The sequence below is a fragment of the Bradyrhizobium sp. USDA 4503 genome (assembly GCF_054055815.1).
The window spans coordinates 1,141,248-2,041,790 of sequence record NZ_JBSRXS010000001.1 but is presented as its reverse complement, the minus strand read 5'-3'; the positions used below and the strand labels follow the sequence as shown (position 1 = coordinate 2,041,790).

The following is a 900,543-nucleotide window of genomic DNA, read 5'->3' as shown; positions in this document are numbered from 1 at the left end:
GTCATCGGTGGTGGATAACTTGTCGCAGGTCGACGTCATAAATCCTTAAAAACAAAAAGGGGCACTACGGTGAAAACCAAATTTCTTTCGACGGTCGGAGTCTGTCTGGTTGCTGCCGCTGCGGTGATGTGCAGCGCCGCCGCTCAGGACGACAACAAGGGCAATAACGGCCACGATCATCATCCGCACGACATCCACACCCAAACGCCGATCAAGCATCTCGTCGTCATCTTCAACGAGAACCGCTCGTTCGATCACTACTTCGCAACCTACCCGGTTGCGACCAACCCGACCGGCTCGATTCCGTTCACGGCGAAGCCGCATACGCCGAAGGTCAACAATCTCGCCAGCGCCAATCTGTTGACCAATAACCCGAACACCAATCCGGCCAACGGCACCGGCGCAACCAATCCGTTCCGCCTCGACCGCACCCAGGCCAACACCAAGTCGCAGAACCACGCCTACACGCCCGAGCAGCAGGCAGTCGACAACGGCAAGGAAGACCTGTTTCCGAAATTCACCGGTCGCGGCACCGCCGGCGGCGTCGGCGCGTTCGGTACCAACGGGCAGGTGATGGGCTATTTCGACGGCAACACCGTCACCGCGTTCTGGAATTATGCCCAGAACTTCGCGATGAGCGACAACAGCTGGACCGACACCTTTGGTCCGTCGACGCCCGGCGCGCTCGAGGTGATCTCCGGCCAGACCAACGGCGCGCAGAACATCGTCGGCTCGTCATCTTCGATCGCCGACGGCCAGGGCGGCCTGACGCTGATCGGTGATACCGACCCTGCCTACGATGCCTGCTCTAGCACGACCAGCCAGGTCCTGATGACCAGCAAGAACATCGGCGACCTGCTCAATGCCGAGCAGATTAGCTGGGGCAGCTTCATGGGCGGCTTCGACCTGACGCTCAAGAACAGCAACGGCACCACCAACTGCGGCCGCAGCACGTTCTCGAGCAACGTCAACGGCACCGTCGTGGACTACATCCCGCACCACGCCTGGTTCCAGTACTACAAGTCGACCGCCAACCCGAGCCATGCGCGGCCGAGCTCGGTGAATGCGGTCGGACACACCTATGTGCCCGGCAGCAAGACGCTCGATCCGGCCAATCACGCCTACGATCTCGAGGACTTCTATGCTTCGGTGAAGGCCGGCAACTTCCCGGCCGTCTCCTACATCAAGATGCCGGCCTATCAGGACGGTCATCCCGGCAACTCCGATCCGCTCGATGAGCAGGCCGGCAATGTCGAGTTGATCAACTTCCTGCAGAAGCAGAAGGAGTGGGGCGAGACCGCCGTCATCATCACCTATGACGACTCCGACGGCTGGTACGACCACCAGTACCTTGCACCGATCAGCGCCTCGTATGATCCCACCGCCGACCAGGTCAACGGTCCCGGCCAGTGCGGTCGCGGTATCGGCAGGCAGACGCCGCCGAACGGCCTCAACGGCCAGCCGGTAAACGGCCGCTGCGGTCCCGGTACGCGTGTCCCGTTCCTGGTGATCTCGCCCTTCGCCAAGCGGAATTACGTCAGCCACACCCGCATCTCGCAGGCCTCCGTCGTTCGCTTCATCGAGGACAACTGGCTGCACGGCCAGCGTCTCGGCGGCGGCTCGTTCGACGACAACGTCGAATCGATCGCCGACATGTTCGACTTCGAGCGCGGCCACGGCCAGGACCACGAGTACCGGCAGGACACGCTGTTTCTCGATCCGACCGCCGGCACCGTCATCGTCAGCGCGCCGGACGATCACCATCACCACTAACGCCCTTCGGTTCTGATCCAATCAGAACCGAAGCTCTGCCCTGACGCGTTCTGCTCGCGCGAACTGGTCTCCAGTTCGCGCGAAAACGCTTAACGACACTGGATCTGATATGAATGGCCGCACCTTGTGGCTTCTCGGCGCCGGCCTGCTGTGCATGGCCGGCGCCGTTGCGGCCGTCGAGACGCAGGGACTTCCGGGGACCAATCCGAACCCGGTGCAGCTCAGGCGTCCGCCTGTTGCTCCGCTGTCCGCCATGGCGCAGCTCGGCCAGAAGATTTTTTTCGACGCGTCGCTGTCCTCGTCGGGCGCATTGTCATGCGCGTCCTGTCACAGTCCGGACCACGCCTACGGGCCACCCAATGATGGGCCGGTGATGCTCGGCGGGCCCGCGCAATCCCGGCAAGGGACACGCGCCGTGCCGGGCCTGACCTATCTCGAGCGGCAGCCGAATTTCAGCATCGGGCCGGAAAAGGACGAAGACGACAATGTCGTCGACTTCGCGCAACTGGCCGCGCTCGGCCAGCAGGCTCCGCGCGCCAAGAAGGTCGCGACCGGGACGGCCGCGTCGGCGGTCAACATCGTGCCGCAGGGCGGACTGTTCTGGGACGGCCGCGCCGATACGCTGCAGGACCAGGCGATCTTCCCGCTGCTTGATCCCAACGAGATGGACGGCGGCAGCATCGAAATCGTGGCGCAGAAGCTGCGCCAGGCGAGCTACGCGCCGCGCTTCGCCGAGCTGTTCGGCGCCGGTGTCTTCGACAATACGCGGCTGCTGGTCGCGGAGGCGATGTTTGCCGTCGCGCGCTATCAGGTTGAGGAGCCGAGCTTCCATCCCTACACCAGCAAGTTCGACTACTGGCTGGAGGGCAGGGCGCGATTGAACGAGAGCGAATTGCGCGGCCTGCAATTGTTCAACGATCCGGACAAGGCCAATTGCGGCGGCTGCCATACGTCGCAGCCGACCCGGGACGGTCTGCCGCCGCTGTTCACCGATCACCAATATGAGGCGCTCGGTGCGCCGCGCAACGCCGCGCTCGCCGGCAACCGCGATCCCGACCATTTCGATCTCGGGGTCTGCGGTCCGTACCGCACCGACATTGCCGAGCAGACGCAATATTGCGGGATGTTTCTGACGCCGACCTTGCGCAACGCGGCAACGCGTCGCGTGTTCTTCCACAACGGCGTCTTCACCAGCCTCGAGCAGGTGCTCGACTTCTATAACTTCCGCGATACCAATCCGGAGAAGGTCTTTCCGCGCGGCGCCGACGGCACGGTGCGCAAGTACGATGACCTGCCGGAAAAATATCACGGCAATGTCGACGTCAGCGATCCGCCGTTCGAGCGCCATCTCGGCGACACGCCGGCGATGACGGCGCAGGACGAGGCCGACATTATCGCCTTCCTGAAGACGCTAACCGACGGCTACCAGCCGGAGCGGTGAGACGTCGCGACGTTCCATCGCGGAACCGAACCGCGAGTTGGCAGGGCTTCGTCATGCGCGCATAATGGGCCCATGAATGTCGTCGAAGGCAACGGTGCCAGAATCCCGGCAATCGGGCTCGGCACATGGGAGCTGCGCGGGCGGACCTGCGCACGCATCGTCGAGCAGGCGTTGCGGCTCGGCTATCGCCACATCGACACCGCCCAGATCTATGACAATGAGCGCGAAGTCGGCGAGGGGCTGCGTGCCTCCGGCATCAAGCGCGACGACGTGTTCGTCACCACCAAGGTCTGGACCACGCATTTCATGGCCAAGGATCTCGAGCGGTCGGCGAAGGAGAGCCTGGCGCGGCTGCGCCTGACCGAGGTCGATCTGTTGCTGCTGCACTGGCCCAATGCACAGGTGCCGCTTGCCGAGACGCTCGGCGCGCTGGCGCGGGTCAGGCAGGCGGGCCTGGCGCGGCATATCGGCGTCTCCAACTTCAAAGTGGCGCTGATCAAGGAGGCGGTGGCGGCATGTCCCGAACCGCTCGCCTGCGACCAGGTCGAGTACCATCCTTATCTCGACCAGGCCGATGTGATCGAGGCCTGTCGACGCCGCGGCATGGCGTTCGTTGCCTACAGCCCGATCGCAAAAGGGCGGGTCAAGGGCGACCGCGCGCTCGCGCGGATCGGCGACCGCTATCGCAAGAGCGCTGCCCAGGTCTGCCTGCGCTGGCTGGTGCAGCAGAATGTCTCCGCGATCCCGCGCACCTCGAAGCTCGAACGCCTTCAGGAGAACATCGACATCTTCGATTTCGAGCTGTCCGTTGACGACATGCGCGAGATCTCGGCGATCGGGAGCGCTGACGCACGGTGACGGGCCCCGCGACGCATGGGCTCTTTGCCTGAGCATCAAGTCTTGGAAAGCATCAAGTTTTGGAAAAATGGCTGGGTCCTGATCCGGATCATGCTAATGCGCCGCTGGCCGATTGCAGCTTTGGACCGAATGGGGATTGAGGCAGGCGGGTTCCGGCCGGTATTGTGGCCGGGCGGGAAGAGACGTCACTGATGTGATCGAGTGGGATGAAGTTTCGGCCAAACGCGGATCTGATGGCGTCGGTGTTCGTGCACCTGATGCTGCTCGCGCTGATTTTCCTTTATTCGGAGGTCCATCAATTCGATCCCGTCGCCGCTGACACGGTGCCGGTCGAGATCGTGACGCCGCAGGAAGTCGCCAAGTCCGAGGTCGAGACCAAGCCCGAACCGGCACCGAGCCCGTCGCCGACGCCCGAGTTGCAGTTGCCGTCGCTCGACAAGACGGTGGATTCAGCCCAGCCCGAACCATCGGCGCAGGCGCCTGCGCCGCAGCAGAACGCACCACAGCAGCCGCCGCAGAAGCAGGCGACGCCGACGCCCAAGCCCAGCCCGGCGCCGCAGCGTGCCGCGGCCGAGCCGCCGCCCGCGCCGGCACAGCAAACGCCACCGATGCCCCAGCCAACGGCGCAGCAACAGGCGGCAGCGTCGCCGCCTGCCTATGCGCAGCCCGAGCCCGATCTTTCGGTCAAATACAACGTCATGCTCGGCCTGCCGCCCGATATCTCCGTGAAGCCGCCAGCCAGCGCGCCGTCCGGCCCCGGACCCGGCAAGGATAATTTCGACGCGGCCGCCACCGAGCAGGCCGATGTCGGCTCGAGCGTGGTCGCCGAATTCCGCCGTCATCTGAAGACCTGCCTGAAGCTCCCGCCGACGCTGAAGACGGGCGATGACGTGAAGATCAAGCTCAGGGTGTTCATGAAGCCTGACGGCAGGCTCGCCGCGTCACCCTTGCTGATCGAAGCCACCGCCTCGGAAAAGGGGCCGCTGTTGCTGAAGAGCGCGACCGATGCGCTGCAGGCCTGCCAGCCCTATGCGATGCTGCCGCGGGATCGCTACGGCGAATGGAAGGTGCTCGACCTCGATTTCAGCCCGCGCGATTTCGCGTCGTAGACCAGGGACGAGCGGCGCACTCGGCCTCGCCCCGCGTGCGGGGAGAGGCCGGATTGCATCGCCAGATGCAATCCGGGTGAGGGGGAGTCTCCGCGAACGCGTCTCTCTCCGTCGATGCGGAAACAGCCCCTCACCCCAACCCTCTCCCCGTAAGAACGGGGAGAGGGAGCGCAGCACGGCCTCGACCGTCGCGTCAGCTTCCCATCGCCTGCCAGGCATTCGAGGCGAACTGCCGGCGCCAGATCACGATCACGACCGCGGCTGTCGTGACGAACAGCACCCAGGGGCTGACGAACCAGCCGAGATAGCCGAGCGCGAAGAAAAACGCGCGCTGGCCGCGGTTGAAGTGCCGGCCTGCGGTCTCGAACAGCCGCGTGGTGCGGATCACATGGGCCTCGGCCTCCGGCGTGTCGCGCTGGTCGGCCGGCGGCATCGCGCCGAACAGGATCGCCACATAGTTGAACAGGCGATAGGCCCAGGCGAATTTGAAGAAGGTGTAGATGAAGATCAGGATCAGCCCGATGCACTTGACCTCCCACAAAGCGGGCGAGGGCGTGAGGTTGACCGGCAGGGCGCCGAGCACGGCGAGCGCGTCATTGGTGGCGCGCAATAGCGCCAGCCCGCCGCCGATCGCGATCAGACTGGTGGAGGCAAAGAACGCGGTGCCGTTCTGCAAGCTGGCCATGATCTGCATGTCGACCATCCGTGCGTCGCGGTTGAGCAGATTCCGCACCCAGATCTCGCGATAGACATGCATCCGCGCCGATAGGCTGTCGCGCCCATACGCGGTGTGCTCCAGCGTGATGGCGTAGACCAGCCATTCCAGCGCAAAGAAGCCGACGGCCAGGATGTCGGTCCAATAGCCGGTCATGTTGCCTTCCTTCGTGAGCGCGCGGCTGACTGTCCGCGCCGGGCCGCATCCGCGTCATGTACAGGTTGAACGCGTGCAATGCACTATGGCAAACTACCGAGGCAACAGGATTCCCGGACATGCTCAAGCTCGTCATCGGCAACAAGAACTATTCGTCATGGTCGATGCGGCCCTGGCTGGCGTTGCGCGCCAACAACATCCCGTTCGAAGAGGTCTTCATTCCGCTCTACACGGACCAGGCCGACAAGGACCGCATCCTATCTTTCAGCAAGGCCGGCAAGGTGCCGACGCTGATCGATGGCGACGTCACGGTGTGGGATTCGCTGGCGATCATCGAATATCTCGCCGAGAGATTTCCCGAGGCGAAGCTCTGGCCTGCGGATCGTGCCGCGCGCGCGCATGCCCGCGCGATCTCGGCGGAGATGCATTCCGGCTTCATGCCGCTGCGCAACGAATGCGGCATGAACCTGCACCGGCCGATCCGCGCTGTCGCGCTGTCGGATGATGCGCGCGCCAACGTGGCGCGGATCCAGCAGATCTGGGCCGAGTGCCATGCGCGCTACGGCAAGCAGGGTCCGTTCCTGTTCGGCGCATTCTCTGCCGCCGATGCGATGTACGCGCCCGTGGTGCATCGCTTCCGCACCTACGCGATCCCGGTGAAGGCCGAAGCGCAGCACTATGTCGATGCCATGATGCAGCTTCCGGCGTTCCAGGAATGGACCAGCGACGGCGTTGCCGAGACGCTGCGGATCGCCCGATTCGAGGATGTCTGACGGTTGCTGCGCTTCCGAATTGTGACAGCGCTCGCAAAGATCGCGGCTTGACGCCGCGGGGCCGAAGGCGTCGAATCCGGAAAGGCTGGTTTTGCAAGTCGTGAAAGGACTTAGACCATGGGCATTCTCGATTCCCTGGAGAATTCGCCGGAGCTGAAAGGCATGCTTGGCCAGCTTGGCGCGGCGGTGATCCCCGTCGTGCTCGGCGAGGTCCTGGGCAATGGCGGGCAGGGCGGCTTGTCCGCGATCGTCGCCAAGCTCGAGCAGGCCGGGCTTGGCGAGCAGGTCAGATCCTGGATCGGTACCGGTCAGAACCTGCCGATCACAGCTGAGCAGCTCCAGCAGGTGCTCGGCAGCGACACGGTCAAGCAGCTCGCCGCCAGGTTCAACATTCCGGTGGACCAGCTGTCCAAGGTGCTCGCCCAGCAACTTCCGGCTGCGGTCGACGGCGCGAGCCCGGGCGGCAAGCTGCCGCACACCGCTTGAGCCGGTGGAATCAGGGTTCCAACCGGGCTCGGCGGGCAATTTCCGGCTGGCACGTAAATTGCTGCCTATCGCTCTGAAAAACCTGCAAAAATCGCACCTTCGCTATGCCCCAATCTTGCTGGATTTGGGGAGGTGCGATGTGCTAGCTTGCCGCAGGGTTCTCAAAATGCCGGCCTGAGCTATCGGGACTGTCAGCTCAGCCAGCAATCTCTAAGAAAATGGAGAGGGCGTTGAAGCATAAGTACTCGATTGGCGAGACCGTCTATTTCACGGCCAGCAACGTGGCGCGCCCCGCCGCGAGCGGCACCTATCAAGTGATCCGTCTGCTGCCGACCGACGGTGACGATTGCCAGTATCGCATCAAGAGCTCGACCGAAGCTTTCGAACGGGTGGCCAAGGAGAGTCAGCTCGCGCTGTCCTGAAGGAGTTGTGCGCAAGCCGGCGGCTGGAGCGGGTTCCGCGCCGCCGCCGTCAAAAGGCCCTGTTCGCAGATCCATTGTGCTGAAGGTTGGACGTCGGGGTGGCGGCGTTCGCCGCCGCCGATTGTGCTTACGCTGCGTTGAGGGACATCGCGCATGAACTGGGCTTCCTCGCTGGATCAGATCTGGCGCTCACCGACCTTCCCGATGTGGCTGACGCTGGCCGCTGCGGGGTTCTTTGGGATCGTCGTTCTGGTCACGCTGCTGCGTGCGGAAAAATCCGTCGCCAACGGCGCGCTGACCGTGATCACGCTGCTGTCGATCGCGGTTGCGGTCGCCGCGACGATCCGTGGCTTCGGCTCGGGCGGGCAGGCGGTGCCGGGCGAGACACGGACGGCGCAACTGGCCAGCCAGACGGTGCCGGCGCTGGCCTGCGTCGACGACCTCGCCGGAGACGCCGTTCTCAACGCCTGCGAGAAGGTGCTGTTCGGTTCATCGGATACGGCCGCGGCGGCGGTCAGCTACGCGGCGGCGCAGGTCTCGCGCCTGACCGCGCTGGGCGACCTCGCGACCGCCGAGCGCAATTCGACCACCGAGTTGCAGGCGCTGCGCCGCGCCATCGAGCATGACCGCTACGGCCTGGTCGCCTATGCGCTGATGGCGCGCGACCACTGCACGCCGACCGCGTGCCCCGCGTTCCGCTCGCTCGGCGACAACCATCAGATCATCACCAACATGAACGAGCGGACCTACGAGAACCTGATCACGCGCTACGCAGGGTCGTGGAACGCGCCGGCCGGCGCCCAGGCATCGGCTGCCTCCGGCCTGGTCGCGGCGCTGCCGCAGTCGTTGCCCACCGGCAAGCCGACCAATGCGGAGTTTCCGAGCTCAGCGAACACGCCGCCGGTCAGCATCATGACGCCCGAGCCGGCAAAGCCGGCCGCCGCCGCACCAGCGCCGGCCGCGCGCGCCGCCGCGCCGCCCGCCGCAGCCCCGAAGCGTCCGCCGGCGGCGAAGCGCCCGGTCCAGATCGCGCCGGCCCCGGCCGCGCCGGCGTCGCCTCCTGCCGCCGCCAGCGCACCGGCGGCTGCGAACGAGCAATGAGCGTGATGACAGCGGCTTGAGCCGCCGTCGTTGCGCTGTTCCGGCTTCGTTTGGCTCGAAAAGCGCTCTAGTCCCGATATCCACCGCCGCGGAGAGCGCTCCCTTTTCAAAGCGCTCGCCGGCCGCTACATCCGGCGCATGCCGCTTCATCTCATCAAGCTCGCCGTCGGTTGCGACTCCGTCAAGGAACTCAAGGGCTGGGTTGCCGAACGGATGGCGACCGCGAAGAAAAAGGGCCTGCCGCTCCGTCACGTCCACATCACGCGGATGACGCCGAAGCGCGAGGAGGAGATCCTTGCCGGGGGCTCGCTCTATTGGGTGATCCGCGGCGAGATCGCCGCGCGCGAGAAGATCATCGCCATCGAGCCGTTCCGCGACAAGGACGGCATCGGACGCTGCCGGCTGGTGATGCAGCCCAAGGTGATCGCGGTCTCGCCGCGGCCGATGCGGCCGTTCCAGGGCTGGCGCTACCTGACCGCAGACTCCGCGCCGGCCGATCTCACCAAGTCGAGCGCCGCCAGCGTGGCATCGATGCCCGAGCCGATGCGCCGCGAGTTGCGCGACCTCGGCTTGCTGTAAGCAATCGGGTTGCTCTGAGCAATCGAATGGCAGTGATCCGGGATCACTGGGTCACGAGATGCAGCCGAGCCCATTCTGAGGCCGGGACCTCGACATAACGGCCACCCGCCCTGTCGGCGGTGACGTCGAACAGTTCATGGCCGATCCCCATCTCGCTGAGATATCTCCGGAACTGATCGGTGAAGATTGTGGTAAGGCTTTCGCGGTGCTCGGCAGAGACGTTGGGTGCGAGCCGGTCGTAGATCTGCATCCTTGCGGTCAGGATGACGCGGTTGCCGGGCGGCAGGTTACGATGCACGCCGCCCGCAAGCATCAATACACATGCAAGCTCGCAGGGCACACCGGAGAGCTTTTCCTTCGCATCCAGCGGGCCGCCAGGCCGCTTCAGTGCAAAGCATTCCTCCTCGGGTTTTCCGTTGCATGCCTCGACCTCGGTTGCCGCCACCGCCGCATCGATGCCGCGACCGCGCAGGATGCGACCGAGGCTGGCAGCGACGGTGAGGTCGGAGCCCGGTTTGACATTGATCACCACCGGCAGCTTGCGTCCGTTCTGCCGGTCGAGGATCGCCAGCAGGCGCTTGTAGGTGTCCCATTGCACCGCGCCTTCGGCCGCGATCCAGTCCGAGCAGCCGGGGCCGCAGGCATCAGGCGCACCATGCGCGACGTAGAAGATCATGGCGCCGGGCGCCGAATTGACGCCGCCGACCGGCGGCCGGGTCTGTGCCTGCGCCCCAGCCGCGGCCAGCAGCGCGATGCCAAGAACAATGCCTTGCCTGAAGTAATGGTTCATTCCGATCGCCCTTGAAAGGCGCGATCATCCATGCGTCGCGAGCGTGGCGCAAGCACCCGGCCGCACAGATGAGGCCGAGCCCTCATTACAGGCTCGCATCCTCTCTGCGCATGAACCGTTTCACACTTTTCCGGTCCGGTCTCAGACCGCGATATTGTCGATCAGGCGCGTGCTGCCGAGCTTTGCCGCCACCAGCATCCGCATCGGGCCGTCCTTCAGCGAGCCGATCGGCGCCAGGGAGGCGGCGTGGCGCACTTCGAGATAATCGAGCACGAAGCCGGCCCTGGTGATCGCCGCGGCGCCGTCAGCCATTGCGGTCGCGGTATCCTCGCCGGCGCGCAGGCGGCCGGCCGTTTGCTTCATCACCCGGTGAAGCTCAGGGGCGGCGCGCCGTTCCTCCGGCGAGAGGTAGACGTTGCGTGACGACATCGCGAGACCGTCGCGCTCGCGCACCGTTTTGGATCCGATCACCTTGACCCCGAGGTCGAGGTCCGCGGCCATCTGAGTGACGACCCGGAGCTGCTGAAAGTCCTTCTCGCCAAAGATCGCGACGTCGGGCCGGACCTGGGTGAACAGCTTGCCGACCACGGTGGCGACGCCGCCGAAGAAATGCGGCCGGAAGCGATCCTCGAGCCCGGCGGTGGCCGGCCCCTCCGGCACGATCCTGGTGGCGAAGCCGTCCGGGTACATCGCCTTCACCTCGGGATGCCAGATCAGGTCGACGCCCTCGGCGGCGAGCTTGGCGACGTCGGCTTTCCAGGTGCGCGGATAGGAGCCGAAATCTTCGGTCGGCGCGAACTGGGTCGGGTTGACGAAGATCGAGACGACGACCCGCTTGGCGCGGCGCTTGGCGAGCCGCACCAGCGACACATGGCCGTCATGGAGCGCTCCCATGGTTGGGACCAGCGCGACGGTTGCCTTCTTGGCGCGCAGCGTGTCGACGGCGCGACGAAGGGCGGGGACGGTACGGACGACGGTGGGATTTCTCGGCATCTGGTCTCGGCTCGTGGGGCAATCCGGGTGGGAACGAATCTGGGCGGGACGGGTTGGCGTTCGGCAGGTCACGCAGCTTACCAAGTCCGAACCACGATCGGCAAACCGGCCGATAAGCCTTACACGATCTCGAACGTGCGCGGATCAAAGCCGCCGATCGACGCAGCAGTCTTGCTTGATCGATTCATCAGCACGGCAATCGATTTCCTGTCGCTGCATTTCACTTGACCGCAGCGGCGCTCGCTTTGAAGATCATTGCGGGGATTTGAATCATGTTGGTGCAGGCTCGTCAGGGTCAATCCGGCTCCGCACATGTCATCGTGCTGGGCAACGAGAAGGGTGGATCGGGAAAGTCGACCACCGCCCTGCATATCGCCGTCGCGCTGCTGAAGGCCGGGCAACGCGTCGCCAGCATCGATCTCGACTGCCGCCAGCAGAGCTTCACCCGCTACATCAGCAATCGCCAGGCCTGGGCGCGACGCACCGGGCTCGACCTCGAGCTCCCGGCACACCACTGCATCAAGTACGGCGAGACGATGCAGATCGAGGAGAACGAGAACGCGGAATTCCAGCAGTTCATGGCCGCTGTGAGCGCGGTGGAACGCGCCTGTGATTTCATCGTCATCGATACCCCGGGCGCGGACAGCTACCTGATGCGGCTCGCGCATTCGATGGCCGACACTTTGGTAACCCCGATCAACGACAGCTTCCTCGATTTCGACGTGCTCGGCACCGTCGATCCCGCGACTTACGCGGTGACCGGCGAGAGCCATTATGCGGAGATGGTGCGCGACACCAGACGCAAGCGCCGCCAGCTCGATGGCGCCTCGACCGACTGGATCGTGGTGCGCAACCGGCTGTCGATGCTCGGCTCGCGCAACAAGCAGCTGGTGGCCGACGGCTTGAAACAGCTCTCGCTGCGGCTCGGGTTCCGTGCGGTCGACGGCTTTGCCGAGCGGGTGGTCTATCGCGAATTCTTCCCGCGCGGGCTGACGGCGCTCGACGACATCGACGAGGCGACGCTCGGCACCCGCCCGAGCCTCGGTCACGTCACCGCCCGCGAGGAGGTGATGAGCCTGCTGCGCCAGCTCAAGCTGCCGCTCGACGAGCGCGGCCGCCGCAGGGCCGCCAACCGGGCCGAATGGTTCAGCCAGGTCGACAAGCCGCTGGAAGTCGACGACATCATCGGCAGCTAGACCGCCGGGCACTCCTTCTGGCAGGTTCCAGGGCGTCGGGCGTCCAGGAAGTGACTATCGTCACTTCCTGGCCCGTCCAGAAGCACGGTAGTCTTGCGGGGTTTTCGGCCACTCCGTCGCCAATATGCCGGAACAAAGCTGGCCAGATCCGGTTTTCCCAAGCCAGCCGCGTTTCCGCTCCCCGTCGGTTGGTCTTGAGGTATTATCGTGCCGCAGAGCCATGGCGCCAGAAGCGAATGCACAAAGGTTGTGTGCACCGCACAATGAACGTGCTGCGAAGTCCCAACTTTTAGACTTCCTGTCACAGCGCTGTGACATATATTCTCAAAAGGAGGCCGAAGAGTCTCCGGCCAAGAATAGCCCTGAAAAGGCGGGCACCTCGAGGACGTCATGAAGCGTGGAATTCTCGTTCTGCTTTCTCTCTCCGTGGTGATCACGGCGGCCTATTTCACCGCGAGCAAGTGGGCGATCCGTCATGAAACTCTCATGTTCAAGGACCCGACGCGCGATGAGCGGCCGGTCGCGGTCGACGTTGCCGTGCGCTTCGACAAGGAGATGCAGGCCGACGCTGGCATGATCACGCTGCCGGTTGCGATCCTCAATCATGGCAATACCGTCAAATTCACCGAATATTCCTTCCTCGCGAACGTGTTCGCGGCGCGCGGCTATCTGACCATCAGCATTCAGAACGACCTGCCGTCGGACGGGCCGATGGTGACCAAGGTCGGTGAGCTCTATGTCGGCCGCCTGCCGCAGTACCAGCGCGGCATCACCAACATCAAGTTCGCGATCGAGGAGATGAAGAAGCGCAAGCCGAACGCGGACTACAGCAAGCTGACGATGGTCGGCCATTCCAATGGCGGCGATATCGCGATGTATTTCGCCAAGCAATATCCGGACGAGATCAAGAAGGTGGTGACGCTGGACAATCTGCGCGTGCCGTTCATGACCGACGGCAAGTTCAAGATCCTGTCGTTCCGTTCGCATGACTCGCAGTTCAAGCCGGATCCGGGCGTCGTTCCCGATGCCGACGAATGCGAGAAGGCCGGCATCACCGTGGTGAACACCAACTTCCAGCACAACGACATGCGTGACACCGGGCCCGAGAAGGCCAAGGACTCGATCCAGGCCATGCTCGATAAATTCCTCGCCGATACCGACAGCGCTGTCGCGCCGGTCGACACCAGGAATGCGCCGCCGAAGATTCTGGAGCCCGGTCCCGTCTCGCTTTACGTGCCGGTCGAGAAACCTCAGACCTTGACCGATAAGCTCAAGAAGTCGCTCTCGCTGACCAAGACCGAGACGAAGAAGGATCCGTCGGTCACGAATTGACCGGGCGGCTCGCGGTCCAGGCTGGCCTCTCACGTTGACCAATCCACTGCCGCGGCCCACATAGTGTTTGCTGTACGAGGCAAGCGCTGATGGCCGGCAAGACGATCAAACCGACATCCGGAAGCGATGTACGCCCGGCCCATGCGCCTGGCGTGCCGGCATCCAGCGCGAACGACATCGCGGCATTCGTCGCCAAGGCGCGGGCGATGTCGCCGCATCGCGCCGGCGCCCACGGCAGGCTGGTGTTCGCGCTCGACGCCACGATGAGCCGGCAGCCGACATGGGACATGGCGTGCACGCTGCAGGCGGACATGTTCCGCGAGGCCGGCGCGCTCGGCAGTCTCGATATCCGCCTCGTCTATTATCGCGGCTTCAATGAATGCCGTGCGTCGGGCTGGATCTCCGACAGCGCGCAGCTCGCGCGGCTGATGAGCAAGATCGATTGCCAGGGCGGCAACACCCAGATCGGCAAGGTGCTGTCCGAGACGCGTCGCGAAGCGGTCGAGGCAGGGGTGCGCGCCTTGGTGTTCGTCGGCGACGCGATGGAGGAGAGCGCCGACGATCTCTGCGCCAAAGCCGGTGAGCTCGGCCTGCTCAAGGTGCCGGTCTTCATGTTCCAGGAGGGCAGGGATGCGACCGCCGAGCAAACGTTTCGCGAGATCGCGCGACTGACCGGCGGCGCCTGGTGCAGGTTCGATCCCGGCGCGGCCGCCCAGCTCCGCGAATTGCTGCGTGCCGCCGCAGCCTATGCCGCCGGCGGCCGCGAGGCGCTGCTGCAACTGGCGAAGACGACGAGCGGCGCGGCGAAGCTGATCGGCCAGATGAAATAGCGCCGCATCGCGTCAGGCTCCGCCTGATGCCGGTGAGACGAAGCTTCGCATGCTTTTTGCCGCCGGGCCGCCTATATTCCCGACATGCCAACGCTGATCGCCGGCGTCATCGCCGTTGTCGTCCTTTATTCCGCGCTGCAGATGTTCCGTGCGGCCAATCCCGCCGTGCTTGCGCGCGCGATCAAGATCGGCGGCGGGGTGCTCGCGCTGGCGGTCGCGGCCTTTACCGGCGTGCGGGGCGAACTGGCGGTGGCAATTCCGCTCGGCATTTTCGGCGCCGGACTGCTCGGCTGGTCGCCGTTCGGAAGCACCGGATTTCCCAATCTCGGCGGTATGTTCGGCGGTTCGCGCAGCCAGGGACAAAGCTCGCGGGTGCGCTCGCAATATCTCGATATGACCCTCGATCACCGCAGCGGCGTGCTCAGGGGCCAGATCGTGGCCGGACCGCAGGCCGGCCGCATGCTCGATGAGTTCGACCTGTCGCAGCTATTGGCGATGGTCCCGAGCTTCGACGCCGAGAGCGTCGCGCTACTTGAAAGCTATCTGGACCGCCGCTTTCCCGCCTGGCGTCAGGACGCACAGGGCGACCGGGCACGGGGGCAGGGCCGTGCGGCGTCGGGCGGCAAAATGACGAACGAGGAGGCCTATCAGATCCTTGGCCTGCAGCCGGGAGCGTCGCGCGACGACATCAGCCGGGCTCACCGAACCCTGATGAAGAAACTCCATCCCGACCAGGGGGGCTCGACGTACCTCGCGGCCCGTGTGAACGAGGCCAAGGACACTCTGCTTCGCACGCATCTCTAACTCCGGCTACGCTACCAACGCCACAGCCGAGAGCTGCCTTCCGTTTCTGATTGATGCCCCGTCTGGCCCGCCGCTGTCCGGCGTGGCCGATCGCTCTTTCGGGAAAACTTAACCGTAAAATCTTGACGAGAAGTTTCATGGTTGCGCCGCTCGCGGACGGCCGGCTGTTTTCGCGGCGGCAAAAGCAAAACGGCCGGCGCTTGCGGCGCCGGCCGTTCGAAATCAGCAGATGCTGACGATCAGTTGCGAACGGTGATGCAGGAGATCTCAGCGCGCTTCAGCGTCTTGCAAGCCGCCTCGGCCTGATCGCGCTCGAGGCCGGCAAAACGGGCGCGATAGAGCTTGCGATTATCCTTGGCGACCACCTCGGTAAACGGGTCCGCCTTGCTGAGCAGGCCGCGGGCCGAGCTGCGCGCCAGGTCGATGCGCTTGTTGGCTTCGCCCTCGGACTCCAGCGCGCCAACCTGGATGATCCAGCCGGTATGCGCGGCGCTCGGCTTTGCTGAGCTGGTCGGCGGAGCGGCCTGCACGCTGCGGGTTGCGGGCTCGATCGACGCAACGGCCTGTGGCGCCGGGGTAGCGGGTGCATGGACGGCCGAGGCCGGTAGCACGCCGAGGATGCCATTGCCGGTGCCGAAATTGGCCGGCTGCCGCGGCATTTCCGGCCTCGAGGTCTCGGCGGCCCGCGCCATCATCGCATTGGAGGTCTCGGGGACCTCGCCGCGCGAGGGGATCGTGTTGGTGATCGGAGGCGCGGACTGCGCCGGGCCGGCCGCGGCGAGCTTGATCTGGCCGGCTTTGACCTGCACCGTCTTCACCTTGACCGGCTTCATCGGTTCAGCCGAGCCGGGGATCGCGGCGATCGGCTGGGTCTGGATCACGCCTGAGGTCAGCGGCGCCGGCTCGGGCTTGGCCTGCGGCTCCGGCTTGGCCGGAAGCGGCGGCAGCGCGGCGGCGGCCGCCGCCATCAGCGAGGGCTTGCTGGCCGGGCGCGGCGCCTGGATCGCGGCAGCTGCAGCGGCGGGCTCCGATGCCGCGACCGGCGAAGTGTCCGGCGCGCGCGCACTATCCGCGTCGGCGACCTCGACATTGGCGTCGGCCGGATTGCGTTCGGTGATCGCTGCGGCAGTGCGGGTGGTCGCGGCCTTCCCGACGTTCTCGGCGAGCAGGTTGCGCATGATGGCGTCACGCGAGCCGCCGCTGCGGCCGCCAAGCACCACGCCGACCAGGAAGCGATTGCCGCGGCGCATCGAGGTCACGAGGTTGAAGCCGGACGCGCGGGTGTAGCCGGTCTTGATACCGTCAACGCCCTCGACGTTGCCGAGCAGATGGTTGTGGTTGCGGATCGATTGGCCGCGGAAGTTAAACACCGAGGTCGAGAAGTAGCGGTAGTAGCGCGGGAAGCGGTCCTGGATCGCGCGGCCGAGAGTCGATTGATCGCGCGCCGTCGTCACCTGCTCATCGTTGGGCAGGCCGGAGGCGTTGCGATAAACGGTCCGGCTCATGCCGAGCGCACGGGCCTTGCGGGTCATCATCCGGGCGAAATCGTCTTCGCTGCCGCCGATCGCCTCGGCGATCACGACCGCGGCGTCATTGGCCGAGCGGGTGACCAGGCCCTTGATGGCGTCTTCGACCTTGATGGTCGAGCCGGGCCGCAGGCCGAGCTTGGTCGGGTCCTGTTCGGAGGCGTGCTCGGACACCGGCATTTCGGTGTCGAGCTTCATCTTCCCGGAATCGAGGCGCTCGAACAGCAGATAGAGCGTCATGATCTTGGTCAGCGAGGCCGGGTGGCGCAGGCCGTCGGGACTGGTGGCGGTGAGCACCGAACCGGTGTTGCCGTCGACGATGATCGACGCGAATTGCGGGCTGTAGCTCGCGCGCGCTTCCTGGCTGTGGTGGTGACGGGCGTAGTGGCGCCGGTGACGGCGCGCCTCGGCGCTATCACTCGTGATCAGGATCGCCGTCGTGACGGTAACGAGCCCAAGAACGCCAACTCGCAGCGCCCGCGAGGAGGCCAAGGTTGTTCGAAGCATCTACTTCCCCGTCCCAATTTCTATCTAGATCACTGGCTCGTGAGGCGAAATTGTGCCCGGCGGCCATCGATCCTTGCCTGCGCAACAAACCACTTCGGGCAGAACCATCGGCCGAGGTGGCGGCTCAGGTCGCTCTTCTAGCTAAGGTGTTGTTCACAAACAGCTTTCGAGGCTGTCTGTCGGAAGGCGAACAAAGTCCGGGAATCAGGTTAGGCGGACCGAGTTTCCAAAAGATTAAGCAACCGTTGCGTAGTCCCCCGGGGTTTATCGCGAATGCCGGAGATTCGGGGTTGTGGGATTGTGCGATGCACAATATTCGTTGACTCTATTGTGCGATGCGATATGGCTATCGGCGTCAGGGGGCCGGGAGCTTCCCGGCAATGGGAATTTGCGCCTTCAAGTCTGGGAAAAGGAATTCCATCCATGGTCAAGATCGAAGACATTCAGAACTACGGCAAAGAGCATTTCGAGTCGGTCACCGCGTCGGCGAACAACCTGCAGAGCGGCGTTCAGGCCATCGCCACCGCCTATGGCGACTATGCCAAGAAGTCCTTTGAGGACACCAAGTCGTTCGTCGAGAAGCTGTCGGGCGTGAAGTCGCTGGACAAGGCGCTCGAGGCGCAGACCGAGTACCTGCGCTCGTCCTACGAGACCTTCGTTGCGGAATCGCAGAAGATCGCCGGCCTGTACAGCGACTGCGCCAAGCAGACCTTCAAGCCCTATGAGGGTCTGGTCTCCAAGTTCGCGCCCGCTGCTCAGTAAGCGCAGCGGACCAAGACAAGCGAAAAGCCCGGCTGTTTGGCCGGGCTTTTTTGCTGTGCCTGAAGCGGGGACTATTTGGCCAGCCGCAGCTTGCTGAGGGCGGTTCCGATCGTGTTGAACGTCGTCAGGATCTGGGTCGAGCTGGTCAGCATGAAGAATTTGTCGGGCGTGCTGGCGCAATTCTTCAGGACGGTCGAGGTCGGATCGGCGGGCGAGTGCGTGTTCACTTGGATCGTGTAGATCGTGTACAGCGGCTGGCCGCTGGAGTCCTTCGCGGCCTGCAGATTCTGGCACAGCAGGGCCTGCCTGGCGTCGATCGGGTTGCCGGAGGCCTGCGTGCGGCCGTCGCCGTATTCGGGCCAGCGGTCCTCGGTGTTCAGACCGTCGGACAAGAGAATGATGACCCGGTTGTAGGTGGTGTTGGAGTCCTCCGCCGGCGTGTTCAACGGGCCGCCCACCAGTAGCGACTGCCATGCCCACGCCAGGCCGACCGCCTGGTTGGTGCCGCCGGTCGGCTGCATCGCGTTGACCGCATTTTTGAGCGCGGTCCAGTTGTAGCTCAACGGAATGATCGGCTCGAGCTGCGGCGAGGAGTTGCTGCTGCAGTAGGAGTAGCCGTTCTCAAAGAGCTCGTTGGCCGGGAAAAGCGTGGTGACGTCGGATGACGCCGGCAGCACGCCGGTCGCATCATTCGGCTGGGTGCGGTCGGCGATGCAGCCCGTCCAGTTGCCGATCGGGTTGGTGGACGCTTGCCGCCAGTCGTTTTTCACGGTGGGGATCTGGTTGGTCGAGGTCCATTGATTGTTGGTCCATCCGACGACGGCGCTGACCCGGGGCTGGCCCTGATTGTCGGCCGTGTCGTTGGGGCCGGGCTGCGTCCAGTCGTGGGTATACAGCTTGCCGGTGCATTGATAGACGCCGCCGGAGGTGCCGCAACTGCAGCCGGAGACATCGTTACCCGACGAATTCTTCGGACAGCTGCACGACGTCGAGCCGCTGCAGAACACGCCGGTGCCGACCTGCGTGCTCACCCAGCAGCCATTGTAGCGCGTGTAGGAGTTCGCATCGACGCTGGGGCAGATGTAGCCTGAATAGGTCCCGCTCGAGGGGATGTAGTTCGCGCTGCCCGTATTTGTCGGGCTCTTCTGGCAGGTGAAGCCGCCGTTGTTGTTGGTCCACGGGCATCGCGCACCGGGTCCGACCGCGTGCCAGTTCATCGGCAGGCTTGCCTGCATGGTGCCGTTGGCGGGCTGCGTGGTCGGGGGATTGAGCCAGTCGGTCCAGTCGATCCAGCTCTGACCGACATTGCTGGTGCCGACATTGACGACCTTCTCGAACGGAATGACGGAGATATAGACGTCACCATTGTTCTTGCTCAGCGCGCTGAGCTGGTCGATCAGCCCGCCGGTTCCGGCCACCGCGTTGCGCAGCGCGGTGATCTTGTTGTCGTCCGACATCGATCCCGTGTTGTCGAGGGCGAGGGCGACGCGCATCTTGACGTTGCCCCAGGTGGTGGTCGTCGAGCTCTTGAAACCCAGCGTCGGAAAACCGGCCAGCTGCATGAAATCGGATTTGATGTGGCCGGATCCGCCCAGCAGGATGGTGGCCGCCGCGCTCGAGGTCGGGGTGGTGTAGTTCGCCGTGACGGAAATGCCCTGGCCGTCCTTATTGGTGTAAAGCGCGGTGAAATAGGTCTGCGCCTTGCTCGGGATATCCGCAGCCGTGATGTTGCCCATGGTCAGATCCTTGGACAGCATCAGCGCGGTCGAATCGAGCGCCGCCTGCATCGCGGAGCGGGCGTTGTTGGCGCGGGTATAGTCGATCGCGGCTCCCACGAAAGCGAGGAGCGGCAGCATTGCGAAGGTGAAGATCACCGCGACATTGCCGTTATTTGCCCTGGAAAACCGGCGAGCTACCGCGCAGACGCGATCGGAAATGGCTGAACCAAGCATGGCACTCTCGTCGAAATGAATTGCGGTGGCATCTCGACCGGCGCCGCTAAACAGATGGTGAATCGGGCGCCGGAAACCCGGCAGGGCGGCGCGGGGGAGGCTCAAAAGCCGGGCAAAAGCGCTCGCTATCCTCAATGACGTCTAAATTGGCGGCCCGACTCCTTTGTCAAATCGGGCAGAAATGATTAACCTTCCGAGGGTTGCCGCGCCCGGAATCGGACCGGTGGGCCGCGCCGGGTCTGCGCTTGCGGCTGGGCCTCGCGAGGCCCATATTCGGGAAGTCGATCCGGCCGCCGGATCGGACCGGGAGCGGCAATCTGGAAAGCATTGCTGGGGGTTCCGCGATCAGTCTTGCGGCAATCGCGACCACCATCCAATTGCCATCCGGTTTCCCGCCATCCGGTTTCCCTTGGGGAATTCGAACGCCTGAGCCATGTTGCGATCCACGTTGACAGTCCCGATTTCCGAGCCGGTTTCGTCGATGCCGGCGGTGGCCGCCGCGCCGGCGCCGAAAATGAACAATGATGACAACCGCAATGGGACGGGCAACGGCCCGTCGACCTCGGTCATCACCAAGGTCAAGCCGAAGACCAAGCGTCCGAACCTGTACCGAGTCCTGATCCTGAACGACGACTACACGCCGATGGAGTTCGTCGTTCACGTGCTGGAACGATTCTTCAACAAGGACGCCGAGGCGGCGACCAAGATCATGCTGCACGTTCATCATCACGGGATCGGCGAGTGCGGCGTTTTTACCTACGAGATCGCCGAGACCAAGGTGACGCAAGTCATGGACTTCGCGCGCAAGCACCAGCATCCACTGCAGTGCGTGATGGAAAAGAAATAGGTCGCTGGAACGACTGACCCGCCGCGAGGCGCGGAACGGGTCTTGCATCGCGGATTTTGATGGTGGTGAACGGCGTTCCCGTACGATCACGGGCGTCGCCGCGCGACGCCCCGATGCCCCGAATTTAGAAGAAAACCATCATCGCGGGACCGGTCTTTCGCCACGATCCGTCGTAACTATATCAAAGGCGATCACGAAGGTTGTTATTGCCTGACCCGGTAATGGCGATCATGATGGCAGGGGGCCATAGAGGACGCGAATGCCAACTTTTTCCCAAAGCCTTGAACAGTCGCTGCACCGTGCATTGGCGATCGCAAACGAGCGTCACCATCAATACGCGACGCTCGAACATCTGCTGCTGTCGCTGATCGATGACTCGGATGCGGCGGCTGTGATGCGGGCCTGCAGCGTCGATCTCGACAAGCTCAGGACCAGCCTCGTTAATTATCTCGAGACCGAATTCGAAAACCTGGTGACTGACGGCGCCGATGACGCGAAGCCGACCGCCGGGTTCCAGCGCGTGATCCAGCGCGCGGTGATTCACGTCCAGTCGTCCGGTCGCGAGGAAGTGACCGGCGCCAACGTCCTGATCGCGATCTTCGCCGAGCGCGAGAGCCACGCCGCGTACTTCCTGCAGGAGCAGGATATGACGCGCTACGACGCCGTCAACTACATCAGCCACGGCATCGCCAAGCGGCCCGGCGTGTCCGAGGCGCGGCCGGTGCGCGGCGTCGACGAGGAAACCGAGACCAAGGGCAACGAGGACGCCAAGAAGAAGGGCGAGGCGCTCGAGACCTATTGCGTCAACCTCAACAAGAAGGCGCGCGACGGCAAGATCGATCCGGTGATCGGCCGCAATGCCGAGATCAATCGTGCGATCCAGGTGCTGTGCCGCCGCCAGAAGAACAACCCGCTGTTCGTCGGCGAAGCCGGCGTCGGCAAGACCGCGATTGCCGAAGGCCTCGCCAAGCGCATCGTCGACAGCGATGTGCCGGAAGTGCTGGCGGCCGCGACCGTGTTCTCGCTCGACATGGGCACGCTGCTTGCGGGCACCCGCTATCGCGGTGATTTCGAGGAGCGGCTCAAGCAGGTCCTGAAGGAGCTGGAGGCGCATCCGAACGCCATCCTGTTCATCGACGAGATCCACACCGTGATCGGCGCCGGCGCCACCTCCGGCGGCGCGATGGATGCGTCCAATCTGCTGAAGCCCGCGCTGGCTTCGGGCACGATCCGCTGCATGGGCTCGACCACCTACAAGGAATACCGTCAGCACTTCGAGAAGGACCGCGCGCTGGTGCGGCGCTTCCAGAAGATCGACGTCAACGAGCCGACGGTGGAAGACGCAATCGCGATCCTCAAGGGCCTGAAGCCCTATTTCGAGGATTACCATCGGCTGAAATACACCAACGAGGCGATCGAGGCGGCGGTGCAGCTGTCGTCGCGCTACATCCACGACCGCAAGCTGCCCGACAAGGCGATCGATGTGATCGACGAGTCCGGCGCGGCGCAGATGCTGGTCGCCGAGAGCAAGCGCAAGAAGACGATCGGCATTAAGGAGATCGAGACCACGATCGCGACCATGGCGCGGATCCCGCCGAAGAGCGTGTCGAAGGACGATGCCGAGGTGCTGAAGCATCTCGAGCAGACCCTGAAGCGCACGGTGTTCGGCCAGGACAAGGCGATCGAGTCGCTGGCGGCGTCGATCAAGCTGGCGCGAGCCGGCCTGCGCGAGCCGGAGAAGCCGATCGGCAGCTACTTGTTCTCGGGTCCGACCGGCGTCGGCAAGACCGAGGTGGCCAAGCAACTGGCGGCGTCGCTCGGTGTCGAGCTGCTGCGCTTCGACATGTCCGAATACATGGAGCGGCACACCGTGTCGCGCCTGATCGGCGCACCTCCCGGCTATGTCGGTTTCGACCAGGGCGGCCTGCTCACCGATGGCGTGGACCAGCATCCGCATTGCGTCGTGCTGCTCGACGAAATCGAGAAGGCGCATCCGGATCTCTACAACGTGCTGCTGCAGATCATGGATCATGGCCGGCTCACCGACCACAACGGCAAGCAGGTCAACTTCCGCAACGTGATCCTGATCATGACCACGAATGCCGGCGCGGCCGATCTTGCGCGGCAGGCCTTCGGCTTCACCCGCTCGAAGCGGGAAGGCGACGATCACGACGCGATCAATCGCCAGTTTGCGCCGGAGTTCCGCAACCGGCTGGATGCGATCGTCTCGTTCTCGCACCTCAATGCCGAGGTGATCGGCATGGTGGTCGAGAAGTTCGTGCTGCAGCTCGAGGCGCAACTCGCCGACCGCGACGTCACGATCGAGCTGTCCGAGCCTGCAAAGGCCTGGCTGATCGAGCACGGCTATGACGAGCAGATGGGCGCACGTCCGATGGCGCGCATCATCCAGGAACACATCAAGAAGCCGCTCGCGGATGAGGTGCTGTTCGGTCAGCTCAAGGGCGGCGGACACGTCCGCGTCATCCTGGTCAAGGACGAGGCGACTGCCAAGGACAAGATCGGCTTCGAATATGTCGAGGGCCCGGTCACGCCGAAGCCCGAGAACCTGCCGCCGCGCAAGCGCAAGCCGCCGAAGGGCGGTCCCAACGGCGGCGGAGGCGGCACCAAGGGGCCGGCCTCAAAGGGACCGATGGTCAAGGTCTGAGGCGCGAGCGAACAACCAAACGAAAAGGCCGGCTGAACAGTCGGCCTTTTTGTTTCTGGCGGTGGGAGGCGCGTCTCCGCGCCGTCACTCGCCCTTCAGCCGCTGGCCCTCCTGGACCCGCACCCGGTCGGCGCCGCGGCTGCCGGCCGAGGACAGCCGGAGCGTGCTGAGCGCAGCTCCCACGACGGCAAAGCCGACGCCGACCATCAGCGAGATCCGGGTGCCGTCAGCCGGATAGCGCGCCAGCAGCAGCGCCACCAGAGCGGCGCCGATGGTCTGTCCGAGCAGGCGCGCGGTCCCTAACATGCCGCTGGCGCCGCCCGAGCGCTCGCGCGGGGCGGCGGCGATCATGGTGCGGTTATTCGGGGTCTGGAACAGGCCGAAGCCGGCGCCGGCCAGCGCCATGCGCCAGATCACGTCGATTGGCGTCGCATTGGCCGGCATCAAGGCCAGCGTGCCCAATCCCGTCGCGAACAGCAGCAGGCCGATGCCGCCAAGCAGGCCGGCCGGATAGCGTTCCACCAGCCAGCCCGCGAGCGGGGCGGCGAACGCGACCGCGATTGGCCACGGCGTGATCAACAGGCCGATCTGAACCGCCGAATATCCGAAATGGTTTTCCAGATAGAACGGCATCGCGACAAAGGCCAGCATCTGGCCGCAGAACGAGGCGATCGAGGTGCCGATCGAGAGTGCGAAGATCGGAATCCGCAGCAGGTCGACGGGCAGCAGTGGCGAGGGCAGATGCTGCTGCCGCCGGTACAGCAAATGCGAGGCGACCGCGGCGACCGCGAACTCCAATGCGCAGAGATACAGCGACCCGCCATGGCCGGCGCTATCGATCGCGCTGATGCCGAATCCGAACGCGATGGCGCTCAGCGCGGCGCTCTGCCAGTCGAAGGCGTGAACCGCCGGCTTGGTGTGCGGCAGGAAGCGCCAACCCAGCGCCAGCGTGACAATGCCGAGCGGGACATTGATGGCGAACAGATACGGCCAGGTCCCCACCGCCAGGATGAACGAGGCGATGGTCGGACCGACCGCGGCAGAGATCGCGACCACCAGCGCGTTGACGCCGATGCCGCGGCCGAGCAGCGAATGCGGATAGATGAAGCGGACCAGCGCGGTGTTGACGCTGAGGATTCCGGCAGCGCCAAACCCCTGCAGGATGCGGGCGACCGTCAGCAGCGGCAGCGTGTGCGACAGCGCGCAGAACAGCGAGGCCAGCGTAAACAGCAACAGCCCCGCCAGATAGACGCGGCGATAGCCGATGATTTCGCCGAGCGAGGCCAGCGGTAGCAGCGAGATCGTGATCGCCAATTGATAGCCGTTGACGATCCAGATCGAAAACGCCGGGCTGGCGTTCAGATCCCGGGCAATGGTCGGCAGCGCAACGTTGGCGATCGAGCCGTCGACGACGGCCATCACGAGGCCGAGCGCGATCGTGAGAATGGCCCAATTGCGCTGCGGCTGCGGCAGCCCGTCGGGATACTCAATGATCGTGGACGACATGTCGTGGAGTGGCTCTCGGTTCCGGCGTTGCGGGGGTTACCGCATGCTGGATTAGCCCGGCCTTTGCAACCCCGAATGCCGGATGCCGGCCGCGACTGGAACGAGGGCTCCGAGCCGAGATGGCTCAGCCCTGGCCGAGCAATTCATTGATGCGCCGCTGAAGCTGCCGCTTCTTGATCTCGCTGCGGCGGACCCGCTCGTCGAGATCGCTGACCGGCGTGTCGGAGGTCATGATCCGGAAGGCGAGGCCGACCTTGTTAGCCTGGCGCCAGATCAGGCGGGCCAGGAACGAGCGGCCCTTGCGTGCGACGCTGAGATTCATCTCTTCGGGCAAGTGCGCAGCATCGCTAAATTCAACGCAGGCACCGCCTTCGCTGATATTGCGGACGACGCAATCCATCGTCGAGCCGCGTTCATTGATCTCCGCAACCGCACCATAGAACACCTTCTCGCGTACGCTCCGGCGCCGGTCCTGCATGGGAAATCCTCCAAATGAACGGCACGACTGTACCGGTCCGCCCCAGCGAAAAGAAGGGCGCCGGGGAACCCGTTGCAGTTAGTGTAAATATTTGCATCCGTGAGGGCGTGGATTCCCGGCTATTTTGCGCCGCAAGAGACCTATGGCTTCCCTCGAAAAAGCTTTAGTTCGGCAGCCGGCTTTGCCGCCAGTCGCGCGGGGACAGGCCGTAATGGTCACGGAACACGCGGCCGAAATGCGAGAGATCGTTAAAGCCCCAGGCGAATGCGATCTCGCCGATGTGGCGATGCGCGTGCGCCGGCGAGGCGAGGTCGCGCTTGCAGCGCTCCAGCCGCTGCGCCAGCACGAAGCGCTGGAACGAGGTGTCCTCGTCGGCCAGCAGGCTGTTGACGTAGCGCGGCGAGATGCCGAGCGCGGCGGCGGTCTCGGTGAGGTTGAGCTCGGGGTTCGGCAGATGCGCGAGCACATGCGCCTTCAGCCGGTAGAGCAGCGCGGAGCGGTGGGTCGAGGCGGACAGCGCGGCGCCGCCGAGCCGCTCGCTCATCGCCATCGCGAGCAGGTCGGCGGCCTGGTCGGCGAGGCGGATCGCGTTGTCAGGATCGAGCTTGTCGGCAATCTCGGAGAGCCCCGCGATGAACTGCCAGGCGAGCCGCTGCACGGGACGATCCGATGTGAACGTGGTCGCAGTTAAGCCCTGGGTGCCGGCGAAACGCCGGTGCAGGATGGCGCGCGGCACCTGGAAGATGGTCTGCGTGAAGTCGGCGTTGAAGCGCAGCTCATAGGGCCGGGTGGTGTCGTAGAATGCGAACTCGCCGGGCTGGATCACGGTCTCGCGGCCGTCCTGCACTACGCCGCCCGCGCCACTCCGGCCGAGGGCGAACAGAACAAAATCCTCGCTGGCGCGAGCGATCCGCGACGGGGTACGCAGCACCCGTTGCCGGCTCGACGAGACGACCGAGCATTTCACCGCGCCCAGCTGCGCGCTGGTGATGGCGCCGTGGAAGGCGGTGCCGAGGTCGGACTTGCAGTCGAGCTGCACGAACACGTCGCAGACGATGTCCTGCCAGAGCGCAAGGCGCCGATGGGTGGGCGCGTCTTCCGTGGTGAACAGGGCCGGCATGATTTCCTCCCTTCACGAGTGCAAACGCTGGCCACGCAAACAAAGCAAGCTTCATACCGGGGACGGCCGGGGAATCTCCTCCGCAGTCGAATTTTCCTTCCGTCCTGGTCGAACGGCGTGCCCGGTCCCGGGGCAGCATGATGTCAGAGGCCGCCATGGCCGATCAAGCACGAACCGGCCGCAAGCGTCGGCCGCGAGGAGGACATCATGGGCATCGAACATCCGAAATACCGCGTTGCGGTGGTGCAGGCCGCACCTGCCTGGCTCGACCTCGACGCCTCCATCGCCAAGTCCATCGCGCTGATCGTGGAGGCCGCCGCCAAAGGGGCGAAGCTGATCGCGTTTCCCGAGGCCTTCATCCCCGGCTATCCCTGGTACATCTGGCTGGACTCGCCGGCCTGGGCGATCGGACGCGGCTTCGTGCAGCGCTATTTCGACAACTCGCTGAGCTACGACAGCCCGCAGGCCGAGAAGCTGCGGCTCGCGGTCAAGAAGGCCGGCATGACCGCGGTGCTAGGCCTGTCCGAGCGCGACGGCGGCAGCCTCTACCTCGCGCAATGGCTGATCGGACCCGACGGCGAGACCATCGCGAAGCGGCGCAAGCTGCGGCCGACCCATGCCGAGCGCACCGTCTATGGCGAAGGCGACGGCAGCGATCTTGCGGTGCATGACCGTCCCGGCATCGGCCGGCTCGGCGCGCTGTGCTGCTGGGAGCATCTGCAGCCGCTGTCGAAATACGCGATGTACGCCCAGAACGAGCAGGTCCATGTCGCGGCCTGGCCGAGCTTCTCGCTGTATGATCCGTTCGCGCCGGCGCTCGGCTGGGAGGTCAACAACGCGGCCTCGCGGGTCTATGCGGTCGAAGGCTCGTGCTTCGTGCTGGCGCCCTGCGCCACGGTCTCGCAGGCGATGGTCGACGAGATGTGCGACCGCGACGACAAGCACGCGCTGCTGCATGTCGGCGGCGGACATGCCGCGATCTACGGGCCGGACGGCAGCTCGATCGCCGAGAAGCTGCCGCCCGAGCAGGAGGGCCTGCTGCTCGCCGATATCGATCTCGGCGCGATCGGGATCGCCAAGAATGCCGCCGATCCGGCCGGACACTATTCGCGCCCCGATGTCACGCGTCTGCTGCTGAACAAGAAGCCCTCGAAGCGCGTCGAGCATTTCGCGCTGCCGCTCGACAGCCTTGAGGAGATCGACGCGGCCGCGAGCTGAAAGCACGACATCCAACCGGAGGCGACTGCCATGGAATCCGCCATTCCATCTCATTTGCAGACAGTCCGATCGCGTCATCGGCGTGTGCCCGACGATTACGCGCCGCCTTATCCGTCCTTCGTTGCGCGCCACAAGCCCGCGGTCACGCGCGTGATCATGGCCTATTTCGGCGTACAATATCGCGGTGAGCGGAGCGCGGCGGCGACCGACGCGCTGGCATCGATCGCAAAACGCTTTGCCGGCGAGAACGGCCCGACGCATTGGGACCGCGCGCAATATGTCGACCAGGCCGGCTACACCAACGTCGTCTCGGTCGCCTATTGGGACGACGCCGGGCGTTTCGACGCCTGGTTCGACGGCGCGCGCGAGGCCTGGACCGGCAGCGGCGCCGGCGATGGCGTCGGTCGCTTCATCGAGGTGCTGCGGCCGCATGTTGCGCGCTACGAGACGCTGTTCTCGTCGCTGGGCCGTCCGGAGGGCGTCGCGGTGCTTGCCGACGGCATGAGCGGAGAGGTGCAGGAGCACGCCTATTGGGGCGGCATGCGCGACCGTATCCCGCTGTCGCAGACCGACGCGATGACGCCGGGCGGCGAGCCGCGCGTGATCCGCGACGGCGCACGCATCCGTGTGGTCGCGCATGACAATCTCTGCCTGATCCGTTCCGGACAGGATTGGAGCGATACCGAGGCAGCGGAACGCAAGATGTATCTCGACGATGTCGAGCCGGTGCTGCGCGAGGGCATGGATTTCCTGCGCGACGACGGTGTGCCGATCGGCTGCTATGCCAACCGCTACATGCGCGTTGTCGATGCGGAGGGCAGGCCGACCGAAAAGTCTTACGGCCAGAGCTGGTGGAAGAGCCTTGCGGCACTCGAGCGCTGGGCGGAATCGCACCCGACCCATGTCAGGATTTTTGGCGCGGCGATGAAGTATCTCTCGACCTTGGGGCCGAACGCCAAGCTCAGGCTGTATCACGAGGTCACGGTGGCAGGCGCCGACGAGCAGTTCTTCGAATATCTCGGCTGCCATGAACGGACCGGCATGCTCACCGCCGTACAGGTCGCGGCGGCGCCATCCGCCTGAGAGCTCACCTCAACATTGCTCCGTCATGGCCGGGCTTGTCCGCGCCATGCCAGCACGCTGCGGCTTCTCCGTGACTGACTAGTGTCTCTGGAATACCGGATCGCCCGGTCGAGCCGAGCGACGACGCCTTGAGTTGGCTAAGTGCTCGTGTCTAGCGCCGAGCCTTACGCCACGCGCTCGCGCAGCCCCTTGGCGACTTCCTTCTGCGCGTCGAACTCGCGGCGCAGGCGGGCCAGCTCCTCGGCGCTGAGCGCATCGGCGTTGCTGTAGTCGCGCTTCCAGGCATGGTCCGCGCTCCAGCGCAGTGGTGACTGCACGGTAGTCTGCGGACCGGGCGCCTGCTCAAGCACGCGCAGCGCCAGCTCCAGCGTGAACGCCTGCGAGGCGACGTCCTGCGGCTTGCCGGCGGAATTGCCGAGCGGGAAATCGGAGAACAGGAAGCGCGGCACCGCGGCGTGCTCGACGATATCCTTGGCGCAGCCCATCACGACGGTGGAGATGCCGTTGGCCTCGAGGTGCCGCGCCACCAGGCTGACGGTCTGGTGGCAGACCGGGCAGTTCGGCACCAGCACCGCGGCGTCGACCTTGTCGTCACGGCAGCGCTTGAGGATTTCGGGCGCGTCGGTCTCGATGGTGACGCGGTGGCTGCGGTTGGTCGGGGCGCCGAAGAAGCGCGGCGCGACGTCGCCGATCATGCCGGCCGCGGCGAGGCGCTTCAGCTGTGCCAGCGGGAACCAGGTGCCGTTGTCGGTCGCCGTGGTGTGGGTGCGGTCATAGGCTATATGCGAGATCCGCAGATCGTGCTGCTTTGACGTGTCGCCATCATAGACCGCATAGAACTTGGCCCCGCCATTGTATTTCGCGCCGGGACCCTGGTCGCCCCGTGCCGGATCGAACGGCGCCGCGGTCGTGATGATGGCGACCCGGGACTGGTTCAGCGGCTTCTTCAGGGGCTGGAACGGGGCGGAGGTGTAATGCGCCCAGCGGTAGGGGGTGGTGTAGCCGATAGCCGCGTAATAATCGCGGGTTCGCTTCATATAGCCGATCGGGGCGTCGTCATCGGGGGCAAAGCCGAGTTGATCGTCGGATGCTGCGGCCATTTTGCGCTCCCTTTTGCGCGCCATCATTTCAGTCCATAGCTAGACCACGAGCTTGCGGTGTCAAGCCGCGCCCGCACGGGAACAGAATTGCCATGCGAACCGGTCGTTGCGCCGCATTGGTCATGCTTGTGCTGCTGGTGCCGCCGGCCCGCGTCGGCGCGGAGGACGCTCCGGCCGCGGCCCCGGCGCCGCCGCCTGGCACCGAGCAGCCGGCAGCGCCGCCCCCGGACAAGCCCGCTGAGCAGCCCGCGGCCGCGCCGGCGGAGCCGCCTGCGCCACCGCCGGGAGAGCAGGCCGCACCATCGGCCGACAAACCTGCCGCGTCCCCGGCGGATACGCCCGCAGCGCCGGCCGAGAAGCCCGCGGCGGCGACCGACAAGCCCGCGGACGATGTGCGCGAGAGCGACACCCGCGAGGCGATGTGCCTGATGATCGAGTCGGCGGCGCGGGCCAACGATCTGCCGCTCGAATTCTTCGCGCGCGTGATCTGGCAGGAGAGCCGCTTCCAGGCCGATGCGGTTGGTCCGATGACCCGCAACGGCCAGCGCGCGCAGGGCATCGCGCAATTCATGCCGGGCACGGCAAACGAGCGCGGGTTGCTCGATCCGTTCAATCCGGTGCAGGCGCTGCCGAAGTCGGCCGAATTCCTCAGCGAGCTGCGCAACCAGTTCGGCAATCTCGGCCTCGCGGCCGCGGCCTACAATGCCGGCCCGCGCCGGATCCAGGATTGGCTCGCCGGCTCCGGCTACATGCCGCAGGAGACGCGCAATTACGTCTCCGCGATCACCGGCTCCAGCGTTGATGACTGGGCCGCCGCCGGTCGCAACGGCAAGATGCCGCAGCGCGCGCCGACCAAGAGCTGCCGCGAGCTGATGGCGTTGCTCAAGCGCGCGCCGAATCCGTTCGTCGCTGGGCTCGAGCAGCACATCACGCTGTCGGCCGCCAAGGTCTGGGGCGTGCAGCTTGCCGCCGGCTTCAGCCGCGACAAGGCGCTCGCGATGTATGCCCGCGCCATCAAGCGCCTTGCCAACGTGATCGGCGATCAGGATCCGAGTTTGCTGAGCTCACGGCTTCGCACCCGCGGCAGCGCGACCTTCTACCAGGTGCGCATCGGCGCCGACACGCGCCCCGAGGCCGACGGCCTGTGCAACCGCATCCGCAAGGCGGGCGGGGCTTGCTTCGTGCTGAAGAACAGGGCGTGATTGCGTGGATCGGTAGCCCGGATGAAGCGAAGCGCAATCCGGGACAGCTCTCGCCGGTTGCAAGAGCGGCCCCGGATTTCGCTGGCGCTTCATCCGGGCTACCAAGGCGCATACCCGCCCTGTGCCGTCTCTTGCTTGACCCTGCGTTGTCAGCGCCCTAAGCCGCCGCGATTGCAAACCATCCGGTTCCCCGTGGCGCTTCCTCCGCTCGATTCTCCGCAATGGCACACCTCATTCCGCGCCTTCCTATGGGGCGCGCGGTCGATCGGCGCGACCGTGCTGACCCTGGTGCTGTTTGCGACCTATCTCGGCATCGGCGCGCTGGCGCATGATTCCGGCTTCTCGCTGGGCTGGACCCTGGCGAGCACGGCGTTCGTCTGGGCTGGCCCTGCGCAGATCATCGTGATCACGACACTCGGCTCCGGCGCCACCGTGCTGCAATCGGCGATCGCGGTCACCGTCAGCGCGATCCGCCTGTTTCCGATGGTGGTGTCGGTGTTGCCGATGATGCGGACCGAACAGACCAAGCGCCGGCATCTGATCCTGGTGGCGCATCTCACCGCCGTGACGCTGTGGGTCGAATGCTTCCGCTTCCTGCCGCAGGTGCCGCGCAACCGGCGGATCGCCTTCATCCACGGGCTCGGCTGCGGCCTGGTCACGGTCTGCCTGATCGCCAACACGATCGGCTACATGCTCGCGGCCAACCTCACGCCGCTGTTCGCCGCCGGCATGCTGATGCTGACGCCGCTCGCCTTCCTGTTCTCCACGGCGCGCAACTGCCGCGAGCTCGCCGATGTCATCGCGCTGGTGCTCGGCCTATTGCTGTTCCCGCTGGCGGCGATGCTGAACAGCGGCGTCGACATCCTGGTCAGCGGCGTCGTCGCCGGCACCATCGCCTATGCCGTGCACCGCGCGAGGGCAGGCATCGTCGGGGCGCGCGCATGAGCGGTTTCATCGGCGAATGGCACGCGCTGGCGATCCTGTTCGTCGCGGGCGTCATCCCCAACCAGATCTGGCGCATGCTCGGCCTGTGGTTCGGCGGCGGCATCGACGAGAACTCCGAACTCTTGGTCTGGGTGAGGCGGTCGCCACCGCGATCCTCGCCGGTATCATCGCGCAGATCGTGGTGCAACCGCCGGGCGCGCTCGCCAGCGTGCCGGACTGGCTGCGCTACGGCGCCGTCGCCGCCGGCTTTGTCGTGTTCATGCTGGCGAGGAAATCGATCTTCGCCGGCGTGATCGCAGGCGAAGTCGTCATGATCGCTGGCAAATACTGGCTCGGCTGATTGCGGCGTCCGCATTATCCGCTACTCTCGCTCCCCAAGAACAAGACAACGGGGAAACGGCATGCAGCGGCGCGCATCATCGCTAATCATTGTTGCTCTGACGGCGTTGCTGGCGGCGACGCTGCCGGCGCGTGCCGCGGATTATCCAACGCGGCCGATCAAGCTCGTGGTGCCCTATGCCGCGGGCGGGCCGACCGACGTGCTCGGCCGCATCGTCGGCGAATATCTCGGGCGCGATCTCAAGCAGGTGGTCGTGGTCGAGAACAAGGCCGGTGCGCAGGGCGCGATCGGCGCCGAGGCGGTGGCGCGCTCCGATCCCGACGGCTACACGCTGTTCGTGACGGCCGCCTCGATCTTCGTGCTCAATCCGATGCTCTACAAGAAGCTGCCCTACGATCCGGCCAGGGATTTTCACCTGCTGTCCGTCATCACGGACGCGCCGATGATCATAGAGGTGCACCCGTCGGTGCCGGCGAGGACGATCGCGGAGTTCGTCGCTTACGCGAAGAAGAATCCCGGAAAACTCAATTTCGGATCGGCGGGCACCGGCGGCACGGTTCATCTCGCCGGCGAGATGTTCAAGCAGATGGCCGGCGTCGAGATGACCCACGTGCCGTACAAGGGCGCAGGACCCGCGCTGACCGATCTGCTGTCCGGCAACATCCAGCTGATGTTCGACACGCTCGGCACCGCGCTGCCGCCGGTCAAATCGGGCATGCTGCGGCCGCTCGGCGTCAGCTCGACCGAGCGCATCCCCGATTTGCCCGATCTGCCGACGATCGCCGAGAGCGGCTATCCCGATTATGCGGTCAGCGTCTGGTATGGTATCGCAGCGCCGTCGAAAGTGCCTGACGACGTCGCCGACAAGATCAAGGCGAGCCTCGACCGGGCCTTGAACGACGAAGCGTTCCGCGCTTCGCTGCTCAAGATCGGTTTCCCGCCGCTGCATGCGAAGAGCCAGGCCGAGATCGACAAGTTCGTGAATACCGATCGCGCGCGATGGGCGGGCGTGGTCAAGGCGCTGAACATATCGCTGGATTGACACATGGTACGTGAAATGGAACTGCGCCAGGGCGAGGTCGCCGTCGACATGCCGACGGCGCGCGATGCCGCGCTTGTCTTCATCGGCCGCATCCGCACGCCCTGGACCTCGCGGCTGGCGACGCCGCGACAGGGGCGGCATGACGGCCCGGTGTGCCGGCTCGAGATTTTCGAGCCCTGGGTCGCCGCGATCAAGGGCGTCGATTTCTATTCAAATCTCGAGGTGCTGTACTGGCTGCACCAGTCGCGCCGCGACATCGTGCTGCAAAGCCCGAAGAACAACGGCAACACCCGCGGCACCTTCTCGCTGCGCTCGCCGGTGCGCCCCAATCCGATCGGCACCTCGATCGTCAAGCTGGTCGGCGTCGAGGGCAACGTCATCTTGGTGCGCGGCCTCGACTGCCTCGACGAGACGCCGCTGATCGACGTCAAGCCCGATCGCTGCGAGTTCACCCCGCTGGCTCCGCCGCAGGCCGGGGACTTTGAGACGGAGTAGAATCTCTCAACCGGTCATTCCGGGGCGATGCGAAGCATCGAACCCGGAATCTCGAGATTCCGGGTTCGCGCTCCGCGCGCCCCGGAATGACAGCGGGGATTACTTCAACGCTGCGATCAGCTTCGCCGCGCTGGCCTCCAGCACCTCTTGCCGTCTTCCTTGTGGCTCGCGGGCGGCAGCAGTGCGACGCCGTCCTTGCGTGGCATGACGTGCATGTGCAGATGGAAGACGACCTGGCCACCGGCCGGCTCGTTGAATTGCTGCACCGTGATGCCGTCGGCTTCGAACGCCTTCATCGCGGCGGCGGCGATCTTGTGCGAGGCGCGCGCGACATGGGCGTAGTCGTCGGGCTTGATGTCGAGGATGTTGCGGGCAGGGGCCTTCGGGATCACGAGCGTGTGCCCCGGCGAGCGCGGCATGATGTCGAGGAACGCGAACACGTGCTCGTCCTCATAGACCTTGTAGCAGGGCAGCTCGCCGCGCAGGATCTTCGCGAAGATGTTGTTGTTGTCGTAGGCGGCGGGCATGGCGGCGGCTCCTCGATGATGCTGATTTATTGCCTAGGTGGCGGCGGAGACGTCAAGCGTCGTCGTCGACCGTCTTGCGGAACGGGCCGGCCTCGGTGAGCTCGCGGCCGACCTCGGCGACATAGTCGCGCTCGCGCTTGAGGTAATCGGCGATCGCACGGCGCAGCCCGGGATCGGCGATGAAATGCGCCGAATAGGTGGTCTGCGGCAGGTAGCCGCGCGCCAGCTTGTGCTCGCCCTGCGCGCCGGCCTCGACCACCTTGAGCCCGCGCTGAACCGCGAAATCGATCGCCTGGTAGTAGCAGACCTCGAAATGCAGAAACGGGTGGTGCTCGATCGCGCCCCAGTTGCGGCCGAACAGCGTGTCCGAGCCGATGAAGTTGATCGCGCCTGCGATCCAGCGGCCGTTGCGCTTGGCCATCACCAGCAGCACGTCCCGGCTCATGGTCTCGCCGATCAGCGAGAAGAATTCTCGGGTCAGATACGGCCGGCCCCATTTGCGCGAGCCGGTCTCCATGTAAAATTCGAAGAACGCATCCCAGGCGTCCTCGGTGATGTCCGAGCCGGTCAGCCAGTGGATGGTGATCCCGGCGGCGACCGCCTCGCGGCGCTCGCGCTTGATGCCCTTGCGGTGGCGGGAGTTCAGCGAGCCGAGAAAGTCGTCGAAGGTCTTGTAGCCCTGATTGTGCCAGTGGAACTGCTGGTCGGTCCGCTGCAGGAAACCGTGGGCGCCGAGGAACCTGGCCTCGTCCTCGCGGGCGAACGTCACATGCACGGAGGACGCCTCGGTGGCGTTGCAGAGCGCCCGCAGGCCCCGCGCCAGCGCCGAGCCGATCACCTCGCGGTCGACGCCGTCGCGGATCAACAGCCGCGGCCCGGTCGCGGGCGTGAAGGGGACCGACACCTGAAGCTTCGGGTAATAGCTGCCGCCGGCGCGGTGGTAAGCCTCGGCCCAGCCGCGATCGAACACGTATTCGCCCTGCGAGTGCGATTTCAGATAGCAGGGCACGACGCCGACGATCCGGCCATCGAGCTTTGCGATCAGATGCCGCGGACCCCAGCCGGTCCGCGCGCAGGCCGACTTGGAGGCTTCGGCGGCAGCAAAAAAGGCATGGGAAACGAATGGGTTATAGCCCGAACTTGCGGCGGTCTGGCAATCCTTTGCGGAACCGGGCGAGGCAAGCGTGTCGAGGTGATGGATGCTGTCCGCATCCGCCTTGGGATTGGCGCAGGCGTCCCATTCGGCGGCCGGAATGCCGCCGATGTCGGCTACAGCTTCTAGGGTGATTTCAGAAGACGCCATCGAGAATGAAGACCGGTGCCTCGTTTGAGCGTGATCTTTCCGGAACAGCTGGCTCCACTTCCGGATCATGCCCCGCATTGCGCCATCGCCGATGACGACCAACCCTCGCCAACATCGTGCGTCGCAGCGACGAGTTCAAGACTGCAAGGGCATGTCTCGGACATGTCAGGTTCCCGGCACGAACCCCTCGAAAATCATCTGGTCGGCGTAGCGCGCCGCGCGCTCGCGCTGTTCCACCGTCCGCACGGTCCAGGCCAGCAGCGCACAGCCGAACACGTTGCGGGCGATCCACGGCTCCGGTGCCGGCAGCTGGTTGACCCAATAGGCGACGAAATGCGGCTCGGTCATAAAGCCGTGCCGCAGGTATAGCATGCTGTCGCGCTGTGCCGGCGTCAGCTTGTCCCAATGGCCGTCGTCATAGGTGCGCTGGGCGGTGATGCCGCGCGGCAGGTTCGGCATGATCTCGCGCAGCGCCAGCACCTGGTCGGGATCGAAGGACATGCCGACCACCGGGCCGGAATACGACGCCAGCACCTCGGCCATCCGCCGCACCAGCTTGCGGTCGCCGTCGAAATGGCTCTTCACCTCGACCACCAGCGGCACGCGGCCGGCGACCAGCGCGCAGAGATCGCCGAGCGTCATCATCTGCTCGGCGGTGTCCTTGAACTTGACGGCCTTCAGCTCGGCCGCGGTCCTGGTTGCCAGCAGGCCCGCCCCCTCGGTGAGGCGGCCGAGCGCATCGTCGTGATGCACCATGGCCTCGCCGTCGGCGGTGAGCTGGATATCGCACTCGATGGCGAAGTTGCCGGCGACCGCGGGCGGTGGCCGCGGCCGGCATGTTCTCGATGATGCCGCGTGCGGCATCGTGCAGGCCGCGATGGGCGACCGGCCGTTTCGTCAGCCAATCAGGAGCGCGCATCGATCAGGCGACTTCGAACACGCCTTCGACTTCGACCGCAGCGTCCGCGGGCAGCGAGGCGACGCCGACGGTGGTGCGGGCATGGCGGCCCTTGTCGCCGAATGCTTCGACCATCAGGTCGGAGGCGCCGTTCAGCACCTTCGGCCCGTCAAAGAAGTCGGGCGCCGAATTGATGAATCCGCCGAGCCGCACCACGCGCACGACCTTGTCGAGGTCGCCGAGCGCGGCCTTGATCTGGGCCAGCAGATTGATCGCGCAGCCGCGCGCGGCAGCGGCGCCCTGTTCGAGCGTGACGCCGGCGCCGAGCTTGCCCTTGGCGATCAGCTTGCCCTCGGCGTTGAAGCAGACCTGGCCGGACACGAACAGCAGGTTTCCGCTGCGGACGAAGGGGACATAGTTTGCGACCGGGGAGGTCGGCTCGGGAAGTGTGATGCCCTGTGACGCCAGTTTTTGTTCGACGGTACCCGCCATTTTTGGTCCCCCAATTGGATTGCACGAAGCCTGAAACGCGGTCAGGGCCAAGTTTGTTTCGATTGTTTCGCGCATCGTGCCGCCGGTTGCAAGCGACGGTAAGGTGAGGACAACGCGGCCATGACGTGCCGAATCGCACGGAAAGCTGCCGAAAATGACGGCAATTTCGCTGCATACATTGCCATTTTGTCAGACTTGCCCCAGTTGCGGCGCAATACCACCGTCACTATTGTGGCGAATCCCTGCCTCCTTGAGGAAACCACATGACCCTGCCGTTCCGGACTCCGTCGCGTGCCCTGGTGTTTGCGATCGCCGTTGCCGCAGGATCCGGCCTGGTTCAGGGGCCCGCGGTCGCTGCGGCAAGCGGGCCGTTTCTCGCGCATCAGGCGCTCTACGACCTCAGCCTGGTGAAATCGCGCGGCTCCAACTCGGTCAGCGATGCGCGCGGGCGCATCCTCTACAATTTCTCCGGCAACTCCTGCGAAGGCTACACCTCCGAATTCCGCCAGGTGTCCGAGCTCGACAGCGGCGAGGGCAAGGTGACGCTGTCCGATCTTCGCTCCACGTCCTGGGAGGACGCGTCGGGCAAAAGCTACCGCTTCAAGATCGACACGCGGATGAACGACAGCGAATCGTCGCCGGTCGACGGCATCGCCGAGCGGGTCGGCGATCATATCACCGTGAAGCTGACCCAGCCGGTCAAGAAGACGTTCAATATCGACGGCAAGATCGTGTTCCCGACCGAGCAGATCCAGCACATCATCGCTGCCGCCCGCGACGGCAAGTCGGTGCTCGAGCAGACCGTCTATGACGGCTCCGACAACGGCGAGAAGATCTACAACACGCTGACCGTGATCGGCCGGCCGATCACAGGCGACCGCGCGCCGTCATCGCCCGATCCGTCGACGGCGAGCAATGCGATGAAGGCCATGACGCGCTGGCCGGTGACGGTGAGCTATTACGACAGCGACGCGCGCGCGAAGGACGGCGAGCAGACGCCGGTCTACGCGATGTCGTTCGAGCTGTACGAGAACGGCGTCTCCCGTGCGCTGGTGCTGGACTACAACGATTTCGTGATCTCGGGCGCGCTGGACAAGTTCGACGTCAGGGATTCCAAGCCCTGCAAGTGAGGGCTGGCTATCGCCACCCACTCAGCGTCGTCCCGGGCAAGCGAAGCGGGACCCATCACCACAGGGGTGAGTTGTTGAAGGGGGCTGTGGCCCCAGCGTCGCACAACAATCACCTCCGGTGGATGGGTCCCGGCTTTCGTCGGGACGACGGCGGAGCAAGCCCGAGCACTCCACGACACCGCACTGGCCTGAACCGTCCGACACGAGTACGCTTCCCTAAACGCGCGTGTCAGGGAGGCACCTCATGAGCGAGCTCGACCATCTTCGCCCCAGCGGCCTGCATCACAATCCGGCTTACTCCCACGTCGTCGTCGCCTCCGGCGCGCGCACGATCTACATTTCGGGACAGGTCTCCGTCGACGAGGAGGGCCGCGTGGTCGGCGCCGGCGATCTCGCCGCGCAGACGACGCAGGTGATGCAGAACCTCGGCATGGCGCTGAAGGCCGCCGGAGCCAGCTATTCCAATATCGTGAAGATCACGACCTTCGTCGTCGGCTACAAGCCGGAACTCCGTCCCATCATCGGTAAGGCACGCTCGGCGTTCTTCGAGGGCATGGAGCCGCCGGCCTCTACGCTGGTCGGTGTCACCGCGCTCGCGGCGCCGGAATGGCTGATTGAGATCGAGGCGGTTGCGGTCGCGGATTGAAGGGCTGCGCAGTCGTCGTGCGCGGGCTCGACCCGCGCATCCATCGCTTTTCAAAGAGTCCTCGTTGATGGATGGCCGGGTCAAGCCCGGCCATGACGACCGATTACTCTTCCGCGCTCTTCTGCGGCCCCTCATAGGCAATGCCCCTGATCACGGCGGCATTGCCGAACTTCTTGCGCAGATTGTCCATCGCGCGCTCGGCGTGCGCCGAGCGGCGGTCGAGCATGTCGGAATCGTTGGCCTGCGCGCCCGGGCGCAGCGCGCTGACGCCGGTGCCCATCAGGCGGAAGGCGGTGCCGTCGATTTCCTTCGCGAGCATCTCGCGCGACACCGCAAAGATCTTGGCGGCAAGCTGGGTCGGGGTCTGGATCGATTGCGAACGGGTGCGCTGGCGGAAGTCCGCGGTCTTCAGCTTCAGCGTGATGGTGCAGCCTGAGAGTTCGCTGGTCTTCAGCCGCGCCGAGACCTTCTCGGACAGTTTCCAGAGCAGTTTCTCCAGCGTTGCGAAGTCGCGGATGTCGGTCTCGAAGGTGGTCTCGCTCGAGATCGTCTTGGCGCCGCGATCGGCCACCACGCTACGGTCGTCGATGCCGCGCGCGAGCCGCCACAGCCGGCGGCCTTCGCTCGCGAACTGCTTCATCAATTCGTTCTCGTCGGCGCGCTGCAGGTCGGCGATGATGCGAAAGCCGCGCTGCACCAGCTTCTCCTGGGTCGCAGGGCCGACGCCGTAGATGAAGCCGACCGGTTTGCTGGCGAGCATCTCGCGCGCCTCGTCCTGGTCGAGCGCGGCAAAGCCCCTCGGCTTGTCGAGGTCGGAGGCGATCTTGGCGAGGAACTTGTTGCAGGACAACCCGACCGACACCGTGATGCCGATGTCGCGCTCGACATCGCGGGCGAATTTGGCGAGCACCTTGGCCGGGATCATGCCGTGGACGCGCTGCGTGCCGGCGAGATCGAGGAAGGCTTCGTCGATCGACAGCGGCTCGACCAGCGGCGTCAGCGCCTGCATCGCCTGCCGCACCTCGCGCCCGACCCGGACATACTTCGCCATGTCCGGCGGAATCACGGTCGCATCCGGGCAGAGTTCCAGCGCCTTGAACATCGGCATCGCCGAGCGGACGCCATAGGTGCGAGCGATGTAACAGGCGGCCGACACGACGCCGCGCTTGCCGCCGCCGATGATGACCGGGCGGTCGGCGATCTCGGGATTGTCGCGCTTCTCGACGGTGGCATAGAACGCGTCGCAGTCGATGTGCGCCAGCGCCAGTGCGGGCAGGGCGCGATGACGCACCAGCCGCGGCGAGCCGCAATGGCTGCATCGCTTCACCTTGATATCGAGGTCGCCGAGGCAGTCTCGGCAGAAACTGAGGGGGCCGTCGGAAGCTGCCGCTGCCGTCGTCACGGCACGTCGCGCTCCCATTTCGGGTCGCCCAGCGCCTGATGGGCGGCGGCGATATTGGTCGGGTGCAGTTCCGAGGCCCTGGCAAACGCCTTCACGGTGGCGTCGTCGCGCATCACGAAATCGAGCACGCTCGCAAGAAATTGAGGGTTGGACGCGGCGTTCCGCAGCGTCTCTGGACCGATTCCGGTTTCAGCCAGGAACAGGCCCAGCCGTTCGGCATCGCCGGCAATGAAGCCGAGCGCCTGAATCGCAACGATTTCAGCAACTTCCCGGGGGTTGTGAACAGGCTTTTTCAACGCGCCGGTTTGCCTTTCCGTTAACTTATGGTCTCTATTGAGAGGCCCATCATGCCCGAGTCTTCCTCATGTGTTCAAGCAACGGAAACCACGCTGCGGAAGTTGGACTTCGGGTTAACGGGTTAGAGCGATTCTGGCGCTAGTTTGAATTCACATTTTCGACGCGCCCCGAGCGCGGTGCGTGAGGTACCGCAGCCGGGCCCGTCTCCTGGGTTTGGGAGGGACGGGATGGCCAAAACCGTCCTGATCGTGGAGGACAACGAGCTCAACATGAAGCTCTTTCGCGATCTGTTGGAAGCGCACGGCTATCAGACTTCGGGCACCAGCAATGGCTTCGAAGCGCTCGACCTCGTCCGCAAGCTGCGCCCCGACCTCATCCTGATGGACATCCAGCTACCCCAGGTTTCCGGCCTGGAGGTCACGCGCTGGATCAAGGACGATCCCGATCTGCGCGCGATTCCGGTGGTCGCGGTCACCGCCTTCGCCATGAAGGGCGACGAAGAACGTATCCGCGAGGGCGGCTGCGAAGCCTATTTGTCCAAGCCGATCTCGGTCGGCAAATTTATTGAGACTGTCCGACGCTTTATCGGATAGGGGAGTTGTGGTGCAATGTCCGCGCGTATCCTCGTGGTCGATGACGTTCCGGCGAACGTCAAGTTGTTGGAAGCCCGTCTGTCAGCCGAATATTTCGATGTGTTGACTGCCTCCAACGGGACCGAGGCACTGGAAATTTGCGCACGCGCCGAATGCGACATCATCCTGCTCGATGTCATGATGCCCGACATGGACGGCTTCGAGGTCTGCCGCCGGCTGAAGTCGAATCCGGCGACCCATTTCATTCCGGTCGTCATCGTCACCGCGCTCGACAGCCCGGCCGATCGCGTGCGCGGCCTTGAAGCCGGCGCCGATGACTTCCTGACCAAGCCGGTGTCCGACGTCGTGCTGATCGCGCGCGTGCGCTCGCTGACGCGGCTGAAGATGATGACCGATGAGCTGCGCATGCGCGCCATCACCTCGCTCGAGATCGGCATGCAGGCGCCCGAGCGCAGCGCGATCGCCGACAAGGGCACCGGCGGCCGCATTCTCCTCGTCGACGACCGGCCGTCGTCCTACGAGAAGCTGGCGCCGATCCTCTCGGCCGAACACACCGTCGACGTCGAGATCAATCCGTCGGAAGCCTTGTTCCACGCCGCCGAGGGCAATTACGACTTGCTGATCGTGTCGCTCAGCCTCGACAACTACGACGGTCTGCGGCTGTGCAGCCAGGCCCGCTCGCTGGAGCGCACGCGCCAGGTCCCGATCCTCGCCATCTCAGATGCCGACAACAACACACGGCTGATGCGCGGGCTCGAGATCGGCGTCAACGACTACCTGCTGCGTCCGGTCGACAAGAACGAACTGTTGGCGCGGGCACGCACCCAGATCCGCCGCCGCCGCTACACCGATCATCTGCGCGACAATGTGCAGAACTCGATCGAGATGGCGATCACGGATGCGCTGACCGGTCTCAACAACCGGCGCTACATGGAAAGCCACCTCGCGACGCTGGCGGAGCAGGCCTCGATCCGCGGCAAGCCGCTGGCGCTGATGATCATCGACATCGACTACTTCAAGGCGATCAACGACACCTACGGCCACGATGCCGGCGATGATGTGCTGCGCGAATTCGCCGTCCGTATCCGCAAGTCGATCCGCGGCATCGATCTTGCCTGCCGCTATGGCGGCGAGGAGTTCGTGATCGTGATGCCCGAGACCGACTTGCATGTCGCCGGGATGGTCGCCGAGCGGCTGCGCCGCTCGATCGCGGGCGAGCCCTTCACCGTCGACAAGGGCGGCAAGCGGATCACCGTCACGATCTCGATCGGTCTCACCACGCTGGAGCGCAAGGGCGAGCAGGTCACCGATGTGCTCAAGCGCGCCGACACTGCGCTCTATCGCGCCAAGCATGACGGCCGCAACCGCGTGGTGTCTGCGGCAGCGTAGCGCGATCTCGTAGCCCGGATGCAGCGAAGCGCAATCCGGGGTATCGCGCCGCTTGCACCAGCTTCCCGGATTTCGCTGCGCTCCATCCGGGCTACGAAGTGCCCTTAGCGGCCGCGTCTCACCGCGTCATAGGCCATCCGCTTGAACTCGAACGAGAACGGATGGACGAACGCCATCTGGCGCTGCGCCATCATGACGCCGGCGATGCCCGTTTTGGGCGAAATCCACCACTGCGTGCCTGCGACACCGCCCCAATAGAGTTCGCCGGCGGCGTCGGGATGATCGATCGAGGAGGGGTTGAGGATCAGTCCGCCGGTAAGACCATAGGTCTTGCCGGGCTGCTCGCCCATCATCGCGAAGCGGATCCATTGGCCCGGCGTGAGCTGGTTGGTCATCGCCTCTGCGATCGTCTCCGGCTTCAGCAGCGTCGGCCCGCCGGGCAAGAGGCTGCGGATCAGCGCGACCATGTCATGCAGCGTCGAGACGAGGCCACCGCCGCCATTGAAGCGCGGCACCGGGCGCAGATAGGCGCCAGGATAGGGCGCGTTGTCGGTGCGCGTCAGCCCGGGCTTCATCGGGTCCATCAGATCGGCGCCGGCGTAATAGGCGACGAGCCGGTTGTGATCCTTCTCCGGAACATGGAAGCCGGTGTCGACCATGCCGAGCGGATCGAGGATGCGCGCCTTGATGAATTTGTCGAACGGCTGGCCGCTCACCACCTCGACCAGCCGTGCGACCACGTCGATGGCAACGGAATATTCCCATGACGAGCCGGGATGGAACACCAGCGGCAGATCGGACAGACCGTCGACCATGTCGGCGAGCGTCGTCATCGGATTGAGGATCTTGCGCTCGTTGTAAGCCTTGAAGGTCGGTGTGCCTGGATCGAACAGGCCGTAGCTGAGGCCGGCCGAGTGGCTCAGCAGATGGCGAATGGTGATCGACCGCTGCGCCGGCTCGGTATCGTCGATCGACGTCGCGCCCGACCGCAGCACCTTGCGGTTTCTGAGTTGCGGGATGAAGGTCTCGATCGGATCGTCGAGCCGGAAGCGGCCTTCCTCGACCAGCAGCAGCGCCGCGCAGGAGGTGATCAGCTTGGTGTTGGAGAAGACGCGGAAGATGTGATCGGTGCGCAACGGAATCTGCGCTTCCTTCTCGGCCCATCCGACGCAGCCCGTGTCAGCGATGTCGCGCCCGACCAGAACCGTCCAGGAGATGCCGGACAGGAGATCGTTGTCGATGTAGCGCTGCATGGCCGCGCGCGCCGGCGCGAAATCATAGCCGGTGGCCGTCACCTTCAGATCTTCCATGGTCGTTTCCCCTGTTGTGCCGCAAGTCTTCTAAGTAGCAGGTCTTCGCGCGGCGCTGCCAATCTCGCCGGACGGAATATCCAGCCGGGAATGCCGTGGCCTGCGGTCGGTGTTAACAACCAAACCTGACTTCCGCACGCAACCGGATTTATCCGGCGCGTTTCTTGCCGGCGGGGGCGGGGCTGCCGACCTTGACGCCTGCATTTGCCAGCAACACGCGCGCGGCTTCCTTGGCCGCGCGCGCCATCGCCGGATCGTCGCGCACCAGATCCTGCGCGATCGAGCCATCGACCAGCAGCGTGAGCTGGGTCGCAAGTCCCTCGGCATCGGCGACGCCGAGCCGCCGCAGCAGATCGCGAAACCAGAGCCGGCGGCTTTCCTTGAAGGCGATTGCGATGTTCCTGAAGGTGCGATCCTCGTCCTCCGGCCCGAGCTCGGCCACCGCGTTCACGAACGGGCAGCCGCGAAAATCCTTCGCCGAGAAGCGCCGCTCCAGCGAATCGAAGGTTGCGAGAATCTGCTCGGCCGGCGGCTTGTCGGAGGGACGCGGCTGCACGAAGCGGCGTTGCAGATAGGCTTCGATCAGCGCGTCCTTCGACGGGAAGTGGTTGTAGAGCGTGCGCTTGCTGATGCCGATCTCGGCCGCGATGGTGTCGACGCCGATGGCGCGAATGCCTTGCAGGTAGAACAGTCTGTCAGCGGTCTCGAGGATCCGCTCCTTCATGGTCTGTTTGAGAGGCGGGGAAGCCATGCGCCAGCCGTGATCCTCTTCGCTTGACAGTCGGCCCCCTGTATAGCCTAAGTGCACAGGTCTGTGTAACCAAAACATGCATGAATCGCAGGCCATGGCACGCGTGCCGTGCCGTTATGGGAGAATAAGAACAATGCCCCTGTTGCAGGTCCTGCGTCCCACCCTTCCCATCCTGATCGGCGCCTCCATCATGCTCACGCTGAGCATGGGGCTGCGGCAGAGCCTCGGCATCTTCATGCAGCCGCTGACGCACGACATCGGCATCTCGATATCCCACTTCACGCTGGCGCTCGCGGTGCAGAACCTCGCCTGGGGTTTTCTGCAGCCGGTCGCCGGCGCGATGACGGTGCGTTACGGCTTTCGCCCGATCATGGTGGTCGGCGCGCTGGCCTACATCGCGGGCCTCGTGCTGATGACGACGGCGCATGGGCTCGTTGCCATCATGATCGGCGCCGGTGTCCTGATCGGCCTTTCGCTCGCCTGCACCGCGAATGCGATCGCAATGTCGGTCTCGGCGCGCGCGGTGCCGGAGACGGTACGCTCGACAGTGCTCGGCATGGTCTCCGCCGCGGGCTCGCTCGGCGCGCTGCTGTCGGCGCCGATCGGCCAGATGCTCAATGAGGGTTTCGGTTGGCGCGTCGGACTTGCCGGCTTTGTCATTCTCTCGATCTTCATGATCCCGGCGGCGTTGTACGCCGGGCGCGTCGACAAGATTCCGCTGCCGAAGCCCGCTGGCGACGACATCGGCAACGCCACCGCGGCGACGGCGGCGAAGACCGCGTTCGGCAACGCAGCCTTCGTGGTGATGACCTGCGCCTACATGGTCTGCGGCATGCAGCTCGTCTTCCTCACCACGCATCTGCCGTCGTATCTCGCGATCTGCGGGCTCGATCCGATGCTGAGCGCGCAGACGCTCGGCATGATCGGCGGCTTCAACGTGCTGGGCTCGCTGTTCTTCGGCTGGGCCGGCCAGCGCTGGAACAAGCTGGCGCTGCTCGGCGCGATCTACATCCTGCGCTCGCTGGCGCTCGCCTGGTACTTCATGCTGCCGGCAACGCCCGGCTCGACGCTGCTGTTCGGCGCGATCATGGGCTTCCTCTGGATGGGTGTCGGTCCGCTGGTCGCGGGCGCGGTGGCCGAGATGTTCGGCTTGCGCTGGCAGGCGATGATCCAGGGCCTCGCCTTCATGAGCCACCAGGTCGGCAGCTTCCTCGGCGCTTACGGAGGAGGGCTGATCTACGACTCGCTCGGCTCCTACACCATGGCCTGGCGCATCGGCGTCGCGCTGGGCCTTGCCGGCGGCATCATCCAGCTCGCCTTCGCGCTGATCCGGCCGGCGCAGCCGCCGCTGCTGAAGGCCGCTTAGCAGAATCCCTGCGAAGCCGGCGGCTGCTCCTTGCGAGGGCAGTCGCCAGATGCTGCCTAGTTTTTGACCGGCTACTTGCCGCAAGAGCGTGCAATGGAGCGCGATGCTGTTCCGGCCGCGGATCGAAGCAATAGCGTTTTCAAAGTGCTACGCGGCGCGCAGTGGTGGCACGAATCTTGTTTCAATTTGGCTAGAAATCGTGCCGGAAACCCTCGCTGAGGGTTCCGGCCTGGGGACTTTGGGAAGGGCTGGCCGCGATGGGGCTAGTCGCCGTCATTCTCCAGCCATCCGCGCACCACGGCCTTTGCCGCGCCGCCGAGCAGGAGGCCCTTGTGCCCTGCGTCGGGCCTGATGCCGCTGCGACTTCGCTGCATCCCGCCACCCGCACCGCGGCACTTCGAGACATCCCGATAGCCGGACGCGCGCTGTCCTTCGGCGCTCACGCTGCGAACGCGCCGCCCATTCCGAACGCCAGCATTTCTCTTGTGATGGGAGGTCGATGATGGAGTCTGCGACACACACGCGCCAGAAGCTCGTGAGAATCGTGGTTGCCTTGTTGGGCGTGGCGTTCCTTTGCCTGCTGTTCAACGATCTCGCGCTGGCCGAGGATGCGGCGGCGCCGCCTGCCTGTGGCGGCAAGATTCTCGAGAAGTGCACGCCGAATTCCGGCGACACCGCCTGGATGCTCACGTCAGTCGCGCTCGTCCTGATGATGACGATCCCGGGGCTCGGCCTGTTCTATGGCGGCATGGTGCGCAAGAAGAATGTCGGCGATACCGTGATGACCAGCTTCGCGGTCACCTGCCTGGTCACGATCCTGTTTGCCGTCCTTACCTACAGTCTGGCGTTTCGTGCCGGCACGCCGTTCATCGGCGGCCTCGATCGCCTGTTCCTCAAGGACATCCTGAGCGACATCGGCAAGGGAGGCATCGGCAATCCCAATCCGCTCGCTGCGACGATCCCCGAGTCCGTTTACATCTGCTTCCAGATGACGTTCGCCATCATCACGCCGGCGCTGATTGCCGGCGCGTTTGCCGAGCGGATGAAGTTCTCCGCGATGCTCTGGTTCATCGGGCTGTGGGCGATCTTCGTCTATGCGCCGATCGCGCACTGGGTCTGGGGCCCTGATGGCATATTCTCGGCCGGCAACGACGCTGCGTATGTCAAGGTTCTCGATTTCGCCGGCGGCACCGTTGTGCACATCAACGCCGGCGTCGCGGGCCTGATGTGCGCCATCATGCTCGGCAAGCGCGTCGAGACGGGGCCGGCGCACAATATGGTGCTGACCTTCATTGGCGCCTCGCTGTTGTGGGTCGGCTGGTTCGGGTTCAACGCCGGCTCCGCTGTCACGGCCGGCATGCAGGCGGGCATGGCCATGCTGGTGACTCAGATCGCCACGGCGGTGGCGGGCTTCACCTGGATGCTGGTGGAATGGGCGCTGAAGGGCAAGCCGACCGTCGTCGGAATCTGCTCGGGTGCCGTGGCGGGCCTCGTCGCGATCACGCCGGCCTCCGGTTTCGTCGGGCCGGTCGGCGCTTTCGCGATCGGCATCGCCGCCGGCGTCTGCTGCTACTGGGGATGCACCGGCTTGAAGCGCATGTTCAGCTACGATGATGCGCTGGACTGCTTCGGTGTCCATGCCCTTGGCGGCATCGTCGGAGCGCTGCTGACCGGGGTGTTCGCGGTCGAGCAGTATGGTGGAACGGCAGGTGTTCTGGAAGGAAATCCCGGGCAGTTCCTCAATCAATGCATCGGCGTCGCGACGGTTTTCGTGTATGATGCCGTGGTGAGCCTGATCATCCTGTTCGTGATCAATCTCTTCGTCGGCCTTCGAGTGACGCGGGACATCGAGCGCGAAGGGTTGGATCTGGCACTGCACGGCGAGGTCGTGCAGTAGACTTTGGCGGCATTCCGCGCAGCCGGTGATCTTCGCCGGCTGGCGCGGATCTAAGCTGTTCGAGGTGATCCGATGAACTGGTTCTATTGGAACACAGCGTGGTCGCTGTTCTTCAGCCTCGTTTGGTTCATGACGATCACACACAATCCGGATGCAGAGATCGCAGACGCGCATCTGCGTGACGAGGCGTTCAAGGGTTAGCTCCGGTAGTAACGCCACATCCTGAGGAACGTCCGGTGGATCTCGTCGGGCGTCCGGTCGAATGGCTCCAGATTGACGCGGACTACGCCACGATGGTCCATGCGCCACGGCAGGCGCATCAACAGCCGGTAGGCCGGCCGCTTGCGCCAATCGGCCACCAGCGCGCTGCCGAGCGGTCCGTTAAGCGCGATCTGCAACTCGTGAACCGTCATCGCGCGCTCAGCGATCTCGACGAGGTCGATGCGCGTGATGGCGCGCCAGCGGATCAGCCCGAAGGCCTGGATGAAGATGCCGTACTGGTTGGCCCCGATCGTCGGACGACCAGCCTCCAGCAGGGGGATGTTGTAATAGGTGAAGCCGCCCGCTGCCGCTGCCGGCGCCAGCCAATAGATCGCGCCCGTGATCCAGGTCGCGGTCAGGAAGATCGCGGCGAGGGCTGCCGTGACATAGACCGGAAAGTAGATGTCCTCGCGGCCGTAAGCGACCGAGTAGCCGCCGACGTTTCCCTCGTCCAAGGTTGCGATCATCTGAGCCCTGCGCCCGGGACTGCTCCGGGAATCATGAGGGATGACGCAAGCCTAGAAAGCAAAAACGGGGCCGCGAGGGCCCCGTTTGAAACGTCGGAAGCAGCCGATCTTACTTGATCTTGGCTTCCTTGAACTCGACGTGCTTGCGCGCGACCGGGTCGTACTTCTTCTTGACCAGCTTGTCGGTCATGGTGCGCGAATTCTTCTTGGCAACGTAATAGAAGCCGGTGTCGGCCGTCGACACGAGCTTGACCTTGATGGTGACCGCCTTGGCCATGTGCAAAACCTCGAAAATCGGGGGAATTCGGGAGCCGGCCAAATCGGCCCGCGTTTGGCCGGGAAACTAGCCAGAAACAGCCCAAAGTCAAGGATTTCTGAGCCAAGATCACCCCGATTCCGGGCCTAATTACCCCTCGAAGAACTGATTTTTCGGCCGCGGCAGGCCCAAATTCTCGCGCAAGGTCCGCCCCTCATACTCTGTGCGGAAAATCCCGCGCTTTTGCAGTTCCGGCACCACCTTATCGACGAACTCGAACAGGCCCTGCGGCAGATAGGGGAACATGATGTTGAAGCCGTCGCTGCCCCGGCCGGTCAGCCATTCCTCCATCTGGTCGGCGATGGTCTGCGGCGTGCCGACGAAGGCGAGCCCGCCATAGCCGCCGACGCGCTGCGCGAGCTGGCGCACGGTGAGCTTGTCGCGCGCCGCGACATCGACGAGGCGCTGCCGGCCGCTTTTGCTTGCATTGGTTTCGGGGATCGGCGGCAACTGTCCGTCGGGATCGAAGCCGGACGCATCGGTGCCGAGGATCACCGACAGCGAGGCGATCGCGCTGTCGTAGTGCACGCGGCTGTCGAGCAGCGCGCGCTTCTCTTTGGCTTCCTCGACGCTGTCGCCGACCACGACGAAGGCACCGGGCAGGATCTTCAGATGCTCGGGATCGCGGCCGATCTTCTCCATGCGGCCCTTGATGTCGGCGTAGAGCTTCTGTCCGTCGGCCAGACTGCCGCCGCCGGTGAACACGGCTTCCGCCGTCTCGGCCGCAAGCTGCCTGCCGTCATCGGAAGCGCCGGCCTGCACGATGACAGGCCAGCCCTGCACGGGGCGGGCGATGTTCAGCGGACCGCGGACCGAGAGATATTTGCCCTTATGATTGAGCACATGCATCTTGTCGGGATCGACGAACAGTCCGGACTCGACGTCGCGCACGAACGCGTCATCGGCGAAGGAATCCCACAGGCCGGTGACGACATCGTAGAACTCGCGGGCGCGCTTGTAGCGCTCGGCGTGCTCCATATGGTCGTCGAGCCCGAAATTCAGCGCCGCGTCCGGATTGGACGTGGTGACGATATTCCAGCCGGCGCGGCCGCCGGAGATGTGGTCGAGCGAGGCGAAGCGCCGCGCGACGTGATAGGGCTCGTCGAAGGTGGTCGAACCGGTCGCGATCAGGCCGATATTCTCCGTCACGGCGGCGAGCGCCGATAGCAGCGTGAACGGCTCGAACGAGGTCACGGTGTGGCTGCGCTTCAGCGCGCTGATCGGCATGTTCAGCACGGCAAGATGGTCGGCCATGAAGAAGGCGTCGAATTTGCCGGCCTCGAGCTTGCGGATCAGCGTCTTGATGTGGTCGAAGTTGAAATTGGCGTCGGGCCAGGCCCCGGGATAGCGCCAGGCACCGGTGTGAATGCTGATCGGCCGCATGAACGCGCCGAGCTTGAGTTGACGCTTCGCCATTGCCCCGTTCCGTCCTTGATGTCGTTAGCGGAACAGATAGGGAGGCGTTTCGCGGCGCGCCATCGGGAAGATTATTTTGTTTTTGGCCGCTCTCTCGACAGTGTCATTCCGGGGCATCGCGCAGCGATGAACCCGGAATCTCGCGCCGCAATCTCGGGATTCCGGGTTCGATGCTGCGCATCGCCTCGGAATGACGAGGATCATACTACGCCCCCAGCACGTCCTTCTGCATCTTGCCGCCGTAGAAATGGAAGAACGGCACCGGCGCGTCGTGGCGGAGCGGCCCGGTGGCGAGACGGCGGTCGAGCTCGGCGAGCACGTTCTTGGTCATGGCATGCGCGTCGGCGAGCGGCTCGGAGCCGATCTCGACCCAGACCAGCTCGACCAGCTCGGCATCGGCATGCACCACGCCCTCGACACGATGCGCGATGGTCGACGCGTCGGCAGTGAAGAAGCGCGTGTCGAAGCGGCGGACGCGGCCAGGCGGGGTGATCGCGCGCGCGATCAGGAACAGGCCGGACGGATCGGGCAAGAGACCAGCGTCGGCGAACGGTGCCCAGGGCCCGTCGAGCTTGTGCGGCTTCTCGACCTTGCGGCCGAGGCAGAGCCCGGTCTCCTCGCAGGCCTCGCGGATCGCGGCGTTGGCAAGCGCACGCGCGCGGCCGGGCGTGATCTTCGGGCTGCCCTTCAACAGATTGGCTTCGAGCTCCGGCGTGATCGGCGCTGCGACCGGCACACGGTTGTCGGCCTTGTCGACGCGGCCGCCGGGGAAAACGAATTTGCCGGGCATGAACACGACCTTGTCGTGACGCTTGCCGACCAGCACCTTCGGCTTGGCGCCGGAGCGATCGATCAGGATCAGCGTCGCCGCATCCTTCGGCCGGAAATACGCATGATGGTCGGCTTCTTTTTCGCCCTGGTGGACGACAGCGGCGGGCGCGGCAGCTTCAGTCATTTCATCCCTTTCATTTCTTCTTGCGGCCCGGTTTAGCTAGACCGGCGGGATGTCGCTAGGGGGATTCTCGTCAAAGCCATGCATGCGCAGGGCCCATTGCAAGCCGATCACGGCTCCCTTCACCGGCTGCAACAGCGCCAGCGATGCGAACAGCGTGAACGGCAGATAGATCGCAAGTTGCAGCCACACCGGCGGCGAATAATTGGTCTCGATCCACAGCGCCATCGGTACCACGATATGGCCGACGATAACGATGACGAGATAGGCAGGCAGATCGTCCGCGCGATGCGGCGTGAAGTCGAGGTCGCAGACCGGGCAATGGCCGTCGCATTTGAGAAACTTGCGGAACAGTCTGCCTTTTCCGCAGCGCGGACAGCGGCAGCGGAACCCGCGCTTCATCGCGCTCCACACGTCGCGCTTCTCGGGCTCGGCCGCCTCGCGAGTCCAGACCACTGTCGGTGGTGTCACTTCCATGACTTGCCTCGCTTCGATTTGCCGGACTTCTGCTGCGCCGGCTTGCGATCCTTCTTGCGCGATTTCCGCTCCTTGTGCGCCTTCTTGCCTGATCGTTTTGGTCCCTTGTCGAATCCGGCGGCACGGCGCTCGGCCCTTACGCTGTCGCGTTTTCTGCCGCGCGGAATTGCCTGACCATCGGATAATAACTCAAATCGCAGCGCGCCGGCTATCGGCGCGGCTTCCACCAGACGCACATCGACGACGTCGCCGAGCCGATACATGGTGCCGCTGCGCGTGCCGATGAGCGCGTGGCGAGTTTCGTCGTAGTTGAAATATTCGCTGCCGATGGTGCGGATCGGGATCAGACCGTCGGCGCCGGTGTCGTCGAGCTTCACGAACAGGCCGGATCGCGTCACGCCGGAAATGCGGCCCTGGAACGAGGCGCCGACCTTATCGGCAAGGAAATGCGCGATCAGGCGGTCGGTGGTCTCACGCTCCGCCTTCATCGCGCGGCGCTCGGTGACGGAAATCTGCGCGGCGATCTCGGCGAGCGTCTCCACGGTTTCATCGGTCGGCAACGCGCCTTCGCCAAGCCCGAGCGCGCGGATCAGCGCGCGATGCACGATCAGATCGGCATAGCGGCGGATCGGCGAGGTGAAGTGCGCGTAGCGGCGCAGGTTCAAGCCGAAATGGCCGTAGTTCTCGGCGGAGTATTCCGCCTGCGCCTGCGAACGCAGCACCACCTCGTTGACCAGCGGCTCGTAGTCCTCGCCGGCAACCTGCGCCAGCACGCGGTTGAATTGCGTGGGACGCAGCGCGCCATGCTTGGTGAAGGGCAAGTCGAGCGTCTTCAGGAATTCCTGCAGGTTGTGCACCTTCTCCTGGCTCGGCTCGTCGTGCACGCGGTAGATCAGCGGCAGCGCCTTCTTCTCCAGCATTTCGGCCGCGGCGACGTTGGCGAGGATCATGAACTCCTCGATCAGCCGGTGCGCGTCGAGCCGCTGCGGCACGATCACGCGATCGACGGTGCCGTCGGCTTTCAGCAGGATCTTGCGCTCGGGCAGATCGAGATCGAGCGGGTCGCGCTCGTTGCGTGCAAGCTTGACCAGCTCGTAGGCCGACCACAGCGGCTTCAGGATCGGATCGAGGATAGGGCCCGTCGTGTCATCGGGCCTGCCGTCGATCGCGGCCTGCGCCTGCGCATAATGTAGCTTCGCAGCCGAGCGCATCAGCACGCGGTGGAAGGTATGCGAGCGCTTGCGGCCGTCGGCGCCGATCACCATGCGCACCGCGAGCGCGCCGCGCGGCTCGCCCGGCACCAGCGAGCAGAGATCGTTGGAGATCCGCTCGGGCAGCATCGGCACGACGCGATCAGGGAAATACACCGAGTTGCCGCGCTGCAGCGCGTCGCGGTCGAGCGCCGAGCCGGGCCGCACATAGAAGGCGACGTCGGCGATCGCAACATGGACGATGAAGCCGCCCTTGTTGTTCGGATCGGGATCGACTTCCGCATGCACCGCGTCGTCGTGATCCTTGGCATCCGGCGGATCGATGGTGACGAGCGGCACGTCACGCCAGTCCTCGCGGCCCTGCAAGGTTGCGGGCTTGGCGTCTTCAGCTTCGCGCAGCGCAGAAGTGGAGAACACCTGCGGGATATCGTGGGTGTTGATCGCGATCAGGCTGATCGCCTTCTCACTGGCGATCGAACCGAGCCGCTCCTTGACGCGGGCGGAGGCGAGGCCGTAGCCGCGGGTGCGGATCAGGTCGACGCTGATGAGATCGCCGTCTTCGGCGCCGCCGCTGTCGGCCTTGGCGATGTTGAGCTCGCGGCCGGCCTGCTTCTTGTCGACCGGGATCAGGCGCCCGCCGCCATCGGGATTGCGACGGAAGATGCCGAGGATCCGGGTGCGCCCGTGATCGATCACCTTGATGACGCGGCCGCGATAGGGTGTGCCGTCTTGCTCGTCCGTGACTTCGACGCGCAGCAGCGCGCGGTCGCCGACGCCGGCGGTGGTCCCGGGCTTCGGCCGCCGCGGCGTCTCGATACGGATTTTCGGGGCGGTGCCGTTCTCGTCCGAGTCCCACTCGGCGGGCGTGGCGATCAGCTCGCCGTCGCTGTCGCGGCCGGTGATGTCGGCGAGCAGGGTCGGTGGCAGCGCCGCCGGCTCGTGGATCTTGCGGCCGCGCTTGGCAATCGTGCCGTCGTCGGCGAGCTCACGGAGGATCCGCTTCAGCTCGACGCGGTCGGCGTTCTTCAGGCCGAACTCGCGCGCGATCTCGCGGGTGCCGACCTTGCCTGGATTGGCGCGGATGAAGGCGACGATGGCGTCCCGGCCCGGAAAGCCATGGTCGGGTTTTCGTTTCACTTATCCTCGTGCCTTGCCGGCGCTTTTCTTCGCGGGCGCTTTCGCTGGTGCCGATGATTTTGCAGGCGACGTCTTGGCACCGGAGGCGACCGGCGCGCGCGCCTTGCTGGTCGCATCCGTTTTCGGCTTCGCCGCGGCTTTCTTCGACGCAGCCTTCTTGGCGGGCTCGGCCTCGCCGTCGCCGTCAGTCTCGGTCGCCTCGGACTTGGCTTTCTTCGCCTTGGCGGGCTTTTCCGCCTTGGCCTTCTTGGCCTTTTTGCCGCCGCCCTTGGCCGCGCGCTCGTCGATCAGCGCGATCGCTTCGGCGAGCGTGATCTGGTCGGGGGTGCGGTCGCTCGGGATCGTCGCGTTGACGCCGCCCGCCGCGACATAGGCGCCGTAGCGGCCGTTCTTCAGCGCGACCGCGCCGAGCGTCGGATGATCGCCGAGCGGCTTGCCGGGATCGGCACCGAAGCGGCGGCCGCTCGGGCCCTTCGCGATCTTCTCCGCGATCAGCGTGACGGCACGGTTCAACCCGATGTCGAAGACCTCGTCGCCGGCCTCGAGGCTGGCATAGGTCTTCTCGTGCTTGACGAACGGCCCGAACCGGCCGAGGCCGGCGGTGATCGGCTGTCCGGTTTCCGGATGCTTCCCGATCTCGCGCGGCAGCGACAGCAGTTTCAGTGCCAGTTCGAGATCGACATCGGCCGGTGAGGTGCCCTTTGGAATGCCCGCGCGCTTCGGCTTCTCGCCTTCGGCGTAATCCTTCTGCTCGCCGAGCTGGATGTAGGGGCCGAAGCGGCCGGCCTTCACCGTGACATCGAAGCCGGTGTCGGGATCGGTGCCGAGCACGCGGTCGGCGCTCTCGGCGCTGTCGGCCGCGAGCGGACGGGTGTAGCGGCATTCCGGATAATTCGAGCAGCCGACGAAGGCGCCGAACTTGCCGGCCTTGAGGTTGAGCCGGCCGGTGCCGCAGGTCGGGCATTGCCTGACGTCGCCGCCATCCGCGCGCGGCGGATAGATATGCGGGCCGAGCATCTCGTCGAGCGCGTCGAGCACCTCGGCGACGCGCAGGTCCTTGATGTCGTTGACCGCGCCGATGAAGCCGCGCCAGAAGTCCTGCAACACCTGCTGCCAGGCGATCTCATTGTTGGAGATGCGGTCGAGCTGCTCCTCGAGATCGGCGGTGAAGTCGTATTCGACGTAGCGCGAGAAGAAGTTCTCCAGGAACGCGACCACGACGCGGCCCTTGTCCTCGCCGTGCAGCCGCTTCTTCTCGAGCTTGACATAGCCGCGGTCCTTCAGGACCTGCAGGATCGAGGCGTAGGTCGAGGGGCGGCCGATGCCGAGCTCTTCCATCCGCTTCACCAGCGAGGCTTCCGAAAAGCGCGGCGGCGGCTCGGTGAAATGCTGGGTGACGGCGAGGCTCTGGCGCTTCACGGCCTCGCCCTCGCTCATCGCGGGCAGGCGGCGCGAATCCTCGTCCTCCTCGTCGTCGCGGCTTTCCTGATAGAGCGCGAGGAAACCATCGAACTTGATGACCTGGCCGGAGGCGCGCAATTCCAGCACGCGGGAGCCGGCCTTGGCCTCGATGTCGACGGTGGTGCGCTCGAGCTCGGCCGACTCCATCTGGCTCGCAATGGTGCGCTTCCAGATCAATTCATAAAGCCGCGCCTGATCGGCATCGAGCCGTCGGCCGATGGTGGCCGGGCGACGCGACAGATCGGTCGGGCGGATCGCTTCGTGCGCTTCCTGCGCGTTCTTGGCCTTGGCCTGGTACTGGCGCGGGGCGTCCGGCACGTAGGCGTTGCCATAGTCCTCGCCGATTACCTTGCGCGCCTGCGTGATCGCTTCGGGTGCGATCTGCACGCCGTCGGTTCGCATATAGGTGATGAGGCCGGTGGTCTCGCCGCCGATGTCGATGCCCTCATAGAGCCGCTGCGCGATGCGCATGGTGTGCGCCGGCGCGAAGCCGAGCTTGCGGCTCGCTTCCTGCTGCAGGGTCGAGGTGGTGAAGGGCGCCTGCGGATTGCGCCGCGCCGGCTTGGCCTCGACGGTCGCGACCTTGAACAGCGCGGCTTCGATCGCCTTCTTGAAATCCTCGGCTTCCGCGCCGGAGCCGATGTCGAGCCGTGCGATCTTCTTGCCGTCGGCGCCGACCAGCCGCGCCTCGAAGGCATCGCCGCGCGGCGTCAGCAACGTCGCGACCAGCGACCAGTACTCCTTCGGAACGAACTTCTCGATCTCGAGCTCGCGGTCGCAGACCAGCCGCAGCGCGACCGACTGCACGCGGCCGGCGGAGCGGGCGCCGGGCAGCTTGCGCCACAGCACGGGGGAGAGGGTGAAGCCGACCAGATAGTCCAGCGCACGGCGCGCCATATAGGCGTCGACCAGCGCGCCATCGATCTGGCGCGGCGCCTTCATCGCCTCGGAGACGGCCTGCTTGGTGATGGCGTTGAACACCACGCGCTCGACCTTCTGGTCCTTTAGCGCGCGCTTCTCCTTCATCACCTCCAGCACGTGCCAGGAGATCGCCTCGCCCTCGCGATCGGGGTCGGTTGCGAGGATCAGACGGTCGGCACCTTTGAGCGCCTTGGCGATGTCGTTGAGCCGGCTCGCGGCCTTGGCATCGACCTCCCAGATCATCTGGAAATTGGCGTCGGGATCGACGGAACCATTCTTGGCCGGGAGGTCGCGAACATGGCCGAACGACGCCAGGACCTCGTAGGAGGACCCCAGATATTTGTTGATCGTCTTGGCCTTGGCCGGCGACTCCACAATGACGATATTCATGTCATTCCAATAGCTTACGGGAAAACTTGAAGGTGGGTTCCGCTAGACTCGCGGCCCGCCGTGTCGGGGCGAACATGGGTGCTGGGGCGGTCCCTGTCAAATCGCCAGATATTGAAGGGAGGCGCCAAGCTGTGGAGTTTCTATCCCAAGGGTTGCGAAATGCGTCCTAGAGTTGCGGCCGGAAAGGGCTTATCTCTTTATATACAGCGTAGGAATCGGATTAGGCCTTTTGAGCAGCACAGGGGGCGGCCGGAAGCGCAAGGCGTCCGGCGGGCGGCGACCGGCGGGCGACGAGACGGCTGGGGAAGGCGGCCCCGACGATGCCCTGGTCCTGATCGCAGGCGCCGCGACCTAACTCGCCAAACTCGCCCGGCGCCACAAACCGAAGTCCTCGACCGCCTGTTCGCGATGGCCCGTCTGGAGGCCGACGAGCAGCTGCGCTCGCGCAGCCGGAGGAAGCTGTCGTGAGGGGCGTTACGGGAAGCAGGGTCGGCCGTCGTCCTGGCGAAAGCCGGACCCATAACCACCGCATTTGATCATGAACGGGATCGCGGCCCCAGCGTCGCGCAATAACTCTCATTTTGGGTAATGGGTCGTTTCGCCAGGACGACGGTGGGGATGGACCGCAATTCAAGATGTCAAACAGCGCGGTGCGGCGAAACAGAAGTCGTGATTTGCGACCCTTCCTGGAGAAAGGAAGAACGCTAGCTCGCGCCACATCCACCGCCGTCGTCCCGGCGAAGGCCGGGACCCATACGCCGCGGCGGGTGTTGAGAACGGGACTCGTCGTCCCAGCATCGTTCAACAATCCGCATTTGTGGTTATGGTCCCTGCTTTCGTGTTCGGTCCCGTGTGATTGGCGAGGGCCTGGATTGGCGCCAGGTAGCCGAGGCATTTGAGGCGGGTCCGATTGTAGTCGTGGACGAACTTGGCGATGAAGGCGTCGCGGTCGGCGTGGTTGACAAAGGTCCGGCGCGCGCTGCCCCGTTTGTGTTCGCGGCCGATGGCTTCAGCGATGCGCCGGTTGAAGCGTTCGACGAGGCCGTTGGTTTGCGGGTGGTAGGGCTTGGTCAGGCGATGCTCGATTGCGCGCTGCTTGCAGAGCCGATCAAAGGGGTGGTCGCCGGAAGGCTTCCCGACCGGTTTGTTCTTCTTGTCGACGGCGAAGCGGTCGGTGAACTCGGCTCCGTTGTCGGTCAGGATGGTGTGAACACCGTGCGGAAAGTCGGCCAGGAAGCGTTCGAGGAAGCCGGTCGCGGTCGTTCCGTCTCGCCTGGAATGGATCTCGACGAAGACGTATCGGGTGGCGCGATCGATCGCGACAAAGGCATAACTGGTGCGGCGTTGCAGCGCGGGCAGATACTTCACGTCGATATGAATGAAGCCGATGCTGGCGCTTTCGAAGACGCCGGCCCTGGGCTTGTCAGGCTTGGCAAGCCGGCTGATGCCGTTGCGCTGCAGGCAGCGGTGGATCGCGCTGCGGGACAGCTTGGCATTGATGCACCGCTGCATCACCTCGACGATATCGTCCAGCGGCAGCTGCAGCGATGTCCGCAGCTCACACACTGCCCGTTCCTCAAGGGCGGACAGGCTGGTCGTGAGGTGCTTCGGCCGATGCGAGCGATCCTCGACCGTGCTGCGACCGCGCCAGCGATAGATTGTGGTCTCGCTGACCCCCAGTTCGGCCGCCAATTGGGCGACCGACTTCCTGCTGCGCTGGATGTAGGCACGCGTCTTCGGTGTCGTCGTGGCGTTCGCATGCAGGCTCAGTTCCATGACGCGAAGCGCTCCATGATAAAAGCCACGCCTCGTTCTACACCGATTCCATCCAACCAATCAGCAGGGACCAAACACGAACGCAGGGACGACACCCAATATGGGTCGTCGTATGTGAGTCATACATCCGCATCCTCGCGACGCGAGGCGTATTCGGATAAAGCGAAATATTTTCGCGGGCGAGGATTGACAAGTTTTTGGTGAGTTGCCCGTCGTGTCGTACCAGCAACACCCGTCCTACGCACTCACGAGGCGCCGCGCGCGCTTCGCTGCAGGCCGCGGCTTCAGCGTCGTATCCGCGGCACCCAGCACGCGTCCATCCTGCGAATAGAGCGCGAGCTTCTTCACCGGCTTGCCCTTGTCGCGGTCGACCAGGATGGTCGCGATCTCGTCCGGATGCTCGTCGAATTCCTCGGTCCATTGCCGCAACGCGACCAGGATCGGAAAGATGCCGTGGCCCTTCGGCGTCAGGACATATTCCTGATAGGCGCTGCCGTCGGAGGCGGGGACCGTCTTCAGGATGCCGCGTTCGACCAGCGTGCGCAGCCGTGTGGCAAGGATGTTTTTGGCAAGCCCGAGGCTCGCCTGGAATTCGCCGAAGCGGCGCCGGCCGAGGCTGGCGTCGCGGATGATCAGGAGCGACCACCAGTCGCCGAACACGTCGAGCGCGCGTGCGACAGGACAGCTGTCGCCTGCAAGGCTGGTTCGTTTCACCGGCTGTCTCCAGGAGTTTGGGCCATCACGACCTTGTGTGGTTGCAATATTAAACCGTATGCCTTAGCTAGGCAAAGAAGTTTAATAATGCAACCAACTGGAGGCGGAAATGAGACTGGCGAACAAGACGGCGTTGATCACCGGCGGCAACAGCGGCATCGGGCTCGCGACAGCGAAGCTGTTCGTGGCGGAGGGCGCCAAGGTCGTCATCACCGGGCGCAACAAGGAGACGCTTGCGGCGGCATCCAGGGAGCTCGGGCCGAACGCGCTCGCAGTGGTGGCTGATGCCACCGACGTCGCGGCGCTGGAAGCCGCGGTGAAGCAGGGCGCCGAGAAGTTCGGCAAGTATGACGTTCTGTTCGCCAATGCCGGCATTCCCGGCCAGACGCCGGTGGGCGGCACCACGCTGGCCGCATTCGAGAATGTGATCCGGACCAATCTCACCGGCGTGTTCTTCACGGTGCAGGCGGTCGCGCCGTACCTCAACGACGGCGCATCGATCATTCTCAACGGCTCGGTGATCTCCGTGCTCGGCAATCCCGGCTACTCGGCCTATGCCGCGAGCAAGGCCGGCGTGCGCGCGATGGCGCGGGTGATGGCGTCAGAATTCTCGCCGCGCAACATCCGCGTCAACGTGGTGGCGCCGGGCGCGGTGCGCACGCCGATCTGGGGCGCGGCGATCGCGACGCCCGAGGCCGAGAAGATCTTCGAGCAGCGGATCGGCAAGACCACGCCGCTCGGGCGGATCGGCGAGCCCGATCACATTTCAAAGACCGTGCTGTTCCTGGCGTCCGACGACGCCGCGCATGTGCAGGGGCAGGAGCTGTTCATCGATGGCGGTGCAACGGCATCACCGGCGGGCGCGCCGATCTATCGCGGATAGAGCCTTTCCGTTCCGATTAAATCGGAACGCGGCTCTGGTTTTATTCTGACGCGTTTTCTTCACGCGAACCGGTATCCACTTCGCTCGAAAACGCTCTGGTTTGTTTCTCATTGTATCGAACGGCCGGTGTGAAGCGTTTCATACCGGCCGGTTTGGCTTGCGACTATCATCGCGCAATAGTTTGTTGTCTGAGCATGATCTTTCCGGAAAACCGCTTCGCACTTTTCCGGATCATGCTTGAACCTTTGACGTACTCGCCGGACTCTTGAATGGGCGGGGAATTTTTCACCACGGAATCATTTGGAGTGCCGCCATGCCGAAAGCAGCCCGCATTTCGACGTCGATCCCGGTTTCGCCCGCATCCGAAAGTTCAGATACGACGCAGTTGGTGACGGTCGCGCTGTTCTCCGGCATCGGCCTGTTGATTTCGCTGGTCGCCGTCATCCTCGGCATACAGGGCGTCTGGTTCTGAGTTCGTCCACCTGAACGGCCTGCCGCCGCCAGGCGACGGCAGGCACTTTGAATCACATCAGGCTGCGTTCAGGCTGCCGGCGGCCTGCAGCGCGCCCGCAACCGCCTTTTCGCGATGCTCGGGGCCGACCTGGATGCCGTCGGCGGGGATGAACTCAACATTCCTGACGCCGATGAAGCCGAACACGCCGCGCAGGTAGGTCTCGAGGTGCTCGAGCGCGGCCATCGGCGTGTCGGCGCCGTAATAGCCGCCGCGCGAGATCGCGATGATGACGCGCTTGTTGCCGGCCAGTCCCTCGACGCCGCCGGCGCCATACTTGAACGTCTTGCCCGCGACCAGGATGCGGTCGATCCAGGCCTTGAGCTGGCTCGGAATCGTGAAATTGTACATGGGCGCGCCGATCACGACGATGTCGGCGGCGAGGAACTCGTCCAGCACCGCCTGGCCGGTCGCGATGTCGTCGCGTACCGACGGGTCCGGCGCCGCGCCCTGGCTGGCGGCGAGGTGCAGGCCGGAGAGGTGGGCGAGCGGCGTCTGGCTGAGGTCGCGGTAGCTGACGACGAGGCCCGGATTGGCCTGGCGCAGCCGCTCGACGGCAGCGGCCGAGACCTGGCGGCTGACGGAGTGGGGGCCGAGGACCGAGGAATCGATGTGCAGAAGTTTCATGGCTGGGGTCACCTTTGGTATAGGTTTGTAACTGGCGCTATATGAGTGACCGCCCTAAATCTCCGCAAGAACGCACATTTTTGAAACCCGAGCACACCAATGGAACCCGAGCACATCGATGTAACCGCCGAAACCGGCCTGCCGCGTGGTCCCGGGACGCATCAGGACTGCCGCGGCGTGGCCTCGGTGCTGTCGCGGGTCGGCGACAAATGGAGCGTGCTGGTCATCATGCTGCTGCGCGATGGACCGCGCCGCTTCAACGAGCTGAAGAGGATGATCAACGGCATCTCGCAGCGCATGCTGACCTTGACGCTGCGCGGCCTGGAGCGCGATGGCCTGGTGACGCGCACGGTGTTTCCGACCATTCCGCCGCGGGTCGACTACGAGCTGACCGATCTCGGGCGCGGACTGGCGGTGCCTGTGATGGCGCTCGGCGAATGGGCGTTCGCGCATCTGCCAGAAATCGAGGGCGCGCGGAACGATTTCGACGCGCGGAATGGCGAAGGCTGAGTTCGGAGCCTTCGCGTTCGGACAAGCAGACCCGTCATCCTGAGAGCCTGCGTAGCAGGCGTCTCGAATGATGCACGGCCACCAGTCGGGCCGTCGATCCTTCGAGACGCGCTGCGCGCTCCTCAGAGCCTGACTGAAAAATGGGTGAGTGATCTCAGTGGGGTGTGATTCCATCGGATTTGCAAAGATTCGAGGGAGAGCACGATGCCCTGGACCAAGATCACTCGGGAGCAATATCGGCGGGACGATCTGCGTTATGCAAGCGATATGACCGATGCGGAGTGGGCGGTGATCAGACGCCTGTTGCCGCGAGCGAACCGGCGCGGCCGGCCGCGTAAGACGGAGCTGCGTCGTGTGATCGAAGCGATCCTCTATATCGTTTCGACCGGCTGCCAGTGGCGGGCGTTGCCGCAGGAGTTCCCGCCCTATTCGACGGTGCAGGGCTATTTTTATAGATGGCGGGATACAGGCCGGTGGCAGAGGATTGTCAGCGTGCTTGTCCGCCGGGCGCGAAAAAAGCTTGGACGGACACCGAAGCCGACGGCAGCCGTGATCGACAGTCAAAGTGCGCCAACCACCCAAGCTGGTGGACCGCGCGGCTACGATGCAGGCAAGCGCATCTACGGCCGCAAGCGGCACATTGTGACGGATACCAATGGCCTCCTCCTTGGGGTTCATGTTCATCCCGCCAACGTTCAGGACTGCCATGGCGCCGTACCGCTGCTGAAGAACGTGCGGATGAACTTCCCCCGGCTGCGCCACGTCTTTGCCGACCGGATCTACCGCGGAAATCAACTCCTCGACGCGCTCTCAGACTGCGGTCCATGGACTGTCGAGATCGTCGAGCGGCCTCAAGGCGTCAAAGGCTTCCAGCTTCTGCCGAGGCGGTGGGTGGTTGAACGCACATTCGCTTGGTTCGGCAGATGCCGCCGCCTCGCCAAGGACTTCGAGGCGACGGTGGCAACCGAAGCTGCCTGGCTGCTGATTGCACACATCAGGCTCCTGACCCGCAGACTCGCGGCTGCAGCTAAGGTTGGGTGATTTATGAGTCAGACTCTCAGGATGACGGACAGGCGTTTGCGCGAGCGAGATATTCAGCTCGTCAAATCATCGACACCAGCCCACCGCCGTGGCGTTCGAGCCTGCCGGCGAGCTCGAGCTCGAGCAGCACGGCGCGGACAACGGCCGGCGACACGTCGGCCATCCGGATCAGATCGTCGATGCTGATCGGGCTCGGCCCGAGCAGGTCGATGATGCGCGCGCGATCGCCGCTATCAGTGGCAAAGTCCAGCGGCTCGTCGTCCTCGCGCGCGCCAAGCATCACCGGCCGCTCCATGATCGGCGTCACCGCGCTGATGACGTCGGCGGCTTCGGTGACCAAGGTGGCGCCTTGCTTGATCAGGTCGTTGGCGCCGGCGGCGCGCGGATCGATCGGCGAGCCCGGCACCGCGAACACCTCGCGGCCCTGTTCGGCCGCCATCCGCGCAGTGATCAGCGAGCCCGAGCGATGCGCGGCCTCGACGATCACGACGCCGAGCGAGGCGCCCGAGATCAAACGATTGCGACGGGGAAAGTCGCGCGCCCGCGGCACGTGGCCGAGCGGCATCTCCGAGATCGCCGCGCCATGCTCGAGCAGGGCGGCCAGCAGATCCTCGTGCTCTGGCGGGTAGATTCTGTCGTGGCCGCCGGCGAGCACGGCGACCGTGCCGCTGGCAACGGTGGCGCGGTGCGCTGCCTGATCGATGCCGCGGGCGAGGCCCGAGATCACGACAAAGCCGGCATCGCCAAGATCGCGCGCCAGGGTGCCTGCAAATTTCAACCCGGCGCCGGAGGCATTGCGGGAGCCGACGATCGCGATCATCGGCCGCGTCAGGGTATCGCGCGCGCCGCGCACGGCAAGCAGCGGCGGCGCGTCGTCGATAGTGGCAAGCCGCGCCGGATAGTGCGCTTCCTCCGGCGCGACGAGATCGATGCCGAATTTGCGGCAGGCCGCGAGCTCGGCGGCGGCGTCGGCCTCGCTGCAGATCCGCCCGGGGCCGGAGGCGCCGCCGCGGCGCGCGAGGTCAGGCAGGCGCTCCAGCGCGTGCGCCGCATCGCCAAAATGGCGGAGCAGCGATGCAAAGGTGCGCGGGCCGACATTGTCGGAGCGGATCAGCCGCAGGCGGTTGAGCCGTTCGGTGTCGGTGAGTTTTGGAGGGCTGGGCGAGCGGTCATGCATACGGGGCCCAGCTTCGCCCAACCTGAGATTGTGATCAACTGCGACATTGGCGCAGCCGCGCGCGACGCGCTAAAAGCGCTTGGCAAGAAGCCGCCAAAAACCGTCAAGAAACAGGACGTCCGCCGATGATTTCGCTTGCCGATCTCCAACGCCGCATAGCCTCCGGCGAATTGTCCACCGATGTCGCCATCACGCAGACGCGGGACGCCATCGCGGCGCAGGACAAGACTATCGGCGCCTTCGTCCGCCTCGACGAGACGGCGCGTGGGCAACAGGCCGGGCCGCTGCGTGGAATTGCAGTCGGCATCAAGGACATCATCGATACCGCTGACCTCCCGACCGAGATGGGCGCCGCGATCTATCGCGGGCATCGGCCGCGCGCCGACGCTCCGGTCGTGATGGCGCTGAAGCAGGCCGGCGCCACCATCATCGGCAAGACCACGACGACGGCATTCGCGGCGAACGATCCGACCGCAACGCTCAATCCGCACAATCACGCGCACACGCCGGGCGGCTCGTCGTCGGGCTCGGCCGCCGCGGTCGCCGCCGGGATGATCCCGCTGGCGCTCGGCACGCAGACCGGCGGCTCGGTGATCCGGCCGGCCTCGTTCTGCGGCGTCGCCGCGATCAAGCCGAGCTACCGGCTGCTGCCGACCGTCGGCGTGAAATGCTTCTCCTGGACGCTCGATACCGTCGGGCTGTTCGGCGCCGGCGTGCGCGACGTCGCGCTGGGGCTCGCTGCGATGACGAAGCGGCCCGAGCTGGTGGTGCCGTCGAAGGTTTCCGCGCCGCGCATCGGCGTCGTCACGCAGGCCTTCGCCGGCGCGCCTGAACCTTCCGGCGCGGAGGCGTTGCAGAAGGCCGCGCGTGCGGCGGAGCAGGCCGGTGCGACCGCGCGCGAACTCGCGATGCCCGAGGTCGTCGCGGAGGCGTGGCGGATCCATCCGGTGGTGCAGGAGTTCGAGGCGCATCAGTCGTTCGCCTGGGAATACGGCCAGAACTACGATGTGATGCCGCCGCTGCTGCGCGGCCGGCTCGACGAGAGCAAGGGCGGCACGCCGGCGGAATACGACGCGGCGATGGACGTCACGCTGCGCGCACGGCAGGCGCTGGCTGCTGTTCTCACCGAGGTCGACGTGCTCGTGACGCTGTCGGCACCGGGCGCGGCACCCGAGGGTTTGGCGTCGACCGGCGATCCCCGTTACAACCGGCTCTGGACCTTGTTGGGCGTGCCCTGCGTCAACGTGCCGACGCTGACCGCCGAGGGCGGATTGCCGGTCGGCGTGACCGTGATCGCGGGTTTTGGCAATGATGCCAAAGCGCTGGCGGCCGCGAGCTTTGTCGAGGACGCGCTGAAGCGGTAGGCTTGGTCATTCCGGGGCGATGCGCCGCATCGAACCCGGAATCTCGCCCCACAACTTCTGGATTCCCCGGTGCGCAATTGCGCACCTGAGGTTCAGCGCTGCGCGATGCCCCGGAATGACATACGTCACTTCCGCTCGCCGATCTTGCCCTCGGTACCGGCCTGCAGGCGCTGGATGTTCTCGCGGTGCATGTAGAACAGCAGCAGCGTCAGCACGGCGAACAGCGAGGCGAGCGCGTTATGGCCGAACCACCACAGGAACAGCGGCGTCACGAACGCGGCGATCAGCGCCGACAGCGACGAGTAGCGCGTGGTGTAGGCGGTGCCGAGCCAGATCACGGCGAAGATCAGCGCCGCCGGCCAGAACAGGCCGAGCAGCACGCCGAGATAGGTCGCGACACCCTTGCCGCCGCGAAACTTGAGCCAGACCGGGAAGAGGTGGCCGAGGAAAGCCCCCAGCGCCGCCAGCATCGCCGCGTTCGGGCCGTCGATGGTGCCGGCGATGATGACGGCGACGGTGCCCTTCAACATGTCGCCGAGCAGCGTCGCCGCGGCGAGGCCCTTGCGGCCGGTGCGCAGCACATTGGTGGCGCCGATATTGCCCGAGCCGACCGTGCGCAGATCCTGCGTGCCGGCCATCCTGGTCAGCACCATGCCGAACGGGATCGAGCCCAGCAGGTAGCCGATCAGGAAGGCGAGCGGCAGCAGCCCATCAGCAGACATCGCAGTGGTTCCCTGGAGCGGTCCGGCCCGAACGGGGCAGTGCCGTCAATGAAATATTAACCATAAATCCGCACCATGGCCTTGGTAATGAGGGAGCTTATCATGGCTTCTGTTCGCAGGCGGCTGGAGCAGTTTTTCTTTGTCGTTTACGTCGCGGCCATCGTCGTTGGCACAACGATGGAAGCGATGTCGCAACTCGCGTCGCGCTAAGTTCCACCCCAGTTTCAGACGTGCTCGTAAACGGTCCGTCCGCCGACGATCGTCCGCGTCACGCGGCCCGAGAAGCGGGCGTCGTCGAACGGCGTGTTCTTGCACAGTGATTTGAGATCGTCGCGGTCGAGGACCCAGGGCGTGTCGGCGTCGATCACGATGACGTCGGCCGGCGCGCCCGCGCGCAGCGTGCCGCCGGCCAGGCCGAGCAGCTCCGCCGGCCGTGTCGACATCGCCCGGATCAGCGTCTTGAAGTCCATCTCGCCATTGTGGATCAGCCGCAGCGCCGCCGGCAGCATGGTCTGCAGGCCGACTGCGCCGCTCGCCGCTTCCGCGAACGGCAGCCGCTTGACCTCGACGTCCTGCGGATTGTGGTCGCTCATCACGACGTCGATCAGCCCGGAGGCCAGCGCCGCGACCAGCGCCTTGCGGTCCTCCTCGGTGCGCAGCGGCGGGGCCAGCTTGAGGAAGGTGCGGTAGGGGCCGATGTCGTTCTCGTTCAGCGTCACGTGATTGATCGAGACCGAGGCCGAGACATTGTGGCCGGCGTCGCGGGCGCGCTTGAGGATCTCCAGCGACTCGATCGAGGTCAGCGAGGCTGCGTGGTAGCGCCCGCCGGTCAAGCCTGCGAGCCGCATGTCGCGTTCGAGCATGATCGACTCGGCCGCGGTGGGAATGCCGGCGAGGCCGAGCCTTGTGGCGAATTCGCCCTCGTTCATCACGCCTTCGCCCACCAGATTCGGATCCTCGGTGTGATGCACGATCAGCGCGTCGAAATCGCGGGCATAGGTCAGCGCGCGCCGCATCACCTGGGCGTTGGTGACGCTGCGGTCGCCGTCGGTGAAGGCGACGGCGCCGGCGGCCTTGAGCAGGCCGATCTCGGTCATCTCCTGGCCCTGCATGCCCTTGGTCAGCGCCGCCATCGGATGGATGTTGACGATCGCGGTGTCGCGGGCCCGGCGCAGCACGAAGTCGACGGTCGCCGAATTGTCGATCACCGGCGAGGTGTCGGGCTGGCAGATGATGGTGGTGATGCCGCCGGCCGCGGCGGCCTGGCTGGCGGAGGCGAAAGTCTCGCGATGGCTGGCGCCGGGCTCGCCGACAAAGGCGCGCATGTCGATCAGGCCGGGGGCCACGATCTTGCCGGCGCAATTGACGATGTCGGTGCCTTCGGGGACGCCGGCGGCGCCGATGCCGCGCTTGGCGTCACGGATCACGCCGTCGGCAATCAGGACATCGCCCGGACCGTCGAAATCGCGCGACGGATCGATGACGCGGGCGTTGGCGAGCAGGATGGGGCGGCGGTCGGTCAGCATCGGTCTCACGCGTTCGGCAGGTTGCGGGCGAGCGCTTCCAGCACCGCCATGCGCACTGCCACACCCATTTCAACTTGTTCACGGATCAGCGACTGCGCGCCGTCGGCGACGAAGGTGTCGATCTCGACACCGCGGTTCATCGGGCCGGGATGCATCACCAGCGCATCCGGCTTGGCATAGCCGAGCTTCTTCTGGTCGAGGCCGAAATAGTGGAAATACTCGCCCGACGACGGCACGAAGGAGCCGTTCATGCGCTCACGCTGCAGCCGCAGCATCATCACGATGTCGGCGCCGTTCAGCCCCTCGCGCATGTCGCGCGCGACCTCGACGCCCATCCGCTCGATGCCGGGCGGCAGCAGCGTGGAGGGGGCCACCACGCGGACGCGTGCGCCCATCGTGTTGAGCAGGAAGATGTTGGAGCGCGCCACCCGCGAATGCAGCACGTCGCCGCAGATCGCGATCGTCAGCCCCTCGAGCCGGCCCTTGTTGCGGCGGATCGTCAGGGCGTCGAGCAGCGCCTGGGTCGGGTGCTCGTGGCTGCCGTCGCCGGCGTTGATCACGGAACCATCAACCTTGCGCGCCAGAAGCTCGACCGCGCCGGAGGCGTGGTGGCGCACCACCAGGATGTCCGGGTGCATCGCGTTCAGTGTCACCGCGGTGTCCATCAGGGTCTCGCCCTTGCGGGTCGACATCGATGACACCGACATGTTCATGACGTCGGCGCCCAGGCGTTTTCCGGCGATCTCGAACGAGGACTGGGTCCGGGTCGAGGCCTCGAAGAACAGATTGACCTGGGTACGGCCGCGCAGGCTGGCGCGCTTCTTGTCGACCTGGCGGTTGAGCTCGACATACTCCTCGGAGAGGTCGAGCAGGCCCGTGATGTCGTCAGCGGAAAGGCCCTCGATGCCCAGCAGATGCCGGTGACCGAGGACAAAAGTCGATTTCAATGATGGGGTCATTAAAGCGAGAGCTATAGGCGCGGATGGCCGGTGGGGCAAGCGCGAAGAGGGCTCGCGGGAGTTTTCCCCGAGTAAGATGTCGCCGCCTTCCCGGCGGTGCTGCCGGGGCTCGCCGCGGGACATCCGCGCCTTGCTTTTGCGGGGGTTTCCGGAACAAGACGTGGATGGCGGGGCACAGGCGGAGCGGCAGCGACGCCGTCCTCCTGACGGGCTATACCCGGCCGTGACGCCGGAGCGAGACCTCGTGAAAATTGTCGTGATCGCATGGATGGCCATCGCATTGATCCCGGGGGCGATCTCGCCTGCCTTCGCTCAGAACTTGCCCGGCGACTTCGCGTTCCTTCGCGACATCGATCCGACCATCATCCAGGACATCCGCTACGCCGGCGCGAACAATTTCATGGGGCGGCCGATCGCGGGCTATGGCGCGGCGGAATGCGTGGTGAAGCGGGAGGTCGGGCTCAGGCTCAAGGCCGTGCAGCAGGAACTGGCCCGGCAAAGACTGTCGCTGAAGATGTTCGATTGCTACCGGCCGGCCCGCGCTGTCGCCGACATGGTGGCGTGGTCGAAGAACGGCACCGAGACCGCCGCCGAGCGGCGCTACAACCCGGCCTTTTCGAAGGCGGACCTGTTCCGCCTCGGCTACATCGCCACCCATTCGGGCCATTCGACAGGGGCCGCGGTCGATCTCACGCTGGTCGATCTTGGCGCCGACAATTCGCGCAAGTTCGATCCGGCCAGGGACTATGCCGACTGCACCGCGCCAGCCGCCACGCGCGCTCCGGAGGGCAGCGTCGACATGGGCACCGGTTACGATTGTTCCGACCTGAAGGCCCACACCGCGACGGGCTCGATCACGCCTGCGCAGAGGCGCTGGCGCGCCATGCTGGTCGCGGCGATGGCCCGGCAAGGGTTCGCGAACTATGCCAAGGAATGGTGGCACTTTTCGCTGCCGCGGGCAGGCGGCCCGGCCTACGACTTCCCGATCGTCCGGGCGCGGTAGCGCGTTTTCGAGAAGTGGACGCCGGTTCGCGTGAAGAAAACGCCTCAGAACAAGAGACTGGAGCTTCGATTCTGTTTCAATCAGAGCCGAAACTCTAGGGCAGGATTTTCCTCAAATCCGAAGCATTTTCGCAAGACGACGCTTGCCATCGCAAAAGTAGCTGAGCGACCTTTCAACACTCCTTAATTGTGGCCGTATGAAGTGCCGGCAACACGGGAGCATGCAGCATGCGTTTCGCAGCCATTGCAATTGTTGTCGTCGGCGTCGCCGGCGTCTTGATCTATGATCGACACGACAAGAGCGCGAATTATCAGCGCGTCGATGCCCGCATCAGCGGCGTCAGCGAGCAATGCTATCTGGAAAAGGTCGAGCGCGGGGTCATCACCAAGACGACATCGACCTCCGATCTGACCCGCTGCGAGATTGCCGAACTGCTGCGCAAGGAGCATCCCAAGTGGCAGGGCTATGACGTGAAGCACAAGATCGAGGTGAAGGTCGTCTATGTCTCGCCGGTCGACGGAGCCACCCACCAGTCGAGCCTGCAGATGTCCTACTTCCCCAACGGCAAGCCGCTGCGCGCCGGGGACGTGTTTCCCGTCCTTGCCTCCAAGACCAAGGCGGACAAGACGCGTTCGATCTGACCGCCGCGGTTCGACAGGACGGAAGCACAACCATGCGCCTTGGCCTCTACGCTATGATCGCTGTCGCCGTCGCGAGCTTCTATGTCTATAGCGAGCTCGACAAGCGGTTGAACTTCCGGCCGATCGATGCGCGCGTCAGCAGCGTCAAGGAACAATGCTACATGGAGAAGACCGAGGGGTCGCGAAGCTCGACCTCCGATCTGTTGCCGTGCGAGCTTACCGAGCTGCTGGCACGCCATCATCCGAAGTGGCACGGCGCCGACATCAAGCACAAGATCGAGATCCGGTTTGCCTACATCTCGCCGGTGGACGGCGCCGCGCATGAGTCCAACCTGCAGTTGGCGGCCTATCCCGATAACCGGCAATTGAGCAGCGGCGACATTTTTCCTGTCCAGGCTTCCAGGAAGGAGGCGAACCGGACCCGCGTCAATGACTGGGTCGACCGCTGGCTCGGCCGCCATGCGCCCAAGCATGGCAGCATCTGAACGCGATGAGCTTGGGCGCAGGCTGGTCCTACGCGCCGATAAACCCGCGGCGCAGCAATCCGCCCAGCACACCGCGAAGACTGGCGACGGCGGCGATGTTGCCGTGCGACGCGCTGAACAGCCACACCACCAGACGCTGATACTGTTCGGCGCTCGGCTCAAGCCGCGCCAGCACGGTTTGGCGGGATCGCGAGACCATGGAAATGTCGGTCCACCCCAGCTCCTCCAGGTGAATTCTGTAGCGCCAGCCGGCAAGCTCAAGCGCCTCGCCCGACCGACCCGAGAGCCGCACCGAGTCCGGTGATATCGCGAGCAGGCGGCACGACAGGATTTTTCCTTCGCCGAAGAGCCAGACCAGTTCGTCCGTCTCGAACATGTGACCGGAGCGAGGCAGCTCGAAGCAGACCAGGAACGCGATGAAGGCGATCAGCATCGCGATCGCCGCCCACAGCATGTTGAAGAAATCGAGCGAGGAAATCTCGCTGGCGCCGTACGGGGAGACGTACGCCCACACGATGCTTGCGGCGGAGCTTGCCGCGATCAATCCGAAAATGGCGGCGAGTTTCCAGTGGATGCGCGGCGCCGATCGATCACCTCCCTTGTCGGTGATCTTGAAGGGACGTCCGAACGGCTTGACGATGGCGCTGAGCAGCGTTGCGGTCACCGCAAAGCAGGTGACGGCGTGGGTGGCCTCCATGAACAAGGGCAGCGTCCGCGCGCGCGATATCCAGCTCATGTAGATAATCTGTCCGAGCAGCGCCGGCATGCCATAGCGCAGGAAGGAATGATAATCGGCTTCGAACGCGGGCAGCCCGCCGAACCAATAGATCGTCGGTGCGATCAATAGCAGCACCATGAAGGGTTTGGAGAGCCAGTTCAGCACGCCGTGCACATAGTGCCAGCGCTCGGTGAAGCTGAAGCCGCGGCCGAACAGCGGTCCGTTGCGCAGCAGGGCAACCTGTATGGTGCCAAGGCACCAGCGAGCGCGCTGAGTGACATATTCCGGGATGCCTTCGGCCGAAAGTCCGAAACTGAGCGGCTCGTTCAGCCAGACCGTGCGATAGCCGCGCGCCAGCATGGTGTAAGTGAGGTTGATATCCTCCGAGATCGCCTGTTCGGGAAAGCCGCCGATCTCGTCGAGCCGGTCGCGGCGAACGACGAAGGAGGTGCCGACGCAGAACGCGCAGCCCCACGCATCCTTGGCGGGTTGAAAGACGTCGAAGAAGAAGCGTTGATCGTCGACCCAGCTCTTCTCAGCCAGGAGATTATGCTGGATCGGATCGGCGTTGTAGTAAAACTGCGGGGTCTGCACGATCGCAACCTCCGGATCGGACAGCAGCAGGCCGACCGTGCGTTTCAAGAAGTCACGCCGCGGCGCGAAATCCGCATCGAGCACCAGAATGACCGGCGCGGCGGTCGCACGGCCAGCCGCGGCCAACCCGTTGTTGAGGTTGCCGGCCTTGGCACCCCTGTTGTCAGGCCGCGTCAGATGGCGTGCGCCGACCCGCTCGCAATAGTCCCGCAGCCAGTCGCGTCGCGTGTCATCGAGAACCCACACCGTCACATTGGCATAGTCGAGCGCCAGCGCGCCCAGGATCGAGCGCTGGAGGATTTCGAGCGGCTCGTCATAGGTGCAGATGAAGACGTCGACGGCGGGATCGCGATTGTCCGCGGCCAAAAGCTGCTGGGCGGCGTCGGCCTGCGCGGTGCGGTCGGTGCTGCGGAACAGGATGACGATCGAGATCAGCGTGTAGAGGATCGCGAGCAACTCGAACGCAATGAAGAGCCGCGGCCAAAGACTTTGCGCCGATAACTCGAACGGCGGCAGCGTATCGCTCCATCGCCACAGCGCATACGTGACGAGAAGGGCCGCCGTGGTCGTCCCGAACAGCGTACGGTGGCTGGCATGCGACGGCTCCAACAGCCGAGCCATGACCAGAAGCCCGAGCAAAATGCCGACGTCGATGGTCAGGACTGACACGATATCCGCGGCGGATGGGAACATTAGCGTATCCTTTTGCCGGTGAACGGATTCCAGCCGGTTTCGGCCAGCGCGGCCCACGCCGTCGCGCCGAGATGCGGGCGGCGGTAGTAGAAAAAGTCGGGATCGCCGCCGCTGGTCGGATCGATCGATAATCCCGTCGTCAGCCGCGCCGGCCGTGACGCATTGAGCAGGCCGGACGACGTCTGGTCCGCCTTCAGGTCTGCCAGCAGTCGATCGCTCTCGTGTAGGTCGCCGCTGATCCGGTAGGCCAAGGCCGCCTGCGCGGTGCCCTCCACCCAGAGGCCGTCGCGATCGCCGTTGAAATCGAAACCGCCGTCGACCCCGAGCCGCGCTTTTGCGAAGCCGAGCGCGCTCTTCCATGCTGCGGGCGATTCAGGCATCGCCATCCACGGCCAAAGCTGCGCGTCGAGCGCGAGCAGGCCCTCGTCCGCGAGGCTGCCGTCAGGCTTCGTCCCAAGCAGGAAGTGATCGCCGCGAAAGGCGCGATCGAGCAGCCGCCGCGCCTGTCCTGCCGCGCTGTCGTATTTCCGTTCGCCAGTCAGGCGGAACAGCCAGCGAGCGGCGGCGTGGACGTCGGCGTTGTGCTCGGTCGACATCCAGGTGAGCCTGACCTGCTTCGGATCGTAGCCGTGAAAGCCGCCGTAAAAGCCATTTTCGGAAGCGGTTGCGCCGATCATCCAATCGACCAGGCGCTCCGCGTCGGCGAGATATCGAGGATCGTGGGTTGCCTGATGCAGCGTCAGCAGTGCCAAGGCAGCCCAGGCGACGTTTCCGGTCGAGGTGCCGTCCTGCGCCGGATCCTCCGCCCAGACCCTGGCATGTCCGTCCCACCAGCCCGGTAGATCGGGAATAGGCTGGTTCACCGCGCCGGCACGATAGGCATTGCGCACACGGCCGTCATCGAAGCTCCGGTCGTTGCCTGCGGCGCGGCTGAGCGCGTTGCTGATTGGCCTTGCATCCGACACGTTGCCGCAGGCAACAAGCGCAATGACGGCGAGCGCATTGTCGTAGACGAACGCCGTCGTGGCGAGACCCGCGGGAAGGGCCGCTTCATCCTCGCCGGGCTCATAGCTGCGGACGAAGACCGCGTCGGCCGCGCTGCTGTGCGGCGCGACCGCCTTTTTCAGCCCGGCGCAGAACGTGCTTGCGGTTTGCGCCGTGTGGCCTGCCGCCGGCGCGCCCACGATCGCCGCGCACAGCATCATCGCGATGGCCGATTTCATTGCGATACGAGGGCACGAGTTCCGGGTGGTGGTTCGTTGTCGTCGGCCTTCGGCTGCGGCGGCTCCGAGGCATGGAAAGCGTCATACAGACGAGCGATACCGGCGCGCCGGGCATCCGCATCCGGCGGCGTCTTCTGCGCGGTATCGGCGGTGCCTGCGTCGCCGCCGATCCACGACGCAACGTAGTGGCCGAGCCGGTGCCAAGTGACCGACATCGAGGGGACCACACCATTCTCGCGCGTCACCGTCACCCATTGGCCGACCGGACAGGCGGACGCGTCGGCGGTCCCCGTTTGCTGCACCGGTCCGCCGTCGCCTGCCTGGTCCGGCGTGATGATGGCGTAGAGTTCGCGCCGCTCGGTTTGCGGGAACGGAACGGCAAAGCGCTCATCGGCTTTGTCGCTGGTCTTCGGTACGACCGCAGTGACGACGCCGGACCGCAACGAACTCCCGTCGATGCGAACGCGGGTGCCGGGCATCATGCTCTGGCCCTGCCGGTAGGAAAAGATGGCGACGACAAAGCGCTTGTCGCAGTCGATGACGGAGCTGATAGTATCACCGGCGCTGACATGCCGCCCCATCGCGGCGCCGACGCTCGAGACCTTGCCCTGGCCGCGCGCGACGACATCGGCATCCGCCAGCGTCGCCAGCCTGCGCGTTTCGGCGTCGATCAGGTGCTCGAGATCGGCAAGCACTGCGGCTTGCTGCTTTTGCTCGATTTTCATCCGCGTGGCGTCGAGATCGATGTCCCTGCGCTTCTGGGCCAGATTGTTGAGAGCAACCAGTTCCTCGCCGACATAGATACCCCTGCTCAGGGCGTTGAGCTGTGCCATCTTCTGATTCAGCTTGGCGGCCTCTGCGTCCGCACCATGTATGGTCGCGGCATATTGCTGAGTTGTCGGCCGGAGCATGTCGTTACTCGCGGCATTGCGTGTCACCATATTGGTCTGGCGGTCGACCAGGGCCTTCTTTTCACCGCTCGCGGCGTTGGATTGAGCAACACGGGCGCGAAGCTCCTCGATCCGCGACTGTAACTGACCCTTGAGCTGGCTGGTCTGATCAGCAATCTCGCCATCGAGGGACGAAACATAGTTGAAGTCCGATTCGTGCTTTGCGCGCGTCGCATCGAGCTTCTGCCGTGCGTCGGACGCCTTTTCCTGCAACGCGATCAGCGTCCCGCGATCGATCCTTGGATTGCTGATCCGCGCCAGCGTTTCGCCATCGCGGACGTCCCGGCCCGGAAGCACCGTCAACAGGCCGACTTCGCCGCTGATCGGCGCGGTCAAAAGCGTAACGGGGGCGTTGACCACGGCACGATCGGATTGATCTGCAACGATCGGCGGCGTCACCGCGGTGAGCATCAGGACAGAGAGCAATCCGGCGACGCCGATGGCGAATATTCTCAGTATTCCGGGATGTTTCCGCACAGTACCGCGCGTTTCAGATCTATCAATCATCAGTTCTCTCTCGGTTGGGAGGGCCTAAAAGAGCGCGTCTTGGTGATTGGTTGCCTGTTTTTCCCTGCGCATGGCTAGGACTGCAACAACGCAGAGCGCATTTGGTTGCTGCAGAAACCGAGCGGAAAACCTGCAGCAGGAGCGGCGGACGCACGGAGGAACGGGTGAACGGCAGCCCGGATCGCCGGTTCCGGCCGTACGGCGGCGGCTGATGATAGCGGACAGCCCAAGGGGCGTCCGTTGATGGGCCCTGCTGCGATATCGCCCCGCGATCGGAGCGGACATCGGCTGCGCGGACCCCGATAACCCCCGATTCACCAGCACGCGGCCGAATGCGCATTTTTCGCTGCCCGGCACCGGCTCACGGGCTTATGATCCTCCGATTCCATTGCGCCGCGGCTGGCCCGTGATCCCGGCCGGAAGAGGCCGGTTGTCCAGGCCGCATGCGTGCAGACCAGTTGCCGAGGAGACCATGACGCAGGCTCCGTTTGCCACCCACGACGTCTTCAACCAATCGCCGCCGTTCGAAAATGTCGACCTGTCCACGGTGGATGCGCCGCTCGCCGCGGCGGTCGCTGCCAATGGCGGGGCGGCGGCAACGGCTGAGCTGTCCGATTTCGGCAAGCATTGGGGATCCGCTGCCATGGCGGAGCGCGGCCGCATCGCCAACGAGAACACGCCGAAGCTGCGGCTGTTCGATGCCAAGGGCAATCGCCGCGACGAGGTCGAGTTTCACCCGGCTTATCACGAGCTGATGGCGCACTCCGCGCATGCCGGCGTGCACAACTCGACCTGGAGCGCCGACGGCAAGCCGGCCGGCGGAGCGGCCGAGGTGGTGCGTGCGGCAAAGTTCTACATCGCTTCCCAGGTCGAGACCGGCCATCTCTGCCCGATCACGATGACGCGCGCCTCGGTCGCGGCGCTGGCCTCGCAGCCGGATATTCTGGCCAAGACGATGCCGGTGATAGGAACGCGCGCCTACGATCCCACCTTTGCGCCGTGGTGGAGCAAGCGCGGCATGACCCTCGGCATGGGCATGACGGAAAAGCAGGGCGGCACGGATGTGCGCGCCAACATGACGCGCGCCGAGCGCGACGGCGGGGCCTGGCGCATCACCGGGCACAAATGGTTCATGTCGGCGCCGATGTGCGACGCCTTCCTGGTGCTGGCGCAGACCATGAATGGGCTGAGCTGCTTCTTCATGCCGCGCTTTGCGTCCGACGGCACGGTCAACGCGATCCACTTCCAGCGCCTGAAGGACAAGCTCGGCAACCGCTCCAATGCCTCGTCGGAGGTCGAATTCCACGGCGCTTATGCCGAGCTGATCGGCGAGGAGGGCAAGGGCATCCGCACCATCATCCAGATGGTGCAGCTGACGCGGCAGGATTGCGCGATCGCATCCGCCGGGCTGATGCGATCGGGGCTGGCGCATGCGCTCCATCACGCGCGGCACCGCAGCGTGTTCCAGAAGCATCTCGCCGACCAGCCGCTGATGCAGGCGGTGCTGTCGGACATGGCGCTGCATGTCGAGGCGTCGATCGCGCTGGTGATGCGGCTCTGCCGTGCCTTCGATCGCGCGCCGGCCGATGCGGGCGAGGCCGCCTATATGCGGCTGCTGACGCCGGCGATCAAATACTGGACCTGCAAGAGCGCGCCCGGCTTCCTCTATGAGGCGATGGAGTGCCTCGGCGGCAATGGCTATGTCGAGGAAGGCATTTTGGCGCGCCATTACCGGGAGTCGCCGGTCAACGCGATCTGGGAGGGTTCCGGCAACGTGATGTGCCTCGACGTGCTGCGCGCGCTCGGCCGCGAGGCTGACGCCGCACTCGCGGTGCTGCGCGCGCTTGCCGAGGAGACCAAGGGCCTGCCGGGCGCCGCCGAGGCCGTTGCCTCGATCGGGCAGTCGTTCCGCCGGCCGGACAGCGAGCGCGTCGCGCGACTTGCGGTCGAGCAGCTGGCGCTCCTGGCGGCAACCGCGGCGCTCAACCAGGTCTCGCCGAAAAACGCCGAGCTGTTTGCGACGACACGGCTTGCCGAACGCCACGCCGGCATGTACGGCGCGGTGGACTTATCCGATGCCAATCAGCGCGCGCTGCTGGCGCGGGCGCTGCCATGACCACATTGACCACCGTCATGCCCGGCCTTGTGCCGGGCATCCACGTCTTTGCTTCGACAGGGCAAAGAAAGACGTGGATGGCCGGGACAAGCCCGGCCATGACGAATTGATAGAGCCGAGGTTCGCTGATGGATTCTCTCACGCCGCAAGACGCGACTGCCGCGATCGAACCGCCGCCGCTCCCCCCGCGGGTCTGGAAATTCTGGGGCACCGCGCTGTGGGGCCTGTTGATCTTCGCCGCGATGTTCGTCGGCCAGGTCACGGTCATCGTCTGGCGCATCGTCGCGCAGGGCGGCGAGGTGTCGACGGCCGGCATCACTCATGTGGTCGCCGACGGCCTGACGATCTCGCTCTCGGTCCTCGCCGGCCTGCCGATGGTGCTGCTGGTGCTGTGGTTCGCGATCCGCCGGACCCGGATCCCGTTCGCCGATTACCTCGGGCTGCGCGGGACGTCGTGGAAGAACGTGATCATCGGCATCGTCGCGCTCGTCGTGCTGGTCGGAGCCTGGGACATGGTGTCCCGCGCCGCCGGCCGCGAGGTGTCGCCGGGCTTCATGGGCGACGTGCTGAAATCGGCGCAGGAGCACAGTGCACTGTGGCTCCTGGTGATCGCCTTCGCCGTGGCCGCGCCGCTCTGGGAAGAACTGTTCGCACGCGGCTGGCTCTACCGCGGCTGGTCGGAATCCGCGCTCGGACCCTATGGCGCGATCCTGCTGTCGTCGATCGTCTGGACGGTGATGCACCTGCAGTACGACTGGTTCTTCCTCTGCCAGGTGCTGACGATCGGCCTCCTGTTCGGCTATTTGCGCTTCCGCACCGGATCGACCTGGCTGACCATCCTGCTGCACGGGCTGAACAATTTCGCGGCGACGATCCAGACCTGGTGGCTGGCGGGCTGAGAGTTCCCTATGCTAGGTTGAAGCTAGGCCCACCTTCGCTGCAACGTTGTTGCAGAAGAATCCCATATGTCGAACCTCGAGAATGCCAACGCGCCGGTCCCGGCACCGCCGCAGCGGACCTGGGATTTCGTGGAGACGGCATTCGTCATCCTGATCGCTTACGGCGTTTTTACGCTGGTTGGAGGTTGGGCCATGACGATCATCATCGCGGCGCAAGACGGCGTAGCCAGAATGTCGCCGGCTCAATTGCGGGATTTCGCCGCCCAGGGGCGATGGTACGGCGCTGGCCTTACCATCGCGAGCCCCTTGACGATCGGCGTGCTCTGGATCGCGATCCGGAAGGCTCGCCGCGGGTTCGAGGAATATCTCGCGCTCAACTGGCCGAGCCCGGCCGAAGCCATGCGCGCATTTGCAATCTTTGCCGGCATTCTGCTCGGTGAATCGGTCATCAATTCGAGTGTTGGTGGCGAGGGGGCCGCGGTGGATGACCCGGTCTTCGTGGTCAAGGGCGCGAACGGCTTGATGATCCTGCTCATCGGTACCTGCATTGCAGGACCCATCATGGAAGAGTTCCTCATTCGTGGCTTCTTGTATCGCGGCTGGTCGGAGTCGTTTCTGGGTCCGATCGGAGCGATCGTTCTGACCGCCGCCGTCTGGGCTATGACCCACACACAGTATGACGTTTATGGGAAGTTGGAGATATTCGGGATGGGATTGGCGCTGGGCTATTGCCGTTGGCGCAGCAACTCAACCTGGCTGACGGTCATGATCCATTCCGCCCTCAACACATTCATCTTTTTCGTGACAGGCCCGTATGTCTAGGGCCCAACGGCTGCGATCACGATTGGCATCGTGATGTCCGGGATCGTCTGCGGCGTGATCATCATCCGGAACCAGCGCCGGTGCGTCGCCAGCCATCGGAAGGTTGGAGGATGCCAGCATCCCGTCCGAGTGCTATGATCTGGATCAATGAATGAGCGCGGGCCGGACTGAAACCAGGCAGCGGCGGCTGCCGTCGTGCGAGCTCTTCTCATGGCTATCTTGATCCGAGCAATCCTGGCCAGCGTCGTTGCGCTGGCGTCTCTCGGCGCCATCACGCAGCAGGTGCGCGACCAGGGCGTTACCGACACCGAAATCCGGATCGGCAATGTCATGCCGTATAGCGGCGCGCTGGAGATTTTCGGCCAGATCGGCAAGGCGGAAGCCGCCTATTTCGAGATGATCAACGAACGCGGCGGCATCAATGGCCGCAAGATCCGCTTCATGTCCTATGACGATCTGTCGGATCCCGCCAACGCCATGGATCTCACGCGCATTCTGGTCGAAACCGACAATGTGCTCTTGATGTTCGGTTCGTTCGGCACGCCGGGGAATCTCGCGGTGCGGAAGTATCTCAACGAACGGAAGATCCCCCAGCTTTTCGTTGCTTCCGGCGATCACGAGCTCAGCGAGCCGTCGCTCTATCCGTGGACCATGGGCTGGCAGCCTTCGTATCGCGAGGAAGGGCGCATCTACGCCAACTACATCCAGGCGTTCTATCCCGGCAAGAAAATCGTGGCGCTTTGGGAGAATGACCAGTTCGGGCGCGAATTGTTCAAGGGACTGGTGCAAGGGCTGGGCGACGTCGCCCACAACATCAGGGTCGACATCGCCTATGATGTCGACGATCAGCACCTGGACGGCCACGTCTCGATCCTGAAGCAATCGGGTGCCGAGGTCTTTGTGTTTGCCGGAGTGCCGGAAAATGCCGCCAAGGTGATCCGCGCGGCGGCTGACCACGGCTGGCGGCCGGTGTTCGTCGTGAACCAGATGGCGTCATCGATCGAGACGGTGCTCAAGCGGGCCGGCACGGAGAATGCGACCGGCGTCATCACCGCCGCGTTCCTGAAGGATGCGAGCGATCCGGCCTGGAGAGCGGAGCAGGGCGCCTGGTACAGCTTCCTGGACAAGTACACCAAAGCCGGCGGCAAGGATGACGCGGCCGCAGTCTACGGCTATGCCGCCGCCGAAACGATGGTCGAGGTGCTCAGGCAATGCGGCAACGACCTGTCGCGCGAGAACGTCATGAAGCAGGCTGCGGCGCTCAGGGATTATCAGGCGTCCGCCTTGCTCCCCGGCATCAAGATCAACACCGCTCAGTTCCGACCGGTCGAGCAATTGCGGTTGCTTCAGTTCGATGGCCGTAGCTGGCAGCCGATCGGGGATGTGCTCGATACGGCGTTCGCCGGTTCGACCGGGAAATAGCGGCGATCAACATAAGCCTACGAGCCGCGCGCAATTGTTGCGGGCCTTCGCTCTTGCTGAAGCGCAAGGGCGAGTTGTGGTGCTACGTCGCTGGGACCGGCGGGCCGGTCTATTGCGGGAGGGCGCGCGCCGCTCGGCGCCGACGGGGCCTCGAAAGAGACGCAACTTCGAAAGTAATGACTTGTTGCGCGAATGGCACAGGAGGCCGCGGCCAAATCAGGTACATTGATACTGTATTGAAAGACTTTTCATCACCCGGAGCATTGCGTTGGCGTCAGACGCAGTCAGTCTGGCTGATACAACAAGCGTAGCGGACGGGGCGGCTGCTACAGCGCCGTTTCGCGTAAAGATCGTGACGCGCGACGAAATCGCCGGTTGTCCCGCTTGGGAGGCCAGTTTCGCCGACCTGCGCAAGGATCACCGCTACTACGAGATACTGGAGGATACGCTCCGTGAGCGTGTCGAGTACCGGTACTTCGCGATCATCGACCGGGCAGGCTGTCTCCATGCCGTCCAGCCGTTTTTTCTTCTCGACCAGGACGTTCTCGAAGGACTTGGAGCGCAATGGCAGCCGCTGCTGGCGCGCATCCGAGGCTTCGTTCCCGGGTTTCTCAAAATGCGAACCCTGATGGTCGGATGCTTCGCCGGTGAAGGGCATCTTGCCGGATCAAGCACGGTGCCGTCCGGCAAGATCGCCGAGATTCTTTGCGGCGAAATCGTCACGCTCGCCCGATCGTGCGGGGCGCAACTCATCGTCCTGAAGGAATTTCCTGCGCGCTACCGGCCGGTGCTGGATTGCTTTGTCGGGCGCGGCTTCGCCCGTGCGCCGAGCATGCCGATGACGGCGCTCAATATCGAGCACGACGACTTCGATGCCTACATGCAAAATGCGCTGCCGCGATCGGCACGCTGGCAGCTCCGCAAGAAATTCAAGGCAACCGACGGTGAAACCATAGCTCTTACCGTCACCGACGACGCAAGGGATGCCGTCGACGAGATCTATCCGCTCTACCTGCAGGTCTTCGATCGCTCGAAATTCCGTTTCGAGAAACTGACAGCCGACTATCTCCGCCGGCTCGGCAGCGACATGAAGGACAAGGTCCGCTTCTTCATCTGGCGCCGTGGCGGGAAGGTGATCGCCTTCAGCCTTTGCATGGTCGAAGGCGACAGTCTGTTCTGGGAGTATGTCGGGCTCGACTATGCTGTCGCACTCGACCTTCATCTTTATTACTACACCATTCGCGACATGATAAATTGGGCGATCGCCAACGGTTACAGGTGGCTTCGAAGCACGGGTCTCAGCTACGAACCGAAATTCCGGATGCGGCATGACCTCGATCCGCTCGACCTCTATGTGCGGCTTCGCTCTCCGCTTCCGAACGCGATCTTCAGGCTCCTGTTGCCCTGGATCGTACCGGCCCGCTATGACAAGACCTTGCGCAAATTCGCGAACTATCGCGAAGTCTGGTAGCGACCGATTGCGCGGCGATATTCAAGGCCGATCGGGTACGCCTTCTAAAGCCCCACCGCGGCAATCACGATCGGCATCGTGATCGCGGCCAGAATTGTCTGCAGCGTGATGATCTGGGCGAGCAGCGGCGCGTCGCCGCCCATCTGGCGCGCCAGCACATAGGCTGACGGCGAGGTCGGCACCGCGGCGCAGGCCGCGACGATGGCGAGATTGGAGCCGGTGACGCCGAACCACATCGCGAGCGCGACCGTCAGCACCGGCATCAGCACGAGTTTCAGCACCAATGCCGCGCTGGCGGCAAGGCTGGGCCGGAAGATGCCTTCCAGATGCAGCCCGGCCCCGGTGACGAGCAAGCCGATCGCCAGCGACGAGCCGCCGAGCGCGTCGGCGACGTCATACCAGATCTGTGGCAGCGGGATGTGCGCGACATTGATGACGAGCCCGATGACGCAGGCCCAGATCAGCGGGTTCTGCACGACAGTCATCACGATGGCGCCGGTCGAACGCTTCTCGGACGAGGCATATTTCGCCAGCACGGCGACGCTGAACACATTGACCAGCGGGATGATCGCGACCATCGCGACCGAAGCCAGGGCAAGGCCTGTGCTGCCATAGAGATTGCGCGACACCGACAGCGCGACATAGGTCTGCCAGCGCGTCGCGCCCTGGAAGATCGAGGTGAAGGCGGGGCCGTCGACGCCGGCGCGGGCCAGCGGGCCGCGCAGCGCGAGGCAGAACAGCGACATCACCAGCGCCGCGAGCAGCAGCGCGCCGCCGACGCCGGCGACCGGCACCGTGGTCAGGTCGGCCTTCACCAGGGTCTGCACCAAGAGCACCGGGAACAGCACGTAATAGGTCAGCCGCTCCAGCCCGTGCCATTGCGTATCGAGCGGCATCAGCGTGCGCTTGAGGACGAAGCCGAGCACGATCAAGAGGAACACCGGCAGCAGCGCCGCGATCACCACGGCCATGGTCAGCGCTCCCCGCGCAGCTTCGCCAGCCGGTCCAGCGCACCCTGCAGGATGAAGATCGCGGCGTGCTCGTCGATCACCTCGGCGCGGCGGGCGCGGCTGACGTCCATCCCGATCAGCTCGCGCTCGACCGCCGCAGTCGACAGCCGCTCGTCCCACAGCCCGATCGCAAGGGGGGTGAGGCCGGCGAAGTTGCGGGCGAATGCCCGGGTCGACTGCGCGCGCGGCCCCTCGCTGCCGTCCATGTTGATCGGCAGCCCGAGCACGAAGCCTACGGCGTTGCGCTCGGCCGCGATCGTGAGCAGCCGTGCCGCGTCGAGCTTGAACTGCTTGCGCTGGATGGTCTCGACGCCGGTCGCCAGCCGCCGGTCCGGATCGGAGACGGCAACGCCGATGGTCTTGGTCCCGAGGTCGAGGCCGACAAGCGCGCCGCGGTCGGGCCAATGCGGTGCGGCTTCGATCAGGGGAAGGATGGGGGCGGGCATAGCGCTAGCGCTTAGCACGCGCCCGCGCGCCGAGGCAAAGCCCGGCACTGCCGTGGCGTCCATGCGAAAAAGCCGGTCAGGCGGCGATCACCCGATCGTCGCCGGGAAGGCACGCGGCCAGTCCCTGTAGCGCGCTGTACTGATGCGCGGTGCGGCGCTGGATGAACAGCGTCTCGACACGCGCGTGCTGTGGCTCGAGCTTGTGGATATGGATGTCGCGCTGGACGTGGTCGCGCGCGACGACGGCGCGCGGCAACAGCGTCACGCCCATATCGGCGGCGACGCAGCCGACCATGCCGTCGAGCGTGCCCAACTCGAAGCGCGCGGCCCGACGGCCAGCCGAATTCCGTGAACACCTGTTCCAGGCGTTGCCGGTAGGTGCAGCCGGTGCGGAACACCAGCGCGGTCGGGCCCGACTCCGGCGTGCCGGCGCGCAGGGCGGCAAGCGATTTCCAGCGCTGCGCGGTGACGAGCACCAGTTCCTCGGTGAAGGCTGACGTCGCGATGAGTTCGGCATGCTCGATCGGGCCGGCGACGAATGCGCCGTCGAGCGAGCCGTCGAGCACGGCGGCGACGAGATCGGCGGTCGGCGCGGTGCGCAAGGTCAGGCGCACCGCCGGATAACGGCGATGAAACTCGGCGAGTAGCGTCGGCAGCCGCACCGCGGCGGTGGTTTCCATCGAGCCGATCGACAGCGGACCCTTCGGCTCGCCATCGTCGCGCGCGGCGAGCACGGCTTCGCGCGACAGCGCCGCCATGCGCTGCGCATAGGGCAACAGGCGGCGGCCGGCGCCGGTCAGCGACATGCCGCGGCTGTGGCGCTCGAACAGCGCGGTGCCGATCTCGGCCTCCAGCGCCTTGATGCGCTGGGTGACGTTCGACTGCACCGTGTTCAGCTCGTCGGCGGCCCGGGTGATGCCGCCGAGCCGCGCGACCGTGGAAAAGGTGAGCAGGTCGGTCAATTCCATCTGGGATCACCGTTCTGATTTAGAGATGGTAGCGTTCTCTAGTATTCATTTTCACAGAATGTTAGCCCGACCTAGTCTGATTGTCCACAAACCCCGGAGGAACGCCATGTCGATCGACACGCCGCTGACTGCGCTTTTGGGAATCCGACAACCGATCTTGCTCGCACCGATGGATGTGGTCGCGGGCGCGAGGCTCGTGACTGCGGTCAGCGCCGCCGGCGGCCTTGGCATTCTCGGCGGGGGCTATGGCGACCGGCCTTGGCTCGAGCAGGAGACGGCGAAGCTCCGGAAATCGACGACCCCGTTCGGCATCGGCTTCATCACCTGGAGCATGGCGAAGCAGCCGGAGGTGTTGGACGTCGCGCTTGCAGCACAACCGCGCGCGATCATGCTGTCGTTCGGTGATCCGAAGCCGTTCGGACCGCGGATCAAGCAAGCCGGTGCGCGCCTCATTTGCCAGGTGCAGGACGAAGAGATGGCGCAGGACGCACTGGATGCCGGCGCCGACGTCCTCGTCGCGCAGGGGACCGAGGCCGGCGGTCATGGCGCGTCGCGAACCACTCTTGATGTCGTGCCGGCGATCGTTGATCTCGCCGCGGGGCGTGTCCCGGTGGTTGCCGCCGGCGGCATCGCGGACGGCCGCGGTCTTGCCGCCATGCTGATGCTCGGCGCCTCCGGTGTGCTGCTCGGCACACGATTCTACGCGAGCCAGGAAGCCGAGATCGCTGACGAAGCGAAGCGGCGGGTCTGTGCCGCCAAGAGCGGTGAGACGGTGCGTGGCATCGTCTTCGATCTGTCACGCAACAATGTCTGGCCGGCTCCGTTCAACGGGCGCTGTCTCGTCAACGATCATGTCCAGCGCTGGACGGGACGTGAGGTCGAATTGCTCCAGAATGTGAAGAAGGTTGCCGCCGACTATGCGGAGGCCAAGGCGCGCGGCGATTTCGACGTCGCCGCCGTCATCGCGGGCGAAGCGGTTGGGCTGATCCACGACGTTCCGCCGGCGGCCGAGATTGTCGACAGGATCACGTTGGAGGCCGAACAGATTCTGCGTGGACGTCGCAACTCCGTGCTCAACCCTGCGCAGGCGCCGGCTCCTGCCTGAAAAGGCGTGAATCGGAACGCGCATCGCATAAGAGACTTGAATCCGTAGCGATCGGTGATAGTTCCGCTCGCTGGCTTTCGTATCGAACCGACCCTCTCCCTTTTTGCGGAGAGGGTTCAAAACCAACAACAACCAGTTCAAGAGCAAGAAGAATGTGGCCTGATCGACGTCTAACTGATCTCTTCAAAACCGAATTCCCGATCGTACTGGCGCCGATGGCGGGCGTGATGGATGCGGAGCTTGTCATCGCAGCCGCAGAGGGTGGCGCACTCGGCTCATTGCCATGCGCGATGCTATCGGCCGAGAAGACACGCGAGCAGGTCAATATCATCCGTCAGCGCATTTCGGCGCCCGTCAACATGAACTTCTTCTGCCACACGCCGGTCGAGACCGATCGCGCGCATGAAGCGACATGGCGGCAGCTGCTCGCGCCTTACTATCACGAGCTCGGCCTCGATCCGGATGCGCCGATCAACGCGGCGAACCGCGCGCCGTTCGACGCGGCGTTTTGCGCCGTGGTCGAGGAGCTGAAGCCCGAGGTGGTCAGCTTCCATTTCGGCCTGCCGGAGCCGAAGCTGTTGCAGCGGGTGAAGGCGGCCGGTGCGATCGTGATGTCGTCGGCGACCACGGTGAAGGAGGCGATCTGGCTGGAAGAGAACGGCGCCGATGTCGTCATCGCGCAGGGCGCCGACGCCGGCGGCCATCGCGCCATGTTCCTGACCGAGAATATTTCCGAGCAGCCCGGGACGTTCTCGCTGTTGCCGCAGGTGGTCGATGCGGTGAAGGTGCCGGTGGTCGCGGCCGGCGGTATCGCTGACGGGCGCGGGATCGCGGCGGCATTCGCGCTCGGCGCCGCGGCCGTTCAGATCGGCTCGGCCTATCTGCGCTGCCCGGAATCCAAGGTAACCCCGCAGGGCCGTGTCGCGCTGGCGCAAGCGAGCGACGAATCGACCGTCATCACCAATGTGATGACCGGACGCCCGGCGCGCGGCGTCGCCAACCGCGTGATGCGCGAGGTCGGGCCGATCTCGCCGGACGCGCCGGCGTTCCCGCACGCAGCAACCGCCCTCGGACCGCTGAAGGCGGCTGCCGAAAAACAAGGCAAGGTCGATTTCACCAATCTGTGGGCCGGGCAGGCGGTGCGGATGGGCAAGGAAATGCCGGCGGCCGAATTGACACGCGCGCTCGCCGGCGCCGCGCTGGCGCGGATGGCGGCTCTGTCTCAGGCCTGACGCGCGGCCTCGTTCAGACCAGGCAGGCCACGTAGAGGATCGCGACCCCCAGCGCCGTGCCGATCGACCAGAGGGCGGGGTCCCAGCCCTCCGGGCGGGGGCTGCCGTTGAGCATTGACATGACGCGCTCCGAACTTTTCTGTTTGGTGGAGTAGGCGCCGTGAATGTTTCGGGACGACGTCGCGGTGGCCGCGAACTGGTTTCGTCGTGCGTTTCGCAGCCGGAATGCGTGGCAGGGTGTCTTGCCCGGTCGCCGGATGGGCGCAAAGCCCCGTTGGGCGGGCAAATTCGCGCGGTTGCGGCGCAAAACCGGCCTCTGCTATACGGCAGGCTGACCTTTCAGCCCCGAGGCCCTATATAATGTCCGTAGACGCCACGACCGTCCGCCGCATCGCGCATCTGGCGCGGATCGCGGTCAGCGACGCCGAAGTTCCCCATCTCCAGGGCGAGCTGAACGCGATGCTGGCCTTTGTGGAGCAGCTGTCGGAAGTGAATATCGACGGCGTCGAGCCGATGACCTCGGTGACGCCGATGGAGATGAAGAAGCGCGCCGACGTGGTCAATGACGGCGAGATCGCCGACGTCATTGTCCGCAACGCGCCCGACACCGTGAACGACTTCTTCCTGGTGCCGAAGGTGGTCGAGTAACGCAAGCATCGCGTTTTCGAGCGAAGTGGATACCGGTTCGCGTGAAGAAAACGCGTCAAACAAAAGCGACAAAGTTCAATGTGTCTGCTGTGCGACGATGAGAAGGCCTACAAGGCCTATATGGACTTCCTCGATGCCATGGAGCGCAAGGGGAAGGTCGCCGATCCCAACGCGGCGATGGACGCCGTGCTCGACCATCTCGAGGCGCTTGACGCCGCCCGCGCCAAGGAAAATGCCAAAGCCCGGCATGACGACCCCGCCAACGACAAGACCCTGTCTCCGTTCTTCTGCAGCCCGATCAATAAATGACTGATTTGACATCGCTGACGATCGCCGAGGCCCGTGAGGGCCTGGCGAGCAAGTCTTTCACCGCCGTTGAGCTGACCGACGCGCATCTCGCCGCGATCGAAGCCGCGCGCGTGCTCAACGCCTATGTGCTCGAGACGCCCGACCGCGCCCGCGAGATGGCCAAGGCCGCCGACGCGAAAATTGCAAAAGGCGAGGGCGGACCGCTCGCCGGCATCCCGCTCGGCATCAAGGACCTGTTCGCGACCCGCGACATCAGGACCACTGCGTGCTCGAATATCCTCGGCAATTTCATTCCGCCCTACGAGTCGACGGTGACCTCGCAGTTGTGGCGCGACGGTGCAGTGCTGCTCGGCAAACTCAACAATGACGAATTCGCGATGGGCTCGTCGAACGAGACCTCGTGCTTCGGCCCGGTCACCAACCCGTGGCGGCGCGAGGGCTCCAACACCACGCTGGTGCCGGGCGGCTCGTCCGGCGGCTCGGCTTCGGCGGTGGCGGCTGCTCTCTGCATGGGCGCGACCGCGACCGACACCGGCGGCTCGATCCGCCAGCCCGCCGCGTTCACCCGCAACCGTCGGCATCAAGCCGACCTATGGCCGCTGCTCGCGCTGGGGCATCGTCGCGTTTGCATCCTCGCTCGACCAGGCCGGCCCGATCGCGCGCTCGACGCGCGATGCCGCGATCCTGATGCGCTCGATGGCGGGGCACGATCCCAAGGACACCACGTCGGTCGACATCGCCGTGCCGGACTACGAGGCCGCGATCGGCAAGTCCGTGAAGGGCATGAAGATCGGCATCCCCAGGGAATATCGGCTCGACGGCATGCCGGCCGAGATCGAAAAGCTCTGGAGCGAGGGCGCGCAGTGGCTGAAGGCCGCCGGCGCCGAACTCGTCGAGGTGTCGCTGCCGCACACCAAATATGCGCTGCCGGCCTATTACATCGTGGCGCCGGCGGAGGCCTCGTCGAACCTCGCGCGCTACGACGGCGTGCGCTACGGGCTGCGCGAACCGGGCAGGAACATCATCGAGATGTACGAGAACACCCGCGCCGATGGTTTTGGCGACGAGGTGCGCCGCCGCGTGCTGATCGGCACCTATGTGCTGTCGGCCGGTTACTACGATGCCTATTATCTGCGTGCGCAAAAGGTGCGGACGCTGATCAAGAAGGATTTCGAGGACTGCTTCGCCAAGGGTGTCAACGCGATCCTGACGCCGGCGACGCCGTCGGCAGCGTTCGGCATCGGCGAGAAGGGCGGCGCCGATCCGGTCGAAATGTATCTCAACGACATCTTCACGGTGACCGTGAACATGGCGGGCCTGCCGGGCATCGCCGTGCCCGCCGGCAAGGACACGCAAGGTCTGCCGCTCGGCCTGCAGTTGATCGGCCGTCCGTTCGACGAAGAGACGCTGTTCTCGCTCGGCGAGGTGATCGAGCAGGCGGCCGGCCGGTTCACGGCGCCTAGATGGTGGTGAGCGATGGCGGATTTCCGCGCCAGTCTCGCTGACACCGCGCCCGATGCGGCGCTGTCGCCGCCGCTCGCCGCGTTGTGGTGGGCAAAGAAGGGCGATTGGGACCAGGCGCACCGCATCGTGCAGGATGAGGGCGACGCCAATTCGGCCTGGGTGCATGCCCATCTGCATCGCGTCGAAGGCGATCTCGGCAATGCCGGCTACTGGTATCGCCAGGCCGGCCAGCCGGCCGCAAAGGACACGCTCGAGGCCGAGTGGGAGCGGATCGTTGCCGCGCTGCTGGCGCAGCGCGGCAAAAGGACGCCGGTGCGGAGGCACCGCGAGCATTAACCCTGTTTCGGCCGCCATGCCGCCGCCCAGATTGGCCGTGATAGGCTAGTGGAACCGGGCGGGGGCCAGCGGCAAAAGAGAGTATTCGTGCGTGGGTCGGGCATAGGGGGATGGCTGTCAGCAATGCTGGTGGCCGTGGTGGCGGTGGGCCTTGCCGGCTGCGCCTCCGTCTACAATCTGCCCGGCAATGTGCCGCTCGGCGCCGCGCTCGCCGACAACAGCAGCGCTCGCGACATTCCGGCCTACGAAGATGATCTGCTGCTCGCGCTGTCGTTCTCCGGCGGCGGCACCCGCGCGGCGGCGTTTTCCTTCGGCGTGCTGGAGGAGCTTGACCACACGCGTTCGAGTGCGGCGGGCACCAAGACGCTGCTCGACCGCGTCGACTTCGTCTCCGGCGTCTCCGGCGGATCGGTCACCGCCGCCTATTTCGGATTGAAGCGCCGCGCGGCGCTCGACGATTTTCGCCAGCGCTTCCTGCTGCGCAACGCCGAGGAGGGACTGAAGACCCGGATCTCGCTCGGCAATATCGGGCGCGCGCTCGGCGGCGGCGTCAACGACAGCCAGTTCACCGACTGGCTCGATCAGAATTTGTTCGACGGCGCGCGGTTCGACGCACTGGCCGACGATCGCCGGCCGCGGGTCTGGATCAACGCGTCTGATATCTACAACCGCACGCCGTTCGTGTTCGGCAAGACGTCGTTCGATGCCTTGTGCAGCGACATCAGATCGTATCGTGTCGCCGAAGCGGTGGCGGCATCCGCCGCGGTGCCGCTGGCATTCGCCCCGATCGTGCTGCAAACCTATCCCGGTGGATGCGCCGCGCCGCTGCCGGCCTGGCTCGAGCGGGTGCGCAACGATCCGAACGCACAGCCGTTGCTGCGCGCCTACGCCGAGGCCCAGGCACATTACCGCGACGGCTCGATGCGCTACGTCAAGCTGCTCGATGGCGGCCTCGTCGACAATTACGGCCTGTCGGGGCTGAGCATCGGCTTGCTCGCCGCGCAGCGTCCGTACGAGCCGCTGAACGAACGGCAGGCGGCCAAGCTGAAGCGCATCCTGTTCCTGGTGGTCGACGCCGGCCGCGGCATCTCCGGCGACTTCGTGCAGACGCTCGAAGGGCCGAACGGCGTCGAACTGGTGTCCGCAGCCGCCGACACCGCGATCGATGCCAGCGTGCGCTCCAGCTACGCGGCCTTCACGGCGCTCGCCGAGGACTGGTCCGGCAAGCTAAAGCGCTGGCGCTGCGGGCTGTCGGCGGCGGAGCGCAGCCGGCTCGGCGTCGGCGCCGGCTGGAAATGCGGCGACGTCGCGATCTATGTCGAGCGGCTCGGCTTCGACCGGCTCGGACCGGACCGCGCCAGCATCCTGAACGCCATCCCGACGCGGTTGTCGCTGCCGCCGGAGCAGGTCGACCAACTGATCGCGGGCGGCGCCGACGCGCTGCGCTCGAGCAAGGCCTACCAGCAGTTCCGGCGCGGGCTCTGATCCCGCCGCAGGCGACGGCGGCGGGCCGCAAGAGGACAGGAAGGCGGCTTGACTGGCGCGATTGGTTGCGCGAAGCCCAATCCATCCCAGATATCCTTTATCCGGAAACCGAGATCCATGACCGCAGCTGCCGCCCCGCACAAACTGATCAAGAGCGCCACCGGCGATTGGGAGGTCGTGATCGGCATGGAGATCCATGCCCAGGTCACCTCGAACGCGAAGCTGTTCTCCGGCGCATCGACCGCGTTCGGCGGCGATCCCAATTCCCATGTCTCGCTGGTCGATGCCGCGATGCCGGGCATGTTGCCCGTGATCAACGAGGAGTGCGTCCGCCAGGCGGTGCGCACCGGTCTCGGGCTGAATGCGAAGATCAACCTGCGCTCGGTGTTCGACCGCAAGAACTATTTCTATCCGGACTCGCCGCAGGGCTACCAGATCAGCCAGTACAAGTCGCCGATCGTGGGCGAGGGCGAGGTGTCGCTCGAGCTCGACGGCGGCCGCAGCGTCACGATCGGGATCGAGCGGCTGCATCTGGAGCAGGACGCCGGCAAGTTGCTGCACGATCAGTCGCCGACGATGTCTTATGTCGACCTCAACCGTTGCGGCGTCGCGCTGATGGAGATCGTCTCCAAGCCCGACATCCGCGACGCCGAGCAGGCCAAGGCCTACGTCACCAAGCTGCGCTCGATCCTGCGCTACCTCGGCACCTGCGACGGCGACATGGAGAAGGGCAATCTGCGCGCCGACGTCAACGTCTCGGTGCGCCGTTACGGCGAGACCGCGTTCGGCACCCGCTGCGAAATCAAGAACATGAACTCGGTCAACTTCATCGGCCAGGCGATCGAGTACGAGGCGCGGCGTCAGATCGAGATCATCGAGGACGGCGGCTCGATCGACCAGGAAACCCGGCTGTTCGACCCGAACAAGGGCGAGACCCGCTCGATGCGCTCCAAGGAAGAGGCGCACGACTACCGGTACTTCCCCGATCCCGATCTGTTGCCGCTCGAGTTCAGCCAGGCCTTCGTCGACGATCTCAAGGCGCAGCTGCCGGAACTGCCGGACGAGAAGAAGTCCCGTTTTATTACGGGCTTCGGCCTGTCGCCCTATGATGCGAGCGTGCTGGTCGCCGAGCGCGAGAGCGCGGAGTTCTACGAGACGGTGCTGTCGGGTCTTGCCGACAAGGCGCGCGACGGCAAGCTCGCCGCCAACTGGGTGATCAACGAATTGTTCGGTCGTCTCAACAAGGAAGGCGTCGAGATCGCAGCCTCGCCGGTGTCGGCGGAGCAGCTCGCCGCGATCGTCGACCTGATCGGCGAGGGAACGATTTCCGGCAAGATCGCCAAGGACTTGTTCGAGATCGTCTGGCAGGAAGGCGGCGATCCGCGCGCGCTTGTCGAGGCGCGCGGCATGAAGCAGGTCACCGACCTCGGCGCGATCGAGAAGGTGGTCGACGACATCATCGCGGCCAATCCCGACAAGGTCGAGCAGGCGAAGGCGAAGCCGCAATTGGTCGGCTGGTTCGTCGGTCAGGTGATGAAGTCGTCGGGCGGCAAGGCGAACCCGCAGGCGGTCAACGACCTCTTGAAGTCGAAGCTCGGCATCTGAACAACAGGACAATGATGTTGTCCTTGGAGCATGATCCAGCCGGATCATGCTCCCTTGCATGCTCCTTTGCCGTCACCTTCGGTGTCGTCGCGCGCGCGTGAACGTGGCGTGATCCTGCCTCACACCCTCCGTTCGTGGCGCGCCGGCGCCACCGGCGCCGAATCGCAGAAGCCGCGATTCGTTCGCAAATCCGGTTCGGATGACCTCAAACGAGGCAAAAGCCGTCTTTCCCACGAAAATTTTTTCGTTGCCAAAAATTACGACTCGGCGTCGGCGACGTGCCGCTTTTCGTCTTCGCTCGCGACTCAGCGCAACGACGATCTCGCGTCGATCGCTTCAATGCGAATTCAAGAAAAGCCTACAACAGAAGGCATTTCCTGCAACGTTGACAAATGCCGATGTCGGCGGCTGTTGCACTTCTTGCATCGTCGCGTGAATGAAGTGTCGATTTGAACGGCGGCGCGCGCGGTGCGCGTTGCCACCGCTGCGTCAACACTTCCTTAAGCGGGACACTGTTTTTTTCGGTCTGTTGGTGTATTCGGGAAGTAGTGCATATCGATTCCCGAGTGCACGCAGCGAAGTAGAGCCATCTCACATACTGGAGGGCAACATGGCTAAGAAGGCAAAGAAGGCGAAGAAGGCGAAGAAGGCGAAGAGCGCAGTGAAGAAGACTGCGAAGAAGACCCGCAAGGTCGCCAAGAAGAAGTAAGCCTCTCGCCTCGAGAGGATTGCCGGCGGCTTGACGCCGGCACGTCGCGAGAGCCAGCGGACGGACTGCTGAGAGGCACATCCCACCCCCAAGGCTCTGGCTGACGAAAGAGGGTGTCGGCGAGACATCAGGTCAAACGGCTGGATCGAATTTCGGAGAGGGCAACCTTCCCAGAACCGGTCCGGCAGAAGAAACAGAGATTTCTTCGTTCGGTGCGGAGCCCGCTTGGTTCCGCAATTTCACCGGCGAGAATGCCGAGCTGAAATCTGGTCCTGACGTGTTCGCCGACCCCCTCGTTCCGGCGGCCCGCGCAGTCCGCGCCCGGCAGCCACTTTCCCCATCCATCCCCGTTCCGGATCGACGCTGGGCCTGACGGCCTCGCGTTGCTTTTGTCTGTGCACCCGACCGCACGCCGCTCCGCGGCTCGTCCATGGTCGCGCCGCCCCTCCGTCAATTTCGAAACTGATTGCCTGGTGGGACCCGCCGGCGCCGCGGCCAATGTCCGCCATGGTTATCGTTGTCCCAAACACCAGGGTAAACCGGCGTTCACGAATGCAAGGAAGTGCCTGCGGCACAGGCACTTCTGCGATTCCTCGATGCGCCCTCGGCGAAGCCGATTTACATCCCGTTCATCGCGATACTTAAACCGCTCTTCAAATTTGATGGGCCATGATCATCCCAACAAGCCGGCAAACGGCACGCGGTGATCCCGAGGATCAGCGCGGGGCATGATCAAGAGATCAGCCCGGGCATGATCAAAGATCAGCCAGGGAATGACAGGGTAGTTTCAACAGTGGACGGGGGCCGCGCTCGGGGGAGGGCGGCCAACAACAAAAAGGGGAATGAGAATGTTTCAGGGGGTCATCGATCAGGAAAGCGCTGTCCCGGTTGCCGCAACGGCGATCCAGGACGTGCTGTTCGAACGTGGCATGTATTGGGCGAGCGGCCGCTCCGGCGTGGTCAACCTCGTCGCGGCGCACAAATGGTTCAACCTGGCGGCGCTCAAGGGACGTACTGACGCGATCGCGCACCGCCGCGAAGTCGCCGAGCAGATGTCCGATGTCGAGATCGCGGCCGCCCAGCGTGAAGCCCGCGCCTGGATGACGACGCACTAAGCCAACCGATGTCGATGGGAGCCTCGGCTCCCTCGCTCCACCTAGAACCAGTATCGCGCCGCGTAGACCACCGTCATCAGCGCTCCGGCCATGATGACGAACTGCCGGACGATGTGGGCGGGAAGGATCCGGATCAGGAAGCCTCCGGCATAGCCGCCGATCATGGCGCCGAGCAGCATCGCCAAGGTCTCTGGCCACCGCACCGCTCCCTGCAAGATAAAGATCAATGTGGCAGCGAGCGACACGCAGGTCGCGAGCAGGTTCTTCAACGCCTTGATCGCCCTGATGTCGCCGGGCTCGGTGATCGACAGCACCGCGGTCAGGATGACGCCGAGACCGGCGCCGAAGAAGCCTCCATAGATGCACGACAATCCCAGGACAGCACCGCTCGCGCTGGTCGAGGGCAAGGCCGCGGCCTTGTGGCGCTCGACGGTCCATCCCTGGATCTGCGGCGCGAAGCCGAACAACAGCGTTGCAAATGCGATCAAGGCCGGCACCGGCCGCAGGAACAGCCGCTCGGGAAGCAGCGACAGCACGCCGGCGCCGACCGCGCCGCCCACCGTGGCGATCACGACGAAGCTGATCGTGCGCCGCGTCGGCGGCGGCAGCTTGCCGCGATCGGCGAGCGCCGCGATCAAATGCCCCGGCGAGATCGCCACCGCATTCGACGCGTTGGCGATGACGGCCGGCAGGCCCGCAGCGAGCATCGCCGGAAAGGTGATGAGTGTGGCGCCGCCCGCCAGTGCATTGATGATCCCTCCGGCGACCCCGGCCGCCAGCAGCAGAAGACTTGTCTGGGTATCCATCCTTCACCCTCTTGAGGGTGAGCAGGCTAGCGGGCGGCGCGCCAATCGGTCTGGAACGTCTGTGACGTCACTTCAGCCGCGCCAGTAGACGCCCGGCGTCGTGCCAAAGGTGCGGCGGAAAAGCCGGGTGAGGTGGCTCTGGTCAGAAAAGCCCGCATCGGCCGCGATTGCTGCGATTGGGGCGCCGGCGCGCAGCAATTGCCGGGCAAGATTGAGCCGGGCCAGCAGACGGAAGGTATGCGGCGGGATGCCGAGCTCGCGGCTGACCATGCGGCTGAAGCCTTCGCGGCTTCGCCCGAAGCCGGCGGCAATCGCTCCGATCGGCGCGACGCTCTCGGTCAGCGTGATGCCGAGCTTCGTCTTGTCGGTGCACCCGGCGGGGTGGGACGGCGCGCACGACAGGATGTCGTCGGCGATCTCGCTGACGTGCCCAGGCGAGATCTCGTCGACGTTCCGCCAACGCTGCCCGAAACGGATGATCCGCACCGATGAGCAGACGCGGCCGGCAGGAACGTAGGCGTTCAGGCAGACCGTTTCCTCGTCCGACATCGTCATCGGCGCATGCAGCATTCCGGCCGGAATCAGCGCGGCATGGCCGGCGCGCACGGTGACGGTCGCGCCGCCGATGCGAAAGGCGCGCGACCCTGACAGCACCAGCACGATCTGGTTCTCGTCATGGAAGTGCGGCTTGAGGCCAAGCGAGCCGGCGCCGCGCCACGATGCCAGCTCAACGATGTCTTCCCTGTCGGCTCGCCGATAAGTCCAGGCATTGGTCATGGCGAGGCGAGCGATCACGGAGGTCTCGAAACGATGGGGCGGTGATCTCCGAGCGTAGCACGGGGGTCACCGACCGTCATGAGGGCCTCACGCCTGCTCAACCGAGGCGATCGGCGAGGCCGTTCGCATGGTCGCCATTGCAATGAGGGCGGCGACGAGGTTGGCGGCCGCGCTGATCGCCACCGGAATGAAGTAGCTGTGGCTGATGTCGTAGGCGAAGCCGGCGGCGCTCGGGCCCAGCAGCGTGCCAACCGCGACGCTGGTGTAGAGGATGCCGATGCCGCCGACATTGCGGCCGCCGAAATGGTCGGTGACGACAGCGGGCAGGATCGCGACCCAGCCGCCATAGAACAGGCCGAACAGCAGCGCGAAGGCCGTGAGCGACCAGAAGGTGCCGGCGATCGCCCAGATTGCCAGCGAGACGGCCATGCCGAGATACATCGCGACCAGGAATGCATCGCGGCCGACCCGGTCGGCGATGCCGCCGAGGAGGAACCGGCCGGCCGTGCTTCCGACCCCGATCATCCCGAGCAGCAGCACGGCAAGCGTCGGCGCCACCCGATGATCGACTGCAAAGGGCACGAGGTGAACGAAGGGCACGAATACGCCGAACGCGCTGATCAGGCAGGCGGCATAGAGCCCGGCGAAGCGCGCGGTCCTCACCGCGCCGCGGATCGAGACGCCCTGGCGGAGCGGCGCGCCCGAAACCGTCTCAAGCGGATCGCCGTCCGGTCCGGTGCCGTACCGGCGCGGATCGTCCGCGATCAGCAGCGATGCACCGATCCCGGCGACGGCGGCGACAACGCCCAGCACGACATAGGCATCGCGCCAGCCGAGGCTCGTGATCAGCCAGGTCGCGAGCGGCGGCATCACCAGTGTGCCGACGCCGATCCCGCTGACGGCGAGGCCCGACGCAAAACCGCGCCGCCTGACGAACCAGCGTTGCACCGCGCCCAAGGTCGGGACGTAAGCGCAACCGACGCCGGCGCCGATCCCGATGCTGTAGGCGGCATAGACTTGGAGGATGGTCTGGGCCTGTCCCGCCAGCACCATGCCGAGACCGACCAGCGCCATTCCGAGGCCAGCGAGCCCGCGTGCGCCCCAGCGATCGGCAAGCGGACCGGAGATCATCCCCAGGCCGAAATACAGGAAGCCAGCGAAGGAGAACACCAGCGACACCGAGCCGCGCGAGGCGCCGAACTCCCGCTGCAGGGACTCGACGAAGGACGAGAATGTGTAGGCGCTGCCGAAGCCGATCAGCGTCACGACGAAGGCTGCTGCGACGACGTACCAGCCGTAGAACGGCTTGGCGCGTTGATAACCGGCGTGCATGACGGCATTCCTCATGATCGTTCTCCCTGTGCCGCATGACCACCGGCCTTGCTCGGCGGGTAGAGCAGCATCTGTGTGCAGCGAAACAGCGCGATGGTCTTGCCCGTCGCCTCGGTGCGGATCTCGGCGTCCCACACCTGGGTGGTGCGCCCGGCGTGAACGAGGCGCGCCTCGCAGCTCATGCCGCCTTCGCGCGCGGCGCCGATGAAGTTGGTCTTCAACTCTCCGGTGGCGAAGCCGATGGCGCCGTCCGGCAACGACGCGAGGCAGCCGAACCCGCATGCGGTATCGGCCAATGCGACGATGCTTGCGCCGTGCAGCAGCCCGTGCGGCGAGAAGTGTTTTGCGGCAATCTCGAAGCGGCCGCGGATGTGGCCGCGTCCGGCTTCGAGCCACTGAAAGTCCAGCAGGCCGGGCAGGCTGCCGGCTTGCGACGCGTTGATGCGCTCGACGAGCGGGCCGGTCTGGCCGCCGGCAGCGATCTCGCGGAGGCCGAGCTTGCTTGCGACCTCAGTCATGGCTTGGCTCCATCAAGAAAACGGAGCCGTCGGGAGCGGCAAAGAAGGTTAGAAAATCTAAGTTCCATGATTTCGACTTTCTCTGCATTGACGCGGCTTTCAGCATCGGATTAAGCTGATAAGGCGCCCGGGACGCCGAGTTGGCAAACCAGATTTGCTGGGCAATTCAGATTAGAAAATCTAAATCATGGAAAGCCGGCTTCCACCCCTGAACGCGCTCAAGGCGTTTGAATCCGCTGCTCGCCATCTCTCGGTGAAGCTCGCGGCCGAGGAGCTATGCGTGACGCCGGGCGCGGTCAGTCAGATGCTCAAGACGCTCGAAGCCGATCTCGGCGTGAAGCTGTTCGAGCGGGTTCCGCGCGGCATCTATCTCACCGACGCCGGCCGCGACTATCTGCCGTCGATCCGCAACGCGTTTCGCCAGATCGCGGATGCCTCGCGCCGCGTCGCGGCATCGGTCGATGTCGGTACGCTCACGGTGAGCGTCACGCCGTTCTTTGCGTCGGCCTGGCTGGTGCCCCGCATGGCCTCGTTCCAGGATGCGCATCCCGAGATCGATCTGCAGATCGTCACCAGCAACACAGTGGTCGATTTCTCGCGCAGCGGCGTGGACGTCGCGGTGCGCCACGGCCTTGGCCGCTATCCGGGGCTGCGCAGCGACCGCGTCGTCACCGTGGAGATGGTGGCGGTGGCATCGCCGTCGCTGGTTGAGCGACTTGGCCGGCCGGCATCTCCGGGCGAACTCGCGGGCTGGCCGCAGGTGCATGACGCCGATCGCAAGGGCTGGAGCCTGTGGTTTCAGGCCAACGGCATCGCGGAGGTTCGCACGCCGCGCGGACCCTCGTTCGATGACAGCGGCCTTCTGCTGAAGGCCGTGCTGACAGGGCAAGGCGCGGGCCTGCTGCCGGCCGCGATGGTGGCAAATGAGATCGCGAGCGGTGAACTGGTCCAGCTGCTCGAGACTGCGCATCTGGAGGAGTTCGCCTACTATCTCGTCTGTCCCGACAACCGGCAGTCGCTTCCGAAGATCGCGGCGTTCAGGGAATGGATCCTGGGACCGGAGGCTCAGTCGGCGGCGGAGCACTAAACGCGACGAGATTATGCCAGGTCGAGCAACGGACTCTGCTTCACCTCGCCCCGTGTGCGGGGAGAGGCCGGATCGCATGGAGCGAAGCGCAATGTGATCCGGGTGAGGGGGAATCTCCGCGAGTCTAACTCGAAGTTATTTTGCGGATGCAGCCCTCACCCCAACCCTCTTCCCGTAAGAACGGGCAGAGGGAGCACAGCGGCAGTGGACGGCTTACCGATAGAACGCGTTGGGCGGCAGGCCAAAATGCTTGCGGAACATCGCGCTGAAGGCGCTCTGGCTGGCATAGCCGGCATCGAGCGCGACATCGATCACGCGGGCGCCGCGCGCGAGGCGTTCGAGCGCGAACAGCAGGCGGGCCTGCTGACGCCATTCGCCGAACGTCATGCCGGTTTCCCTGGCGAACAGACGATGGATGGTCTTCGACGTCAGCTTCAGCCGGCGCGCCCATTGCTCCGCCGTGGAGCCATCGTCCGGGTGGGCCACCAGCGCGGCGCAGATCCGCGCGAGCCTTTCGTCGCGCGGCATCGGCAAGTGCAGCGGCAGCACATCGACTTCGCGCAGCTGGTCGAGCAGCACGCGCATCAGGCGCTCATCGGAGGTCGCGGGCGCATAGTCCAGCGGGACGCGCATCGCGGCGACGAACAATTCGCGCAGCAGCGGCGAGACCGCGAACACGCAGCTGGCCCCCGGCAGATCGGGAGCCGCGTCGGCGTCCACGAACACGGTGCGGATCTTGACCGCGCCGCACATCCGGACCTCGTGCGCGAGATCGGCCACCAACCACACCGCCCGGTTGGGCGGCACCACCCAGGTGCCTTCAGCGCAGCGCACGACCATCACGCCTTCGATCGCATAGAGCAGCTGGCCGCGCGGATGCGCGTGCAGGCCGGTCGACGCGCCGCTCGGATAGTCGATCTCCATCGCCGCCATCGGCCGCGCCGTGGCGTGATAGTCGAGGTGCCGTGTGGTCAGCTCGTCCAACACGTCTTCATCTCGCATGTCCCAATCTCACTAGGTGAGGTCATTCTAGCGTGAGACGGACGTTAGCGCGACAGGTAGTTGCTGGAGCGTCCTTCACCAACGCGCTGCCGGGTCATGTTCAAGCAGAAAGTCGCACTTCTCTATCCCTTCGTTGCCATCGTGCTGTGGGCGGGCAACGTCATCGTCTCTCGCCTCTCGGCGCACACGATCGGTCCGCAGGCGATCACCTTCTATCGCCTGCTGGTCGCGATGCTCTTGATGTCTCCGTTTGTGGCGCGCGGCGCCTGGCGCAATCGGCATGCGTTCTGGCCGCATCTTGGTCCGCTCGCGATCCTCGGCTTTCTTGCGATGTGCCTGTTCCAGAGCCTGTCGTATCTGGCGGCCGAGACCACCACCGCGACCAACATGGCGGTTTTCACCGCGCTGACGCCGCTGTTGACGGTCGCCCTCAGTGCCGCGCTGCTCGGCGAACCGCCGACGCTTGGCATGATCTGGGGCGCACCGCTGTCATTTGCGGGCCTCGTCTACCTCGTCAGCGGCGGCGACTTGTCGTCGCTGTTGCAGAACGGCGTGCATGCGGGCGACGCGCTGATGCTGCTGGCCGCGATCGCCTATGCGCTGTACGGCGTGCTGCTGAAACGCTGGAATCTGCCGATCACTGGATGGCAATCCACCTACATGCAGGCGCTGTGCGCGCTGGCCGTGATGTTTCCCGCGTTCCTCGCGACGCCGGCGCCGCTGCGTCAGGTCAACGCCGAGACTTTGCCGCTGATCGTGTATGCCGGTGCGCTCGCGTCGGTGGTGCTGCCGTTCCTCTGGATCCGCGGCGTCGCGCAGCTCGGCCCGAACCGCTGCGCGATCTTCATGAATCTCTTGCCGGTGCTGACCGCTGTGGCCGCGATCGTGATGCTCGGCGAGCCGGTCAGGCCATTCCACGTCATCGGCGGCGGCCTCGCGCTGCTCGGTGTCGCCTGCGCGCAGGCCTTGCCGCGGCCGCTAAAGACCGCGATCGGTGCGCGATAACGAAGTGACGGATCGCCGATCTCGCTGTTTTGATCGCATGTGAGAAGCCAGGGCAGAATACAGCGCTACGCTCGGCGATCACCTATTCGGTGAAACGGAGTGATCGTGATGCGTGTTGCCTTGCGTGTTTGCTTGCCTGTTGCCTTAGCCCTGACGTTGCCCCTTGTGGTCCTGTGGAGTGCGGATGCTGACGCCGCAAAGGCGCATCATCGTCGCGGGCGACAGCACCTCATCATCCGTCCAAGTGAACAGGTCGTGTCTCCGGACCGGTACGTATATCCGGGCTTTGGCCCGATCCCGCCCGGCGAGAACCGAAACCTCGATCCATCCACCCGCGGCAGCGGCTGACGTCGTCGCCGCCGCACTGATGCTTCATCGCATCGATCGCTCTGCCCGCGTGCAAGGAGCTGGTCAAAGACCGAGCTATGCTGCGTCGGTCACCAGCTTGTGCTGAGATCTCTCGGCGACGCGCTTTTCGAGCGTGGCAATCGTTCCCTTGAGATTGGCGTGCCGCTCATTGAGCGACCTTGCCAAAATCGGATACCTCGCGTCCGATCGGTCATAAATTCCCACGCGCGCTTCTTCGGTCGCGATGTCGGCTTCGATCTGCCGGCAGGCCAGGACGAGATCGGACAGCATCTTGCTGACCGTCGACTCGCGTCCGCCACGTCCGCCAGCTGTCTCAAAACGATGATGCATGTTCATTTGCGTGCTCCGAATGTCTGAGTTCGGCACACCGAGAACAGCTGGCGCCGAACTATTCACGGATACATCGCAAGTTCCCTGCCAGTTGGGGGTCCGTAAGAATACTGTCGGGGCGGTGCGGCGCGGCGTGTGCCGCCGGCTGGCGACAGTCTGATGGCTCGGACTATTCTCGCCGCCACGCCGGAACGCAAGCACCTAGCGTGACGCGCTTGTAGTCTCGCGCGGCGTCCTGATCTCCTGCCTGTTCGGCAAACCTGACCGCTGCTTCCATGTCTTGAGCGGCGGACGCGCTGTCGCAGAATTGGCTGCGAATTTCAGCCCGGTATCGATATGCCCTGTAGTTCATCGGGTTGTACTGAAGCGCAAGGTTGTAGCTGTTTTGCTCCTCAGTGGCGCCTCGGCGTGCTTCATCCGACTGACTGCCGAAATTGGTTTGGCGATTGAGCGCCTGGAGTGTCCCGAGCTCCGTGTAACGCAGAGACATCGCACCGAGACTGGCAGGAAGTGCGTCACCCGACGAAGAAGGTTGCCTCGCCGAGGTACGTTCAATTTCGATCTTCTTGTACTTGATTGCGTTGCCGTAGTCCCGCAAGCCTTGGAAGGTGCTCGATATTTCGCCGCGTGATCGACGCAAGATAAGCGGTCGAGAGGCGTCGATCGCTTAGCAGGTTGAGACACGCCCGTATCTTTGCCTGCGCAGGCAAGACGTCGCGGCATTCCTTGTCAACCACACGCCACTCGTCCCGCGAATGCAGCGTCGGCGGCGTCTGCGCAGCAGGCAGAAGGAGAACCAGCGCGAAACAGATCGCTGACCTGAGACCGCGACTTGGGCCATCCATCTATTTCTTCGCCTTCAGCTCGAGCTCGACCGGCCGACGGATTCTTCGCGCGGGCGCCTTGATCATTTGATGCCAAATAATCAAGCCGAGGGAAAGCTGACGCGGTTCATGGATGGGCCTAAAAGTGGGGCCGTTCGTGACTGGGAAAGACCGAACGGCCCCAGCCGGCCCGTAGTGCCAAAATGGAAGAAATAGGCCGGCGCTCCAGTTACGGAGTCGCCGGACAAATGGTTTCACCAGAGCCAATTGACGTCGCTACCGTACGTCCCCAATGCGGCTGCTTGCTATGAACGGGCGGGGTCGGCTTGACGGCAGGTCGTCAGGACAAACGCTGCCTTGCTACATTGCCACTCGCTGCCAAGCGCAGCGCTCGAGACCGGCCGCGGGGCAGCAGCGATCGCCAGCACAACAACCATGCAAGCCAGCGAAGTTGCGACCACGAGCCTGCCTGCCTTGGATGAGAAGCGCTGCCGTAACCAGGGACCCAAGTCGGCGGATCGGCGAAGCTGGGCGTTACGCAGAACCTGGTCGGTATCCTGGAAGTGGATGCCACTGTCTTGCTGCATGGCTTTACCCCGGAAATGTTCAGGTGAAATAAACAATGCGGGGATGGTGGGCGCGGTTTGTTGCGTGCTCGCTTCGCGGAGCCGGGAATGATGTTTCATTCACGCGGAGGTGACAACCGGTCCAGGCCAGGGGCCGATGCCGGCATTCCTCCAGGACGACCCTCTTAGGACCGCCGCTCAAGAGCGAGTAAAGGGCTGCTTTTTCTGCGGCTTATGGACAATACCGGGCGAACAAGAGAACTGGAAAATACTTTCGAAGTCACAGTCAGCGGTCGCACGCCAATACCGTTTTGGATGTGGGCGATTGCCTCGGCGGTCCCCCATTTCGGATGGAGCAACGGCGAAGGCGCCATCAAAGGTGCGGCGCTCGCCGTGTTGTTCGCTGGCCTGCTCGATAGGCCGCTTCCGGATCGTCTGCCCGGCTGGGCAACCGACTGGATCTGATCGAATCCCCAAAAAGTACGCCGCCGGTCTCAAAAATACACGCCCGGCGGCGTTTCCTTCCTGAACTGGGACACTGAAATCCCCAGCACGGTCCAGAGTGCAGGCACTATGCCATCGCGGTTCGCGCCGGGGCAGCTAAGTACCCATGTCGCGTCGCTGGATTGCTTGACCTAGATCAAACCCCACGACCGAAAAACAGCCTCGCATGCGCTCCTCCTGTAATTTCAATGGAGGGTAGCATGGCAGTAGTCGTGCAGTACGTGGTCAAGCCGAATCCAGGCGGTGACCTCGCAGGAATACTCGAATTGGCAAAGGAGAGTGCCGCGCTTTGGCGCAAGCATGGTGGCAAACCAAGGTTCTGGTCTGTCGCCGTCGGTGAAGCCGGCAATTTCGTTTTCTCAGTAAATTTTGAGACGTTTTCGGCTTATGGCGCGGCGGTTGACAAGCTGAACGCCGATCCAGCTTTCCAGACCTGGCAAGCGAAGAGATTGAAAGCGGGCTTGACCACTCTTGTGCGCGCGAACATGGCAATCGAGATTGAACTTTAAGGGAGCGCCGTGCAGCACGCCAAAAGTACGCCGCCGGGCTCGAAATGGCATTGTCCCGGCGGCGTTTCTTTATCCAGCCTTGGTCATATTTGCAGTAACGGTCGAACTGATCGCCGTCTCAAGTTTCGGAAAATCGGCGCGATTCTGAGAGATGAATTTGACCATGCTGTCGCACGAGGTTGTCACCCATGTCTTAGGTACGACCTGTTACCCATGTCTCCGGGCTGGACAAATAGTTGGCTGGCGGAGACGGAGGGATTCGAACCCTCGATAGGCCTTTACAAGCCTATAACGGTTTAGCAAACCGCCGCCTTCAGCCACTCGGCCACGTCTCCAATGGCGCCGATATGCCCGAGAGGGCGCTGAGCCGCAAGCGGCAGATTCAGATTGCGCCAAGGTGATTTGAGGGCAGCTCGGCCGCCGGCCGTCCCCAAGCCTTTATAAACCGCGCCGATCGGCTCGTATCGGAGCGCGCGGTTGCTTAAAATGCAAGATATAACAATAGATTAGCTGGATCTTTGGTCGAGGCTGGAAGCTGCGGTCGCCCAGCCTGTTGAAAACCCGTTGCGCCGGCTCATTCCACGCTGGCGCCGCGTCGCAAATCGGCCTCGATCTGCAATTTGGTGCCGCCGCCGAACCGGGCGCGATAGACCTGCAGGTTTTCCATGATCCGCTGGACGTAGTTCCGCGTCTCCGAGAACGGAATCAGCTCGACCCAGTCGACCGCGTCGACCTTGGGATCGCGCGGATCGCCATAGCGCTCGATCCACTTCCGCACGCTGCCGCGGCCGGCATTGTAGGCGGCGAAGGTCAGGATGTAGGAGCCGCGATAGTCCTCGAGCAGGCCGCCGAGCTCGGCGGCGCCGAGCATCGCGTTGTAGACCGGATCGGTCTTCATCCGGTTGAGGTCGAAGCCGATGCCGGCGCGCTTGCAGACGTAACGTCCGGCGTCCGGCGTCACCTGCATCAGGCCGTAGGCCTGGGCCGGCGACACCACCGCAGGATTGAACGCGCTCTCCTGGCGCGCGATCGCGTAGACGACGCTTTGCTCGACCTCCGGCCCGACCTGGCGGAACGAGGGGATGCCGTTGACCGGATAGGCGTAATGGTCGAACGGCAGTCCGCGGTTGAGCGCGGCCTTGCCCATCAGCAGCATGCCGCGGGCATCGCCGTGGCGCGCGGTGAGCTCGCCGAGGCCGGCAAGGGCTTCCGGATCGCCATTGTCGCCCATGTCGCCGAAGATCGGGATCGCGAGCTCGCGCGCGTCGATTTCGTAGAGCAGCGCCACCGCGCGCACGATCTCCAGCCGCTCGGCGCCGCGGCCGCGCGGCGCGCTGTTCAGCTCGATCTGCGGCAGGCCGAGCTTGGCACGCGCGAGCTGGCCGTAATAGCTGGTGGACTGCTCGGCCGCGCGTCCGTAGGCGGCGCGCGCCTCCTGGCCGCGGCCGGCGGCCTCGGCGGCGCGGCCCTGCCAATAGCCGGCACGCGCCAGCGCGGTCGGATTGGCGCTGCCGACGCCGATCCGCGCGAAATGCTGGGCGGCGAGGGCGGGATCGTTGAGGAAGCGCAGCGCGATCCAGCCCGAGGTGAATTCCTGCTCGGTCTTGTAGATGTCGCGGGCCGGCAGCGCCGCGTCGCGCGCGATCAGATAGGCGGTACGAAACTCGTTGGTGTCGATCATCTTGCGCGCCAGCAGCCGGCGCTCGATCCACCATTCGTCGACATTGTAGAGGCGGGAAGCTTCCTTCGGTGCGCTCAGCATCAGCCGCGCGGCCTCGGAGAATTTCTCCTCGCGGCGGAGCAACTGGATCCTGGCGAACAAGTAGCCGGTGTCGCCGGAGAGTTCGCTCGGCACGGCTTCCAGCAGCGCGCGCAGGTTCGAACCCTTGCGGGTGGCGGCGATGCGTGCTTTCGCGAGCGCCACGTAGCCGGAGCCAAGGCGCTTGGCTTCGCGCATGCCGGCGGCCTCGTTGTCGGTGCCGTACAGCATGGTGTCCATGCGTGCCTTGTGGTCGCCGGCAGTCAGGAAGGAGCCGAACAGCTCAAGCGCGGTGTTTTCGGTGTCCTCGCTCATCCCGTCGTTGCGCCAGGCCTCGCGGACCAGGCGCTCGGCATTGCCGCGGTCGCCGCGTCCGATCATCACCTTGGCGAGCGCGAGCCGGCCCTTGGCCGAGACCGGCGATTCATTCTGGAACCAGGCCCAGACCGCGGAGTCGTCGCGGTGGTCGTCCCACAGCGAAGCCTCGATGCGGCGACGCAGGAAGGTCTGCGACGGCCAGCTCGGATTGGCATCGAGGAAGGCGCGGTAGCGCTCGACCGAGGCGCCGTTGTCCTCGCTGCGCAGGATCAGCCATTCGGCAAGCTTGCGCGCGACCGGATCTGAGATCGAGGCCTCGGCCTCGGTGGCGTCCGCCGGCTTGCGCTTGCGCAGCAGCTCGACGACGCTTGCAAGCGCTTCCTTGTCCGACTGCGACGTCGAGGATGTCGCGGCCACGGCCGCAGGCAGCACCGGCTTGCGCGCGATCGGCGCGGCATGCTGGCGGGTTGCCGGAACCAGTGCGGGCGCGGGCACCGACCTGTTCGATACAGTTCCCGTTGCAACCGGAGCGGCGGGCTTGTCCGCGGTGGTCTTGGATGTGTTGGTCTTGGACGTGGTGCCCTTGGATTCCGTGGGCTTCGGAGCCGTTGCCTTGTGAGCTTCGGTCTTGGCGGGAGCGGCCTTGGCTCCGTCTGTCTTGACCGCGCCGGACTTGGACGACGTTGTCTTGTGAGCCTCGGTCTTGTGAGTGTCAGTCTTTTCAGCGTTGGTCTTGGCAGCGTCAGTCTTGGCGGCGCCGGGTTTGATTGCCGCTGGCTTTGAAGCCGCCGCCTTCGGAGCCGTGGACTTCGGCGTGGTCTTGGAGGCGGCGCCCTTGGAAGCCGCGTCTTGGGCAGCCGGCTTCGCGGTTGGAGCATCCTCGGCGGCCCAGGCATCGGCCGTGATGGCGGCAAGGCCGACAACGAGCGCCAGGCTCGTCGCCAGCGCCGTCGACCGCAATGTGCCTGCACGAACGGAACGGATCACAGAAGTCCTCTGCGGCCCCGAATCATCTGGTCGTTTGGGCCATGGGTTCTTATTTGATTGAAAACGTACACAAAATACTAAGAAGCCTGCCGGTGCGGCTGTTTGCGCCAGCACAACGGCAAAATCGCGGCTGGAAACGATTTCGCGCGCCGCAGATTACCGCTGGGAATAGGTACGGTACGGCCCTTTCGCCTGTCCGCCAGACCCGATATGAATTGCCTTTCATGGCGTTTCGCAACAACCGGGTGCCGGTCGCACGGACGTGAAGCGCGCCAACAACAAAGGTCCGTCGACCTAGCCTTTAGCCTGAAGCGTTTGGAGGAAGTCCATGGCAGCCAAGACAAAATTCCGGGGATCATTCACTGCCTTGGTGACGCCGTTCAAAAACGGCTCGGTGGACGAAGCCGCCTTCCGCGGCCTTGTGAACTGGCAGATCGCCGAGGGCACCCACGGCCTGGTGCCGGTCGGCACCACCGGCGAGAGCCCGACGCTGAGCCACGACGAGCACAAGCGGGTGGTCGAGTGGTGCATCGAGGAGGCCAAGGGCCGGGTGCCCGTGATCGCCGGCGCCGGCTCGAATTCGACCAAGGAGGCGATCGAGCTCGCCGAGCACGCCGAGAAGGCCGGCGCCACCGCGGTGCTGGTCGTGACGCCGTACTACAACAAGCCGACGCAGGAAGGCATGTATCAGCACTTCAAGGCGATCAACGATGCGATCGGCATTCCGATTATCATCTACAACATCCCGCCGCGCTCGGTGATCGACATGTCGGTCGACACCATGAAGCGGCTGTTCGAGCTGAAGAACATCGCCGGCGTCAAGGACGCCACCGCGAGCATGGTGCGGGTCTCGCAACAGCGCGCGGCGATGGGCGAGGATTTCAACCAGCTCTCCGGCGAGGACGCCACCATCATCGGCTACATGGCCCATGGCGGCCATGGCTGCATCTCGGTGACCTCGAACGTCGCGCCGCGGCTGTGCTCGGAGTTCCAGGCCGCCTGGCAGAAGGGCGACGTCACCACGGCACTGAAGATCCATGACAAGCTGATGCCGTTGCACACCAACCTGTTCATCGAGAGCAATCCGGCGCCGGTGAAGTACGCGATGTCGCTGCTCGGCAAGCTCGACGAGAAGCTGCGCCTGCCGATGGTGCCGGTCACCGAAGCGACCCGCCAGGCGGTCCGCAGCGCCATGGTCCATGCCGGCCTGATCAATTGAGCCGGACCGCGACCGCTGTGAACAGTGCCGTGCGCAACGTCGAGAAGGGGATGGGCATGCTGAAGGAATTCCGCGAATTCGCCATGAAGGGCAATGTCGTCGACCTCGCCGTCGCCGTCATCATCGGTGCAGCCTTCGGCGCGATCGTCACCTCGCTGGTCGGCGACATCATCATGCCGATCATCGGCGCGATCACGGGCGGACTCGACTTCTCCAACTATTTCACCGGGCTTTCCAAGGCCGTGAACGCGACCAACCTCGCCGACGCCAAGAAGCAGGGCGCGGTGCTGGCCTGGGGCAGCTTCCTGACGCTGACGCTCAATTTCCTGATCGTCGCTTTCGTGCTGTTCATGGTCGTCCGCTTCATGAATCAGTTCAAACGCAAGGATGAGGCCAAGCCCGCCGAACCGCCGAAGCCGTCCGACGAAGTCGTGCTACTGACGGAAATCCGCGACCTCCTCAAGAAGAGCTAAAGTGGCCGAGAAGAACGAACGCCCGATCAAGGTTGTTGCCGAAAACCGAAAGGCCCGCTTCAACTACGCAATCGAGGACACGATCGAGGCCGGCATTTCGCTGACCGGCACCGAAGTGAAATCAATCCGCAGCGGCAAGAGCACGATCGCGGAATCCTATGCGGATTCCAAGAACGGCGAGATCTGGCTGATCAACGCCAATATTCCTGAATATCTGCAGGCCAACCGCTTCAACCACGAGCCGAAGCGGCCGCGGAAGCTGCTGCTGCATCGCAAGCAGATCAACAAGCTGCTCGGCGCGGTCGACCGCGAGGGCATGACGCTCATTCCGCTGAAGCTGTATTTCAACGAGCGCGGCCGTGCCAAACTGCTGCTTGCGGTCGCCAAGGGCAAGAAGCTGCACGACAAGCGCGAGACCGAGAAGAAGCGCGACTGGAGCCGCGAGAAAGGCCGCCTGATGCGGGCGCGGGGATAGCGTTCAAGTCGTCATTGCGAGGAGCGAAGCGACGAAGCAATCCATCTGTCCAGTGCGCGTCTCTATGGATTGCTTCGCTTCGCTCGCAATGACGACCGAGGGAGATTTGGGTCATGAGCCAATCGAGCCTTACTGACGTCGACTGGAGCAAGATTCCGGCACCGAGCGACGACGGCGGCGCGACGCACCTCGTCGGCATGACGATCCCGCCGGTCAGGCTGCGTGCCACCGACGACACCGCAGTGGCGCTGTCGGCGCTCAAGGGCCGCACCGTGGCGTTCGCCTATCCGCGAACCGGCGAGCCCGGCAAGATCGGGCTGGTCGACGATTGGGATATGATCCCCGGCGCCCGCGGCTGCACCCCGCAGACCTGCGCATTCCGTGATCTGTTCGCCGAGCTGAAGGCGGCCGGTGCCGCCCAGGTGTTCGGGCTGTCGACGCAAAGCAACGCTTACCAGACCGAGATGGCGTCGCGCCTGCATCTGCCGTTCCCGGTGCTGTCCGACGAAGCGCTGGAACTGACGCACACGTTGAAGTTGCCGACGATGTCGGTGGCGGGCCTGACGCTGATCAAGCGGCTCGCGCTGGTGATCGACGACGCGCGCATCACGCATGTGTTCTATCCGGTGTTCCCGCCCGACCGGAACGCCGGAGATGTGCTGGAATGGCTGAAGGCCAATCCGCGGTCGGACTAGCTAGACTAGAGCAATATGAAGTCACGGGGTCGTTGCAGGGGGCGCTGCCGAAATATCGAGAACAACCCCATGCAAAGTAGCCGGCGGCGGCCGGCGTTCACCCAGGCAACTTGACACGTCGGGCAATTCAGGGGTATTTTCTATTATTCCGAAGTCGCGCGAGCGTCCTGCAGCATTTTGCATGCTTTGGATAGCGGTTCGCAAAGCGGATACCGGAAGGGGCGCTAGCCGAGTTCCTTGCGCACGGTCGCGAACACCTTTCGGAACATATCGGTCGTCAACACGCCGGTGTTCGTGTTGTAGCGCGAGCAGTGGTAGCTGTCGTAGAGCTTGAATTTGCCCGCGCTATGCACGGCACCGTGCACAAAGGGCGCGGCCGCCAAGCGAACATCCAGTGCCTTGAGAGTCGATTCGTGGGCGATTCGTCCGAGCATCACGATCGCGCGCAGCTTCGGCATCGTGGCGATAGTGGCGCGGAGGAATTGCCGGCAGGTGTTGATCTCGGCCGGCAGCGGCTTGTTCTGCGGCGGCACGCAGCGCACCGCATTGCTGATCCGGGCGTCGACCAGCTTCAGGCCGTCGTCCGGCCGCGCCTGATAGACGCCGCTTGCAAAACCATATTCGAGCAAGGTCGCGTAGAGCAGATCACCGGCGTAGTCGCCGGTGAAGGGACGGCCGGTGCGGTTGGCGCCCTGCATGCCCGGCGCGAGGCCCACGATCAACAACCGCGCATTCGGATCGCCGAACGATTCCACCGGCGAGTTGAACCAGTCCGGATGCAGTGCGCGCGCCTGCGCGCGGAAGTCGGCCAGCCTGACACAAAGCTGACAGTTGCTGTCGGGGCGCGTAGCAGCAGCGACGAGATTACTCGTCGAAATCGTCATCGGCTCCCCGTGGGGCCATGGTGGTCGCGCGCTGCAGGAATTGCGGGGAGTGGTGACGCGGTTCGCGCGGGGCCGGACGTTCCGACGGATCGCGGCCGAGCTTGGATTGCAGCTCGACGAGGTCGGTGAAGACGTCGGCCTGCCGGCGCAGCTCGTCGGCGATCATCGGCGGCTGGCTGGCGATGGTGGAGATGACCGTGACGCGAACGCCGCGGCGCTGCACGGCCTCCACCAGCGATCGGAAGTCGCCGTCGCCGGAAAACAGAATCATCTGGTCGATGTGCTCGGCGAGTTCCATGGCATCGACGGCGAGCTCGATGTCCATGTTGCCCTTCACCTTGCGGCGGCCGCTGGCGTCGATGAATTCCTTGGTCGCCTTGGTGACCACGGTGTAGCCGTTGTAATCGAGCCAATCGATCAACGGGCGGATCGACGAATACTCCTGATCCTCGATGATCGCCGTGTAGTAGAACGCACGGAGCAGGGTGCCGCGACTCTGGAATTCCTTGAGGAGGCGCTTGTAGTCGATGTCGAAGCCCAGCGTCTTCGCGGTGGCGTAAAGATTCGCTCCGTCGATGAAGAGCGCGATCTTGTTGGAAACAGGTGACGACATCAAAGTGTTCTCGCGTGGTTGTTAGTGTTCTTAGCGCAGCGGCAAACGACCGCGCGCAATTTCCGGCGTTGCTGCCTAAAGTTCTGTGAATCTTTCCCCACGACAGTCACCACCGCAATTATGGTGAGGCGAGGGCAAAAAGCCTAGACCTTTGACATTGCAATGAAGAGATTTACTCGCCTGGGACAGCAACCTAGCCATGTCGTCAGACGCTCCGGCCCTTCTGGCCCCCGTCAGACCGGGTTATCAGAGCCTGTTCGGAAGGCAAATCACAAATTTTACCTTGCGAAACGGGGGCTAGCCCTATAACTAACCCTCATAACCTACATGTTCGGTCCCTTTTACCACGGAGCGCCTCGAGATGGCTCGCGTCACCGTCGAAGATTGCATTGACAAGGTCGACAATCGTTTCGACCTCGTCCTGTTGGCCGCGCATCGCGCCCGGATGATCTCCTCGGGGTCGCAACTCACGGTTGATCGCGACAACGACAAGAATCCGGTCGTCTCGCTGCGCGAGATTGCCGATTCGACGATCTCGCCGGAAGACCTGAAAGAGGAACTCGTGCACTCCCTGCAGAAGTTCGTCGAGGTCGACGAGCCCGAGCCCGACACCGTGCCGCTGATCGGTTCCGCCGGTGCCAGCGTCGACGCCGACGACACCGAGGTGGCGGTCGAGCGGATGACCGAGGAAGAGCTGCTGAAGGGCCTCGAGGGACTGGCGCCCCCGGAGGAGCAGCCCGAGGAAGACGAGTAAGCTCGCCGTCGTTTCGAACAGATTTGCCGAAGGCCCGGACATTGCTCCGGGCCTTTGCTTTTGTTGACAATTTTGCTGTTACGGTGCGTCCTATGCGGACGCGGGAAATTGAATGGTTCCGGGGCCCGCGCGGGGTGCTGCTTCATTGGAAAGCGCACTAGATTGAGGAAAGGTGGGACGTTCCGGTCCCGCGCGAGAGGCAGCGAGTTCATGGCGTATCGACGCCGCAGTTCCATCCAGATGCAGGCTGCAACCGAAACGGTCGCGGTGGCGCCGACGTCGTCCACGGCGGAGAGGCCGGCCAAGCCGCGGACGCGAATGATGCGACAATATGACCTTGTCGAGCGCGTCCGCTCCTACAACCCCGACACCAACGAAGACCTGCTCAACCGCGCCTATGTCTACGCCATGAAGGCGCACGGCACGCAGACCCGTGCTTCCGGCGATCCCTATTTCTCGCATCCGCTCGAGGTCGCCGCGATCCTCACCAACCTCAAGCTCGACGACGCCACGATCGTGGCGGCGCTGCTGCACGACACGATCGAGGATACCGAGGCGACGCGGGCCGAGATCGACAATGTGTTCGGCCACGAGATCGGCGCGCTGGTCGAAGGCCTGACCAAGCTGAAGCGGCTGGAACTGGTGTCGCGCGAGGCCAAGCAGGCCGAGAATTTGCGCAAGCTGCTGCTTGCGATCGCCGACGACGTCCGCGTGCTGCTGATCAAGCTCGCCGACCGGCTGCACAACATGCGCACGCTGGAATTCGTGCCGCCGGCCTCGCGCCGGCGCATCGCCGAGGAGACGCTGGATATCTATGCGCCGCTGGCCGGTCGCATGGGTATGCACGAGATGCGCGAGGAACTCGAGGACCTTTCGTTCTTCGTGCTCGATCCAGAGGCCTATGCGGTGGTCAAGCAGCGGCTCGACTCGCTGGCCGAGCGCAACCGCAATTTGATCGGCGAGATCGAAACCCAGCTCTCCAAGAACCTGCAGAAGAACGGCATCACCGCGCGGGTATTCGGCCGCCGCAAGCAGCCGTTTTCGATCTGGACCAAGATGGAGCGCAAGTCGGTCGGCTTCGAGCAGCTGTCCGATATCTACGGCTTCCGCATCATCCTCGACGATGTCGGCGCCTGCTACCGCGCGCTCGGCATCGTCCACACCACCTGGCCGGTGGTGCCGGGCCGCTTCAAGGACTACATCTCGACCCCGAAGCAGAACGACTACCGCTCGATCCACACCACGGTGATCGGGCCGGGCAAGCAGCGCGTCGAGCTGCAGATCCGCACCGAGGACATGAACCAGATCGCCGAGTTCGGTATCGCCGCGCATGCCTTCTACAAGGAAGGCGCGGGCTCGCCGCACGAGCGGCTGAAGCACGAGTCCAACGCCTTCGCCTGGCTGCGCCACACCATCGGCATTCTCTCGGAAAGCGCCAATCCGGAAGAATTCCTCGAGCACACCAAGCTCGAGCTGTTCCACGACCAGGTGTTCTGCTTCACGCCGAAGGGCAAGCTGATCGCGCTGCCGCGCAACGCCAACGTGATCGATTTCGCCTATGCCGTTCACACCGGTGTCGGCAACAGCGCGGTCGGCTGCAAGATCAACGGCAAGTTCGCGCCGCTGTCCTCCGAGCTGCAGAACGGCGACGAGGTCGAGGTGCTGACCTCGAAGGCACAGTCGGCGCCGCCGTCGGCCTGGGAGGCGCTCGCCCGCACCGGCAAGGCGCGGGCTGCGATCCGCCGTGCCACCCGCGACGCGGTGCGCGACCAGTATGCCGGCCTCGGCCGCCGCATCGTCGACCGCCTGTTTGCCCGTGCCAAGATCGAATACGCCGACGACAAGCTGAAGGGCGCGTTGCCGCGGCTCGCGCGCGGCTCGATCGAGGACGTGATGGCCTCGGTCGGGCGCGGCGAGATCAAGGCCTCCGACGTCGCGCGCGCGATGTATCCCGATTACAAGGAAGAGCGGCTGGTGCGCTACGGTGCCAAGAAGGGTCTCGCCGCCAAGCTGAAGACGCAGAACCCGCCGCATCCGGCGCGCGCCACCTCGGTGATCCCGGTGCGCGGCATCAATTCCGACCTGCCGGTGAAGTTCGCGCCGAACGGCGGTGCGGTGCCGGGCGACCGGATCGTCGGCATCGTCACGCCGGGCGAGGGGATCACGATCTATCCGATCCAGTCGCCGGCGCTGAAAGATTTCGAGGAGGAGCCGGAGCGCTGGCTCGACGTGCGCTGGGATATCGACGAGACCATGCCGCAGCGCTTCCCGGCCCGTATCCTGGTCCACAATGTCAACGAGCCCGGCAGCCTCGCCCAGATCGCGACCGTGATCGCCGAGCACGACGGCAATATCGACAACATCCACATGTCGCGCCAATCGCCCGATTTCACGGAGCTGACCATCGATCTTGAGGTCTATGACCTCAAGCATCTCAGCGCTATCATCGCCCAGTTGCGCGCCAAGGCCGTCGTCGCTCGGGTCGAGCGCGTCAATGGGTAACGTCTCGTCGTTGCCGGGCTTGACCCGGCAATCCATCTTTCCAAAAGGATGGATGCGCGGGTCAAGCCCGCGCATGACGGGCTAGATTGCAGGTCAAAGAGATGTCCAAAACTCCGCCGCTGCGTCTCGGTATCAATGTTGATCACGTCGCCACCCTGCGCAACGCCCGGGGCGGAGCGCGGCCCGATCCGGTGCGGCTGGCGCTTGCCGCGATCGCGGCCGGCGCCGACGGCATCACCGCGCATTTGCGCGAGGATCGCCGCCACATCCGCGATGAGGACATGGCGCGGCTCAAGGCCGAGATCTCCAAGCCGCTGAATTTCGAGATGGCGGCGACCGACGACATGCTGCGGATCTCGCTCGCCACCAAGCCGCACGCGGTTTGCCTGGTGCCGGAACGGCGCCAGGAGCTCACCACCGAAGGCGGCCTCGACGTGGTCGGCCAGCACAACGCACTGGCGCCGTTCATCGCGCGGCTGGGTGACGCCGGCATCCGCGTCTCGCTGTTCATTGCCGCCGATCCCAGGCAGATCGAGATGGCCGCGAAGCTGAAGGCGCCCGTGATCGAGATCCACACCGGCGGCTGGTGCGACGCTGTGGTCGACGGCCACCAGGACAAGGCGGAGGCCGAATGGAAGCGCATCGTCGCCGGTGCCAGGCTGGCGCAGGCGGCCGGGCTCGAGGTCCATGCCGGCCACGGGCTCGACTATGACACCGCGGAGACGATTTCCGCGCTGCCCGAAATCCGGGAGTTGAACATCGGTTATTTCATGATGGGCGAGGCACTGTTCGTCGGCATCGCCGGGACGGTGCGTGAGATGCGTGCGGCGATGGACCGCGGCCGCGCCAGGGCGCAGGGTGGCGTCAGCGCATGATCATCGGCATCGGCTCCGACCTGATCGACATCACCCGGGTGGCCAAGGTGATCGAGCGCCATGGCGAGCGATTCCTCGATCGCATCTTCACCGACGCCGAGCGCGCCAAGGCGATGCGCCGTGCCAACAACGAGAAGATGGTGGTCGCAACCTACGCCAAGCGCTTTGCCGCCAAGGAAGCTTGCTCCAAGGCGCTCGGCACCGGTATCCGGCGCGGGGTGTGGTGGAAGGACATGGGCGTCGTGAACCTGCCGGGCGGGCGGCCGTCGATGCGGCTGACCGGCGGGGCGCTGGCCCGGCTGCAGGAACTGACGCCCGAGGGCATGCAGGCGCAGATCGACCTTTCGATCACCGACGATTGGCCGTTGGCCCAGGCCTTCGTCATAATTTCGGCGGTTGCCCCCGCCAGATGATCCCGCGGTGCCGGATTCTGCCGGAAAACTTCAGCAAACTAAAAAATCATTGATATTTCAATGAATTGCGAAGTTTTGAGGCGGCGATTGATTGCGCCCCTGCGAACAACCGTCTAAAACGCCGCAGGGTTATATCGAGCGAGACGCTGATTCCGGGTTTAGGCCGGAATTTGCCCTCAAGATCAGAATCAAGGCCATTTTCCTCACGCGAAGGCCGAACGCTTCGCGCGAAGAGAACGTTCTGCCACCGCGTGGACATCAGTCCACGGGAATTGGGAAAGCAATGAGCGTGACCACCGGGACCAAATCTGAAAGCGGCTTGGGCGAGACCATCCGCGTCGTCATCCATGCTCTTCTGATCGCGCTCGTCATCCGCACCTTCCTGTTCCAGCCGTTCAACATCCCCTCCGGGTCGATGAAGGCGACGCTCCTGGTCGGCGACTACCTGTTCGTCTCGAAATATTCCTATGGCTACAGCCACTATTCGATCCCGTTCTCGCCGAACATTTTCTCGGGCCGCATCTTCGGTTCGGAGCCGAACCGCGGTGACATCGTGGTGTTTCGGCTGCCGCGGGATGACTCCACCGACTACATCAAGCGCGTCATCGGGCTGCCCGGCGACCGCATCGAGGTGAAGAGCGGGCTGCTCTACATCAACGATGAGCCGATCAAGCGGGAGCGGCTGAGCGATTTCGTCGGCGAGGATCCCTGCGGCTCGGCGGATGCGACCGCCCGCGTCAAGCGCTGGAAGGAGACGCTGCCGAACGGCGTCAGCTATGAGACGCTGGACTGCACCGACAACAGCTACATGGACAACACCATCGTCTACACCGTTCCGCCCGGGCATTTCTTCATGATGGGCGACAACCGCGACAACTCCACCGACAGCCGCTTCCTGTCGCAGGTCGGCTACGTGCCGTTCGAGAACATCATCGGGCGAGCCCAGATGATCTTCTTCTCGATCGCCGAGGGCGAGCAGGCCTGGATGATCTGGCGCTGGCCGCTTGCCGTGCGGTGGAATCGCCTATTCTCTATCGTGCGATGAACGACGATACCGCATCCATCAACGATCCAGCGCCGACCGGCGAGCCGAGCCAGACGCCTGCCGCCGACGGCACAGCCGCGCCGAAGAAGCGGCGCAGCAAGGCGGCCAAGGCCGCTGAGGAGAAGGCCGCGATCGCCGGCACCGAGGCGCGGATCGGGTACACGTTCCAGGATCCCGCGCTGCTGACCACCGCGTTCACCCACGTCTCCGCGCTGAAGCCCGCCACCCGCAACCGCGCCGACAGCTACCAGCGGCTGGAGTTCCTCGGCGACCACGTGCTCGGGCTGATCGTGTCGGACATGCTGTTCCGGTCGTTCCCCAAGGCCGACGAGGGCGAATTGTCGAAGCGGCTCGCCGACCTCGTGCGCAAGGAGAGTTGCGCCGACGTCGCCAAGGCGCTCGGGCTGCTCGAGGACATCAAGCTCGGCATGGTGAAGGCGGTCGAGGGCGCCCGGCTGCGCAAGTCCGTGCTCGGCGATATCTGCGAAGCGGTGATCGGGGCGATCTTTCTCGACGGCGGCTACGAGGCCGCGCGCCAGTTCGTCGAGCGCAACTGGACCGAACGGATGCACAAGCTGCGCCGGCCGCTGCGCGATCCCAAGACCGTGTTGCAGGAATGGGCACAGGGCAAGGGGCTGCCGACGCCGGTCTATCGCGAGGTCGAACGCACCGGCCCGCATCACGATCCACAATTCCGCGTTGCGGTCGACCTGCCGGGCCTGGCCTCCGCCGAGGGCCTCGGTGGCAACAAGCGCGCGGCCGAGAAGGCGGCGGCATCCGCGATGATCGAGCGCGAAGGCGTCGGCACCAATGACTGACGAGGCCAAAGGGCAAGGGGACGCGACGCGCTGTGGCTTCGTCGCGCTGATCGGTGCGCCCAATGTCGGCAAGTCGACGCTGGTCAACGCGCTGGTGGGCTCCAAGGTCACGATCGTCTCGCGCAAGGTGCAGACCACGCGCGCGCTGATCCGCGGCATCGTGATCGAAGGCAACGCGCAGATCATCCTGGTCGACACGCCCGGCATCTTCGCGCCGCGGCGCCGGCTTGACCGCGCCATGGTGTCGACCGCCTGGAGCGGCGCGCACGACGCCGATCTCGTCTGCGTGCTGCTCGATGCGAAGTCGGGCCTCGACGAAGAGGCCAACGCGATCCTGACCAAGCTCGAAACCGTCGCGCATCCGAAGATCCTGGTGCTGAACAAGGTCGATCTCGTGCAGCGCGAGAAGCTGCTGGCGCTGGCGCAGGCCGCCAACGAGCGGATGCGCTTCGAGCACACCTTCATGATTTCGGCGCTATCCGGCGACGGCGTTGCCGATTTGCGCCAGACGCTCGCCAAGCTGGTACCGGCGGGGCCGTTCCTCTATCCCGAGGACCAGATGTCGGATGCGCCGATGCGGCATCTGGCGGCCGAGATCACGCGCGAGAAGATCTACAGCCATCTGCATCAGGAACTGCCGTACCAGTCGACGGTCGAGACCGACAGCTGGACCGACCGCAAGGACAAGTCGATCCGCATCGAGCAGACGATTTTTGTCGAGCGCGAGAGCCAGCGCAAGATCGTGCTCGGCAAGGGCGGCGCCACCATCAAGTCGATCGGCGCGCAGGCGCGTGCCGAGATCGCCGAGATCATGGGCGTCCCCGTGCATCTGTTCCTGTTCGTCAAGGTGCGCGAGAACTGGGGTGACGATCCCGACCGCTACAAGGAAATGGGACTGGAATTCCCCAAGGAATAAGAGTCGACGCTTGCATGAACGTGCCCAGAAATGTGCTGTGGTTTGAGGTTCTGCTCTATCTGTCGCTGACGCTGGATGCGCTGTCGGTGGCGTTTCAGGACCGCACGCCGACTGTCCTGAAGACCGAGCAGGTGATCATGGGTGAGACCCTGACGGCCGGCTGCATGATCCTGCTCCTGATGTATTTCGTCCGGCTTGCCGCGCAGCACCGCAAGAACTGGCCGCGCTGGGCGCTGCTCGCGGTGCTCGTCTTGTCGTTGATGTCCCTGGTGCAGGTCATCGGCGCAAGGGGCATGGAGATCGACAGCGCCATCGAGGTGGTGTCATGCATCCTGACCACGGCCGGGCTGTATTATTCCTTCACCGGCGACGCGCGGGGCTGGTTCAACGCGTAGCGAATGACGCGTGCGGAAAGCTGCGTTCATCCGCGGAATCCTGCTAGACTCCGCTCATGGAATGGACCGACGAAGGCATCGTGCTGGGCGTGCGGCGGCATGGCGAATCCTCCGCCATCGTCGAGCTGTTGACGCGCGAGCACGGCCGCCATCTCGGCCTGGTGCGCGGCGGCGCCAGCTCGCGGATGCGGCCGCTGCTGCAGCCCGGCAACAGCGTCACCGCGGTGTGGCGGGCGCGGCTCGACGAGCATCTCGGCATGTATGCGCTGGAGGGCACGCGGCTGCGCGCGGCGAAGCTGCTCGGCTCGTCGCATGCGGTCTATGGTGTCACGCATCTGGCGGCGCTGGCCCGGCTGCTGCCCGAGCGCGATCCGCATGAGGACATCTACGAGATGCTGGAGGGGACGCTCGACGATTTCGAGGACGCAGGCGTTGCCGCCGTGCACCTGATCCGGTTCGAGCTCGCGATGCTGACCGAGCTCGGCTTCGGGCTCGACCTGGAAAACTGCGCAGCCACCGGGGAGACCACCGACCTGATCTACGTGTCGCCGAAATCCGGCGGCGCGGTGTCGCGCGCCGCCGGCGAGCCATGGCGCGACCGGCTGTTGCCGCTGCCGGCGTTCCTGCGCGAAGGCGAGGGCGGCGCCAACAGCTGGTCGGACCAGGACCTGCTCGACGGCTTCCAGATCACCGGCCTGTTCCTGCTCCGCCACGTGCTGGAGCCCCGCGGCCAGGGCCATTCCGACGCCCGCGACGGATTTATCAACGCCGTGACGCGGCGGCGGGGCCGGAGCGCGGTTCCGTAAGGCCGATTCGGGCCTTAAATTCCCGCTGATTCGCGGCTTGCCCGATTCAGCGCCAAGGTTTAACGCCTCCCCATGGGAAAACGACAGATACCGCCGGAAGAGCCGGCCGAAATTCACGAGGTGCCGCTGCGTGATGCGCTCGAGGAGCGCTATCTCGCCTATGCGCTCTCGACCATCATGCATCGCGCGCTGCCGGACGCCCGCGACGGGTTGAAGCCGGTGCATCGGCGCATCCTCTACGGCATGGACCTGCTCGGGCTCGACCCGCGCGCCGCGTTCAAGAAGTCGGCCAAGATCGTCGGCGACGTGATGGGCTCGTTCCATCCTCACGGCGACCAGGCGATCTACGACGCCATGGTGCGCCTGGCGCAGGATTTCTCCTCGCGCTACCCGCTGGTCGACGGCCAGGGCAATTTCGGCAATATCGACGGCGACAACCCGGCCGCCTACCGCTACACCGAAGCGCGCATGACCGAGGTCGCGCGCCTCTTGCTCGAAGGCATCGACGAGGACGGCGTCGAGTTTCGTCTCAACTATGACGGCCAGTCGAAAGAGCCGGTGGTGCTGCCGGGCGGCTTCCCGAACCTGCTCGCCAACGGCGCGCAGGGCATCGCGGTCGGCATGGCGACCTCGATTCCGCCGCACAACGCCGCCGAGCTCTGCGACGCCGCGCTGCATCTGATCGAGAAGCCCGACGCCAAGTCGAAGGCGCTGCTGAAATGGGTCAAGGGCCCGGACTTCCCGACCGGCGGCATCGTGGTCGATTCCAAGGAAGCGATCGTCGAGGCCTACACCACGGGGCGCGGCTCGTTCCGCACCCGTTCGCGCTGGACCCAGGAGGAAGGCGCCCGCGGCACCTGGGTGGTCGTCGTCACCGAGATCCCGTGGCTGGTGCAGAAGTCGCGGATCGTCGAGAAGATCGCCGAGCTCATCAACGAGAAGAAGCTGCCGCTGGTCGCCGACGTCCGCGACGAGTCGGCCGAGGACGTCCGGCTCGTGATCGAGCCGAAATCGCGCACCGTCGATCCGGCGCTGATGATGGAGTCGCTGTTCCGGCTGACCGAGCTGGAAAGCAAGATCTCGCTGAACCTCAACGTGCTGATCAAGGGCCGCATCCCCAAGGTGGTCGGCCTTGCCGAGTGCCTGCGTGAATGGCTCGACCACCTGCGCGACGTGCTGGTCCGCCGGACCAAATTCCGCAAGACCCAGATCGAGCACCGCCTGGAAGTGCTGGGCGGCCACCTCGTCGCCTATCTGAACCTCGACAAGGTGATCAAGATCATCCGGACCGAGGACGAGCCGAAGCCGGTCTTGATGAAGACCTTCAAGCTCACGGAGATCCAGGCCGATGCCATCCTCAACATGCGCCTGCGCAATCTGCGCCGCCTGGAGGAGATGGAGATCCGCACCGAGGACAAAGACCTTCGTAAGGAGCTGAAGGGCATCGAGGGCCTGCTCGGTTCCGAGACGGAGCAATGGGCCAAGGTCAGCGATCAGGTGCGCAAGGTCCGCGATATCTTCGGGCCGAAGACGCCGCTCGGCAAGCGCCGCACCACCTTCGCCGATGCGCCCGAGCATGACCTCGCCGCGATCGAGGAAGCGCTGGTCGAGCGCGAGCCGTGCACCGTCGTGATCTCAGAGAAGGGCTGGGTACGGACGCTGAAGGGCCATGTCGAGGATCTCTCTGGCCTTGCCTTCAAGACCGACGACAAGCTCGAGCACTCGTTCTTCGCCGAGACCACCTCGAAGCTGTTGCTGTTTGCGACCAACGGCAAGTTCTATTCGCTCGACGTGGCAAAGCTGCCGGGCGGCCGCGGCCATGGCGAGCCGATCCGCATGTTCATCGACCTCGAGCAGGACGCCGCGATCATCTCGCTGTTCGTCAACAAGGGCGAGCGCAAGTTCCTGATCGCGAGCAGCGAGGGGCAGGGTTTTGTCGTCAAGGAAGAGGACTGCGTCGGCAACACCCGCAAGGGCAAGCAGGTGCTCAACGTTGAAATGCCGAACGAAGCCCGCGCGATCACGACTGTGAGCGGCGACACCGTTGCGGTGATCGGCACCAACCACAAGATGGTGCTGTTCGGCCTCGACCAGGTGCCGGAGATGGCGCGCGGCCGCGGCGTGCGCCTGCAGAAATACACCAGCGCGTCGCTGTCTGACGTTGCGGTGTTCGACGCCAAGGCCGGCTTGAGCTGGAAGGATTCCGCCGGCCGCGAGCACAGCATGACCATGAAGGAACTGGCCGACTGGCGCGGCAACCGCGCCGACGCCGGCCGGCTCGCCCACGGCCTGCCGAAGTCGAACAAGTTCAATCGCGGCGTGGAGTAACGGTGTTGTAGCCCGGATGAAGCGAAGCGAAATCCGGGAGCTCGCGCCGGATCACCAGTGATCCCGGATTGCGCTGCGCTCCATCCGGGCTACGGGGGCTCAGTGCGCGGTGTGATAGTATCCACATTTCACCGCGCTATAACCGTCGCCGACGACATCGGGCGACGGTTGCCATGGCGCACAATCACGACCACGACCACAGTGGTCATTCTCACGGACATGCCGGGCATTCCCATGCCGGGCACAGCCACGCGCCCGACAGTTTCGGCACGGCCTTTGCGGTCGGCGCGTCGCTGAACACCGCTTTCGTCGTCGCGGAGCTGATCTTCGGCTATTCCGCCAACTCGTTGGCGCTGGTCTCCGACGCGGTTCACAATCTCTCCGACGTCATCGCGCTGCTGTTGGCCTGGGGCGGGGCATGGCTCGCCGGCAGGCGACCGACCGATACTCACACCTATGGCTACCGTCGCGCCTCGATCCTGGCGGCGCTGTTCAATGCCGGGCTGCTCCTGATCGCGGTCGGCGGCATCGCGGTCGAGGCGATCAACCGCTTGCGCGAGCCGGCCGAGGTCGCAAGCTGGACCGTGGTCTGGGTCGCGGCGCTCGGCATCCTGATCAATGGCGGCACCGCGCTGCTGTTCATGCGCGGCCGCGACAGCGACCTCAATGTCCGCGGCGCCTATCTGCACATGGCGGCGGATGCCGGCGTCTCGCTCGGCGTCGTGATCGCCGCGCTCTTGATCATGGCGACCGGCTGGCAGTGGCTGGATCCCGCGATCAGCCTGGTGATCGCCGCAGTGGTGCTGCTGAGCGGCTGGGAGCTCGCCCGCGACAGCGTCAACCTCGCGCTCGACGCGGTGCCGAGGGGGATCGATCTCAAGCAGGTGCGGGATTATCTCATCGCGCTCGAAGGCGTCACCGAGGTGCACGACCTGCACATCTGGGCGATGAGCACCAGCGAGACCGCGCTGACCGCGCATCTGGTGCGGCCCGGCGGACACGACGATGTCTTCCTGCATCACGTCTGCGCCGAGCTCTCGGAGCGGTTCAGCATCCACCACGCGACGCTGCAGGTCGAGATCAGCAGCGAGACCTGCCGGCTGGCGCCGGCGGAAATGGTCTAGCCTAGGCAGCCGCGATCCACTCGCATTCAATTGATCGATCGACCCATGTCCACGTCTTCCACGGGCGTCGACGACACGGCACATTGCGACCGCACGCGTTCAAATCACCGGCGCGATCAAACGGGGGGGGCGACATGAAGAAGGCAATCGGTCTTGCGATGCTGCTCTGGACTGTGGGCGCGTTGCCGCATGCGGACGCCGAGCCGGCGAAACCAGGCGTCGAGAAGCTCTACATCCTCAACTGCGGTGAAGGCGTTGCAGGTGACATTTCACGCTGGTCGCCCGGCGTCAACGAAGGCAAGTCGATGGACTTCGTCGACAATTGCTACCTGATCAAGCATGCCCAGGGCTGGTTCCTGTGGGACACCGGGATTCCCGACGCGGTGGCGGCGATGCCGAACGGCCTTGCGCCGACCGATCCCAAGGCGGTCACCTGGCGGCGGCCGAAGACGCTCGCCGCGCAGCTCGACCAGCTCGGCGTCAAGCCGTCGGACATCAAGGCGATCGCCGTGTCGCACACCCATCCCGATCACATCGGCAATGTCGAGCTGTTCCCGGCCGCGATGCTGTATGTGCAGAAGGCGGAATATGAATGGCCCGGCGCCAACAACGCGCCGCGCTTCAAGCCCGAGCATCCCGTGACCAAGCTCGAAGGCGACCGCGACGTGTTCGGCGACGGCAGCGTCACCATCCTGTCGACGCCGGGCCACACGCCCGGCCACCAGTCGCTGCTGGTGAAGCTGCCGAAGACAGGTGCGATCGTGCTGACCGGCGATGCCGTTCACTTCAGGGATAATTGGGACAATCGGCGCGCGCCGAGCATGAACGCCAGCAAGGAGCAGACGCTGGCCTCGATGCAGAAGATCGCCGATACGCTGACGAAAGAGAAGGCGCAGCTCTGGATCAACCACGACAAGGCGCAGCGCGACGGGCTGAAGCTGTCGCCGGAATTCTACGACTGAGCCGCCGTGGCGGTGTTCGCTTTCGACCAGTTTCGAAAGATCTGCGCGGTCTTCTCGTCCATCGGAAAGAAGCTTTCGATGCGCAGCTCCTGCAGCGTGACGTCCTGCGGCGTCCCCAGCGTCGCGATCGTGGTGAACAATTGCAGGCTGACGTCGCCCTTGCGGAACAGCATCGGCAGCACCGGTCCGGATGCGGGACTTGCCGGCGCGGCCAACGCGGCCTCGACACCGTCATAGGCCAGCAGCCGCTTGAGCAATTCCGCCGTCGCGGTGGTGCCGTCGGCGGCGGCATCGGCCTCGACGCTGCGGACGAAGTAGCCGGCCACCTCGGTCCAGTTGGTGAGATAGGGGCGCAACACACCGGGCGCGACCAGCGCATCGGCGAGGTTGACCGCCGTGCCTGGCGCCAGCGGCCCGACCAGGAATTCCACCAGTTGGCTTGCGCCTGCATTGGCGAGCAGCAGATTCCAGTGCCGGTCGACCACGACCGCCGGGAAGGGCTCCTGCTGTGCCAGGATGAAATCGAGCGCGTAGCGGATCTGGGCGAGCTCCGGCGCGGCGAGGTCGGTTTGCCGCCAGACCGGCGCGAAGCCGGCCGCCACCAAGAGCGCGTTCTGCTGGCGCAACGGCACGTCGAGCGCCGCGGCAAGCCGGATCACCATGTCGCGGCTCGGAGCGGCGCGCCCGAGCTCGAGAAAGCTGAGATGGCGCTGGGAGATATCGGCGCGCCCGGCGAGCTCGAGTTGCGAGTGCCCCTTGCGCTGCCGCCACCAGCGCAGGCTGGCCGAAAAATCGCGCTGCTGCGACATGAATACCTGTGAAGTAGTTGCCGGAATGATCTCGCTGGGCAAGATGCCACAAGCGAACCGAAAACGCATGGGGATCGGGATGGGCGAGTGGATCGGCGTTGCGATTGCACTGGTCTCGAGCTGCCTCGGCGGCACCGCCGCGGCGATCACCCGTTACCTGGCGGGCAATGCCGACCCGATCACGCTGGCGATCCTGCGCTGGGTGATCGGCTTTCTCTGTGTGCTGCCCGCCGCGGTCCTGCTCGGGGCGAAGTGGCCGCGGCGTGACGACTTGCCGGCGGTCGCGGCGCTCGGCGTCGCCTTCTTCGGCGTGTTCTTCGTGCTTTATAATCTCGCGATGTCCTACACGACGGCGGCGCGCGCCAGCCTGGCGCTGGCGACCTTGCCGCTCTCGACGATGGTGGTCGGCGCCTTGCTCGGCTTCGAGCCGCTGACGATGCGCAAATCGATCGGGGTCTCGATCGCGGTGCTCGGCGTGGCGGCGGCGCTGGCATCCGGGCTGGCGGCGGCGCCAGTGGGCGCATGGCGCGGCGAACTGATCATGGCCGCCGCAGTGCTCTGCATGGCCTTCTACAACGTGCTGTCGCGGCCGTTCATCCGCCGCTCCAGCGCGCTCGGCTTCCTTGCCGTCGGCATGGGCGCCGGCGCGGCCGCGCTGGTGGCGGTGGGATCGTTCACCGGCAGCCTGGCGACGCTGCGCGAGTTCGGCACGTCGCAATGGATCGCGGGGCTCTATCTCGGCATAGCCGGCGGCGCGCTGGCTTTCATCCTGTGGGTGCTGGCGCTCGAGCGGGCCTCGCCGACCCGCGTCGCCAACACCATGACGGTCAATCCGATCGCCGCCGCGCTGCTTGCGAAGCAATTGGTCGGCGAGCCGATCACGGCCAATCTGGTCGTCGGCCTGATCGCGGTCTTCGCCGGGATCTGGATCGCGACGTCGGAAACCAAATCGGTCTGATCAGCCGCGCGGGGCGGCAGGCGCGGCCGCCGGCGGGGCAGGCGAGTGCGTCGGCTTCAGCGTGCCGGCGTAGAACGACAGGACGAACACCAGGATAAGGCCGACAAGATAGACCCCATAGGATTGCGGCGGGGTGATCGCCCATTGCATGAGGCGTCGGATCGGGTTTGGCGGGCCAGCGTCGTTGTCCATGCGCTGTTGTGCGCGAAGGCCCGGACAAAAGGAAGCGGAATCGGCGCCATTCGGCGGCCGTGTTCCGCGCGAAATGGTGAGGCGGGCGGCCTTGCAATGCCGCATTGGCGTTCGCATCTGTCACGCGACGACCGACCCTTCCTCCCGCACCAATTGCCCGGCATAATCCAGCTTATGGAACTGACGCCCCGTTTGCGCCTCATGAATTGGCTGGTCCGCCAGGGTCTGACGGGCCTGCCGGAAAACGACCTGCTGCGCGGTTTCTGCGAGCGCTGCCGGGCCGCGGGCATGCCGCTGTCGCGGGCGATCGTCTTCATCGATACGCTGCATCCGATCTTCGAGGGACGCGGTTTCCGCTGGAACGACGGCGAGAGCAACGAGGCCGACATCTTCGAATACGGCTCGACCAGCACCGGCGAGGCCAGCCAGACCTGGCGGCGGTCGGCCTTCTATCACATGCTCGAAAACGGCCATGACGAGATAGTGATCGATCTCGCCGACACCTCGCACGATTTCTCGATGATCGGCGAGCTGGCGGAGAAGGGCCACAAGCATTTCGCCGCCTTCGTGCATCGCTTCGGCGAGGCCGGCACGATCGGCGAGATGGACTGCTTCTACTCCTACTACACCACCCGCCGCTCGGACGGGTTCGACGAGAACCACATGGCGGCGCTGCGCGACCTGGTGCCGGTGCTCGGGCTCGCGATCAAATCGGCCGCGCAGGTCGAGATCGCCCGCACGCTGGGGCGGGTCTATCTCGGCCGGGACACCGCGGAGCAGGTGCTGCGCGGACGCATGCAGCGCGGCATCACCGAGAAGATCAAGGCCGTGCTGTGGTACTCCGACGTGCGCGGCTCCACCGCGATCAGCGAGCGGATCGGCCCGGACGAGATCATTCCGTTCCTCAACGACTATGCGCAGGCATCGATCGACGCGATCCATGACGCCGGCGGCGAGGTGCTGAAGCTGATCGGCGACGGCGTGCTGGCGATGTTCACCGGAGAGAACGTGGCAGGCGCCAAGCGAGCGGCGCTGCGGGCCGAGCACAGATTCCGGCATAACATGCGCGTGCTGAACGATCGCCGCGAGAACGAGGGCCGGCCGACCACCACGGCCTATGTCGGGCTCCATGTCGGCCAGGTGTTCTACGGCAATATCGGCAGCGAGGACCGGCTGGATTTCACGGTGGTCGGGCCCGCCGTCAACGAGGTGAGCCGGATCGCATCGATGTGCGCCTCGGTCGACCGCGAACTATTGACCTCGACCGATTTCCGCACCGGGCTCGACGCCGCCGGCCGCAACTATCTGGTCTCCACCGGCCGTTTCGTGCTGCGCGGCATCGGCCATGCACAGGATCTATACACGCTGGATCCGGCGATTGCCGCCGACGAGGTCGTCGGCGGCAAATACGAGCGGTACCTGGCGAGCTAGCGTCTCTCCACCGTCGTTGCGAGAAGCTCGCGACAAAATTGCAGAGCAATTTTGCGCTGAAGCGACGAAGCAATCCATCGTCCCGCATATGCGGAAAAATGGATTGCTTCGTGGAGCCTGTCATCGGGCGCGCATTCGCGCGACCCGTTGGCTCGCAATGACGGCTGAGAAGACCCGGGATCAGCACCGCGCGGGTTCGCCGACCATGTCGGGCTGCCGCGTCAGCGCCACCGCGGGCGACATCAGGATCACCAGCGCCTGGGCGGCGAAGATCGCGGCCGCGAGATAGAGGCAGGCTTCGGCGCCGTAGAGGCCGCCGACGACCGCGCCGAGCGCGGAGCCGAGCGGGCGCGCGCCGTAACTCATGATGTTGATCGCCGAGACGCGCCCGAGCAGCGAGGGCGGCGTCACCGACTGCCGCAGCGTGGTGGTCGAGATCACCCACAGGATCGGGCCGACGCCGAGCAGGAAGAAAGCTGAGGCCGGCGAGCAGCGGCGTCGCAAACCAAGTCGTCAGCGCCATCACGGCCGCGGCGACGAAGCCGGTAACCGGGCCGAGCCCGATCACGGTGCCGAACGCCAGCCGCTTCATCACGCGGGTCGCGAACAGCGCACCGACCACCATGCCGACGCCGTACATCGCAAGCGTGGTGCCGACGCCGGTGGCGCTGAGCCCGAGATGGCGCACCGCATAGGGCACGAACACGGCGAGCAGCAGGAACGACGCAGTGTTGAAGATGAACTGGGTGATGAACACCGGCCGCAGCAAGGCGTGGTGCATCACGAAGGCCGCGCCTTCCTTTATGTCCTGCAACGGATGGCGCCGCGGGGCAGGCTGGCGCGCCGGCTCGTAGATGCCGGCGAGCAGCACGACCGCGATCGCCGACAATGCCGCGGCGAAGCCGAATGCGGGCGCGGCCCCGACCCAGCCGACCAGCACGCCGCCGAGCGCGGGGCCGCTGGCGAACGCGACGGTACGCGCGAGCTCGATGCGGGCGTTCGCCGCCGGCAATTGCTGTGACGTCACCAGCGAAGGGACCAGCGCCGGCGCAGCGACGCTGTAGGCGACCGTGCCGCAGACCGCGATGAAGCCGAGCAAAGCGAGCAGCGGCAGCGTCATCAGGCCGAGCCACAAGAGCAGCAGGATCGCGGCAAGCGCGGCCGCGCGCAGCGCTTCGGAGCCCGCCATCACCCAGCGCCGCGACACGCGGTCGGCGAGCAGGCCGGCGGGAATCGCAAACAGGATGAAGGGCAGCGTCAGTGCGGTCTGCAACAGGCCGGTCTGGCCTTCGCCGACGCCGAGCAGCAGCACAGCGACGATGGGCGCAGCCGCAAGCGCAATCTGTTCGGCGGATTGCGCGGCGAGATTGGACCAGGCCAGGCGGTTGAAGGTGGCCGGCAGGCGAGGCGTATCGGCGGACATGACGGAATCCTTGATCATTCGACTGCCCGGTAGTGTGTGGTTGGAAGAGGCCCGATCCCACCCGTTTCCCGATAACGCCAAAAGCAGAAGCCCGCCGAAGGGGATCGGCGGGCTCTTCCAGAGTCAGACTTGGCTGAAAGCAGTCACTGCGGTTTGGGAGCAGGCGCCAGTTGGCCCGTAATGGTGCCGACCAGCGCGGTTGGCGCGCTTTCGATGCCCACCGTCGGTGTTTCGGCGACCTCGGCCTTGCGCTGCGCCAGCGCGCTGGTCAGGCTGGTGAGTGCGTCGGAGCCGGCGGGGAAGCCGGCCTCCGAGAGGATCTTGTCGATCATCGGCTTGAATGCGGAGACCGACAGCAGCTGCGCGGCGAGCCCGTCGCCGAGCCCGAGGCCGCCATTGCCGTTGGCGTGGCCATTGGCGCCGCCGCGACCGAGCATGCTGCCGGTGTCGAAGATCCGGATGTCGGAAATCTTCTCGATCGGCTTCACCGCCTCGGCGAGCGCGCTCGGGATCACGTTGATCCGCGCGAGGTTGAGATCGTAGGCGATCATGTCGGCGCTCAGTCTGTTGCGCGCCTCCGCCTTCATCGTCGCGACCTCGGCTTCGGCCTGGCCGAGCGCCTTGACGCCGGCAGCGCGGGTGGTGGCAGCCGCCGCATCGGCCTTGGCGAGCACGTTGGTGGCTTCCGCCTTGTTGGCGGCGGCCTGGCGTTCCGCCTCGGCCATTACCGTGATCGGCATCGCGTCGGTCTCGGCCGCCTTGCGCGCCGCGATCACGTTGATGATCTTGTCGCGCTCGGCGATCTCGGTGGCGCGGGCGGTGGTGACCTTTTCCTCGGCGGCGATCGCGACGGCACGCGCGGTCTCGGCGATGGTCTGGGCTTCCGACTGCTCCTTGCTCTTGGCCGCGACCGCGATCGCGCTTTCCTGCGCGACGATCTGAAGGTCGCGCTCCATCTCGGTGTTGCGGCGCTTGACCGCGAGATCGGCCTCGATCTTGCGCGTGTCGCGGGCCTGGTTGGCCTCGGTCTGCTTGTTGGCGACCGCGAGCTCCTGCTGGATGCGGTATTCGGCCTCGTTCTGCAGCGCGGTCTGTTCGACCTGCGCCGTCTGCGCGCGCATCGCGGCGGTCTTGTTGGCGATGTCGCGCTGCTGGGCGAGCTCGGCCTCGCGCTTGGTGCTTTCGATCGTCAGCGTGGTCTGCCGCGCCACCAGATCCTGCTGGGCGATGTTGACCTCGGTGGTGCGGACGATCTGGTTGCGCTCCTGCTCACGCTCCTTGGTGATCTTGGTCAGCGTGGTGAGACCATGCGCATCGAAGAAATTGCTCGGGTTGAAGTGCTTGATGTCGCTCTGGTCGAGCTTCGTCAGCGACACCGATTCAAGCTCGAGACCGTTGTTCTGGATGTCGGCGCCGACCGCGTCCTGCACCGCCTTGACGAAGGTGGCGCGCTGCTCCTGCAATTCCTCGAGGTTCATGGTCGCGGCGACCGAGCGCAGGCCGTCGACGAACTTGGCCTCGACCAGCTCGCGCAGCTCGGCCGCGTCATTGGTGCGGTTGCCGAGGGTCTGCGCCGCGAGCGCGATCGACGACGCGTCGGGTTTGACGCGCAGATAGAACTCGGCGCCGATGTCGACGCGCATGCGGTCCTTGGTGATCAGCGAGTCCGGGCCGCCGCGCGCGACCTCGAGCCGTAGCGTTTTCAGGTTCACCGCGGCGGTGGAGTGGAAGATCGGCAGCACGAGCGAGCCGCCGTCGAGCACCACCTTCTGGCCGCCGAGGCCGGTGCGGACATAGGCCTCGTCGCGCGTCGAGCGTTTGTAGAGCTTTGCGAACAGGAGACCGATAACGAGGATGACGATGACGCCAATAACGACGGGTACAGCAAGTTCCCACATGTGTTATGCCCTGTTGGAAGATCGTTGTTGTTCGACGAGGTCGGCTGGAGCGGCAATCGCGATGAAGCCCTTGGCATCGCGATCGACCAGCAGCACGCTGGCGCCGACCGGCAATGCCTCGGACTCCGCGCTGGCACGCGCCGACACGGTGTGCCAGTTGCCGAAGACATCCTTGAGACGGACCCGGCCGGGCAGGCCCTGATCGAGCGGGCCGACCGACACGGTTGCGACCTTGCCGACAAAGTCGCTGTCGTTGACCGCATAGCTCTCGTCGCGCGGAATGATGCGGGCGAGGCCGCGGCTGGTATTTCTGATCACGGGGATGCTGCCTGCGGCAGCAACCACCGCGGCAAGCGAGACCGGGATGGCGGTGCCTGCGGCATGCGCCAGTCCCTGAAGCAGGAAGCCTCCGATCGAGAAGATGCCGAGGATCAGGATGATCAGCATCAGGAGGGGAAGCCGTCCGGCGTTGATCCAGAGAGACAGGCCACTGAGAGCATTGTGGCTCTCGGCCTCGACCGCGAAATCCTTGCCGATCAATTCGCTGATCGAAAGTCCGACCATGGTGCTGAGCAGTTCGATACCGCCAAGTGCTACCATGATCGCAGCCGCGACCGCGAAGGGCCGCACGTCGGGGGCGAGCAGAATGTCGCCAACTGCACTCATTTTTCTGACTTGATCCTTTCAAGCCGCGCCGCGATTTCCTTTTCGCGATGCAGGCGATCGAGTTCGTCAAGCTCCTTGTCGCCGAGCACGCTGGAGGCGGGAACACCGGTGACCCGGGCGATCGCTGCCATGGCGCGCTCAGCACTCAATGTATTGGTCGTCGATGGGCCCCGGCTGGTTTCGTCCTGGGCCTCGCGGATCAGGCTTTGTTCGAGATCGGCCAAGCGCGTCTCCGCCTCGCGGCGCGCGCCGAGCATGGCCTGCAGCGCCTTGGTCTGCTCGTCGATTTCGAGCTCGATGAAATCCATCGCGCGTTCCAGCGCGATCACCTGCGGCTCCAGATCAATTTGCCGTGCAACGCCGGCGCGCGCGAGATCCTCGCGATTTTCCGCAAGTGCGAGACGAATCTTTTCGTTCAGATTGGTCGTTTCGGTATCCAGTTCTTCGCGCCGCTTCTTCAGGCGGAATTCTTCGGCGCGCGACTTGCCGAGCGCGTAGCGCGCCTCGTCGGCGCCGGCGTCGATCTCGCGGATCGCCTGTTTGACCAGCGCGACCTTGTTGTTGTTCTCGACATTGTCGATGGTCTGGCTCGCGATGGCGGCAAGAAGCCGGCCCATGCGCGCAAGGATGCCTTCGTGAAGCATGGTCTTCTCCTCCGGTTGTGCTGATTTCGATTTGACGGCGATGTGGATTTCGTAGCCGCGTCCATCCGAGATCAAATGCGCCGGGAAGGGGCTTTCCCAGCCCGAGACATATCCCGGCACATCGAACGGCACCAAGACGCGTCCGCTGACAGTGCTAATGGTCAGTGAAGTTGGGCCCTTGATCGCAAACAACTTGTCGTCGAGCGGTATCCGGCGGACGGCGGCGCCTGCGATGTAATTGGCACGGTCGCGCAGGCCGAGCGTCACCAGCCGTGCGGGGAGGCCGGTCTCCTTGCGGATCTTCTCGTAGGCCTGGGCGTGCAGCGAGACGAGGTTGGCGCCGACGGGGGCGACCTCGGCGAGGATCGCCATCATCCGGTCATAGGCCGCAAAGGTCGCCTCGATCGCCTCGATGCCTGAAGGGTCAGGGGCGAGGGCGTAACGCAGGGTTGCGGTGGGCGTCTCGACGGGCAGCTTAATCATGCATCTAACGTAAAGCACTTCCTCAGTGCTTTACAAGGAGGGCGGTTGGTATCATTTTCGTGAGCCTAGATGCAGTTGCAAATGAGTTGCAATAACGGGAGAGATCGGCCATCCTTATCGGATGGATGCTCGGACCCCTGAACTGTCTTCCGTTTCGGTTCCCAATGCCGTGCCAAGTGGCTGGCGGGGCGATGCCGGACATGTGCGCAGCCTGCCTGAGGTGAACGCGACCATCGCGGTGCCGTCAGGCGGCCTGTGGTGGCGGCGGCTGCTGGCCTTCGCCGGGCCGGGCTATCTGGTTTCGGTCGGCTATATGGACCCCGGCAACTGGGCCACCGACCTCGCGGGCGGATCGAAGTTTGGCTACACGTTGCTGTCGGTCATCCTGCTCTCCAACCTGATGGCGATCCTGCTGCAGGCGCTTGCCGCGCGGCTTGGCATCGCCACCGACCGCGACCTGGCGCAGGCCTGCCGCGCGACCTACTCGCGCCCGGTGAATTTGCTGCTGTGGCTCGCCTGCGAGGCCGCGATCATCGCCTGCGACCTCGCCGAGGTGATCGGCACCGCGATCGCGCTCAAGCTGCTGTTCGGCATTCCCCTGATCGGCGGCGCGCTGCTGGCGGCGCTGGATGCGTTCCTGCTGCTGCTCCTGATGAATCGCGGCTTCCGTTTCCTCGAGGCCTTCGTCATCGCGCTCTTGATCGTCATCGCGGTCTGCTTCGTCGTCCAGATCGCGGCCGCCGCGCCGCCGGTGGCCGCCGTGCTCGGCGGCTTCATCCCGTCGCGCGAGATCGTCACCAATCCGGAGATGCTGTACATCGCGATCGGCATCATCGGCGCCACCGTGATGCCGCATAATCTCTATCTGCACTCCTCGATCGTGCAGACCCGCGCCTACCCGCGCACCGAGGAGGGACGGCGCGACGCGATCAAATGGGCGACCACCGATTCCACTATCGCGCTGATGCTGGCGCTGTTCGTCAATGCCGCGATCCTGGTGCTGGCGGCCGCGACCTTCCACAAGAGCGGCCATTCCGATGTCGCCGAGATCGACCAGGCGTTCGAACTGCTGTCGCCGCTGCTCGGCCTCGGCATCGCCTCGACGCTGTTTGCCGTGGCGCTGCTCGCCTCCGGCCTCAACTCGACGGTGACGGCGACGCTGGCCGGCCAGATCGTGATGCAGGGCTTCCTCGACCTCAAGCTGCCCGACTGGCTGCAGCGGCTGGTGACCCGCGGCATCGCGATCGTCCCTGTCATCGTGGTCGCCGCGCTCTATGGCGAGAGCGGCACGGCGCAGCTGCTGGTGTTCAGCCAGGTCGTGCTGTCGATGCAGCTGCCGTTCGCGGTGATCCCGCTGGTGCGGTTCGTGTCCGACAAACGCAAGATGGGCGCGTTCGCGATCTCACGCCCCGTCGCGGTGGCGGCGTGGATCGTCGCCGGGTTGATCGTGGTCCTGAACGTGAAGCTGCTGATCGATACGTTCTTCGGCAGCTAGTCTTCGGCAGCTAGTCCTGCGGCTCGGCGAGCACCTCGCCTGATGCGTCGACGCGCAGCCAGCCCGACGGCGCGAGCCGCTGTTGCGGCAGGAAACGGCCCTTGTAGTCCATCTTCTTGGAGCCCTCGATCCAGTACCCGAGATAGACGTAAGAAAGGCCCTGCCGGCGGGCTCGGGCGATATGGTCGAGGATCATGAAGGTGCCGAGCGAGCGCGCCTCCAGCCCGGGCTCGAAGAACGAATAGACCATCGACAGCCCGTCGCTGAGCACGTCGGTCAGCGCCACCGCCATCAGCTCGTCGCCGCGACCGGTGATGGCGCTGTCGGCATTGCGCTTGCGGTACTCGATGATCCGGGTCTCGACATGGCTGTCCTCGACCATCATCGCGTAGTCGAGCACGGTCATGTCGGCCATCCCGCCGTTGCGGTGGCGGCGGTCGAGATAGGCCCGGAACACCGAATATTGCTCCGAGGTCGGCACCGCGGTGCGCTGCTCGCCGATGATGTCGGCGTTGCGGGCCAGCACCTTGCGGAAGTTGCGGGAGGGGCGGAATTCGTTGGCGATCACACGGACCGAGACGCAGGCCCGGCACTGGTCGCAGGCCGGGCGGTAGGCGATCGACTGGCTGCGGCGGAAGCCGCCATGGGTCAGCAAGTCGTTGAGATCGCCCGCTTTGTCGCCGACTAGGTGCGTGAAAACCTTCCGCTCATGTCGGCCCGGCAAATACGGGCAAGGCGAGGGCGCCGTCAAATAGAACTGGGGAGTATCACGCGAATGCTGGGTCACGTCAGATCGTCGGGCTCCACAAACAATACAGGCAGCCGAGTGAGCATCGCCCCCCTGAGGCTAACGGTCAATTGGTTTAGGCGGGCCTAATAGGAGGCCCGCGCGGCCGGGGCGACCGGGGTCCGGACCGAGCTGTTGATAATGACGGTTCCGAGGATGATGTCGTGCAGCAGCCGGCGGCGGCCGTTGAACAGCCCGATCAGGAGCACAAGCGGCGACAGGAACGAGATCGTCACCCAGAACAGCACCGCATGGGTGGCGCCGAGCACGAAATAGCCGCGCGCGCCGTACCAGGTCCGCAGTTCCAGATCCATCATGCGCATGCCGATGGTGGCCGAGTGCGGCCCGCCGATCGAGGCGCCGTAATAGACGATCGCCCAGACGATCGAGGCCGGCGAGACCAGCCAGAACAACGCCCAGCCGAGACCGAGCGTGACGAGGCCGAACACCGCGATGAAAATCACCGCCAGGATCACCGGCACCGACAGCACGAACAGGTCGATCAGGAACGCAAAGACACGTCGCGTCAGCACGCCGCGGAACAGGTCCGGCTGCATCATTGGGTCGAACGCATGCGGAGGAACGCCGCCGTCGTTGCGCCAGGCCTCGTTGCGCCAGGTGCCGCCGTCATTGCCGTAGGACATGACCAACCTCCGATGAAAGTCCCGCGCAGGACATGGGAACAGGAGGCGCGTTCGCCAAGCCTGCGCGAACATTAACTAGCCGAAATAATCCGGCGATTCGGGGGCTGGATTGAGCGGTTCTACCTTCACGCCGTCATTGCGAGCGGAGCGAAGCGATCCACTTGTCGCAATAATGGGCGGCGGCCTTCAGCTCTCCGCCTTGATCTTTTCGGCGGCCTTCGGCGCGAAATAGGTGAGGATGCCGTCGGCGCCGGCGCGCTTGAAGCCGACCAGGCTCTCCATCATCGCGCGCTCGCCGTCGATCCAGCCATTGGCGGCGGCGCCCGCGATCATCGCGTACTCGCCGGACACCTGGTACACGAAGGTCGGCATCGCGAAATGGTCCTTCACGCGGCGGACGATGTCGAGATAGGGCATGCCCGGCTTCACCATCACCATGTCGGCGCCCTCGGCGATGTCGAGCTCGACCTCGCGCAGCGCCTCGTCGGAATTGGCGCTGTCCATCTGATAGGTGCGCTTGTCGCCGGTCAGCGTCTTGGCCGAGCCGATCGCGTCGCGGAACGGGCCGTAGAAGGCCGAGGCGTATTTCGCCGCATAGGACATGATCTGCACGTCGCCGAAACTGTTGTCGTCGAGCGCCTCGCGGATCGCACCGATCCGGCCGTCCATCATGTCCGACGGCGCGATCACGTCGCAGCCGGCCTCGGCCTGGGTCAGCGCCTGCTTCACCAGCACCGCGACGGTCTCGTCGTTGAGGATCTTGCCGTCCTCGATCAGCCCGTCATGGCCGTGGCTGGTGAAGGGATCGAGCGCGACGTCGCACAGCACGCCGATGTCGGGAAACTCCTGCTTGATCGCGCGCACCGCCTGGCAGACCAGATTGTCGGGGTTGAGCGCCTCCGAGCCCTGCTCGTCGCGCAGCGACGGCTCGGTGAACGGGAACAGCGCGATGCAGGGGATGTTGAGCTTTGCCGCGCGCTCGGCGTCGCGGACGATCTGGTCGACGGTGAGCCGGTCGACGCCGGGCATCGAGGCCACCGGCGTGCGGGTGTTGTTGCCATCGACCACGAACATCGGCCAGATCAGGTCATTGGTGGTCAGCACGTTCTCCCGCACCAGGCGGCGGGCCCATTCCGACTTGCGATTGCGTCGCATCCGGATCGAGAGGTCGAGCGAGGGGGAGGCGAGGGCATCGCTCTGCCGCCGCGGCGCATCGCGCAGTTCGATCGGGCGCCCGAATTTGATCGCCATGTCTTCTTCTCCTCGACGGACGGCATTCTGGACCTGATAAGGTCTGGACCTGATATAAGTCCGGTTCTAGCACCTGTCAGGGCCGCCGTCATTGCGCCGCTATTGCATCCGTGGCGCCCTTGATTTGCCGCAACGGCAATTGATTTTGCGTCCCCGGCGGGCCAAGACTGCGCCCATGAACCCCATTTTGCAGCCGCTCTGCGGCGATTCGGATGTCTGACACCTCTGCACGCGATCAGGCGCGGGACAATGCCATCTCGGTGAGCGCGATCTCGTCCGACCGGATCGAGCCGGACGACAATGCGTGGACGCGGCGCCTCGTCATCTTCCTGCGCATCATGGCTGTCGTCTCGGTCGCCAAGGGCCTCTATCACTGGGCCCAGGTGACCGGCTTCGTCGGCGGCGAGGAGGAGGCCTTCGAGAACCAGTCGATGGCCTGGCAGACCGCCACGATCTATTTCGCCGTCATCGAGCTCGTCGCCGCCGTCGGGCTCTGGCTCGCGACGCCCTGGGGCGCCGTGGTGTGGCTGACCACCGTGGTGTCGATGGCGGTCATCGAGCTGATGTTTCCCGGCATCTATGGCGGCAGTCTCACCGTGGTCGGGCTCGAGGCCATGATGCTCGCCGCCTATCTCGCGCTGGCCTGGATGTCGGCGCGCGAACGCCCGCCATAGGTCGACGTGGAGCGATGGCCTGATGCACTGTTGCCCCGTGGCGACAGCGCCGCGAATTGCCGGCCGCGGCCGGCAATAATTGGCAGCCGTGCGCGCAACGAGAAGACAGCATTGCTGGTTCTGATAGGTGGGTGCCGACAGATCGCATCCGTTTGAGACACTCCCTTGCGGGACCGTCTCTACGGGACCTGCCGTCGGGGCCCATTTCACCGGACCTCGGCGCGTGTGCCGGCCGGCTTTGCGCGGGCCGACGGCGGAACCGGTCTGGCCCCCACAACAGATCGGCACCGCTTGCGCGCATCGCGTGCACGTCCCGCCGCTGCACTCCGGTAAAATTTTCAAAGAATTTTCGGGTAACCAATCGGTCACCGTAAAGGGTTCCCTCATACCCGTTACGCCACCGTTTCGAATTCAGACGATGCTGTTTCCGAATGTGACAGGGCAGGCAGACGAAGCGTGAACAAGGGTCCGCCACCGTCAATGAAAAGTTGCGAAAAGCCTTTGATCCATGGGCTTAATCCACGATTCACTGTCTTAAATTCATGATCTCTTTATTCTCTTATTTAAGCGGATATTCAAACGGCCCCCTTACGTTGGACCTATCAGGCGGGACACAAGTTTCGTCGAATAAAGTCGATAAAAACGACAAACAGGGGAAGTGTCATGATGAAAGCCGTTGCGACAACGGCGGCGGATGCCGCTGATCGCGCTACCGGTCAAGCTCCGGTGCAGCCGCTCTATCTCGAAGCCCTGACTTTGGTGGAGCGGCTGCATCGCCGGCTCCTCGACGTCATCAAGGACGAATTCGATCGTCGTGGCCGCGCCGACATCAACTCGGTGCAGGCGCTGCTCCTGTACAACATCGGCGACAAGGAGTTGACCGCCGGCGAGCTGCGCACCCGCGGCTACTATCTCGGCTCCAACGTCTCCTACAATCTGAAGAAGCTCGTCGAGCTCGGCTTCCTCGATCATCAGCGCTCGCGCGTCGATCGCCGCTCGGTTCGTATCCGTCTGACCCCGCAGGGCCAGGAAGTCCGCAAGATCGTCGATGCGCTCTATCAGAAGCACGTCAAGACGGTGGAGCAGGTCGGCGGCATCTCGAACGAGGAGTTCGCGAGCCTCAACAAGTCGCTGCATCGCCTCGAGCGTTTCTGGACCGACCAGATCCTGTATCGCCTCTGAGCCTTCCTGTTTTCGCCTGATGGCCAAGCCGGCCGCGCGAGAAGACCGGCAGCCTTCCTTCAGTCCAGCCTTGCTCCAGTCCAGCCTTGCTCCAGTCCAGCCTTGCTCCAGTCAACGCATCGGTCATGCCCGGCCGATGCGTTTTTCATGCTGCACGTGTGTCATGCTGCACATGCGAAAATAAATGGGCCCCGGCGAGGAACCAAGGCGTTCCCTGCGGCTTATCCGTTAGCCAACGGAGAGGCAGGGATATGTTGCTCGAACGCGGGATTGAGGTGCTGAATGTCGAGGTCGTCGGTGACGCCTACGCGATCGCCTCGAACTATCTGCGCAAATCCGGCGCCATCCCCGACAATTTCGCCACCAATGAGCGCCTGCTCGGCATCATCGTGAAGCTGTTCCAGCGTGGTGAGATGAATCGCCTCCGCCTCGCCAACAAGGCGATCGCGAAGTTCGAGGCCGAGACGCTGGTGGTCGCCTGAGCGTCAACCCGGAGACTTCAATGGAAGCCGCTATCGATCGGATCATGCAGACGTATGATCTGCTGCTCAACCGCACGCCCGCTGCGAGCGAGGAAGCGCGGGCGAAGGTGACAGAGTACGTGCAGACGCTGTTCGACGCCGGCGAGCGCGATCCGCATCGGTTGACGGTGTGCGGGCTGACCTATCTGCGCCAACTCGACGGTAGTACCGACCACGTGAAGGCCGGCTATACCGGGCTGTAGCGGCGCGCCTGGCTTCGCGGTCTGATTCCGCGTCGTCGGCAAGGCTTCCTCGGCGGCGATTTGCTTTGCTCGCAACGACGCGATGACGGTGCAGGTTCCTCGCGCACGATCGTCGTCCTGAAAGCAGGACCTATAACCACCGCATTTGGCGATGAGCGGGATCGCGGCCCCAGCGTCGCGCAACAATAGTGATTTGGGGTAATGGGTCCTGGCTTTCGCCAGGACGACACTGAGTTTGTCGCAACTCAAAACTGAAATGGAGCAACCGAAACCGCCAACTTTCCGTCGCTCGATTTCTGCACGGTGAATTCGACTTCCTTGGAAGCCTTGATGTCGCCCACGGAAACCGAGATGCCGCCGCTGCATTGCAATGTTCGCTTGTCCTCACTTGCCGAGGTCGTGACGACCTTTTCACCGAGGAGGTATTGTGGATTTGCGTTTTCCGCAGTGGGCTTCGCCGTCGATTCCCTGGCGGCGAAATTGACAAGCGGATTGCGGTGATCGTTGGAGATGGTCTGGAGCACGGCCTTCCGGGTTTCGATTGAATCGCACTCGAGTTGATCGCCGCAACCACCCAGAACAACCAGAACCGGAAACCCTAAAAACCAAAGCAGTCGTGACGGCATGCCGATTGACTTGTGTGGGATGGATGGTTTCCGACAACCGACCCAACGGAGCATGGTTCCTGCGCTCGCGCTCGGCGCGGCCGCTCCGGCTGCGGCGATCTTGCTAACCGGCCGGCCACTATCGAAGGGAACGCTAATCTTGCCGCTCCGTTGGTCCTCGATTGCTTGCGAGGACCCGATCATGCGCGCAACCGTCCTGTTCGCTGTCCTGGCGTTCGTCCTGGCGTTCGGCGTTGCAGGACTGGCAAGTGTGAGCCCAGCCAGCGCCCGGGATTATCGCTGGTGCGTGCAGGGGCGCGGCGTCGGCTATCCCGGCGATTGCATGTACCAAACCCGCGCCCAGTGTCTCGCGTCAGCTTCCGGAAGGAACGTGACCTGCGGGATCAATCCTCGTGCCGCATATGGGCAGCAGCGGCGGGGATATCGCGACCGCTATTGATTGTCGCGCCTATGGGCGCGCGCGAGGCGGTTGGGGAAGGGCGCACCCTAAGGGTGATGCGGTTAGCCGGGGCCGCTTTTTGAGCCTGCCGTTTTGAAACCTCTCCTGCCCTATGGAATCTCTCCTGCCCTATGGATAGGTGTGGCCTTTCTGAGCAACGCGCACAGCCAGTGGCGTGCGGGGAAGATCCCCAAACTCGGACGAGTCGTAGTCTCGGCCTTCAGGTGTCACGATATGGATGTCGTAACACTGCGACCGTGAAAGCTCTTTTGCCTTGCGTAGAGCTGCTTCGGCCGTGCCACGACGGTGCACGATCTCTCCAAACTTGCACCTAGCTTTTACGGTGAAGCTCATCTTTCTTCTTTTTCTTGTTTCGTTTGACGACCTCGGCCTGAGCCCGGAACGCTTGGGCGAGGCTCTTCATTTGCTCGGCCGCGAATTCGTCAGCCGTCCGCACCGCCGCCTGCTCGGCGGTCTTGGCCTGTTTCTTCAGGTCCTTGGCCATGCCCATGCCCTGTAACGTCCATGCCGTTTCGCCAGTTCCATCCGTCTGATCTCATTGACGCGAAGCTGGCAGGAACTTTTTAGGCTTCCCGGGCTTTTTGATTTTGCTTTTGGGGCAGCCAAACGTCAGCGTTGGAGAGAGGAGCCATGAAGCGACGACGCCGGGTTAGGCAGATTTTCCCTCTTGAAAAACGCCTCGCCCAAGAAGCCGAACGGCTACGTCAACGGGCCAAGAACCTTCCTCCCTGTCGAGAGCGAGAGACCCTGTTGAGGCAGGCGCGGCATGACGAAACCACCGCCAATTTGGCGGCGTGGCTACTGTCTCAAGGTCCGCGGGCACCCATCTAGGAGGACGCTCAATGCATACAAACCACCACCATATCGACGGTGTGGAGATTGCCTTTGTCAGCGCTGCGACCGTGTCGCTTGTGGCTCTCATCGCCTCCATGGCCTGGCTTTTGCTAGGGTGAAATTCCGAACCAGGGCTCCGATCCGAGACCTTCGATCGGGATCGTTAGGCGGAACCCATGGAATGAAAGATCTTCTCCAGCGTGACCAATGAGCCAAAGACTGCGCCGGTCACAGCGAGGAAGACAGCGAAATAGTAGATCAGATACATAAGGCAACGTCTCCCGGATGCGTACCAAGCCTCCGGATAACGGACGCGTCCTTTGATGGTTCGAAGGCACGCGGGTGGCTTTGCGGCCTTCGCGCGAGGCGAGCGGCGGGCATCACGAGCGGATTTGCTCTCCCGCCGCCATGAATCGCTCACGCCGCGCGTGACGACCGATCGGAATCGTCGAGCAACCGGCCTAGTATCCGGCGTTCTTCCTCGATCCTCCGTCGATAGCGTTCGCGCTCTTGTTCCGAGGTCGCGCTATCCAGCAGGAATTGATAGTGACCGATGACTTTTTCGCTGCCTCTTATGAGCAGTTGTTGCAGCCCATTCATGGCGCGATCTCCTCGCAAGCTGCGCGATCGAACGAGGAGGGAAGGGATGGAATGTCGGCCGCGAGGCCTTGCATTGCCGTGGTTTCTTCGGACAGCCGTCTTTCGATGAATTCGCGCTCGAGGTCGGAGAGCTGGGTCTGCAGCAATCGCCGATACCGATGAATATTGTTGCGATGAGCGCGCAACTGTTCAAGCCGGTGGTCGAACAGTTCTGAGCTCCGGCGCCTTGCCTGTCCAAATCTTGGCCGCCAGCGTCCCTCGAGGCGGTCGATGACCTGCTTCGGTAGCCTGATGTCTGTCATCTCGCGCTCCTATGCAGCCAGGCAGCGGTCGACGGAGCGCAGGCGGGCAGGCCGGCCGCCTGGCGGATGGTGCGGATCGCTGTCGAGCGCGCGAAGCGCTTCGAGGATGTCGCTGACAGGAACGGGCGCTTTGAGCCCCTTGGGTGCGCGCAAAGCGGGATTGGACGCTACAGCGCTGGCGTCCGAGGCCCAGGATGCCAGGAGAGCGCGTTTCTCGGCCAGGCTCAGGCGAGAATCCCGCACCACATCGTGCGGGACCTCATATTGGTGGTGATCGCCAATCGGCAGATGAAAGCCAATAACGTTATGAGCAGGCGCGGTCGTCGGCCGCATGGATACCTCCGTTCGAAAGACGAGTTGCTGAGAAGAGTGAGAAGACGAAGCCGCGACCTGTTCGTCGGACGCGGCTTCGCCGGTTCAATCAGGCGGCGACGTTTTCGAGCTGTCGGGGCGCCGTGTTCGATGCCGCGTTGATCGCGATGCGTCGCGGCTTCATCGCCTCCGGCACTTCGCGCGCCAGCTCGATCCTGAGAAGCCCGTTGTCGAACGCCGCGCTCTTGACCTCGACGTAGTCGGCCAGGCTGAACTGACGCTTGAATCTGCGCGTCGAGATGCCCTGATAGATGTATTCGCGCTCGGCCTTCTCGACCTTGACGCCTTCGACAGTCAGAACGTTCTGCTCTGCCGTGACGGAAATCTCATCCGGCGCAAAACCGGCGATCGCGAGCACGATCTGATAGCTGTCTTCGGACAGCCGTTCGATGTTGTAGGGCGGGTAGTGATCTTCGCCGGCCCGGTGGGCTGCCTCGGCAAGATCAAAGAGCCGGTCGAATCCGATGGTCGACCGGAACAGGGGAGAGAAGTCGTATGTGCGCATAGCCAAATCCTCCATAGAGCAAGATGGATATGAACGGCACCGGACACGACCGGTGCCCGTCTCGCCTGGCCCCGAGGGGCGACCAGGCCCCAGCCTCCGCGTTGGGGGCTGGCGCGAAAGAAAATAAAAACCGGAGATATCGTGTCAAGAACCCGGCCGAAAAATTTTTGCGGTTGATTCTCCGCGTCAGAACCGCGGCTGAAGCGGCGGCGGATCAGTGCCGCTCGAGGGAGGCCTGTTGCAGACAAGACATGCCGGTGGAAAATTAGGTCGCCGATTTACATAGGCTAATGCCGGAACCGCGGGGGCGTTGATCGATTGGACTGCCTGGCTCCAACAGCTCGGCCCCGGATCAGGCAACCGGCCCCAGCACCGGCCTCCAGGCCCCCAAAGGTGCTGGGGCCGTTTCGTTGCGCGACCCTGGTCCGTTCCGGCGAGCTTGGATAGGGCCGCCATCACTTGCGTGAATAGCGCCCCGTCTGCTCTGAGCGAGCAGACGGGGCGTCGATGCTACTTATTCTCCGGCTTCCAAGTCGTGCTGGCGCGATCGTATTTGAAACCAGGTGCGGCCTTCAGGCTGTCCTTGGTCTCGTCGAGCGTAAGCCACCACTTGTCGTCTTTCTTTTGAGACTTGACGGCCGTGAACGGCACGATCACGTCCTTTTCGCCGGCGCCGAGGAAGCCGCCGACACCGACGACGAGACCGGTCACCTTGCCGGACTTGTCGACAAGCACGTCGTCGATCGTCCCGATCTTGGATTCCTTCGGGTCGTAGACATTCTGCTTGTAGTAATTGGTGATGGTCGAACTGTCCGCCGGAGCGGCGGGCATGGTGGTTGCGGCATGCGCGGCGGTAGCGAACGCTGCGGCCATGATGCAGCCGATAGCTAAGTACTTCATAAGTGAAACTCCTCGCCTTCAGTGAAGATGGCCGAACAGGTAGATACCGCCGCCGATGACGATGATCGCCGGCACGGCCCAAAGAATGATGACTGGCATGCGATCGCCTCCTAGTCCGAGGTACAGACCTTGACGCTCTTCATGCCGGTCTCGGCCTCGGAGCGCGTCTTGTAGACAGTGCCTGACGGGCTGACGACGGTGGTCGTCGTGTCGACGGGCTTCTTGTCGACGATCGTGCACTTCTTCGTCTTCACATCCTGGACGACGTAGAATTCATCCGCTGCGAATGCCGGCGAGACGAAAGCGGCAAGCAAAGATGCCGCGACAATGGTCTTAAACTTCATGTTCTCTCCTCCAATAGCCGTACCAATCGGCGGAGGTGGAACGGGAGAAAATGGCGAAGGTTCCTAGAACCGAACTTGCGTTGGCGAGCCGTGCCGAATCAAAGCAAGCGAAAAATGACCGGAGATGGTGCGGCGATTTGCAGCACTGGCTAGCTGCGCCCTCCGGCTTGCCGAAGGCTGTGGCGAATGGTCGCTAGGGACACGCAGACGCGAGATCGGCGAGCGATTCCTGACCCGAAGGGACCGCGCTGTCCGAGTGGCGATGCGATCACGTGACCGGATGCAGCCGGCGATCCGCAGGCTGCTTTCCGAAAATTCAGGAGGGAGCCCCATGATCTCGTCCCACATGCGCCTGTTCGGCGCGGTCGTCGCGCTGTTGCTCGGGGCGAGCGGTCCGGCGCCCGCGCAGCAGCTCGAGCTCAAGCTGATGGCGCCGGCGGCGCCGGGCGGCGGCTGGGATCAGACCGCGCGCTCGATGCAGCAGGCGCTGGTCGCGGCCGGCATCGCGCGCAGCGTCCAGGTCACCAACGTTCCTGGCGCCGGCGGCAGCGTCGGCATCGCGCAGTTCGTCAACGGCGCCAAGGGCGACAGCAACCAGATGATGGTGAACGGCTTCGTCATGGTGGGCGCACTCGCCATGAACAAGTCGCCGGTGACGCTGGATCAGGTGACGCCGATTGCGCGCCTCACCGAGGAGACCCAGGTCATCGTGGTGCCGGCGAACTCGCCGATCAAGACGGCGCAGGATCTTGCCGCCGCGGTGAAGGCCGATATCGCCAAGGTGACCTTTGCCGGCGGCTCGGCCGGCGGTGTCGACCATGTGATGGCGGCGCTGTTCGCGGGCACGGTCGGCGCCGACGCCAAGAAGATCAACTACATTCCGTTCTCGGGCGGCGGCGAGTCGCTTGCAGCCATTCTCGGCGGCAAGGTCACGGCCGGCATTTCCGGCCTCAGCGAATATGAAGGCCAGATCAAGGCCGGCAAGTTGCGCGCGCTCGGCGTGACGTCGGCGCAGCGACTGCCGGGCGTCGACATCCCGACCTTCAAGGAGCAGGGCATCGATCTCGTGCTGGCCAATTGGCGCTCGGTGGTCGCACCGCCCGGCATCACGCCGGAGCAGCGCAAGGTGCTGAGCGATGCGGTCGAGAAGATGGTGAAGTCCGATTCCTGGAAGGAGATCCTGAAGCAGAAGGGCTGGGATGACGCCTATCTCGGCGGCGACGCCTTCGCGGATTTCCTGAAGAAGGAGATCACGCGCGTGACCGAGGTGCTGAAGTCCGTCGGCCTCGTGAAGTCATGACGCCGGACGCGGCGTCTGAAAACCTCCGGCCGGCGCCGGCGCGCCGCGTCGATCGCGCCGGCGTGGTCATCGCGGCCGCGCTTGCCGGGCTTGCTGCGGTGCTGGTGTGGGACGCCAGCAAGCTGCCGTCGACCACGATGTACGGCATGGGGCCGGAGGCGATGCCGGTCGTCATCGCGATCGGCCTTGTCATCCTCGCGGTCGGCAATCTGATCGACGCGCTGCGCGGCAAGCTGCCGCCGCGCGAGAGCATGGATCCGAAACCGGTGTGGCTGATCATCGGCGGCCTGGCGCTCCTGATCGCCATCATCGGCCTTGGCGGCGGCTTCATCCTCGCCACCTCGGCGCTGTTCGTCACCACGTCGGCGGCGTTCGGCCGCCGCGCCGTCCTGGCCGACACCGCCATCGCGCTCGTGATCACGACGCTGATTTATCTCGCGTTCGACAAGCTGTTGACGCTGAGCCTTCCCGCCGGCCCGCTGGAGCGACTGCTGTGATGGACACTTTCGCCGCGCTGGCGCACGGCATGGCGGTCGCCATGCAGCCGATGAACCTGCTCTACGCCCTGATCGGCGTGTTCCTGGGCACCGCGGTCGGCGTGTTGCCGGGCATCGGACCGGCGCTGACGGTCGCGCTGCTGCTGCCGGTGACCTACAAGCTCGATCCCGGCGGCTCGCTGATCATGTTCGCCGGCATCTATTATGGCGGCATGTATGGCGGATCGACCACCGCGATCCTGATCAATACGCCGGGCGAGAGCGCGTCGATGGCGACCGCGCTCGAGGGCAACAAGATGGCCAAGGCCGGCCGCGGCGGCCCGGCGCTGGCGACCTCGGCGATCGGCTCGTTCGTGGCCGGCACCATCGCCACCATCGGCCTCGCATTCCTCGCGCCATGGCTGGTCGATTTCGCCGTGCGCTTCGGGCCGGAGGATTACTTCGCGCTGATGTGCGTCGCCTTCGTCACGGTGTCGGCGACCTTCGGCGACTCGCCGGTCCGCGGCCTCACCAGCCTGTTCATCGGCCTCACGCTCGGGCTGGTCGGCATCGACAAGCTGACCGGTCAGGCGCGGCTTGCCTTCGGCATCCCCGAACTGCTCGACGGCGTCGAGGTGACGACGCTCGCGGTCGGCCTGTTCGCGGTCGGCGAGGCGCTCTATGTCGCCTCGCGCCGGCATCACGCCGAGGAGAAGCTCGAGCCGGTGCGCGGCTCGCTGTGGATGACGCGGGAGGACTGGCGGCGGTCGTGGAAGCCGTGGCTGCGTGGCACGCTGTTCGGTTTTCCGATCGGGGCGCTGCCGGCCGGCGGGGCGGAGATCCCGACATTCCTGTCCTATTCCACCGAGCGGCGGCTGACCAAACATCCGGAGGAGTTCGGCAAGGGCGCGATCGAAGGCGTCGCAGGGCCGGAAGCGGCGAACAACGCGTCCGCGGCCGGCACGCTGGTGCCGCTGCTGACGCTGGGGCTGCCGACCTCGGCGACCGCGGCGATGATGCTGGCGGGCTTCCAGCAATACGGCCTCAACCCGGGGCCGCTGTTGTTCGCGGAGCGGCCCGACCTGGTGTGGGGCCTGATCGCGAGCCTGTTCATCGCCAACGGCATGCTGCTGGTGCTCAATCTGCCGCTGGTCGGCCTTTGGGTGCGGCTGCTGGCGATCCCGCAGCCCTGGCTCTATGCCGGCATCCTGGTGTTCGCCACCATGGGCACGATCGCGGCGAAGCCGTCGGTCGTCGAACTGTCGATGCTGGCGGCGTTCGGCGTCATGGGCTTTCTGATGCGCCGGTTCGACTTTCCGATCGCGCCCGTCGTGATCGGGCTGATCCTCGGGCCGATCGCCGAAAGCCAGTTGCGCCGCGCGCTGGCGATCAGCCTCGGCGATCCCATGGTGCTGCTGCAAAGCCCGATGTCGGCGACGCTGCTTGGCATAGCGCTGATCGCGCTGCTGGCGCCGTTCGTGCTCAAGGGATTGGGGCGATTCAAGGCGAACGAGGATTAGGACGCGACCAGACCGTAAAAGGCCCGCTCCGGGGCTCGCATTTCGGAGCGGGCCAGTCTGGGCACGGCAAATATCGCCGCGACGCGAAACCTAGCGTGACAAGCTGACACCACCCTGACGACAGCGAAAAAAGCGAGGCGGCCGGATGCCGCCTCTCGGTCACATGATTTTCCGTGAACTGAAAGTTCAGCTCACCATTTGTAGGCGAGGCTCGCCGTGATGCGGCGGCGATCGCCGTAGTAGCAGGAGCTGATGGTCGCGCAGCTCGCGACATAGATCTTGTCGGTGACGTTCACGACATTGAGCGCCGCGCGCCAGTTGTTGTCCCATTCGTAATGCAAGGCGAGATCGCCCAGCACGACCCCCGGGACGCGTGCGGTGTTCGCGGTGTCGGCAAAGGACGAGCCGACATAGCGCACGCCGCCGCCGAAGCCGAAGCCCGTGAGCGGGCCGTCGCGGAAGGTGTAGTCGGTCCACACCGATGCGAGCTGCCGCGGCGCGTTGGTCGGCACGGTACCGATCAGCGCGGGATTGAGGTCCTTGCTGACGAACAGCTCGTAATTGGTGTAGCTCGCCACCAGCTTGAAATCGCGCGTGATGTTCGCGACCGCCTCGAGCTCGACGCCGCGCGAGGTGACTTCGCCGTTCTGGGTCTGGAACAGCGGGTTGTTGGGATCGGTGGTCAGCGCGTTCTTGCGCTTGAGGTCGAAATACGCGACGCCGAACCGTGCGTTGAGCCCGACCGGCTCGTACTTGACGCCGACCTCGGTCTGCTCGGAGGTTTCCGGCAGCAGCAATTGGCCGGCCGCGGTGGTGCCGATGACCGGATTGTAGCCCGTCATGTAAGAGACGTAGGGCGCAACGCCGCTGTCGAAATTGTAGATCGCGCCGACACGGCCGGAGAACTTGCTGTCGTCGCGGCCCTGGGACGCGCCGATCCGGTTGTTGTTGGTGAGATCGACCCAGTCCTGGCGTCCGGACAGCACGACCGTCAGGCGGTCGAGCTTGACCTGATCCTGCAGGTAGAGCCCGGCCATGCCCTGGGCGAGATAGCCGTTCTGATAGAGCGGGCCGCTATACGGCAGGTTGGTGCCATAAACCGGATTGACCACGTTGAGATTGGTGCCCATGCCAAAACCCTGGCGGTCGTCGATGCCGTAATATTTCAGATCGACGCCGACCAGCGCGGTGTGCTGCAGCGCGCCGGTGGCGAAGCGGTATTCGAGCTGATTGTCGAGGTTGAGCTGGGTGGCAATGCCGCGGGTGTAGAAATTGCCGCGGGTGATGTCGGCGGCGGCCGGCGTCGTCGCGTAGCCGAGCCCGTAGAGGCCGGCATAATAGACGTCGACATGCGCCATGCGCGCGTTCTGGCGGAAATCGACGCTGTCAGTCACGCTCTTCTGGAACTCGTAGCCGACCATCTGCTGGTCGCGGCGGAACTGGTCGGCGCTGGGATCGCCGACGAACAGGCTGGTTGGAATCCGGCCGAACGGCGCGTTGGTGACGGTGCCGACATAGGGCAGGAAGTTCAGCGCGCGGGTGTTGCTGTGCGAGGCCATGCCGAACACGGTGAGGCTGGTGTCGGCATCGGGCCGCCAGGTCACCGACGGGGCGAAGAAGAAATTGTTGTCGTAGACATAGTCGGTCTGGGTGCCGCCGCCCTGGGTCTGGCCGACGAGGCGGTACTGCACCTGGCCATTGCCGGGCTGCGCCGTCGCGCCGCCGATGTCGAACTGGGTATAGGCGTTGCCGAAATTGTTGACGCCGGTCTCGATGTAGCGAATGGGCTCGGCCTGCGGCAGCTTGCTCACCGCGTTGACGAGGCCGCCCGGCGCCGAGCCGCCATACAGGATGCCGGACGGACCGCGCAGCACCTCGACGCGCTCGAGATTGAAGGGCTGCAGCTTCCAGCTCGCATAGGAAGTGTAGAACAGCTGCAGGCCGTCGAGGAACAGCGACTCGTTCTGCGCGGGGAAGCCGCGGATCATGAACCAGTCGTTGCGGAAATCGGCGCCATAAGTGCCGCCGATGACGCCCGGCGTGTAGCGCAGCACCTCGTCGAACTTGCTGACGATCTTCTGGTCGCGGATCTGCTCGGCGCTGATGACCGACACCGATTGCGGCGTCTGGATGATCGGCGTGCTGGTCTTGGTGCCGCTGGCGCTCAGCCGCGCCAGATAGCCGGTGACCGGGCCGTTGGCGCGTTCGTGCCCGCCGCTGGCGCCCGCGGGCTGCTGAGCGGTCTGTGGCTGCGCGCCCACCGGGGCGGCCGTCGCGCGGCGTGAGGCGCTGCGTGCGCGCGTGGTCCGTTGCGAAGGCTGCTGCGATCGCGCCGCTTGCCGCTGCGGCGCCTCGACTGTCACGGACGGCAATTGCGTCTGGGCGAAGACATCGTCCGCACCAACAACCGAAAACACAACGACAGCCGAAGCAGCAAACCGCTGCGGCCGAATCCACCTGCACGACATTTATTCCACGCTCCGTAAAAAAATCTTGAGCGAGTCGTTATCACGGTGATTTTCGCGAGCAGCCTGCACGGGGTTAGAAGCTGTCGAAGTTGCACGCAAAGCTTGGCTGTGTGACCGGGAGACAACGGCGTATGACGCGCAATTGCACGCATCGCGTGAGAGCCTTGAATCGATCCGGTGTTGAACGATTCAAAAATCGAACGATTCAAAAATTGGCTCGTCATCTCGTGGGTCGATGCATCGCGATCGCGCGCGACATGATCAAGCGAGTCCGATGTCGCGCGGTTGCGCGAGCAACGCGTTGAAACCTCAAGGCGATAGTTGTCTCGTCCGCGGTCCCCGCGCGGTCGGGAAGGGGAGTCACGTTCCACTCGGCGGCTGCCACAGCCGTGCTGGCCGCGCGGCGGGAACCGGGTGGCGGGGGCGGCCGTCCGGCCGGCTGGCAATCCCCGCCATCCCCACCATATCTGGCATAATTGACCGGCAGGGACCGCAACCGCTTGGCCATTTTGGGGCGATGTGATAACGCTCTGAAACCAGCTTCGACCGCCACTCGTGACCGTCCGCATCCTGCCTAAAGGCTTGCGGCGGTGGAGATATTTCGCCGATGACCTCGTCCAGCAAGACCGCTTCCGCGCCCGATTCCTTCTTCACCGCAACCCTCGCCCAGGCCGATCCCGAGATCGCCGCCGCGATCAGGGGCGAGCTCGGCCGGCAGCGTCATGAGATCGAGCTGATCGCCTCGGAAAACATCGTCAGCCGCGCCGTGCTGGAGGCGCAGGGCTCGGTGATGACTAACAAATATGCGGAGGGTTATCCGGGCGCGCGCTACTACGGCGGTTGCGAGTGGGTCGACGTCGCCGAGACGCTGGCGATCGAGCGCGCCAAGAAGCTGTTCGGCGCCGGCTTCGCCAACGTCCAGCCGAACTCCGGCAGCCAGATGAACCAGGCGGCGTTTCTGGCGCTGCTGCAACCCGGCGACACCTTCATGGGCCTCGACCTCGCGGCCGGCGGCCATCTCACCCACGGTTCGCCGGTCAACATGTCCGGCAAGTGGTTCAAGGCCGCGCACTACACCGTGCGCCGCGAGGACCAGATCATCGACATGGACGCGGTGCAGAAGCAGGCCGAGCAGGTCAAGCCGAAGCTGATCATCGCGGGCGGCTCGGCCTATTCGCGCGCCTGGGACTTCAAGCGCTTCCGCGAGATCGCGGATTCCGTCGGCGCGTATCTGCTGGTCGACATGGCGCATTTCGCGGGCCTCGTCGCCGGCGGCGTGCATGCCTCGCCGGTGCCGCACGCCCACGTCACCACCACCACGACGCACAAGTCGCTGCGCGGCCCGCGCGGCGGCCTGATCCTCACCAATGACGAGACGCTGGCCAAGAAGCTGAACTCGGCGATCTTCCCGGGCCTGCAGGGCGGTCCGCTGATGCACGTCATCGCCGCCAAGGCGGTGGCGTTCGCAGAAGCGCTGCGGCCGGACTTCAAGGTCTACGCCAAGAACGTGGTCGAGAACGCCAAGGCGCTGGCGGAGACGCTGCGCGGCCATGGCCTCGACATCGTCTCGGGCGGCACCGACAACCATCTGATGCTGGTCGACCTCAGGCCGAAGGGCCTGAAGGGCAACATCTCCGAGAAGGCGCTGGTGCGCGCCGCCATCACCTGCAACAAGAACGGTATCCCGTTCGATCCCGAAAAGCCGTTCGTCACCTCCGGCCTGCGGCTCGGTACGCCGGCGGCGACCACGCGCGGCTTCGGCGTCGCCGAGTTCAAGCAGGTCGGCGGCATGATCGCGGAAGTGCTGAACGCGCTGGCGCAGTCGCCGGACGGCAAGGCGCCGCTGGTCGAGGCCGCGATCAAGGAGCGCGTCAAGGCGCTGACCGATCGCTTCCCGATCTATCAGTAAAAGGTCGTTGCTAGAGGTCCCGTCGGATGCGCTGCCCGAGCTGCAATTCTCTCGACACGCAGGTCAAGGACTCGCGTCCGACCGAGGACTCCGCGGTCATTCGCAGGCGTCGCGTCTGCATGGCCTGCAACTTCCGCTTCACGACCTTCGAGCGGGTGCAGCTGCGCGAACTGACCGTCATCAAGCGCAACGGCCGCCGCGTGCCGTTCGACCGCGACAAGCTGGTGCGCTCGCTGCAGATCTCCTTGCGCAAGCGCCCGGTGGAATCCGAGCGGGTGGAGAAGATGGTGTCCACCATCGTGCGCGAGCTCGAAAGCGGCGGCGAGGCCGAGGTCTCCTCTGAGGCGATCGGCGAGATCGTGATGGAGCATCTGCGCCAGCTCGACGACGTCGCCTATGTGCGCTTCGCCTCGGTCTACCGCAATTTCCGCGAGGCCAAGGACTTCGAGGCCGTGCTCGACGAATTGACCGGCGAAGAGGACCCGCGGCTCGCGACGCTACGCAAATGATCTTCCGCATTCTGGAAGACCAGTTCGCGCAGAAGGCCAGAGAGGCCAAGGAAGCGGCAAAGGCGGCCGATCTGCGCTTCATGCAGCTGGCGCTGGCGCTTGGCCGGCGCGGGCTCGGGCGCACCTGGCCCAATCCGGCGGTCGGCGCCGTCATCGTCAAGGACGGCGTGATCGTCGGCCGCGGCTGGACCCAGTCGGGCGGCCGGCCGCATGCCGAGGTCGAGGCACTCAGGCGCGCCGGCGATGCCGCGCGCGGCGCCACGCTCTACGTGACGCTCGAACCCTGCTCGCATTTCGGCCGCTCGCCGCCCTGTGCGGACGCCGTTGTGGCGGCCGGGCTCGCCCGCGTCGTCTCGGCGACCGAGGATCCCAATCCGGAAGTCGCGGGGCAGGGGCACGCCAGGCTGCGTGCCGCAGGCATCGCGGTCGATGTCGGGCTGTGCGCGGAAGAGGCCGCGCGCGACCATGCCGGGCACTTCCGCCGTATCCGCAACAAGCGCCCGCATGTGATCCTCAAGCTCGCGGTGTCTGCCGACGACAAGATCGCTGCCAGCGGCCACAGGCCGGTTACGATCACCGGAGAGGCCGCGTGGACCCGCGTGCATCTGCTGCGCGCGCAGAGCGATGCGATCCTGGTCGGCATCGGCACGGTCAAGGCCGACGATCCGCTCTTGACCTGCCGGCTGCCCGGCATGGCGGCGCGCTCGCCGGTGCGCCTGGTGCTGGACCGCGCGCTGCGGATCTCTGGCGACAGCCGCCTGGTGCATTCGGCGCGCGAGACGCCGCTCTGGGTGCTGAGCTCGGATATGGCGGAGGCGCCTGCCGCGGTGAAGCTAGGTGCCGCCGGCGCGCAGGTGATCCGCGTCGCCGCCAGCGCGCCTGATGGTCTCGATCTGCCGTCCGTCCTGCATGCGCTGGCGGAGAGGGGGATTTCGCGGCTGCTGGTCGAGGGCGGATCGCGCGTGGCAAATTCTTTCGTGGCAGCCGGCCTTGTCGACGAGATCTGGCTGTTGCGCGGGCCTGATGCGATCGGTGCCGACGGCGTTCCCGCGCTGGACGCAATGCCGCTCGACGCAATCACGCAGTCGCCCGCCTTCCGGCTTCGTGCTAGCGAAGCCTTGGCCAAAGATGTTTTGACTATCTACGATCGATCCTAAGTCGTCATGCCCGGGCTTGACCCGGGCATCCACGTCTTGGTCGCCAGCAGTGAAGTAAGTCGTGGATGGCCGGGTCAAGCCCGGCCACGACGAAGAGTAAGAGGTTTGTTGTGTTCACGGGAATTGTCACCGATATCGGTGAGATCACCAGCCTGAAGCAGGTGGCGCAGGGGCAACTGCACCGGATGCGGATTGCCTGCGACTACGACCAGACCACGATCGCCGACGGCGCCTCGATCGCCTGCAACGGCGTCTGCCTCACCGTCGTCGCCTCCGGCACCGCCGATGGCAAGACCTGGTTCGATGTCGATGCGGCGGCCGAGACGCTCGGCATGACCACCGCCAAGCATTGGGCGCAGGGCGGCCGGCTCAATCTCGAGCGCGCGCTCAAGATCGGCGACGAACTCGGCGGTCACATCGTGGCCGGGCATGCCGACGGCATCGCCACCATCGTCAAGCGCGACGACCTGCCCGACATGGCGCGCTTCGAGCTGCGAACCAGCCGCGAACTGGCGCGTTTCATCGCGGCGAAGGGATCGGTCACGCTGGACGGCGTGTCGCTGACCGTGAATACGGTCGGCGACGTCAGCTTTTCGGTGCTGATCATCCCGCACACGCTTTCCGTGACGACCCTGAGCGCCTGGAAGGCCGGCAGCGAGGTCAATATCGAGGTCGATCTGATGGCCCGCTACGCGGCGCGGCTGTCGGAGATGAAATGACGGCATAGCCGTCAAGCGGCAGTCATTCCGGGGCGATGCGAAGCATCGAACCCGGAATCTCGAGATTCCCCGGTGCACTATTGTGCACCTGCGGTCTGGTCCTTCGGACCATCCCGGAATGACAGTGCCTGAGGCATTCGTGCTTGGCTTCAGTCGTCGGGGCGACTACAAACTCGCGAAACGTTGACATCCAACGTTATCGGTAAATGTCAACAATATGAAATGGATACGTAGATGGCTGACGCGCGGCGCGCACCCCTGAAGGACCAGACCGACATTACCGGCGCACGCGTGCTGATCGTCGAGGCGCGGTTTTATGACGACATCCAGGATGCGCTGCTGGAAGGCGCGCTTGCAGAGATCAAGGCCGCAGGCGCCAGCCATGACGTGATCACGGTGCCGGGCGCACTGGAGATCCCGGCGGCGATCGCGATCGCGATCGATGCGGCTGAAGCGAACGGCAAGCCTTATGACGCGGCGATCGCGCTCGGCTGCGTGGTGCGCGGCGACACCATCCATTTCGAGATCGTCTCGCAGGAGTCCTCGCGCGGATTGATGGATTTGGCCATCAGCCGGAAATTCCCGCTCGGCAACGGCATCCTCACCGTTAACACCGAGGCGCAGGCCTGGGCGCGGGCGCGCGCCAGCGAACTCAACAAGGGCGGCGACGCGGCGCGTGCGGCGCTGGCGATGCTGCGGATCAAACGCCGCCTGGCAAAGGCCTGACCATGGCAGACAACAAGAAGCCCGCGAAAGCCCCCGACAGAAAAGCCAACCGCCGCGGCGCGGCACGGCTCGCAGCGGTGCAGGCGCTCTATCAGATGGACATCGGCGGCGCCGGCATCAACGACATCTTCGCCGAGTTCGAGAGTCACTGGCTCGGCAACGAGGTCGAGGGCGAGAAATATTTGCCGGCGGAAGCCGCGTTCTTCCGCGACGTGGTCTCCGGCGTGGTGCGCGACCAGGCCAGGCTCGATCCTTTGATCGACGAGGCGCTGTCGAAGGGCTGGCCGCTGAAGCGGATCGACGCCATCCTGCGCGCGGTGCTGCGGGCAGGCTCCTACGAGCTCGAGCACCGCAAGGACGTGCCGGGCCGCGTGGTGGTCTCCGAATATGTCGACGTCGCGCATGCCTTCGTCGAGAAGGACGAAACCGGCATGGTCAACGCCGTGCTCGACCAGATCGCGCGCCAGTTCCGCGGCGACGAGTTTGTGCGGAGCTAGGTGCCGCGATGCCGCCCCCCTCCGTAGCCGTCACCCTGAGGTGCCGTAGCGAAGCGGAGGCCTCGAAGGGCGACGGCGTGGCGCTACGGTCGCATCGGGGCCGTGCATCCTTCGAGGCTCGCTTCGCTCGCACCTCAGGATGACGGGTTGATGACCCAAGCAAGCAAACATACCTCCGGCGAAGACTCCCTGATCGCGCGCTATTTCAAGCCGCTCGCGACCGATCCGGGTGCGTTCGGGCTCGACGACGACGCCGCCGCGCTGAGGGCGGCCGGCGAAGACATCGTGGTCACCACGGACGCCATCGTCGAGGGCGTGCATTTCCTCGGCGATGATCCGCCCGACACGCTGGCGCGCAAGGCGCTGCGGGTGAACCTCTCCGATATCGCCGCCAAGGGCGCGGTGCCGGCGGGCTTCGTGCTGACGCTGGCGCTGCGCAGCGCCGAGGAGGCCTGGCTGAAGCCGTTTGCCCGGGCGCTCGGCGAGGACGCCGCACATTTCGGCTGCCCGCTGCTCGGCGGCGACACGGTCTCGACGCCGGGGCCGCTGATGATTTCGATCACTGCGTTCGGCCGGGTGCCGCAGGGCACGATGGTGCATCGCGCGGGAGCACAGGCGGGCGACCGTGTGTTCGTCACCGGCACGATCGGAGACGCCGCGCTCGGCCTCGATGTGCTCCGGGGTGGCCCGGTCGCCGCGGCTCTGGCGGACGATGTCGTCGGGCGGGATTTTCTTGCCGCCCGTTACCGTGTTCCGCAGCCGCGCAACGCCTTGGCCACGGCCGTCCGCACCCACGCCAGCGCCGCGATGGATGTGTCCGACGGTCTTGCCGGCGATCTGACCAAGCTTTGCGCAGCCAGTGGTGTGGCGGGCGTGATCAACGTGCCGAGCATCCCGTTGTCGTCTGCAGCCGCAGGGCTGCTCGCGCGCAAGGCGATCGGTATCGAGACCTTGGTGGCCGGCGGTGATGATTACGAGCTCTTGTGCGCGGTCCCGAGCGATCATGTCGACGCGTTTCTGCGCGACGCACGGCAGGCCAAGGTCGCGGTGACCGCAATCGGCGGCCTGATCGCAGGCTTGTCGCCACCAAGCTTCCTTGACGGGCAGGGGCGGGAACTGAAGTTGAAGCGGCTGTCCTACAGCCATTTCTAGAGCGTTTTCGAGCGAAGCGGGCACCGGTTCGCGTTAAGAAAACGCGTCGGAACGGAAGCAGCTCTGGACTTCCCGCGCCTGATCGCGCCGATTTTCCTTCTAAATAGCTGCCGATATCGGCGTTTTCGGCCACGGGTGGCGTTGCACAGCGGTAACGATTTTGGCAAGGTCGCGCCCGATTTGAGGCAATCCGTTTTTGGGGAGGATTGTCCTCGCAAAATAAGCGCCTGCCGCCCCCTAGCGGCACAAGAAGGCGCGGGGGTTACATCAAGGATCTGAGGCAACATGACAGCTTTATGGTTGATTGTGCTCTGCGGGGCGCTTTCCATCGTTTACGCGATCTGGGCGACGCAGTCGGTCTTGAACGCGGATGCGGGTAATCCGCGCATGCAGGAAATCGCGGCCGCGGTACGCGAGGGCGCACAGGCCTATCTGCGGCGGCAGTACACCACGATCGGCATGGTCGGTATCGTGATCTTCGTGGTGCTGGCCTACTTCCTGGGCCTGCCGGTGGCGATCGGCTTTGCGATCGGCGCCATCCTGTCGGGGGCTGCCGGCTTCATCGGCATGAACGTCTCGGTGCGCGCCAACGTCCGCACCGCGCAGGCGGCAACCACCTCGCTCGCCGGCGGCCTCGAGCTCGCCTTCAAGGCGGGCGCGATCACCGGCATGCTGGTTGCCGGTCTCGCGCTGCTCGGCGTCACCATCTACTTCATGGTGCTGGTCAAGTTCATGGGTCTGGAAGCGGGCAGCCGCACCGTGGTCGACGCCATGGTGGCGCTCGGCTTCGGCGCCTCGCTGATCTCGATCTTCGCCCGTCTCGGCGGCGGCATCTTCACCAAGGGTGCGGACGTCGGCGGCGACCTTGTCGGCAAGGTCGAGGCCGGCATCCCCGAGGACGATCCGCGTAACCCGGCCACCATCGCCGACAACGTCGGCGACAATGTCGGCGACTGCGCCGGCATGGCGGCGGACCTGTTCGAGACCTATGCGGTGACCGCGGTCGCCACCATGGTGCTCGCGGCGATCTTCTTCGCCAAGACGCCGATCCTGGTGAACATGATGACGCTGCCGCTCGCGATCGGCGGCATCTGCATCATCACCTCGATCATCGGCACCTTCTTCGTCAAGCTCGGTGCCAGCCAGTCCATCATGGGCGCCCTCTACAAGGGCCTGATCGCCACCGGCATCCTGTCGCTGGTCGGCGTCGCGCTCGTGATCAATTGGCTGGTCGGCTTCGGCAAGCTCGACGGCGTCGACTATACCGGCATGGCGCTGTTCTGGTGTGGCGTGGTCGGTCTCGTCGTCACCGGCCTGATCATCTGGATCACCGAATACTACACCGGCACCGACTATCGCCCGGTGAAGTCGATCGCCTCGGCCTCGGTCACCGGTCACGGCACCAACGTGATCCAGGGCCTCGCGGTCTCAATGGAAGCGACCGCGCTGCCCGCGATCGTGATCATCGCCGGCATCCTCGTCACCTACAGCCTTGCCGGCCTGTTCGGCATCGCGATCGCGACCGCCACCATGCTGGCGCTGGCCGGCATGATCGTCGCGCTCGACGCCTTCGGCCCGGTTACCGACAACGCCGGCGGCATCGCCGAGATGGCGGGGCTGCCGAAGGAGGTGCGCAAGTCGACCGACGCGCTCGACGCGGTCGGCAACACCACCAAGGCGGTGACCAAAGGCTACGCGATCGGCTCCGCCGGTCTCGGTGCGCTGGTGCTGTTTGCGGCCTATAATCAGGACCTCAAATTCTTCATCAGCGACTCCAATGCCCATGCCTACTTCAAGGGCGTCAACCCGGACTTCTCCCTGAACAATCCTTACGTCGTGGTCGGCCTGCTGTTCGGCGGCCTGCTGCCGTATCTGTTCGGTGCGATGGGTATGACCGCGGTCGGTCGCGCCGCCGGCGCGATCGTCGAGGAAGTGCGCCGTCAGTTCCGCGAGAAGCCCGGCATCATGCAGGGTACCGACAAGCCGGACTACGGCAAGGCGGTCGACCTGCTGACCCGGGCGGCGATCAAGGAGATGATCATCCCGTCGCTGCTGCCGGTTCTGTCGCCGATCGTGGTCTACTTCCTGATCTACGCGATCGCGGGCGGTGGCGCAGCCGGTAAGTCGGCCGCTTTCTCCGCGGTCGGCGCCATGTTGCTCGGCGTCATCGTCACCGGTTTGTTCGTCGCGATCTCGATGACCTCGGGCGGCGGCGCATGGGACAACGCCAAGAAGTACATCGAGGACGGCCACTACGGCGGCAAGGGTTCTGACGCCCACAAGTCCGCAGTGACCGGCGATACCGTCGGCGATCCCTACAAGGACACGGCGGGCCCGGCGGTGAATCCGATGATCAAGATCACCAACATCGTGGCGCTGCTGCTGCTGGCGATCCTGGCGCACTGAGCGGCGGACACCACTGAAACGAAGCCCCGCGGTGAAAGCCGCGGGGTTTTATTTTTGAACCAGACGCGAACAACACGGAGATCAATCGATGTCGCTCTCATCCGCACGGAACTACGCGCTCCGCGCCTCCAAATCGCAGGATCAGAAGGAGGCCATCGAGCTGCTCTCGAAGGCGATCATGGAACTGGCGATGTCGATTGAAGCGACCGACGCCAAGGTCAAGAAGATCAACAAGTCTTCGTAGCGTTGGCCGCAACGTGCTCAGGAAACGTCGTGACGGCGGCTGTTACTTGACCTCCATCTGCAACCCTTCCTTCTCGATGATCGCCGCGAACTTCTTCGTCTCGGCATCGACGAAATCGGAGAATTGCTGGGGCGTGCCGTAGTCGGCGCGCGCGCCCATGCCGGCGATGTTCTTCTTGACGTCGTCGCGCTCCAGCATCGCCTTGACTTGGCGGTTCAACTCGTCGAGCACCGGGGCGGGCGCGGTCTTCGGCAGGAACACGCCGAACCAGGACGAGACGTCGAACTTTGCCAGTTCCGGCGCGCCCTCGCGCATCGTCGGCAGGTTCGGTGCGGAATCGCTACGCTCCGGCGTGGTGACACAGAGGCCGTTGAGCTTGCCGTCCTGCACCTGCGGCAGCGACGGATAGAGATTGTCGAACAGGATCTGGATGTCGCCGGCGAGCCCGGCCTGCAATGCGGGACCGGCGCCGCGGAACGGCACGTGCGTCATCTTCAACCCGGTGAGCTGCAGGAACCAGGCACCGGTGAGGTGAGGGCTTTGTCCGGTGCCGGACGAGCCGTAGGTGAGCTTGTCCGGATTCTTCTTCAGGAAGGCGATCAATTCGGGGATCGACTTGAGACCGGTCGACGGATGCGCCGATACGATGTTCGGAATCCGGATCATGTTGGAGACCGGCTGCAACTGGTCGGCCTTGTAGGTCAGGTTGCGGAAGATGCTGTAGGCGATCGCGTTGGGGCCGGGATTGCCTATCAGGATGGTGTGGCCGTCGCCCTTGGCGCGTGTGACCTCGGATGTGCCGATGGTGCCGCCGGCGCCGGAGCGATTCTCCACCACCACCGACTGGCCCCAGAGCGGCTGCAAATGCGCCGCGAGCAGCCGCCCCATCACGTCGGTCGAGCCGCCGGCCGCCGCCGGCACGATGATGCGGACGGTCTCGGTCGGCCGCCAGTCACCGGCGCCGAGGCTCGCGCGCGGCAGGATCGCCGCGGCCGTCAATGCGGCCGTGCTCGACAATACCGTACGACGGGAAAATCTCTTGGCTGTCATGCGTTTACCCCCTGCTCAGGCTCTTGTTTGCGAGCAAACTAGGGGACCGCTTGCCCCTCGGGCAAGCGACAACTTGGCGCAGCGGCTTATGCTCTGGACTCCGGTTTGACGCGTTGTCTCACGCGAACCGGAGCCCACTTCGCTCGAAAACGCTCTAGTTGAAGCTCAGCAGCTTGAAGAGCGGTGTCAGGTAGGACATTTCCTGGCCCGACGTCGGCGTGGACCGGCTGACGAAGTCGAAGATCTTGCCGTCCTTCAGGCCGTAATTGGCCAGTCGGCGCACCTGCCGGTTCTTGTCGAAATAGACCGCGATCACGCGCTGGTCGATCACCCGCTGATTCATGAAGGCGACCGGGCGGGAGGTCCGTTGCGAGATGTAATAAAACACCTCGCCGTCCAGCGTTGCGACCGTCGAGGGCGTGCCGAGCACGATGAGCACCTGGTCCTGGCTCGCGCCGATCGGGATCTGCTCGAGCGCCCCCTCGGGCAGGATGTAGCCCTTCTGGAATTGTTCCCCGGCGCAGCCGCCGAGTGCGGCGCAGACGAGGCCAATCGCCGCGACGGCGCGGAGACGCGAAAAGAACCCGCGCGCGGAAGCGGCGCGAGACTGTCGTGAAAGAGTGTGGTTCATCGGCGGAACTGATCCGTCCCCTTGCATCGGCCGAGGCATTGACGTACCGGGCAGCTCAATGGATTGCAATCATGCCGAGCTCCAATGGGCGACCTCTCAACAGGCGACCCTTTGGGGACCGGCAGCCGGAACCCGTCATGCTTTGGCCGTTCAATCACTTCAGAAGACCCCGGGTGCCCGCGCGCAGCACCATTGAGACCATCTATGGCATGATCGTGACGCAGGCGCGAGAACCGTTGTTTTACCGTGACTTGGGCGTTCCGGACACGGTTAATGGCCGTTTTGACCTGCTTCTGATGCATCTGTGGCTGGTGCTGCGGCGACTGAAATCCGTCGAGGGCGGCGTCGCGCTGTCCCAGGCCCTGTTCGATCATTTCTGCATCGATATGGACGACAATCTGCGCGAAATGGGCGTCGGCGACCTCACGGTGCCGAAGCGCATGCAGGCGTTCGGTGAAGCCTTCTACGGCCGCACCGCGGCCTATGATCTGGCGCTGACCGACAGCGAGGCAGCCTTGGCCGAGTCGTTCTGCAAGAACATCCTCAACGGTCAGAACATCGACAAGGCCCGCGAGCTCGCTGCCTACGCCAGGGAGGCGATCAAAGAGCTGGCGAGCGCCGACCTCGCGGCGCTGGCCAAGGGTACTTGGCGCTTTCCGGCACCACAGCCTGCGGGGACGGCGGCATGAGCGGCGGCGGCACAGGGCAGCCCGATGCACGGCGCGACCGCGACCCCTGGCGGGTCCTGGTCAACATCGCGCAGATTCCGGAGACCGGCCTGCATCGCGAGATCGCGGCCGACGAGGCGGCGCGCAAGGCGATGGCCGAAGTTGCCGAGTTGCGGGAAGTCGTCTCCGCGCGTGCAGAGTTCGACCTGCAGCCCAAGCGCGACGGCAGCTACCACGTCACCGGCAGAGTTAAGGCCAGGATCGGGCAGACCTGCGTGGTTACGCTCGATCCGATCGAGAACGAGATCGATGAGCCGATCGATGTGGTGTTCGCGCCGCCCGAGCAGATCCCGCAAATGGCCGACCTGGTCGACGACGCCGGCGACAGCGATGAGGAAACGCCGGACCCGCCGGAGCCGATCGTCGGCGGCTTCATCGATATCGGCCGGCTTGCCACCGATGCGCTGTTTCTCGGCATAGACCCGTATCCGCGCAAGGTGGATGCGGTCTTTGAACAGAAGGCTGAAGCGCCTGACCCGGAAAATCATCCTTTCGCGGCGCTGAAGGCGCTGACGGAAAAGCCGGACGGCAAGAAGCCCAAGGGAAGTTGAGGGCGCCTGGCGCCACATTTGCGGGGATGGCTTGCCTGCAAGCTTGCGCGAGCGGTGTTCCTAGTTACTTCAAATACGTGTCACAATACATTGAAATACAATGTATTTCTGGTATGTTCCGATGTGTTGCGTGACGGTTCGGCAGCTGCCTCATTTGCGGTCAAGAGGTTGTGTCGGACCGAGGACACGCTATTGTCGCGGCCCGGCCGGGACGCGAGTTGGTGTTTCGCCGCGCGCCGTTGACGGCGGTGACTTCAAGCTCGCGGTCTTCGTCTGAAGGCTGCGGGAAAGCAGGCTTCCGGGACGTTCATGCCTCAAAAGGTTCGAATAGCGCTTGACGCCATGGGGGGCGATGTCGGCGCTTCCGTCGTCATTCCCGGCGCCGCGATCTCGTTAAGCCGTCATCCTGACAGCGAATTCCTGCTGGTCGGGGACCGGGCCCAGATCGAGCCGGAGCTCGCCAAGCATCCGGCACTGAAGGCGGTATCGAAAGTGATCCATACCGACGTCGCCGTGAAGAACGATGAGAAGCCGAGCCAGGCGCTGCGGCGGACCCGAAGGGCGTCCTCGATGTGGCTTGCGATCGACGCCGTGAAGCATGGCGAGGCCGACGTTGCGGTCTCCGCCGGCAACAGCGGCGCGCTGATGGCGATGGGCAGCCTCAATCTGCGGACGCTCCCCGGTGTCGACCGCCCGGCGCTTGCGGCGGTGTGGCCGACGCTGCGCGGCGACTCTGTCGTGCTCGACCTCGGCGCCACGATCGGCGGCGACGCCCGCCATCTGGCGACGCTGGCGGTGATGGGCAGCGCCATGGCGAGCGTGCTGTTCAACCTCGAACGGCCGACCGTCGGCCTGCTCAATATCGGGTCCGAGGAGATGAAGGGGCACGGGGAAATCCGCGAGGCGGCGGAGATGCTGCGCGCGATGAACTCGACGCAGTTCAACTATATCGGCTTCGTCGAGGGCGACGCGATCGGCAAGGGCCTCGCCGACGTCATCGTGTCGGAAGGTTTCAGCGGCAACATTGCGCTCAAGGCCGCCGAGGGAACCGCGCGCCAGATGTTCACGCTGCTGCGCGAGGCCATGTCATCTAGCTGGCTAGCGCGGATCGGCTATTTGCTGGCCCGCGGCGCGTTCCAGAAGCTGCGCGACAAGCTCGATCCCAACAAGTCGAATGGCGGCCTGCTGCTCGGCCTGAAGGGCGTCGTGGTCAAGAGCCATGGCGGCACCAACGCGGAAGGCTTTGCCTATGCGGTGGATGTTGGCTATGAGATGGCCCACTTCGATCTCCTCACCAAGATCAATCAGATGCTTAATCGCGACGGCAGTGCGCTGGTGCAGGCGCAGACCGCGCAGGAGGCTGTCTCGTGACTGCTATACGTTCGGTAGTGCTCGGCTGCGGCTCATATTTGCCGGAGCGGGTTTTGACCAATGCCGAACTGGCCACCCGGATCGACACGTCGGATGACTGGATCGTGCAGCGCACCGGCATCAGCGAGCGCCACATCGCGGCCGACGACGAATTCACCTCGCATCTGGCGATCAAGGCGGCGCAGGCCGCGCTCGCCCACGCGCAAGTCGATGCGCAGTCGATCGACCTGATCGTGCTCGCGACCTCGACGCCCGACAACACCTTTCCCGCCACCGCGGTCGCCGTCCAGCACGGGCTCGGCATCAACCATGGCGTCGCCTTCGACCTGCAGGCGGTCTGCTCCGGCTTCGTCTTCGCGCTGGCCACCGCCGATAATTTCCTGCGCGCCGGCACCCACAAGCGGGCGCTGGTGATCGGTGCCGAGACCTTCTCACGCATCCTCGACTGGAACGACCGCGGCACCTGCGTGCTGTTCGGCGACGGCGCCGGCGCGGTCGTGCTGGAGGCGCAGCAGCATTCCGGCACCACCAGCGACCCCGGCGTGTTGACGACGCATCTGCGCTCCGACGGCCGCCACAAGGCGAAGCTGTTCGTCGATGGCGGGCCCGGCTCGACCAGGACGGTCGGGTATCTCCGGATGGAGGGCCGCGAGGTGTTCAAGCACGCCGTCGGCATGATCACCGACGTGATCGTCGACGCCTTCAACGCCACCGGCTTTACCGCCGAGGACATCACCTGGTTCATCCCGCACCAGGCCAACAAGCGAATCATCGATGCGTCGGCGCACAAGCTCCATATTGCGCCGCAGAAGGTGGTCCTGACGGTCGACAAGCACGGCAACACGTCGGCGGCCTCGATCCCGCTCGCGCTGTCGGTCGCCGTGAAGGACGGGCGCGTCAAGAAGGGCGATCTGGTGCTGTTCGAGGCGATGGGCGGCGGCTTCACCTGGGGCTCGGCGCTCGTGCGCTGGTAGCGTATCGCCAAACAGTATCGACAGGTTGCTGGTATCTTTCCTGCGCCTGGGCGCTGGTCGCTGTTGACCATTGCGCGCTAAGCTTTTAATTTCAGTCAAGAAATTGTTCGCCGAGAGTGCGGGGCAGGCGATGACCACGGGAACCGGAAAAACAGTTACGCGCGTCGATTTGTGTGAGGCGGTCTACCAAAAGGTGGGTCTGTCGCGCACGGAATCGTCGGCATTTGTCGAGTTGGTGCTGAAGGAGATCACCGATTGCCTGGAAAAGGGCGAGACGGTGAAGCTGTCCTCGTTCGGCTCCTTCATGGTGCGCAAGAAGGGCCAGCGTATCGGCCGTAATCCGAAGACCGGCACCGAGGTGCCGATTTCGCCGCGGCGGGTGATGGTGTTCAAGCCGTCGGCGATCCTGAAGCAGCGGATCAATGGCCATGTCGTCACCAATGGCGACGGCAGCAAGGCCGACTAGAGCGTTTTCAAGCGAAGTGGATACCCGGTTCGCGTGAAGAAAGCGCGGCAAACCTAGAATCCGGAGCCCCGTTCCGATTCAATCGGAACGGAAAGGCTCCAGGCATTGAGCTCAAAGGAGCGGGCATTTGGACAAGGCGCCGGATGCGTTCCGTACCATCAGCGAGGTCGCTGATGAACTCGATATTCCCCAGCATGTGCTGAGATTCTGGGAAACGCGCTTCGCGCAGATCAAGCCGATGAAGCGCAGCGGCGGACGCCGCTATTATCGCCCCGACGACGTCGACCTGCTCAAGGGCATCCGCCGGCTGCTGTACGGCGAGGGCTACACCATCCGCGGTGTGCAGCGGATCCTGAAGGAGCACGGCATCAAATCGGTGCAGGGCATCGCCGACCAGACCGCGGCGGTCTCGTTCGGCGCGGTCGAGGAAGCCGTCGGCAACAGCATGGCCGAGCCCGACGACCTCGAGAGCAGCGACGGCCTCGATTTCGACGGCGAGGAGGGTGATGGCGACGAGAAGGGGATCGACTACCGATTCGTCGATCCCGACGAGGATCCGATCCTGTCGACCTACAAGGCGCACGCCCAGCCGGGCAAGGCGCCCGCCGCGCCGCCGGTTCGTCCCTCCGTTCCGTCAGTCGATCGGGAGCGGCTCGAACGCGTGCTGCAGGAGCTGGTCGCCTGCCGACAGATGATCGACGCGGCGATGAAGGACGGCTGAGGCAAGGAAGCCTGCCGAGGAAACCTGCCAAGGGAACCGGCCTCGGAATACAGTCTTTGAGAGCCTGGCCCGCCTTGCGCGAACGCAGGATCGCAGCTAATGGAACGGCATCGGAGCGTGGCGCAGCCCGGTTAGCGCACTAGTCTGGGAGACTAGGGGTCGGAGGTTCAAATCCTCTCGCTCCGACCATTTTTCTCAAAATTCGTTCGGTGTGGCTTGAAGCGGGCGCGCATCGCTCGCCGTCGGCTTGCGATTGGTTGCCAATGCTGTTCGCCCGTCGCGGAAAGCTGAGCGCGGAAGCCAACACGCTGTCGTTAATATCGAGCAAACGCTCGTTGAAGAGGCAGCACCAAGCCGATCGCATCGGCGGCTGTCGTTGTCGATGAACAATCGTTCATGGAACGCCACTGATTTCAGGCGGTTAGTCGCGGGGCGCATTTTGGAGGACAAAATGAAGCACGCAATCATCGTCCTTTCCGCGGCATGCCTGATGGCTTCCACCCCGGTTGCTTTTGCACAGGGCGTTTCGAGCAAATCACCTGGACACGAGATGCAAAAGAAGGGCTCCAAGAAAGGCAGTCACGGCGCTTCGGGCTATGCACCCGGGCACGAGATGCAGGCACGAGGATCGAAAGCCGGGAGCCCAGGGGCCTCTGGCTACGCCCCTGGTCAGACGACGGGGTCGGGCAGCGGGATGACCGGAGGCAGCTCGACCAGGTCCAGATAGTTACACTGTAAGTTTTTCGGGGCCCCGGCCGTCAGCGCCGGGGCTCCTTTTCCATAGCCCGTTCACGGATCGACCGCGGCTTGGCCCGTTTCATGCTTTCCATTGAGGGGCAAATGGGGGGCCAACATATGATTGCTGAACACTTTCTGGTCTGGGCTGCGCTGCTGAGCGTTCTCGCCTTCCTGGCGTTCCAGTCGCCGGGGCGCGGACACCGATAAGTCTCCGCTTCCAACGCTTCGCGAGGTGAGCGGCGCGATCGTGCCGGTTGCCAGTCGTCCCGTCTGCTGCAGAGCCGGTCGCCTCAGGCCTCGGCCTCCATCGCAACAATCAGGCAGGCCTTTTCCAGGCGGTTGGTAAGCATCGAAAGCTTGGCCGTGAACTCGGCCAGCTCAGCCTCGCTGAACTCCTCGAACACGGTTTTCTTGAACGCCTTGTGCTGCTCGGCGAGGCCTGCGAGGTGCCTTTTGGTCTTGTCGGTCAGCGACAGCCGCACCACGCGCGCATCGGCCGGGGAGGGCGCGCGCCGCAGCAGCTCCTTCTGCTCGAGCAGCTTGGACTGCGTGGTCACGAACGACGGATCGACGTGCAGCAGCTTCGACACCACGTTGATCGGCACGCCGTCATCCTTGTCGAGATCCGAGATCGCGATGAGAATCATCCATTGCGGACCGCTGACGCCAAGCGACTTGCCCCAGAACTGACGGACGCGCTCCAGATGCGAGTTGATGGCCGAAATCTCGAGCGTGAACCGCTTGATGATGTCGAGATGTTCGATGGCGCGCTGGCGCGTCGAATCCTTCCTTGTCACTGACACAGCTTCCTCTTCCCTCGGGCGCCGACTCAGCTTTGTGCTGATTTGTTTCTTGTTTTCCGCGCTGCAGTAGGTTTTTTCCCGCAAGCCGCCAACGAACGCAAGTGAACGTAAAGTAATTATGATGGTCGTGTGACGGTTGGACTATTTGGGATGTGACAAGTTTTCTCAGGTAGGCAAAGGGCTTACAGGCAGCGTTGCCGGCGAGACACAGTGTGGCCGCATTCGCATTCCTGACTTTATAAACTATTTTGATTGGCGAACTCGCCAATGCATATTGAACCCGGCGGTAGGGGAATCTCGATCGTCCCGTTGCGGTGATCGTTCAAGTCCGTCGCACACCACAGATTGATCTGAGGGTGCGGGGTTTGGGGAAAACGGTCTTGGACAATGCGGGAGGATCACGGGGCGCTCGCGGCCTCGGACTCTCCGCATATGAGCAACTTGGAGGTTTAATATGAATTTGAAGAGCCTTATCCTGGGCTCGACGGCTGCGCTGGTCGCGGTCGGCGGGGCACAGGCGGCCGATCTTCCCGTCAAGGCCAAAGCGGTCGAGTACGTGAAGGTTTGCTCGCTTTACGGTCCGGGCTTCTACTACATCCCCGGCACCGACACCTGCATCAAGCTGGGCGGCTATGTGCGTGCTGACGTCGTGGTGAACGGCAACAGCGTGTACGGCGCGAACTACAACGGCGCCAGCGGTGCCAACAACCGTTTCACGAACGGCTACACCTGGCGTTCGCGTGAAGACTTCAACATCGATACGCGCACCGCGACCGAATACGGCGTGGTCCGCACCTATTTCGATGCGGTGTTCACCTGGACCTCCGACACCTATGCCGGCCAGGGCAACGGCTCGACCGTGTACTCGGCGATCGGCTCGTCTTCTGCGCCGAACAACGCCGGTTCGGGCAACGTGGCTGCCGGTACGGTCGGCGTCTACTACGCCTTCATCCAGTTCGCCGGCTTCACGATGGGTAAGGCGGTTTCGCAGTTCGCTGCCCCCTGGAACGGTTATCCGGGCAACAACTACGACGCGCTCGTCGGTGGCGTGAACACCACCAACGGCATCAACCAGTTCACCTACACCGCGCAGTTCGGCAACGGCGTGTCGCTGGCTCTGTCGGCGCAGGACCAGGTTGCCTACATGCAGGCTGGCGTGAACAACCTCGGCGTCGGTGGTGCTTACGGCTCCAGCGACTACGCCGGCACGATCGCTCCGGACTTCGTCGCTTCGCTCAAGGTCGACCAGGCTTGGGGTATCTTTCAGGCGTCGGTCGCCGCGCATGACAACCACGCTGCCTACTACGGCGGCACCGAGTTGACCGGTCATCCCGACGACAAGTGGGGTTGGGCTGGTGCGTTGGCCCTGTCGATCAAGAACATCCCGACCGGACCCGGCGACACCATCAACATCCAGGGCGTCTACACCGACGGTGCGACCCGTTACAACATCCAGGAACTGGCCAGCCAAGCCGGCGCGATCGCCATCTTCGGCGGTTCGAGCCTGCCGGGCGTCTATGGCAGCGTTGGCTTCGGTACGGCACCCGACACGGTGTTCGGCCCCGGCGGTCAGCAGCAGTCCATCAAGACCTGGGGTATGCGCGGTGCGTACACCCACAACTGGGATCCCTACTGGAACACCAGCTTGTACGGTGCGTTCGCCGCTGTTTCGTACAACGACGCGGCTAAGTCGCTCATCTGCGGCGTTGGTGGCGTCGGTGGTTCGTTCCGTGCCGCATTCGCTGGCGGCGCTGGCGTGACCGCCTGCAACCCCGACTACAACATCGCGCAGATCGGCGTGATCACCCGTTGGACCCCGGTCAAGAACCTGACCTTCTCGGCCGACGTGACCTACTCGCACCTCGATCAGAAGTATGCCGGTATCATCACGACGTCGTCGACTGCTATCGGCAAGCCGACCGCGACCTACGAGCTGAAGGATCAGGACACTGTCCAGATGCTCTTCCGCGCTCAGCGCAACTGGTAATTCCGGTTGATCTGATCACGATCCAACAGAACCCCGGCAGGCAACTGCCGGGGTTTTTCTTTGCGAAAGATTCTAAGGAGAGCTGCGCTGCGTCAATTCGGTCCACGCGAACGACGAAGACGAGCCATGCGATTCATTCGCCGCAGACTTATTTACTTACCTGATCTACTAAACTATATACGCCACGGCCAACACATTGAATGATGGCTCTTAGCTAGCTGCTAAGCCTCCCAAACCTCCGGCAATGCCCTGCCGGAGGTTTTTGATTCAAGGCCCAGCCGGCGGCGACGATGGTGGCGCGGGTTGCCGTCGCCTTGCCGATTCGATGCCGTCAAGATTTGACGGAATCGATCCGCAGTGCATTCTCGCCATTGATGGGACGCTTCAAGAACAGCCGCCTGGCGCGCATGAGCAGCGGCCACTATTGCCTGATCCGGGATCTCGGGCTGGTGAAGGGCGGCAAGGGATTGCGGCACCATGAGGTAATCATCGATTTCTCCTGGCGCGGCCTGCTCAAGCTGGCCCTGAGCGCGGGTGCCGGCGTCCTGCGGCGGCGCGCGTCCGTGCGCATCGAGACAGCCGAATAGCACGGGGCCGCGTCATGACGCGGCTTGGCCTGCGGCCAGGATGCGCGCGATCATCGCGTGAGTCTCACGCTTCGTGAACAAGCATTCGAATTCGAGCGACGTGATCGCAGCATTGTCAGAGCTTCGCCCATGACGATCGCACGCTGCCACGCCGCGCGCTGCGCTGTGCGCCGATTGCGATCAACGTAGTTCATCTGTGCAGGTGCTGTCGCGCTGCTTCGCTGGTTTTACCTCGGCAGCTGCGGCCGCGGTGGAAATTCCGGCCGCGATCGCCATCAGCGTTGTCGCGACCAATCTGTTCAGGATGTGCACGATCATGGTCTCCGATTGTCGATGTCGGATTGTTCGCAACGCGGAATGATTTCGTTACGCGGCCACCGTCTCAACCCGCTGCAGGCGGCTCACTTGCGCGTGAGGCGGCGCCGTTGCTGGGCGACAATTCGGTGATGTAAGGTGCCGCAGCCAAGCGGTTGGGGCTGCGATCCGCGCTCCGGCCGAAACAAAGAAGAACAGGGCAAGAAAAATAAGGGAAGGAACGGATCTCACATGAAGGATTTCGCCGGAAAGATTGCCGTCATCACCGGTGGCGGCACGGGCATGGGGCGCGAGCTGGCACGGCAGCTCGTTGCCGAGGGCTGCAATGTCGCGATGTGCGACGTCTCGGCCGAGGCGATGGCCGAGACCAAGCGGCTCTGCGAGGTCGAGAAGCTGCCGCAGGGCCTGCGCATCACGACGCACGTTGCCGACGTCTCGATCGAGGATCACTACAAGCGCTTCCGCGACGAGCTGATCGAGCAGCAGGCGACCGACAAGATCCACCTGCTGTTCAACAACGCCGGAATCGGTGGCGGCGGCAGCCTGTTCTCCAACACGCGCGAGCAGTGGGAGCGCACCTTCAACATCTGCTGGGGCGGCGTCTATCTCGGCGTCCGCACCTTCCTGCCGCTGTTGGTGAAGGCCGACGAGGCGCACATCGTCAACACCTCGAGCGTCAACGGCTTCTGGGCCTCGGTCGGCATGGGCGTGTCCCACACCGCCTACAGCGCGGCGAAATTTGCCGTGAAGGGATTCACCGAGGCGATGATCAATGATCTCCGGCTCAACGCGCCGCATGTGAAGTGCTCGGTCGTGATGCCCGGTCACATCGGCACCTCGATCGTGTCGAACTCGCGCAAGGTGCAGAACGGCTCCGACCAGCTCAACGCCGACGAGCTCAAGCAGGCCCGTCAGCGTCTGCAGGGGCAGGGGATCGACGTCGCCAAGATGTCGGACGCCGACATCCAGCAGCTCGCGCTCGACCGTGCCCGCATCTTCCTCGATGAAGCGCCGACCTCGGCGGCGGCCGCCGCCAAGGTCATCCTCGACGGTGTGAAGGCCGAACGCTGGCGCATCCTGGTCGGCGACGACGCGCATCTTCTCGACGAGCGCGTGCGCAAGGCGCCGGAACAGGCCTACTCGCCGGAGTTTTATCAGGACCTCGTGGCAGCGACCGGGTGGAAGGTCGGCTGAACGGCCGTCCCGCATCGCGTGCGGGACGGATTCACTCAAGCGCTATCCGCGCATCGCGCGTTGGCGCGATCCCGCTTGATAGGCGAGGCGGTAATGCCCTGAGCAATAGGGCATGCCGCCGACCGGTGTGTTGCCGCAGAAGCAGAAATCATCGGCGCCTGGGGTGCTGATCGGCCAGCGGCAGCGCTGCTCGCTCAGTTCGAACAGCGAGCAGCTGTTGGCGCTGACGATCGGTGCGTCGTTGGCCTCTCGTTCGTAGACCGCCTGGAGCAACCGGAGCTGCTGTTTCGCGGTCGCCCGTTGCGCGGCGTGGGCGGCGGATTTCTTGCGCCGCGCCCGACGTTCGTCCGGCGTCGTGCGTGTGAGGTTCAGCCGCGACAGCTTGCCGATCACCGCATTGCGGCTGACGCCGATATTGACGGCGATGTCGCGGCAGGAGAGGCCGGCTTCAAAGTAGATCTTGAGTTGGTCGACGCGCTCCGGCGTCCAGGTCTCTTGGATGGCAATCATCTGACGGTTCCACGTTCTGTGTTGAACCGCCGCGCCGGCACACGCGCCCTTAGTTCTTGAGCATGATCTTTTCGGAAAACCGGTTTCCACTTTTCCGGATCATGCTCTCAGGGCGTGCGGCCGTTGTCGCGGATTGCAAGCAACCCGTCCTTGATGGCGAGCCGAATGCCTTCCTCGATCAATGTCCGTGCGACGCCCGGGACGCTCGTGCCGTGGGTGCCCTGTCTCACCAGCTTCTCGAGGTATCCGATGGTCGAGAGCGCCAGCGTGACCGGGACGCGGTCGGTTTCGGCCTTTTCCGTAGCCATGGTGAAACGCTTAACCCCGAACGCCTGTACTGAAAAGTATCTATTTAGAGTCTATTTAGGAATGAGGCGGTTCGTCAAGCCGTGGGCGGCAAGAAACAGCCAGCCGCGCCCAAGCGCGCTGGAAGCGAGTTCCAGCGCGCGGGTGTCATCGAATTATTGAGGTAGATGAAGGTGTTAGGGCCGTAACTCGACCTTGACCGGGAACTTCTTGAGAAGCCGCTCAGCCTTCTCGGCCTTGTCCGGAGGCGCGCTCACCCTCAGGTACAGTCCGCGCGACGGGTCGGTGATCGCGTCGACAGTGACCTCGCCGGACAATCCTTCCAGCGCCAGCAGCTCGCGCGCGGCCTCGCCGGCGGCGATCTCGCGCAGCTTCGGCTTGAAGATCTTGCCGACCGGAGTCACCGGCATCTCCGGAATCACCGACACCACGCGCGGGCGCGCCGGCGGCTCCAGGATGTTGTCCTGCACGAAGGCGGCGAGCGCGTTCGGATCGATATGGGTGCCGGGCTGCGCCGAGACGAACAGCATCGGCACTTCGCCGGCGTAGGTGTCGGGACGTCCGACGGCCGCGGCAAGCGCCACGCCCGGAAACGCCAGCGCGGCGTCCTCGATCGCGCGCGGATCGATGTTGTGGCCGCCGCGGATGATGACGTCCTTGGCGCGGCCCATGATGTAGACGAAGCCGTCGGCATCGATCCGGCAGATGTCGCCGGTGCGCAGCCAACCGTCGCGGAACGCCTCCTCGGTCTGCTTCTTGTCGACATAGCCGGCGAACACCTGCGGGCCCCTGGTCAGCAGTTCGCCGACCGGCGAAGGCCACGGTCCCGTGTGGAGCTTGCCGCCGTCGAGGATCGCGAGTTCGACCAGCGGATTGCGGGTGCCGACGCTCTCGGCGCGCGGCTTCACACCGTGCACATCGTGAGTGATGGCACCGGCGAGCTCGGTCATGCCGTAGAGCTGCTGGATGCAGGGGCCGCCCCAGGTCGCAAGATAACGCCGCTCGATCTCCGGCGGGCAGATCGAGGCGCCGGTGGCGGTGACGCGCAGGGTCGAGATGTCGCTGTCCGCGACCGGGATATCGGCGAGGGCGCCAAGTATCGTCGGCACGTTGCCGGCGATGTTGATGCGGTACTGCTCGATGATCTGCCAGAAGTGCCGGACCAGCGCCGGATCGCGCGCGCCGGCGGGACCGGGGATGACCATCGTCGTGCCGGCCGCCAGGGAATTGGCCGTGGTGCAGAAAAGGCCGCCGACATGGAACAGCGGCATCGTGATCATCGCGCGCTCGCCGCGATGGAAATCGAGCGCCATCCGCGAGGATACGGTGGAGGCGACCATCGCGCGGTTGGTGAGCCGCGCCACCTTGGGATGGCCGGTAGTGCCGCCGGTCGGGAGCATCACGGCGACGCGGTCGGCCTCGCTCATGTCCTTGGACTTGCCGTAGTCGTCGCGCCAGGCGGGATCAGGCCGCAGCACCTCACCGTCGAAGGCGATGCTGCCGTCGAGCGGCACGATCACAATGTGCTTCAGGGAAGGTACCTCGCGCTGCAGGCCCTCGACCCTCTCATAGAGCCCGCCTGGCATGCCCGGCGGCGGCGCCAGCAACAGCTTCGCGTGGATCGCATTGAGCTGGGCGACGATCGCTTCGCGCGTGAACAGCAAATTGAGCGGCTCGGCGACGCCGCAGGCGGCTGCGCCGAAGATCGCGACGACGGTCGCGGGGCACGCCGGGAGCAGGACAGCCACCGCGTCGTCCTTGCCGATGCCGTGCTTACGGAAATAGGTTTCAGCGGCCTTGATGCAGCCCATCAAGTGATCGTTCGAGATCACGACCGGGTTGGGATCGAGCGGCGAGCGCAGATAGATCGCGGCTTCAGCGTCCGGAGCGCCCTGCGGGCCGCGGGCAATGAGGTCGAGGATGCGCGGGCATGCCGCGAGCGTCTCCTGCATTTCCCTGTCGCGCGCAGCCTCGTCGGCCGGCGAAAGCCTGTCCTTCAGCATATCCGTCCCCGTCCATTCTTGTTCGTTGGGACGGGGATTGTATCGAGCCGTGCTCGCGGAACACAAGTGCGGCCATAGCACTCAGTCATTCCGGGGCGGCTCGCCGAGCCGAACCTCAGGTGCGCGAATTGCGCACCGGGGAGTCTCGAGATTCCGGATTCGATGCTGCGCATCGCTCCGGAATGACGTGCGTGGTTACCCGTGGACCACCGATTTGGCGATCATGCAGTGGATGCCCTTGGAGCCGTTGACCGTCTGCGTCACGCGCAGGTCGGCGGCCAGGCTGCACAGCGTGTAGGCGTCCTCGCGCGACAGATTGCGCTTCTCGCCGAGCAGCACGATCATGTCGCGCAGCGCCCGCACCACGCACTGGTCGAGATCGGGATCCATCGCCATGGTCATGTAATGATCCGCGGTCTCTGCGCGCGGATAGGCGAGCTTGATATCCTTGCGCAATGTGAGGCGGAAGCGGCCGGTCAGCGCGGTCTCGATCGCGGTGACGCAGACCTCGCCGTCCCCCTGCACGCCATGACCGTCGCCGCAGGAGAACAGCGCGCCCGGAACGAACACCGGCAGATAGAGCTTGGCGCCGGCGCCGAGCTCCTTGTTGTCGAGATTGCCGCCCATCGCGCGCGGGATCAGCGAGGAGATCCGGCCCCAGGCCGGCGGCGGCGACACGCCCATCACGCCGAAGAACGGCTTGAGCGGCAGATCGAGCCCCCAGGGCATGCGGCCGACCATGCGTCCGCGATCGAGCGGGATGTTGAGGACGCGTGTCTCGTGGAAATCGTCGGGCAGGGTGCCGGACAATGGCTTGATCAGATTGTAACCCCAGTCCTGTCGCAGCTGAACGTCGAGAATATCGACCTCGAGCACGTCGCCGGGTTCGGCGCCGGCAACCGCGATCGGGCCGGTCAGAATGTGTCCGGGTACCATCCGCTCGCACTTCGCATGGATCTCGTCGAGCTCCGGCGGAACGAAGAATTTGCCGCGGTCGGGCACCACGTCCGGGCCGCCGCTGACGGTCTCGATCGTGATCTCGTCGCCGCTCGCAACGGTCAGAACCGGTTTCAGCTTGGCTTCAAAGAAGCCCCAATGGCAGGTTTCAGGGCTCGACTTCAGACGGTGATGGGTCATGTGACGGCTTTTGATTGGTTTCCCAGCAGCGTATGACGCTGTAGCAGAACTTCGCAGGGGCTTCTCTTGTTTTTTGTGCTCTCCAAGACGCTCGGCATCATGCTGTTGCCGATCAACTTCCTGATCGGTATCGGCGTGATCGGCGCCGTGCTGCTGTTGACGCGGTTTGCGCGCCTCGGCCGCAGGTTGATGGTGGCCGCGCTGCTGCTGCTCGCGATCTGCGGCTTCTCGCCGCTCGGCAATGTCCTGATCTCCACATTGGAGCAGCGCTTCCCGCCATGGGATGCCTCGCGCGGCGCGCCGGACGGCATCATCGTGCTCGGCGGCTCGATCGATGCCGATCTGTCGGTTGCGCATGGCACGCCGGTGGTGCGCAGCGCGGCCGATCGCGTCATCGCGGCGGCGGCGCTCGCGCGCAGATATCCGAACGCGCGCCTTGTGTTCACCGGCGGCAGCGCGAACCTGATCTCGAACGATGCGCGCGAAGCCGACTATGCCGCCGAGATGTTCGAGGGGCTCGGCATTGCCAGGTCGCGATTGATCATCGAGCGCCGCTCGCGCAACACGGTGGAGAACGCCGAATTCTCCAGGGCGCTGGTCGATCCCAAGCCGGGCGAGCGTTGGCTGCTCGTCACCTCGGCCTACCACATGCCGCGCTCGGTCGGGCTGTTCCGCAAGGCGGGATTCAATGTCGAGGCCTATCCGGTCGACTGGCGCGTCGGCAATGTCTTCAGCTTCGCGACGCTTGCGATCGAGGGCCTGTCACGCACCGATCTCGGCACGCGGGAGTGGGTCGGGCTTCTGGCCTATCATCTGGCCGGCAAAACCGATGATTTGCTGCCGGGGCCGGCCGCGCGCTGAGGCTTGTCGCCTTCACCGACCAATCCGGCCAGAGCCCCGCTCCGATTGAATCGGAACGGGGCTCTGGATTCTTGTTTGACGCATTTTCTTCACGCGAACCGGTACCCACTTCGCTTGAAAATGCTCTAACATCAAATCAACAGGCGGCGCCAAGCCGCCGATCACGGGAGTTTTCGCCATGCAACAGCAGACACCGCCGGAACAGTTCGACCTCGGCGCAATCGTCGCCGACCTGAACAACCTGCTGCGGCTGAAGACCACGGTCATCGGCATCAAGATGTTCGCGCGGGTCGAGGAGATGGAGGCGATCCCGAAGATCCGCCGTCCATCGGCGGTCCACACCATGGACCAGATCGTCAGCATGGCCTCGCGGCTCGGCTGGACCGTCGGCATTACCGGCGACGATCTGGTCGGCGCGCAATGCCGCGCCGTGATCGGGCTCGCACCGCAGGACGAGAAGTGGCTTGCCGGCGAGAACTATGTCGGCGTCTGGCATGGCACCGCCGAAGACGCGCGCAAGCGCCAGGAGGCGCTCGACGTGGTGCCTTACGGCCGGTACCAGGCGATGGCGGTGAGCCCGCTGACCAGCGGACGGCTCAACCCGCCCGACATCTGCCTCGTCTATGCGACGCCGGGACAGATGATCATCCTGATCAACGGGCTTCAGTATACCGGCTACAAGAAGTTCGAGTGGGGCGTGGTCGGCGAAACCGCCTGCGCGGATTCGTGGGGGCGGGCGCTGAAGACGGGCGAGCCGAGCCTGTCGCTGCCATGCTTCGCCGAGCGCCGCTATGGCGGCGTGCCCGACGAGGAGATGCTGATGGCGCTGCCGCCGGCCTATCTGGTGAAGGCGATCGCCGGCATGAAGCAGCTCGCCAAGAACGGTTTGCGCTACCCGATCGCGCCCTATGGCATCCAGGCCGACGTGCGCGCCGGCATGGGCGTCTCGTACAAGAAATAGCGCATTGCGTTGCCGCGCCCGCGATGACAAAAGGGCGCCCATTCGCTGCGCAGGGAGCCTGATGCATGTCCTCGTCGAAACTCGACATCGTCGTCTATGGTGCGACCGGCTTCACCGGCCAGCTTGTCGCCGAATATCTCGCGGCGCATTATCGCAACAGTAGCCTGACATGGGCGATGGCCGGGCGCAGCAAGGACAAGCTCGCCTCGGTACGCGACGCGATCGGCGCGCCCGCCGACACGCCGCTGATCGTCGCCGATGCCGGCGATGCCGCCTCGCTGAAGGCGATGCTAGCGCAAACCAGGTCTGTCATCTCGACGGTCGGACCGTATCAGCTCTATGGCAACGAGCTGATCGCGGCCTGCGTGGAAAGCGGCACCGACTATTTCGATCTCTGCGGCGAGCCGATCTGGATGCGGCAGATGATCGACAAATACGAAGCCGCCGCGAAGGCCAGCGGTGCGCGCATCGTGTTCTCCTGCGGTTTCGACTCGGTGCCGTTCGAACTGGGCGCGTTCTTCGTGCAGGAGGAAGCGAGGCGCGTATTCGGCGCGCCGGCGCCGCGCATCAAGGGCCGCGTGCGCGACATGCGCGGCACGCTGTCCGGCGGCACCGCGGCGAGCGCCAAGGCGACCTTCGATGCGGTCGCCAAGGACCTCAGCCTGGTTGCGATCCTCAACAACCCGTTCGCGCTGACGCCGGGCTTCGAGGGTCCGAAGCAGCCGCGCGGCAGCAAGCCGGCCTATGAGGAGGATTTGCACTCCTGGACCGCGCCGTTCATGATGGCGCTGATCAACACGCGCAACGTGCACCGCTCCAACATGCTGATGGGCTTTCCCTACGGACGGGACTTCGTCTACGACGAGATGGTCCTGACCGGCCCGGGCGAGAAGGGCGAGGCCAACGCCAAGAAGGTGATGGCGTTGAATTCCGAGAAGACCGGCCCAAGCGCGCCGAAGCCGGGCGAGGGGCCGTCAAAGGAGGAGCGCGAGAACGGCCGCTACGATCTGCTTTATCTCGCGGTCGCGCCTGACGGCCGCATGGTCCGCGCCGGCATCAAGGGCGATCGCGATCCCGGCTACGGCTCGACCTCGAAGATGATCTCGGAATGCGCGATCTGCCTGCTGCGCGATACACCCGACGTCGCCGCCGGCTTCTGGACGCCGGGAGCGGCGATGCAGCACAAGCTGATCAAGCGCCTGATCGATCACGCCGGGCTGACCTTCGAGGTCGAGAAGTAGCTTCGCTTACCTCGCCCCGCTTGCGGGGAGAGGTCGGATCGCATCGTCAGATGCGATCCGGGTGAGGGGGTACAGGTCCGTCCGATCGCATTGCTCGTGGAGAGAGCCCCTCACCCCAACCCTCTAAGAGCGAGCTTCGCTCGTCTCGACCCCGTGAAGGACGGGGAGAGGGAGAGGCGCTACGCCGCCGCGCGCGGATTATAAGCGTACATGAAGTCCATGCCCTTGGACGACACCGGCAGCAGCAGCTTCAACATGTGATCGCGGAGCCAGGCGCCGGTCGGGCTGAACTCGCGCTTGCTGTTGCCGTTGCGGCGGGCGATCGCCACGATCTTCTCGGCGCGCGGGCGCCGCTCGTGCTCGAAAGCCTGGAACGTCATGCCGAGCTCCTGGCCGTCGCGCATCAGGATGCCGAGCCGCAGCGCGTCTTCCAGCGCCAGCGATGCGCCCTGGCCGGCATGCGGGCTCGTCGCGTGCGCGGCGTCGCCGATCAACAGCGTGCGCTTGCGCGACCAAGTCGGCAGCGTCGCGACGTCGAGCGTGTCGGTCACCACGATATTCTGGGCGGCTTCGATGATCTCGGGGATCGGCGCGTGCCAGCCGGCGTGGAAATCGCGCAGATGCTGCCTGATTGCGTCCTGGCTCCGCAGGCGGTAGGCCGCCGCGGTCATGCCGTGCGACGGCTGCGTGCTCCACCACATCGCGCCCGTGTCCGGATCGGGGCTGCACATCCCATAGCCGAAGAAGCCGCTCTGCCCGAACGTGGTCGCCACCCTCTGGCCGATCGGCAGCTTCTCGATCACCGCGCGGGGCACGAATCCGCCGAAGCCGATCAGCCCGGTGTCGAACGGCGTTGGGCCGTCGGGGATCACGTGGCGCCGCACCGCAGAGTGCACGCCGTCGGCACCGATCACGAAATCGCCCTCGGCGGTGGTGCCGTCGTTGAAATAGGCGATCACGGGCTGGTCGCCGCGGTCTTCGATCTTCACAAGTTTCTTCTCGAAGAACACCGAGACGTTGGAGGCCCAGGCCTTGTCGATCAGCGTCTCGTTCAACGTCGCGCGGCACATGTTCACCGCGGGCTGGCCGAAGCGCTGCTGCATGTTCTGGTTGAGCGAGCCGAGCTTCTTGCCGCCCTGCGAATAGAAGTCGAAGGACTCCGCGATCGAGCCGTTGCGGATCAGTTCGTCGGCGAGGCCGAGCTCGGCCAGCACATGCATGCCGTTCGGCGCGATCTGAAGCCCGCCGCCGACCCCGGTGGAGTAGGGCCAGGCTTCATAGAGCTCGGTCTCGATGCCGGCGCGGGTCAGGAACATCGCGGTGACAGGACCTGCGATGCCGGCGCCGATGATCAGAGCTTTACGGGGACGTGAGGTCATGCCTTGCTCCATGCATCCGTGTGGGATAGGAAAGGTCAGTTGCTAATTATCTTAGTATATAAGATATTAGGCGAGTAAGATATAGGAGCCGATTTGTCAAGCACGACGTCGCGCGAAACGCTGATGCAGGAACTCGAGGAGGCGATGCGCCGGTCATCCGCGCAGGGCGTGATGTACGGCCAAGCCGTTGCAAACATGGCCGGAATCTCCAATTCCGACATGGAATGCATGGACATCCTGCATCTGGAGGGGCGGGTGACCGCGGGGCGTCTCGCCGAGGTCACCGGGCTGACCACCGGCGCGATCACCGGCGTGGTCGATCGTCTGGAGAAAGCGGGTTACGTGCGCCGCGAGCGGGACGAGAGCGACCGCCGCAAGGTCTTCATCTCGGTGGTGGAGGAAAAAGCGGCGGAGATCGGCAAGTTCTACGTGCCGATGCAGGAGGCGATGCTCAAGCTGTGGAGCAGCTACACCGACGACGAGCTGCGCTTGCTGCTGCGTTTCGCCAATGATGGCTACAAGGGCGTGCTGGAAGCGACCGGAGCATTGAAGGCGGTGATCGACATGCCGCCGGAGCAGCGCGCCAGCCTCAAGATGCCGCCGAAGACTCGTCGATGATCAGTGCCGACGTCGCGCGGTAGCGCTCGGCCGCCGCATACATGCCCCACATCGTGCCGAGCATCATCCAGAAGTGCCGCCAGTGGTCGGTATCGATGATGAAGCTCTCGCCGACGAAGCCGAGGAACGCCGAGAAGACCGCGAGATAGCCGCGCTGCCACGGCACCCGCATGTAGATGTAGCGGAAGCCGATGATCGCGGTGACGAACACCAGCGCCGGATAGCAGATCCCCGAGATCCAGCCGCCCGACATGAAGGCGTTGAGATAGGAATTGTGGGTGTCCTCGGGGAAGTAGGTGTGGAATTGCAGCGGCCCGATGCCGAACGGCAGCTCCAGCGCCATCTGGGCGCCGAGGATGTGGCGGCCGAACCGGCCGAAGCGGCCTTCGTCATAGCTCTGGTCGAAGCTCGCGCGCTGCTTGAACATGTCGGCGACCGAGCCGATCGAGAGCAGCACCGCGATCAGCGCCACGGCCAGGATCGCGGCGATCAAGGTCATCACGATGATGCGCGAGCGCTGCGCCTGCGAGCGGCTTGTGAACACCATCAGCGCCAGCATGAAGGCCGCGGTGATGACGAGGCCGCCCCAGGCGGCGCGCGAGAACGACAGCAGGATCGCAAGCGAAATGATGCCGAAGGCGATGGCGTTGCGGAACGCCTTGCCGAAGCGGTCGGAGACCACGCTCTGCAGCGTGAACAGCGCCGGCAGGATCAGGAAGGCGCCGAGCACGTTCGGGTCCTTGAAGGTTCCGCGGGCGCGGTCATACAGCGTCAGCAGGTCGTAGCCGCCGGGCACCAGACGGAAGTAGCCGGCGATGCCGGCGAGCGAAGCGATCATCGCGCCGACGATCAGGCCGCGGCGCAGCATGTCGAGGCGGGCTTCGGTATCCTCCGACATCACCATCGCGAAGAAGATGACGGTGATGGCCATGTACCAGGAGGTCAGGATCCAGTTCACCACCTCCGGCTTGTCGAGGAACGGCACCGCACCGATGCTGTAGCCGACATTGAGCACGATCAATGTGAACAGCAGCGGCATGAACACGAGCCGCATGCGCAGGCCCGTGGCGAAGAACAGCACGCAGGCAGTCAGCGTGACGAGCTCATACGGGCTCGGCTCGATGAACACGATGGCGCCGGACGCGCCGGCCAGCCACACCAGCGCCCGCTGCAGCGCCAGCACGCCCGTTGGTGCTGATGTCAGCGAATGGGTCGTCCCGGCTGTCGCCGCATAGGCCATCGGATACTCACGCAACGCAACGGACACAGAACCTGACACCCGTTATTGCGAGGAGCGTCAGCGACGACGCAATCCACCTATCCCCTAGCGGCAGCGTGGATTGCTTCGCTGCGCTCGCAATGACGTGCGGTTTGAACCCGCCTCGATCAGTACGCGTTCTCGCTTTTCGTCAGCAGCGAGAACGGGGTCTTGAGCAGGACGTAGAGGTCGAACAGCACCGACCAGTTCTCGATGTAATAGAGGTCGTATTCGACGCGCTTCTGGATCTTCTCGTCAGTGTCGACCTCGCCGCGCCAGCCGTTGATCTGCGCCCAGCCGGTGATGCCGGGCTTGACGCGGTGGCGGGCGAAGTAGCCGTCGACCGCCTCGTCGAACAGGCGGTTCTCCAGCTTGCTCTGCACGGCGTGCGGGCGCGGGCCGACCAGCGAGAGATTGCCCTTCAGCACGACGTTGAACAGTTGCGGCAATTCGTCGAGCGAGGTTTTGCGGATGAAGCGGCCGACGCGGGTCACGCGCGGATCGTTCTTGGTCACCACCTTGGAGGCGGTGGGGTCGGCCTGATGGTGGTAGAGCGAGCGGAATTTGTAGACGTCGATCCGCTCGTTGTTGAAGCCGAAGCGCTTCTGGCGGAACAGCACCGGGCCGGGGCTGTCGAGTTTCACCGCGAGCGCCACCAGTCCCAACACCGGCAGCGCCGCAACCAAGGCCAGACCGCCGACCACGCGGTCGAACAGCCATTTCAGCACCAGATCCCAGTCGGTGATCGGCGCCTCGAACATATCGAGCGTCGGCACCTTGCCGATATAGGAATAGGAACGGGGGTGGAAGCGCAGCTTGTTGGTATGGGCCGACAGGCGGATGTCGACCGGCAGCACCCACAGCTTCTTCAGCATTTCCAGGATGCGGGTCTCCGCCGAGATCGGCAGCGCGAACAGCACGAGGTCGACGCGGGTGCGGCGGGCGAATTCGACGATGTCATCGATCTTGCCGAGTTTCGGTGCGCCGGCGCAGGTGTTGGTGGCGCGATCGTCATTGCGGTCGTCGAACACGCCGAGCAGATGGATGTCGGAATCATCCTCGGCGTTCAGCGCCTCGATCAGCTGCTCGCCATTGTGGTCTGCTCCGACGATGATGGTGCGGCGGTCGAGCCGGCCGTCGTGCGCCCAGGCGCGCACCATCGATCGCAGCAGCAGCCGTTCGGCGATCAGCACCGCAAGGCCGACGCAGAAGAACGACGACAGCCAGACCCGCGAGACCTCGCCACCGAGCTTGACCAGGAAGGAGATGCCGATGAACAGCAGGAACACGACGGCCCATGACGAGATCATGCGCGTCATCTGGCGAAGCTGGCCGCGGAAGATCTGCACCTGGTAGATATCGGCAGCCTGGAAGCAGACCACGGCGGCAGCCGACATGCCGAGGATCGATGCGATATATCCCCAGTGAATGCTGCCGCCGGCGAGCGGCCTGACATAGGCGAGATAAAGCCCGACGCCGACCAGGCTGAGCAGCGCGAAGTCGGTGAGGCGAACCACGCCGGCGATCACGACCGGCGAGTAGGCGCCGCGAACCTTCTGGTTGGTAACGGCGAGCGCGGCCGGCGAGAGGCGCCGGCGCCGTTCGATCTGCGGCTGAGCGGCCGTCGCAGACGCAGCGGCATCCAGCATCGAGCGTGCGTTAAACGGTTCCACGAGTCCACGTCCATTCCTGCGCATGCAGATGGGCATCCGCGCGCAGCACGAAAATTCCCCCGGACGTGACTTAAGGGGACAAATCGGAAGAAACGGTTACGTGTGCAAGAAGTGGTTAACGTTTGGCAAAGGCGTCGCGATAGCCGGCCAGTACACCCTCGACCATCGCGCTTTGCGAGAAATGTTCCGAAATCCGCTCGCGCAATCGCTCGGCGCGCGCCGCGGTCGCGGCGGGATCGTCGAGCGCGGCCTTGATCGCGTCGGCCATCGCTCCAGCATTGCTCGGCGCGAACAGGGCGTCGGTGTGGGTATCGAAGATCTCCGGGATGCCGCCGACATCGGCGGCGATCATCGGAACGCCGGCCGCGCCCGCCTCGATCACTACATAGGGCATCGAATCGCCGCGCGAGGGCACCACGAGCAGGCTGCCCTTCGAAAAGCCATAGCGCGCCTTGACGTGACCGATGAAGCGGACGGCCTCGCCGAGCGACAGCCGCTTCACCTGCTCCTTGAGGCGCTCGAATTCCTCGCCGTCGCCGCCGAGCGTCAACGTCACCGGCTTGCCCTCGGCGCGCAGCTTCGCCACCGCGTCGATCAGCAGATCGGCGCCCTTGATGCGCCGGAACTCGCCGACATAGGCCACGTCGGTGGCATCGTCGGCGCGGGGGACCGGTTCGAACTCCTCCGCGGTGACGCCGTTGAACACGCAGCGCACGAGGCCTGCCGGCTTGCCGACGGTGCGCTGATAGGTGTCGCGGGCAAACGCGCTCTCGAACAGGAATAGGTCGGTGCTGTTCATCAGGGTGCGCTCGAGCTGGCTGTAGAAGCGGCCCTTCCAGGTGTCGAGCGGGTAGTGCAGCGAGCCACCATGCGGCGTGTAGACCCGGATCACCTTGCTCGACCGCCGCCGCAGCCGGACATAGGCGCCGGCCTTGGCGCCATGCCCGTGGACGACATCGGGTTTCAGCTTGCGGATCAGGCCGGCGATGTGGGCCCAGACCATGAAGTCGGCGAAGCGCGGCTCACGGCGTATCGCGACGCGGTGGACGCCGAGCTTGAGCCGCGGCTCGATCTCGGCAAGCGCCGCGTCGGCCCGCGCGCCGCCGGTCAAACTGTCGGCGACGATGCCGACATGATGGCCGCGTTCGATCTGGCCGTTGGCGACGTCGAGGATGTGACGAATGATGCCGCCGACCGGGGCACGCACCACGTGCAGGATGCGGAGGGGCGGTTGCTGATTTTGATCCTGCGCCATCGATCAGAACCAGCGCTCGCCGACGAACACGGTGTTGCCGGGGCCGATCGGCGTGCCCAGGGGAGCGACGAAGCGGCCGGCGCCGGATGCATTGGTGTGGGTGACGGTAACCTCGTCGCGCTTGGCGCGCGGCGAGAAGCCGTCGGCGATCGCGATCGCGCTTTCGACCGTCATGTTGGGCACATAGGGATATTGGCCGGGGGCCTGGACTTCGCCGAGGATGAAGAACGGCCGGTAGGCCTCGATCTCGACTGCGACCGACGGCTCGCGGATGAAGCCGTTGCGCAGCCGCGCGGTGATCTCGGCGGCAAGCCCGGCGGGCGTCCGGCCGCGCGCCGGCACCGAGCCGATCAGCGGCATGGTGATCGCGCCCGCGGCGTCGATCGCATAGCCGTTGGTCAGCCCTTCCTGGCCAGAGACCACAACGCGGAGCTTGTCGCCGGGGCCGAGATTATAGCCCTCGCGCGTCGGTGCGGGATCGGCATAGGCCACGGGCGCAGCATACGCCATCGGTTCGAGACCGGGGTCACCGGCAAGCGGTGACGTTCGGCCCATGCAGCCCGACAGCGCGAGCGCAGCGACCAGACAAATAAGGGGAGCGCGCAGATCGCGCATGCAAGGAATCCCGCGACAATATCGGCTCCGATTAACGGCACCCATGGTTAACAAAGAATGACGGGGCGGGTGGTGGCGGCCATGCCCGTCAACCCCACCGATTAACCCAGCGGCAACCTTAATGGACTGTAATCGCCCCATTGAGAGGGAGTCGCGGTGTCCGCGGGGGTTCGTTATGCGTTTTGCATTCTGGCGTAGAGGCAAGGATAAGGCCGTCGTGCAACGGGCGTTGCCGAAGTCTGCGCCCGTTGCCGACGAAGCTGTCGTGAAGCCGGCTGCGCCCAAGCCTGCTCCCGACAAGCCTGCTCCAGACAAGCCGGCCCGTCCGGCGGAGGCGGCCGATCTTGACCTGCACGTGCTCGGCCGCGCGCTGGCGCGCAAGCGCGGCTGGATCATCGTGCCGACGGTGCTGGTGTTCGCGTTGTCGCTTGCCGCGGTCAACGTCGTGACGCCGCGCTACAAGTCGGAAGCGCGAATCCTGATCGACAATCGCGAGAACGCCTTCCTGCGTCCGAACGGCGAGCGCGACCTGGAGCGCACCTCGCTCGACGCCGAGGCGGTGACGAGCCAGGTGCAGCTGTTGCTGTCGCGCGATCTCGCGCGCGACATCATCAAGAAGAACAAGCTGGCCGAACGTCCGGAGTTCGATCCGGTGCTGCGGGGCTTTTCGCCGCTGAAGTCGCTGCTGGCGCTGTTCGGCATCGGCCGTGACCCGTTCAGCCTGACGCCTGAAGAGCGGGTGCTTGATTCTTATTACGAGCGCTTCCAGGCTTTTGCGGTCGACAAGTCGCGCGTCATGGTGATCGAGTTCCAGTCCGAGGATCCCGAGCTTGCGGCGCGCGTCGCCAACTCGATTGCAGACGGCTATCTCGTGCTGCAGCAGGCCGCGCGGCAGGACCAGGCCAAATCCGCCAGCACATGGCTGCTCGGCGAGATCGACAAGCTGCGCACCAAGGTCGCGGACGCGGATTCGCGCGTCGAGGAATTCCGCTCGAAGTCGAGCCTGTTCGTCGGCACCAACAACATCCCGCTGTCGAACCAGCAGATGGGTGAGCTGAACACGCAGCTCAACAATGCCCGTGCGCTGAAGGCGGATGCCGAGACCAAGGCACGGCTGATCCGGGAGATGCTTCAGGGCGGCAAGCCGATCGAGGCGTCGGAGGTGCTCAATTCCGAGCTGATCCGCCGGCTGGCCGAACAGCGCGGCACGCTGCGCGCGCAGCTTGCCGAGCAGTCGTCGACGCTGCTCGACAACCATCCGCGCATCAAGGAATTGAAGGCGCAGATCGCCGATCTCGACCGGCAATTGCGCGAAGAAGCCGGCAAGGTTTCGCGCTCGCTGGACAATGACGCCCGCGTCGCCGATGGCCGAGTCATGGCGTTGCAGGCGAGCCTGGACCAGTCGAAGAGGCAGGCGTCGTCTAGCAATAGCCAGGACGTGCAACTGCGCGGGCTGGAGCGCGAAGCCAAGGCGCAGCGCGACCTGCTGGAGGCCTATCTCGCCAAGTACCGCGAGGCGACGGCGCGCGAGAACATCGAGGCCGCGCCGACCGACGGTCGCATCATCTCGCGCGCCTCGGTTTCGAATACGCCGGCCTATCCGAAGAAGCTGCCGATCGTGCTGATCGCGACGCTGGCGACGCTGCTGCTGTCATCCGGCATCATCATCACCGGCGAGCTGCTGCGCATCTCCGCGCCCGGTGCGGTTGGCCGCGCCTTCGCGCCGGCGGCTGCCGTGATCAGGCGCCGCGAGCCGGTCATGGATGCCGCAACCGTGGACCAGCCCGCGCCGGCGCTGCCCCCTGAACCCGCGCTCGCATCGCCGGTCGCGCCGAAGCCGGCCGTGGAGCCCGAACTGCCGCAGGAGCCTGCGGCTGCCTATGAACCTCCGCCGCAGCCTGAGTCCGCCCAGACTGCCGACGAGATCGATGAGCTCGCCGAGCGCCTTGTCGCCGCCGGTCCCGCCGCCCACAAGGTCACCGTGCTCGGCCCGGCCGCGGCTGATAGCGTTACGTTGACCGCCCTGACGCTGGCGCGTCTGATGGCGCGCCAAGCCAAGGTTGTCGTCGTCGATCTCGTCGCGTCCTCGCCGGTGCTGACGTCGGCGACCGTCGATCCGGCGGCGCCCGGCCTTGCCGAGCTGATGCAGGGCGAGGCGACCTTCGCGCAGATCATCACCAAGGACCGGCAGTCGCGTGTTCAGATCGTCAGCGCCGGGCGTCCGGGCTTCGATCGCTCGCATCTGCAATCGCCGCGGCTCGCCCTTGCGATCGATGCGCTGCTCAGGGTCTACGACCACGTGCTGCTCGACGCCGGTTCGGCCGTCGACCTGCCGGCCGAACTGCTGACCGCGAAGGCACAGGCGGTCGTCGTGCCCGACGCCACCATGGCGCAGGATGCCCGCCACTCGATGGTCGAGCAACTCAGGGCGGTCGGCTTCGCCGAAGTGACGATGCTGAGCAAGCCCTGCGCGGCGTCGGAAGCGGCTGTGAGGGGCCCGCGGGTGGTGGCTGCCTGAGCGCCACCGTCAGCCCGTCGGGGTAAATCCGGTCGCCCGCACGATCCCTTTCCAGCGATCGGATTCGGTGGCGAGCAGTTGCGCAAAGTCATTCATCGCGATTGCGTCGACGTCGACCGACAGTTTGGCCATGCCGGACTTGACCTCGTCGCTGCGCAATGACGCCTGGATCGCGCCGTTGAGTTGCGCGACGATTGCCGCGGGCGTCTTCGCCGGCAGGAAGATGCCGAACCAGGTCACGTCCTGAAGCCCGGGGTAACCGGCTTCCGCCACCGTCGGCACATCGGGGAGGGATTTGAGACGGCTGGGACCGGTCGTCGCCAGAGCGCGAAGCTGTCCGGACTGGACCTGACCCAGCAGGCTGTCGATCGGCATCACCGCCGACGCGATCTCGCCCTTCAGGAGATCCTGGACCGCCCCTCTGCCTTGATAGGGCACGTGGAGATAGTCGAAGCCCGCGGTTCGGCCGAGCATCGCACCGATGAAATGCAGGGTGGTGCCAACGCCCGGCGTGCCGTAGGTCGCCTGTGTCGGGTTGGCGCGGCACCAGGCGACGAAGTCGGCGAGGCTCCTGACATCGTTCGGGACTTTCGGGCCGATCGCCAGCAGCGTCGCGAATGAGCCGACGGTCGATACCGGCGTGAAGTCCTGCGGTGTGTATGCGAGCGAATTGTAGGTGTGTGGAAACAGCGCGATGAACCCAAGCGGCGCGAGCAGCATGACCGATCCATCGGCCTCGGCGTTCTTTACCGCCTCGATCGCAATCCGGCCGCTCGCGCCGGGCCGGGTCTCAACGACGATGGAGTCGGCATAGTCCTTCATCTGCCCGGCAACGAGCCTTGCGACGGCGTCGGGCAATCCGGGCGTGTAGCCGGTCAGGATATGGGCGGTCTTCAGGCGGGGCTGCGCGCCGACTGGCCGGACCAGGCCTGCGGCGGCGAGCGCGGCACCGGCCGCTGACGCGGTCAGGACGTCGCGACGGGTCAACATGCATGCCTCCATGGTCGTCTAGCCGCGCCGTTCGGGGCGCGACGATCTGCGTCATCGCACGCGGAGGATGCGTGAGGCGGGGATAAACGTCCAATGCTAGTGTCTGAGGCGTCCATAACCGTTTTGGTAAGGATCGCTGATGCAGGACATCGAGCGTGCCCGACGCCGGATCAAGCTGCGCGACCTGCACATCCTGCTCGTTATCGCGCAGCGCGGCAGCATGGCGAAGGCTGCCGCGGAGCTCGCGGTGTCGCAGCCGGCGATTTCGCGGGCGGTCAGCGACATGGAGCACGCGCTCGGCCTTCGGCTATTCGATCGTTGCCGTAACGGCATCGAACTGACGGCCTATGGCCATGCTCTGGTGCGACGCGGGGTCTCGATCTTCGACGAGCTTACCCAGGGCTTGCAGGAGCTCGAGTTTCTGGCCGATCCGAGCATCGGAGAGTTGCGCATCGGCAGCACGGAGAGCATCGCAGCGGGCTTGCTTCCGGTGGCGATCGACCGCTTCACGCGGCAGCATCCCGGCATCCGCATCAATGTCGCGCAGACCGTTCTCAGCGATCTGCGCTACCGCGAACTGCGCGAGCGCAACATCGATCTGTTGCTTGGATGGACGCCGACGCCGTTTGACGAGACGGACCTGGCGGTCGAGCCCTTGCTCGATGATCGGCGCGTCGTGGTCGCGGGAAGGCGAAGCAAATGGGCGCGCGCGTCCAGGCTCGAATTGGCCGACCTCGCTGACGAGCGCTGGGTGCTGCCTCCGCCGGACACCTTTCCGGGCGCCGCGGTGGCGGAGACGTTTCGCGAGTTCGGAATGCAGATGCCAAGCGCGCCGATCACGACGCTGTCGCTTCATTTGTGCTGCCGGCTCGCCGCGACCGGCCGCTTCATCACCGTGCTGCCGGGCTCGGTCGCGCGGTTTGCCGGCGGTGATCTCGGGCTAAAGGAGCTTCCGGTTCAGCTTCCGCGAGCGGCCGCCGTCTCGGCCGCGATCGTCACGTTGAAAGGCCGCACCTTGGGCCCGACCACCGAGATCTTCATCGCGTGCATCCGTGAGATCGCCAAGGCGGCCGCAAGCAAGGCGGCCGCCGGCAGGTGACAGGCATTACCGGCGCCGTTCCCATCCCATCCGGTGGAGGCGCCCGATGCCTAGTGCGCCATCATCGGCTCGCGCGCGGTTCGCTCGAGCACCGGATCGATCCGCAGCCTGATCGTGACCAGCGCGCCGATCAGTCCCATCACGGCGAGCAGCAGCAGCCCTGCCGTAAAGCTGCCCGTCAGGTCCTTCAGATAGCCGACGGCGAATGGGCCGGCGAAGCCTGACAGGTTGCCGAGCGAGTTGATCGCGGCAATGCCTGCCGCCGCCGAGGCGCCGGTCAGGATACCTGCCGGCATCGGCCAGAACATCGGCGGCACCGCCGACACGCCGATCTGCGCAAGGCAGAGCAGGGCGACGATCAGCACCGGATTCGACACTAGCCCGGCAAGGCCGATACCGACGGCGGCGAGCGTCAGCGCGCCGGCGACATGGTATCGCCGCTCGCCGGTCTTGTCGGAATGGCGGCCGAGCAGCACCATGCCGACCGCGCCGAATACGAAGGGCAGGGCCGCGATCAAGCCGGTCTGGGTGTCGGTGACGCCAAACGCCTTGATGATGGTGGGCAGGAAGAATGCGACGCCGTAGCTTGCCGCGTTGAGGCAGAAATACACGAAGGCGCAGGCAAGGACCCGCGAGTCGGTGAGCGACTGCAGGACGGAAATATGCTCCACGGCCTCGGTTTGCTGCCGCTCGCGCTCAAGCGTGGTCTGGATCCACTTGACCTCGTCCGGCTGCAGCCAGCTTGCCTGGCGCGGAAAATCCGGCAGGAAGGTCAGGACAGCGAAGCCGACCAGGACCGACGGCAATGCCTCGCAGACGAACAGCCACTGCCATCCGGTCAGGCCGGCGCCCGACAGGTTGAGCAGCAATCCCGAGATCGGCGCCCCGATGATGCTCGAGATCGGGATCGCCAGCATGAACAGGCTGATGACGCGCGCGCGGTACACCGACGGGAACCAGAGCGTCAGATAGAAGATGATGCCCGGGAAGAAGCCGGCTTCGCAGGCGCCGAGCAGGAGGCGCAGGAAGTAGAAGATCCATTCGCTCGACAGGCCGCTCGCCGCGGACATCTGCGGGATGAAGGCAAATGCGGCCGAGACGATGCCCCAGCTGATCATGATGCGGGCGATCCACCGCCGCGCACCGAACCGCTCCAGCAGGATGTTGGAGGGCACCTCGAAGAAGAAGTAGCCGATGAAGAACAGGCCGGCGCCGAGCCCGTAGGCGGCCTCGCTGAGGCCGAGCGCCGCGTTCATATGCAGCTTGGCGAAGCCGACATTGACGCGATCGAGATAGGCCACGAAGTAACACAGGATGAGGAACGGAATCAGCCGCCGCATCATCTTTCCGATCGCGCGCTTCTCGACATCGTCGCTCATCGTTCCCAATCCCTTCCTGTTTTTCGATTCGGCAGACGATCACTGCGCTGTTCGGGGCGGCACCTGGCGCACCCGCAGCGGTTCGTCGCGTTGCTCTTGCAAGTCTTCTTCATTGTTGTGTAATCGACTGCCGCGTGACTAATGGCATTTGGGAATGGAGCCACGGCGAAACTGTCATGATGCACCGCGGTATAAACGCGGGAACCCTGGAGCGTTTTCCAGCGAAGTGGCTGCTCGTTCGCGCCAAGAAAACGCCTCAAAGCAGAATCTGGAGCCCCGTTCCGGTTTAGTCGGAGCGGAAGAGGCTCTTTCCGGGCAGGATGGTGGCGAGCCGTGATCAGTAATCTGAAACTGCGCCAGCTGCGCCTGCTGGTCGCTCTCGACAATGAGCGCAAGTTGCAGCTCGCCGCCGAGCGGTTGAACATCACCCAATCAGCGGCATCGAAGATGCTTGCCGAAATCGAGGCGCTGGCGCGGGTTCCCTTGTTCGAGCGCACGGCGCGCGGCGTCGAACCGACGGCCTATGGGTCGATCCTGATCCGTGGCGGCAAGAGCGTGCTGGCCGATCTCGACCAGGTCACCGACGAGTTCGCGGGTTACAAGTCCGGTGAGCTCGGCACCGTCTCCGTTGGAACAGTCGCCAAGCCGAGCATCGACCTCGTCGTCGACGTGATCCAGTATCTCGGCGAAAAGCTGAATCGGGTGAACATCTCGCTCGATGTCAGCACCAGCCCGCCATTGATCACGCGACTGCTGGCGCTCGAGTTCGATTTCGTCGTCGCCAGGATTCCCGCCGGCATCGACCCCCGGCAATTCGACTATTACGAGATCGGCGCGGAGGAGGCGGTGCTGCTCGTTCGCGCGGAGCATCCGTTGGCCGGCCGCGAGACGGTCGAGCTGGAGGACATGGCCGACCAGCAATGGATCTGCCAGCCGCGCGAATCCTTCATGCGCCAGGCACTCGAGAGGCTGTTCATGAGCCGCGGCGTGACGCCGCCGCGCCGGGTCATCAACACCGAGTCGTTTTTCGCCTCGGTCGGAATTGCGGCGGGCATCGACGCGATCGTGCCGGTCCCCATGCTGGTGTTCGATCTGGTCGATCCGCAGCGGTTCAAGGTGCTGCGCCTGCGCGACAGGCTGTTGTTGGAGAATTACGGCCTGATCAAGTTGCGCAAGCGTGCGCTGTCACCCGCTGCGGCACTGTTGTTCGACGCGATGAAACGGCTCGGCGTACCAAATGGCGGCGCAGAGCAGGGCGACGCGGCGCGCTGAACACTCAGCGGAACATGCTGCGCAGGTTCTGGGCAATCTCGAACAGCGCCGGATTTTGCTTCACAGCGCGCTTGGCGCGATTGATGGCCGACAGCGCGCTGGCCGCCGGCTTGCCGCGCAAGCTGAGCGGAACGAAGCTGTCGACGACGGCTTCATCGTCCTTGCAGAACAGCCGCTTGTACTCGTCCGAGCCGATGCCGAGATCCAGAGCGCGGTAGTTCAGGCCGGCATGGCGATCGATGATATCGCGCATCAGGATCAGGCCGGGGCTAAACTTGGAATTGGCCGACATCGTGTAGGTGTTGAACATCATCGAGAAGCGATGACCGTCGGACACGCCGGCGAAGATCGCGATCACTTCCTCGTCGCACTCCAGCGCGTGGATGTCGATCGCATAGCCGTTGCCGTCGGCGCGCGGCGCGAGGCAGGCGGCACGAATGAACTGCTCGATGCCCGGCTCGGCGAACACGTTCGGCAGCTTCTGCTCGGCCATGCGCTGCGGCTTGACGCGGAAGAACCAGTCGAGCAGGCGGCAGACATCGGTGCTCTCGCTCGCGACGTAATAGCGGTAGCCGGGCAGCGCCTGCAGCTTGCGCTCCTTGCCCTTGAGGCGGCGGCGGAACGAGTTGCTGATCAGCGCCGCCGGTGCCGCGCTAGGCTCGATCGCCAGCACCGGACAGTCGTTGACCGAAGCCTGGCGCGGCAGCAGCGCCAGCGGATTCGGCAGGTCCCGCCAGCGCAGCGGCTGCTGGCAGAGCACGAGCGCATCGGCGCGGGAGCGTTCCGCGATCGATCCGATCAAAGCCGCGATGTCGGCTTCCGTCGCGTTGGCGGCGAAATCCTTCGCGCACAGCGCCATGTTGAAGGTCGTATGCTTGCCGCCCATGAAGCTCGCGCAGTTCGCGCCGAGGCGGGACTCGATTGCGAGCGGCAGCAGCAGCAGCGGCCGGCGTTCGCTGTCATGAGCGACGACGATGAAGGGCCGCAGGCCCTCGCGCTCGCCGACCTGGCGTTGCCAGCTGGCGAGGAAATCGAACCGCTGATAGGGCGTGTAGCTGTGCTGCGATGTCTCGAAGCCGCGCCAGGTCGCTTCGGCCGCGGTGAGATCATGAAAGATGTCGACGCCGGCGACGCGGATCGCGTTCGGCCACGCCCGCGTCTCAGCCGTCTGGCCTTCGATTGCCGCCGCCATGGTCATCTCGGAACCCAAAATTTTAGGGTATTAATTTACAGTTCTCGGCCTGGGCCGACCTTCGCAGGGAAATGTCAACAAAGAGTAAGAACAATGCCGCGGCGGTGTGCGGGAACCGCGTGACAAGGACGGGGATCTTGGCGCCGGACAGCGGGATTTTACGACGGGCCCGAATGGAGCTCGCGTATTTCAGTGGCGCCTTCAAGCTGCGGGAACGCGAGAGCGGCGGCGCCGGGGTGATCCTGCGCTTCGCCCGCGTTCGTCCCGCGCGACGCGGCCGGTTTCAGCCGCTGAAGTCCCAGGAGATCACCCCGGCTTTCCTCGATCGCACGATCCGAGCGCTGAAGCGCTGGCGGTATGACATCGTCGGGATCGACGAGGCTTGCCGCCGCGCGGTGACCTTGCCGGTGCGCCGGCGTTTTGCCTGCCTGACCATTGACGGCGCCAGCAAGGACATCGTCACCCATGCTTGGCCGGTGCTCGCCAGGCACGGCGTTCCCTTCGCGCTGTATCTGCCGACGGCCTTTCCCGATGGCGTCGGCGTGGCGTGGTGGCTGGTGCTGGAGGAAATCATCGCGCGCGAAAACCGCATCAGCATGATGATCGACGGCCGGGAGCGGCACTTCGCGATTTCAAATCTCTCGGACAAATACGAGCTGTTCGATTTCCTGTCCGGCTGGCTGCGCAAGCTGCCGCCGTCGGACCTGTCCTACGCGCTGAACGATCTCGCCAGGCGCTATTCGGCCGACGCAGCCCAATTGTCACGCAATGCGTCACTCGACTGGCAGGATCTGGCGAAGCTTGCCGCCGATCCGAACGTGACGTTCGGCAGCGCGACCGTGAACTATCCGGCGCTGTCGAGCCTCAGGGATGCCGACGCGCAGCGCGAGATGGCGATGGGCAAGGCGGTGGCCGAGAGCGCGCTTGGGCGGCAGGTCAGACATTTCGCATTCCCGTTCGGGGACCGCGATGCGTTCGGCCGTCCGCATGTCGTGATGGCCGAAGAGGCCGGCTTTGCCAGCGCGGTGTCGACCATACCAGGGGTCGTCGAGGCGCAGGGGCGCACCAACCTTCACGCGCTGCCGCGCATCGCATGGGACGGCCGCGTGCGCTCGCTGCGGATGATGCGGGTGCTGCTGTCGGGCGTGATGTTCGCGCCGGTGCGGCCGACGCGTAGCGCGCGCGACCAGGACGTTACTTAGGCGCGATCGGGCCGCGACATCCAGGCGACGATCGGCATCGCCGGCAGCACCCAGCCGAGGCCAGCGACGACGTAGAAGATCGCCTGCAGCAGCCCCGAATTGGCAAGCCAAGGCGTCTGCGCGACCGTCATGCCAAGCAGCGACCACACCACCACCAGGATCAGCAGGAAGATGGTTCCGAGCAATTTGCGGGTGCGTATGGCCATGGCGGATATGTACGACTCGTGATCCAGGGCGTTTTCGTGCGAAGCGGGCACCGGTTCGCGCAAAGAAAACGCGTCAAAACAACATTCTGGAGCTTCCTTCCGACTTGATCGGAACGAGGCTCCGGGCGGCGCTTGCGCCGCTGGCGCGGCGGACTATAAGGGGCCCGAAAATCCAATCAAGTCAGGGCGAAATGGCCGGTATTTCCGCAAAGACATCGCAGCTCCGCGCCGTCAGGGTATGGCTGGTCGCGGTGGCCGCCCTGATCGCCCTGATGGTCTTGGTCGGCGGCGCCACGCGGCTGACCGAGTCCGGCCTGTCGATTGTCGAATGGAAGCCGGTGACCGGTACGCTGCCGCCGCTGACCGAGGCGCAGTGGACCCAGGCCTTCGAGGGCTATAAGAGGATCCCGCAATATCGCGAGCTCAACGCCGGGATGACGCTCGAGCAATTCAAGACGATATTCTGGTGGGAGTGGAGCCATCGGCTGCTTGGTCGCGTGATCGGCGCGGCCTATCTGCTGCCGTTCCTGTATTTCCTGTGGCGCGGCGCGGTGAGCGGCGAACTCGGCCGGCGATTGTGGGTGATTTTCGGCCTCGGCGCGCTGCAGGGCGGCGTCGGCTGGTGGATGGTCGCGTCCGGCCTCTCTGAACGCATCGAGGTATCGCAGTATCGGCTGGCGACGCATCTGGTGCTGGCGCTCCTGATCTTCGCGGCGATCGTCTGGACGCTGCGGCGCCTGACCGACCGCCCAAGCGTGATCGCGCCGCTCAGGCTGAAGATCACGAGCGCGGTGCTGCTCGTGCTGACCTTCGTGCAGCTCTATTTCGGCGCGCTGGTCGCGGGGCTGCGCGCGGGCAGGGTTTATAATACCTGGCCCGACATCGACGGCGGCTTCATTCCGTCGGCTGACCGGCTTTGGTTCGAGACACCGTGGTGGCGCAATCTGTTCGACAACACGCTGACGGTGCAGTTCGAACATCGCATGACCGCCTATCTGCTGTTCGCGCTGGCGATCGCGCATGCGATCGATGCCATGCGCGCGCGCGCCGGCGGCGCGGTGATCGCCGGCGCCTGGTGGCTGGTGGCGGCGATCACGCTGCAGGCGACGCTCGGCATCCTGACGCTGCTGCATCAGGTGCCGATCGATCTGGCGCTGACGCACCAGGCCGTCGCCATCGTCGTGCTGACGCTCGCGGTGCTGCAGGCCGAGCGCTTCGCCGCGCGCCGGACCGAGCGGGATCAGCCGACCCTCGTTGCGGTCGGCCAGCCCGGTTGATCGATCAACCTCTTTGATCGATCAGGACAGATAGTCGAGCCCGATATCGAGCGCGGCCGAGCTGTGGGTCACCCAGCCGACCGAGATCAGGTCGACGCCGGTTGCGGCAATCGCTGCGGCCGTCGCCGCGGTGATGCGGCCGGAGGCTTCGGTGATCGCCTTGCCGCGCGCCATGTCGACCGCCTGGCTGAGCTGCTCGGTCGTCATGTTGTCGAGCAGCACCGCGTCGACGCCGAGCGTCAGCGCCTCTTCGAGCTGCGACAGCGTGTCGACCTCGACCTCGATCTTGACGAGATGGCCGGCATTGGCCTTGGCGCGCTCGATCGCGGTGCGGATGCCGCCGGCGAGCGCGATGTGGTTGTCCTTGATGAGCACGGCATCGTCGAGGCCGAAGCGATGATTGCCGCCGCCGCCGGCGCGCACCGCATATTTCTCCAGCGCACGCAGTCCCGGCGTGGTCTTGCGGGTGCAGACGATCTGCGCGCGGGTGCCCGCCACGGCCTTGACCAGCGTAGCCGTTGCGGTGGCGACACCGCTCAGATGGCAGAGGAAGTTGAGCGCGGTCCGCTCGGCGGTGAGCAGGCTGCGGGCCGGGCCGTCGATGATCGCGATGACCTGGTCGGGTTCGACCGCGCTGCCGTCGGGCCGTTCGGCGCGCAGCGTGATGGCCGGCGACACCGTCTGGAAGGCTGACCGCGCGACATCGAGCCCGGCGATCACGCCGGGCTGCCGCGCCCGCATCACCAGCCGCGCCTGCTGGCCGGCCAGCACGATGGCGTCTGCGGTGATATCGCCGGCGCGGCCGAGATCCTCGCGCAAGGCGGTCTGCACGATCGGCTCATAGATCAGCGGCAGCAGGGGGGTGAGGGTCATGACAGGGCACTCCTGGCAAATGGCGTGGATTCGACGATGTCGCGCGCGGCGGCGAGTGCATCGGCGCGGGTAAGGGACGACGGAACGGCCGACGCAGCAATGTGCGGGAAATCGCTGCGGAAGTGGCCGCCGCGGCTTTCCTCACGCCGGATGGCGGCAACCGCGACCATCAATCCGACCAATGCTGCGTCGGACGCCGCACTGTGACCGCATGCGAGTGGATAGAGGCTGCGGATCGCGCGGGCGATCCCGTCGCGGTCGCGCAGGACGCCGAGGCCCTGGGTGAGGATCGGTCGCACGGCGGAGGGATCGGAAGCCTGTGGCATCGCGTCGTCGCGCAGCATGGCGCGCGGGCCCGCACTCACGCTTTCGATGCTCTCGGCGACCCAGCGCGCGCAGACGATCGCTTCCATCAGCGAATTGCTGGCGAGCCGGTTGGCGCCGTGCAACCCGGTGCGCGCGGCCTCGCCGCAGGCCCACAGGCCCTGCACCGTGCTGCGGCCAAAACCGTCAACCGCGATGCCGCCCATGTGGTAGTGAACCGCCGGCCGGATCGGGATCGGATCATGGGCGGGATCGATGCCGGCCATCTTGCAGAACGCGCTGATCACGGGATAGCGCTGAGCAAACTCCGCGCCCGGATGTTGGCGCGCGTCGAGGAAGGTGCGATGCCCCGCGGCGCGGTGGCGCCAGACGGCGCGCGCGACGATGTCGCGTGGCGCGAGCTCGGCGCCGGGCTGATCGGCCATGAAGCGCTCGCCGGTCTCGTCGATCAACACCGCGCCATCGCCACGGATCGCCTCGGTCAGCAGCGGCATCGGGCGCGACGGCCCGTCGAACGCGGTCGGATGAAACTGGACGAACTCGATGTCCGACAGTTTCGCGCCGGCCTGTGCGGCAAGTGCGAGCCCCTGGCCGAAACACCCGCCGGGATTGGTGCTGTCGGCGAACAGCCCACCGATGCCGCCGGTCGCGATCACCACGCGATTGGTCGTGATCGTCAGCGCGCCGCTTGCGTTGGCTGCAAGCACGCCCCTGACCGCATTGTCCTCGACCAGCAGCCGGCGCGCCTCGACGCCCTCCAGCAGCGTGATCGATGGTGTGCGCCGGACCGCCGCGATCAGCGCGCGCATGATCTCGCGTCCGGTACCGTCGCCGGTGGCGTGCACGATGCGGTTGCGGCGGTGTGCGGCCTCGAGCCCGAGGCGCCAGCTGCCGTCGGCGTGCCGGTCGAAGGCGACGCCGAGCCTCGCCAGCTGCTCGACGGCGGCGGGCGCGGCGTGGACGATCCGGCTCGCGGCGGCCGCGTCGCAAAGGCCGGCGCCGGCCGCGAGCGTATCGGCGAGATGCAGGGCAGGGCTGTCATCTGCGCCGACCGGCGCCGCAAGGCCGCCCTGAGCCCACATGCTGGAAGCTTCCGCGCCGAGCGGCGACTTCGACAGCAGCACGACCGGCTCGGGGGCGAGCTGAAGCGCGGTCATCAGCCCGGCGGCACCGCCGCCGATGATCACCGGGCGGCCGTTGAGATCGGAGATATCGGTGCTCATATCGCCAGCATCCTTTCGACGCTCTTGCGCGCGCGATCAGCGATCGCGGAGTCGATGGTGACCTCGTGCTGGTTGGTCTCCAGCGCGTGACGGATGTTCTTCAGCGTGATCCGCTTCATGTGCGGACAGAGATTGCAGGGGCGGACGAAGTCGACACCGGGATTTAGCGCGGCGATGTTGTCGCTCATCGAGCATTCCGTCAGCAGCACGACGCGCGGCGGACGTTTGGTCTCGACGAAAGACTGCATCGCAGCCGTCGACCCGGCAAAGTCCGCTTCGGCGACCACCTCGGGCGGGCATTCCGGATGCGCCAGGATGGTGACATCGGGATGATCCTCGCGCAGCTGACGCACGTCATCGGCGGTGAACAACTCGTGCACCTCGCAGTGGCCCTTCCAGGCGATGATCTTCTTGCTGGTCTGCTTGGCGATGTTCTGCGCCAGATATTCATCCGGGAGCATGATGACGCGCTCGGCGCCGAGCGATTCAACCACCTTCAGCGCATTGCCCGACGTGCAGCAGATGTCGGACTCGGCCTTCACCGCGGTCGAGGTGTTGACATAGGCGACGACCGGTGCGTCCGGGTAGCGCGCGCGCATCAGCCGCACGTCCTGCGCGGTGATGGAATCCGCCAGCGAGCAACCGGCCTTGAGGTCGGGGATCAGCACGGTCTTGGCCGGATTGAGTAGCTTCGCGGTCTCGGCCATGAAGTGCACGCCCGCGAGCACGATGACATCGGCATCGACCTTGGTTGCTTCGCGCGCGAGCAACAGGCTGTCGCCGACGATATCGGCGACGCCGTGGAAGATCTCCGGCGTCTGGTAATTATGCGCCAGTACCACCGCGTTGCGGCGGCGTTTCAGCGCGAGGATCGCATCGACGTCCTCGGCGAACGTGGCCCATTCGAACGGCGGGATGACGCGTTTGACGCGCTCATAAAGCGGCGCGGTGCGGGTGAGCAGATCGGTATCGAGCGCAACCATTTATACTCTCCGTGAGCATAAGATGGCTTATACTTATCCTGAGCATAAGGCGTGTCAAGTGCGCGAAAGCGGGAGCTTGGTGCCGGCGACGGCCCGTTCGGCCAGCACGGCATGGCGGAAGCGGAATAGCTTGGCCGGCCGGCCGACGGTATCGGCGGCCATTGCGCCAGTCTCTTCAACGAGTTCCTGCTGCTCGATCAGCCGGCGGAAGTTCTGCTTGTGGACCAGCCGGCCTGCGAGCGCCTCAACACTGCGTTGCAGTTGCAGCAGGGTGAACTCGGCCGGCATCAGCTCGAATACCACCGGACGGTATTTGATCTTGGCGCGCAGCCGCGCGATCCCGGTCGCGAGAATGCGGCGATGATCCGCCGTCATCGGCTTGCCCGGCACGACCGGCGCCTCGCGGCCATGCGCGCGCCCGGCTTCCGGGATCAGCGAAGCCTCATAGAGCAGCTCATAGCGTTGCAGCACCAGCTCTTCGTTCCAGTCGCGATCGTCGAGACCGAAGGTGATGGCGCAACGCTGCCAGCGCTCGCGCTGCAGCGTCGGTGACGGCGCCGCCTTCGCCCACGTTTTCAGCTTCGGCGCGATCGTCTTCGCCAGGAAGGCCGGCGCGCCGGCGCGATGATCCTCCCAGGGGAAGTAGTCGTACCAGCCGGACCAGTGCGCCTCGAAGCCTTCGCCGACCCGATCCTCGCGGGTCAGGCCGAGATAGCTGATCGAGACGCTGTGCGGCCCCTTGGCATCGCCGGAGCGGCCGCGGTCGGCAAAGGTGTAGAGCTGCTCGACATAGCCGAGCGGGTGGCCGGTCTGCGCTTCGACCCAGGCCCGCAGCGCGGTCTGCAGCGAGCGATGAGTGAACTCGAACGGGCCGCTCGGCAGCGCGGAGCCGCCGGCGATGGTCATGATCTTGGGCGTGCCCTCGGTGACGGCGACCAGCACCGCGACGAGATCGGCGGTCACCGCGTTCCCCGAAGCCGGTGCGCTGGATTTCTGCGGCGATCTGGCCACCCGATCGGTCCGCGCTAGCAGTAGCCGTAGACGCCACAGGCGTAGGGCAGGCGGTCCCAATAGGTCACATAGGCACCGCCGTAGTACGGGCCGAAATAGTTGTAGGAGTGCCAGTTGCCGTAATAGCCGGGCAGCGACGACGACCCCGGCAGCAGCGGCTCGCCGGGCACGAACGGGATATACGGCTCGGAATTGAGCGGGATCACCACGGGCTGCTCGACGACCACGAGCTGGCGTCCGCGCCGGACATAGGTCGGCGATGTGATGGTGGTGCGGTAGGCGTAATGCCGGTGCGGTAGGCCCGCCGGCAGCTGGCGCGCGGCCTTGACGGTCGCGCTCTTGGCGACGGCCGGGCCGTCGGCGGCGTCAGCAGGCGGGATCGCAAACAATGCGATCGCGAGCGGCAATGTCCAGCGCAGCATCAATGGTCTCCCGAATCATCCGGAGCCTATCACTGCCACTTTAAGCCGGATTGAACGTTAACGAGAGGCCCGTCGGTATTAAGCGTTAACGGGATGTCCGTCTCCATGGGCAAGCTTCCGGAGTGATGCGGCGCACCGCTCCGGAACAATTGCGGGATCAGGCGCGCAGGGCCTGGTCGAGGTCGGCGATCAGGTCCTCCTTATCCTCGATGCCGATCGAAAGCCGCACCACCTCGGGCGCCGCGCCCGACCTCACCTTGGCGGCGTCGTCGAGCTGGCTGTGGGTGGTGGAGGCCGGATGGATCACCAGCGAGCGGGTGTCGCCGACATTGGCGAGATGCGAAAACAGCTTCAGGTTCGACACCAGATTGACGCCGGCGTCATAGCCGCCCTTAAGGCTAAACGTGAACACCGCCCCGGCTCCCTTCGGCGCATATTTGCGCTGCAAGGCGTTGTACCTGTCGCCGGGCAGGCCGGCATAGTTCACTGCTGAGACCGCGGGGTGGGTGGAGAGGAATTCCGCCACCGCCTTGGCGTTGTCGCAGTGCTTCTGCATGCGCAGCGACAGCGTCTCGATGCCGGTCAGGATCATGAAGGCGTTGAACGGCGACAGCGCGGGGCCGAGGTCGCGCAGACCGAGCACGCGGCAGGCGATCGCGAAGGCGAAGTTGCCGAAGGTCTCCTGGATCCGGATGCCGTGATATTCCGGGCGCGGCTCGCTCAGCATCGGATATTTGTTGTCCTTCGACCAGTCGAAGGTGCCGGCATCGACGATGATGCCGCCGAGTGAGTTGCCGTGACCGCCGAGGAACTTGGTCAGGGAGTGCACGACGATGTCGGCGCCGTGGTCGATCGGCTTGATCAGATAGGGCGAGGCCAGTGTGTTGTCGACGATCAGCGGCACGCCGGCCTTGCGCGCAACGGCCGCGATCGCCTCGATATCGGTGATGCTGCCGGCCGGGTTGGCGATCGACTCGATGAAGATCGCCTTGGTGTGCGGCGTCACCGCGCGCTCGAAGCTTTCGATCTCATCGGGGTCGGCCCAGGCCACATTCCAGCCAAACGCCTTGAAGGCGTGGGTGAACTGGTTGATCGAGCCGCCATAGAGCTTGCGTGCCGCGATGATCTCATCGCCGGGCTTCAACAGCTGCTGCAGCACGACGACCTGCGCCGCGTGACCGGAAGCGACGGCGAGCGCCGCGGTGCCGCCTTCGAGGGCTGCGACACGTTCCTCGAGCACGGCATTGGTCGGGTTGCCGATGCGGGTATAGATGTTGCCGAAAGCCTGCAGGCCGAACAGCGAGGCCGCGTGGTCGGCATCGTTGAAGACAAATGACGTGGTCTGGTAGATCGGTGTCGCCCGCGCGCCAGTGGTGGGATCAGGCTGCGCGCCGGCGTGCACGGCGAGGGTGGAAAATCCCGGAAGGCGATCGGTCATTCTTTAGTATCCTGTTGTGGCCTGGTCGAAACGCGCGGCATGCTGATGGCGACGGCGCCCGCCGTCAAGCGAGTTGGGCGCATCGCCAGTTTTTGGAGGGGCATCCCGCGCTATACCGGATGATCGCAGCGATTATTCCGCCGCGATGTCAGGTCGTCTCGGTCTTGTTCTTTGCCGCGCGGTCGGACGCCGCGGTCTGTCCGCCGCCGAAGCTCGTGCGATTGAGCGACAGCCGCATGCCCTGCGTCGGGATCGGCGCACGCTTGGAACTCAGCGTGCGCGAGTTGACGCCCATCCACGAGATCTCCGACGACAGCCGGCCATACTCGATCTTCGGGCAGCGGTTCATCACCACTTTGAGGCCCGCGGCTTCCGCCTTCTCGGCCGCGGCGTCGTCGCGTGCGCCAAGCTGCATCCAGATCACCTTCGGCGGCGTCGACAATTTCAGCGCCTCCTCGACCACGGGCATGATGTGGCTTGAATTGCGGAAGATGTCGATCATGTCGATCGGCCGATCGATATCCGCAAGCGAGGCGACGAACGGCTTGCCCATCAGCGTCTTGCCGACATGGCCGGGGTTGACCGGGATCATGTCGTAGCCGCGCTGCGCCAGATATTTGAACGCGAAATAGCTCGGCCGCACATTGACCGGCGAGGCGCCGACCATCGCGATGGTCTTGACGTTGTTCAGAATGCTGCGGATGTAATTGTCGTCGTAGGCGTCGTGATTCATTTTTCTTCCGGGTTTGTCATTCCGGGGCTCGCGCAGCGAGAACCCGGAATCTCGAGATTCCGGGTCTGGTGCTAATGCACCATCCCGGAATGACGACCTCAGGTCGTCACTTGTCCTGCCACTTCGGATCGCGCTTCTCGATGAAGGCACCGATGCCTTCCTCGGCGTCGCGCGCCATCATGTTTTCGGTCATCACCTCGGCGGCGAAGCGATAGGCATCGGCGAGGTTCATCTCGGCCTGGCGATAGAACGCTTCCTTGCCGAGCTTGACGGTGTAGGCCGATTTCAGCGCGACCTTCTCGGCCAGCGCGATCGCGGCGTCGCGTTCGGTGCCAGCGGATACCACGCGGTTGACGAGGCCGATGCTCTGCGCCGTTGCCGCCGAGACCGGCTCTCCGGTCAGCAGCATCTCCATGGCCTGTTTGCGCGGCACGTTGCGCGACAGCGCCACCATCGGCGTCGAGCAGAACAGCCCGATGTCGACGCCCGGCGTCGCGAACGCCGCCGCTTCGGAGGCGACCGCGAGGTCGCAACTTGCGACGAGCTGGCAGCCGGCCGCGGTGGCGATGCCCTGGATGGATGCGACCACCGGCTTCGGCAGGCGCACGATGGCCTGCATCATCGCGCTGCAGGCGTTCATGATTTGCGCGAAATAGGCGCGGCCGCGGTCGGCATCGCTACGGCGCGCGGTAAGCTCCTTGAGGTCGTGGCCGGCGCAGAACGCCGGGCCTTTGGCGGCGAGCACGACGGCGCGGATGCGCTTGTCGCCGCCGACATCGTTCAGGGCGGCGTGCAGCTCGGCGATCAGGCCCTCGGAGAGGCTGTTGCGCGCTCCGGGGCGATTGAGCGTCAGTAGCGCGATACTGCCGACGGTCTCGCGCAGCAGGATCGGCTGGTGTTGCGGCGCTTCGGCGCGGGCGGCTTGGGCGGACATGCTGAAATTCCACTTTGGTCTCTGTGACAACTTAATGTAACAGGCAGGCTGAAGCGAGGGCAGGGACGGCATGGCGACTGCGAAAATGAGCGTGGCTGACGTGGAGGAGTTCCTGCGGAGGGAATTCCCGCAGGCGTTCGTCCACGACGATGTCCGGATCGAAAGCGCCGACGGCGAGACGGCCCTGCTGCGCCAGCGCTTCAGCGAGCGCATGCTGCGGCCTGGCGGTACGGTGTCCGGGCCGACCCTGATGGGCCTGGCGGATTTCGCGATGTACGTGGTGCTGCTGTCGGCGATCGGGCCGGTTGGCCTTGCCGTGACCACCAACCTCAACATCAACTTCCTGCGCAAGGGTCAGCCGGGGCAGGACGTACTTGCGGTGGCGAGGCTGCTCAAGCTCGGCAAGCGGCTCGCGGTCGGCGAGGTCAACCTGCTGTCCGGCTCGTCTCCCGATCCCATCGCCCATGTCACGGCGACCTATTCCATTCCAAATCAATAGGCTTTTCTACGGTATTATTGCACCATAATTGCAAGCCATTGTTTTTTCTGATGTAATTTGAGCGCGTGGGGCGTTGACGCGCGATCGCGGCTTCTCTAGAAAGCTGCCAGTTCGGCGCATACGGCGCCGATTTCTTTTTCACGGATTTCACACATGAGCACGTTCTCGGCCAAGCCCGCCGAAGTGACGAAGAAGTGGGTCGTGATCGACGCCAAGGGTCTGGTCGTCGGTCGTCTCGCCACGCTCGTCGCGATGCGCCTGCGCGGCAAACACCTGCCCACCTACACCCCGCATGTCGATTGCGGCGACAACGTCATCATCGTCAACGCCGCGCATGTGGTGCTGACCGGTCGCAAGCGCGACCAGAAGACTTACTACAAGCACACCGGCTTCATCGGTGGCATCAAGGAGCGCACCGCGAAGCAGATCCTCGAGGGCCGCTTCCCGGAGCGCGTCGTCGAGAAGGCGATCGAGCGCATGATCCCGCGCGGTCCGCTCGGCCGTATGCAGATGGGCAATCTGCGCGTCTATCCGGGTGCCGATCATCCGCATGAAGCGCAGAGCCCCGAGAAGGTCGATATCGCTTCCCTGAATCGCAAGAACACGAGGGCCGCATAATGTCCGATACGTTGCAGTCCCTCGACCAGCTCTCGCAGGTCAAGCCGGCCGCTCCCGACGCGCCGAAATACGTCAAGAAGGTCGACAAGTACAACCGCGCCTACGCCACCGGCAAGCGCAAGGACGCGGTCGCCCGCGTCTGGGTCAAGCCGGGCTCCGGCAAGATCTCGGTCAACACCCGCGAGTTCGAAGTCTACTTCGCCCGCCCGGTGCTGCGCATGATGATCCAGCAGCCGCTGGTCGCTGCCGCCCGTAACGGCCAGTATGACGTGATCTGCACCGTCGCCGGCGGCGGTCTCTCCGGCCAGGCCGGTGCTGTCCGCCACGGCATCTCGAAGGCGCTCACCAACTTCGAGCCCGAGCTGCGCGGCGTCCTCAAGAAGGGCGGCTTCCTGACCCGCGACAGCCGCTCGGTCGAGCGCAAGAAGTACGGCAAGGCGAAGGCCCGCAAGTCCTTCCAGTTCTCGAAGCGCTAATTCGAGTTCTAAAATTCGCGGCAATTGCCGCGGGCATCGAGTTGCAGAGGGCGCCGCGAGGCGCCCTTTTTGCTGCGTCCGACCGGCGATGCTTCGGCGCGAATTAGCGCAGTTTTTCATGAAAACTTGCGTGTGCGTGCAAACGAAATTGGAACTCGCACCTTCTAGCTTGCGGGCTCGCAATGGCGCTGCATCACCGTATTTATTTGCGCCTGCGAACGTTGCATCACACCGGGCTGGGGTGAGTTTATGTCGTTCGATCCATCGACACTTTATTTGTTCGCCACCATGGTCGCGGGCATGCTCGGCGCCATGCTGTGGTTGTTCGGCAGGCAGGAGAACATTTCCGCGCTGAAATGGTGGGGCACCGCCTATCTGCTCGGCGCGGCCTCGGTCGCGGTCTGGACGGTCGGTAGTTCGACGCTCGATCCGATGGTTCTGCTGGGCCTCAATGCGATCGGCTTCGCCGCCTGCGGCCTGGTCTGGAATGCCGCGCGCATTTTCCACGGCCGCAAGGCCAATTTGCTGGGCCTCGTGCTCGGCCCGATCGCATGGATCGGGGCGGTGACGACGGTTGAGGATCCCGCGATGCGCCTGACGATCGGTGCCGGGATCGTCGCGATCTACGCCGCGCTGACCGCATCAGAACTGTGGAGCGAGCGCCGCCGCGCGATGCAACGGCGCTGGCTTGCGATCGTCATCCCGGTCGCGCACGGTTGCGTCCTGATGCTGCCGATCCTGGTCGGCGACCTGCTGCGATTGAACGGCCAGAATTTCGTCTCCAGCTTTTGGGTCACGCTGTTTTCGATCGAACTCGTGCTGTACGCGATCGGCACGGTGTTCGTGATCTTCATGATGGTGTCGGACCGCGCGGTGGCCGTGCACAAGACGGCCGCGTCGATCGACCCCCTGAGCGGCATGCTCAACCGCCGCGGCTTCACCGAGGCCTGCGCGCGGGTGATCGAGCGCGAGTCCATTGCCGGCCGGCCGGTCACCGTGATGATCTTCGACATCGATCACTTCAAGTCAATCAACGACCGCTTCGGCCATCCCGCGGGTGACGAGATCCTGAAGCTGTTCTCCGCTGTCGTGGTCAACAGCCTCAGGATCAGCGATCTGTCGGGCCGGATCGGCGGCGAGGAATTCGCGGCGCTGCTGCCGTGCTCGCTGGAGGAGGGTGTGCTGGTCGCCGAGCGCGTGCGCGAAGCCTTCGAGAACAGCAACATCACCTGCGAGGAAGGCGCGGTCGACACCACGGTCAGCATCGGCGTCGCAGGCGGTCCCGCCGGCACCGAGCTCGAGGTGCTGTTGGCCTCGGCCGACACCGCGCTCTACCAGGCCAAGCGCGGCGGCCGCAACCGCGTCGAGGCAGCGGAGGAATTGCCGCTCTCGCTGGAGAACTGGCGGCGCAAGACCGCGGGCCTGCCGGCTTCGGCGCGGCAAAAGCCGGCGAGCGTCCGGGCATGAGTGCGGTAACGAGTGGTTAACCATTCGATCCCATGCTTTCGGGCATGGAGTCGATCCGCACCCGCAATCCGCAGTCAGCCCTGATGTCGCTCGAAGCCGACGCGGTTTCGGCGCGCAGCGGTTTCGCCTGCCTGTTCTCGGACTCGCATGAATACGAGACCGCGCTGATCGCCGAACGGCGCGCGCAGGGGCGATACCAGCCGCCGAAGAGTCGCTGGCCGATGGTGATGCTGGCCGGCGTGATGCTGATGGTCGCGGGAACGGTGCTGCTGCTCTCCTGACGTGCGGTCACGCGGCCCGCGCCGGATCCTCCGTCTTGAAGTGGTCGATCATCACCTTGGCGATCGCCATCAGCGGCAGCGCCAGCGCCAGCCCCCAGATGCCGAACACGACGCCGAGCAGGATCTGGAACGCGAACAGCGTGGCCGGCGGGATGTCGAGCGCCTGGCGCTGGATGATCGGCGTCAGCACGTAGCTTTCCAGCGCGTGGACGCCGAGGAACAGGATGAAGGCCGACAGCGCCGCGATCCATCCGGTCGCAAGGCTCGCGAGCACCACGATCAGCCCGCCGAGGATCGCGCCGACCGTCGGAATGAAGGCGAGCAGGCCGGCCTGGATGCCGAGGATGAACGAGCTCGGAATGCCGATGATGGCAAGCCCGATCCAGGTGACGAGGAATACCGCCGTCATCGTGATGATCTGCGCAATCAGCCAGCGCTCTAGTGTCTCGCCGATGTGGTCGACGATGATGGTCGCCTGCGCGCGGTACTTGACCGGCGCGATGAACAACAGCCCGGCGCGGTAGATGCTGGGCTGGGCCGCGAAGGCGAGCCCGAGAAACAGCACGATGAAGAAGTTGCCGACGACGCTGACGGTGCCGAGTAGCACCTTCAGCGTCTGGCTGATGATGGCGCCGCCGCTTGAGGCCAGCGCGCCGGCGCCGGGGATGCCATGGGACTGCGACGATGGGGGCGTCGTTGTCGTCGTCGTCACGGCGGTGCCTTCGCCCTTTGCCTCGCCCGCGGCATTGGTGAAATCGAGATAGCTGGTGTCGACCCCGTGCTGTTCGAGGAAGTCCTTGACGCTGCCGAGCTGCGATTTGATCGTGTTGCTCAGCACCGTGGCCTGCTGCGCGATCGTGGTGCCGCCGAGGAACACGATGCCGGACAGCAGCCCGGCCATCGCCAGGCAGACGATCGCAAGCCGCAACGCGTGGGGCAGCTTGGTCAGCCGGCCGAGCAGGGTGGTCATGGCATTGAGGGCGACTCCGAGCAGCATGCCGGCGAACAGCAGGAACATTGTCGCGGCAAAATGCCAGGCGAAGGTCAGCAGGGCAGCGAACAGTACCACGCCGATGCCGCCGACGGCGATCGCCCATGCCAAGTCGTTGCGGGCCTGCAGGCGATTGTCAGCCGAGTCTGTCACGGGTGATTCCCCCTTCGCGACGGTGTTTCGAGCAGTCTTTGGCGAAAACCCCGCCGGGATCAAGCTGGCGGGGCCGTGCCGGTTCGCCGCTGACGGGGTGCGGGGCCGGGCGCGATCGGTGGGCATCTGGCCGGCTTTGGGTCCCGAGGGGCGCGAATCTGTGCAGGACTGCAAGCCCCCCTGTGCAGATATAGATAGTTGATCCGGCGGGAACTCGAAGGCATGATCGTCTCCGCAACGTCGCAAACTTAGAAGAATCATTGCGCGAGACTTCAATAATGAGACGGCCCGTGGTCGGCGTGATCGGAAACGCCCATCGCATCGAAAATCGTTTCACAGTCCAGATGGTCGGGGAGCGCAACCTTCGCGCGGTTGCCGAGGTGTCGGGCGCGGTGCCGCTGATGTTCGCCGGCAGCCCCGAAATCACCGAGGTCAGTGCCTTGCTCGACGTGGTCGACGGCGTGGTGCTGACCGGGGCCCGCGCCAATGTTCATCCGACCCGCTTCAATACCGAACCTTGCGCCGCCCACGAGCCCTACGACATCCACCGCGACGACGTTGCGCTGGCGCTGTCGGAAGCCTGCGTCGCGCGCGGCGTGCCGATCTTCGGCATCTGCCGCGGCCTGCAGGAGATGAACGTCGCCTTCGGCGGCTCGCTGCATCCGGAGATCCGCGAGATTCCGGGCCGCATGAACCACCGGATGCCGCGGCTGGAGAACGGCGAGATCCATCCTGACCCGACCGTTGTGTTCGCCGACCGTCATGACGTCGCGCTGACACCGGGCGGCGCGTTCGCAAAAATCCTCGGCCGGGAGACCATTCGAGTCAATTCGCTGCACGGCCAGGGCATCCTCGAGCCCGGCAAGCGCGTCGTGATCGAGGGCATCGCCGAGGACGGCACCATCGAGGCGATCCGCATCGCCGATGCGCCGGGTTTTGCGCTGGGTGTGCAGTGGCACGCCGAATACGATCCGCAGCGCAATCCGATCAACCGCGCCCTGTTCGAAGCCTTCGGCGACGCGCTGCGCGAACGGCGGCGGGCGGCGTAGGACGGTTTCACCGCCACCGTCCCTGCGCGTTAATCACGACGTCGTCTCCGAAAAACGCGCTGTCGTCCCTACGAAAGCAGGGATGCTCCGCAGCGGTTGTTGTGGAGGGGGACTCGTCGTTGCGGCACTGCTCAACAAGGACCGTCGGTGGTTATGGGTCCCTGCCTTCGCAGGGACGACACCAAAGGTGTGGCGTCGCCTGTCCGTCGGGTCGGTTTGTCGAACCTCGGTTCGGGAAGCCATGAAAGACGCGGGGCTTTCCTTGGCCAATCGATGGGAGCCGAGCGGCAGGCGAGTAGATCGTTCCTAGAACTCAGGACGTCACGAACGCAAAGTGTGTTGTCCCCGCAACGTCACAAGAGTTCCGTTGAGCATCGCACCTGTTGGGACTTCACTGTGTGGCAAATTCCCCGTTTAATAAAGGCGGACCTGAGGCAAAGATTTTACCACCAAGACGTTCATTTAAGATCAGGTTCAAGAGGCCGCTGACCAGCGCCAGCGGCCTCTTCGTGTTGCTTCATTGATCGCAAAGTGCAGGTACCGGCCGTTGCCGCGTCGACGGCACGCAGGAAGCAGCACGTCACGGCATTAGCGCACTGACCATGGCCATGCCGGCGGTTGCGGTTTGCTGGTGGCGTGCGGCCGCGTCGGGGTTGGCGCCGGTTTGCGCGCCTGGGCAACATCGGTCGACGGCCGCGGACGCGGCAGTGGTATTTCTGGGGCTACCGTTGGCTGTTCGGGGCTTACCTTTGGCTGTTCGGGGCTCACCTTCGGCTCTGCGGCGTTCGCAATGACACCGGCCAGCTGGTCCTGGCTTGCGTTGAGCCGCTCGGTGACCGTCTCGCTCTCGCGCGCCATCTGATCCTGGGTCGCCTTGATCTGGTCGATGATATCTTTGCTGCGTGCCATTTCTGCTTGGCTCGCCTCGAGTTGGCTTGCGACATTTTTATGGTCGCGGACCAATTGTTCTTGCCTCACCTCAAGCTGTTCGACCGCCTGCCTCAAGGCCGCGAGATCGCGCGCCATCGGTTGAAGCTGCTGCGCCAAGTCGGAAGAAAGTGCGGCGGCAGTCGGCGCAACGTCTTTCGGCGCGGCGTCTTTCGGCGGGGTTTGCGCAGGAGGTGAGGAGTGGCCAGGGGAGGCCACCATCGCCGTATCGCTGGGTGACGACCACCACCAAGCAGCGCCACCTATGCATGCTGCCAGCACGGAACCGACAATGGCCAGGTGGCGCCAATCCGCCAATCGATGAACCGCTTCTAGCGGCGCGTGAAACGCTTTCTTGCCGGTCGGCGGGCCGGAAGGGCTGACTCCTGCTTCGCGCGCGAGGTTCGAAAGCTGCTCTTCCAAGCTCACGAGCCGCCCTTCCGCGACCCTGTCATTCAGCATGGAATCCATTTTGTGCTCCGTAGCAAATGCAAGGTCACCCGCCTTGAGAGCAGATCCGCTCTTCGGCGCGCTAACATTCAACGGGACCCAGATCGGTATTTGCAGCTTAAGCCTACGAGGGATGAGGATGCGGCCTGCACGTCACATCGTCTCTCTTTTGTAAGCTCATCCTTCCTGAACTGTCCCGACGATTTTGGCCGAGATATTGTTCGTCCGCAATCGGGAACACCGCTTGCCACGGGGCGCTCGAGCTCGTGGATCGAGGTCCTGTTCGGCCGCCTCACGATGCGTCTCGCAGCCGAGGCACGTTACTTCGAGGTGTCGTAAGTCGGCGTTGAGAGCGTCGCCAAGCGCCGGCGAGGGCTGGGCTGGACCCAGAAACGCGGGAGTGGTCCATGTTTGGCGAGCGACCATGTCGGCATCCCGCCTGGCGCGTTCGGCCGACGGCTGACCACGGCGCCAAACATGTACTCCGGGGCCCTCCTGCAAATTCTCGGTATGTTGAGTTGTGCTGTCGGCGAGATGTACCGCTGGTCGACAGGTCGCAGCTATTCTTCCGGTATTGCGCGTGCGCCGGAATCGGCCTTCCTCCGTACTAATACGGATACGAAAGTGGCGGATTGCGGCGCCAGACTCGGCTAAGCAACAGGGATATTTGCTCCGGCGCCGACGACCCTTTCCGAATACTGCTTTTCCTTTTCCATTTTCGGGTGCAGCCGACACGAGGGGTTGGTCGGGATGAATTTGTCGGGCCGTCTGGCGATGGGGATGTTGTTTCTCGTCGCCGCGCTCCTGCTCGCGCTGGGCTTCATCCATGGCGTAACCTGGCCGGGCGTTCTGCTCGCGGGTGGCGCGGTTGCGGTGGTATTGATGACGGCTGAGGTGATTGCGAGATCGCTGTCCAGGACGCCCGCCCAGCTGGTGCGGGCGGCGGAGGCGTTGTCGCGCGGCCAGCAGGTCTCGCTCGGCTCAAGCGATGACGGCGAGACCGCTCAGCTCGCGGCGACGCTTGCCGAATTGTCGGCGCAGCTGGGCAGCAGGCAGCACCTGCTGGAGAAGACCGTCGAGAGCATCCGCGATCCGGTGGTGGTCGCCGACGAGCACGGGATGATCGTGATCGTCAACGCCGCGGCGCGACGGCTGTACAGTGTCGAACCCGGTTTTGATACCCTGACCGGCGTTCGCACCTTCCAGAACTATTATGCCGACGGCACCACCGTGATGCCGATCCCGGACACGCCGATGGCGCGTGCGCTGCGCGGCGATGACGTCGACGATTTCGAGCTGATCGTCAAACCGCAACCGCCGCAACCGGCCGTCTTCCTTGTCGTCAACGCGCGGCCGCTGCGCGACGATACCGGCAATCTGCGGGGCGCGGTCGCCGTACTGCACGACGTCACCGCGCAGCGTCGGGCACACCAGGCGCTGGTCGAGAGCGAGCAGATGGCGCAAGCCATCGTCAGGACCGCGCTCGACGCCTTCGTCCAGACCGACCAGGACGGCGTCATTCTCGACTGGAGCCCGCAGGCCGAGGTGCTGACCGGCTGGACGCGCTCCGAGGCGGTCGGTTATCGGGTGGTCGAACTGGTGTTTCCGGAGGAGCTGCGCCTCGCGCACCGGCAGCGGATCACCCGCTTCCTGCAGGAGACCGCGGCCGGCGGCATGGGCATGCGCTATGAAACGGCGTGCCTGCACCGCGACGGTCACCGGTTCTATGTCGAGGTGTCCCTCAACGCGCTGCGCCGCGGTGACGGCTGGATCATCAATTCCTTTGTCAGGGACGTCAGCCAGCGCCGGATCGCCGAGGAGCAGTTGATCCAGGCGCAGAAGTCGGAATCGCTGGGGCGGCTGACCGGCGGCATCGCGCACGACTTCAACAACATGCTGACCGTGATCACCGGCACGATCGAGATCCTCGCCGACGGCGTCAAGGACAACCCGCAACTCGCCGCAATCGCCAAGCTGATCAGCGATGCCGCCGATCGCGGCGCGCAGCTCACCTCGAGCCTCCTGGCATTCGCGCGCAAGCAACCGCTGCAGCCCGGCGAGACCGACGTCAACGACCTGGTCGGCGAGGTGGCCCGGCTGCTGTCGCAGACGCTCGGCTCGCAGACCGAGATCAGGACGGAGCTCGGCCGCAACGCCTGGCTCGCCTTCGTCGACCGCAGCCAGCTTGGTGCTGCGCTGGTCAATCTCGCCATCAATGCGCGCGATGCCATGCCTGACGGCGGCACGCTGAGCTTTGCGACCCGCAACATCCAGCTCGGGATTCCCGACGCCGTGGCGTGCGGCGTCGAGCGCGCCGGCGATCATCTCGTGATCGAGGTGACCGATACCGGCACCGGCATTTCGCCGACGCATCTAGAGAAGATCTTCGATCCGTTCTTTTCCACCAAGGAGGTCGGGCAGGGCGCCGGGCTTGGGCTCAGCATGGTGTTCGGCTTCGTCAAGCAAAGCGGCGGCGGTATCGAGGTCAAGAGCGAGCAGGGGCGCGGCACCATCTTCAGGATCTATCTGCCGAAGGCCGACGGCACCGCACAGCGCGCGGCGGAGGAGGACGATCTGCCCGTCAGGGGCGGTGACGAGACGATCCTGTGCGTCGAGGACGATCCTACGATCCGGGACTATGTCACGGGCCAGCTCGAAAGCCTCGGCTACCACGTTCTGGTTGCGGCGAACGCGAACGCCGCGCTCGAGATCGTCAAACGCGGCACCGCGTTCGACCTTCTGTTCACCGATATCGTGATGCCCGGCAGCATGAACGGCCGGCAATTGGCGGAGACGCTGATGGCCGGGCGCCCGGCACTGCGGGTGCTGTTCACCTCGGGCTACAGTGACGGCGTGCTGCCCGCGCAGCAGGGGCGTGGCGGCCACGGCATTCCGCTGCTGACCAAGCCCTATCGGCGCGGCGAGCTGGCGCGGATGCTGCGGCGCTGCCTTGATCTTCAGGTCGACTTTCAGGGCGATCCGGTTCCGCAGCCTTATTCCGTGCAGCCCGATCTCGAACGCTTCCTGCGCGAGAATCCGCCCGCGAAAACGTAGCCGCGGCGTGACCTGGATGCCAACGGGTCCGCAACGCGTGGCCCGATGATAAACTGCGCGAAACCCATCATCCCTGATGTGGCCGCTATTTGATGGGTTTCGCTTCGCTCTACCCCTCCTACGCGTTAAGCTCCCGCGACAAAGGCGCGGCCGGTCAACGGCCCGATTTCAGGGAGTATGGAATGCAGGACCGCAAATGGTCGAGGCGCGACTGGCTCAAGGTGACGGCGGCCACCGCCGCCGGCATGGTATTCGCGGAGCCGCTGCGCGCGGCGGCGCCGCCGGCGGAAGCCGTGACGCCGGAGCTGATCGCAGCCGCCAAGAAGGAAGGCAAGATCTCGTTCTACAGCGCGCTGGAGCTGAACACGGCCGAGCGTCTCGCGCGTGACTTCGAGCAGAAATATCCCGGGATCAGCGTCCGCGTCGAGCGCTCGGGCGCGGAGCGTATCTTCCAGCGCATCGCACAGGAGCAGGGCAGCGGCATCAACGCCGTCGACGTCGCCAATTCCACCGATCCCGCGCATTACCTCGACTGGAAGAAGAACGACTGGCTCGCGGCCTATGTGCCGGAGGACGTCGCCAGGCATTTTCCGGCCGACCAGATCGATCCCGACGGCACCTCGGCGACATCCTGCGCCTGGTTCGAGGTAATCGGCTACAACACCGAGCAGGTGAAGCGCGAGGAGGCGCCGAAGAGCTACGCCGACCTGCTCGATCCCAAGTGGCGCGGCAAAATCGTCAAGGGCCACCCGAGCTATTCCGGCGCGATCATGACCGCGACCTTCGTGCTGGCGCGCGACCTCGGCTGGCCGTATCTGGAGAAGCTGTCGCAGCAGCGCGTGATGCAGGTGCAGTCGGCGGCCGATCCGCCGAAGAAGATTCTGCTCGGCGAGCGCGCGGTGATGGCCGACGGCAACGACTACAACCTCGTGCTGGCCAAGGATCAGGGCAAGCCGGTCGAGGTGGTCTATCCGGCCGAGGGCGCGCCGCTGATCATCGTCCCGAGCGGCATCTTCAAGAACGCGCCGAACCCGAATGCGGCGCGGCTGTTCCAGAGCTACTTCTTCAGCGCCGAGACGCAGCAGATGCTGGCCGACGAATTCGCGCACCGCTCGTTCCACGCCAAGGTGAAGGAGAAGGCCGGTCACGTGCCGCTCGACAAACTGAAAATGCTCAAGGCCGATCCGGCCCAGGTGCAGGTGCAGTCGGAGGAGATCAAGGCGAGGTACGCGAAGCTGTTCCGGGTGTAGGTCAAGCTCCGTAGGATGGGTAGAGCGAAGCGAAACCCATCGCTTGTGCAGGGGGCGAGATGATGGGTTTCGCTGCGCTCTACCCATCCTACAGATCCAAGGCTACTAGCGTCATTGCGAGCGAAGCGAAGCAATCCATCTTTCCGGATACGCGGAGAGGTGGATTGCTTCGCCGCTTCAGCGCAAAATTGCTTTGCAATTTTGTCGCGAACTCCTCGCAATGACGCGGATAACGCTCGGACAGTCCGGCGGCGCAGTGAGGGGCCGCGGTCGGCTAACCGCCCACTTCCGCGCTGAGCATCGGCCCGAACAGCTCCCATCGCTCACCCCTGAGTCGTCTGAGCTGCATCTGCTTGATCGGCGCGAAATCGATCGGGCTGGTGTTCATCGTGATGCCGGGCAGCAGGTTGGTGGTGCGGAAGGCCTTCAGGTTGGCAGCCTGCTTCATGACGTTGGCGCGCGTGAGATCGTCGCCGCACTGCTTAAGCACCTGAACCAGCGTCTGAGCCGCATTGTACCCTGTCATAATCAGGCTGTCGGCCCGATTGCCTTCGGGGAAATATTTGGAGAGATATTCGTCGAACGCCTTCATGCCGGGATCGTCCTTCCATTGCGGATCGAGCGGATCCATCAGGTAGGCCACCGAAATGATGCCTTGTGCGTTCTCGAAGCCGGCAGGCTGGATCACGGCGCCGAGCGAGGAACCTACCGAGTTGAGGATGTGCAGCGGTTTCCAGCCGATCTCGGCCGCCTTCTTGATCGCCTGCGCCGCGAATTTCGGTGTGGCGATGTCGACGAATACGTCGGCATTCATCGATTTCATCTTGACGATGTGCGTGTCGATCGTCGGCTCGGCCACCTCATACGCATCCTCGATCACGATCATCGACGCCGCCTTGTCGCCGAGGCCGTCCTTCAGGCCCTTGAGATAGTCCTTTCCATAATCGTCGTTCTGGTAGAGGACCGCGATCCTGCCGCCCGGCTTTTCCTTCAGGATGTGCTTGGCGTAGATCCGTCCCTCGCTCTGATAACTGGGCTGCCAGCCCATGGTCCATGGGAAGCTTTGCGGATCGTTCCACTTGGTGGCACCGGTCTGAATGAACAGCTGCGGCACCTTCTTCACGTTCATGTATTTCTGAATCGCGCCGTTGGATGCCGTGCCGAGAGAGGCGAAGATCAGCAAGACCTCGTCGCCTTCGACCAGCTTGCGCGCCTGCTCGACCGTCTTCGGCGGACTGTAGCTGTCGTCATAGGAGATGAAGTTGATCTTGCGGCCATTGATGCCGCCCTCGGCGTTGATCTTGCGGAAGTAGGCCGCCTGGGCCCGGCCGCTGGTGCCGTAGGCGGATGCCGGCCCGCTATAGGGCATGATGTTGCCGATCTTGATTTCGGTATCGGTTACGCCGGTGTCGTATTTCTTCTGGGCGAATGCGCTGCCAGCACAGACAGCGAGAATGGTGATGGCGGTCGAAAGCGCCGCCATTCGTCGAGCGACGAAAGACATCTCGTTTCTCCCCATGCAGAAAATGATTGCGTGTTTTATCGGAGGCCGCTTTCGGGTCCTTGCCGGCAGTGAACACCCGAGCCCAGGCGTTGTCGATCCCGGAAACACAACCTTGTGTGCGGTTCGCATCACGTCATCAGGTTCGTCAGCGTTGCTGACCGTAGTCTTCCGGGCTTCCCGCGATCAGGCCGCGCGCATCGATCGCTGCGCGCGATAGGCCTGCGGCGATGTCAGCGTGAGCTTGCGGAAGGCTTTTCGAAAGCTGCTCTCGTCCTCATAGCCGGTGGCGCGGGCGATCGCCTTGATCGGTTGCGCCGTGGTCTCCAGCAGCGTGCGGGCGTGCTCGACACGGCGGCGCATGATGAAGGCCTGCGGCGGCTCGTGGGTCAGTTCGCGGAAGCGGCGGTTCAGTGTGCGTTCGCTGAGGCCGAGCGCATGCGCGAGGCCGCGCACCGTGATCGGGGTCTCGCCGGTGCGGCGCACCAGCATGTCCGCCTTGATCAGCAGCGGGTCCTGGCCGAGCATGTAGCCGAGCGGCATGAAGATCGCCTGGGTGCGCTGCGCGGTGTCGATCACTGCATAGTCGGCGCAAACCTTTGCGACCTCCGCGCCTTCGACGAGCTCGATCAGCCGCAGCAACAGATCGACCCACGACATCGGGCCAGCGGCGCAGACCAGGCGATCGGCCTGCGTGATCACGGCATCACCGGCGAGATCGACCTTGGGATGGCGGCGGCGCAGCTCGCTCTGCAGCCACCACGTGATAGTGGCGCGGCGGCCGTCGAGCAGGCCGGCATTGGCGAGCAGCAGCACGCCGCTGCAGAATGCGCCGATCAGCCGGCCGCTGGCATGCTGCTGGCGCAGCCAGGCGCCAGCACGGTCATATTGCGCGGTTGCAGGCGCTCGGCGGTGAGATGATCGATCAGGCTGCCCGGCACGATGATCGCGTCGCACGCCGTCCGCCTGCCCACCGCACCATCGACGGCGAGCAACTTGCCGCCGCCGGCGCGCACCGCCTTGCCGTCGAGCGAGAGCGTCTGCCAGCTGAAGCGCGCCTTGCCGCCGCGCAGCTGCATCACGTGGTTGGCGAGGGTGAGGATGTCGGCGATGCCGGCGACCGCCGATTGCATGCAGCCTTCCAGCGCGAGGATCGCAAGCTTCATGGGACCTCCGGAATTTGCCGTCATGCTAGCCGATCAGCGCAATCGGGCGGTGGCAGATATTGCCCGATCTCTGTCCGATCGGCCACTGCCTGATTTGACCGTGCCGGTCCATCTTCGCTGCGTTGTCACACCCTCAGCAATGGAGAGAGACCATGCCTTACGTCACCATTTCCACCGTCCGCGGCATCTTCGATGTCGCGCAGAAGCAGGCGCTGCTGGAGCGCGTCACCGACCTCATGGTCGAGATCGAGGCGCAGGGTAACCCGGACTTCCGCCGCAACGTCTGGGTCAAGATCGAGGAGGGCGAGCCGGCGAGCTGGTCGCTCGGCGGCATGATTCCGACGCCGGACATGATCGCCGGCACCTTCGGCGCGCTCGACGCCGGCGGACGGCGGCTCGCCAAGGCGAAGGTGTAATTGCCCTGCGTAGGATGGGTAGAGCGAAGCGAAACCCATCATCTCAAGGCTTGCACCGGTGCGATGGGTTTCGCTGCGCTCTACCCATCCTACGCACCGTTCTCACCCAAAACAAAAGGCGCTTCCGGTGGAAGCGCCTTTCGCATGTCGTCGGTGCCGCAAGATTTACAGCGAGTAGTACATCTCGAATTCCACCGGGTGCGGGGTCATTTCGAAACGCGCGACCTCGGTCATCTTCAGCTCGATATAGGCGTCGATGAAGTCGTCGTCGAACACGCCGCCGTTCTTGAGGAACGCGCGGTCCTTGTCGAGGCTCTCGAGCGCCTCGCGGAGCGAGCCGCAGACGGTCGGGATCTGCTTCAGCTCTTCCTTCGGCAGATCGTAGAGGTCCTTGTCCATCGCCGGACCCGGATCGATCTTGTTCTTGATGCCGTCAAGACCGGCCATCAGCATCGCGGCGAAGCCGAGATAGGGGTTGGCCATCGGGTCGGGGAAACGCACCTCGACGCGCTTGGCCTTCGGGTTCGCGGTGTAGGGGATGCGGCAGGCCGCCGAGCGGTTGCGCGCGGAATAGGCGAGCAGCACGGGGGCTTCATAGCCCGGCACCAGACGCTTGTAGGAGTTGGTCGACGGGTTGGTGAACGCGTTGATCGCCTTGGCGTGCTTGATGACGCCGCCGATGTAGTGCAGGCAGGTCTCCGACAGGTCGGCGTATTTGTTGCCGGCGAAGGTCGGCTTGCCGTCCTTCCAGATGGACTGATGCACATGCATGCCCGAGCCGTTGTCGCCGTAGACCGGCTTTGGCATGAAGGTGGCGGTCTTGCCGTAGATGTGGGCGACCTGGTGGATGCAGTACTTGTAGATCTGCATATGGTCGGCCATCAGCGTCAGCGTGTCGAACTTCATGCCGAGCTCGTGCTGGGCCGAGGCCACCTCGTGGTGATGCTTTTCGACCTTGACGCCCATCTTGGCCATCGCGCCGAGCATCTCGGAGCGCATGTCCTGCACCGAGTCCTGCGGCGGCACCGGGAAGTAGCCGGCCTTGGTGCGGATGCGGTGGCCGAGGTTGCCGCCCTCATATTCGGTCGCCGAGTTGATCGGCAGCTCGGAGGAGTCGAGGCGGAAGCCGGTGTTGTATGGTTCGGCCGAATAGCGCACGTCGTCGAACACGAAGAACTCGGCCTCGGGGCCGACGAACACGGTGTCGCCCACGCCCATCGACTTCACCATCGCCTCGGCCTTCTTGGCGATGCCGCGGGGGTCGCGGTTGTAGGGCTCGCCGGTGGTCGGCTCGAGCACGTCGCAGGTGATGACCATGGTGGTCTCGGCGAAGAACGGGTCGATCGTCGCGGTGACCGGGTCGGGCATCAGGCACATGTCGGATTCATTGATCGCCTTCCAGCCGGCGATCGACGAGCCGTCGAACATCGTTCCCTCGGCGAAGATGTCATCGTCGATCATGCTGACGTCGAAGGTGACGTGCTGCCACTTGCCGCGCGGATCGGTGAAGCGCAGGTCGACGTATTTGACGTCGTTGTCCTTGATCGATTTCAGGACGTCTTTGGCGGTCTTCATGAATACCCCTTATGGATGTGCGGGTCGGTTTCCAGCGGAGAGCGACGTTATTCCCGCTTTTGGCGAGTTCGTGTGACTACACAAACGAAATCAGGCTGCCGAAGCAGCCTTTTTTCTCTTTTGCCGTCGGAAAATCCGGATAGCACCGCCCTTAAATAGCGTCCAGCCCGGATTCGCCGGTCCGGATGCGGATGGCTTCCTCGATGTTGGAGACGAAGATCTTGCCGTCACCGATCCGGCCAGTCTGCGCCGCGCGGCGGATCGCGTCGATCGCCTTCTCGACCAGGTCGTCGCCGATCACGATCTCGATCTTCACCTTGGGCAGGAAGTCGACGATGTATTCCGCACCGCGATAGAGTTCGGCATGGCCCTTCTGGCGGCCAAATCCCTTGGCCTCGGTGACGGTGATGCCTTGCAGTCCGACTTCCTGGAGCGCTTCTTTCACCTCGTCGAGCTTGAAGGGCTTGATGATGGCTTCAATCTTCTTCACTGAGCGCCTCCCGGGCATTGCAGATTGCAGGGTCGAGTTCGATGCGCGTGGGGCGCAGTCTGGTTGGTCTTAAGGCTTCCGGCCGGTGGCCGGAAACACGCGCAATGGTCGCATGAAGCGGCCTTGCGCGCGGCTTCCTCAAAAGCAGGGTCTATGCCAAGTTGTTAAGGTCCCCGATTTCAGAATGTTATCAGCCTTTTAACAGGCAATCGGCTGATATCGAACCACATGGGCTATGATATCCAAGCCTAACAAATAGGCAAATAGATCAATCCGTATGCAGTCGGCCAGTAGAAACCCCGCGAACGTCACAGGAATTGCCTCTCGAAAAGGCGAAGCGATTGAGGATTCGGCATGGACGTTCTGACCACGACCGAGATGGAGCGCGCTGACCGGCTGACCATCGCAGCCGGAACGCCGGGCTTCGCGCTGATGATGAGCGCGGGCCAGGCCGTCGCGGAAGCCGCGATGGACCTGGTCGAGGAGGGGCCGATCGTGGTGGTCGCCGGCCGCGGCAACAATGGCGGCGACGGCTTTGTCGCTGCCGCCGAGCTTGCCGCGCGCGGCCGCGAGGTCTCGGTGATCCTGCTCTGCGAGCGCGACAGCCTGCAGGGCGACGCGGCGCTGGCGGCGAAGGGCTGGAAATATCCGGTGCTGCCGTTCAACCCGCAGGCGCTCGGCAAGCCGGCGCTGATCGTCGACGCGCTGTTCGGTGCCGGCCTCAACCGGCCGGTAAAGGGCGATCCGCTGGAGATGATCGCGGCGATCAATGCCAACAGTACGCCGGTGCTGGCGGTCGACCTGCCGAGCGGCATCAACGGCACATCGGGCGCGGTGATGGGAGCGGCCGTGCAGGCCACCGAGACCGTCACCTTCTTCCGCAAGAAGCCCGCGCATCTGTTGCTGCCGGGCCGGATGTATTGCGGCCGGGTGCGCGTCGCCGACATCGGTATCGCCGCGCAGGTGCTCGACGAGATCAAGCCGCTGACCGCGGAGAATGCGCCGGAGGCCTGGCGATGGTCGTTTCCGGTACCGCGGATCGACGGCCACAAATACGCGCGGGGGCACGCCGTCGTGGTGTCGGGCGATCTCGCCTCGACCGGGGCGGCACGGCTCGCCGCGCGCGCCGCGCTGCGCGCCGGCGCCGGCCTCGTGACGCTGGCCTCGCCGCGCGACGCGCTTGCCGTCAACGCTGCGGCGCTGACTGCGGTGATGGTGCGCGCGGTTGACAACCCGATCCAGTTCGCCGAGTTGCTTGGCGACAAGCGCCTCAATGCCTGCGTGATCGGTCCTGGCGCCGGGGTCAGCGCGCGGACCCGTGACTTCGTCCACACCGCGCTGTCGGCGCAGCGGCATCTGGTGCTCGACGCCGACGCGCTGACCAGCTTTGCCGGCGCGCCGGACCGGCTGTTCGAGGCGATCAAGGCTAGCGCCGGTCAGCAGGTGGTGCTGACGCCGCATGAGGGCGAGTTTCCGCGGCTGTTCAGCGATATTTCCAACAAGCATCCCGGCCGCTCCAAGCTCGAGCGCGTGCGCGCGGCGGCCGAGCGCTCCGGCGCGGTGGTGCTGCTAAAAGGCGCCGACACGGTGATCGCGTCTCCCGACGGCCGCGCCACCGTCGCCGCCAACGCGCCGCCGTGGCTCGCCACCGCCGGCGCCGGCGACGTGCTGTCGGGCATCATCGCGGGTTTCCTGGCCCAGGGCGTCGCGGCCTTCGAGGCGGCCAGCATCGGCGTCTGGATGCACGGCGAGAGCGCGAGCGAGGCGGGCCCCGGCCTGATCGCGGAAGATCTCACCGAAGTGCTGCCCGCCGTGTTCCGCCGTCTCTATGACGAGTTCGGGATTGAGTATTAGGCGGCTCGTGCTGGCCGACATGGATGTTGCCGCGCGCGTGCATCGCGCGGCATTCGATCAGGCGCTGCCGCGGCTCGCCGGCCTGCACACGCCCGGCATTGATCGGATGATCTGAACAACTGGTTAGATATTTGCGTTTCTGCGATCGATCCGGCTGGCCTATACGATTCAAAACCGTCGCCTCTCGCCCGGAACAGCCAGATGAATGCACCGACCAGCCTGCTTTCGACCGCCTCACGGATCGCCGCCGCTCCGGCTCACGGGAGCGTCGACCCCGCGTCCTATCGCGCGGCGATGCGCCACCACGCCGGTGCGGTGACGATCCTGTCGGCGGGCGGCCCGGGCGACAGAACGGGGATGACGGCGACGTCGGTCTGTTCGCTGTCGGACACGCCGCCGCGGCTGATCGCCTGCGTCAACCTCTCGGCGAGCGCGCATGGCCTGATCCGGCGCACCGCCGCGTTCGGCGTCAACATGCTGCACGCCGACCAGGCCGAGCTGGCCAATGTGTTCGCCGGCCGCCGCGGCATCGAGCGGGACGATCGCTTTTCCGACGCCGACGGCTGGCTGTCGCTGGCCACGGGCGCGCCGATCCTTAAGGATGCGCTGATCGGGCTCGAGTGCGAGCTGATCGACGAGCATGCGCACGACACGCATTCGATCTTCGTCGGCGCGGTCCGCGCGATGCATCTGCGTGAGGGGGAGACGCCGCTGATCTATTTTGGTGGCGCGTTCTGCGGGTTGGCCCGGCGGACCTAAGGGCGCGGCTTGAGGAATTTGTGAATCACTGATGTCAGCGCGCCGGCGGCCGGCGAGAACGATTGTCCGCGCAGCGAGACGATGCAGACCGTGCGCTCCAGCACAGGATTGACAATCGGCAGCGCCTGCATCGTCTTCCTGACCGGCCGCGGCAAGGCGACCTTCGGCAGGATGCCGACGCCGAGGCCGGCGCCGGCCAACGCGGCCAGCGTATAGCTGTGTTCGACCTCGAACTTGATCTTCATTTGCAGATTGCGCGTGGCGAGCGCACGCTCCAGCATCGAGCGCAGCGCCGCCGATTTTGAGTTCAGCAGGATCGGATAGGCGGACAGTTCGGTGAGGTCGACCGCGCTGCGCTTGCGAAACGGAAACGCTCTTGTCGCCAGCGCATAGATCGGGTCGTTGAACAGCGGCGCGAACTGAAACTCGGTCGAGCCGTCCATCTCCGGCCCGATGCCGAAATCCGCCTCGCGCCGGCGCAGGCAGTCCAGCATGTCCTCGGCCGCAAGCTCGCGCAGATTGATGTTGATGCCGGGATAGCTCGCCTGGAACGCGTGCAGCGCCTGCGGCAGGATGGTCGCGGCAATGGTCGGGACGCAGGCCAGCGACAGCGTGCCGCGCTGGATGTCGATGACCTCACGGATCTCGCGCAGGCCGTTCTCCCATTCGCCGAGCGCGCGCCGCGCATGCGTCAGCAGTTGCAGTCCCTCCGCGGTCAGCTCGACGCGTCGCGTCGTGCGATGAAACAGCGCGGCGCCGACCTGATCCTCCAGCAGCTTGATCTGCATGCTGACCGCGGATTGCGAGCGGTTGAGCTGCTCGGAGGCCTGGCGAAAGCTCTTGTTCTCCGCGACCGCGATGAACATGTGCAGCAGCTTGAAATTGATCTGCGACATCGTTTTGCCCTGCAGACGATTGTCCCGGAGAACTGAACAGTTCTTAAGATAATCTCGTTAGAAAGATCAGTGTCGGACATCTAGCATGATTGTTGTTGGCCGCGGGAGACGATCCTGCGGCGCGATGCAGAAAAGATGCTCCAATGTCCTTCACCGTCACCAAGCCGCGCACGCGCCGCGTCCAGCGTTCCGAACTCGCGGTTCCCGCGACCTCGACCCATTTCTTCGAACGCGCAGCGAGTAGCGCGGCCGATTTCATCTTCCTGGATCTGGAGGACGCGGTTGCGCCGCCGCGAAAGCCCGAGGCGCGCGAGATCGCGATCGAGGCGCTGAACCGGATCGACTGGGGCAACAAGACGCTGGCGGTGCGCATCAATGGCCTCGATACCGAATGGGCGCATCGCGACATCATCGAGATCGTCAGCCGCGCGCCGCGCCTCGACCTCGTCATGGTGCCGAAGGTCGGCACCGCGTTCGACGTCCGTTTCGTCGACGCGCTGCTGGCGGGGCTCGAGCGCGAGTTCCCGCGCGCAAGGCCGCTGGGCATCGAGATCCTGATCGAGACCACGCTTGGACTCGCCAATGTCGAGGACATCGTGCAGGCGTCGGAACGGCTGGAAGCGGTCATCTTCGGCATCGGCGATTACTCGATCGACCTGCGTACCTGCGGCGAGATCATCGGCGCCTCCGATCCGCGCTATGCCGTGCTCACCGATGCGGACGAGGGCGGCGCGCGCCGGATGCACTGGAACGACCAGTGGCACTTCGCGCTCGCCCGCATCGCCAATGCCTGCCGCGCCCACGGCCTGCGTGCCATCGACGGCCCCTATGCCAATTTCGGCGATGCCGCAGGCTTTCGCGCCAGTGCGGCGCGGGCGGCCGCGCTCGGCTTCGAGGGCAAATGGGCGATCCATCCCTCGCAGCTCGAAACCGCCAACGAGGTGTTCTCGCCGACCGCACGCGAGATCGGCTGGGCGCGCGAGATCACGGCCAAGATCCAGTCCGCCAGCGCCGGCGGCGACGGTGCCTTCGGGCAGGACGGCGTGTTGATCGATCTTGCGGTGCTCAAGCGCGCGCAGGCGATCATCGACCGCCATGACGCAATTCAGGCGGCGGGCAGGCAAGGAGCGCGCGATGTCGCATGAGCCACCGCTGTCCGGAATTCGCGTGCTCGACATCGCGACCTTCGTGGCGGCGCCGTTCTGCGGGACGGTGCTGTCCGATTTCGGCGCCGAGGTGATCAAGATCGAGCAGCCAGGCACAGGGGATCCCTTGCGCCGGTTCGGCACGCCGAGCGAATGCGGCGACACCTATGTCTGGCTCAGCGAGGCCCGCAACAAGAAGTCGGTGACGCTCGATCTGCGCAGCGAGCGTGGCGCCGCGCTGTTTCGCGAGCTGGTCCGCCAATCCGACGTGGTGCTGGAGAACTTCCGGCCTGGCACGCTGGAGAAATGGGGGCTCGGCTTCGAGGCGCTACGCGAGATCAACCCAAAACTCGTGATGCTGCGCATCAGCGCCTATGGGCAGGACGGCCCCTTGCGTGACAAGCCGGGCTTTGCCCGGATCGCGCACGGCTTCAGCGGGCTCGCTTATCTTGCCGGCGAGGCGGGACGGGCGCCGGTGATGCCGGGATCGACCTCGCTCGCCGATTACATTTCCGGGCTATGGGGCGCCTTCGGCGTGCTGCTGGCGCTGCGCCATGCCGAAGCCACCGGACACGGGCAGGTGGTCGATATCGGGCTCTATGAATCGGTGTTTCGGCTGCTCGACGAGATGGCGACTGTGTTCGCCAAGACCGGTTTCGTCCGCGAACGCCTCGGTGCCGACACCGTCAATGTCGTGCCGCACAGCCATTACCAGACCGCCGACGGCAAATGGGTGGCGCTGGCCTGTTCGAGCGACAAGATGTTCGAGCGCCTGGCGCAGGCGATGCGGCGGCCGGATCTCGCGACCGACCCGCGCTATGCGGCCATGGCCGGCCGCCTGGCGCGGCGCGAGGAGGTCAACGGGATGGTCGCCGACTGGATCGGCTCCATGCCGCTGGAGACGGCGCTTGCCGAATGCGAGCGCTACGACGTGCCCTGCGGGCCGATCTACAGCATCAGTGACATCTTCGCCGACCCGCAATACCGCGCCCGCGGCAACATCGCTGAGGTGCCCTCGCGCGCCGGGCCGATCGCGGTGCCGAGCGCGATCCCAAAAATGTCGCGCACGCCGCCGCAGTTCAAGCATGCCGGCGTCGCGCTCGGCGCGCACACCGACGAAGTCCTGACCTCACTTGCCGGCGCAACCGCGGCGGCGCTCGCCGCGCTGCGCAGCGACGGGGTGATCTGACATGCCCCAATTCTCCCGCGGCCACGAAGGAACCACGCCATGACCAGGCAGATGAAATTGATCGGCTTCCTGCAGGCCCAGAATTGCTCGAACTATCCCGCCTCCTGGCGCCATCCGGACTCGAAGCCGAACTGGTTCTCGCGCGACTATTATCAGGAGATCGGGCGCACGCTGGAGCACGGCAAGTTTCATCTCGCCTTCTTCGACGACCGGCTCGCGATCCCCGATCGCTTCGGCGACGATTTCCGTGAGACCATCCGCCACGGCGTGCGCGCGGCGAAGCTCGATCCGGTCTCGGTTGCGCTCACGATGGGATTGGCGACCGAGCGGCTTGGCATCGGCGTGACCTATTCGACCACCTATTACGAGCCGTTCCACGTCGCGCGGGTGTTCGCGACGATGGACCTGCTGCTGAACGGCCGCGCCGCCTGGAACGTGGTGACCTCGCTGAACGACTCCGAGGCGGCGAATTTCGGCGCCTCGCAGCATCTCAGCCACGATTTGCGCTACGACCGCGCGGACGAGTTCATGGAGGTCGTGCTCGGCCACTGGAACAGCTGGGAGGACGGCGCGGTCAGCTTCGACCGCGAGAGCGGGCTGTTCGCCGACCCGGCCAAGGTGCACCGGCTCGACCATCACGGGCAGTTCTTCCGCTCGCGCGGCCCGTTCACGGTGCCGCGCTCGCCGCAGGGCCATCCGGTGATCATTCAGGCCGGCCAGAGCGGCCGCGGCAAGACCTTTGCGGCGCGCTGGGGCGAATTGATCTTCGTGATCTATCCCAATCTCGACATTGCGAAGAAGCAGTATGCGGACCTCAAGGGAACGCTGGCCAAGACGGGCAGGGACATCAACATCGCGCCGGCGGTCTATCCTGTTGTCGCCGAGACCCAGGCCGAGGCCGAGGACAAGTTCGCGGCGATCAGCCGGCTCGCCAAGCCGATCGATGCGCTGACGCTGTTGTCGGAGGTGTTGAACTACGATTTCGCGGCCAAGCCGATGGACGAGCCGTTCACGTCGGATGAGCTGGCCTCGATCAGCGGGCTGCAAGCAATCCGCGACCGCGTGATGAATCTCAGCGGCAAGCCCAATCCGACACCGCGGGACTTCGTGCAGTTCAGCGGGCGCGGGACGCTCGCTGAACTACCGACCTTCGTCGGCTCGCCCAAGGCGGTCGCCGATCAGATGGAGCGCTGGTTCTGCGAAGGCGGCTGCGACGGCTTTGTCGTCGCCGCCACCCATGTGCCCGGAACCTACCAGGACTTCGTGCGCCTCGTCGTGCCCGAGCTGCAACGGCGCGGCCTGTTCCAGCGCGAGTATCAGGGCGACACGTTGCGCGAGAACCTCGGCCTGCCGCGGCCGCAAGCCATGCATGCGAGCGCAGACGAGGAGGCGCGCGTCTCGACCAGATAGCGCGGGCACAAAAATCGGCGCGGACAACGATCAAAACAAAATCAAAATCAGGGAGGCTGAAGTGACCAAGGGCGTTAACGCGGGGGGCCGGCTCGACAGATTGCCGATCTCAAGGTTTCACTACCGGATCTTCGCGCTGATCGGAGCCGGGCTGTTCGTCGACGGCTTCGAGATCTTCCTCGCCGGCAGCATTCTCGGCGCACTGGTTCAGTCCGGCTATTCGGACCTCGCGCAGAATGCGCGCTTCATCTCGGCGACCTTTGTAGGGATGCTGATCGGTGCCTGGCTGGCGGGCGTCGCCGGCGACCGCTTCGGCCGCAAGTTCGCCTATCAGGCCAACCTCCTGATCTTCGGCCTCAGCGCGCTGGCGGCAACGCTCGCGCCGTCGATGAGCTGGCTGATCGGGGCCCGCTTCGTGATGGGCCTCGGGCTCGGCGCCGAGATCGTCGTCGGCTATGTCGTGCTCAGCGAATTCATCCCGCCGCAGCAGCGCGGCCGCTGGGGCGCGGCGCTCGCGACCTGCACCAATGGTGCGCTGTTCGTCGCGACGCTGGTCGGCTGGGTCGTCATTCCGCACCTCGGCTGGCGCTGGATGTTTGCGCTGTGCGGCATTGGCGCGATGATCGTCTGGTTCCTGCGGCGCTCGCTGCCGGAATCTCCACGTTGGCTCGAGACGCAGGGCAAGAGCGCCGAGGCGGAGGCGGTGCTGGCGGCGATCGAGCAGGAGGTCGGCAAGGGCAGGACCCTGCCGACCCCGGCCTATCAGCCGGCGCCGGTACAGCCGGACGTTCGCTTTACGCGCCTGTTCTCGCGCGCACTGATCGCGCGGACCATCGTCGGCTGCCTGATCCTGATCGGGCTCAACACCGCGGTCTACGGCTTCATCGCCTGGATCCCGACCTTCTTCGTCAAGCAGGGCATCAACCTGTCGTCATCGCTCGGCTACACCATGCTGATGACGCTCGGCAGCCCGCTCGGCACGCTGTCGGGCATGTGGATCGGCGAGAAGATCGACCGCAAGCCGTCGCTGATCGTGCTGTCGCTCGCCGCGGCCGGGCTCGGGCTGATCTATCCGATGTTCATCAACCCGGTCGCCTTCGTCGTGATCGGCTTCCTGCTCGTGTTCACGGTGGCGGTGATGCTGGCGCTGGCCTGGGGGCTTTACATCCCCGAACTGTTCCCGACCGAGGTCAGGATGCGCGGATCCGGCATCTGCAACACCGCCGGTCGCCTGATGTCGATCGTGACGCCGTTCATCGTGGTCGAGCTGTTCACCAGGTTCGGCGTCACCGGCGTCGTCTCTGTGGCGGCCGGGCTCCTGGTGGTCCAGGCGATCGCGGTTGCGGTGCTCGGCATCGAGACCCGCAAGCGTCCGCTGGAGGCGTTGCGGCCGGAGGCGATGGACGGCGAAGCGTCATCCGCGGAGGTGCGCGGCAAGCTGCAACCGAGCCCCGGCGGGATTGCCGGAGGCGGGGAGTAGGCGTCGGGCCAAAGGCCCCGGTCGAAAACGGCCGCGTTACAGCGCCCGCACTGTGCTCAGATGCGGGCGCTCGACGCTGACCTCAGGTCGATTTCATTCCGCTGCGGAAATCAGCGCGGTTTGGCTCACCCGCGTCTCGCCCTTGAGATTGTCGACGGTGACGTGTGTGTCGTACCAGGTCAGCCGCGGCCGGACTCCGAACCGTCCGGTGAGCTCGACGATCTTGGCCTCGGTGAACCATGCCTCGGCCGCCTCTCGGCTCTCCCAGAGATAGACGCCGCCGGTACCGGCCTCTCCATTGAGATAGTCTTTGCGGATCAGCCCCTTTGTTGCGAGCTTTCGGTAAATGGGGGCGGTGCCCATGCCACCCCTGATGGCCTGTTCTTCAGTTCGTTTCGGAAGGTCGAATTGAACGACGACGATACACTGTGCCATCCCTGTTCTCCGATCTGAGCCACATGGTGCCAGATTCGCTCGGCGGCACGCCGATCAACTCCGACACTACAGGATTTATCCGACGCTTGTCCCGAATTGACGGGTTCCGTTTCGCGATTTCGATGCGAATTGATGTGATCGCCATGGGCTCGACGACATCAGGCCGTTGGGTGGCCAGAAGGTGGGCGGGGCGCTGCTGTTGACCTCATGTCGCGTTTTAACGAGACTGTTGCTGGACGCCCCGCGATGGCGGGGCTAGGGCCCTCAACATTCTCTCGGATCCTCCAGAAACCTCTCGTGAGTGGCAGGCAGAACAATTTCCTCGCTCAGGCGGTGCAACAAGGCGCCTTGGCGTTGCGGGCGCAGCAGTTTGCTCAGGCCGAGCAGATTGCGACGAACCTCCTGAAATCAAACCGCACGGACAGACACGCCGCGCTTCTTCTGGCGCATGCCCTGATGGGGCAGAACCGGGGCGGCGAGGCGATCGCAACGCTCGAGCGGGTTGCGCGTCGCACCGACGATGGAGAGGTCGAGACTTTGCTCGGCGCGCTGCTGTGCGGCGCGGGCCGCGTCGCCGACGGCATCGCACAGCTTCGGCGCACGGCGGCACGCCGCCCGCCATATTTTCCGTCCTTTCAGGAACTCGCCGGGCAGCTTGCCAAGGCCGGTCAACACGACGAAGCGATCAGCACGATCGAGGCCGGTCTCGCGCTGACCCCTGAGAGCGTCGACCTGAAGCTCGCTCTCGGGCGCCTGTTGCAGGAGACCAATGACGTCGCGCGGGCTGCAAGCGTCCTGACGGCGGCACGTGATGCTGCGCCGGGACGCCCCGACATTCTCAACCAGCTCGGGCGGGTCCTGATCCTCCGTGGCGACTACGCCGCCGCCGCGGATGCGTTCCGCCGCGTGCTCGCGCAATACCCGGATGATCGCTCAACCCGCGCCCACCTCGCCACCTGCCTTTTCGAGCAGGGGGAGCGCGATGCCGCCGAGGCAGCGCTGCGCTCGGTGATGCGCGGTCAGCCCCAGCTGTTTGGACGCGCGGCATTCGTCATGGCCTCGGGATCTCATGGCCGCTTCTTCTTCTCCCAGAGCGCCGCTGCGAAGTTCCTCGGCGGGGACTGAGATTGCGCGCGGCGGACGGCATTCCGCCATGCCTTACGCCCTGAAGTTTCTCCGGTAGAGGTTCGGCTGCCGTCTGAGCTCGGTGCGGAGTTCGCCGACCCGCTTGGCGTCTTCCGCGGTGAACGGCGATGCCTGCGCGGTCCAGTCGTCTCGCTTGACGGGAATACATTGCGCGATCGGAGTCCCCTTGGGGAGGACGCCTCTGAAATTCCTGTCGTGCCAGTACGCCGGAAAGTGCACCCAATTGTCGGCATAGAGGTCGGAATTGACCAGGCCGCTGAGTGTGGTGAATGGCAGATCGAAGCGGTTGACGGGATGGGTGAAGTAGATCGCGTAGCCTTCCGGGGCTTCGACGGTCCACAAATTGTGGAATTTGAGAAAGAAGCGGCCCTCTTCAAACAGCGGAGTGCCGGTGACCTGACCCGGGTCGTGGAAGCCGATTGGTGAGCGTGGGAATTCCGGCGTGCCTCCCGGCGGCAGGTCCTGGTCCCAGGTGATTTCGCCGTCCTCGACCTTGAGATCGCAAACCAGCGGCAGCAAGAACCCGCAGGTCATCGCATCCACGAACGGCGGGCAGCGCTTTATGGTGTCCTCGTCGTGCAGGTTGATCGAGGAGAAGGCCGTTGCCGGCATCGCCCTGAGCCAGTCGGGAACGCCCTGCGCCGCCGGTATGGGGGCCGGTATCAGTCCGTCAAGCTCCGTCGGGCAACGGAATTTGAGCGTCAGCTTGCTATTGGTCGACATTGGGCGCTCCGATTTCGGATCGACCTACATGAATGCGTCGCAAAGGTGAAGCGTGCCCTCACCGGCCAGGATCGCCGCTAGCCGACGAGATACTTTGCGACGGCCGACTCGTTCCACCCGATGCCGAGCCCGGGACCGCGAGCGGTCACGGCGCCGTCGACGATTTCGGCGGGCCTTGTGAGGATCGCGCCGGCGAAGTCGAGGAACTCGAGCCAGTGCGCGGTCGGCGTCACCGCGAGCAGATGCGCGCTGACTTCCGCGAACAGATGGCTCGACATCGGGATCGAGGCGGCGTCGGCTTGTCCCGCGACTTGCATCCAGCCGGTGACGCCGCCGACCTTCATCACGTCGGGCATGATGAAGTCGGATGCGCCGGCCGCGATCGCTTCGGCAAAGCCGCGCGGAAACCACCAGTTCTCGCCGGCCTGGATCGGCGTCGGCGAGGTCTCGCGGACTTTTGCGTGGCCGGACAGGCTCTCCTGCGGCACCGGCTCCTCGATCCAGTGCAAATCGTAGGGCGCAAGGCGGCCGATGCGGCGGGTCGCCTCCGCCGGATCGAGCGACTGGTTGAAGTCGATCATCAACGCGATGTCGGGGCCGAGCAGGGCGCGCACGCCCTTCACGACGCGCTCGTCATTGGCGGCATCACCGTCGCCGCCTTTGATTTTTATACCGCGAAAACCCTGGTCGAGCGAGCAGCGCAGCGCGCGCTCATCGGCAACGGGATCGACCACGCCGTAGCTGTCATAGGCCTTGATCGGCTTCGCCGAGCCGCCAAGCAGTTCGACCAGCGGCCGGCCGGCGAGCTGGCCGAGCACATCCCAATAGGCCATGTCGAGTCCGGATACCGCCATGCCGACCAGGCCCTGCCAGCCGAGCAGCCGAAACTTGGCGTCCATTGCCTTGATCAGGTCGAACGGCGCGACCGGCTTGCCGATGAGCTCGCGGCCGATCTCCTCGATCAGATAGGCAAGAGGTTTAAGCGTGAGCTTGCTGTAGGCGAAGATGTAGGTGCGGCCGGTAACGCCTTGGTCAGTCTCGACATCGATCAGAACCAGCGGGCCGGAATCGATCACGCCGAAGGCGTTCTTCACAGGGCGCTTGAGCGGCACCACGACGCTTCGCGCCTTGACTGCGCGGATCGCTGCAACTGTCTGGCTCATGGACGTTTCCTCTTCTTGTTATTGGACACTGTACCATCGGACGAGCCGCGGCGCGGCCCAGTCGGTCGCGACCTGCTCGATCAGATAGCGGCCCGGATATTCGGCGAGGAAGGCGATGCGCTGGGTCTGGCCCGGCTCGATCGCGAGCGTGTCGAGCCAGAACGGCTTCCAGCCGTCGTCGAGCCGGTCGAGCAAACGGAAGTGATGGCCGTGCAGATGAAAGACGCTGGCGATCGGGCCGCGGTTGGTCAGCGCCAGCACCACCGGCCGGCCGGCTTTGGCCTGAAAGGCCGGAGCGGCCGATGGCTTGAAGTCCGCCGTGCGGAACCATTCGGTCGGCGTGCCGAGGGTTAGCTCGAACCTTGCGGCGTTCTTGAGATCGAGCTGGGCGGGCATGTCGTTGCCGGGCAGCGGCGGAGCCGGCGGGAACGGCGCCGGCCGGAGCGGCGGGTCGTTCGAGACGGCCAGCTTGCCGACCGGGCGGGCCTGCGTGCCGTCGTGCAGCAGGATCGCGAAGCTGGTTCCGGCCGGTCCGGCCGCGTCGACGAAGACATCGGTGCGGCCGCCGGGAGCCAGTACCAGCGCACCGTTCCGGGCCGGAAACGGTTCGGCCGGCTGGCCGTCGATGGCCATCACACGGACATCGAGGTTCTCCAGCTTGATCGCCAGCACGCTGCGTTGGCTGCCGTTGATGAAGCGGAGTCTGAGGCGGGCATTGGCCGGTGCCGAGATGTCGTATGAGGTTTTGCCGTTAATCGTATGAATTTGCGTCGAATCTTTTGGATCATTGCCGGCCGGGATTGCGCTTCCGTCCGGTCGCAGGCGCCACTCCTCGATCAGCAAGACCTCGTCGCGGTCGACCGCGACCGGCGAGGTGCCGGTCACGATCAGCGGCCGCGGCCGTGCCGGCGCCGTGCTGCCATCGCCGATCAGCGGCTCGCACAGAAAGGTGCCGGCATGCCGAAGCGGCAGCTGGAAGCTATCCTTTGCCCCGGCGGCAAGCAGCGCCCGGGAGGCCAGTGGCTCCGCCGCTGCGACGCCGTCGAGCCCGCGGCAATCCAGCGCAGCCGCGACCGGCAGGTCATTGCCAAAGGTGACGTCAAGGACCTCGCCGCGCTTGAAGCGGAGGTCGCCGCTGCCGAGCGACCAGACCGGTATCTCCGGTCCGCCAGGACCCGGTCCGTCCGGACGAAGCGAGATGCGGTCAGGTTTGGCCTGGAGCGCGACCGCGGTCCGGCCCTGCGCCGCGCCGGTGGCCGGCAGAGCGGGGCAAAGCGCCGCGGCGCCGAGGGCGGCGATCAGGTTGCGCCGGGTGAGTGAAAATTCGGGACTTGCGGGAGGACTTGCCATCCGGCCGATGCGGACCATTTTCAAGTGTACCTGTCCAGTCGCGATCGGTCGCAGGGCGGGCTCAACAGCGGCCATTTTTTTGCTGCGAACCGGTGGGCGCATGTTATAAGCCCGGCCGCCCGCGGCATCGCGGCCGGACTGGGATGCTTTTCGCGCGGGCGTGGCGGAACTGGTAGACGCGCTGGATTTAGGTTCCAGTGACGAAAGTTGTGGGGGTTCGAGTCCCTCCGCCCGCACCAAGCGCTTACAGCGTTTGCATGACGAATTCTTGGAGAACCTTTGGTCCCGATGGGGTGAGGGTTCGCCGAACCCACAGACGTTAGGCCGCAAGGCCCATCGTCGAACAGATTGAACACTGCCACGGCCGCTCGGGCCGCGGCAAAAGCGGAAGAAGATTGATACCATGCAGGTCACCGAGACCCTCAACGAGGGATTGAAGCACGAATTCAAGATCAGCGTCCCGGCATCCGATCTCGATGCCAAGGCGGACGCCAAGCTGGTCGACCTCAAGGACAAGGTCCGTCTCAACGGCTTCCGTCCCGGCAAGGTGCCGGTGGCACATCTGAAGAAGATCTACGGCCGCTCGGTGATGGCCGAGACCATCGACCAGACCATCAGCGATACCAACCGGCAGATCTTCGAGGATCGCGGCTTCCGCCTCGCCGGCGAGCCGAAGATCACGATGCCGACCGAGAAGGACCAGGTCGAGGAATTGCTGTCGGGCAAGACCGACCTGACCTACACCGTCGCGATCGAGGTCGTGCCGCCGATCCAGCTCGCCGATTTCAAGTCGTTCTCGGTCGAGAAGCCAGTCGTCGAAGTCTCCGACGCCGATGTCGACGATGCCATCAAGCGGATCGCGGAAGGCAGCCGCCCGTACAATGCCAAGACCGAGGGCGTGGCGGAGAAGGGCGACCGCGTCACCATCAGCTTCAAGGGCACCATCAACGGTGAAGCCTTCGACGGCGGCACCGGCGAGGGCATCCAGGTCGTGATCGGCGCCGGCCAGTTCATCCCGGGCTTCGAGGAGCAGCTGATCGGCATCGGCACCAATGAGACCCGCACGCTGAAGGTCTCGTTCCCGAAGAACTATCTGAACGAGAAGCTCGCCGGCCAGCCGGCCGAGTTCGAGACCACCGCGACGCTGATCGAGGCGCCCGGTGAGACCACGATCGACGACGAGTTCGCCAAGACGCTGGGCCTGGAGTCGCTCGACAAGCTGAAGGAGGCCGCCCGCGAGCGCCTGACGGCCGAGTTCGCCGGCGCCACCCGCCAGAAGGTCAAGCGCGCGCTGCTCGACCGGCTCGACGACAGCCACAAATTCGAGGCGCCGCCGTCGCTTGTCGCCGAAGAGTTCAATCTGATGTGGAACTCGATCAAGGCGGAGATGGACTCGTCCGGCAAGACCTTCGCCGACGAGAACACCACTGAGGAAGCGGCAAAGGAGGAGTACCACAAGATCGCCGACCGCCGCGTCCGCCTCGGCCTCGTGCTGTCGGAGATCGGCGAGAAGAACAAGATCACCGTGACCGACGACGAGGTGTCGCGCGCCGTGATCGAGCGCGCGCGCCAGATGCCCGGCCGCGAAAAGGAAGTTTGGGACTACTACCGCAGCAACGCCCAGGCGTTGGCCCAGCTCCGCGCCCCGATTTACGAGGACAAGGTTGTCGACTTCGTCCTGGAGCTCGCCAATGTGACCGAGAAGAAGGTCACCAAGGAGGAGCTGTTCAAGGATGAAGACGCCGAGAAAACTGCCGCTTAATTTCGGCACCTCGCGTTAATGATGAACCGCGAAAGCGCGCCTCGCGACGGGTCCCGTCGCTAGGCGCGAAGACGCGAATCAGCTTGAAGGTCTGCGACCTGCCCAGGTGGCTAGTGCGGCGAGTTGACGGCCTTGTCGGCCGGAAATTGGCCCATATCTGGGTTAAGCCTTGAGGCAGTGGTCTTGAGCCAAGTAGTCTTGAGCAAAGTTCTGCATCACCCCTAACCCTTGGGTTCTTTCATGCGCGATCCCGTTGAAACCTACATGAACCTCGTGCCGATGGTCGTCGAGCAGACCAATCGCGGCGAACGCGCCTACGACATTTTCTCGCGCCTGCTGAAAGAGCGCATCATCTTCGTCACCGGTCCGGTGGAAGACGGCATGTCGACGCTGATCGTCGCGCAGTTGCTGTTCCTCGAGGCCGAGAATCCGAAGAAGGAAATCTCGATGTACATCAACTCGCCGGGTGGCGTGGTGACGTCGGGTCTTGCGATCTACGACACGATGCAGTTCATCCGTCCGCCGGTATCGACGCTGTGCACCGGGCAGGCGGCCTCGATGGGCTCGCTGCTGCTGGCTGCGGGCGAGAAGGACATGCGCTTCACGCTGCCGAATTCCCGCATCATGGTGCACCAACCCTCCGGCGGCTTCCAGGGTCAGGCCACCGACATCATGCTGCACGCGCAGGAGATCCTGAATCTCAAGAAGCGCCTCAACGAAATCTACGTGAAGCATACCGGTCAGACCTACAAGGCGATCGAGGACGCGCTGGAGCGCGACAAGTTCCTCACCGCCGAGGACGCCAAGGCGTTCGGCCTCGTCGACAAGGTCATCGACAAGCGTCCGGACGATCCGGCCGCCGCGAAGGCGGCCTGATCTGGGCAGGCATCTCGAGGCGTCGGTGTGATCTCCACATTGACGCCTCACATAACCGGCAAAAGCAGGGTGCTGGACCCGCCGGCGGGTGCATGCGCACAGCGGAAAGTTCCGCTTTCGTGCTCATATACCGACGTGGTAATCCCGCAACGTTCCGTGGATTTCGACGCGTATTCCACGTGCGATCGTTGAAAATCACGGTATTGTCACGGTCTTGAGCCGGCCATCCGATTAGCGAATTCTTGATAGTCGGGTGCCAGCATGGTTGGCTGTGATGCATCGGCTATGATCGCGGAGATTCGAATAAACCGTGATCCACACGTCAGTATTGCGTAAGGGTCTTTTTTGGTACGGAATTTGCTCTATCTACCCAACAGCCCGGTTGTGTGCCGGATTGGGTCGATCTGGCAAACAAGATCGAACGGCGGACGGAGATAATGGATGAGTAAGGTCGGCACGAGCGACGCCAAGAACACGCTATATTGCTCGTTCTGCGGCAAGAGCCAGCATGAAGTTCGCAAGCTGATTGCCGGACCGACTGTCTTCATTTGCGACGAGTGTGTCGAACTGTGCATGGACATCATTCGCGAGGAGAACAAGTCCTCGCTGGTGAAGTCGCGCGACGGCATCCCGACGCCGAAGGAAATCTGCAAGGTCCTGGACGACTACGTGATTGGCCAGAGCCATGCCAAGAAGGTGCTGTCGGTCGCCGTCCACAACCACTACAAGCGGCTCAACCATCAGACCAAGCACAACGACGTCGAACTGGCGAAGTCGAACATTTTGCTGATCGGTCCGACCGGTTCGGGCAAGACGCTGCTCGCGCAGACGCTGGCCCGCATCCTCGACGTGCCCTTTACCATGGCTGACGCGACGACGCTGACTGAAGCCGGCTATGTCGGCGAGGACGTCGAGAACATCATCCTGAAGCTGCTGCAGGCCGCCGACTACAACGTCGAGCGTGCGCAGCGCGGCATCGTCTATATCGACGAAATCGACAAGATCAGCCGCAAATCGGACAACCCCTCGATCACCCGCGATGTGTCGGGCGAGGGCGTCCAGCAGGCGCTGCTGAAGATCATGGAAGGCACTGTGGCCTCGGTCCCGCCGCAGGGCGGCCGCAAGCATCCGCAGCAGGAGTTCCTGCAGGTAGATACCACCAATATCCTGTTCATCTGCGGCGGTGCGTTCTCGGGCCTCGAGAAGATCATCTCCGCGCGCGGCCGCTCGACCTCGATCGGCTTCGCGGCGCAGGTGCTCGCGCCGGAGGACCGCCGCACCGGCGAGATCTTCCGTCACGTCGAGCCGGAAGATCTGCTGAAGTACGGCCTGATCCCGGAATTCGTCGGCCGTCTGCCCGTCGTTGCGACGCTGGAGGACCTCGACGAGACCTCGCTGAAGAAGATCCTGACCGATCCGAAGAACGCGCTGGTGAAGCAGTACCAGCGGCTGTTCGAGATGGAGAACATCGAGCTGACCTTCGCCGACGAGGCGCTTGGCGCAGTCGCCCGCAAGGCGATCGAGCGCAAGACCGGCGCGCGCGGCCTGCGGTCGATCCTGGAGAGCATCCTGCTCGAAACCATGTTCGATCTCCCGGGCCTGGAAGGCGTCGAGGAAGTCGTGATCTCGCGCGAGGTCGTCGAGGGAACGGCGCGTCCACTCTACATCTACGCGGATCGTTCCGACCGCGCCGTCGAGAGCAGCGTGAGCGCCTAAACGGCGCTCGTCTCGACCCGCCAAAAATGCACGGCTGCCGGACGCTCCGGCGGCCGCCGTGGCGCAGCAGCGGCGCCCTTACGGCGTAGCAGCAAATGCTTGTTTAGCCTATATTTCCCGACACTTCTGAGACTTGACACCCCCCCGCCTGATAGCCACCTAATGCTATCGGTGAGGGATCTCATCCGTTGAGATTCGTCGCTTCACGATGCGGAATAAGCGGCTGCCGACGGCATTCTCATTCCGCATCACCAAGGCACCTTGTGGCGGTTGCGCAAGCAGGCGGACTGCGTGCAAGGGGGCACAACAAAAGGATTAGGCCATGACGACCTCAAAACCCCGGCCAACGATCGTCCACGGCGAAAGCCACTCCTATCCGGTGCTGCCGCTCCGCGACATCGTCGTCTTCCCGCACATGATCGTGCCGCTCTTCGTCGGCCGCGAGAAATCGATCCGCGCGCTCGAAGAGGTGATGAAGAACGACGCGCTGATCATGCTCGCGACGCAGAAGAACGCGTCCGATGACGATCCGGCACCCGATTCAATTTACGAGACCGGTACGCTCGCCAGCGTCCTGCAGCTCCTGAAACTGCCCGACGGCACCGTCAAGGTGCTGGTCGAGGGCCTCGAGCGCGCGCGCGTCGAGAAGTATTCCGACCGCAGCGAATATTATGAGGCGACCGCGGTCGCGCTCGCCGACACTGACGCCAACTCGGTCGAAGCCGAGGCGCTGGCGCGGTCGGTCGTGTCCGACTTCGAAAGCTATGTGAAGCTGAACAAGAAGATCTCCGCCGAAGTCGTCGGCGTGGTTCAGGCGATCACCGATTTCGCCAAGCTCGGCGATACCGTTGCCTCGCATCTCGCGGTCAAGATTGCCGATCGGCAAGCGATCCTGGAGACCTTGTCCGTCACGCAGCGCCTGGAGAAGGTGCTGGGCCTGATGGAGAGCGAGATCTCGGTGTTGCAGGTCGAGAAGCGCATCCGCTCGCGCGTCAAGCGCCAGATGGAGAAGACCCAGCGCGAGTATTACCTGAACGAGCAGATGAAGGCGATCCAGAAGGAGCTCGGCGACGACGAAGGTCGCGACGAGCTGGCCGATCTGGAGGAGAAGATCTCCAAGACCAAGCTGTCCAAGGAAGCGCGCGAGAAGGCCCAGCACGAGCTGAAGAAGCTGCGCCAGATGTCGCCGATGTCCGCGGAAGCGACCGTCGTGCGCAACTATCTGGATTGGCTGCTTTCGATCCCGTGGGGCAAGAAGTCCAAGGTCAAGAAGGACCTCGAGGCCGCGCAGGCGGTGCTGGACTCCGATCACTACGGACTCGAGAAGGTCAAGGACCGTATCGTCGAGTATCTCGCGGTGCAGTCGCGCGCCAACAAGCTGACCGGACCGATCCTGTGCCTGGTCGGGCCTCCCGGCGTCGGCAAGACCTCGCTCGGCAAGTCGATCGCGAAGGCCACGGGGCGCGAATTCGTGCGCGTGTCGCTCGGCGGCGTGCGTGACGAGGCCGAGATCCGCGGTCACCGCCGCACGTATATCGGCTCGATGCCCGGCAAGATCATCCAGTCGATGCGCAAGGCGAAGACCTCGAACCCGCTGTTCCTGCTGGACGAGATCGACAAGATGGGCGCCGATTTCCGCGGCGATCCGTCGTCGGCGCTGCTTGAGGTCTTGGACCCCGAGCAGAACTCGACCTTCAACGACCACTACCTGGAGGTCGACTACGACCTGTCCAACGTGATGTTCATCACGACCGCGAATACGCTGAATATTCCGGGCCCGCTGATGGACCGCATGGAGATCATCCGGATCGCCGGCTACACGGAGAACGAGAAGGTCGAGATCGCGCGCAAGCATCTGATCCCGAGCGCGCTCTCCAAGCACGGTCTGGACTCCAAGGAATGGTCGATCGACGACGCGGCCTTGCTCTTGATGATCCGCCGCTACACCCGCGAAGCGGGCGTGCGTAACCTGGAGCGTGAGCTCTCCACACTCGCCCGCAAGGCGGTGAAGGAGCTGATGATCTCCAAGAAAAAGTCGGTGAAGGTCACCGAGGCGAACATCGAAGAGTTCCTCGGCGTTCCGAAGTATCGCTTCGGCGAGATCGACGACGAGGATCAGGTCGGTATCGTCACCGGTCTGGCCTGGACCGATGTCGGCGGCGAGTTGCTCACCATTGAAGGCGTCATGATGCCCGGCAAGGGCAAGATGACCGTCACGGGCAATCTGCGCGATGTGATGAAGGAGTCGATCTCGGCGGCGGCGTCCTACGTCCGCTCGCGTGCGATCGTCTACGGCATCGAACCGCCGATGTTCGACCGCCGCGACATCCACGTTCACGTGCCGGAGGGCGCGACGCCGAAGGACGGTCCGTCTGCCGGCGTTGCGATGGCCACCGCGATCATCTCGGTCATGACCGGCATTCCGGTCCGCCACGATGTCGCGATGACCGGCGAGATCACGCTGCGTGGTCGCGTGCTGCCGATCGGCGGTCTGAAGGAGAAGCTCCTGGCCGCCGCCCGCGGCGGCATCAAGACGGTGCTGATCCCGGAGGACAACGCCAAGGATCTCACGGAGATTTCCGATGCGATCAAGGGCGGCATGGACATCATTCCGGTCTCGCGGCTGGATGAGGTCGTCGCCAAGGCGCTGGTCCGCGTGCCCGCGCCGATCGTCTGGGAAGAGGAGACCAGCAAGGTCGACGTCAAGCCCGATGCTTCCGATGAAGCGTCCGGCGGCCTGACGGCGCACTGAGCGAGCTCAGATCGACATAAGAAAACGGCGCCTTCGGGCGCCGTTTTTGTTTTTCGCTGTTCGCGATCAGGTCGGGAAGGCTGCGGCTCTGTCCGCGGCGGCAAAGTGCGCCATCTGATCGGCATGCGCTTTTGCGAAAGCCGGCCGGGCCGTGGCGCGCGCGACGTAGTCGCGACACGCGGGGTATTCCGCCAGTCCGTCGAAGCGGTCGACCAGGCGCAGCACATCCGCCATGAGAACGTCGGCGAGGGAGAATGGCCCGGCCAGCCATTTGCGGCCCGCGAGCACCGGCTCCATGTGCCTGAGCCGGGATTGCAGGAAGCCGTCGAAGCGTGTCCATGCCGACGTGCCGCCGCTCTCGCCCGAGAATACCAGGAGCGACCAGGGCAGGCTCGCCATCTCGACCGAGTTGAGCGCTGCGAACAGCCATTTCAAAGCCTCGTTGCGTTGGTGCGGATCGGTCGGCAGCAGCGCGTCGCTGCGCTCGCCGAGATGCAGCAGGATCGCGCCGCTCTCGAAGATCGAGATGTCGCCGTCGGTCAGCCACGGCACCTGGCCGAACGGCTGGTGCGCGAAGTGCTCGGCGCTCCGATCGCGAAATGGCACGCTCGCAACGCGATACGGCAAGCGCGCCTCTTCCAGTGCCCAGCGCACCCGGAGGTCGCGCACAAATCCCCTCGGCATCTCCGGAACCCAATCGAAGGTGGTAAGCGTCAGGTCGGCCATTGGGTATCTCCATTTGCTGGCTTCACAGCAAAGAACGAACCAATGGCGCGCATTCCGACACCCCGACGGGCTTTTTCGTCGTTGCGGTACGGAACGATCGAGTTGCCGACGTGGGTACGCCGGCGCCGGAACTAGTCTTTCCTCTCGACGACGAAATTGCCGATCGCGCCGAGTGCCATCAGCACGCTGGTGCCGAGGAACACTGCGGGCATGCCGATATGGCCGCCGATGAAGCCGCCGCCGAGCGGGCCGATAACCTGGCCGGCATATTGCGCCGAGATCGAATAGCCGAGCATGCTGCCGGTGACCGCATCAGGCACGTTGTGCCGGATCACGCTCGCGATGCAGGGCAGGAGGCCGCCGAGCGCGAGCCCCATCAGGAAGCGCAGCAGGATCAACTGCCAGCCGCTGACTACGAAGGCCTGCGGGATCAACAGCAGCGCGGAGACAGCAAGGCAGATGGTGATGATCCGCCAGTGGCCGACCCGATCGGCCAGCTTGCCGAGATGCGAGGACGACAAGAGGCTGCCGAAGGCCGCCGCCGACATCACGAGGCCGGCGACGAACGTCACCTGCGGTGCTTCGACCAGTTGCGCGACATAGACCGTGATGATCGGCTCGATCGACATGTTGGCGACCATCAGCAGCAGACCGGTTCCCCACATCGCGACGACAGGGCGCTTGTCCGGGACCAGCGACCAGCCGCCACGCGCCTTGCCGCCTTTCGCGGTCTTCGGGCGTGCTTCCTCGCGGATCAAAAAGGTCGTGCCGAGGAAGGTGAAGAAGATGACGCCGCCGATCAGGAAGAAGGTCGCGCGGATGCCGATCAGCCCCGGCAGCACGCCGCCGATCAAGGGACCGACCAGGCTGCCGGCCATGATGCCGGCCGACAGCACGCCGATCGCCCAGCCGGATCGCGCTTTCGGCGTCTGCGCCGCGACCAGCACGGTCGAACCCGACGCGTAGCCGCCGAGCAGGCCAGTCAGCAGCCGCAGGCCGACCAGCTCATAGACGTTGTGCGCCATGCCGATCAGCGACATCGCGATCGCCATGCCGAGGCTGGCGCGGATCAGCATCAGCTTACGGCCGTAGCGATCGGCGAGCCGTCCCCACAGCGGCGCCGTCAGCGCCGCGCTGAAGAAGGTCGCGCCATAGGCGACGCCCGACCATTGCACGATCGCGGCATGATCGGTCACGCCGAGCTGCTCGACATAGAGCGGCAGGAACGGCAGCAGCAGCGTCATCCCCACGATTGTCGTGAAGGAACCGAACACGCAGACGATCAAATTGCGTTTCCAGGGGCCCGCGTCGAGCAGGGCTTCGCGATCGACTTCGATGTTCATGTCAGCGCAGCCCGATCACGGCGAAGCCGCGCGCCCGCAGGGCGCGGCGATCCTCGTTCAGCGAACGCAGCAGGCGATCACGGGTATCGGTGATGTGGTCGGCGGCTTCGCGTGCGGCGGACTCCGGATCGTTGGCCTTGATGAAGCCGAGGATGCGCCGGTGCTCGCGCCAGGCCTGCTCGCGCGACGGCTCGGTCCACACTTCCAGCCAGCGTGCCCGCGACAGCCTCGTCATGGCGCCGGCGATCGCCTTGACGATGAAGGGATTGCCGGAGAGCCGCGCGATCTCGACATGGAAATCGGTGCCGACCCGATGCCATTCCTCGCGCGGCGCGCCGGACTGGCAGGCATCCAGCATCTCCTCGACGCCGGCGATATCGGCTGCGCTGGCCCGCGCGCAGGCGAGGCGCACCGCCGTCGTCTCCAGCGGAATCCGGAACTCGGCCAGCGCCTCCAGCTCACCGAGGTCGATCGGTGCGACAATCCAGTTGCGGCCGTCGCGGCGCACCAGCTCTTCGCCTTCGAGCCGGACCAGCGCGGCACGGATCGGCGTGCGCGATCCCTCGAACCGGCTCTCCAGCCAGCGCTCGGTCAGCCGCTCGCCGGGGCCCAGGTCGAGCGACAGGATCATCTCCCGGAGCTGGTCATGGATCTGAAGCATCTGCGACATGGCGCCGTCCTTTGGCCGCCTTAGCGGGCACAGAATCTCGGTCTGGCGGGTTTCGTATCCCGATTTGGTATCCCAAACAAGGCAGGTACGGGATACCGGCGTTGCTCCGTCAGGGGAAGTGGGCCGAGAGCCAGGCCCCCTGTTCGATGGAACCGCGCCCACGGCGGTTGCTTTGTTTGACGGAATTGGAGAGCGCCATATGCGTATCGACGGGCAATGCCATTGCGGGGCTATCACCTATCAGGCCGAGATCGACCCCGAATGCGTCTCGATCTGTCATTGCACGGACTGCCAGGCGCTGACCGGCTCGCCCTACCGCGTCACGGTGATCTGCGACGCCGAACAGGTGCGGCTGATCGGAGGTGCGCCGAAGGTCTACGGCAAGCGGGGCGATAACGGCCGAATCCGCTTCCAGCACTTTTGCGGCGATTGCGGTTCGCCGCTGTTTACGAGCGGCGAGGACGGCGGGCCCGACGACTGGGGCATCCGCTGGGGCAGCATTCGCCAGCGCGGCCAATTGAGCCCGCGACGCCAGGTCTGGTGCCGCTCCGCTGCGCCATGGATCAATGATCTCAAGGAATTGCCAGCGCACCCCAAGGACTGGAGCTGACGGATTGAGGTGTTGCGGCCTTGCGCCTCGAGGGCAGGCGAGGCTAAAGAGGCGCGCAGGTAAGGGCGGCTAGCTCAGCTGGTTAGAGCATCTCGTTTACACCGAGAGGGTCGGGAGTTCGAATCTCTCGCCGCCTACCACTACCCTCCTGATTTGCCTTCGTTTTCTTCTCTGGCTTAGCGCCGATCCGGGCGAGCTCGCGCGCATTCAACCGAACTTCAACAGCAAACAGGTCTCGTCGGCAGTGGTTCTGGATCTGCTGCATGATGAAGTCGATGCCGAGAGCGACGTCGGAGAGAAACTCCGGATCGAAGGCCTCGTAGTTGTCGGTGGTCCGCGAACCTTCCTTGATAGTGTGGCCGAGCCATAGCGAGCGCTGTTCGCGCGTGACGCCGCGGCACATCGGCCGGATCTTGCTGGCCATGAAATGCCGGAAGGAGCCCGGGCTGAATTTGGTCACGCCGGCGGCCGTCACGGCGCTCTTGAGCGACTTCTTCACGGCCCGGACGCGCTCACCTTGGAAGACCAGCAAGGCCTCTGGCGGCGGCTGCTGGCCCTTCAGGACGGCATCGCGCCGAGCCCGGGCATCGACCGCGGACCAGTGGTCGAGCCATCCGCCTAGGCACCGGGTCTCGAGGATCGTGGCGCGCCGCTTGTTGGTCTGGAAACGGTCGGGCGGGTTGAGGTGGATCAGCCCATGCTCACGCTGAACGCGGGGCGAGAAGTCGAAGATCGCCTCCGGCCGCGCCCATGTGTTGAGCGCGAGGATGGCGAAGCGGAAGAGGTGCTCGTGCTCGATCGCGTCCAGCACGCGCGCGACGTCTTCGATGGTCGACATCGTGTGCCGCGGCTTCGACGGCGGGATCTTCAACTCTTTCGCAATCCGGTCGCGCTTGTAGACAAACTTCGGCGCGTGGGTCATCAGCGCGGTCTCGACGTCCCGGTCGAACGGATCCTTGCGCAGCTTGACCTCGGTCATCTCATTGAAGGCGGAGCACAGCACGTCGAGCCGCCGCTCTATCGATGCCGGCGTGTGGCCGAATTTGGTGTGAAGCCACTTCGCGAAATCGAGTTGACGTGCCGGTGTCCAGAACGAGACCGGCGCCATCGGCGCCTTGACGTGCTCGTTGAGGTATTGCTTGGCGAGCTCGCCCGCTCGGATGGCGTCTGATTCCGAGCGGATCGTGGTGGCGTGTCCCTTGATGTAACTGGCGAGGGCCGCCGTCGTCATGACTTGATCAGGGCCAGGGACGGCTGACCCTGCGGTGGCCGGCGCCGAGAGGATGAGCGCCGCGAGTCTGACTTTTGCGACCTCCCAATCTGTTGTTCTAAGAGAGCGGCGGCGGACGTCGCCAGTTCCGGCGTCATACCGGCAGGCATAAACGCCGTTGCCGCGGTTTGGGTACGGGCGGTCGAGGTACCATCCATCGAGATTGAAGGTCTCGTCGGTGGGCTGGTTGCTTCCGGTGCCGGCGCCGTGGTGCTGGTTGTCTCGCATTTATCGCCCTTCCGTAGGTACGTCTTATCGATGTAGGCCTGCACCTGCTCGGCAGTGTAGCAGGGGCCCGAGCGGAACGCATAGAAGTCGACCGCCTTTGTCCTCCGGGCTTTTCGGAGTTCGCTGGCTTTCAGCATCGGCCATTGCGCGAGAACTTCATCCTCGGTGAGGTAGTTCTCGGGCGTGATTACGCGGCTCATCAGATGAAGCCCTTCTCCTTGGCCAGCCAAAAGGGCATCGTAAAAGTCCCGTCGTCGTTTCGCTCTACCTGTGACTTCGGCACCCATTCCGTGGTCTTGCCGTCGAAGATCCGAAACGCGCCAGGCGTCTCAATCTTCAATTCGGCGGCGATATCGATGAGCTCGGGCTTCGGCATGGCTCAATTCCTGCTGAAAACGTATTCACCACACCAGTCGGTCGGCTGGACAACGGGCCATCCCCAGATGAGGGACTCATCTCGGACGCGATTGCCCGCGCTGGCATCGGGGTCGAATTTGCGCGGTAGCCTAACCGGCGGACTGCGCCGGCAGGTATCGTTGCGATAGAATTTGCAGGTGGTGCAGTTGTTGGCGGTCATGCTGCAAACAGCCAGTCCGCCGCGCGGACGCGGTCCTTCTCGGGATAGGTGATGAGATCCTTGGTGCGCAGCGCGCTCCGCGGGTTGGCGTAGCTGCTCGAGGTCGCTGAATATTGCGCGCCTTCCGCAGCTGCCGCGTTCGGGATCGCTTTCGGATAGTGCGCCGCGATCGATGCCAGGATCCTGCCCTCGGGGCCGGGGAGATTGCTGAGCACGAAGTCGAGCAGGGAGCCGGTCAGCTTGAACGGATTGGCCTTGGCGAGGCCTGCCGGAGTGATCGTCAAAAAATCGGGCTGCGGATAGTCGATAAGCCCAGCCGTCTTCAGTGCGCTGCGCGGATTGGCGTACGACGAGGAAGATGGGCTGTAACCGGCCAGCCAGGCGACTTGGGCGTTGCGTGGAGTGGCGGTGCTCAACTTTGCCCATGTCGCCAGCGAGTTGAGAATGCGCTGCTGCGGACCGGGCAGGGAGCCATCGCCGCTCGCCGACGGCCGAGACGACACCAGGGGGGTCGGCGTGCGGGCAGGGACCGCAGTCGCCGGCGCCGTCGGCAAGACGTCGTTCTCCGCGAGGATGAACTCGATGGTTTCAGAATCGAGGCTAGCATCGATCGATGCAGCGAAGTTTCTGATGGTACGTCGAGTGTTCTCCTTCAGGGTATTGAATGCGATCGCACCCTGATTTTGAGCCTCCTCGAACCCGGCCTTGAAACCCTTTTGTTCGGCTGCCGTAATGGCACGGGCATCCGGAGGAGCCGCGGCCCTCGCGCTGTCGCGCTCGCGCTCCAGCGTTTGATTGTCGCGCTCGAGCACCGAGATCCGCTCGCGTAGCCGTGTCGGATCATCGCCCTCCGCCTGCCGCGCGGCATCGCCAATGATGGAGCGCAGCCGGTCGCGATCGACGGGCGCCGTCGTGACCTGCAGTTCGGCGTCGCCGTCGGTCGGCGTCGCAGAATTGTCGAAAGTCGAGATCTTCGGGAATTGCACCAAGTCGGCGACCTGTGCCGCGCCGGAACATAGCCAGCCAGAGCCGGTCTTCAACGAGGCGAGGGACGATGACACGCGCTCGAAGGTCGCTTTGTCGACGTTGGCCTTCAGCCACTTCTTGATCGGATCCTGATCGGCCGGGCGCCGTGAGGCGGTGCGCGATCATGGTGTCGCAGCTGCCGAGCACGGCGTTGTGCAGCGCCTGGGTCCGCTGGGTCACCACCATCAGGCGAATGCCCTTCGACCGGCCCGCGGTGGCCAGCTTCTTGGCGTTGTGGATCGCGAGGTTCTCGGCGCCGATGCCGGCACGCTCCTTCGGCGCGAATTCGTGCGCCTCTTCGATCACGAGATAGACGACACCGCGCATCCGCTTCATCAGGGCAGGGGCGAAGTCGTTGAAGAATTTCTGGAGGCCGCCGGCATTGAAGTCCGCCATGTCGATGATGGACAGCGGCAGATCGCCTGTGGCGACGAGCTCGCCGATCGCCTTGCCGGCGGAGTCATGCAGCGCGACGTGACCGCGCGGGCCGCCGAGGATGTAGAACGGCAGGCCGGCGCGCTGGCCCTTGGCGCTCGAAGTCATGCCCCACCAATCCGACTTGATCGGATCGAGCACGCAGACTCGAGCGGACGGGTTGGCGGCGAGGATCTGCTCGACCGCGAGTTTGGCCGTGGATGTCTTGCCCGAGCCCGTCTTGCCCAGGAACGCGGTGTGCTGCTCCAAAACGGCGCGCGGGAATACGAAAGTCATAGAGGAACCTCCTTAAACCGAATGAGGTGAGTGTCGCCGCGGACGTAGAGCGGGTGCTTCGGGCTGCCGCCTTTGTTGAGGCCCAGACACCACATTTCGATTCCGTCGCGACGCAAAGCGTCTTCGGCGTCCACTGCGAAATGCACGAGCCGGCGATCGAGGTTGCCCCACGCAGCAACAACCTTGGCCGCTTGCTTTGCAGTGTCGCGGATGAGCGGCAGATTGCCCTTGCTGCGCGGTACCACGCCCGGTTTGAGGAGCGCCGCCGGCGCCGTCGCGCGGTAGTCGCAGACATTCATCATGGCGAGGCCGTCGAAGCCCCATTCCATCGAGAAGTCGATTACCTTGCTGAGGGTAGGGTCGTCGACGTTCGCGTCGGCGACTGACGGGTTCATCCCAATCCAGAGGACGAAGTTGTTCGGCAGCCTGGTGCCTGCGGTGAACAGGTTTACCCACTTCCGGGTCAAGATCAGCCGATAGCAATCGGACTCGCCGGCGAACATGGCGTCGCCGTGCACGCCGTCTGCCAGATTGAGCCGGACCTTGCCGCCGGGGTTGTGGATGGCAGCGTTCATGACGCCGCTCCAAACTGCGGCTGACCGCCCTCGATCAGGGCCTTCTTCCGCGCTGCGCAGGCCTGTATCAGTGTGTCGTACTCCGGCGACCCGATCAGGATGCTGTTCTTGGCGAGGTAGGGGCCCGACCCGTGGTACCAGTTCTCGAGATCCACGACGGTCGCGGCGCCGGCGATCGCGGGGAGCAAGAGATCGAGCGCTTGCTTCCGCTTCACGACGGCGCGCCGCTCGATCTCGCGGCGAGCGTTCCAGCGCCAGTCCTCGCCCATCCTGTGTTCTTTGTTGGCGAGCCAGTCCATGTAGCCGTCGTCGGCCGCGGACAGCGGCTTGCCGTCGAATTGGCCGAAGTCGAACTTTGTGAAGACCGCGGGCTCGGCGCTCCACTGGATGAGCGTCTCGACGGTCTGATGCTCCAGCAATTCGAGCAGTACCAGGCCGCAGACGTAGGAGTCCGGCGCCGCACGGTGGGGTGGCGATGCGCGCTCCGGGTCGACCGGCAGGTTCAGGAAGTAGCGAAGCGCCTGCAGCTTGTGGCTCACGAAATCGGGCCACTGGCGAAGGCTGCACTTCCATGTGCAGATCCAGTCGGCCTGGATGAGGGCATCGAGATACTGCCGCTCGTAGTGGGCGGCGTGCGCGGCGAAGATGATCTTACCGTCGTCGTTCGGCGTCTCGACCAGCATGCGCCAACCGTCTGCCCAGGAAGGCGCGTCCTTCACGTCGTCGTCCGTGATGTGGTGGATGCCGGACGACTCCGGCGGGATGGGCCGCGCCGGGCGAATGAACGATTGCTTGCTGACCGAAGACAGGCCCCAGATATCGCTGATGCTCCTGAGATCGGTGAAGCCGATCTCGATGACCTCGTCGGATGGCTCGAGTCCCGTGGTCTCGAGATCTGTCGAGCGAATAATCATTGCACATTCCTCCAATGCTCGCGGCTTACGATCTTCCGGATGCAGGATTCAGTTACGCCCACGCTGGGACCGGTTGGCGCGCTCTTCGGTGAACGTGAAGATGCGGCGGATCTGCGCCACAATTCGACGGCCGGGAATTGGTCCAATAGCGCGCAGCGTCCTCGAGCGTGAACCTCATGTCGCCGCTCCCGATTGCTCGGCCGACCAGCCGCGGCGCTCAGCCCATTTCAGGATGGCGGGAGTCAGCGCAGTCGAGGGGAGGCGGCTGTCCCATGTCGCGACCGGCATCTTCGATCCGGCGTGCTCTTCACAGCATCGGATCGTCCACTGGAACGGCTTCTTGTAATGGCCTTGGCCAACGACAGTCTTCGTCTCGCCGCAGTAATGGCAGCAGTCGCCGAGCCAGCCGAGGGCGAGACTGTAGCCGCGGGCGGCCTGCTGCGCCCGCTCAAGCCTCCATTTCAGATCGGGCTCGACGTGCAGGCTGGTCGACGTCACCCAGCCCTCGACCAGGTTGAGGAGCTCGGCGGCACGCTCGCCGACGAACTTCTCGCCCGCGACATTCGGCTTCCAATCCCCGACGAACCCGATGGGGAAATTCTCGGGCGGCTGGTCCGCCTTGGTTACCCACAGCGACCGCGTCGCGGGATCATATTGAGTGGCCGTCGCCCCGCTGGCCTTCCGGTAGATCGCTTCGCCTTCAGTGATCCACGGATGATGCCACCCGTGCCCGTCGATCGTCGTCTCGGTGAAGCGCAGGAAGACGTAGCCGGTGCGGGTGCAGGTCCGACATGGCTCGTCGGTCTGTCCGTTGTACTGGCAGAAGAACTTGCCGGTGCCGAAGCAATTATGACACTTCACCGAGACGCCAACCGGCCGCGCGTCCGCCTGGCCGGCTGCGGCGTAGATCATCGCGACGAGTCCCTTGTAGTGGTAGATCGCGTCGCGGCCGCAGCCATGGGCGCGGGCATGCCCGTTGAGCACGCTGAGCGCCGCAACAACCTCCGTCGGGACCAATGTGGATCTCGTTTCAATCGTTATCGTAATCGCCGTCATCCCAAGGAAAGTCGTGTTCGTGCTGGCGCAATTCCTCTTGGATGGCGTCCTGCTGCTTCTGATGGCACACGCCACAGATCCGGTAGACCGGGCCAGCGCTGCCCTCGTCGATGTCGCGCGCGCTGCGTAGATCGGTCGCGTCCGTCTTGCACCAATCGCAGCAGCCGGTTCGCGCCTCTGGAGATCGCGCGTAAGCCCGATCCGCTTCGAGGCATTGTTGGCAGAGGTCGTTCATCTCCGAGCCGAAGGAGTCGGTCTCGCCTTGAACGCGGGCGACTGCCGGCCGGTCAGGATGCCGGTCGCACATCGTGCCGTCCGGCACGGCGTGGCTAGATCCGGGCAAGCTGGAGATGGGGCCGGTGACGTCAGCCATGGGCGGCCTCCCTCTTCAGGGCTTCCGCAATCTCTGGCGAAACCGTGCCGCCGGTCTTGGCGAGATATGCCGCCATCAGCGCCGCGGTTAGGTTGTCGCCCTCAAACCGCCGTTCCTTCCAGTCGGTGTAGTCGCCGCAGACCTCGACTGCGCTGTCCGGCCCCATGTTGAAATCGGGGTTGTCGCAGAACAGCGTGACGCTGTGGGCCTCGTCCGCGCGCAGGGCCTCGACCAGCAACCACGCCGCTGGCGGAGCGGGCTTCCGCGCCGACCAAGCTTGGACGCTCGCCTCGCAGTGGCAGGCCCTGCATTGGACCTTGGGGATTTCCTTCATCCCGTCGTTGAGCGAAACCCAATGACTGAAGAGGTTCAGGCTCGTGCCGAGACACAGCGGGCAGGGATAGACAGCGCCGTCGATGCTCATGCCGCTTTGCCCTGTTGCTTAACCTGCGCGTAGTGCCAGTCCCGGACCGTCCGATACGACAGCCCGGTCAGGAGCTCGGTCGCGCGTCGGCACTGCTCCAGCGAGAACATGCCGAAGTGGCAGGCATCGCGATCGATCCCGAGGTGGTGCGCCAGGTAGCGATAGAGGCGGGACCGAGCCGCCTTCAGGATCCTCGCCTTCGCTTTGTGGTCCTCGGGGGCGTATTGCCCGGTCGTCGGCGCACTCTTCCAGATCGGATCGAAGACATTGTCGTGCAGGTTCGATCGCGCCGCGCGGGTGGCAGCATCCGCCGGCGTGCCGAGGCTCTTCGTGGTGCCGGGATGGCAGCCGCAATACTTGCTGCAGCGGTCGCACTTATAGAAGTGCTTCCAGTGCAGGTCGCGCCGGTTCGGATAGATCTCCTTGCCATTCGTCAGGCGAGCGGCCATGCCGCAACAGATGGGAGCGAAATCGGTCATGCTGCGCGCGCCTCCGGCATATCGATGTTGGCTTTGATGACTTTGAAGGTGAGGGCGACGACCTCGGGATTTGCGTCCCACGAGCCCATGCCGTACAGCGATCGCCAAAGCGCGGAGAAGCAGGCGACGGCATCGGTCCCGCGGTTCAACCCGGCCCAATAGTCGCGCTCACCGCGGTGCTCGACGCCTTCGGCGAGGGCGTCGGCGTCACTGATCGCTGTCAGCCGCTCGATCCGGGTGGCCGTCACGATGAGCGTGATCCGCGAGAACGCGCGTGGCATGTGGATCGAAACAATCTGCTTGGTCCAGTCACCGTCATCGGGATTGCCGTCGGCCCAGTACCAGACGCTCGAGTCGACGATTTGGCTCGGCTTCGTCCCGGTCCAGCGATGTTCGGCGCTGGTTGTCTCGCGAACCCAGAGACGATCTCCGACCTTCACCGATTGCCATGACGATGCGGGCCACGCGATACGCATGCCGGTATCGTCTGGGCCGCTGACCTTGCACCCCTTCGCCCGAAGGCTCTTGGCCTGGTGGCCATCCTCGTCATCATAGACGCTGAACGGCTCTCCCCAAGCCAACCGTCTGGTCATGGTCTTTCCAGTCCCCGGGGCTTCGACCTCGCGAAGCAAGCCCCGCACCATTGGCGCGCTGAAGATGACCGGAGCGTCCTTCACCGTTGACCTCAGAGCCGGCTGGAGATGTTGATATTGCGGGCGGCAACAGCTGTGACGATGCGCGGCACGGCATAGGTCGCGCTCGCAATCAACGACAGCGTAATCGTCAGGATGGGGTGATCCGAAACCCAGTTGAGCAAGTCCATCAACGTTCTCCCTTTTCAAAAACGGCCTCGCAGACCGCGCGGCACTTCTCGATGTCGAACCGGTCATCGGTCCGAACCCCGCTTTCAATGTCGATCCAGTACCGACCCGGCATCTGCTCGAGCACCGACATGACGCCACCGATGTTGTCGGGTGAGATGCCGCCGGCGTACCCGACGAGCCGGTCGCCGCCGGGATGCATCGGCCAGGCCGTCGGCGCGACGCCGGCGCCGCCGCTGCGGTCGAACAGCCAGTCCACCGAGGTGTCGGTCGGGAAGGAGTCGGCGCGGGTCTGCGCGATCGCGCGCATTGATCCCCAGCCGTTCCGGAATTCGATGATCTGGCCGGATCTGGTTCGGCGTGGTTCACCTGAATCCGCGCGAAGTGCCCAGATCGACCGGGATGGTGTCGACGATGGACTCGCCCGCCATGATGCGGCGGCTGTAGTCGCCGCAGAGGTGCGCGGACAGGCGTAGCCCGCTCCACATGAAGCGGGACAGCGCGTCTCCGTCGGGATAGCGCGGATCGGTGCCCTGGCGCTTCGGGCTGAACAAGATGCCGAACTCGACCGGGTACTTGATCGAGAGGACGTGGATGTCGTGGAGCTCGGTCCAGTTGTCGATCCCGGTGAACGTGATGAACTCAGGCTTCATGCTGCGGCTCCATGATGCTGCGGCACACGCAGCGGATTGTCGTAATCGGCCGGCAGGAAGGCCTGCAGGTCGCGTTTGACGTAATGGCGGGCACCGAGCTCACGGCAGACCTGCGTGACGTCGCGGGTGTAGGCGGCCCAATCGATTGTCTTGGAGATCTTCGAGACGTAATTGGCCTTGCCGATCTTGTAGAGGTCGACGAATTCGTGGGTGGCGCGGATGATCGAGATCGAGGCCGCGGCATCGAGCGTCGGCTCGAGCGATACCCAGGTGAAGATCCCGGCATCATGGAACGTCCGGAGGACGTCAATCCGTTCCCATGGCAGCGCGGCGTTGCGCTCCCATGTCAGTGAGAAGTCATCGTCAAGCGAGGTCAGCGTGCAGGCGTAGGCGTCGCGCTCGCGGCGGTATTCCGGCAGGAAGGGCAGGGCGCGGCGGCCGCCCTTCGACAGCGTGCAGAAAGCCATGCCGGCCTCTTTGAGGGCGCGCATCGTCTGCCGAGTCAGGGAAAGATCGCCGCGGTGGAATGGATCGCTGGAGAACGTGATGAAGATCTGATCGGCGGGATGGCCGTCGGAGACGCCGGCCGCCTGATAGCGTCGGATATCGCGCTCGAGGCGCTGCATGAACCCGGGCCGCGGTACCGCGCCCTGGTCGAAAGTCGGCCGCGGGATATGCGTCGCAGGCGGGACATAGCAGTAGGCGCAGCCATGCCCACACCCGCGGTACGGATTGGTGGCCAGCGGCGCGTACTCGCCGGCGTTTCCCTTGGGTCGATAGATGACATCGGCACCAGGTACGATCGGCTGGTCCGTGAAGTGTCCGTCGGCGCCGATCATTGGGCACCGTCCTTTGGAGCGGCATCGTCCCACTCCTTGTCGCGGCGCCGCTTTTCCAGCAGGTTCGCGTAAGCCTCACGAAAAAGTTCAAAGTCCGAGAATTCCAGCGCAGGATCGCCGCCGTCGACTTTCAGCGTGTAGACCGATCTGGCGTTGCCTTCGTTCTTGCCGGTTCCGACCCAGGACGAGACATAGCCGATGACGTTCGTCTGCTCGTCGAGCAACTCATCGCCGTATGTGGATCCGCCGCTCGCGCGCAGATGCATCACGCGCCGACGAAGGATGCGCGGAACCGCGGCGGTCAGAGTGGCATCTGGGGTTTCTGAGGTCGCGGTCATCGCTCGCCCCCGATCGCGCAGGGCGTGCCGTCGCCCATCTCGGCCATGACCTCGGCGACGACCGGCGAGAACTTACGGTAGGCATGAAGTGCCGTCGTGTGATCGCGGCCGCCGAAGCTGCGGCCGATCCCGCCGTAGCTCGTGGTGGTCAGCAGCTTGGCGAGGCACATCGCGATTTGACGAATGCGGGTGACACCATGCCTGCGCGAATGGTGAGTGAATCCGTCTTGGCTAACCTTGAAGGCTTGGCCGACTGACGCCTTGATCAAGCTGATCCGGCGCTGGTTCTCCGGCGCCTGACGAAGCAGGTTGCGATATCCTGCGATCGATCGGCGGATAGCCACTCTCTCGGCCTCGTCGCTGAGCCTCCCGATCTCTTCCGGGGGCCGCCGCATCTGGGACGTGATGATGTCCTCGACCGTCGCGAAGGCGAACGGTGCCGGCAGGAGGAGGGCGCCTGGGCGCCGCAACGCCAGCACGTCACGTCGCCACTGCGGCACCATGACCGGCAGCCGAGCACGGACCTCTCGATAGTGAGCCGACAACTCAGCCGACGACCTGAACTCAAGAGTTACTGACGTCGCGGGGTTCATCGAAACCTCCGGGAGTTGCGGTTCGGGAAGGTCGACCGCCCGCGGATCTTTCGCTTCGGTTTCGCCGGCGCCGGGTCGGTCATCCGCTTGATCTTCGCGCGACGATGGGAGTCGGAGCCGACGGTGGTTGCGCCGTTGCCATGAGTCCGGAACTTGTGGCCTGCGATGGTGCAGGCATCAATGAAGGCTGGATCATTGGCGGGCGGGATCGTGTCATCGGTCGCGGTGTCGAACTTCCGCTCCCAAAGCGCGGGCCTGTGGTCGAACTGCGTGTTCTCCACTGATCCCAGCTTTTCCTTCGTCTGGGCGCAGCGACCGCCTTGTCGGATCAAGACCTCAAGCTTGACCCGGCACGGCATGGCCGGCCGCTTCCAATCCGCTGGCGGGCGATCGAGGATCGTCATCGTGCGATGATCCCCTCGACCTTCTTGCTGCAGGCAGCCAGGTCTACCGAGCCGGTGAGGCGTTCACCGTGCACGGCGTAGATCTCGCCGCGCTTCTTCTCGGCGTCGCCTTCGAACCGGCCATACTTGTTGAGCCACTGCTCGGACATCTTGCCGAGTTTCTGCGGGCCGCCGTTCTCGATAGTCAGGAGCGCGCGGTGGTACGAGGAAAGGTCGGGAGCGGACGCGCCGTTGCCACGAGATGCGTCCGCTCCGTTAGCGGTCGAGCCTTGGGGGTTGCCCGACTGCGGTTTGCCGTCCTGGGCGGAGGTTGGGTCGGACAGCAAATCAGGTTGGGACGAGCCACTGGCGGTGCGCTCCTGGCTCGTCCCTTCATCGGCGGGGGCTGGCTTCGCCGACGTCTGCGCCGAGGTGGCAGCGCTGTCCGATCCGGCCGCAGGTTGATGTCCTGCCGCATGGTCGGATGGATGCGCTGCCTCCGCCGCGGCGGAATCTGTGACCGGCTTGTCACCGGCGGCTTGTTCTTGGTTCGCAGCACCGGTTACCGCGGTCTGCTGATCTCCACCGGAGACCGTATCCTTCTTCACCAGCGGGTTGTAGTCGGGATCCGCCTGGGGCGGCTTCTCCTTGGCGAACATCTCCTCGACCGTGGCTTCGCCATTCTTGATCGACATGAACATGCCGCGCAGCGTCGCGATGTGCTCGAGCCGGATGTCGGCCTCGCCGTTGACGTCGAGAGCCTCGAAGATCTGATCGGGCGTGACGCCAAAGGTCGCGAATGCCTTGATGGCCTTGTCGCGATTCTGAGAAAGCGTCGCGGTGGTGCCGGCGACGACCTCGCGGGCCGCATGATACGCGGGCCGATAGACGCCGCGCGGAATGCCGGCGAGAATTGCGTTACGCTTCGCGATCGAGCAGGCGGCGTTGCCAGTAACCGTGATCATGTCTTCGGAGAAGAGGTTGCCGCTTGACGTCGAGATTCTGCGCCGCACCGTCGCGGTCGAGGCCATGTTGGTTTCAAGATCGTGGAATGTGCCGACGGCCTCGACGTACTTGTCCTTCTTGTTGACGGTCACGACGTGAGCTTCGATTCGACAGTTGCCCCAGCATTGGGCCGCGATCTCGGCCAGGCGAATGCTCGGTCCTTCAATCGCCGCGTTGGCGGTATCGGTCGAGTCACCACCACCGCGGTTCTGCTGCTTCTTCTTGCGGACGAGCGCGTACAGCGACTCCGCGGCCGTCTCCTCGTCCAGCGTGGCCAGGCTCTTGATGTTGCCGATCGCGCGCGAGACGTTCCGCGGGTACATTTTGGCGGTAGCGATCTGGCCGTCGATCTCGGCGCGCAGCATTGCCGGCATCGCACTTTCCACCACGACGGCTGGCAGCGTTTGACGTTCTTGGTCGCGATCATCGACAATCATATTCATCGTCAGTCCTCAGAGGTTTAGGTGAAAGCCCAAGACGGGAAGTCGGTGTCGCCCCAGACTTCAGCCGGGAGCTCCGGCACCCAGTCCTGGTCGAGGCCGAACTTCTCGACGTAGAGGCGGTAGTTCTTGATTGCGTCGTCGATATCGACGGCGGCCTGGCGGAAGATCATGCTGCCGAGATCGAACTCCGCGACGACCGGCTGCGGCGCGCCCGAGGCCTTGATCAGCACCCAGACCCATTTCAGAGCCTCCGCCGAGTGTGGATCGCGCTCCGCGACCGCGAGGGCGGCAAACACGGACTCGAGGAAGGCAGGCGAGTAGGGGCAATCGAAGACCTTGCCGTCGGCGTAGAGCTTGGCGGCTACCTTCAGCGCGCGGATGTATGCCGCGGCCTGCAGGTCGTACCGCATGCGCGAGATCGCCTTCTTCGCACCTTCCCTCAAACGCTCCTGCAAGAAGGGGCGGAAGGACTTCAAGTCGACGACGGCGTGAGACAGCAGGTGGTCGATACGTGCTTTCAGGCGCACGCCGTTCTCGACGTAGAAGATCGAGACCTCAGATGCGCCAGCGGTGAAGGTGCCGTCCTCCATGACGGGCGCCAGCTTCGGCTCTCGCTGCATCCACTCCACGGCGCGCTCGATATGCTCGATCGCTTCGCGCGGAATGATGGTCTTGCCGGCGTGCTCGGTCTCGAACCGAGCCATGATCTCGTCCCAGATCGGGACGCTTTGGTCGAACTCGCGGATCGCGGTGGCCACCAAAGCCTTGGTGTTACCGATCTTTGTCAGACCCAGCTTCTTGGCGTGCTCGCGGAGGTGATCCATCGTCACGAGCGCTTTCGGATAGTCGACCAGCGACGGCGCGATCGGGAAGCGCTCGGCGAGGAACTGCTTTCCCTCGAGCGCGCGGCAGTGGATCGCGCGCCCCCACTTCAACTGGAACGTCTCTTTCTGCTCGGCGCCGTGGAGGCGGCCGTGTTGGTATTCGATCGGGTCGATCACCAGTTCCTTCAGCTTCGTGGATCCGAGCGAGGTGTCCTGGTGGTACTTGTCCTCGGGCACGCCGAAGTAGATTCCGGGCTCGAATTTCACGGGCTCGGTAGCGACGGCATCAGCGATGGGCACAACGGCGTTCATTGTCAGTTTCCGGAGAAGAGGCCGCACGAGCCGAGACCCGCGCGGCAAGTTGGGGAGGAACTGTCACTCCGCGGCTTGCTGCTTGGCGCCGCGGACGTGGCCGTCTTCGATGACCACCGCGGTCGGCCGATTGGAATTGACGGTCTCCGCGATGACGAGCAGATCCTGCTCGTCGGCGAGGCGGACGAGGGCCGCCCAGGACTCGTCGTCCAGCAGCGCGGCGTGCTTAGTCGTCAGGAAGCGGAGCCGCGGCTGCAGCTTCATCGCGATAGCGACGGCCAGGCTGAGCTTCTGTGCCTGGCTGGCTTGGGCGAGGGGGTGGCCGTCCAGTAGAATGGTGCCTTCACCGAACGAGATGCCGGCGATCGGCATCTCGGCCTCCGCGACCGCCTTCTTCTTGGCGGCTTCGCGGGCCGCCATGGCGTTCGTCAGTTCCTCGGACCGCTTCTCCAGTGCCGCCGCTTCCTCGTCGAGCCGAGTCCGGTCAGCCCGTGCGCGCTCCGCCGCACCGAAGCGCGCATTGGCTTCGCGGGCGGCAGTGATGCGCGCCGTCAGGTCTGCGGTATCAACCAGATCGGGAATGGCGGCCTCGGCCACCTCAAGGCGGATGTTCGCGGCCTCGGTCTCGTCTCGGTCAGCCGCAGCTTCGAGGCTGGCGATCTGCGTCCTCAGATCTTCGACACGTCGGCGCGCGGCCTCGGCGGCCGTATCCAGAACAGCGGCCTTCTGCTTGCGCGCAGCGATATCCGCGCGATACCGTTCCGCGGCAGCGTTGGTTTCGCCCGCGGCGGCGAGTTCGGCGACTAGCTTGGCCTCGTCCTGGCGCTCGGTCGGCGCTTCCGGGTCGATCCGGATCCCGTCCGCCTGAACCCGCTTGGCCTTGGCATCACGGTTGATGTCGGTCCTGGCCTTGAAGTCTTCCTCGTCCGCCTTGGCGATCGCATCGAAGTCGACGCCGGATACGAACGATTTCAGAAGGTCAAACTGTTCCTTCGGCTTCTTGCTGATGAAGTCGAGCGGGTCGCAGCTGAGGGCGCCGATCAGCGTGTTCAAGATCTGCTGCGGCTTATCGGAGCGGAAGCCATCCTCATTCTCGATGGTGAGGCTGGTCGACCAGTCGCCGTCATCCTTCTTCTTGATCCGGCGGGTGACGCGGTACTTCAGGCCGGCTGCGTCGCCGATGTCGACCACGATATTGCCCATCTTGGCCCCGTCATGGACGGGATCGGCCGGGATCATCTTCTCGCCGCCGAGCGCGGCCCACAGCGCGTCAATCACGCTGCTCTTGCCCTGGCGGTTGCGTCCGGTGAGCTCGAGGACGTTGCCGTTGGGCTGGATCCGCACCGCGCGGACGCGCAACACGTTCTCGACGTCGAGGGAAAGGATCTTGAGCGGTGAGGGCTGTTCGGTCATGGGAGCCTATGGTGAGACGGTTGGAAGTGGGGTTCTGAGGAACTGCGGCCGACCCGGCGGCAGACCGGTGCCGTCGTCCTCGTCGTCGGCCGCGGCCAGATGCTCCCTGCGGACATCGTCCAAGGTGCGCTGGCGCTGAACCGGTGCGGGTCCGGGCGCCGCGACCACCGAGGGCCGCGGCGCCGTGGTGCCGTCGGCGCGCACCGGAGCGACGGTCGGCGCCACTGCCGGCGCTCGGCGCGCGACATCAACGGCAGACTCGGCGAGCGACTTCATGCTGTCGCCGACATCGTGAGCCGTATCGAAAAGGCGCTTGGTGTGCGCCTCGAGGAAGGCATTTCGCTCGAGCAGTTGCCGGACTTCTGCCCTCGTTGCCGTGAGCTCGGCCTGAAAGTTCGACGCGCGGTCATCCGCCTGGTCGAGCTCACGCCTAAGCATCACGATCTGGTCGCGCGCCGTGTTCAATTCATCGATATCGGCCTGCCAGGCCTGACCGATGGTTTCCATGTTGGCGCCGAGCCGTAGCAGCACGGACGGCTCGAGCTCAATTCGCCGCTCAGCCATGGATGACCCCCATGGCGGCTGACGCCTTGATGATGCAGCCAAAGATCATCCCCGCGATCGCGAAGAACGCCGCAACTTCCCGCACGAATGTTCGGATAGCCGCCATCAGGAAGCCGACTCCTTTTGCCGATCGGTGACGAAGGCGGCGCCCAACAGCGCGCCGAGAACGAGGCCGAGCAACAGCGCGGCACAGAGAAGCTCGACGGTCGCGCCCTCGATGATGAGAGCCGCAATGACGGCGAGCAGGGCGAGGATGATGGCGCGTTCCAGCTTCATGCCGCCACCGCGCTCAGATCTATCGGGCCATCACGGCGCGCCAGCGCGATCGCCGCGGCCAGGCGCGGCTTGACCTGGGAATACGGGCGCGCCTCGGCCGGTTTCCACAGGATCTGGAAGGCACGGGCCTCAATCTCGTCGACTGTGCCCTCGAAAGTCATGCCGCTTGACCGCAGGATCACGGCATAGGCGCCGGTGAGGTCGAGGTCGAAGGTGTCCGGCGTGCACCGGGTCATTCCTGGATGCGCCATTGGCTAGCCCCAATCCCTATTTTCCGCGGCGAGGGCGGTGTCGAAGCGGTCATCCGCTGCGACGTCCTCGGGTGTTTCCAATCGGAATCCGAAGTCTTCCGGCCGTGCCATGAGCCGCTCGACGAAACCGTCGTAGGCGGCGCGCTCTTCTGGAGTCGCCGCGGCGCGTTCCGCCGCCGGCGCGAAGATGAGGCGAGTCCAACTCGGCGGTAGGCTTTCCGTGATCACGGGCGAGCCTCCTCGCTTGGAGTACCGGCGCGCGGAAACGGAAGGATCTTCGCGCACACCTCTGGCGTGGTGGCAGCGTGACGAGCCGCCATCCGCGCGGCCGCGCCGACCTGGAGTGCGGCAAGTCCCTTGTGCGTGTCGATGGCGAGCCCGGCGATCGCCAGGCGCAATTCGTCCGCCGTTGCGCCGCCGCGCGCGGCAAGCGCCCGCAGTTGCTCAATGGTCTGGATCTGCGCCTGCTCGAGATAGCCGGCCCGGAAGGCTAGGTCGTCGATGATGGCGGTCGGATCGAGGGAAAGGTCCGTCATGCCGAGACCTTTCCGGCGCGACGTTGGATATCGAGATTGCGGATGGCGCGGCGATCGCGCTTGGTCTGCGCAGCGGCTCGGGCATCGTCCGGGCTCCAGCGGCGCTGGCCGACGAACAGAACTTTCCCGTCGACCCGCTCGGTGACGTAGCGATCGGCATCGACCACGAGCGTGCCGGCCTCGTCGCGGCGGTATCGGATGATATAGCCGGCCTCGTCGTCGGCCTCGATCACGTCACGAACGGCTTGGCCGTCAACGGTGATCTCGGGGCACACGAAGAAGAACTTCCGCCAGTCGCTCTTGCCGGAGACGCGGATCAGCATGCGGAGTCCTCCACGCGCTTCGCGATACCGAAAGCCGTAGCGGCCTCCTCGGCGCGGCCGGCCGCCTTGAGCGAGGATCCGGCATTGAACAGGGCGAGCATCAGGTCGCCGCGGTCGCGGACCGCGCGCCAGTAAGGCTTCACCAGGAAGAGCGCACAGAACGCGACACCGGTTCCGAGCGAAAAGACTGCTGTGCCGATGTAGCCGAGCAAGGTCATGCGCCTCACCGATCTGTCGGGATGTGGAGGGCGGCGATCTTGTCGGCGTCGACCGAGCGGACCCAGATCTGATCGCGGGAGCGCCAGGCTTTGAAGCCGGCCGAGCGGATCGCGCTGATGATGCGCGCGGTCAACTCATCGGTCCGGCCATCCACCCACAGGATCCGCGCACCGCAGTTGCGGTACTGGTCGGATGAGTCCTTCACTCCGAAGGCGTTCCGGCGGTTTGTGGTGACGTTGAGCATCTGGCGTGGTCTCCCGTGGCGTGCGGGAGAATACCGTTTTGGTATTTACTGTCAATACCAGCGTGGTATTATTTTTTTTTGGGATAGTTCCTGCGATGGTAAATCGCGGGGCGCCCAGCGCTCCTTCCGCGCCCTTCGAGGTCCTGTAATTGGCTTATCGCGGCTACATCAAGCTCTACCGTTCGCTCTACGAGCACGAGTTCTTCCGGCCATCCCCGATGTCCGAGAGAGAGGTCTTTACCTGGATGATTCAGGAAGCGGCATGGAAGCCGCGGCAGCGCCGGTTCGGCCAGTTCTTCGTCGATCTCGATCGCGGAGACCTTGCGGGGTCTCTGCGTTTTCTCGCTGAAAAATGGCTGTGGAGTGTGGGGGCGGTGAGGGGTTACTTGGGCCGATGCGAGAAGGAGGGCATGATCAACACACGGACCGACAAGGGGGTTACGATCATAACCATATGTAACTACGAGTATTATCAGGGTGACGATCAGCCGGACGACACAGTGGACGACAAGGTCTCAGCACAGCGTCAGCAAGGTGACAGCACAGCGCCAGCACACGACCAGCACAAAACAGAAGAAATAAAAAATACAAGAAAGGAAGAAGGGGATGAACATATCGCGCCCGTTGCCGGGCGCGAACTGGCCCGCGCACAAAGCCTTTTTGGCGATGATCCTCCGGCCGAGGAGCGGCAGCCGAAGCGCAGAGGTCGGCAGACTGCGGGGCGGAGGACGAAGCTGCCGGCTGACTGGGAGCTTCCTGTATCGGGTTGGAAGTATGCTCGAGACCGCGGCTGGAACGACGATCACATCCGGTTCCAGGCGGAGAAGTTCAAGAACTTCCACACCAGCAGGGGCAACCTGATGGCCGACTGGGATGCGGCATGGCGGACATGGGTGGGGAACGACTATGACCGCCGGACGCCTCGAGGCGGCACACCGGCGGCGCCGAGCCGCGTCGACACCGCGATCGAGGGGATGATGGCGGGTCTCACTGAGGAGGATTTCCATGCGCGATCTCGTTGAACAGCCGCGGGGTAAGCCGCCGGCGCCGCCGTCATTTTCGCGGCTCGAGCCGGCACTGCGCGAGCTCGCGGCCGCACGCGAGGCGGCCGCTCTGTCGGACGAGCCGAGCGCTGAGTTGCTGCGCACTCTCGACCGGGCGATCGAGATCCATGGGCAGAACAAGGCGACTTTCGACCAAGCATTGGCGCCAATACCCAAAGCCGGCGCGGTTGCCTATCTTGGCCTGCTGCTGCAAGCGTTCCCGAACGGCGGCGTTCAGCAAGCCAGTGCGTTTGGCCAGTTCATGCGTGAAGACGTCATGTCACTGGATCCGTCGTTCGGGGCGGTCGAGATGGCTTGCCGGCGCTGGCGACAAAAATCCAAGTTCCTGCCGGCGATCGCCGAGATGATGGTCGAGGTAAGGGCGGCCCGCGACGAGCTCGCCGGCATCGCCGAATTCGTCGATCGGCTTCCGGCGATCCGGAACTCACTCGCCGCGAGGTTGTCGCGCTAACGGCTGGAGCTCGCCTTCAGCGCGTCGCCGACCGCCTGGCGAAGTTGCTGGTCAACGGTCTCGACATAGCTCGAGTCCGTCGACTGTCCGGTGGCGCGGAAGGTGCGTTGGATCTCGCCGAGCTCTTCCTGTTCCGCGATCAGCTTGTCGACCGTTCGCTTGCCGCCAAACTCGGTCTGGTATTTGACGAACGCCGACTTGCACGCCTGCCTCACCGCCTGGTTCAGCGATGTTCGGTCGGTGCATTCCGCAAAATAGTTCAGCAGCGATCGCAGTTCGGGCACGGCCATTCGCGCGATTTCCACGCGCGCCGCCGCGAGATCCTGATCCGATAGCTTCGGGAGCTCAGCCCGCGCGGCGCAGCCAAGGCTCAGGACGATGGCGGCGAAGAGCGATCTCGATATTGTAGCCCCAACCGCCCTGAGCGCGGCACCGCGAACAAAATAGGTGCTTGCCCAGGGTCTCGATCGGTGTTGTTGGATCGATGCGATAATAGGCCAAGTCATGCTCGGACCAGATCTTTGCGTGACCGCAGTCGGTGCAGGTAATTTCGAGAAACGGCTCTGACGTAACAGTTTTTTGGCTTTGGGTAGATCGCATCGCCGTCGCAACTTCCAGGAGGGAAGGCGATGATTGAATCTTTCTGCCGCAGAGTCGAATCCAATTTTTCCGCGCAACATCTGGTGGTCTACTTGCCGTCCGGACCCACCAGCTTGTCGATCCGATAGACCCGATTTGCCGGGAAGCGCATAATCGCGTCATGGCCTTTGGGTGGGTTTAGCTGCTCGAGCACGAGCTCCTTCCCGAAGGACACGAAACGCTTGACGTAGCATTCGAAGACGCCTTCCTCATCAGTGTAGAGTTGAGCGACGACGTAACTACCCTTGCCATATGGCGCTTCCGGATTTGCGATCACCATTTCGCCGTCTTCGTAGCGCGGCGACATAGAGTTCCCGAAAATGTAGAGCGCATATGCCTTCGACACAGCCTCGACGCTCGGCGGCGCGAGAATGTAGCCCTGTTTTTCCCCGTTCAAGATGAACTTACCTTCCCTGCCGCCCGCGGCGCGGCCAAGGATGTCGATCCGCCGGCGTGTTGTTCTTGTCGGCTCATTTGCGAGCCCGGCATTGGGTGGCGACTGTACGGGAGGTGGCTCGGGGATGCCAACCTCAGCGAGTGATACTTTTGGCGTTTCCTTAACGGTTCCGCGCGGCGGCTCCAGCAGTTCTGGCACCGACTTGCCGAGCGCTGCGGCGATGCGCTGGAGCCAATCGACTGTCAGCTTGCGCTCACCATTCTCCAGCCGATTGATTTGCGGCTGCGAGGTTCCGACCTTCTTGGCCAACTCATGATCGGCCATGCCGGCAGCCTCGCGGTGTGCGGCGAGGAAATTCGGCTTTTCTTTCATGACCTTGGTCTGTTGGCGACTCATGCCAGTTTGGTAATTCACCGAAACGGTATTGTCTAAAACCAGATTGGTATTAATGCCTTGTGCGACAGATACCATTATGGTATTTCGTCGCTATGAAACTCAGCGACTGGATCGCCCGCGAGGGGCTTAGCCACCAAGAGGTCGGGGACCGGATTGGGAAGTCCCAGGCCGCGGTCAGCCGCTATGCGGCCGGCAAGCGCATGCCGGACGAGGAAACCCTCATCAAGATCTTCGAGGTCACCGCCGGCGAGGTCACGCCGAACGATTTCGTCGACCTGCCGGTCATCGAGCAGGAGCGCGAGTCCGAGGCTGATGCTGGCGCGGTCGAGGGGTGATGCATGACGTCCCCGACGATCTATTTTGCTCAGGCGAGGCGCGATGGACCGATCAAGATCGGGTTCACCGCCGGCAAGCCATCGCAGAGGATCGCAAAGCTTCAGACGGGCTGCCCCTGGCCAATCGTTATCCTCGCGACCGTCAGCGGAACCACGGCCGAGGAAGCCAAGCTTCATCAGATATTCGCCGATCTCCGGACCGAGGGAGAATGGTTCAAGGCTGATGGCGCGCTCTTGCGCGCGATCCGTGAGCTCGCTGCCGGGATCTACAAGTGGCCAGAGCAGCAAGGCGAGAAGCGGCTGCTGCCAGACCAGCCGTCGATCGCCGACGTGATCTGGGCTGCCGGCGGTCCGGCCAAAATTGCCGCGGCTTCCAAAGGAGCCATAACCGTCGATGCGGTCCACAAGTGGCGGCGCAACGGAATCCGAGACTGGCATTGGGCGCTCCTGATGTCGCTGTGCGGCGCCACGGTTGAGCAACTCTACCGAGCTAACTTGAAACAGGCCGCGAGCGACATGCCCGCGGAGCAGGCGGCATGAGGTCAGCATCATGACATGCCGCCGATCACAGTCTTCAGCGTCGCGGCTTTCGTCGACAACCTCGTCGCTTGGTCGATCAGTTCGGGCTTGCGGATGGCCCAGTGTGTATCCGTGCGTTCAGAGGCGTGCAGCAGCAGCTTCTCCGAAAGGCGGTCGAGCATGACCGCCGCGCAGCTCCTCGGCACCAAGCCGGCATCGATCAGCATCTGCAGCATCGCATCGAAGCATTCTTCCGCAATCAGCATTCGTGTTCCGGCCAGGGCGGCGCGCGCCCAGTCGTCATCTTTGTCAGGCGTCGGCACCACGGCGACGCTCGAATTGTGTTTGTGAAAAAAGGGAGCATTCATCATGGGAACAGCATCGCTTGCCGCTTCGATCAATGCAAACGAACCCCTTCTACGTTCGTGCAAACCGATTTCTACGAACGTAAGAGCCGCAAAAATCACCGCTGAAATCATTCGGGTTTGTCGCAACGCGATGACCGGCGGCAGCTTCCGAAAGACCATGGCGGCGCGCGCGAAGTGCTCCATGGGCACCGTCGACAATTGGACCGCGAGCAATCGCGTCATCGACATCGAACATTTTCTGAATGTCTGCGCGGGGCCCGAAGGCCTCGAATGCATCGACGCGCTCTGGGCTCACATCCCGGAGGAGACGCGCGAGCGTTGGCTGACGCGGCAGATCCTCGAGCGCCGCCTTGCCGAGGCGGAGGCCGAAGTGAAGCGGGTGCGGCGCGAGGCGGACGAGCGGCAAATCCACATGGAGTTGAGCCGACGCTGAGAGCGAGCGGTCGGACAGGCTACGAGCCGCGCGGTATCGCGGCGCATCAATCAAGCGAGCTTCTCGGTGTTTCCATTCCTGGCCGATCGGGCCGTCGCCATTAGCAACCGCTGCATGACATGCGGCGAATACTGGATTGCAGTCGCACGCTGGTGGTTCGACGTTTCAAAGTGGCTCGATGGCCGCTGCTTGAGGCCGCTCGCTGATATCCGCGCTGAGCGGAAAAAGGCGGCGCGCCGATGACGAGGCAGTCCAGTTGGTCCGATGAGCGGGTCGCGCAGCTGAAGAAGCTGTATAAGGACGGATTGTCGTGCTCGCAGATCGCTGCGGAACTCGGTCATGTTACCCGCAACGCCGTAATCGGGAAGCTTCATCGTCTCGGGCTGGCCAACAGCCGGCCCAAAGCGGTTCGGGAAAGCCGAGGGCCGAAGCAGCGGCGCGGCCCTGCGCCGCCGCCGCGCCGGCAGACCATCATCCGCCAGGTGCTAGCGCAACCCTACGAGCCCGCGGCTGAAAAGTGGGACGATGCCGCCGGCAACGCGACCAACTTCGATCCGAACGTTCCGCAAGATCAGCGGAAGGGCATTCTCGATCTTCGCGACGGCGATTGTCGCTGGCCGATCGGAGATCCTGCGACGTCGGATTTCTATTTCTGCAACGGTCGCGCGCTCGTCGGTCTCCCGTACTGCGCCCATCATACCCGGTTGGCCTATCAGCCGGCGCAGAGCCGCCGGGGCAGGGAGACCCAGGAACAGCGTGCGGCACGGATTCAGGACCATCACCGTGCGCAGAGGGCGGCCACGTCATGGTCATGAAGCCCGCCGCCTCGACCATCATGAAGGACTATGCCCGCAAGGAATGCGTCGTTTCCTTGATGACGGTCGAGCATGCCGGCGGCAAGGACGTCGCCGCCATGGTGGTTGATGCCCACCTTCAGGCGATCGCCGCGTATCTCATTGGGTCGGTTGGTCGCGAGAAGGCATTTGCGGTCTTCTCCCAGTACGCCGATGAGGTGATCAAACCGACGCTGCCGGCGGGAGGTCCACGATGATGGGCCTTACGCATGTCCAGGCGCAGTGCGTGGAGTTTGTCCGGCACCGGATTGATGCTTGCGGAGCCTCGCCGTCCTATCGGGAGATTGCTGACCATCTTGGCATCCGAGGCCGAGGCACGATTTCACACCTGATCGACAGCATCGTGGAACGTGGCGCGCTGCTGCGCGAGCCCGGAAAGGCGCGAACGCTCAGCCTTCCGGAGCCAGGCGTTGGCGACGGCCTCGTGGTGCGACCGCTGGCGGAGGTTCGCCGAGCCATCCGTGCCTATGCAAAAGAACACCGGATCTCGGAACGCACCGCGGCTGAGGAGGCGCTCCGGGCCTATTTCATGGAGCCGCAGTCGTGATGGTGCTGAGCGTCACACCCGATCAACTCGAGATCCGGCGGCTCAGGGAGCGTGTCGCGCAGTTGGAGGCTGAGAATATCCACCTCAGCCGCCTGATTGAGGCCGAGCAGATCGTCTTTCCGCGGGTGTGGGATCTCCTTCCGCAGGAAGCCAGGGCACTTCATTCGCTTTACACCGCACCGAACGGCATCCGGTCGGGCGGGGTGTTGCTGCGCGCCATGGTTTCCCGCAGCGCCACTGCCGACGCGCACCTGGTGCAGGTGGTCATCTGCCGGTTGCGGGCCAAGTTGAAGCACCTCGATGTCAAGATCGAGACCCGCCGCAGCCTCGGTTATGGGCTGACGCCGGCGTCGCGCGAGATCGTGACCAACTCGCTTGTCACTCGCGAGGGGCGCGCATGACCTGGTTCTTCGACCCATTGCAGATGTTCGGGTTCGACGTGGTCGATGTCGATCCGCCGACCGAGTTCAAGCTCTATTCCGACAAGGGCAACACGAAGTCTGCGTCAGCCCAATACGGCATCATGTCATGGGACGATCTGGCGAAGTTACCCGTCGGGCAGTTGGTCCGCGGGAATGGCATCATCACGCTCTGGGCGTGCCCGCCGACGCTCGACCAGTCGATGTTGCTGCTGAAGAAGTGGGGCGCGCGGTACAAGACCGAACTGTTCTGGCCGAAGCATCGTCTCGGTACCGGCTACCGATCTCGCGGCATGCACGAGTCTGTGTTGCTCGGGGTGTTCGGGGACGAGTGCCAGATCCACGACACGTTCTATGGCGAGATCGTCGGTAAAGCCCGCGGTCACAGCCAGAAGCCCAAGGAGTGGTACGAGACCCTGCGGCAGAAGACGCCAGGACTCGATCGCTGCTGTCTGTTCTCGCGCGAGAACCATGAGGGCTTCGTCCATTGGGGCAATCAGGTCGGCACTGTCGATGGAAACGGCCGACTGATCCGCCAGCCCAAGGTCAAGACGATCGCACCGACGCCGCTATTCGACTTGCTCGAGGCGCCGGCATGACCTGGCGCTCGAGACGACCCATCGCCTTCATCACCCACTGACCAACTTGGAGAAGCCCATGACGACGCCTGCCGACAGACCAAACGAGCCGACACAGAGCGCGCTCGACGCTTTCAATCTCTCCCGCATTCGTTCCGCCCAGGCGGAAGCGAAGGTCGCGAACGAGTCCAACAACACGGTCAAGAACCGGCTCCGCGGTGTGTTCGCGATCACCTCGCAGCAGGGCATGAACAACGATGCAGCCAAGCTGGCCATCAAGCTGTACGAGGGCGGCGACGAGGCGATCGACGCCTATTGCACCGAGGTCGAGCGGGCCGGCTTCTACCTCGGCCTGCTCGGCAAGACGCTGAGCCCGCGCCAGTACGAGCTCTTCGGCATGCGCGGCACCGGCCCGACACCGGAAGACGAGCGCGCGAAGCGCGAGGGCCGCGCCGCCGGCTTCAGACTCGATACCGAGCCCGGCTCCAAGGAATCCGACAACCCGTACGAGACCGGATCCATCAAGGGACAGGCGTGGCTCGCGGCATACCGCCAGGCGCGGTCGGAGCGTGACGCCATCATGGCCATGCCGCAGCCGACGCCGGACGGCGGCGAGCAGGGCGAAGGCGACGACGGCAACGAGGCCTGATCGACCGAGATGACCGGCGGCAATTCCGCCGCCGGAAACCATGGAGGAGAGACCGTGAAGAGTAAGCCGTTTCTGTACGAACTGAAGGCGACCGTGAGCATGATCGAGAGCAACGAGAAAGGCACCGTCATCGGCCGTGCCGAGTATCAGGACCATGTCAACAGCTATCTGGTTCGCTATCGCGCCGGCGACGGCAGGCAAACCGAAAGCTGGTTCGACGAAACCGCGATTCAGGCCGCCTGATCGCGATGAAGATCCTGGGCTTAGATATCGCGACCACGACAGGCATCACGCTGCTTGACGGCGAACGCTATGTCTGGGCCCGGGCCTTCCATTGGGAAGGCAAGAATTCCGGGCAGGTGTTCCGGCATTTCCGGAAGACGCTCTACCAGATCATCAAGGACAATCAGGTCAAGCACGGCGCGGCCGAAGAGCCGTTGCGCACTGACATCGAGCTCAAGGGAAAGCCCACAGAGGAAAACCCGGAGCCGGCGGCGACGCGGCCGCCGATGAAGACATTCCAGCGGATTTACGGGCTGTGCGCGATCGCCGAGGAGGTCTTCGCCGCCCATGACGTTCCATTCATCTACGTCAATCAGGGGACGTGGCGAAAGGCCTTCACCGGCAACGGCCGCGCGACCAAGGAAACGTCCCTCGGTTACGCGCAACTGATTGACCGAACCATCGCCTCCCTCGACGCCGCGGAGAGTCTCGGCGTGGCCTGGTGGCTTCGCGGCCATCTGGACCCGCGCTTCGCAGCACCGCGCGGCGATCTATTCGAACCGACGCTCACCCCATCCCGAAAGGAGACACCGTTTTGACCGCCTTCAAAGCAATCGTTGAGCATTCCGCGCTCGTCAAAGTCATGAACCGCGTGGCCCGCGTGGTCGAGAAGAGGAATACCATCCCGATCCTCAGCAACGTGCTGCTCGATGTGGAGCAGGACAGGATCCGCCTCCGCGCCACCGATCTCGACATCGAGATGACGGACGCCGTGAAGGCCGAGGTGGCCGCGAAGGGAAGCACAACCGTCCCGGCCGGGCTGCTCCACGACGTCGTCCGCAAGATGCCGGCCGGCTCGCAGATCACAATCGAGCAGGAAGGCGAGGTCGTTGTTGTGAAGGCTGGCCGCTCGCGGTTCCGTCTTCAGACGCTGCCCCCGTCAGACTTCCCGAACATCAGCATTGGGGACATGACGCATTCGTTCGCCATCCAGGCGAAGGATCTGCATCGGCTGATCAAGCGCGTCCAGTTCGCGATCTCGACCGAGGAGACCCGCTACTATCTCAACGGCATTTACCTGCACACCCACAAGGAAGGCAACGTCAACCACCTGCGCGCGGTGGCGACCGACGGCCATCGGTTGGCCAGCGTTGACGTTGACTTGCCGGAAGGTGCTGCCGGCATGCCCGGTGTCATTGTCCCCCGCAAGACGGTCGGCGAGGTCGACCGGTTGTTCGCGTCGACCGACGGCGAGATCCAGGTCGAGCTCAGCCAGGGCAAAATCACGTTTACCTCGGGCGACATCGTCCTGGTGTCGAAGCTGATCGACGGCACCTTCCCGGACTACGGCCGCGTCATCCCACAGAACAACGAGAAAACGCTGAAGATCGGGAGCAAGGATCTGCTCGATGCTGTCGATCGCGTCGCGACCATTTCAAGCGAGCGCGGCCGCGCCGTGAAGGTGTCGCTGGCTGAGGGCAAGATTACGCTCCACGTCACCAACCCCGACGCCGGCGCCGCCACCGAGGAGCTCGAGGCCGAGTTCACCGGGGACGCCATGGAGATCGGCTTCAACAGCCGGTACCTGCACGACATCCTCGCCGAGGTCCAGGGCGAGTCCGTCAACGTCAATCTTGCCGACCCCGGCTCGCCGACCATCTTCCGCGGGACGGACGAAGGCTCGCTGTACGTCCTCATGCCGATGAGGGTGTGACCGATGCGGATCGATGCCAAGAAAATCGAGACCGTGCTGCCGGGCATTCTCCGGAAGCACGGCGTCCGCACAACAGACTATCACGGCGTCCAGTATGTCGGGATGGCGGAAACCGTCGCGCTTGACGCCGGCGTGAGGGTACCGAGCCGGCCGGAGTCGAAGGTCGTGTCGGTCGCTGATCTCGCCCAGAATCTCGCGGAGGCGCTGAGTTGAGCCGCCGCAAGATTCTCGTTGCAGACCTTCTCTGCGGTGCCGGTGGTTCGTCCACCGGCTGCGCGCGGGCTCTCGCCGAGCTCGGGCTTGAGATGGAATTGGTCTGTGTCAATCACTGGGGCGTCGCGATCGAGACGCACAAGAAGAACCATCCGCTCGCCCGGCATTACTGCGAAGATATAGCCGCGGTTCGACCGCACATCATCGTGCCGGAGGGATATCTCGATCTCCTGATGGCGTCGCCGACGTGCACACATCATTCCGTTGCGCGCGGCGGCAAGCCGACGTCCGACCAGCAGCGCTCCGATCCCTGGCATATCGTGACCTGGCTGACCGAGTTGCGCGTCAAGCGGCTGATTATCGAGAACGTCTGGGAGTTCATCAGTTGGGGCCCGGTCGATCCGCGGACCGGCAAGCCGATCAAGAGCCGCAAGGGCGAGTATTTTGCCCTCTGGATCGACACGATCCGCCGGCTCGGTTTTGAACCGGAATGGCGGAAGCTCAACGCAGCGAACTACGGCGACGCGACGACCCGGCAGCGCTTCATTTTGAAGGCGCGCAACGACCGCAAGATCGTGGCCTGGGCACCGCTGACGCACGCCAAGCGAGCCGACGATACCTTGCTTTTCCCGGGCATCAAGCCGTGGAAGCCGGCGCGTGAGATCATCGACTGGTCGCTCAAGGGCCGGTCGATCTTCAACCGCCCGAAGCCGCTGGCGCCGAAGACGTTGGCCCGGATCTATGCTGGCGCGGTCAAGTTCAACTGGCCGGAACCGTTCCTCGTCGTTCTCCGCAACCACATGGACGGGCAGAGCCTCGACCGGCCGCTTCCGACTGTCGCGGCAAATGGCCTCCACATGGCACTGGCCGAGCCGATCCTGCTGAAGCAGAATTTCCGGCGGGACGCGCAATCCGTAGACGACCCAGCACCGACGGTGATGACGCAGGCCCGAATTGGGCTCGCCGAGCCGCTCGTCCTGGCAACCGGTAGCGGCGCGACCCGCCCGGCGAATGATCCTCTCCCCACGATTACCACTGGCGGCGCCGGATCTGATGACCCGGGTTGCGCGCGGCCGATGCTGGTCTCTCCCGTGATTTCGTTCGATCAGATGATGGCCGAGATCAACGGTAACGCGGTCGAGCCGTTCATCCTCAATCGCCATGGCGACGGCTTCGCCGAGACCCGGGCGCACTCGATAGCTGATCCGGCTCCGACGGCGAACTGCGGCGGCGGCTACCTGGTTGAGCCCTTCATGCTGTCTCGGCACGCCGGCGGCGCGCCGCGATCGGTCGATGAGCCGACGCCGACCCAAGTCGCGAAGCAGAGCCACGTCCTGATCTCGCCTTACTACGGGTCGGGATCGGGCGAGACTTGCAAGAGCGCCGAGGAGCCGCTGGACACCGTCACGTCAAAAGGGCGGTTCGGCGTGGTGGTGCCTGTCACCCACACGCACGGCGGCAATGCTGCCCGTGATGTCGCCGATCCTCTGCCGACCCTGACCACGGCGAAAGGCGGCGAGTTCGCCATGGTTATGCCGGTTACCCACCATGACCGCAGCGATCGCGTGCGGGATCTCGATGAACCTATTCCGACCGTCACAACGGCCAAACGCGGGGAACTCGCATTCATCGCGGCACAGTTCGGCGAGCGCGAAGGGCAGGCGCCACGCGTGCACGACATCGCCGAGCCAACCCCGGCGATCACCGCCACCGGCCACGTCAATCTCGTTGAGGCGACTCCGCAATACGACATCCTCTTCCGGATGCTGGAGCCGCACGAGCTCGCCGCGGCGATGGGCTTCAACGAAGACGAGGCCGAGTACGAATTCGCCGGCACCAAGACCCAAAGGATCAAGCAGATCGGCAATGCAGTCTCGGTGTCGCTGATGAAGGCCGAGGTCGCCGCGATCATGGCGGATGCCGCGGTCAAGCCGAAGGTCGAGCCCTTGGTCAGGCGCAGGGCGAGCGCCTGACATGGCAAAGACGAAGCCATTCGCCATCGAAGTCGCGTTGTGCAAGCGGTTCATCTTCTCGTTGCCCGAGGGATGGACCGCTTACCCGGAGACTTGCGGGTGGGACATCCTACTGGTCCGCAATGCGGATGGCTTCCAGATCGGCATCGAGGCAAAGCTTCGGCTCGACACCGACGTCATCGCCCAGGCGCTTGAGGAATATGGTGCCTTCCACGCTGATCACCCGGGCCCAGATTGCCGGGCCGTCCTGGTGCCCGCCAATGCGCAGGGCGGATTTGACCGCATCTGCCGCTACATAGGACTGACCATCATCTACGTCCGGTCGGAAGAGCAGGTCGAGGGGCAGAAAACCTACTATGGATGGAAACCGAAAGCATTCGAGCCTGGCCTGCCGGGCGATCGGCACGGCACCAACGACAAGGAATGGTACGAGTGGGCGCCGGCCAAGCGGCACACGCTTCCGGACTACGTCCCCGATGTCGACGCCGGCGCGCCATCACCGGTTCAACTGACCAGTTGGAAGATCGCGGCGATCAAGATCGCCATCCTTGAGAAGCGGGGCTTCCTCGTCCGCGCCGATTTCAAGCACGTCAACATCGATCACCGCCGCTGGCTGCCGTCGGGCGCCGGCTGGCTGGTCTTGGACGGCGGCGTCTACCGCGCCTCCATGGGCTTTCCGAATTTCAAGGCCCAGCAGCCGCGCGTCTACGACGAGATAGCCGCGGACTTCGATTCTTGGAAGCAGGCCGACCCGCTGGCGCCGCCGCCGGCCCCAGCGCCCGAGCCGACGCAGGAGAACTTGCTGTGACAGACCGCATCAGGTGCTGCATCCCGGGCTGCGGACGGACCTTCAAGCGCGTGGCCGGCGATACCAGAGACGTGACGATCATGTGCGGCCGGCACTGGCGCATGGGCGAAGTCGCTATGCGCAACCGCCACAAGCAGCTGCGCGCGCGGGCGAGATGGTTTCAGCGCCGCTATGACAAGCGCGGTAACGCGATCGAGCGCTCGCCAAAACGCGCCAAGTTCTTCGATGCCTGGCAGCGGACGTGGACCGCCGCCAATACGCTCTGGCACCGGATCAAGGACGATGTCGTGATCAAGGCTGCATTTGGCGCCGAAGACGCGCCGCGCCGCCAGCCAAAGGTCGAGGCATGACGCGAGAAGACACCGCCGAGATCAAGAAGCGTCTGAACGAGATGCTCGAGCAGGTGCTGAAGCGTTTCTGGCCCGGTCATGTGACCAAGGGCAAGCTGGCCTATTGCGCGCCGGCATCGCCGAAGGATCTCGGTTCGTTCGTCGTCTATCTGGGCAAGGTTGGAAAGTACGACCGCGGCGCCTGGGTCAGGAGCTCGGCCAGTATCGGCGGCGACGAGATCAACCTGTTTGCGTACGGCCTGAACGGCAACCACCGGGCCAACGCCGAGGTGTTCGACCGCGCCCGCGAGTTCGTCGGGCTCGATCGCACCCGCGAAGAGACGCCGGAGGAACGGAAGAGGCGCGAGGATCGCGAGGCCGAAGCCGCGGAGAAGCGCGCCGCGGATGACCGCCGGGCCGCTGAGCATGTTCAGGCGCGCCAGCGCACTGCGGCCGAGATCTGGGCGGAAGCAATCGCAATCGCCGGGACGCACGCCGAGGCGTATCTGCTGGCCCGTGGCATCCCGGTCCCGCCCGGCGGCTGGGATGATTGTCTTCGCTTCCACCGCAGTGTGGCCTATGACCTCGACACCCGCCTCTCGTTCCCGACGCTGGTCTGCCGTGTCGATGACGTGTTCGGCGACTTGACGGCCATTTGGAAAATCCACCTCGACCCAGCGAAGGCCGCCAAGGCGCCGGTCGACAAGGCCAAGATCGGCGCCGGCGTTGCTGCCGGCGGGGCCGTTCGGATCGGCGGCGTCGCGGCGCACATCGGTCTCGGCGAGGGACTGGAAACCTGCCTGGCGGCGCGCGCGCTGGTTCGCTACCGCCATCCAGTTTGGGCTGGGCTCAGCACCAGCGGCGTCTCTGGCTTCGAGCCACCGATGGAGGTGGAGCGGATCACGTCATTCCCGGACGGCGACAAGCCGTGGCGCCGCCAAGACGGCGACCTCGTTCTCACCGAGCCGGCGGGCCGCGCCGCGGTCCGCAAACTTCATGAACGCATGGTGGTGGTCGGCAGGCGGCACGACAGCCAGCCCGAACCACGCATGCGAACCGATTACCTCGACATCTGGAACGTCCGCAGGCACCAGGAGACTTACGTTTGAGCCGCCGCGAGACACCCAACAAGCCGACCCAAAACATCAGGGCCGAAGAAGCCGTCATTGGAAAGATCCTCGGGGCGGCGGAGTCGTTCTGGGCGGTTTCGGACCGGCTGCACGCCGATCAATTCACACTCCCGCATCACCGCGCCATCTTTACTGCGGTGGAGGACTGCTGCCTCAACGGGCCCGGCCTCAGCCTGTCGCTGCTCGAGTCAAAGCTGCCGGTAGAATTCGAAGGCATCGGCTCGGTCGAAGCCGTCCTGGCGGTGCTGATAGAGAAGGCCTCGGACGTCAGCAGCGCACTCGACTTCGTAGACGATATCGTTCTGGCCTGGCGCGAGCGCGCGCGCGTCGAGCTCGGCAAGATCGCCACGGCGCCGGGTAAGACCTTCGACCAGACGCGTCAGGACATCGACGACCTGCTGCGGGTCGTCGACGATCACGACCGGGTGCGGCACGCCGTGACGCTGGGTGACGCCGCCACCAGCGCCATGACTAAGGCCGGAGAGGCCTACGAGCACCGCGGCAAGCGCGCCGTTGGTGTCCTGACCAAGATCCCGGAGCTGGACGAGGTTCTCGGTCCAATAGTCGGCGGCACGACCGTCACGCTGGCGGCGCCATCAGGCCACGGCAAATCGGCGTTGATGGCGCAGATCCTGCGCGACAATGCCGGGCCGTCTCTGGACGAGACGAGCATTTTCCCGGGGTTCTCGCTGAGCCTCGAAATGTCGGCAGAGCAGATCGCCTATCGCGACATCGCGTCACTGTCCGGCGTCTCGGTCAAGAAGCAGATCAGCGGCGACTTCAATCAGAAGGAGTTTCTCGATATCCGACGGGCGAAGGAACAACTCGAGTCCATCAAGGTCTGGGTCCAAGATCGCAGCCGGATGACGATCAAGCAGATTGGCAACGAGTTCCGGAAGGCGAAGCGCCGGTACGGCGTGAAGCAATTCTGCATTGACCATCTGAAGCTGGTCGAGCCCGAGCAGGAGCATTGGAACATCGTGCGGACCGTCGAATATGCGTCGGCCTATACCAAGGATCTCGCCAAGGAACTCGACGGCGTCGTGTGGCAGCTGGCCCAACTGACGCGAGAGGGGCAGCGCTCGCCCAGCTGGAAATTCGGCAGCGGCGATATATACGGCGGCGGCCTCATCGTCGAGAACAGCGACATCATTATCGGCCTGACGATCCCGAAAATCTGGCTCCGCGACAACGAGCCGGAGCCGGCGGGGGAAGACAACCCGAAGGGACGAGAACAGCGCGATCGCTGGTTGAGGGAATACGACATCTGGAAAGACAAGGCGGCCTTCGCCGTCTTCAAGAACCGCAGCGGTACCGGGTGCAAGTGGAAAGAAATCGATTTCAACGGGCCGCGGATGCTGTTCGGGGGCAATGCAAGCCGAGAGGAAATACCATTCTGACGATTAGCCGGTTGTCCTCCGCCCGGAGGATCGGCTCTTCGAGACTCCCCGGTTCGGCCGCTACGGGCGGCTTTTGACCAGCGGCGCCGACATATTCACCATTTGCCCTCCAGCACTACCTTGCCGATAGGTGTAAATTCCGACAAGGTGGGAAGGGCAGACCCAGACAAGCCGCATTTTTTTCAAAAGGATATTTTCTATGAAGGTCATAATCGCAGCCGCTTTGGCTTCAATGTTCGTGACCACGGCAGGTGCACAGGACTCCCCGTTTCGAAAAGAGTTGAAGCGAGGTGAGCTAACGGGCACGAACATGGAAATCGTCACCAGCATCAGCGAGATAAAGCCCGGCGAGGCATCGACGCTGCATATTCATCATGGTGACGAGTCGTACTACTTCCTTGAGGGGGGTCTTATCGAGTTACCCGATGGAAAGCAGGTGCCGATTCCGACTGGCACCGTCGGGATGAATGTTCGGGATGTGCCCCATGGGGCATACAAGGTGGTCGGCGACAAGACGCTGAAACTTCTGACGGTGCATATCGTCGATAAAGGCAAGCCCCTCTACGATAAGCCAGCGCCTAGAAACTGACGTCCGCTTCTGGCCCGGACGTCGGAGCCTGATTGATGTCGCCCTTTGATCCGAAGCGACATCGAGCCAAGGGTAGGTTACCGCCGAACAAACGGGAGCTTAGACAAACAACCTAAAAGTGATCGACTACCCGCGTGCGGCGCATCCGGTATATAGTTGGTTGGTCGCTCGAACTATTCGGGGGGAACCATGAGACGTGGTCCACAGGGTAGGACATGCATCATCCTGAGCTTTATAACCCTGTCGTTCGTTCTGCAGAGTTGCGCAAGACCACCCCAGCCGCCGAGATATCTGTTCCTGCCGTCCAACTCAACAGATCGCCCGCCTGCTGCATCGCTCCGGTCGTCGCACGCACGACTCATGCGGCTGGTGCGCTTGAACCCTGATGTGATTGGAGAGTTAGACTATTCTTTGGGGATGCCCCGACCCTTCATCTTGAACCTCAGTTCATCCAATCAGTTGACGGCAACTTCGACCTCGAACAAGGTCTCTCACGCCGCTTTCCGCGAGTGGACGGCCGACCTCAGCGACGCAGGAACCCTTCGTTTCACCTTTCGTCCCGACAAGTCCGGGGTGATGAAGATTGAGAGCAGCTCCCGCACGTACACTCTACAGCCCACAAGTACGCCCGGGACCTATGCGCTACTAGAAATTATTGCAAATAGCTTCCCTGAGGGGAACGATTACATCGTCTCTCCTAACGCTGTAGCACCGCCCCTCCGCCTTAGGACCAAGTGCGATGCACCCTTGCCGTTCCCCATTCCGACTAAGCCGGAAGCTTTTATTGACATACTATTGCTTTACACGCAGAGCGCGGAAGCCAACTCCGCCGACATTCGCGCGTCAATTGTTTCTGCGTTCGATGAGATGCAGATGGCGCTTGGCACACGAAACTTTAGCGTAACGGTTAGAATTGCAGATTTGCAGCGAACGAATTTCGTAGAGTCAGCGGACATGAAGAACGACTTGCAATCTATCAGGTTATCCACATCGATTTCGTCGCTCCGCAATGCGGCTAGAGCTGACCTGGTTTCGGTGATTGGAAACTATCCCAATTCAGGTAATTGCGGGATCGGCTATCTCAATGAAGGTACGCAACCCGGAGCGGACCAGTATGGATATAGTCTCGTTCATTATGGTTGCCTAACCAACCGTTCTTTAGCGCATGAGATAGGCCACAATTTTGGTATGCGGCACGATGCATATGTGGACGGCGCGGGGAGTTATAATCATGGTTTCGTGCTTCATAATCTAAAAGTTCGCAGCATCATGGCATATAATAACGCCTGTTCGGACAAAGGATACAATTGCACCAGGATCAATTCGTACTCGTCTCCGCAAGTACTCCTCGGCAAGAACTGGGAGCCGCTTGGTGACGGTCGCTCCGAAAACTTGGAGGTCCTATGCCAATCGGCACCTGCCGTCGAAAAATTCCGGTAACAACTAGAGGTCCTTTTTCAAGGGCAAGGCTGGTATGGTCCGCATTTCGGGGAACACCTAGGGCGCGTACTCATAAAGCTTTGCCAATGTCCGCTTCGCTCCGCTACCGACGGCCTTTGTGCAATCGCAGCAAATGACACGTTGGGCCAATTCCGGGCTCCGCCTGCTGACTGGCCATTCAATGATTACCACCGTCGATAACGCGGAGAGCCGGTTGGCCTGCCGTGAGCGGCACGTTGTAGGTAACGACCGGCTGGGTGAGACCCTTCAAAGCAAGCGCGCCAAAAGGTTCAGTCGCAACGCTTCCTTTGAGTGCCACATTGACGCGCTGACTGAGCAGAATTTGGCCGTCCTTGGCCTCGCCGCACAGCCGCGCCGCCACATTGCACACGGTGCCAATCGCAGTGTATCCGGAGCGCTCGGAAAATCCGATCTGGCCCAGGGTCGCGTAACCTTGGGCGATGCCAGCGCCAAAGCCCAACTCACGACCTCGCTCGCGCCAGGCCGCGGTCAGCGACGACGCAGCCTCGCGCATCGCGATGGCCATCTTGACCGCGCGCTCGGCCGGGTCGGGGATCGGTACGGGGTCGTTGAAGAACACCATGATCCCATCGCCGGAGAACTGGTCGAGCGTCCCCTCGAACTGGCTGACGAGCGGACCTAGCGCGCCGTGATACTCGCGCAGGAAACCCAACACCTCCTCGGGCTCGGCTTTCTCTGTGAAGGCGGTATAACCGCGCAAATCGCAGAACACGACGACAATCTCGCTGCGGTGGCTTTCGAGGATCTTCTCATTTCCCTGCGAGACGATCAGTTCGGCCAGTTGCGGAGCGAGGAAGCGCTTCAGACGTCCGACCCGGCCCAATTCCTCGACTTGCTCGGCGACACGCGCTTCGAGTCCCCGATTAAGCTCCGCCACTTGATCGGTCCGGGCGCGCAGTTCCTTGAGCAGCCGCGTGTTCTCGATCGCGATCACCGCCTGTGCAGCAAAATTTTCCAGCAACTTGACCTGCTTGTCGCTGAACTCTTGCACCTCCTTGCGGTAGACGGCAAAGGCGCCGACAAGCTCGCTCTCCTTGAGCATCGGCACAATCAGAACGGTGCGGGCTGCTGCGACCTTGTAGATCAGATCGTCGGGATGCTCTGTCGCAATATCGGCAATGTGAACCAGCGCCTTGGTCTCGACGAGGCGCCGCAGCGAAGGCACCCCATCAAACGGCGCGATGAAGTGTGGCGGCGTTTCTTGGTCGGGCGCATACAATTGCGGCACGCTTTGCGCGGCCATTCGCGCCACTCGCCGCAACCTGTCGCCTTCGTACAGGAGTAGCGTCCCAAAACTGGCGCGGCAGATGCGCACGGCATTTTCCAGCATGGCCTCGAACACCGGCCCAAGCTGGCCAGGCGAACTCGCGATGACCTTCAATATCTCGGCCGTAGCCGCTTGCTGCTCGCGGGCCTCCTGCAACTCTTTGGTCACATCGGAGATCGGAGAAATGCGGCGCCCATTTTTAATGGGCTTTTTGCGTCCGCCCGTAGAGTTCGCCTGGCGGGTTTTCGCCGCGCCCCTCTTGCCTCTCGTTTTTGATAGCCGCGCCATATCTCCCCCGGGGGTCCGGAGGCGCATCCTATCGGGTCAGGCCACAATTATGGAAGGGCAGGTATAGCCAGAATTACCCCTTGCCAAATGGCGGCCGATGTCGGCTCCGGGAACGTCGGTTCTCCGAGGTCAACCGGAAGTCACCCGACTCGGTCGCTTTGGGCGGCTCTTGATCCATAAGCGACGTATGGCCCAGAGCGTCGTGACGGGTCGGCGATGAGAGACACGCCTTGGGGTGACATTCTGACCCAAACAGAGTGCCGGCTGGGTGCTTCGATGCTACAGTTCGTGCACTTGGCCGGGCGTATATCATCCTCTCCAAGGACCTGGTGGTTCGCTCGAACGAAGGGTAATGTCATGCGATCGTCCGAAGGAATTGCAAGCGCCCTCTTTTCATTGAGCATCGGGTTATTGTTTCTTGCTTCCAGTGCATTGGCCGAACCGAAAGCGGAGGTAGCGGCGGCGACCTCAGCATGGGGACAGGCACTTACCGATCCCGAAAATGTATCATCGCTCTATTCGGATGATGCCGTGCTCTGGGGTACGGCGGCACCGAAAATACGGTCTGGCCGGGCGGCGGTGCGCGAGTATTTCGTTGGCGTTGCCAAAGCTGTGCCCGGCATTAAGATAGACTTCGGCGATCAGTTGATCCGCGTCTACGGCAACGCTGCGGTCAACTCCGGCTACTACACCTTCTCTTGGGTTAAGGACGGCGAGACGAAGAGCTTACCCGCGCGCTACAGTTTCACCTACGTCAAGGACGGTGATCGCTGGCTCATCGTCGATCACCATTCCTCGGCGTTGCCTTCGCCACCGAAGTAAGTTCGTCAAGGTTGGCGAGCGGCGAACGCCGCCATGCCCGCTTCTGGCCCGAAGCAGCGTTTGGCGGAGGTCTGCTTTTCCGCTGCTATTAGGGGATGAGCAGACATCCGGCGAACAGACAAAAACGACGCTCGTGACCCACAGCGGACGAACTACTGCGATCTCGATGCTCGAATTGCCGACCACCGTAGCCCCTGGCAATTTTTTGATGGACTTTTCTCCCGTAAAAGCGCAGCGTTTCTATAATTCAATTACGTAATTTGTATTTATGATACTGCTCGCTGGGCATATCGGGGCAGTGGCGGGAGGCCCAATTGCAAGGCGAAATCACTCCAGATCACATACTGCAAATTGGCTTTGGATTCTGGCCATCCAAGACGTTACTGAGCGCCGTGGAACTGGAGCTGTTCTCGCGGCTTGCCGACGGTCCCAAAACCGGCCTTGAACTGCAAGACGCCATGGGGCTGCATCCGCGTGGGACGTATGATTTTCTTGACACCCTGGTCGCGCTCGGATTGCTGCAAAGGGATGGCGCCGGTGAAACCGGCAAATACAGCAATACCCCTTCGACCGCGCTGTTCCTGGTCAAGCAGAGTCCCCAATACATCGGCGGGATACTCGAAATGGCGAACGCGCGTCTGTATCGGTTCTGGGGCGATCTCACGCCGGCGCTGCAAACCGGAAAGCCTCAAAACGAGATCAAGGAGACAGGCAAGTCCATGTTCGACGCGCTCTATTCAGACCCGGCGCGCCTGGAGCAGTTTATGGACGCGATGAGCGGCATCTCCATGGGCAATTTCATGGCGTTCGCGGAGAAATTCGACTTTTCCAGATACAAGACCCTGGCGGATATCGGCGGCGCCACCGGGCAGCTTTCGACCACCGTCGCGGCGCGGCATCCGCATATGCGATGCTGGACGTGCGATCTAGCCGATGTGCGGCCGATCGCGGAGCGGCGGGTCAGGGAGCGCAATCTAGGCGACCGGATCACTGCCGAAACGATCGACTTCTTTGCTGACGAGTTTCCCAAAGCAGACATCATCACGATGGGGATGATTCTTCACGACTGGAATCTCGAGAACAAGAGGATGCTGATTGCGAAGGCCTACCGCGCGTTGCCGGTCGGCGGCGCGCTGGTCGCCATCGAGAACATCATCGACGATGAGCGCAGGCAAAACGATTTCGGTCTCATGATGTCGCTGAACATGCTGATCGAATTTGGCGAAGCGTTTGACTTCACCGGTGCCCAATTCACCGAGTGGTGCAAAGAGGCAGGGTTTAGCCGTTGTGAGATTATTCGCTTGGCGGGACCTGCAAGTGCAGCGGTGGCTTACAAGTAGAACATCTACGTGAGATCTAACGCTCCTTAGGGGCTTCTTCGCTGCTCGGCCGTGCCGTGAGGAATAGTGTTATGCTGCGGCGCATGAGTCCACAGCTGGGCCCTTAGGGTCCGCATGACCACCGGAAGGTCGGCTCTTTGAGGGTAACCGGAAGTCCTGGTTAGATCGCCGGCTGCCTTGCATCGTGGGTCGTTGGCATTGAAACTGAGTTCGATATCCAATGAATCCGGAATTGCCGGCTCGTGGGATTACCCCGGCAAAGCAGATCGTTCGGTGGACGGCGCTTCAACTTTCCGCTTGCAATCGTAGACAAATCACCCCCGCAAAACATATCCGTGATTCTGCGTGGAGGATGGAATGTCTCGATCACAAATCACGGATGTCGCGACGGTACACGTCGACAAGGAGCGCGATCGACGAGCCCGCGCTTTCATGCGCGATATTCGGCGCGCGCGGCCGATGGAGTCATACAAGGGCCTGACCTATGAGGGCCAGCTCCTGTTTGAGGAGACGCGCCGCCGGCAGCGCATCGTCCAGGAACTCGTGGTCGAGTACCTGATGGATCGTGACACCGAGGGCGCTCGCCGCGTCAAAGAAGCCCTGCACCGAAACAAGCTGTTCCAGCAGGGCTACCGTAGCGCCACCGTCGACTCGACCGACCCGCTGAATCTCTGGGGCAGGCCGCTCACCAAGAAAGAGCAGAAGGCGGCAGACGAGGCCGAGCGCCTCGCCAGCGGCCGACGCAAGCACACCATCCCGGATCCCCAAAATCCAAGGCTTAACGTGCTGGTCGACACGGTTCGGGCGTCGCACCTCAATCTCACGGAGTCCAAGAAGCGCGGGGCCGCGGATCCCGAGGACAAGCTACGCCAGAGCGCTGCGGATCGCTTTCGGCGCGACTTCGATCTGGCGACCTTCCATGGGTCGCGAGGTTTCGCGCTGCAGGACAAGGTCGATGGCGGCGGCGGCGGCTCGCCCTCGCACACCATCGCCCTCGAGGCCAGCGGACGTCTCCGGGAGGTGGAGCGCCGGCTCGGCCAGCGGCAATTCGACATCCTCCTCGTCAGGATCGGTCTCGAGTGCAGCAGCGAGGACGTCCGGATGCATGGCGGCGAGGAGCATCGCACCAACAACTCCGACTTCCGGATCGCGCTGAACGCGCTGGTGAGGCTTTACGACGGTGTCGAGATCATCGACCGGACATGGGACGCGGTACGGCGGTTGAAGACCGCTGCCGGCATGGGCTTGCGGAAGTAGGGGTTGGATCGATGTCGCTTGGACGGTTTGCCCCCAACACCCGTGAGACCCCCCTGGAAACGAAACAGCGGGTTTGGCGTGAATACGGTCTCCTTCTGGTCGACGTCGATCGCGACCAGATGACGTGGGACCAGCGCGAGATGCTTCGCTCGATGGGCCGGAAGATGTTCGGCCCGAGGCGCAATGAGAAAAAGGGTGGGCGGTGACTCGAGCTCGCATTCCGAGCCTCGGCTCGCGCATCCAGACGCTGGACACCCGGAAGGCGACAATCCTGCCGAAGCGCGCGGATCCTCACTACCAGACCGCCGAGCACAAGGACTGGGCCGAGAAGGTGAAGCGGCGCGCCGGCTGGCGTTGCGAGTATGTCGAGAACGGCCTCCGCTGCGAGCGCAGCCGCGCCAACGGTCACCAGATGTACGCCGACCACATCAGGGATATCCGCGACAATCCGGAACTGGCGCTGGATCTGACCAACGGGCGCTGCGCCTGCAACTCGCACAACACCAGGTCGGGCATTCAGGCTCGAGCAAACCGCATGAGATCGTAGGAGGGAGGCATGTCAAAAGAGCCAACTACGCGCGCCGACGGACTCCGCGCTTTCCGCGAAGCCAACTGGGAGCGTAATCAGGCGCTGAAGCGCCAGCTTGATGCCCGTGATGCCGCAGCCGCCGCGAAGGACGCGCCGCCGGCGCCGGTGGCGAAGCGATCGCGGCCGAGGAAGCGGCGCGTGACCAAAAGAAAACATGCTAGGCCGTGAACCTATAAATCGTTCCAGTGGACGGCTCGTTAGAGTCCGCAATTCCCCGATAGCGTCTAAATTTCGCAGCGCAACGAAATGACGCGATGGGCCATAACCGGACTCATGCGCAGCAGCAGAGTGCCGCCATTCGATCACCTCGTGGGCATTGGAGAGCTACTCGGGCAACCCCGCTTTCCGAAGGCCCTCGATCGCCAGCTTCGCGTTCCATCGCCCGCCGCGAGCGATCCACGACGATATTGTAAAGGCGGGATCGAGCTGAAGCACACGCGCCGCTGCCTCACGCGCCTCCGCATCACGTCCGAGATGGGCGAACGCGGAAGCGAGACAGCGGTAAACTCCCGGATCGGATGGACTCTGACGTTGAGCTTTCTTCCCTGCAACGATGGTATCGCCAAAGCGCCCAAGCTCAATAAGGGCTGACCCCATTCCAACAAGCGCTAAGTGTAGCGACGGATCTACCGGGCTGAGGCGAATGGCACGTTCAAAGCTGCGGACCGCTTCCTCGGGCAGCCCCGCATTTCTATAGACCCAGCCTCTGCCTCTCCAAGCGAGAGTTGAATTTGGGTTGAGCGCGACCGCCCGGTCAGCCATTTCGATCTCACTTTCACTATCGCCGACCATAAACGCCGAGACTACGCTAGCGACTGCTAACGTATCTGGATCACTATCGTCGATGCTCAAGGCCAGGCGCATAAGCCGAACCGCTTCCTTGCGGTCGTATTGAGGATCGACAGCATAGCCAAACTGGACGTTCTGCACGTGACAGAGACCTGCCAAGGCCGCGGCAATGCCGAACCGAGGGTCGAGCTCCAAGGCGCGATGCGCTAACCTGATCGCCTCGGCCTTCCCTTCGCGGGTGAACAAATAGTACTGCTGCATGGCTCGGAGATATAAATCATAGGCGGTGAGGTTCTCTGGTCGCTGCCGCGCCGCCAGTGCAATTTCTGTTTGACGCAGCTTTGGCTCAACGGCTGAGACAACGGCGACCGTCACTTCGTCCTGAAGAGCAAAAACGTCGGTCAGGTCACGCTCAAACCTGTCCGCCCAGATGTGCGCGCCCGTCACCGCATCAATCAACTGCCCTGCGATGCGAACTTTCCCCAACGCCTTGCGCACAGACCCCTCAAGGACATAGCGAACGCCAAGCCTGCGTCCGACTTCCTTGATGTCGATCGCTCTGCCCTTGAAGGTGAAACTCGAATTGCGAGCGATCACGAACAACCATTTGAACCGCGAAAGCGCCGTAGTGATCTCCTCAACCATGCCGTCTGCAAAATACTCCTGCTCGGGATCGCCGCTCATGTTCTGGAACGGCAATACGGCGATCGAGGGCTTGTCCGGGAGGGCGAGCGCGGTCTCTGATGATTCCACGTGGCTGTCTGAGAGGGCCGCGGTACCAGTTGGCCGATTCGTTTCTTGCACCGCGCCAACGAAACGAACGCCCTTTCGTGGCAGGGTTTTGATAAGACGTTGTTCTTCGCCGGAATCGCCAACGACGTTTCGAGCAACATTGAGGCGGGTCGTCAGTGCTGCATCGGATACGACACGGCCGTTCCAGACTGCATTGATTAGATCCTCTTTGCTAACGACGCGCTCCCTGTTGCGGATCAGGTAATCGAGCAGGTCGAATACCTGTGGGGCAATGGAGACCATTTCGGTCCCGCGATGTAGCTCGCGCCGGTCAGTATCGAGTACGAATTCCTCGAAGTGGTAGCGCAATCTCGCCAATCCTTCAGAGGGCCTTGCGGCCCTAGCACCACTTAGAATGCAAAGAATAAGCTGCCGGTGAGGAGAATGTAAGCCGAATGTCAAGCGCGCCGTCCCGTGCCTTGGAATGATCGGAGTGGAAGTCACACCCCGGGAGCTGCCGCGATGAGCACGACCTATGGTGCAACAGGGCTGGGACAGACCGCCGCATCGACGCGGCGCGCCTCCATGTACTTTGAAGATGCGAAAATCGGCGCCATTCGCACCGCCGGACCTTATCTCGTTACAAAAGACGAAATCATTCAATTCGCTAAGCAGTATGATCCGGCGCCCCGCCACCTCGATGAGGAGGCTGCGGCGCGTTCAGTTTTTGGGGGGCTTACGGCGTCCAGCGCCCATACCTTCTCGATTTTCATTTTGCTGACGACTCGGCTTCAGCCACGATTCCATGTCCTTGCGGGAATGGCCTGGGATGAGCTGAGACTGCCAAACGCGGTTCGCCCGGGTGATGAGCTCGATCTCGAAGCAACGGTTCTGGAGATGCGTGAATCAAAATCCAAATCCGATAGGGGAATCGTTCGCAACCGAGTTTTCTTGCGCAATAGAAGGCGTGAGTTGGTGCTGGAGTGTATCGGCAGTATTCTCGTTGCGCGGCGACCTGACGCGAACACTCCGACCCGCCCTGACAAGAATGGCGGTCCATGACGACGGCTTGACAGCCGTGCCATATCCATCGGGCGAGGCCGCCCGAGATGCCGAACAGAACTTGCAAGCGCTCCGCTTTTCCTGAACACGTTCGATCAAAACTTGGCGACACCGCACAAGCGCTTTGCTGAGCGAGGTCGCCTTCGGGTCGTGTGCGGCGTCATTCGCGACCGCGTCGAGCCAGTAGCAAGTCCGGCCAAGTCCGCTATGTCGCCGAAAGCGGAAGTAAATTCAGAGCATTGCCGATCTGCTTCAGCGCGTTTCTGTATCGCGCGCGTAACTTGATCGAACGGTTCTTCAACAAGATTAAGCAATGTCGGCGTGTCGCGACCCGATATGACAAGCTCGCAGCCAACTATCTGGCGTTCGTTAAACTCGCGTCAATCCGAATTTGGCTGCGTGCTAATGAGTCCGCGCCCTAGTAAAAGCTGAGCAAATCGAGCAATTCTTCTAATTGCTCAGATGTAAGGCCAGATTGGCCCTTGAGTTCCGCAATTCGATCCTGCCGTTGCTGCTCGCGGATCGCGACCTTTCTGTCCTGTTCATTCCATCGCGCCTCATTTTCGGCGAACGTGGCGGCCCAGCACGGCGTGCATTTAAAGTGCTTAGCGTCAAAGTCGTTTCCGGTCGGCCACGGCTTGCCGCATCGTTCACATATTCGAGTTGAAGGCGAAATCAGCTTGCGCAGATGCCAAAGCTTCTTCTCGTCGCCGAAGAAGGCCTGAGCCAACAGTTTTCTGGGCGCGGACGTATTGTGATAAGCATACTCGATCGCTTGCAGGCGGTCCGGATTTGACGATATCGTCGACAGGTTGCTTGTCGCCGTCCGAAGCCGCTGCTTTGCCGTCTCAATGTTAGCTGCGTATTCGGCTTGGATCCTGTCCAGTTCTGCCTCGGCCTCAACGATCTCAATAATTTCAGGCCATGTTTCTGGTGTGCTGTCGCTCATCAGATCACTCCTCGACGTCGGAATCCGCCGGCATCTGCCGAAGCTTCTGGTAGGGAAATTTCCCGAGCTCTGGATGCAGCCGATCCTCTTCGATCATCATCGCCGCCGCCATGCGAGCGGTGCCATGGGCATTCGGCAGAGTCATCATGGTGAGCGCGATCGGCACCCAGGTCGGGATATCGTTCCCGCCGTTCGCCCACTTCTTCACCGTAGACAGGTTCTGGCACCAGACGCGCGCGAACGCCGGCACCGACATGCCTTGCTTAGCCAGCTCGGCCTTGAAATCTTCGCTCGTGATCTTGCGGTGAGCAAATCGGGGAGGTGACATCTCGAGATCCTTTCCGGTTGGGCACAGTCGCCCGGAATCGGCCGTAGCCGAGGGGGTAGCACAAAATCGATCGTAGCCGGGAGTCCCGGCCGATCAGGTGTAGTCGAGCGGATTGACCTGGCGCTTGCCGACGGTCATCACCGGCGGGATGACGCCGCGCTTGATGGCGCCGAGCCATTGCGCCTCTGTTCCCGTGAAGCCTGGTGCGGCCTCCACATCGTGGTTGGCCAGCCACTTGGCCAAGGCCTCGGGCGACGGGCAGGGCGGCGAAACCGGCGTGCCGGCGCTGGTGGTCTCGTACAGCTGCCAATGCGTGCGCTCCGCCGCCGGCCATGCCGGCATGTAGCGGGCAGGATCGGGCGCGGGCGCATCCGGGGCGGGCTCGAGCAGCGGGACATATCGGCCGCCGGAGTTACGTGGGTGCTGCCAATTGGCGGGCACGCGTCTAACCTGTCTCATCTTGATTCCTTTCTCGTTTGGCGCGCAGCAGCGCGCGGGCCTCCTTTAGGTCGGCCCGGGTCAAGGGTTCTCCGGACTCGAGCCGCCGCAGCAGTTCGGCTGCCCGCTTGTTTCCAGGCTCGGCGGGCTTCTTCCATCGCCGCGCGTCGCCGAGGCGACTCGGCCCGCTGGTCGCGGGTCAACTCTTTCCAGGGCCTCAGTGTCATCAGAAAAGCGAGCCTTGCGCCGACGCCGACGGCTCAGGGTTGAGCCGTCCGAGGTGTTCGATCGTCTCGCCGATGATCTGCTCTCGGTCATCGTCAATCAGCAGCCAACCGTCATCGCCACCGGCAGGATCGTACACCACGAAGTCGCCGCCCCAGCGCTTGAAGATGCGCTCGGCCACCAGGCGGACTCCGGCGGGGACGTCGGTTGCGGCGTCGAAAGCGGCGCGGGTGGCGATCTTGTAGCCGGCCGCGGTGACGGACTTCTCTCGTTTCATATCTTGCACGGCTCGGCTCCAAGCAGGTTCAGAAGCTCGTATTGAAGCTTGATCCGGCCAGCGTCGCGACCATGGGCATGCCCGGTCTGGTACACGGCCAGCACCGCCGGCAGGTGCTCCAGCGGAAAGTCACCGGGTAGCGCGGCTAGGCAATCTCCGCCGCTTTGCAGCTCGATCGCTCCATGTTCGTTCTTGAATGCATCGTAACGTGTGTTGATCCGGCAAATTCCTTCGGCGTCGAACTCCACCGGTTTGGCGCGTCCATCGGAGAGAAGCTTGCTCGCAATCTCTGGCGACAAGTTTTGATTGGAGTCCTCGGTGAACTTGTGGCCGTCCACTTTGGCGCCGGCCTTGACGGTGACGAGCATGGTAGTTCTCCTTTCAAATCGGCCGCAGCCGAGGGGGGATTGGGAAATCGGTCGTAAGCGGGATAGGCAGCCGTCTCTATGTCGCGGATCGCGCGGCGGCATAGACCTTGTCGGCGAGCTCGTCGCGGATCGCGCGGCCGACGTCAGAGTCCTCCATAGCGGTCAGCCAAAGCCGTTCATCGTCCTGGATGACCGCCGCCGCGGCTTCCTCCATCGTCTTGCCGGCCATGACGTGCGGCGCCATGCGGGCGATTAAGGCCTTCTCGTCGTCGGTCAGTTGGCGTTCCGGCGTCGAGGCTGGCGGTGTTGCGAGCGCGCCGCCCAGTGCCTCGAGGACGCCGGCGCGGGCGCCTTCGACGGGGCCGGAGAAGGCCGCATCTGGGTCAATCCGTGCAAGCTCGTCGCGGCCGGCCGGGGTGATCTCGATTTCTCCGGGATCGACGCGGCGCGCCAAGCCTCGGTGGACGAGCACGCGATCAGGGATGCAGTCGCGGTCAGTCTGGCGGCCTTGAGCCAGGCGCGCGAGCAACATCCGTTCTTCCGAGGTGTATTCGAAGACGTCGGGCATGGTTGTTCCTTTCAAAATCAATCGTAGCCGGGAGGGTTGGAAAATCGGCCGTAAGCGGGAGGGCGCGGCCGGGTACTATCCCGGCGGCGGCCCGTCGATAACGACCAGCGCCGTGTTGACCATGGTGCCCGCAGCTTTGAAGGATCCTGCAGGCAGGGCGCGATACTCCACCGCGATCGGTTCGAGCTTCGCGCGCTGGCGCGGGCCGTCGGCACAGATGGCGACCAGTCGGCCGTCAGGTTTCAGGAAGCGCCGCGCGTTCTCAATGTGCTTGATATCGGCGCCGCGCTCGAATGGCGGATTCATGATGATGCGGTCAAACTTGTCCGTTGCGCCGGCCATGTCGAGAAAGTCCGCATTAATGACGGTCAGCCCGCTGAAGCGGTCGGCCAGCGCTTGGCACAGTTTGGTATTGATCTCGACCGCCACCACCTGGAGACCATCGGCACAGTTGCGCGCGGCCTCGATAAGCGCGCCGGTTCCTGCGCTCGGCTCCAAGATGCGCTGCCCGGGCCGGATGTGGGCGGCCTCGGCGACGTCCGCGGCGAGTTCGTCCGACGTCGGGAAGAGTTGAGGCGCGACGACTACTTGAACGCCGCCGCCTTTCAGCATGGCCCGCATTGCCTCGAAGCTGTCCGCGGCGGTTGGCTCCGGCAAATCGGCCGTATCCGGGACCGGAGCGAGAACGCGCGGGCGCAGGTCTGCCGGCACCGCCTCGGCCTCGAACGGCAGGCCGGCCAGCTGGCAGAACTGCCGCCAGGCTGTAGCCTCGTCGTCGCACCAGTCGGTGACGTGTCCGCCGAGGCCAACACGGAATTGGCCGAGTCCGGTGATGATCTCGGCGCCGACGCGCACGGCCTCCGCCTTGGCATCGCCGAGACGCAGCGGCTCCTCCGCGGGCGCAACCGGGACCAGCGCCGGCACGGCCCCGGGCTCATCCTGGGCCACGATCTCGACCGACGCGCCGGTGATCTCGCCAGCCGTTGCCAGCATGGCGTCAAGATCGACCGCGGGCGGCGCCACATACTCGGCCACGAAATCGGCCGGCGCTTGCGGCTCGGCGGCCGACGCGATCTTGGGCGGATCGACGCGCTTTGCATCCGTAATGAAAACTTGCTGGCGCTCCCACATCTTGCCCGGTACCGGCATGAACCGCGCGCGGTGCTTCTGGGCGGTCTCGGTCGCTTCGATCCCGCGCACATAGGAGAAATCCGACCATTGCCGGCGGCCTTTCCATTCCGCCTCCGTCATCTCGCGGAATCCTTCGCCGGGATAGTTGCAGAGCGGCGGCAGCTTGGTTGCGGCCTTCGCTGCGGCGACGTTCTCGGCGCTCGGCGCGCGATAATCGCGGATGCTCTCCACCTTCCAATGCGCTTGCTTGCCGCGCGATCCGGCCGGCGTGGTCGTCGTCATGCTGGAAACTGAGCCGTTAGCGCCGCGGTTGACCTTCAACACCGTAACCCATTCATCGCTGCGACGTGTCTGCACCTCACCGCCCACGGCGAAGGCGAAGCGGTCGGCCAGCGGGTTAGCGGTCGCCTCGGTGCCGATCTGCTCGGCCAACATCGCGCGTTCATAGGCCAGCCGGTTGTCATAGTGCGCAACCCAACGGTCTCGCCAAGGCCCGGAACGCTGCAGGCTCGGAATCGCGATAGCGGCGGCCTGCGCGGCGGTGATGACGTTCCCGTCAATTGCGGACCAAAGGCCCATCGGTCCCTCATACTGCGAGGAGGGCGGATCGCGCGGATAGTCAGCCAGCGGAAACGACATCGACCAATAACCGCTGCTGTTGGCCACGGTCAGACCGGCCGCGCGCTGCTTCTCCAGGTCGGTGATGCCGGCGACGATCTGCCAGGCCTTCAGCTGCCTTTCGGTTTCTGCTTGCTGGCGTTCCAGCTTCCGCTTATCGGACTCAATGCCCTTGATGCGGCGATGACGCACCGCCGGCAGTTCCTTGTATTTCGCGTGAGCGATGGCGCCGGCCGCGCGCGCCGTCCAATATTTCGAGGTGTCCCAGAGTTTGAGAGCCTTGCGCATGCCGGAATCCATGCGCTCTTTGTCCCTGCGGGCGCTCTTCTCCGAATGATGGCCGACCAAGATCGGCTGCCCCATCGCGAACCGTTCCGCGATCTGGTCCACGGCCTCGCGCGCGCGGTTGGCTTCTGAAAGCCGCTTGTCGCTGTACTCGTCGAAGCGGTCGGCGCGATCCTCGGCGCGCTCTACCAGGCTCTTGTCCTCGTCGCCGATCTCGCCACACATCTCAATCAGCAAATCTTCGGCGCTTGGGCTCCAGGACGGTTTGACGAACAGTTCTTGGCGCGGCGCCCACTTGAAGCCGGCGGCCTTCACGCGCGCGTACTCCTCGGCGTCCAGGCGGTGCGCCGGATAAAGGCGCAGCTTGTTATCATCGGGCGAATAGGTGGCGGAATGCTGCATGTGTTTCTGTCCTTCCGATTTGCGCACAATCGCGCGGGGGTGCTTCTCTAATTTGTGTCGGCCGAACCTGTCAAGCGGTGTTGCGCAAAATCGGCCGTAGCTCGGGGGTGCAAAATCGATCGTAGCCGGGACTATGCCGCGGTGCCGACGCGGGCCAGCGCCGCGGCGTGGTACTCGCTGCCCTCGGCGGCCTTGGCCTTTACGAATGCCTCGGCCTCGTCGTCGTAGCTGACGCCACCGCGAACAAAGATGGATGACTCCACGTCGGCCTGTATCTCAAGCGCGCCGGTGTCGCTGTTCTCGAACAGGCCCCAGCCCTCGGCGCGCGCGCGCTCGTCTTGGCCTATGATCACCTCCGGAAACGGGTGGATGCTTTCACCGTCGCAGACCTCGCGCGCGGTCTCATATGTCGCGCCGTCATCCGCGCTTGCCGCGGCCTTCCAGGACTCGAACCGGTTTCCATCGAACCAGAAGCCGCCAAAGTCGCCGCCATGCTTCCAGCCGGCGGCAATCACGGCATTTTCGTAATCCTCATCCGTGACCACACGGACCGTTGCGGCCTCGATGATACCGCCCGAAATGCAGGCGTCGGCGAAACTGCCGTTCTCCTGCATAACTTCGCCGGTCTCGTCGGCGCCTTCCGTGTCGTAGTCGATGACGTCATACGCGAGGCCGATCAAAGCCGGGTTGTCAGAAACCACGGTTTGGCAAAGGCCTCCTTCCATGATCACGGCAACATGCAGCCGAGGCGCAACCGAGGAGGCTTCGAGCGCCGCCCGGATCGCCGGCCAGCGCCGCGCCAGGCGCGCCGTCACGTCGGCATGATCGACCATCGCGCCGGTTTCAAATTCCGGGTTGTCGTCGCGGATAGCCTGCAGGACGGTCAGCGCCGCGGGCATCGCCGCGCCGGCAATAGCGGCCTTGATCGCGCGCAGCTGCGCAAATGAAATCCGCATGCCGGTCATATCCTCCGGCGCGCGCTCCGGATCATCCGGCATTTCGGCAAAGGCGCCGAGGGAAGCCACCAGCGAAGGCGCCGAGGCCGGCGAGGGAAGCGCGCGCGGTTCCTCGCCTTCCAGATGGATGGAGTCCTCCGGCCATTCCGTGCCGTCACGCGCCACGAAAAGCAGTTTCCCGCGCTCGTCCTTTGTCGTGTGCTGGCCATCCCAGCAAACCTTAGTCTCGTCGCAATATTCGAATTCGAGCGATCCATCAGGCTTGCGGCCGAGAACTTCGCACCAGGCATTGCCGGGGATTAGGTCAGCCGTTCCGACAATCTCGCTACCGTTCGGGGCAAATGCTTGCATTGGTTTTGGTCTCCTGTTGCTTTGCGCACTATCGCGCAGATGGGGAATCAAGCGGCGCCGGGGGTGCATGCCATCCACGGCAGAAATCGGCCGTAGCCGGGAGTCAGGTTGCGGTTTGTGCGGGCGTCGGCGCCGGATCAATCCAAACCTTGCACTCTCCGCGGTTCGGCAACTTCCGCTTTTTCAGGCGGCCTTCAACGAATGCCCGGCGGTACTCGGCCGCGGTTTCGGTGCGGCCGGCGTCGCGAGCGGCGCGGGTGGAGTCGCGCAGATACCAGCAAAGCAGGAAGAGGCCGCGGTCATTGTCGCCATAGCGGCGGAGCGCGCGCGCCAGCATCCAGTCACCGCGCCACACTTCCCAACCGCCGCCATGATGGACGCGAATAAGGACGGAAGAGTCCCGTTCGCTTTCGCGCTCCATGGTGCGCGTGAACCGGGCGAAGTGCACCCAAAACGTATGAGATTCATACGTTGTATTGTCTTCGACGAAACCAGGCAGTTTCCGGGTTTCAACGATGGTTTCCGCCGTGAGACACTGAGCGGGGTCAAATTCCAGTTCGCCAAAGCCGCCGGGCTGGTAAAGATGGCCGCAGGTATGAAGGCAAGTCAGGGCGTGCATATCGTTTCCTTTCGCATTGCGCACAATCGCGCATGTTGAAAAATCGAGCGGCGCCGGGGCTAGAGCTCAATCTCTTGCAGCGTCACGCCATCGTCGGCGGCGTACTCCACAACCAGGTTAATCGCCCAATCCTCGGCCGCGCCGGTCGCTTCGCTGTCACCGTCATGTTTCGAATTGACGCGCGCGCAGGCGTCGGCGGCCCATCGCGCAAGCCCGGGAACGTCGCCGTAGAGGTCGCGCGCGCGATCCAGTACCGACGACTCCGAGAAGCAAATGAGGCCGTAAATCCCGGTGATGTGCTCGGCGTCATAAAGCAGCGACAAGCCATCCTCACGGGTTGAGCGCTGGCGGGCGTAGCGCCAGGCTACGACGTAGCGCTGCAGCGCGCGCCGGAGGCGCCAGCGATACCTTGAAGCCTCGTTAACGAGGAGGGCGAGCGGCGAGCGGGACAACGAAAGATGCATGGCGGTTCCTTTGTTCTGAGTTGGGAAATCGGCCGGCGCCGGGAGGTTCAGCAATTCACGCTTTGCGAGCCGGCGGCGCCCTTCAACTTCTTGAAGCCGGGCGGGGAGCGATCGCCGCGCGCGATCCGCATTGACGCGCTCGCCGGCTGGCCGGTTTCCTCAATGCTCTTGCAGTAGGCCGCAAACTCCCGCTCGGCGTCGGCCGCGCGCGCGATATCGACGACGAGGCGCGCCACCGGGCCGGCTTGCATGATAGACGTCAAGATGCAATCGCCTTGGACGGTTGCGGGGTGGCAATCAAGAATAAGTTTCGGCATGTCGTTAGCTCCTTTTGGTCTGCGCACAATCGCGCGGGAAATCGGCCGTAGCCGAGGGATTGGGGAAATCGGCCGCAGCCGGGACTAGGCTGCGGCGGCTTGCTCGGCCGGCTTTTCCTCGGTTTGCGAAACGTCGAAAACTGGCACCAGAATAAACCGCACCGACTCCGCCACGGCCTCGGCCGCGGCGCCGTCCGCGCTCGGCGCCGCCGAAGTTTCGGCCGCCGCGCGCCGGCCGGACGGGGCAAAGATATAGATTGCGGACTCGCCTTTCCGCACCGCGCGGCCGGCGGCAAGCCATTGATTGAAGCCGCCGAGCATGGTTGCGCCTTCGCACTGCATCGCCGCCAGCATGTGATTTTTGCTGGATATCGGCCGCGCGTCCGCGGTGAGGATCGGCGTGCGCTGCAGCCAAAGCGCCTTTTGCTCGTCTGTCATGTTGGCAATTTGGCGCGCCAGCTGCGCGGCCTTTTCTTTGTTGGGATTCGATTTCCGCATTGTCTGTTTTCCTTTCTGTTTGCGCACAATCGCGCGTGTAAATTCGAGAGGCCGAGGCGCGCCGCGGCCTAGTTCAGTTCCCAAGCGCGCAATTCGACGGTTGAGCGCTTGCCGCGCTTGAATTCCTCGCAACGGCGCGCGTACTCCTCGGCCTCGGCCGCGGTATCAAACCGCGGCGTTAACTCGCCCCAATTGTTGAACTCGGCGCGGTCAACAAGGCGAAACTGTGCCCCGTCCGGTAGGATATCGAAACCATAGGCGTGCATTGCTGGCGCCTCCGATTAGGCCGAGCGGATCGCGCAGAAAGGCGCAACCGGGAGGGAATGACGAGGCGCGCCGAGCGATGACGAGGCCAGGAAGCGCGCGGCGCGGGAAGGCGCAACCGGGAGAGGCGCGGCCGATTTGGGCGCGGGCGCAACCGGGAGGGAATTGGCCGTATCCGGGAGGGATGGCGCCGCGGCGGTTTCGACGCTGGCGGGATTGTCTGCGACAAGCCGCAACCGCGGCGCCTCGGCCTCTGCCTTGGCTGCAGCTGCGCGCGCCTCGGCCTCTTGCTCGGCGCGCCGGCCGGCCTCGGCCATAGCCTCGGCCTCGGCCTTTGCGGCGGCTTTGGCCTCACGGATCGCAGCGCGGCGCCGCGCTTCAATCTCCAGCCATGACAAGCCGCCGAGGCGCGCGCGATAGTCGTTAATCTGCGCGCCCAACTCGGCCGCGCGATCCTCATTGGCGCCGGCCAGAATCTCGGCCTCGGCCGAGGCAATGAGATACTGCGCGCGGTAGAAGTCGGCGCGCGTCAACTCGCCGGCCTCGGCCTTTTCCGGCAAGGCCGAGGCCTCGGCGGAAAGCGCGACATGATCGAAACCGCCGCGGCGGAATTCGGCGGTTTTGGCGTTGCATTCGTCGGCGCCATACTCGGCGCCGGTAGCGTCACAGACGGCGGAAACGATGGCCGGAACGTTCACGCAATCGGAACCAATGGCCGAGGCCTTGCCGAATTCCCGGGCAATCCGCGCGCGGTAGAAGGCAAAGGCAACACGCAAGCCGCGGCCGATGTTTACCGGCTTGCCAGGAAGTGAAACCGCCGGCGCGCGCACCACGGCGCCGCAAAAGAACGTGACAACGATAATAGGCGATTTGCCTAGACGTTTGGTTGCACTTGCCGGGATATCATAGTCTGACCACGGCGCGCCGTTGTCGGCGCCAGTCTCGGCCGCCGCGGCCTTGGCTTTCGCCGAGGGAAGGGAGAGGCGCAACAAATCGGCAATCCCTTGCCAGTTCGCGCCGTCAGGATCCTGTTTCGCGTTGTCATAGGCGAGAATTGCGAGCGCGCGCCGTTCCGTTGCCTTGGCAGCCTTTGCCGCGATCAAATCAATCTGTTGCATGGTCCATTGTCCTTTCTGTTGCGCACAATCGCGCGGGAATAGTGAGGGAAGGCGAGGCCAGGTTAAGCGGTGCACTTCGCACGGCGCCGCGCGTCAATCGCGGCGCGTATCTCTTTCTTGAAGCGGGGCGCATACCGGCCATTGAATGCCCGTAGTTCCGCAAAGGCGATATCGGCCGCGGCCTTCGCAAGCCGGTATCGCGGATCAAACTTAATGCGGTCCGGAGTCAACCCCATCGGACCTCGCGCCGGAATCCCCATCTCGGCCGCAAGGCTTTCTGTCACGGCGCCGAGGCGCGCGCCGGCCTCTTTCATCCGAATATCCAACTCGGCCGCGGCGGCTTGGAATGCTGCAAAATCCATTGCGCTTTACCCCATGCTTTCGTCAAAACGTGCGGCCTCAAAGTCGCGGCTTGCCTGTTCAGCCTCGGCGCCGGTCAACATGCGTTTGGAAACCGGATAATAGAACGCGCGCGTTCCTACCGGGATAAAATGCCCGTTCCGGTCATTGGCCGGATATTTGGTAATGATCCATCGCGGATCGCCGCCATATCGTGCCATGTCTGTCTGTCCTTTCGATTTGCGCACAATCGCGCGTTTGAATTCGACGGCGCCGGCCTAGTAGCCTGCAGCCTCGGCGGAATAGTCGCGTTGTATGCTTGCGGCGGCTTGCCAGTCCGGAAACCGCGCACCGTTTTCAACGTCATGGTAACCCGCGGAAAGCCTATCGGCCGCGCAGCTGCAAACGCCATTGCGGGTTAGGCGTCCATCGCAATCCGCGCCATCGTCGCACCATTCGTTAGTCACGGTTTGCCCGTCGAAAGAAAAGATATTGGACTCGCGCGTCCATCCCTCGTCTGTTCTGGCGCCGTGCGAATGGTGCAACGTTTGGCCAGTCCGCAACGCGATACGGACAAGGCCGGATTTGTGATAGTGCCAAAAGCGCGCTGTTTTCATGGTGCGTTTTCTCTCACGGAAGGCGGTTAAAGACGGAATGATAGGCCGCGGCCTCTGCGATGCATTCGCGCGCGGCCTCCAGATTGCGAGCGCGGGCGATAGGCGAGTTTTTCGCGGCGCGCCGATAGTAAGCCGCCCAATGCAAGGCCTCGGCCGCAAGAGCGCGGCGCGGTCTATGGGAAAGCCGGGAAGTGCGCAAGGCAACCGGTCCCGCGGCGCGTTCTGCACGCGCCGTGAATTCCGTTCCGTTGCAAACAATCCAGAATGTCGCGACACGATGGCGCCGGCCTCGCGCCTCGGCGCGTAGGGCGGAAAGAGTGCGGCGGAATGCATCGCGGTTCATTGGCGCGCGCTCCCGATTTCCTTGCTGCAATGGTCGCAAGTCGTTTCCTCGGAATCGTCGCTATCGATCATGTCGCATGCCATGACGCGCCAGCCATCATTGCAGCGATTGGCGATGGACCAAAAGACATTGCGCCGTTCGGAGCGCGCGCAATCAAAGCAAAGCGCGGCGCCGTCCGTTGTGAGGAAGGCAAGCGGATATCCGCCGGGCCAGGCATACGCGCCAGCGCGCAAGGTAGCCTTAAACTCGGCCGCGGTGCGGATCGCGCGGAAATGGCGCCGGTAGACTGCGCGCAACGGCGCGGCCTTGTGCCAATCCGGCCGGCGCGTGTCATACAAGCCGCCATCAGAGTCCGAAACGAAAAGATGAGTTTTCATCGGCGTTAGCCTTTTGCTTTGCGCACAATCGCGCGGGTTAGTTCGCTAGGGATTTGGCTTCACGGTTGAGCGCGGAAACCTCGCGCCGAAACGCCGCGATTCCCTTTTCTCCGATATCGAGTTGTCCGCCGGTCGGAGTCGGCAGATAACCGATATATCCGCGCGTGTTGAAATGCAGCTGGCCAGTCCGCGCGCCGTTCAGCATGACGTCATACCGCGGCGTTGTTTCGAGCATTTGGCAACCGCGGCGGGTTTCGAGCAATTCCAGTTTCCAAGCCATTGGCCGTTGTCCTTTTCGTGTTTGCGCACAATCGCGCGTTGGTCCGCTTTGGCGTTCCGTGCTGCGCAGACATGCTGCGCAGTGTCGCAACGTCAAATCAGGGGAAGGCCGGAAAGCCGGGATAGCGTTTCGGCAATCGCGTGTGTTTCCGTTTGGATTCCGCAATCGGTAATCGCGAGCGCGCAACCGTCATGCTCGCGAGCGTATACAGTCCAAAAGGCGGAATCGTCCGGCGCGCGGTTTCCGGTCACATAGCTTTCGCCCGTGTCCGGATCATGCCGGACACTGCAACCGCCAATTTCCAGCGAACGAAAGGCGGACCAATCCGGCGCCGAGTAATCCGTACAGCAATTGAAATAGACGGCGCCGTCTAGTGTGACTGCAGGCATTGTCCTAGCTCCCTTAGAGGCAAGAATTCAGAAACGCGCGCTTGCCCTCGCGCACCGCGGCGCGGCGAGTCCGCTTGTCGCTCGGCCGGCGGTCGGAATCATGCTTGCGATACTTCATTTGCCTATGTCCTTTTCGGTTTGCGCACAATTGCGCGGTTTCGGCGGTTTGCCGGTTATGCCGTGACGTGCACGGCATAGGCTGCAAATCGCGTTAGTTGATCCGCTCGCATGCGCCGGTTTCGGCGTTCCAGCGTATCAGCATATCGTTCGCGCGGATCGAAAGGCCGCGCGACATGCGGACATTGCGCGGCGCCGGCCGGCCGGTTTGGTGAAACCATTGGCCGAGGCGGAATGCAATGTGTGTTGCGCTACTCCAGAGGTGCGGGTTTTTGGAATCCGGCGCGGCGTATCCGGCCGAGGCGTAGGAAGTCAAATCATCAGGCTTTGCCATGGCGCGCGCCTCACATACAGCAAGCGAAAATGACAAACGTTCCGAGGAAAGCTGCCGCGCAGAACAGGATAAAATCGGAATTCTCTCTCATTGGTCTAGCCTCTCGATTTGCGCACAATTGCGCGGGTTAGGCCGGCCGGTTCAGCGGCGCGGCGAATTGGAACGGCGCGCGCGGCGCCGGATCGAACGGCGCCGAGGCGTTGCCGGCGCATACAGAAAGGGAGCTAGGATGGCCCAGCAAAGGGTATAGAACGCTGCAAGCATAAAACCTGCAAAGGGCGGGTTGGCGATGCAAAAGGAAATGAAAGCGGCGAGCATGGCGCGGCCTAACCAATCGGCCGCGATTGATCGGCGGACACTTCGCAAGAAATGACGCGAAAGCACGCAATGCCTTTGGCGTTCAGTTCCTGATATTTGGCCAGTGAGATACGTTCAGCGAAGCGCGCGCGATCAACGGCGCGGTTGCTGGCATGCTCGGCGGACTGTGAGAATAGACGGATATGGAAGTCACAACCGGTAGCAATGCGGCGGACTGTGACTTGATAGGCGATAGTCTTTGCCATGTCGGCGGCCTTTTGATTTGCGCACAATCGCGCGTTCCGTTCGCCGCACATGCCTATAAAGCGCGGTGCCTGTCAATCCCATAATTCGCTGTTCTGTGAAAAAAGATAGGGTTTTGGCCGGCCGGCCTCACACTAGAGGGAATTGCGGCCTATTCCTGCAGAATGGCGTTTATCCGGCCGAGGCGGAAGGCCTCTTGCATGGGTAGCGCTGGCGAAAGGCCGGCGGCGATGGCGCGACACTTCAGCGCCAGTTCAGCGCTACCGCCTTCCGCGCGCACCGCTGTAACCGTATTGGGCGAGATAAACAGCGCTGCAGCTGCGGCGCCATTGGATAGGCCTAGCTCTTCCTGCCAAGCCATGAATTCGGCCGCGCTGATTCGCATTGCTGCGCCGGCCGAGGCATAGGCGCGGCCTTTGCCGGCTTGCCTCGGCGCCGGGTTATTGGCCTTCGCTGCAGGCATGTCGTTTTCCCTATCCCGTGAGTTTGAACAGTCCATCTAGCGAATAGCTATCACAGAACAGGGAGAGGCCGAGGCCGCGCGGCGCCGTCATGCACCGCCGAGTAGCGGAACCGGATTTGACACTCCGACTCCAGTTATGATTCAGAACAGGCATTCGGCGGAGTGTCGCTGCAGCCAACCCGCCGCGGGAAACCTCGGCGGGTTTAGCGTTTCTGGCCTCGGCGCCTCGGCCTCGGCGGATGAACGCTAGGCCGCAACGTCAACCACACAACGCCACTAGGCACGCTAGGCGAGAGAGAAGGCGGACGGTTACCGCGCGCGGCGCGGCGCCAGCGGCGCCAGCCTCACGGGTTGACACTAATCAGCCAGGCTATCGGCCTCGGCCATCCGGCAAGGCCTCGGCGCCCATAGCTCGGCGCGCCTCAACCGCGCCAATCGCACGCAAAACCCGCCAGAACGGCGCCTAAACCCGCCCATCTCGCCAGCAATCCGGCCGAACCGTACCCCCGGGGGCAATTTCCCGACGGCGCGCGGACCCGGGACCGCTCGGGGTGGCACCTGCACAATTTTTTTGAGGCGGCCCGAATTTTTGGCCGGAACTCGCAAAATGACCGAAAAACCGACCGCCGACGAAAATCCTGCGGAAGCCAGCGATCGCGCTGAAGCGAAGCCGGCGAAGCGGAAGGCGTCGAAACCGAAAAAGCGCGGGACGTCGAGCAAATCGGCGAAGCGCAACAAGGGCGGTCGTCCGGCATGGGCGCCGTCGATCGCGGACCGGCAGACGGTCGAGCGGCTGAAGTTTTGCGGCGAGTCTGAGGCCATGATCGCCCGGGCGCTGAAGGTCGATGTCGACACCCTGCGCAAGCACTGCGCCAACGAGCTCGAGAACGGATACGCGAACCAGCGTGCTGAGGTGACCAAGCTTCTGTTCGAGGCCGCCCACGCGAAGAACGTCTCGGCGATCAAGCGCCTCGACGAAATGGGTAAGGTCTCGCGCGCGGCCGGCTCCGTTGGCGAGCGCGGAAAGCCACAGGCCGCTGCTGCGGCGGCACCGAAGCCCGCCAGGCTGGGGAAGAAGGAAGAGCGTCAGGCGGCCGCCGAGAATGTCGGCGGCAAGTTCAAAGCACCTGAGCCGCCTAAGCTGGTGGTGAACAACCAGTGAGATCCTGGTCAACGGCCTGCCCGGACTGGGAGCGGAGGATCGTTGCCAGGGAGAGCCTGATCCCGTTCGGGCCACTCTTCCCGAATGAGGCCTATGCGGCACTTGAGGTCTTCAAGTCGCTGCACATCGTCGACGCCACGCCGATCGAGGACCCCGAAACCGGCGAGATGCGGCCGCCGACGTTTGGCGAGGCCGGCGAGCAATGGGTATTCGATTTCGTGCTCGCCATCTTTGGCGCGTACGACCATTCGACGGCCAAGAGGCTCATCGACGAGTTCTTCCTGCTGATCAGCAAGAAGAACGGCAAGTCGACGATCGCCGCGGGCATTATGATCACCGCGCTGATACGGAACTGGAGGCATTCCGCTCAGCTCCTGATCTTGGCGCCGACGATCGAGATTGCGAAGAACTCGTTCGACCCGGCGCGCGACATGGTTTACCGCGACGAGGAACTGCGTGACCTCCTTCATGTCCAGGAGAATTTTCGGCAGATCACGCATCGGGTCACGAACGCGGTGCTCCGGGTCGTGGCCGCCGACACCGACACCGTTGGCGGTAAGAAGGCGTCCTTCGTCCTGATCGACGAGCTCTGGCTGTTCGGGAAGCGCGCGAACGCAGAGGCCATGTTTCGGGAGGCGACGGGCGGCTTGGTGTCACGTCCGGAAGGCTTCGTCATCTTCCTGTCGACGCATTCCGACGAACCGCCGACCGGCGTGTTCCTCGAGAAGCTGAAGCTCTACCGCGATATCCGCGACGGCAAGATCTCGGATCCGAAGAAGCTCGGGATGCTCTACGAGTTTCCGGACGCGATGCTCGAGGCCGAGGCTTATCTCGACCCGGCAAACTTCTACGTCACCAATCCGAACCTCGAAGTTTCCGTCTTTTCGGAATGGATCACCGACAAACTGACCGAGGCGCGGCGCGGCGACAAGGCCGGGCTGAACGTCTTCCTTGCGAAGCACCTCAATGTCCAGATCGGATCAAAGCTACGGGCCGATCGGTGGGCCGGCGCAGACTTCTGGAACAAGTCGCAGGAAAGGGTCACGTCGCTCGAGGATCTGCTCAACCGCTGCGAGGTCGCGGTGATCGGGATCGACGGCGGCGGGCTGGACGACCTTCTCGGTCTCGCGGTGCTGGGGCGAGAGAAGAGGGCAGTTGGTTCCGCTGAGGATCTGTCGAAACGGAAGTGGCTGCTGTGGGCGCGGGCCTGGGCGCACGAGATCGTGCTGGAGCGCCGCAAGCAGATCGCCACCGAGCTCGCGGAGTTCGTCAAGGAAAACACGCTCACGATGGTGGAGAAGCCCGGCGACGACGTCACCGCGGTCGCTGACATCGTGGCGCGGGTCGAGGAGTCGGGAAAGTTGGCGGAAGGCCCCGCGATCGCAGTCGACGCCGCCGGCATCGGTTCGATCGTGGACGAGCTCACCAGCGAGGCCCGCGGCTTCGAGAAGGAGCGCATCGTCGGCATCGCGCAGGGCTGGAAGCTGAACGGCGCCATCAAGGACGCGGAGCGGCGGGTTGCCGCCGGCACGCTGATCCATGAAGGCACCCGGTTGATGTCCTGGTCGATCGGCAACGCAAAGGCCGAGCAGCGCGGAAACGCAACGCTCATCACCAAGCAGATCAGCGGTATGGCGAAGATCGATCCCCTGATGGCCGTGTTCGACGCTGTCTCCCTGATGTCGATGAATCCGGAGCCAGCGGGCTCAGCCTACGAGGATGACGACGTCGTGGTGTGATGCAGGCGGCCGCGATCGCTGCCCCGCCGCCTTCTCGCAACTCATCAGGACCGAAATCGCCCATGGGTTGGATCAACAACACCGTTGCCGCAGTGTGGTCGCTCGGTCGTCGTGCAGACGATTCCGGCGAGCAGGAGGAGCGCTACTACGGCGACGATGCTGATTTCTATTACGAGTCGGTAGGCAAGCGGTCGAAGGCCGGGATCCGGATCACACCGATGATCGCGATGCGCCTGTCGGCGTTCGCGGCGTGTGCCAAGGTTCTCGCCGAGACCATCGCGAGCCTGCCGGTCTCGATCAACAAGGTCATGCCGGATGACGGCCGCCTGCCGGCGCCAGGTCATCCGGTAGCGGAACTGATCCGCTTCCAGCCGAACAGGACGCAGACCGCGGCCGAGTTCTGGGAGTCGATCATCCTGCATGCGGTGCTGTTCGGCACCGGTTACGCCGAGATCGTTCCGGGCGCCCGCGGTGCGGTCGACCAACTCAACTTCCTGCGCAGCGATCGCGTCACACAGGACCAGCTTCGTGACGGGACGCTGCGGTTCACCGTCACCAACCCGACTTCCGGAGGATCTCGGGTTCTTCTGCAGGACGAGGTGCTGCGCATCCCGAGCCTGTCGCTCGATGGCGTCAATGGTCTCAGCATGCTGGATCTCGCCGCCGAGTCGATCGGCCTCGGCGTCGCCGCGGACCAGTACGCCTCGCGCATCTTCTCGAACAACCTCAACATGGGCGGTTTCATCACCACCCAGAAGCGGATGAGCCCGCAGGCGGTGCGGCGTCTGATCGCACGCCTCATGGAGAAGTACGCCAGCCCGGAAAATTTCCACCGTCCGGCGGTTCTCCAGGACGGCGCCAAGTTCGAGCCGGCTTCGATGAAGGCGAGCGAGGCTCAGCTGCTCGAGGCCCGGAAGTGGCAGATCGCCGAACTGGCGCGCTTCTTCCGCATCCCGCTGCACATGCTCGGCGTCGACGACCAGACGAATCGGTCGACGGTCGAAGAGCAGTCCATCAACTTCGTGAAGTACACCATCCGGCCTTGGGCCCGGAAAATCGAGCAGGCGATCCGCCGCGACCTCATCATCGCGACCGGCCTGTACGAGGTGAAGTTCAATCTCGACGCGCTGGAGCGCGGCAACCTCGAAGCCCGGCGGAACTATTGGTCGGCGGCGCTCGGCGCCGGCGGCGCCCCGGGCTGGATGACCATCAACGAGGTCCGCGTCGCGGAAGGCCTCAACCGGATCAACGAGCCGTGGGCCGACCAGGTGTCGCGCGGAGCCTATCAGCAGCAGCAGCAGGTGCTGCCGCAGGCGGCCGATGAGCGCTTCGCGGTGGCTCTGCCGGCGCCGCCCGAGAAGATCGAAGACAACACGCCGGAAGCCGTTGCGGCTCGAGTCGCCCGGAAGGAGAACCAGGCGCTCCGCAAGGCTTCGCTGAAGTTCGCTGCCGATCCGGACGGCATGCGCGAATTCATCATGGCGTTCTACGGCGGCCACGTCAGCTTCGTGATGCAGAACCTGCAGATCTCGCGCGACGGCGCGCGGGCGTACTGCGCGCATCAGCGCGACGAGGCCTTGGGTGCCAACGACATCGTGGCGTTGCTCGATCGGCGAGACGAGAAGCTCGCCGGTCAGATCGCCGCCGTCCTCAAGAAACACGGAGCCCAAAATGGGGAAGATGCAGCAGTTTAAGCGCGAGATCCGGAGTTCCAACGGCCGGATGTTTGCGTTCGACCTGCGGAACGGTTTCGGCGCGGTCCTCGGTGGCCTCTTCGAGCGCGTCGCGCGCGGCAGGGTCCACGACAAGGAAATCCGCGAGATCTATGGCCTCGAGGACGAGGACGGAACCGAGCCGAAGCATGTCCGGATGTCGGCCGGCCCGCAGATGTCGCCGAGCGCGAAGGCCGGCAAGTATACCGCGCTCGTCTCGCTGCATGGCGTCGCGCTCTACGACCTCGAGTACCAGCCGTATTGCTTCTCGACCCTGCTGCTGTCCCAGATCATGGACAGCCTGGCGAACGATCCGTCGGTCGACATGATCGTGCTCGACATCAACACGCCCGGCGGCGCCGTCACGGGCACGCAGGAGGCGGCTGATGCTGTCTATCGGGCGGCCCGCAAGAAGACGGTGGTCGGCATCATCAATCCGCTGTGCGCATCGGCCGGATACTGGATCGGCAGCCAGTGCACCAAGCTGGTCTCGGTGCCGTCGGGCGACATCGGTTCGATCGGCGTCTTCATGTGCCACTACGACTGCTCGGCGCTGATGGCCGACAACGGCATCAAGCCGACCTTCATCTATGCCGGCGAGTACAAGACCGAAGGCAACTCGATGGAGCCGCTGAGCGACGAAGCGAAGGCGTTCTATCAGTCCGAGGTCGATCAGACCTATGACGACTTCCTGACCGCTGTCGCGCGCGGCCGCGGCGTCACCAAGGACGTCGTGCTCGAGAAGTTCGGCAAGGGCCGCTGCTACAGCGCTCCGATGGCGAAGCGTCTCGGCATGATCGACGACGTCGCCACGATCAAGATGGCCCTGCAGGGCGTCGGTCTCACGATGGAGATGCCGGAAGAGGGTGGTCGTCGTCGTCGCGGTGACGAACAGGCCCCCGACGAGAGCGCGGACTCCGCTGCCGCCGAGGCGCCCGCGGGCGATGAACGTCCGACCGAGATCGATGCGGCTGCCGCCACGAACCAGATCCTCTCCACGGAAGGCTGCACGCCGATCACGCTCCGCCAGGACGTCGAGGGCGACGAGCGCAAGATTTACGTCGTGGAGCAGTGGCCCGCCAAGTCGATCATCTCGGAAGGTTTGATCGAGGACCCGTCTTCGTACCTGAAGGTCGCCGGCGAGACGATCACCATCGGAGTCGAGAATGGTGCCGCGGTCTACAGCAAGATCGGAGTTTCGGCGATCGGCGATTGGGTCTGCTCGCTGGCTGCCGGCAGCAGCTTCACGGAGCCGCCGCCGAACAAGGTCGAGGCGGAATTGGCTGAGCGGAAGCAAGCCGCTGAGGCCCGCCGCCGCCGGCTCGCTTTGCTCGGCGCCTAAGAGGAAACGGTCGCTCCATGAACAAGCCCATGACGTTCCAGACTTTTGCCGGTTTCCTCGCCGCTGTGATCGACGCCGCGCGGGCAGGTGACAGCGATCATCGCCTGGTGCCAGCCGCTACCGTGTCCGGCCTCAGCGGGGTTTCCGGACCGGACGGCGGCTTCCTCGTCCCTGTGGAGTTTGCCGCGGCCTTGTGGACGCGCGTCTACGCCACCGGCCGCATTCTGGCTCGCTGCGATCGCCAGCCCCTCACCATTGGCGACAAGCTCATTATCCCGGCGATCTCGGAGTCCGATCGCGGTGACGCCGAACAGCCCGTGAACTCGCGGTTCGGCGGCGCCCGAATGTATTGGACGGACCAGGGCGGCGACGCCAACGATTCCTCTCTGAAGTTCGATCTGCTCGAGCTCAAACTCAAGAAGCTCCTCGGCATGTTCTTCACCACCGAAGAGCTCAACGAGGATGCGCCGGCACTCGCCGCGGCGCTGATCAGGATCTTCGGCCTCGAAGCGGCATTCGGGATTGAGCGCGCGATCGTTGCAGGTAGCGGCGTCGGCGAGCCGCTCGGGATCCTGAATGCCCCGGGTCTGCTGACGGTACCGAAGGATAACGGCCAGGCGGCTGGGACGATTTCCACGACCAACCTCTCCGCGATGGCCGCCGGGCTCTGGGGCCCGTCGCATGCCACGGCGATTTGGATGATGGGCAACGACGCCTTTGGGCAGATCGTCGCCCTGGAGGAGAGTACCGGCACCAAGCTGTTCGAGACCGGTTCGAACGGCGAGCGCCGGCTGCTGCAGATGCCCGTCGAGCTCTGCGAGTACACCGCACCGCTCGGCGCCGCCGGCGACGTCGTTCTGGCGGACATGAGCCAGTACATCGTTGCGGAGAAGGAGCAGGAGGCGGGCGGAGTGCTGAGCTCGATCCACGCGAAATTCGTGACCGATGAGATGGCGTTCAAGCTTCGCTATCGCGTCGACGGCGCGCCTGCGTGGAAGACGCCGATCACGCCGCGCAACTCCACCAACAAGCAGTCGGCCTTCGTCGCGCTCGGCGCGCGCTGACTCCTACCGAAATTCGCGGAGTGGGGGCGCAGTCGCGACCCTGATCTTCGCGTGTCTACGCGGGCTCGGTCGAGACCGCAGTCTCCACTGAGTCCATCGAAACCCAAGGCGCCCCTTCCCGGGCGCCTTTTTTATTGAGGAGAGATCGAGATGACGATCAAGGCACTTCGCGACAAGAAAGCGGGGCTGATCGCCGAAGCCAATGCGCTCACCGCTAAGGTGGCCGATGGCACCATCACCGATGTCGAGGCGGCCCGCCTGTCGGCAATCATGGACGACGTCGCTTCCGCTGGTGACAAGCCGGCGCAGGTCAGCGAGTTGACCCGCGTCAACCAGGCGATCGCCCAGCAGGAGCGCCTGATGGACGAGCAGCGCTCGATGGCTCCGGCCCCGGGTGCGAACGCCGAGACCGCGGGCGAGCGTGCCGAGCGCACCGCTCCGACCGTGCCCGCCGAAGCGAAGAAGAAGTTCGGTTCGCTCGGCGAGCAGATGGTGGCGATCGCCAACGCCGGCAAGCGGATCGCCGTCGACGACCGCCTCGAGTGGCAGGCCGCCAGCGGCATGAACGAGGGCGGCGGCCAGGACGGTGGCTATCTGATCCAGCAGGACTTCGTGCCGGAGCTCATGAGCCGTGCGTACGACCGCTCGGATCTGCTCTCACGCACCCGCCAGCTGCCGGTCAGCCCGGCCTCCAACGGCGTGAAGATCAACGCGCTGAAGGACTCGAGCCGCGCCAACGGCACCCGCTTCGGCGGCGTCCAGTCGTTCTGGACCGGCGAGGGCCAGCAGAAGGTCGGCTCGCAGCTGTCCTTCCGCCAGATGGATCTGCGGCTGCACAAGCTGACCGGTCTCCTCTACGCAACCGACGAGTTGCTCGAGGATGCCGTGATGCTGAACAGCTTCATCCCGGAGGTCTTCGGCGACGAGTTCGCCTTCAAGATCGACGACGCCATCTTCGAGGGCAGCGGCGCCGGCATGCCGGCCGGTGTCATGAAGTCGGCGGCGTTGGTCACCATCGCGGCTGAGGGCGGCCAGGCGGCGGACACCGTCGTGGTCGAGAACATCGTCAAGATGTGGGCTCGCCTGTGGCTGCGTAGCCGCCAGAGCGCGATCTGGACCATCAACCAGCAGATCGAGCCGCAGCTGATGCTGATGAAGATCGGCAACATGCCGATCTACCTGCCGCAGGGCAGCATCGCCGGTCAGCCGTACGCCACGCTGCTCGGCCGCCCGATTGTCCCGACCGAGTTCAACTCGCAGCTCGGCGACAAGGGCGACATCGCGCTGCTGGATCTGCAGCAGTACCTGACGATCCAGAAGGGCGGCCTGAAGCAGGACGTCTCGATCCACGCCCGGTTCATCAATGACGAAACGACCTTCCGGTTCGTCCTGCGCATGGATGGCCAGCCGATCTGGGATGCCCCGCTGACGCCGTTCAAGGGTGCCGACACCCTGAGCCCGTTCGTCACGCTCGCCGACCGGCCGTAACCAGCGGTCTGAGCACCGGGCGGCGGTCTTGATCGCCGCCCGCCTGCGAAGATCACCCCTGAACCCATCAATCCACGGAGATCTCCATGACTTCGCTCACCAGCGAGAAAGTCGTCCTGGCCGGCATCATCAACCCGGCTGCCAACGCGGCCGGCACCCTCACCACGAACTGGGTGTCGATGGCGACGTTCGAGGAACTGCTCGCCATCATCGCGGCCGGCGCCTTGGGCGTGAACGGCACCATCGACGCCAAGCTCCAGCAGGCACAGGACGGTACGGGTACCGGTGCCAAGGACATCGTCGGCAAGGCCATCACGCAGCTGACGCAGGCTGGCACCGACAAGTCCAACAAGCAGGCGCAGATCAATGTCCGCGCCGAGGAATTGGACCGCAACGGTGGCTTCTCGTTCGTGCGGTTGTCGATGACGACTGCCGTCGCGACGAGTCCGTCGACCGCCGTCCTGCTCGGCGTCAGCGCGCGGTATTCCCCGGCGGCACCGGCGGCGTCGCTGGTCGAAACCATCAAGTAGCCGCTGCGTTGAACTGACCTTCAGTTCAGCGTGAGCACCGAACCGCGGCAGCGCTCCAAAGCGCTGCCAAACCCATTCTTGCAGGAGTCCACCACGATGGATGACAAGGTGAATATCACGTTCGACCAGACCCGCGTGGTCGACAACGAGCATGCCGGCACCGCGAACGAAACCCGCTTTGAGGAGGGCAAGACGTACCCGCTGTCTCCGCGCTCGGCTGATCGTTGGGTGAAGCGTGGTGTCGCGCACTTCACGACCGAGGAGGACGCGGCCAAGGCACGCGGCGCGTCGTCCGACGTCGCCCTGAAGCTGCAGGATGCCGATCGGCAGGATCCGAACGCGTCGCGCCGGCAGCCGGAAGGCACCGGTGGCAAGGACAACGCCGACGACGGAGATCTCAGCAAGAAGACCGTCGCCGAGCTCCAGGCCATCGCGGCCGAGCGCAAGGTCGACATCTCCGGCCTGACCAAAAAGGCAGACATCATCGGCGCCATCGAGAACGACGCCAAGGTGAAGGCCGCGATCGAGGCTGGCAATTTCGATGAACTGACCGTGCCCGAGCTCCAGAAGCTGGCCGCGGACAAGAACATCGACCTGGGCGGCAAGACCGCCAAGGCGGACATCGTCGAGGCCGTGAAGGCTGGCTCGGTGCCGGCGGCCGCGTCCTAACCGTCGCTGTGCAATCCCAGCGCCCGGGGCAATAGCCTCGGGCGCATGGCCCGCGAGGTGCTTGCGCATGTTCTCCGTCGTCGAGCCCGCAACTGACCGCAAACTGACGACGCTGGAAAACGTCAAGACCGAGTTGGGGATCACCGACGGCACCGAAGACGCCAAGATCGGCCGCCTGATCGACCGGCTCTCGGCCATGGTGTGCGACTATCTCTTGGTCCCGGCCGCCGTTGATGGCTCCAAGACGCTCGGGCTCGAGACGCTGGAGGAGAAGTTCGTCCACAGCCCGTGGTTTCGCCGTCGTCGCGGGCCGATGATCTTGGCGCGTCATCCGGTTACCGAGATTGTTTCGGTCACGATCGGCACCGTCACGATCGACCCGACCGACTACGACTTCGACGGCGGTACCGGCGAGATGTGGCGGCTTGGGGTCGTTCCGCCGCCGAGCATCGGCTGGGCACCTGGTGTCCGTACCGTGGTCCGCTTCAAGGCCGGTTGGACGCTGCCGGCAACCGCCAATTTCACACTCCCTCTGGCGATCGAGGGCGCCGTCATCGGCATGATCCGTGCCGCACGGTTTGCCGCCGACCGCGATCCCACGGTGAAGTCGGAATGGACGACCGATATCGAGCGCCTTGAATACTGGGTCGGCCAGATCGGCGAAAACGGTGCATTCCCGCCCGATATCGCTGCCGCGCTCGAGCAGCACGGCTACGAGCCGGAGTTCGGCTGATGGATGCCGCAGCAGCAGCGAGGGCGCGCCGCGGCATCAACCGTCGCGGGCACATGGTCCGCTTCAAGCGCGCGAAAGGCGGCGCGACTGCGCAGGTGAAGGCCGTTATCGAGGGTTATTCGCCGGACGAGTACGTGAACGGCATCACGGCGGGCACCAGGCACCTCATCGTGTCGGTGCTCGACCTGCAGGCACTGGGATTTCCGACCCCGGTCGCGAAGGGCGACAACATCTATCTTGGTCCGAACCTCGATTGGCCGACGACCGTGCAAACGGTCGATACCGACCATCGCGAGTATCAGGGCTGCTACGAAATCGTCACGTCGGGGCAGTGATGGCCAGGATCTCGACGTTCGAGCGGGATCTCAAGTTCGCGACCGCCGGCATGGCGCCGGAGAACATCGCGAAGGGGCTCGCAGCATTTGCACGGTCCGAGTTGTCGAAGGCCATCCAGGAAGGCATCGGCTCCGAGCGGTACGAGAAATACGTCAACGGTCGGCTTGACGCCGAGGAAGAGACGGTCGCGCCCCCGGGCCCGATCCTCTACGTGTTCCACTGGTGGCGCGAGATTGTTGAGTACGCGCTGCAGACCGCGGTCGAGCGATCGCCGGATGACTCGGGCCGCTACAAGCGCTCATGGTTCATCATGACGCCCGGTGGCGTCGTGAAGAGTTTCGACGAGATCCCGCTCAACGCGACGGTGATCTTGACCAACAACCAGCCGTACAGCCGCAAGATTGACGTCGGTCACATGCAGATGTCGGTGCCGCCGGGCATCATCGAAGACGTCAAGAAAGCCGTGATGGCGCGTTTCGGCAACTTCGTTACGGCGAAGCGGACCCTGATCCCGCTCCCGGGCGGCTACATCCTGAAGGGCCACTTCCGGCGCGGCTATCGGCCGTACGCGCGGCGGAAGCTTCGGCCCGACACCATGGCCGGTGCGCAGATGACTTATCCGGCGCTGGTTCTGTCGATGAAGGTTTCCTGATGGATCTGCTCAACGACGAGGTCTACGACGCGATCCGCGCGCTCCTCGGCTACGTCGATAACGAGACCGGGGTAAAGGTCGACGGCCAGTGGGATTTCGCGGTCGCGCCGCTCGTCTATGAGAACGAGGGCGACAGCGCGCCGAGCGGCGAGATCTCGCCGTGGGTTCTCGTCATGCTGGTCTCGACCTTCTACGGACAGGAAAGCATCGGGGGCGGCGAGGGCGCCGGCGATAATCGCTGGGACGAGGAAGGCACTCTCTGGTTTCACGTCTTCACGCCGCGCAACACCGGTGCCGGCCAGGCACGGCGCATCGCGAAGGGACTTGTCCGGATGTTCAGGGGCCTGACGCTGTTGGAAGACCGCCTCGAGTTCTTGGCCGCTGATCTGGCATCTGGCGATCCCGGTGCCGAGAACGCGAACTACTACCTGATGTCAGCCAGCATCGCATGGGGCCTGACCGAGGCCGAATAGGAGCACGAGACATGACCGAGTATTCCGTCCTGAAGGCGTTCAACACCGTGAACCGCCGCTTCAAGCCCGATGACGAGCGCAGCAACGTCGTCAAGAGCGACGACCTGCTGGCGCCGCACACCATCGAGACGCTGAAGTCGCGCGGCTTCATCAAGGAGAAGGACGACAAGCCGGCTCCGGTGCCGGCTTCGGCGACCGTGCCGCAGAACAAGCTCGAGACGAGCGCGCCGGCGGCCCCGGCGACTTCCGAGAAGTAACCCCACCAACCATCGCTGACCTCACGCAAGGCGCCCCATCGGGCGCCTTTTTCATTGGGAGAACGCCGTGACCTCATCCAACCGTACGCAACTCGCTCTCGTTCGGGAGACAACGCCCGGCGTCACCCCGACGACGCCGCGCATGCGCAAGGTCAGGATGACCGGCGAGTCGCTTTCCCTTGCGCCGACCTATGTGGACTCGGAAGAGATCCGCGACGACCGCATGCTCGGGGATCCGATCAAGACGAACGAGTCGACCAACGGCGGCATCAACGGCGAAATCTCGTTCCCAGATGATGGCTCGCCACTGTCCGAACTCCTCATGTCGGCGTTCGAGAATACCTGGGTGAACGCGCCGGTATTCTTCAACGACGGTACCGCGGACAGCGTGATCACCGATGCCGGCACGACGGCCAGCACCTATGCCGTGGTGTCCGGCGGAGCCGCGGTGAAGGTCGGTATGCTGGTGCGCGCGACTGGCTTCGGCCAGGCGGCGAACAACCAGGTCTTCCGCGCCTCGGCGTCGACGGGTACGACGATTGTCGGTGGTACCGGTATGGCCGCGGAGGCCGCTCCTCCCGGTACCGCACGGCTCAAGGTGGTCGGGTTCGCCGGTGTCGCTGGCGACATCACGGCACTGGCGGACGGTCTGGGGTCCACGGCGCTCGATTTTACCACGCTCGGCCTCGTGGTCGGGCAGTGGATCAAGGTCGGCGGCACCGCCGATGCTTCGACGTTCGCCTTCCTGGTGGCCGCCGGAGCCAAGCCGCGCGCGGCCGCCTATGCACGCATCAGCGCGATCGCGGCCAACAAGCTGACCCTGGACAATCTGCCGTCGGGCTGGACCACCGATACCGGTGCCGGCAAGACGATCTCGGTCTTTATCAGCGACCAGATCAAGAATGGCGTCACGCCCAACACGATGACGATCGAGAAGGGCTTCCTCGGCATGCAGACGCCGGCCTTCATCAAGTATCTCGGCATGCGGGTGAACACCTTCAACGTCGACATGCAGAGCGGCGACAAGCTGAAGTGGTCTGCGGATTTCTTGGGGCTCGGCGGTGACGAGACGACCGTCACGCTCGACGCCGCGCCGGATGGCGTGACGACCGGTGTCGTTATGGCAGCCAATGCCAACGTCGGTCGGCTGGGCGTCAATCAGGCGCAGCTTGGCTCCCCGAACTGGGCCAAGGGCTTCTCGGTGCAGATCAACAACAATCTGCAGGCGCTGGATGCCGTCGACTCCGACGCACCGGTTGCATTGGACGACGGTGAGTGCACCGTCACCGGAAAGCTGACCACCTATTTCGGCAGCCTTACCGAGGTGCTGGCCTTCCGCAACGGCACCCCGCGCAACATCAACTCGCGGGTCCAGAAGAACGGTCAGGCGCTGATCTGGCAGGTGCCGCGGGCCGTCTACCGCGGCGGCGGCAACCCACAGGCCACGGCCAAGAACACGCAGGTCATGGCCGACTTCGATTACCAGGCCGCGCAGGATGTCGTCACCAACGCGCATATCCTGCTCGATCGCTTCGAGTACGTCGAATAGTCGATCGGCGACCGTTCGGCCGAACAATTTTGTGCCGCGCTTCATGCGCGGTGCCCCGAAATACCAGCGATCTGGACCGGTCGGTGCCGGTAGAGGATTGGTGTCCTCGAGATCGCTGGTTCACCCCCTGGCGCCCGCCGGGCTTCCCTTGCTCTCCAAGGTGACACCAAGCCATGACTGAATCCCCCAAGAAAGTGCGTAAGTTGAAGCTGTCGTCGATGAAGGTCAACAGCCAGAAGGAGCGCGAAGGCGACTGGATGCCAGCGCTCGATATCGACGATTGCGGCGATATCAAGTGGTTCGTCCGCTCGACGAACTACGCCGAGTTCAAGACGGCCCGCGACGTTATTCAGATCAAGCTGACCAACAAGCACGGCCGCAACGTTCCCGAAGACGTGCTCGCCGAGGCTTACGGAAAGCTCGCGGTCGAATATCTGTTGCTCGGTTGGATTGGCCTCGTCGACGACAACGAGCAAGACATCGATTTCTCGGAAGAGACCGCGCGCGAGATCCTGACGGATCCTGAGTACCGGCTCGTCCGCGGCTCGATTTATCTCGCCGCTTCCCGCGTCGGTCTCCAAGAGACCGAGTTCGTCGGAGCCGGCGCAAAAAACTGAGGGCCGCCCTTCGCTACGAGCTCGAGCAGAAGGGCACGGACGAGTGGCTCGCTCAACTAGCCGAAGAAGATCCTGACGCCGAAGCATTCGCGGCGCAGGCGGAGCGGCCGCCAGAGGCTGAGCTCCCGATCTGGGCGGAGACCTATTGGCGCGCCTGGCATGCTCTTCGGTTCGATCGGCAATACGGGGCCATGGGCGGCCAGTCTCCGATCAGCTTCCTTTCCATCGATACCTACGCGCGGCGCTACGACATTCGTGGCGTCGAGTTCGAGACGTTCTTGGCGTTTGTCAGCGCCATGGACGAGGAGTTTCTCGAGCACGTTCAGCGCGAGGCGGAGAGGGAAAAGGAAGCTGAGGACGAGCGCAAGCGGCTGAGAGAGGGAGGGCATCCAAATGGCGGGAACAGCGCTTTCGTCCCTCCGAGTCACATCTGACTTCGACGCCTCGGGCTATGTCCGGGGCGCGCAGCAGAAGGTCGACGCCGACAGCAAGATGATTGCGAGCGACAAGGCTCGCAATGCCGCTCTTGCGCAGTCGGATGCCGCGCTCGCGAAGATCCCGGGCGGCATGGCCTCGGTCAGCAAGTCGCTGCTCGATGGCTATGGCGCCGGCGCGCAGTTCGAGGCCATCATCCGCCGGATCGGCAACGCCGCCGACCGGGGCATGGGCATCGATCGCGTCAACCTCCTCCTGGACGCGGCTTACCAGAAGTTCGGCCTGACCGCAGATGCCGCGTCGCTGGCCGAGAAGGGATTTGTCTCGATCGCCGGTGCAGTTGGCCGGCTGAACGAGGAATATTCGATCCATGCCGAGGTGGCGACCCGCGCCGCGGCCGCGATCGAGCAATTGACCGTGGCGCAGCGGTCGCAGGCAGCGATCAACGCGCAGTTCGGCATCGGCGACGACACCAAATCAGCCCAAGAGAGCGCTGACGCCTTCCTGGCACAGTACGGCGGCCTCGAGGGGGTCGCGCGAGCCAAGGCAGCGGAAGCCGGTGCCGCATTCGGCGCGGATCTCGACCGTCTCATGATCGCCGGCGCGGCGAAGTCGGCGAAGGACGCCGCGAGCGTCTTCGATGCCGACCTGCGGCAGATCGACGACGTCGCCCGGATGCGGGCCGAGCAGGCCGGCGCCAATTTCCAGCGCAGCCTGACTGAGGCGCTGGGAGGTGGCGGAGCCTCGGCGACATCGCAGGGCGCCACCTATGAAGCTCTTGCCGCGCAGGTGGCCCGTCTCGATCAAATCGAGCAGGCCCGGGCAGCACATCTCGCCGCAAGCACGCAGCAGTCGATCGCGCAGGCCTTCGGCTACGACCAGGTTACCAAATCGGCGAGGGCGTCGGCCTCCGCGTTCATGGATATCGACGCCGCCGGCGCCGCCATGGCCGCGGAATTCGATGAAGCGATCGCGGCCGAGCAGAAGATGACCGCCGCCGCGGAGCAACTGCGCTCCAAGATCGCGCCGTTGGAGACCGAATTCCAGCGCCTCGGCGCCGAGATGGCTTCGTACAAGAAGCTGCTGGCTGACGGCTACATCTCCACCGGCGAGTACGAGCAGGCGCAGGTGATGCTGGCGAAGCGGCTGACCGACGTCCAGCAGCAGCTGAAGAACGCCAGCACCACGGGCCGCGTCGCGTCCGGCGAGCTCGTCAACCTTTCCTATCAGCTGAACGACGTCCTCACGGGACTGGCGCTCGGTCAGTCGCCGTTCATGATCTTGGCGCAGCAGGGCGGGCAGGTCTTCCAGATCTTCCAGTCGTCCAAGGCAAGCATCACGGACTTCGCGAGGGTGGTCGGATCGAAGTTCCTCGGCCTCCTCAGTGTTGGCAGAGTCGTTTGGGGCGGTATCGCAGCAGCCATCGGCATCGGCGTCGCGGCGCTGATCTCGTTCCAGGACAAGCAGCAGGAGGTAAACAGGTCGCTTCTCGGGTCCGGTCGTGCCAGCGGTGCAACAGCCGGCAGCATCAACTCCATAGCGGACGCCGGCTCGTCGCGATCTGGCTTGTCCGTGGCCGAGGCCCGCTCATTCGCGGCCACGTTGGCTGAGACCGGCAAGATCGCCAACGACAACATCCTGCCGATCGTCCAGATGGGCAAGGATATCGCGACGATCTACGGCACCGACGCCTCGGAAGCGGCGAAGACGCTGGCGCAGGCCTTCGCCGACCCGGTGAAGGGGGCCGAGGATCTCAATCAGCGGCTCGGCTTCCTGGATGCCGCGACGAAGCAGAACATCGCGGACCTCGTCGCCCAGAACAAGGTCTATGCCGCTCAGGTCGTGCTGGCGACCGCCGTGAAATCGGGTCTGGTGGATGTCGCCAACACCGTATCGACGACGCGGACCGCATGGACGGCCCTCGGCAACGCCGTTTCGAACGCATGGGATTCGATCGGCAAGAGCATCTACAACGTCCTGAATCCGGTGCAGGGGCTCGATGCGCAGCTGGAGGCAGCGAAACGGAAACTTGAGCTCCTGCAGAGGACGAGCGGCCGCACGGTCGACCCGGACACCGGTTTGCTGGGGCCGATCGCTGATCCCGCCGCAACCGCCGCCGCCCAGGCACAGGTCGACAAGCTCACCGCCGCGCTGCAGAGGCAGAAGACCGCCGCGGAGGACGCCCGCAATGCGCAGCAATCGCTGGCGCAACAGCAGGCTATCCGCACCGCGCTGCCGATTATCGGGCAGACGCAGGATCTCCAGAACCAGCTGAAGCTGCTCCAAGACCTCGCCGCGGCGCCGGATGTCGACCAGAAACTGGCCAAGGTCGGGCAGACCATGGATCAGCTGCAGCGCTCGATCGCGGCGACCAGCGCCGCGCTGGCAGCCCTGCCGAAGAACGCGCTCGTCGACTTCCTCGGCGCCGCGGCCAGCCCCGCGGAACGCCTTGCTGCCGGACTCGAGCAGATCCGTACCAAAGCGGCGCAGATCAACGCCTCGCCGGCCGACACCGGCCGCGCGATGTCCGCCCTGCAACTCGATATCGCCTCGAGCGTCCAGTCGGCGCGGATGTCGGCGCTCGGGCAGTCGGCCGGCGTCCTCGACAGCGTCCGGCAAAAGACGCTTGAGCTGCAGCGGGCACAGGAAGCCGGTGCCGGCCTGACGGCAAAGCAGATCAAGGACCAACTGGACCTCGCCCGCGCGCAGGCCGACGGCTCGCTCCAGATCAAGGCGCAGGCTGATGCGTTCGGGATCCAGACCGCGACGATCGGCATGTCCGCCGGCGCCGCGGCCGAGTATGTGGCCCGGATGACGGCTTTGACTGATGCCGTCCGCAACCACAAGGAACTGACCGACCAGGATAAGGCCGCGATCGATGCGCAGGCCAAGGCCCTCGGCGCCGCAGCGCAGGCGAATGCCCTCAAGCAGATCCAGAACGATATCCGGTTCGGGTCGCAGACCTCGCTGCTGTCGCCCGACGACGTCCAGATCGCGCAGCAGCTGAAGACGCTCTATCCGGACGTCGCGACGGCGCTGAACTCGGTCGAAGCCGCGGCTCTCCGCACCAACGCGGCGTTTGCATCGGTCTCGTCGACCATTTCGAGCGATCTGGTGACCGGCGTCACTGATGCGCTCGACGGGACCAAGAACTTCGGCCAGGCGTTCTCGGACACCTCGAAGCTCGTGATCCGCGCGATCGAGGAGATGATCGTCAAGCTGCTGGTCATCGGCCCGCTGATGCGCAGCCTCCAGAGCTCGTTTGGTGGCGTGACCGGCGGCGGCCTCGATTTCGGCTCGCTGCTCGGGTCGAGCGGCGTCACCTATGGCACGCCCGGTGCCGCCGGCAGCAACCTGTTCGGCCCGCTGGCGCCGAGCGCGCTGGGCAACGTCTTCGCCCGCGGCAACATCGTGCCGTTCGCGCGCGGCGGCGTCGTAACCCGGCCGACGCTCTTCCCGATGGCCAACGGCGGCACCGGTCTCATGGGCGAGGCCGGAGAGGAGGGCCGTCATGCCGCTGCGCCGCGGCCGCGATGGGCGCCTCGGCGTTTCCGCGGGCGGTTTCGCCGGCGGGGCGGCCAACGACAACGGCGCCTCCGGCAACGTCACCGTGAACATCTACAACGCGCCGTCGGGCTCGGATCCTCAGACCAGCGTCAGCCGGACCAACAACGGCACGCAGGTCGACATCGTGTTCAAGAACGCCGTCACCGGCCTCATGGTCGACGACGCGGCTCGGAATGGCCCGATCTCGCAGGCCATTTCGTCCCGCCAAAAGGGTTTCGGGAGCTAAGCGATGGCCCTTCCGTCCTGGCCCGCGGTCAACAGCCGACCGCAGAAGAGTGGCTTCCAGATCCAGAAGCGGTTCCTCGAACCGATCGCAACCGACATGGAAGGCGGCAACACCCGCGAGCGGGCGCGGCCCGGCGACAATGTCGGGACCATCGTCCAGACGATCAGTCTGACCAACGCCGAGCACGATGTTTTTGTCGCTTGGGTGCGCGACACGCTCAACAACGGCTGCGGCCGGTTCACTGCGCCGGTCTGGCTTGGTTCGGCATACGCCACGAAGACCTGCAAATTCGCGAAAGGTGGCAAGCCCAGCTACGTGCCGACGTCGTCGAGCCGCATCGCCGCCACCATGACGCTCATGGTGTTTAACCTCTGATGGCGACGCATAACGAAGCGCTCCTCGAGGCCTATGCGTCGTGCCCGCCCAGCGCGCGGGTCTACCACACGCTCGAGATATGGCAGTCGTCGTTCGATGTCGCGGCGCGGGTCGTCGCGAACGTCGGCGACGACATGACCTTCGGGATCGAATTGTCGGCACCGCGAAACCCTGGCGAGACGGTCACCTTCATCGCGTGCCCGTTCGAGTCTTCGTACCCAGAGCAGCGGCAGGGGCAGCCGCCGCAGACCAACATCAAGATCGACAACGTTAATCGCGAGCTGCTGCCGAAGATCCGGGCTGCGCTCGGCTACCGCGAATACATCTCGGTCCTGTACCGGGAATATCTCGCCTCGGATCTCACGCAGCCGTCCTATGGCGCAGTCGAATTTGAGCTCCGCAACGTCAAGGTGGTCGGCGCCTCGATCAGCGGCGCCGTGATGGTGAAAAACCTGCAGAACAAGCGGTTTCCGCGCCTGACCAAGAATTACGACTATATCGAGTTTCCGAGCCTGCTGCCCTAATGGCGGGACGTCCGGCAAGAAGGTCCGCTCTTCCTCCGAAAGGCGACGTTACAACAGAGTTGGGCAGTGTCAGAGTTGGGCCAGAAGCAGAAGCACCGTCGCTCAATGACAAATCATAGGCATACCAGAATAAATCCACAGTGCACCCGTTGCGATCCCACACAGCCATCCGATGATCGACCAGCCTCCTGCTTGCCACGACCAATACGGAAAGCGTGACCGCCTTAGTGGCGAACCGCTCTCGGTTGACAAATCTTCTGAACAGGATGTCATCGAAAGTGCGCCGACGCCCTACGAATGCCTGCGAAGGAATAGCAAACGCCAACCACGTAGACAGCTATGCTGAGTCCTTGCGCCGCGAGCCACACATTCTTTCCCGCTGGAATCGCGTGGTAATAAAAATTCGGCCAGAAATAATTGCAGATTACATAGCCCGCACCAGCGGATACGAGCGTAGCGATCAGACCGAACGAGCACAGATCGGGCGCAATGCGCTCGTGACTGGAAAGATTTAGTGAAGTGCCTTGTCGATTTATGGCTTGATAGCAAAAGCCGATTGCAACCATGCCGAGGCCGCCTGCCTTGAGGGTCAATTCCGCTAGCACCGCCGGACAGCCCCACCAGAGCGTAATGTTTCTCAAAAAGTCCGGACCCACGTCTCCGGCTATGGCGCCAACCATGTAGTGGGCGATGGGAATAAAGCCGGTCAGAAATCCCGTGATAAAGAGCCCGAGACCCCAGCGAATGAACTTCCAGCTTAGCGTCGTGGGGGTGACGGCGGCTTGGCCGTCTATTGCAATGGTCGCGGTGCTCATACTCACCTCCGTTCTATGCGTGAACGCCCTGAAAGGCACCTTGGCGCGCCCGAATGTTAGCGACAGTAAGGGCGCACGGATATGCAAAATCGGTGGACTGTTCCCAAGGCCGGCCTGTACGCCACGGGTCGATAGTTGCCCTAAATCCATCTGAAATTGGGACCGCAGCTTTCGCTGCGGCCCCTCGCTTCGGTTCGAATAGTGAGGCTCAATTGACCTTGACGACCGCCGGAGGCTTCCACGAACCGTTGATGATCGAGGGCGAGTTCTCCTTCGGCCAATACATTCGCAGCATCAGCACGAAGTCTCCCTTGGGAGCAGGTAGCCAATTGGCTTCCTTATCTGCGCCGGGCGACTCGTTTTGGAAGTACAGGGTCAACGAGCCATCAGCATTGATGGTTGGATTGTTACGCATGCTGACGGTGAACTTGTTGAGGGGATTGGGAACAAACCACCAGCCCTGATCGATCATGTACATGGTGAAGGACCAGAATGCATTGACCGGAGGCGTGCCACCTTTTGGAAAGGTCACCGTGTACTTGTTGGCACCGTTCAATTTCTGCCCGGTGGAGTCGACTTCGGTGTTGGGATAGACGGCATCCCGCTCCTGATTGGCGGGCCAGCCGAATGCCGCCACGACTGCGCGCTTCATGTAGGTAGAGGGGTCGTAGGTGCCGAGACCTGTCGTGACCACCCAGCCATCTACGATCTTACCGAGGCTCTCCTTGTTGGCCTCAATTTTCTTCAGAGCAGTCTGCGGAATATCTTTCAGCGCAGCTTGTACGGAAGGATCGAGCTTGTTTAGCTCGAATGGTTTGCCGGGTACGATGCCGACCTTCGCCATGCGCGCGAGCATCGGGGCATCCGCTGCCGCCGGCGGGGCGGCCTCTCCCATCAGCTTGGCCATGAGGTTGAAGTAGACCTCCGTTCCCATGCCAAGAATGACCGTCTGCGGCTTGTCGGTCATGCTGAAGCCCGGGTTCGGATTCACCGGTGGTGCCACCGGGACGTAGGGCTTGCCCCACGCGGACAGAGGCGTGATCTTATATTGGGCCTGCAGCGCGTTAACCTCCTTGTAGTCTTTCTCCGTACCATCCGCGTAGGTGCGGCCGAGAATGACGACGTAACGGGTGGCAACCGGGAAATGCTTCAGTCCCGCTGGGACATCTCCCTTCCAGCCTGGACCGGTGAACAAGTAGTTGGCTGCCTTTCCACCAGCCGTGCGGCTGCTTGGCGACGCCTCTGCATCCGACATCCAGAGATCGGTCACCTCGAACAGATAGAAGCGATCACCCATGTCGGGGTGACTGAACACCTGCGGTTCAGTCAGGTCGAGCCACGTCACCGAATACAGCGTATCCGCGTTAGGAGCGGAAACCCCTCGATAGTCCGCCGCCGGATAGCGAGGGATATTGATGAACTGGCCGGTCGGGCTTGTGAAGCCCTCTATTTTTGGAACGTTGCTCATCTGAACCCGCGTAACCTCGGTCGTAATGAGCGAATAGCCGTAGACGTAAGCGTCTTCGGCGATCTGTCGCGCCTCCGTGGGGGACAGAGATTGCGCATATGCGGGCAGGGTCATCGCGAGGCCCATCACCGCGACGAAGCCGCTGACGAGCAGAGTGTAGAAAAAGGATTTTCCGGTCGATCTCATGGCATTCCTTTTGCGTTTGGGAGACAGCCTCATCAATCCGCAGCACGACACTGCAACGAAAAGCGGGGGGCCGCTTTCCTTTTGCAATAGTCGCACATGACGTTATCGGACGGACGGCCTGCGCACTATGCAAATCCGGCAAAAAGTGCCGAGGACCGCTCCGGGTCAAACTGCGACTTCAACCCTGTTTCAGCGCTGGTCCGCTATACGCCGGATACCGGACGCTGCGGTGGCTCCCGTGAAGGTTAGCAGCGGGCCACAAGCGGCGATCGAAGATCACGAGAGACGAGCCGGAATCCGACCATTCGGGTTTATCTTCAGATACTCACCGCGATCCGTGCCGAAAGCTGTGGTGTTGAGCAACGCCAAGCATTGCCCAATAAGCCCTGTTGGGCCCAAACAACGGAGCCGCGCCGCCAGGCAGTTCCAGGCCCATTCTGCCTGCTGGCGTTAACTCGCAATCGTTTAGCACATCCCTATCCGGGTATTGCGCCTGAAACGAAGCCGGATTTGAATTCGCCCACGTCGGGCACTGGGCACTTGCAGAGCTTATCACGCCAATCGACATAATCGCTGCAATAATAGAAGTCCTGAATCCACTCACAGTCGTACTCCGGAACGGTTGTTGTTTTCGTGCGGAGCATTCGCGCTGGCTAGAATCGGCTACTCTGTTGAAAGCGTTTCCTTCGAATTCTTTTTTGGACAAGAATTACGTAGGTATGCGCTTGGGAAAAGACACTCAGTGAAAAATCACGGCTGCGCGAACGGCAAATCGGTATGCTCACCGTTGCGTGACCCGCACCCGCACGCAGGCAGATGGCAAACCAGCACACGGCGAGAGGGGCTGCGCAGAGGTTACGTTTAGTCTCAGGCCGGTGGTCGGACGTCGCACCAGTCATGCAAGCGTTAACGTAGTAACGTTCGTCCGCGCTTCCCACCTTAGCGTGTGCATAGTAACTCTTTTGTCGGAAGCTTCATGCGAACTCATAAGTTACTTACTGCTCTCATTCTCGCGAGCCTGATCGCGGCGCCATCGATGGCACTGGCCATGGCAGCGAGTTTCGAAACGCCACTGCGCCCTCCCGTCATCGTCGGTGCCCCTCGGTTGGTATCTCCGCGCGCGGCAGTACCCTACGTGATGGACCCCAGACGCACCACGCTCCACTGGCCAAACGCCAGCGCCAAATTTCATCGTTGATTGATGCGCAGGGCTTGAAGGATCTGCTGCGGATGCCGAACAATCAGGGCTGCCGCCCCTTCGCGAGCGTGATTTCGAGCGTGTGTCCGATACTCGTCGCCGAACGCCCGGCGATGTCCGGGTAGGGTCAAAAGCCGCCTATCGCGGTCAACCGACCGACGTCCGCTCTTTCTCAATGAACTGACCTATCGTCAAGTTACCTGCCAAGCCGTTTGGAAGGCTACGGGCTCTTGTCCATTAACCGTTCGTCATTCCTGTCGCCCCTGATCGGCGAGCCGTGGGCCTGGCAGTCGCGCAACTGCTGGGATTTCGCCTGCCACGTCGAAAAGGAACTGTTTGGGCGCGATCTTCCGCACGTCTCGGTGCCGAGCGGCTTCTCGAAGCGCTGGGTGCTGGAATCCTTCGAGGGACATCCCGAGCGAGGCTTGTGGCGAGAAGTGCCGGAGGGGCCCGGCGGCCTTGTCGTCGCCGCGGATGGCGCGCTTGTGCTGATGGCCCACCTTCGGGTGCCGGCGCATATCGGCGTCTGGCTGCGGTCCGAGCAGCGGGTCATCCACTGCGACGAGAGGCAGGGAGTCGCCTGCGAAACCGTTCTGGCCCTGCGTCAAATGGGCTGGAAGAAGCTGACGTTTTTCGAGCCAAACTGACATGCATGGATCGCTGAAACCCGCTCCGGCGCCTCGCGCTCCGGTACCGCGGCCGCGTGACCGCCGTCGGCGTGAGCGCGCTACCCGCCATCCCGCTCTGCATCTCGTGATGCCGGGCCTCGAGGTCGCGCGCGCTGAGCCGCGATCGCGGGAGACCGTGACGTCCTTCCTGCGCCGGACCAACTGGGCGTGGCGCGATCGCACCTATGGCTGGCAGTTCGCGAAGGGCCTGCCGACCATCCTCGAGATCAACGGCGAGGCGGTGCTGCGGAAGGAATGGCGCTACCGCCGGATCGGCCCCGACGACCAGGTCCGCTTCCTCAGCTTCCCGCGCGGCGGCGAGCAGGGTGGCAACGCCGTCAAGCAGATCATCGGCATCGTTGCCCTGGTGGCGGTTTCGGCATTCGCGCTTTGGGCGCCAGTCGGCCTGTTCGGTCTCGCCGCAGGCAGCTTCGGCGCGACGGCGCTCGGTGCAGGCCTCGCGATCGGCGGCACGCTCCTCGTCAACGCCCTGATCCTGCCGAAGGCGGGCGCGACCAACTCGCCGAGCGCGACACCGGACCAGATCTATTCGGTGACGGCTCAGGGTAACGTCGCGAAACTCGGGCAGCCGCTGCCGGTCTGGTACGGCCGCCTGAAGGCGTTCCCCGACTTCGCCGCGACGCCATGGGCCGAATTCGTCGGCAACGATCAATACCTCAACCTGCTGCTCTCGGTCTCGATGGGCAGCATGTCCTACGAGAAGATCTACGTCGACGACACGATCTTCTGGGATTCGGTCAACGGAGTCTCGGCGTCATTCGCCGGCGCGCAGGTCGCGTTCTACGAGCCGGGCGCGACCGTCACGCTGTTTCCGACCAACGTCGACCAGTCGGCCGAGGTCACCGGCCAGCAGCTGCCTTCGGGATCCGGCTCGTCTGGCGGCCAATATGACGCCATGGGCGCGCCGCTGCCGCCATCGGCTACGTCGCCTGGCGCCTGGGTTGGGCCGTTTGTCGCCAATCCCGCCGGCACGCTGTCGCAGTCGATCGCTGTGGACTTCGCGTTCCCGGCGGGCTGCTTCACCATCAGCGGCAAAGACAACTCGATCGGCTATTCGAACGTCGGACTGACGGCCGAATACGCCACCTGCGACGACGCCGGCAACCAGACCGGACCGTTCGTGACGTTGTTCTCGCAGTCGTTCCAGTACGCGTCCCAGGCGCCGGTCCGGAACAGCGTGAAGGTCGACGTCTTTCCGGGGCGGTATCTGGTCCGCTTCCGCCGCGAGGATGCCGAGCTCGCCGGCACCGGCGGCTCCAACTCGGTGATCTGGGCCGGTTTGCGCTCGTTCCTGAAGGGCAACAATTCGTTCCCAGACGTCTCGACAATCGCTATTCGGATCAAGGCGTCCCAATCGACGCAGGGATCCTACAAGTTCGGCGTGCTGGCCACCCGGGTGCTGCCGGTCTGGAACGGCGTGGCCTTTGTGCAGCAGGCAACGCGTAATCCAGGCTGGGCCTTCTTCGACAGCGCCGCCAATACCCAATACGGTTCAGGCCTAGGGATCTCGAAGGTCGATTTCAACGCCGTCGTGAACTTCGCCGCGGGTTGCACCAGCCGCGGCGACACGTTCGATTTCCGGTTCGATGCTGCGGTCGCGGTCCCGGATGCCTTCGACAAAATCCTCGCCGTCGCGCGCGCAAAGCACTTCTGGCTCGGCGATACCGTCTCCATCGTCCGTGATGAATGGCGCGACGTCCCGACTATGCTGCTGACGGATCGCGAGATCGTGCGAGACTCGACCTCTATCGATTTCACCATGCTTGGCGAGGAGGACCCGGACGCCGTCATCCTCGAATATGTCGACGAGAGCACCTGGCAGGCGGCGCAGGTCCAATATCCCCCGAACAACGACAGCTTCACCTCGCTCAACGCCACGACCATCCGAATTGATGGCATCGTCAATCGCCTGCAGGCCTTCCGCGAGTGTGCCTTCACCTATCTGCAGTCCTTCTATCGACGCGAGAACGTCACGATCGGCGTGGAGTACGAGGGCAGGGCGATCACCCTCGGCTCCGTCGTCCGGGTGCAGTCCGAACTGCCGCAAGCCTATGGCTATGGTGGTGCGGTCATCGGCGTGGCGGGCAATGCCCTGACGTTGGATCCGGCGCCGACGTGGGATAGCGGGCCGTTCTTCATCCGGCTGCGCCGGCCGAACGGCAAGTTCTTCGGTCCCATCGCGTGTACCGAGGGCGCCAACGCCGCGATCGCCAATCTCGATCCGACCAGCCTGGCGGCGGCACAAGCGGCGCAGTCGACCACGTTGGCCGCGGTACTGGCGCGCGAGGATGGTGGTGAGCCGGCATCCTTCGAGCTCGGTACGGGCGAGAGCGCATCGAAGCTCTGCCTCGTACTGAACGGCACGCCAAACGGCGACACCTGTTCACTCAGCCTCGTGGTTGACGACGAGCGGGTTCACGCGACCGATCTTGGCACGCCGCCGATCCTGCCCGGCCCACAATATCCCTCCAACGCCAAGGTTCCGTTGGTCTACGGTCTGAACGCCTACATCAGCCAAGGCACCGCCGAGCCGCGGTTGTTCGCCAGCTGGTTCCCGACCGAGGGCGCGATCTACTACGTCGCCGGCATCACGTACGACGGCGGCAAGAATTGGACTCAGGTCTACGAGGGCGCGGAGAACCAATTTGACGTCATCGTCAGCCTGGCGGCCGCGACCCTTCGTGTGCAGGCCGTCAACGCCACAATGCGCGGTGCCTATTCGACCGTCGATCTCGATGCTCCCACGGTCAAGCTGGCACCCGGCATGGTCACGCTCGAGTCGTTCAACGAGGCCTTGAAGAAGCAGGTGGCCGAAGTCACCGATCAGAACAACGACGAAATCAATGCGGCGCTCCAACTGATCAACTCGACCGTCGCCAACCAGGACGCTCGCAACTGGCTGGACATGAAATCCATCCGGTCTGAAATGTCAGCCCGCGTCGGCGCCGCCTTCGCGCAGATCGCCACTGTCCAGACCGTAGCCGTCGACGCGCAGCAGGCCGTCGCGGATCTCGAGACGACGGTCACGGCCGAGTTTGGCGACGTCAATGCGTCGATCGACGAGCATTCGACCGCGATCGCGACGCTGGACGGCTATGCTGCGGCGGCCTGGTCGCTGAAGCTGACCGTCAACGGCTATGTGACCGGCATCCAGCTGGTGAATGGCGGCGCCGGCACGTCCGCCATCATCTTTGTCGCCGACAAATTCCAGGTCCAGCTGCCGGGTGTGAATGGCGGTGCGCCTCAGCCGGTCTGGACGATCGGCACGATCAACGGCGTCGCATCGATCGGCTTTACCGGGAACATGTACCTGGATGGCACGGTTACGGCGCGAATGATGAACATCGGCGTTTTGAGCGCGATCACGGCCAATGTCGGCACGCTGACGGCCGGCATTATCCAGAGCTCGGACGGCAAGATGGTTATCAACCTCACGGCCGGCACGCTCATTATCTCCGAGTGACGGCGCTCCATGGCGGTTCGGATCTACATCGATGCCTTTCGCGTCACAGTGTCAAAGTCGGGATTTGACGCGCAGTTTCCGCCGGCCGTCGACTACAAATACCTGTCGCTGGACAGTCGGCTGAACCAGGGCAGGCCACTCGAGGTCGGCCTCATTCCGGCTTACACGTTTCTGAGCGGTGCAAAGGTGTTTTACTCCGGCAGTTACCCCACGCCGCCAGCTGTGGACATTGTCCCCTATAGCATCACGTCAGGGACTGCAGGATACGGGCAGACGCTCGTCATGCGGGACGCCAACAGCTCAACCGCAATTCAGCGATCGCCCTTCGCCGTGTTGTGCGCGAGGGATGGCTTTACTCCGGATGACTCCGGCCTGGTGTTCGCCCGATATTCTCGGCTGCATGGGTTGGCGTTCAACCTGTTCTATGTCGCCTGGAAGGTCTGGTAAGTGGCTCGCCGCTTTTTGATGGGCCTGCATCCGAGCCTTGGGCAATATGGCGCCTGGCTTTCCGTGCCTGGCGTCGACGTCGTTACGGCGACTGCTGCAGCGCAGTTCCTGCTGAAATCGGACGTCAAGAACGAGCAGGTCATCATGTCGGGCAGCATCTTCCTGCCGGCGCTGAGCGGTGATGTTGCGATACCCTATCCGGCGACGCTGCCGCAGAATCCGTTCGTCACGTTCCGGACCTACATTGACTCCGGAGTGGTGTCGTATCCCTACCGCCTGGATATGGCGGTGCCGAGGGACATCACCATAGGGGGGACGGTGTTTTACGAGATATCGAACGGCTTCCGCATCCAAAACAACCAGATGATTTTCAACAACTCGCTGTCCGAGTCCTACGGCATTTATGTCGACTACATGATCTTCAATCGGAGCCTCGGGTGACGCAGCGGGTTTTTATGCAGGGCGGACCGAGCGCCAGGCTGGTGGTCAGCAAGCCGGGCGTGGATGCAGCGCTGGCCAATCTGGACCAGACCGTGTTCGATTCCCGCTGGTCCGGTCACCAGTTCTATTTGAGCGGCACGCTGGACAGCATCAATGACAGCACCGCTCAATTGAACTTCGGCGAGACGCTCGACGCGCCGCCCTTCATGCTGGGCTATTGCGATCCGAGCATCCTTCTGAACCCGGGCGCACAATATCTCATGTGCGAGGCCTATCGCGGCGGCGGGACTGATTTCTGGATCTACGCGGCCGTGACGACGTCGTCCATCGTGTTTCGGTTCAAGTTCGGCAACCAGCAGGGGCGGCTCTATTTCTCGTTGTTCAGGAGGATCGCAGGGTGACGGGGGTGACACTCGACGCGGCATGGGCTGTGCCTGGCTACGTCCCTGCAGACGCCGCCGGGCAGGCGGTCGCGGTCAGTCCGGAGGCCATCACGGTCACGGTCGACGAGCCGGAGGCGGTCAACAAGACCAAGACCCTGATCCGGCACGACGAGACCGGATTCATTACGCAGGTCATTCTCGACGCCGAGCGGCCGATGGAGGAGATCTCCGCCGCGTACACGGCGGCCGGTATCGATCACATGCTGTATGACGGTCCGGTCGATATCCGGGAGGCCTATGTCGACGTGACAAAGGACCCGAAAGAGATCCTTCCGAAACCGGAGGTCGTCGTCACGGGCGAGATCCGGCCGATCAAGGCGGACGGCGTCGATGCACTGCATCTGACGGTCCAGCCGGAGAAGTTCACGGTCTACGTTTGGTTCGAGGGCAGGCTGGTCCATCAGGAGGACGTCGTCGACGGCGGCCTCGAGTTCGCGATCGACCAGGCCGGCACGTTCCGGGTAACCATCGTTGCCGCGCAACCATACAAGGTCGGCGCCTTCGAGGTGGTCGCGCAATGAAAATCAGCATCTCGCCGCTCGTTCAGGAGAAGAAGCGCGCGGAGCGTCGCATCAACACGTACCTGATGGTTGACGGCCACGACGTTGCGCATTCACGCAAGCATATGCTGGCGCTGTCGGTCCAGGGCGGTGTCGCGCCGACCGCAGAATTTGAAGAGGCGGCGCGGATCGAGGGCAAGACCGCTCAGGAGCTCGCGGCGATCATCCTCGCGAAGCCTGACGATCTCATGGTCAAGGAAAACCGGCGCAGGGGCCTCGTCGTCGCCGTGCGCAATGCGCGGACCTTGGAGGAGCTGAGCAAGATCCTCGCGGATAACAACGTTCCCGCGCATTACGAGGACCAGCGGCTCGCGCTGCTGCCGTAGCCTCAACACTCAACCAGCCAAACAAACTGCATTCGAGGGGTTTCTCGAGATGACGGCACTTGCCAGCTATTCGACCGGGACGGTCTCCGTCGCCGCCGGCGGTACGATTGTTTCCGGCTCAGCGACGATCTGGTCGGGCACGAATGTTCGGCCTGGCGACGTCCTGCAGATCGGCAATTTTCAAACGATCATCGCCGATGTTACCGACCCGACGCATCTCGTCATTCCGCCGTGGGGCGGCGGCGCGCAAGCCGACGTCGCTTATGTCGTCTGGAAAATGTCGCCGCAGCGCATCGCCGGCGCGCAGGCGATGGCTGATGTTTCAACGCTCGTCGCGGCGCTGAACACGACCGGCTTTTTCTGGTTCGTCGACGCGGCGCTCGCTGCGCCTGATCCCTCGCTCGGCTCGGACGGTCAATTTGCGCTGCAGCCATCGACCGGGAAAATGTGGGTTCATGTCGCCGGCGCGTGGACCTACCTCGGGATTTACCGGGGTCTCGGCATCCCTGCGCCTTACGACAACGCCAAGGCCTACAATCTGATGGACGTCGCCACGATCGGCGGATCGTCCTACGTCTGGATCAACGCGGCCTCGAGCTCCGGTCACGCGCCGCCAGATCCGACCTATTGGGCGCTGCTCGCCAGCAAAGGCGATACTGGCCCAACGGGGCCACTGCCGTGGCTGCAAACTGCGACATGGGCGACGGGACAGAACTACGTTGCTGGCCCTCCGGCGAGCGTCGTGGTGCATCCGATCAATAGGAACATTTATCAGTGCCTGGTTGCTCACGTATCGGGAACGTTTGCGACTGATGTTACGGCGGGTAAATGGCGGCTGATCGGTCAGAGCGCGGCCGAGGGCACCAGCACGAGCTCGATCACTGTCGGCGCCGGCAGCGTCCCGTTTACCACGCAGACGGATCTGTCATACCAGAACGGCGTTCGCCTTCGCGCTTCGTCCAATGCCAACATCGGCAACTGGCAAGAGGGTGTCTGCACTTACGACCCGTCGACCGGCGCTCTGCTCATGTTCCGGGATAAGTTTGCCGGCGCCGGCACGTTCAACGATTGGAATTTCAACCGGGTTGGTCAGCCCGGCGCCGGCGACCTGTCATCGACAGCTAACCTGTCCGATCTGACCAACAAGCCTGCTGCGATCGTCAATCTCGGTATTCCCGGTTTGATGCTCGGCCATCTGTCCGGCTTGAAGATTACATCGCCAGGCGCCGTCTCGACGTTCAGCGTCAGCGCCGGTGTCGCTTGCGATCGAAACGCGGGTGACATGATCGCCCTCAGTGCTGCGCTGACTAAGTCGAGTTCGGCATGGGCGGCGGGCAACAACAATGGCTGCCTCGATACCGGGGCGCTTGCGAACGGCTTCTACCATGTCTTCGTGATAAAGAATCCGACGACGTCGACCGTCGACGTGCTCATGTCAAAGAGCGCGACCGCGCCGACGCTGCCTGCTGGATATACGTTGTTCCGTCGCATCGGTGTCGTTTGGCACAACTCGGGCGGCCTATTCTCGCAGATCCTACAGCGCGGTCGAGAATTCTTTTGGCCCGGTTCGGCGCTGGATGCGAGCATTACTCTCGGAACGACTCTGCAGACGTTCGCGCTCGGCAGTTGTCCGACCGGCGTCAGGGTGCAAGCCTTAGTGAACGTCATTGCGTGGAACCCCACGCAAAACACCGTGTGGTGGACGCACGAGACCGGCCTTACCGACAACGCGCCTAGCTATTCGGTCGGCGGGAACGGTTTGGAAGCATCAACCGCCACTTCCGGCAATGCAAATGACCTGCGCGTTTGGACTGATACATCAGCGCAGATTGCTGCGCGATCATCCTTTGCGAACACGTCTTATCGGTGTTTTACGCGCGGTTGGTTCGATCCATTGGAGGGATGAAGCAGATGGGATTTGTACAGCGAAACAGCGATGGCGCCATCGTCGGATGGTTTGCCTGTGAGCAACCGGCGCCGATGGTGACCGAACTGGTCGCCGACGACGACCCGGCGGTGATTGCATTTCTTAATCCGCCGGCGCCGGTGCCGTCCTATTGCACCAAGCTCGGCCTGAAACGGGCCTTCGACGAGCTCGGCACATGGGCCGCGGTCAAGGCTGCGATCGCGGCTGATGCGAACGTCCAGGAGGAGTGGGATCTCGCGACCGAGATCCGGCGCGCAGATCCTCTGGTGCAGCATATGATCGCGGTCGTCGGCCTCTCCGACGCGCAAGTCGACCGACTGCTCATACGCGCAAATGTTCTGACCGGCGCGTGATCCACGAGCAAGCATAAGCCTACGTTGGTCTTTGCAGTTTTATTGAGTGCGGGTTAACGGCTAGCAGCTGGAATAGGGCACGGTCTCCCGCGTATTTGGCAGCCCGCCGGGTCGCTTCCCTTCCGGCCATCAATGTATTGCCGGATTGATCGCGAACCTCCCAATCCCAGCCACGTCTGCGACGATCAATTAAAACAACTTCCAACATGGTGACTCCTCTACGTCATGTCTTGCGACGGTTGAGGCGGGACGTTCACGCGCCCGGGGGAAAAAGCTGAGATTGACAATGTTTGTATCGCGGTATGCCTCTTCCGAAACCCGAGCTGCGCCGCGAGCAATTTGAGATCCCGATGGATGGTGTTGCGATGGGTTCGCAACAGCGCCAAGTACTCGTCGATCATCGTCGTCATCCTTTGACGGTCGCTTTCTTTTCCTTGAAATTGGTGGGTCACGCCCCCAAAAAAATTAAGGCGAACGCGTTGACTGTCAAGAGGTTAGAAGATCGCCGTTTTCGGCGTACCTAGCTCCCTGGAGCGGCGTGTCGCCTGCATCGTAGGTGATTGACAGGTTTGCCTCGGGAGGACGAAGCTCGTCGCATGAAGGCGCGGGTGCGACCGCCGATGTTTAGTTTTCAGGTCTACCTTTTCGGAAAGGACGGTCACATCACCGCTCGGATGGATATTTGTTGCGAAGACGAGGAAGACGCCAAGCTGCGAGCGAAGCAACTGGTTGGCGCTCACCCGGTTGAACTTTGGAATGGAGACCGTCTGAATGCGAGGTTTGACGCTGAGCCGAGCGGCCGATCATGAAGATGCTCACCGAATATTTGGAACGCGCCGTCGAGTTTGAGAGACTCGCTGCCTTGGAGAGCAATGAAGATTTCAAGGCAAAGTTGTTAAAGCATATCGTAAGTTGGCGGAAGCGCGCGCCGAGCAGTACGGACTGCCGAAGCCGAGCCCTCCAGAGACGACGTAATTTAGTTCACTTCAGCTTTCCTTAGTTTGATCCAAATCAGCGAACGGGACACATGCGGTTCGAACGTCCTGCAATGCGCTACGATTGGGTGACAATGGCTGCGTGCATCTCGACGGCTCTCGCGATGCTGGCGATTATTCTCTTGTTTGCGAGCTAGGCCTCAGCAGGCTTTTTTGGCGTTGCCGAAAGTCTATCGGCCACTGGGCTAACCCCCTTTAACCCTCTGATTATTCAGCTCATTCAGGGCGCAGGCACGTCTCTGCGTGCGGTCCCGAGCACGGCCTTCCGTCAGCCCACAAAAGGACTATCACAATGATCACCGCAGTCATTTCTGCGAGCGCTATCGATCGCGGTCGTCGATCTCTCCGCCGCGCACGTCGACCAGCTTCTCACCTGGTCTGACCGGGGCTCCAGTCGGCACTGGCTGCGCACCGTTTGCCGCTCAACACCTCGCCACTTCCTAACAAAAGGGGATACCGATGGTCGACCTGACCGCGCTGAAACGCGCGAACGATAGCCGCTGGTCTCATGCCAGGATCACCCGTGCCTCGAGCACGTTCACCCAGGTGGCGACGCGCCTGGTCGCGCCGGCGGCGAAGGCGCGTTATCTGGCTGTGGCCTCGCGAACCGGCGTGCCGTGGTTCGTCATCGCCGTCATCCACGAGCGCGAATGCTCGCAGAGCTGGGCCGGCTCGCTGGCGCAGGGTGATCCCTGGAACAAGAGGTCGGTGCATGTGCCGGCCGGCCGCGGGCCGTTCAAGTCCTGGGAAGATTGCGCTGTCGACGCGCTGGTGAATTGCGCTCCCTATGCCGCGCGTAACAAGGACTGGTCGATCGGTGGCATTCTGACGCTACTCGAGCAATATAACGGCCTTGGTTACGCGTCGCGTGGCCGGCCGTCGCCCTACATCTGGGCCGGCACCGATCAGTATGTCAGCGGCAAGTATGTCCGCGACGGTGTCTATGATCCGAACGCCGTGGATCAGCAGCTCGGCTGCGCCGGCATGCTGCAAGCCATGATGCGTCTCGACGCCTCGATCAAGTTCGGTGCTGCGGCCGCCGTCGGGTCGGCGCTGGTCGCGCAGAAAACCGGGCAGGCCGTTGTCGCTGCGCCCTCCGATTCCGCTCCGTCCATCACGCGTCCCGCGCCTGGCAGCATTGGTGCCTGGATCGCGTCCTTCTTCAAAAAAGCTGCTTAGGAGAACGAACCATGCTCTGGCTTGCCCTGATTGCCGGCATCGCGCTCGCGATGGTCTACGTCCTGATCGTCCGGCCGATCCTCAAGACGCAGCCGATGCTGGCGCCGGCGTTTGCGGCCGAGGCTACGTTCCTGCAGAAGGCGCGTGCCAAGCTGACCGGGTTCAAAACCCTGATCGCGGCCTGGCTCACGGTGATCTCCGGTGTCGTGGTTGAGTTGTACGACCAGGCGCTGCCGCTGATCTCCGGGCAGGACTGGACGCCGTTGACGGCAAGGCTGCCGAGCTGGGCGCTGCCGGTCGGCATGGTCTGCATCGGCCTTCTGTTCGGGTATCTGCGCAAGCTCACCGAGAATCCGCCGCAGGTCATCATCCAGAAGGTCGACGGCATCGCGCAAGTCGTCGACGTCCATCCGCCGGCAAGGGGCTGACCGCCATGTGGCAATTTCTCGCCAACCTGATCGGTGGCCCGATCGTCAGCGGGCTGATCAGTGCCTACAAGGCGAAGCTTGCGGCCGGCAACACGTCGGAGCACATCGCCGCCGATCTGGCGGCGCGGGAGCTCGCGGTCGAGAGCCGCGAACGCGAGCTCGCCGTCCAGCAAAACATCGCCGACGAAGGGCTATGGTGGACGGCGGCACCGCGGGCGATCGCGTGCTGGTCGTTCGCGCTCTTCATCGCGAAATGCGTGGTCTGGGACACCGTGCTCGGGCTCGGCACCACGCCGCCGCTCAAGGGCGACCTGGCGACCTGGGCCGGCTGGCTGATGGCGTTGTGGTTCGGCGGCCGCTCGATCGAGAAGATCGCGCGGATCATCAAGAGGTAGGCCGATGAGCGATGCGGTGGTGACATGGGGTGCGATCGTCGCGGCGGTCGGTGTGCTCGGAACGATCATTACCTTCTGGACCCGCTATTCCGATCGCATCACCAAGGCCGAGGCGGCTGCGGCTGCAGCCGCCACCACGGCGGCAGCTGCGGTCGCCGAGGTCAAGCGGACGTCAGAGATCGCGATCGCCGAGGCCAGGCGCGAGGCAAATCAGGCTGCAAGCGCGCACGCTGCTGAGCTCGCCGCGAAGCTTTACCAGGTCGAGATCTGGGCGCGGGACGAATTCGTCCGCAAGACCAGCTTCGAGAATGTCATCCGGCGGCTCGAGGCAGGCTTTACCGAGCTCAGGACGGACATCGGCGGGCGCCTCGACCGCATGACCGACCGGATCGAGGCGGTCAAAGCGGGACCGCATCAGTGAGGCTCCAACCTTCCTGGGGCTAGAGCAAGCGCCGCTCGCGTAAATTTTAAGCGGGCGGCGTTCTGTTGTGCTCGCCCCAAAGAAACGGCCCCAGCGAGGGGCCAGTGCAAACGAGAGGCCGCGTCGCGCGAACGGCCCGGCCGGGTAAATCTGAAAATCATCCGCATTGAAAACCTGCCCCGGCCCGAAAATCCTAGCCCACCTTGCATCCGCAGTAATTCCGGGAAAACACGTAGTGTCCTAGTTTGTTCTCCCGAGTGTCCTAACTGGGGCAGCACCTCCTGGGGCCATGCACGATGGTAGGCATAACGGCTTTTTAGCCGCTCTCTCCCCGGTGTTGTCTGTAAGGGAAGAGCCGGAGCTCTCCGGATAAGCCGATAAAGAACTTTTTAAAGCCGCCCTGCAATCCTCGTTGTCAATGGATCAAGCCCCGCCATGGCAATGGCTCATGCCCGCGCTGCGGCGCGGATACGCTCGACCGGCGGGTTGGATGGTGCGCGACAACAGAACGGTGGAGGCAAGCCGGTTGCCGGAGCCCACGCGGACGGAAGCACCAGTTAGAAGCCGGGAAGCGTCACGACATCAGGAGCCGCCCAGACCTTAAAGGAGCGATTTTCATGAAAGGCTTATTGCTCGCTGTCGGCATCCTTTTGGCTCTTTACGTCGCCGATCAGCATTTCAGCCACGGTAAGTACACCGACGCTGTCCAGCGCATGGCGGCTCAGATGAGACATTCGTTCGGTGTGTAGGGCCGCCTCAGTTGGCGGCCTCTTTGGCCTCTGGGTGTAGCGACTGGTGACTTCCGAGACTCACCTCGTCGTCTCGGCCTACGTCGCATCTGCGAGCCCGAAACAAAAATCCCAGCGCTTCCGGGGAGTTAAAGCGCTGGCATACGCTGACGTCAGGTTCTTGCCCAACGAAGACATTTAGGCATTGTTGGTGCTATGATTAGTCGCTAACTGCAGTGCAGCATTTACATTTCGGGCGTTCCAACTGACATCCAAAGACCAGCCGGGACTTCAACGCAGGCCTCTCGTCAACGAGCCGGCTCAGGAACGCGCCGAGCGCTTGGCCAATCTGCTGGCCTCCATAGTTGAGTCCAGCGACGACGTGATCGTTAGCAAGAATCTAGACGGCATTATTACAAGCTGGAACAAGGCGGCCGAGCGCGTCTTTGGCTACTCGGCCTCCGAGGCGATCGGTCGGCCCATTACGATTGTGATCCCGGAGGACCGACTGAGCGAAGAACGTGAGATCTTAACGCGCATCCGACGTGGTGAACGGATCGACCATTTCGAGACGGTTCGGCGACGTAAGGATGGTAGCTCAATCGTCGTTTCGCTCACTGTTTCTCCCGTCAAAGATGCCCACGGCAACATCGTTGGCGCATCGAAGATTGCTAGGGATATCACCGAGCAGAAGCGGGCTCAGGAGCAGATTGGCATTCTCGCTCGCGAGGCGGAGCACCGAAGCAAGAACATCCTCTCGAACGTACAGGCGATCATCAATCTTTCTCAGTCCGACACTTCCGAAGGCCTCAAGGAGGTGATCAGCGGGCGCATCCAAGCGATGGCAAATGTTCACTCGCTGTTCGTTGAAACGCGCTGGATAGGCGCTGAAGTCTCGGCGATCGCCAAGCAGGAACTCGCCCCTTATCTCGATGAACACGGCACGCGGGTTCGGATGGACGGTCTTCAAACCGTGTTAGAACCTACCGCTGCGCAGGCGATTGCTGTGGTCTTGCATGAGTTGGCAACCAATGCTTCCAAGTATGGAGCGCTATCTAACGCGAAAGGCCACGTTGAGTTGACGTGGTCGCGCAGCAAGGATGGACAACTGGCGCTCCGTTGGACCGAATTGGATGGTCCGAGCGTAAATGCGCCACAACGCAAGGGCTTTGGTAGTCGCCTCATCGAAGGAACGATCAACCCGCTTGGCGGGAAGGTGCTCTTTGACTGGCGCGCGGAAGGGCTGCTTTGCGAAATTGCCGTTCCGACTTGACGGCGAACTGGCTTCGCTGCTCTTGCGGCAACTTCCACGCATGGCCCATCGCGTCATTTCGCTGCGTTGCGGAATTTGGGTCACTATCGGGGCATAGTAGACTCTAGCAAGTCGACCGACCGGCAGATTTATGGGTTCACGGCCTTACCAAAACACCACCTTGCCCGGCTGTCCCGATGGGGATGGCCGGGCTTTTTTGCGTTTGTGGACCACTCTCCGTATCAAACCGGATATGCTCAGCATCAGCCGGCACTATGTCCGATTGCATGGGCGACCCAGTGATTTCTCCTCCGAAGATCATTTTTCCTGGCTGCAATGATTTCGCTGCTAGCCGCCCGCCTGCTTTTGCTTACCTACGAGGTCGGCTCGCTCATCTTTCATTCCGCCGGCGGTTGATCCTTCGATCCGGCTGAAATCCTTGCCGCGTAGGCGGCACCCAGTGGGGCGCTTCCTTCTGTGGGATCTGAGCGATCTCGGAAACGCGACGCCGCATCTCGAAGCGGCGTCCCTCTAAGGTAGGCTCGCGAGCGACGTCGCTGGCCAAATCCAGGTGACCACCACGCGCGGCCATCTCTCGGCTCCCGGGGGGGTGGTTGACGTGAGCGGCGGAAGGGCAAAGATAATCTTGACCTCTGTTCGCGAGACTGTGAGCAGAGTTCAGGTGATGGCTATCGCGCTCGACGGAATTTGTGCGAGTGGCGGGATCGCCTTCGAATTCCTATGATCGGTGACCGCGTTGATTGTGTGGAAGTGATACGAACCGTCTTCACTCCGCTCGAAGAGGGGAATTTCGGCCTAGGCGCTGATCGCAAGGAAAGAGCCGAGCGCTGATGCGTAACGGGAGCGTCCTGGCGCTTTAAGACAACAGTCGCATAAGCGACGACCGGACGCTGCCTTCGCTTCTCCTCATCTGCCTGATCACGCCTGCCGCGCTAATTGGCGGCCTTTGGCAGGCGCGGGTGCATACTTAACGACGGGTGTGACACGCCGGGCGTGTGTCAGCTGCGACGATCGCGCCTATCGAACATGTTGCGGAAGCCGCGCGGCAACTCCGGGATCTCGCCATCATCAGGCTTGTTGCACAGCGGGCAGGGCGCGCCCGCGCCGCCGCAGGCACATGCGTGGGGACCGGTCCAGGGCTGATCCGGATGGTTCTCGCAGACCCAGCGGGTGTCGTCGCAAAGGATGCAGTGCGGGTCGGTCATGACAGTGCGTCCTTCACCCGGCTCATTGCCGGGTGCGTCCGGTTCTTGACCTTGATCCAGTTTTTCGAGCGACCGGCGGTGTAGATGCGATCGCGGTGCTTTGACACCAGACCCTCGAGGCCCATCAGGCAGGCGTGGCGATAGAGCTCCGGGCCGATCCCGCCCTGCTCGAATGGTGCAAGGTGGATGCCATCGATGCGGCGAGCGAGAATGCGGGCGAGGTTGGCTTTGCGCAGGTGCAGCGGCAGCTTGCGGAGATCGTCGCCCTCGAGTGCGAGGATGTCGAAGGCGTAGAGCTGCACCTCGTCGTCATGCCGGCGCGAGTGCAGGCCGTTGAAGTCGCTCCGGCCATCGACGGCGAGCAGCACGGCTTCGCCATCGATAACGAATTGCCGGCAGCGGTTGCGAAGCGCCGCCTCGGCGATGAGCGGAAAACGCGTGCTCCAATCATAGCCGTTGCGGGTGAACAGCCGCACGCGGTTGCCGTCGCGCTGGACGATCAGGCGGTAGCCATCGTGCTTGATCTCATGCAGCCAGTCGGCGCCGCTGGGCACAGCCTTTCCCGCGCTCGGGATACAGGGCTGGAACAGCCGGACGCGCACGTCAGCCCGCTTTGCGGCGCGGTTTGGCCGGCGCCTTCTTCGCCTTGGTGGATTTTGCCGCGGGCGCCGCCTTGCCGCCGCTCTGGATGCTCTGCTTCAAGGCGTCCATCAGGTTGAACACATTGCTCGGCGCGGGTTTTCGCGTCGCTGCGATCGGCTGGCCCTTGCGCTTCTGCTCGAGCAGCTCCTGCAACGCCTGCTCGTAGTGGTCTTCGAACTTGTCCGGCTCGAAGTGGCCCGACTTCTGCTCGACGATATGCTTGGCCAGATCCAGCATATCCTTCGTGATCTTCACGTCCTGGATGTCCTCGAAATACTCGGCTGAATCGCGCACCTCATAGGGATAGCGCAGCAGCATGCCCATCAACCCGTTGTCGCGCGCCTCGAGCGAAATGACATGCTCGCGGTTGGTCAGAACCACGCGGGCGAGGGCGACCTTATCGAGCGAGCGGATGGTTTCGCGGATGACGGCGTAGGCGTCGTGGCCGACCTTGCCGTCGGGGACGATGTAGTAGGGCCGCACGAGATACAGATCGTCGATCTCGCTCCTGGGCACGAACTCGTCGATCTCGATGGTGCGCGTCGATTCCAGTGCGATGTTCTCGAGCTCGTCCTTGCTGATCTCGAGATATTGGTCGGTGTCGACCTTGTAGCCCTTGATGATGTCGTCGGACGAAACCTCTTCGCCGGTGTCGGCGTCGACCTTCAGATACTTGATCCGGTGGCCGGTTTTCTTGTTGATCTGGTTGAAGCTGATCTTGTCGGATTCAGAGGTCGCCGGGAACAGTGCGATGGGGCACGTCACCAGGGATAACCGCAAAAAGCCCTTCCAATTGGCGCGCGGGGCCATACTCAAAACTCCACCTACACTGAATGGTATCAATATAGGACGCCGGTCAGCGAAGTGGAGTCTCGGCTAGCAGTCGGGACAGGTATCACCGATCCCGCGCAGGACTTCCTCGATCGCGGCCTGGCATTCTTCCGGCGTGGCGCCCGGGAAAGGCTGGTTCCACGCCGCTTCACGAGCCCGGTTCCGCGCATCCGGGTCGGCGCGATCGAGCGCATGGCCGTGGTGTTCGCACTCTCGCACCGCACGATGTTCGATCAGCGTGCCAAGCGCCCAGCCCTGGAGGCTGCGATAGGCGGGGCGGCTGGCCTGCAGCGGCAGGCGACGTTGTGCAGTGCTCTTCATGATGGGGTCTCGAATCAATCGACACCGCCAGTTATAGCATCCGCGTCAACTGAGCCTTCGCCGAAGGCAGCACTTATGCCCGCTATGCTGGCTGGGAACCGGCGCGGGTGAATCGTTGTTCCCCGATTGCCGCACAGGAACTGCGGCCTGATTTGGGAGGCCTGGATGGCAAAGAAAGCGAAGAAGCAGACCGCGCGCGGTCGCAAGCAGGACCGTGCGCGCGTCGCCGGCGGGCAGGACTACGAGGTGAGCTACGAGGCGAACAAAACCCGGAAGTCGGCAGCGTCGGTGAAGAAGGCCGTCAAGAAGGTCAGCACCAGCCGCAAGCGAGTTGAGCGCCGGCTCGGGTCGGCGATGAGAAAGTCGTTAGGAACGGCACCTTCGAAGCGTCGTTAGCAACGCGTCGCTCCTCGGCAGAGCGACATTGGACGAATGAACGTGCCCCGAGTCTTGCCCCCGAAGATCCGGGGCACATTCTCGATCAGTTTGGAGCGGCCCCGGCTGGCACCTCGCTGGGGCACCGAATCGCGTCAGCATGTCCTCTCGCTGGGGCCGTTTCCGTTCCGGGAACGAGCCGCAGTCTACGACGTTAAATCTCCACGATGGAGTGGGACTAACTACCGCGGCCTCAGCGCTCTCCCCGGGTGTTGGGGCCATTCTTTATGATTGATCAGAGGCTGGTTTTCGCGCGTCGCCAGCCGCTCCCCGAGAATCTCAGCTTGTTCTTTTGTCAGCTTCTCGGCGAATGCCCCGTTCTTTTCTATCTGGGCTGGTCCTTTGAGCTCGCTGTCGTAGACCATCCAACCAGTGCTTCCTTGCCGAACGAGGAATCGGCCTCGCATCGGGCGTCCAATAAATTCCATTGCAAACCATCGACCAATGAAGCGCCAACTCGTCAATTAGGTCGCAGGATGCAGTGCTCGGCATTGAACTATGTGAATCGTTGCGATCAACTTTGGACAGACACCGCTCGCGCTTTCCGCAGCGAACTGAAGCGGCCCCAACCTGGGGGCCGCCAACCCGAACCTGACACTCGGGTTTTCTTCTGGCAGTCGGGGGGGGGGGGTGAGGGGTTGGCTGGCCAGAAGCGCCAATTATACGCTTATGCCGTTTCGATGGTTCCTAGCCCGCCGGGCGTTCGGGGAAAAAGCGGCAATTTTCTCCCCCGAGATTCACAAGCGTTATTTTCGGAGGCGCCCCTTATTTGGGAGGCTCCCAGCAACGGGGCACGTAATTTTCATTTCGTATTTTTTGGGCCCTGATAACGACGACCGCTGCTTCTCGGCGGGCAGCGGCTCGGCGAATCCGACTTGGCCCCAGCATGATCCGGATGCTGGGGCCTTTTCGATTAGGAACGAAGTGGATGCACTGGCATTGGCTGCCCTGTTCGGTGCCGCATCGCTACCGGCACTGAGAACGCCCAGCTAGTAGCTTGGCCCTAGCCTTCATCGCTGGGGCCCTTTCTCTATTAGGCCGTCCAGATAGGACACTCGCTGGGACCGTCTTCTGTAGAGGCCGCCAACTGAGGCGGCCGTACATTTGAGCCGCGGCCTTAGCGCGCAACGAGGGCGGTCAGCAGCAGCACCGCAATAAGCAAGGAACCGCCGAAAATTGCGATAGCGAGACAGACACGCGCGGGGATTGAATAGGGATCGAAAGGGGGCTGTTCAAGCATGGCGCTCGCCTAAGCCTGTGCAGGCGGGAGCGCGATCGGTCTCTCAGCCACCGGCGCCTACGGGAAACCCTCCGGCCGGTGATGAGGGTAAACGACCTGAGGAGGCGACGGTTCAACATCGAACTTAATGCTTGGGTTGAAACGGCAAATGCCGCGCGCCGGCAAAGTATCGGGGTCGCTTCTCTGAGGAACAGGTCCGCATGCCAGTTATGAGTTTGGGTGACGTGTCCCCGACGCCCCCGAGAGCCACTTGCAAGGCCGGCCCCAGCCACTCCCCTCGCTGGGGCCGTTTCTTTATGGAACAAGTAGCAATTTTCGACGTTGCGAAGCTCGGTCAGGTTGAGGAGTGGGACGACCATCGGCCTCAGTGCTTTCCCGAGGCGCTGGGGCCGACCGGTGTCGTGAGGGCAAGCTATGACAGAAGAGTGCCGAGACTGGACTCTGATCGTCGGATTTCTAAGTATTGCGGCCGTGGTGCTGGTGCTCAGCGTCATGCTTGGTTAGCCGAACCAGGTTGAACGGCTCCCGAATTCCGGTACTGGCCTGTTTCCGGCGCTAGTGGCCTAGTTGAAGGTGGCCTGGCTCAGCAAGCTTGCCACCGACGCGGCAAAGAAAGCGCTGTTCGCCAAACTGGCAACGCATCACCGAGCACTCGCCGACGAAGTCGAGCGTGCAATGATCGACTCGAAATAGGAACGTTACGCTAGGCCGACGTTGAGTCCCCGTTCCGGACCTGAGGGAGTCGGCATGGGATCAATACGACACCGCGTAAAGCAAACGGAGACGCTTGAAGCGCGGCTTGAAAAACGAGCCAAAGAGCTACGCGAGCGGGCAAGCGCATCGAACCTAGGAGCGCAGAAGGAAGCCCTATTGGAGCTGGCGCGACAGGCGGACTTGGGAGCGCGTATGGCGGAATGGCTGCGCTCTCCCGGACCGCGGTCCACGACATGAACCGATCTGCAGAGCCCAGTAACGCTCTAAAGACGGCAGCTGGAGTGTCCGTTTTGCTCACCCTATTGCTCTTGGGTTTTTTCTTTGTCGCGTTTTAGACTAAGGCCGTGGATAATAAGGTTCGCATGGAGCTGGTGGAAGGGATTGTCGCAATCGTCGGAGTGCTCAGCGCGGCCGCTGCGGTTGGGACCGGATATTGGTACGTCATGTCCGAACGGGAGAGGCGATAGGCACAACCGCCAGCAGCTCTCGGTCAGGCGAAGAGGTCCTTGCCCGGCTGCAGCATCCTCACGAACGTCCCGCTCTCGTGGTACTCGAGCCAGCCCTGATCTTTTGCGTACTCCAAGCCCGCCCAATACTCGGCTGGCGTCGCCTTGTCTTGGTAGAGCATCGGATAGTTGATCTTCTCGATGTAGATCCGGCCATCCTGGACCGGCTCGAAGGCGCGGGCGTGCTCCATGATCCTGCGGGCAGCTTTCTCGGGGTCGGAGTAGGGGCGATCACCCACGTATTTCATATCTCATCTTAGGTTGCTTGGTCGGCAGGGAAACGATTCTCCATTCGTTATAGTCGTAGAGCCCGGCCCAGTGGTGAACAAGCATTCCGCATTGCCGGCAATCGAAGCTCCCAGAAGTATTCGTATGGGTTACGCTTCGTTCCTGGATCGCCGAATAGACGATGCGGCAGCCGGGACAGGTAAAATGAACAGTGACGGTTGGCGCCATAATGGCAGCACAACAATCAAACCTGCTTAGTGTTCCTCGGTTCGCCCAAACCGTCCTTAAAACGGCGTCTTTCTTGGCATGCCTCAGCGCGTCCCCATCCTCGCCTGCGGGAAGTGCGGCCGCACATCGGCGCCGCGCCTGCCGCAAGCCATGCAGGTGAAGTGCGGTTCAAGGTCGGAGAGGCGGACTCGATCCGGCCACTGATCGACCTTGCCCGGCGGCAGCTCGACGGAATGGCTGCAGCGGTGGTCCGAGCAGAAGACGAGGAGGCCGCGGGCGCCAGACTGGCGCATCTCACCCAGGGTGATCTTGGGCTCAGCCATGTCTACGGCCTCCGAAATGGCACCACGTCACCGTCCGCCGCGCGGATCACCACCCGGGCCAACTTCATGACGTCAAAATCCTCGTCTTCGAGGATGTCCGCCACGCCCCGACGGTTCATTTCGCGGACGATCGCCTCGGCGACTTTCGTCAGGCGTGCTGGGGCATCCGTCAGGTGCATTAGGTCTGCGGCCTTCGAACCGGGCACCACGTCACCGTCGGCCGCGCGGATGACAACCCGGGCCAGCTCGAGTGGGTCGAAGCCGAGGTCGGCGACCGCTTCGGCAACGCCCTGGCGGTCCAGCTCAGCGACGATCGCCTCCGTTACCTTCATCAGACGCGCCGTTTCTGCAGTGAGGTCTGCCATTGATCTGTTCTCGAGCTTCGGGCAGCCACGACCTTGCCCCCTGGTGTAATTATGAGTCTGTGTCCATTGGGGCAGGTGAGGTCAGATAGCGCGCGAGACAAAAACGCGGCCCCTGAGCAGAGACGGTCACAGCAATCTCACCGCAAACCGGGCATCGGTAGTTTTTGTCTTGAGGACTGTCGCAGACGTCAGGCACGTCGGACATCCCATCGTGCTCTCTCCTATGGATAACGACGAAGTCGTTCTTGAGTTGTCGCCGCCGATCACAGTTCGCCGCAGGGCGAGCCTGCGGGCGCGCCCGTTAAGCATCTGTTTTCTATGGCAGCTAGGAACGAACGTGGCCGAGCTTTGTTCGTCTGTCATCCGAATGCAGCTCTCACCATCCCCCCGACCAAACCGCATTCGGACAGCGTGAGTGGAAGGCCGATGGCCCCAGCGTGCTCCCAAGCGCTGGGGCCGTCTCCGTTCGGGACAAGCGATTTCCTGAGAACCGTCCCTGACGGGCGGTGGCCGATGCCATGTGAGAGAGCCGGAATTTGTAATCCAAGGGAGGTATAGAAAAGTGTTCGAGCGAGGGCTACGGTCGAATGAACTAAGTTGCTCTGGCCCCAGCTTGTACCCCCTCGCTGGGGCCTTTTTGTCAGACAGGGCGCGCGCGCCGAAATAGGAATGGCCCCGACAACCTTGGGGGGCCTGCGGAGGCCGAGATGTCGCGGCCAGTCGCCAGTCCCGCGTCGGATTTGGCGCGGCCATCATCCTACAGGATTCTAAAGCTCTCAAGCAGATATCCTGGGCGGCGATTTATGCGAACAGGTCTTTGCCTAGCTGCCGCCGTGCCCGGCATGCGGCAAAGGCATGGCTACGATCAAGCATAACGCCGATGATGAGGGTCGTGAGTGGTGCGTATTCGAGTGCTTGAACTGCGGCCACAAGCCTCTCACCGCGCTGGGCCGTTAGCTCACTTTCTTGCGGCTGATCTCGAAGCAAAAGCGAACCGTCATAACGGCTCAGTCCAGCGGCGGTCTTCCTTCATCTTCATCGGCGAATTCCGTCGGTCTTTTGCGCGGCATAGATGTGCTCGCGGTGCGCATAGCTCTCGGCCGGCCGGTGGCTATCAAATGTTGCGCCGCAAGGACAGCGCATCAGCGACGACGGCTGTTGAGAAGGCAGCTTTTCGCCCCGGTCCCACATGGCCTGCTTGCGCTCCGTCCAGTCACGCTGATCGCGCCAGGCCTTGAAGTCGGCGTCGGTTCGTGTCGGGAGCAGCCGCGCCCATGCGAGTTCAAAAGCCGCGCGGGCTTCCTTGAACGTTGTCGCCGCGCCGTTGGTGTGCTGGCCGGGATCGCAGCCCGGATAGAAGCCGCAGCTCCAGCCCCATCGATCAGCATCGGCAGGAACGCCGGCGCGGTGCCCGATCCAGCCGACCTGGACATCGCCATAGAACACGTTCCAGCCTTCGCGATGCGGATCGGTGGAGGGCCGGCGCGTCAATTCGGTCATGACCCGTCTCCGATCGGGCAGCGCTGCCACAGCTGCAGAAGCTCGGCTGCTGGCCGCTTGTTGGCACCGGCGCATTTGACGCAACGGAGCCGTCGGGCAAGGTCATGGACTAACGTGGTTGCGACATGGGGTAGGGCGGCGAGGTCGACCGCGCGCGGCGTCTTGCAGCGGGAGCATTTGATCTCGAGCCACGGGTAGCCGGCATTGATGGCCTGGTCGATCGAGGGTGACGGGTCGACCGGACCGCCGTCGGCCCACATCCTCTCGTTCCAGCTCTGGCAGAGCAGGTCGTCAGCCTCGCGGATCAGCGCCTCGCCGGCGGCGCGCTTCTCGGCCGATCGCGTAGCGAGGATCGTCGTTACCGCCCGGGCACGCGCCAGCTCCTTCGTCAGCGCCTTGCGATCGCCGCCGGAGAGCGGAGTGGGGTGATGTTTCGGGGCCATGCGCGGCATTTTCCCGCCGAATCGAGCGTGCAGGAAGCCGCTAGCAGTGGTCGATTGTACGAAGCTCCGCACTATCTATTGGTCAATTGTTCTTCGGTCAGAATGAGGGCCAGCACCCGTCGCAGCCACTAGCTGCAGCGGAGCGGGAATCTGCGTTCCCGGCGCTAGCGCCATCAGTCATCAGCTGGATGTGCTTCCGCTTCAGGTCGAGCCCGCGACCGTCGCCGTACTTCGGCTTCTTGGTGTCGCCTTGAGTTCGCGGGGTGTTAGCCAGAAGGTGCCAGCAGCGTCGCCCAAGCCGACCCGGCAATCATTTCAGGACCCCTTACGGACGGTCCGACAAAGCTTGGCATCGTACGCGTAGTTCAAGATCCTGCCGCCTAGGAGCATGGCGATGGCCTCTTCAAGGTCGAGAGCTCCAATAAGAACCATTCTTTGGTTTGAAAGGCTTCCCGAAACGGTCCTTTATCTCAATGTTGAGGCGAGCCTCAGCGAAAAACCGGTGCAGCAGGTACTGATATTTTTAGTTTTATGGGCAACAGATAGATCCCCGTCGTTGTGGACCATTTGACGTTTCAACAGCATTTCAAGGGAAGATTGTTGAGGCGTCGAAAACAGTTCCATAACAGTAGGTTAGGGTCATATTTTAAGTCTCGGTGGGACCGAGATGGTCGGCTCGGACGGAAACTCTCGAAGTTTCCGAGATGGTCTAGGGCGGTTAGCTCAGCTGGTTGGAGCGCCTGCTTTACACGCAGGATGTCGGGAATTCGAATCTCACCGCCTACCACCTTTTGCCATTAGGGCTTCTATTGCCTTCACGCCAAGGTTGCGCTTCCATCCGCAACGAGTCGGGGGGGAATAGCGCAATGAATCAGAGACAATCGGCCCATTTTGGCCAAGGGCCGGGTAGCGGCTTTGGCGGTCAACCACCGAAAGTTCGCGCGCCGGGTGCAATCGCATGCCCGTAGCCTGCTCAACCTGTGGAGCTAACATTCCTCAGGAAGCACGGGTTTGCCTCAGTTGCCAGACCGATGCTGGTTTTCCTAATGTAAGGCGTGCAGCCAAGCCAGAGGAAACGGCGGCGCTGGCGGCGAGAATTCAGTCCGTGGATGCCGGAGCTGCGGCTAGGGGCTCGGCGGCAACATTGAACCGCTTTGAGCAGGCCGTTGGTCGTTCGCAGGCTGTGATGAATCGCCGACTGGATGACCTGCACACTTGGTCCGCGTCAGCGAGCCCGTTTTTTGCTTCCTTTCATCCGCAGGTGCGAGATGGGGCGATCGCTGCACGCGATAATGGTTGGGACGAACAGAGAACGTCGGCCGAAAACACGATCAATCCCATCTATTTCGAGAAGTTGCAGGTGGCGGCCCTGTGCTTAGATGACTTGGGGATGTCATACTATGGGAAATACTGTGTAACTCTCCGAGAGAAGTTTATTGCTCAACGAGCTTCAGTCTTCGAAGAAAATCCGTTCATTTTCTGCAAAAAGCATTCAATTGTTTCGGGTAGCTCTCCACCCATGGGCTATAGAGCAACCTGGGCGGACAGGGGGCGCCTGGCCAGGGCGAAGCTCGGCCATAGGGTGAGTGACACCACTGCCACCACGGAGTTTCCCGAAATCCTGATGAGCGCGGATCGAGGGACAGACGAATGTGACTTCATCGAAGTGCACATCTATGAGAAGGTGGGCAGAGATGCGATCGAAGTAGTGTCGGGGCCGGTTCCGAAGGACATCGAGGAACGCCTGCTTTGGCGGCAGGTTAAGCGAAAACTCGAGGCCGTCGGTGTCAAGATTGTAGAGCGATGATTAACGCACTCATTTCAGGGCAGGCTGGGACGTACGCCGTCCTGTCTCGGCTTCCAGTTTTGTACCATCTGGATGGCGGAAGCGTCGAACTCTCGTCCAATGATGTATCAGGTGCCTTCCGTGGATGCACCGACACGCAGAGGGTGAAGGTCAAGACGGTTGAAGAGGCTCTGAAGAAATGCAAAGCGCTGCGCAATTGTGACCGCGCACTCCGCTTTGTGTTGCATATTTTAGATGATCCTGGCGAAGACCGCTGGGACTTGAGCCAAGCTGCCGATGCACTGCTGCAGTCCCCGGAGGTCTTCGATTATGTGATCGGAAGCCTCTATGTAGACGCATTTCCGACGACGGCTTCCGCGCAACGTGCCCTCGATGATTTACATGACTTCAGGCGGCTGACGCAGCTGCTTGAGGAGGTGTTGCGTGATCAACTCCTAATCAAAAGGGTTCGTAGCCTTTTCGATGCTGCGGACAATTCTGAATTTGAAAGTGACGTCGCGTATCAGCGCTATCGCGAGCAAATCTTTAGGCTAGCGGTACAGCGCGAATTGGTTTGTTTGGTCCGCGACGGAAAGAACGTCGAATTCTTCTTGCTGCAGCTTAATCGTAAGTTCCTCGGGGTTCCCGGAGCTAGGCGCGCTATCGAAACTTGGACTGCCGCTTTCCGCGCACAACGTAAGAAACTACCGAACCTGATTGAGGATGAGCCTGTTGAGGAATCGGAGCGTTCCGATCGTTCAATACGGGGGCGAGGAGTCTACGAGCGCATTCGGTCCCAGCAGGCGGCCATCGCCGAACGACTTAAACAAAGAGATATCGAGGCGGCTCGAAAGTTTGCGTTCGAGTTAATCCGCGGCCAACAGTCGAACTCCACGTCCGAGCAGATAGCGAAGAGCTTGAGCCTTTTGGCTCACCTTGCGAAGACTAACGGCGTCCCGGAATTGCAACTTGAATGGGCTAGAGAGGCAGTTGAGCGCAATCCTAACGATGTGATTACCTATTCGCATTTGATTGACGCTTTGGTCGGAGCGAACCGGCTATATGAGGCGTCTGAAGTTGTTGATCGGGCTGCGGAGCTTCACCCGGGACTGTTTACTATGAATGCCCGCGCAAGGATTTTGCGCGCGCGTGGTGAGTTCGAAGCGGCGCGGGCAATGTATTTGCAGGGCGCTAAGCAATTTCCTCATGATCCTGACTACGTCGTTGTAAGGATTGGAGCCGCTGAGACTCTCCGAGATATGGGGCGTTACGATGAGGCGTTCTCGGAGTACACCAAGCTTGGACAAGAGTTTCCAACGGACGAAGTTATTTGGTGCGGGCTAGCTTCTGTTCATCTGGACATGGGTAATTTCGATAAGGCGATTCAAAACTTTGGAAAGGCTCTCCGGCGAGCCGACTCCGTTGCTCGCAGCGGAAGAGCAACAGCATACAAACTGGCAGGGCAGTTCGATCAAGCCCTTCGTCTCTACGATCAACTCTTGAAAGAATTCCCCAACGACAAGGTTGTTCTCTGCGGTCGCGCTGACGTGTTTCGGGTGAAAGGGGATCTGTCTTCTGCTTTGTCATCTTTCGATCTTGCAATTGAGCGAAGTCCTTTTTCTCCCGATCCTGTCCGAGGGAAGATTGAGGTTCTCCGTGAAAAGGGCGACCTTGCTGCGGCTGAGCAGCTGCTCATTTCTGCGCGAGATAAGTTTCCGCACGATCCAGGGTTGGCGTCCTTGCACGCAGAACTACTTGAGAGCAAGGCCGCCTGGCCGTTAGCTCTGTCCGCTCACGAGGAAGTAATAAAGAACTTCCCGCGTTCACAGGGCGCGCGACTAGGGCGCGCTCGTGTTCTGAGGAAATTGGGCCGAGCGAAAGACGCTCTTGATGTGTACGGCGATTTACTTGCGGAGCAGCCATATCAGACCGCTGCCTCACTCGGCAGGGCATCCACGTTGATCGAAGTCGGTGAGCTGGAATCGGCTGAAACTATTCTTCGTAGCTCTCACCCGCCGAAGAGCCTGTTCGACTGGCGGAAGCACTTTTTATTGGCCCTTCTTCATCAGGCGCGAGGCGACTTCAAGAAGAGTAAGAGTATGCTCGAGTTGGGCGCGCGAAAGACGCCCTTCGTGAGGATGCGGCGCTTACACGCAGCTGCGTTGGCAAGGATGAACCTGCGCCAAGGAAAGCCATCGGAAGCCGTGCGCGTGGTGGACGCCCAGCCGAACGAAATTTCAAATGTTGTTCGTCTCCATGCGTTGGCAGCTTCCGGAAGGACAGAATCAGCGCGCGATGCCTGGAGCCGCATCGCTGACCGAGATCCACATATCGAGCTCGCTACTGAAATCGCTCGTCGGTTTCGGATAGATGCTAACCCTCCCCAACACGATTTGGATTGGATTTACAAATCAGAGGAACGCGCGCTTCTTCGCGAAGCTGCCTAAAGCGTACAAACACGGCATAAACGACAGACGCCCTCCGAGAGCCCAGCAGCCTGGATCAGGCAGACCCCTAGGATCACGACGTGTCCATTTCCAATGGTCCGCATTGATAGGTGACGGTCATGGAAGCACCTAGTGCTTGCACCGGCTCATGCGCGAGCCGGCGCAGTGCCGCGGATCGCGTGGATGCGATGTTGGGGTCGTATTCTGAGAAAAGGTCATCGCGGTAATGGCCGAGGACGGCCCACCGCTGGAAGCGTTTCAGGTCACGGCGCGACTGATCGAACGGCATCGGGTAGGGGCGGATTCCGCGCGCGACCATCCGCTCGAACCGGTGATGGATGCGCTCCCATGTCTCCCGCTTGTCGAACCCGATGAGCATGTAGGCCATCAGGTGCCGATCCGGGACGCCGTGCGCCTCCAAGAGGTCGACGCCGCGGAAGAAGGTCTCCTCGTCCTTGAGGTTATCCCAGGCGGTATAGAGCCGCCGGCGCCGAAAGTCTGTGCACCGATATTCGATGCTGGCGAGCGCGGCCGCCACCTCGGCCGTCATCGCCCGGACGTTGATGCCCTGGCTGAAGCAAACCTTGAACCCGCCATCGCGGATCTCGGCGATTCGGCCCTGCCAGTCCGGTTGGCCGAAGAAGTCGTTGTCGAGCAGGTGCAGGTTCTTCGGCGCCGAGCCGCCGAGCCAGATCTGCCCGACGGTCGCCGCCGGCCTAGGCTTGCCTTCCTTGGTTGGCACGACGCAGAACTTGCAGGACACCCGGCAGCCCCGCTGGGTGAACCCGATGCTGGCCGCGAAGTCCGGATAGAGGCTGTAGTCGAGCTCGGTGCCGTCGCCGATCAGGCCTTCGACCGTGAGGCCGCTATCGGTCCCGGTCCCGCCGACGATCGCGCCGGGGAACTCGGACTTGAACCGCTCAACCCGATCGGCCGAGAACTTGAAGATGGCGCTGCCGTAGACTGCCCCGTAGGCCGGTTCGAAGAGCTCCCGCCGGACCCGGCGGGTGAAATGGATCTCGTCACCCCGGGCACGGTGATGGGCTGCCAGCCTCATCAGCGCCAGGTTGGGTAGGGTGCCGTCGATCTGGGTGATGCGAACGTGCATGTTCACGGCACCAGTTCCGGGACCGATTTTGGGACGCCGAGGTCGCCTGACGAGCCGGCCTGTGGTAAGGTCGTGACTGCGTCGGAGACGCGTAGGCCGGAACCGGCCGTCAACAGCGGTTCAACAGTGAAACGCCCTTCGTTCGCGTAGCGTTCGGTCATCGTTCTGACCTCCGCAGACGCAAAACATTCGATTTTTCAACGTTATCGGGGCTTGTTTGCTCGTTTACACCGAGAGGGTCGGGAGTTCGAATCTCTCGCCGCCTACCAGCCTTCGCACCTCACGGGCTACGGCTGGGCAAGCCAGCCTGTGAGCACGAATTCATCCGCTTGTTCGGTTCGCAGGGCGAAGGCTGTCGCACCGAAGCTCGAAGAGCGCAGGCGGACCGGCTGCCTGAATGTGCGGGCGTGCTTCCCCGTTTTGGATCCAGCCCTATGGCTGAAGCATCCTGATGGTCGCGATCGGCCACTTCCCGATGTGGCCCTTGATCGAGATGCGCAACCCATGAGATTCGTCGAGAAACACGCCCTCGACGGTCCCTGCGGTTCCATCGGTGAGAACCGCGGCTCGTCCGACCAGCTCGGCCTCCGCTTGCACATGCTCGCGCAGGATGACGGTGGCGCGGTGTTTCACGAGCTGCAAAGCGGCCTCTGGTTGATGAGCCCTACGGAGTAAGGCCATTGCATCGCTCTCGGTGAACGCGCGGAGAGGGCGCGATCCCGGCCGTGGAGTAGTCTCATGGGGATGGCCGGGACCGCGCTTGCTCCGCGCTGGCGTGCCGAATGTCATTCGATCCCCGATGGTGCGAAAGGTGCCGAAAGTCACGCGCTCCGATTTGATGCCGACGCTGCAGCGATGCTATTCTGTCCGCCTAACCGGGAACTTGATGCATGCGCAAACTCGCCGCGATTTTTCTTCTCACCATGATTGCCGGACCCGCATTCGCACAGTCGGATCACGTTCAGCGCTATCGCGAAGAGGTCGAGAAGTCGCCGGCCGATGCGGCCAACGAGGCGCGGCAGCAGCGCGCCTATCAGCGTGCGCTCAGCGGTGTGCCGGATCAGAAGCCGACCGATCCCTGGGGCATCGCGCGCAGCGACGGGCAAGGCGCACCCAAGGCGAATGCCGCGAAGCCGAAGCCGGCCAAGCCCACGAGCGCAGCCGTCAAATAAAGCTCCGAGCGCGGATCAGGTCGATGAAATACTACGTCTGCCAATTGACCGGACCGCGCCCGACCTTTCCTCAGGATATGACGCCGCAGGAGGCCGCCATCATGCAGGCGCACGTCGCCTATTGCGGCGAACTGCTGCAGGCCGGCAAGGCGCTGGTGTTCGGACCGGTCGCCGATCCCGCCGGCGTCTGGGGCCTCGGCGTGCTGCAACTGCCCGACGATGCCGATCCGCAGGAGATCGTCGCCAGCGATCCCGTCACCAAGGCGGATGCCGGATTCACCTATCAGCTGATGCCGATGCTGCGCGCCGCGGCGCGCGAGTGCTGCTAGAGCATGATCCGGAAAAGGTGCGAAGCTGTTTTCCGAAAAAGATCATGCCCAAACATGAGACAACAGAAGCTTCCTCACAAGGTTTCGATCGCATGAACGCTGGCCATCCGCAGAACGCCGACCAGATTGCTTATTGGAACGGGCCGGGCGGTCAGCGCTGGGCAACACGGCAGGCCGCGCAGGATATCGTGCTGCAGCCGGTGCTCGACCTCTTGATCGGTCGCGCCGCGCCGAAAGCCGGCGAACGCGTCGTCGATGTCGGCTGTGGCAGCGGCGCCTCGAGCTTCGCGCTGGCGGCCAAGGTCGCGCCCGCAGGTCACGTGCTCGGCGTCGATGTCTCGGAGCCGATGCTGACGCGGGCGCGGCAGAGCGCGCCGCAGGGTTTGCCGGTCGAGTTCGCGCTGGCCGACGCGACCATCTATCCGTTTGTCAGCGAGAGCTTCGATCTGTTGGCCTCGCGCTTTGGCGTGATGTTCTTTGCCGATCCCGTGACGTCGTTCGCCAATCTGCGCAAGGCGATGAAGCCGACCGGCCGTCTCGCCTTCGTCTGCTGGCAGGAGCCGCGCGAAAATCCGTTCTTCATGACGCCGCTTGCTGCCGTCTACAAGCACGTGCCGAAACTGCCGCCGCTAAGGCCCGAGGATCCCGGCCCGTTCGCGTTCGCCTCCGAGGCCCGGGTGAAGCGGATCCTGGGCGAAGCCGGCTTCTCCGGCATTGCCATGGAGCCGTGCCGGGTTGAGCTTGATGTCGCGACCGGGCGCGGCATCGATGCCGCGATACAGGGCGCGCTCGAGATCGGGCCGGCCAGCCGCGCGCTGGAAGGGCACCCTGATGAGGTGCGCGCTGCGGCGATCGCCTCGATGCGCGAGGCGCTGGCGCCTTTCTTGAAGGGCGATGCGGTGCTGCTGCCCGGCGCGATCTGGATCGTGACCGCGCGGGCATAGAACTCTCGGGACCAAGCACTCCGTCATTGTGCGCGCGAGCAAGCAATCCATCGCGCCGCATATGTGCCAGCATGGATTGCTTCGTCGCTTCAGCGCAAAATTGCTTCGCAATTTTGTCGCCGAGCTCCTCGCAATGACGGAAGAAAAAGGAGCTGCGACTCCTACGCCCGCTCTTCCCAGATCATCGCCAGGTGCACGATGGTCTGCACGGCTTTCTCCATGTCCTGCCGGCTGACCCATTCGAGCCGCGAATGGAACGCGTGCTCGCCGGCGAAGATGTTCGGGCAGGGCAGTCCCATGAAGGACAGCCGCGAGCCGTCAGTGCCGCCGCGGATCGAGGTCTTCACCGGCGTGAGACCGGCGCGCTCGATCGCCTCGATCGCATAGGCCACGATCTGCGGGTGGCGATCGATCACATCCTTCATGTTGCGGTACTGCTGCTTGACCTCCATGCGGTAGGTCGAGCGCGGATAGCCCTTCATGACGTCCTTCACGATGTCTTCCAGCAGCGATTCCTTCTGCTTCAGGCCGGCCTCGGTGAAATCGCGCACGATGAAGTCGATCCGCGCGTTCTCCAGCGCGCCGGAGATCGCGACCGGATGCAGGAAGCCTTCCTTGCCCTCGGTGGTCTCGGGCGAGCAGGTGTCCTTCGGCAGGCGATCGACGATCGCGGCGGCGATCTTGATCGCGTGCTCCATCTTGCCCTTGGCGAATCCCGGATGGGTCGCGACGCCTTCGATGATGATGCTGGCGCCGTCGGCCGAGAAGGTCTCGTCCTCGATATGGCCAGCGGTCTCGCCATCCATGGTGTAGCCGAAATCGGCGCCAAGCTTCTTGATGTCGACCTTGTCGACGCCGCGGCCGATCTCCTCGTCCGGCGTGAACAGGATCTTGACGGTGCCGTGCTTCACCTGCGGATTGGTGATCAGGAAATGCGCGGCATCCATGATCTCGGCAAGGCCCGCCTTGTTGTCGGCGCCGAGCAGGGTGGTGCCGTCGGTGGTGATGATGTCGTTGCCGATCTGGTCGGCCAGCGCTTCGTGCTCGGCGGCGCGGATCACCTGCGAGGCATCGGCGGGCAGCACGATATCGCCGCCGCGGTAGTTGTTCACGACCTGCGGTTTGACGTTCTTGCCGGTGCAGTCAGGGGAGGTGTCCATGTGCGAGCAGAAGCAGATCACCGGCACTGTCTTGTCGGTGTTGGCCGGGATCGTCGCATAGACGTATCCGTGCGGATCAAGATGCGCGTCGGATATCCCCATCGCCTGCAGCTCGGCGACCAGCAGGCGCCCGAGATTCTTCTGCTTCTCGGTGGAAGGCGTGGTGGGTGAATCCGGATCGGACTGGGTGTCGATCACGACATAGCGCAGGAAGCGCTCGGTGACGGTGTGCTTGAAGTCGAGAGCCGGTGCCAGCATGAAAACCGCGCAAAAAACTGGAGAAAGGAACAATACGCTTTGGCGAAGTTGGTTCGCGCGAGCAAACCGCGTCAAGGCGAGTTTCGAAGGACAATCCTATAACAGAAAAGCGCCACTCCGGGGCCGCGTCACGAGCCGGAATGGCGCTTTGCCTTAACGGAGAGAGTAGGCGCTAGACGGCTTCCTTCAGCTCCTTGGCGGCGCGGAAGGCGACCTTCTTGCTGGCCTTGATGTGGATCTGTTCGCCGGTCGCCGGGTTGCGGCCCATGCGGGCGGCGCGCTTGCGGACCTGGAGGATGCCGAGGCCGACGATCCTGATGCGCTCGCCCTTCTTGAGGTGCTTGGTGATCCTGGTGACCATGTCGGTCAGAATCGCCTCGGCCTGCTTCTTGGACAGCTCCTGCTCCTCGGCGATGGCCGCCGCCAAATGCTTCAGCGTGATCGTCGCCGGTGTCGCTGCTTTCTTCGCCATGTCTGGCCCTCCTCGTTGCTGAATGGCTGGATTGCTGCTTTTCACGCGAATGGCGCGCCGTTCGCGTCGGGAAAATGCGTCCGGAAAAGTCCTGAAAACCGCCGGTTCCGGGAACGGGCAGCGCCGGGCCGGCCACAGGAAACCCAGACGTATCAGGCCTTATTTGATTCGGGGCTTCGCTGACTACGCCGTTTCCCCTGAAAACAGGCGACAACCCGCGTACGCGCCGCGAAAATTCCGACGCTGTGCAGGAATCCGCAACGTCCTTGACTAACCGGATGCGGGCCTTTATGCCCTCGGTCCTGCGCGGATCAATCCGACGATCGGCATCCGCGGGAGTAGCTCAGTTGGTTAGAGCGCCGCCCTGTCACGGCGGAGGCCGCGGGTTCGAGTCCCGTCTCTCGCGCCAGTCTTATCAAGCACTTAGCGCCGAATCCGATTTCGGGAGCGTTGGGGGGCGACTGGAGCCTTTCCGCCCCGATCTGAGCCCATCTGCTCAAACCAATTCAATCTCGCGGGACGTCCGGTCGCAGAGTTGCCCGCCTACGCGCTAACCCAGCTAAAGAAGCTTTACCGTGATCCGGGAGGATCCAGCATTGTTCGAATAGAACAGCCGTGACAATCCTGGAATCGGAATTAGTCCGTCGTTGACGAAAAGGAACAGTTCGCCGGTGCTCCCGGCAGTGAAGCGAGCCTTATATATCTGCGGATCCGTGTTGGGGGCTGGAAGGGGGTCCAAGAAGTAGTCATCCGAACCGGTTAGCCCGACCCGCGCTATCACTCTAAACCAAGGACGAAATAGAACGCGGCGAAGCAGTATTGTGGCGTAGCTTACGAATTTCGAAGCTCCGCGTTGCGTAGATGTTCGATATCCTACAGGGGTGGTGAGTTGATCACCGTCCCGCCATTGCTCAGCCATTTCGATTGCAATTTCGTACTTGAACCCGCGTCGAACAGACAAGCCTGACGCCCAGCAAACAGACGAGGTTTGGAATAAGCTGGACGCATCTTGCGGGATGCCGCGATCAACAGGTTCAATCTGTGTTGTTGGAGACCCTATACTGTGCGCCGAATGGGAGGATGAGCGCTGTCAATTGATAGCAACAAACTAATTCCAACGTTAGTTGAAGTTGACGCTGCGTGCAACCATGCCGTTCGTGCTGTTGATAATGCGGTGCTAAGAGTGTGATGAACTAGGGGCAATGCGCCTGAAAGCTCCCCAGCTTTGTTGCCCAGGAGCCTCTCTCTGGATGGCTCATCATTTCATCGACGCCGCCCTGACACGATGGAGGCCCCGCGGGTTCGAGTCCCCTCTCTCGCACCATTTATTTCAATGACTTGGCAAGCAGGTTCGGCACGGGATATCGATCCTGAAGCGACGCTGTATCCGGTCATGTTCCACGCTATTTCCCGCAACTCTCCGCGGTCGCCGCCCGCGACAGCTCAAGACGCCGCGAGGCCGACAACGCTGACGGGTTGAGCGGCCTGCTCGAGCCTGACCGATAATGCCACGCGCTGTTCGGGCGTCAGCCACCACAGCAGGAACAGCAGTGCTATCCCGTTCGACAGCAGGCCTGTCGTGAGCGGCACGTTCATGATCGCCTGAACTGCGATGCCGGACGAAACCGCGATGAAGCGCGGCGACAGGTGCTTTGAGACCATCGATCCCACCGACAGGATCAGGCCGCAGACGAAAGCCGACACCGGGGCGAGCGCAAGACCGACCGATGCGATGCCCTCGGTGGCGAGGAAGGACGCGTTGAAATTGCCGTCCTGATAAATCGCTCCGAGGGTCGGGCCGAGCTCGCCGTACGGGCAGGCGGTTATGTATCGCAGGACGGTGATCTGGCAGAACCGGGTGAGTTCGCGGTGCGCAAAGAAGTCGGCGTATTGATCGAGCGCGAGTGACGGGATCGCGACGAAGCGCAGATTGATGGTGCTGAACACGATGTAGGTCTTGTCGGACACGAGGACGGCGAAAGCCAAAAGGCCGACGATCATCGGGATCAGAAATGCGAGCACCGTGGCCAGCCGCGGGTCGAACCGGCCGTACAGCCAGAACAGAAACGGCAGCCAGATCGGCAACAGAAGGACGGTCTTGTTGTTGACGACGGGATAGAAGCAAAGCGCAAGCAGCAGCACCCCGGCCGCCGGCATCCACCGGCTGCGCGATGCGAAATGCGCGAACAAATAGGGCAGGACCGCGCCGGTCATGATTCCGGTGAGATAGTTCAACAGCGCCGGGCGCACGACGGCGGTGCGGGCTGCGCCATAGGGATTGCCAAGATTGGCCCCGTAGGAGATGTCGGCCACCAGCACGGCGAAGCACGACGCCAGCAGCAGAATCGCGATGCGCTTGACGGCCGCCTCGGACAAATCGGGCCGCCAAACCGGGATATTCTGTAACATCAGAGGGATCATCGCTGCGGCCAGCGCGGCGATCATGGCCCAGCGGGCGATGGCGTGCGGATAGTCGAAGGCGCTGAAGAAGCTGAGCCAGACGAAGCCGAACACGGCTGACAGCAGCGAGAAGCCGACCAGATAACCGAAGCTGAATCGTGCCGCGACGAACGCCGGGACGAACGCGACCATGATGGTGATGCCGAGGACGGCCTGCGCGGTGATGCCGGATCGCCAGACATGCATCGCCGGGAATGCGTGCCCACAGGCGATCATCGAGGCGACGCTGAGGACGAAGAACCCGGGGATCGTGACCCCGACAACCAGGTCACCGCGCGTCAATGTCATCGGTCCGTCCGAATCCGAAAGCTGCCAGGCAGCTAGCCGGTCGGCCCTGGACGAAGCAAGTTAAGCAATATCTCGGTCTGTGTTGTTATGTTTCTGCCAGGCCATTCGTCTCCGCGATGCCCTACGAATTCACACAACGGCAACGCCCTGCCTTGATCAGGCAAAGAATGCGGCGACCGCGTTGAGGTCGGATTGTCCCGGTGCATCGCCGCGCAAATTGGCGTCGATGATGCGGCGGCAGGCGTCAACCGTGTGGGTGTCGCCCAATTCGTTGGCGGCCTCGAGGATCGACCAGACCGTGTCCAAGGGAACGTCGCTCTGCGTGGTCGCCTTCGGGTCTGACAGCATTGGCGGGGCCGCGGTTAGAATTCGAACAGGTCGCGGCCGCGCCGCGCCAAATTGTGCAGGTCCGCCACCGTGCCGCGCACCGCGTTGCAGCGGCGGCATTCGATGATGGTGTCGCCGGATGCATGCGCCGGATCGGCGACCTTGATCGCCAGGCTGCCGCAATCCGTGCAGATGATCTTGAAGCCGGTTGAAATTACTTGCTGCTGCAAATTCATTGTGGCCTGCGCCTTTGTTGACGCCGACCTTAGCAGGGCAACTTTTAAGACTGGGGTCGCGGAGCGGATTGCAATCGAACAACCCCGTTAGGGCGCGGTTAAGATTTCGCTGCGGCCGTGCGGCCCTGCAAATGCAGCGTCGGCCTGCCGAGCCCGGCCGCGGCGGCGCGCACGGCATCGCGGGCATTGACGGTGATGATGCCGGCGGCGTGGGCCCAGACCGCGAGGTCGGAGGCGCTGTCGCCGGCGTAGATGAAGCCCCCGGGAAATGTCCTTTGCAACAGGTCGGCCTTGTTGGCGCCCTTGAGATTATGTTCGCCGTCGGAGGCAAGCACCTGGTCGATCCAAGGCAGACGCGACGCCAGCTTCTGAGCGAGCAGCGCGTCGGCCGCGGTTGCCAGCACGATGCGGCGGCCGGCCGCGTTCTCGCGCTCGGCCAATGCGACGACGTCCTGGTGCAGTTCGATCCGGCTCCAGTCGATGCGCTGGCGCCGTGCGAGCCGGCGCTTCAGCGCCGCGCGGCCGCGCGTCAGCCAGGCGGCGCATGACACGACGATCAGCGGATTGCGGCGCAGGATCGAGACGAAGCTCAGATAGAGCAGGTCGCCCGTGATCAGCGTGCCGTCGAGGTCGAGCACCAGCGGCAGCGATGCCGGGAGGCCGAGCAAAGGGGGCGACCCGTCGGTGCGGGAAGCATGCTGCGGCTTCGCAATGTTGTCGCCGGCGAGGCGAGGTTCAGTCATTCGCGGCGCTCAGCCGGGTTGCGACCTTGCACACGTCGATCGCGCGCACTCCGGTCTCGGTGGTCCACAATCGCCGTAGCCGAACCTGCTCGCAAAGGCCACACCGTCCTGGTCCGAGCTTGAGACGATCAGGACCAACAAGAAAGGCCGCCCAGGGGCGGCCGTTGTGTCTGCCGAGGCTTGAAAGCGTCTTAGCGGACCGTGGAGGTGCCCGACGAGGTGATCGCCACCGGCTTGCCAGCCTTGATGACCTGCGTGGACTGGGCAGTCTGGGTGAAATCCGCGTTGTTCCGGGCCGAAATGCCGAGCGCCGCGATCCCGATCCCCGCAATAAGGGCAACCACCACAATCTTGAGATGGGTCGCGCGGTCAGCTGAATGGATCGAGTGGTTCATGGTCGCCTCCGAGCGTCTGTGCGCCGTCTATGGCAGGTACTGGTAAGGCCCATCTGTTTCCGGATCGTTTCGTGAGTTCCGGGAAATGGTTTCGTGCCACGGGCGAATTGGTTTCACCGTGCCTTGCGTCACACTGCCGGCCGGCTAAAACTGCCCCAGGCGCGGAAATGCGCTTGGGAGAAAAACAATAATGAAAACAATGAGACTAACCCGGCGCCGGGTCCTTGGAACCGGCTCCGCGGCACTCGCCGCCACGATGTTTGGTAAGCGCGCCGTTGCGGCGGCCGAGTTCGACTTCAAGCTCGGCGTCAACACTCCGGAAACCCATCCGCTAACAATCCGCCTGACTGAGGCCGCCAAGGCGGTCGGCGCGCAGTCGTCCGGCCGGGTCAACATCACGGTGTTCGCCACGCTCGCTGCAGGCCGAGCTGACCGAGAAGGGCATGACCTTCAACAAGCCCGATCCCGTGCAGTTCAGGGCCGCGTTGGTGAAGGCCGGCTTCTACACGCAGTGGCAGAAGACCTACGGCGCGGACGCCTGGGCGGCGCTGGAGAAATACACCGGCAAGCTGACGTGAGCGCAGCCTGACATCACGCGCCGGCTCGGCTGAGACGGGTGCTAGCTCGCGCGCGCGATGTCGGCGCGGATCGCGCGTGCCGCCAACACGAACAGCAGGGCACCGAGCGTCGTCGTGAGCGCGGCCGACAGCAGCGAGTAGCGAACCGCATCGACGCCGTAGGTGCCTTTCAGCGCGTCATTGATCATGCCGACGGCGAGGGGGCCGACGCCCTGGCCGAAGCAGGTCGCGGTCAGCAGCACGATCGCCGAGGCCAGCGCGCGCATGCTGGGTTTTGCCACCGTCTGCGCAATCGCGAAGATCGGGCCGAGATGAAAGCCGACCATGAACGAGGTCAGCGCCAGCGTCGCGACCATCAGCGTGAAGCTTTGCGTCAGCATGCACAGCGCGAACACCGGGCCGGCGAGACCGGACATGATCGCGGGCGCCCACAGCTTCCAGCGGTCGTCGCGACGGCCGATCTGCGCCACCACGAGGCCACCGATCAGCGTGCCCGCCATGCCGGCGAGACCCTTGAAGGTGCCGGCATAGGTGCCGATCTCGGCGCTGGTGAGGTGATGGATCCGCGCCAGGAACGGCGGGATCCACACCGCGGTGGCGTAGTTGGTGTAGGTCGTCAGACAAGAGCCGATCAGCACGATGACGAAGCTCGGCTGCGATACCAGGAAACGCAGCGTCGGCCCCAGCGGCTCGGCCTTGAAGGTCTCGGCCATCGCGCCGCGCTTCGGCTCGGCGATCGTCAGCCACAAGACGGCGGCGAGCGCGATGCCGGGCAGGCCGGCGGTGAAGAACGCCATCCGCCAGCCATAGTGCCGGTTGACATAGCCGCCGATGAAATAGCCGAGGAAGACGCCGAGATAGGTGCCGATCGCGTAGATGCCGAGCGCGCCCGGTCGTTCGTTCTTGTCGAAGAGATCGGCGATCATCGATTGCGAGGCCGGCGTGCCCGCCGACTCCCCGATGCCGACGCCGACCCGGGCCAATGCCAGCGTCGTGACGCTGGAGGCGAGGCCGCAGAGATAGGTCATCGCGCTCCAGAACGCGAAGGCGACCGCGACGATGTTGCGGCGGTTGAGGCGATCGGCCATCCGCGCGATCGGAATGCCGAGCAGCGAATAGAACAGCACGAAACCGAACCCGGCGAGCAGGCCCATCGTGGTGTCGCTGAGCGTGAACTCCTTCTTGATCGGTTCGATCAGCACGTTGAAGATGGTGCGGTCGAGGAAGTTGAGGGTGTAGATGATCGTGAGCAAGGCGAGGACGTAGTAGCGGCGCGCCGAGGGCGCGGCCGCAGCTTGCGTTGGCGCGGCCGCCTGCGGTGCGACATCGACCATCACTTCCTCCCCCGATCTTCTTTGTTGTTGTTGCTTGCGCGCGGGCCTTACGCCTCGCGGATGTAATTCCCTGCCTCGAATTCGACCGGCCTCGTGTCGGCGTCGAACGACACCCCGATCGGGTCGCGGCCGGTGGCCATGGCCTCGAGCTGGTCAGCGAGCATCCGGCGGATCATCAGGATGCCGCGGTCGCTCTGGCCAAAATGCTCTTCGGAATGGATCGTCACCGCTCCCTGGCCGACCTGGGCCTCGTAGTCGCCGGGAAATTGCTGGTGCTCGGCCTCGGTCATGTCCCACCAGAACTTGCCGTTGAACTTCGAGCGCATCCGCCCGATATCGCCCGCGTTCTTGACCCGGCCGGCGACGTAGATGCGGAACGAGGTGTCGTCGATCGGCAAGGTCCAGCCGATCGATTCGACGCGCGCGAACTGCGCGACGCGCGGATTGGGCACGACGCGGAGTGTGGGGAGGGCGGCCTCGGTGACGCGATAGAACACCTTGCCGTCGTCCTGCCTGCGGATCGAACGCACCGTGATGCCGCGCGGCGACATCTCGAACTTCACGTCGGGCATCGAGGCCATCATGTTGGTGAACTGCGGCCCTGAGAACGAGCCGTGCAGCACCGGCACATGGTAGGGGTCGGCGACGTTCTCGAAATGCTGCAGCCAGTTGCAGGGGATCACGGCAGGGCCGCCGCCGCCGATCGAGGAATCGTCGGCCTCGACGAACTCGCCGTCGTCCATGTTTTCCAGGCACTCGTAGCGCGGCAGCACCCGCCTTTTCTCGGCCGGCCCCATATAGGCGAAGATCAGGCCGTAGCGTTCCTGCACTGGATACCAGGGCTGGCGCACCTTGTCCTTGAACAGGCCGCCGTCGGGCTCGCAGGGTTGTTCGAGGCAGCGGCCCTCGGTGTCGAATTTCCAGCCGTGATAGCAGCAGCGGATACCGTCTTCCTCGACCTTGCCGTAATAGAGCGTGGTGCCGCGGTGGCAGCAGCGCGCATGTAGCAGGCCGGCCCGGCCATGCCGGTCGCGGAACAGGATCAGGTCTTCGCCAAGTGCGCGGACTTTTCTGGGGATATCGGAGGCGTCACCGGTGAGGCCGACCGGGTGCCAATACCGGCGCAACAGCTCGCCCATCGGCGTGCCGCGGCCGACCGAGGTGAGCTCGGTCCGGGTGCTCGACGGCTTCATCGCATAGGCCGTGCCGAGATCGCGGTCCCGCTGGGTGATCGTCATGTTGTCCTCCCCGCCGCTGGTCGGGCGCCGGCGGCTGATCTATCGTTGACCAAGTCAACGATAGATAGATGACAATGTCAACGATATCGTTGAGCTTGGCAGCGCGCGGCTTTGTTGGCAGAGGTTGGTGATGACCGAGAAGCTCAGGACTGAGAGGGCCTTGCCGCCGGAGGCCGTTGTCGATTCCGAACTGGCGCCGATCACCGCGATGATGTCGTCGCGGCTGATGGTGCTGGCGAACCTGCTCAGGCGCGGCGCGATGCTGCGCTACAAGCGCCTGACCGGCCTGTCCTCGGTCGAGTTCGGTCTGGTCGCCTCGCTCGGCCGGCGGCCGCCGATGAGTGTGGTGCGGCTCGCCGAGGCCGTCGGCATGGACAAGGGGCAGATCAGCCGGGCGCTCGCCGAGCTCGTGGCGCGCAAGCTGGTGGCGAAGGCGGCCAATCCGCGCGACAACCGGGAGACCCTGGTCTCTCTCACCAAGGCCGGCCTGGCAGCCCATGATGCCATCGTGGCCGGCGCGCAGGAGCGAAACCGGCACCTGCTGGAACAGCTTGCGCCGGGGGATCTTGAGCTGCTGCTCGGACACATCGATCGGCTCACCCTGACCGCCGCCGAGATGCTCGCTGCCGAGCGGGGGCTGGGCTGATATGGGGAGAGCGCAGGGCACCGGATGGCCGCCGCGGCGTTGCCCATGGAGGCAAGCGCATCCGCCTGATGAGGCCAAGAGCCCGCGGGAAGGACGGTAAAAGCGTCAAAATAGCTTGTCTTGCGCCCCCTGTTGCGCTGCGCTAAAGCCTCAAGAACAATTCCAATCAACGAATCTGCGGCATGTCCGAAACCGCAGCAAGAAGGCCTCGCCGATGACCGGCATCCTGCAGAATTATCTCCCACTTGTGGTCTTTATCGGAGTCGCGAGCCTGATCGGTCTGGCACTCCTGATCGCGCCGTTCCTGGTCGCGTTCCAATCGCCGGACCCGGAAAAGCTGTCCGCCTATGAATGCGGATTCAACGCTTTTGACGACGCCCGCATGAAGTTCGACGTCCGGTTCTATCTGGTGGCGATCCTCTTCATCATCTTCGACCTCGAAGTGGCGTTCCTGTTCCCCTGGGCCGTGGCGTTCGGAAAGCTCGGCGCCACCGGGTTCTGGTCGATGATGGTGTTCCTGGCCGTGCTGACGGTCGGGTTTGCGTATGAATGGAAGAAAGGCGCGCTCGAATGGGATTGAGCCCCACCGCCACAACCTCCCAGCCGGCGATTGCCAAATCTGAGATCGCCATGGCTCCGAAGGGTATTCTTGATCCGTCGACCGGTAGGCCGGTCGGCGCCAATGATCCGTTTTTCCTCGAGGTCAATCACGAGCTGTCCGACAAGGGCTTCTTCGTCGCCGCAGCCGATGACCTCATCACTTGGGCGCGCACCGGCTCCCTGATGTGGATGACCTTCGGTCTCGCCTGCTGCGCGGTCGAGATGATGCAGGTCTCGATGCCGCGCTACGACGTCGAACGCTTCGGCTTCGCACCGCGTGCCTCGCCGCGGCAGTCCGACGTGATGATCGTTGCGGGCACCCTGACCAACAAGATGGCGCCCGCGCTGCGCAAGGTCTACGACCAGATGCCGGAGCCGCGCTACGTCATCTCGATGGGCTCCTGCGCCAATGGCGGCGGCTACTATCACTACTCCTATTCGGTGGTGCGTGGCTGCGATCGCATCGTGCCGATCGACATCTACGTGCCCGGCTGCCCGCCCACGGCGGAAGCGCTGCTCTACGGTGTGTTGCTGCTGCAGAAGAAGATCCGCCGTATCGGCACTATTGAACGCTAAGGTTTCAGGTATGGACGACGGCAAGCTCGACGCCCTTGGGCAGACGATCGTGAGCGCGCTTCCGGGCGCGGCCACGGCGCACTCGGTCGCGTTCAATCAGCTCACTATCGACGTCGAGATTGGCAGAATCGTGGAGGTCGCCAGGTTTCTGCGTGACGATCCCGGCTGCCGTTTCGTCAACGTCACCGACGTGACCGCGGTCGACTATCCGAGCCGCGAGAAGCGCTTCGACGTCGTCTACCATCTGCTGTCGCCGACGCTGAACGCGCGCGTCCGTTTGCGCGGGCAGGCCGACGAGACCACGCAGGTGCCGTCGATCATCGGCGTCTTCCCGGGCGCCGACTGGTTCGAGCGCGAGACCTACGACCTCTATGGCGTGATCTTCACCGGCCATCCCGACATGCGCCGCCTGCTGACGGACTACGGCTTCGACGGCCATCCGCTGCGCAAGGATTTCCCGCTCACCGGCTTCGTCGAGGTCCGCTACGACGACCAGGAGAAGCGGGTGCTGTACGAGCCGGTCAGGCTCAACCAGGAATTCCGCAAGTTCGATTTCCTTTCGCCCTGGGAAGGCGCGGACTATCCGCTGCCCGGCGATGAGAAGGCCAAGGCGGAGCCGAAGCCATGAATGAACAGCCGCAAAACCTTCGTAACTTCACCATCAACTTTGGGCCGCAGCATCCGGCGGCGCACGGCGTGCTGCGCCTCGTGCTGGAGCTCGACGGCGAAGTCGTCGAACGCGTCGATCCGCATATCGGCCTGCTTCACCGCGGCACCGAGAAGCTGATCGAGCACAAGACCTATCTGCAGGCGATTCCCTATTTCGACCGGCTCGACTATGTCGCGCCGATGAACCAGGAGCATGCGTTCTGCCTCGCGGCGGAAAAGCTGCTCGGCATTACGGTGCCGCGCCGCGGCCAGTTGATCCGCGTGCTCTATTGCGAGATCGGCCGCATCCTGTCGCATCTGCTCAACGTCACCACCCAGGCGATGGACGTCGGCGCGCTGACCCCGCCGCTGTGGGGCTTCGAAGAGCGCGAGAAGCTGATGGTGTTCTATGAGCGCGCCTCGGGCTCGCGCATGCACGCGGCGTTCTTCCGCGTCGGCGGCGTGCATCAGGACCTGCCGCCGAAGCTGATCGACGACATCGAGGCGTGGTGCGATCCGTTCCTCAAGGTCGTCGACGACCTCGATCGGCTGCTCACCGGCAACCGCATCTTCAAGCAGCGCAACGTCGATATCGGCGTGGTGCCGCTCAAGGAAGCCTGGGAGTGGGGCTTCTCCGGCGTGATGGTGCGCGGCTCGGGCGCGGCCTGGGACCTGCGCAAGTCGCAGCCCTACGAGTGCTACGCCGAGATGGATTTCGACATTCCGATCGGAAAGAACGGCGACTGCTACGACCGCTATCTGATCCGCATGGAAGAGATGCGCCAGTCGGTGCGCATCATGAAGCAGTGCATCCAGAAGCTCAAGGCACCCGACGGGCAGGGCCCGGTCGTGGTCGAGGACAACAAGATCGCGCCGCCGCGCCGCGGTGAGATGAAGCGCTCGATGGAAGCGCTGATCCATCACTTCAAGCTCTACACCGAAGGCGTGCACGTGCCGGCCGGCGAAATCTATGCCGCGGTCGAGGCGCCGAAGGGCGAGTTCGGCGTCTACCTCGTCGCCGACGGCTCCAACAAGCCCTACAAGTGCAAGATCCGCGCGCCGGGCTTCGCCCATCTGCAGGCGATGGATCACATCTGCAGGGGCCATCTGCTGGCCGACGTTTCCGCCATCCTGGGCTCGCTGGACATCGTGTTCGGCGAAGTCGACCGGTGACGATGTCCGCATCCGAACCGCGCGCAATGAGAGTTTGATCGATGTCCGTCCGCCGCCTTGCCCCGAAGGAATTGCAGCCCGCGAGCTTCACGTTCACGGACGAGAATCTTGCCTGGGCCAAGAAGCAGATCGAGAAATATCCGCCGGGACGGCAGGCTTCGGCCGCGATCGCGATCCTGTGGCGCGTGCAGGAGCAGCATGACGGCTGGGTCTCGGAAGCCGCGATCCGCGCTGTCGCCGACCTGCTCGAGATGCCGCATATCCGCATGCTCGAGATCGCGACGTTCTACACCATGTTCCAGCTCTCGCCGGTCGGCAAGAAGGCGCATGTGCAGGTGTGCGGCACCACGCCGTGCCGGCTGCGCGGCGCCGCCGACCTGATCGAGGTCTGCCAGCACCGCATCCATCACGATCCCTTCCAGCTGTCGAAGGACGGCAACTTCTCCTGGGAAGAAGTCGAGTGCTTAGGGGCCTGCGTGAACGCGCCGATGGTGCTGATCTGGAAGGACACCTATGAGGACCTGACCAAGGAAAGCTTCGGCAAGGTGCTCGACGGCTTTGCCGCCGGCAATCCGCCGAAGCCGGGTCCTCAGATCGACCGTCAGTTCTCGGCTCCCGCGGGCGGACCGACGACGCTGAAGGAAACCACCTGATGCTGAGCTTTCAGGTGCCGGCAAACGGGCTGGAACACAAGGCAGGAAGGGGCGCTGCGATGAAGGCCTGGCGCACGATCGCGCTGCATACCGCTGTCGCGGCGGGCTTCATGTTCCTGCTGCAACGCTACGGCCTGAGCGCCACGCTGGAATCCAGCCTGTTGTGGGCCATCGTGTTCGGCGGCTGCGCCGCCGGGCTCGCTTATTCGCAAGCCAATCGGTGATGTTCGGAAAGTTTTGAGCATGCTCGACGACAAGGACCGCATCTTCAAGAACCTCTACGGCCTGCATGATTGGGGCCTCGAGGGCGCGCGCCGCAGAGGCGCCTGGGATGGCACCAAGGGGATCATCGACAAGGGTCGCGACTGGATCATCAACGAGATGAAGGCGTCGGGCCTGCGTGGCCGCGGCGGCGCCGGCTTCCCGACCGGCATGAAGTGGTCCTTCATGCCGAAGGAATCCAAGGACGGCCGTCCGAGCTATCTCGTCGTCAACGCCGACGAGTCGGAGCCCGGCACCTGCAAGGACCGCGAGATCATGCGGCACGATCCGCATCTTTTGGTCGAGGGCTGCCTGCTCGCGAGCTTCGCGATGGGCGCGCATGCCTGCTACGTCTATATCCGCGGCGAGTTCATCCGCGAGCGCGAGCGGCTGCAGGCGGCGATCGACCAGGCCTATGAGGCCAGGCTGGTCGGCAAGGACAATATCAACGGCTGGCCGTTCGACATCTATGTCGCGCATGGCGCCGGCGCCTATATCTGCGGCGAGGAGACCGCGCTGCTCGAGAGCCTTGAGGGCAAGAAGGGGCAGCCGCGGCTGAAGCCGCCGTTCCCGGCCAATGTCGGCCTCTATGGCTGCCCGACCACCGTCAACAACGTCGAGTCGATCGCGGTCGTACCGGACATCCTGCGCCGCGGCGCCGCCTGGTTCGCCGGCATCGGCCGGCCGAACAATGTCGGCACCAAGCTGTTCTGCATCTCCGGCCACGTCGAGCGGCCCTGCAACGTCGAAGAGGCGATGGGGATTCCGTTCCGCGAGCTGATCGAGAAGCATTGCGGCGGCATCCGCGGCGGCTGGGGCAATCTGAAGGCCGTGATCCCCGGCGGTTCGTCGGTGCGCATGGTGCCGGCCGAGCAGATCATCGACACGCCGATGGATTTCGACAGCCTGAGCAAGCTGCGCTCGGGCCTCGGCACCGCGGCGGTGATCGTGATGGACAAGTCGACCGACCTGATCCGGGCGATCGCGCGCATCTCCTATTTCTACAAGCATGAGAGCTGCGGCCAGTGCACGCCGTGCCGCGAGGGCACGGGGTGGATGTGGCGCGTCCTGACCCGGATGGCCGACGGCCGTGCCCACAAGCGCGAGATCGACATGCTGCTCGAGGTCACCAAGCAGGTCGAGGGCCACACTATCTGCGCGCTCGGCGACGCCGCCGCCTGGCCGATCCAGGGCCTGATCGCGCATTTCCGTCACGAGATCGAAGAGCGCATCGACCAATATTCGCACAAGGCCGATCTCGACGATCAGGGCATTCGCGATCCCATGCACATGGTAGCCGCGGAGTAATGTTGGTGATGACGCAACAGGCCGCATGGTGGCAGAAGTACGGGACGCTTGCGCAGATGGCGCAGGCGACCGTGGCGCTGCTCGGCTTTGTTGCAATCCTGCTGCAGATCAACGAAATCCGTACCTCGAACCGTGCTTCCAGCGCGCGTTCGGCGTTTCTCGGCTACACCGATCTCGCATTCCAGAATCCGAAATTCGCTCAGCCGGACTACGAGACCATCAAGGCCGCCGGTCGCGAAGAGCGGTCCCAATATGAGAGTTTTGTCTCGTATTTCCTCTATGCCTGCGAGGAGACCTTTGCCGCCTTCGCGGATAAGCGCGAATGGCAGGCATCGTGTGACTACGACCTGAAACCGCATCTGCCGTTCCTCTGCGAGAAGAACCAGGCGCAGCCTGCCTATCTCGCGACCTACGGCGCCGACACCCAGCAATGGGTGAAGACCTCATTGAAAACCGCGAGCGTCGCACCGCCCGACTGCAAGCTCGGAAAGACTTGAGACAGACATGAGCAAGATCATCGTCGATGGCAAAGAGATCGATGTGCCGCCGGAGTACACGCTGCTGCAGGCATGCGAGGCGGCCGGCGCAGAGATTCCGCGCTTCTGCTATCACGAGCGGCTGTCGATCGCCGGCAATTGCCGGATGTGCCTGGTCGAGGTGAAGGGCGGCCCGAAGCCGGTCGCGAGCTGCGCCTGGGCCGTGCGCGACTGCCGTCCGGGCCCGAAGGGCGAGCCGCCGGAGATCTCGACCCGCTCGCCGATGGTGAAGAAGGCGCGGGAAGGCGTGATGGAGTTCCTGCTGATCAACCATCCGCTCGACTGCCCGATCTGCGACCAGGGCGGCGAGTGCGACCTGCAGGACCAGGCGATGGGCTACGGCGTCGACACCAGCCGTTTCGCCGAGAACAAGCGCGCGGTCGAGGACAAGTATCTCGGCGCGCTGGTCAAGACCTCGATGAACCGCTGCATCCAGTGCACGCGCTGCGTCCGCTTCTCCGCCGAAGTCTGCGGCGCGCCGGAAATGGGCGCGACCGGCCGCGGCGAGGACATGGAGATCACCACCTATCTGGAGCAGGCGCTGAGCTCGGAGCTGCAAGGCAACCTGGTCGACATCTGCCCGGTCGGCGCTCTGACCTCGAAGCCTTACGCCTTCGCGGCGCGGCCCTGGGAGCTCGGCAAGACCCAGTCGGTCGACGTCATGGACGGCGTGGGATCTGCGATCCGCGTCGACACCCGCGGCCGCGAGGTGATGCGCATCCTGCCGCGCATCAACGAGGCGGTGAACGAGGAGTGGATCTCCGACAAGACCCGCCACATCGTCGACGGCCTGCGTACGCAGCGCCTCGACCGGCCCTATGTGCGCGAGAACGGCCAGCTCCGGCCGGCGACCTGGCAGGAAGCCTTCGCCGCCATTGCCGCCAAGGCCAGCCGCAGCGACGGCAAGCGGATCGGCGCGATCGCCGGCGATCTGGCCGCGGTCGACGAAATGTATGCGCTGAAGGAAATGCTCGCGAAGTTCGGCTCGGTCAATCTCGCCGTGCAGGGCGGCGATGCGTTCGACGCCAAGGCCGGCCGCGGCTCCTACATCTTCAATCCGACCATTGCCGGCATCGACCAGGCCGACGCGATCCTGATCATCGGCTCGCATCCGCGCAAGGAAGCCGCCGTGCTGAACGCGCGGATCCGCAAGCGCTGGCGCACCGGCGGCCTCAAGGTCGGCATGATCGGCGCCAAGGCCGATTTCACCTATGACCACGACTATCTCGGCGCGGGCACCGATACGCTGGCCGATCTCGCGGCGGGCAAGCACTCCTTTGCCGACGTCTTGAAGAAGGCGCAGCACCCAATCATCCTGGTCGGCGCCGGCGCCTACACCAGGCATGACGGGGCGGCCGTGCTGGCGCAGGCCGCCAAGCTCGCAGTCGACGTCGGCGCGCTGAAGGACGGCTGGAACGGCTTTGCAGTGTTGCAGGATACCGCCTCGCGCGCCGGCGCGCTCGATATCGGCTTCTCGCCGGCGGCTGGTGGCCTGACCTCAGCGCAGATGACGACCTTCGGCACGCTCGACGTGCTGTTCCTGCTTGGCGCCGACGAGATCAAGGTGCCGGACGGTACCTTCGTGGTCTATATCGGCACCCATGGCGACCAGGGCGCGCATCGCGCCGACGTCATCCTGCCGGGCGCGGCCTATACCGAGAAGTCCGGCATCTACGTCAACACCGAAGGCCGGGCGCAGATCGCCAACCGCGCCGCATTCCCGCCGGGCGAGGCCCGCGAGGACTGGGCGATCATCCGCGCGCTGTCCGACGTGCTCGGCAAGAAGCTGCCGTTCGACTCGCTGCAGGCGCTGCGTCAGGCTATGTTCAAGGCCTACCCGCATCTGATGCGGCTCGACCAGATCGAGGCCGGCAAGCCCGACGACGTCAAGGCGCTGGCAGGCAAGGGCGGCAGCGTCGACAAGGCGGCATTCAAGCCGACCGTCGAGGACTTCTATCTGACCAACCCGATCGCGCGGGCCTCTGCCGTGATGGCGGAGTGCTCGCGGCTGGCGTCGGGCCGAATGCTGACGGCAGCGGAGTGAGCGTGACCTGATGGCTGAATTCTTCGCAAGCTCGTTCTGGACCGGCTTCCTCTGGCCGCTGATCATCATGGTCGCGGAGAGCCTGTTGCTGCTGGTCGTGCTCCTGATCGCGATCGCCTACATCCTGCTCGCCGACCGCAAGATCTGGGCGGCGGTGCAGATCCGCCGCGGCCCCAACGTGGTCGGGCCGTTCGGATTGCTGCAATCCTTCGCCGACCTCCTGAAATTCGTGCTGAAGGAGCCGGTGATTCCGTCCGGCTCCAACAAGGGCGTGTTCCTGCTCGCGCCGCTGGTGTCGTGCATCCTGGCGCTGGCCGCCTGGGCGGTGATCCCGTTCGATCTCGGCTGGGTGATCTCCGACATCAATGTCGGCGTTCTCTACATCTTCGCGATCTCGTCGCTGTCGATCTACGGCATCATCATGGCCGGCTGGTCGTCGAACTCGAAGTATCCGTTCCTGGCCGCGCTGCGCTCGGCGGCGCAGATGGTGTCCTACGAGGTCTCGATCGGCTTCGTCATCATCACCGTGCTGCTCTGCGTCGGCTCGCTGAACCTGTCGGCTGTGGTCGAGGCGCAGAACACCCGCGGGCTTGCGCACCTGATCGGCCTGCCGCAGCTCACCATCCTGAACTGGTATGTGTGGCCGCTGTTCCCGATGTTCGTCGTGTTCTACGTCTCGGCGCTGGCCGAAACCAATCGTCCGCCGTTCGATCTGGTCGAGGCCGAATCCGAGTTGGTCGCCGGCTTCATGACCGAATACGGCTCGACCCCGTATCTTTTGTTCATGCTCGGCGAGTATGTCGCGATCACCACGATGTGCGCGCTGGCGTCGATCCTGTTCCTGGGCGGCTGGCTGCCGCCGGTCAATCTGCCGCCGTTCACCTGGATTCCGGGCATCGTCTGGTTCGCCCTGAAGGTGTTCTTCATGTTCTTCATGTTCGCGATGGCGAAGGCGATCGTGCCGCGCTACCGCTACGATCAACTGATGCGGCTCGGCTGGAAGGTGTTCCTGCCGCTGTCGCTGGCGATGGTGGTGATCGTGGCCGGCGTGCTGCAGTTCGCCGGCATCGCGCCGAAGTGAGGCCGTCATGAGTGTCAATGTCAACGCAACAGCCCGCTCGCTTCTGCTGTCGGAATTCGTCTCGGCGTTCTTCCTCGCGATGCGCTATTTCTTCCAGCCGAAGCCGACGCTGAACTATCCCTTCGAGAAGGGCCCGATCTCGCCGCGCTTCCGCGGCGAGCACGCGCTGCGCCGCTATCCGAACGGCGAGGAACGCTGCATCGCCTGCAAGCTGTGCGAGGCGATCTGCCCGGCGCAGGCGATCACGATCGAGGCCGGCCCGCGCCGCAACGACGGCACCCGCCGCACGGTGCGTTACGACATCGACATGGTGAAGTGCATCTATTGCGGCCTGTGCCAGGAGGCATGCCCGGTGGACGCCATCGTCGAGGGACCGAATTTCGAATTCGCGACCGAGACCCGCGAGGAACTGTACTATGACAAGGCCAAGCTGCTCGCCAATGGCGACCGCTGGGAGCGCGAGATCGCGAAGTCGATCGCGCTCGACGCGCCATACCGGTGAGGTGAGGGCATGATCCTTCCGGCGCTGTTCTTCTACCTGTTTGCTGCGGCCTGCGTGGCCTCGGCGGTCATGGTGATTGTCTCGCGCAATCCCGTGCACTCCGTGCTGTTCCTGATCCTGGCCTTCGTCAACGCGGCCGGGCTGTTCATCCTGATGGGCGCCGAGTTCCTCGGGATGATGCTGATCGTGGTCTATGTCGGCGCGGTCGCGGTGCTGTTCCTGTTCGTGATCATGATGCTCGACGTCGACTTCGTCGAGCTGCGCGAGGGCTTCATCCAGTATCTGCCGATTGGCATCGTGATCGGCGGCATCTTCATGTTCGAGCTGCTGCTCGTGGTCGGCGCCTGGGTGATCAACCCGGCCGTGACCAAGACGATCACCGCGGCGATCCCGACCAATGTCAGCAACACCGAGGCGCTCGGCCTCGTGCTCTATACGAAGTACATCCATTACTTCCAGCTCGCCGGCATGGTGCTGCTGGTCGCGATGATCGGCGCCATCGTGCTGACGCTGCGCCACAAGGCCAAGGTCAAGCGGCAGAACATCAACGTGCAGAACGCGCGCACGCCCGAGATGGCGATGGCGATGCGCAAGGTGGCGTCGGGGCAGGGCCTGCAGGATGCCGACGCGGCGGAGTGGGTGAAATGACGATCGGGCTCGGACACTATCTCGCGGTCGCCGCGATCCTGTTCACGCTCGGGATCCTCGGCATCTTCCTCAACCGCAAGAACATCATCGTCATCCTGATGTCGATCGAGCTGATCCTGCTGTCGGTCAACATCAACCTGGTGGCGTTCTCGACCTTCCTCGGCGACATCGTCGGCCAGGTGTTCGCGCTCTTGGTGCTGACGGTGGCCGCCGCCGAGGCTGCGATCGGTCTCGCCGTGCTGGTGGTGTATTTCCGCAACCGCGGTTCGATCGCGGTTGAAGACGTCAATCTGATGAAGGGCTAGGCGCAGTTATGGTTCAGGCAATCGTATTCCTGCCTCTGCTGGGCGCCATCCTCGCAGGCATTATCTCGCTGGTCGGTGCCCATGCGCGCTGCCCGAGCGGCGATACCGTCGACCATCACGACGATGCGCATGGCGACGCCCATGCCTCCGCGGCCCATGACGATCATGGCCATGATGACCATGGCCATGACGATCACCATGTCTCCGAGCCGGCGGCCGCCGGCTCGCGCCTTGCCGAGCTGATCACCACGGGCCTCTTGTTCGTGTCGGCGGCGCTGTCGTGGTTCACGCTGGTCGATGTCGGCTTCATGCACCATGACGCGCGCGTCGTGCTGCTGCCCTGGATCAACTCGGGCGACCTGCAGGTGGCCTGGACGCTGCGGGTCGACACCCTGACCGCGGTGATGCTGGTCGTGGTCAACACGGTGTCCGCGCTCGTCCACCTCTATTCGATCGGCTACATGGACGAGGATCCGAACCGGCCGCGCTTCTTCGGCTATCTCTCGCTGTTCACCTTCGCGATGTTGATGCTGGTGACGTCGGACAACCTCGTTCAGCTGTTCTTCGGCTGGGAGGGCGTCGGCCTCGCGAGCTACTTGCTGATCGGGTTCTGGTACCAGAAGCCGTCGGCCAATGCCGCGGCGATCAAGGCCTTCGTGGTCAACCGCGTCGGCGACTTCGGCTTCGCGCTCGGCATCTTCGCGATCTACGCGCTGGTCGGCTCGACCGATTTCGAGACCATCTTCCATGCCGCGCCCGGTCTGACCGGCAAGACCATCAACTTCTTCGGCTGGCAGGCCGACGCGCTGACCTTGACCTGCCTGTTGCTGTTCATGGGTGCGATGGGCAAGTCGGCCCAGTTCCTGCTGCACACCTGGTTGCCGGACGCGATGGAAGGTCCGACCCCGGTGTCGGCACTGATCCATGCCGCGACCATGGTCACCGCCGGCGTGTTCATGGTGGCGCGGCTGTCGCCGCTGTTCGAGCTGTCGCCGACCGCGCAGGCGGTGGTGATGTTCTTCGGCGCGACCACGGCGTTCTTCGCCGCCACGATCGGCCTCGTGCAGAACGACATCAAGCGCATCGTCGCGTATTCGACCTGTTCGCAGCTCGGCTACATGTTCGTGGCGATGGGAGCGGGGGCCTATTCGGTCGGCATGTTCCATTTGTTCACGCACGCCTTCTTCAAGGCGCTGCTGTTCTTAGGGTCAGGCTCGGTGATCTACGCGATGCACCACGAGCAGGACATCCGCAACATGGGCGGGCTGTGGCGCAAGATCCCGTACACTTTCGCGGTGATGTGCATCGGCACCCTGGCGCTGACCGGCTTCCCGCTGTTCGCCGGCTACTTCTCCAAGGACGCGATCATCGAGGCGGCCTATGCGGCGCATAACCCGTTCGCGACCTACGCCTATCTCTTGACCATCGTGGCCGCCGGCCTGACCTCGTTCTACTCCTGGCGTTTGATCTTCAAGACGTTCTTCGGCGAGCCGCACGACCAGAAGCACTACGAGGCGGCGCATGAGAGCCCGGTGTGGATGTTGGTGCCGATCGGCGTGCTCGCCGCCGGCTCGATCCTGGCGGGCCTGCCGTTCAAGGAGCTGTTCGTCAACCCGCACGGCGTGGAAGAGTTCTTCCGCGAGTCCGTGAAGATGAACCCGCACATCCTCGAGGACATGGAGCACATGCCGGGCTGGCTTGCGCCGCTGCCCACCGTGATGATGGCGCTCGGCCTGTTCATCTCGTATCTGTTCTACATCCGCAGGCCGTACCTACCGGTCGAGCTCGCGCAGCAGCAGCCGATGCTGTACCAGTTCCTGCTCAACAAATGGTACTTCGACGAGCTGTACGACTGGATCTTCGTGCGCCCGGCGAAGTGGCTCGGCTACACGCTGTGGAAGAAGGGCGACGGCTTCATCATCGACGGCTTCGGTCCCGATGGCGTCTCCGCCCGCGTGCTCGACGTCACCCGCAACGTCGTGAAATTGCAGACCGGCTACCTCTATCACTACGCATTCGCGATGCTGATCGGGGCCGCCGGATTGATCACCTGGTTCATGTTCGGCTTGGGAGGCCAGTAGATGACAACCTGGCCCATCCTTTCGGTCACGACCTTCCTGCCGGCGGTCGGTGCGATCCTGGTCTATCTGCTGGCGCGGGGCGGTGACGAGACCGCGAGCCGCACGGCGCGCTGGATCGCGCTGTGGACCACGCTGATCACCTTCGCGATCTCGCTGATCCTGGTGGCGCGCTTCGATCCGGCCTCGACCGACTTCCAGTTTGTCGAGAAGGCGTCCTGGCTCGCCACCGGCATCACCTATCACATGGGCGTCGACGGCATCTCGCTGCCGCTGATCATCCTGACCACCGCGATCATGCCGCTCTGCATCATCGCGAGCTGGAAGTCGGTGACGCAGCGCGTCGGCGAATACATGATGGCGTTCCTGATCCTGGAAACGCTGATGGTCGGCACCTTCTCGGCGCTCGACCTCGTGCTGTTCTATTTGTTCTTCGAGGGCGGCCTGATCCCGATGTTCCTGATCATCGGCGTCTGGGGCGGCCCGCGCCGGGTCTATGCGTCGTTCAAGTTCTTCCTCTACACCTTCCTCGGCTCGGTCCTGATGCTGCTCGCCATCATGGCGCTGTACTGGAACGCCGGCACGACCGACATCCCGACCCTGATGCACACCGCGGTGCCGCGGTCGATGCAGACCTGGGCATGGCTGGCCTTCTTCGCCTCGTTCGCGGTGAAGATGCCGATGTGGCCGGTGCACACCTGGCTGCCCGACGCGCACGTCGAGGCGCCGACGGCGGGCTCGGTGATCCTGGCCGCGATCCTGCTGAAGATGGGCGGCTACGGCTTCCTGCGCTTCTCGCTGCCGATGTTCCCGCTGGCCTCGCACGACTTCGCGCCGTTCGTGTTCGTGCTGTCGGTCATCGCCATCATCTACACCTCGCTGGTGGCGATGATGCAGGAGGACATGAAGAAGCTGATCGCGTATTCGTCCGTCGCGCATATGGGCTTCGTCACCATGGGCATCTTCGCGGTGACCACGCAGGGCGTCGCCGGCGGCATGTTCCAGATGGTCTCGCACGGCATCGTCTCCGGCGCGCTGTTCCTTTGCGTCGGCGTCGTCTACGACCGCATGCACACCCGCGAGATCGCGGCCTATGGCGGTCTCGTCAACCGGATGCCGCTCTACGCGCTGACCTTCATGGTCTTCACCATGGCCAATGTCGGTCTGCCGGGCACCAGCGGATTCGTCGGCGAGTTCATGACGCTGCTCGGCACCTTCAAGATCTCGCTGCCGACGGCGTTCTTCGCCACCACCGGCGTGATCCTGTCGGCCTGCTACGCGCTCTGGCTCTACCGCAAGGTGGTGTTCGGGGCGCTGGTCAAGCCGTCGCTGATGTCGATCAAGGATCTCACCTTCCGCGAATGCGTGACGCTGTTCCCGCTGATCGCACTGACCATCCTGTTCGGCGTCTATCCGAAGCCGGTGCTCGACATGTCGGCGGCCTCGGTGCAGCAGCTCGTCAACAATTACCAAACCGCCGTGACTGCCGTGAAGGCAGCCGCGCTGACCGTCCAGTAAGGCCCTCGTCATGAGCTTTTCAAGTGCAGGTTATCAGTTGCAGCCGGTGCTCCCGGAGCTGGTGCTCGCGGTCGGCGCCATGGTGCTGTTGATGATCGGAGCCTATCGCGGGCAGGGGACGACGCGGCTCGTGACGGCGCTCGCGATCTGTCTCCTGGTGCTGACCGGCGTGCTGGAGCTCTGGTTGCCGGCCGGCAAGCTCGTGACCTTCGGCGGCAGCTTCATCGTCGATGATTTCGCGCGCTTCCTGAAGGTCCTCGCGCTGATCGCCTCGGCGGCAACCCTGATCCTGTCGACGGAGTACCTGTCACAGCCGTCGAGCCGCAACTTCGAGTTCTCGATCCTGGTGCTGCTGTCGACGCTCGGCATGATGGTGCTGATCTCGGCCGGCGACCTGATCTCGCTCTATCTCGGCCTCGAGCTGATGAGCCTTGCGCTCTACGTCGTCGCCGCCAGCCAGCGCGACAACGCCAAGTCGAGCGAGGCGGGCCTGAAGTATTTCGTGCTCGGGGCGCTGTCGTCGGGCATGCTGCTCTACGGCGCCTCGCTGATCTACGGCTTCACCGGCACCGTCAGCTTCGCCGGCATCGCGGCCGCCGCGACGACCGGCAGCATCGGCATCGTGTTCGGCCTGGTGTTCCTGCTCGCCGGCCTCTGCTTCAAGGTGTCGGCGGTGCCGTTCCACATGTGGACGCCCGACGTCTATGAGGGCGCGCCGACGCCGGTGACGGCGTTCTTCGCGTCCGCCCCGAAGGTCGCGGCGCTCGCGGTGTTCACCCGCGCGACGCTGACCGCGTTCCCGGGCATCGTCACCCAGTGGCAGCAGATCCTGGTGTTCGTGGCGATCGCCTCGATGGCGCTGGGCTCATTCGCGGCGATCGGCCAGACCAACATCAAGCGGCTGATGGCCTATTCCTCGATCGGCCATATGGGCTTTGCGCTGGTCGGCCTCGCCTCCGGCACGGTCGAGGGCGCCCAGGGCGTCCTGATCTACATCACGATCTACGTCGCGATGACGCTCGGTTCCTTCAGCATCATCCTGGCGATGAAGCGCAACGGCCAGGCGCTGGAGCAGATCAGCGATTTCGCCGGGCTGTCCCGCACCAACCCGTTGCTCGCCTTCATCTTCGCGATGCTGCTGTTCTCGCTGGCCGGCGTGCCGCCGCTCGCCGGGTTCTTCGGCAAATGGTACGTGTTCGTCGCCGCGATCAAGGCCAATCTGTTCACGCTCGCCGTGATCGGCGTGCTGACCAGCGTGGTGGGTGCGTTCTACTATCTGTCGATCGTCAAGGTGATGTATTTCGACCAGCCGCTCGGCAAGCTCGACCCGGTCCGCGTCGAACTGCGCACCGTGCTGGCGGTCGCCGGCATCTTCAATATCTTCTACTTCGCCTATCCGGGCCCGCTGGTGAGTGTGGCCACGGCGGCGGCAAAATCGCTATTTTGACGCGTGCGGTTCCGAAATCGGGATGCTGGCTTTCGGAACCAATCATGCGCATAACGCTGACATGACCTTCACGCTCGGGCCCCGGGCCATAGCGGCGGGCTATCGGCTCGCCGCCTTCGATCAGATCGGCTCGACCAATGCCGAGGCGATGCTGCGCGCCCGCGGCGGCGAGCGGGGGCCGATGTGGTTCGTGACGCCCGAACAGACCGCGGGCCGCGGGCGGCGGCAGCGGGTCTGGGTCGCGCCGCGCGGCAATCTCGCCAGCACGATCCTCGAGGTGATGGACGTCCAGCCGGCAGTCGCCGCTACCCTCGGCTTCGCCGCCGGGCTGTCGCTCGAAGCTGCGCTGCGGAAGGTCAGCATCGAGGCGGCGCTGCGGCTCGGGCCGGACAGCCCGAAGTTCACCCTGAAATGGCCGAACGACGTGCTGGCCAACGGCAGGAAGCTCTCGGGCATCCTGCTTGAGGCCGAAGCCATCGGGAGCCGGCTGGCGGTCGTCGTCGGCATCGGCACCAATGTCGTCGCAGCACCAGAGGGGACGCCGACGCCGGCCGTATCGCTCGCGGCGCTCGGCATCCAGATCGGGGCGGAGGAGCTGTTTGCCGCGCTGTCGGACGCCTGGGTCGAGTTTCGCGGCATCTGGGACGACGGCCGCGGCTTCCCCGAGATCCGCAGGCTGTGGCTGGAGCGCGCGGCCGGGCTCGGCGAGAAGGTCGCGGTCCAGACCGGCTCGGCGACCCTTGAGGGCACGTTCGACACCATCGATGATACCGGCTGCCTGATCGTCCGCACTGCTGATGGCGAGCGCCTGCCCGTGACCGCCGGCGAGGTCTATTTCGGCACCGCAGCCTCGGTGAGGGCGAACTGATGGCGCGTCCGGACGAGCTCACCTTTGCGCCGCTCGGCGGCGTCGGCGAAATCGGCATGAACCTGTCGATCTACGGCCTCGGCAACCGCCACCAGCGGTCCTTCCTCGCGGTCGATCTCGGCGTCTCCTTCGGCGACGAGGAGCATCTGCCGGGCATCGACCTGATCATGCCCGACGTCCGCTTCCTCGAGAAGGAGCGCAACAATCTGGTGGGCCTCGTGCTGACGCACGCCCATGAGGATCATTTCGGTGCCATTATCGATCTTTGGCCGAAGCTCGGCTGCAAGATCTACGCGACGCAATTCAGCGCGGCGCTGTTCGAGGCCAAATGCGCCGCCGAGCGCAACCCGCCAAAAATCCCGGTCACGGTGATCCCGTCGGGCGGGCGAGTCGATATCGGTCCGTTCAATGTCGAGTTCATCCCGGTCGCGCATTCGATTCCGGAATCGCACGCGCTGGCGATCAAGACCGATCTCGGCACCGTGCTGCACACCGGCGACTGGAAGATCGATCCGACCCCGATCATCGGCCAGCCGACCGACGAGCGGCGGCTGCGCGAGCTCGGCGATGAAGGCGTGCTGGCGCTGGTCGGCGATTCCACCAATGCGGTGCGCGACGGGCGCTCGCCGTCGGAGACCGAGGTCGCCGCGACAATCAAGAAGCTGGTCAAGGCGGCCAAGGGCCGGGTCGCGGTCACGACCTTCGCCTCCAATGTCGCCCGGGTGCGGGCGGTGGCGGACGCCGCCAACGCCGCCGACCGCGAGGTCGTCGTGGTCGGCCGTGCCATGGAGCGCGTGGTGCAGGTGGCGCGCGAATGCGGCTATCTCGACGGCTCGCATAAATTCCGCAGCGCCGACTATTACGGCCATTTCCCGGCCGACAAGGTGCTGGCGCTGTGCACCGGCAGCCAGGGCGAGCCGCGTGCGGCGCTGGCGCGGATCGCCAATGACGACCATCCGCAGGTCACCCTGAACAAGGGCGACACCGTGATCTTCTCCTCCCGCACCATTCCCGGCAACGAGAAGGCGGTCGGCTCGATCATCAACAACCTCGTCATGCAGGGCGTCGAGATCATCACCGACCGCGAGCATCTGGTGCACGTCTCCGGCCACCCGCGCCGCGACGAGCTGCGCGACATGATCTCCTGGGTGCGGCCGCAACTGCTGATCCCCGTCCATGGCGAGGCGCTGCATCTCGCCGAACACGCCAAGCTGGCGCGCGCCGCCGGCGTGCCCAAGGTCCTGACCTGCCGCAACGGCGACCTCGTCAAGCTCGGGCCCGGCGAGCCCGGCATCATCGGCGAGGTGCCGGCGGGGCGGCTCTACAAGGACGGAACCATCCTGGAGGACGCCAAGTCGCGCGCTGTGGTGGAGCGACGGCGGATGGGCTTTGCCGGCTGCGCCTTCGTCGCCATCGCCATGACCGAGCAGGGCGAGCTCGTCGACGATCCCGAGGTTGATCTGGTCGGCATGCCGGAGAACAATGCGGCGGGCGAACTGCTCGACGACATCGTGTTCGATGTGGTGGTATCGACGATCGAGGGCCTGCCGAAGCCGCGGCGGCGCGATCCGGACGCGCTGGGGGAATCGGTGCGGCGCGCGGTGCGGGCGGCGCTGAACGAGCAATGGGGCAAGAAGCCGATCTGCGTCGTGCACGTTCTGACGGTTTGAGCCTAAGCATGATCCGGAAGAGTGCGAAGCGATTTTCCGAAAGGATCATGCTCAACTAAAGGGAGAGAGAGATGCTGGGCCGGCTCAATCACGTCGCGATCGCGGTCAAGGACGCCAAGCAGGCCGCGAAGATCTACGGCACTGCCTTCAATGCCGAGATTTCCGATGCGGTGCCGCTGCCGGAACACGGCGTGATCACCGTGTTCGTGACGCTGCCGAACACCAAGATCGAGTTCATCGAGCCGCTGGGCGAGACCTCGCCGATCGCGAAATTCGTCGAGCGCAATGCCGACGGCGGCATCCACCATGTCTGCTACGACGTGCCCGACATCATCGCGGCCCGTGACCGCATGATCGCCGAGGGTGCGCGGGTGCTGGGCGACGGCCAGCCGAAGATCGGCGCGCATGGCAAGCCGGTGCTGTTCTTCCACCCGAAGGACTTTTCCGGCGCCCTGGTCGAGATCGAACAGGCCTGAGGCCGCATGGCTTACCAGATCTCCACCGGACTTGCGATCTACTTCGTGCTTTGGTGGCTCGTGCTGTTCCTGACGCTGCCGTTCGGCGTGCGCAGCCAGCACGAGGACAATGTCGGCGCGCCCGGCACCGACCCCGGCGCGCCGATCCTGGCGCGGATGGGCCGCAAGCTGCTGTGGACCACGCTGATTTCCGCCGTGATCTTCGCGATCGCGATGTGGGCCTATCATTCCGGCTATCTCTCGATCGAGCGGCTGTCGAAGCTGATGGGGATGCCGTTCTGATACGCAGAAGTAGCCCGCATGAGCGAAGCGACATGCGGGATCACTTTCCCGGGTATCGCGGAGCCTGTCATCGGGCGCGCGTTCGCGCGACCCGTTGGCTCACCCGGGCTACGTACCGATGGGGATGCTGTTTTAGAAACTGATGCCAATGGAGCGGGGATCAACCTCGCCCTGGCATTGCGGAGGAGGCGACCACGATGCACCTGCAGTCCCAGCCGGGCTCCGGGCCGAGCGCATATCGAATCCTGCGGGAAGCCGATCTGCGGGATTATCTCGCGGGGCTGCCCGCCATCGTCGCGCAGCTCGGCGGCGCGCCGGCGGACTGGTCGATCAGCGAGGTCGGCGACGGCAATCTCAATCTCGTCTTCATCGTCAAGGGCGGAAGCGGCGGCCTCGCGGTCAAGCAGGCGCTGCCGTATGTGCGCCTCGTCGGCGAGAGCTGGCCGCTGCCACTGTCGCGGGCGCATTACGAGCACATGGCGCTGGTGCATCAGGCGCGGCTGGCGCCGATGCTCGTGCCGGCGGTGCTGCATCATGATGCGCCGCTCGCGCTCACCGCGATGGAGCTGCTCGAGCCGCACATCATCATGCGCAAGGGCCTGATCGAGGCCACGTGGTACCCGCGCTTTGTCGAGGATATCTCAACCTTCCTGGCGCAAACGCTGTTCTTCACGTCCGACCTTGCGTTGTCGGCCGCGGAGAAGAAGCAGGGCATCGCCGATTTCGCCGGCAACCACGCGCTCTGCAAGATCACAGAAGACCTGATCTTCACCGATCCCTACCGCATCGCCGAGCAGAACCGCTGGACCGCGCCGTATCTCGACGCCACGGCGGCGGCGTTCCGCGAGGACCTCGACCTGCATGTCGCGATCTCCAGGCTGAAGCTGAAATTCATGGCGAGCCCGCAGGCGCTGCTGCACGGCGATCTGCATACCGGCTCGATCATGGTTACAGACAGCGAGACCAGGGTAATCGATCCCGAGTTCGCCTTCTACGGCCCGATGGGCTTCGACATCGGCGCCGTCATCGGCAACCTCCTGATGGCCTATCTCGCCTCCGCCGGCCACGAGCGCGCGCCGGGCGAGCGCGCCTCGTTCGAGGCCTGGCTACTCGCGACCATGGAGGGCGTCTGGAGCGAGTTTTCCCGAAAGTTCCTGGCGCTGTGGCGCAGCGAGGCGAACGGCGACGGCTATCCGGTGTCGCTGTTTACCGGCGAGGCAGGTGCCGCGCGGTTGGAGGCAGAACGGCAGGCGTACATGGCGCGGCTGTTCGAGGACACCGTCGGCTTCGCCGCGGCCAAGACCATCCGGCGCATCCTTGGTCTCGCGCACAACATCGACTTCGAGTGGATCGCCGACGAGAAGCAGCGCGCGATCTGCGAGGCGCGGGCCCTCAAGCTCGCCCGCAATATGATGCTGGAGGCGCCGTCCTACACGACGATCGGCGCGGTCACCTACGCCGCCCGCGAGCTGCGCCACTGGCAGCCGGATTTTGCGAGGTAGCCGGGAAGCGTAGGATGGGTGGAGCGAAGCGGTACCCATCATTCTGACAGCGCGATAAGAGTTGATGGGTTTCGCTTCGCTCTACTCGTCCTACGCAGCGCGGCTTTCCCTGCGCCCTCTTCAACGCGAGGGCGGAACGAACAGCAAGCTCGGACAAATCATGTCGCGAGAATGCGGATGTTTGACTCACAAGCGATACACACTCGGCGTCGTCCCGGCGAAGGCCGGGACCCATAACCACCAACGATCATTGTTAAGCGACGCTGGAATGACGAGTTCCTTCAACAATACCCGCCGCGGCGTATGGGTCCCCGCTTTCGCAGGGACGACGAATGGAGAGAGCTGTGTGCTCAGCTCCTTCATCCTTAATCCGCCGCCTGTTCCCGCAGCCGCTGCGCGTACACGTTGATGATCAGCGCCGCGAGCAGGATCAACCCGCGGATCAGGATCTTCAGGAAGCTGTCGATATTGACGTGGTCGAGGCCGTTGTTGAGAACGCCGAGCACGAACAGGCCGACGATGGTGTTGCCGATGCCGCCGCGGCCGCCGAACAGGCTGGTGCCGCCGACCACCACGGCCGCGATCGAATCCAGCAGATAGGTATCGAACTCGTTCTGCTGGGCGCTGCCGAAATGGGCGACGCCGAGCATGCCGCCGATCCCCGAGCACACCGCCGAGATCACCATCACACTGCCGAGGATGAGCTTGACGTTGAGGCCGGCAAATTCCGCGGCCTCGCGGTTGCCGCCGACCATGTAGACGTAGCGGCCAAACCGTGTGTAGGTCAGCACCAGGTGGCCGCCGAGCAGCATCACCGCGGCGACGATCACAATCCAGGGGATGCCGCCGATCGAGCCGGAGCCGAGCGTCGTGATCAGGTCCGGCACCTTGTAGGCGATCTGGCCGCGCACCAGCAGCGCCGAGACGCCGGCCGCAATCTGCATCATGGCGAGCGTCATGATGAAGGAGGGGATGCCGATCATGGTCAACCCCAGCGCGTTGACGAGGCCGAGCAGCGCGCACAGCGCCAGCGCCAGCAGGATCGCGACGATGCCCGGCATCGGGACATTGGCGATGTTGACGTAGGATTCCTGCAGCGTGAAGTACGCCACCGCAATGCCGGTGACGTTGGCGATGCTGGCGATCGACAGGTCGATCTCGGCGCACAGGATCACGAAGGTGAGGCCGACGGCGATGATGCCGGTGACCGACACTTGCGTGAGGATGTTGCCGACATTGTCGATGGTGGCAAACGACGGGCTCGCGATCGCGAAGAAGGCGCTGAGGAAGATCAGCGTCAGGAACGGCGCAATGTTGCGCATCTGCGAGCGCACGAAGGGCGCCAGCCCGCGCGACCGCTGGTGATCCGCTCGCGCCGTGGCGCCGTCACTGCTTGCCATCATGTCTCTCCATCAAGCGCGATGAGGTGGTCATCGCGCTTTCTCTGTTTGTTTGAGCATCGGAAAACCGCTTCGCACTTTTCCGGATCATGCTCTAGGCCGCCTCCAGCAGCCGGTCCTTGCTGACCGCTTCGCCCGCGAATTCGCGCACCACCGCGCCGCGCTTCAGCACCAGGATCCGGTCGGCCAGCGACAGCACCGTCTCCGGCTCGGTCGACAGCACGATGATCGCCAGCCCCATGGCGCGGAGATCGCGCACGATGTTGATCACGTCGTTCTTGGCGCCGACATCCATGCCGCGGGTCGGCTCGCACAGCACCAGGACGCGCGGCGGATAGGCTAGCCATTTCGCCAGCGCCACCTTCTGCTGATTGCCGCCGGACAGCATGCCGAGATCGAGGCCGACCACCGGCGGCCGGATCTGCAGTTGCTCGACCTGGCGCTGGGCGATCGCACGCTCGCGCACCGGCTTGAGCAGCAGCGCCGAGATCCGTTCGAGGATGCTGATCGAGATGTTCTTGTAGACCGGTTCCTGGTGGAACAGCATGGCGCGCCGGCTTTCCGGCACCAGGGCGACGCCGGCCCGTCGCGCCGCCGCGGTGCTGCGAAACGTCTTCGTGGCGCCGTCGACCGCAAGCGTTCCGCCGTCGGGTCGCAGCTTGCCGAACAGGATGCGCGACAGCTCCAGCTGCCCGCAGCCCATGAAGCCGTAGATACCGAGCACTTCGCCGGAGCGGGCCTCGAACGAGACGTCCCGCAGGCTGCGGCGCAGCGAGAGCTGATCCACCTTCAGCACCGCCGCGCCTCCGCTCGATTGCGGGAGCATCAGGTCATCGGTGTAGCTGTGTTCCAGCGCCTCGCCGCCGCGGCCGATCATGGCCTCGATCAGGGCGCCCTTGGTGGTGTCCGCGGACGCGGTCTCCGCGATCTTCCGCCCGTTGCGGAACACCGTCACCACGTCGGAGACCCGCAAAATGTCCTCGATGAAGTGCGAGATGAAGACGATGCTGGTGCCTTCGTCGCGCAGCCTGTGCAGCGTCGCAAAGAGGCGTTCGACCTCGGGCGGAGAGAGGGCGGAGGTCGGCTCGTCCAGGATGATGATGCGTGCGCCGGAAAACAGCACGCGAGCGATCTCGATCAGCTGCTGCAGGCCGATCGGCAAATCGCCGAGCCGCGTCATCGGGTTGACGTCGATGCCAAACCGGGCCAGCTGCTCGCCGGCCTCGCGCGCCATCCGCCGCCATTGCACGAAGCCGAGGCGGTTGGTCGGCTGGTTGCCGAGGAACACATTCTCAGCGACCGTGAGATCAGGCGCGACGCTGAGCTCCTGATGCACCATGCCGATGCCGGCGGCGTGCGCGTCACGGGTGGAGCGGAAGCGGGTCTCCTTGCCGTCCAGCATGAAGCGGCCGGAGAACTCCGGATGCACGCCGGCGATGATCTTCATCAGCGTACTTTTTCCGGCGCCGTTCTCGCCGACGAGACCATGGATCTCGCCGGCGTGCAGCGCGAAGTCGATCCCACGAAGGGCTTCGACGCCGCCGAAGGCCTTCGTGATCTGGTGCAATTCGAGGATCGCCGAGCGTCCCTGCGTCATGAGGCCCGCTCAGATCAGGAAATGATCCTCCATCCATTGCATGCCGGCGGCGTTGGCCTTGGTCACGACGGGACCGTCGGTCACGACATTCTTCGGAATGCCCTGGCCGCTCTTTTCGCCGCCGACCACGGCGGCGACGCCCGCGACGATCGCGCCGCCATGGATGCGGCAGGACGGATTGCGGACGGTCGCGAACATGCGGCCTTCGCTGACCGCCTGAATCGCCGGCGGCATGGCGTCGACACCGCCGATCAGGATGTTGGTGCGGTTGCGCGCCTTCATGATGTTGTAGGCGGCGAGCGCCATGTCGTCATTGTGGAAGAAGGCGGCGTCGATCTGCGAGTATTTGGTCAGATAGGTTTCCCAGAGCCGGGCGGTCTTCGAGACGTCCCAGTCGGCGGGCTGGGTATCCAGCACCTCGATGTTCGGGAACTGCTTGATGACCGAGTTGAAGCCCTTGGCGCGGCCCTGCGCGCCGGTATGGCCGAGCGCGCCCTGGGTCATGATGACCTTGCCCTTGCCGCCGATCGCGTTGCACAGCGCCTGCGTTACGGAGGCGCCCATGAACTCGTTGTCAGGTGCGAGGAACGAGTGGACGTTAATTTGATCGAGAGGAGCAATAAGCGTGTCCATGTCGATCACGGGGGTCCCGGCGTCGATCATCTTCTGCACCGGCTGGGTCAGCGTGCCGATGCCGAACGCCTGGATCGCGACGAAGTCCCATTTCTGCGACGCCATGTTGTCGATCGCGGCGCGCTGCTTGACGGCATCGAGCTGGCCGTCGAACCAGGTCACCTCGACGTTGAACAGCTTGCCCCAGAACTCGGCGGCCTGCTTGCCTTGCGCGCACCACGTCGCCTGCAGTCCGGCATTGGAGAACGCCGCCTTCAGCGGCTTTTCCGAGCGTCCCGTTTCGGCGGCGAGCGCCGACGTCGTCATGCCCATTCCGCCGAACAGGCCGGCCGCAGCTCCACCTGCCGCCGCCATCTGCAGAAGGTCGCGCCGCGTCGTCGACGCCTTGTCCATCCCCTTGTCGGTCCCTGGCATTGCTTGCTCCCTCTTCGTTTTTCTGACCGTCGGCGTCAGTTGCACGCGCCGCGGATAAAGCGAGTGTGTCACAATCGGAACGGTGACGCTACGGCCTCTCGTCCACGAGATGTTTCTGCTGCAGCACGATGGCTTCGATGTCGCCGAGCAGCTTGTGCCACGCAGCATCGATCTCCGCAGACCATTGCTCGCCGAGAATGTCGCGCAGCGTATCGGCGATCACCGCGAAGAACGCGACGAACAGTTCGCGCGGCGTGCCGTAGGCGTCGTGCGAGAACACTTCCGATTCGATCAGGCGAAAATGTCCGCGGCGCTCGCCCGCGAAATCGAGGATGGCTTCGATCGTCAGCTGCAGCATCGAGCCTTTCACCGGCTCGCTGCCTTCGGTGCGAAACATCGCCTGCGTCTCGGGATGTTCGCGAAATAGGCGGCGATAGACTGACGGTGTCAGATCATCGCAAGCCGCTGCTGCGAGTTCAAAGCTGCGTTCGATCGGATTCAATGATGGAGCCATAGTGGATTGCGATCATCACATAAAAAAAGAGCAGGGCTCAAAGCCCTGCTCCAAAAATTGTGTCGACCCTATTTACCCCAAAAATTCGATTTGATCTTGATTGATGGGGTGACGCTGCTTGTGCGCGTCGGGCTCCTCCCGAGACTTGGACCACCAGGACACACCTCGCGGCTGGCCCTGAGCCCGAATTGGTAGACTATCTTTCCAGGCTTGTCATCATTTTCGGCAACGATTGTTCAATTTTCGAGCAATTTGCGAAATGATTGGGATGGCGCCACCGGCGGTTGTGACGGGAGATATAAAACACGTGGCAGGGTAAGGGGATACGACTGATTTCGGAGTTGCCGTGACGCAAGTGCCACGCTCGGTTATTTCCGTCGGCTGGAAGAAACCGGACGCATCGGCGATCTCGACTTCCGGCGCCCATGGTGGTTAGTTCCGTGGCGGATGGATTTGCGATGCGCCGGCGGCTGAAGAATTTTCTGCCCATCGTCTTGGTTGCCCTGCTGGTGCAGATTCTTGCACCGATCGGGGCCTGCTGGGCGGCGAGCCTTGCCGCGTCCGATCCGCTCGCGGCCGCCACCATCTGCCACGGCGATGCCGGCTCCGGAGCGGGGCAGGGTGACCAGACCAGTCACGACGCCCATGACGGCTGCTGCTCGGCCTGCAGCGTGCTGCAGACCGGTGCGCCGGTTGATAGCCCGCAAGTTGTGGCCCAGGCCGTCGAACGCCTGCCGAACCCGATCGCCTGGCTTGATTTCGCCTCCGAGCTCGATCGTTCGCGCGCCGGCCTCTCGGCGCAAGCCCGCGCGCCGCCGCTGTTTTCCTGACGACCTTGTCGCTGCCGGTGCGTCCCGCGCCAGCAAGTGCCCTTGAGCAAGCCGGCCGGAGCGCCGGTGTCAGGATTCATCCATGTTTCGCTATCATCCGCTGGAGGCGGCAAGCGTGCTCGCGCTGGGCGCGACGCTTTGCGCATTGCCGTCCGCTGCCGAAGCCCAGGCGCCCAGCACAGAGCTACCCTCCGTCACCGTCGAGGCGCCCCGGACGGCGGTGCGCGCCAAGCCGGCGGCGCAGAAGCCGCGCGTTCGTGCCGCGTCCGTGCGGCGGCCGCCGAAGCCGGCGACAGCGCCAGCCGTGACGGCGGCCCCGGCGGACGGCGCGAGGCCGGGGGAGACGCTTGCCGCGACCCGCGACGGTTTGAACCGGGCGCCGACAGGCCAGACGCAGACGACCATCGACCGCAGCCAGTTCGACAACCGACCGGCGTTCTCCGTCGCCGATGTGCTGCGCGACAGTCCGGGCATCTCGATCAAGCAGGGCAACGGCCCGCGTGATTTCGGCATCTCGATCCGCGGGTCGAATGCGCGGAACGGCTTCGGCATCCGCAACCTCGTCATCTTCGACGACGGTTTCCCGGTGACCCAGCCGGACGGCCTGTCGCGCAGCGACCTGATCGATCCGCATGCCTATGGCGCCATCGACGTGGTCCGCGGGCCGTCATCGGCGCTCTACGGCAATTATGCGACCGGCGGCGCGCTGAATTTCAGGACCCGGCCGGGCGGCAAGATCGACGGCGTCGAGTATGGCGTCGACGGCGGCAGCTTCGGTTACCTCAACAACTATCTCGCGGCGGGCAAGAAGGTCGGCAATTTCGAGGCCTCGCTGTTCGCGAGCGACGCGCGCGGCGACGGCTACATCGGCAACAGCTGGTTCAACACACAGACCGTTAATTTCCTCGGCACGCTGCAGGTCACGCCGGACGACCGCTTCACGGTGAAGCTGATCAACAACGACCTGACGACGCGCCTGCCGATCCGCTCCTCGCTCAACCAGTTCTACCAGAACCCGTTCCAGCAGGGCTGCACGACCGGCGCGACGGCCGCGCCGGGATGCGCCACCGTGACGTTGTTCAACAACGGATTCAACGCGGCGGCCGGGACCGACAGGGAGACCGCGGTTCAGGCCGGTCTCGGGCGCGACGACCGCCGTACCATCGTCGGCGGCCGCTGGGAGCACGACTTCGACAACCAGACCACCTGGCGCAACCAGTTCGTCTTCGACGACCGCAATATCAATCAACCGACGGGATCGACGAGCGCGATCGGCGACTTCCCGTCCTACAACTACATGAGCGACGTCGTCAGACGCGGCGATATTTTTGGGCTGGATTCGACGACCTATTTCGGCGGCTTCTACAATACGCTCACCGCGTCGAGCGACACGCGCAATGTAATGCCGGGCGGAAATGCGACGCTCGGAAGCCTGTCGAGCAATTTGTTCAGCACGACGACAAATTACGGTGTTCGCGCACGCGAGGAATTGAAGCTCACGTCTGCGCTGACGGCCGTTGCCGGCATTGGCTGGGAGGCCACCAGTCTGACGGGCCGGAACACCGCCTACAGCTACGCCGGCGCGGCCGGAACCACGACCACGGCGATCACGACGGCGGACCGGCAATTCCAGAATACCGCGCCCGAGCTCGCATTGCTGTACCGGCTGAGCAGCGAGTGGCAAGTCCGTGGACGAGTGGCAACCGGATACGGCACGCCGCAGGTCGGCAATTTGTTCGTCCTGCCGAGTGGCGCCTCGGGCAACAACACCCAGCTGCGGACGCAAAAGAATCTCGGTTACGATGTCGGTGCCGACTGGACACCGAACAACGCGCTCAAGCTCAGCGTCACGGGCTTCTACGAGTTCTTCAAGGACGAGCTCGTTTCTCAGGCCACGCCGCTTGCGGGCATCTCCTACACGTTCAACGCGCCGCGATCGGAGCATCGCGGCGTCGAGCTGGCCGCCGACTGGAAATTCCTGCCGGGCTGGCGGTTCTCGGCGGCCTACACTTATCTCGACGAGGTCTACACGGAATACGTCGAGAACATCACGAACGGCGCGGTGTTCAGCTTCAATCGCGCCGGCAACAAGATTCCCGGCATTTCGCCGAACGAGCTCACGGCGCGGTTGGGCTACGACCAGCTGTCGGGTCAGTTTCAGGGACTTGGCGGGTTCGTCGAAGTGCAGTGGAAGGACAGCTTCTACATGGACAACGCCAACCTCTTGAAGGCGCCGGGCTATGAGCTGGTCAATCTCAATCTGCACTACAAGACCGATCTCGTCTCCGATTATTTCAAGGCGCTGAACCTCTACATCGAGGTGAGGAACGTCTTCGACCGGACGTACGTGGCGTCGGCGAACAACATCTCAAATTCGGTGACCGCGGCAGGCATTCAAAATCCCGCGAGCGTACTGGCGAACTCGACCAACTCGATCTATGCCGGATCGCCGCGCGCCGTCGTGGCGGGCATGAAGATTGCGTTCAAATGAGGAGCGCATCGATGACCTATCGCAAACCGGTCGCCCTGACGCTGCTTGCATCGCTCATGCTCGCGGCCTTGCCGAGCCTTGCCGTCGCACAGATGAGCCATCAGCACGCCTCCGAAGCGGCCTGCGAAGAGACGGCCCTGCGCTGCGCGACCAAGGTCACGCCCGCCTTTGGGCGGGATGGGACATTGTGGCTGGTGTGGATGGCCGGCGGCCATATCTCCGTCGCGAGCTCAAAAGACCAGGGCAAGAGCTTTTCCACACCGGTGCAGGTCACACGGGAGCGGCTCAGTCTCGATTGGGGACCGGATGCGCGGCCGAAGCTTGCGATCGATGCCAAGGGCAACATCGCTGTGGCCTTCTCGATCTTCCGCGATCAGAATTTCAACGGTCAGGTGCTGACCACGCGATCGACCGATGGCGGGCGCAGCTTCGATGCGCCGAAGCCGATCACCACGAACAATGAGAGCCAACGGTTCGAGGCGATCGGTTTCGATCCTGCGGGGGCGATGTTTGCCGCGTGGCTCGACAAGCGCAACCGCGTGCCGGCGCAGCAGCGCGGCCAGAAATATGACGGTGCCGGATTGTTTTTCGCGTCATCGGGAGATGGCGGAGCAACCTATTCCGACGCGCGGCTCGTCGCCGACAACACCTGCGAGTGCTGCCGCCTCGCGCTGGCGTTCGATGGTGCGGGCCATCCTGTGGTCGTGTTCCGGAACATCTTTGAAGGCGGCGTGCGCGACCATGCGGTCGTGACGTTCTCCGACCTGGCTACGCCCGGCGAGATACATCGGGTGAGCCGCGACGACTGGCAGATCGCGGCCTGTCCGCATCACGGTCCGAGCCTGACCATATCGCCCGAAGGAACCTACAATGTGACGTGGTACACCAACGGCAAGGCGCGCAAGGGATTGTTCTATGCGCGCTCGCGCGACGGCGGCAAAACCTTCTCCGATCCGCTTCCGGTCGGTCAGCCGAACCGCAGCCCATCCCGGCCGCAGATTATCGCGGGGCCGCAGGGGCTTGTCATGGCCTGGAAGGAATTCGACGGGCAGAAGACGACAATCGACCTCATGACGTCGCACGACGATGGGGCGACATGGTCGAAGCCGACGGTGATCGCGGACACCGCCGACAGTTCCGACCATCCGCTGCTCGTCTCGGACAGTCGGCAGACCTATCTGTCGTGGATGACGAAGGCCGACGGCTACCATTTTCAAGCGATCGAGGGCGAACCATGAAGCGTCATCTGCTGGCTGCGCTGATCCTGCTCGCGACGCTGCCGTCCGCACTGGCGGCGGGAGAGGGCGCGCCAAAGCCGTTCGAACGCGGCAGCTGGCAAAAGCTGCTGCATGCGCATGCCGGTCATCCGACCCTGGTGCATTTCTGGGGAGTGACCTGCGGACCATGCAAGGTCGAGCTGCCGGAGCTCGGCCAGTTCATGAAGGATCATCCCGGAATCGATATCGTCACGATCAGCGCGGATCTGGTTCCCAACCTTCCGGAAGCGACGCGATCGATGCTGGATCGCGCCGGCCTCGGCGCGGCCGAAAACTGGATCTTCGACGACGGCTTTGCCGAGCGGTTGAGATTTGAGATCGATCCGGCCTGGCAAGGCGATATCCCGCGAACCATGCTGATTTCCCGGGATGGAACGATCACGACGATCGAAGGGTCGGCCGAAATCGCCGATCTGAACAAATGGTCCATCGCCCAGTCGGCAGCAACCCGATGACACTTGAATTTCAACTTGAAAGGAAATCCGTCGCCATGAAGACGCTCTCCCGCATCCTTGCCCTCGCAGCGCTGACCGCTGCACTCGCGTCGACGTCCGCGCGCGCGGAGGACGTCAAGGCCGGCGATCTCGTGATCACGCAGGCCTGGACGCGCGCAACGCCGAACGGTGCCAAGATCGGCGGCGGCTACCTGACGATCGAGAACAAGGGGACGACGCCCGACCGGCTGGTGTCAGGCACCGGCGATGTTGCCGGCAAGATCGAAGTCCACGAGATGTCGATGGACAATGGCGTGATGAAGATGCGTGCGCTCGACAAGGGCCTCACCATCGAGCCCGGCAAGACCGTGAAGCTCGCGCCGGGCGGCTATCACCTGATGATGTTCGACCTGAAGAATCCGCTGAAGCAGGGCGACAAGGTGCCGGTCACGCTCGAGTTCGAAAAGGCCGGCAAGGTCTCGGTCTCGCTGGACGTGCAGGCCGTCGGCGCGCAGGGGCCGGGCGGCGGTCATTCCGGTCATGGCGACCATTCCGGTCACATGGACATGAAGAAGATGTGAGGCAGCCATGCGATCACAGACGTTCGTCGTTGCCACGGCGGCGCTGCTCGCAGCGCAGCCGGCGATCGCGCATATCACACTCGAAGGAAAGCAGGCGGCGGTCGGATCGTATTACAAGGCGGTGTTCGCCGTGCCGCATGGCTGCGCGGGCTCGGCGACAATCAAGATCCGGGTGCAGATTCCGGAGGGCGTGATCGGAGTTAAGCCGATGCCGAAGGCGGGCTGGACTCTCGATGCGGTCACCGGCAAATACGCTGCCCAATACGACTATCACGGCGCCAAGCTTTCCGAGGGCGTCAAGGAAGTCGCCTGGAGCGGTGGCAAGCTTGCGGACCAGAACTACGACGAGTTCGTGATGCAGACGTTTCTCACCGATACCTTGAAGCCCAACACCACGTTGTACTTTCCGGTCGTGCAGGAGTGCGAGCAGGGCGTCAGCCGCTGGATCGATACCCCAGCCGACGGGCAGGGCGGCGGGCACGACCATGGCAGCAAGACACCGGCTCCCGGCGTCAAGCTGCTGCCGAAGTCGTAAGCGATGCGGCTGGTCGCAAACCTCGCAGCGCTGCTCGTGGCGCTGTGTCTTGCGACCTCAGCCCATGCGCATGCCGTCCTGATCGGCGCCGAACCGGCCGACGGCAGCGTGGTGACTGAAGCACCCAGGACGGTGGTGCTCCGCTTCAACGAAGCGGTGGTGCCGACGGCGGTCAGCCTGCTCGACGCCGCGGGCAAGCCGCGCGACGTCGCGTTCCGCGCCGTCGACCAGTCGGTGATGGTGACGCTGCCGGCGGGCCTGCCGCAGGGCACGCAGGTGGTCAGCTATCGCGTGGTGTCGCAGGATGGCCATCCGGTCGCGGGCTCGCTGCTGTTTTCGATCGGCGTCGTCACCGGCTCGGCGGCGCCGTCAAGCGACGGCGTGCTCGATGTGTTGATCTGGCTGGCGCGGCTCGGGCTCTATCTGGGCCTGTTTGCCGGCGTCGGCGGCGTGTTCTTTGCGGCCTGGATCGGGCAGGGCCCGGCCGGCGAACGGCTGATCATGTGGTCGCTGAAGATCGGCCTTGTCGGCGCGATCGCGTCGCTTGGCTTGCAGGGTGTCGACCTCTTGAACCTGCCGCTCTCGGGCATCGTGACGTGGGCGGCATGGGCCAGCGCCGCCGTTACCAGCCTGTTTCCCGCGCTGCTGCTCGCGATCGCCGCGATGCTAATCGCGGCGATCGCCTGGCGCAGCCCGTCGTTCGGTGCAGCTTTCACCCGCACCGCGATCGCAATGATCTGTGTCGGGCTGTCGTTTGCGGTCAGCGGCCACGCCGCCACCGCTTCGCCGCAATGGCTGACGCGAGCCGCGCTGTTCATCCATGGCGTGGGCGTGGCGTTCTGGATGGGCGCGCTCGCGCCGCTGGCGGTGCTTGCCTGGCAGCGCAAGGATTCGCTGCTGCGGGTGCTGCGGCATTTTTCGACGATCGCGGTGCCGGTCGTCGCGTTGATCGCCTTGTCGGGCCTGGCGCTCGCGATCGTCCAGCTCGACAGTTTTCACGCGCTGATCGACACCGGGTACGGCAACATCCTGGTTGCGAAACTGGTGCTGGTGGTGTTGTTGCTCGGGCTCGCTGCGCTGAACCGGTTGGTGTTCACGCCGGCCATCGCGCGCGAGTTTCATCGGACACGGCCGCTGCAGCGCTCGATCGCGCTGGAATTCGTGCTGATGATCGCCATTCTCGGCCTCGTTGCACTCTGGCGCTTCACGCCGCCGCCGCGCGTGCTGGCGATGTCGGCCGATGTTCCGCTCGCGGTCCACATTCACACCGATGCCGCGATGTTCCAGGTGCTGATCGCGCCGGGCAAGGTCGGGCAAAATGACTTCGTGCTGCAGCTGATGAACGGCGATGCCAGCCCGTTCACGGCCAAGGAGGCGACGCTGACGCTGAGCTTGCCCGAGCGCGGCATCGAACCGATGGAACGCGCCGCCGCGCGCGGTGCCGATGGCTATTGGCACGTGCGCAAGGTGCCGTTGCCGGTGCCGGGCCGCTGGCACATGCAGATCGACGCCTTGGTGACCGATTTCAAGAAAGTGACGCTGGAAGACGATTTCGAGGTCAGGTAAAGCCGCGGTCGGCGCGCTGGGCACTTCGATGGTACGCAATTCGTTCAAATGGCCGAAAATCGCCTGATTTGAAGGGTTTTTCTTATTTGGCGGCCTTGTGTTTTCACAGCCGATCCGGTTTCACTGCAGCTCTTCCCACGCTTTCCTGATTCCCGAGTAACGCCATGCGATTGTCGCGGTTTTTCCTGCCCATCCTGAAAGAAAACCCGAAAGAGGCGGAGATCGTCTCGCATCGGCTGATGCTGCGCGCGGGCATGATGCGGCAGGAGGCTGCCGGCATTTATGCCTGGCTGCCGCTCGGTTTCCGGGTGCTGAAGAAGATCGAGCAGATCGTTCGCGAGGAACAGGACCGCGCCGGCGCGCTCGAGCTCTTGATGCCGACGCTGCAGCTCGCCGATCTCTGGCGCGAAAGCGGCCGCTACGACGCCTATGGCCCGGAGATGCTGCGCATCCTCGATCGTCACAAGCGCGAGCTGTTGTACGGGCCGACCAACGAGGAAATGATCACGGAGATTTTCCGCTCCTACATCAAGTCCTACAAGAACCTGCCGCTCAACCTCTACCACATCCAGTGGAAATTCCGCGATGAGCAGCGTCCGCGCTTCGGCGTGATGCGCGGCCGCGAGTTCCTGATGAAGGACGCCTATTCGTTCGACCTCGACGAGGCCGGCGCGCGGCGCTCCTACAACAAGATGTTCGTGGCCTATTTGCGCACCTTTGCGCGGATGGGCCTCAAGGCGATCCCGATGCGGGCCGAGACCGGCCCGATCGGCGGCGACCTCAGCCACGAATTCATCGTGCTCGCGGAGACCGGCGAGTCCGGCGTCTACATCAACCGCGATGTGCTGGACCTGCCGGTGCCGGGCGCGGACGTCGATTATGACGGTGATCTGACGCCGATCATCAAGCAGTGGACTTCGGTCTACGCCGCGACCGAGGACGTCCACGAGGCTGCGCGCTTCGAACAGGAAGTGCCTGAGGCAAAGCGGCTGAACACGCGCGGCATCGAGGTCGGCCAGATCTTCTATTTCGGCACCAAATATTCCGAGACCATGAAGGCGATGGTGGCCGGTCCCGACGGCGTCGACGTGCCGATCCATGGCGGCTCCTACGGCGTCGGCGTGTCGCGTCTGGTCGGCGCGATCATCGAAGCGTGTCACGATGACGCCGGCATCAAATGGCCCGAGGCCGTCGCGCCGTTCCGCGCCGCGATCCTCAATCTCAAGCAGGGCGATGCCGCGGTAGATGGCGCCTGCGAGCAGCTTTATCGCGAGCTCTCGGCGAAGGGCGTCGACGTGCTCTACGACGACACCGACCAGCGTGCCGGCGCCAAGTTCGCCGCGGCCGATCTGATCGGCATCCCGTGGCAGATTCTGGTCGGACCCAAGGGGCTTGCGGACGGCAAGGTCGAAGTGAAGCGTCGCAGCGACGGCTCACGCGACAACATGAGCCCCGCCGACGTGGTCGCGAAGCTCGCGGGTTAAAGTTTATTCACGCCGCGCTGATCGGCGGGGTAATCCGGCCACATTTGGCCCGAATCATGGGATTATCGACAGATGGATGAGACCATGAGCGAGCCAGTCCGTACCCCGCCCTTTGCGCCATTCGAATGGCTGCTGTCCGGACGCTATCTGCGCGCGCGCCGCAAGGAAGGGTTCATTTCGGTCATCGCCGGCTTTTCGTTCCTCGGCATCATGCTCGGCGTCGCCACGCTGATCGTGGTGATGGCGGTCATGAACGGCTTCCGCAAGGAGTTGCTGGACAAGATCCTCGGCCTCAACGGACATATTCTGGTGCAGCCGCTGGAATCGCCGCTGACCGACTGGAAGGATGTCGCCGACCGCATCAGCCAGGTGCAGGGCATTCGCCTCGCCGCGCCGGTGGTGGACGGGCAGGGGCTCGGTTCATCGCCGTTCAACGCCGCCGGCGTTTTCATCCGCGGCATCCGCGCCGACGATCTCAACAACCTCACCTCGATCGCCAAGAACATCAAACAAGGCTCGCTCGAGGGCTTTGATGAGGGGCAGGGCGTCGCGATCGGTCGCCGCCTCGCCGACCAGCTTTCGCTGCATGCCGGCGACATGATCACGCTGGTTTCGCCGAAGGGCGCGGTGACGCCGATGGGCACCACGCCGCGCATCAAGCCCTACAAGATCACTGCGGTGTTCGAGATCGGCATGTCGGAATATGATTCGACCTTCGTGTTCATGCCGCTGACCGAGGCGCAGGCCTATTTCAACCGCAACAACGACGTGTCCTCGATCGAGGTGTTCACCACCAATCCGGACAAGATCGAGACCTATCGCAAGCTGGTGACCGAGGCGGCCGGCCGGCCGGTCTTCCTGGTCGACTGGCGGCAGCGCAATTCGACCTTCTTCAACGCGCTTCAGGTCGAACGCAACGTGATGTTCCTGATCCTGACCATGATCGTGCTGGTCGCGGCGCTCAACATCGTCTCGGGACTGATCATGCTGGTGAAGGACAAGGGCCAGGACATCGCGATTCTGCGGACCATGGGCGCCTCGCAGGGCTCGATCATGCGGATATTCCTGATCACCGGCGCATCGATCGGCGTCGTCGGCACGCTGGTCGGTCTGCTGGTCGGCTTGCTGATCTGCTTCAACATCGAAACCATCAGGCAATTCCTGTCGTGGCTCACCAACACGGAATTGTTCGATCCGACGCTGTATTTCCTGTCGAAGCTGCCTGCTGAAATCGATTTTGGCGAGACGCTCGCCGTCGTGATCATGGCGCTGACGCTGTCCTTCCTTGCGACGCTCTACCCGTCGTGGCGCGCCGCGCGCCTCGATCCGGTCGACGCGCTCCGGTACGAATAAGGAGCGCACATGGCGGAGGGGGCGGAAGACACACCGGTCGTCTATCTTCATGACATCAAGCGGGAATACCGGCAGGGCGAAGCGACGCTGACCGTCCTGAACGGCGCCAATCTCGCGCTGTGGCCCGGTCAATCGGTGGCGCTGGTGGCGCCGTCGGGATCCGGCAAGTCGACATTGCTGCACATCGCGGGCCTGCTGGAGACCCCCGATGACGGCGAAGTCTATGTCGCGGGCACGCCGACCTCGCAGATGTCCGACGTCGACCGCACCCAGATTCGCCGTTCCGATATCGGCTTCGTCTATCAATCGCACCGGTTGCTGCCGGAGTTCTCGGCGCTCGAGAACGTCATGCTGCCACAGATGATTCGCGGCCTCAAACGCTCCGAAACCGTGAAACGGTCGACCGAGATTCTCTCCTATCTCGGGCTCGGCGATCGCATCACCCATCGCCCAGCCGAGCTCTCGGGCGGCGAGCAGCAGCGTGTCGCGATCGCGCGCGCGGTTGCCAACGCGCCCCGGGTACTGTTCGCGGACGAGCCGACCGGCAATCTCGATCCCGGCACGGCCGACCACGTCTTCAACGCGCTGATGCAACTCGTGAAGGCGACCCGGGTCGCGATGCTGATCGCGACTCACAATCTGGATCTCGCCGCGCGAATGGATCGCCGGGTGTCGCTGTCGAACGGACAGGTTGTCGAGCTCGAATAGTGCGCCGTCGCGTGAACTGGCTAGCGGTGCGCGTGAAGAAGCCGCGCTAAGACGAGAGAATCCGGAGCCTTTTTCCGTGTCGCTTCGATCGGAACGAAATACTTCTGGCTCAATAAGCGGGGCGAGGCCGTCTGCCGGATGCTCTCGGCTGCCTGTCGATCGGCGGCCCGGCATAATAGGGGTTGTTGATGCAGATCGCCGCGAGGCCGGACGCCGAAGCCTGGCACTGCGCGATCGAAGTGTAGCCGCAGTCGGTATCCTCACCGCCCCATCGGTAGTTGGTTTTGCAGACCGGCGAGGTCGAATCGTATTTCTGGGCGCTGGCCGGCGCGGCTGCCAAGGCCAGGAGTGTCGGCAAGAGTGCCAGAATCAGACTGCGCATCAGAAATCTCCTCGTCGGCGCCGGCAATGCTGATGCCGAGCGCGCGCGAATAGGCACCTGTGCGCAGCGCCGGATCAACTCACATTCCCGCGCCGGGGTTGCCGGACCGAGCGTATCAGTGGATGAACAGGTCGAAGAAATTGCCCTCACGGCGGTCCCGCGGGGACACGTGAAGATACGAGCGCGGGTCGTTGTCGCCGGCATAATAGGGGTTGGCGATGCAGTTCTGCCCGATGCCCGAAGCGGTGGCCAGGCACGCCTCATACGACGGATAGGAGCAGTTGCTCAGGCCGGGATAGCGGTCGCCTTGAATGCAGAACGGGTAACGCACGCCGACGGCATGCGCGGGCACAGTCCCCAGCGTCGCGAATGCGGCCACAGACGCCGCAGCAGCAAGAATCATCGTCCGCATGTGCATTCCTTTTGCTGCGAAGATTCGACCCTGGCGACGATCCAAATCGGACAAGCCGCTTCCGGTCAACGATCTTGCGCCCAGCTGCGCACGCAGATCCGAATTGTGAAGATTGTGCGGCAACTATGTGGCAAAAACTCCAGGAAGTGCCCGTAATACAGTATTAACTTCAAATTTGAGCGAAGTCGTTTGGCCCTGCCTGTTGCCGCGAAGTTACAGCAATTCCGCCGGGGGCTGCTATGACGGTGTCTCGCGGCCTTGGGGGCCTGTAGAAAAAGTTGGAACGGGAAAATGAAAAAGATTTTGCTTGTCACCGCCAGCATGCTCGCGCTCAGCGCGACTGCTGCCTCCGCGGCTGACCTCGCGGCTCGCCCTTACACCAAGGCTCCGCCGCCCATGGTTGCCGCTGTTTATGATTGGACTGGCTTCTACATCGGTATCAACGGTGGTTGGGGCCAGAGCCACGACAACCGTTCGGTCGACGGCTTCGGCGGCGTCGGAAGCTACGACGCCAACGGCGGCACCGTCGGTGGCCAGATCGGCTACCGCTGGCAGGCCGGCGGCTGGGTGTTCGGTCTGGAAGCTCAGGGCAACTGGGCTGACTTCTCCGGCAGCACCGGCAACCTCGTCGTCCCGGGCGGCATCGTTCGCTCGAAGACTGATGCGTTCGGCCTGTTCACCGGTCAGATCGGCTACGCCTGGAACAACGTCCTGCTGTACGCCAAGGGCGGTGCTGCGGTCACCGATCGCAACTTCCAGTTCCTCAACGCGGCCGGCAATCTGGCGTCCGAGACCGGCTTCGACACCCGTTGGAGCCCGACGGTCGGTGTTGGCCTCGAATTCGCCTTCTCGCAGGGCTGGTCGCTCGGCGTCGAGTACAACCACATCTTCGAAGACACCCATGGCGCGACCTTCGTGACCCCGGCTGGTGTTGCCGTGACCGGCTTCCACACTGGTGGCGACACCGACATGGTCCTCGGCCGTCTGAACTACAAGTTCGGTGGCCCGGTCATCGCGAAGTACTGATCGCTCGCTTAATTCAAGCGGCATCGAAAACCCCGGGCTTCGGCCCGGGGTTTTTTATTGGCCTGGCGGCGCCGCCGATCGGCCAGGAGCAGGGGACGGGCTTTGCCGTCCGCTCCGGGATTCGGGTCGGGTTTGATTGGGCGGGGCTTTCCAACCGAACAGTCAACGCCGCATATTCGCGGCATGACGGACCTGCAGCTGACTTCCCAACTGACGTGCCCGTCCTGCGGCCATGTCTCCATCGAGACGATGCCGACCGACGCCTGCCAGTTCTTCTATGATTGCAAGGGCTGCGGCACTCGCCTGAAACCGAAAGCAGGAGATTGCTGCGTGTTTTGCTCATACGGAACGGTCCTTTGCCCTCCCAGGCAGGCTGGGAATTGCTGCGGTAACTAGCTCCCCGGAGGCTCAAGACGAGTTCGCCATCCGGATCACTGTCGGCGGCGAGACGTCGGCCGCTCAGGAATTAACCACAGGGGTCACTTCTCGAACTGGGTCGCCGGCATTGCTTGACTCCTAGAACAAAAAAGGAACAATGTTCTGCATACGTTCCGGTTCAGGGAGAGCGGCCATGTTGAAGATTTTCGTGCAAGAAGCTGCAGCGCTGGCATCGATCACGCTGTTCGTCGGGATGATCGCGGTGTGGGCCCAGCTGATCACCCAATTCTGAAAATGCGCCCGCGGGGACAGGGGCATCGCCGGCGGCATGGTCTGCCCCTGGGGAAAAGCAGGAGGACTTGCCGCCACGCCGCGTTCGGCGTGGACTTGGCAGGGGTCAGGCCCCACCATGGGATTGCGAGTCGGGTCTGACACTTTCGAGTTCCGGCCCTGGCGCTCGCTCCATCCCTGACTCAAGAGATTCCGTAAGCAGCCATGCCGAATGCCGGATTCGTTCACCTTCACGTTCATTCCGCTTATTCGCTGCTGAAGGGCTCGATCAAGATCGCCAAGCTGGGCGAACTCGCGAAGGCCGACCGCCAGCCGGCGTTGGCGCTGACCGATACCGACAACATGTTCGGCGCGCTGGAATTCTCGGACAAGATGGCCGGCTACGGCATCCAGCCGATCGTCGGCTGCGAGCTGGCGGTGGATTTCGGCGACGTCGATCCGAATACGCGGAGCATCCTTGCGACGACGGGCCCGGCGCGAATCGTGCTGCTGGCGGCGCGCGAGCGCGGCTACCGCAGCCTGATGCGGCTGAACTCGCGGGCGTTCCTGGAGACGCCGGTCAACCAGACCCCGCACATCAAGTTCGATTGGCTCACCGACGACGCCGAGGACCTGATTGCGCTGACCGGCGGCCCGGACGGGCCGATCGCGCTGGCGCTGCGGGCAGAACAGGCGGCGCTGGCGACCACCCGCTGCGAGCGCCTCGCCAGTCTGTTCGGCGATCGCCTCTACATCGAATTGCAGCGCCACGGCGCCGACAAGGAACGCCGCACCGAAGGCGGCCTGATCGATCTCGCCTACAGCAAGGGCCTGCCGCTGGTGGCGACCAACGAGCCGTATTTTGCCAGCAATGACGACTACGAATCGCATGACGCGCTGCTCTGCATCGCCGGCGGCCATCTGATTGCCGAGACCAACCGCGAGCAACTGACCCCGGATCACCGCTTCAAGACCCGCGCGGAAATGGCGGTGCTGTTCGCCGACATCCCGGAGGCGCTGGCCTCGACGGTGGAGATCGCCGAGCGCTGCTCGTTCCGGCCGAAGACCCGCAAGCCGATCCTGCCGTTCTTCACGGTGGGTGCCGCCGCCAGCGCCGATGCCGCCGCCGACGAGGCCGCCGAGTTGAAGCGCCAGGCCGAGGAGGGGCTCGCGAATCGCCTGCGGGTGCACGGTCTCTCGCCGGGAATGACTGAAGAGGACTACAGCAAGCGGCTTGCCTTCGAGCTCGACGTCATCACCCGCATGAAATACGCGGGCTACTTCCTGATCGTCTCCGACTTCATCAAATGGGCGAAGGCGCAGGGCATTCCGGTCGGGCCGGGCCGCGGCTCCGGCGCCGGCTCGCTGGTCGCCTGGGTGCTGACCATCACCGACCTCGATCCGATGCGGTTTGCGCTGCTGTTCGAGCGCTTCCTCAATCCCGAACGCGTCTCGATGCCGGACTTCGACATCGACTTCTGCCAGGACCGCCGCGGCGAGGTGATTCAGTACGTGCAGGAGCGCTACGGCCGCGACCAGGTGGCGCAGATCATCACCTTCGGTACGCTGCAGGCGCGCGGCGTGCTGCGCGACGTCGGGCGCGTGCTGCAGATGCCCTATGGGCAGGTGGACAAGCTGACCAAGCTGGTGCCGCAGAATCCCGCAGCGCCGGTGACGCTGGCGCAGGCGATCGAGGGCGAGCCGAAGCTGCAGGCGTTCCGCGACGAGGATCCGGTGGTCGCGCGTGCGTTCGACATCGCGCAGCGTCTCGAAGGCCTGACGCGCCATGCCTCGACGCATGCCGCCGGCATCGTGATCGGCGACCGGCCGCTGAGCGAGCTGGTGCCGCTCTACCGCGATCCGAAATCCGACATGCCGGTCACCCAGTTCAACATGAAATGGGTCGAGCCAGCGGGCCTCGTGAAATTCGACTTCCTCGGCCTGAAGACGCTGACCGTGCTGGACGTCGCGGTGAAGCTGCTCAAGCAGCGCAACGTCCATATCGATCTCGCGACGCTGCCGATCGACGATGCGCCGAGCTATCAGATGCTGGCGCGGGGCGATGTCGTCGGCGTGTTCCAGGTGGAAAGCCAGGGCATGCGGCGCGCGCTGATCGACATGCGGCCGGACCGCTTCGAGGACATCATCGCGCTGGTGGCGCTGTATCGCCCGGGCCCGATGGCGAACATCCCGACCTATTGCGCGCGCAAGCACGGCGACGAGGAATCGGAATATCTGCATCCGATCCTGGAGCCGATCCTGAAGGAGACCTTCGGCGTCATCATCTATCAGGAACAGGTGATGCAGATCGCGCAGCAGATGGCTGGCTACTCGCTCGGCCAGGCCGACCTGCTGCGCCGCGCGATGGGCAAGAAGATCCGCGCCGAGATGGACAAGCAGCGCGACATCTTCGTCGCCGGTGCGATGAAGAACGGCGTGGCGAAGGGCCAGGCCGAGACGATCTTCGAGCTGCTCGCCAAGTTCGCCGACTACGGCTTCAACAAGAGCCACGCGGCCGCCTATGCGCTGGTGTCCTACCACACCGCCTATATGAAGGCGCATTACCCGGTTGAGTTTTTGGCGGCGTCGATGACGCTCGAACTCAACAACACCGACAAGCTGTCCGAATTCCGTTCCGAGGCGCAACGGCTCGGCATCAAGGTCGAGGCGCCCAACATCAATCGCTCCGGCGCGACCTTCGAGGTCAGCGAGAACACGATCTACTACGCGCTCGCGGCGCTGAAGGGCGTCGGCATCCAGGCGGTCGAGCAGATCATCGAGGAGCGCAACAAGAAGGGGGCCTTCACCTCGCTCGCCGATTTCGCCGCGCGGGTGAGCCCGCGCGCCGTCAACAAGCGGATCATCGAGAGCCTTGCGGCGGCCGGCGCCTTCGACACGCTGGAGCCGAACCGCGCGCGCGTCTTCGCCGGCGCCGATGCGATCCTCGCCGCCTGCCAGCGCAGCCATGAGGCGGCGACCTCGGGCCAGAACGACATGTTCGGCGGCGCGGCGGACGCGCCGAGCATCATGCTGCCGCAGATCGAGCCGTGGCTGCCCGCCGACCGGCTGCGGCGCGAATATGATGCGATCGGCTTCTTCCTGTCGGGCCATCCGCTCGACGACTACGCGACCGCGCTGAAGCGGCTGCGCGTGCAGTCCTGGGCGGAATTCTCCCGCGCGGTGAAGACCGGCGCCACGGCGGGCAAGGTCGCGGCAACCGTGGTGTCGCGCATGGAGCGGCGCACCAAGACCGGCAACAAGATGGGCATCATGGGCCTGTCGGACCCGACCGGCCATTTCGAGGCGGTGCTGTTCTCGGAGGGCCTTGCGCAATACCGCGATGTGCTCGAGCCGGGCGCGGCCGTGCTGTTGCAGCTCGGCGCCGAATTGCAGGGCGAGGACGTGCGGGCGAGGGTGCTGCACGCCGAGCCGCTGGATCACGCCGCGGCCAAGACGCAGAAGGGCCTGCGCATCTTCGTCCGCGACACCAAGCCGCTGGAGTCGATCGCCCGCCGCCTCAACATGCCGGAAGCCGCGCCCGCCCCGGGCGGCGCAGCAAGGGCACCGGCCGTGAAGCCGGCCGCCGCGCCGCCACCGGCGGCGGGGGCCGATGGCGACGTCTCGCTGGTGATGATGCTGGACCTCGAAACCGAGGTGGAGATGAAGCTGCCCGGCCGCTACAAGGTCTCGCCGCAGATCGCCGGCGCGATCAAGGCGGTGGCGGGCGTGGTCGACGTGCAGACCCTGTAAACTGGGGACTCCGGACGCCAAACAGTGCCGTTTCGGCACGAATTGGGCCCGGCCGGCCGGTGTAACCGGCCGTATTTCCTTGCTTCTGGCGCAAATCGCGCTATATAGCGCGCCATCTCACACGGAAACATGGCTCTCAAGGCCGTCCGGTGGCAACCGGGCCATTCAGGCGCGTTTGCTCACACGTTTCCGGAGGAACCAACCGGAGAATTATCACTATGTCGCTACCCGATTTTTCTATGCGTCAGTTGCTTGAAGCTGGCGTTCACTTTGGCCACCAGGCCCACCGCTGGAATCCGAAGATGCAGGATTACATCTTCGGCGCCCGCAACAACATCCACATCATCGACCTCGCGCAGACCGTGCCGATGCTGCACCGTGCCCTGCAGGCGGTCAGCGATACCGTCGCCAAGGGCGGCCGCATCCTGTTCGTCGGCACCAAGCGCTCGGCCCAGGACGGCGTTGCCGACGCTGCCAAGCGTTCGGCGCAGTACTTTGTCAACTCGCGCTGGCTCGGCGGCACGCTGACCAACTGGAAGACGATCTCGGCCTCGATCAAGCGCCTGCGTCATCTCGACGACGTGCTGTCGTCGGGCGAAGCCAACTCCTACACCAAGAAGGAGCGGCTGACGCTGCAGCGCGAGCGCGACAAGCTCGACCGTTCGCTCGGCGGCATCAAGGACATGGGCGGCCTTCCCGACATGATCTTCGTGATCGACACCAACAAGGAAGACATCGCGATCCAGGAAGCCCAGCGGCTCAACATCCCGGTCGCGGCGATCGTCGACACCAATTCGGACCCGAAGGGCATCACCTATGTGGTGCCGGGCAATGACGACGCCGGCCGCGCGATCTCGCTGTATTGCGATCTCGTGGCGCGCGCCGCCATCGACGGCATCTCGCGCGCTCAGGGCGATTCCGGAATCGACATCGGCGCGTCGGCGACGCCCGTGCAGGAAGACCTTCCGGCGGCTGCGCCGTCCGGCTTCCAGGGCCTCGCCGGCCCGCGCGGCACCGCCGACAACCTCAAGAAGCTCACCGGCGTGTCCGGTGCGATCGAGAAGAAGCTCAACGACCTCGGCATCTTCCACTACTGGCAGCTCGCCGAGCTCGACCACGACACCGCGCACAAGATCGGCGAAGAAGTCGGTCTGCCGAGCCGTGCCGACGCCTGGGTCGCCCAGGCCAAGACGCTCGCCGAAGCGGAATAAAGGCTACGCGGCGTGGCCGGGTCTCGCCCGGCCGCCGCTTCTATTCCTCGAACAACGATCTCCCTGTCGCAGATTGCGGCGCCATCGGGCGCCGCGGTTTCTGTACAGGCAAGAAGGACATTGAACGATGGCAACGATCACAGCAGCGATGGTCAAGGAGCTCCGCGAGTCGACTGGCGCGGGCATGATGGATTGCAAGGCGGCGCTGACCGAGAACAACGGCGACATGCAGGAAGCGCAGGATTGGCTGCGCAAGAAGGGCCTCTCCAAGGCCGCCAAGAAGGCCGGCCGCGTCGCGGCCGAGGGCCTGATCGGCGCGCTGACTTCCGGCACCAAGGGCGTGCTGGTCGAGGTCAACTCGGAGACCGACTTCGTTGCGCGCAATGAGCAGTTCCAGGGCCTGGTCAAGATGATCGCCCAGGTCGCGCTGCACAACGGCGCTGACGTCGAGAAGATCAAGGCGGCCAAGGTCGGCGACGTCACCGTCGAGACCGCGATCTCCGACGCGATCGCGACCATCGGCGAGAACATGACGCTGCGCCGCGCCGCCTCGCTCGAGGTGAGCAAGGGCGTGGTGTCGAGCTATGTCCACAACGCAGTCGTCGAGGGCGCCGGCAAGATCGGCGTGATCGTGGCGCTGGAATCCGCCGGCAAGACCGACGAGCTCGCGGTGCTCGGCCGCCAGCTCGCGATGCACGTGGCGGCGGCCAAGCCGCTGGCGCTCGACCCGGCCGGGCTCGATCCGGAGACCGTCAAGCGCGAGAAGGACGTGCTGGCCGACAAGTACCGCCAGCAGGGCAAGCCGGAGAACGTCATCGAGAAGATCGTCGATTCCGGCCTGAAGACCTACTACAAGGAGGTCTGCCTGCTCGATCAGGCCTTCATCCACGACAGCGGCAAGTCGGTTGCCCAGGCGGTGAAGGAAGCTGAGGGTAAGGTCGGCGGGCCGATCAAAATCGCTGGCTTTGTGAACTATGCTCTCGGTGAGGGAATCGAGAAGCAGGAAAGCGACTTCGCCGCCGAAGTCGCGGCCGCCAGCGGCAAGAAGTAACCGCTGACACCAGGGCGTCCGGCGCTCTGCGCCGGAAGCCTGCCTGCGCGGGATAAGAAAGCGATTGCATCATGGCTGAGCCGATCTATCGTCGCGTGGTGATCAAGCTGTCCGGCGAATATCTGGCCGGCTCCCACGGGTTCGGTATCGATCAACCGACGGTCGATCGCATCGCCGACGACCTGATCGCAGCCCGCAAGCTCGGTATCGAGGTCGCCGTCGTGATCGGCGGCGGCAACATCGTCCGTGGCGTCGAGGTGTCCTCGCGCGGCGTCTCCCGGCCGACCGGCGACACCATGGGTATGCTTGCCACCATGATGAACTGCCTCGCGCTGGAGGCGGCGATCGAGCGCAAGGGAACCCCGGCGCGGACCTTGTCGGCATTCGTGATGCCGGAGATTTCCGAGCTGTTCACCCGTAGTGCAACGCACAAATATCTCGCCGAGGGACGCATCGTCCTGCTCGGCGGTGGAACCGGCAACCCGTTCTTCACGACCGACACCACCGCCGTGCTCCGCGCGGCCGAAATCGGTGCGCAGGCGGTGCTGAAGGCCACCAATGTCGACGGCGTCTACAGCGCCGATCCGAAGAAGGACCCCAAAGCCAAGCGCTTCGACCGCCTGACCCATTCGCAGGCGATCGAGGGCGGCTACAAGGTCATGGACGCGACCGCTTTCGCACTTGCCCGCGAGACGTCGCTGCCTATCATCGTGTTCTCTATCGCGGAGCCCGGTTCGATCGGTGCGATTCTGCGCGGTACCGGACACGGCACCGTCATCGCCGGCTGATTGCCGCGCCTCCGGGTCCAGATTTTGGACCCGAGGGCGTCGACAGCCGGTTTCTAGTGAAAGGGAGAAACGTCATGGCCGCAGCTGGTTTTGACATCAACGACGTGAAGCGCCGCATGCAGGGCGCCACGCAATCGCTCAAGCACGAGCTCGGCGGCCTGCGCACCGGCCGTGCCGCGGCCTCTATGTTGGAGCCGGTCCAGGTCGAGGCTTACGGCTCGCATATGCCGCTCAACCAGGTTGCCACCATTAGCGTGCCCGAGCCGCGCCTGCTCTCGGTGCAGGTCTGGGACAAGACGATGGTCAAGGCCGTGGAGAAGGCAATCGTCGACTCCAACCTCGGCCTGTCGCCGGCGACCGAAGGACAGGTGCTGCGCTTGCGGATTCCCGAACTCAACGAGGAGCGCCGCAAGGAGCTCGTCAAGGTCGCGCACAAATACGCGGAAGCGGCCAAGGTCGCGGTACGCCACGTGCGCCGCGACGGCCTCGACGTGATCAAGAAGCTCGAGAAGAATCACGAGATCTCCGAGGACGATCAGGAGCGCCTGTCGAACGAGGTGCAGAAGGCGACCGACGGCGTGATCGCCGAAGTCGATCAGCTGCTTGCCGCCAAGGAAAAGGAAATCCTGACGGTCTGAAGGCGCTACGGGAACGAGCCGATGTCGAACGCCGCCGCCCCAGCAGCTGACGGACCGGATCGCTCCGGCAGTCCGTTGCATGTGGCCATCATCATGGACGGCAACGGGCGCTGGGCCGCTTCGCGCGGCTTGCCGCGCGTCGAGGGCCATCGCCGCGGCGTCGAAGCGCTGCGCCGCGTGGTGCGTGCGGCCCATGAACTCGGCATCGTCTATCTCACCATTTTTTCTTTCAGCTCGGAAAACTGGTCGCGGCCCGCGAGCGAGATCGGCGATCTGTTCGGCCTGTTGCGCCGCTTCATCCGCAACGATCTGGCGACGCTGCATCGTGACGGGGTGCGGGTGCGCGTGATCGGCGAGCGTGACGGGCTTGACGCCGACATCTGCGCGCTGCTCAACGAGGCAGAGGAGCTGACGAAGAACAACGTCAAGCTCAGCCTTGTGGTCGCCTTCAACTATGGTTCGCGGGCGGAGATCGCCGCCGCGGCGCGGCGCCTTGCGCGCGAGGTCGCCGAAGGCAAGCGCGACGCCAACTCCATCGATGCCGACACGCTCGGGCAATATCTCGATGCGCCCGACATTCCGGATCCGGATCTGATTATCCGCACCAGCGGCGAGCAGCGTCTGTCCAACTTCCTGATGTGGCAGGCCGCCTATAGCGAACTCGTGTTCGTGCCGATTCATTGGCCGGATTTCGACAAGGCGGCGCTCGAAGGCGCGATTGCGGAATACGGCAAGCGCGAGCGCCGGTTCGGCGGGCTCGCTGCGAAAACCGGATCGTGACCGAGGGCGAGGCCGCGCCGGCGGCAGCAAACGAGCAGGGGTCGCGCAATCTCGCGATGCGCGTGATTGCGGCGCTGGTGCTGGCGCCGGTTGCGATCGCGCTGGCCTATATGGGCGGCGTCGCCTGGTCGCTCCTCGTGACATTGGCGGCGGCCGGATTGTTCGCGGAATGGCTTGTTGTCACCGGACTCGGACGCGAGCTCCGTGTCGTGGTGCCCGGCGTGGTCGCGTTGCTGCTCGCCGGACTATGCCTGATGGCCGGCCGTATCGATGCGGCCCTGATCGTGCTCGCCGCCGGTGCGGTTGTTGTGGCACTGACGTCCGGCGCGCGGCGCAACTGGGCCATTGCGGGACTGCTCTATGCGGCAGGGGCCGAGATTGCATCGGTCCTGCTGCGCCTCGACACGGCGAAGGGCTTTGCCGCGCTGATGTTCGTGTTGCTGATCGTGTGGGTCACCGATATCGGCGGCTACTTCGCGGGCCGCAGTATCGGCGGGCCGAAGCTCTGGGTGCGGGTCAGCCCGAAGAAGACATGGGCGGGCGCGGTTGGCGGCTTCGGGGCGAGCCTGCTGGTCGCTGCCGGCTTTGCCGCCTTTGAGATCGGCTCGACCGGTCCGCTCTTGATGCTCGGCGCCGTGTTGTCGGTGGTCTCGCAACTTGGCGATCTCTTCGAATCCGCGGTGAAGCGGCGGTTCGGCGTAAAGGATTCGAGTCACATCATTCCCGGTCATGGCGGCCTCCTGGACCGCCTGGACGGATTTGTTGCGGCCGTCATTGTGGCGGCGATTTTCGGCTTTCTCCGTGGTGGCGCCGATGGCGTCGGGCGCGGTCTTATGGTTTGGTGATGAGATGAGCGCAGTTCCGTTGCGTAACAACAAGGCCGCGGCGGCATCCGCCCTGCGGACTGTAACCGTCCTCGGTGCCACCGGCTCGATCGGCGACAGCACCATGGATCTGCTGCGCGGCGCGCGCGACCGCTACCGGGTCGAGGCGCTGACCGCGAACAGCAATGTCGAGGGCCTCGCCAAGCTGGCCAAGGAATTCGGCGCGCGGTTCGCCGCCATTGCCGATCCGGCGAAGCTTTCGGAGCTGAAGGACGCGCTGGCCGGAACCCGGACCGAATGCGGGGCCGGGGAGAGCGCGATCATCGAAGCGGCCGCGCGGCCGGCCGATTGGGTGATGGCGGCGGTCAGCGGCGCGGCCGGGCTGAAGCCTGCGCTTGCCGCGGTCGATCGTGGCGCCACCGTCGCGCTGGCCAACAAGGAATGCTTGGTCTGTGCCGGCGATATCTTCATGGAGCGGGCCAGGAAGGCCGGCGCCTGCATCCTGCCGGCGGACTCCGAGCACAATGCGCTGTTCCAGGCGCTGGCTTCCGGCAATCGCGAGGAACTGACGCGGGTGATCATCACCGCGTCCGGCGGCCCGTTCCGTACCTGGGCGCCCGCCGACATCGAGCAGGCGACGCTGGAACAGGCGCTGAAGCATCCCAATTGGAGCATGGGGCAGAAGATCACGATCGATTCCGCCTCGATGATGAACAAGGGTCTCGAGGTGATCGAGGCGTCCTATCTGTTCGCTTTGACGCCCGACGAAATCGACGTGCTGGTGCACCCGCAGTCGATCATCCACGGCATGGTCGAGTTCTCCGATCGCTCGGTGGTCGCCCAACTCGGCACGCCCGATATGCGGATCCCGATCGCGCATTGCCTCGGCTGGCCCGACCGCGTCGTCGGCCCGTCCGCCAAGCTCGACCTCGCCAAGATCGGACAGCTCACCTTTGAGGCGCCGGATTTTGAGCGCTTCCCGGGGCTGCGGCTGGCCTACGAGGCGTTGCGGATGGGGCACGGCGCGACGACGGTCTACAACGCTGCGAACGAGATCGCGGTCGCCGCGTTTATCGCCGGCAAGATCAAGTTCGGCGCGATCGCCCGGCTGGTCGAGGCGACGATGAACGATTGGATCAAGTCAGGGAATCAGCCACCACTGCACTCGGCGGATGATGCGATTTCCGTTGACCATATCGCGCGAAATAAAGCTGCCGCCCTATTGCCTCAAATTGCCTTAAAGGCAACCTAGAGGGTTGGGGACGGAGCCTTTGGCTCTTGTCGAGGGAAAATCGAATGCCCGAGTATTTTATTCATAGTATCAATGCGTTGAGTCATGGGCTTCTCGGTACCATCGTTCCCTTCCTCTTCGTCCTGACCATCGTCGTCTTCTTCCACGAGCTCGGCCACTTCCTGGTCGCGCGCTGGGCCGGCGTGAAGGTGTTGACGTTCTCGCTGGGCTTCGGTCCGGAGCTCGCCGGCTTCAACGACCGGCATGGCACGCGCTGGAAGATCTCGGCGATTCCGCTCGGCGGTTACGTCAAATTCTTCGGCGACGACAGCGAGGCTTCGACGCCGTCCACCGAGACGCTCGCCGCCATGACGGCGGAAGAGCGTGAAGGCAGCTTCCATCACAAATCGGTCGGAAAGCGCACCGCCATCGTTGCGGCCGGCCCGGTGGCGAACTTCATTCTCGGCGCCCTGATTTTCGCGGGCATGGCGCTCTACTACGGCAAGCCGAGCACGATTGCCCGGGTCGACGGCTTAGTGGCCGAAAGCGTCGCCGCGAACGCCGGCTTCAAGGTCGGCGATGTCGTCGTGGATATCGACGGCAGCGCGATCCAGAGCTTCGCCGACATGCAGCGGATTGTAGCTTCGAATGCTGGTTCAGAGCTTGGATTCAAGGTGAAGCGCGATGGTGCGATTGTCGCGCTCAAGGCGACGCCGGCGCTCCGGGAGGTCAAGGACCCCTTCGGCAATGCCCACCGAATCGGCGTGCTCGGAATCGAGCACAAGGCTCAGGTCGGCGAAGCGACCAGCGCCTCGGTCGGCGTGCTGGAGGCCCTCAAGATCGGCGTCGAGCAGGTTTGGTACATCATTTCCAGCACGTTCAAGTTCCTGGGGTCGCTGTTCGTTGGAACCGGCAATCCGGCCGAGGTGAGCGGCGTCATTGGAATCGCGAAGCTGTCGGGGCAGGCCGCGAGCGCCGGGTTCCAGTTCGTGATCAACCTTTGCGCCATCCTGTCGGTCTCGATCGGCCTGCTGAACCTGTTTCCGATCCCGCTTTTGGATGGCGGACACCTGCTTTTCTACAGCGCGGAGGCGCTGCGGGGACGCCCGCTCTCGGAGCGGACGCAGGAGGTGGGTTTCCGAATCGGGCTGGGTCTGGTCCTGATGCTGATGGTGTTTGCGACGTATAACGACATCCTCAGGATCGCCGGGTCCTGAAACGGGCTTTTTTGTGGCGTTGCCAATGGGCAACGTCTTGGAACGAAAATGGAAATGTTCAGCTCTAGTAAGTTTGCCCCCTTGGCAAATTTGGTTACAAGCTGAGCGGCAGGTTGGGAATCTGTCGGGTCGTTGGGGAACGATCTGGCATCGTTAAGATAAGGGCGCATTGCGCATGATGTTTGGAATGCGAGTGAGGGGGGGGCTGTTCGCCGCCTTGGTCATGTTCGCCGCGCCGGTGGTTGCCACCTTGGCGACCGTAGCTGTGTCTGTGCCTGCGTCGGCGCAGACCGTCGATTCGATCACGGTGGAGGGGAACCGCCGTGTCGAGCTTGAAACCATCCGCTCCTACTTCCATCCCGGACCGGGCGGTCGGCTGGCCCAGGCCCAGATCGACGACGGTCTGAAGGCGCTGATCGAGACCGGCCTGTTTCAGGACGTCCATATCGACCAGCGGGGCGGGCGCCTCGTCGTGGTCGTGGTCGAGAACCCGGTGATCGGCCGCGTTGCCTTCGAGGGCAACAAGAAGATCAAGGACGAGCAGCTCACCGCTGAAGTTCAGTCCAAGCCGCGCGGCACGTTCTCGCGCCCGATGGTCCAGTCGGACGCCCTGCGCATCGCCGAAATCTACCGTCGGTCCGGCCGCTATGACGTGCGGGTCAATCCGCAGATCATCGAGCAGCCGAACAACCGCGTCGACCTGATCTTCGAGGTCAATGAAGGCGTGAAGACCGGCGTCCGGTCGATCGAGTTCATCGGCAACAGCGCCTATTCGGCGTCCCGTCTGCGCGACGTCATCAAGACCCGCGAATCGAACATCCTGAGCTTCCTCGGCGGCAACGACGTCTACGATCCCGACCGGGTCGAGGCCGATCGCGACCTGCTGCGTCGCTTCTATCTCAAGAACGGCTATGCCGACGTCCAGGTCGTGGCCGCGCTGACCGAATACGATCCCGAGAAGAAGGGCTTCCTGGTTACCTTCAAGATCGAGGAAGGCCAGCAGTACCGCGTCGCGTCGGTCAACTATACGTCGTCGATCGCAACGCTCGACCCGAACGCGCTGCGCACCTACTCGCGCGTCAATGTCGGCTCGCTCTACAACGCCGAGGCGCTGGAGAAGTCGGTCGAGGAGATGCAGATCGAGGCATCGCGCCGCGGCTACGCCTTCGCGGTGGTCCGGCCGCGCGGTGATCGCAACTTCGACAACCACACGGTGTCGATCACCTTCGCTATCGACGAAGGTCCGCGCACCTATATCGAGCGCATCAACATCCGCGGCAACAGCCGTACCCGCGACTACGTGATCCGCCGCGAGTTCGATATCTCGGAAGGCGACGCCTACAACCGTGCGCTGGTCGACCGCGCCGAGCGTCGGCTGAAGAACCTCGACTTCTTCAAGACGGTGAAGATCACCACCGAGCCGGGCTCATCCAGCGATCGCGTCATCCTGATCGTCGATCTCGAGGAGAAGTCGACCGGTGACTTCTCGGTGTCGGGCGGTTATTCGACCACCGACGGCGCGCTGGCCGAAGTCAGCGTCTCCGAGCGCAACCTGCTCGGCCGCGGCCTGTACGCGAAGGCGTCGGTGACCTACGGCCAGTATGCCCGCGGCTACTCGCTGTCGTTCGTCGAGCCCTATCTGCTCGACTACCGCGTCGCGCTCGGCCTCGACCTCTATCAGCGCCAGCAGCTGTCCAACAGCTACATCGCCTACGGCACCAAGACGCTGGGGTTCAGCCCGCGGCTCGGCTTCAGCCTGCGGGAAGATCTCTCGCTGCAGCTGCGCTACTCGATCTACCAGCAGGAAATCACCCTGCCGTCGACGCTGAACAACTGTAACAACGTGCCGACCCTGCCGGATGGAACGCCCAACCCCGCGTTCAATCCGAGCCCGGCCTATGCGAACCTGAACGGGATCAGCCTGGTGTCGACCAATGGTCTCGGCTGCTTCTTTGACGGCGAAGCCTCGCTGCCGGTCCGCAAGGAGCTGGCGGGCGGCAAGACCCTTACGTCGGCGCTGGGTTACACGCTCAACTACAACACGCTCGACAACAACAAGAACCCGACCGACGGTCTGATCGTCGACTTCAAGCAGGACTTCGCCGGTGTTGGCGGTGACGTCAGCTACATCAAGACCGCGATCGACGCGAAGTACTACACCCCGCTGGTCTCCGACATCGTCGGCGTGATCCACGCCCAGGGCGGCATCCTGAACAAGCTCGGGACTTCGGATCTGCGCATGCTCGATCACTTCCAGATGGGCCCGAACCTGGTCCGCGGCTTCGCGCCGAACGGTATCGGTCCGCGTGACATCAACCCGTACGGCACCATGGACGCCATCGGCGGCACCAAGTACTGGGGCGTGTCGGCGGAACTGCAGATGCCGTTCTGGTTCCTGCCGAAGGAAGTCGGGCTCAAGGGCGCGGTCTATGCCGACGCCGGCGGGCTGTACGACTACCAGGGCCCGACCTCGTGGGCGGCGACCGGCGAAGTCAACGTGCCTGGCTGTGTCAGGCCGACGAACAATCCGCCGTCTCCGGGTACGTGCCTTGGCCTGAGCTACGACGACAGCAAGGTTGTCCGCACCTCGGTCGGTGTCGGCCTGATCTGGCAGTCACCGTTCGGCCCGCTGCGCTTCGACTACGCGGTGCCGCTGACCAAGGGTGCGTTTGACCGCACGCAAGAATTCCGGTTTGGCGGCGGTACGACGTTCTAAGACCGATTGCCAACCGGACTGCGACGGATGGAATGGCGCAGCCGATCTTCTACAAGAGTCCTCCTTCGTCATCGCTGGCTGAAATAGCCGCGCTGACGAAGGCGCAACTGGTCGACCCCGAAAGGGGCGCGCTTCAGATCAGGGGGCTGGCCTCGCTCGACGAGGCCGGTCCGATGCATCTCGCCTTTTTCGACAATCTGAAATACGCCGACCAGCTTGCCGCGACCAAGGCCGGGGCGTGTCTGGTCAGCCCGCGCTTCGAGGCGCAGGTGCCGAAGGGCACGGCCGTGCTGCGGGCGGCGAAGCCGTTCCAGGTGTTCGTCGAGCTCGCCCGCGAATGGCACGCCGATGCCCTGCGGCCGCAATCCTGGTTCGACACCGAGGGGATCGCGCCGTCGGCGATCATCGATCCCACCGCGCGCCTCGAGGACGGCGTCATCGTCGATCCGCTGGTCGTGATCGGCCCGCGGGTCGAGATCGGCTCGGGCACCATCATCGGCGCCGGCGCGGTGATCGGGGCCGATGTCAAGATCGGCCGCGACTGCAATGTCGGCGCCAAGACCACCATTCAGTTCGCGCTGATCGGCAACAACGTCCTGATCCATCCCGGCTGCAATATCGGCCAGGACGGCTACGGCTTCATCTTCTTCGGGCCGGCCGGCCATGTGAAGGTGCCGCAGACCGGCCGCGTGGTGATCCAGAACAATGTCGAGGTCGGCGCCGCCTCGACCATCGACCGCGGTTCCCTGCGCGACACCGTGATCGGCGAGGGCACCAAAATCGACAATCAGGTCCAGATCGGCCACAATGTGACGATCGGCCGGCACTGCCTGCTGGCGGCCCAGATCGGGCTCGCCGGCAGCCTGACCATTGGCGACAATGTCGCGCTCGGCGCCAAGGTGGGCATCAACAACCACCTCAAGATCGGCGACGGCGCCCAGGTGACGGCGATGAGCGCGGTCAAGGACGATATCCCGGCCAACGGTCGGTGGGGCGGGCATTTCGCCAAGCCGACCAAGCAGTGGTTCAGGGAAATTATCGCAGTGGAGCGTCTGGTGCGCGACAACGAAGCCAAAGGTGAGGGGCAGGAGTGATGGAGGAGGCACCGGTCAAATTCGAGCTGGTGGATATCAACGATATCCTGAAGACGCTTCCGCATCGCTTTCCGATGTTGCTGATCGACCGGGTGATCAAGATCCGCACCGACTACAGCGGCATCGGCATCAAGAACGTCACCTTCAACGAGCCGCCGTTCCAGGGCCACTTCCCGGACCGCCCGGTCTACCCCGGCGTGATGATGATCGAGGCGATGGCCCAGACCGCCGGCGTCATCGGCATCAAGTCGGTCGAGGGCACCGAGAAGCCGCGCGCGGTGTATTTCCTCACCATCGACAAGTGCAAGTTCAGGAAGCCGGTGATGCCCGGCGACACCATCGAGTATCACATGCGCTCGCTCGGCCGGCGCAAGACGATGTGGTGGTTTCACGGCGATGCCAAGGTCAACGGCCAGGTCGTCGCCGAGGCCGATGTCGGTGCGATGCTGACGGATTAGTCCGCGCCGGGCTCAAGACGTTGAGCAGGTGTAGCGGCCGTCCGCGCCCGCGATCCGCAGGACGCGATTGAGGAAGATGCCCATCGACGGTGCGTTCATCAGCGCGTCGTAGGTTTCGGCAGGGACGCCGCAATAATGCTGGTAGCTGCCTCTGACCGCCACCAGCAGCGCGCGCTGATCCGTGCTGTAGCAGACCCGCTGGACGATCGTGCTGCGGTTGATGTCGCGGCATTCGAAGCTCGAGAGGTCGACCGCCGTGCTGTTGCCGAGATCGACCGTCTCCGGGCCGATTGGCGCAGAGAGCAGGCTGAGGATCAGCGCGGCGGCCCGGACCATGGTTCGGTTGCGACCTTCTCTTGCAACAGGCCGTCATCATACGTCACTGGACAGGGCGGGCAAAGTCGCGCTAACGACCGCCCCAATCGACAGCCTGGCGCCTCGATAGCACCTTGGCGCCATTAACGAATTCCGGACCGAAACTTCATGAGCATGATCGACCCGACTGCGCGGATTGCCGATGGCGCTGTGATCGGGGCCGGCACCGAGATCGGTCCGTACTGCATCGTCGGCCCCAACGTCGTGCTCGGTGAGAACTGCAAGCTGATCGCGCATGTCACGATCAGCGGGCATACCAGGATCGGCGCCGGCTGCATCATCTCGCCGTTCGCAGCGCTCGGCGGGCCGCCGCAGGATCTCAGCTATCGCGGCGAGCCGACCCGCCTCGAAGTCGGCGAAGCCTGCACGATCCGCGAGGGCGTGACGATGAATGTCGGCACGGTCAAGGGCGGCGGGCTCACGCGCGTCGGCGATCGCGGCTTCTTCATGAACAACAGCCATGTCGGCCATGACTGCATGGTCGGCAATGGCGTGATCTTCGCGACGTCGGCAACGCTCGGCGGCCACTGCGAGATCGGCGACTTCGTCTATATCGGCGGCCTGTCGGCTGTGCACCAGTTCACCCGCGTCGGCTCGCAGGTGATGATCGGCGGCGTCTGCGGCGTGCGCGGCGACATCATCCCGTTCGGCCTCGCCAACGGTCAGTACGCGGTTCTCGAAGGACTCAACATCATCGGCATGCGGCGCCGCCAGTTCACCAAGGCGCGGCTGGCGACGGTGCGCGCGTTCTATCAAAAGCTGTTCCACGGCCCCGGCATCTTCGCCGAGCGGCTCGCTTCGGTGCAGCCGCTGGCGGGCGAGGATCCGGCGATTGCGGAAATCCTGGCCTTCATCGAGGGCGGCAAGCTGCGCCCGCTCTGCCTTCCCGCCGATACCAATTGAGCAGGGGATGGCCGCCAGCATGACGTCAGCGGCTCCCTCGCTTTCCTCGCCGGTCGGCGTCATCGCCGGCGGCGGCGCCATGCCGTTCGCGGTCGCCGACTCCCTGGTTGCGCGCGGCATCACGCCAGTGCTGTTCGCGCTGCGCGGCGCCTGCGATCCGGCGCGCGCGCAGCGGTTTCGTCACCGCTGGATCTCGGTCGGCCAGCTCGGGCGGGCGACCCGGCTGTTCCGCGACGAAGGCTGCCGCGATCTGATCTTCATCGGCACCCTGGTGCGGCCCGCGCTGTCGGAGATCCGGCTCGACTGGGGCACGCTGCGCCTGCTCGGCCACGTCGTGCGCGCATTTCGCGGCGGCGACGATCATTTGCTGTCGAGCGTTGGCCGCATCCTCGAGCAGCAGGGCTTCCGCATGGTCGGGATCAAGGATGTCGCGCCCGATCTGTTGATGCCGGAGGGCGCCGTGACGCGCGCGGCGCCCGACAGCACGGCGCTCGCCGACATCGCGCGCGGACGCGGCGTGCTTGACGCGCTCGGCCCGTTCGACATCGGTCAGGCGGCCGTGGTGATCGACGGTCATGTGGTAGCGGTCGAGGATATCGAGGGTACCGACGGGCTGCTCGCGCGCGTCGCGCGGCTGCGCGCCGAGGGTCGCATTCGCGCCAAGGCCGGCCGCGGCGTGCTGGTGAAGGCTCCGAAGAGCCGGCAGGATCTGCGCTTCGATCTGCCGACCATCGGCCCGCGGACGGTCGAGGGCGCGGCAGCAGCCGGTATCGCCGGCATCGCCGTGATCGCCGGCAATACGCTGGCCGCCGAGCCGCAGGCCTTGGTCGAGGCCGCCGACGCCAGGGGGCTGTTTGTCATCGGGCTGGCGGGCTGATGCAGCTGCGCAGCCCCAGCACCGCTCGCAAGATCTTCCTCATCGCGACCGAGGAATCCGGCGACCGCCTCGGCGCGGCACTGATGCAGGTGCTGCGCCAGCGGCTCGGCGATGCCGTGCAGTTTTCCGGCGTCGGCGGCCGGGCGATGACTGCTCAGGGAATCGTCCCGCTGTTTCCGATCGAAGAGCTCTCGATCATGGGCTTTGCCGCCGTCGTGAAGCAATTGCCGAGAATCTTGCGATTGATCCGGCGCACCGCCGATGCCGTGCTCGCCGACGCGCCTGACATGCTCGTCATCATCGACAGCCCCGATTTCACCCACCGCGTCGCCCGTCGTGTCCGCGCCCGCAATCCGAACATTCCGATCGTCGACTACGTGTCGCCGTCGGTCTGGGCCTGGCGGCCGGGCAGGGCGCGCGCGATGCGGGGCTATGTCGACCACGTGCTCGCGCTGCTGCCGTTCGAGCCGGAGGAATATCGCAAGCTGCAGGGACCGCCGTGCAGCTATGTCGGCCACCCCCTGACCGAGCAGCTCGCCTCGCTGCGGCCGAACGAGGACGAGCAGAAGCGGCGCGATGCGCAGCCTCCGGTGCTGTTGGTGCTGCCCGGAAGCCGGCGCAGCGAGATCAGGCATCATCTGGCGCTGTTCGGCACCGCGCTCGGCCAGCTCAACAAGCAAACGCCGTTCGAGCTCGTGCTTCCCACCATGCCGCATCTCGAGGCGATGGTGCGCGAGGGAGTCGCGTCGTGGCCGGTGGTGCCGCGGCTCGCGATCGGCGAGACCGAGAAGCGCGCCGCGTTCCGTGTCGCCCGCGCTGCGCTCGCGAAGTCGGGCACGGTGACGCTGGAGCTCGCGCTGTCAGGGATTCCCATGGTGACGGCCTATCGCGTCGGCGCCGCCGAGGCGTTCATCCTGCGCCGCGCGATCCGGGTGTCCTCGGTGATCCTCGCCAATCTCGTGATCGGCAGCGATATCATTCCCGAGTTCCTGCAGGAGGACTGCACGCCGGACAAGCTCGCGGCGGCGCTGGGCGACGTGCTTGCGGATTCGCCCGATCGTCTGCGGCAGCTCGTGGGGTTCGCGACGATGGACGGGAAGATGTCGACCGGCGACCAGCCGCCGAGCGTCCGCGCCGCCGACATCGTGCTGGCGGAAATGGGCCGCCGTTCGGCCTAGCCAATCGATCGTGTCCTCGTTCAGTTCAGTGGCGACATCCCGCCGCAAGGATCTCGCTTGCGCTGAATATTTAGACCGTCCTAATATTAGCAATAGCTAATATTAGGACGGAGCATGCCATGAAGATCGACCCGGTCGCCTATCTCGGAGCCGTGATTCGCGAAGTCGCCTTCCGGGAACGCGACGGCAAGCCGGCCCGGGCGGTGATCGCGACCCGCAGCTACGACACCGACATTGCCGATCTCTGGGATGTGCTGACCAACCCCGAACGCATTCCGCGCTGGTTCCTGCCGGTCTCGGGCGACCTGAGGCTTGGCGGCCGCTATCAGTTCCAGGGCCATGCGGGCGGCGAGATCACGACGTGTGAGCCACCGCGCCGGCTTGCCGTCACGTGGGAGTCCATGGGCACGGTCAGCTGGGTTAGCGTCACGCTGGCCGAGAATGGCCCGGACGCCACGCGCCTGGAATTGGAACACCTCTCGGTGATCGAGGGCGACTTCTGGGACCGCTACGGGGCCGGTGCGGTCGGCGTCGGCTGGGATCTCGCGCTGCTAGGGCTCGCGCTCTATCTGGCCATGCCGCCCGGCGAGGAATTCGACCGCGCCGCCGCGTCCGCCTGGCCAGCCACCGGCGACGGCAAGGAATTCATCCGCCGCGCCAGCGAGGACTGGTGCAGGGCCTCGATCGCGGCGGGCACCGAGGAGGCTGCGGCGCGCAGATCGGCCGCAAACACCACGGCGGCCTATTGCGGCGAGCCGGAGCCGGGGAGCGGAGGCTAGAGCATGATCCGGAAAAGTGTGAAGCGGTTTTCCCTCGCGACAAACGCGAAGCGTTTGCGCGGAGATCATGCTCAAGCAAAGAGCTAAAGCGGGATGACGATGCAGTCTCATCGCGCTTTAGCGACCTTGCACGCCTTCGACATCCTCGGCGATCCCGTCCGCCGGCGCATCCTGGAACTGCTTGCGACCGGCGAGCACAGTTCGGGCGACGTCGTTGCGGTCGTGCAGCGCGAGTTCGGCATCACCCAGTCGGCGGTGTCGCAGCAGCTGCGGATCTTGCGCGACGCCGGTTTCGCGTCGGTGCGCGCCGAGGGCACGCGCCGCATCTATGCGGTCGAGCCGGCGCGGCTGCGCGAGGTCGACGACTGGCTCGACCGGTTCAGGGCGTTCTGGCTGCCGCGCCTTGACGCGATCGCGACCGAAGTCGCGCGGGGCAAACGAAAACGGCGCCATCAGGAATGATGGCGCCGTCCCGGATTCTCTTCAGCGATGCAGCTTACTTGCGCTTGTCGATCTGCACATAGTCGCGGCGTGCGACGCCGGTGTAGAGCTGGCGCGGACGGCCGATCTTCTGCTGCGGGTCCTCGATCATCTCGCTCCACTGGCTGATCCAGCCGACGGTGCGGGCGACCGCGAACAACACGGTGAACATCGAGACCGGGAAGCCCATCGCCTTCAGCGTGATGCCCGAATAGAAGTCGACGTTCGGATAGAGCTTGCGATCGATGAAGTAGGGATCGCTGAGCGCGATCTTCTCGAGCTCCATCGCGACCTTGAGCATCGGATCGTCGCCGTGGCCGGTCTCCTTCAGCACCGCGTGACACATCTTCTGCATGATCTTGGCGCGCGGATCGTAGTTCTTGTAGACGCGGTGGCCGAAGCCCATCAGGCGAACTTCGCTGTTCTTGTCCTTCACCTTGGCGATGAAGTCCGGAATGTTTTCGACCTTGCCGATGCCGTAGAGCATGTTGAGCGCGGCCTCGTTGGCGCCGCCATGCGCCGGGCCCCACAGGCAGGCGATGCCTGCCGCGATGCAGGCGAACGGGTTGGCGCCCGACGAGCCGGCGATGCGTACCGTCGAGGTCGAGGCGTTCTGCTCGTGGTCGGCGTGCAGGATGAAGATCTTGTCGAGCGCGTCGGCGAGCACCGGGTTGATCTTGTAGTCCTCGCAGGGCACCGCGAAGCACATGTTGAGGAAGTTCTCGGCAAACGAGAGCGAGTTCTTCGGATACACGAAGGGCTGGCCGACCGTGTACTTGTAGGCCATCGCCGCCAGCGTCGGCACCTTCGCGATCATCCGCATCGAGGCGATCATGCGCTGACGCGGATCGTTGATGTCGGTGGAGTCGTGATAGAACGCGGCGAGCGCGCCGACGGCGGCGACCATGATCGCCATCGGATGAGCGTCGCGGCGGAAGCCCTGGAAGAACCGCGCCATCTGCTCATGCACCATCGTGTGATGGATCACGCGATGGTCGAAGTCCTTCTTCTGCGCCGGGGTCGGAAGATCCCCGTACAGCAGCAGGTAGCAGGTCTCGAGGAAGTCGCCGTGCTCGGCGAGCTGCTCGATCGGATAGCCACGGTACTCGAGCACGCCGGCGTCGCCGTCGATGTAGGTGATCTTCGACTGGCAGCTGCCGGTCGAGGTGAAGCCGGGGTCGTAGGTGAACACCCCGGCCTGGCCGTAGAGCTTGGCGATGTCGATGACATCAGGCCCAACCGTGCCGCTCAGGATCGGGAAATCGTAGTTCTTGTTGCCGATGGTGAGTGTGGCTGTCTTGCTGGATTTTGCGTCCATCGTGATATCCCCGATGAATTCGTTGCGAAAACCGACCTTGCCCAGTCGCTAAATTGCGGCCCATGGCGGGGCGGAACGGCTTGTGGAGAAAGCGTCCGGGATTGGGTAGCTCATTGCCATGTGCGCTGCAAGATGGACCCTGGAGGGGGTCCATGCAGGATCACGCCGCCTGATCGGCGAGGCGGGCAAGGCACTCCTGGCGTCCCAGCACGGCCAGCACGTCGAATATGCCCGGCGACGTCGTGCGTCCCGTCAGTGCTACCCGCAGCGGCTGGGCGACGGCGCCGAGTTTCAGATTGTTCTGCTCGGCGAAATTCCGCATCGCGGTCTCGGTGGTTTCCGCCGTCCAGTCGTTGACGGCTTCCAGCGCGGTGCGCAGGCGGCCGATCAACGCGCGCGTTTCCGGCGTCAGCAGCGCCACAGCTTTCGGATCGAGCGCGAGCGGACGATCGGCGAAGATGAAATAGGCGCCGGCGATCAGCTCGATCAGCGTCTTGGCGCGCTCCTTCAGGCTCGGCATCGCCCGCAGCAATTGCGCGCGGGTGGTGTCGTTGAGCTTGGCCTTCAGCGCGGCACCCTCGGGAACATAATCCAGCACGCTCTCGAACTGGGTCACGAGGGATTGATCGTCGCTCTGCCGGATATAGTGGCCGTTGAGGTTCTCCAGCTTGGCGAAATCAAACCGCGCCGCAGAGCGGCCGATGCCCGAGAGGTCGAACGCGTCGATCATCTCCTGGGTCGAGAAGATCTCCTGATCGCCATGGCTCCAGCCGAGCCGGACCAGGTAGTTGCGCAAGGCGGCCGGCAGGTAGCCGAGCGCGCGGTAGGCGTCGACGCCGAGCGCGCCATGGCGCTTCGACAGTTTCGAGCCGTCGGGACCGTGGATCAGCGGAATGTGGGACATGCTCGGCAGTTCCCACTCCAGCGCGTCGTAGATCTGCTTCTGACGCGCGGCGTTGATCAGGTGGTCGTCGCCACGGATGATGTGAGTGACGCCCATATCGTGGTCGTCGACCACGACCGCGAGCATGTAGGTCGGGGTGCCGTCGCCGCGCAGCAGGACGAGGTCGTCGAGGTTCTCGTTCTGCCAGACCACGCGGCCCTGCACCTGGTCCTCGATCACGGTTTCGCCGGTCTGCGGCGCCTTGAGGCGGATGGTCGGCTTGATGCCGTCGGGCGCCGTGGCCGGATCGCGGTCGCGCCACATGCCGTCATAGAGGCGGGTGCGGCCCTCGGCGCGCGCCTTCTCGCGCATCGCGGTGAGCTCTTCCGGCGAGGCATAGCAGTAATAGGCGCGCCCGGCGGCGAGCAGGCTCTCGGCGACCTCGCGATGGCGGGCAGCGCGGCTGAACTGGTAGATGACCTCGCCGTCCCAATCGAGCTCGAGCCACTTCAGGCCGTCCAGGATGGCGTCGATCGCCTCCTTGGTCGAGCGCTCACGGTCGGTGTCCTCGATCCGGAGCAGCATCTTGCCGCCGAGCTTCCTGGCATAGAGCCAGTTGAACAGCGCGGTGCGGGCACCTCCGATATGGAGGAAGCCGGTCGGTGAGGGGGCGAAGCGGGTAACGACGGGTTTGGTCATGATCGAGCGAGACGTATGCTGAGACGGCGGTGGTGTATATCAGGAACCGGACATAACTAAACCCCCGGCTGACCTTTTGCCCACCAAACCAGGCCTCAAACCAGACTTGAAACCAGGCTTGAAACCAGACTTGGCCGGACGGCACGAATTTGGCAGAAGGTTGAGCTGACTCCTCCAGGGAACCCTTTGATGACGACTGACACGACGGCAGAGGCAGGGCGCGACTTCATCCGCGACATCGTCCAGGCCGATCTCTCCTCCCACAAGCACAACCGGATCGTGACCCGTTTCCCGCCGGAGCCGAACGGCTACCTGCACATCGGTCACGCCAAGTCGATCGCCCTGAATTTCGGCATCGCGCAGGAGTTCGGCGGCCAGTGCAATTTGCGCTTCGACGACACCAATCCGACCAAGGAGGAGCAGGAGTACATCGACTCCATCCAGGCCGACGTCCATTGGCTCGGCTACGACTGGGGAGCCAACCTGTTCTATGCGTCGGACTATTTCGAGCGCCTGTACGATTGGGCCGAGGGCCTGATCAAGGCCGGCTATGCCTATGTCGACGATCAGTCCCAGGAGGAGATCCGCACTTCCCGCGGCACGCTGACCGAGCCTGGCAAGAACTCGCCGTTCCGCGACCGCTCGGTCGAGGAGAACCTCGACCTGTTCCGCCGCATGAAGGCCGGGGAGTTCTCGAATGGCGCCCGCGTGCTGCGCGCCAAGATCGACATGGCCGCGGGCAACATCAACCTGCGCGACCCGGTGCTCTACCGCATCTTGCACGCCCATCATCCGCGCACCGGCGACAAATGGTCGATCTATCCGAGCTACGATTACGCGCACGGCCAGTCGGACGCGATCGAGGGCATCACCCATTCGATCTGTACGCTGGAGTTCGAGGATCACCGCCCGCTCTATGAGTGGCTGCTCGACAAGCTGCCGGTGCCTTCGAAGCCGCGCCAGTACGAAATGGCACGGCTCAACCTGACCTATACGCTGCTGTCCAAGCGCGTGCTGACCCAGCTCGTCCGTGACGGCCATGTCTCGGGCTGGGACGATCCGCGCATGCCGACCATTGCCGGCTTGAAGCGGCGCGGCGTGCCGCCGGCCGCTGTGCGCGAATTCATCAAGCGCATCGGCGTCGCCAAGGCCAACAGCGTGGTCGATGTCGGGATGCTCGAATTCTGCATCCGCGAGGAGCTGAACCGCACGGCGCTGCGCCGGATGGCGGTGCTGCGGCCGCTCAAGGTGGTGATCGAGAATTATCCGGAAGGGCAGGTCGAGGAGATCGAGGCGATCAACCATCCCGACAATCCGGAAGCCGGCACCCGCAAGATCGGGTTCGGCCGCGAGCTCTATATCGAGCGCGACGACTTCATGGAGAATCCGCCGAAGAAGTTCTACCGCCTCTCGCCCGGCAACGAGGTGCGGCTGCGCTATGCCTACTTCATCAAATGCACCGGCGTGGTGAAGAACGACGCCGGCGAGATCGTCGAACTCCGCGCGACCTACGATCCCCTAACCAAGGGCGGCAACGCGCCCGACGGCCGCAAGGTCAAGGCGACGATGCACTGGTTGCCGGCGGCGCAGTCGAAGCCGGCGGAGGTCCGTATCTACAACCAGCTGTTCGCCAATCCGAGCCCGAACGCGGCCGATTTCGCCGCCGACCTCAATCCGCAGTCGCTCGAAGTGCTGAAGGATGCGCGCGTCGAGCCGGCGATCGCCGAGAGCAATTCGCCCGATCCGGTGCAGTTCGAGCGGCAGGGCTATTTCGTGCGCGATGCGGATTCGACGCCGGACCGGCTGGTGTTCAACCGCACCATCGGCCTGCGCGACACCTTCGCCAAGGAAGTCGGCGGCAAGGGCTAGCCGAAAGGAAGCGCGTCCCGAGCGGACAAGCGGACGGGGGGATCGATGCCTGACGAATCCGACGAGATTGCCTCCGCCATCATTGCCAGATGGTCGGCGGGTTTCAGCAGGCTCGATGCGAATGCGTTAAGCGCGCTCTATTCGAAGAGCGCGTTCTTCTTCGGCTCGAACCCGACGCTGTATCGCGGCCGCGACGGCGTCAAAGCCTACTTTGACGGTCTGCCGCGCTGGCGCGCGCCGCGCGTTCAATTCAGCGATGTCAGGGCAGAGCGGGTCAACGCCGATCTCGTCAACATGGCGGGCATCGCGTCATTCTTCCTCGACGGCGATGCGCCCTCGCTCGCCGTCAAGATCACCTGGGTGATCGCGCGCGAGGACGGCGACTGGAAGATCGTCTGCCACCACGTCTCGTCGCAGACGCCGCTGATCTAGGCTCAGCGCTGGAGCTGACGCAAAAAGTCGAGGGCCGGCGGGCCCTCGTAGTCAGGGAGAGTGCGCGGGGCCGGGCGCCTCGCGGCTGCACCCAACTCGCAGGCTATCCGGATCGCGCTGCATTGCGAGGAGGGACCAAGGTCGTAGGCTGCGGAGCGCGGCTTCCGGGCGCCCGGACGGTCGTCGGCTTGCGGATCAGCAGCGGCAACACATCGCAGGTCGGACAGATGCTTTTTTGTCCGCGCCGCACCATGTCTTCGGAAGAAGGAGGTGAGGATCATGCGCATTCAACACTGGCAGGATGCTGCCAGCCTGTTGGTAGGCGCCTGGCTGGTCGCATCGCCGTTTGCACTGGGCTTCTCCGGTGCAGCTCTCTGGATCTCCATCGCGCTCGGATTGGGCGTCGTGCTGTTCGCCCTGGAGGCATTCATCATTCCGTCCTATCTGGAGGAATGGGGCGAGATGCTGATGGGGTTGGCTCTGGTGGTGGCACCCTGGACGTTCGGCTACCAGCAGGGATCGGTCACGACGAGCAGCGTGCTCGCCGGCGTCGTGGTGATCGTGCTCGCGTGCTGGGAGCTGACGATGGATCGTGATTTCGCCACCTGGTGGCACGATCGCTGGCATCACCGGGCTGGCTGAGAGGAAGCTGACTGAGACGTTGGCCTGACCGCCAACCAAAGGCGGCCGGAGCGGGGATTTGCGTGGCGCGGGATCCCCTCTGCCGCCCGATGCAGGTTCTACAGAGACATCACGCCAGAGACGGCGGGTACGGGACGATTCAGAAGCGTCGTCCCGCACGCGCTGGACGGCGGCCATGGCGCCTGCAGGGTGAGAGCGTTTTCGAGCGACGTGGATACCGGTTCGCGTAAGGAAAACGCGTCAAAACGAGATTCCAGGGCTCCGTTCCGATCCCGTCGGAACGGAGCTGTAGTCGCCCGTCAGCAAGGTGACTCCGTCACGATGCGGCTTTCGCCTCGATCTGCTCCCAAATTCTGGTCTTGCGTGTCTCGGGCATGATGAAAACGGCGATCACGAAGCACACTGCGGGAACGACAATCGGGTAGATCAGCGCATAGCCGATGCTGCCGGTCGCCGCGAAGGCGGCTGATGTGATGAACGGCACCAATCCGCCGCCCCAACCATTGCCGATATGATACGGCACCGAGACCGAGGTGTACCTGATCCTGGCCGGGAAAAACTCCGCCAAGAACGCGCCGACCGGCCCGTACACCATCCCGACATAGCAGACGAGGATGAAGATGATGAAGACGGCGACCGGATAGTTGATGTGTCCCGGCTGCGTGACCATGCCGAGCCACAGATACAGCGGATAGTAGGTGATCGCGGCAAGCAGCATTCCTCCGAGGATCACGGACTTGCGGCCGATCTGATCCGACAGCCAACCAAAGAAGATCAGGCTCGGCGTTGCGATCAACAATGCGGCTCCCACGATGTAGGCCGAGGTAACCGCATCGACCTTGGAGACCTGCTGCAGGAAGTACAGTGCCCAGAATTGACCACTGTACCAGACCACGCCCTGTCCAATCAGGACGACGATAGCGATCAGGATGTACTTGATGTTGGCGCTGAGGAAGGCTTCCCGCCAGGGATTCCTGGTCATCTGTCCCTGTGCCTTGATCTCCTGGAAAATCGGCGTCTCCTGGAGCTGCAGGCGGATGTAGATGGCGATGGCCACCAGCACGAACGAGACCAGGAACGGTACGCGCCACGCCCATTCGTCAAAGGCCTGATTGCCGGCCCAGGTTCGGGTCAGAACGATCACCGCCAGCGACACCACGATCCCGAGCGTCGGCGAGGTTTGTAGCCAGCCCGTGTAGTAGCCGCGGCTGTCGTCCGGAACATGCTCGGCGACGTAGGTGATGGCGCCGCCATATTCGCCGCCCAGGCAGAGACCCTGGATCATCCGCAAGCCGAACAGAACGAATGCGGCCGTCAGGCCGATCGACTGATAAGTTGGGATCAGTCCGATCGCTCCCGTTCCCAGGCCCATTCCGCTCAGCGTAATGAGGAATGTATATTTGCGGCCGACCCGATCGCCCATCCATCCGAACAGGAAGGCCCCCAGCGGGCGGATCAGGAATCCCGCAGTGAACAGCGCGATCGTGCTCAGCAGGGCTGCGACGGGGTGGGATTGCTCAAAGAACTTGACCGAAAGAACGGCGGCCAGGCTGCCAAAAATATAAAAGTCGTACCATTCAATGATGTTTCCCACTGACGCAGCGACAATCACGCGGCGAAAATCGCTTGGTACTTGAATTGCCATGTGCTGCTCCTCTCAAATGCAAACGCTACTCCTCGCGTTTTTCAGCGATCTATCCGCTCGCGGAGTGCGCGTGGTGCACGGCGTTACAGGCGAGATTTGCGCGTTCGTCCGCAACGCCTGATCTCAGGGGAGTTGTGGCCACCTGAGAGGAGCTCCAGCGGCCTTCAAGTGCCGCGAGCCGTCACTGCCTCATCTCCGTCTCTTCGGGAGCGGAGGCATCACGACAGTCTATTCCTAATGTGATCGGTATCTTAGTGAGACTTTCGGCTCGATCGATTTGACGCAGGCGGCAGCCGTGGCCCGGCGCGAGCTAGGCAAAGCGCAGGACGATCCAGATACCCGGGCGTTCTTGGTCCGTATTCTGCATCCGTTCCGCTAGTCGGGTGACGGGGCGATCCGCTAGCCTGCCGCCCGGCAGGGATCGCAAGCGGAATGGCTGAGCAGGGCACGACGCCGGGCGGCAAACGCGGCTACGCGGGGACGTGGCCGCCGCGCGCGGCTGCGCCGGTCGGCGGCTTTCTCCCGGCGCGCCTCGGCATCTGGAAGCCTCTCGCCGAGACAATGCGGCAATGGGCACGCGCGGAGGCCGGCGCGGGCCGCCTGTTGCCCTGGGTGCCGGTGGCGTTCGGCACCGGCATCGCGTTCTATTTCGCGGCCGAGCATGAGCCGGTGCTGTCGGTCGCGGCCACCGTCGCAATCCTGCTCTGCCTGCTGGCGCTGCTGCTGCGGCGACGCAGCGTGTTTCCCGTCATCGTGCTGCTGGCCGCGGTGGCCGCGGGCTTTGCGACGGCGACCTGGAAGACGGCGCGCGTCGCTCACACGGTGCTGGCGCGGCCGATGTTCTCGGTGGCGCTGACCGGCTTCGTCGAGACGCGCGACATCCGCGAGAAGACCGATCGTTTCGTGCTGCGTGTGGTTTCGATGGAGAGCCCGCGCGACATGACGAAGCTCGATCGGGTCCGGCTCTCGGTGAAGAAGGGCACCGCGCCCGATGTCGGCAGCTTCGTTGAATTGAAGGCACGGCTGCTGCCGCCGCTCGGGCCGCAGCGCCCGGGCTCCTATGATTTCGGCCGCGACCTGTATTTCCAGGGCATCGGCGCCTCCGGCTTCGTGATGGGCGCGGTCAAGACCAGGGAGCCGCCTGCGACCGGCGGCTTTGCGCTGCGCTACGCCGCCTTCATGCAGGGCCTGCGCGACGCCATCGACGCGCGGATTCGCACCACGCTCGACGGCGACCAGCGCGCGATCGCGACCGCCTTGCTCACCGGCCGGCGCGATGCGATCTCGACGCCGGTCAACGATGCGATGTTCATCTCGGGGCTCGGCCATGTGCTGTCGATCTCCGGCTACCACATGGCCGTGGTCGCCGGCGTCGTGTTCTTCGCGGTGCGCGCGCTGCTCGCGCTGTTTCCGGCGCTGACGGCGGGGCATCCGATCAAGAAATGGGCGGCGGCGGCCGCGCTGGTCGCCGCGGCGTTCTATCTGTTGCTGTCGGGCGCCGAGGTCGCGACGCAGCGGTCGTTCTTCATGACCGCCGTGGTGCTGCTCGCCGTGATCGTCGACCGCCGCGCGATCACCTTCCGGACCCTGGCGGTGGCGGCGCTGATCGTGCTCGCGATCGCGCCGGAGGCGCTGGTGCATCCCAGTTTCCAGATGTCGTTTGCGGCAACGCTCGGGCTGGTGGCGCTGGTGCAGATCGGGCTGCCGAACCTGCTGGCGTCGCCCGACCATTCGGCAACTGCGCGGGTTGCGCTGTGGGGCGGCCGCGAGCTCACGATGCTGATGCTGGCCTCGCTGGTGGCGGGGCTGGCGACGACGCCCTATGCCGCGTTCCATTTCCACCGCGTGACGCCCTACGGGCTGCTCGCCAACCTTGCGGCGATGCCTGTCGTGTCGGCGGTCGTGATGCCGGCCGGCCTGCTGGGGCTCGTCGCCATGCCGTTCGGCTTCGACGGCGTGTTCTGGGCGATCATGGGTCTTGGCATCGACTGGATGATCCTGGTGACGCAATGGGTCGCCGCACTCCCGGGCGCGGTCGGCCGCATGGCGGCGTTCGGCATCGGGCCGCTGATCGCAGCGAGCGCCGGCATCATCCTGCTCGGGCTGCTGCGCACGCCGCTGCGCTGGTCAGGCGCGGCGCTGTTGCTGGTGGCCTCGGTCTGGGCGCTCAAAGTGCCGCAGCCGGACGTGCTGATCTCCGGCGACGGCCGCAACGTCGCGGTGCGTGGCGGTGACGGGTGGCTGCATCTGATGCACAGCGCCAAGGATGCATTTTTGGTCAAGGAGTGGCTGGCGGCGGACGCCGACGCGCGCACCGCCACCGATGCGTCGCTCGGCGAGGGCGTCTCGTGCGATGCCGGCGGCTGCGTGACCCAGGGACCCGGCGGCGTCTTCGTCGCGCTGGCGACCCGGCCGGAGGCGCTGGCGGACGACTGCGAGCGCGCAGCCCTGATCGTGACGGCGCGGCCGGCGCCGCAGGGCTGCGCGGCATCGGTGATCGATGCCGAGCGGCTGCGCCGCCACGGCGCGCTGGTGCTGCGAAGGATCAGGGACGGCTACGCCGTCGATGCGGTCAAGCCCGGCGGGATCGACCGGCCGTGGTCGCCGGCGGTTCCCGGCGACGGCGAGAGCGAAACGACGCTGCGCGCGCCCGCCGCCGCGCCGCGGCCTGCGGTGGATGCGACGCCGGCCGAGACCGATCTGCAGGGCGATGATTAGCGAGGATTAGCCGTGGTCCGGCGAGGGGCTGCTCGGCAACTCGAACAGGCCGAGATGGTATTCGTCGGAGTCGGGGCCGGCGTCGGGCTTCTTGACGAGGGTGAAGGAAGCCTCGGGAAATTGCTCCCAGACTTTCAGGTCGTCGGCCGTTACCGTCAGCCAACCGAACCGGAACATGTAGCGGCCCGGTTCCGTGACGCGTCCAGCCTTTTGCCATGTGACCTTATCGACCACCGCGCACGTCCTCCGTGCCCGATGATGCGCCAAGGTGCCGGCCGACGCAAATCTCCTTCTGCGCCCCGGAAGCGGGAGTCCGGGGTCGCCCGAAATTGCTTAGGTCATCCGCCGCCGAACAGCTCATTCCGCGGCGACGATGCGCTCAACCCAAAAACAGGGTTGCGAATGCGGAGGGCCGCCGCTCCACAACCTTCGGCTTCTGCTCGACCGGCGGATGCAGCGCCGGCAATTGCAGCACGCTGACGCGCTGTCCCTCGACCAGCTGGGTCACCAGCACATGGCTGCCGTCGGGGAATTCGACCGCGTCATGATGCCGATCAGGCACGTCGGGCTCGACTTCGTTGAACACGCCGACGCGATAGTTCAGCGTCTTGGTCCAGATCCAGCGGCTGTCGTAGCGAACGTTCTCGGCGAAAGCGAGCTCGGTGCCCGGCAGCATGCAGACCGCGACAGTGGGATCGTTCTCCGAAGCAAAGCCGCGGGTCGACGTGCCGCGGAACGTCGTCGTGATCAGCGTCTCTCCGACAATGGCGGGGCGCGATGCCACGGCGTGCAGACTATAGTCACACATCGGATGGCTCCTCATTTCGAGGTAGCGACCCGTGCCTCTCCTTGAGGCATTAGGGCCTCTACCAGAGTGGACGATAGCGAACGAGCGTCTGCTCGTTTCTGGGCGATTGTACGACTGGTCCGAGATCGCTCCGATCACAAACACGCGACGCTGCGCGAGAGGTATCGGAGCGCATCGGGCAGGCCGTACGCTACGCTATCATGCAAGGAACGATCCGACGTGTTGCTCGTTCCCGGCCGCCGCAAGTATTTGCAGTTCAGTATTTGCGATAAAGGCCGATCAGCTTGCCCTGGATGCGGACCCGGTTCGGCGGCAGGATGCGCACTTCATAGGCGGTGTTGGCCGGCTCGAGCGCGATCGATGCGCCGCGGCGGCGGAAGCGCTTCAGGGTGGCTTCCTCCTCGTCGATCAGCGCCACCACGATGTCGCCGGTATTGGCGACGTCGTTGCGCTGGATCAGCGCCATGTCGCCGTCGAGGATGCCGGCATCGACCATCGAGTCGCCGCGCACCTCGAGCGCATAGTGCTCGCCGGCACCGAGCATGTCGGGCGGCACGCTAATGGTGTGGCTGCGGGTCTGCAGCGCCTCGATCGGCGTACCGGCGGCGATCCGGCCCATCACGGGGACCGCGACCGGACGGTTGCCGTCGTCCTCGGCAATCGGCGGCGTGCTGGCGCGCCGGCCGAGGGTGCCTTCGATGACGCTGGGCGTGAAGCCGCGGCGACCGTTGCCGCCGCCGGCCGAGAGTTCGGGCAGCTTGATGACCTCGATGGCGCGGGCGCGGTTCGGCAGGCGGCGGATGAAGCCGCGCTCCTCCAGCGCAGTGATCAGGCGGTGGATACCGGACTTCGAGCGCAGGTCGAGCGCATCCTTCATCTCGTCGAAGGAGGGCGGTACGCCGGCCTCTTTCAGACGTTCATTGATGAAACGCAGTAGTTCGTACTGTTTGCGCGTGAGCATCTCGAGTATTCCCCCGGTTGATAGCGTCGTTCGATTCCGAGACTCTTCTGGTGGGGCCTGCAGGCCGGGCCTGACCTCAGGAGCATGTGCTCAATGCACCTGCTTCCATGCAGCTTCCCGAATGTAGACACCAGTACTCGAAACAAATCATGAACGGACACTATATGTTCGATATGTGTTCCGCAACCACTTAATTTCCGGTGAACGTGTCGGGCAACGCACAATCGGCGGGGCGCGAAAACCCTATTCGGGCAGTGTCAGGATCTCGCATTCGCTGCCTTCGACGGCCGCCGCCGCGAACGGCGGGCGCACGAGAAGTGCCCGTGCCGCAGCGAGATTCCCGAGCAGCGACGAGTCCTGCTGCGTCACCGGCGTTGCGATCAGCGTGCCGTCCTCGCGCGCTTCGAGCCGTGCACGCAGATAGTCCTCGCGCTGGTCGTTGGCGGCGAGGTCGCGGCCGAGCAGGGCGCTCGCGCGGCGATGATGAATCACTTTCCGGCCGCTCAGCGCCCGAATCAACGGCACCAGGAACAGGAAGGCGCAGACATAGGACGACACCGGATTGCCCGGCAGGCCGATCACCCGCATCGCGCCGAGCCGGCCATGCATCATCGGCTTGCCGGGCCGCATCGCAATCCGCCAGAACGCCATCTCGACCCCCTCGGCTTCCAGCGACCGCTTGACGAGATCGTGGTCGCCGACCGAGGCGCCGCCTGTCGTGATGAGGACATCGGCGCCGGCCTCGCGTGCCCGGCGGATACCGGCCGTGGTCGCCTCCACCGTGTCGGCGGCAACGCCGAGGTCGACGGTCTCGGCGCCCTCGGCGCGCGCCAGCGCCCGCAGCGCGTAGCCGTTGGAATAGACGATCTGGCCGGGGCCGGGCTGCGAGCCCGGCATCACCAGCTCGTCGCCGGTCGCCAGCACCGCGACCTTCGGGCGGCGGCGCACCGCAAGTTCCGGATAGTTCATGGCGGCCGCCAGCGACAGCGCGCGGTCGGACAGGCGGCTGCCGCCGGCGAGCAGCACCTCGCCCTCACGGAAGTCGACCCCAGCCGGGCGGATGTGCCGCCCGACGCTGGCGGCCTCCGAGATCGTGATGTGGTCGCCGTCGACGGCGGTGTCTTCCTGGATGATCACAGCGTCGGCGCCATTGGGGATCACGCCGCCGGTGAAGATCCGCACCGCCTCGCCGGCGCCGACCGTCCGCTCGAACGGCCGTCCGGCGGCGACTTCGCCGATCACCTTGAGCCGGGCCTTTAGATCGGCCGCATCGGCGGCGCGCACTGCATAGCCGTCCATCGCCGACATCGGCTGCGGCGGCTGGGTGCGGAGCGCCGCGAGGTCGTGCGCAAGCGTGCGGTGGTAGGCGGCATCGAGCGCGACCATCTCCTCCGGCAGCGGTTCGGCGCCGGCGAGGACGGCGGACAGGGCATCGGCAACCGGCATCAGGGCCACGCTCAGAGCTCCTCAATTCCTAAGTTTCAATACCAAGTGCGGTCAAAGCCCTTGCCACGTCATCCGTCGATGTCACGTGGATAGCATGAAGGCCGCGCGCCCGCGCACCTTCGATATTGGCGGCTAGGTCGTCGAAAAACAGGATCTGCGACGCCGGCACGCCGATGGCTTTTACCACATGATCATAGGCCTCGGCGTCGGGTTTGCGGAAGCCGATGCTCGAGGACAGGAAGACGTTGCGGAAATGGCTGAGCAGCTCGGCGTGGGTGACCGAGAAATGCGCGACATGGGCCGGATTGGTGTTGGAGAAGGCGTAGAGCGGCATCCGCTTGGCGGCCGCCGCGAGCAGCGGGGCGATGCCCGGCATCTCGCCGGTGAAGATCGCGTTCCAGCCTTCGAGGAACTGGGCGTCCGTGATGTCGATGCCGAGCGTTTGGCGCAGCCTTTCGAAGAACGCCGTGTCGTCGATCCGGCCGATCTCGTGATGCTTGAAACTGTCGTCGACGACAAAGCGCGTGGCGAGCTCGGCAGGCACACAGCCGGCATGCTGCGCCCAGCGCGCCATCACCCTGTCAAAGTTGATGTCGAGCACGACGCGGCCGATATCGAACAGCAGCACGTCGACGGAGTTGGGAGTGAATTGCGAGGTCATTGCGTGAAACCGTGTACGAGAATTGCGGGCAGGCGGCAATGTCCTCGATTTCAGTGACCGGTGTGTGGATTGTACGTGGCGTTGCATTCATCGCGAGACTGTTCCCGCGCACACCACCGTCGTCCCGGCGAAGGCCGGGACCCATAACCACCGCATTTGATCAGGAATGGGATCGTGGCCCCAGCGTCGCGCAACAATTGAGATTTGGGGTAATGGGTCCCGGCCTTCGCCGGGACGACGGCGGGCGTCGTCGCTTGTGCGTCAAACATCCGTATTCTCGCGACATGATCTGTCCGAGCCTTGCTCTTTTCACCCTATATTTTTGCTGCGGGGCTTGGCTTGCCGCGTCGGGCAACTCAGTGGCACGCACGCACGAGCTTTCAGCGCACCAAGCGACTTGATGCTTGCCGCGGCCTGACGCCCGCGGTGGCTTGGTGCCCGCCGGACGTAGCTCTCACAGCCTGGACAGCGCCAAGCCGAGGTAACCGATCAGCGCACCGGTGCTGAGAATGATGACGACGAGCGCCTGTTCCGAGCGTGCTTGCAAGGTTTTCCGGGTCACGGCGGGGACGCTCCGTCTTTCGAGATCATGCGGTCCAACGAACAGCATCGATTTCCGTTCCGGTCCTTCCCCTGGGAACCTTCACGACCTGCCGAGTGACGCGACGGACGCGGAACAGGAACGCGGCTCGGCCGCCTATGAGGACGGCGCGATCCCCGGAACGGGGAAGGCGCGGCACATCTCGACGCTGTTCGACCTCAGTCGCTTGACGACCTCTGCATCTCCCTTCGACCGGAGGGACTCCGCAATGAGTTCGGCGATCAGGCGCATTTCGGGCTCGCCCATGCCGCGCGTGGTCGCCGCCGGCGTCCCGAGGCGAATGCCGCTCGGCTTGAGCGGCGGACGCGGATCGTCGGGAATGATCTGCTTGTTTGCGGTGATCCCGACGGCGTCGAGGATGTTCTCGGCCGTGCCGCCGTCCACGCCGACGCTGGCCACGGTATCCACGACCATCATGTGATTGTCGGTTCCGCCGGTGATCAACGACATGCCGCGTTCCATCAACGCTTCGGCCAGGACCTTCGCGTTGCGCATGACCAGTCTTGCATAGGCCTGAAAATCGGACGTCGATGCCTTCTTCAGCGTGACCGCGGTTCCGGCCACAACGTTCATATGCGGGCCTCCCTGCAGCCCCGGGAACACCGACGCGTCGATCTTGCCGGCGAACTCCCGGCGACAGAGAACGATGCCGCCGCGCGGCCCGCGAAGCGTCTTGTGCGATGTCGTCGTCATCACGTCGAAACCCGCATCGAGCGGATTGCGCAAGGCATTGCCGGCGATCAGGCCGCCGTAATGGCTGACGTCGGCCATGGTCAGTGCACCCACCTCATCGGCGATGCTCTTGAAGGACGCATAATCCAGATCGCGCGGATAAGAGCTGTAGCCGCACAGCACCAGCTTCGGGCGGACGTGCCGGGCCATGGAGCGGAGCTCATCGAAATCGATGGCGCCGCCGTTTGACGGCTGCGTCTTGTAGCGGGCGAAGTTGAAGAGCCGCCCCATGTGCGACACCGGCGCGCCATGAGTGAGGTGGCCGCCGTGTGACAGGTCCATCGCCAATATCGTATCGCCGGGCTGCAGCAGGCCGAGATACACGGCCTGGTTCATTGGCGACCCGGACAGAGGCTGAACGTTGGCATGTTCGGCGCGGAACAGCGCGCAAGCGCGCTGTCGGGCAAGGTTCTCTATCTGGTCAGTAAATTCCTGGCCGCCGTAATAGCGGCGTCCCGGATAGCCCTCGGAATACTTGTTGGTGAACACCGATCCCAGCAGCTCGAGCACCTCGGGGTAGGTGTAGTTCTCCGATGGAATCAGCTCGACGCCGTCTTGCTGGCGGCGCTCTTCGCCCTCGAGCGCAAGGGCAACTTCCGAATCGTTGAGATGGAGTTCGTTGCGGAATGACGGCATGGTCCGGGCTCCCTAAGACGCTGGATCATCAGCTGAACGGGTTGCCCAGGCGAACGGCGTTGGAACCCTTCGCGCTTCACCGTGGTCAATTCCACGTAAGCTCGCCAGTCGCGCGAGGGGCGAATGAGCCTGCGAAGCTCATCGCGAGCAGAGGCTATCCAATCTCAGGCGGGCTCGCAAGGGTTGGTCGCTGCCGCCGACGCGGGCTCAGCGTTCGCCGAGATCGAGCTGCGTCAGGATGCCTTGCCGCAGCGCGAGGCGGACCAACTCGATATCGGTGCCGACGCCGAGCTTGTCCTTGATCAGGGAATGGAGGTTCGCGACCGTCTTGGGACTGAGGTGCAGCGCCTCGGCGATCTCCTCGGTGGTGTTTTCCGCGAGCAGCATGCGCAGCACCTCGAATTCCCGCGCGGTCAGGAGGTCGGCCGCCTTGGTCTCGCCGGCAAGGTGGCTGAGCGCGAGCTCGTGGTCGATATCCGGGCTGATCGCGATCTTGCCCGACAGCGCATCCATCACGGCGTGCACCAGCGTCTCCGGCGGGCTGGTCTTGGTGACATAGCCGCTCGCGCCGGCGCGGATCGCCTGCACGGCAAAGGCCGCGCTCTGGTGCATGGTGAACACCAGGATTTTTGCGCGCCTGTCCCACTGCCGGAGGCGGCGGATGGCCTCGATGCCGCCGATGCCGGGCATCGACAGGTCCACGATGACGAGGTCGGGCCCGGTGTCCTTGTAGAGGCGGTAGGCCTCGACGCCGTCGGAGGCTTCGGCGACGACGCAGAGGCCCGGCTGCTTCTGCAGCATCGCCCGGTAGCCCTCCCGGACGACGGCGTGGTCGTCGACCAGCATGATGGTGCGCGCCGCGTGGCTCATGCCGCGCGCTCCACCGGTGCGGCCTCTCGGCTGGCCGCGACGGGAACGATGACGCGGAGCGAGGAGCCGCTGGGCTGTCCGGTCTCGAAGCTGAGCCGCCCGCCCAGCGCGGCGACCCGCTCGCGCATGCCGAGCAGGCCGAGGCCGGACCTGAGCTGGGGATCGCCTTGCGGATCGCCGGGCTGGCCGTCATCGTCGATCGCGAGCACGATCGCGCTGTCGCCGCCGCCAGGCGGCGCCTCGCGCATCTCAAGCCGCAGCATGACGCGCGTGGCGCCGGCATGCTTGGCGGCGTTGGTGAGCGCCTCCTGCACGATGCGGTAGAGATTGGCGCTGACGGAGGCGACCAGGCGCTCGAACGATCCCGATATGGTGATCTCGAACCGCGGCTGTCCGCGGCTGCGGCCGTTCCAGCCGGCGACCAGGCCCTCGAGGCTGGCCGCAAGTCCGAGTTCGTCGACATCGGGCGGGCGGAGCCGGAAGAGGGCGCCGCGCAACGTCTCCATCATGTCGGTCGCGGTCCGCGCGATGCCGTCGCATTCGGCGAGCAAAGGCGGGCAATCCGCGGCCGCGGTCTGGCGCGCCGAGGCGGCGAGCGCACGGATGGCGGCCAGCGACTGCCCGAACTCGTCATGCAGCTCACGCGCGAGGTGGCGGCGCTCCTCGTCCTGCACCAGGATCAGTTTCTGCGTCAGCGCGTTGCGGTCGGAGAGCGCGGCGGCGAGGCGCTCGGCGAGCTGGTTGAAGACGTTGCCGATCGCGGACAGTTCGGCGAGATCGAACGGCGGCAGGCGCGCGGCGAGGTCGCCAGCGGCGATCCGCTCGAGCCCGTCGCGGATCTGCCGCGTCGGACACAGCGCGCGCGCCAGCGCCGCATAGACCAAAGCGCAGAGCAGCGGCAGCGCGATCATGAACACCGCCATCAGCCGGCCGGCGTCGTGCCAGGCCTCGGCGGTCGGCACCGCCGGATCAATCCAGGCCACGGCCTCGCCGATGGCGTTGCCGCGCGAAACCACCTGCCGCACCACCTCGCGGCCGGGATCGAACAGGCGGCGATAGAGCGCCGCGAAGGCCAGCGGCGGCGCGGCCGTGTCAGTCTGCGCGCCGCCGCAGAAGCGCTGGCTGATCTCGCCGCTATTGCTGCGAAAGGCGAGGCACAGTCCCGGCGTCATGACCGAGGCGGCAACGCTGTCGAGATCGGGAAATTCGGAACGCGCATTGTTGAGCCACTGGATCTTGCTCTGCTGCAGCTGCAGCGTCTTGGCGGCGATATCGGCAACGGCCGCGATCCGCCCGCGCACCGAGCGGTCGGCCTCGATCAGGAAATAGCCGGAGATGACGGCAAAGCAGAGCGTCGAGACGATCGCCACGCGCAACGTCAGCCGCAGTTTCAGATCGCTTCCGGACCAATTCCACATTGGCGTATCCTCAGAGATCGCAGACGGGCTTCGGCGAGCCATCGCGGGCAGGGCCGTCAGGCACATTAAACGGCAGAACGGAGGCGTCGAGAAGCGCTGCCATAGCCGTTCTTCGGGCGCGGACCATCGTTCGTGAAATTTTCCCGGCACCGGGCGGGAGGCACTCCGCTGCGGCGCGGCGGCCAGTTGGCCCAGGATGCGACCGACCCGCCCGCGCCCGCACCCGAAAGGCCCAGACCATGCGACAATCCCGTCTTGTCTTGTACGCCCTCGCGTTGACCGGCCTTCTGGCCGGACCTTGTCAGTTGCGCGCCGAAACGGGCACGGTGCCAGCATCTCAGCTTGGCGTCAGCATCGATGATTTCAGTTATGTCGACACCTCGGGGGAGGTCCTCGATCAGACTGCCGCGCATCAGAAGCGGCTCGATGCGTTCACGCGCGCGCTGCGCGCCGACGTCGCCGCGGAGCCGCGCTATCGCCTGGTGCCAGCAGCGGCTTCCGCAGGCGAGGCCCGGATCAAGGTGGTCGGTGGCGTTCAGAAGATGAGCACGCTGGTGCAGTGGGCCAAGGTGGCGGTCATCGATGTCGAAGGGAGCCGCGTGCTGTACGAAAAGCTCTACACGTTTCGCGGCGACAATGACGACGCATGGGACCATGCGCGGATGTTCGTGTCGCGCGAGGTGCTCGGCGTGCTCGCGGCCGTGTTGCCGCCGGCACAGACCGCCACGGCTGCGCCGATCGGGCTTGCGGTGTTCGAGTTCGAGCTTGAGGACATCTCCGCGGCGCCGGCATCCGGCCTTGCCGACGCCGATGCGGCCTACCTCGCCGATGTGACCAAGGGCGTGCGTGACCGGCTTGCGCAGTCGGGCCGCTACCGCCTGGTCGATACCGGCGGCGCGACCGCCGAGCCCGTCAAGGCGCGTGCGCTGCGCGACTGCGACGGCTGCGAGGCCGCGATCGCGCAACAGCTCGGCGCAGATCAATCGCTGATCGGCGTGATCAGGCGGGTCAGCCGGACCGAATACACGATCGGCTTCCAGCTGCGCGACGCCCGCAGCGGCGCGGTCGTCTCACGCGGCGACAGCGGCCTGCGGATGGGCGCCGATTATTCCTGGACCCGTGGCGCGGTCCGCCTGGTCGGCGATCGCCTGCTCGAAGGTGGGGCGCAGCGCTAGGGATGCTTCGCGGCTGCGGCTGCAACTCTGGCAGGCGGACCATAGCAAAGTGCGATAGCTGCTAGACACACCGTCATCTGGCTCCGGGCTCATGCGTGCGCTATCACCGCCGCCTGATCACCGCACAGGAGCCGCCGATGCGTTTGCCCGCCATCCTCTTCACTCTCACGCTCGCCGCAAGCCCCGCGGCGGCCGAGGAGCTGTCGGGCACGCTGCAGAAGATCAAGGAGACGAAGAAGGTCACGCTCGGCTTTCAGGAGGCTTCCGTTCCCTTCAGCTATCTCGACGACAATCAGCGGCCGATCGGCTTTGCGCTCGACATCTGCCTGAAGATCGTCGATGCCGTGAAGAAGGAGCTCGGCGTATCCGACATCGCCGTCGACTACCTCCCGGTGACCTCGTCGAACCGCATTCCCCTGATGGTCAACGGCACGATCGATTTGCATTGCTCGGCGACCACCAACAGCGCGGACCGCCAGAAACAGGTGACCTTCACCAACACGCATTTCCTCAGCGCGACACGGTTTGCCGCCAAGAAATCCGCAGGGATCAACACGATCGACGATCTCAAGGGCAAGTCCGTCACCGCCGTTGCGGGCTCGGTGAACCTCACGCAGCTCATCAAGGTCAACACCGAACGCAAGCTCGGCATCAACGTTCTCCCGGCCAAGGACCAGGCCGAGGCGTTCCTGATGCTGGAGACCGATCGCGCCCAGGCCTACGCGCTCGACGACGTCCAGCTTGCGGTTGCGATCGCGCGATCGAAGCAGCCTTCGCTCTACATGATCAGCGAGGAGGCGTTCTCGAAGGCAGAGCCGTTCGGCATCATGCTGCGCAGGGAGGACACCCCGTTCAAGGCGCTCGCCGACCGCGCCACGGCGGAGCTCTACAAGAGCCCCGAGATCGAGGTCATGTACAGGAAGTGGCTGGAAGCGCCGACCCCGCCGAAAGGTATCAATTACAACGTCCCGATGTCGCCGGCGCTGCGCCACGCGTTCGCCCATCCGAGTTCGAGCTTCGATCCCGACGTGTACGAGGTCGGCAAGTAGCGTCACTTGCGGGTGTGCCAGCGCAAATCGATTGTGGTTCTCGGAAGCCGCTGCGCTCACCCCCGCGCCGAGCGGCAGTCCGGGTGCACCTCCAATGATTTACGGCCCCAGCGTGACGGCTGGGGCCGCAGGAGGTGGTGTGTGCCTCTGGGGCAATGAATCAGAGGACAACCACCGAACCGCACATCGATGACAATGTTCCAACAGGCTGCGGCCGGCCGTGCCATGCTGCCACTGAGAAGCTTGCAGACCGCGCCAGGACCGTACCATCATGACGTCGGCCGGCCCGAATCGAATGCGGGCCTGGTGGACGTCTCCAGCGTCGGCCTTCGGTCCCAAAGGGTGCCGGGGTCACATTTCTGCTTGCAGCTGATTTTTTTCGCTATGCCGATTGTTCTGCGGAGCCGACATTGAACCACGATGCATTGGCCAAGCTCACCGTCACCATCATTGTCCTGGTCGCGTTGCTGGTATGGCGCGTTGCCGACCAGAAGAAATCGATTGAATGCGGCGCAAATTGCCCGACCGATCTCTCCGCGAGCCGGAAGGCCGCTCAATAGATCGAAGCAACTTCGATCAACGGCGCGGATCGAACCGGCGCCGATCAAGCCAAGCGAGCTTTGTCGGCGCCATTCCGGTTCACGGCCGCCTGGTCAGCATGGCGCGCAGCCTAGCGCTTTGCGGGTGGGCCGCTCTTGTTGCCTGGTTGTCCCTTGATGTTCGACGAATCCTGTTCCTGGACATGCAGGTTCTGCGAGTTCGAGCCGACCGTGCCTTGCTTGGCGGGCGGCCCGCTCTTGTTGCCCGGCGCGCCGGCGATTCCGGTTCCGGAACTTTGAGCGCTCGGGGACGTCGTGGCGTTTGGGGAACCGGCGGCCGTGTCGGGGCGCCCCGGAGGCGTTGCGGCCGCGCCGGGCCTGTCCTGATCGCCGACATAGCCGGATTCACCGGAGTTGCGGGTCTTGGCACCCTTGTCGGCCTCGTTTTGCAGGTTCTGGGCAACCGCGTGTTGCGTCAGTATCGGGCTGGTTGCCATGGCACCGGCGATGAGCAGTGCGATTGTGCGGGTTCTCATGAGGGTCCCTCCTCTGGGTTGCCGGGGACAACACGTATCGCGATCATCATTTCCTATGCGCGCGAAAAATCGCCGCGAGGGAACAGGCATCGCGAACCTGGCGCGATCCGTTCGAGTGGCCAATTGCGGCCGCCGGCGCGCCTCTATCGGCCATCGCGCGGTGCGTATATCGTCCGCGCCAAACACAAGATCGTCCCGCGCGCCGGGTAACGACGCATAATGAGGAAGCGATGTCCGACATGCTGCTGTTTTCGCCAATGACCATCCGCGGCGTCACGCTGAAGAACCGCATCGTGGTGCCGCCGATGCACCAATATTCCGCCGAGAAGGGCTTTCCGACCGACTGGCATCTGATGAATGCCGGGAAGTTCGCCGCCGGCGGCGCCGGTCTCGTGATCGTCGAATCGACCAAGGTCGAGCGGCGCGGCTGCGGCACGATCGGCGATCTCGGCATCTGGGACGACAAGTTCATCGCGCCGCTCAGCCGCCTCGTCGGCTTCATCAAGCAGCAGAACGCGGTCGCCGGCATCCAGCTCGGTCATTCCGGCCGCAAGGCGCGCGCAAGCCGGCCCTGGGAGGGGGATCGTCCGCTCGAACGCACCGCCGAGATCGAGGACTGGGATGCCTGGACGCCGGTGGCGCCGAGCGCGATTGCCCATAGCGAGCGCTGGCCGGTGCCGCGCGCGCTGGACACGCATGAGGTGAAGGACCTCGTCGCAGCCTGGGGGCAGGCGGCACGACGCGCCCATGCGGCAGGGTTCGAGGTGCTGGAACTGCACGGCGCCCATGGCTATCTCGTGCACGAATTCCTCTCCGGGCGCTCCAACCAGCGCAGCGACGAATATGGCGGCTCCGAAGCCAACCGGATGCGCTTCCTGATCGAGGTCACCGAGGCGGTGCGGGCGCACTGGCCGGATCACAAGCCGCTGTTCGTGCGGCTGTCGGTCGAGGACAACGCCGGCTGGGGCCCGGAGCAGAGCGCCCGGCTCGCCAGGATCCTGAAAGCGAAGGGCGTCGATGTGATCGACTGCTCATCGGGCGGAATCAGCGAGATGGCGCCGATCCTGGGCAAGGAGATCAAATACAACTATCAGGTGCCGCTCGCGGAATATGTCCGCGCCCATGCCGATATCATGACCATGGCGGTCGGCCTGATCATCCACGGAGACCAGGCCGAACAAATCCTGCGTGATAAACAAGCAGATTTGATCGCGGTCGGCCGGGAAATCCTCAATAACCCGAACTGGCCGATGGACGCCGCGCTCAAGCTCGGCGTCGAGGGGCCGTTCCGCAATGTTCCTCCGCAGTTCGGCTACTGGCTGGGCACGCGGGCCAAGCGCGGATTCGGCACCCAGCCGTCGACCTGGCAGAACGGGTTGCGGGAGACTGGGCCGAAGGCCGACGAAAGGCTGACAGGGGGCTGACAAAGAGGCCGATCCGGGCACCGTGACAGGACCGTAATGGTCCGGTGACAAGGCGGCCTTGATCCGACCAAAAAGCCGTTGTGTGGTGCCCCGCGTCGGGGTGGGGCCGAATGTTGCGAAACGTTGCCGGCCGTTAGCGAAGGGATCACGGATAATGCGCAAACATGTTGGCTTCTTGCTCGGGACGGTCGCGGGCGCGTGTCTCACCCTGCTCGTGGCCTCGCCGCAGGGCGCGCATCTGTTCGCCGTCGCCAACGCCGCCGCGCATTCCGACAACAGCAACACCTATTCGCAGCTCAATCTGTTCGGCGAGGTGTTCGAGAAGGTCAAGACCGACTACGTCGAGAAGCCCGAGGACGCCAAGCTCGTCGAGGGCGCGATCAACGGCATGATCTCCTCGCTCGATCCGCACTCCCGCTACATGAACGAGAAGGGCTGGGCGGAGATGCAGGAGACCACGCATGGCGAGTTCGGCGGGCTCGGCATCGAGGTCACCATGGAGGACGGCTTCGTCAAGGTGGTGGCGCCGATCGACGACACGCCGGCCTCGCGCGCCGGCATCATGTCGGGCGACGTGATCACCTCGATCGACGACGACCAGATCCAGGGCATGACGCTCGACCAGGCCGTCAACAAGATGAAGGGCGCGCCCAACAGCTCGATCCGGCTGAAGATCATCCGCAAGGACGCCGACAAGCCGATCGAGGTCTCGATTACGCGCGAGATCATCCGCGTCCGTCCGGTCAAGTATCACGTCGAGGGCGGCGACATCGGCTATATCAGGATCACCTCGTTCAACGAGCAGACCACCGAAGGTCTGCGCAAGGCGATCGGCGATATCCAGAAGCAGATCCCGCAGGACAAGCTCACAGGCTACGTCGTCGACCTCCGAAACAATCCCGGCGGCCTGCTCGACCAGGCGGTCTCGGTGACCTCGACCTTGATGCAGCGCGGCGAGGTGGTCTCGACCCGCGGCCGCAATCCCGAGGAAACCCAGCGCTTCACCGCGCATGGCGGCGACATGACCAAGGGCAAGCCGCTCGTCGTCTTGATCAACGGCGGTTCGGCCTCGGCCTCCGAGATCGTCGCCGGCGCGCTGCATGACCACAAGCGCGCGACCCTGATCGGCACCCGCTCGTTCGGCAAGGGCTCGGTGCAGACCATCATTCCGCTCGGCACCGGCAATGGCGCGCTGGCGCTGACCACGGCGCGCTATTTCACGCCGTCGGGCCATTCGATCCAGGCACTCGGCATCAAGCCCGACATCGAGGTGCTGCAAGACGTGCCGGACGAGTTCAAGACCCGCTCGGAGATCAAGGGCGAGGCTTCGATGCGCGGCCATCTCTCCGCCGAGGGCGCCGAGCAGACCGGCTCGCAGTCCTACGTCCCGCCGGACGAGAAGAACGACAAGGCGCTGGCCGCGGCGTTCAACCAGCTGCGCGGCGTCACCGTCAACGCCGATGCCAAGAACGCCGACACCAAGGCCGCGCAGAAGCGGCCGGTGCCGAACTAGAACCTGTAGCCCGGATGGCTCCATCCGGGCTGCCAAAATATCGAAAACAACCCCGTGCAAAGGAGCCGGTGGCGGCTGGCGCTCGACCAGGCAATTTGACACGTCGGGCAATTACAGGGTATATTTCCAAAATTCCGAAATCGTGCGGGCGCGCCCCTCGGGCTCCGACTTCTGAGCAGCCTTACGCCGCGCCGGCGACCGGCTTGCGTCGCCGCGCCGTGCTCGCGCCCGCAGCGGGGCCGCGGCGATGCCCGGCCAGCAGCTCGCGGATCTGGGCGGCGGGCTTTGGCGGGCTGAACAGATAGCCCTGCATTTCCGAGCAGCCGAGCTCGCGCAGCAATTGCTGCTGCTGCGCGGTCTCGACGCCTTCCGCCGTCGTCGTCATGCTGCGCTCGGCGGCGATGTTGACGACGGCCTCGACGATGCCGGCCGAGCCTTGCGGATCGGCGATGTCGGTGACGAAGCAGCGGTCAATCTTGATCTTGTCGAACGGGAATCGTTTCAGGTAGCTCAGCGACGAATAGCCGGTGCCGAAATCATCAAGCGCGATCCTGATCCCGATGGCGCGCAGCTGGTGCAGTGCGGCCAGCGCCGTCTCGTCGTCGCGGATCAGCACCGCCTCGGTGATCTCGAGCTCGAGCCGGCTCGCTGACAGCCCCGACGATGCAAGCGCCGCGATCACCTTGAGCGCCAGCGTGCCGCTGCGGAACTGCACCGGCGAGACGTTGACGGCGAGCCTGACGTGGTCGGGCCAGTTCACGGCTTCCTTGCAGGCCGTCATCAGCACCCACTCGCCGAGCTGGTTGATCAGGCCGGTCTCTTCCGCAATCGGCACGAATTCGGCCGGCGAGATCATGCCGCGCTGTGGATGACGCCAGCGCACCAGCGCCTCGCAGCCGGTGATCTCGTTGCTGCGCAGGTCGACGCAGGGCTGGTAATGCACTTCGAGCCCGCTGCCGGCGGCGATCGTCAGCCGCAACTCCATCTCGAGCTCGCGGCGGGCGCGGGCGTCGGCATCCATCGCCGGCTCGAAGAAGCGGAAGACGCGCCGGCCGGCCGACTTCGCCGCATACATCGCAAGATCGGCGTTCTTCATGATCTGGTCGAGATCGGTGCCGTCCTTCGGCGCCAGTGCGATGCCGATGCTGGCGTCGGTCGTGACCTGGTGGCCAAGGCATTGATAGGGCGCGCGGATCACCTCGTAGATGCGCGCGACGAGGTCGGCGACCTCGGCCTCGCTCTTCACCCCGGCCTGCACGATCGCGAACTCGTCGCCGCCGAGGCGAGCGACGAAATCGCCGTCGCCGATCACGCCGCTCAGCGTCCGCGCCACGGACTTGAGAAGCTCGTCGCCGACCATGTGGCCGAGCGAGTCGTTGACGCCCTTGAATTCGTCGATGTCGATATAGAGCACCGCAAGCTGGCTGTCGGGCGTGACATGCGGCAGCTCGCGCCTGATCTCCTCGTGGAACAGTGCGCGGTTCGGCAGGTCGGTGAGCGCATCGTAGTGGGCGAGATGCGTGATGCGCTCCTCGGCGCGGCGGCGCTCGGTGACGTCCTCATGGGTCGCAAGCCAGCCGCCGTCGGCCAGCGGCTCGTTGACGACCTGGATCGAGCGCCCGTCGGGCGTCGTGATCACCATGGTGTTGCGGATGCCGACGTCGCGCAGCACGAGATTGACGTAGCGCTCGACGTCGCCCTGGAACGAGCCGGTCCGGTGACGATGCACGATGACGTCGCGGAAGCTGCAGCCGGGCTTGATGATGTCGGCCGACAACCCGTACATCTCGATATAGCGCCTGTTGCAGATCACCAGGCACTGCGCGGCGTCGAACAGCAACAGGCCCTGCGTCATGTTGTTGACGGCGGTGTCGAGCCGCAGCTTCTCCAGCGTCAGGCGCTGCTGCTGGGCGCGATGCTGCTGCACCAGCTTGCGCACCACCAGCGTCAGCAGGATCGCGATCGCCAGCACCGAGATGCTGGTCACCGCGATCAGGATGCCGATCTGCTCGCGCCAGTTGGCGAGCGCCGCCTCGGTGGTGCTCGTCGCGACGACGACGATCGGGAATTTGGTCAGTGCCCGCGACGACACCAGGCGGTCCTTGCCGTCGACCGGGCTGGCCAGCCGCGTCGTGCTCTGCGGCAGCTCGAAAACCTGCTGCTGATTGACTGGACCGTTGCGGAAATTCCTCCCGATCAGCTCTTCGACATGGGGATAGCGTGCCAGCAGCGTGCCGTCGCGATGATGCATCGAGATCGCGGCGCCGTCGCCGAGCGCCACGGTGGAGAAGAACTTCTCGAAGGCCGCCGGCTCGATGCCGCGGCCGACCACGCCGAGGAATTCGCCGTGCGGACCGGTGACCTTGCGGACGATGACGGTGGTCCAGTTTCCGGTGATGCGGCTCACCACCGGCGCGACCTGCATGTCGGGCGAATAGGGGCTCGACTTGAAGATCTGGAAGTAGGGGCGGTCGGCGATGCTTGCCTGCGGCAGCGGCCAGGCGCCCGAGCTGTTGATCAGAACGCCGTCGGCGTCGAACACGTTGAGGCTGCCGACATTGGACAGCGCGTCCATCTTGGATTTGAGCATCGCATGGATGTCGGCGGCCGACATCCGGCGCCTGTAGTTCTCCGGCGTCGCGATTGCATTGTCGCGCATGAACGTGATCAGGTCGCGCTGGACGACTTCGAGATCGTCGAGCTGCTGGTCGAAATGCCGCGCCAGCAGCAGTACGGTGTTCTCGAGCTCACGCTCGCTGTTGTGCAGGGCGCGATCGCGGAAATTCTCCGCCATCAGCGTAGCGCCGATCGCGATCGCGGCCATCAGCACGGCGCCGCCAAGGATCAGCCAGCGGATCGGACCGCTGCCGATCACCGATTTGATGTTGAACGTGGCGCTGCCGTTTGGAGTCATTGCCGCAATCGCTTCCAGGTGTTTCACCCGGAAGTAGGTCTCGTGCACCCCCGGCCCGCGAAAGTCGTATCCAATCGAAATGGAGCGCGGGTTAGCGAGATTGGTTAATGAAACCTTGCGGGCATTGGCGACAGGCCGTCGCGTGCGTACCGGCGATCACGCGCCGGCGCGATAGTGCCCCGATTTGCCGCCGATCTTCTCGACGAGGTGGATGCCCTCGATGCGGATGCCGCGGTCGACCGCCTTGACCATGTCGTAGATCGTCAGGCATGCGACCGAGACTGCGGTCAGCGCCTCCATCTCGACGCCGGTCGGCCCCGTCACCTTGACGCTGGCGCGGACGATGCAGCCGGGCAGCTTGCGGTCGGGTGTGATGTCGATCGTGACCTTGGTCAGCGCCAGCGGATGGCAGAGCGGGATCAATTCCGAGGTCCGCTTCGCCGCCATGATGCCGGCGATCCGCGCCGTCGCCAGCACGTCGCCCTTCTTGGCCTGGCCGGTTTCGATCAGCGCCAGCGTCGCCTTGCTCATCACGACGCGGCCTTCGGCGACCGCGGTCCGCTCGGTCGCGGGCTTGGCCGAGACGTCGACCATCCGAGCCTCGCCCTTGGCGTCGATATGGGTGAGGGCGGTGCCGGAGCCGGAAGGCTCGGCCTTGGTCTTGCCCTTGCTGTTCCGCGCCATTGCGTCAGCGCGTTGCGGTGGCGCGCGGGGCGGCCTGCCGCGTCAGCAAGGCGCGGGTCGCCGCGGTGACGTCCTGCTGGCGCATCAGGCTTTCACCGACCAGGAAGGTCGACATCCCGACCCGTTCGAGCCGGGCGAGATCGCCAGGCGTGAAGATGCCGCTCTCGCCGACCATCAGGCGGTCGGGCGGGATCAGCGGTGCCAGCGCCTCGCTGGTCGCGAGCGTGGTCTCGAAGGTGCGCAGATTGCGGTTGTTGACGCCGATCATCGGCGAGCGAAGTTTCAAGGCACGGTCAAGCTCGGCGCGGTCGTGGATCTCGACCAGTACGTCCATGCCGTAGCCGAGCGCGGCGTCCTCGATCTCCCTGGCCGCCGCGTCGTCGAGCGCGGCCATGATGATCAGGATGCAGTCGGCGCCATGGGCGCGCGCCTCCGCCACCTGGTAGGTGTCGAACATGAAATCCTTGCGCAGCACCGGCAGGCTGGTCGCCGCGCGGGCCGCAACCATGAAGTCGAGATGGCCCTGGAACGAGGGCGCGTCGGTCAGCACCGACAGGCAGGCCGCGCCGCCGGCCTCATAGGCCTTTGCGAGCACAGGCGGATCGAAGTCGGCCCGGATCAAGCCCTTCGAGGGCGAGGCCTTCTTCACTTCCGCGATCAGAGCGTAGTCGCCGCGCGCATGCTTGTCCTTGAGGGCGCGGACGAAGCCGCGCGGGGCCGAGGCCGATCTGGCCTGCGCCTCGACCTCGGCGAGCGGATGGGCGCGCTTCGCGGCGGCGATCTCCTCGCGCTTGTAGGTCTCGATCTTGGTCAGGATGTCGGACATCGCTTAACGCCTTGCTTAACCGTTCGAAACCGCGACCAGATGCTTCAGCCGCGCGGCGGCAGCGCCGCTGTCGAGCGACTGGGCACCGATCGCGACGCCTTCCTTGAGGTCCTTGGCGCGGCCGGCCACGATCAGCGCGGCGGCGGCGTTGAGCAGGGCGACGTCGCGATAGGCGCTCGGCTTGCCCTGCAGCACGCTGGAGAGCGCGATCGCGTTGGCATCGGCGTCACCGCCCTTCAGCGCCTCGCCGCCGACGCGGCCAAGGCCGGCATCCTCGGGCGTGACCTCTGATGTCCTGATCTCGCCGTTCTCGAGCGTCGCAACGAAGGTCGGGCCGGTGAGGGTGATCTCGTCGAGGCCATCGGAACCATGCACGACCCAGACCTTGTCGGAGCCGAGGTTCTTCAGCACCTGCGCCAGCGGTTGCACCCATTGCCGCGAGAACACGCCGACCATCTGCCGCTTGACGCCGGCCGGGTTCGACAGCGGGCCGAGCAGGTTGAAGATGGTGCGGGTGGCGAGCTCGACCCGGGTCGGACCGACATTCTTCATCGCCGGATGATGCGCGGGCGCGAACATGAAGCCGATGCCGGCTTCCTTGACGCAGCGCCCGACCTGTTCGGGCGTCAAATCGAGCTTGACGCCGAGCGAGGCCAGCACGTCGGCGGCGCCCGAACGCGACGACAATGCGCGGTTGCCGTGCTTCGCCACGGGCACGCCGGTGCCGGCCACGATGAAGGCCGCGCAGGTCGAGACGTTGACCGAGCCGGAGCCATCGCCGCCGGTGCCGACGATGTCGACGGCCCCCGCCGGCGCCGTGACCGGCAGCATCTTGCCGCGCATCGCGGTGACGGCGCCGGTGATCTCCTCGACGGTTTCGCCACGCACCCGCAGCGCCATCAATAGCCCGCCCATCTGCGAGGGCGTGGCTTCGCCCGACATCATGCTGTCGAAGGCGGACGCCGCCTCTTCACGCGTCAGCGTGGCGCCGGTGGCGACTTTTCCGATGATCGATTTCAGGTCGTCCATTCGCTGGCTCAGGGTCTGTTGTTGGAGCTTGATCGCCGCGCAGCGCGTCGTCGCGCTGTCCCGATCATGCTCAATTATTTGCGCCTGTCACCTGTGCGAAGGCTGCCTGGTTGATGGTCACACCGATATCGGACTCGATCTTCGTGACATATTGCGCGACCTGCTCGTCGCTGAGCGACCGCCGCAGCGCCTCGGTGAGCTGCTTGGCCGCGTCGGACGCGAAGTCCACCGGCGGCACCGTCACGTTGGTGACGCGGAAGACCACCCACTGGCTGCCGCCGGCGACGGAGGTCTGTCCGTCACCGTCCTTGGCGGTCCGGAATGCCGCCGCAATCACGCCTGCCGGCACGGCAGGCAGCGAGGCCTCGCGGTTGAAATTCGCCGCGGTTTCGACCTTGACGCCGGCAGCGGCGGCTTCGTCGGCGAGCTTGGCGCCGCTGTCGAGCTTCTGGACGATCTCGGTCGCCTTGGCGCGCAGCTTGGTGGAGATCTGGTCTTCGCGCCACTTGGCCTCGACCTGATCGCGAACCTCGTCGAGGCTGCGCTCGCGCGACGGCGTGATGCCGAGCACGTCGTACCAGACATAGCCGCCGTTGAACTGGATCGGGTCGTTGTCGACGCCAACGTCGCTGTTGAAGGCCTGCGACACCACGTCGAGGCCGCGCGGGATGTTGGTCGCGACCTGGCCGTTCGGCAGCCGTCCGGAGCGATCGACCGCGTCGATGGTGACGGGCGTCAGCTTCAGCTTCTGCGCGGCTTCGACGACGCTGGCGCCGCCGCCGCGCTCGTCTTCCATCTTGTCGCGCAGGTCGGCGACCTTGGTGCGGGCGCGCTCGGAGGCGATCTCGTTCTTCACCTGCTGGGCGAGGCTCTCATAGCTCGGGGTCACGCCGGGCTCGACCTTGCCGACCTTGACCAGCGCGACGCCGAAGCGGCCCTGCACCGGCTGGCTGACTTCGCCGGCGGCCAGGGAGAAGGCGGCATCGGCGACGGCCGGATCGAGGATCGCCGACTTCGCGACCAGGCCGAGATTGACGTCGGCCAGATTGAGGTTGCGCTCCTTGGCGATGTCGTCGAACGACGTGCCCGACGCGATCCGCCCGCGCGCGGCCTGCGCCTCGCCAGCGTCCGGAAACACGATCTGCGAGACCTCGCGCTTCTCCGGCGTGCTGAGCCGGTCCTTGCGCTCCTCGAAGATCTTCCTGGCGTCCTCGTCCGACACCGTTTCCCACTTGCCGATTTCCTCAGGCGTGATGGCGACGAAGGAGATCTTGCGGTATTCGGGCGCGCGGAACTGGGCCTTGTGGTCCTCGAAATAGGCGGCGAGCGCCTCGGGCGAGGGCGGATCGATGGTTCCGGCCTGCGCGGCGCCGAGCGTGATGTAGTCGATCGAACGCTGCTCGTTCTGGAACCGGGTCAGCGCCTCGACCAGCGATTTCGACGGCTCGATCCCGGACGAGATGGTGCCGGCGATCTGGCGCCTGAGGCCAACGCGGCGCTGCTCGGCGATGTAGCGACCTTCGGTATAGCCATAGTTGCGGATCACGGCCTGGAAACGCTGCGGGTCGAACTGGTTGTTGAGGCCCTTGAAGTTCGGATCGTTGTAGATTGCGCGCAGCACCTCCGCGTCGGACACATTGAGGCCCATGCGGCGTGCTTCCTCGTCCATCGCGGCTTCCGCAAGCGTCTGCTGCAGCACCTGGCGGTCGATGCCGAAGGCGCGCGCCTGGTCCGGCGTCAGCGGGCGGCCGAACTGGCGGCCAAGCTGCTGCAGGCGGTCGGTATAGATCTGGCGGAACTGCTCGGCCGAAATCTCGGTCCCGCCCACCTTGGCGAAGGTCGACTGGCCAAACCCCTTGAAAATGTCGGCAATGCCCCAAATTCCGAAACTGACGATCAAAACGCCCATCACCACGGCCATAATCGTCTTGCCGAGCCAGTTTGATGAGGCTTTCCGCATTCCTCGAAGCATGGGTCCAACTTGTTTTACAGGAGGGGAACCGGGTCGTGCCCAATGGGGAGCCGAAAGTCGAGGCTTTTGTCCCGCAGCAGGGCGTCACCGGGTTGAAAACCCATCATAAAGTGGCCGAAGCGCCCCCGCAACCTTGGCCGCGCGGGCGGAAGCGTCGCACGGTGTGCGCGAAGCCGAGCTCTGGAAGTCGCCGCCCGGCTCTGGTAGCGCAGGGACACGCTTGAACGATGGGAAATCCGACATGACCGACGCCATCCGGCCGCTGATCGCCGGCAACTGGAAAATGAACGGCCTGAGATCCTCTTTTGCCGAGTTCGACGCGATGCTGGCGGGCGCCGGCGATGTCGCCGGGAAGGCTGATCTCCTGGTCTGTCCGCCCGCGACATTGGTCGGGGCGTTCGCTGACAAGGCGCGCGGCTCGAAGGTCGCGGTCGGCGCCCAGGATTGCCATCCCGAGGCATCGGGCGCCCACACCGGCGATCTCTCGGCGGAGATGTTCAAGGATCTCGGCGCGGTTGCGATCATCGTCGGCCATTCCGAGCGGCGCGCCGACCACGGCGAGACCGATGCCTTGATTCGGCAGAAGGCGGAGGCCGTGTGGCGCGCCGGGCTGACCGCGATCGTCTGCATCGGCGAGACACGCGAGCAGCGCGACGCCGGCAAGACGCTCGATGTCTGCGGCACCCAGCTTGCGGGCTCGCTGCCCGACGGCTCGACCGCGGCCAATCTGGTGGTGGCCTATGAGCCGGTCTGGGCGATCGGCACCGGCCTGACCCCGACCGCCAAGGATGTCGAGGAAGTTCACAGGTTTATCCGAGGTCAGCTCACCGATCGCTTCAAGGGCGAGGGAAACAGGATCAGGATCCTCTATGGCGGCTCGGTCAAGCCGTCGAACGCGGCCGAACTGATGGCCGTCGCCAATGTCAACGGCGCCCTGGTCGGCGGCGCCAGCCTGAAGGCGTCGGACTTTTTGGCGATCGCTGCGGGGTGTTAGGGCTGCCCCTTTCGCACCGAGCTCTCACACCGTGCATCCTGAGGAGGCCGCAACGCGGCCGTCTCGAAGGATCGACGGCCCAGCTGGTGGCCGTCGACCCTTCGAGACGCGCGGAGCCTGTCATCGGGCCGCGCTTTGCGCGGACCCGTTGGCGCTCCTCTGGGTGACGGGATTGGCAGTGTTGCGCAGACAGTTGCCATCGGCATCTCTGCTTGGCTACGGATTCAGGCCGCCGCCGCGCCGATCCGCTTCCAGTAGATCATAGTGCCGGTGAGGCCGCCATGCGGCTTCAGCGCGTAGTCCGGGATGATGCCGGTGAGCTGAAATCCCAGTCTTTCATAGAGTGGCGCAGCGCCATCCTCTGCGGCGGTGTCGAGCACCAGCAGCGTGCGGCCGTGCGCGATCGCAAGCTGCTCGGCCGTGCGCATCAATTCCGTCGCGACGCCGCGATGGCGATGGGCGACGCGCGTCATCATTTTTGCAATTTCCGCCCGATGCGGCTGGTTCGGCGGCAGGTTGAGCAGCAGCGTCACGGTGCCGATCAGATCATTGTCGGTGAATGCGCCGAGCACGATGCGCTCGCCGCGCGCGGCGGCGCCGAGCGAGTCCTGCCAGAATGCATCGGCGTCGTCCGGCGACAACGGATGCATGAAGCTCACCGAGCCGCCGCCGGCGACGGTCTCGACCAACAATTCGCTGAGCGCGCTGCGAATCCCGGGCGCATCCTCGAGCGGCTTGATGGCAAACTGCGGCATGCATCAGCTCCGGGCCAGGGCGACCACATAGGTGCAGGAGGCGTTGGTCTCGTTGGTGAATGTCGTCTCTGCCGGCGGGCCGAATCCGAGGCAATCGCCGGCGGCGAGCACGTGGCGTGCGCCGCCTTCGGTGATGATGAGGCTGCCGCTGAGCACCCAGACCAGTTGGCGGATATGCGCGTAGGAGGAGGCGGGCAGGGTCACGGTCTGCTTCGGCGGCAGCTCGACCCGCACCAGCTCGACCGGATGGTCGGGACGGCTGAACACCTGGCGGCGCAGATAGCCGGTTTCCGGATCACGCCAGGCCGGTTGCGCGGCGGCGCGCGACAGCCGTTCGCCCTGGCCTTCGGCGCGCAACATCAGGCCGGCCAAAGTGAGATCGAAAGCCGAGGCGAGGCGCACCAGCACGACCGCGGTGGGGCTGACCTCGGCGCGCTCGATCTTGCTGATCGTGGCCTTCGAGACGCCAGCGCGTTCGGCGAGGTCGGCCAGCGACCAGCCCCGGCCATCGCGCTCGAGCCTGATCCGCTGCGCCAGGCGTTGGCTCAGATCGTCTACCAAAGTATCCATATGTCCATTATAGTAGAAATTGCCGGTTCCCGACAAGGCCCGGCCGGGCCGCCATCGGCGCCGCTTGTGATCGTCGACAGTGCGACTATCTCGGGGGTGACAATGCCCGGTGCAATCGTGTAACAGGGCGCGACTTCACGAAAACCGTAGAGCCGATAGCGCCGTTTGTCTGGCCGCTTGGCGGCTTGTCACGGAAGGCTTGCGATGCAGACTGTCGTTATCATTGTCCACCTCATGATTGTCGCCGTCATGATCGGCGCCGTGCTGTTGCAGAAGTCCGAAGGCGGTGGCCTTGGCATGGGAGGCGGCGCCGGCTTCATGTCGAGCCGCGGCACCGCCAATTTGCTGACGCGGACTACGGCGATCCTCGCGGTGGGCTTCTTCATCACCAGCCTGTTCCTGTCCTGGTACGCAGGCTACGACCGCAAGCCGAGCTCGATCGTCGGCACCGGCGTGCCGGCGCAGACGCAGCCGGCCGGCGGCACGCCGATGAACGCGCCGACCTCGGGCGGCATCCTCGATTCGCTGAAGAAGGCCGACGAGCAGCAGGGGCAGCAGGCCCCGAGCGGCCCGCAGGCGCCACGGTCGCAATAAAGCGGGGTGGCCATGCAGGATGCCCCGCTGGCATCCTGCATCAGAAACCCCCATCAATGCTCTGAAATCGCTTCCAGTTTGATGCAACCCACAGCCCGGCGAATTGTTTGCCGGGAACAGCCGATTCGTTTTGCGAATCGCCGGAGTCAGATTAAAGGTAAAGTCCCATGGCGCGGTACATATTCATCACCGGCGGCGTGGTTTCCTCGCTCGGCAAGGGTCTGGCTTCAGCGGCGCTCGGCGCTCTGCTGCAGGCCAGGGGCTACAAAGTCCGCCTTCGCAAGCTCGATCCCTATCTCAACCTCGATCCCGGAACGATGTCGCCGTATCAGCACGGCGAAGTGTTCGTGACCGACGACGGCGCCGAGACCGATCTCGATCTCGGCCATTACGAGCGTTTCACCGGTCGTCCGGCCACCAAGGCCGACAACATCACGACCGGGCGAATCTACCAGGACATCATCACCAAGGAGCGCCGCGGCGATTATCTCGGCGCCACCATCCAGGTGGTCCCGCACGTCACCAATGCGATCAAGGAATTCGTGCTGTCGGGTAACGACGAGTTCGATTTCGTGCTGGTCGAGATCGGCGGCACCGTCGGCGACATCGAGGGCCTGCCGTTCTTCGAGGCGATCCGCCAGCTCAAGAACGAGCTGCCGCGCGATCACGCCGTCTACATTCACCTGACGCTTCTGCCGTACATTCCAAGTGCCGGCGAACTCAAGACAAAGCCGACGCAGCACTCGGTGAAGGAGCTGCGCTCGATCGGCATCCAACCGGACATCCTGCTGTGCCGCACCGACCGCGAGATTCCCAAGGAGGAGCGGCGCAAGCTCGGCCTGTTCTGCAACGTGCGCGAGAGCGCCGTGATCGAGGCGCGCGACGTCGACAACATCTACGCCGTGCCGGAGGCCTATCACGCCGCCGGCCTCGACGATGAGGTGCTGGCCGCGTTCGGCATCACCGCGAAGATTCCGCCGGCGCTGCAGAGCTGGCACGTCATCAACGAGCGCGTCCGCAATCCGGAAGGTGCGGTGACGATCGCCATCGTCGGCAAATACACCGGCATGAAGGACGCCTACAAATCGCTGATCGAGGCGCTGTCGCACGGTGGCATCGCCAACAAGGTGAAGGTCAATCTCGATTGGATCGAGAGCGAGGTGTTCGAGAACGAGGACCCGGCGCCGTTCCTCGAGCACGTCAACGGCATCCTGGTGCCCGGCGGCTTCGGCCAGCGCGGCGCCGAGGGCAAGATCCGCGCGGCGCAGTTCGCGCGCGAGCGTGACGTGCCGTATTTCGGCATCTGCTTCGGCATGCAGATGGCGGTGATCGAGGCGGCGCGCAATCTGGTCGGCATCGAGGACGCCAACTCGACCGAGTTCGGCCCGACCAAGGAGCCGCTGGTCGGCCTGATGACGGAATGGCTGCGCGGCAACGAGCTCGAGAAGCGCTCGCAGAGCGGCGATCTCGGCGGCACGATGCGGCTAGGGGCCTATCCCGCGGCGCTGAACCGCGGCAGCCGCGTCTCGCAGGTCTATGGCGGCGCGACCGAGATATCCGAGCGGCACCGCCATCGCTACGAGGTCAACACCGCCTACAAGGACCGCCTCGAGCAGCACGGCCTGCGCTTCTCCGGCATGTCGCCCGACGGCGTACTGCCGGAGATCGTGGAGTACGAGGACCATCCCTGGTTCATCGGCGTCCAGTTCCATCCCGAGCTGAAATCGCGGCCCTTTGAACCGCATCCCCTCTTCGCGTCGTTCATCGAGGCGGCAGCCAAGCAGAGCCGGCTGGTTTAACTGAGCGGCCGTCAGCTGCGCCGCTACACGGCGCAGTCCTCGCTGGTCCGGCGTACTTTCTTGATCGGTGAAACGTTTGCACCAGCCGCCGGCGTGCCGTCGCGCGTCATCAGCTTGTATTGCGGGCGTCGCGTCAGCCGGTAGACCGCGGCCGGCGGCACGTTGAGGATGGCGCGATCGACCAGCGTGGCGCGCAGGCCGAGCCGGTCGAGGATCGGCCGCGGCACCGGACAGCGCATGCCGTAGGTGAATTGATAGAACGCGCCGCCGGGACGTAGATAGCTGAACGCGCCGCCGACGATCGAGATGACCTTGCGCGGCGACATGTTGAGCAGCGGCAGTCCGCTGACGACGGCGCCGACCGGCGCGCCATCGTAGAGCCGCTCCGAGGCGAGGCGCGCCGCGTCCATCCACAGCACGCGCGCGCCGGGAAAGCGCAGCTGCAACAGCCGCATGAAATCCGAGCCGTATTCGATCAGCGTAAGATCCTGCTGGCGCACGCCGCGCTTCAACAGCTGATAGGTGAACGCGCCCGTGCCCGGACCGAGCTCGAGCACCGGGCCGGTGTCGGCGCTGATGTCGCGCGTGATCAGTTCGGCGAGCGCGGCGCCCGACGGCGCGATGGCGCCGACGCGGCCGGGGGCCGCCATCCACGCCGTGAAGAAAGACAGCAGATCATGTGACATTGGGATTCCCAGCAAAGTGTCGCGGCGCTTCGACTCAGATGCGAAGCGTGACGCCTTGTTTGCGGGAGCTGCATTGCGACAACATTGCGCGAGAGCCCCGTTCCGATTGAATCGGAACGGGGCTCTCGACCCTAGTTTTGTCGCGTTTTCTTCACACGAACCGGTGCCCATCCCGCATCGAGTGCGGGACAGGCTTCGCTCGAAAACGCTTTGGCAGTCACGACGCGAACGGCGCCGGCGGTAATGTGAGGCGGAAGCACGCGCCGCCCTTCGGGCCGTCGAGCACGGAGACGTGACCGCCGTGCAGCCTTGCGATCTCGCGCACCATGTTGAGGCCGAGGCCGGCGCCGCGGTCGAGCGGCGCGAGCCGATAGAACGGATCGAATATCCGGGTGCGCTGGTCCTGGGGAATGCCGTCGCCTTCATCCGATACGTCGATGGTCGCGGCGCTGCCGACATGGATGGTGATGGTGCCGCGGCGGCCGCCATGCTGGATGGCGTTCTGCACCAGATTGGTGAGCGCGCGCTCCAGCGCGGCGCGATCGCCCAAGATCTCGACGCGATCGGTTGCGGTATCGAGCGACAGCTCGTAGCCGGCCGCGATCGCGAGCGGCGCGAGGTCGGCCGCGACATTGCGGGCGACCGCGACGAGATCAACGCGGACGAACGGATTGCGGCACTGGTCGAAGCGCTGTATGTCGAGCAGTTGCTCGGCCAATGTCGCAAGCCGCGCCGAATCCTCGAGCAGGCGGGTTTTCTCCGGGCCTGGCGGCAGCGACTCCAGCCGCGTGTTGAGGATCGCGATCGGCGTGCGCAATTCATGCGCCGCGTCGGCGACGAAGCGCTGGTGTCGGGAATAGCCGTCGTCGAGCCGCTTCAGCGCATCGTTGATGGCGGTCACCAGCGGCGCCACCTCGAGCGGCAGATGGTCCGCCGACAGCCGGCTGCCGCGCTGGCGGAAATCGATCCGGCGCGCTTCGTCGGCGGTGGTATCGAGACCGGCGAAGGCGCGCTTCACCACCATCGGCGTCGCGATGAAGGTGGCGCCTGCCATCAGGAAAAGGCCGGGCAGGGCAATGGCGAGAAATGCCAGCGTCGTGGCGAGCGCGGTCTTGACGCTCGACATTGGCCCTTGCGTCGCTGTGAGCACCTGCACGGGGCCGGCGTCGGAATTGACGCGCTTCAGCCGCGCCGGCGGCTTGCGCGGATCATCCTCGAACATCTGCCAGCCGAGCCGCGCCTGGCTGATCTGGTCGAGCGCGTCGCCGATCCTGGCGAATTCCGGCGGCACCGCGCCTTCCGTCAGCGAACGGCCTTGCCGGTCGCGCACCAGGAACCAGAGGTCCGGCGTGTCGTCACGAAGCTTTTGCAGTTCGGCCGTCGGGCGCAAAATCAACTCGCCCTTGCCGTCGCGTGCGACCGCGCCCTGCACGATGGAAATCACATGATCCTCATCGCGCGGAACGATCAGGAAGCCGGTGGCACACAACGCGCTGATCAGGCAAACGATCAGCATGGCAAGCAGCAGCGCCTGGAGCGTCACCAGCCGCCAGCTCAGTTGCGAGCGCAGGCAATAGTGCTCGGCCTGTTCGCTCATGACGTTTGCTTCAAGAGATAGCCGACGCCGCGGATGCTGTGGATCTCGACGCCGGCGTTGGCGTCGGCAAGCTTGCGCCTGAGACGCGAGACGTGCGCATCGAGCGCGTTGGACTGGATCTCGTCCTCGAAATTGTAGACGGCTTCCTCCAGCGTCGCGCGCAGCACGGTGCGGCCCATGCGGCGCAGCAGCGTCTCCAGCACCAGCAGCTCGCGCCGCGGCAGCTCGAGCGGACGGCCGTCGACACTGGCCTCGCGATGGCCGCAATCGAACGCCACGCGGCCGGCCCTGATGATCTCGAGCTGCAGGCCGGCGGGGCGGCGCAGCACGGCGCGCAGCCGCGCCATCAGCTCCTCGACCGCGAACGGCTTGGCCAGATAGTCGTCGGCGCCGCTGTCGAGGCCAGTGATGCGGTCGGTGAGATCGCCGCGCGCGGTCAGCACGATGATCGGCACGCCGTCGGCCTTGGCGCGCAGCTTCGGGATCAGCGTGAGGCCGTCGCCGTCCGGAAGCTGGCGGTCGAGCAGGACCGCGCCATGCACGTCGGCACAGATCGCTTCCTCGGCCTCGGCAAGGTTCGGCACGTGGTCGACCACCATGTCGTAGCCCTTCAGCGCCTGCGACAGCGCCGCCGCCATTTCGGCCTCATCCTCAACCAGCAGTATCCGCATGTCCTTGTGGTCCAACTCCTGAAGGCAGGTTTTAGGGCAAGTAACATTGCAACAACATTGCGGAAATGGCCGCCCGTCGCGAGCAGGGGTGCCATGTTGTCACCCCCTCAAGACAGTCCGGAAGGCGCTGGCTATAACCGCCCGCACACCAATCTGGGAGGACTGCCAATGATCTACGAGACCCGCGTCTATCGCTGCCTGCCGGGACGGCTGCCGGCGCTGCTCAAGCGTTTCGAGACCATCACGCTGAAGCTCTGGGACAAGCACGGCATCAGGCAGGCCGGCTTCTTCACGACGCTGGTCGGGGAATCCAACCAGGACCTGACCTATCTGCTGGCCTGGGAATCGCTCGCCGAGCGCGAGAAGAAGTGGACCGCGTTCCAGACCGATCCGGAGTGGATCACCGCGCGCGCCAAGACCGAGGAGGACGGCCAGATCGTCCTCAACATCGTCAACCAGCTTCTGGTGCCGACGGCGTTTTCGTCGGTCAAGTGACGCCCGCTGCGGCCATGTTCCCGTCATTGCAAGCGAAGCAATCCATTGGCACCACATATGCGGAGCGATGGATTGCTGCGTCGCTTCAGCGCAAAATTGCTTCGCAATTTTGTCGCGAGCTCCTCGCAATGACGGGGAGGCATCTTTTCTCGGTCCCTTGGGGAGGGAAAGTTGCAGCGACGCTATTGCGGGCAGCCCGAGGTCTGATCGCCCTGGGTCACCATCGGCTTGCCGTTGATGAAGACGCCGTGGCTGCCGGAGGTCGTCTTGCCGCCGCAATGCGTGCGATCGCCCATGACCACCGCCGGCTTGCCGTTGATCAGGACGTTGGGCACGCCCTCGACGAGCGGGCCGCCATTGCTGGTGGTATCGCCGCTACGCGCCGCCGGCTTGCCATTGACGGTGACGCCGGGGGCTCCGCTGGTGACGACCCCGGGCTGGGTGCTGGTCTGGCCATAGGCGAGGCCCGACATCGCCGACAGGGCGGCGACGGCTCCGATCATCAGCGGGATGCGCATGGCTTCCTCATGGGAATCTGTTCCGCGCCAGTTTATAGGCGCTGTTTGGGCGGGATTGTGTTAGCACGGCGCACCCACGGCGTCAGCGCAACCCCCTCATCGTGCGGGATGGCTTGATCCGTCCCGCGCGGGACTGCATGGTCGCCGGCAAAAGGATGCAGCATTTTGACCAATCAGGTTTCCGCGCAAGCCGCCGCGCCGATCGTTGCCGTCGGATCGGCCAAATTCGGCAATGCCTTGCCCATTTCGATCATCGCCGGTCCGTGCCAGCTCGAGAGCCGCGCGCATGCGCTTGAGGTGGCGTCCGCGCTGAAGGAGATCGCGGTCCGGCTCAAGGTCGGTCTGGTGTACAAGACCTCGTTCGACAAGGCGAACCGCACCAGCGCGACCGCGGCGCGCGGCATCGGATTGGCGCAGGCGCTGCCGATCTTCGCCGAGATCCGGTCTTCGCTCGGGCTGCCGGTGCTGACCGACGTGCATGAGGCGACCCAGTGCGCCGACGTGGCGCAGGCGGTCGACGTGCTGCAGATTCCGGCCTTCCTGTGCCGGCAGACCGATCTGTTGCTGGCTGCGGCCGCGACCGGCAAGGTCGTCAATGTCAAGAAGGGCCAGTTCCTGGCACCGTGGGACATGGCCAATGTGGTCAGCAAGATCACCGGCGCCGGCAACGCCAACGTGCTGGTCACCGAGCGCGGTGCATCGTTCGGCTACAACACGCTGGTCTCGGACATGCGCGCGCTGCCGATCTTGTCGCGCACCACCGGTGCGCCTGTCATCTTCGACGCCACCCATTCGGTGCAGCAGCCGGGCGGCAAGGGCACCTCGTCGGGCGGCGAACGTGAATTCGTGCCGGTGCTGGCGCGGGCCGCGGTCGCGGTCGGCGTCGCCGGCGTGTTCATCGAGACTCATCCCGATCCGGATCATGCGCCGTCGGACGGCCCCAACATGGTGCCACTCCGCGACTTCGAGGCCCTCGTCAAGCGGCTGATGCAGTTCGACGCGCTCGCGAAGACGGCGGCCTGACCGGCGGACAACGACATGACCGCAACCAGCGGCATGCCGCCGGCCCTCAACGTGATCACGCTGGCGACCTTCGCGGCGAGCCTGTCGGTGCGTGCGCTTGATCCGGTGCTGCCGCATGTCGCTGATGACTTCAGCGTCAGCATAGCGACCGCCGCGAGCTTCGCCGCGGTGTTCGCCTTCACCTTTGCCGCGGTGCAGCCGGCGATCGGCGCCGCTGCCGATTTGTTCGGCAAGGCGCGGCTGATGACGATCTGCCTCGGACTGCTCGGCGTTGCCAACATCCTCGGCGCGCTCTCGACCTCGTTTCCGATGCTGTTCGTGACCCGCATCCTCGCCGGCATCGGCTCGGGCGGCGTGTTTCCGGTGGCGCTGTCGCTGACCAGCGATCTGGTTGGCCCGGACAAGCGGCAGCTCGCGATCGGGCGAACCCTCGCGGGCTCGATGACCGGCAATCTGCTCGGTGCGACGGCATCCGGCCTGATCGGCGACTTCCTCGGCTGGCGCGGCGTGCTCGCGGTGCTCGGGGGCCTCGTGATCATCGTCGCGCTGGCGGTGGCGGCCGGCTTCCGCGGCGCCGCGCTGAACCGTCCGCCGCGCACCAGCCTGAAGGCGCTTCGCCACGGCTACCGCACCATCTTCACCAATCCGAACGCCCGCATCTGCTACTCGGCGGTCTTCATCGAAGGCTGCTGCGTGCTCGGGCTGTTTCCCTTCATCGCCTCGTTCCTGTTCGAGCTCGGCGAGACCTCGCTGTCGATCGCCGGCATCGTGATCGCGGGATTTGCGATCGGCGGATTGCTCTACACGCTGACGGTATCGCGCCTGCTGCCGTGGATCGGGGTGAGGGGGATGATGATCGTTGGCGCGACACTGGTTGCGATTCAACTGGTCGGGGTCGCCTTCGGGCCGCACTGGAAGCTGCAGATGGCGGGCCTCCTGGTGATGGGCCTCGGCTTCTACATGATCCACGGCTGCCTGCAGGTGTTCGCCAGCGAGCTGTCGGTCGAGGCGCGCGCCACCGCGCTGTCGCTGCACTCGTTCTTCTTTTTCATGGGCCAGACCGTCGGCCCGATCGCCTATGGCTTCGGCCTGCAACACGTCGGCAAGACCGCGACGTTGGTGTCAGCTGCCGCCGTGATGGTCGTGCTCGGCTTTATCTGCGCGCGGTTTCTGCGGCAGACCAGGCCCGCCGATGCGCAGACAACCTAGGCGTCCACGGGCCCACCGGCGGTGGCAGACACAACATGCAGGGAAGCGGGGTGCAGCGTCAGGATGACGCATTCGCAGCAGCGTTCGGACGACCGCGCATGGCATGAGGATTGCTTATTTCTCGCCATTTGAGGTGAGAGCGTGGACGTCCAGACTGGCTGGCCTATTCGAGGGAATGCGGACGTCAGGACAACGGGATATGGCACCGAGCCTCCACTTCAGCGTTTTCTGGCCTCCTGCCACCAAGAATTCAAATCGGACAATTCCGGCGCGCTCGCCGACTACATTCCGGAGCTGAAACGGGCCAACCCGGCGCATTTCGGCATCAGCCTCGTCACCATCGATGGCCATGTCTACGAAGTCGGCGACAGCGCCGCTCCTTTCACCATCCAGTCCGTTTCGAAGGCGTTCGTGTTTGCGCTGGCCCTCGATCTCGTCGGCGAAGCGCGCGTCGCGTCGGCGATCGGCGTCGAGCCGAGCGGTGAGGCATTCAACTCGATCCGGCTGACCAACGACAACAAGCCGTTCAATCCGATGGTCAACGCCGGCGCGATTGCCTGCTCCGGGCTGATCCACGAGGTCGATGGCCGCGCCGCATTCGAGCGCATCCGGGACAAGCTCGGCCAGTTTGCCGGCCGCGAACTCGACGTCGACGACGCGGTCCATGCGTCGGAGACGGCGACCGGCAACCGCAATCGCGCGATCGCCTGGCTGCTGCGCAACTACCTCGTGCTACAGGACGGCGTCGATGCCGTGCTCGATATCTATTTCCGGCAATGCGCAATTCTCGTCACCGCGCGCGACCTCGCGGTGATGGCCGCAACGCTCGCCAATCGCGGCGTCAATCCGGTCACCGGCGTCCAGGTGGTGACGCCGCATGTCGTCGCGCGCACGCTGTCGGTGATGACGAGCTCGGGCATGTACGACTATGCCGGCGAGTGGATCTATCGCGTCGGAATGCCCGCCAAGAGTGGGGTCGGCGGCGGCATCGTCGCAGCGCTCCCGTCGCAATTGGGGCTCGGCACCTTTTCGCCGCTGCTCGATGGGCACTTCAACAGCGTGAGAGGCCTGAAGGTTTGCGAGGCGCTGTCGGCGCGATTTGATCTGCATATGCTCAACCGCAGCGGCGACGTCCGCACCTGCATCATCGCCGACTACGACATCTTCGGCATCACCTCCCGCCGCAGCCGCCAGCCGCACGAACAGCAGATCCTCGATGACCGCCACAGCGACACCCGCGTCATCGAGCTGGTGGGGGCGCTCAACTTCGCGTCGATCGACTACGTCACTCGCCGGCTATCCAGCGAGCCGCCCGGCGCGCCGCTGCTGATCCTAGATTTCCACCGCGTGCCCGACATCACGGCAGCCGGCGCCCAGCTGCTGGCTGAGAAAATCGCCACGCTCGGAAATTCCGGTGTCACCACGATCATCTCCGGTGTCGAGACGACGTCGCCGGTCTGGGCCACGATCCGCGCGCAGATCGAAGAGCCGAAGCGGTTGCGGCATTTTCCGCTGCTCGACGACGCCGTTGAATGGGCCGAGGATCAACTGATCTACCGCTATGGCGGCTTCACCGAGACCAAGGAGACCGCCCATCTCGGCGAGCAGGCGCTGTTGGCCGATCTCGCGCCCGAGGAGATCGCTGCGCTCGCCGAACTCTCGACGCCGCGCCGCTACGACGCCGGCCAGCGCATCGTCGTGGCCGGCGAGCCGGCCAATTCGTTGTTCTTCCTGCAAAGCGGGATGGTGAGCGTGAAGCTGCCGAGCGGCGTGCGGCTTGCCTCGCTCGGGCCGGGCATGGAGTTCGGCGAGATGGCGATCATCGAGAGCCACCGCAGCGCCGACGTCTGGGCGGACACCCCGGTCAAATGCCTCGAGCTACCGATCGACAGCTTTGCCGACTATCGTCAGCTCCACCCGCAGATTTCGATGAAGATCATGCGCAATCTTTCCGCACTGCTGGCGCGCCGCCTGATCCTCGCCAATGCCAAGGTCGATCTGCTGAGCGCCTATTGAGACGCCGGATCACCCGCGCCCGCGATAGGGCGCGACGCCCTGATCGGGAACCCAGACGCCCTTCGGCAGCCGGCCGGTCTGGAAGAACACGTCGATCGGGATGCCGCCGCGCGGATACCAGTAACCGCCGATCCGCAGCCATTTCGGCTTGATTTCCCCGACGATACGCTTCCCGATCATGACGGTGCAATCCTCGTGGAAGGCGCCGTGATTGCGGAAGCTTGCCGCATAGAGTTTCAGCGACTTAGATTCCAGGAGCCACCGGCCCGGCACAAAGTCGAGCACCAGATGGGCGAAGTCCGGCTGGCCGGTGATCGGGCAGACCGAGGTGAATTCCGGGATAGCGAAGCGCACCAGATAATCCGTGCCGGCCTGCGGATTGGGGACGCGGTCGAGCACCGCCTTGTCCGGGCTATCGGGCCAAGCGACGGCACGGCCGAGTTGCAGGGTTTTCTTCGCCATGGGCCTCATCCTTGTGGGAGCGGCCGAAATGAACGGAAGCGGGCGGTTCGTCAACCGTCCGCGTGCGGGCGCTACGCGGGCGCCGCCGTCTGGATCAGGACCAAGCGGTCTTGGCCGGATTCACAGCCCCAGACCTCGCCGGGCCGGCCATCGAGTTGCCGGACATTCGCGCCGGCGCGGTCGCTCGGAAAGGCGTTGAAGGTCGCGCCCACCGGATCGAAGCGCATGATCGCGTTGGCCGAGAAATCGGTGAGCCAGACCTTGTCCTTATCGTCGACATAGACGGCATAGGTCCGTGGATTGCTGCCGGGCAGCTTCCAGGCCCTCCACGTCCCGTCGGCGGGATCGTGCACCGACACGTTGCCGCTGTTCCATTCGCTGACCCAGATCCGCCCCCGCGAATCCGACCACACCCGTCGCGCGCCCTGTTTCGGCGTCGGCGGCTGGACCACGCTGGCGTTGCCGGTCGCAGGGTCAATCCGTGCGATATAGCTGCCGGCAAGCGAGGCGTACCAGATGTCGCCGTTTGGGGTCACGGTGATGCCGTAGGGGCCGACGCCGCGCGGTGCCTCGAACACCTTCATCTCACCGGATTTCGGATCGAGCCGGCCGTAGAAGCCGGACTGGCCGGTGAACCAGTAGACGCCGCGCTTGTCGAACACGCCGGTATTGAGATTGGCGTCAGCGGCTTTCTCAGGCAGGCGGAACAGCGTCACCTTGTGGTCGCCGGGGTCGACGCGGGCGATCGCATTCTGCCCGCCCTCGGTTACCCATGGCGCGCCGTCGGGGCCGATCGTGACGCCGTGCGGGGCCGCACCTTTGCCGAGGCTGACCAGCTTGAACGCACTGTCGCGCGGATTGAGCCGGCCCAGCGCACCGCTGCGCTGGCCCGTGAACCAGACGGTGCCATCGGGCGCCGGCGTGACATCGTGCAGGCCGGTCCCGGCGTCGACGTTGAAATATTTCACCCGGAACGGCGTCTGGGCATCCTGCGCCTGCGCTCTCGTGGTCAAAATCGCGGCAGTGGTGGAGGCGAGAAACTGGCGACGGTTCATTGCGTTATCCCGGCTTCGTGAAACAATGGGCCAGCACGCGAAGGTAATCCCCGACAGCATAAACCCACCACATTGCACCGTCAGACGGGCCGGGCGGGCGGGCCGTTCACATTTGCTTGCGCGCCGTGTATGACGCGGCGCATCAGCCAACCCCATATCGAGAAAGAGCACGTCATGACTGACATCGTCGACATCATCGGCCGCGAAATCCTTGATAGCCGCGGCAACCCCACGGTCGAGGTCGATGTGGTGCTGGAGGATGGGTCAATCGGTCGTGCGGCCGTGCCGTCGGGCGCCTCCACCGGCGCGCATGAGGCGGTGGAACTGCGCGACGGCAACAAGGCGCGCTATCTCGGCAAGGGTGTCGAGAAGGCGGTCGCCGCCATCAACGGTGAGATCTTCGAGGCGCTCAGCGACCAGGCGGTCGAGGAGCAGGTCGCGATCGACCAGATCATGATCGAGCTCGACGGCACGCCGAACAAGAGCCGGCTCGGGGCCAACGCCATCCTCGGCGTCTCGCTGGCCTGCGCCAAGGCCGCCGCCGAATCCTTCGACATGCCGCTGTATCGTTATGTCGGCGGCACCTCGGCGCGGACGCTGCCGGTGCCGATGATGAACATCATCAATGGCGGCGTGCATGCCGACAACCCGATCGACTTCCAGGAGTTCATGATCCTGCCGGTCGGCGCCACGTCGTTCGCCGAGGCGCTACGTTGCGGTTCGGAAATTTTCCATACGCTGCGCGGCGAACTGAAGAAGGCCGGCCACAACACCAATGTCGGCGACGAGGGCGGCTTCGCGCCGAACCTGCCGTCGGCCGACGCCGCGCTCGAGTTCGTGATGAATGCGATCGGCAAGGCCGGCTACAAGGCGGGCGACGACGTCGTGCTCGGCCTCGACTGCGCCTCGACCGAATTCTTCAAGGAAGGCTCCTACGTCTATGGCGGCGAGAACAAGACCCGCTCGCGCTCCGAGCAGGTGAAGTATCTCGCCGATCTCGTCAGCCGCTATCCGATCGTCACCATCGAGGACGGTATGTCGGAGGACGACATGGACGGCTGGAAGGAACTGACGGATGCGATCGGCAAGAAGTGCCAGCTGGTCGGCGACGATCTGTTCGTCACCAACGTCACCCGGCTTGCCGACGGCATCAAGAACGGCCGCGCCAATTCGATCCTGGTCAAGGTCAACCAGATCGGCACGCTGACCGAGACGCTTGCGGCGATCGAGATGGCCTACAAGGCCGGCTACACCGCCGTGATGTCGCACCGCTCCGGCGAGACCGAGGATTCCACGATCGCCGATCTTGCGGTCGCCACCAATTGCGGGCAGATCAAGACCGGCTCGCTGGCGCGCTCCGACCGTACCGCCAAGTACAATCAGCTGCTGCGCATCGAGCAGCAGCTCGGCACCCAAGCGAAATACGCGGGCAGGGCGGCCTTGAAGGCGCTGGCGTAGCGCCCCAGCTTGAACGGGATCCAACAAAACGCAAAAGGGAGGTCGGGATGAGCGACGGCAAGAGCGGTCTGCAGCTGCGTTCGCTGCTCAAGAAGAATGGCGAGCTCGAGATATCGCTGGTCAATGTCCCGACCCCCGAGCCCGGCCCCGACGAGGTCGTGGTCCGGGTCGAGGCGACCCCGATCAATCCGTCCGATCTCGGTCTGTTGATCGGCCCGGCCGACATGTCGGCCGCCAAGGTCTCCGGCAGCAAGGAATTGCCTGTGGTGACTGCGCGCGTGCCGGAAGCGGCATTGCCGGGCCTCGCCGCACGGCTCGATGAGTCCATGCCGGTCGGCAATGAAGGTGCCGGCGTCGTGATCAGGACCGGTTCATCGGATGCGGCGAAAGCGGTGATGGGCCGCACGGTCGCGATGATCGGTGGCGCGATGTATGCGCAATACCGCACGCTGCGCGTCAACGAATGCCTGCCGCTGCCCGACGGCACCACGCCGGCGGAAGGCGCGTCCTGCTTCGTCAATCCGCTGACCGCGCTCGGCATGACCGAGACGATGCGGCGCGAGGGGCACAAGGCGCTGGTGCACACCGCGGCAGCGTCCAATCTCGGCCAGATGCTCAACAAGATCTGTCTCAAGGACGGCATCGGCCTCGTCAACATCGTGCGCAACAAGGAGCAGGCCGACATCCTGCACAAGATCGGCGCCAAACATGTCGTCGATTCCTCCGCGCCCGATTTCATGGACAAGCTCACCGGCGCGCTGGTCGAAACCGGCGCCACCATCGCCTTCGATGCGATCGGCGGCGGCAAGCTCGCGGGCCAGATCCTGGTCGCGATGGAGACCGCGATCAACAAGACCGCCAAGGCCTACAGCCGCTACGGCTCGAATGTGCACAAGCAGGTCTATGTCTATGGCAGCCTCGACACCCGCTCGATCGAATTGCCGCGCGGCTTCGGCATGGCCTGGGGCGTCGGCGGCTGGCTGCTGTTCCCATTCCTGATGAAGATCGGTCCGGAGGCCGGCAACAAGCTGCGCCAGCGCGTGGTGGCCGAACTGAAGACGACTTTCGCCAGTCACTACACCAAGGTGGTCTCGTTGCAGGAGACCCTGCAACTCGACAACATCGCCGTCTACAACAAGCGCGCGACCGGCGAGAAATTCCTGATCAACCCGAACAAGGGCTGAGGATCGAAACGCAGGGGCCGTCCCGATGGGGGCGGCCTTTTTGCTTTGCATAGACCAATTCCGCGAAACGCTGCGTTTCCGGAATTGGACGATCCATGCACTTGCATCTTTCTTGGTGCGCCGGTAGGTGAGGGGCACCAGTTTCACGCGCAATCCGAGGGGAATTTGCTATGGCCTATAACATCGTCACCATCGTCGGCAGCATCCGCAAACAGAGCTTCTCGCTCAAGATCGCCAACGCGCTGGCCAAGCTTGCACCGGCGTCGCTGAAGCTCGATGTGACGACGCTTCAGGAAATTTCCTTCTTCAACCAGGACCTCGAGGCTGCGCCGCCGGCGGACTGGCTTGCCTTCCGCGAGAAGCTGCAGAAGTCGAACGGCGTGCTGTTCGTGACCCCCGAATACAACCGCTCGATCCCGGGCGTGCTGAAGAACGCCATCGACGTCGCCTCGCGGCCCTACGGCAAGAGCTCGTTCATCGGCAAGCCGATCGGCATCGTCGGCAATTCGCCCGGACCGCTCGGCGGCGTCAGCGCGGTGAAGCACCTGCAGAACATCCTGCCCGGCATTTCCGGCCCGATCCTCGGTCAGCCGGAAGCTTATCTCAACGGCGTCGGCGATGCCTTCGACGACAACGGCGAACTGACCAAGGAGTCGCTCAAGGGCGTGCTACAGCAGTATCTCGACGCCTTCGCGGCCTTTATCGAAAAGCAGAACCGCTGAGCAAGAGGCCCGTTCCGATTGAATCGGAAGGGGCTCTGAACATGTTTTGACGCGTTTTCCTCACGCGAACCGGTATCCACTTCGCTCGAAAACGCTCTGGTTCAGCGTTCGTTAACCCCATGGCCGCATGCTCGCGGCCATGGTTTCCCGCACACGCCTCAAATCGATTCTGACCGGGCTCGCCCTCTATACGCTGGCGGCGCTGATGGTCGGCTATTTCGGCGTCAACGCCTACACCGGCAAATACGGCTTGAACGCGCGGCAGGAGCTCGATCAGGAGATCATCGCGCTGACCTCCGAGCTGGCGCGGCTGAAGAAGGAGCGGGCCGAGGGCGAGCAGCGGGTGTCGCTGCTGCGGTCGGACCGGGTCGATCCCGACATGCTGGACGAGCGTGCGCGCTTCCAGCTCGACTACGCCAACCCGCGTGATCTCGTTCGGATCAACAAGAACTGACGCGTTCTCAAATTTCAAAATCACTCGCGCGCTATCACAAAAATGTCGCGCTGCGCTGCAGTGCGGCATAGCAAAATTCCATCGGGCGAACGCAATCCTTCCAAGGCGATTTGAGTTGGGTTAGAGAGGGTTCTCCGACTTCTCTCACCCGGAATTGCCATGGCCGCACCCAAGAAAAGCGTCGCAAAAGAATCAGGGCAGGAGAAGGCCGGCTCTCCCCCCGAATTCACCAAGGAGCAGGAGCTCAAGGCACTGCGGGACATGCTCCTGATCCGGCGCTTCGAGGAGAAGGCCGGTCAACTCTACGGCATGGGTGCGATCGGCGGTTTCTGCCATCTCTATATCGGCCAGGAAGCGGTCGTGGTCGGCATGCAGATGGCGCTGAAGCCGGGCGACGAGGTCATAACCGGCTACCGGGACCACGGCCACATGCTGGCCTGCGACATGGAAGCCAAGGGCGTGATGGCCGAATTGACCGGACGCCGCGGCGGCTATTCCCGCGGCAAGGGCGGCTCCATGCACATGTTCAGCAAGGAGAAGCATTTCTACGGTGGTCACGGGATCGTGGGCGCGCAGGTCTCGCTCGGCACCGGCCTTGCGTTCGCCAACCGCTATCGCGGCAACGATAACGTCAGCGTGACCTATTTCGGCGACGGCGCGGCCAACCAGGGCCAGGTCTACGAGAGCTTCAACATGGCGGAGCTGTGGAAGCTGCCGGTGATCTACGTGATCGAAAACAATCGCTATGCGATGGGCACCTCGGTGTCGCGCGCATCGGCCCAGCAGGATTTCTCCAAGCGCGGCGCCTCCTTCAACATTCCGGGCAGGCAGGTCGACGGCATGGACGTGCGCGCCGTCAAGGCCGCCGCCGATGAGGCCGTGGCCTGGTGCCGCGGCGGCAACGGTCCGATGATTCTGGAGATGCAGACCTACCGCTACCGCGGCCACTCGATGTCCGATCCGGCGAAGTACCGCACGCGCGAGGAGGTCGAGAAGGTGCGTCACGACCAGGACCCGATCGAGCAGGTGCGCAACCGCTTGCTGGCCTCGGGCGCCAGCGAGCAGGACCTGAAGGCGATCGACGCCCAGGTGCGCGAGATCGTCAACGAGGCCGCAGACTTCGCGCAGCACGATCCGGAGCCGGATCCGGCCGAGCTCTACACCGACATCTACCGCTGACCCCACCCGCGCAGACGAATTTCAAGACCGATTTCGGGAGCCGATATGCCCATTCAAGTGCTGATGCCTGCGCTGTCGCCCACCATGGAGAAGGGCAACCTCGCCAAATGGCTGAAAAAGGAAGGCGAGACCATCAAGTCCGGTGACGTCATCGCCGAGATCGAGACCGACAAGGCGACGATGGAGGTCGAGGCAACCGACGAGGGCACGCTCGGCAAGATCCTGATTCCGGAAGGCACCGCGGACGTTGCGGTGAACACGCCGATCGCCACCATTCTCGTCGACGGCGAAAGCGCCGCCGACCTCGCCAAGGCGCCGGCGGCTCCAGCGCCGCAGCCGAAGGCCGCCGAAGCCGCGCCTGCCGAAGCCAAGGCGGAAACGCCGCAGCCCGCGGCGAAGGCACCGGCCGCGCCCGCGCCCGAGCCGCTGCCAGATCCGGAAATCCCCGCGGGGACCGAGATGGTCACGCAGACCATTCGCGAGGCGCTGCGCGATGCGATGGCCGAGGAGATGCGCCGCGACGGCGACGTCTTCATCATGGGCGAGGAGGTCGCGGAATATCAGGGCGCCTACAAGGTGACGCAGGGCCTGTTGCAGGAATTCGGCGCCCGCCGCGTGATCGACACGCCGATCACCGAGCACGGCTTTGCCGGCGTCGGCGTCGGCGCGGCGATGGCGGGCTTGAAGCCGATCGTCGAGTTCATGACCTTCAACTTCGCCATGCAGGCGATCGACCAGATCATCAACTCCGCCGCCAAGACGCTCTATATGTCCGGCGGCCAGATGGGATGCTCGATCGTGTTCCGCGGCCCGAACGGCGCCGCCGCGCGTGTCGCCGCGCAGCACAGCCAGGACTACGCGGCGTGGTACTCGCAGATCCCGGGCCTCAAGGTGATCGCGCCGTATTCGGCCGCCGATTACAAGGGCCTGCTCAAGGCCGCGATCCGCGATCCCAATCCGGTGATCTTCCTCGAGAACGAGGTGCTGTACGGCCACACCGGCGAGGTGCCGAAGCTGGCTGATTTCGTGGTGCCGATCGGCAAGGCGCGGATTGCCCGCGCCGGCAAGGACGTCACCATCGTCTCCTGGGCGATGGGCATGTCCTATGCGCTGAAGGCTGCCGACGAACTCGCCAAGGAAGGTATCGAGGCCGAGGTCGTCGATCTCCGCACCATCCGTCCGATGGACACCGAGACCATCATCAACTCGGTGAAGAAGACCGGCCGCGCGGTGACGGTCGAGGAGGGCTGGCAGCAGAGCGGCGTCGGCTCTGAGGTCGCCGCGCGCATCATGGAGCACGCCTTCGACTATCTCGACGCGCCGGTGGCGCGCGTCTCCGGCAAGGACGTGCCGATGCCCTATGCCGCCAACCTCGAAAAGCTCGCTCTGCCCTCCGTCGCCGAGGTGGTCGCCGCCGCCAAGGCCGTATCCTACCGGTAACGCCGATGGCCGGTCCCAAGGAGCAGCCGCTGCCGCCTGACGTGATGGGCCGCGACGACGCCATCGAGGTGCTGCGCGCCTTCGTCGTCGATGGCGGCCTGTCGATCGCGTTCCAGCGCGCTTTCGAGGAGCCGGACATGTGGGGGCTGATGCTGGTCGACATCGCCCGCCACGCGGCGCGCGCCTATGCGCGCGAGAGTGAATACACCGAGGACGAGGCGCTCGCGCGCATCGTCGAGATGTTCGAAGCCGAAATCGCCCGGCCGACCGACATGGGCCAAACCAAACCGCGGTCGCAACAAGGTCACTGACAATGCCGATCAATATTCTCATGCCCGCGCTGTCGCCGACGATGGAAAAGGGCAACCTCGCCAAGTGGCTCAAGAAAGAGGGCGACAAGGTCAAGTCCGGCGACGTGATCGCGGAGATCGAGACCGACAAGGCGACGATGGAAGTCGAGGCGGTCGATGAAGGCACGATCGCCAAGATCCTGGTGCCGGAGGGCACCCAGGACGTGCCGGTCAACGACGTCATCGCCGTCATGGCCGGCGACGGCGAGGATGTGAAGGCGGCAGCCAGCGCCGGAGCGGGTGCCGCACCGGCCGCTAAACCCGCCGAGGCGCCGAAGCCCGCCGCCCAGGCCGCGCCTGCGGCGGCTCCCGCACCGGCGGCGGCGCCTGCGCCGAAGCCGGCCGCAGCGCCAGCGCCGGCAGCGGCGCCTCAGGCTGCTGCACCGGCCGCGCAGGCTAACGGCCACGCCCGGGTGTTCTCATCGCCCCTGGCGCGCCGGCTGGCAAAGGAAGCCGGCATCGATCTTACCCGCATCACCGGCACCGGCCCGCATGGCCGGGTCATCGCGCGCGACGTCGACGAGGCCAAGTCCGGCAAGGGCCTGAAGGCGCCGGCGGCAGCGCCCGCCGCGGGACCGAGCATCGCGCCGTCAATGTCGGACAAGCAGATCCTCGCGCTGTTCGAGCCGGGCTCCTACGAGGTGGTGCCGCATGACGGCATGCGCCGCACCATCGCGCAGCGTCTCACCGCCTCGGTGCAGAACGTCCCGCACTTCTACCTCACCATCGACTGCGACATCGGCAAGCTGCTCGCCGCGCGCGAGGAGATCAACGCCGCAGCGCCGAAGGACAAGGAGAAGAAGCCGCTCTACAAGATCTCGGTCAACGACTTCGTCATCAAGGCGATGGCGGTCGCGCTGCAGAAGATTCCGAACTGCAACGTCAGCTGGACCGAAGGCGGCATGCTCAAGCACAAGCATTCCGACGTCGGCGTCGCGGTGGCGATGCCGGGCGGCCTGATCACGCCGATCATCCGCAAGGCCGAGACCAAGACACTCTCGACCATCTCCAACGAGATGAAGGATTTCGCCGCCCGCGCCCGCGCCCGCAAGCTGAAGCCGGAGGAATATCAGGGCGGCACCACCGCGGTCTCCAACCTCGGCATGTACGGCATCAACCACTTCACCGCCGTGATCAACCCGCCGCATGCCTCGATCCTCGCGGTTGGCACCTCGGAGGAACGTCCGGTGGTGCGCGGCGGCAAGATCGAGATCGCGCACATGATGAGCGTGACGTTGTCGTGCGATCACCGTGCGATCGACGGCGCGCTCGGCGCCGAGCTGATCGGTGCCTTCAAGCAGCTGATCGAAAACCCTGTGATGATGATGGTGTGACGGGCATCCCCCATGTACGCGATCGTCGGTCCGTACGTCCTGCTCGCCGCTATCGCCGTCGCGTTGCTCGTCGCGGTCAACCGCGACCTGATATCGACGATCCAGTTCAGGATCATGATGATCGGCGCCGCGGTGCTGGCGCTGGCGTGGTCCGTGTTCCTCGGTGCGGTATGGCGGGAGTACGGATGAATGGCCAGCATGGCTCGCACGCGCTGGCCCTGGATCTCGCTGTTGCTGTCGGCCGCACTGGTGCTCAATCCGGCCGGATTGGATTTTCTACACTCCGCGTTCTTCGCCGGCGAGCAGCTGGCGCGGAACATCGCCCAGCCGATCGTGCTGACGGCCCTGGCCATCATGGCCCTGGTGATCGGACTCGAATGGCTGGTCAGGTCATTGATCGCAAGAAGCCGCGCCCGCGGCGTCACACGTTGAGTTGAACGGGAGCCGCCATGGCCGACACATCCTTTGACGTCATCATCATCGGCTCCGGCCCCGGCGGCTACGTGACCGCGATCCGTGCCGCGCAGCTCGGTTTCAAGACCGCGATCGTCGAGAAATCCTATCTCGGCGGCATCTGCCTGAACTGGGGCTGCATTCCGACCAAAGCGCTGCTGCGCTCCGCCGAGATCTATCACTACATGCAGCACGCCAAGGATTACGGGTTGTCGGCCGACAATGTCTCGTTCGATCCGAAGGCGGTGGTGCAGCGCTCGCGCGGCGTCTCGAAGCGCCTCAATGACGGCGTCGGCTTCCTGATGAAGAAGAACAAGGTCACGGTGATCTGGGGCGAGGCCACGATCGATGCCCCCGGCAAGATCACGGTGAAGAAGTCGGCGGTCGAGGCGCCGAAGGGCGCCAGCGGCGAGGGCACCTATCAGGCCAAGCACATCATCGTGGCGACCGGCGCGCGGCCGCGCGTGCTGCCCGGGCTCGAGCCCGACAAGAAGCTGATCTGGACCTATTTCGAGGCGATGGTGCCGGAGCGGATGCCCAAATCGCTGCTGGTGGTCGGCTCCGGCGCGATCGGCATCGAGTTCGCCTCGTTCTTCCACACCATGGGCGCCGACGTCACTGTGGTCGAGGTGCTGCCGCAGATTCTCCCGGTCGAGGATGCGGAAATCGCAGGGCTCGCCCGCAAGCGGTTTGAGAAGATGGGGATCAAGATACTCACCTCGACCAAGGTGACAAAGCTCGAGAAGAAGGCCGACAGCGTGGTTGCGACCATCGACGACGGCAAGGAGAAGCCGCAAGCGGTGGAGTTCGAGCGCGTGATTTCGGCGGTCGGCGTGGTCGGCAATATCGAGAATCTCGGGCTGGAGAAGCTTGGCGTCAAAACCGATCGCGGCTGCATCGTGATCGACGGCCTCGGCAAGACCAACGTTCCCGGCATCTATGCGATCGGCGACGTCGCGGGACCGCCGATGCTCGCGCACAAGGCCGAGCATGAGGGCGTGATCTGCATCGAGGCGATCAAGGGCCTGCATCCGCATCCGATGGACAAGCTGATGATCCCGGGCTGCACCTACTGCAACCCGCAGGTCGCCTCCGTCGGCCTCACCGAGGCCAAGGCCAAGGAAGACGGCCGCGAGATCCGGGTCGGCCGCTTCCCGTTCGTCGGCAACGGCAAGGCGATCGCGCTCGGCGAGGATCAGGGCCTCGTCAAGGTGATCTTCGACAAGAAGACCGGCCAGCTGCTCGGCGCCCACATGATCGGCGCCGAGGTCACCGAGCTGATCCAGGGCTACGTCGTGGCGATGAATCTGGAGACCACGGAAGAGGAACTGATGCACACCGTGTTCCCGCATCCGACCTTGTCGGAAATGATGAAGGAAGCGGTGCTCGACGCCTATGGGCGCGTGCTGAATATTTGAGTGGCCGAATTCAGCTCGTCATGCGCGGGCTTGACCCGCATCCATCAAGCGAAAGCTTTTTTGCAAGATGGATCGCCGGGTCAAGCCCGGCGATGACAAGCGGAAAGAGCCGTTGACGCAAGAAGCCGGAGAAAGAACAGAGCCAGTGAAAGACAACGACAACCTCACCATCGAACGCCCGACTTTCGTCACCCATCTCGAATGCGCGATGGAGGGCGATCATTATCCCGCGGACCAGGTGCACAACCTCTCCAAGGCCGGCAAGCCGCTGCTGGTGCGCTATGACCTCGCCGGGGTGAAGAAGGTGCTCACCAAAGACGCGCTGGCCGAGCGTCCCGCCGATTTGTGGCGCTACCGCGAGCTGCTGCCGGTGCGCAAATGCAAGGATATCGTCAGCCTCGGCGAGGTCACGACGCCGCTGATCCGGCTGCCGCGGCTCGGCGCCAAGCTTGGCGGCGGCGAGATCATTGTGAAAGATGAAGGCCGGCTGCCGACCGGCTCGTTCAAGGCACGCGGCCTGGTGATGGCGGTGTCGATGGGCAAGGCGCTCGGCATCAAGCACATGGCGATGCCGACCAACGGCAATGCCGGCGCGGCGCTGGCGGCCTATGCGACCTCCTGCGGCATCAAGACCACGATCTTCTGCCCGGCCGATACGCCGGAGGTGAATGTCAGCGAGATCGAGCTGCAGGGCGCCACCGTCTATCGCGTCAACGGCTATATCGATGACTGCGGCAAGATCGTCGGCGAGGGCAAGGCGAAGGTCGGCTGGTTCGATACCTCGACCCTGAAGGAGCCGTACCGGATCGAGGGCAAGAAGACGATGGGGCTTGAACTTGCCGAGCAGCTCGGCTGGGACGTGCCCGACGTGATCTTCTACCCGACCGGCGGCGGCACCGGCCTGATCGGCATGTGGAAGGCGTTCGACGAGCTCGAGAAGATCGGCTTCATCGGAAGCAAGCGCCCGCGCATGGTCGCGGTGCAGGCCTCCGGCTGCGCGCCGATGGTGCGGGCCTATGAGGCCGCCACCGAGCACGCCGCGCGCTGGGAGGACGCCCACACCATCGCCTCGGGCATCCGCGTGCCCCAGGCGATCGGCGACTTCCTCATCCTGCGCGCGGTGCGCGAGAGCAAGGGCTTTGCGATCGCCGTCGATGACGACAAGATCAGCGCCGCCCTCAATGAGATCGCGCGCGAGGAGGGGCTGCTGCTGTGCCCCGAGGGCGCCGCGACCTATGCCGCCTACAAGGAGAGCCTCGCCGACGGCCGTGTCAGCAAGACCGACCGCGTGATGCTGTTCAACTGCGCCAGTGGCCTGAAATACCCCCTGCCGCCGATCACCCGCACGCTCGACCGGCACAAGCCGATCGACTTCTCGCAGTTCTGACGCCTCATCCGAAGGGCCATCTTGTCGAGAGGTGGCCCTTCAAAAATAATTGGAAACAAGAAAATTGAGGGAGAGCGTGATGCGGAAGCTGGTTCTGGCCGTATTGGCGATGTTCGCGTTGACGGGGACCGTTTCCGCGGAAACCTATCCCGCGCACCCGATCACCATCGTGGTGCCGTTTGCTGCCGGCGGCCCCTCGGATGCGATGGCGCGCATCCTCGGCGAACGAATGAAGCAGTCGCTCGGTGAGGTGCTGCTGATCGAGAACGTGACTGGAGCGGGCGGCTCGATCGGCGTCGGCCGTGCGGTGCGCTCGGCGCCCGACGGCTACACCATCTCGTTCGGCCATCTCGGCACCCATGTCGCCAACGGCGCGATCTACAAGCTCGGCTACGACCTCGTCACCGATCTCGAGCCGGTGGCGCTGCTGCCGAGCAACCCGATGATCATCGTCAGCAAGAACGCCGTGCCGGCGAAATCGCTGAAGGAGTTGCTGGAGTGGCTGAAGTCGCGGCCGGCGCCGCCGACCGCGGGCACCGCCGGCGCCGGCAGCGGCAGCCATATCGCCGGGCTCTATTTCGAGAACGTCTCCGGCATCAAGCTGCAATATGTACCGTATCGCGGCACCGGCCCAGCGCTGAACGACCTCGTCGCCGGCCAGATCGACATCATCGTCGACCAGACCTCGAACTCGATCAACCAGGTCCGTGCCGGCAATATCCGCGCCTATGCGGTCACCGATTCCAAGCGGGTCGCGAATGCGCCTGACGTTCCGACGGTCGACGAGGCCGGCCTGCCGGGCTTCCACATGACGCTGTGGTCCGGCCTCTGGGTGCCGAAGGGTACCCCGAAGGAGATCGTGGCCAAGCTCAACGCCGCTGCGGTCGAGGCGATGGCCGATCCGGCCGTGCAGAAGCAGCTCGAGAATTTGGGCTTGCAGATGCCGCCGAAGGATCAGCTCACGCCGGATGCGCTCGGTGCCTGGCAGAAGGCGGAAATCGCCAAATGGTGGCCGATGATCAAGGCCGCCAACGTGAAGGTGGATTGAAACTTGTCATCCCGGCCGCGCGCAATTGCGCGCTAGGCCGGGACGACGTTATTGCGACGGCATTGCCTCAGCCGGCGCCGCGTTGCTCTCCTGTGTCACGACGCGCTCGCCGTTCTTGGCCACCGCCGTGCCGGCATCCTCGAACCGCGCCTGGTAGACCGCGAAATTCTCCATCACGCGCTGCACGTAGTTGCGCGTCTCGGAGATCGGGATCCGCTCCACCCAGTCGACCGGATCGACCTTGGGATCGCGCGGGTCGCCGTAGGCCTTGACCCAGTCGCGGACGCGGCCGCGACCGGCGTTGTAGCCGGCAAAGGTCATGATGTGGCAGTTGCGATATTCCGACAGCAACGCGCTGAGCTCGGCTGCGCCCATCTGGGTGTTGTAGACGGGATCGGACACCATCCGGCTCCAGTCATAGCTGACGCCGAAGCGCTTGGCGGTGTCACGGCCGGCTTCCGGCGTCACCTGCATCAGGCCGACGGCGTTGGCCGCCGACTTGTCGCGCTGGTCGAACGCGCTTTCGGTACGCGCGATCGAGTAGGTCATGCTGCGCCCGATATCGGGCGCGATCGGCGTGTGCTTGGGAATGCCGATCACCGGGAAGGCGTAATGGTCGAAGGCAAAGCCGCGCGCGAGCGCGATCTTGCCGATCTGCAGCATTGCGCGGGCATCGTTGCGGCGGCCGGTCAGCTCGCCGAGCGCTTCGAGCATCCCGACATCGGTGCTTTCCTCGGCGAGGTCGGCGGCGAAATAGAGCACGACGTCGGGCTCGCCGATCGCATAGAGCATATCGGCGGCGCGGACCCGCTCGTCGGTCGCCATGCTGCCGGCGCTGGCAGCCGGCGAGGGCGCGCGCAGCTCGACGCCACCATCACGGCCGAGCTTGGCCAGCGCGAGCTGACCGTAATAGGCCGTCGGGTAGCGCGCGGCGGCCTGGTAGTCGGCCCGCATCGCCGCGGAATTTCCGAGTGCCTCGGCGGCGCGGCCGCGCCAATAGGCGGCGCGCGCCAGCACGGTCGGGTTGGTCTGGCCCTCATCGATATGCGCGAAGTGCGCCGCGGCGGTCTTGGCGTCGTTGAGATAACGCAGCGCGATCCAGCCGCGCATGAAGTGCATGTCGGAGCGGTAATAAGGATTGTCCGGCGCCGCCGCGGGCCGGATCACGTCATAGGCCGCCTGGTACTCGCCCTGGTCGAGCAGCTTGCGGGAGAGGATGCGGCGCTCGCGCCACCACTGGTCGGTGTCCTGCTGCGCCATCGTCTCGGGCTCAGCCGCGATCGTCACGCGCGCGGCTTCGTCGACCTTGTTCTTCGCAAGCAGCCACTGAATTCGGCACAGCGTGTAACCGAGATCGCGGCGGGCATCGGCCGGCACATCGTTGAGCGTGTCCTCTGCCTTGCTGGATTGTCCGCGGACCGCGCTGCAGGCTTTCACGATCGCCAGATCGTCGCTGCCGAGCCGCTGCGCCGCGCGCCTCGCGCCGGCGAGATCCTTGGCGCCGATCCGCTTGTCCATGCGCGCGCGATGGTCGTCGCGCGTCAGCAGGTCCTTGAACGCATCATAGGCGTCGCTCTCGGAGCGATCGGACAGCTCCTCCGAGCGCCAGGCTTCGCGCACCAGCCGGGTGGCGCCGTCGCGGTCGCCTTCGGCCAGCAGCGTGCGGGCGAGCGCGAACTTGCCCTTGGCGCTGATCGGCTGATCGAGGGTGAAGCCGTGCACCGTGGCCGGATCGCTGCGCTCCTGCCAGATCCGCGCTTCGGCGCGCTTGCGCAACAGCGTGACGCTAGGCCAATCCGGATTGGCCGTCACGAATGCCGCATAACGGCTGAACGGCGCGCTCGATTCCGAGTGGCGCAGCAGATACCACTCGACGAGTTTTCGCCCGACCGGGTCGGTGATCCTGGCCTGGATATCGGTCGCGTCGCTGGTCTTGCCTCTGCGCGCGGCGAGGATCGCGTCCCTGATCGTGGCGAGATCGCCCAACAATTGCGGCTCGGCGGGTTTCTCCGGCTCGGGCGCCTTCTCAGCGGATTTGGAAGGATCGGATTTGGCCTTCGCGGATTTACGTTTGTCGGCGCCGTGTCTGGCGTGCCGCCGCTTGCCGGAGGCACTCTCGCGCGCGGCCTTGCCGCCATGCGCCTTCTTGTCCCCGTGGCCGCTTTTGGCCTGGTGCTGGTGATGCGGCTTGGCGGTCGCCTGGACCGGAAGCAGCGCGAGCGCGGCGGCGGTGGCGAAGCACGCCAGCGGACGTAGGCAACTGTTCATTCCCTGGTCCCCCCTGAGAAACCATGAGGCACAACAGAACGCGTCATACGGCGGCACAACCGCCGCAGATTATCACTACCCTCGATTCTCGAGTCTTAATGCAGCTGCAACTCAACAGGGAAAACGCGGCAAAATATGGAATATGGCGTGTGGAACCCGCGGGAACCGGGGTTTTCACGGACGAAAATGGCGGGCAGCACCGTGCTTTGACCGGTTCCGCGTGAGTTGTATCGTCGTCGCGAGCGCACGTGGGGGCTGCCGATGTCACTGCCACATCACTTTTCTCGAGCCGGTGCGTCATGACGGCTCGCCTCAGAACGATCCTCGACGGCGGCCGCTATTTCGAAGGCCCGCGATGGCATCGCGGGCGGCTCTGGTTCGTCGATTGCATGGCGCGGGCGCTTCTGAGCATCAGCTCGTCGGGCGAGTTGCAGGAGCATGCTGCGCTGACCGACGACACGCCGTGTGGTCTCGGCGTCCTGCCTGATGGCGACATCGTCGTGCTGACGATGTTCAGGAAGCGGCTGCTGCGGTTTTCCGATGGAGCGCTGTCGCTCTATGCCGATCTCTCCGAGGTCGCGACCGGCACGATCGACGACATGATCATCGACGGGCAGGGACGCGCCTATGTCGGCGATCTCGGCTTCAACCTGCCGCCGCCGGAGCGCCGCGGTGCGGTCGGCCGGATCATCCTCGTGACGGCCGATGGCAGTGCGCGCGTCGTTGCTGAAGGCTTGCGGTTTCCCAACGGCATTGCCGTCTCCTCCGACCATCGCCGACTCGTCGTTGCCGAAATGGATGGCGCCGGTCTCGCCGAATACGACATCGCGCCGGACGGCGGCCTGAGCCTGCGCGGGCGGTTCGGCAGCATCAACGATCCCGATGGCATCTGCCTCGATGCCGACGGGGCGACCTGGGTCGCGTCCTTCACGGAAGATGCTTTTGTCCGGATCGATCGCACCGGTGTGGAGCGTAAGCGCATCACGGTGTCCGGCCGCCGCGCGCTTGCCTGCGCGCTCGGAGGCGCGGACCGCAGGACGCTGTTCTGCCTGAGCGCGGAGACGTCCTACGAGGAGCTACGCAAGGGCAGGTCCGCGTCGCGGATCGATGTGGTCGAGGTCGACTCGCCGGGTGATGGCTATCCCTGACCCGACCGCAGGCGCGTCTCACTTCTTCTTTTTCTTCTCTTTCCTCTTCAGGATATCGGCCTGACTCCTGAAGGCGCGGGCGAGGGAGCGCATCTGGTTGGCGACAAGTGCGTCGGCCGTCGTCAATGCAACTCGCTCCGCGGTCTGCGCCTGCCTGCGAATTGCCTTGGCCATTTTCATGAAGGAACCGATCGCGTCGCGTCGCTCTGGTTCCTGCACCGGCGACGGCGGCTTGAAGCCATCTCGCGGCCTTGAGTTTCGTTCTTGTTTCGTTCATATTGGCGCGCTCCGGGGGAGTGCTGCCATGGACGCCGAGCGAGACCGCGAAATCATCAGGCTGTGGAACGAGCTCCGCCGGCTGCAGCGCGAGGGGCGTCCGACGGCGGTGCTGGTCCGCCGGATCGAGAAGGCGCTCGCGGAACGCGAGCAGGAGGCCGCCTGAAACTCCGGTCTTGCCGCGTCCCCTCTGCCCGAAAACGGTCTAGCGCCCGCCGTCCGGCCCCATGATCAGATTCGGCAGCCAGGTCGAGATCTCCGGAAAGAAGCAGAGCAACAGCACTGCGAACATCATCAGCAGCACGAATGGCAGCGTACCCCAGATCACCTCGCTCAAGGGGATGTCGGGCGCGACGTTGCGGATGACGAAGATGTTGAGCCCGACCGGTGGATGGATTAGGCCCATCTCCATCACGATGGTCATGACGACGCCGAACCAGATGATGTCGAACTCGGCCGCGCGCAGCGGCGGCAGGATGATCGGCGCGGTCATCAGGATGATCGAGACCGGCGGCAGGAAGAAGCCGAGCACGATCACCATCACGAGGATCGCAAACAACAGCTCCCAGCGCGGCAGGTGCATGGCGACGATCGCTTCCGCCGCCGACTGCGAGATGTGCAGGTAGCTCATCACATAGGAATAGAGCAGCGACATGCCGATGATCAGCATCAGCATGGTGGACTCGCGGATGGTCGATTTCAGGATCGGCGACAGGTCGCTGGGCGTCCACACGCTGTAGATTACGGCGATCAGCCCGAGCGCCAGGAGGCCGCCGAGGCCGGCGGTTTCCGATGGGGTGGCGTAGCCGCCATAGAGCGCGATCATCACGCCGGTCAGCAGCAGCACGAACGGGATCACGCGCGGCAGCGCGCTGAAGCGCTCGGCCATGGTGAATTCGTCATGCTGCAGGATCGCCGCGTCCTTGCCGGTCGCGTCATAGACGGCTCGGGCCATGGCGTATTCCTTGCGGAAGCGGAACACCGCGTAGAAACCGAACAGCGTCACCAGCAGCAGGCCGGGGCCGATGCCGGCGAGAAACAGCCGTCCCAGCGATTTCTCGGCTGCGACGGCGAACAGGATCATCGTGATCGAGGGCGGCAGCAGGATGCCGAGCGTGCCGCCGGCGGCGATGATCCCCGCGGCAAAGCCGCCTGAATAGCCGCGCTTGCGCATCTCCGGGATGCCGGCCGAACCGATCGCCGAGCAGGTCGCCGGCGAGGAGCCGGCCATCGCCGCGAACAGGGCGCAGGCGAACACATTGGCGACGCCGAGGCCGCCGGGCACGCGGTGCAGCCAGGCGTGCAGCGCCGAATAGAGGTCCTGGCCGGCTCGCGATTTGCCGATCGCCGCGCCCTTCAGGATGAACAGCGGGATCGACAGCAGCGTGATCGAGGCCATCTCCTCGTAGACGTTCTGCGTCACCGTATCGAGCGAGGCCGCCGGCATGAAGATCGCCATGAACACGACCGCGACGGCACCGAGCGCGAACGCGATCGGCATACCGGAGAACATCGCAAACAGGGTGGCAAGTCCGTAGGAGATACCAATACCAAACACGGTCATCGGCGCGCGCCACCCGTCAGCGGAATGATGATTTGCAGGAGGATCTGCACGCAGAGCAGCGTCATGCCCAGCGCCATCAGCACGTAGGGGATGGCGAGCGGCGGCGACCACATCGAGTTGGACACCTGGCCGTCGACATAGGCTTCATGCGCCAGGGTCCAGGATTTCCAGGCAAAGAAGGCGCAGAACGCGAAGCTCGCGACGTCGACCAGCCACAGCCGGATCGCGTTGGCGCGCGCCGAGAGCAGCCCGACGAACGCCTCGATGCTGACATGGCCGCGCTGGCTCTGCACATAGGCCGAGGTCATGAAGGTGGCGCCGACCAGGAGGAAGACGGCCGCCTCGTCCTGCCAGTAGTTCGGGCTGTGGAACAGGGCGCGGCCGAGCACGCTGTAGCTCAGGATCACGCAGGCCGCGACCAGGGCGAGCGCGGCGAACACCACGATGATGTTGTTGCAGATGGACAGCGCGCGCCCAAGCAAGGCCACGGGCGTGTTGCCCGCGGCGATGCTTGCGGTTTCGGCCTGATCCGCGACCGGACCATGGATCATGCGGCGACGTCGCTAGCGAGCTTCAGCAGGTTGGCGGCGGTGGCGGTCTTGGCGCCATAGTCCTTCCACGCGGTATCGCGCGCGATGTCGCGCCACTTGCCGACAATGGTTGCATCGAGCGCGCTGACCTTGGCGCCGGCCTTCTCATAGACCTTGGCGACTTCGGTATCGTCGTCCTGCGCCCCCTTTCGGCCAAACGCCTCGAGCTCGGTGCCGACGGCAAGGATGATGTCCTGCTGGTTTTTCGGCAGCTTGTCGAAGATTGCCTTCGACATCATCAACGGCTCCAGCATGAACCAGTAGGAGGCGCCGGCGCCGGAGGTCAGCGATTTCGCGACCTCCTCGAGGCGGAACGAGATCAGGCTGGTGGAGGAGGTGATGCCGGCGTCGCAGGCGCCGGTCTGCATCGCGGCGTAGAGCTCGTTCGACGGCACCGACAGCACAGCGGCGCCAGCGGTCTGCAGCACCATGTCCATCTCGCGCGAGCCGCCGCGCACCTTGAGGCCCTTGGCATCTTCAGGCGCCACGATCGCCTTGGAGCGGCTGGCGACGCCGCCGGCCTGCCAGACCCAGGAGATCAGCAGAATGCCCTTGTCGGCGAGGAAGTCGCTCAAGGCCTTGCCGACCGGCTCCTTCTTCCAGCGCAGGCCCTGGTCGTAGGTGGTGACGAGGCCCGGCATCAGGCCGATATTGGTCTCCGGCAATTCGCCGCCGGCATAAGGCATCGGATACAGGCTGAGATCGAGCGCGCCCTTGCGCATCGCCGAGAACTGCGCGTTGGTCTTGATCAGCGACGAGTTCGGGTAGACCTCGGCGGTCAAATCGCCGCCCGAGCGCTTGGCGACCTCGGCCGCGAACATCCTGCACAGCCGGTCGCGGAAGTCGCCCTTGTCGATGGTGCCGCCGGGGAACTGGTGCGAGATCTTCAGCGTGGTCGCGGCATGCGCGGTCCCGATGCCCATCCGCAGGACGGAGGGTGCGGCGAGGGCGGAAGCGAGGACGTGGCGGCGTGTGAGCATTGTTCTCCCCTGAGAGCTTCTTGAGTGGCTGTTAGGCCGGCGCGGAGCTTTAGCTTAGCCGGTCTTCGCGTGAATGTTCTCTAGTCTGATAGTTCGAGGCGCCCTGATAGTGCGAGCCGATACGCGGCTGCAAGTCCTGACGTTCAAGTCCTGACATTCAAGTCCTGACGTTCAAGCCTTGCCGTTGTTGCGGTGCACACTGATGCGCGGTGACGCCGCGTCGTCACGCAACCGTCGCGCGACCAGCCGCCGGGCGACCGCAGCCGTGCTGCTTCAAGAATTCGTTATTGGAGGTAACGACGGCCGGCGCAAGTGCGTCGAGTAGAGAGCGGCAAGTCGTCGCGCTCACATTCGACCACACAAGGGATCATCACCATGACCACCAAGACCCGCCTCGGCCTTTCCGCCGCGCTGCTCTCGTTCAGCCTGGCGCTGGCGCCCGCCGCCTTCGCTCAGGACAAGATGGGCAAGGATGACGCGATGAAAAAGGAAGACTCGATGTCCAAGGATGCCATGAAGAAGGACGGTGGCATGATGAAGAAGGACGACGCCATGAAGAAGGACGGCGGCGCGATGATGAAGAAAGACGACGGCATGAAGAAGAACTGACTGCCGTCATCGCCCGCTATCCGCAGGCCCGCCGCTCTGGCGGGCCTGGTTGCGCCTTAGCGCTTCTTCTTGCCGCGCTCCTTGCGTGCCGCGTAGCGGGCATCGCGCTTGGCCTTCTGCTCGGCGAGCAGCGCCTCCTCGCGGGCGGCTTCCTCTTCCTTCTCGCGGGCAATGCGGGCGGCCTCGGCGGCGGCGGCCTCTTCCTCGCGGCGCTTCTGCTCGGCCTTTTCGGCCTCACGGGCTTCCTTGGCCTTGGTGCGGCGTTCGGCGATTGCCGCGCGCTCCTCGGCACGTGCCTTCACAGCGGGATCGTCAGCTCCCGGCTGGGCGCGAAACTTGTTGAGGAGGTTTTGCCGCGCCTGCAGGGCCGCTTTCTGGCGGTCGGCAAAACCCGGTTCCTTGAAGCCACTCATAGAGGAAGCCTTGCTGCTTTCTGTTCGGGTGATGGATGGGGTTGGTTCGGCGTTTCAATAAGTGAATGGCGACGAAATTGCCAGTGGTGAACGGAGGGCTGTGGAGCAAGGGAGATATGAGCCAGCGTCAAGCAGCCATCGTTCGCCCCGCGGACGCGTGGTGAGTGGCTGGTCACCAAGGGCTGTTGAACAAGGGCTGTTGAAAAGTTCAGCCGCGCTGGAGGTGCTCGCGTCGTCCGTTACCCAGGACTTTGGCGACCGTCTCGGCGGTCATCGCGCTCCGGTCCGAGGCGCGTTGGGCTTCCAGCCTGTCGCGCGCCCTTTCGACGATCAGTAGGCTGATCAGCCGCTGCCTGCTGCTCTCATCGACAGCCTCCGAGAGCAACTGCCTGTAACGCTGATAGTCGTACGTCGTCGCTTCTTGTTCGCTCATCGGCACGCCCCGCACACGCGCTCCACTTCAGCGAGTAGTCTTTCGCGAGTCGCCCCTGGCGCGCAACGGAATTGCGGTGCCGACGGCCGCGGCCGTGCATTTCGTTGTGCGACTGTTGCAGAATTGATCGCACGCAACCGTGCAAAGGGTCATGATGCGGACCGTGGCAACCGGGAACCGAAGCGGGCATGAGCGAATCCGACGACGGAGGCAGCAGAAGGGGCGCGCTGATCGGACTGCTGGTCGCAGCGGTCATGCTCGCGGTCGGCCTCTGGCTCGCGCATGACCTGACGGCGGCGAGCAAGATGCAGGACTGCCTGATGTCGGGCCGGACCAATTGTAATGTGATCGAGCCGGCGCGCTAACCCCGTCTTGCGGCAGTGCAATATCGATCCCACATCAAGCCCAAAGACTCGGGCTGAACTGTTTGATCCCGGTTGTGATTCCGATCACACGTGGACAGGCGGTTGCCTCGTCTCCTGGAGATCGGCGGGAACCAAGGCCATGATGTCCAAGCTGTGGTCCGGAAAGGGCGCGGCGCTGGCTGCCGCAGGCGCGGCGGGTGCCGTTTTGGTGGCGTATCTATCCCTGACACTGGCGTCGCCCGAGCCGGTGTCCAATGCGGCGCTCGGGCCGGAATGGCAATGCAGCCGGGTTGCTTTCGTGCTGACCACCTGCACCAGGGGGACCGAGGCGGAACGCGAGGCTGAGGCCAAGCCGGAAGGCGAGGTCAAGGCGATCCCGGTGCGGGCGAAGGACGATTGTCCGCCAGAACTCTAGCGGCCGTATTTCAAGTCATTTCTTGGTGGTACTGCGCGGCTTGATCGACAGGCCGAGGCGCATCGCCATCTTCTTGATCCGCTCCGGCGAGCGGCCGGTCGCCTTCACGACCTCCTCCAGCGACTTCGAGGAGCGTGCCAGTTCCATCAGTCGTCGGTCCTCCTTGAACGACCACCGCGGCTTTCGGGCCATCTTGTTGGTTTCCTTGTGCATTGCTGGGCAACAAAGCCGCCAGGCGGGGTCGCCTGACGGCCTTGCCGGTGTGGGCCCGGACCTTGGGGAAATGTCCGGTGGATAAGCAATACTGCTTCCGAATAAGGCCGCAATTGAAACCGGAATTTAACCTAACCCATCAAGGTTACTTGCAACATTACTCGGATACGGCGTGGCAGGAGGCCTTATGCGCAAGGTCGCCATTTTGAGTGCCGCAGCATTTTTACTGTCCGGTTGCTGGTCCGACCCGGAGGTTACGGGATCGACCAACAGCTGTGCGGCCAATCTCTACAGTCAGTACAATCCCAAGGTCATGGATCAGTGCGTCAACGCCCTGCATCAAATGTGATCGCGGCAACGTTACGACCTGCACGACCTCCTGCACGCTGAAGGGCGCGCGGTAATCGATCCGCGCGTCCGATGCCAGCGAGGCCTCGTGGCGTCACGCCACCGAGCCGCCTTGCGTGGCGCGATGATCGCCTTTATCGCGTCTGGCAGCGGCGCCGTCGGCGCGCGGGACACTGAGAGCGTGGAACAGGGCGCGATGAGCGGGCTTTCCTATGTCGCGGTCGACTGGGGCACCAGCAGCTTCCGGCTCTGGCTGACGGGCGCCGGTGGCAAGGTGCTCGGTGAGCGCCGCAGCGATGAAGGCATGACCGCGGCAGCCAGGACCGGCTTTGCGGCCGTGCTGCAATCGCATCTCGATGCGCTGGGTGTGCCGGCCGACCTGCCGGTCGTGATCTGCGGCATGGCGGGCGCGCGGCAGGGCTGGGTCGAGGCCGGCTATATCGATACGCCGGCGCATCTGTCGGACATCCTCAAGGGCGCTGTCGTGGTCAGCGGGCAGACGCGCGAGATCCGTGTCCTGCCTGGAATTGCGCAGCGTGATGCCGCCGCGCCGGACGTCATGCGCGGCGAGGAGACCCAGCTGCTGGGGGCGCTCGGCTTGAATGCGCCGGGCGAGGCGCTCGTCTGCATGCCGGGAACGCATTCCAAATGGGTGAGGGTCCGCGGCGGAACGGTCGAACGCTTTGCGACCTTCATGACCGGAGAGCTGTTCAGCGCGGTCGCGCGCGACACCATCCTGTCGCACGCCGTCGCCGGCGCCGAGGAAGCTGTTGACGGCGATGCGTTCCGCGCGGCGGTCGCGGCGGCATTCGCGGCGCCGGCGCTAGCGGCCGATCTGCTGTTTCGCGTGCGATCGCGGCAGCTGCTGTTCGGCGGCAACGCACAGGCCGCGCGCGAGACGATCTCGGGCACGTTGATCGGCGTCGAACTCGCGGCGGGCCTTGCGGAGCGGGAGCAGGGAGCGCCGGTTACGCTGATTGCCTCGGGCCGGTTGCAGCGGCTCTATCAGATGGCGCTCGAATGCCTTTCGATTCCGCTCAATGTTATGGATGCGGAGGAGGCGGTTCGCCGTGGCCTCGCCGGCGCGGCGGCGGCGATCTGGAAGAAGTGAGGGATCAACGCATGAGTATTCCGTTTCCGCCGATGAAGCGGCCGCTGGTCGCGATCCTGCGCGGCGTCAAGCCGGACGAGGTGCTGGGCATCGTCGGCGCGCTGCTCGACGCCGGCATGACCGCGATCGAGATTCCGCTGAACTCGCCAGAGCCGTTCCGCTCGATCGAGATCGCGGCGAAGCGCGCGCCGGCCGATGTTCTGATCGGCGCGGGCACGGTGCTGACTGCAGCCGACGTCGATCGCCTGCACGACGTCGGCGGCCGCCTCATGGTGTCGCCGAATGTCGATGTCGAGGTGCTGGCGCGTGCAAGGGACCACGCGATGATCACGATGCCCGGCGTGTTCTCGCCGACGGAAGCGCTGCTCGCCGCGCGCGCGGGGGCATCGAGCCTGAAATTCTTTCCGGCCAGCGTGCTCGGTGCCGCCGGCATCACCGCGATCCGCGCCGTGCTGCCGCCGGATGTGACGATCGCCGCGGTCGGCGGCGTCTCGGACCAGAATTTCGCCGAGTATGTGAAGGCGGGCATTCGCGCCTTCGGTCTCGGCAGCAGCCTTTACAAGCCGGGCATGACGGGTGCGGATATTGCGGACAGGGCAAGGGTGACGATCGAGGCCTATGACAAGGCCGTGCAGGGTACCGGCTAGGCTCGGCGCAAGCGCGCTAATCGTCCCGCCTGCCGCCGTCGATCACCCTGAACAGCGGGGCCGCCTCGCGGGGATTCTCAAGCAGCTCTTCGACCATGGCGATCGCGGCCGCGACGTATTTCCCGGTCGCGGCGTCCAGCGGCCGTTCGGCTTCGTCCGAGAGTGCAAGCATTGCGCCTTCGAGCAGCTTGCGGGTGCGGACGGCGGACTCGTCGCCGGCGGTGAGGGCGGCGCGCGCGATCGATCGCAGCACGAACAATTCGCCCTCCAGCCGCAGCAGGCGGTCGTTCAGCTTGCTCAGGACGGTGTTCAGGTTCCGCATGACGCGCTCTCCGGGCATTGGACTCGTCTTCCATACACGGTCATTCCTGACGAAATTCTTGTGGCGACCACGCACCATCTGGTTGGTCGAATGGCATCTCGGATCTCCTCATGTTCCCGGTGGCCCGGGCATTGCCATTTGACGAAGGCATCAATGGCCCTAATAGAATGGCCGCGGTCCGGCGCCGCCCGGGAGGCGCGTCGGCTTCACCCCATCGCAACGAGGGAATTGATATGAGGATTGCCGTCGAAACGACCGTTGCCGCGCCGATCGCGGATGTCTGGCGCGCCTATACGACGCCCGACGACATCAAGCAGTGGAACGCGGCTTCCGACGATTGGCACACGACCGCCGCGACCGTCGACCTGCGCACCGGCGGCGCCTTCTCGTCGCGAATGGAAGCCAAGGACGGCAGCATGGGGTTCGATTTCGCCGGCACCTACACCAGGGTCGAGGAGCCCCGGCTGCTCGAATATTCGTTCGGCGATCGCAGCGCGCAGGTCGCATTCACGCCGGAGACCGGCGGCGTCAAGGTGCAGGTCAGCTTCGACAGCGAGGATACTCATTCGGTCGAGCAGCAACGCGGCGGTTGGCAGGCGATCCTGGATAACTTCAAACGTTACGTCGAAGCCAAGCGGCGGTCCTGATCCGGCGATCGGAGGGCGGCGTGACGTTGAAGCGACCGCGCGCGGCGATGCCGGCGAGCATTCGCCGCGAGCTCGATGCGACTGGACCGATGCAGGCGTTCAAGGCGCGCCCGCCGTATCAGCGCAACGACTATCTGCACTGGATCGGCCGCAGCGTGCGAACTGCAACACAGCGCAAGCGGATCGACCAGATGCTGGCGGAATTGAAGGCCGGTGGGGTGTATATGGGAATGGCGCATCGGCCGAGCAAACCAAAGTGAGACTCTCGCGGCGTGACCGAGCGCGCTGTGCGTTCGCATCGCTCGCGTGATGTTTTGGTCGTGCGAATCCTCATCGAACAAAAAGGACGATCTGGGAATCGTCCATCGCGGTCCTGAAAAATATCGACGACCGATGCGCGCACTCACAATCCTCTAGAGAAACATTCTTGGATTAAGAAATTGCGAAGAGCGCTGCCGGAGCTCACGGCAAGTGGAACCTACAATCGCACGAACGGAAAGCGATCAGTCCCTCAATCGCCGCCGGAACTTTGTTCACGCACGGAGAACTACGGAATCGTTTCGTGCGCTGAATGATAAAGACGCGAGTGATTTCACGGCACACGGCGAACATCGAAAAAGAAAGGCCTCAGCGCGTGGGCCACGCTGAGGCCAAGTAGACACTTTGGTCGTGAGGCACCGTCGCCGGCGCCTCGATGCCTAACCTATCTTTGTTTCTGTGTTTCCAAATGGCCCATTTGGGCCATGCCGCGTGATAGCCAATTTGGGACATGCGCCGCTGGCACAAAGTGTGCAGACTTGGAGCTGTCAGGATTTTGCATCACCTTCCTGGGGCTAGGGCCAGCGCCGTCCGCATCTATTTCAAGCGGACGGCGTTGTGCATTCCGGCGGCCGCGCCGGCCATCGCCTGGCTGCGCTCAGGGTCAGCGGTCCACCGGCCGAATCTCGAGGTTCTCGATTTTCAGGGGCGGCGTTGAGGGGACGTTCCGCTCGTTCAACGGATGCAGCGTGATCGGCGTATTCGTGCCGCCGGCGAGAACGTTGACGTCGGCGCCGTCGGCATGGGCGTAGCCGCCGGCGAGATCGTCGCTTCCAAGCCACGGCACGGGCGCCATCACCTTCCAGGTCATGGCGACTTCTTGATCTCCGATCAAAGCGCCGAGGTTGCGGATGGCCGCGACATAACGACTGTCCGGCGTGCTATCGACGTGCAGCACGCAATTGAGGTTGGTCACCGGACCCACCATGAACCCGGTATCAGGTCCGCCACGACACTCAAGCGTTCCGGCCTGCACCTGCTGCGCATTGGCGGCTGCGAGCGGCGCAGCGAGAACCGCCGCACCACACAGAGCAGAGGCGATCGGACGGCTTGTCACACGCATGGTGCTGGTCAACGCGGATCGGCGCGCAATCGGCCCATGAACCCGCGTGCGGCCTTCGCTTGTGGTTAAGAGAGCCTTAGAGATTGGTTTGATTGCTGCCGACGGTCGACGTTCGCGAGCGACCGGCCAGGAGGACGACGATCAACCAGCGGCGATCCTTTTCATCGCCGTGCCGGCTGACACCTCGATGGTGGAGCTATCGACGTCGAACGAGCGTGCTTGATTTCCAGGCAGGAGAGGCCGCGGGCGAAGCAAGGGAATGGTCCCGGCACTGACGCCGGACCGTTCGGATCATGGCGGTGAGCCCGTCCCGAAAAATTACGCCGCCGGGCTCGAAATGCATTGTCCCGGCGGCGCCTGTTCCAATCTGGGCCCGCAATCCCAGTCATGTTTGTGTCTGCAAAACCGGCGCCAAGGTTCGAGCGCCCCCGTAATCATACGGGGCCTGGGAGTCCCGCGATGGATTGGTGCTGGCTGCTTGTGCGCTGGCGAAGGTCCGATTGTCTGGGGTGATCCAAGCCGCGGCGCGAGAACGGCTGATCGTCACCGATGCTCCGCCCGGTCAGATATGATGCTCGAGCTTGCGCATCTCCTGCAGGCGAGCCAGGCAGAAATCCCGATACAATTCGTTGATGAAATCCCACATGACCTAATCCCCTTGGTCCAATGCCCGCGACACTACGCCGGGTTTGTTTCCGGCCGGCTTCGCGGCTTGCGGAAAATGATTTCATTGAAGGGGGAGTGGGGTGGCGATCCCGGCCAAGGTTGACAGAATGTAGATAAAACAATGGGTTAGCGTCAAGGTTAGGCAGTTTGGGTGCCATTGAGTCCCATACCGATTTTTGGCTACTGCCTAACCTTCGGGTCAGCCGTGACTTCGCTTACTTCGATTGACGGCAACGATCAGGCTGGGTTGCTCAAGTAGGCGAGACGATGGAAGTCTGATCCTGCGCGGCCACCTCGTTCGTCCGATCGAAGTTCTGCAGATCATCGAGGCCATCGGCGCCAAGATCTCGGGTCCCGTCATGCACGCACGCCTCGTTGCATCCAAGTACGGTGAATTCCCAATAGAGACCTGGCACATGGGTGTGCCGACCGGCGAAGATGGCATCTGACCCTTCGAGCATATTTCACGGCGCTCGAAATCATGTCCATCACCGGACACACCGACATCCGAGAGATTGAGCGTTGTTGCCGCGAGGGCGCACGCAAGAAACTGGCTGTTGCAGCTATTGCGAAACTGCAAAGTGGATTCGATGTGTCCGATAATCGAAAATTGCCTAACCCAAGTCCGAGGCTGGACAAAATTGCCTATAAGTCATTGAAATCATTGGCAGGAAAAGCCATCTGGCGATCCCGGCAGGATTCGAACCTGCAACCCGCGGAGTAGAAATCCGCTACTCTATCCAGTTGAGCTACGGGACCGTGGCGGCCTTGTAGCACCGCCAATATGAAAAATCCGCCTTTCCGCCAAGTCCGTCCGAACCGATTTTTGTGGTCGAACGACAAAGGCGAGCAGGGCGCCCGCCCTGCGTTGGCCTGTCCAGCCTGCCGAGCCGCACGACGCTGCCGCCGGGGTGGTCAAAGGAATGTCGGCAATGCGATCTGCGACGTTTTCGTCCGTTCATGTCCGCGCCTTCACTCCGTCACCTTTTCGCGCACTTTTGGCCCCAACGCGGCGTTCGACCGCGGGGCGTTCAGGAGCTCCATCATGATCGGATTGGTTCGTGCCGCCACGATATGCGCCACGCTGCTGCTCGCCCTGGTGGGCGCCCAGGCCGCGGACAAGGCCTTCAAGCGCGACGATCTCGCCGATTCCGCGATCAAGCTGGAAGCCCAGATCAAGAACGAGGCCGGCGCGGTCAACAAGTCGGCCGCGACCCTGCGCACCGACGCCGACGCCGCGTTCAAGCGCAATGATTTCCGCGGCGGGCTGCAGATCCTCGGCCAGATCGCGGCGACCACGCCCGAGGACGGCGCCAACTGGCTGCGCCTCGCCAGGACGATCTTCCAGATCCGGTCGGCGGGCTCCAGCGAACAGACGTTCCTGATGGAGCGCGCCTCCACTGCCGCCTACATCGCCTATCAGCGCGCCGGCAATGCGGGCGAGGAGGCGGACGCGCTGGCCGTGCTCGGCAAAGCGCTTGCCGAGCGCAAGCTGTGGCGCCCGGCGCTGGACAGCTTGCGGCTGTCGCTCGACATGCGCGAGGTCGCCGATGTCCGCGGCCAGTACGAGAAGATGCGCGACGAGCACGGTTTCCGGCTGCTCGATTATACCGTCGATTCCGACGCCGCCTCGCCGCGGGCCTGCTTCCAGTTCTCGGAGGAACTCGCCAAGCGCGTCGACTTCGCGCCGTATCTCGCGCTCGCCGGCACCGACAAGCCGGCCTTGTCGGCGGAGGGCCAGCAGCTCTGCGTCGACGGGCTCAAGCACGGCGAGCGCTACAACATCAATCTGCGCGCCGGCCTGCCGTCGACCGTCAAGGAGACCCTGCCGAAATCGGCCGAGTTCAACATCTATGTCCGCGACCGCAAGCCGTTCGTGCGGTTCACCGGGCGGGCCTATGTGCTGCCGCGGACCGGACAGCGCGGTATCCCGGTGGTCAGCGTCAACACGCCGGCGGTCAAGGTTGACGTCTTCCGGATCGGCGACCGCAACCTGATCAACACGGTGATCGACAGCGACTTCCAGAGCACGCTGAGCCGCTACCAGCTCTCCGATCTCGGCGACCAGCGCGGCGTCAAGGTGTGGTCCGGCGAGCTTGCGACAGCGACCACGCTGAACCAGGACGTCGTCACGGCGTTTCCGGTCGACCAGGCGCTCGGCGACCTGCAACCCGGTGTCTATGTCATGACCGCCGCGGCCAAGGGGCCGGGCACCGACGACGACGGCACGCTCGCGACGCAATGGTTCATCGTCTCGGACATGGGCCTGTCGGCCTTTTCCGGCAATGACGGTATCCACGTCTTCGTCAACTCGCTGGCTTCGACCGAACCGGTCGCCAACGCCGACGTGAAGCTGGTCGCCCGCAACAATGAGATCCTGGCCGCGCGCAAGACCGATGCCGCCGGCCATGTGCTGTTCGAGCAAGGCCTGGCCCGGGGCGAGGGCGGGTTGTCGCCGGCACTGCTGACTGTCATGGGCGAGAAGGCCGACTATGCCTTCTTGAGCCTGAAGACCAATGCGTTCGACCTCACCGACCGCGGCGTCGCGGGCCGGGCGATCCCGGCCGGCGCGGACGCCTTCGTCTACGCCGAGCGTGGCGTCTACCGCTCCAGCGAGACCGTCTATCTGACCGCGCTGTTGCGCGACGGGCAGGGCAATGCCCTGACCGGGACGCCGCTGACCATGGTGATCGAGCGCCCCGACGGCGTCGAATTCCGCCGCGCCGTGCTGCCCGACCAGGGCGCCGGCGGCCGGATGCTGGCGGTGGCGCTCAATTCGGCGGTGCCGACCGGCACTTGGCGCGCCCGTGTCTTTACCGACCCGAAGGGCTCGTCGGTCGGCGAGACCACCTTCATGGTCGAGGATTACATTCCCGAACGGGTCGAATTCGATCTGACCAGCAAGGAGAAGGTGATCAAAGCTGAAGTTCCAGTGGAGCTTCAGGTCTCCGGCCATTTCCTCTACGGCGCGCCGGCCTCGGGCCTGCAGCTCGAGGGCGACATGCTGGTAGCGCCCGCGGCGAACGGCCGGCCCGGTTATGCCGGCTATCAGTTCGGCGTCGACGACGAGCAGACCGCGAGCAACGAGCGGACCCCGATCGAGGACCTGCCGGAGGCCGATGCCAACGGCGCGGCGACCTTTCCGGTGAAGCTCGAGAAGGTGCCGACCTCGACGCGGCCACAGGAGGCCCAGATCTACATCCGCATGGCGGAGACCGGCGGCCGCTCGGTGGAACGCAAGATCGTGCTGCCGGTGGCCCCTGGCGCCTCGCTGATCGGCGTCAAGCCGCTGTTCGGCGACAAGAGCGTGGCCGAGGGCGACAAGGCCGAGTTCGACGTCGTGTTCGTCGCGCCCGACGGCAAGCAGCTGCCGCGCAACGGGCTGCGCTACGAGCTGTTGAAGCTGGAGTCGCGTTACCAGTGGTACCGGCAGAATTCGTCCTGGCAGTATGAGCCGGTCAAGTCGACCCGCCGCGTCGCCGATGGCGACGTCAACCTCGCGGCCGACAAGCCGATGCGCTTGGCCTTCCAGCCGCAGCCCGGCCGCTACCGGCTCGACGTGAAATCGACCGACGCCGACGGCCCCGTCACCTCGGTGCAGTTCGACGTCGGCTGGTATTCCGACGGCAGCGCCGACACGCCCGATCTATTGGAAACCTCGATCGACAAGCCGGAATATGCCTCGGGCGACACGATGACCGTGTCGGTCAATGCGCGCACGTCAGGCAAGCTGACGGTCTATGTGCTTGGCGACCGCCTGCTGACCACCCAAAGCGTCGACGTCACGGAGGGCACCCGGCAGGTCAAGCTCCCCGTCGGCAAGGACTGGGGCACCGGCGCGTATGTCATGACGACGTTGCGCCGTCCGCTCGATGCCGCCGCCGGGCGCATGCCCGGCCGCGCGATCGGACTGAAATGGTTCGGCATCGACAAGAAAGCGCGCACGCTTGTCGTCGAACTGTCGCCGCCCGCGTTGGTGCGGCCGGGCTCGACACTGAAGATCCCGGTCAAGCTCGGCGGGCTCAATCCCGGCGAGGATGCCAAGGTGGTGCTCGCCGCGGTCGATGTCGGCATTCTCAATTTGACCAATTACAAGCCGCCGGCGCCGGACGACTACTACCTTGGCCAGCGCCGCCTGACCGCCGAGATCCGCGACCTCTACGGCCAGCTGATCGACGGCATGCAAGGTACCCGCGGCCAGATCCGCAGCGGCGGCGACTCTGCCGGCGCCGAGCTGCAGGGCTCGCCGCCAACGCAGAAGCCGCTCGCGCTCTATTCCGGCATCCTCACGGTCGGGCCTGACGGGACGGCCGAGGTGAGCTTTGATATCCCGGAATTTGCCGGCACCGCGCGGGTGATGGCGGTGGCGTGGAGCGCAACCAAGGTCGGCCGCGCCAATGTCGACGTGATCGTGCGCGATCCCGTGGTGGTGACCGCGACCTTGCCGCGCTTCCTGCTGACCGGTGACAAGGGCACCATCAGCATGGATATCGACAATGTCGAAGGTGCCGCCGGCAACTATGCCATCAGCGTCAAGGCGAGCGGCCCGATCAAGGCTTCCGGCAATTCGACCACGACGGTGAAGCTCGCCGCCAAGCAGCGCTCCTCGCTGTCGCTGGGCCTCGAGGCCGGCGGCGCCGGACGTGCCGAGTTCGACGTCGACATCTCCGGGCCGAACGGGCTGACGCTGGCGCGGCATTATGCGCTCGACGTCAAGCCGGCGACCCAGGTTCTGGCGCGCCGTTCGATCCGCACGCTGGCGAAGGGCGAAAGCCTGACGCTGACCTCGGACATGTTCTCCGATCTTGTGCCGGGTACCGGCAGCGTTTCGGTCTCGGCGAGCCTGTCGACCGCGCTCGATGCCGCGAGCATTCTGAAGGCGCTCGACCGCTACCCGTATGGCTGCTCCGAGCAGATCACGAGCCGCGCGTTGCCGTTGCTCTATGTCAATGATCTCGCCGCCGGTGCCCATCTTGCGATGGACACCGCGGTCGACCAGCGCATCCGCGACGCGATCGAGCGGCTCCTCGCTCGACAGGGGTCCAACGGCTCGTTTGGCCTGTGGTCGGCGGGCGGCGACGACGCCTGGCTCGATGCCTACGTCACAGACTTCCTGACCCGGGCCCGCGAAAAGGGCTTTGCGGTGCCGGACGTGCTGTTCAAGAACGCGCTCGACCGCGTCAGGAACTCGGTGGTCAATGCCAACGAGCCGGAGAAGGACGGCGGCCGCGATCTGGCCTACGGCCTCTATGTGCTCGCGCGCAACGGCGCGGCGCCGATCGGTGATCTGCGCTATCTCGCCGACACCAAGCTGAACAATCTGGCGACCCCGATCTCCAAGGCCCAGCTTGCGGCGGCGCTGGCGCTGGTCGGCGACAAGGCGAGGGCCGAGCGGGTCTATGGTGCCGCGCTCGATGCGCTGAACCCGAAACCCGTGATCGAGTTCGGCCGGGTCGACTATGGCTCGGCGCTGCGCGATGCTGCTGCGCTGGTCTCGCTCGCTGGCGAAGGCAATGCACCGCGCACCACGCGGACCCAAGCCGTGCTGCGGGTCGAGGCGGCGCGGGGACTGTCGCCCTACACCTCGACGCAGGAAAATGCGTGGATGGTGCTGGCGGCGCGGGCGCTCGCCAAGGAGACGCTGGCGCTCGACATCAACGGCCAGCCGGTCAAGACCGCGGTCTATCGCAGCTACAAGGCCGAGGAGATGACCGGCCAGCCGCTCAGGATCACCAATACCGGCGATGCGCCGGTGCAGGCGGTGATCTCGGTGTCGGGCTCGCCGGTCACGCCGGAGCCGGCGGCCTCCAACGGCTTCAAGATCGAGCGCAGCTATTTCACGCTCGACGGCAAGCCGGCCGATGTCACCAAGGCGAAACAGAATGACCGCTTCGCGGTTGTCCTGAAGGTGACGGAAGCCAAACCGGAGTTCGGTCACATCATGGTGGCCGACTATCTGCCGGCCGGGCTCGAGATCGACAACCCGAACTTGGTGTCATCGGGGGATTCCGGCACGCTCGCGTGGATCGAGGACGGCGTCGAGCCGAAGAACACCGAGTTCCGCGATGACCGCTTCACGGCGGCGATCGATCGGGGCGCCAACGACAAAGCGGTGTTTACGGTCGCCTATGTCGTGCGCGCGGTGTCGCCGGGCAAATATGTGCTGCCGCAGGCCTATGTCGAGGACATGTACAATCCCTCGCGCTATGGCCGCAGCGGAACCGGTGCGGTTGAGGTGAAGCCGGCGAAATGAACAAGGACGCGCGGCGCAAACTCTTCTCGTCATGGCCGGGCTTGACCCGGCCATTCATAGGCGCGTCCATGCGAACGAAGGATGTGGATGCCCGGGTCAAGCCCGGGCATGACAAGCGCAGCGGGCGGCTGGCGCTCCGCGTCGCGGCCGCAATGGCCGTCGTCCTTATTGCGATCACCGGCGCCTTCGCCGCCTGGATCGTTTCGCTCGGGCCGTTGCCGCTCGACAAGGCGCAGCAGGTCTCGACCACGGTGATCGATCGCAACGGCAAGCTGCTCCGCGCCTATGCGATGACGGACGGGCGCTGGCGGCTGCCGGTCGATGCGAAGACGTCAGTCGATCCCACCTATCTGAAGCTCTTGTTCGCCTATGAGGACAAGCGCTTCTATGAGCATCACGGCATCGATCCGCTGGCGCTGTCGCGCGCCGCATTCCAGCTTCTCACCAGCGGTCATATCGTCTCGGGCGGTTCGACGATCACGATGCAGCTGGCGCGGCTGATCGAGCCGCGCCACCAGCGCTCGGTCTACGCAAAGCTGCGGCAGATGGTGCGGGCGGTCGAACTGGAGCGGCAGCTCTCGAAGGACCAGATCCTCGATCTCTATCTTGCGCTGGCGCCGTTCGGCGGCAATCTCGAGGGCATCCGTGCCGCCTCGATCGCCTATTTCGGCAAGGAGCCGAAGCGGCTGTCGCTCGCCGAAGCCGCGCTGCTGGTGGCGCTGCCGCAATCGCCGGAGCGGCGGCGGCTCGATCGTTACCCGGACGCCGCCCACGCCGCCCGCGACCGCGTGCTCGAGCGCATGGTCGAGGATGGCGTGGTGTCGAAGGACGATGCCGCGCAGGCCACTGCGACGGCGGTGCCGAAGATGCGCAAGCAGATTCCGATCCTGGCGCCGCATTCGTCCGATCAGGCGATCGCGACGATGAAGGATGCGCCCGTCATCAAGCTGACGCTCGACGCCGCGCTACAACGGAACCTGGAGGCGCTGGCGCGCGACCGCGCCATCGCGCAGGGGCCTGACGTCTCGGTTGCGATCGTCGTGGTCGACAATGAGACGGGCGACGTGCTCGCGCGCGTCGGCTCGGCGGATTATTTCGATGAGCGGCGGGCCGGGCAGGTCGACATGACGCGCGCGGTGCGCTCGCCGGGCTCGACCTTGAAGCCGTTCATCTATGGCCTTGCCTTCGAGGATGGCTTTGTCCATCCCGACAGCCTGATCGAGGACCGGCCGATCCGCTTCGGCACCTACGCGCCGGAAAATTTCGACATGACGTTCCAGGGCACGGTGCCGATCCGCAAGGCGCTGCAATTGTCGCTCAACGTGCCGGCGATCGCGCTGCTCGACCGGGTCGGTGCCAGCCGGCTGTCGTCGCGGCTGAAGCAGGCCGGCACCAGTCTCGTGCTGCCGAAGGACGAGGCGCCGGGCCTTGCGATGGGTCTTGGCGGTGTCGGCATCACGTTGCAGGATCTCGCTCAGCTCTATTCCGGCCTGGCACGGCTCGGCGCGACTAAACCGTTGCGCGAGATCATGCAGGAGAATGACAGCCGCGACACGATGCGGCTGATGGATCAGGCTGCGGCCTGGCAGGTCGGCAACGTCCTGCTCGGCACGCCGCCGCCGGAGAACGGCGTGCACAACCGGATCGCGTTCAAGACCGGCACCAGCTATGGCTATCGCGATGCCTGGTCGGTCGGCTTCGACGGCCGCGTCACGATCGGCGTCTGGGTCGGCCGTCCCGACGGCGCGCCGGTGCCGGGTCTGGTTGGCCGAACCGCCGCGGCGCCGATCCTGTTCGACGCCTTTGCACGCACCGGCAAAATCCCGGCGGCATTGCCGAAGCCGCCACGCGGCGTGCTGGTCGCATCCAACGCGAAACTGCCGCCGCCGCTGCGCCGCTTCCGGCCGCTCGGCGAACTGGTCCGTAGCGGCAACGACCAGGCTCCGCACATCCAGTTTCCGCTGAACGGCTCGCGCATCGATGTCGATCAATCCGAGGGCGGCCGCAATGCCGCGCTGCCGGTCAAGGTCGCCGGCGGGGTGCTGCCGCTGACGGTCCTTGTGAATGGTGTCTCAGCCGGGGACATCGACAGCCGGCGCCAGCGCCTGATCGAGCCGCCCGGGCCGGGCTTCGCGCGGCTCACCGTGATCGACGCCACGGGGGCCGCGGATACCGTTGTGATCCGCGTGCAATGATCGCACGGGAAAGCGAAGCGGCACGGTCGGAAAGCGGAACAGCACAGTTGTTTGCGCTGCGGTTTCATCGTATGCGAAACCCATGGTGGATGGCCTCCAACCCCGGCGCTTCGGAGCAGGGCAACAGTCTGTAAAACCTGCGCATTCGAGCCGCAGGCTGTTCATGGCGTTCGAGTTCGCAACGGCCAGCCAATGGCGTTCGATCCTGTTCCTGACGCTGACCTGCCTGGTGCTGTTCCTGCCGGGCTTCTTCACCATCCCGCCGATCGACCGTGACGAGGTCCGCTTTGCCCAGGCGACCAAGCAGATGGTCGAGAGTGGCGATTTCGTCGACATCCGCTTCCAGGACGACGTCCGTTACAAGAAACCGGTTGGCATCTACTGGATGCAGGCGGCTGCGCTGAAGACCGTCTCCGCGCTCGGGGTGCCGCGCGCCCAGGTCCGCATCTGGGTGTACCGCCTGCCGTCCCTGATCGGCGCCATCGGCGCCGTTTTGCTGACCTATTGGACGGCGCTGGCCTTCGTGACGCGGCAGGGGGCGGTGCTGGCCGCCCTGATGATGGCAAGCTGCGTGCTGCTCGGGGTCGAAGCGCGGCTCGCCAAGACCGACGCGATGCTGCTGCTGACCGTCACCGCGGCGATGGGCGCGATGGCGCGAGTCTATCTGTCGTGGCAGCGCGGCGAGGATCCCGCACACCCTTCATGGGGTCCGCCCGCGGTCTTCTGGACGGCACTGGCGGTCGGCATCCTGCTCAAGGGGCCGCTGATCCTGATGTTCGTCGGCCTTGCGATGGCGGGGCTTGCGATTCTCGATCGATCGGCGGCCTGGTTCTGGCGCATGCGCCCGGTCTGGGGGCTGATGTGGACCCTCGTGCTGGTGCTGCCGTGGTTCGTGCTGATCTTCCTGCGCGCCGGCGAGACCTTCTTTGCCGACTCGGTCGGCGGCGACATGCTGAGCAAGCTCGGTGCGCAGGAATCCCATGGCGCGCCGCCTGGACTCTATCTGCTGCTGTTCTGGATCACGTTCTGGCCCGGTGCGCCGCTGGCCGGCATGGCGGCGCCTGCGGTTTGGCGGGCGCGGCGCGAGCCCGGTGCGCAGTTCCTGCTGGCCTGGCTGATCCCGTCCTGGATCGTGTTCGAGGCCGTGCTGACCAAGCTGCCGCATTACGTGCTGCCGCTCTATCCGGCGATCGCGATCCTGACCGTCGGCGCGCTGGAGCGGCGCGTGCTGTCGCGCTCGCCGTGGCTGTTGCGGGGCGCCGCCTGGTGGTTCGCGATCCCCGCCTTCGGCGCGGTGCTGGTGATCGTCGGCGCCATCAAGGCGATCCATCAGCCGGTGTTTCCGGCCTGGCCGTTGTTCGCCGTTGCGATGGTGTTCGGCCTGATCGCGTGGTGGTTGTTCGAGGACAGCCGCGCCGAGCGCTCGCTGCTCAATGCGGTGATTGCCGCGGCGCTGATGGCAGCCGGCACCTATGGTGTGGTGCTGCCGCGGCTTACCACCGTATTTCCGAGCCAGGAGGTCGCACGCGCCTTGCGCAACGTGACCTGCGTCGGCCCGAAGGCGGCAGCCGCCGGCTTCCACGAGCCGAGCCTCGTGTTCATGACCGATACCTCGACGCTGCTCACCGACGGATCGGGCGCCGCGGATTTCCTCGGGCAGGGCTCCTGCCGCTTCGCGCTGGTCGAACAGCGCTCGGAGCGCGCCTTCGTGCAGCGCGCCGAGGCGATCGGCCTGCGCTACAACGCGCCGGTGCGCGTCGAGGGCTACAACATCTCGCAGGGCAAGGCGGTCTCGATCGCGATCTTCCGTTCCGAAGGGACGGAATGACATGCCGGCGCTTCCAGCCACCCCGGAATCCGCCAACTATTTCGGACGATTGCTGACATTGGTTTGGCTGTCCTTTGCCCAGCTCGTGCGGGCACCGTCGCATTCGCGCCGTGCCGAGGCGGCTCGCCGCTCCGCGCGCCACGGACTTTTGCTCGTCGTCATCGTCGGCGCCGTGATCATCACGCTGATGTATGCGTTCGATGTCACCGAGATCAGTCTGATGCCGCCACGCGGCACGCCAGGTCTCTGGTGGGTGAAGACGCTCACCGATTTCGGCAAGGACGAGTATGTGCTGTGCGCGCTTGGCCTGCTGCTGATCGTGGTCGCGCTGGCGGCGCCTGCGCTGCGCGGCGTGCCGCGCGCCACCTTGCTTGGCTTCGGGACAAGGCTGCAATACCTGTTTCTGTCGGTCGTGCTCTCGGTCGCTGTCGGCGAATTGATCAAGTGGATCGTCGGCCGCGGGCGGCCCTTTGTCGGCGGCAAGGCCAATGCCTTCAACTTCCAGCATTTCGCCGGTACCGAGGCCTATTCGAGCTTTCCGTCGGGACATTCGATCACGGCGTTCGCGCTTGCCTTTGCGGTGTCCGCGGTGTGGCCGGGCGCGCGGTTCGCGATGCTGGTCTACGCGCTGGTCATCGCCGCGACCCGGCTCGTGCTGCTGGCGCATCATCCGAGCGACGTGGTGGCCGGCGCGCTGGTCGGGGTGATCGGCGCAATGGTCGTGCGCTACTGGTTCGCCGCCCGCCGCCTTGGTTTTGCCATTCATCGCGACGGCACCGTGGTGGCGCTGTCAGGACCGTCGGACGGGCGTCTCAAAAGGGTTGCGAGGAGCGCCTTCGCCCCATAAAAGCGGTCGCCCGACGGCCGGATCGGGCTGGTTCCATCGCCGACAACACCAACCACGAGTGCCGATTTGCCTGCTCCCGACCAGATGCCGGTCGCCGTTTCCATCGTCGTGCCCGTGCGCAACGAGGCGGACAATATCGCGCCGTTGATCGCCGAGATCGCGGCCGCGCTCGACGGACGCTGGGCCTACGAGATCGTCTACGTCAATGACGGCTCGACCGATGTCACCGGCGAGCGGCTGAGCGCGGTCATGGCCGGGCGGCGCAATCTCCGGCAGCTCCGCCACGCAACCTCGTCGGGCCAGTCGGCGGCCGTGCGCAGCGGCGTGCGCGCCGCGCGCGGCGCGATCGTGGCGACGCTCGACGGTGACGGGCAGAACAATCCCGCCTTCCTGCCGGACCTGATCGCGGCGGTCGAAAGCGGCAACGGTCGCGTCGGCCTCGCCGCGGGCCAGCGCGTCGGGCGCAAGGACACCGGCTTCAAGAAGCTGCAATCGCGCATCGCCAACACGGTGCGCGGCATCATCCTGCGCGACGGCACCCGCGACACCGGATGCGGCCTGAAGGCGTTTCCGCGCGAGGTGTTTCTGGCGATGCCTTACTTCGACGGGCTGCATCGTTTTCTCCCGGCACTGGTCCGCCGCGAGGGGCTGGCGATTGCCTATGTCGACGTCGTCGATCGGCCGCGCCATTCCGGCGTGTCGAACTATGGATTTTTCGACCGGCTATGGATCGGGATCATGGATCTCGCCGGCGTGTGGTGGCTGATCCGCCGCAAGAAGCCGACGCCGGTCGTCACTGAAGTGGTCGCTGAAGTGCCCGGTGTCACTGGTGTGCCGGGCGTGACCGAGGTGAAGTGATGCTGATTCAGTACGGTCAGGCGCTGAGCGCCTATCTCTACGACGTGTTCATCGCCAAGTTCGACTTCTGGCTGGCGTTCGGCCTGATCGCGCAATTGTTCTTCACCGCGCGCTTCCTCGTGCAGTGGATCTCCAGCGAACGCGCCGGCCAGAGCGTGGTGCCGATGGCGTTCTGGTTCTTTTCGATGGGCGGCGGCCTGATGACGCTGATCTATGGGCTTGCCAAGCGCGAGCCCGTCATCATCATCGGGCAGGGTCTCGCCACGCTGATCTACATCCGCAACATCATGCTGATCGTGAAGAACCGCGGCCGCGGGTCGAAGACACTCGATAGCTGATTGCCGTCATCGCCGGAGCGGCGAGCGGTATGCCGGGCCTTGTTCGGGAATCTCGATAGATTCCAGCATCGGGCTCAGCCCGGGATCAATTGCGACCGAATCTGAACCAAGGTCAAACATTCGCCCCAAGCGGCATGGCATCTACGGCTTGCCGTGGGCGTGGCGGCATCTCGAGACCGTGCCCCAGGGGATGAGGGGCGTTGATGACCAGCCGTGACGAAGCGACGAAAGCGGGTGGTTATCTATCGAGCGTCCGCGATATTCCGTCGCTTGACGAGCCACCGCTGACCGGCGAGCGCAAATTGCCTGACCGGCGCGCCGTCAGCCTCCGCTGGATGGCGGGGACGATTCTGATCGGATCCGCCGCCGTCGCTCTTCTTGCCGGCGCGCTTCGCGGGGCGTTTGGCGATCACGCGCGATTCGCAGCCGCGCCGGTCGTGTCACTTCCGCGCTTCGCAGGGCAGGTAGTTGACGAGGCGCGACGCGGCGATCGTCTCGACCGGAGGCTCGGCCCGCAGGGCAATTCCGCTGCGCTCAAGATTGAGCAGCTGAGCGATGCCGGCGCGGTCCGTCGATTTACCCGCGTGTCAGCGCGGCTCGCGGAGATCGATCCCGAGCCACACCAGGAAGCGCGGGGAGACGAAAAGGACGACGCGCGAGCGGGCTCGCAACGCGACCTGCTGTCGGAGCTGCCGGCCATCATACGGACAGGTCCAGCGCGGCGCCCGCTGCCGGGCGGCACCAGCGCCTATGCTGACGGTGAAGACGTGCCGCGTCCACCGGCTCCGATCGGCGAGGCTGTCAACGTCACCAACCTTCCGAAGTCGCCTACGTCGTCGCGTCACCGCCGACATGTCATTATCGCGAGAAGCGGCGACACGCTGGCCGCCATTCTGCGGGCGCTGGCGGCGGCCGCGGAGGACGCGCCGGCGATCCTTGCCGCCTTCCCGTCGCCTGGCGCTCTGGAGACGCTGTCCGGTGGCGAGAAAATCACGGTCATCGAACAAGGCGAAGACGCCGGTTCGCCGCGCGGCCATGTCGCGAAGGTGTCGATCGAACGCGCCGGCTCCGATGTGTCCGCCGTCGGTCGCACCGATGGCGGCCAATACCAGCCGATCGCGCCCGAACAGCCCGACATCGCCGCGCGCAGCGAGAGCCCGCTGCGTGAGTCGATCGATACGCATTCCGTTCCGGGCGAAACGCTGCGTGACGGCCTTGACGCGCTTGCGCGCTCCAACCACGTCGACCAGGGGATCGTTGCTGAACTGATGCGGCTCTGTGGCCGCGATTTCGATCTCGACGAGCCGCTCGGCGACGCCGATGTGGCCGAGATCATCTACGCGCCGAACGACATCGGTCAGCCGGAGTTGGTCTTCATCGATTTGACGGCGGGCGGACAGTCCCGCCGGTACTATCGCTTCACGGCGCCGGACGATGGCAGCTCCGATTTCTATGATGAGACCGGCCAGTCCATCACCAAATTCCTGTTGCGCAAGCCGGTCGTGACCGGCCGCCTTGGCGACGGCTTTGGTTGGCGGATTCATCCGATCCTTGGCGACCGCCGTTTCCATGAGGGCGTCGATTATGCGGCGCCCTATGGGTCGCCCATCGCGGCCGCGGGCGCCGGCGTCGTCGAGACCGAAGGGTACGAACGCGGGTACGGGAAATATATCCGCGTGCGGCACGACCGCGGTTATGAGACGACCTATGCCCACGTCGCAAGCTTCCCGCCCGGGCTGAAGATCGGAGACCGCGTTCGTCAGGGCGAGACGATCGCCTTTGTCGGATCGACCGGGCTCTCGACCGGACCGCACCTCTATTACGAGGTACGGATCAACGGCCGCAACGTCGATCCGCTTCGGATGAAGCTGTCGGGCGGCCGGCTGCTGCAAGGCGATCTGCTCGGGGCTTTCGATCGCCAGCGTGACAGCATCGACCAACTCGCTGCCATCTCCGCGCTTCCGCCGCGGCGTTTCGGCTCCGAACATCGGCCGCCGACATAGCGAGCGCAGATCGCATCACGCCATGCCGGCGCGGCGGGCCTTGCCAGGGTCAGGAGCCCGGAGAGCTCGAAGGCACGGGCGCCGCAACGTCGGTCGCTTCCATGGTGGTGCTCTCGCGATCGGCGGCGGTCTCGCCGGCGGCGTCGAGCACGGGATAGGCGACCGAGCAGATGTGCGAATGGATGCGGCGAAGGTCGCGCAGCACGTCGAGATGCAGCGAAGTGGTCTCGATGGTTTCGGGCCGGCCTTCGCGCAGGCGCTCCAGATGGCGCTCGACGGCGGCCAATTCGGCCGCGCGCAGCGCCGCCTTCTCGGTGAGCAGCTTGCGCGCCTCGTTGGCATCGCCCGACATGAACACGCCGAACGCGATCCGCAGCGAGTCGATCGTGCGCTTGTGGAACGCCGACAATTCCTCCGCGCCTTCGGTGGAGAATTGCAGGCGATGCTTGAGCTTCTTGGTCGCGAGCTCGCTCAGGTTCTTGTCGATGATGTCGCCGATATGCTCGAGATTGATCGCGAACGCGACGATCTCCATCGCGCGCTGGCCCTCGCGCTCGTCCAGGCTGCCGCGGGTGAGTTTCGTGACGTAAAGCTTGATCGCCTCGTTCAGCCGGTCGACGGTGTTGTCCATCTTCGACACCTGGTCAACCAGGGCGCGATCGTTGGTGAGCATCGCCGCCATCACCTTGCGCAGCATGGCCTCGGTGTGATCGCCCATATGCAGCACCTCGCGCGCCGCATCGGCCAGCGCCAGTGAAGGCGTCTCCAGCGCACTCTCGTCGAGATAGCGCGGCCGTGATGGATCGGTCTCCTGCGCTCGCTTCGGCAGCAGACGCTCGAGCAGCCGCGCCATGTGGTCGAGCACGCCGATGAACAGCAGCGCGGTCGCAACGTTGAAGGCGATGTGGAACAGCGCAGTCGCCTTGGCGAGATCGGGCTGCCAGGCGTAGATGATCTCGGTGATCGGGCGCAGGAACGGCGCCACCAGCAGGATGCCGACGACGCGGTTGACGAGATTGCCGACCGGCAGCCGGTAGCTCGCCGGATTGTCGCGCCGCGCGCCCTCCAGTAGCGGATTGATGGCACTGCCGAGGTTGGCGCCGAGCACCAGCGCAAATGCGGCATAGGGCGAGATGAACTGGGAAAAGGCCAGCGACATCACCAGCAGCACGCTGGCGACACTGGAATGGACCAGCCAGGTGACGACGGCGCCGATCAGGATGCAGAGCACGGGATCGCCGGTGATCGCGCCCAGGAACACGCGCACGCCCGGAGCATTCTCGGCGGGCGCCATCGTATCGAGCAGGATGTGCAGCGCCAGAAGCATCAGGCCGAGGCCGATCGAGACGCGGCCGAGATCCTTGATCCGGGAGCGCGGCCCGCTGCGGAACGCAACGAGGCCGACGATGAACAGGACCGGCGCGATGGCGGCGACGTTGAACGACAGCACCTGCACGATCAGCGTGGTGCCGATATTGGCGCCGAGCATGATCGCGAGCGCCGGCACCAGGCTGACGATCTCTTCGGCGGCGAAGGAACTGGTGATCAGGGCAGTCGCGGTCGAACTCTGGAGCAGGGCGGTCAGGCCGAGGCCGGCGCCAAGGGCGGTAAAGCGATTGCGCAGCGCCCGGGCGAGCAGCAGCCGCAAATCCGGTCCGAAGGCGCGCAGAATCCCGCTATGGACCATGTGCAGGCCCCACAGCAGGAGCGCCACGCCCCCCATCAGATCGAGCAGAACAATGCTTCCCATGCTTCCTGGCATCCCGGCGAATTCGAGTCGAATGAACATAGGTATCGTCTATCGACTGGCGATCAACCCCTTTTTGTTCTCATGCGACCACGGCGGGAGCGACGCACGCTATCGAGTGAGGCGGCCTATCGGGTAGACGTCATTCGACCTGCAGCACATATCCTTCAACTATTCAATCTTTGATTGATCAAAGCTCGTGTCTCCCGGCGACGGCGCCCCCCGGTAAACGAATCTCGAACGCGACCGCTCAATTGCGATGGGTTCCGCTAGGCAGTTTCCAATCTTTCCCCGCTATGACGATAGGCCAGGAAGTTGCCCAGAAAGGCTTGGGGATCAGAATGTTTATGAATCGCCGCAAGAGCGAACGCCGCCCGTGCCGGAGCGTCGCCAAAATTCAGCTGGGCACAGGGTCGCTGCCACGCGACTGCATGATCACCGATATTTCGGCCGGCGGCGTCAAGGTGATCGCCGAATATCTGGAGATCCCGCCGGAATTCACCATCATCCTGTCGAGCGGCAGTCCGCGTCAGTGCCGGCTGGCCTGGCAAATCGGGCACGAGTTCGGCGCTCAGTTCGTCGATTGAATCTGCCATTTGGCTGCTGTCTCGCCAGGCGTCCGGCACCGCATCTGGGCCGGATGACGGCGACATGATGGCATCCTTAACCGGACCTTAGGGTTAAGCTGTGAGCATCCCGGAACCTTCGCCGTTCCGAGTCTCGCTTTATGTTTGAGAAATTCCCCCGACCCTCAGGCCGCGCGCGCTGTCTCGCGGGCACGGTATCTGCCGCGATCCTGCTGATCGGGTTGTCTGCCTGTCAAACCTCCGGCCCGTCTGACATCACCGGCTCATTGGGAGACACGGCGGAGGCCACGCCGGCCCCGGCCGATCCGCGGCGCGACATCGCGACCTACCACGAGCGCGTCCGCGCCAACCCGAAAGACACCGACGCCGCGCTGAAATACGCCCGGGCGCTGCGCGCCACCGGCCAGCGGGCCCAGGCGGTCGCCGTCATGGAGCAGGCGGTGCTGGCGCAGCCCAGCAACAAGGCGCTGCTCGCGGGTTACGGACGGGCGCTCGCCGACAACGGCAATTTCCAGCAGGCATTCGACGTGCTCGGGCGCGCGCATACCCCGGAAGATCCGGACTGGCGCATCCTGTCGGCGCAGGGCGCCGTGCTCGACCAACTCGATCGCCACGACGAGGCGCGGCAGTATTATGCGAGTGCGCTGAAGATCGTGCCTGACGATCCGTCAGTGCTCTCCAATATCGGGCTGTCCTATCTGCTGTCGAAGGACCTGCCGAAGGCCGAGGAGACGCTGCGCCGCGCGCGGGAGCGCGCCCCCGGCGACATGCGGGTGCGAACCAATCTCGCCGTCGTGGTTGGCTTGCAGGGCCGCCAGTCCGAGGCGGAAACCATCATGAAGGCCGATTTGCCGGCGGAGCAGGGCTCAGCCAACGTCGCCGCGCTGAAGCGACTGTTGGCGCGCAGGGATGCGAGCCGCGCCGACGCCGAGAAGATCCCGGTCGCAGCCAGTCGCCGCGACTAGGGCGCTTTCAGGCGGAACGCTAGCCGGCGACCCGGCGCCCGTCGGTTCGGCGCGACTGCAGCTTCTTGAGGATCGGCGACAGGAACGACTCGCGGGCTTCGGCGAGATCGGGACGGCCGGTGAGGCGCTGCGCGATCTGCAGGAAAGTCCTTGTGGTGCGGTGACGCGCGGAGACTTCCGCGATCATCTGGCCGTTGTTGGCGGCTTCACCGAACAGCCTGCAGTCGAACGGGATCGCCGCGATCGGCTGGCTCTCGATCGTCTTGGCGAAATCCTTGACCTCGATCTCGGGTCGCTTCGACATGCCGACCTGATTCAGGCAGTAGAGCGGCGGGCGGTCGTTCGGACGCGCGGTCCTCAACAGGTTCATCATGTTCTTGGTGTTGCGCATGTTGGCGAGGTCGGGCTCGGCCACGATCAGGATATCGTCGGCACCGACCAGCACGCGTTTGGTCCAGGCGGTCCATTGATGCGGCACGTCGAGCACGATGCAGGACGTCGTCATGCGCATCGTATCGAAGATGGCATCGAACGCCTCGGCGCCGAAATCGTAGACCTGGTCGAGGGTGGCCGGCGCCGCCAGCAGGCTGAGATGATCGCCGCACTTTGCGAGCAGGCGTTCCATGAAGGCAGAGTCCGGACGCTCGGGCGAGAACACGGCGTTGGCGATGCCCTGCACCGGGTCCTGATTGTAGTCCAGGCCGGCCGTACCGAAGGCGAGGTCGAGATCGACGACGACCGAATCCAGCCCGAGGTCGCGTGCGATGGTCCAGGCGACATTGTGGGCAATGGTCGAGGCGCCGACGCCGCCCTTGGCGCCCGCGACCGCGATCAGGCGGCCGACCGAGACCGCTTCGGAGGCCGAGAACAGGCTGCAGATCGAGCGCACGATGTCGAGCACCTTGACCGGCCCGATGACGTAGTCGTTGACGCCGCGCCGGACCAATTCGCGATACGGCGCAGTCTCGCCGGCCGTGCCGAGCACCACGACGCGGGTGCCGGGATCGCAGACCGTGGCGAGCTCGTCGAGACCGGCGAGGAAATCATGATCCGGCTCGGTCTCGAGCATGATGACGTTGGGCGTCGGCGCCTTGTGGTAGGCGTCGATCGCCGCGGCGATGCCGCCCATATGGACCGAGAGATGAGCCTTGGCGAGCCGGCGGTCGTCGGCAGCCGCGCGTGCGTTCGCGGCGGTCGCGACGCTTGCGCAGAACGCCTGCACGGAAATCCGCGGCGCCGGCGCGATGTAATCGTTGGCGTGCTGCGGCTCGTCTTGTTGTTCGGTCATTTCGCGGCGTCGCTCAGCTTGGCTTTCTCGGCTTCGGGGTAGGCGGTCGCGGTCGACTCACCCTTGCGGTATTTATCGAACGCGATCGTACGGCGCGGCGTATAGGCTGCGGTCTCGGTTCGCGGCTGTTCGAGGTCGGACGGATTGGCGACCATCGCGGCAAGGTTACGCTGCGTGGCGCAGCCGAAATTGTCGTACTGCTTGTTCTGGTTGTAGTTCGGATTGTAGATCGAGGGACCGAGGTCGCTCGGCCACACTCCGCAGGGACCGGCGACGGCGGCCATCTTCGGATAGCTCAGCCGAATGGTCGGAAGCGCGCGCGGATCATCGAGATGGTAGGAGCGCTTGGTGATGGCATGGGCGGGTACGCCCATCGACGCCAGCAGGCCGCGGATCTCCTGATACACCGCCTGTGCCGAGCGCGAGTTCGAGCTGTCGGCCGGCACGTCGATCGCAATCGCGCCGGTGCCTTCGCGGCGCCAGGTGCGCGCCAGCCCCATGACGTCGTCGCGCTGCGCTTCGGTGAGGTTGCCGCGGGCGCGGCCGACGAAGACGACGATCGACTGTTCGCCCTCGGTCACCGCGATCGGATGCCGCTGCCGGTAGTCGTCGCCCACGGTGCCGGTGGCAAGATTGTCGCCCGTCAGATTGCAGCCGCCCAGCGCGATCGCGCTGACGACGACGGCGCCCAACAGCGACAGCGTCCTGGCACGACCGGCTTGTGTGTTGCGTGTCATCATAGGATCCCCCAACCCCTTCAGGTCCGCTCCTCAGTCGATGATGAAGCCGAAATTGACCGGCGTGGCGCCGATCGGCTCGCTGCGGGCGGCGACGCCGTAGATGCGATTGACGCGCGCCAGCAGTGCCGACTGCGCGTCGGAAGCCGGGGCAAATCCGTCGTCGGGACGGGACAGCTCCTTCTGCGCAACGGCGCGCACCACGTAGGGCGTCACGATGACCATGAGCTCGGTCTCGTTGTTGACGAAGTCCTGGCTCCGGAAGAGTTGGCCGAGGATCGGGATCTGATCGACGCCGGGCATGCCGTTGATGGCCTGCTTGGTCTGCTCCTGGATCAACCCGGCCATCGCGATCGAGCCGCCGGAGGGTACTTCCAGCGTGGTGTCGGCGCGGCGGGTCTTGATCGAGGGAATGGTCGTGCCGTTCTGGCCGCCGGTCAGGGCGTTCTCCATCGAGACTTCGGAGACCTCGGTCATCACCTTCAGGCTGATCCGTCCCTCGGTCAGCACCACCGGCGTGAAGTTGAGCGAGATGCCGAACTTCTTGAAGCTGACGGTCTGCACGCAATTGCCGATCGTGCCCGACGTCGTCGTCTGGCAGGTGACGCCGGTCGGAATCGGAAACTCGCCGCCCGAGATGAAGGTCGCCGACTCGCCGGAGATCGCGGTGAGGTTGGGCTCGGCCAGCGTCTTGACCACGCCCGCGCTCTCCATCGCGCGCAGCGTCGCCGTGACGGTCGGCACGCCGAGCTTGTTCAGGGCTGCGCCCGTCAGCCCGTTGTTGGGGGCGAGCGCACCGTTATTGGCGGTGAAGGCGTTGGCGTTGTTGAAGACCACCGCGGCGGTGCCGTAGTTCATGTTGGCGCTGAGGTCGACGCCGAGCTGCTTGACGACGTCCCGGCGGACTTCGGCGACGGTGACTTTCAGCATCACCTGGTCGCGGCCGCGGACCACGATGGAATTGACGACCTTGTCGGCGCTGCCGACCAGTTTGGCGGCGATGTCGCCGGCCTGCTGGGCCTCGACCGGGCTTGCCACCGTGCCGGTCAGGACGACGCTGTCGCCGACGCCCTCGATCTGGACGCCGGGCAGCATCTGCTTCAGCGCGGCGCGCATTCCGTTAAGGTCGCGCTTGATCGCGATGTCGTAGGAGGCGACCTGGTTGCCGTCGGCGTCGAAGAACACCACGTTGGTCTGGCCGACTGCCGCGCCGATGATATAGGCGCGCTGCGCCGAGCGGATCACGGCGTTGGCGATCTTGGGATCGGCGACCAGAACGTCCTTGGCCTCGCGCGGCAGATCGACCACGACCGACTTGCCAACGCCGAGCGAGACGGAGCGCGTCTTGGCGGCGATGCTGCTCGTCACCGCGACATCCGCGTTCTTGTCGGGATCGGCCGCGCTGGCAAGGGCAGGGATCAGCATCAGCGCGGTGATCGCCGACAATGACAGCGCGCGGACCAGCGTGGTCGACGTCGCCATTTGTTTCGCACCCGTCGTCATATCGAAGCCCCCATCACTTCTGTGTCGTCAGAGAGCTCGGGATGCCGAAGCGCACCACCTTGATGCTCTCGCCCCGCTTCGGGGCATGGTCTCTGGTCTCGTCGGTCTGCTCGTTGACGTCGGCGATGCTGCGCAGCGCCAGCGCCAGCGTTCCGCTCTGCCGGGCGCGCGCCAGCGTCTCGGCCTGTTCGGGCTTGAGCTCGAGGGTCACGGTCTTGCCGACGAGGGAGTTGTTGCCGTCCTTCTCCTTCGGCGCCTGGTCGATCGCCAGCACGCGGACGTTGGACAGCAGGATTTCAGTTGTGACGATATCGCGGCCGCCTTGCTGATCGGGATTCTTGTCGCGACGCGACAGGATCACATCGACGCGGTCGTTCGGCAGAATGAAGCCGCCGGCGCCCGTCTCCGGCGAGATTTCGGTGGAAATCGCGCGCATGCCGGAGGGCAGGATCGCGGCCATGAAGCCGCTTCCGTTGGCCTTGACCAGCTTTTGCTCGCGGATCGGTTCGCCGACGATGAAGGGCGCGCGTGCGATCGAACCGATGATGTCGTTCATGGCATTGGCGTTGGCGTCGTGACGGATGAACGCGCTGCTTGCAGTTTCGGCCGGCCAGCGCTGCCACTGGATGTCTTCGGCCTTGACCGATTGACCGAGCCCGATGTCGGACTTTGCGACCAGCACTTCGACGGTCGGCAGTTGCGCGACGGGCGGCGCGACCGGCGCCGGTTTGCGATCGCCAACGCTCGCGAGATACATGGCCGCGAGGCCTGCGACGCCGGCGATGCCGAGGACCACGATGCGTGCCGTTTTCATGCGATTGTCTGAATGCCCTTCACACAGGGCAATCGCGTCCTTGCGACACTGACAGCCCTTCCCGAGGCATCACTACGGCCGCAAAAGTATAAGGGAACTTGATGGAAGGTCCGGACAATTAAGGGATTGGTGGGGATGGTGAACGGCGAGTTATCGGCGCCGTTGCATCTCCGCAGAATCCCGGAGATCGCGCGTGCTTAAGGCGTACGACGTTGGTCGCAACGCGGCGTCAGCGCCGGTGGAGCGTGGTTAATGTCGTCTAACGTGGCAGGGCGCGAGGATCAGAGCGCGGCCTTCAACGCCGCAAATCCACGGTCGAGATCGGCCTTGAGGTCGTCGAGATTCTCGAGCCCGATATGCAGCCGCAGCGTCGGCCCGCCCGGCGACCATTTGGTCGCGGTGCGATAGTCGCTGCAGTCGAACGGGATGGCGAGGCTTTCGAAGCCGCCCCAGGAAAAGCCCATGCCGAACAAAGTGAGCGCGTTCAGCATTGCATCGACCGCGGTCTGTGGCACCGGCTTCAGCACGATGCTGAACAGCCCGGAGGCGCCGGTGAAGTCGCGTTTCCAGATCGCGTGCCCGGGATCGGTGTCGAGGGCAGGGTGCAGCACGCGATCGACCTCGGGCCGCGCGCCGAGCCAGCGCGCGATCTCGAGTCCGGAGCGGTGGTGCTGCGCAAGCCGCACCGATAGCGTGCGAACCCCGCGCAGCGCGAGATAGACGTCGTCGGGGCCGGCGCAGACGCCGAGCAGGCGGATCGCCTCCTGGATCAGCGGCCAGGCTTTCGCATTGGCTGCGATGGTGCCGAACATGATGTCGGAGTGGCCGCCGATATATTTGGTGCCGGCCTGCATGCTGATGTCGACGCCCTGTTCGAGCGAGCGGTGATAGAGCGGCGTCGCCCAGGTGTTGTCGTCGATCATGAGCGCGCCGCGAGCGTGCGCCACGGCCGATATCGCCCGCACGTCCGGCATCTCGAACGTCTGCGAGCCGGGCGCTTCGATCAGCACCGCGCGGGTGTTCGGCTTGAACAGCGTCTCGATGCCGGCGCCGATCAGCGGATCGAAATAGCTGGTCTCGATGCCGTAGCGCTTGAGCATGTTGTCGCAGAAATTGCGGGTCGGCCGATAGGCATTGTCGCACACCAGGAGGTGATCGCCGGTCTTGAGTACGGCGAGCAGCGTGGTGCTGATCGCCGCCAGTCCCGACGGGGCAAGGCCGACGCCAGCGCATTGCGGGCCTTCCAGCGCCATCAGCACGTCCTGCAGCGCCCGCGTGGTCGGGCTGCCGTGGCGGCCATAGGTAAATTCGGCGCGATGGGCGTGGAGGTCCTCCGCGGTCGGATAGAGCACGGTCGAGCCGTGAAACACCGGCGGATTGACAAAGCCCTTCTGGGCCTTGGTGTCGCGGCCGGCCGTGACCAGGCGGGTGGCGGCCTGTTGCGGGTGGGAGGGCGTGGAGCCGTCGGAGGAGGTCATGGAGCGCTGCCGTTAAACTTTAGACTTTTTGCCGCAGCCGTACCGCGTCGGGAAGACGGGGCCGGGCCGGGAGGTGTTACTAACAAGAGGTAGAAGACATGCGTCAACCCCTTGACCCGGCTCGTCAGTCGCTATGTGATGCGGCGCAACTACCAGTCGCCGCACGTTGAGGGGCCTGCCGCGACCTACGATCCGTTGCCTGACCGGTTTGCAGGTCAAACTGCCGGTCAAATCGGCATTTTTGCTGCAAGGGATCATTGGGATGGCCCGTGAACGCGAGGCGATCACAATGCAAACGTCCACCGGACGACCCTGAAAGGCCCCGCCCATGAAACGCGTATCCCTGGCTGTCACCCTCGCCGCTGCCGCCGCCCTGTCGGTCCAGGCCGCCTCGGCGCAAACCCTCAAGACGGTCAAGGACCGAGGCCAGCTGTCCTGCGGCGTCAGCGGCGGCCTGCCGGGCTTCTCGTCGCCGGACGACAAGGGGAACTGGACCGGCATCGACGTCGACATCTGCCGTGGCATCGCGGCGGCGATCTTCGACGATCCGTCCAAGGTCAAGTTCGTGCCACTGTCGGCCAAGGACCGCTTCACCGCGCTGCAGTCGGGCGAGATCGACGTGCTGTCGCGCAATACCACCTGGACGCTGTCGCGCGATACCTCGCTCGGCGCCAACTTCACCGGCGTGACCTATTATGACGGGCAGGGCTTTCTGGTGAAGAAGTCGCTGAAGGTGAACTCGGCGCTGGAGCTGAACAGCGCGTCGGTCTGCGTGCAGACCGGCACCACGACCGAGCAGAACCTCGCCGACTACTTCAAGGGCAACAACATGAAGTACGAGGTGATCGCGTTCGCCGGCGCCGACGAGACCGTGAAGGCCTACGAGACCGGCCGCTGCGACGTGTTCACCTCCGACGTGTCCCAGCTCTATGCGCAGCGACTGAAGCTCGCCAACCCGGCCGACCACGTCGTGCTTCCCGAGATCATCTCCAAGGAGCCGCTCGGCCCGATGGTTCGCCATGGCGACGACCAGTGGTTCGACATCGTGAAGTGGGCGCTGTTCGCCCAGATCAATGCCGAGGAACTCGGTGTCACCCAGAAGAACGTCGACGAGATGGCCAAGTCGGACAAGCCCGACCTCAAGCGCGCCTTCGGCACCGACGGCAATCTCGGTGAGCAGCTCGGCCTGACCAAGGACTGGTTCTCCCGCATCATCAAGGCCGTCGGCAATTACGGCGAGATGTACGATCGCAACGTCGGCGTCGGATCGAAGCTGCAGATCGCACGCGGGCTCAATAATCTCTGGAACAAGGGCGGCATCCAGTACGCGCCTCCGATCCGCTGATCGGCGACGAGGCGGCTGCGGCGATGACGACCGAGCCCCGAAAACCACCGCCTCAGTTCATCTTCCGCCTGAAGCGCGTGCTCGGCGGCCAGTCCGGCTGGACTGGCCTTGCCGCGCAGATCGTGTTCGCGGCGGTGTTGGCCTGGGTCGCCTATGAGATCGTGGCCAATGCCCGCGCCAACCTGGAGACGCAGCGCATTGCCTCCGGGTTCGGGTTTCTCAAAAACAATGCGGGCTTTGATGTCAGCCTGAACCTGATCCCGTATTCGGGGTCGGACACCTATACGCGGGTGTTCTTCGTCGGCCTGCTCAACACGCTGCTGGTTGCGGGCATTGGCATCGTCTTCGCCACCATCATCGGCTTCATCATTGCGCTGTGCCGGCTGTCGCCGAATTGGCTGTTGGCGCGGCTCGGCGAGATCTATGTCGAGATCGTCCGCAATCTGCCGCTGCTGTTCCAGCTGTTATTCTGGTACCTCGCGGTGCTGGCGGCGCTGCCGGGGCCGCGCCAGAGCATCTCGCTGTTCAACGCCTTCTTCCTCTCCAATCGCGGGCTGGTGATCCCGCGGCCGATCGGCGAGCCCGGGCTCGATCCGCTTCTGATCGCGCTCGCGATTGGCGTCGCAGGCGCGCTGGCGCTGCGCGGCTATGCGAGGCGGGCGCTGTTTCAACGCGGGCAGGCGATCCGGATCTGGCCCTATGTACTCGGCCTGCTGGCTGGCTTGCCACTGGTGACGATGCTGGTGTTCGGGCTGCCGGTGACCTTCGAGCTGCCGCAACTCAAGGGCTTCAACTTCGCCGGCGGCGCGCGGGTGATTCCGGAGCTGGTTGCGCTGGCGGTTGCGCTGTCGACCTATACGGCGGCGTTCATCGCCGAGATCGTTCGCGCCGGTATTCTGTCGGTCCATAGGGGACAGATGGAAGCCGGCTCGTCGCTCGGCCTGTCGCGCGGCACCACCTTGCGGCTGATCGTCGTGCCGCAGGCGATGCGCGTCATCGTTCCGCCGCTGACCAACCAGTACCTCAACCTGACCAAGAATTCGTCGCTGGCGGTCGCGATCGGCTATCCCGACCTGGTCTCGGTATTTGCCGGAACGACGCTGAGCCAGACCGGCCAGGCGATCGAGATCATCGCCATCACCATGGGCGTGTACCTGCTGATCTCGCTGGTCACCAGCGCGATCATGAGCGTCTATGGCTGGCGCATCAACCGGAGCCTTGGGGCATGACCGACGCCACCGCGTCATCCTTCGTCCGGCAGGATCTGGTGCCCGAACGCCGGGCGCCGGTGAAGACCACCGGCCTCGTCGGTTTCATCCGCACGAGGCTCTTGAATTCGCCGACCAACATCCTGCTGACGATCCTGGCGCTGGGGCTGCTCTGGTACACGATCGTTCCCGCGTTCAAATTCCTGCTGGTCGATGCGGTCTGGAGCGGCAAGGACCGAAATGCGTGTCTCGCCGAAACCGCCGGCCGTCAGGTCGGCGCCTGCTGGCCCTACATCCAGGCCAAGCTCACCCAGCTGATCTATGGCTTCTATCCGGAAGCCGAACGCTGGCGCGTCAACCTGACCTTCGTCCTCGCGGCCGTCCTGTTGCTGCCACTCCTTATTCCGCGCCTGCCGGCGAAGGGCCTGAATGCGAGTCTGTTCTTCTTCGCGTTCCCGGCGATCGCCTTCTTCCTGCTGCGCGGCGGCGGACTATCTGGTTTCGGCGTCAGCTGGGTGGCGAGCCTCTTGCAGCTGTTCGACGACAGCATCGTCAATGCCGGTCAGGTGCTGGTCAATCTCGGCCGGAGTTCGGCGATCGGGCCGCTGCTGTGGGCCGTCGGCAACATCATCGTGCTCGCCGGCAGCCTGATCGGCTGGCTGATCTTTCCGTTGACCTGGCTGCGCGAGCAGCTCCAGATGTCGAGCCAGCCGCTGTGGTTCGACTTCCTGCTGACCACGGCGATCGTCTCGCTGATCCTGTTTTTCCTCGGCGGCGGCATGCGAACCGGACGACGGGCGCTGCTCGGGAGCCTGGCGAGCTTCGCCGGCATCGCGATCGTGATCAAGCTGATGGGGCTCGACCGCGGCGGACTGCCTATCGTCGACACCAGGCTGTGGGGCGGCCTCCTGGTGACGCTGGTGGTGTCGGTCACCGGCATCGTCACCTCGATGCCGATCGGGATCGCGCTGGCGCTGGGCCGCCGCTCGACCATTCCGCTGATCCGGATATTCTCGATCGCCTTCATCGAGTTCTGGCGCGGCGTGCCGCTGATCACCGTGCTGTTCTTCGCAACCTACATGCTGCCGCTGTTCCTGCCGGGCAACTTCAACGTCGACGGGCTGGTCCGCGCGCTGATCGGCATTGCGCTGTTTGCCGGCGCCTATCAGGCCGAGGTGGTGCGCGGCGGCCTTGCCGCAATCCCGCGCGGGCAGGGCGAGGCGGCGAGCGCGCTCGGCCTGTCCTGGTGGAAGACCACGTCGCTGATCGTGATGCCGCAGGCGCTGCGCCACGTCATTCCGGGTCTCGTCAACAGCTTCATCGCCCTGTTCAAGGACACCTCGCTGGTTTCGATCGTCGCACTGTTCGACCTCTTGGGATCGTTGCACGCGACGTTCTCCGATCCGACCTGGTCGACGCCGACCACGGCCTTTACCGGCTTCGCCTTCGCTGGAATGATCTACTTCGTGTTCTGCTTTGGAATGTCGCGCTACTCGCTGTTCGTCGAAAACCGGCTCAACGCTCACCGCCGCCACTGAACAAGGTCATCATGTCCACAACCCCGATCGTCAACATTTCCGCTCTCAACAAATGGTACGGCGACTTCCACGTGCTGCGCGACATCAACCTGGAGGTCGGCAAGGGCGAGCGCATCGTGATCTGCGGCCCATCCGGTTCGGGCAAGTCGACCCTGATCCGCTGCATCAACGCGCTGGAGGAATTCCAGGAGGGCGAGATCGTGGTCGACGGCATCGACCTCGGCCCGAACCTTCGCCGTGTCGACGAAGTCCGCCGCGAGGTCGGCATGGTTTTCCAGAGCTTCAACCTGTTCCCGCATCTCACCGTGCTCGACAATTGCACGCTGGCGCCGATCTGGGTGCGCAACATCCCGAAGAAGGATGCCGAGGCCACCGCGATGAAGTTCCTCGAGCGGGTCAAGATCCCGCATCAGGCCAACAAGTTTCCCGGCCAGATGTCGGGCGGTCAGCAGCAGCGCGTTGCGATCGCCCGTGCGCTGACCATGAACCCGAAGGTGATGCTGTTCGACGAGCCGACCTCGGCGCTCGACCCGGAGATGGTCAAGGAAGTGCTCGACACCATGGTCGATCTTGCCAAGGAGGGCATGACCATGCTGGTCGTGACCCACGAAATGGGCTTTGCCCGCGAGGTCGCCAACCGCGTCGTCTTCATGGACGCGGGCCAGATCATCGAATCGAACACGCCGCAGGAATTCTTCGCCAACCCGCAGCATGCGCGGTCGAAGCTGTTCCTGAGCCAGATTCTGCGGTGATTTCTGCCGTCATTGCGAGCCACCCGATCGGCGCAAAGCGCCGCCGGATGACAGGCTCCGCGAAGCAATCCAATCCTCCGCATCGGAAGCATGGATTGCTTCGTCGCAATAGCTCCTCGCAATGACGTCTGCGGGGACGCATTCGCTCCCTAGACCAGCGGCAGCTCGATCTTGCTGCGCTTTTCCAGCCATTCCGGGACCGGCAGGTTCTTCGAGCGCATGAAGGCCGGGTTGAACAGCTTGGACTGATAGCGGTTGCCGGAGTCACAGAGGATGGTGACGATGGTCTTGCCGGGGCCGAGCTGCTTGGCGAGCTGGATCGCGCCCGCGATGTTGACGCCGGTCGAGCCGCCGAGGCACAGGCCTTCGTGCTCCAAAAGCTCATAGATGATGGTCACCGCTTCCTCGTCGGAGATCAGGAACGCAGTGTCGACCTTCGCCGTCTCGACCACAGGCGTGACGCGTCCGAGCCCGATGCCTTCCGTGATCGAATCGCCCGGCGTCGATTTGACCTGCCCATTCTTGAATAGTTCGTACATCCCGAAGCCGTGCGGATCGGCGCAGGCGGTGACGATGGCCGGGTTCTTTTCCTTCAGGTAGCGGCTGATGCCGGCGAGCGTGCCGCCGGTGCCGACCGAGCAGATGAAGCCGTCGACCTTGCCGTCGGTCTGCTGCCAGATTTCCGGTCCGGTCGAGTCGTAATGCGCCTTGGGATTGTCGAGGTTGTTCCACTGGTCGGCAAACAGCACGCCGTTCGGTTCGGTCTTGCGCAGCTGCTCCGCGAGACGCCTGCCGAGATGCTGATAGTTGTTCGGATTGGCGAAGGGCAGCGCCGGCGCCTCGACCAGTTCGGCACCGCACAGCCGCAACATGTCCTTCTTTTCCTGGCTCTGCGTCTCCGGAATGACGATCAGGGTGCGGTAGCCGCGCGCACTCGCCACGACAGCAAGCCCGATCCCGGTATTGCCCGCGGTCGACTCGACCACGAGGCCGCCGGGCTTCAGCGTGCCGCGCCTCTCGGCCTCCAGGATCATCCATTTGCCGGCACGATCCTTCACCGACTGGCCCGGGTTCATGAATTCGGCCTTGCCGAGAATGGTACAGCCGGTCAGTTCGGACGCGCGTTTCAGCTTGATGAGGGGGGTGTTGCCGATCGCTTCGATGACGTCTTTGTTGAATATCATGTCGGGGAATTTCTTTGCCGGTCTGGGTCTTGCTTGGCGAACCTAGTGTGCTGATCGAAAAAGGGAAGGGCTTTTGCACTGCGGCAAAAGACGGGTTCAACACGCTTGACCTCGCACGCGCGGATGTCTCGAGCTTGGGGAGAACGCCGTTTTGCGGCGGTCGGGTCGGCCAGCAGAATCATCCTGTGGTCCGCGGTTTTGCATGAGTTGCGCGCTCTCGGCCAATCAAGACCTGACGGCGCGGTGTGCAGTGGCGCGAGTCTGGCGCCGCGCCGGCACATCTTGCGGATTCAATGCAACAGGAGCCGAGAAATCCCCATGAAATCTTTGTAAGAATCGTGACTTCCGGCACCGGGCCGAAAAGCGCGGAAATGCCGTAAAAAATAGGGAAAAGTCGGCATTCAAGGTAGCCACGAATCGCTTGTGATGCGACGCCGCGCAATCGTGACGGGGCTGTCCGCCCCATTGTCCCAAGGGTAGGATGGGACAGGCAGGTTCCATTTGAAGCATACCCCCGTGAACGTCACCCAGACCATCGCTGAACGCGTCATTCGTGCGCCACGGGCGAAGTTTGGCTTCGGCGGAGAACGGGTGTGACCCAGCCCGTGTCCGTGATGGTGCCTGGAGGCCGGTTCGGCCTCGCCGTCCGCGCGCGCCGGCTCGCGGCACGCTCGCTTGTTGCGCTCGGCCTGGCCGCCGGCTGCGCCGGCTGCATTCTGACCCAGGACATCCCGGATCCTGCGCTCGACGTGCCGCAGGGCTACAAGGCCGCGCGTCTCGGCCGCCCGGGCGACGCGCTTCCGACGCTCGATTGGTGGCGGGGCTTCCGCTCCAGGGAGCTGACGCAGCTGATGGAGGAGGCGCAGACCGTCAACCTCGACATCGCAGCTGCGGTTGCACGCTTCCGCCAGGCCGACGCGCTGGCGCGGCAGGCCGGCGCGGCACTGCTGCCGACCCTCAATCTCAACGGATCGGAAACCTACTCGCGCACCTCCGGCTCCAGCGCCAGCGGCCTCACCAATGGCGGGCGCGAGGTGGTGAACTACAACGCCTCGCTGAGCGCCAGCTATCAGCTCGACTTCTGGGGCCAGAACCGCGACGCCGCGCAGGCGGCGGAGGAGACCGCCGTTGCCAACCGGTTCGACCGCGAGGTGGTGGCGCTGACCACGCTGGCGAGCGTCGCCAATGCTTATTTCAGCGTGCTCGCGACGCAGGACCGGCTGCGCACCGCGCAGCGCAACATCGCCAGCGCCGAGCGCATCCTCAATGCGATCAAGGAGCGCTTCAAGGCCGGCACCGGCTCCGATCTCGACGTCGCGCAGCAGGAGACCGTGCTCGCCAACCAGCGCGCGCTGGTGCCGCCGCTGCGGCAGACGCTCGACCAGAGCATCAATGCGCTCGCGGTGCTGGTGTCGCGACCGCCGGAAAGCGTGCGCGTCTCCGGCGGCTCGCTCAACGCCGTTGCGATCCCGCGCGTCAGGCCGGGCCTGCCGTCCGAATTGCTGACCCAGCGTCCCGACATCCGCCGGCAGGAGGCGCAGCTTGCATCCGCCACCGCCAATGTCGGCAGCGCGCGGGCGCAGTTCTTCCCGAGCATCCAGCTGACCGGAATGGGCGGCTACCAGAGCCAGGCGCTGGTCTCGCTATTCCAGCCGCATGCCGCCTTCTTCAACCTGGTCGGCAGCATGACCCAGCCGATCTTCGACGGCGGCCGGATCCTCGGCAATTTCGAGTACACCAAGGCCAAGCAGGACGAGTTGCTGCAGACCTACCGCAAGACGGTGGTGCAGTCGTTCACCGACGTCGACAATGCGCTGGTCGCGATCCGCGAGACCACGCGCCGGCTGCAGCTGCAGCGCGACGTGCTGTCGTCGTCGCGGCGCGCCTTCGACCTCGCCGAGCAGCAGCTCAAGGCCGGCACCGCCGATATCGTAACTGTGCTAAACACGCAGCTGACCCTGTTCCAGGCGGAAGATGCCTATTCGCAGGCCCAACTGGCCCGGCTATTGGCGATCGTGAGCCTATATCAAGCATTAGGGGGCGGCTGGGAACCGAAGATGGAAAGACCGGTCGATGCTCTTTAAGCCCGACTCGACGGACGACGAGAAACGCACGGCGCCGCGCAAGCGGAGCCTTCTCTCGCGCGTGCTGGGGCGCATGGTGTCCTTGCTCATCACGCTCGTGATCCTCGGCGGGCTCGGCTATCTCGGCTGGCTCGCCTTCCAGCCCAAGCAAAATGGCGGCGGCGGGCGCGGCGCGGGCGGGCGGCCTGACCTGCCGGTGCCGGTGCTGGCGGCCACGCCGCAGGTGCATGACGTGCCGGTCTATCTCGACGGCGTCGGTTCGGTGAGGGCGCTGAATACCGTGACCGTGCGCTCGCAGGTCGACGGCAAGCTGCTCAAGGTGAATTTCGTCGAGGGCCAGGACGTCAAGAAGGACGACGTTCTGGGCGAGATCGATCCGGCGATCTATCAGGCGCAATACGACCAGGCGGTGGCCACGAAGGCCAAGGACGAAGCGCTGCTCGCCAATCAGAAGATCGATCTTGCCCGCTATGAGCAGCTCGCTGCCACCAACGCGGGCTCGAAGCAGCAGGCCGATACGCAGCGAGCGCTGGTCGCGCAGCAGCAGGCCATCATCAAGGCCGACCAGGCCCAGATCGACAATGCGCGCGCCACGCTCGGCTATACCAAGATCGTCGCGCCGATCGCGGGGCGCGCCGGCCTTCGCCAGGTCGACCAGGGCAACATCATCCACGCCGCCGATACCACGGGGCTCGTCATCCTGACCCAGCTGCAGCCGATCGCAGTATGGTTCAGCCTGCCGCAGCAGCAGATCATGCGGGTCAACGCCGCGGCCGCGAAGGGCCAACTCGCGGTCGACGTGTTCGGCAACGACGGCGTCACCGTGATCGATACCGGCAAGCTGACCGGCATCGACAACCAGGTCGATCCGACCACCGGCACGCTGAAGCTGAAGGCGGAATTCCCCAATGCCAGCTACCAGCTCTGGCCCGGCCAGTTCGTCAATGTCCGCCTCAAGGTCGAGACCCTGCCGCAGGCGATCGTGGTGCCGACCTCCGCGGTGCAGCGCGGTCCCGCCGGCACGTTCAGCTACGTGATCGGTGAGGGCGATATCGTCACCGCCAAGCCGGTCACGGTCACGCAGCAGAACGAGCATGACGCCGTGATCGCCAGCGGCCTGACCACGTCGGACCGCGTCGTGACGACCGGCTTTGCCAATCTCGCCGATGGCGCGAAGGTCGTGGTCGGCAAGGACGACGGGCCGCCGGCCGCCGATCTCGCGCCGCGCAAGCGCAGCCGCAACCCTGACGGCAAGCGCGGGGCGCAAGGCGAAGGTCAAGGCAAGGACAGTAAGAAAGACTGGCAGGGCAAGGACGGCGAGCATCGCGGCCGGCACGAGCATAGCGAAGGCGATCAGAAGGGGCAGACCGGACCGGCGCCCGCGCCGGCAGCAGGGGGCGAACAGTCGGGCGGCGCGCCGAAGGCGCAGCCATGACCGGCATCCTGACTTCGTAATGTCCGATCTAACAGCGAGCACGCAGCCATGAGCGTCTCCGAACCGTTCATCCGCCGGCCGATCGCCACCTCGCTGCTCGGCATCGCCCTGATGATCGGCGGTGCGCTCGGCTATTGGGCGCTGCCGGTCTCGGCGCTGCCGCAGGTCGACTTCCCGACCGTGCAGGTGACGACGCAACTGCCCGGCGCCAGCCCCGACGTGGTGGCCTCGCTGATCACGGCGCCGCTGGAGCGACAGCTCGGGCAGATCCCGTCGCTGTCGTCGATGAACTCGACGAGCTCGTTCGGCGTCAGCCAGATCTCGCTGCAGTTCGACCTCAACCGCGACATCGACGGCGCCACGCAGGATGTGCAGGCCGCGATCAACGCTGCCGCCGGCATCTTGCCGAAGACGCTGCCGTATCCGCCTGTCTACGCCAAGGTGAACCCTGCGGACGCGCCGGTGATGACGCTGGCGCTGACCTCGGACACGATCTCGCTGCGGGCGATGAGCGATCTCGCTGACACCATCCTGGGTCAGCGGCTGAGTCAGATTTCCGGCGTCGGCCGGGTCTCGATCCTCGGTGGATTGAAGCCGGCGGTGCGCGTGCAGGCCGATCTGGCCCGGCTCGCGGCCTACGGCATCGCGATGGAGGATCTCCGCAACGCGATCGCCGGTGCCAACGTGTCGGGGCCGAAGGGATCGCTCGACGGTGCCCAGCAATCCTACACCATCGCCGCCAACGATCAGATCGCCGCCGCCGACGCCTACCGGCCGATCATCATCGCCTATCGCAACGGCTCGCCGGTCACGATCGGCGACGTCGCCCAGATCGTCGATGGGCTGGAGAACGACCGCACCGGCGGCTGGTACCAGGGCACGCCGGCCGTCATCATCGACATCCAGCGCCAGCCGGGCGCCAATGTCATCGACGTCGTCAAGCAGATCCGCGGCGAAATCCCGCGGCTGCAGCGCGCGGTCCCGGCCGGCGTCAAGCTGACCATCGTCTCCGACCGTACCGTGACGATCCGCGCCTCGGTGCGCGACGTGCAGTTCACGCTGATCCTGAGCGTCGTGCTTGTGACGCTGGTGGTGCTCCTGTTCCTGCGGTCGCTGCGCGCGACCCTGATCGCCGGCGTTGCGCTGCCGCTGTCGCTGATCACGAGCTTCGGCATCATGTATTTCGCGGGCTTCAGCCTCGACAATCTGTCGCTGATGGCGCTGACCATCGGAACCGGATTCGTGGTCGACGACGCCATCGTCATGATCGAGAACATCGTCCGCCACATGGAAGACGGCGAAACGGTGATGGAGGCCTCGCTGAAGGGGGCCAGCGAGATCGGCTTCACCGTGATCTCGCTGACGGTGTCGCTGATCGCCGTGTTCATCCCGCTGCTGTTCATGTCCGGCCTGGTTGGCCGCATGTTCCGCGAATTCGCGCTCACCTTGACGATCGCGGTCGTGACCTCGGCGATCGTCTCACTGACGCTGACGCCGATGATGTGCTCGCGGCTGCTCAAGAACATCCATGAGGAGATGGCGGTCCCGGGCCTCGCCGCGGTCAGCCGTTTCATCGACCGCATGGTGGAGTTCTACCATCGGACGCTGCTCTGGGTGTTGCGGCGCCAGCGCGCGACGCTGCTGGTGACGTTCGCGACCATCGCGCTGACGCTGATCATGTACGTGCTGGCGCCGAAGGGTTTTCTGCCGCTGCAGGACACCTCATCGATCACGGCGGTGACCGAGGCCGGGCCCGACGTCTCGTTCGCCGAGATGCAGCGGCGGCAGAGCGCGGTCTCAAACATCATCAAGGCCGATCCTGATGTGGTTGGCGTTGTCTCGGTGATCGGTTCGGGTTCGGTCAATCCGACCACCAATGTCGGCCGGCTGGTGATGACGCTGAAGCCGCTCGACCAGCGGCGCGAGGGCGTCGTCAAGGTGATCGAGCGGCTGAAGGAGAAGATCGCGACGGTGCCCGGCATGACGGTCTACTTCCAGCCGGTGCAGGACGTGCAGATCTCGACCCAGTCGAGCCGCTCGCAATACCAGTACACGCTGACCGCGACCGACGCCGCCGAGGTCTCGCAATGGGCGCAAAAGCTCGTCGCCGAGATGCGGCGGGACCCGATCTTCCGCGATGTCTCCTCGGAGGCGCAGGAGGGGGGCCTGCGCGCGGCGCTCGACGTCAACCGCCAGCGTGCCGGCCAGCTCGGTGTCAGTCTGCAGGGCGTCACCGATACGCTGAACGACGCCTTCGCGCAGCGGCAGATATCGACGATCTACGGCCAGGCCAACCAGTACCGCGTCGTGCTCGAAGCGCTGCCGATGTATCAGCGCGACCCGTCGATTCTCGACAAGCTCTATCTGCCCGGCGCCAACGGCGCGCAGGTGCCGCTGTCGGCGGTGGCGACGCTGGTCCGGACAACGGCGCCGCTCGCGATCTCGCACCAGGCGCAATTCCCGTCAGTCTCGCTCAGCTTCAACCTGGCGCCGGGCGAGGCGCTGGGCGACGCGGTCGCGGCCGTGAAGGCGATCGAGAGCAGGATCGGAATGCCCGGCAGCATCGTCGGGATCTATTCAGGCGACGCCGCCGAATTCTCGCGCTCGCTCGCCGGCCAGCCCTGGCTGATCCTGGCGGCGATCATCACGATCTACATCGTGCTCGGCGTGCTCTATGAGAGCTATATCCATCCGATCACGATCCTCTCGACGCTGCCCTCGGCCGGCGTCGGCGCCATCCTCGCCTTGATGCTGTGCGGGCAGGACCTCTCGGTGATCGGCCTGATCGGCATCATCCTGTTGATGGGTATCGTCAAGAAGAACGCGATCATGATGATCGACTTCGCGCTGGAGGCCGAGCGTCACCAGGGCATGTCGTCCTATGACGCCATCGTGCAGGCCTGCCTGCTGCGCTTCCGCCCGATCATGATGACGACGCTGGCGGCGCTGTTCGGCGCGCTGCCGCTCGCGATCGAAAGCGGCACCGGCGCGGAACTGCGCTTCCCGCTCGGTATCTCGATCATCGGCGGCCTGCTGTTGAGCCAGCTGCTGACGCTCTACACCACGCCGGTGATCTATCTGGCGCTCGACCGCCTCAACCGCCGGATCGAGCGGGCCGTGCCTGAGCCGGGTCCCAGCGGCCCGCCGATCGCGGGCGCCACCGAGGGCATGCAGTGATCTCGATCTCGGAGCCCTTCATCCGTAGGCCGGTGGGCACCACACTGCTTGCGATCGGGCTGTTCCTGGTCGGGATCGTCGCCTACCAGTTCCTGCCGGTGTCGTCGGTTCCGAATGTCGATTTCCCGACCATTCGGGTGTCGGCGTCCAGGCCAGGGGCCGATCCCTCCGTAATGGCCGCGACCGTCGCCGCACCGTTGGAGCGCAAGCTCGGCACCATTTCGGGCGTCGACCAGATCACCTCGACGAGCTCACTCGGCACCACCAGCATCCAGGTGCAGTTCTCGATCGGCCGCAATATCGACCGCGCCGCGCGCGACGTGCAGGCCGCGATCAACGCCTCGCTCGCCGATCTGCCGAGCGACCTGCCGTCGCTGCCCAGGTTCCGCAAGGCCAACCCGGCCGCGTCGCCGGTATTCGTGCTGGCGCTGACCTCGAAGACGATCTCGACTAGCGCGATGTACGACGTCGCCGACACGGTGCTGGCGCAGCGCATCTCGCAGGTGCCGGGAGTGGGCGAGGTGACCGTCAGCGGGGCCGACCAGCCAGCGGTGCGCATCGCGCTCAACCCGGTGTCCCTGGCGAACGCCGGGATCGCGACCGACGACGTCCGGCTCGCGATCATCAATGCCAACCCGCTGGGGCCGGTCGGCATCTTCAATGGCGGCCGGCTGAGCGAGACGCTCTCAATCAACAAGCAGATGCGCACCGCCGCCGAATTCCGCGACATTGTCATCAAAAGCTCGAACGGCAATTACGTCCGCCTCGCCGACGTCGCCGAGGTCGAGGATTCCGTGCGCAACTCGCGCTCGATCGCCTGGTTCAACAAGCAGCCGGCGGTGCTGATCCAGATCACCAAGCAGGGCGACGCCAACGTCATCGACACCGTCGACGGCGTTCGCAGGATGCTGCCGGAATTGAGGAAATGGATTCCGGCGGGCGTCGAGATCTCCACCCTGGTCGATCGTACCGGAACGATCCGCGCCAGCGTCGAGGACATGCAGTTCACGCTGCTGGCGACCGCCGTGCTTGTGATGATCGTGGTGTTCGTGTTCCTGCGCCGGGTGGTGCCGACGATCGCCGCCGGCGTGTCGGTGCCGCTGGCGCTGGCGGGCACCTGCGCCGGGATGTGGCTCGCCGGCTTCTCGATCGACAATCTGTCGCTGATGGCGCTGGCGATCTCCGTCGGCTTCGTGGTCGACGACGCCATCGTGATGATCGAGAACATGTACCGCAATCTCGAGCAGGGCATGGCGCCGTATCCGGCCGCGGTCGAAGGCGCCAAGCAGATCGGCTTCACGGTGCTGTCGATCTCGCTGTCGCTGATCGCGGCCTTCACGCCGCTGATCTTCATGGATGGCATCGTCGGGCGCCTGCTGCGCGAATTCTCGCTGACGCTGGTGTTCGCGATCGCGGTTTCGACCGTGGTGTCGCTGACCATCACACCGATGATCTGCGCGCATTACATCAGGGAGGCGACGTCCGATCATGCCACCTGGTACGATCGCGTCATCGAGGGCACGCTGTCCCGTGTCGTGGCGTTCTACGCAGCGACGCTGCGAATCGTGCTCGGCTATCCCTTCCTGACCCTGGTGGTGTTCTTCGCCACCGTCGCGCTGACGGTGACGCTCTACATCAAGACGCCGAAGGGCTATTTTCCGACCGACGACAGCGGCTTCGTGATCGGCTCGACGCGGGCGTCGGCGGATATCTCGTTCCAGGCGATGCTTCAGCTGCAGCAGCGGCTCGCCGACATCGTGATGGCCGACCCCGCTGTCGCCGGCATCGGCTCGTCAGTCGGTTCCGGCGGCGGCCCGGGCGGCGCCACCTCCAACCGCGGCATCATGTACATCAGTCTGAAGCCGCCGGAGGAGCGGGGAGGCCTGTCGACCGCGCAGGTGATCGACCGGCTGCGCCGCAACCTGTTCATGGTGCCGGGCATCCGCCTGTTCATGTTCGCCGCCCAGGACATTCGCACCGGCGGCCGGCAGAGCGATTCAGACTACCAGTACACGCTCGCCTCGACCGATCTCGAGCTGCTGCAGAAATGGGCGCCGATCATCGCCAAGCGCATGGAAACGGTGGAGGGCATCACGGACGTCTCCTCCGACCGCGATCCCGGTGGGCTACAGCTCAACCTCGTGATCGACCGCAAGACTGCCTCCAGCCTCGGCGTCCGCGTGCAGGACATCGACAACGCGCTCAACAACGCCTTCTCGCAGCGGCAGATCTCGTACATCTACACCCAGCGCAACCAGTACGTAGTGGTGCTCGAGATCGATCCGAAATTCCAGAGCGATCCGTCGAACCTCGAGCGCATCTACGTTGCCGGCGCCAACGACGTGCAGGTGCCGCTGTCGGCGCTGGTGCACTACCAGCGTGGATTGTCGGCGCTCGCGGTCTATCACTCCGGCGGCTTCCCCTCGACCACGGTGTCGTTCAACCTGCTGCCGGACGTGCCGCTGGAGGTCGCGACGACGAACATCCAGCAGGCGGTCGACGAGCTGCACATGCCCGAGGGCATTCGCGGCAGCTTCGACGGCAATGCCGGCGACTTCAACAAGACCAGCGGGCGGCAGCCGCTCCTGATCCTCGGCGCGCTGGTCGCGATGTATATCGTGCTCGGCGTGCTCTATGAGAGCCTGGCGCATCCGATCACGATCATCTCGACGCTGCCGTCGGCCGGCCTCGGCGCGTTGCTCGCACTGCAGGTGACGAACACGCCGCTGACCGTGATCGCCTTCGTCGGCATCATCCTCTTGATCGGCATCGTCAAGAAGAACGGCATCATGATGGTCGATTTCGCGCTCGAGGCCGAGCGGCATCAGGGCCTGTCGTCGCGGGACGCGATCTTCGAGGCCTGCCGCGCGCGCTTCCGTCCCATCCTGATGACGACGATGGCCGCGCTGTTCGCCGGAATTCCGCTGGTCATTGCGACCGGTCCGGGCACCGAGCTGCGCCGGCCGCTCGGCATCACCATCATCGGCGGCCTGTTCGTGTCGCAGATCCTGACGCTCTACACGACACCGGTGATCTATCTCTTGATCGACCGGCTGCGCCAGCGCCGCGAGCCGTCAGGCGTGCACGCACCCGCGGAATAGTTTGAATTGCACGATTGCAAGCGTATAGCGGAGCGATGTCCGAACCGACCGAAGCAAAAACCGATATTGTCGCCGAGATCGAGGAGTGCGCGCATTGCGGCAAGCCGTTGCCGCTGTGCATCTGCGACAGCGTCACGCCGATCGAGAGCCGCATCCAGCTCCTGATCCTGATCCATCCGCAGGAGCAGGACAGGGCGCTCGGCACCGCGCGACTGTTGGCACAGCATTTCGAAAACGCCGTGGTGCGGATCGGGCTGTCCTGGCCGAGCCTGGCCAAGGCGCTCGGCCGGCCGGTACCCGATCCGTCACGCTGGGCGGCGCTCTATCTCGGCTCCGCCAAGGTCGAAGACCTCGAGACCGATGCCGAGATCGTTGCGATCAACCGCAAGGGCGAGCTCGAGCCGCATCAGCGCGCCATCCTCTCCGACATCGAGGGCATCGTGCTGCTCGACGGCACCTGGAGCCAGGCCAAGGCGCTGTGGTGGCGCAATGCCTGGATGCTGAAGTGTCAGCGGGTGATTCTCGGGCCGAAACGGCCCTCGCTCTACGGCAGACTGCGGCGGGAACCGCGCCGCGACGGCCTGTCCACCATTGAGGCGGCCGCGATCCTGCTGGCGGGGCTGGAGAAGCGGCCGGATATTGCCGCAACGTTAACTAATAGTTTCGAGCGGATGCTGACGAGATTCCGCGAAGTGCAGGCCAAAATGCCGGAATTGGCGCCAAAACCGAAGAAGCGGGACTTTCGCAGACGTCGGCGTTAGCCGTCCGGCTTGGTTGCCTATCTCGGAGAGGGCGTATATGAAGTGCGCCGCAAGGGGCCACGTGGCGGAGTGGTTACGCAACGGTCTGCAAAACCGTGTACACCAGTTCAATTCTGGTCGTGGCCTCCACTCATCTCATCAATGGCTTGCAGCCAGTCAATGAGAAGCCGCATTAGCTCGCGGCGTACCAACCTTCAGGAAACGGAATCAGCGGCCACGGCGCCTGGTTGTCATTGGCCGCGCGCGGTGGCGGCTGAATGCGGGGCGAGGGCTGAGCCACGAAATCCTCCTGAGCAATGGGCGCGATCGCCGTTCGCACGGCGTCCAGCAGCAGATCAAATTCGACTTCGCTCATCACGCTCTCCGAGGTTCGAGAGCGCCATGGTCGCAAAACAGTCTTCGGTCCGGATTGAGCGATTCGTTCGAATTTTATGAAAAGAACGATGGCGCCCGCTTTGGTTAATGAATCGTTGGTGATCCCTTCGGGAACCTAGGTCGGCATGGCCGCACCTCGTGTGAAACAAATCACAACTTTCTAAAAACTCTTCCCGGGATTCCCGGCGGTATTCATAGCCGTCAAATATCGCAGGAATTTTAGGGAGACGTGACAATGGAGGCAAGTATCGCACGGTGGGGACCAGTCGCATGCCGCACGATCCTCGGCTCCTGCTGACGCGAACGGCGTAAGCCGTATGCGCCTGTATCTATCGTTTTTGTACAGGGAATATTCCCAACACTCGTGCCGGAGCCGTCATGCCAGCCCGGTGAGGTCGTGCGGCAGCATGGTCTTGAACTGCGTCAGCGCTTGCCGCGCCTTCCTCGGTGGCAGCGTGATCGCGTGACGCACGGCGGCTGCGATCAGTGTCATGGTCAGGGCGGAAAAGGTGGCGAGGGCGGCAGTCGGCATGTCGGGCGCAATCCGCCTGACCGCGTCGGACAACAGGCCGGAGAGCACGGCCATGTCGTCCGCATCGAGCTTCTGCAGGGCGCGGTCGGCTTGCGTCGCCTGCCAGATGTCGCGCATGACAGGCTCGCGCATGAACATCTCGTAGTAGCTGTCGACGATCCTGCACAGCGCCGGGTGCAGGTCGCGCGCGGTCGTCACCGCGGCCAGATCGCGCCTGACGCAATCGCGCCCGACCGCGTTATGGCGTTCGGCCAGGGTGCCGATGATCGCGGCCTTGTCCGGGAAATATTGATAGAGCGAGCCGAATGCGACGCCGCTGCGCGCGACGACGTCGCTCATGCGGAAAGCCTCGCTGCCCTTTTCCGCCATGATCTCGGTCGCACATGCGAGGATGCGCTCGAAGCGCTCGCGGCTGCGCTGCTGGGTCGGGGCAAGCCGCGCCAGCCCGGGCAGGGGGACTTCCACGGATGCGGCCTTTCGTCTCGACATCTTTCGCTTCCCTGCGATCGGGGTTGACGGCTCTAATACGAGAGTTTATCGCATTTCACAAATACGAGTATATCTCGCATTTGGAGGCGGAACGATGCGCCAGATCCTAACCTCGGCCTTGCTGTGGTTTTCCGCGCTCGGCTGCGGCCTGCTCGCCGGGCTCTATTTTGCGTTCTCGGCTTTTGTCATGACCGCGCTCGGCCGCATCGATCAGGCCGCCGGCATCTCGGCGATGAACGCGATCAATGTCGATATTGTCCGTTCGCCGTTCATGCCGGTGTTCCTCGGCACCACGCTGTCCTGCGCCGTGCTCGTCTTGCTCGGCGGGCTCAGATGGCAGGAGCCGGGCGCGATTGCGATGATTTGCGGCGGCGGCCTCTACGTGGTCGGCATGTTCGTCGTGACCGTCGTCTTCAATGTGCCGCTGAACGATCAGCTTGCGGCCTCTGATCCTGCGGGCAGGTCGGCGGCATCGGTCTGGGCGCGCTATCTGACCGACTGGACCTTCTGGAACCACGTGCGGACCATCGCCTCGCTGGCCGCGACCGCGCTGTTCATCGTTGCCATCGCCGGGCGGTAGCCAACCCCGTTTGCGCGAGGAGCTGGGCCGTCGCGCCCCTGACAGAATCACGGGCGCGGTGCGACCGCCGCGCTGGCGGTGTTTCCAGGCGCCCGCGGGAGCGCGGCCGGGCCGGCGGGCTGGGCATGTCGCACACCGGGCGATAGGTAAGCCCTTGTATCGCAGAGGCTTACCGTGCGCGCTAAAGTTTCGCCGGAGGGGCGATTTGGTTCTTTGCAAGGCCGAAAGGCTTTGTTATACGCTGCCCGCTCGCGAACAGATGTTCGCCTATTCCTCGGTAGCTCAGCGGTAGAGCATTCGACTGTTAATCGAATGGTCGCTGGTTCGAATCCAGCCCGGGGAGCCAGTTTGGTCTGGCCCCATCGATCCCCCAAATCGCCATCACAAGCCCGTGGTCCGCAGCGGACAGGCCGAAAACGTCGTCAAATCGACTCAATAGCCGTCGACACTTGCTCCCGCCGGGTCTTGAGAGGTGATTTTGATGGCCATTAACATGATCGACCTGTCGATGCCGCAGCCGACGCTCGTTCCGAGCGATGCCCCCGACATCAGTGACGACGAGTGCGTCCGCCGGCTCGCGAGGGCCGTCGAGGAGCATGATTCCGAGCATCTCGATGAAGTGGCCCGCCTGATCGGCCGGCTCGCCGTCACGATCGAATAGACTGCGCCTTGGAGCGCGTTTTGGGAGCGCGTTTTGCACGCCAGCGGCGTGTTGCGTTTTGGCGGAGCTTGTTCCAAAAGATGGCCCTGTTCTAGCTTCTCCAGCGGCAATGCCGCGACTTGCAGGGTCTCCGCCAATGACCGGTTTTTCGACCGCGCGCCAGTATATGGTCGATGGTCAGGTGCGTCCGAGCGACGTGACCGATGATCGCATTCTCGATGCCATGCTGACCGTGCCGCGCGAGGTCTTCGTGCCGGCCAGCAAGCAGGCGCTGGCCTATCTCGACCTCGACCTCGATGTCGCCGAGGGCGGTGCGACGAGGCGCTGCCTGATCACGCCGGCGCTGCTCGCCCGAATGCTCCAGGCCGCCGAGATCAAGGCCACCGACCGCGTCCTCGTGGTCGGCTGCGCGACCGGCTACGCCGCCGCCGTCGTGGCGCGCTTTGCCGCAGAGGTCAGCGCGACCGAAAGCGATCCGGCCCTTGCCGCAAAGGCGACCGCGGCGTTCGCCGAGCTCGGAATCCAGAATATCACCGTCAAAACGGCCGCGGCCGCCGACGGCGATGCCGCGGGCGCCCCTTTTGACGTCATTATCCTCAATGGTGCGACGGAGATCGTCCCGACCGGGCTGTTCGGCCAACTCAAGGAGGGGGGCCGGCTGGTCGGAGTGTTCGGCCTGTTGCCGCCGCCGCGCGCCACCCTGGTGACGCACTCCCACGGGGATTTCGGCCATCGCGAGCTGTTCGACGCCTCGGCTCCCGTTTTACCCGGATTCGAGCGAGTTCCCGCCTTCGTCTTCTGACCGCGATGGCGGCGCACCGGCTGATAAAATCCCGTTCCGAATCAGAAGTGTGGCCCGTTTGCCCCATGTGAAGAGTTTCGACCGTGTTCCGTTGCGGGGTAGTTCCGTTGGGCCTAGCTGCGGACTAAGGTGAGGCGGGACTCACTTCGACTGAAGCGACCGCCGGACTGATTTGCGTGTGGGAGACGGCGACTACAATGATTGGATTTCCGGGGATGCGTGGGGTGAAGGTTGTCACCGCGGCTGCGACTGCCGTCCTTCTGTTGGCGGAGATGGGCCCTGTGCCCGCACTCGCCGATACAATCGAGGCCGCGCTGGTGCGGTCCTACCAAAACAATCCCCAGCTGAACGCGCAACGCGCGCAGGTGCGGTCAACTGACGAGAACGTTCCTCAGGCACTGTCGGGCTACCGCCCGAAAGTCGCACTGACGGCAAGCGCGGGGTACCAATACACCGATACGCTGACGACACAGGGCGGCGACGCGAACAATCTTGTCCGCACCCAAATCCATGGCGCCAACGCGCCGCGCAGCGCAGGCCTCACGGTCAACCAATCGCTGTTCAACGCGCAGACCGCGCCCAGGGTGCGCGCGGCCGAAAGCCAGGTCTCGGCGGCGCGCGAGGGCCTGCGTGTGCTCGAGCAAACCGTGATCCTGAGCGCGGCCACGATCTACATGGACTATCTCCGCGACTCCGCCATCGTCGAAGTTCAGCGCAGCAACACGCGCGTGCTGGAACAGACGCTGAAGCAGACCCAGGACCGCTTCAATGTCGGCGAAGTGACGCGGACCGACGTCGCGCAATCCGAAGCGCAGCTCGCGGCAGGTAAAACCCAGCAGCTCACCGCCGAATCGAACCTGACGACGACGCGATCGAATTTCCGCCGCATCATCGGCAACGAGCCGCAGAATCTCGCGCCGGGCTCGCCGGTCGACCGCTTCCTGCCGACGACGCTTGCGGCCGCCGTCGATCTCAGCCTGACCCAGAATCCGAACGTCACCTCGGCGATGTACGGCGTCGACGTCAACTTCCTGCAGGTCAAGGTCAGCGAGGGTGCGCTGTTCCCGTCGGTCAACCTGCAAACGTCGGTGCAGCAGCAATACGAACAGACCCTGATCAGCCAGCGCACATTCAGCGCGGGAACGGCGGTCCAGCTGTCGGTGCCGCTCTACCAGGGTGGTGCGGAATACTCGCTGATCCGCCAGTCCAAGGAATCGCTGGCGCAGCAGCGCCTCGTGCTCGAGCAGACCCGCGATCAGGCGCGCGCCAACGTCGTCACCGCGTGGGGCCAGCTGGTCGCCGGCAAGTCGCAGGTGGCATCGGCACAGGCGCAGGTGACCGCGTCGGAGATCGCCTTGAACGGCGTGCGCGAAGAGGCCAAGGCCGGTCAGCGCACCACGCTCGACGTGCTCAACGCGCAGCAGGCGCTCGTCAACGCGCGCAACGCGCTGGTCACCGCGCAGCACGACCGCGTCGTCGCGTCCTATAACGTGCTGAGCGCGGTTGGCCGCTTGTCGCCGCAGGTGCTCGGGCTTTCGACCAACGTCTACGATCCGAGCGTGCATTACCAGCAGGTTCGTGACAACTGGGCCGGCGTACGCACGCCCGACGGCCGCTAAACACCTTCGCATCGTCATCGCTTGTCGCGTCATGTTTGTGGTTCTGAGTTAATCAGGACCACAAACAGGCGCGTTTGCTTGCATTCGATAATTGGCCTGACATACCGTTTTGTCGGGCAGCAAGGCGATTCGCGGCGCGCCGGCGTAGCGTGATGACAGGTGCGACGCCCCCTGTGATCACGCTGCATTGGGCGACACGAAGCTTGCACAAAGCCTCGGGCGGGCTTGATCTGGGGACAAGTCGGGCGGGAGCAATGAAAATCTCTGCCCGCATCATCGGAACCGGCGAATCCTCTCGGGCTTGATGTAAATTCGTTTCGATGTGGAGTCGGAGATGACGCAACCTGCGAAGGTCCAAGAGCCCTCGATGGAGGAGATCCTGGCGTCGATCCGTCGCATCATTGCCGACGACGAGGCGAAGCCGGCCGCGGCCGAGAAGCCTGCGGCCGCCGCTGCAGCCCCGGCGCCGAAGGTCGAGCCAGCACCAGCAGCCAAGCCCGCGATGAAGAGCCCGCCGTCCGCAGCGCCACCGGCCGCGAAGGCCGCCGCGCCGGCGCCGAAATCACCGCCGCCTGCGCCGGCACCGGCGGCCAGCAACAGTCAGGACGATATCGACTCGCTGCTCGCCAGCCTCGATGAGGCGACGCCCGCAGCCGAGATCAGGCCGTCGCCGCAGCCCGCGGCCCAGCCCGAAGCCGACGTGTTCGAACTCACCGACGAGATGGCGCTGCCGGACCCGGCCGCCGCGCCGTCGTTCCGCAAGGTCGAGCCGCAGGACGACCTCGAGTTCACGGAAGCGCGGAGCCGGGCGCCGGAACCGGCCCGGGAGCCGCCGGCGATCGAGACCGCGCCCATGCAGCAGATCATCTCGGGAACCACGATGCGGGCCGTCGAGTCGGCCTTCAACTCTTTGGCCAACACCGTGCTGAGCAACAATGCGCGGACGCTCGAGGATCTGGTCAAGGAGATGCTGCGGCCGATGCTGAAGTCCTGGCTGGACGACAATCTGCCCGGGCTGGTCGAGCGGATCGTCAAGGCCGAGATCGAGCGGGTATCCCGCGGGCGCTAGCTGCGCGGCGTTAGCAGCGCAGCCGGCGCGAGGCTGGCTCCCGCCGTTGGGCCTGGCGGCCCTCAATCAGCTCCCCAAATGCCCTAAACGTCGATTTGACGTACCGGTCCGGTTGACTTGGTGCGCTCCGGCGGCTTTCTAACGCTTTCCATGGTCCACAGCGCATTGTCATGATCGAGAAAAACTACCAGCCCGCCGATATCGAGCACCGGATGGCCCGGATCTGGGAGGAGAGCGGTGCGTTCAAGGCCGGCCGGCCTGAACGCAAGGACGCCGCGCCTTTCACCATTGTGATCCCGCCGCCGAACGTGACCGGCTCGCTGCACATGGGCCACGCGCTCAACAATACGCTGCAGGACATCCTGTGCCGCTTCGAGCGGATGCGCGGCCGCGACGTGCTTTGGCAGCCCGGCACTGATCACGCCGGCATCGCCACCCAGATGGTGGTCGAGCGTCAGCTGATGGAACGGCAGGAGCCGGGCCGGCGCGATATGGGCCGCGCCAAGTTCCTTGAGCGGGTCTGGCAGTGGAAGGCCGAGAGCGGCGGCACCATCGTCAACCAGCTCAAGCGCCTCGGCGCCTCCTGTGACTGGTCGCGCGAGCGCTTCACCATGGACGAGGGCCTGTCGCGCGCCGTCGTCAAGGTGTTCGTCGAACTGCATCGCGATGGCCTGATCTACAAGGACAAGCGCCTGGTCAACTGGGACCCGAAGCTGCTCACCGCGATCTCCGATCTCGAAGTGCAGCAGGTCGAGGTCAGGGGCCATCTCTGGTACCTGCGTTACCCGATCGAGGGCCGCAACTTCAGCCCCGAGGATCCGAAATCGTTCATCGTGGTCGCGACGACGCGTCCCGAAACGATGCTCGGCGACACCGCGGTCGCGGTGCATCCGGACGACGAGCGCTACGCCGATCTGGTCGGCCAGCACGTCATCCTGCCGCTGGTCGGCCGCAGGATTCCGATCGTCGCCGACGACTATTCCGATCCGGAGAAGGGCTCGGGCGCGGTCAAGGTGACGCCTGCGCACGACTTCAACGACTTCGAGATCGGCAAGCGTCACGGCCTGCCGCAGATCAGCGTGCTCGACCAGGAAGGCAGCCTCAGCCTGGTGGGCAACGAGGATTATCTGCGCGGCCTGCCTGTCGGCGCCGACGAGTTCGCCGCCGAGTTTGACAAGATCGAGCGCTTCGCGGCGCGCAAGAAGATCGTCGCAAGGCTGGAGGAGTTCGGCTTCCTCGAGCGGATCGAGCCCAACACCCACATGGTGCCGCATGGCGACCGCTCCGGTGTCGTGATCGAGCCGTATCTGACCGACCAGTGGTATGTCGACGCTAAGACGCTGGCGCAGCCGGCGATCGCGGCGGTGCGCTCCGGCGAAACCACGTTCGTGCCGAAGAACTGGGAAAAGACCTATTTCGAGTGGATGGAGAACATCCAGCCCTGGTGCATCTCGCGCCAGCTCTGGTGGGGCCATCAGATCCCGGCGTGGTACGGACCCGACGGCAAGGTGTTCGTCGCCGAGACCGAGGAAGAGGCGGTCGGCCACGCGCTCGGCTATTACGTCGAGCAGGAAGTCATCACGCCGGAGCAGGGCCACGACATGGCGGTCGACCCCGCCAAGCGCGAGGGCTTCATCACGCGTGACGAGGACGTGCTCGACACCTGGTTCTCGTCGGCCCTGTGGCCGTTCTCGACGCTGGGCTGGCCGGACGACACGCCGGAGGTCGCGCGCTACTACCCGACCAATACGCTGGTTACCGGCTTCGACATCATCTTCTTCTGGGTCGCCCGCATGATGATGATGGGCCTCCATTTCATGAAGGAGGCGCCGTTCTCGACCGTCTACATCCACCGCCTCGTCCGCGACGAGAAGGGCGCCAAGATGTCGAAGTCGAAGGGCAACGTCATCGACCCGCTCGGCGTGATCGACGAATACGGCGCCGACGCGCTGCGCTTCGCGCTGACCCGCGAGGCGGCCCAAGGCCATGACATCCGCCTGTCGCCGCATCTGGTCGAGACCAACCGCAATTTCGCGACCAAGTTCTGGAACGCCTGTCGGTTCGCCGAGATGAACGAGTGCGTCAAGCCGGACGGTTTCGATCCGAAGGGCGCAAAGGAGACGTTGAACCGCTGGATCGCGCACGAAACCTCGCGCGTCACCCGCGAGGTGACCGAGACGATCGAGGATCATCGCTTCAACGATGCCGCGGGCGCGATCTACCGCTTCGTCTGGAACGTGTTCTGCGACTGGTATCTTGAGCTCGCGAAACCCGTGCTAATGGGCGAGGAGGGCGCGGCCAAGGCCGAGACCCGCGCCATGATCGCCTGGACCCGCGACGAGATCCTCAAGCTGCTGCATCCGTTCATGCCCTTCATCACCGAGGAGCTGTGGGCGGTGACCGCAAAGCGCGACGGCCTGTTGGTCTTGGCGTCCTGGCCGCGTAAGTCGGGCGTGACCGGCGAGCAGCTGGCCGCGATCGCGACCGCCGGTCCGGTGGTCGATCCGATCATTCCGCCGGTGATTGCCGCGCTCGACGCCGACGAGTTCAGCGATCCTGCGGCCGAGGCCGAGATCGGCTGGGTGGTCGATCTCGTCACTGCGATGCGGTCGGTGAAGGCGGAAATGAACATCCCGCCGTCGACACTGACGCCGCTGGTGATCGCGGGCGCCTCCGACGAGACGCGGGACCGCGCGCGGCGCTGGAACGACACCATCAAGCGGCTCGCACGATTGTCGGATATCTCGTTTGCCGATCACCCGCCGGAAGGCGCGGTACAGCTCCTTGTCCGCGGCGAGGCGGTCGCGCTGCCCCTGAAGGGCGTGATCGATCTCGCGGCTGAACGCACGCGGCTGGAGAAGGAGCTCGGCAAGGCCGACGCCGACATCAAGCGGGTCGATGCCAAGCTCGCCAACGACAAGTTCGTCGCCAACGCGCCGGAAGAGCTCGTCGAGGAAGAGAAGGAAAAGCGCGCGGCAGCAGCGGAGCGCCGCGCCAAGATTCTCGAGGCGATCGAGCGGTTGAAGAAGGCGTCCTAGCTGATAACGCCGTGGCGATCAAAACCGCTTGCTGAGGAATTTTGATCCCTTCAGCCCGTAGCGCCAGGGCAGGTCGACGGCCTTGGTGATGCCGATCCGCACCCCGGTGATGATTTCGGGTGCTTCGGTCCGCGCATGGAGCGCGATCGGGGCGCGGTCGAGCGGCAATTCGCTGTGCGCGATGGTGATGCCGAGCGCCTCGCAGAGCTTGCCGGGCCCCGAGCACAGCGCGCGCTCGTCCTCCAGCCCGCGCCGCCTGCGCATCGCCGCGAGCCCATGGGTCGGCTCGATCGCGCGGATCAGCACGGCGCTGGCCGAGCCCGCTTCCTCGCAGACGAAGTTGACGCACCAATGGATGCCGTAGGAGCGGTAGACGTAGGAGAAGCCCGGCGGGCCGAACATCACCTGGTTGCGCGGGGTCGGCCCGCGGTAGGAATGCGCCGCCGGGTCGGTGTGATGATAGGCCTCGACCTCGGTGATGATGCCGCCGGCGCCGCCGACCAGGAAGGTCGCGCCGATCAGGTCGGGGGCGACCTCGTGGACGCTGCGATCGAAGAAGGAGCGTTTCAGCGCCTTGCCGAGGCGCGGCGCGGTCGCGCTGATGGATCGGGGTTTTTGAGCCATTTTGAGGTAGGAATCGGCATGGAACGGGTCGCAAGACTGCCAATATATGGGCAGGTCTGCTAGGGTCGCGGGGCGGGTTGCGAGCTGCGTCAACACCGATTAGCTAAGCCCTTGGTTCGGAGCATTGATCTGCCTGGATCATGCTCCCGCGACTTGCAGGCATCCATGGTCACCATCGTCGACACCATCTCCACCACTCAGCTCCGCCCGCGGCACCCCGAAAAGGTCAACCGGCCGGATGCCGTGTCGCCGCCGAAGCCGGACTGGATCCGGGTTCGTGCGCCGAATACGCGCGGCTATGCAGATACGCGCCGGATCGTGAAGGAGAATGGCCTCGTCACGGTGTGCGAGGAGGCGGGCTGCCCCAATATCGGTGAGTGCTGGGACAAGAAGCACGCCACCTTCATGATCATGGGCGACACCTGCACGCGCGCCTGCGCGTTCTGCAACGTCAAGACCGGCATGCCCGGCGCGCTCGAGGCGAGCGAGCCGGAATACGTCGCGGAGGCCACCGCCAAGCTCGGGCTCAGTCATGTCGTGGTCACCTCGGTCGACCGCGACGATCTCGCCGACGGCGGTGCCGAGCATTTTGCCGAGACCATCCGCGCCATCCGCGCGCGCTGCCCGAGCACCACGATCGAGATCCTGACACCGGACTTCCTGCGCAAGGACGGCGCGCTGGAGCGCGTGGTCGCGGCCAAGCCCGACGTCTTCAACCACAATCTGGAAACCGTGCCGTCGCGCTATCTGACGGTCCGTCCCGGCGCCCGCTATTTCCATTCGATCCGGCTGCTGCAGCGGGTCAAGGAGATCGATCCGACCATCTTCACTAAATCAGGCATCATGGTCGGCCTCGGCGAGGAGCGGCACGAGGTGCTGCAGGTGATGGACGACCTGCGCTCGGCCGAAGTCGATTTCCTCACCATCGGCCAGTACCTGCAGCCGACCCGCAAGCATCACGCCGTGATGCGCTACGTGACGCCGGACGAGTTCGCAGGCTACGAGCGGGTCGCCTATACCAAGGGCTTTTTGATGGTGTCGGCGAGCCCGTTGACGCGCTCGTCGCATCACGCCGGCGAGGATTTCGCCAAACTGCAGGCGGCGCGCACGGCCCGCGGCCGCTAGATTTTTGCAAACGGCGGTAAGCCGGCGCCGTCACGCGCCGTTGCTTGATCGGGCCTTGACCGAACCTTGGCCGAACCTTGGACTGGACCAATGCAGCGCGTTCTGGTGATGGGATCGTCGGGATCCGGCAAGTCGACCTTTGCGCGGCGGCTGTCCGCCATGACAGGGATTCCGACCGTGTCGATCGATGCGCTGTTCTGGAAGCCGGGCTGGGTCGAGTCGGGCAGGGACGAATTCGAGCGCCGCGTGACCGAAGCAGCCCAGGAGCCGCGCTGGATCATGGATGGGAACTACATGAGGCATGGTGCAGGGGAATTGCGCCGGGAGCTCTCCGACACGATCATCTGGTTCGACCTGCCGCGGTCGACCTGCATGCTCGGTATCTTCAGGCGGATAGCCGGGAGCTATGGCGAGGTCCGCCCGGAGATGGCGGAAGGCTGCCCTGAGAAGATCGATCTCGAATTCTTCCGCTACGTCTGGACCTATCGCCGGCAGCAGCGGCCGAAGCTGATCGAGTATTTTGCCGGCTTGCGGCCCGATCAATCGCTGGTCTGTTTCACCGATCGGGCGCAGGCGGATGATTATCTGAAGCGCCTCGCACTCGGGCAAAACCGTGCGAGTATCCACTGATGCCACGATTCTCAAGCAAGCGGCGGGTCCGGCACACCGCACCTCAAATGTTCGATCTGGTCGCCGACGTCGAGCGCTATCCCGAATTCGTGCCGCTATGCCATTCGCTCAAGATCCGCCAGCGCACGCCCAAGGAGGACGGCACCGAGGTCGTGGTGGCGGACATGACGGTGTCCTTCAAGCTGGTGCGGGAAACCTTCACCAGCAAGGTGACGCTCGACCGGGCCAATCTGAATATCGTGGTCGAATATCTGCGCGGCCCGTTCAGCAATCTGGAGAATCGCTGGAGTTTTGAGCCGAAGTCGGAAACCGAATGCGATGTCGGCTTCTTCCTGAACTACGAATTCAAGAGCCGGATGCTGGCGATGCTGATGGGCTCGATGTTCGACGCCGCATTCTCACGCTTTGCCGCGGCGTTCGAGAAGCGCGCGGATCAGGTCTACGGCAAGCCGCAGCTGTCGACGTAGCGAAGTCGTCTCGTCTACATCTCTGGAACGCAAATGCCCGGCACGAGGCCGGGCACGACGGATGGTGCGGGAGAGCGTTCGCCGACTTACGGGCAGGATCGCCGCACGCCGCCGGATGCGATGTAGGTGCCCGAAGCGGGGTCGTAGGTACGGAAACGCTGGGAGCAATAGGCGTCGTTGTTGGCCTTGGCCTGGCTCGCCGCGATCGCGCCGCCGATGATCGCGCCGGCCGCCAGCCCGCCGATGATCGCCGCGCCGTTACTGCCGCCATCGCGATAGTAACCACCGCGGTAGCCGTATCCGCCGCGATAGCCGTAACGCGGACCACCGTGCCAGTGACGATACTGCACATGCTCGACGGAGGTAGGCTGATCCTGCAATTGCGCGGGAGCGAGTGGTGCGGCGGACGAAGGCACAACAGTCGACAGCGTCATGGCGCCAGCGCTGATGGCGGCCACGACCAAAGTTCCCAACTTCATCATTTTCTCCTTGTTGTGGGATTTTGCTGTTGGACGAACAATCGAAACAGCAGAGTTGGAACAACATAAAGCGGCGAAGCCGCGTCAAAGTTCCATTTCAGGTAAGCGTCACCGGGCCGCAGTTGACACAAGCCCGTGTAAGGCGGGCCGTGGCGCGACTTGACTTTGCGTTGGGCCTATCCGCGCGGCGGCCGGCGGCGTTTCGCAGCGTGGCTCCGCGGCGACCGGGCAACCCTTGGCCGTAACCGGCTGGCCGCCTCGCGACGCGGCTTGGCGGCCTGCGGCGGGCGCGCAAGCTCCATCAGCATGCGCAATGCTTCGACCACGGAGCGCTGCCGCACCGTGCTGCGGCCGATCGCGCCAAATCGCTGCTCACGATGAATGATGCGGCCGTCGCGCGCGGCGACGGCGAAATGCACCAGGCCGACCGGCTTGCCCGGTGTCGCGCCGCCAGGGCCCGCGATGCCGGTGATCGAGACCGCAAGGTCGACGCCGGCCTTTTCCAGCGCGCCGATCGCCATCGCAGTCGCGGTTTCCTTGCTCACCGCGCCGAACGTTTCGAGCGTGGCCGCCTTGACGCCGAGCATGACCCGCTTGGCCTCGTTCGAATAGGTCACGAAGCCGCGGTCGATCACGTCGGAAGAGCCGGGGATGTCGGTGAGCGCACCCGCGACCAGGCCGCCGGTGCAGGATTCGGCGGTCGCGATGGTCAGCTTGCGCATCCGGCACAGGTCGAGCAGCGAGCGGGAGAGGGCACGAGCGTCGCTGCCGCCCATGTCAGGCACTCCGGCCTTTATCGTCCCAACCTTTATCGTCCCAAGGGAGACGGACCGTGGCGCTCGCGGTTGCCGCGATGCCTTCCTCGCGGCCGGTGAAGCCGAGCCGCTCGCTGGTGGTGGCCTTGACCGCCACGCGCGAGACGTGGACGCCGGAGATCTCCGCGATCTTCGCCCGCATGGTGTCGCGCAACGGCCCGATCTTCGGCCGCTCGCAGATCAGCGTCACTTCGAGATTGGCGATCCGTCCGCCACGCGCGGTGACGCGCTCGACCGCGTATTTCAGGAACTGGTCGGAGGAGGCGCCCTTCCACTTGGCGTCGCTCGGCGGGAAATGCGAGCCGATATCGCCGTCGGCCAGCGCGCCGAGGATCGCGTCGACGAGCGCATGCAGCCCGACATCGCCGTCGGAATGGGCCAGGAATCCCTTCGTGTGCGGCACGCGCACGCCGCAGATCATGACATGGTCACCGTCGCCAAAGGCATGCACGTCGTAGCCGGTGCCGGTTCTGATGTCGCCGAGCTGGCTTGCGAGCCGCGCTTCCTCGCGCACGAAGTCCTCGGGTGTGGTGAGTTTCATGTTGGCAGCATCACCTTCAAACGTCGCAACCGTCAATCCCGCCCACTCGGCAAGCGCCGCATCGTCGGTGAAATCGGAGCGGCCATCGCGCGCTGCGCGACGATGCGCCTCCAATATTACGTCGAAACGAAAAGCCTGTGGCGTCTGCGCGATCCGCAGGCGCGCGCGCTCCGGCGTCGCCTCGACGTCGCCGGCATCGCCGGTGAGCTTGATGGTGTCGGTGACGGGAATCACGGGGATCGCAGCGCCGGTCCGGCCGGCTGCGGCGATCGCGCGCGAGATCACGGCTGCAGTGACGAAGGGGCGCGCGGCATCGTGGATCAGCACGATATCCGGCTTTTCGCTTGCGAGCGCCTCGAGCCCGGCATGGACCGAGGCCTGCCGGGTCGCGCCGCCCGGCGTCGGCGGCCGATGGCGAAGGCCTGCGACTGCTTCATCGAACAGCGCGGTGTCGTCAGGATTGACCACAGGCTGCACCGCAAACACGTCCGGATGTCCGGAGAACGCCTCCATGGCGCGGTAGATCACCGTCTGTCCGCCGATCGTCCGGTATTGCTTCGGCCCGCCTGCGCCGGCGCGCAGTCCACGGCCGGCTGCGACAAGGATGGCTGCGGTACGCTCAGGCTTCGGCATTTTGAACCAGTGACAGACGAATCGGGGATGAGGGGGACGGCGAAGATCGCCGCGCACAGCCCTTAGCATGACCGCTGCGCAAAAACAGAGCGTTTGCCGATGACTGTGGGAAAAGCAGATTTTGTTGCAGTGCACCTGCACTGATGATAGGAATGTCTAAACCGTAGGCATGAGCCTTGACTGCACAAGAATTGTGCGCAGAATAGGCGACGTCAGCTGCAATGGCGTGGCTGACAGAACGACGAGACGGCTGTGACCGGCGTGCAAAGTACTCCTCGTAACCCATTGAAGATCGGCGATATTGCTGTCGCCAACCGGGTTCTCCTCGCGCCCATGTCCGGCATCACCGATGCGCCCTTCCGGCGACTCGTTGCCACTTTGGGCGCCGGCCTGGTGGTCTCCGAGATGACCGCCAGCAACGATCTGGTGAACGGCAAGCCGATGTCGAAGCTGCGTTGCGAGGCAGCCGGGGTCGGGCCGCATGTGGTCCAGCTGGCGGGCTGCGAGACCCACTGGATGGCGGAGGGCGCACGGATCGCCGAAGGCGCCGGCGCCGACGTCATCGACATCAACATGGGCTGTCCGGCCCGCCACGTGACCGGGGGCCAGTCCGGCTCGGCCCTGATGCGCGACCTCGACCACGCGGTCACGCTGATCGAGGCGACGCTGTCGGCGGTCAGGGTGCCGGTCACGCTGAAGATGCGGCTCGGCTGGGATGACCGCTCGCTCAATGCACCGGAACTGGCGCGCCGCGCCGAGGCCGCCGGCGTGCAGATGATCACCGTGCATGGCCGGACCCGCTGCCAGTTCTACAAGGGCGAGGCGAACTGGAACGCGGTGCGCGCGGTCAAGGACGCCGTCACCGTCCCGGTCGTGGTCAACGGCGATATCACCTCGTTCGACAAGGCTGTCAGTGCGCTCGAGATGTCGGGCGCCGACGCCGTCATGATCGGCCGCGGCGCGCAGGGGCAGCCCTGGCTGCCGGGACAGATCGGCCGTCGCCTCGAGACCGGGATCGCCGAGGCCGCGCCGTCGCTCGCCGAGCAGCTCAAGCACGTTCGCGCGCTCTATGACGAGGTTTGCAGCCACTATGGCCTGCGCATCGGGCTCAAGCATGCACGCAAGCATCTGGGCTGGGCGCTGGAGGCTGCTGCGGCCTATAGCTGCGCGCCGGCCGCGACCTTGAAGACCTGGCGGCAGGCGATCCTGACCGCGGAAGAGCCGTCCAGCGTGCATCGCTCGCTCGCCGACGCCTACGACGATTTTGCCTGGAGTGCTGCCGCATGACGTCAGCCATGGAATTCCGCCGGCCGGTGCCGACTGACGGGGAGGCCATCCTCAATGCGCTGCCCAATCCGGTGCTGCTGGTCGCACCCGACGGGCGGATCGTCGACGCCAATATCGCAGCCGAATCATTCTTCGAGATATCGACCCAGTTCCTGCGCCGGCAGTCGCTGAAGGAACTGGTGCCGTTCGGCAGCCCGCTGCTGGCGCTGATCGAGCAGGTGCGGACGAGCGGCTCGCCGGTCAACGAATACAAGGTCGATCTCGGCACGCCGCGGATCGGCGGCGATCGCCAGGTCGATCTGCACGTCGCGCCGCTGACCGAGCGGCCCGGGCATATCGTGGTGATGCTGCAGGAGCGTACCATCGCCGACAAGATGGATCGCCAGCTCACCCATCGCAGCGCGGCGCGCTCGGTGATCGCGCTGGCGGCGATGCTCGCCCACGAGATCAAGAACCCGCTGTCGGGCATCCGCGGCGCGGCGCAGCTTTTGGAGCAGCAGGCGTCCTCCGAGGACCGGCTGCTGACACGACTGATCTGCGACGAGGCGGACCGCATCGTGACGCTGGTCGACCGCATGGAGGTGTTCGGCGACGACCGCCCGGTGGCGCGCGGTCCGGTCAACATCCATTCCGTGCTCGATCATGTGAAGCGCCTGGCGCAGTCCGGCTTTGCCCGCAATGTCCGCTTCATCGAGGACTACGATCCGTCGTTGCCGCCGGTGCTGGCCAACCAGGACCAGCTGATCCAGGTGTTCCTCAACCTCGTGAAGAACGCGGCCGAAGCGGTGGCCGATCTCGGCACCGATGCCGAGATCCAGCTCACCACTGCGTTCCGGCCAGGCGTGCGGCTGTCGCTGCCCGGCAAGAAATCGCGGGTCTCGCTGCCGCTGGAATTCTGCGTCAAGGACAACGGCTCTGGCGTGCCGGAAGACCTGCTGCCGAACCTGTTCGATCCCTTCGTCACCACCAAGCAGACCGGCAGCGGGCTCGGCCTCGCGCTGGTCGCCAAGATCGTCGGCGATCACGGCGGCATCATCGAATGCGAGTCGCAGCCGCGCAAAACCACTTTCCGCGTACTGATGCCGATGTACAGCGCCGCCAAGCAACTCGACCAAAGCAACCGCGATGACGTTCCGGGTACGTCCTCGCCTGCCTCTCAGGATGCACGATGAGGAACACCAATGCCTGCAGGTAGCATACTTGTCGCTGACGACGACACCGCCATCCGGACCGTCCTGAACCAGGCGCTGTCGCGCGCCGGCTATGAGGTTCGCCTCACCGGCAACGCCGCCACGCTGTGGCGCTGGGTCAGCCAAGGCGAGGGCGATCTTGTCATCACCGACGTCGTGATGCCCGACGAGAACGCATTCGATCTCTTGCCGCGGATCAAGAAGATGCGGCCGAATTTGCCGGTCATCGTGATGAGCGCGCAGAACACGTTCATGACCGCGATCCGCGCCTCCGAGCGCGGCGCCTACGAATATCTGCCGAAGCCGTTCGACCTGAAGGAGCTGATCACCATCGTCGGCCGCGCGCTGGCCGAGCCGAAGGAGCGGGTCTCCAGTCCCGCCGACGACGGCGAGTTCGACTCGATCCCGCTGGTTGGCCGCTCGCCGGCGATGCAGGAAATCTACCGCGTGCTGGCGAGGTTGATGCAGACCGACCTCACCGTGATGATCTCGGGCGAATCCGGCACCGGCAAGGAGCTGGTCGCGCGCGCGCTGCACGACTACGGGCGGCGCCGCAACGGCCCGTTCGTCGCGGTCAACATGGCGGCGATCCCGCGCGACCTGATCGAATCGGAGCTGTTCGGCCATGAGCGCGGCGCATTCACCGGCGCCAACACCCGCGCCTCCGGCCGCTTCGAGCAGGCCGAGGGCGGCACGCTGTTCCTCGACGAGATCGGCGACATGCCGATGGAGGCGCAGACCCGGCTGCTCCGCGTGCTGCAGCAGGGCGAATACACCACGGTGGGCGGCCGCACCCCAATCAAGACCGACGTCCGCATCGTCGCCGCCTCCAACAAGGACCTGCGCATCCTGATCCAGCAGGGCCTGTTCCGCGAGGACCTGTTCTTCCGCCTCAACGTGGTGCCGCTGCGGCTGCCGCCGCTGCGCGAGCGCATCGAGGATCTGCCCGACCTGATCCGGCACTTCTTCTCGCTCGCCGAGAAGGACGGCCTGCCGCCGAAGAAGCTCGACGCCCAGGCGCTCGAGCGGCTCAAGCAGCACCGCTGGCCGGGCAACGTCCGCGAGCTGGAAAACCTCGCCCGGCGGCTCGCCGCGCTCTATCCGCAGGACGTCATCACGTCTTCCGTCATCGACGGCGAGCTGGCGCCGCCGGCGGTCACCTCGGGCAGCACGGCGACCGTCGGCGTCGACAATCTCGGCGGCGCGGTCGAGGCCTATCTGTCCTCGCACTTCTCCGGCTTCCCGAACGGCGTGCCGCCGCCGGGCCTCTACCACCGTATCCTCAAGGAGATCGAGATCCCGCTGCTGACCGCCGCGCTGGCGGCGACCCGCGGCAACCAGATCCGGGCCGCCGACCTGCTCGGGTTGAACCGCAATACGCTGCGCAAGAAGATCCGCGACCTCGACATCCAGGTCTACCGGAGCGGCGGCTAGGGCTGCCAGGGCGGGGCGCGAGCCTCGCTTCAAGCTCGCTACCGTTATTGAGTAGTCACAAATGGTTTTGGGGACACGGCGCCGCACCAGGGGTTTGCGCCGCGGAAATGTCGCAATTCGGCAACATTGTGATATGATTGCATCAGTTCGCAATTCCCGCGGGCGATCGCTCTCAGCTCAATTGCCGGTATGACCAGCGCAGAGACCACCGCTTCAACATTACGCGCCCCGTCGGCCGAGCCCAATGCAGAGGCGCGGGGCTTCCCGCTGCGGCGCTGGCTGGCGCCGTTTGCCGTGGCCATCGCGCTGCTGTCCGCCTTCCTGACCTTCGTGGTGCTGACCGGGCTGACCCCGATCGAGCCCACGTCCGAGGTGGTCCGCTCCTTCCTGATGATCAATGCCGGCACCATCCTGCTGCTGGTCGGCATCATCGTCCGGGAAGTCTGGCAGATGGTGCAGGCGAGGCGGCGCGGCCGGGCCGCGGCGCGGCTGCATGTGCAGATTGTCGGCCTGTTCTCGGTGATCGCGGTGCTGCCCGCCGTGCTGGTGTCGATCGTCGCCAACGTCACCATCGAGCGCGGCCTCGACCGGCTGTTCTCGGGTCCCACCAAGCAGGTGATCCAGAATTCGCTGACCATCGCCAGTGCCTACATGCAGGAGCACGCCCAGCTCATCAACGGCGACACGCTGGCGATGGCCAATGACCTCGCCCATGCCCGGCCGCTCTACGACCAGGATCGCATGACGTTCCTGCAGCTGATGACGGCCGGCGCCGAGTCGCGCAATCTTCCGGTCGCGGTGCTGATGGACAAGGACGGCAAGATCGTCGCCAGCGCCGAGACCGGCGTTCGCCTGAACTACGAGGCGCCGCCGCCCGACATCCTGAAGGACATCAACGAGACCGAGCCGAAGATCTCGGTCTTTCCGGAAAACTACGTCGCCTCCGTGGTCCGCCTGCGGGCCTATGACGACATGTTCCTGTATGTGGCGCGGCTGCTCGATCCGGCGGTGGTTGCCCAGCTCAAGCAGACCCAGACCAGCGCGGCCGAATATGCCCAGCTCGAGACCCGCAGGCTCGGCATCCAGGTCGCGTTCGCGCTGATGTTCGCGGTGATCGCGCTGACCATCCTGATGGCCTCGGTGCTGATCGGGCTGAACTTCGCCAACGGGCTGGTGTCGCCGATCCGCCAGCTGATGGGTGCGGCGAGCGAGGTCTCGACCGGCAATCTCAATGTCCAGGTGCCGGTCAACAAGTCGGAAAGCGACCTCGCGCTGCTCGGCGAAATCTTCAACAAGATGACCCAGGAGCTGCGCACCCAGCGCAACGAGCTGGTCGACGCCAGCGAGACCATCGACAGCCGCCGCCGCTTCATCGAAGCGGTGCTGTCGTCGGCCTCTGCCGGCATCATCGGGGTCGACGCCTCAGGCACCATCGGCGTCCTCAACCGCTCGGCGGAGAAGCTGATCGGGCACGCCGAATCGGAGACGCTCGGCCATCCGCTCTCGGACGTGCTGCCCGAGCTCGACGAGATGATGAAAACCGCGCGCGAGGGAACGCAGCGCCTGGTGCAGGGGCAGGTCACGATCCTGCGCGACGGCCATGAGCGCAATCTGTCGGTCCGCGTCTCGGCCGAGCAGACCAGCCAGTCGCGCGACAGCTACATCATCACACTCGACGACATAACCGAGCTGGTGTCGGCGCAGCGCACCTCGGCCTGGGGCGACGTCGCCCGCCGCATCGCCCACGAGATCAAGAACCCGCTGACCCCGATCCAGCTCTCCGCCGAGCGCATCCGCCGCAAGTTCGGCAAGACCATCACCGAGGAGAAGGACAAGTCGATCTTCGAGCAGTGCACCGATACCATCGTGCGCCAGGTCGACGACATCAGGCGGATGGTCGACGAGTTCTCGCGCTTTGCGCGGATGCCGAAGCCGGTGATGGAAGGGGAGGACGTCGCCGACGTGGTGCGCCAGGCGGTGTTCCTGATGAAGGTCGCGCATCCCGATCTCGACATCGAGGCCGACATCAAGCAGTCGCCGCTGCCCGCGCAGTTCGACCGCCGGCTGATCTCGCAGGCGCTGACCAACATCATCAAGAACGCCACCGAGGCGATCGAGCAGGTGCCGCGCGAGGAACTCGGCAAGGGCCGCATCGACGTCGTGGCGCAGCGCGAGAACGACGACATCCTGATCGACGTGGTCGACAACGGCATCGGCCTGCCCAAGGTCGCCCGCGCGCGCCTGCTCGAGCCCTATGTCACGACCCGGGCGAAGGGCACCGGCCTCGGCCTGGCGATCGTCGGCCGCGTTCTGGAGGACCATGGCGGCCGCATCGAGCTCAAGGATGCCTCCGATTTCCGCGACGGCCAGCGCGGTGCCTGGATGCGGCTGCGCTTTGCCGTCACGGGACACGCGGCCAAGCCGGAGAACAAGCCCGAAAGCAAGGACCAAAAACCGGACGTCAAACCGGACAAGGCCGAACCGGAAAGTGAAAAAAATCCGCCGGAGGAGCCGACCAACGGCCCGGCGCAAGCGACCAACAATGAACCAAAAATCCAAGAACCGACCCAAGAACCAATCCAAGAACCTATCCGAGATCCCGCTGATCAGGGGCCAAACAATCAAGAGCCAAATGCGCAAAAGCCAAAATTCAAAGCCGCGACGAGCGACTGACAAGGCAGGTGTAACCCATGGCAAGTGACATTCTGATTGTCGACGACGAAGCTGACATTCGCGACCTCGTTGCGGGTATTCTGGACGATGAGGGCTTTTCCACGCGCACCGCGCGCGACAGCGACTCGGCGCTCGCCGAGATCGCCAATCGCCGGCCCAATCTGGTCTTCCTCGACATCTGGCTGCAGGGCTCCAAGCTCGACGGCCTGCAGCTGCTCGAGCAGATCAAGAAGGACAATGCCGATCTGCCCGTCGTGATGATCTCGGGCCACGGCAACATCGAGACCGCGGTCGCCGCGATCAAGCGCGGTGCCTACGACTTCATCGAGAAGCCGTTCAAGTCGGACCGGCTGATCCTGGTCGCGACCCGGGCGCTGGAAACCTCGCGGCTCAAGCGCGAGGTGAAGGAGCTCAAGCAGCTGGCTCCGGCGGCGAGCGTCCTGACCGGCCGCTCGGCCTGCATGAACCAGCTGCGCCAGACCATCGACCGCGCCGCCAAGGCCAACAGCCGCATCCTGATCGTCGGTCCCTCCGGCGCCGGCAAGGAGCTTGCCGCGCGCACGCTGCACCATGCCTCCGGGCGCGCCGAGGGGCCGTTCGTGGTGATCAATGCGGCCGCGATCACGCCGGAGCGCATGGAGATCGAGCTGTTCGGCATCGAGGGATCGAACGGCGAGCAGCAGCGCAAGGCCGGCGCGCTCGAGGAGGCGCATGGCGGCACGCTGTTCATCGACGAGATCGCGGACATGCCGCGCGAGACCCAGAACAAGATTCTGCGCGTGCTGGTCGATCAGACCTTCCAGCGCCAGGGCGGCACCGGCAAAGTCCATGTCGACGTCCGCATCATCTCCTCGACCGCGCGCAATCTCGAGGAGGAGATCGCCGCAGGCCGCTTCCGCGAGGACCTCTATCATCGCCTCTCGGTGGTGCCGATCCGGGTGCCGCCGCTGTCGGAGCGACGCGAGGACATCCCCGAGCTGATCGACTATTTCATGGACCAGATCTCGGCCGCCACCGGCCTGCCGAAGCGGCAGATCGGGCAGGACGCGATGGCGGTCCTGCAGTCGCACGTCTGGCCGGGCAACGTCCGCCAGCTCCGCAACAATGTCGAGCGCGTGATGATCTTGGCCGGCGGCGGTCCGGAGGCGATCATCACCGCCGACATGCTGCCGCAGGACGTCGGCTCGATGGTGCCGGCGATGCCGACCTCCAACAATGGCGAGCACATCATGGGCCTGCCGTTGCGCGAGGCGCGCGAGGTGTTCGAGCGCGACTATCTGATCGCCCAGATCAGCCGCTTCTCCGGCAATATCTCGCGCACCGCGGAGTTCGTCGGCATGGAGCGCTCGGCGCTGCATCGCAAGCTGAAGGCGCTCGGGGTCGGCTGACCCCGGCGCGGCAGGCCGGCAGTCCGCTGGCGGCTCGAAGCGAAGCCCCGGCGGTCACCCGCCGGGGAGCCGACAGGCGGCTCTCGGGGCGGTTTGGATCAATCGGCGGGGCGAGGGCGGGGCCGGTACAACCGGGGATTTATCCACTCTCCACGAGAATATTCGTCTCTTTCCTCGCACTTTCTTAGAATTGCCACCGTGTTCCTACCGACTGCACCGCGAACTGGCTTGCCTAAAAACCGCGCGTAGCCTCTAATCCTACCGCTATGCCTGCCGGAGGGGGATCTCGTGGCAGGTGGGCAGCCGGAGGAGGCTCCGTCAGAGAGCAACAACCGGTTCAATAAAAAGAAGCACAAGCTTGCGGGACAAAAACAATGGCGGCAGACCGCGCACAAAATCTACAAGACACCTTCCTTAATCACGTTCGTAAAACCAAGACGCCACTGACGATATTTCTGGTCAACGGAGTAAAGCTGCAGGGCATTGTCACATGGTTCGACAATTTCTGCTTGCTGCTGCGGCGCGATGGTCACTCGCAGCTGGTCTACAAGCACGCGATCTCGACCATCATGCCCGGAGCTCCGATTCAGTTGTTCGAAGGTGGTGAGGACGCACCGGCTTGAGAGTGAACTGATTGGAACCCTTCAATCGTGAAGGGGGCGCCGACCGTGCCCGGTCGGCGGGGGACGGCAGCACCGGGCGGGTGATCGTCATCGGCCCGTACCTGCGCACGCGCCGTGGCGACGGCGATGCGCAAACGGATTCCTCTGTCCGCGACTATGAAGCGCGGATCGAGGAAGCCGCCGGCCTCGCCGGTGCGATCGACCTCACGGTGGTGGACTCCGTGATCGCGCCGATCAGCCAGATCCGGCCCGCGACTTACCTCGGCAAGGGCAAGGTCGAGGAGATCAACGGGCTCGTCGCCAGCAACCAGGTCGAGCTCGTGGTGATGGATTGCGCGCTGTCGCCGATCCAGCAGCGCAATCTCGAGAAGGCCTGGAGCACCAAGGTGCTCGACCGCACCGGCCTGATCCTGGAAATCTTCGGCCGCCGCGCCAAGACCAAGGAAGGCGCGCTGCAGGTCGAGCTCGCCCATCTCAACTATCAGCGCAGCCGTCTGGTGCGGTCCTGGACCCATCTCGAGCGCCAGCGTGGCGGCTTCGGCTTCATGGGTGGCCCCGGCGAAACCCAGATCGAGGCCGACCGCCGCCTGATCAGCGAGCGCATCACCAAGCTCGAAGGCGAGTTGAAGAAGGTGCAGGCGACGCGGCGGCTGCATCGCGCTGGCCGCCAGCGCGTGCCGTATCGCGTGGTGGCGCTGGTCGGCTACACCAATGCCGGCAAATCGACGCTGTTCAACCGCCTGACCCGCGCCGACGTGCAGGCCGCGGACATGCTGTTTGCGACGCTCGACCCGACCCTGCGCGCGCTCAACCTGCCGCATGGCGGCAAGGCGATGCTGTCGGACACGGTCGGCTTCATCTCCAATTTGCCGACCCAGCTGGTGGCCGCGTTCCGCGCCACGCTGGAAGAGGTGCTGGAAGCCGACATCATCCTGCATGTCCGCGACATCTCCCATGAGGACGCGGAGGCGCAGGAGCGCGACGTCGAGGCGGTGTTGCGCCAGCTCGGCATCGATCCCGATGCCGACGGTGGCCAGCGCATCATCGAGGTCTGGAACAAGATCGACCGCTTCGATCCCGAGGAGCGGGACAATTTGCGCAATATCGCCGCGCGCCGCCCGCCGGAGCGGCCATGCTTCCTGGTTTCGGCCGCAACAGGCGAGGGGATCGATGCGCTGCTCGCCGCGATCGAGGATCGCCTCGCGGCCAAGCGCTCGACGCTCAATCTTTCGATCGACGCCTCCGATGGCGCCGGCATCAGCTGGCTGCACCGCAATGCCGAGGTTCTGAACAAGGAGCTGCATGGCGAGCGCTTCGACATGACGGTGCGCGTCGACGAGACCAAGCGCGACATCGTGATGAGCCGGTTCGCCGCCGTCCCCTACGAGGCGTAAGCCCTCGAATACGGGCCGTGCAATCTTCCGAAATATAACGATGCCGTGACGTTGCGGGCGCTGATGCGCCTGCGACGCGGCGTCGCACTTTCTGTTTGAAATCCGCGCCGCCTTGGTTCATTGCGCTGCAGAACGCAAAGCCGAGGCGGATCGATGCAGGACACCAGCGAAACCATCACGAAAGAGACGCTCGCCGGCCAGAGCGGTGATCTTGCCCAGGAGCGGGCGCCCGAAATCGTCGAGGCGCTCAATGCCCGGGAGCCCGCGGATGCCGCGAAGCTGCTGCGATCGCTGCCGGCCGAGAAGGCGATCGAGGTGCTTGACCTGCCCGGACTCGACAACACCTGCGAGATCCTGGCCGAGCTGCCGAAGGATACCGCGGTCTCGCTGCTGTCGGGCGTCTCCGACGACCGTGCCGCCGATATCTTCAAGGAGCTGGTCGAGCCGCTGCGCACCACGCTGCTGAACGGGCTCAATCCGGAGACCCGCAACGTCATCTCGGGGCTATTGGCCTATCCCGAGCGCAGCGCCGGCAGCATCATGACGACCGAGTTCGTCAGCGTGCCCTCGAGCTGGACCATCGCCGAGGTCCTGCATCACATCCGGATGGTCGAGCGCACCCGCGAGACCGTCTACTCGATCTTCGTGATCGACCCGGTCAAGAAGACGCTGATCCAGGCCGTGCCGCTGCGCCGCCTGATCTCGGGCGATCCGCACGCCAATGTGCTGACCGCGGCGCCGGCGCGGAAGCCGCTGATGATCTCGCCGGAGGCCGACCGCATGGAGGCGGCGCGGCTGATCTCGCGCTACGACCTGCTCGCCGTCGCCGTCGTCGACGGCCCCGGCCATATCCTCGGCATCGTCACGGTCGACGACGTCATCGACGCCATCGTCGAGGAATCGACCGAGGACGCCCAGAAGTTCGGCGGCATGGAAGCGATCGACGAGCCGTATTTGCGGATCGGTTTCGGCGAGATGATCAAGAAGCGCGCCGGCTGGCTGTGCGCACTGTTCCTGTCGGAAATGCTGACCGCGACCGCAATGCAGTCGTACCAGAGTGAGCTCGAGAAGGCGATCGTCCTGACGCTCTTCATCCCGTTGATCATGAGCTCGGGCGGCAATTCCGGCTCCCAGGCAACCTCGCTGTTGATCCGTTCGCTGGCACTGCACGAGGTGCGGCTGCGCGACTGGTGGCGTGTCGCCGTGCGGGAATTGCCGACAGGCATCGTGCTCGGCGCCATTCTCGGCCTGATCGGCGTCGTCAGGATCACGCTCTGGCAGACGCTCGGCCTGTTCGACTACGGCCCGCATTGGGTGCTCGTCGCAGCGACCGTCGGCACCGCACTGATCGGCATCGTCACCTTCGGATCGCTGTGCGGCTCGATGCTGCCCTTCATCCTCAAACGCATCGGCTTCGACCCGGCCAGCGCCTCCGCGCCATTCGTCGCGACACTGGTCGACGTCACCGGCCTCGTGATCTATTTCGGCGTCGCCGCGGTGATCCTGCGCGGGACGCTGTTGTAGGCTGAGCCTGCGCCCTCAACCTCGGTGTCGTCCCTGCGAAAGCAATGCGAAAGCAGGGACCCATGACCACCGGCCATCGTTGTTGAGTGCAGCGGAAGTTCTGCATCTTGCTCGCCTCGCTGAATCTCTGGCGATGCGTGGGATTGATACCGTCGACTATCCGTTAGATCACGCGGTATGGGTCCCGGCGTTCGCCGGGACGACGGCGGTTTTGGCTTCATTCCACAACGCGTCCATCTCCTCCAGCGATGCCCCCTCCAGCGAACGCCCCTGCGCCGCCAGCGCCTTCTCGATATAGGCAAAGCGCCGCTCGAACTTGGCGTTGGTCGCACGCAGCGCCGCTTCCGGATCGGCGTCGACGTGGCGGGCGAGGTTGACCAGCGCGAACATCAGGTCGCCGGTTTCCTCCGCGATCTCCGCCTTGTCGTTGCGGTCGAGCGCGGCCTCGATCTCGTCGGCCTCCTCGCGGATCTTGGCGAGCACCGCGCGCGGGTCGTTCCAGTCGAAGCCGACGGTGGACGCCTTGCGCTGCAGCTCCATCGCGCGCGTCAGGGCAGGCAGGCCCGCCTTCACGCTCGCCAGCAGCGATTTGTGCGCAGTCTCTTCGGGCGGCCGCCGCGCGGCGCGCTCGGCCTTCTCCTCGGCCTTGATCCGTTCCCAGGCGCTCTTGACGCCGGCCGGCTGGATATTGCCGTCCTTGTCGGCGAAGACGTGCGGATGACGGCGGATCATCTTCCTGGTGATCGCCTCGACCACATCGCCGAACGCGAACGCGTTCTGCTCCTCGGCCATCCTGGCGTGATAGACCACCTGCAACAGCAGGTCGCCGAGCTCCTCGCGCAAATCGTCGAGATCGCCGCGCGTGATCGCATCCGCAACCTCATAGGCCTCCTCGATCGTGTAGGGCGCGATGGTCTCGAAATTCTGCACGAGGTCCCAGGGGCAGCCGGTCACCGGCGTGCGCAGCGCAGCCATGATCTCGATCAGGCGGGAAATGTCGCGGGATGGGGTCATGGGGCACCGGCATCAAAGAGGTATTGGCTTTATGCCAATACACCCCTCCCGATCCCAGTAAAACACGCCGGAATCGCGACGCTGTCCACGGATTGGCCACGGCGCCGTCAGGTGCTAAATCGCGTTCCATGACCGATCAGAATGCTTCCGACACCGCGCTGGTGCTGTTTTCCGGCGGCCAGGATTCCACCACGTGCCTTGCCTGGGCCTTGTCGCGCTTTGCCCGCGTCGAGATGCTCGGCTTCACCTACGGCCAGCGCCACGCGATCGAGCTCGATTGCCGGGACCAGCTGCTGGCCGGGATCAGGCGGGTCCGGCCGGAATGGTCTGCGAAACTCGGCGACAGCCACACGCTTGATATCCCGACGCTGTCCGAGATTTCCGACACCGCGCTGACCCGCGACGTCGCGATCGAAATGGGCGCGGACGGCTTGCCGAACACCTTCGTGCCCGGCCGCAACCTCGTGTTCCTCACCTTCGCTGGGGCGCTCGCCTATCGGCGGGGGATCCGCCACATCATCGGCGGCATGTGCGAGACCGACTATTCCGGCTACCCGGATTGCCGCGACGAGACCATCAAGGCATTGCAGTCCGCGCTCAATCTCGGCATGGCCAGGGATTTCGAGCTGCACACGCCGCTGATGTGGCTCGACAAGGCCGCGACCTGGCGGCTCGCGCACGAGCTCGGCGGAGCAGGGCTGGTCGACCTGATCCGCGAGCACTCGCACACCTGCTATCTCGGCGAACGCGGCGCGCAGCACGATTGGGGCTATGGCTGCGGCGAATGCCCGGCCTGCAGCCTGCGGGCCAAGGGCTGGCGGGAGTACGTCGCGCAGGGTGGCCCGTAACCGTGGACTGATGGCCCCGCAGGGGCGCACGGCCAAAATATCGAAAACAACCCCATGCAAAGGAGTCGGCGGCTGCCGGCGTTCGACACGGCAACTGTCCGTAGCGGGTGAAGATGTCGTGTTTTTGTAGCTCGTGATCTGTCGCCTTCGTTTCTGATTTGCAGGGGAGCCGGAAGGCGGGGACGGCTTTCCCTGATTGATCATGCCACGGCTGTTGTGGCGGTTTTAGCCCTGTGGGTGAGTTTCTTTGTTCGACTTGAAGCCCGTTTCTCCGTCCCGACCCGCGCTTTCTCGACGGCGGCGCGCGCAGGAGCGGTCAAGGACGCGCGCTTGCGCGCCCGCCAGGGCTTGTCCTTGACGGCTCCGAGCACGCCGCCAGGCTGAGGCGCGTCGGGGCTGATCTGCTGTCCGTTGGCGCTAAACATCGCCAATCGATGCGGTCCAAGGAACACGCTGACGGTGCCATCGGGATACTCATGGAGCCGCACCACAGCCTTGACGAAGTGAGGTCTTAGCCGGCTCTCCGGCAACTGCAGCCGCCGACCGTTCCATGCAACGGTATTGTCGTTGGCGACGGTTCGCTCCTCGATCACGCACAGCGCCTCGCGCCAGGCCTCATGCCGATCGGCCACGAATGCCGTGCCTTCCTGTTCGGGCTTGATCGCAAACGCGGCGTTGTGCCCGGGGATGTAATGCGCCTTCAGCCACGCGTTGGCAGCCTCAACCGTCGTGATCCCGGCAAGCCGCAGCTCCTTCGGCAGCCGGTCCTGCAAGGTGCCGAACACCCGCTCGGAACGCCCGCGCGCCTGCGGCGAATAGGCTGCGATATGCTCGATCCCAAGATGCGACAAAGCCCGTCCCACCTGGGTTTGTTGCGTCTTCGAGACCTTCTCGCCAGCTTTTGGGGTCAGGAAATAATGGCTGCCGCGGTCGGTGTAGAGCGCGCAGAACAGGCCATGCTCGCCAATCACTTCGCGCAAGGCCTGGAAGGTCGAGGCCGTTCCTTCTTCCTCGACCAGCACCATCGAGTAGATCTCGCTGGTCGCATCGTCCATCGTGACGATCAGGTCCCTCGCGGGCAGGCCTTCGATCCAAACGTGGCGCGATCCGTCCTGGTGCAGCAGCATGCCCCGAAGCGGCCGCCGCGGCCGCTTCTTGCGGTGCGCCGAACGCTTCGGTGCCTTCCGCACCAGCCCTGCCGCGTGCAGCGCCAGCTTCGTCACCGTATAGCCCAGCACATAGTCGTGCCGCTTTTGCATCTGCTCGTGGAAGTGCTTCACCGTGAAGTCCGCGTACTTGTCCCGGTACAGCGCAAGCATCCGTTCCAGCTCCTCCTCCGGCGCCCGCCGTGGCGAACGACGCCCCAGCCGGCGGTCGACAAGCCCGTCGTCGCCCTCCGCCTCATAGCGCTCCGCCCAGCGTTGAAACGTCCGAACACTGATCCCAAGAACCTCCGAAGCTGCCTCCTGCGTCAGTTCCTTCGCCTCCGTCCGATCCAGCAAATCTGAAAACCGCATCCGTCGTACACCCTCGTGAATGGATGCCGCGCCCATCGTGCCCCCCTTGTTCCGGAGCACCGAAAACACGACACTTCACGAGCTACAAACAGGCGACAGATCACGAGCTACTGACACGTTCGACACGGCAACTTGACACGTCGGGCAACTCAGCGGTATTCTTCTATTATCCAGAAATCGTCCCAGGCCCGGCTCGACCGGGCGATCCGGTATGCTGCGGCTTCTCGGCTCCAGCACTCCCGTCTCTGGAATCCGTGCGCGCGGTTCTCGCCCCGTCGTCGTCCCGGCGAAGGCCGGGACTCATACGCCGCGGCAGGCGTTGTGGGTGGGACTCGTCGTTCCAGCATCGCGTAACAATTTGCATTTGGGGTTATGGGTCCCGGCCTTCGCCGGGACGACGATGAGGATGAGTTCGCGGTTCAAGGCGACCCACCACGCGATGACATCACCCGCGCATGCGCATGTAGGTAATCATGGCATTCGAGGCTACTCGAAATCCGCGGCCGTCAGCACGATCGGCTGGCCGTGCGGGGTGCGGTCGGCGGCGTGGTCCCAGGCGTCGCGGTAGCGGTGCAGTGTCTCATGCGTCGTGACGCCCTTGGCGGCGACGAGATGTTCGAGCGTCGCGAGCCAGTGCTGGTAATAGGTCTCGCCGGTGTCGGGATCGCCGGCAGCCTGCGCGCGCTTGATATGGTCGGCGAGTGCGGCGGCCCATTCGGACCAGGTGAACACGCCGCGGTCATGCAGCGTCAAGGCCATGGCGAACGCCTGCGCCTCCCACGGTGCGCGGAACACCGGGCCGTCCTGGTCGCGGGGAATGCTGGAGATGGCGCTGGTGGCGCGCGCGGCGGCACCTGCATCCATCACACGGCCTCCAGATACGGCTCGAACGCGTCGATCGAGACCTTGATGGTCGGATCGGAGTCCGGTCCCCACAGCTCGCGTCCGTCGAACACGACGGTGTACAGCCACTGCGGATGCTCGCCGGCGTCGTTGGCCACCGTATCGGGAAACACGTGGCAGCCATGATCGCGCTCGACCACCCCGACGTGACCACGCACGTAGCGCGGCAACCGCGTGTGCGTAGCGGGGTGGATGTTCTTCGCCCGCACCCGATCGCCGGCCTTGAATTTCGCAGGTCCCGGCGCGGCGCGGCCGAACTTGCCGCGCACCATCACGCGCTCGACATCGGCGACGGAGAACTTGCCGTGCTTGAGCGATTTCGCCGGCGCGACGGAATGCCCGGCGGCGACGTCGTCCTTGGAGATATAGCCCTTGTCGAGCAGCAGGGCTTCCAGCCCAAGCAGCCATTTCCTGTAGTAGGAGCTCGACAGATAGACCTGCGGGGGCAGGGTCTCGCGATAGAAGCGCGAGGCGTCGATGTTGAAGGCGCCGGCTGCGCCCATCGCACGGACCATGGCGAGCACCCGGGATTCCCATTCCTCATGGAACATCGGCTCGTTCGGCTCGGGCTCGACCTTGCCGAACCCGTCCATGCCGCCCATGTCGTGGACGCCGTTCATGACGGCGCCCCCGGTTTCTTGGGAAAGCCGGTGCCGATCATGGAATCGCGCGTCACCAGCTCGGCGAGCTGGTCTTCGCTCCAGCCCTCGGTGCCTTCGGGCCGCATCGGCAGCACCAGGAAGCGCGTCTCCGCGGTCGAATCCCAGACCCGGATTTCCGTCTCCTTCGGCAGGCTGACGCCGAAATCGGCGAGCACGCCGCGCGGATCCTTGACCGCGCGCGAGCGATACGGCGAGGCCTTGTACCAGACCGGCGGCAGCCCGAGCATTTCCCAGGGATAACAGGAGCACAATGTGCAGACGACCATGTTGTGGCGGCCGGGCGTGTTCTCGATCGCGACCAGATGGTCGCCGACCCGGCTGACATGGCCGAGGGTGCCGACCGCCTTGCTGGCGTCCTCGAGCAGCGCCTTCTTGAAGGCGGGATCGGTCCAGGCCTTGGCGACGACCCGGGCGCCGTTATGCGGCCCGATCTTGGTCTCGTAGGCCTGCACGATGGCGTCGAGCGCGGCAGCCTCGACATAGCCCTTCTCGGTCAGGATCGATTCCAGCGCGCGGACGCGCAGTTCAGTCTCCGACAGTTCGGAATGGTCGTGATCGTGGTGGTGATGATCATGTTCGCTCATATCAACAGAATAGGCGAAACCGTCGTGCTATGTCGAGGCAGGCAGTACACAAGAATGCGAGCGGGGAGGTATGCGTGGTTGACTATGTGACGATCGAGAAGGGCCTCGGGCCGGACGGCCGCATCGCCGTGGTGCGGTTCGATCGCGGCGACGGTATCAACGCGCTGTCGCCGGAGGCGCTGCGGCAGCTGACTGACGCGGCGCGCAGTTTCGAGGACGATGGCGAGACCTCGGTGGTGGTGCTGACCGGCGGCGCCAAATCGTTCAGCGCCGGCTTCGACCTCAAGGATGCCGAAGGGCGTTCGCGCCAGACCATGGACATGGGCACGCTGCGCCGGCACCTGAAGCTCGGGCCGCGGCTGACGCGCGCCTGGCAGGACATGGAGCAGGTCACGATCGGCGCGATCGAGGGCTTTTGCGTCGGCGGCGGCGTGGCACTCGCGGTCGCGCTGGATTTCCGCGTCATGGCGCGCGACGCGCATATGCGGGTGCCGGAAATAGCGCTCGGCATGAACATGAGCTGGCAAAGCGTGCCGCGCATGCTGCATCTGATGGGACCGGCGCGCACCAAGCAGGCTGTGATCCTGGCCGACGACCGGATCTCGGCCGAGGAGGCCTATGAATGGGGCCTGGCGGAGCAGGTGACCGATCCTGGAAAGTCATATGACGTAGCGATGGCGCTCGCGGCCAAGGTCGCCGCCCAGCCGCCGATCTCGGTCGCGATGACCAAGCTGACGGTCAACCGGCTCGCACATGCGCTCGACGATCTCGCGAGCCACATGGACCTCGACCAGTTCGCGCTCGCGAGCCTGACCGAGGATCACAAGGAAGGCGTTGCGGCCTTCCTCGGACGGCGGAAGCCGCACTTCAAGGGGCGCTGACGCGTGTCGTTCAAGAGCCTTTCCAAGCTTCGGATCCAGGCTTCGGAATGGCGAAGGCCCTGACGCCGGGCCGGTGCGTCAGGGCCTTTGCGGTGCGGAGACGACCCCAGCACCTTTGCGGGCCCTGGGGCCGACGCTGGGGTCATCCGCCTGCACCGTTGTCGAGACCGAGCAGACAGCGCGCACCATGCGCCCATCACCGGCATCCGCATTTGCCTATGTGAATCGCGATCGTCGCCCTCTCGGACCGCTGGGCTTACTTTCGCCGCCGCGCTCTGGTACGGGCTGCTTTCTTTGCTGCGGCCGAACGAACGGCCGATCCCTTGGTTTTTGCCGCCTTGCGCGCCGCGGCCGAGCGGGCCGATGCAGAACGCCGCGAGGCCGCGCGCCGCGTTTGTTTCGACAGCGCCGTGTGCGACGCCGCGCTGCGCGATTCCCGTTTCAGGACGTTGGACACCGCTCGCGAGACGCGCGGCCTGCGTCTGGTCTTTCGTTTGCCCTGGCCCGCCTCATAGGCGTACTCCGCGCTCTTGCGGGTGGTCGCCTTGGCCGCGCCTTTCTTGGGGGGACGGAGCGGAACGCCCGCGCGCCTCGCCTTCGACAGGCCGATTGCAATGGCCTGTTTGGAAGATCGCGCTCCGTGCTTGCCGCGGCGAACCTTGCGAATTTCCTCGTGCACGAACTCGCCCGCCTGGGTGGTCGTCGACTTTCCCGCGCGCCGGTCCTGTCTGGCCTTTTGCATCGTCTTTCGTTCCGGCATCATCGTTCTCCCGTTGCCGATTTCGGTTTCCGGGACATCAACGTCCGGCTCAAGCAAACGGTCCTTCAAGCATCGATTTAGCCACGGCCGCAGGAGCGCCTCTCGTCGATCCTAGGTTCCCGGGATCAAGGCTGCGCAGTGGCGAGCGATCATTGCTTCCTCGTTTGTCGCCATGACGAGCACGTCCACCGAACTGTCCTTGCCAGCAATGTGCAGCTCTGCCGCGGCGTTGGCGCATGGATCGAGCTGGACACCCAGCCATCGCAGGCGTTCGCAGACCTGGCTGCGAACCTCGCCCGCGTGCTCGCCGATACCGCCGGTGAACACCAGGCATTCCAGTCCGCCTAGCGTGCCAGCCATCGCGACGACCTGCTGCGCGATGCGGAACGTGAAGAGATCAACCGCTTCCTTCGCGGCGGGCTCCTGGCTGGCGAGCAAGACACGCATGTCGGAGGAGATGCCCGAAACGCCGAGCAGCCCCGATTGGTGATAAAGCAGCTGCTCAAGGTCGTCGACCGACATGCCGTTCTGCTGCTGGAGGTAAAGCAGAACGCCCGGATCGATCGTGCCGCAACGGGTCCCCATGACCAGGCCGTCGAGCGGCGTCAGACCCATCGTGGTGTCGATGCTCCGGCCGTTGCGCATGGCGCAGAGGCTCGCGCCATTGCCGAGATGCGCCACCACGGTGCGCTTTGCGGAAAACTCCGGCGAGATGTCGGCAAGGCGGCCTGCGACATATTCAAAGGAGAGCCCATGAAAGCCGTAGCGCCGAATGCCGGCGCGTTCGAGATGTCTCGGGATCGCAAACCGATTGACGGGCGGCGCGAGGCCATGATGGAACGACGTGTCGAAGCATGCGACCTGCATCAGTTCCGGCCGGATCGCGCTGATTGCCCGGATTGGCGTCAGGCAGCGAGGCTGATGCAACGGCGCCAGCGGGGTGAGGGCGTCGAGGACGGCAAGCACCGTCCGATTGACTTCGACCGGTCGCGAAAATTCGCGGCCGCCATGTACGACGCGATGCCCGACGGCACGCAGCCGCTGGCTGAGATGATGTTCGATCCGTGCCAGGACGGCGGCGAACAGCCGATCGGGCGGCGCATCTGGTTCGGCTTGCTCCAACGCGAACGACGCGCGGCCGGCCGGATCGGTGAAGACCAATCGCGACGCGCCCTCGTGCTCGTCGATCTGTGCCTTGCAGATCGGCGCGGGATTGGCATGTGAAGCATCGAAAACGCCGAACTTGATGCTCGACGAGCCGGAGTTGACGACCAGAACCGCATTGGAGGTCGGCATGGCTCAACCGCCGGATTTGGCAGCGGTAGCGCCGCCGGTGCCGTTCGGCCAGACCCAGTCTCGAACCTCCGGCATGTCCTCGCCATGCTCGCGCACATATCGCGCATGCGCGATCAGGGCATCCCGGTATCCTTGCTTGATCTGTGCGGCTTTGGTGGCGAGCCCCGGCACGCGCTCGATCACCTCGATCGCGAGATGATAGCGGTCGAGCCCATTGAGAACGACCATGTCGAAAGGTGTGGTCGTCGTGCCTTCCTCTACAAAGCCGCGCACGTGCATGTTGTCGTGATTGGCCCGGCCATAGGTGAGCCGGTGGATGAGATATGGGTAGCCGTGGTAGGCAAAGATGACGGGGCGATCGCGCGTGAACAGGCTGTCGAAGTCGCGATCGCTGAGGCCATGAGGGTGCTGTTGCCTCGGCTGCAGCGTCATCAGGTCGACGACGTTGACCACGCGGATCTTGAGGTCGGGGAGGGCCTTGTGCAGCAGATCAACGGCGGCGAGCGTCTCCAGCGTTGGAACGTCACCCGCGCAAGCCATCACGACATCGGGCTCGCTTGTGGCATCCCCGGTTCCGGCCCACGTCCAGATGCCAATGCCGGCATCGCAATGGGTGGCGGCGTCCTGCATCGAAAGCCACTGCGCGGACGGTTGTTTGCCGGCGACAATGACATTGATCCGATCGTAGGTCCGCAGGCAGTGATCGGCGACCCATAGCAGCGTGTTGGCGTCGGGCGGGAAATAGACACGGACGATGTCGGCCTTCTTGTTGGTGACCAGATCGACAAAGCCGGGATCCTGGTGGCTGAAACCGTTGTGATCCTGGCGCCAGACATGCGACGTCAGCAGGTAATTGAGCGAGGCGATCGGACGCCGCCACGCTAATTGGCGCGAGACCTTCAGCCATTTGGCATGCTGGTTGAACATTGAATCCACGATGTGGATGAACGCTTCATAGCAGGAGAAGAAGCCATGGCGTCCGGTCAATAGATAGCCCTCCAGCCAGCCCTGGCAGAGATGCTCGCTGAGGACTTCCATGACACGGCCGTCTTGAGCGAGATGGACATCATACGGCTCGGTCGGCTCCATCCAGACCCGGTCTGTGGCTTCGAATACGGCATCCAGCCGGTTCGAGGCGGTTTCGTCAGGCCCCATGATGCGGAAATTGCCGGTATCGGCATTCAGCTTGAGGACATCGCGCAGGTATTTTCCGAGCTCGTGGGTCGCTGCGGCGACCGTCTGACCCGGATGCTTCACGTCGACGGCAAATGCGCGGTAATCCGGCAGCCGGAGCTCGCGTTTCAGAAGGCCGCCATTGGCGTGCGGATTGGCGCCCATCCGGCGGTTCGCGGTCGGGGCGAGGGCCTGGAGCTCCGGGATCAGCGCACCATCCTTGTTGAACAGTTGCTCTGGATGATAGCTGCGCATCCAGTCTTCAAGCAGCCTGAGATGCGCGGGGTTGTCGCGGACTTGCGCGATCGGCACCTGGTGCGCGCGCCAAAAGCCCTCGACTTTGAGCCCGTCGACTTCCTTCGGACCGGTCCAGCCCTTCGGACTGCGCAGCACGATCATCGGCCAGCGCGGCCGCTCCGATCGGTTGCCGCCGCGCGCCTCGGTCTGGATCTTGTGAATGGCTGCAAGCGCCTCATCGAGGGCAGCGGCCATGGCGCGATGCATCGGCATCGGATCGTCGCCCTCGACGAAAAGCGGCTCATGTCCGTAGCCGCGAAACAGGCTGCGGATTTCCTCGTCGCCCATCCGCCCGAGCACCGTCGGATTGGCGATCTTGTAGCCGTTGAGATGCAGGATCGGCAGCACCGCGCCGTCACGCGCGGGATTCAGGAACTTGTTCGAGTGCCACGATGCAGCGAGCGGCCCGGTTTCCGCCTCGCCATCGCCGACGACGCAGGCCACGATCAGATCGGGATTGTCGAATGCCGCGCCATAGGCGTGGACCAGCGAATAGCCGAGTTCGCCACCCTCATGGATGGAGCCGGGCGTTTCCGGTGCTGCGTGGCTTGGGATACCGCCGGGGAAGGAAAACTGCCGGAACAGTTTGCGCAGACCGTCCGTGTCTCGGCCGACATCGGGATAGATCTCGCTATAGGTGCCTTCGAGATATGTGTTCGCCACCATGCCCGGACCGCCATGTCCGGGACCGCAAATGTAGATGACGTTGAGATCGAGCGCGCGAATGACCCGGTTGAGATGGGCATAGACGAAGTTCAAGCCCGGCGTGGTGCCCCAATGCCCGAGCAGGCGGGGCTTGAGGTGTTCCTTGCGCAACGGCTCGCCGAGCAGCGGATTGTCGAGAAGATAGATCTGGCCGACCGAAAGGTAATTGGCGGCGCGCCAGTAGCGGTCGAGCAGGTCGAGATTGCCGGCGGTCGTTCTTTGTTCGATGGTTGCTTTCATGGAGCCAACTCCTCCCCAAAACTATCACAACAGCTACAGGTTGATCCGCCGGTGATGATCGTGCTCGACTGATGGCGGGGCCGGGCGGGACGTCGGGCAGCGATAGCGGCGGCGGTTCTTGGCTGCGGTTCTTGGCTGATGCATTGCGTTCGCCGGCTCCAACCGCAGGCGCCGACCCTCGTTCCTTCGTTTGCCGCCTTGGAGCCGCGCACCCGCACACCCGCACACCCTAGCGGTGACGGCGACTGGTTTGTTCTTCGGCATCGGCAAACGAGCCATCTCCGGGCGGGATCACCGGTCTCTCATATGTAAATGCCGGAACCAGGCAGAGAGATGACAAGCGGCAGCGACTGATGTTTCGACCGCGATTCGATATCCGCCATAGTCAGCCGAAGGTGCAGTTGATGAATCTCATCGACCGCTACTTTTTCGCCGCAACGATCACTGTGACAATTGTACTCTGGCTATACCTCGGGTTGCTGGTGGCCGGTAGCTGACGGCGCGCGCCTGGAAAATCGGGACCACCCTCCGCCTTGAATTCCCGCTCTTTGAAATGGGCCATGACCGCTGTCCTAACGGTGCGCGGAACGACGCGCCTGGGAAACCCAACCGGCGGGAGAACGTTAACGCCTCGATCATCCGCGAAGATCAACTGGCAGAGGTACTGCTATGCGTACGATCTTGATCGTGGAGGACGAGTATTTCATTGCCGATGACTGTGCCACGCTGGCACGACAGGCCGGCTATCACGTCGTCGGCCCGTTCGCTTCGATCGACGAAGCCCGCCCGCACGCGTCCGGAGCGTCCGGCGCGCTGATCGACATCAACGTCAATGGAACCTCGTCCTACAAGTTGATCGATACCCTGCTTGCGATGGGAACACCGGTCACCCTGTATACCGGCTACGACCCCAGCACGCTGCCCGAGAAGTATGCGCACCTCCCCGTGGTAACCAAGCCGCGCGGGTGTGCGGAGGCTCTCGGGATCTTGTGCAAGCAGATGAGCGTCGCCGAATAGCCGGCGAGCTCAACGCAGATCGGTGCACGCGCCGCGGGCTGGCCGCGTCCGATCCGGCAGGACGCCGTAGGAACTGTTTTGCTGAGTTGCCCGTCGGCGCCTGTCGCTTGGCCGAATGGCCATCTCCGGCGCCTCGGGCTTCCGGCACAGCACTTTGTTGGCAACTTTCCTGGTCGAGGTTTGTTGTCTCCTCATCACCGGCCAAGGCTCTGCCCGTAGGCGTCGGTGGCTGAGAGACCGATTGTGCTCCCGCCTGCATAACAGGGAGTACGTCATGCCCATCGAGCGGCAAATCTATCGTCTTTCCAATTACCGTGATCTCGACGATACCGAGCGGATGATCCGGGTCGTCGAGCACGCGCGCAAGCTCCTCGCCGAAAGCCGCGCCAGCACGTTTCTGGGCCGCAAGACGCAGGAACCCTTCCCGCAGGCGGAAAGCCAATATGGAATCCTGAATCCTGACCTGTGTTGAGCTTTCGCACCTTGCGGAGGCGGAACCATGGGGTGATTACCGTGTTACCCCCACCAGGGAGCAGGCCATGAAGCGGCGCATCGACGCCGGCGACGACCGCGGTCGAACAATCTTCGATGTCTCATGAGATACGTTTGTCGCACTGCCTCGGAGCAAACCCGCTTCGGACTTATCACATGACAGGGCGGCGGCAGCGATCGGATGACATGTTTCGTCGATGATCGATCCCCTGTTCGCCCGCGCTCAGCTTGCCATCGAAGAAAGTCTCACTTTGCGCGCACAGAAGCGATCGCTCGCGGATCAGCGAGACGATCAGCTCGCCGAGTTGCGGCAATCGGTGCGTAATTCCGCGAGCACGCGCATGGAGATCAAAGCCCACCGCGACAACGATACGTAAGGCTTTCGCTGGTGCGGGCGGGCACCTGCAATATCCCGACCGGCCGGTGGGTCGACTAGCGGGCGTCGACTAGCGGGCCTTGATGAAGCGTTCGAGATGCATGGAGAATTCGTAGCTCAGCGCCAATCGTCGCCAGGACCTGGCCAGCAACTCGTAATCCTTGCGCGTCCTTTCGACGCCGGACGTCGAGGCCAGACGGTCGGCCTCGTCGGCCAGTTGCCGGCATTCCGCGATCCGATCCGTTGAATCGTGCAGTGTCGTTGTCCTTCCTGAAAACGATGGGAGGATGCATCACGCCGCCGGTTCACCGGAGATCGCGGACCGAGACAATCAGACAATATGAGCGTCACCCGGCCTCAAGGTCCTGAGCTGCGCGACGACGAGGCGCAACTCGTTTGCCAATTGGGCGTTACGGATGCGGGTTTCCGTGACGGTTGAGAGGTCGGCGATCAGCGCGCTCTCTGCGGCCGTCTGCTCCAGCAGCTCGATACGTCTTTCGATCTCGGTCATTACGCACCCCCGTCCGATATCGTGACCGGGGTATCGTGAGGCCCTCTGCAGACCTCCGCACTAACATTTGCAAATGCTCGAGCGGATTATTCGTGTCCGGCAGCATCATTGCCGCGCAGGATCATGCCGGCGAGCCCGTGCGCCATGGCGCGATGATCGAACGGCTTCTCCCACAATGGAACGTCCGCGAATTCGCTGCTCAGCACGATCTTGTCGTATCCCGAGGTGAACACCATCGGCACGCCGCGCGCCTGCAGCTCGCGCGCGACCGGATAGATCATCTGCTTGCGGATGTTTACATCGAGCACCGCTCCATCGATCACGCCGCCGTCTTGAAGGATACGAAGCGCATCGTCGATGTCACCGGCCGGCCCGGCGATATCGGCACCGAGCGCGCGCAGCGCGCCGCGCATGTCGTCGGCAAGGAAATATTCGTCTTCGACAATCAGGACGCGCCGTCCGGTCAGGAGAGGGCGTTCGCGCAAAGGTGTAAATTCAGACATGTCGATTCGGGCCGTACCCGGTGTGATGTCGTCGCAAAATTGGAACATAAGCCGAATGCTCGCCTTGTTGTAAACAATATTGGAAAAGGCAGGTTCCATGTCCAATCGGGACATCATCGTCATCGGCGGTTCGGCTGGGGCGACGGCACCGTTGAAGCAGATTCTGGGGCGCCTGCCGGTGGATCTGCCGGCCGCGGTCTTCATCGTATTGCACATACCGTCTCACGGCATCGGCATTCTCTCCACGGTCGCGAGCGCAGCTGGCAAGCTGCCGGTCCGGCAGGCGGAAAGCGGCATGGTCATCGAAAATGGTCACGTCTATCTGGCGGCGCCGGACCACCATCTGCTGATCCAGGACGGCCACCTGATGCTCGGCCGCGGGCCACGCGAAAATCTGGTCCGGCCGGCGATCGACGCGCTGTTTCGCTCGGCCGCACTGCACTATGGACCGCGGGTGATCGGCGTTGTGCTCAGCGGCCTGCTGTCCGACGGCGCGGCGGGCCTGAACGCGATCAAGCGCTGCGGCGGGGTCGCGCTGGTTCAGGAGCCCCAGGACGCTATTTCCGATGAAATGCCGCTCAGGGCATTGGAAGCGACCACGGTTGACCTCTGTATCCCGGGTGCACGGCTTGGCGATGTGCTGTCCGATCTGGTCCGGGAGCGGCCCGGCGCGATCCTGCCGATTCCGCCGGAGATCGTGCTGGAGGTGAAAATTGCGGCGGGCGAGCGCGTCGGCAGCGATACGCTGGTCGAGATTGCCGATCCCGCGCCGCTGACCTGTCCGGGGTGCGGCGGCGTCCTTTCCGAGCTCAAGGTCGGGCACCCGCTGCGATTCCGCTGTCAGGTCGGTCACGCCTATACGGCCGACGCGCTTGCCAAGGAGCAGGAGGGCCGGGTTGACGAGGCGCTTCGGGTCGCACTCCGCATCATCGAGGAGCGCGCCGAACTGGTGCACCGGATGGCCGAGGACGGCCGCCAGAGCGGTCGCCCGGCGGTCGCGCAAATGTATGACGCGCGCGCCGCTGAATATCGCGAATACGCCGATATGATCCGGCGAGTCATGCTACAATCGCTCGATCCGAAGCGACCGGTGCGGAAGGAACCGTGATGGCCAGCGCTGAGCATGCGAACTGGGCCGAACAGCTGCGGTCCGAACGTGCGCTGCTGGTCAAGGCGGACGTCGATATCGAGGAGGGCTGGAGGCGGCTGCGCGGCCAGCAGGATCTGCTGGATTGGCTGCAACGGGCCGGTCACGACACTGTGCAAGCCGAGCGGCTGGTCGGCTTGCTCAAGCAGACCTTGATCGAGTGGGAGCGGCATCGAACCCTGATCGTGCAGCGGGTCGCATATCTCGAGGAGCGGGTGACATCGCACTAGCGCCCGGGAGGAGGATCGGGGATGCGCCTCTGCGCCCTGAACTCCGCTCCAAATTCGAACATGTGGTCAAACTGCTGCAGGACGCGCTGGCGCCAGAGGTCGTTCTCGTCGATGAGGCGATGGGCTTCTGCAGTCGCCCGTTCCGCACGCCTGATCAGGGCTGTGAGCTCTCCGGATCCATCTATCGTCGGGTCGCCTTCCATCACCTAACTATGACCCTTCCGGTTTTGGAGGGCAATCGATCCCGGAGTCGAGGTTCCCGGGAGGTTGGAGAATTCCTACCTATCCCGTTGGGATAGGACTAAACTCTGCTATCAAAAGACGCGGGCGAGACGCCAGCAGGAGAATGAGAGCCGCTGCAATCATGGATGATGTTGGCCAATCCCAGAGCGGAGACGAAGAGCGCCAGTCCAAGGCGCCGCTGATCATAGGTGTGGGCGCGTCCGCCGGCACCCTCGACAGCATCGAGCGGTTCTTCTCGAAGCTGAGGCTCAATCCGGACCAGGCCGTCGTGCTCGTGTTGCAGTACCGGGATGCCATCGAGGACACCCGGTTGCGCGAAGCGTTGCAGCGATCGGAAGGCGCCCGGCTGTCCGAGATCAGCGACGGACAGCTCGTCGAGGGTGGCACGATCCATCTGTGTCCGTCCGACATGATCACCACCGTTCATGGCGACCGTTTCGCCGTGCGGCGCGCCGAGCAGGCGCGCGCCGAGCGGGCCACCATCGACAGTTTCCTGGTGTCGCTGGCGGAGGAGCGCGCCGAGGAATCGATCGGCGTGGTGCTGGCCGGCACCGGTGGCGACGGCACGCTCGGGGTCGCGACCCTGAAGGATCATGGCGGCCTGGCGATCGCCGAGCGCATCGGGGATGGCGAACCCGATCCGCACGCGGAAGGCAATTCGGCCGTGGCGATCGCGGATTTTGTGCTGCCGCCCGAGGCCATTCCCGAGCATATCGACGTCTATGCCCGCCACCTGCGCCGGCTCGAGGAGAAGCAGGGGTTCGACGAGGTGCTGGCCGCGGCGGCAACCTCGCTTGCGCGCATTGCGGATATCCTTCGCAACAAGACCGGCAACGATTTCCACGGCTACAAGCAGAACACCTTCCTGCGCCGCGTCCAGCGCCGCATGCAGGTGGTGCAGATCGACGATATCTCCGCCTATGTCGATTTCCTGAGAAACGACAAGGACGAGGCGCAACATCTGTTCAACGACCTCCTGATCGGCGTCACGGAATTCTTCCGCGACAAGAAGGAGTTCGATGTCCTGGAAACCCAGATCATCCCGAAGATATTCGAAGGGAAGGGTGCCGGCCAGCAGGTGCGTGTCTGGGTGCTTGGCTGCGCGACCGGCGAAGAGGCCTATTCGATCGGCATCCTGCTGCGCGAGCATATGGCCGGTCTCGACTCGGTGCCGCAGGTGCAGATCTTCGCGACTGACATCGACGGGCGCGCGCTCGCCGCCGCGCGCGTCGGGCGCTATCGCACCAGCATCGAGAACGATATGACGCCGGAACGGCTGGCGCGCTGGTTCGTGCGCGAAGGCGACACCTACTGCGTCGTCAAGGAGCTGCGCGAGATGTGCATTTTCTCGCAGCACAACGTCATCAAGGACGCGCCGTTCTCCAAGCTCGATCTGATCTCGTGCCGCAACCTCCTGATCTATCTCAATGCCGAGCTGCAGAACCGCGTCATTCCGCTGTTCCATTTTGCGCTGCTGCCGGACCGGTACCTGTTTCTCGGCAATTCCGAGAACGTCACGCGGCATCCGAAGCTGTTCGCGCCGGTCGACCGGCGCGCACGCATCTTCAAGAAGCTCGAGACCGGGACGCGGCTGCCGCCGGAATTCCCGATCACGACGGCGGCCGGGCGAGCCGCGATCGACATACCACCGGTCCGCTCCATCGGCCCCGATGTCGGCCTCGAGCGCCGCGCCCAGCGCATCGCCGAGCGCTATGCGCCGGCCTATGTGATCACCGACGACCACTTTCACATCCTGCATTTCTCCGGCCGCACCGGCCGCTATATCGAGCCGACCGCAGGCACGGCGACCCTCGACCTGCTGCAACTCGTGCACCGCGACCTCAGACTTGAGCTGCGCACGGCGCTCAGCCGTGCCGCGGAAACCAACGAGGCCGCGCATGCCGAGCAGGTGCAACTCGGCGTCAACGGGCATCGCGTGCTGGTCGACATCACGGCCGAACCAATTCTCGACGGCCCTGCGGGTCACCGCAATTTCGTCGTGCTGTTCAAGGATGGGCCGATCCGCCCTGTGGATCGCGCCGAAACCAATCCCAACGTTCTGGTCAGGACCGAGCATGTCGAGCGGCTGGAGAGCGAGCTGCGCGCCACCCGCGAGCGGTTGCAGGCCACGATCGAGGAGCTCGAAAGCACCAATGAGGAACTGAAATCCTCCAACGAGGAGTATCAATCGCTCAATGAGGAGCTGCAATCCGCCAACGAGGAACTGGAGACCTCGCGCGAGGAATTGCAGTCGGTCAACGAGGAGCTGACGACCGTCAACGGCGAGCTGGCGCATCGGGTGCAGGAACTGACCCGCGCTACCAGCGACCTGAAGAACTTCCTCGAGAGCACGCAGATCGCGACCGTGTTCCTGGACAACGATCTGAAGGTGATGAACTTCACGCCGGCGATCACGCATTTGCTGCATCTGGTCGAGACCGATGTCGGCCGCCCGATCGCGCATATCAAGGCGCGTATCCCGATCGAGGAGCTCTACGACGATGTGCGGCGCGTGCTGCGAACGCTGGCCAGCGCCGAGCGCGAGCTGACCGCGCCCGACAGCGGCACGCGCTATATCGTGCGCATCCTGCCGTACCGCAGCATCGACAATTTCATCGCCGGCGTCGTGATCACCTTCATCGACGTCACCGCGATCACGCGGGCCGAGGAGCGGCAGCGGCTGCTGCTTGCCGAGCTGCAGCATCGCGTGCGCAACACGCTCGGCGTGGTCCGCTCGATCGCGCGCCGCTCGGCCGAGACCAGCGCGAACGTCGAGGACTACGCATCGCATCTCGACGGCCGGCTCAACGCCTTCGCGCGGACCCAGTCGCTGGTGACCCGCGATCCGGAAGGCGGCGTCGACCTCGAATATCTCGTGGTCGAGGAATTGCTTGCGTACAACGCGAAGGAAGGCGAGCAACTGAAGGTCGCAGGTCCCAGGATCCGGCTCCAGCCCAAGGCCGCGGAGACCTTCGCGCTGGCACTCCACGAGCTCGCAACCAATGCCTTGAAGTATGGCGCGCTGAGCGATACGGCCGGGCGCATCGACGTCTCATGGCGCATCGATGATGCGGCCGATCCGCGGCAACTGCTGTTCGACTGGCGCGAGCGCAACGGGCCCGCGGTGGCGCCGCCGCGCCGCAGGGGATTTGGATCCGATCTCCTGGAGCGGACGCTGGCGTTCGAGTTCAAGGGCAAGAGCACGCTCGAGTTCAATCCGTCGGGACTGCACTGCACGATCGCCATACCGATGAACCCGCAAGCCATCCATACGCCGAGCATGGGGAGCTAGATGCATCCCCCGATCCTCGAGGGAAATCTGGCGCAGCCGGTGATCAGGCGGCTCAATGCCCTGCGGCAATTGTCCGAACGCGGGATCGCGTTGCTGCAACAGGCGATCCAGGAAGGGCTGCACCGCGCCCGCCCGGGCGAAGACCTCGCCACCGAGGGCGATCCGGTCGAGAGCGTCAGGATCATCCTGTCGGGCTGGCTCTGCCGCTACAAGACGCTGCCGGACGGCCGCCGCCAGATCGTCAATTTCATCCTGCCGGGCGACAGCTGCGACGCCTGCGTTTATCTGCTGTCGGTGATGGATCATTCGATCGGCGCGCTGACCCCGGTCACCTACGCCGACATCAAGCGCCCGGCGTTCGAGCAGTTGCTGGCGGGCGACCGTTCGCTGGAGGAAGCGCTGTGGTGCGAAACCATGGTGAACAGCGCGATCCAGCGGGAATGGACGGTCAATATCGGGCGGCGCGTGGCGCTGGAGCGGGTCGCGCATCTGTTGTGCGAACTCCATGAGCGCCTGCTGCCGATTGGAATGATCGACGGCGATTCCTGCCTGTTCCCGGTCACGCAGATGGATCTCGCAGATGCCACCGGCCTGTCGGTGGTCCACGTCAACAGGACGCTGCAGGAGCTGCGCGGCTCCGGCCTGATCGTGCTGCGCGACCGCATGCTGACGATCAACGACCTGAAGCTGCTCAAGGACACGGCGCTGTTTTCGGCCGACTATCTGCACACCAAGCGGCGCGGCTGAGACGCGGCAAGGCGGCTCTATGCTGCTCTCCCTGAAATCGCGACGGATGCCGGTGCGGCGGGCGCGCGAGGCGCCGCAGGCGTTCGCTGATGCGATCCTTGAAATGTCGCAGCGGGACTGACGCGGAGGCGCGTCATTTTGCAGAGCGCACTGACGATCTGAACATGACAGTGATTTGTCGCGACGAAGACAGCGCGACGGTCGGCCGCGCAAGATTTGGATACGGCTGTTAACATACTTGAACTCCTCTCGCGCGGTGTCGCGCTACGATGCAGTTCGATCCACGAGGGCAGGGAGGCAATCATGCTCGATGGAGAGACGGCCGCAGTGCTTCGCGCGGTGCTCGACGAGGTCTGCGGAGGCGTGCCGCGTTCGGATACGACAAAGCGGACCAACGTCGCCTCTGGATTGCTGCAGGCCATTCGCGAGGGACGCTCGTCAATCGATGAGCTGCGCATCGCAGGCCAGGCCGCGCTGCGCACCGCCCCGAGCATGTGGCGCTAGGCGGTCTGATCGGGCAATCGCAGCGGCACGATTGTGCGTCGCACATTTGCAGACGTTAGTGCCGGAACTGATTGCGACGCGCATGCTCTCGCGAGCTGACGCGCCGACCGGCCGTCAGCGCTAACCAGGAGAACCCCGCTACGACCCCAGCTCTCCACCCCTGAGCTGGGGTCACTTGTGTCGAACAGGGAGTGGAGCCACAGCGATCGAGCAGAGCTCGTCGAGGGCTCCTCGATCTCGTCCTCCGGTCACGTCCAGCCGCCATGATGGTGAAGGAACGTTCAGGAAAGTTCCGATCCTGTTCCTGCAACATGCGCGGACGCAGGTCGTTATCACGGCGTACTAGAAAGGAGGATGCCATGACGAAGCTTACTTACGCTCTTGCCGCGGCTGCGGCACTCTCGATAGCGGCACCGACCGTTGCGAGCGCGCAGGGTGTGGGCATCTATGTCGGCCGCGACCACGGCTACTACGGCGAGCGATATTATGGTGGTCCGCGCGTCGACGTATACCGGCATGACCGGGGCTGGCACCACGGCTGGTACAACCATCATCGCGACTACTACCGCGACCGCGGCTTCGTGATCCGTGGTCATGACTGGGACGACGACTAACGGTGTTGGTCGCACGTCGCGATCAGCAGCGACGACCAATGAGGGCCTCGCTTCGGCGGGGCCCTTTTTATTGGCCTGCCGCATCGCGCCGGTTCGTCGGCGTAGGAACCTTGGCTTCTCCACCAGATTGTCAGGACGGGAAGGACGGAGGAGGTTTTCATGAACCAGTTGATTTATCTGGTCGGACTGATCGTGGTCATTTTGGCGATATTGTCGTTCTTCGGGCTGCGGTAGGCGCGTCATGGATAACGAGCGAGGGCTTGCCGTGTCCGCCGCCAACAGGACCGGGCTTCGGCTGCAATGGAGTCCGGTCGTCGCCGGCGCGCTGGCCGCGGCGGCGCTGTCGGTGATTTTGATCGGCTTCGGAGCGGCGGTCGGATTGGGCGTGAGTTCAAGCTCGCCGTCATGGCGCGACGCATCAGCCGCGCTCGCGTTGCTGTCGGGGCTGTATCTGATCCTGCAGGCATTGGTGAGCTTCGGCGTCGGCGGCTACATCGCCGGCCGGGCCCAGCGCGTGATCGGCGCGACGCCATCCGACGAGATCGACAGCCGCGACGGGCTTCACGGCCTGACCGCCTGGGCGCTCGCCGTCATCCTCGGTGCTACGATCGTCGCGTTGGTTGGCCTGTCAACCGCGCGTCCGGTGGTTCAGAACCGGCCATCTGCGACGGCCGCGGAGCCGCTGCTGAGCGCCGAGCTCGACCGCCTGTACCGGTCAGTGCGGCGTCCGGCCAATCTCGATATCGGCTATGAGCGGGCAGAGGCCGGTCGCATCCTGCTGACGAGCTCCAGCCGCAGTGGCGTCAGCTCCGACGATCGCAGCTATCTGATCCAGCAGGTGGCGGCCGCGACCGGTCTGCCTGCTGCGGAGGCGGAGAAGCGCGTCGACAGCGTGATGGGCGATGCCAGGACCGCCATCCAGCGGTCGCGGCGCAGCGCGGTGATTTTGGCGTTCTCGGTTGCGGCGGCACTGCTGTTCGGTGCGGTCGCCGCGTGGGCCGCGGCCGGCGCGGGCGGCCGTCACCGCGACGGCGCCGCGGTGCCGGAGTGGATGGGCGGCAGGCCGACGACGGCCGTGCCGATTGTCTGATGCAGTTGTGAATGTCCTTCAAAGGAGACGATGATGGCAACGATCTTGGTGATGGATCACTCCGGCGACACGCGGCAGCAGTTCGATCCCGACAACAGTGAGCAGCTGGCCTGGGCGAATGCTCGCTTCACCCAGCTCACGTCGGATGGCTACACCGCCGCAATCCGGCAAGCGACCGGAGAGGCGAAGTTGGTCCGCGCGCTCGATCCGACCGCCGAGGAAACCCTGTTCTATCCGAGGCTGGTCGGCGGCTGACGCCATGCTCGCCCGTCTGCGCGAGATGTCCCTGCGGTCCGTGCTCCGGCGCGCCGCCAGCACGCTGGGTGCGACGCTGGCCGCGATCTGGGATCGCTGGCAGGCCTATGAGCGAATTGAGGCGCGCGGACTTGCGCTGCTGTCCGCGTGGCTGTCACCCGAGCAGCGGGCGCAGTTCGAAAAGTACAAGCGCTTCGACGTCATCGGCTCGGAGTCCGGCAAGCGATACCGGATTTGCTACGGCACCTCGACCAACGTCTATGAGATGGACGGCGGTGACCGCATCGTGCTGGGCTGGTGCTTCCGGCCCGTCGGCGCGCTGGCGGCGGGCGACGTGATGCTGGCCCAGAAGATCGCGCTCGAAACCGACGAGCGCGGGACGCTCTTGGTCGCGAAGCCATTCCCGAGCTCCATGCCACCACGCACAAATCTTCCTCCGGTCAGTTAGCGCTCGGTCCGCGCTGTCCCGCATGGCGCGAACTGTTGCGCGTTGCCGGGGGAGGAACGTCGATCTTCCCGCCGGGTTGTCGGATGCCGACTTGCAATGGACCTCGTCATGCGCGTCAACACGTCATCTTCGCTGAGCCTGATCTTCCGCTCCTACCTTGCGGACTTGCGACAATGGATGACGCGCCTCGTGACCGGCTACGCGTTTGCATGCAGCTTCATGCTGGCGGGTGCGGTCTCGCTTCTGATCGGGATTGGGATCGGGGTTGGCGCGGCTTTCCACGCCCTTGAAGTGCATTACGGCATCTGGATCGCATATGCCGCGATCGGGGGCGCCTTTGTCCTCCTCGGGATCCTGGGGCTGATCATGGGCCGCGTGCTGCTCGCGCGTCCTGTGCCGGCCGTGCCGCGCCCGGGCCGACAGGCCGACATGCTCAAGCGGGTGATCGCAGTGCCCGTCGCCGCGCGGCTGATCGCCACCACGCGGTCGGGAGCAGGGGCGAGCGTAGATCCCACCACCCGCGCACTGGCCGCCGGGGCTGCAATCATGCTTGTCGGCTGGTTTGCTGCATCGCGCGCCCGGCGTCAGCGCGACGCGATCCAGGACTAGCGATGGCTACGCTGCGCAATTGGCCGAACGACCTGATGCTCGCCGGTGCAACGGCACTGGCGACGTTGGCGATCGCTCGCCAGCTGTCCCGATCGGAGCAGCCGTCCGCTCGGGAGCAGGGCGTCGAACCCGCGCTGGCCGAAACGCAAGATCGTGGACGGCTCGCCGACACGCCGCTCGAGATTCCGACTGCCGGCTGGAAGGACATTCTGCTGCGCACCTATCAGCAGATCGAAGAGGACCGTCTGCTGGCAACCGCGGCCGGCGTCGTGTTCTATGGCCTGCTCGCGATCTTCCCGGCGATCACCGCGCTGGTCTCGAGCTACGGCCTGTTCGCCGATCCGTCCACGATCTCATCGAACCTGCAGAGCCTGGCGCTGATGCTGCCGGAAGGCTCGTTTGCGATCGTCCAGGACCAGATCGCGCGCGTGCTCGCGAAGGGGACCTCGGCGCTCGGCCTGACCTTTGCCGCCGGCCTGCTGATCGCGATCTGGAGCGCCAATGCCGGCATGAAGGCGATCTTCGATGCGCTCAACGTCGTCTATGACGAGAAGGAAAAGCGCAGCTTCGTCAAACTGAATCTGATGTCCCTCTCGTTCACGATCGCCGGGCTGATTTCCATCATGCTGATGGTCGGAGCGGTGGTCGTCGTCCCGCTTCTGCTACAGCAGGTCGGACTGGGCACGACGGCCGAGCTCGTCATCCGGTTCGGACGGTGGCCGATCCTGGTGCTCCTGCTCCTCACCGCGCTCGCGGTGCTGTACCGCTATGGTCCGAGCCGAACCAGGCCGCGCTGGCAGTGGCTCAGCGTCGGCGCCGTCGCAGCGGCCGTGCTGTGGCTGGCCGGTTCGGTGCTGCTCTCCTGGTATCTGGCGAACTTCGGCGATTACAACGCGACCTATGGCTCGCTGGGGGCGGCCATCGGTCTGATGACGTGGATGTGGATGTCCGCCATCATCGTGCTGTGCGGGGCAGAGCTGAATTCAGAGATCGAGCATCAGACCAAGCTCGATTCGACCGAGGGCCGCCGCAAGCCGCTCGGAGCGCGTGGCGCAACCATGGCCGACACGGTCGGCAGGGCGTCTTAGCCGGCGCAGACCCCGCAGCAGCGCAGCCGGCAATGAGCATAGGAACCAACGGCATGACCCGCGCTTATGCCAAAATGGTTGAGATCAACGTGCTGGAAAAACCGATCGAGCGGATCAAGCAAACCTGCGAGCTGATGGGCATCGCGGACAGGTTCGACCGCGCGCTTCCCGAACTCGAGACCTTCCTCGAAGCCGAGATCGCGCAGGGCGAAGTCCGCGAGTCGAAGCTGACCCTTGATGGACTCTGCTACCTGCGCCAGCTGCTGGCGCAGGCGTGAGGTATCGACATGGCATTCTCTGAGGAAATGAACCGGTGCGTCGAGACCTGTCTGTCCTGCTACAGGACCTGCCTGGGCACGGCCATGAACCATTGTCTCGTCACCGGCGGCAAGCATGTCGAGCCGGCGCATTTCCGATTGATGATGGCTTGTGCGGAAATGTGCCGGACGGCGGCCCATTTCATGCTGATCAACACCCCGCACCACAAGCACACCTGCCGGGAATGCGCGGAGATCTGTGGTGAATGCGCTGAGGATTGCGAGCGCGTCGGCGGCATGGACGAATGCGTGGCGATGTGCCGTGCCTGCGCGGAATCCTGCCGCAAGATGGCGGCCTGACGGCGCGAGTTCCCCGTTCGGTCAGTCGGAGCTGACGTAGTGGGCGCGCCAGAGCAGCGCCGTGACGATCAGGGCGATGACCCCGGCGGCAATCACGATCCAAGGTACATAGTCGGCCATTGGCACACCTGACGCTCCGCTTCGCGAACCGGGCCTTTGCGAGCCAGCCGCGAAGCGGAGCCATGTAAGTCTAGAGTTGCGCGTGTTGGGTGGTCGGGCGTGAGATCTGGCTGAGCGCCATGCCCGGGATCAGGGCGATATCCCCGAGGGCGATGATTCCGACCAGTCGCTTGTCCCGGCTCAGCACCGGCAGGCGCCGAACCTGGATCGCACCCATGTTCTGCGCGATGTCGTCGAGCTCCTGATCCTCGAAACAATACTTCACCTCGGCCGTCATGACGTCGCCGACCCGCGAGTCGGGGCCGCGACCCATTCCGATGCCGCGAAGCGCGATGTCGCGGTCCGTGATCATGCCGACCAGGCGCTCGCTATCGGTAACCGGCAGCAGGCCAACGCCAAGCGCTGCCATCGCTTCTGCAGCATCGCGGAGCGTATCGTCGGGGGTGCACAGCTGGACGTCAGGTGTCATCGCGTCGCAAACCTTCATGATAGCCTCTCCATTTGGCTGGTTGCGTCAACGGCCTAACGATGCCGCCCGGAACGGCGTTCCTAACAAGGCGAGGCGGATGGCAATGTTGGTCCAGGTCGGATGAAGCGGCATGTCCCGGCCTGTGCCTAGGCTACGCCGGGATAGGTCGCCGACTTCAGCAGGCGTGCAAGATGTGCCGCGTTGGCCGCAAGCATGGCGGTGGTCTGCACAGTCTTGTCGTAGGGCTTTTTGAGGTCCTTGTAGTGGGTCGGGGAGGGATCCTTGCCCCGCTTCAGCGTGTAGTTCAGCGCAATGGCTTTCAACGATCGGATGGCATCGCGTCGGCTCGTCTCTTTGGCAGCCATGCAGGCTGGAACCGTTCGTTCCTATTGCGAACGCCGCCGAGGAACGGTGGCGCCGAGCAGCGCGCAAAGCCGTTTGGCATCCGCCGGCGCTGCGCTCTTCTGGTCGTTGTCGAAATAGACATAGATGTCGCATCCCTGCCGCTTCCAGCCGCGGATGCGTTTGGCCCAGTCGGAAAGCTCGGCCGGCTTGTAGTGCCCGCGATATCGGCCGCCCGGGCCGTGGCCGCGGACGTAGACGAAATCCGCGGTCCGTTTCCACGGCGCCGGCGCGTCGTGGTGATCGGAGATGCAGAGCGCGATATTGCGATCCGCCAGCAGCTTCAGGATATGCGGCTCGTACCAGCTGGAGTGGCGGAATTCGAACGCATAGCGCCGCCGCCGCTTCAACAGCTTCAGGAACGAGGCTAGCCGATCGGCATCGATCGTGAAGTTCGGCGGCAGCTGAAACAGGACCGGGCCGGCCTTGTTGCGCAGCAACGACAGACGCTCTTCCAGCAATTGGAGACTGTTGACCGAGTTCGCGGAGAGGCGCTTCCAGTGCGTGATGAATTTCGACGCCTTCCAGGCGAAGACGAAATCCGCATCGGTCGCATCGCGCCAGCCTGTCACCGCCTGTTCGGTCGGCGTGCGGTAGAAGACGCCGTTCAGCTCAGTCGTCGGAAACTGCGTCGCGTAGTAGTCGAGTTGCCGCTTGAGCGGCAAGCCCCTGGGAAAGAACGGACCGCGCCAGGACGAATAGTGCCAGCCGGAGGTGCCAATCAATACGCGCGCCATGCGATGGTCCAAGCGGTGGATCAAGCCTTCGCTTTAAGGCTTGGTGATCCCGTCGCGCTCGGCAAGGTCGGCTTCCCAGCCGAACACCGAGCGGCCGTCGAGCGCAGGAGAACGGGCCCGCTCGTTCGCGACAAACGCCTCGAAGGAGGGGCCGGTGGCGGTTCGTTCCAATCTGCGGGCCTGATCGTCGAGCCGCTTCAGGGCCTGCATCTCCTCATCGCGGCCGAGCTTTGCCTGCTGCACGGCCGACTTCAGCACGCGGATGGTCTCGTCATAGACCTTGATCGGCACCGGGAAGGGATGACGGTCCTTGCCGCCATGGGCGAGCGAGAAGCGCGCCGGATCGCGGAAGCGGTAGGGCGTCCCGTGAACGACCTCGGCGACCATCGCGAGCGACTGCACCGTGCGGGCGCCGACGCCGGGCGTCAGCAGCAGCTCGGGAAAATCCAGCGGCCCGCGATCGGCAGCCGCGGCCAAGGTGCCGTGCAGGCGGCGCACGAACACGTCGCTCGAGCGCACGTCGTGATGCGTGGGCATGATCAGGTGCAGGAGATCCGGTTGCGCGGTCGCGCTCTGCGTCAGCTCGGCATATTCGCGCGTGATGCCGTCCGGCCCAAGCGCAGCGAGCAGATCGAGCTGCGCCTGGCGTGAGCTTTCGGCGCGGTGATCGGTGAGATTGACGATCTCGCCCTGCGCCGGGCCGTCGATCGCGCTGTGCGGCTCGTCGACGAAGCTGCGCAGGCCCTCGGAGTGCCAGTGATAGCGGCGGGCCTGCCGCTTGTCGCCGTTCATGCCTTGCTGGACGACGGTCCATTTGCCGTCGTCGGTGACGAAGAAGCCATGCAGGTAGAGCTCGAATCCGTCCTGCACCGCGGCGCTGTCGACCTTGGCCACCAGCCGGCTCGCGCGGGTCAGGGCGGCACCGTCGAATCCGACGCGGTCGCCGAGGGCGGACAGTTCATCGGGCGTGCGGCGCGAATGCTTGCCGCGCCCGCCGCAGACATGGATTCCGAGCTCGCCTTGCAGCGGCGCCAGACCTCGCTTCAGCGCACCGATGACGCTGGTGGTGATGCCGGACGAGTGCCAGTCCATGCCCATCACGGCGCCGAACGACTGGAACCAGAATGGATGCGACAGTCGCTGCAAAAAGGCATCGCGGCCGTAATGGTGGACGACGGCCTGGGTGATGATGCCACCCAGCGTCGCCATGCGCGCCGCCAGCCATGGCGGCACGCGGCCGCCATGGAGCGGAAGATCGGCGCTGCCGGTGCGTCGGGCCATCGGGCTCCCGGATGCTGAATCGGCGTCCAATCTACCAGCAAATGCGAGCATGTGTACAAAGCGGACGTCGCTTCATCGCGCGTCTCGTCAGGCGGCTTCGGCGTTGATGCCGCTGACGGCAAGCTTGGTGAGCGCTTCATCCGTCTTCTTTTCCTCAGCCAGGGTCTGGTCGATGAGCTTGACCGCATCCTTCATGCTGAGCCGGTTCGCCCAGGCTTTCAGGGTGCCGTAGCGGGCGATCTCGTAATGCTCGACCGCCTGGGCTGCCGAGAGCAGGCCCGCGTCGAGCGCCGGCGTGTCGGCATACTCCTCCATGATCTCCTTGCCCTCGTCGATGATCCCCTCGATGGCGTCGCACTTCTTGCCGCGCGCCGGCTTACCCATCAGGTCGAAGATCTGCTCGAGCCGCTCGATCTGTCCTTCGGTCTCGACATGATGCTTCTCGAACGCCGCACGCAGATCGTCTGAATCGGCGGCCTTGGCCATCCGCGGCAACGCCTTCAGTATCTGCTTTTCCGCGTAATAAATGTCCTTGAGGGTATCGAGGAAGAGGGCGCTGAGATCCTTGTCCGGCATTGGTCGCTCCGTGTGTTGGGTGAATAGTCCGGAGTGCCAACACGAGTGCGGAAAGCAAGTTCCTATCCTTGATCGATGCGTGGCAAAGCGCCTCGTCGGCCGTCGCACATTCGAGCGGGTCACGATGGAGCTTGGTCGGATTGCGAAGTCTGGATTGCGAAGTCTTGCCGCAACGTGCCTTCGGAACGAAGCCTCGGCCGGCCCGTTGGTCGGTCTCATCGTTCAAGGGAGAACCGCAATGGATTGGAATCGTGTCGAAGGCAACTGGAAGCAGGTCAAGGGCAAGGTCAAGGAGCAGTGGGGCAAGCTCACCGATGACGATCTCGATGTGATCGACGGCAAGCAGGACCAGCTCGAGGGCCGTCTGCAGCAGCGCTACGGCTATGCCAAGGATCAAGCCGCCAAGGAAGTGAACGACTGGTACGGCCGCCAGAAATGGTGAACGGGACCGCGTTCCGGGCCCCGCTTCGGCGGGGCCTTTCGCGGCCTGGGCGGCTGAGCTTGCGTGTGACGGCATCCGGTCGGCGCGCGCAGGAGTGAGCGATGGGACAGCTTCTGAGCCCGCCAGGTCCGCGCGCGGCGCACCTTTGCATCGATATGCAGCGGCTGTTCGAGCCCGGAGCGCCCTGGGCGACGCCCTGGATGGACCGCGTGTTGCCGCGCATCATCGAGCTGGCGCGGCATGCGCCTGAACGTACCGTGTTCACCCGCTTCATTCCGCCGCGCTCGAAGCACGACGCGCGAGGGATTTGGCGGGCTTATTATGAGAAATGGGAATGCGTGACCCGCGAGCGGCTCGATCCGGAGTTGATCGAGCTCGTGCCGGCGCTCGCCGCCTGTGTGCCGCCGGCCGCCATCATCGACCGGCCGATCTACAACGCGTTCGGCAACGGGCGCCTGCAAGCTCATCTGGATGCGCATGGGATCGATACGGTGATCGTGTCGGGCGGCGAGACCGACGTGTGCGTGCTCGCCACCGTGCTGGCCGCGATCGATATCGGCTACCGGGTGATCGTGGCCGAGGACGCCCTGTGCAGCTCTTCCGATCAAAGCCATGACGCGCTGCTGCAGCTCTATGCCGAACGCTTCAGCATCCAGATCGAGGTGGCATCCACGGCCGATATCCTCCGGATGTGGACCCTCGACGACTGAAGCGACAGCGGGCCGAAACGAGGTACCGGTATCAGGGCAATCGGAGCAGCGGTGCAATACCTGCTTCCTGGGGCTGAGCTGACGCTGGCGATGCGTAGCTGCGAGGCAGGCGTGCCTGGCTGATACGGCTCATCGCTCAACCGCTGGAAGGTAGGACTGGGCCGTCGATCTGTCAGACGGAGCCAAGGTTCCTGATTCTCGGCGTCGCGGCGAAGGTGAGCGGAGCAAGCTGCCGGCGATCGTAGTCACGCCATATCCGTAATTCGCATAAGGTATATTATGGAATATTTATATCTACAATTAGATCAGATATTTAGTGGGAAATCTTCGCACTGGTCCGCAAGTTGGCGCGCGTGATGGTGTGTCCCGAACTGCCGCCTAGCCGGTGCTGGTGCCGCAGCGATGCACGCGCGCGCATCTCGTCTGAAAGCCGATATTGCCGCCGCGTACGGACGCTGCAATAAGCCCCAGCTGTGCAGAGATCGCTGGTGACCCCGCGGCATCAGGTCCGTATAGGATGGCATCTCAGAACAACAACAAGCCTCTTGAGGGAGCAACCAATGAGCTTTTCACGACGCACGCTGCTGAAGGTTTCCGCCGCTTCCGCCGTCCTCGGCGGGATCGGCGCGCCCTATGTCGCGCGCGCCCAGTCGGCCGAATTCTCTTACAAGTTCGCCAACAATCTGCCGGAGTCGCATCCGTTCGTGGCGCGCGCCCGGGAGATGGCCGCGGCGATCAAGACCGAGACCAACGGCCGGTTTGACCTGCAGGTGTTCCCGAACAGCCAGCTCGGTTCCGATACCGACATGCTGAGCCAGGTGCGCTCCGGCGGCGTCGAGTTCTTCACGCTGTCCGGCCTGATCCTGGCAACCCTGGTGCCGGCCGCCTCGATCAACGGCATCGGCTTCGCATTCCCGGACTATCCCACGGTCTGGAAGGCCATGGACGGCGAGCTCGGCGCCTATGTGCGCGGCGAGATCAACAAGGCCGGCCTCGAGGTCATGGAGAAGATCTGGGACAACGGCTTCCGGCAGACCACGTCGTCGACCAAGCCGATCACCGGTCCCGACGACCTCAAGGGCTTCAAGATCCGCGTGCCGGTGTCGCCGCTATGGACCTCGATGTTCAAGGCGTTCGATGCATCGCCCGCCTCGATCAATTTCAGCGAGGTCTATTCGGCGCTGCAGACCAAGATCGTCGAAGGCCAGGAAAACCCGCTGGCGCTGATCTCGGCGGCGAAGCTCTACGAGGTGCAGAAATACTGCTCGATGACCAACCACATGTGGGACGGCTTCTGGTTCCTGATGAACCGCCGGGCCTGGGCGGCGCTGCCGGACGACATTAAGACCATCGTCGCCAAGAACGTCAACGCGGCGGCCGTCAAGGAGCGTGAGGATACCGAGAAGCTGAACGCCACCGTGAAGCAGGAGCTCACGGGCAAGGGGCTCGTCTTCAACCAGCCCGAGGTCGGGCCGTTCCGCGACAAGCTCCGCGCCGCCGGCTTCTACGCCGAGTGGAAGGGCAAGTACGGCGAGAAGGCCTGGGATCTGCTCGAGAAGTCCGTCGGCAAACTGTCCTGATCGATCAAAGCAGGAGGCTTGCCATGGCTCATGTCGAGATGACGCCGGCCGTGGCCGGCGAGGCGGCGTCGCAGCCCCCTCGCCGCCGCTCCGTTCTCGGTTCCATCGACGCGGCGCTCGGAATGCTGGTCGAAATCCCGGCGGCGATCCTTGTCGTCGCCGAGGTCGTGATCCTGTTCGCCGGCGTGGTGTCGCGCTACGTGCTCCATGCACCGTTGATCTGGTCCGACGAACTGGCGTCGATCCTGTTCCTGTGGCTCGCGATGCTCGGCTCGGCGGTGGCGTTTCGCCGCGGCGAGCACATGCGGATGACGGCGCTGGTCGCAAGTGCGGGACCGCGGCTCTGGGCCTATCTCGACGTTGTCGCGACCTGCGCCGCACTGGCGTTCCTGATCCTGATCGTGCGGCCGGCCTATGAATACGCCTACGAGGAGAGCTTCATCACGACGCCGGCGCTGCAGATATCCAACACCTGGCGCGCGGCGGCGCTGCCGGTCGGCACCTGCCTGATGGCGCTGTTCGCGCTGCTGCGGCTGGCGCGGGTCGGCGATTTCAGGACCTTCCTGCTGGCCGCGCTGACCGTAGCTGCGCTGATCGGGCTGTTCTGGCTGGCACAGCCGATGCTGCGGCCGCTCGGCAATCTCAACCTGATCATCTTCTTCGTCGGCGTGGTCGGCTTCTGCGTGTTCGCCGGCGTACCGATCGGCTTTGCCTTCGGCATGGCGATCTTCGGCTACCTGGCGCTGACCACGCGGACGCCGCTGATGGTGCTGGTCGGCCGGATGGACGAGGGCATGAGCCATCTGATCCTGCTGTCGGTGCCGCTGTTCGTCTTCCTCGGCCTCCTGATCGAGATGACCGGCATGGCGCGGGCCATGGTGGCGTTCCTGGCGAGCCTGCTCGGCCATGTCCGCGGCGGCCTGCATTACGTGCTGGTCGGCGCCATGTATCTGGTCTCCGGCATCTCCGGATCGAAGGCCGCCGACATGGCCGCGGTCGCGCCCGTGCTGTTCCCGGAAATGAAGCAGCGCGGCGCCAAGCCGGGTGATCTGGTCGCCCTGCTCGCCGCCACCGGCGCGCAGACCGAAACCATTCCGCCGAGCCTCGTGCTGATCACGATCGGCTCGGTGACCGGCGTCTCGATCTCGGCGCTGTTCACCGGCGGCCTGCTGCCCGGCGTGGTGCTGGCGATCACGCTGTCGGGGCTGGTGTGGTGGCGCTACCGCGGCGAAGACCGCAGCCACGTCCAGCGCGCCACCGGCAGCGAGATCGGCAAGGCGTTGGTGTTCGCCCTGCCCGCATTGGCCCTGCCCTTCGTGATCCGCTACGCCGTGGTCGAAGGCATCGCCACCGCCACCGAAGTGTCGACCATCGGCATCGTCTACGCCTTCGTCATCGGCCTCTTGATCTACCGCAAGTTCAACTGGCGGCGGCTGTTGCCGATGCTGATCGACACGGCGTGCCTGTCGGGGGCGATCCTGTTCATCATCGGTACCGCGACCGGCATGGCCTGGGGCCTGACCCAGTCCGGCTTCTCGCGGGCGCTGGCGGCGGCGATGACCGGGCTGCCCGGCGGGTCGGCGACCTTCATTGCGGTCTCGATCCTGGCCTTCGTGATCCTCGGCAGCGTGCTCGAGGGCATCCCGGCGATCGTGCTGTTCGGGCCTCTGCTGTTTCCGATCGCGCACCAGGTCGGCGTCCACGAGGTGCACTACGCCATGATCATCATCCTGGCGATGGGCATCGGGCTGTTCGCGCCGCCGTTCGGGGTCGGCTATTATGCCGCCTGCGCCATCGGGCGCGTCGATCCGGCCGAAGGTATCCGGCCGATCTGGGGTTACATGCTGGCGCTGTTGATCGGCCTGATCATCGTCGCCATCTTCCCCTGGATATCGATCGGTTTCCTGTAAAGCACCTTGCGGATGGGATAGAGCCATGAGTGCAGCTCAGAACCAGTACTCGATCGGGTTGGACAAGACGCCGGCCAACTACGTGCCGCTCTCGCCGCTGAGCTTCCTGGCGCGCTCGGCCGCCGTCTATCCCGACCATCTCAGCGCGGTCTATGAGGGCCGCAACTTCACCTGGAAAGAGACCTACGAGCGCTGCAGGCGCTTTGCGTCCTATCTCGCCGGCCATGGCATCGGCCATGGCGACACGGTCGCGGCGATGCTGCCGAACATCCCGGCGATGAACGAATTGCACTTCGCGGTGCCGATGACCGGCGCGGTGCTCAACGCGCTCAACATCCGCCTCGACGCGGCATCGATCGCGTTCCAGCTCGAGCATGGCGGCGCAAAGATCATTCTGGTCGATCCCGAATTCTCCGGCGTGATCGCGGAGGCCCTGACCCTGATGAAGGGCGCTAAGCCGTTCGTGATCGACGTCGATGACGCGGCCTTTGGCGGCGGCAAGCGGATCGGCGAGATCGAGTATGAGGCTGCCGTCGCGGCGGGCGATCCCGGCTTCGTGGAACGGCCGCCGGCCGACGAATGGGACGCGATCGCGCTGAGCTATACGTCGGGCACGACGGGCAATCCCAAGGGCGTCGTGACGCATCACCGCGGCGCCTATCTCAACGCCGTCAGCAACATCCTCGCCGGCAATCTCGGTCAGCATCCGGTCTATCTCTGGACGCTGCCGATGTTTCATTGCAACGGCTGGTGCTTCCCCTGGACGATCGCGGCGGCCGCCGGCGTCAATGTCTGCCTGCGCAAGGTCGACCCGGCCAAGATCTTCGAACTGATCCCGAGGCACGGCGTCACACACATGTGCGGCGCGCCGATCGTCTACAACACGCTGATCAACGCGCCCGATGCGCCTAAGGGTGGCAAGGCAAAGCCCGTCGTCGGTCTGATCGCCGGCGCGGCGCCGCCGGTTGCGGTGCTCGAGGGTGGCGAGCGCATCGGCATCAAGCTGACCCACGTCTACGGGCTGACCGAGGTCTATGGCCCCGCCTCCGTCTGCGCCGAGCAGCCGGGCTGGGACGAGCTGTCGGCTGATGCGCGCGCGCAGCTGAAGCGGCGCCAGGGCGTGTCCTATCCGCTGCAGGAAGGCGTCACGGTGCTCGATCCCGAGACCATGCGCGAGGTGCCGCGCGACGGCGAGACCATCGGCGAGGTCATGTTCCGCGGCAACATCGTGATGAAGGGTTACCTGAAGAACGCGACGGCGACGCAGGAAGCCTTTGCCGGCGGCTGGTTTCACACCGGCGATCTCGGCGTGCTCGACGAGCACGGCTACGTCATCATCAAGGACCGCTCCAAGGACATCATCATCTCCGGCGGCGAGAACGTCTCCTCCGTCGAGGTCGAGGACATCCTCTACAAGCACCCGGCCGTGCTGTTTGCGGCAGTCGTGGCCAAGCCCGACCCGAAATGGGGTGAAGTGCCCTGCGCCTTCATCGAGCTGAAGGACGGCGCCAAGGCGACCGAGGCCGAGATCATCGCCTATTGCCGCGAGCACATGTCGGGGTTCAAGACGCCGAAATCCGTGGTGTTCGGCGTGATCCCGAAGACCTCGACCGGCAAGATCCAGAAATTCCTGCTGCGCAACCAGGTCGGATCGGCCAAGGCGATCTCGGCCTGAGCCTTCAGCCTGCCCGGTCGAGCGTCAGCCGCATGCCGTCATGGGCCGGGATGACGTCGGCCGGCAGGCTCTGCCGCAGCACCTCGTAGTCGAGGTCGGAATGCATGTTGGTGATGACCGCGCGCTTCGGCTTGAAGCGCTCGATCCACGACAGCGCGTCCGCAACGCTGAAATGGCTGGGATGCTGCGCATAGCGCAAGCCGTCGACGATCCAGAGATCGAGACCTTCGAGCGCCGGCCAGCTCTCCTGGGGGATGTCGTGCAGATCGGGCGTGTAGGCGGCGCCGCCGATGCGGTAGCCGAGCGCCGGGATCTTGCCATGATGCACCAGGAAGGCCGCGAGCTTCAGCGGACCGCCCTTCCCCTGGACCGTATGGCTCTCGCCGGCCTCGATCGAATGCCGCGTCAGGATCGGCGGATAGTCGCTGCCTTCCGGCGAGATGAAGCAATAGGAGAACCGCGCCATCATGTCCTTGGCGGTCGACTGGTTGAAGTAGACCGGGATGCGGCGGCGCTGATGCAGCACGACCGAGCGCAAATCGTCGATGCCGTGGGTCTGGTCGGCATGCTCATGCGTCAGGAACACCGCGTCGATGTGCTCGACATTGCTGTCGATCAGCTGCTCGCGCAGATCGGGCGAAGTGTCGATCACGACCCGCGTGGTGCCGTGCTCCATGGTGCGCTCGGCCATGATCGAGCAGCGGCGGCGGCGGTTCTTGGGATTGCTGGGGTCGCAGGCGCCCCAGCCGAGTGCCGGGCGCGGCACGCCGGCGGACGAGCCGCAGCCCAGAATGGTCAGTGTCAGCGTCATGCAGCAACCTTCGGCGCCGGCACCTTGGAGAACAGCCGGAAAAAGTTTTCGGTGGTCTGCCGCGAGATCTCCTCCAGGGAGACGCCGCGGGTTTCCGCGAGCACCCTGGCGACCTCGACGACATAGGACGGCTCGTTGCGCTTGCCGCGGAATTTGCCGGGCGCAAGATATGGCGCGTCGGTCTCGACCATGATGCGGTCGGCCGGCAGCTCGGCTGCCAGGGCCCGCAGCGCGTCGGACTTCTTGAAGGTCAGGATGCCCGTGAACGAGATCGACAGCCCAAGCGCGATCGCCTTCATCGCGAGTTCGCGCCCGCCGGTGTAGCAATGCAGAACCGCCTTGAACGGGCCGTTCGCGACCTCGTCCTCCAGGATGCGGCCGCAATCCTCATCGGCCTCCCTGGTATGGATGACGAGCGGCAGGCCGGTCTCGCGCGCCGCGGCGATGTGCGCGCGAAAGCCGCGCTCCTGCGCCTCGCGCGACCCGTGCTCGTAGAAATAGTCGAGCCCCGCCTCGCCGAGCGCCACGACCTTCGGATGCTTCGTCAGCTCGATCAGTTCGCTGGCCGGGATGCCGTCCTCTTCATCGGCATGATGCGGATGGGTGCCGACCGAGCAGTAGACGTCGGGAAAGCGCTCCGTGATCGCGAGCAGACCGCCGAGCCGTCTCACCCGGGTCGAGATCGTGACCATACGGCCAATGCCGGCCGCCTCGGCGCGCCCGACGATCCCGTCGAGATCGTCGGCGAAATCAGGGAAATCGAGATGGCAATGACTGTCGACCAGCATGAATTTCGAACCGCTCACTCGGTCTTCGGTTCCACATAGCGCGGGAAGACGCCGACAGGCGCCGGCAAAACCGTACCCGGCTTGATCCGTTCGGCGACCGCGGCAAAGCTGCGCGCGTCAGCAGCGATACCGAGGCTGTCGAGCATCTTGCCGCAGGACTCCGGCATCACGGCCTGCGCCATGATCGCGATCTGGCGCACGACTTCGGCGGTGACATACAGCACCGTCTTCTGGCGCGCGGGATCAGTCTTCGCCAGCGCCCACGGCGCCTCGCCGGCAAAATAGCGGTTGGCCTCGGCGACCACGGCCCAGACCGTGTTGAGCCATTGATGGATCTGCTGCGTCGCCATCGCGGTCCGCGACGTCTCCAGCATGGCGTCGGCCTGCGCCAGAATCGCCTTGTCGTTGTCGCTGAATTCGCCGGGCTCCGGCAGCACGCCGCCGAGTTGTTTGGCGATCATCGACAGCGAGCGCTGCGCCAGATTGCCAAAATCATTGGCGAGGTCGGCGTTGATACGCGCGACGATGGCCTCGTGGTTGTAGTTGCCGTCCTGGCCGAACGGCACTTCGCGCAGAAAGAAGTAGCGCATCTGGTCGACGCCGTACTGCTCGGCGAGATTGAAGGGGTCGACCACGTTGCCGACCGACTTCGACATCTTCTCGCCCCTGTTGAACAGGAAGCCGTGTGCATAGACCCGCTTCTGCACGGGAATGCCTGCCGACATCAGGAAGGCCGGCCAGTACACGGCGTGGAAGCGGATGATGTCCTTGCCGATGATGTGCACGTCGGCCGGCCAGTAGCGCCAATGCTTGTCGTTCTCATCGGGATAGCCGACGCCGGTGATGTAGTTGGTCAGCGCGTCGACCCAGACATACATCACGTGCTCGGGATCGTCCGGGACCTTGACGCCCCAGTCGAACGTGGTTCGCGAGATCGAGAGGTCCTTGAGCCCGCCGCGCACGAAACTCATCACCTCGTTGCGGCGCGAATCCGGGCCGATGAAATCGGGCTGACTCTCATAAAGGTGCAGCAGCTTGTCCTGGTAGGCCGACAGCTTGAAGAAATAGCTCTTCTCCTCGACCCATTCGACCGGCGTGCCCTGCGGGCCGCGGCGGACATTGTCCTCGCCGACGACGGTCTCTTCCTCGGCGTAATAGGCCTCGTCGCGCACCGAGTACCAGCCGGCATAGGTGTCGATATAGATGTCGCCATTGTCCTGCATGCGGCGCCAGATCTCTTGCACCGACTTGTGGTGAGCAGGCTCCGAGGTGCGGATGAAGCGGTCGAACGAGACGTTGAGCCGCTCGTCCATCTCTTTGAACCGCGCGGCGTTGCGGGTCGCGAGATCGAACGGCGTCATGCCCTCGCCGGCCGCGGTCTGGATCATCTTCTGTCCGTGCTCGTCGGTGCCGGTCAGGAAGAATACGTCCTTGCCGTCGAGCCGCTGGAAGCGCGCCAATGCGTCGGTCGCGATCGCCTCATAGGCGTGGCCGATATGCGGCTGCCCGTTCGGATAGGCGATCGCGGTCGTGATGTAGAAGACGTTGCCGCGGTCCGCGGCGGGCACCGGAACGGAAGCGGCCGCAGGAGCCACCGCCGCGGGTTTGGGCTGCTTCGGCGCGCGAACCTTTGCCGGTCTCTGCGCCTTCTCGGTAACGGGAGCCATCGGCAGAGCGGGCTTCTTTGCCGCCGGTGCGGCGGCGGCTGCGGCTGCGGCTGCTTTCTTCGGCGCAGCCTTGGTGGCCTTCGCAGCAGCCTTCTTGGCCGTGCTCTTGGCCGTCTGCTTCGCAGCCTTCTTGACGGCCTTTTTGACGACCTTCTTTGCCGCCGATTTCCTGGCGCCCTTGGCTCCGGTCTTGGATTTGGACTTGGCGGCCTTCTTCGCTTTCTTGGCGACGCGCCCGGCCTTCTTGGCTGCGCGCGCCTTCGCCGTTGCTTTGCTGGTCGCGCGAGCGGGCGATGCCTTCTTCGTCTTCTTGGCTTTTTTCGACGATTTCTTCTTAGCGGTCGCCACCACGGAATCCTTTGCAGATCGAAACGAGATTGTCGGGAGTGTTGTCAGACGGATGTGTTTTCAGCAGATGCGTTTAAGACGCGGTGTCTATCGGGTCGCATCCGCGAGCATCGAAAACACCGAGAAAACCAGCGGCTTGCGCTCCAGATTGTAGGCTTCGGTATCGCGCGCGGCGCGGACGATCTTTTCCCATACCTCCGCCAGCCGTGCAAGGCGCGGCAGATTGGCATTGGCATCGCCCGTGCGCATGCGCTCGCTCATCCAGCGATCGATGCCGTCGATGAAGGCGGCGAGCGCGACGCGGTCGCTGGTGCCGAGCGCTTCGCCCAGCGCATGCAGCTCACGCGGATCGACACTCGGAAGCGTCGCGAGCAGCGCGGCCGTGCGTTGCTGCAGTTTCAGCGCATCGCCGCCGAGCAGCGACAGCGCCCTCCCGACGCTGCCTTCGGATGCTGCGGCGGCTTCCGCCAGCGCGGGATCGTCGGCTTCGATATCGGTTGCAGCCGCGGCCGCGCGCACCACATCGTCCGTCTCCAGCGGCCGCAGCAGCAATTTGCGGCAGCGGGACAGAATGGTCGGCAGCACCCGTGACGGTGCGTGGCTGACCAGGAGGAACAGCGATTGCTGGGGCGGCTCCTCGAGAATCTTCAGCAGCGCGTTCGCGGCGTTGGGATTGAGCTCGTCGACGGTGTCGACGATGCAGACGCGCCAGCCGTCGACCGCAGCGGTCGAGCCGAAGAACGAGATGGTCTCGCGCGTCTCGTCGACCGTGATGACGGTCCGCATCACGCCGCGATCGTTGAGGCCGCGCTCCAGCACCAGCAGCCCGCCATGAGCGCCTGCCGCGACCTGCCGCGCCACGGGGTCGGCCGGATCGACCAGCAGCGTCGGCGCCTGCTGCACCTGGGACGATTTCGGATTGCGAAACGCCAGCACGAACCGCGCCATGCGGTAGGCCAGCGTCGCCTTGCCGATGCCCTGCGCCCCGCCGATCAGCCAGGCGTGCGGAATTCGTCCGCTGCGATAGGCATCGAGCAAGGCGGTCTCCGCCTCGCGATGCCCGGATAAATCCGGCGTTTCGCGCGGATGGCGGGCGGCGCTCTCCTGTTCGACCTTGCGCGCGCTCATGCGATGCTGTCCGCCGCAAGCGTTGCGCGCAGATGTTCGCGCAGCGCGGCCCATATCCTGGCCGTGACCGTGTCCAGATCGGCCGTAGCGTCGATCAGCACGCAGCGCTCCGGATCTTCGGCCGCGATCCGGCGGTACGCGTCACGCAAATCCTGATGGAACTTGATGCCTTCGGCTTCGAAGCGATCGGCGGTGGCGTCGCCGCGGCGCGCAGCGGCGCGTTGCAGTCCGACCTCGACCGGCACATCAAGGATGAAGGTCAGATCGGGCTTGAGATCACCGATGGTCACGCGCTGCATGGCGTTGACGAGTTCGGGCGACACCTGCCCGAGCTGGCCCTGATAGGCACGCGTGGAATCGAAGAAGCGATCACACAGCACCCAGATGCCCTGGTTGAGCGCCGGCAGGATTACGGTGCGGACATGGTCGTCGCGCGCAGCGGCAAACAGCAGCGTCTCGGCCTCCGGCCCCAGCAGCTTGCCCATCCCCGACAGCACGAGGTGACGGATGATCTCCGCCCCCGGTGAGCCGCCCGGCTCGCGGGTCACGATCGCGCGCAGCTTGGCGGCATCGAGCCGTTCGGCGAGCTTGCGGATCTGGGTCGATTTGCCCGACCCCTCGCCGCCCTCAAAGGTGATGAAGCGACCGCGCAAGCTCGGCCGTTGGACTGCTGCTTCCGCCATGTCAGAGCTTCTCGACCCCTGCGCGGAACATGCCGATGACCAGCTCCTGGGCGCCATCGAGCGCGCGACGCATCGTCGATCCGGTACCGACGGCGTCCGCTGCGAAGACCGGAGCCTCCATCGCGACATTGGGGCCGCGCCACACCCGCACCACCCCGATCTTCTGGCCGGCGGTGATCGGCGCCTTGACCGGGCCGCTATAGATGATGCGCGCGAGCAGCTTGTCGTTGCCGTTCTTCGACACCATCACCTTGATCGGATCGGGGCTGACGAGCTTGACCGAACGGCTCTCGCCGCCGAACACCCGCGCGTAGCCGACCGGCTGATTGGCCGCGATCAGGGTCCGCGTCTCGAAGCTGCGGAACCCCCATTCCAGCATCTTCTTGGCTTCGGTCGCGCGGTCCTCGGAATCCTCGAGGCCGTTGACCACGACGATCAGCCGCGTGTCGTTCTGCACGGCCGAGCCGACCATGCCGTAGCCGCCTTCCTTGGTGTAGCCGGTCTTCAAGCCGTCGGCACCGGGCAAGGCGTTCAGCAGCGGATTACGGTTCTGCTGGCGAATCTTGTTCCAGGTGAATTCCTTCTCACCGAACAGCTTGTACCTATCCGGGTAGGTCAGGATGATGTGGCGCGCCAGCGTTGCAAGCTCCCGGACCGTCATCTTGTTGGCCGGGTCGGGCAGCCCGTTGGAATTGCCGAAGGTCGACTTGGTCATGCCGAGCTCGCGGGCGCGCTTGGTCATGACGTCGGTCGCAAAGGTATGCTCGTTGCCGGCAATGCCTTCGGCGAGCGCGATGCAGGCGTCGTTGCCGCTCGGGATGATCGCGCCGTGCAGGAGATCGTCGACCGAGACCTTGCTGTTGATCGCCGCGAACATCGTCGAGGTGCCGGACGGCGCCCCGCCCCGCCGCCAGGCGTTCTCGCTGATCCGGTACTCGTCCGTGAGCTTGATGTCGCCCTTCTTGATGGCGTCGAACACCACCTCGGCCGTCATCAGCTTCATCATGCTGGAGGGTGCGCGCAATTCGTCGGCGTTCTTCTCGAACAGCACGCTGCCGCTTGAGGCCTCCACCAGGATCGCGGTCGGCGCATCGCCGTCGAAGCCGCCCTCTTCTTTCTTGGCGCCCTGGACGCTGTTGTTGGCGGCGTAGACCACCCCGCCGCAACCGATCGCCAGCGCGACCGCGGCCGCGACCAGGCCGCGCCAGCAACGCCCGGCGCGAGCTGACAACGTGCGGGGAACTGCGGTCTGGGCTGCCATCGGCGATGTCCTGAAAGACTGCGTTCTAACAGCTGGAAGTATCGCAAACAACTGAGGTTTCTGCGCTTGTGCACGGCCGGCCGGATTGCCGGTTGCGTTGAACGTCCCTATCCTGGGAACCAGCTAACGTCAGCAGAACCGGCAAACAAGGCGGAAACGCGAATGTCATCCTCCCGCACCATCTCCGCCAACGGCATCGACATGTTCGTGCGCGAGGCCGGGCAAGGCCCGCTGGTCGTGCTCTGCCATGGCTGGCCGGAACTGTCCTATTCATGGCGGCACCAGATCGCGGCGCTGGCCGCGGCAGGCTTTCGGGTCGTCGCGCCTGACATGCGCGGCTTCGGCCGCACCGGCGCGCCGGCCGAGGTCGGCGCCTACACGATCTTCGATACGGTCGGAGACATGGTGGCGCTGGTTGCCGCGCTCGGCGAGACACGCGCGATGATCGTCGGCCATGACTGGGGCGCGCCGGTGGCCTGGCACGCGGCCCTGTTCCGTCCCGACATCTTCACGAAAGTCGCCGGCCTCAGCGTGCCGCCGCCGTTCCGCGGCCGCGGTCGCCCGCTCGAGACCCTGCGCGACAGCGGCATCACCAATTTCTATTGGCAGTACTTCCAGCCGCCCGGCGTGGCCGAGGCCGAGTTCGAGCGCGACATCGCCCACACCATGCGCCTGGTGCTCGGGCGTGGCGTCTCCGATCCAAGCTCGATGTTCGTCGACGAGGCCAAGGGCTTCCTCGGCAAGCTGCCGGCCGGAATGCCATTGCCGGCCTGGCTGACCGAGGCCGACATTGCCGAATTCGCCGAAGGCTATCGGCACTCCGGCTTCCGCGGCGGCCTCAACTGGTACCGCAATCTCGACCGCAACTGGGAGCTGACCGCGCCCTGGCAGGACGCGCAGATCCATCAGCCGTCGCTGTTCATCGCCGGCTCGAATGATTCGGTGATCACCGGGCTGATCGGCGCCAAGCGGGTCGCGGACATGGAGCGCGTGCTGCCGAACCTCAAGCAGAAGCTGATCATCGAGGGCGCCGGCCACTGGATCCAGCAGGAGCGCCCCGACGAGGTCAACAAGGCGCTGATCGCGTTTCTCAAATGATCAGGCCAACAGCCTGATCTGTAAGCGCATGGCTCAGTAGAGGCCGCGCCCGCTCAGGACTTCGGCCGGTCCGCGCGCGTCGATCGGGACATAGGCGGCCGCCGGGCTCGGGCTTGCGGCGTAGCGCGCGTCGCCCTCATAGGAGACTTCGCGCGGATTGCTCAGAGCGCGGCGGTGCGACCGGCTCAAGGCCGACATTTCCGAGGTGGCGCTCACCGAGGCGTAGTCGGCCTGGGTGTTGCCGAGGCTGTAGGGCCGCCCCTCCGGCAACGGAACGTCGCCACGTACCCGGCCCGAGGAGGATGACATCTCCGGCACGAACGGCCGTGCCGAGGCGACGCGGACCATCGACGGGGACGGCGCTGGAGTACCGGTGCGCAGGGTCGCCATCAGCTGGCGGTCGTCGGACCCCTCGAGCGGCGCCCGGCCGACATATTCGACGCGGACGCGAGCCACGCCATTGCCTTTGAATTCAAGCAGTTCTGCGGCTTTGTTCGAGACGTCTATGAGGCGATTGCCGTGGTACGGGCCGCGGTCATTGACCCGAACGACGAGCGATCGGCCATTGCTCAGATTGGTGACGCGGGCATAGCTCGGCATCGGCAAGGTCGGATGGGCGGCGGTGAGCGAGCCCATGTCGAACACCTCGCCATTGGCCGTCAGGCGGCCATGGAAATCGTCGCCGTACCAGGACGCCATGCCCTCGGCGCGGTAGTTCTCGTTTTCCTCCGGCACATAGGTGCGGCCGGCAACAACGTACGGCTTGCCGATGCGATAGGTGCCGCCGCCTTTCGGCACGGGATCACCCAGCGCCACCACGCGCGGGCTCGACGACACCCCGTATTTGGGGTCGACCCGGCTGGCGAACTTGTTCGAAGAGGCACAATTGGCGAGGACGAGGCACGTCGCCACCGCAACGGCGCCGCGCGCCGTCCGGATCATCGAATCTGGCCGTCTAATCCCCATCTGCCCCAAGTACCATTCTGCCGGACCTGCGCCCACTCCGAGGCGTCGAAGTCCCTTGCCGTCGCTGTGCGGCCCACCTCCGCACCAGAGCGTGACGATATCGCAACCGGAACACGGCGGAAATGGGGAGAGCCGGCGGGCGATGGCGTCTTGGTGAATGGTCTGTTGCGCCTCCTCCGTCCTTCTACTGACCTTCGCCCCCGCCAAATGCCCTCGCCTGTCCCGCGATCAGACACACTGTTGCAGCAAATCATCAGTCCGGGCGCATCTTGGATTCCAACAATTGAATCTTTTTGACTGTGCAAGCCTGCAATCGTTCTCTCCTCCGTGTGGGGCGCAAAGGAAGTTTGCGATGATCGAGACGGTTACAGCGGTGATGGGCTTGGTGAGTGCGGCGATCTTCTTGGCGCACGCCGTGGAAGGCTATCGGTACCGGGCCTGACAGTCCGTTGAAGGCGGAAAGACGCGTCACCTCTTTCCAGGAGTGAATGTTCGGAAAGCTTTAATCAATTCGGATGAGCATCGATTGAAGGCAGGTGTATCATGCGTAATCACGATTTGGTCTCCGACGGGTTTCTGACCCTGACCGCAGCAAGCCTCGTGCTGCTGTGCTCGAGCCTGCTGGCGTTCGCTTTCGGCTGAACGTTTTTGAGATTCTACCGGCGCCCGTGCGACGGGCATTGGTTACCCCTACTCATTCCCCGCCAAACGGGTTGCGGCAGACGCGCTGTCTTCTCCCCGCCCCACTCGTGACGCATCCTCGCCGTTTCCCGAAGAGGATGTACGGATGACCGGCAGTGTCAGGGAGGGAACGTCCGCCCTTCTCGTCAGCACAGATGGCCGGCTGCTGATGCAACTGCGCGACGACCTCCCGCATGTTACCGATCGCGGAAAGATCAGCCTGTTTGGCGGACGGCGGGAGGGCGCCGAGACCTTCCTCGAATGCGTCGTTCGCGAGATCCACGAGGAGATCGGCTACTACCTGCCGCCCGAGCGTTTCGAGTTGATCGGCCGCTATTCCGGTCGCGATCATGCAACGCCAAACGGCACGCTTCGCGGCGAGGTGTTCCTCGCGCGCGATGTGCCCATCGACCAATTGACGGTGACCGAAGGCCGCCTCGAGATCGTCGCCATCGACGATCTCGAACGCATCAGCGACATGCTCGCGCGCCCGGCTACGTTTGCGCTGGAGATCTTTCTGAAGCGCAAACCGATGACCTGAGCGCCGAAACCAGTGCGCGGATGTGATCGTCGATCATGGCCAACGCGACTGACGGATGAGCAAAGTCGATATCGTCAACGTGCCAGTAAGTCACCCTGTCGGCGACCTCCGGGAACCGGCGCTCGATCAGCGGACGGTGCTCGGCCTCCTTGAGCGCGATCACGAGGTCGGCGTCGTCGAAGTCGGCCGATGAACAGGGCTGCGGAAACCGCGTTGCGCCTTCCGGAACGATGCCGCTCGCGCGGAGACGATCGTCGGTGAAGACTGACATCGGCCCGACATTGTCGGGCGATCCCCGCTCGGCCGCGCCTCTGGAGGATGCGCGCCACGCCAGTTGTTCGGCTCTTGCAAGATGATTGAACAGTTCCTCTGCGTATCGACTGCGATAGTAGTTGCCGGTGCAGAGAAAGAGGACGCGCTTCATGGGCCTCATCATGGCCAAGGTGGGCCCTCGCGGTCAACGGCGTTGCAAGCGTGGGCCCTTTGAGTTCACGGACCGGCGAATGACGGGCCCACCCGGGTTTCGCTGCCAAGTTCGCGTTGCGTTCGGCGCCGCCCTACGCTAAGGGCCTGATCCTTGATCCGGAAGGGTGGCCGAGTGGTTTAAGGCACCGGTCTTGAAAACCGGCGTGCCCGCAAGGGTACCGTGGGTTCGAATCCCACCCCTTCCGCCACCGCTTTCAATTGGGCGCGGTCCAGCCGGGCTCAGAGCCGAGACCAAAGCGGCAGCGATAGCCAACCACCAAATGGCCGCAACGGAGGTAACGGGTTGCGCGCCGCCGTATCCAGCCACCTCCCGCAGGACGTGATCCGCAGAAAGTGATCGCTTCGGCGTTGTGCGGTTGTTTCCGAATATTGCTCGGGCTGGAGCCGTGATGATAGCTCTGAGGAGCAATGCGTCGCGCACTACCTTGGGTTTTGGCCGTTACTTTTCTGATTGGTTTTGTCGCTTCCTTTGCGGAGCTGCAGAGGATGCGCAACCGTTTCGGCGAAGTGTCTCAGCACGCCTTTCACGATCATGCCGCGGTGCGCGAATTCATGATACGCGCTGCGCTCGCCGACGCGCCGGCGCCGATCGTCGTGCTTGGCGACAGCATCACCGAAATGGCTCCGCTGCCCCGGCAGCTCTGCGGACGTCCGGTCATCAATGCCGGTGTTGGCGGTCAGACCATCGCGGAGGCAAAGCAGCTCGCCGGGCGCGTGCTGCAGGACCAGGGCGCATTCTTGCTCGTGCTCGCGGTCGGCGCCAACGACGCCGGATCGCCAACGGCGCAACGCGACTTCGCCAACCTCATCGAGACCGTCAAGTCGCTCTCGACGCGGCCATTGGTGGCCATCGCCGTCGCAGCTGACGAATCGACCAACCGGGCGATCGAAGCCGCCGCAGTTGCGCGTGGTGTTCGGTTTATCGACCCGCATCTGCCGCCGGGCGCGAAGATGGCCGACGGCATTCACTTCACCGCGGCCGCCTACAAGGCCTGGGTGCCGGCACTTGAGGCTGCGATCTCGGCGGAATGCACGATGTGACGCGTAGTCACGTCTGCCGCATGAACTCCGCAATCAGGCCGGCGATTTCCCCAGGCGCATCCTCGAAGCAGTAATGCCCGACGCCGGCAAGGCGTCTGACCGGCGCCGTCGGGAAGATTGCGGAAAACAGCGGCAGGAAATGCTCCGCGCGCAGCGTGCGGTCCGCCTCGCCCCAGATCGCGAGCGCAGGCTTGCTGCGGATCAAGCGGTGGGCGGCGGGATCGGGCGTCTGGAATTGATGCGCGCCGGTCGCAAAGCCCTTGGCCCAGCCGATCGCACCGAGGCAGTCCGCCGGACGGGCGAAGTGCGCGCCGTAGGCGGCGAGCCAGGCGTCCGTGATGACGGCGTTGTTCTCGAATCCGTTGAGCTTCAGCGTGCTCAAAATGTTGAAGCCGAGCTGTCCGAGAACCGGCTCAAGGTCGCCGCTCGCCTCGGCCTTTGCGATCCATTGAAACCACGGCGAGACCTGCGCGTTGGCGGCGACGCGATCGAACAGATCGCTCTGCCCGAACGGCGTTGGCCCGTTGGCGGAGACGATGCGGCGAATCCGGCCCGGATGCCGGGCCGCCAGCCCCATGCCGACCGGGCCGCCGAAATCATGCATGACCAGCGTGATGTCGGTGAGATCGAGCGCGCGGACCAGCGCTTCGAGATTGTCGACATGGTCCTGCAGCCAATAGCTGCGATGCGCCGGCGTCGCGCTCTTGCCAAAACCCATGTGATCCGGAACGACCACCCGGTGCGTCGCACTGAGGCTCGGCACGAGGTGGCGGAACAGATAGCCCCAGCTTGGTTCGCCGTGCAGGCAAAGCACCACCTCGCCGTCCCGCGGACCTTCGTCGACATAATGCATCTGAAAGCCCGGCGCCGCGCTGAAATGCGGTGCGAAAGGAAAAGTGCCGTCGAACGCGGCGTCGGCTTGGATCATGGCGCACCTCAGGTTTTAATTTGCAACCATCGTGTATCGCTTGAGGTTTTACTTTGCAACCAATATATCGAACCCACGATCGGGTGGTTTTCCGGCCGCGGCACTGAGCGCCGATCATCCCCCAGGGAATGAGTGTTGAGGATCACGATGGCCAAGCGAGTGAGCCACAGGGACTCGATGTGCGGCGTTGCCCGGCCGCTGGATGCGATCGGCGACTGGTGGTCGCTGCTGATTGTCCGCGATGCGTTCGACGGGCTGCGCCGCTTCGGCGAATTTCAGAAGAGCCTCGGGCTTGCCAAGAACATCCTCTCGGCGCGGCTCCGCAATCTTCTGGCGCACGGCATCATGGAGACGGTGCCCGCAAGCGACGGCAGCCCCTACCAGGAATATGTGCTGACCGAAAAGGGACGCGGCCTCTTCCCGCTCCTCGTGGCGCTCCGGCAGTGGGGTGAGGATTTCTTCTTTGAGCCCGATGAGGCGCATGTGCTGCTGGTCGACCGCAAGAACGGGCTGCCGGTGCGACGGCTCGAATTGCGCGCGCAAGATGGACGCGTCGTTGGCGCGGAGGACACGATGGTGCGGCTGCCGCCGGCTTCACCTGAGTGAGTGAAGCAAGCGTGTCGCGCGCGCCGTCAACGGCAACCGGATGTTAACTCTCCGTGCCGCAGCATCCGCGCGTGGAGGTTCGACCAATGCAGACATTCCGGATTTCGCTGAGCGATGGGACGCGGCAATTCCACACCGCGATTCAGGCGCCGGACCCCGCTTCCGCGCGCATCAAGGCCGCCTATTTCTTCGATATCTCGAAGTGGCGGATTTTGAGCGTGTCGCTGAGTGGAGCCAGCGCCGCGGCGGCGTAGTCGCTGCGCGCCCTACGCCATCCGGTCGAGTTCGGCGGCGGCGAGCTGTGCAATCGTAAGGTCGATTTCGGCGAGCGGATCGTCATCCCCCAGAAACCATGCGGCCGACAAGCCGGTCCAGGCTACGATCCATGACAGCAGGCGCCGGCGATCGAGCCGCGCGGCTTCAACGACGATGTCGAGCCGCCGCGCAAAGCGTCCGGGTTCGGTCGCGACCGGCCGTGTCGAATCCGCAAGATCCGGATTGGTGAAGATGTTGGCGAAGTCGAAGCCGCGCTCGCCGACGAGATGCTTCGGATCGATCGCAAGCCAGCCGCGCGCGCCGAAGTCGAGCACGTTGTCATGGTGCAGGTCGCCATGCAGGACCACGATCTCGCGCTGACTGCCCAGCAGAGCTTCGGCAACTTCCGCCGATCGGTTCAGAATGCCGCCATGCGCCCTCGCCGCGGGCCACAACTCACGAAACCAATGCGTCAGCGGCGTCAGATCCGGCCGCGGCTTCGCTCGCTCGGCGTGAAGCCGATCAGCCGTTGCGCAGAGAATCCTGCAGGCCTCGTCGTCCCGGCCGGTTCGCGCCATTTCGCTGAGCGAAGCCGATCCCGTCGCCCTCTCGAGCAGAAGGGCGTCGCCGTCACGGGCAAGAACCCGCGCCGCACCTTCGCCGTCCCACCACTCCATCACGATGGCACCGAGGCGCTCGTCCGGCTCGTGCGAGAGCTTGAGCATGGCCGGCTCCCCATGCCGGCGCACCGGCAGCAACCGTGCGGCATGCGTCACGATCGGGGCGCCGTCGGGGACAAGACTCCAGGCCAAGAGATAGGGAGCGAACATTTGGGTGGACTGACCCGAGACGAAGAAGCGAGCCTCGTGGTTCTAATCATTGCTTCCGCGCGCTGCCACGCCGGTTCCCTGCGGCGCATCGTGGCAGGGCCACGCGAACCGGTTCCCCGCTGCCCTGGCCATGTTGGCTGATGACAGCCCCCACCCATCTCGCGCTACAATGTCGCAGCCGGTGCTACGGAGGGTGTGGCGATGCCGCGAAAGGGAATTACCGGACACGACGAATGGGTGGTCACGGAGGCCCTGGCCACAGCGCTGGTGGCGCTCGAACAATTGCCGTCAAAGCATCAGCCGCGCGCGCATATGGAGGATGTCCGAAAAATCCTGACCGCCAGATGTGAGGCCGGCGCCGTCACGCTGCATCTTGCGCAGGCCAAGTGCCGGTTGTTTCCCGACACCGATCCCCTGACCATCTACGAGGAGTATGGCCTCAAGGACGGGCTCGGCTAGCGCGCGCCGCCTGCAGCGCTAGTCGCGGCTGACGCGCCAGATCGTGCCGTTGCCGTCTTCGGAGACCAGCAGTGCGCCGTCGCGCGCGACCGTCACACCGACCGGACGGCCCCAGACCTCATTGTCGCCGATGACGAAGCCGGTGACGAAATCCTCGTACTCGCCGGTCGGCACGCCGTCCTTCAGCCTGATGCGAATGACCTTGTATCCGGTGCGCTTCGACCGATTCCACGAGCCGTGTTCGGCGGCAAACGCATCGCCGCGATATTCCGGCGGAAAACTGCTGCCGGTGTAGAAGGTCAGGCCAAGCGACGCCGAGTGGGCCTGCAATAGCACGTCAGGGACCGTCACCTTGTCCTTCAGGTCGGGCCGCGCGCCGGCATGCGCGGGGTCTTCGTTGCCGCCGATGTAGTACCAGGGCCAGCCGTAGAACGCGCCTTCGCGGACCCGTGTCACATAGTCGGGCACAAGATTGTCGCCGCGGCCGTCGCGCTCGTTGGTCGAGCACCACGGCGTGCCGCTTCCGGGCTGGATCGCAAGTCCGACGCAGTTGCGGATCCCCGTGGCAAACAGCTTCTGGTTCTTGCCATCAGGATCGAAGGCGAGCACGGCGGCGCGATCGGTCTCGTCGCCCCATGCAGCGCCGAGCGCATGGTCGCGGCTCCAGGCCTCGATGCCCTTCGGCGGGCGGCCCAGCCCCTCGCCTGCGTTGCCGGCGGAGCCGACCGACACCAGCATCCGCTTGTCGTCCGGCGTGAACACGATATCACGCGTGGAATGGCCGTAGCCGGGCGGCAGCCGGGCGACGATCGTCTCGGGTTTTCCCGACGCCTTGAGATCGCCGTTACGGTAGGCAAAGCGCACGACGCTGTCGGTGTTGGCGACATAGAGCCATTGCGGATTGTCACCGCTCGGAAAGAACGCGATGCCGAACGGCTGGTTCAGGCCGGTTGCGTAGACTTCATTGGTCGCAGGCCTGGTGGCGCCGTCGGCGCTGCGCAGGATACGAATGCGGCCGGAGCCCGTTTCCACCACGAAGATATCGCCATTGGGCGCGGTCCGGATGATCCGCGGACCGCTGAGCCCGCTCGCAAACAGTTCGACCTTGAACCCTGCCGGCACCTGCGGCGTGGCCGATGCAGGTCTCGGCATGACGCGCGGAAACTTGCTGCTCGACGCCGTTGCCCCGGGCTTGGGTAAGTCCTGCGGCGTGATCAGGCGCACCGTGCCCGGCTTGTCGCGTTGCCAGTCGCCGAAAGCTTCCGCGCCTTTCAGCACGGGCTCGGCGCCCGACCGCGTGATGCTGATCGCCGCAAGGAAGACGGCCGACAGACCCGCACCGGCAAGATTCGTCCTGGGCATAAGCTCCTCGCGCGATTTCCTTCGGCCACGCCGTTCATAGCGCGGTTTCGGCCGCTCCCGCGTTCACAATGTCGTCTGCATTAATGTCCCTGGGGCGGCGCCGTCAGATCGACCGGTTTGATGATCAGCGCCAGCGGGATCATCACGAGGCCGATGATCGAGAGCATCCAGAACACGTCGATATAGGCGAGCAGGTCGACCTGCCGCTGCAAGGTCTGGCCGACCGAGGCGACCGCCTGGGACGCGGCGTCCGATGCGTTCGACCCCTGTGCCTCAAAGAAGCGCGTCATCGTGTCGATGGTCTGCTGATACCCGATGTCGGACGGCGCGGCATGTTCGACCAGCCGGCTCTGGTGGAATTGCTGGCGTTGCGCCAGCGCGGTCTGGGCGAGTGCGACGCCCATCGACCCGCCGATATTGCGCGCGACGTTGATCAGCGCCGAGGCCTGGTTGGTCTTGTCCGGCGGCACGCCGTCATATGACGCTGTCGTGACCGGCAAGAACAGGAACGGAAGGCCGGCGGAGAGAAAGATGCGTGCGAGCGCGGCATAGCCATAGGTGATGTCGCCGTTCAGTCCCGTCAGATGCCACATCGAGAATGCGACGATGCAGCCGCCGATCGCGATCAGATATTTCGGCTGAACGCGACTGACGAGATGGCCGACCACCGGCATCAAGATCAGCGTGACGACGCCGCCGGGCGACAGTGCGAGCCCGGCAAGCAGCGCAGTATAGTTCAGCTCGGTCTGCAACAGCTGCGGCAGGAGCTGCGTCGACGAGATCAGCACCGCGCCGGTGCACAGCATCACCAGGAAGCACGATCCGAACTGGCGACGTCCCAGCAGGCGGAGATCGACGATCGGCTCCTTGCGCGTCAGCTCCCAGGGGATCAGCGCGATCAGGCAAATCGCCGAGGCCAGCGCGAAGCCGACGATCATGTTGGACCCGAACCAGTCCTTGCGCTGGCCTTCGTCGAGCACGAATTCGAGCGAACCGAGCCCGATCGCGACCAGTACGAAGCCGATGTAGTCGACGCGCAGGCCGTCCTTGAGGAGCTCCTTGCGCTCCTGCTCGGCGCCGAACGGCTCCTTGACCAGCGTCCCGACCAGGAACAGCGAGAGCAAGCCCATCGGCACGTTGATCAGAAAGATCCAGTGCCAGCTATAGGTATCGGTGATCCAGCCGCCGAGCGTTGGCCCGACCACGGGAGCAACCACCACCGCGACGCCGTAGATCGCGAACGCCTGGCCACGCTTGGCCGGCGGAAAGGAGTCGGCGAGGATCGCCTGCTCGCTCGTCGCCATCCCGCCGCCGCCAAGGCCCTGGATGATCCGGAACAGAACCAGCGCCTCCAGGCTCCAGGCAAGCCCGCACAGCAGGGACGCGAACGCGAAGGTGGCGACGCAGATCATGTAGAAGCGCTTGCGGCCGATCACGGTCGAGAGCCAGCCCGAGATCGACAGCACGATCGCGTTGGCGACCAGATAGCTGGTGATCACATAGGTGCTCTCGTCGATGCCGACGGCCAGGCCGCCCGCGATATGGCGCAAGGCCACGTTCGCGATCGTGGTGTCCAGCACCTCCATGAAGGTCGCGATCGAGACGACGAAGGCAATCAGATAAGGATTATGTCCGCCGGCAGCCGAACGCTCCGGCGACCAGGCCGCGCCGCCGCCTGCCGCAACGTCGCTCATCGCACCCTGGTCCAGGGCACGACCGACATGCCCGGCCCGATCGGAACGTCATTCGGCCAATTGTCGATCACGATCTTCACGGGAACGCGCTGCACGACCTTGACGAAATTGCCGGTCGCGTTCTCCGCCGGCAGCAGGCTGAACGCAGTGCCCGAGCCCGGCTGAACCGAAGCCACGCGGCCAGTGAGCTTGCGCCCCGGATACGCATCGATCCTGATCTCGACCGGCTGGCCCGGGCGCATGTCCGTCAGCTGCGTTTCCTTGTAGTTGGCGGTGATCCAGACCTCGTCAGGAACGAACATCATGACGCTCTGGGCCGGCGCCACATAAGTGCCGACCGCGCCGCTCAGCTTGACGACGCGTCCGGATTGCGCTGCGACGATGCGGGTATATTGCAGGTTCAATTTGGCCTGATCGAGCTGGGCCTGCGCCTGCTCCAGCGATGCCTTGCTGCTCTTGAGCTGAGCCTCCAGCGTCTTGACGCCGAGCTCTGCGGCAGTCACTGCCGTTCTGGCGCGGCTGGCATTGGCCTGCTGGGCGTCGAGATCCGAGCGGGTCTGCTGCTGCCGCTGCACCGTGCCCGCGCCCTTTTCGACGAGGTTCTGGGCGCGCTCCGCCTCCTCCCGCGCGAACTTCAATTGCGCCTCGGCCTGTTGCTGCTGCGCCTTGGCTTCCTTGATCTGCTCCTGCTGGCTGTCGATCTGGGCCTCGACATTGGCGATATTGGCCTCTGCGACCGCGACCTGTGCGCTGGCCTGATCGACTGATATCTTGTAGTCGCGCTCGTCGATCCTCGCGAGGAGATCGCCGGCATTGACGTGCTGGTTGTCGGTGACGGGGACCTCGACGACATAGCCGCCGACCTTCGCCGCCACCGCAAAGCTGCGTGCGGCCACGAACGCGTCATCGGTCGATTCATAGTGACGCACGTTCAGCCAATAGCTCACGCCACCGATGATCGCGAGCAGGAGCAGACAGGCGCCGACTGTGGCAAGCAGCCAGTGCTCGCGCAGCCGGTCGCGCATCGATGGCTTGCGCTCGGTTTCCTGCTGTGGCGAGGATGCGCGGTCAGGTTGCGATCCTTGCTCGGGATTGCGCTCGAGCTGCCGCGGCTTCTCCCCGGACGGCCCGCGCTCTCGGGTTTGGGCATCCAAGGCAGCACCTCAAGCCACGAACGGAGCGATCAAGCCCCGTTAACCGCAGCGTCCGGCGCTTGGTTCCTGTTCGGGTGGATGCGCTACACGGCCCTGGAACTGACCATGGGCTGGCGCTGCTCGGCCGTCGACAAATCGCGGTAGGCCGCGGGCTCTCCGGCCAGCGCCTTGAGCGGAACCGTGAGCCGGCACACCAGGCCCTCGGTGCGCCAATCGAAGTCGGCGCGGCCGCCGAGCTGGGTCTCGATGCTGGCGATGACGCTTCTCGTGCCGAAACCTCTCTGCTTCGGCTTGGTCACGGGAGGTCCGCCGGATTCCACCCAGGCCAGGATCAGCGTTTCGTCGTGCAGTTCCCAGGTGATCGCAAGCCGGCCCGACAGCACCGACAGGCTACCGTATTTGGCGGAGTTGGTGACGAGCTCATGCAGCGCCAGCGCCAAGGTCTGCGCGGTCGCGGGCTGCAACTGCACCTCTTCGCCATCGATCTGGATCTGTCCGGCTTCCGAATACGGCGCGATCTCCTCGGCGACCAGCCGCCGGATTTCGGCGCCCTGCCAGCTCGACAGCGACAGCACGGTGTGAACGCGTGCCAGCGCCGTGATGCGGCCCTCGACCGCCCGCACATAGGCGGTCACGTTCTGCGCGCGCGTAAGCCGCACGATCGATTGTGCCAGCGCGAGCGCGTTCTTGGCGCGATGGTCCACCTCGCGGGTCAACAGGCTCTGCCGCTCCTCGGCCTTCTTGCGATCGGTGATGTCGACGGTGACGCCGCTCACCCGTACCACCTTGCCGTTGCGGTCGCTGGTGGCCGCGGCTGTACCGACGCACCAGCGCACTTCGCCGTCCGGCCGCATGACGCGGAATTCGGTTTCATAGGACGTCTGGCCCTTGCCGAAGCCGGTCCAGGCTTGCCGGAGGTGCTCGACATCGTCGGGATGAAACAGCGCTTGTATATTGTCGGAGGTGAGCTTGAAGGATTTCGGGTCGACGCCGAAGATCTTGTATTGCCCCTCGTCCCACATCCAGTCGCCGTTGACCCAATCCCAGTCCCACGAGCCCATCTTGCCGGCCGCAATCGCCATGCTGCGGCGTGCCTCGCTTTCGACCAGTCGCGTGGTCGACTGCTCGAGCTCGGCGGTGCGTGCGCGCACGCGGTCCTCGAGCTCCGCGTTGAGGCGTTCGAGCTGTCGTGTCTTGCGGTAGAGCTCGGCGAACACGCGGATCTTTGCCCGCAGCACCTCGGGCACGACGGGCACCGGCACGTAATCGACCGCGCCCATCTCGTAGCCGCGGAGCCGGTCGATATCGCTGACCTGGATCGCCGAGATGAAGATCATCGCGGTCTTCTGGAAGCGCGGATGGTCGCGGATCATCGCCGCGAGCTCGAAGCCGTCGAGCTCTGGCATGCAGACGTCGACCAGGATGACCGCGACTTCGTTCTTGAGCAGGAACTCCAGCGCCTCGCGGCCCGACGACGCGGCGACCAGTGTCTCGCCGAGCTCCTTCAGGATGACCTCATAGGCCAGCAGCTTCGCCGGCTGGTCATCGACCAGAAGGATGTTTACCTTTTCGTGGTCCATCATGTTCGATCGCCGATCAGCGGTGCAGCCACATGCGGATCGCCAGCAGCAGTTGCTCGGTGTTCACGGGTTTCGCCAGATAGTCGGACGCGCCTGCCTCCAGGCATTTCTCTCGATCGCCTTTCATCGCCTTCGCGGTCAGCGCGATGATCGGCAGCCGCGCGAAGGCGGAGTTTTGCCGGATGGCGCCGATAGTCTGGTAACCGTCCATCTGCGGCATCATGATGTCCATCAGCACGATCGCAATCTTGGGATTGGATTCGACCAGCGAGATGGCCTCGTGACCGGTTGTCGCAGTCAACACCTTCATACCTCGCCGCTCCAACACGCTCGAGAGCGCGAAGATGTTGCGGGCATCGTCGTCGACCAGCAGTGCGGTCTTGCCAATAAGATCCTCATCGGAACTATTGAGCTTCTCCAGCATCCTCTGTTTTTCGACGGGCAATTCCGTGATCACACGGTGCAGGAACAGTGACGTTTCGTCGAGCAGACGCTCCGGCGATTCCACGCCCTTGACGACGATGCTGCGCGCCATCGTATGCAGTTCCGCGTCTTCTTCCGCTGAAAGTTCCCGGCCCGTAAACACGACGACGGGTATATTGGACAGCGTCTCGTCCTTGCGGATCTGATCCAGCACTTCGAAACCGCTCATGTCGGGCAGGCGCAGGTCGAGCACGACGCAGTCGCACGGATTTTCGCGCATCGTCGAGAGCGCCCCTGCCCCGGTGCCGGTGGTCACGATCTCGATATCCTCGTGCCCGAGCAGTTCGGTGATGCTGAGCTGCTCCGTCGCATTGTCCTCCACGATCAGCAGGCGCTTGCGGCGTGGTCTGGCGTATTCCTTGATCTGCGACAGCGCAGCGCTGACGCCTTCCGTCGTCGTCGGCTTGTTGACGAAGGAGAACGCGCCGCGCGCCAGCGCGTGCTGCCGGTCCTCGTCGAGCGTGATGATCTGAACCGGAATGTGACGGGTCAGCGGATTGTGCTTGAGCTGGCTCAGCACCGTCCAGCCGAGCATGTCGGGCAGGAAGACGTCGAGCGACACCGCGCTCGGCTGGAACTGCTTGGCCAGATCCAGCGCTTCGGCGCCGCGGCTTGCGACCAGCACCTTGAAGCCCTTGTCGCGCGCCAGATCGATCAGCACCCGCGCGTAATGCGGATCGTCCTCGACGATCAGCAGGATGGTGTCGCCGGGCTCGAGATCGAGCCGGTCGTCCGGAAGCTGCTCGATCACACGCTCCTGCGCGCCCGAAGCCTGCAGTGCCGGCGCCGGCGCGTGCGGCATCGCGATCGGCTGAGCCTGCGGGCGCAGTGCCACCGAGGGTCCGGCATATTTCAGCGGCAGATAGAGCGTGAAGGTCGAGCCCTTGCCCGTCGCACTGCGCAGATGGATCTCGCCGCCGAGCAGACCCGCGAGCTCACGGCTGATCGCCAGTCCAAGACCGGTGCCGCCATATTTGCGGCTGGTGCCGGCGTCGGCTTGCTGGAACGCCTCGAAGATCAGCTTCTGCTTGTCCTGTGGAATGCCGATGCCGGTATCCGACACCTCGAACGCAACGACCGCAGGCGCCGCGTTGAGGATCGGATGCTCCACACTCCAGCCGCCGAGCGCGGCCGACACGGTCAGGCTGACGCCGCCTTCCGCGGTGAACTTGAACGCATTCGACAACAGGTTCTTGAGCACCTGCTGCAGCCGCTTGGAGTCGGTCACCATGCTGCGCGCAAGATTGGCGTCGACATCGATGCTGAACGAGAGATGCCGGTTCTCCGCCTCGTGCCGGAACGGCCGTCCGACGGTCTCGAGCAGGCTCGATGTCAAAATCTCCTCGGCGTCGACCGTCACCGTGCCGGACTCGATCTTGGAGAGATCGAGGATGTCGCTGATCAGGTTCAACAGGTCGGTGCCGGCGCCGTGAATGGTGCGGGCAAACTCGACCTGCTTGCCGGTCAGATTGCCGTCGGGATTTTCGGTGAGCTGCTGGCCCAGGATCAGGATCGAGTTCAGCGGTGTCCGCAACTCGTGCGACATGTTGGCGAGGAATTCGGATTTGTACTTCGAAGTCAACGACAGCTCGGTCGCCTTCTCTTCCAGCGCGCGCCGCGCCTGCTCGATTTCCTGGTTCTTGCGCTCGACGTCGACATTGCGTTCGGCCAGCTGCTGGGCCTTCTGCTCCAGCTGATCGTTGGTCTGCTGCAATTCCTTCTGCTGGGTCTGCAACTCGCCGGCGAGCTGTTGCGACTGCTTGAGCAGCGCCTCGGTCTGCATCGTCGCCTCGATGCTGTTGAGCACGATGCCGATGCTGTCGGTCAACTGTTCGAGGAAGGTGATCTGCGAGGTCGTGAACGAGGAGATCGAGGACAGCTCGATCACCGCCTTGACCTGGTTCTCGAACTGCACCGGAAACACGACGAGGTTCTTCGGCATGATCCGCATCAAGGCCGAATTGATCGGCACCGCATCGCCGGGAATTTCGGAGACGAGACGCTGGCGCTTGTCGAGCGCGCATTGGCCGATCAATCCCTCGCCGAACTGGACGATCTGCGGATGCGGATTGCTGCTGTCGCTGGCATAGGCCGACAACAGGCGCAACTGCGCATTCTCGGGATTGTCGACCTGGTAGATCACGCCCATATGCGCGTTGATCAGCGGCGCAAGCTCGGTCAGCAGCAGCCGGCCGACGGTCGCAAGATCGCGCTGGCCCTGCAGCATGTTGGTGAAGCGCGCCAGATTGGTCTTCAGCCAGTCCTGTTCGGTGTTGCGCTCCGTGGTGAGACGGAGGTTCCCGATCATCGTGTTGATGTTGTCCTTGAGCTCGGCGACCTCGCCGCGGACGTCGACCTGGATCGAGCGCGTCAGGTCGCCCTTGGTCACGGCGGTCGCCACTTCCGCGATCGCGCGCACCTGCGAGGTCAGGTTGGCCGCGAGCAGGTTGACGTTGCCGGTGAGATCCTTCCAAGTGCCGGCCGCGCCGGGCACGTTGGCCTGACCGCCGAGCCGTCCCTCGACGCCGACCTCGCGCGCCACGCTGGTGACCTGTTCGGCGAAGGTCGCAAGCGTCTCGGTCATGTTGTTGATGGTGTCGGCGAGCGCGGCCACCTCGCCCTTCGACTTCACCGTCAGGTTCTGCTTCAGGTCGCCGTTGGCGACCGCGGTCACCACCTTGACGATGCCGCGCACCTGCTCGGTCAGGTTGACCGCCATGACGTTGACGGTGTCGGTGAGGTCCTTCCAGGTGCCGGCAACGCCGCGCACCTCGGCCTGGCCGCCGAGCTTGCCCTCGGTGCCGACCTCGCGCGCCACGCGCGTCACCTCGCCGGCGAAGGCGTTGAGCTGGTCGACCATGGTGTTGATGGTGTTCTTGAGCTCGAGGATTTCGCCCTTCACGTCGACCGTGATCTTGCGCGACAGGTCGCCGCGCGCCACCGCGGTGGTGACTTCGGCGATGTTGCGCACCTGGGTGGTCAGGTTCGCCGCCAGCAGGTTGACGTTGTCGGTGAGGTCCTTCCAGGTGCCGCCGACGCCGGGCACCACGGCCTGGCCACCGAGCCGTCCCTCGGTGCCGACCTCGCGCGCCACGCGCGTCACTTCGGCGGCGAACGAGCGCAGCTGCTCGACCATCGTGTTCAGGGTGTCCTTGAGCAGCAGGATCTCGCCGCGCACGTCCACGGTGATCTTCTTCGACAGGTCGCCGCCGGCGATCGCGCTCGCGACCTCGGCGATGTTGCGGACCTGCGCGGTCAGGTTCGACGCCATGAAGTTGACGTTGTCGGTCAAATCCTTCCAGGTGCCGGCGACGCCGGGCACTTCGGCCTGGCCGCCGAGCTTGCCCTCGGTGCCGACCTCGCGCGCCACGCGCGTCACCTCGCCCGCAAACGCATTGAGCTGGTCCACCATCGTGTTGATGGTGTTCTTGAGCTCGAGGATTTCGCCCTTCACGTCGACGGTGATCTTGCGCGATAAGTCGCCGCGCGCAACGGCGGTGGTCACCTCCGCGATGTTGCGGACCTGCGCGGTCAGGTTGCCGGCCATCGAGTTGACGTTGTCGGTCAAGTCTTTCCAGGTGCCGGCGACGCCGGGCACGTTGGCTTGGCCGCCGAGGCTGCCGTCGGTGCCGACCTCGCGCGCCACGCGCGTCACCTCGCCCGCGAAGCGGTTGAGCTGGTCGACCATCGTGTTCAGCGTTTGCTTCAGCTGAAGGATCTCGCCGCGCACGTCGACGGTGATCTTGCGCGACAGGTCGCCGCCGGCGATCGCGGTCGCGACCTCGGCGATGTTACGCACCTGCGCCGTGAGATTGCCGGCCATCGAGTTGACGCTGTCCGTCAGGTCCTTCCAGGTGCCGGCGACGCCGGGCACCTCGGCCTGGCCGCCGAGCTTGCCGTCGGTACCGACCTCGCGCGCCACGCGAGTCACCTCGCCGGCGAACGCGTTGAGCTGGTCCACCATCGTGTTCAGCGTTTCCTTCAGCTGAAGGATTTCGCCCGACACGTTCACCGTGATCTTCTTCGACAGGTCGCCCTTCGCCACCGCGGTCGCGACCTCAGCGATGTTGCGGACCTGCGCGGTCAGGTTCGAGGCCATCGAGTTGACGCTGTCGGTGAGATCCTTCCAGGTGCCGGCGACGCCGCGCACCTCGGCCTGGCCGCCGAGCTTGCCTTCGGTGCCGACCTCGCGCGCCACGCGCGTCACTTCGCCGGCGAAGGCGTTGAGCTGATCGACCATCGTGTTGATGGTGTCCTTCAGCTCGAGGATTTCGCCGCGCACGTCCACCGTGATCTTCTTGGAGAGGTCGCCGCCCGCGACCGCCGTCGTCACGGCGGCGATGTTGCGGACCTGCGCGGTCAGGTTCGACGCCATGAAGTTGACGTTGTCGGTCAGATCCTTCCAGGTGCCGGCGACGCCGAGCACGTTGGCCTGGCCGCCGAGCTTGCCTTCGGTGCCGACCTCGCGCGCCACGCGCGTCACTTCGGACGCGAACGCGTTGAGCTGGTCCACCATCGTGTTCAGCGTTTCCTTCAGCTGAAGGATCTCGCCCGACACGTTGACCGTGATCTTCTTCGAGAGGTCGCCGCCGGCGATTGCGGTGGCTACGTCGGCGATGTTGCGGACCTGCGCGGTCAGGTTCGACGCCATGAAGTTGACGTTGTCGGTCAGGTCCTTCCAGGTGCCGGCAACGCCGGGCACCTGGGCCTGGCCGCCGAGCTTGCCCTCGGTGCCGACCTCGCGCGCCACACGCGTCACTTCCGACGCGAACGAGTTGAGCTGGTCCACCATCGTGTTGATGGTGTCCTTCAGCTCCAAAATCTCGCCGCTGACGTCGACCGTGATCTTGCGCGACAGGTCGCCGCGCGCCACGGCCGTGGTGACGTTGGCGATGTTGCGTACCTGGGCGGTCAGGTTGCCGCACATCGCGTTCACCGAGTCGGTGAGGTCCTTCCAGGTACCGGCGACGCCGGGCACGATCGCCTGGCCGCCGAGCTTGCCGTCGGTGCCGACCTCGCGCGCCACGCGCGTCACTTCGGAAGCGAACGAACGCAGCTGATCGACCATCGTGTTGATGGCTTCCTTCAGCTGCAGGATCTCGCCGCGAACGTCGACCGTGATCTTCTTGGACAGGTCGCCGTTGGCGACCGCGATCGTCACCTCGGCGATGTTGCGGACCTGGCCGGTCAAATTGTTGGCCATCGAGTTGACGCTCTCGGTCAGGTCCTTCCAGACGCCGGTCACTTCCGGCACCTGGGCCTGGCCGCCGAGCTTGCCCTCGGTGCCGACTTCGCGCGCCACGCGCGTGACCTCCGAGGTGAACACCGAGAGCTGCTTGATCATCGTGTTGACGATGTTCGCCGACTGCAGGAATTCGCCGCGCAAAGGCCGGCCCTCGACGTCGAGCTGCACGGTCTGCAGCAGGTCGCCTTGCGCCACCGCAGCGACCGCGCGGGTGACCTCGCGGGTCGGCCACAGCAGATCGTCGATCAGCGTGTTGACCGAGCTCTCCATATCGGCCCAGGCGCCGCTGGCGAGGCCGAAATTGACGCGCTGGCGGGTCTGTCCCTCGCGGCCGACGACCTGGCCGACGCGCGCCAATTGCTGCGCCATGCGTTCGTTGGCGGCAGCGATTTCGTTGAAGGCATCTGCGATCTTGCCGTCGATGCCGAGATAGTCGCCACGCATCCGGACCGAGAAGTCGCCGGCGCGCATCGCCTGCAGCGACTGCAGCAGGTCATGCGAGGAATCGAGGCTTCCGTTTGATTGCTGGCTGCGGCGCGTATCAGCACGGGGTCGAGGCGACGAACCGAGATCGGTCATGTAATTTCCCCTACGCGCTGGCTGCGAATCCAGAGACTCGGAAAAGCCAGTGTGACCATAAGAATGACTGCCCTTGATCTATTCAAGCGGGAAAACGCCAAAACCGCAATTTGTGACGCAAACCGAGTACCTTAATCGCGATTGGAACCAAAAGTTCCGACCGTTGGCCGAACTTTTCCGAAGAACGACGGAGCCGGCCCTGATCGCCCGGTCCTCGTGCTCGCATGGAACATTGACCATCCCCGCGCGTTTCGGGCGGGGGCAGGATCGGTGATGGTTAAGAAATCAGAACAACTCAAACGGGGCATCGTCGAGAGCCGGCACGATCGTCGGCCGGTGGCTGGCGGCGTGGTCGACTACGCCATTTGCACGCTCGGCCCCGATGGCCGGGTCATCAACTGGAACAAGGGCGCCGAGCGCATCACGGGCTATCCGGCCAAGGCGATCCTCGGCAAGCACTTCTCGGTCTTCTATCCTGCCGAAGACCGCGCATCCGGCGTTCCGGCGAGAGCTCTGCAGATGGCGCGGAAGGAGAAGCACTCAGCGGCCGAAGGCTGGTCCGTCCGCAAGGACGGGTCGCAATTCTACGCTGCTGTGGTCATCGATCCGATCTACGAGAAGCGCAAGCTTGTCGGCTACACAATGGTCACCCGCGACATCACCGAGCGGCATCAGGCGCGCGCGGATCTCGAGGCCAGCGAAAGCCAGTTCCGCCTGCTGGTGAGCAATGTCACCGACTATGCGCTCTATATGCTGACGCCGGCCGGCATCGTCGCCAATTGGAACGCCGGCGGCGAGCGCATCAAGGGCTATTCGCCCGGCGAAATCATCGGCCAGCACTTCTCGCGGTTCTATACGCCGGCCGACCAGGCTGCCGGCAAGCCCGCCCATGCGCTCAAGATCGCGGAAGAGACCGGGCATTACGTGGAGGAAGGCTGGCGGGTCCGCAAGGACGGTTCGTTCTTCCGGGCGAGCGTCGTGATCGATCCGATCCGCGATACCGACGGCAGCCTGGTCGGCTTCGCCAAGATCACCCGGGATATTTCCGAGCGGCGCGACGCGCATCAGAAGCTCGAACAGGTGCAGCGCCAGCTTGCGGAATCGCAAAAGATGGATGCGCTCGGCCAACTGACCGGCGGCGTCGCGCACGACTTCAACAACCTGCTGATGATCATCTCCGGCAATCTGCACCGGATCAAGCGCGAGGTGATGAGCGAACGGGGGACGCTTGCACTCGGCGCGATCGAAACCGCATCCGAGCGTGCCGCGTCCCTGACCAGGCAGCTCCTCACCTTCGCGCGTCGGCAGAGTGTCAATCCGCAGACCATCAACGTCGCTGACAGGATCACCGCGGTGCGAGAGGTTTTGACCAGCGCGCTCGGCGGCGCGATCAAGCTGAACATGGAGATCGGACCGGATCTCTGGCCGATCTTCGTCGATCCGACGGAATTTGAGACCGCGCTGATCAACCTCGTGGTCAATGCCCGGGATGCGATGACCGGCGGCGGCACGCTGACCGTCGCGGCGCGCAATGTCCCGGAAGCCGCCCAGGTGGTCGTCAGCATTACCGACACCGGCGAAGGCATTCCAGACGATGTCATGAACAAGGTCTTTGATCCCTTCTTCACCACCAAGCCGGTCGGCAAAGGGACCGGCCTTGGGCTGTCCCAGGTTCACGGTTTCGCGCACCAGGCGGATGGCCGGGTCGAGATTACAAGCGCGCTCGGCAAGGGCACGACGGTCAGCATCTATCTCCCGCGCGGGACTGCGGCCGCAAAGCGCACGGCTACGGGGCACAGCACGCCCGGCTTGGCCACGATCCTGCTGATCGAGGACAATCCTGCCGTCGCCGATGCGAGCACGGGCCTGCTCGAACAGCTCGGCTACACCGTGCGCTGGGCCTCGAACGCGGAGGCCGCCTTGTCGGAAATCGACGCCAACGGGATCGATGTGGTGTTCAGCGACATCGTCATGCCCGGCAGGATCGATGGACTGAAGCTGGCGCGCACGATCCGGGACAGAAAGCCCGAGCTGCCGATCCTGCTGACGACAGGCTACAGCGCGAGCGCACGCGACGTGAGGTCCGACTTTCCGGTGTTACGCAAGCCGTACCACATCCACGACCTCAGCCGCGAACTCGCAAAGTTGACGGGGCACGGCGTCGGCAGCGCGACGAGCGGGCCATCCGGCAACGCTTCGAGCGAGTTCGATGCCACCGCGCATGACGTCGTGGCAAGACCAAAGGCGAAAGCCCGCTCCTAGTGTGCTGAATGCGAAGTTCGTGCGATTTCGCGGCAGCCACTTTCACGAACTTCGCATTCATAAAGCACACTAGAATCATAAGCTTGCTAGTGTCCTTATCGAATCCGAAGTTCGCTCCGAAGGTGCGGCAAATGATGCGAACTTCGGATTCGGGACACTAGTTCAAAATCGAAAGGCTAGCGTTCCGCCGGCCAGCTTCGCCGCACCAATTGCACTCGCTCGATGCGGCTGCATTGCTCGCAGCGGTACTGAAGAATATCCCTGCCCTCGCTGCCCGGATGGCTGCTCTCGAGCCGCATCGTCCTGATGCAGCTGATGCAGGAGATCAGCGTCAGCAGTGGACTGCGATCGTCATTCATCGATGCCCGCGGTGGCGCGGTCGGATCGGCGATCATGGCGCTGGGCGATGCTATGGTATTGGCTCTCACCACAAGAAAATGCAGATCCTGCGGTCCGGGTTCCTTCCTTGAAACCTGATTTGGGCCTGAGCCGGTGTTCGAGGCTCCCCTCTTTGGGCGAACCGCCGGATCACACCCGGGCGTTGCTGTGACCGGGCGCAGGCTTCGCTTTGTCCTTGTCCACCTTGACCTTCGTGCCGGCGCGGTCCTCGAAGCTCCGGCTCAGCCGCTCCCGGACCGTGGGGAGACGCTCGCCGCCGCCGGCGGCTTTCCACCGGCCGACCAGTTGGGCCACTTCGGCTCGCATCGCCATCAGCCGGTACGATGCTTCACTGCAATCGAGGTCACGGTTGACCTGATCCCGGATCGACGCCTCGATCAGGCTCATCTCAGCTCGCAACGTGCTGATCTTGCGCCGAATTTCATTGATCTTATTGTCCATGTCTTGTTAGAACAAAAATAGAACATATTGTCAAGTCACGATCCAGCAAGCGAGGCAAGCAATGAGCGTGGCAGCGGTAAGATATGGTGGGGTTGCGGAGCGGCTTGGCGGGCTGATGACCCGTGCCCAGGCGCTGCGGTTGAGGAGCCTCGCCGAGGAGGCCTATCAGCCGAACCAGTACGCACGCGACCTGACGTCCGAGGAAGCCGAACGGCGGATCGACGCGCTGAAGGCGGAGATCGCGCTGGCGGATTCGTTCTGACCGTCCGCGCCAGCCAGGCCGGACGTCCCCTTAAGGCTTTGATATAGCGGCGCAGCTAGGTCTGTTCCTGTTATTGCTGCTTTGTCTTATTGCTGCTTGGTCCTGGGGGAGCCTGACGTGCTGGAGTTGGAGAAGCGGTCGCCGCTTGCGTTCCCGATTACGCTGAAGGACGGGCGAACGCTCGCGACGGTCGGCGACGCCGCGGACTACCTGTCCGCGCTAAACCTGGATCAGCGCGAGCGCGGCTACTGGAAGACGGCGATCATGATGTTCAACAACGCCATGCGCGAGCCGAGCTATCTGAAGATCGCAACCATGAACCTCCGGTCCGCGCTCGTGTATGACCGCCTGGTCGATGACGTTGGCCCGTGATTGTGGTGCCGCGGCTACAGCCGAATCGGCGGTGGTTGCGTAAGGCGCTGTTCGTTATGGCCGCAAACAAGGTAACGGCGGTACACGCGACGGCCGGGTGCGCAATGCGCTTCAGCCGCACTCTCGGGCCGCCTTGGAGGGCCAATGGAACACCAAGGCGGCTCGTTTTCTTTTCAAAGCAGTTTCGCGCGGACGAACAGCATCCGCAACGCGTTGGTCGCTTGCACCGTCAGCATGGCGTTACCGGCCGCTCTCTCGAGCGCAACCAATGCCTCGTCATGCAGCGAGCGGAACTCCATCCATTCGACGGCGCTGAGATTGCTGATGAAGCTATAGGCCTGGCCGACGGTCGCGAGCGTCACCGTCTCGCCGTTCAGCCGCACGTTGAACGTCGCCTTCAGCGGCGTGTCGGATTTGGATACGTCACCCATGGCGGGGTTGTGCGCCGCGCCGCGTTAATGTCAATCTAATTTCTCTGCGTCCGCCTCGGCGCGCCGGCCCCAATGAATCGCAATGTCTGTTAGCGTTTCGTGGGGGTGATTCGTGACTGATCTTGCCAACACAGCCTATCTCGATGCGCTCAATGCCGAGCAGCGCCGCGCTGTCGAGCACGGGGTCGGCAAGGATTGCATCGTCGGCGCGCCGCTGTTGGTGATCGCGGGCGCGGGGTCCGGCAAGACCAACACCCTCGCCCATCGCGTCGCGCATCTGATCGTCGCTGGCGCCGATCCGCGCCGCATCCTGTTGATGACCTTTTCGCGGCGCGCCGCCGCCGAGATGGCCGGCCGCGTCGAGCGCATTGCGCGCCGCGTGCTCGGCGATCGCGCCTCGGTCATGACCGACGCGCTGAGTTGGGCCGGCACGTTCCACGGCATCGGCGCGCGGCTGCTGCGCGAATTCGCCGAGCGTATCGGCCTCGACCCGGCCTTCACGATCCATGACCGCGAGGATTCCGCCGACCTGATCAATCTGGTCCGCCACGATCTCGGGCTCTCCGGCACCGAAAGCCGGTTCCCCACCAAGGGCACCTGCGTTGCGATCTATTCGCGCTGCGTGAACGCGGAGATGCCGATCGAGGCCGTGCTCGGCCAGTTCTTCCCGTGGTGCTCCGGTTGGGCCAGTGAATTGAAACAGCTGTTCGGGGCCTATGTCGAAGCCAAGCAGCGGCAGAACGTGCTCGATTACGACGACCTCCTGCTCTACTGGGCGCAGATGGTGACGGACGCCGCCCTGGCCGAGGAGATCGGCGGCCGCTTCGACCATGTGATGGTCGACGAATATCAGGACACCAACCGCCTGCAGTCCTCGATCCTGCTCGCACTCAAGCCCGCGGGCCGCGGGCTCACCGTGGTCGGTGACGACGCGCAGTCGATCTATTCGTTCCGCGCCGCCACCGTGCGCAACATCCTTGACTTCCCGGCCCAGTTCAGCCCGGCCGCCGAGATCGTCACGCTCGATCGCAACTATCGCTCGACGCAGCCGATCCTGTCGGCCGCCAATGGCGTGATCTCGCTCGCCAAGGAACGCTTCACCAAGAACCTGTGGACCGACCGGACCTCGACCCGCAAGCCGCTGCTCGTCACGATCCGCGACGAGGCCGATCAGGCCCGTTACATCGTCGAGCAGGTGCTGGCCAATCGCGAGGAAGGCACCCTGTTGAAGCACCAGGCGGTGCTGTTCCGCACCTCCTCGCACAGCGGACCGCTGGAGGTCGAACTGACCCGCCGCAACATTCCGTTCGTGAAATTCGGCGGCCTCAAATTCCTCGACGCCGCGCATGTCAAGGACATGCTGGCGCTGCTGCGCTTCGCCGCCAATCCGCGCGACCGGGTTGCAGGTTTTCGCATCCTGCATCTGTTGCCCGGCGTCGGACCGGCCTCGGCGCAGCGGGTGCTCGACCGCATGACCGAGGCCGCCGATCCGATTGCTGCGCTCGTCGCGCTGCCCGCTCCGCCCCGCGCCGGTGCGGACTGGCGGCTGTTCGTGGAGGCCATCGAGAACCTTCGCTACTCGGAATGGCCCGTCGATATCGAACGCGCCCGCCTCTGGTACGAACCGCATCTCGATCGCATCCACGAGGACAGCGAGGTACGCCGCGCCGATCTCATTCAGCTCGAGCAGATCGCCGCCGGCTACCCGTCACGCGAACGTTTTCTCACCGAGCTTACGCTCGATCCACCCGATGCGACCAGCGACCAGGCTGGCGTGCCGTTGCTCGATGAGGATTATCTGATCCTGTCGACGGTCCATTCCGCCAAGGGCCAGGAATGGAAATCCGTCTATGTGCTCAATGTCGTCGACGGCTGCATGCCCTCCGACCTCGGCGCCGGCACGTCGGCCGAACTCGAGGAGGAGCGCCGCCTGCTCTACGTCGCGATGACCCGCGCCAAGGACGATCTGCATCTGCTGGTGCCGCAGCGCTTCTTCGTTCACGGCCAGGCCGCCAAGGGCGACCGCCACATGTATGCCTCGCGCACCCGCTTCATCCCGGAACGACTGCTGCCGATGTTCGAGCGGACCACCTGGCCGCGCGCCGCGGCCGCGCAGGCCTCCGCGGCCAACCGCGCGCCGCCGATCGACATCGGCGCCCGGATGCGCGGCATGTGGCGCTGACGCCGGTTCGAAGCTTTTCATCCGGGCTGGAACCAAGCCGCCGACCTTGCGTTGAGGCGGCGTTCGTAATCGGCAAACGACCATCCCCGACGGCTTCGGCGCGCAGTTGCACGCTGGAGCCGTCTTTTTTGCGCCGCGTCAATTCACGCGAAAGCCAATTCACGCAGGAAATAATGTGACGGGCTGGTCGAAGCGCTTCAGGGTGTAATCGGCACCGGCTGCCGTGATCATGTCGCGGGTTCGATCCCGCACGGCCGTCGTCACAAGGATCTCGCCTGACCTGGCGGCCGCCTGCGCGCGTGCCGCGCGATTGACCACCGTGCCGACTGCCGTCAGGTCGCGGTGGGCCTGGCCGAACTCACCGAAATTGGTGTCACCGCTATCCAATCCGATTCCGATGCCGATCTCGATGTCGCCGGCGCCGATCGCCCGCACCAGCGCATCGTGCCTGTCGCGAAAACTGCGCTGGATCTGGCGCGCCGCGAGCAAGGCCTGCACGGAGATCGTCGCGCCGCACCGGGAAATTGAAGATCGCGAACACGGCATCGCCGATGGTCTTGTTGAGGATGCCGTCATAGCGCCAGATCGCGGCGGCGCAGTCGTCGTAGAACGCGTCGAGCAGCGAGGTCAGCCCGTCCTGCGCGATGGTCTGCGTCAGCGTGGTGTAGCCGCGCGGATCGGCGAACAGGATGGTGGCGTCGATGATCACGGCGCGCGCCTCCATGATCTTCGAGAAGGCCATCTCGCAGATCGTGCATGTGTTCGGGTTCATGCGGCTCGGCCGGACGCCGAACAGACGCAACGGCGCCGCCAAAGGACCGCGCAACGGGATCGGCATATGCAGATTTTGCCAGCAGCCAAGGCAGATCGTTGCAGGTTCCGGATTCATCGGCGGATCACCTGCTGTTCCAGCAACGAAACCCGGGCTCCTTGGCATGCTGGTTCATGGGCGTCCGCAATCGAGATTGCCGCGCTCAGGCGGTCGCCACGAAACTCACTCCAATTCGCGTCTTCTTGCTCCAGATCACCTGACACTCATAGACGATAGAGGCGTCGCGGGCCATCACCAGCCGGAATCTGTGTGGGACGAAGGCCGGATTCTCGACCTCGATGGCCGCCCCTTCCGGCGAGATGTTCACGATCGTGCAATGCATGACCGAACCGCCCGACGAGACATAGCCGGGTTCATTGACCTCGGTTCGCGGATGCTTGCGCTTTTCGTCCACCCGGCTGCTCCCCGCTTCCTCCACGCAAACGTGGGCGATCGGCATTGCAGAAGTCAACGGCTCCGGCGGCTCACATCGGGCTTTCGCACCACCATTTGTGCGCAGCAGTACGCCGAACCGCTTATCGCGCGAATGCAGATGAGCCCCGCGTCGGCGCGGGCTTGTCGTTCGCGCTGGCACGAGGATAGCCTCATCCTATGGGCGATGCGCTGGCGCGACGCACGCTCCGGGGAACAATGAACAGGCGCCATGGGGAGACGCGCCATGTTCGAGATTCTCGATCGCCGGACGACTCTGACCGGCAACCAGATCAAGATCCTTGCGGCGGCCATCATCGGCGATGCGCTGGAATTCTTCGACTACTTCCTGATCGGCTTCGTGCTCGCGTTCCTGATCGGACCGTGGAAGCTCACCTTCGGCCAGTCGGCCACCGTGCTGATGAGTTCCGGCATCGGCGCCATCCTCGGCGCCTACCTCTGGGGCTGGCTCGCTGACCGGGTCGGTCGACGTATCGTCTTCATCGGCACGGTGCTGAACTTCTCGATCGCGACCGGCCTGCTCTATTTCACACCCGATAATGGCTGGGTCTATCTGGCGATCCTGCGCTTCTTCGTCGGAACCGGCGTCGGCGGTCTTTATTGTGTCGACCTGCCGCTGGTGCAGGAGTTCATGCCCTCGCACAAGCGCGGCTGGGTCGGCGGCCTCGTCACCTGCGTGATCCCGCTCGGCGTCGGCCTCGGCGCCGTGCTCGGAGCCGTCATGGGAACCGATCAGTGGCGGCTGTTGTTTGCGATCGGCGTGCTGCCGTCGGTCCTGGTGCTGCTGGTCCGGATCTGGGTTCCGGAGTCGCCGCGCTGGCTGTGCCGGCAAGGACGCTATGACGAAGCCCGCAAGTCGCTGGCCTGGGCGCTGCAGGTGCCGCCTTCGGAGCTGCCGCTGCCGAGCGCGGCCGACGCCGGTCCGATCATCACCACGAGCTGGTTCGATCTGTTCAAATATCCGCGCAGCCTGATCGTCTCCTGGCTCGGCAATGCCGGCGCGCAAACCGGCGTCTACGGCATCACGCTATGGGCGCCCGCACTGTTCGTGCTGCTGCTGAAGGTGACGCCGCAGGAAGCTGCCAAGATGATGATCCTGCTCAGCATCACCGGCTTCCTCGGCCGCATCTCGTTCTCCTGGTTCTCGGAGCTGCTCGGACGGCGCGTTGCCGGCGGCCTGCTCGGCTTCGGCGCCGGCGCGCTGACCATCATTGCCGGCTACCACTACGACGCAACTTTGTTCGGCATGTCGGCATTCTGGCTGCTGCTGGCCGCCGCCTTCTTCTTTGCCGACGGCGGCTTTGCGATCGTCGGGCCCTACGCGGCGGAGGTCTGGCCGTCGCATCTGCGCACCACCGGCATGGGCTCGGCCTATGGCTTCGGCGGCATCGGCAAGATCATCGGGCCGGTCGGTCTTGCGCTGATCGTCGGTTCGAACAACTACCTCAAGCCCGACGTGCCACTGACCCAGATCCCGACCGCCTTTGTCTATCTCGGCTGCTGGTTCCTGATGGCGGGGGCCGTCTATTTGTTCTTCGGGCTCGAGACCCGGGGCAAGTCGATCGAGCAGATCGACAAGGAGCTCAATGCGACGGCCGACGTCGCGGCCTCCGCAACGATCCGGCGCGCCTGAGGGAGGCCGAACATGAATGTGACTGCTGCGGACCTTATCGGTGATCGCGACGTGATTGCCCGCGCCGAGGCGATCAGGGACACGGTGGCGGCCGCCTCCAACGATATCGAAACGACGCGCCGCCTGCCGCCCGACTTGCTCGACCGGCTGCATGAGGCGCGGCTATTCCGCCTGCTGCTGCCGCGTTCAACCAACGGGATCGAAACCGACCCGGTCACCTTCTTCCATGCCATCGAGACCATCGCCAAGGCGGATGCCTCGACGGCGTGGTGCCTGAGCCAGGCCGGCGGCTGCGCGATGTCGGCGGCCTATCTCGACCTGCCGGTCGCGCAGGAAGTGTTTGCCGACCCGCGTGCCGTGCTGGCCTGGGGCCCCGGCCCGAAGGTCAAGGCCATCGAGTGCGAGGGCGGCTACCGCGTCACCGGGGTCTGGTCGTTTGCCTCGGGCGGGCGGCACGCCACTTGGCTCGGTGCGCACTGCCCGGTCTATGCCGCGGACGGCTCGCCGCGCCGGGATGCCAATGGCGAGCAGGTCGAGCGCACCATGCTGGTGCGGACCGAAGACGTCGAATGGACCGACATCTGGAACACGGTCGGATTGCGCGGTACCGCCAGCGACCAGTTCGCGCTCGACGATGTCTTCGTCCGCGCGGACCATTCGATCACCCGCGAATTCGACCGCGAGTGCCGCGAGGACGGCCCGCTGTACCGGATGAGCAACCACACCTGCTACCAGATCGGCTTTGCCGGGGTCGCCTGCGGCATTGCCCGCAGCGCGCTCGACAATTTCGTCGACGTCGCCCGCAACAAGGTGCCGCGCGGCATGAAGAAGACGCTGCGGGACAATGCGGTCGTGCAGTCCGGCCTCGCCCAAGCCGAGGTCAATCTGCGCGCCGCCCGCGCCTTCCTGCTGCAGTCGATGGCCGACATCTGGAAGGATCTGGTTGCCGGCCACAGCATCACGGTGGCACAGCGCATGACGATCCGAATGGCGGCCACGCACGCCATCCACAAGGCGCGGGAGGCCGTCGATTTCGCCTACAACACCGCAGGCGCCACTGCGATCTTCGACGGCCATCCGCTGGAGCGGCGCTTCCGCGACATCCACACCGTGACGCAGCAATTGCAGGGCCGCTTCAGTCATTTCGAGACGGTCGGCGCCTGGATGCTGGGTGCCGATGCCGACCTCAGCTTCGTTTAACCCGATTTCTCAAGGAGAAGAACCATGCCATTGGGCGGACTACAGCATTACACCATCGAGCCGCAGGATCTGGAGAAGACCAAGGCGTTCTATTGCGATGTGCTCGGGCTCGAGAACGGCGAACGGCCGCCGCTCGATTTCCCCGGCTACTGGCTCTATTCCGGCGGTCAGGCCACCGTCCATCTGATGGGCACCCGCAAGCCCCGCGACGGCATCGTGGTGCGCGGCACCGCGAAGAAATATGAGGACACCGGCCGCCTCGACCATATCGCCTTTGCCGCCAGCGACGTCGAAGCCGTGCGCAAGCGCCTGCAGTCGAAGAACGTCACCTTCCGTGAGCAGATCGTGCCGCGCACCGGTGACACCCAGATATTCCTCTACGATCCCGACGGCGTCGGCGTGGAGCTGAACTTCCCGAAGAGCTAAGCGCCGGCTTTTCCGGATCGCTGGTTGCCGGCGTAGCCGTCCGAAGGACATCGCCGCTTTTGCGCGCCGATGTCCCGACCGTTGACGGCTCAATCCGCGCTGGCCTCAGGCGCTGTGGATGGTTCCCGACAAGGCCCTGACTCGGCGATCACTCGGGCGTGATCCGGTCCGTTTTTCTTCAACATTGAATGACGAATTAACCGGGCCGCGCCGCTGCGGCAGAATAGCCGGGTGCTGCGCCTTTAACCTACCCCAGGGCTTGGTGGCCCGGCTATTCGTCCCCACTTGGCCGGCGAGGCCTCTTAGTCGAGCCCGCGTTCGTGGCTCAGGCGGACCATTTCGTTGATGAAGATTTGTTTCTGCTTGTCGTCGAGGCTGGCAAATAACGGCTCGGCGGCGTCGGCGACGCCGCGCTGATCGACCGCCCGGTCATTGAGGAACTGGGCCTCGTTGCGCATCTGCTCGATGATGTCATCCGGCGGATCGCGCTGTGCCCGCGCGATGCGCAGGTTGAGGCGGTCGGCGCCGTTGTGGCCGAGATAGTGCATCGCACTGTTGAAGCCGGCCCAGTTCTTCTCCTGCTCCGGCGTCAGGTTGAGCTCCTTCTTGATCCGTTCGATGTTGGCGTCGCTGTTGGCGACGATCTGTTCGGCCGTCAGCTGCGGCGCGCCGGCCTGGGTCAGCACGGTCGGCGCTTGCTTCGCACCCTTGTCCTTGGCGGCGGCCTTGGCCGACTTGGAGGCCTTGGCGCCCTTGTCGCCGGCCGCCGCGCCCTGTGCGTTCTTGCCGCTGCCGGGAGCGTTATTGCCATTGTTGCCGGTCAGTACTCCGGTGACGCCGGTCACCACTCCGACAACGCCGCCGATCGCTCCGCCGAGAACGCCGCCGACCGGCCCGGCAGCCTTGTTGCCCTCGCGCGCCCCCTTTTCGACGCCCTGCACGATCTGCGCATCGACCATATGAGGCACTGCGAGCAACGTGACGGTGGCGGCCCCAACCGCGGCGCACAATCTCCATTGTGCGCGCAGCTTCGCTACCGGGATGAGCATGATCGGGTCTCCGTGATCGGTGGTGGATTGCGGAATTGATGCGGGAGTAGGTTCGACAAATCCGGACTTTAGCGTTTCCGGCTTCAGCAAGTCTATCGGCCGCGCCGGGGCATCAACATGGCGGAACAGAGTTCGCTGAGGCTTGATCGGAAAGCTGCGGCTCAACCGCGCACCGTCTGCGACCTTGTCTGCGTCGCCGCCCGCGTGCGTCGCAGCATGATCGCAAGACGCACGGCAAACCGCCGGCAACTGCAGTGATGCGAACGGCACTGCCTGCTATTTGACCACAACGTTAGTTCTAGTTGGCATCAGCATCTCGTTTCTCGACAGATGCCGGCAATTCTGTTCTGATCGGTTTCAACGCAATCCCGCGACGTCGCGCAAACGCGACGCACAAAAAAGAACAACGGGATTCAAAAAGTCTTTTGTCCGTCGGCTACCAGGGAGGGAATGCCATGTCACGGAAGAAGCTCTCGCGCCGAGAATTCGTCGCAGCGACAGCGCTGTCATCGGCCGCGCTGATTACAGCCCCCTACGTGCGTGGCGCCTACGCAGCCGGAAAGCTCTCGATGGGCTTCTGGGATCACTGGGTGCCCGGCGCGAACAGTGCGTCCACCGAGCTGGTCAATGAATGGGCTGCCAAGGAGAAAGTCGAGGTCCAAATCGACTACATCACCAGCCAGGGCAACAAGAACATCGTCACCATCGCCGCCGAAGCGCAGGCGAAATCCGGTCACGATATTTTCCAGATGCCGACATGGTGGCCGCAGGCTAACGCCGAGCTGCTAGAGCCGGTCAACGACATCATGGATCCGCTCCTCAAGCTGAACGGCGATGTCAACGGCACGGTGAAATATCTCGGCCAGGCCGGTGGTAAATGGCTCGGCGTTCCCGCCAGCGTCGGCAGCCAGATCAAGGGTCCCTGCTCACGCATCGACCTGATGAAGAAACACGCCAACATCGACGTGCAGGAGATGTATCCGGTCGGAAGCGAGCCGAAAGCCGATAACTGGACCCTCGATACGTTCCTCAAGGCGGCTGAAGCCTGCCACAAGGCCGGATTCCCGTTCGGTATCGGCCTCGGCGAAACCAGCGACAGCGTCGACACCGCCGGCGCGATCTTCCAGTCGTTCGGCGCGCAGCTGGTCGATGCCAAGGGCAATCTCACCGTCAAGACCGACGCGGTGCGCCAGGCCCTCGACTACTACAAGAAGCTGCTCGCCTTCCTGCCGCCCGATGTGTCGGCATGGGACGACGCTTCCAACAACAAGTGGCTGGTCGCCGGCAAGGGCGCGATGATCCTGAATCCGCCGAGCGCGTGGGCGGTCGCCAAGCGCGATGCTCCGCAAGTCGCCGAGCAGTGCTGGACGCACGGGTTCCCGGCCGGGCCGAAGGGACGCTTCGCGCCCTATCTGCCGTTCTTCTGGTCGATCTGGTCGTTCTCGAAGAACAAGGAGGCGGCCAAGAGCCTGCTGTCCCACCTGTCGCAACCCGCATCGATCGAGAAGATGGTCGTCGCAAGCGGTGGTTATGACCTGCCGGCCTACGAAAAGCTCACGACCTTGAAGGTCTGGGCGGAGCAAGCGCCGCCAAAGGGGACGCTCTACCACTATCCGAACCCCTACAAGCACCAGACGCTGTCGATTGCGGCCTCGCCCGCGCCGCCCAAGATCGCGCAGCAGATCTACTTCCAGGCCACGCTGACCAAGATGTGCCTGCGGTACTACCAGGGTGAAAGCATGGAAAAGACGCTCGCCTGGGCCGAGGGCGAGTGCGAAGGCTTCATGCGAAGCTGACGACAAGCGAGGTCTCGCGCGACCACCCGTAATGTTGGCCGCGCGAGGTCCCGTCTTCACATCCCAGCCGCCGGACCGGCGAGCTGTGCAACCAACCCGCGCGAGGGACCTGCGTTATGGTTGATGTCGCATTCCAATCCAACCGCGCAGCCGCTGCCCAGACGGGACGAAGGCGCGCCGGCCTGCGCAACGCGCTGCGGCGCAAGTCGATGGCCGCGTTCCTGATGACCTTGCCGCTGATCCTCCTGATCGCGATCCTGGTGCTCTACCCGGCCCTCTACTCCTTGCACCTCGCAACGCTGAACAAGGCGATGACGAAGTTCGTCGGGTTCGGCAATTTCGAGTTCCTGTTCAAGCGCGACACCTTCTGGCTGGTGGTCAAGCAATCCTGCATTTTCGCGATCTCGGCGGTGATCTTCAAAGCCCTGATCGGCTTCATCGTCGCGCATTTCGTGCACAACGTACCCGCCAACAAGCAGCGCAAGTGGCGAGGCATGCTGCTGGTGCCGTGGGTGATCCCGCCGGCGATGAGCACGCTGGCGTGGCTCTGGCTGTTCGACCCCTCCTACAGCGCCTTCAACTACACGCTTTCCTTCTTCGGCATCGGGCCGATCCCGTGGACCGGCGATGCGATGTGGGCGCGCTTCTCGGTGATCCTGGTCAACGTCTGGTACGGCGCGCCGTTCTTCATGATCATGTATCTGGCGGCGTTGAAATCGGTACCCGACCAGCTTTATGAGGCGGCCGCTATCGACGGCGCCAATTGGTGGCAGCGCATCTGGTACGTTACGCTGCCGATGATGCGCAACATCATCGCGATCACGACGCTGTTCTCGCTGATCGTGACCTTCGCCAATTTCGACATCGTGCGCATCCTGACCGCGGGCGGGCCGCTCGACCATACCCATATCTTCGCCACCTGGGCGTTCCGCGTCGGCATCGAGGGCAGTGATGTGCCGCTCGGCGCCAGCGTTTCGCTGTTCATGGTGCCGATCCTCGCGGTCGCGGCGATCTTCATCCTGCGCGACATCACCAAACGCGGGAACGAAGCCTGATGAGCTCGCTGACGATCGACAAGTCCGGACCGACCCGCAAGGTCAAGTACGGCAGCATGAGCCGCGACCGCGCCTGGGCGCTACGCTGGTCCTATTTCTTCCTGGTGCTGTTTGCGATCTTCTCGCTGACGCCGCCGATCTACATGCTGATCACCTCGCTGAAGAGCAGCGCCGAGATCTCGGCCGCGACCAATCCGTGGTGGGTCTATCATCCGACATTCAGCAACTACATTGAGCTGCTGACCTCGAACCAGTTCCTGCGCTTCTTCTGGAACTCGGCCTGGGTCTCGATCATCGTGGTCACCATCACGATGCTGATCAGCGTGCCGGCGGCCTTTGCGCTGGCGCGGATGAAATTCTGGGGCTCGGCGACGCTCGCGACCGGCGTGTTCCTCACCTATCTCATTCCGGACAGCCTGCTGTTCATCCCGCTGTTCAAGATGTTCGCCGTGTTCGGCGACTGGACCGGCATCCAGCTGGTCAATCGCTGGTACGTACTGCTGTTCATCTACCCGACGCTGACGGTACCGTTCTGCACCTGGATCATGATCGGCTATTTCGCCTCGATCCCGAAGGAGCTCGACGAGGCGGCGATCATCGACGGCGCGAGCTGGTTCCAGACGCTGACCCGGATCTTCATCCCGGTCGCGCTGCCCGGCCTGATCGCGGCCACGATCTTCGCCTTCACCGTCTCCTGGGCTCAGTTCCTCTATCCGCTGGTGTTCACGACATCGACCGATCAGCTGGTGCTGCCGGTCGGCATCATCACGACCCTGATCAAGGGTGACGTCTTCAACTGGGGACAGATCATGACCGGCGCCCTGCTCGGCGCCGCGCCGCCGCTGATCATCTATGCCTTCCTGATGGACTACTACATTGCTGGCCTGACCGCCGGTGCGACAAAGGGTTGAACTTATGGCTGATGTCAGTTTGCGGAAGGTTGTGAAGCGTTACGATGAGGTCGAGGCGGTGCGCGGCATCGACCTTGATATCGCCGACCATGAGTTCGTGGTGCTGGTCGGGCCGAGCGGCTGCGGCAAGTCGACGACGCTGCGGATGATCGCCGGCCTCGAGGACATTTCCGACGGCGACATCATGATCGGCGGCGACGTCGTCAACGACGTGCCGCCGAAGGACCGCGACATCGCGATGGTGTTCCAGAACTATGCGCTCTATCCGCATATGACCGTTGCCGAGAACATGTCGTTCGGCCTGCGGCTGAAGCACTATCCCAAGGCCGAGATCAAGAGCCGGGTCACCGAGGCAGCCCGCATGCTCGACATCACCGACCTGATCGACCGCAAGCCGAAGCAGCTCTCCGGCGGCCAGCGCCAGCGCGTCGCGATGGGGCGGGCGATCGTGCGCAATCCGAAGGTGTTCCTGTTTGACGAGCCGCTGTCCAACCTCGACGCCAAGCTGCGCGTGCAGATGCGGATCGAGATCAAGAAGGTGCACCAGAAGGTCCGCACCACGACGGTCTACGTCACCCACGACCAGGTCGAGGCGATGACGCTTGCCGACCGCGTCGTGGTGATGAATCACGGCAGGATCGAGCAGATCGGCACGCCCAACGAGCTCTACCACAAGCCGGCGACCCGGTTCGTCGCAAGCTTCATCGGCTCGCCCGCGATGAATTTCGTGCCCTGTCGGCTCGAGGACACCGGCGGCAAGCTCAACGTGCGGCTGACCGATCGCCTCGCTTTCACGCTGCCGCCGGCACGCGCCGCCCGCTACCAGGCTCTCTCCCGCACCGACAAGCTGTTGCTGGGCATCCGGCCCGAGCACGTCATGGAGGCGCGGCCGCATGCCGAACCGGGCATCGAGCCGTTCGACGCGACGCTCGACGTCACCGAGCCGATGGGGATGGAGACCCTGGTCTATTTCACGCTGGAGGGCACCCAGGTCTGCGGCCGGGTCAATCCCAATGCCGGTGCGCAGGATGGCAGCCCGCTCCGATTGGCTGTGGACCTCAACAATATGCATTTGCTAAACGAGGTGACCGGCGTCGTCCTTTGACGGCGCACAAGAAACCTCAAGGGCAGGAAATGGCCACCAACAAGAAGAAGATTTTCGTCACCCAGACTTTGTCACCGGGGGCACGGGTGCTCCTCAACGAGCGGGACGACGTAGAACTCATCGAATTTCCCAACCTGATCTCCGCCAAGGACTTTCAGACCATGCTCGAGCAGCATGCGCCGGTCCATGGCGTGGCGCTGGGCGCAACCCGCTTCGGCGAGGCGGAGCTGGAGGCGTCCAAGGGCATGATGGTGGTGACCCGGATCGGTGTCGGCTATGACGCCGTCGACGTTCCGGCGCTGTCGCGCCGCAAGGTGCCGCTGATGGTCGCAGGCACGGCGAACTCGCCGTCGGTCGCCGAACAAGCTGTGTTCATGATGCTGACGCTGGCCAAGCGCGCGCAGGAAATGCACACGATGGTCAAGGACGGCACCTGGGCGAGCCGGCTCGGCGTGCTGCCGTTCGATCTCTACGGCAAGACCGTCCTGATCGTTGGCTTCGGCCGCATCGGCACCCGCACCGCCAAGCGCTGCCTCGCCATGGAAATGAACGTGCTGGTCTACGATCCCTACAAGCCCGCCAGCGAGATCACGGCTGCCGGCTGCGAGGCCGTGTCGAACCTCGAAGCGGCGCTGCCGCGGGCGGACTTCGTCACGATCCATTGCCCGAAGAATCCCGAAACCGTCGGGCTGTTTAACGCCGCGCGGATCAGGTTGATGAAGCCGACCGCCTATCTCATCAACACCGCCCGCGGCGGCATCGTCGACGAGACGGCGCTGCACGACGCGCTGGTGTCAGGCAAGCTCGCCGGTGCCGGCCTCGACGTGTTCGAGGTCGAGCCGCCGCCGGTCGGCCAGCCCCTGCACGCTTTGCCCAACGTGATCATGGCGCCGCACGTCGCGGGCGTCACGGTCGAGGCCGTCGATCGCATGAGCGAGCAGACCGCACGCAATATCCTGAGCGTGCTGGATGGCAATCCGCTGCGCCAGAATGTGATCAACCAGGACGTCCTCGGCTGAGCTTTCAGCCTTCCTCGTTTGCGCCGCGGCCGATCCGAAACGATCGGCCCGGCGATGCGGAGTACCCACATGGCCTTCAAGGAATTCGGCAACTACGATGCGGTCGGTCTCGCCGAACTCGTCCGCAACAAGGACGTGACGCCGAAGGAGCTGCTCGACGAGGCGATCGCGCGCACCGCCGCCGTCGATCCGAAGATCAACGCGGTCGTCGTCAAGCATTACGACTATGCCGAGCGCCAGATCGCCAGAGGGCTGGCTGACGGTCCCTTCACCGGCGTGCCGTTCCTGCTGAAGGACCTCGATCTGCTCGAAGGCACCCGCACCACGTCGGGCGCCAGCCTGCTGAAGGACTTCGTCGCCGATCACAACGGCACCCTGGCCCAGCGTTTCCTCGATGCCGGGCTTGCAATCTTCGGCAAGAGCTCGAGCCCGGAATTCGGGCTGATGCCGACGACGGAATCCCGTCTGTTCGGCCCGACCCGCAATCCCTGGAATCTCGACCATTCCTCCGGCGGCTCGTCCGGCGGCGCTGGGGCTGCGGTCGCGGCCCGCATCCTGCCCGTCGCGCATGCCAGCGACGGCGGCGGGTCGATCCGGATCCCCGCCTCCGCCTCCGGCGTGTTCGGCATGAAGCCGACGCGTGCCCGCAACCCCTGCGGGCCCGATCGCGGCGAAGGCTGGGGCGGCTTCTCCGTCGGCCATGTGCTGAGCATCAGCGTCCGCGACAGCGCGGTGATGATGGATGCGATCCACGGTCCGGAGCCGTCGAGCCTCTATGTCGCGCCGCCGCCGGAGCGACCGTTCTCGCAGGAAGTCGGCCGCGATCCCGGCCATTTGCGCATCAGCTTCACCGACAAGTCGCCCTACGGCGATGCGATCGATCCCGAGATCGCTGCGGCGGTGCGCGACATAGCCAAGCTGCTGGCGGGCCTCGGCCATCACGTCGAGGAACGTGCGCCGCCGCTTGCGGCCGATCCCGCCGCAGTCATGACGACCATCGTCGGAGGCAACACAGCGCTGACCATCCGTCTGCTCGAGCAGCGCGTCGGGCGCACCCTGACGTCGGACGATGTCGAGCGGCTCACGCTCGCCAGCGCCCAGAATGCGACCAAGATGAACCCGGCCGACTACGTGGCCGCGCAGCTTGCAGCGTTCCAGATCTCGCGCGCGCTTGCGACCTTCTTCGAAGGTTGCGACATCTTCCTCAGCCCGACGCTGTGCGCGCCGCCGCTCCGCCTCGGCGAGCTGAACACGATGTCCGAGGACCTCGGCCACATCGCGCCGGTGCTGCGCCGCTACATGCCGGGCACCTCGATGTTCAACATGTCCGGACAGCCGGCGATGTCGGTGCCGCTGGCCTGGAACAAGGCCGGTCTGCCGCTCGGCATGATGTTCGCGGCCAAGCTCGGCGAGGAAGGGCTGCTGTTCCGCCTGGCCGGCCAGCTCGAACAGGTCCGCCCCTGGAAGGACCGGCGTCCGCCGGTTTGCGCGTAGGCCCCACCGAAGCGCCCGGGCTGACAAAGGCCAGTCAGATCAGGTAGATAGGAATGGCGTCGGCGCGATTCCGCCAACGCCGAGCCTGGGAGACCGAACCGTGAGTGACCCGACCGACAATGCGCTCGCCGCAATCGCGAGCATCCTCGATCAGACGACGACACCTCCCGAGAAGGCCAAATCGTCCGACAAGACGGCGGATAAGGAAGCCGAGCCCGCCAAGGAGCCTCCGGTCTCCATCGCGATGCCGCCGCCCCTTCCGTCGTCAGTCGAAGTCGTATCAGTCGAGACCGTGTCCATCACGACCGTGTCCGTCGAGGCCGCGCCCGCCGAGTCGTCGGCGGGCGAGCCGCCGCCGGTCGAGGCGTCCGAACCGGTCGAACAGCCCGAGGCAAGTAAAGCTGAAGCAAGTGAACCGGAGCCAACCGAACCGGAGCCGAGCCAGCCGGAAGCGGAGCCGGAGTCGATCCAGCCGCCGCCCCAACCGATCGAGGCCAATGGCTATTCCAAGTCCGGCCCAGGACCAATGGCCGCGCTGCGCTTCCGCTGGACGGTGCGCCAGGACGGCGCCCAATATTATGTCGACGAGACCGTCGGCGAGGCATCGACCCCGCTCGTCAACGGCCCGATGGAGCGGGACGCCGCGATCAAATTCGTCGACGATCGCGAGGCCCAAGCGCGGCGGCGCTTCGAGCATTTCAAGCACGAGATGCTCAGCCGCACTGCAAGCGTCGTTCAGGCGAGCAAGGACAGCAACGAGGCCTGAGACGCGATACGTGCCCTTCGGGCATCGCAATCAAATGCGGATGGAGAAGACCTCGATGTTTCGCGCGCTGGCCGGCCTCGCTCTCGCTTTGCTCCTGTCCGCCGCGCACGCGCAGCAGGCGCCGTCCCGGCTCGATGAGATCGTCAAGCGCGGCATCCTGCGCGTCGGCATGACCGGCGACTATTTGCCCTTCACCTATCTCGACAAGGAGACCAAGGCCTTCCGCGGCTTCGATGTCGACATGGCGCAGTCGCTCGGCAAGGCGCTCGGCGTCAAGGTCGAGTTCGTGCCGACATCGTGGCCGCAGATGACCAAGGATTTCGAGGCCGACGATTTCGACATCGCGATGGGCGGCGTCACCATCACCTTCGATCGGCAGAAGAAGGGTCTGTTCTCGACGCCGATCATGCGCGAAGGCAAGACGCCGATCGCGCGCTGCGCCGACAAGGGCAAGTTTGAGACGATCGCCGAGATCGACAAACCCGGCACCCGAGTCATCGTCAATCCCGGCGGCACCAACGAGCGCTTCGCGCGCGCCCACGTGAAAACCGCCGAGATCCGCGTCTTCAACGACAACACCAAGATCTTCGACGAGATCGCCAAGGGCGACGCCGACCTGATGATGACCGATGCGTCCGAGACGCGCTATCAGCAGAAGCTGCATCCCGGCGTGCTGTGCGCCGTGCATCCCGACAAGCCGTTCGACTTCGCGGAAAAGCCCTACTGGATGCAGCGCGACGTCGCCTTGAAGGCGTTCGTCGACCAATGGCTTCACATCGCGCGCGAAGATGGCAGCTACGCGAGGATCTACGCCGCGTGGTTCGAATAGCCCGCGCCGCGCGCATAATTTGAAGGGCACGGCCTGAAACCAGACCGTAATCCAGCGATTTGAACCTAGACCGCGAGGATACGACTCATGTTCTGACCGTGATCTGGGACACGTTCAACGGGGTGGTCACCGGATAGCCTTGCGAGCGAGGCTCCCTGCACCGGAGGTCGAGATGAGAAAGCTTCTGGCGATCGCCACGCTCGTGCTGGCAAGCACGGCCGCAGCGCAGGCGCAGTACACATTCGATTACGGCGGCCGCACTATTCGCATCGATCCCGATCGCGGCACGGTTTCGATCCCCGGCGTCTACGACAATACTCCCCGCCGCACCAAACGCGCCAAAAGCGAGGACACCGAGCAGAAGCGCAAGGCTCCGAAGGAAGCCAACACGGACGCCAAGTCGGACACTAAGACGAATTCCCAGGCCGCGCCGCCCAGCGCGCCAGCAGCGGCTGCTCCGCCTGCCGTCGATCAGGCCGCCGTCCCGCCGGCGCCTGCCGCAACGGCAGAGCCGCCCAGCACGGGCGTTGCGGCCACGCCGCCTTCAGCTACAGCCGCGACCACACCGCCGCCGCCCGCGGCGCCAGCCGTCCAGCAAACTGCGCCGGCTGCAAAGCCCACCACCGCTCCAACGGTCGGCGCCGCCTCGCCGAGCGCTCCGGTGCCCAAGCCCCTCGCCAATCCCGTGCAAGCAGCGAACTCGCCGCTCGGCGTCTGGCTCACCGAAGAAAAGGAAGGCAAAATCCGCATCGAGCAATGTGGCGCCAATCTCTGCGGCTACGCCGTCGACAAGAAATCGAACGCCAACGGCGAACAGGTGCTGATCAACATGAAGCCGGGCAAGGACAAGTGGAGCGGCCGCATCTTCGATCCGAACAGCGGCAGCACCTACGATTCCACCATCGCGATGAAGAGCCCGGACACGCTGCGCGTCCAGGGCTGTGCGTTCGGCGGCATGTTCTGCGGCGGCCAGACTTGGACGCGGGTGAATTGATTGCCTGCAAATCGTAGCCCGGATGGAGCGAAGCGTAATCCGGGATTTTCACCATGGGAGAGACCGCCCCGGATTGCGCTTCGCTCCATCCGGGCTTCTGTAACGGGCCTTGGTTAGTCAATCCCTTTTCGCGTCATCCACTCGCCGGGCACTTGCTTCTGTACGGGATCGGCGCGAAGGCCGTCGCCTGATGGGGTGCATTGAGGAGCCGGCCGGCCAATCTACGGATTGCGTGGTCGTGAGCCACTTCCCGGATGGCGGCCTGACCGGATCCATCGTCCCAGCGGAGGGACTTCGCTCGGGGAGAGCCTGGTGTCGTGGCCCGCCCGGAACCGATTGCTGCTCCTGGCTAGATGGCCTTGGTCATCGGGTTGAACGGTTTGGTGTCGGCGAGCATGCGATGCAGGATCACGGCGAGCTTGCGAGCCAGCGCTACCTTGGCCTTGCGCATGCCTGCGCGCCGGGCGATCCGCATCGCCCAGCTCTTCAATGCCGAGCAATTCTTGACCGGCTTGGTCAGCATGACGTGAGCTGCCTGGTAGAGTGCCTCGCGCACGGAGGCATCCCCGATCTTGCTGATGCGGCCGGTGTAGTCGGTCTCACCGGACTGGTACTTCTTCGGGGTGAGCCCAAAGTGGGCTCCCGTGGCCTTCGAGGAGCGGAAGCGCTTCGGGTCGTCGATCGCCGCGGCATAGGTGAGCGCCACGATCGGACCAACGGACGGCGTTGTCATCAGGAGCTTGGCGGATGGATGCGTCCTGGCGAGCTTCTGGGTGTGCTTGTCCAGGCTCTTGAACTCCCGCAGCAGCACCGCATGGGCTTGGAGCAGCGCCGCCGCGACCAACTCCAGTCCGGGATGGCCGGTCACGAGCTCGCGGATGCGTCCGGCGAACGTGCGCTCGGTGGTCGCACCGACCTTCAGGCCAAAACCGCGAAGTATGCCGCGCAGGCTGTTCTCGACATCGCGAAGCTTGGATTGCAGCAGCTTGCGCGCCGTCAGGATGGCGCGGGTCTCCTGCGCCGCGACCGACTTGCAGTGCACCGGCCGGAACCAGCCGAGCCGCATCAACTGCGCGATCCGGCGGGCATCGTTGCGGTCCGTCTTCACCGGCATCGACTTGAAGGCTTCGCGAACGTGCCGCGTTTCCAGCAGCTCGACCGCAAGCCCTGCGTCTCGCAGACCCGCATACAGCCATTGCGACAAGGGGCCTGCCTCCAGCCCGATCCGTTCCAGTACCAGACCCAGCGACCGGAACCAGGCGATCAGCGCCGCCGGCTCGCTCGCAACCTTCGTCTCGCGCAAAATCTTGCCTGTCCCATCGACAAGGCAAACGCTCGAGCATTCCAAAGACACGTCAATTCCTGCATAGTGGTACATGGTCGTCCCTTAATGATGCTTGGAGCGGGCTTGCCCGACTCCGTTGAACACCATCAGTTTGAGGGACGACCGCCTTCCAACCAACAGGCCGCTCGCGAGCGCGCTTCCAAATTGCGCCGTAGCGAGCGGGCGGCCGGCCCGTTACCCCATCTACGGTCTCATAAAATCAAAAGCCCCGCCTGACGAGCGGGGCTTTCATCTTTCAAACTGCTACGGCTGCTCAGCGGACCTTGCCGTTGTATTCCTCGTCGGTGACGTGCTCCATCCAGGTCGAATAGACGCCATCGAGCGCTTCCTGCATGGCGATGTGGGTCATGCTGTTGTCCGGCGAGGCGCCGTGCCAGTGCTTCTCGTTCGGCGGAATCCAGACGACGTCGCCAGGGCGGATCTCCCTGATCGGGCCGCCCTTCGCCTGCACGCGCCCGATGCCGGAGATCACATACAGCGTCTGTCCGAGCGGATGGGTGTGCCAGGCGGTGCGTGCGCCGGGCTCGAACGACACGCGCGAGGCGTTCAGCCGCGCCGGCGCCGGCGCCATGTTGATCGGGTCCTGCAACACCGTGCCGGTAAAATTCTCCTTCGGCGCGCGGCGGGTCGGCCGCGAGCCGGAAACGTGGATGTCCATGGGGTTACCTCCCTTTCTTGACGTTATTTCTTGGTCGCGGCGTAGCGCGCCTTGGTCTCGGCATTCATCGGATACAGGCCGGGCAACTGGGCGCCATTGTTCACCTCGTTGACGATCCAGGCTTCCATCCGTTCCTGCTCCGGCCCCTCGGCCAGCACGTGATCGAGGAACGCCTGCGGAATCAGCACCGCGCCGTCCTGGTCGGCCACCACCACGTCGTTCGGGAATACGGCAACGCCGCCACAGCCGATCGGTTCGCCCCAGCCGACGAAGGTGAGACCTGCAACTGACGGCGGAGCCGCGTAGCCGTCGCACCACACCGGCAGGCCGGTGCCGAGCACGCCCTCGACGTCGCGCACCACGCCATCGGTGATCAGCGCCATCACCCCGCGCTTGGCCATGCGGGCGCAGAGGATGTCGCCGAAAATGCCGGCATCGGTGATGCCCATGGCATCGACCACGGCAATGCAGCCCGCCGGCATCGCCTCGATCGCGGTGCGGGTCGAGATCGGCGACGACCAGGATTCCGGCGTCGCCAGATCCTCACGGGCGGGCACGAAGCGCAGCGTGAAGGCCGGTCCGACCAGCCGCTTCTGCTCCGGCTTCAAGGGCTTGGTGCCGCGCATCCAGATGTTGCGCAGGCCCTTCTTGAGCAGGACGGTGGTGATGGTGGCGGTGGACACGTGCGACAGCGTCGCGATCGCTTCGGCGGACAGTGACATCTGGAAAGCTTGCTCCGATGGGAGGAAAAGACCGGCGCATGTTGCCGGGCAAAGGCCTTGCGTCAAGGGCTGCGCGAAAAAGCTGCGATCATCCAGATTTATCACTGGCATGCCGATTAATTTATTGAAGTTGCTGCATCATTTTGCACGAAGCGAATTCCGTTTTATCTCGAAACACGCTAGCTTGATGGTTGACGAACAGCGCTTCACCCAATGGCCGACCCCTTAAGTCCTCCCCGCCTTTTGCCGAGTGGCGACAGCGCCATCACGGTGGAATTCAGCCGCACCATCGACGACGCCGCCAACCGGCGGGTGCTGGCGCTCGACCGCGTCATCGCTGCCGAGCCGATTGCCGGCATCACCGAGACCGTGCCGACCTACCGGTCGCTGCTGGTGCATTACGACCCCGTGCAGATTACTTTCGATGCGCTGGGCGAGCAGCTGCTGGCACGCGCCGCCAAGGCGCCGCCGACCGAGACCGGAACGCGGCGCTGGCGCATCCCGGTGACCTATGGCGGCGAGCACGGCATCGATCTCGAGGACGTCGCGAAGGCGCTCAAAACCACGCCCGACCAGATCGTGGCGCGCCATGTCGCCGGCGACTATCGCGTCGCCATGATCGGCTTCACGCCGGGCTGGTCCTATCTCAGCGGACTGGAGAAGTTCCTGCACATGCCCCGGCGCAAAGATCCGCGGCTCCTGACCCCGGCCGGCACCATTTCGATCGGCGGCATCCAGACCGGCGTGCAGTGCCTGGCCGGCCCGAGCGGCTGGCACCTGCTCGGCCGCACCCCGGTGCGAACCTACCAGTTGCATCGCGATCCGACCTTTCTGCTGGAGCCGGGCGACGCCATCACCTTCACGGCGGTGGACGCCAAGACCTTTGCCGAACAGGACCGCGCCGCCGAGGCCGGCGAGTTCGTCGCCGAACTGGTGACGCCATGAGCAAGCTCGTCGTCAGCTCGATCGGCCCGGCGAGCTCGGTGCAGGACGCTGGTCGTCCGGGCTCGCAGCGCTACGGTCTCGTGCCGAGCGGCGCGATGGACCGGCTTTCGCTGGCGGCCGCCAACACGCTGGTCGGCAACGACCTGTTCGCCGCCGCGGTCGAGATCGGCCCGTTCGGCGCCAGCTTCACCGCGCGCGGGGGCGCGGTGCGCGTCGCCCTCGCCGGCGCGTCGCGCAATGCCGATATCGGCGGCCGGCCAGTCGCGTTCGACAGCTCGGCGACGCTCGCCGAAGGTGAGACGCTCAATCTCGGCTTCGCCCGCGGCGGCTCGTTCAGCTATCTCGCGATCGAGCACGGCATCGAAGGCGAGCCGATGTTCGGCAGCCTCGCCGTCAACGCCCGCGCCGGGCTCGGCAGCCCCTACCCGCGGCCGCTGCAAAGCGGCGACGAGTTGACGACGCAGGCCGCAAGTGGCGCGCCCGAACGCCGCATCGAATTGCCGGCCGCGACCGATGCGCCGATCCGCATCCTGTTCGGCCCGCAGGACGACGAGTTCGCCGAGGACCACAAGAAGCTGTTGGTCGACAGCGAGTGGAAGATCTCGGCGACCAGCGACCGCATGGGCTATCGCCTCGAAGGTCCCGCCATCAAGCATCTCGACGGCCACAACATCGTCTCCGACGGCACCGTGAACGGCAGCATCCAGGTGCCCGGCAACGGGCAGCCGATCGTGCTGATGCCGGACCGCGGCACCAGCGGCGGCTATCCGAAGATCGCAACCGTGATCACGGCCGATTTCGGTCGCTTCGCGCAGATCTCGGCCGGCCGGCCGTTCCGCTTCAGGGCGGTGACGATGGCGGAAGCGCAGGCCGAGGCGATCAAGTTCCACGAGCTGCTGCGTTCCCTGCCCGACCGCCTCCGTGGCACTGAGGATTTTGGCCTCAACATCGAAGCGCTGCGGGATGCGAATGTCGCGGGTCAGGCCGTCAACGCCGTCGATGTGTCGACCTGGCAAGTTGCGCTACCCTGAATCTGTACAACAACAGACGGATCGATCGTCATGACTTCAACTATCGACCTCAATTGCGATCTCGGCGAAAGCTTTGGCCCCTGGGAAATGGGCAATGATGCCGCGATGATCGAGCTTGCGACCTCGGTCAACGTCGCCTGCGGCTTTCATGCCGGCGACGCCGACATCATGCGCAAGACGGTCGAGCTGGCGAAAGCGCGCGGCGTCAGCGTCGGCGCCCATCCCGGCTATCGCGACCTGCACGGCTTCGGCCGCCGCCCGATGCCGGGACTGACGTCCTCGGAGATCGAGAACCTGATCGCCTATCAGATCGGCGCCCTGCAGGCGATCGCGACCGCGGCCGGCCACAAGGTCACCCACGTGAAGGCGCATGGCGCGATTTCCAACGTCGCTTGCGAGGACGACATGACGGCACGAGCGATCGCCAATGCGATCAAGGCAGTCGATCCCAATCTCATCTTCGTGGTGCTCGCCAACTCGAAGCTGGTGCGCGCAGGTGAAGCGGCGAATCTGCGGATGGCGCATGAGGTGTTCGCCGACCGCGCCTATGAGGACGACGGCAACCTGGTGTCGCGCAAGAAGCCCGGCGCGGTGCTGCACGATCCCAAGGCGATTGCCGATCGTGTGGTGCGGATGGTGCAGGACGGCGCGGTCGTCTCGGTCACCGGCAAGGTGATCAAGATGCAGACCGATACCGTCTGCATCCATGGCGACACGCGTGGCGCCGTCGAGATTGCGCGCGGCCTGCGCGAGGCGCTGAAGCAGGCGGGCATCACCGTTGCGCCGTTCAAGACCGCGCACTAAGCCGCGAACATCGATCAAAAAAGGGCCGGCCGCCGTGCCGGCCCTTTAGATTCCGTTAAGAGTCTTCTTAAACCCAAACTTGCCGTTTGATTGTTAGGTGCAGCTTCCGAGCCTTTGATTGTCCTCTTAGGAAATTGGGTACGAAAGCATGTTCCGCACCAGCCTCTCCCTCACCATTGCCGCGGTTGCCACCGCCGCCTTCACCAGCGCGGCATCCGCCGGCTGCTACAGCTGCTTTACGCCGCCGCCGCAGCCGTGCACGACCTGCTATCAGGTGCAGAGCGTGCCGCCGCAGTATCGCACGGTGCAGGAGACCGTCATGGTGGCGCCGGGCCGCGTCGTCGCGCATCGCACGCCGGCACAGTATCGCACCGTGATGGTGCCGAGGACGGTGATGGTCGCGCCCGAAGGCGTCGCCTATGAGCGCATTCCGCCGCAATACGCCACCCAGGAGCGCGTGCAGATGGTCTCGCCGGGCTATTCCTACTACGCGCCGGTTCAGCAGACCTGCAGCACCTGCGGTGGCGGCTACGGCTACGGATATGGTCGCGGTTACGGCTACTGAGCTGTCAGCATCCAGCCAACACAAAGCCGCCGCCTGAGGACATCAGACGGCGGCTTTTGAATTTTCCGAAGGACTCAGAACGGGTGCACGGACAGCGTGCCGAACACGATGGCCGCGATCACCGCAAAGGCGCTGTACAGCGCCGCCGTGTGAATTCCGGTCCCGGACTTCCGTGAAATGTTACGCGCGTAAAGGTGCAGGCGGGCCTCCGCCGATAGCTCGCGCATGGTCGATCTCCAACGCCCCATTCTCGGACATATGGAATATCGTTCGCGCCCGGATTCAAGCGGGCGGCAAAAATAGCGATGCCGCCGCCTTCGGGAACTCGGTTCCGAGAGGAATATTCCTTCCCGCGCGCTCGGCCGAGAATCCTATTCGCCGCAATTCGAGGCGTCGGGAACCCGCGCCAGTCCCGCGATAACCGAAAATCTCGAAAACAACCCCATGCAAAGTAGCCGGAGGTCGATAGCCGAAGCCGCTGCCGCCGCCGCGCCTGTTGCCCATCCTTGTCCCGGCAACAAGACGCACCGGTCGTGCACGTGCCGCCTGACGCGGCCGCTGCGTCGCGCTCAGGCCTTCCAGCGCCCGATCTTGAACGCTGCCAGATGGCCCGGAACGTCGCTCGGGTCGAAAGGCGGGCCGGCGAACGCCCCGATGGCGCTGGAGGCGCCGGCCGGGCGACCCGATGCCGCGTCGTAGAGATCGGGCCTGAACACGGCCATGGCGGTCTTCAGCGCTTCCGGCCGGTATGGCGCCTGGCCCCAGCGAACCATCTGCGCATAGAGCCAGGCCGCCTGCCCCGGATCAGGCCGCGCCGCCGCCTCGCGCCCGACCAGCAAATAGCGATTGCTCTCGCGCATGGTGCCGTCGGGCGAAATCTTCAGGTGGCCATCGAGCGTGCGCTGGATGACGCTGGCATCGACGCCGATCCGCTCGGGCTGCGCCAGGATGCGCGCGACCTCGGACCGGTTCTCGGGCCGCTCGATGAACTCCACGGCGCGCAGATGTGCACGCACCAGCGCCGCCACGATGTCGGGATGCTTCTCCGACCAGCTCTGCCGCACCGCCAGCACCTTTTCCACCGCGCTGAGCAGGATGTCGGAGACGAAGTGCAGGATGTGGCCGATGCCGAGATCGACCGCGATCGAATTCCAGGGTGCGCCGACGCAGAACGCGTCGACATGACCGTTGGCGAGACTGTCGACCATGTAAGGCGGCGGCAGCACCACAAGCTGGACATCCTCATCGGGATCGACGCCGCCGGCGGCCATCCAGAACCGCAACTGGTAATTGTGGGTCGAGAACGGGAAGGTCATGCCGAAGGTCAGCGGCTCCGCCCCGCTCTTGCGCCGCTTGGCCACCACGCGGGCGAGCGCCTGTGCGGTTGCCATCGGATCGAAGCGGTCGCCGTCGATCTCTTCCATCAGCGCGGCGTGCAGCGCCGGCGATACCGTGATGGCATTGCCGTTGAGCCCGAGGTTGAAGGGCGCCGCGATCGGCACCTTGACGTGACCGAGCCCGAGGCTCGAGGCGATCGCCACCGGCGCCAACAGATGAGCGGCGTCGAACAGGCCGATATTGAGCTTGTCGCGGACGTTCGACCACGACACTTCCCGCACCAGCGTGACGTCGAGGCCTTCGGCCGCCGCGAATTCCTTGTCGACGGCAACGATCAGCGCGGCAGCGTCGACCAGCGGAATGAACCCGATGCGCAATGGTGTGGTCATTTCAACAGCTCCGACGCCGTCAGGATTGATTGCGCGATCTCTCCGATTTTCTTTTTCTCGCGCATCGCGGTCGAGCGCATCAGCACGTAGGCCTCCTCCTCGGTCAGCCCCTTCACCTTCATCAGAATGCCCTTGGCGCGGTCGATCACCTTGCGCTCCTCCAGCGCGTGCTTGGTGCGGTCGAGCTCGTCCTGCAGCTTGGCGAAGGCATTGAAGCGGGAGACGCACAGATCGAGGATCGGCTTCATCCGCTCCTTCTTGAGACCGTCGACGATGTAGGCGGAGACGCCCGCCTCGACCGAGGCCTGGATCGAGGCGGCGTCGCTCTGGTCGACGAACATCGCGATCGGCCGGCGGACGGCACGGCTGACCTGGAACATTTGTTCCAGCACGTCGCGACTGGGGTTCTCGAGGTCGATGACGATGATCTCGGGGTCGAGCGCATAGATTCGCGAGAGCAGGCTCTGCATCTCGCTGATATGCACGACATCCGTATACCCGGCCTCCCGCAGTCCCTCTTCCAGGATGGCCGCTCGGATCGGGCTCTCGTCGACTATGACGATCTTGGGAGACGATTCAGCGCTCATCGACAACTCTTAAGGCCCGGCAGATGCATCCATATCATGCCGGAAGCGCCGGGAAAGGGTTGTAATTCTCGGCAATTGGGACTAGCTCCTGCCCATTCATCAGGCAGATCAGAGATATGCAAGAGGCCGCCGCGCCGAAAGTGAGCTTTGTGTCCTTGGGGTGCCCCAAGGCGCTGGTCGATTCCGAGCGCATCATCACCCGGCTGCGCGCGGAAGGCTATGAGCTGGCGCGCAAGCACGACGGCGCCGACATCGTCATCGTCAATACGTGCGGCTTCCTCGACAGCGCCAAGCAGGAATCGCTCGCCGCGATCGGCGAGGCGATGGCCGAGAACGGCAAGGTCATCGTCACCGGCTGCATGGGCGCCGAGCCTGAGCAGATCGAAAGCGCCTATCCCGGCGTGCTCTCGATCACGGGGCCGCAGCAATATGAGAGCGTGCTGGACGCCGTGCACCGCGCGCTGCCGCCGGCGCACAACCCGCATATCGACCTGGTGCCGCCGCAGGGCGTCAAGCTGACGCCGCGGCACTACGCGTATTTGAAGATATCCGAAGGCTGCAACAACCGCTGCAGCTTCTGCATCATCCCGAAGCTGCGCGGCGATCTGGTGTCGCGGCCGGCGAATGACGTGCTGCGCGAGGCCGAGAAGCTGGTGAAGGCCGGCGTCAAGGAATTGCTCGTCATCTCGCAGGACACCTCGGCTTATGGCGTCGACCTGAAATACGCCGAGAGCCCGTGGCAGGACCGCAGCGTCCGCGCAAAATTCTTCGATCTCGCCAAGGAGCTCGGTGAGCTCGGCGCCTGGGTGCGGCTGCAATATGTCTACCCCTACCCGCATGTCGACGAGGTCATCGGCCTGATGACCGAGGGCAAGGTGCTGCCCTATCTCGACATCCCGTTCCAGCATGCGAGCCCTGACGTGCTGGGCGCGATGAAGCGCCCGGCTGCGCAGGAGAAGACGCTGGCACGCATCCAGAAATGGCGTGAAGCGTGCCCCGAGCTGACGCTGCGCTCGACCTTCATCGTCGGTTTCCCCGGCGAGACCGATTCCGATTTCGCCTATCTGCTCGACTGGCTCGATGAAGCGGAAATCGATCGCCTCGGCTGCTTCAAATACGAGCCGGTTGCCGGTGCCGCGTCGAACGCGATTGGCAATGCCGTACCCGACGAGATCAAGCAGGAGCGCTGGAATGCGCTGATGGCGCGGCAGCAGAAGATCTCCGCGAGGCGCCTCAAGCGCAAGGTCGGCACCCGCCAGCAGGTCATCATCGACGAGGTTGGCCCCACGGTGGCGAAGGGCCGGTCAAAGGCCGATGCGCCCGAGATCGACGGCGCCGTCTACCTCACCAGCCGCCGCCCGCTGAAGGTCGGCGAGATCGTGACCGCCAAAATCGAGCGCTCCGACCAGTACGACCTGCACGGCAGCGTCGCCGGATTCTAGCTCCAGTCCGCTCCTTCGAGACCTCCCCGGATACCAAACGGCGTCCGTTGCTAGACGGAACTCAAGCGTCGCCGACAAATTGTTGGTCCAGGAGGAATACGATGAGCCGAGCAGATCTTTTGAGGCAGGCCGAGAACGCGGAGCGCCACGCTGACCAAGCCACCGATGAGGAAATCAAGAGCGCGCTAAAGAAGGCCGCCGATGATTATCGGCGCGAGGCCGCGCAGGAGACTGCTATCGCGACAATCGCGTCAGAAGCTGCCGAGCGCGGCTGAAACATCACGGAAGATAGTTGTGCTGAGTACGAGGATCTGGAAGATCACGACGAGAATGCAAAGCAACTGATAAAATGGAACGGACGGTTCGATCGGCTTTGCCCAACGCACCCAAGCAAAGGTCTCGCGCCCCCTAGCGACAGCTTCATCAGTCATGCTCATTGCCTGCCTGGCTCCCACAATGGCATCAAGACAAGCCAAACTAGGAAAATCGGGCAAACGAAGAGGTAGGATATAGCGTTCTCAGGCTCAAGCGGCTTACCGAACCTATCGAGCCCATGACGGATGATTTCCGAGGGAATTGGAAACTTGAGGTAGACGTACAAGGTCACGCTTATACCCACGAAGGCAAGCAATGCATTGATGATTGCCGTGCGCTTCGTGAGTTGCCGAAGGACACCGGCCAACTCGTCGGGCACCCGAGGACGGGCTTGCGCATTTTGAGACATTCAGGTCGAAACCTTCGAGCTTCTGCGAACAAGGCTAGAACAGCACGCGGGCCGGTAGCAACTGCGCGGGGTTCCGCTCCGTAGGAACGCCGCTTCTTTCCGTTCGTTAACGGAACATCACCGCACGGCTAGTGGCAACTATCGGTGATGAGATCGCCCGGTTTAACGCTCCGGCCCAACACCAGCAGGGAGCAACGCCATGACCAGCAAGCGGCGTCGTTTCAAGCAAACCCAATCACTGCAAGAACGCCTAGCCGACGAGGCCGTGCGCTCGCAGGCCAAGGCACTCTCTCCGTCTGCAAAAAAGAAGCCCTGCTCAGGAGAGCCCGGCAAGGCGAGACCCCAGCCAATCTGACGGAGTGGCTGACGACCCCAGGTTCACGAGCGCCGATCTAGGCCGCGCCATGATCAACCAGCCCCAATTCGATTCCTATTCGACGGCTGCGCGCGTCTGTCTAGGAGTTGCGGTCTTTAGCGCCACGATGCTCGCTGCACTGATGACGAGCATTCTTATGTAATAGGGCCTCTCAGTTCGCCGGTCTGCAGCGAGGCTGACGTATTACCCCTATTCGCGCAATAGAAAGGGCCCCAGCTGCGAAAGCTGAGGCCAGTGTTCAGCTGGGCGTCTCAGTGCCGGTAGCGGTGCGGCACCGAACAGGGCGAACAATGCGGCCGCAAGCGCTTCGTTCCTACTCATAAAAAAGGCCCCTGCATCCGGATCATGCAGGGGCCAAGCTGGATCGCCGCACCGCTGTTCACCGAGAAGCAACGGTCGTCGTCCTAGGGCAGAAAAAACACGAAATGAAAATCACGCGCCCTCTTGCCCGGATCATCCCAACGACATCCAGTTCCGGAAATAACTCGTGTGAATCTCGGCGAGACAAATTGCCGCTTTTTCCTGTCCCAAGCGACGGTCCCAATAGAGATGGTCGCGAATGTGCCCCGGGTCTTCGGGGGCAAGACCCGGGGCACGTTCATTCGTCTAATGCCGCTCTGCCGAGGAGCGGCGCATTGCTAACGACGCATCGAAGGTACCGTTCCTAACGTCTTCCTTATCGCCGACCCGAGCCGGCGCTCAACTCGCTTGCGGCTATTGCCGACCTTCTTGACGGCCTTCTTCACCGATGCTGCCGACTTCCGGGTTTTCCTCGCCTCATAGCTCACCTCGTAATCCTACCCGCCGGCGACGCGCGCACGGTCCTGCTTGCGACCGCGCGCGGTCTGCTTCCGCGCTATGCCCGTCGAATGAGGCGCTGTCCGCGCTTGACACCACCGCCCCTCTCGCTGTATGGGCCTGCGCCATGAAGCTGAACCGGACCCACCGCCGCGCCATCTGCCGTCGTCGCACCCGCGACGATGCTGGGCTGCGCCGTGTCCGACGCCATCGCTGATCCTATAAATCAGCCGAGGTTTTCGAGAAGGCCGCGCCCCCAAGCGCGGCCTTCTCGCTTTTCGGCCTGCCCTTTCCCAACACCGACCCCAGAGGAGATCGACATGACCAACGCTACCCATCCGTTCGATGCGCTGATGGACATCACCGCTCGCCCCGAGGTCGTGTTCGTACGCGGCGCCGGCTCGTATTTGTGGGACAGCAACCGCAACCGCTATCTCGATTTCGTGCAGGGCTGGGCCGTCAATCCCCTCGGCCACTCCCCGGTCATCGTGGCCGACGCGCTGGCGGCGCAGGCGAGACGGCTGCTGACGCCGAGCCCGGCGTTCTACAACGAGCAGAGCCTGAAACTGGCAAAGCTGCTGGTCGACAACAGCTGCTTCGACCAGGTGTTCTTTGCGAACTCAGGCGCGGAGGCCATTGAGGGTGCGATCAAGCTCGCGCGCAAATATGGCATGAAGTACAAGAACGGCGCGCATGAGATCATCACCTTCGAAGGCGGCTTCCACGGCCGCACGCTCGCGACCATGTCGGCCTCGGGCAAGAAGGCGTTCGAGCCCCTGTTCGAGCCGAAGGTCTCGGGCTTCCGCAAAGCCAGACTGAACGACATCGAGTCGGTGCGAAAGCTGATCACGTCGTCGACGGTCGCGGTCATGCTGGAGCCGATCCAGGGCGAGGCCGGCGTCTGGCCCGCGACGGATGAGTTCTTGCAGGAGTTGCGGGCGCTGACCCAGCAGCGCGGCCTGCTGCTCATTGTCGACGAGATCCAGACCGGCATCGGCCGGACCGGAAAGCTGTTCGGCTATCAGCACGCCGGGATCGAGCCCGACATCATGACGCTCGGCAAGGGCATCGGCGGCGGCGTGCCGCTCGCGGCCCTGCTCGCGACCGAGCATGCCTCGTGCTTCGATCACGGCGATCAGGGCGGCACCTTCAACGGCAATCCGCTGATGTGCGCCGCGGGGCTTGTCGTGCTCGATCAGATCGGAAAGCCCGATTTCCTGAAATCGGTTGTCGATGCCGGTCTTTTGCTCGAGCGCGAATTGCAGCGGCTGTCGTCGCGGCACGGACTCGGCGAGATCAGGGGGCGCGGCCTCCTGCTGGCGCTCGACCTGAAGATGCCGATCGGCGCGGCCGTGGTTGCCGAGGCGTTTGCGGCCGGCGTGCTGATCAACTCGCCGCAGCCGGACACGCTGCGCTTCATGCCGGCGCTGAACGTGACGCGGGAGGAGATTTCCCTTGTCGTCGACTGCCTGGATACGGTGCTGACCAAGGTCGGCGCGGCACGGCGGGTGGCGTAGGATCCTCCCCCCCTCGTCATTGCGAGGAGCGAAGCGACGAAGCAATCCATCTTCCCGGGTGGAGAGGTGGATTGCTTCGCGGAGCCTGTCATCCGGCGGCGCTTTGCGCCGACCGGGTGGCTCGCAATGACGGCGAGAATTACGGCCGCAGGATCGCCGCGCCCGTCGTCGCCCTGCTCTCCAGGTCGATATGCGCCTTGGCGGCGTCCTTGAGCGCGTAGGCGTGGTTGATCGGCACGTGCAGCTTGCCGTTGATCACGGCGGCGAACAGCGTGTCGGCGCCTTCGAGCAATTCCTTGCGGGTGCCGACATAGTCGTTGAGCTTGGGCCGCGTCGCGAACAGCGAGCCGTGGTTATTGAGTTCGGCGAGCGGGAACGGCGGCACCGGGCCCGACGCGTTGCCGAAGGAGACGAACAGACCGCGCGGCCTGAGGCAGGACAGCGATCCCGGGAACGTGGTCTTGCCGACGCCGTCATAGACGACGTCGCAGAGCTCGCCGCGGCTGATCTGCTTGACGCGTTCGACGAAGTTCTCCTCGTTATAGAGGATGACGTGATCGCAGCCATTGGCGAGCGCGAGATCGGCCTTCGCCTTCGAGCCGACGGTACCGATGACATGCGCGCCGAGCGCCCGCGCCCATTGGCAGGCGAGCAGCCCGATGCCGCCCGCCGCGGCGTGGATCAGCACGCGATGGCCGTGCTCGACCTTGAAGGTCTTGTGCAGGAGATACCAGACCGTGAGGCCCTTCAGCATCAGCACGGCGCCCTGCTCGTAGGTGATATGGTCGGGCAGCTTGACGAGCTTGTCGGCCGGGATGACGCGCTCGGACGCGTAGCCGCCGAGATTGTAGTAGTAGGCGACGCGATCGCCGGGGTGGAAATTGGTCACGCCCGGACCCACGGCCAACACCTCGCCTGCAGCCTCATTGCCGGCAATGAACGGCAGGCCGGGCGCCTTGTAGAGGCCGGTGCGGAAATAGACGTCGATGAAGTTCAGACCGACCGCATGCTGGCGGATCCGGACCTCGCCCGTCCCCGGCGCGCCCACCTCGACGTCCTCGTAGGTCAGGACTTCCGGGCCTCCCACCTGGTGCACGCGCACAGCCTTGGTCATGTCGTCGCTCCCCTCAATATCAGCGTCAAGCGAGCGAATGCCATCGCGGCCGGCTTGTCAACCAAGCGGGCCGGAACCGGCTACGGCACGTTCCGGAAAAGTGCGAACCGGCTTTCCCTCGCGACAAACGCGCAGCGTTTGCGCGGAGATCATGCCCATCAGCGCGCCGGCTTCCTGCGGTTGCGCTTGGCCATGACGTTGAACGCCTCGACCGCGGCCGAGAAGGCAATCGCGAAATAGATGTAGCCGCGCGGAATGTGGAATTTGAATCCGTCGGCCACCAGCGCCACGCCGATCAGCACCAGGAAGGCCAGCGCCAGCATCTTGGTGGTCGGATGCTCCGCGACAAACCGCGCCACCGGTCCCGACGAGATGTACATGATGACGCAGGCGATCACGACCGCCGCGATCATGATCTCGATGTCCTGCGCCATGCCGATCGCGGTGATGATCGAATCCAGCGAGAACACCAGGTCGATAATGATGATCTGCACGATCACCCAGAAGAACGCGCTGGCGCTCGGCCTGTCGCCGGCTTCCCCCTCGCGCGCCTCGACCTCGCCGTGGATCTCGTGGGTTGCTTTCGCGATCAGGAACAGGCCGCCGCCTATCAGGATGATGTCGCGCCACGACAGCGCGACGTCGCTGACTGATATCACCGGTTGGGTCAGCCCGATCAGCCAGACCAGGATCGAGAGCAGCAGAATGCGGAACACCAGCGCCAGCAGCAGGCCGATCTGCCGCGCGCGCTTGGCCTGCGCCGGCGGGATCCGCGACACGATCACCGACAGGAAAATCACGTTGTCGATGCCGAGCACGATCTCGAGCGCAGTCAGGGTCAGCAACGCCGCCCAGGCTTCCGGGCTGGTGATCAGTTGCATCATGCTCTGAAGGCTTTCATCCGGCGGATCACGGTATCGCTGCCGATGATGTAGACGGCGATGGCGCAGAGACCGAAGGTGATCGGGGCTCCGACCACGAAATCGTTGGCGAGCGTGTACATGCCGAGCAGCGCCCATGCGCCGAGCAGCCACAGCGTCAGCCAGCGCAGCCGCACCACACGCAGCGGATGCAGCACGTGGAACGGCGCGAAGGTCAGCACGATCAGGAGCGCGACCACGATCGTCGACAGCACGGGCGGCAGATGCAGCAGGAACAGGTAGAACGCCGCCGCATTCCACAGCGCCGGGAAGCCGCGGAAATGGTTGTCATCGGCCTTCATGCGGCGGTCGGCGAAATACAGCGCGCTGGAGACCACGATGCCGATGCCGAGGATCGGCGCCGCCAGCGGCAGCAGCATGCCGCTCGCGGTGATCGCATAGGCCGGCACGAACACATAGGTGACGAAATCAACCACCAGGTCGAGCACCTCGCCCGACCAGTTCGGCTGCAGCCGCACCACGTCGAGCCGGCGCGCCAGCGGGCCGTCGATCCCGTCGATGATGAGCGCGACCCCGAGCCAGGCGAACATGTTGGCCCAGTGCTCGCGCACCGCCTCCAGCATCGCCAGCAGCGCGACCCCGGCGCCGAGCGCCGTGAAAATATGAACGGTGAATGCGGCGGTCCGCATCCGTTCTGGCAACGCATCGGGCTGGCTCGAATGCTCCATCGGCCGAGTGCTATCAGGAATCGGACCGGTTTGCATATGCGGTCTTGCGGCGTTCCGCCGCGCAAAGCGTTGGAGACTCTTGGTGGTTACCGATGGCTTGAAAATCGGGCCAAGCATGTCAAATGTCCTGATATGACCGACAGCTCGCTGGATTATGACGTTATCGTAATAGGCGGCGGTCCGGCCGGATTAACGGCTGCGATTGCCCTTGCCGACGCAGGTGCGCGGACTGCGCTGCTGGCGCGCCGCGCGCCCTATGCCGACAACCGGACCACCGCGCTGCTCGGTGCCTCGACCGATATCCTGGATCGGCTCGACGTCTGGCGGCGCTGCAGCGACCGAGCGGCGGCGCTCAAGACCATGCGCCTCGTCGACGACACCGGCCGCCTGATCCGTGCGCCCGAGGTGCGCTTTTCGTCCGATGAGATCGGCCGCGAGCAATTCGGCTTCAACATCGACAACCGCTCGCTGGTCGCGGCGCTCGAGGACCGCGCCGGCGAAATGTCCGCGCTGACGCGGTTCGACGATGAAGCCGCCTCGGTGCGGCCGGACGATGCCGCGGTTACCGTGGTGACGCGGCAGGGCCAGTCGCTTCAGGCCCGGCTCGTGGTCGGTGCCGACGGGCGCAATTCATTGTCCCGCGAGGCCGCCGGCATCGAGGTGACAAGCCGCGAGCTCGGGCAGTCCGCCCTCACCTTCAACGTCACCCACACCCGGCCGCACCACAACATCTCGACCGAGTTCCACACCGAGCACGGCCCCTGCGTGTTCGTGCCGCTCAGCGGCGTCAGAAGCAGCGTGGTCTGGGTCTCGGCGCCCAAGGAGGCCGAACGGCTGATGGCGCTCGGGGACGACGAATTGTCGCTCGCCGCCGAGCGGCAATCGCATTCGATCCTCGGTCGCATCGAAGTCCAGGGCGGCCGTCACGTGTTTCCGCTGGCGATCGAACGGCCGCGGCAATTCGCCAAGGACCGGATCGCGCTGGTCGGGGAATCCGCCCATGTGCTGCCGCCGATCGGCGCGCAGGGCCTCAATATGGGACTGCGCGATGCCGCCGATATCGCCGAGATCACCGGTCAGGCGATCGGTGGTGGCGAAGATCCCGGCGCGCCCAATGTGCTGTCGCGCTACCAGGCGGCGCGGCGCCCCGATGTCGCCAGCCGGACCTGGGCGATCGACATCGCCAACCGATCGCTGCTGAGCGATTTCCTCGGCATGCAGACGGCGCGTGCTGCCGGCCTGCATCTGCTCGGCGCATTCGGCCCGTTGCGGCGCCTGGCGATGCGCGAAGGCCTCGCTCCGTCGTGGCGGCGGTGAGCAAAGCGTTTTCGAGCGAAGTGGGTACCGGTTCGCGTTAAGAAAACGCGTCAAATAAGAAGCGCGCCGATCAGGGAAACACCAGCCGTCCGCTCTGGATGAACCACATCACGCTGGTCAGCGTGACCACGGAGGCGAAGGTGCCGATCAGCACCGCGACCGACGCCGGCTCGATCCAGGTGTCGTTCTGCCGCGCGATCACGAACACGTTGAGCGCCGGCGGCAGCGAAGCCATCAGCACCGCTGTCGCGGCCCAAGGCTGCGCGAACGGGCCGAACAGCAGCATCAGGCCGAAAGCCAGCAGTGGATGGATCAAAAGCTTGATCGCGACCACGCCCGGGACCTCCCACGGCACCCGCTCGAACGGCCGCAGCGCCACCGTGATGCCGAGCACGAACAGCGCTGTCGGCGCGGCGGCGTTTTCCAGGAACTGGATGGTGCGATCGAGCGCGACCGGGATCGGGATGTGAAACGCGGCGACCAGCGCCCCGAACACCGCCGACATGATCAGCGGGTTCTGCACGATCTGTCGCAGCACCACGCCGAGTGCGTGCAGCAGCGAGGGATGGTCGCGGTCGGTGAGCTCGATCAGCAGCGGCACGATCGAGAACAGGAAGATGCTGTCGCAGCAGAAGATCAGCGCCGTCGGCGCCGCCGCCTTGGCACCGAGCACGGCGAGCGCGAGGCCAGGCCCCATATAGCCGATATTGCCGTAGGCGCCCGACAGGCCGGCCAGCGTCGCCTCGCGCAGCGTGAGCCCGCCGATCAGCTTGCCCGCGACCATCGCCAGGAAGAATGCGAGCACGGTTCCGAGCGTGGTGGCGATCAGAAATGGCGGGTTGTTCAGCTGCGCAAACGGCGTCTTGGACATGATCCCGAACAGCAGCGCCGGCAACGAAACGTAAAGCAGGAAGAAATTCATCCAGGCGAGCCCGCTCTCTGGCAAATCCTTGGCCTTGCCGCACGCATAACCGATGAAGATCAAGCCGAAATACGGCAACGCCAGATTGAGGATATCGATCATTCTGAAAGTAGTTTCTCGGCCGGATTTCGGGTCGTTTTTGCAGGGCTGGAATCGGTAAAGCGCGGGTTAATTCGGACCTTAGCCCCTAGCATCGGCCACAATGTTGGTCTATCGACGAGCCATGATCAAAGCGCGCACCGCCAAGTTTCAGATCGGGCAGATCGTCCGTCACCGGGTGTTCTCCTTCCGGGGCGTGATTTTTGATATCGACCCGGAGTTCAACAACACCGAGGAATGGTGGCTGTCGATCCCCGAGGACATGCGGCCCCACAAGGACCAGCCGTTCTACCATTTGCTCGCGGAAAACTCGGAGACCGAGTACGTCGCCTATGTCTCGGAGCAGAACCTCTTGCCCGACGAGTCCGGCGAGCCGATCCGGCATTCGCAGGTGGCGGAGATCTTCATCAAGGATAAATCGGGCGGCTACCGTCCGCGCAATCCCTCGCTGAACTGAGGTCCGGCGGCGCTCCGGCGAATGCCACGGCGTTCGCGCTGCCACGCTCACACCCCCTCGCGCCTGGCCAAGACAACCGCGATCGCCCAGACAACAAATCCCGCCAGCGCCAGCCCCGCGCCGACGAGGCCGGTCGACGTCCAGCCATAGCCGGCTGCGACCGCCATTCCGCCGAGCCACGGACCCAGCGCATTGGCGACGTTGAAGGCGGAGTGGTTGAGCGCCGCGGCGAGGCTCTGTGCCTCGCCCGCGACGTCCATCAGGCGGGTCTGCAACACGGTGGCGAGCGCCCCGCCCAGCCCGATCAGGAACACGTCGGCGGTCAGCGTCCAGAAATTTCCGGCCGCCAGCGGATACAGCGCGAGCGTCGCCGCCGACCACAGCAGGAGCCCGCCCGCGGTTGCCATCAGCGCGCGGTCGGCGAAGCGCGGCACGATGATGTTGCCGGCGGTGAGGCCGGCGCCGAACACGCATAGCGTGACCGGCACCAGCGCGGGCGAGGTGTGGGTCACCGCCAGCATGGTCGAGGCCAGGTAGGTGTAGACCGAGAACAGCCCGCCGAAACCGATGGCGCCGATCGCCAGCGTCAGCCAGACATGCTTGCGCCCGAGTGCCGACAGTTCGCGCAGCGGGCTCGCCTTGCTGTTGGCGGCATCACGCGGGGCGAAGATCAGCACCAGGATCGCGGTCAAGAGCGCGAGGCCGGCGACGATCGCGAAGGCCCAGCGCCAGCCGATCGCCTGCCCGACCCCGTTGGCGAGCGGAACGCCGACCGTCGTCGCGATGGTGAGCCCCAGCAGCACGCGGCCGACAGCCGCCGTGCGCCTGTCCGTCGGGACCAGCGAGGCCGCGACCAGCATGGCGATGCCGAAATAGGCGCCGTGCGGCAGCCCCGCCAGGAAGCGCAGCGCCAGCATGGTGTGATAATCGGGGGCGAGCCCCGAAAGGCCGTTCATCAGCGCGAAGAAACCCATCAGCGCGATCAGCAGCGTCCGCCGCGTCATGCGCGCCGACAACACCGCGATGACCGGCGCACCGACGACGACGCCGAGCGCGTAGGCGCTGATCGCGTGGCCGGCCTGGGGCTCGCTGATGTGCATGTCGTGGGCGAAGAACGGCAACAAGCTCATGGTCGCGAATTCGGCGATGCCGATTGCGAAGCCGCCCATCGCCAGCGCGAGATGGACGATGCCGGGATGAAACGTTCCGGGGATGTTGTCCTGGCTGACGCGAACGCCAACATCGACCGAAGCACCGCCGGTCGGGTGCTCCCGAGGCCGGGAGCGCGGTTCCCGCCGTTGCGTGCCGGCTTGCTGGGACATTGCGCGACTTCCATGACTGCGAGCGGCGGCCAGGATTCGCGGAAGAACCACGCGCGCATTTGCGCATCGAAGGCGCTGTTCGCGCTTTCGTCTGGCCTCCCGTATCGGATTTATGATTGTGCTTCGACGCCGGACTTGTCCGGACCAGGCACCGCCGATGCGCGCTCATCGCGCGACGCAATCGAAGCACCCTTCGACGACCATCGCACACGATCTGCGCAATCACCAGCGCAGCAGGCTGCCAGCAGCCAGTCTGTTTCGCATGACAAAAAAGGCGCCCTTCCGGGCGCCTTTTGATCGCGATGATCTCGCGTTTTCTTGAACGCGTGATTGAGGTGTTTACTTGGCCGCCGGGTTGGCCGGCGCCGGAGCCTGCGCAGAGCCACCGCCCGCGCCTTCCAGCTTCTTGCGCTGCTCTTCGGCGCGCTTCTGCAACTCTTCCTGCAGCTTCTTCGAGTTTTCCTCGAACACCTTTGGATCGGTCGGCGGGCCGTCATAGGCCTTGGCGAATTCGGTGTTGAGCGGCAGCGGCAGCGTCAGCGGCGCGCCGTTGGAATTGATCGCCTGGACCACGAGGTTCTGGCCCTTCTTCATGTTGGCGATCAGCTCGGGCGTTGCTTCATAGTCGGACATGCAGCCGTTCTGGAAGCAGATCACATAGGGCGCCTGCTGCGGCGGGTTGCCGTCGACGATGATACGGGTGCCGTGCACGAGCTGCATGCCGAGCGGCAGCGTGACGCGCAGGATCTTCTTCGGCTCGCCTTCCGGCTCGATGATCACGGCGGCGATCACCGGCTGGCCGGACTCGATGCGGCCGTCCTTGCCGGTGAAGCAGACCTGCTTGGCGTTGGCTTCCTGGCCCTTCAGGCAGAACTTGGTCCAGGGGGCGTAGATCAGCTGGATCTGCTGATCCTGCGCCGGCGGCTGGGCGGCCGCAGCGGGCGGCTGGCCGGCGGCCGGTGCTTGGGCGGGCGCCTGGGCTGCCGGAGCCTTCGGAGCTGCCTTGGGTGCCGCCTTGGGCGCAGCCTTCGGTGCCGCAGGCGCCGGCGCTGCCGGCTGCTGGGCCCGAGCGGCAGGAACCAGGAGCGCTGCAGAGAATGCCGTCGCCGCCATCAGGGCAACAATTCGCCCATGCGGCCGGACCGGGGCGGCCAAGATACGGAAATTCATTGCGGAAAACCCTTTCTGAACGGAAGCCCGAAACCGCTGCAGGCGCCGACACATAGCCGTTTGGGCGGCTGTCTCCTAGTCAATTGAGGCGGATACGTGACAGGCGTTCCCGCCTTCGAATTGCACGCCTTCAATACAGCGGCGCGCGGAAAGATCAATGCCGACAAGCGGATTTGCGCCCATCTCGCGGCGAGTTTCAGCGGCCTGTGATAAACCTCCGGGCGTGACGTTTCGCGAATCAAATCCGGCGCCTCACGCACGTGTTCCCGGGCACACTTGGCGCGCCGCATGGGCCGCCATCTGGCTGGTCCTGGGGTACACGACGAGCGGGCTGGTCCCTGCGGCGGCCGCCGAGAGCCACGCGATCGCGATGCATGGCGCCCCCGCGCTGCCACCCGACTTTACCCACCTGCCCTATGCCAATCCCGACGCTCCCAAGGGTGGCCGCCTGGTCCAGGGCGTGATCGGCACCTACGACAGCCTCAATCCCCTGATCATCAGGGGCGTCCCCGTGCAGCAGGTCAGGGGCTACGGCTATGAGCGCGGTTATGTCTACGAAAGCCTGATGGCGCGGGGCAATAACGAGCCGTTCACGCTGTACGGCCTGCTCGCGCGCAGCGTCGAGACCGACGACGCCAGAAGCTATGTGACATTCCACATCGATCCACGCGCCCGCTTCTCGGATGGCCGGCCGGTACTGGCCGACGACGTGCTGTTCTCGCTGGCGCTGCTGCGCGACCACGGCCGTCCGATGCACCGTCAGTATTATTCGAAAGTCGCAAAGGCCGAGGCGCTCGACCCGCTCACGGTCCGGTTCGATTTCGGCGGCGTGGCGGACCGCGAATTGCCGCTGATCCTCGGCCTGATGCCGATCCTGCCGCGGCACGCCATCGACCCCGAAAAATTCGAGGAAACCACCTTGGCCCCACCGATCGGGTCCGGCCCCTACCGCGTGACGGCGGTCAAGCCCGGCGCCAGCGTCACCTTCACGCGGGATCCCAATTATTGGGGCCGCGATCTGCCCATCAACCGCGGCCTCTGGAACTTCGACGAGATCAGGCTCGATTACTACCGCGAGGCCAACGGCATGTTCGAGGCCTTCAAGCGCGGCCTGTATGATTTCCGGACCGAGACCGAGCCGTTGCGCTGGCACGACGGCTATGACTTCCCGGCGGCGCGCAACGGCGAGGTGATCCGCGACACCATCAAGATCGGCACGCCGCGGCCGTCCGAATTCCTGGTTTTCAACAGCCGGCGGCCGAAATTCGCCGACCTGCGGGTGCGACAGGCACTGGCGATGCTGTTCGATTTCGAATGGGTCAACCGCAACTATTATTTCGGACTGTTCTCGCGGGCCGGCGGTTTCTTCGCCGGATCGGATCTGTCCGCCTATGGCCGCCCCGCCGGCGATCGCGAGCTCGAGCTGCTCAAGCCATATCTGTCGCACATCCAGCCCGATATCCTCGACGGCCGCTATCGACTGCCGGTCACCGACGGGTCGGGGCGCGACCGCGGCCTCCTGCGCAGTGCGCTCGCGCTGCTCACCGAGGCGGGCTACGCGCTCGACGGCACAGTCTTGAAGCAGCGCTCGACAGGGACGCCGCTGCGCATCGAGATCCTGGTGACGACGCGCGAGCATGAGCGGATCGCCCTCGCCTATCAGCGCGACCTGAAGCGGGCCGGCATCGAAGCCGCGGTGCGGGTGGTCGACGCGGTGCAGTTCGAGCAGCGCCGGGTCGGCTATGACTTCGACATGATCCCCATCCGCTGGGACCAGTCGCTGTCGCCGGGCAACGAGCAGTGGTTCTACTGGAGCAGCCAGGCCGCCGATGTGCCGGGCACAAGGAATTACATGGGCGCCAAGGATCCCGCCATCGACGCCATGATCGCGGCGCTGCTCGCGGCGCGCGAGCGGCCGGCCTTCGTCTCGGCGGTGCGGGCGCTGGACCGGGCCCTGATGTCGGGCTTCTACGCTATCCCCCTATTTAACTTGGGAGAGCAATGGATCGCGCGCTGGAATCGGATAGAACGGCCTTCGACCACGGCGTTGACGGGCTACCTGCCGGAAACCTGGTGGCAGACGCCCGCCGCGCAGTCCAAGTGATTTCCAAGTGATTTGCGACCCGATGCGGCATGATCTGGTCCGATCGAAGCGATGCAACCGACGTTGAACCTGTGAACCAGTCGATCACCTCGCCAACGCTCGATACCTTGTTCAAGCGCACTTTGGCGCGGCAACCCGAGGCGCTGGCGCTGGTCGACCCGCTCAACAAGCAGCGCATCACCGGACAGACCCGCAAGCGCCTGACCTATGCCCAGGCCGACCGCGCGATCTCGGCGATCGCCGCCCACTTCGTGCAGAGCGGATTGCCGGCCAACACGGTGATCGCCGTGCAGCTGCCCGGCACGGTCGAATTCGCCTTGACCGTCCTTGCCGCGCATCGGGTCGGCCTGGTGGTGGTGCCGCTGCCGCTGCTGTGGCGGCAGGCCGAGCTGACGTCCGTGCTCAACCGCACCGCGGCGCGGGCGATCGTCAGCTGCGGCCGGATCGACGGCGTCTCCTATGCCGACATCGCCATGAACGCCGCGGCCGAAGCGTTCTCAATCCGCCATGTCTGCGGCTTCGGGACCGATCTGCCCGAAGGCATGGCGTCGCTCGACCAGGCGATCCTGGAGGACTCCCGGGCCTCGCGCCCGATGATCCAGGACGGCCGCAAGCCGGCGCTGATCTCCTTCGACGTCACCAGCGAAGGTCTTCGTCCGGTGCCGCGGGCGCATTTCGGCCTGATAGCCGGCGGGCTCGCGATGTCGCTGGAGAGCGATCTGCCGCAAGGCGCCACCATCATGTCGGCATTCGCGCCGATGTCGTTCGCCGGCATCTGCGCGTCGCTGGTGACCTGGCTGCTGTCGGGCGGAACGCTGGTGCTGCACCACCCGTTCGACGAGGAAGCGTTCGAGACCCAGTTCAACGATCACACCTGCAACACGCTGATCGCGCCGGCGCAGCTCGTACTGCGGCTCGACGAGCGCGGCCTGTCGGAGCGCCTGCCCAGCCTGCGCACCGTGATTGGCCTCTGGCGTACGCCCGAGCAGGTTGCCTCCAGCGCGCACTGGAGCTCGCGGCGGGTGACCATGACCGACGTCTATCTGTTCGGCGAGGCCGGGCTGTTCGGCGCCCGCCGCACCGCCGAGGACGGATCGCCGGCCGTGATCAAGCCGGGGCCGCACAGTGCGCCGCGCGAAGCGCCCGGCGCATCGGTCGCCGGCGAGATCCTGCTGACGCCGAAGGGCACGCTCGGCCTGCGCGGCCCGATGGTGCCGGTCGCCGCCTATGCGCCGCCGCCTCCGCCCGGCGACAGCCTGATCGCGCCGCCGCCGCGCGATTTCGTCGACACCGAATATGCCGCGCGGGTCGATCGCGCGACCGGGGCCGTCAACATCACCGCGCCGCCGTCGGGGGTGATGACGGTCGGCGGCTACCGCTTCCTCGCCCAGGAGCTGCAGGAGTGGTCGCGCCGCCTCGGCCAAGGCGCGCTGCTCACCGCATTGCCGGACCGTCTCAGCGGCCACCGGCTCGCCGGACGGGCACAGGACAATGCGCGCGCCCGCGACGCCCTCACAGAACTTGGGCTTAACCCCTTGATGGTCGAGGCATTTCGCGACCGTGGCGGCGCCGGGTTGAGTTAAAATCTTATCATTGTGTTAGTCTTATCATTGTGTTGACGCCGCATTAAGCCATGCGAACTAGCATCGCAGCCGTTGCTGATCTTAAGCATTGGTTTCGAGCGTTCGAATGTCCCAGCAAGGTCCGGTCCTCATCGTATCGGCGTCGACAAAGCCGTCGTTTGCCGCAGCCCTCGATGAGACGAAACTCTTCCCGGTCGTGGTCACCGACTGGAACGAGGTCGGACGGGCCATCGAGCAGGTCAAGCCGGCCGCGATCATCGCGGCCGCCGAGGGCGTCGACTTCGTCACCCTGTCGGGTCTCGCCAAGCGCGCTGCCGCCCGTGCGCCGTATCTGCCGCTGATCGCGGTCGATCCCGCGACCACCCTGCCCGACACCGTGATTGCATTCTTCCAGAACAAGGGTCTGCCGGATCGGCTGGTCGCCCGGCTCAACGCGTCCTTACGCGTTCGCGCGCTGCATTCTACCGTGATGCGCCGCCTGGTGCCGCCGGCACCGATCGCCCTGTCTGACATCGATCCGATCGGAGAGGCCACCGCGCTGTTGATCGGCCGCGGCGGCGCTTATCCGACGCTGTCGGTCGCGCTCGGCGAACGCGCCGGCGTGGTCGGCGCGCTGAGCATCGAGGCCGCCGCCAAGCATCTCTCGAGCCGCGATATCGACGGCATCGTGCTGGCGGAAGGCTTCACGCCGCGGGTGATGGATGCGTTCCTGACCGTGCTGACCGAGGATGTCCGCTTCCGCCCGTTGCCGGTGATCGTCGCCTCGGGCGAGCTGACGCCGCGATACGAGCTGCCCAATCTCGAGATCGTCACGGCCGGGCCGACCCGCATCGCCGACATGGCGCTGCCGATGATCCGCCAGCACGCCTTCGAGGCGCGGCTCGGCCGCATGCTGAAGGCGATCGACGCCAAGGGCCTGATCGATGCCCGCACCGGCCTGCTCACCAAGGCCGCGTTCGAGCGCGACTTCGCGACCGCAGTCTACCAGACCGCCGAGCGCGGCGGCGCGCTCTCGGTGGCACGCTTCACCTTCGACAACACGCAGCCGCGCGCGCAGTTCGACGGCGCGCGGATCATCAGCCGGCTGATGCGCCGAGCCGATTTCGGTGCCGTGCATGACGAGCGCTCGCTGGTCGTGGCATTCGCCGGCACCGACCTGCGCAACGCGCAGGCGATCACGCGGCGATTGGCGAGCGTCATGCGCCACACCCAGAACGGCCGCCGCGACGCCCGCGCCGAGCCCGCCGTCAGCGTCGCAACGCTGATGCCGGGCGATTCCGCACTGTCGCTGCTGGGGCGGCTGTTCGGAGCGCCGGAGCGCGCGGCGTCGTAAGGCCCGCGGATTTTAGGGCACGGTCATCGCCGGCGTAGCATGACCGATCAAGCCGCTGCGATTTCAGTCCGGCAACAGCCCCATGCCCGCGGCAAGCAGCACGAGAGCCTCCATGATCATATGGGCGCAGAGCTGGGCGGCCATCCCCTGAACGTCCTGTGGCGGGCTGACTGTGTTGAAATCCATCGCGACGATATTCAAGCCTGAAAGGCTGCGCAGCAATTCGATCCCCTCGCGGGCCGACAGGCCTCCCCAGGCGGGCGTGCAGACGCCGGGAGCAACCGATGGATCGAACACATCCATGTCCCAGCACAGATAGACCGGCCGCGCGCCGACGACCTGGCTGAATTCCGCGACGGTCTGCGCGAAACCGCGCCGCATCAGCTCCTCGATCGTGACGACGCGAAATCCGAGCGACCGCGTATGTTCGAGCACACCCGGGCAATAGGTGAAGCCGCGCACGCCGATGTGCCAGGATCGGCCGGCGTTCACCACGCCTTCCTGCGCCGCGTTGGTGAACTGCGTGGCCGCATTGTACCGATCGTCCGGCGTATACGGATATGCATCGGTATGGCTGTCGATATGCAGTGCGACGAGATCCTTGTGATACCGGGCTGCGGCGCGCATCAGCGGAAGCGAGACCGAACCGTCGCCGCCGATCCCGACCGGCACCGCGCCAAGCTCGAGAATCCGGCCAGCGGCAGCCTCGATCTTGACAAAGGCGTCTTCGATGCGTCCCGGCACCAAGGCAACATCGCCGGCATCGACTGCACCCAGCAATGACAGCACATCGACGTCGGCGAGCGACGGATGATAGCGGCGAATGAGCCGCGACTCCCGCCGGACCTCCAGGGGACCTTGCCGGGCGCCGACGCGGAACGGATGCGTGCCGCAATCGAACGGCACGCCGAGCACGGCAGCGCGGCTGCCCGGCCGCGGTAACCCCGCCGGCAATCCCATGAATGTTTCCGGACCCACGAAACCCGCCACGTCGCTCATTCTCTGTTCTCTCTTGTCAGCATGTCGAAGGCGGTCAGCGCGTGCACGCGCGACACCGTCGCCAGTTCGGCGATGTCAGCGTACTCGTCCGGCGCGCCCATGTTGTGAGGTGTCGGTCCATAGACGACCGTCGGGATTCCGGACATGCGAAACCAGCGCGCATCGGAGCCGCCGACGCGCATGTTGATCGCCGGCGCCCTGCCGATGATGTCCGTCGCCGCCGTTGCGCAGCGCGTGACGATCTCGTCACCGGGGTCGGTGTGATTGGGTTCGAAGCAGCGCAACACGCGCCATGTGATGCCGGGCAGATCGAGCACCTCTCGCAACAGCGCGAGAACGGCTTCCGACGTGACGCCGACCGGCAGACGCAGGTCGATGGCCGCTCGCGCCTGGCTCGGCACCAGGTTCGGTGACGAACCGCTACTCACCGTTCCGATGTTGACCGTGACGCTCGACAGGACGTCGGCTTCGCCGGCGCCGCACAACGGTTCGGAGACAGGCCTTGCGCGGCGGATGGCGTCGGCGACATTGACCGGCATCGCAACGGCCAGGCTGCGCAGCTCACTCACTCTGTCCAGCGCTTCGCGCAAGCGATCGATCGCATTGATGCCGAGATGGACATGCGCGCCGTGCGCCGCGCTGCCCTCCGCCTCGATCTCGATCCAGAGGAATCCCTTCTCGCCGAAGCGCAGCACCATCGGCGAACCGGCGTCGCCAATGATCACGGCGTCGCCGCTGGCATGGGAGACCTGGTCGAGCAGGTATTTGGTCCCGTACGGACCCATGCTTTCCTCGTCTCCGGCGAGCGTCAGCACCACCTCTCCCGCCCATGCCTCGCGCTGCTCGGCCAGTGCGGCCATCGCGGCCATCGATGCCGCAATGCCGCCCTTCATGTCAGCCGCGCCGCGGCCGTAAAGGCGGCCGCCCACGACCTCTCCGTCGGGATTGACCGACCAGCTCATCCGCCCGCCCAACGGATAGGTGTCGAGATGGCCGTTGAACACGATGCGCCGGCCGGGGGCATGGCCCTTGATCCGCGCGACGACGTTGACGATCTCGGCTGTCCCCGGATGCAGCTCAACCGCAACGCCCGGCACATGCGCCCTGAGGAGATCGGCCGCCAGCGCCGCGACGGCGCGCGTGTCGCCGTCCGGATTTGGCGACGCCACTCCGATCAGCCGCATCGCCAGATCGACGACCTGGCTGGTCCGATCGCTCGAAACCGCGCGGCGAACTCGATCAACGTTGTGCAAGGCGCGCTTCCCATATGCGGATTGAGTGGGTGAGCGGCCAGCAGATCGCGAAATACACCACCGCGATGAAGGTGAATATTTCCAGCGGCCTGAACGTTGACGACGACAACTCCATGCCGCGCCGCGTGACCTCGCCGACCGACACCACGGACGCAAGCGAGGAATATTTGATGAGCTGGACGAAATTGGCGGCCAGCGGCGGCAGCACGCTGCGAATCGCCTGCGGGCCAACGATCCGCACAAAGCTCTGCGCGGGCGTCAGGCCGAGCACCTGTGCCGCCTCGCGGTGCCCGACCGGAACGGTCTGGATGCCCGCCCTGAAGACCTCGGAGATGAACACCGCCGAATAGAGCGAGAGACCGAGGATCGATGCGGCCAGCGCATCGATCCTCACATTGAAGACGATCGGCAGCACGTAATAGACCCATAGCAGCTGCACGAGGATTGGCGTATTGCGGACGATTTCGCCGACCGAAAGCGCGATGATGCGCGCGATGCGGAAGCGGGACATCTGCATGATCGCGATGACGAGCCCCAACAGGGTCGCCACCACGAGCGTGACAATTGAAATGAAAAGGGTCATTTCCATGCCGGAGGCAAGAAAGCCCAGATTGTTCGGGATGACGTCCCAGCGAAAGCTGTAGCTTTGCATCTGATGTCTCAGGGCGCGACGATCGGTCCGAGCTTGTTCTTCTCGGCGGCGGCCTTGAGCCGGCCGTCGAGCTTGATGGTGCGTACGAACAGGTTCACGTAGTTCAGCCAGATCTGGTCACCCTGGTTCATGACGTACGCGTAAGGCGTCACGGACAGGTTTTCCGGCGGCGCCACCGTCGTAGTCCAGTCGAACTGGGCATTCATTTTGATCGAGGCCGGATAATCGGTCATGACGACGTCGACGCGTTGCGCCATCAGCTCAGCCTGGGTCGTGGCGGGAGGTGCGACCGCGACGGTCTTGGCGTTCTTGAAGTAGGACCGCATGAAGTTCTCGACATAGCTGCCGAGCGAGACGCCGGCGTTGACGCCCGGCTTATCGATATCCGCCCAGGATGTGATCGGGCCGCCTTTGCGCACGACGGCATAGACGCCGCTCGTCAGATACGGGTCCGAGAACGCGACGGCCTGCGCACGCTTCATCGTCGCCCCGACGCCGAACATGCCGAGATCGCATTTGTTGGCCTGCAGGTCGGCGATGAAACTGCCAAAGCTGGTCTCCACATAGTCCAGCTTCACGCCCATGTCCTTGGCGAGTTCCTTGGAGAGATCGATGTCGATCCCCTCGAGCTGTCCGCTATCTGGATTGCGGAACGAAATTGAATAGTACATCGGCCAGATGCAGACCCTGAGTACCCCGCTCTTGGTGATCTCGTAGAGGCGCGACTGCGTCTGCTGGGCAGCCGCCGGCGTCATCGAGAGAAAGAGCGCGCAAACGAAGGCAAGTCGGCGCAGATTTGGCATGAGCTTCAATCTCCTGTCGTGCAGTGATCACTCGTCAAACTGATTGAGAAAGCGCTTGGCGCGCTCGGTTGTCGGCCGTTCGAAAAAGGCGGCCGGCGTGCCGTGCTCAACGATCATCCCCTCGTCCATGAACACGACATGGCTCGCCACGCGGCGGGCGAAGCCCATCTCGTGCGTCACCACGAGCATCGTCATGCCTTCGAGCGCGAGCGTGCGCATGACCTGCAGCACCTCGCGGCGAAGTTCGGGATCGAGAGCCGACGTCGGCTCGTCGAACAGGAGTATCTTCGGCTGCATGGCAAGCGCCCGGGCGATCGCGACGCGTTGTTGCTGGCCTCCGGACAGCCTGGCCGGATAGGCATCGCGCTTCGCCTCCATGCCGACCTTCTGAAGCAGCCGTTCGGCCGTGACGACCGCCTCATCCCGGCTGACCCCGCGCACGCGCATCGGGGCCTCGATGATGTTTCCCAGCACCGTCATGTGCGGCCACAGATTGAACTGCTGGAACACCATTCCGATTTCCGGCCGCACCTTGCGGGCAGCGAGCCGCACATCGGACGATGGCCGGGCCTGCGAGACCGTCGCCCCCTCCATCACGACGCGCCCGTCGGAAGGAGCCTCCAGCAGCGCCATGCATCGCAGAAGGGTCGTCTTGCCTGAGCCGCTTGGACCGATGATGCAGGTCGACTGCCCGGTGCCCAGCGCAAGATCCACGCCGTTCAGAACGGTGTGGGCGCCGAAGCGTTTGACCACCGCTTCGGCGGCCAGGACCGACGCGGCGCACGATGCGTGGCTTGTGTTCATCCCCGCAGACCCTCCAGACGACTTCATCTCGAAACATAAGCAAATATAATGCCAATGCTCGTCACGCTCAGATTGCGGTAACATTATCTGGAATTTCGCCGGCGTGATGTGCGAAAATTCCTTGTATTATTGGCGTTTCCCTCCATGCTCATACCACGAGCGACATCGAAACGATATATAGATATTGGTTATGGATCGGCGTCTTGTTGAGATTTTTCATGCTGTTATGCAGCATCGATCGGCAACCGAGGCCGCGCGTGCACTCGGGGTATCGCAGCCGGCTGTGAGTGCGGCCTTGAAACGGCTGGAGGCAGATGTCGGGTTTGCGCTGTTTCGCCGGGAGAGCCGCCATATCGTGCCTACGCCGGAGGCGCATCTGTTGCACAATGAAGCGATCCGGGCGCTCGCCGGGTTTGCCGAACTGGAGGACGCCGCTGCCGGAATCTCCGCAGGCAAGCGCGGCGTTCTGACGATCGCGAGTCCGGGACCTGGGATAGTCTGGCTTCCGGGCGTCGTCAGCCGCTTCCAGCGCGAGCGCCCGTCAACAACGATCAGGCTCCTGACCCGAAGCTCCGAGAATGTCCGGAGCCTGGTCTCGGCACGTGCATTCGACTTCGGAGTCGCCGAGCCGCCGTTCGACCGCACCAATGTCGTGTTGCGGCGCTACCGGATGTCGCTCGACTGCGTGATGCCTGCAACGCATGCACTGGCTGACCGGAAAGTCGTCACGCCCGATCTGCTCGAGCGACATGATCTGATCATCACCTCGCAGAGCCGATCGACCTATGCCGCGGTATCGCGCGCCTTCGAAGCCAGCGGTACGCCGTTTCATCCAGCGATCGAGTGTGAATTCTTTGCCGTCGCGCTCAACCTCGTCATCGATGGCGCGGGTGTCTGCCTCGTCGACGCGCTCAGCGCGTCCGAAACGCTCAGGCGAACCAGCGGAGCGAGCAAGCTCGTCGTCCGCCCCTTCGCGCCGGCGATCCACTACGAGGTCGGAGTCCTGAAGCCGACGATCGGCGAACTCAGCGTTCTCGCCGAGCAGTTCCTGAAACTGCTCGACGACCACGTTGCGCCCTATTTGATCCGATCCTGAGGGGGGCTTGCGTCGCACCGCGTGTCAAGCCGCCTTCTTGCTCTCGGCGAGATTGGCGAGCTGGCGCAGGATCTCGGTGGTGCCGGCGAGCCGCTCTTCCGGCGTATCCCACTCCTGGAAGAACACCACCTTCATGTCGGGCCGCACCTTGGCGGCCTGGCCGTGCTGGCGGATGAAGCCCACCAGTCGCTCCGGATGCGCAAAGCTGTTGTCGCGGAATGCGATCACGGCGCCCTTCGGGCCGGCGTCGACCTTCCCGACATTGGCCCTTCGGCAATAGGCCTTGATCGCCGCGACCTTGAACAGATAGCGCACCTCGTCCGGCAGCACGCCGAAGCGGTCGCGCATTTCGGCGGCGAAGGCGTCGATGTCCTCGTCGGTGTCGAGATCGGCGAGCCGGCGATACAGCGACAGCCGCACGCTGAGGTCGTTGACATAGTCCTCGGGGATCAGGACCGGCATGCCGATCGTGATCTGCGGCGACCAGCGGTCGGCGGCCGGCTCGGCGACGCCGGCCTTGAGGTTGACGATCGCCTCCTCCAGCATCGACTGGTACAGCTCGAAGCCGACTTCCTTGATGTGGCCGGATTGCTCTTCGCCGAGCAGATTGCCGGCGCCGCGGATGTCGAGGTCGTGCGAGGCGAGCTGGAAGCCGGCCCCCAGCGTCTCCAGCGACTGCAGCACCTTGAGCCGCCGCTCCGCCTGCGCCGTGATCTTCTGCTGTGCCGGCAGCGTGAACAGCGCATAGGCGCGCAGCTTGGACCGGCCGACACGGCCGCGCAGCTGGTAAAGCTGGGCGAGGCCGAACATGTCGGCGCGGTGCACGATCAGCGTATTGGCGTTCGGAATGTCGAGGCCGGACTCGACGATCGTGGTCGACAGCAGGATGTCGTACTTGCCGTCGTAGAACGCGGACATGATGTCCTCGATCACGGTCGGCGGCATCTGGCCGTGGGCGACGGCGACCTTCATCTCCGGCACGTTCTTGTCGAGGAAATCCTTGACGCCGGCGAGATCTTCGATCCGCGGCACGACGTAGAACGCCTGCCCGCCACGGTAGCGTTCGCGCAGCAGCGCCTCGCGGATCATCAGGGGATCATGCGGCGCGACGAAGGTGCGCACCGCAAGACGATCGACCGGCGGCGACGCAATGATCGAGAGCTCCCGGACGCCGGTCAGCGCCAGTTGCAGCGTGCGCGGGATCGGGGTTGCCGACAGCGTCAGCACGTGGACCTGGGCGCGCAACTGCTTCAGCCGCTCCTTGTGGCTGACGCCGAAGTGCTGCTCCTCGTCGACGATCAGGAGGCCCAGATCCTTGAACTTGATCGCCTTGCCGAGCAGCGCGTGGGTGCCGACGACGATGTCGACGCTGCCGTCGGTGAGCCCCTTCTTGACCTGGTTGAGCTCCTTGGTCAACACCAGCCGCGACGCCTGCGCCACATTGACCGGGAAACCTTTGAAGCGCTCGGTGAAAGTCCGCGAGTGCTGACGCGCCAGCAGCGTGGTCGGCACCACCACCGCGACCTGCCTGCCCTCCAGCGCCACGGCGAACGCCGCGCGCAGCGCCACCTCGGTCTTGCCGAAGCCGACGTCGCCACAAATCAGCCGGTCCATCGGACGGCCGATCTCGAGGTCCTTCAAGGTCGAGGTGATGGCCCCTAACTGATCCTCGGTCTCCTCATACGGGAAGCGCGCGCAGAACTCGTCATAGACGTGCGGCTGCAGCGGGAATTTCGGCGCCTCGTGCAGCTGCCGCTCGGCCGCGATCTTGATCAACTCGCCCGCGATCTCGCGGATCCGGTTCTTCAACTTGGCCTTGCGCGCCTGCCAGCCGCCGCCGCCGAGACGATCGAGCTCGACATTGGCGCTGTCGGAGCCGTAGCGCGACAACAGCTCGATGTTCTCGACCGGCAGGAACAGTTTAGTCTCGGCGGCATAATGCAGTTCGAGACAGTCATGCGGTGCGCCGGAGACTTCGAGCGTCTGCAGCCCGACGAAGCGGCCGATGCCGTGCTCGACATGGACCACGAGATCGCCGGTCGCAAGGCTCGTCACCTCCGAGATGAAATTGTCGAGCTTGCGGCTCGCCTTGCGCGGCCGCACCAGGCGGTCGCCGAGAATGTCCTGCTCGCTGATGACGGCGAACTCGTCGGTCTCGAAGCCGGATTCCATGCCGAGCACCGCCAGCATGGTTTCGTTGCGCGGCGTCGCCTGCACGATCCGCCAGGTGTTGACGCTGGTCGTGTTCAGGAGCTTGTGGTCGCGCAGCATCGCGCCCATGCGGTCGCGCGAGCCCTCGCTCCACAACGCGATCACCACCTTCTTGCGCTGTGACTGCAGCGCGCCGACATGGCCGACCACGGCCTCGAACACGTTGACATTGCTGTCGGCGCGTTCGGGGGCGAAGTTGCGGCCCTGCCGCGCGCCGGCGTCGAACACGTCGGGCGTGCCTTCGGGCACCGCGAACGGCGTCAGCCGCGCCAGCGGCGCATCGCCGAGCAGCTTGGTCCATTCGGCCTCGGTCAGATAGAGCTGGTCCGGCGGCAGCGGCTTATAGACCGCGCCGCTGCCCGGATGCTCCAGCGCCTCGCGCCGTGCGTCATAGTAGTCAACGATCTGCGAGAAGCGTTCGCGCGCTGCGTCCTCGCCCTGCGGCTCGATCGCAACCGTCGCCCCGTCGAGATAATCGAACAGCGTGTCCATCCGCTCCTGGAACAGCGGCAGCCAATGCTCCATGCCGGGGTGACGCCGTCCCTCGGAAACGGCTTCATAGAGCTGATCGTCGCGCCCCGGCGCGCCGAACGCGGCGACATAGCCCATGCGGAAACGCCGGATGGTTTCGGTGGTGAGCTGGAATTCCGACACCGGCACGAGATCGAGCCCGCGCATGTCGAGTAGCGTGCGCTGGGTCTCGGCATCGAAGGTGCGGATCGATTCCAGGCTGTCGCCGAAGAAGTCGAAGCGCACCGGCTGGTCGAGGCCGGCCGGAAACAGATCGAGGATGCCGCCGCGCACGGCATATTCGCCGGGCTCGCGCACCGTGGACGAGCGGGTGTAGCCATTGTGCTCGAGCCAGGCCACGACCGAATCCATCGGCACCACATTGCCGGGCGCAACCGACAGCGCTTGCGCTGCGACCTGATCGCGCGCCGGGACCCGCTGCACGGCCGCATTCACCGTGGTGAGCACAATCAGCGGCTTGTCGCTGCCGACCAGCCGCGACAACTTGGCCAAAGCGGTGAGCCGTTGCGCCAAAATGCCGGAATGCGGCGAGACGCGGTCGTAGGGCTGGCAGTCCCAGGCCGGAACCTGCATCACGGCGATATCGGGCGCAAAGAACTCCAGCGCGCGGGCGAGCTGCTGCATCCGCGTGCCGTCACGGCACACCACGGCAAGGCTGACCGCCGGCCGCTTCGGCTGCGCCGCGATCGCGCGCGCCAGGTCGGAGATGACGAGCCCTTCGGCGCCCTCGGCGACGTTGGCGATGGTCAGCACCCGGCCGGGCGCGAGCATCGCGGCCGGTGATTTCATCGGCTGTTTCATGCGCTGGGATCCGCGACCCGGAACGCCTTGATGCGGGCAAACAGCGCGGTGGCATATTCGGACGGCAGCACCTTGTCGCCGGTCAGCGCCGCATAGAGGTCGGGATCCGGGACCTCGATCAAATGCTCGAGCTCGCTGAGCTCGTGATCGGACAGCTCGCCAATGGTCGCGTCGGCGAAGCGGCCGAGGATCAGGTCCATCTCCCGGGTGCCGCGGTGCCAGCAGCGAAACAAAAGCCGCTTGCGGCGGTCATCGAGCCCGCTGCTCGATCGTGTCGATCCCGTCATGTCCCAAAATCCATCCAACGCCAAAAGCCCGGACGTGCCGGGCGGGCTTGATATAGCCATGGCGATGGCCGATGTCAGCCCTCATTCGCCGCGTTTTGGGGTTTCCCTGGGCGCATGCCGTCATTGCCGGGCTTGCGCGCCCGTCGAAGCCTTGGCGTAGACGGGACCGGCCGACATCAGCTCCAAAAAAAGACGTGGATGCCCGGCACAAGGCCGGGCATGACGGTGTGAAACGGTCTTGGATTCGTCGATGCGCCCAGCCCTGCTCAATCCGCTGTTTGCCCAGGTCACGACCCTGCAAGGGGTCGGCCCGAAGCAGGACAAGCTGCTGCGCTATCTGCTCGACCGCAGCGAGACGCCGCGGCTGGTTGACCTGCTGCTGCATCTGCCGGCGAGCGTGATCGACCGCCGCGCCCGGCCGAAGATCCGCGACGCCGCGGTCGGAACCATGGTGACGCTCGAGGTCACCGTCGACCGCCATCGCCCGCCGCCGCCGCGCAATTCGCGCGCGCCCTACCTTGTCTATGCCAGCGACGACACCGGCGACGTCGTGCTGACCTTCTTCCGTGCCCAGCCCGGCTATGTCGAGAAGCTGCTGCCGGTCGGCGAGAAGCGCTACGTCTCCGGCACGCTGGCGATGTATGACGGCATCCCGCAGATCGTGCATCCCGATCGCGTCGTCGATGAAGCGGGCTTTGCAAAACTGTCCGGCATCGATCCGGTCTATCCGCTGACCGAGGGGCTTGCGATCGGCTCGCTCCGCCGCGCCATCGCGCAGGCGCTGACCAGGCTGCCCGAGCTGCCGGAGTGGATCAGCCCCGAGGTGCTGCGCCGCTGCAACTTCCCGCCGATCAGGGAGGCGCTGACCCGCGTGCATGTGCCGGTCGAGCTGACCGATATCCTGCCCGACGGTCCGTTCTGGTCACGTCTCGCATTCGACGAGCTGCTGGCCGGCCAGCTCGCGCTCGCCCTGATCCGCGCCACGCTGCGACGCCCCAGCGGTGTGCGCAACGCCGGCGATGGTCATCTGCGCCGGAAGATCATCGATGCCCTGCCCTATGCGCTGACCAGGTCGCAGCAAGAGGCGGTCGCGGCAATCATCGCGGACCTGCAGCAGCCGGTGCGGATGCTGCGCCTCGTGCAGGGCGATGTCGGTTCCGGCAAAACCGTGGTGGCGCTGCTGGCCGCCGCCGCGGTTGCGGAAGCCGGCAGGCAGGCCGCGCTGATGGCGCCGACCGAAATCCTGGCGCGCCAGCACATCAAGACCATCGCACCGCTCGCCGAGAGCGCTGGCCTACGGGTTGCGATCCTCACCGGCCGCGAGAAAGGCAAAGAGCGCCGCGAGCTGCTGGCACAGCTCGAGGCCGGCGAGATCGATCTGTTGGTCGGCACCCACGCACTGATCCAGGACGACGTGATCTACAAGGCGCTGGCGCTTGCCGTGGTCGACGAGCAGCATCGCTTCGGCGTCCGCGAACGGCTCGCGCTGACCTCCAAGGGCGAGGCCGTCGACGTGCTGGTGCTGAGCGCCACCCCGATCCCGCGCACGCTGGTGCTCACATACTTTGGCGACATGGACGTCTCGGAGCTGCGCGAAAAGCCCGCCGGCCGCCAGCCGATCGACACCCGCGCGGTGCCGATGAGCCGGATCGAGGACGTCATGGACGGCGTCGGCCGCGCGCTCGGCGCCGGCAAGCTGGTCTACTGGATCTGCCCGCTGGTCGATGAATCCGAGGCCGAGGGCACCGAGCATCTCACCAACGCGACCGAACGTTTCGAGAGCCTGCAGAAGCGGTTCGGCGATCGCGTCGGTCTCGTGCACGGCCAGATGAAGGGCACCGAGAAGGACCGCGTGATGACGCAATTCGCCGCGCACGAGATCGGCCTCCTGGTCGCGACCACGGTGGTCGAGGTCGGCGTCGACGTGCCCGCGGCGACCATCATGGTGATCGAGAACGCCGAACGTTTCGGGCTTGCGCAGCTGCATCAATTGCGCGGGCGCATTGGCCGCGGCTCGGAGGCCTCGACCTGCCTGCTGCTCTACAAGGAGCCGCTCGGCGAGATGTCGAAGGCGCGGTTGAAAGTGATCCGCGAGACGACGGATGGATTCCGGATCGCCGAGGAGGATCTGAAGCTGCGCGGCGAAGGCGATGTGCTCGGCATCCGCCAGAGCGGCCTGCCCGGCTACCGCATCGCGCGCTCCGAAGTGCACGGCCAGCTCATCACCCAGGCCCGCGACGAGGCGCTGCGGATCATGAAGGACAACCCGAAGCTGAAGGGCGAACGCGGCGAAGCGCTGCGCGTCCTGCTCTACCTCTACGAACGCGACGAAGCCGTGCCGCTGATCGGCGCGGGGTAGCGGCCAGCCCCGTCATTGCGAGCGCTCTACCCAGCGTCATTGCGAGCGCAGCGAAGCAATCCATCGTTCCGCATATGCGGAAGCGTGGATTGCTTCGTCGCTCCGCTCCTCGCAATGACGGTATATACTTGCGGCTGGGGGACATCATGAAACAACCATGCGTCTACATCTTCGCCAACAAGCGTCACGGCACCGTTTACACGGGCGTTACCGCAAATCCGCCCAAGCGTGCGTTTGAGCATCGCGAGGGATTGGTGAAGGGCTTCTCGGCCAAATATGGCTGCAAGATTCTGGTCTGGTACGAATTGCACGAAACCATGTACAATGCGATCACTCGAGAGAAGCAGATCAAGGCCGGCAGCCGCGCGAAGAAGATTGCGCTGATCGAGGCGCTGAATCCAGATTGGAACGACCTCTACGAGACGCTGATCTAGGTGTGCTCATCGCCCCTTCCCGCCGTCATTGCGAGCGTAGCGAAGCAATCCATCGGTCCGCATATGTGGAATCATGGATTGCTTCGTCGCTTCGCTCCTCGCAATGACGGGGATAGACGGGAGCTACTCCACCTTCGCCGGCGAGGGCTGAGTTGCCGGCTGCAGCGAAGCCTGGCTCGCAATGCGCGCAGCATTGGCCATGCCGGCGAGCGCCGCGGCGCGCTTCTGATCGGCGGTGCCGCCGGGCTGCACCACGCCGGCGGACATGATCAGCGTCGCGGCATCCTCGGTGCTCATTTCGATCTCGATGATCTTGCTCTTCGGCACGTAGAAGAAGAAGCCGGTGGTCGGGTTCGGCGCGCACGGCAGGAACACCGAGATGTGCTCTTCCGCTCCGGGCAGGCTAGCGGCAAGTTCGGCGCTCGGCGCCTGCGAGATCAGCACGATCGACCACATGCCGGGCGAGGGAAACTCGACGAGGCCGACGCGGCGAAAGCTCGAGCCGTTGCCGGAGAACAGCGTTTCGAACACCTGCTTGAGGCCACGATAGATCGCGCGCACCGCAGGGATGCGGCCAAGCAGCCGTTCGCCGAGATCGACCAGGGTTCGCCCGATCAGATTGGCGGTGAGGAAGCCGAGCAGCGTCAGCGCGATGACCGCGACGATCAGGCCGGAACCCGGCAGCCCGAACGGCAGATAGGTTTCCGGCCGGTAGGCCGTGGGCACGAACGGCCGGACCAGATTGTCGACCCAGTTCACGAACCACCAGGTCAGATACAGGGTGATCGCAACCGGTCCGGCCACCACCAGGCCGGTCAGGAAATAGTTGCGAAACCGCGCCATCAGCCCGCGCGGGGCATCCGGGGGCAATTCACCGGTCGAGGCGGGAGGCACTTGGTTGGAGGTCATTGCGGTTCCAGGGTCGTCGAAGCGGCCGTAGTCCACCACCCAGCTAAGCCATTCTGTCGCATTTTTGAAGGGCCGCGTGAAGCCGCGGCTTGCGACTATTCGACCGTGACCGATTTGGCCAGATTCCGCGGCTGGTCGACATCGGTGCCCATCACGACAGCGGTATGATAGGCGAGCAGCTGCACCGGAACGGCGTAGACCATCGGCGCGAAGGTCGCCCCCATGTCCGGCATCACGATCGTCACCAGCGACTGGATGGTCGCCTCCGCCGCGCCCTTGGCGTCGGTCATCAGGATGATCTTGCCGCCGCGGGCGGCGACCTCCTGCATGTTGGAGACGGTCTTCTCGAACACCTTGTCGTAGGGCGCGATCACCACAACCGGCATGTGCTCGTCGATCAGCGCGATCGGCCCGTGCTTGAGCTCGCCGGCGGCGTAGCCCTCGGCATGGATGTAGGAGATTTCCTTCAGCTTTAGCGCGCCCTCCAGCGCCAGTGGATAGCTGGTGCCGCGGCCGAGATAGAGCACGTCGCGCGACTTCGAGATCTCGCGCGCCAGCTTCTCGATCTGCACTTCGGTGGTCAGCGCTTCCGACATCAGGCGCGGGATCTCGACCAGGCCATGCACCAGCTTGGCCTCGTCGGCATCGGACAGCTCGCCGCGCGCCTTGCCGGCGGCGACCGCGAGCGAGGCCAGCACCATCAGCTGGCAGGTGAACGCCTTGGTCGAAGCCACCCCGATCTCGGGACCGGCGAGCGTCTGCAGCACGGTCTCGCTCTCGCGCGCGATCGTCGAGGTCGGCACGTTGACGACCGAGAGCGTGTGCGCACCCTGCGCCTTGGCGTAGCGCAGCGCCGCCAGCGTGTCGGCGGTCTCGCCCGATTGCGAGATGAAGATCGCAAGATCGCCCTTGCGCAGCGGTGCCTCGCGGTAGCGGAATTCGGAGGCGACATCGAGCTCGACCGGTAGCCGCGCCAGCCGCTCCAGCCAGTATTTCGCGACGAAGCCGGCATAGCTCGCGGTGCCGCAGGCGGTGACCGAGACGCGCTGGATATCCTTGAAGTCGAACGGCAGCTTCACCGGCATGGTGACGCGCTCGGTCGCCATGTCGACATAGCGCGCCAGCGTGTGCCCGACCACTTCGGGCTGCTCGTGGATCTCCTTCGCCATGAAGTGGCGGTAGTTCGCCTTGTCGACCAGCGCCGTTGCCGTCGTGTGCTTGATCGCCTCGCGGTGGACGATGGCGTTGTCCTTGTCGAAGATCGTGGCGCCCTTGCGATTCAGCACCACCCAATCGCCGTCCTCGAGATAGCTGATCGTATCGGTGAACGGCCCGAGCGCGATCGCGTCGGACCCGAGAAACATCTCGCCTTCGCCATGGCCGACCGCGAGCGGCGGGCCGTTGCGGGCGCCGATCATCAGGTCATCCTCGCCGGCGAAGATGAAGCCGAGCGCGAACGCGCCGCGCAGCTGCGACAGCACCGCCCTCACCGCCTCGATCGGCTTGACGCCGCCCTTGAGCAAATTGTCGACCAGATGCACCACGACCTCGGTGTCGGTCTCGGTCGAGAACGCCGCACCCTTGGCCTCGAGCTCCTCGCGCAGCTCGCGGAAATTCTCGATGATGCCGTTATGCACCACGGCGACGCGTTCGGTGGCGTGCGGATGCGCGTTGTTCTCGGTCGGCCGTCCGTGCGTGGCCCAGCGGGTGTGGCCGATGCCGGTATGGCCGCCGAGCGGCTTGGCCTCAAGCCGGGCCTCGAGATTCTTCAGCTTGCCCTCGGCACGGCGCCGCGCCAGGCCGCCATTCTCCAGCGTGGCGACACCCGCGGAATCATAGCCGCGATATTCGAGCCGCTTGAGCGAATCCACCAATTGCTCCGCGACCGGAGCGCGTCCAAGAATGCCGACGATGCCGCACATGCGGTTCAATGTCCCCAAAAATCGCCGAAAATTTGCCAAAGCGGCGACACGGTCCCTTAACGGGAATCGCCGGCCGCAAGATACTCAATAATTATTGCCGATTGCGACAGTCTTAAACGGCAAGGTTGATGCGAAAGGCTGGTTAATCGGGGCTAACCATTTTGGCAAGAGCGCGTCAGCGCGGATCCGCCGGCGCGGGCCACGGTTTCGCCTCCCAGATCGTGGTCCATTCCTGACCCGCGCCGCACGCAGGCGCGCTGACCTCGATGCGAACCACGACAAAGCTTTCGCGATTGGTCACGTCTAGCCGATAGACATGCCGCAGGTGTGGGCTGGGACACAGGTCCGATCCGGTTTCGGCCTGAAACAAGCCGGCCTCCTCCCTCCATGTGATGAAACCCGGAGTGTCCGTCGTACCGAAGCCGTTCAGCGCGACGTACGGAAATTCCATCGGCTTTGGTCTGCTGACGTCGGAAAGATCGAACGCGCGATGCGATCCGGTCACGGAAAGCCGACAGAACATCAGCGCGAGACGGTGCCCGGCCACTTTCATGAAGCGAACCGGCAACTTTTCGATGTCATCACTGTATTTGCAGCCGGATTGCTCGGCCGCAAGCGCGAGCATCCTTGGCACCAAGGCCGGATCGGAAATTTCAAAGTCCGTGCGTCCATTGGCAAGGCTGCTCCATTCGCGAAGCGCCTCGCGTCGTGCATTGATGCTCGCAGTTTCGTCGCCGCGCGCGACCGACACGAGCGGCGGACCGGCCGTGAGAAGACCTCCGAGCAGCACCTTGATCAATCCAGCGATCAGCCGCGCGCTCACGGTTCCCATCCCCGGCCACGCAGCCAGACCTCGCGGCACGTAACCAGCATGCCGAGCAGTCCGTTCTTGAGGAAAAACAGATAGAGCGCGAACAGCAGCACGAAGCTGGGCCGATCGTCGCCCCAGGAAACGAACTCAGGTTGGTCGTGTGTCTTCCGGGACAGCACCGCCAACTGTCCGGTCTCGGCCCATTGGTAGAGTCGTGCGGCGCTGAAGTACGTCACCAGGCTGCAAAAGACTCCAATCAGAACGGTCGCGGCATGTTTGCGCATGCCGTGTTTTGCCTTGTCGCCTCCTAAGAGCGATGAAACCGCAGACGGCAAACGTCGTTAACCGCATCAATATGTCATTAACGCCTTTCGGCGAGGCCAGCCGACGCTGGCGGTAGTCGACGCTCCCGGGACGCCCTAATGCTCCACCCGGTAGAGCCGCCATCGCTCCGGCACGCCTTTGAGCTGGTGCGCGCCGCGGTCCTTGAAGCGGATTTCGGACTTTGACATCAGGTCCTTGACCGCGCTCGAGACCAGCACTTCGCCGGCCCGCGCTTTCGCCGCGACGCGCGCGCCGATGTGAAACGCAAGCCCGATCACCTCCGCGCCACTCACCTTGTATTCGCCCGCGTGCAGTCCGACCCTGATCTCCAGCCCCAGCGTGCGCACGGACTCGCGGATCGCGGTCGCGCAACGGATCCCGGCTGCCGGCGCGCGGAACGTCGCCAGCAACCCGTCGCCCGTCGTCACGACTTCCTTCCCCCGCAAGGCCTTCAGCTCCCTGCGCACAGCGACATAGTAGTGGTTCATCACCGTCGCCCAGCGCGTGTCGCCGAGCCGCGCGGCCTTTTCGGTGGATCGGACGATATCGACATAGAGGATCGTGGCGAGCGCCTGCTTGAGCTGCGAGTCCCGGTCGGTCGTTCGCCGCCGGTTCGCGATATTCCCAGCCAGCGGTTCGTAGCGATGGCTGCGTCGCCGCGCGATGGCGGCCTTGGTGTAGTCCTGGGCGCGCTGCACCGTGCGGCAGCGAATGGTTTTTTCCTGCGGTGGAAACGTCCAGTGGACCTTTCGCCTGTCGCCCGCGCCATCAACCTGCACGGCGCCCCATTTCAGGAAAACCGTTGAGCCGGCCCGTCGAATGCACCATGCCTTCGACGTGTATCCGGAAACGTTCGACTGATGGACTCCGATGCGAAGGAATTTTGGCATGAGCGTCCGGCCGATCGAAGGAACGTTTGGCAGCCTACCCAGGGTAAAGCGTAGCCATACATTCCCGCGTTGGCAACGTTGCAGGTTTGCGGTGTCAGTAGCTCGTGATCTGTCGCCTGTTTGTAGCTCGTGAAGTGTCGTGTTTTCGGTGCTCCGGAACAAGGGGGGCACGATGGGCACGGCATCCATTCACGAGGGTGTACGACGGATGCGGTTTTCAGATTTGCTGGATCGGACGGAGGCGAAGGAACTGACGCAGGAGGCAGCTTCGGAGGTTCTTGGGATCAGTGTTCGGACGTTTCAACGCTGGGCGGAGCGCTATGAGGCGGAGGGCGACGACGGGCTTGTCGACCGCCGGCTGGGGCGTCGTTCGCCACGGCGGGCGCCGGAGGAGGCGCTGGAACGGATGCTGGCGCTGTACCGGGACAAGTACGCGGACTTCACGGTGAAGCACTTCCACGAGCAGATGCAAAAGCGGCACGACTATGTGCTGGGCTATACGGTGACGAAGCTGGCGCTGCACGCGGCGGGGCTGGTGCTGAAGGCTCCGAAGCGTTCGGCGCACCGCAAGAAGCGGCCGCGGCGGCCGCTTCGGGGCATGCTGCTGCACCAGGACGGATCGCGCCACGTTTGGATCGAAGGCCTGCCCGCGAGGGACCTGATCGTCACGATGGACGATGCGACCAGCGAGGTCTACTCGATGGTGCTGGTCGAGGAAGAAGGAACGGCCTCGACCTTCCAGGCCTTGCGCGAAGTGATTGGCGAGCATGGCCTGTTCTGCGCGCTCTACACCGACCGCGGCAGCCATTATTTCCTGACCCCAAAAGCTGGCGAGAAGGTCTCGAAGACGCAACAAACCCAGGTGGGACGGGCTTTGTCGCATCTTGGGATCGAGCATATCGCAGCCTATTCGCCGCAGGCGCGCGGGCGTTCCGAGCGGGTGTTCGGCACCTTGCAGGATCGGCTGCCGAAGGAGCTGCGGCTTGCCGGGATCACGACGGTTGAGGCTGCCAACGCGTGGCTGAAGGCGCATTACATCCCCGGGCACAACGCCGCGTTTGCGATCAAGCCCGAACAGGAAGGCACGGCATTCGTGGCCGATCGGCATGAGGCCTGGCGCGAGGCGCTGTGCGTGATCGAGGAGCGAACCGTCGCCAACGACAATACCGTTGCATGGAACGGTCGGCGGCTGCAGCTGCCGCAGAGCCGGCTCAGGCCTCACTTCGTCAAGGCTGTGGTGCGCCTCCATGAGTATCCCGATGGCACCGTCAGCGTGTTCCTCGGACCGCATCGATTGGCGAGGTTTGCGCCTGACGGACAGCAGATCAGCCCCGACGCGCCTCAGCCTGGCGGCGTGCTCGGAGCCGTCAAGGACAAGCCCTGGCGGGCGCGCAAGCGCGCGTCCTTGACCGCTCCTGCGCGCGCCGCCGTCGAGAAAGCGCGGGTCGGGACGGAGAAACGGGCTTCAAGTCGAACAAAGAAACTCACCCACAGGGCTAAAACCGCCACAACAGCCGTGGCATGATCAATCAGGGAAAGCCGTCCCCGCCTTCCGGCTCCCCTGCAAATCAGAAACGAAGGCGACAGATCACGAGCTACAAAAACACGACATCTTCACCCGCTACGGACACGTTGCAGGTTTGCGGACTATCGAGAATGCCGGACCGCGATGTCCGCGTCGGGTCCCGCACGCGGACGAAGGATCGTGTGAGGCAGCACCAAGGCTTCGTCAGCTCCGGAGGTCGCGGCCCTACCCATTCGATGCGGCGTCGGCATCGACCGACAGAATTGCCGCGTCTTGCACGTCCGCTATCGGCTGCTCTGGATCGCGGAATCGAGCCGGGGTCAACCGGCTGCGGTCGACCGTCACGCCGAAGATGTCGAAGCGGTTGTAGTAACCGACCACGTCGTGAAACTGTTTCGGCTCGACGCAGCGATTGAGATCGATCTCCGCGTAGGCGATCCCCTCCTCGTCCTGCAATCCATCGCCGAAGACGCTGCCGGTCGGATCGACGAAGAAGCTCGCCGCACGTGGTGTCTGGTCGATCACGTCGGCGATCGTTCGATCGCGTTCAATGAGGAAGGCGCGCAACGCCTGGTCCATGTAGCCGGCGGTGACGATCCCGAATACCTTGGCTTCGAAGCAATGGGCGCTGGCCCGGATGCGGTTGGCGGCCACGTTGTCGAAATTGCCGCCGCCTGCCGGGCGCCGGGTGGGCCACATCGGCGGCCAGCTCGAAATGTGCACCTGCTCGCCCTGCGCCATCAGCGCGAAGCGGGCCAATGGGTTGGTATTCTCGCCGCAAATCAACCCGCCGATCCGGCCCTGCCGCGTCTCCGCGACCTTGAGGCCCGCACCATCCCCTGACGACCACACTAGCTTCTCATAGAAGGTCGGAACCAGCTTGCGGTGATGGATGAGAATTTCTCCGGTCTCGCCGATCAGCAGGTTCGAGTTCCACAGCCCCCCGACGCTGACGGCCGAGCGCTCGCTGATGCCGATCGAGACCGTGACGCCGAGGGCGCGCGCCTCGGCGCAGAGCCGCGCCACTTCCGGTCCGTCCGCCAGCACGGATTGCTCCGCCATGCGCACGAACAGATCGTGGTTGTCGATTGGAGGCCACAGCGCAGCCCAGACCGGAAAGGCGGGAATATAGGTTTCGGGAAACGCGATCAGCTCGGCGCCGGCTCTGGCCGCCTCGCGAATGATGGCGATCGCCTTTTCGGTGGTCGCCCAGCTGTCGAGGAAGACGGGCGCGGCGTGGACGGCAGCAGCCTTGAAACGAGGAAGCATGTCGAAAATCCCGGCTAGGACTAGGGGAGCGAAGCGGTATCATCCCTGGCTTGCCGGCGTGCATGGGAATTGTCGCAAGGTCGGTTGCGAAGGATCGGAACCGCCACGCGCTGGAACGGGAATTGCTTTGCTGACAAGGGCCGCAATTTCAACGGCCGCAACCTGGAGGCCGGTGATGTTCGACACGATCAACTGGGACGATCTGCGGGTGTTTCTCTGCGCCGCCCGCGCCGGGAATTTGAGCCAAACGGCAAAGCGGCTGCGGCTCGACCATTCCACCGTCAGCCGGCGCATCGCCCAGATGGAAGCTTCGCTCGGGGTTGCGGTGTTCGAACGCCACCGCACCGGGCTCAAGCTCAACGAAGTCGGCGAGCGACTGTTGCGCCATGCCGAGCGGGTCGAGAGCGCGGTGATCGCGATCCGCGAGGAGGCCAGCGCCAGCGACACCCAGGAGCTCGTCGGGACCGTGCGGCTCGCCACCATGGAGGGGATCGCCTCGCTTTATCTGGCGCAACGCTTTGCCAAGCTGCGACGCACCGCGCCACAGCTCACCGTCGAACTCGTCACGTCCGCCCAGACGGTCTACGTTCATAAGCGCGAGGCCGATCTGTTCGTGTCCTTCTTCCGGCCGCCCGGTCCGGGCCTGATCTCGGAGCGCATCGGCAAGTTTCGGCTCGGGCTATTCGCGAGCCAGGACTATCTCGACCACCACGGGATGCCCGCAAGCCTGCGCGACCTGCAGGATCATTGGTTCGTGTCCTATATCGAGGACCTGATCCAGGTCGACTCGGTGCGCTGGCTCGCCGATGTCATCGAAGAGCCGAAAATCGCCTTCCACTCCAACAGCATGATCGCGCAGATGAACGCCGCGGCGGGCGGCCTCGGCATCGTGATGCTGCCGAGCTTTGCCACAAGGGACCGGCCCGACCTGATACCGGTGCTGCCCGCTCTCGCCGGCACCGTTCGCGAGGTCTGGCTCAACGTCCACAGCGACCTGCAATTCGCCCCGCGCATCCGCGCCGTCCGCGCCTTCCTGAAAAATACCCTGAAGCAGGATCCCGACATGCAGGTCACGCTGGCCGATGTCGTGCCGCAGCCGCGCACAGCAGATTGCAAAAATCCATAATTCCCTTCCGTCAGCCCCCGGCTGAAGCTCGTCCGATTGGCGCAAGCAGAGCGCGCTGAAGTTTTGAGGGGCCGATATGAACGTGGTTATTCCCGGCAATGCCGATCCGGCGCCGAACGGCGGCGCATTGGCCAAGAAGCAGGCCGAGAAGCTGGCCAAGAAACTGGCCAAGAAGCGGCTGACAGTCGCGCTCGTTCTGAGCGTTGCGATGATCGTGATCTATTTCGGCTTCATGGGGCTTTTCGCGTTCGACAAGCCGCTGCTCGGCACCATTCTGATGCCCGGCCTGTCGCTTTGCATTGTGCTCGGCCCGCTCGTCATCATCTCTTCCTTCGTGCTCTGCCTGGTCTACGTGCTGTGGGCGAACCGGGTGTTCGACGCAGGCGTTCGCGAGCTTCGCTAAGGGGACAGGCAAATGGGCAGCAGCACGCTTTCGATCGGGTTCTTCTTCGCCTTCATGGCGTTGACGCTGGCGATCACCTATTGGGCTGCGCGGCGCACGCGCACCACCGAGCACTTCTTTGCCGCCGGCGGCCAGGTCACGCCGTGGCAGAACGGCTGGGCACTCGCGGGAGACTTCCTGAGCGCCGCGGCCCTGCTCGGGATTGCCGGCATCGTCACCTCGAACGGCTTCGACGGCATGATCTATTCGATCGGGTGGCTGGTCGGCTGGCCGATCATTCTGTTCCTGATCGTCGAACCATTGCGCAATGTCGGCCGTTTCACCTTCGCCGACGTCGTGGCTTATCGCCTGCGCCAGCGCCCGGTGCGCCTCGCCGGCGCCATCGGTACACTTGCCGTGATCCTGTTCTACCTGATCGCCCAGATGGTCGCGACGGGATCGCTGATCAAGCTGCTGTTCGGCCTGCCCTACACCTGGTCGGTCGTCGTCGTCGGCAGCGTCATGCTGGTCTATGTGCTGTTCGGCGGCATGTTGGCGACGACCTGGGTGCAGGTGGTCAAGGCTGTGCTGCTGATGGGCGGCGGCATCCTGCTCGCCCTCCTCGTATTGACCCATTTCGACATGAACCCGCTGAAGCTGTTCGCCGCGGCATCCGAGAAATACGGCACCAAGGTGCTGCAGCCGGGATCGAAGGTGGTCTCGGGTCAATGGGATGCCATCTCGCTCGGGCTCGGCCTGATGTTCGGAACCGCCGCGATGCCGCATGTGCTGATGCGGGCCTACACGGTGAAGGATTCCAAAGCCGCACGGCTGTCGATCCTCTATGCCACCGGCCTGATCGGCGTCTTTCATCTCATGGTCTTCATCATCGGCTTCGGCGCCATGGTGCTGGTCGGCGCCGAGGCGGTGGCCAAGGCCGGCGGCGGCGGCAACATGGCAGCGCCCCTTCTCGCACTCACCGTCGGCGGCAACGCGTTCTTCGGCTTCATCTGCGCGGTCGCGTTCGCGACCATGCTTGCCGTCGTCGCGGGGCTGACGCTGTCGGGCGTCGCCACGCTCTGCCACGACGTCTGGACCAATGTGATCAGGAGCGGCACCGCTTCGGAAGCCGAGCAGCTCAAGGTCGCGCGGGTCGCGACGGTTCTGATTTCCATCCTCGCCATCGGCCTGGGCATCGCGTTCGAAGGCCAGAACGTCGCGTTCATGGCGGGACTTGCGTTCTCGATCGCCTGCGCCGCCAACTTCCCTTCGCTCGTGCTCGCCATCACCTGGCGCCGCTTCACGACGCCTGCTGCCGTGGCGAGCATCCTCGTCGGCACACTGAGCTCGCTGGTGCTGATCTATCTGTCCCCGACCATCCAGGTCGACATTCTCGGCAAGCCGCTCGCCGCGGTCGAGCATCAATGGTGGTTCGTGTCGCTGCGCAATCCCGCGATCATCAGCATGCCGCTATCCTTTGCGGTCGCGATCCTGCTGTCGCTGGTGACACGGGAGAAGAACGCAAACCTCGCCTTCGACGAGATGCAGCGGCGCATCCTGCTCGGACCGGTAGAGCCGAACACCGACGAGCCGCGCCAGGCGAAGAATGCGGCATGAACCGGGTCAACCGATCGACGTTGCGATCAGCCCGTTGCGAACCCCGTCACCCGATGCGCATATGTGACTCACAGATCGCGCAACACATACAGTGTCGTCCCGGCGAAAGCCGGGACCCATAACCACCGACGGTCATTGCTTCACGATGCTGGAACGACGAGTCCTGTCCCCAACTTCCGCCGCGGAATATGGATCCCGGCTTTCGCCGGGATGACATTTTATGGTCGAGACAGGCTCGCAAATATGTCGCGAAGATCACTTCCCCTTCGCAGCCTTCTCCTTCAGCTTCGCCGTTCGGTAGCGCGCGGCGCCGCCTTCGCGGATGGACTGCTCGCTGCGCTCGAGCGCCATCGCATCGTCGGGAACATCCTTGGTGATCACGGAGCCCGAACCGATATAGGCGCCCTTGCCGATCGTGACCGGCGCGACCAGCGACGTATTGGTGCCGATGAAGGCGCCCTCGCCGATCAGCGTCTTGTGCTTGAGGAAGCCGTCATAGTTGCAGGTGATGGTGCCGGCGCCGAGGTTGGAATTGGCACCGACATGGGCGTCGCCGACATAGGAGAGATGGTTGACCTTGACGCCGGCCTCCAGCCTCGAACCCTTCGTCTCGACGAAATTGCCGATCTTCACGCCATCGCCGAGCGAGGTGCCGGGCCGCAGCCGCGCGTAGGGTCCGAGTTCCACCTTCTTGCCGATCGTGGCTTGCGTGATGTGCGAGAAGGAATGGATCACGGCGCCGTCGTCGATCGAGACGCCCGCTCCGATCACAACGAACGGCTCGATCGTGACGTCCTTGCCGAATTTGGTGTCGGCGGCGAGATAGACGGTCTCCGGTGCGATCAGGGTCACGCCGGCCTCGAGCGCCTGGTTGCGCAGCCGCGCCTGCATCACGGCCTCGGCCTCGGCGAGCTGCGCCTTGGTGTTGATGCCGCGCACTTCGTCTTCGCTGGTCTCGATCACGACGGCCTCCAGTCCGAGTTCCCTGACAATGCCGACGGCATCGGTCAGATAATATTCGCCCTTGGCATTGGCATTGCCGATCTTCTCGATGATCGCGAGCGCCTTCTTGCCGTCGAACGCCATCACGCCGGCATTGCACAGCGTGATCTTGCGCTCTTCGGCACTTGCATCGGCCTGCTCGCGGATCGCGACCAGCCTGCCGTTCTCGACCACCAGGCGGCCGTAGCCGGTCGGGTCGGCGGCATGGAAGCCGAGCACCGCAAGCGCCGCGCCGTCGCGCAGCGGTGCGCGCATACGGGCGAAGGTCTCGGCCGAGATCAGCGGCGTGTCGCCGAATGCGATCAGGAGGTCGTCGGCGCTGCGGGCGATCGCCTCGCGCGCCGCCAGCACCGCATGCGCGGTGCCGAGCCGCTCGCGCTGCACGAAGGTCTGTGCGTCGGGCCGCACCCGACGCACCTCGTTGGCGACCGCCTCGTGGTCCGGGCCGATCACGACCGCCAGCTGCGACCCCTCGCCGGAGGCCGCGGCGTTGAGCACATGCGCCAGCAGCGGCTGCCCGGCCACGGGGTGCAGCACCTTCGGCAGCGACGAGCGCATCCGCGTGCCCTCACCGGCCGCAAGCACCACTGTCAGGCTCGTTCGCGCAGTCATTCGCAATCCTCGATGTCGCGCGCAGTTCGCTGCGCAAAGCTGTCTTCGAGGCCGTCTTTAATTGTTTTCCCCGGCAGAAGAAACCGATTCGCCTCCGTGGCGCTCCGGATTCAAGTTCCCGGTCCATTTCCTGTTAATCTTTGCCTCGTGATTCGGCGGGCCTTGAGGAGGGCCAAGCGGGCTTTGGCCAAAGATCGCGACAATCTGGCGGCGGAATTCGACACCGAGAGCACCACCGGCTTTTTGGCCGAGGAGGATGCTCTGGATCGCCGCATGCTGTGGCGGCTCGGCTCGTGGGGCGTTGCCGCGGTCGGCGCCGTCACCGTCGCGGTGATGGCCAACCAGTCGGCGTTGACGCTGCGGCGCGACCAAGTTGCCGCAGCGGACCTCGCGCGACAGGCCCAGCAGTTGCAGACGCTGGCGAAGGAGAGCCACAACGAGACGCGCCGGCTGGCGTCTGCGATCGATACGCTCAACGGCGACCGCGATCGGCTGTATTCGCGCGTCACCACGCTGGAGCAGGGCCTCGACTCCGTGACCGGCGCGATCGTCAGGCAGCCGCCGGCACCATCGCCCTTGGCAGCGCCCGGTACCTCCCCCGCAACCGCCAGTTCGTCGCCCGCCGCCTCCGCGCCCACCGTTGCCGCCGTCGCAACGATGCCGACGGTCGCATTGGACAAGCCGGCGGCGATCGACAAGCTGCCCACAGCCGGCGACAGCAAGGCGACTGGGCCGATCGAGAAGCCGGTTGCGGCGGCCGAAAAGCCGGCAACGGCCGACAAGAAACCGGCGTCCGCGCCCGCCAAGCCGCAGGCCGCCGCGGAGAAGCCGCCAGCCTCCGACAATTCGCCGCCGAATTCCGCCACGGCCGCATCGATCGCAAGTCCAATGAGCGCCGCCGCGGCCGGCGCCGAGGATGCACCCGCTGCGCCGGCGCCGGTCGCGGACAAGTCGCTTGCCGACAAGCCGGTCCTGGCATCGCTCGATCCCGCAGCGAACAAGGCAACCGAAACGGTCAGGCCGCCGACCGCCAGCGATGTCACCGCCGCACCGATCCCTCCGCTGGTGATCACAGCGGATCCGGACGCCGAGGACGATGCGCCGCAGGCACAGATCCACCGCACCGAGTTCGGCGTCGATCTCGGCACGGCCAATTCGGTCAATGGACTGCGCGCGCTGTGGCGCGGCCTGTTGAAGTCGAAGGCCAACGCGCCGCTGGCGGCGCTGCGGCCGATCATCGTGATCAAGGAGAACAGCAACGGGCTCGGCATGCAGTTGCGCCTGGTGGCCGGACCGCTGAACGACGCCGGCACCGCAGCCAGGATCTGCGCGGGCCTCAACCTGGTGCAGCGGACCTGCGAGACGGCGATCTATGACGGCCAGCGACTGGCCCTCATCGAGCCGGCCGCCGGAGCCAAGCCGGCGCCGTCGCATCGCCGGGCCGTGCCGAAGCGCGCCGTCGCGCCGCCGCCGCAGCAGCAGCAGCCGGTCGCCGAGGACAAGAAGCCGGAGCCGACCACGATCTCCTCGATATTCCGGCGGAACAGCCAATAATCATGTGAGCCAAGGGATTGTGGCCGGATTTTCAACCGATTTCGATGCTCCGACCGAACTTGTCCCGCAACCCGATCCCGACCATAGTGCCGCGATGACAAAACCTCCGTTCCGCCTCTCCCCCTATCAGGTCCAGTTCCTGATGGTCGTGGGCTTCGTCACCGTCGGCTACGCGCTCTACGTGCGCTATCTGGCAATCGAGTTCTCTCCCGTTGCGCTGGCCTGCGACGCCGGCGCGCAGACCATGCTCTGCAAGGCTCGCGCGCTGTCGACCGTACTGTTCAAGAACTCGGTGTTCGGGATCACCGCGCTGGTAATCGCGGTGCTCAACCTGACGCGGCCGTCGATCGTGCTGCTCACTGTCGGCTTGATCGCTGCGGGGCTCGGGATCGTGCTCTACAATGTCGTGCTGTCGGGGCTCGCGATCGGGCTGTTCATCCTGGGTTTTGCGCGGCCCGCGCCCGCCACAGCGTAGCGGCGAGCAAGAGGTACATCACGCAGGTCCAGTCCGACTGCCAGTTGATCGTGCCCTCGTTGTAGATCGTGTAGCCGGCGGCGATCACCAGCAGGCCGGCGAATACGGATTCCGCGAGCGGCCGGATGCCTTCCTTCGGACGGTTGAGCATGGTCAGGAGCGCGAATGGCACCACCGCCATGGTCAGCGAGGCATACGGGAAATCGCGGTAGCGCGGATCGAAGGTAAAGCCGAGCGCGGTTTCGGCAGCAATCACCGTGGTGATGATCAGCACAATCGCCAGCGCCGCGCCGATCACGCCCTTGCCGCGATAGTCGCGCGGCCCGACCAGTTCCAGGAAGGTCGGCAGCGACCGCCCGGCGATCAGCGCGTGCGCCGTCAGCAGCGGCGCGGCAATGCCCGCTGCGAGCAGCACGCCCCAATGCAGCCAGCCGCCGACGCCGTAGCTCTCGTAATACATCTTGTCGCCGGCAATCCCGAGCAGCGCCCCCGCCGTCGTCGCCGAAATGGCGACCGCGATCCAGGCCGACGGCCGCGGCGTCCAGGGCCGGCGGCGCAGCGTCAGCCAGGCCGCGAGGAATGTGGCGACGGACAGCGCCATGCCGCCCGCCATCTGCAGCTTCCAGTCCGGATAGTTCGTGATAGCAACGCCGGGCGGATATTTCACCTGCCGCTTGACCGAATCGAACAGGCCCCAATTGCCGCCGACGGTGCCCTCGAGCTTGCGCTTCCAGGGCTGGTCGTAGGCCTCGATCAGGTTGACCCGAAAGCCCTCGCGCTTGGCGAGGTCGAGGATCTCGGACACCACCCGCGCCTGGTTGGTGCGCGACGGCAATGCGCCCTCCCGCATCCGCCCCTGGCTCGGCCAGCCGGTCTCGCCGATCAGGATCTCCTTGCCCGGGAATGTCACCGCCATCCGCTTGCGGATATCGTCGACATGCGCCGCGGCGTACTTCGCCTTGACCGGGATGTCCTCCCAATACGGCAGGATGTGAATGGTGACGAAATCGACCGCGTCATAAATCTCGCGGTTCTTCACCCAGTATTCCCAGACGTCGGCATAGGTGACGGGAAGATTGCCCGCCGCCGCCTTCACTGCGCGGATGTTGCCGGCAAGATCGGTGGCGGTCATCTCGCCGCGCAGCAGCACCTCGTTGCCGACGATCAGCGAGGTGACGACGCCGGGATACTCCTTGGCGAGCCGCACCGCGATCGCGATCTGCTGCAAATTCTTGAAGCGGTTGCTGCTGAGCCAGATGCCTTGCATCACCTTCAGCCCGACCTTGGCCGCAACGCCGGGGACCTGGTCGAGGCCGTTCTCGATCGAATAGGTGCGCACGCAGTCGGTGACCTTGGCGAGATCGGTCAGATCCTGCTCGATCTGCTCGACTGGAATCTGCGTGGTGGGATCCAGCGGCGTCTGCGCGCCGCGGAACGGCGTATAGGACACGCATTGCAGCTTTGCAGCGGGATCGATCGGCGCGCGCACGAGCGTAATCGGCGTGGCGAGCCACCACCACACGGATGCAATCACGGCGAGCGAGATCAGGAGAAGCGCCAGCGGCGTACGAAGCGAAATCGGTTCCATCCTCCGGGGGACCGTCGAATTAGCCGGTCACAGCCCATCTGCCAAGAGCGGGATTAGGTCAATACCATGGTTGTCCTGCGACAGTTTTGCGCTGGGTCGATAAAGTTGTGAGTTTGCTGGACAAAATACCAAATTCCAGTCATCAGATTTCGCCAGAGTCTCCGCCGCACTGGAGACCTATTTGGACGGCATCACGCGAGCCGTTAGGATGATCCCGCGGGGGCAGGAACATTATCGGGGAATACATGCGTCGACGGCTGCTTGAGTTGAAGAACACTACTTTGCGCCATCTTGCCGTAACGGGCCTTGTCACGGGCCTTGCGCTCCTCATTGGGGCCGGCGGCGCGTTCGCCCAGAGCGGCACGCCGAATCCGCCGGATCAGGCGAAACAGCAGCCTGGACAGCCCGACGCCAACGCAAATGCCGCACGGGAAGCCAACCAGCGCAAGGTCGAGGAGTTCGTCGAGGCCCAGCAGGCCATCAACGGCCCGGCCGGCAACCCGGAATGCGTCTGGCTCGGCCGCCGCGTCGTCCGCTTGATGTGGAACGACGACCTCGATACCGCGTTCCGCCATCTCGACCTCTACGACCGGTTCGGCTGCCCCGGCGGCCACGTCCAGGCGGCGTTCCGCTGCCTGACCCGGTTCGGCGCCCAGATCGACGACAAGGTCCGCGGCAGCCTCGACGGCCGCATCCACGCCTGCTGGATCAATCCGGGCGCGCAGCCCCAGGCCGCGGCCGCCGCCGCTGCTCCCACCCCGGCGCCGGCGACGGCCGGCACCGCCGCACCGGCACCGGCAGCCTCGCCCTCGCCTGCACCGACCCCGTCGGCGTCACCTGCGCCGGCGTCGAAATAGCCATATCCCGTGACCGGGGTCCGGCCGCGATTTTTTCGCGGCTGGAACGGCTTGCGCCCTTAAAACGCCATCGCGGCACACCAGTTGTTAAATCGGATGGCGGAGATATCTTTCCCTCCGCTGTCGTGTTGGTCGAACCCAGGGGACGGGTTCGCTTAGTCCTCAATCTCAGGCCCCGTATGGTTTAACCGCGATGCGCGCCGTCGTCGCCGTCCTGTTGCTTGTCACCGCCGCCCACGCCGCCCTGTGGGGTCTCTTCCAGGAGAAGCAGTCGGCGCCCGATTTCCGTGGCACGCTGCCGAGTCTGTCCTACGCTCCGTTCGAGTCAGGCCACACCGTCGCAGACGTTGCCGCCGACACCGAGAAGGTGCGCACCGACCTGCGAAAACTGTCCACGCTCACCAAAGCGGTCCGCCTCTATTCGTCGACGGAAGGCAACGAGCTGGTGCCGCCGGTCGCCGCCGAGTTCGGCATGAAGGTCACGGTTGGCGCGTGGATCGACAAGGACGCCAACCGCAACAACCGTGAGATCGAAGCCGCGATCAACCTGGCCAAGCGCAACAGCAACGTCATCGGCATTGTAGTCGGCAACGAAACCGTGTTCCGCGGCGAGCAGGTGCCGCTGGAAAACCTCGGCTCGGTTCCGGAGATCGGCGTGCCGCCCGAGGAGTCCGAGAGGATTCTTCGCGAGGAAGCGCAGCGTCTTCACGACGCGGAAATGCAGCCGGATGAAAACGGCAGCAGCGGCTTGAGCAAGCGCGCTGAAGCGATCAAGTGGGCAGTCGCCGAAAACAACGTGCACCGGCTGATCAAGGTGATCCAGCGGGTCAAGAAGTCGGTCAACGTCCCCGTCACGACCGGTGAAATCTGGAACATCTGGCGCGACCATCCGCAGCTCGCCAACTCGTCCGACTTCGTCGCCGCGCACGTGCTGCCCTACTGGGAAAACTTCACCGACAAGCAGGCGGTGGACCAGGCGGTCGACCGCTACAATTTGTTGCGCGACTCCTTCCCCGGCAAACGCATCCTGATTGCCGAATTCGGCTGGCCGAGCCAGGGCTACAATCTGCGCAGCGCCGTTCCCGGCCCGTTCCAGCAGGCCACCGTGCTGCGCAACTTCGTCACCCGCGCCGAAGCCATCGGCATGGACTACAACATCGTCGAGGCGATCGATCAGCCCTGGAAGTTCTTCGAAGGCGGCGTCGGACCCTACTGGGGCATCCTCAATGCCGACCGCGAGCCAAAGTTCGCCTGGACCGGTCCGGTCACCGATCCGAACTACTGGAAGATCGCGCTGGTCGCCGTCCTGGTCGGCCTGTTCATGTCGCTGCCGATCCTGCGGCTGGACCAGCCGACCGTGATGCAGGCGCTACTCTTGTCGGCGGCCGCCAACGGCGTCGGCGCCTGGGTCGCGACCGTGTTCTCGTACTGGACGACGCACTATTTCGTCTGGGGCTCGGCCTTCGCGCTCAGCCTCGGCCTGGTGCTGCTGGTTCCGCTGGTGCTGATCGCGATGGCGCGGATCGAGGAGATCGCGGCGGTGGCGTTCGGCCGCGGCCCGCGCCGGCTGATCGGCAAGAGCGCGCCGCTCGCGCCCGCCACGATCGGCGAGAACGTCAAGTTTCCGAAGGTCTCGATCCACATCCCGGCCTATTTCGAGCCGGTCGAGATGCTGAAGCAGACGCTCGATGCGGTGTCGCGGCTCGACTATCCGAACTTCGAGTGCGTCTGCATCATCAACAACACGCCCGATCCCGACTTCTGGCGGCCGATCCAGGATCACTGCCGGCTGCTCGGCGAGCGCTTCAAGTTCATCAATGCCGAGAAGGTGCAGGGCTTCAAGGCCGGTGCGCTGCGCATCGCGATGGACCGCACCGCGGCGGATGCCGAGATCATCGGCATCATCGATGCCGACTACGTCGTGCATCCGGACTGGCTGAAGGATCTCGTGCCGGCATTCGCCGATCCGCGCGTCGGTCTCGTGCAGGCGCCGCAGGAGCATCGCGACGGCGATCGCTCGCTGATGCACTACATCATGAACGGCGAATATGCCGGGTTCTTCGACATCGGCATGGTCCAGCGCAACGAGTTCAACGCCATCATCGTGCACGGCACGATGTGCCTGATCCGCCGCGCCGCGATGGACAAGGCCGGCGGCTGGTCCTCTGACACGATCTGCGAGGACACCGATCTCGGCCTCTCGATCCAGCAGCAGGGCTGGCTCACGCACTACACCAATGTGCGTTACGGCGAAGGCCTGCTGCCCGACACCTACGAGGCCTTCAAGAAGCAGCGCCATCGCTGGGCCTATGGCGGCTTCCAGATCGTCAAGAAGCACTGGCGGCGCTTCCTGCCCGGCGCCAGCCGGCTGACGCCCGATCAGCGCCGCGAGTTCTCGCTGGGCTGGCTCAACTGGCTCGGCGCCGAAAGCCTCGGCGTCGTGGTTGCGATCCTCAATCTGATCTGGGTGCCGATCGTCGCCTTCGCCGACATCGCGATCCCCGACAAGATTCTGACGCTGCCGATCATCGCCTCCTTCATCGTCTCGCTGGTGCATTTCGTCGCGCTCTACCGGCTGCGCGTGAACATCAAGGCAGGCCAGATGTTAGGGGCCATGATCGCGGCGATGAGCGTGCAGTGGACGGTGTCGCGCGCGGTGGCGCAGGGCCTGATCACCGAGCATCTTGCGTTCGCCCGCACCTCCAAGGGCGGCCTGTCGCGGATGTCGATCGAGTTCCAGGCGTTCTGGGAAGCCGTGATCGGCGTGTTGCTGCTGATCGGCGCCGTCGTGCTTGTCGTCACCAACGGCTACAAGCAGGTGCGCGAGATCTACATCTTCGCCGGCGTCCTGGTGTTGCAGAGCCTGCCATTCCTGGCGGCGGTCTCCATCGCGATCCTGGAAAATTCGCGGATCAACGAGTTCGCATTCTGGCGCAACAGCGCGATCCGCACCGCGGAACTGATCGGGTTGCGCCCGGTCAGCCTGCCCTCGGTCGCCGCCCCGTCGCAGCCGGTCGGCTCGGAAATCCGCCGCGACAACTGAGCCAACTTCAAGAAGCGGCCCTAAGCACAGGCGCAGGAACGGCAAATCCGGCGCAGCGGTGCACAATTGACCGCCCCTCGGCTATTGACCCGATGGGCCCTGCCCCCTACACAGCGCTGGCTGGAGCACGATCCGGAGCGGTTCACCGCTGGCGTCCGGATCTAATGTTCAGGTGAGTGAGCGCGTAGCTCAGGCGGTAGAGCACGTGACTTTTAATCATGGGGTCGAGGGTTCGAGTCCCTCCGCGCTCACCAAAAATTCCAGCAAATCCAATACTTTAACAGATTAGTATACTCGGTAAAAGTTCACAATCTTGGCGAAAAGTTTACAATCTACCCCTTGGGCCGCCTAGCTGAACCGTGACTGTTGAACCCGAAGTTCGACGAAACCTGCACGTTGAGCGGCATGGCTTAGGTCGTAGAGTCGGCGATCGGTCTGGCTGACTCCACACTTGGCGCCGCGCTAGAAGCGGCGGCGCAGCTAAGCGTGAAACCATCGCATTGACATGCAGCACGGACTAGCGCTCACTCCAACAGAGAATCAAGAAATCGGAGATGCTGGCGGACGAAGATCGGCCTCAGGTGCGTGAAATCTGAGAACTTGGGTTCGCGATCTCCAAAAAACGGCGAGCATCCCTCACTTGTGCCGCAGATGTCTGGGAAGGCATCGAGGATACCAGCTCCGGTCCGCTCACTGATCCTGCGCAGATGCTCGTCCGAACTTACCTGGCTCGATCGGAGCTCTGCTATCGGAACTGATCTACCGACCTCCGGTGAGAAATGAATGCCGGCGAAACTCCGGGTCGCCATCTTTCCGGGATCAAAGCGCTGATGTATCGGCAGGCCGAGCACCAAGTAGACATGCGCGCCGGCGGACTGCAGCGCCCTGATATAGTCCTCGAGGTTATCGAAAAAGGCATCCTTGCCGGCTGGGGAAGCCAGAGGAAGGTCCTTACCGTTCCGATGCACCGACATTCCTGGCTCGCTGTAGCCGCTCCATGCGCCTCCTAATACAACGGTCTGCACCGTCTCCCTCTTTACCAAAGCCATCAAATCGTCGGTCAGCGATGCGCACCGAGCGAACTTATCCTGCTGTGCAACGGCGGGAACTGGCGGACACCTAGGACCGACTACGAAGAACGTGTTCGCGTGCAGGCGTTGTTCATCGGATAGCTCTTGAACACGCGGGCCGAAGTGGAAGATCAGGCTGTCACCAGCAAGGGCGACCTTCTTATCTCCATGACCGAGATGCGCGATCTTGACCCACCCGGTGTCAATAACGTCCAGACGTTATCGCGAAGCAGATTTCGTCGTTCTTTGTCGATGCGGCGCTCGAAATGAGATTGGCTGAAAAAACGGCGACGTGTTGCAGTCGAACTTCTGTTTGTTTCCATGCTATGGGAAATACCTGGTCACCGATCAGGCAGAGAAGAATACGGGCCACCTGCTGGAATATCGTAGGACACGCGGAACACAGCATCACTCCCGGCAGACGTCCGCCATGGCCTCCTCGTCCAGAAGACAGGCGACAAAGCGACGGCGCTCTTCCATCACCGAACTCGCTTTCCACGGCATCCACACCTCCCGCAGAACAACAGCGGAAAGTGTACCCATGTGTCCGGTACGAGATGTCACCGATGTCTCGGGCCGCTGAAACCATTTGAGCCAAGTAGTCCCCTCCCAAACATTCGCGAAATTTCCGTGTGGCAGTGACATCGCTCTCGTGGTGTTTGGAAGCCGGCCCGGGCCCTGGCGCCGGCTCTTGTTCTTAATTTTGTGTGAACCAAGCCACACTTGTTCGGCGTGATCTTTAGTAGGTTTTCGGCGCTGGGGATTTCAGGGCCCAGAGGCTGGAAGAACAGGGCGCCGCCGGGACAACTCATTTCGGGCCCGGCGGCGTAATTTTTCGGGACGGTCAGAACTGCAATCCCAATGCTCGGACCAGACGCATTCGGACGCCAACGGCTCGTTGCTCTCCCTGTCGCAGTCATCACGTTCGGCGTCGCTTGCGTCGAGCCTGCCTGCGGTTCTCCGGACCGGTCGGAGGCGCGTGTATTCCGGCATGAGCCTTGCTCTTTAGGTGGCGCAGGAAATTTCAGTGTCCCGGTTCAGGAACAAGCTGTCGCCGGATGTGTCTTTTGGAGACGAGCAGCTGGATTCATTGGGAGGTATCGTTGAGATACGCAGCGCCCCTACAGTCAAGGTTTGTCGTTCGGAGAGGAAGCACCGACTGGATGGTTTATGATCGAGAGCTCAAGGGACCAGCGCAGTTGAAGAAAGACGGCCACTTCGCCGAGAAGCTGACGAAGGAACAGGCCGAACACATAAAGCAGGCCTTGACGGACGCCCTTGAGCCCGAGCCGTAGGCAGAGCTGGATCGAATACCCCGATCGGTGGCGACACAAACCGCGAACAGATGACATCTGTGTTACCTCGTAAGGTATATGAACAGAGTTGGGCAAAGCGAACGAGGCGCGGCGAAATGGCGGCGCATCGGTGGAGCAATTAGGCCCTTGCGGAATTCAGCTTTGGCCACGGGACGTTCTGAGCGGGCCAGCGTCGCCGTTGGGAGGGAACGATCGGGGAACAGCTCAAGGCACAACGAAAACCGCCCCCCTCACAAAGTTTACCCCCGCGCCGAGGGGGAGCGCGACGCATGACGGCGCAAGCGCGCCGTTCAGCGCACAAATTCGGAGCGAACATTCGGAACGCTGCTGGAGTTCGGCCGTCAAGATAACGGCAGTTCGCCCTGACCGCCTGTCCAGTCGATGATATCGAGCTGCATCCCTCGCTTCAGCATCTCGGCCTCGAGGCTGCCGGCATGCCGTTTCCACTCGGGCGTCGCGCGGACGCGGAATTTTGGCTCTTCGCCGGCTGCCTCGAATTCGTCGTCGGCTCTGAGCGCACCGCGGACGGCTTCGTACATCATCTTCAGGCTGGCGTCGGTGAAGGCGCCGTAGTCCATCGGTCGTCTCCCTTGGCACTGTGGGACGCAAAAAGCCGCCACGTAGTCACTCGTGGCGGCCTTCTGCTAGCGGCCCATCCAGACGGCCTGGGACGACGTTGCGTGAGTCGGGTTAATGAAACGTTGTTCGTGCGGCGCGCACTCAGATAGCGATGCGGTCGAAGTCGATGGCTATCCTGCTGTTCGGGAAAGTCCTCGTCGCCTCCGCCAGAATGTCCTCGTCCGGATAGCGGCCGGAGATGTGCGTGAGGACGAGTTGCTTGACCCCGCTCCGCGCTGCGAGCGCGGCGGCTTCGCTGGCCGTCAAATGCCCGTAGTCGCGCGCGATGGCCGCGTCGCGCTCGAGAAACGTCGCTTCGATCACCAGCACGTCGGCGTCCCTGACGTGTTCAGCCAGCCCCTCGGTTGTTTCAGCATCACCGACAATGACGAGCTTCTTTCGCCCCTGGGCCGGGCCAAGCACCTGCTCCGGATCGATGGTGCGACCATCGTCCAGCTTCGCCTGCCGCCCCTCCGCCAGCTCCCGGCGAACCGGCCCATCAGGCACGCGCAGCGCCAGAAGCCGGTCCGGGAGGAGATGCCGGCGTATCGCGCTCTGAAAGGTGAAGGCGAAGCTGTCCGTATCCCGGTGGCGGACGGGAAAGCAATCGACGGTGAATTCGCCGGCGTCGAGGACTCGCCCCTCGCTCAACGGCACCAGATCAAGCGGGATCGGCGCTCTGCCCTCGCCCCACAGGCCTGCCAGCATCCGGACGACGACATCGAGCGTGCCTGGCCCGGCATGAATCGTCATCGCATCCGAACTTTGCCGCAACCGGAGGGTCGAAAACAGCCCGGGGATGCCGAGCACATGATCGAAATGCCCGTGGGTCAGCAGCAGGTGATCAAGCCGTCGAAAGCCGGCGCCGCTCCGCAGCAGCTGGCGCTGCGTTCCCTCGCCGCAATCGACCAGAATACGACTGCCGGCTGCCTCGACGAGAATGCCCGGGTGATTGCGCTCGGGAGACGGCACGCTTGCCGACGTTCCCAGAAAAGTCAGCGAGAACATCGCAGCACCTCGCCTTCCGACTGCCGACGGCGCCACGCCGCCGAGATCGCGCAATCTGATGGCAGCGTCGCCCGATGTGTTCAAGCATCTCGATGCCGACGACGGTGGACCGAAAGGTCCTGAAGCCGGCGGCTTTAGGCGCAGACCGCATCCGCGCCATCGGGATCGGTCGTCGTGACCGGTGCCCTCGTCACGCCCTCAACCGGTCACAGCCTCAAGCATCGAAACAGCTGCGCGAGCGCGGTGTTGGCGGATTGCGCGCGCCGTTCGACGATTTCGGCCGCGGCGGCGTAGTTGCGCGCCAGGATCTGGAGCGCGCGGCGGGCATCCGGCAGCGTGGATTGCTCCGCCATCTCCAGGCACTGATGCTCGAAATATCTGAGCTCCTCAAGTTCGGTCATTCGCGAATCGTCCGATCGGGTCCTTACATTTTCGAACTCAGTGCGCCAGCGCCCTAGTGAAAGTTTGGCAAGTTTGTTGCGGGGGACGCGCAATCTGGTCGGAGTGTTTCTGGACGCATGATTTGATGATCACCGCTCCGTGACCGATGCGAGGGTGAGCCGCGCGGATCGACAAGCGCGTGCAATCGTCTCACAATGCGGCGGGCTCGCTTGGCGAGCCTCGGAACACACGCGGTTGGTGCGGTATCGAATTGGCTTTGTTGGACCGATGAGGAAACGCGATTGGGCTTTCGTGGCGGCCTGTGTGGCAGGCGCGCTGCTGTTCGGCGTCTGGAGTTTCCAGATGGGTATCGCGTTTCATCGATCCCAGCACGGCGCGACCGACCTCTCCAGTTCGCACCGGCGGAGCCAGGACAGCGCGTCCGCGCACGGCCCGGCCCGGCCGAAGGCGGATGACGGCGATCAGCAGGCCGGGCAGCCGCGATAGGCGCCGCGATCGCGTTCGTCGCCGCCACATCGCGTCGGACTAGGCCCAAGCCAGGCCTGCCATGCCGGCGGCGCCATCGTCATCTGTCTTCGCATGCGTGAGCCGCCTGCGGCGCGTGCTGTCCTTGGCGCGACGGTGACGAACGCCAAACCTGTGCAGCGCCATCGGCACATGCTGCATCACGCCGCGGACGCGACCGATAGCCTGTCTGACGACCGCCACAACCGTCGCAACCCGGGTAAAGAAGCCGATCAGGAAGATCATCGAGAAGATGTCGATATAGGCCAGCACATCGCCGACCAGCATCAGCTCGGGAGGAAGCGGAATCCGGTGCCAATAGGCGCCGATCACGATCGCAACCGGGATCAGCGCGATCAGCTTCCGCAACGTCAGCCGATCGAGCAAGGCGGCGAGCTCAACGACCAGGATCTGCCACAGCCAATCGCCAAGCGCGGCCGGCTTGTCGATCGTCCAAGACTGCCACAAACGCTGCCACATCGCCGCTCCGCCTCCCCTTGCGCGCAATACCGGCGCGCTACGGCTTCGACGACGCCTCGCTGCCGCTGCCCTCGTCTGCGGCGCCCTGCGCATCAGCCGGATCGGCCGATGGAAAAATGCGCTCATAGTTCGCACGCGCCTCGCGGATCAGACGCGCACGCTCGCGTTCGGACTTCGAGATGAACCTGATGATCTCGCCCATATTCGCTCCAAGGCAGAAAAAATGATCCGACCGTCAGCTATGCAACCATCGTGCCCGACGGTCGCTTGGCCCGACCTCCTTGCACCGCTCAGCGGAACGCCCGCGGCGCCAACGGCTGCTGGCTGAAGGCAACGCGCGGATTGATGCCGCAATAGGCGTCGCGGCCCGATGCGGATGCCTGGCACTGCTGATAGGTCTGGTAGCCGCAATAGCCGGGATATCCCTCCTGCCGGCCCTGGATGCACCAGGGATACTCATAGGGATCGGCCGCAGCAGGCGACGCGGAACCGACAATCCAGCTCGTTCCGAGCGCCGCGAACGCCAGAATTGCCCAATTCGTCCTGCGCATGATCGTGTTTCCTTGCTCAATCGGCTCCCAGCCGCTGATCTAGGTACGGCGGCAGGATCTGCGAGGTTTCCGGGCACCGCCTCAAGAAGCTGTGACGATGGCTCAAAGCCCGGTCGCGGCACGGTGAGGACCGGCTGACGGGTCATCGGCCCCCGCGGCCTCCAGACCCGCTGCCCGCCGGGCCATCCCAGCGCATGTAGTTAACCGGCGCCTAATCGCAGATGCCCGGTTGAAATGTACGACTTAAGCGCGCCGCAAGGCGGCTGCCCTAGTCTCCCGCGCGGCTCAATGGACGACGACACCCGGAGAGGGCTCGTCGCACGGGGGATAATCATGCGCAGCACGCTCATTGCTTCAATGATCCTGTCACTTGCGGCCGGAGCGGCCGTTGCCGGACCACGAATGTCGGGGGCGTCCGAGGCGGCACCAAGCAGCGTCGAGAAATATCGCGGCTACGTCTTCGATCTCTCCGAGAACGCCGACCGCAAGGACGTCACCAGCATCGCCGACATGGTCCGCCGCCAGCTCGACGTCGTGGAAACCGCGGGCTTCAGCCCGAAGGTGTTGCAGTTCTTCCATCGCGTGCCGATCGTTGCGAGCGAGATGGCGTGTCTCGACGAAGGCGCGGCAGCGGCCTGCTATGGCTTGACGCCGCCGGAATGGGACCGCGGCACGACCCGCGACGTCACCATCTGGGATCACGACAAGCAGCAATGGACCAATTCGGATCCGCTCGCGCTTGCGCTCGATTCCGGCATCGGCATCATCAGGATGCGTCCGAACATGATGCGTTACGCGAAGGAGCCGGTGCTGCTGCACGAATTCCTTCACGCCTATCACGCGCGGCTGATGCCGAACGGCTTTGAGAACAAGGGCATCAAGGGCTTCCTCAGCCAGGCCAAATCGAAGGAGCTGTTCGCCAAGGAGGCCTATGCGCTGAAGAACCAGCAGGAGTTCTTCGCGGTGACGGCGAGCATCTTCCTGGCCGGCAAGGATTCCGAGCACGAACCCTATACGCGCGCCACGCTGAAGGAGAAGATGCCGGACTACTACAAGTTCCTCGTCGGCCTGTTCGGCGCCGATCCCGATGAAACCGGCGTCACGCCGGTCGCATCGGCCAACTGAGCCCGGTATCCCACAAAAAAACGAGGCCCGGTGTGCCTAGGAGACCGGGCCTCGTTTCTGATGTCCCCCGCCTCGTGGCGGATCAGGTCTTGTCGTTACGCGACCTTGTCCGCGCGATCCATCCCGGATGATTACGGGGTCAGGCGCGCGCCGGCCTCACTTGCTGTAGCTGTAGAACCCCTGCCCGGTCTTGCGGCCGAGATGGCCGGCATCGACCATCTCCTTCAGCAGCGGCGCCGGCCGGTACTTGGGGTCGTTGAAGCCGGTGTAGAACACCTCCATCACCGACAGCATCGTGTCGAGCCCGATCAGATCGGCGAGCGCGAGCGGGCCGATCGGATGATTGCAGCCGAGCTTCATGCCGGCATCGATCTCCTCGGCGGTGGCAATGCCTTCCTGCAGCGCGAAGATCGCCTCGTTGATCATCGGGCACAGGATGCGGTTCACCGCAAAGCCGGGGCTGTTCTTCGCCGTGATCGCCACCTTGCCGACCCGCTTGGCGAAGCCTTCGGCCTTGGCGACGGTGTCGTCTGAGGTCTGCAGGCCCCGGATCAATTCGAGCAGCGCCATCACCGGCACCGGATTGAAGAAATGCATCCCGATGAAGCGGTCGGGACGATCGGTCGAGGCCGCAAGGCGGGTGATCGAGATCGACGAGGTGTTGGTTGCGACCAGCGCGCTCGGCTTCAGCCCCGCACAGAGATCCTTCAGGATCTTGACCTTCAGCTCCTCGTTCTCAGTCGCGGCTTCGATCACCAGATCGCAGGCGGCGAGCTTGGCCTTGTCCGTGGTCGCATTGATGCGCCCGAGCGTCGCGTCGCGATCGGCCGCGGTCATCTTCTCCTTGGCGACCAGCCGATCGAGACTGCTCCCGACCGTCTTCAGGCCGCGCTGCACCGCCGCGTCGGAGATATCAACCATGGTCACGCCGAGGCCTGCCGCCGCGCAGACCTGCGCGATGCCGTTGCCCATGGTCCCGGCGCCGATAATGCCAACCGTCTCAATCATCGCGTTCGTCCCTCGTCGCTTGCGCGGCCGCGCGGCCGCATCGTCAAAAACGGCGGACCGGAGGGGTCCGCGGATGGCGCATGAATAGCAGTCCGGCCGCACGGCCGATACAGCGGAGGCTGGTATTCCGGTGAGGTCTATTCGGGGCGCGGCGGGACAGGCCGCCGTGGCGGAACAGCGGGCCGCGGCGGCGATAGGGTGCGCGGTGGTTCGGCCGCGCGCGACGGTTCGAGCACGCGGTTAAATCGGACGATCCACCAGGCCAGCCGCCCGTAGCTGCGGCGCAGCGCCGATCCAAATCCCTCGTCGATGTCCTGGTCACGATCCATACCCCTATCAATAACGTGCATCCTTGAAGGAACGGTGAGCGCCATCACGTGCCGCGCCGGCAATCGTTAGGAAGCTGGCAACTATTTCGCGCAAGCCTCGGTTGACGGCGTGGGCGCCGTAATCTCCCGGATTGCGTGCGAGAGACATTGCGCCGCAGCATCGCCGTGCCGGTGCGACTCGCATTTTGTTGATCGAATTTTCCGCGGCGCGCCGCGACACAAGGACATTAGACGACGAGGGCTACGCCCATGCTTTCTGAAAAATTCTTTTTGGTGCTCGAGACATTGCTCAACGGCCAGACCCATTCTGACGGAAGCCCCCGCGTGGTGAGCACCGCGCCCCACATCCCGGTCGAGCTTCCGCGCGAAGGCCAGCCGAAACGCAGCCCTTCCCGCTAGGCCGCTTGCTGGCGGCAGGTGGTCGCCAAGGCCGGGCTGGAGTTTCAGTCGCCGCGGCCACGTTGCTGCGGAATGCTGATTGCGACGTTTGCCTCCGCCAGTTGGCCCGTCGTGACGCACGAAGCCATTTGGCCGGAGTGGCCCCTCCGCTCGTGATCCAGCTCATAGTTGGTGAAGCCGAGCCACGCTACACCGCTCCGGTAACGACGTGGTGCCGCCGTGGACGATAAGACCGACAGCAAGACCGATTTCGGAAGCATCGCCGTCGCAATCTGCGTCGCCGCCTACATCGCGATCATGCTGGCCTATCTCGCCCAATACGATCTCGGACTGACCGCCGCGCGGACGCGTCATCTCTCGATGCTCGCAGCGCTGTTCCTCGCGCTGCCGGTCGCGCTGGATTTGCTGCGCACCGGGCCCAGCGACGCTCGCTGACGCGGGCACGAACACGCCTGCAGCCTTCGATCTCCCCTGCGGCAAACGCGCCTGCGCAACATTGCGCTAGGTGAAGCGACGCGAATCAGCGTTACTTTGCAACTGATCGCTTCGTGGGATTTGGCGGCATGACCCAGCCCGACGTGTTTGATCAGAAGGTTCTGGATCAGAACATTCGCGAACTGCAGGAATGGCTGCGCAAGGCCTGGCAGCAACTCGCGGACCCCTCGCTCACCGCCTTCTCCCGCCGCGAATTGCGCAACCAGATGAAGCAATGCAACGCCGACTTGCGCGTGCAACTGCAAGCCGCCTCCAAACGAATGCTGATGCAGCCCGCCTCATCGGGCAGGAGGTTCGCCAAGCCGGCGCTGCGGATCCTCGCCTAGGGTATGATGCCAGCGCGCCAAAATGCCGCGATCTCCTGCAGCATGCTGGCCATACGCACCCTCTGCTTGTGCAGGGACGCCCGACAAGGCACAGCAAAACCGCTCCGGTATGCCTATATTGGGCGTCGTGTAGCGGCCGACGCCGCCAATGTTTAGGGACTCCCGTGTTATATCTGGAACTTGCGATCGTGGCGGTCTTGATCGTCGTCAACGGTCTGTTGTCGATGTCGGAGCTCGCGATCGTTTCCTCGCGTCCGGGGCGTCTTGCGGCGCTGGTCGAACGAGGCGTCAGCGGTTCGCGCCGCGCCCTTGCACTGGCCTCCGATCCCGGCAAGTTCCTCTCTACGGTGCAGATCGGCATCACGCTGATCGGCGTGCTGTCGGGCGCCTTCTCGGGCGCAACGCTCGGCCAACGTTTGACGCAATGGCTGCTTGAGCTCGGCGTGTCCCCAAGTGTCGCCGACGCGGTCGGCGTCGGCCTCGTCGTCGGCGTGATCACCTATGCCTCGCTGATCGTCGGCGAGCTGGTGCCGAAGCAGATCGCATTGCGCGATCCCGAGTCGATCGCGGTCAAGGTCGCTCCGGCCATGACCATGATGGCGCGGCTGTCGCTGCCGCTGGTGTGGCTGCTCGACCGTTCCGGCAAGTTGCTGCTGTGGGTGCTCGGCCATCGCGAGGATGCACAGGACCGCGTCAGCGAGGACGAGATCAAGACGCTGGTGGTGGAGGCCGAGAACGCCGGTGTGCTCGAGCCCGGCGAAAAGGAGATGATCGCCGGCGTGATGCGGCTCGGCGATCTGCCGGTCGGCGCCGTGATGACGCCGCGCCACGAGGTCAGCCTGATCGACCTCGCCGCTCCCGCGGCCGAGATCCTGGCGACGCTGCAAAAGAGCAGTCACTCGCGCTGCGTGGTGTTCGACGGCAACCGCGACCATGCGCTCGGCATCGTGCAGGCCAAGGATGTGCTCGATGTCTACCTCGCGGGCCAGACGCCCGACATCCGCGCGCTGACGCGCGATGCGCCGATCATTCCGGAGACCGTCGACGCCCGCGACGTGGTCGCGATCCTGCGCGACTCCAGAGTGCATATCGGCCTCGTCCACGACGAGTACGGCACCTTCCAGGGTGTCGTCACCAGCGCCGACATCCTCGAGGCCATCGTCGGTGCCTTCCACACCGAGGAAGGACCGGCCGAGCCTGCCTATGTCCGGCGCGCCGACGGCTCCTATCTGATCTCCGGTTGGATGCCGGCGCTGGAATTCAGCGAGCTGCTCGGCATCACGCTGCCATCGCCGCGGCCCTACCAGACCGCGGCCGGCTTCCTGCTGCATGAATTCGGCGCGATCCCCGATGTCGGCGCGAAAACCGCCGCGCAGGGCTGGGAATTCGAGATCGTCGACCTCGACGGCCGGCGCATCGACAAGGTTTTGGCCAGCAAGCAGCCGGCGGCCTGACATTTGCCACCCGGCCGTCCTGTTGATAAGGGGCAAGACAGCGAAACAGGCCGCCGCGGTGTGCTATCGGCATAGCGGCGGCCCGAGCAATCCCCGAGTAAACCCCACGGAATAGATCCCCATGCGCATTACCCTTGTCGGTTCCCGCCATTTCGGCGTGACGACCCTGAACATGCTGCGCGAACACCACGTCACGCTGGTCAGGGTGGTCGTCCATGACGGCGAGGACCGGCTGGCGGCAGCGGCCAGGGCGGCCGGCATCGAAGTCGTTGTCCAGGCTGATCCCAAGCTGGTGACGGCCGCCGAGATCGCGCCGGACACCGACCTGATCGTGACCGCCCACAGCCATGCCCGGGTCAGCAGGGAGGCGCTTGCCGCGTCCCGGCTCGGCGGCATCGGATACCACCCGTCGCTGCTGCCGCGCCACCGTGGCATCGCCGCGGTGGAGTGGACCATCAAGGAAGGCGATCCGATCGCCGGCGGCAGCATCTATCACCTCGCCGACCGCATGGACGCCGGCGCGATCGCCGCGCAGGACTGGGTGTTCGTCAAGAAAGGCGAGACCGCCCGCGAGCTGTGGGAGCGCGCGCTGGCGCCGCTCGGTTTGCGTCTGCTCGCCCAGGTCATCGACTATGGCAAGGTCAACGGCTCGCTGCCGGCCAAGGTCCAGGATGAGCAGTTTGCGACCAAGGCGCCGAATTTGAGCCCCGGCAAACACTAACCCGAGCTAGGGTATATGAATACCTCGTTCGGAAAAGCCATGCCCAGATTTTCCGTTCCTGATCCGGAACCGAATTCACCATGATGTGTTTGAGTTCATAGGAACATTTGGGGACTCCCGCGACGCAGCAAATTTTGAACACATTGTGACAGGATAAGCCGCGTCATCACACGAAATTACAGGGATTTGATTCATGCGTTCGATCCGCATTCGCGACCTGATTTTGGTCACTTCGGTCGCTTCGGCTGCTGCCCTCACCGCTGCTCCCGTGTCCGCTCAGCAGCCTTATGACGGGCTTTGGAACGTCACCGTCGTCACCAAGACCGGCAGCTGCGAACCGTCGCAGAGCTCGACCGTGACCGTCGCTGAAGGAAAGATCTCGGCACAGGGCGCGGCGATCTCCGGCACCGTCGGCAGCGGGGGACTTGTGCGAGTCTCGATCAATGGTGCATATGCGAACGGACAACTCAGTGGCAACTCCGGATCGGGGAAGTGGAATGGGGCATCAGCTGGCGTACCATGCAGCGGCCGATGGGAAGCATCCCGTCAGTAAGATCACCAGCCTATCAAGTTTCTTTGCCATCGCGCGGCGGCCAGCATTTGCAGCCGCCGCGTTTTTCGTGACCGCACTCGCAAGTACCACGGGCCATGCCCAGTCCGGCCCGTTCGCCGGCATGGCGGGCACCTGGTCGGGCGCCGGCTCGGTCACGCTGGACGACGGCTCCAGCGAGCGCATCCGCTGCCGGGCGACGTATCACGTCGGCGGGCCCCGGATGACCATGAGCCTCACCTGCGCCAGCGACGCTTACAAGTTCAACCTAGCGGCCGATGTGCAGGCCGAAGGCAGCGTGGTCAGCGGCAATTGGAGCGAGTCCAGCCGCAATGTCAGCGGCTCGTTGCAGGGTCGCGGCGGCGGCGGCAACTTCCAGGTCGTTGCCAGCGCTCCCGGCTTCAACGCCGATATCTCGATGCGCACCACCGGCAACAAGCAGGCCGTTACCATCAGGGCTGACAGCCAGTTCCGCGGCGCCAGCATCACGCTGTCGAAGTAATCGATCCGAACTCCAACCTGAAAAGCCCTCGAGTCATCCCCGAGGGCTTTTTGTTTACGCCCCAGCGGTGCTATGCCGCAGGCACGAATGCGGTGACCTCGATCTCGACCTTGGCGCGCTGATCGACCAGCCCGTCGATATAGAGCAAGGTGGACGGCGGGAAATTGCGCCCGAGCGTCTCCTTCCACGCCGCGCCGATACCGGCGCCCGCGGCCTCATATTCGCTGCGGCTGGTCAGGTACCAGGTCAGGCGGACGATGTGCTCGGGGCCAGCACCGGCCTCATTCAACAGCTTGATGATGCGCTTCAACGCGGTGCCGACCTGGGCGGCCATCTCGGGGGCGTAGTCGCCCTTCTCGTCGCCGCCGGTCTGCCCCGCCAGCACGATCCACTTGCCGGGCGCGTCGAACGCGACACCGTGCGAGAAGCCGCGGGGTTTCGACCATTCGGCCGGTTGCAAGACGCGCATGAGCAGATCCTCCTTTTTGGCGTTCGTCATTCCGGGATGGCTCGCAGAGCCAGACCCGGAATCTCGAGATCCCGGGTTCGCCCGTTTCACGTGCGCCCCGGGATGACAGCGTAGTCGATGCTGCTTAGCAGAGATCGCGTGGGTGACGCATCACCGCGCAGACGGAATTGCGCGTTGCAAATTCATGGCAGCTCGCCGATACCGGGCACCCCTCCTCCGCCGTTCCCCGTCATGGATCGCACGCCCTCAAAGACCCGCGCAGCATTGTGGATGTCCGGCTGGCTCGCGCTGATGCTGATCGTGGCGGTGGCCGGCCGCGAGGCGACGCGCGAGGTCAACGTCTTCCAGCTGATGGCCGTGCGCGGCGTGCTCGGCTTCGCGATGCTCTATCCGCTGATCCACATGAATGGCGGGTTTGCGATCGTGAAGACGGCACGGGTGCACGTCCATATCGTGCGCAACCTGATTCATTTCTGCGCGCAGCTCGGCTGGTTCTTTGCGCTGACATTGATCCCGATCGGCCAGGTGGTCGCGATCGAGTTCACGATGCCGATCTGGACCGCGATCCTTGCGGCGAGCTTTCTCGGCGAGCGGATGACGCTGTGGAAGATCGTCGCGATGGTGCTTGGGCTGGTCGGCGTGTTCGTGATCGTGCGGCCGGCGGCCGGCGCGATCAATCCGGGCCAGCTGATCGCGCTCGCCGCGGCGGTCGGCTTCGGCATCTCGGTCGCCGTGGTCAAGTCGCTGACGCGGACCGAGCAGACGCTGACGATCATGTTCTGGATGCTGGTGGTGCAATCGCTCGCGAGCATCGGGCCTGCGCTCTATGTCTGGACCTGGCCGCCGCTCTCGACCTGGGGCTGGCTCGCCGTGATCGCGTTCTGCGGCACGTTCTCGCACTATTGCATGGCACGCGCCCTGCTCCACGCCGACGCGACTGTCGTGATCCCGATGGATTTCGTCCGCGTGCCGCTGACGGCGATCGCCGGTTGGCTGATCTATGCCGAAAGGCTCGATGTTTACACGGTGCTCGGCGCGGCCATGATCCTGGCCGGCAACCTCATGAACCTGAAACCGACCGCAAGGAAGCCGGCGCGCGCGAGGTGACGCTCGCGTCGCGCCGCAGCCAGCGCGGCCGCGCCCGCCAGCCAAAGCCCGGGGATCGTCCCGGGCCTCCCGGTTTCGAAAGGTGTTACTTTCCGGCAGCCTTGCGCAGCGCCGCGTTGATGCGGTCCTGCCAGCCGGGGCCGCCCTCCTGGAAATACTCCAGCACGTCCTGATCGATCCGCAGCGTGACCTGCTCGCGGACGCCGGGGACAGCGACGGTCTTTGGCACCGCGTCCGCGACCTTGGTGGTGGCGCGCTTGAACGCCGCCTCGGCTTCGCTGCGCGCATCGTTCAGGGTTCGCGGTCGCCTCGGCTGGTCAGCCATATGCTGGATTCCTGTGTGTCAGATTCCTTCAAACAGTACCGTAGAGAGATAGCGCTCCGAGAATGACGGCACAATCGCCAGAATGGTTTTGCCGGCCGCTTCCGGCCGCTTGCCGATCTGCAAGGCGGCAGCGATCGCGGCACCCGACGAGATACCGCCGGGGATGCCTTCGTTGCGCGCCAGCTCGCGCGCGGTCTCGATCGCGGTCGCGCTATTGACCTTGACGATCTCGTCGATCACGGAGCGGTCGAGGATGTCAGGGATGAAGCCCGCGCCGATGCCCTGGATCTTGTGCGGCGTATGCTGGCCACCCGACAGCACCGGGCTCTCTTCCGGCTCCACCGCGACGACACGCAATGATGGCTTGCGCGGCTTCAGCACCTGGCCAACGCCCGTGATGGTGCCGCCGGTGCCAACGCCGGCAACGAAGTAATCGATGTTGCCGCCGGTGTCGTTCCAGATCTCCTCGGCGGTGGTGCGGCGATGGATCTCGGGATTGGCGAGGTTCTTGAACTGCTGCGGCATGACAGCGTTGGGCGTCGTGCGCACCAATTCCTCCGCGGTCGCGATCGAGCCTTTCATGCCCTGCGCGGCCGGGGTCAGCACAATCTCCGCGCCGAGAAAGGCCAGCATCCGCCGCCGTTCGATCGACATCGATTCCGGCATGACGAGCTTGAGCCGATAGCCGCGCGAGGCCGCGACATAGGCAAGCGCAATCCCGGTGTTGCCCGAGGTCGGCTCGATCAGCACGGTGTCGGCGTTGATGATGCCGGCCTTCTCCATTGCCACGATCATCGCCGCGCCGATGCGGTCTTTCACGCTGGCTGCCGGATTGAAGTATTCCAGCTTGGCGAGGATCGTCGCGTTGACGCCAGCCGCCTGCGGCAATCTGCGCAGCCGCACGATCGGCGTAGAGCCGATCGCATCGACGATGGAGTCAAAGACGCGGCCGCGTCCGGGTTGCACTGCACTCGTTGTCGACGGCGCGTCCATCAAGCGGCTCCTGTAGCGGATGTGCTGGGAATATGCGGTCTTGTCTCATTAGAAGCAGCGCACCATGGCACGCAAGTGAGAAACCGCCGCAACGCGAATTCGTTGCATCGCAAAATAGAACCTGCGCAAATAACGTAAAAGCTACGCATTTGTGTTGCGACAAGGTCAAACAAATGGGTTTATATACTTTCGTCAGGTGCAGCTCAGAACGCAAAGGAGGTCACATGCCAGCTCTCGCTGAAGTTCTGTCGACCACAGCGTCCAGGCCCGATCCGCGCGGCTGCGATTTGCCGACCTGTCCGGTGTGTGCGGACTCCATGGTGGCGGCGGAAGCCTCCGCGTACCTGTTCGACAATTTGATCAGCTATCTCTGGACCTGCGACAACTGCGGTTACGGGTTCGTTACCAAACACGCGGTGAAACCGATCGTGTGCAACTGATCACACAGCTCATCTTGGAGCGATGTCACCGCGCGCCCAACCGGCGCGCGTTTTCGTTCTGAAGTCCTCGAACGTGCCGTTCGCCACCGCATCGCGGATGCCCTGCATCAGCTGCTGGTAGTAGGCGACGTTGATTTCGGACAGCAGCATTGCCCCAAGTGTTTCGCCTGATCGAACCAGGTGATGCAGATAGGCACGCGAATAGCCACTCGCCGCCGGCCACGGGCTCTCTTCATCGAGCGGGCGCGGATCGTCGACGTGCCGGGCGTTGCGCAAATTGATCTGCCCGAAGCGGGTGAACGCCATGCCGTGGCGTCCGTTCCGTGTCGGCATCACACAGTCGAACATGTCGACGCCGCGCGCTACCGCCTCGAGGATGTCCTCCGGCGTGCCGACGCCCATCAGATAACGCGGCCGATCGACCGGGAGCGCCGGCGCGGTCTCCTCGATCATTGCCAGCATCACCGCCTGCGGCTCGCCGACCGCGAGGCCTCCGATCGCATAACCGTGAAAGCCGATGTCGGTCAGCCCGCGCGCGCTGGCGTGCCGCAGATCCGGCACGTCGCCGCCCTGCACGATGCCGAACAGCATGTAGCCGTCAGGCGCCGCCTCAAACGCGCGCTTGGAGCGTTCAGCCCAGCGCAGCGACAACTGCATCGCGCGCTCGATGTCGGCGCGCTCCGCCGGCAGCCGGACGCATTCGTCCATCTGCATGGCGATATCGGACCCGAGCAGCCGCTGCACCTCAATCGAGCGCTCCGGCGACAGCTCGACCTTGGTGCCGTCGATATGCGAGCGGAAGGTCACGGCCTTCTCGGTCACCTTACGCAGCTCCGACAGCGACATCACCTGGAAGCCGCCGGAATCCGTCAACATCGGGCCGCCCCAGCCGGTGAAGCGCTGCAGGCCGCCAAGCCCGGCAATGCGCTCGGCGCCCGGGCGCAGCATCAGGTGATAGGTGTTGCCGAGCACGATATCGGCGCCCGCATCGCGCACCTCGCGCCAATGCATGCCCTTCATCGCGCCCGCGGTGCCGACCGGCATGAAGGCGGGCGTCCGCACGAGGCCGTGCGGCGTGGTCAGGCGCCCGGTGCGGGCGGCGCCGTCGGTCGCCAGCAGCTCGAAATGATTGGGAAGAGTCATGCGGCTGCTTATTGCGTGTCGCCGGTGCCCGATCAACCCGTCGGATAGCGGCCCTCGCGCGACTTCGTGAACACGGACAACCGGCCGGACGCTTGCCTTGCATCATCAGCCCCGTTAAACAAAACGAAACAGTATCGTTTTATGATGACAATCTGGCAACCGGCTTCCCGCAGCGACGTCGATCCGCGAACGTGACTGGCAGAGATGTCTTACCCCCTAGCGTCCAGCGCGCCGGCGCCGGTCTTCGGATGACGGATGCCCGCGCGATCCGGCAAGCGATCCTGCTGTGCGGCCTCGCCTTGGCGCTTTCGGCCTGCAGCTCGCTGCCGCGGATGCCCTACACGGCCGCCGACGCCGCCAATTCGCGGGTGCTCGACCTCGACGGGCTGCGCCGCTATGCCGACGAGCCGGCGTCAAAATTCAAGCTCGAGAAGAGCGACCTCGCCCCGATCAAGACCTACCTCGCCCTCTCCGGCGGCGGCGCCGACGGGGCTTATGGCGTGGGCGTCCTCAACGGCTGGACCGCGGCCGGCAACCGCCCGGCCTTTTCGGTTGTCTCCGGCGTCAGCACCGGCGGACTGATTGCGCCCTTTGCCTTCCTTGGCCCGCGCTACGACGACACGCTGAAGGAGGTCTACACCTCGGGCATCGCGGAAAGCCTGCTGCAGGATCCGAGCCTGATGCGGGTGCTGTTCGGCTCCGGGCTGTTCGGCAACAAGCGGCTGCGCGAACTGGTGGCGCGTTACGTCGGTCAGGACATCCTGAGCGAGGTGGCGCGCGAAAACGCCAAGGGCCGAAAGCTCCTGATCGTCACCACCGATCTCGACACCCAGCGCACGGTGATCTGGGACATGGGGCGAATCGCCGCTGTCGGAACGCCCGAGGCGCTGCAGTTGTTTCGCGACGTGATGGCCGCCTCCGCCAGCATCCCGCTGGTGTTTCCGCCGATCATGATCGACGCCGAAGGCCAGGGCCGCCGGTTCCAGGAGATGCATGTCGACGGCGGCGTGACCGCGCCGGTGCTGACATTGCCGGATGCGCTGCTGTTCCGCGAGCGCGGCTGGCCCGCCAACAGCCGCATGAACATCTACATCCTCGTCAACAAGAAGCTCGAGGGCAACTTCGAGCTGGTCTCGAACTCGACGATCGAGGTCGCCTCCCGCAGCATTTCCGCGATCACGCAAGCGCAGACACGCTCCGTGATCCTCTCGACCTATGACTTCGCCCGGCGCAACCGGCTGGGTTTCCATCTGTCCTACATCGAGCGCGACTATCCGGCTCCGGAATCGCAGGGCTTCGACACCGCCTATATGCGCGCGCTGTACCAGTACGGATACGACAAGGCCGCCGCTGGGCAGGCCTGGACTGCGACGCCCCCTTAAGCGGCCTGCTCCTGGTACCGCCGAATGGACGAATCCGCACGGCGCGGGTTATAGACCGGACAGACCCGTCCGATGCACAACGAGATGAATGGGCAAATGGGATTGACGGCAACCAAGGCCAAGGCGGCCAAGCGCGGCGTGATCAAGTCACGCGGCGGCCGGCCGACGCGGGACGCTGCGATCGAGCGCGACCAGCGGCTGATCGAGGTCGCCACCCGCCTGTTCCTCGAGCGCGGCTTCGATGCGACGTCGATCGACGCGGTGGCCGAGGCCGCCCGCGTCAGCAAGCCCACGGTCTATGGTCAGTATGGCGACAAGCGGGGCCTGTTCGCCGCGGTGCTCCGCCGCGAGATCGCCCGCTGGCTTGCCCCGCTCGCCGCCGCGGCGGCCGAAGCGCAGGCCGGCGGCAACTGCGACGGTTCGGTCGAGGAACGGCTGACCGAGCTCGGACGCCAGCTATTGGTGCTGAATTGCAGCGCCGACTCCATCGCTTTCAGCCGGATCCTGACCGCGCAGGCAATTAATTTCCCCGAGGTCGCCAAGCTTGCCGTCGACGAGGGCTGGTCGAAAGCGGTGTCCACCACGGCGGATTTCTTCGACCATCTGGTCGATAAAGGCGTTCTCGATCTCGAGGACACCACAATCGCCGCCGAGACATTTCTCAACATGGTGGTCGGCCACACCCACCGGATGGCAACATTCGGAATTCCGATCGACATGAAGACCGCCGAGACCCGGATGGAAGTCTCGATCCGGCTGTTTCTCGCCGGCGCCGCCGGGCCGCAGGACCGGCTTCGCGATGCGGCCAAAGAGGCGATCAAGGAAGCGACGAAGGCGCGCCGCCCGGCCCGCTGACAGTTTTAGGATCGTTGCATCGCCTCACACGTTGTCGTGATGAGCCTTGAAGGAAACAGAACGAAACCGTATTGTTTAGTTGCAATGAGACGCGAAACCCAAGTTCAGCCCCCCAACGGTTTCGTGTCGCCTTGTCACTTCGATCGTCAGGACGGAGCTGCCGCCATCGCTCCGTCTGAACGTTCGGCGGCCGACCTCTGACTAACAAAGGTCGGCCGCACTTTCTCTGCCCGGGCGGCGGTTCGACGCGACGGATGCGACCATGACGACGGGACGATTACACGCACTGCGGCATTGGGCATTCGGCACGCGGCTGCTGGCAACCGCGCTCATTGCCCTGCCCTTCGCGACGCCGGCGCACGCGATCACGAGCTCAACGGCTGCAGCGCTTACCCCGCAGGATAACGACACCGCGCTCGATGCGCACACGGTTCGCCGCGAGCTCGACAGCTTCCAGGCGGCCCAGATCTCGCTGCGCAAGGCGATGGCGATTGCGGAGGCGCTGCATTCCGGTTCGATAACCGCCGACATCAGCTTCGACGGCGCGTCGGAGCCTGCGGTCTACCGGGTCAAGACCATGCAGCAGGACCGCATCTGGCGGCACGCCATTGACGCGGCGACCGGCGAAGTGGTGGGTGGCGAGGCCGCCGCGCCGCTGAAGTCGCTCGGCACCGAAGACCGTGACAACCTCGCCGTGCTGAGGGCGCTCCGGCATCGCCTCGCCGACGCCGTGCGGGTGGCCGAGCGCACGACCTCCGGAAAGGCGATCAGCGGTGGCCTGATGCGCGAACGCGGCAAGCTCAATTTCGTTATCGTCGTGCTCGCCGGCAGCGACCTGAAAGAGGTGATCCTCGAACCGCCCGGCGCGCGCAGGCGCTGAGGCCGGCGCGGCACTCGCCAAGTTTTCTCTCGCCAAGTTTTCGCCCAAAAGCCGTTGACGGACGCCGATCTGTCCCGCATAAGTCCGCTCCATGATCACCGCGACCAAACGCACCAGCAAAACCACCAAGCCCTCCGGGGCCTCGGGAGGCGTGCGCGCGTAGTCGGTCGAACCGCATCATCTCTACCCGAAGCCCCGCCTGATGAAGGTCCGGGGCTTTTTTGTTGCCTGAAATACAACTCGAATGGAGGACAAAGTGAGTAACGATCCCGTCGTCGCGATTGTCGGCGTCACCGGTGCCGTCGGCGCCGAATTCATCGCCACCATGGACAAGCGCGGCTTCCGCGTCGGCAAGCTGAAGGCGCTGGCGAGCGCCCGCTCGGCCGGCAAGACCATCAGCTTCCGCGGCAAGCCGATCGTGATCGAGGAACTGACCGAGCGCGCCTTCGAGGGCGTCGACATCGCGCTGTTCTCGGCCGGCAGCGGCATCTCCAGGAAGTTCGCGCCGCTTGCGGTGAAGTCCGGCGCCGTCGTGGTCGACAATTCCTCGGCGTTCCGGATGGATCCGAACGTGCCGCTGGTGATCCCCGAGATCAACGCCAACCGCATCCGCGACCACAAGGGCATTATCGCCAACCCGAACTGCGCCGCCATCACCGCGCTGGTGCCGCTGTGGCCGATCCACCAGAAGAACCGCATCAAGCGCGTGATCATCTCGACCTACCAGGCCGCGAGCGGCGCCGGCGCAGCTGCGATGGAGGAGCTCGTCGAGTCCACCCGCGCCAATCTCAACGGACAGGTCTACACCCCGAAGGTGATGCCGCACCCCTACGCCTTCAACCTGTTCAACCACAACACGGCGATCGATCCGGAGACCGGCTACAACGACGAGGAGACCAAGGTCATCAAGGAGACCCACAAGATCTTCGAGGACGAGAAGATCGCGGTCGGCGTTACCTGCGTGCGGGTGCCTGTGCTGCGCGCGCATTGCGAGTCGATCACCTTCGAATGCGAGAAGCCGATCACCGAGGACCAGGTGCGCGCGATGATGGCGCAGGCGCCGGGCGTCAAGGTCGTCGACGATCGCGCCAAGAACTACTTCCCGATGCCGATCGACGCCTCCGGCCAGGACGACGTGCTGGTCGGCCGCATCCGCAAGGATCTCAGCGACCCCAGCGGTCACTCGATCTCGATGTTCGTCGCGGCCGATCAGCTGCTCAAGGGCGCCGCCCTCAACGCGGTGCAGATCGCCGAGCTGCTGCCCGAACGCGCGATGGCGTGAATGCAAGAACCGTCATCCCCGCGCAATGGCGCAGCCATTGTCGCTGGAGGAGCCCGCGCGGCGGGCGTCTCGAAGGATGCATCGGCCCCAGTCGGGCCGTCGCCCTTCGAGGGCCGCTGAAGAAGCGGCCGCCTCAGGGTGACGGTGAAGCAACCGTGCTTGCGGAGCTAGCCTCGCGCGCGAAACAGCAAACACGCATCGCCATACGAATAGAACCGGTAGCCGTCCCTGATCGCATGCGCGTAGGCGCCCTGCATCGTCTCGAGGCCGGAGAAGGCCGAGACCAGCATGAACAGCGTCGAGCGCGGCAGATGGAAGTTGGTCAGCAAAATATCGACCGCGCGGAAGCGGTAGCCCGGCGTGATGAAGATCGAGGTTTCCGCCGCAAACGGCTCGATAGTGCCGTCGGCACTGGCGGCACTTTCCAGCAGGCGCAGCGACGTGGTGCCGATCGCGACGATCCGGCCGCCTTTTGCGCGCGCGGCATTCAAGGCGGAAGCGGTCTCGGCGGTGATGCAGCCCCACTCGGCATGCATCTTGTGCTCCGAGGTCTCCTCGGTCTTCACCGGCAGGAAGGTCCCTGCCCCGACATGCAGCGTCAGGCGGTGCAGCTCGACACCGCGGCTCTTCAGCGCGGCCTCCAAGGCCGGCGTGAAATGCAGCCCCGCCGTGGGCGCTGCGACCGCGCCCTCATTGGCGGCGAACATGGTCTGGTAGTCGCTGACGTCCTTCTCGTCAGGCGTGCGCTTGGAAGCGATGTAGGGTGGCAGCGGCGTGGCGCCGACATCGGCGATCGCCTGGTCGAGCATCGGACCATGGAACGAGAATGACAGCGTCACCTCGCCCTCCTGCCCCTTGGCCTCGACCTCTGCATCGAGATTGCCGAGCAGGCACACCCTGCCCTCATTGCCGAAGCGGATGGTGTCGCCGGGGCTGAGCTTCTTCGCCGGCTTCACCAGCGCCTGCCAGCGTGAGCCGTCGAGCCGCTTGATCAAGGTCGCCTCGATCTTCGGTTCGGTGTCGCGCCCGATGCGGCGGCCCTTGAGTTGCGCCGCGATCACCTTGGTGTCGTTGACGACGATCTGATCACCCGGCTCCAGCCACTGCGGCAGGTCGGCGATCGCGGCGTCGCGCAGCACGCCGTCCGGATGCACCACCAGCATCCGCGCGGCATCGCGCGGGCTCGCGGGGCGAAGCGCGATGCTTTCCGGGGGCAGTTCGAAGTCGAAGAGGTCGGTGCGCATGGCGGTGACTAATACTTCAGCGCCGTCATTCCGGGGCACGCGAAGCGTGAACCCGGAATCTCGAGATTCCGGGTTCGATGCTGCGCATCGCCCCGGAATGACGGAGTGTTTGACTTACGCCGCGTCGGCGGCCATGCGCGCCTTGACGATCTTGTCCGGATCCTTCACCGGCTCGCCGCGCTTGATCTTGTCGACGTTCTCCATGCCCTCGGTGACCTTGCCCCAGACGGTGTACTGGCCGTTGAGGAACGAGGCGTCGTCGAAGCAGATGAAGAACTGGCTGTCGCCGGAATCCGGATTGGCGGCGCGGGCCATCGAGGCGGTGCCGCGGACATGCGGCTCCTTGTTGAATTCGGCCTTCAGCTTCTTGCCGGAGCCGCCCATGCCGGTGCCCTGCGGGCAGCCGGTCTGCGCCATGAAGCCGTCGATCACGCGGTGGAATACGATGCCGTCGTAGAAGCCCTCGCGCACCAGCTCCTTGATCCGCGCGACGTGGCCGGGCGCGAGATCCGGGCGCATCTCGATCGTGACCGGGCCCTGGGTGGTTTCGAGGATCAGAGTATTTTCGGTAGCAGCCATGCTCGCTTCTCCTGGCTTCGGGGTGGATACTTCTTATTCCTGAACGGGATCGCGAATGGGCGGCCGGCGACTGCGCCGCCCAGGCTCTCGGTAAATGGCAACGGCGTGCAGCGTTGCAACGTCTCCATCACCGCGATCCGGTATGCAATCCGGTCGTTGTCGGTCGCCTCCTGCGATTCATAGCTGATCCTGGGATGCCCGAGGATCGCGCCCTCGCGGTTGAAGCTGACAATGACGGTGATGTCGATCGGGCCGGCCTTGTCTGCCGGCGGCGGCCGCCAGCAGCGGTGGATGGCAAGAACAACGTCCTTGATCGTATTGAGTTGCTCCGGCTCGGCCTGCACCGGTGCGGTCAGCGTCAGGCAAACCAGCGGCGCGGCGAACCAGGCGAGTGGTTTGCAGCGCGCCGCCATGCGGATCACTTGATGTCGGATGCGACCTGCACCTTCACCATCTTGTCGGGATCGGTGACGGCTCCGCCAGGAGAGCCCGCAGACGCCTTCTTCAGCTTGTCAACCACGTCCATGCCCTGCACCACCTCGCCGATCACGGTGTACTGGCCATTCAGGCTCGGCCCGTCGGCGAACATGATGAAGAACTGCGAATTGGCGCTGTCGACGCTGTCGCCGCGCCGGGCCATGCCGACGATGCCGCGCTTGAACGGGACCTGGGAGAATTCCTGCTTCAGGTTCGGATATTTCGAGCCCCCGGTGCCGTTGAAGTTCTGGCCGTCGCCGGTCTGCGCCATGAAGCCGTCCATTACGCGATGGAACGGCACGTTGTTGTAGAAGCCCTCGCGCGCCAGCTGCTTGATGCGCTCGGCATGCTTGGGCGCGATATCGGTGCGCAGCTTGATGACGATGCGGCCCTTGGTGGTGTCGATCACGATCGCATCGGCCTTGTCGGGATTGGCCGGCAGCGGCTGCGCGACCGCGGGCATGACGCAGAGCAGCGCAGCAACGAATGCAAGAATGCGGATCATGGCAACTCCGGAGCTTTAACGTTGGGGTGTGGCAGGCCGCCGGGATCAGCCGGCGAACTTGGCCTTCAGGCTAGCTGCGACTGATGACGGCACGAATGAAGAGAAGTCGCCGCCCATCTGGGCGATTTGGCGCACCAGTGTGGCGGTGATCGGGCGGACCGCAACCGACGCCGGAACGAACACGGTATGCACCTCGGGCGCCATGGCCTCGTTCATGCCGGCAAGCTGCATCTCGTAATCGAGATCGGTGCCGTCGCGCAGGCCGCGAATCATCAGCGTGGCCTTGGCCGCGCGGGCCGCCGCGACCGTGAGATTGTCATAGGTCGCGCTCTCGAAGGCGCAGCCTGCCTGCTGGGCGATGGGGCCGAACACCTCATGGACCATGGCCAGCCGTTCCTCGGTGGAAAACAGCGGCTTCTTGCCGGGATGGACGCCAATGGCGACGATCAGGCGGTCGCAGAGGAAGACGGCCTGTTTCACCACGTCCAGATGGCCGTTGGTGACGGGATCGAAGGAGCCAGGATAGATCGCGATACGGGACATGGTCCCTCCTAACCCGCCCGGCTCTCCCCGGCAAGCCGCCCGGGTTCCATTGCTTGCTCGAAACAAATTTCCAGTCGTCCAGTGAACGAGTCCTGGGATGCCAGCGTCTACGGGGGTGAATGTTTCGTCGGCCGTTGGCGGACGAAACAAAACCGGCCCGCGACGAAACCATTTCCCGCGGTGGCGAAGACACCAGGAAACTTGCTGCCGGTAGACATTGGACAACGAAACGACGGGCCCGGGCGGCCCGATCAACTGGGGACCGTCATGATCAAGGCACTTTCCGCCATCGCTGTTGCCGCGTTCATTGCCGCCGCGCTCACCGTGCTGCCGGGCTTTGCGCCGCAGGTCGAAGCCTCCACCCCGCAGCCGCTGGCCAAGAGCGACCGTCTCGACGTCCACCCGGTCGGCAAGGACTGCTCGCAGCAGGCCTGGCCGAATTTCGAGGCCGCGTGCCTGCGCAGCGCCGGCAACAAGACAGTGGTTCGTGAAGCCCGCCTGGTCACCGCCGACCGTACCCCGTAGCCCGTAGTCGAGCGACGTCCCTCGTCAGCCTGGCGTAAGGTCAGGCCGTCACACAAAACCCAATGGTAATTTGCGACGTCCCGTCGCAGACTATCGTCTAAGGCGCCCGGCCGGATGACCCGGCGCGCGCAAGACACCGGGGGATTGCCGTGACGAGTACGCCCGCCATCGTTTCTTCTGGCCACCCCCCGTCCAGTCCGATCCCGGTTGCCGTCACGCTCGGTGCCCTCGGCGTCGTCTATGGCGACATCGGCACCAGCCCCCTCTACGCCCTGAAGGAAGCCGCCAAGGCCGCCACCCATGGCGGTCCGCTCACCGAGAGCGCGGTGCTCGGCGTGGTCTCGCTGATCCTGTGGGCGCTGATTCTGATCATCTCGATCAAATACGCGATGCTGATCCTGCGCGCCGACAACCGCGGCGAAGGCGGCATCGTCGCGCTCTTGGCGCTGCTCTCGGCGCGCAACGCGGCGCCCGGCACCTGGCGCGCCCATCTTCTGGTGGTCGGCCTGATCGGCGCCGCCCTGCTCTATGGCGATGGCGCCATCACCCCGGCCATCTCGGTGCTGTCGGCGATCGAGGGCCTCAAGGTCGACGCGCCCTCGCTGACCCCTGCGGTGGTGCCGATCACCGTCGTGATCCTGATCGGCCTGTTCATGATGCAGAAGCAGGGCACCGGCTTCATCGGGAGGATCTTCGGCCCGGTGATGCTGTTCTGGTTCGCCGTGCTGGCAGCGCTCGGCATTCACGGCATCGTCAAGGCGCCCGGCGTGCTGGTTGCGCTGAGCCCGCTTTATGCATTCGATTTCCTGATCCATCAGGATTTCCACGTCAGCTTCGCCATCCTTGGCGCCGCCTTCCTCGCGGTGACCGGCGGTGAGGCGATGTATGCCGACATGGGGCATTTCGGCCGCTTTCCGATCCGGCTCGCCTGGTTCGCCGTCTGCCTGCCCGCTCTGGTGCTGAACTATTTCGGCCAGGCCGCGCTGTTGATCACCGACCCGACCGCGATCGAAAATCCGTTCTTCCAGTTGTCGCCGGACTGGTCGCATTACCCGCTCGTCCTGCTCGCGACGATCGCCACCGTGATTGCCTCGCAGGCCATCATCTCGGGTGTGTTCTCGCTGACCCAGCAATCGATCCAGCTCGGCTTCCTGCCGCGCATGCACATCGAGCACACCACGAGCGATGCCATCGGGCAGATCTACGTGCCGCTGGTGAACTGGCTGCTCGCCGCGGGGACACTCGGCGCGGTGCTCGCCTTCGGCACCTCGGACGCGCTCGCCGGCGCCTACGGCATCGCAGTGTCGCTGTTGATGGCGATCACCACGCTGCTTGCAGCGCTGGTCGCGATCCAGTGGGGCTATTCGCCGATCATCGTGATCGCCGTGAACGGCTTTTTCTTCATCATCGACGCGATCTTCTTTGCGGCGAACTCGACCAAGCTGTTCGAAGGCGGCTGGTTCCCGCTGCTGCTCGCCGCCGCGGTGGCCTTCCTGATGCTGACCTGGCGCGGCGGCGTGAAACTGGTCGAGACGGCGCGCAGCAAGCTGCGTCAGCCGGAAGAAGATCTGATCGAAACCGCGGTCAACAAGTGCCACAGCCGGCTGCCGGGCACCGCCATATTCCTCGCCTCCGCCCCTAACGGCGTGCCGCTTGCCTTGACCCAGTTCGTCAAGCACAACCACGTGCTGCACCAGCGCGTGCTGCTGGTCACCGTACAGATCGAGGAATCCCCCCGCATCCCGGACGAGGATCGCGTGGTGGTTCACGACGTCACCCCGGGCATCATCCGCGTCATCCTGCGTTACGGCTTCATGCAATATCCCACCGTTTACGAAGGGCTAAAGCTCGCCTGTCGTCAGGGCAAACTGCCCGGTCTGCGTCTGACCGATGTGACCTACTACATCGGCCGCGAGACCATCATCCCGCGGGAAGACATTCCGGGCATGTGGGTATGGCGGGAATCGCTGTTCGCGTTCCTGCAGCGCAACGCCGAACGGTCGGCGGCGTTCTTCGGCGTGCCGACCGGACAGGTCGTGGAATTCGGGACGGAGATCGAGATCTAGTCCCACAGCCCGGATGCGGACATGTCAGACGATCCGCCTCTTCAGCTGAAGCCGCGGCTGGCGATTTCGATCGACCAGGCTCAGGCGATCATCGATCGGGTTGCGCCAGGCGCGCGCGTGGCAGGCATCACCGAGCTGCGCGGCGGCGAGATCAGCACGATCCTCGAGATCACCCGGGCGGACGCGCCAAGCTGCATCCTCAAGGTCTACCCCGCCCAGCTGCAATGGAAGATGGCGAAGGAGGTCTATGTCCTCGGTCTTCTGCGCGACGCCGGCATTGCCATTCCCGCATCCTCGTAGCTGATGACAGCCGCGCGCTGATCGACTTCAATTTTGTGCTGATGAGCAAGCTCGACGGCGTCGTGCTCGGCAACCGCGAGGCGGCGCTGACGGATCAGGAGCTGCTTTCGATCTACGCTCCGCCGTATCAATGGCATCACGCTCGACAGCTTCGGCTATATCGGCCCGCACGGCGTCTGGACGTCGTACCCGACCAACCGCGCCTACATGTCCGCGCAGTTCGAGCGGAAGCTGACCGAGTTTTGCACGCGCGGCGGGGACGAAGCGCTGGCCGCGCGGCTGCGGGCCAGCATCCTGGCGCGCAGTGTCCTGCTCGACGCAGCCGACACGCCCCGCCTCTGCCACTATGACTTCCACGCCGGCAACGTGCTGGTGACACCGGAGGGGCAGCCGCGTCTCACCGGCATCGTCGATTTCGAGAATGCCACCGCCGGCGATCCGCTGATGGACATCGCCAAGGCGCTCTATTACTTCACGCCGAGGGACGCGCCGAATCGCGACGGATTGCTCGCGGGCCACGGCACGAGCGACCGGCCGGACTGGGAGGCCACGATCGCGCTCTACCGGCTGGCCTCGACGCTCGAGCTCTGGTGCTGGTTCGCGCAGATCGGCCGGATGGACGCCCTTCCCGGGCTCACGCGCGAACTGGAAAGCGCCATCTAGGCCGCGCCCCCACAAACACAGAGCCCGCGGTGCTCCCGATGGCCGCCTCGTCGGCGCCCGCGGGCATAATTCATTCGGGCAATCCCGCCTTCCGAAGCCCCTCGATCAACAGCTGCGCGTTTGGGTACCCGCCCCTGGCGATCATTGCGGAAATTGTAAAGGCGGGATCGAGCTGAAGCAGGAGCGCCGCCGCCTCGCGCGCCTCCGCGTCGCGTCCGAGATGAGCGAACGCGGACGCGAGACAACGGTAGGCCAGCGAATAGGAGGCATTCTGGCGCCGGCATTTATTCGCTGCGGCAATGGCCTCGTCAAAGCGGCGAAGCTCGATGAAGGCCATCCCCATCCCAACAAACGTGATGGGTAGCCGCGGGTCTAACGGGCTCAGGCGGATGGCGCGTTCAAAACTCCGGACCGCTTCATCGGGAAGCCCGGCAACTCTGTAGACGCTGCCTCTGGCGGTCCATGCGCGATATGAATTCGGATTGAGAGCGACCGCCCGGTCGGCCAATTCGATCTCACTCTCACAATCGCCGACCATGTACGCCGAGGTGAGGGAAACCCAGGCTAATGTTTCCGCATCGCCATCGTCGATGCTCAATGCCAGGCGAAGCAGCCGGACCGCTTCCTTGCGGTCAAATTGAGGATCGACGGCATGCCCCCAAAGGATGTTCTGCATGTGGGCGAGACCTGCCAGAGCGGCGACAAAGCCGAACCGGGGGTCAAGCTCCAAAGCACGATGCGCCAGCCTGATCGCCTCGGCCAACCCGTCGGCGGTCATCAGGTAATGCTGCTGCATGGCGCGGAGATAGAAATCATAGGCGGTGAGGTTCTCTGGTCGCCGTGCCGACAGGCCGATTTCGATCTGCAGCAATTTTGGTTGAATGGCCGAGACGACGGCGACGGTCACCTCGTCCTGGAGAGCGAATATGTCCGTCAGGTCACGCTCGAACCTGTCTGCCCAGATGTGCGTTCCGGTCACCGCATCGATCAACTGCCCGGTGATGCGAACCTTCCCCGCGGCCTTGCGCACAGACCCCTCAAGGACATAGCGGACGCCGAGCCTGCGGCCGACCTCCTTGATATCGACGGCCCGGCCCTTGAAGGTAAAACTCGAATTTCGGGCGATCACAAACAGCCATTTGAAGCGCGACAGCGCCGTGATGATTTCCTCGACCATTCCGTCCGCGAAGTATTCCTGCTCGGGGTCGCCGCTCATATTCTCGAACGGCAGCACGGCGATCGACGGCTTGTCAGGGAGCGCCAGAGCTTGCACGCTGTCGACCGGCGGCTCGATCGGCGCCCCCTCAGGATGGCCCGCGTTTATCCTCAATCGCCACGCGCGCATCGGCTCAGCAATGTTCTTCAGGTTCTGCGAGCCCATGTCCTCGAACACGGCATCGACCTTGCCGCGGATTTGACGTTGCGCATCGTCCGAGATGCAGATTCCGCCGGGCTCCGCGATCCCTTCAAGGCGGGCGGCGATATTGACGCCGTCTCCAAAGATATCGTTTTCATCGACGATGATGTCGCCGACGTGGATGCCAATGCGGAATTCGATCCGCTTGAGTTGCGGCACCGTGGCATTTCGCTCGGCCATTGCGCGCTGGACCTCAATGGCGCAACGCACCGCATCCACGACACTGCCGAACTCGGCGAGCACGCCGTCGCCCGTGTGCTTGACGACCTTGCCACGGTGTTCGCTGATCTTGGGATCAGCGAGTCCACGCAGACACTCCCTCAGCCGGACGTGTGTCCCTTCCTCGTCCAGGCCGGTCAGCCGACTATATCCGGCCACGTCAGCCGCCAGGATAGCTGCAAGCCGCCGCTCAACGCGATGATCGGTCACAACGGCCTCCCGAAATCGGTAGATCCGCCGGACCCCATCAAAGCATAGGGCGTTGCCCTTGGGCTAGGGGCGTACGGCAGGCCCGCCGGATTTCGCGGAGCCTGTCAACGGGCGCGCCTGTTGGCTGCATTCGTGCTGGGGTTCTCCGAAACGGCGGCGCTAGCCGCCGTTGCCGTTCTCGCCGTTTTCCTCTTCAGGGATGTGCTCGACCGAGACCACGTGCTCGTCCTCGGCGGTGTCGAACACGATCACGCCCTGGGTCGAGCGGCCGGCGACGCGGATATCGGCCACCGGGCAGCGGATCAGCTGACCCTTGTCGGTGACCAGCATGATCTGGTCGGCGTCCTCGACCGGGAACGACGCCACCAGGTTGCCGTTCCGGTTGTTGACGCTCATCGCGACGATGCCTTTGCCGCCGCGGCCGGTGGTGCGGTACTCGTAGGACGAGGTCCGCTTGCCATAGCCGTTGACGGAGACGGTCAGCACCACCTGCTCGGCCGCCGACAGTTCGGCATAGCGCTCCTGCGACAGCTGGATCGCATTCGCTGTCTCCTCGCCCTCGGTCTCGACCGGCTCCTCGGTCGCGGCCTCGCCGGCCACGGCGCGGCGCATCTTCAAATAGGCCGAGCGCTCGTCCGAGGTGGTCTCGACATGGCGCAGGATCGCCAGCGAGATCAGCTTGTCGGCCTCGGGCAGCGCAATGCCGCGCACGCCCATCGAGGTGCGGCCGGTGAAGACGCGCACATCGGTGACCGGGAAACGGATGCACTGGCCGCCGGCGGCGGTCAGGAGCACGTCGTCATGCTCGGTGCAGATCTGGACGTCGACGATCGCCTCGCCTTCCCCGAGCTTCATGGCGATGATGCCGGAGCGGCGCACGTCGACGAAGTCGGACAGCTTGTTGCGGCGAACGGTGCCGCCGGTCGTCGCGAACATCACGTCGAGATTGGCCCAGGAGGATTCATCCTCCGGCAGCGGCATGATCGTCGTGATGCGTTCGCCCTGCTCCAGCGGCAGGATGTTGATCAGCGCCTTGCCGCGCGCGTTCGGCGCGGCCATCGGCAGCCGCCAGACCTTCTCCTTGTAGACCTGGCCGCGCGACGAGAAGAACAGCACCGGCGTGTGCGTGGAGGCCACGAACAGGCGCGAGACGAAATCCTCGTCGCGGGTCTGCATGCCGGCGCGGCCCTTGCCGCCGCGGCGCTGCGCCCGATAGGTCGACAGCGGCACGCGCTTGACGTAGCCCGCATGCGACACGGTGACGACCATGTCCTCGCGCTGGATCAGGTCCTCGTCCTCGACCTCGCCTTCCTGCTCGATGATCACGGTCTTGCGCGGGGTGGCGAACTGCTGCTTCACCTCGGCCAGTTCGGTCTTGACGATGCCCTGCACGCGGGCACGCGAACGCAGGATGTCGAGATAGTCGGCGATCTCGGCCGCGAGCTTGTCGAGCTCTTCGGAAATCTCGTCGCGCCCCAGCGCGGTCAAGCGCTGCAGGCGAAGGTCGAGGATGGCCCTGGCCTGCTCCATCGATAGCCGCAGCGTGCCGTCCTCGTTGATGCGATGCCGGGGATCGTCGATCAGCGTGATCATCGCCTCGACGTCGCGTGCCGGCCAGTCGCGTGACATCAGGGCCTCGCGCGCGGTGTTCGGATCGGGCGAGGTCCGGATGACGCGGATGATCTCATCGATGTTGGCGACCGCGATCGCAAGGCCGACCAGGATGTGGGCGCGGTCGCGCGCCTTGCCGAGCAGGAACTTGGTCCGCCGGGTCACCACCTGCTCGCGGAACGCGACGAAGATGGTGAGCAGGTCCTTCAGATTCATCGTCTGCGGACGGCCGGAATCCAGCGCTAGCATGTTGGCCGGGAAATTGGTCTGCAGCGGTGTGAATCGGTAGAGCTGGTTCAGCACCACGTCGGGCACCGCTTCGCGCTTCAGCTCGATGACGACGCGATAGCCGTCACGATCGGACTCGTCGCGCAGGTCCCCGATGCCCTCGATCTTCTTCTCTTTGACGAGATCGGCGATACGCTCGACCATCGTCGCCTTGTTCACCTGATAGGGAATCTCGGTGATGATGATCGCTTCACGGTCCTTGCGGATGGTGTCGATCGTCACCTTGCCGCGCATCACGATCGAGCCGCGGCCGAGGTGGTAGGCGCTGCGAATGCCCTGACGGCCGAGGATGACGCCGCCGGTCGGGAAGTCCGGTCCGGGAATGATGTCGATCAGTTCGTCGATCGTGAGCGCCGGATTGTCGATCAGCGCCACGCAGGCATCGACGACCTCACCGAGATTGTGCGGCGGGATATTGGTCGCCATGCCGACGGCGATGCCGCCGGCGCCATTGACCAGAAGGTTCGGGAACCGGGCCGGCAGAACCGACGGCTCTTTCTCGGAGTTGTCGTAGTTCGGCTGGAAATCGACCGTTTCCATGTCGATGTCGGCCAGCACGGCGAGCGCCGCCCGGGTCAGCCGCGCTTCGGTATATCGATAGGCGGCCGGCGGATCGCCGTCGACCGAACCGAAATTGCCCTGGCCGTCGATCAGCGGCACGCGCAGTGAGAAATCCTGCGCCATGCGGACCATCGCGTCGTAAATCGACTGGTCGCCATGCGGGTGATATTTACCGATCACGTCGCCGACGACGCGGGCGGATTTGACGTATTTCTTGTCCGGCGTATGTCCCTGCTCATGCATCGAATAGAGGATGCGCCGGTGCACCGGCTTGAGCCCGTCGCGCGCATCGGGCAGCGCACGCGACACGATCACGCTCATCGCGTAATCGAGATAGGACTTCTTCATCTCGTCGAGGATGGAAACGGGACGAATATCTGAGGGTCCCGGCGGCTCGCCGGGCTTGTGGTCGTCGTTATCGGACAAAGGGGAAATCCGGTCGGTTCTACTGGGGAATCATATAGCCCATCGGAGGCCTGATAACCACCCTTGCGCGGCTCCGCAAGCCGTTTTTCCGTTCGTTTTTTCATGCACTTACGGGGGAGCGCCAAGGTTCCCACGGCTTGGTCGGGAAGCGCGTGGCGAATGGCGAACAGCAATGGAAAAATCCCCTATTCGCCACCCGCCATTCGCTACTTGTCTCTCCCGTCAGTGGCCGAAGACCACCGCGTGCATGATCCGCCCGGGGATGAAGGTGAACAGTTCGGCGATGAGCAGTGCGCCAAAGGAGATGCCGATCATCGTGAACCTGTGGCGGCGGACATTGTGGCTCCGTGCGGCCGTGACGCCGAGCGCCAGCATGGCGAGCGAGAAGATCGACACTAGGTGGATCGGGCTCCAGGGACCGACCAGCTGGATCTGATGGATCCAAAACGAGCTTCCGGCGACCACCAGCATCAGGATCACCCAGATCCAGCCCAGGGTCCGGTGCGGCAGCGTGCCCTTGGGGGCGGCGAGCTGGATGGAGCCGAGCACGAAGGCGGCCATCGCGGCAAAGGCGTGGAGCGGGATCGCAGGCGCGGTGTCGAGCAATGGCGCGAGGCTCATGATGGCCGGCCCTCGGGTGAAGCTCGCGGCCAAGCATCAAATGCCGCAGGCCAATGTAAATATCATTTACATCAGGCTGTGTCAAAGTCCAGGGAACCCGCATCCCTTTACGTCGAACCACCGACGTTCTGACAGAGAGTTACCGAGTTATCCTCTTATTCCACACGAGGAAATTGCTGGTGCCGATCGCAACGACCGTTCCGGGAAATGATCTTCACGGAACGGCGCCTGACGGAATCGACGGAAGCGCGACCGCTGCTCAGAACGGGATGTCGTCGTCCATGTCGCTGTTGCGGCTGCTGCCACCACCCGCGGCGACGGCGCGGCGCGGCGCCGAGCTGACCGGTCCGGCCGAACCGAAATCGCTGCCGCCATCATCGGAGAAGCTGCTGCCCCCACCGCCACGCCCGTCGAGCATGGTGAGGTTGGAGTTGAAGCCCTGCAGCACGACTTCGGTCGAGTACTTCTCGACGCCGCTCTGGTCGGTCCATTTGCGGGTCTGCAACTGCCCCTCGATGTACACCTTGGCGCCCTTCTTCAGATACTGCTCGGCGACCTTGCAGAGGCCCTCGTTGAAGATCACGACGCGGTGCCACTCGGTCTTTTCCTTGCGCTCGCCGGTGCCCTTGTCGCGCCAGGTTTCCGAGGTGGCGATGGAAAGGTTTGCGATCGGACGGCCGTCCTGCGTCCGCCGGATTTCCGGATCCTTGCCGAGGTTTCCCACCAGGATCACCTTGTTCACGCTTCCCGCCATCGCATCATCTCCACTCAAAAACCGGGCGTCCGGACATTCGGCCGCCACTCTCAACCTTCGCCACTTACGTCGCAGGCGTCGTGGATGACCCTATACGCCGGTGCCGGCTCGCCGCCTTTGCCGTCGCGCCGGTTATCCACGATATTCGAGATATAGCATCGGATCCGGCGTCGTTCCAGTTTTGTTCGCCACAACCATCCGTAGAAGTGGCCAGTGCCGTCGGAGCGGCAGTCGATCTCGGTGCAGGCCGACGCTCGGCAGCAAGATTTAGGAAAACAACAAACAAATCAGCAGCTTGCCTTATCGATACTTCTCCCGCGAGTGTTGCATTTGGGAGACTGCGTTTGCGGTTGAATCAGCGTATAGCTCCAACCATGGCGCGGGCGCTCGCGTCTGGGATCGTGCTTCGGGACCGTTTGGAAGCCGATCGGGGTGCTGGGGGATCGATAATGAAGAAGTTTTTGCTCGGTACGGTTGCTCTGATTGCGTTGGCTGCGCCTGCCGCGGCTGCCGATCTCGCTGCGCGCCCGTACACCAAGGCGCCGCCGCCCGTGGTTGCCCCGATCTATGACTGGACCGGCTTCTACATCGGCGCCAACGGCGGCTGGGGCTCGAGCCACAATTGCTGGGACCAGCTCCCGGCCGGCATCTTCCTCGCATCAGATGGTTGCCATGATGCAACCGGCGGCGTCGCCGGTGGCCAGATCGGTTATCGCTGGCAGGCTGGCGCCTGGGTGTTCGGCCTCGAAGCGCAGGGCGACTGGGCTGACCTGAAGGGCAGCAACAACAGCGCGATCTTCCCGGGCCTGTTCACCAACCAGTCCAAGATCGACGCGTTCGGCCTGTTCACCGGCCAGATCGGTTACGCCGTCAACAACGTGCTGCTCTACGCCAAGGGCGGCGCGGCGCTGACCGACAACCGCTTCAACACCTACTTCACCCCAACCGGCGTGCTGGTCGGCAGCGCCAGCGACACCCGCTGGGGCGGCACCGTCGGCGCCGGCATCGAAGTCGGCTTCGCGCCGAACTGGACCGCGGGCATCGAATACGACCACCTGTTCATGCAGGACAAGACCTATAACCTGATCGCCCCCAACGGCACGCTGAACAGCACCATCCGCGATCGGCAGGACGTCGACCTCGTTACCGTCCGCGTGAACTACAAGTGGGGTGGTCCGGTCGTCGCGCGCTATTGATCGCGCCAGGCCGATTGATCCAGACGAAAGGCCGGCCTTGCGCCGGCCTTTTGTTTGCGCGCCTGTTTGTGCGCCGGCTTTTTCGTTGCGTGTGCACGCGCACCTCACCGGGGCCGTTTTCGGTGCGTTGTGGTTTCGCGGATACACACGTTCCGGCATTTCTCTGTAGAAGCACCAGCACGTCACGCGACACTGCTGTGACGCTCTCTTCAAGATATCTGAAGGGACAACAAGAAAATGGGACTGGGACTTTGAAAATGAGGACTGTTTTGCTGGCCTCGGCCGGCATGTTTGCACTGAGCGCTTTTGCACCGGCAATGGCCGCCGACATGGCGGCACGCGCGCCTTACGTGAAGGCTCCGCCGCCGGCCGCGATCTACAACTGGACCGGCTTCTACGTCGGAGGCTTCGGCGGCTACGCCAGCGAGAACTCCGGCACCCCGAGCATGGAAGGCGGCTTCGGCGGCGGCACCATCGGCTACAACTGGCAAGCCGGCAACATCGTGTACGGCCTCGAGGTCGACGCCGCAGGCGCTGACATCGACGCATCGGTCTCCGCGCTCGGCGTCACCGCCCGCAGCAAGATCGACTCGCTCGGCACCGTGCGCGGCCGCCTCGGCTTCGCCGTCGACAAGGTGCTGTTCTATGGCACCGGCGGTTACGCCTGGGCCAACAACGAGGTCAGCGTCACCGCGCTCGGCGTGACCGCCTCGCAGAGCAACTTTCACTCCGGCTGGACCGTCGGCGCCGGCGTCGAGGCGTTCATCGCGCCGCAGTGGTCGATCAAGGGCGAATACCTGTATCGCAGCCTCGACAGCGAGAACTATTTCGGCGTGCCGTCCGGTACGCTCGAGCTGCACAGCGCCCAGTTCGGCGTCAACTATCACTTCGGCGGCCCGATCGTCGCCAAGTACTAAGCCTGAGCGAATTGCCTGACCGCCATCGGCGGTCAGATCGCACTGAAAGGCCGGCCTAGCGCCGGCCTTTTTGCGTAAGCGCGTTTTCGAGCGAAGTGAATTGAGGTTCGCGTCAAGAAAACGCGTCACAGCAGGAATCCAGAGCTCCCGTTCCGATCCCATCGAATGGGGGAAAAGGCTCTAGCGGAACCGGCGCTGCTGACGGCTGCTGCCATCAGGCAAACTATCCGTTGATGGACGCGACTCAGCACTGGAAATTGTCCACCGTTCTTCCTACGTTCCAGTCTTCACACCCCATCGGCGCAAGGTCCCGGCATCACCGGCGATGCGCGCCCAAAAGGCGCCAAGCATGCGCCCGGAACTGTCGCTATGGATGAAGTGCTCAAGGCGAAGCGCCAACAGAACGCCGGCTCCTCATCGCGCGCCATCACGATCCGTGGCGCGCGCGAACACAATCTGAAGAACATCGACGTCGAGATTCCGCGCGACAAGCTCGTGGTGTTCACCGGCCTGTCCGGCTCCGGCAAGTCGTCGCTCGCGTTCGACACCATCTATGCCGAGGGCCAGCGCCGCTACGTCGAGTCGCTGTCGGCCTATGCGCGGCAATTTTTGGAGATGATGCAGAAGCCGGATGTCGACCAGATCGACGGCCTGTCGCCGGCGATCTCGATCGAGCAGAAGACCACGTCGAAGAACCCGCGCTCCACCGTCGGCACCGTCACCGAGATCTACGACTACATGCGCCTGTTGTGGGCCCGCGTCGGCGTGCCCTATTCGCCGGCCACCGGCCTGCCGATCGAGAGCCAGATCGTCTCGCAGATGGTCGACCGCGTGCTGGCGCTGCCGGAAGGCACCCGCCTCTATCTCCTGGCGCCGGTCGTGCGCGGCCGCAAGGGCGAGTACAAGAAGGAGCTCGCCGAGTACCTCAAGAAGGGCTTTCAGCGCGTCAAGATCGACGGCACCTTCTACGAACTGTCCGAAGCGCCCGCGCTCGACAAGAAATTCCCGCACGACATCGACGTCGTGGTCGACCGCATCGTGGTGCGCCCGGACCTCGCCCAGCGCCTCGCGGAAAGCTTCGAGACCGCGCTGAAGCTCGCCGAGGGCCTCGCCGTGATCGAATACGCCGATGCGCCGGCGGCGGCCGCGCAGGACGACAAGAAAGAGGACAAGAAGAAGACCGCGAAGATCCACGACAAGAGCGGGCCCGAGCGCATCCTGTTCTCGGAAAAATTCGCCTGTCCGGTCTCCGGCTTCACGATCCCCGAGATCGAGCCGCGCCTGTTCTCGTTCAACAACCCCTATGGCGCCTGTCCGGCCTGCGGCGGCCTCGGCGTCGAGCAGCATATCGACGAGGACCTGGTCATCCCCGACAAGGAGCTGACCTTGCGCAAGGGCGCGATCGCGCCTTGGGCGAAATCGTCTTCGCCCTACTACATCCAGACCCTGACCGCGCTCGGCAAGCACTACAAGTTCACGCTCGACACCAAGTGGAAGGACCTCACCAAGAAGGTCCAGAACGCGCTGCTGCACGGCTCCGGCGACGACGAGATCAAGTTCTCCTATGAGGACGGCGTCCGCTCCTACGACACCAAGAAGCCGTTCGAGGGCGTCGTCACCAACATCGACCGCCGCTACCGCGAGACCGAGAGCGAGTGGGCGCGCGAGGAGCTCGGCAAGTATTTCTCCGACGTGCCCTGCGAGGGCTGCCGCGGCTACCGGCTGAAGCCGGAGGCGCTGTGCGTCAAGATCGGCGGCAAGCACATCGGCGAGATCTCCGAGCTCTCGGTCAAGCGCGCCGGCGAATGGTTCGAGACGGTGCCGGAGGCGCTCAACGCGCAGCAGAACGAGATCGCCGCACGCATCCTGAAGGAGATCCGTGAGCGCCTGACCTTCCTGCTCGACGTCGGCCTGAATTACCTGACGCTGTCACGCTCCTCCGGCACGCTGTCGGGTGGCGAGAGCCAGCGCATCCGCCTCGCCTCGCAGATCGGCTCGGGACTGACCGGCGTGCTCTACGTGCTGGACGAGCCGTCGATCGGCCTGCACCAGCGCGACAATGCCCGCCTGCTCGACACGCTGAAGCGGCTGCGCGACCTCGGCAACACCGTGGTCGTGGTCGAGCATGACGAGGACGCCATCCGCCTCGCCGATTACGTGCTCGACATCGGGCCCGGCGCCGGCATGCATGGCGGCCACATCGTCGCCGAGGGCACGCCCGACCAGATCATGCGCAACCCGAAATCGCTGACCGGCAAGTATCTCACCGGCGAGCTGTCGGTGCCCGTGCCCGACCGGCGGCCGCCGAACCATCGGCGCACCATCAAGGTCGTCAATGCCCGCGGCAATAACCTCAAGAACGTCTCGGCCGAGATCCCGCTCGGCCTGTTCACCTGCGTGACCGGCGTCTCGGGCGGCGGCAAGTCGACGCTGCTGATCGATACGCTCTACAAGTCGATCGCGCGCAAGCTGAACAACGCCAGCGAGGGCGCCGCGCCACACGACCGCATCGAGGGCCTCGAGCACATCGACAAGATCATCGACATCGACCAGTCGCCGATCGGCCGCACGCCACGTTCGAATCCGGCGACCTATACCGGCGCCTTCACGCCGATCCGCGAATGGTTCGCCGGCCTGCCGGAAGCGAAGGCGCGCGGCTACGAGCCCGGGCGCTTCTCCTTCAACGTCAAGGGCGGCCGCTGCGAGGCCTGCCAGGGCGACGGCGTCATCAAGATCGAGATGCACTTCCTGCCCGACGTCTACGTCACCTGCGACACCTGCAAGGGCAAACGCTACAACCGCGAGACGCTGGAGGTGCTGTTCAAGGGCAAGAGCATCGCCGACGTGCTCGACATGACCGTCGAGGAAGCCGCCGAGTTCTTCAAGGCGGTGCCGCGCGTGCGCGAGACCTTCCAGACCCTGCACCGCGTCGGCCTCGACTACATCCATGTCGGCCAGCAGGCGACGACGCTGTCGGGCGGCGAAGCCCAGCGCGTCAAGCTGGCGAAAGAGCTATCAAAGCGCGCCACCGGCCGCACGCTCTACATCCTGGACGAGCCGACCACCGGCCTGCACTTCCACGACGTCGCAAAATTGCTCGAGGTGCTGCACGAGCTGGTCGCCCAGGGCAACACGGTGGTGGTGATCGAGCACAATCTCGAAGTCATCAAGACCGCCGACTGGGTCATCGACCTCGGCCCCGAAGGCGGCGACGGCGGTGGCGAAATCGTCGCCTGGGGCCCGCCCGAAGACATCGTCAAGGCCCCGCGCAGCTACACCGGCAAGTTTCTGGCGCCGGTGCTGAAGAAGGCGAACAGCAAGCCGAGGAAGAGCTCGGCGAGCGAGGCGGCGGAGTAGCGTTGGCAGATGAGCGAGCTGCAAACATTGTTCGCTTTCGGAAAAGACAGCGTACCCCATACCACAGCGGCGCGCGCCGATATCCCCGGAAACGTTGCGGACAAGGCAGCGCTCTTGGCGACGCTCGCCAGGCAACTGGGATTTCCCAATTACTTCGGAAACAATTGGGATGCGTTCGAGGAATGTATTCGCGATCTCTCGTGGTTACCGCACGGTCCCGTGCTTGTGGTGCACGCCGACGTGCCCTTGGTTGGCGATCCGGCGAGTGCGATGACTTACGTCGCAATACTGAATGACGCTGCTAACAAAATGGCGCGATCGGAGGGCCGTCCACTCTTGGTCGCATTTCCTCCCCAGCATCGTGACCGAGTCATGTGGCTTCTTCGAGCAGACGAAGCCCGCAGCAATCGTAGGGCGGATTAGCGAAGCGTAGTCCGCCCGACCTAGTGCCACAAGAGCGGCGGGTTCCGCCTGCGGCTAACCCGCACTACGGCCGGTCTCAGTTCCCTCGGTAAGTGGCTATCTGCCAGACGTTTGCCCAGGCATCCCGGACCGTCGCTCGTCTCTCGCCATAAGGCGTATCCGCGGGGGTCTCGATCGATTCAGCGCCTGCCGCGATCGCACGACGATAGGTCTCGTCTGCGTCCGGAACATAGACGTAGAGAAAGGCCGGCATGGCCTCGCGGACGCCTCCGCCGTCGCTGATCAGGATGATCGAGTCTCCGATCCGGATTTCCGTTGGCGCGCCGGAGCGAACTTCGCCCTGCGCGTCGAAAGCGTCTCGAAGGAATCTGGCCAAGCCGGTGAGGTCGCTCGTGACAATTCGCGGTATGACGGAGGGCCAGCCGGCGGGCTTGAACTGGGTCATGTGCCTGACTTAGTAGCCCGCATGAGCGGAGCGATATGCGGGGTCTATCAGCCGAACAAGTTGACCGCTCCCGCATGTCGCTTCGCTCATGCGGGCTACGGCAGACCTCAACTGCGCACTACACTGCCCAATAATTCGGGTGCGTGTAGGATCGCGAGCGGTCGCCCCAATCGAATTCGTCGCCGTCGAATTCGCACGGCCCGGTGCGCAGGTCCTCCAGCGTCACCCCGGCCTCGAAGGCCTGCCGCACGGGATCGAATCGCAGCGCGGCCCATCTGACGGGATAGTGGTGGTGGGTACTCAGCACGCCGCCGGTCTTGATGATGGCGTAGGCCACCATTCCGCTCACCTTGTCGAGCATCAACCGCTCGATCGAACCGAGCTTTGCGCCGTCGCGCCCGTAGACGCAGACATGTTCGACCCGGTCACTGGGCACCAAGGTATGATGCATGGCATCCTCCCTGTGTTCCGCTTATTTGCCCGATAATATATGCCTGCCGCGCTGGTGAGCCAATGGGCGTGGCTCGGCGACAGGCCGCAGGGGCCGGTTGGCTCTACCCTGCGGCGGCGGACGCTTGCACAATTTCGGAATAATAAAAACGTACCGCTGATTTGCCCGACGCGTCAAGTCGCTTTTCCGAGTCTCGGCGGCAGCCTGCTCCTTTGCATGGGGTTGTTTTCGATATTTTGGGACACCCCACGCACCTTCCCCCTACTCCGTCCGTCTGAGGAACGCCCCGAACGCGCGCGGGCCGTCGCCGACCTTGACCTCGCCTATCACCTTCATCTCGGCGGCGTCGATCATGCTCAGCGTGTTGCTTTCCCAGTTCGCGACCAGGATGCGCTTGCCGTCGGCGGTCGCCTCGATGCCTTCGGGGTAATCGCCGACCGTGATCCGCTTCACGGGCTGCAACGTCGCGAGGTCGAACACGGTGACCTTGCCGTCATACTGGTCGGTGACGAAGCCGCGGCCCTGCGCCAGCGCCACCGCGTAGGGGCGCAGGCCGACATGCACGCGGCCGATCTCGCGCGCGGTTGCGACGTCGATCACCGAGACGTCGTTGGTGCCGACATTGGCGGTGTAGGCACGCTTGCCATCGGCATCGATGGTGACACCAAACGGCCGGCTCCCGACCTTCACGATCCCCCTCCGCTCGCGCGAGGCGGTATCGACGATGGAGACGCTGTCATCGTCGCGATCCGCCGACAGCAGCAGCAGCCCATCCGGTGTCACCGCCAGCCCGGACGGCGATGCACCGACTGCGATACTTGCGACGACACGCCGCTCTCTGGCATCGATCACCCGCACCGCGGCGGCGTACCAGTCGGCGACATAGACCATCGCGCCGTCGGGCGCGACCGCGATGCCGAGCGGCCCGCCGCCGACATCGACCCGGCCCACCACCTTTCGCGCCGGCGCGTCGACTACCGTGACCGCCTTGGCATCCGGGCTGGTCACATAGGCGAAGCGGCCGTCATTGCTGACGGCAACGCCGGCGGGCTTGCCGCCGATCGCGATGGTCGCGACCGGCTTCGAGGTCGCGAGATCGACCACCGTGAGATCGTCGCTGAGCTGGTTGGTGACGAACGCCTCCTCGGCGCGCGCGGCGCCGAGGCTGGCAAGCAGCGCGACGAGCGCAATCGCGCGCACGGCTAAAGCCCGACGAGATTGGGACAAACCATCATCGCGCTTTAGCTCCTCGTCTTGAGCATGATCTTGTCGGAAAACCGCTTCGCACTTTTCCGGATCATGCTCAGGTCCCGCTCTCGATCTTCTTCTTCAGCGCTTCGAGCCCGACCTTGTAGAGCCCGCTCACCGCCTTCACCGCGGCCTCGTCGCTCAGCTCCGGCGGCGGGTCGTTGTTGGGAAAGCCGCGATAGAACGCGCCGTTCCATTCCAGCTTCGACTTGCCGTCGGGCGCCGGCGACACCGTCAGCGTCGAGGAATAATTGGTGACCGGTAGCACCTTCACGTCGACCGCCGTGATCCGGTACGAATAGCTCATCATCTCCGGCTCGTATTTGTAGAGCTCCTCGTCGACGGTGGCGCCGGGCCCCAGCGTCAGCCGCCGGGTGGCGCCGATCTCGTTGCCCTTCTCGCCCTCGGTCTTGGTGACGCCGGCGAGCCAGCTCATGTCCTGGAAATTGCTGATCACCGCCCACACCTTGGCCTGCGGTGCGTCGATCTCGATCGATTCCCGCACCTTCTGGCGGGTCGGCCCATGGGCCCAGGCGGCCCCCAACACGGCTAATGCCGCCACCACCACGAAAGTCCGTGCGATCGACCGCCTCATCCTTGGTCCTCTCCCGATGTCTGTCGGCCCTGCGCCGCCTGGCGCATGCCGCAGTTTATGATTGGAGGTTCTAGACTAGACCGGCAACCTGCTTCTTGCACCAGAGCGAACTCGCACCCGCCGGCTTCCCCGGGAGGCAAGTCCGCCGGGCGGTGGTCTCACTCCTCGATCGCCGCCTCGACGAACCCTTTCGGATCGTCGCAGAACTCGCGCATCAGCCGGTAGTGATCGGTGTCCCTCAGGCTCACCGGCTCCAGTGCGTATTTGCTCAGCCGCAGCAGCGTCGCATTCGGATAGGCCATCAGCACCGGCGAATGCGTCGCCATGATCACCTGGCAGTGGCCGGTGCCGTTCATCCGGTGCAACAATTTGAGGAATTCGATCTGCCGCGACGGCGACAGCGCGGATTCCGGCTCGTCGAAGATGAAGATGCCCTGCCGCTGGCAACGCTCGTTGAAGAAGCGCAGGAAGCCTTCGCCGTGGGAATAGGACAGGAAGTTCGGCGGCACGTCCCCGACATCCAGCGCGGCCTCATCGACATAGCGCGCCACCGAGAAAAAGCTCTCGGCGCGGAAGAACCAGCCATTCGTGATCTTAGGTAGCCAGCTGGCACGCAGCGCCGACGCAAGCGAGCCGCCCATCTTCTCAACGGCATTGCCGTGGTCGACCGCGCGATAGCCCTTGCCGCCGCCGGCGTCGTCATAGCCGGCCATCACGGCGATGCCTTCGAGCAGCGTCGATTTGCCGGTGCCGTTCTCGCCGACGATGATCGTGATCGCCTTGTCGAAGCTCAGCTCGAAATCGTCGCGCAGCAGCGGCAGTACGAACGGATAGGCATCGCGGTTCGGAATTCGCGCAGGATCGAGCCAGACCCGCTTCAGATACGGCGCAGGCATGTTGATCGGGCGGTTTCGTCTGGCCATGTGCGCGGATCCGGGGAAACAATGGCGGGCGGCCCAGTTTATGATAAGAGCCCGCAACAATCCTAGATGGCCGGATGCCCCATGCCCAGCAAGTCTTACGCACTCTTCCGCAAGGCTGTCAGCACCGAACAGCAGGTCGTCTGCATCTATGACGGCCGGCCGCGCGAACTCTGTCCGCACATCATCGGCCACAACAAGAGCGGTGAAGAGGTCGTGCTGGCCTGGCAGTTCGCCGGCTCGAGTTCGGGCAGGCTGCCGCAATGGCGCTGCCTGCGGCTCGCTCACGTCAGCGACATCAGCCTGCGCAACGGCCCTTGGCACGAGGGCGGATCGCATCGCACCGAGCAGACCTGCGTCAGCGAGATCGACCTCGACATCAACATCCATGTCCGCAAGCGGAGGTGAGCGGCCCCTGCGCCCCCTGGTCAAGAGAGGGCGGCGAAGGCGGCAAGCCTCGGACAATTCATGTCGCGAGAATGCGGATATGTGACTCGCAGATCGCGCAACAAATTAGGTGTCGTCCCGGGCAAGCGAAGCGCGACCCGGGACCCATAACCACCGAAGGTCATTATTGCATAACGCTGGAGCCACAGCTCGCTTCGACAACGAATGTCTGTGGTTATGGGACAGCGGAGGCCGCGGCGCGATATCGGCTCCGGCGAACGCCAGGACGACCGCCGGGAGAAAGCGCCCGCCCCTACGGCTGCTCCGCCTCCGCCAGCACCTCCAGCGCCAGCTCCATCGTCATCAGCACCGGATTGTCGCCGCGCACCAGGCGTCCCTCGGCGATGCCGCCGAGATAGTCGACCAGCGCGATGTCGAGCTCGGCATGCAGCCGGCCATCCGCGTCCGGTGCGATCTCGCCCGCGGTCACCGCGAGCTCGGTCGCGAACGGCACCACGCGGTGGCCGTCGGTGAAGACGGCGCCGATGGTCGAGCCGACGCCGCCATGCAGCCGCGCGCGCAGGATGCCGTGCTGGCGGCAGAAGGCTTCCAGCGCGCAGGCAAAATCCTGGTTCGGCCGCAGCCGCAGCGCGAAGGCATGGCTCGTGGTCCTGGCCCCACGCGGCGCGCTGGCGACGGGACCGAACAGCTTGAAATTGGTCTCACTGTCCGCTTCGGCCAGGAACGTCGCGCCGTCGATCCCGAACGCATTCACCTCGAACGGCTCGGCGACAATGGTATCATCCGGCAGCATGTGGCCGCCATTGAAACGGCCGTCGGCCTCAGTCCACAGGCCGTGGCAATGAAAGAACGGCGCGCCGTCGCGTTCGCCGAAGGTCAGCGCCGCGAGCTTGAGCCGGGTCACGCCGTCGGGACGGAACGTGTCGCTGTAGAACGCGGCGTTGACGCCGTCCTTCGATAGCGCCGGCATCACATAGGCGAACGGCCCGAGCGCGCCGCTTTTCGCGCTCAGGACGCCGCTGCAAAAGCCCTCCGCCGCAAAGCCGCTGCGCACGGCTTCGAGCAAGGGAATGCCGGCCTCGAGCACGAATGAAAAGGCGCGGCCGCGCGCGCTGACCCATTGGATGCGCTCTGGATGCGGAGCGCCAGGCTGGGCGATGCTGCGCATCGCCTCACGCTCCCGTCGATTTGGCGATCACCTCGAGCAATCCGCGCGCCTCGAGTTCGTCGCGGATCAGCCGCTTCGGCACCTTGCCGTAGCCGGACTTCGGCAGCGCCTCCCAGAAGAAGAAGCGTTTCGGCATCTTGTAGCGCGGCACTTTTGGCGCGAGATAGGCGGCAAGCTCCGCCTCCGCGACCGCCTCGGCGCCCTCGCGCGCGACGCAGACGGCGACGCCGACCTCGCCCCAGAAGGGATCGGGTACGCCGAGCACCGCGACCTCGCCGACCGCGGGATGGGTCAAGAGCTTCTCCTCGATCTCGCGCGGATAGATGTTGGAGCCGCCCGAGATGTACATGTCGGAGGAACGGCCGGTGATGTAGACGAAGCCCTCCTCGTCCATGTGGCCGAGGTCGCCGGTGCGGAACCAGCCGTCGCGAAACGCCTTCGCATTGGCCTCGGGGTTGTCGTAGTAGCCCGCGAACACGCCGGGACCGATCACGCAGATCTCGCCGGTCTCGTGCGCTTTCAGCTCGCTTCCATCGTCGCCCTGGATCGAGACCTGCATCCCGGTGCGCTCGAAGCCGCAGGTGCCGATCCGCGCATGCGGCCCGTCCTCTGGATCGTGCAGGCCGGGCGGCAGCACGGTGATGTTGCCGGTGACCTCACCGAGACCGAAATACTGCACCAGCACGCCACCGAGCTTGTTCAGCGCCGCCTTCTGGTCCTCGCGATACATCGGCGCGCCGGCGTAAATGATGTAGCGCAGCGAGGAATGGTCGTGCTGGTCGGCGGCGGGATGCTCGACCATCATCTTCAGGATGGTCGGCACCGTGAACATGTTGCTGACGCGATGCTTGGCGATCAGCCGGAAGGCTTCGGCGATGTCGAACTTCTCCGACGGCAGCAGGATGGTCGGCACGCCGCGCGCGGTCTGCACCAATTGATGTACGCCGGCGCCATGCGACAGCGGCGCCACCACCAGCGAGGCGTCCTCTTCCGTGGTGCCGGGCATCAAGTCGGCGAGATGGTTGGTGATGACGAAGGCCATCTGGCCATGGGTCAAGACCGCGGCCTTGGAGCGGCCGGTGGTGCCGGAGGTGAAGAAGAACCAGCAGGGATCGTCATAGTCGACGGCAACGTTCTCGACCACAGCGCCGGCGTGCTTGGCGATGACGTCGCCGAGCGTCGCCTCGCCGAACGTGCCCTCCTCCCCGATCTGCCAGACGAATTCGAGCGCGGGATTGGCGGCCGCCTTGGCATGTTCGAGGAAGTCGGCGTGGCACAGAAAACGCCTTGGCGCCGGAGGCCGCCGCGAGATAGGCGACCTCGTCCGGCATCAGGCGGAAATTGGTCGGCACCCAGACTGCGCCGAGCCGGAAGGCGGCGAACATCGACCAGAACATCTCGTCGCAGTTCTTGGAATGCACCAGGATGCGGTCGCCCTTGACGATGCCGCGCGCGGCCAATGCCGCCGCCAGCGCCGAGACGTTCTGGTCGATATGGCGCCAGGACCAGGCCTTCTCGTTCCAGATGAAGCCGGGGCGATCGCCGTGGCGGCGGGCGTTCTGGGTCAGGATGTAGGCGAGGTTCATCACCCGGCGCGATACCCGCGCGATCCCGCCGCGCGGCGCGGCAGCAGCCGTCCCGCTCATTGCCGCCCCGCCGATACGCACAACAGACAGGGCAAGGTCAGGACGATCATCGGGTGTTTCCTCGGTCAGAACCGGGCGTCTTCAAGCGCCGCAAGGGATTGGTACCGCCCGGTTTATCGCCAAGCCGCCGCCTTCGGCAAGGCCCGACGGGCGCGGCCCGATGATACCGCGCGCCGGCGGCGGTCAACCCGTTGTTTTCTGCCCAGCCCGCTACTGCGGGTGCTTGGCGAGTTCCTGCTCGCTCAGGTTCCAGTCCTGCCACAGCTGCAACGCGCCTATAAAGGCGACCAGCGCGCCGAGCAGGATGTGCCAGAACTGCAGCGCGTGGTCCTCGGCGTAACCAAAGACCATGGGCGATGCCATCAGCCAGAGACCGAGCAGGATGCTGGCCACCTCCTCCCAGCGGTGCAGCGCGACATATTCGAGCTGGGCGATGCCGAGCACCAGCATGCCGACGATGAAGCTGTTGAGGACGAGGTGGCTGCGCTCGATATCGACGGCGCCGCTCACCTGCATCGGAAACCAGGGCGAGACCATGATCAGCACGCCGAGCAGCATGCCGAGCCAGTCCTCCCAGGGACGGTGTGTGTTGAAGAAACGATTGTCCGACATGACGAACCTCCTCCGACAAGAGGCATACGTCGGCGGCCGGCTCCGCCACTCCGTACCAGACGACCATCCAGCCGCATCAGGGACGTATGTCTGTCATCAAACGTAATCGAACTGCATCCATCCGCAAGGCCCGTCCCGCGTATGTGCGACACGGCAGGAGCGATCGTTGCCGGCAAGATATCACCGCGCTCCGCCGAGCCGCGCCAGCGCTCCCTTGGCGCTCTGCAAATCGGGCTGCAGCTCGAGCGCCTTGCGGAAATCGGCCGCCGCGCCCTTTTTGTCGCCGAGCCGCAGCTTGGCCTGGCCGCGATTATTCCAGGAATAGACGTCGTTCGGATCGTATTGCAGCGCCTTGTCGTAATCGGCGAGCCCGCCCTTGTTGTCCCCTTGAAAGAGACGGATCATGCCGCGGTTGCGCCAGCCGCGCGCATCGGTCGGCGCGATCCTCGCAGCCTCGCCATAGTCGGCGGCGGCGCGATCGAGCTGCTCGGTATCGCGATAGACATTACCGCGGTTGATGTAGGCGAGCACGTTGGGCTCGAGCTTGATCTCGGTGGTGAAGTCGGCGATCGCATGCGCCGCGTCGCGCTTGCGGTAGTAGACGAAGCCACGATTGCCATAGGCGGTGGCGAGCTGCGGATTGTATTTGATGGCGAGGCTGAGATCGGCCAGCGCGCGGTCGAGATCGCCCTTGTTGAGCCAGGCATCGCCGCGATTGTTGTAGGCCAGCGCGAATGCCGGATCGATGCGGATCGCCTCTTCGTAATCGGCAATCGCATGATCGAGATCGCGCTTGAAGGCGTAGACGCGGCCGCGATTGGTATAGGCGCAGGCGTAGGCGGAATCGAGCTTGATGGCCTCGTTGAGGTCGGCGAGCGCTGCATCGAGCTCGCGCTTCTCGGTCAGCCCATGGCCGCGATTGCAATAGGCCCCGGCCAGCCGCTTGCCGGTCTCGGTCTTGCCGTCGATCACCGTGGTGCAGGCGGCCACGCGGTCGCCGGGCGCCGTCGTCAGGCCGACGCAGGTCTGCCAGCTCGGATCGTCGCCGGCGGCGGCTTGCGGCGGGTCTGGAAGCGTCAACGCGGCGCCGAGCAACACGGCGGTCAGGCAGGCCAAAATGCGCATATCGTCAATCCACAAATGCCAATTTGCGGGTTGGTCGCGGCTTTGCATCGGCGGGTTCACACGCTTACATCAGGGCCTGCGAATCAACCGGGATTTTGCGATGGCTGCCGTCCGCGACAACAGGGACCAAAACCGCTTCGAACTCGACACCGAGGGCGGCCTCGCTTTTGCGAATTACCGGCGGACGCCCGCGGCCGTGATCATCACCCATACCGAGACACCGCGCGCCCTGCGCGGCCGCGGCATCGCATCGGAGCTGGTCAGGGGGGCGCTGGAGCTGATCCGCACCGACGGCCACAAGGTGATCGCCGGCTGCGGCTTCGTGGTCGACTACCTCAACAAGCATCCGGAATACGCGGATCTTGCAGGTTAGAGCCCTGCCCCTCAGACGATCTTGATCGACATATCGGGCAGGCCCTCGAGCTTGCACAGCAACACGTCGCCCTTGACGACCGGGCCGACATTCTCCGGCGTGCCGGAATAGATGATGTCGCCGGCCTTCAGCTCGAAGGCCTCGGAAAGCTTCGCGATCTGCTCGGCGACGCTCCAGATCATGTTCTTCAGATCCGAGCTCTACCGCACCGTGCCGTTGACCGCGAGCGATATCGCACCTTGCGTGAAGTGGCCGGTCTTATCAGCCGGATGGATCGGCCCCAGCACTGCGGCATGATCAAAGCTCTTGCCGATCTCCCACGGCTTCTTTTCCGCCGCCATGCCGTTCTGCAAATCGCGCCGCGTCATGTCGAGGCCGAGCGCGTAGCCATAGACGTGGTCGAGCGCCTTGTCGGCTGGGATGTTGGTGCCGCCGGATTTCAACGCGGCGACCAGCTCGACCTCATGGTGATAGTTCTTGGTCAGCGACGGATAGGGATGATCGGCGACCGTGCCGATCGCGACATTCTGGATCGCGTCGGTCGGTTTCTGGAAGAAGAACGGCGGCTCGCGGGTCGGATCGGAGCCACGCTCGATCGCATGCGCCGCGTAGTTGCGGCCGATGCAGTAGATGCGGCGGACCTGGAACACTTCGCTGGCGCCAACGATCGGGATCGTCACCGCCGGTACCGGAAACATCGCCTTCGACGCGGTCTCGGCATGGGCCGGCGCGGATTGCGCGGCGGCGCCGGCCAGTGCGAGGGCGCCGGTCGCAAGCATCGTCCGGCGATCGAGATCAGTCATGAGCGTTCTCCTTCTTGTTCGCCGATCTATAGATGCTCGCCGATCGATAAAAAAGGCCCGCGCTGGCGCGGGCCCTGGCCGTGTGCGGGATGATGATCCGCTCAGTGCTTGATGTCCGGGGGCAGCTTGCCGCCATTGGCCGCGAGCTTCGTCATCACCTGCTTGTGCAGCCAGATGTTCATGCTGGCGGAATCGCTGGTGTCGCCGGAGTAGCCGAGCTCCTTGGCGAGCTCCTTGCGCGCCGACAGGCTGGAGTCGATGTCGAGCGCCTTCATCAGGTCGACGATCGAGGTGCGCCATTCGAGCTTCTCGCCCTTCGCGGCCACCGCCTTGTCGAGAATGGGGGCGACGTCAACGGACTGCGCGGGCGCTGCGCCGGCCGGCACCGCTGCAGGAGACGACGATGCACTGCCGGATCCACCGGCGGGAGCTGCGCTTGTGGCCGATCCGCCTGCGGGCGCGGCGCTGGCGCTGCTACCGAAGATCGCGCCCATGATTTTTCCGAAAATGCTCATCGTTCGCTCCCAAGACTGTTGAGATGTGAAAGCCAGACGGCGCTGGGACGCCTGACCGCGGTCGCAGTTGAAGTCTATAGCCCCCTCCATAGCTTGCCAATGCGACATTCACTTAAGCGTGAGTGCTTTTGCCACGGTTTGGGAGTAGCCTTGCCGAACAGTTCGCGACACGGCCAGTTCCCTGCTCTGTCTTTCGCGTCTGGCTTGCTCGTGATCGCTTCGAGAGGCGGTACGTTTGTGCCCTGTTGCGGGCGCAGAATGCGACCGCCCAGAGGGAGACAACGACCATGGCCACGTCATACCAAGGCAATGTCAGTTCGATGACGCAGAGCGGACAAGGCGCCGCGTCTGCGCCGGTCATCCGCACCATCGGCTTGTCCGATTTGCATCATGCGCTGCGTCTCGGCTGGGAAGACTTCAAGGCGGTGCCAAGTCACGCCATCGTCCTCTGCCTGATCTATCCGGTGCTCGGCCTCGTGCTTGCGCGCACCGTGCACGGCTATTCCGTGCTGCCCCTGCTGTTTCCGCTGGCCGCGGGCTTTGCCCTGCTCGGCCCGTTTGCCGCCATCGGCCTCTACGAAATGAGCCGCCGCCGCGAGGACGGCGGGGAAGCATCTGCGTGGGATGCCATGGAGGTATTCCGCTCACCGTCATTCGGCGCGATGCTTGGGGTCGGAACGCTGCTTTTCGCACTGTTCGTGACCTGGATCGCCACCGCCCAGGCCATCTACACGGCGGTGTTCGGCTATGAGACCGCGGCCAACATTCCCGATTTTGCCGCGCGCGTGCTGACCACCCAGCAAGGCTGGTGGCTCATCGTGGTCGGCTGCGGCGTCGGCTTCCTGTTCGCGCTCGTCGCGCTTTGCATCAGCGTGATCGCCTTCCCCATGATGCTCGACCGCCAGGCGACCGCCGGCGAAGCCATGGTGACGTCGATGCGCGCCGTCGCACAGAACCCGGTGCCGATGGCGGCCTGGGGCCTGATCGTCGCGGTGCTGCTGGTGCTGGGCACGATCCCGTTCTTCCTCGGGCTTGCCGTGGTCATCCCGCTGCTTGGTCACGCCACCTGGCATCTCTATCGCGAGGTCATCGTCAAGGATCCGAATGCGCGGCCGGTGATCCCCGAACCGCGCGAGCGCAAGCCCGCCGCGGACTTCCCGGCCAATCTGTTTCCGTGGCGGCGCAGCGATCGCGGCTAAGCGCCGCTAACCGGATTCGTAAACGTCAAAGCAACCGCCGGCCGATATGTTCGGCCGGCGGTTTATCGTTCAGGATCGTCAAATGGGTGTGAAACTGGCGTGGCATTTGCAGCGCGGCCTGAGAAAAAGCGGCTCGGTCACGAGCCTTGTTTTGGCCGCTGTTGCCGCGAACATACCCGCCGCCTTGCGCGACCAATCGATGACATCGCAGACTCCGGAGTGAATTGCCTATGACCTCTCGCTCTTGCTTTCGTACGCTCGCCATCGGCGCGTGGCTCCTGACCTCGACAGCATCGGCGCTGGCCGCTCAATGCGGCACGGGCACGTTCGAATCCTGGCTCGACGATTTCAAGAAAGAGGCTGCGACGAAGGGCATTTCGCAGAACGCGATTCAGGCCGGGCTGGCTGGCGTCACGCAGGACAAGGCGATCCTCGCCCGCGACCATTCGCAGCAGGTGTTCAGCCAGACCTTCGAGCAATTCTCGGGCCGCATGGTGCCGCCGCGGCTCAATCGCGGCTCCGACATGATGAAGCGCTACGGCTCGGTGCTGTCGCGAATCGAGGAGGCCTACGGCGTACCGGGCGAAATCCTGGTCGCGATCTGGGGACTGGAGACCGATTTCGGCGTCAACACCGGAAAGTTTCCGACCATACGTTCGCTGGCGACGCTCGCCTATGATTGCCGCCGCTCCGACATGTTCAAGGCCGAGTTGATGGATGCCTTGCGCATCGTCGAGCGCGGCGATCTGCCGCCGCAGGAGATGCGCGGCGCCTGGGCCGGCGAGATCGGCCAGACTCAATTCATGCCGTCGTCCTACATCAAGTTTGCGGTCGACTTCGACGGCAACGGCAAGCGCGACCTCCTGCACAACGTGCCCGACGTGCTGGCGTCGACGGCGAACTATTTGAAGAGCTATGGCTGGAAGAAGGGCAAGGGCTGGGAGCCCGGCAGCGAGAATTTTGCGGTGATCCAGCAGTGGAACAAGAGCGAGGTGTACGCCAAGACGATCGGCTACTTCGCCACCCAGCTCGCCAAGGCTCCGTAGCGCTTTCACACCAGCTCGCGTGGCGCAGCGAGCCAAGGACGAGGCCACCCTTCTGCTCTGACTAGATCAAAGCCGGTCCAGCTACGGATGAATCAAAAAGGGCCGACTGCCCCAGGCAATCGGCCCCTATCGCCATGATCAAAACCTACTTCGCCATGCTGGCTTCGGCAGCCTTGCTGAGATGCGCGCCGCAAGCACCCCACTGGTTGTTCAGCATCGCGTCCTGAGCGAGCGAGACTTCCTTCTCCGCCGCGAATTTGACCTCATTGTCAGCCATAGCTTCGACTGCAGCTTCGGTCTTGCCGAGATTGGCACCGCTGCAGCCGAGGCCCGCGTGATGACGATGCGCGGCCTGAGCGGGAGCGACAGCGTAGGCAACGGCAGCCACGGTGGCTGCTGCGATCAATGTCTTAATCATGGGATGATCCATCTGTTGTTCTTGGACAGATCCCAGCGTGATTGCGGAATCTGCGGAACGATTATTCGCTGTTCCCGACACCGTTCAGAATGAACTTCGCGCGATACAAACGTGATGAGCGCTGCGCGCGCATCGCGCATGCGTTGCATAGTGTTTTGATTACATGTCGGTAAGGAAGCGGCGCCGCAATAGCTTTGCTCGACGCGTTCACTTCAATCGAGCTGCACTTCCGATAATCAGCAGCGCGTTCGCGCGGCAGGCGAAAATCTGAGCAGGCGGGAGGGCCGAACTACCTCCGAGGTCAATGCGACTGATTGACGCTGCGTCCGCCTAGGTGCCAACCCTATCATGCTATGAATATTAAATCATTCATACAGCAACATTCCGCATGCGAATCACGCATGGAACACGCCGCCGTGATCTGGCGTCAGCCGAGCGCCATCCCTTGACCGAACGGTCTGTAATTACCATATTAACGGCGTAGTTCAAGTCACCGCCATTCTTCTAACTCACTGATCTCAAGAAGATTTTGACGCCGTCGCCCGACTCTGCGGAACTTTGGTCCACTGGACCTTGCTCGCTGCGCCAAACGGTTAACCGGAACTTACCGCCGCTATGCGTTTTGAGCTTAGCTGCATCGCAACATCGGAACTACCGCACTGCACTATATCATCTATATTCACTTCAACGATGAGGCTTTTGAAAAGCTGAATCTGAATTACTAGGAGACTACCATGTTGCTCTCGCTCATCCGCATGATCCAGGCTTTCCGGGATTATCAGCGCAATGTCAGCGAACTGTCCCAGCTCAGCGATCGCGAACTCGCCGATATCGGCCTCGACCGCTCGGACATTCCGCGCGTTGCCGCCGGCACCTACAACGGCTAATCGGCCGCAAGCCATCTGCTAAACGGATAACGCCCGCTTCCACAGCGGGCGTTGTCGTTTGTGGTGCGGTTTCAGATGCATATGAGATCAAAACGCGCTAACGCTGCGCGATGACACCGCATCAATCCCCTTCCCAACCCGTGCACATCGTGGGCGCGGGGCTCGCCGGCTCGGAAGCCGCCTGGCAGGTCGCCAATGCCGGCGTCCGCGCCGTGCTGCACGAAATGCGCCCGCACCGGATGACCGAGGCGCATCGGACCGAAGGCTGCGCCGAACTGGTCTGCTCGAACTCCTTCCGCTCCGACGATGCCGCCAACAACGCGGTCGGGCTGCTGCACGCGGAGATGCGGCGGCTGGGCTCCCTGATCATGCGCTCGGCCGACGCCAACCAGGTGCCCGCCGGCGGCGCGCTGGCGGTCGACCGCGACGGCTTTTCGGCCGCCGTCACCAAGGCGCTCAACGAACATCCGCTGATCGAGATCAGCCGAGAGGAAGTCGCAGGGCTGCCGCCGGCCGACTGGAGCAACGTCATCGTCGCGACCGGCCCCCTCACCTCGGCACCGCTTGCCGACGCCATCAGGCTTCTGACCGACGAGAGCGCGCTGGCATTCTTCGACGCGATCGCGCCGATCGTGCACAAGGATTCCATCGACATGTCGGTGGCCTGGTTTCAGTCGCGCTACGACAAGGTCGGCCCCGGCGGCACCGGCGCCGACTACATCAACTGCCCGATGACGAAGGAGCAGTATGACGCCTTCGTCGCGGCGCTGCTCGACGGCGAGAAGGTCGACTTCAAGGACTGGGAGACCAACACGCCCTATTTCGACGGCTGCCTGCCGGTCGAGGTGATGGCCGAGCGCGGTCACGAGACGCTGCGCCACGGGCCGATGAAGCCGGTGGGATTGACCAATCCGCACAACCCGACCGTCAAGCCGTATGCGATCGTCCAGCTGCGGCAGGACAACAAGCTCGGCACGCTCTACAACATCGTCGGCTTCCAGACCAAGCTGAAGCACGGCGCGCAGCAGCGCGCGTTCCGCACCATCCCCGGCCTCGAGAACGCGGAGTTCGCCCGCCTCGGCGGCCTGCATCGCAACACCTTCCTGAATTCGCCAAAGCTGCTCGACGGGCAGCTGCGTCTGCGCGCGCAGCCGCGGCTGCGCTTCGCCGGGCAGATGACGGGGTGCGAGGGTTACGTCGAGTCGGCCAGCGTCGGCCTGATCGCCGGCCTTTGCGCTGCCGCCGACATGCGCGGTGCCGCGCTGACGCCGCCGCCGGCGACGACCGCGCTCGGCGCGCTGCTCGGCCACATCACCGGTGGCCACATCGAAACGATCGAGGCCGGTTCGCGCTCGTTCCAGCCGATGAACATCAATTTCGGTCTGTTCCCGCCGCTGGCCAGTGCGCCGACCAAGAAGCCGGACGGCTCGCGGCTGCGCGGCAACGAGAAGACCGTCGCCAAGAAGCAGGCGATCAGCGCGCGCGCGCTCGCCGATCTCGACCACTGGATCGCAGAGCACCTGCGCGTTGCGGCAGCGGCCTGACAGTCATGAGCTTGCCGAAAGACGATGACGCCACCCTGTCGGTGCGGTGGAGCCAGGGCGTGCTGCTCAAGCGCGACGTGTTCTCGACCGTCGAGCGCGGCCGCTTCCGCGCCGATGACGGCGAGGTCGACGGCGTGCTGCGCCGGCTCGATCAGGTGCCGTTCTGGTCGTTCGCCCTGGCGCTGCATCTGTTCTCCCGCGAGCGCCGCGCGCTGACCTTGGCGCGCGGCCTCGACGTCGGGCCGAAGCTGTTGTGGGCCGGCCGTCGCGCGCTGGTCCGTGGCTTCATCGACGGCGCGGCGCTGCATCTGGCGAAGCCGCACGGCGACGTCGCCTATTTTCGTTCGGCCAAGGCCGCGTTGCGCAAGCTGCATCGCGCCGGCATCTGCCACAACGATCTCGCCAAGGAGCAGAACTGGCTGGTCGGCCGCGATGGCCGCGCCTACCTCACCGACTTCCAGCTTGCCGCCTGCTTCAAGACCCGCAGCCGACTGTTCCGCATCGCCGCCTATGAGGATCTGCGGCATCTGTTGAAGCACAAGCGCAGCTACGCGCCGGAGGCGTTGACGCCGAAAGAGCGCAAGGTGCTCGCAAAGAAGTCCGCGGTCGCCAGCATCTGGCTCAAGACCGGCAAGAAGGTCTATCAGGCGATCACGCGCGGCATCTTCAATTTCACCGACCGCGAAGGCGGCGGCCGGAGGCTGGTCAACGACGCCCCGGTATTGATCGATCTGATCCGCAAGAATCCGCAGGTGCGCGACACCGCGATCGTCGCCTTTGCCGACCGGCGCGTCGGCGTCGGACTCTACGCCTTCGTCGAGGCGGACCAGTCCGCGCTGGAAAAGACGCTGCGCAACGAGCTTACCGCAGCCGGGGGCGTCAAGCCGCCCGAACACATCCAGGTCGTGCATGCGCTGCCGCGCGATGCCGCCGGCAAGCCGCGCACCGAAATCCTGCAGCTCGTCGCCATGAACCAGATCGACCTGATCGAACCGATGATGCGCAGCGACGCCGATCGCGAGTTCCTCAAGGATATCCTCGAGCAACGCAAGAATTTGCGCGACCGCTTCAATTTTGAAGTCGCCGAGATGGACCGGCCGGCAGGTTAGAGCGCGCTTCTCGGCGCGTGGCCCTCGACAAACGCGGCGCGAAGCTTCACTCTTTGCGAGGGGTAGCGCGTCGAGGGACAAGTTTAATGCCACTCACCCGTGGCCGGATCGGGGGATACGATTCCGAACGACTGGCGTTCGGATTCACCATGATGAACGGCGACCAGGAAATCGAATGCCAGATCAGCGACGCCGCACTGGACGAGTTGGCCGGCACGCGTGGAACGGCGAGCATGGCGCGGCAAGCCCAGTTCGTTGCGCTGCGCGACGCGGTCGAACAGATCGCATCCGACATCTATGACAGCGGCCCGATGGTCAAGGGCAGAACGATCCGGATCTTCACCAAGCACATCTCGAAGGAGCAAAGCTAGCGACCGAACTCCTCCGTGCGCGCGGCTCGCCACAACGTCCAGAGCGTGCGCAGGCGCGAAACCGGCTTCGGCAGGAACGGGTCGTAGTCGTCCCTCCTCGCCCGGTTCAGCTCGCGCCTGACATGGGCGAGCGGCAGGAAGATCGGCCTCACGCCCGACGGGACATCCGCAAGCAGCCCGAACGAGGTCTTGAGATGGCCCTGGGCCTCGTCCGCAAGCTGATCGATCGCGGCACGGATGTTCGGCGTCACCTTGCCGGCAAACACCTCCTCCTTGCTGCCGCCGTGCTGCTGCAGCAGCTGTAACGGCAGAAACAGCTGATGCCGTGCGGCGTCGCGTCCGAACGAAGCGATGACCTGCGCCATGCCCTGGGCAAGACCCGCATGACGGGCTAGGTGATCAATCGCCTCCGACGGTCGCGCCACCACGCGCGTAGCCTGCGAGAACAGCACTGAGGCCGTGGCGTCGAGATAGCCCTCGAGCGCGGCCAGCGACGGCATCGGGTCGTTGTAGAGATCGAACTGGTGCTCCTCGACCAGCTGCGAGAATGGCGAGACCGGCAGACGGTGATTTCGGATCGTGTGCAGCAGTTCTGCCGCGACCGGATTGCCCTCGACGCCGCCATGGCCCGCACCGGCCAGCATGTCGGTCCACCATTGCAGCCGCATCTCGCCGGGCAGCGGCTGGCTGACCTGCTCGTGCACGCGCGAGACCTCGATATTGAAGGCGTAGATCGCAAGCATCGCGCGCCGTTCCGGACCCGGCAGGAACAAGGTCGACGCGTAGCGCACGAAGTCATGGCTCCGCACCAGATCGGCGCAGAAGGCCGCGCCGTCCTTCGGCGCCTCCGTCGCGCTCATGGCACCGCGATCAGCGCCGCCGCGACGCGACGCCGCTCGCCCAGCATGATGTTGTAGGTGCGGATCGCAGGTCCCGTCTGCATCGGATCGAGCACCACCCGCACGGCCCGCAGAGCCTCGCGCAGGCCCTTTGGCGGGACCCAGACGTCGGTGCCGGTGCCGACGATCAGCGTGTCGATCGCATTGGCGGCCGCGAACACCTTTTGCAGCGAGTATTCGTCGATCTCCTGCGGCCTGGTGACCGGCCAGGCCCAGATCGAGTCAGGCAGGCACAAGAGCGAGCCGCGGTGCGACATATCGGCAAACGCGAAGCCGCCCTTGCCGTAGGCCTCGATCGGCGCCGACCTCGGAAGATGGGGAGCGTCCGAGGAGTTGCTCATGACCAGCTACTTCTTGGCTGCCGCCGTGTCCGGCTTCTTGGCCGGCGCGTCCTGCACCGCGTCTCCACCCCGCGTGGTGTGAACACCGAGATAGATCAGAATCGGCGCCGCGATAAAGATCGATGTGTAGGTGCCGACCAGCACCACGCCGAACATCATGACCGCGGTGAAGCTGTGGATCGCCTGGCCGCCGAACAGCAGCAGCGCGAGCAAAGCCAGCGTCACGGTGACGTGGGTGATGATCGAGCGCGACAGCGTCGAATTGATCGATTCGTTCAGCAGCTGCGGCATCGGCATCTTCTTGTAGCGCCGCAGCATCTCGCGGATACGGTCGTAGATGACAACGGTATCGTTGAGCGAATAACCGAGAATCGTCAGCAGCGCCGCGATGCTGGTGAGGTCGAAATCGACCTGGGTGATCGACATGAAGCCGATCGTGAGCACGATGTCGTGGACGTTGGCGATCATGGCGCCGAGCGCGAACTGCCATTCGAACCGGAACCAAAGGTAGATCAGGATGCCCATGATCGCGAACATCAGGCCGATCATGCCGTAGGCCAGCAGTTCGCCGGAGACGCGCGGTCCCACCACCTCGACGCGACGGTAGTCGACGGATTCGCCGAGCGCGCCGCGCACTTTCGTCACCGCATCCTGCTGCGCCTTGTCGCCGCCGGGCTGCTCGGCGACGCGGATCAGGACTTCCGCCGGACCGCCGAACTGCTGCAGCTGCACCTCGCCGAGGCCAAGACCGTTCAAGGTGGTGCGCATCGCGGCGATGTCGGCGGTGCCGGATTTCGCCTGCACCTCCAGCAGCGTGCCGCCCTTGAAGTCGATGCCGAAATTCAGGCCGTGGGTGAAGAACAGCGTGATGGCAAGGATCGAGAGCAGCGCCGAGATCGGGAAGCTGATGCGGCGAAAGCGGGTGAAATCGAAATGCGTGTCGTCCGGCACGATGCGCAGCGGCGGCAGCAGGCCGAGCGCCGCGACCACGGTCAACACGGCGATCAGGATGCCAAGGCCAATGAGAACGGTATGAGTCACAACAGGCCTCTCAGATCGGCACGGTTTGCGGCCGCTTCCACCGCACCCAGCCGGCGACGATCAGGCGCGTCAGGGTAAAGGCGGTGAACACCGTGGTGATGATGCCGATGCCGAGCGTCACGGCAAAGCCGCGGACCGGTCCGGTGCCGATGTAGAACAGCACGGCGGCGGCGATGAAGGTGGTGATGTTGGAGTCGAGGATGGTCGCCAATGCCCGCTTGAAGCCGGCGTCGATCGCCGAGATCGCGTTGCGGCCGCCGCGCAGTTCCTCGCGGATGCGCTCGTAGATCAGCACGTTGGAGTCGACCGCGATGCCGACGGTGAGCACGATGCCGGCGATGCCCGGCAACGTCAGCGTGGCGTTGAGCAGCGACAGCAGTCCGAAGATCATGGCGACGTTGATCGCCACCGCGATGTTGGCGAACACGCCGAACAGCCGATAGGTGATCAGCATGAACACGATGACCAGGATCGAGCCGACATAGGCCGCGAGCTCGCCCTTCTCGATCGAGTCCTGCCCGAGGCCGGGACCGACGGTACGCTCTTCGATCACGGTCAACGGCGCCGGCAGCGCGCCGGCACGCATCAGGATCGCCAGATCGTTGGCCGACTGCACGGTGAAGCTGCCGGAGATCTGGCCCTGTCCGCCGGTGATCGGTTCACGGATCACGGGTGCCGAGATCACCTTGTTGTCGAGCACGATCGCAAACGGCTGGCCGACGTTTTCGGCGGTCGCCTGCGCAAATTTGCGCGCTCCCGACGTATTGAACTTGAAGCTGACGATCGCCTCGCCGGTGCGCTGGTCAAAGCCGGGCTGGGCATCGGAGAGCTCGCCTCCGGAAACCAGAACCTGTTTCTTGACGACATACGGAACCGGCGGCGGTGACGCGCTCATCAAGAGCTCGGAGTCCGGTGGCAGGCGGCCCTGCTGGGCCTGGTCCGGCGACACCGAGCTGTCGACCATGCGGAATTCCATCTTGGCGGTCTTGCCGAGCAGCTCCTTCAGGCGGGTCGGATCCTGCAGGCCCGGCACCTGGACCAGGATGCGGTCGGTGCCCTGACGCTGGATCACCGGCTCGACCGTGCCGAGCTCGTTGACGCGCCGTTCGACGATCTGGATCGATTGCTCGATGGTCTGCCGGATGCGCTCGGTGATCGCGGCCTGCGGGACCGTCAGGCGGATCAGGCCGCCGCCGGCGTCGGCAACCTCGAGGCTGCGCTGGCCGCTGGAGCCGAGCAGGCCGCCGAGCGGCTGCGACAGCTCGCGGAGCTTCGATAGCGCCGTCGCCTGGTCGCCTTCCCTGGAGATGCGGACTTCCACCGCGTCGTTGCGCGTGTTGAGGCCGGTGTAGCCGATCTTGGCTTCACGAAGCACCTTCCGGACATCGTCGCGGATCTGGTCGAGCTTCTCCTTCTTCACGTAGTTGGAGTCGACTTCGAGCAGCAGATAGGAGCCGCCCTGCAAGTCGAGGCCGAGGACCAGGCGCCGCTGCGCCCAGGCCGGCCAGGTCTTCACCTGCGCTTCGGGGAAGAAATTGGGCACGGCGCACAGGCAGACCACCAGCGCTGTCAGGATAATCCCCAGCGCTCGCCACCGCGTGAAATACAACATCGAGTTGACCCGTCAGATTCCAAAAAGGCGCCGCGGCAATCAGCTCGCGGACGCCTCGTCCTTGGCGTCGCCCTTCGCCGGCTCACCCTTGGTACGCACACCCGAGATCATCTGGCGCATCTGGCGCACGCGAACGCCGTCCGAAATCTCGAACTCGATCTGGTCGTCGTCGACCACCTTTGTCACCTTGCCGACGAGGCCGCCCGAGGTCACCACGGTGTCGCCGCGGCGGATGTTCTTCACGAGGTCCGCATGGTCGCGCACTTTCTTCTGCTGCGGGCGCAGAATCAGGAAGTACATGATGACGAAGATCAGCGCGAATGGCAGCAGCGACATCAACATGCTGTTGGTGTCACCAGTCGCTCCAGCCTGGGCAAACGCAGGAGTAATCAGCATTCGGACGATCCTCGGATAAGACGGGAAAGAACCGGCAGCGCCCTCGGATTCGGGGCGGTATGGCGGTCCGGACAAATTCGCGCGGACTATAGCGGCCGCGGTCCCAATTGCAACGTTAACGGACCTTCATTTAGGGCGCTTGCGGGACCGCCGCCAGCCCGATAAGGCTGCGCCGTCAGGAACTGGACAAATGCCGAAAAAAGCCAAGAAAACCACCAGTAAAACAACCCGCAAAACCACCCCCAAGGCTGCCGCCAAGCGCGCTGAAAACGCCGCGACAAAACGCCCGGTAACGGCGCTCGACGGCGCCGCGGCCGAGCGGATCGCGAACGCCCTGGAAGTCATCGCCAGCCGCCTCGCGGACGCCTCTCCGGCCCTCGATCCGGCCGAGAGCTTCGGCGCCGCGGACGCCTTTGTCTGGCATCCGGACGGGCGCCTCGCCCCGGTGCCGCGCGTCAGCCGCGTCGAGATCGGCCTGCTCAAGGGCGTCGACCGGATGCGCGATATCCTGATGGAGAACACCGAGCGCTTCGCCGACGGCCTGCCCGCCAACAATGCGCTGCTCTGGGGCGCCCGCGGCATGGGCAAGTCGTCGCTGGTCAAGGCCACCCATGCCAGCATCAATCTCGACCGCAAGCCGGCCGACCGGCTGAAGCTGATCGAGATCCACCGCGAGGACATCGAGAGCCTGCCCGGCCTGATGGAGCTGCTGCGCAGCTCCTCCTTCCGCTTCATCGTGTTCTGCGACGACCTCTCGTTCGACGGCAACGATGCCTCATACAAGTCGCTGAAGGCCGTGCTGGAAGGCGGCATCGAGGGGCGCCCCGACAACGTCATCCTCTATGCGACCTCGAACCGGCGGCATCTGCTGGCGCGCGAGATGATCGAGAACGAACGCTCGACCGCGATCAATCCCGGCGAAGCGGTCGAGGAAAAGGTGTCGCTGTCGGACCGCTTCGGCCTCTGGCTCGGCTTCCATCGCTGCAGCCAGGACGAATACCTCGCGATGGTGAAGGGCTATTGCGACCATTATGGCATCAAGATCGCCGAGGACGAACTCGAGCGCGAGGCGCTCGAATGGTCGACCACCCGTGGCTCGCGCTCGGGCCGCGTCGCCTGGCAGTACACGCAGGAGCTCGCAGGCCGGCTCGGTGTGCGGCTTAGTGGCAATTAACAGGGATGGGAGGCATAGCTCTCCCGTCATCGCCTGTGTAGCCCGGATGGAGCGCAGCGCAATCCGGGATCGTGCACTCCGCGGGTGAGCTCCCGGATTTCGCTTCGCTCCATCCGGGCTACGCGGCTGAGCGGCAAGTAATCGTCGGAGCAATCGTCAAAACAAAGCGGGGGAGGCTTGCGCCACCCCCGCTGTCTTTTTTGTGAGACTTGGAAGTCCCTTGAAGTCCCGACGCGTAGCTTACGCGCCGTTGAGGAACTGGAGCGGATCGACCGGCGACGATCCCTTGCGGATCTCGAAGTGGAGCTGCGGCGAGCCCGCCTCGCCGCTCTGGCCCGACTTGGCAATCACCTGACCGCGCTTGATGGTATCGCCGCGCTTCACCAGGATTTCGCTCGCATGGGCGTAGGCGGTGACGTAGCCGTTGGAATGGCGGACCAGCACGAGATTGCCGTAGCCCTTCAGCTCATTGCCCGAATAGGCGACGACGCCGTCTTCGGCCGCTTTCACCGGCGTGCCCTCGGGCACCGCGACGTTGATGCCGTCATTGACCTTGCCGTTGGTCTTCGAGCCGTAGGCGGTGATGACCTTGCCGCGCACCGGCCAGCGGAAGGTCGGCAACGCGCCGGTTGCCTCGCTCGACTTGGTGACGACGGGCGCTTCGGCGGCAGCCGCCGGCTGCTCGACGGTGGCGGTCGGCTGGACCAGCCGCGCGCTCTGCTGCGGCAGCGCGGTTGCAACGACCTTCGGGGCTGCGACCGCCGGCGCCGGAGCCACGGCAGCAACCGGCGCGGCGGCAACAGGTTGCGCAACGGTCGCGGGTGCCGCCATCGCCGTCTTGGCGCCGGGCACCACGAGCTTCATGCCGAGGCTCAGCCGGGCCGACTGGTCGAGGTTGTTGGCGCGGGCGAGCTCGGCCACCGGGATGTGGTGCTGACGCGCGATGCTGTGCAGCGTGTCGCCGCGATTGACATAGTGGACGCCGGCGGGCGCGGCTGCCACGGCGACAGGGCGCGCGGCCGGTGCGGCCATTGCTGGCGCCGCGGCCGTCGCCGTCGGGCGCGGAATGACCAGCTGCTGGCCAGGCGACAGCGCGCGCGGTCCCTTGTAGCCGTTGGCGCGCAGGATCTCGGCGGTCGAGACGTTGTAGCGGCGTGCCAGCACTTCCAGCGTATCGCTGGTGCCGACGATGATGGTGGTGCCGTTGTGCCCGGCAGGGGCTGCGGCGACCGAATGCGGAACGGTGCCGGTGGATTCGATCTGCGGACGCACGGGCGGCGGCGTGTAGGACGAGACCCCGCGCCCTCCTCCGGAGACGCCGGCATTGCCATTGGCGACCGGATAGGACTGCGGCGCCGCTGCGACCGGCGGCGGCAGCGGCTGTGACTGGTATTGCGAATACTGCGGTTGCGTTCGCGGCCGCGCGTATTGCGGCAACTCGCGCGGCGGCGGCGCCTGCTGCACGGTGCCGGTCGGCTGCGGATCAAACGCAAACGGATTTTGCGAGTAGGAGTTTTGCGAGAAGCGCGACGACATATCGGCGCTGCAACCGGCAAAAGCCATGGACATCAGCGTCAGCACCGCAACCTGCGGTACGCGACGCGAGCGAAGCAACTCAACAACCCCAGACATGGTTACTCACTCGTACGCAACAAAAGACTGTTTTGAGTAAACACGTACCGAGTAAATAACCGCTTAACCCTGCGAATAAGGCGTTGGTGCCAAGCAGCAAATCGCCAAATTTACAATTCGCGCGCGATTCCCGGCAACGCCGGCACAAAGCGGACGTCGACCAATTCCTTGCGGTCGAAGCGGTTCTCGGTCCGCACCACGCGGACGAGGGTCTGGATACCCTGATGCGGCCCGACCGGGGCGATCAGGATGCCGCCGGGTTCGAGCCGCTCCAAGAGCTTCTCCGGGATCTGCTCCATCGCCGCGGTGACGATGATGCGGTCGAAGTCGCCTGCCCCGGCCGGAACGTCGAAGCCGTCCCCGAGCAGCACCTCGATATTGTAATAACCCAGCTTTTCGAGGCGCTTGCGGGCGCCGTCGGCCAGCGTCCGGTAGCGCTCGATGGTCAGCACCTGCTTGCACAACCGGGACAGCACGGCCGCCTGATAGCCCGAGCCGGTGCCGATTTCGAGCACGCGATGGTCCTTCTGCAGTTTCAACTGCTCGGTCATGTAGGCCACGACGAAAGGCTGGCTGATGGTCTGCCCACAGGCGATCGCAAGCGCGCTGTCGCGATAGGCCTCGTTACGATCGCGCGGATCGACGAAGACCTCGCGCGGCACCTCCTCCATCGTACGCAGCACCGCCTGATCGCTCACCCCACGCCGCCGCAGGGTCAGCTGAAACATCATTTTCTCGGTCGGATCGGGGTTCACGGCCATGTTCATCAGCGTCTCTGGGCGGCAGCGCGGAATCTTGCCCTCTAGTGTGCTGAATGCGAAGTTCGTGCGATTTCGCGGCAGCCACTTTCACGAACTTCGCATTCATAAAGCACACTAGAATCATAAGTTTGCTAGTGTCCTTATCGAATCCGAAGTTCGCTCCGAAGGTGCGGCAAATGATGCGAACTTCGGATTCGGGACACTAGATGCCATTGAAATCCGAAATACCGCGTTAAGGAAAAATTTCCCGTCGCGTTTTGTTCCCGGCCAGGAACCATCGCCAGATTTGGCATTGGCGCCGGCCCGGCCCCCTCACATATAATTGGCGGCGATGCGCAGTTAACGTCTGGGTGGCGCAGATCAGGGCGCTCGTAGGGCCAACACACCTCGTTGGCTGTTGGGCAAATCTTGCGCAGCAAAGCCCGCCAGCGCGATGCGGAAAACGCTGTGGCGCGCCGGAAAAGGACCAATTCCCGAACGTTTGCATTGCGCGCTGTAATGTTATTTGCGAGCCTGATTCAGGGAAGGGCAAGGATTCCATCATGACAGCGATACGGCCGGCGGGCTGTTCAGTTTTCCTCGTAGAGGACGAGGTCATGATCCGGATGATGGTCGCCGATATGCTGGAGGAACTCGGCCATAGCGTTGCGGCCGAGGCCGGCGAGATCGGCGAAGCGGTCAAGCTTGCGCAATCGACCGAATTCGACCTCGCGATCCTCGACGTCAACGTCAATGGCAAGGTGATCACCCCGGTCGCCGAACTGATCAACGCCCGCAACCGCCCCTTCATCTTCGCGACCGGCTATGGCTCGTCCGGCCTGCCTCCGGAGTATCGCGACCGTCCGGCGCTGCAAAAGCCCTTCCAGCTGGAAACGCTGGCCCAGGTGATCTCCAGCGCGATGAAGGGCGCGCCGGTCTAGCCGCAAGTTGCGCGCGTAGCCCGGATGGAGCGAAGCGTAATCCGGGGACTTCACAATACGGGTTCCGGATTTCGCTTCGCTCCATCCGGGCTACAGATTCCCCGAGGATTACTTCAGCGTATCAATCAGCGTTTCCGAAAATGCTTCATCGGTGCGGTCGAGCCGCAGCGGTGTGACCGAGACGTAGCGCGCCGCAAGCGCGGCGAGATCGGTGCCTTCGGCCGGCGCATCCATCATCGCCGCGCGCTCGAAGCCGATCCAGAAATACGGATTGCCGCGTCCGTCGTGACGGCGATCGATCTTCAGGAACCCCTGATTGCGCTTGCCCTGCCGCGTGATCCGGATGCCCTTGACGTCATCGGGCATGCAGGACGGGAAGTTGACGTTGATCACGGTGTTCCTGGGGACGCCGGCGCCGATCACCTTGCGGATGATGTCGGGCCCGAATTTCAGCGCGGTGTCCCACAGCGGCGCATTGCGCGTCTCAATCGAGAATTCCTGCGACAGCGCGAATGACGGAAAGCCCAGAATGGTGCCTTCGAGCGCGCCGGCGATGGTGCCGGAATAGACCACGTCCTCGGCGACGTTGCGGCCCTTGTTGACGCCGCTCAGCACGAGATCGGGCAGCTTGTCTCCGAGAATGTGGCGCGCGCCCATGATGACGCAATCGGTCGGCGTGCCGCGCACCGCGAAGTGACGCGGGCTGACCTCGCGCAGACGCAGCGGATCGTTGAGCGACAGCGAATGCGAGACGCCGGACTGATCGAGCTCGGGGGCAACGATCCAGACGTCGTCGGACAACGCGCGTGCGATCTGCTCGACGACCTGCAGGCCTGGAGCATGGATGCCGTCATCATTGGTGCAGAGAATTCGCATCCGTCAAAGTGCCTTTTGTTCCGATGCGGCGCGGGTATCTTACGCTGCGGCTTCTTGAGTTGACTGCCGTCTTAACCGGCTAGGGCCGCGGAGGCAAACCTGGCGATGGCCCGCGCCATCGTGCCGACGTCACGCGCCATGGACGGACAAATCGCGCGCTGCCGGCGATCTTGCGCTCGAACACCGGCCAGGATGCTCTGGCCGGCCGCCGAACAACCGCGATCACGGGCGTTGGCCGCGGCGCCTCCGGCACTTTGACCCGTGGGGTCTGACGCAGTTCGGCCCCGAGCCCCCGGGACGCGACAGCTTCTGACCTTGGAGGCTCGGGCTTGGCAGGTTCAGGCTTGGCAGGTTCAGGCTTTGCTTCAACCTTGGGAGCTTCAGATTTGAGAGCTTCAACCTTGGGCGGCTCAACCCTCCGAGCTTCCGGCCTGGCCGGCTCAAGAGCAATTGGTGCGGTTTGGCGAGGCTCAGACTTGGGAGGCTTCGGAAGCTCCGATGTGGGGAGCTCGGACTTGATGGCATCGGCCGTGATGGGATCGGCCTTGGCCGGCGCGGTCGTGAGCGACTCAGCCTTCGGAGCTTGTAACGCGCGAGACTCAGCCCTGGACGCTTCGGGGGCGACCGAAGCCGCTTGGGGGAGCTCGGACCTCGCCGGCTCGACCTTCCGAGGCTCAACCCCGAGCGGTTCGGGCTTGGGCGGCACCGGAGCGAGCGCTTCGCCCGGTTTTGCGACCGGCGCCGTCGCAGCCGATTTCGATTTCAGCCTGGCCAGCAGCTCCTCGATCGAGGGCACCGATGTCGCGTCAAGCGGAGCGCGCGGTGCCGCCGGCGGCGTCGCCCGGACCGGCGGTGGCGGCGACGCAATCGGTGCAGGTGGCGCCAAATCGGCCGGTGCCATCTGGGCGAACTTGCCGCGCGCGATCTCCAGCGCCTTGTCGAAGTCGGGCCGGTCGATCCAGGCCTTCGATTGCACCTCGGTCGCGCGCGTGTCCCACAGGCGCGCGGCTTCGATGTCGTAATAGCCCATCTGCTTCTGATTGATCAGCTGCAGACCGTGGCCCGTGACGGCCCATTGTCGACCTAGCCAGTGGATGTCACGGTGCAGCGGCATCACACTGGCCCTCGCCTCACATGCCGTGCTCGATGACCTTGAGCCCGCCCATATAGGGCTGCAGCACATCGGGCACCGCGATCGAACCATCCTGCTGCTGGTAGGTCTCCATGACGGCGATCAAGGCGCGCCCGACCGCCGTGCCGGAACCGTTCAGCGTATGCACGAAACGCGGCTTGCCGTCGGGGGCGCGATAGCGCGCGTCCATGCGGCGGGCCTGGAAATCGCCGCACACCGAGCAGCTCGAAATCTCGCGATAGGCGCCGCCGTCGCCCTGCCCCGGCATCCACACCTCGATGTCGTAGGTCTTCTGCGCGGAGAAGCCCATGTCGCCGGCGCACAGCGTCATCACGCGATAATGCAGGTCGAGCTTTTGCAGCACCTGCTCGGCGCAGGACAGCATGCGCTCCAGCTCATCCTTGCTGGCTTCCGGCGTCGTGATCGACACCAGCTCCACCTTTGTGAACTGGTGCTGGCGGATCATGCCGCGCGTATCGCGTCCCGCCGCGCCAGCTTCGGCACGGAAGCACGGCGTCAGCGCGGTGAGCCGCATCGGCAGCTCCTTCTCGTCGAGGATGGATTCGCGCGCGAGGTTGGTCAGCGAGACCTCGGCGGTCGGGATCAGGCCGAGGCGCTCGCTGCGCAGATCGGCATTCGGCGACGCGAGCAATTCGCCCTTGATCGCCCAGAACTGGTCGTCCTCGAATTTCGGTAGCTGTCCCGTGCCGAACATCACGGCGTCGCGCACCAGCAGCGGCGGATTGATCTCGGTATAGCCATGCTCGCCGGTGTGCAGGTCGAGCATGAATTGCCCAATCGCGCGCTCGAGCCGCGCCAGCCCCTTCTTCAGCACGACGAAACGTGCGCCGGACAGTTTCGCCGCCGCCTCGAAATCCATAAAGCCGAGCGCGGTGCCGAGATCGTCATGCAGCTTCGGCGCAAAGCCGTAGTCGCGCGTCTTGCCGTACACATGGTGCTGGACGTTGCCGTGCTCGTCGGTACCGTCGGGCACCTCGTCGAGCGGCAGGTTCGGAATCGACGACAGCTCTTTGGTCAGCTGTTCATCGGCCGTCTTCGCCGCCGCCTCGAGTTCTGGCATCGTGGTCTTCAGCTCGCCAACTTCAGCCATCAGCTTGGCCGCGCGCGCCTCGTCCTTTGCCTTCTTGGCCTCGCCGATCTCCTTCGAGGCCGCATTGCGCCGCGCCTGGGCCTGCTCCGACGCCAGGATCGCCGCCCGCCGCTTCTCGTCAATCGCCAGCAGCGACGGCGACAGGGCCTCTAACCCGCGGCGCTTCAGGCCGGCGTCGAAGGCTGTCGGGTTGTCGCGGATCGCTTTGATGTCGTGCATAAGTCAGTCCTGGCAGGCTATGCGTAAGCAACCAACATTGCGTTGGCAAACTACGGTTTGCAGTTCCACTACCACGACCGTCATCGTCAGCGAAAGCGGGTGATCCAGCATTCCAGAGACGTCGGCGTGTCACCGAGAAGCCGCGGCGTACGGGATACCCCGCTTTCGCGGGGTATGACACCGACTGTGAGGTGAAATCACCCTATTCGGCCGGATTGGTCGCCCCGGACGACGCATTCGAGGTCGCGGCCTTCTTCTCCACGATCCGGACCGCGATAATGGCGCCCTCGTAGAGCGCGAGCAGCGGGATCGCGAGCGAGGCCTGGCTCAGCACGTCGGGCGGCGTCAGCACGGCGGCGATGATGAAGGCGATCACGATGAAGTAGCGCCGCTTCTCCTTCAGCATCTTCGAGGTGACGATGCCGATGCGGCCGAGCAGCGTCAGGATCACCGGCAGCTGGAACGCGATGCCGAAGGCGAAGATCAGCGACATCATCAGCGAAAGATATTCGCCGACCTTGGGCAGCAGCTGGATCTGCGCGGTCTCCGCGCCGCCGGCCTGCTGCATGCCGAGCGAGAACCGCACCAGCATCGGCAGCACAACGAAATAGACGAGCGCCGCGCCCATCACGAAGAACACCGGAGTGGCGATCAGATACGGCAGGAACGCGTTGCGCTCATGCCGGTAGAGACCGGGCGCGACGAATTTGTAGATCTGGGTGGCGACGATCGGAAACGAGATGAAGCCGGCGCCGAACAATGCGAGCTTCAGCTGGGTGATGAAATATTCCAGCAGCGCGGTGTAGATGAACTTCGAATTCTCCGGCCCCGCGATCCAGACGAACGGCCAGACCAGCACGTTGTAAATCTGCTTGGCGAAGAAGAAGCAGATGATGAAGGCCACGCCGAAGCCGAGCAGCGCCTTGATCAGCCGCGAGCGCAGCTCGATCAGGTGATCCATCAAGGGGGCCTTGCTGGCCTCGATGTCTTCGGCGCTCATGACGCCCTCGCGTCCTTGAGCGCGTCGGGCTGTACCGGCGTCACGTCCTGCGGCGCCGGCTCGGCCTTCACCTCATTGGTGATCGCAAGCGGCTCGCTGGCTGCCGCGTGCGCCTCGGCCTCGACGAAGGTTTCCGGCGTCGGCTCGGCGGGAGTCGTGGGCGTCACCGGTGTGTCACTTGACGCCACCGGTGCGTCGATTGCGGACGCGACCTGCGCATCGACCGGCTTGTCGATCTGCAGGGCGTCGCTGACGTCCTTCTGCAGCGAGGTCATAATGTTGCCGCTGGTGATGCCGGTTGCGGCCTCCTTGACCTCGTCAAAGCTCTTCTTGAGGTCGGCCATCTCGGCTTCGCGCATGGCTTCCTGGAACTGGCCCTGGAATTCGGAGGCCATCTTGCGGGCTTTGCCCATCCATTGCCCGACCATGCGCAGCACGCCCGGCAGTTCTTTCGGGCCGATGGCGATCAGCGCGACGACCGCGATGACGACCAGTTCACTCCACCCGATATCGAACATGAATTCTTCCGCCTAAGCGCGCCGCCATCGGCCCCACCGCTCCCAACAGGATCTGGGGCTGCCGGCGCCTTTTCTCAATCGGCGTCCATAGCGCGTCTGTGCGACGGCGTCACCGTTTCGCGCAAGAAAAAACGTCGAAATATGCGTCAGTACAAGCGCGTTAGACGGCTTTGCTGCCGACGTCCTGGCGCGTGGCCGACGGCGCCGCATTGTGATCGATCGACTTGGTGGGCTCGGTCTTCTCGGCGACCTTGTCGTCGTCCTGCATGCCCTTCTTGAAGGCCTTGATGCCTTGGGCAACGTCACCCATCAGATCAGAAATCTTGCCGCGTCCGAACAGCAGCAGGACCACTGCGATCACGACGATCCAGTGCCAAATGCTCAACGAACCCATCCTGCAACCCTCCAGAAATGGCCGGCGGACCGGCCTGAACTTTGCCGGAAGGTAGGCCCGCGGGGTGTCAAAAACAAGGACCTCGGCCGCGGCAAATCGCTGTCGCGGCTACAGTAATATTGCTAGGCTTAACCGGGAATATTCAGGCTTATTCGCCCTTGTCCTCGGTGTCGGCGTCATCACCCTCGTGGTCGGCGCGGTCTTCCGGCTCGCCAGCATCAGGTTCGGCCGCATCCGGATCAGAGGCAACGTCCGCCTCGACCTCCGCTTGGGCGGTCGTTTCGACCTCAGCAGTCCCAACCTCGTCAGTCGTTTCTGCGTCGGCCTTCGGTTCCTCGGCTTCCGGCTCGACCGCCGGCGCCAGCAGCAGTTCCAGCGTATCACCCGGCTCGAGCGGCTCCTCGTCCTCCCGCAGCGTCGCGTCATCCGACGGCGACGGAACGGAAAATCCGGTCGGCAGACGCGAGTCGAGCAGACCCGTGCCCTTCAGCTCCTCAAGCCCCGGCAGGTCGCCGAGGGCTTCCAGGCTGAACTGCGACAGGAACGCGTCGGTGGTTCCGAAGGTGAGCGGACGGCCCGGGGTCTTGCGGCGGCCGCGCGGGCGGATCCAGCCGGTCTCGAGCAGCACGTCGATCGTGCCCTTCGACGTGACCACGCCGCGAATCTCTTCGATCTCGGCGCGAGTCACCGGCTGGTGATAGGCGACGATCGCCAGCACCTCGATCGCGGCGCGCGACAGCTTCCGCGTCTCGGTGCTCTCGCGCGTCATCAGCCACGACAGATCGCCGGCGGTGCGGAACGTCCACTTGTTGGCGACACGCACCAGGTTGACGCCACGCGGCGCGTATTCCGCCTGCAGCTGCGCGAGCGCCGCCTTGACGTCGACGCCGTCGGGCATCCGCTTTGCCAGCGTTGCCTGATCGATCGGCTCGGCCGATGCAAACAACAGGGCTTCCAGGAGCCGCAATTCCTCAGGACGCGCCACCGGATCCATAGGAGAAACCTCCTCCTCGGGCTCTTCTCTGCGCACTTCCGCCAAGCTTGCCATGGGCTTGCTCTCCTTCTTCCACTTACTCAACCGACAGGTCCGGCGCTGCCATTGCGGCCTGCGCTTGACGCTTTCGGAAATAGATCGGCGCGAACGCCTGCTTCTGGTTGATCTCCATCTCGCCCTCGCGAACCAGTTCGAGGGCGGCAGCGAAGCTCGATGCGAACACCGTCGCCTTCTGGGTGGGATCGGCGACGTAATTCATCAGATACTCGTCGAGGCAGCTCCAGTCCTCGGCGATGCCGACCAGCCGCTCCAGCGACGCACGCGCTTCGGCCAGCGACCATACGGTACGCTTTTGCAGATGAACCGTCGTCAGTACGCGCGACTGGCGCTGCGTGGCGTAGGCCGACAGCAGGTCGTACAGGGTCGCGGTGAACTTCGGATGCTTGATCTCGGCGATCGATTCCGGATTGCCGCGCGGAAAGATATCGCGCTGGAACTGGGGCCGGTTCATTAGCCGGTTCGCCGCCTCGCGGATCGCCTCCAGCCGGCGCAACCGGTTGGCGAGCGCGGTCGCCATTTCCTCGGCGCTCGGCCCCTCCGCGCTCGGCGGCTCGGGCAGCAGGAGCCGCGACTTCAGGAACGCCAGCCACGCCGCCATCACCAGATAGTCGGCCGCAAGCTCGAGGCGAATCTTGCGGGCAGCCTCGATGAACGAAAGATATTGGTCGGCAAGCGCAAGGATCGAGATCTTCGACAGGTCGACCTTCTGCTGCCGCGCCAGCGTCAACAGCAGGTCGAGCGGGCCCTCATAGCCCTCGACGTCGACCACCAGCGCCGGTTCGCCCTCGGCGACGTCGGCCGGCCGCCCGGTATCAAACGAAAGAATTTCAGCGGTCATGCCGTCCCTACCCGATCCAACAACGCATCCAGTTCAGCCCGTGCCGCCTGCCGGTCGAGCGGCTCAGGCGGCTTGCGCGCGGCGAGCGTCGCCTTGGCGCGCTCAAGCGCCTTGCCGGTCAGTTCCGGCGTTTCGCGTGCGACCTCGCGCATCTCGTCAATATTGCCGTTGCAGTGCAGAACCATGTCGCAACCGGCGGTGACGATGGCGCGGGTCCGCTCGGCAATCGATCCGGCCAGCGCATTCATCGACACGTCATCACTCATCAACAAACCCTGGAACCCGATCAGGCCGCGAATCACCTGTTCGATGATTGTCGCAGAAGTCGTCGCCGGATGGACGGGGTCGAGCGCGCTAAACACAACATGTGCAGTCATGGCCATCGGCAGATCCGCAAGCGGCTGGAACGCGGCAAAATCGGTCCGTTCCAGCTCGGCCTTGGCGGTATCAACGGTCGGAAGCCGGAAATGGCTGTCCGCCGTGGCCCGGCCATGGCCGGGAATATGCTTGAGAACCGGCAGCACCCCGCCCTGTTCCAGTCCGTCCGTGACCGCCCGGGCGATCGCCGCGACCTTGCCGGGTTCAGTTCCATAGGCCCGGTTGCCGATCACCGCGTCCGCCCCGGCCACGGGAACGTCGGCCAAAGGCAGGCAATCGACGGTGATTCCGAGATCGGTCAGGTCGGCCGCAATCAGCCGTGAGCTGAGCCGAGCTGCCGCAAGCCCGAGTTTCGGATCGATGTCGTAGAGTGCCACAAAGCTCGCGCCCGGTGGATACGTCGGCCAATGCGGCGGGCCAAGCCGCTGCACCCGCCCGCCTTCCTGGTCGATCAGGACCGGGGCATCGGCGACGCCGACTGCGGACCGGAGTTCTCCAACAAGAGCCGCCACTTGGGCATGACTCTCGATGTTACGCTTGAACAGGATGAAGCCCCATGGCCGCTCGGCGCGAATGAATTCGCGTTCGGCGTCGTTGAGGATCAGCCCGGATATGCCCGTGATGAATGCGCGGTTCGTCATTCGGCCGATTAGGCCGTATGCAGCTCACGGGTCAAGGAAACGGCCTTTAATTTCTTTGGATGAGGCACTGCGGCCCACCAGCCGACATCAGGCTCCGGCACAGCTGGCTCGCCTCTTCCGACGACGCGAACGGGCCCGCGAAGGCGCGGTAGTAGACGCCCTTCTCGCCGAGATCGACGCGTTTGACTACCAGAGGCTGCGAACCGAGCACGCTGCGATATTTGCCTTGCAGCGTCCGATAGGACGCCTGCGCGTCCGCTTCGTTCTTCTGCGAGGAGACCTGGACCAGATATCCGCCACCACCAACCGGAGCTGCCGAGGTCGAGGCCACCCGGGTCGGAGGCGCGGCCGGAGCCGCCTCAGCCTGGCCGGGAACAAGCGCCATTGGCGAGTTGACGCTGGCGTTGGCCGCAGCCGGGTTGCCGCGCGACACCGGAGGCTTCGCCGCCGCAGGTTTCGCCGGCACGGCCGAGGTCGCCTGCGTGCCATCGGGCGTATCGCCCTTGACCGAGAGCGTGCGGACCTTGCGCGGCTCGTTGTTCGGCAAGGTGCCGTTCGCGGTGATCGGCGCCGGCGCCGGCTGTGCCGTCTGCACGCTCGCGGGCGGCGGTGGATTCGCATTGGCGTTCAGGGGCGGAAACACGACGCGCGGTCCGGCGGTCTTCGAATTAACGTCGACCGGCGTCTCTTCGCGCGACACGATCTTCTCGGTGCCGTCGCCCGTCGCCATGCGGTCCGGCGTCTTGGCCGGCGCGTCGGCCTGGGCCGGGATCACCTTGGTCGGCGTGTTGTCAGCCTTGATGATCGGCGGCTCACCGCTGCGGGGCGAACCGACGTAGGTCCGGTAGGCATACGCGCCACCGACACCGAACACGCCGAGCGCCAGCACCGCGGCGACCGTTATCAGGCCGCTGCGCCGCCGGCGGGGCTCGGGTTCTTCCTCGTAGGCCTCCTCATAGGCATAGGGATCGTCCGGATAGGCGGGATCGCGCTGCAGGTCCTGCTCGCCGGCTTCCAGCTGGCCGTAGAGCGCGTCGTCATAGCGCGACGGATCCTGACTCTGACCGCCACTCTGATAGTGCGGCTCATCGTCAAATGCCTCCGGCTGCCGAGGGGCCTCGACCGGCCGATACTGCGCCACCGGCGCGGGCGCGGGCTGCGCCTGCTGAGCCGCGTAGCGATGCAACGGATGCACCGGCTTCGGCTGGTAGTCCTGCTCGGGCTCTTCGTCTTCGATGTTCTGCACGGGAGGCGGAGCGACAGCCTCCTGCCGCGCGCGCTGCATCCAGGGCGGCGGGCCCGCGGGCGGCGCATCCTCGTCCGCGGCCTGCGGCTCGTACTGTTGCGGCCGCGCGTTGGCGCGCGACTGCAGCGGTCGCGGCGGTGGCTTGTTCGCGCTGCCGAAGGGATCCGTCTGGCCGATCAGCCGTGCCAGTTCGGCAAGCGGATCGCTGTCGGCCTTGGAAGCCGTGTCGGCGGGAAAATGTCGGTCCTGATATCGATCAGCCATTGTGATCATGCATCCCCTTCGGGACAGCGCCAAGATCGCCGGCACAGCCGGTCCGAACGAGTTGGCCCCTGCCAGATGCCCTCACAAATCCCCACTCGTGAGGGCCTAATGCCCCTGCCTACCGCATCTCGGTCGGAGCGTGGACGCCTAGAACAGCTAAGCCCGATGCCAGAACCGAGACGACGCCCTGAACCATTGCCAGTCGCGCCCTCGTGATCTCTGCATCATTATTGATAATGAAGCGTAAATAGGGCAAATCGCGCCCCTTGGTCCAAAGCGCATGAAATTCACTGGCCAAATCATAGAGATAAAAAGCGATTCGGTGTGGCTCATGTGCCACCGCGGCAGCCTCGATTATCCGCGGATAAAGCGCAAGCCGCTTGAGCAGCTCGAGCTCGGCCGGGTCGGTCAGCCGCTCGACCGTAGCATTACGGAGATAGGCCTGCCGGGCCTCATCGGTCTCGGGCAGATCGGGAACCGCTTCCTCCCGCGCGTTGCGGAAGATCGAATGGCCGCGGGCGTGGCCGTACTGGACGTAGAACACCGCGTTGTCTTTTGACTGCTCGATCACCTTGGCGAGGTCGAAATCGAGCACCGCGTCGTTCTTGCGGAACAGCATCATGAATCTGACAGCGTCGGAGCCGACCTCGTCGACCACCTCGCGCAGCGTGACGAATTCGCCGGACCGCTTCGACATCTTCACCGGCTCGCCGTCGCGCAGCAGCTTCACGAGCTGCACGATCTTGACGTCGAGCACAGCCTTGCCCGCGGTCACCGCCTTCACGGCGGCCTGCATGCGCTTGATGTAGCCACCATGATCGGCGCCGAACACGTCGATCAGATTGGTGAAGCCACGCTCGAATTTGTAGCGGTGGTTGGCGATGTCGGATGCGAAGTAGGTGTAGGAGCCGTCCGACTTGATCAGCGGACGATCGACGTCGTCGCCATAGGCGGTGGCGCGGAACAGCGACTGCTCGCGGTCCTCGTAGTCCTCGACCGGCTTGCCCTTCGGGGGCGGCAGGCGGCCCTCGTAGATGTCGCCCTTGGCGCGCAGGAAATCGATGGTCTCGGCGACCTTGTTGTTGCCTGACGTGATAAGCGAGCGCTCGGAGAAGAACACGTCGTGATGGATATTGAGCGCGCCGAGATCGCCCTTGATCATCTCCATCATCATCGCGATCGCCTTGTCGCGCACGATCGGCAGCCACGCGGCTTCGCTCATGTCGAGCAGCTTCTTGCCATATTCCTTGGCGAGTGCCTCGCCGACCGGCACGAGGTAATCGCCGGGATAGAGCCCTTCCGGGATCGCGCCGATGTCCTGGCCCAGCGCCTCGCGGTAGCGCAGGAACGCCGAGCGTGCGAGCACATCGACCTGAGCGCCGGCGTCGTTGATGTAGTATTCGCGGCAGACGTCGAAGCCCGCGAATTGCAGCAGGCTGCACAGCGCGTCGCCGAACACGGCGCCGCGGCAATGGCCGACATGCATCGGTCCGGTCGGGTTGGCCGAGACATATTCGACATTGACCTTCTCGGCCTTGCCGATGTCGCTGCGCCCGTAAGCCGAGCCGGCGGCCAGCACGGCGCGCAGCGCGTCCGCCCAGACCTGCGGCTTCAAGGTCAGGTTGATGAAGCCGGGCGCGGCGACATCGACCGAGGCCACCAGCGCATCGGCGCGCAGCCGCTCGGCGATCTTGTCGGCGAGCTCGCGCGGCTTGGCCTTGGCATCCTTGGCGAGCACCATCGCGGCATTGGTCGCCATGTCGCCATGGCTGGCGTCGCGCGGCGGCTCCACCACGACGCGGGACAGATCGATGCCGGCGGGCCAATTGTCCTCGGCTGCGACAGCGGCACAGATCGCATGCACGCGCGTCAGCATGTCGGCAAAAAGGTGTGGTGAAGCAGTGGTGTCGGTCATGGCAGGGCGCTAACGCAAATCCGGGGTCGAGTCAAAAAGCCTTTGATGCTCGATCAGGGCGAAACGGTCGGTCATCCCGGCAATGAAATTGCCGATCCGCCTGTTCCGAGCGCTCCCGGTCTCCTGCACGCTGCCCTCGATCCATTCCGCCGGCAGGTCTTCAGGCGATTGCAGGTAGCGCTCGAACAGGTTGCGGACCACCTCCTCCGCCTCCCCCATCACCAGCATCACCCGCTTGTGGCGATACATCCGCCGGAACAGGAACGCCTTGATCGCCGCCTCCTGCTCCGCCACCTCGGACGGAAACGCAATCAGCGGGGCATTGTGGTGGCGCACGTCGTGGGCCGATTGCGGCTGCGCGGCCGCGAGGCGCCGGCTCGCCTCGTTGAAGACCGCGCTGATGAAGTGTGAGATCAGCTCACGCACCAGTTCGGCGCCGCGCCGGACCTCGTCGAGCCCGGGATAGTGGCGGTCGATCTCGGCGATGATGTCGGCGGTCAGCGGCATCTCTTTGAGGTCGTCGACCGCGAAAAGACCGGCACGCAGGCCGTCATCGATGTCGTGCGCGTCATAGGCGATGTCGTCGGCGAAGGCCGCGATCTGCGCCTCGAGCGAGGCATAGCTCCAGAGCTCGAGGTCGTGGCCCTTGTTGTAGTCGGCAATTCCGATCGGGATTCCACTCCCTAGGTAGCGGCCGGCCGGTGCGCCACCGCGTTCGGTCAACGGACCGTTGTGTTTGACGATCCCTTCGAGCGATTCCCAGGTCAGGTTCAGCCCGCCGAATTCGGGGTAGCGATGCTCCAGCGAGGTGACGACCCGCAGCGCCTGCGCATTATGGTCAAAGCCGCCGTCATCCCTGAGGCATTCGTCGAGCGCCCGCTCCCCGGCATGGCCGAACGGCGGATGGCCGAGGTCATGCGCCAGCGCCAGCGTCTCGGTCAGGTCCTCGTCGACCCCGAGCTGGCGGGCCAGCGCCCGGGCGATCTGCGCGACCTCCAGCGAATGGGTCAGCCGCGTGCGGTAGTGATCGCCTTCGTGGAAGACGAAGACCTGCGTCTTGTGCTTGAGGCGGCGGAACGCGGTGGAATGAATCACCCGGTCGCAGTCGCGCCGGAACGGGCTCCGGGTCCGGCTCGGCGGCTCCGCGACCAGCCGGCCGCGGCTGCGATCGGGGTCGCAGGCATAAGGCGCGCGGGGGGCAGCCATTCCGACCGACACTGTATTTTAGTCCTTATCCATTTGATTCCATGGTCCGACGCACTTAACTATGACTGAGGCGGCCGACCAAATGAATTGGGGATGACGCCGGGCCTGATCCGGATCGGATCATGCTCAAATAGGGTTTCGGAGACCGACATGACTGCTGCCATCACCGTCAGCGAACGGGCCGCCCGCCGGATCGGGCAGATCCTCAGCAAAGAAGGCGAAGGCGCCAAGCTGCGCATTTCGGTCGAGGGCGGCGGCTGCTCCGGTTTCCAGTACAAGTTCGACGTCGAGCGCACCCAGGCCGATGACGACCTCGTGATCGAACGCGACAGCGCGGTGGTGCTGATCGATCCCGCCTCGGTCCCGTTCCTCGCGGGCTCGGAGGTCGACTTCGTCGACGACCTGATCGGCGCCTCGTTCCGCGTCGTCAATCCGAACGCCACCGCCTCCTGCGGCTGCGGCACCAGCTTCTCGATCTAACGCTTCGCGATCCCGGGCGGTTTCTCCCGGCGCGCCGGTTTCCGGCTCGCGCCGAATGCTCGGCTATTCCGCCGCGACCACCTGCGGTCGCTCGACGTCGCCGCCCGCCTCGGCTTGCGGGTCGAGCTTGCGGCGCAGCCTGCGGTCGATGCGGTCGAGATAGATGTAGATCACCGGCGTGATGAACAGCGTCAGCAGCTGCGACACGCAGAGGCCGCCGACCACGGCGACGCCGAGCGGTTGACGCAGTTCGGCGCCGGCACCCGCGCCGAGCGCGATCGGCAGCGTGCCGAAGATCGCCGCGAACGTCGTCATCATGATCGGACGGAAGCGCAGCAGTGCCGCCTCGCGGATCGCGTGCTCGGCGCTGAGGCCGACGCGGCGACGCTCCAGCGCGAAGTCGACCATCATGATCGCATTCTTCTTGACGATGCCGACCAGCATCACGATGCCGATCATCGCAATCACAGACAGCTCCATCCCGAACATCATCAGCGTCAGGATCGCGCCGATACCGGCCGACGGCAGGCCGGAGATGATGGTGATCGGGTGGATGAAGCTCTCATAGAGAATGCCGAGGATCACGAAGGCTGCGAACACCGCGGCGAGGATCAGCACGCCCTGCCCGCGCAGCGAATCCTGGAACACCTGCGCGGTGCCGGAGAAGCCGGTCACAATCGTCGGCGGCAGGTTCGCGGTCTGCTCGAGTTCGGTGATCTTGTCGACCGCGTAGCCGAGTGAGGTGCCCGGCGCGAGGTTGAACGAGATCGTCACCGCCGGCTGCTGGCCCTGGTGGTTGATCTGCAACGGCCCGACCGTCGGCACCAGCCTCGCCACCGCATCCAGCGGAATGGTCTGGTTGTTCGCGGTCTTCATGTAGAGCTTCGAGAGGTCGGACGGATCGACGCGGAACTGCGGCTGCACCTCGAGGATGATCTGGTAGTCGTTCGACGGCATGTAGATGGTGCCGACCTGCCGCGCGCCATAGGCGTTGTAGAGCTGGTTGCGGACCTGATCGACGGTGACGCCGTAGACCGCCGCCTTCTCGCGGTCGATGTCGACCGTCATCTGCGGGTTCTTGATGTACAGGTCGGTGGTAACGTCGAGCAAGCCCGGAATCTTCTCGATCTTGTCGCGCATCTCGGGCGCCAGCCGGTACAGCGCCTCGGTATCGCCGCTCTGCATCACATACTGATACTGGCTCTTGGAGATGCGCCCGCCGATGCTGAGGTTCTGGATGCTCTGGAAGAACGCCTGCATGCCCGGGATCTCGCGCGCCTTCTGCCGCAGACGGCCGATCACCACGGTGGCGTTGTCACGCATCTTCTGCGGCTTCAGCGCGATGAACAGACGGCCGTAATTCGCCGTCGGATTGGGACCGCCGGAGCCGACCGTAGAGTTGATGTACTCTATCGCCGGATCGGTCCGCAGCACCTCGACCAGCGCCTGCTGGCGCACCTTCATCGCCTCGAACGAGGTGTCGGTCGCAGCCTCCGTCACGCCGATCAGAAAGCCGGTGTCCTCCTGCGGGAAGAAGCCCTTCGGCACGATCATGTAGAGGTAGATGGTGCCGCCCAGCGTAGCCAGCGTCACCACCAGCATCAGGGCCTTCTTGGCCAGCACCCAATCCAGCGCCCATTCATAGGCCCGCAGCCAGGCCTCGAACATCGCCTCGAACGCCCGCAGCACGACGTTCGGCCGCTTGGTCGCGTCATGCGCGCGCAGCACACGGGCGCACAGCATCGGCGTCAGGGTCAGCGACACGAAGCCGGAGACGATGATCGCAACCGAGATCGTCACCGCGAATTCGCGGAATACGCGGCCGACGATGCCGCCCATCAGCAGCACCGGGATGAACACGGCGATCAGCGAGAAGGTGATCGAGATGATCGTGAAACCGATCTCGCGGGCACCCTTCAGCGCCGCCTCGAACGGCTTCATGCCGTGCTCGATGTGGCGGACGATGTTCTCCAGCATGACGATGGCGTCGTCGACCACGAAGCCGACCGAGAGCGTCAGCGCCAGCAGCGTCATGTTGTTGATGGAGTAATCCAGCGCGTACATCGCCGCGCACGTGCCGAACAGCGAGATCGGCACCGCGAGCGCCGGGATGAAGGTGGCAGAGGCCGAGCGCAGGAACAGGAAGATCACGAGGATCACGAGGCCGATCGCGATCAGCAGGGTCTCCTCGACGTCGCTGACCGCCTGGCGGATCGAGACCGAGCGGTCCATCATGACCTGCATGGTCACCGAGGGCGGGATCGCGGCGCGCAGCGCCGGGAGCTTGGCCAGCACGGCGTCGACCACCGCCACGGTGTTGGCGTCGGGCTGCTTCTGGATCGCGAGCACGATCGCCCGCTCGTCGTTCATCCAGGTCGCGATCTTGTCGTTCTCGACGCTGTCATAGACCTTGGCGATCTCGTCGAGCCGGACCGGCGAGCCGTTGCGCCAGGCGACATAGATCTGGCGGTAGTCGGCCGCCTTGTCCATCTGGCCGGAGGCCTGCAGCGCGACGTCCTGCTTGGGGCCATTCAAGGTACCGACCGGCGTCGACGAATTGGCGCGCGACACCGCGGCGCGGATATCCTCCATCGAGACGCCGCGCGCGGCGGCGGCCTCCGGATCGGCCTGAACGCGGATGGCGAATTTCTGCGCGCCGTAGATCAAGACCTGGGCGACGCCCGGCAGCTGCGACAGTGCCTGCCCGATCGTGATGTCGCCGTATTCGTTGACGCTCGACAGCGGCAGCGTCGCCGAGCCGAGCGAGACGAACAGCACCGGGAAGTCCGCCGGGTTCACCTTCCGGAAGCTCGGCGGGATCGTCATCTCGATCGGCAGCCGGCGCTGCGCGATCGTCAACGCGGTCTGCACGTCGAGCGCGGCGGCATCGATGTTGCGGTTGAGGTCGAACTGGATGGTGATGACGCTCGTGCCCTGCGAGGAGTTCGAGGACATCGAGGAGATGCCGGCAATGGTCGAGAGCTGGCGCTCGATGATGCCGGCGACCGAGGCCGCCATGGTGTCGGCGCTGGCGCCGGGCAGGGTCGCGGTCACCGCGATGGTCGGGAAGTCCACCTTGGGCAGCGCCGAGACCGGCAGCAGGCGGAAGCCGAACACGCCGAATGCGATGATCGACGCCGTGATCAGCGTCGTCATGACCGGGCGGCGGATGCAAAGCTCGGAGAGCGTCATCGGTCAGGCTCCGGCCTTGCGCGCCCGCAGTTCAACCCGCGATCCCTCCGAGAGCAGCAGCTGGCCGTCAACGACGACGCTTTCATCGCCCGCCAATCCGTCTGAGATCACCGATGAGCCCTGGAAGGTGCGATCGACCTTGACCGGCCGGACCTTGGCAACGCCGTCCTTGACGACGAAGACGAAATTGCCGTTCTGGCTGCGCTGCACCGCGACCGTCGGCACCACGACCGCGTCTTCGCTGCGGATGATCAGCTTGGTCTGCACGATGGTGCCGGGCCAGAGCGTCTCGCTCTCGTTGTTCATGATGCCGCGCACGGTCACCATGCCGGTGGTCGCGTCGACGGCGTTCTCCACCATCGCGATCTTGCCGCGCTCGGAGCGCTGGTGGCCGGGAATGGTCGCGATCACCTTTGAATCGCCCTTCCCCATGGCGTCGCGCAGATCGACCAGCGCCCGCTGCGGAATCGCGAAGGTGACGTAGACCGGTGCCATCTGGTTGATGACCGCGAGCGGCTGGGTGTCGGCGGGGCGGACGAAGTTGCCGACCTTGACGTTGGCGGCGCTGATCCGTCCCGCGAATGGTGCGCGGATGACGGTGTAGCTCTTCTGGACGCGGAGGTTCTCCAGCGCGAAGCGGTCGGCCTTGATGGTGCCGATCAGGACGTCGGACTGGGTCTTGGCGTTGTCGAGGTTGACCTGGGTGGTCGCACCCTTGCCGACCAGTTCGGTGTAGCGGCGGAGGTCGCGCTGCGCGCCCTCGAGCTGGGCCTGGTCGCGGGCCAGGACGCCCTCGGCCTGTTCGATCTGCGCGTCGATCTGCCGCGCGTCGAGGGTGAACAGCAGGTCGCCTTCATTGACCCTGGCGCCGTCCTCGAAATGCACCGAGACGATGGTGGTCTCCAGCCGCGACTTCAGCGCCACGCTGGAGATCGGCGTGACCTGTCCAATGGCATCGACATCGACCGGAACCGATTTGCGTTCCGCCTTAGCGAGATCCACGGACACCACGCGCGGCCGCGCCGTCCCTTGCGCGGTGGCGGCGCCGCCACCCATCCATGAAGTGCGGGTCATGTAAGCCGCCCCGGCCGCAATGCCGAGAACAGCGACAGTCAGAACCAAATTGCGTTTTTTCATAAGTTTTGCACGTGCGCCGCCGGCTTCCCTTGAAGGCCGGTGCGCGTCGTCACTCCCCCATCGGCAATTGTTGCGCCTTGTTTCCTGAGAGGGTTAGCACAGGCGGACCGCCCATGGTATGCCACCTAAGTGAAATAGTGCGGCTTCAATCCGGTGATTTGCATGCGCATCGCCGGACGTTTTGAGTAACCGGACCGCATCCGTTCTGCTTCATTGAGCTTTCGAATCGCGACCTTATGTCCACCTCCGTCCTTGTCTGCCCCTGGGAAGAAGCCCGCGAACGCTCCCGTGCCATCCGCTACAGCGTCTTCGTCGAGGAACAGCGGGTGCCGGTAGAACTGGAATGGGACGACATGGACGCATCGAGCTGGCATGCGCTGGCGTTCGCCGACGACGGTGCGCCCTTGGCCACGGGCCGGCTGCGGCCGGACGGTCATATCGGCCGCATGGCCGTGCTCAAAGCGGCGCGCGGCACAGGCGTAGGCGCCCGCGTGCTGGACGCGCTGATGGCCAAGGCGGCCGAACTCGGCTATCCGGAACTGATCCTCAACGCGCAGACGCACGCGGAGCCGTTCTACGCGCGCGTCGGCTTCGAGCGGATCGGCGCGGAATTCGAGGAGGCCGGCATCCCGCACATCGAGATGCGGAAGCGCCTGGTCTAAGCGGGGCGGCGCTCGGTCACGTTCCCCCACAATGAAGGAAGTCCGATGGCAGTTCGCATCGCTACGTGGAACGTCAACTCGGTCCGGCAACGGATCGAGCTTCTGGTCAGCTGGCTGAAGGAGTGCTCCCCCGACATCGTCTGTCTGCAGGAGATCAAATGCGTCGATGATGCGTTTCCCCGCCTCGAGGTCGAGGCGCTCGGGTACAATGTCGTCACCCACGGCCAGAAGACCTTCAACGGCGTCGCGCTGCTGTCGAAGCTGCCGTTCGACGAGACCAAATCGGGCCTCGCCGGCGACGACGAGGACGCCCATGCCCGCTTCCTCGAAGGCGTCGTCACGCTGAAGCAGGGCGTGATCCGGGTCGCGTGCCTTTACCTGCCCAATGGCAACCCCGCCAATACCGACAAATATCCGTACAAGCTCAAGTGGATGTCGCGGCTTCTTGAGTATTCGAAGGAGCGGCTGAAGGCCGAGGAGCCGTTGATCCTGGCCGGCGATTTCAACGTCATCCCGGCCGCGCGCGACGTCTACAATCCCGCCGCCTGGGCCGATGACGCCCTGTTTCGGCCTCAGACCCGCGAGGCCTTCCAGTCGCTGCTCGGCCTCGGCCTGACCGACGCGCTGCGGGCGGTCAATGACGAGCCGGGCCAGTACACTTTCTGGGACTACCAGGCCGGCGCCTGGCAAAAGAACTGGGGCCTGCGCATCGACCACCTGTTGATGTCGGCACAAGCGAGCGACCGGCTGATCGACGTCGGCATCGACAGCTATGTGCGGGCTTGGGAGAAGCCGTCCGACCATGTCCCGGTCTGGGCCGATCTCGATTTCGAGATCGCCTGACCCCGCCGGCCGGCCGGAAGTTCAATCCCGGCGGCCCTGCACCCAGTGCTCGAGCATCTGCAGCGCCATCGCGCGATCGTCCTCGGAGGCCTTGGCGATCGCCCGGTTGTAGCTTTCCTTGATCCAGGCCTCATCCGGCGTCGCGCTGTCGCGCGCCAGCGTCAGCCACATCAGGCCGCGTGCCCGCTGCGGCGGCAGGCGGTCGCCGTTGAACAGCATCTGGCCGAGCAGCGCCTGCGCCTGATGCTGGCCCTTCTGGGCGGCAAGGCCGAGCCAGCGCGCGCCGTAGCGGAAGTCGTCCCGCGAGGCGTCCGGCGTCTTCAGGTAGAGCCGGGCAAGATCATACTGGGCGTCGGCATTGCCGAAATAGGACGCGGCATAGGAGAACATCTCCCGCGCCCGCTCGGTGTCCGCCTTCACCTTGGAATTGGGAATGCCGCTCAGATAGTAGCGGCCGAGCGCGACGAAGGCGTTGGCCACGATCGAGGCCTGCGGTGCCGACGGCGAATCCTCGGCATGCGCATTGGCGATCCGGCTGAAATATTCGAAGGCGCGCATGTCGTCCTGGATGACGCCGTCGCCCTCGGCGTACATCTTGCCGAGCTTCCACTGCGCGACGGGGTGACCACCCTCGGCCTGATACTGCAGCGTGCTGAACGACGAGGTCGGCGAGGTCGCCGCAGGCGCCACTGGAGTGGCGGCCCGTTTCAGCGCGCCCGCGGTCCCCGGCTGCGGGGAAACCACAGGAAGAACCGTATCTTGTGGGTTGACCGGTGCGCCGTCGAATCCGAATCCGGGGCCCGCCACCGGGATGGCCCCTAACGCAAACGCCAATATCGTACGCCTAAACGTCCGCATAACACTGTTTCTCGTACGCGCCACCCGGATGGGTGACTGCGCCATCCACCGCCGGCCCCACTTGCTCGGCGTACTTCCACAGCGCACCAGATGTATGGTTCGTCGCGCGAGGGGCCCATTTGGTCTTACGATTTGCGAGTTCGGCGTCGCTCAAATTTACGTTAAGGGTGCCGGCGACCGCATCGATCTCGATGATGTCGCCGTCTTGCAACAACCCGATCGGCCCGCCGACGGCCGCTTCAGGTCCAATATGTCCGATGCAGAAGCCACGGGTGGCGCCGGAGAACCGGCCATCGGTGATCAGGGCAATCTTGCCGCCCATCCCCTGCCCGGTCAGTGCCGCCGTGGTCGCCAGCATCTCCCGCATGCCGGGACCGCCCTTCGGCCCCTCATAGCGGATCACGATCACCTCGCCTTCCCTGTAGGTGCGCTTCTGCACCGCCTCGAAGGCGTCTTCCTCGCGGTCGAAGCACCGGGCCGGACCGGTAAACCTCAGGTTGGACATTCCCGCGACCTTCACGATCGCACCCTCCGGAGCGAGATTACCCTTTAGCCCAACAACGCCACCCGTCACGGTGATCGGATTGTCGGCGGGCCGCACCACATCCTGGTGCGGATTCCATTTCACGCTTTTGAGGTTTTCGGCGATCGTTCGGCCAGTGACGGTTAGGCAATTCCCGTGCAGGTGGCCATTGTCGAGCAGCGTCTTCATCAGCAGCGGAATGCCACCTACTTCAAACATGTCTTTGGCAACATAACGGCCGCCCGGCTTCAAATCCGCGACGTAAGGAGTCTTTTTGAAGATTTCGGCAACGTCGAACAAATTGAATTTAATGCCGCACTCATGGGCAATCGCCGGCAGGTGCAGCGCAGCATTGGTCGAACCACCTGAGGCTGCAACCACGGCCGCAGCATTTTCAAGGGCTTCGCGGGTGACGATGTCGCGGGGCCGGATGTTTTTCTCGATCAGCTCCATCACCTTCTCGCCGGCGGCGGCGCAGAAGGAGTCGCGGATCTCGTAGGGCGCCGGAGCCCCGGCGGAATACGGGAGCGCGAGGCCGATCGCCTCGGAGACGGTCGCCATGGTGTTGGCGGTGAACTGGGCGCCGCAGGCGCCGGCCGACGGGCACGCCACCCGCTCGATCTCGTCGAGGTCCTCGTCCGACATGGCGCCGACCGAGTGCTTGCCAACCGCCTCGAACATGTCCTGGACGGTGACCGGCTGGCCGCGGAAGTTGCCGGGCAGGATCGAGCCGCCATAGATGAAGATCGACGGAACGTTGAGGCGGACCATCGCCATCATCATGCCCGGCAGCGACTTGTCGCAGCCGGCGAGCCCGACCAGCGCGTCATAGGAGTGGCCGCGGACCGTCAGTTCGACCGAATCGGCGATGCATTCGCGCGACGGCAGCGACGAGCGCATGCCGTCATGGCCCATTGCGATGCCGTCGGTGACGGTGATGGTGCAGAACTCGCGCGGCGTGCCGCCGGCCGAGGCCACGCCCTTCTTCACCGCCTGCGCCTGGCGCATCAGCGAGATGTTGCAGGGAGCGGCTTCATTCCAACATGAAGCAACGCCGACAAAGGGTTGATGAATCTGGGCTGTCGTCAGCCCCATCGCGTAGAGATAGGACCGGTGCGGAGCGCGTTCGGGCCCTTCCGTCACGTGACGGCTGGGCAGCCTGCCCTTGATGTTCGTCTTGGCGTCCATCGCGACCCTGTTCCCGGCGCTCTTTCCTCCATCAACGCCGGAACCCGAAAAAATGTCCCGCCGTCGGAGCGCTGGCTATTCAGCTACGTGAATATCCTTTCATGTCGGGGTGTGGCTAAAAAGCGGCGCGACTACGGACCGGGTGCTTTTAAGGTTAAATGTTCAGGCACCGTTGCAACATCGCAACAATCGTGGCCGCCGGGCAACCATGTATTATCAGTCCTTATAGGGACCTGACGGGGACCCGACCACCTGCAATTTACCCGGCGGCCAGCTTCGGTGGCGACGGAGGTGACCAGCACTCCGTGCGATTCCTGCCGTGCTCCTTGGCCTGGTAGAGCGCCGCATCGGCAGCCTTCATTAGGGCATCGATCCCCGGCATGCTTGTGAGCGCCTCGGCAACGCCGATGCTCACCGTGAGTGATACCGGCCGATCATCCGCACCCACCGTCAGCGCTTCCGCCCTCTTGCGGATGCGTTCGGCAACGGTTCGGGCGCGCGACAATGTGGTCTCCGGCAGCAGGACGGCGAACTCCTCACCTCCAACGCGGCCGACGACGTCGGACTTGCGCTTGCCCCGAATGCATATCCCGGCAACAGCCTTGATGGCCTCGTCACCGACTGCATGTCCGAAGCGGTCATTGATGCTCTTGAAGTGATCGATATCGACCATCAGCACGGATACCGAACGATAGTAGCGCTGGAACCGGCTCCACTCCGCATCCAGCGTCGCCAGGAAGTGCCTGCGGTTGAACAATCCGGTGAGCGGATCGGTGGTCGCGAGCACCTCCAGCTGCCGTGCGTTGCGTACGAGATCGGTCACGTCGACGAAGGTCAGCATGCGACCGCCGTTTGCCATGGTCGAGCAATGGATCCTGATATGGCGGCCGTCCGGCGTCTGCACGTCGCGCTTGTGATCGCCTGCCTTGATCTCCGCAATCCGCTTCGCAGGAAAGGCCCTGATCTGCTCCGGGGTCGCGCCCGTCGGAGCGGCGCGGCGGTTGCGCGTGAGCAGTGTGATGTATGCCGGATGCCGCGCGACCTCCTCCTCGCTCACTTCCCAGAATTCCCGCATTCGCCGATTGAGGAAGATCGCATTGAGATCGCGGTCGAGCAGGACGACGCCGTCCTCCACAGTCTCGAGCGCGCCGGTCAGCACCTTCAGCTTGTCGGACGCGCGCACGATGTCGGTCACGGGCGTGTAGCTCACCATCCGGCCGCCGTCGGGCAGCGGCGTGCACTGACATCGAACCACGTCGCCATTGCTGCGCCTGAGATCGATCGGGCTCGGGTCCCCGACGTTCACGAGGCGGACGCGCTCGGCAACATAGGCTTCGAGTTGCGCGGCCGGCAGCTCGTAGGCCATCGTCTTGCAGCCGTGATGCATCAGGTCGGTGAAGCTGGGGTTGCGGTCGGCCACCTCGTCCGGAAGCCGCCACATGTTCCGAAACGCGCGGTTGATGAACTGGGCCTTCAGCTCCACGTCCAACAGCAGGATGCCGACGGGTATCTGATCGAGCGCCGCGCGCAGCGCCAGCATGTGCCCGCGCAGAATATCGCCGCTGCGCCGCTCCGGAATGGCGGCCGGCGCAGGAGCGGCAGGCGTGGGCGCCGCAGCGTTGGCCTGCTGCTCTTCAAAAGCCAGGCCGAGCTGGCGGTCCGATTGCCACAGCCGTTTGCATGGCTTCACCTGATTGCTGCCGACGAGCAACAGTTGAATGTGATCGGGAATGCCAACGACACTTTCGAGTTCCACGGTGGCGCCCGTCTCCGTGAGCTGGCGGACCGTGCAGTCGAAGGCCGACCGGCCGAAGTTGAAGACGATCTTTCCGGCCAGAAACGTTCGGCCGCGGGAAGCTGACACCTGTCCGGACATAGCGAGAATCCACCTGGAGCAATTGCGAGCCCCCTCACCTCAGCACGTTTGAGTCACCAAGCCATGAACGCTTTCCGGAGGGTTTATCGGAAGCCGAGCCGATGACGCCGGCTGTGTGCGCCGCAAAACGGGTTCCATTCGGTGGAAAGGACTCGCTCGTAGGGTGGAGCGAAGCGATACCCATCATTCGCGCCGCGGATACTGAATTGATGGGCTTCGCTGCGCGCTACCGATCCGATTACGGCTCCGCCGCATCGTCCTCATATCCGAGCGCTTCGATTTGCCTCCGGAATTCCTCGAAACGCTCATGCGCTTCCGCCTTCGCTGTTCGAGCTACGGCGGACAAGTCGCTCCCATCAATCGGTCAAAGTCACTGCCGGGAAGAATTTAGTTCTACCCTATAATTATGCTGTGTTAGACGCAGTCCGAGTAGTAGCGTCGCAACTCCCTCAGTAACAGTGTCAGGGAAACGCCCGCCATGTCTGCTCTCCAAGCAAAGCTGGAACGATTTGAGATCCTCGCCGACGAATGCGAGCTGATCGCTAGCAGGACGCTGGATGGGAGCAACCGCGAGCTATACCAGCGGCTGGGCGGGCACTATCGCGAGCTGGCGACCGATATGAGGGCCGTGATCGCGACGATCAATGCTCCTGCGGCGTAAGAAAAAGGGCCGCTCGAAACAACAAGCGGCCCAAGTCTAGGGAGGAAACGCCCTCAAGGAGGGCGGCGATAGCGCGAGGCGCTGTCGCACGCTACGCATATGGGTTGAGAGTCCAGCATCGGGAGCCCAGACTGCGCAAGCCAGAGGCGCGACTATGAGCCTTGAATCTGCGCTTCGCAGCGCATAACTCCGAACGCGACCGCCGACGATTGAGGCGGCTACGATCCCAAATCGCTCCAAGCATCCCACAATTTACGATTTGGCGAGCCGCGTGCGCTTCGCGTTGAGCGCGGACGCAACACGGCTGACCGGCGGACGGCCGAGCAAGCCGGCCATCTCGTTGGTCGCGGCCAGCAGTCTGTCCATATCGATCCCGGTCTTCACGCCCATGCCCTCGAGCATGTAGACGACGTCCTCGGTCGCAACGTTGCCGGTGGCGCCGGGGGCGTAGGGGCAACCGCCGAGCCCCCCGGCGGCGGCATCGATGACGCGAACACCCTCTTCCATGCCGGCATAGAGATTGGCCAGCGCCTGGCCGTAGGTGTCGTGGAAGTGCATCCCGAGGTTGCCGACCGGCAACTCAGAACCGACCGCACGCAGCATCTGTTTGGCCTTCAGCGGCGTGCCGACGCCGATGGTGTCGCCAAGCGAGATCTCGTAGCAGCCGAGATCCCACAGCGTCACCGCGAGGTCGGCGACCGCCTTCGGCTTGATCTCGCCGTCGAACGGACAGCCGAGCACGCAGGAGATATAGCCACGCACCTTGACGCCGTCGGCCTTGGCGCGCGCCAGCACCGGCTTGAAACGCTCGATCGATTCCGCGACCGAGCAATTGATATTGGCGCGCGAGAAGCCTTCGGAGGCCGCCGCGAACACCGAGACCACCGCGGCGCCGGCCGCGCGCGCGGCGTCATAGCCCTTCACGTTCGGCACCAGCACGTGGAATTCGGCGCCCTTGATGTGGCTGACGCCGCGCAGCACCTGGTCGGAGCTCGCCATCTGCGGGATCGCCTTCGGCGACACGAAGGCGCCGACCTCGACGGTATTGAGCCCGGCCGCCACCAGCGCCTCGACGAAGGCGATGCGCGCCTCGACGCTGACCGGCGTCTTCTCGTTCTGCAGGCCGTCGCGCGGCCCCATCTCGACGAGCTGGATCTGATCGCTCATGATGCGGCCGCAGGTTCGACTTCGGCAAGCTCGACGCCCTCGCCGACGATGTCGCCGACCTTGCATTTGAGCTTCTTCAGCAGCCCGGCATAGGGCGCGCGCAGGGTCTGCTCCATCTTCATCACTTCCAGGGTGAGGATCGGGGCGCCCTTCTCCAGTGTCGCGCCCTCCTCGGCCAGCAGCGCCACCACCGTGCCCGGCAAGGGCGCCACGATCTTGTCCTCGCCGACCTGCTCCTCGCTCTCGCCGCCGAACGGATCGACCCAGTGCAGGTCGAAGCGGCCGTTGCGGGTGCGCAAGTAAAGCTCGTGGCCCTCGATGACCGAGGCTATACGCGACTTGAGGCCGTTGAGCGTCAGGTCGAAGCCGTCATCGCCGGCTGACGAGATGGCGAAGACGAGTTCGCGCCCGCCGACGGAGAGCGTCGACGGTCCGTTGCCATAGTGCAGCGTGATGGTCTGGGCAGGCTCATGGCCCTGCCGGAACGAAAACACCCGCTGACGGCGGCCGACCGGCATCCAGCCGAAGGCCTGCCAGGGCGAGTTGGCCTCGCGTCGCGCCGCCTTCTGCTCGTCGTTGACGATCGCGGCCACCGCCGCGCAAAGCTCGAACTCGCCGGCCGTGCCCGTGCTAGATGTCAGGTTCTTCAGCTCGCGCTCGATGAAGCCGGTGTCGATCGCATTGGCTCGCGTATCCTTGTGCGTCACCAGCGCCGACAGGAACGGGATATTGGTGACGATGCCGCGGACATCGGTCTCCTGCAGTCCGCGATTGAGCTTGTCGATCGCGCCCTCGCGCGTCGGCGCCCAGGCGATCACCTTGGCGAGCATCGCGTCGTAGTACGGCGAGACGTTATCGCCGCTGCGATAGCCGGCATCGATGCGCAGGCCGTCGCCTTCCTGTGGCGTGCGCCAGGTCTTGATGCGGCCGACCGAGGGCATGAAGTTCTTCTGCGGGTTTTCCGCGTAAACGCGCGCCTCGATGGCATGCCCGTTCAGCTTGATCTCGTCCTGCTTCAGCGGCAGCGCCTCGCCGAAAGCGACGCGGAGCTGCCATTCAACGAGATCGACGCCGGTGATCAGCTCCGTGACGGGATGCTCGACCTGCAGGCGGGTGTTCATCTCGATGAAGAACACGTCCTTGCCGTCGGAGACGAACTCGATGGTGCCGGCGCCGATATAGTTGACCGCGCCGGCGGCCTTGCGGGCGGCCTCGCAAACCGTCTCGCGTTGCGCGGCGTTCAGCGTCGGCGACGGCGCCTCCTCGATCACCTTCTGGTGACGGCGCTGCAGCGTGCATTCGCGCTCCCACAGCGAGAGCAGATTGCCGTGGCTGTCGCCGATGATCTGCACCTCGATGTGGCGCGGGTTCTGCACGTATTTCTCGATCAGTATGCGGTCGTCGCCAAACGCCGCCTTGGCCTCGCGCTTGGCGCTGGTGATCGCGGCCGTGAGCTCAGCCGCCGAATTGACCACGCGCATGCCGCGCCCGCCGCCGCCGGCAGACGCCTTCACCAGCACCGGGAAGCCGATCCGGTTGGCGGCTTCCGCCAGCGTCGCCTCGTCCTGGGCCTCGCCGTGATAGCCCGGCACCAGCGGCACGCCGGCCTTCTCCATCAGCGCCTTCGAGCCGGACTTCGAGCCCATCGCCGTCATCATCTCGGCGGTCGGACCGACGAACACCAAACCTGCTTCAAGACAGGCCTGCGCGAACTCGGCATTTTCAGACAGGAAGCCGTAGCCAGGATGCACCGCCTCGGCGCCGGTCTCCTTGGCGGCCGCGATGACGCGCTCGATGTTGAGATAGCTGTCGCGGGCCCGGGCCGGCCCGAGCAGCACGGCCTCGTCGGCGAGCGCGACGTGCATCGCGTCGCGGTCGGCCTCGGAATAAACAGCGACGGTGCGCAGCTCCATCGCGCGCGCCGAGCGGATGACGCGGCAGGCGATCTCGCCGCGGTTGGCGATCAGAAGGGTGCGGAAACGCCGGGTGAGTTTTGAGCGGTCCATGGTCAGTTCCTGGGTCACATCCTGAACAGGCCGAACTTCGTCGGCTCGATCGGGGCGTTGGCTGCCGCCGACAGGCCGAGCCCGAGCACGAGGCGCGTATCAGCCGGATCGATCACGCCGTCATCCCACAGCCGCGCCGTCGCGTAATAGGGATTGCCCTGCTTCTCGTATTGCGCGCGGATCGGCTCGCGGAACTTGTCTTCCTCTTCCGCCGACCAGCTCTCGCCCTTGGCCTCGATGCCGTCGCGCCGCACCTGGCTCAGCACCATCGAGGCCTGCTCGCCGCCCATCACCGAGATGCGCCCGTTCGGCCACAGCCAGAGGAAGCGCGGGCTGTAGGCGCGGCCGCACATGCCGTAATTGCCGGCGCCGTAGGAGCCGCCGATCACGACGGTGAATTTCGGCACCCCGGCGGTGGCGACCGCCGTCACCAGCTTGGCGCCGTCGCGCGCGATGCCGCCGGCCTCGTACTTCTTGCCGACCATGAAGCCGGTGATGTTCTGCAGGAACACCAGCGGAATGCCGCGCTGGCAGCACAGCTCGATGAAATGCGCGCCCTTCAGCGAGCTCTCGCTGAACAGGATGCCGTTGTTGGCGATGATGCCGACCGGATAGCCAAAGATATGGGCGAAGCCGCAGATCAGCGTGGTGCCGTAGAGCTTCTTGAACTCGTCGAATTCGGAGCCGTCGACGATCCGCGCGATGATGTCGTGCACGTCGAACGGTTTTCTGCCGTCGGCGGAGACCACGCCATAGATCTCCTCGGCCGGAAACAGCGGCTCCTGCGCAGGGCGCATGTTGAGCTGTGCCTTCACCGGCTGCTTCAGCGTGCCGACGATGCGGCGCGCGATCCCGATCGCGTGGGCATCGTTCTGGGCGTAGTGATCGGTCACGCCGGACTGCCGGGAGTGGACATCGGCGCCGCCGAGTTCTTCGGCGGTGACGACCTCGCCGGTCGCGGCCTTCACCAGCGGCGGACCACCAAGGAAGATCGTGCCCTGGTTGCGTACGATGATGCTCTCGTCGGACATCGCCGGCACATAGGCGCCGCCCGCGGTGCAGGAGCCCATCACGATCGCGATCTGCGGGATGCCCTGCGACGACATCTGGGCCTGGTTGTAGAAGATGCGGCCGAAATGCCGTTCGTCGGGAAAGATCTCGTCCTGCAGCGGCAGGAAGGCGCCGCCGGAATCCACCATGTAGACGCAGGGCAGATTGTTCTGCCGCGCGATGTCCTGGGCGCGCAGATGCTTCTTCACCGTCATCGGGTAATAGGTGCCGCCCTTGATGGTGGCGTCGTTGGCGACGATGATGCATTCGCGGCCCGAGATGCGCCCGACGCCGGTGATCACGCTGGCCGAATGCACGTCACCGCCATAGAGCCCGTTGGCGGCGAGCGGCGACAGCTCGAGAAATGCGGTGCCGGGGTCGACCAGGAGATCGACGCGATCGCGCGCCAGCATCTTGCCGCGCGAGGTGTGCCGCTTGCGCGAGGTCTCGCCGCCGCCGCCGGCCACCTGGTTGAGCTTGCCGCGGAGCTCCGCGACCAGGCCGCGCATCACCTCGGCGTTGCGGGCAAATTCAGAAGATGTGGGATCGATCGTCGAATGAAGCGGCATCGGTGTTTGCACGTTTCGTTGGAGTATCGGTGGGGTTCAAGGTCAATCATCGTGCCGGGGTGAGCACAACTGCCACCACTGGTGCGGTGACAGCCCCTCACCCCGCCCCTCTCCCCGCAAGCGCGGGGCGAGGGAGAAGACATCAGGCTGTCTTGGCGAACAGTTCGCGGCCGATCAGCATGCGGCGGATCTCGCTGGTGCCGGCGCCGATCTCGTAGAGCTTTGCGTCGCGCAGCAAGCGGCCGGTGGGATAATCGTTGATGTAGCCGTTGCCGCCGAGCAGCTGGATCGCATCCAGCGCGCATTGGGTGGCCTTCTCCGCGGCATAGAGGATGGCGCCGGCGGCGTCCTCGCGCGTGGTCTCGCCGCGATCGCAGGCCTTCGCCACCGCGTAAACATAGGCGCGCGAGGCGTTCATCGTGGTGTACATGTCGGCGACCTTGCCCTGCACCAGCTGGAACGAGCCGATCGGCTCGCCGAACTGCTTACGCTCGTGCACGTAGGGCAGCACGACGTCCATGCAGGCCTGCATGATGCCGATCGGCCCGGCCGCCAGCACCGCGCGCTCATAGTCGAGACCACTCATCAGCACGTTGACGCCGCGGCCGACCTCGGAGAGCACGTTCTCCTCCGGCACCTCGCAATCCTCGAACACCAGTTCGCAGGTGTCGGAGCCGCGCATGCCGAGCTTGTCAAGCTTCTGCGCGGTGGAAAATCCCTTCATGCCCTTTTCGATGATGAACGCGGTGATGCCGCGCGGGCCGGCGTTCGGATCGGTCTTGGCGTAGACCACCAGCGTATCGGCGGCCGGGCCGTTGGTGATCCACATCTTGTTGCCATTGAGGACGAAGCGGTCGCCCTTCTTGTCGGCGCGCGTCTTCATCGAGACCACGTCCGAGCCCGCCTGCGGCTCCGACATCGCGAGCGAGCCGACATGCTCGCCCGAGATCAGCTTCGGCAGGTATTTGCGCTTCTGCGCCTCGTTGCCGTTGCGGCGGATCTGGTTGACGCAGAGGTTGGAATGCGCGCCGTAGGACAGGCCGACCGAGGCCGACGCCCGCGAGATCTCCTCGACCGCGATGCAGTGCTCGAGATAGCCGAGGCCCGAGCCGCCATACTCCTCCTCGACGGTGATGCCGTGCAGGCCGAGCGCGCCGATCCTGGGCCAGAGGTCGCGCGGAAACTGGTTGCTGCGGTCGATCTCGGCGGCGCGCGGCGCGATCTCGTTGGTCGAGAAATCATGCACCGTCTCGCGGATCGCATCTGCGGTCTCGCCAAGGTCGAAATTGAAGATTGCCGCCTGGTTCGAGGCCATGATCCCTCCCGTGAGATTCATCTTGCAATTAAACGATCATACGTTTTTTTCTTGGCTTCGCAAGCAATCGTGCTATGGTTTGCGCGCGAAATCCGCAGTTCATTGAATTCACTGGGATTTCATGCGATATACATACGGTCGTTCGCTTGTTTCCTGGTCTCCCTGGCAAGCCAACACCCTCCGAGGCCCCGATGGCACGCACGATCGGCTCACACGGCCCCACCACGCTGGAGGCGATCCGCAAGGCCGGCGTGCGCCTGATCTTCGAGCACGGCTACGAGGCCATGAGCCTGCGCCAGCTCGCCGCCGAGGTCGGCATCCAGGCGGGCTCACTCTACAACCATATCTCAACCAAGCAGGACCTGCTGTTCGATCTGGTCCAGGACCATATCAACGACTTGCTGCGCGAGCTTGACCTTGCGCTGGAGGGCAAGGCCGATCCGGTCGAGAAGCTGCGCGCCTTTGTCGCGTTCCACGTCACCTACCACATGACCCGCAAGCGCGAGGTCTTCATCGCCAATTCCGAGCTGCGCAGCCTCGATGCGAAGAACTACGACGCGGTGGTGGCGCTGCGCGGCGCCTATGAGCAGCGGCTGGCGCAGATCCTCACCGACGGGGTGGCGGACGGCGCGTTCGAGGTGGTCGACATCCAGGTCGCGACCTTCGCGATCCTGGCGCTGCTCACCGGGCTGTGCACCTGGTACCGCCCCGGCGGCCGGCTGACCCGCGACGCCATCATCGCGGCGCATGAGAAGCTGGTGCTGTCGGGCGTGGCGCCGCGGGCTGCGATCGGCCAGGCGAGCCACGGCAGCGACAGCCGGCGCGCCGCCGCGGCGGGCTCGTGACCGTGACCGAGCGCCCACAGCTCGATGACATCGATCTGCGGATCCTGTCCGAGTTGCAGCGGGACGGCCGGATCAGGATCAACGAGCTCGCCGAGCGGGTCGGCATCACTGCCCCGCCTTGCCTGCGCCGGGTTCGCGCCCTGCGCAGCCGCGGCGTGATCCAGGCGATCCGCGCCACGCTGGACGAGCGGCTGCTCGGCTATGAGGTGACGACCTTCGTGCTGATCCAGCTCGACAGCCAGACCCTGAGCGCGATCGAGGCGTTCGAGGCTGATGTGGCGGCCGTGCCGCGCTTCCTGCAATGCTGGCGGATCTCGGGCGATGCCGACTTCATGCTCCGATGCGTCGCGCCCAGCGTCGACGAGATGCGCCAGCAGCTGCTGCAATTCGCCGGCCTGCCCAATGTGCGTAAGATCAGAAGCTTTCCGGTGCTCGGCGTCTCCAAGGACGCGCCGCTGCCGATCCCGGGCGCCCTCGCCGCGCCCGCGGCGAGCTGATCGGGCGCTAGTCTGGACTTAGTGGGTCCAACCTTAGTGGGTCCAAGGCTCCCAGCGGCGGAACGCGAAATTGTCGGCATAGGCGATCTGGCGGTGCGCCGAATCCTTCGGCTCGATCACCTGGTAGGCGATGCCCTTGCGCTCGCAATAGGCGACCGCCTCTTCCTTGGTCTCGAACTGCAGCGTCAGCTGCTGCTTCATGTCGGTGGACGAGGTCCAGCCCATCAAAGGCTCCACGGAGCGCGGCTGCTCCGGCTCGTAGTCCAGTTGCCACTCTTTGGTCTTGGCACGTCCCGATTGCATCGCGTTTTTGGCGGGCTTAAAAATGCGTGCGGTCATGGATGGTCGGCCCCGTGGGATGTGCGACATGGAAGCGATTTGAAGGAAACCGCCGGGATAGTATAGAGACACCTATCAACGATCTGATCGGTGATTCCTCGATCTCGGAGGCAGCCTTCGCCGGACCGGTATAGTCATTCTACCGCGCTGTGACAATCTGGCCTCGGGAGGCTTCCCTTAGCAGTCCCCCGGTCCCGCGGCGCGATCTTCTCGACAAGCATCACCTCGAGGAAACGGCGCGCCATGGAAATCCACGCTACCCTGCCCGAAAAAGGACGTGACCTCCGGCTCGACCTGTTCCGCGGGGTCGCGAACTGGGCGATTTACCTCGATCACATCCCCGACAACGTCGTGAACTGGATCACGACGCGGAATTACGGCTTCAGCGACGCCGCGGACCTGTTCGTCTTCATCTCCGGCTACACCGCCTCCTTCGTCTATGCCCGCATGATGCTGGAGCGCGGCTTCATCGTCGGCGCCACCCGGCTGACCAAGCGGGTCTGGCAGCTCTATGTCGCCCACATCATCCTGTTCGTGATCTACATCGCCTCGATCAGCTATCTGGCGCTGCGCTTCGGCGATTCCGAGATCATCAACGAGTTCAACGTCGCCGGCCTCGTCGACAACGCCACCGAGACGCTGCGCCAGGGCCTGTTCCTGAAATTCAAGCCGGTCAATCTCGACGTGCTGCCGCTCTATATCGTGCTGATGGGCCTGTTCCCCCCGGTGCTGTGGTTCATGCTGCGGCGGCCGAACTGGACCATGGCGGCCTCGCTCGTGCTGTGGCTGGTGTCGCGCCACCAGGGCTGGAACCTGCCGGCCTACCCGGCCGGCAGCTGGTACTTCAATCCGTTCGCCTGGCAGGTGCTGTTCGTGTTCGGCTCATGGTGCGCGATGGGCGGCGCCCGCAACAACATGCGCATCATCAACTCGCGCTACACGCTGTGGTTTTGCATCGCCTATATGATCTTCGCGCTGATCATGACGATGGCCGGGCGCTTCCCGGACTTCGGCGCCATGTTCCCGGACTGGCTCTATTCGGCCTTCAACCCGAACGACAAGACCAACCTCGCGCCGTATCGCTTCCTGCACTTCGTGGTGATCACGGTGCTGGTGATCCGCTTCATCCCGAAGGACTGGGCGGCGCTGGAGTGGAAGGTGTTCGATCCCCTGATCGTCTGCGGCCAGCAGTCGCTGGCGGTGTTCTGCGTCGGCGTGTTCCTGTCCTTTGTCGGACATTTCGAGCTCTCGATGAGCTCGGGCTCGCTGTTCGCGCAGATCTTCGTCAGCATCTCCGGCATCGCGATCATGACGATCGTGGCCTATTACATCTCGTGGTCGAAGCGGCAGGACAAGCCGGTCAAGCCGCCGGCGGCAAAACCCACGGCGCCGGCGAAGGCGGCGTAAGTCCCTTATTTTTGAGCAAGGCCGCGCAAACGCTTCGCGTTTGTCGCGGGGAAAACCGCTTCGCACTTTTCCGGGCCATGCTCTAGAGCATTTTCGGTTCTGATTGAATCAGAACCGAAGCTCTAGATTCTTGCTTTGACGCGTTTTCTTCACGCGAACCGGTGCCCACTTCGCTCGAAAACGCTCTCTAGCCGCCGCGACTGGTGTCCTGCGTCGTCGAGGAGACGATGGTGGCGACGTCGCCGAACGTCGTCATCACGGGCGTGACGACCTTGTGCATGGCGGTCTTCGACACCAGCGTGTCATGCATCACGAGGTTGTCGATCCCGGTGGTGAGGAAGCAGCTTACCGCGTCCTGCGGCGTCTCGATGATCGGCTCGCCCTTGACGTTGAACGAGGTGTTGATCAGGACCGGCACGCCGGTCAGCGCCTCGAACTCCTTCAGCAGGCGATAGAGCATCGGGTTGGTCTCTTCCCGCACGCTCTGCACCCGCGCCGAACCGTCGACATGCACGATCGCCGGGATCTTGTCGCGCCATTCCGGCCGCACCGGCTTTGCGATCAGCATGTAGGGCGAGTCCTCCTCGCCTTCGAAGATCTCCTTCATGCGCTCGGCCAGCACGATCGGCGCGAACGGCCGGAATGCCTGGCGGTGCTTGACCCGGCTGTTGAGGATGTCCTTCATCTCGGCCTTGCGCGGATCGGCGATCAGGCTGCGGTTGCCGAGCGCGCGCGGACCGAACTCGGAACGGTCCTGAAACCAGCCGATCACGCGCTGGCCGGCGAGCAGCTTTGCGGTGTCGCGGCAGATATTGTCGCTGCGCTTCGCGTCGATCTGGATGCGCACCAGGAAGCTTTGCAGCGCGGCGGCCACCTCGGCCTCGCTGTAGCGCCGCCCGACATAGGCGTGGTCCATCACGAACGAGCGGCGCTGCTTGAGCACCTCGAGCCAGCCGTAATAGGCGCAACCGATGGCGATCCCGTCGTCGCCGGCGGCGGGCTGGATCCAGATGTTTTCGAAACCCGACTCGCGCGCGATGCGGCCGTTGGCCACGCAGTTCAGCGCGACGCCGCCGGCGATGCAGAGATTTTTCGCACCCGTGGTCTCGCGCAGCCAGCGCGCCCGCGCCAGCAGCACGTTCTCGGTGTCGTCCTGCACCCGCCAGGCGATGTCCTCCCAGTGCCGCATCGTCGGGCTTTTGTCCCAGCTGCCGCTGTCGAGCACGAAGGGCTGCTGGTTCTCGGCGCCCCAGAACGGCACGTGCAGCTTGCCGTCCTTCATCTCGAGCAGATGGCCGACCTGCTCATGGCGGCCATAGGGCGCCAGCCCCATCAACTCGCCGCACTTGTTCCAGTCGCCGAACACATAGGTCGAGACCCGGCTGTACAGCGCCCCCAGTCCCGGCATGTTGTAGAACTCGTCCGACAAGAGCCCGCGCGCCGGCTCCATGAAGACTTTCTTCAGGCATTCGAGCCTGGTGTCGTCGAACCTGTAGTAACTCTCGGACTCGCGGGCCAGCGGCGACGCCCCATCCTGCGGATAGGACTCCATCGCGTCGGCCTGATAATTGCCGACGCCGTCGACGATCATCACGACGCCGTCGTTGAAGGGCGACACCGCGAACGCGCTGTAGGCATGCGCGAGGTGATGCGAGATCGACACCACCTTGTCGGATTTGGAACGAAACAGCGGGTGCTTGATTGCTTCGTTGCGTTCGGCGATCGGCAGGAAGCCCGGCATATCCTGGTGGAGCATCCGCTCCTCCATCTCGGGCACCGGCAGAATGTAGCTGTTGCGCACCACGAGATCGACGTCGTCGAGGGTGATGCCCTCGGCCGACAGGCAGTAGTCGACGACTTCCTTGTAGAAGCCGGAGGCGTGCTTCTCGCGGGTGATGCGCTCCTTGGAGATCGCGTAGGCGATCGCGCCGTCACGCAGCAGGCAGGCGCTGACGTCATGGTCGTAGACGTTGAGACCAAGGACGTAAGTGTGTTGTTTCGGCATGGGCACTCTTTGGAAGGATACAGCAACGCTCAGAGAACAGGATAGTGTCGACTTCAAGTTCTCGCCGGCATTTTCCGAGGTTCTCAAACCTCTGCTTCTGCGATGCACAAATCAAATCGGCGCAACGCAAGATGAACAGAATGAACGGCGGATGAACGACAAGATGAGCGCAGCAACGACAGCATCCTCTGCAGGCGGGACTGTAACTTGACCTTACCTGTTGGTCTCAATAGAGTCGTTAAAGCTCGCAAGAACCTTAGTGAAAATATTGTCTTAGCATGCACGAACCGAATGCCGGTGTCGCGCGTCTAAGCGAGACAGCCAGCATCAGTTCAGATGTTTGGAAGTGGACTGGAGATCTTCAGAATGACTAAACGCTACAATATCCTGACTCGTTGCCTGGCAGCAGTCGCTTTGTTGTTCGTCTATGTCGCAAGCACCTCCGCCATCCTGGTCGGCGCCACTACGTCGTCTGCACAAGCGCAATGGCGCGGACGCGGCGGCTGGGGCTATCGCGGCGGCGGCTGGGGTCGCGGCCGCGGATGGGGTTATGGTCGCGGCTATGGATACGGACGCGGCTATGGCTACTACGGTGGTGGGCCCCGTTGCTGGTGGACCCCGCGTGGCGTTCGCGTTTGCCGGTGGTAATAACCGCCCGGTCGACACAAGCGATATTAAAGACATGAAATCAGGTGCGTCGGTCCCGACGCACCTGATTTGCTTTTTGGGGTTGGTTCACCTGCCGGGCTTGGCTCAGCTGCGGCACGCAAGAAAGAGCCCCGGAGACGCCGGGGCTCTAGTCACGGGAGAGAACGCTTCCGAAATCGGGACGCGAGGACGAGCCGGCGGCCCGATCACCCAATGCATCTACTGCGTGCATTAAAGCAGATTCGGCTGCCTCAGGCTGTAGCCGTGCCGCAACAACCCGCCGTAATGCACAGCCTGTCCACCGGTTCCCGAAGCTGGCCGATCACAACCCCGGCGCGCCTAGCCGTCGAGGATGGCGACCGCCCTCGTCCAGCCCGCCGACGCGCGCTCGATCTTCACCGGGAAGCACGACACCATGAACCCGGTCGACGGCAGCTGCTCGAGATTGTGCAGCTTCTCGATGTGGCAGTAACCGATGTGCCGCCCGGCCTTGTGGCCTTCCCAGATCAGGCTGGCGTCCCTGGTCTCGGCGTATCTCTTCGCGGTGAAGACGAACGGCGCGTCCCAGCTCCAGCCGTCGATGCCGGTCAGCCGCACGCCGCGCTCGAGCAGATACATCGTCGCCTCGTAGCCCATGCCGCAGCCCGAATTGACGTAGTCGGGCTGGCCATACTTCGCGCCCGCGCTGGTGTTGACGACGACGATCTCGAGCGGCGACAGCGTGTGGCCGATGCGCTTCAGCTCGGCTTCGACATCCTTGGCGGTCGCGACATAACCGTCAGCCAGATGGCGGAAGTCGAGCTTCACGCCCGGCTGGAAGCACCACTCCAGCGGCACCTCGTCGATGGTCCAGGATCGCTCGCCGCGGTTCATGGTCGGATGGAAATGCCAGGGCGCATCGAGATGCGTGCCGTTGTGGGTGGAGAGCGAGACCTGCTCGACGGCCCAGCCCTGTCCGTCGGGCAGGTCCTCCGCCTTCAGTCCATCGAAGAACTGCAGCATGCGCGGCAGCCCCTGCTGGTGATCGATATACTGGATGGTCGGATGGTTGCCGGGCGGATCGGCCGGAACGTCGTTCTGCAGGGGAACGGAGATATCGATCAGTCTGCGCGCCATGGTGCTTTTCTCGCGGATTGGTCTTGTCGGGCCGAACTACCCTGCCAGCGCGCGCGCGTTATCGGCAAGCCACATCCGCTCGAGATCGCGCAGCTCACGATGTCGTGGCTTGGACTGCGGCAAGGCGGCGCAACGTTGAACCTATCCCCCGCCGGCACGACCCATTGGCACTGGGGATTTCAGGGCCCAGTATTTCGACGGCGCCGTCTGGACGAGCATATTCCGTCCAGGCGGCGTTGTTGCCTCAGGCGAGACAATCCGGCCGAAGCTTGGTTACCCGTGCCGGAACGCTGTTCACGCACAGAGAGCCACGGAAACAATACGTGTGCTGATGTCGTGCGGATTGCTGGTGGTGTTGCCACGCCGATACAGAGATACCCCCGCAACGATGCTAACCAACCTGCATCTGAACCAAGACGGGGTTGCGTCGTGTCGGGATTTGATCACTGGAACGGTGCAAATAGAGCCTACTCGTCCGCCGAAGCGCCACATCTGCGCGATGAGCAGCAGCAGTTCGACCGCTATCACAAATTCGACGACCCCATCTCGCGACCGCCGGAGAGTGGCTCAAGAACCGTGATCCTAGATCGCTACAACCCGCCGGCTCGTTGATCTGGTCAGCGCCCGGGCGGCTGAAGTTGCGAGCAGTGGAGCGCGGGCGCTTCGGTCCCGCGCTTGCTATTTCAGGGTGCCAACTGACCGCGATTTGTGGACCAGGTCATGCGCGAATGCCGAGCACGCGCCGATCATGAACATCGCGTCCGCCTCATCTACCGACGGAGCGTCTCTGTTAAGTCTTTGATTGGGATGGTCGGGGCAGCTGGATTCGAACCAACGACCTGCAGTACCCAAAACTGCCGCGCTACCAGGCTGCGCTATACCCCGACATTTCCGAGAAGCCCCGTGGATACACGCTTCAGCCATTGCCAGCAAGGCACCGGTGCGGGACTTCGTGCGGCGAATCCGGCACCGGTTTCCGCCGGAAATCGCGTCAAAACCGGATGCTAACGGCCGCCGAACAGCGGATGGGCAACCCGGTCGCCGGGCTGAATGCCGTATTTCTGCGCGGTCCCGGCAATCACCTCGAGCACGCCCTTGGCGAGCCCGCGCGACGGAATGATCCGGGTCGAGAGCGGCTCGGTGTTTTCCGCGATCCGCAGGATGCGCCCGTCGGCGCGGATGAAGATCATGTCGAGCGAGATGTAGGTGTTCTTCATCCACATCGACACTTCCTGCTCCGGCGAGAAGTCGAACAGCATGCCTTTGCCGTCCGCGAGCTCCTTCCGGTACATCAGGCCGGTCTCCTTCTCCTGCTCTGTGGTTGCCATTTCGACCGAGAAGACGTGCACGCCCGATTTGGTGACGATCTCGAGCGGCTGGACGCTGGCGGCCTGCGCGGCCGGAGCCAGCAACGCACCGAACATGATCACGAGGCAGGCCATCAGCCACGAACGATGGCGTCCAACAATGCGAACGAAATTCATCGACAAATACTCACACCGGGGAAGATTTTCCGGCGGACCCTAACCCGACGATTGCGGCAAATGCCAGAGCCGAGACGGCTCGCCGGCGGCTCACGTTTCCGTCAGGGAGGATCAGACCCGGATCAGTGCGAGGACAGCGCCGACGGACCGGTCTCCGGGTGGATCTCGGCGGCCATCATGCCCTTGGAGCCGGGCCCAAACCGCACCAGCACGTACTGGCCGGGGCGCAGTTCGGTCATGCCGAAGCGGCGCAGCGTCTCCATATGCACGAAGATGTCGGGCGTGCCCTCGCCGCAAGTCACGAAGCCGAAGCCGCGCAGCCGGTTGAACCACTTGACCTGCGCGCGCTCGAGCCCGCTTGTTGCCGTCACCGTGACATGGGTGCGCGGCGGCAGCATCTGCGCCGGATGGATTGCCGTCGATTCGTCCATCGAGACGATGCGGAAAGCCTGGTAGCCCTTCGCGCGCTGCACGCATTCGACGACCAGCCGCGCGCCTTCATAGGCGGTCTGATAACCGTCGCGCCGCAGCACGGTCACGTGCAGCAGGATGTCGGGCCAGCCATTGTCGGGGACGATGAAGCCGTATCCCTTCGAGGCGTCGAACCATTTGATGACGCCGGAAACTTCGACGAGGTTGGCCGCTGCGTCGCCGAGGCCTGAGAAAGCATCCATCGCCGGATCGCGTGGCGCGCTTCCATACTCGCCTTGACCAATCCTGCTTTGCCCAACTCCGCCCATCGGCGGTCCGCCGAGCTTCTTGGACTCAAATCCGTCCGACCCCATGACCCCGGACCCCACACATCAAATGCAGATCGCCGTCGTTGCGGCGCACCCTGTACACGCTGCTCTCCATGACCAACTCACTCGGACTGATTTGGACGCGGCGCGAATCTCTCAACCAAAAGATAACACTCCCGCTTGCGGGGCATAGCTAAAAAACGATTCTTGCGGGAACTATGAACAGACTTGCAGAGCCGCGAATCAATCAGGCATCAATTGCCTACGAAAGGACCAAGCGTGTCGCCGATGTCGTGGCGGATCACCAGATCGGCGATGTCGTCCTGATCGGTCGGCTCGTTGTTGATGATCACGAGCCGCGCACCGCTCTCCTTCGCCATCATCGGAAAGCCCGCGGCAGGCCATACCACAAGCGATGATCCGATTGCCAGAAACAGGTCGCAGTGCCGGGAGAGTTCCGCCGCGCGGCGCATCGCATCCTCGGGCATCGATTGCCCGAACGAGATCGTCGCGGTCTTCACCGGATCGCCGCAGTCCGCGCAGTCGGGGGCGCTGCCCGTCTTGTCGAACTGCTGCTTCACCCACGACAGCTCGTAGTCCTTGCCGCAGCCGATGCAGCGGCCATAGGTCGTGTTACCGTGCAGCTCGATCACGTCGTCGGCCTTGAAGCCCGACGCCTGATGCAGATTGTCGATGTTTTGCGTGATGATGCCGGGAACCTTGCCGGCCCGGTAGAGCGACGCAAGCGCGCGATGCCCACGACCGGGGTTGGCCGCCGCAAACGTCTGTTCCATCGCAAAGCGGCGCCGCCATGACTCGTCGCGCGCGTCCTGGCTGGCGACGAACTCGTCGAATGGAATCGGTCGGTTGCGGGTCCACAGCCCGCCGGGCGAGCGGAAATCGGGAATGCCGCACTCGGTGGAGATGCCCGCCCCGGTGAAGGGCACGATGGACGACGCCTCCGCAATCATGTTGCCGAGCTGCTCGACGCCGCTGCGCAAGTCTTTTGCGATCACTAAAAACAATCCGGTTGGCCGCAGCGACTATAGCACGGCCCGACCGATTGCGAGCTCAACCGTTGCGCGAGCGATCGGCTGCGAGCGGCGTGTCTTGATCGATCGGCTTGCGATCAGCTGCGTCGGCGCCTCCGCTTGGTCGCTCTTCCAGCGCCTCAGCATCATCACATTCCTGCACTGGCTGCTCCGCATTGACGCCCAATTCGCCGACGCCAATGCGCCCGGGACAGGACCACGGCCAGGAGGATGGGCATGACCGATCAGGAAGACCGCGTCGCGCGCGAGCGCGAGGAGATCGTCGCACGCGTTGCCAGCTTCAGGGCGACGCAGCAGAAGTTCGAGCGCGATCGCCAGGAATATTACGACAACACGCTCGGCAATGCCTGGAGTGGATTTCAACGCAAGACCGCTTAACGCAAGACCGCTTGATGCCCTGCCAGGCGACCGCGTTCATGGTCCGGGCGCCATGAGGCGCAAGTGAGAAAGCCCCGAGCGGCGTGCTCCGGGCTTATGGCTATTGCCAGTGCCGCCGTGCGATGGTTGCCGCAAACGCAATTCCGGTTCCCTCGAGCGTTTTCCGTTCCGATCGGATCGCTCGAAAACGCGCCAGCCATACGATAGCGCAAAGCTACCATCGGTTAGCGCTGGAACAAAAATACAACCTCAGAGATTAGCTTGGCGGTGAACGAGGTTGGCATCAATGCCGGCATGGATGGAACTGCTGCTTAACGTGATGGGCTTTGCCGGCTTCATCGGCATCGCGATGTATCACAAGCATCCGAATGGGAAGCTGCCCGACTGAGCGTCGGCGGCGCGTCTCGGCTTGCCGCTCCCCCGGCTTGCCGTCTTCAGTTTGCCTTCCGGGCCTCTCCCGCGGTCCGGACCAGCCGGTCCGACTTCACCAGCACTTTGCCGCTCTCCGGCTGCGGCCGCAGCCAGAAGCTGATCACGACAAAAGCCGAGCAGAACAGCAGCCCCACCACCATCACGCGCCGGTGGGTCGGTCGATCAGCACTGTGGAACGATGGCATCATGGCTGTCACCCGCAGCCATCCCAATCGCAATCGCAGGTGGAGACAACACGATGCTGCTCTTAACCTAACCAGGTAGGGTTAGCGGTGGCCGGATAGTGCCTCGTCCGGGAAGTTCCGATCAGCCGTCGCAGCGGTGATTAACAGCGATATCCCCTGCTTGTCCGCAGCAAATTCACAGTGCCAGCGGGTCCAATTATCCAACGAAATACGGATCTTGCTGCGCGCTCGTCCACAGCCTCACGCCGCGTGCGCGCATTCAGGCATTGGCGAGCCATTTCAGGGTGGCCCGGAAACCCAGGCTGCGGGTTCCAACCAGCACGGTTCCGAACACCTCAGCCTCGTCGCCGCTGAATGTGCCGGAGAACCCGCTCGTCACTTCCTGTCCGGCGAACAGCGGACGGGTGAACGGATCCGCGAAGGGCGAATGCTGGTTGGTGCTGAGATGTCCCTTCCAGGTGCCCTCGCCGGCCGTATAGGCCCCGATTGACCAGAAATATGGCCCGCCGCCGATCAAGAGACCGTCGCGCAGGATCAGGATGCCGCTGTCGCGGCCCCTCACGCCGTCGGTCATGTGGATGTGGATCGAATAGAGCCCGTTCTTCATCGATCGCGCCGCCCGGTCCTGGCGGCCCGCAGTATGGCTCCAATCCGGCCGGCGTGCGAGCAGGCCGATACCGCCCGGCCCTCCGAATCGGCGCAAAAAGGCAGCTCCCCGGGCGCTTACAAATCGTTAAGAAACCCCTGACAAGGTTCGATCCTCCGGAGGGAGAGAGCCATGCTCGTATACCCCGTACCTGTCGAAGTGACGCAAGCCAGAGTGCAGCTCGTCGTCGACCAGACGGCGAAGGAGCAGCCGCGCATCATCAATGAGGATGTGCTGGATGTCTTCGCCGCGAAGAACCAGGCCGACCGTGAAGCGGTCGAGACCATCCTCGACATCAAGGTGTGAGAGCGGCAGTAGCCGACAGGAACCTCTCGACTGCGCACGGGTCATCCTGGTGACGCCAGGAGGCACCAATGTGCAAGCTGATCGCGGTCACCGTCTTCACCCTGATATGCGGCGGGGCCTTTGCCCAGGATATTGGTCCAGCGCCGCAGAGCGGCATGGAACGGCCTGAAAACACCAACGGAGCCACTCAGAGCGGCGCGATGGACACCACGGGGATGGATGTGAAGCGGGCCAACAAATCCGAGATGAAGAACACGGCAAAGGGCGCGGCAAAAAGGGACGACGCAAAAAAGTAGGTTCCCACGACGGAACGTCCGGGAAGCTGCGACCTTAAAAAACGACCTTGAAAAAAAGACGCGACCATCAAAAAAAGGAAGGAACGAGTCTCTCGTTCCGCCGTTATTTTGGCGAGCGGTACAACGAGGGAGAAATCCACCGGAAATATCAGCTCAACAAGCCCCGTCAGCTTACTTCGGTAACTGGCGGGGTTTTGTTTTGTGGAGGCGCCCATGTACGCCCTGTTCCGCGGCAAGACTCAGCTCGGAAGATCGTTCGCGACGGAGAAGGAAGTTTGGGAGGCGGCGCTGATCGACGGTCTTGTCGAGGATGTTCCGGTCGCAGACGAACTGGGTGGCCAGATCCTGCCTGCCGGACATCGCGTCGAGCGGGTCGATGAATACGAGCCGCAGCCCGATTGGAAACCCGGACGTTCCTGACGCCGGTCACCCAATTGGAGGAACCAGCCGGCCGAAACGACATGCACATCGCGCGTGGTGCCGACAGCTCAACGCCCTGTCGGCTTTGGAAGGCCCCGCGAATTCCCCTCTCGGGGTCTTTCCTTTGAACCTTTCGCTCGCCGCGAAGACATAAAGGGCGCTGGGGGATTTCAGGGCCCAGCATCCGGCGCAGCGCTGTGGGACGAACATACTCCGTCTACGCGGCGCTGTTGCATTTTACAAATTCAACCTTAAGTTTGGTGTCCAACAGTTGACGGCTCACGCCCTGAGAGATCCCCAGTCCGTCAGCTGGGAAAGCCCCGCATCCAGCCTGCGGGGCTTTCTATTTTCCGGACCCAGGAACCTTCCGCGCGCAGCGACATTGTCTGCCCGGTTGCCGGCACGATCTCCCCAAGGCCGGTCGGCATAGACCTCGCGAGCCCACTCGCGGGGTTTTGCGCTTTAGAGGCCGTCCAACCTCGCGCGTCCTTGATTGGCCGTGATCGGCAATCGGTGCGATAGAGGCCGCGCCTCCAAGGCTCGACCACAAGCCCCGTCCCAGAAATTTCGCTGGGCGGGGCTTTCTTGCATCCGCTGCTGCGCAAGCGTGTCGCGGCACGTCCCGTCCATATCCGGCCGCGTGATCGCGCGGCGCAACCGGAGCCAACGCTCGCGAAGGCGTGAGCATGCAAAGGCGAAATGCGATCGGCAAAACTCGCGCTAACCCCTGCCCCGCGTCGCGTTTTGCTGCTATTCCTTGCCCCGTCTCGCCCGAGCCCAAACAAAATCTCTGAATCTGCAGGAGGATAAGAAAATGCGCTATCTGCACACCATGCTGCGCGTCCGCAATCTTGATGTCGCGATGAAATTCTATCAGGACGCGCTGGGGCTGAAGGAAGTGCGCCGCATCGACAATGAGAAGGGCCGCTTCACGCTGGTGTTTCTCTGTGCGGAGGAAGACCTCCATCTGCTCAAGTCCCTGCCGCAGACCCGCGGCGCCCCGCTGGTCGAGCTGACCTACAATTGGGATGAGGAGAAGTATGGCGAGGACCGCCATTTCGGCCATCTCGCCTACGAGGTCGACGACATCTACGCGACCTGCGAGAAGCTGATGAAGATGGGCGTCACCATCAATCGTCCGCCGCGCGACGGCAACATGGCGTTCGTGCGTTCGCCCGACCTGCACTCGATCGAGATCCTGCAAAAGGGCGAGCCGAAAGCCCCGGCCGAGCCGTGGGCATCGATGCCGAACACCGGCCATTGGTAAACACCGCGCCCGCACCTACGTTCCTGTCGGCGTTTCGCCCTTGCTGAAGCGCCGAGCGATCGCGAGGAACGCGACACGATCGTTGACGTTGCTCCCTCACAAGCATGCGAGGAGGCAACGATGGGAAGAGGAATTTTGCTTTGGCTGTTGGGTGTGCCGATCCCGGTGATCATCGTGTTGTGGTTGTTGTTCGGTCACTGACGGCGTCTTGATGCATCGCTATCAACAAGGCTCTGCCGCTATGCGGCGGAGCCTTTTTTTGCTCTCGGTACAATTCACCCCGCGCTTTTCCCCGACGCTTCAGCTATGAACGCGCGCAAAGCACAACAGCGGGAAGAAACGCGTAATGGACAGTAAGCCGCAACTGACGATCTGGGGTCGGGCCAACTCGGTCAACGTGCAGAAGGTGCTCTGGTGTCTCGCCGAGCTCGACCTCCCCTATCAGCGCATCGATGCCGGCATGCAGTTCGGCAAGAACGATCAGCCCGACTATCTCGCGATGAATCCGAATGGCCGCGTCCCGACGCTGGTCGACGGCGACTATGTGCTGTGGGAATCCAATTCGGTGATGCGCTATCTCTGCATGGCCTATGGTCATGGCGCGCCGCTCTATCCGCAAGCGCCGAAGGCGCGCGCCGCCGTCGACCGCTGGCTCGACTGGACGCTGTCGACGCTGCAGCCGGTCGACCGGCCGGTGTTCTGGGGGCTGGTGCGCACGCCGCCGGAGAAGCGCGATATGGTCCAGATCCAGAAGGACGCCGATGCCGAGGGCGTGGTGTGGCGCGTCGTCGAGGCGCAGCTTGCAAGGCGCCGCTTCATCGAGGGCGATCAGTTCACGATCGCCGACATCGCGCTCGGCGCCTTTGCGCGGCGCTGGCTCGGCGTCGAGGGCGTCACCAAGCCGAAGCTGCCCCATCTCGAACGCTGGTTCGGTGAGATCGCGGGGCGGCCGGCCTTCGTGCGCTTCATCGCGCCGCCGATGTCGTGAGCGCGGGCGGCAAGCCGCTCAACGCCCGCCGCTGGACATCCCGCCACCGACGCTGACGGCACCACCGAGCTTCACGCAGGTGTCGGAGCCTTCCACCTTGACGAAGCCGGGTCCGTACGATGCGCATGGATTACTCCGCGTCGCGGATTTCGACGGCAAGGTTTTGCCGGCGTCAGCGGGCGTCTGGAAATTGCGGCGGTCGCCCTGCTGGGCGAACGCGGCGGCGGGAAGCAGGACGGCGATGATGGCAATGCAGATCTTGCGCATCCGGCCTTTTATCCCACGCCGCCGGACGAGGCTAGCTCATGGTGCGATCAGGAAGGGTCGCAGCATGAGCTAGCTCTTTTCTTGAGCATGATCTGTTCGGAAAACCGGATCCACTTTTCCGGATCATGCTCTACCGCACGAACTTGACGCCGAACGTCCTGCCTTCGCGCCACACCACTTCGCAGGCGCGCCCGGTGCGGGCGTCGCGCGAGAACGCCAGCCGCAGCTTTGCCGGCAGCGTGTTGTTATCCTGGACCGTGATCTTGGCGCCCGACGAGGACATGTCCTCGACCACGCAGGGCCGCGCGGCGAATCCGCCGTCGAGCGTGATCCAGCCGGATTGCCGCAGCGATTTGCGCGTTTCGCGCTTCCTGGTCCCTGGAGCCATCACATCATTCCCGGGGCCAAGCCGTATCGCCGCTAACTTACCAAAGGGTTGCGAAACAGCTGCGGATTGCAGCGATCCGCCGACCCGTGCACAACGGCCGAGACGGCGCGGCGAGAGCGTCCGTCCGAGCACAATGCGTTGAGTTGGCTGGATTTCCAGTCTGGCAGTAATGGCGCTCCCTAGCGGAATCGAACCGCTCTCTCCACCGTGAAAGGGTGGCGTCCTAACCGATAGACGAAGGGAGCAAAACTCCCGGCAAATCAATACGTTAGACGTGAGATGCGCCGGACCGGCCACAGCCCTCAAGCCGCGACGGGCGAACGTATAGTGGCGATTGGCCGGGCGGGCAAGCGTTCAGAACGCTTTTCCCGGGTTGCCGCTGGGATCACCGGAAGGACATCACCTGCAGGACAATCCGGCCTCGATCGAGGTCCAGAAGCCGCAATGCGTCGGCACATGCGCATGCGCCCGCGAGCCCCCGACGTGAATCAGGATTGCGGCGGCAAGCGCGACGACGACGACGGGAACAATGACTCTTCGGATCGACATGGGCCTGCGCATCGACCGATATCGTGGCCTAACTAAGGCCTGCGAGCCGGCTCGATGCCCGGCAACAGCGCTCAGCGCCAGCCGCTAGTGATTGCTGGCGACGTCCTGACGATTATTCGGCTGCGCCGCCACAGGCGTCCGCTTGATGCAGGTGCTGCAGATCACGAGCTTGCGCGCCAGCCGGTCGTCGGCATCCGCTTCCGACAGTTGCGCAGGCGATGTCTCCGCCACCGCGGGCGACGCATTCCGCGCATGACGCCGCGGCTGCGGAAGATTGGGGTCCTGTCCGGCACCGTCCCAGGCCAGCGGACCTGTCCCCGGCGGGGGCGTGGTCATGCTGTATTGCTGCGAGACCTGCGTGCAGGCGCCGACAGCGATCGGAAGAAACAGCACAGCGGCCTTGCGAGCCCAGTTCCGGAATGCAGACATGATCACACTCTCACGCTATTCGTACTGCGACCTAAGAGCAGAACCGCTAAGAAATCGTTTGCCCTGATTGTTCCGTCGCATCCAACCGCGTCGGCATCAAGACGGGATTGAGGCGCCAAGGCGCACATCAAGACGTAAAATCAAGACGGCAATCCGGAGTCCAATCATGCCAGGCATCAACGGTCGCTTCGACGGCAAGCGCGTGCTCGCCGATCTCAACGCGCTGCGCGCGATCGGCGCCTACAAGACCGGCGTGCACAAGCCGACATTCTCGGAACCGCATCTGCGCTCGCTCGACTGGCTCGCGACGCGTTTGCCGGACGCCAATCTCACCGCAACGATCGACGGCATCGGCAATGTGCTCGGCTCCAGCGCGAAGGCGGGGCCAAAACTGCTCGCCGGCTCGCACCTGGAGAGCCAGAACCATGCGGGCTGGCTCGATGGGCCGCTCGGCGTGATCTACGCGCTCGAGGCGGCGCGCGTCATCAATACCGACCCGGACGCGAACGGCGCGGTCGAGGTCGCCGCGTGGTGCGACGAGGAAGGACATTTCGGCAGTTTCCTCGGCAGCCGGTCGTTTGTCAGCGCGGTGACCGAAGCCGACATCGACGCAGCCCGCGACCGCTCCAGCGATCGCACCATGCGCGATGCATTGCGCGACGCAGGCTTCGCCGGCCGCCCGCGCCTTAATGCCGAGGCCGGCCGCCATATCGGCTATCTCGAAGCGCATATCGAGCAAGGCGACACGCTGGAGAGTAGCGGACTCAAGATCGGCGTCGTCACCTCGATCGTCGGCATCTGGCAGTACCGCATCACGTTCACCGGCGAGCAGAACCACGCCGGCACCACGCGGATGGCGGTGCGCAAGGACGCCGGCCTCGGGCTGGCGCGGTTCTGCGTCGCGATCGACGACAGCTTCCCTGCCCTGTCGGGACCGCGCACGGTGTGGACGACCGGCCGCATCACGCTGGACCCAGGCGCACCGAGCATCATTCCAGGCGGCGCCGAGATGCTATTCCAGATTCGCGACGACAATCCCGAAGTGATCGGCCGCCTCGAACAACAGCTGCATCGCCTGGCGGCCGAGGCCACCGCTCAGGGCCGTTGCGGTGTGACGGTTGAGCGCATCCGCACCGGGGTGCCCGCGATGATGACGCCTGCATTCCAGGATGCGATCGAAGCCGCGAGCGCAGCCTGCGCCGGCGGCAAATCGATCCGCATGCCGAGCGGCGCCGGCCATGACGCCCAGGTCCTCGCCACCATCATGCCGGCGGCGATGCTGTTCGTGCCGTCGATCGGCGGCATCAGCCATCACTGGAGCGAGAACACCGACGACGCCGATATCGTCACGGGTGCCGAGGTCTTTGTCGAAACCTGCCGGCGCCTGCTCGCAGGTTAGATCGCCTTCAGGTCGGACCGCCCCGGTTGCCCGACTTCAGCGAAGCCAACGCGTGCGAGTCCTGCACGGTGCTTCTCCTCGCGGTGAAGAAAACGTACAGCAAGCAGATGTCGATCAGGATCGTGCCGGCCATGACGCTGTAGGCCCACGGGCTTTCCATCAGCTTCACTTCGATCAATACGCGCGACAGGCCGAATCCCACGACCCACGCATCAAAGCTCATGCAGATCCGGCGAAACGTCTCGGCGTCCAGCCGCCGGATCAGCCAGGCACCGAGCGGTATGCCGAGGACAACGCAGGGAACGAGCACAAACAGGATGCTCCGGCTCTCGTCGATGAACAGACCGAGCTTGTAATACGCGATTGCAGTCAGGCTGGACTCCGTCACCCGAACCAGTGCGAGACCGGCCCGAAACTCATCTTTGACGAGGCCCTGATTGTTGAAGAGGATCGCCAGCGGCGGGCCCGAAATGGTCGTGACCGAGTACAAGATCCCGAGCATCGTTCCGAAAGGCAAACCGACCAGCCATTTCGACTGGATCGGCCTCCGCCAACCGGCCGCCTGCAGCAGAATGAGCGGCAGAATGATCGAGTAGGTGGCGAACTTGGTCCAGCCGGGCTGAAGCGACGTCAGCGCAAAGGCTCCGACCGCGATGCCGGGCAGCATGCCGATGAGAATAGGCAGCACGCGCCGCCACACGGCCGGAACGCCGCTCAGATTGATGCACAGGACATACAGATTGACGAAGACTTCGACGATGACCACCGCGGGATTGAGGACGCGGTTGGTGTAGAAGACGAGTGCGACTGGCACCGTGAGCGAGGAAAACCCGTAACCAAGCGCGCCATTTACAAACGCCGCAAACAGCGCAATCACGGCAAGAACGATCACAGCAAAATCAATCGAAAGCATCTCTGGCTTTTACCGGATCAGTCGCCTTGCCCACGGCATTATAGCCCAACGACGGGGACGCGGTGCCGAAGCTGATCGGACCCACAGGCCGCGATCCCGGAATCGTCGGTGCTCCTGCGCCTGGAACGCCATGGACCTGGCGCTTGGCAGGAACCTGTCCGGGAGCCGCCCTCGGCCCTTAGCTGATCAAGGTCCGCAACGGCACTTTCCAACCCGCTTTCGTAAGGCACCGTGGCATATTGGTCACGAGAACGGCATCAGACCGATTTGCAATCCGCTGAACTTGCTGCCATTTCTTCGGCACGCATCGCTTTGGTGCCATTAAAGGGGCCCGTCCGGCTCATGTTGTTGCTTGAGTCGCTTCCAACCGTCATCGGCGCCGCCGCCATTGCCCCCGCATTGCTGGTGTTGTGGCTGGTCATCGCCGCTGACGAGCGCCCCGGACCGCCGGTTCAGGTGTGGCTCGCCTTCGTGCTCGGCGCGGCCAGCATCTCCCTGCTCGGCTTGGCGCGAATTCCGTTCAATGCGCTGCTTGCCATTCCCGACAATCCCTGGGCGACGCAGGCGGTGCGTGCAGCTTTCGGAGTCGCGGCACCGGAGGAGATCGTCAAGGTGCTCGTCATCGTCGTCATCTCGACGCGGCGCCGCGCCTTCGCCGATCCGATGGATACGGTGGTCTATGGCGCGGCCGCCGGACTTGGATTTGCCGCCTATGAGAACCTCGCCTATCTGGTCCAGCACAAGGACATGTGGCGCGCGCTCGCGGCATTGCGCAGCGTGCTCACGGTGCCGTTCCACGGCGCGCTCGGCATCATCGCCGGCGCCTATCTTGCGATCGCGCGCTCCGGTGGCGCGCTCGGCGCTTACCGGGGTCACCGCGACTGGGCGCGCATGACGAATTGGGCGCTGGTGCTGGTCGCGCCGGTCGCGCTGCACGCGGCGTTCGATTTTCCGCTGCTCGCGCTCCAGCGCATCCCCGATCTCGGCTCGACCACGCGGCTGCTGCTCGGCTCGGCCAGCGTGCTGATCGGCTTCTCCTCGATCGGCTTTGCAATCCGCCTGGTGCGACGCCTCGGCAAGCATCATGCGCCGCGCACCGACGTTGCGCGCGAGCGGCTCAGCCAGCTGCGGCGGATGTGGGCGCTGCTGCTGATCGGTGGCGGCGCCGGCTTTGCCGGCGTCTCCTTCCTGCTCACCTCGCTGCATCATTGGTACGTCAATCCTGAGCGCAATGCGTCGTTCATCCTGGTCCCGATCGGCTTCACCTCGATCCTGATCGGACTGGCGCTGCTCATCGCGACCACCGCCGTCTACTTCCTCGGCCGCAACCGGATGCGGACCGCCTCGGAGGGCTTTCCGTCCGCTCCCGGTCAAAGCTAGCGCCCCGGCCGGCACCGCTCCCCTTGCAAAACAACCTCGGCGGGTTCAGGGAGAGGCACAGACCAGGCGCGAGAGGACGATGGGGCACAACTACAAGAATTATCGGCCGGATATCGACGGCCTGCGGGCCGTTGCCGTCTCGTTGGTCGTGCTCGGCCACGCGTTTCCGCAATATGTTCCCGGGGGTTTCGTCGGGGTCGACATCTTCTTCGTCATTTCCGGCTACCTGATCACCGGGATCATCTATGGCGACATTCAGAACGGGAGCTTCAGCCTTGCGACGTTCTATGCGCGTCGCATTCGCAGGATTTTTCCTGCCCTGATCGTCGTCTTGATCGCCGCCTTCATCGCCGGATGGCAACTTCTGATGCCGAGCGAGTTGGTGGCCCTTGGAAAGGAGATTGCGGCAGGCGCGGGTTTCTCGGCAAACCTGCTGTTCTATTCGGAGGGTGGCTATTTCGATGCGGCCGCGCAAACGAAGCCGCTGCTCCATCTCTGGTCGCTCGGCATCGAGGAACAGTTCTATCTTGTCTGGCCTTTGCTGCTGTGGGCGCTGATGCGATGGCGGATCGCCGCCGCCGCTCCCCTTGCCCTGATCTTCATCGCATCCCTTGTCGCAAATATCCTGGTCGTTCGAACCAACCCTGAAGCCGCATTCTACCAGCCGTTCACGCGGGCGTGGGAGCTCGCGGCCGGAGCATTGGTGGCCGTCTGCCTGCCCAACGGATTCTCCGCGGCGCGCGACCTTCTCGGATGGTTCGCGCTCGCGGTGATCGCCTCGGTAACCGCGTTCTATTCGCCCTCCATGACCTACCCCGGGATCGCAGCGGTGGCGCCGGTCGCCGCTGCCGCCGCCCTCATCATGTCAGGTCGCAATCGATTTCTCTCGACCCGTACCGCGGTCGCGATCGGGCTGATCAGCTATCCGCTCTACCTCTGGCATTGGCCGATCCTGGTTTTTGCGGCGAGCTTCAAAGGTCGTCCCCTGACTTTGGCCGAGAACGGGCTGGCCGTTGGGGCCAGCTTCATTCTGGCCTGGGCAACCTATCGCTACGTCGAGCGCCCAATCAGGTTCGGGCAGTGGCGGGTGGCGCCGGTCCTTGCGGCATCGATGGTGGCCGTTGCATCGGGGGGAGCATTGGCGATCGTCGACGGCTTTGCCTTTCGGCTTCCGGCGATCGTTCGCGAAGCCGGCGCCATGACCGTATCCAGGGACTTCCTGAGATACGGCGAATGTCATATCTCCGCTTCCGCCGATCCCGCGTTTGATCCGAGTTGCGTTGACGCCAGCAAGCGCCCGCTTGTTTTCGTATGGGGCGATTCGACCGCCGGCATGCTTGCCGCCGGGCTGCGGCAAGTCCAGGGCGATCAATTCGGGTTAGCCCAGTTCACCGTCAATTCCTGCCCGCCACTCTTCACCGCGCAGGCCGAGACCATTCCGTTTTGTGTTCAAACCAATCGCCACATCGTTGCTGCGGTTGCCCGCTCGCACCCCGATGTCGTGCTTCTGCACCTGGCGTGGAGCAAAGAACCCACCGCCGACGATCTCCGCCCGACGATTGTCGCCCTCAGACAGGCCGGCGCCGCCCGTGTCATCCTGGTCGGCCCTGTCCCCGTCTGGACCGACACGGTGCCCCATCTGACGGTGCAATATTTCCTGCGCCATCATACATTGATCCCGGAACGCAGCCACGATGTGCGATCGACCAAGCAGACCGACGACAGGATTGGGCAGATCGCCGCCGATCTCGGGATCGAATATCTGTCGCCCTATGACGAGCTCTGCAACGCGGACGGATGTCTGACGAGGGTCGGGACCAGCGCAAACGACCTGGTATCGGCCGACTTCCTGCATCTGTCGCCGCGCGCCTCGCGATATCTGGCGGCCAGGCTTGTGCCAAGGATTCTGGCTGTCGAAAACCGCCATGCAGAAAGATGAGCGCACAGCTATTGCCGCCGCAACTGACGGGCTGACCATTTATAACCGGTTAGGATAGACTGCACACGCGCAGATCCGGAGAGCCGCGATGACCCTGTCCAACGACCTCGACAAGCTGCGATCGGAAATGCAGGCCGCGGTGAAGGCGCACTGGAAGGCGTTCCTGTTCGAAGGCATCCTGCTGGTGATCCTCGGCATCGCCGCGATGATCGTGCCGACCTTCGCAAGCCTCGCCGTCACCATCTTCCTCGGCTGGATGTTCCTGATCTCAGGGATCGGCGGGCTGATCGTGACGTTCTGGGCGCGCAACATGCCGGGCTTCTGGTGGTCGCTGATTTCGGCCGCGCTCGCCGTGCTGGCCGGCATGGTGCTGCTCGCCCGTCCGATGCAGGGTGTGCTGACGCTGACCATCGTGGTCGGCGCCTATTTCGTCGCCGAGGGCGTCGCCACCGTCATGTACGCGCTGGAGCACCGCCGCGAATTGTCGGGACGCTGGTCCTGGCTGCTGATCGCCGGCCTGATGGACATCGTGATCGCCTTCTTCATCATCGCGGGCTTGCCGGAATCCGCGGGATGGGCGATCGGCCTCCTCGTCGGCCTCAATCTGATGTTCGGCGGGGCGACCCTGATCGGCATGGCGTTGGCGGCGCGCAACACCTGACGCCGAACCGCGGGGGGCTTGCATTTGGGGGGTGACAGCCCCAAATCCCTGCGCTATAGAGCCGCCCAATGATCACCGTCGCCACCAGCTATTTTTGGTACTTTAGCTACGACAGCTCGCTGGCGGCAGGAGGATCGCGCTCAATCTGAAGAATTGCAGCAAACGTCCAAAACAAGCCGCCAGACCTGGCGGCTTTTTTGTGTGCCGGCAGGTCCCGAAATCCAAAGGAGCCAGCCGTGTTGAGTACGACAGACGATCTTCGCATCAAGGAATTGAAAGAGCTCAGTACGCCCGAGGAGGTGATGCGGGAGGTCCCGCGCACCCTGACGGCGACCCGGGTGGTGATGGGCGCCCGCAACGCCGTCCACGCGATCCTGAACGGCACCGATGACCGCCTGCTGGTCGTCGTCGGCCCCTGCTCCATCCACGATCCCGCGGCGGCCGTCGATTACGCCGAGCGCCTCGCCAGCCTGCGCGAACAGCTCGCCGACCGCCTCGAGATCGTGATGCGGGTCTATTTCGAGAAGCCGCGCACCACCGTCGGCTGGAAGGGGCTGATCAACGATCCCGATCTCGACGGCAGCTTCGACATCAACAAGGGCCTGCGGCTCGCCCGCAACGTGCTGTCGGCGGTGAACAATCTCGGCCTGCCGGCCGGCACCGAATTCCTCGACATGACGACGCCGCAATACATCGCCGATCTGGTTTCCTGGGCCGCGATCGGCGCGCGCACCACCGAGAGCCAGATCCATCGCGAGCTGGCTTCCGGCCTGTCCTGCCCCGTCGGCTTCAAGAACAGCACCGACGGCGGCGTGCGGATCGCGGCGGACGCGGTGAAGTCGGCCTCGCACCCGCATCACTTCATGGCGGTCACCAAGGGCGGCCGTTCAGCGATCGCCGCGACCAGCGGCAACGAAGACTGCCACGTCATCCTGCGTGGCGGCCGGGCGCCGAACTATGATGCCGCGAGCGTCGATGCTGCCGCCGCCGAGCTCGGCCGCGCCGGTGTCGCGGCGCGGCTGATGATCGACACCAGCCACGCCAACAGCAGCAAGAAGCCGGAGAACCAGCCAGCGGTTGCCTCCGACATCGCGCGCCAGGTCGCAGGCGGCGAACAGCGCATCATCGGCGTGATGATCGAGAGCAATCTTGTCGCGGGACGCCAGGACGTCGTGCCAGGCAAGGCGCTGACCTACGGCCAGAGCATCACGGATGGCTGCATAGACCTCGGGACGACGGCTGACGTGTTGAAGCAGCTGGCCGATGCCGTCGACGCAAGGCGCAGCGTGCGGCGTGACGGCCTGCAGGAGCGTTCGGCCTGACGCGGCCGAACGGATTGAGCGTTGCCGGCGGGGCGAATATCGCGCCTCGCCGGTCAGCTGCGTGGGTTAGCAACCGCGGCAGATGCTCTTGATCTTCCTGTCGAGCGCCGCGTCTTCCTTGTTGGCCTGACTGTTCGGATCGCTGATATTCTTCTCGCTGCCAACGTCGCCGCGGCGCGGCTGACGATGTCCGATCGGCGCCTCCGGGACCGTCCCGCCCTTCTGCATGGAGGACGATCCGCCCTGTTGCTGCGCCCAGGCTTGGGAGATGCCAAGCTGGGGCGCTCCGGCCGCAACCATCATCAGAGCCATCAACAAAACTGTCTTCCGCATCTCGCGTCTCCGCTTCTCAACCCTATCGCGCCCGTTCCGGCACCTCGACGGTAGCACAGTTGCGTCGCCCCTGCGCTGCGCAATCCTGTACCTTCCGTATATCGGCCATCGTGCCAAGGAGCCAGATTCCCGCGGCGACCAGCACCACAAAGAAGCCGAACATCACAGCATTTTCGATGCTGCGGTTGCCCTCATCCTCGGGCGGCTCCTGCCGTCCGTCCCCGGCCCCGCTCATCGCCGCCTCAGGATTGCGGCGGGTAAAGATGAACGTCACCACAATAATCGACGATACGGTAGCGCCGTTCCATCGGATCTTCACGTTCGCGGGAAGCCGGCTGCGACAAATAGCTCGGGCCGATCGGCGCCTTGCCGTGGCCGCCGGGGATGTCGAGCACATAATCCGGCTGACAAAGTCCGGACACACGCCCGCGCAACGCCCGCATCAGTTCCTGCCCGGCTTCGATCGTGGTGCGCAAATGCGCTGTGCCGGGCGCAAGGTCGCCGTGATGCAGATAATAGGGCTTGATCCGGCACTCGACGAAGCCGCGCATCAGCGCCTCGAGCGTCGCAGCATCATCATTGACGCCGCGCAGCAGGACGGACTGGCTTACCAAGGGAATGCCGGCGTCTGCAAGGCGCGCGCACGCTGCGCGGGCATTGTTGCTCAGCTCACGCGGATGGTTGGCATGGATCGCAATCCAGGTCGTCGCGCCTTCGACCCGCAGTGCCGCGATCATCTCGGGATTGATACGGCCCGGATCGGCGATCGGAACACGGGTGTGGAGGCGAACGATCTTCACATGAGTGATGTCGGCGAGATCGGCCATGATCTCGGTCAGCCTGCGCGGCGACAGCATCAAGGGATCGCCGCCGGTCAGGATGACTTCCCAGATCTCCGGATGGCTGCGGATGTAATCCAGCGCCGCACGGTAGGCGTCATCGGACAAGGCCGAGGCCTTTCCCGGCCCGACCATTTCGCGCCGGAAACAGAACCGGCAATACACCGCGCAGACATGGACGAGCTTGAACAACACCCGATCGGGATAGCGATGCACGATTCCGGCGACCGGCGAATGCGCATCGTCGCCGATCGGATCGGCGTTCTCGCCCGGCTGCTCGACGAGTTCGTCGGCGCTCGGGATGAACTGCCGCGCGATCGGGTCGGCGGGATCGGCCGGATCAATCAGCGCGGCGAGCTCCGGCGTCACCGCGACCGCGTAGCGCGCAGCAACCCGCTCGAGCCCGGCCAGTGCTGCGACCGGCGCGAGCCCGGCATCGACCAGCTCGCGCGGCTGTCGCAGCGTCGCCGCCAGTTTTGCATCGATCCTGTTCATGTCTCTCCCGCAGGCGGCGTCCAGACCACCTGATCAATTCGTGGCGCGCCGCTCGCCAACATCACCAGCCGGTCGAAGCCGAGCGCGACGCCGCTGGCCTCCGGCATCTGGCCGACCGCGGCAAGGAAATCGTCATCGAGCGGATAGCGCTCGCCATAACGGCGGGCCTTCTCATCCATCGCTGCGGTGAAACGATGGCGCTGCTCGGCCGCGTCGGTCAGCTCGCCGAAGCCGTTGGCGAGCTCGACGCCGCAGGCATAGACCTCGAAACGCTCGGCGACGCGCTGATCGCCGGCCTTGGTGCGCGCCAGCGCGGCCTCTGGCGACGGATATTCGAACAGCACCGTCAGACGGCCCTGTCCCAGATGAGGCTCGATATGATCGACCAGCACCTTGCTGAAGATATCGGACCAGGTGTCGTCATCTGCAACCCGCACCCGCGCTGCTGCAGCCGCCGCCAGCGCTTCGCGGTCGCCTTCGCCGCCTGAGATCGTCGCCAGGAGATCGATGCCGGCGAAGCGCTCGAAACCTGCCGCGACCGTCATCAGCTCCGGATCCGCAAACGGATCGGCCGTCCTGCCGCGGAATGAAAACCGGCCGATCCCGGTCGCCTGCGCCGCATGGGCGATCACCACGATCGTGTCGGCCATGATGGCGTCATAGCCGGCATTGGCGCGGTACCATTCCAGCATGGTGAATTCGGGCAGATGCAGGTCGCCGCGCTCGCGGTCGCGGAACACCCGCGCGAACTCGTAGATCTTCGGCTCGCCGGCCGCGAGCAGCTTCTTGCAGGCGAACTCCGGCGAGGTGCGCAGATAGCGCGGCGCATGTGAGCCATCGGCCTGCCTGAGCTCGGTGCGGGGAGCGTGCAGATGGGTCTCGTTGCCCGGCGAGATCTGCAGGATCGCGGTCTCGACCTCGGCAAATCGCTGCTCCTCGAACCAGGCGCGCAGCGCTCGCGTGATCGCCGTCCGCGCCTGCAGGAACGGCCTGCGGTCGGCATAGCGCTGCGGCATCCACCAGGGCGACGGCCGGTCATGAGCTGTCATCGCCAGAGCATCCTCACGGATTCAACATCAACGAGCCGCCATCCGCACTCAAGAGTCCCGCGCAACCGATTGATTCCACACAAATTCATAAGCCTACACAGCCCGAGCCTCCGCGGAACGCAGCGAGGCTGATCCCTTCTTGTCGAAAGACGCGCACCTTGTCCATGCGCGCGCGTGGCTGAACCTGAACCACGGCTCGCGCGTCCCATCCGCAGTTTCGCTGAAACGGATGAGCCCATGGCCGAAAAATAGGGCCGATCGGGACGGCCGGGACGGTTGGCAACCTTGCGAATTCGGCCGCAAAAGACTGGCATCTCAGGGACAAATCAGTATGTTGCAGCCCGAAATCGCCGCCATGGCCGAGGGGCTGCCGATCCGGTTGGCGCCCTTAGGCTCTCAAATTCAGGAAAACACCTTTGAAAGTCATCGCCAGTTCCATCCGCAAGGGCAACGTCATCGAGCAGGACGGCAAGCTCTATGTGGTCCTGTCCGCCGAGAACATCCATCCCGGCAAGGGCACCCCGGTCAGCCAGATCGAAATGCGCCGCATCGGCGACGGCGTGAAGGTTTCGGAGCGCTACAAGACCACCGACCAGGTCGAGAAGGCCACCGTCGAGGACCACAACTACAACTACCTCTATGAAGATGGCGACGGCTTCCACTTCATGAACAACGACAACTACGACCAGGTCCAGGTCTCCAAGGAGATCGTCGGCTCGTCCGCGCCGTATCTGCAGGAGAACATGACCGTGAAGCTCTCGATGCACGAGGGCAACCCGGTCGCGATCCAGCTGCCGCAGCGCGTGACGCTGGAAGTGGTCGAGACCGAGCCTGTGACCAAGGGCCAGACCGCCTCCTCGTCCTACAAGCCGGCCATGCTGTCCAACGGCCTGCGCACCGGCGTGCCGCCGCACATCACCACGGGCACGCGCATCGTGGTCATGACCGAAGACGGTTCCTACGTCGAACGCGCCAAGGACTGAGCGCTTGAGGCGCGGTGGGATTTGAAATGAATCGTCACCGCGCCTCAACTTGTTGGTTAAGCATCAACTTTAGCGAAAACCGCTACACACTTTTCCGGAACTTGCTTTAGTCTTACGGGCGATCAGACATGAGCCCGGGGTGTGCAGTGAACAGGAAGGTGGTCAGCTTCGTCAGTTGCTGGCTGGCAGCCCTGCTCTCGCCTCTTCCCGGCGCCCATGCCGACGAATTCCGAACGCCATCGATCTCGGCCATGCGGGTCGAATGGCGCGCCGTGCTCGACCAGCTGCGGCAGGAGATCGGCAGCCGCCCGGCCATCGCCGCCGGCTTCACTTTCGCAGGCCAGCGCCGCGTGCCCGCCACCGATCCGCGGGCGACGCCTGCGCTGGTGCAGTTGAACGCGGTGACAGCGCCGCTGTTTCCCGGCATTGCGCAGAGCCCGATCCCGGTGCTGCTGCCGCTCGACCCCGCAAGCTATCTCGACGCGCGGCAAAACGGTGCGCTGGACAGCCTGTCGATCGCGCGCTACCAGGCCGACTTCCGCGCGGTCGATTTCTTCCATGCCGGTGCATCGGGCTACGATGCCGTGTTCTCGCTCGACCCCGGCGCCGGCGACGGCCTGCCGCCGCGGACATTTGCAAAGCCGGTCGAGGTGCAGATTTCCGGCTCGATCCTGGTTTACGACCTCGCCGACCGGCTCGGCGGCAAGGGCGAGCCGGTCAAGACGCTGGCCGCGCAGTTTCCGGACCTGCGCCGCTTCATTCGCGAGGGCTATGTCCGCTACGCCTTCACCCGCTTCGGAATTCCCTATGTCGTCTCGATCCAGTGCCTCGACAGCGCGCCGCGGCCGAAGCGGCTGGCCTGCCGCGAGGCCTATCCGGTCGCCGAGCGGTTTCTGAGGGCCCTGCGCATTGTCGGCGGCCAGCCGTCACGGCCACGCAGCGACGTCGCCTCCGACATCGCCGAGCGGCCGGCCGCGCAATCCGCCGACTTCACCTACCACCCGAGCGGCGACATCGTCGCGGGCAGCGGCGGCCGCAGGCAACAAGGCGGCCACGCCGACTTCACCGTCTATTCGCAGATCCGCTTTCCGCTCGAGAAGGCGCCGGCCTTCGCCCACTCGCAATCCTTCGCCAAGCGCAAGCCCGGCGCGGCCATCGACACGTATCCCTGGCAAGACAATTTCTGCGAGGCGCGCAGCTTCGAGGTCGGCCAATGCGCCAGCGGCTACGGCCATCAGGGCCAGGACATCCGCCCCGGCGCATGTCCTGTCGACAGCAAAGATGGCTGCGACCCCAAGCAGCAGGCGGTCGTTGCGGTGCGCGACAGTATCGTGATCCGCTCGGCGCAGCAGCAGGCCGCGACGTTGCAGGTCAACACCCGCACCGAGCATGTCCGCTTCCGCTACATGCACATGAACCCGTCAGTGATGGATGCAGACGGCCTGCTCAACGGACGCCGCGTCAGCGAGGGCGAGAAGATCGGCGTGGTCTCGAACTATCTCGACCATCCCAACGGCACATCGCGGCATCTGCATTTCGACGTCCAGCTGTTTACGCGCGACGGCTGGCTGTGGGTCAATCCCTACACCACGCTGGTGTCGGCCTATGAGCGGCTGATCCGTGGCCGCGGCCGCGAGATCGGACCGGAGCCCGGGCTTGCAGCCGCCGTGGCCCATGCCCTGCCCGACGACGTCGTGCATCGCATCGACACCCAGGAAGGCGGCGGCAATTAGAGTGTTGTCGAGCGAAGGGGACACCGGTTCGGGGCGCACTGCCAAAATATCGAAAACAACCCCATGCAAAGTAGCCGGCGGCTGCCGTCGTTCGACACGACAACTTGACACGTCGGGCAAATCAGCGGCATTATTCCATTATTCCGAAATTGTGCAAACGCCCACCGCAGGTTCCATTCGGAATCGCATCGATGCGCGCCATGTCGCGGCGACAATTGCCAGCTTGAATGATCATGATGGAAGCAGCAATCCGCGGGAACCTGTCCCGCTTTGACCGTCGGACGCAAGTCTCTATCAGATGCCCATTCAGGCTGGACCACAACCAAGCATGCTCTCGACCTTCCGCTGGTTCTTTCTTTCGGTGAAAGGCCGCATCAGCCGGCAGGAATTCGGCCTGGGATTTTTCGGTCTCGTGCTGGTCGACATGCTCATCATTCGCATCGGCGTAAGGCTCGACCACGGTCCGCGGTATTATGACAGCAGCCCGCCCGCCGACGACCTGTCCGTCCTGCGCTTGCTGCTCATGTTGTCGTTGTGGCCGTTCGCCGCGATCCTGGTGAAGCGGCTGCACGACCTCAACGTCTCGGGCTGGTGGGCGCTGACGATCCTCGCCGTTCCCCACCTCGCCGCCGCGCTGCACGTCAAATACTGGGTCCCCTATCTGGCGCTCGTCGCAACGCTGAGCGTGCTGCCGGGATCGAAGGGTGACAACCGGTTCGGCCGCGACCCGCTGGCGCGCGCCGGCATCTAGCGCCCTCCGCCGTGGTTGCGATCAGTCGATCTCCATCGCAGCCAACGTCTCCTTGACGCGCCTCTGAGCGTCCGCGGGCAGCGGCAATATCGGACGTGGAGGCTCGGCCGCGCAGACCCCTCTGAGATTGGCAAGTGCGTAGACAACACGCAGACTGGAATATGTCCTGAACAGATCCCAAATCGGCTGCAGACGCGCGTTGAACTCTCGCGCCCGGGCCGCATCGCCGCTCCTCGCGGCGCGAACGATGTCCACGCAGACCTTCGGGAAGATTCCTGCGACAACGCTGTACCAGGTATCTCCGCCCGCCAGCAGCGCCTCGGTGCAATTCCAGTCGGCGCTGTAACCCAACGCAACGCCGTCCGGAACCACAGCCCGCAATTCCCTGAGATGGCCCGCCACGGTCGAAGCATCCAGCGCCGGACTTTTCACCGCGACGATTCCCTCGACCCGGCTCAGACGGCCGATGAGAGCCGGCGTGAATTGAAAATGAGTCGTTCCGGGATTGTCATAGATGCAGATCGGCAACCCGCTCTCGCGGGCCACGGTTTGGAAATGCTCAAAGACCTCGTCATCGGTTAGCGGGGTATAGGAAACCGCCGCCAACAGGCCCGCCGTCGCGCCGGCATCACGCGCATCTTGAGCCAGCCGCACCGCATCGTCGGTGCGCAGTGCGCCGATGCCAACCAGTATTGGTGTGTTGCCGGCCGCCGAGGCGATGGCCGCTTGCACGGCGCGCCGCCGCTCATCACGGCTGAAATAGGGATATGAGCCGGTACTTCCGAGCAGCCCGACCGAATCCACCTTCGCCGCAATCAAGGGGTCGAGCAAGGCGCGGAGCGCGCCTACATCGACCCGCCCATCCCGGCTCGAAGGTGTTATCGGGAAGGCAGAGAGCCCCTTCAGGCTGATCATCGATTTGTCCCTCGTCGGCAACCGTCGCCGCAACGTGTCGTGCAATCAATCGACACGCCCCGTTGCGCGCAAGGTCCAGTTTCACGCGAACTGGGCACCAAACTGGTCCAGTGCGCACGTCTTGCAGAAACGAGCGCCCAACCGATCGCTATTCGAGCATCGTGGTCAGCTGCGCGCCCTCGTCCGCCACGAACACCGCGATCAGTTCCGCCGGCTCCGTCGTGCTCGCATTGGCCGAGACCATGTGGGTCGAGCCCGGCGGCTCGAAGAACGACTGGCCGACCTTGAAGGTCTCGACCGGCCCGTCGCCGAGCTGGGAGCGGATTTCACCCTTGGTGATGTAGGCAGTCACCGAACCGGAATGGCGGTGCGGCGGCGTGAAGCCGCCGGGACCATAGAACACGCGCACCACCGTGACACGCTTGCCCGCCACATTGGGCAGCGCATGCGAGCTGATGACCTCGACCTTGTCGAGCGGCGACGCCGCATTGGCGCTGGCGCACAGCGGCGCGATGACGGAGGAGATCGCGTCCATCGGGGTCGGCAGTGCCTTGCCGATCACGAAGGCGGAGGCCAGTCCCGCGATCACCGCCAGCGCGACCGGCCGCGGCGGCCGCGCGAATGGAAGGGATGGTGTCATCGCCATCAAGCTCATTGTTTTGCTCCCTGTCAGTTGCCGTTTGATCCGTCTCGACGTTACGAAGCCGCCGCGTCCGCACGCTGCCGGCGCGGCGGCGGCGTCCAGCGATAGGCCGCGCCGAACCGATTCCAGACATTGATCGATGCGATCGCCGAGGTCAGGTAAGTCAGCTCCTGCTCGGAGAATTCGGTGGTGGCCTGCGCATAGACCTCGTCGCTGACGCCGTTCGGCAGGGTCGTCAACGCTTCGGTCCAGGCCAGCGCGGCGCGCTCGCGCGGCGTGAACTGCGGTGCCTCGCGCCACACCACGACGAGATTCAGCTTGTCGGCGGGCACGCCGAGGCTCTCGCCCTGCAGGATGTGATACTGCACGCAGAACGCGCAGCCGTTGATCTGCGAGGCGCGCAGCTTGACGAGTTCGAGCAGCTGCTTGTCGAGGCCGGCCTTCGCCGCGAACTGGCCGAGCGCGCGCACCGCGGCGAAGACGTCGGGCGCGAGCTTCTCGAAGTCGGTGTATTCCTTGCGGGCATGTGACATTGGCCTGGCCTCATGTTATCAGTGTACTGAGATATTATCAGAGCTCTGATATCGTCGGCAAGATGCGGGCATCGGCAAAGGCGGCAGCACGCGACATGGCGGCAATGCGGAAACGAGGCAAATCGGGCACCGCCGAGCGGCGCCCGGTCGGAAAAGCCGCCGGTCGACGGGCCGCAGCGAATGCGGGATCGAGCGCAGGCGACGTCATGTTCGCCCCTTCCGTTCCGGCGCCGGGCGAAGGCAAGCGCGGCGAGCAGGGCTATCTCGCCTATCTGCTGCGTCAGGCCCACGCGGCCTCGCGGCTGTCGATGGAGCGCCAGCTGGGACAGCTCGGCGTCACCTCGCCGCAATTCGTCGTGCTGACGATGCTGAAAGCCTATCCGGGGCTCTCAGGCGCCGATCTGGCTCGCGTCGCGCTGCTGACCCCGCAGACCGTGAGCGTGATCATCCGCAACCTCGAGCGCGACGGCGCGATCGGCAAGACGCCGCACCCCGTCCACGGCCGCGTGTTGCAATGGACCCTGACCGGCCATGGAACCGCGCTGCTGGAGAAATGCCGGCAGATCGCCCAGGCCCAGGAGCGGCGGCTCGCCGCTAGCCTCGACGCGAGGTCGGAGCAAATTGTCCGGCAATGGCTGTCAAAAATCGCCACAGATTTGCAAGACACATAGCTCCTGCGGCGGCGTGGCTTTTGGCTCACCCGATCGGCGCCGCTACACTGGCCCGATGAAACAGCCTGATTCTCCGAAATCCCCTGCCCGCCGCGCCGCCCTTAAGGCCGGGCTCGCGGCCGGCGTGGTGCTCGTCAATCCGCTCGGCGCGCTCGCGGCCGCCCCTCCGGGCTTCGACCAGTGGCGCGACAATTTTCGCGCTCGCGCGCTCGCCAAGGGCATTTCGGAGGCGACCTGGAATCGCTGCATGGGGCGGATCGAGCCCGACATGAGCGTGTTCAGGCAGATGCGCAACCAGCCTGAATTCCACGAGCAGATCTGGCAGTACATCAACCGCCGCGTCTCCGACTGGCGGGTCATTCACGGCAAGGAGGCGCTGAAGAAGAACGAGGCGCTGTTCGGCCGGATCGAACGCGATTTCGGCGTCGAGCGCGGCACGCTGCTCGCGCTGTGGGGCGTCGAGTCGGCCTATGGCGATCCGCTGGTGCAGCAGAACCACATGACGCCGGTGTTTCCCTCGCTGGCGGCGCTCGCCTGGAACGAGCCGCGTCGCAAGGCCTATTGGGAGACCGAGTTGATCAACGCGATGAAGATCGTGCAGCGCGGCTGGAGCACGCCCCAGGAGATGAACGGCTCCTGGGCCGGCGCGATGGGTCATTCGCAGTGGATGCCGGAAGTCTGGCTCAATGTCGGCTTCGACTATGACGGCGACGGCAAGGTCTCGCCGTTCGGCCGGCCCGACGACGCGCTGGGCTCGACCGCGAAATATCTCGTCAACCGCGGCAAGTGGCACCGCGGCGAGCATTGGGGCTACGAGGTCCGCGCGCCCGGCGGCGGCGGCAGCGGCAGCCGCACCTATGCGGCCTGGGCCAGCGCCGGCGTCGTCAGAGCCGACGGCCAGCCGTTTCCGCAGCCGAACGCATCAGCGCAACTGTGGATCCCCGTCTCGGGCGGCCCGGCCTTCCTGCTCGGTCCGAACTTCAATTCGGTGAAGAGCTACAACCCGTCGATGAACTACGCGCTGGCGATCTGCCATCTCGGCGATCGCTGCCTCGGCGGGCCGCCCTTCATCCAACCCTTCCCGGGCTCGGAGCGCGCGCTGACGCTCGCCGAGGTGCAGGAGATGCAGACGCGGCTGACCAAGGCCGGCTTCGACACCGGCGGCACCGACGGCCGCGTCGGCAACGACACCATGAAGGCGATCAAGGATTTTCAAATCAAGACGGGCCTGTTGCCCGCCGATGGTTACGGCGGGCTCAAGGTGCTGGCGCGGTTGCGCCAAGGCGGCTAGCCATCATGCGATCCGCGTAGCCCGGGTGAGCGAAAGCGATACCCGGGGACGCATTTCCCGCATATCGCTCCGCTCATGCGGGCTACGACAGTTCGCTCCTACCGGCTCGCAGGCTGCCGCACGACGCCGCCGGCATTCATGCCGCCGTCGATCACGAGCTCGCTGCCTGTGACGTAACGCGACGCGTCGGAAGCGAGATAGAGCACGCCCTGGGCGATCTCGATGGCCTGGCCGGCGCGGCCCAGCGGTGTGGCGAACCTCGCGCGCTCCTCCGGATCGATCGGCGCGTTCTGGCCGGCGCCGGTCGCGCCGGTCGGGATCTTGCCCCAGATCGGCGTGTCGATGATGCCGGGATGCACCGAGTTGACGCGGATGCCGTCGCCGATCTGCGCGCATTCCATCGCGATCGACTTGGCGAACAGCCGCACCGCGCCCTTCGTCGCGCTGTAGCCGGAGAGCGTCGCCGCGCCGCGCAGGCCGGCCAGCGACGACATCATGATGATGGAGCCGCCGCCATGCTTGCGCATCAGCGGCAGCGAGTGCTTCACCGACAGGAATACGCCGTCGATATTGATGGCGGTCTGGCGGCGCCAGTCCGCGAGCGACATCTCGACAATCGAGGGCGCTCCGATGCCGATGCCGGCATTCGAGACCATGATATCGAGGCGGCCATGGCGCTTGCCGATCTCACTGATGATTTCGATCCAGCGCTCCTCGCTGGTGACGTCCTGCGGCAAGAAGGTCACGTTCCGCCCGGCCTTGGTGAGCCGCGCGGCGAGCTCGGGTCCCCTCAACTCATCGATATCGGTCGCAATAACGGTCGCGCCTTCCTGCGCGAGCAATTCAACGATGGCCTCGCCAATGCCCGATGCGCCGCCGGTCACCAGCGCGACCTTGCCTTCAACCTGTCCTGACATGTCCTCTCCCAACGTTTCTTATCGGATCACCGTCGGGCCCTGATCCGGCACCGCGACGTCGAGGACACGGAATTGCACACGTTCGGTGCCTTGCCAACGGTCGACCGCAAGAGAGCCCGCCACGTGCAATTGCTGGCCGCGATTTTGCGTCAAGGCGCTGCCGAGCTTCTGTCCGACGGAGCGGAAGGCGATACCGTTGACGATGGAGCCGTCGCCGGACTTGAAACGCAGCCGCAGATGCGCCTGCCCGACCTCGTCGGCATAGACCAGCTGATGCGACGGCAGCGCGATCACCGGCTCCGGATTGGCGCTGCCGAATGGACCCGCGCGATTGAGCGTCGCGGCGAACTCCGGCGTCACCGCGCGCGCGCTCACGGCGCCATCGATGAACAGCTCGTTCTCGTGCCGCGAATTGGCGACGTCGGCCGCCAGCGCGCTCTCCATGTAAGCGCGGAATTCGGCGAGCTTCTCCTTGCGCAGCGTGACGCCGGCCGCCATCGCGTGCCCGCCGCCCTTCATCAAAAGGCCGTCGTGCACCGCCTGCCGCACCGCCTTGCCGAGATCGACGCCGCCGATCGAGCGGCCCGATCCGGTGCCGATGCCGCCGGGCTCCAGCGCGATCGCGAACGCAGGACGCGCGAACTTCTCCTTCAGCCGCGCCGCCACAAGCCCGACCACGCCGGGATGCCAGCCTTCCGCCGCGGTGACGATGACAGCGCCCTTGTCCTCGAGCCCGAGCGAAGCCAGCGCCTCGGCCTCGGCCTGCGCCTCGGCCGCCTGCTCGATCACGCGCCGTTCGGCATTGAGGCGATCGAGCTCGGCCGCGATCCGCGCAGCTTCCGAGATATCGCCTTCGAGCAATAGCCGCACGCCGAGATCGGCGCGCCCGATCCGGCCGCCGGCATTGATGCGCGGTCCCAGCATGAAGCCGAGATGCCAGGCCTCCGGCGGGCCGTTCAGGCGCGCGACATCCATCAGCGCGGTGTGGCCGACATGGTCGCGGCGACGCATCGCGATCAGGCCCTTGGCGACGAAGGCCCGGTTGAGCCCGATCAGCGGCGCGACGTCGGCCACGGTGCCGAGCGCGACGTGATGCAGCACGCTGAGCAGGTCCGGCTCCGGCATCTCGCCGGTCCAGAAGCCGCGCTGGCGCAGTTCGCGATTCACCGCGACCAAGGTCACCAGCACGAGGCCGACCGCTGCGAGATGGCCGAGCCCGGAGAGATCGTCGGGCCGGTTCGGATTCACCAGTGCATCGACCTCGGGCAACACATCGCCGGTCTGGTGATGATCGATCACGACGACCGACATCCCGAGCTTCCTGGCTTCCGCCAGCGGCTCGATGCTGGTGGTGCCGCAATCGACCGTGACCAGCAGCGTCGCGCCCTTCGCCGCCAGCGCACGCACGGCGTCGACGTTCGGCCCGTAGCCTTCGAAAATGCGGTCGGGAATGTGGATCAGCGGGTCCAGCCCGCAGTGGCGCAGATGCCAGGTCAGCAGCGCGGCCGAGGTCGCACCGTCGACATCATAGTCGCCGAAGATCGCAACCTTCTCGCCGCGCACCGCGGCATCCGCGATGCGCTTGGCCGCGTGCTCCATCTCGGTGACCGTGTGAGGATCCGGCATCAGCTTGCGGATGGTCGGGTCGAGGAAGTCGGGAACCTCGTCGATCCCGACGTCGCGCCCCGCCAGCACGCGCGCCAGCATTTCCGGCAATTGATAGCGCTGCACGATCGCGAGCGCCCGCGCCGCCCCGCGCGCATCCAGCCGGTCGCGCCAGAGTTTTCCGGTCAGCGACCGCGTCACGCCGAGGAACGCCTGTGGCGCCTCGACGGGCAGTGCGGATGCGTGCAGCGTCATGAGCCCTTCCGAACAGAGCGTTTTCAAGCGAAGTGGGCACCGGTTCGCGTGAAGAAAACGCGTCAAACAAAAATCCGGAACATCGGTCCTGATCCAATCAGGGCCGATGCGTCCGGCAGGAATCGTAACGCTTCGATGATTTGTGGACCAGTTCTAGCAGCCCATTCGGCTGGCGATTTCCCCGAAATCCTTGGCCACGATGTCCCACTCGCCGGTGGCCTCGAAATCGTACTTCTGCAGCGGACCGTATTCGGTCGGACGCGCCACGAAGGCGGTCTTCAGGCCGAGCTTCTGCGCGTGCTTCAGGTCGTAATTGTGGGCGGCGACCATCATCACCTGCTCCGGCGGCAGGCAGAGCAGCTTCGCGGCGCCGAGATAGGTTTCCGGATCGGGCTTGTAGTGCTCGAACAGTTCGGCCGACATCACGAGGTCCCAGGGCAGGCCTGCGAACTTCGCCATGTTGGTGAGCAGCGCGACGTTGCCGTTGGAGAGCGGCGAGATGATGTATTTGGTCTTCAGCCGGGTCAGGCCGGCGACGCTGTCGGGCCACCCGTGCAGGCGATGCCAGCCCAGCGTCAGATGCTGCAAATCGGCCTCACTCAGCCCCTTGATGTCGAATTGCGCGACGAGTTTTTCCAGCGAGCGGCGGTGCAATACGTCGAGGATGACGTAGCCGTTCTGCGGGTTCTTGCGCACCTCGTCCATCGAGGCCGCATAGACCGCGCGCCAGCCGTCGACCAGCGCCGTCCAATCGGCCTTGATACCGCGCGTCTCGCCCCATCTGGTGAAGTCGTTGATCAGGCTGGTGCGCCAGTCGACCACGGTCCCGAACACGTCGAACACCAGCGCCTTGACCCCGGACAGATCGGACATGCGCGTCTCCCTTGTTGTTGTTTTTGGTCCGTCGTTCCGGGGCGATGCGAAGCATCGAACCCGGAACCTCGAGATTCCGGGTTCGCGCTTCGCGCGCCCCGGAATGACGGTTGTTGTAGGCTCGTCCTCAGTCCAGGTGGAATTTCTCGAGCTGCCGATGCTCGGCCTTGATGTAGCGCACGGTGCCGGTGACCGAGCGCATCACGACCGTCTCGGTCTCGATCACGTCCTTCTTGAACTTCACGCCGGTCAGCAGCGAGCCGGTGGTGACGCCGGTAGCGGCGAACAGGCAGTCGCCCTTGGCCATGTCCTCGATGCCGTAGATCATCTTCGGATCGGTGACGCCCATCTTGTGCGCGCGCTCGCGCTTCTCCTCGGTGTCGAGGATCAGGCGGCACTGCATCTGGCCGCCGATGCAGCGCAGCGCGACCGCCGCGAGCACGCCCTCGGGCGCACCGCCGGTGCCGATATACATGTCGACACCGGTCTCATCGGGCTTGGCGCAGTGAATGACGCCGGCGACGTCGCCGTCGGTGATCAGCTGCACGGCAGCGCCGGTCGAACGCACGCTGTTGATGATGTCGGCATGGCGCGGACGATCGAGCACCAGCACGTTGATGGCGGTCGGGTCGACGCCCTTGGCCTTGGCGAGCCGGCGGACATTGTCGGCCGGCGGCGCGTCGAGCTCGATCACGTTCTTGGCGTAGCCCGGGCCGATCGCGATCTTCTGCATGTAGACGTCGGGCGCGTGCAGCAGCGTGCCGCCGTCGGCCATCGCCATTGTGGCGATCGAGCCCGGCATGTTCTTGGCGCACAGCGTGGTGCCTTCGAGCGGGTCGACCGCGATGTCGACCTTGGGACCGGCGTTGAGGCCGACCTTCTCGCCGATGAACAGCATCGGCGCCTCATCGCGCTCGCCTTCGCCGATTACGACCGTCCCCTCGATCGGCAGCTTGTTGAGCTCGCGCCGCATCGCGTCGACCGCAGCCTTGTCGGCGGCCTTCTCCTGGCCGTGGCCGCGCAGCCGCGCGGCCGACACCGCCGCGCGCTCCGTCACGCGCACGATTTCGAGCGTCAGGATGCGCTCGAGCAGCATCTGCGGCGGAACGGAAATATGGGTCGACATCGACGTACTCCTTAAGCCTCTGGGACAGGCCAGCCTGCCCGCATCAATCGTCTCACGCCCGACCCGTTCAGGCCATGCGCTAGTTTTTCTCGATCCGGATCACCTGCGGCCGGCCGCTGATGACCTTATCGCGCTGCACTGCGGCCAGCGCACGATGCACGGCATCCTCGCTGGTCGCATAGGTAATCAGAATGACCGGGACCGGTGAAGGTTTTTTGGCCGCACCGTTCACATCGACGCCATCCGGGTGCCGTTGCACGATGGATTCCAGAGATATCTTCTGTTCCGCCAGCCGGGTGGCGATTGTTGCGGCAGTGCCTGCAAGATCGCGCGCCATCAGGCGGATATAATAGCCACCCTCATGGCGTTCCATCGGCGCCTTGGTGGTGTCGCGCAACCGCTCCACCGGACGGCCGAACGGCTTGGCGCGGATGCCGCGGGCGACGTCGGCGATGTCGGCGACCACGGCGGAGGCCGTCGCGCCGCCGCCGGCGCCGGGTCCCACCAGCGTGATCGGCGGAATCCCCTCGCCGTCGATCGCGACAGCGTTGGTGACGCCCATCACCTGCGCGATCGACGATGATTTCGGCACCATGGTCGGATGCACGCGCTGCTCAATGCCCTTTGCCGTGCGCACCGCGACACCGAGCAGCTTGACGCGGTAACCGAGTTCCGCGGCGGCCTTGAGGTCTTCCGGCGTGATCGAGGAGATGCCTTCGACGTAAACCGCGCTTTCCGCAACCTTGGTTCCGAAGGCGAGGCTGGCCAGGATCGCGAGCTTCTGCGCGGTGTCATGACCATCGACGTCGAACGACGGGTTGGCTTCGGCATAGCCGAGACGCTGGGCGTCCTTCAGACACTCCTCGAACGATAGGCCCTCCTGCTCCATCCGGGTCAGGATGTAATTGCAGGTGCCGTTGAGGATGCCGTAGACGCGGTTGACGCTGGTGCCGGCGAGGCCCTCGCGCAGCGTCTTGATGACCGGGATCGCCGCACCGACCGCCGCCTCGAAATTCAGCGCGCCGCCGTGCTTCTCGGCAGCCGCGGCGAGACGCAGTCCATGCTTGGCGATCAGCGCCTTGTTGGCGGTGACGACCGACTTGCCGGCCTTCAGCGCGGTCTCGATCGCGGACAGCGCGGGATCGCCGGCGCCGCCCATCAATTCGACGAAGCAGTCGATATCGGGATCCTCGGCGAGCGCCTCGGGGCTCTTCGCCCAGGCGATGCCGCGCAGGTCGAGGCCACGCTTCTTGGCTTTCGAGCGCGCCGTGACGGCGACGACGCGAACGCCGCGGCCGCTGCGCTCGGCCAGCGCACGTCCTTGCGTTTCGATGAGGCGGACGACATCGGCACCGACGGTGCCGAGCCCCGCTATGCCCACGTTCAGGGGTGCGACCATGGATTTAAGGGACCTGGAGATTAAGCAACCTGGAAGGATTAGCGTCGGTTGGCGAGAGGAACGACGTTGTGCAACGTTTCGATGCCGCTTTCAAGGAAGCGGCGCACGCCGCGCGCAGCCTGCCGGATGCGCTGCTCGTTCTCCACCATCGCGATGCGGACATAGCCCTCGCCATGCTCACCGAACGCCACGCCGGGCGACACCACGACGCCGGATTTCTCCACCATCAGGGTCGCGAACTGCATGCTGCCGACCGCCTCGAACGCCTTGGGCAGCGGCGCCCAGGCGAACATCGAGGCCTGCGGCGGCGGAATGTCCCAGCCGGCGCGGCCGAATGACTCGACCAGCGCATCGCGGCGCTTGCGGTAGGTGTCGCGCATCTCGCGGATGCAGTCGTCGGGACCGTTCAGCGCCGCGGTCGCCGCCACCTGGACCGGCGTGAACGCGCCGTAATCGAGATAGGATTTGACGCGCGCCAGCGCCGCGATGATCCGCTCATTGCCGACCGCAAAGCCCATGCGCCAGCCAGCCATCGAGAACGTCTTCGACATCGAGGTGAACTCGACGGTGACGTCGATCGCGCCGGGCACCTGCAGCACCGATGGCGGCGGATTGTTCTCGTCGAAATAAACTTCGGCGTAGGCGAGATCGGACAGGATGAAGATGTCGTGCTTCTTCGCGAACGCGACGAGATCCTTGTAGAAGTCGAGGTCCGCGACGTAGGCGGTCGGGTTCGACGGATAGCAGACGATCAGCGCGATCGGCTTCGGGATCGAATGGATGATCGCCCGCTCGACCGCCTCGAAGAACTGCGGCGTCGGCTCCGAGGGCACCGAGCGGATCACGCCGCCCGCCATCAGGAAGCCGAAGGCATGGATCGGGTAGCTCGGATTGGGGCACAGCACGACGTCGCCCGGCGCCGTGATCGCCTGCGCGACGTTGGCAAACCCCTCCTTCGAGCCGAGCGTCGCAACCACCTGGGTGTCGGGGTTGAGCTTGACGCCGAAGCGGCGCGCATAATAGGCGGCCTGGGCCTTGCGCAGGCCGTTGATGCCGCGCGAGGCCGAGTAGCGGTCGGTCCGCGGCTTGCCCAGCGTCTCCTTGAGCTTCTCGATCACATGCGGCGGGGTCGGCAGGTCCGGGTTCCCCATGCCCATGTCGATGATGTCGGCCCCGGCGTTGCGCGCGGCCGCCTTGGCCTGGTTGACCTTCTCAAAGACATAAGGCGGCAGACGGCGAATGCGGTAAAAATCTTCCATGGGACCCTTGCTCCGACAACCGCGATGCCAGAATCGACCCCCTTGGCGTAGTTTGCGGAAGCCGGCTCGGCCTCTGACAGAAATCGCACTGAATCAATGACTTAGAGCGAATTCAGGCGCACGATCTGGGGGCTGCGGCCGGATCTGCGGTTGAACTGGGTTTCTTTTAGCACGGACACCGGGCGGCGCCAGCGCTGATCGGCCGTTTGTCGGGCGCTACTTCCCGCTTTGGGCAGCCGTCGAGGCCTGGCGCGCGCGCGCGGCAATCAGCTCCTGCTCGATCTTGGCCTGGTCCGCCGGCTTGATCGTCGGGTCGGCGCGGTCGGGCGGAAGATCATGGACCGGCAGGTAGCCGGCGGCGTCCTTCTCGCGCGCCGGCGCATCGGCCGGCATCGTCATATCGGCGATCGTGCTCGAGCACCCGCTCAGCGCCACCAACGACGCGAGCAGCACTGCGGCCGCGAGCCCCCTGTTCATTCGATCGATCGGCATGCGCCGAATTGTCCCCAACAAGCTAGCGCGCACGTCGCACGTTGCCGACACGGGTCGCACTGGTACGAGCCTTGCAGCGTCCCCGCTGCGTTAATTTCGACTTTAGCGTTTCAAACCATTGTCGCCCGAAACGCTTAAAGCGGGAACACCAAAAGCGAACCCTGAGGCTTCAATATGACGGAACAAAGATTTTTTCTCGCACCGCAACAGAGCGAAATGCTGGATTTTGACTGATTTGCGTTGCCGCACCGCGCGATGACGCCCTCCAAACGACGCGATATTGTACCTCAGATGAGCAACGTTAGTACCGACACCCAGGCCACCCCGAAATTCAACGCCGAAGCCTTCGCCATGAACATCGCGCGGGCGATGGAGAGCAGCGGCCAGGCGCTGGCGGCCTATCTCAAGCCGCGCCAGACCGGAGAAGTCCGCGACAAGCCGCCGAATGAACTCGGTGAGGTGATCAAGACCTTCAGCGTGATCGCCGAATACTGGCTGTCCGACAAGGAGCGCGCCTCGTCGCTGCAGATGCAGCTCGGCAAGGACTATCTCGATCTCTGGGGCTCGGCGGTGCGCCGCATGGCCGGCGAGGCCGATGCCAAGCCGGCGATCGCCCCGGCCCCGCGCGACAAGCGCTTCCAGGATCCGGAATGGAAGTCGAACCAGTTCTTCGACTTCATCCTGCAGCTCTATTTGCTGACCTCGAAATGGGCGCAGCAGCTGGTCCATGACGCCGACGGGATCGATCCTCACACGCGCAAGAAGGCCGAATTCTACGTCCAGCAGATCACCAACGCGCTGGCGCCGTCGAATTTCGTGCTGACCAATCCGGAGGTGCTGCGCGCCACCGTCGAGACCAATGGCGACAATCTGGTGCGCGGCATGAAGATGCTGGCCGAGGATATCGAGGCCGGCCACGGCACGCTGCGGATCCGCCAGTCCGACTCGAGCAATCTCGAGGTCGGCGTCAACATGGCGACGACGCCGGGCAAGGTGATCTTCCAGAACGAGCTGATGCAGCTGATCCAGTATTCGCCGGCGACCGAGAACGTGCTGCGCACGCCGCTGCTGATCGTGCCGCCCTGGATCAACAAGTTCTACATCCTCGATCTGCGCCCCGAGAAATCCTACATCAAATGGTGCGTCGACCAGGGCATCACGGTGTTCGTGATCTCCTGGGTCAATCCGGACAAGGAGCTCGGCAAGAAGACCTGGGCCGACTACATGACCGAAGGCCCGCTGACGGCGATGGACGTCATCGAGAAGGTCACCGGCGAGATGAAGGTGCATACCGCCGGCTATTGCGTCGGCGGCACCCTGCTCGCCTCGACGCTCGCCTATCTCGCCGAGAAGCGCCGCCAGCGCGTGACGTCGGCGACGTTCTTTGCCGCGCAGGTCGACTTCACCCATGCCGGCGATCTCCTGGTGTTCGTCGACGAGGACCAGATCTCGGCGCTCGAACGCGACATGCAGGAATCCGGCGTGCTCGAGGGCAGCAAGATGGCGATGGCCTTCAACATGCTGCGCTCGAACGACCTGATCTGGTCGTATGTCGTGAACAATTATCTGAAAGGCCAGACGCCGTCCTCGTTCGACCTGCTGCACTGGAATTCGGATGCGACGCGGATGCCGTCGTCGAACCACTCCTACTACCTGCGCAACTGCTATCTGGAGAACCGGCTGTCGACCGGCACCATGGTGCTGGACAACACGCTGCTCGATCTGTCGAAGGTGAAGGTGCCGGTCTACAACCTCGCCGCCCGCGAGGATCACATCGCGCCGGCGGAATCGGTGCTCTACGGTTCGCAGTTCTTCGGCGGCCCGGTGAGATATGTGCTGTCCGGCTCCGGCCATATCGCCGGTGTGGTCAATCCGCCCGCGTCGAACAAGTACCAGTACTGGACCAACGACAACATCAAGGACATGAAGCTCGCCGACTGGCTGAAGGCCGCCGAGGAGCACAAGGGCTCGTGGTGGCCCGACTGGCGCGGCTGGCTGGAAAGCCATGATCCGGAGACGGTCCCGGCGCGCATGGTCGGCTCCAACGGCACGCAGGTGCTCGAGGACGCCCCGGGCAGCTATGTCCGCGTCCGCGCGTAGCGCCAAGTCTCCCGCTCAGCTATAAACAGACGGTCCCGACGGTCGGGAATCGAATTCACGTGAGGGGGAGACGATGACGCGCGAACTGTTCTGGCTGTCACTGACGGTGATCCTGACCGGGCTGTTGTGGATCCCCTACATCATCAACCGCTGCCAGGTGCGCGGCCTCTCCGCCGCCATGGGCAACCCCTCGCGCAACGACAAGCCGCACGCGGAATGGGCCAACCGGCTGATGTTCGCCCATGACAACGCGGTCGAGAACCTCGTGATCTTCGCGCCGCTGGTCCTGATCCTCAACGCGGCCGACTATTCCACCAAATGGACCGTGCTCGCCTGCGCCGTCTATTTCTGGGCCCGCGTCGCCCACCTGATCGTGTACACGCTCGGCCTGCCGGTGTTCCGCACCCTGGCCTTTACGGTCGGCTTCCTCGCCCAGGCGGTGCTGGCGCTCGCGATCTTCAAGGTCCTCTGATCCAGATATTCCCGCCGGTCGCGGCGACAGCCGCGCCGGCGCGGCATCAACTAGCCGCCCTTGCGCACCACGATGTGCAGCATCGTCGCGGGCGCCTCGTCAAAGCTCTTGATCTCGCTGGTGTCGGACGAGACTTGCGTCCACGCCCCTGACGCGGCGTAGGTCGCAGCGAGCCAGTCCGCCGCGGGATAATTGTAGTAGCGGCCGATGCTGTCGCGGCCATCGCCATGGCCGATCTTGTAGCTCGCGTAGAAAACGCCACCGGGTTTCAGCGCCCGATGGATGCGGCCGATGATGTCGGCCAATTCGTCGCGCGGCACGTGCAGCAGGCAGGCGCTGGCCCAGACGCCGTCATAGGCTTCGCGGTCCTCGAGCTCATCGAACAGCATCGCCTCGACGGGATGTTTGATGCGGCGCGCCGCGACCTCGGCCATCTCGGGCGACCCGTCGGTCGCACGCAGCACAAAGCCTTCGGCGAGCATGACGGCGGCATGATTGCCGGCGCCGCAGCCGAGTTCGAGGATCGCGCCGCCCGGCGGCAGCAGCTTCAGAAAGCCGATCAGCCGGGTGGACGGGGCTTTCGCCCACCCGGCATAGGCCTCGGCATTGCGCCGATAGAACTGCAGCGTGGCGTCGTCCACGATCCGCGTCGCCGTCAGCTGTCGGCCAGCCCGAGCATCAGCCGCATGTTCTGGACCGCGGCACCCGAGGCGCCCTTGCCCAGATTGTCGAGCCGCGCGACCAGCACCGCCTGGTGGTGCTTGTCGCTGGCGAAGACGTAGAGCTCGAGCTGGTTGGTCTCGTTGAGCGCCTCCGGCTCGAGCCGCCCGCCCTTGGCGGCCTCGTTCTGCAGCGGCATCACCGAGACATATTTGCTGCCGGCGTACCATTTCGCCAGAACCGCTTGCAGATCGGTACCATCAGGCTTGCCCGGCAGCGCGTCGAGTTGCAGCGGCACCGAGACCAGCATGCCCTGCCGGTAGTTGCCGACCGACGGGATGAAGATCGGCCTTCGCGTCAGGTGCGAATAGAGCTGCATCTCCGGCACGTGCTTGTGCTCGAAGCCGAGGCCGTAGAGTTGGAAGGCCGGCGCCGAGCCGTCCTCGAAGCTGGCGATCATCGACTTGCCGCCGCCCGAATAGCCGCTCACCGCGTTGACGGTGACGGGATAATCCGCCGGCAGCACGCCGGCATCGACGATCGGCCGCAGCAGCGCGATCGCGCCGGTCGGATAGCAACCCGGATTGGAGACCTTCTTCGCGTTACGGATCTTGTCGGCCTGGTCGGGCGCGAGCTCAGGAAAACCGTAGGCCCAGTCGGGCGCAACGCGATAGGCCGTCGAGGCGTCGAGCACTTTTGGCGCGGCATTGCCCATCGTGTCGATCAGCGCCACAGTCTCCTTGGCGGCCTCGTCAGGCAGGCAGAGGATCACGAGATCCACCTCCTCCATCAGCGCGCGCTTGGCGCCGGCATCCTTCCGCTTGTCCTCGGCGATGTGCTTCACCGCAACGTCGCCGATCGAGAGCAGCCGCTCCTGGATGCCGAGGCCGGTCGTGCCTGAGCCGCCATCGACGAACACGGTGGCCTTGGTCGCACCGCTCCTGGTTTTCGGTTGGTTGGTGTCGGTGAGGGTCATGGCACGTTCCTTTCGAGCTCGTTCGTTTCGTTTAACACATCTGGCCGCGCCTGCGCCGCCAACGGGGATGGGCAGTTATCCTTAGATTGAGCGCCCCTCGCCAGCGACAACAACCCCCCGCTCATGGAAACAGCGCGATCTGCTCCAGTCCGGTGGTTTCCGGCAAGCCGAACATCAGGTTCATGTTCTGGATCGCCTGTCCGGCCGAACCCTTCACAAGATTATCGAGCGTCGAGAGCACGATGGCGCGGTTCTTGATCCGGTCGGCGACGACGCCGATCTGAACATAATTCGAACCACGCACGTTCTGCGTCTGTGGCAGCACACCCTTCTTCGTCACATATACGAACGGCTCGTTGGCGTAGGCCCTTTCCAGCTCGGCGCGCAAATCGTCCGGCGTAGCCCCGTTGAGCTTGACATAGGATGTGCAGAACTCACCCCGCGCCATCGGAATGAGATGCGGGGTGAAGTTCACCGTCACAGCCGAGCCAGCGGCCGCGCCAATCTCCTGCTCAATCTCCGCCGAGTGTCGATGGCTTCCGATCGAATAGGGCGACAACCCTTCGCCGGCCTCGCTGAACAGCGTGTTCTGCTTCAGTCCGCGTCCGGCGCCGGTGACGCCCGACTTTGCGTCGATGATGATGTCGTCGACGTCAATCAGCTTTGCCTTCGCCAGCGGAACAAGCGCCAGCAGCACCGCCGTCGGATAGCAGCCGGGACAGGCTACCAGCCGCGCGGCCGTGACCTCCTCCCGGTAGAGTTCGGTCAGCCCATAGACCGCCTCGTCCTGCAATTCGAGCGCCCGGTGCTCATGGCCGTACCATTGCGCATAGCTGTCTTTGTTGCGCAGCCGGAAGTCCGCGGACATATCGAGGATCTTGATTCTGGGATTGGCTTTCAGCACCGCGGCGATGATCTCTTGCGTCGTCCCGTGCGGCAGTCCGCAGAACACGGCATCGAGCCGCGTCCAGTCGACCTTTTCCCATTCCACGAGTTTTGGCAGGTCGAGCATGAAGAAGTGAGGAAACACCTCGCTCATCGTCTTGCCGGCATGGGTGTTAGCGGTAAGCGCGGTGATTTCGGCATTCGGATGCCGCGCCAACAGGCGCACCGCGTCGGCGCCGGTGTAGCCGGACGCGCCCAAAATTCCGATTTTCTTCTTCGTCATTGCTCGCTCCTCGGAAGCGTAGTCATCTCGGCCTGTATCAGCGCGAAAGCCTGCGGGCGCACCTCGCGCATCAAGGCCGCGATGTCTTGGGCACCGGCTTCGGCCTGCAAAGCGAGCGTGTTGCCGACCGCCGCGAAATCGGTTTCAGACTTGTGCTGGTTCAGCTTGAAGCTGCCCTCCACCTCTTCCACCATCATCTCGAGACCCACGATGGCCTTCTTCATGGTTTCCAGCCTCGCGGCGGTCATCTTGCCCGACACCCACGGCTTTTTCGGCAGCAGCCGGTCCTCGAACTTGGCGCTCAGCGCGTCGATCTGAACGGCAAGCTCGTCATCCGACAACGTCCGCACCGGCCCGGTCAGATGCACCGCCTGATAGAGCCAGGTCGGCACCTGATCGGGTGACACGTACCAGTCCGGCGAAACATAGGCGTCGGCGCCGGTAACGGCCAGCAGCCAAGGTGACCCGCCCGCCAGCTTTACCAGCGGATTGTGACGGGCAACATGAAACAGCGCCCGCGGCGTCCCGTCGGCGGCGTAAGTCAAGTAGAACGGGAGCGCGGAGGCGATCGGCTTGCCGCCGTCCCACGCGCAGGCCATGCCGAAACCACGCGCTTCCGCGAAGGCAAGGCTCGCGGCACGGTCAGGCTTGAAGGGCGGTGGCGTATACATGGTCAAAGCTCCTGCATGACGAAGGAGCCGCCAGATCGAACCGCGTGTCTTTTTCAGGAGAGCGCCGCGGGATCGGGTCCGGCGGCAGAGGCGATGGTCTTAAACGCGAGCGACCGCCCATACCGCGATAATGCGGCGGCGGCGGGCAATGATGATGGTCGCGGCGTTGATCATGGGCGCGGGCTATAAGGCCGCGCCCCCTTGACGTCAAGTTGTTGCTTGTCATTCCGGGGCGATGCACAGCATCGAACCCGGAATCTCGCGCTAGGACCTCCAGATTCCGGGGTTCGCGCTCCGCGCGCCCTCAGGTGCGCAATGGCGCACCGGGGAATGACTGGCTAGATCGCCGGATTCCACGGTGCCGGCACGACGCGATAGCCGCCGCCGTCCTTCACCACATTGCCGAGGCCCGGGAACGGATAGTGGAAGCCCTGCACCTGGAGCCGCTCGGCAACCACCATGTCGTAGATGCGGCGACGGGTCTTCTCCGCCACGTCGCCGTCCTGGTCGAAGAACGCATGCCAGCCGGGGTTGGTCGCGAACAGGTTCGGATTGTTGGTGACGTCGGACTGGATGAAGACCTTGTCCGGGCCCGAGGCCAGCACGTAGGAGGTGTGGCCCGGCGTGTGGCCGACGGTCTCGACCGAGGTCAGGCCCGGCGCGATCTCCTTGCCCCACTCGTACGGCGTGACCTTCTTCTTCAGGCCGGCTTCGAAGATATTGCGGTTGTTCTTGAACAGGCCCTGCATGCGGCCGGCCGGTGCCCGGCTCATCTCGCCGTCGTCCATCCAGAACTTCCACTCGGTCGCCGGCACCAGCACCTCGGCATTCGGGAATGCCGGCGTGCCTTCGGCGGTCAAGAGGCCGTTCACGTGGTCGCCGTGGAAGTGCGAGATCACGACCATGTCGACATTCTTGGGATCGAAGCCGGCGGCGACGAAATTGTCGGCGAACAGGCCATTGGCGCCCTTCGTGCTGGCCTTCGCCAGCGCGCCATTGCCGGTGTCGATCACCACCAGCTTGCCGCCGGTGTTGAGCACCAGCGGTGCGAACCAGATCGTCATCATGTCGCGCGGCATGAACGCCTTCTCCAGCGCCGCGTTGACGTCGTCCCGCTTCGCATTGGGGATGAAGGAGTCTTCCAGCTTGAAGACGTTCTTGCCGTCGGACACCACGGTGACGAGGATGTCGCCGACCTTGTAACGATAGAAGCTCGGCGCCTGCTTGTCGGCAACCGGCGCCACAGCGCCCGCAGGAACGGTTGATAGCAACGGTGCGGCGGCGATGCCGGCAGCGCCGGCGAGAGCATGACGTCGTGTCAATTCCATGTGCTGTCCTTCCCAGTGAAACTGCGCCCGATGAATTCGCGCCCGGTGGGCGCGGTTGTATCAGCGTTTCGATACTCGCGCGATGCCGACAGCTCGAGCGGTTACCCTCCCGCCTAACCCCTGCAGGTCGGCCTTATTCCGGAGCTTGCTACACCACCCGCCACACCCACTCGATGGCATGGGCAATGACGTCGCCGAACAGCAGCAGTGCCGCCGACCAGACCAGCGCGGAGACGAAATTGGCGATCTGGAATTGCCAGTACGACATCTCGAAAATGCCGGCCGCAAGCGGCACCGAGGCGCGCAGTGGACCGAAGAAGCGGCCGATGAAGATGCTGGGCACGCCCCAGCTCTTCACGAAGGCCTCGCCCCGCGGCAGGATCTCCGGGTAGCGCGACAGGGGCCACATCTGCGCGACCTGCTCCTTGTAGCGATAGCCGAACCAGTAGGAGACCCAGTCGCCGAGCGCGGCACCAACGCCGCCCGCGATCCAGATCGGCCAGAAGCTGATCCCGCTGACGCCGATCAGGGCGCCGATCGCGACCAGCGCGCCCCAGGCCGGAACCAGCAATGAAATGAAGGCGAGCGATTCAGCGAACGCCAGCAGCATGACGATCGGAGCGGCCCAGGCCTGGTGGTGCCGCACGAATTCGGCCAGGGCCCGCGCAAGGTCTTCCATCTCGTCGTGTGCCTTCCCGCTCCGTTGAACCTCGAATGAACCTTTCTAGCGGCACGCAGCCTAAGAACAGGTAAGCCAGCCGATTGCGTGACATCAAGTCACAAAGGCGGGGATCGACCGTGATTTCCCGTAAGGCCCCTGAGGTCCAGGTTGGCATCTCCCTCACAAGAAAAAGGAATTACTGGATGATCGGATCGCTGATGATGTGCGTGAGCGTTCTCGTCCTGCTGTTCGGAATGCTCGCGGGCATCGCCATGGGTATCCAGCACGACTTCACGTTGGGACCGGCGCATGCGCATCTCAATCTGGTCGGCGGCGTGCTGCTGTTCCTGTTCGGCCTCTACTACCGGCTGGTGCCGGAAGCGGGCAGCATGCTGCTCGCCAGAATCCAGGGCTGGCTGCATATCGTCGGCGGCGTCCTGTTCCCGGCCGGCGTGGCCGCCGTGCTGCTGAAGGGACCGTCGTTCGAGGCGGCGCCGATCGTCGGGTCACTGCTGGTGGTCGCCGCCATGGCCCTGTTCACGGTCATTGTAATCCGCACCTCGCAGGCGTAATCGCGGTTTCCTATCTATGGGGATGGCCGGGCTCCAGGGCGCGGCCGTCCCCATTGGCAGCCCATCCGTGGCATAGTCAGAGCAACCGATTCGCCGCGCCGTGACTGGCGCGTCACTTGAAGAACCATGGCCAAATCATTGAAGTCGAACGCCAAAAGTAAATCTGCCGACGATCTGTTCGGAGCCCCGGAACCGAAGGGACGCGCCCCGGCGAAGGCTGCTTCGCGATCCGCTGGAAGCGCCGAAGCCGGCTATACGGCGGCTGACATCGAGGTGCTGGAAGGGCTGGAACCGGTCCGCCGGCGCCCCGGCATGTATATCGGCGGCACCGACGAGAAGGCCCTGCACCACCTGTTCGCCGAGGTGATCGACAACTGCATGGATGAGGCGCTGGCGGGCCACGCCACCTTCATCGACGTGGAGCTGACCGCCGATGGCTTCCTGACCGTGACCGACAATGGCCGCGGCATTCCGGTCGACCCGCATCCGAAATTCCCGAAGAAGTCGGCGCTCGAAGTCATCATGTGCACGCTGCACTCGGGCGGCAAGTTCGACTCCAAGGTCTACGAGACCTCGGGCGGCTTGCACGGTGTCGGTGTCTCCGTGGTCAACGCCCTCTCCTCGCGGCTCGAGGTCGAGGTTGCGCGCAGCGGGCAGTTGCATCGCATGACCTTCGAGCGCGGCCACCCCAAGGGCAAGCTCGAAGACCTCGGCAAGGTCAACAACCGCCGCGGCACGCGCATCCGCTTCAAGCCGGACACCGACATTTTCGGCGCCAAGGCGGCTTTCAAGCCGCAGCGTCTGTTCAAGATGACGCGCTCGAAGGCCTATCTGTTCGGCGGCGTCGAGATTCGCTGGCACTGCGACCAGGAGCTCCTGAAGGGCGTCGAAGACGTCCCGTCGGAAGCCAAGTTCCACTTCCCCGGCGGACTGAAGGATTATCTGGCCGCGGCGATCCACGCCGATACGCTGGTGCATCAGGATATCTTCTCCGGCAAATCCGGCCGCAGCGGCGCGCATGGCGCCTGCGAATGGGCCGTGGCCTGGACGGCCGATGCCGACGGCTTCCTGTCGTCCTACACCAACACGGTGCCGACGCCCGATGGCGGTACGCATGAATCCGGCCTGCGCAGCGCATTGTTGCGCGGTCTGAAGGACCACGCCGAACGCGCGGGCCAGGGCAAGCGCGCGGCGTCCATCACCTCGGAAGACGTGATGGTGGGCGCGGCCGTGATGCTCTCGGTGTTCGTGCGCGAGCCTGAATTCCAGGGCCAAACGAAGGACCGCCTCGCCACCGCCGAAGCGCAGCGCATCGTCGAACAGGCGATGAAGGATCCGTTCGACCACTGGCTGTCAGGCAATCCGAACCAGGCCAACCGGCTGCTCGATTTCGTGATCGATCGCGCCGAGGAGCGGCTGCGCCGCCGCCAGGAAAAGGAGACCGCGCGCAAGACGGCCGGCAAGAAACTGCGTCTGCCCGGCAAGCTCGCCGACTGCTCCGACGCCGGTACCGAAGGCTCTGAGCTCTTCATCGTCGAAGGTGACTCGGCCGGCGGCAGCGCCAAGCAGGCGCGCGACCGCAAGACGCAGGCCGTGCTGCCGCTGCGCGGCAAGATCCTCAACGTCGCCTCTGCCGGCAAGGACAAGCTGACCGCCAACGCGCAGCTCTCCGACCTCGTGCAGGCGATCGGCTGCGGCACGCTCGCGCATTACCGCGAAGAGGATCTGCGCTACCAGCGCATCATCATCATGACCGACGCCGACGTCGACGGGGCGCACATCGCATCGCTCCTGATCACCTTCTTCTACCGGCAGATGCCGCGGCTGATCGACGAAGGGCACCTCTATCTGGCGGTTCCGCCACTCTACAAGCTGAAGCACGGCACCAAGTCGATCTACGCCCGCGACGACGCGCACAAGGACGAGCTGCTGAAGAGCGAGTTCAACGCCAACGCCAAGGTCGAGGTGAACCGCTTCAAAGGCCTCGGCGAGATGATGCCGGCGCAGCTGAAGGAAACCACGATGGATCCGGCCAAGCGCACGCTGCTGCGCGTGGTGCTGCTGGCCGACGATCGCGAGGGCACCGCCGACTCGGTCGAGCGGCTGATGGGCACCAAGGCCGAAGCCCGCTTCGCCTTCATTTCCGACAAGGCCGAATTCGCCAGCGACGACCTACTCGACGTCTAGGCCCAACCGATTGATCTGAAATGAATTTCCGGCCGCCCCCAGATTGGGGCGGCCGTTGCCATTTTGCCCGTTCGGAGAGCCCCAGTGGCTTCGTTTTCGGCCGGATGTGTCTCACCAGCAACAGCATTTCCGGCGGAACCACGTATAGTTCGACCATGAGTTTCGGGAATCGGTGCCAGCGCACTCCCCTGAGCGACCTGATCGAACGCTAGTCGAGGATTTGGATATGAAGAAGATTTTGCTCGCTCTGACCGCGGTTGCTGCGATGACGGCATCGGCGTCGGCTGCCGATCTGGCCGCCCGCCCCTACACCAAGGCTCCTGCCCCGGTTCCGGTCGCTCCGAGCTGGACCGGCTTCTACATCTTCGGCGGCGGCGGCGGCGGCGTCTGGGATGCTGACACGGGCGTCCAGTCGACCGTTACGGGTGCGCCGATCCTCGGCTTCAACCAGCGCCAGGGCGGCGATGGCTGGTACGGCACCGTCGGTGCCGGTTATGACTGGCAGACCGCCAACAGCTGGGTCATCGGCGTGTTCGCCGACGGTCAGTTCGGCAGCCTGAAGGGCACCATCCAGGATCAGGGTCCGTTCGTCGCCGGCAACATCAAGAACGACTACAGCTGGGCGGCTGGTGCGCGCCTCGGCTACCTGATCGCGCCGAACGTCCTGTCCTACGTCAACGCCGGTTACTCCAGCTCGCACTGGAAGGGCACCACGCTGTTCAACACCGCGAGCGCGCTTCCCTCGGGTCTGCACACCAACGACTTCGATCGCGGCGGCTGGTTCGTCGGCGGCGGCGTCGAGAACAACCTGAACATCTTCGGCATCACCGCGCCGGGCTGGTTCATGAAGACCGAGTATCGCGCCGCTTACTACGACAACAAGAACATCTCGGAGCTGGTCGACGGCACCAACATCTCGAACGGCCGCGACATCACCTTCAAGCCGCTTGTCCAGACCATCAGCACCTCGCTGGTCTACCGCTTCAACTGGACCGGTCCGGTTGTCGCCAAGTACTGAGCTGCGTACTGATCCCTGCTGAGATAGCAGAGCAAAAGCCCCGGCATTGTCCGGGGCTTTTTTGTTGCCCGAACGTCATGGAAATCGCCCCATGCGCAAGCCCGCCGGCGCAGGGCGGACCGGCTGTGGCCGATCTGGTCAGCGCCGTGACGATCGGGCACTCTCGCGCCCGGTTCAAACCTCAGCGGACAACAACAATGAAAAACGGACAGTTTGATCTCTCGGGCCGGGTCGCCATCGTCACCGGCGGCAATGGCGGCATCGGGCTTGGCATGGCGCGCGGCCTGGCGGACGTCGGCGCGGCGGTTGCCGTGGTCGGCCGCAACGAGGCGAAGTCAAAGGCCGCCGTCGAGGATCTCGGCAAGCGCGGCGCCAAGGCGATCGCGGTGGCAACCGACGTGACCGACAAGGCCGCCGTCGCGGCCATGGTCGAACGGGTCGTTCGCGAGCTCGGCCGGATCGACATTCTCGTCAACAACGCCGGCATGAGCATCCGCAAGCCTCCGCACGAGCTCGAACTGGAGGAGTGGAGCAAGGTGATCGACACCAACCTCACCAGCGCGTTCATGTGCTCGAAGGCGGCCTATCCGGCGCTCAAGGCGTCGGGGCACGGCAAGATCATCAATATCGGCTCGATGATGTCGATCTTCGGTGCGAGCTTCGCCGCGGCCTATGCCGCGAGCAAGGGCGGCATCGTACAGTACACCCGCGCCTGCGCCAACGCCTGGGCTCCCGACAACATCCAGGTCAACGCCATCCTGCCCGGCTGGATCGATACCGACCTGACCAAAGGCGCGCGCCAGCAGGTGGCCGGGCTGCACGAGCGCGTGCTTGCGCGCACGCCGGCGGCACGCTGGGGGGCGATCGACGACTTCGCCGGCATCGCCGTGTTCCTGGCATCGCCCGCGTCGGACTTCGTCACCGGCACCGCGATCCCCGTCGACGGCGGCTATTCGGTGATGGCCTGAAAACACGGGCGCTCTTCCGGTCGCGCGGCGCGCAGTTCAGCCCGCGGCCGGCGAATGCACGTGCTCCGGCCGCACCCCGACGGCGACCAGACGTGCGGTGAGGCCCTGCAGCCAGGGCATTGCCGTGATCAACCGCAGCGCCAACGGCACCGGCTGATCGCCGGCCTTCAGCGCGGCGCTGATGATGTTGTTCTGCGCAATCACCTGCATGCGCTGCGTCACGCGCATCGGGAATTCGCGGCGACGCCGCACCGCATCGAGTTCGTCTTCCGACGGCACGCCGTGAACGAGCTTCGCCGCCAGGATGTTGGCGGTCGCGACCGCATCCTGCACCGCGAGGTTGACGCCGACGCCGCCGATCGGCGACATCGCATGCGCGGCGTCGCCGATGCAAAGCAGGCCGGGACGGGTCCAGCGCGTCAGGCGATTGATCGCGACCGTGAGCAGCTTGACGTCGTCAAAGCTCTTCACGTCGGCAAGGCCGGCCTTGAGGATCGGCGCCAGCCGCAGCACGTCGTCGAGCAGCGCCGGCAATCCCCTCGCCTTCACCGCCTCGTATTGGCCCTTGGCGATCACATAGGCGCATTGCCAGTAGTCGCCGCGATCGAACGTCACCATCATCTTGCCGTGCTCGACGCGGGCGAACAAATTCTCGGTCTCATCCGGACGCCGCCCGACGCGAAACCACAAAACGTCCATCGGCGCGCCGATCTCCTCGACGTCGAGGCCGGCGCGCTCGCGCACGATCGAATGACGTCCGTCGCAGCCGACGGTGAGATCCGCCTCGATCTCGACCGGGCCGTCGGGTGTGTTCGCGTGCACGCCCGCGACAGCATCGCCGAGCCGGATCAGATCGGTCGCCTCGGCCTTCATCAGCACCTTCAGCGAGGGGAAGCGCTTGCCGCTCTCGCGCAGGTAATTGAGGAAGTCCCACTGTGGCATCATCGCGATGAAGGGGTATTTGACGCTGAGGCGGCGGAGATCGGCGATCCGCACCGAGGTGCCGCCGAACATGCCGTCGAGCGTCTGGATGTCCTGATGCGGCAGCTTCAGGAAGCCGTCGATCAGGCCGAGTTCGTCCATCACCTGCAGGGTCGACGGATGCACGGTGTCGCCACGGAAGTCGCGGAAGAAGTCGGCGTGCTTCTCCAGCACCACGACATCGACTCCGGCGCGTCCGAGCAGATAGCCAAGCATCATGCCGGCCGGCCCACCACCGACCACGCAGCAGCGCGCCCTGATCTGACGCGTGTTCGGCCCTGCCCGATTGCCTGCATCCATGATGCCGTCCTCACCGCTGCCTCGCCCTTCAGGACCCGATTGTAACGCGGATCTGGCGGCAAGGATGCAAGGCTAACGCCTGAAGGTCTTGATTTCCGACACGCTGCCGTCGCGATAGGTCAGCTCGACCGAGACCGCCCTGGTCTGCGGCGCAAGCTTCAGATAGGGCTGCGCGTCAGACGGGATCGCGCTGGGATCGCGCGAATTGCAGGATGGCATCTTCAGGACCTTGTCCGGCACCGCGGTGTCGATGCCGATGCGCACCTCGCGGATCGCGCAGCGATACGACATCAGGTGCGTATAGTAGACCAGCAGCCCGTTGAACTCGCGGAATGACAGCCAGCTGGTCGCGGTCATGTCGAGGATCTTGCGCTGGTCGCGGATCAGCGCGGCGTCGGGATCGAACTTGATCGGGAACGGCCCCTGCATCATGCCTTGCGTATCGACATAGCGAATCTCGATCGTGGCGGCCGGCGCATCGGCCGGCAGCTCGACCGACGGATTGGGCATCCGCTTGCGCGTGCGCGGATCGAGCGTGTCGATGAAGCCGGTTTCGCGGAAATCGCCGCTGTCGCCGATCCGCCAGGAAATCCCGAGCGTCGGATCGGCGATCGAGAACACCACGGTCCAGCCGCCATTGTGCCGCGAGAAGCTCGCGATCGGCGCGTTGATCGAATCCTCCTTAGGCAGCTTCGGCACCGCGACCGGCGGCAGCGCGGCCACCTGCTGCGGCGGCGCGGACGGCTTGGTCGCCTCGGCCTGCCCCTTCGCGATCCCGTTCAGGAAGACATCGTCGACCATCTGGTCGAAATAGACCGGGATCTGCTTGTGCTTCACGGTCTCGGCCATCTCGCTGACCAGGCGCCGCGTGCGCTGCGCGACCTGCACGAGATTCTCGCCGGGCTGCAGCAGCTCCTTGGCGAAGGTCCGCGTGAACACCGAATTGGGATTGGCATCATCGTTCGAAAGACGGTCGAGCGCGGTCTGGCGCGGCCCCGCCGAGAACACCGAGAACACGCCCTCCGGCAGTTGCGTCATCGGTGCAAGGCCACCGCCGCCGGCGACCGCGCGTGTGCCGGCGCGCTCGAACGGATTGTTGCGGCAGGCGTCGAACACCAGGATCGAGGTGCGCGCCTTCTTGTTCTGCAAGCGCTCGACGATGCGGTCGGCGAGAACAGAGGCGTCGCGCACCAATTCCTCCTGCCCTTCGGTGGCGGCCGGCACGTCGGTCGGTAGCAGGAAATTCTGGCCGGCGATCTCGAAGCCGTGGCCGGCATAGAAGAAGAACGCGGTATCGCCGGGTTCGACGGCGCGGTCGAACGCGAGCAGCGTCTCGGAGAACGCCTGCCGGTTGAGGTTCTCGGCTACCATGACGCTGAAGCCGAGCTGCTTCAGCGTGTCGCCCATGGTGCGGGCGTCGTTGACCGCCTTCTGCAGCCTGGGCACGTTCCTGTAGTCATTATTGCCGATCACCAGCGCGACGCGCTTTTCGGCCTGGGCGGGTGCGGCCGATGCGACAAATGCAACCGCCCAAAGGATCGCCGAAAGTCTCGAAAGCCAGCTCTTCATCCCGTTTCCCCGCCTGCACGACAAATGCGCCGCCCGTGCGACCGCCGTCTAATAGTCGGACCAGCCGTTTCGCCGGTTCAAGGCCGGCCGCGGACGGCCGTTCCGGCCGGCCACGCCAGGCCGAAATGAGGGATCCGATTTGTCTTAGGTCAAGTTTCTTTTTACGGCCCGCGTGATAGATTCGAAGCTCCATCCGGTTCGAGCTCTCCGCACGTCGCAACGGCTTTTCCGTGCACACATGGTCTACTGATCAAGTCGATCCCAAGGATCGCTTCGACTATTGGCGCGAGGTCCGCGCCAAGGGGCTGTTCGGCGTCACCGCCGAGTTGGAAGCCGACCGGCGCCGCGACTTCTTCGGCGAGTTCTCGCTGCGCAAGCTCGGCGATGCCGGGCTGGTCGAGCTGCGGGCCTCGCCGTACCGCGTCGAGCGGCGCACGGGCGACATCGCCGATGCGGCCAGCGACAGCCTGTGCATCTACCAGCAGCTTGGCGGCGGCGGCTGGTTCGGCGGCGCGCGGCTCGATGAATTTGCCGTTCGCGACGGCATGTTCGCGACCAGCTATTCGGACCTGCCCTATCGCACTGTCCCCCTGCACGATGACGGCTTCCACCTGCGCATCATCAAGGTCCCGGTGGCCAACATCGTCCCGCCGGGCGCCGAGCTCGGCGAACTCGTCCCCAGGCCCGTGCAGGATGAGACCGCGCTGCGGGCCCTGCTGGAAGCATGCTTCCGCGACCTCATCGAGAGCAACGATGCCGCGGCGGCGGGCACGGCGCCGACGGTGCAGGCGCTGGCGCATATCGCGCTGATCGAGCGCGGCATCATGCGGCCGAAGAGCCGGCTCGCGCAGCAGGCCTTGCGAACCGCCCATTTGTCGCTGGCCCGGCGCCTGATCCGGCGCCACCTGGCGCGTGCGGCGCTGTCGCCAACCCTGATTGCCGGCCTGCTCGGCATCTCGGTCCGTCATCTGCACATTCTGTTCGAGGAAACCTCGATGAGCTTCTCGGAGACCGTCACCGCGCTCCGGCTCGAACAAAGCCGCCGCCTGCTCCGCGAGCAGCCCAGGCAGACGATCGCCGAGGTCGCCTTTGCCTGCGGCTTCGAGAGCCTTGCGACGTTCTACCGCCTCTTCAATGCATCCGAATCCATGACGCCGGGCGACTATCGCGCACAAACGGCCTGAGCGCCCGTCCGGACCGGCCGGGACACCACGCTCGCAATTCGCCGATGCTTGGCCGCGCCCCCTTCACCTCCTTGAACTTCACATCGCCGCGCGATCCGACTTTCGCTGAACCGAAGTGATCAGCCTGCGCGCATTGAGAAGATATTTTCCGGCCATTTCCCCAGAACCACTGCGGCGCTTCGCCCGGGTTCGGCACCGCAAATTTCCTTGCCGGCGACGCGCGCGCTCATGCAGAGCGAGGGATCAGTCACGATGCGCGGTAAGCACGGGGATTACAGCCAGGAAACGCCAGCTACAGGCGCGACGCGCATTTATCTCGATGCCGCGGACCTGCGAGCGGATCAAATCCCGGCATCTGAGCCAGCCCGTCAGGGCTCAGCGGCGACCGGCAATCACGGCTGGACGCCGCTGCTCGAAGCTTGCCTCGCCGACTTCAAGGAAGCCACGGAGGCCGGTGATACCGCTTGCATTCCTGCGCTGGTCAAGATCGTGGCGGACCTTGCGCTGATCGAGCGCGGTGTGATCAGGCCGGGCAGCCGCCGGGCGCAGCAGGCGCTGCGCGTCGGCCGGTTCAGCCTCGCGCGCCACCTGATCACGCGCCATCTTGCCAAGCCAAGCCTGTCGCCAGGGATGGTCGCCGGCATGCTCGGCGTCTCGGTCCGCTACCTGCACGTCCTGTTCGAGGCGACCGGGGCAAGCTTTTCGCAGACCGTCACCGCCCAACGCCTGAGCGAGAGCCGAAGGTTGCTTTGCGAGAAGCCGCCGCGGCCGATCGCCGACATCGCCCTCACCTGCGGGTTCGGCAGCCTCGCCACCTTCTACCGGATATTTGGCGATTCCGAAGGCCTGACGCCCGGCGGATTCAGGATGAAAAACAGCGCGGAGGCCCCCGCTGTGACCTCGCCGTCCGGGGCGGGGGTCGTGATTCATTTGACCGCCAAATGACGAAAAGACGCGTATTTCAGTCAAAACGTTAAGCTTTTTCGGCCATCCGGCTGGTTCCAAGATTGACTTTACCGCTTTCGCCCCTATGTTGCGGGCAACGCGGCCCTCGGATCGAAACGCGATTCGTCAGGTTTGCCGTCCGTCGGCGTTAGTCAGAGCCCCCGAGCTTTATAGAAAAGCGAGCCGTTTCGGGGCCGAACGCGACAGCCTTTTACCTGCGATGCCGAACGGCGGTTTCGACCAGAGGCTCAATGTCTTTTTCCAATCTAGGCCTGTCCGATAAGGTCCTCGCCGCAGTTGCGGCCACCGGTTACACCAATCCCACTCCGATCCAGGAACAGGCAATCCCGCACGTTCTCGCCCGGCGCGACGTCCTCGGCATTGCCCAGACCGGCACCGGCAAGACCGCTGCCTTCGTTCTCCCGATGCTTACCCTGCTCGAGAAGGGCCGCGCCCGGGCACGGATGCCGCGCACCCTGATCCTCGAGCCGACCCGCGAGCTTGCCGCGCAGGTGAAGGAGCAGTTCGACAAATACGGCGCCGGTCAGAAATTGAACGTGGCGCTCCTGATCGGCGGCGTCTCGTTCGGCGACCAGGACTCCAAGCTGATGCGCGGCGTCGACGTCCTGATCGCAACGCCCGGCCGCCTGCTCGACCACACCGAACGCGGCGGGTTGCTGCTCACCGGCGTCGAGCTGCTGGTGATCGACGAAGCCGATCGCATGCTCGACATGGGTTTCATCCCCGACATCGAGCGCATCTGCAAGCTCGTCCCGTTCACGCGGCAGACCCTGTTCTTCACCGCGACGATGCCTCCGGAGATCAGCCGCATCACCGAGGCCTTCCTTCACAATCCTGCGCGGATCGAAGTCTCCAGGCCCGCGACCACCGCCGTCACCGTGACGCAATTGCAGGTCCCGGCCGGTCGCGAAGCGCATGACAAGCGCGAGATCCTCCGCCGCCTGCTGCGCGATGCCAAGGATCTCAACAACGCGATTATCTTCTGCAATCGCAAGCGCGAAGTCGCCGTCCTTCACAAGTCACTCCAGAAGCACGGCTTCAGCGTCGGTGCCCTGCACGGCGATATGGATCAATCCGCCCGCACCGCGGCCCTCGATCAATTCCGGAAGGGCGAGATTCCGCTGCTCGTCGCCTCCGACGTCGCCGCCCGTGGTCTCGACATTCCCGCGGTGAGCCACGTCTTCAATTTCGACGTACCGCACCACCCCGACGACTATGTCCACCGCATTGGCCGTACTGGCCGCGCCGGACGCACCGGTACTGCGATCTCCATCGTCACCTCGCTCGATAGCAAGTCGATGACCGCGATCGAGAAGCTGATCGGCCAGCCGATCCCGCGCGCTGAGGGCGACTACACCGTTCACAGCGAAGCCTCCGACGAGGACGCCGCGCCGCGCCGCTCGCGTGGCCGCGATGGTGTCCGCGGCGGCCGCAAGCCGCGCCGCGAGCGCGAGGCGCGCCACGGTGAACGCGAGCCGCGTCACGGTGAACGCGAAGCGCGTCACGAGCGGGAGCCCCGCGAGGAGCGCGCAGCGAAGCCGGAGCGTGAACCGCGCCACGGCCGCAATTCGGCTCCGCAGGCCGCTCCGTCGCACGTGCCGTCGATCGGGCGTGCCGAGCCACGGCGGCCGCAGCGCGAGGTGGACCATGAGCCCGCCGATCATTCGCACCTGCCCGCCTTCCTGCTACGACCTGTGCGCGCACGCGCATAAGGCCTGCTCTGATGCCGCCGCGCCAGCGGCGGTATTCCGGACACTTCTGTTACCGCCCACGACCGGCGCACGCGCTGATCCTCAGCGTTTGAAGCAAATGCGCCCAGTTTGCGCCTCGCACCAAAGCGCGATGAGATTTGCGCGAAGCGTCATCGCGCCTTAGCTCGTTGTTTGAGCATGATCTTTTCGGAAAACCGCTGCGCACTTTTCCGGATCATGCTGTAGCGAGCAAACGAAAAGCGCCCGAAAGTGGCGCTCAAGGCGGACAAACATCGGGCGCGCCGCATGGTCGCCGCAGCCGGCTCCCCGTAGTTCCACTGTTTACCTTGCCTTCACTCTCGTCCCGTACCCTCGCCCCAATAGTTTAGTCATTGCTGCCGGGTTTAATCGGCATTGCGTGCATTGAGGACGTGACAGTGGTCAAGCTGCTGGACGAACACGAACGTACGTTGGCCTTTGCCGAAGTCGCGCTTGGCCAGATCCGCTCGCTTCGCCAGACCGCAGTCCCCCGCAACTATGAAATCTGGTACGTCTACGCGACCGGATACAACGCGCCGCTCAACAAGGTCATCAACGAGACGCTGGCGCGCAGTGGCAAGCTCTCTGAATCCGATCTCGAGCAGATCTACGAAACCTACCTTTCGCACATCAAGACCTCGGACCGCATCGACAAGGTCGGCGCGCGCGTCATCGGCGAGATCGACGCCGTCATGAAGCTGATCACCGATGCGCTCGGCGTGTCCGCGACCTATGACGCCAGCCTCGTCGGCGCCAGCGATAAGCTTGCGAGCGCGACCACCCGCGATCACATCAACGCAATCGTCGATAGCCTGGCGAAATCGACGCGCGAGATGCGCGAGACCAATCAGGCATTGGAGAACCGGCTCGCGCTGTCGAAGTCGGAGATCAGCGACCTGCAGCACAGCCTCGAGGCGATCCGTGCCGAGAGCCTGACCGATCCGCTCACCGGCCTCGGCAACCGGAAATATTTCGACCGCTCGATCGACATGGCGGTGCAGGCCGCGCTGGCCAGCGGCGAGCCGCTGTCGCTCCTGATGTTCGACATCGACCACTTCAAATCGTTCAACGACTCCTACGGCCATCTCACCGGCGACCAGGTGCTGCGGCTGGTGGCGCAGTCGCTGAAGCAGAACATCAAGGGCCAGGACATCACCGCCCGCTATGGCGGCGAGGAATTCGCAGTGGTGCTGCCCAACACGGCGCTGCGGCAGGCGCTGACGGTCGCCGACCACATCCGCCGCGCCGTGATGGCCAAGGAGCTGAAGAAGAAGTCGACCGGCGAGATCCTCGGCCGTGTCACGATCTCGGTCGGCGTCTCCATGCTGAAGCCGACTGACGACACCGACTCGCTGATCGAGCGCGCCGACGCCTGCCTCTATGCCGCCAAGCGCGCCGGCCGCAACCGTGTGATCTGCGAGGCCGATCCGGAATACAGCACCGAGATCCAGACCCGCGTGGCGTGATCTGGTCGCTCAACTGCCTCCACCGTCATTGCGAGCGAAGCGAAGCAATCCACCTGCCGCATATGCGGATCCATGGATTGCTTCGCTTCGCTCGCAATGACGTGGATGGATTGGCTGCCTCAGGATGCGGATCGCTTCTTTGCCGATCGCTTCTTCTTGGCCGATGGCCTCTTCGCGACCGCCTTTTCTGCCGTAGCTTTCTTGCCTGCAGTCTTCTTCGCAGGCGCCTTCGACTTTCGCGCAGCCGCTCGTTTCCTCGGCCGCTTGCGCAGGCCGGCGCGCTTGGCGGCGCCGAGTGCCGACCGTGCCCAGACTGCGAGTTCTTCCGAATCATCGAACAGCCGTGCCGGCAGCTGCCAGTAGGAGTTCACCGTGACGGTCTTCGACCGTGTCTGATACTGGAATGGCCCGCAGCCCTCCGCCTCAAATTGCGGGATGGTCTGCTCGTCGGCGCGGAAATAAAGCCCGGCCCGCAGGGCCAGCGCGAAATTGGTGCCGTCAGCCGAGATGCCGTAGCCGGAGAACATCCGGCGCAGCGTGACCGGGCCGAAATCGGTGAACAGGTCGGTGAGGAATTCGCGGTCCATGTGCCGATCGCCCCCGTTTCTGTCGCCTCATGGTAAGGAGCACGTCTCCATCCATGTCATTGCGAGCGTAGCGAAGCAATCCATCGCGCAACAAGCGGAAACATGGATTGCTTCGCTACGCTCGCAATGACGGGCAACACAGGTGCCGATCACACAACAATCGATATGCGGACGTCTCTAAACCGTGGCCGGCTTGAGCTGCACCGATTCGCCGCAGCCGCAGGCGGAGACCTGGTTCGGGTTGTTGAACACGAACTGGGCCTGCATCTTGTCGGCCACATAGTCCATCTCGGTTCCAAGCAGGAACAGCACGGCCTTCGGATCGACCAGGATCTTCACGCCCTTGTCCTCGACCACTTCATCGGTCGGACGGATCTCGTGAGCGTATTCGACGGTATAGGACTGTCCGGCGCAGCCACCATTCTTGATGCCGACGCGCAGCCCGACGATCTCGGAATCGGCGCGCTTGGTCAGCTCTGTGATCCGCTCCGCGGCGGCATCGGTTAGTTTCATGACCTGCGGGCGCGGCCGCTTCGGCTTGGCTGGGGTTGGTGAAGCTTGCGTCATGTCACTCATGTGGTCAGTCCCAGCGGCAATTCAATTGCCGGTCCTCTTGAGCCTAAGTTCAATCCGTAAAGGTTCTGACTTGATCAGAACCTTTACCTCTTGTTCTGACGCGTTTTCTTCACGCGAACCGGCATCCACTTCGCTCGAAAACGCTGTGACGCATCACCACATATTGAGGACGAGGCGTGCCTCGTCCGACATCCGGTCCGGCGTCCAGGCCGGATCCCACACCAGATTGACGTTGACGACGCCGACGCCGGGAACGCTGGCGACCGCGTTCTCCACCATCTGCGGCAGCTCGCCGGCGGCCGGGCAGTTCGGCGTGGTCAGCGTCATCATGATGTCGACCGAGCGATCATCCTTGAGATCAACCTTGTAGATCAGGCCGAGTTCGTAGATGTCGGCCGGGATTTCCGGGTCGAATACCGTCTTCAGCGCCGCGACGATCTCGCCGCTCATGCGCTCGGTCTCCTCCGCCGGCAGTGCCGAGGTGGTTTCCATGGTGGCCGTCTTGACTTCGGCTGTATCGGTCATGCGAACAATTCCCGCGCCTTGATCAGCGCCTGCGCCAGATGGTCGACTTCTTCCCTGGTATTATACATCCCGAAGGATGCACGGCAGGTGGCCGTCACGTTGAACCGCTCTAAAAGCGGCATCACGCAATGCGTGCCGGCGCGCACCGCAATGCCCTGACGATCGATCACGGTCGCGACATCGTGGGGATGCGCGCCCTTCATTTCGAACGAGATCACCGGGCCCTTGTTGCGAGCGGTTCCGATCACCCGCAGCGAGTTGATCTCGCGCAGGCGCTCCTGCGCATAGGTGAGCAGCTCATGCTCATGCGCGGCGATGCGCTCCTTGCCGATCGAATTGACGTAGTCGATCGCAGCCCCCAGCCCGATCGCCTCGACGATCGGCGGCGTCCCGGCCTCGAACTTGTGCGGCGGATCGCCATAGGTGACCCAGTCCTTGGCCACCTCACGGATCATCTCGCCGCCGCCGTTGAACGGCCGCATCGCCACCAGATGCTCGTGCTTGGCATAGAGCGCGCCGATGCCGGTCGGTCCGTACACCTTGTGACCGGTAAAGGCGTAGAAATCGCAATCGAGGTCCTGGACGTCGATCGGCAGGTGCACCGCGCCTTGCGCGCCGTCGACCAGCACCGGGATGCCGCGGTCGTGCGCCAGTCGGATCACGTCCTTGACCGGAACCAGCGTGCCGAGCGCGTTCGACATCTGGGTGATCGCGACGATCTTGGTACGCGGGGTCAGAAGCTTCTCGAACTCCTCGATCAGGAAGTTGCCCTCGTCGTCGACCGGTGCCCACTTGATCACGGCACCATGGCGCTCCCTGAGGAAGTGCCACGGCACGATGTTGGAGTGGTGCTCCATGATCGAGAGGACGATCTCGTCGCCCTCCCTGATGTTCACCCCGCCCCAGGACGACGCCACCAGGTTGATCGCCTCGGTGACGTTGCGGGTGAAGACGATCTCTTCACTGCGGCGGGCGTTGATGAACTGCGCGACCTTGCCGCGGGCGCCCTCATAGGCCTCGGTCGCGGCATTGGCGAGGTAATGCAGGCCGCGATGCACATTGGCGTATTCGCTCTTGTAGGCCTCGGTCATGCGGTCGAGCACCGCATTCGGCTTCTGCGCCGAGGCCGCGTTGTCGAGATAGACCAGCGGCTTGCCGTAGATCTGCATGGCGAGCGCCGGGAAATCCTGCCGCACCAGCGCGACGTCGTAACTGCCGTTGGCGACCGCCTTGTGCATGCTCACGCCCTCGCCTGAAGCCAGCGCTGCGCGGTGGCAATTGCGACCTCGCGCAACGCGTCGCTGGCGATGGTCTCGATCGCCTCGCCGACGAAGGCCTGGATCAGGAGCGCCTGCGCTTCCTTCTCGGGCAGTCCGCGGGCGCGCATGTAGAACAGCAGGCTTTCGTCGAGCGCGCCGGTGGTCGCACCGTGACCGCAGGTGACGTCGTCGGCGAAGATCTCGAGTTCGGGCTTGTTGTCGGCCTCCGCGTCGTCGGACAGAAGCAACGCACGGGTCATCATCTTGGCGTCGGTCTTCTGCGCGTCGGGGCGGACGATGATGCGGCCCTGGAACACCGAATGGGCGCGGTCGTCGACAACGGCACGGAAGATCTCGCGGCTCGCGCAGTGCGGCACCGCGTGATCCATGAACAGCGTGGTGTCGGCGTGCTGCTTGCCGTTGATCAGATTGACGCCGTTGGTCTCGACCGTCGAGCCCTCGCCGGCGCAGGTCACCGCCAGCTGATAGCGGCTGACATGACCGCCCGAGGTCAGGCCGAAGGTGTTGAAATGGGCATGCGCGCCGAGCGACACCGTCGCCGAGGAAATGTTGAAGGCATCGACGCTGTCTTCGACCAGGCGCACGTGATCGAGCCGTGAATTGTCACCGATCGCAACAACCAGTCCGTCATGGGTCTGGTAGGCCTTGGCGCCGTCGGCGGCGAGACAGCTCTCCACCAGCGTCACGCCGGTATCGCGGCCGAGCCGGAGCAGCGACCGCGTGAACGTCGAGGCCGGCGCAGTGCCGGATGCGACATGCACGATGTGCAGCGGCTGGGTCAGCACCGTGCCGTTGGCGACGTCGATGACGACCCCGTCGGTCGCCATCGCGCCATTCAGCGCGATCATGGGGTTGGCGACATCAGACGCGAGAGCCTGTGTCGCGACGATCTCGTCGCCGGCTTCCAGCGCAACGCGCAGCGGATTGATCGAGAGCCCTTTCTCCAGATCTCGCCAATCGGAGAGATCAGGCGCGAACGCGCCGTCGACCAGCACCAGACGCCGGACGCCTTCGATCGCGCGGGCCTGTACGACGGCCCTGGCGCGGCTCAGCGCGGCATCATCCGGTGCCGCCGCGAGCGGCAGCACCTCGCGCATCAGCGCGCGCAGGTCGGTGTATTTCCAGTCCTCGATCCGGCGATGCGGCAGGCCTGATCGTTCATAAGCCTCGAAGGCCTGGCGCCGCTGATCGGCGATCTTGCCCTCGCCCGGCAGACGGTTGCGCACCACGGCGAATGCATCGCCCAGCGCGCGCCCGGTCTCGGTCTTTGCAACAACGTTCATCACAAAACCCGCGTTTGTCAGGCAGCGTCTTCGAACTGCGCGTAACCGGACTCTTCCAGCTCCAGCGCCAGTTCCTTGCCGCCGCTCTTCACCACCCGGCCCTTCGACATCACGTGCACGAAGTCCGGCACGATGTAGTTGAGCAGCCGCTGATAGTGGGTGATCACGACCATCGCGCGCTGCGGCGAGCGCAGTGCGTTGACGCCGTCGGCCGCGATCCGCAGCGCGTCGATGTCGAGGCCGGAATCCATTTCGTCGAGGATGCAGACGGCCGGCTCGAACAGCGCCATCTGCAGAATCTCGTTGCGCTTCTTTTCGCCGCCGGAGAAGCCGACATTGACGCCGCGCTTCAACATGTCCTGCGGAATGTTCAGCGACTTGGCGACCTCGCGGACCTTCTTGAGGAAGGCCGGCGACGAGATCTCCTCCTCGCCGCGCGCCTTGCGCTGGGCGTTGAGCGCCGCGTGCAGGAAATTCCAGGTGGTGACGCCGGGGATCTCGACCGGATACTGGAACGCCAGGAACACGCCCTTGGCGGCGCGCTCGTTGGGCTCCATCTCCAGCAGGTCCTCGCCCCTGAACAGGATCTGCCCGCCGGTGACTTCATAGCCCGGCTTGCCGGCGATGACGTGGGAGAGCGTCGACTTGCCGGAGCCGTTCGGCCCCATGATCGCGTGCACCTCGCCCGGGTTCACCGTGAGCGACAGCCCGTGGAGGATCTCACGCTCCTCGACACGAACCTGCAGATCTTTCACTTCAAGCAGAGACATCTGATTTTTCCTGAGCATCACCCCGAGGCGCGTCGGCCGCGCCGTTGGCGGGATGGATTAGCCAACCGAACCTTCAAGGCTGATCGAGATCAGCTTCTGCGCTTCCACCGCGAACTCCATCGGCAGTTGCTGCAGCACGTCCTTCACGAAGCCGTTGACGACGAGGCCGACGGCTTCCTCCTGCGAGAGCCCGCGCTGGATGCAGTAGAACAGCACGTCCTCGGAAATCTTCGACGTCGTCGCTTCATGCTCGAACGTCGCCGAGGAATTCTTGGCCTCGACATAGGGCACGGTGTGCGCGCCGCATTTGTCGCCGATCAGAAGCGAGTCGCAGGCGGTGTAGTTGCGCGCGCCGGTGGCCTTGCGGTGCGCGCTGACCAGGCCGCGATAGGTGTTCTGCGACTTGCCGGCGGCGATGCCCTTGGAGATGATCCGGCTCGACGTGTTCTTGCCGAGATGGATCATCTTGGTGCCGCTGTCGACCTGCTGGAAGCCGTTCGAGATCGCGATCGAGTAGAACTCGCCGCTCGAATTGTCGCCGCGCAGGATGCAGCTCGGATATTTCCAGGTGATCGCCGAACCGGTCTCGACCTGGGTCCAGGAGATCTTCGAATTGCGACCACGGCAGTCGCCACGCTTGGTGACGAAATTGTAGATGCCGCCCTTGCCTTCCGAATTGCCCGGGTACCAGTTCTGCACCGTCGAATATTTGATCTCGGCATCGTCGAGCGTGACGAGCTCGACCACGGCGGCGTGCAGCTGGTTCTCGTCGCGCTGCGGCGCGGTGCAGCCCTCGAGATAGGAGACGTAGGAGCCCTTGTCGGCGATGATCAGCGTGCGCTCGAACTGGCCGGTGTTGCGCTCGTTGATGCGGAAATAGGTCGACAGCTCCATCGGGCAGCGCACGCCCGGCGGCACGTAGACGAACGAGCCGTCGGAGAACACAGCCGAATTCAATGTCGCGAAGTAATTGTCCGAGGTCGGCACCACGGTGCCGAGATATTTCTGCACCAGCTCGGGATGCTCGCGGATCGCCTCCGAGATCGGCATGAAGATCACGCCGGCCGCCTTCAGCTCCTTCTGGAAGGTGGTCGCAACAGAAACCGAATCGAACACGGCGTCGACCGCGATCTTGCGGTTCGGCGTCTGCTCGCCACCGGGCGGCGGCTCGACGCCCTCGAGGATCGCAACCTCGCGCAAGGGAATGCCGAGCTTCTCGTAGGTCTTGAGGATTTCCGGATCGATCTCGTCGATCGAGGACAGCGTCTTCTTCGGCTTCGGCGCCGCGTAGTAGTAGATGTCCTGGTAGTCGATCTTCGGATAGTCGACACGGGCCCAGGTCGGCTCGGTCATGGTCAGCCAGCGGCGATACGCCTCCAGGCGCCATTCCAGCATCCAGGCCGGTTCGTTCTTCTTTGCGGAGATGAAGCGGACGGTGTCTTCCGACAGCCCCTTCGGGGCCTTGTCGGACTCGATCAGCGTCTCAAACCCATATCGATACTGGTCGACGTCGATGCGCCGGACGCGCTCGACCGTCTCTTGTACAGCAGGCATTCAATCCTCCGCTCGCGGTTTCAAGGACCGCGGTGGATCTCAAGTTCCGAAAATCTCTTACGATGCTTTGATGACGAAATCCGCTTAGAACAGTTCAAGCTGTGTTTCGTCGTCCCCCCTTAACTAAGGTATCGGCGAGCTTTCGCCAAGCCTTGAGGGTCAAATCCACGTCTGTCTCCGTGGTAGACCAGCCAAGACTAAGCCGCACCGCTCCCTGGGACACCTCCGAACGGTATCCCATTGCCTCCAGCACGTGGGACGGCTGGACCTTGCCCGAGGAGCAGGCGGAACCGGACGAGACCGCGATTCCCCCAAGGTCGAACCCGATGACCGCCGTCTCGGCCTTCATTCCGGGCGCCGTGAACAGAACGGTATTAGGCAACCGCTTGACGTCATCGGAGAACACCAGCACGTCCGGCGTCTGCCGCAGCCCGTGCTCGAGCCGGTCGCGCAGTCCCCTGACGCGGGCTGCATCGGCCTTCAGCGCCGCCATCGCGGCCTTGGCGGCCGCACCGAACCCGGCGATGCCGGCGATATTCTCGGTCCCTGCCCGCCGCCCGAGCTCCTGCCCGCCGCCGCGCAGAAACGCCTCAAGGCCCTCGACGCCCTCGGCGAGCACCAGCGCGCCCGCGCCCTTCGGTCCGCCGATCTTGTGCGCCGACAGCGTCACCAGGTCGGCCTGCGTCGAGGCCAGATCGAACGGGATCTTGCCGAACGCCTGGATCGCATCGACATGCAGCAGCCCGCCAGCCGCATGGACGATTTCGGCGACATCAGCCACCGGCTGAATGGCACCGGTCTCGTTGTTCGCCAGCATCACCGAGACCAGAGCCGGCGGACCATCGGCCAGCAGTGCGCGCAGATGGTTGAGATCGATCACACCGGCCCGCGTGACATGGATTGCGGAGGTCGCCTCCGTCGCAAACCGACCGCCCGCGAGCACGGACGCGTGCTCGATCGCCGACACCAGGAGCCGCTGCACCGGCGCGCCCGCAGCGCGGCGCAATCCCGGCGTCAGTGCGAGCGCATTGGCTTCGGTCCCGCCGGAGAGAAACACCACGTCCCGCGGCCGGCCGCCGACCGCCTTCGCCACGGCATTGCGGGCATCCTCAAGCAGCCGTCGCGCCCGCCGTCCCTCGCTGTGCACCGAGGACGGGTTGCCGATCAAATCCCACGCCGCAGCCATCGCCGCCTTCGCCTCCTGGCGAAGCGGCGTGGTGGCATTCCAGTCGAGATAGACGCGATCGTCCATGGAGCTATCCGCGGCAACCACCATGGTTGCGGCCTTCACTGCGAGATAACGACAGTTAACGACCGAGACCAGATCAGACGTCACCGGCACGGGAGATTTTTCCCGCGCGGCGGGAGCCTCGCGCTGCAGCCAGACACGGCGTTCGCGGTCCCCCAAGCGCGATCGCATTTTGACAGACTGAAACTTCAGGTAGCCTCCGAAGCAATCCGGCCGTGTCGATCCGGATCGCCGTCGCCGCGTCGGCAACGTGCGCGTCGCGACGCGGATTCGCGACCGCCAAGCGGCACAATTTTCCTTGATTTTTGCCCCTTGCGTCATGCTAGAAGGCCTCCAGCGTGCCGCGCGGCGGTGCCTGCGCCGATTTCATCACGAGCTGCTCTGTTCGCGAACCGTCGCTGAAGATGGCTCCAACCGGTTGATTGATCGACGTCAATCAAGGGAACGCGGCAATCAAGGGAACACAATGCCTGAAGTCATTTTCACCGGCCCTGCTGGCCGCCTCGAGGGCCGCTACCACCCGGCCAAGCAGAAGAACGCGCCGATTGCGATGATCCTGCATCCGCATCCGCAGTTCCACGGCACGATGAACCACCAGATCGTCTATCAGTGCTACTACGCGTTCGCGCATCGCGGCTTCTCGGTGCTGCGCTTCAACTTCCGTGGCGTCGGCCGCAGCCAGGGCTCGTTCGATCACGGCACCGGCGAATTGTCCGACGCCGCGAGCGCGCTCGACTGGGCGCAGGCGATCAATCCGGAGGCCCGTGCCTGCTGGGTTGCGGGCTTCTCGTTCGGCGCTTGGATCGGCATGCAGCTTCTGATGCGCCGGCCGGAGGTCGAGGGATTCATCTCGATCGCGCCGCCCGCCAATCTCTACGACTTCTCGTTCCTCGCGCCCTGCCCGTCGTCGGGCCTGATCGTGCACGGCGACAAGGATGCCGTGGTGCCGCCCAAGGACGTCAACACGCTCGTCGAGAAGCTGAAGACGCAGAAGGGCATCGTGATCGACCAGCAGGTCATCCCCGGCGCCAACCACTTCTTCGACGGCAAGCTCGAACCGCTGATGGAGACGGTGACCGGCTATCTCGACATGCGGCTGGCGAACGTGCGCTGACGACGCCGACCTTGTAGCCCGCATGAGCGAAGCGACATGCGGGTCGCGGCCGACAAGACCCCGGATATCGCTGCGCTCATCCGGGCTACGGCACTGACCTATTCCGGCGCCAGCTTCAGCGCCGCAATCCCGACCAGCACCAGCGCAATCCCTGCGACCTTCATCGGATTGAGCGCCTCGTTGAACAGCAGCACACCCATGGCCAGCGTGCCGGCCGCGCCGATGCCGGTCCACACCGTGTAGGCGACGCCGACACCGAGCACCTGCAGCGCGCGTCCGAGCAGGAACACGAACGCGGCGAGCAGCAGCAGCGAGACCAGCGTCCAGCCGAGCCGCGTATAGCCTTCGGCATATTTCATCGAAATCGCCCAGCCGACGTCCAGCAGGCCGGCGACGACGAGCGCGATCCAGGCAACCGAATGAGACATGGCTTACGCGGCAAGCTTCAGCATATGCGCGCGGTGGCCGACCAGGAACGCGTGCAGCAGCGCCGGATAGTCAGGCGACACCGCACTGCGTACGCTCGGCCGCTGTGCCAGCGCGCTGCGCCAGGCGCGAAGTTTTGGCGTGTGCGTGAAAACAGCGAGATCGGTCAGCTGGTCGAACAGATCGAAATAGCGGAAGATCGGCGCGAACACCGCATCCACCAGACTGAAATTCTTGCCGGCGAAGAACGGACCAGCGCCGAGTGCGGCCTCGACGCGCGCGAATTTTACCACGACAGCCTGCCGCTTGCTCTCGAAGGCTGCGGCATCGGTGGCAGTCTCGAGCCCCCAGAGGTCGCCGAGAATGGCCGAGCCGAACTCCATCCAGGCGCGATGCTCGGCGCGGACAAGAGGATCCTGTGGGTGCAGCTTCGCCCCCGCCTGCGTCTCCTCGATGTACTCGCAGATCACGTTGCTCTCGAACAGCGCGACCTCCTTGCCGTCGTCGCGCGTCACCACCAGCACCGGCACCTTGCCGAGCGGCGAGATCTTCAGGAACCAGTCCGGCTTGCTGGCGAGATCGATGTCGATCCGCTCGAACGGCACGCCCTTCTCACGCAGCGCGATCACCGCGCGTTGCACATAGGGACAGAGCTTGTGGCTGATCAGTTTCAGGGCGGCCATGACGAACCTCGCGTTCAATGCAACTGCATCGAATTAAATGCAGCGGCATGGAACTGTCAAGGTAGATGCATTTGCATCTAAATCACGGTCGCGCGATAATGCCCCCGGTCATCGGGATCGGCACCCCCGTTGTGGCAGGGTAGCTCAGAGGCAGGCCCTTCATGCCGCGCGCGGCAAGGAAGCCGAACGCCTGCGCCTCGATCGCATCCGCCGCCCAGCCGAGCGCCTCGGCCGGCTCGACGGTCGCCGGCGCGAGGCGCTCGCGCAGCATCCGCAGCATCGTGAGGTTGGAGGCGCCGCCGCCACAGATGATCCAGCTTTTCGGCTGTTTCGGCAGCAGCGGCACGACGCGGGCGATGGCCGCGGCCGTGAAGGCGGTCAACGTCGCGGCGCCATCGGCCGGCGCCACGGCGCCGAGCTTGAGACTGGCGAAGTCGTTGCGGTCGAGCGATTTCGGCGGCGGCAGCGCAAAGAACGGCAGCTTCAGCGCCTGTGCGATCCAGGCGTCGTCGGGCTTACCCATTGCGGCGAACTTGCCGGCGGTGTCGAACGGCTGATGCATCTGACGGAACATGAAGTCATCCAGCAGCGCATTGCCCGGCCCGGTGTCGCAGGCGATCAGCGTGTCCGTGCCGTCGATATAGGTGATGTTGGAGACGCCGCCGATATTGACCACGACGATCGGCCCCTCGCGGTTCAGCGATTGCGCCAGCGCGCGGTGGTAGACCGGCACGAACGGCGCGCCCTGCCCGCCGGCCTCGACGTCGGCGGCACGGAAATCGTGCATCACCGGAATGTGGATCACCTTGGCGAGCGCCAGGGCATCGCCGATCTGCACCGTCAACCTCCGCTCGGGGCGATGCAGCACGGTCTGGCCATGGAACCCGACGATGTCGATGTCCTGGGCCGAGATCCGGTGCTGTGCCGTGAAGCTGGCGACTGCCTCGGCATGGGCCGTGGTGACGGCCTGCTCGGCCTGCCGCAAAATCCCCGGCCGGGCGTCGCGCCGCGACAGATGGACCGCCTCCGTCAGCGCCTGGCGCAGCAGGCTGCGCTCGCCTTCGGTATAAGGCCGATAGCCCGAGGGGCCGAAGGCCTTGATCTGGCGGCCGTCGGTCTCGATCAATGCCACGTCGACCCCGTCGAGCGAGGTGCCGCTCATCAGACCGAGTGCCGTTAACATCATGCTGGAAGCGCCCCAGCCGGGAACCCCCGGCTTGTCTCAAACAAGTACATCCTATAATGCCACTGCGCGTCCGCCTGCGGCAGCCTCAAGCATCAAGGTTCCGCAAATAGATGCAAAAACCGTAAAACAAGAATGATCTGGCTCGCCGACAAATGACTGCATTTAAATCGGATTTCCTGAACACTTTACAGGAACGCGGCTTCGTCCACCAGTGCTCCGATTTCGAGGGCCTCGACGCGCTTGCCGCGAAGGGCCAGGCGACCGCCTATGTCGGCTATGACTGCACCGCGCCGTCGCTGCACATCGGCAACTTCCTCACCATGATGATGCTGTACTGGCTGCAGCAGAGCGGCAACAAGCCGATCACGCTGATGGGCGGCGGCACCACGATGGTCGGCGACCCCTCCGGCAAGGACGAGACGCGCGCAATGCGCACGGTTGCGGAGATCGAAGCCAACAAGGTCTCGATCCGCGGCGTGTTCGCCAAGGTGCTGCGCTATGGCAACGGGCCTTCCGACGCCATCATGCTCGACAATGCCGAGTGGCTGACCAAATTGAACTGGATCGAGATGCTGCGCGACATCGGCCGGCACTTCTCGGTCAACCGCATGCTGACCATGGACTCGGTGCGGCTACGGCTCGAGCGCGAGCAGGAGATGAGCTTCATCGAATTCAACTACATGGTCTGCCAGGCCTACGACTTCGTCGAGCTGTCGCGCCGCGCGGGCTGCCGGCTGCAGATGGGCGGCTCCGACCAGTGGGGCAATATCGTCAACGGCGTCGATCTCGGCCGCCGCATGGGCACGCCGCAGCTGTTCGCGCTGACCACGCCGCTGCTCACCACCGCCTCCGGCGACAAGATGGGCAAGACCGCCAAGGGCGCGGTGTGGCTCAACGCCGACCAGTTCTCGCCCTACGATTTCTGGCAGTACTGGCGCAATGTCGAGGACGCCGACGTCGTCAAGTTCCTCAAGCTGTTCACCATCCTGCCGATGAGCGAGATCAGCAAGCTTGCCGCGCTGGCCGGCGGCGAGATCAACGAGGCCAAGAAGGTGCTGGCGACCGAAGCGACCGCCCTGCTTCATGGCCGCGATGCAGCGAACGAAGCCGCCGAGACCGCGCGCCGCACCTTCGAGGAAGGTGCGCTGGCCGAAACCTTGCCGACGGTGGAAATTCCGCGCGGCGAATTTGAAGCCGGCGTCGGCGTGCTGGTCGCCTTCGTCAAGGCCGAGCTCGTCGCTTCCAACGGCGAAGCGCGCCGGCAGATCAAGGGCGGCGGCCTGCGCGTCAACGATGCAGCCGTGACCGATGAGAAGATGCTGCTGACTTCGGCCAATCTCACGCCGGAAGGCGTGGTGAAACTGTCGCTCGGCAAGAAGCGCCACGTCCTGCTGAAGCCTGCATAGGCGCATTCGCATTTGTCGGTTGTCGGGAGCGCGGAAAGCGCGCTCCCATCTTTCCGATGGACCAGACCACGCCTCCGAACGACACGCTTGCAACGCCGGCGAAGCAGTCCCGCGTCGCGCTGAACGTGCTCGCGCTCTGCTTCGTGCTGTCGGTGCTTGGGCGCGGCCTTAGCGACAGCTTCACCGTTTTCCTGAAACCGATCTCGGAAAATTTCGGCTGGGACCGCGCCTCTGTGGTGTCGGTCTACTCGCTGACCTGGCTCGCCAGCGGCCTGACCGCGCCACTGGTCGGACGCCTGTTCGACCGCTCGGGTCCGCGCCTGGTCTATGCGCTCGGCCTCTCGCTGCTCGGTTGCGCCTTCCTCGTCGCCTCGCGCGCGCAAGCGCTCTGGCAATTCCAGCTCAGCGTCGGCCTCTGCGTCGGTTTCGGCACCGCGCTGATCGGCAATGTGTCGAATTCGATCCTGCTCGGCCGCTGGTTCGGACCACGCCTGCCGACCGCGATGGCCGTGATGTATTCGGCGACCGGCGCCGGCCTGTTGCTGCTGTTGCCGCTGTCGCAGGTTCTGATCGACCGGATCGGCTGGCGCGAGGCCTATCAGGTGTTCGGCGTCGGCGCGCTCTGCCTGCTTGTTCCGCTGGTCTTTCTGCCGTGGCGGCTGCTCGCCGGCGGATCGCCGCATATCGTCCGGAAAGCGGAAAGCAGCTTGGCCGACGAAGGCTGGACACTGCTCAGCGCGATGCGCCACCACGCCTTCTGGGCGCTGTTCTCCACCTTCTTCTTCACCGCGATCGCGATGTATGCGCTGACCGCGCAGATCGTCGCCTATCTGATCGATGTCGGCTTCCCGCCGCTACAGGCGGCAACCGCCTGGGGCTTCTCCGGCGTCGCGCTGTTCGTCGGCATGCTGGGCGTGTCCACCCTCGACGGCATCATCGGCCGCCGGCCCTCGGTCTTGTTCAGCTACGGCGTCTCGATCCTCGGCATCATTCTGCTCTGGCTGCTGCAGTGGTATCCGAACTACTGGCTGCTGACCGGCTTCATCATCTGCTTCGGCAGCATGATCGGCTCGCGCGGCCCGTTGATCACCGCGACCGCGCTGAAGATCTTCCGCGGCGAGCGCGTCGGTACGATCTACGGCACGATCATGATCGGCAGCGGCCTTGGATCAGGGCTAGGCTCATGGGGCGGCGGCCTGATCCACGACTGGACCCACAGCTACAATCCGCTGATCGCCTTCGCGCTGGTCAATGTGGTGCTCGGCCTGATCCCGTTCCTGGTGGTGCCGGCGCTGCGACGGTGAGTTCGGACGCGTCCGCTTGCCCCTGCGGAGGCGATGTGGAATCCGACACGAACGCATGCCGGCCTTGGGCCAACGCCTTTGGGCCGACAGGCGGCATTCGCGAAATGAAACAGGCCGCCAACAGCAGCGGCCCTAGTCGATGGCTCCAATTCCTTGATTGCGAGAACCGACTCGAGCAGGCTTGTAAGCCCGGAAGTCGATCCTCTGGTCCGGTACTGCTAGCCGCAGCGACGAACTCTCCGGACCGATCCGTCGTCACGCTCGATCGTGACGGTGCGGCATCCGCGATATCCGCGATCATACCCGTAGGCGCGATAAGCGGGTCGATCGTAGTCTCGGTAGTAACGGGGCTCCGGGCCCACTCTCACGCCGCCGAGCGGAGTATCAACGGCAACCTGAGCTGACGCGGGTGCAATGGAGATCGGCGTGGCCACAGCGAAACCGGCGACCGCCAGTACACCAGCCAATAACAGGGCTCTCATGAGAGTTCCTCCTGAGTTGTTGAATTGCTCTCCAACATCCCAGACAGGGCAAGGTTCCTGCGCGAACGTCATCCGGGCGGCGGGCCGCTCGGACTTGGTCGCAGCCTCGGATGAATGCGGACAGGAACCCGCCGCTGCGCGTCAGCGCGCGAGCTCGACCGACCTTGAAAGCAGGCGTCGATGAGCGAGCGTTCTAGTTGTTCGTCGTCGGCAGATCGTTCGGGCCGTACTGCTTGAACTCGAAGATCTTGCGCGTCAGGCCGGGCGCCAGCGCGGAGATCGGGTTGACGCGCAGCACCGGCGCGCTCGGCGTTCCCACCACTTCATACGTCACGCCGATCAGGCCTTCATTGCTGCCGGCGCCGAGGAAAATCCCGAAGAACGGGATCTGGCCGAACATGTTGTTCAACCCGTACATCGGAATGAAGGTGCCGTTCATCCGCACCTGGTTTCCGATATAGTCGATGCTGCCTTCGATGGTCGCGCCGATGGTCGGTCCCTTGACCACACCATTGCGGATCGAAAGCTGGCCGCTCTGGCGCGTGAATTCGGCGCGTAGCGCGTCGAACCCGATGCCGTTCTGGGTGCTGACCGGCCCGCCGGCAACGGCGCGATCGAGTTGGGTTTCGCCCTTCACCGAGAATCCGGTGATATTGATGAGCCCTTCCCTGGGGCTCGGCTCAGGGATCGGCGGCTCCATCGCGAGCGTAAGCTGGCCGCCGACCACCTTCGAATAGGTGTCGATGAAGCGCAGGAACGCACCGGCGTCGCTGGTCTGCAGATAGATCACCTCGCGGCCCTGCTGGCGTCCGCGCATATCGACCGTGACGGGGGTGTCGCGGCCGACCTTGCCGCTCAGCGTGAACGCCTTGAAGAACCCGTTGCGGCGCGAGACCTTGGCGTCGACGCTGCGCAGCGCTTCGCCGTTGAATCCTGCGACCGCGCCGAGTTTCAGATCGACATCGAAATCGGTGGTCCTGGTCTTGCTCTTGGGATCGCTGTCGCGGCCGGAGATCGCCGACTTCAGGAAGCCGCGACCGTCGAACACGTCGCCGCGCATCGTGACCTTGATCACGCCGTCGGGACCGCGATCGGCCCGCAGCGAGGTCTTGTCGCCTTCCGACGGCGCGTAGGTCGGGAAGTACGCATTCATGAGATCGCCGTTCTGGTCGACCTCGAGCGCCCCCTTGATCGACACGCCTGCGCCGTCGATCGAGATATCCTCGAACCGGGTCGATTGCCCCTTCGGCACCACGTTGAAGGTCGCTTTGCCGGCACGGCCCTGCGCCTTGACCCAGCCCGGCAGGATGTTGTCGAGCTTGAGCTGGGTCAGGTCGGCCTCGACGCCCATCTTGGTGGTGGGATTGTCGCCGCTGCCAATCTTGCCGCTCAGCTTGATCGGGATCGCGCCCGAGACCGCGGGACCGAGATCAAGCCCGAGGCGCGCGCGGCTCGCATCATCCAGCGTCGCCTGCAGCTTGACGTCAGCGTCGCCTTCGGCCGGCTTGCGGTAGTCGAGCGAGGCCGCCTGCCCGTTGATCTTGACATCGCCCTTGACCTGGAAACCGGCATTGCTGGCGATCACCTTCAGCGCGTTGGCTTCGAGCTTCTGGTTCATCACCAGCTTGTCGACGGCAACGCCGGCGATGTCGGCGGTGACCGAGTAGAGCGTATCGGCCTTGGTCAGCTCGCCCTTCACGGGCATGCCGAGGTTGATCGTCGCGGTGACGTTGCCCTTGCTGGCGTTGGGATCGATCGGCGGACCGGAGAGATCGCTGAGCCGGTCGGAGGCGAGAATTTCGGCGGCAGCCGGCACCGGACAGTCGACCCGGAACTTGACCTTCGACGGCGACGGCTTCGGCGCCATGTCCGGCACCTCGAAGGTGAAGTCCGACAGCGTGATCTTGCGGCCCGCCGGCGTGTCGGCAATGCCCTGGTTGATGGTCACGGTCGCGCTGCGTCCGGTCACCCTGGCCTTCAGATCCGCGTCATGCACCGCGGGCATCTGGTCCACCGGACGCACTGTGACACCGGAGGCGACAATGTTGACCGAGAGGCCGTCATCCGGAATCGGCGGTCCCTTGCGCGACAGGTTGTGCACCGGCGAATTGACGCCGACATCGATACGCTGGAGCGTGCCGCGGTCGATCCGCTCGAGCACCCATTCGCGAACCTCGGGCACGATGATGACCGGCCACATCCGTTTCAGGGCCGAGGCCGACATCGGCGTGCCGGCGAATCCGAGCTGCAGCCGCGGCTCGCCGGAATAGTCGATGCTGCCGGTTCCGGCGACGCCGATCTCGCCATTGGAGATGTCGGCCTGGGTCAGCAGCACGCGCTTCTTGTCGGTGTCGAACCGGAAGCCGATGTTGATGCGATTGAAGATCAACGGTGGTTCGTTCTTGTCGGCGCCGGCCAGCACGATGGTGCCGCCCGACAGGCCGGCCTGCCAGTCGGTGACGTTGTCGTTCGGCGGCTCGAGATGGCCGAGCAGCGTGATGCGGTTGGCGCCCGAGACGACCTTGATCGGCGCCAGCAGTACGCGCCGGCCCGAATCCCATTCCACGCTCATCTCGGCCGCATCGATCGGCATCGGATAGTCGGGCGTGTCGGTGTCGATGATGTTGCCGGCGCCGACATTGATCTTGCCGCGGAAGTATGTCGGCAGGCCGTCGCGGCCGAGTTCGCCCTTCATCTCGCCCGACAGCGGCAGGTCGGCGGTGTAGGTCAGATCCTTGGTCCGGAGCGCGAGCAGGATGTTCCGGGTGGAAACCTTGTCGGCTTTGATGTCGACCGAGCGCACGCCGTTCTGCTGCGGTCCGACCAGCACGCGCACCGACCAGGGCTTTGCGCCCTCCTCGCCGAAGCTGAGCGCGACGCCGCCGCCGCTCGGGCGCCGCAGGCTGAGGCTGATGTTCTCGAAGCTCCATTTGTTGCCGCGCTGCTGATCGTCGACGACGAGATTGCCGTTCTTCAGGCCGATCTCGTTGAGGTTCTGCCCGTCGAGGCCGGTCATGCTGAGGCTGTCGAGCCAATCGAGACCGGCGAGCAGCCCGCTCTGAGCCGAATCGGACGCGCCCGCGGAGGGCTCGGCGGCAGCTGGCGGCGAGGCAACCGGCGGCGGGGCTGCGGGTGTCGGACGCGGGAATGTCGGCGGCATCCCCGCCTCCCGCTTGGAGGCAACGCCGGTGGCCAGCGGTTTTGCGGTGTCACCGGCGGACACGGTGACATTGCCGTCCGGCGTGATGCGCACCGACAGCTCCGCGTCGACCAGATTGAGGCTCTCCGCCCGCAACTGGCCCATCAAGAGCGCGGTTCCCGACAGGCGCACTTCGGCCTTGGGCGCGCTCGCAACCACCGCATGGTCGCGGTCGCGGACGATGATGTCGCGGATGCGCACCGCGATCCTGACGCGGCCGGCGCGCTCGATCTGCGTTCCGCCGACCTCGACCGTGTTGCCGTGGCCGATGTTCTCCTCGATCGCCGCGGCGAGCCACGGCGTCGCCATGTCGAGATTGATCGGGCCGGCGCCGAGCCGCCACCACAGCCCGCCGAAGCAGGTCGCGAACATCGCGACCAGCACCACGAGGACCAGTCCGATGCGACGGATCCAGCGCTCGCCGTTCAACCAGCGCCGCATGCCGGAGCAGAAATCGGTGAAGCGATGCAGGTTGGTGTGGGAACGCGCCAGCAATTGCCGCGCACGGTTGCCCGCCGCCTCATCCTGCTCGTCCCACGCAGCGTCGTCCTCCCATTGCGAGAGGTCAGCCCCGGCGCGCGGATTTGGACCCTGCGGCGACGTGTTCCTTGCCATTGCCTCTCGGTGCTGACGGCGAAGCTGATCGCCGCCATCGGGGCGCCCGTCGATCCGTATCGAGCGCTCCTGTGCCGGCATCGCCGCCTATCCTCGCCTAATCATGTTACTCGCCGATGGCCCCCAGAGCGGACCAAACCAACCAATCAAAAGCCAATTCAGCAAGCGGACGGGTCACGCGTCGAATTCCTTGTCACCATACTCCGTGGCCATCAAACTTGCCCAGCGGCCGGTGCGAATCCGGCCGCCGCCAATAAGACCGCAATACCCCAATGGTTGAGCTTCGGAAAGCGACGAAAGGAAGGCGTATGTCCAAGAAAACGCGCAAGAAATCCTCCAACACAACCGGGAAGCGGGTCGCAACAAAGGTTGCGCGCGCCGCAAGCGCAAGCACTGGGAAGTCCGCGACGAAAACCCGCACAGCGGTTGCGAAGAAGGCAGCGGCCAAGAAAACAACTAAGAAAACGACCAAGGCGACCGCAGCGGGTGTTCGAAGCAAAGCCTCGCACAAGGCGGCATCGAAACCGTTAAAGCGAGAGCCGGCCGCGACCGTGACCAGTTCGTCCGCCGTCACACTTGCCGAGGGCGCCGCGGCGCCTGGCTTCAACCTGCCGCGCGACGGCGGGGACAGCGTTTCGCTGAAGGATTTTGCCGGCAAGAAGCTGGTGCTGTTCTTCTACCCCCGCGCCGACACCCCCGGCTGCACCCGGGAGGCGATCGATTTCACCCGGCTCAAAAGCGAGTTCGTAGCGGCAGGGACCGAAGTGGTCGGCATTTCCGCCGACACAGTTAAGGCGCAGGAGTCATTTCGAAACAAACACCAGCTGTCGGTGCCGTTGGTCTCGGACCCAGCCCACCAGATGCTGGAGGCCTATGGCGCCTGGGGCGAAAAATCCATGTATGGCAGGACCTTCATGGGAATTATTCGCACGACGGTTCTGGTCGATTCCGGTGGAAAAATTGCCCGGATCTGGCGTCATGTGAAGGTCGACGGCCACGCCGAAGCGGTATTGGCGGCTGCCCGGGCGCTCTGATCGGACGGGTTCCGTTTCCTGAAAATTAACCATGACGGGCTCAAATCGGCCCCGCAAATTAGCCGTACGGAGCTTGGTCCGACCGGCCGCGGGAGTACCGATGTCGAGCCGGTCCGGACACCACAAACACCATCATCCGCAGGACCATGGCCGGACGCCGGTACGCCGTCCGGCAGCCCATCACCCCGCACCTGCCGCCGCGGCGGTGGCGGCCTCCGGCGAGGGCTATACACTGGTCCATGCCGGCAAGCAGGTCCGGTTCGGGCCGGTGGTGTTCTGGATCATCGTCGGCACCGTGGTGCTGCTCGGCATGTGGTCGGCGGCGACCGCGACCTATTTCGCGTTCCGCGACGACGTGCTGACCCGGCTGATCGCGCGCCAGGCCGAGATGCAATACGCCTATGAGGACCGCATCTCGGAGCTGCGCGCCAAGGTCGACCGCACCACCAGCCGCCAGCTGCTCGACCAGGAGCAGTTCGACCAGAAGCTCGACCAGATCATGAAGCGGCAGTCGACGCTGGAATCGCGCGCCACCGCGCTCGGCGCGATGCCTGACGTCACCAGCACCGGATCGATCAAGCCGCAGGGCCGCGCCGAGGCGGCGCCGTCCTCGGGCACCCTGAAACCCTCCCCGATCAGCGACACCGTGATCTTCGTGGCGCCGCCGGATCGCGAGGCACGGCTGGAATCGCGCGCGCCACTGATCGCCAAGACGCAGCCGAACCAGTTCGCCAAGGCCCAGGGCGTCGACAACGTGCTGGTCCGCCTGCAGACCTCGCTTGACCAGGTCGAGCGGCGCCAGGTTGCCGCGCTCGCCTCGGTCGAGGACAGCATCGATTCCAGGGTGCGCCGGATGCGCGGCGTGATCTCCGATCTCGGCCTCAACATGGCGCAGCTCGAGGCGGCGACGCCGCGCTCCGGCATGGGCGGGCCCTTTGTCCCTGTGAAACTCTCTGCCGACGCCGGCGCGTTCGAACGCCAGCTCTATCGCATCAACATCAACCGGGCACAGATGCAGCGACTGAACCAGACGCTGGCGCTGGTGCCTTACCGCAAGCCGGTGGTCGGTGAAGTCGAATTCACCAGCGGCTTCGGCGTGCGCTCCGACCCCTTCCTCGGCCGGCCGGCAATGCATACCGGCCTCGACTTCCGCGCCGCGCAAGGCGATCCGGTGCGTGTCACCGCCAACGGCAAGGTGGTGTCGGCGGGCTGGGCCGGCGGCTATGGCCGCATGGTCGAGGTCGATCACGGCAACGGGCTCTCGACCCGCTACGGCCATCTCTCCGAGATCGGCGTCAAGGTCGGTGAATACGTCAAGATCGGCCAGGTGATCGGCGCCGTCGGCTCGACCGGCCGCTCCACCGGTCCGCATCTGCACTATGAAACCCGCATCGACGGCGAAGCGGTCGATCCGCAGAAATTCCTCCGCGCCGGCGTCCGGCTCAGCGCCGGCTAGCTCAATCTCACGATGATCGATCTGAAGATCGGCGCAAGCGGTCTCGCTTGCGCCGATCTTGTTTGTGGTTTCAGCGGCGGCCGCCGCCCATGCCGCCGGGCGGTCCGCCACCGCCGAATCCGCCGCCGGGCCCGAACGGACCACCACCGCCGCCGCCAGGGCCGTTGCCCTGGTCGTTGCCGCGCTTCTTGACCTGCGCGCCCGCGAGCGACGTTCCGGCAAGCCAGAACGCTGCCAACAGCGCGCGGCGCGAAATGACCGGCGGGCGCTTCACGCTGCACCGCCTTCGTCGGCATCGTCATCGACCGGACCATCCGGCCCCTCGCGGTAGATGTAGATGCCGAAATTCAAGCGATAGTCGCCGCCCTTGTCTTTTGCGAGCGCGCGGTTGGCCTCGCGGTTGGCGACCTTGAGCGCCTCCATCGCCAGCTCGCGCGAGCGGCCCTCGAGCCGTTTCGCCAGCTTCGCCGACAGGCCGTCGTAATGCACCGCGCGTTCGAGGAAGCGCGGCGCGGCCGACGACACGTTCATCTCGGCGGCCGCCACGTGATCATGCAGGTTGCGGCCGAGATAGTGCCATTTGCGGTCGTCGTCGCCATGCGGCACGAAGGCCTCCTCGACCAGCATGATCTCGTCGTCGTCATTGATGGTGACGAGCTTGCGGTCGAGCCATTCGTCCAGCACGGCGCGCGGCCGCACATCCTTGGTGATCGATTCGACCAGCGTCTCGAACGACGGCGCGCCTCCGTCCGCGGTGCGCGGCAGCGGCAGCGGATCGCCCTTGGCATCGGTGAACTCGGGCCCGGCCAGCCAGCGCGCGATGATCGCGCTGGTGCGCGACAGCGTCGCCGGCACCGCATTGACCGGCGCGCCGGCGCCGCGCAGCCGCGCCACCTCCTTGCGGTGGATGCCGGTCAGCAGGCTGACGCGGCTGTCGGTCTGCTCCTTGCCCTCGAGCGCGAAGTCGTGCTCGGCGACGTTGACATAGAGCTCGCGCAGCAGCTGGGTCAGCGCCGGAAACGTCATGCCGCCGCGGATGCAAAGCCGCACCAGCGGGCGCAACATCCGCGCCAGCGGCGCATGCAGCTTCGCTGCGGCGATCGGAGCGAACGATCCCACCTTCGACTTCGGGGCCTTGGCATTCATGCCTAACTTTTAGCCGTCCGCGCCGTGGGACACAATCCCACCTCACTTGACGTGTGATATTTTCCCACTTGTGGGAAACAAAATCATCTCCGGACAAGGTTCGCGCGCTCGCCAGCGGGTGTCACGGAGTCCGGCACTGCCGCCATCGCCACGGACCGCTCCATGACGTCTGCCCGATTCGACCTTGCGATCGCGGAAGCCTGCCGGATCGCCCAGGTTCCGTTTGAGGAGTTCGTGTCGACGGTGATGGCGGGCGGCTATCCCCGCCTGCCGGGCGTTGCGCCCGGAACGCCGCGCCGCTTCGACGAAACCGACCTGCTCGCGCTCTATCGTTACCTCGATGAAACAGACATGAACTCGCCGATCATGCGGGGCGGCCTGCGCCGCACCGTCGACTGGTTCAAGCACAAGCTCAACGCGGCGACCTCGCTCGAATTCATCATCGCCTTCCTGCGCTCGATTCATCTGCTGCCGACCAGCGTTAAGCTGATCGAGAACCGGACCGAGGGCCTCGAATACATTCCGACCGACTTGCGCCATCTCGAATTGTTCGGCGATTTCCTGCTCGAGCCCGGCTTCTACAGCTATCAGGACACCTCGGCCCTGACCCGGTTGCCGCCGCCGCGGGTCGATGCGCGCGACTACGACGTCATTCTCGTCGACACTCCGACCCGGGTTGCGATCCAGCGCCGCCCGGGCGCAAAGGTGATTTGCGTCGTGCACGACCTGTTGCCGATCACCGATCTCAAGCTGGACGACATCGCGACACGCCTGTTCCTGTCGCGTCTTTACACCAGCGTGAATCAGGCTGACGAGCTCGCCTTCGTCTCGAACTACAGCATGAACCGCTTCCGCGCCCTGCTCCCGCAATATGCGCACATTCCGGTGTGAGTGGTCTATCCGCGGACCCGTTTCGACGTCGCGGAAGCGCCGCTTGCGGCGGCGCCAACCGCCGTCCCGGCACGGCCGAGCTTCGTCGTCATCGTTTCAAACGAGCCCCGCAAGAACCTCGCCGCCGTCATCCGCGCCTTCCGCAAGTTGCCGGAGGCCGATCTCGTCGTGATCGGCTATGCCGGTGGCGCCAACCAGGCGCGCAACCTGCCGAAGAACGTCCGTTTCTCCGGCTATGTCGACGAGCACGAGAAGGCGGCATTGATCGCGGACGCGCACGGCCTGATCATGCCGAGCCTCGCCGAAGGCTTTGGCGTCCCGATCATCGAGGCATTCGCGGCCAACACTCCTGTGCTGTGCTCCGATATTGCCGTGTTCCGCGAGGTCGCGGGCGAGCTTGCCGACTATTTCGATCCGTTCTCGACCGACTCGATCTGCGCCTCGGTGCGACGCGTGCTGGCGCAGCAGGAGCAATGGCGCGACCGGATCCGCGCGCGGCGGGCCGAGCTGGCCGAGCGCTTCGGCCACCACACCCAGGCGCGCGACCTGCTGTCGCATCGTGCTGCCCCGGACGTCGCGGCCGCTGCTGCGGCGCTCACCGCCGCGATGGCGACCTTCAACGGTGCAACCGCGCACGGCGTGTAACCGGTCATGAGCACCGATTCCGACGCCATTGGTCTCGCAATCGAACCGCCAGCACGATGGCGCGATCGCGTCCGCACCTGGTCCGCCTCAGTCGCCTATGTCCGCGCCACCGATACCCTGATCGCCCTGGCCACGGCGTCGCTACCCTAGTCGACCACGGCACTCGCCGTCTTCATGCTGCTCTGGCTTGTCGCCGTGATCCCGACCATCGACTGGGAGCAGTTCGTGCTCGACCTCGCGCGGCCTTCCTTGGCGTTGCCGATCGCGCTGGTCGCACTCGCCGTGATCGGTGTGGCGTGGTCGGAGACGAGTTGGGCCGAGCGGCTGCAGGGCATCAAGCCGCTCGGCAAGCTGCTGCTGCTGCCGTTCCTGCTCGGCTACTTCCAGCGCTCGCAGCGCGGGCTCTGGGTGGTCCTGGCCTTCCTGGTGTCCTGCACGGTGCTGATGATCCTGTCCTGGATCGTGCTGGCGCTGCCGCAGCTCAAGCTCGCGCACACCGCATCCGACGGCGTGCCGGTCAAGAACTACCTCGACCAGAGTCAGGAGTTCGCGCTCTGTGCGTTCGCGCTGGCACTGCCGGCATTGACGACGCTGCGGGCCCGGCAATGGCGCTTCGCTGCCGGCGCCATCGCGCTGATGCTGCTGTTCGTCGCCAACATGCTTTATGTCGTCTCGGCGCGGACCGCGCTGGTCTACATGCCGGTGCTGTTGATCCTGTTCGCGTCGCTGCATCTGTCGCGGCGCGCCACGCGGCTGCTGTTCGCCGGCGTCGCGGTCACCAGCCTCGTGGTCTGGACCACGTCTCCCTACCTCCGCCAGCGCATCGCCGACGTCGGCATCGAGTATCGGGCCCACGATACGTCAGGCATCGCTTCCACGGCGCAGCGCCTGACCTATTGGCGGAAGTCGGTGAAGTTCATCGGCGAGGCGCCGTGGCTCGGGCACGGCACCGGCGCGATTAGGCGCATGTTCACGCAGGATGCCGTCGGACAAGCCGGCCTTGAGGCCGAGGTGATCAACAACCCGCACAACCAGACCCTCAATGTCCGGGTCCAGTGGGGGCTGATCGGCATCCTGCTGCTCTACGCGATGTGGATCAGCCACGTCAGGCTGTTCGCCGGCCGCGATCTCGTGAGCTGGATCGGACTCGCTGTGGTCGTGCAGAACATCACAAGCTCGCTGCTCAATTCGCATCTGTCCGATTTTCACGAGGGCTGGATGTACGTGATCGGCGTCGGCGTCGCCGGCGGCATGGCGCTCCGCGCCCGCCGGCTGGAAAGGATTTTGGCGGACAGTGCCGCGGCAGGCGGGTTGAAGCGGCTTGTATAATCCGGAGCTGCATCTGCTCGCACCGTGTGTGACTCACCGGTGGCGCAACAAATTCAGCGTCGTCCCGGCGTAGGCCGGGACCCATTACCACCGAAGACGATTGTTGCGCGACGCTAGGGCCACAGCTTCCTCACCAACCCAATCCTGTGGTTATGGGTCCCGGCCTACGCCGGGACGACCGTGGTGTTTGCCGAGCGAGCATCGGCTTCATCACTCCCCGCCTACCGCGACGCTTCGTGCCCGACCTCGCCGGTGATGACGTCACCGAACAACTCCCACGCATCGCCGTTGAAGCGCATCAGCTGCATCTGCTCGATCGGGAAGTAGTCGTCGGGAGAGGTGTTGACCAGGACGCCCGGCAGCATCAGGTCGGAGTGGAAGTTCTTCAGGTTGGCGGCCTGCTTCATCACGTTCTCGCGCGTGAGATTGTCGCCGCATTGCTTCAGCACCTGCATCATCGCCTCGGCCTGGACATAGCCATAGAGGTTGTTGGCATTGGCCTTGTCGCCGTCGGGATAATACTTGTCCATGAAGGCGCGCCAGCTTTGCACCGCCGGATCCTTGTCCCAGGTCGGATCGGTCGGGTCCTTCAGGTAGGCGGTCGAGATGATGCCCTTGGAGAACTCGAGGCCGGCCGGTTTCAGCACCGAGGCGACCGAGGTCGCGGTGTTGGCGAGGAAGAATTTCGGCTTCCAGCCGAGCTCGCCCACTTTCCGGATCGCCTGCGCCGAGCCCTTCGGCGCCGCCCAGGAGAAGAAGATGTCGGCGCCGGAATCGTGCAGCGCGACGATCTGCGAATCGATCGAGGGATCGGAGACCTCGTAGGACTTGTCGGCGATGATCATGCCGACCTTGTCGCCGAGCCCGTCCTTCAGGCCCTTGAACTGATCCTTGCCGGCATCGTCATTCTGCCAGAACACCGCGATCTTGCTGTCGGGGAATTTGTCGCGAATGTACTTTGCGTAGATGCGGCCCTCGCTCTGGTAGTTGGGCTGGAAGCCCATCGTCCAGGGAAAGTTCTTGGGATCACCGAACTTGGTGCCGCCGGAGGCGACGAACAATTGCGGCACCTTCTTGGCATTCATGTATTTCATGATTGCCGAATTGGACGGCGTGCCGAGCGGCTGGAAGATCAGCAGCACCTCGTCGCTCTCGACCAGCTTGCGCGCCTGCTCGATCGCCTTCGGAGGCGAATAGGCGTCGTCGTAGCTGATAAAGTTGATCTTGCGGCCGTTGATGCCACCCTGCTCGTTGGTCATCTTGAAGAACGCGGCCTCGGTCTTGCCGATCACCCCATAGGACGACGCCGGGCCGCTGTATGGCATGATGTTGCCGATCTTGATTTCGCCATCACTCGCGCCGGGATCGTATTTCTTCTGCGCGGTGGCCGAGGTCGCGATCAGTGCCGCACTTGCGAACGCCGCGATTGCGCCAATATATCCGAAACGAGCCGGCATCGTTTTCTCCCGATTTTTGTCGTTGGTTTTGGCGGCAAGTCTCGCAAGAGACGCATGTGCTGGCAAGCGCTGGGTTTTTCCGTTGGGCGAAACGGCATTGTTGCCTGGCGCTATTTATGATTGAAGGTCGATCTGGGGATCACGAGTCGAGGCGTTCTGATTGCGTAAACCGGACATCCGTACCGGTCCGCGGCATCCGCATCTTGCGGCCGCGGGCTATGAGATCACGCGCCGCCTCAGCGAGTCTGCGCTGGCGAAGCGTGGCCTGCACAAGGCCAATGGCGCGTTCGCGCAGCGCACGATCGCCTCGATCCGCGAAAAGCTGCAGCGCGGCGAGACCGTCTATATCGCAGGCCTCGCCTGCCCCGGCACGCACAATACCGGCGTCGCGCTGGTCGAGATCACCCAGAAGGACGGACCGCGCCTGATCGTCAACAACGAGGAAGAGCGCTTCTCCGGTAACAAGCACACCAACGAGTTCCCGCAACACGCGCTCGACGACATGCGCAAGGTGTTGCAGCGGATGGGCCGCGACATCGGCGATATCGCCGCCTTCGTCACGACATGGGACTATCCGGCGCTGCTGGCGATGCTGATCCGCACCTCGCTCGAGGAAGCGCCGGCCAGCCTCAAACTGCTGCGCGCCCCGATCGCACCGGCGATCAATCTGCGCCAGCTGGATCAGGTGCGGCGGCTGTCGCACCGGCTCGGCAGGATGTACGGGCTCGACAAGCAATTGCCGCTGATCTGCATGCCGCATCACGACAATCACGCCTGGTACTCGTTCACGGCCTCGCCATTCGCCGATGCGCGCGAGCGTGTCGCGATCGCGGTGCTCGACGGTACTGGCGACGTCGGCTCGATCTCGCTCTATGTCGCCGAGAACGGCGAGATGAAGCAGCTCTATTGCAACGAGAGCCTGTTCGACTCGCTCGGTGCTTTCTACACCGTGATCTCATCCAGCCAGGGCGGCTGGACTTGGCTGTCCAGCGAGGGACGCTACATGGGCGCCGCCGCCTGGGGCGACATGAACCGCGCCACCAATCCGTATTATCAGCGCTTGAAGGCGGTGCTGCAGCTCGGGCCCAACGGCAGCGTGCAGCTCAATCGCGCGATGGCCAATTGGTACGCCGATCCCGCCGACAATCCCTATCGTCAGCCGCTGATCGACATTCTCGGCCCGCCGCTGCGCCCGGACCAGCTCTGGAATCCAGACGCCGTGCTGCGCGTCGAGGACATCAATCACCGCCCCGACACCAAGGACCGCGTTGATAAGGCAGCCGCGACGCAACTGGTGTTCGAGGACGCGATGATCCATGTCATCGACCATCTCCTGCGCACCACCGGCACCGACCGCCTGGTGCTGACCGGGGGCGTCGCGCTGAACGCGCTCGGCAACATGCGGCTGCTCGAGCATTTCGACGAGGCGTGGTTCGAGCGGGCGCAGCAGCGCAAGACGCGACTGCATATGTGGGTGCCGCCGGTGCCCGGCGATCCCGGGGTGCCGATCGGCGCCGCCTGGCTGTTCGCGCATATGGCGGGCGCGCCGCGCGGCGCGCCGCTGTCGCACGCATTCTATTGCGGCCTGCCGCCCTCGAACGCCGACATCACCGCGGCGCTGCATGCCGACGACATCGCCTCGACCGAGATCGGCAATGTGGCGACGTCAGAAGGGCGCGATGCGGTTGCCGACCTGATGGCGTCCATGGTCGCGCAAGGCGGTGTGATTGCGATCTATCAGGGCGCCGCCGAAACCGGCCCGCGCGCGCTCGGCCATCGCTCGATCCTCGCCAATCCCTGCGATCCCGAGGTGCGCGAGCGGCTGAACGAGCGCGTCAAGTATCGCGAGGCGATCCGGCCGCTGGCGCCGATGGCGACGCTGCGAGCTGCGCGCGATTATTTCGAGCTGGAAGACGGCGCCTCCGACGCTGACTACAACGCCTATAACTACATGGTGCTCACGGCGCATTCGAAGCCCGAGGCGCGCGCGAAGATTCCGGCGGTGGTGCATGCCGACGGCACCGGCCGCATCCAGATCGTGCGCGAGGCCGACGATCCCCTCACCTATGCCTATCTGAAGGCGCTCGGCCGTCATATCGGCGTCGAGATGTCGGTCAACACCTCGTTCAACGTCGCAGGTCCGATCGCGCAGACGCCGGCGCAGGCGATGGACACGCTGCGCCGCTCCAAGGGGCTCGATGCCGTGGTGTTGGTCGCCGACGACGGCACCGCCTACGCCGCCTGGCACGGCGGCGAGCACGACAGCGGCCGCTTCAGCGGATGGTATGCGGCGTGGAAGCAGGCGCGCGGCTGAACCAAACCAGCACGCGGCCGTCGATCAAGAGCAGCGCGCTCGCGATCACCAGCGCGCCGATCACCTCGCGCAGTGCGATCGGCTCGCCGAGCACGAGATAGCCGAGCAGCATCGCGGTGACCGGAATCAGCAGCGTCACCAGCATCACATTGGTCGCGCCGGAGCGCTGCAGGATCTGAAAGAACACGATATAGGCCAGCGCCGTCGACAGCGCCGCGAGCCCGAGCACGGCGAGCCATGTCGCGGGATGCGGCATCGGCAACAGCCACGGCCGATCGACGACGGCGGCGATGGGCGCCATCAGCACCGCCGAGGCCATCATCTGGAACGTCGCGGTGCCCAAGGGCGGCACGCGCTGCGGCAGCCGCCGTCCGACCAGCGCCGCGATGCCGTAGCTGAAGGCGCCTGCGAGGCACAGCAGGATGCCGATGCCCTGCCGGCTCTCGAAGCCGAGCGCATCGCCATGCAGGATCGCAACCCCGATCAGCCCGACCAGAACGCCCGCCACGCGGCGCGCTTGCAACCGTTCCTCGCCGGCCGCCGCCATCACGACCACCGCGAACAGCGGCGTCGTCGCGTTGAGGATCGAGGCCAGCCCGCTCGGAATATAGGTCTGCCCGAACACGATCAGCGCGAACGGCAGCACATTGTTGAACAGCCCCATCGCAACGAACGGCGCCCAGCCGGACAGGCTGCGCGGGAATTCGATTCCGGCGGCCCGCAGCAGCGGCAGCAGGATGATCGTGCCGAGCACGACGCGCAACAGCACCAGGGTCAGCGGCGGCAATTCGCGCAGGATCACGCCGTTGAAGAAGAACGAGCCGCCCCAGAGTACCGACAGCAGGACAAGCAGCCCCCAGTCGCGGCGATCGATCCAGTTGTCGGCGGAAGGCATGTCGGGCACTCACCTGCAGTCGGACAGGTGACTAGGGCAGCGCCGCGAATATTCCCACCCGATTTCCGACAATGGCGGCCCGCCTATTTCGGCCGCGACACGATCTCGATCATCTGGCCCTCGTCGGCGTCGGGCGCATGGGCCTTCGCCTTGTCGTAGGCGGCGAGCGCGGCGCGGCTCACGGGCACGCCGGGCAGCAAGGTCTCGGCGAGCCGCACGGCGTAGTCGGCATCCTTGTGGCGCAGCGCCGCGGTGAACGATGCGCCGGAGAAGTTGCGGTCGATCATCCGCTTGGAGTGGCGGATCACCTGCGGGCTCGCCACCGCGCCGGTCGCCAGCGCCTCGGCCACCAATTGCATGTCGAGGCCCGCCTGCTCGGCGATCGCCACGCCCTCGGCGAGGCTTGCGATCTGCACCGCGCCGATCAGGTTGTTGATCAACTTGAACACAGTGCCGGTGCCAACCGCGCCGAAATGGCGGATCGTGCTGCCAATCGGCGCTAGGAACGGCCGCGCCCGATCGAGATCGGCGGGATCAGCGCCCACCAGCAGCGTCAGCTTGCCGGCCGCCGCCGCCTCCGGCAGGCCGGTGACCGGGCAATCGATGTAGACCAAGCCACGGCTCTGCAGTTCGCGCGCCATCTCGACCGTGTGCTGGTACGAGACCGTGGAGCATTCGATCGCGAGCGTGCCGGCCTTCATGTTGGCGGCGGCGCCGTCCCTGGTCAGCCAGACCGCGCGCGAGGCTTCGTCGTCGGCGACCATGGTCACGACAGCATCGGCGTCGATTGCGGCATCCTCCGGCGAGGTCGCCCACAGCGCGCCGCGAGCGATCAGGTCCGCGGCCTTGGCCTTGCTGCGGTTCCACACGGCGACCGTGAAGCCGGCATCGAGGTAACGGCCGGCCATGCCGTGGCCCATGCGTCCCAATCCGATGAAAGCGACGCGCGGCATGGGCTAATCCACATCCTCAACGGAGCCGGGCCCGGTGCCGAAGGCACGCTGCGCCAAGGTCGCCGCCATGAATTCATCGAGGTCGCCATCGAGCACCCCCGACGTGTCGGAGGTCTGCACACCGGTGCGCAGGTCCTTCACCATCTGATAGGGCTGCAACACATAGGAGCGGATCTGGTGACCCCAGCCGATGTCGGTCTTGGCGGCCTGATCGGCGGCAGCCTGCTCCTCGCGCTTCTTCAGCTCGATCTCGTAGAGCCGCGCGCGCAGCATGTCCCAGGCCTGCGCCCGGTTCTTGTGCTGCGAGCGGCCGGCCTGGCAGACCACCGCGATGCCGGTCGGGATGTGCGTCAGGCGCACCGCCGACTCGGTCTTGTTGACGTGCTGGCCGCCGGCGCCGCCCGACCGCATGGTGTCGGTGCGAACATCGGACTCCTTGATCTCGATCTTGATGGAGTCGTCGATCACCGGGAAGATCTGCACCGACGAGAACGAGGTGTGCCGCCGCGCGTTGGAATCGAACGGCGAGATGCGCACCAGGCGATGCACGCCGGCCTCGGTCTTCAACCAGCCATAGGCGTTGTGGCCGGAGATCTGGATGGTGGCGGACTTGATGCCGGCTTCTTCACCCTGGGACTCTTCGAGGAACTCGATCTTGAAACCGTGCTTCTCCGCCCAGCGCGTGTACATGCGCAGCAGCATCTGCGCCCAGTCCTGGCTCTCGGTGCCGCCGGCGCCGGCATGGACTTCGAGATAGGAATCGAACTTGTCGGCCTCGCCCGACAGCAGCGCCTCCAGCTCGCGCCGGGCGACCTCCTTCTTGAGGTCCTTGAGCGCCTTCTCGGCCTCGGTGACCACGCCCTCATCGTTCTCGGCCTCGCCGAGCTCGATCATGCCGATATTGTCCTCGAGCTCGCGCTCGACCTTGCCGATGCCTGAGAGCGCGTCCTCCAGTGAGGTACGCTCCTGCATCAGCCGCTGGGCCTTCTGGGGATCGTTCCAGAGATTGGGGTCTTCTGCGAGCTTGTTCAGCTCAGCGAGGCGTGCCGTCGATTGTTCGACGTCAAAGATGCCTCCTCAGCAGCCCGACTGACTGCTTGATCTCTTCAACAAGGCGTTCGATTTCCGCGCGCATGGTCTTTCAGGTGTTGGCTAAAAAGGTTCCGGGGGATGTAGCGACCGGCGCGGCAAAGCGCAATCGACTTGGCCGCACTATCCCGGCGATTTGGCCGGACAGGCCGTTAGTAAAGCCCCCCGGTTCCCGGACGCATGAAGAAGCCGCCATCCGGCTGCGCCCCATTCTGCGACGGCTGCGGGCCAGTCGCAGGGCCGCGCCCATCGGCATCGGCGACGCCGATGACCGAATAGTTCTCCGGCGGCGCGGTGCCCGGCTTGAAGGCTTCGAGGATGGTGTTGCCGCCGTCGCCGGGACCGGCGCGCATGCCGGACTTGGCGTCGACGCGGATCAGCTTGATGCCGGCCGGAACCTTGAACGGCGTCGGCGGCTTGTCGGCCAGCGCAAGCTTGAGGAAGTCGCGGGCGATCGGCGCTGCGACGTGGCCGCCGGTGGCGGCGCGGCCGAGATTGCGCGGCTTGTCGTAGCCCATGTAAACGCCGACTGCGAGATCCGGCGAGAAGCCGACGAACCAGACGTCCTTCTCGTCGTTGGTGGTGCCGGTCTTGCCGGCGATCGGCTTGCCGACCTCCTTCACGACGGTTGCGGTGCCGCGCTGGACCACGCCTTCCATCATCTCGGTGATCTGGTAGGCGGTCATCGGATCGAGCACCTGTTCGCGACGGTCGACCAGCTGCGGCTCCGGCTGGCTCTTCCATCCCCCCGGCGCGTCGCAGCCGCGGCATTCGCGGGTGTCGTGCTTGAAGATGGTATGGCCGTAGCGATCCTGGATGCGATCGATCAGCGTCGGCTTCACCCGGCGGCCGCCATTGGCGAACATCGAATAGGCCGTGACCATACGCATCACCGTCGTCTCGCCGGCACCGAGCGCATACGACAGATAGTTCGGCAATTCGTCATAGACGCCGAAGCGCTTGGCGTATTCGCCGATCAGCGGCATGCCGATGTCCTGCGCGAGCCGCACCGTCACGGTGTTGAGCGAGCGCTGCAACGCGTTGCGCAGCGTGGTCGGGCCGTAATATTTGCCGGTCGAATAGTTTTCCGGACGCCACACGCCGGCGCCCTGCCCCTGATCGATCTCGATCGGCGCGTCGATCACGGTAGTCGACGGCGTATAGCCATTGTCCAGCGCCGACGAGTACACGATCGGCTTGAACGACGAACCCGGCTGCCGGTAGGCTTGCGTCGCGCGGTTGAACTGGCTCTGGTCGAACGAGAAGCCGCCGACCATCGCGAGCACGCGGCCGGTCCACGGATCCATCGCCACCATGGCGCCGGACACTTCAGGCAATTGCCGCAGGCGATACTGGCCTTCGACCGCGTTGCCTTCCTTGGTCACCAGCGGATCGGCGTAGATCACGTCACCCGGCTGCAGCACCTGCGAAACCGCGCTCGGCGCCTTGCCCTTGGTCTTGGCCCAGCGCACGCCGTCCATCGTGATGATGCCGGTCTGCCGCTCCTTGCTGACCGCGCCGCCGAGCTCGCGGCCCGGCTGGAAGCCGATCCGCGCCGACTGATCGCTGGTCTCGAGCACGACAGCCATCCGCCACGGCGAGATGTCGGAGAGCGACTTCACGTCGGCAAGCTTGACGCCCCAGTCACCGGAAATGTCGAGCTTGTGCAGCGCCCCGCGCCAGCCCTGCGCCTCGTCGTAATTGACAAGCCCCGCGACCATGGTCTTGCGCGCCATCACCTGGATCTTGGGATCGAGCGTGGTGCGCACCGACAGGCCACCCTCGTAGAGCTTCTTTTCGCCGTAGCGCTCGAAGATGTCGCGGCGGACCTCCTCGGCGAAATATTCGCCGGCGAAGATGTGCGCGCCGTTCGAGCGGCTGGTGACGTTGAGCGGGTCCTTGCGCGCCTTGTCGGCGTCCGCCTGCTTGATCCAGCCGTTCTCCAGCAGACGATCGATCACATAATTGCGGCGCTCGATCGCGCGGTCACGGTTGCGCACCGGATGCAGCGCGGCCGGGGCCTTCGGCAGCGCGGCGAGATAGGACGCCTCCGCGATCGTCAGCTCGTTGACCGACTTGTCGAAATAGACCAGCGAGGCTGCCGCGATGCCGTAGGCACCGAGGCCGAGATAGATTTCGTTCAGATAGAGCTCGAGGATGCGGTCCTTGGAATAGGCGCGCTCGATGCGCATCGCCAGCAAGGCCTCCTTGATCTTGCGGCTGAACGAGACCTCGTTGGTGAGCAGGAAGTTCTTCGCGACCTGCTGGGTGATGGTCGAGGCGCCCTGCGGGCGACGGTTCGAGCCGTAGTTCTGCGCATAAAGGATCGCGGCGCGCGCCATGCCCTGATAGTCGATGCCGCCGTGCTCGTAGAAGTTCTTGTCTTCGGCGGCGAGGAAGGCGTTGAT

At 64.5% G+C, this 900,543-nt stretch carries 886 protein-coding genes, 13 tRNA genes, 12 pseudogenes and 1 riboswitch (1 of these 912 cut by a window edge); of the genes and pseudogenes, 481 read left to right on the top strand and 430 right to left on the bottom strand.

Translation table 11 applies throughout. The features are described from left to right. The first annotated feature begins 126 nt into the window (after positions 1–126). From ACVMIH_RS10025 to ACVMIH_RS10010, 4 genes are all read left to right on the top strand, one after another. Positions 127–1,773 (top strand): phospholipase C, encoded by a 1,647-nt coding sequence (locus ACVMIH_RS10025; RefSeq protein ID WP_256521415.1) that lies wholly within the window; start codon positions 127–129, stop codon positions 1,771–1,773. A gap of 109 nt (positions 1,774–1,882) precedes the next feature. Next, positions 1,883–3,214 carry a cytochrome-c peroxidase gene (locus tag ACVMIH_RS10020; protein WP_076834547.1) on the top strand — a complete coding sequence of 444 codons (1,332 nt, stop codon included), beginning with the start codon at positions 1,883–1,885 and terminating at the stop codon, positions 3,212–3,214. A 72-nt stretch (positions 3,215–3,286) separates the two neighbouring features. Beyond that, positions 3,287–4,072, top strand: coding sequence for an aldo/keto reductase (locus tag ACVMIH_RS10015; protein WP_076834545.1), 786 nt, complete (start codon positions 3,287–3,289; stop codon positions 4,070–4,072). A gap of 206 nt (positions 4,073–4,278) precedes the next feature. Further along, a complete protein-coding gene (locus ACVMIH_RS10010; protein ID WP_253590019.1) occupies positions 4,279–5,181 on the top strand; it encodes a hypothetical protein in 903 nt (300 codons plus the stop codon). A gap of 193 nt (positions 5,182–5,374) precedes the next feature. On the opposite strand, the gene ACVMIH_RS10005 is transcribed toward ACVMIH_RS10010, so the two are convergent. Continuing rightward, positions 5,375–6,052, bottom strand: coding sequence for a DUF599 domain-containing protein (locus ACVMIH_RS10005; RefSeq protein ID WP_076834541.1), 678 nt, complete (start codon positions 6,050–6,052; stop codon positions 5,375–5,377). Positions 6,053–6,171: 119 nt separating this feature from the next. Between ACVMIH_RS10005 and ACVMIH_RS10000 the strand changes: the two genes are divergently transcribed. From ACVMIH_RS10000 to ACVMIH_RS09980, 5 genes are all read left to right on the top strand, one after another. Further along, a complete protein-coding gene (locus ACVMIH_RS10000; RefSeq protein ID WP_057020823.1) occupies positions 6,172–6,825 on the top strand; it encodes a glutathione S-transferase family protein in 654 nt (217 codons plus the stop codon). Positions 6,826–6,942: 117 nt separating this feature from the next. Beyond that, positions 6,943–7,311 (top strand): YidB family protein, encoded by a 369-nt coding sequence (locus tag ACVMIH_RS09995; RefSeq protein WP_253590021.1) that lies wholly within the window; start codon positions 6,943–6,945, stop codon positions 7,309–7,311. A 218-nt stretch (positions 7,312–7,529) separates the two neighbouring features. Then, on the top strand, positions 7,530–7,733 hold the full coding sequence (locus tag ACVMIH_RS09990) for a hypothetical protein (RefSeq protein WP_018272021.1): 204 nt from the start codon (positions 7,530–7,532) through the stop codon (positions 7,731–7,733). A 153-nt stretch (positions 7,734–7,886) separates the two neighbouring features. Next, positions 7,887–8,834, top strand: a complete 948-nt coding sequence (locus ACVMIH_RS09985; protein WP_456785129.1) for a hypothetical protein — start codon at positions 7,887–7,889, stop codon at positions 8,832–8,834. A gap of 138 nt (positions 8,835–8,972) precedes the next feature. Beyond that, entirely contained in the window at positions 8,973–9,413 is a 441-nt protein-coding gene (locus ACVMIH_RS09980; protein WP_028336418.1) for a DUF1489 family protein, read from the top strand. A gap of 43 nt (positions 9,414–9,456) precedes the next feature. Here the strand turns inward: ACVMIH_RS09980 and ACVMIH_RS09975 are convergent, their stop codons facing one another. After that, positions 9,457–10,203: a hypothetical protein gene (locus ACVMIH_RS09975; protein ID WP_456785128.1), complete on the bottom strand. Its 747-nt coding sequence runs from the start codon at positions 10,201–10,203 to the stop codon at positions 9,457–9,459. Between the two features lie 141 nt (positions 10,204–10,344). Continuing rightward, a complete protein-coding gene (gene panC / locus ACVMIH_RS09970; protein WP_028336416.1) occupies positions 10,345–11,196 on the bottom strand; it encodes a pantoate--beta-alanine ligase in 852 nt (283 codons plus the stop codon). Positions 11,197–11,468: 272 nt separating this feature from the next. On the opposite strand from panC, the gene ACVMIH_RS09965 reads away from it, so the two are divergent. The 4 genes from ACVMIH_RS09965 (at position 11,469) to ACVMIH_RS09950 (ending at position 15,358) form a co-directional block, all read left to right on the top strand. Then, a complete protein-coding gene (locus tag ACVMIH_RS09965; RefSeq protein WP_057020819.1) occupies positions 11,469–12,392 on the top strand; it encodes a division plane positioning ATPase MipZ in 924 nt (307 codons plus the stop codon). 390 nt (positions 12,393–12,782) lie between these two features. Then, a complete protein-coding gene (locus tag ACVMIH_RS09960) occupies positions 12,783–13,724 on the top strand; it encodes an alpha/beta hydrolase (protein ID WP_057020818.1) in 942 nt (313 codons plus the stop codon). Positions 13,725–13,813: 89 nt separating this feature from the next. Next, a complete protein-coding gene (locus tag ACVMIH_RS09955) occupies positions 13,814–14,554 on the top strand; it encodes a vWA domain-containing protein (protein ID WP_168857453.1) in 741 nt (246 codons plus the stop codon). Between the two features lie 84 nt (positions 14,555–14,638). After that, the gene (locus ACVMIH_RS09950; protein ID WP_456785127.1) at positions 14,639–15,358 is read left to right on the top strand and encodes a DnaJ domain-containing protein; all 720 of its coding nucleotides are present in this window, start codon (positions 14,639–14,641) and stop codon (positions 15,356–15,358) included. Positions 15,359–15,597: 239 nt separating this feature from the next. Here the strand turns inward: ACVMIH_RS09950 and ACVMIH_RS09945 are convergent, their stop codons facing one another. Beyond that, a complete protein-coding gene (locus ACVMIH_RS09945) occupies positions 15,598–17,391 on the bottom strand; it encodes a serine hydrolase (RefSeq protein WP_456861542.1) in 1,794 nt (597 codons plus the stop codon). Between the two features lie 423 nt (positions 17,392–17,814). On the opposite strand from ACVMIH_RS09945, the gene ACVMIH_RS09940 reads away from it, so the two are divergent. Beyond that, positions 17,815–18,153 (top strand): phasin family protein, encoded by a 339-nt coding sequence (locus ACVMIH_RS09940; RefSeq protein WP_016844841.1) that lies wholly within the window; start codon positions 17,815–17,817, stop codon positions 18,151–18,153. 71 nt (positions 18,154–18,224) lie between these two features. Here ACVMIH_RS09940 and ACVMIH_RS09935 read toward each other — a convergent pair whose 3' ends face one another. Continuing rightward, positions 18,225–20,105: a TadE/TadG family type IV pilus assembly protein gene (locus ACVMIH_RS09935; RefSeq protein WP_057020815.1), complete on the bottom strand. Its 1,881-nt coding sequence runs from the start codon at positions 20,103–20,105 to the stop codon at positions 18,225–18,227. A 345-nt stretch (positions 20,106–20,450) separates the two neighbouring features. After that, the gene (locus ACVMIH_RS09930; RefSeq protein ID WP_156436563.1) at positions 20,451–20,627 is read right to left on the bottom strand and encodes a hypothetical protein; all 177 of its coding nucleotides are present in this window, start codon (positions 20,625–20,627) and stop codon (positions 20,451–20,453) included. Between ACVMIH_RS09930 and clpS the strand changes: the two genes are divergently transcribed. After that, complete coding sequence (gene clpS / locus ACVMIH_RS09925; protein ID WP_038385792.1) at positions 20,620–20,952, top strand: ATP-dependent Clp protease adapter ClpS; 333 nt, start codon at positions 20,620–20,622, stop codon at positions 20,950–20,952. The two genes, ACVMIH_RS09930 and clpS, sit on opposite strands and share 8 nt — an antisense overlap. 259 nt (positions 20,953–21,211) lie before the next feature. Next, positions 21,212–23,617, top strand: coding sequence for an ATP-dependent Clp protease ATP-binding subunit ClpA (gene clpA, locus ACVMIH_RS09920; RefSeq protein ID WP_057020814.1), 2,406 nt, complete (start codon positions 21,212–21,214; stop codon positions 23,615–23,617). An 84-nt stretch (positions 23,618–23,701) separates the two neighbouring features. Here clpA and ACVMIH_RS09915 read toward each other — a convergent pair whose 3' ends face one another. The 3 genes from ACVMIH_RS09915 to ACVMIH_RS09905 all read right to left on the bottom strand — a co-directional run bounded on the left by ACVMIH_RS09915 (position 23,702) and on the right by ACVMIH_RS09905 (position 26,721). Further along, positions 23,702–25,123: an MFS transporter gene (locus ACVMIH_RS09915; RefSeq protein ID WP_057020813.1), complete on the bottom strand. Its 1,422-nt coding sequence runs from the start codon at positions 25,121–25,123 to the stop codon at positions 23,702–23,704. Between the two features lie 124 nt (positions 25,124–25,247). After that, positions 25,248–25,601 (bottom strand): PilZ domain-containing protein, encoded by a 354-nt coding sequence (locus ACVMIH_RS09910; protein ID WP_057020812.1) that lies wholly within the window; start codon positions 25,599–25,601, stop codon positions 25,248–25,250. A 163-nt stretch (positions 25,602–25,764) separates the two neighbouring features. After that, complete coding sequence (locus tag ACVMIH_RS09905; RefSeq protein ID WP_057020811.1) at positions 25,765–26,721, bottom strand: AraC-like ligand-binding domain-containing protein; 957 nt, start codon at positions 26,719–26,721, stop codon at positions 25,765–25,767. A 207-nt stretch (positions 26,722–26,928) separates the two neighbouring features. Here ACVMIH_RS09905 and ACVMIH_RS09900 point away from each other — a divergent pair, with 207 nt between their 5' ends. Together ACVMIH_RS09900 and ACVMIH_RS09895 are read left to right on the top strand one after the other, a co-directional pair. Further along, positions 26,929–27,939, top strand: a complete 1,011-nt coding sequence (locus ACVMIH_RS09900) for a carbon-nitrogen hydrolase family protein (RefSeq protein WP_057020810.1) — start codon at positions 26,929–26,931, stop codon at positions 27,937–27,939. Between the two features lie 30 nt (positions 27,940–27,969). Beyond that, complete coding sequence (locus ACVMIH_RS09895) at positions 27,970–29,022, top strand: phenylacetaldoxime dehydratase family protein (RefSeq protein ID WP_057020809.1); 1,053 nt, start codon at positions 27,970–27,972, stop codon at positions 29,020–29,022. A gap of 164 nt (positions 29,023–29,186) precedes the next feature. On the opposite strand, the gene ACVMIH_RS09890 is transcribed toward ACVMIH_RS09895, so the two are convergent. Next, positions 29,187–30,122: a glycine/sarcosine/betaine reductase selenoprotein B family protein gene (locus ACVMIH_RS09890; RefSeq protein WP_057020879.1), complete on the bottom strand. Its 936-nt coding sequence runs from the start codon at positions 30,120–30,122 to the stop codon at positions 29,187–29,189. Between the two features lie 92 nt (positions 30,123–30,214). Here ACVMIH_RS09890 and ACVMIH_RS09885 point away from each other — a divergent pair, with 92 nt between their 5' ends. The 5 genes and pseudogenes from ACVMIH_RS09885 to tsaA all read left to right on the top strand — a co-directional run bounded on the left by ACVMIH_RS09885 (position 30,215) and on the right by tsaA (position 34,146). Continuing rightward, positions 30,215–31,324 carry a lytic transglycosylase domain-containing protein gene (locus ACVMIH_RS09885; protein ID WP_245311827.1) on the top strand — a complete coding sequence of 370 codons (1,110 nt, stop codon included), beginning with the start codon at positions 30,215–30,217 and terminating at the stop codon, positions 31,322–31,324. Between the two features lie 192 nt (positions 31,325–31,516). After that, complete coding sequence (locus ACVMIH_RS09880) at positions 31,517–32,269, top strand: AzlC family ABC transporter permease (protein WP_028336401.1); 753 nt, start codon at positions 31,517–31,519, stop codon at positions 32,267–32,269. Continuing rightward, positions 32,266–32,609: pseudogene (locus tag ACVMIH_RS09875) on the top strand (AzlD domain-containing protein). Before ACVMIH_RS09880 ends, ACVMIH_RS09875 begins: the two are co-directional and overlap by 4 nt. A gap of 61 nt (positions 32,610–32,670) precedes the next feature. Beyond that, complete coding sequence (locus ACVMIH_RS09870; RefSeq protein ID WP_456861537.1) at positions 32,671–33,651, top strand: Bug family tripartite tricarboxylate transporter substrate binding protein; 981 nt, start codon at positions 32,671–32,673, stop codon at positions 33,649–33,651. Positions 33,652–33,654: 3 nt separating this feature from the next. After that, the gene (tsaA, locus tag ACVMIH_RS09865) at positions 33,655–34,146 is read left to right on the top strand and encodes a tRNA (N6-threonylcarbamoyladenosine(37)-N6)-methyltransferase TrmO (protein ID WP_026192858.1); all 492 of its coding nucleotides are present in this window, start codon (positions 33,655–33,657) and stop codon (positions 34,144–34,146) included. Positions 34,147–34,245: 99 nt separating this feature from the next. Here the strand turns inward: tsaA and ACVMIH_RS09860 are convergent. From ACVMIH_RS09860 to ACVMIH_RS09845, 4 genes and pseudogenes are all read right to left on the bottom strand, one after another. Further along, positions 34,246–34,673, bottom strand: a pseudogene (locus ACVMIH_RS09860) (HIT family protein). A gap of 52 nt (positions 34,674–34,725) precedes the next feature. Beyond that, a complete protein-coding gene (locus ACVMIH_RS09855; protein WP_456861535.1) occupies positions 34,726–35,976 on the bottom strand; it encodes a GNAT family N-acetyltransferase in 1,251 nt (416 codons plus the stop codon). Between the two features lie 165 nt (positions 35,977–36,141). Next, positions 36,142–36,895, bottom strand: a pseudogene (locus tag ACVMIH_RS09850) (glycerophosphodiester phosphodiesterase). Positions 36,896–36,898: 3 nt separating this feature from the next. Then, positions 36,899–37,366: a RidA family protein gene (locus tag ACVMIH_RS09845; RefSeq protein WP_016845428.1), complete on the bottom strand. Its 468-nt coding sequence runs from the start codon at positions 37,364–37,366 to the stop codon at positions 36,899–36,901. A 263-nt stretch (positions 37,367–37,629) separates the two neighbouring features. Here ACVMIH_RS09845 and ACVMIH_RS09840 point away from each other — a divergent pair, with 263 nt between their 5' ends. Together ACVMIH_RS09840 and ACVMIH_RS09835 are read left to right on the top strand one after the other, a co-directional pair. Next, complete coding sequence (locus ACVMIH_RS09840) at positions 37,630–38,496, top strand: cell envelope integrity EipB family protein (protein WP_057020803.1); 867 nt, start codon at positions 37,630–37,632, stop codon at positions 38,494–38,496. Between the two features lie 244 nt (positions 38,497–38,740). After that, positions 38,741–39,142, top strand: a complete 402-nt coding sequence (locus ACVMIH_RS09835) for a RidA family protein (protein ID WP_253590036.1) — start codon at positions 38,741–38,743, stop codon at positions 39,140–39,142. Between the two features lie 103 nt (positions 39,143–39,245). On the opposite strand, the gene ACVMIH_RS09830 is transcribed toward ACVMIH_RS09835, so the two are convergent. Then, positions 39,246–40,562: a DNA polymerase IV gene (locus ACVMIH_RS09830; protein ID WP_456861533.1), complete on the bottom strand. Its 1,317-nt coding sequence runs from the start codon at positions 40,560–40,562 to the stop codon at positions 39,246–39,248. After that, the gene (locus ACVMIH_RS09825; RefSeq protein ID WP_057020801.1) at positions 40,541–40,840 is read right to left on the bottom strand and encodes a DUF3572 domain-containing protein; all 300 of its coding nucleotides are present in this window, start codon (positions 40,838–40,840) and stop codon (positions 40,541–40,543) included. The genes ACVMIH_RS09830 and ACVMIH_RS09825 overlap by 22 nt, the downstream gene beginning before the upstream one ends. A gap of 228 nt (positions 40,841–41,068) precedes the next feature. On the opposite strand from ACVMIH_RS09825, the gene ACVMIH_RS09820 reads away from it, so the two are divergent. Together ACVMIH_RS09820 and ACVMIH_RS09815 are read left to right on the top strand one after the other, a co-directional pair. Beyond that, complete coding sequence (locus ACVMIH_RS09820; protein WP_028336390.1) at positions 41,069–41,434, top strand: response regulator; 366 nt, start codon at positions 41,069–41,071, stop codon at positions 41,432–41,434. A 15-nt stretch (positions 41,435–41,449) separates the two neighbouring features. After that, positions 41,450–42,823 carry a PleD family two-component system response regulator gene (locus ACVMIH_RS09815; RefSeq protein WP_456861531.1) on the top strand — a complete coding sequence of 458 codons (1,374 nt, stop codon included), beginning with the start codon at positions 41,450–41,452 and terminating at the stop codon, positions 42,821–42,823. 104 nt (positions 42,824–42,927) lie between these two features. Here ACVMIH_RS09815 and ACVMIH_RS09810 read toward each other — a convergent pair whose 3' ends face one another. Both ACVMIH_RS09810 and ACVMIH_RS09805 read right to left on the bottom strand, forming a co-directional pair. Continuing rightward, complete coding sequence (locus ACVMIH_RS09810) at positions 42,928–44,133, bottom strand: serine hydrolase domain-containing protein (protein WP_456861529.1); 1,206 nt, start codon at positions 44,131–44,133, stop codon at positions 42,928–42,930. A gap of 148 nt (positions 44,134–44,281) precedes the next feature. Next, on the bottom strand, positions 44,282–44,884 hold the full coding sequence (locus tag ACVMIH_RS09805) for a TetR/AcrR family transcriptional regulator (RefSeq protein WP_456861527.1): 603 nt from the start codon (positions 44,882–44,884) through the stop codon (positions 44,282–44,284). Between the two features lie 133 nt (positions 44,885–45,017). Between ACVMIH_RS09805 and ACVMIH_RS09800 the strand changes: the two genes are divergently transcribed. From ACVMIH_RS09800 to ACVMIH_RS09790, 3 genes are all read left to right on the top strand, one after another. After that, positions 45,018–46,250, top strand: a complete 1,233-nt coding sequence (locus ACVMIH_RS09800; protein ID WP_057020799.1) for an MFS transporter — start codon at positions 45,018–45,020, stop codon at positions 46,248–46,250. 499 nt (positions 46,251–46,749) lie between these two features. Beyond that, the gene (locus ACVMIH_RS09795) at positions 46,750–48,147 is read left to right on the top strand and encodes an ammonium transporter (protein ID WP_274612836.1); all 1,398 of its coding nucleotides are present in this window, start codon (positions 46,750–46,752) and stop codon (positions 48,145–48,147) included. A gap of 72 nt (positions 48,148–48,219) precedes the next feature. Next, on the top strand, positions 48,220–48,348 hold the full coding sequence (locus ACVMIH_RS09790) for a hypothetical protein (RefSeq protein WP_256520374.1): 129 nt from the start codon (positions 48,220–48,222) through the stop codon (positions 48,346–48,348). Here ACVMIH_RS09790 and ACVMIH_RS09785 read toward each other — a convergent pair. The 9 genes from ACVMIH_RS09785 to ACVMIH_RS09745 all read right to left on the bottom strand — a co-directional run bounded on the left by ACVMIH_RS09785 (position 48,345) and on the right by ACVMIH_RS09745 (position 59,646). Then, complete coding sequence (locus ACVMIH_RS09785; protein ID WP_076834482.1) at positions 48,345–48,875, bottom strand: hypothetical protein; 531 nt, start codon at positions 48,873–48,875, stop codon at positions 48,345–48,347. The two genes, ACVMIH_RS09790 and ACVMIH_RS09785, sit on opposite strands and share 4 nt — an antisense overlap. Positions 48,876–48,984: 109 nt before the next feature. Beyond that, entirely contained in the window at positions 48,985–49,152 is a 168-nt protein-coding gene (gene rpmG, locus ACVMIH_RS09780) for a 50S ribosomal protein L33 (RefSeq protein ID WP_018271988.1), read from the bottom strand. Positions 49,153–49,281: 129 nt separating this feature from the next. After that, positions 49,282–50,607, bottom strand: a complete 1,326-nt coding sequence (locus ACVMIH_RS09775; RefSeq protein ID WP_456861525.1) for an LLM class flavin-dependent oxidoreductase — start codon at positions 50,605–50,607, stop codon at positions 49,282–49,284. A gap of 205 nt (positions 50,608–50,812) precedes the next feature. Beyond that, the gene (locus ACVMIH_RS09770; RefSeq protein WP_141342741.1) at positions 50,813–51,562 is read right to left on the bottom strand and encodes an NUDIX hydrolase; all 750 of its coding nucleotides are present in this window, start codon (positions 51,560–51,562) and stop codon (positions 50,813–50,815) included. 36 nt (positions 51,563–51,598) lie between these two features. Continuing rightward, positions 51,599–52,036: a DUF983 domain-containing protein gene (locus ACVMIH_RS09765; RefSeq protein ID WP_018271985.1), complete on the bottom strand. Its 438-nt coding sequence runs from the start codon at positions 52,034–52,036 to the stop codon at positions 51,599–51,601. Further along, positions 52,027–54,384 carry a ribonuclease R gene (rnr, locus tag ACVMIH_RS09760; RefSeq protein WP_310885861.1) on the bottom strand — a complete coding sequence of 786 codons (2,358 nt, stop codon included), beginning with the start codon at positions 54,382–54,384 and terminating at the stop codon, positions 52,027–52,029. The genes ACVMIH_RS09765 and rnr overlap by 10 nt, the downstream gene beginning before the upstream one ends. Beyond that, positions 54,385–57,156, bottom strand: a complete 2,772-nt coding sequence (topA, locus tag ACVMIH_RS09755) for a type I DNA topoisomerase (RefSeq protein WP_057020795.1) — start codon at positions 57,154–57,156, stop codon at positions 54,385–54,387. 801 nt (positions 57,157–57,957) lie between these two features. Beyond that, positions 57,958–58,932 carry an IS481 family transposase gene (locus ACVMIH_RS09750; RefSeq protein WP_456861523.1) on the bottom strand — a complete coding sequence of 325 codons (975 nt, stop codon included), beginning with the start codon at positions 58,930–58,932 and terminating at the stop codon, positions 57,958–57,960. A 237-nt stretch (positions 58,933–59,169) separates the two neighbouring features. Next, on the bottom strand, positions 59,170–59,646 hold the full coding sequence (locus tag ACVMIH_RS09745) for a winged helix-turn-helix transcriptional regulator (RefSeq protein WP_057020794.1): 477 nt from the start codon (positions 59,644–59,646) through the stop codon (positions 59,170–59,172). Between the two features lie 109 nt (positions 59,647–59,755). Between ACVMIH_RS09745 and ACVMIH_RS09740 the strand changes: the two genes are divergently transcribed. Then, on the top strand, positions 59,756–60,529 hold the full coding sequence (locus tag ACVMIH_RS09740; RefSeq protein WP_229163205.1) for an SDR family NAD(P)-dependent oxidoreductase: 774 nt from the start codon (positions 59,756–59,758) through the stop codon (positions 60,527–60,529). Positions 60,530–60,842: 313 nt separating this feature from the next. Further along, the gene (locus ACVMIH_RS09735; RefSeq protein ID WP_168858167.1) at positions 60,843–61,001 is read left to right on the top strand and encodes a hypothetical protein; all 159 of its coding nucleotides are present in this window, start codon (positions 60,843–60,845) and stop codon (positions 60,999–61,001) included. A gap of 57 nt (positions 61,002–61,058) precedes the next feature. Here ACVMIH_RS09735 and ACVMIH_RS09730 read toward each other — a convergent pair whose 3' ends face one another. Then, positions 61,059–61,667: an FMN-dependent NADH-azoreductase gene (locus ACVMIH_RS09730; protein WP_018271979.1), complete on the bottom strand. Its 609-nt coding sequence runs from the start codon at positions 61,665–61,667 to the stop codon at positions 61,059–61,061. Between the two features lie 99 nt (positions 61,668–61,766). Between ACVMIH_RS09730 and ACVMIH_RS09725 the strand changes: the two genes are divergently transcribed. Together ACVMIH_RS09725 and ACVMIH_RS09720 are read left to right on the top strand one after the other, a co-directional pair. Then, complete coding sequence (locus ACVMIH_RS09725) at positions 61,767–62,177, top strand: winged helix-turn-helix transcriptional regulator (RefSeq protein ID WP_038380388.1); 411 nt, start codon at positions 61,767–61,769, stop codon at positions 62,175–62,177. A gap of 204 nt (positions 62,178–62,381) precedes the next feature. Then, positions 62,382–63,218, top strand: a complete 837-nt coding sequence (locus tag ACVMIH_RS09720) for an IS5 family transposase (RefSeq protein ID WP_076824982.1) — start codon at positions 62,382–62,384, stop codon at positions 63,216–63,218. Between the two features lie 61 nt (positions 63,219–63,279). On the opposite strand, the gene dprA is transcribed toward ACVMIH_RS09720, so the two are convergent. Beyond that, positions 63,280–64,395, bottom strand: a complete 1,116-nt coding sequence (gene dprA, locus ACVMIH_RS09715) for a DNA-processing protein DprA (protein WP_456861521.1) — start codon at positions 64,393–64,395, stop codon at positions 63,280–63,282. Positions 64,396–64,520: 125 nt separating this feature from the next. Here dprA and ACVMIH_RS09710 point away from each other — a divergent pair, with 125 nt between their 5' ends. Next, complete coding sequence (locus tag ACVMIH_RS09710) at positions 64,521–65,759, top strand: amidase (RefSeq protein ID WP_456861520.1); 1,239 nt, start codon at positions 64,521–64,523, stop codon at positions 65,757–65,759. A 125-nt stretch (positions 65,760–65,884) separates the two neighbouring features. Here ACVMIH_RS09710 and plsY read toward each other — a convergent pair whose 3' ends face one another. The 3 genes from plsY to ACVMIH_RS09695 form a co-directional block, all read right to left on the bottom strand. Continuing rightward, entirely contained in the window at positions 65,885–66,481 is a 597-nt protein-coding gene (plsY, locus tag ACVMIH_RS09705; RefSeq protein ID WP_076834465.1) for a glycerol-3-phosphate 1-O-acyltransferase PlsY, read from the bottom strand. Between the two features lie 224 nt (positions 66,482–66,705). Next, positions 66,706–68,007 carry a dihydroorotase gene (locus ACVMIH_RS09700; protein ID WP_057020787.1) on the bottom strand — a complete coding sequence of 434 codons (1,302 nt, stop codon included), beginning with the start codon at positions 68,005–68,007 and terminating at the stop codon, positions 66,706–66,708. Between the two features lie 5 nt (positions 68,008–68,012). Beyond that, on the bottom strand, positions 68,013–68,966 hold the full coding sequence (locus ACVMIH_RS09695) for an aspartate carbamoyltransferase catalytic subunit (RefSeq protein WP_026192854.1): 954 nt from the start codon (positions 68,964–68,966) through the stop codon (positions 68,013–68,015). Between the two features lie 268 nt (positions 68,967–69,234). Here ACVMIH_RS09695 and ACVMIH_RS09690 point away from each other — a divergent pair, with 268 nt between their 5' ends. The 3 genes from ACVMIH_RS09690 (at position 69,235) to ACVMIH_RS09680 (ending at position 71,095) form a co-directional block, all read left to right on the top strand. Next, on the top strand, positions 69,235–69,969 hold the full coding sequence (locus ACVMIH_RS09690) for a M15 family metallopeptidase (protein WP_076834461.1): 735 nt from the start codon (positions 69,235–69,237) through the stop codon (positions 69,967–69,969). A 227-nt stretch (positions 69,970–70,196) separates the two neighbouring features. Beyond that, positions 70,197–70,610, top strand: coding sequence for a hypothetical protein (locus ACVMIH_RS09685; RefSeq protein WP_092078151.1), 414 nt, complete (start codon positions 70,197–70,199; stop codon positions 70,608–70,610). A gap of 32 nt (positions 70,611–70,642) precedes the next feature. After that, positions 70,643–71,095, top strand: a complete 453-nt coding sequence (locus ACVMIH_RS09680; RefSeq protein WP_141341910.1) for a hypothetical protein — start codon at positions 70,643–70,645, stop codon at positions 71,093–71,095. 28 nt (positions 71,096–71,123) lie between these two features. Here ACVMIH_RS09680 and ACVMIH_RS09675 read toward each other — a convergent pair whose 3' ends face one another. From ACVMIH_RS09675 to ACVMIH_RS09665, 3 genes are read right to left on the bottom strand one after another with little or no spacing between them, the layout of a single operon-like run. Continuing rightward, on the bottom strand, positions 71,124–73,100 hold the full coding sequence (locus tag ACVMIH_RS09675; RefSeq protein WP_456861519.1) for a glycosyltransferase family 2 protein: 1,977 nt from the start codon (positions 73,098–73,100) through the stop codon (positions 71,124–71,126). Next, positions 73,100–74,323 (bottom strand): hypothetical protein, encoded by a 1,224-nt coding sequence (locus ACVMIH_RS09670; RefSeq protein WP_233475702.1) that lies wholly within the window; start codon positions 74,321–74,323, stop codon positions 73,100–73,102. Before ACVMIH_RS09670 ends, ACVMIH_RS09675 begins: the two co-directional genes overlap by 1 nt. Further along, positions 74,320–75,684, bottom strand: a complete 1,365-nt coding sequence (locus ACVMIH_RS09665; protein ID WP_456861517.1) for an HlyD family efflux transporter periplasmic adaptor subunit — start codon at positions 75,682–75,684, stop codon at positions 74,320–74,322. Before ACVMIH_RS09665 ends, ACVMIH_RS09670 begins: the two co-directional genes overlap by 4 nt. Positions 75,685–76,252: 568 nt before the next feature. On the opposite strand from ACVMIH_RS09665, the gene ACVMIH_RS09660 reads away from it, so the two are divergent. From ACVMIH_RS09660 to ACVMIH_RS09645, 4 genes are all read left to right on the top strand, one after another. Then, positions 76,253–77,896: an acyl-CoA dehydrogenase family protein gene (locus ACVMIH_RS09660; RefSeq protein ID WP_456848728.1), complete on the top strand. Its 1,644-nt coding sequence runs from the start codon at positions 76,253–76,255 to the stop codon at positions 77,894–77,896. Between the two features lie 128 nt (positions 77,897–78,024). After that, entirely contained in the window at positions 78,025–78,795 is a 771-nt protein-coding gene (locus tag ACVMIH_RS09655; RefSeq protein WP_141341898.1) for a CPBP family intramembrane glutamic endopeptidase, read from the top strand. 66 nt (positions 78,796–78,861) lie between these two features. Then, positions 78,862–79,617: a CPBP family intramembrane glutamic endopeptidase gene (locus tag ACVMIH_RS09650; protein WP_456861515.1), complete on the top strand. Its 756-nt coding sequence runs from the start codon at positions 78,862–78,864 to the stop codon at positions 79,615–79,617. 210 nt (positions 79,618–79,827) lie between these two features. Then, complete coding sequence (locus ACVMIH_RS09645; protein WP_456861513.1) at positions 79,828–81,039, top strand: ABC transporter substrate-binding protein; 1,212 nt, start codon at positions 79,828–79,830, stop codon at positions 81,037–81,039. Positions 81,040–81,313: 274 nt separating this feature from the next. Here the strand turns inward: ACVMIH_RS09645 and ACVMIH_RS09640 are convergent, their stop codons facing one another. Further along, the gene (locus ACVMIH_RS09640; RefSeq protein WP_349535975.1) at positions 81,314–81,697 is read right to left on the bottom strand and encodes a hypothetical protein; all 384 of its coding nucleotides are present in this window, start codon (positions 81,695–81,697) and stop codon (positions 81,314–81,316) included. An 18-nt stretch (positions 81,698–81,715) separates the two neighbouring features. Here ACVMIH_RS09640 and ACVMIH_RS09635 point away from each other — a divergent pair, with 18 nt between their 5' ends. Continuing rightward, positions 81,716–82,510, top strand: coding sequence for a GNAT family N-acetyltransferase (locus tag ACVMIH_RS09635; RefSeq protein ID WP_349535974.1), 795 nt, complete (start codon positions 81,716–81,718; stop codon positions 82,508–82,510). A 44-nt stretch (positions 82,511–82,554) separates the two neighbouring features. On the opposite strand, the gene ACVMIH_RS09630 is transcribed toward ACVMIH_RS09635, so the two are convergent. The 3 genes and pseudogenes from ACVMIH_RS09630 to ACVMIH_RS09620 form a co-directional block, all read right to left on the bottom strand. Next, positions 82,555–83,481 (bottom strand): AEC family transporter, encoded by a 927-nt coding sequence (locus ACVMIH_RS09630; protein WP_057020777.1) that lies wholly within the window; start codon positions 83,479–83,481, stop codon positions 82,555–82,557. 2 nt (positions 83,482–83,483) lie between these two features. Continuing rightward, on the bottom strand, positions 83,484–83,966 hold the full coding sequence (ruvX, locus tag ACVMIH_RS09625; RefSeq protein WP_456861510.1) for a Holliday junction resolvase RuvX: 483 nt from the start codon (positions 83,964–83,966) through the stop codon (positions 83,484–83,486). A gap of 76 nt (positions 83,967–84,042) precedes the next feature. Continuing rightward, positions 84,043–84,934 (bottom strand): annotated as a pseudogene (locus tag ACVMIH_RS09620) (LysR substrate-binding domain-containing protein). On the opposite strand from ACVMIH_RS09620, the gene ACVMIH_RS09615 reads away from it, so the two are divergent. From ACVMIH_RS09615 to ACVMIH_RS09570, 10 genes and pseudogenes are all read left to right on the top strand, one after another. Then, on the top strand, positions 84,903–86,039 hold the full coding sequence (locus tag ACVMIH_RS09615) for an NAD(P)H-dependent flavin oxidoreductase (RefSeq protein ID WP_456861508.1): 1,137 nt from the start codon (positions 84,903–84,905) through the stop codon (positions 86,037–86,039). The pseudogene ACVMIH_RS09620 and the gene ACVMIH_RS09615 overlap by 32 nt on opposite strands. Before the next feature lie 152 nt (positions 86,040–86,191). Continuing rightward, positions 86,192–87,271, top strand: coding sequence for an NAD(P)H-dependent flavin oxidoreductase (locus tag ACVMIH_RS09610; RefSeq protein WP_076834440.1), 1,080 nt, complete (start codon positions 86,192–86,194; stop codon positions 87,269–87,271). Between the two features lie 360 nt (positions 87,272–87,631). Next, entirely contained in the window at positions 87,632–87,919 is a 288-nt protein-coding gene (gatC, locus tag ACVMIH_RS09605; RefSeq protein WP_057020773.1) for an Asp-tRNA(Asn)/Glu-tRNA(Gln) amidotransferase subunit GatC, read from the top strand. A gap of 78 nt (positions 87,920–87,997) precedes the next feature. Further along, a complete protein-coding gene (locus tag ACVMIH_RS09600) occupies positions 87,998–88,228 on the top strand; it encodes a hypothetical protein (RefSeq protein ID WP_057020772.1) in 231 nt (76 codons plus the stop codon). Further along, positions 88,225–89,701, top strand: a pseudogene (gene gatA / locus ACVMIH_RS09595) (Asp-tRNA(Asn)/Glu-tRNA(Gln) amidotransferase subunit GatA). Before ACVMIH_RS09600 ends, gatA begins: the two are co-directional and overlap by 4 nt. A 3-nt stretch (positions 89,702–89,704) precedes the next feature. After that, positions 89,705–90,028, top strand: a complete 324-nt coding sequence (locus ACVMIH_RS09590; RefSeq protein ID WP_456861506.1) for a hypothetical protein — start codon at positions 89,705–89,707, stop codon at positions 90,026–90,028. Positions 90,029–90,151: 123 nt separating this feature from the next. After that, a complete protein-coding gene (locus ACVMIH_RS09585; RefSeq protein WP_456861504.1) occupies positions 90,152–91,513 on the top strand; it encodes a patatin-like phospholipase family protein in 1,362 nt (453 codons plus the stop codon). Between the two features lie 117 nt (positions 91,514–91,630). Then, the gene (gene gatB / locus ACVMIH_RS09580; protein WP_456861502.1) at positions 91,631–93,118 is read left to right on the top strand and encodes an Asp-tRNA(Asn)/Glu-tRNA(Gln) amidotransferase subunit GatB; all 1,488 of its coding nucleotides are present in this window, start codon (positions 91,631–91,633) and stop codon (positions 93,116–93,118) included. Positions 93,119–93,148: 30 nt separating this feature from the next. Beyond that, positions 93,149–93,571, top strand: coding sequence for a hypothetical protein (locus ACVMIH_RS09575; RefSeq protein ID WP_141341872.1), 423 nt, complete (start codon positions 93,149–93,151; stop codon positions 93,569–93,571). 1,104 nt (positions 93,572–94,675) lie between these two features. After that, entirely contained in the window at positions 94,676–94,942 is a 267-nt protein-coding gene (locus ACVMIH_RS09570; RefSeq protein ID WP_021078341.1) for a hypothetical protein, read from the top strand. A gap of 41 nt (positions 94,943–94,983) precedes the next feature. On the opposite strand, the gene ACVMIH_RS09565 is transcribed toward ACVMIH_RS09570, so the two are convergent. From ACVMIH_RS09565 to ACVMIH_RS09550, 4 genes are all read right to left on the bottom strand, one after another. Continuing rightward, positions 94,984–95,748 (bottom strand): sulfite exporter TauE/SafE family protein, encoded by a 765-nt coding sequence (locus tag ACVMIH_RS09565; RefSeq protein ID WP_456861500.1) that lies wholly within the window; start codon positions 95,746–95,748, stop codon positions 94,984–94,986. 72 nt (positions 95,749–95,820) lie between these two features. Continuing rightward, positions 95,821–96,543, bottom strand: coding sequence for an AraC family transcriptional regulator (locus ACVMIH_RS09560; RefSeq protein ID WP_316394990.1), 723 nt, complete (start codon positions 96,541–96,543; stop codon positions 95,821–95,823). 69 nt (positions 96,544–96,612) lie between these two features. Continuing rightward, complete coding sequence (locus ACVMIH_RS09555) at positions 96,613–97,872, bottom strand: MFS transporter (RefSeq protein WP_456861498.1); 1,260 nt, start codon at positions 97,870–97,872, stop codon at positions 96,613–96,615. Continuing rightward, the gene (locus tag ACVMIH_RS09550; protein WP_082654056.1) at positions 97,869–98,375 is read right to left on the bottom strand and encodes a PaaI family thioesterase; all 507 of its coding nucleotides are present in this window, start codon (positions 98,373–98,375) and stop codon (positions 97,869–97,871) included. Before ACVMIH_RS09550 ends, ACVMIH_RS09555 begins: the two co-directional genes overlap by 4 nt. A gap of 187 nt (positions 98,376–98,562) precedes the next feature. Here ACVMIH_RS09550 and gcvA point away from each other — a divergent pair, with 187 nt between their 5' ends. Then, entirely contained in the window at positions 98,563–99,462 is a 900-nt protein-coding gene (gene gcvA / locus ACVMIH_RS09545; protein ID WP_057020764.1) for a transcriptional regulator GcvA, read from the top strand. A 213-nt stretch (positions 99,463–99,675) separates the two neighbouring features. On the opposite strand, the gene ACVMIH_RS09540 is transcribed toward gcvA, so the two are convergent. After that, positions 99,676–100,464: an AraC family transcriptional regulator gene (locus ACVMIH_RS09540; protein ID WP_456785093.1), complete on the bottom strand. Its 789-nt coding sequence runs from the start codon at positions 100,462–100,464 to the stop codon at positions 99,676–99,678. Positions 100,465–100,560: 96 nt separating this feature from the next. On the opposite strand from ACVMIH_RS09540, the gene ACVMIH_RS09535 reads away from it, so the two are divergent. Beyond that, the gene (locus ACVMIH_RS09535) at positions 100,561–101,469 is read left to right on the top strand and encodes a DMT family transporter (protein WP_456785092.1); all 909 of its coding nucleotides are present in this window, start codon (positions 100,561–100,563) and stop codon (positions 101,467–101,469) included. Between the two features lie 423 nt (positions 101,470–101,892). Here ACVMIH_RS09535 and ACVMIH_RS09530 read toward each other — a convergent pair whose 3' ends face one another. Both ACVMIH_RS09530 and ACVMIH_RS09525 read right to left on the bottom strand, forming a co-directional pair. After that, positions 101,893–102,174, bottom strand: a complete 282-nt coding sequence (locus ACVMIH_RS09530) for a hypothetical protein (RefSeq protein ID WP_057020761.1) — start codon at positions 102,172–102,174, stop codon at positions 101,893–101,895. Positions 102,175–102,337: 163 nt separating this feature from the next. Continuing rightward, positions 102,338–102,808: a hypothetical protein gene (locus ACVMIH_RS09525; protein ID WP_456861496.1), complete on the bottom strand. Its 471-nt coding sequence runs from the start codon at positions 102,806–102,808 to the stop codon at positions 102,338–102,340. Positions 102,809–104,262: 1,454 nt separating this feature from the next. Between ACVMIH_RS09525 and ACVMIH_RS09520 the strand changes: the two genes are divergently transcribed. After that, a complete protein-coding gene (locus tag ACVMIH_RS09520) occupies positions 104,263–104,571 on the top strand; it encodes a hypothetical protein (RefSeq protein WP_210262909.1) in 309 nt (102 codons plus the stop codon). A 241-nt stretch (positions 104,572–104,812) separates the two neighbouring features. Here ACVMIH_RS09520 and ACVMIH_RS09515 read toward each other — a convergent pair. After that, positions 104,813–104,906: transfer RNA gene (locus tag ACVMIH_RS09515), tRNA-Ser, on the bottom strand. A gap of 239 nt (positions 104,907–105,145) precedes the next feature. Next, positions 105,146–107,632, bottom strand: coding sequence for a transglycosylase SLT domain-containing protein (locus ACVMIH_RS09510; RefSeq protein ID WP_456866413.1), 2,487 nt, complete (start codon positions 107,630–107,632; stop codon positions 105,146–105,148). A 331-nt stretch (positions 107,633–107,963) separates the two neighbouring features. Between ACVMIH_RS09510 and dapA the strand changes: the two genes are divergently transcribed. The 4 genes from dapA to ACVMIH_RS09490 all read left to right on the top strand — a co-directional run bounded on the left by dapA (position 107,964) and on the right by ACVMIH_RS09490 (position 110,497). Beyond that, the gene (gene dapA / locus ACVMIH_RS09505; RefSeq protein ID WP_057020758.1) at positions 107,964–108,854 is read left to right on the top strand and encodes a 4-hydroxy-tetrahydrodipicolinate synthase; all 891 of its coding nucleotides are present in this window, start codon (positions 107,964–107,966) and stop codon (positions 108,852–108,854) included. Positions 108,855–108,910: 56 nt separating this feature from the next. Continuing rightward, a complete protein-coding gene (mscL, locus tag ACVMIH_RS09500) occupies positions 108,911–109,327 on the top strand; it encodes a large conductance mechanosensitive channel protein MscL (RefSeq protein WP_057020874.1) in 417 nt (138 codons plus the stop codon). Between the two features lies 1 nt (position 109,328). After that, positions 109,329–109,802: an SsrA-binding protein SmpB gene (gene smpB, locus ACVMIH_RS09495; RefSeq protein WP_057020757.1), complete on the top strand. Its 474-nt coding sequence runs from the start codon at positions 109,329–109,331 to the stop codon at positions 109,800–109,802. A gap of 113 nt (positions 109,803–109,915) precedes the next feature. Then, positions 109,916–110,497: a peroxiredoxin gene (locus ACVMIH_RS09490; protein ID WP_057020756.1), complete on the top strand. Its 582-nt coding sequence runs from the start codon at positions 109,916–109,918 to the stop codon at positions 110,495–110,497. A 224-nt stretch (positions 110,498–110,721) separates the two neighbouring features. Here ACVMIH_RS09490 and ACVMIH_RS09485 read toward each other — a convergent pair whose 3' ends face one another. Next, the gene (locus ACVMIH_RS09485) at positions 110,722–111,381 is read right to left on the bottom strand and encodes a uracil-DNA glycosylase (protein WP_057020755.1); all 660 of its coding nucleotides are present in this window, start codon (positions 111,379–111,381) and stop codon (positions 110,722–110,724) included. Beyond that, a complete protein-coding gene (locus ACVMIH_RS09480) occupies positions 111,362–111,994 on the bottom strand; it encodes a LabA-like NYN domain-containing protein (RefSeq protein WP_016844002.1) in 633 nt (210 codons plus the stop codon). Before ACVMIH_RS09480 ends, ACVMIH_RS09485 begins: the two co-directional genes overlap by 20 nt. A 361-nt stretch (positions 111,995–112,355) precedes the next feature. On the opposite strand from ACVMIH_RS09480, the gene rpoZ reads away from it, so the two are divergent. From rpoZ to ACVMIH_RS09420, 12 genes are all read left to right on the top strand, one after another. Further along, on the top strand, positions 112,356–112,748 hold the full coding sequence (gene rpoZ / locus ACVMIH_RS09475) for a DNA-directed RNA polymerase subunit omega (RefSeq protein ID WP_016844003.1): 393 nt from the start codon (positions 112,356–112,358) through the stop codon (positions 112,746–112,748). Positions 112,749–112,958: 210 nt separating this feature from the next. After that, positions 112,959–115,250, top strand: coding sequence for a RelA/SpoT family protein (locus ACVMIH_RS09470; RefSeq protein ID WP_057020754.1), 2,292 nt, complete (start codon positions 112,959–112,961; stop codon positions 115,248–115,250). A 101-nt stretch (positions 115,251–115,351) separates the two neighbouring features. Further along, the gene (locus ACVMIH_RS09465) at positions 115,352–116,125 is read left to right on the top strand and encodes a pyridoxine 5'-phosphate synthase (RefSeq protein WP_057020753.1); all 774 of its coding nucleotides are present in this window, start codon (positions 115,352–115,354) and stop codon (positions 116,123–116,125) included. Beyond that, positions 116,122–116,538, top strand: a complete 417-nt coding sequence (gene acpS / locus ACVMIH_RS09460) for a holo-ACP synthase (protein WP_021078359.1) — start codon at positions 116,122–116,124, stop codon at positions 116,536–116,538. Before ACVMIH_RS09465 ends, acpS begins: the two co-directional genes overlap by 4 nt. Before the next feature lie 283 nt (positions 116,539–116,821). Continuing rightward, positions 116,822–117,583 carry a signal peptidase I gene (gene lepB, locus ACVMIH_RS09455; protein WP_028333840.1) on the top strand — a complete coding sequence of 254 codons (762 nt, stop codon included), beginning with the start codon at positions 116,822–116,824 and terminating at the stop codon, positions 117,581–117,583. Then, positions 117,580–118,401 (top strand): ribonuclease III, encoded by an 822-nt coding sequence (rnc, locus tag ACVMIH_RS09450; RefSeq protein WP_057020752.1) that lies wholly within the window; start codon positions 117,580–117,582, stop codon positions 118,399–118,401. The genes lepB and rnc overlap by 4 nt, the downstream gene beginning before the upstream one ends. Then, positions 118,394–119,317 (top strand): GTPase Era, encoded by a 924-nt coding sequence (era, locus tag ACVMIH_RS09445; RefSeq protein ID WP_057020751.1) that lies wholly within the window; start codon positions 118,394–118,396, stop codon positions 119,315–119,317. Before rnc ends, era begins: the two co-directional genes overlap by 8 nt. 14 nt (positions 119,318–119,331) lie before the next feature. Next, a complete protein-coding gene (locus ACVMIH_RS09440) occupies positions 119,332–119,712 on the top strand; it encodes a hypothetical protein (protein WP_057020750.1) in 381 nt (126 codons plus the stop codon). Positions 119,713–119,768: 56 nt separating this feature from the next. After that, the gene (recO, locus tag ACVMIH_RS09435; protein ID WP_253590069.1) at positions 119,769–120,518 is read left to right on the top strand and encodes a DNA repair protein RecO; all 750 of its coding nucleotides are present in this window, start codon (positions 119,769–119,771) and stop codon (positions 120,516–120,518) included. A 72-nt stretch (positions 120,519–120,590) separates the two neighbouring features. Further along, positions 120,591–122,846 carry a DNA topoisomerase IV subunit A gene (parC, locus tag ACVMIH_RS09430; protein ID WP_456792370.1) on the top strand — a complete coding sequence of 752 codons (2,256 nt, stop codon included), beginning with the start codon at positions 120,591–120,593 and terminating at the stop codon, positions 122,844–122,846. A gap of 173 nt (positions 122,847–123,019) precedes the next feature. Beyond that, positions 123,020–123,970 carry a cation diffusion facilitator family transporter gene (locus tag ACVMIH_RS09425; RefSeq protein ID WP_456861493.1) on the top strand — a complete coding sequence of 317 codons (951 nt, stop codon included), beginning with the start codon at positions 123,020–123,022 and terminating at the stop codon, positions 123,968–123,970. 134 nt (positions 123,971–124,104) lie between these two features. Further along, a complete protein-coding gene (locus ACVMIH_RS09420) occupies positions 124,105–124,932 on the top strand; it encodes an N-acyl homoserine lactonase family protein (RefSeq protein ID WP_456861492.1) in 828 nt (275 codons plus the stop codon). On the opposite strand, the gene ACVMIH_RS09415 is transcribed toward ACVMIH_RS09420, so the two are convergent. Then, positions 124,923–125,741, bottom strand: a complete 819-nt coding sequence (locus ACVMIH_RS09415; RefSeq protein WP_456814446.1) for a helix-turn-helix domain-containing protein — start codon at positions 125,739–125,741, stop codon at positions 124,923–124,925. The genes ACVMIH_RS09420 and ACVMIH_RS09415 overlap by 10 nt on opposite strands. 79 nt (positions 125,742–125,820) lie before the next feature. Between ACVMIH_RS09415 and ACVMIH_RS09410 the strand changes: the two genes are divergently transcribed. Further along, a complete protein-coding gene (locus tag ACVMIH_RS09410) occupies positions 125,821–126,699 on the top strand; it encodes a DMT family transporter (RefSeq protein ID WP_456814445.1) in 879 nt (292 codons plus the stop codon). Here ACVMIH_RS09410 and ACVMIH_RS09405 read toward each other — a convergent pair whose 3' ends face one another. After that, positions 126,700–126,891: a hypothetical protein gene (locus ACVMIH_RS09405; protein ID WP_057020744.1), complete on the bottom strand. Its 192-nt coding sequence runs from the start codon at positions 126,889–126,891 to the stop codon at positions 126,700–126,702. A 174-nt stretch (positions 126,892–127,065) separates the two neighbouring features. Here ACVMIH_RS09405 and ACVMIH_RS09400 point away from each other — a divergent pair, with 174 nt between their 5' ends. After that, a complete protein-coding gene (locus tag ACVMIH_RS09400; protein ID WP_456861490.1) occupies positions 127,066–128,322 on the top strand; it encodes an adenylate/guanylate cyclase domain-containing protein in 1,257 nt (418 codons plus the stop codon). Positions 128,323–128,502: 180 nt separating this feature from the next. On the opposite strand, the pseudogene ACVMIH_RS09395 reads toward ACVMIH_RS09400, so the two are convergent. From ACVMIH_RS09395 to ACVMIH_RS09380, 4 genes and pseudogenes are all read right to left on the bottom strand, one after another. Further along, positions 128,503–129,763: pseudogene (locus ACVMIH_RS09395) on the bottom strand (MFS transporter). Positions 129,764–129,888: 125 nt separating this feature from the next. Continuing rightward, positions 129,889–131,643, bottom strand: coding sequence for a flotillin family protein (locus ACVMIH_RS09390; RefSeq protein ID WP_168855951.1), 1,755 nt, complete (start codon positions 131,641–131,643; stop codon positions 129,889–129,891). Positions 131,644–131,646: 3 nt separating this feature from the next. Beyond that, a complete protein-coding gene (locus tag ACVMIH_RS09385) occupies positions 131,647–132,309 on the bottom strand; it encodes an OB-fold-containig protein (protein WP_456861488.1) in 663 nt (220 codons plus the stop codon). After that, on the bottom strand, positions 132,306–133,436 hold the full coding sequence (locus ACVMIH_RS09380; RefSeq protein ID WP_456861486.1) for a PspA/IM30 family protein: 1,131 nt from the start codon (positions 133,434–133,436) through the stop codon (positions 132,306–132,308). Before ACVMIH_RS09380 ends, ACVMIH_RS09385 begins: the two co-directional genes overlap by 4 nt. Before the next feature lie 121 nt (positions 133,437–133,557). Between ACVMIH_RS09380 and ACVMIH_RS09375 the strand changes: the two genes are divergently transcribed. Beyond that, positions 133,558–134,931: an Nramp family divalent metal transporter gene (locus tag ACVMIH_RS09375; protein WP_456861484.1), complete on the top strand. Its 1,374-nt coding sequence runs from the start codon at positions 133,558–133,560 to the stop codon at positions 134,929–134,931. Positions 134,932–134,941: 10 nt separating this feature from the next. Here the strand turns inward: ACVMIH_RS09375 and ACVMIH_RS09370 are convergent, their stop codons facing one another. The 3 genes from ACVMIH_RS09370 to hemB all read right to left on the bottom strand — a co-directional run bounded on the left by ACVMIH_RS09370 (position 134,942) and on the right by hemB (position 137,613). Further along, positions 134,942–135,718 (bottom strand): arginyltransferase, encoded by a 777-nt coding sequence (locus tag ACVMIH_RS09370; RefSeq protein ID WP_456861483.1) that lies wholly within the window; start codon positions 135,716–135,718, stop codon positions 134,942–134,944. Between the two features lie 86 nt (positions 135,719–135,804). After that, positions 135,805–136,362: an RDD family protein gene (locus ACVMIH_RS09365; RefSeq protein ID WP_229192345.1), complete on the bottom strand. Its 558-nt coding sequence runs from the start codon at positions 136,360–136,362 to the stop codon at positions 135,805–135,807. A 186-nt stretch (positions 136,363–136,548) separates the two neighbouring features. After that, positions 136,549–137,613, bottom strand: a complete 1,065-nt coding sequence (hemB, locus tag ACVMIH_RS09360) for a porphobilinogen synthase (RefSeq protein ID WP_253590075.1) — start codon at positions 137,611–137,613, stop codon at positions 136,549–136,551. Between the two features lie 212 nt (positions 137,614–137,825). On the opposite strand from hemB, the gene ACVMIH_RS09355 reads away from it, so the two are divergent. The 4 genes from ACVMIH_RS09355 (at position 137,826) to ACVMIH_RS09340 (ending at position 140,193) form a co-directional block, all read left to right on the top strand. Then, the gene (locus tag ACVMIH_RS09355) at positions 137,826–138,287 is read left to right on the top strand and encodes a DUF6163 family protein (protein WP_057020737.1); all 462 of its coding nucleotides are present in this window, start codon (positions 137,826–137,828) and stop codon (positions 138,285–138,287) included. A 663-nt stretch (positions 138,288–138,950) separates the two neighbouring features. Further along, positions 138,951–139,469 carry a transcriptional regulator LdtR gene (gene ldtR, locus ACVMIH_RS09350; RefSeq protein WP_018271925.1) on the top strand — a complete coding sequence of 173 codons (519 nt, stop codon included), beginning with the start codon at positions 138,951–138,953 and terminating at the stop codon, positions 139,467–139,469. Between the two features lie 251 nt (positions 139,470–139,720). Then, the gene (locus ACVMIH_RS09345) at positions 139,721–139,951 is read left to right on the top strand and encodes a hypothetical protein (RefSeq protein WP_016845011.1); all 231 of its coding nucleotides are present in this window, start codon (positions 139,721–139,723) and stop codon (positions 139,949–139,951) included. Positions 139,952–139,971: 20 nt separating this feature from the next. Further along, entirely contained in the window at positions 139,972–140,193 is a 222-nt protein-coding gene (locus ACVMIH_RS09340; RefSeq protein ID WP_050384934.1) for a hypothetical protein, read from the top strand. 245 nt (positions 140,194–140,438) lie between these two features. On the opposite strand, the gene ACVMIH_RS09335 is transcribed toward ACVMIH_RS09340, so the two are convergent. Next, positions 140,439–141,002 carry a hypothetical protein gene (locus tag ACVMIH_RS09335; protein WP_456861481.1) on the bottom strand — a complete coding sequence of 188 codons (564 nt, stop codon included), beginning with the start codon at positions 141,000–141,002 and terminating at the stop codon, positions 140,439–140,441. On the opposite strand from ACVMIH_RS09335, the gene ACVMIH_RS09330 reads away from it, so the two are divergent. Continuing rightward, positions 141,001–141,258, top strand: coding sequence for a DUF3551 domain-containing protein (locus ACVMIH_RS09330; protein ID WP_076834407.1), 258 nt, complete (start codon positions 141,001–141,003; stop codon positions 141,256–141,258). The two genes, ACVMIH_RS09335 and ACVMIH_RS09330, sit on opposite strands and share 2 nt — an antisense overlap. Before the next feature lie 331 nt (positions 141,259–141,589). Here the strand turns inward: ACVMIH_RS09330 and ACVMIH_RS09325 are convergent, their stop codons facing one another. The 7 genes from ACVMIH_RS09325 to ACVMIH_RS09295 all read right to left on the bottom strand — a co-directional run bounded on the left by ACVMIH_RS09325 (position 141,590) and on the right by ACVMIH_RS09295 (position 145,136). Continuing rightward, positions 141,590–141,763 (bottom strand): hypothetical protein, encoded by a 174-nt coding sequence (locus ACVMIH_RS09325; protein ID WP_225158918.1) that lies wholly within the window; start codon positions 141,761–141,763, stop codon positions 141,590–141,592. 767 nt (positions 141,764–142,530) lie between these two features. Then, entirely contained in the window at positions 142,531–142,713 is a 183-nt protein-coding gene (locus tag ACVMIH_RS09320) for a hypothetical protein (protein ID WP_057020734.1), read from the bottom strand. Next, positions 142,710–143,015 carry a hypothetical protein gene (locus ACVMIH_RS09315; RefSeq protein ID WP_245311813.1) on the bottom strand — a complete coding sequence of 102 codons (306 nt, stop codon included), beginning with the start codon at positions 143,013–143,015 and terminating at the stop codon, positions 142,710–142,712. Before ACVMIH_RS09315 ends, ACVMIH_RS09320 begins: the two co-directional genes overlap by 4 nt. 9 nt (positions 143,016–143,024) lie before the next feature. Next, positions 143,025–143,348, bottom strand: coding sequence for a hypothetical protein (locus ACVMIH_RS09310; RefSeq protein ID WP_092078022.1), 324 nt, complete (start codon positions 143,346–143,348; stop codon positions 143,025–143,027). Positions 143,349–143,436: 88 nt separating this feature from the next. Next, positions 143,437–143,892, bottom strand: coding sequence for an Hsp20 family protein (locus ACVMIH_RS09305; RefSeq protein ID WP_057020733.1), 456 nt, complete (start codon positions 143,890–143,892; stop codon positions 143,437–143,439). Between the two features lie 510 nt (positions 143,893–144,402). Then, positions 144,403–144,792, bottom strand: a complete 390-nt coding sequence (locus ACVMIH_RS09300) for a PRC-barrel domain-containing protein (protein ID WP_057020732.1) — start codon at positions 144,790–144,792, stop codon at positions 144,403–144,405. 110 nt (positions 144,793–144,902) lie between these two features. Then, positions 144,903–145,136 (bottom strand): hypothetical protein, encoded by a 234-nt coding sequence (locus ACVMIH_RS09295; RefSeq protein WP_057020731.1) that lies wholly within the window; start codon positions 145,134–145,136, stop codon positions 144,903–144,905. 331 nt (positions 145,137–145,467) lie between these two features. Here ACVMIH_RS09295 and ACVMIH_RS09290 point away from each other — a divergent pair, with 331 nt between their 5' ends. Genes ACVMIH_RS09290 through ACVMIH_RS09280 form a run of 3 tightly spaced genes read left to right on the top strand, consistent with a single transcriptional unit; the run spans position 145,468 to position 148,432 of the window. Further along, positions 145,468–146,436, top strand: coding sequence for a Bug family tripartite tricarboxylate transporter substrate binding protein (locus tag ACVMIH_RS09290; RefSeq protein ID WP_057020730.1), 969 nt, complete (start codon positions 145,468–145,470; stop codon positions 146,434–146,436). Next, the gene (locus ACVMIH_RS09285; protein WP_057020729.1) at positions 146,433–146,933 is read left to right on the top strand and encodes a tripartite tricarboxylate transporter TctB family protein; all 501 of its coding nucleotides are present in this window, start codon (positions 146,433–146,435) and stop codon (positions 146,931–146,933) included. The genes ACVMIH_RS09290 and ACVMIH_RS09285 overlap by 4 nt, the downstream gene beginning before the upstream one ends. Beyond that, entirely contained in the window at positions 146,933–148,432 is a 1,500-nt protein-coding gene (locus tag ACVMIH_RS09280) for a tripartite tricarboxylate transporter permease (protein WP_057020728.1), read from the top strand. Before ACVMIH_RS09285 ends, ACVMIH_RS09280 begins: the two co-directional genes overlap by 1 nt. 191 nt (positions 148,433–148,623) lie before the next feature. Here ACVMIH_RS09280 and ACVMIH_RS09275 read toward each other — a convergent pair whose 3' ends face one another. Continuing rightward, the gene (locus ACVMIH_RS09275; protein ID WP_456861479.1) at positions 148,624–150,900 is read right to left on the bottom strand and encodes a TonB-dependent siderophore receptor; all 2,277 of its coding nucleotides are present in this window, start codon (positions 150,898–150,900) and stop codon (positions 148,624–148,626) included. A gap of 607 nt (positions 150,901–151,507) precedes the next feature. Between ACVMIH_RS09275 and glyA the strand changes: the two genes are divergently transcribed. The 9 genes from glyA to ACVMIH_RS09230 all read left to right on the top strand — a co-directional run bounded on the left by glyA (position 151,508) and on the right by ACVMIH_RS09230 (position 160,219). Next, positions 151,508–152,809, top strand: coding sequence for a serine hydroxymethyltransferase (glyA, locus tag ACVMIH_RS09270; protein WP_456861477.1), 1,302 nt, complete (start codon positions 151,508–151,510; stop codon positions 152,807–152,809). A 26-nt stretch (positions 152,810–152,835) separates the two neighbouring features. Further along, positions 152,836–153,318 carry a transcriptional regulator NrdR gene (gene nrdR, locus ACVMIH_RS09265; RefSeq protein ID WP_016844999.1) on the top strand — a complete coding sequence of 161 codons (483 nt, stop codon included), beginning with the start codon at positions 152,836–152,838 and terminating at the stop codon, positions 153,316–153,318. Continuing rightward, the gene (gene ribD / locus ACVMIH_RS09260) at positions 153,315–154,475 is read left to right on the top strand and encodes a bifunctional diaminohydroxyphosphoribosylaminopyrimidine deaminase/5-amino-6-(5-phosphoribosylamino)uracil reductase RibD (protein WP_057020725.1); all 1,161 of its coding nucleotides are present in this window, start codon (positions 153,315–153,317) and stop codon (positions 154,473–154,475) included. Before nrdR ends, ribD begins: the two co-directional genes overlap by 4 nt. A 110-nt stretch (positions 154,476–154,585) precedes the next feature. After that, the gene (locus tag ACVMIH_RS09255) at positions 154,586–155,194 is read left to right on the top strand and encodes a riboflavin synthase (protein ID WP_057020724.1); all 609 of its coding nucleotides are present in this window, start codon (positions 154,586–154,588) and stop codon (positions 155,192–155,194) included. 234 nt (positions 155,195–155,428) lie between these two features. After that, positions 155,429–155,920, top strand: coding sequence for a 6,7-dimethyl-8-ribityllumazine synthase (ribH, locus tag ACVMIH_RS09250; protein WP_057020723.1), 492 nt, complete (start codon positions 155,429–155,431; stop codon positions 155,918–155,920). A gap of 2 nt (positions 155,921–155,922) precedes the next feature. Beyond that, positions 155,923–156,417 (top strand): transcription antitermination factor NusB, encoded by a 495-nt coding sequence (gene nusB, locus ACVMIH_RS09245; protein ID WP_016844994.1) that lies wholly within the window; start codon positions 155,923–155,925, stop codon positions 156,415–156,417. Positions 156,418–156,567: 150 nt separating this feature from the next. Further along, positions 156,568–157,569, top strand: coding sequence for a thiamine-phosphate kinase (gene thiL, locus ACVMIH_RS09240; RefSeq protein WP_057020722.1), 1,002 nt, complete (start codon positions 156,568–156,570; stop codon positions 157,567–157,569). A gap of 285 nt (positions 157,570–157,854) precedes the next feature. After that, entirely contained in the window at positions 157,855–159,975 is a 2,121-nt protein-coding gene (locus tag ACVMIH_RS09235) for a sodium-translocating pyrophosphatase (protein WP_057020721.1), read from the top strand. An 88-nt stretch (positions 159,976–160,063) separates the two neighbouring features. Next, entirely contained in the window at positions 160,064–160,219 is a 156-nt protein-coding gene (locus ACVMIH_RS09230) for a hypothetical protein (protein ID WP_167350400.1), read from the top strand. Between the two features lie 42 nt (positions 160,220–160,261). Here ACVMIH_RS09230 and ACVMIH_RS09225 read toward each other — a convergent pair whose 3' ends face one another. Together ACVMIH_RS09225 and ACVMIH_RS09220 are read right to left on the bottom strand one after the other, a co-directional pair. After that, the gene (locus tag ACVMIH_RS09225) at positions 160,262–161,269 is read right to left on the bottom strand and encodes a Bug family tripartite tricarboxylate transporter substrate binding protein (RefSeq protein WP_456861474.1); all 1,008 of its coding nucleotides are present in this window, start codon (positions 161,267–161,269) and stop codon (positions 160,262–160,264) included. 154 nt (positions 161,270–161,423) lie between these two features. Continuing rightward, on the bottom strand, positions 161,424–161,900 hold the full coding sequence (locus ACVMIH_RS09220; RefSeq protein ID WP_018271914.1) for an outer membrane protein assembly factor BamE: 477 nt from the start codon (positions 161,898–161,900) through the stop codon (positions 161,424–161,426). 137 nt (positions 161,901–162,037) lie between these two features. On the opposite strand from ACVMIH_RS09220, the gene ACVMIH_RS09215 reads away from it, so the two are divergent. The 7 genes from ACVMIH_RS09215 (at position 162,038) to ACVMIH_RS09185 (ending at position 166,900) form a co-directional block, all read left to right on the top strand. Then, positions 162,038–162,589 (top strand): ubiquinol-cytochrome C chaperone family protein, encoded by a 552-nt coding sequence (locus ACVMIH_RS09215; RefSeq protein WP_456785076.1) that lies wholly within the window; start codon positions 162,038–162,040, stop codon positions 162,587–162,589. Then, complete coding sequence (locus tag ACVMIH_RS09210; RefSeq protein WP_456785075.1) at positions 162,586–163,179, top strand: YceD family protein; 594 nt, start codon at positions 162,586–162,588, stop codon at positions 163,177–163,179. Before ACVMIH_RS09215 ends, ACVMIH_RS09210 begins: the two co-directional genes overlap by 4 nt. 309 nt (positions 163,180–163,488) lie before the next feature. Then, positions 163,489–164,550 (top strand): phosphate acyltransferase PlsX, encoded by a 1,062-nt coding sequence (gene plsX / locus ACVMIH_RS09205; RefSeq protein ID WP_076834353.1) that lies wholly within the window; start codon positions 163,489–163,491, stop codon positions 164,548–164,550. Next, the gene (locus tag ACVMIH_RS09200; protein WP_057020717.1) at positions 164,547–165,524 is read left to right on the top strand and encodes a beta-ketoacyl-ACP synthase III; all 978 of its coding nucleotides are present in this window, start codon (positions 164,547–164,549) and stop codon (positions 165,522–165,524) included. The genes plsX and ACVMIH_RS09200 overlap by 4 nt, the downstream gene beginning before the upstream one ends. A 130-nt stretch (positions 165,525–165,654) precedes the next feature. Continuing rightward, a complete protein-coding gene (locus ACVMIH_RS09195; RefSeq protein ID WP_035631661.1) occupies positions 165,655–165,990 on the top strand; it encodes an integration host factor subunit alpha in 336 nt (111 codons plus the stop codon). A gap of 127 nt (positions 165,991–166,117) precedes the next feature. Continuing rightward, positions 166,118–166,711 (top strand): MerR family transcriptional regulator, encoded by a 594-nt coding sequence (locus ACVMIH_RS09190; protein ID WP_018271909.1) that lies wholly within the window; start codon positions 166,118–166,120, stop codon positions 166,709–166,711. A 111-nt stretch (positions 166,712–166,822) separates the two neighbouring features. After that, positions 166,823–166,900 (top strand) — tRNA-Pro (locus tag ACVMIH_RS09185). Positions 166,901–167,739: 839 nt separating this feature from the next. On the opposite strand, the gene ACVMIH_RS09180 is transcribed toward ACVMIH_RS09185, so the two are convergent. Then, positions 167,740–168,252 (bottom strand): MarR family winged helix-turn-helix transcriptional regulator, encoded by a 513-nt coding sequence (locus tag ACVMIH_RS09180; RefSeq protein ID WP_168855931.1) that lies wholly within the window; start codon positions 168,250–168,252, stop codon positions 167,740–167,742. Between the two features lie 454 nt (positions 168,253–168,706). Between ACVMIH_RS09180 and ACVMIH_RS09175 the strand changes: the two genes are divergently transcribed. Next, positions 168,707–170,239, top strand: a complete 1,533-nt coding sequence (locus ACVMIH_RS09175; protein ID WP_057020678.1) for a porin — start codon at positions 168,707–168,709, stop codon at positions 170,237–170,239. A gap of 290 nt (positions 170,240–170,529) precedes the next feature. Continuing rightward, a complete protein-coding gene (locus ACVMIH_RS09170; RefSeq protein WP_141341069.1) occupies positions 170,530–170,826 on the top strand; it encodes a hypothetical protein in 297 nt (98 codons plus the stop codon). A gap of 180 nt (positions 170,827–171,006) precedes the next feature. Here the strand turns inward: ACVMIH_RS09170 and ACVMIH_RS09165 are convergent, their stop codons facing one another. Next, entirely contained in the window at positions 171,007–171,144 is a 138-nt protein-coding gene (locus tag ACVMIH_RS09165; RefSeq protein WP_456785074.1) for a hypothetical protein, read from the bottom strand. A 228-nt stretch (positions 171,145–171,372) separates the two neighbouring features. On the opposite strand from ACVMIH_RS09165, the gene ACVMIH_RS09160 reads away from it, so the two are divergent. Beyond that, positions 171,373–172,335, top strand: a complete 963-nt coding sequence (locus ACVMIH_RS09160) for an SDR family oxidoreductase (RefSeq protein ID WP_456785073.1) — start codon at positions 171,373–171,375, stop codon at positions 172,333–172,335. Between the two features lie 42 nt (positions 172,336–172,377). Here the strand turns inward: ACVMIH_RS09160 and ACVMIH_RS09155 are convergent, their stop codons facing one another. The 4 genes from ACVMIH_RS09155 to ACVMIH_RS09140 all read right to left on the bottom strand — a co-directional run bounded on the left by ACVMIH_RS09155 (position 172,378) and on the right by ACVMIH_RS09140 (position 176,291). Next, positions 172,378–172,845: a GcrA family cell cycle regulator gene (locus ACVMIH_RS09155; RefSeq protein WP_456866411.1), complete on the bottom strand. Its 468-nt coding sequence runs from the start codon at positions 172,843–172,845 to the stop codon at positions 172,378–172,380. 107 nt (positions 172,846–172,952) lie between these two features. After that, a complete protein-coding gene (locus ACVMIH_RS09150; protein ID WP_016844973.1) occupies positions 172,953–173,153 on the bottom strand; it encodes a hypothetical protein in 201 nt (66 codons plus the stop codon). A 174-nt stretch (positions 173,154–173,327) separates the two neighbouring features. After that, entirely contained in the window at positions 173,328–175,154 is a 1,827-nt protein-coding gene (locus ACVMIH_RS09145) for an AMP-binding protein (RefSeq protein ID WP_168855930.1), read from the bottom strand. 195 nt (positions 175,155–175,349) lie between these two features. Then, entirely contained in the window at positions 175,350–176,291 is a 942-nt protein-coding gene (locus tag ACVMIH_RS09140; RefSeq protein WP_456861472.1) for an acetamidase/formamidase family protein, read from the bottom strand. 66 nt (positions 176,292–176,357) lie between these two features. Between ACVMIH_RS09140 and ACVMIH_RS09135 the strand changes: the two genes are divergently transcribed. The 3 genes from ACVMIH_RS09135 to ACVMIH_RS09125 all read left to right on the top strand — a co-directional run bounded on the left by ACVMIH_RS09135 (position 176,358) and on the right by ACVMIH_RS09125 (position 179,354). Continuing rightward, positions 176,358–177,152 carry a YdcF family protein gene (locus ACVMIH_RS09135; RefSeq protein ID WP_456861471.1) on the top strand — a complete coding sequence of 265 codons (795 nt, stop codon included), beginning with the start codon at positions 176,358–176,360 and terminating at the stop codon, positions 177,150–177,152. 178 nt (positions 177,153–177,330) lie between these two features. Then, entirely contained in the window at positions 177,331–178,113 is a 783-nt protein-coding gene (locus ACVMIH_RS09130) for a DUF169 domain-containing protein (RefSeq protein WP_456861470.1), read from the top strand. Positions 178,114–178,178: 65 nt separating this feature from the next. Then, on the top strand, positions 178,179–179,354 hold the full coding sequence (locus ACVMIH_RS09125) for a saccharopine dehydrogenase family protein (RefSeq protein WP_057020671.1): 1,176 nt from the start codon (positions 178,179–178,181) through the stop codon (positions 179,352–179,354). A 179-nt stretch (positions 179,355–179,533) separates the two neighbouring features. On the opposite strand, the gene ACVMIH_RS09120 is transcribed toward ACVMIH_RS09125, so the two are convergent. Next, the gene (locus ACVMIH_RS09120; protein WP_310881935.1) at positions 179,534–180,733 is read right to left on the bottom strand and encodes an FAD-dependent oxidoreductase; all 1,200 of its coding nucleotides are present in this window, start codon (positions 180,731–180,733) and stop codon (positions 179,534–179,536) included. A gap of 123 nt (positions 180,734–180,856) precedes the next feature. Here ACVMIH_RS09120 and ACVMIH_RS09115 point away from each other — a divergent pair, with 123 nt between their 5' ends. Further along, the gene (locus ACVMIH_RS09115; RefSeq protein WP_141341084.1) at positions 180,857–181,351 is read left to right on the top strand and encodes a MarR family transcriptional regulator; all 495 of its coding nucleotides are present in this window, start codon (positions 180,857–180,859) and stop codon (positions 181,349–181,351) included. On the opposite strand, the gene ACVMIH_RS09110 is transcribed toward ACVMIH_RS09115, so the two are convergent. The 4 genes from ACVMIH_RS09110 to ACVMIH_RS09095 form a co-directional block, all read right to left on the bottom strand. Then, positions 181,323–182,591 (bottom strand): O-antigen ligase family protein, encoded by a 1,269-nt coding sequence (locus ACVMIH_RS09110; protein ID WP_229190305.1) that lies wholly within the window; start codon positions 182,589–182,591, stop codon positions 181,323–181,325. The two genes, ACVMIH_RS09115 and ACVMIH_RS09110, sit on opposite strands and share 29 nt — an antisense overlap. A 146-nt stretch (positions 182,592–182,737) precedes the next feature. Beyond that, a complete protein-coding gene (locus ACVMIH_RS09105; protein ID WP_456861467.1) occupies positions 182,738–184,282 on the bottom strand; it encodes an undecaprenyl-phosphate glucose phosphotransferase in 1,545 nt (514 codons plus the stop codon). Positions 184,283–184,397: 115 nt separating this feature from the next. Continuing rightward, entirely contained in the window at positions 184,398–185,537 is a 1,140-nt protein-coding gene (locus ACVMIH_RS09100; RefSeq protein WP_057020668.1) for a glycosyltransferase family 4 protein, read from the bottom strand. A gap of 3 nt (positions 185,538–185,540) precedes the next feature. Beyond that, positions 185,541–186,152, bottom strand: a complete 612-nt coding sequence (locus ACVMIH_RS09095; protein WP_057020667.1) for a polysaccharide biosynthesis/export family protein — start codon at positions 186,150–186,152, stop codon at positions 185,541–185,543. A gap of 175 nt (positions 186,153–186,327) precedes the next feature. Here ACVMIH_RS09095 and ACVMIH_RS09090 point away from each other — a divergent pair, with 175 nt between their 5' ends. Continuing rightward, positions 186,328–188,670: a GumC family protein gene (locus ACVMIH_RS09090; protein ID WP_456861465.1), complete on the top strand. Its 2,343-nt coding sequence runs from the start codon at positions 186,328–186,330 to the stop codon at positions 188,668–188,670. Positions 188,671–188,679: 9 nt separating this feature from the next. On the opposite strand, the gene ACVMIH_RS09085 is transcribed toward ACVMIH_RS09090, so the two are convergent. After that, a complete protein-coding gene (locus tag ACVMIH_RS09085) occupies positions 188,680–189,660 on the bottom strand; it encodes a Bug family tripartite tricarboxylate transporter substrate binding protein (RefSeq protein ID WP_057020864.1) in 981 nt (326 codons plus the stop codon). Between the two features lie 139 nt (positions 189,661–189,799). Between ACVMIH_RS09085 and ACVMIH_RS09080 the strand changes: the two genes are divergently transcribed. Next, the gene (locus ACVMIH_RS09080; protein WP_456861464.1) at positions 189,800–190,759 is read left to right on the top strand and encodes a LysR family transcriptional regulator; all 960 of its coding nucleotides are present in this window, start codon (positions 189,800–189,802) and stop codon (positions 190,757–190,759) included. 50 nt (positions 190,760–190,809) lie between these two features. Here ACVMIH_RS09080 and ACVMIH_RS09075 read toward each other — a convergent pair whose 3' ends face one another. After that, entirely contained in the window at positions 190,810–192,138 is a 1,329-nt protein-coding gene (locus tag ACVMIH_RS09075; RefSeq protein WP_028333916.1) for an MFS transporter, read from the bottom strand. 333 nt (positions 192,139–192,471) lie between these two features. Here ACVMIH_RS09075 and ACVMIH_RS09070 point away from each other — a divergent pair, with 333 nt between their 5' ends. Continuing rightward, positions 192,472–193,410 carry a LysR family transcriptional regulator gene (locus ACVMIH_RS09070; RefSeq protein WP_229190299.1) on the top strand — a complete coding sequence of 313 codons (939 nt, stop codon included), beginning with the start codon at positions 192,472–192,474 and terminating at the stop codon, positions 193,408–193,410. Positions 193,411–193,414: 4 nt separating this feature from the next. On the opposite strand, the gene ACVMIH_RS09065 is transcribed toward ACVMIH_RS09070, so the two are convergent. After that, positions 193,415–194,608, bottom strand: a complete 1,194-nt coding sequence (locus ACVMIH_RS09065) for a GNAT family N-acetyltransferase (RefSeq protein WP_456861462.1) — start codon at positions 194,606–194,608, stop codon at positions 193,415–193,417. 167 nt (positions 194,609–194,775) lie between these two features. On the opposite strand from ACVMIH_RS09065, the gene ACVMIH_RS09060 reads away from it, so the two are divergent. Further along, positions 194,776–195,804, top strand: coding sequence for a polysaccharide deacetylase family protein (locus tag ACVMIH_RS09060; protein WP_057020662.1), 1,029 nt, complete (start codon positions 194,776–194,778; stop codon positions 195,802–195,804). Here ACVMIH_RS09060 and ACVMIH_RS09055 read toward each other — a convergent pair. Beyond that, on the bottom strand, positions 195,801–196,010 hold the full coding sequence (locus ACVMIH_RS09055; protein WP_016844954.1) for a DUF2842 domain-containing protein: 210 nt from the start codon (positions 196,008–196,010) through the stop codon (positions 195,801–195,803). The genes ACVMIH_RS09060 and ACVMIH_RS09055 overlap by 4 nt on opposite strands. Before the next feature lie 191 nt (positions 196,011–196,201). Between ACVMIH_RS09055 and ACVMIH_RS09050 the strand changes: the two genes are divergently transcribed. Continuing rightward, positions 196,202–197,287, top strand: coding sequence for a COX15/CtaA family protein (locus tag ACVMIH_RS09050; protein ID WP_057020661.1), 1,086 nt, complete (start codon positions 196,202–196,204; stop codon positions 197,285–197,287). Between the two features lie 21 nt (positions 197,288–197,308). Here ACVMIH_RS09050 and nadC read toward each other — a convergent pair whose 3' ends face one another. The 8 genes from nadC to ACVMIH_RS09010 form a co-directional block, all read right to left on the bottom strand. Beyond that, on the bottom strand, positions 197,309–198,160 hold the full coding sequence (gene nadC, locus ACVMIH_RS09045; protein ID WP_057020660.1) for a carboxylating nicotinate-nucleotide diphosphorylase: 852 nt from the start codon (positions 198,158–198,160) through the stop codon (positions 197,309–197,311). Then, the gene (locus tag ACVMIH_RS09040; protein WP_253623808.1) at positions 198,157–199,707 is read right to left on the bottom strand and encodes an L-aspartate oxidase; all 1,551 of its coding nucleotides are present in this window, start codon (positions 199,705–199,707) and stop codon (positions 198,157–198,159) included. The genes nadC and ACVMIH_RS09040 overlap by 4 nt, the downstream gene beginning before the upstream one ends. Further along, positions 199,704–200,690 (bottom strand): quinolinate synthase NadA, encoded by a 987-nt coding sequence (nadA, locus tag ACVMIH_RS09035; protein ID WP_057020659.1) that lies wholly within the window; start codon positions 200,688–200,690, stop codon positions 199,704–199,706. Before nadA ends, ACVMIH_RS09040 begins: the two co-directional genes overlap by 4 nt. A gap of 54 nt (positions 200,691–200,744) precedes the next feature. Next, positions 200,745–201,596 (bottom strand): NUDIX hydrolase, encoded by an 852-nt coding sequence (locus ACVMIH_RS09030; protein WP_233286175.1) that lies wholly within the window; start codon positions 201,594–201,596, stop codon positions 200,745–200,747. A 119-nt stretch (positions 201,597–201,715) separates the two neighbouring features. Continuing rightward, positions 201,716–202,123, bottom strand: coding sequence for a hypothetical protein (locus ACVMIH_RS09025; protein WP_018271884.1), 408 nt, complete (start codon positions 202,121–202,123; stop codon positions 201,716–201,718). Positions 202,124–202,280: 157 nt separating this feature from the next. Further along, positions 202,281–203,561 (bottom strand): O-acetylhomoserine aminocarboxypropyltransferase, encoded by a 1,281-nt coding sequence (locus ACVMIH_RS09020; protein WP_456861459.1) that lies wholly within the window; start codon positions 203,559–203,561, stop codon positions 202,281–202,283. A 148-nt stretch (positions 203,562–203,709) separates the two neighbouring features. Continuing rightward, positions 203,710–204,294, bottom strand: a complete 585-nt coding sequence (locus ACVMIH_RS09015) for a CoA-binding protein (protein ID WP_057020656.1) — start codon at positions 204,292–204,294, stop codon at positions 203,710–203,712. Positions 204,295–204,400: 106 nt separating this feature from the next. After that, positions 204,401–205,228: an enoyl-CoA hydratase gene (locus ACVMIH_RS09010; protein ID WP_057020655.1), complete on the bottom strand. Its 828-nt coding sequence runs from the start codon at positions 205,226–205,228 to the stop codon at positions 204,401–204,403. Positions 205,229–205,298: 70 nt separating this feature from the next. Between ACVMIH_RS09010 and ACVMIH_RS09005 the strand changes: the two genes are divergently transcribed. The 5 genes from ACVMIH_RS09005 (at position 205,299) to ACVMIH_RS08985 (ending at position 208,569) form a co-directional block, all read left to right on the top strand. Continuing rightward, entirely contained in the window at positions 205,299–205,727 is a 429-nt protein-coding gene (locus ACVMIH_RS09005) for a PaaI family thioesterase (protein WP_028340177.1), read from the top strand. A gap of 153 nt (positions 205,728–205,880) precedes the next feature. After that, entirely contained in the window at positions 205,881–206,345 is a 465-nt protein-coding gene (gene rplM / locus ACVMIH_RS09000) for a 50S ribosomal protein L13 (RefSeq protein ID WP_016840522.1), read from the top strand. Continuing rightward, complete coding sequence (gene rpsI, locus ACVMIH_RS08995; RefSeq protein WP_028333930.1) at positions 206,345–206,821, top strand: 30S ribosomal protein S9; 477 nt, start codon at positions 206,345–206,347, stop codon at positions 206,819–206,821. The genes rplM and rpsI overlap by 1 nt, the downstream gene beginning before the upstream one ends. A 249-nt stretch (positions 206,822–207,070) precedes the next feature. Further along, positions 207,071–208,288: a GGDEF domain-containing protein gene (locus ACVMIH_RS08990; RefSeq protein WP_057020653.1), complete on the top strand. Its 1,218-nt coding sequence runs from the start codon at positions 207,071–207,073 to the stop codon at positions 208,286–208,288. A gap of 44 nt (positions 208,289–208,332) precedes the next feature. Then, complete coding sequence (locus tag ACVMIH_RS08985; protein WP_028333932.1) at positions 208,333–208,569, top strand: hypothetical protein; 237 nt, start codon at positions 208,333–208,335, stop codon at positions 208,567–208,569. A 7-nt stretch (positions 208,570–208,576) separates the two neighbouring features. Here ACVMIH_RS08985 and ACVMIH_RS08980 read toward each other — a convergent pair whose 3' ends face one another. Next, on the bottom strand, positions 208,577–209,713 hold the full coding sequence (locus ACVMIH_RS08980) for an AI-2E family transporter (protein ID WP_057020652.1): 1,137 nt from the start codon (positions 209,711–209,713) through the stop codon (positions 208,577–208,579). Positions 209,714–209,991: 278 nt separating this feature from the next. On the opposite strand from ACVMIH_RS08980, the gene ACVMIH_RS08975 reads away from it, so the two are divergent. Next, entirely contained in the window at positions 209,992–210,762 is a 771-nt protein-coding gene (locus ACVMIH_RS08975) for a gamma-glutamyl-gamma-aminobutyrate hydrolase family protein (RefSeq protein ID WP_057020651.1), read from the top strand. Between the two features lie 588 nt (positions 210,763–211,350). Here the strand turns inward: ACVMIH_RS08975 and ACVMIH_RS08970 are convergent. Continuing rightward, positions 211,351–212,160, bottom strand: coding sequence for a hypothetical protein (locus ACVMIH_RS08970; RefSeq protein WP_229192711.1), 810 nt, complete (start codon positions 212,158–212,160; stop codon positions 211,351–211,353). Positions 212,161–212,919: 759 nt separating this feature from the next. Here ACVMIH_RS08970 and ACVMIH_RS08965 point away from each other — a divergent pair. Next, on the top strand, positions 212,920–215,193 hold the full coding sequence (locus ACVMIH_RS08965; RefSeq protein ID WP_456861457.1) for a PAS domain S-box protein: 2,274 nt from the start codon (positions 212,920–212,922) through the stop codon (positions 215,191–215,193). Between the two features lie 182 nt (positions 215,194–215,375). Then, complete coding sequence (locus tag ACVMIH_RS08960; RefSeq protein WP_076825313.1) at positions 215,376–216,443, top strand: ABC transporter substrate-binding protein; 1,068 nt, start codon at positions 215,376–215,378, stop codon at positions 216,441–216,443. Positions 216,444–216,717: 274 nt separating this feature from the next. Here ACVMIH_RS08960 and ACVMIH_RS08955 read toward each other — a convergent pair whose 3' ends face one another. The 3 genes from ACVMIH_RS08955 to ACVMIH_RS08945 form a co-directional block, all read right to left on the bottom strand. Further along, a complete protein-coding gene (locus ACVMIH_RS08955) occupies positions 216,718–217,947 on the bottom strand; it encodes an ABC transporter substrate-binding protein (RefSeq protein WP_168855917.1) in 1,230 nt (409 codons plus the stop codon). Positions 217,948–218,130: 183 nt separating this feature from the next. Continuing rightward, positions 218,131–218,781, bottom strand: coding sequence for a GlxA family transcriptional regulator (locus ACVMIH_RS08950; RefSeq protein WP_456866409.1), 651 nt, complete (start codon positions 218,779–218,781; stop codon positions 218,131–218,133). Beyond that, a complete protein-coding gene (locus ACVMIH_RS08945) occupies positions 218,781–219,110 on the bottom strand; it encodes a hypothetical protein (protein ID WP_456861455.1) in 330 nt (109 codons plus the stop codon). Before ACVMIH_RS08945 ends, ACVMIH_RS08950 begins: the two co-directional genes overlap by 1 nt. Positions 219,111–219,262: 152 nt before the next feature. Between ACVMIH_RS08945 and ACVMIH_RS08940 the strand changes: the two genes are divergently transcribed. Continuing rightward, complete coding sequence (locus ACVMIH_RS08940) at positions 219,263–219,526, top strand: tautomerase family protein (protein ID WP_057016441.1); 264 nt, start codon at positions 219,263–219,265, stop codon at positions 219,524–219,526. Between the two features lie 165 nt (positions 219,527–219,691). Here the strand turns inward: ACVMIH_RS08940 and glnA are convergent, their stop codons facing one another. After that, positions 219,692–221,101 (bottom strand): type I glutamate--ammonia ligase, encoded by a 1,410-nt coding sequence (glnA, locus tag ACVMIH_RS08935; RefSeq protein ID WP_028333940.1) that lies wholly within the window; start codon positions 221,099–221,101, stop codon positions 219,692–219,694. Between the two features lie 151 nt (positions 221,102–221,252). Next, positions 221,253–221,591 carry a P-II family nitrogen regulator gene (locus ACVMIH_RS08930; RefSeq protein WP_011441447.1) on the bottom strand — a complete coding sequence of 113 codons (339 nt, stop codon included), beginning with the start codon at positions 221,589–221,591 and terminating at the stop codon, positions 221,253–221,255. 354 nt (positions 221,592–221,945) lie between these two features. On the opposite strand from ACVMIH_RS08930, the gene ACVMIH_RS08925 reads away from it, so the two are divergent. The 3 genes from ACVMIH_RS08925 (at position 221,946) to ACVMIH_RS08915 (ending at position 224,204) form a co-directional block, all read left to right on the top strand. Further along, on the top strand, positions 221,946–223,445 hold the full coding sequence (locus ACVMIH_RS08925; protein WP_456861453.1) for an NAD(P)H-hydrate dehydratase: 1,500 nt from the start codon (positions 221,946–221,948) through the stop codon (positions 223,443–223,445). Next, positions 223,435–223,560, top strand: coding sequence for a hypothetical protein (locus tag ACVMIH_RS08920; protein WP_309145028.1), 126 nt, complete (start codon positions 223,435–223,437; stop codon positions 223,558–223,560). The genes ACVMIH_RS08925 and ACVMIH_RS08920 overlap by 11 nt, the downstream gene beginning before the upstream one ends. An 86-nt stretch (positions 223,561–223,646) precedes the next feature. Further along, positions 223,647–224,204: a flavin reductase family protein gene (locus ACVMIH_RS08915; RefSeq protein ID WP_456861451.1), complete on the top strand. Its 558-nt coding sequence runs from the start codon at positions 223,647–223,649 to the stop codon at positions 224,202–224,204. Here the strand turns inward: ACVMIH_RS08915 and ACVMIH_RS08910 are convergent. Next, positions 224,201–225,100 (bottom strand): LysR family transcriptional regulator, encoded by a 900-nt coding sequence (locus tag ACVMIH_RS08910; RefSeq protein ID WP_253608438.1) that lies wholly within the window; start codon positions 225,098–225,100, stop codon positions 224,201–224,203. The genes ACVMIH_RS08915 and ACVMIH_RS08910 overlap by 4 nt on opposite strands. Positions 225,101–225,243: 143 nt before the next feature. Here ACVMIH_RS08910 and ACVMIH_RS08905 point away from each other — a divergent pair, with 143 nt between their 5' ends. The 4 genes from ACVMIH_RS08905 to ACVMIH_RS08890 all read left to right on the top strand — a co-directional run bounded on the left by ACVMIH_RS08905 (position 225,244) and on the right by ACVMIH_RS08890 (position 230,324). Then, complete coding sequence (locus tag ACVMIH_RS08905; RefSeq protein ID WP_057016445.1) at positions 225,244–226,245, top strand: HpcH/HpaI aldolase/citrate lyase family protein; 1,002 nt, start codon at positions 225,244–225,246, stop codon at positions 226,243–226,245. Then, complete coding sequence (locus ACVMIH_RS08900) at positions 226,235–227,434, top strand: CaiB/BaiF CoA transferase family protein (protein WP_456861450.1); 1,200 nt, start codon at positions 226,235–226,237, stop codon at positions 227,432–227,434. Before ACVMIH_RS08905 ends, ACVMIH_RS08900 begins: the two co-directional genes overlap by 11 nt. A 39-nt stretch (positions 227,435–227,473) precedes the next feature. Next, positions 227,474–228,844: an LLM class flavin-dependent oxidoreductase gene (locus ACVMIH_RS08895; protein WP_456861448.1), complete on the top strand. Its 1,371-nt coding sequence runs from the start codon at positions 227,474–227,476 to the stop codon at positions 228,842–228,844. 61 nt (positions 228,845–228,905) lie between these two features. Next, positions 228,906–230,324 (top strand): MFS transporter, encoded by a 1,419-nt coding sequence (locus ACVMIH_RS08890; protein ID WP_456861446.1) that lies wholly within the window; start codon positions 228,906–228,908, stop codon positions 230,322–230,324. 93 nt (positions 230,325–230,417) lie between these two features. On the opposite strand, the gene ACVMIH_RS08885 is transcribed toward ACVMIH_RS08890, so the two are convergent. Beyond that, positions 230,418–230,759, bottom strand: a complete 342-nt coding sequence (locus ACVMIH_RS08885; RefSeq protein ID WP_063790074.1) for a hypothetical protein — start codon at positions 230,757–230,759, stop codon at positions 230,418–230,420. 348 nt (positions 230,760–231,107) lie between these two features. Here ACVMIH_RS08885 and ACVMIH_RS08880 point away from each other — a divergent pair, with 348 nt between their 5' ends. Next, positions 231,108–231,884, top strand: coding sequence for a tetratricopeptide repeat protein (locus tag ACVMIH_RS08880; RefSeq protein ID WP_456861444.1), 777 nt, complete (start codon positions 231,108–231,110; stop codon positions 231,882–231,884). A gap of 33 nt (positions 231,885–231,917) precedes the next feature. Here ACVMIH_RS08880 and ACVMIH_RS08875 read toward each other — a convergent pair whose 3' ends face one another. The 3 genes from ACVMIH_RS08875 to ACVMIH_RS08865 form a co-directional block, all read right to left on the bottom strand. Next, positions 231,918–232,628: a hypothetical protein gene (locus ACVMIH_RS08875; RefSeq protein ID WP_057016449.1), complete on the bottom strand. Its 711-nt coding sequence runs from the start codon at positions 232,626–232,628 to the stop codon at positions 231,918–231,920. A gap of 77 nt (positions 232,629–232,705) precedes the next feature. Next, on the bottom strand, positions 232,706–233,791 hold the full coding sequence (locus ACVMIH_RS08870) for an enolase C-terminal domain-like protein (RefSeq protein ID WP_456861442.1): 1,086 nt from the start codon (positions 233,789–233,791) through the stop codon (positions 232,706–232,708). 18 nt (positions 233,792–233,809) lie between these two features. Beyond that, the gene (locus tag ACVMIH_RS08865) at positions 233,810–235,159 is read right to left on the bottom strand and encodes a multicopper oxidase family protein (RefSeq protein WP_456866407.1); all 1,350 of its coding nucleotides are present in this window, start codon (positions 235,157–235,159) and stop codon (positions 233,810–233,812) included. Positions 235,160–235,295: 136 nt separating this feature from the next. Between ACVMIH_RS08865 and ACVMIH_RS08860 the strand changes: the two genes are divergently transcribed. From ACVMIH_RS08860 to lon, 5 genes are all read left to right on the top strand, one after another. Then, positions 235,296–235,380, top strand: a tRNA-Leu gene (locus ACVMIH_RS08860). A 164-nt stretch (positions 235,381–235,544) separates the two neighbouring features. Then, positions 235,545–236,903: a trigger factor gene (gene tig / locus ACVMIH_RS08855; protein ID WP_057016451.1), complete on the top strand. Its 1,359-nt coding sequence runs from the start codon at positions 235,545–235,547 to the stop codon at positions 236,901–236,903. 240 nt (positions 236,904–237,143) lie between these two features. Further along, a complete protein-coding gene (locus ACVMIH_RS08850; RefSeq protein WP_016847729.1) occupies positions 237,144–237,779 on the top strand; it encodes an ATP-dependent Clp protease proteolytic subunit in 636 nt (211 codons plus the stop codon). Positions 237,780–238,220: 441 nt separating this feature from the next. Beyond that, the gene (clpX, locus tag ACVMIH_RS08845) at positions 238,221–239,495 is read left to right on the top strand and encodes an ATP-dependent Clp protease ATP-binding subunit ClpX (protein WP_456861440.1); all 1,275 of its coding nucleotides are present in this window, start codon (positions 238,221–238,223) and stop codon (positions 239,493–239,495) included. 322 nt (positions 239,496–239,817) lie between these two features. Next, a complete protein-coding gene (gene lon, locus ACVMIH_RS08840; RefSeq protein ID WP_028333951.1) occupies positions 239,818–242,247 on the top strand; it encodes an endopeptidase La in 2,430 nt (809 codons plus the stop codon). A gap of 66 nt (positions 242,248–242,313) precedes the next feature. Here the strand turns inward: lon and ACVMIH_RS08835 are convergent, their stop codons facing one another. The 3 genes from ACVMIH_RS08835 to ACVMIH_RS08825 all read right to left on the bottom strand — a co-directional run bounded on the left by ACVMIH_RS08835 (position 242,314) and on the right by ACVMIH_RS08825 (position 244,986). Then, entirely contained in the window at positions 242,314–242,973 is a 660-nt protein-coding gene (locus ACVMIH_RS08835; protein ID WP_456861438.1) for a glutathione S-transferase family protein, read from the bottom strand. A 131-nt stretch (positions 242,974–243,104) separates the two neighbouring features. Next, entirely contained in the window at positions 243,105–244,316 is a 1,212-nt protein-coding gene (locus ACVMIH_RS08830; protein WP_168855909.1) for an MFS transporter, read from the bottom strand. A 1-nt stretch (position 244,317) separates the two neighbouring features. Further along, positions 244,318–244,986 (bottom strand): GntR family transcriptional regulator, encoded by a 669-nt coding sequence (locus ACVMIH_RS08825; protein ID WP_057016454.1) that lies wholly within the window; start codon positions 244,984–244,986, stop codon positions 244,318–244,320. A 199-nt stretch (positions 244,987–245,185) separates the two neighbouring features. Here ACVMIH_RS08825 and ACVMIH_RS08820 point away from each other — a divergent pair, with 199 nt between their 5' ends. The 3 genes from ACVMIH_RS08820 (at position 245,186) to ACVMIH_RS08810 (ending at position 246,767) form a co-directional block, all read left to right on the top strand. Beyond that, the gene (locus ACVMIH_RS08820) at positions 245,186–245,596 is read left to right on the top strand and encodes a GFA family protein (RefSeq protein ID WP_057016455.1); all 411 of its coding nucleotides are present in this window, start codon (positions 245,186–245,188) and stop codon (positions 245,594–245,596) included. Positions 245,597–245,659: 63 nt separating this feature from the next. Beyond that, positions 245,660–245,736 (top strand) — tRNA-Val (locus tag ACVMIH_RS08815). 557 nt (positions 245,737–246,293) lie between these two features. Beyond that, a complete protein-coding gene (locus tag ACVMIH_RS08810) occupies positions 246,294–246,767 on the top strand; it encodes a hypothetical protein (RefSeq protein WP_456861435.1) in 474 nt (157 codons plus the stop codon). 56 nt (positions 246,768–246,823) lie between these two features. Here the strand turns inward: ACVMIH_RS08810 and ACVMIH_RS08805 are convergent, their stop codons facing one another. The 28 genes from ACVMIH_RS08805 to ACVMIH_RS08670 form a co-directional block, all read right to left on the bottom strand. After that, positions 246,824–247,294 (bottom strand): hypothetical protein, encoded by a 471-nt coding sequence (locus tag ACVMIH_RS08805; RefSeq protein ID WP_456861434.1) that lies wholly within the window; start codon positions 247,292–247,294, stop codon positions 246,824–246,826. Beyond that, positions 247,294–247,470, bottom strand: coding sequence for a hypothetical protein (locus ACVMIH_RS08800; RefSeq protein WP_456861432.1), 177 nt, complete (start codon positions 247,468–247,470; stop codon positions 247,294–247,296). The genes ACVMIH_RS08805 and ACVMIH_RS08800 overlap by 1 nt, the downstream gene beginning before the upstream one ends. Before the next feature lie 1,041 nt (positions 247,471–248,511). Continuing rightward, positions 248,512–249,408: a helicase HerA domain-containing protein gene (locus tag ACVMIH_RS08795; protein WP_456861430.1), complete on the bottom strand. Its 897-nt coding sequence runs from the start codon at positions 249,406–249,408 to the stop codon at positions 248,512–248,514. Then, positions 249,405–249,983, bottom strand: coding sequence for a DUF1643 domain-containing protein (locus ACVMIH_RS08790; RefSeq protein ID WP_456861428.1), 579 nt, complete (start codon positions 249,981–249,983; stop codon positions 249,405–249,407). The genes ACVMIH_RS08795 and ACVMIH_RS08790 overlap by 4 nt, the downstream gene beginning before the upstream one ends. Beyond that, entirely contained in the window at positions 249,980–250,897 is a 918-nt protein-coding gene (locus ACVMIH_RS08785; RefSeq protein ID WP_456861426.1) for a 3'-5' exonuclease, read from the bottom strand. The genes ACVMIH_RS08790 and ACVMIH_RS08785 overlap by 4 nt, the downstream gene beginning before the upstream one ends. Before the next feature lie 174 nt (positions 250,898–251,071). Beyond that, complete coding sequence (locus ACVMIH_RS08780) at positions 251,072–251,914, bottom strand: hypothetical protein (protein ID WP_456861424.1); 843 nt, start codon at positions 251,912–251,914, stop codon at positions 251,072–251,074. A gap of 13 nt (positions 251,915–251,927) precedes the next feature. Next, the gene (locus tag ACVMIH_RS08775) at positions 251,928–252,326 is read right to left on the bottom strand and encodes a hypothetical protein (protein WP_456861422.1); all 399 of its coding nucleotides are present in this window, start codon (positions 252,324–252,326) and stop codon (positions 251,928–251,930) included. Then, positions 252,319–252,750, bottom strand: a complete 432-nt coding sequence (locus ACVMIH_RS08770) for a hypothetical protein (protein WP_456861421.1) — start codon at positions 252,748–252,750, stop codon at positions 252,319–252,321. The genes ACVMIH_RS08775 and ACVMIH_RS08770 overlap by 8 nt, the downstream gene beginning before the upstream one ends. After that, complete coding sequence (locus ACVMIH_RS08765) at positions 252,747–253,229, bottom strand: zinc-finger-containing protein (protein WP_456861419.1); 483 nt, start codon at positions 253,227–253,229, stop codon at positions 252,747–252,749. Before ACVMIH_RS08765 ends, ACVMIH_RS08770 begins: the two co-directional genes overlap by 4 nt. Continuing rightward, a complete protein-coding gene (locus tag ACVMIH_RS08760; RefSeq protein WP_456861417.1) occupies positions 253,226–253,906 on the bottom strand; it encodes a hypothetical protein in 681 nt (226 codons plus the stop codon). The genes ACVMIH_RS08765 and ACVMIH_RS08760 overlap by 4 nt, the downstream gene beginning before the upstream one ends. Before the next feature lie 8 nt (positions 253,907–253,914). After that, positions 253,915–254,052 carry a hypothetical protein gene (locus tag ACVMIH_RS08755; protein ID WP_456861415.1) on the bottom strand — a complete coding sequence of 46 codons (138 nt, stop codon included), beginning with the start codon at positions 254,050–254,052 and terminating at the stop codon, positions 253,915–253,917. Beyond that, positions 254,052–254,360: a phosphoribosylanthranilate isomerase gene (trpF, locus tag ACVMIH_RS08750; protein WP_456861413.1), complete on the bottom strand. Its 309-nt coding sequence runs from the start codon at positions 254,358–254,360 to the stop codon at positions 254,052–254,054. Before trpF ends, ACVMIH_RS08755 begins: the two co-directional genes overlap by 1 nt. Positions 254,361–254,415: 55 nt before the next feature. Then, positions 254,416–254,703 carry a hypothetical protein gene (locus ACVMIH_RS08745; RefSeq protein ID WP_456861411.1) on the bottom strand — a complete coding sequence of 96 codons (288 nt, stop codon included), beginning with the start codon at positions 254,701–254,703 and terminating at the stop codon, positions 254,416–254,418. Further along, on the bottom strand, positions 254,700–255,542 hold the full coding sequence (locus tag ACVMIH_RS08740) for a radical SAM protein (RefSeq protein WP_456861409.1): 843 nt from the start codon (positions 255,540–255,542) through the stop codon (positions 254,700–254,702). Before ACVMIH_RS08740 ends, ACVMIH_RS08745 begins: the two co-directional genes overlap by 4 nt. Continuing rightward, positions 255,539–255,880, bottom strand: coding sequence for a hypothetical protein (locus ACVMIH_RS08735; RefSeq protein WP_456861407.1), 342 nt, complete (start codon positions 255,878–255,880; stop codon positions 255,539–255,541). The genes ACVMIH_RS08740 and ACVMIH_RS08735 overlap by 4 nt, the downstream gene beginning before the upstream one ends. Further along, on the bottom strand, positions 255,877–256,473 hold the full coding sequence (locus tag ACVMIH_RS08730) for a helix-turn-helix domain-containing protein (protein ID WP_456861405.1): 597 nt from the start codon (positions 256,471–256,473) through the stop codon (positions 255,877–255,879). The genes ACVMIH_RS08735 and ACVMIH_RS08730 overlap by 4 nt, the downstream gene beginning before the upstream one ends. Beyond that, entirely contained in the window at positions 256,470–256,877 is a 408-nt protein-coding gene (locus ACVMIH_RS08725) for a hypothetical protein (protein WP_456861403.1), read from the bottom strand. Before ACVMIH_RS08725 ends, ACVMIH_RS08730 begins: the two co-directional genes overlap by 4 nt. Then, positions 256,874–258,304 carry a hypothetical protein gene (locus ACVMIH_RS08720; protein ID WP_456861401.1) on the bottom strand — a complete coding sequence of 477 codons (1,431 nt, stop codon included), beginning with the start codon at positions 258,302–258,304 and terminating at the stop codon, positions 256,874–256,876. Before ACVMIH_RS08720 ends, ACVMIH_RS08725 begins: the two co-directional genes overlap by 4 nt. A gap of 17 nt (positions 258,305–258,321) precedes the next feature. After that, positions 258,322–259,440, bottom strand: a complete 1,119-nt coding sequence (locus ACVMIH_RS08715) for a PD-(D/E)XK nuclease-like domain-containing protein (RefSeq protein WP_456861399.1) — start codon at positions 259,438–259,440, stop codon at positions 258,322–258,324. 63 nt (positions 259,441–259,503) lie between these two features. Next, positions 259,504–260,853: an AAA family ATPase gene (locus ACVMIH_RS08710; RefSeq protein WP_456861398.1), complete on the bottom strand. Its 1,350-nt coding sequence runs from the start codon at positions 260,851–260,853 to the stop codon at positions 259,504–259,506. Between the two features lie 6 nt (positions 260,854–260,859). Then, positions 260,860–261,384, bottom strand: coding sequence for a hypothetical protein (locus ACVMIH_RS08705; RefSeq protein ID WP_456861396.1), 525 nt, complete (start codon positions 261,382–261,384; stop codon positions 260,860–260,862). Between the two features lie 138 nt (positions 261,385–261,522). Then, complete coding sequence (locus ACVMIH_RS08700) at positions 261,523–261,693, bottom strand: hypothetical protein (RefSeq protein ID WP_456861394.1); 171 nt, start codon at positions 261,691–261,693, stop codon at positions 261,523–261,525. Then, entirely contained in the window at positions 261,690–261,944 is a 255-nt protein-coding gene (locus tag ACVMIH_RS08695) for a hypothetical protein (RefSeq protein WP_456861392.1), read from the bottom strand. The genes ACVMIH_RS08700 and ACVMIH_RS08695 overlap by 4 nt, the downstream gene beginning before the upstream one ends. Before the next feature lie 3 nt (positions 261,945–261,947). Further along, a complete protein-coding gene (locus tag ACVMIH_RS08690; protein WP_456861390.1) occupies positions 261,948–262,172 on the bottom strand; it encodes a hypothetical protein in 225 nt (74 codons plus the stop codon). Continuing rightward, a complete protein-coding gene (locus ACVMIH_RS08685) occupies positions 262,169–262,480 on the bottom strand; it encodes a hypothetical protein (RefSeq protein ID WP_456861388.1) in 312 nt (103 codons plus the stop codon). The genes ACVMIH_RS08690 and ACVMIH_RS08685 overlap by 4 nt, the downstream gene beginning before the upstream one ends. Beyond that, positions 262,477–262,803: a hypothetical protein gene (locus tag ACVMIH_RS08680; protein WP_456861386.1), complete on the bottom strand. Its 327-nt coding sequence runs from the start codon at positions 262,801–262,803 to the stop codon at positions 262,477–262,479. The genes ACVMIH_RS08685 and ACVMIH_RS08680 overlap by 4 nt, the downstream gene beginning before the upstream one ends. Next, complete coding sequence (locus ACVMIH_RS08675; RefSeq protein ID WP_456861384.1) at positions 262,797–263,021, bottom strand: hypothetical protein; 225 nt, start codon at positions 263,019–263,021, stop codon at positions 262,797–262,799. Before ACVMIH_RS08675 ends, ACVMIH_RS08680 begins: the two co-directional genes overlap by 7 nt. Positions 263,022–263,026: 5 nt before the next feature. Beyond that, entirely contained in the window at positions 263,027–263,266 is a 240-nt protein-coding gene (locus ACVMIH_RS08670; RefSeq protein WP_456861382.1) for a hypothetical protein, read from the bottom strand. Positions 263,267–263,415: 149 nt separating this feature from the next. On the opposite strand from ACVMIH_RS08670, the gene ACVMIH_RS08665 reads away from it, so the two are divergent. Together ACVMIH_RS08665 and ACVMIH_RS08660 are read left to right on the top strand one after the other, a co-directional pair. Continuing rightward, positions 263,416–264,288 carry a hypothetical protein gene (locus ACVMIH_RS08665; RefSeq protein ID WP_456861380.1) on the top strand — a complete coding sequence of 291 codons (873 nt, stop codon included), beginning with the start codon at positions 263,416–263,418 and terminating at the stop codon, positions 264,286–264,288. After that, on the top strand, positions 264,272–264,781 hold the full coding sequence (locus ACVMIH_RS08660; RefSeq protein ID WP_456861378.1) for a hypothetical protein: 510 nt from the start codon (positions 264,272–264,274) through the stop codon (positions 264,779–264,781). Before ACVMIH_RS08665 ends, ACVMIH_RS08660 begins: the two co-directional genes overlap by 17 nt. On the opposite strand, the gene ACVMIH_RS08655 is transcribed toward ACVMIH_RS08660, so the two are convergent. The 3 genes from ACVMIH_RS08655 to ACVMIH_RS08645 all read right to left on the bottom strand — a co-directional run bounded on the left by ACVMIH_RS08655 (position 264,778) and on the right by ACVMIH_RS08645 (position 266,288). Then, positions 264,778–265,071, bottom strand: a complete 294-nt coding sequence (locus tag ACVMIH_RS08655; protein ID WP_456861377.1) for a hypothetical protein — start codon at positions 265,069–265,071, stop codon at positions 264,778–264,780. The genes ACVMIH_RS08660 and ACVMIH_RS08655 overlap by 4 nt on opposite strands. 55 nt (positions 265,072–265,126) lie before the next feature. After that, the gene (locus ACVMIH_RS08650) at positions 265,127–265,282 is read right to left on the bottom strand and encodes a hypothetical protein (protein ID WP_456861375.1); all 156 of its coding nucleotides are present in this window, start codon (positions 265,280–265,282) and stop codon (positions 265,127–265,129) included. 187 nt (positions 265,283–265,469) lie between these two features. Beyond that, positions 265,470–266,288, bottom strand: coding sequence for a LexA family transcriptional regulator (locus ACVMIH_RS08645; RefSeq protein WP_456861373.1), 819 nt, complete (start codon positions 266,286–266,288; stop codon positions 265,470–265,472). A 17-nt stretch (positions 266,289–266,305) separates the two neighbouring features. On the opposite strand from ACVMIH_RS08645, the gene ACVMIH_RS08640 reads away from it, so the two are divergent. Both ACVMIH_RS08640 and ACVMIH_RS08635 read left to right on the top strand, forming a co-directional pair. After that, positions 266,306–266,548 (top strand): helix-turn-helix domain-containing protein, encoded by a 243-nt coding sequence (locus ACVMIH_RS08640; RefSeq protein ID WP_456861371.1) that lies wholly within the window; start codon positions 266,306–266,308, stop codon positions 266,546–266,548. A gap of 3 nt (positions 266,549–266,551) precedes the next feature. Beyond that, positions 266,552–267,088, top strand: a complete 537-nt coding sequence (locus ACVMIH_RS08635; protein WP_456861369.1) for a GIY-YIG nuclease family protein — start codon at positions 266,552–266,554, stop codon at positions 267,086–267,088. Positions 267,089–267,096: 8 nt separating this feature from the next. On the opposite strand, the gene ACVMIH_RS08630 is transcribed toward ACVMIH_RS08635, so the two are convergent. Continuing rightward, positions 267,097–267,618 carry a hypothetical protein gene (locus ACVMIH_RS08630; protein WP_456861367.1) on the bottom strand — a complete coding sequence of 174 codons (522 nt, stop codon included), beginning with the start codon at positions 267,616–267,618 and terminating at the stop codon, positions 267,097–267,099. Here ACVMIH_RS08630 and ACVMIH_RS08625 point away from each other — a divergent pair. The 18 genes from ACVMIH_RS08625 to ACVMIH_RS08540 all read left to right on the top strand — a co-directional run bounded on the left by ACVMIH_RS08625 (position 267,593) and on the right by ACVMIH_RS08540 (position 280,733). Beyond that, entirely contained in the window at positions 267,593–267,868 is a 276-nt protein-coding gene (locus tag ACVMIH_RS08625; RefSeq protein WP_456861365.1) for a hypothetical protein, read from the top strand. The genes ACVMIH_RS08630 and ACVMIH_RS08625 overlap by 26 nt on opposite strands. A gap of 239 nt (positions 267,869–268,107) precedes the next feature. Further along, a complete protein-coding gene (locus ACVMIH_RS08620) occupies positions 268,108–268,683 on the top strand; it encodes a GcrA family cell cycle regulator (RefSeq protein WP_456861363.1) in 576 nt (191 codons plus the stop codon). Beyond that, a complete protein-coding gene (locus tag ACVMIH_RS08615) occupies positions 268,680–268,919 on the top strand; it encodes a hypothetical protein (protein WP_456861361.1) in 240 nt (79 codons plus the stop codon). The genes ACVMIH_RS08620 and ACVMIH_RS08615 overlap by 4 nt, the downstream gene beginning before the upstream one ends. Then, positions 268,916–269,269 (top strand): LexA family protein, encoded by a 354-nt coding sequence (locus tag ACVMIH_RS08610; protein WP_456861359.1) that lies wholly within the window; start codon positions 268,916–268,918, stop codon positions 269,267–269,269. Before ACVMIH_RS08615 ends, ACVMIH_RS08610 begins: the two co-directional genes overlap by 4 nt. Next, positions 269,269–269,670, top strand: coding sequence for a helix-turn-helix domain-containing protein (locus ACVMIH_RS08605; protein WP_456866405.1), 402 nt, complete (start codon positions 269,269–269,271; stop codon positions 269,668–269,670). The genes ACVMIH_RS08610 and ACVMIH_RS08605 overlap by 1 nt, the downstream gene beginning before the upstream one ends. Continuing rightward, entirely contained in the window at positions 269,667–270,287 is a 621-nt protein-coding gene (locus ACVMIH_RS08600; RefSeq protein WP_456861357.1) for an MT-A70 family methyltransferase, read from the top strand. The genes ACVMIH_RS08605 and ACVMIH_RS08600 overlap by 4 nt, the downstream gene beginning before the upstream one ends. 58 nt (positions 270,288–270,345) lie before the next feature. Continuing rightward, complete coding sequence (locus tag ACVMIH_RS08595; RefSeq protein ID WP_456861356.1) at positions 270,346–270,915, top strand: hypothetical protein; 570 nt, start codon at positions 270,346–270,348, stop codon at positions 270,913–270,915. A 9-nt stretch (positions 270,916–270,924) separates the two neighbouring features. Further along, entirely contained in the window at positions 270,925–271,158 is a 234-nt protein-coding gene (locus tag ACVMIH_RS08590; protein ID WP_253640042.1) for a hypothetical protein, read from the top strand. Between the two features lie 5 nt (positions 271,159–271,163). Next, positions 271,164–271,736, top strand: coding sequence for a hypothetical protein (locus ACVMIH_RS08585; RefSeq protein ID WP_456861354.1), 573 nt, complete (start codon positions 271,164–271,166; stop codon positions 271,734–271,736). After that, complete coding sequence (dnaN, locus tag ACVMIH_RS08580; RefSeq protein WP_456861352.1) at positions 271,733–272,851, top strand: DNA polymerase III subunit beta; 1,119 nt, start codon at positions 271,733–271,735, stop codon at positions 272,849–272,851. The genes ACVMIH_RS08585 and dnaN overlap by 4 nt, the downstream gene beginning before the upstream one ends. A gap of 3 nt (positions 272,852–272,854) precedes the next feature. Further along, positions 272,855–273,064 carry a hypothetical protein gene (locus ACVMIH_RS08575; protein ID WP_456861351.1) on the top strand — a complete coding sequence of 70 codons (210 nt, stop codon included), beginning with the start codon at positions 272,855–272,857 and terminating at the stop codon, positions 273,062–273,064. Continuing rightward, complete coding sequence (locus tag ACVMIH_RS08570) at positions 273,061–275,037, top strand: DNA cytosine methyltransferase (RefSeq protein WP_456861349.1); 1,977 nt, start codon at positions 273,061–273,063, stop codon at positions 275,035–275,037. Before ACVMIH_RS08575 ends, ACVMIH_RS08570 begins: the two co-directional genes overlap by 4 nt. A 1-nt stretch (position 275,038) precedes the next feature. Further along, positions 275,039–275,845, top strand: coding sequence for a hypothetical protein (locus tag ACVMIH_RS08565; protein ID WP_456861347.1), 807 nt, complete (start codon positions 275,039–275,041; stop codon positions 275,843–275,845). After that, on the top strand, positions 275,842–276,195 hold the full coding sequence (locus ACVMIH_RS08560) for a hypothetical protein (RefSeq protein ID WP_456861345.1): 354 nt from the start codon (positions 275,842–275,844) through the stop codon (positions 276,193–276,195). The genes ACVMIH_RS08565 and ACVMIH_RS08560 overlap by 4 nt, the downstream gene beginning before the upstream one ends. Beyond that, on the top strand, positions 276,192–277,283 hold the full coding sequence (locus tag ACVMIH_RS08555; RefSeq protein WP_456861343.1) for a DUF7146 domain-containing protein: 1,092 nt from the start codon (positions 276,192–276,194) through the stop codon (positions 277,281–277,283). Before ACVMIH_RS08560 ends, ACVMIH_RS08555 begins: the two co-directional genes overlap by 4 nt. Then, entirely contained in the window at positions 277,280–278,704 is a 1,425-nt protein-coding gene (locus tag ACVMIH_RS08550) for a DnaB-like helicase C-terminal domain-containing protein (protein WP_456861341.1), read from the top strand. Before ACVMIH_RS08555 ends, ACVMIH_RS08550 begins: the two co-directional genes overlap by 4 nt. A gap of 199 nt (positions 278,705–278,903) precedes the next feature. Beyond that, positions 278,904–279,293: a cupin domain-containing protein gene (locus tag ACVMIH_RS08545; protein WP_456861340.1), complete on the top strand. Its 390-nt coding sequence runs from the start codon at positions 278,904–278,906 to the stop codon at positions 279,291–279,293. 360 nt (positions 279,294–279,653) lie between these two features. Next, positions 279,654–280,733 carry a reprolysin-like metallopeptidase gene (locus ACVMIH_RS08540; protein ID WP_456861339.1) on the top strand — a complete coding sequence of 360 codons (1,080 nt, stop codon included), beginning with the start codon at positions 279,654–279,656 and terminating at the stop codon, positions 280,731–280,733. Between the two features lie 178 nt (positions 280,734–280,911). Here the strand turns inward: ACVMIH_RS08540 and ACVMIH_RS08535 are convergent, their stop codons facing one another. Beyond that, on the bottom strand, positions 280,912–282,330 hold the full coding sequence (locus tag ACVMIH_RS08535) for an adenylate/guanylate cyclase domain-containing protein (protein WP_456861337.1): 1,419 nt from the start codon (positions 282,328–282,330) through the stop codon (positions 280,912–280,914). Positions 282,331–282,687: 357 nt separating this feature from the next. Here ACVMIH_RS08535 and ACVMIH_RS08530 point away from each other — a divergent pair, with 357 nt between their 5' ends. From ACVMIH_RS08530 to ACVMIH_RS08515, 4 genes are all read left to right on the top strand, one after another. Next, positions 282,688–283,152: an SgcJ/EcaC family oxidoreductase gene (locus tag ACVMIH_RS08530; RefSeq protein ID WP_456861335.1), complete on the top strand. Its 465-nt coding sequence runs from the start codon at positions 282,688–282,690 to the stop codon at positions 283,150–283,152. A 314-nt stretch (positions 283,153–283,466) separates the two neighbouring features. Then, positions 283,467–284,492 (top strand): methyltransferase, encoded by a 1,026-nt coding sequence (locus ACVMIH_RS08525; RefSeq protein ID WP_456861333.1) that lies wholly within the window; start codon positions 283,467–283,469, stop codon positions 284,490–284,492. A gap of 357 nt (positions 284,493–284,849) precedes the next feature. Further along, positions 284,850–285,749, top strand: a complete 900-nt coding sequence (locus ACVMIH_RS08520) for a hypothetical protein (protein ID WP_456861331.1) — start codon at positions 284,850–284,852, stop codon at positions 285,747–285,749. A 202-nt stretch (positions 285,750–285,951) separates the two neighbouring features. Next, on the top strand, positions 285,952–286,296 hold the full coding sequence (locus tag ACVMIH_RS08515; RefSeq protein ID WP_456861329.1) for an HNH endonuclease: 345 nt from the start codon (positions 285,952–285,954) through the stop codon (positions 286,294–286,296). A gap of 366 nt (positions 286,297–286,662) precedes the next feature. Here the strand turns inward: ACVMIH_RS08515 and ACVMIH_RS08510 are convergent, their stop codons facing one another. Next, the gene (locus ACVMIH_RS08510; protein WP_456861327.1) at positions 286,663–288,228 is read right to left on the bottom strand and encodes a winged helix-turn-helix domain-containing tetratricopeptide repeat protein; all 1,566 of its coding nucleotides are present in this window, start codon (positions 288,226–288,228) and stop codon (positions 286,663–286,665) included. 153 nt (positions 288,229–288,381) lie between these two features. Here ACVMIH_RS08510 and ACVMIH_RS08505 point away from each other — a divergent pair, with 153 nt between their 5' ends. Then, positions 288,382–288,921, top strand: coding sequence for a MaoC/PaaZ C-terminal domain-containing protein (locus tag ACVMIH_RS08505; RefSeq protein WP_456861325.1), 540 nt, complete (start codon positions 288,382–288,384; stop codon positions 288,919–288,921). Positions 288,922–289,172: 251 nt separating this feature from the next. Next, positions 289,173–289,343, top strand: a pseudogene (locus tag ACVMIH_RS08500) (IS5/IS1182 family transposase); the annotation flags it as partial. Here the strand turns inward: ACVMIH_RS08500 and ACVMIH_RS08495 are convergent. The 24 genes from ACVMIH_RS08495 to ACVMIH_RS08380 all read right to left on the bottom strand — a co-directional run bounded on the left by ACVMIH_RS08495 (position 289,340) and on the right by ACVMIH_RS08380 (position 302,917). Then, positions 289,340–289,870, bottom strand: coding sequence for a hypothetical protein (locus ACVMIH_RS08495; RefSeq protein WP_456861323.1), 531 nt, complete (start codon positions 289,868–289,870; stop codon positions 289,340–289,342). The pseudogene ACVMIH_RS08500 and the gene ACVMIH_RS08495 sit on opposite strands and share 4 nt — an antisense overlap. Before the next feature lie 4 nt (positions 289,871–289,874). Then, the gene (locus tag ACVMIH_RS08490) at positions 289,875–290,198 is read right to left on the bottom strand and encodes a hypothetical protein (RefSeq protein WP_456861321.1); all 324 of its coding nucleotides are present in this window, start codon (positions 290,196–290,198) and stop codon (positions 289,875–289,877) included. A 93-nt stretch (positions 290,199–290,291) separates the two neighbouring features. Continuing rightward, complete coding sequence (locus tag ACVMIH_RS08485; protein WP_456861319.1) at positions 290,292–290,657, bottom strand: hypothetical protein; 366 nt, start codon at positions 290,655–290,657, stop codon at positions 290,292–290,294. Between the two features lie 205 nt (positions 290,658–290,862). Further along, the gene (locus tag ACVMIH_RS08480) at positions 290,863–291,147 is read right to left on the bottom strand and encodes a hypothetical protein (RefSeq protein ID WP_456861317.1); all 285 of its coding nucleotides are present in this window, start codon (positions 291,145–291,147) and stop codon (positions 290,863–290,865) included. Next, on the bottom strand, positions 291,135–291,506 hold the full coding sequence (locus ACVMIH_RS08475; protein WP_456861316.1) for a hypothetical protein: 372 nt from the start codon (positions 291,504–291,506) through the stop codon (positions 291,135–291,137). The genes ACVMIH_RS08480 and ACVMIH_RS08475 overlap by 13 nt, the downstream gene beginning before the upstream one ends. 76 nt (positions 291,507–291,582) lie before the next feature. Further along, complete coding sequence (locus ACVMIH_RS08470) at positions 291,583–292,074, bottom strand: hypothetical protein (RefSeq protein ID WP_456861314.1); 492 nt, start codon at positions 292,072–292,074, stop codon at positions 291,583–291,585. Between the two features lie 75 nt (positions 292,075–292,149). Next, a complete protein-coding gene (locus tag ACVMIH_RS08465; protein ID WP_456861312.1) occupies positions 292,150–294,510 on the bottom strand; it encodes a DUF3560 domain-containing protein in 2,361 nt (786 codons plus the stop codon). Positions 294,511–294,641: 131 nt separating this feature from the next. Beyond that, positions 294,642–295,895, bottom strand: coding sequence for a hypothetical protein (locus ACVMIH_RS08460; RefSeq protein WP_456861310.1), 1,254 nt, complete (start codon positions 295,893–295,895; stop codon positions 294,642–294,644). A 25-nt stretch (positions 295,896–295,920) separates the two neighbouring features. Further along, on the bottom strand, positions 295,921–296,436 hold the full coding sequence (locus ACVMIH_RS08455) for a hypothetical protein (RefSeq protein WP_456861308.1): 516 nt from the start codon (positions 296,434–296,436) through the stop codon (positions 295,921–295,923). Positions 296,437–296,495: 59 nt separating this feature from the next. After that, positions 296,496–296,900, bottom strand: a complete 405-nt coding sequence (locus ACVMIH_RS08450) for a hypothetical protein (protein ID WP_456861306.1) — start codon at positions 296,898–296,900, stop codon at positions 296,496–296,498. Between the two features lie 47 nt (positions 296,901–296,947). After that, entirely contained in the window at positions 296,948–297,136 is a 189-nt protein-coding gene (locus ACVMIH_RS08445) for a hypothetical protein (RefSeq protein WP_456861304.1), read from the bottom strand. Positions 297,137–297,301: 165 nt separating this feature from the next. Beyond that, positions 297,302–297,715 carry an ArdC-like ssDNA-binding domain-containing protein gene (locus ACVMIH_RS08440; RefSeq protein WP_456861302.1) on the bottom strand — a complete coding sequence of 138 codons (414 nt, stop codon included), beginning with the start codon at positions 297,713–297,715 and terminating at the stop codon, positions 297,302–297,304. Positions 297,716–297,783: 68 nt separating this feature from the next. Next, the gene (locus ACVMIH_RS08435) at positions 297,784–297,981 is read right to left on the bottom strand and encodes a hypothetical protein (RefSeq protein ID WP_456861300.1); all 198 of its coding nucleotides are present in this window, start codon (positions 297,979–297,981) and stop codon (positions 297,784–297,786) included. A 15-nt stretch (positions 297,982–297,996) separates the two neighbouring features. Beyond that, entirely contained in the window at positions 297,997–299,097 is a 1,101-nt protein-coding gene (locus ACVMIH_RS08430) for a hypothetical protein (protein ID WP_456861298.1), read from the bottom strand. Between the two features lie 62 nt (positions 299,098–299,159). Beyond that, a complete protein-coding gene (locus ACVMIH_RS08425) occupies positions 299,160–299,459 on the bottom strand; it encodes a hypothetical protein (protein WP_456861296.1) in 300 nt (99 codons plus the stop codon). A gap of 6 nt (positions 299,460–299,465) precedes the next feature. Further along, positions 299,466–299,657: a hypothetical protein gene (locus ACVMIH_RS08420; RefSeq protein ID WP_456861295.1), complete on the bottom strand. Its 192-nt coding sequence runs from the start codon at positions 299,655–299,657 to the stop codon at positions 299,466–299,468. Between the two features lie 57 nt (positions 299,658–299,714). Continuing rightward, positions 299,715–300,053: a hypothetical protein gene (locus ACVMIH_RS08415; protein WP_456861293.1), complete on the bottom strand. Its 339-nt coding sequence runs from the start codon at positions 300,051–300,053 to the stop codon at positions 299,715–299,717. Positions 300,054–300,066: 13 nt separating this feature from the next. Further along, positions 300,067–300,396: a hypothetical protein gene (locus tag ACVMIH_RS08410; RefSeq protein ID WP_456861291.1), complete on the bottom strand. Its 330-nt coding sequence runs from the start codon at positions 300,394–300,396 to the stop codon at positions 300,067–300,069. Then, on the bottom strand, positions 300,393–300,773 hold the full coding sequence (locus tag ACVMIH_RS08405; protein WP_456861289.1) for a hypothetical protein: 381 nt from the start codon (positions 300,771–300,773) through the stop codon (positions 300,393–300,395). Before ACVMIH_RS08405 ends, ACVMIH_RS08410 begins: the two co-directional genes overlap by 4 nt. A gap of 37 nt (positions 300,774–300,810) precedes the next feature. Next, positions 300,811–301,053: a hypothetical protein gene (locus ACVMIH_RS08400; protein WP_456861287.1), complete on the bottom strand. Its 243-nt coding sequence runs from the start codon at positions 301,051–301,053 to the stop codon at positions 300,811–300,813. Positions 301,054–301,145: 92 nt separating this feature from the next. Continuing rightward, on the bottom strand, positions 301,146–301,442 hold the full coding sequence (locus ACVMIH_RS08395; RefSeq protein WP_456861285.1) for a hypothetical protein: 297 nt from the start codon (positions 301,440–301,442) through the stop codon (positions 301,146–301,148). Between the two features lie 211 nt (positions 301,443–301,653). Beyond that, entirely contained in the window at positions 301,654–301,929 is a 276-nt protein-coding gene (locus ACVMIH_RS08390) for a hypothetical protein (protein WP_456861283.1), read from the bottom strand. Between the two features lie 290 nt (positions 301,930–302,219). Next, entirely contained in the window at positions 302,220–302,456 is a 237-nt protein-coding gene (locus ACVMIH_RS08385) for a hypothetical protein (protein WP_253640015.1), read from the bottom strand. A 149-nt stretch (positions 302,457–302,605) separates the two neighbouring features. Further along, positions 302,606–302,917 carry a hypothetical protein gene (locus ACVMIH_RS08380; RefSeq protein WP_456861281.1) on the bottom strand — a complete coding sequence of 104 codons (312 nt, stop codon included), beginning with the start codon at positions 302,915–302,917 and terminating at the stop codon, positions 302,606–302,608. 589 nt (positions 302,918–303,506) lie between these two features. On the opposite strand from ACVMIH_RS08380, the gene ACVMIH_RS08375 reads away from it, so the two are divergent. From ACVMIH_RS08375 to ACVMIH_RS08290, 18 genes are all read left to right on the top strand, one after another. Beyond that, positions 303,507–304,079, top strand: a complete 573-nt coding sequence (locus ACVMIH_RS08375) for a hypothetical protein (protein WP_456861279.1) — start codon at positions 303,507–303,509, stop codon at positions 304,077–304,079. Next, positions 304,076–305,818, top strand: a complete 1,743-nt coding sequence (locus ACVMIH_RS08370; protein WP_456861277.1) for a terminase large subunit — start codon at positions 304,076–304,078, stop codon at positions 305,816–305,818. Before ACVMIH_RS08375 ends, ACVMIH_RS08370 begins: the two co-directional genes overlap by 4 nt. Before the next feature lie 62 nt (positions 305,819–305,880). Next, complete coding sequence (locus ACVMIH_RS08365) at positions 305,881–307,512, top strand: phage portal protein (protein WP_456861275.1); 1,632 nt, start codon at positions 305,881–305,883, stop codon at positions 307,510–307,512. Then, on the top strand, positions 307,490–308,872 hold the full coding sequence (locus ACVMIH_RS08360) for a S49 family peptidase (protein ID WP_456861273.1): 1,383 nt from the start codon (positions 307,490–307,492) through the stop codon (positions 308,870–308,872). The genes ACVMIH_RS08365 and ACVMIH_RS08360 overlap by 23 nt, the downstream gene beginning before the upstream one ends. Positions 308,873–308,937: 65 nt before the next feature. After that, the gene (locus ACVMIH_RS08355; protein WP_456861272.1) at positions 308,938–309,936 is read left to right on the top strand and encodes a phage major capsid protein; all 999 of its coding nucleotides are present in this window, start codon (positions 308,938–308,940) and stop codon (positions 309,934–309,936) included. A 150-nt stretch (positions 309,937–310,086) separates the two neighbouring features. After that, entirely contained in the window at positions 310,087–311,424 is a 1,338-nt protein-coding gene (locus tag ACVMIH_RS08350; RefSeq protein ID WP_456861270.1) for a phage major capsid protein, read from the top strand. Positions 311,425–311,510: 86 nt separating this feature from the next. Further along, entirely contained in the window at positions 311,511–311,954 is a 444-nt protein-coding gene (locus ACVMIH_RS08345) for a hypothetical protein (protein WP_456861268.1), read from the top strand. Positions 311,955–312,089: 135 nt separating this feature from the next. Then, the gene (locus ACVMIH_RS08340) at positions 312,090–312,623 is read left to right on the top strand and encodes a Rho termination factor N-terminal domain-containing protein (protein ID WP_456861266.1); all 534 of its coding nucleotides are present in this window, start codon (positions 312,090–312,092) and stop codon (positions 312,621–312,623) included. 67 nt (positions 312,624–312,690) lie between these two features. Continuing rightward, positions 312,691–313,356, top strand: a complete 666-nt coding sequence (locus ACVMIH_RS08335) for a hypothetical protein (protein WP_456861264.1) — start codon at positions 312,691–312,693, stop codon at positions 313,354–313,356. After that, the gene (locus ACVMIH_RS08330; protein WP_456861262.1) at positions 313,356–313,691 is read left to right on the top strand and encodes a hypothetical protein; all 336 of its coding nucleotides are present in this window, start codon (positions 313,356–313,358) and stop codon (positions 313,689–313,691) included. The genes ACVMIH_RS08335 and ACVMIH_RS08330 overlap by 1 nt, the downstream gene beginning before the upstream one ends. Further along, the gene (locus ACVMIH_RS08325) at positions 313,691–314,344 is read left to right on the top strand and encodes a hypothetical protein (RefSeq protein ID WP_456861260.1); all 654 of its coding nucleotides are present in this window, start codon (positions 313,691–313,693) and stop codon (positions 314,342–314,344) included. The genes ACVMIH_RS08330 and ACVMIH_RS08325 overlap by 1 nt, the downstream gene beginning before the upstream one ends. Next, the gene (locus ACVMIH_RS08320; protein ID WP_456861258.1) at positions 314,344–314,817 is read left to right on the top strand and encodes a phage tail terminator-like protein; all 474 of its coding nucleotides are present in this window, start codon (positions 314,344–314,346) and stop codon (positions 314,815–314,817) included. Before ACVMIH_RS08325 ends, ACVMIH_RS08320 begins: the two co-directional genes overlap by 1 nt. 11 nt (positions 314,818–314,828) lie before the next feature. After that, positions 314,829–315,074 carry a hypothetical protein gene (locus ACVMIH_RS08315; RefSeq protein WP_456861256.1) on the top strand — a complete coding sequence of 82 codons (246 nt, stop codon included), beginning with the start codon at positions 314,829–314,831 and terminating at the stop codon, positions 315,072–315,074. Positions 315,075–315,141: 67 nt separating this feature from the next. Continuing rightward, positions 315,142–316,623 (top strand): phage tail tube protein, encoded by a 1,482-nt coding sequence (locus ACVMIH_RS08310; protein WP_456861254.1) that lies wholly within the window; start codon positions 315,142–315,144, stop codon positions 316,621–316,623. A gap of 173 nt (positions 316,624–316,796) precedes the next feature. Further along, on the top strand, positions 316,797–317,240 hold the full coding sequence (locus ACVMIH_RS08305; protein ID WP_456861252.1) for a hypothetical protein: 444 nt from the start codon (positions 316,797–316,799) through the stop codon (positions 317,238–317,240). Beyond that, complete coding sequence (locus tag ACVMIH_RS08300) at positions 317,237–317,674, top strand: phage tail assembly chaperone (RefSeq protein WP_456836011.1); 438 nt, start codon at positions 317,237–317,239, stop codon at positions 317,672–317,674. Before ACVMIH_RS08305 ends, ACVMIH_RS08300 begins: the two co-directional genes overlap by 4 nt. Positions 317,675–317,903: 229 nt before the next feature. Beyond that, entirely contained in the window at positions 317,904–321,836 is a 3,933-nt protein-coding gene (locus tag ACVMIH_RS08295) for a phage tail length tape measure family protein (protein WP_456861250.1), read from the top strand. Between the two features lie 6 nt (positions 321,837–321,842). Further along, positions 321,843–322,367, top strand: a complete 525-nt coding sequence (locus ACVMIH_RS08290) for a DUF1833 family protein (RefSeq protein ID WP_456861248.1) — start codon at positions 321,843–321,845, stop codon at positions 322,365–322,367. 269 nt (positions 322,368–322,636) lie between these two features. Here the strand turns inward: ACVMIH_RS08290 and ACVMIH_RS08285 are convergent, their stop codons facing one another. Then, positions 322,637–323,182 carry a hypothetical protein gene (locus ACVMIH_RS08285; protein ID WP_456861246.1) on the bottom strand — a complete coding sequence of 182 codons (546 nt, stop codon included), beginning with the start codon at positions 323,180–323,182 and terminating at the stop codon, positions 322,637–322,639. A gap of 208 nt (positions 323,183–323,390) precedes the next feature. After that, positions 323,391–324,836, bottom strand: coding sequence for a DUF1254 domain-containing protein (locus ACVMIH_RS08280; protein WP_456861244.1), 1,446 nt, complete (start codon positions 324,834–324,836; stop codon positions 323,391–323,393). A gap of 1,410 nt (positions 324,837–326,246) precedes the next feature. Between ACVMIH_RS08280 and ACVMIH_RS08275 the strand changes: the two genes are divergently transcribed. From ACVMIH_RS08275 to ACVMIH_RS08205, 15 genes are all read left to right on the top strand, one after another. Then, positions 326,247–326,681 carry a hypothetical protein gene (locus tag ACVMIH_RS08275; RefSeq protein ID WP_456861243.1) on the top strand — a complete coding sequence of 145 codons (435 nt, stop codon included), beginning with the start codon at positions 326,247–326,249 and terminating at the stop codon, positions 326,679–326,681. Between the two features lie 157 nt (positions 326,682–326,838). Then, complete coding sequence (locus ACVMIH_RS08270) at positions 326,839–330,186, top strand: host specificity factor TipJ family phage tail protein (protein ID WP_456861241.1); 3,348 nt, start codon at positions 326,839–326,841, stop codon at positions 330,184–330,186. Positions 330,187–330,195: 9 nt separating this feature from the next. Then, positions 330,196–330,633 (top strand): hypothetical protein, encoded by a 438-nt coding sequence (locus ACVMIH_RS08265; protein ID WP_456861239.1) that lies wholly within the window; start codon positions 330,196–330,198, stop codon positions 330,631–330,633. Continuing rightward, positions 330,634–331,074, top strand: coding sequence for a hypothetical protein (locus tag ACVMIH_RS08260; protein ID WP_456861237.1), 441 nt, complete (start codon positions 330,634–330,636; stop codon positions 331,072–331,074). Next, positions 331,071–331,475, top strand: a complete 405-nt coding sequence (locus ACVMIH_RS08255; protein WP_456861235.1) for a hypothetical protein — start codon at positions 331,071–331,073, stop codon at positions 331,473–331,475. Before ACVMIH_RS08260 ends, ACVMIH_RS08255 begins: the two co-directional genes overlap by 4 nt. After that, positions 331,472–332,038, top strand: coding sequence for a hypothetical protein (locus ACVMIH_RS08250; protein ID WP_456861233.1), 567 nt, complete (start codon positions 331,472–331,474; stop codon positions 332,036–332,038). The genes ACVMIH_RS08255 and ACVMIH_RS08250 overlap by 4 nt, the downstream gene beginning before the upstream one ends. After that, positions 332,035–332,403: a hypothetical protein gene (locus tag ACVMIH_RS08245; RefSeq protein ID WP_456861231.1), complete on the top strand. Its 369-nt coding sequence runs from the start codon at positions 332,035–332,037 to the stop codon at positions 332,401–332,403. Before ACVMIH_RS08250 ends, ACVMIH_RS08245 begins: the two co-directional genes overlap by 4 nt. Positions 332,404–332,452: 49 nt before the next feature. Next, entirely contained in the window at positions 332,453–334,309 is a 1,857-nt protein-coding gene (locus ACVMIH_RS08240; RefSeq protein ID WP_456861229.1) for a hypothetical protein, read from the top strand. 5 nt (positions 334,310–334,314) lie between these two features. Further along, complete coding sequence (locus tag ACVMIH_RS08235; RefSeq protein ID WP_456861227.1) at positions 334,315–334,683, top strand: hypothetical protein; 369 nt, start codon at positions 334,315–334,317, stop codon at positions 334,681–334,683. Between the two features lie 1,454 nt (positions 334,684–336,137). After that, positions 336,138–336,857, top strand: coding sequence for a hypothetical protein (locus tag ACVMIH_RS08230; protein ID WP_456861226.1), 720 nt, complete (start codon positions 336,138–336,140; stop codon positions 336,855–336,857). Positions 336,858–336,868: 11 nt separating this feature from the next. Continuing rightward, positions 336,869–337,285 (top strand): hypothetical protein, encoded by a 417-nt coding sequence (locus tag ACVMIH_RS08225; protein WP_456861225.1) that lies wholly within the window; start codon positions 336,869–336,871, stop codon positions 337,283–337,285. Between the two features lie 5 nt (positions 337,286–337,290). Continuing rightward, positions 337,291–337,680 (top strand): hypothetical protein, encoded by a 390-nt coding sequence (locus ACVMIH_RS08220; protein WP_456861223.1) that lies wholly within the window; start codon positions 337,291–337,293, stop codon positions 337,678–337,680. A 4-nt stretch (positions 337,681–337,684) separates the two neighbouring features. After that, positions 337,685–338,101 (top strand): hypothetical protein, encoded by a 417-nt coding sequence (locus ACVMIH_RS08215; protein ID WP_456861221.1) that lies wholly within the window; start codon positions 337,685–337,687, stop codon positions 338,099–338,101. A 617-nt stretch (positions 338,102–338,718) separates the two neighbouring features. Next, positions 338,719–338,850 carry a hypothetical protein gene (locus tag ACVMIH_RS08210; protein WP_456861219.1) on the top strand — a complete coding sequence of 44 codons (132 nt, stop codon included), beginning with the start codon at positions 338,719–338,721 and terminating at the stop codon, positions 338,848–338,850. Between the two features lie 319 nt (positions 338,851–339,169). After that, entirely contained in the window at positions 339,170–340,102 is a 933-nt protein-coding gene (locus ACVMIH_RS08205) for a PAS domain S-box protein (protein ID WP_456861218.1), read from the top strand. A 998-nt stretch (positions 340,103–341,100) separates the two neighbouring features. On the opposite strand, the gene ACVMIH_RS08200 is transcribed toward ACVMIH_RS08205, so the two are convergent. From ACVMIH_RS08200 to ACVMIH_RS08185, 4 genes are all read right to left on the bottom strand, one after another. Continuing rightward, positions 341,101–341,307 (bottom strand): hypothetical protein, encoded by a 207-nt coding sequence (locus ACVMIH_RS08200; protein ID WP_456861216.1) that lies wholly within the window; start codon positions 341,305–341,307, stop codon positions 341,101–341,103. After that, a complete protein-coding gene (locus ACVMIH_RS08195; protein WP_456861214.1) occupies positions 341,304–341,861 on the bottom strand; it encodes an ATP-dependent DNA ligase in 558 nt (185 codons plus the stop codon). The genes ACVMIH_RS08200 and ACVMIH_RS08195 overlap by 4 nt, the downstream gene beginning before the upstream one ends. A gap of 49 nt (positions 341,862–341,910) precedes the next feature. After that, positions 341,911–342,759 carry a non-homologous end joining protein Ku gene (gene ku / locus ACVMIH_RS08190; protein WP_456861212.1) on the bottom strand — a complete coding sequence of 283 codons (849 nt, stop codon included), beginning with the start codon at positions 342,757–342,759 and terminating at the stop codon, positions 341,911–341,913. A 66-nt stretch (positions 342,760–342,825) separates the two neighbouring features. Beyond that, complete coding sequence (locus ACVMIH_RS08185; RefSeq protein WP_456861210.1) at positions 342,826–343,101, bottom strand: hypothetical protein; 276 nt, start codon at positions 343,099–343,101, stop codon at positions 342,826–342,828. 165 nt (positions 343,102–343,266) lie between these two features. On the opposite strand from ACVMIH_RS08185, the gene ACVMIH_RS08180 reads away from it, so the two are divergent. Then, complete coding sequence (locus ACVMIH_RS08180) at positions 343,267–343,497, top strand: DUF3606 domain-containing protein (protein ID WP_456861208.1); 231 nt, start codon at positions 343,267–343,269, stop codon at positions 343,495–343,497. A gap of 221 nt (positions 343,498–343,718) precedes the next feature. Here ACVMIH_RS08180 and ACVMIH_RS08175 read toward each other — a convergent pair whose 3' ends face one another. Further along, a complete protein-coding gene (locus tag ACVMIH_RS08175; protein ID WP_456861206.1) occupies positions 343,719–343,901 on the bottom strand; it encodes a hypothetical protein in 183 nt (60 codons plus the stop codon). 1,442 nt (positions 343,902–345,343) lie between these two features. Here ACVMIH_RS08175 and ACVMIH_RS08170 point away from each other — a divergent pair. Further along, positions 345,344–345,469: a hypothetical protein gene (locus ACVMIH_RS08170; RefSeq protein WP_456861205.1), complete on the top strand. Its 126-nt coding sequence runs from the start codon at positions 345,344–345,346 to the stop codon at positions 345,467–345,469. Positions 345,470–345,980: 511 nt separating this feature from the next. Here ACVMIH_RS08170 and ACVMIH_RS08165 read toward each other — a convergent pair. From ACVMIH_RS08165 to ACVMIH_RS08145, 5 genes are all read right to left on the bottom strand, one after another. Then, positions 345,981–346,244, bottom strand: a complete 264-nt coding sequence (locus tag ACVMIH_RS08165) for a hypothetical protein (RefSeq protein WP_456861203.1) — start codon at positions 346,242–346,244, stop codon at positions 345,981–345,983. 291 nt (positions 346,245–346,535) lie between these two features. Then, complete coding sequence (locus ACVMIH_RS08160; RefSeq protein WP_456861201.1) at positions 346,536–346,775, bottom strand: hypothetical protein; 240 nt, start codon at positions 346,773–346,775, stop codon at positions 346,536–346,538. A gap of 2 nt (positions 346,776–346,777) precedes the next feature. Beyond that, positions 346,778–347,140: a hypothetical protein gene (locus ACVMIH_RS08155; protein ID WP_456861199.1), complete on the bottom strand. Its 363-nt coding sequence runs from the start codon at positions 347,138–347,140 to the stop codon at positions 346,778–346,780. A 1,035-nt stretch (positions 347,141–348,175) separates the two neighbouring features. After that, entirely contained in the window at positions 348,176–348,640 is a 465-nt protein-coding gene (locus ACVMIH_RS08150) for a hypothetical protein (protein WP_456861197.1), read from the bottom strand. Beyond that, positions 348,637–349,083 (bottom strand): hypothetical protein, encoded by a 447-nt coding sequence (locus ACVMIH_RS08145; RefSeq protein WP_456861195.1) that lies wholly within the window; start codon positions 349,081–349,083, stop codon positions 348,637–348,639. The genes ACVMIH_RS08150 and ACVMIH_RS08145 overlap by 4 nt, the downstream gene beginning before the upstream one ends. A gap of 712 nt (positions 349,084–349,795) precedes the next feature. On the opposite strand from ACVMIH_RS08145, the gene ACVMIH_RS08140 reads away from it, so the two are divergent. The 3 genes from ACVMIH_RS08140 (at position 349,796) to ACVMIH_RS08130 (ending at position 353,316) form a co-directional block, all read left to right on the top strand. Continuing rightward, a tRNA-Val gene (locus ACVMIH_RS08140) sits at positions 349,796–349,870 on the top strand. A 357-nt stretch (positions 349,871–350,227) separates the two neighbouring features. Continuing rightward, positions 350,228–350,890 carry a hypothetical protein gene (locus ACVMIH_RS08135; protein ID WP_456861193.1) on the top strand — a complete coding sequence of 221 codons (663 nt, stop codon included), beginning with the start codon at positions 350,228–350,230 and terminating at the stop codon, positions 350,888–350,890. After that, positions 350,887–353,316, top strand: coding sequence for a tetratricopeptide repeat protein (locus tag ACVMIH_RS08130; RefSeq protein ID WP_456861191.1), 2,430 nt, complete (start codon positions 350,887–350,889; stop codon positions 353,314–353,316). Before ACVMIH_RS08135 ends, ACVMIH_RS08130 begins: the two co-directional genes overlap by 4 nt. Positions 353,317–353,389: 73 nt before the next feature. Here ACVMIH_RS08130 and ACVMIH_RS08125 read toward each other — a convergent pair whose 3' ends face one another. From ACVMIH_RS08125 to ACVMIH_RS08115, 3 genes are all read right to left on the bottom strand, one after another. Further along, positions 353,390–354,424, bottom strand: coding sequence for a hypothetical protein (locus ACVMIH_RS08125; RefSeq protein ID WP_456866403.1), 1,035 nt, complete (start codon positions 354,422–354,424; stop codon positions 353,390–353,392). Between the two features lie 2 nt (positions 354,425–354,426). After that, positions 354,427–354,585: a hypothetical protein gene (locus ACVMIH_RS08120; RefSeq protein WP_456861189.1), complete on the bottom strand. Its 159-nt coding sequence runs from the start codon at positions 354,583–354,585 to the stop codon at positions 354,427–354,429. A gap of 271 nt (positions 354,586–354,856) precedes the next feature. Next, positions 354,857–355,066: a hypothetical protein gene (locus ACVMIH_RS08115; RefSeq protein WP_016847733.1), complete on the bottom strand. Its 210-nt coding sequence runs from the start codon at positions 355,064–355,066 to the stop codon at positions 354,857–354,859. A 248-nt stretch (positions 355,067–355,314) separates the two neighbouring features. Between ACVMIH_RS08115 and ACVMIH_RS08110 the strand changes: the two genes are divergently transcribed. The 3 genes from ACVMIH_RS08110 to ACVMIH_RS08100 all read left to right on the top strand — a co-directional run bounded on the left by ACVMIH_RS08110 (position 355,315) and on the right by ACVMIH_RS08100 (position 356,869). Further along, positions 355,315–355,596, top strand: a complete 282-nt coding sequence (locus ACVMIH_RS08110) for a hypothetical protein (protein ID WP_057016456.1) — start codon at positions 355,315–355,317, stop codon at positions 355,594–355,596. Positions 355,597–355,619: 23 nt separating this feature from the next. Beyond that, complete coding sequence (locus tag ACVMIH_RS08105; protein ID WP_057016457.1) at positions 355,620–355,925, top strand: YciI family protein; 306 nt, start codon at positions 355,620–355,622, stop codon at positions 355,923–355,925. 92 nt (positions 355,926–356,017) lie between these two features. After that, positions 356,018–356,869, top strand: a complete 852-nt coding sequence (locus ACVMIH_RS08100; RefSeq protein WP_456861187.1) for a class I SAM-dependent methyltransferase — start codon at positions 356,018–356,020, stop codon at positions 356,867–356,869. A 161-nt stretch (positions 356,870–357,030) separates the two neighbouring features. Here the strand turns inward: ACVMIH_RS08100 and pepT are convergent, their stop codons facing one another. Beyond that, positions 357,031–358,287 carry a peptidase T gene (gene pepT, locus ACVMIH_RS08095; RefSeq protein WP_057016459.1) on the bottom strand — a complete coding sequence of 419 codons (1,257 nt, stop codon included), beginning with the start codon at positions 358,285–358,287 and terminating at the stop codon, positions 357,031–357,033. A 172-nt stretch (positions 358,288–358,459) separates the two neighbouring features. Beyond that, entirely contained in the window at positions 358,460–358,783 is a 324-nt protein-coding gene (locus ACVMIH_RS08090; protein WP_259171327.1) for an HU family DNA-binding protein, read from the bottom strand. Between the two features lie 308 nt (positions 358,784–359,091). Here ACVMIH_RS08090 and ACVMIH_RS08085 point away from each other — a divergent pair. Next, a tRNA-Asp gene (locus ACVMIH_RS08085) sits at positions 359,092–359,168 on the top strand. 1,034 nt (positions 359,169–360,202) lie between these two features. Here ACVMIH_RS08085 and ACVMIH_RS08080 read toward each other — a convergent pair. The 5 genes from ACVMIH_RS08080 to ACVMIH_RS08060 all read right to left on the bottom strand — a co-directional run bounded on the left by ACVMIH_RS08080 (position 360,203) and on the right by ACVMIH_RS08060 (position 363,208). Beyond that, positions 360,203–361,507, bottom strand: a complete 1,305-nt coding sequence (locus tag ACVMIH_RS08080) for a hypothetical protein (RefSeq protein ID WP_057016460.1) — start codon at positions 361,505–361,507, stop codon at positions 360,203–360,205. Between the two features lie 156 nt (positions 361,508–361,663). Further along, positions 361,664–361,855 carry a hypothetical protein gene (locus ACVMIH_RS08075; protein WP_076825345.1) on the bottom strand — a complete coding sequence of 64 codons (192 nt, stop codon included), beginning with the start codon at positions 361,853–361,855 and terminating at the stop codon, positions 361,664–361,666. Between the two features lie 14 nt (positions 361,856–361,869). Beyond that, positions 361,870–362,070, bottom strand: coding sequence for a hypothetical protein (locus tag ACVMIH_RS08070; protein ID WP_028333962.1), 201 nt, complete (start codon positions 362,068–362,070; stop codon positions 361,870–361,872). 98 nt (positions 362,071–362,168) lie between these two features. Then, positions 362,169–362,813, bottom strand: a complete 645-nt coding sequence (locus tag ACVMIH_RS08065) for a haloacid dehalogenase-like hydrolase (RefSeq protein WP_456861184.1) — start codon at positions 362,811–362,813, stop codon at positions 362,169–362,171. Between the two features lie 191 nt (positions 362,814–363,004). Next, positions 363,005–363,208 carry a hypothetical protein gene (locus tag ACVMIH_RS08060; RefSeq protein WP_057016463.1) on the bottom strand — a complete coding sequence of 68 codons (204 nt, stop codon included), beginning with the start codon at positions 363,206–363,208 and terminating at the stop codon, positions 363,005–363,007. A 443-nt stretch (positions 363,209–363,651) separates the two neighbouring features. Here ACVMIH_RS08060 and ACVMIH_RS08055 point away from each other — a divergent pair, with 443 nt between their 5' ends. After that, entirely contained in the window at positions 363,652–363,786 is a 135-nt protein-coding gene (locus tag ACVMIH_RS08055) for a hypothetical protein (RefSeq protein WP_456861182.1), read from the top strand. 41 nt (positions 363,787–363,827) lie between these two features. Here ACVMIH_RS08055 and ACVMIH_RS08050 read toward each other — a convergent pair whose 3' ends face one another. Then, positions 363,828–365,120 carry a spinster family MFS transporter gene (locus ACVMIH_RS08050; protein ID WP_456861180.1) on the bottom strand — a complete coding sequence of 431 codons (1,293 nt, stop codon included), beginning with the start codon at positions 365,118–365,120 and terminating at the stop codon, positions 363,828–363,830. Positions 365,121–365,167: 47 nt separating this feature from the next. Next, positions 365,168–366,358 (bottom strand): Rieske 2Fe-2S domain-containing protein, encoded by a 1,191-nt coding sequence (locus ACVMIH_RS08045; RefSeq protein WP_456861178.1) that lies wholly within the window; start codon positions 366,356–366,358, stop codon positions 365,168–365,170. 130 nt (positions 366,359–366,488) lie between these two features. Between ACVMIH_RS08045 and ACVMIH_RS08040 the strand changes: the two genes are divergently transcribed. From ACVMIH_RS08040 to mtnK, 22 genes are all read left to right on the top strand, one after another. Continuing rightward, positions 366,489–367,004: a MarR family winged helix-turn-helix transcriptional regulator gene (locus ACVMIH_RS08040; protein WP_057016467.1), complete on the top strand. Its 516-nt coding sequence runs from the start codon at positions 366,489–366,491 to the stop codon at positions 367,002–367,004. Between the two features lie 214 nt (positions 367,005–367,218). Then, a complete protein-coding gene (locus tag ACVMIH_RS08035; RefSeq protein ID WP_018271860.1) occupies positions 367,219–367,584 on the top strand; it encodes an NADH-quinone oxidoreductase subunit A in 366 nt (121 codons plus the stop codon). 50 nt (positions 367,585–367,634) lie between these two features. Then, positions 367,635–368,180: a NuoB/complex I 20 kDa subunit family protein gene (locus ACVMIH_RS08030; protein ID WP_199805213.1), complete on the top strand. Its 546-nt coding sequence runs from the start codon at positions 367,635–367,637 to the stop codon at positions 368,178–368,180. 10 nt (positions 368,181–368,190) lie between these two features. Continuing rightward, positions 368,191–368,808 carry an NADH-quinone oxidoreductase subunit C gene (locus tag ACVMIH_RS08025; RefSeq protein WP_076825355.1) on the top strand — a complete coding sequence of 206 codons (618 nt, stop codon included), beginning with the start codon at positions 368,191–368,193 and terminating at the stop codon, positions 368,806–368,808. Next, on the top strand, positions 368,805–370,001 hold the full coding sequence (locus ACVMIH_RS08020; RefSeq protein WP_076825356.1) for an NADH-quinone oxidoreductase subunit D: 1,197 nt from the start codon (positions 368,805–368,807) through the stop codon (positions 369,999–370,001). The genes ACVMIH_RS08025 and ACVMIH_RS08020 overlap by 4 nt, the downstream gene beginning before the upstream one ends. 41 nt (positions 370,002–370,042) lie before the next feature. Then, complete coding sequence (gene nuoE / locus ACVMIH_RS08015; protein WP_016847752.1) at positions 370,043–370,654, top strand: NADH-quinone oxidoreductase subunit NuoE; 612 nt, start codon at positions 370,043–370,045, stop codon at positions 370,652–370,654. Next, entirely contained in the window at positions 370,654–370,878 is a 225-nt protein-coding gene (locus tag ACVMIH_RS08010) for a hypothetical protein (protein ID WP_456814437.1), read from the top strand. The genes nuoE and ACVMIH_RS08010 overlap by 1 nt, the downstream gene beginning before the upstream one ends. Before the next feature lie 19 nt (positions 370,879–370,897). Continuing rightward, complete coding sequence (gene nuoF, locus ACVMIH_RS08005) at positions 370,898–372,223, top strand: NADH-quinone oxidoreductase subunit NuoF (protein ID WP_456861176.1); 1,326 nt, start codon at positions 370,898–370,900, stop codon at positions 372,221–372,223. A 5-nt stretch (positions 372,224–372,228) separates the two neighbouring features. Beyond that, on the top strand, positions 372,229–372,720 hold the full coding sequence (locus ACVMIH_RS08000; protein ID WP_143270708.1) for a hypothetical protein: 492 nt from the start codon (positions 372,229–372,231) through the stop codon (positions 372,718–372,720). A 7-nt stretch (positions 372,721–372,727) separates the two neighbouring features. Continuing rightward, a complete protein-coding gene (nuoG, locus tag ACVMIH_RS07995) occupies positions 372,728–374,803 on the top strand; it encodes an NADH-quinone oxidoreductase subunit NuoG (protein ID WP_253639754.1) in 2,076 nt (691 codons plus the stop codon). Between the two features lie 10 nt (positions 374,804–374,813). Then, entirely contained in the window at positions 374,814–375,884 is a 1,071-nt protein-coding gene (gene nuoH / locus ACVMIH_RS07990; protein ID WP_018271855.1) for an NADH-quinone oxidoreductase subunit NuoH, read from the top strand. A 7-nt stretch (positions 375,885–375,891) separates the two neighbouring features. Continuing rightward, positions 375,892–376,386 carry an NADH-quinone oxidoreductase subunit NuoI gene (gene nuoI / locus ACVMIH_RS07985; protein ID WP_018271854.1) on the top strand — a complete coding sequence of 165 codons (495 nt, stop codon included), beginning with the start codon at positions 375,892–375,894 and terminating at the stop codon, positions 376,384–376,386. A 9-nt stretch (positions 376,387–376,395) separates the two neighbouring features. Next, positions 376,396–377,034, top strand: a complete 639-nt coding sequence (locus tag ACVMIH_RS07980; protein WP_028333975.1) for an NADH-quinone oxidoreductase subunit J — start codon at positions 376,396–376,398, stop codon at positions 377,032–377,034. Further along, positions 377,031–377,339, top strand: a complete 309-nt coding sequence (gene nuoK, locus ACVMIH_RS07975; RefSeq protein ID WP_016841823.1) for an NADH-quinone oxidoreductase subunit NuoK — start codon at positions 377,031–377,033, stop codon at positions 377,337–377,339. Before ACVMIH_RS07980 ends, nuoK begins: the two co-directional genes overlap by 4 nt. Before the next feature lie 8 nt (positions 377,340–377,347). Beyond that, positions 377,348–379,420, top strand: a complete 2,073-nt coding sequence (nuoL, locus tag ACVMIH_RS07970; RefSeq protein ID WP_057016474.1) for an NADH-quinone oxidoreductase subunit L — start codon at positions 377,348–377,350, stop codon at positions 379,418–379,420. After that, entirely contained in the window at positions 379,421–380,935 is a 1,515-nt protein-coding gene (locus ACVMIH_RS07965; protein ID WP_016841819.1) for an NADH-quinone oxidoreductase subunit M, read from the top strand. It abuts the gene before it with no gap. A 10-nt stretch (positions 380,936–380,945) separates the two neighbouring features. Beyond that, positions 380,946–382,382, top strand: coding sequence for an NADH-quinone oxidoreductase subunit NuoN (nuoN, locus tag ACVMIH_RS07960; RefSeq protein ID WP_057016475.1), 1,437 nt, complete (start codon positions 380,946–380,948; stop codon positions 382,380–382,382). 61 nt (positions 382,383–382,443) lie between these two features. Further along, complete coding sequence (locus ACVMIH_RS07955; protein ID WP_456866401.1) at positions 382,444–383,250, top strand: biotin--[acetyl-CoA-carboxylase] ligase; 807 nt, start codon at positions 382,444–382,446, stop codon at positions 383,248–383,250. Beyond that, positions 383,250–384,920, top strand: a complete 1,671-nt coding sequence (locus tag ACVMIH_RS07950; RefSeq protein WP_141340991.1) for a ribonuclease J — start codon at positions 383,250–383,252, stop codon at positions 384,918–384,920. Before ACVMIH_RS07955 ends, ACVMIH_RS07950 begins: the two co-directional genes overlap by 1 nt. A 71-nt stretch (positions 384,921–384,991) precedes the next feature. Next, positions 384,992–385,396: a methylmalonyl-CoA epimerase gene (mce, locus tag ACVMIH_RS07945; RefSeq protein WP_057016476.1), complete on the top strand. Its 405-nt coding sequence runs from the start codon at positions 384,992–384,994 to the stop codon at positions 385,394–385,396. Positions 385,397–385,402: 6 nt separating this feature from the next. Beyond that, a complete protein-coding gene (locus tag ACVMIH_RS07940; protein WP_057016477.1) occupies positions 385,403–385,678 on the top strand; it encodes a DUF1467 family protein in 276 nt (91 codons plus the stop codon). 197 nt (positions 385,679–385,875) lie between these two features. Beyond that, on the top strand, positions 385,876–387,180 hold the full coding sequence (gene mtnK, locus ACVMIH_RS07935; RefSeq protein WP_456861174.1) for an S-methyl-5-thioribose kinase: 1,305 nt from the start codon (positions 385,876–385,878) through the stop codon (positions 387,178–387,180). Between the two features lie 365 nt (positions 387,181–387,545). On the opposite strand, the gene ACVMIH_RS07930 is transcribed toward mtnK, so the two are convergent. The 4 genes from ACVMIH_RS07930 to ACVMIH_RS07915 form a co-directional block, all read right to left on the bottom strand. Continuing rightward, on the bottom strand, positions 387,546–388,580 hold the full coding sequence (locus ACVMIH_RS07930; protein WP_057016587.1) for an ABC transporter permease: 1,035 nt from the start codon (positions 388,578–388,580) through the stop codon (positions 387,546–387,548). A 94-nt stretch (positions 388,581–388,674) separates the two neighbouring features. Then, positions 388,675–390,177 carry a sugar ABC transporter ATP-binding protein gene (locus ACVMIH_RS07925; protein WP_456861172.1) on the bottom strand — a complete coding sequence of 501 codons (1,503 nt, stop codon included), beginning with the start codon at positions 390,175–390,177 and terminating at the stop codon, positions 388,675–388,677. 9 nt (positions 390,178–390,186) lie between these two features. Further along, positions 390,187–391,224 carry a sugar ABC transporter substrate-binding protein gene (locus tag ACVMIH_RS07920; RefSeq protein ID WP_057016480.1) on the bottom strand — a complete coding sequence of 346 codons (1,038 nt, stop codon included), beginning with the start codon at positions 391,222–391,224 and terminating at the stop codon, positions 390,187–390,189. 88 nt (positions 391,225–391,312) lie between these two features. After that, entirely contained in the window at positions 391,313–391,738 is a 426-nt protein-coding gene (locus ACVMIH_RS07915; protein ID WP_057016481.1) for a globin, read from the bottom strand. A gap of 458 nt (positions 391,739–392,196) precedes the next feature. Here ACVMIH_RS07915 and ACVMIH_RS07910 point away from each other — a divergent pair, with 458 nt between their 5' ends. From ACVMIH_RS07910 to ACVMIH_RS07865, 10 genes are all read left to right on the top strand, one after another. Beyond that, positions 392,197–392,568, top strand: a complete 372-nt coding sequence (locus ACVMIH_RS07910; protein WP_076825366.1) for a DUF2946 domain-containing protein — start codon at positions 392,197–392,199, stop codon at positions 392,566–392,568. Positions 392,569–392,650: 82 nt separating this feature from the next. After that, positions 392,651–395,059, top strand: a complete 2,409-nt coding sequence (locus ACVMIH_RS07905) for a TonB-dependent receptor family protein (protein ID WP_316394174.1) — start codon at positions 392,651–392,653, stop codon at positions 395,057–395,059. Positions 395,060–395,070: 11 nt separating this feature from the next. Further along, on the top strand, positions 395,071–396,297 hold the full coding sequence (locus ACVMIH_RS07900; protein WP_456861170.1) for a sialidase family protein: 1,227 nt from the start codon (positions 395,071–395,073) through the stop codon (positions 396,295–396,297). Then, positions 396,294–396,791 (top strand): TlpA family protein disulfide reductase, encoded by a 498-nt coding sequence (locus tag ACVMIH_RS07895; protein ID WP_057016485.1) that lies wholly within the window; start codon positions 396,294–396,296, stop codon positions 396,789–396,791. The genes ACVMIH_RS07900 and ACVMIH_RS07895 overlap by 4 nt, the downstream gene beginning before the upstream one ends. Positions 396,792–396,826: 35 nt before the next feature. Next, complete coding sequence (locus ACVMIH_RS07890; protein ID WP_057016486.1) at positions 396,827–397,351, top strand: copper chaperone PCu(A)C; 525 nt, start codon at positions 396,827–396,829, stop codon at positions 397,349–397,351. Between the two features lie 7 nt (positions 397,352–397,358). Beyond that, a complete protein-coding gene (locus ACVMIH_RS07885) occupies positions 397,359–397,886 on the top strand; it encodes a YcnI family protein (RefSeq protein ID WP_456861169.1) in 528 nt (175 codons plus the stop codon). A 3-nt stretch (positions 397,887–397,889) separates the two neighbouring features. Next, entirely contained in the window at positions 397,890–399,452 is a 1,563-nt protein-coding gene (locus tag ACVMIH_RS07880; RefSeq protein ID WP_456861167.1) for a copper resistance CopC/CopD family protein, read from the top strand. A 164-nt stretch (positions 399,453–399,616) separates the two neighbouring features. After that, the gene (gene proS, locus ACVMIH_RS07875) at positions 399,617–400,936 is read left to right on the top strand and encodes a proline--tRNA ligase (protein WP_038380332.1); all 1,320 of its coding nucleotides are present in this window, start codon (positions 399,617–399,619) and stop codon (positions 400,934–400,936) included. Positions 400,937–401,008: 72 nt separating this feature from the next. Further along, positions 401,009–402,289, top strand: coding sequence for a lipoprotein-releasing ABC transporter permease subunit (locus ACVMIH_RS07870; protein WP_028339647.1), 1,281 nt, complete (start codon positions 401,009–401,011; stop codon positions 402,287–402,289). 9 nt (positions 402,290–402,298) lie between these two features. Then, the gene (locus ACVMIH_RS07865) at positions 402,299–402,997 is read left to right on the top strand and encodes an ABC transporter ATP-binding protein (RefSeq protein WP_016840545.1); all 699 of its coding nucleotides are present in this window, start codon (positions 402,299–402,301) and stop codon (positions 402,995–402,997) included. 109 nt (positions 402,998–403,106) lie between these two features. Here ACVMIH_RS07865 and ACVMIH_RS07860 read toward each other — a convergent pair whose 3' ends face one another. Together ACVMIH_RS07860 and ACVMIH_RS07855 are read right to left on the bottom strand one after the other, a co-directional pair. Then, the gene (locus ACVMIH_RS07860; protein ID WP_057016489.1) at positions 403,107–403,379 is read right to left on the bottom strand and encodes a DUF3551 domain-containing protein; all 273 of its coding nucleotides are present in this window, start codon (positions 403,377–403,379) and stop codon (positions 403,107–403,109) included. A gap of 115 nt (positions 403,380–403,494) precedes the next feature. Continuing rightward, positions 403,495–403,791, bottom strand: coding sequence for a DUF3551 domain-containing protein (locus ACVMIH_RS07855; RefSeq protein ID WP_245311361.1), 297 nt, complete (start codon positions 403,789–403,791; stop codon positions 403,495–403,497). Positions 403,792–404,082: 291 nt separating this feature from the next. Here ACVMIH_RS07855 and ACVMIH_RS07850 point away from each other — a divergent pair, with 291 nt between their 5' ends. The 14 genes from ACVMIH_RS07850 to fabZ all read left to right on the top strand — a co-directional run bounded on the left by ACVMIH_RS07850 (position 404,083) and on the right by fabZ (position 421,223). Continuing rightward, on the top strand, positions 404,083–404,817 hold the full coding sequence (locus tag ACVMIH_RS07850) for an outer membrane protein (RefSeq protein ID WP_057016491.1): 735 nt from the start codon (positions 404,083–404,085) through the stop codon (positions 404,815–404,817). Positions 404,818–405,009: 192 nt separating this feature from the next. Then, the gene (locus ACVMIH_RS07845) at positions 405,010–405,213 is read left to right on the top strand and encodes a GDCCVxC domain-containing (seleno)protein (protein WP_082653734.1); all 204 of its coding nucleotides are present in this window, start codon (positions 405,010–405,012) and stop codon (positions 405,211–405,213) included. Positions 405,214–405,690: 477 nt separating this feature from the next. Continuing rightward, positions 405,691–409,215: a DNA polymerase III subunit alpha gene (gene dnaE, locus ACVMIH_RS07840; protein WP_057016492.1), complete on the top strand. Its 3,525-nt coding sequence runs from the start codon at positions 405,691–405,693 to the stop codon at positions 409,213–409,215. A gap of 218 nt (positions 409,216–409,433) precedes the next feature. Beyond that, a complete protein-coding gene (locus ACVMIH_RS07835; RefSeq protein ID WP_057016493.1) occupies positions 409,434–410,426 on the top strand; it encodes a 30S ribosomal protein S2 in 993 nt (330 codons plus the stop codon). Positions 410,427–410,553: 127 nt separating this feature from the next. Beyond that, positions 410,554–411,477, top strand: a complete 924-nt coding sequence (gene tsf / locus ACVMIH_RS07830) for a translation elongation factor Ts (protein WP_057016494.1) — start codon at positions 410,554–410,556, stop codon at positions 411,475–411,477. A gap of 71 nt (positions 411,478–411,548) precedes the next feature. After that, positions 411,549–412,265 carry a UMP kinase gene (pyrH, locus tag ACVMIH_RS07825; RefSeq protein WP_057016495.1) on the top strand — a complete coding sequence of 239 codons (717 nt, stop codon included), beginning with the start codon at positions 411,549–411,551 and terminating at the stop codon, positions 412,263–412,265. A 74-nt stretch (positions 412,266–412,339) separates the two neighbouring features. Then, positions 412,340–412,903, top strand: a complete 564-nt coding sequence (gene frr / locus ACVMIH_RS07820; protein WP_028334007.1) for a ribosome recycling factor — start codon at positions 412,340–412,342, stop codon at positions 412,901–412,903. Between the two features lie 21 nt (positions 412,904–412,924). After that, on the top strand, positions 412,925–413,683 hold the full coding sequence (locus ACVMIH_RS07815) for an isoprenyl transferase (protein WP_057016496.1): 759 nt from the start codon (positions 412,925–412,927) through the stop codon (positions 413,681–413,683). Beyond that, complete coding sequence (locus ACVMIH_RS07810; protein WP_168855889.1) at positions 413,680–414,528, top strand: phosphatidate cytidylyltransferase; 849 nt, start codon at positions 413,680–413,682, stop codon at positions 414,526–414,528. The genes ACVMIH_RS07815 and ACVMIH_RS07810 overlap by 4 nt, the downstream gene beginning before the upstream one ends. Positions 414,529–414,532: 4 nt before the next feature. Then, complete coding sequence (gene dxr / locus ACVMIH_RS07805) at positions 414,533–415,759, top strand: 1-deoxy-D-xylulose-5-phosphate reductoisomerase (protein ID WP_225159012.1); 1,227 nt, start codon at positions 414,533–414,535, stop codon at positions 415,757–415,759. 44 nt (positions 415,760–415,803) lie between these two features. Then, positions 415,804–416,955, top strand: a complete 1,152-nt coding sequence (rseP, locus tag ACVMIH_RS07800) for an RIP metalloprotease RseP (protein ID WP_028339659.1) — start codon at positions 415,804–415,806, stop codon at positions 416,953–416,955. A gap of 175 nt (positions 416,956–417,130) precedes the next feature. Next, positions 417,131–419,671, top strand: coding sequence for an outer membrane protein assembly factor BamA (gene bamA, locus ACVMIH_RS07795; RefSeq protein WP_057016498.1), 2,541 nt, complete (start codon positions 417,131–417,133; stop codon positions 419,669–419,671). Between the two features lie 32 nt (positions 419,672–419,703). Continuing rightward, on the top strand, positions 419,704–420,765 hold the full coding sequence (lpxD, locus tag ACVMIH_RS07790; RefSeq protein WP_057016499.1) for a UDP-3-O-(3-hydroxymyristoyl)glucosamine N-acyltransferase: 1,062 nt from the start codon (positions 419,704–419,706) through the stop codon (positions 420,763–420,765). Next, positions 420,765–421,223 carry a 3-hydroxyacyl-ACP dehydratase FabZ gene (gene fabZ, locus ACVMIH_RS07785; protein ID WP_016841580.1) on the top strand — a complete coding sequence of 153 codons (459 nt, stop codon included), beginning with the start codon at positions 420,765–420,767 and terminating at the stop codon, positions 421,221–421,223. The genes lpxD and fabZ overlap by 1 nt, the downstream gene beginning before the upstream one ends. A 12-nt stretch (positions 421,224–421,235) precedes the next feature. On the opposite strand, the gene ACVMIH_RS07780 is transcribed toward fabZ, so the two are convergent. Continuing rightward, positions 421,236–421,559, bottom strand: coding sequence for a KTSC domain-containing protein (locus tag ACVMIH_RS07780; RefSeq protein ID WP_057016500.1), 324 nt, complete (start codon positions 421,557–421,559; stop codon positions 421,236–421,238). 147 nt (positions 421,560–421,706) lie between these two features. On the opposite strand from ACVMIH_RS07780, the gene lpxA reads away from it, so the two are divergent. The 5 genes from lpxA to ACVMIH_RS07755 all read left to right on the top strand — a co-directional run bounded on the left by lpxA (position 421,707) and on the right by ACVMIH_RS07755 (position 425,797). Next, positions 421,707–422,501, top strand: coding sequence for an acyl-ACP--UDP-N-acetylglucosamine O-acyltransferase (gene lpxA / locus ACVMIH_RS07775; RefSeq protein WP_028334015.1), 795 nt, complete (start codon positions 421,707–421,709; stop codon positions 422,499–422,501). 19 nt (positions 422,502–422,520) lie between these two features. Beyond that, entirely contained in the window at positions 422,521–423,378 is an 858-nt protein-coding gene (locus tag ACVMIH_RS07770; RefSeq protein WP_038377445.1) for an LpxI family protein, read from the top strand. Then, positions 423,378–424,556 (top strand): lipid-A-disaccharide synthase, encoded by a 1,179-nt coding sequence (lpxB, locus tag ACVMIH_RS07765; protein WP_057016501.1) that lies wholly within the window; start codon positions 423,378–423,380, stop codon positions 424,554–424,556. The genes ACVMIH_RS07770 and lpxB overlap by 1 nt, the downstream gene beginning before the upstream one ends. Before the next feature lie 119 nt (positions 424,557–424,675). Then, a complete protein-coding gene (locus ACVMIH_RS07760; RefSeq protein WP_456861164.1) occupies positions 424,676–425,335 on the top strand; it encodes an SRPBCC family protein in 660 nt (219 codons plus the stop codon). Between the two features lie 93 nt (positions 425,336–425,428). Further along, positions 425,429–425,797 (top strand): ArsR/SmtB family transcription factor, encoded by a 369-nt coding sequence (locus ACVMIH_RS07755; protein WP_246786912.1) that lies wholly within the window; start codon positions 425,429–425,431, stop codon positions 425,795–425,797. A gap of 34 nt (positions 425,798–425,831) precedes the next feature. Here ACVMIH_RS07755 and gltA read toward each other — a convergent pair whose 3' ends face one another. Then, on the bottom strand, positions 425,832–427,133 hold the full coding sequence (gene gltA, locus ACVMIH_RS07750; RefSeq protein WP_028339667.1) for a citrate synthase: 1,302 nt from the start codon (positions 427,131–427,133) through the stop codon (positions 425,832–425,834). 160 nt (positions 427,134–427,293) lie between these two features. Beyond that, complete coding sequence (gltX, locus tag ACVMIH_RS07745) at positions 427,294–428,715, bottom strand: glutamate--tRNA ligase (protein WP_028334021.1); 1,422 nt, start codon at positions 428,713–428,715, stop codon at positions 427,294–427,296. A 189-nt stretch (positions 428,716–428,904) separates the two neighbouring features. Between gltX and ACVMIH_RS07740 the strand changes: the two genes are divergently transcribed. From ACVMIH_RS07740 to ACVMIH_RS07730, 3 genes are all read left to right on the top strand, one after another. Continuing rightward, on the top strand, positions 428,905–430,584 hold the full coding sequence (locus tag ACVMIH_RS07740; RefSeq protein ID WP_456861162.1) for a glutamine--tRNA ligase/YqeY domain fusion protein: 1,680 nt from the start codon (positions 428,905–428,907) through the stop codon (positions 430,582–430,584). Between the two features lie 45 nt (positions 430,585–430,629). Further along, the gene (locus tag ACVMIH_RS07735; RefSeq protein WP_057016505.1) at positions 430,630–431,016 is read left to right on the top strand and encodes a YybH family protein; all 387 of its coding nucleotides are present in this window, start codon (positions 430,630–430,632) and stop codon (positions 431,014–431,016) included. Between the two features lie 279 nt (positions 431,017–431,295). Continuing rightward, positions 431,296–431,658 carry an SPW repeat domain-containing protein gene (locus tag ACVMIH_RS07730; protein WP_076825399.1) on the top strand — a complete coding sequence of 121 codons (363 nt, stop codon included), beginning with the start codon at positions 431,296–431,298 and terminating at the stop codon, positions 431,656–431,658. A gap of 316 nt (positions 431,659–431,974) precedes the next feature. Here ACVMIH_RS07730 and ACVMIH_RS07725 read toward each other — a convergent pair whose 3' ends face one another. Continuing rightward, positions 431,975–433,303, bottom strand: a complete 1,329-nt coding sequence (locus ACVMIH_RS07725) for an MFS transporter (RefSeq protein ID WP_057016507.1) — start codon at positions 433,301–433,303, stop codon at positions 431,975–431,977. Between the two features lie 432 nt (positions 433,304–433,735). On the opposite strand from ACVMIH_RS07725, the gene ACVMIH_RS07720 reads away from it, so the two are divergent. Then, entirely contained in the window at positions 433,736–436,021 is a 2,286-nt protein-coding gene (locus ACVMIH_RS07720; protein WP_456861160.1) for a ComEC/Rec2 family competence protein, read from the top strand. A 6-nt stretch (positions 436,022–436,027) separates the two neighbouring features. On the opposite strand, the gene ACVMIH_RS07715 is transcribed toward ACVMIH_RS07720, so the two are convergent. The 9 genes from ACVMIH_RS07715 to ACVMIH_RS07675 form a co-directional block, all read right to left on the bottom strand. Continuing rightward, positions 436,028–436,255, bottom strand: a complete 228-nt coding sequence (locus tag ACVMIH_RS07715) for a hypothetical protein (protein ID WP_057016508.1) — start codon at positions 436,253–436,255, stop codon at positions 436,028–436,030. A 145-nt stretch (positions 436,256–436,400) separates the two neighbouring features. Further along, the gene (locus tag ACVMIH_RS07710) at positions 436,401–436,829 is read right to left on the bottom strand and encodes a hypothetical protein (RefSeq protein WP_026192810.1); all 429 of its coding nucleotides are present in this window, start codon (positions 436,827–436,829) and stop codon (positions 436,401–436,403) included. A 256-nt stretch (positions 436,830–437,085) separates the two neighbouring features. Then, positions 437,086–437,790 (bottom strand): transcriptional repressor LexA, encoded by a 705-nt coding sequence (gene lexA, locus ACVMIH_RS07705; RefSeq protein WP_016841600.1) that lies wholly within the window; start codon positions 437,788–437,790, stop codon positions 437,086–437,088. Between the two features lie 243 nt (positions 437,791–438,033). Then, complete coding sequence (locus ACVMIH_RS07700; protein ID WP_456861158.1) at positions 438,034–439,245, bottom strand: molybdopterin molybdotransferase MoeA; 1,212 nt, start codon at positions 439,243–439,245, stop codon at positions 438,034–438,036. Between the two features lie 19 nt (positions 439,246–439,264). Then, complete coding sequence (locus ACVMIH_RS07695; protein ID WP_456861156.1) at positions 439,265–439,897, bottom strand: HAD family hydrolase; 633 nt, start codon at positions 439,895–439,897, stop codon at positions 439,265–439,267. A 454-nt stretch (positions 439,898–440,351) separates the two neighbouring features. After that, positions 440,352–440,507, bottom strand: a complete 156-nt coding sequence (locus ACVMIH_RS07690) for a hypothetical protein (protein ID WP_200844552.1) — start codon at positions 440,505–440,507, stop codon at positions 440,352–440,354. Positions 440,508–440,594: 87 nt separating this feature from the next. Further along, positions 440,595–441,866 carry a serine hydroxymethyltransferase gene (locus ACVMIH_RS07685; protein WP_456861154.1) on the bottom strand — a complete coding sequence of 424 codons (1,272 nt, stop codon included), beginning with the start codon at positions 441,864–441,866 and terminating at the stop codon, positions 440,595–440,597. Between the two features lie 36 nt (positions 441,867–441,902). Then, positions 441,903–441,988, bottom strand: a riboswitch (ZMP/ZTP riboswitch). An 85-nt stretch (positions 441,989–442,073) separates the two neighbouring features. Further along, on the bottom strand, positions 442,074–442,736 hold the full coding sequence (locus tag ACVMIH_RS07680) for a response regulator (RefSeq protein WP_456861151.1): 663 nt from the start codon (positions 442,734–442,736) through the stop codon (positions 442,074–442,076). Further along, entirely contained in the window at positions 442,733–444,154 is a 1,422-nt protein-coding gene (locus tag ACVMIH_RS07675) for a sensor histidine kinase (protein WP_057016512.1), read from the bottom strand. The genes ACVMIH_RS07680 and ACVMIH_RS07675 overlap by 4 nt, the downstream gene beginning before the upstream one ends. A 239-nt stretch (positions 444,155–444,393) precedes the next feature. On the opposite strand from ACVMIH_RS07675, the gene ACVMIH_RS07670 reads away from it, so the two are divergent. From ACVMIH_RS07670 to ACVMIH_RS07660, 3 genes are all read left to right on the top strand, one after another. Next, entirely contained in the window at positions 444,394–445,329 is a 936-nt protein-coding gene (locus ACVMIH_RS07670) for a DUF3280 domain-containing protein (RefSeq protein WP_057016513.1), read from the top strand. Between the two features lie 137 nt (positions 445,330–445,466). After that, entirely contained in the window at positions 445,467–446,378 is a 912-nt protein-coding gene (locus ACVMIH_RS07665) for an amino acid ABC transporter substrate-binding protein (RefSeq protein ID WP_456861148.1), read from the top strand. Between the two features lie 410 nt (positions 446,379–446,788). Beyond that, positions 446,789–446,938 (top strand): hypothetical protein, encoded by a 150-nt coding sequence (locus ACVMIH_RS07660; RefSeq protein WP_018271828.1) that lies wholly within the window; start codon positions 446,789–446,791, stop codon positions 446,936–446,938. 110 nt (positions 446,939–447,048) lie between these two features. Here the strand turns inward: ACVMIH_RS07660 and ACVMIH_RS07655 are convergent, their stop codons facing one another. Continuing rightward, positions 447,049–447,453, bottom strand: a complete 405-nt coding sequence (locus ACVMIH_RS07655; RefSeq protein ID WP_456861146.1) for a hypothetical protein — start codon at positions 447,451–447,453, stop codon at positions 447,049–447,051. Positions 447,454–447,683: 230 nt separating this feature from the next. Here ACVMIH_RS07655 and ACVMIH_RS07650 point away from each other — a divergent pair, with 230 nt between their 5' ends. Together ACVMIH_RS07650 and ACVMIH_RS07645 are read left to right on the top strand one after the other, a co-directional pair. Next, positions 447,684–448,877: an NADH:flavin oxidoreductase/NADH oxidase gene (locus ACVMIH_RS07650; RefSeq protein ID WP_141343141.1), complete on the top strand. Its 1,194-nt coding sequence runs from the start codon at positions 447,684–447,686 to the stop codon at positions 448,875–448,877. Positions 448,878–449,031: 154 nt separating this feature from the next. Beyond that, a complete protein-coding gene (locus ACVMIH_RS07645) occupies positions 449,032–450,390 on the top strand; it encodes a S41 family peptidase (protein WP_057016515.1) in 1,359 nt (452 codons plus the stop codon). Positions 450,391–450,571: 181 nt separating this feature from the next. Here the strand turns inward: ACVMIH_RS07645 and ACVMIH_RS07640 are convergent, their stop codons facing one another. From ACVMIH_RS07640 to ACVMIH_RS07620, 5 genes are all read right to left on the bottom strand, one after another. Continuing rightward, positions 450,572–453,304 (bottom strand): bifunctional diguanylate cyclase/phosphodiesterase, encoded by a 2,733-nt coding sequence (locus tag ACVMIH_RS07640; RefSeq protein WP_456861144.1) that lies wholly within the window; start codon positions 453,302–453,304, stop codon positions 450,572–450,574. Between the two features lie 156 nt (positions 453,305–453,460). After that, positions 453,461–453,988 carry a cyclic pyranopterin monophosphate synthase MoaC gene (moaC, locus tag ACVMIH_RS07635; protein WP_050384518.1) on the bottom strand — a complete coding sequence of 176 codons (528 nt, stop codon included), beginning with the start codon at positions 453,986–453,988 and terminating at the stop codon, positions 453,461–453,463. A gap of 4 nt (positions 453,989–453,992) precedes the next feature. After that, the gene (gene trpC, locus ACVMIH_RS07630) at positions 453,993–454,814 is read right to left on the bottom strand and encodes an indole-3-glycerol phosphate synthase TrpC (protein ID WP_456861142.1); all 822 of its coding nucleotides are present in this window, start codon (positions 454,812–454,814) and stop codon (positions 453,993–453,995) included. Between the two features lie 15 nt (positions 454,815–454,829). Then, positions 454,830–455,843: an anthranilate phosphoribosyltransferase gene (trpD, locus tag ACVMIH_RS07625; RefSeq protein ID WP_456861140.1), complete on the bottom strand. Its 1,014-nt coding sequence runs from the start codon at positions 455,841–455,843 to the stop codon at positions 454,830–454,832. 70 nt (positions 455,844–455,913) lie between these two features. Then, entirely contained in the window at positions 455,914–457,815 is a 1,902-nt protein-coding gene (locus ACVMIH_RS07620) for a peptidylprolyl isomerase (protein ID WP_253590178.1), read from the bottom strand. Between the two features lie 241 nt (positions 457,816–458,056). On the opposite strand from ACVMIH_RS07620, the gene tpiA reads away from it, so the two are divergent. Beyond that, on the top strand, positions 458,057–458,809 hold the full coding sequence (gene tpiA, locus ACVMIH_RS07615) for a triose-phosphate isomerase (RefSeq protein ID WP_456861138.1): 753 nt from the start codon (positions 458,057–458,059) through the stop codon (positions 458,807–458,809). Positions 458,810–459,033: 224 nt separating this feature from the next. Here tpiA and ACVMIH_RS07610 read toward each other — a convergent pair whose 3' ends face one another. Continuing rightward, the gene (locus tag ACVMIH_RS07610; RefSeq protein ID WP_456861136.1) at positions 459,034–459,564 is read right to left on the bottom strand and encodes an N-acetyltransferase family protein; all 531 of its coding nucleotides are present in this window, start codon (positions 459,562–459,564) and stop codon (positions 459,034–459,036) included. Between the two features lie 3 nt (positions 459,565–459,567). Beyond that, positions 459,568–460,134 carry a helix-turn-helix domain-containing protein gene (locus ACVMIH_RS07605; protein ID WP_456861134.1) on the bottom strand — a complete coding sequence of 189 codons (567 nt, stop codon included), beginning with the start codon at positions 460,132–460,134 and terminating at the stop codon, positions 459,568–459,570. A gap of 204 nt (positions 460,135–460,338) precedes the next feature. On the opposite strand from ACVMIH_RS07605, the gene secG reads away from it, so the two are divergent. Together secG and ACVMIH_RS07595 are read left to right on the top strand one after the other, a co-directional pair. Further along, entirely contained in the window at positions 460,339–460,728 is a 390-nt protein-coding gene (gene secG, locus ACVMIH_RS07600) for a preprotein translocase subunit SecG (protein ID WP_456861132.1), read from the top strand. Between the two features lie 167 nt (positions 460,729–460,895). Next, the gene (locus ACVMIH_RS07595) at positions 460,896–462,527 is read left to right on the top strand and encodes a CTP synthase (protein WP_057016524.1); all 1,632 of its coding nucleotides are present in this window, start codon (positions 460,896–460,898) and stop codon (positions 462,525–462,527) included. Between the two features lie 23 nt (positions 462,528–462,550). Here the strand turns inward: ACVMIH_RS07595 and ACVMIH_RS07590 are convergent, their stop codons facing one another. The 3 genes from ACVMIH_RS07590 to ACVMIH_RS07580 form a co-directional block, all read right to left on the bottom strand. Continuing rightward, on the bottom strand, positions 462,551–463,213 hold the full coding sequence (locus tag ACVMIH_RS07590; protein WP_456861130.1) for a class I SAM-dependent methyltransferase: 663 nt from the start codon (positions 463,211–463,213) through the stop codon (positions 462,551–462,553). 217 nt (positions 463,214–463,430) lie between these two features. Next, positions 463,431–464,810, bottom strand: coding sequence for a sensor histidine kinase (locus ACVMIH_RS07585; RefSeq protein WP_456861128.1), 1,380 nt, complete (start codon positions 464,808–464,810; stop codon positions 463,431–463,433). Next, a complete protein-coding gene (locus tag ACVMIH_RS07580; RefSeq protein WP_141342680.1) occupies positions 464,807–465,481 on the bottom strand; it encodes a response regulator in 675 nt (224 codons plus the stop codon). The genes ACVMIH_RS07585 and ACVMIH_RS07580 overlap by 4 nt, the downstream gene beginning before the upstream one ends. A gap of 168 nt (positions 465,482–465,649) precedes the next feature. On the opposite strand from ACVMIH_RS07580, the gene ACVMIH_RS07575 reads away from it, so the two are divergent. Further along, positions 465,650–465,976 (top strand): NIPSNAP family protein, encoded by a 327-nt coding sequence (locus ACVMIH_RS07575; RefSeq protein WP_076825453.1) that lies wholly within the window; start codon positions 465,650–465,652, stop codon positions 465,974–465,976. Positions 465,977–466,158: 182 nt separating this feature from the next. Here the strand turns inward: ACVMIH_RS07575 and ACVMIH_RS07570 are convergent, their stop codons facing one another. Further along, positions 466,159–466,494, bottom strand: a complete 336-nt coding sequence (locus tag ACVMIH_RS07570) for a PAAR domain-containing protein (RefSeq protein ID WP_229191332.1) — start codon at positions 466,492–466,494, stop codon at positions 466,159–466,161. 165 nt (positions 466,495–466,659) lie between these two features. Here ACVMIH_RS07570 and kdsA point away from each other — a divergent pair, with 165 nt between their 5' ends. The 3 genes from kdsA (at position 466,660) to glsA (ending at position 470,742) form a co-directional block, all read left to right on the top strand. Further along, positions 466,660–467,517 carry a 3-deoxy-8-phosphooctulonate synthase gene (kdsA, locus tag ACVMIH_RS07565; protein ID WP_076825457.1) on the top strand — a complete coding sequence of 286 codons (858 nt, stop codon included), beginning with the start codon at positions 466,660–466,662 and terminating at the stop codon, positions 467,515–467,517. A 15-nt stretch (positions 467,518–467,532) separates the two neighbouring features. Then, complete coding sequence (locus ACVMIH_RS07560; RefSeq protein WP_310884652.1) at positions 467,533–468,726, top strand: MFS transporter; 1,194 nt, start codon at positions 467,533–467,535, stop codon at positions 468,724–468,726. Positions 468,727–468,891: 165 nt separating this feature from the next. Next, complete coding sequence (glsA, locus tag ACVMIH_RS07555; protein ID WP_057016594.1) at positions 468,892–470,742, top strand: glutaminase A; 1,851 nt, start codon at positions 468,892–468,894, stop codon at positions 470,740–470,742. Positions 470,743–470,751: 9 nt separating this feature from the next. On the opposite strand, the gene queF is transcribed toward glsA, so the two are convergent. Next, positions 470,752–471,213: a preQ(1) synthase gene (gene queF / locus ACVMIH_RS07550; RefSeq protein WP_141342685.1), complete on the bottom strand. Its 462-nt coding sequence runs from the start codon at positions 471,211–471,213 to the stop codon at positions 470,752–470,754. A 62-nt stretch (positions 471,214–471,275) separates the two neighbouring features. Next, positions 471,276–472,259, bottom strand: a complete 984-nt coding sequence (locus tag ACVMIH_RS07545; protein WP_456861126.1) for a Vgb family protein — start codon at positions 472,257–472,259, stop codon at positions 471,276–471,278. A gap of 174 nt (positions 472,260–472,433) precedes the next feature. On the opposite strand from ACVMIH_RS07545, the gene eno reads away from it, so the two are divergent. The 13 genes from eno (at position 472,434) to ACVMIH_RS07480 (ending at position 484,686) form a co-directional block, all read left to right on the top strand. Next, positions 472,434–473,717, top strand: a complete 1,284-nt coding sequence (gene eno, locus ACVMIH_RS07540) for a phosphopyruvate hydratase (protein WP_076825508.1) — start codon at positions 472,434–472,436, stop codon at positions 473,715–473,717. A gap of 47 nt (positions 473,718–473,764) precedes the next feature. After that, positions 473,765–474,901 carry a zinc-binding dehydrogenase gene (locus ACVMIH_RS07535; RefSeq protein ID WP_456861124.1) on the top strand — a complete coding sequence of 379 codons (1,137 nt, stop codon included), beginning with the start codon at positions 473,765–473,767 and terminating at the stop codon, positions 474,899–474,901. A gap of 170 nt (positions 474,902–475,071) precedes the next feature. Continuing rightward, complete coding sequence (locus ACVMIH_RS07530; protein ID WP_168858571.1) at positions 475,072–475,623, top strand: NADPH-dependent FMN reductase; 552 nt, start codon at positions 475,072–475,074, stop codon at positions 475,621–475,623. Positions 475,624–475,762: 139 nt separating this feature from the next. Continuing rightward, complete coding sequence (locus ACVMIH_RS07525; RefSeq protein ID WP_028339710.1) at positions 475,763–476,077, top strand: FtsB family cell division protein; 315 nt, start codon at positions 475,763–475,765, stop codon at positions 476,075–476,077. 159 nt (positions 476,078–476,236) lie between these two features. Further along, the gene (gene pdhA, locus ACVMIH_RS07520) at positions 476,237–477,256 is read left to right on the top strand and encodes a pyruvate dehydrogenase (acetyl-transferring) E1 component subunit alpha (RefSeq protein WP_092083877.1); all 1,020 of its coding nucleotides are present in this window, start codon (positions 476,237–476,239) and stop codon (positions 477,254–477,256) included. 45 nt (positions 477,257–477,301) lie between these two features. Continuing rightward, positions 477,302–478,696, top strand: a complete 1,395-nt coding sequence (locus tag ACVMIH_RS07515; protein WP_456861122.1) for a pyruvate dehydrogenase complex E1 component subunit beta — start codon at positions 477,302–477,304, stop codon at positions 478,694–478,696. 5 nt (positions 478,697–478,701) lie between these two features. After that, positions 478,702–479,007: a DUF5076 domain-containing protein gene (locus ACVMIH_RS07510; protein WP_018271806.1), complete on the top strand. Its 306-nt coding sequence runs from the start codon at positions 478,702–478,704 to the stop codon at positions 479,005–479,007. 2 nt (positions 479,008–479,009) lie between these two features. Then, on the top strand, positions 479,010–480,380 hold the full coding sequence (locus ACVMIH_RS07505; protein ID WP_456780473.1) for a pyruvate dehydrogenase complex dihydrolipoamide acetyltransferase: 1,371 nt from the start codon (positions 479,010–479,012) through the stop codon (positions 480,378–480,380). A gap of 12 nt (positions 480,381–480,392) precedes the next feature. Further along, a complete protein-coding gene (locus tag ACVMIH_RS07500) occupies positions 480,393–480,569 on the top strand; it encodes a hypothetical protein (RefSeq protein ID WP_168858567.1) in 177 nt (58 codons plus the stop codon). Next, positions 480,570–480,812 (top strand): hypothetical protein, encoded by a 243-nt coding sequence (locus ACVMIH_RS07495; protein WP_456861120.1) that lies wholly within the window; start codon positions 480,570–480,572, stop codon positions 480,810–480,812. 17 nt (positions 480,813–480,829) lie between these two features. Further along, a complete protein-coding gene (gene lpdA / locus ACVMIH_RS07490; protein ID WP_253608516.1) occupies positions 480,830–482,251 on the top strand; it encodes a dihydrolipoyl dehydrogenase in 1,422 nt (473 codons plus the stop codon). Between the two features lie 145 nt (positions 482,252–482,396). Next, positions 482,397–483,638, top strand: a complete 1,242-nt coding sequence (locus tag ACVMIH_RS07485; RefSeq protein WP_456861118.1) for a threonine synthase — start codon at positions 482,397–482,399, stop codon at positions 483,636–483,638. Between the two features lie 79 nt (positions 483,639–483,717). Continuing rightward, positions 483,718–484,686 carry a tripartite tricarboxylate transporter substrate binding protein BugD gene (locus tag ACVMIH_RS07480; protein ID WP_076825479.1) on the top strand — a complete coding sequence of 323 codons (969 nt, stop codon included), beginning with the start codon at positions 483,718–483,720 and terminating at the stop codon, positions 484,684–484,686. Between the two features lie 48 nt (positions 484,687–484,734). On the opposite strand, the gene ACVMIH_RS07475 is transcribed toward ACVMIH_RS07480, so the two are convergent. Next, on the bottom strand, positions 484,735–486,954 hold the full coding sequence (locus ACVMIH_RS07475; protein WP_456861116.1) for a lytic transglycosylase domain-containing protein: 2,220 nt from the start codon (positions 486,952–486,954) through the stop codon (positions 484,735–484,737). Positions 486,955–487,253: 299 nt separating this feature from the next. Between ACVMIH_RS07475 and ACVMIH_RS07470 the strand changes: the two genes are divergently transcribed. Next, complete coding sequence (locus tag ACVMIH_RS07470) at positions 487,254–488,102, top strand: SMP-30/gluconolactonase/LRE family protein (RefSeq protein ID WP_229159936.1); 849 nt, start codon at positions 487,254–487,256, stop codon at positions 488,100–488,102. An 18-nt stretch (positions 488,103–488,120) separates the two neighbouring features. Here the strand turns inward: ACVMIH_RS07470 and ACVMIH_RS07465 are convergent, their stop codons facing one another. Beyond that, positions 488,121–488,282: a hypothetical protein gene (locus ACVMIH_RS07465; protein WP_456861114.1), complete on the bottom strand. Its 162-nt coding sequence runs from the start codon at positions 488,280–488,282 to the stop codon at positions 488,121–488,123. Between the two features lie 124 nt (positions 488,283–488,406). Here ACVMIH_RS07465 and ACVMIH_RS07460 point away from each other — a divergent pair, with 124 nt between their 5' ends. Further along, complete coding sequence (locus ACVMIH_RS07460; protein WP_456861112.1) at positions 488,407–488,544, top strand: hypothetical protein; 138 nt, start codon at positions 488,407–488,409, stop codon at positions 488,542–488,544. A 39-nt stretch (positions 488,545–488,583) separates the two neighbouring features. Here ACVMIH_RS07460 and ACVMIH_RS07455 read toward each other — a convergent pair whose 3' ends face one another. The 3 genes from ACVMIH_RS07455 to dctP are packed head-to-tail and all read right to left on the bottom strand — an operon-like array spanning position 488,584 to position 491,512. Then, on the bottom strand, positions 488,584–489,942 hold the full coding sequence (locus ACVMIH_RS07455) for a TRAP transporter large permease (protein ID WP_141340612.1): 1,359 nt from the start codon (positions 489,940–489,942) through the stop codon (positions 488,584–488,586). Continuing rightward, positions 489,939–490,493: a TRAP transporter small permease gene (locus ACVMIH_RS07450; RefSeq protein WP_200844436.1), complete on the bottom strand. Its 555-nt coding sequence runs from the start codon at positions 490,491–490,493 to the stop codon at positions 489,939–489,941. Before ACVMIH_RS07450 ends, ACVMIH_RS07455 begins: the two co-directional genes overlap by 4 nt. Continuing rightward, positions 490,490–491,512: a TRAP transporter substrate-binding protein DctP gene (dctP, locus tag ACVMIH_RS07445; RefSeq protein ID WP_076825488.1), complete on the bottom strand. Its 1,023-nt coding sequence runs from the start codon at positions 491,510–491,512 to the stop codon at positions 490,490–490,492. Before dctP ends, ACVMIH_RS07450 begins: the two co-directional genes overlap by 4 nt. 375 nt (positions 491,513–491,887) lie before the next feature. On the opposite strand from dctP, the gene ACVMIH_RS07440 reads away from it, so the two are divergent. Next, entirely contained in the window at positions 491,888–492,121 is a 234-nt protein-coding gene (locus ACVMIH_RS07440; RefSeq protein WP_092083897.1) for a pentapeptide MXKDX repeat protein, read from the top strand. 56 nt (positions 492,122–492,177) lie between these two features. Here the strand turns inward: ACVMIH_RS07440 and ACVMIH_RS07435 are convergent, their stop codons facing one another. Then, entirely contained in the window at positions 492,178–492,534 is a 357-nt protein-coding gene (locus tag ACVMIH_RS07435) for a DUF6481 family protein (RefSeq protein WP_057016541.1), read from the bottom strand. A gap of 208 nt (positions 492,535–492,742) precedes the next feature. Further along, the gene (locus ACVMIH_RS07430; protein WP_057016542.1) at positions 492,743–492,967 is read right to left on the bottom strand and encodes a hypothetical protein; all 225 of its coding nucleotides are present in this window, start codon (positions 492,965–492,967) and stop codon (positions 492,743–492,745) included. A 188-nt stretch (positions 492,968–493,155) separates the two neighbouring features. Here ACVMIH_RS07430 and ACVMIH_RS07425 point away from each other — a divergent pair, with 188 nt between their 5' ends. Both ACVMIH_RS07425 and ACVMIH_RS07420 read left to right on the top strand, forming a co-directional pair. Continuing rightward, the gene (locus tag ACVMIH_RS07425) at positions 493,156–493,332 is read left to right on the top strand and encodes a hypothetical protein (protein ID WP_162832424.1); all 177 of its coding nucleotides are present in this window, start codon (positions 493,156–493,158) and stop codon (positions 493,330–493,332) included. A gap of 139 nt (positions 493,333–493,471) precedes the next feature. Next, positions 493,472–493,747 carry a hypothetical protein gene (locus ACVMIH_RS07420; protein ID WP_050384538.1) on the top strand — a complete coding sequence of 92 codons (276 nt, stop codon included), beginning with the start codon at positions 493,472–493,474 and terminating at the stop codon, positions 493,745–493,747. Between the two features lie 15 nt (positions 493,748–493,762). Here ACVMIH_RS07420 and ACVMIH_RS07415 read toward each other — a convergent pair whose 3' ends face one another. Continuing rightward, positions 493,763–493,939 carry a hypothetical protein gene (locus tag ACVMIH_RS07415; RefSeq protein ID WP_166205288.1) on the bottom strand — a complete coding sequence of 59 codons (177 nt, stop codon included), beginning with the start codon at positions 493,937–493,939 and terminating at the stop codon, positions 493,763–493,765. 208 nt (positions 493,940–494,147) lie between these two features. Between ACVMIH_RS07415 and ACVMIH_RS07410 the strand changes: the two genes are divergently transcribed. From ACVMIH_RS07410 to ACVMIH_RS07400, 3 genes are all read left to right on the top strand, one after another. Beyond that, the gene (locus tag ACVMIH_RS07410) at positions 494,148–494,309 is read left to right on the top strand and encodes a hypothetical protein (protein WP_456861110.1); all 162 of its coding nucleotides are present in this window, start codon (positions 494,148–494,150) and stop codon (positions 494,307–494,309) included. A gap of 195 nt (positions 494,310–494,504) precedes the next feature. Further along, positions 494,505–495,419 carry a 2-dehydro-3-deoxygalactonokinase gene (locus ACVMIH_RS07405; RefSeq protein ID WP_456866399.1) on the top strand — a complete coding sequence of 305 codons (915 nt, stop codon included), beginning with the start codon at positions 494,505–494,507 and terminating at the stop codon, positions 495,417–495,419. Positions 495,420–495,430: 11 nt separating this feature from the next. After that, a complete protein-coding gene (locus tag ACVMIH_RS07400; protein WP_456861108.1) occupies positions 495,431–496,066 on the top strand; it encodes a 2-dehydro-3-deoxy-6-phosphogalactonate aldolase in 636 nt (211 codons plus the stop codon). Positions 496,067–496,082: 16 nt separating this feature from the next. On the opposite strand, the gene ACVMIH_RS07395 is transcribed toward ACVMIH_RS07400, so the two are convergent. After that, positions 496,083–496,388 (bottom strand): hypothetical protein, encoded by a 306-nt coding sequence (locus tag ACVMIH_RS07395; RefSeq protein WP_168858558.1) that lies wholly within the window; start codon positions 496,386–496,388, stop codon positions 496,083–496,085. 233 nt (positions 496,389–496,621) lie between these two features. On the opposite strand from ACVMIH_RS07395, the gene ACVMIH_RS07390 reads away from it, so the two are divergent. Beyond that, on the top strand, positions 496,622–497,035 hold the full coding sequence (locus ACVMIH_RS07390) for an SRPBCC family protein (protein WP_016842508.1): 414 nt from the start codon (positions 496,622–496,624) through the stop codon (positions 497,033–497,035). A 20-nt stretch (positions 497,036–497,055) separates the two neighbouring features. After that, positions 497,056–497,295 carry a YdeI/OmpD-associated family protein gene (locus tag ACVMIH_RS07385; RefSeq protein WP_456861106.1) on the top strand — a complete coding sequence of 80 codons (240 nt, stop codon included), beginning with the start codon at positions 497,056–497,058 and terminating at the stop codon, positions 497,293–497,295. Positions 497,296–497,957: 662 nt separating this feature from the next. Here the strand turns inward: ACVMIH_RS07385 and ACVMIH_RS07380 are convergent. Together ACVMIH_RS07380 and ACVMIH_RS07375 are read right to left on the bottom strand one after the other, a co-directional pair. Continuing rightward, on the bottom strand, positions 497,958–498,416 hold the full coding sequence (locus ACVMIH_RS07380) for a DUF992 domain-containing protein (RefSeq protein ID WP_456861104.1): 459 nt from the start codon (positions 498,414–498,416) through the stop codon (positions 497,958–497,960). 1,348 nt (positions 498,417–499,764) lie between these two features. Further along, positions 499,765–499,841: transfer RNA gene (locus ACVMIH_RS07375), tRNA-Arg, on the bottom strand. Positions 499,842–500,127: 286 nt separating this feature from the next. Between ACVMIH_RS07375 and ACVMIH_RS07370 the strand changes: the two genes are divergently transcribed. From ACVMIH_RS07370 to ACVMIH_RS07340, 7 genes are all read left to right on the top strand, one after another. Further along, a complete protein-coding gene (locus tag ACVMIH_RS07370; protein WP_456861102.1) occupies positions 500,128–505,335 on the top strand; it encodes an alpha-2-macroglobulin family protein in 5,208 nt (1,735 codons plus the stop codon). Positions 505,336–505,403: 68 nt separating this feature from the next. Next, positions 505,404–507,530 (top strand): penicillin-binding protein 1C, encoded by a 2,127-nt coding sequence (pbpC, locus tag ACVMIH_RS07365; protein ID WP_245311369.1) that lies wholly within the window; start codon positions 505,404–505,406, stop codon positions 507,528–507,530. A gap of 82 nt (positions 507,531–507,612) precedes the next feature. After that, on the top strand, positions 507,613–509,358 hold the full coding sequence (locus ACVMIH_RS07360; RefSeq protein WP_375166482.1) for an ArnT family glycosyltransferase: 1,746 nt from the start codon (positions 507,613–507,615) through the stop codon (positions 509,356–509,358). A 1-nt stretch (position 509,359) separates the two neighbouring features. Further along, complete coding sequence (locus ACVMIH_RS07355; protein WP_229191481.1) at positions 509,360–510,205, top strand: phosphatase PAP2 family protein; 846 nt, start codon at positions 509,360–509,362, stop codon at positions 510,203–510,205. A gap of 84 nt (positions 510,206–510,289) precedes the next feature. Further along, the gene (locus ACVMIH_RS07350; RefSeq protein ID WP_456866397.1) at positions 510,290–511,063 is read left to right on the top strand and encodes a glycosyltransferase family 2 protein; all 774 of its coding nucleotides are present in this window, start codon (positions 510,290–510,292) and stop codon (positions 511,061–511,063) included. Next, complete coding sequence (locus tag ACVMIH_RS07345) at positions 511,063–511,401, top strand: lipid-A-disaccharide synthase N-terminal domain-containing protein (RefSeq protein WP_016845896.1); 339 nt, start codon at positions 511,063–511,065, stop codon at positions 511,399–511,401. The genes ACVMIH_RS07350 and ACVMIH_RS07345 overlap by 1 nt, the downstream gene beginning before the upstream one ends. Before the next feature lie 203 nt (positions 511,402–511,604). Next, complete coding sequence (locus ACVMIH_RS07340; RefSeq protein WP_456861100.1) at positions 511,605–513,404, top strand: M23 family metallopeptidase; 1,800 nt, start codon at positions 511,605–511,607, stop codon at positions 513,402–513,404. Between the two features lie 49 nt (positions 513,405–513,453). Here the strand turns inward: ACVMIH_RS07340 and ACVMIH_RS07335 are convergent, their stop codons facing one another. After that, complete coding sequence (locus tag ACVMIH_RS07335; RefSeq protein WP_456861098.1) at positions 513,454–515,154, bottom strand: Na/Pi cotransporter family protein; 1,701 nt, start codon at positions 515,152–515,154, stop codon at positions 513,454–513,456. A 338-nt stretch (positions 515,155–515,492) separates the two neighbouring features. On the opposite strand from ACVMIH_RS07335, the gene ACVMIH_RS07330 reads away from it, so the two are divergent. Together ACVMIH_RS07330 and ACVMIH_RS07325 are read left to right on the top strand one after the other, a co-directional pair. Beyond that, positions 515,493–515,738 (top strand): PilZ domain-containing protein, encoded by a 246-nt coding sequence (locus ACVMIH_RS07330; protein WP_076828746.1) that lies wholly within the window; start codon positions 515,493–515,495, stop codon positions 515,736–515,738. A gap of 140 nt (positions 515,739–515,878) precedes the next feature. Then, positions 515,879–516,703 (top strand): tetratricopeptide repeat protein, encoded by an 825-nt coding sequence (locus ACVMIH_RS07325; RefSeq protein WP_168858550.1) that lies wholly within the window; start codon positions 515,879–515,881, stop codon positions 516,701–516,703. 19 nt (positions 516,704–516,722) lie between these two features. On the opposite strand, the gene ACVMIH_RS07320 is transcribed toward ACVMIH_RS07325, so the two are convergent. The 5 genes from ACVMIH_RS07320 to metC form a co-directional block, all read right to left on the bottom strand. Beyond that, positions 516,723–517,991, bottom strand: coding sequence for an AAA family ATPase (locus tag ACVMIH_RS07320; protein ID WP_168858549.1), 1,269 nt, complete (start codon positions 517,989–517,991; stop codon positions 516,723–516,725). Then, on the bottom strand, positions 517,988–518,728 hold the full coding sequence (locus ACVMIH_RS07315) for a CpaD family pilus assembly protein (RefSeq protein ID WP_057016603.1): 741 nt from the start codon (positions 518,726–518,728) through the stop codon (positions 517,988–517,990). The genes ACVMIH_RS07320 and ACVMIH_RS07315 overlap by 4 nt, the downstream gene beginning before the upstream one ends. A 33-nt stretch (positions 518,729–518,761) precedes the next feature. After that, positions 518,762–520,210, bottom strand: a complete 1,449-nt coding sequence (locus ACVMIH_RS07310) for a type II and III secretion system protein family protein (RefSeq protein WP_057016554.1) — start codon at positions 520,208–520,210, stop codon at positions 518,762–518,764. Between the two features lie 34 nt (positions 520,211–520,244). Beyond that, a complete protein-coding gene (cpaB, locus tag ACVMIH_RS07305) occupies positions 520,245–521,045 on the bottom strand; it encodes a Flp pilus assembly protein CpaB (protein WP_057016555.1) in 801 nt (266 codons plus the stop codon). Between the two features lie 281 nt (positions 521,046–521,326). After that, entirely contained in the window at positions 521,327–522,523 is a 1,197-nt protein-coding gene (metC, locus tag ACVMIH_RS07300) for a cystathionine beta-lyase (protein ID WP_057016556.1), read from the bottom strand. Between the two features lie 328 nt (positions 522,524–522,851). Here metC and ACVMIH_RS07295 point away from each other — a divergent pair, with 328 nt between their 5' ends. From ACVMIH_RS07295 to ACVMIH_RS07280, 4 genes are read left to right on the top strand one after another with little or no spacing between them, the layout of a single operon-like run. Next, a complete protein-coding gene (locus ACVMIH_RS07295) occupies positions 522,852–523,868 on the top strand; it encodes an amino acid ABC transporter substrate-binding protein (protein ID WP_028339759.1) in 1,017 nt (338 codons plus the stop codon). 23 nt (positions 523,869–523,891) lie between these two features. Next, entirely contained in the window at positions 523,892–525,097 is a 1,206-nt protein-coding gene (locus ACVMIH_RS07290; protein ID WP_456861096.1) for an amino acid ABC transporter permease, read from the top strand. Then, a complete protein-coding gene (locus ACVMIH_RS07285) occupies positions 525,094–526,614 on the top strand; it encodes an amino acid ABC transporter permease (RefSeq protein WP_057016558.1) in 1,521 nt (506 codons plus the stop codon). The genes ACVMIH_RS07290 and ACVMIH_RS07285 overlap by 4 nt, the downstream gene beginning before the upstream one ends. Positions 526,615–526,625: 11 nt before the next feature. Then, the gene (locus ACVMIH_RS07280; protein ID WP_028331915.1) at positions 526,626–527,366 is read left to right on the top strand and encodes an amino acid ABC transporter ATP-binding protein; all 741 of its coding nucleotides are present in this window, start codon (positions 526,626–526,628) and stop codon (positions 527,364–527,366) included. Positions 527,367–527,515: 149 nt separating this feature from the next. Here ACVMIH_RS07280 and ACVMIH_RS07275 read toward each other — a convergent pair whose 3' ends face one another. Beyond that, complete coding sequence (locus ACVMIH_RS07275; RefSeq protein ID WP_076828754.1) at positions 527,516–528,550, bottom strand: cysteine synthase A; 1,035 nt, start codon at positions 528,548–528,550, stop codon at positions 527,516–527,518. A 614-nt stretch (positions 528,551–529,164) separates the two neighbouring features. Here ACVMIH_RS07275 and ACVMIH_RS07270 point away from each other — a divergent pair. The 6 genes from ACVMIH_RS07270 to ACVMIH_RS07245 all read left to right on the top strand — a co-directional run bounded on the left by ACVMIH_RS07270 (position 529,165) and on the right by ACVMIH_RS07245 (position 539,237). Continuing rightward, positions 529,165–530,634 (top strand): efflux transporter outer membrane subunit, encoded by a 1,470-nt coding sequence (locus ACVMIH_RS07270; protein WP_456866395.1) that lies wholly within the window; start codon positions 529,165–529,167, stop codon positions 530,632–530,634. Continuing rightward, positions 530,624–532,069 (top strand): efflux RND transporter periplasmic adaptor subunit, encoded by a 1,446-nt coding sequence (locus ACVMIH_RS07265; RefSeq protein WP_456861093.1) that lies wholly within the window; start codon positions 530,624–530,626, stop codon positions 532,067–532,069. Before ACVMIH_RS07270 ends, ACVMIH_RS07265 begins: the two co-directional genes overlap by 11 nt. 48 nt (positions 532,070–532,117) lie before the next feature. After that, positions 532,118–535,246 carry an efflux RND transporter permease subunit gene (locus ACVMIH_RS07260; RefSeq protein WP_310879593.1) on the top strand — a complete coding sequence of 1,043 codons (3,129 nt, stop codon included), beginning with the start codon at positions 532,118–532,120 and terminating at the stop codon, positions 535,244–535,246. After that, on the top strand, positions 535,243–538,347 hold the full coding sequence (locus ACVMIH_RS07255; protein ID WP_456861091.1) for an efflux RND transporter permease subunit: 3,105 nt from the start codon (positions 535,243–535,245) through the stop codon (positions 538,345–538,347). Before ACVMIH_RS07260 ends, ACVMIH_RS07255 begins: the two co-directional genes overlap by 4 nt. A 35-nt stretch (positions 538,348–538,382) precedes the next feature. Further along, the gene (locus ACVMIH_RS07250) at positions 538,383–539,108 is read left to right on the top strand and encodes a tRNA-uridine aminocarboxypropyltransferase (protein WP_456861089.1); all 726 of its coding nucleotides are present in this window, start codon (positions 538,383–538,385) and stop codon (positions 539,106–539,108) included. Positions 539,109–539,163: 55 nt separating this feature from the next. Continuing rightward, a tRNA-Cys gene (locus tag ACVMIH_RS07245) sits at positions 539,164–539,237 on the top strand. Positions 539,238–539,280: 43 nt separating this feature from the next. Here the strand turns inward: ACVMIH_RS07245 and ACVMIH_RS07240 are convergent. Then, complete coding sequence (locus tag ACVMIH_RS07240; protein WP_024584196.1) at positions 539,281–539,463, bottom strand: hypothetical protein; 183 nt, start codon at positions 539,461–539,463, stop codon at positions 539,281–539,283. A gap of 396 nt (positions 539,464–539,859) precedes the next feature. Then, complete coding sequence (locus ACVMIH_RS07235; protein WP_141340591.1) at positions 539,860–540,504, bottom strand: TetR family transcriptional regulator; 645 nt, start codon at positions 540,502–540,504, stop codon at positions 539,860–539,862. Positions 540,505–540,598: 94 nt separating this feature from the next. On the opposite strand from ACVMIH_RS07235, the gene ACVMIH_RS07230 reads away from it, so the two are divergent. The 7 genes from ACVMIH_RS07230 (at position 540,599) to ACVMIH_RS07200 (ending at position 548,273) form a co-directional block, all read left to right on the top strand. Further along, positions 540,599–541,084: an anthrone oxygenase family protein gene (locus ACVMIH_RS07230; RefSeq protein WP_076828765.1), complete on the top strand. Its 486-nt coding sequence runs from the start codon at positions 540,599–540,601 to the stop codon at positions 541,082–541,084. 271 nt (positions 541,085–541,355) lie between these two features. After that, positions 541,356–541,430: transfer RNA gene (locus tag ACVMIH_RS07225), tRNA-Asn, on the top strand. A gap of 135 nt (positions 541,431–541,565) precedes the next feature. Then, positions 541,566–541,745, top strand: coding sequence for a hypothetical protein (locus ACVMIH_RS07220; RefSeq protein WP_456861087.1), 180 nt, complete (start codon positions 541,566–541,568; stop codon positions 541,743–541,745). 136 nt (positions 541,746–541,881) lie between these two features. Further along, positions 541,882–542,547 carry a protein-L-isoaspartate O-methyltransferase family protein gene (locus ACVMIH_RS07215; protein WP_057016566.1) on the top strand — a complete coding sequence of 222 codons (666 nt, stop codon included), beginning with the start codon at positions 541,882–541,884 and terminating at the stop codon, positions 542,545–542,547. Positions 542,548–542,762: 215 nt separating this feature from the next. Next, entirely contained in the window at positions 542,763–544,166 is a 1,404-nt protein-coding gene (locus ACVMIH_RS07210; protein WP_057016567.1) for a TolC family outer membrane protein, read from the top strand. A 334-nt stretch (positions 544,167–544,500) separates the two neighbouring features. Beyond that, positions 544,501–545,235 (top strand): PopZ family protein, encoded by a 735-nt coding sequence (locus ACVMIH_RS07205; protein WP_057016568.1) that lies wholly within the window; start codon positions 544,501–544,503, stop codon positions 545,233–545,235. A 170-nt stretch (positions 545,236–545,405) separates the two neighbouring features. Beyond that, positions 545,406–548,273 carry a valine--tRNA ligase gene (locus ACVMIH_RS07200; RefSeq protein ID WP_456861085.1) on the top strand — a complete coding sequence of 956 codons (2,868 nt, stop codon included), beginning with the start codon at positions 545,406–545,408 and terminating at the stop codon, positions 548,271–548,273. 18 nt (positions 548,274–548,291) lie between these two features. On the opposite strand, the gene ACVMIH_RS07195 is transcribed toward ACVMIH_RS07200, so the two are convergent. Next, positions 548,292–548,897: a DNA-3-methyladenine glycosylase gene (locus ACVMIH_RS07195; RefSeq protein ID WP_229191865.1), complete on the bottom strand. Its 606-nt coding sequence runs from the start codon at positions 548,895–548,897 to the stop codon at positions 548,292–548,294. 165 nt (positions 548,898–549,062) lie between these two features. On the opposite strand from ACVMIH_RS07195, the gene lipA reads away from it, so the two are divergent. The 3 genes from lipA to ACVMIH_RS07180 all read left to right on the top strand — a co-directional run bounded on the left by lipA (position 549,063) and on the right by ACVMIH_RS07180 (position 551,119). Then, a complete protein-coding gene (gene lipA, locus ACVMIH_RS07190; protein WP_057016571.1) occupies positions 549,063–550,022 on the top strand; it encodes a lipoyl synthase in 960 nt (319 codons plus the stop codon). A 90-nt stretch (positions 550,023–550,112) separates the two neighbouring features. Further along, the gene (locus ACVMIH_RS07185) at positions 550,113–550,652 is read left to right on the top strand and encodes a P-loop NTPase family protein (RefSeq protein ID WP_253623861.1); all 540 of its coding nucleotides are present in this window, start codon (positions 550,113–550,115) and stop codon (positions 550,650–550,652) included. Continuing rightward, on the top strand, positions 550,652–551,119 hold the full coding sequence (locus tag ACVMIH_RS07180) for a type II toxin-antitoxin system RatA family toxin (protein WP_456861082.1): 468 nt from the start codon (positions 550,652–550,654) through the stop codon (positions 551,117–551,119). The genes ACVMIH_RS07185 and ACVMIH_RS07180 overlap by 1 nt, the downstream gene beginning before the upstream one ends. Positions 551,120–551,205: 86 nt before the next feature. On the opposite strand, the gene ACVMIH_RS07175 is transcribed toward ACVMIH_RS07180, so the two are convergent. From ACVMIH_RS07175 to ACVMIH_RS07165, 3 genes are all read right to left on the bottom strand, one after another. Beyond that, on the bottom strand, positions 551,206–551,601 hold the full coding sequence (locus ACVMIH_RS07175) for a BA14K family protein (protein ID WP_057016574.1): 396 nt from the start codon (positions 551,599–551,601) through the stop codon (positions 551,206–551,208). A gap of 173 nt (positions 551,602–551,774) precedes the next feature. Beyond that, complete coding sequence (locus tag ACVMIH_RS07170) at positions 551,775–552,374, bottom strand: CinA family protein (protein ID WP_038386736.1); 600 nt, start codon at positions 552,372–552,374, stop codon at positions 551,775–551,777. Between the two features lies 1 nt (position 552,375). Next, on the bottom strand, positions 552,376–553,587 hold the full coding sequence (locus ACVMIH_RS07165; RefSeq protein WP_456861080.1) for a bifunctional 2-C-methyl-D-erythritol 4-phosphate cytidylyltransferase/2-C-methyl-D-erythritol 2,4-cyclodiphosphate synthase: 1,212 nt from the start codon (positions 553,585–553,587) through the stop codon (positions 552,376–552,378). A gap of 285 nt (positions 553,588–553,872) precedes the next feature. Between ACVMIH_RS07165 and dusB the strand changes: the two genes are divergently transcribed. From dusB to mgtE, 8 genes are all read left to right on the top strand, one after another. Next, the gene (gene dusB, locus ACVMIH_RS07160) at positions 553,873–554,874 is read left to right on the top strand and encodes a tRNA dihydrouridine synthase DusB (protein WP_456785647.1); all 1,002 of its coding nucleotides are present in this window, start codon (positions 553,873–553,875) and stop codon (positions 554,872–554,874) included. Further along, entirely contained in the window at positions 554,871–556,046 is a 1,176-nt protein-coding gene (locus ACVMIH_RS07155; protein ID WP_057016577.1) for a two-component system sensor histidine kinase NtrB, read from the top strand. The genes dusB and ACVMIH_RS07155 overlap by 4 nt, the downstream gene beginning before the upstream one ends. A gap of 9 nt (positions 556,047–556,055) precedes the next feature. Next, a complete protein-coding gene (gene ntrC / locus ACVMIH_RS07150; RefSeq protein ID WP_050419700.1) occupies positions 556,056–557,498 on the top strand; it encodes a nitrogen regulation protein NR(I) in 1,443 nt (480 codons plus the stop codon). 189 nt (positions 557,499–557,687) lie between these two features. Continuing rightward, entirely contained in the window at positions 557,688–560,171 is a 2,484-nt protein-coding gene (locus ACVMIH_RS07145) for a sensor histidine kinase NtrY-like (protein ID WP_229191860.1), read from the top strand. Positions 560,172–560,188: 17 nt separating this feature from the next. Further along, on the top strand, positions 560,189–561,559 hold the full coding sequence (gene ntrX, locus ACVMIH_RS07140) for a nitrogen assimilation response regulator NtrX (RefSeq protein ID WP_028331957.1): 1,371 nt from the start codon (positions 560,189–560,191) through the stop codon (positions 561,557–561,559). Between the two features lie 374 nt (positions 561,560–561,933). Beyond that, a complete protein-coding gene (gene hfq, locus ACVMIH_RS07135) occupies positions 561,934–562,182 on the top strand; it encodes an RNA chaperone Hfq (RefSeq protein ID WP_006020546.1) in 249 nt (82 codons plus the stop codon). An 11-nt stretch (positions 562,183–562,193) separates the two neighbouring features. Continuing rightward, entirely contained in the window at positions 562,194–563,576 is a 1,383-nt protein-coding gene (hflX, locus tag ACVMIH_RS07130) for a GTPase HflX (protein WP_253623863.1), read from the top strand. Positions 563,577–563,729: 153 nt separating this feature from the next. Then, on the top strand, positions 563,730–565,100 hold the full coding sequence (gene mgtE, locus ACVMIH_RS07125; RefSeq protein ID WP_057016580.1) for a magnesium transporter: 1,371 nt from the start codon (positions 563,730–563,732) through the stop codon (positions 565,098–565,100). A 168-nt stretch (positions 565,101–565,268) separates the two neighbouring features. On the opposite strand, the gene mazG is transcribed toward mgtE, so the two are convergent. Continuing rightward, positions 565,269–566,114, bottom strand: a complete 846-nt coding sequence (gene mazG, locus ACVMIH_RS07120; protein ID WP_057016581.1) for a nucleoside triphosphate pyrophosphohydrolase — start codon at positions 566,112–566,114, stop codon at positions 565,269–565,271. A gap of 128 nt (positions 566,115–566,242) precedes the next feature. On the opposite strand from mazG, the gene queC reads away from it, so the two are divergent. Beyond that, positions 566,243–566,962 (top strand): 7-cyano-7-deazaguanine synthase QueC, encoded by a 720-nt coding sequence (gene queC, locus ACVMIH_RS07115; protein WP_168856406.1) that lies wholly within the window; start codon positions 566,243–566,245, stop codon positions 566,960–566,962. A gap of 200 nt (positions 566,963–567,162) precedes the next feature. On the opposite strand, the gene ACVMIH_RS07110 is transcribed toward queC, so the two are convergent. From ACVMIH_RS07110 to nthA, 4 genes are all read right to left on the bottom strand, one after another. Next, positions 567,163–568,479, bottom strand: a complete 1,317-nt coding sequence (locus tag ACVMIH_RS07110) for an ISNCY family transposase (RefSeq protein WP_456848115.1) — start codon at positions 568,477–568,479, stop codon at positions 567,163–567,165. Positions 568,480–568,965: 486 nt separating this feature from the next. Then, positions 568,966–569,343 (bottom strand): nitrile hydratase accessory protein, encoded by a 378-nt coding sequence (locus tag ACVMIH_RS07105; RefSeq protein WP_456861078.1) that lies wholly within the window; start codon positions 569,341–569,343, stop codon positions 568,966–568,968. Continuing rightward, the gene (gene nthB / locus ACVMIH_RS07100; RefSeq protein ID WP_057018638.1) at positions 569,343–570,002 is read right to left on the bottom strand and encodes a nitrile hydratase subunit beta; all 660 of its coding nucleotides are present in this window, start codon (positions 570,000–570,002) and stop codon (positions 569,343–569,345) included. The genes ACVMIH_RS07105 and nthB overlap by 1 nt, the downstream gene beginning before the upstream one ends. Further along, positions 569,999–570,628: a nitrile hydratase subunit alpha gene (gene nthA, locus ACVMIH_RS07095; RefSeq protein WP_028344028.1), complete on the bottom strand. Its 630-nt coding sequence runs from the start codon at positions 570,626–570,628 to the stop codon at positions 569,999–570,001. Before nthA ends, nthB begins: the two co-directional genes overlap by 4 nt. 74 nt (positions 570,629–570,702) lie before the next feature. Between nthA and ACVMIH_RS07090 the strand changes: the two genes are divergently transcribed. Then, complete coding sequence (locus ACVMIH_RS07090) at positions 570,703–571,509, top strand: enoyl-CoA hydratase/isomerase family protein (protein WP_456861076.1); 807 nt, start codon at positions 570,703–570,705, stop codon at positions 571,507–571,509. Positions 571,510–571,765: 256 nt separating this feature from the next. Here the strand turns inward: ACVMIH_RS07090 and ACVMIH_RS07085 are convergent, their stop codons facing one another. From ACVMIH_RS07085 to ACVMIH_RS07075, 3 genes are read right to left on the bottom strand one after another with little or no spacing between them, the layout of a single operon-like run. Then, on the bottom strand, positions 571,766–572,338 hold the full coding sequence (locus ACVMIH_RS07085; RefSeq protein WP_253590216.1) for a DUF6496 domain-containing protein: 573 nt from the start codon (positions 572,336–572,338) through the stop codon (positions 571,766–571,768). Positions 572,339–572,380: 42 nt separating this feature from the next. Beyond that, entirely contained in the window at positions 572,381–573,565 is a 1,185-nt protein-coding gene (locus ACVMIH_RS07080; protein ID WP_456861074.1) for an acetate/propionate family kinase, read from the bottom strand. Positions 573,566–573,568: 3 nt separating this feature from the next. After that, positions 573,569–575,980, bottom strand: a complete 2,412-nt coding sequence (locus ACVMIH_RS07075; protein WP_456861071.1) for a phosphoketolase family protein — start codon at positions 575,978–575,980, stop codon at positions 573,569–573,571. Positions 575,981–576,649: 669 nt separating this feature from the next. Here ACVMIH_RS07075 and ACVMIH_RS07070 point away from each other — a divergent pair. The 3 genes from ACVMIH_RS07070 to ACVMIH_RS07060 all read left to right on the top strand — a co-directional run bounded on the left by ACVMIH_RS07070 (position 576,650) and on the right by ACVMIH_RS07060 (position 577,866). After that, a complete protein-coding gene (locus ACVMIH_RS07070; protein ID WP_057018642.1) occupies positions 576,650–576,997 on the top strand; it encodes a response regulator in 348 nt (115 codons plus the stop codon). 274 nt (positions 576,998–577,271) lie between these two features. Beyond that, complete coding sequence (locus tag ACVMIH_RS07065; protein ID WP_057018643.1) at positions 577,272–577,469, top strand: hypothetical protein; 198 nt, start codon at positions 577,272–577,274, stop codon at positions 577,467–577,469. A 217-nt stretch (positions 577,470–577,686) separates the two neighbouring features. Further along, positions 577,687–577,866: a hypothetical protein gene (locus ACVMIH_RS07060; RefSeq protein ID WP_057018644.1), complete on the top strand. Its 180-nt coding sequence runs from the start codon at positions 577,687–577,689 to the stop codon at positions 577,864–577,866. A gap of 330 nt (positions 577,867–578,196) precedes the next feature. Here ACVMIH_RS07060 and ACVMIH_RS07055 read toward each other — a convergent pair whose 3' ends face one another. Both ACVMIH_RS07055 and ACVMIH_RS07050 read right to left on the bottom strand, forming a co-directional pair. Next, positions 578,197–578,376 (bottom strand): hypothetical protein, encoded by a 180-nt coding sequence (locus ACVMIH_RS07055; RefSeq protein WP_229192086.1) that lies wholly within the window; start codon positions 578,374–578,376, stop codon positions 578,197–578,199. Positions 578,377–578,462: 86 nt separating this feature from the next. Continuing rightward, positions 578,463–578,879: a response regulator gene (locus ACVMIH_RS07050; protein ID WP_456861069.1), complete on the bottom strand. Its 417-nt coding sequence runs from the start codon at positions 578,877–578,879 to the stop codon at positions 578,463–578,465. A 97-nt stretch (positions 578,880–578,976) separates the two neighbouring features. Here ACVMIH_RS07050 and ACVMIH_RS07045 point away from each other — a divergent pair, with 97 nt between their 5' ends. From ACVMIH_RS07045 to ACVMIH_RS06985, 13 genes are all read left to right on the top strand, one after another. Next, positions 578,977–579,987: a chemotaxis protein CheB gene (locus tag ACVMIH_RS07045; protein WP_253590639.1), complete on the top strand. Its 1,011-nt coding sequence runs from the start codon at positions 578,977–578,979 to the stop codon at positions 579,985–579,987. Further along, positions 579,987–580,256, top strand: a complete 270-nt coding sequence (locus ACVMIH_RS07040; RefSeq protein ID WP_057018646.1) for a hypothetical protein — start codon at positions 579,987–579,989, stop codon at positions 580,254–580,256. Before ACVMIH_RS07045 ends, ACVMIH_RS07040 begins: the two co-directional genes overlap by 1 nt. Before the next feature lie 364 nt (positions 580,257–580,620). Next, positions 580,621–583,791 (top strand): CheR family methyltransferase, encoded by a 3,171-nt coding sequence (locus ACVMIH_RS07035; protein WP_456784975.1) that lies wholly within the window; start codon positions 580,621–580,623, stop codon positions 583,789–583,791. Next, positions 583,792–584,538, top strand: a complete 747-nt coding sequence (locus ACVMIH_RS07030; RefSeq protein ID WP_456861066.1) for a Crp/Fnr family transcriptional regulator — start codon at positions 583,792–583,794, stop codon at positions 584,536–584,538. Between the two features lie 303 nt (positions 584,539–584,841). Next, complete coding sequence (locus ACVMIH_RS07025; RefSeq protein ID WP_028331978.1) at positions 584,842–585,042, top strand: hypothetical protein; 201 nt, start codon at positions 584,842–584,844, stop codon at positions 585,040–585,042. Between the two features lie 359 nt (positions 585,043–585,401). Further along, entirely contained in the window at positions 585,402–585,656 is a 255-nt protein-coding gene (locus ACVMIH_RS07020) for a hypothetical protein (RefSeq protein WP_456861064.1), read from the top strand. 241 nt (positions 585,657–585,897) lie between these two features. Next, positions 585,898–586,746: a hypothetical protein gene (locus ACVMIH_RS07015; RefSeq protein WP_057018650.1), complete on the top strand. Its 849-nt coding sequence runs from the start codon at positions 585,898–585,900 to the stop codon at positions 586,744–586,746. 33 nt (positions 586,747–586,779) lie between these two features. Then, positions 586,780–587,001 (top strand): hypothetical protein, encoded by a 222-nt coding sequence (locus ACVMIH_RS07010; RefSeq protein WP_050385371.1) that lies wholly within the window; start codon positions 586,780–586,782, stop codon positions 586,999–587,001. A gap of 4 nt (positions 587,002–587,005) precedes the next feature. Beyond that, positions 587,006–587,449 carry a hypothetical protein gene (locus ACVMIH_RS07005; protein ID WP_283061427.1) on the top strand — a complete coding sequence of 148 codons (444 nt, stop codon included), beginning with the start codon at positions 587,006–587,008 and terminating at the stop codon, positions 587,447–587,449. A gap of 96 nt (positions 587,450–587,545) precedes the next feature. Then, on the top strand, positions 587,546–588,058 hold the full coding sequence (locus ACVMIH_RS07000; RefSeq protein ID WP_057018651.1) for a hypothetical protein: 513 nt from the start codon (positions 587,546–587,548) through the stop codon (positions 588,056–588,058). Between the two features lie 2 nt (positions 588,059–588,060). Continuing rightward, on the top strand, positions 588,061–589,146 hold the full coding sequence (locus ACVMIH_RS06995) for a YihY/virulence factor BrkB family protein (protein WP_456861061.1): 1,086 nt from the start codon (positions 588,061–588,063) through the stop codon (positions 589,144–589,146). Between the two features lie 32 nt (positions 589,147–589,178). Then, entirely contained in the window at positions 589,179–589,424 is a 246-nt protein-coding gene (locus tag ACVMIH_RS06990) for a hypothetical protein (protein WP_456861059.1), read from the top strand. Positions 589,425–589,433: 9 nt separating this feature from the next. After that, positions 589,434–589,763: a four-helix bundle copper-binding protein gene (locus tag ACVMIH_RS06985; RefSeq protein ID WP_028331985.1), complete on the top strand. Its 330-nt coding sequence runs from the start codon at positions 589,434–589,436 to the stop codon at positions 589,761–589,763. Between the two features lie 190 nt (positions 589,764–589,953). Here ACVMIH_RS06985 and ACVMIH_RS06980 read toward each other — a convergent pair whose 3' ends face one another. The 5 genes from ACVMIH_RS06980 to ACVMIH_RS06960 form a co-directional block, all read right to left on the bottom strand. Next, positions 589,954–590,370, bottom strand: a complete 417-nt coding sequence (locus ACVMIH_RS06980) for a CBS domain-containing protein (RefSeq protein ID WP_456861057.1) — start codon at positions 590,368–590,370, stop codon at positions 589,954–589,956. Positions 590,371–590,498: 128 nt separating this feature from the next. Then, positions 590,499–590,717 (bottom strand): hypothetical protein, encoded by a 219-nt coding sequence (locus ACVMIH_RS06975; RefSeq protein ID WP_057018655.1) that lies wholly within the window; start codon positions 590,715–590,717, stop codon positions 590,499–590,501. A gap of 21 nt (positions 590,718–590,738) precedes the next feature. Further along, entirely contained in the window at positions 590,739–591,491 is a 753-nt protein-coding gene (locus tag ACVMIH_RS06970) for a DUF72 domain-containing protein (protein WP_057018656.1), read from the bottom strand. Between the two features lie 33 nt (positions 591,492–591,524). Then, complete coding sequence (locus tag ACVMIH_RS06965) at positions 591,525–592,772, bottom strand: DUF763 domain-containing protein (protein ID WP_456784966.1); 1,248 nt, start codon at positions 592,770–592,772, stop codon at positions 591,525–591,527. An 87-nt stretch (positions 592,773–592,859) separates the two neighbouring features. Further along, positions 592,860–593,348 carry a YciE/YciF ferroxidase family protein gene (locus ACVMIH_RS06960; protein WP_456861055.1) on the bottom strand — a complete coding sequence of 163 codons (489 nt, stop codon included), beginning with the start codon at positions 593,346–593,348 and terminating at the stop codon, positions 592,860–592,862. A gap of 238 nt (positions 593,349–593,586) precedes the next feature. Between ACVMIH_RS06960 and ACVMIH_RS06955 the strand changes: the two genes are divergently transcribed. The 5 genes from ACVMIH_RS06955 to ACVMIH_RS06935 all read left to right on the top strand — a co-directional run bounded on the left by ACVMIH_RS06955 (position 593,587) and on the right by ACVMIH_RS06935 (position 599,665). Beyond that, positions 593,587–593,790 carry a CsbD family protein gene (locus tag ACVMIH_RS06955; protein ID WP_028331989.1) on the top strand — a complete coding sequence of 68 codons (204 nt, stop codon included), beginning with the start codon at positions 593,587–593,589 and terminating at the stop codon, positions 593,788–593,790. A 101-nt stretch (positions 593,791–593,891) separates the two neighbouring features. Then, positions 593,892–594,500, top strand: a complete 609-nt coding sequence (locus tag ACVMIH_RS06950) for a cysteine hydrolase family protein (RefSeq protein WP_082653898.1) — start codon at positions 593,892–593,894, stop codon at positions 594,498–594,500. Positions 594,501–595,060: 560 nt separating this feature from the next. Further along, positions 595,061–596,080 (top strand): TRAP transporter substrate-binding protein, encoded by a 1,020-nt coding sequence (locus ACVMIH_RS06945; protein ID WP_018271684.1) that lies wholly within the window; start codon positions 595,061–595,063, stop codon positions 596,078–596,080. Positions 596,081–596,103: 23 nt separating this feature from the next. After that, entirely contained in the window at positions 596,104–597,990 is a 1,887-nt protein-coding gene (locus tag ACVMIH_RS06940; RefSeq protein ID WP_156436347.1) for a TRAP transporter large permease, read from the top strand. A 25-nt stretch (positions 597,991–598,015) separates the two neighbouring features. After that, entirely contained in the window at positions 598,016–599,665 is a 1,650-nt protein-coding gene (locus ACVMIH_RS06935; protein WP_456861053.1) for an acyl-CoA synthetase, read from the top strand. Positions 599,666–599,669: 4 nt separating this feature from the next. Here ACVMIH_RS06935 and ACVMIH_RS06930 read toward each other — a convergent pair whose 3' ends face one another. The 6 genes from ACVMIH_RS06930 to ACVMIH_RS06905 form a co-directional block, all read right to left on the bottom strand. Further along, on the bottom strand, positions 599,670–600,476 hold the full coding sequence (locus ACVMIH_RS06930) for an MBL fold metallo-hydrolase (RefSeq protein ID WP_057018661.1): 807 nt from the start codon (positions 600,474–600,476) through the stop codon (positions 599,670–599,672). Beyond that, positions 600,473–601,264 carry a TatD family hydrolase gene (locus ACVMIH_RS06925; RefSeq protein ID WP_456849898.1) on the bottom strand — a complete coding sequence of 264 codons (792 nt, stop codon included), beginning with the start codon at positions 601,262–601,264 and terminating at the stop codon, positions 600,473–600,475. The genes ACVMIH_RS06930 and ACVMIH_RS06925 overlap by 4 nt, the downstream gene beginning before the upstream one ends. Positions 601,265–601,278: 14 nt before the next feature. Then, on the bottom strand, positions 601,279–603,279 hold the full coding sequence (gene metG, locus ACVMIH_RS06920) for a methionine--tRNA ligase (protein WP_456861051.1): 2,001 nt from the start codon (positions 603,277–603,279) through the stop codon (positions 601,279–601,281). Positions 603,280–603,366: 87 nt separating this feature from the next. After that, on the bottom strand, positions 603,367–604,407 hold the full coding sequence (locus tag ACVMIH_RS06915; protein ID WP_456861049.1) for a DNA polymerase III subunit delta': 1,041 nt from the start codon (positions 604,405–604,407) through the stop codon (positions 603,367–603,369). Further along, positions 604,404–605,090 carry a dTMP kinase gene (gene tmk, locus ACVMIH_RS06910; RefSeq protein WP_456861047.1) on the bottom strand — a complete coding sequence of 229 codons (687 nt, stop codon included), beginning with the start codon at positions 605,088–605,090 and terminating at the stop codon, positions 604,404–604,406. The genes ACVMIH_RS06915 and tmk overlap by 4 nt, the downstream gene beginning before the upstream one ends. Position 605,091: 1 nt before the next feature. After that, positions 605,092–606,351: a D-alanyl-D-alanine carboxypeptidase family protein gene (locus ACVMIH_RS06905; RefSeq protein ID WP_456861045.1), complete on the bottom strand. Its 1,260-nt coding sequence runs from the start codon at positions 606,349–606,351 to the stop codon at positions 605,092–605,094. A gap of 162 nt (positions 606,352–606,513) precedes the next feature. Here ACVMIH_RS06905 and ACVMIH_RS06900 point away from each other — a divergent pair, with 162 nt between their 5' ends. Beyond that, complete coding sequence (locus ACVMIH_RS06900; protein ID WP_456861044.1) at positions 606,514–607,449, top strand: alpha/beta fold hydrolase; 936 nt, start codon at positions 606,514–606,516, stop codon at positions 607,447–607,449. Between the two features lie 33 nt (positions 607,450–607,482). Here the strand turns inward: ACVMIH_RS06900 and ACVMIH_RS06895 are convergent, their stop codons facing one another. After that, on the bottom strand, positions 607,483–608,415 hold the full coding sequence (locus ACVMIH_RS06895) for a septal ring lytic transglycosylase RlpA family protein (RefSeq protein ID WP_456861042.1): 933 nt from the start codon (positions 608,413–608,415) through the stop codon (positions 607,483–607,485). A gap of 787 nt (positions 608,416–609,202) precedes the next feature. Between ACVMIH_RS06895 and ACVMIH_RS06890 the strand changes: the two genes are divergently transcribed. Beyond that, entirely contained in the window at positions 609,203–609,637 is a 435-nt protein-coding gene (locus ACVMIH_RS06890; protein WP_456861040.1) for an NUDIX domain-containing protein, read from the top strand. Here ACVMIH_RS06890 and ACVMIH_RS06885 read toward each other — a convergent pair. Next, positions 609,591–610,061, bottom strand: coding sequence for an arsenate-mycothiol transferase ArsC (locus tag ACVMIH_RS06885; RefSeq protein WP_156436348.1), 471 nt, complete (start codon positions 610,059–610,061; stop codon positions 609,591–609,593). The genes ACVMIH_RS06890 and ACVMIH_RS06885 overlap by 47 nt on opposite strands. 160 nt (positions 610,062–610,221) lie before the next feature. Here ACVMIH_RS06885 and ACVMIH_RS06880 point away from each other — a divergent pair. Continuing rightward, positions 610,222–610,311: transfer RNA gene (locus ACVMIH_RS06880), tRNA-Ser, on the top strand. A gap of 298 nt (positions 610,312–610,609) precedes the next feature. Continuing rightward, positions 610,610–611,164, top strand: coding sequence for an SGNH/GDSL hydrolase family protein (locus ACVMIH_RS06875; protein WP_076828845.1), 555 nt, complete (start codon positions 610,610–610,612; stop codon positions 611,162–611,164). A gap of 7 nt (positions 611,165–611,171) precedes the next feature. On the opposite strand, the gene ACVMIH_RS06870 is transcribed toward ACVMIH_RS06875, so the two are convergent. Beyond that, complete coding sequence (locus tag ACVMIH_RS06870) at positions 611,172–612,092, bottom strand: alpha/beta fold hydrolase (RefSeq protein WP_076828847.1); 921 nt, start codon at positions 612,090–612,092, stop codon at positions 611,172–611,174. A 147-nt stretch (positions 612,093–612,239) separates the two neighbouring features. Between ACVMIH_RS06870 and ACVMIH_RS06865 the strand changes: the two genes are divergently transcribed. Together ACVMIH_RS06865 and ACVMIH_RS06860 are read left to right on the top strand one after the other, a co-directional pair. Continuing rightward, entirely contained in the window at positions 612,240–612,698 is a 459-nt protein-coding gene (locus tag ACVMIH_RS06865) for a winged helix-turn-helix transcriptional regulator (RefSeq protein ID WP_028340657.1), read from the top strand. 86 nt (positions 612,699–612,784) lie between these two features. Next, on the top strand, positions 612,785–612,952 hold the full coding sequence (locus ACVMIH_RS06860) for a hypothetical protein (RefSeq protein ID WP_016847764.1): 168 nt from the start codon (positions 612,785–612,787) through the stop codon (positions 612,950–612,952). Between the two features lie 12 nt (positions 612,953–612,964). On the opposite strand, the gene ACVMIH_RS06855 is transcribed toward ACVMIH_RS06860, so the two are convergent. Next, positions 612,965–613,783 carry an aminoglycoside phosphotransferase family protein gene (locus tag ACVMIH_RS06855; RefSeq protein ID WP_456861037.1) on the bottom strand — a complete coding sequence of 273 codons (819 nt, stop codon included), beginning with the start codon at positions 613,781–613,783 and terminating at the stop codon, positions 612,965–612,967. Between the two features lie 201 nt (positions 613,784–613,984). Here ACVMIH_RS06855 and ACVMIH_RS06850 point away from each other — a divergent pair, with 201 nt between their 5' ends. Beyond that, a complete protein-coding gene (locus tag ACVMIH_RS06850) occupies positions 613,985–614,242 on the top strand; it encodes a hypothetical protein (protein WP_028340659.1) in 258 nt (85 codons plus the stop codon). A gap of 18 nt (positions 614,243–614,260) precedes the next feature. Here the strand turns inward: ACVMIH_RS06850 and ACVMIH_RS06845 are convergent, their stop codons facing one another. The 5 genes from ACVMIH_RS06845 to ACVMIH_RS06825 all read right to left on the bottom strand — a co-directional run bounded on the left by ACVMIH_RS06845 (position 614,261) and on the right by ACVMIH_RS06825 (position 626,339). Further along, positions 614,261–615,604 (bottom strand): PQQ-dependent sugar dehydrogenase, encoded by a 1,344-nt coding sequence (locus ACVMIH_RS06845; RefSeq protein ID WP_456814409.1) that lies wholly within the window; start codon positions 615,602–615,604, stop codon positions 614,261–614,263. Between the two features lie 80 nt (positions 615,605–615,684). Continuing rightward, positions 615,685–617,298, bottom strand: a complete 1,614-nt coding sequence (locus ACVMIH_RS06840; RefSeq protein ID WP_456861035.1) for a DHA2 family efflux MFS transporter permease subunit — start codon at positions 617,296–617,298, stop codon at positions 615,685–615,687. Beyond that, positions 617,295–618,452, bottom strand: a complete 1,158-nt coding sequence (locus ACVMIH_RS06835) for an HlyD family secretion protein (protein WP_057018672.1) — start codon at positions 618,450–618,452, stop codon at positions 617,295–617,297. The genes ACVMIH_RS06840 and ACVMIH_RS06835 overlap by 4 nt, the downstream gene beginning before the upstream one ends. Positions 618,453–618,535: 83 nt before the next feature. Beyond that, on the bottom strand, positions 618,536–620,032 hold the full coding sequence (locus ACVMIH_RS06830; protein ID WP_057018673.1) for a sensor histidine kinase: 1,497 nt from the start codon (positions 620,030–620,032) through the stop codon (positions 618,536–618,538). A 16-nt stretch (positions 620,033–620,048) separates the two neighbouring features. After that, positions 620,049–626,339, bottom strand: a complete 6,291-nt coding sequence (locus ACVMIH_RS06825; protein WP_456861033.1) for a HAMP domain-containing protein — start codon at positions 626,337–626,339, stop codon at positions 620,049–620,051. A 273-nt stretch (positions 626,340–626,612) separates the two neighbouring features. On the opposite strand from ACVMIH_RS06825, the gene ACVMIH_RS06820 reads away from it, so the two are divergent. Next, positions 626,613–628,601, top strand: a complete 1,989-nt coding sequence (locus tag ACVMIH_RS06820; protein ID WP_057018675.1) for a hybrid sensor histidine kinase/response regulator — start codon at positions 626,613–626,615, stop codon at positions 628,599–628,601. Positions 628,602–628,777: 176 nt separating this feature from the next. On the opposite strand, the gene ACVMIH_RS06815 is transcribed toward ACVMIH_RS06820, so the two are convergent. Both ACVMIH_RS06815 and ACVMIH_RS06810 read right to left on the bottom strand, forming a co-directional pair. Then, positions 628,778–628,996 (bottom strand): hypothetical protein, encoded by a 219-nt coding sequence (locus ACVMIH_RS06815; protein ID WP_016845796.1) that lies wholly within the window; start codon positions 628,994–628,996, stop codon positions 628,778–628,780. A gap of 133 nt (positions 628,997–629,129) precedes the next feature. Next, a complete protein-coding gene (locus tag ACVMIH_RS06810) occupies positions 629,130–629,441 on the bottom strand; it encodes a hypothetical protein (RefSeq protein WP_038377154.1) in 312 nt (103 codons plus the stop codon). 61 nt (positions 629,442–629,502) lie between these two features. Here ACVMIH_RS06810 and ACVMIH_RS06805 point away from each other — a divergent pair, with 61 nt between their 5' ends. Further along, positions 629,503–629,703: a DUF3072 domain-containing protein gene (locus ACVMIH_RS06805; protein ID WP_026192767.1), complete on the top strand. Its 201-nt coding sequence runs from the start codon at positions 629,503–629,505 to the stop codon at positions 629,701–629,703. Positions 629,704–629,820: 117 nt separating this feature from the next. Next, positions 629,821–630,075: a hypothetical protein gene (locus tag ACVMIH_RS06800; RefSeq protein ID WP_028332017.1), complete on the top strand. Its 255-nt coding sequence runs from the start codon at positions 629,821–629,823 to the stop codon at positions 630,073–630,075. A gap of 173 nt (positions 630,076–630,248) precedes the next feature. On the opposite strand, the gene ACVMIH_RS06795 is transcribed toward ACVMIH_RS06800, so the two are convergent. Then, entirely contained in the window at positions 630,249–630,506 is a 258-nt protein-coding gene (locus ACVMIH_RS06795) for a hypothetical protein (RefSeq protein ID WP_456856059.1), read from the bottom strand. Between the two features lie 112 nt (positions 630,507–630,618). Between ACVMIH_RS06795 and ACVMIH_RS06790 the strand changes: the two genes are divergently transcribed. Then, positions 630,619–632,688, top strand: coding sequence for an ATP-dependent helicase (locus ACVMIH_RS06790; RefSeq protein ID WP_057018677.1), 2,070 nt, complete (start codon positions 630,619–630,621; stop codon positions 632,686–632,688). A 159-nt stretch (positions 632,689–632,847) separates the two neighbouring features. Here the strand turns inward: ACVMIH_RS06790 and ACVMIH_RS06785 are convergent, their stop codons facing one another. The 3 genes from ACVMIH_RS06785 to ACVMIH_RS06775 form a co-directional block, all read right to left on the bottom strand. Continuing rightward, positions 632,848–633,123: an adenylate/guanylate cyclase domain-containing protein gene (locus ACVMIH_RS06785; protein WP_245311613.1), complete on the bottom strand. Its 276-nt coding sequence runs from the start codon at positions 633,121–633,123 to the stop codon at positions 632,848–632,850. Further along, entirely contained in the window at positions 633,068–633,577 is a 510-nt protein-coding gene (locus ACVMIH_RS06780; protein ID WP_245311614.1) for an adenylate/guanylate cyclase domain-containing protein, read from the bottom strand. Before ACVMIH_RS06780 ends, ACVMIH_RS06785 begins: the two co-directional genes overlap by 56 nt. Positions 633,578–633,662: 85 nt before the next feature. Then, positions 633,663–633,959 carry a PilZ domain-containing protein gene (locus ACVMIH_RS06775; protein WP_456861031.1) on the bottom strand — a complete coding sequence of 99 codons (297 nt, stop codon included), beginning with the start codon at positions 633,957–633,959 and terminating at the stop codon, positions 633,663–633,665. A 219-nt stretch (positions 633,960–634,178) separates the two neighbouring features. Here ACVMIH_RS06775 and ACVMIH_RS06770 point away from each other — a divergent pair, with 219 nt between their 5' ends. Genes ACVMIH_RS06770 through ACVMIH_RS06760 form a run of 3 tightly spaced genes read left to right on the top strand, consistent with a single transcriptional unit; the run spans position 634,179 to position 637,211 of the window. Next, positions 634,179–635,585 carry an MFS transporter gene (locus tag ACVMIH_RS06770; RefSeq protein ID WP_057018679.1) on the top strand — a complete coding sequence of 469 codons (1,407 nt, stop codon included), beginning with the start codon at positions 634,179–634,181 and terminating at the stop codon, positions 635,583–635,585. A 12-nt stretch (positions 635,586–635,597) separates the two neighbouring features. Beyond that, on the top strand, positions 635,598–636,785 hold the full coding sequence (locus ACVMIH_RS06765; RefSeq protein WP_057018680.1) for an acyl-CoA dehydrogenase family protein: 1,188 nt from the start codon (positions 635,598–635,600) through the stop codon (positions 636,783–636,785). Between the two features lie 24 nt (positions 636,786–636,809). After that, positions 636,810–637,211 carry a VOC family protein gene (locus tag ACVMIH_RS06760; RefSeq protein WP_063790124.1) on the top strand — a complete coding sequence of 134 codons (402 nt, stop codon included), beginning with the start codon at positions 636,810–636,812 and terminating at the stop codon, positions 637,209–637,211. A gap of 302 nt (positions 637,212–637,513) precedes the next feature. Here ACVMIH_RS06760 and ACVMIH_RS06755 read toward each other — a convergent pair whose 3' ends face one another. Beyond that, positions 637,514–638,260 (bottom strand): Spy/CpxP family protein refolding chaperone, encoded by a 747-nt coding sequence (locus ACVMIH_RS06755; protein ID WP_057018682.1) that lies wholly within the window; start codon positions 638,258–638,260, stop codon positions 637,514–637,516. A 455-nt stretch (positions 638,261–638,715) separates the two neighbouring features. Between ACVMIH_RS06755 and ACVMIH_RS06750 the strand changes: the two genes are divergently transcribed. From ACVMIH_RS06750 to ACVMIH_RS06710, 9 genes are all read left to right on the top strand, one after another. Further along, positions 638,716–640,056, top strand: a complete 1,341-nt coding sequence (locus tag ACVMIH_RS06750) for an ABC transporter substrate-binding protein (RefSeq protein ID WP_057018683.1) — start codon at positions 638,716–638,718, stop codon at positions 640,054–640,056. 116 nt (positions 640,057–640,172) lie between these two features. Then, on the top strand, positions 640,173–641,111 hold the full coding sequence (locus ACVMIH_RS06745) for a carbohydrate ABC transporter permease (RefSeq protein WP_016847560.1): 939 nt from the start codon (positions 640,173–640,175) through the stop codon (positions 641,109–641,111). Next, on the top strand, positions 641,111–642,022 hold the full coding sequence (locus tag ACVMIH_RS06740) for a carbohydrate ABC transporter permease (protein WP_057018684.1): 912 nt from the start codon (positions 641,111–641,113) through the stop codon (positions 642,020–642,022). The genes ACVMIH_RS06745 and ACVMIH_RS06740 overlap by 1 nt, the downstream gene beginning before the upstream one ends. Positions 642,023–642,026: 4 nt before the next feature. Then, a complete protein-coding gene (locus tag ACVMIH_RS06735; protein ID WP_057018685.1) occupies positions 642,027–643,127 on the top strand; it encodes an ABC transporter ATP-binding protein in 1,101 nt (366 codons plus the stop codon). Between the two features lie 29 nt (positions 643,128–643,156). After that, positions 643,157–644,146 (top strand): hydroxyacid dehydrogenase, encoded by a 990-nt coding sequence (locus tag ACVMIH_RS06730; RefSeq protein WP_057018686.1) that lies wholly within the window; start codon positions 643,157–643,159, stop codon positions 644,144–644,146. Between the two features lie 69 nt (positions 644,147–644,215). Beyond that, positions 644,216–645,640, top strand: coding sequence for an amidase (locus ACVMIH_RS06725; RefSeq protein ID WP_456861029.1), 1,425 nt, complete (start codon positions 644,216–644,218; stop codon positions 645,638–645,640). Positions 645,641–645,740: 100 nt separating this feature from the next. Continuing rightward, positions 645,741–646,406 carry a hypothetical protein gene (locus ACVMIH_RS06720; protein WP_057018687.1) on the top strand — a complete coding sequence of 222 codons (666 nt, stop codon included), beginning with the start codon at positions 645,741–645,743 and terminating at the stop codon, positions 646,404–646,406. Between the two features lie 55 nt (positions 646,407–646,461). After that, positions 646,462–647,235 (top strand): transporter substrate-binding domain-containing protein, encoded by a 774-nt coding sequence (locus ACVMIH_RS06715; protein WP_456861027.1) that lies wholly within the window; start codon positions 646,462–646,464, stop codon positions 647,233–647,235. A gap of 172 nt (positions 647,236–647,407) precedes the next feature. After that, the gene (locus tag ACVMIH_RS06710) at positions 647,408–648,229 is read left to right on the top strand and encodes a DUF2147 domain-containing protein (RefSeq protein ID WP_456861025.1); all 822 of its coding nucleotides are present in this window, start codon (positions 647,408–647,410) and stop codon (positions 648,227–648,229) included. 349 nt (positions 648,230–648,578) lie between these two features. Here the strand turns inward: ACVMIH_RS06710 and ACVMIH_RS06705 are convergent, their stop codons facing one another. The 3 genes from ACVMIH_RS06705 to ACVMIH_RS06695 all read right to left on the bottom strand — a co-directional run bounded on the left by ACVMIH_RS06705 (position 648,579) and on the right by ACVMIH_RS06695 (position 650,954). Further along, on the bottom strand, positions 648,579–649,607 hold the full coding sequence (locus ACVMIH_RS06705; protein ID WP_057016162.1) for an IS110 family RNA-guided transposase: 1,029 nt from the start codon (positions 649,605–649,607) through the stop codon (positions 648,579–648,581). 220 nt (positions 649,608–649,827) lie between these two features. Further along, positions 649,828–650,232, bottom strand: coding sequence for a (R)-mandelonitrile lyase (locus ACVMIH_RS06700; RefSeq protein WP_057018689.1), 405 nt, complete (start codon positions 650,230–650,232; stop codon positions 649,828–649,830). A 23-nt stretch (positions 650,233–650,255) separates the two neighbouring features. Continuing rightward, entirely contained in the window at positions 650,256–650,954 is a 699-nt protein-coding gene (locus ACVMIH_RS06695) for a ribonuclease activity regulator RraA (protein ID WP_456861023.1), read from the bottom strand. Positions 650,955–651,167: 213 nt separating this feature from the next. On the opposite strand from ACVMIH_RS06695, the gene pxpB reads away from it, so the two are divergent. From pxpB to ACVMIH_RS06675, 4 genes are all read left to right on the top strand, one after another. Continuing rightward, positions 651,168–651,899, top strand: coding sequence for a 5-oxoprolinase subunit PxpB (gene pxpB / locus ACVMIH_RS06690; RefSeq protein ID WP_057018691.1), 732 nt, complete (start codon positions 651,168–651,170; stop codon positions 651,897–651,899). Beyond that, entirely contained in the window at positions 651,896–652,930 is a 1,035-nt protein-coding gene (locus ACVMIH_RS06685; protein WP_456861021.1) for a 5-oxoprolinase subunit C family protein, read from the top strand. The genes pxpB and ACVMIH_RS06685 overlap by 4 nt, the downstream gene beginning before the upstream one ends. A 30-nt stretch (positions 652,931–652,960) precedes the next feature. Further along, complete coding sequence (locus ACVMIH_RS06680; protein WP_057018693.1) at positions 652,961–653,734, top strand: LamB/YcsF family protein; 774 nt, start codon at positions 652,961–652,963, stop codon at positions 653,732–653,734. Positions 653,735–653,882: 148 nt separating this feature from the next. Further along, positions 653,883–654,299, top strand: coding sequence for a hypothetical protein (locus tag ACVMIH_RS06675; RefSeq protein WP_456861020.1), 417 nt, complete (start codon positions 653,883–653,885; stop codon positions 654,297–654,299). 74 nt (positions 654,300–654,373) lie between these two features. Here the strand turns inward: ACVMIH_RS06675 and ACVMIH_RS06670 are convergent, their stop codons facing one another. The 3 genes from ACVMIH_RS06670 to ACVMIH_RS06660 form a co-directional block, all read right to left on the bottom strand. Continuing rightward, entirely contained in the window at positions 654,374–654,526 is a 153-nt protein-coding gene (locus tag ACVMIH_RS06670; protein WP_016844408.1) for a hypothetical protein, read from the bottom strand. A 342-nt stretch (positions 654,527–654,868) separates the two neighbouring features. Next, a complete protein-coding gene (locus ACVMIH_RS06665) occupies positions 654,869–656,026 on the bottom strand; it encodes a CmpA/NrtA family ABC transporter substrate-binding protein (protein WP_456861019.1) in 1,158 nt (385 codons plus the stop codon). Continuing rightward, on the bottom strand, positions 656,023–656,613 hold the full coding sequence (locus ACVMIH_RS06660; RefSeq protein ID WP_028332037.1) for an ANTAR domain-containing response regulator: 591 nt from the start codon (positions 656,611–656,613) through the stop codon (positions 656,023–656,025). Before ACVMIH_RS06660 ends, ACVMIH_RS06665 begins: the two co-directional genes overlap by 4 nt. A 116-nt stretch (positions 656,614–656,729) precedes the next feature. On the opposite strand from ACVMIH_RS06660, the gene rimO reads away from it, so the two are divergent. Further along, a complete protein-coding gene (rimO, locus tag ACVMIH_RS06655) occupies positions 656,730–658,055 on the top strand; it encodes a 30S ribosomal protein S12 methylthiotransferase RimO (protein WP_456861018.1) in 1,326 nt (441 codons plus the stop codon). 101 nt (positions 658,056–658,156) lie between these two features. After that, positions 658,157–658,330: a hypothetical protein gene (locus ACVMIH_RS06650; RefSeq protein WP_159109454.1), complete on the top strand. Its 174-nt coding sequence runs from the start codon at positions 658,157–658,159 to the stop codon at positions 658,328–658,330. Here ACVMIH_RS06650 and ACVMIH_RS06645 read toward each other — a convergent pair. After that, positions 658,307–658,492, bottom strand: a complete 186-nt coding sequence (locus ACVMIH_RS06645) for a hypothetical protein (protein ID WP_456861016.1) — start codon at positions 658,490–658,492, stop codon at positions 658,307–658,309. The genes ACVMIH_RS06650 and ACVMIH_RS06645 overlap by 24 nt on opposite strands. Positions 658,493–659,793: 1,301 nt before the next feature. Continuing rightward, positions 659,794–660,015: pseudogene (locus ACVMIH_RS06640) on the bottom strand (DUF3606 domain-containing protein). A gap of 258 nt (positions 660,016–660,273) precedes the next feature. Here ACVMIH_RS06640 and ACVMIH_RS06635 point away from each other — a divergent pair. Further along, positions 660,274–661,470 (top strand): acetylornithine transaminase, encoded by a 1,197-nt coding sequence (locus ACVMIH_RS06635; RefSeq protein WP_456861014.1) that lies wholly within the window; start codon positions 660,274–660,276, stop codon positions 661,468–661,470. A 139-nt stretch (positions 661,471–661,609) separates the two neighbouring features. Here the strand turns inward: ACVMIH_RS06635 and ACVMIH_RS06630 are convergent, their stop codons facing one another. The 3 genes from ACVMIH_RS06630 to pcsA form a co-directional block, all read right to left on the bottom strand. Further along, positions 661,610–662,584 (bottom strand): quinone oxidoreductase family protein, encoded by a 975-nt coding sequence (locus tag ACVMIH_RS06630; RefSeq protein ID WP_050384723.1) that lies wholly within the window; start codon positions 662,582–662,584, stop codon positions 661,610–661,612. Positions 662,585–662,742: 158 nt separating this feature from the next. Next, positions 662,743–663,468 carry a TerC family protein gene (locus ACVMIH_RS06625; RefSeq protein ID WP_057018700.1) on the bottom strand — a complete coding sequence of 242 codons (726 nt, stop codon included), beginning with the start codon at positions 663,466–663,468 and terminating at the stop codon, positions 662,743–662,745. Further along, entirely contained in the window at positions 663,465–664,193 is a 729-nt protein-coding gene (pcsA, locus tag ACVMIH_RS06620) for a phosphatidylcholine synthase (RefSeq protein WP_057018701.1), read from the bottom strand. Before pcsA ends, ACVMIH_RS06625 begins: the two co-directional genes overlap by 4 nt. A 132-nt stretch (positions 664,194–664,325) precedes the next feature. Here pcsA and ACVMIH_RS06615 point away from each other — a divergent pair, with 132 nt between their 5' ends. Further along, entirely contained in the window at positions 664,326–665,510 is a 1,185-nt protein-coding gene (locus ACVMIH_RS06615) for a UbiH/UbiF family hydroxylase (protein WP_057018702.1), read from the top strand. A 70-nt stretch (positions 665,511–665,580) separates the two neighbouring features. Here ACVMIH_RS06615 and ACVMIH_RS06610 read toward each other — a convergent pair whose 3' ends face one another. After that, the gene (locus tag ACVMIH_RS06610) at positions 665,581–666,534 is read right to left on the bottom strand and encodes an AEC family transporter (RefSeq protein ID WP_057018703.1); all 954 of its coding nucleotides are present in this window, start codon (positions 666,532–666,534) and stop codon (positions 665,581–665,583) included. 121 nt (positions 666,535–666,655) lie between these two features. Here ACVMIH_RS06610 and hspQ point away from each other — a divergent pair, with 121 nt between their 5' ends. Next, positions 666,656–666,988: a heat shock protein HspQ gene (gene hspQ, locus ACVMIH_RS06605; protein WP_021081543.1), complete on the top strand. Its 333-nt coding sequence runs from the start codon at positions 666,656–666,658 to the stop codon at positions 666,986–666,988. 47 nt (positions 666,989–667,035) lie between these two features. On the opposite strand, the gene ACVMIH_RS06600 is transcribed toward hspQ, so the two are convergent. Continuing rightward, positions 667,036–668,310, bottom strand: a complete 1,275-nt coding sequence (locus ACVMIH_RS06600) for an MFS transporter (protein ID WP_456861011.1) — start codon at positions 668,308–668,310, stop codon at positions 667,036–667,038. A 339-nt stretch (positions 668,311–668,649) separates the two neighbouring features. After that, positions 668,650–669,480, bottom strand: coding sequence for an invasion associated locus B family protein (locus ACVMIH_RS06595; RefSeq protein ID WP_028340693.1), 831 nt, complete (start codon positions 669,478–669,480; stop codon positions 668,650–668,652). 370 nt (positions 669,481–669,850) lie between these two features. On the opposite strand from ACVMIH_RS06595, the gene ACVMIH_RS06590 reads away from it, so the two are divergent. The 3 genes from ACVMIH_RS06590 to ACVMIH_RS06580 all read left to right on the top strand — a co-directional run bounded on the left by ACVMIH_RS06590 (position 669,851) and on the right by ACVMIH_RS06580 (position 674,500). Beyond that, positions 669,851–671,584 carry an extracellular solute-binding protein gene (locus ACVMIH_RS06590; RefSeq protein WP_456866393.1) on the top strand — a complete coding sequence of 578 codons (1,734 nt, stop codon included), beginning with the start codon at positions 669,851–669,853 and terminating at the stop codon, positions 671,582–671,584. 29 nt (positions 671,585–671,613) lie between these two features. Beyond that, entirely contained in the window at positions 671,614–673,167 is a 1,554-nt protein-coding gene (locus ACVMIH_RS06585) for an AMP-binding protein (RefSeq protein ID WP_456856093.1), read from the top strand. Positions 673,168–673,273: 106 nt separating this feature from the next. Beyond that, entirely contained in the window at positions 673,274–674,500 is a 1,227-nt protein-coding gene (locus ACVMIH_RS06580; RefSeq protein ID WP_456861009.1) for a GGDEF domain-containing protein, read from the top strand. 63 nt (positions 674,501–674,563) lie between these two features. Here ACVMIH_RS06580 and ACVMIH_RS06575 read toward each other — a convergent pair whose 3' ends face one another. Genes ACVMIH_RS06575 through ACVMIH_RS06555 form a run of 5 tightly spaced genes read right to left on the bottom strand, consistent with a single transcriptional unit; the run spans position 674,564 to position 679,011 of the window. Further along, complete coding sequence (locus ACVMIH_RS06575; protein WP_018271602.1) at positions 674,564–675,499, bottom strand: arginase family protein; 936 nt, start codon at positions 675,497–675,499, stop codon at positions 674,564–674,566. Then, positions 675,496–676,752, bottom strand: coding sequence for a M20/M25/M40 family metallo-hydrolase (locus ACVMIH_RS06570; protein ID WP_456861007.1), 1,257 nt, complete (start codon positions 676,750–676,752; stop codon positions 675,496–675,498). The genes ACVMIH_RS06575 and ACVMIH_RS06570 overlap by 4 nt, the downstream gene beginning before the upstream one ends. Continuing rightward, entirely contained in the window at positions 676,739–677,404 is a 666-nt protein-coding gene (locus ACVMIH_RS06565; protein ID WP_168856357.1) for an amino acid ABC transporter permease, read from the bottom strand. The genes ACVMIH_RS06570 and ACVMIH_RS06565 overlap by 14 nt, the downstream gene beginning before the upstream one ends. 8 nt (positions 677,405–677,412) lie before the next feature. Further along, positions 677,413–678,207, bottom strand: coding sequence for an ABC transporter substrate-binding protein (locus tag ACVMIH_RS06560; RefSeq protein ID WP_141341311.1), 795 nt, complete (start codon positions 678,205–678,207; stop codon positions 677,413–677,415). A 27-nt stretch (positions 678,208–678,234) separates the two neighbouring features. Continuing rightward, entirely contained in the window at positions 678,235–679,011 is a 777-nt protein-coding gene (locus tag ACVMIH_RS06555) for an amino acid ABC transporter ATP-binding protein (protein ID WP_038386315.1), read from the bottom strand. A 190-nt stretch (positions 679,012–679,201) separates the two neighbouring features. Between ACVMIH_RS06555 and ACVMIH_RS06550 the strand changes: the two genes are divergently transcribed. After that, complete coding sequence (locus tag ACVMIH_RS06550) at positions 679,202–680,107, top strand: LysR family transcriptional regulator (RefSeq protein ID WP_076828905.1); 906 nt, start codon at positions 679,202–679,204, stop codon at positions 680,105–680,107. 24 nt (positions 680,108–680,131) lie between these two features. Here the strand turns inward: ACVMIH_RS06550 and mfd are convergent, their stop codons facing one another. Then, positions 680,132–683,650, bottom strand: coding sequence for a transcription-repair coupling factor (gene mfd, locus ACVMIH_RS06545; protein ID WP_456861005.1), 3,519 nt, complete (start codon positions 683,648–683,650; stop codon positions 680,132–680,134). Beyond that, positions 683,647–683,937, bottom strand: a complete 291-nt coding sequence (locus ACVMIH_RS06540) for an FAD assembly factor SdhE (RefSeq protein WP_076828908.1) — start codon at positions 683,935–683,937, stop codon at positions 683,647–683,649. The genes mfd and ACVMIH_RS06540 overlap by 4 nt, the downstream gene beginning before the upstream one ends. Before the next feature lie 250 nt (positions 683,938–684,187). Between ACVMIH_RS06540 and recG the strand changes: the two genes are divergently transcribed. After that, positions 684,188–686,296 (top strand): ATP-dependent DNA helicase RecG, encoded by a 2,109-nt coding sequence (recG, locus tag ACVMIH_RS06535; protein ID WP_057018712.1) that lies wholly within the window; start codon positions 684,188–684,190, stop codon positions 686,294–686,296. Positions 686,297–686,442: 146 nt separating this feature from the next. Further along, a complete protein-coding gene (locus ACVMIH_RS06530) occupies positions 686,443–686,730 on the top strand; it encodes a GIY-YIG nuclease family protein (RefSeq protein WP_253590275.1) in 288 nt (95 codons plus the stop codon). Between the two features lie 123 nt (positions 686,731–686,853). On the opposite strand, the gene ACVMIH_RS06525 is transcribed toward ACVMIH_RS06530, so the two are convergent. The 5 genes from ACVMIH_RS06525 to ACVMIH_RS06505 form a co-directional block, all read right to left on the bottom strand. After that, positions 686,854–687,639, bottom strand: coding sequence for a DUF502 domain-containing protein (locus ACVMIH_RS06525; RefSeq protein WP_253590276.1), 786 nt, complete (start codon positions 687,637–687,639; stop codon positions 686,854–686,856). A 95-nt stretch (positions 687,640–687,734) separates the two neighbouring features. Further along, positions 687,735–689,561, bottom strand: coding sequence for a glutamine--fructose-6-phosphate transaminase (isomerizing) (gene glmS, locus ACVMIH_RS06520; RefSeq protein ID WP_057018713.1), 1,827 nt, complete (start codon positions 689,559–689,561; stop codon positions 687,735–687,737). A gap of 175 nt (positions 689,562–689,736) precedes the next feature. Further along, complete coding sequence (locus ACVMIH_RS06515; protein ID WP_456861003.1) at positions 689,737–690,384, bottom strand: hypothetical protein; 648 nt, start codon at positions 690,382–690,384, stop codon at positions 689,737–689,739. Then, on the bottom strand, positions 690,381–690,656 hold the full coding sequence (locus ACVMIH_RS06510) for a hypothetical protein (RefSeq protein WP_057018715.1): 276 nt from the start codon (positions 690,654–690,656) through the stop codon (positions 690,381–690,383). Before ACVMIH_RS06510 ends, ACVMIH_RS06515 begins: the two co-directional genes overlap by 4 nt. Before the next feature lie 135 nt (positions 690,657–690,791). Then, the gene (locus ACVMIH_RS06505; RefSeq protein ID WP_057018716.1) at positions 690,792–691,586 is read right to left on the bottom strand and encodes an adenylate/guanylate cyclase domain-containing protein; all 795 of its coding nucleotides are present in this window, start codon (positions 691,584–691,586) and stop codon (positions 690,792–690,794) included. A gap of 208 nt (positions 691,587–691,794) precedes the next feature. On the opposite strand from ACVMIH_RS06505, the gene ACVMIH_RS06500 reads away from it, so the two are divergent. After that, complete coding sequence (locus tag ACVMIH_RS06500; protein ID WP_456861001.1) at positions 691,795–693,111, top strand: ISNCY family transposase; 1,317 nt, start codon at positions 691,795–691,797, stop codon at positions 693,109–693,111. Positions 693,112–693,336: 225 nt separating this feature from the next. Here ACVMIH_RS06500 and ACVMIH_RS06495 read toward each other — a convergent pair whose 3' ends face one another. Then, positions 693,337–694,380 (bottom strand): carbon-nitrogen hydrolase family protein, encoded by a 1,044-nt coding sequence (locus ACVMIH_RS06495; RefSeq protein ID WP_253590278.1) that lies wholly within the window; start codon positions 694,378–694,380, stop codon positions 693,337–693,339. A gap of 175 nt (positions 694,381–694,555) precedes the next feature. Here ACVMIH_RS06495 and ACVMIH_RS06490 point away from each other — a divergent pair, with 175 nt between their 5' ends. From ACVMIH_RS06490 to ACVMIH_RS06480, 3 genes are all read left to right on the top strand, one after another. Further along, the gene (locus tag ACVMIH_RS06490) at positions 694,556–695,506 is read left to right on the top strand and encodes a LysR family transcriptional regulator (RefSeq protein ID WP_076828910.1); all 951 of its coding nucleotides are present in this window, start codon (positions 694,556–694,558) and stop codon (positions 695,504–695,506) included. Between the two features lie 76 nt (positions 695,507–695,582). Continuing rightward, positions 695,583–695,909: a DUF485 domain-containing protein gene (locus ACVMIH_RS06485; protein WP_082653885.1), complete on the top strand. Its 327-nt coding sequence runs from the start codon at positions 695,583–695,585 to the stop codon at positions 695,907–695,909. A 12-nt stretch (positions 695,910–695,921) separates the two neighbouring features. Beyond that, a complete protein-coding gene (locus ACVMIH_RS06480; RefSeq protein WP_229190581.1) occupies positions 695,922–697,505 on the top strand; it encodes a solute symporter family protein in 1,584 nt (527 codons plus the stop codon). Between the two features lie 255 nt (positions 697,506–697,760). Here the strand turns inward: ACVMIH_RS06480 and glmU are convergent, their stop codons facing one another. Beyond that, positions 697,761–699,119: a bifunctional UDP-N-acetylglucosamine diphosphorylase/glucosamine-1-phosphate N-acetyltransferase GlmU gene (glmU, locus tag ACVMIH_RS06475; RefSeq protein WP_456860999.1), complete on the bottom strand. Its 1,359-nt coding sequence runs from the start codon at positions 699,117–699,119 to the stop codon at positions 697,761–697,763. A 183-nt stretch (positions 699,120–699,302) separates the two neighbouring features. Here glmU and ACVMIH_RS06470 point away from each other — a divergent pair, with 183 nt between their 5' ends. Then, the gene (locus tag ACVMIH_RS06470) at positions 699,303–700,673 is read left to right on the top strand and encodes a hypothetical protein (RefSeq protein WP_456856134.1); all 1,371 of its coding nucleotides are present in this window, start codon (positions 699,303–699,305) and stop codon (positions 700,671–700,673) included. A 94-nt stretch (positions 700,674–700,767) separates the two neighbouring features. Further along, complete coding sequence (locus ACVMIH_RS06465) at positions 700,768–701,148, top strand: hypothetical protein (RefSeq protein WP_016844836.1); 381 nt, start codon at positions 700,768–700,770, stop codon at positions 701,146–701,148. Here ACVMIH_RS06465 and ACVMIH_RS06460 read toward each other — a convergent pair. Beyond that, complete coding sequence (locus tag ACVMIH_RS06460) at positions 701,108–702,736, bottom strand: glycoside hydrolase family 17 protein (protein WP_168856347.1); 1,629 nt, start codon at positions 702,734–702,736, stop codon at positions 701,108–701,110. The genes ACVMIH_RS06465 and ACVMIH_RS06460 overlap by 41 nt on opposite strands. Positions 702,737–702,981: 245 nt before the next feature. Between ACVMIH_RS06460 and ACVMIH_RS06455 the strand changes: the two genes are divergently transcribed. The 3 genes from ACVMIH_RS06455 (at position 702,982) to ACVMIH_RS06445 (ending at position 706,890) form a co-directional block, all read left to right on the top strand. Beyond that, positions 702,982–703,593, top strand: coding sequence for a hypothetical protein (locus ACVMIH_RS06455; protein WP_057018479.1), 612 nt, complete (start codon positions 702,982–702,984; stop codon positions 703,591–703,593). Positions 703,594–703,786: 193 nt separating this feature from the next. Further along, the gene (locus tag ACVMIH_RS06450) at positions 703,787–706,636 is read left to right on the top strand and encodes a glycosyltransferase (RefSeq protein ID WP_076828919.1); all 2,850 of its coding nucleotides are present in this window, start codon (positions 703,787–703,789) and stop codon (positions 706,634–706,636) included. Between the two features lie 178 nt (positions 706,637–706,814). After that, positions 706,815–706,890 (top strand) — tRNA-Lys (locus ACVMIH_RS06445). A 270-nt stretch (positions 706,891–707,160) separates the two neighbouring features. Here ACVMIH_RS06445 and ACVMIH_RS06440 read toward each other — a convergent pair. After that, positions 707,161–707,892 carry an SGNH hydrolase domain-containing protein gene (locus ACVMIH_RS06440; protein WP_456866391.1) on the bottom strand — a complete coding sequence of 244 codons (732 nt, stop codon included), beginning with the start codon at positions 707,890–707,892 and terminating at the stop codon, positions 707,161–707,163. Between the two features lie 977 nt (positions 707,893–708,869). Between ACVMIH_RS06440 and ACVMIH_RS06435 the strand changes: the two genes are divergently transcribed. Beyond that, the gene (locus ACVMIH_RS06435; protein WP_256527598.1) at positions 708,870–709,001 is read left to right on the top strand and encodes a hypothetical protein; all 132 of its coding nucleotides are present in this window, start codon (positions 708,870–708,872) and stop codon (positions 708,999–709,001) included. Between the two features lie 362 nt (positions 709,002–709,363). Here ACVMIH_RS06435 and ACVMIH_RS06430 read toward each other — a convergent pair whose 3' ends face one another. The 3 genes from ACVMIH_RS06430 to ACVMIH_RS06420 all read right to left on the bottom strand — a co-directional run bounded on the left by ACVMIH_RS06430 (position 709,364) and on the right by ACVMIH_RS06420 (position 711,049). Continuing rightward, complete coding sequence (locus tag ACVMIH_RS06430) at positions 709,364–709,600, bottom strand: hypothetical protein (protein ID WP_057018484.1); 237 nt, start codon at positions 709,598–709,600, stop codon at positions 709,364–709,366. 142 nt (positions 709,601–709,742) lie between these two features. Beyond that, the gene (locus tag ACVMIH_RS06425) at positions 709,743–710,648 is read right to left on the bottom strand and encodes a ribonuclease Z (RefSeq protein WP_057018604.1); all 906 of its coding nucleotides are present in this window, start codon (positions 710,646–710,648) and stop codon (positions 709,743–709,745) included. A gap of 206 nt (positions 710,649–710,854) precedes the next feature. Continuing rightward, a complete protein-coding gene (locus tag ACVMIH_RS06420) occupies positions 710,855–711,049 on the bottom strand; it encodes a hypothetical protein (protein WP_016846119.1) in 195 nt (64 codons plus the stop codon). A 268-nt stretch (positions 711,050–711,317) separates the two neighbouring features. On the opposite strand from ACVMIH_RS06420, the gene ACVMIH_RS06415 reads away from it, so the two are divergent. Then, a complete protein-coding gene (locus ACVMIH_RS06415; RefSeq protein WP_057018485.1) occupies positions 711,318–711,536 on the top strand; it encodes a hypothetical protein in 219 nt (72 codons plus the stop codon). 39 nt (positions 711,537–711,575) lie between these two features. Here ACVMIH_RS06415 and ACVMIH_RS06410 read toward each other — a convergent pair whose 3' ends face one another. From ACVMIH_RS06410 to ACVMIH_RS06400, 3 genes are all read right to left on the bottom strand, one after another. Further along, positions 711,576–712,034 (bottom strand): hypothetical protein, encoded by a 459-nt coding sequence (locus ACVMIH_RS06410; RefSeq protein WP_456784926.1) that lies wholly within the window; start codon positions 712,032–712,034, stop codon positions 711,576–711,578. A 37-nt stretch (positions 712,035–712,071) separates the two neighbouring features. Next, entirely contained in the window at positions 712,072–712,236 is a 165-nt protein-coding gene (locus tag ACVMIH_RS06405) for a hypothetical protein (protein WP_016846117.1), read from the bottom strand. 88 nt (positions 712,237–712,324) lie between these two features. Next, positions 712,325–712,585 (bottom strand): DUF3551 domain-containing protein, encoded by a 261-nt coding sequence (locus tag ACVMIH_RS06400; protein WP_456860997.1) that lies wholly within the window; start codon positions 712,583–712,585, stop codon positions 712,325–712,327. A 333-nt stretch (positions 712,586–712,918) separates the two neighbouring features. Between ACVMIH_RS06400 and ACVMIH_RS06395 the strand changes: the two genes are divergently transcribed. Then, positions 712,919–713,710 carry a hypothetical protein gene (locus ACVMIH_RS06395; RefSeq protein ID WP_057018488.1) on the top strand — a complete coding sequence of 264 codons (792 nt, stop codon included), beginning with the start codon at positions 712,919–712,921 and terminating at the stop codon, positions 713,708–713,710. Positions 713,711–713,866: 156 nt separating this feature from the next. On the opposite strand, the gene ACVMIH_RS06390 is transcribed toward ACVMIH_RS06395, so the two are convergent. Then, positions 713,867–714,718 (bottom strand): 3-hydroxybutyryl-CoA dehydrogenase, encoded by an 852-nt coding sequence (locus ACVMIH_RS06390; RefSeq protein WP_456784925.1) that lies wholly within the window; start codon positions 714,716–714,718, stop codon positions 713,867–713,869. A gap of 578 nt (positions 714,719–715,296) precedes the next feature. On the opposite strand from ACVMIH_RS06390, the gene ACVMIH_RS06385 reads away from it, so the two are divergent. The 7 genes from ACVMIH_RS06385 (at position 715,297) to ACVMIH_RS06355 (ending at position 719,494) form a co-directional block, all read left to right on the top strand. Beyond that, entirely contained in the window at positions 715,297–715,446 is a 150-nt protein-coding gene (locus tag ACVMIH_RS06385) for a hypothetical protein (RefSeq protein ID WP_167350391.1), read from the top strand. 219 nt (positions 715,447–715,665) lie between these two features. Then, positions 715,666–715,881 (top strand): hypothetical protein, encoded by a 216-nt coding sequence (locus ACVMIH_RS06380; RefSeq protein WP_057018490.1) that lies wholly within the window; start codon positions 715,666–715,668, stop codon positions 715,879–715,881. Between the two features lie 128 nt (positions 715,882–716,009). After that, complete coding sequence (locus ACVMIH_RS06375; RefSeq protein WP_057018491.1) at positions 716,010–716,267, top strand: hypothetical protein; 258 nt, start codon at positions 716,010–716,012, stop codon at positions 716,265–716,267. A gap of 164 nt (positions 716,268–716,431) precedes the next feature. Further along, the gene (locus tag ACVMIH_RS06370) at positions 716,432–717,721 is read left to right on the top strand and encodes a hemolysin family protein (RefSeq protein ID WP_057018492.1); all 1,290 of its coding nucleotides are present in this window, start codon (positions 716,432–716,434) and stop codon (positions 717,719–717,721) included. A 121-nt stretch (positions 717,722–717,842) separates the two neighbouring features. Beyond that, positions 717,843–718,442, top strand: coding sequence for a formyltransferase family protein (locus tag ACVMIH_RS06365; protein WP_018271570.1), 600 nt, complete (start codon positions 717,843–717,845; stop codon positions 718,440–718,442). Between the two features lie 193 nt (positions 718,443–718,635). After that, complete coding sequence (locus ACVMIH_RS06360) at positions 718,636–718,995, top strand: hypothetical protein (RefSeq protein WP_076828571.1); 360 nt, start codon at positions 718,636–718,638, stop codon at positions 718,993–718,995. Then, complete coding sequence (locus ACVMIH_RS06355; protein ID WP_076828573.1) at positions 718,940–719,494, top strand: hypothetical protein; 555 nt, start codon at positions 718,940–718,942, stop codon at positions 719,492–719,494. Before ACVMIH_RS06360 ends, ACVMIH_RS06355 begins: the two co-directional genes overlap by 56 nt. A gap of 70 nt (positions 719,495–719,564) precedes the next feature. On the opposite strand, the gene ACVMIH_RS06350 is transcribed toward ACVMIH_RS06355, so the two are convergent. Then, positions 719,565–719,963, bottom strand: coding sequence for a RidA family protein (locus ACVMIH_RS06350; RefSeq protein WP_057018605.1), 399 nt, complete (start codon positions 719,961–719,963; stop codon positions 719,565–719,567). Between the two features lie 231 nt (positions 719,964–720,194). Here ACVMIH_RS06350 and ACVMIH_RS06345 point away from each other — a divergent pair, with 231 nt between their 5' ends. Next, positions 720,195–721,070: a DMT family transporter gene (locus ACVMIH_RS06345; protein WP_057018494.1), complete on the top strand. Its 876-nt coding sequence runs from the start codon at positions 720,195–720,197 to the stop codon at positions 721,068–721,070. An 85-nt stretch (positions 721,071–721,155) separates the two neighbouring features. Here ACVMIH_RS06345 and ACVMIH_RS06340 read toward each other — a convergent pair whose 3' ends face one another. Both ACVMIH_RS06340 and cysK read right to left on the bottom strand, forming a co-directional pair. Next, the gene (locus tag ACVMIH_RS06340; protein ID WP_050400483.1) at positions 721,156–721,395 is read right to left on the bottom strand and encodes a BrnA antitoxin family protein; all 240 of its coding nucleotides are present in this window, start codon (positions 721,393–721,395) and stop codon (positions 721,156–721,158) included. Between the two features lie 18 nt (positions 721,396–721,413). Beyond that, positions 721,414–722,388, bottom strand: a complete 975-nt coding sequence (gene cysK, locus ACVMIH_RS06335) for a cysteine synthase A (protein WP_076828575.1) — start codon at positions 722,386–722,388, stop codon at positions 721,414–721,416. 224 nt (positions 722,389–722,612) lie between these two features. Here cysK and ACVMIH_RS06330 point away from each other — a divergent pair, with 224 nt between their 5' ends. Beyond that, the gene (locus ACVMIH_RS06330) at positions 722,613–722,828 is read left to right on the top strand and encodes a hypothetical protein (protein ID WP_028332087.1); all 216 of its coding nucleotides are present in this window, start codon (positions 722,613–722,615) and stop codon (positions 722,826–722,828) included. A gap of 9 nt (positions 722,829–722,837) precedes the next feature. Here the strand turns inward: ACVMIH_RS06330 and tgt are convergent, their stop codons facing one another. Then, complete coding sequence (gene tgt, locus ACVMIH_RS06325) at positions 722,838–723,971, bottom strand: tRNA guanosine(34) transglycosylase Tgt (protein ID WP_456856138.1); 1,134 nt, start codon at positions 723,969–723,971, stop codon at positions 722,838–722,840. A 248-nt stretch (positions 723,972–724,219) separates the two neighbouring features. Between tgt and ACVMIH_RS06320 the strand changes: the two genes are divergently transcribed. The 4 genes from ACVMIH_RS06320 to ACVMIH_RS06305 all read left to right on the top strand — a co-directional run bounded on the left by ACVMIH_RS06320 (position 724,220) and on the right by ACVMIH_RS06305 (position 728,370). After that, complete coding sequence (locus tag ACVMIH_RS06320; RefSeq protein WP_057018497.1) at positions 724,220–725,353, top strand: patatin-like phospholipase family protein; 1,134 nt, start codon at positions 724,220–724,222, stop codon at positions 725,351–725,353. A gap of 96 nt (positions 725,354–725,449) precedes the next feature. Then, positions 725,450–726,208 (top strand): TetR/AcrR family transcriptional regulator, encoded by a 759-nt coding sequence (locus tag ACVMIH_RS06315; protein ID WP_057018498.1) that lies wholly within the window; start codon positions 725,450–725,452, stop codon positions 726,206–726,208. Positions 726,209–726,470: 262 nt separating this feature from the next. Further along, positions 726,471–727,088 carry a PepSY domain-containing protein gene (locus ACVMIH_RS06310; protein WP_057018499.1) on the top strand — a complete coding sequence of 206 codons (618 nt, stop codon included), beginning with the start codon at positions 726,471–726,473 and terminating at the stop codon, positions 727,086–727,088. Between the two features lie 244 nt (positions 727,089–727,332). Continuing rightward, on the top strand, positions 727,333–728,370 hold the full coding sequence (locus ACVMIH_RS06305; protein ID WP_057018500.1) for an aspartate-semialdehyde dehydrogenase: 1,038 nt from the start codon (positions 727,333–727,335) through the stop codon (positions 728,368–728,370). A gap of 167 nt (positions 728,371–728,537) precedes the next feature. Here the strand turns inward: ACVMIH_RS06305 and queA are convergent, their stop codons facing one another. From queA to coaD, 5 genes are all read right to left on the bottom strand, one after another. After that, complete coding sequence (gene queA, locus ACVMIH_RS06300) at positions 728,538–729,614, bottom strand: tRNA preQ1(34) S-adenosylmethionine ribosyltransferase-isomerase QueA (RefSeq protein ID WP_057018501.1); 1,077 nt, start codon at positions 729,612–729,614, stop codon at positions 728,538–728,540. Between the two features lie 114 nt (positions 729,615–729,728). Continuing rightward, positions 729,729–730,193, bottom strand: a complete 465-nt coding sequence (locus ACVMIH_RS06295) for a peptidylprolyl isomerase (protein ID WP_016846097.1) — start codon at positions 730,191–730,193, stop codon at positions 729,729–729,731. Beyond that, positions 730,169–730,606, bottom strand: a complete 438-nt coding sequence (locus ACVMIH_RS06290) for a hypothetical protein (protein ID WP_057018502.1) — start codon at positions 730,604–730,606, stop codon at positions 730,169–730,171. The genes ACVMIH_RS06295 and ACVMIH_RS06290 overlap by 25 nt, the downstream gene beginning before the upstream one ends. A gap of 5 nt (positions 730,607–730,611) precedes the next feature. Continuing rightward, positions 730,612–731,175: a peptidylprolyl isomerase gene (locus tag ACVMIH_RS06285; RefSeq protein ID WP_057018503.1), complete on the bottom strand. Its 564-nt coding sequence runs from the start codon at positions 731,173–731,175 to the stop codon at positions 730,612–730,614. A gap of 45 nt (positions 731,176–731,220) precedes the next feature. Then, positions 731,221–731,718, bottom strand: coding sequence for a pantetheine-phosphate adenylyltransferase (coaD, locus tag ACVMIH_RS06280; protein ID WP_057018504.1), 498 nt, complete (start codon positions 731,716–731,718; stop codon positions 731,221–731,223). 267 nt (positions 731,719–731,985) lie between these two features. Between coaD and ACVMIH_RS06275 the strand changes: the two genes are divergently transcribed. The 4 genes from ACVMIH_RS06275 (at position 731,986) to ACVMIH_RS06260 (ending at position 735,272) form a co-directional block, all read left to right on the top strand. Further along, positions 731,986–732,243, top strand: coding sequence for a hypothetical protein (locus ACVMIH_RS06275; protein WP_057018505.1), 258 nt, complete (start codon positions 731,986–731,988; stop codon positions 732,241–732,243). Between the two features lie 167 nt (positions 732,244–732,410). After that, positions 732,411–734,309, top strand: a complete 1,899-nt coding sequence (locus ACVMIH_RS06270; protein WP_057018606.1) for a potassium transporter Kup — start codon at positions 732,411–732,413, stop codon at positions 734,307–734,309. 21 nt (positions 734,310–734,330) lie between these two features. Continuing rightward, positions 734,331–734,609 carry a hypothetical protein gene (locus ACVMIH_RS06265; protein WP_456856141.1) on the top strand — a complete coding sequence of 93 codons (279 nt, stop codon included), beginning with the start codon at positions 734,331–734,333 and terminating at the stop codon, positions 734,607–734,609. 207 nt (positions 734,610–734,816) lie between these two features. Next, positions 734,817–735,272: a phosphotransferase family protein gene (locus ACVMIH_RS06260; RefSeq protein WP_456860995.1), complete on the top strand. Its 456-nt coding sequence runs from the start codon at positions 734,817–734,819 to the stop codon at positions 735,270–735,272. A gap of 70 nt (positions 735,273–735,342) precedes the next feature. On the opposite strand, the gene ACVMIH_RS06255 is transcribed toward ACVMIH_RS06260, so the two are convergent. From ACVMIH_RS06255 to ACVMIH_RS06240, 4 genes are all read right to left on the bottom strand, one after another. Continuing rightward, the gene (locus tag ACVMIH_RS06255) at positions 735,343–737,118 is read right to left on the bottom strand and encodes an adenylate/guanylate cyclase domain-containing protein (protein ID WP_456856143.1); all 1,776 of its coding nucleotides are present in this window, start codon (positions 737,116–737,118) and stop codon (positions 735,343–735,345) included. Positions 737,119–737,277: 159 nt separating this feature from the next. Continuing rightward, the gene (gene gyrA / locus ACVMIH_RS06250) at positions 737,278–740,004 is read right to left on the bottom strand and encodes a DNA gyrase subunit A (protein WP_456856144.1); all 2,727 of its coding nucleotides are present in this window, start codon (positions 740,002–740,004) and stop codon (positions 737,278–737,280) included. Between the two features lie 222 nt (positions 740,005–740,226). Then, positions 740,227–740,625, bottom strand: a complete 399-nt coding sequence (locus tag ACVMIH_RS06245; protein ID WP_456860993.1) for a DUF2306 domain-containing protein — start codon at positions 740,623–740,625, stop codon at positions 740,227–740,229. Between the two features lie 259 nt (positions 740,626–740,884). Beyond that, entirely contained in the window at positions 740,885–741,379 is a 495-nt protein-coding gene (locus ACVMIH_RS06240; protein ID WP_057018508.1) for a single-stranded DNA-binding protein, read from the bottom strand. Positions 741,380–741,828: 449 nt separating this feature from the next. Here ACVMIH_RS06240 and ACVMIH_RS06235 point away from each other — a divergent pair, with 449 nt between their 5' ends. The 4 genes from ACVMIH_RS06235 (at position 741,829) to ACVMIH_RS06220 (ending at position 747,272) form a co-directional block, all read left to right on the top strand. Continuing rightward, the gene (locus tag ACVMIH_RS06235) at positions 741,829–742,575 is read left to right on the top strand and encodes an outer membrane protein (protein WP_456860991.1); all 747 of its coding nucleotides are present in this window, start codon (positions 741,829–741,831) and stop codon (positions 742,573–742,575) included. A 257-nt stretch (positions 742,576–742,832) separates the two neighbouring features. Continuing rightward, positions 742,833–743,492, top strand: a complete 660-nt coding sequence (locus ACVMIH_RS06230) for an outer membrane protein (RefSeq protein ID WP_076828598.1) — start codon at positions 742,833–742,835, stop codon at positions 743,490–743,492. A gap of 369 nt (positions 743,493–743,861) precedes the next feature. After that, the gene (gene uvrA, locus ACVMIH_RS06225; RefSeq protein WP_456860989.1) at positions 743,862–746,849 is read left to right on the top strand and encodes an excinuclease ABC subunit UvrA; all 2,988 of its coding nucleotides are present in this window, start codon (positions 743,862–743,864) and stop codon (positions 746,847–746,849) included. Positions 746,850–746,858: 9 nt separating this feature from the next. Beyond that, complete coding sequence (locus ACVMIH_RS06220) at positions 746,859–747,272, top strand: barstar family protein (protein ID WP_076828602.1); 414 nt, start codon at positions 746,859–746,861, stop codon at positions 747,270–747,272. Between the two features lie 76 nt (positions 747,273–747,348). On the opposite strand, the gene ACVMIH_RS06215 is transcribed toward ACVMIH_RS06220, so the two are convergent. The 5 genes from ACVMIH_RS06215 to ACVMIH_RS06195 all read right to left on the bottom strand — a co-directional run bounded on the left by ACVMIH_RS06215 (position 747,349) and on the right by ACVMIH_RS06195 (position 750,934). Beyond that, positions 747,349–747,717 (bottom strand): VOC family protein, encoded by a 369-nt coding sequence (locus ACVMIH_RS06215; RefSeq protein ID WP_076828604.1) that lies wholly within the window; start codon positions 747,715–747,717, stop codon positions 747,349–747,351. Positions 747,718–747,835: 118 nt separating this feature from the next. Then, positions 747,836–748,168, bottom strand: a complete 333-nt coding sequence (locus ACVMIH_RS06210; protein ID WP_456860987.1) for a PRC-barrel domain-containing protein — start codon at positions 748,166–748,168, stop codon at positions 747,836–747,838. A 261-nt stretch (positions 748,169–748,429) separates the two neighbouring features. Next, the gene (locus ACVMIH_RS06205) at positions 748,430–749,368 is read right to left on the bottom strand and encodes a YVTN family beta-propeller repeat protein (RefSeq protein WP_456860985.1); all 939 of its coding nucleotides are present in this window, start codon (positions 749,366–749,368) and stop codon (positions 748,430–748,432) included. A 103-nt stretch (positions 749,369–749,471) separates the two neighbouring features. Further along, a complete protein-coding gene (locus ACVMIH_RS06200; RefSeq protein ID WP_456860983.1) occupies positions 749,472–750,011 on the bottom strand; it encodes an SRPBCC family protein in 540 nt (179 codons plus the stop codon). Positions 750,012–750,169: 158 nt separating this feature from the next. Continuing rightward, positions 750,170–750,934, bottom strand: coding sequence for an AAA family ATPase (locus ACVMIH_RS06195; protein ID WP_316398349.1), 765 nt, complete (start codon positions 750,932–750,934; stop codon positions 750,170–750,172). An 81-nt stretch (positions 750,935–751,015) separates the two neighbouring features. On the opposite strand from ACVMIH_RS06195, the gene ACVMIH_RS06190 reads away from it, so the two are divergent. Continuing rightward, positions 751,016–751,339, top strand: a complete 324-nt coding sequence (locus tag ACVMIH_RS06190; protein ID WP_168858303.1) for a hypothetical protein — start codon at positions 751,016–751,018, stop codon at positions 751,337–751,339. Positions 751,340–751,631: 292 nt separating this feature from the next. Here ACVMIH_RS06190 and ACVMIH_RS06185 read toward each other — a convergent pair whose 3' ends face one another. From ACVMIH_RS06185 to ACVMIH_RS06170, 4 genes and pseudogenes are all read right to left on the bottom strand, one after another. Further along, a complete protein-coding gene (locus ACVMIH_RS06185; protein WP_456856153.1) occupies positions 751,632–752,507 on the bottom strand; it encodes a PCC domain-containing protein in 876 nt (291 codons plus the stop codon). Between the two features lie 4 nt (positions 752,508–752,511). Beyond that, a pseudogene (locus tag ACVMIH_RS06180) lies at positions 752,512–754,153 on the bottom strand (acyl-CoA synthetase). A 210-nt stretch (positions 754,154–754,363) separates the two neighbouring features. After that, complete coding sequence (locus ACVMIH_RS06175; protein WP_057018520.1) at positions 754,364–754,765, bottom strand: SPW repeat protein; 402 nt, start codon at positions 754,763–754,765, stop codon at positions 754,364–754,366. 180 nt (positions 754,766–754,945) lie between these two features. Continuing rightward, positions 754,946–755,890 (bottom strand): tetratricopeptide repeat protein, encoded by a 945-nt coding sequence (locus tag ACVMIH_RS06170; RefSeq protein ID WP_456856156.1) that lies wholly within the window; start codon positions 755,888–755,890, stop codon positions 754,946–754,948. Between the two features lie 100 nt (positions 755,891–755,990). Between ACVMIH_RS06170 and ACVMIH_RS06165 the strand changes: the two genes are divergently transcribed. Beyond that, positions 755,991–756,263 carry a GNAT family N-acetyltransferase gene (locus ACVMIH_RS06165; RefSeq protein ID WP_229189821.1) on the top strand — a complete coding sequence of 91 codons (273 nt, stop codon included), beginning with the start codon at positions 755,991–755,993 and terminating at the stop codon, positions 756,261–756,263. 11 nt (positions 756,264–756,274) lie between these two features. Here the strand turns inward: ACVMIH_RS06165 and ACVMIH_RS06160 are convergent. Both ACVMIH_RS06160 and ACVMIH_RS06155 read right to left on the bottom strand, forming a co-directional pair. After that, positions 756,275–757,066, bottom strand: a pseudogene (locus ACVMIH_RS06160) (fumarylacetoacetate hydrolase family protein). Between the two features lie 101 nt (positions 757,067–757,167). After that, positions 757,168–757,581 carry a DUF3597 domain-containing protein gene (locus tag ACVMIH_RS06155; protein WP_057018523.1) on the bottom strand — a complete coding sequence of 138 codons (414 nt, stop codon included), beginning with the start codon at positions 757,579–757,581 and terminating at the stop codon, positions 757,168–757,170. 287 nt (positions 757,582–757,868) lie between these two features. On the opposite strand from ACVMIH_RS06155, the gene ACVMIH_RS06150 reads away from it, so the two are divergent. The 3 genes from ACVMIH_RS06150 (at position 757,869) to ACVMIH_RS06140 (ending at position 759,826) form a co-directional block, all read left to right on the top strand. Further along, a complete protein-coding gene (locus ACVMIH_RS06150; RefSeq protein WP_076828616.1) occupies positions 757,869–758,780 on the top strand; it encodes a DUF2189 domain-containing protein in 912 nt (303 codons plus the stop codon). An 82-nt stretch (positions 758,781–758,862) separates the two neighbouring features. Beyond that, on the top strand, positions 758,863–759,003 hold the full coding sequence (locus ACVMIH_RS06145) for a hypothetical protein (protein WP_156436338.1): 141 nt from the start codon (positions 758,863–758,865) through the stop codon (positions 759,001–759,003). A gap of 7 nt (positions 759,004–759,010) precedes the next feature. Further along, positions 759,011–759,826: a lytic murein transglycosylase gene (locus ACVMIH_RS06140; protein ID WP_076828618.1), complete on the top strand. Its 816-nt coding sequence runs from the start codon at positions 759,011–759,013 to the stop codon at positions 759,824–759,826. Between the two features lie 145 nt (positions 759,827–759,971). Here ACVMIH_RS06140 and ACVMIH_RS06135 read toward each other — a convergent pair whose 3' ends face one another. Further along, entirely contained in the window at positions 759,972–760,256 is a 285-nt protein-coding gene (locus ACVMIH_RS06135; protein ID WP_057018525.1) for a hypothetical protein, read from the bottom strand. Between the two features lie 722 nt (positions 760,257–760,978). Between ACVMIH_RS06135 and ACVMIH_RS06130 the strand changes: the two genes are divergently transcribed. The 4 genes from ACVMIH_RS06130 to ACVMIH_RS06115 all read left to right on the top strand — a co-directional run bounded on the left by ACVMIH_RS06130 (position 760,979) and on the right by ACVMIH_RS06115 (position 764,155). Next, positions 760,979–761,131: a DUF1127 domain-containing protein gene (locus ACVMIH_RS06130; RefSeq protein ID WP_016846063.1), complete on the top strand. Its 153-nt coding sequence runs from the start codon at positions 760,979–760,981 to the stop codon at positions 761,129–761,131. A 110-nt stretch (positions 761,132–761,241) separates the two neighbouring features. Next, positions 761,242–762,675 (top strand): methylenetetrahydrofolate--tRNA-(uracil(54)-C(5))-methyltransferase (FADH(2)-oxidizing) TrmFO, encoded by a 1,434-nt coding sequence (gene trmFO, locus ACVMIH_RS06125; RefSeq protein WP_456856160.1) that lies wholly within the window; start codon positions 761,242–761,244, stop codon positions 762,673–762,675. A 5-nt stretch (positions 762,676–762,680) separates the two neighbouring features. Next, positions 762,681–763,784, top strand: coding sequence for a serine/threonine protein kinase (locus ACVMIH_RS06120; protein ID WP_456856162.1), 1,104 nt, complete (start codon positions 762,681–762,683; stop codon positions 763,782–763,784). Between the two features lie 86 nt (positions 763,785–763,870). Further along, complete coding sequence (locus ACVMIH_RS06115; RefSeq protein WP_057018527.1) at positions 763,871–764,155, top strand: DUF1488 family protein; 285 nt, start codon at positions 763,871–763,873, stop codon at positions 764,153–764,155. Here the strand turns inward: ACVMIH_RS06115 and ACVMIH_RS06110 are convergent. Genes ACVMIH_RS06110 through yajC form a run of 5 tightly spaced genes read right to left on the bottom strand, consistent with a single transcriptional unit; the run spans position 764,152 to position 768,444 of the window. Next, positions 764,152–765,015 (bottom strand): phytoene/squalene synthase family protein, encoded by an 864-nt coding sequence (locus ACVMIH_RS06110; RefSeq protein WP_456856164.1) that lies wholly within the window; start codon positions 765,013–765,015, stop codon positions 764,152–764,154. The two genes, ACVMIH_RS06115 and ACVMIH_RS06110, sit on opposite strands and share 4 nt — an antisense overlap. Beyond that, the gene (locus tag ACVMIH_RS06105) at positions 765,012–765,395 is read right to left on the bottom strand and encodes an Mth938-like domain-containing protein (protein ID WP_018271534.1); all 384 of its coding nucleotides are present in this window, start codon (positions 765,393–765,395) and stop codon (positions 765,012–765,014) included. The genes ACVMIH_RS06110 and ACVMIH_RS06105 overlap by 4 nt, the downstream gene beginning before the upstream one ends. 6 nt (positions 765,396–765,401) lie before the next feature. Next, positions 765,402–766,436 carry a protein translocase subunit SecF gene (gene secF, locus ACVMIH_RS06100; RefSeq protein WP_057018529.1) on the bottom strand — a complete coding sequence of 345 codons (1,035 nt, stop codon included), beginning with the start codon at positions 766,434–766,436 and terminating at the stop codon, positions 765,402–765,404. 10 nt (positions 766,437–766,446) lie between these two features. Beyond that, complete coding sequence (gene secD, locus ACVMIH_RS06095; protein WP_057018530.1) at positions 766,447–768,048, bottom strand: protein translocase subunit SecD; 1,602 nt, start codon at positions 768,046–768,048, stop codon at positions 766,447–766,449. 39 nt (positions 768,049–768,087) lie between these two features. Then, complete coding sequence (gene yajC, locus ACVMIH_RS06090; protein ID WP_026192737.1) at positions 768,088–768,444, bottom strand: preprotein translocase subunit YajC; 357 nt, start codon at positions 768,442–768,444, stop codon at positions 768,088–768,090. A 190-nt stretch (positions 768,445–768,634) separates the two neighbouring features. Here yajC and ACVMIH_RS06085 point away from each other — a divergent pair, with 190 nt between their 5' ends. Next, positions 768,635–769,618 (top strand): ATP-binding protein, encoded by a 984-nt coding sequence (locus tag ACVMIH_RS06085; protein WP_057018531.1) that lies wholly within the window; start codon positions 768,635–768,637, stop codon positions 769,616–769,618. Positions 769,619–769,858: 240 nt separating this feature from the next. On the opposite strand, the gene ACVMIH_RS06080 is transcribed toward ACVMIH_RS06085, so the two are convergent. After that, the gene (locus tag ACVMIH_RS06080) at positions 769,859–771,250 is read right to left on the bottom strand and encodes a LysM peptidoglycan-binding domain-containing M23 family metallopeptidase (RefSeq protein ID WP_057018532.1); all 1,392 of its coding nucleotides are present in this window, start codon (positions 771,248–771,250) and stop codon (positions 769,859–769,861) included. 110 nt (positions 771,251–771,360) lie between these two features. Further along, positions 771,361–772,017, bottom strand: a complete 657-nt coding sequence (locus ACVMIH_RS06075) for a protein-L-isoaspartate(D-aspartate) O-methyltransferase (RefSeq protein ID WP_057018533.1) — start codon at positions 772,015–772,017, stop codon at positions 771,361–771,363. 536 nt (positions 772,018–772,553) lie between these two features. Here ACVMIH_RS06075 and ACVMIH_RS06070 point away from each other — a divergent pair. After that, the gene (locus ACVMIH_RS06070) at positions 772,554–772,931 is read left to right on the top strand and encodes a response regulator (RefSeq protein ID WP_026192734.1); all 378 of its coding nucleotides are present in this window, start codon (positions 772,554–772,556) and stop codon (positions 772,929–772,931) included. Between the two features lie 108 nt (positions 772,932–773,039). On the opposite strand, the gene surE is transcribed toward ACVMIH_RS06070, so the two are convergent. From surE to ACVMIH_RS06010, 12 genes and pseudogenes are all read right to left on the bottom strand, one after another. Beyond that, entirely contained in the window at positions 773,040–773,807 is a 768-nt protein-coding gene (gene surE, locus ACVMIH_RS06065) for a 5'/3'-nucleotidase SurE (protein WP_028332131.1), read from the bottom strand. Positions 773,808–773,886: 79 nt separating this feature from the next. Continuing rightward, positions 773,887–774,921 carry a hypothetical protein gene (locus ACVMIH_RS06060; protein ID WP_156436339.1) on the bottom strand — a complete coding sequence of 345 codons (1,035 nt, stop codon included), beginning with the start codon at positions 774,919–774,921 and terminating at the stop codon, positions 773,887–773,889. Positions 774,922–774,937: 16 nt separating this feature from the next. Beyond that, a complete protein-coding gene (serS, locus tag ACVMIH_RS06055) occupies positions 774,938–776,269 on the bottom strand; it encodes a serine--tRNA ligase (RefSeq protein WP_057018535.1) in 1,332 nt (443 codons plus the stop codon). A gap of 202 nt (positions 776,270–776,471) precedes the next feature. Then, positions 776,472–777,269 (bottom strand): twin-arginine translocase subunit TatC, encoded by a 798-nt coding sequence (gene tatC, locus ACVMIH_RS06050; protein ID WP_038381092.1) that lies wholly within the window; start codon positions 777,267–777,269, stop codon positions 776,472–776,474. After that, positions 777,266–777,787: a Sec-independent protein translocase protein TatB gene (gene tatB / locus ACVMIH_RS06045; protein WP_057018536.1), complete on the bottom strand. Its 522-nt coding sequence runs from the start codon at positions 777,785–777,787 to the stop codon at positions 777,266–777,268. Before tatB ends, tatC begins: the two co-directional genes overlap by 4 nt. A gap of 160 nt (positions 777,788–777,947) precedes the next feature. Then, the gene (locus ACVMIH_RS06040; protein ID WP_057018537.1) at positions 777,948–778,181 is read right to left on the bottom strand and encodes a twin-arginine translocase TatA/TatE family subunit; all 234 of its coding nucleotides are present in this window, start codon (positions 778,179–778,181) and stop codon (positions 777,948–777,950) included. Between the two features lie 160 nt (positions 778,182–778,341). Next, positions 778,342–779,229: pseudogene (scpB, locus tag ACVMIH_RS06035) on the bottom strand (SMC-Scp complex subunit ScpB); the annotation flags it as partial. A gap of 22 nt (positions 779,230–779,251) precedes the next feature. After that, positions 779,252–780,073: a segregation and condensation protein A gene (locus ACVMIH_RS06030; protein WP_057018539.1), complete on the bottom strand. Its 822-nt coding sequence runs from the start codon at positions 780,071–780,073 to the stop codon at positions 779,252–779,254. Next, on the bottom strand, positions 780,070–781,092 hold the full coding sequence (gene nagZ / locus ACVMIH_RS06025; protein ID WP_456856168.1) for a beta-N-acetylhexosaminidase: 1,023 nt from the start codon (positions 781,090–781,092) through the stop codon (positions 780,070–780,072). The genes ACVMIH_RS06030 and nagZ overlap by 4 nt, the downstream gene beginning before the upstream one ends. Positions 781,093–781,138: 46 nt before the next feature. Next, the gene (locus ACVMIH_RS06020) at positions 781,139–782,602 is read right to left on the bottom strand and encodes an SPOR domain-containing protein (RefSeq protein ID WP_456856169.1); all 1,464 of its coding nucleotides are present in this window, start codon (positions 782,600–782,602) and stop codon (positions 781,139–781,141) included. A 118-nt stretch (positions 782,603–782,720) separates the two neighbouring features. Then, positions 782,721–784,517 (bottom strand): arginine--tRNA ligase, encoded by a 1,797-nt coding sequence (gene argS, locus ACVMIH_RS06015; protein WP_456860980.1) that lies wholly within the window; start codon positions 784,515–784,517, stop codon positions 782,721–782,723. A gap of 9 nt (positions 784,518–784,526) precedes the next feature. Beyond that, on the bottom strand, positions 784,527–785,735 hold the full coding sequence (locus ACVMIH_RS06010) for a deoxyguanosinetriphosphate triphosphohydrolase (RefSeq protein WP_456784900.1): 1,209 nt from the start codon (positions 785,733–785,735) through the stop codon (positions 784,527–784,529). A 138-nt stretch (positions 785,736–785,873) separates the two neighbouring features. Here ACVMIH_RS06010 and erpA point away from each other — a divergent pair, with 138 nt between their 5' ends. Further along, positions 785,874–786,203: an iron-sulfur cluster insertion protein ErpA gene (gene erpA / locus ACVMIH_RS06005; protein ID WP_016846874.1), complete on the top strand. Its 330-nt coding sequence runs from the start codon at positions 785,874–785,876 to the stop codon at positions 786,201–786,203. Between the two features lie 63 nt (positions 786,204–786,266). Here the strand turns inward: erpA and ACVMIH_RS06000 are convergent, their stop codons facing one another. Together ACVMIH_RS06000 and ACVMIH_RS05995 are read right to left on the bottom strand one after the other, a co-directional pair. After that, positions 786,267–789,395 (bottom strand): efflux RND transporter permease subunit, encoded by a 3,129-nt coding sequence (locus tag ACVMIH_RS06000; protein WP_057018544.1) that lies wholly within the window; start codon positions 789,393–789,395, stop codon positions 786,267–786,269. Between the two features lie 3 nt (positions 789,396–789,398). Next, a complete protein-coding gene (locus ACVMIH_RS05995) occupies positions 789,399–790,532 on the bottom strand; it encodes an efflux RND transporter periplasmic adaptor subunit (RefSeq protein ID WP_456856172.1) in 1,134 nt (377 codons plus the stop codon). A 236-nt stretch (positions 790,533–790,768) separates the two neighbouring features. Between ACVMIH_RS05995 and ACVMIH_RS05990 the strand changes: the two genes are divergently transcribed. Then, positions 790,769–791,194, top strand: a complete 426-nt coding sequence (locus tag ACVMIH_RS05990; RefSeq protein ID WP_456856174.1) for a GNAT family N-acetyltransferase — start codon at positions 790,769–790,771, stop codon at positions 791,192–791,194. A gap of 45 nt (positions 791,195–791,239) precedes the next feature. Beyond that, positions 791,240–792,037 (top strand): exodeoxyribonuclease III, encoded by a 798-nt coding sequence (gene xth / locus ACVMIH_RS05985; RefSeq protein WP_076828641.1) that lies wholly within the window; start codon positions 791,240–791,242, stop codon positions 792,035–792,037. A 21-nt stretch (positions 792,038–792,058) separates the two neighbouring features. On the opposite strand, the gene ACVMIH_RS05980 is transcribed toward xth, so the two are convergent. From ACVMIH_RS05980 to ACVMIH_RS05970, 3 genes are all read right to left on the bottom strand, one after another. Then, positions 792,059–792,895 carry a tetratricopeptide repeat protein gene (locus tag ACVMIH_RS05980; protein WP_026192730.1) on the bottom strand — a complete coding sequence of 279 codons (837 nt, stop codon included), beginning with the start codon at positions 792,893–792,895 and terminating at the stop codon, positions 792,059–792,061. Further along, positions 792,882–794,606, bottom strand: coding sequence for a dihydroxy-acid dehydratase (gene ilvD / locus ACVMIH_RS05975; protein ID WP_018271516.1), 1,725 nt, complete (start codon positions 794,604–794,606; stop codon positions 792,882–792,884). Before ilvD ends, ACVMIH_RS05980 begins: the two co-directional genes overlap by 14 nt. Before the next feature lie 259 nt (positions 794,607–794,865). Next, entirely contained in the window at positions 794,866–796,482 is a 1,617-nt protein-coding gene (locus ACVMIH_RS05970) for a diguanylate cyclase (RefSeq protein WP_456860978.1), read from the bottom strand. A gap of 478 nt (positions 796,483–796,960) precedes the next feature. Between ACVMIH_RS05970 and ACVMIH_RS05965 the strand changes: the two genes are divergently transcribed. Next, positions 796,961–797,143, top strand: coding sequence for a hypothetical protein (locus tag ACVMIH_RS05965; RefSeq protein WP_016846867.1), 183 nt, complete (start codon positions 796,961–796,963; stop codon positions 797,141–797,143). A gap of 252 nt (positions 797,144–797,395) precedes the next feature. Here the strand turns inward: ACVMIH_RS05965 and ACVMIH_RS05960 are convergent, their stop codons facing one another. The 4 genes from ACVMIH_RS05960 to ACVMIH_RS05945 all read right to left on the bottom strand — a co-directional run bounded on the left by ACVMIH_RS05960 (position 797,396) and on the right by ACVMIH_RS05945 (position 803,250). Then, positions 797,396–798,310: a hydroxymethylglutaryl-CoA lyase gene (locus ACVMIH_RS05960; RefSeq protein ID WP_057018550.1), complete on the bottom strand. Its 915-nt coding sequence runs from the start codon at positions 798,308–798,310 to the stop codon at positions 797,396–797,398. Then, the gene (locus tag ACVMIH_RS05955) at positions 798,307–800,316 is read right to left on the bottom strand and encodes an acetyl/propionyl/methylcrotonyl-CoA carboxylase subunit alpha (RefSeq protein WP_456860977.1); all 2,010 of its coding nucleotides are present in this window, start codon (positions 800,314–800,316) and stop codon (positions 798,307–798,309) included. The genes ACVMIH_RS05960 and ACVMIH_RS05955 overlap by 4 nt, the downstream gene beginning before the upstream one ends. A 14-nt stretch (positions 800,317–800,330) precedes the next feature. After that, positions 800,331–801,935 carry a carboxyl transferase domain-containing protein gene (locus tag ACVMIH_RS05950; protein ID WP_456860975.1) on the bottom strand — a complete coding sequence of 535 codons (1,605 nt, stop codon included), beginning with the start codon at positions 801,933–801,935 and terminating at the stop codon, positions 800,331–800,333. A gap of 142 nt (positions 801,936–802,077) precedes the next feature. Continuing rightward, a complete protein-coding gene (locus tag ACVMIH_RS05945) occupies positions 802,078–803,250 on the bottom strand; it encodes an isovaleryl-CoA dehydrogenase (protein ID WP_253590319.1) in 1,173 nt (390 codons plus the stop codon). A 191-nt stretch (positions 803,251–803,441) separates the two neighbouring features. Between ACVMIH_RS05945 and ACVMIH_RS05940 the strand changes: the two genes are divergently transcribed. Both ACVMIH_RS05940 and ACVMIH_RS05935 read left to right on the top strand, forming a co-directional pair. Further along, positions 803,442–804,095: a TetR/AcrR family transcriptional regulator gene (locus tag ACVMIH_RS05940; protein WP_456860973.1), complete on the top strand. Its 654-nt coding sequence runs from the start codon at positions 803,442–803,444 to the stop codon at positions 804,093–804,095. A 2-nt stretch (positions 804,096–804,097) separates the two neighbouring features. Beyond that, on the top strand, positions 804,098–804,592 hold the full coding sequence (locus ACVMIH_RS05935) for an Lrp/AsnC family transcriptional regulator (protein WP_057018554.1): 495 nt from the start codon (positions 804,098–804,100) through the stop codon (positions 804,590–804,592). A 33-nt stretch (positions 804,593–804,625) separates the two neighbouring features. Here ACVMIH_RS05935 and ACVMIH_RS05930 read toward each other — a convergent pair whose 3' ends face one another. Further along, the gene (locus tag ACVMIH_RS05930; RefSeq protein WP_016846428.1) at positions 804,626–804,931 is read right to left on the bottom strand and encodes an ETC complex I subunit; all 306 of its coding nucleotides are present in this window, start codon (positions 804,929–804,931) and stop codon (positions 804,626–804,628) included. A gap of 243 nt (positions 804,932–805,174) precedes the next feature. On the opposite strand from ACVMIH_RS05930, the gene ACVMIH_RS05925 reads away from it, so the two are divergent. After that, the gene (locus ACVMIH_RS05925) at positions 805,175–806,338 is read left to right on the top strand and encodes an OpgC domain-containing protein (RefSeq protein WP_050384313.1); all 1,164 of its coding nucleotides are present in this window, start codon (positions 805,175–805,177) and stop codon (positions 806,336–806,338) included. 187 nt (positions 806,339–806,525) lie between these two features. On the opposite strand, the gene ACVMIH_RS05920 is transcribed toward ACVMIH_RS05925, so the two are convergent. Beyond that, entirely contained in the window at positions 806,526–808,343 is a 1,818-nt protein-coding gene (locus ACVMIH_RS05920; protein ID WP_057018555.1) for a carbamoyltransferase family protein, read from the bottom strand. 366 nt (positions 808,344–808,709) lie between these two features. Here ACVMIH_RS05920 and ACVMIH_RS05915 point away from each other — a divergent pair, with 366 nt between their 5' ends. Continuing rightward, the gene (locus ACVMIH_RS05915) at positions 808,710–808,991 is read left to right on the top strand and encodes a hypothetical protein (protein ID WP_076828733.1); all 282 of its coding nucleotides are present in this window, start codon (positions 808,710–808,712) and stop codon (positions 808,989–808,991) included. Positions 808,992–809,330: 339 nt separating this feature from the next. Here the strand turns inward: ACVMIH_RS05915 and ACVMIH_RS05910 are convergent, their stop codons facing one another. The 5 genes from ACVMIH_RS05910 to ACVMIH_RS05890 all read right to left on the bottom strand — a co-directional run bounded on the left by ACVMIH_RS05910 (position 809,331) and on the right by ACVMIH_RS05890 (position 813,347). Continuing rightward, positions 809,331–810,107 carry a cyclase family protein gene (locus tag ACVMIH_RS05910; RefSeq protein ID WP_057018557.1) on the bottom strand — a complete coding sequence of 259 codons (777 nt, stop codon included), beginning with the start codon at positions 810,105–810,107 and terminating at the stop codon, positions 809,331–809,333. An 808-nt stretch (positions 810,108–810,915) separates the two neighbouring features. Further along, positions 810,916–810,992 (bottom strand) — tRNA-Pro (locus tag ACVMIH_RS05905). A gap of 119 nt (positions 810,993–811,111) precedes the next feature. Then, entirely contained in the window at positions 811,112–811,591 is a 480-nt protein-coding gene (locus ACVMIH_RS05900) for a DUF192 domain-containing protein (RefSeq protein ID WP_057018558.1), read from the bottom strand. A gap of 122 nt (positions 811,592–811,713) precedes the next feature. Then, entirely contained in the window at positions 811,714–812,376 is a 663-nt protein-coding gene (locus ACVMIH_RS05895; RefSeq protein ID WP_057018559.1) for a cold-shock protein, read from the bottom strand. 209 nt (positions 812,377–812,585) lie between these two features. Then, complete coding sequence (locus ACVMIH_RS05890) at positions 812,586–813,347, bottom strand: SIR2 family NAD-dependent protein deacylase (protein ID WP_057018560.1); 762 nt, start codon at positions 813,345–813,347, stop codon at positions 812,586–812,588. A 252-nt stretch (positions 813,348–813,599) separates the two neighbouring features. On the opposite strand from ACVMIH_RS05890, the gene ACVMIH_RS05885 reads away from it, so the two are divergent. Then, on the top strand, positions 813,600–813,761 hold the full coding sequence (locus tag ACVMIH_RS05885; RefSeq protein ID WP_162832435.1) for a hypothetical protein: 162 nt from the start codon (positions 813,600–813,602) through the stop codon (positions 813,759–813,761). 434 nt (positions 813,762–814,195) lie between these two features. On the opposite strand, the gene ACVMIH_RS05880 is transcribed toward ACVMIH_RS05885, so the two are convergent. Continuing rightward, positions 814,196–814,381 carry a hypothetical protein gene (locus ACVMIH_RS05880; protein WP_057018561.1) on the bottom strand — a complete coding sequence of 62 codons (186 nt, stop codon included), beginning with the start codon at positions 814,379–814,381 and terminating at the stop codon, positions 814,196–814,198. 256 nt (positions 814,382–814,637) lie between these two features. Next, complete coding sequence (locus ACVMIH_RS05875) at positions 814,638–815,081, bottom strand: GrlR family regulatory protein (RefSeq protein WP_229189475.1); 444 nt, start codon at positions 815,079–815,081, stop codon at positions 814,638–814,640. A gap of 75 nt (positions 815,082–815,156) precedes the next feature. Between ACVMIH_RS05875 and ACVMIH_RS05870 the strand changes: the two genes are divergently transcribed. The 5 genes from ACVMIH_RS05870 to ACVMIH_RS05850 all read left to right on the top strand — a co-directional run bounded on the left by ACVMIH_RS05870 (position 815,157) and on the right by ACVMIH_RS05850 (position 818,301). Then, entirely contained in the window at positions 815,157–815,330 is a 174-nt protein-coding gene (locus tag ACVMIH_RS05870) for a hypothetical protein (protein WP_018271496.1), read from the top strand. A gap of 68 nt (positions 815,331–815,398) precedes the next feature. After that, complete coding sequence (locus ACVMIH_RS05865) at positions 815,399–815,626, top strand: hypothetical protein (RefSeq protein WP_076828658.1); 228 nt, start codon at positions 815,399–815,401, stop codon at positions 815,624–815,626. A 213-nt stretch (positions 815,627–815,839) separates the two neighbouring features. After that, positions 815,840–816,046, top strand: coding sequence for a hypothetical protein (locus ACVMIH_RS05860; RefSeq protein WP_456784893.1), 207 nt, complete (start codon positions 815,840–815,842; stop codon positions 816,044–816,046). An 814-nt stretch (positions 816,047–816,860) separates the two neighbouring features. Further along, positions 816,861–817,313 (top strand): VOC family protein, encoded by a 453-nt coding sequence (locus tag ACVMIH_RS05855; RefSeq protein WP_016844600.1) that lies wholly within the window; start codon positions 816,861–816,863, stop codon positions 817,311–817,313. 346 nt (positions 817,314–817,659) lie between these two features. Next, positions 817,660–818,301, top strand: coding sequence for a glutathione S-transferase family protein (locus ACVMIH_RS05850; protein WP_168858948.1), 642 nt, complete (start codon positions 817,660–817,662; stop codon positions 818,299–818,301). Positions 818,302–818,319: 18 nt separating this feature from the next. On the opposite strand, the gene ACVMIH_RS05845 is transcribed toward ACVMIH_RS05850, so the two are convergent. The 5 genes from ACVMIH_RS05845 to ACVMIH_RS05825 all read right to left on the bottom strand — a co-directional run bounded on the left by ACVMIH_RS05845 (position 818,320) and on the right by ACVMIH_RS05825 (position 819,934). Further along, complete coding sequence (locus tag ACVMIH_RS05845) at positions 818,320–818,568, bottom strand: hypothetical protein (RefSeq protein WP_456856179.1); 249 nt, start codon at positions 818,566–818,568, stop codon at positions 818,320–818,322. A gap of 130 nt (positions 818,569–818,698) precedes the next feature. Then, positions 818,699–818,956 carry a PilZ domain-containing protein gene (locus ACVMIH_RS05840; RefSeq protein WP_018271493.1) on the bottom strand — a complete coding sequence of 86 codons (258 nt, stop codon included), beginning with the start codon at positions 818,954–818,956 and terminating at the stop codon, positions 818,699–818,701. Between the two features lie 170 nt (positions 818,957–819,126). Next, positions 819,127–819,201 (bottom strand) — tRNA-Glu (locus ACVMIH_RS05835). Between the two features lie 154 nt (positions 819,202–819,355). Then, positions 819,356–819,505, bottom strand: a complete 150-nt coding sequence (locus ACVMIH_RS05830) for a hypothetical protein (protein WP_438071396.1) — start codon at positions 819,503–819,505, stop codon at positions 819,356–819,358. A gap of 84 nt (positions 819,506–819,589) precedes the next feature. Then, positions 819,590–819,934 (bottom strand): hypothetical protein, encoded by a 345-nt coding sequence (locus ACVMIH_RS05825; RefSeq protein ID WP_456856181.1) that lies wholly within the window; start codon positions 819,932–819,934, stop codon positions 819,590–819,592. A gap of 166 nt (positions 819,935–820,100) precedes the next feature. Between ACVMIH_RS05825 and ACVMIH_RS05820 the strand changes: the two genes are divergently transcribed. Beyond that, the gene (locus ACVMIH_RS05820; protein ID WP_456856182.1) at positions 820,101–821,333 is read left to right on the top strand and encodes a hydantoinase/carbamoylase family amidase; all 1,233 of its coding nucleotides are present in this window, start codon (positions 820,101–820,103) and stop codon (positions 821,331–821,333) included. A gap of 7 nt (positions 821,334–821,340) precedes the next feature. Here the strand turns inward: ACVMIH_RS05820 and ACVMIH_RS05815 are convergent, their stop codons facing one another. Continuing rightward, entirely contained in the window at positions 821,341–822,246 is a 906-nt protein-coding gene (locus ACVMIH_RS05815; RefSeq protein WP_057018569.1) for a sulfite exporter TauE/SafE family protein, read from the bottom strand. 342 nt (positions 822,247–822,588) lie between these two features. Between ACVMIH_RS05815 and ACVMIH_RS05810 the strand changes: the two genes are divergently transcribed. The 4 genes from ACVMIH_RS05810 (at position 822,589) to ACVMIH_RS05795 (ending at position 827,548) form a co-directional block, all read left to right on the top strand. Further along, on the top strand, positions 822,589–823,626 hold the full coding sequence (locus ACVMIH_RS05810; protein ID WP_028342108.1) for a PrsW family glutamic-type intramembrane protease: 1,038 nt from the start codon (positions 822,589–822,591) through the stop codon (positions 823,624–823,626). A gap of 79 nt (positions 823,627–823,705) precedes the next feature. Next, positions 823,706–825,565 carry an acyltransferase family protein gene (locus ACVMIH_RS05805; RefSeq protein WP_456860970.1) on the top strand — a complete coding sequence of 620 codons (1,860 nt, stop codon included), beginning with the start codon at positions 823,706–823,708 and terminating at the stop codon, positions 825,563–825,565. 88 nt (positions 825,566–825,653) lie between these two features. Then, a complete protein-coding gene (locus ACVMIH_RS05800; protein ID WP_092083436.1) occupies positions 825,654–826,226 on the top strand; it encodes an HdeD family acid-resistance protein in 573 nt (190 codons plus the stop codon). A 236-nt stretch (positions 826,227–826,462) separates the two neighbouring features. Next, positions 826,463–827,548: a 3-deoxy-7-phosphoheptulonate synthase gene (locus ACVMIH_RS05795; RefSeq protein ID WP_057018573.1), complete on the top strand. Its 1,086-nt coding sequence runs from the start codon at positions 826,463–826,465 to the stop codon at positions 827,546–827,548. A 66-nt stretch (positions 827,549–827,614) separates the two neighbouring features. Here ACVMIH_RS05795 and ACVMIH_RS05790 read toward each other — a convergent pair whose 3' ends face one another. Genes ACVMIH_RS05790 through epmA form a run of 4 tightly spaced genes read right to left on the bottom strand, consistent with a single transcriptional unit; the run spans position 827,615 to position 830,264 of the window. Next, complete coding sequence (locus tag ACVMIH_RS05790) at positions 827,615–827,860, bottom strand: hypothetical protein (protein ID WP_225644401.1); 246 nt, start codon at positions 827,858–827,860, stop codon at positions 827,615–827,617. Positions 827,861–827,903: 43 nt separating this feature from the next. Further along, positions 827,904–828,155, bottom strand: a complete 252-nt coding sequence (locus ACVMIH_RS05785) for a hypothetical protein (protein ID WP_225644190.1) — start codon at positions 828,153–828,155, stop codon at positions 827,904–827,906. Beyond that, the gene (locus ACVMIH_RS05780) at positions 828,124–829,215 is read right to left on the bottom strand and encodes a lysine-2,3-aminomutase-like protein (protein ID WP_456856188.1); all 1,092 of its coding nucleotides are present in this window, start codon (positions 829,213–829,215) and stop codon (positions 828,124–828,126) included. The genes ACVMIH_RS05785 and ACVMIH_RS05780 overlap by 32 nt, the downstream gene beginning before the upstream one ends. Beyond that, entirely contained in the window at positions 829,212–830,264 is a 1,053-nt protein-coding gene (gene epmA / locus ACVMIH_RS05775) for an EF-P lysine aminoacylase EpmA (protein WP_456856190.1), read from the bottom strand. Before epmA ends, ACVMIH_RS05780 begins: the two co-directional genes overlap by 4 nt. A gap of 416 nt (positions 830,265–830,680) precedes the next feature. Between epmA and efp the strand changes: the two genes are divergently transcribed. The 3 genes from efp to ACVMIH_RS05760 all read left to right on the top strand — a co-directional run bounded on the left by efp (position 830,681) and on the right by ACVMIH_RS05760 (position 833,731). Beyond that, the gene (efp, locus tag ACVMIH_RS05770; RefSeq protein WP_016844580.1) at positions 830,681–831,247 is read left to right on the top strand and encodes an elongation factor P; all 567 of its coding nucleotides are present in this window, start codon (positions 830,681–830,683) and stop codon (positions 831,245–831,247) included. 128 nt (positions 831,248–831,375) lie between these two features. Next, positions 831,376–832,980, top strand: coding sequence for a M23 family peptidase (locus tag ACVMIH_RS05765; protein WP_456856192.1), 1,605 nt, complete (start codon positions 831,376–831,378; stop codon positions 832,978–832,980). Positions 832,981–833,308: 328 nt separating this feature from the next. Beyond that, the gene (locus ACVMIH_RS05760) at positions 833,309–833,731 is read left to right on the top strand and encodes a DUF805 domain-containing protein (protein WP_159109549.1); all 423 of its coding nucleotides are present in this window, start codon (positions 833,309–833,311) and stop codon (positions 833,729–833,731) included. Positions 833,732–833,752: 21 nt separating this feature from the next. Here ACVMIH_RS05760 and ACVMIH_RS05755 read toward each other — a convergent pair whose 3' ends face one another. From ACVMIH_RS05755 to ACVMIH_RS05745, 3 genes are all read right to left on the bottom strand, one after another. Further along, a complete protein-coding gene (locus ACVMIH_RS05755) occupies positions 833,753–834,646 on the bottom strand; it encodes a dihydrodipicolinate synthase family protein (RefSeq protein ID WP_229189463.1) in 894 nt (297 codons plus the stop codon). Positions 834,647–834,794: 148 nt separating this feature from the next. Continuing rightward, complete coding sequence (locus tag ACVMIH_RS05750; protein WP_456856194.1) at positions 834,795–835,301, bottom strand: cupin domain-containing protein; 507 nt, start codon at positions 835,299–835,301, stop codon at positions 834,795–834,797. A 41-nt stretch (positions 835,302–835,342) separates the two neighbouring features. After that, positions 835,343–835,822 carry a carboxymuconolactone decarboxylase family protein gene (locus ACVMIH_RS05745; RefSeq protein ID WP_057018579.1) on the bottom strand — a complete coding sequence of 160 codons (480 nt, stop codon included), beginning with the start codon at positions 835,820–835,822 and terminating at the stop codon, positions 835,343–835,345. A gap of 206 nt (positions 835,823–836,028) precedes the next feature. On the opposite strand from ACVMIH_RS05745, the gene ACVMIH_RS05740 reads away from it, so the two are divergent. Both ACVMIH_RS05740 and ACVMIH_RS05735 read left to right on the top strand, forming a co-directional pair. Next, a complete protein-coding gene (locus ACVMIH_RS05740) occupies positions 836,029–836,493 on the top strand; it encodes a MarR family winged helix-turn-helix transcriptional regulator (RefSeq protein ID WP_246786882.1) in 465 nt (154 codons plus the stop codon). Positions 836,494–836,548: 55 nt separating this feature from the next. Further along, a complete protein-coding gene (locus tag ACVMIH_RS05735; RefSeq protein ID WP_141341091.1) occupies positions 836,549–837,784 on the top strand; it encodes a lytic murein transglycosylase in 1,236 nt (411 codons plus the stop codon). Between the two features lie 98 nt (positions 837,785–837,882). Here ACVMIH_RS05735 and ACVMIH_RS05730 read toward each other — a convergent pair whose 3' ends face one another. The 7 genes from ACVMIH_RS05730 to ACVMIH_RS05700 form a co-directional block, all read right to left on the bottom strand. After that, the gene (locus ACVMIH_RS05730) at positions 837,883–838,701 is read right to left on the bottom strand and encodes an SDR family NAD(P)-dependent oxidoreductase (RefSeq protein WP_076828684.1); all 819 of its coding nucleotides are present in this window, start codon (positions 838,699–838,701) and stop codon (positions 837,883–837,885) included. Positions 838,702–838,719: 18 nt separating this feature from the next. Then, positions 838,720–840,561, bottom strand: coding sequence for a single-stranded-DNA-specific exonuclease RecJ (gene recJ, locus ACVMIH_RS05725; protein ID WP_168858799.1), 1,842 nt, complete (start codon positions 840,559–840,561; stop codon positions 838,720–838,722). 153 nt (positions 840,562–840,714) lie between these two features. After that, a complete protein-coding gene (locus ACVMIH_RS05720) occupies positions 840,715–841,434 on the bottom strand; it encodes a haloacid dehalogenase type II (RefSeq protein ID WP_057018584.1) in 720 nt (239 codons plus the stop codon). Positions 841,435–841,561: 127 nt separating this feature from the next. Beyond that, positions 841,562–842,560 carry a class II fructose-bisphosphatase gene (gene glpX / locus ACVMIH_RS05715; RefSeq protein WP_050420275.1) on the bottom strand — a complete coding sequence of 333 codons (999 nt, stop codon included), beginning with the start codon at positions 842,558–842,560 and terminating at the stop codon, positions 841,562–841,564. Between the two features lie 79 nt (positions 842,561–842,639). Further along, on the bottom strand, positions 842,640–843,959 hold the full coding sequence (locus ACVMIH_RS05710; RefSeq protein WP_057018585.1) for a homoserine dehydrogenase: 1,320 nt from the start codon (positions 843,957–843,959) through the stop codon (positions 842,640–842,642). 38 nt (positions 843,960–843,997) lie between these two features. Beyond that, the gene (locus ACVMIH_RS05705; protein WP_016842955.1) at positions 843,998–845,218 is read right to left on the bottom strand and encodes an LL-diaminopimelate aminotransferase; all 1,221 of its coding nucleotides are present in this window, start codon (positions 845,216–845,218) and stop codon (positions 843,998–844,000) included. A gap of 216 nt (positions 845,219–845,434) precedes the next feature. Beyond that, complete coding sequence (locus ACVMIH_RS05700; protein ID WP_057018586.1) at positions 845,435–845,710, bottom strand: hypothetical protein; 276 nt, start codon at positions 845,708–845,710, stop codon at positions 845,435–845,437. A gap of 291 nt (positions 845,711–846,001) precedes the next feature. Between ACVMIH_RS05700 and ACVMIH_RS05695 the strand changes: the two genes are divergently transcribed. Beyond that, on the top strand, positions 846,002–847,810 hold the full coding sequence (locus ACVMIH_RS05695; RefSeq protein ID WP_456814397.1) for a PHA/PHB synthase family protein: 1,809 nt from the start codon (positions 846,002–846,004) through the stop codon (positions 847,808–847,810). Between the two features lie 73 nt (positions 847,811–847,883). Beyond that, a complete protein-coding gene (locus tag ACVMIH_RS05690; RefSeq protein WP_076828695.1) occupies positions 847,884–848,282 on the top strand; it encodes an MAPEG family protein in 399 nt (132 codons plus the stop codon). Positions 848,283–848,332: 50 nt separating this feature from the next. Here the strand turns inward: ACVMIH_RS05690 and ACVMIH_RS05685 are convergent, their stop codons facing one another. From ACVMIH_RS05685 to ACVMIH_RS05660, 6 genes are all read right to left on the bottom strand, one after another. Further along, positions 848,333–848,923: a class I SAM-dependent methyltransferase gene (locus ACVMIH_RS05685; protein WP_057018589.1), complete on the bottom strand. Its 591-nt coding sequence runs from the start codon at positions 848,921–848,923 to the stop codon at positions 848,333–848,335. Positions 848,924–848,937: 14 nt separating this feature from the next. Continuing rightward, complete coding sequence (gene argC, locus ACVMIH_RS05680) at positions 848,938–849,918, bottom strand: N-acetyl-gamma-glutamyl-phosphate reductase (RefSeq protein ID WP_456856198.1); 981 nt, start codon at positions 849,916–849,918, stop codon at positions 848,938–848,940. A gap of 121 nt (positions 849,919–850,039) precedes the next feature. After that, on the bottom strand, positions 850,040–851,086 hold the full coding sequence (gene argC, locus ACVMIH_RS05675; protein WP_057018591.1) for an N-acetyl-gamma-glutamyl-phosphate reductase: 1,047 nt from the start codon (positions 851,084–851,086) through the stop codon (positions 850,040–850,042). After that, complete coding sequence (locus ACVMIH_RS05670; RefSeq protein ID WP_456856200.1) at positions 851,083–851,757, bottom strand: FMN-binding negative transcriptional regulator; 675 nt, start codon at positions 851,755–851,757, stop codon at positions 851,083–851,085. The genes argC (ACVMIH_RS05675) and ACVMIH_RS05670 overlap by 4 nt, the downstream gene beginning before the upstream one ends. A 338-nt stretch (positions 851,758–852,095) precedes the next feature. Further along, positions 852,096–853,085: an MBL fold metallo-hydrolase gene (locus ACVMIH_RS05665; protein ID WP_456856202.1), complete on the bottom strand. Its 990-nt coding sequence runs from the start codon at positions 853,083–853,085 to the stop codon at positions 852,096–852,098. 148 nt (positions 853,086–853,233) lie between these two features. Beyond that, positions 853,234–853,764, bottom strand: coding sequence for a DedA family protein (locus tag ACVMIH_RS05660; RefSeq protein WP_028332199.1), 531 nt, complete (start codon positions 853,762–853,764; stop codon positions 853,234–853,236). Between the two features lie 185 nt (positions 853,765–853,949). Here ACVMIH_RS05660 and ACVMIH_RS05655 point away from each other — a divergent pair, with 185 nt between their 5' ends. The 4 genes from ACVMIH_RS05655 (at position 853,950) to ACVMIH_RS05640 (ending at position 858,491) form a co-directional block, all read left to right on the top strand. Beyond that, positions 853,950–854,318: a hypothetical protein gene (locus tag ACVMIH_RS05655; RefSeq protein WP_057018594.1), complete on the top strand. Its 369-nt coding sequence runs from the start codon at positions 853,950–853,952 to the stop codon at positions 854,316–854,318. Positions 854,319–854,444: 126 nt separating this feature from the next. Then, the gene (parE, locus tag ACVMIH_RS05650; protein WP_076828704.1) at positions 854,445–856,505 is read left to right on the top strand and encodes a DNA topoisomerase IV subunit B; all 2,061 of its coding nucleotides are present in this window, start codon (positions 854,445–854,447) and stop codon (positions 856,503–856,505) included. A gap of 226 nt (positions 856,506–856,731) precedes the next feature. Further along, positions 856,732–857,523, top strand: coding sequence for an outer membrane protein (locus tag ACVMIH_RS05645; protein WP_028332202.1), 792 nt, complete (start codon positions 856,732–856,734; stop codon positions 857,521–857,523). 197 nt (positions 857,524–857,720) lie between these two features. Continuing rightward, a complete protein-coding gene (locus ACVMIH_RS05640; RefSeq protein WP_456860967.1) occupies positions 857,721–858,491 on the top strand; it encodes a glucose 1-dehydrogenase in 771 nt (256 codons plus the stop codon). A gap of 36 nt (positions 858,492–858,527) precedes the next feature. Here ACVMIH_RS05640 and ACVMIH_RS05635 read toward each other — a convergent pair whose 3' ends face one another. Together ACVMIH_RS05635 and ACVMIH_RS05630 are read right to left on the bottom strand one after the other, a co-directional pair. Further along, positions 858,528–859,772, bottom strand: coding sequence for an FAD-dependent oxidoreductase (locus tag ACVMIH_RS05635; protein WP_456856204.1), 1,245 nt, complete (start codon positions 859,770–859,772; stop codon positions 858,528–858,530). Between the two features lie 72 nt (positions 859,773–859,844). Continuing rightward, positions 859,845–861,341, bottom strand: a complete 1,497-nt coding sequence (locus ACVMIH_RS05630) for a caspase family protein (RefSeq protein ID WP_141341088.1) — start codon at positions 861,339–861,341, stop codon at positions 859,845–859,847. 230 nt (positions 861,342–861,571) lie between these two features. Between ACVMIH_RS05630 and ACVMIH_RS05625 the strand changes: the two genes are divergently transcribed. The 4 genes from ACVMIH_RS05625 (at position 861,572) to ACVMIH_RS05610 (ending at position 866,687) form a co-directional block, all read left to right on the top strand. Next, complete coding sequence (locus ACVMIH_RS05625; protein ID WP_456784806.1) at positions 861,572–862,525, top strand: helix-turn-helix transcriptional regulator; 954 nt, start codon at positions 861,572–861,574, stop codon at positions 862,523–862,525. Between the two features lie 252 nt (positions 862,526–862,777). Next, positions 862,778–863,470, top strand: a complete 693-nt coding sequence (locus ACVMIH_RS05620; protein WP_456860965.1) for a helix-turn-helix transcriptional regulator — start codon at positions 862,778–862,780, stop codon at positions 863,468–863,470. Between the two features lie 251 nt (positions 863,471–863,721). Beyond that, positions 863,722–865,203, top strand: a complete 1,482-nt coding sequence (locus ACVMIH_RS05615; RefSeq protein ID WP_456856208.1) for a DEAD/DEAH box helicase — start codon at positions 863,722–863,724, stop codon at positions 865,201–865,203. Between the two features lie 416 nt (positions 865,204–865,619). Then, on the top strand, positions 865,620–866,687 hold the full coding sequence (locus ACVMIH_RS05610) for a GGDEF domain-containing protein (RefSeq protein ID WP_456856210.1): 1,068 nt from the start codon (positions 865,620–865,622) through the stop codon (positions 866,685–866,687). 119 nt (positions 866,688–866,806) lie between these two features. On the opposite strand, the gene ACVMIH_RS05605 is transcribed toward ACVMIH_RS05610, so the two are convergent. The 8 genes from ACVMIH_RS05605 to ACVMIH_RS05570 all read right to left on the bottom strand — a co-directional run bounded on the left by ACVMIH_RS05605 (position 866,807) and on the right by ACVMIH_RS05570 (position 874,514). Beyond that, positions 866,807–867,274: a TfoX/Sxy family protein gene (locus ACVMIH_RS05605; protein WP_456860963.1), complete on the bottom strand. Its 468-nt coding sequence runs from the start codon at positions 867,272–867,274 to the stop codon at positions 866,807–866,809. 177 nt (positions 867,275–867,451) lie between these two features. Continuing rightward, on the bottom strand, positions 867,452–867,841 hold the full coding sequence (locus ACVMIH_RS05600) for a HesB/IscA family protein (protein WP_050384272.1): 390 nt from the start codon (positions 867,839–867,841) through the stop codon (positions 867,452–867,454). 162 nt (positions 867,842–868,003) lie between these two features. Next, complete coding sequence (locus ACVMIH_RS05595; protein ID WP_016845787.1) at positions 868,004–868,375, bottom strand: SUF system Fe-S cluster assembly protein; 372 nt, start codon at positions 868,373–868,375, stop codon at positions 868,004–868,006. Further along, positions 868,372–869,619, bottom strand: coding sequence for a cysteine desulfurase (locus ACVMIH_RS05590; RefSeq protein WP_456856212.1), 1,248 nt, complete (start codon positions 869,617–869,619; stop codon positions 868,372–868,374). The genes ACVMIH_RS05595 and ACVMIH_RS05590 overlap by 4 nt, the downstream gene beginning before the upstream one ends. Then, on the bottom strand, positions 869,616–870,938 hold the full coding sequence (sufD, locus tag ACVMIH_RS05585) for a Fe-S cluster assembly protein SufD (protein WP_456856214.1): 1,323 nt from the start codon (positions 870,936–870,938) through the stop codon (positions 869,616–869,618). The genes ACVMIH_RS05590 and sufD overlap by 4 nt, the downstream gene beginning before the upstream one ends. Before the next feature lie 17 nt (positions 870,939–870,955). Then, positions 870,956–871,708: a Fe-S cluster assembly ATPase SufC gene (gene sufC, locus ACVMIH_RS05580; protein WP_057018615.1), complete on the bottom strand. Its 753-nt coding sequence runs from the start codon at positions 871,706–871,708 to the stop codon at positions 870,956–870,958. Positions 871,709–871,765: 57 nt separating this feature from the next. Then, on the bottom strand, positions 871,766–873,262 hold the full coding sequence (sufB, locus tag ACVMIH_RS05575) for a Fe-S cluster assembly protein SufB (protein ID WP_038380064.1): 1,497 nt from the start codon (positions 873,260–873,262) through the stop codon (positions 871,766–871,768). Positions 873,263–873,356: 94 nt separating this feature from the next. Next, entirely contained in the window at positions 873,357–874,514 is a 1,158-nt protein-coding gene (locus ACVMIH_RS05570; protein WP_456860961.1) for a cysteine desulfurase family protein, read from the bottom strand. Positions 874,515–874,977: 463 nt separating this feature from the next. Here ACVMIH_RS05570 and ACVMIH_RS05565 point away from each other — a divergent pair, with 463 nt between their 5' ends. Then, complete coding sequence (locus tag ACVMIH_RS05565; RefSeq protein ID WP_016843213.1) at positions 874,978–875,625, top strand: alpha/beta hydrolase; 648 nt, start codon at positions 874,978–874,980, stop codon at positions 875,623–875,625. Positions 875,626–875,723: 98 nt separating this feature from the next. On the opposite strand, the gene ACVMIH_RS05560 is transcribed toward ACVMIH_RS05565, so the two are convergent. The 3 genes from ACVMIH_RS05560 to ACVMIH_RS05550 form a co-directional block, all read right to left on the bottom strand. Beyond that, positions 875,724–876,053 carry a DMT family transporter gene (locus ACVMIH_RS05560; RefSeq protein ID WP_028332217.1) on the bottom strand — a complete coding sequence of 110 codons (330 nt, stop codon included), beginning with the start codon at positions 876,051–876,053 and terminating at the stop codon, positions 875,724–875,726. Positions 876,054–876,056: 3 nt separating this feature from the next. Continuing rightward, positions 876,057–876,734, bottom strand: coding sequence for a glutathione S-transferase family protein (locus tag ACVMIH_RS05555; protein WP_057020018.1), 678 nt, complete (start codon positions 876,732–876,734; stop codon positions 876,057–876,059). A gap of 82 nt (positions 876,735–876,816) precedes the next feature. Beyond that, positions 876,817–877,920, bottom strand: coding sequence for an anhydro-N-acetylmuramic acid kinase (locus ACVMIH_RS05550; RefSeq protein ID WP_057020017.1), 1,104 nt, complete (start codon positions 877,918–877,920; stop codon positions 876,817–876,819). A 152-nt stretch (positions 877,921–878,072) separates the two neighbouring features. Between ACVMIH_RS05550 and tyrS the strand changes: the two genes are divergently transcribed. Both tyrS and ACVMIH_RS05540 read left to right on the top strand, forming a co-directional pair. Next, positions 878,073–879,326: a tyrosine--tRNA ligase gene (gene tyrS, locus ACVMIH_RS05545; RefSeq protein ID WP_057020016.1), complete on the top strand. Its 1,254-nt coding sequence runs from the start codon at positions 878,073–878,075 to the stop codon at positions 879,324–879,326. 56 nt (positions 879,327–879,382) lie between these two features. Further along, positions 879,383–880,630: an MFS transporter gene (locus tag ACVMIH_RS05540; protein ID WP_057020015.1), complete on the top strand. Its 1,248-nt coding sequence runs from the start codon at positions 879,383–879,385 to the stop codon at positions 880,628–880,630. A 675-nt stretch (positions 880,631–881,305) separates the two neighbouring features. Here the strand turns inward: ACVMIH_RS05540 and ACVMIH_RS05535 are convergent. After that, on the bottom strand, positions 881,306–885,007 hold the full coding sequence (locus tag ACVMIH_RS05535) for a YhdP family protein (protein ID WP_057020014.1): 3,702 nt from the start codon (positions 885,005–885,007) through the stop codon (positions 881,306–881,308). Between the two features lie 227 nt (positions 885,008–885,234). Between ACVMIH_RS05535 and ACVMIH_RS05530 the strand changes: the two genes are divergently transcribed. Then, positions 885,235–885,960, top strand: a complete 726-nt coding sequence (locus ACVMIH_RS05530; protein WP_199805340.1) for a peroxiredoxin — start codon at positions 885,235–885,237, stop codon at positions 885,958–885,960. Between the two features lie 100 nt (positions 885,961–886,060). Further along, entirely contained in the window at positions 886,061–887,416 is a 1,356-nt protein-coding gene (locus ACVMIH_RS05525) for a M23 family metallopeptidase (protein WP_057020011.1), read from the top strand. 70 nt (positions 887,417–887,486) lie between these two features. Here ACVMIH_RS05525 and ACVMIH_RS05520 read toward each other — a convergent pair whose 3' ends face one another. Next, positions 887,487–887,690 carry a hypothetical protein gene (locus ACVMIH_RS05520; RefSeq protein WP_076832286.1) on the bottom strand — a complete coding sequence of 68 codons (204 nt, stop codon included), beginning with the start codon at positions 887,688–887,690 and terminating at the stop codon, positions 887,487–887,489. Next, positions 887,687–888,562 carry a DUF6502 family protein gene (locus ACVMIH_RS05515; RefSeq protein WP_057020009.1) on the bottom strand — a complete coding sequence of 292 codons (876 nt, stop codon included), beginning with the start codon at positions 888,560–888,562 and terminating at the stop codon, positions 887,687–887,689. Before ACVMIH_RS05515 ends, ACVMIH_RS05520 begins: the two co-directional genes overlap by 4 nt. A 312-nt stretch (positions 888,563–888,874) precedes the next feature. On the opposite strand from ACVMIH_RS05515, the pseudogene ACVMIH_RS05510 reads away from it, so the two are divergent. Next, positions 888,875–890,098: pseudogene (locus ACVMIH_RS05510) on the top strand (glycosyltransferase family 4 protein); the annotation flags it as partial. A gap of 174 nt (positions 890,099–890,272) precedes the next feature. Further along, positions 890,273–891,427 (top strand): O-antigen ligase family protein, encoded by a 1,155-nt coding sequence (locus tag ACVMIH_RS05505; RefSeq protein WP_456860958.1) that lies wholly within the window; start codon positions 890,273–890,275, stop codon positions 891,425–891,427. A 221-nt stretch (positions 891,428–891,648) separates the two neighbouring features. On the opposite strand, the gene ACVMIH_RS05500 is transcribed toward ACVMIH_RS05505, so the two are convergent. Continuing rightward, complete coding sequence (locus tag ACVMIH_RS05500) at positions 891,649–892,884, bottom strand: ABC transporter substrate-binding protein (RefSeq protein WP_456860956.1); 1,236 nt, start codon at positions 892,882–892,884, stop codon at positions 891,649–891,651. A gap of 160 nt (positions 892,885–893,044) precedes the next feature. On the opposite strand from ACVMIH_RS05500, the gene ACVMIH_RS05495 reads away from it, so the two are divergent. After that, positions 893,045–895,198 (top strand): carbamoyltransferase C-terminal domain-containing protein, encoded by a 2,154-nt coding sequence (locus ACVMIH_RS05495; RefSeq protein WP_456784796.1) that lies wholly within the window; start codon positions 893,045–893,047, stop codon positions 895,196–895,198. Here ACVMIH_RS05495 and ACVMIH_RS05490 read toward each other — a convergent pair. From ACVMIH_RS05490 to ACVMIH_RS05475, 4 genes are all read right to left on the bottom strand, one after another. Further along, positions 895,158–896,093: a DMT family transporter gene (locus ACVMIH_RS05490; RefSeq protein ID WP_076832278.1), complete on the bottom strand. Its 936-nt coding sequence runs from the start codon at positions 896,091–896,093 to the stop codon at positions 895,158–895,160. The genes ACVMIH_RS05495 and ACVMIH_RS05490 overlap by 41 nt on opposite strands. A gap of 83 nt (positions 896,094–896,176) precedes the next feature. After that, positions 896,177–897,046 (bottom strand): NAD(P)-dependent oxidoreductase, encoded by an 870-nt coding sequence (locus ACVMIH_RS05485; protein ID WP_057020005.1) that lies wholly within the window; start codon positions 897,044–897,046, stop codon positions 896,177–896,179. 3 nt (positions 897,047–897,049) lie between these two features. Further along, positions 897,050–898,181 (bottom strand): peptide chain release factor 2 gene (gene prfB / locus ACVMIH_RS05480; protein ID WP_143029616.1). Its coding sequence is split into 2 segments (ribosomal slippage): positions 897,050–898,111 and positions 898,113–898,181, totalling 1,131 coding nucleotides; the frame shifts between segments, so codons are not numbered across the junction. A gap of 106 nt (positions 898,182–898,287) precedes the next feature. After that, on the bottom strand, positions 898,288–900,543 hold the 3' portion of the coding sequence (locus ACVMIH_RS05475) for a penicillin-binding protein 1A (RefSeq protein WP_456860954.1). The gene runs 246 nt beyond the window's last position; the window shows 2,256 of its 2,502 coding nt (coding positions 247–2,502); its start codon lies beyond the right edge, outside the window — the gene reads right to left on this strand; the stop codon is at positions 898,288–898,290.

Coding starts and splice junctions, on each gene's coding strand:
- ACVMIH_RS07070 (WP_057018642.1), top strand. CDS start 576,650: ATGCGTACGATCTTGATCGTGGAGGACGAGTATTTCATTGCCGATGAC.
- ACVMIH_RS06985 (WP_028331985.1), top strand. CDS start 589,434: ATGGCATTCTCTGAGGAAATGAACCGGTGCGTCGAGACCTGTCTGTCC.
- ACVMIH_RS09590 (WP_456861506.1), top strand. CDS start 89,705: ATGGCGGATTTCCGCGCCAGTCTCGCTGACACCGCGCCCGATGCGGCG.
- ACVMIH_RS08080 (WP_057016460.1), bottom strand. CDS start 361,507: ATGACATTGACGCGCGGTGACCTGGTTGTCGGGGTCACGATCCCCGGG.
- ACVMIH_RS09335 (WP_456861481.1), bottom strand. CDS start 141,002: ATGATCGGGTCCTCGCAAGCAATCGAGGACCAACGGAGCGGCAAGATT.
- ACVMIH_RS09915 (WP_057020813.1), bottom strand. CDS start 25,123: ATGTCGTCCACGATCATTGAGTATCCCGACGGGCTGCCGCAGCCGCAG.
- ACVMIH_RS08610 (WP_456861359.1), top strand. CDS start 268,916: ATGATGGGCCTTACGCATGTCCAGGCGCAGTGCGTGGAGTTTGTCCGG.
- ACVMIH_RS07340 (WP_456861100.1), top strand. CDS start 511,605: ATGACCAGCCGTGACGAAGCGACGAAAGCGGGTGGTTATCTATCGAGC.
- ACVMIH_RS07170 (WP_038386736.1), bottom strand. CDS start 552,374: ATGGGCGGCAGCGACGCTCGTGCCCTCTCCCGCTCGCTGCTCGACCTG.
- ACVMIH_RS08725 (WP_456861403.1), bottom strand. CDS start 256,877: ATGACGATCCTCGATCGCCCGCCAGCGGATTGGAAGCGGCCGGCCATG.
- ACVMIH_RS09120 (WP_310881935.1), bottom strand. CDS start 180,733: ATGACCTCACGTCCCCGTAAAGCTCTGATCATCGGCGCCGGCATCGCA.
- ACVMIH_RS06420 (WP_016846119.1), bottom strand. CDS start 711,049: ATGACCGAACTTGAGGAGCTCAGATATTTCGAGCATCAGTGCCTGGAG.
- ACVMIH_RS07950 (WP_141340991.1), top strand. CDS start 383,250: ATGGCGCGTCCGGACGAGCTCACCTTTGCGCCGCTCGGCGGCGTCGGC.
- ACVMIH_RS06040 (WP_057018537.1), bottom strand. CDS start 778,181: ATGGGTTCGTTGAGCATTTGGCACTGGATCGTCGTGATCGCAGTGGTC.
- ACVMIH_RS06615 (WP_057018702.1), top strand. CDS start 664,326: ATGACCGACAGCTCGCTGGATTATGACGTTATCGTAATAGGCGGCGGT.
- ACVMIH_RS05540 (WP_057020015.1), top strand. CDS start 879,383: ATGGACCAGACCACGCCTCCGAACGACACGCTTGCAACGCCGGCGAAG.
- ACVMIH_RS08785 (WP_456861426.1), bottom strand. CDS start 250,897: ATGATTATTCGCTCGACAGATCTCGAGACCACGGGACTCGAGCCATCC.
- ACVMIH_RS05825 (WP_456856181.1), bottom strand. CDS start 819,934: ATGTCTGCATTCCGGAACTGGGCTCGCAAGGCCGCTGTGCTGTTTCTT.
- ACVMIH_RS06680 (WP_057018693.1), top strand. CDS start 652,961: ATGACTTCAACTATCGACCTCAATTGCGATCTCGGCGAAAGCTTTGGC.
- ACVMIH_RS07515 (WP_456861122.1), top strand. CDS start 477,302: ATGCCCATTCAAGTGCTGATGCCTGCGCTGTCGCCCACCATGGAGAAG.
- ACVMIH_RS06900 (WP_456861044.1), top strand. CDS start 606,514: ATGTCATCCTCCCGCACCATCTCCGCCAACGGCATCGACATGTTCGTG.
- ACVMIH_RS08885 (WP_063790074.1), bottom strand. CDS start 230,759: ATGGCACAGTGTATCGTCGTCGTTCAATTCGACCTTCCGAAACGAACT.
- ACVMIH_RS07835 (WP_057016493.1), top strand. CDS start 409,434: ATGTCGCTACCCGATTTTTCTATGCGTCAGTTGCTTGAAGCTGGCGTT.
- ACVMIH_RS06840 (WP_456861035.1), bottom strand. CDS start 617,298: ATGAGCGACGTTGCGGCAGGCGGCGGCGCGGCCTGGTCGCCGGAGCGT.
- ACVMIH_RS05665 (WP_456856202.1), bottom strand. CDS start 853,085: ATGGAATTGACACGACGTCATGCTCTCGCCGGCGCTGCCGGCATCGCC.
- ACVMIH_RS06625 (WP_057018700.1), bottom strand. CDS start 663,468: ATGATGCAACTGATCACCAGCCCGGAAGCCTGGGCGGCGTTGCTGACC.
- ACVMIH_RS09640 (WP_349535975.1), bottom strand. CDS start 81,697: ATGCCCTTCACCGGCGAAGCATCCGACCATCAGGGTTCGCATTTTGAG.
- ACVMIH_RS08835 (WP_456861438.1), bottom strand. CDS start 242,973: ATGGCCGACCTGACGCTTACCACCTTCGATTGGGTTCCGGAGATGCCG.
- ACVMIH_RS07330 (WP_076828746.1), top strand. CDS start 515,493: ATGTTTATGAATCGCCGCAAGAGCGAACGCCGCCCGTGCCGGAGCGTC.
- ACVMIH_RS08620 (WP_456861363.1), top strand. CDS start 268,108: ATGACGAGGCAGTCCAGTTGGTCCGATGAGCGGGTCGCGCAGCTGAAG.
- ACVMIH_RS06410 (WP_456784926.1), bottom strand. CDS start 712,034: ATGTGGCAGCGTTTGTGGCAGTCTTGGACGATCGACAAGCCGGCCGCG.
- ACVMIH_RS05780 (WP_456856188.1), bottom strand. CDS start 829,215: ATGAACAGGATCGATGCAAAACTGGCGGCGACGCTGCGACAGCCGCGC.
- ACVMIH_RS06735 (WP_057018685.1), top strand. CDS start 642,027: ATGGCTGATGTCAGTTTGCGGAAGGTTGTGAAGCGTTACGATGAGGTC.
- trpD (WP_456861140.1), bottom strand. CDS start 455,843: ATGGACGACCTGAAATCGATCATCGGAAAAGTCGCCACCGGCGCCACG.
- nadA (WP_057020659.1), bottom strand. CDS start 200,690: ATGGTTGCGCTCGATACCGATCTGCTCACCCGCACCGCGCCGCTTTAT.
- eno (WP_076825508.1), top strand. CDS start 472,434: ATGACTGACATCGTCGACATCATCGGCCGCGAAATCCTTGATAGCCGC.
- ACVMIH_RS07940 (WP_057016477.1), top strand. CDS start 385,403: ATGGCTTACCAGATCTCCACCGGACTTGCGATCTACTTCGTGCTTTGG.
- ACVMIH_RS09955 (WP_168857453.1), top strand. CDS start 13,814: ATGGCCGGCAAGACGATCAAACCGACATCCGGAAGCGATGTACGCCCG.
- ACVMIH_RS06340 (WP_050400483.1), bottom strand. CDS start 721,395: ATGGCTGACCAGCCGAGGCGACCGCGAACCCTGAACGATGCGCGCAGC.
- ACVMIH_RS09990 (WP_018272021.1), top strand. CDS start 7,530: ATGGAGAGGGCGTTGAAGCATAAGTACTCGATTGGCGAGACCGTCTAT.
- ACVMIH_RS07180 (WP_456861082.1), top strand. CDS start 550,652: ATGCCACGATTCTCAAGCAAGCGGCGGGTCCGGCACACCGCACCTCAA.
- ACVMIH_RS09385 (WP_456861488.1), bottom strand. CDS start 132,309: ATGAGTGCAGTTGGCGACATTCTGCTCGCCCCCGACGTGCGGCCCTTC.
- sufC (WP_057018615.1), bottom strand. CDS start 871,708: ATGTCTCTGCTTGAAGTGAAAGATCTGCAGGTTCGTGTCGAGGAGCGT.
- ACVMIH_RS05965 (WP_016846867.1), top strand. CDS start 796,961: ATGTCTGCTCTCCAAGCAAAGCTGGAACGATTTGAGATCCTCGCCGAC.
- pbpC (WP_245311369.1), top strand. CDS start 505,404: ATGCGAACGAAGGATGTGGATGCCCGGGTCAAGCCCGGGCATGACAAG.
- ACVMIH_RS08035 (WP_018271860.1), top strand. CDS start 367,219: ATGACCGGCATCCTGCAGAATTATCTCCCACTTGTGGTCTTTATCGGA.
- ACVMIH_RS07545 (WP_456861126.1), bottom strand. CDS start 472,259: ATGAACCGTCGCCAGTTTCTCGCCTCCACCACTGCCGCGATTTTGACC.
- ACVMIH_RS09165 (WP_456785074.1), bottom strand. CDS start 171,144: ATGATCGTGCACATCCTGAACAGATTGGTCGCGACAACGCTGATGGCG.
- ACVMIH_RS09575 (WP_141341872.1), top strand. CDS start 93,149: ATGATCCAGCCGGATCATGCTCCCTTGCATGCTCCTTTGCCGTCACCT.
- ACVMIH_RS08900 (WP_456861450.1), top strand. CDS start 226,235: ATGTCGCATGAGCCACCGCTGTCCGGAATTCGCGTGCTCGACATCGCG.
- ACVMIH_RS06210 (WP_456860987.1), bottom strand. CDS start 748,168: ATGCATCATACCTTGGTGCCCAGTGACCGGGTCGAACATGTCTGCGTC.
- ACVMIH_RS06030 (WP_057018539.1), bottom strand. CDS start 780,073: ATGACCGCTGAAATTCTTTCGTTTGATACCGGGCGGCCGGCCGACGTC.
- rpmG (WP_018271988.1), bottom strand. CDS start 49,152: ATGGCCAAGGCGGTCACCATCAAGGTCAAGCTCGTGTCGACGGCCGAC.
- ACVMIH_RS08865 (WP_456866407.1), bottom strand. CDS start 235,159: ATGGTCCGCATCGGCCGGATGGCAAGTCCTCCCGCAAGTCCCGAATTT.
- ACVMIH_RS08490 (WP_456861321.1), bottom strand. CDS start 290,198: ATGTCACCTCCCCGATTTGCTCACCGCAAGATCACGAGCGAAGATTTC.
- ACVMIH_RS07730 (WP_076825399.1), top strand. CDS start 431,296: ATGCGCATTCAACACTGGCAGGATGCTGCCAGCCTGTTGGTAGGCGCC.
- ACVMIH_RS05855 (WP_016844600.1), top strand. CDS start 816,861: ATGCGCTATCTGCACACCATGCTGCGCGTCCGCAATCTTGATGTCGCG.
- ACVMIH_RS08600 (WP_456861357.1), top strand. CDS start 269,667: ATGACCTGGTTCTTCGACCCATTGCAGATGTTCGGGTTCGACGTGGTC.
- dprA (WP_456861521.1), bottom strand. CDS start 64,395: ATGCATGACCGCTCGCCCAGCCCTCCAAAACTCACCGACACCGAACGG.
- ribD (WP_057020725.1), top strand. CDS start 153,315: ATGATCTTCCGCATTCTGGAAGACCAGTTCGCGCAGAAGGCCAGAGAG.
- ACVMIH_RS09895 (WP_057020809.1), top strand. CDS start 27,970: ATGGAATCCGCCATTCCATCTCATTTGCAGACAGTCCGATCGCGTCAT.
- ACVMIH_RS08350 (WP_456861270.1), top strand. CDS start 310,087: ATGACGATCAAGGCACTTCGCGACAAGAAAGCGGGGCTGATCGCCGAA.
- ACVMIH_RS06460 (WP_168856347.1), bottom strand. CDS start 702,736: ATGGAACCGATTTCGCTTCGTACGCCGCTGGCGCTTCTCCTGATCTCG.
- ACVMIH_RS09550 (WP_082654056.1), bottom strand. CDS start 98,375: ATGACTGAGGTCGCAAGCAAGCTCGGCCTCCGCGAGATCGCTGCCGGC.
- ACVMIH_RS09390 (WP_168855951.1), bottom strand. CDS start 131,643: ATGTGGGAACTTGCTGTACCCGTCGTTATTGGCGTCATCGTCATCCTC.
- ACVMIH_RS09570 (WP_021078341.1), top strand. CDS start 94,676: ATGTTTCAGGGGGTCATCGATCAGGAAAGCGCTGTCCCGGTTGCCGCA.
- gatB (WP_456861502.1), top strand. CDS start 91,631: ATGACCGCAGCTGCCGCCCCGCACAAACTGATCAAGAGCGCCACCGGC.
- moaC (WP_050384518.1), bottom strand. CDS start 453,988: ATGGCGCGGAACAGCAAGGGCAAGACCAAGGCCGAGCCTTCCGGCTCC.
- ACVMIH_RS06935 (WP_456861053.1), top strand. CDS start 598,016: ATGAGTGCAGCTCAGAACCAGTACTCGATCGGGTTGGACAAGACGCCG.
- ACVMIH_RS09700 (WP_057020787.1), bottom strand. CDS start 68,007: ATGCTGACCGACCGCCGCCCCATCCTGCTCGCCAACGCCCGCGTCATC.
- clpX (WP_456861440.1), top strand. CDS start 238,221: ATGAGTAAGGTCGGCACGAGCGACGCCAAGAACACGCTATATTGCTCG.
- ACVMIH_RS05645 (WP_028332202.1), top strand. CDS start 856,732: ATGAAGAAGATTTTGCTCGCTCTGACCGCGGTTGCTGCGATGACGGCA.
- ACVMIH_RS06140 (WP_076828618.1), top strand. CDS start 759,011: ATGACCTCTCGCTCTTGCTTTCGTACGCTCGCCATCGGCGCGTGGCTC.
- ACVMIH_RS05695 (WP_456814397.1), top strand. CDS start 846,002: ATGAGCAACGTTAGTACCGACACCCAGGCCACCCCGAAATTCAACGCC.
- ACVMIH_RS06285 (WP_057018503.1), bottom strand. CDS start 731,175: ATGATCCGCATTCTTGCATTCGTTGCTGCGCTGCTCTGCGTCATGCCC.
- ACVMIH_RS06965 (WP_456784966.1), bottom strand. CDS start 592,772: ATGGCCCGACGCACCGGCAGCGCCGATCTTCCGCTCCATGGCGGCCGC.
- ACVMIH_RS05690 (WP_076828695.1), top strand. CDS start 847,884: ATGACGCGCGAACTGTTCTGGCTGTCACTGACGGTGATCCTGACCGGG.
- ACVMIH_RS09100 (WP_057020668.1), bottom strand. CDS start 185,537: ATGGCGCAGGATCAAAATCAGCAACCGCCCCTCCGCATCCTGCACGTG.
- ACVMIH_RS08060 (WP_057016463.1), bottom strand. CDS start 363,208: ATGAACCACTCGATCCATTCAGCTGACCGCGCGACCCATCTCAAGATT.
- hspQ (WP_021081543.1), top strand. CDS start 666,656: ATGATCAAAGCGCGCACCGCCAAGTTTCAGATCGGGCAGATCGTCCGT.
- ACVMIH_RS08680 (WP_456861386.1), bottom strand. CDS start 262,803: ATGCTGATCCGCGTCTCCGGCAAGAGCGACTGGCGGAAGTTCTTCTTC.
- ACVMIH_RS07275 (WP_076828754.1), bottom strand. CDS start 528,550: ATGATATTCAACAAAGACGTCATCGAAGCGATCGGCAACACCCCCCTC.
- ACVMIH_RS06745 (WP_016847560.1), top strand. CDS start 640,173: ATGGTTGATGTCGCATTCCAATCCAACCGCGCAGCCGCTGCCCAGACG.
- nuoF (WP_456861176.1), top strand. CDS start 370,898: ATGCTCGACGACAAGGACCGCATCTTCAAGAACCTCTACGGCCTGCAT.
- ACVMIH_RS09765 (WP_018271985.1), bottom strand. CDS start 52,036: ATGGAAGTGACACCACCGACAGTGGTCTGGACTCGCGAGGCGGCCGAG.
- ACVMIH_RS07605 (WP_456861134.1), bottom strand. CDS start 460,134: ATGGATACTTTGGTAGACGATCTGAGCCAACGCCTGGCGCAGCGGATC.
- recG (WP_057018712.1), top strand. CDS start 684,188: ATGCGCCCAGCCCTGCTCAATCCGCTGTTTGCCCAGGTCACGACCCTG.
- ACVMIH_RS08905 (WP_057016445.1), top strand. CDS start 225,244: ATGTCCTTCACCGTCACCAAGCCGCGCACGCGCCGCGTCCAGCGTTCC.
- glyA (WP_456861477.1), top strand. CDS start 151,508: ATGACCTCGTCCAGCAAGACCGCTTCCGCGCCCGATTCCTTCTTCACC.
- ACVMIH_RS06980 (WP_456861057.1), bottom strand. CDS start 590,370: ATGAAGGTTTGCGACGCGATGACACCTGACGTCCAGCTGTGCACCCCC.
- ACVMIH_RS06085 (WP_057018531.1), top strand. CDS start 768,635: ATGCCGAAAAAAGCCAAGAAAACCACCAGTAAAACAACCCGCAAAACC.
- ACVMIH_RS05805 (WP_456860970.1), top strand. CDS start 823,706: ATGGGGCACAACTACAAGAATTATCGGCCGGATATCGACGGCCTGCGG.
- ACVMIH_RS06650 (WP_159109454.1), top strand. CDS start 658,157: ATGAGCCGAGCAGATCTTTTGAGGCAGGCCGAGAACGCGGAGCGCCAC.
- ACVMIH_RS07570 (WP_229191332.1), bottom strand. CDS start 466,494: ATGCGCATCCCGCTGATGATCGGAGCCGTCGCCGCCCTGTCGGCGATG.
- ACVMIH_RS06510 (WP_057018715.1), bottom strand. CDS start 690,656: ATGCGCAAACATGCCGCGACCGTTCTGATTGGAGTCTTTTGCAGCCTG.
- ACVMIH_RS06290 (WP_057018502.1), bottom strand. CDS start 730,606: ATGGCGGCGCGCTGCAAACCACTCGCCTGGTTCGCCGCGCCGCTGGTT.
- ACVMIH_RS05980 (WP_026192730.1), bottom strand. CDS start 792,895: ATGCGGACGTTTAGGCGTACGATATTGGCGTTTGCGTTAGGGGCCATC.
- ACVMIH_RS07380 (WP_456861104.1), bottom strand. CDS start 498,416: ATGCGTGTGACAAGCCGTCCGATCGCCTCTGCTCTGTGTGGTGCGGCG.
- pepT (WP_057016459.1), bottom strand. CDS start 358,287: ATGCTGGCACCGGCTCTCGACTTCAAGCACACCGTCACCGAGCGCTTC.
- ACVMIH_RS05490 (WP_076832278.1), bottom strand. CDS start 896,093: ATGCCTTCCGCCGACAACTGGATCGATCGCCGCGACTGGGGGCTGCTT.
- rpoZ (WP_016844003.1), top strand. CDS start 112,356: ATGGCTCGCGTCACCGTCGAAGATTGCATTGACAAGGTCGACAATCGT.
- ACVMIH_RS09130 (WP_456861470.1), top strand. CDS start 177,331: ATGCAACAGCAGACACCGCCGGAACAGTTCGACCTCGGCGCAATCGTC.
- serS (WP_057018535.1), bottom strand. CDS start 776,269: ATGCACGACATCAAAGCGATCCGCGACAACCCGACAGCCTTCGACGCC.
- parE (WP_076828704.1), top strand. CDS start 854,445: ATGGCCAAATCATTGAAGTCGAACGCCAAAAGTAAATCTGCCGACGAT.
- ACVMIH_RS07465 (WP_456861114.1), bottom strand. CDS start 488,282: ATGAAAATGGCCAAGGCAATTCGCAGGCAGGCGCAGACCGCGGAGCGA.
- tmk (WP_456861047.1), bottom strand. CDS start 605,090: ATGGCGGAAGCAGCAGTCCAACGGCCGAGCTTGCGCGGTCGCTTCATC.
- ACVMIH_RS06485 (WP_082653885.1), top strand. CDS start 695,583: ATGAACGTGGTTATTCCCGGCAATGCCGATCCGGCGCCGAACGGCGGC.
- ACVMIH_RS08565 (WP_456861347.1), top strand. CDS start 275,039: ATGGCAAAGACGAAGCCATTCGCCATCGAAGTCGCGTTGTGCAAGCGG.
- ACVMIH_RS08290 (WP_456861248.1), top strand. CDS start 321,843: ATGGCGACGCATAACGAAGCGCTCCTCGAGGCCTATGCGTCGTGCCCG.
- ntrC (WP_050419700.1), top strand. CDS start 556,056: ATGCCTGCAGGTAGCATACTTGTCGCTGACGACGACACCGCCATCCGG.
- recJ (WP_168858799.1), bottom strand. CDS start 840,561: ATGACGCTGCACGCATCCGCACTGCCCGTCGAGGCGCCACAGGCGTTC.
- ACVMIH_RS08430 (WP_456861298.1), bottom strand. CDS start 299,097: ATGCAACAGATTGATTTGATCGCGGCAAAGGCTGCCAAGGCAACGGAA.
- secG (WP_456861132.1), top strand. CDS start 460,339: ATGCAGACTGTCGTTATCATTGTCCACCTCATGATTGTCGCCGTCATG.
- ACVMIH_RS09285 (WP_057020729.1), top strand. CDS start 146,433: ATGACGCCGGACGCGGCGTCTGAAAACCTCCGGCCGGCGCCGGCGCGC.
- recO (WP_253590069.1), top strand. CDS start 119,769: ATGGAATGGACCGACGAAGGCATCGTGCTGGGCGTGCGGCGGCATGGC.
- tatC (WP_038381092.1), bottom strand. CDS start 777,269: ATGAGCGCCGAAGACATCGAGGCCAGCAAGGCCCCCTTGATGGATCAC.
- ACVMIH_RS09725 (WP_038380388.1), top strand. CDS start 61,767: ATGGAACCCGAGCACATCGATGTAACCGCCGAAACCGGCCTGCCGCGT.
- ACVMIH_RS07105 (WP_456861078.1), bottom strand. CDS start 569,343: ATGGATGCAGGTGCCGCCGCGCGCGCCACCAGCGCCATCTCCAGCATT.
- gltA (WP_028339667.1), bottom strand. CDS start 427,133: ATGGACGCAAAATCCAGCAAGACAGCCACACTCACCATCGGCAACAAG.
- ACVMIH_RS07900 (WP_456861170.1), top strand. CDS start 395,071: ATGACCTATCGCAAACCGGTCGCCCTGACGCTGCTTGCATCGCTCATG.
- ACVMIH_RS08615 (WP_456861361.1), top strand. CDS start 268,680: ATGAAGCCCGCCGCCTCGACCATCATGAAGGACTATGCCCGCAAGGAA.
- ACVMIH_RS06215 (WP_076828604.1), bottom strand. CDS start 747,717: ATGACCCAGTTCAAGCCCGCCGGCTGGCCCTCCGTCATACCGCGAATT.
- ACVMIH_RS07065 (WP_057018643.1), top strand. CDS start 577,272: ATGCCCATCGAGCGGCAAATCTATCGTCTTTCCAATTACCGTGATCTC.
- ACVMIH_RS06740 (WP_057018684.1), top strand. CDS start 641,111: ATGAGCTCGCTGACGATCGACAAGTCCGGACCGACCCGCAAGGTCAAG.
- ACVMIH_RS05605 (WP_456860963.1), bottom strand. CDS start 867,274: ATGGACCGCGAATTCCTCACCGACCTGTTCACCGATTTCGGCCCGGTC.
- ACVMIH_RS09655 (WP_141341898.1), top strand. CDS start 78,025: ATGGATTCTCTCACGCCGCAAGACGCGACTGCCGCGATCGAACCGCCG.
- ACVMIH_RS09275 (WP_456861479.1), bottom strand. CDS start 150,900: ATGTCGTGCAGGTGGATTCGGCCGCAGCGGTTTGCTGCTTCGGCTGTC.
- ACVMIH_RS09210 (WP_456785075.1), top strand. CDS start 162,586: ATGAGCGGCGGCGGCACAGGGCAGCCCGATGCACGGCGCGACCGCGAC.
- ntrX (WP_028331957.1), top strand. CDS start 560,189: ATGGCAAGTGACATTCTGATTGTCGACGACGAAGCTGACATTCGCGAC.
- ACVMIH_RS09325 (WP_225158918.1), bottom strand. CDS start 141,763: ATGGCCAAGGACCTGAAGAAACAGGCCAAGACCGCCGAGCAGGCGGCG.
- ACVMIH_RS09830 (WP_456861533.1), bottom strand. CDS start 40,562: ATGGGAGCGCGACGTGCCGTGACGACGGCAGCGGCAGCTTCCGACGGC.
- ACVMIH_RS09885 (WP_245311827.1), top strand. CDS start 30,215: ATGCGAACCGGTCGTTGCGCCGCATTGGTCATGCTTGTGCTGCTGGTG.
- ACVMIH_RS09685 (WP_092078151.1), top strand. CDS start 70,197: ATGCGTTTCGCAGCCATTGCAATTGTTGTCGTCGGCGTCGCCGGCGTC.
- ACVMIH_RS09320 (WP_057020734.1), bottom strand. CDS start 142,713: ATGAATGGGCTGCAACAACTGCTCATAAGAGGCAGCGAAAAAGTCATC.
- rpsI (WP_028333930.1), top strand. CDS start 206,345: ATGTCCGATACGTTGCAGTCCCTCGACCAGCTCTCGCAGGTCAAGCCG.
- ACVMIH_RS05555 (WP_057020018.1), bottom strand. CDS start 876,734: ATGGCCGCCCTGAAACTGATCAGCCACAAGCTCTGTCCCTATGTGCAA.
- ACVMIH_RS09305 (WP_057020733.1), bottom strand. CDS start 143,892: ATGCGCACATACGACTTCTCTCCCCTGTTCCGGTCGACCATCGGATTC.
- ACVMIH_RS09790 (WP_256520374.1), top strand. CDS start 48,220: ATGAACTGGTTCTATTGGAACACAGCGTGGTCGCTGTTCTTCAGCCTC.
- ACVMIH_RS06850 (WP_028340659.1), top strand. CDS start 613,985: ATGCCGCGAAAGGGAATTACCGGACACGACGAATGGGTGGTCACGGAG.
- ACVMIH_RS08540 (WP_456861339.1), top strand. CDS start 279,654: ATGCGGCTGGTGCGCTTGAACCCTGATGTGATTGGAGAGTTAGACTAT.
- ACVMIH_RS09730 (WP_018271979.1), bottom strand. CDS start 61,667: ATGAAACTTCTGCACATCGATTCCTCGGTCCTCGGCCCCCACTCCGTC.
- ACVMIH_RS09235 (WP_057020721.1), top strand. CDS start 157,855: ATGACAGCTTTATGGTTGATTGTGCTCTGCGGGGCGCTTTCCATCGTT.
- ACVMIH_RS07295 (WP_028339759.1), top strand. CDS start 522,852: ATGAAACGCGTATCCCTGGCTGTCACCCTCGCCGCTGCCGCCGCCCTG.
- argS (WP_456860980.1), bottom strand. CDS start 784,517: ATGACCGACACCACTGCTTCACCACACCTTTTTGCCGACATGCTGACG.
- ACVMIH_RS08575 (WP_456861351.1), top strand. CDS start 272,855: ATGCGGATCGATGCCAAGAAAATCGAGACCGTGCTGCCGGGCATTCTC.
- ACVMIH_RS06815 (WP_016845796.1), bottom strand. CDS start 628,996: ATGATCGCCGATCCGACCGCGCCACCGCGGGCATCGATGAATGACGAT.
- ACVMIH_RS06435 (WP_256527598.1), top strand. CDS start 708,870: ATGGTTTATGATCGAGAGCTCAAGGGACCAGCGCAGTTGAAGAAAGAC.
- ACVMIH_RS08630 (WP_456861367.1), bottom strand. CDS start 267,618: ATGGAGCACTTCGCGCGCGCCGCCATGGTCTTTCGGAAGCTGCCGCCG.
- ACVMIH_RS05880 (WP_057018561.1), bottom strand. CDS start 814,381: ATGATGCCATCGTTCCACAGTGCTGATCGACCGACCCACCGGCGCGTG.
- ACVMIH_RS08910 (WP_253608438.1), bottom strand. CDS start 225,100: ATGTCGCAGATCAATTTCAAGCTGCTGCACATGTTCATCGCGGTCGCG.
- ACVMIH_RS07640 (WP_456861144.1), bottom strand. CDS start 453,304: ATGACTCCAAACGGCAGCGCCACGTTCAACATCAAATCGGTGATCGGC.
- ACVMIH_RS08985 (WP_028333932.1), top strand. CDS start 208,333: ATGGAGTCGATCCGCACCCGCAATCCGCAGTCAGCCCTGATGTCGCTC.
- ACVMIH_RS06530 (WP_253590275.1), top strand. CDS start 686,443: ATGAAACAACCATGCGTCTACATCTTCGCCAACAAGCGTCACGGCACC.
- ACVMIH_RS07290 (WP_456861096.1), top strand. CDS start 523,892: ATGACGACCGAGCCCCGAAAACCACCGCCTCAGTTCATCTTCCGCCTG.
- ACVMIH_RS06765 (WP_057018680.1), top strand. CDS start 635,598: ATGAATGTGACTGCTGCGGACCTTATCGGTGATCGCGACGTGATTGCC.
- queA (WP_057018501.1), bottom strand. CDS start 729,614: ATGCGCACCGACCTCTTCGACTTCGAACTGCCCCCGGAAAGCATCGCG.
- ACVMIH_RS09415 (WP_456814446.1), bottom strand. CDS start 125,741: ATGTCGCAGCAGCGCGATTTTTCGGCCAGCCTGCGCTGGTGGCGGCAG.
- ACVMIH_RS06575 (WP_018271602.1), bottom strand. CDS start 675,499: ATGAGCGACGTGGCGGGTTTCGTGGGTCCGGAAACATTCATGGGATTG.
- ACVMIH_RS09735 (WP_168858167.1), top strand. CDS start 60,843: ATGCCGAAAGCAGCCCGCATTTCGACGTCGATCCCGGTTTCGCCCGCA.
- ACVMIH_RS07480 (WP_076825479.1), top strand. CDS start 483,718: ATGCGGAAGCTGGTTCTGGCCGTATTGGCGATGTTCGCGTTGACGGGG.
- ACVMIH_RS06860 (WP_016847764.1), top strand. CDS start 612,785: ATGCAGACATTCCGGATTTCGCTGAGCGATGGGACGCGGCAATTCCAC.
- ACVMIH_RS06895 (WP_456861042.1), bottom strand. CDS start 608,415: ATGGGGATTAGACGGCCAGATTCGATGATCCGGACGGCGCGCGGCGCC.
- ACVMIH_RS07415 (WP_166205288.1), bottom strand. CDS start 493,939: ATGGCCCGAAAGCCGCGGTGGTCGTTCAAGGAGGACCGACGACTGATG.
- ACVMIH_RS08245 (WP_456861231.1), top strand. CDS start 332,035: ATGAAAATCAGCATCTCGCCGCTCGTTCAGGAGAAGAAGCGCGCGGAG.
- ACVMIH_RS05790 (WP_225644401.1), bottom strand. CDS start 827,860: ATGGCTCTGATGATGGTTGCGGCCGGAGCGCCCCAGCTTGGCATCTCC.
- ACVMIH_RS08315 (WP_456861256.1), top strand. CDS start 314,829: ATGACCGAGTATTCCGTCCTGAAGGCGTTCAACACCGTGAACCGCCGC.
- ACVMIH_RS08660 (WP_456861378.1), top strand. CDS start 264,272: ATGCGCGATCTCGTTGAACAGCCGCGGGGTAAGCCGCCGGCGCCGCCG.
- ACVMIH_RS06560 (WP_141341311.1), bottom strand. CDS start 678,207: ATGCCAAATCTGCGCCGACTTGCCTTCGTTTGCGCGCTCTTTCTCTCG.
- ACVMIH_RS06565 (WP_168856357.1), bottom strand. CDS start 677,404: ATGCAAAGCTACAGCTTTCGCTGGGACGTCATCCCGAACAATCTGGGC.
- ACVMIH_RS09660 (WP_456848728.1), top strand. CDS start 76,253: ATGACGCAGGCTCCGTTTGCCACCCACGACGTCTTCAACCAATCGCCG.
- ACVMIH_RS07200 (WP_456861085.1), top strand. CDS start 545,406: ATGATCGAGAAAAACTACCAGCCCGCCGATATCGAGCACCGGATGGCC.
- ACVMIH_RS08265 (WP_456861239.1), top strand. CDS start 330,196: ATGGCGGTTCGGATCTACATCGATGCCTTTCGCGTCACAGTGTCAAAG.
- ACVMIH_RS09365 (WP_229192345.1), bottom strand. CDS start 136,362: ATGTCCTACGGCAATGACGGCGGCACCTGGCGCAACGAGGCCTGGCGC.
- ACVMIH_RS07580 (WP_141342680.1), bottom strand. CDS start 465,481: ATGCGGATACTGCTGGTTGAGGATGAGGCCGAAATGGCGGCGGCGCTG.
- ACVMIH_RS06000 (WP_057018544.1), bottom strand. CDS start 789,395: ATGACGCTCTCCGAGCTTTGCATCCGCCGCCCGGTCATGACGACGCTG.
- ACVMIH_RS07260 (WP_310879593.1), top strand. CDS start 532,118: ATGAGCGTCTCCGAACCGTTCATCCGCCGGCCGATCGCCACCTCGCTG.
- ACVMIH_RS07535 (WP_456861124.1), top strand. CDS start 473,765: ATGAGCGACGGCAAGAGCGGTCTGCAGCTGCGTTCGCTGCTCAAGAAG.
- ACVMIH_RS06480 (WP_229190581.1), top strand. CDS start 695,922: ATGGGCAGCAGCACGCTTTCGATCGGGTTCTTCTTCGCCTTCATGGCG.
- ACVMIH_RS08820 (WP_057016455.1), top strand. CDS start 245,186: ATGCGTATCGACGGGCAATGCCATTGCGGGGCTATCACCTATCAGGCC.
- ACVMIH_RS07425 (WP_162832424.1), top strand. CDS start 493,156: ATGAGCGAATCCGACGACGGAGGCAGCAGAAGGGGCGCGCTGATCGGA.
- ACVMIH_RS07870 (WP_028339647.1), top strand. CDS start 401,009: ATGGATGAGACCATGAGCGAGCCAGTCCGTACCCCGCCCTTTGCGCCA.
- ACVMIH_RS06170 (WP_456856156.1), bottom strand. CDS start 755,890: ATGCGCATTTTGGCCTGCCTGACCGCCGTGTTGCTCGGCGCCGCGTTG.
- ACVMIH_RS07035 (WP_456784975.1), top strand. CDS start 580,621: ATGGATGATGTTGGCCAATCCCAGAGCGGAGACGAAGAGCGCCAGTCC.
- ACVMIH_RS08185 (WP_456861210.1), bottom strand. CDS start 343,101: ATGAAGAGCACTGCACAACGTCGCCTGCCGCTGCAGGCCAGCCGCCCC.
- ACVMIH_RS06360 (WP_076828571.1), top strand. CDS start 718,636: ATGCGTTCGATCCGCATTCGCGACCTGATTTTGGTCACTTCGGTCGCT.
- ACVMIH_RS05730 (WP_076828684.1), bottom strand. CDS start 838,701: ATGTCAGGACAGGTTGAAGGCAAGGTCGCGCTGGTGACCGGCGGCGCA.
- ACVMIH_RS09565 (WP_456861500.1), bottom strand. CDS start 95,748: ATGGATACCCAGACAAGTCTTCTGCTGCTGGCGGCCGGGGTCGCCGGA.
- ACVMIH_RS06600 (WP_456861011.1), bottom strand. CDS start 668,310: ATGTCCCAGCAAGCCGGCACGCAACGGCGGGAACCGCGCTCCCGGCCT.
- ACVMIH_RS06875 (WP_076828845.1), top strand. CDS start 610,610: ATGCGCAACCGTTTCGGCGAAGTGTCTCAGCACGCCTTTCACGATCAT.
- ACVMIH_RS09905 (WP_057020811.1), bottom strand. CDS start 26,721: ATGCCGGCCCTGTTCACCACGGAAGACGCGCCCACCCATCGGCGCCTT.
- ACVMIH_RS07015 (WP_057018650.1), top strand. CDS start 585,898: ATGGATAACGAGCGAGGGCTTGCCGTGTCCGCCGCCAACAGGACCGGG.
- ACVMIH_RS08050 (WP_456861180.1), bottom strand. CDS start 365,120: ATGGTCGATGTCGCACCGCAGGCGGCCGCGCCAACGCAAGCTGCGGCC.
- ACVMIH_RS08025 (WP_076825355.1), top strand. CDS start 368,191: ATGGACGACGGCAAGCTCGACGCCCTTGGGCAGACGATCGTGAGCGCG.
- ACVMIH_RS07450 (WP_200844436.1), bottom strand. CDS start 490,493: ATGATCCATGGTCCGGTCGCGGATCAGGCCGAAACCGCAAGCATCGCC.
- ACVMIH_RS07695 (WP_456861156.1), bottom strand. CDS start 439,897: ATGACCTCGCAATTCACTCCCAACTCCGTCGACGTGCTGCTGTTCGAT.
- ACVMIH_RS06145 (WP_156436338.1), top strand. CDS start 758,863: ATGGGTGTGAAACTGGCGTGGCATTTGCAGCGCGGCCTGAGAAAAAGC.
- ACVMIH_RS07690 (WP_200844552.1), bottom strand. CDS start 440,507: ATGCTGTTCGTTGGACCGCATGATCTCGAAAGACGGAGCGTCCCCGCC.
- ACVMIH_RS06175 (WP_057018520.1), bottom strand. CDS start 754,765: ATGTCGGACAATCGTTTCTTCAACACACACCGTCCCTGGGAGGACTGG.
- ACVMIH_RS06405 (WP_016846117.1), bottom strand. CDS start 712,236: ATGGGCGAGATCATCAGGTTCATCTCGAAGTCCGAACGCGAGCGTGCG.
- ribH (WP_057020723.1), top strand. CDS start 155,429: ATGGCTGACGCGCGGCGCGCACCCCTGAAGGACCAGACCGACATTACC.
- ACVMIH_RS06455 (WP_057018479.1), top strand. CDS start 702,982: ATGCGTCGACGGCTGCTTGAGTTGAAGAACACTACTTTGCGCCATCTT.
- ACVMIH_RS07770 (WP_038377445.1), top strand. CDS start 422,521: ATGACGTCAGCGGCTCCCTCGCTTTCCTCGCCGGTCGGCGTCATCGCC.
- ACVMIH_RS08420 (WP_456861295.1), bottom strand. CDS start 299,657: ATGGCACGATATGGCGGCGATCCGCGATGGATCATTACCAAATATCCG.
- ACVMIH_RS06490 (WP_076828910.1), top strand. CDS start 694,556: ATGTTCGACACGATCAACTGGGACGATCTGCGGGTGTTTCTCTGCGCC.
- ACVMIH_RS07855 (WP_245311361.1), bottom strand. CDS start 403,791: ATGCGGACGATGATTCTTGCTGCTGCGGCGTCTGTGGCCGCATTCGCG.
- ACVMIH_RS09375 (WP_456861484.1), top strand. CDS start 133,558: ATGGATGCTCGGACCCCTGAACTGTCTTCCGTTTCGGTTCCCAATGCC.
- ACVMIH_RS08870 (WP_456861442.1), bottom strand. CDS start 233,791: ATGAGCCAGACAGTTGCAGCGATCCGCGCAGTCAAGGCGCGAAGCGTC.
- ACVMIH_RS09230 (WP_167350400.1), top strand. CDS start 160,064: ATGTCGCTCTCATCCGCACGGAACTACGCGCTCCGCGCCTCCAAATCG.
- ACVMIH_RS07470 (WP_229159936.1), top strand. CDS start 487,254: ATGACGGCTCGCCTCAGAACGATCCTCGACGGCGGCCGCTATTTCGAA.
- lpxB (WP_057016501.1), top strand. CDS start 423,378: ATGCAGCTGCGCAGCCCCAGCACCGCTCGCAAGATCTTCCTCATCGCG.
- lpdA (WP_253608516.1), top strand. CDS start 480,830: ATGGCCGACACATCCTTTGACGTCATCATCATCGGCTCCGGCCCCGGC.
- ACVMIH_RS06080 (WP_057018532.1), bottom strand. CDS start 771,250: ATGTCTGGGGTTGTTGAGTTGCTTCGCTCGCGTCGCGTACCGCAGGTT.
- ACVMIH_RS08475 (WP_456861316.1), bottom strand. CDS start 291,506: ATGCTCGTCACCGTCAAGGCCGGCGCCAAAGTGGACGGCCACAAGTTC.
- ACVMIH_RS06940 (WP_156436347.1), top strand. CDS start 596,104: ATGGCTCATGTCGAGATGACGCCGGCCGTGGCCGGCGAGGCGGCGTCG.
- ACVMIH_RS08555 (WP_456861343.1), top strand. CDS start 276,192: ATGACGCGAGAAGACACCGCCGAGATCAAGAAGCGTCTGAACGAGATG.
- ACVMIH_RS08145 (WP_456861195.1), bottom strand. CDS start 349,083: ATGGCCCCGAAACATCACCCCACTCCGCTCTCCGGCGGCGATCGCAAG.
- ACVMIH_RS05945 (WP_253590319.1), bottom strand. CDS start 803,250: ATGGCCTCGAACCAGGCGGCAATCTTCAATTTCGACCTTGGCGAGACC.
- ACVMIH_RS07895 (WP_057016485.1), top strand. CDS start 396,294: ATGAAGCGTCATCTGCTGGCTGCGCTGATCCTGCTCGCGACGCTGCCG.
- sufD (WP_456856214.1), bottom strand. CDS start 870,938: ATGAACGTTGTTGCAAAGACCGAGACCGGGCGCGCGCTGGGCGATGCA.
- ACVMIH_RS07050 (WP_456861069.1), bottom strand. CDS start 578,879: ATGTCTGAATTTACACCTTTGCGCGAACGCCCTCTCCTGACCGGACGG.
- lexA (WP_016841600.1), bottom strand. CDS start 437,790: ATGCTCACGCGCAAACAGTACGAACTACTGCGTTTCATCAATGAACGT.
- ACVMIH_RS08655 (WP_456861377.1), bottom strand. CDS start 265,071: ATGGCCGTGCCCGAACTGCGATCGCTGCTGAACTATTTTGCGGAATGC.
- ACVMIH_RS08695 (WP_456861392.1), bottom strand. CDS start 261,944: ATGGCGCATCCAGGAATGACCCGGTGCACGCCGGACACCTTCGACCTC.
- ACVMIH_RS06315 (WP_057018498.1), top strand. CDS start 725,450: ATGGGATTGACGGCAACCAAGGCCAAGGCGGCCAAGCGCGGCGTGATC.
- ACVMIH_RS07155 (WP_057016577.1), top strand. CDS start 554,871: ATGACGTCAGCCATGGAATTCCGCCGGCCGGTGCCGACTGACGGGGAG.
- ACVMIH_RS06820 (WP_057018675.1), top strand. CDS start 626,613: ATGGTTAAGAAATCAGAACAACTCAAACGGGGCATCGTCGAGAGCCGG.
- ACVMIH_RS08215 (WP_456861221.1), top strand. CDS start 337,685: ATGAGCGATGCGGTGGTGACATGGGGTGCGATCGTCGCGGCGGTCGGT.
- ACVMIH_RS05655 (WP_057018594.1), top strand. CDS start 853,950: ATGATCGGATCGCTGATGATGTGCGTGAGCGTTCTCGTCCTGCTGTTC.
- ACVMIH_RS06500 (WP_456861001.1), top strand. CDS start 691,795: ATGCGGTTTTCAGATTTGCTGGATCGGACGGAGGCGAAGGAACTGACG.
- ACVMIH_RS09465 (WP_057020753.1), top strand. CDS start 115,352: ATGTCCAAAACTCCGCCGCTGCGTCTCGGTATCAATGTTGATCACGTC.
- ACVMIH_RS08070 (WP_028333962.1), bottom strand. CDS start 362,070: ATGAATTTGCAGCAGCAAGTAATTTCAACCGGCTTCAAGATCATCTGC.
- ACVMIH_RS09540 (WP_456785093.1), bottom strand. CDS start 100,464: ATGCGAGATGAAGACGTGTTGGACGAGCTGACCACACGGCACCTCGAC.
- ACVMIH_RS07905 (WP_316394174.1), top strand. CDS start 392,651: ATGTTTCGCTATCATCCGCTGGAGGCGGCAAGCGTGCTCGCGCTGGGC.
- ACVMIH_RS06165 (WP_229189821.1), top strand. CDS start 755,991: ATGGCTGCCGTCCGCGACAACAGGGACCAAAACCGCTTCGAACTCGAC.
- ACVMIH_RS06185 (WP_456856153.1), bottom strand. CDS start 752,507: ATGCGCAGCATCGCCCAGCCTGGCGCTCCGCATCCAGAGCGCATCCAA.
- ACVMIH_RS08605 (WP_456866405.1), top strand. CDS start 269,269: ATGGTGCTGAGCGTCACACCCGATCAACTCGAGATCCGGCGGCTCAGG.
- ACVMIH_RS08365 (WP_456861275.1), top strand. CDS start 305,881: ATGGGTTGGATCAACAACACCGTTGCCGCAGTGTGGTCGCTCGGTCGT.
- ACVMIH_RS09650 (WP_456861515.1), top strand. CDS start 78,862: ATGTCGAACCTCGAGAATGCCAACGCGCCGGTCCCGGCACCGCCGCAG.
- erpA (WP_016846874.1), top strand. CDS start 785,874: ATGACTGCTGCCATCACCGTCAGCGAACGGGCCGCCCGCCGGATCGGG.
- ACVMIH_RS09290 (WP_057020730.1), top strand. CDS start 145,468: ATGATCTCGTCCCACATGCGCCTGTTCGGCGCGGTCGTCGCGCTGTTG.
- rseP (WP_028339659.1), top strand. CDS start 415,804: ATGCCCGAGTATTTTATTCATAGTATCAATGCGTTGAGTCATGGGCTT.
- ACVMIH_RS07595 (WP_057016524.1), top strand. CDS start 460,896: ATGGCGCGGTACATATTCATCACCGGCGGCGTGGTTTCCTCGCTCGGC.
- ACVMIH_RS07045 (WP_253590639.1), top strand. CDS start 578,977: ATGTCCAATCGGGACATCATCGTCATCGGCGGTTCGGCTGGGGCGACG.
- dapA (WP_057020758.1), top strand. CDS start 107,964: ATGGCAGCCAAGACAAAATTCCGGGGATCATTCACTGCCTTGGTGACG.
- ACVMIH_RS08850 (WP_016847729.1), top strand. CDS start 237,144: ATGCGCGATCCCGTTGAAACCTACATGAACCTCGTGCCGATGGTCGTC.
- ACVMIH_RS08775 (WP_456861422.1), bottom strand. CDS start 252,326: ATGGCTGACGTCACCGGCCCCATCTCCAGCTTGCCCGGATCTAGCCAC.
- ACVMIH_RS10025 (WP_256521415.1), top strand. CDS start 127: ATGTGCAGCGCCGCCGCTCAGGACGACAACAAGGGCAATAACGGCCAC.
- tpiA (WP_456861138.1), top strand. CDS start 458,057: ATGACCGACGCCATCCGGCCGCTGATCGCCGGCAACTGGAAAATGAAC.
- ACVMIH_RS08240 (WP_456861229.1), top strand. CDS start 332,453: ATGACGGCACTTGCCAGCTATTCGACCGGGACGGTCTCCGTCGCCGCC.
- ACVMIH_RS06150 (WP_076828616.1), top strand. CDS start 757,869: ATGGCCACGTCATACCAAGGCAATGTCAGTTCGATGACGCAGAGCGGA.
- ACVMIH_RS06760 (WP_063790124.1), top strand. CDS start 636,810: ATGCCATTGGGCGGACTACAGCATTACACCATCGAGCCGCAGGATCTG.
- ACVMIH_RS09110 (WP_229190305.1), bottom strand. CDS start 182,591: ATGGCCTATGCGGCGACAGCCGGGACGACCCATTCGCTGACATCAGCA.
- mfd (WP_456861005.1), bottom strand. CDS start 683,650: ATGAAACAGCCGATGAAATCACCGGCCGCGATGCTCGCGCCCGGCCGG.
- ACVMIH_RS06750 (WP_057018683.1), top strand. CDS start 638,716: ATGTCACGGAAGAAGCTCTCGCGCCGAGAATTCGTCGCAGCGACAGCG.
- ACVMIH_RS07310 (WP_057016554.1), bottom strand. CDS start 520,210: ATGGCGACGTCGACCACGCTGGTCCGCGCGCTGTCATTGTCGGCGATC.
- ACVMIH_RS06330 (WP_028332087.1), top strand. CDS start 722,613: ATGCCAGCTCTCGCTGAAGTTCTGTCGACCACAGCGTCCAGGCCCGAT.
- ACVMIH_RS05745 (WP_057018579.1), bottom strand. CDS start 835,822: ATGTCACATGCCCGCAAGGAATACACCGACTTCGAGAAGCTCGCGCCC.
- ACVMIH_RS07440 (WP_092083897.1), top strand. CDS start 491,888: ATGACCACCAAGACCCGCCTCGGCCTTTCCGCCGCGCTGCTCTCGTTC.
- ACVMIH_RS08405 (WP_456861289.1), bottom strand. CDS start 300,773: ATGAAAACTCATCTTTTCGTTTCGGACTCTGATGGCGGCTTGTATGAC.
- ACVMIH_RS07195 (WP_229191865.1), bottom strand. CDS start 548,897: ATGGCTCAAAAACCCCGATCCATCAGCGCGACCGCGCCGCGCCTCGGC.
- ACVMIH_RS05720 (WP_057018584.1), bottom strand. CDS start 841,434: ATGTCCGATCTGTCCGGGGTCAAGGCGCTGGTGTTCGACGTGTTCGGG.
- glmS (WP_057018713.1), bottom strand. CDS start 689,561: ATGTGCGGCATCGTCGGCATTCTTGGACGCGCTCCGGTCGCGGAGCAA.
- ACVMIH_RS08105 (WP_057016457.1), top strand. CDS start 355,620: ATGAAATACTACGTCTGCCAATTGACCGGACCGCGCCCGACCTTTCCT.
- ACVMIH_RS07400 (WP_456861108.1), top strand. CDS start 495,431: ATGAGTATTCCGTTTCCGCCGATGAAGCGGCCGCTGGTCGCGATCCTG.
- ACVMIH_RS07405 (WP_456866399.1), top strand. CDS start 494,505: ATGAGCGGGCTTTCCTATGTCGCGGTCGACTGGGGCACCAGCAGCTTC.
- ACVMIH_RS09490 (WP_057020756.1), top strand. CDS start 109,916: ATGAGCCAATCGAGCCTTACTGACGTCGACTGGAGCAAGATTCCGGCA.
- ACVMIH_RS09520 (WP_210262909.1), top strand. CDS start 104,263: ATGGCAGTAGTCGTGCAGTACGTGGTCAAGCCGAATCCAGGCGGTGAC.
- ACVMIH_RS05550 (WP_057020017.1), bottom strand. CDS start 877,920: ATGATGTTAACGGCACTCGGTCTGATGAGCGGCACCTCGCTCGACGGG.
- ACVMIH_RS07495 (WP_456861120.1), top strand. CDS start 480,570: ATGGCCAGCATGGCTCGCACGCGCTGGCCCTGGATCTCGCTGTTGCTG.
- ACVMIH_RS06365 (WP_018271570.1), top strand. CDS start 717,843: ATGCGCATTACCCTTGTCGGTTCCCGCCATTTCGGCGTGACGACCCTG.
- ACVMIH_RS07060 (WP_057018644.1), top strand. CDS start 577,687: ATGATCGATCCCCTGTTCGCCCGCGCTCAGCTTGCCATCGAAGAAAGT.
- ACVMIH_RS08970 (WP_229192711.1), bottom strand. CDS start 212,160: ATGGATTCCATGCTGAATGACAGGGTCGCGGAAGGGCGGCTCGTGAGC.
- ACVMIH_RS07240 (WP_024584196.1), bottom strand. CDS start 539,463: ATGAGCGAAGTCGAATTTGATCTGCTGCTGGACGCCGTGCGAACGGCG.
- ACVMIH_RS09065 (WP_456861462.1), bottom strand. CDS start 194,608: ATGACCATGGCGGCGGCAATCGAAGGCCAGACGGCTGAGACGCGGGCG.
- ACVMIH_RS05860 (WP_456784893.1), top strand. CDS start 815,840: ATGTACGCCCTGTTCCGCGGCAAGACTCAGCTCGGAAGATCGTTCGCG.
- ACVMIH_RS06830 (WP_057018673.1), bottom strand. CDS start 620,032: ATGGACCACGAAAAGGTAAACATCCTTCTGGTCGATGACCAGCCGGCG.
- ACVMIH_RS07725 (WP_057016507.1), bottom strand. CDS start 433,303: ATGGCAATTCAAGTACCAAGCGATTTTCGCCGCGTGATTGTCGCTGCG.
- ACVMIH_RS09220 (WP_018271914.1), bottom strand. CDS start 161,900: ATGAACCACACTCTTTCACGACAGTCTCGCGCCGCTTCCGCGCGCGGG.
- ACVMIH_RS06780 (WP_245311614.1), bottom strand. CDS start 633,577: ATGAATCCGGAACCTGCAACGATCTGCCTTGGCTGCTGGCAAAATCTG.
- ACVMIH_RS08335 (WP_456861264.1), top strand. CDS start 312,691: ATGTTCTCCGTCGTCGAGCCCGCAACTGACCGCAAACTGACGACGCTG.
- ACVMIH_RS05535 (WP_057020014.1), bottom strand. CDS start 885,007: ATGCCGGCACAGGAGCGCTCGATACGGATCGACGGGCGCCCCGATGGC.
- dctP (WP_076825488.1), bottom strand. CDS start 491,512: ATGCTCACACGCCGCCACGTCCTCGCTTCCGCCCTCGCCGCACCCTCC.
- ACVMIH_RS06705 (WP_057016162.1), bottom strand. CDS start 649,607: ATGTACCACTATGCAGGAATTGACGTGTCTTTGGAATGCTCGAGCGTT.
- ACVMIH_RS08010 (WP_456814437.1), top strand. CDS start 370,654: ATGCTGAGCTTTCAGGTGCCGGCAAACGGGCTGGAACACAAGGCAGGA.
- ACVMIH_RS06220 (WP_076828602.1), top strand. CDS start 746,859: ATGAGCGAGCTGCAAACATTGTTCGCTTTCGGAAAAGACAGCGTACCC.
- ACVMIH_RS08915 (WP_456861451.1), top strand. CDS start 223,647: ATGAATGCACCGACCAGCCTGCTTTCGACCGCCTCACGGATCGCCGCC.
- lpxD (WP_057016499.1), top strand. CDS start 419,704: ATGGCGCAGCCGATCTTCTACAAGAGTCCTCCTTCGTCATCGCTGGCT.
- ACVMIH_RS08235 (WP_456861227.1), top strand. CDS start 334,315: ATGGGATTTGTACAGCGAAACAGCGATGGCGCCATCGTCGGATGGTTT.
- ACVMIH_RS05845 (WP_456856179.1), bottom strand. CDS start 818,568: ATGCGCAAGATCTGCATTGCCATCATCGCCGTCCTGCTTCCCGCCGCC.
- ACVMIH_RS07020 (WP_456861064.1), top strand. CDS start 585,402: ATGACGAAGCTTACTTACGCTCTTGCCGCGGCTGCGGCACTCTCGATA.
- ACVMIH_RS08155 (WP_456861199.1), bottom strand. CDS start 347,140: ATGGCAGACCTCACTGCAGAAACGGCGCGTCTGATGAAGGTAACGGAG.
- metC (WP_057016556.1), bottom strand. CDS start 522,523: ATGACCTCCTCCGACGGCTCCACGCCCTCCCACCCGCAACAGGCCGCC.
- tgt (WP_456856138.1), bottom strand. CDS start 723,971: ATGACTCTTCCCAATCATTTCGAGCTGCTGGCGACCGACGGCGCCGCC.
- ACVMIH_RS05615 (WP_456856208.1), top strand. CDS start 863,722: ATGTCTTTTTCCAATCTAGGCCTGTCCGATAAGGTCCTCGCCGCAGTT.
- ACVMIH_RS08065 (WP_456861184.1), bottom strand. CDS start 362,813: ATGACTGAACCTCGCCTCGCCGGCGACAACATTGCGAAGCCGCAGCAT.
- nuoG (WP_253639754.1), top strand. CDS start 372,728: ATGAGCAAGATCATCGTCGATGGCAAAGAGATCGATGTGCCGCCGGAG.
- ACVMIH_RS06555 (WP_038386315.1), bottom strand. CDS start 679,011: ATGAACACAAGCCACGCATCGTGCGCCGCGTCGGTCCTGGCCGCCGAA.
- ACVMIH_RS08180 (WP_456861208.1), top strand. CDS start 343,267: ATGGCAAAGAAAGCGAAGAAGCAGACCGCGCGCGGTCGCAAGCAGGAC.
- ACVMIH_RS08940 (WP_057016441.1), top strand. CDS start 219,263: ATGCCTTACGTCACCATTTCCACCGTCCGCGGCATCTTCGATGTCGCG.
- mgtE (WP_057016580.1), top strand. CDS start 563,730: ATGCAGGACACCAGCGAAACCATCACGAAAGAGACGCTCGCCGGCCAG.
- ACVMIH_RS09720 (WP_076824982.1), top strand. CDS start 62,382: ATGCCCTGGACCAAGATCACTCGGGAGCAATATCGGCGGGACGATCTG.
- ACVMIH_RS08700 (WP_456861394.1), bottom strand. CDS start 261,693: ATGAAGCTGGAACGCGCCATCATCCTCGCCCTGCTCGCCGTCATTGCG.
- ACVMIH_RS05885 (WP_162832435.1), top strand. CDS start 813,600: ATGACCGATCAGGAAGACCGCGTCGCGCGCGAGCGCGAGGAGATCGTC.
- rplM (WP_016840522.1), top strand. CDS start 205,881: ATGAGCACGTTCTCGGCCAAGCCCGCCGAAGTGACGAAGAAGTGGGTC.
- ACVMIH_RS06075 (WP_057018533.1), bottom strand. CDS start 772,017: ATGAACATGGCCGTGAACCCCGATCCGACCGAGAAAATGATGTTTCAG.
- ACVMIH_RS08040 (WP_057016467.1), top strand. CDS start 366,489: ATGACCGAGAAGCTCAGGACTGAGAGGGCCTTGCCGCCGGAGGCCGTT.
- ACVMIH_RS09055 (WP_016844954.1), bottom strand. CDS start 196,010: ATGGCCATACGCACCCGCAAATTGCTCGGAACCATCTTCCTGCTGATC.
- ACVMIH_RS05820 (WP_456856182.1), top strand. CDS start 820,101: ATGCCAGGCATCAACGGTCGCTTCGACGGCAAGCGCGTGCTCGCCGAT.
- ACVMIH_RS07320 (WP_168858549.1), bottom strand. CDS start 517,991: ATGACCGAACAACAAGACGAGCCGCAGCACGCCAACGATTACATCGCG.
- ACVMIH_RS06865 (WP_028340657.1), top strand. CDS start 612,240: ATGGCCAAGCGAGTGAGCCACAGGGACTCGATGTGCGGCGTTGCCCGG.
- ACVMIH_RS07185 (WP_253623861.1), top strand. CDS start 550,113: ATGCAGCGCGTTCTGGTGATGGGATCGTCGGGATCCGGCAAGTCGACC.
- ACVMIH_RS05925 (WP_050384313.1), top strand. CDS start 805,175: ATGGAAATCCACGCTACCCTGCCCGAAAAAGGACGTGACCTCCGGCTC.
- ACVMIH_RS07860 (WP_057016489.1), bottom strand. CDS start 403,379: ATGCGCAGTCTGATTCTGGCACTCTTGCCGACACTCCTGGCCTTGGCA.
- ACVMIH_RS08495 (WP_456861323.1), bottom strand. CDS start 289,870: ATGAGCGACAGCACACCAGAAACATGGCCTGAAATTATTGAGATCGTT.
- ACVMIH_RS10005 (WP_076834541.1), bottom strand. CDS start 6,052: ATGACCGGCTATTGGACCGACATCCTGGCCGTCGGCTTCTTTGCGCTG.
- ACVMIH_RS06070 (WP_026192734.1), top strand. CDS start 772,554: ATGACAGCGATACGGCCGGCGGGCTGTTCAGTTTTCCTCGTAGAGGAC.
- trpF (WP_456861413.1), bottom strand. CDS start 254,360: ATGCGCGCGATCGCGCAGACCCGCGCCGACTCCTTCCCGACCGACACC.
- ACVMIH_RS10000 (WP_057020823.1), top strand. CDS start 6,172: ATGCTCAAGCTCGTCATCGGCAACAAGAACTATTCGTCATGGTCGATG.
- ACVMIH_RS07145 (WP_229191860.1), top strand. CDS start 557,688: ATGACCAGCGCAGAGACCACCGCTTCAACATTACGCGCCCCGTCGGCC.
- ACVMIH_RS09300 (WP_057020732.1), bottom strand. CDS start 144,792: ATGAAGTACTTAGCTATCGGCTGCATCATGGCCGCAGCGTTCGCTACC.
- ACVMIH_RS06105 (WP_018271534.1), bottom strand. CDS start 765,395: ATGAGCAACTCCTCGGACGCTCCCCATCTTCCGAGGTCGGCGCCGATC.
- ACVMIH_RS09005 (WP_028340177.1), top strand. CDS start 205,299: ATGGCGACTGCGAAAATGAGCGTGGCTGACGTGGAGGAGTTCCTGCGG.
- ACVMIH_RS06305 (WP_057018500.1), top strand. CDS start 727,333: ATGGAGGACAAAGTGAGTAACGATCCCGTCGTCGCGATTGTCGGCGTC.
- ACVMIH_RS08535 (WP_456861337.1), bottom strand. CDS start 282,330: ATGGCGCGGCTATCAAAAACGAGAGGCAAGAGGGGCGCGGCGAAAACC.
- ACVMIH_RS09980 (WP_028336418.1), top strand. CDS start 8,973: ATGCCGCTTCATCTCATCAAGCTCGCCGTCGGTTGCGACTCCGTCAAG.
- ACVMIH_RS08685 (WP_456861388.1), bottom strand. CDS start 262,480: ATGACGGACCTTTCCCTCGATCCGACCGCCATCATCGACGACCTAGCC.
- hemB (WP_253590075.1), bottom strand. CDS start 137,613: ATGGCGATCAAATTCGGGCGCCCGATCGAACTGCGCGATGCGCCGCGG.
- ACVMIH_RS07270 (WP_456866395.1), top strand. CDS start 529,165: ATGGTGCCTGGAGGCCGGTTCGGCCTCGCCGTCCGCGCGCGCCGGCTC.
- ACVMIH_RS05485 (WP_057020005.1), bottom strand. CDS start 897,046: ATGCCGCGCGTCGCTTTCATCGGATTGGGACGCATGGGCCACGGCATG.
- ACVMIH_RS06310 (WP_057018499.1), top strand. CDS start 726,471: ATGACGACGGGACGATTACACGCACTGCGGCATTGGGCATTCGGCACG.
- ACVMIH_RS08440 (WP_456861302.1), bottom strand. CDS start 297,715: ATGCGGAAATCGAATCCCAACAAAGAAAAGGCCGCGCAGCTGGCGCGC.
- ACVMIH_RS08030 (WP_199805213.1), top strand. CDS start 367,635: ATGGCTCCGAAGGGTATTCTTGATCCGTCGACCGGTAGGCCGGTCGGC.
- ACVMIH_RS06465 (WP_016844836.1), top strand. CDS start 700,768: ATGACAAAACCTCCGTTCCGCCTCTCCCCCTATCAGGTCCAGTTCCTG.
- ACVMIH_RS07890 (WP_057016486.1), top strand. CDS start 396,827: ATGAAGACGCTCTCCCGCATCCTTGCCCTCGCAGCGCTGACCGCTGCA.
- fabZ (WP_016841580.1), top strand. CDS start 420,765: ATGGAGGAGGCACCGGTCAAATTCGAGCTGGTGGATATCAACGATATC.
- glnA (WP_028333940.1), bottom strand. CDS start 221,101: ATGAAGACCGCCAAAGACGTCCTGAAATCGATCAAGGACAACGACGTC.
- ACVMIH_RS06870 (WP_076828847.1), bottom strand. CDS start 612,092: ATGATCCAAGCCGACGCCGCGTTCGACGGCACTTTTCCTTTCGCACCG.
- ACVMIH_RS07620 (WP_253590178.1), bottom strand. CDS start 457,815: ATGCTTCGAGGAATGCGGAAAGCCTCATCAAACTGGCTCGGCAAGACG.
- ACVMIH_RS06320 (WP_057018497.1), top strand. CDS start 724,220: ATGACGGATGCCCGCGCGATCCGGCAAGCGATCCTGCTGTGCGGCCTC.
- ruvX (WP_456861510.1), bottom strand. CDS start 83,966: ATGCCCGCCCCCATCCTTCCCCTGATCGAAGCCGCACCGCATTGGCCC.
- ACVMIH_RS08020 (WP_076825356.1), top strand. CDS start 368,805: ATGAATGAACAGCCGCAAAACCTTCGTAACTTCACCATCAACTTTGGG.
- ACVMIH_RS06395 (WP_057018488.1), top strand. CDS start 712,919: ATGCGCAGCACGCTCATTGCTTCAATGATCCTGTCACTTGCGGCCGGA.
- ACVMIH_RS06525 (WP_253590276.1), bottom strand. CDS start 687,639: ATGACCTCCAACCAAGTGCCTCCCGCCTCGACCGGTGAATTGCCCCCG.
- ACVMIH_RS06275 (WP_057018505.1), top strand. CDS start 731,986: ATGATCAAGGCACTTTCCGCCATCGCTGTTGCCGCGTTCATTGCCGCC.
- rnc (WP_057020752.1), top strand. CDS start 117,580: ATGAACGACGATACCGCATCCATCAACGATCCAGCGCCGACCGGCGAG.
- ACVMIH_RS07040 (WP_057018646.1), top strand. CDS start 579,987: ATGGCCAGCGCTGAGCATGCGAACTGGGCCGAACAGCTGCGGTCCGAA.
- ACVMIH_RS10015 (WP_076834545.1), top strand. CDS start 3,287: ATGAATGTCGTCGAAGGCAACGGTGCCAGAATCCCGGCAATCGGGCTC.
- ACVMIH_RS08735 (WP_456861407.1), bottom strand. CDS start 255,880: ATGACCGCGACCTCAGAAACCCCAGATGCCACTCTGACCGCCGCGGTT.
- ACVMIH_RS06730 (WP_057018686.1), top strand. CDS start 643,157: ATGGCCACCAACAAGAAGAAGATTTTCGTCACCCAGACTTTGTCACCG.
- ACVMIH_RS08220 (WP_456861223.1), top strand. CDS start 337,291: ATGTGGCAATTTCTCGCCAACCTGATCGGTGGCCCGATCGTCAGCGGG.
- ACVMIH_RS09910 (WP_057020812.1), bottom strand. CDS start 25,601: ATGCAGGACCGGCGCCGGAGCGTACGCGAGAAGGTGTTCTATGGTGCG.
- ACVMIH_RS05815 (WP_057018569.1), bottom strand. CDS start 822,246: ATGCTTTCGATTGATTTTGCTGTGATCGTTCTTGCCGTGATTGCGCTG.
- ACVMIH_RS05840 (WP_018271493.1), bottom strand. CDS start 818,956: ATGGCTCCAGGGACCAGGAAGCGCGAAACGCGCAAATCGCTGCGGCAA.
- epmA (WP_456856190.1), bottom strand. CDS start 830,264: ATGACAGCTCATGACCGGCCGTCGCCCTGGTGGATGCCGCAGCGCTAT.
- ACVMIH_RS06350 (WP_057018605.1), bottom strand. CDS start 719,963: ATGCGCGTCTTGCAACCGGCCGAATGGTCGAAACCCCGCGGCTTCTCG.
- ACVMIH_RS05830 (WP_438071396.1), bottom strand. CDS start 819,505: ATGTCGATCCGAAGAGTCATTGTTCCCGTCGTCGTCGTCGCGCTTGCC.
- ACVMIH_RS06295 (WP_016846097.1), bottom strand. CDS start 730,193: ATGGCTGCTACCGAAAATACTCTGATCCTCGAAACCACCCAGGGCCCG.
- ACVMIH_RS09690 (WP_076834461.1), top strand. CDS start 69,235: ATGGCCATCGCATTGATCCCGGGGGCGATCTCGCCTGCCTTCGCTCAG.
- ACVMIH_RS08955 (WP_168855917.1), bottom strand. CDS start 217,947: ATGTCTTTCGTCGCTCGACGAATGGCGGCGCTTTCGACCGCCATCACC.
- ACVMIH_RS05620 (WP_456860965.1), top strand. CDS start 862,778: ATGCGCGGTAAGCACGGGGATTACAGCCAGGAAACGCCAGCTACAGGC.
- ACVMIH_RS06355 (WP_076828573.1), top strand. CDS start 718,940: ATGGGGCATCAGCTGGCGTACCATGCAGCGGCCGATGGGAAGCATCCC.
- ACVMIH_RS06725 (WP_456861029.1), top strand. CDS start 644,216: ATGGCCTTCAAGGAATTCGGCAACTACGATGCGGTCGGTCTCGCCGAA.
- ACVMIH_RS07925 (WP_456861172.1), bottom strand. CDS start 390,177: ATGACGCAGGGACGCTCGGCGATCCTCGAATTGCACCAGATCACGAAG.
- ACVMIH_RS07220 (WP_456861087.1), top strand. CDS start 541,566: ATGGCCATTAACATGATCGACCTGTCGATGCCGCAGCCGACGCTCGTT.
- ACVMIH_RS08225 (WP_456861225.1), top strand. CDS start 336,869: ATGCTCTGGCTTGCCCTGATTGCCGGCATCGCGCTCGCGATGGTCTAC.
- ACVMIH_RS05710 (WP_057018585.1), bottom strand. CDS start 843,959: ATGGTCGCACCCCTGAACGTGGGCATAGCGGGGCTCGGCACCGTCGGT.
- ACVMIH_RS05955 (WP_456860977.1), bottom strand. CDS start 800,316: ATGGACCGCTCAAAACTCACCCGGCGTTTCCGCACCCTTCTGATCGCC.
- ACVMIH_RS08055 (WP_456861182.1), top strand. CDS start 363,652: ATGACCTTCAACAAGCCCGATCCCGTGCAGTTCAGGGCCGCGTTGGTG.
- ACVMIH_RS07560 (WP_310884652.1), top strand. CDS start 467,533: ATGACCGCAACCAGCGGCATGCCGCCGGCCCTCAACGTGATCACGCTG.
- ACVMIH_RS09310 (WP_092078022.1), bottom strand. CDS start 143,348: ATGCGGCCGACGACCGCGCCTGCTCATAACGTTATTGGCTTTCATCTG.
- ACVMIH_RS09355 (WP_057020737.1), top strand. CDS start 137,826: ATGTCTGACACCTCTGCACGCGATCAGGCGCGGGACAATGCCATCTCG.
- ACVMIH_RS08530 (WP_456861335.1), top strand. CDS start 282,688: ATGCGATCGTCCGAAGGAATTGCAAGCGCCCTCTTTTCATTGAGCATC.
- ACVMIH_RS08150 (WP_456861197.1), bottom strand. CDS start 348,640: ATGACCGAATTGACGCGCCGGCCCTCCACCGATCCGCATCGCGAAGGC.
- ACVMIH_RS10020 (WP_076834547.1), top strand. CDS start 1,883: ATGAATGGCCGCACCTTGTGGCTTCTCGGCGCCGGCCTGCTGTGCATG.
- ACVMIH_RS07880 (WP_456861167.1), top strand. CDS start 397,890: ATGCGGCTGGTCGCAAACCTCGCAGCGCTGCTCGTGGCGCTGTGTCTT.
- ACVMIH_RS09195 (WP_035631661.1), top strand. CDS start 165,655: ATGACCACGGGAACCGGAAAAACAGTTACGCGCGTCGATTTGTGTGAG.
- ACVMIH_RS09330 (WP_076834407.1), top strand. CDS start 141,001: ATGCGCGCAACCGTCCTGTTCGCTGTCCTGGCGTTCGTCCTGGCGTTC.
- ACVMIH_RS09225 (WP_456861474.1), bottom strand. CDS start 161,269: ATGACAGCCAAGAGATTTTCCCGTCGTACGGTATTGTCGAGCACGGCC.
- ACVMIH_RS07250 (WP_456861089.1), top strand. CDS start 538,383: ATGTCCGAACCGACCGAAGCAAAAACCGATATTGTCGCCGAGATCGAG.
- nuoI (WP_018271854.1), top strand. CDS start 375,892: ATGAGTGTCAATGTCAACGCAACAGCCCGCTCGCTTCTGCTGTCGGAA.
- ACVMIH_RS06230 (WP_076828598.1), top strand. CDS start 742,833: ATGAGGACTGTTTTGCTGGCCTCGGCCGGCATGTTTGCACTGAGCGCT.
- ACVMIH_RS09810 (WP_456861529.1), bottom strand. CDS start 44,133: ATGGAAGATCTGAAGGTGACGGCCACCGGCTATGATTTCGCGCCGGCG.
- argC (WP_456856198.1), bottom strand. CDS start 849,918: ATGACCCTCACCGACACCAACCAACCGAAAACCAGGAGCGGTGCGACC.
- ACVMIH_RS07720 (WP_456861160.1), top strand. CDS start 433,736: ATGGCTGAGCAGGGCACGACGCCGGGCGGCAAACGCGGCTACGCGGGG.
- ACVMIH_RS09805 (WP_456861527.1), bottom strand. CDS start 44,884: ATGGCTTCCCCGCCTCTCAAACAGACCATGAAGGAGCGGATCCTCGAG.
- ACVMIH_RS07575 (WP_076825453.1), top strand. CDS start 465,650: ATGATCTACGAGACCCGCGTCTATCGCTGCCTGCCGGGACGGCTGCCG.
- ACVMIH_RS08790 (WP_456861428.1), bottom strand. CDS start 249,983: ATGAACGCTGCCATCCACAACCCCGGCGGCAAGGTCCGGCTCAATCTG.
- ACVMIH_RS09630 (WP_057020777.1), bottom strand. CDS start 83,481: ATGGCCGTGGTGATCGCGGCGCTGCTGCCGGTGTTCCTCTTGATCGTG.
- ACVMIH_RS07760 (WP_456861164.1), top strand. CDS start 424,676: ATGAAGATCGACCCGGTCGCCTATCTCGGAGCCGTGATTCGCGAAGTC.
- ACVMIH_RS08100 (WP_456861187.1), top strand. CDS start 356,018: ATGAACGCTGGCCATCCGCAGAACGCCGACCAGATTGCTTATTGGAAC.
- ACVMIH_RS06915 (WP_456861049.1), bottom strand. CDS start 604,407: ATGAGCGCGCGCAAGGTCGAACAGGAGAGCGCCGCCCGCCATCCGCGC.
- ACVMIH_RS09150 (WP_016844973.1), bottom strand. CDS start 173,153: ATGGCTACGGAAAAGGCCGAAACCGACCGCGTCCCGGTCACGCTGGCG.
- ACVMIH_RS08810 (WP_456861435.1), top strand. CDS start 246,294: ATGCTCACGCTGAACGCGGGGCGAGAAGTCGAAGATCGCCTCCGGCCG.
- topA (WP_057020795.1), bottom strand. CDS start 57,156: ATGAATATCGTCATTGTGGAGTCGCCGGCCAAGGCCAAGACGATCAAC.
- ACVMIH_RS05950 (WP_456860975.1), bottom strand. CDS start 801,935: ATGCCGCTTCATTCGACGATCGATCCCACATCTTCTGAATTTGCCCGC.
- mce (WP_057016476.1), top strand. CDS start 384,992: ATGCTGGGCCGGCTCAATCACGTCGCGATCGCGGTCAAGGACGCCAAG.
- ACVMIH_RS07435 (WP_057016541.1), bottom strand. CDS start 492,534: ATGAGTGGCTTCAAGGAACCGGGTTTTGCCGACCGCCAGAAAGCGGCC.
- ACVMIH_RS07865 (WP_016840545.1), top strand. CDS start 402,299: ATGGCGGAGGGGGCGGAAGACACACCGGTCGTCTATCTTCATGACATC.
- ACVMIH_RS08200 (WP_456861216.1), bottom strand. CDS start 341,307: ATGACCGACCCGCACTGCATCCTTTGCGACGACACCCGCTGGGTCTGC.
- ilvD (WP_018271516.1), bottom strand. CDS start 794,606: ATGGACGCCAAGACGAACATCAAGGGCAGGCTGCCCAGCCGTCACGTG.
- panC (WP_028336416.1), bottom strand. CDS start 11,196: ATGCCGAGAAATCCCACCGTCGTCCGTACCGTCCCCGCCCTTCGTCGC.
- ACVMIH_RS08990 (WP_057020653.1), top strand. CDS start 207,071: ATGTCGTTCGATCCATCGACACTTTATTTGTTCGCCACCATGGTCGCG.
- dnaE (WP_057016492.1), top strand. CDS start 405,691: ATGCCGAATGCCGGATTCGTTCACCTTCACGTTCATTCCGCTTATTCG.
- ACVMIH_RS07370 (WP_456861102.1), top strand. CDS start 500,128: ATGATCGGATTGGTTCGTGCCGCCACGATATGCGCCACGCTGCTGCTC.
- ACVMIH_RS07355 (WP_229191481.1), top strand. CDS start 509,360: ATGCCGGCGCTTCCAGCCACCCCGGAATCCGCCAACTATTTCGGACGA.
- ACVMIH_RS08945 (WP_456861455.1), bottom strand. CDS start 219,110: ATGAAGCTTGCGATCCTCGCGCTGGAAGGCTGCATGCAATCGGCGGTC.
- ACVMIH_RS06695 (WP_456861023.1), bottom strand. CDS start 650,954: ATGTCACTGTCCGCCGAAGCGATCGCGACGCTGTCGCACGTGTCCACC.
- ACVMIH_RS09795 (WP_274612836.1), top strand. CDS start 46,750: ATGATGGAGTCTGCGACACACACGCGCCAGAAGCTCGTGAGAATCGTG.
- ACVMIH_RS06240 (WP_057018508.1), bottom strand. CDS start 741,379: ATGGCGGGAAGCGTGAACAAGGTGATCCTGGTGGGAAACCTCGGCAAG.
- ACVMIH_RS09855 (WP_456861535.1), bottom strand. CDS start 35,976: ATGGCGTCTTCTGAAATCACCCTAGAAGCTGTAGCCGACATCGGCGGC.
- ACVMIH_RS06020 (WP_456856169.1), bottom strand. CDS start 782,602: ATGGCTGATCGATATCAGGACCGACATTTTCCCGCCGACACGGCTTCC.
- ACVMIH_RS05660 (WP_028332199.1), bottom strand. CDS start 853,764: ATGGAAGACCTTGCGCGGGCCCTGGCCGAATTCGTGCGGCACCACCAG.
- ACVMIH_RS05850 (WP_168858948.1), top strand. CDS start 817,660: ATGGACAGTAAGCCGCAACTGACGATCTGGGGTCGGGCCAACTCGGTC.
- ACVMIH_RS09080 (WP_456861464.1), top strand. CDS start 189,800: ATGCAGGACATCGAGCGTGCCCGACGCCGGATCAAGCTGCGCGACCTG.
- ACVMIH_RS05735 (WP_141341091.1), top strand. CDS start 836,549: ATGAAACAGCCTGATTCTCCGAAATCCCCTGCCCGCCGCGCCGCCCTT.
- ACVMIH_RS09800 (WP_057020799.1), top strand. CDS start 45,018: ATGCCCCTGTTGCAGGTCCTGCGTCCCACCCTTCCCATCCTGATCGGC.
- ACVMIH_RS05525 (WP_057020011.1), top strand. CDS start 886,061: ATGTCGAGCCGGTCCGGACACCACAAACACCATCATCCGCAGGACCAT.
- ACVMIH_RS05800 (WP_092083436.1), top strand. CDS start 825,654: ATGACCCTGTCCAACGACCTCGACAAGCTGCGATCGGAAATGCAGGCC.
- ACVMIH_RS07500 (WP_168858567.1), top strand. CDS start 480,393: ATGTACGCGATCGTCGGTCCGTACGTCCTGCTCGCCGCTATCGCCGTC.
- ACVMIH_RS07670 (WP_057016513.1), top strand. CDS start 444,394: ATGCGACAATCCCGTCTTGTCTTGTACGCCCTCGCGTTGACCGGCCTT.
- lipA (WP_057016571.1), top strand. CDS start 549,063: ATGGTCACCATCGTCGACACCATCTCCACCACTCAGCTCCGCCCGCGG.
- lepB (WP_028333840.1), top strand. CDS start 116,822: ATGAGCGTGACCACCGGGACCAAATCTGAAAGCGGCTTGGGCGAGACC.
- ACVMIH_RS08045 (WP_456861178.1), bottom strand. CDS start 366,358: ATGACGATCACCCAGCGGGACCGCGATCTCGGCACGGCCTATGCGATG.
- trpC (WP_456861142.1), bottom strand. CDS start 454,814: ATGTCCGACATCCTGACCAAGATCGAGACCTACAAGCGCGAGGAGATC.
- ACVMIH_RS07645 (WP_057016515.1), top strand. CDS start 449,032: ATGCGCAAACATGTTGGCTTCTTGCTCGGGACGGTCGCGGGCGCGTGT.
- ACVMIH_RS09025 (WP_018271884.1), bottom strand. CDS start 202,123: ATGCTGCGCTGGACATTGCCGCTCGCGATCGCATTGTTTGCGATCCCG.
- ACVMIH_RS07235 (WP_141340591.1), bottom strand. CDS start 540,504: ATGTCGAGACGAAAGGCCGCATCCGTGGAAGTCCCCCTGCCCGGGCTG.
- ACVMIH_RS05895 (WP_057018559.1), bottom strand. CDS start 812,376: ATGGGGTCGGACGGATTTGAGTCCAAGAAGCTCGGCGGACCGCCGATG.
- ACVMIH_RS07955 (WP_456866401.1), top strand. CDS start 382,444: ATGACCTTCACGCTCGGGCCCCGGGCCATAGCGGCGGGCTATCGGCTC.
- ACVMIH_RS09530 (WP_057020761.1), bottom strand. CDS start 102,174: ATGAACATGCATCATCGTTTTGAGACAGCTGGCGGACGTGGCGGACGC.
- ACVMIH_RS06795 (WP_456856059.1), bottom strand. CDS start 630,506: ATGGGTGACGTATCCAAATCCGACACGCCGCTGAAGGCGACGTTCAAC.
- queF (WP_141342685.1), bottom strand. CDS start 471,213: ATGAGGCCCATGGCGAAGAAAACCCTGCAACTCGGCCGTGCCGTCGCT.
- ACVMIH_RS08625 (WP_456861365.1), top strand. CDS start 267,593: ATGGCGGCGCGCGCGAAGTGCTCCATGGGCACCGTCGACAATTGGACC.
- ACVMIH_RS06960 (WP_456861055.1), bottom strand. CDS start 593,348: ATGCCGGACAAGGATCTCAGCGCCCTCTTCCTCGATACCCTCAAGGAC.
- ACVMIH_RS08965 (WP_456861457.1), top strand. CDS start 212,920: ATGTTGTTTCTCGTCGCCGCGCTCCTGCTCGCGCTGGGCTTCATCCAT.
- ACVMIH_RS06385 (WP_167350391.1), top strand. CDS start 715,297: ATGCTTTCTGAAAAATTCTTTTTGGTGCTCGAGACATTGCTCAACGGC.
- nthB (WP_057018638.1), bottom strand. CDS start 570,002: ATGAACGGCGTCCACGACATGGGCGGCATGGACGGGTTCGGCAAGGTC.
- mazG (WP_057016581.1), bottom strand. CDS start 566,114: ATGACCCCATCCCGCGACATTTCCCGCCTGATCGAGATCATGGCTGCG.
- ACVMIH_RS05570 (WP_456860961.1), bottom strand. CDS start 874,514: ATGGACGATCGCGTCTATCTCGACTGGAATGCCACCACGCCGCTTCGC.
- ACVMIH_RS06660 (WP_028332037.1), bottom strand. CDS start 656,613: ATGAGCGCTGAATCGTCTCCCAAGATCGTCATAGTCGACGAGAGCCCG.
- ACVMIH_RS09050 (WP_057020661.1), top strand. CDS start 196,202: ATGGCCGGTATTTCCGCAAAGACATCGCAGCTCCGCGCCGTCAGGGTA.
- mscL (WP_057020874.1), top strand. CDS start 108,911: ATGCTGAAGGAATTCCGCGAATTCGCCATGAAGGGCAATGTCGTCGAC.
- ACVMIH_RS06505 (WP_057018716.1), bottom strand. CDS start 691,586: ATGCCAAAATTCCTTCGCATCGGAGTCCATCAGTCGAACGTTTCCGGA.
- ACVMIH_RS09695 (WP_026192854.1), bottom strand. CDS start 68,966: ATGACCCCATCATTGAAATCGACTTTTGTCCTCGGTCACCGGCATCTG.
- ACVMIH_RS06190 (WP_168858303.1), top strand. CDS start 751,016: ATGCCCAGCAAGTCTTACGCACTCTTCCGCAAGGCTGTCAGCACCGAA.
- ACVMIH_RS07675 (WP_057016512.1), bottom strand. CDS start 444,154: ATGTGGAATTGGTCCGGAAGCGATCTGAAACTGCGGCTGACGTTGCGC.
- ACVMIH_RS06060 (WP_156436339.1), bottom strand. CDS start 774,921: ATGCCGCTGCACCGTGACATCCACTGGCTAGGTCGACAATGGGCCGTC.
- ACVMIH_RS06930 (WP_057018661.1), bottom strand. CDS start 600,476: ATGACGCTGACACTGACCATTCTGGGCTGCGGCTCGTCCGCCGGCGTG.
- bamA (WP_057016498.1), top strand. CDS start 417,131: ATGATGTTTGGAATGCGAGTGAGGGGGGGGCTGTTCGCCGCCTTGGTC.
- ACVMIH_RS08670 (WP_456861382.1), bottom strand. CDS start 263,266: ATGCTCAACGTCACCACAAACCGCCGGAACGCCTTCGGAGTGAAGGAC.
- ACVMIH_RS06235 (WP_456860991.1), top strand. CDS start 741,829: ATGAAGAAGTTTTTGCTCGGTACGGTTGCTCTGATTGCGTTGGCTGCG.
- nuoH (WP_018271855.1), top strand. CDS start 374,814: ATGGCTGAATTCTTCGCAAGCTCGTTCTGGACCGGCTTCCTCTGGCCG.
- ACVMIH_RS08765 (WP_456861419.1), bottom strand. CDS start 253,229: ATGACCGATTTCGCTCCCATCTGTTGCGGCATGGCCGCTCGCCTGACG.
- pyrH (WP_057016495.1), top strand. CDS start 411,549: ATGGCTGAGCCGATCTATCGTCGCGTGGTGATCAAGCTGTCCGGCGAA.
- ACVMIH_RS06770 (WP_057018679.1), top strand. CDS start 634,179: ATGTTCGAGATTCTCGATCGCCGGACGACTCTGACCGGCAACCAGATC.
- secD (WP_057018530.1), bottom strand. CDS start 768,048: ATGTTGTATTTCACGCGGTGGCGAGCGCTGGGGATTATCCTGACAGCG.
- ACVMIH_RS08285 (WP_456861246.1), bottom strand. CDS start 323,182: ATGAGCACCGCGACCATTGCAATAGACGGCCAAGCCGCCGTCACCCCC.
- ACVMIH_RS07585 (WP_456861128.1), bottom strand. CDS start 464,810: ATGAGCGAACAGGCCGAGCACTATTGCCTGCGCTCGCAACTGAGCTGG.
- ACVMIH_RS07165 (WP_456861080.1), bottom strand. CDS start 553,587: ATGCCGAAGCCTGAGCGTACCGCAGCCATCCTTGTCGCAGCCGGCCGT.
- ACVMIH_RS09940 (WP_016844841.1), top strand. CDS start 17,815: ATGGTCAAGATCGAAGACATTCAGAACTACGGCAAAGAGCATTTCGAG.
- ACVMIH_RS09750 (WP_456861523.1), bottom strand. CDS start 58,932: ATGGAACTGAGCCTGCATGCGAACGCCACGACGACACCGAAGACGCGT.
- ACVMIH_RS06400 (WP_456860997.1), bottom strand. CDS start 712,585: ATGCGCAGGACGAATTGGGCAATTCTGGCGTTCGCGGCGCTCGGAACG.
- ACVMIH_RS09115 (WP_141341084.1), top strand. CDS start 180,857: ATGCAGGAACTCGAGGAGGCGATGCGCCGGTCATCCGCGCAGGGCGTG.
- ACVMIH_RS06700 (WP_057018689.1), bottom strand. CDS start 650,232: ATGGACATCCACGTTTCCGGCTCGCGGCCGACCCGCCGCGCGCCGAAG.
- ACVMIH_RS09775 (WP_456861525.1), bottom strand. CDS start 50,607: ATGGCGAAGCGTCAACTCAAGCTCGGCGCGTTCATGCGGCCGATCAGC.
- ACVMIH_RS09950 (WP_456785127.1), top strand. CDS start 14,639: ATGCCAACGCTGATCGCCGGCGTCATCGCCGTTGTCGTCCTTTATTCC.
- ACVMIH_RS06950 (WP_082653898.1), top strand. CDS start 593,892: ATGGGACAGCTTCTGAGCCCGCCAGGTCCGCGCGCGGCGCACCTTTGC.
- ACVMIH_RS08745 (WP_456861411.1), bottom strand. CDS start 254,703: ATGAAGCCTGAGTTCATCACGTTCACCGGGATCGACAACTGGACCGAG.
- ACVMIH_RS09060 (WP_057020662.1), top strand. CDS start 194,776: ATGGAGCTCGCGTATTTCAGTGGCGCCTTCAAGCTGCGGGAACGCGAG.
- ACVMIH_RS07590 (WP_456861130.1), bottom strand. CDS start 463,213: ATGTCACATGATCTGCTGTCTTTCTTCACGGCGTGGATGGCGGCCCCC.
- ACVMIH_RS07005 (WP_283061427.1), top strand. CDS start 587,006: ATGCTCGCCCGTCTGCGCGAGATGTCCCTGCGGTCCGTGCTCCGGCGC.
- ACVMIH_RS06390 (WP_456784925.1), bottom strand. CDS start 714,718: ATGATTGAGACGGTTGGCATTATCGGCGCCGGGACCATGGGCAACGGC.
- rimO (WP_456861018.1), top strand. CDS start 656,730: ATGCAAGAGGCCGCCGCGCCGAAAGTGAGCTTTGTGTCCTTGGGGTGC.
- xth (WP_076828641.1), top strand. CDS start 791,240: ATGGCAGTTCGCATCGCTACGTGGAACGTCAACTCGGTCCGGCAACGG.
- ACVMIH_RS06710 (WP_456861025.1), top strand. CDS start 647,408: ATGAGAAAGCTTCTGGCGATCGCCACGCTCGTGCTGGCAAGCACGGCC.
- ACVMIH_RS08175 (WP_456861206.1), bottom strand. CDS start 343,901: ATGGTCTACGACAGCGAGCTCAAAGGACCAGCCCAGATAGAAAAGAAC.
- ACVMIH_RS08585 (WP_456861354.1), top strand. CDS start 271,164: ATGAAGATCCTGGGCTTAGATATCGCGACCACGACAGGCATCACGCTG.
- queC (WP_168856406.1), top strand. CDS start 566,243: ATGACCGATCAGAATGCTTCCGACACCGCGCTGGTGCTGTTTTCCGGC.
- clpS (WP_038385792.1), top strand. CDS start 20,620: ATGAACAATGATGACAACCGCAATGGGACGGGCAACGGCCCGTCGACC.
- ACVMIH_RS06550 (WP_076828905.1), top strand. CDS start 679,202: ATGGATCGGCGTCTTGTTGAGATTTTTCATGCTGTTATGCAGCATCGA.
- argC (WP_057018591.1), bottom strand. CDS start 851,086: ATGACGAAGAAGAAAATCGGAATTTTGGGCGCGTCCGGCTACACCGGC.
- ACVMIH_RS06630 (WP_050384723.1), bottom strand. CDS start 662,584: ATGACCAAGGCTGTGCGCGTGCACCAGGTGGGAGGCCCGGAAGTCCTG.
- ACVMIH_RS06670 (WP_016844408.1), bottom strand. CDS start 654,526: ATGCGCGAGCTATCGGCGGAGGCCCGCCTGCACCTTTACGCGCGTAAC.
- ACVMIH_RS07030 (WP_456861066.1), top strand. CDS start 583,792: ATGCATCCCCCGATCCTCGAGGGAAATCTGGCGCAGCCGGTGATCAGG.
- ACVMIH_RS09785 (WP_076834482.1), bottom strand. CDS start 48,875: ATGATCGCAACCTTGGACGAGGGAAACGTCGGCGGCTACTCGGTCGCT.
- coaD (WP_057018504.1), bottom strand. CDS start 731,718: ATGTCCCGTATCGCGATCTATCCTGGCTCCTTCGATCCCGTCACCAAC.
- ACVMIH_RS07455 (WP_141340612.1), bottom strand. CDS start 489,942: ATGACCGTGTTTGGTATTGGTATCTCCTACGGACTTGCCACCCTGTTT.
- ACVMIH_RS08395 (WP_456861285.1), bottom strand. CDS start 301,442: ATGCCTGCAGTCACACTAGACGGCGCCGTCTATTTCAATTGCTGTACG.
- ACVMIH_RS07610 (WP_456861136.1), bottom strand. CDS start 459,564: ATGCCGCAGTTTGCCATCAAGCCGCTCGAGGATGCGCCCGGGATTCGC.
- ACVMIH_RS08325 (WP_456861260.1), top strand. CDS start 313,691: ATGGCCAGGATCTCGACGTTCGAGCGGGATCTCAAGTTCGCGACCGCC.
- ACVMIH_RS07010 (WP_050385371.1), top strand. CDS start 586,780: ATGGCAACGATCTTGGTGATGGATCACTCCGGCGACACGCGGCAGCAG.
- ACVMIH_RS08165 (WP_456861203.1), bottom strand. CDS start 346,244: ATGAAATACGTGGGTGATCGCCCCTACTCCGACCCCGAGAAAGCTGCC.
- ACVMIH_RS06450 (WP_076828919.1), top strand. CDS start 703,787: ATGCGCGCCGTCGTCGCCGTCCTGTTGCTTGTCACCGCCGCCCACGCC.
- ACVMIH_RS05595 (WP_016845787.1), bottom strand. CDS start 868,375: ATGACCGATACAGCCGAAGTCAAGACGGCCACCATGGAAACCACCTCG.
- ACVMIH_RS06590 (WP_456866393.1), top strand. CDS start 669,851: ATGCATGGCGCCCCCGCGCTGCCACCCGACTTTACCCACCTGCCCTAT.
- lon (WP_028333951.1), top strand. CDS start 239,818: ATGACGACCTCAAAACCCCGGCCAACGATCGTCCACGGCGAAAGCCAC.
- cpaB (WP_057016555.1), bottom strand. CDS start 521,045: ATGAAAACGGCACGCATCGTGGTCCTCGGCATCGCCGGCGTCGCAGGC.
- ACVMIH_RS09770 (WP_141342741.1), bottom strand. CDS start 51,562: ATGACTGAAGCTGCCGCGCCCGCCGCTGTCGTCCACCAGGGCGAAAAA.
- gatC (WP_057020773.1), top strand. CDS start 87,632: ATGTCCGTAGACGCCACGACCGTCCGCCGCATCGCGCATCTGGCGCGG.
- ACVMIH_RS08465 (WP_456861312.1), bottom strand. CDS start 294,510: ATGCAGCATTCCGCCACCTATTCGCCCGATGATAACAAGCTGCGCCTT.
- ACVMIH_RS05500 (WP_456860956.1), bottom strand. CDS start 892,884: ATGCCGGCTCGTTTCGGATATATTGGCGCAATCGCGGCGTTCGCAAGT.
- ACVMIH_RS06715 (WP_456861027.1), top strand. CDS start 646,462: ATGTTTCGCGCGCTGGCCGGCCTCGCTCTCGCTTTGCTCCTGTCCGCC.
- ACVMIH_RS08545 (WP_456861340.1), top strand. CDS start 278,904: ATGAAGGTCATAATCGCAGCCGCTTTGGCTTCAATGTTCGTGACCACG.
- ACVMIH_RS05765 (WP_456856192.1), top strand. CDS start 831,376: ATGAGCCCGGGGTGTGCAGTGAACAGGAAGGTGGTCAGCTTCGTCAGT.
- ACVMIH_RS09015 (WP_057020656.1), bottom strand. CDS start 204,294: ATGAATCACGACGCCTACGACGACAATTACATCCGCAGCATTCTGAAC.
- ACVMIH_RS07780 (WP_057016500.1), bottom strand. CDS start 421,559: ATGGTCCGGGCCGCCGCGCTGATCCTCAGCCTGCTCTCTGCGCCAATC.
- ACVMIH_RS07885 (WP_456861169.1), top strand. CDS start 397,359: ATGCGATCACAGACGTTCGTCGTTGCCACGGCGGCGCTGCTCGCAGCG.
- tsaA (WP_026192858.1), top strand. CDS start 33,655: ATGGTACGTGAAATGGAACTGCGCCAGGGCGAGGTCGCCGTCGACATG.
- ACVMIH_RS06595 (WP_028340693.1), bottom strand. CDS start 669,480: ATGAATTTCCGTATCTTGGCCGCCCCGGTCCGGCCGCATGGGCGAATT.
- ACVMIH_RS05990 (WP_456856174.1), top strand. CDS start 790,769: ATGTCCACCTCCGTCCTTGTCTGCCCCTGGGAAGAAGCCCGCGAACGC.
- ldtR (WP_018271925.1), top strand. CDS start 138,951: ATGATGAAAGCCGTTGCGACAACGGCGGCGGATGCCGCTGATCGCGCT.
- ACVMIH_RS05910 (WP_057018557.1), bottom strand. CDS start 810,107: ATGGCGCGCAGACTGATCGATATCTCCGTTCCCCTGCAGAACGACGTT.
- pcsA (WP_057018701.1), bottom strand. CDS start 664,193: ATGGAGCATTCGAGCCAGCCCGATGCGTTGCCAGAACGGATGCGGACC.
- ACVMIH_RS08590 (WP_253640042.1), top strand. CDS start 270,925: ATGACCGGCGGCAATTCCGCCGCCGGAAACCATGGAGGAGAGACCGTG.
- ACVMIH_RS07965 (WP_016841819.1), top strand. CDS start 379,421: ATGACAACCTGGCCCATCCTTTCGGTCACGACCTTCCTGCCGGCGGTC.
- ACVMIH_RS09125 (WP_057020671.1), top strand. CDS start 178,179: ATGTCCTCGTCGAAACTCGACATCGTCGTCTATGGTGCGACCGGCTTC.
- ACVMIH_RS07025 (WP_028331978.1), top strand. CDS start 584,842: ATGCTCGATGGAGAGACGGCCGCAGTGCTTCGCGCGGTGCTCGACGAG.
- ACVMIH_RS09030 (WP_233286175.1), bottom strand. CDS start 201,596: ATGACCATCGCCGGCGGCTCCGCGCTGCCGAGCGGCCCGTTCGAGTTC.
- ACVMIH_RS06345 (WP_057018494.1), top strand. CDS start 720,195: ATGGATCGCACGCCCTCAAAGACCCGCGCAGCATTGTGGATGTCCGGC.
- ACVMIH_RS08795 (WP_456861430.1), bottom strand. CDS start 249,408: ATGACTTTCGTATTCCCGCGCGCCGTTTTGGAGCAGCACACCGCGTTC.
- ACVMIH_RS08110 (WP_057016456.1), top strand. CDS start 355,315: ATGCGCAAACTCGCCGCGATTTTTCTTCTCACCATGATTGCCGGACCC.
- ACVMIH_RS07420 (WP_050384538.1), top strand. CDS start 493,472: ATGATGTCCAAGCTGTGGTCCGGAAAGGGCGCGGCGCTGGCTGCCGCA.
- ACVMIH_RS06845 (WP_456814409.1), bottom strand. CDS start 615,604: ATGCCCAGGACGAATCTTGCCGGTGCGGGTCTGTCGGCCGTCTTCCTT.
- ACVMIH_RS09935 (WP_057020815.1), bottom strand. CDS start 20,105: ATGCTTGGTTCAGCCATTTCCGATCGCGTCTGCGCGGTAGCTCGCCGG.
- ACVMIH_RS07175 (WP_057016574.1), bottom strand. CDS start 551,601: ATGATGAAGTTGGGAACTTTGGTCGTGGCCGCCATCAGCGCTGGCGCC.
- ACVMIH_RS08895 (WP_456861448.1), top strand. CDS start 227,474: ATGACCAGGCAGATGAAATTGATCGGCTTCCTGCAGGCCCAGAATTGC.
- ACVMIH_RS06955 (WP_028331989.1), top strand. CDS start 593,587: ATGGATTGGAATCGTGTCGAAGGCAACTGGAAGCAGGTCAAGGGCAAG.
- ACVMIH_RS07360 (WP_375166482.1), top strand. CDS start 507,613: ATGGTGGATGGCCTCCAACCCCGGCGCTTCGGAGCAGGGCAACAGTCT.
- ACVMIH_RS06855 (WP_456861037.1), bottom strand. CDS start 613,783: ATGTTCGCTCCCTATCTCTTGGCCTGGAGTCTTGTCCCCGACGGCGCC.
- ACVMIH_RS09405 (WP_057020744.1), bottom strand. CDS start 126,891: ATGGACAACGACGCTGGCCCGCCAAACCCGATCCGACGCCTCATGCAA.
- ACVMIH_RS09175 (WP_057020678.1), top strand. CDS start 168,707: ATGAATTTGAAGAGCCTTATCCTGGGCTCGACGGCTGCGCTGGTCGCG.
- ACVMIH_RS09900 (WP_057020810.1), top strand. CDS start 26,929: ATGGGCATCGAACATCCGAAATACCGCGTTGCGGTGGTGCAGGCCGCA.
- ACVMIH_RS05995 (WP_456856172.1), bottom strand. CDS start 790,532: ATGAAAAAACGCAATTTGGTTCTGACTGTCGCTGTTCTCGGCATTGCG.
- ACVMIH_RS08730 (WP_456861405.1), bottom strand. CDS start 256,473: ATGAACCCCGCGACGTCAGTAACTCTTGAGTTCAGGTCGTCGGCTGAG.
- ACVMIH_RS05565 (WP_016843213.1), top strand. CDS start 874,978: ATGCCTGAAGTCATTTTCACCGGCCCTGCTGGCCGCCTCGAGGGCCGC.
- ACVMIH_RS09995 (WP_253590021.1), top strand. CDS start 6,943: ATGGGCATTCTCGATTCCCTGGAGAATTCGCCGGAGCTGAAAGGCATG.
- ACVMIH_RS05920 (WP_057018555.1), bottom strand. CDS start 808,343: ATGCCGAAACAACACACTTACGTCCTTGGTCTCAACGTCTACGACCAT.
- nadC (WP_057020660.1), bottom strand. CDS start 198,160: ATGACCCTCACCCCCCTGCTGCCGCTGATCTATGAGCCGATCGTGCAG.
- ACVMIH_RS07505 (WP_456780473.1), top strand. CDS start 479,010: ATGCCGATCAATATTCTCATGCCCGCGCTGTCGCCGACGATGGAAAAG.
- ACVMIH_RS06755 (WP_057018682.1), bottom strand. CDS start 638,260: ATGCTCATCCCGGTAGCGAAGCTGCGCGCACAATGGAGATTGTGCGCC.
- ACVMIH_RS07460 (WP_456861112.1), top strand. CDS start 488,407: ATGGACGCCGAGCGAGACCGCGAAATCATCAGGCTGTGGAACGAGCTC.
- ACVMIH_RS09160 (WP_456785073.1), top strand. CDS start 171,373: ATGAAGGATTTCGCCGGAAAGATTGCCGTCATCACCGGTGGCGGCACG.
- ACVMIH_RS09340 (WP_050384934.1), top strand. CDS start 139,972: ATGGAAGCCGCTATCGATCGGATCATGCAGACGTATGATCTGCTGCTC.
- ACVMIH_RS07510 (WP_018271806.1), top strand. CDS start 478,702: ATGGCCGGTCCCAAGGAGCAGCCGCTGCCGCCTGACGTGATGGGCCGC.
- ACVMIH_RS09675 (WP_456861519.1), bottom strand. CDS start 73,100: ATGTTCCCATCCGCCGCGGATATCGTGTCAGTCCTGACCATCGACGTC.
- ACVMIH_RS07410 (WP_456861110.1), top strand. CDS start 494,148: ATGCGCAAGGTCGCCATTTTGAGTGCCGCAGCATTTTTACTGTCCGGT.
- ACVMIH_RS06135 (WP_057018525.1), bottom strand. CDS start 760,256: ATGGATCATCCCATGATTAAGACATTGATCGCAGCAGCCACCGTGGCT.
- ACVMIH_RS08130 (WP_456861191.1), top strand. CDS start 350,887: ATGATTAACGCACTCATTTCAGGGCAGGCTGGGACGTACGCCGTCCTG.
- ACVMIH_RS09380 (WP_456861486.1), bottom strand. CDS start 133,436: ATGATTAAGCTGCCCGTCGAGACGCCCACCGCAACCCTGCGTTACGCC.
- ACVMIH_RS05960 (WP_057018550.1), bottom strand. CDS start 798,310: ATGAGCGATCAGATCCAGCTCGTCGAGATGGGGCCGCGCGACGGCCTG.
- ACVMIH_RS09945 (WP_456861542.1), bottom strand. CDS start 17,391: ATGCTTCGAACAACCTTGGCCTCCTCGCGGGCGCTGCGAGTTGGCGTT.
- ACVMIH_RS09480 (WP_016844002.1), bottom strand. CDS start 111,994: ATGTCGTCACCTGTTTCCAACAAGATCGCGCTCTTCATCGACGGAGCG.
- ACVMIH_RS05515 (WP_057020009.1), bottom strand. CDS start 888,562: ATGAATGCCAAGGCCCCGAAGTCGAAGGTGGGATCGTTCGCTCCGATC.
- ACVMIH_RS07315 (WP_057016603.1), bottom strand. CDS start 518,728: ATGACACGCAACACACAAGCCGGTCGTGCCAGGACGCTGTCGCTGTTG.
- ACVMIH_RS09680 (WP_141341910.1), top strand. CDS start 70,643: ATGCGCCTTGGCCTCTACGCTATGATCGCTGTCGCCGTCGCGAGCTTC.
- ACVMIH_RS06610 (WP_057018703.1), bottom strand. CDS start 666,534: ATGATCGATATCCTCAATCTGGCGTTGCCGTATTTCGGCTTGATCTTC.
- ACVMIH_RS09985 (WP_456785129.1), top strand. CDS start 7,887: ATGAACTGGGCTTCCTCGCTGGATCAGATCTGGCGCTCACCGACCTTC.
- ACVMIH_RS09975 (WP_456785128.1), bottom strand. CDS start 10,203: ATGAACCATTACTTCAGGCAAGGCATTGTTCTTGGCATCGCGCTGCTG.
- ACVMIH_RS06155 (WP_057018523.1), bottom strand. CDS start 757,581: ATGAGCATTTTCGGAAAAATCATGGGCGCGATCTTCGGTAGCAGCGCC.
- ACVMIH_RS05760 (WP_159109549.1), top strand. CDS start 833,309: ATGCTCTCGACCTTCCGCTGGTTCTTTCTTTCGGTGAAAGGCCGCATC.
- ACVMIH_RS09280 (WP_057020728.1), top strand. CDS start 146,933: ATGGACACTTTCGCCGCGCTGGCGCACGGCATGGCGGTCGCCATGCAG.
- ACVMIH_RS05560 (WP_028332217.1), bottom strand. CDS start 876,053: ATGTCTCATTCGGTTGCCTGGATCGCGCTCGTCGTCGCCGGCCTGCTG.
- ACVMIH_RS09835 (WP_253590036.1), top strand. CDS start 38,741: ATGAGCGAGCTCGACCATCTTCGCCCCAGCGGCCTGCATCACAATCCG.
- ACVMIH_RS06975 (WP_057018655.1), bottom strand. CDS start 590,717: ATGGCTGCCAAAGAGACGAGCCGACGCGATGCCATCCGATCGTTGAAA.
- ACVMIH_RS06945 (WP_018271684.1), top strand. CDS start 595,061: ATGAGCTTTTCACGACGCACGCTGCTGAAGGTTTCCGCCGCTTCCGCC.
- ACVMIH_RS07350 (WP_456866397.1), top strand. CDS start 510,290: ATGCCGGTCGCCGTTTCCATCGTCGTGCCCGTGCGCAACGAGGCGGAC.
- ACVMIH_RS09535 (WP_456785092.1), top strand. CDS start 100,561: ATGTTCAAGCAGAAAGTCGCACTTCTCTATCCCTTCGTTGCCATCGTG.
- ACVMIH_RS06495 (WP_253590278.1), bottom strand. CDS start 694,380: ATGCTTCCTCGTTTCAAGGCTGCTGCCGTCCACGCCGCGCCCGTCTTC.
- ACVMIH_RS09610 (WP_076834440.1), top strand. CDS start 86,192: ATGTGGCCTGATCGACGTCTAACTGATCTCTTCAAAACCGAATTCCCG.
- ACVMIH_RS06810 (WP_038377154.1), bottom strand. CDS start 629,441: ATGGACAATAAGATCAATGAAATTCGGCGCAAGATCAGCACGTTGCGA.
- ACVMIH_RS08450 (WP_456861306.1), bottom strand. CDS start 296,900: ATGCATCTTTCGTTGTCCCGCTCGCCGCTCGCCCTCCTCGTTAACGAG.
- ACVMIH_RS06970 (WP_057018656.1), bottom strand. CDS start 591,491: ATGGCGCGCGTATTGATTGGCACCTCCGGCTGGCACTATTCGTCCTGG.
- ACVMIH_RS07075 (WP_456861071.1), bottom strand. CDS start 575,980: ATGAAAGCAACCATCGAACAAAGAACGACCGCCGGCAATCTCGACCTG.
- ACVMIH_RS08425 (WP_456861296.1), bottom strand. CDS start 299,459: ATGGATTTTGCAGCATTCCAAGCCGCCGCGGCCGAGTTGGATATTCGG.
- ACVMIH_RS09315 (WP_245311813.1), bottom strand. CDS start 143,015: ATGACAGACATCAGGCTACCGAAGCAGGTCATCGACCGCCTCGAGGGA.
- ACVMIH_RS07850 (WP_057016491.1), top strand. CDS start 404,083: ATGAAAAAGATTTTGCTTGTCACCGCCAGCATGCTCGCGCTCAGCGCG.
- ACVMIH_RS08710 (WP_456861398.1), bottom strand. CDS start 260,853: ATGACCGAACAGCCCTCACCGCTCAAGATCCTTTCCCTCGACGTCGAG.
- ACVMIH_RS08505 (WP_456861325.1), top strand. CDS start 288,382: ATGAGCACGACCTATGGTGCAACAGGGCTGGGACAGACCGCCGCATCG.
- ACVMIH_RS05755 (WP_229189463.1), bottom strand. CDS start 834,646: ATGATCAGCCTGAAGGGGCTCTCTGCCTTCCCGATAACACCTTCGAGC.
- ACVMIH_RS07665 (WP_456861148.1), top strand. CDS start 445,467: ATGCGTTTGCCCGCCATCCTCTTCACTCTCACGCTCGCCGCAAGCCCC.
- ACVMIH_RS06415 (WP_057018485.1), top strand. CDS start 711,318: ATGAGGAAACGCGATTGGGCTTTCGTGGCGGCCTGTGTGGCAGGCGCG.
- ACVMIH_RS06425 (WP_057018604.1), bottom strand. CDS start 710,648: ATGTTCTCGCTGACTTTTCTGGGAACGTCGGCAAGCGTGCCGTCTCCC.
- ACVMIH_RS07740 (WP_456861162.1), top strand. CDS start 428,905: ATGACGACTGACACGACGGCAGAGGCAGGGCGCGACTTCATCCGCGAC.
- ACVMIH_RS07055 (WP_229192086.1), bottom strand. CDS start 578,376: ATGACCGAGATCGAAAGACGTATCGAGCTGCTGGAGCAGACGGCCGCA.
- ACVMIH_RS08160 (WP_456861201.1), bottom strand. CDS start 346,775: ATGGCTGAGCCCAAGATCACCCTGGGTGAGATGCGCCAGTCTGGCGCC.
- ACVMIH_RS07530 (WP_168858571.1), top strand. CDS start 475,072: ATGGCCTATAACATCGTCACCATCGTCGGCAGCATCCGCAAACAGAGC.
- ACVMIH_RS05940 (WP_456860973.1), top strand. CDS start 803,442: ATGGCACGCACGATCGGCTCACACGGCCCCACCACGCTGGAGGCGATC.
- mtnK (WP_456861174.1), top strand. CDS start 385,876: ATGCACCTGCAGTCCCAGCCGGGCTCCGGGCCGAGCGCATATCGAATC.
- ACVMIH_RS08075 (WP_076825345.1), bottom strand. CDS start 361,855: ATGCTGTCAGACCCGAAGGCGACCACGCAGAGCGACGTTCCCTTGGAC.
- ACVMIH_RS09170 (WP_141341069.1), top strand. CDS start 170,530: ATGGTGGCGCGGGTTGCCGTCGCCTTGCCGATTCGATGCCGTCAAGAT.
- ACVMIH_RS08120 (WP_456861189.1), bottom strand. CDS start 354,585: ATGACCGAACGCTACGCGAACGAAGGGCGTTTCACTGTTGAACCGCTG.
- ACVMIH_RS05810 (WP_028342108.1), top strand. CDS start 822,589: ATGTTGTTGCTTGAGTCGCTTCCAACCGTCATCGGCGCCGCCGCCATT.
- ACVMIH_RS08925 (WP_456861453.1), top strand. CDS start 221,946: ATGGACGTTCTGACCACGACCGAGATGGAGCGCGCTGACCGGCTGACC.
- ACVMIH_RS09960 (WP_057020818.1), top strand. CDS start 12,783: ATGAAGCGTGGAATTCTCGTTCTGCTTTCTCTCTCCGTGGTGATCACG.
- ACVMIH_RS08345 (WP_456861268.1), top strand. CDS start 311,511: ATGACTTCGCTCACCAGCGAGAAAGTCGTCCTGGCCGGCATCATCAAC.
- ACVMIH_RS08415 (WP_456861293.1), bottom strand. CDS start 300,053: ATGAAAACAGCGCGCTTTTGGCACTATCACAAATCCGGCCTTGTCCGT.
- ACVMIH_RS07000 (WP_057018651.1), top strand. CDS start 587,546: ATGGACCTCGTCATGCGCGTCAACACGTCATCTTCGCTGAGCCTGATC.
- ACVMIH_RS05530 (WP_199805340.1), top strand. CDS start 885,235: ATGTCCAAGAAAACGCGCAAGAAATCCTCCAACACAACCGGGAAGCGG.
- nrdR (WP_016844999.1), top strand. CDS start 152,836: ATGCGCTGCCCGAGCTGCAATTCTCTCGACACGCAGGTCAAGGACTCG.
- nuoK (WP_016841823.1), top strand. CDS start 377,031: ATGACGATCGGGCTCGGACACTATCTCGCGGTCGCCGCGATCCTGTTC.
- ACVMIH_RS08320 (WP_456861258.1), top strand. CDS start 314,344: ATGGATCTGCTCAACGACGAGGTCTACGACGCGATCCGCGCGCTCCTC.
- plsX (WP_076834353.1), top strand. CDS start 163,489: ATGCCTCAAAAGGTTCGAATAGCGCTTGACGCCATGGGGGGCGATGTC.
- ACVMIH_RS07325 (WP_168858550.1), top strand. CDS start 515,879: ATGTTTGAGAAATTCCCCCGACCCTCAGGCCGCGCGCGCTGTCTCGCG.
- ACVMIH_RS07280 (WP_028331915.1), top strand. CDS start 526,626: ATGTCCACAACCCCGATCGTCAACATTTCCGCTCTCAACAAATGGTAC.
- ACVMIH_RS09485 (WP_057020755.1), bottom strand. CDS start 111,381: ATGACGATTTCGACGAGTAATCTCGTCGCTGCTGCTACGCGCCCCGAC.
- ACVMIH_RS07910 (WP_076825366.1), top strand. CDS start 392,197: ATGCGCCGGCGGCTGAAGAATTTTCTGCCCATCGTCTTGGTTGCCCTG.
- ACVMIH_RS07265 (WP_456861093.1), top strand. CDS start 530,624: ATGCTCTTTAAGCCCGACTCGACGGACGACGAGAAACGCACGGCGCCG.
- thiL (WP_057020722.1), top strand. CDS start 156,568: ATGACCCAAGCAAGCAAACATACCTCCGGCGAAGACTCCCTGATCGCG.
- ACVMIH_RS06635 (WP_456861014.1), top strand. CDS start 660,274: ATGACCAACGCTACCCATCCGTTCGATGCGCTGATGGACATCACCGCT.
- ACVMIH_RS06685 (WP_456861021.1), top strand. CDS start 651,896: ATGAGCAAGCTCGTCGTCAGCTCGATCGGCCCGGCGAGCTCGGTGCAG.
- ACVMIH_RS08400 (WP_456861287.1), bottom strand. CDS start 301,053: ATGGCTTGGAAACTGGAATTGCTCGAAACCCGCCGCGGTTGCCAAATG.
- ACVMIH_RS06130 (WP_016846063.1), top strand. CDS start 760,979: ATGTTGCTCTCGCTCATCCGCATGATCCAGGCTTTCCGGGATTATCAG.
- era (WP_057020751.1), top strand. CDS start 118,394: ATGACTGACGAGGCCAAAGGGCAAGGGGACGCGACGCGCTGTGGCTTC.
- uvrA (WP_456860989.1), top strand. CDS start 743,862: ATGGATGAAGTGCTCAAGGCGAAGCGCCAACAGAACGCCGGCTCCTCA.
- ACVMIH_RS06200 (WP_456860983.1), bottom strand. CDS start 750,011: ATGAGGCGGTCGATCGCACGGACTTTCGTGGTGGTGGCGGCATTAGCC.
- ACVMIH_RS09585 (WP_456861504.1), top strand. CDS start 90,152: ATGCTGGTGGCCGTGGTGGCGGTGGGCCTTGCCGGCTGCGCCTCCGTC.
- ACVMIH_RS07205 (WP_057016568.1), top strand. CDS start 544,501: ATGACGCAACCTGCGAAGGTCCAAGAGCCCTCGATGGAGGAGATCCTG.
- tsf (WP_057016494.1), top strand. CDS start 410,554: ATGGCAACGATCACAGCAGCGATGGTCAAGGAGCTCCGCGAGTCGACT.
- ACVMIH_RS07345 (WP_016845896.1), top strand. CDS start 511,063: ATGCTGATTCAGTACGGTCAGGCGCTGAGCGCCTATCTCTACGACGTG.
- ACVMIH_RS05870 (WP_018271496.1), top strand. CDS start 815,157: ATGCTCGTATACCCCGTACCTGTCGAAGTGACGCAAGCCAGAGTGCAG.
- ACVMIH_RS08770 (WP_456861421.1), bottom strand. CDS start 252,750: ATGAGCATCGACGGCGCTGTCTATCCCTGCCCGCTGTGTCTCGGCACG.
- ACVMIH_RS09670 (WP_233475702.1), bottom strand. CDS start 74,323: ATGAAATCGGCCATCGCGATGATGCTGTGCGCGGCGATCGTGGGCGCG.
- ACVMIH_RS06580 (WP_456861009.1), top strand. CDS start 673,274: ATGTCCCAGCAAGGTCCGGTCCTCATCGTATCGGCGTCGACAAAGCCG.
- ACVMIH_RS08595 (WP_456861356.1), top strand. CDS start 270,346: ATGACGACGCCTGCCGACAGACCAAACGAGCCGACACAGAGCGCGCTC.
- ACVMIH_RS08830 (WP_168855909.1), bottom strand. CDS start 244,316: ATGAACATCGAAGTCGATCGCGAAGCCCTGCTCGACGCGGGCCCCTGG.
- ACVMIH_RS08675 (WP_456861384.1), bottom strand. CDS start 263,021: ATGACCTTGCTCGGCTACATCGGCACAGCAGTCTTTTCGCTCGGAACC.
- lpxA (WP_028334015.1), top strand. CDS start 421,707: ATGAGCATGATCGACCCGACTGCGCGGATTGCCGATGGCGCTGTGATC.
- ACVMIH_RS05740 (WP_246786882.1), top strand. CDS start 836,029: ATGTTCGCCCCTTCCGTTCCGGCGCCGGGCGAAGGCAAGCGCGGCGAG.
- ACVMIH_RS06665 (WP_456861019.1), bottom strand. CDS start 656,026: ATGACCACACCATTGCGCATCGGGTTCATTCCGCTGGTCGACGCTGCC.
- ACVMIH_RS07395 (WP_168858558.1), bottom strand. CDS start 496,388: ATGCGGAACCTGAACACCGTCCTGAGCAAGCTGAACGACCGCCTGCTG.
- ACVMIH_RS06890 (WP_456861040.1), top strand. CDS start 609,203: ATGACCGGCAGTGTCAGGGAGGGAACGTCCGCCCTTCTCGTCAGCACA.
- ACVMIH_RS09740 (WP_229163205.1), top strand. CDS start 59,756: ATGAGACTGGCGAACAAGACGGCGTTGATCACCGGCGGCAACAGCGGC.
- nusB (WP_016844994.1), top strand. CDS start 155,923: ATGGCAGACAACAAGAAGCCCGCGAAAGCCCCCGACAGAAAAGCCAAC.
- ACVMIH_RS08960 (WP_076825313.1), top strand. CDS start 215,376: ATGCAGGACCGCAAATGGTCGAGGCGCGACTGGCTCAAGGTGACGGCG.
- ku (WP_456861212.1), bottom strand. CDS start 342,759: ATGGCCCCGCGCGCCAATTGGAAGGGCTTTTTGCGGTTATCCCTGGTG.
- ACVMIH_RS09020 (WP_456861459.1), bottom strand. CDS start 203,561: ATGACCGATCGCCTTCCGGGATTTTCCACCCTCGCCGTGCACGCCGGC.
- ACVMIH_RS07655 (WP_456861146.1), bottom strand. CDS start 447,453: ATGAGAACCCGCACAATCGCACTGCTCATCGCCGGTGCCATGGCAACC.
- cysK (WP_076828575.1), bottom strand. CDS start 722,388: ATGGACGCGCCGTCGACAACGAGTGCAGTGCAACCCGGACGCGGCCGC.
- ACVMIH_RS08230 (WP_456861226.1), top strand. CDS start 336,138: ATGGTCGACCTGACCGCGCTGAAACGCGCGAACGATAGCCGCTGGTCT.
- ACVMIH_RS09815 (WP_456861531.1), top strand. CDS start 41,450: ATGTCCGCGCGTATCCTCGTGGTCGATGACGTTCCGGCGAACGTCAAG.
- ACVMIH_RS05630 (WP_141341088.1), bottom strand. CDS start 861,341: ATGAAGAGCTGGCTTTCGAGACTTTCGGCGATCCTTTGGGCGGTTGCA.
- ACVMIH_RS08645 (WP_456861373.1), bottom strand. CDS start 266,288: ATGGTATCTGTCGCACAAGGCATTAATACCAATCTGGTTTTAGACAAT.
- clpA (WP_057020814.1), top strand. CDS start 21,212: ATGCCAACTTTTTCCCAAAGCCTTGAACAGTCGCTGCACCGTGCATTG.
- ACVMIH_RS06245 (WP_456860993.1), bottom strand. CDS start 740,625: ATGAGCCTCGCGCCATTGCTCGACACCGCGCCTGCGATCCCGCTCCAC.
- ACVMIH_RS08380 (WP_456861281.1), bottom strand. CDS start 302,917: ATGCCTGCAGCGAAGGCCAATAACCCGGCGCCGAGGCAAGCCGGCAAA.
- ACVMIH_RS09440 (WP_057020750.1), top strand. CDS start 119,332: ATGAACGTGCCCAGAAATGTGCTGTGGTTTGAGGTTCTGCTCTATCTG.
- ACVMIH_RS08800 (WP_456861432.1), bottom strand. CDS start 247,470: ATGCCGAAGCCCGAGCTCATCGATATCGCCGCCGAATTGAAGATTGAG.
- ACVMIH_RS09470 (WP_057020754.1), top strand. CDS start 112,959: ATGGCGTATCGACGCCGCAGTTCCATCCAGATGCAGGCTGCAACCGAA.
- ACVMIH_RS08305 (WP_456861252.1), top strand. CDS start 316,797: ATGACTGAATCCCCCAAGAAAGTGCGTAAGTTGAAGCTGTCGTCGATG.
- ACVMIH_RS07920 (WP_057016480.1), bottom strand. CDS start 391,224: ATGCCAGGGACCGACAAGGGGATGGACAAGGCGTCGACGACGCGGCGC.
- ACVMIH_RS09140 (WP_456861472.1), bottom strand. CDS start 176,291: ATGACCCATCACCGTCTGAAGTCGAGCCCTGAAACCTGCCATTGGGGC.
- ACVMIH_RS09645 (WP_456861513.1), top strand. CDS start 79,828: ATGGCTATCTTGATCCGAGCAATCCTGGCCAGCGTCGTTGCGCTGGCG.
- ACVMIH_RS09840 (WP_057020803.1), top strand. CDS start 37,630: ATGACCCTGCCGTTCCGGACTCCGTCGCGTGCCCTGGTGTTTGCGATC.
- ACVMIH_RS07390 (WP_016842508.1), top strand. CDS start 496,622: ATGAGGATTGCCGTCGAAACGACCGTTGCCGCGCCGATCGCGGATGTC.
- ACVMIH_RS09215 (WP_456785076.1), top strand. CDS start 162,038: ATGCTTTGGCCGTTCAATCACTTCAGAAGACCCCGGGTGCCCGCGCGC.
- ACVMIH_RS06885 (WP_156436348.1), bottom strand. CDS start 610,061: ATGAAGCGCGTCCTCTTTCTCTGCACCGGCAACTACTATCGCAGTCGA.
- ACVMIH_RS09425 (WP_456861493.1), top strand. CDS start 123,020: ATGGCGCACAATCACGACCACGACCACAGTGGTCATTCTCACGGACAT.
- ACVMIH_RS07210 (WP_057016567.1), top strand. CDS start 542,763: ATGCGTGGGGTGAAGGTTGTCACCGCGGCTGCGACTGCCGTCCTTCTG.
- plsY (WP_076834465.1), bottom strand. CDS start 66,481: ATGTCTGCTGATGGGCTGCTGCCGCTCGCCTTCCTGATCGGCTACCTG.
- yajC (WP_026192737.1), bottom strand. CDS start 768,444: ATGCTGATTACTCCTGCGTTTGCCCAGGCTGGAGCGACTGGTGACACC.
- ACVMIH_RS08385 (WP_253640015.1), bottom strand. CDS start 302,456: ATGGCAAAGACTATCGCCTATCAAGTCACAGTCCGCCGCATTGCTACC.
- frr (WP_028334007.1), top strand. CDS start 412,340: ATGGCCGCAGCTGGTTTTGACATCAACGACGTGAAGCGCCGCATGCAG.
- ACVMIH_RS09665 (WP_456861517.1), bottom strand. CDS start 75,684: ATGCTCACCGCGGTGACGCCGCCGATCGTTGCAGATCAATCCGATCGT.
- glmU (WP_456860999.1), bottom strand. CDS start 699,119: ATGACTGCGCGAACGAGCCTGACAGTGGTGCTTGCGGCCGGTGAGGGC.
- ACVMIH_RS09010 (WP_057020655.1), bottom strand. CDS start 205,228: ATGTCCGCCCAAGCCGCCCGCGCCGAAGCGCCGCAACACCAGCCGATC.
- ACVMIH_RS08805 (WP_456861434.1), bottom strand. CDS start 247,294: ATGAGCCGCGTAATCACGCCCGAGAACTACCTCACCGAGGATGAAGTT.
- ACVMIH_RS08520 (WP_456861331.1), top strand. CDS start 284,850: ATGTCTCGATCACAAATCACGGATGTCGCGACGGTACACGTCGACAAG.
- pdhA (WP_092083877.1), top strand. CDS start 476,237: ATGGCCGCACCCAAGAAAAGCGTCGCAAAAGAATCAGGGCAGGAGAAG.
- ACVMIH_RS09710 (WP_456861520.1), top strand. CDS start 64,521: ATGATTTCGCTTGCCGATCTCCAACGCCGCATAGCCTCCGGCGAATTG.
- ACVMIH_RS07930 (WP_057016587.1), bottom strand. CDS start 388,580: ATGGCAAGCAGTGACGGCGCCACGGCGCGAGCGGATCACCAGCGGTCG.
- nuoE (WP_016847752.1), top strand. CDS start 370,043: ATGTCCGTCCGCCGCCTTGCCCCGAAGGAATTGCAGCCCGCGAGCTTC.
- ACVMIH_RS09600 (WP_057020772.1), top strand. CDS start 87,998: ATGTGTCTGCTGTGCGACGATGAGAAGGCCTACAAGGCCTATATGGAC.
- ACVMIH_RS07980 (WP_028333975.1), top strand. CDS start 376,396: ATGATCCTTCCGGCGCTGTTCTTCTACCTGTTTGCTGCGGCCTGCGTG.
- ACVMIH_RS07680 (WP_456861151.1), bottom strand. CDS start 442,736: ATGAGCCACGCGGCGCGCACCATCATGCTGGTCGACGACCACGCCGTC.
- ACVMIH_RS09295 (WP_057020731.1), bottom strand. CDS start 145,136: ATGAAGTTTAAGACCATTGTCGCGGCATCTTTGCTTGCCGCTTTCGTC.
- ACVMIH_RS07685 (WP_456861154.1), bottom strand. CDS start 441,866: ATGCCGTCATTCCGCAACGAACTCCATCTCAACGATTCGGAAGTTGCC.
- ACVMIH_RS06110 (WP_456856164.1), bottom strand. CDS start 765,015: ATGAGCGCGACGGAGGCGCCGAAGGACGGCGCGGCCTTCTGCGCCGAT.
- ACVMIH_RS07080 (WP_456861074.1), bottom strand. CDS start 573,565: ATGCCGACCTCCAATGCGGTTCTGGTCGTCAACTCCGGCTCGTCGAGC.
- ACVMIH_RS05505 (WP_456860958.1), top strand. CDS start 890,273: ATGCTGCTCTGGCTTGTCGCCGTGATCCCGACCATCGACTGGGAGCAG.
- ACVMIH_RS05700 (WP_057018586.1), bottom strand. CDS start 845,710: ATGCCGATCGATCGAATGAACAGGGGGCTCGCGGCCGCAGTGCTGCTC.
- ACVMIH_RS05930 (WP_016846428.1), bottom strand. CDS start 804,931: ATGACCGCACGCATTTTTAAGCCCGCCAAAAACGCGATGCAATCGGGA.
- ACVMIH_RS06540 (WP_076828908.1), bottom strand. CDS start 683,937: ATGACGGGATCGACACGATCGAGCAGCGGGCTCGATGACCGCCGCAAG.
- ACVMIH_RS06675 (WP_456861020.1), top strand. CDS start 653,883: ATGTTCCGCACCAGCCTCTCCCTCACCATTGCCGCGGTTGCCACCGCC.
- parC (WP_456792370.1), top strand. CDS start 120,591: ATGGGAAAACGACAGATACCGCCGGAAGAGCCGGCCGAAATTCACGAG.
- ACVMIH_RS09420 (WP_456861492.1), top strand. CDS start 124,105: ATGAAGAAGGCAATCGGTCTTGCGATGCTGCTCTGGACTGTGGGCGCG.
- ACVMIH_RS06265 (WP_456856141.1), top strand. CDS start 734,331: ATGTCAGACGATCCGCCTCTTCAGCTGAAGCCGCGGCTGGCGATTTCG.
- ACVMIH_RS07525 (WP_028339710.1), top strand. CDS start 475,763: ATGGTTTCCCGCACACGCCTCAAATCGATTCTGACCGGGCTCGCCCTC.
- ACVMIH_RS06905 (WP_456861045.1), bottom strand. CDS start 606,351: ATGGCAGCCCAGACCGCAGTTCCCCGCACGTTGTCAGCTCGCGCCGGG.
- ACVMIH_RS08280 (WP_456861244.1), bottom strand. CDS start 324,836: ATGAGATCGACCGGAAAATCCTTTTTCTACACTCTGCTCGTCAGCGGC.
- ACVMIH_RS06375 (WP_057018491.1), top strand. CDS start 716,010: ATGACCCAGCCCGACGTGTTTGATCAGAAGGTTCTGGATCAGAACATT.
- ACVMIH_RS08640 (WP_456861371.1), top strand. CDS start 266,306: ATGAAACTCAGCGACTGGATCGCCCGCGAGGGGCTTAGCCACCAAGAG.
- ACVMIH_RS06825 (WP_456861033.1), bottom strand. CDS start 626,339: ATGACCGATCTCGGTTCGTCGCCTCGACCCCGTGCTGATACGCGCCGC.
- ACVMIH_RS09085 (WP_057020864.1), bottom strand. CDS start 189,660: ATGTTGACCCGTCGCGACGTCCTGACCGCGTCAGCGGCCGGTGCCGCG.
- ACVMIH_RS09095 (WP_057020667.1), bottom strand. CDS start 186,152: ATGCGCGATCTGCGCGCTCCCCTTATTTGTCTGGTCGCTGCGCTCGCG.
- ACVMIH_RS08125 (WP_456866403.1), bottom strand. CDS start 354,424: ATGCACGTTCGCATCACCCAGATCGACGGCACCCTACCCAACCTGGCG.
- ACVMIH_RS08210 (WP_456861219.1), top strand. CDS start 338,719: ATGAAAGGCTTATTGCTCGCTGTCGGCATCCTTTTGGCTCTTTACGTC.
- ACVMIH_RS07815 (WP_057016496.1), top strand. CDS start 412,925: ATGTCGAACGCCGCCGCCCCAGCAGCTGACGGACCGGATCGCTCCGGC.
- tatB (WP_057018536.1), bottom strand. CDS start 777,787: ATGTTCGATATCGGGTGGAGTGAACTGGTCGTCATCGCGGTCGTCGCG.
- ACVMIH_RS08410 (WP_456861291.1), bottom strand. CDS start 300,396: ATGAACCGCGATGCATTCCGCCGCACTCTTTCCGCCCTACGCGCCGAG.
- ACVMIH_RS07650 (WP_141343141.1), top strand. CDS start 447,684: ATGTCCGACATGCTGCTGTTTTCGCCAATGACCATCCGCGGCGTCACG.
- ACVMIH_RS06925 (WP_456849898.1), bottom strand. CDS start 601,264: ATGCTGGTCGACAGTCATTGCCATCTCGATTTCCCTGATTTCGCCGAC.
- ACVMIH_RS05915 (WP_076828733.1), top strand. CDS start 808,710: ATGACTAAACGCTACAATATCCTGACTCGTTGCCTGGCAGCAGTCGCT.
- ACVMIH_RS08295 (WP_456861250.1), top strand. CDS start 317,904: ATGGGCATCGATCGCGTCAACCTCCTCCTGGACGCGGCTTACCAGAAG.
- ACVMIH_RS09820 (WP_028336390.1), top strand. CDS start 41,069: ATGGCCAAAACCGTCCTGATCGTGGAGGACAACGAGCTCAACATGAAG.
- ACVMIH_RS05865 (WP_076828658.1), top strand. CDS start 815,399: ATGTGCAAGCTGATCGCGGTCACCGTCTTCACCCTGATATGCGGCGGG.
- ACVMIH_RS08330 (WP_456861262.1), top strand. CDS start 313,356: ATGGATGCCGCAGCAGCAGCGAGGGCGCGCCGCGGCATCAACCGTCGC.
- ACVMIH_RS09090 (WP_456861465.1), top strand. CDS start 186,328: ATGCGTTTTGCATTCTGGCGTAGAGGCAAGGATAAGGCCGTCGTGCAA.
- ACVMIH_RS05750 (WP_456856194.1), bottom strand. CDS start 835,301: ATGAGCTTGATGGCGATGACACCATCCCTTCCATTCGCGCGGCCGCCG.
- ACVMIH_RS06995 (WP_456861061.1), top strand. CDS start 588,061: ATGGCTACGCTGCGCAATTGGCCGAACGACCTGATGCTCGCCGGTGCA.
- acpS (WP_021078359.1), top strand. CDS start 116,122: ATGATCATCGGCATCGGCTCCGACCTGATCGACATCACCCGGGTGGCC.
- ACVMIH_RS09555 (WP_456861498.1), bottom strand. CDS start 97,872: ATGAGGAATGCCGTCATGCACGCCGGTTATCAACGCGCCAAGCCGTTC.
- ACVMIH_RS08740 (WP_456861409.1), bottom strand. CDS start 255,542: ATGATCGGCGCCGACGGACACTTCACGGACCAGCCGATCGTACCTGGT.
- nuoN (WP_057016475.1), top strand. CDS start 380,946: ATGAGCTTTTCAAGTGCAGGTTATCAGTTGCAGCCGGTGCTCCCGGAG.
- ACVMIH_RS09345 (WP_016845011.1), top strand. CDS start 139,721: ATGTTGCTCGAACGCGGGATTGAGGTGCTGAATGTCGAGGTCGTCGGT.
- ACVMIH_RS09075 (WP_028333916.1), bottom strand. CDS start 192,138: ATGAGCGACGATGTCGAGAAGCGCGCGATCGGAAAGATGATGCGGCGG.
- glpX (WP_050420275.1), bottom strand. CDS start 842,560: ATGTCGACCCATATTTCCGTTCCGCCGCAGATGCTGCTCGAGCGCATC.
- ACVMIH_RS09400 (WP_456861490.1), top strand. CDS start 127,066: ATGGAACTGACGCCCCGTTTGCGCCTCATGAATTGGCTGGTCCGCCAG.
- ACVMIH_RS09965 (WP_057020819.1), top strand. CDS start 11,469: ATGTTGGTGCAGGCTCGTCAGGGTCAATCCGGCTCCGCACATGTCATC.
- ACVMIH_RS08635 (WP_456861369.1), top strand. CDS start 266,552: ATGACGTCCCCGACGATCTATTTTGCTCAGGCGAGGCGCGATGGACCG.
- proS (WP_038380332.1), top strand. CDS start 399,617: ATGCGATTGTCGCGGTTTTTCCTGCCCATCCTGAAAGAAAACCCGAAA.
- ACVMIH_RS07230 (WP_076828765.1), top strand. CDS start 540,599: ATGCGCCAGATCCTAACCTCGGCCTTGCTGTGGTTTTCCGCGCTCGGC.
- ACVMIH_RS06430 (WP_057018484.1), bottom strand. CDS start 709,600: ATGGACTACGGCGCCTTCACCGACGCCAGCCTGAAGATGATGTACGAA.
- ACVMIH_RS07215 (WP_057016566.1), top strand. CDS start 541,882: ATGACCGGTTTTTCGACCGCGCGCCAGTATATGGTCGATGGTCAGGTG.
- ACVMIH_RS07285 (WP_057016558.1), top strand. CDS start 525,094: ATGACCGACGCCACCGCGTCATCCTTCGTCCGGCAGGATCTGGTGCCC.
- ACVMIH_RS08720 (WP_456861401.1), bottom strand. CDS start 258,304: ATGAATATGATTGTCGATGATCGCGACCAAGAACGTCAAACGCTGCCA.
- ACVMIH_RS09870 (WP_456861537.1), top strand. CDS start 32,671: ATGCAGCGGCGCGCATCATCGCTAATCATTGTTGCTCTGACGGCGTTG.
- ACVMIH_RS07915 (WP_057016481.1), bottom strand. CDS start 391,738: ATGGCTCCATCATTGAATCCGATCGAACGCAGCTTTGAACTCGCAGCA.
- ACVMIH_RS08755 (WP_456861415.1), bottom strand. CDS start 254,052: ATGGACTTGCTCAACTGGGTTTCGGATCACCCCATCCTGACGATTACG.
- ACVMIH_RS07755 (WP_246786912.1), top strand. CDS start 425,429: ATGACGATGCAGTCTCATCGCGCTTTAGCGACCTTGCACGCCTTCGAC.
- ACVMIH_RS07710 (WP_026192810.1), bottom strand. CDS start 436,829: ATGTGTGACTATAGTCTGCACGCCGTGGCATCGCGCCCCGCCATTGTC.
- ACVMIH_RS06195 (WP_316398349.1), bottom strand. CDS start 750,934: ATGGCCAGACGAAACCGCCCGATCAACATGCCTGCGCCGTATCTGAAG.
- tyrS (WP_057020016.1), top strand. CDS start 878,073: ATGACTGCATTTAAATCGGATTTCCTGAACACTTTACAGGAACGCGGC.
- ACVMIH_RS07430 (WP_057016542.1), bottom strand. CDS start 492,967: ATGAGCGAACAAGAAGCGACGACGTACGACTATCAGCGTTACAGGCAG.
- ACVMIH_RS07335 (WP_456861098.1), bottom strand. CDS start 515,154: ATGGGAAGCATTGTTCTGCTCGATCTGATGGGGGGCGTGGCGCTCCTG.
- ACVMIH_RS08875 (WP_057016449.1), bottom strand. CDS start 232,628: ATGTCGACCAATAGCAAGCTGACGCTCAAATTCCGTTGCCCGACGGAG.
- nagZ (WP_456856168.1), bottom strand. CDS start 781,092: ATGACGAACCGCGCATTCATCACGGGCATATCCGGGCTGATCCTCAAC.
- ACVMIH_RS07735 (WP_057016505.1), top strand. CDS start 430,630: ATGCCTGACGAATCCGACGAGATTGCCTCCGCCATCATTGCCAGATGG.
- ACVMIH_RS08435 (WP_456861300.1), bottom strand. CDS start 297,981: ATGCACGCCTATGGTTTCGATATCCTACCGGACGGGGCACAGTTTCGC.
- ACVMIH_RS07475 (WP_456861116.1), bottom strand. CDS start 486,954: ATGAACAGTTGCCTACGTCCGCTGGCGTGCTTCGCCACCGCCGCCGCG.
- sufB (WP_038380064.1), bottom strand. CDS start 873,262: ATGCCTGCTGTACAAGAGACGGTCGAGCGCGTCCGGCGCATCGACGTC.
- ACVMIH_RS05970 (WP_456860978.1), bottom strand. CDS start 796,482: ATGTCCGGACAGGTGTCAGCTTCCCGCGGCCGAACGTTTCTGGCCGGA.
- ACVMIH_RS05670 (WP_456856200.1), bottom strand. CDS start 851,757: ATGTATACGCCACCGCCCTTCAAGCCTGACCGTGCCGCGAGCCTTGCC.
- ACVMIH_RS06805 (WP_026192767.1), top strand. CDS start 629,503: ATGAGCGTGGCAGCGGTAAGATATGGTGGGGTTGCGGAGCGGCTTGGC.
- ACVMIH_RS07110 (WP_456848115.1), bottom strand. CDS start 568,479: ATGCGGTTTTCAGATTTGCTGGATCGGACGGAGGCGAAGGAACTGACG.
- surE (WP_028332131.1), bottom strand. CDS start 773,807: ATGCGAATTCTCTGCACCAATGATGACGGCATCCATGCTCCAGGCCTG.
- ACVMIH_RS09410 (WP_456814445.1), top strand. CDS start 125,821: ATGGGCGAGTGGATCGGCGTTGCGATTGCACTGGTCTCGAGCTGCCTC.
- ACVMIH_RS05635 (WP_456856204.1), bottom strand. CDS start 859,772: ATGGATGCAGGCAATCGGGCAGGGCCGAACACGCGTCAGATCAGGGCG.
- ACVMIH_RS06115 (WP_057018527.1), top strand. CDS start 763,871: ATGCCACTCACCCGTGGCCGGATCGGGGGATACGATTCCGAACGACTG.
- ACVMIH_RS10010 (WP_253590019.1), top strand. CDS start 4,279: ATGAAGTTTCGGCCAAACGCGGATCTGATGGCGTCGGTGTTCGTGCAC.
- ACVMIH_RS09890 (WP_057020879.1), bottom strand. CDS start 30,122: ATGGCCGCAGCATCCGACGATCAACTCGGCTTTGCCCCCGATGACGAC.
- ACVMIH_RS05600 (WP_050384272.1), bottom strand. CDS start 867,841: ATGACGCAAGCTTCACCAACCCCAGCCAAGCCGAAGCGGCCGCGCCCG.
- ACVMIH_RS09845 (WP_016845428.1), bottom strand. CDS start 37,366: ATGGCGGGTACCGTCGAACAAAAACTGGCGTCACAGGGCATCACACTT.
- ACVMIH_RS09040 (WP_253623808.1), bottom strand. CDS start 199,707: ATGAGCACCGATATCTCCGATCTCAACGGCCGCCCGGTGATCATCGGC.
- ACVMIH_RS06120 (WP_456856162.1), top strand. CDS start 762,681: ATGAGCTTGCCGAAAGACGATGACGCCACCCTGTCGGTGCGGTGGAGC.
- ACVMIH_RS09155 (WP_456866411.1), bottom strand. CDS start 172,845: ATGATTGCCATCCAAGAGACCTGGACGCCGGAGCGCGTCGACCAACTC.
- ACVMIH_RS06645 (WP_456861016.1), bottom strand. CDS start 658,492: ATGAGCATGACTGATGAAGCTGTCGCTAGGGGGCGCGAGACCTTTGCT.
- tig (WP_057016451.1), top strand. CDS start 235,545: ATGCAGGTCACCGAGACCCTCAACGAGGGATTGAAGCACGAATTCAAG.
- ACVMIH_RS06260 (WP_456860995.1), top strand. CDS start 734,817: ATGTCCGCGCAGTTCGAGCGGAAGCTGACCGAGTTTTGCACGCGCGGC.
- ACVMIH_RS08360 (WP_456861273.1), top strand. CDS start 307,490: ATGGGGAAGATGCAGCAGTTTAAGCGCGAGATCCGGAGTTCCAACGGC.
- ACVMIH_RS08975 (WP_057020651.1), top strand. CDS start 209,992: ATGAGACGGCCCGTGGTCGGCGTGATCGGAAACGCCCATCGCATCGAA.
- ACVMIH_RS08715 (WP_456861399.1), bottom strand. CDS start 259,440: ATGAACGCCGTTGTGCCCATCGCTGATGCCGTCGCTACCGAGCCCGTG.
- dxr (WP_225159012.1), top strand. CDS start 414,533: ATGAGCGCAGTTCCGTTGCGTAACAACAAGGCCGCGGCGGCATCCGCC.
- ACVMIH_RS05705 (WP_016842955.1), bottom strand. CDS start 845,218: ATGGAAGATTTTTACCGCATTCGCCGTCTGCCGCCTTATGTCTTTGAG.
- trmFO (WP_456856160.1), top strand. CDS start 761,242: ATGACACCGCATCAATCCCCTTCCCAACCCGTGCACATCGTGGGCGCG.
- ACVMIH_RS09145 (WP_168855930.1), bottom strand. CDS start 175,154: ATGCTGAAGGACAGGCTTTCGCCGGCCGACGAGGCTGCGCGCGACAGG.
- ACVMIH_RS05900 (WP_057018558.1), bottom strand. CDS start 811,591: ATGAATTTCGTTCGCATTGTTGGACGCCATCGTTCGTGGCTGATGGCC.
- ACVMIH_RS06775 (WP_456861031.1), bottom strand. CDS start 633,959: ATGCCGATCGCCCACGTTTGCGTGGAGGAAGCGGGGAGCAGCCGGGTG.
- pxpB (WP_057018691.1), top strand. CDS start 651,168: ATGGCCGACCCCTTAAGTCCTCCCCGCCTTTTGCCGAGTGGCGACAGC.
- ACVMIH_RS08470 (WP_456861314.1), bottom strand. CDS start 292,074: ATGCCCGACGTCTTCGAATACACCTCGGAAGAACGGATGTTGCTCGCG.
- ACVMIH_RS05640 (WP_456860967.1), top strand. CDS start 857,721: ATGAAAAACGGACAGTTTGATCTCTCGGGCCGGGTCGCCATCGTCACC.
- ACVMIH_RS06585 (WP_456856093.1), top strand. CDS start 671,614: ATGATCTGGTCCGATCGAAGCGATGCAACCGACGTTGAACCTGTGAAC.
- hfq (WP_006020546.1), top strand. CDS start 561,934: ATGGCGGCAGACCGCGCACAAAATCTACAAGACACCTTCCTTAATCAC.
- gcvA (WP_057020764.1), top strand. CDS start 98,563: ATGGAAAGCCGGCTTCCACCCCTGAACGCGCTCAAGGCGTTTGAATCC.
- ACVMIH_RS08825 (WP_057016454.1), bottom strand. CDS start 244,986: ATGTCGCAGATGCTTCAGATCCATGACCAGCTCCGGGAGATGATCCTG.
- ACVMIH_RS06990 (WP_456861059.1), top strand. CDS start 589,179: ATGAGCATAGGAACCAACGGCATGACCCGCGCTTATGCCAAAATGGTT.
- gltX (WP_028334021.1), bottom strand. CDS start 428,715: ATGACCAAACCCGTCGTTACCCGCTTCGCCCCCTCACCGACCGGCTTC.
- nuoL (WP_057016474.1), top strand. CDS start 377,348: ATGGTTCAGGCAATCGTATTCCTGCCTCTGCTGGGCGCCATCCTCGCA.
- nthA (WP_028344028.1), bottom strand. CDS start 570,628: ATGAGCGAACATGATCATCACCACCACGATCACGACCATTCCGAACTG.
- ACVMIH_RS08485 (WP_456861319.1), bottom strand. CDS start 290,657: ATGAGACAGGTTAGACGCGTGCCCGCCAATTGGCAGCACCCACGTAAC.
- ACVMIH_RS08455 (WP_456861308.1), bottom strand. CDS start 296,436: ATGCACGCCCTGACTTGCCTTCATACCTGCGGCCATCTTTACCAGCCC.